Raw genomic sequence first — 922,746 nt, 5'->3', positions numbered from 1 at the left:
GGTTTTTGCAGGAATTCAGGTTGACGACCAAACTCCTCATCTTCACCTTTAGCAACATACTCGTTATAAAGAGCAACTGTCTCTGCCAAGCTGTTACCTGGCATACCTGCTTTAGCTGCTAGTTCATTTAAAGACTCAGCTCGGAAAGCTTTCGGAGTTCCCATACCATTATTGGAAATCCAGCGTTCTAGATCTTCACGGGCAATTCCACCCTCGGCAACCGCATCACTGAATTTTTCAAAATGCTCTTGATCCAACAAAATGTAAAGCATTTGAGGGTTTTGCTCTAGCAATTTCTCTAATACTTCCTTGTTGCTGGCACGTTCATTGACTACACGCTTACCATCAATGTTGACTAACAAGCCATTTTCCTTCAATACAGCGATATTTCCGCCTATTGTGGATTTGGCATATCCTTTAGATACTTCGACTCCATTTGGATAAATTTTACCGTATTCCATTAGACGAGTATCTGCATCGATGCCTGGTGCAGTCGCCATTAGCAGCCCATCACCTGTAGATGATTTAGTTCCGTAGAACAATACTTTGTTCAACTCTTTGCTTAACAGGTTAGGATTATTCCCGTAGCCGCCTGTTGTTAGGATTACTGCTTCAGCAGTGATGTTATGAGTTTTCCCAGTTTCTTCAATTGCTTTAAGTCCAATAATTTTGCCGGATTCATCAGCAATTAATTCTTCAGCTTTTGTTTGTAAATAAATAGTTACATTGCTGCTGTCTAATGCCTTACGAGCACTTGCTGCAAAACCGTGTCCGCCATCTTCATAAGCAAGCTCACGATTTTTACGATACTCAGCTAGTACATGCAGACCGCCTTTCATGTCATATTCTACACCCATATATTCATGAACCCAATCAGTTGCTTGTCCAACATTTTGAGCCAACAAATTCACTAACTCAGGAACATTCTTACCACTACCATTTTTTAGGAAGTCTTCCACCATTAACTCTGCGGTATCATCAGTAACACCTGCTTCAGCCTGCAGTTTAGAACCCATCACTACTTGGTTCCCACCACTAATTGAAATAGCGCCTCCGACAAAACTCATTTTTTCTAGTAAAATTGTTTTTAATCCTAATTGATCTGCCCGTAGTGCGGCAGATATTCCAGCTGCTCCAGAACCTACAATAACTACATCGGCTGTTTCTTCAACCACTTCTTTCGACCACTGTAATGTTGGTTTTGGTCGGGCCATTAAGACTTCTGAGCTTGCTCCAGCCAATTCAACTGCCTCAGCAATACCGTCGATAACCCCTTGGCTTGAAGCTGAAGCTCCCGAGATAACATCAACATTCAAGGTTTGGCCTTCAATAATTTGTTGTGGCAAACGCTCAAATACTTGGTCAGACAATCCCTCTGATTCTTCACCTGAATCAATCGCAATGCTTTCAATCCGTTCCTTAGAGAAAGTAACTTTCATTTCAATCTCACTGTTGTGCCCTTTTGCTGCAACCGTATAAGTGCCTGGCTTGAACTCCAGTTTCATCTTTTGCAGTTCTTTCAAGCGTTCGTATTTGCGCTTTTCCTCTTCTGGATCTTTTACCATTACCATGGAATCCATGAAATCCCAAAGTGGTGTCGGAATTAGAAGCTCTTTTTGTTTAGCAATATGGGCATATTCTGGCACCGCTTGATCGTCTTTGATCATTTGCACCCAGGTAGGTTCTACTAAGAAACCTTTACCAACCGCTAGCAGGTCATAGCCTAATTGCAATGCATCATCTGCATCTTTACGTTGCAAAATTCCGCCAACACCCATAATCGGAACGTCAGCCAGCTCAGGTGAACGTTGCGCAAGATATTTGGTAATCAATGGTTCTGGATCATTTGATTCAACAATTGATGGACGTGTATAAGCACCCATTGAAAAATGGAAATAGTCAGGTTTTAATGTAGCTAGTGTATTCAATAGATACATAGTATCTTCAAAACGAATCCCAGGTTCTTCAAGCTCTTCCGGAGAAAAACGGTACCCTACGATAAAGTTTTCAGCACCTTGCTCTTTGATAACACGTTGTACTTCCTTCATTACCTCCATTGAGAAAAGAGCGCGTTTTTCACGGCTTCCTCCCCATTTATCTTGGCGGCGATTCGAATGTGGAGAAAAGAATTGTTGCAGCAAGAATGTGTTTGCTCCATGGATTTCAACACCGTCAAATCCAGCTTCAATCGCTCGACGAGTTGCATCTCCAAATAGTGTAATCATTTCTTCGATCTGCTCTTCGGTCATTTCTCTTGGCACTGGCGCTCCAGGTCGCAAAGCTGCTACTGGACTCGCTGAAACAGGAACTGCGCCACCATTTAATTCAGGCCATGCCATCCGACCTGCATGATAAATCTGCATGATTGCCTGCGAACCTTTATCCTTAATTGCTGAAGCTAATTCAGACAAGCCAGCAATTTTTTTATCTGTATCTACGCCGACTGCTCCAGGGAAGCCGCGGCCTTTATCCTCGACAAAGCAGCTCTCTACGATAATTGCTGCTGCCTCTCCCGAACGGAATTTGTAGTAATCAATAATTTGTTGTGTGACCTCACCATCATAAAATGCTGATTGGGTAGTCATCGGTGACATGAATAAACGATTTTTGAATGTAGCACCTGAATTTAAAGTGACTGCATCGAATAAACTTCTTGCCATTGTTGTTTTTCCTCCTAGTAAATCTATTAATTTAATTTTTCCAGTTAAGTAAAAATTTTATTCCAATAAAACGACATGGGGTTTCAGTTTGTCTGAAACAAATAGTTCATTTGTGCGGCTAATAACCAATCCTTCAATCTGAGGCATTTGATTAAGCCAATTAAGTGCTTTACCTGGCGATTCATGAAATAGTATCGTTGTCCAAAACTCACCATCAAGGGATTGATCTGAAACAATAGTTAAACTGGCAATATCATTGTCTACAGGATAACCTGTTACCGAGTCAAAAATGTGGTGGTATTTCTTCTCCCCTGATTTCAGTACCCGTTCATAAATTCCAGAGGTTACAACAGATTGATCTTTACTTTTTATGACTGCAACCAGATTCCCTCGTTCCTTCATCGGATTTTGGATTCCAATCTGCCAAACTCCTTCTGGATTTTTCGTAGATTCTCCGATAGTCAAAACATTCCCGCCTAAATCAATGATTCCTGATTGAACACCTTTGGTTTGAAAATAATTTTTGAGTTGATCAGCAAAGTATCCTTTCGCTAGGGCTCCTAAATCAATCTCCATCCCTTTTTGTCTCAGAAATACCGTTTGATCTGTTTCATTCAATTCAATATCTTCCAGACGAACAAGTGTCAATTTTTCTTCAATCTCTTGTGCGGTTGGTACTCGAGCGTCATTGAAGCCGATATGCCAAAGTTTTATTAACGGTCCAATAGCAATATTTAGCTTGGAATGTGAAGAAATTCCCATGTCATGGCCTTTTTTGATCAAATTGAACAAATCAGTTGGAACTTTCACGGGTTTTATACCTGCTTGTGCATTAACCTTCATTAACTCTGAATCCTCTTGGTTTGCACTAAAACGCTGCTGAAAATCTTCCAACATTTTTTGTGCATGCTCTAAAAGCAATTGGGCTTCGGAATGCTCAATCGATAAGGTAATTACTGTACCCATCATTTCCAGTACACGAGTTTCCAATGGCAAAAAACAGCCTCCTTTATCGAAAGTTTGTTATTCCGTGAGCATTGTATAATAAAATAAAACCATTACTTTTAAATACCGCAAATTTTAAACAAATACTTCATTTAGTTATGCCGTATTTGATTCACATTCTCTGTTGATGCTTAACTTACATAGATACTACTTTTGAGAAAAACAGTCCCACTGTTTCATGACTATTGTAAGAGAGAGAAACTATAAAATCTAATACTTTATTTGGATTATATCTATAAAAAACGTTTATCAATCAAGGATTAAGGTTAGCGCTTACACTTTTTGATCTGTAAATTAACTGATAGAAGAATAAAAATAGAATGACGCCTTTTAAATACCAGCAAATTTCTTAACTAAATTTTATCATTTATCGTAACTTATTGTAGTAAGAAATTCTATTTTTAATAAAAAAAAAGAGACCTTGTTTTAACAAGGTCCCTGAAATATTCTTGCTTACATCATGCCGCCCATCATTGATGGATCCATTGCTGGAGCAGCAGGTCCATTTTCGGAAGGTTTATCGGCAACAACTGCTTCAGTTGTTAATAGCAAAGCAGATACAGACGCTGCATTTTGTAATGCTGAGCGAGTTACTTTTGTTGGGTCAACGATACCTGTTTCGACCATGTTTACCCATTCGCCAGTTGCTGCATTGAAGCCAACACCTTGGTCAGCATTTTTCAATTTATCGATAACCACTGATCCTTCGTATCCAGCATTTTCAGCGATTTGACGAACTGGTTCTTCTAGCGCACGAACTACAATGTTAATTCCGGTAGCAGCATCGCCCTCCGCTTCCAGTTCAGCAACTTTCTTGATTACGTTTACTAACGCTGTTCCTCCACCTGAAACGATTCCTTCTTCAACCGCTGCACGTGTAGAGTTCAAAGCATCTTCAATGCGTAGTTTCAATTCTTTTAGTTCAGTTTCAGTAGCAGCACCAACTTTAACAACTGCTACACCACCAGCTAATTTAGCCAAACGTTCTTGTAGTTTTTCACGATCAAAATCAGAAGTTGTTTCATCAATTTGACGTTTAATTAATTCTACACGTTCTTGTAATTTTTCTCTGTTGCCAGCACCTTCAACGATTGTTGTATTGTCTTTATCAACAACTACTTTGCCAGCAGATCCTAAGTTTTCCACTGTTGCATCTTTCAATTCTAAACCAAGATCTTCAGTAATAACAGTAGCACCAGTAAGAACTGCAATATCTTCCAACATTGCCTTACGACGATCGCCAAAGCCAGGAGCTTTAACCGCTACAACATTAAATGTTCCACGGATTTTGTTCAATACTAAAGTAGGTAGAGCTTCTCCATCCACATCATCAGCAATAATCAACAATGAACGTGATTGTTGCAATACTTGTTCTAGCAGTGGCAAGATATCTTGGATATTAGAGATTTTTTTGTCAGTAATCAAGATATAAGGATTTTCCAAAGCAGCTTCCATTTTATCGTTGTCAGTTACCATGTATTGAGACAAGTAACCACGGTCAAATTGCATACCTTCAACAACGTCTAATTCTGTATCAATTCCTTTAGATTCTTCAATGGTGATAACACCGTCGTTGCCAACTCTTTCCATTGCTTCAGCGATTAACTTTCCTACTTCTTCGCTGCCAGAAGAAACAGCAGCTACTTGAGCAATCGCATCTTTAGAATCAACCTCTTTAGAAATGCTGTGTAATTCTTCAACTGCCGTTTTTGTTGCTAATTCAATTCCGCGGCGAATGCCCATTGGATTTGCACCAGCGGTAACATTCTTCAAGCCTTCGCGGACAATTGCTTGCGTCAATACAGTCGCAGTCGTTGTACCGTCACCAGCAATATCATTTGTTTTAGAAGCAACTTCAGATACAAGTTTTGCTCCCATGTTTTCAAAATGATCTTCTAATTCAATATCTTTAGCAATAGTAACACCATCATTAGTAATTAGTGGTGAACCATATGATTTTTCTAATACAACGTTGCGACCTTTTGGTCCTAAAGTTACTTTTACTGTATCAGCTAATTTATCAACCCCACGTAGCATAGCTGCGCGTGCATCTTCTGAAAATTTAATTTCTTTTGTCATTATTTCTCCACCTCATTTTTTTATTCTACAATAGCCATAATATCTTTGGCAGAAAGAATTAAGTATTCTGTTCCGTCATATTTTACTTCTGTACCAGAATATTTTTCAAACATTACTGTGTCGCCAACCGCTACGGGTATTGGACTTTTTTCACCGTTATCTAACACGTTGCCTTCGCCTACTGCAACAACTTTTGCTGTTTGTGGCTTTTCTTTGGCAGCAGAGGCTAAAACAATGCCGCCTACTGTTTTTTCTTCTTCTTGAGCGACTTCAAGAATGACGCGATCACCTAATGGTTTTAACACGATAAATCCCTCCAAAATAGTAATGATGTTAAAGTCATTAGCACTCGCAACTTCAGAGTGCTAACTTACAGTTATTATCATACCCATTTTTACTTTCTTTTGCAAGTCATACCGTCTCTTTTTTTTAAATTTTCTAAACCAGACTTTTTCTTCATCTGTGCTATAATTGCTAACAAATCTACTAATTAGAAAGGACTGGCTATGACAACTAAAAAATATCTTTTTCTGACTATTTTTACTTACGGACTTGTCTTGTTTTCACCACTCGTTTTTGCACCATTAATTAGTTCAGATGTACAACAATTAATTCAAATTACTACCTATTCCTATATTGTCGGTGCTGTTTTACTACTATTTTACTGGAGGAAAAGCCAAACATTAAATATTGAAAAAAATAGTAGAAGCTGGAAAACCGCAATTATTTTTGGTTTGTCAGGTATCTTCTTATCTATGCTTTTACAGATGGTTTTACTGCAGATTGAAACCCGACTAACAAATCAATCGGTGGCTTCTCAAAATACTCAAAACATTGTTCAGTTGATCAAAGAAAATTCAGTATTTATTATTGCTACTACAGTTGCTGGCCCTATTATGGAAGAACTAGTCTTTCGCAGGGCAATTTTTGGCAGTTTGAATCAACGTTACGGTTTTCTTGTTCCGGCAATAATCAGTTCCCTTCTATTTGCCCTTGCTCACCAGGATGGCCATTACTTATTATACGGTGGATTAGGTCTTTTCTTTTGCTGGTTATTCCAACATACAGGAAAAATTTGGACCTCCATGCTTACTCATGTAGGCATGAATTTAATTGTCATTTTAGCTCAGTTAGCTATACAGCAAACTAGCTGAAAGCCTAACTTTTGCCTTTTTGCACGTTTCCTCCTACACTAAAATTAGTTTAGTTAGGAGGAATTTTTTATGAAATTAGCAATTATTGGTGCCACTGGTCATGCCGGATCTTTGATTCTAAATGAAGCTTTAGAACGACAGATTGACGTAACGGCAATTGTTCGTCATCCTGAGAAGTTAGTGGTGGATATTCCTTACTTAAAGAAAGATTTGTATGACTTAACACAAGATGATTTATCTAAGTTCGACGTGGTCATTGATGCTTTTCGTCCTCCCATGGGAAAAGAGGAGCTGCATCAAAGTTCTTTACAACACCTGATCGATATCTTATCAGGAACAGCTACTCGTTTATTAGTTGTTGGTGGTGCTTCTTCTCTTTATTTAGATGACGAAAGAACCAAACGGATGATTGATGTTTCCGATCCGGATGCTCCGTATTACCCAACAGCTTATAATATGTATCAAGCCTATTTAGAATTACCAAAGGCCAAAGATTTGCAGTGGAGTTACTTAAGTCCGGCTGCTAATTTTGTTCCAGACGGTTCTCGAACAGGAAACTACCAGTTAAGTGATAATCGTTTGAAAAAAAACGCCGAGGGACAAAGTGACATTAGTATGGCGGACTATGCGATTGCCATGGTGGATGAAGCCTTGAAGAATCAACATGGGAATCAACATTTTAGCGTTGTCAGTCTTTAACATAGGAAAACGACCGAGCAGTCAAATGGCTCGGTCGTTTCCGTTTACTTAATTACCAAATTCTGCAACTGTGCTCTAATCTCCGCTTCAGGCGCTCCCGCTGTTAGCAACGCACTAGCGGTATACGCACCTTCTACAAATGCTGCGTCAAAAAGCTCAATTTTTTTGTCAGTCATTTCTATCGCCATTTCTAGATTCATTTTAGCACTCCCTAAATCATAAAAGGCAAATAACTCTGCGGCCTCATTTTCTTCAATAGCTCGGGTAATTTTTTCCATTGATGTTCCTATTGAACCATCCTCTAAACCACCAGCAGTCGTGATTGATACTCCTTTAGCTACTTCACTTAGCAAACGTTTGAGACCCTCAGTCATTTCAACTGTATGGGACACTAACAAAATACCTTTAGTCATCAAACACACCTGCCTCTAAAAATGATTCAAAAAGATAGGCTGAGGACATCGCTCCAGGGTCAATATGACCAATTGAACGCTCTCCTACATATGAAGCTCGACCTTTAGCAGCTTTTAACTCTCTGGTTTTCTCAGCTAACTCCTGCAGCTTCGCTTCCGTCAAATGATCTTCTTTTAGCAAGTCAACGGCAGGAAACCACAAATCCAACATCGTTTTTTCACCTACTGTTGAATTACCGCGTTTTGTGATTCCTTCTGCTGCAGCGGTTAACAATGTGACTGGATCAGCCGAAGTTTTACTGGCCTTCATCATTTCCATCATAGCTGTTCCATATAACGGCCCTGAAGCACCTCCAACTTTACTAATGAGAGCCATTGCGGCAGCTTTAAAAATAGCTGGCAAATCACCTTCTAGGTTTGCGGCCATTACTGCGTCCATTCCACGCCCCATATTATTTCCATGATCGCCATCACCAATTGGCGTATCTAATTCACTCAAATAGTCTTTCTTCGCTTGAATTTTTTCATTGAACACTTGTAAAGCAGTCCTCAGGTTATCCGGCGTAAACATCTTCATCCTCCTACTTTCCTTTCAATTGAATTCCATCTATTACCAAGATATCGTATGGACAGGTTCGTTTAGCAAGCGCAGACGTTCATCATCCAATTTAATCATCGTTACTGAAGCCCCAGACATATCCAAAGAAGTCATATAATTACCTACCTTAGAGAAATCTACTTTAATTCCATCAGCTGCCAATAACGCTTTGACATCATTGAAGTAAATGAACAATTCCATTAGAGGTGTTGCCCCCATACCATTGACGAATAGTCCATAACTCTCACCAGATTGCCAATTAAATTCTGCTTTCAACTTGCCCACTACTTCTTCCGCCATTTTGCTAGAGGTTTTAATTTTTTCCCGACGATATCCAGGCTCACCGTGGACTCCCACACCATATTCCATCTCATCGTCGGCTAAAACAAAGCCAGGTTTACCAAACTCTGGCACAGTCGCTCCAGATAAAGCGATTCCAATAGTTTTAATGTCGGAAACTAACTCTTTGCCATATTCAGCCAAGTTGTTGAGCTCCTTACCTTGTCTTGCTAAAGCTCCCAAAATTTTGTGAACCAAAACAGTTCCAGCTACCCCTCGTCGCCCTTGTGTGTAGGTGCTATTTTCTACAGCAATATCATCATCTACTAATACAGAAGCGACTTCAATCTCCTCCATGTCAGCCATTTCTTTTGCCATATCAAAATTCATGACATCTCCAGAATAATTCTTTACAATCAGTAATGTTCCTTTACCTTTATTTGTACCCTTTATCGCCTCAAAAATTTGGTCTGGTGTTGGCGAAGTGAAGACTTGCCCGCAAACTGCTGCACTTAACATACCATCTCCTACAAATCCAGCATGAGAAGGTTCATGCCCACTTCCACCTCCACTAACTAGAGCAACTTGATCAAAATCATCTGTACGCGCTATCACTAATGTTTCTGGAATTTGCTTTACATAGTCCGGGTATGCACTTACTAGTCCAGCAACCATTTCCTCGACAACGTTCTTTGGCTGGTTAATAATTTTCTTCAATCTGATTCCTCCTCTTTTTATCTTGCTTCTTTTATTTTATCACTTAGCTGTATAAACGAGAAATTGATAGAATTCATTGAACAAAAGTTCATTCCTAAAAAAGTTGTTATCGCCAAAAAAAGCCAGAGAAAATGAGTAAGTATCATTTTCTCTGGCTTATAGGTTAAATTGCGAATAACTCAGTTGAACACTCAGGATCGGTATCATAAATATTGAATTGATAGTTGACTCCTAAATCGTAACGAGTCAGCGTCTCTTCCATTGTCATATGTGCCAATTCTTTCATGTTGTTTTCCTTACTTAAATGTCCTAGATATATTCGTTTGGTATTATCGCCAATAATATCAGTCATTACTAAAGCCCCGTCTTCATTGGATAAGTGCCCGCGATCTCCTAGAATGCGCTGTTTCAGGCTCCAAGGATAAGGCCCCATACGCAACATTTCTAGATCATGGTTGCTCTCTACCAAATAGGCATCAGCGTTGCGAATCGTTCCTCTCACGTGATCACTAGCATATCCAGTATCCGTTAACATGACGAAAGAACGACCGTCTTTATAAAAACGATAAAATTGGGGAGCTGCAGCATCATGGGAAACCCCAAAACTTTCGATATCCATATCACCAAAGGTTAAGACTTTACCCATTTCAAAAATTTGTCGTTGCTCCAGAGCAACATTTCCAATTAAAGGTGCCATCGCATCCCACGTTTTCTCATTTGCATATACAGGTACTTTATATTTTCTTGCTAGAACCCCTACACCATGAATATGATCACGATGCTCATGGGTTACTAGGATAGCATCTAAATCTTCTGGCTTACGATTCACTTCCGCTAGTAATGAGGTTATTTTCTTCCCGCTTAATCCAGCATCTACTAAAACTTTCTTTTCAGCACTTTCTAGATATAAAGAATTCCCGGTGCTGCCGCTGGCTAAAACACTGATTTGAAAGGCGTGATTCATTTCCAACATAAGTGATTGTCCTCTCTTTGTAAAAACTTCTCTTAGTATACAACCCTTTTTATGGATTTTCCACCTTTGATACCGAATTATTAGAAATAACCTGATTACTGATTGCATTAACTTTTTCTATTTGAACAACTTTGTCGGCATTCTCAATTCGTACGAACCAAACAGGTACATATACGTTTTTTTCTCGTACCTCCAGTGTTCGAAAATAGCCTAAATAGATTTCTTGAATAGTTGAACCTGGCGGAATGTTATTATTGATATACAACGTGTTTAAGATTTCTTTTTCCGAGTACAAGCTCATTTTTTCTCGTAAAGGTTCAATATCCTTTAGCAAAGTTTGAGTATATCCCGTTATGTGTGACGTTTCATCACTCGAGGCTTCAACGCTTAAGGTTATCCGCGAAGTTTCATCAATAAAAGGAATATCTTCATAGGATTGAGCACCCACTATTTTAGAGCCTTCATCATCTTTTTTCGAGATGCTGGAAACGTACATATATTGATCCCCAGCTAAAATAAACTGAGGGTCTCGCATTACTTCGTTGAAGCTCTTCTTTGTCTCTTTTAAGTCAAATTTAATATTTTCCAAAGGCGTACTTGTTAAAACTTTATCAGATACATATGAAGAACTACGAACAGAAGCGTTAACTTCCTCATCTAAAAGTCCAAATAAATCATCTTGTTCGGCACTTAAATAGTACCCTTCAAAATGCTGATCGGAAATAGTTCCTTTGTAATGAATGTCGTCATTTTGCAGACGCTGCGAGATATCTTCTCGTTGATCAGAGTTCGTCACTAAGCTTTGTTCGTGGCGGCCGCTCCAATAAATACTGAACAAGAAAATATTAATTCCAAAAAAGGCAATAAAGAAAATCCATTCGATTTTGCGAAAATCCACTTAGTTCGCCTCCGTTTCTACTAAGTTTCCGTTCACCAGTGTATACCACTTATTATCGTATTTTATATACCATTCTGGAGTTAAGGCTACTACTCGACCGACACTATCCACATCTTGCCAGTTATAGCCAATAATATAGCTTTGCACTAAATTAAGATCGTATCCACCGTAGGATAAAGTTTCCGCTATTGTGGTTGAACTTGGTAATTCAACCTCTTCTTCTGCAGGTATGGGTACCTGAACAGTGTCCATACTGGTTTGGATTTTGACCTGATTGGATTGGTTGTTGGGTTCAATATTGACGCTCATTTTTCCTTTAGAGGTCTGACTGAAAATGGGATAGCCTTCCACAAAGATCCGATAGTTTACCTGATTGTTTTGTCGGTCAAAATACCGTAGATTTCCAACCGCCGTACCTAAGCGACTAACATAACTGAAAGTCTGAGTATATAGGCTTTGATCCTTTAACTCCTCAGGTAACTCTCCTGAAAAACTTACTAATCGATCAACTTCATTCATGGTTAACTCTTCATGTCCACTAACGAAAGAACGCGATTTATCTTCCTCCTCTTCTCCTTTAGCCTGTTCTGGATCTTGGAAAAAGGCGTTCCGGAATAATGAATAGGATTGTGTCGTCAAAATATAGCTGTACTTTTTCAGGTGGACATTTCCCTCAGTTTGCAATAAACGTGGAACCAATTGATTCTCTGGCGTCATTGCTAAAAAGCGTTCTTCGTTTTCTCGATAAATTGCTTCGATTTTATCAAAATCAGTTGAAATAGAGGCTTCGTAAACAATGTGTTTTTGATAATTTAAAAACCGAATTTTTTGTCGATCGAAGTCTAACTGAATTTTGCCAAAAAGAATACTTTCTTCGTCATCAAGCCCATTTAAATTTAAGGGAATATCGAAAACTTTAACATATTCAGCTAATGAAAAAGGCCCCTCATAATTTAGTTCAACACCATTCGCCAATTGGTAATAATTTGCAATTTCCTCTTCCGTATTGGCAACAATTTCTAATTGTCCATAGTTACTCTCAGTCAACCGAGCTTGAAGCGTAGCCAATAGGTTCTCACTGTTTGTTTGGAAATGTTTCCCGTCTAAATCCCAAATACCTCTTAAAGGTAAAAACGCATCGGTTGCTTTGGTATAGTTTTGTTCGTTATTAACTACCTGCGTATTGGAATTAACATCAGGAGTTCGACCAGCTGGGCTCACCCAAATAGAATAGGTGAAAAATAAGCTTAGTAAAATCAGGCAAATCAGAAGTCCGCGCATAACTTTTTCAGAAAATCTCATTCCCACCAATCCTCCTCGTACGGTTCATAAGGTAAGGAGAAGGAGAAGGTTGAACCTTTGCCCTCAATACTATCGACCCAAATGGTTCCTTTATGGGCTTTAATTACTTCTTTAGATATAGCCAATCCTAGTCCCGTTCCACCTTGTTTCCGGGCCCGCGCCTTGTCCACACGATAGAATCGTTCAAAGACTTTTTCCAAATCTTTTTTCGGAATTCCTAAGCCTTCATCTGTAACACTTAGTACCACATTATTATGGGTCTCTAGCAGATGGACCGTAATCTTTCCGCCATCTGGTGAATATTTGATAGCATTGTTCATGATATTGTCAATCACTTGCATAATTTTATCAGCATCAACCTCTACCCATAAATCACGCTCTGTAAAATCTCGAACAATCGTATATTTTTTGTTCTGATTATTAACCATCATATCAAAGCGATCTAACACATAATCTGCTAGTTCATTGAAATTAACAAACTCTAAATCCAGCTGCTGATTACCTGAATCCATTCTAGACAAATTTAACAGGTCATTAATCATTCGTATCATGCGATCCGTTTCACCTAAAGTTACCTGAATAAATTCTGGAGCAACCTCTTTGTCTTCCCAGGCACCTTCATCAAGCGCCTCTAAGTAACTGCGTACGCTTGTTAATGGTGTCCGTAGTTCATGTGACACGTTAGAAACGAATTGTCGACGTTCTTCAGCAGTTTTTTCTTGTTCAGTTACATCGTGCAATACAACAACTAACCCACTGATAAATCCGGACTCACGACGAATCATAGCGAAGTCCGCTCTCAAAATCATCCGATCTTCTTCTTGATCCGATTTCGAGCGGTCCAATAGTAATTCTTCCTGCGCTTCCAACAACTTACGCAAGGTATATTCTTCCTCTAAGTCTAAAAGGGTCAAAATTGACTCACCGATTGCATCTTCATTTTTGACATCTAGCAGTGACAAAGCCATCTCATTAATAGTAATGACCTTCCCACGACGATCCGTTGCAATTACACCATCTGTCATGTGGGTCAAAACGCTGTCCAAACGATTCCGTTCAGCCTCCATTGTATCTTGAGCGTCCTCGATCCGGTCAGACAACTTATTGAAGGTTTCCGCAAGCTGACTCAGTTCGTCATGCCCATGGACCTCAACTTTATCAGAGTAATCTCCTTGAGCAATCTTTATAGCCTGCTGCCGCATTTCCTCAATCGGCTTGGTGATGGAACGGGCAACTAGCAAAGCAACAACCATTGAAATAACGCCCGCGATTAAGGAGGCGGTGAAAAAAATGATTGCTGTATCGCTGATTTCGGTATACTTCTGTTCAATGTTACTTTTAACATAAAGAGCCCCCAGCACGGCTGAATCGCCTGTCGGGGACTGAATTGGTTGAACATTAATATATACCCGTTTATTATTATCATCGAGTGCAACAAATTGCTTCATAGTTAAGTCGTCAATATCGCTGTATTCGTTCTTTTTCCCTACAATAGAATCTTTGCGGCCTACGTCGTTAGTCGCCAGTACAATTCCCTTATCATCAACAATCCACATCTCCTGAATATCAGAAGCATTATTGTTTTCTAATAAACGTTGCAGAGCATTGTTATCCGAACCTTGAGACATTGTAGTCCCTAATGAGTTCGCCAAATAAGAGACCCGCTGATTCATATCTTTCGTAAAGTTATTGACTGTTTCTTTTTCTAATCCACGAATAAAGTATGCCCCAATGATTTCAATCGAAATCAATAGAATCAAGATAAATGAAAAAGCAATCTTGAAATTTACTGATTGAAAAAAACGGACTTTATTTTTCATTTAGTTCATTACTCCTGTTCAGGGTTGCGCAGGTAATAACCTACACCTCTTCTAGTCACTAAATAGTTTGGATGACTAGGGTTATCTTCAATCTTTTCTCTTAAGCGACGAACAGTTACATCCACTGTACGTACATCACCAAAATAGTCATAGCCCCAAACCGTTTGCAATAAATGTTCACGAGTCATTACTTGACCAATATGTTTAGCTAAATAATGCAGCAATTCAAATTCGCGGTGGGTCAATTCAATTGTTCCTCCGCGTTTGGTTACCATATAGGCATCCGGATGGATGGTTAGATCACCAATAGTTAAATCACCTTGTGTTGTATCGTCTTCTTCTTTAGGTGCTTGGCCGCCTCGGCGCAGGTTGGCCTTCACTCGTGCGACAAGCTCACGATTAGAGAAAGGTTTCGTAACATAATCATCTGCACCTAACTCAAGCCCTAAAACCTTATCAATTTCAGAGTCTTTTGCGGTTACCATAATAATTGGCATATCATGCGTTTTACGAACCTCACGAGCCACTTCTAAACCATCTTTTTTTGGCAACATTAAATCAAGCAAAATCAAATCCGGCTGGACTTCTTCAACCTTCTCAATTGCTTCTTCGCCATCATAAGCGGTAAACACCTCATATCCTTCTTTCGTTAGGTTAAATTTAACGATATCAGAAATCGGCTTTTCATCATCTACAACTAAAATTTTCTTCACTAAGAGTCACCTCAAACTTTTTCATCTAAATTATATGCTTCTCCATTATACCTTATTTCGAAGAGTGTTTCACCCTCTCAAGGTTCTCAGGCTTTTTCTTGTCAAACTTTTACGAAACCACGAAAAGCTGCTGAGCTCATTGTGACCTAAGAGTCTATCTTCTACTAAGAAATTAAAAAGAGACAAAACAACCATACCATACTTCTAAAACAAAAAAAGAGAATGCGTACTCCATCTTCTAAACGTCCAAAGACGCCGACAGAATACCATTCTCGTGGGTTTGGCACCCAATGGGCCGTGAGGGGCTCGAACCCGCGACCCGCTGATTAAGAGTCAGCTGCTCTACCAACTGAGCTAACGGCCCAAATAAGCTACTTCAATATGTTAGCATTGGTGATTTAAAATTGCAAGAAGAAAGAAGAAAAAAATTATGAAATATTCATGTGATAATCCAACCTAGTTTTGATAACCATATTGTATAATCTTATTGATTTTGTTAAAATAAATTTAGAAGGGAGCAAAGCCTAGATGGAAGCAAATGAAGAATTGAAACAATGGTCCGCAGCACTAAAAGAAGTTCGTTTACCTCGTTGGGAAGAACTCCCCGAGTTAGAGCTGTACATGGATCAAGTAATTACTTTAATCGACCGTTACTTATCACCTATCATTGAACCAGAAAAGCATCATCTACTTTCCAGTGCTATGGTGAATAACTATGTAAAACATAAATTGGTACCGCCACCACTCAAAAAGCGCTACAACAAAAATCATTTGGCTTATTTAATTGCCATTACCTTGATCAAACAGGTCCTAACAATTACAGATATTAAAGAACTAATCGTCATGCAATTAGCCATTGATGAACCAAAACAAGCCTATAATAATTTCTGTCAAATACAAGAAGAATCTCTGAGATATGTTGCCGGCTTAGTTTTAGCTGAAGAAAATGACCCGACGCTCGTCAGACAATCAGATTATCGATACTTAGCGGTAGAAAATGCCGCAGCCTCATTTGCGAGTAAGTTGCTGGTAGAAAAAATTATTGAATTGGAGAAAACGGATGACTAAAGAAAAAATTGCAATTTTAGTAGACTCTGGAACAGATACGCCTCAAGAAGTGGTAGACAACTCACCGATTTTTATGGTTCCATTGCGTATTATCTTTAAGGATAAGGAATTACTAGACCGTTTGGAAGTTAGCTCAGATAATATTTTCCCTCTTTTAAAAGAAGAATTACCAAAAACTTCGTTACCAAATGGTGAAATGATCATAAAAGTTTTTGATGAAATCAAAGATCAAGGCTTTACACATGTAGTCATCATTACTATTTCCAGCGGATTAAGCGGAACCTTCAATGCGTTGCGATTGTTGTCTGAAGATTACACAGGCCTAACTTTCCATGGGATTGATACCAAAAACATTGGAATTGCTGCCGGCTTCTCCGTCATTCTAGCCGCTGAATTAGTTAAACAAGGAAAATCGTTTAATGAAGTTATCGCAGGTGTTGAAGCCTGTTTACCTAAGACTAAAGTTTTTTTTAATGTGGATACATTGGAATATTTACAGCGTGGCGGACGAATTGGCTTAGTTGCCTCCTTGTTAGGAAGCGCCTTGAAATTAAAGCCGATAATTTCCTGTAATGAGGAAGGTATCTACTATACAGTGGCAAAAATTCGCGGTCTCAATAAAAGCTTTGATAAAACGATCCAAATTGTTGGAGATTTACTCAATGGTCACAATCGATTTAATTTGGCGGTAGCTCATGCTGATGCGATGGAAAATGCGATTAAGATGAAAAAACGTCTAAAAGAAACCTTTCCAAAGGTGGAAAACATTTATTTTGGACCGATTTCGCCGGCCTTGTCTGTACACACAGGACCTAACACTTTAGGTGTTGCAGTTCAGATTTTGGATTAAAATTAACGATTAAAAGGAAACACAAGTCTTTAAAAGATTTGTGCTTCCTTTTTTTATGTCGACTAACTCTCATTCTGTTTAAGGGTCATTTTACTTTTCCAAATTCCCGTCCTCTCTTCCACTTCATCTACATTTAAAAAAAATTAAATTGTAAGCTCTACTGCACTAAACACTTCTCTTTCACAGCGAATAATTGAAAAAAAGCTAGGCAACAAAAAAATTTCGAAAAAAGGACAAGATATTACTTTACAAAAAGATTTCTTGTGTTACAATAATATTACATAAAGATTACAAGGAGTGATTGAGATGAAAAAAGTTGTTTTGTTCAGTTTGTTGGTATTAACCTTCCCAATTGCAGCGTTCGCTGAAACTACCGAGTCCGTCCCTAATGCAACTATATCTACCCAAGAACAGACTATTGAAAGTGTTCCTGCAGCGGAAGAAGTGATTGATTCTGGTTCAACAATTGACATTAGTACAGCTGATGCAGATGAACAAGATAAAACAACTCATTCTTCTACCACTGACCTTGAGAAAAAAGAGAACGTTGAAACAAAAGAGTCCACTACTCAATCATCAGAAACGAAAGAATCTGATGAACCAGTCAAGGAAGAAACGAAGGATTCTGAAACAGTTAAAAAAGAGGAGAACAAAGAGTACACTCCCACAGTTATCCGTGAACAATTGAAAGATACAGGCTATGGAATTAGCCAAGTTGAATTGGACAGCTATACAGATCAACAGTTAACGACTGCATGGAAAATTTTTGAACGTTATAATTATGATATTACTGGTATGGATTTTGGCAGCTACGTAAGAGTATTACGTAAAGCTTACAAAGATAATGTGATTTCTGCAGCAGACGCTGAAAAAGCTTTGGCTTTTAATCCTAGTCAGTATAAGACCACAGATGAACTCATTCAAAATATTGATCCATTGTACAATTATATTCAGGCTCTTTATCCTAAAGGAAATGGTTTTATTGAGCTTAGTCATCTTTCCAAAGAAGAACTGATCCATATCCTCAATCATCTTGCCCCAGTTCAAGATAAAATTGCCGCTATAAACGGCAATCTATTCTCTGGAGTAGTTAACTGGATTCAATCTTCTTCGATAGGCAACGCACCTATTGACAATGGGCCTAGAAAAAATGACCAACCAACTAATGTAGCAACCAATGTTAATCAGAACAAAGAAACACCTACAAAAGCTGAACAAATAGTAGATCAGCAAGCTACTGCACAAAAACAGTACCCAAAAACTGGGGAACAAAAAACAATTTTCTTAACAATTGCGGGAATTGTACTAGTTGCTGCTACCGCTTTTATCGGCTTAAGAAAAAAGCAGGTCCACTAATCAACTACTGCTAAGTAACCATTAAGTAACCATTTAGACTACACCTGTTTTTTCTAAAATAATACTATTTAGAGATTCCTTTTATATCAACGACTTTCTAAGTCAAAAAACACGAATCAGCTGCTCGCTGATTCGTGTTTCTTCTATTATAATAGTTCTTGGTATTTATTCATGTAGATATGCTTGATCACTGTGACAAGCAACAAATAGCAAACAATCGTTACCATTAACCATAGCCAGTAGTTGGCTGGTAAAGCACTAAGACCGAAACTGCGTCCCAAGCTAGTAGCAGGCAGGATCGAGCCCACAGCAATCCCAAAACCTGTTACAGTAGTTAAAATAAAGGATGCTCTGCTTTGTAAAAATGGTACTTTTGGGGTCCGTAAAGCATGCAAAACTAAGGTTTGAGTCCATAGTGATTCAACAAACCAACCAGCATTGAATAGGGCTATGAAAGCAACCTGCTGCTCTGGAGACAAGCTATGATAGCTGCCGCCAACCACTGCTGGACAAATAAAGAAGTACAACAGCAGATAGGTAGTAATGTCAAAAACAGAACTCGTTGGTCCTAGCCAAACCATAAATTTCCCAATGCTTGAAGCTTCCCAACGTTTTGGTTCATCCAAATATTCTTTGTCCATCCGATCCCAAGGAATCGACATGCAAGAAACATCATAAATTAAGTTAAGAATCAGCAATTGCAATGGCAGCATTGGTAAAAATGGCAGGAAAGTACTAGCGACCAATACTGAGAACATGTTCCCAAAATTTGAACTGGCAGTTGCTTTGATATACTTCATAATATTCCCAAAGGTTTCTCGACCTGCTACAATCCCACGTTCTAATACCATTAAATCTTTTTCTAATAAAATGACGTCAGCAGATTCTTTGGCAATATCCACTGCTGTATCAACGGAAATACCGACATCCGAAGCTTTCATCGCAGGTGCATCGTTTATCCCATCCCCTAAGAATCCAACTGTGTGCCCATTTTCTCTCAAAAGACGGGTAATTCGTGCTTTCTGCTGTGGATTTAGTTTAACAAAGATATTGTATTCTTCAATTACTCTCGCTAGATTTTCGTCTGAAAGCTTGGCAAGTTCTTCCCCGCTGATTAATACTTCAGCAGAAAGACCTACTTGTTTGCAGACTGATTCGGTCACTAACGCATTATCTCCGGTAAGTACTTTAACACCTACTCCATGTTTCTTTAACGCTTCCAGTGCTTGTTTAGTCGTTTCCTTTGGCGGATCTAAAAAGGCTAGATAACCAATCAAGACCATCTCTTGTTCATCCTTAACTGAAAACTCGCCGACTACGCTAGGATTTGTCTTTTGTGCAACCCCTAATACGCGCAATCCATCTTCGTTCAGTTCTTTTACTTTTGCCAAAATCTCCTCGCGAATCTTTCCAGTTAATGGAATAACTTCTTTATGGAAATCCACATAGCTGGAAATCGCCAGCATTTCTTCGATAGCACCCTTGGTAATCATCTGTGTCTTCCCTATATTATCTTCTACCACGACGCTCATACGGCGACGTTCGAAATCGAAAGGAATTTCATCCACTTTTTGATACTGAATTTTGTCAGTTTCAAGTGTTTCTTTTGACGCATCAATAATGGCAATGTCCAATAGATTTTTTAAGCCAGTTTGATAATAGCTGTTTAAATAGGCATGTCGCAATACGCGATCATTTTCTTTACCATCACAATCAAGATGGTATTCCAAAATAATTTTATCTTGAGTTAGTGTTCCCGTTTTATCCGTACACAAAACATCAATTGCACCAAAATTTTGAATAGCATTTAAATTCTTAATAATCGTTCCTTTTTTGGCCATTGCTGAAGCACCCTTAACCAAGTTTGTTGTCACAATCATTGGCAGCATTTCAGGAGTCAATCCCACGGCAACCGAAAGTCCAAACAAACAGGCTTCCATCCAATCACCTTTAGTTAATCCATTGATTATGATGACAGTTGGAGCCATTAAGGACATAAATTTAATCAGCAGGAAGGAGGTTTTTTGAATTCCTAATTCAAAACTGGTTTTAACTGGTTTGGCTGCCAAGTCTCGGGCAACGTGTCCGAATAATGTGCGATTCCCTGTAGAAATAACTACACCCTCTGCGGTACCACTAATCACATTGCTTCCCATAAAAACCAAATTCTCATAGCTGGTCTCTGTATCATGATGATTAGTTGTTCGGCCAGCCGTTTTCTCCACAGGGTAGCTTTCACCAGTCAGCGCAGATTGAGAAATGAATAAATCCTTCGCATGGATTAAACGGATATCTGCTGGGATCATATCCCCTGCAGAAAGCTTCACCACATCTCCACAAACAATGTCTTCCATTGGAATTTCAACAAAGTGATTATTTCTTTTCACAGTCGCAGTAACGGTGACTAATGATTTTAATTTTTCAGCTGCTTGATTGGATCTTACTGATTGGATCAACGTCATACTGCCGCTAATAATTACCATGATAGCAATAACACTGACACCAAATAAGTCTTTCTCTCCAGGCGCAGCTAATACATATTCGGTTATAAATGATACAATTCCTAAAGCAATTAAAACGAGTGTAAATGGTGTAATATACGCTTTAAACACTTCGAATATAAGGGGAGTTTTTTTTCCGTAGGTAATCTTATTGTTTCCGTATTCTTCTCTTAAAAGGTCAGCCTGTCCTTCTGTCAGACCTCTCCTGGGCGTTTTAAATAATTCCATAATTGTTTCAGCTGTACTTTTCGCCATTTGTTCATAGTTCACAAACGACATATTTTTAATGTTCTTTTCCATTATACGTACCTTCTTTCCGATCATCACATACCAAATTGCTAGTCCGGCTAAGAAATAGCCCACAATTTCCAGGATGAGTTCCATCATGTTTCACCTCCGAAGAGATTTTGAAAAGAAGGTCAACAAACGAGCTATCTGAAAACAAATAGACAATAGTCTTTTGCCTTCAGCGGGCGTTTTTCTTTCCAAAACCTCTGTTGTTCCGAACTACTGTCGTCCATGTGTTTTCATCTCCTTTGTTTGGGTCACTACTAGGTTCTTCTTAAATATCTTTAACTCTACTTCATGATCAACGTAGGTTTCTGCAAAGCTTTCATAGGCTAGCTTTTCATAAAAATACCAAGCTTGTTTACGTCCTGTCAGAAAGACTAATTCAAAGCCTAAATTTTGTGCAACATTTTCCGCATAGGCAATTAGTTTTTTTCCTAAGCCCATTCCTTGGCAGTATTGAGACACAGCTACCTGTTTGATCTGCGCAATTTGACCATTTATAGGATGAAGAAGCAAGGTTGCCATAACTTCATGGTCTACACGTACAACTAAATGCCAATCATTTCTCTCTTCTGTTGGAGCAAAAGTGATAGGGGGCTTGCCCGCACTTTCCATCAACAAATTATTTCTTAGCTTAATTCCTTTCCAATAATCTGAACTGTTCCAACGCGTTAATGTGAACACTGTTTTACCATGATTGTTCCTCCTCAATAAATTATTCCTTGATGCGCAAAAAGACCTTTCGCCAAAAACTCAGCGAAAGGCCTGAAATAAGCACATCAAAAAGAAGCTCATTGCGATCTAGTCGTTGAGTTTTGGCACTATACAACGTAAAAAGCAGAGCTTTTAGCTACCTTAAGAAGAGCCTTGTAATCGACAATTCCTGTTCTACCCATTGGCGTCTCTCGACATTTTTGGGCAGTAGCCTGTGTTTGTATAGGAGCCTCACCTAACAAATCAAGTTATTCGTATTTCCGAGGTAAGAATACCACCTGATTAATTCCTTTGTCAACACTAAAAAAATAAAAAAACAGACAAGTTAAAAATAACTATTGTTTTTTATTGTCTTTCACTTTTTCATTTTTTTAGAAAAAACCATCTGTAAAGTAGCCTTAAAAAACTAAAAGAAATCGACAGAAAACCTTTAAAAACTACTACAACTTCAGTTGATCCCCCTGCTTTTTTAAGCGCGATCTTCTAATCATGAAGAATCGTTACTCTCTGCTGATCATATCTCACTAACATAAAATAACGATTAGAATACTCTAATTTCGATTATTTGGACTTAAGTGAGTAGCAGAAAACAGAGCACGAACAATTAAAGGTGTAATAATTCCTGCACCAATCATTTCAGTTATTCCATTGGTGAAAATCAAAGTTCCAAGGACTTTGAATAAACCTGATGGATTTACCCCATAGGCATCAGCTACACCAGTAGTGTATAATAATCCCATAAGCGATAAGACTAAAACTGTATTAGTTAATGAGCCAAAGACAGCAGCAATTACCGTAGCCATTGTTAGCTTGTGATACCTTTTGTACAACCAAGTGAATAGCAGACCAGCTACTAATCCCACTAAAATTCGCGGCAATACCGAAACAATTGGATTAGTAAACACCAATGTATCTAAAGGATTGGTTGGAGAGGTAAATGCTCGGATGACCGTAAAGATTCCCCAAACCATTCCAATAAACATCCCATCCTTGGTCCCTAAAACTACAGCAGCGATAATGACAGTAATATGGATAATGGTTAAATCAGTAATACCTAAAGGAATAAAACCTAAAAAAGGAACCATCGCCTGCAAAATAATTAACGCGGTTAGGATCGCTCGGATCGTTAAGCGATATGTTTTATTTTTTGTATTCATTATTTGCAACTCCTATGCATTCATTTTGATGACACACATGTCATTGGGATGATTATACATAAAAATGACACTTGTGTCATTAATTTATTTCTGAGGTGACTTATGAAAAACATTTCAAATGAGGAACGTAAGCGGCAAAAGCGAGAAGCTATCTTGGAAAGTGCTCGCAGAGTATTCGCTAAAAAGGGCTTGATTGATGTTACTATGAAGGATATCATTGATGCTTGTGGAATCAGCCGTGGTGGAATTTATTTGTATTTTGATTCCGTAGATGAAATTTTTATCGAGACCGTAAAACGTCGCAACAGCCGTAAATTTGATTCAATTCGTTCAGCCATCAAAGAAAATCAAGCTTTTGATGAACTACTGGATACTTATTTTAACAGCCATAAGGAGCGTCTGTTAAATACAATCAACGATAGTATGCTGCGGGCTATGTATGAGTATTACTTTACTCATAAATCGGAAGAAGACCAAGAGTTTCAACAGGCTCAAATGGCTGCTACTAAACAAACCATTTACGAGATCCTAGAGCTCGGGATTAAGCAGCGGGTCTTAGCTGCACAATCTTTGGATACTCTAGCTGAAAATTTTATGTTCGTCATTGAAGGGTTAAGTGTACTCGCACTGATTGGCGATATCACTGAAGCCCAAATTGATGGTCAATTTTCATTGATGAAGTCTTTACTGCCCAGAATCTAACCACCTTCTCTTTCTTTTAGAAAGAGGGGGTTATTTTTGCTTTTCACCTTTACTTTGCCGGTACCAATCAGCTACACTTAACTTGTGATTATTTGAACATTCGATGGTCTTTTGATGAAAATAAGGAGGTGGGAAAAATGAAGAAGTCTATTGATACCTTTACTTGAGTGTGAGTGAACATTCACTTAGAAGTTTCTAAGAAGCATTGTTTCCCACTTAGTCTTTGTATGATGCAAAGAAATTTTCACACAAGGAGAAATGAACGATGATTTATTTGGACAACTCCGCTACAACACTGAAAAAACCAGATGCTGTCATCGAGGCAGTAACCGATGCACTCATGCAACTTGGCAACTCTGGTCGAGGGGTTCATGAGGACTCCTTAAAATCCTCTGAGGTACTCTTTCATGCGCGTCAAGTTTTGTGTCAGCTTTTTAATGGGGAACTAACCAAACAGTTAGTTTTTACTTCCGGAGCAACGGAAAGCTTAAACTTAGCAATCGATGGGTTGCACACCGGTAAGGATCATGTGATTACTACTGCGTTGGAGCATAACTCAGTCTTGCGTCCCCTCTATCGTTTGCAGTCTGAAAAAGGCTTAGAGCTGACAGTTATTCCTGCCGACAAACAGGGAAAACTAGACTATACTGATTTTGAAAAAGCCGTTCAATGCAACACTAAATCCATTATTGTGACTCACGCATCAAATGTAACTGGAAATGTAATGGATTTAGCCAAAGTTCGCGACGTTTGTCAAAATTACGGACTTTATTTTGTAGTGGATGCTTCTCAATCCGCTGGTATTCTGCCGATTGATGTTCAAAAAATGGGAATTGATCTTTTGTGCTTCACAGGTCACAAAGGGCTTTACGGTCCTCAAGGAACTGGCGGCTTATATGTTCGTCCAGGTATTTCTTTGCGTCCTTTAAAGGTTGGAGGCAGCGGGATTGATACCTTCAATCCACAGCACCCAGCACTCTTTCCAACTGCACTGGAAGCGGGAACCTTAAACAGTCATGGAATTGCTGGCTTAGCAGCCGGTGTTGATTATCTCTTAGCGGAGACCCTTGAAAAATTAAATCAAAAAATAAGTGCGTTGACACGCCTCTTTTATCAAGAAGCGGCAAAACTTGATGAGGTCATTTTGTATGGTGATTTCTCTGATAAACAGCGTTGCCCAATTGTTGCATTGAACATTGGACAAAGAGATTCAGCTGAAATCAGCGATTTACTTGCCTACGAATATGGTATTGCAACTCGTTCTGGCGGCCACTGTGCCCCACTGATGCATGAAGCCCTTGGAACAAAGGAACAAGGTGTCGTGCGCTTCAGTTTTTCCTCCTTTACAACTGAGACTGAGATTAGGGAAGCCTTGGATGCTTTACAAAAAATTAGTCAAAAGGAGTAATAAGAGATGGAAAGTAAAAAATTGTATGTTGGTGTTGGTTTAGGATTCGGTTTAGTAGCGGTATTACTAGCATATTTTGGTAATCCTGCAAATATGGCCATTTGTGTTGCCTGCTTTATTCGCGATATTGCTGGATCAACCAAGCTTCATATGGCTCCTCCAGTTCAATATTTACGACCTGAAATTATTGGTATTATTTTTGGGGCTATGCTGATGGCGATTCCTAGAAAAGAATTTGCTGCTAGAAGCGGTTCTTCTACGGCTACGCGTTTTTTATTAGGCTTTATGATGATGATCGGAGCTTTGATGTTCCTAGGCTGTCCTTTACGGATGATTTTACGTATGGGTGGCGGTGATCTGAACGCTTATGTTGGATTAATTGGTTTTGTAGGCGGCGTCCTTACTGGGAGCCTTTTCTTAAAAAAAGGCTACACTTTAGGCAAAGCTAAAGAAACGAAAACATCCAGCGGGTTCATGATTCCTGGCTTCTTCCTAGTTTTATTTGTTCTATTTTTACTAGTACCGACTTTGTTCATAGTCAGTGCAGAAGGGCCTGGAAGCTTTCATGCACCCGTAATTATTTCTCTAATTGGCGGCTTGGTTTTCGGAGGCCTGGCTCAGCTTTCCGCGATTTGTTTCTCTGGCAGTATTCGTGATATCTTTTTGATGAAGAATTTTAATCGAATTACTGGTGTGCTTACACTATTCGTTGTCGTTTTGATTTATAATTTAGCTACTGGGAGTTTCCATTTGAGCTTTGCAGACCAGCCGATTGCCCACACGGAACATTTGTGGAATATTCTAGGATTGTATGTTGTCGGTTTTGCTGGCGTTCTTTTAAGCGGCTGTCCTCTCCGTCAGCTTATTTTAACTGGTCAAGGCTCTTCTGATGCCGGCATTACAGTCATCGGGATGCTGGTCGGAGCTGCTTTTGCTCATAACTTCGGCTTGGCTTCATCAGGGGAAGGAACAACTAGCTTTGGTCGAATTTCTGTCATTTTATGTATTGTTTTACTATTTATTATTGCTTTTACCAACCGCGAAAAAAGAGCGAGAGCTTCTCGTTAAAACTTAGGAGTACTCAATGAAGAAATGGTTGATTGTCACTTTCGAAACAGAACATGCAGCTCTGTATTTTTCAACATTATGCAAAGAAGCTACTATTGCTGGACGGTTGATGCCGATTCCACGAAAGCTATCAGCCGGCTGCGGTATCTCCTGGCGTTCTGAAACAGCTTGGGAGGAACAAATTCGAACTCTGATTCAGGAGAACTCAGCTGAATTGGATTGTCAGCTTGTTCATGTAGAGCTGTAGGATTGTATAAAAATAGAGGCTGTGACATAAGTCTTAAAAAAATGTCGGTGAAATGACGATTATCGTTCATTTCACTGGCATTTTTGGGTAAAATAAAAGAGTATAGGTGGCTGCCTATACTCAAACTTTAATCCTCGAAAGGACCAAAACACATGACTAATTATAACATGGCTCAGCTTACTTTGAATATATCTACTTCCTATGTTCCCAAAAAAGAGAATACTGCCTGGTTTATTCATGAATTAGTTGAGGCTCTTCAGTTCAAGGAACCTTATCTTTTTGGTAGACCTCGGGAGTACGATCTTAGTTTGATGCTAAAACTCATTTTATTTGCTTATACTCGCAGCGTATTTACTAGTCGTAAAATTGAACAACTTGCGGAAGAAAGTTTGCCAGCACGCTGGTTGACGCAGGAACGTGTGCCTTCTTATCGCACTATTGCACGTTTCCGTATTTCCAACGATGTAGAAGCGTTAGTCAATCAAAGTCTGGAATCATTAACCAGCTATTTACGGGAACGTCAATTAATTGATGACGCCCTCTTTATTGATGGCACAAAGATTCTGGACGATGCGAATAAATACAGTTTTGTTTGGAAAAAGAGCACACTTCGGTATGATCAAATGAATCGTGAAACGATCTTGGCCTTGATGACCGAGCTAAAGGAAGCCTATCAAGTAAAACATATTCCTGAAGGTTCAGACCTTACCTTGGACCGATTGGATGAAGTTCTAACACGGTTAGAGCTGCGTTTAGAAGAGGTAGAACAGGAAGTACAAGAGACCAAAAAGGTCTCACCTAATCCTGCAAAACAACAACGCCGAACAGTGAAATCACAAAAACGAAAACTAACGGAACGTCGCGAAAAAATGGCTGAGCATCACCTTCGTCTTACTCTTTGTGGAACTCGCAATAGTTATTCAAAGACGGATGTAGACGCTACTTTCATGCGGGTTAAAGAAGACCCAATGCGTAATGGCCAGTTGAAACCTGCCTATAATCTACAGCTTGCCACCTGCAATCAATATATAATAGGTTATGATGTTTACCAAAATCCGACAGACACAAAAACATTACTTCCATTTTTAGAAAAAATGGATTTGGTTGAAGAAACCGTGATTGTTGCTGATGCAGGATACGGGTCAGAAAAAAATTATCGACAATTGGAGGATCAGTACGCACAACATACTGCGTTAATTCCTTATGGAACAATGCTCAAAGAACAAAGTAAAAAATGGAAAACAGATGAACGAAAAGTCATGAACTGGACCTATTATGAAGAAGACGATTATTACGTGGATCTAAAGGGAGTCCGCTTCAATTTTCATGCCTACCGTCAACGAACGGATAAGGAAGGATTCGTAAAAGATTTTAAAGAATATCAAGCGGAGAAATATGATCAGAATAAACAAGTTATTCCAGCCGCATTAACACAAAAAGGATACACCAGAAAAATAAGCGTCAACCCTTCCTGGGAATATTTTAAAGCGAAACAAGTCACTCTGCTTTCAACTCCTGAAACAGGAAAAATCTATGCACGAAGAAAAATCGACGTAGAACCTGTTTTTGGTCGGATGAAAGCTTGTTTAGGTTTCACTCGTTACCATGTTCGAGGTATGGAAAAAGTGAAGAGAGAAACCGGCCTCCTCGTGTTGGCCCTCAATATGATGAAGTTGGCAGTTGCAGGACGAACTTCAGGACTTCTTACATAGAAAAATGCCCCCCCCTCACTGAAAATCATTGATAGATTTTCGGGAGGGGGGCATTTTTTTTATTCGTTTAGAGACTACTTATGTCACAGCCTCTATTTGTTTTAACAGCAGCCTTTACGGCAAGCCAGCTGTCGAGAAATTTCCAATCCGGTTTTCGTTTGCGCTAAACCAGCTAACCCGGTGCAACGTAATTCTGGTGGAATCATACGACCAACTTTATCAAAGCTATCAATGGTCTCATCTAATGGAATGACCACATCGAACCCAGCGATTGCCATGTTAGCAGCCCCTAAGGCGTTCATGCCGCACATCATATTTTTTCCTAAACAAGGAACCTCAACTCGTACATCAACCGGATCACAAACCATACCAAAAATATTTTGCAATGCCATCGAAGCAGCATTGGCCGCTGTTCTAGCAGAACCACCCATTAACTGTACTAGGGCAGCTGCGGTCATTCCCGATCCTGCGCCGCACTCAGCCTGACAACCGGCAACCTCCGCGGCAAAAGTGGCATACTCCGCGATGAAGACACCAATAATTCCTGCTGCCAGCATTGCTTTTATGATTTCATCGTTTGATTTGTTGTATTCTTTAGCAACAGCAAAAACTGTTCCTGGTAACGCGCCGCAAGACCCGGCAGTAGGTGCAGCAACAAAGACGTTCATCGAACTTTTTACTTCCATCATAGCAGTAATGAAAGCGACAATGTCCGCAGTCAACGTTCCGCCAATCATTTGCGCTTGATGTTCTCCAACTTTATAGGATTGATAGCCTAGTATCCGATCTGCATATTCTGTCCCTTTTAGCCCTATTTCGATCCCTTTACCCATGATAGCAACAATATCCGCCATCTTGTCATATACTTGCTGCTCAGAAATGTTTCCCCGAACACTCTCGTACATTGTGGCCAACTGCCATAGCTCCAACTGATCCCTTTCAGCAATTTGCAGCATTTCTTCTGCTGTTTTAAAAGGAACGTTTTTTTCCTTTTGCGACATTACTGGTAAAACCGGGTCAAAAGCAATTACTTCGTCTATCTGGAAAAATTGTTTAAAACCAGCTAGAACTTCTTCAGTAATCGGCTGATGAGACTTAATATTTAAAAAGACCTTCTCGTCCGCTACCCGCTGTTCAATTTGGCAAAAGCCTGGTACTTTTGCCTCGGCATAGGCTGTGACATCTGAAATTGCTGAGGTAGGTGATTTTCCATAGATCAGCGTTTCATAAAAGCCGCCAGAGATTGTCACTGGTTCGCCTTGAATTTCAGTAAAAACAATCATACCGCCGCCAACAGATAATGCAGTGGCCGTTACTTCTTCCATCTGATCGCTGCGAATAATCATTCGGTAAGTATTGGGATGCTCCGCTTCGTAAGGGATAATTCGAAAATTGATGGTCATCCCACCCGCTTCAGCTAACTCAATGGATCGCAGCAGGTCTTCATGGGTCGGTTCCATACCCAAAAGACCACCGACTAAACCAACATCAGAGCATTGAGTAATGTAACTGGCCGCCAGAGAACCTTTCGGAGCAAAGTCAGCTTGGAAATAAGTAACGTTTCCCTTGACCATTTGACGCAACGCTTTACCAATTCGGACAGATGCGGCTGTATGGGAACTTGACGGACCTACCATCACTGGACCAAGAACATCATTGAAAATACTTGCATATTCTGCCATTCGAATTCCTCCTTAAGCACTTATTCCCAGACGGTTCCAACACCCTTTTTAGACGCTTTATCGTAAATAGCTTTAGCAGTTACTAAATCCTGTGTGCCGATGCCGACAGTTTCAAATACAATAATTTCTTCATCGTTCTCACGGCCAACCAAATTTCCTAAAATTACTTCTCCAATGTCACCAGTGAAATCTTCTTTAGTAATTGTTCCTTCTTCTAAGGGAATCAGAATATCGCCAGATTCAGATAGTACCGCCTCTTCTGAATCAAAATAAATTTTGTCTGCGCGAGTTAAAATGACCGGGTCCATTTCCTGCATGTCGTGTTGATAAGCTCCCACACAGCTGACTGTCGCTCCCTTTTTCACTTTATTTCCATCAAAAACAGGTTTCTTAGAAGGAGTAACGGTGATAATCACATCTGCATCCTCGATCGCTTCATCGGAGCTTTTAGCTGCTAAAATTTGTGTCCCGTAGCTGCCTAGCTGTTGGTTCATTTGCTGTACGAAGTCAGCTGTTCGCTCAGGATTCATATCAAAGACCTTCACTTCATCTAAGTCTCGAGCACAAATCATTGCTTCTAATTGACAGGCTGCTTGTCCTCCAGTACCAATCAAGGCGCCTTTTTTTGCATCTTTTTTCGCCAGCACATCAAACGCTGTACCCGAAGCAGCACCCGTTCGCATTTGCGTAACAAAGGTTCCATCTAAAACGGAGGTAACAAAGCCAGTCTCTCCATCAATTAATAAGACTTGTGCCGGAGCTGAAGGCAAACCTTTATCAATGTTGTTAGGGAAAATATTAACCACTTTTATTCCCGCTGCTTTCATAGTTGGTACGTAAGCTGGCATGAACAGGAAGGTTCCTGATTGATCCTCGCTAACAATTTGGGTACGTAAAGGTACTTCACTTTTTCCAGCTGAAAATAACGAAAAGGCTTCTTTTACCGCTTCGATTGCCTCCTTCATTGTAAAAACCTGTTGAATATCTTTTTTTGACAATAACAGCATTTTATCCACTCTCCTTTAGTTGTAAACGACTCCATTGATCAAAGTATAAGCCTTTTATTTAAAGCTTGTAAATAGTATGCACAAAGTTTCACTCATTTCCCAGATTTTTTTCTCTTTCAAATAAAATCTTTTAACCATCCATCTTTAATCTTTTTTTCATAAATCTATTGACTTTGTCTGAAATCTTTTATATGCTTTTATCAACAAAAAATTCTGACAATTGATAGGTGAATACCATGACATATACAACCAACAGCTTCAACAACTTATTATTATAACAGGGACTCTTTAAGCAATTAAAAGAGAGTCCCTATTCGCATTGCATCGAGAAGAAAAATGGTTCTTCTTAGATGGAATGCTTTTTTTATACCTATTTTTTGTTAAGAGGAGCGGATGAAAATGAGAAAAATTCAATTTTTTGATACCACCCTGCGTGATGGTGAACAAACCCCTGGCGTTAATTTTAATACAAAAGAAAAAATTCAGATTGCTATGCAGTTAGAGAAATGGGGCATTGATGTCATCGAAGCCGGTTTTCCAATCGCCTCTCAAGGAGATTTTGAAGCAGTTAAGGGAATCGCTGAAAATGCTAAACGCATGACCGTGGTTGGCTTGGCTCGCTGCCAGAAAAAGGATATTGATCGGGCTTATGAAGCGCTAAAGGATGCAGTGGACCCACAAATTCACACCTTCTTGGCAACCAGTAATGTCCACATGGAATACAAATTGAAAATGACCAAAGCTGAGGTCCTTGCATCCATTAAGGAACATGTCAGTTATGCTCGGACACTTTTTGAAAAGGTGCAATTCTCACCTGAGGATGCTTCCCGAACAGAGAGGGACTTTTTGCTAGAAGCTGTGCAAACAGCAATTGACGCTGGGGCTACGATCATTAATGTACCCGACACCGTCGGCTATTCTAATCCAACTGAATATGGCGGTATTTTTAAATACTTGATTGATAACATTAAAAGCGATCAGGAAATCACCTTCTCTTCTCATTGTCATGATGACCTGGGCATGGCAACGGCAAATGCTTTGGCCGCCATTGAAAATGGGGCAAACCGTGTAGAAGGTGCGATAAACGGAATTGGCGAGCGTGCGGGGAACACTGCTTTAGAAGAAGTTGCTCTGGCCTTGCATATTCGTAAAGATTTCTATGGCTGCGAATCAAATATTGTGTTGAATGAAACGAAACGTACCAGCGATCTCGTCTCAAGACTATCTGGTATCCCAGTTCCTAGAAACAAGGCAATCATCGGTGACAATGCCTATGCTCATGAATCGGGTATCCATCAGGATGGCGTGCTGAAAAATCCCGAAACGTATGAAATTATTACACCAACTTTGGTGGGTGTCAGCCAAAACTCTCTACCACTAGGCAAATTGTCTGGGCGACATGCTTTTGTAACTAAAGTAGAAGAATTGGGCTACCAGTTGAATGAAGAGGAAACAAAAACAGCCTTCAAGCGTTTCAAAGACCTGGCAGATAAGAAGAAGCAAATCACTGATCAGGACTTGATCGCTCTCTTGACAGACCAGTCACGAGAAGAAAGTGAACGCTGCAAGTTGGCGAATGTACAGGTACAATACAGCTCAAGCGGGTATCAAGGCGCTATTGTTTCTATTATAAATGAAGCTGGAGAAACAAAAGTGGCTTCTACCATCGGCTCAGGAAGTATTCAGGCGATTTATAATTCAATTGATGAACTGTTCCAACAAGAACCGGAATTATCCGAGTATGAAATCCAAGCAATTACTGGTGGTGAGGATGCTCAGGCTGAGGTTCGCGTGACTTTACATGATTCCGCAACCAAGCAAGACTTCCGTGGTATCGGAATTGATTTTGATGTACTGCAGGCTTCGGCTAAAGCGTATATCCAAGCAAGTAACCAAATGAAAGAACAGGAGTAAGGAAATGACGAAAAAAATTGTTGCTTTAGCCGGTGACGGCATTGGACCAGAAATTATGAACAGCGGCTTACAGGTTTTAGCGGCTGCTGAGACTTTAACAGGAGAAACCTTCGAAATTGTAGAACAACCTTTCGGCGGAGCTGCAATTGACTTAACTGGTCAACCATTACCTGAAACTACCTTGAAGTCTTGTGAAGAAGCTGATGCAATTTTATTAGGTGCAATTGGCGGACCCAAGTGGGAAAAAGGACCGGAAACACCAGAAAAGGGCTTGCTGGCTTTACGCAAAGCATTAAATCTTTTTGCCAATATCCGTCCAGTCACTGTGTCGGAGGCTTTGCTTCACCTGTCCCCTTTAAAACCAGAAATTATTAATGGCACTGATTTGGTGATCGTTCGGGAGTTAACTAGTGGTATCTATTTTGGAGAACCCAGAGAACTAGGTATAGAGGAAGCTTATGACACCAACCGATATCAAAAATTTGAAATCGAACGGATCTTGCGTAAAGGCTTTGAAATTGCACAAACGCGTGGTAAGAAAGTGACATCAGTGGATAAAGCCAACGTACTGGCTACTAGTAAGTTATGGCGTTCAGTGGCTGAAGAAGTGGCGAAAGAATATCCAGATTGTACATTGGAGCATCAATACGTCGACTCAGCAGCAATGAAGCTGATTCAAGCACCAAGCAGTTTTGATGTTATTGTTACTGAAAACTTATTCGGCGACATTTTAAGTGATGAAGCTTCAGTATTACCTGGTTCACTAGGTGTACTGCCAAGTGCCAGTCATAGTTCTGAGGGACCATCACTTTACGAACCAATTCACGGTTCAGCACCAGATATCGCAGGTAAAGGGATTGCCAATCCAATCTCAATGATTTTATCTGTAGCCTTGATGCTGCGGCAATCATTTAATGAAGAAAAAGCGGCACAAGCAATTGAAGCAGCGTGCGATACTGTCTTGAAGAAAGGCATTCTTACTGGTGACTTAGGTGGAACTGCTTCAACAGAAGAATTCACTCAAGCCGTACTGACAGAAATGAAGGGAGCATAACCAATGGCACAAACACTTTTTGATAAACTATGGAACCGTCATGTGGTGCAAGGAGAAGAAGGCGCACCACAGCTGCTTTACATTGATCTACATTTGATTCACGAGGTAACTTCTCCTCAAGCCTTTGCAGGTATTCGCGAAGCTGGCCGGAAATTGCGGCGCCCTGAACGTACCTTTGCAACGATGGATCACAATACCCCAACAGTTGATATTTTCAATTTCACCGATCTAGTAGCGAAAAAGCAAATTGATACTTTGCGAGAAAACTGTGAGGAATTTGGCGTTACTCTTTGCGATAACGGCAGCGACCGGCAAGGCATTGTCCATATGGTTGGTCCAGAAACAGGATTGACTCAGCCAGGCAAAACGATTGTCTGTGGAGATTCTCACACTGCGACTCACGGAGCTTTTGGTGCGCTAGCTTTTGGAATTGGAACTAGTGAAGTGGAACATGTTTTTGCTACCCAATGTTTGTGGCAAAATAAACCCAAGAATATGGGAGTTAAGGTGACTGGCGAACTGCCGAAGGGTGTTTATGCTAAAGATATTATTTTGGCTTTGATTGCGAAATATGGTACAGATTTCGGTGTTGGTTATGCGGCTGAATTCTGTGGTGATACGATTCGTTCCCTTTCAATGGAAGAACGGATGACCATCTGTAACATGTCCATTGAAGGCGGCGCAAAAATCGGCTTGATCGCTCCAGATGAAAAAACTTTTGCTTATGTTGAAGGCCGCGAATATGCACCGAAAAACATGGAAGCAGCCATTAACGACTGGAAAGAATTGTATACCGACGAAGATGCTAAGTATGATACTGTTCTAACTTTGGATGCCAATGAATTAGTACCCTTTGTTACTTGGGGAACCAATCCGGAAATGGGTGTGCCAGTGGATGGCACCTTCCCAGAGCCTGAAACAGAAGAATACAAAAAGGCCTATGAATACATGGATTTGAAGCCAGGTCAAAAACCAACCGATATTAACATTGGCTATGTCTTCATTGGTTCTTGTACCAATGGACGTCTTTCCGATCTGCAGGAAGCTGCACGTATGATTGAGGGTAAAAAGGTGAATGAAAATGTAACTGCGATCGTGGTACCCGGCTCACGTCCGGTGCGCAAGGCAGCAGAAAAAATCGGGTTGGACAAGATCTTTAAAGAGGCCGGCTTTGAGTGGCGGGAGCCAGGTTGCTCTATGTGCCTAGGAATGAACCCTGACCGGGTACCACCAGGCGTACATTGCGCATCAACGTCGAACCGTAATTTCAAAGGACGCCAAGGAAAAGACGCGCGGACTCACCTATGCAGTCCAGCAATGGCGGCATTGGCTGCTCTAAACGGAACCTTTGTTGACATTCGCAAGGAGGCAATCTAATGGAAAAATTTACGGTTTATACTGGAACCACGGTTCCCTTTATGCAGGATAATATTGATACCGATCAAATTATTCCCAAAAACTTTTTGAAACAGGTCGATAAAAAAGGCTTCGGCAAGCACTTGTTTGATGAATGGCGCTACTTGGAAGATCGGTCACCGAATCCAGATTTCATTTTAAATGCACCCGAACGTCAAGCAGCGACCATCTTAGTTTCTGGCGAAAACTTCGGTTCAGGGTCCTCTCGTGAACACGCCGCTTGGGCTTTGCAGGATTATGGTTTTCATGCAGTCATTGCCGGCAGCTACAGTGATATTTTTTACATGAATGCACTGAAAAATGGGTTATTGCCGATCCGGATGCCCGCAGATGTTCGTAAAGAACTAAGTGAACTGCCAGCAGATGCTGAAGTAACGATTGATTTACCGAATCAAACAATTGTTACACCAAACGCTCGCTATGAATTTCCAATTGATGCGACTTGGAAAGACAAACTGGTTAAGGGCTTGGATGATATCGCTATTACTTTGGAACACGAATCAGATATTACGGCTTACGAAGAAAAAATGCCTACCTATTAATTTATTCATTACAGCAACAGGACCCATCGTATTGATGCGTCCTGTTTTTTGTATGCAATGCAATCGATTCAATAATTAAGATAGCTACGATCACGATGATTTTAGGAACAGCTCGATTGAACAGACTCATTTGAAGGAAAAATTCTTTTTCTGCATATAGCCCGTTTTCCCTGCATATTGTACCTTTGCAACTTTGTAATAATAGGACCCGTCGATTACTTCAACAGTACTATTCTTTTTCACTTGGAAATACAGAGAAGCCTTGTCGCAGGACGAATCTGAATAGAAACCAGTGTGCTGCTTTTTCGTTTTTACAAAAATACCGCTATTTTTTATTTCGGCAGCAGGATCACTAACAATCAGCTCACCCTTTTTATCATAGCTGATTTCCATACCAGCAAAATCAGCAGCTTTGAATTCGTTGCTGAATTTTTCTGACAATGCTGCTTTCATTTCAGCCTTTGCTTTAGCGTCTGGTTCAAAGTTTGTTGCCCCATTTGCCGGAATGCTAACAGCCGTAGTTCCACAAATTACAAACACTAAACATCCCGCTAAAAAGCTCCGACTATACGCACTTTTTTTGCTCTCAACAATAAATGAAAGCCGCTGCTTCATTTCACGCTTGCTGCTGGATAGCAACGTTGACAGCATACTTTGTTTCGATTGTCTTCTAACTGTTCTGAGGATTATATTGGCATATTTATACCGTTCAGCCTGACTCAAATTTTTAATTACTTGTTCATCACAAGAAATTTCACACCACTTCGTCATCTGTCGCGCCAAAACATAGATGAACGGATTAAACCAATGAAGTGCTACGGCAAAAAGCATGAATCCTCTCAACAGCCAATCCTTTCTCAAGAAATGAACCTGTTCATGCTGAATAATCATCGCCAATTCATCTAGCGAATAGGTTTCATTAGGTAACAAGATCGTTGGCTGATCCAATTGAACAAGCATTGGGCTGGCAATACATTTGCAGCGAGCAATTTTTAAATCCGTTGGAATAATTAACTCTGAAAATAATTGCTCATCCGATTCTATCCAACGTGTGAGTGTCCGGGTGAACTTCGCATGCTGTACTGCATAATAAATCAAGATTGTCACCGCAACCATCAGCCAGATCATAAATACTAGCTCAACTACGGAAAACCACCTACTGCTTTCCAACACCGTATTTTGCTGCACCGTTGTTGCAATAGTCTCTTGGAAAGAAACAACTTTTGAAGGGGTGACAGTCTTCCCGCCCCAAAAAGGGTGCAGCTTCACCCGAAACGGAATCGCAAATCCTAAGAGCAGCACCACCGAAAGATAATAAAAAAATCTAGGGGAGTACCTTTGCTGACAAAAATGCACCAAAACCAAAAACATTGCCATCATAAGACTCATCCCAACTGAACAACTAACCAGTGTTACCATAAAATTATTCATCCCGTTTACCTCGTTCGTTTAACCACTCCTGCAATTCATCCAACTCTTTTTCTGCCAAGTTTTCCCCTTGGTACATGGCGTTTACCAAATTCAGAAGTGAACCTTGATAATGAGACTTCACAAAATTTTGGGCCTCATACTGCAAGTAGTCCTCCTCTGCAACCAAGGGAGTAAAAAACCGCTGTTTTCCATTCTTATCAGATTGTAAAAAACCGCGTTCCTCCAAACGAGACAATAGCTTATGAACCGTCTGCAGCTTCCAAACCTTTTGTGTGTCCAACTCCAGCTTTTCTACAATTGTGTTGCCAACAATCGGTATCTCTGAATGCCAAATTACCTTCATTACTTCAAATTCTGCATCTGGCAGCTTTTTAATGTTTCCCAAAAAAAATCACCTCTTTCTATTATCGACAAATGTCTAAAATAATTGTATAAGTATTTAAAGTGAAAGTCAAAGTTTTTCTCGCAAAAAAATCCCTTTGATTATCTATTCTGCCATAAACACTTCAGCATTTTCTTCGCACCACATACTTACAGTTTCGTAAACTGGCATCAACCCTATACCGGATTTCGTCAATTGATATTCTACCCGCGGTGGAATTTCTGGATATTCGATTCGCTGAATTAATCGATTCTTTTCCAGATCTTTTAATTGAGCGGATAACATTTTGTGACTAATCTCTGGCAAAAGTCTTTTCAATTCTCCGTATCGTAGTGTGTGCTTTTGACCCAAATGATAAATAATTTGTATTTTCCACTTACCGCCAATAACAGATAAGATTTTTTCCAGTTTTTCAAAACCATAATCCTCTACGATACAGTACTTATTGTTTGTCGTCCCCATCTGCTTACCTCCTGGTGAGTATCTTACTTATTTGTGCGTAATTGTTCTCAGTTTTTATCTATTATATACTGAAAAAAACATTAAAGGAGTAAAAAAGTCATGTTGGAAGTTTTTTGTTTTATTGCAGCGATTGGCTTCTTCGCTAATGCGTTGCTGCATCTATTGTTAATCGCTGGATTTCCATTAGGTGAATATGTGCTGGGCGGCAAGTATGTGATACTCCCCTATTCTATGAGAGTAGTTAGTGTGCTATTTTTGATTGTTTGGAGCAGTGTTGGCATCTGCTATCTGAATTATGGAGGATTTCTGGACTTAACCAAGCTGGAGAGCTTAGATAGAATAGTTATACTCGCAGCAACTGTCTTTCTACTTTTTGCGATTTTTTCAAACGCCTTTTTAACCGAAAGTAAAAAGGAGCGTTTAGTCATGACTCCTTTTTGTCTGATAACCTTCATTCTCAGCAGCAGCATCCTATTTTTACTTTAAAAAGCAAAAAATGGAACTCTCCAAAGAAAGTTCCATTTTGCAAATATGTCTATAGCTTTTCACCATTTGATTCAATGACTTCTTTGTACCAGTCAAAGGAATCTTTTTTATACCGTTCCATCGTTCCACGGCCCTCATTGTCGCGATCGACATAAATCATTCCGTAGCGTTTTTTCATTTCGCCAGTGGTAAATGAAACTAAATCAATGATGCCCCAAGGTGTATAGCCTAACAGCTCAACCCCATCATAATCAACAGCCTTCTTCAAAGCTTCGATGTGCTTAGTTAAATAATCAATCCGATCTTGATCATGAATCGACTGATCTTCCTCTAATTGATCAATTGCACCAAAACCGTTTTCGACAATAAATAATGGTAATTGATAACGATCATACAGTCGGTTCATCGTATATCGCAGTCCTTCAGGATCGATCGCCCAGCCCCAGTCGCTGCTCTCAATATAAGGGTTCGCAACACTATTCGACAGCCCACCGTTGACTACGTTGCCTAAATTATCATTGTTCACATCAGCTTTCACAACCGTTGACATGTAATAACTAAAGCCGATGTAATCTACAGTTCCTTCTTTTAATACCGCTAAATCTTCGTCACGAATATCAATTTGATATCCTTCACGTTCGAATTCTTTTAAAGCATACGTTGGATAGTAGCCACGAACATGTACATCCGCAAAGAAGAAACGCTGATGCATTGCTTCCTCCGCCGCCATAATGTCAGCTGGATTACATGAATAAGGATAAATTGGTACATGAGAAATCATACAGCCGATTTCAAACGCAGGATTAATCTTCTTGCCAGCAATCACCGCTTTTGCACTAGCAACCAATTCGTTGTGGGCAACTTGGTACATGACTTCTTTTTTGTTTTCGCCTTCTTCAACCAATACACCAGAGTTGGTCCATAAGAAAATCGGATTGTTGGTATCCATTTGGTTATTGATTTCATTGAAAGTCATCCAGTACTTTACTTTATCCTTGTAACGGTCAAAACAGATAATCGCAAATTTTTCAAAGAAGTCAATCACTTTACGGTTGCGGAAACCGCCGTATTCTCTTGCCAAATGTAACGGCATTTCAAAGTGAGAAAGAGTAATCACTGGTTCAATGTTATGAGCCAATAACTCATCAAATAGATCATCATAAAACTTCAAACCAGCTTCATTTGGCGTTTCTTCATCACCCTTTGGGAAAATACGCGTCCAAGCAATTGAGGTACGCAGACATTTCAGTCCCATTTCTGCAAAAAGCTTTACGTCCTCTTTGTAGCGGTGGTAGAAATCAATTGCTTCATGGTTCGGATAAAATTTGTCCGCTTCAATCGTTTCAGTAATTTCTCGTGGTACACCGTGAGCACCTGCAGTCATGACATCAATCACACTAGGTCCTTTGCCTTCAGCATCCCAACCGCCTTCGAATTGGTGAGCAGCTAAGGCGCCGCCCCATAAAAAGTTGTCGTTCATTTTATTGTCCTCCTAATTAATTTTTAAAACTGCATCATCTGGGCAAACCGCACCCAGTTTTTCTTCTTCAACTGAATCATAGGTTAAGGTGTTGGTTACGATGATCGGTGTGATTGTTGAGTATCCAGCTTTTTCAATTGCTGCTAAATCAATCTCCATCAATACATCGCCTTTTTTCACCTTTTGGTCTTGTACAACCAAGCAAGTAAATGGTTTTCCTTCAAGATTTACTGTATCCAACCCTACATGAATTAACACTTCTACTCCTTCGTCAGAGGTTATACCGATAGCATGTTTTGATGCAAACAAGCTGGTAATCACACCATCAAAAGGTGCATGAACTTTATTGTCAGTAGGTTGAATCGCAATTCCTGAGCCCATAGCTCCACTGGCAAATACTTCATCAGGTACTTCAGTTAAATGAATTGCTTCCCCTTCCATTGGAGAACTAATAAAATGAGAAACCAGTGTTTTAGGAACAGAAACATCTTTATCAATTTCTTGACTCATTTTAACATCTTCCTCTATCGTTTCGCCAAAACCAAAAATTTGAGTCAATACAACAGGTCCTACAATTGCAATTACACAACCAATGACGATTCCGATAAATGAGGTGGGTACACTGCTGTCAATCCCATTGACAATCGTTAACAAGCCTGGCAGACCAGCATAAGCAAAGTAGTAAGGCTGGAAGAAGCTAGCTACAATCGCGCCAATCGCTCCTGAAATACACCCGTAAATAAATGGCTTTTTGAAGCGGAGTGTCACACCATAAATAGCTGGCTCAGTAATGCCAAAGATTCCAGTGATAAATGCTGAAAGAGAAACATTTTTTAGTTCTTTACTTTTAGCCTTCAAAAAGACGCCCAGAACAGCACCCACCTGAGCAACTACTGCAATTGTTTGGAAGGCTTGGAAAGAATCGCGGCCATACATTTCAAAGTTTGCCAAGACCATTGGGGTAACCCCCCAGTGAACACCGAAGATAACCACTACCTGCCAAAAACCACCGATGATCGCGCCTGCCAATGGTGGAGCAACCGATACTAGGAAATTATAGCCGTTAGCAATCGCTGTAGCGGTAATCGATGACGCCGGTCCCAAAACCAAAATAGTTACTGGAACCATAATCACTAAGCACAGCAATGGGGTAAATAATGGTTTAACCACACTAGGCAAGATTTTTTCGATCCCTTTTTCTACGTAAGACAGCAACCATACTAAGATAAGTGGCGGTAATACAGAAGAAGTATAAGTTGTTTCAGACAACGGAATACCAAAGAAGGCTAAACTTTGTCCACCAGCAATCTCAGCGGCCATGGCTGCCCAATCAGGGGAAACTAAGGCCATCGCACATGCTACTGCAATATACATATTAACTTTAAAGTGTTTAGATGCCGTAATAGCAATGAAAATAGGTAAGAAGGTAAACGGTGCCCACGAAATGAAACTGAACACACGATACGTATCGGTAGTTGAAAAAGCTGGAAAAGCTAAATTAATAAGAATAAGTGCGCCTTGCAAAATTCCAGCTGCAGCCAAAATATAAATAAATGGCGCGAACACTGCAGACATGGTTGCAATAATTCGATTGATGATACTTCCCTTTGGTTCTTCAATTTCTGAATTTGCATCAACATTTACCAGTTTAGCGAAAGCATCATAAACCTCGCCTACATGGGTACCGATCACGATCTGAAATTGACCATTATTAATAACTACTGAAATAACCCCAGGCAGCTGTGAAATTCTCTCTTTCGCATCAGCTGGTACCTCTGTTAGAACTAAACGCAATCGTGTTGCACATCGGGTAACGTTTGCAATCTTATCTGCACCGATGATATCCAAAATATCTTGGGCTAGCTTGGAATAATCTCTTACTTTGCTCATTTTATAACCCCCATCTTTTATTGTACCTACACATAATAATTGTGAATGCACAATTTGTCAAGACCTGTATAATTATTTTGAGTTGTGTTATGATAATGGCGAGAATAACACAAAGGGGAAACGATATGCTGAAATATATGGAAATCGCAGCGGATATTGAACAAACAATTGTCGATAATGATTTAGAGCAAGGAACCAAATTGCCAAAGTTTGAAGAATTAATCAAAAAATATGGCGTAAGTAAAAGTACAATTGTGAAGGCGTTAAATATTCTTGAAGGTCGCGGAGCAATCTATCAAATCCAAGGCAGTGGTGTTTTTGTTCGTCGTCGCAGTCGTTTAGGTTATATCAATATGATTGAGAACCAAGGTTTTACTACTAACTTGGATCATTTTGACATTACCGCAAAGGTACTTTCTTTGGAGAAAATTGTTCCTGATCTGGCCGTCCGGGAAAATTTGTTGTGTCAGGAAAATGAGGAAGTTTATCGGGTAAAACGAATCCGCTATATTAACGGACAAGTTCTTTGTATCGAGGAATCCTTTTTCAAAATGACAATTGTTCCCTTTTTAAATCTGGAAATTGTTGGTGGATCAATTTTCAACTATTTAGAAACAGCCTTAAAATTGACCATCGGCTTCTCAGATAAATATTTGCATGTTATTAAAGTAGATCAGCAAAACAGTGAACTATTGGGGGTATCTGCAGAAGACCCAGCATTATTTATCGAAGAGCTGTTTTATCTATCCTCAGGGGCACCCTTCGATTTTTCACGCACCATTTACCATTATGAACATTCCCAATTTTTTGTTCAAAGCAGCAACCTAAATCACTGATTTTTTATCCAAGCACAAAAAAGAGCAGCAAACCAATGTTTCGGTTTGCTGCTCCCTTATTAATCTACAGTGCCCATTTTATTAATCGGCCAAAAAACGACCTTGGCATTGGCGAAAATTTCCTCTTCGTCAATTGCCCCCAGCATCCGACTGTCTTTCGAGTTCTGACGGTTGTCTCCCATTACAAAATATGTCCCTTTAGGAACCGTATAGACAAAGTCATCAGTTAACAACATCCCTTCAGGAAGTGCCTTCTTGTTTTCAGCTAAATAGGGCTCATCAATTTTTTCACCATCAATGTACAGCTGATCATCCTCATACAAGACTTCTTCTCCTGGCAGACCAATCACCCGTTTGATATAATCCTTATCCTCAACATCCGGCGCCGCAAAGGATACAACGTCCAGGCGTTTAATTTCTCCCACCTTCAAACCAAATAGTCGTTCACTATCTTGTAATGTTGGGTTCATAGAAGCGCCAATTACTTCAATTGGGGTGAAAATAAAATGACGGGCTAACAGCATTGTCACCAACGCACAAGCGAAAAAGACAATGTCAGATACCTTAATCCAAGGTTCTTTCTTCAAACAACAACCTCCTAAAAATCTTTTCTTTATTATAGCAAGAAAGATTTATAAAAAACAGGTGTTTTTATTTAAATATATTTCATGTAAGAATGAGCAATACTTGGGAAAATATAAATCAACTCTTCCTGATCAGGAGCTTTAAGTTTGGCATTCATTACGTCCAGTAACCCATCCACCGTTTCCACCGCATCATTCCCCACGTTCGTTACACCGACCATATAGTCCTCCTGATCATAGACGAAAGTAATTTTATTGATGTCATCATTTCCTACCTGATGGAACCAATCCTTGCCAGCATAATCCACCGCAGTAATCTTATATTTTTCTGGAGATTGCTCTGCTTCCTCCACTGTTATGCCTGCCGAAGCAATTCGTGGTGAAGTAAAAACATTGTAGGCAATCGGTGGATAAACGATCGGCTGATCGGTATCTCCTGCAAATAAATGAGCCAAATATTGTGATTCATAGGCAGCCACAGGTGTAATTTTCGGCTGCTTCTTATCTAAAATATCCCCGGTAGCATAGACACCAGGAAGATTGGTTTCTAAATACTCGTTCACCGGAATTCCTTTTGCTGCATCGAATGCCAAGCCAATACCTTCAAAGTTCATATTTTGCGTTTGCGGTACTCTACCTGTGGCATCCAGCACATAATCCGTTGTATGCTGGTAGCCTTCTTTTCCACGCAAGACAATACCTTTTTCGGTTTGCTCAGCGGATTCCAAAGCAACATTCATTTGAAATTTGACACCGCGTTGTTTTAGATCCTTCACGACTTCTTCGACGTATGGCTGGTGGAAATCTTTTAGAATACTGGTTCCTCGCAAAATAACCGTAACATCACTGCCAAAAGCATTTGCTACCGTAGCAAATTCCATTGCGATATAGCCCCCACCGATAAGGGTCATCCGTTCAGGCATTTCCTCCATCACTAGGAAATCGGTACTGTCATGAAACAACTCGCTGCCGGGAATAGTCAAACGGTGAGGCAAACGCCCACTAACAATTACCACTTTTTCAGCAGTGTAGTTTTTACCGGCTACCTCAATTGTATGGCTGTCCACAAAAGTTCCGTGACCAATAATCGTTTGCACTCCGGCATTTTCCAGCTTTTGCTTGTTGCTGTCTGCTAAACTGTCAATCACCTCATGCTTATGAGCCATCAAGTCAGGCCAATTTAAGGCTGGCAGGCTATCAAAGCCCCGTCCTTGCAATTGCTCTACCTGACGCAAAATTTCAACTGGACGATCCAGTGTGATTTTGGCATTACAGCCGCGATTGGTACAAACACCGCCAAACAAGCCCTCTTCAATTACCCCAACCTTTAATCCTGCTTTTGCCATCGGAATCGCACCATTCCATGCTCCCTGTCCACTACCTAGAAACAACACATCAAATTCCATCAAACCGCTCCTTCACTTTTCTTTTAATCTTACCATTGATTTCATGACAAAACAGAGCATTTGCTCATGATATAATGGATACATCAAATTCTTTTGGTCCTTTTGATTGTTGAAAGCAGGCCAAGTAAGAAATGAGGAAATTTATGTTAACCATTAGTCAATTCTCCAAAATCGCTCAGGTGACAACAAAAACCTTACGCTATTACGACGAAATTAATTTGTTAAAACCTGCTGTTACCGATCCCTCCAACGGTTATCGTTATTATCAAAGCCACCAAATGGCCACTGTTTTTCTGATTCAAAAATTGCGCAGCTATGAATGCTCATTGAGTGAAATAAAAAAGGTCTTGGCTGATCATCGTCTGTTAGCTCCTTTATTAGAGGAAAAACAAGCAGAAATTGATGCCAAGCTGGCCAATTATTTATCACTTCAAGCTTCAATTGGCAAGGATTTGACAGCATTAACTGAGGGTGATTTATTTATGGAGCATCAAGAAAATATTGAGATTGTCAAAACGCCGGAATTAACTATTTTCTCGCTTCGGCGAGTGATGAATGTTAGGGATAGCGGAGATCTCATAAATGAAGTCTTTGAGCTGATAACTCAGAAGGGCTTGTCTCCAGAAGGTGCACCTCTGTTTATTTACCACAGTTCAGAATACACGCCCGAAAATTATGATATGGAATTTGCCGTTCCGGTTTCTGAGGCTACGGAAGACACCCGAACCCTTACTCCCGTTTCTGCAGCAAGAATGTACTATGCAGGCTTTTATCAAGGGTTAACCCAAGCCTATATGCAATTAAGCCAGTGGATCGAAAAAGAGCACTATCAGGTCATTGGCCCCGCAATTGAAATGTACCTGACCGATCCTACTACGACTGACCCTGCTAAAAATGAAGTGTTGATCTATTTGCAGATTGATCAGTAAACCCGCCAAGAAGCTAGCAGCAAGAGGAATACCAGCAGCAATTCAAAAATCAAGTTATCGCGGCGCTTTTTAAAGATACCAGAGTTTTCTTCAGCATGATAATTTAAGATCGCCAACAGCAGCATATACACTACAAACAGCATTCCATTAACAAAAATAGATGTATTTTGCGGCAGTATGAAAATGGCTAAAACCATCAGAAGGAATAAGAAGCCTTTGAAAAATCTCACTCGTTTTTTATCAAGCATTGGCTTTCTCCTTCCCGCTTTTTCTACTATTATATAGTAATTCAATAGTAATTCACCAAAAAGCCACAGAAGAATTTTTTCTTCTGCGGCTCTACTTTTTATTTTTCTTGTTCATGTTTTACTGGGCAGCTGCAGTTGCATTCCTCGCAGGAGCTGCCGTTTTTTATTTTTCGGTACACAATCACACCGGCACTGCCAAAGATCAAAACAGATAAAACTATGGTTGCCATTCTTTCACCTCTTTGATATGTTCAATCGTAACTGACGGCGTACGTTTCGCTGGTCTTCTTACTAAGAAGTATACCATTACTGCAATTAAGGCAACAGCCAAAACCATTCCCAAGCCAATAGTGCCACTTTCAAAAGCGACATGTCCGATTTGATAAATGATAAAGCTGACTACATAAGCCAAGCCGCACTGATAACCAATTGCTCTGAAGGTCCACTTCGTATCGCCCATCTCCCGATGAATCGCGCCTATCGCTGCAAAACATGGTGCACAGAGCAGGTTGAATACTAAGAAGGAATATCCGGCAACAGGTGTATAAGCTGCTCTTAATGCCTGCCAGATTTCCACACCATCTTCAGCTACTTCTGCATGACGATACAAAATACCAAAGGTTCCAATAACATTTTCCTTCGCAACTAAACCAGTAATAGCCGCTACTGCACCACGCCAGTCGCCCCAGCCTAAAGGTGCAAAGATTGGTGCAATCAAACCACCTAAGAAGGCTAACATACTGTCATTTTCATTCACTGATTGCAGTGAGAAGTTGTAGCTGGAAATAAACCAGATAATGATACTGGAAACAAAAATAATTGTTCCAGCGCGTTTTACAAAGGCTTTACTATGGTCATACGTATATCGTAAGGTATTACCAATTCTAGGTACATGATACAGCGGAAGCTCCATAATAAACGGTGCTGGATCCCCAGCAAACAATTTGGTTTTCTTCAAAGCAATTCCTGAAAGGACAATTGCGCCCATTCCAATAAAGTAAGCGGATGGAGCAACCCAACTACTGTTAGGGAAAAACGCTCCTGCTACCAATGCAATAATCGGTAACTTAGCGGAACAAGGCATAAAGGTCGTTAACATCGCTGTCATACGGCGATCTTTTTCGTTTTCGATGGTTCGGCTGGCCATTACCCCAGGGACTCCACAGCCAGTCGCAATCAGCATAGGAATAAATGATTTCCCTGACAATCCAAATTTACGAAAAATCCGGTCCATCACAAACGCAATCCGAGCCATATAGCCGCAATCTTCTAATAAGGCTAAACAGAAGAATAGAACCATTAATTGTGGTAAGAACCCTAAAACTGCTCCAACACCAGCAATAATTCCATCCAAAATCAAGCTCTGCATCCAATCTGCCACATTCAATGAAGCCAAGGCATTCCCTACAAAATTAGGCACTGCCTCACCAAAAAGAACATCGTTTACCCAGTCAGTACCCATTACCCCAATTGTCCGAATTGAAATATAGTAAACGAGCCACATGACAAGAGCAAAAATAGGTAAAGCCAAAAACCGATTGGTAACAACACGATCTATTTTATCAGAAACAGATAATTTGAATTCATCATGATCAACAATACATAGGGTGCGCAAATTGGTGATGAATTCATAACGCTCATTAATAATGATCGTTTCCGCATCATCACCCAAAATTTTCTCAGTAATTTTGATGGTTTCTTCGATCTCTTTTTGCTGAATACTGCTTAATGTCAACTGCTCCTGCGCCCGCATGTCGCGTTCAAACAACTTTACACTGTACCAGCGACTATATTTTTCTAACACAGTGTTGCCTAAAACTGCTGTAATTTCACTAAGAGCAGCTTCAATTCGCTTGTCATAATGAGGATAGCTGATTTCTTCAGGCGTTCCTTTTTTCGCAAGCTCTATCGCTTGTTCGACAGCCTTATCAACGCCCCAATTTTTCAAAGCACTGATACCAATAACGGGCACACCTAATGCATAAGACAATTTTTCTAAGTTAATTTGTTTCCCGTCTTTTTTGATCAAGTCCATCATGTTGACTGCTGCTACCACAGGGATTCCTGTTTCAATTAATTGCGTTGTCAAATAGAGGTTCCGTTCCAAATTCGTACCATCGATAATATTCAAAATGACATCAGGAATATCTGACAATAAATAATCCCTAGCTACCACTTCTTCTGGAGAATAGGGGGACAATGAATAAATGCCGGGTAGATCATCAATAATTACGTCATGCTGTTTTTTGTATTTTCCTTCTTTACGCTCAACTGTTACACCTGGCCAATTCCCGACAAATTGATTGGTTCCGGTCAGTACATTAAAGGTACTGGTTTTCCCACTATTGGGGTTTCCTGCCAAAGCAATATGCAATTCTGCCATTTATTCCGCCTCCTTGGCCACAACAACCATCTCTGATTCACTTTTTCTCAAGCTTAATTCATATCCACGAACCCGAATTTCCATCGGATCACCTAAAGGAGCCAGCTTCACAACCATTACGTTGGTTCCTTTAGTCAGGCCCATATCCATTAAACGGCGTTTCACCGCACCACTGCCATGAACATTGACAATTTGGCCTTCTTCTCCCACAGCCAACTGATCCAGTGAAGACCACGCCTGTTGATCTTCTGTTACTTCTTTCACGAGTATACTCATTAACAAAGACTTATCCAAAGCTACCCGGGTATTATGTAATAAAACAATGCTATTGTCGCCGGAATGATTCACTACAGCTACCTTCGTTCCAACTGTCATCCCTAAATCCTGCATACGACGCTTCAATTCACTATCCAATTGAATGGATTCAATTTGCACCACTTGATTTAATGGCGTTTCTGCTAATGTAGTCATGGCTCCTCCACCTGCTTTTCACTCTCATTAATAATGATAATCTTTCTCATTTAGAATACATTTATTGTCATTAGAAGTCAATAAAATCTTGAGCATTTCAGTTGACAAATCACTGGTTTTATAGTTTTAATCCTGTTAAAAAAGTTATTCTAAATTTTTTTATTTGCTAAAAAAAACGTTGACTAACATTGTTCTTTCTTTAAAGACGCTAAAATCTGTGTAATGGTGAGTTTTCACAGTTTTCCAAAAAACACAAACTATTGTGTATGCACTTTCTTGCAGCACAAGATGTAGTATCTTGTAATTGACTTTTCTCCTATATCTTTTATACTAGGTAATGTAAAGAAAAAGGAGGCCTTTTTATGGTTAAAGTATATTCAAAAGACAACTGCATGCAATGCAAAATGACAAAACGTTATTTATCAGATAATAGTATTCCCTTTGAAGAAGTGAATATCGACAACGAGCCTGAAGCACTAGATTTCTTGAAGAACCAAGGATTCCAAAGTGTCCCAGTAATTTTCGGTGGCCAATCTGCGATTATCGGTTTTAGACCTGATCAATTAAAAGCATTAGCTTAACCTGAAGCTTTGCAGTCGAAGGATTGCAAAGTTTCTTCTTTATAATAGCATTATGATCTGTGGACTAATTTTTCAATTGAAGAATTAGTCCAAAACTATGAATAAGGAAAGATGTGACGATATGAGCCTAAAAGACTTAGGAGACGTAAGCTACTTTAAACTAAACAATGAAATCAATCGTCCAGTTAATGGACAAATCCCTTTGAATAAAGATAAAGACGCTCTAGAAGCATTCTTTAAAGAAAACGCAGAGCCAAATACCCGTAAGTTCGCGACTGTCCAGGAAAAAATTGCTTATTTGGTAGAGCATGACTATTTAGAAGAAGCATTCATTGCGAACTATTCCCCAGAATTTATTGATCGGTTATTTACCTTTTTAGATGAACAAAACTTCACCTTCAAATCATTCATGGCGGCTTACAAGTTTTACTCACAATACGCGTTGAAAAACAATGAAGGAACTGAATATTTAGAGAGCTATGAAGACCGGGTAGCTTACAACGCCCTTTACTTTGCCAATGGTGATGAAGAATTGGCTCTACGTTTAGCTGATGAAATGATTCATCAGCGTTACCAACCAGCTACACCCTCCTTTTTGAATGCTGGCCGCAAAAGACGTGGGGAGCTCGTATCTTGTTTCCTAATCCAAGTGACTGACGACATGAACAGCATTGGACGTTCAATCAATTCAGCGTTGCAATTGTCTCGAATCGGCGGCGGCGTTGGAATCAACCTGTCGAACCTGCGTGAAGCGGGCGCGCCAATTAAGGGCTATGATGGGGCTGCCAGCGGCGTCGTTCCTGTAATGAAATTGTTTGAAGACAGCTTTTCGTACTCTAATCAGCTAGGTCAACGTCAAGGTGCCGGTGTTGTTTACTTGGATGTTTTCCATCCAGATATTGAAGTTTTCTTGTCTGCAAAAAAAGAAAATGCAGACGAAAAAATCCGGGTAAAAACTTTATCCTTAGGGGTAACCGTACCGGATAAATTTTACGAATTGGCTCGCAAAAATGAGGATATGTATTTATTCAGTCCTTACGGTATCGAACGTGAATACGGTGTTCCCTATTCTTACGTTGATATCACTAAAGAATACGACAACATGGTCGCTAACCCAAACATTCGTAAGAAGAAAATTCGTGCCCGCGATTTAGAAAATGAATTATCTAAGCTGCAGCAGGAATCTGGTTATCCGTATATCATTAACATCGATACAGCGAATAAGGCCAACCCTGTTGATGGCAAAATCGTTATGAGTAACCTTTGTTCAGAAATTCTGCAGGTTCAAACACCTTCAGCAATTAACGATCGTCAGGAGTATGATGATTTAGGAACTGATATTTCATGTAACTTAGGTTCTACCAATATCGTTAACTTGATGGAAAGTCCAGACTTTGGTCAATCGGTTCGTACGATGGTTCGTGGATTAACTTATATTACAGATGCTTCAAATATTGATGTGGTTCCTTCTATTCAAAATGGTAATAACCTTAACCACACGATTGGTTTAGGGGCGATGGGACTACACAGCTTCTTTGCTAAAAATTTGATGGTATACGGCTCAGAGGAATCCATTGATTTCACTAATATTTACTTTACCTTGTTAAATTACTGGACGTTAATGGAAAGCAACCAAATCGCCAAGGAGCGCAAACAAGTTTTCCATAACTTTGAAAAGTCTAAATATGCAGATGGAACCTATTTTGATAAGTATTTGTCAGATGAATTCTTACCTAAAACAGATAAAGTCAAAGAAATTTTTAAAGACATTTTCGTTCCAACAAAAGAAGATTGGCAAGCATTAAAAGAAGCCATTCAAAAAGACGGCTTGTACCACCAAAACCGTTTAGCTGTTGCTCCGAATGGTTCAATTTCATATATCAATGATACTAGTGCTAGCTTACACCCAATCACTCGTTTAATCGAAGAACGTCAAGAAAAGAAAATTGGTAAAATTTACTATCCAGCTCCTTACTTGAACAATGAAACCTTGCCTTATTACACTTCTGCTTATGATATGGATATGCGTAAGGTGATCGATGTCTATGCTACGGCGCAACAACATATTGACCAAGGTATGAGCTTAACCTTATTTATGCGTTCAGAAATTCCACGAGGCTTGTATGAATGGAAACATGAAACCAAGCAAACAACCCGTGATTTGAATATCTTGCGAAACTACGCCTTCTACAAAGGCTGTAAATCAATCTATTACGTTCGTACCTTCACTGAGGATGCCGAAGAGATCGGTTCAAACCAATGTGAAAGTTGCGTAATTTAGTTGCCAGCTGACAGTCCTGCTTTTCGCAGTATATTAGGTAATCGCGCAACATAACAGGAACTCAACCAATTATCAAACTAAGCAGTTTAGCAGGATGGTATGCGTACGACGATCCGAATGATTTTTCAGAGAAAAATCAATTCCTTTATATGGAGCTAGCTGACAGTCACTTATTACTACACAACAACCAGACATCACGAATCTACTCAGGTTCGTGATGTTTGACAGTATTAAAGCAAGACCAAGGAGGAAACTACATGGCAGAGACTTATTACAAAGCCATTAACTGGAATGAAATTGAAGATGTCATTGATAAATCAACGTGGGAAAAGCTAACCGAACAATTTTGGCTGGATACCCGTATTCCTTTATCCAATGACTTAGATGATTGGCGGAAGCTGTCTGATTTAGAGAAAAAAGTAGTTGGTTATGTATTTGGCGGACTAACGCTTTTAGACACTGTTCAATCAGAAAGTGGTATGGAACAATTACGTGCTGATGTGCGTACGCCTCATGAAGAAGCAGTATTGAACAATATTCAATTCATGGAATCAGTCCACGCCAAAAGCTATTCTTCTATTTTTAGTACGTTAAATACTAAGGCAGAAATCAACGAAATCTTTGAATGGACAAACACCAATGTGTATCTGCAAAAGAAAGCTGAACGAGTGAATGAAATTTATAAAAATGGCACACCGTTAGAGAAGAAAATTGCCAGCGTCTTTTTAGAAACCTTCCTATTCTACTCTGGTTTCTATACACCTTTGTATTATTTAGGCAATAATAAATTGGCTAACGTAGCAGAGATCATTAAACTAATTATTCGTGATGAATCGGTTCATGGCACTTATATTGGCTACAAATTCCAACGAGGTTTTAACGAGCAACCGAAAGAAGAGCAAGAACGTTTGAAAGAATGGATGTACAACTTACTTTATGAATTGTACGAAAATGAAGAACGATACACCGAGGAATTATACGATGAAATTGGTTGGACTGAGGAAGTCAAAACTTTCTTACGTTATAATGCCAATAAAGCGTTAATGAACTTAGGAATGGATCCGTTGTTCCCAGACACGGCTGACGATGTGAATCCGATCGTAATGAACGGTATTTCTACTGGCACTAGCAACCATGACTTCTTCTCCCAAGTTGGGAATGGTTATCTGTTAGGTCAAGTGGAAGCGATGAACGATGACGATTACCTGATTGGTATGGAATAAAAAAGAACCTTTATGGCTGCGAGCAACAGTAGCAGTCATAAAGGTTTTTTTATACGTTGATTAATCGCAGCTTCGTAATATTTTTGTACATGGACAAATCCTCAATGACCTCGGTGTAGGATAACCCTTTTGGCAAATCAATCGTGTACACATTGGTATAAATTCGGTAATCATTGCGAAAGTCCACATTGAAATCGACATTTTCCACTTCAATCTTTTTACTTTCGAAGTAATTCATGATGAATTCCTTCGTTTCTTCTCGGTGAACAAAACGAATCTCTAACTTTTTAATGGCGTGAACCTTGATGATTTTCTTCACCACCGTCAAAGCTAGCATGATCCCTACAAAGCTGGCCAGCGCAATGTCGTAATAGCCCATTCCGATTGCCAAGCCCAATCCAGCCCCCGCCCAAATTGAAGCTGCCGTGGTTAATCCGGTAATCGACCGATTGGTAACAATAATCGTTCCTGCTCCTAGAAAACCGACCCCACTGACCACTTGCGCGATTAAGCGCGCTTCATCTGACCGAACGACACCCGCTAAGCTGGGATTTTCAATCGCATAGCGCAGGGATGAACTGGCAATTTCCGTTTGAATCAAGGCAATAATCGTTGCTCCCATACAAACCAATATGTGTGTTCGAATACCTGCCGGACGATTGCGGTATTCCCGCTCAATGCCAATTGCTCCGCCCATCACCATCGCGATTAGCAAACGAATCATAATCTCTGTGATAGACAAATCCATTTCCATTCCAATCACCTCTATTTAAGTATAGCACTTCGTTGAAGGAACAATTATTCAGAACTCTTCAGTTGTGCCAGTTCTTCTCGACTTAGCTCACGATACGCGCCCTTTGCCAATTCGTTTGGTAAAGACAGTCTCCCCATTCGAATACGTTTCAAATAGATTACTTCTTTACCACAGGCCTTCACCATCCGTTTTACCTGATGAAATTTACCTTCCTGCAAAATAATCCTCACAGTAGAAGTTCGCCTTTCTTCATCAATGGCATCAATCATTAATTCAGCCGGCAAAGTCAGCTCTCCATCCAGTGAAATCCCTTCACGAAAGCGCTGCTGATCTGACCGATCCATCACTCCTGCTACTTGTGCCAAATATTCCTTGTCCACATGCTTTTTCGGCGACAGCAATTCATGTGCCAGCTGACCATCATTAGTAATAAGAAGAAGACCTTCAGTGTCCTTGTCTAAACGTCCAACAGGAAATAAATCATTGCGATAATCCTGTGATTTGAATAAATCCATTACCGTACGATCTTTTTTGTCTTCTGTTGCACTAATTGTGCCCGCTGGTTTATGCAGCAAGTAATAGTAATATTTTTGATAATGCAGGATCTCTCCAGCATAAGCTATCGTATCTGACTCCGGTTCAACCTGAGTCTTATCCTTTTTCTCAACCTGAGCATTAACCGTTATTACGCCCTTTTTGATCAGCTGTTTCACTTCCTTGCGGCTGCCAAGACCAGCTTCAGCTAAAAATTTGTCTAAACGCATATTTTTCTCCCTATGTTTTCTCCTATTATGCCATAGAAAAGGACCACCATAAAAGAAAAAAACCGACGATCGCAGCGATAATCGGTTTCTGGCAGCTATTCAGATGCTTGAATTCGTTTAATGACTGGTTCTTTGTTGACTATTGTTGTCGTCGCAATTGTCAAAAGCAGTTGAACGACAATTATTACTAAGATGAGTAACCCTACCTGAATAAACGGATAATAATAATTTTGAATTTGCATCAAAGCATTAGCTGCAGCATAGCGGTAAATTAAATAGCCAACAATACTGCCGATACCAACGGACATGAAGATAATTCCTCCAGCATAAAACAGACTTTCCAATTGAAGCATCTTTCTCATTTGTTTATTTGACATGCCGATTGCCTGCATTACACCTAGTTCCTTTTTACGACTTAAAATACTATCAATAGTTGTGTTTACCAAATTCATGATGCCTACAACTGCTAGAACTAAAAGGATACTATAACCAGCACCAACGGTCATCATAGTAGCTGACTCCCATGTTTTTAAAGTATCTTCGTAGCTTTCCAGTTCGTAAAATTCGCTTTCTCCCTTAATAGCCTCCAATTCTTTTTTTACTTCAGATATTCGTTGACTATCTGCTTTAATATCCAAAAACTTAATCAAATTGTTATCAGATAGCGCCTGAATAGTTTCATCAGAAGCAATGAGGCTGGCACTATGATCAATCTTTTCAGGTAAGCGGCCAGCCGCAACAATCGTCATTTGTTTGATATAGCTTCTGTCTCCATCAAAGATTTTCACATCAATAGGTTTCCCCATTGCCAAATCAGGGTAATTTTTAAAAATATAGTCACTGGCAATTAAGTACTCCCCTCCTGCTAATTTTTCATAATCAACACTGCCCTTTTTGATATGCTTTGCTACTTCCTTCATTTGCTTTTTTCTAATACTTGCAATGGAGACAGCTAAAGGCTTGTCTGAATCGGGCTCTTTGATTGAAACAAGTTCTCCGCTAATAACTCGTTGAGTCTCTACTCTTTCAACCCCAGAAATCTGCTCAATCTCTTTGATCTTGTCAGATGTGAGCGGATTATTTTGCTGAAGCTTTTGCCATTCTCGTTCTGGGTTCATTAGATCTCCACTCCAGGTTTCCAGCCTAAGACGAAAATCTTCAGCAATCGCCTGATGGGCAATTTCTTCAGGCTGCATACAATTAAACACTGTAGATACAGCAACGAATAGCGTCCCGATTAATCCTAAAGAAACAATGGTAATTACCGTTCGTTTCTTATTTCTTGATACGTTTGCTTTGGTTAAACGTTCAAGAGTAAGATTCATGAAGCCTCTGCGCTTCTTCTGTTTGGTTTCATTCTGTCCGGTATAGCGCATTGCTTCAATCGGCATAATTTTACTAGCCAAATGCATTGGTTTTAACGATGCCACCAAAACAGTTATTAAGGCAATCCCAATGGATAGGGCTATTACCCAAGGAATAATTAATTGAACCTCATTGTTTTGAACAACTTGCTGCATCGTGGCAGTTAATACTGAACCTTCCTGCAAGAGTTCGACGATTCTGCCAAAAAATAGTTTTGCTGCGATAATCCCAATCGCCAAGCCAATCGGAATAGCTATGCTGGCAACCAATAGATTTTCCCGTAAAACAATTTGACGAACTTGCTGCTCTGTTGCTCCTAAAGCTTTCAGCTTGCCAAACTCCTGAACTTTACTAATCAAGGACACATAATAGATACTATAGATTGTTAATGCCCCTGCTGCTGATACAATTATTATAATAATTATCATGCCACTATAAAAAGCTGGATCAGAATAGTTAGCGAATAGATATTCTTTGTTCACTACCACATCACTTTCAAGAACATTGAAGTTTTGGCCGATTTTTTTGGTTTCTTTTTCAACTTCAGTCGTAGTGGCAGCTTCCTCAGGTGCTAATCGAATCATCATGCGATAGCTTCTTTGGTCTAACGGACTATTGGATTCCATAAACTCCTTGGAAACCATCATCGAATACTTATCTTTCTCGTTAATTTCCTCGGTGTCATCCATCAATCCGACAATTTTGAAAGTAGTTGACTCGGCCAATCCTAATCCGTCTTTTGTATAGGGCTGAAATGGAACCGTGACTGCATCACCCAGCTTTGCCTGAATATAGCCGAGCTTTTTTAAGGTATTCAGTGAAAAAACAGCTTCGTTTCCGCTTTTTGGCTCCCTTCCTTTATCAATCTCAACTTTATTCAAATATTGAGCGGTTTTATCCATATAAAGCAAGATAACTGAACCCTCGTCCAAACTGACTTGGCCGATATCTTGTCGCAACCCATACGTTTCAATAGCTGCATGCTGTGCAATTTTATCCTTATCTTCTTCAGAAACATTCCGATACATAGTATGCCAAGTTGGATAAATTTTATTGACTGCTGCATTTTGCGTATTGACTGATCCTAACCCCATTGTAATAGTTAGAAATACTAGAACCGATGTCAGAATAATTGCCACACCAGACAAGATATTTTTTCTACGATGAAATTTGGTATTAGCCCAAGCGACAGTATTGATCATACTCATCCTAGACCACCCGCCCGTCTTCAATATGAACAATCCGATCAGCTGTTTGTGCAATCCCTTCGTCATGAGTAATCATAATCAATGTTTGCCCAAATTTTTCTACTGAATTTTTCAACAAAGACATTACTTCTAGCTCAGTTTTTGTGTCCAAATTGCCTGTTGGTTCATCAGCTAAAATAATTGCAGGCTCTGCTGCAATCGCTCGAGCAATGGCTACCCGCTGCTGTTGTCCGCCAGAAAGCATCCCTGGTAAGGCGTTCATACGATCATCTAAGCCAATTGTAGTTAATAGATCTTGAATAAAACGGACATTCACCTTACGATTATCTAAACCAATTGGCAGAACAACATTCTCCCAAATATTTAGTGAAGGAATCAAATTGTAATTTTGAAAAATAAAGCCAATTTTCTGACGACGAAAGATCGCTAATGACTCATCCTTCATCTGATAAATATTTCTGCCCTCAACCAAAACCTCGCCAGAATCCGGACGATCCAAACCGCCAATTAAATTCAATAAAGTACTTTTCCCTGAACCAGATTTCCCAACAACCGCAATAAATTCACCTTTATGCACATCTAAGTTGATCTGGTTAACCGCCTTTACAATGCTGCCCCCATCGTCGTAATACTTCATTAGATCTCTAATTCTTAAGATCATAGTTGTTTCCCCCTCTTTGCTTTATCTTACTTTTAGTTTAAAGTTTGAACCTTGCAGTTCTCTTGCAGGAAACGTTACAAAATTGTAAGAAAGGAAAATTATCAGACTAACGGAAGCGTTAATTGAAAATTCGCGCCCTGATCTACTCGGTTTTTAACCAAAATGGTCCCGCCTTGCTCTTCGATGATTTTTCTAGTTAAATATAGCCCAACCCCTGACCCCTCCACCTCATTACTGTTTTTACCACGATAAAAACGTTGATAGATCAAGGTTTGTTCTTGCTTAGGAATACCTGGACCTTCATCAAGGATTTCTAAAACCACATAAGTGACTAACGATTGACTATGCACCTGAATCTTCGTGTGCACTGGAGAGTACTTAATCGCGTTTTCTAACACATTGCTAAGTGCTTCTAAGGTCCATTTGTAGTCAACAAAAATAGTGCTCTCATCAATCGACGATAACTCAATGTCGATATCTCTTTCGAGCGCTTTGATGATTACACTATTGATTGCTTCACTAACTAATTTTCTTAATGAATATTTTTGCGGATTGATCTGAATTAGGTCGGTTTCCATTTGTGAAATTTTTGCTAGTCCATCAAGCATCAAATTCAATTTATTGATCTGAAGAACTGCTTGATCACTGAATTCCTGACGTTCAGCTGGAGAATACGCCTCTGATAGTGCAATATCCATACTCAGCTTCAAGGAAGCCACCGGTGTTTTTAACTGATGGGCAATATCAGTGATGCTTGATTTAATTTGACTATCCTCCTGTCGAGTGCGCTGCAACAGAATAGAATACTGGCTTTTTTCAGTGTGGTATTTATTTTCTAGACTTTCTAATTCTTCCATCAGCAGCTTCTGCTCTCTCAGGTTCCAAAAAAACAAAAGGAGGACTAACAAAATAGTTACGAGCAAAATCAGCGTATTCCGCACCAAAAAAGGCTGAACTAGATAGTCATACTTAGTTTCTCGCTTGTCCATTCCATACTTTGCTTCTAATTCAGAGCCCTTGGCGTAATAAGTCTCATTGTCCTCTTGATTGAAAGCCTCGATCAATTGAGCTTCAGAAAGGGCTTCATTTTCACTCAGTCTTCCCAAGGCAGTTGTTCGATCATATTCTAATGCTGTCCGCATTTCGGAATAATTCCAGCTGATTAAGCCTACGCTGACAATAATGATTGATAGAATGAATCCAATTATTTTTGCACGTCGGAAACCCATAAATAGCCCACCCCTCTGACTGTTTTAATCTTCTCTTTACCGATCTTTTGTCTCAACCGGCTAATATTCACCGAAACAATATTGCTGTCAATATAGTCTCCCTTGGTATCCCATATCTGTTCTAACAGCTGATCAACAGAAAGAATTTGTTTAGGGTTCTTCATAAAGATCGTAAGCAGCTGCAGCTCCGTCTTACTAAGGAGTAAAGTTTCATTATTTTTAGCAGCTTTCATTTCTGATAACGACAGGCTCAGTTCATTAGAGATTAGCCGCTGTCCGTTAGGCTCCGCAATTCGTTTTACCAGTGCATTAATCTTAGAAACTAATACCATCAGGCTGAAAGGCTTGGTAACATAATCATCTGCTCCATGTTCATAGCCAGCAACAATGTCATATTCTTGATTATAGGAAGTCAGCATAACAATCCTCACGCCAGATTGACGGCGAATCTCTTGGCAAAAATCCAAACCATTCCCATCCGGCAAAGAAATATCGCTAATAATCAAATCAATTTCATTTTGTTCAAACGCCGCTTTAGCTGAAACGACATCTAAACAGGATACTACCTCGTATCCTTCTTTGGTCAAGCAAAGATTAATTCCCCTATTCAAATTTTTATCATCCTCGAGCAATAAAATTCTTCGCATCAGACTTCCTCGTTTCAGTTAATATAGTTCTACTTTAGCAAGGAATTCCTCTGGATACAATCGTAGATGGCGAAGTAGCGATAAAAAGCTTTGACTAAATTCTTATTAATAAGAGATTTGTAGAACCTGCCTTCAGAAAACGAGCGCAGGTTTAAATAAAAAACCATTTTTCTTATAAAATATTAAAAAAAAGATAAATAACAACGATTTTTAGAGAAATGTAATTTCACATTAAAAAATCCTTTACCGATACCTATGTTCATACTTTTTAACAAGTTTTTAAAATACAAACAGGTAAATAAAATAGCATTATTGTTAAAAAGAAACAAATATTTAGTGGGAAAAGCTATTGAAATCCTTTGCAAGAAATTTTAGAATGGGAAATGCGGATCACCCAAAAAGAATTATAAGGAGATGTCTCAATGTCTAAAAATACCAACTCAACAGTAAAACTACAAAATCGTCAGCTTTTCTCTATAAAAAGAAAAGAAACACTAGATGCCCGTTTTAATCAACATTACGATGAAAACGCTAACGCATTACATATCATTCAATCAGCAGTAATTGTTCTAGTACGCAATTTTTTCAGCGAACACGATTTCTCCAACGTAGCCAAAAATTTAGTTCGTTCACTGTTTCTAACAAGTGATGCGGACCTCACCTCTGTACGCCATTTATGTATTTATTTTCAACCCTATTTCAGTCAACAAGAGTGGCAAATCGTTATTTCCCGTTTATTTAAGAATCAGCAAGAATTTTTTCAGATGACCAAGCAAGCGCGAGCACATATCGATACTTTAGGCCCAGTTCTCCATTCTAAAGAGCAAACAACTGATAAAAAACGGATTCTAAAAGCAGTGTTTGAAGATGAAACCGGCAAGCTGCACAACTGGAGTCTGGGTAATGTGGTACGACCTCTGACCACACAAGATCGTAAAGCTGTCTTGGATATTTTAGGCGAAGTAACCATTTTACAAAAGGATGATGGTACCCGTAAATTTGTTCGAGTAGTGAAGATGTATTTTGTAGTAGATGAGCGGGAGCATGATTTTAATACTCGTGACGAAGAAGATCCAATGTTTGAACTACGCGATGCTGATCAGCAGCCAGTCCAGCAAGCTACAGCTGAAAATATCGCACCAGAAAATACTATAGCAACTCCCAAAAAATCAAACAACGCTACGAAAACGTCAAACAACACTGTTGGATCAACACCCGACAAAGATTTATCACTGAATGATGCAGTCCCTACCTTTAAATCTCAGTCTGAGCTTGCCCGAGAGAGGCTAGGAAAATTGCCCTCAGATCATGCCAAGAAATACAAAGAACCTAATTCGCTGTTTAATAAGCCAAAACCAGAAAAGAATACGAAAATCGAGAAAGCGTTGAAGAAGAAGAGTAAAAGCAAAAGTAAGAATCGCAAACGAAACAAGCGGAAATAGTTTGACAAATATAGCTGGTCAAAAAAAGCCGACAAACCCTCAAGGAGTTTGCCGACCTATCGCTTGTCTATTAACTTTTACAGTTTGCTAGCTGCTTCTTCATCGATAATTACGATTACGTCAGAATGGTTTTGCAACGCACTTGCAGGCAGGTCTTCAGTGACTGGACCTTCAATCATGCCTTTAATTGCATCCGCTTTTGCTTCGCCAAAAGCTAACAATAAAATCTTTTTACTTTGCATGATTGAACCAATACCCATAGATAAGGCATGAGTAGGTACATCTTCAACTTTATCAAAGTAACGTTTGTTTGCTTCAATTGTTGATTCAGTCAATTCAACTACATGAGTTGTTTCATCAAATGGTGTGCCAGGTTCATTAAACCCAATATGTCCATTGCGGCCAATTCCTAGTACTTGAATGTCAATTGGATGCTCAGCAATGATTTCATCGTAGTGTTTGCCTTCAGCTTCTAAGTCTTCTGCTTTACCATTTGGCACGAAGGTTTCTTTAAAAGGTTTTTTGTTGAATAAACGATCGTTCATAAAGTAGCGATAACTTTGTGTATCTTCGCCACCTAAGCCTACGTATTCGTCTAAATTAACAGAAGTCATGTTAGAGAAATCTAAGTCACTGCTTGTCATTTCTTGATATAAAGTTTCAGGAGTGCTGCCAGTTGCTAAGCCTAATACTTTTGCACCATTAGCCATACCGTCTTTGATCAGTTCAAATGCTTTTTTTCCGCCTTCTTGGGCATCTTTTACGCGAATTACTTCCATTGTAAACGCTCCTTTGTCTATTTGGTATACACCAATTTTAACACTATCCAGTCAAAGAAGCAATGTAAATGTCTAGACCAAATTTCAAGAAATTGCTAAGCGCTTCTTCTACTATTCTCATAAGACTTAAAAAAAGACCCTGAAAAATCAGGATCTACTTGTTGTATTCTACTGCAATTTCAGTGATTAAAGAATCATCATTTACTCCGGTCACTTCGGCAATCACTGTTTCTAAAGGCTGGTCCTTTAACATTGCTTGAAGCTGAACACTTTGCTCATCTTTTGGATCTTGGTATTTCAAAATCATTGCTACAACTTCAATTAAATGCATGTATCCTAATTCACGTTTCTTCAGCTCACGAATTGGACGAATAAATCGTTCGTCGTAACCCAGTTTGCGGATTGGCGTGCGAGCTACTCGATCAATACTGTCAGAAATATGCGGATTTTCAAAACGGCTCACAATTTTGTTGATATAAGCTTGATGCTGCTCTCGATCAAAACCCCATTTAGCAATTAACAAGCTGCCGGTTTCTTCCAGCACCGCCCGTAATTGAGCTAAGACCTCTTGATGACCAATCGCTTCATCAATTGTTTGATAGCCGGCATATGCTCCGGTGTAGGCAACTGTTGCATGCCCCGTATTTACTGAAAATAACTTTCGCTCAATGTAAGGCTCTAGATCCTCAACATACGTTACATCACTCAACTGTAATTCCTTATTTTTGCATTGCGTTTGATCCACTACCCACTCGCTGAAAGGTTCCACCGATACAAACAAAGGATCTTCATGGTGTTGAATAGGCACAATCCGATCAACTGCAGCATTTGGAAACCCAACATAGACTTCAACATACGCCATATCTTCATCAGTCAAATACTCCTTAACCTTCTCGAATAAGAACTGACTGCCGCCAATCATATTTTCACAGGCGATTACATCTACTGGTACTGTGCTATTTTCAGCCTTTCGTTTTTGAATCCCTTTGGCAATAAGTTCAGCAATAAAAGGTAACACATTGGGACCAATGGCCGTAGTCACAATATCCGCAGCTGCTACTGAATCTACCACTGCTTCAGGATTAGTTTGATTGTTAAGTCCATCCACATTGGCTACATGAATTTGTTCTTTGTTTTCATCAGCCAATTCAATCGTGTATTCTTTCCGCTCATTTAAAGCATCAATAATTGTGGCATTGATATCAACAAAATCAATCGAAAAGCCATTCTTGGCTAAAATTTCCCCAATAAATCCACGGCCGATATTGCCGGCACCAAAGTGCGTTGCGCGCATCCTATTCAACCTCCTGCAAATAACCGATGATTTCTTCTTTTGATTTCGCATCGGCAAGCTTCACGACATTTTCAACATCTGAACAGAAAATCGCAATTTTTTGCAATAAATCCAAATGTTCATTTTCTACTCCTGCAATTCCAAATAAAACCATTGCTACATCTTCAGTATCATCATTGCCAAATTGTACGCCTGCTGGTGCTTGTACAATGGATATTCCACTCTTTTTCACAAACCGTTTTGCTTCATCTGTTCCATGAGGGATAGCAATAAAGTTTCCCATGTAAGTAGATACTAGCTGGTTGCGCTCAATCATAGCCTCAATGTATTCTTCATCCACACATCCATTTTCCACAAGTAAACGTCCACATGCGCGAATCGCTTCCTCTTTGTCTCCAAAGGACTGATCCAATAAAATCATTTCTGGTTGTAAATCCATTTGTAATTCCTCCTTAGTTCTCTTTAATCTCTTTAATGAACAGTGAACTGAGTAATTGATATACCAGCTCATGATTACCAAACTTATAAATTTCAGTGTTCAGATCGCTCTCAATAACTGAACTGCTGATTTTTCCTAGCAATCCTTTTTGTGCTTCCTGCAACGGATCGGGTGCCAACAGCAGCAATACCCGAGTCAGCTTGATGCTCTTTTTATCCATTCCCAAAATCGAAAAGGCTTTGTCCAAATCATAAATAGTAAAATAAGGCTCCAGCACATGCTTATTGGCACTATGAAACAAGGCAAAATTGGTATTAGGCACACCAATTGGCGCAACGATATAGCGATCGATTACCTTTTGAGTGACATACTCAGCATTCGTAACTACTGATCCTTCTAATTCGCCAATCATCTTTTCCAAAGTCAGCTCAATTGTTTCCTCCGCTGCAAAGGGGCGGACTTCAAATTGGTTTAGTAGATGATTCGCTGTACGCATTGTTTCATAAAGATTATTGAAATCCTCCCCCGGCTCTTGAACCGTTTCTTCAATTACCATACGTTCTGTTTCCGGACGCAGGTCGTGAATATAGGTCCGCAAATCCTGAATTTCTTCGTCTAAAAGCAACGGTGAAATGACTTTGTACGGTAACGTGAATTCAGGTAGAAAAACAGTGGCTAGGATTAAATCATACTGTTTGAAGTTCAAGCGATTCATCTCAGAAATTTTGGCTACTTGAATTTGTTGAATTTCCGGCATATATTTCTTAATTCGACTCTCTAATATCCGGGCAGTTCCAATCCCGCTGGAACACAGAACTAAAACAAATAGTCCCTTACTGGAGGGATTGCGCTCCAAGGAGGTAGCAAAGTGGATAACTACATAGCCCAGCTCATCATGAGTAAATTGATGATCCGGAAAAATGACTGCTAACTGGTTCGTTACTGCTTGAGTCAGAGTATTGTATTTTTCTTGAATTTTCTGCAACAGTGGATTTACCATATTGGGTAAGACTGTCATGCTTCTTTTCAAAGCTGCCGACATATGCGTAAGCAGGTCGTTAAACAATTGCTCATCTTTACGAAATTCCAACCCACTGTCCTCTGAAACCAAACGAATCAGTTCCTTAATCTGATAAGAAAGCTCAACATCAAAATGATCAATAAAAATATTTTGTGGTTTCTTATAGTTGATTCCCTCCAGCTGGTAAGCAAAGAAGCGAACCTCTTGTGCTGGAATTGAATGCCCCCAGTAAGTAGCAACTTTAATCATAATCTGACTGGCAATTTGCATGCTTTCTGGTTTTGGACTGCTGTCTTGTTCTTCTTCCACAAACTTATTTTGACGAATTCGATCAATTGAGAGAGCCAGCAAAATCAGAATACGCTGTAGCTGATTGTCTGTGACTTCTTTTACTGAGTATTGTGGAATATGGTAAAGGATATCCTTAGCCAAATATAGTCCTCGCGGAGTTAATTGCTTCAGGAAAAAATTGTCCGTCTCTGCTTCCGTTGTCTCCTCATTCAATTGATCAATGAATTGGAAAAACTCGTATTCATTTACCCCATTGAAAATCAGATTACCTAAAATTTGTCGTTTTTCTTTTTCTCTGCCAGTAATCTTTATTCCCCGGCCCTTTAGCCGCAAGAGCTGCAAGCGATAATCCTCCAGGCTTTGTTCAATCGCCTGCAAATCAGAAACAATCGTCGAAGGGCTGACTTGGAAATCAATCGACAGTCCTTCAATTGTTTCCTCTTCATCCAGCATCAGCAAGCTGGTAACAATCGCACTTTGCCTTTGGACATTATCCGTAAAAAGCTCTTCTTTATTTTCTTCTAACTGATCCTTTAGTTTGTCTAAATTAATACTCTCCCCCACGATTCGGTATCCTTCACCACGGGGTTTGATAATTTGAACATCTAACGGTTTAATCGTTTTTTCTATACTGGAAACCTCGCGATAAATCGTCCGTTTGCTGACGTTCAGCTCATGCTGCAGCTGATCCAGCTGGACTCCAGTCGGGTAAGCTAACAAAAGCGCTAAAATCTTTTTTTCTCGAACCGAAAAGTACACTAGTACCTCCTCCAAATAGTAAAAGGGTAAAAGCAGTGAATACTCACTGCTTTAAGGGTAATACGATTCTGCAAAAAAGACTACTTATTTTTTAACTGAGCAACAATTTTATCATATTTTTCTGAAGTTACCATGTCAGCTACAGGCACGTGAACTGCACTCGGTGCTTGTTGTTCAGCATGAACTGTTTCAGTTTGCATAGTAACGATCATAGCTGAAGGTTCATCCTTCAATTCCCCGATCATTGCTACAGTCACTGGCAAATTGACACCTTGTTCCTTCAAGACCTTTTTCATAACGGTTGCGCCCATATTAGCAGAACCTTTTCCTTTTTCGTAGGCAAAGACGATGTGGTCTACTCTATCGTAATCCGCAACTCCCTCAACAACATCGTCACTCAACTTTTTTCCATCAGCACCTGCTGTTGGACCATCAGACAAACGTTCCACGATTTCATCGTAACGTGGGGAATTCATAAAGTTCTCTACCTGAACAAAGGTTGCACTTGGTGCTTTTTGACTTGCCCGATCGTACAATTCTTCTTGTGTCACCACTAACGCATTTGCATCATCGGACAAATTATTAATCGCTGAGTTCGATACCGGGATATTAATACCAGCTTTTTTCACTTTGTCGCGTAATACTGACGCACCCATTGCACTTGAACCCATACCAGCATCACAAGCAAAGATGATTTTGTTTACATTGCCAAACATTTCTTGGTTGCCGTTTTGACCACCAGCTTGACCTTTACTTGCTGATTTTGCTTCTTGCACCGCTGCCTGAGTAGCTGCTAAATCGTCTTCTTCATTGTTGTCTGCTTTGATAATGACCATCGCGATTAAGAACGAAACAACCGCACCAACGACAACCCCTGCGATAACAGCAAACATGCTGTCTGGTGGTGTCATTGCCAAGATTGCAATGATTGATCCTGGTGAAGCCGCTGCCCGTAAACCAGCACCTAGTAATTGGAAAGTGAAAGTTCCAGCAACCCCACCGCCGATAACTGCTAGGAACAACAATGGTTTCATCATTACATATGGGAAATAAATCTCATGAATACCACCTAGGAATTGAATGATAATCGCACCTGGTGCAGAGGATTTCGCTGATCCTTTACCAAACAAAGTGAAGGCTAACAGCACACCTAAACCTGGTCCAGGGTTTGCTTCTAGTAAGAACAGAATCGATTTCCCTGCTTCAGCGGCTTGATCTGCCCCCAAAGGTGTCAAAATTCCGTGGTTAATTGCATTGTTTAAGAATAGAATTTTCGCTGGTTCAATAAAGATATTTGCTAATGGCAGCAAACGCATGTTAATGATTGTTTCTACTCCAGCCGCCATCAATTCAGTAAGTGAAGATACCACCGGTCCAATTGCATAAAAGCCTAATACTGCTAGCGCAAAGCCAATCAATCCAGATGAGAAGTTGTTAACCAGCATTTCAAAACCGGCTTTAATTCTCGATTGGAACATGTCATCAAATTTCTTAATACACCAACCGCCAAGAGGCCCCATAATCATTGCCCCAATGAACATTGGAACTTCTGACCCTACGATAACCCCCATCGCTGCAATTGCCCCAACAACCGCACCACGTTGACCGTGTACCATGCTACCACCTGTGTAAGCAATCAATAATGGCAATAAGAAAGTAAGCATCGGGCCAACAAGTGATGCTAGCTGTTCATTTGGGAAATACCCCGCCTCAATAAATAATGCTGTGATAACACCCCATGCGATAAAGGCCCCGATATTCGGCATGACCATCCCTGACAAGTGGCTGCCCAGTCGCTGGACTTTCGCTTTCAGTCCACTTTTCTTTGCAGTAGTTTCCATTTTCATTTCCTCCTTCAAAATAATAAAATAGAATGATTTCGTTTACATGTATATTGTAGCTTGTATCAGTAAGTGCTTTCAATCAATAGTAAATAGAGCTTTGGCACAGAACTTTGTGCCAACTTTGTCAGACATATTTTTTGACAACATCTTATATTCTGTCAAAAATTCCTAAAATCCTCTTAATAAAGCGAATAAATAATGCTGAATCCAATTATATAATCGAAATAAATGATCACAAAAAAGACGTCGAGCCTGTTACCGGTCAACGTCTTTCTTTCTATTGGACAATTTCCGCTCTTTTTTCAGAAGTACGTTTCAGCAAGCTCACATACGCCTTTTTGTGCTCTTCTATAAAACTTTCAATAGCTCGTTTCTTGTCTGAAGACCACTCTTTGTCTTCTATTATATTGGCCTGATCATCCACTGCAATACTTCCGGTATAGGTTTTACCATTAAATTTCGCATGATTGACTGTGATCGTTCTTTGGTTCTTTTCTTTCTCCTGCACGACCAAATTGCCTTCTTGGCCAATTACCCATGGATGACGTTCCTGTAAAGGAATAGGCAGCCATCCGGTTTGTAAAATGTACGTGTAAAACGCAACACCGCCTTCACTCAATTTGTACTCATCAGGAAACTGCGAATCGGTCTCTTGTCTCCAAGAATGAGCCCTCAAATTATCTCTGTATTTTTGTTCATCCCAGCGTAGTTTAGCCAAGGACCCTGCTGCCAAAATGGTGACCAGTGCCATCACGCCTAGAATAACTTTATAGTATTTGTTCCAGCGCAGCTTTTTAGAATAGTCTTTGGTCATTTCTCGATCCCCTCTCAATAACTTATCCAGAGAGATACCAAATAAATCACTAATGGCAACAATCATTTCCAGATCGGGATAGTTCCGTCCTACCTCCCAGCTAGAAATGGTTGGACGCGATACATTCAGCAGCTGACCCAGCTGCTCCTGGGTCCATTCCTTTTTTAAGCGCTGCTCTTTAATTTTGTCACCGATGTTCATTAGTACCCACTCCTTATTTTCATTATCCGAATAGCTTATCAGAAAATAAAGCTATCTTCTCTAGCATCCAACTTTTCTCTTTGATACAATACGTATCATCTTGATTTAACGGTCTTTTATGTACATCTGGGCAAATAAAAAAACTGACTACTATAGCCAGTTTATCTGCTAAATCTTGACTTAAATCCTCGCTTCACAACATCCCAAAAACTTAAGGATTGTACCATGTTATTCGGATCAACATATTCGCGAATCGCCCGCAAGACTTTTTTAGGTTCCTTCGAAGAGAAAGTATAGGTTCCGTTCTTCTTAGTTTGAATGGCATAGCGCGGAATCCATTTACCCTTGAACATAATAGAAGCAATCACCTGATCTACTTCCTCCCAAGGAATTTGGATGAATTTACGTGCATCACGATCATTGAAAAATTCGAAACCCTTATCGCCAATCATAATTTTCCCATAATCGGTCATTCCCATATGAGAAGTGGCATTCATGACTAAGTCAACTTGGGTGTTGATTGATTGAACCATTGCTTTACTCCATCTCCTTTTATTTCACTAGTCATTATACTGGTTTTTAGTTTTTTAAGCAAAAGACATAAAAAGCCCAGGCATCACTGCCCAGGCTAAGTTTTTCTTACATTAATCCTACTAGGTGAGCAAGGATACCCACTACGAACAAACCAAGAATGATGATGATTGGTGAAACTTTCTTCTTAAGCAACCACATACATAGAAGTGTTAAGCCTAAGCCAGCTAATCCTGGAATTAAGCTGTCCAAGTTATCTTGTAATGTTGTTACTTTTACATCGCTCAGTGAAAGTCCAGCTGCTTGTTGTTCTAATGCTGACTTGATTCCTTCAGCACCTGATGGCAAGCTGCCCCAGTCAATAAAAGCGCCTTTGTCTAACTGAACTTCTGATACAGTTGGTTTGAATCCAACAGATACCCACCGGTTAACCAATGAACCAAGGATAAACATCCCCAGAATTGAAGCCCCTTTAGTAATGTCTTGCAATAAACCACCTGATAAGTCATCAGTAATTTTAGAACCTGCTTTGTAACCAAATTCTTGAGTGTACCACATAAATGCCATACGGATAGCATTCCAACCAACAAAGTAGATGATTGGTCCTAAGATATTTCCAGCTAAAGCTAGAGAAGCAGCTAACGCACCCAGGATTGGTTTAACAGTGAACCAGAAAACTGGATCTCCGATACCGGCTAAAGGTCCCATCATACCAACCTTAACCCCTTGGATTGCTACGTCATCTACAGGAGCGCCATTTGCACGTTCTTCTTCCAGTGCCAATGTTACACCGATAATTGGTGAAGCTACATACGGATGTGTATTAAAGAATTCTAAGTGACGTGTCAATGCAGCGGCACGATCTTCTTTATTAGGATATAATTTCTTGATCGCTGGGATCATTGAGAAGGCCCAACCACCATTTTGCATACGTTCATAGTTCCAAGAACCTTGAATGAAAGTTGAACGCCACCAGATGGAAATGCGATCTTTTTTCGTTAATTTTATTTGCTCTGCCATTTCGTGTTAGCTCCTTTCTTAATAGTTATCAATAATATCGCCTAATGGGTCACCAGTATTTGAACCGCCGCCGTTACCTGAGCCGCCGCCTTGTTTAGAAAGCGCCAAGTAGATAAGAGCAAGAGATACACCGATTGCACCAAGACCAATAAGAGTAATTTGTGAAATTGTTGCCAATACAAAACCAATTGCGAAGAATGGCCATACTTCTCTCGTAGCCATCATGTTAATAACCATTGCATAACCAACAGCTACTACCATACCACCGCCGATTGCCAAGCCGTCTGTTAACCAAACAGGCATAGATTCAAGCAAGCCGCGCACTGGACCTTCACCAATTGCTAAGATTAAGATAGCAGGGATTGCAATACGAACCCCTTGCATAGCGATAGCAATAATATGCCATAATTCAACTTTTCTGATATCGCCTTCTTTTGCTGCTGCATCCATTAAATGTACGAATGCTGTAGCAATTGTACGACAAATGATTGTTAGCAATAGACCTGCAACAGCTAGTGGAACTGCGATAGCGATAGCTGAAGATACTCCAGCTTGTCCTTGTCCACCAAGTACCAAGATAATTGCAGATGCAATTGATGCCAATGCAGCATCGGGTGCTACGGCAGCGCCGATATTCGCCCAACCAAGAGCGATCATTTGTAGGGTACCACCAAGAATAAGACATGGCATTAGGTTACCTGTAACTAAGCCGATTAACGTACAAGCGATTACTGGTTGGTGGAAATGGAATTCATCCAAGATACCTTCCATACCAGCTAAGAATGCGACGATAACGACTAATATCATTTGAATAATATTTAATTCCATGATTATTAATCCTCCGTTTCTCTGATAAAATAATTATTTTTGTTTGTTCAATTCTTCTTGTGCTTTTTTCATGATTTCATCCATATCGCCTTTTGAATCATTTGGCACTTTACGAACATCAAAACTTACGCCTAGATCTTTTAATTTTTTGAATGAATCTAGATCTTCTTGACCGAAAGCCAACACTTTATTTGGTTGAACTTTACCTGGTGAATGAGCCATTGAACCGACATTGATTGTCTTCAATGGAACGCCGCCTTCTACTGCTCTTAGTGCATCTTGAGGATTCTCAAAAAGCAATAATGCGCGTTGTCCACCAAAATGTTTATCGTCTTTTGCCAGCTCGATCATTTTAGCAACTGGTACAACGTGTGCTTTAACTCCTGGAGGCGCTGCTTGTTGGATCAATTTCTTACGAAGTTCATCCTTTGCTACGGTGTCGGATACAACAATGATACGTGTTGGTCCTGTCGTTTTTGTCCATGCAGTCGCTACTTGTCCATGCAGCAAACGAGAGTCAACCCGTGCTAAAACATAAGACAATGAACCTGGTGTTCCAGCATTTGAAGGTTGTGCTTGAGTTGGCGCTGCAGCTGCTTCAGCAGGTTCCAATTCTTCTGGTCTAACTTTTACTCCTTCTTTTGCAGTGCCCAAAATATGAGCGGCAATTTCATGAGCAGTATTCATTGATAAACGAGAAGCATATGCTTCAATCAACATTGGTAAATTCATCCCAGCAACAATTGCCCAAGTGTCTTTGTGTTCTTCAAACAAGCTGTTGGCTTGGTTGAAGGGGGTTCCACCCCAAAGATCGACTAAGAACAGCACTTCATCCTGATTTTCGAAAGAAGCAATCGCGTCTTTCATTTTTGCCTTAACGTCATCTGGACCTTCGCTCGGCATCAATGTAACAGCTGTTACATTTTCTTGTTCTCCAAAGATCATTGCTCCGGATTGCAAGATACCATTTGCGAATTCACCATGACTGGCAATGATAATTCCTACCATCTTTTTACCTCCTACTAGTATTGTTACAGTGTTAAATGAATATAAATAAGTTCTAAGAACCTGTAACCAAATTTTTTACGGCAGCATCTTTTCTTTTTGAATCTGTTGGATCAAATCATTTTTGCGATCCGAGGGAACCTTCCTTGTTTCCAACTCAATTCCATGTTCAGCAAGTGTTAAAAAGCATCTCACATCGTCTTCATCTAAAGAAATAAAATTAGTAACCATTTTTTTCCCTTCTAGAAAACGCATACCGCCAATATTAACTGACTTTAAGTCAACACCAGCTTCGACTACTTCTAAAACATCCTGAGGTACAGCAAACAGGAGCATCACACGCAATTGATCAAACAGCTGGTCATGATAGATTTCAACCAATTTTTTCTTTGTAATGACATTGGATTTAATCCCAGGCGGAGCTGCTTGCTTTAACAGGAATTTACGCAATTCGTCATGTGCCACCTCATCGCTGACAACAAGGATACGTTCCACGCCAGTAGCCTTAGACCAAACCGTAGCTACTTGTCCATGAATCAATCGATCATCAATCCGAGCCAGTCGGACATCCATCACCATTGCGCCACCCCCAATTCTGATTCAACTCATTTAAAAAGCTTCAATGTGCGTTTGAGTACACAAGCACTCACTTATATATAAGCAAGTGCCGTGCCAAAATACACTAGATTAAAAAAGCCTTAAATCAAGCCTTTTCAAAGATACACAAAAAGCGATACAGTATACTGTATCGCTTTTTGTGTATCTTTATTGAACCAATTCTTCATGGTTTCTTAATAGCTGGTAAATATAGTATCGTTCAGAATCAGGGAATGTAACCTTCAGTTGATTTTCCAAATCATTCAATCCACGATTCAGTGTCGTATTGTCAGTCACATGCTGATACTCAGTCAAGGTTGCTTTATCAATATGCAAAGGTTGATTTAAAATGCTTCGTTCAATCGCTCCAGCCATGTGCATGACGAAATTTACCATTAATGCATAATCAGAGGAATGGCCTTCATCAAGAATAACTGAATTAGCCAAACGCCAGACCGGTTCGATAATTTTCTTGGCATTAATAAAGGTGTAGCTTTCTTCCATAAAACGGATACATAGATCTCTTGCCGTTTCGTGGCTTAGCTCAACCTCAACTTGATTCTCCAAATCGTTTTCCAGCAATAGTTCATCAATCACTTGATCTGCCCGCTGATTGATAAATTTCTCCATTGGAATGTATGGCGCACCAATTTTAGGATCCATAATTCCTGTCGTTGCGATTATTTTGTAGTCCTTTTTTAATTGAGGAATTTTAGTGCCAATTTCTGTAACTGAAAGTGTCAGCACTTGTATGTGATCCAGCTTGCGCTGTTTCAGCGGCCATTCAATAATTTCTTTCAGTCGCTGAGCAGTCCCTTCACCGGAAGCACAAATTGCCAGAATTGCCTGCTTTTCTTCTGATTTCGGCTTTTCTTCCTCTAAAACAACTTTTCCATATCCACGGAAGCCTTTTAAAGACTCATACAACTCTTCGATTCCTGATCCTAGTACACTAGACTTTCTGGCAGCCTCTACCACTAGTGGTGTCGTGACCATATCTAAAGTTCGAATAGATATACCGGTTTCTTTTTGCAGCTCATCGTTAAATGAAGCTAACGAACCCATGTCTACCATTAGCAGAACGCCGCTGCCTTCTTCCACCTGAAGAACCGCCTCGCGAATTTTTTCAAAAGCCGTTCGTGGATGCATATCCAACGGCATATCAACCGCTCTTAAATTGTTCACATCTAAAAGTTCTCTTACTACTTGCGCCATCGAAGAAGCTGTACTATTTCCATGTGCGGCAACTACCACACCAATTTTCCCAGTCGGTTGATCTTCTCGTAACGAAACCAATAGAACGGTCAAATAATAGTCTTCGCTATCAGGAATTCTCACTTGAAATTCATGCTCCACCAATTGACGAATTTCTTGAGCTACCTGAAACTCTTTCGGGTAGTTCGTCGCCATCTCGCGAATGTTCGCATTGGTCTCTCGCGTTTCCCCTTCATGAATTTTTTTCAAGAAAGAAGAAATATGCAAGCTCATAGCATAAACAAAATTTTGTTGAAAATAGGTATTTAATCGTTCACTTACTAAGGTAGCAATTCGATTGCTGACTTCGATAACATGCTTGTCAACAAACTCAGCCAAACGAGTTTCAGTATCAAAGTTAAATCCATGATCTTTGTAGAAGGATTTCAAATGAATGTTAATATCTGTTGAAATAAAATGATTGATCGTTTCCTGATCCAATCCTTCCATTTTTAAAAGAGCGGCTTTATCGCCAATAATATCATAGAGGTTATACGGCAGTTCATACGTATCCGTTTTAATTAATTCCTCAATTTCATTTGGCGTAACAATCATCTTCGGCTCCAGATATGGCGAAATATCCGTTGATTTTATTCGATCTGCCGATAGCTGTACCAAGCCCGACTTAATCCCATCGGTTAAATCATTAAGGGCAATACTAATTTTATCCTGGTTCATGTGCAGCATAAAGCCACGAGCACATACCAGTTGAACATTTGATTTTAACTGTCCGACATTTCCGTAAGTCACACTGCCCAACAAAGCCTTAACCACATCTTCAGCTAAAGTAATATTGCGTTGAATTCGATTGGCCTCCATTGCTACCATCACCCGCACCAATTCAATCTGTTCGGCAGCCGGCCGACTATTAAAAGAGGGCATCTGAATGTTAATGGGGATCCGACGGACAAAGGTATCTAATAAAGAAGAATGAGGATCTTCTGTTGTAGCTCCCACAATTCGAACATCTGCTTGATGATTCTTACCGGTTTCACCTAGGCGATTATAGCTGCCATGATCCATAAAGTAAAAAATCATTTCCTGACCTTCTGGTGGCAAACGATGAATTTCATCTAGAAAAAGCATTCCACCGTCTGCTTGCTGGATCAAGCCTTCTTTGTCGCTGTCTGCTCCGGTAAAAGCACCTTTTACGTAGCCAAATAAATGACTCATTAATAATTCTGGATTGTTCGCGTAATCGGCACAGTTAAAAACCACCAACTCACGTTCTTCATTAATTACCTGTTGCGACTGTGCAAATTGGAACATCGCATGGGCAAAAAAAGTTTTACCTGAGCCGGTAGGTCCTGTAATCAAACAGTTCAACCCTCTCGGAGGATAGAGAATAGCTGCTTTTGCTTGCTCGACGGCATTGCGCATACTACCGCTGGATCCGATAATTCGAGTGAAAACGTCTCCCTGCTTTTGAGTCAGAATCCGCTTTTCCGGTCGCTCCTTTTGAACGGTGGAAAATGCTTCATTTGTTACTTGAGCCAATCCCGATTTTTGAGCTTGTGCAAAATAGCGAACCGGCCGACCATCCGTCTTGCGTAAGGTCCCGTTTTTAATCAACAAATTCAAATCTTTACTAGCATTCGTTCGCTGAATCTGCAGCGCTTCTGAAACGTCATTGGTTGTCACATTGGCATGATCACAAACATACTGGTAAATCCGATCAATTCGTCGTTCCATTTTTCCACCCACTTTTAAGTGTATCGTTTTCTCTATCTATTTCACAAAATCGTAATTATTTTCTAAAGAAATAATACACTAATTCTATGTCAAACACAAAAGATTACCCTTTCCCTTTACGCATCTATAATATATTTCATTAAACAAATGCCTCTTTTAACGACTGATAAACACCAAAAGGTTATCCTTTCTTAACTAACAAATTATAAGCAACAGTAGTGTATTATTCTCCGGTCAGCGAATCCTTACTATCTTTTATTCTAATGGAAAAACGCTCCTTTAATTTAACTCAATAAAAAAGACCCGTAAAAACGGATCATTAAATCGCAGTAAAGAAAGTAATCGCCCCTAAGAAAATTCCGGGCAAGTTCGCAATTACTAAAGGCCAATCTTTTTGTTTCTTCAGAGCTCCATAGATTACCCAGCAGGTACAGTTAATCATTGCAACAAATGGTTGGATAGGACTCCCCTTATCTCCTTGAAGATTATTCAAAATCTGAGGGATGTAAGACACATACATCATCACTGATAACACTGACGCTGCCCTTCCTAGCTGTTGAATTTTGTGTTCTTTATCATTTTTTTTGCTCATTTTTACTCATCCTTTAAATAAACTTTTCTCTTAATTAGTATAGCACAGACACCTTTAATCACCTGTATAGGACACTCTTAAAGCAGTAATTAATTAGACGTAAATTGTTCCTAAAAAAGCAATAAGCAAAAGATTTGAAGCAGAAGCAGCTTTTACTGGAATTAAATTCTGATCTCATTGGGGCAACTATCCTATTCTCTACTGCAAAAGTAACACCAGCAATTAGATTGTCTTTATATAGATATAGAAGACTAGGATTATGGTGATTTAAACTGATAAATTTATGTATAGAAAGCTCTGCTGCCAATTAGCTAAGTCTTTTCTTCTTTAGTCTGCTAAAGATTTTTGCTTGAGATTCATTCCTGATTTTTCAAAGAATGATTTTTCTTTTCTTCCCAATTTTAACCCTATATAATAGAAGAAAACTGATTGAGGAGAAGCCTTATGAATGAATTATTAGCAGAAATCTTCCAAACGGCCGAAAAGGAACAAAAAAATGAGCAGCAGCTGGTACTAAAGCTGATGGAAGAAGTGGGTGAAACTGCTCAGGCCTTGCTATCCAGCCAAAAGGCCCCAGGGAGCGAATACAAGCACCTAACAACTGAGGATGTACAGGAAGAATTAGCGGATACTTTGTTGGTCACTCTCGCACTTTTCCAGAAACTAGGTGTCAGCAATGAACAATTACACTGCTTGTTGCGAACTAAATTGGCTAAATGGCAGGCAAAGCAAGATGCCTAAGACAGCTGGATACTATCCTATCCAAATTCCTTATCTGTTGTCTGAACCCTTCCAGCAATACGTTGATTATCAGGAAGAACCAGTTGCTTCATTGAGTGAATTTGTCATTTGCTACTGGCAGATGATTCCTCGTACTAAAGAAATTCAACTACTCGAAAACATCATTATTGCAGATGGGTGCATTGATTTAGTTGTAGCCTTTGATCAACAACAAATAGGATTTTCTGGTACTCGAGAGACTGATTTCCATTTCCCGGTTTCATCTACCGAACGCTTCATGGGCCTTCGCTTAAAACCCGGCGCTTTTGCTCAACTTTTTCAACGATCAGCTGAACAAGGCATGGATCAATTTTTACCCATTGAAAGGATCGACTCTGATTTTGATTCAGAAGAGTTCTTCAAGCACTCTTTTTCTGAAGCAAAAGAATACCTTATTGCTTATTGCGAGAATCAATTGATGACAAGAACAGCTGATGCCTACACTAGATTGTTTGACGAACTGACTGAACAGCTGCCAGCTTCAGCAGCCGAATTATATGATCAACTTGGGCTAAAAGAACGCAGCTGCCAGCGGATTTTTCAAGAGAAGTATGCCCTATCACCAAAAAAAGTGCTCTCCATTTTACGCTTTCAAAAAGGCTTGAATGACTTGCTGCAGATCAATGAACAAACTACCTTGAATTATTATTACGATCAATCCCATTTTATCCAAGACTTCAAGCGCAACATCGGGATTACACCTCGAGAATTAATTCAGTATTACCGTAATTGACGGATTTTTCCTATCGGTTCCAGCATTTTTACTTTAAAGTAGAAAAAAAGGCGGCTCACATGAGCAGCCGGCGGGAGGAATATATATGTATCAACAATTAACTGCTAATTTAATGGTAGATAGCATCGAAGAAACACTGTCTTTTTATCAAGAGAAATTGGGCTTTACCCTAGTAGCATCCGTACCTAATGAAAAGGGTTATTTACAGTTTGCTATTGTAGAAAAGGATGGACTGCATCTGATGTTTCAAGAACGTCGCAACATGATAGAAGAATATCCAATGTTGGAAGCCTCTGCTACTAAGCCTGGGATTACTTTATTTATTAAAGTCACAGATTTTGATCAGCTCTATCAATCGCTGAAATCCAACGTTTCCTTGGCAGCCGATCTCCACGAGACCTTCTACGGTACCAAAGAATTTGCCATTCTTGATAACTCAGGCTATGTGTTAACCTTTGCCGAAAACTAGAATCACGTCCCAGCTAAAATTTAGCTGGGATTTTTTATTTGAAGCTCCAACGTTTCTTCAAGAAGCTGGTTTGTCCAGCTGTCGCCTTTTCATATTTATCCTGCAGGTCGGCGTAGTAATTCATCCAATGGTTTAGATTTTCAGTCACTCGCTGCTTTTCTTCTGCTAGGCTGATTTCCTTTTGTTTTAAGCGTAAATTCTCCTGCTTCAGCTGTTTGTTTTCTAAAACCAAAGTCTCAACAATTTGTTCATCCAAAAAGGGAATCTTTTCGGACGAGATGAATTCCCTAGTGTTTTCCGTCATTTGATTGCTGAAAAAACGCAGCATTCGTTTGTCCTCAAGACTCAGCTGCTGCTGCTGATCCAAGAGCTTTTGCAGCTGGATAATCGTCTGATCCTTTTGCTCCAGCTGCTCCAAAACAAACTCACCCACACTGGGAAACCCTTTTTCTTCTATGGGGTCTTCCAAAATCTGCTCTCTCGGCGATTCGCTAGTGATTCGTTTTTGTTGGCGCAAGCGCTGATTATCAACAATTAAGCGAATGAACTTTGTCTGCTTGCTGCTTAAAGCGGACTTGCCCACTACGACAATTCCCATTTGATTCAGTATTCTTTTTATGGCTCCTTTGCTTACCAACAATTCCTGCGCTAACTCTTCTATCGTTTTCTCCATGTCTTACTCCCCTAGTTAACGTTCTTTTTTGCCTCTCATTCAGATTATAAATCAATCAATATCGTTTAACAATCACGCTCTTTTCCAGGAAAATCCCTATTTTTTATTAGAAATGAGTCCTATATCAATTGAAATTGAGTAGTTATTTATCTTAGTTACTCTCTAGCAAACATTCCGCTCGTCGAAAATCCTGTCTTTGCTTATTTTTAGTTAAAAACAATGCGGCAATTTTAAGGAAAAATGATAAGGAAAATAAAAGACTACAGCAACCTTTTTTCTGGTTGCTGTAGTCTGGTTGCTTATTTAATAGGAAAAGGGGAATCTCTCATTACTTGCTGGATCAATTGCAGCAACTTCTCCTGATTATCATCGGCTGCTACCCGATTGGATTTCAATACTCCGCAGGAACGGCAGCGATGTATAATTGCCCATTCTCCCTGACCTTTTGACCAAAGGCTGACCGCTACCATGGTCCCTCGGCAAAGAGCTGCCCGATCTCCTGGACGATTATCGACATGTTTGCTGGCCAAACAATGAGGGCAATGATTCCGATGTTTGCTGCCAGCCGTTTCTGGAGCGGAAGCTTTTCCGCACTGTTCACAGATGAAACTCTCGGTACACGATACTACACGATAATCCGGTTGTTTCAGCTGTTTAGCAAATTGAGAAATCTCTTTAAGACGCTGCTCCTTCTGCCGCAGGTATCCTTCCTTATCTTCCGTAAAGCGAGCTTCAGCGGCAAGCTTCAAATAGCTTTCCCATCTTTCCGGCGAAAGTTCACCCGCTTGCAGAGCCGCTTTCACTCGGCAGCCTGGTTCTTTTTGATGTTGACAGTCGCTAAATTTGCAGTGCCCTAAATAATTACTGATATCAGAAAAGCTTTTTTCCAAACCTTCAGAGCTGTCCCACATGCCTAGCTCCCGCATCCCAGGAGTATCAATAATTTGAGTACCTTCTTGTAAAAAAATCAACTGGCGATGACTCGTCGTGTGCTGACCTCGCTGATCCTTAGCTCTGACGTTGGCTGTATCCATATAGTTATCCTTGACTAAATAGTTCAACAACGTCGATTTGCCAACGCCCGAAGAACCTAATAAGACAATGGTTTTGTTTGGTTGCAAGTATTCATCAAGCTGGTTGATTCCGACACCAGTTACAGCGCTGATCCCATGAACCTTCGCTCCTATAGCAACTCCTTCAGCTGCTGCAAGTTGGCGGGAATAGTCCGGCACTTCATCAATTTTCGTCAACAATACCACGGGTAAGCCGCCCGATTCCCAAGCCAAGCTCAAATATCTTTCCAGCCGCCGCAGGTTAAAATCGCGACCCAATGCTTGTAAAATAAAAACAAAATCAAAATTGGCCGCTACAACTTGTCGTTTGTTACTGCCAACGGCTGAATCAGCCCGAACAAATAAGGACCTGCGCGAATAGGTTTTTAAGATTAGGCTGTGATCCTGACCTCGATAATCTAGAGCTACCTTATCACCGACTGTAGGATAATCCTCAGCCTGTTCCGGGTAATTCCCTCGCTTCACCTTGGCAAATCCCGTGCCTTTAGTGCAGGTAAAGCCAAATAAACCTTTATGAACAGAAGTAATTAATGCTTCTTTTAAATAGTTTGTATTCACAATTTTTTCTCCTTATGTTTAGTTATCCTGCTCCCTTCTTGACTTTCCAGCTTTTTTCACATCATTGATCCATCAGCTGAAAAGCCGATGGTTGACACTTAGCATCAAACAACTCCACCTCTTTCTACTTACTTCCTACTATTTACCAGAGAAACGTCTTTCTCGCATTTCTTTATCTAACTGCTTTTGGGCTGTTTTCGATCCGCGATCTAAGTCGCGATTTCTTTTCCGAGTTTGGTAATCACTAAACAGGCTGTCTAAATCATAGTCTTGCGGGTACAGCTCCTGAGCTGACATCATCAATTGCACGCGCTGCCGCAGCACCTTAACGAGTTGATCATCTACCAAGACTGCGATTTGATCGTCACCCTCATCCTGATAAACTAAGCCAATCGCCTCAGTTTCCGTTAGCCGGACGCGATCACCCTTTTGATAAATAGTGACTTCCTTTTCTTTTCTAAACAAGCTGGACTCTTCCACTGATTTGAAGCTCAGTTTAGCCGTTTGATAATCTTTTTGATCAATATACTTTTGAGCCTGACGAATCAATTCCTTAGACATATGCATCTTTTTCGCAATCCACAAAGCCTGACTGTCGCCAATTTCACCAACCTGCAACCGATATTTCGGTGTTAAGGTTTCACGATCAAAAGCCATTGCTGCTGGAACAAAGTCTTCATGAATTTCAGCAAAACGTTTGATTTCGCCATAATGGGTTGTAGCAACAACTAAACCACCTTTCTCATACATGGCTTCCATAATTGCCACTGCCAGAGCGGCACCTTCATTCGGTTCCGTTCCGCTGCCGATTTCATCCAATAGAATCAGCGTATTGCGTTTCACCTGGTTCAAAATCTGGGCGATATTATGCATGTGACCAGAAAAGGTACTCAGGGCATTTTCCAAATTCTGCTGATCCCCAATGTCTACAAACAAATTGTCTAAGACCGCTATCTTAGTTCCTGCTTGTGCTGGAATTTGCAACCCGATCATGGTCATCAACGTCAGCAAACCCACTGTTTTCAAGACGACTGTTTTCCCACCTGCATTGGCTCCAGTAATGACTAACCCGCGATAGGCTTCTCCTAACTGAAAGTCCAATGGTACCGCATCCTTCGGTAAGAAAGGATGGCGGCCTTTTTTAATCTCAATAATTTCCGACTTATTCACACTCGGTGTAATCCCCTGCAGCTCACGACTATATTTTGCTCGGGCAAAAATAATATCAAAGGCCGTAATAGTTTCCACCGCATAATCAATGACTGTTTCATATTCAGCGAACAAGCCGGTCAGCTCTGCCAATACCTGATATTCTTCGGCGACTTCTTCAGCCTTTAGCAGCGCATGCCGTTCGTTTAGCTTTGCGATAGCAGTCGGCTCAATAAAAACAGTTTGTCCTTTGCTGGATTGTTCCACGATCGTTCCGGACACACGATTTTTGTAGCTAGCTATAATCGGAACAGTGTAATGCTCACCCTTTTTGATAATTAAGGCTTCTTGAAGCATTTCCTTATTGGAGGGATGGCGAATAAACTTCATTAACTTATCTTGAATAGTTTTCTCAGCTTCCTGCAGCTGCTTACGTACTCTCCGCAAGCTCTTGGAGGCATCGTCACTAACCTTTTTGTTATGAATTTTTTGATAAATACTTTCTTCAACCGCTTCTAGTTGCGGCAATTCCTTGGCATAATTGCACAGCAAGGGTGTCTGGAACTGATTTTTCTCGAAAAACTTAGTGATCATTCGGCTGCTGCGTAAAAAGTCAGCGGCTTCGATCAGTTCCTGCGGTGACAAAATCATTCCTTTTTTTACTTGGCCGATCAAATGGTTAATCTGACTCAAGCCCATAAAAGGAACATGCTGACTACTGTCAATGATTAGTCTAGCTTCCTCGGTTTCCTTTTGCCACATTTTCACCGTTGCCAAATTGCTTTGCGGTGTAATCGTGGCGATTCGTTCTTTACTATACTCACCAATCGCTCGCGTTTGGATTTCTTTAATAATCCGGTCAAATTGTAAATGGTTAATTGTTTCGTTATTCATTGATCTCTTCTCCTTCTTTGAAGAGAGATACCCGTCCCTAAATAAATTATTCACCTAGAAAATACAAAAAAAGACGATAGCCATACTATCGTCTTAGAACACACTCATTCTATCTATCGACAGGTATCACTCATATAAGCACGCCAAATAAACCTACTTGTTTACTGGCTATTCAACTTATTGATTTAGATACCTGTTACACTCACAAAAATATCCCCATTCGCTCTAGGTTTTAATTTATTCTCAACAACACTATAACAAGTCGTCGAATTCTTGTCAACTTTATGAAAAAAACGATTCACCGAGGCAGCAAATTGTTAGAACCTCTTATCCTCGCCAGAAGGATTTAGAGAAAAGAATAAAGATCGGGAATATTTCCAAGCGCCCTACTAGCATAATGAAAGTGAGAGTTAATTTTGAAGCATCCGACAAAAAAACAAAATTCCCCGTTGGACCCACCAGATTAAATCCTGGTCCTACATTGTTAATACAAGTTTTCTAAGTCTATCCCCGTCCATTATGCTATGATTAAACTAATAATTTTTAAGGAGTTGAGTTATGCGTATTTTAGAAGTGAAAAATCTTACCAAAACCTATGAAACAGACGACAATCACTACAAAGCCTTGGATAACCTCTCCTTTTCCGTTAGAAAAGGTGAATTCGTAGCGATTATGGGCGCTTCTGGTTCAGGAAAATCTACCCTACTAAATATTCTTTCTACCTTAGACTTCGCTAGTTCTGGACTTGTACTGTTAGGAAACGAAGATCTCTTCCAACTGTCGGAAAAACAACGGGCCGATTTTCGCAGCCAGCACTTAAGTTTTATTTTCCAAAACTACAATTTGCTGGGAAATTTGACCCTGCAGGAAAATATCGCCTTGGCTCTAACTGTCAAAGGACATCCTAAACAGGAAATCTATCAATTGGTCCTTGAGACTGCTGCTAAATTGGGAATTGAAAAACTATTAGCCAAATACCCGCACCAAGTTTCCGGTGGTCAACGACAACGCTGTGCTTGTGCTCGGGCCTTAGCAACTTCGCCGGACTTAATTTTAGCCGATGAACCTACTGGTGCTTTGGATACCCAATCAACCAAGCAGCTGCTGACTATTTTGGAATCCATGAACGAAACGCTGGGAACAACAATATTGCTGGTCACTCATGATGCCATTGCTGCCAGTCATTGTCAACGTGTCTTATTCATGCAGGATGGCCAATTCGTTAATGAGCTTCACACAAAAGACCAAACCCAAAAAGAAAGCTTTCATCAAATTCTTGAGTTGATGGGTGCTTTAGGAGATGATGCCCATGTATCTTAACTTAACCTTACGCAATGCCCGACGTTCGCTAAAGGATTATTCGATTTATATCATTACCCTAACTGTTCTAACTGCCATCATTTGTTTATCCAATATTATTTCAACTATTTCAACCGTAACCGGAATTGAAGGCACCTCCCTTCCGGTGCTGATTGTTTCGATCGCCGTAGCGATGCTTCATTACATGAATCAATTTTTTCTTAAACAACGCTCAAAAGAACTCGCTACCTATTCTTTATTAGGGATGAATAAAGATCGAATTGCCCTGTTAATTTGTGTTGAATTATTTTGGCTGGGAATACTTTGTTTATTACTGGGGACGTTCTTAGGAGCTGTCCTTTTTAGTATCTTTACGCTTTTAGGTGGATCAAACCTTTCACTAAACGTTCCCTTATTTACAGTTTTCGTTCAAAATCTCGGCTGCTTGCTGCTGATTGAATTGTTCACGGGCATCCTTTTGCGTCGAAAAATTAAACAGCTGCCACTAGGTCAGCTGGTAGATATGAACGCTCAGCAGGAACGAAGAGAAAAACGTACCCTTAACTTTTGGAAGAAAACCTGCCTGATCAGCACGCTTCTCACAATAATTATTAGCGGTCTGATACTGTGGGATTTTGAATCCTTTGGCTATTCCCTCACTTCCATGCTGAGTGTTCCATTGATCTCTTCTATCTACTCTTTTTACAAATTTGGCTTTCTAGAGTTACAAAAATTCCGCCAACCGGAAAATGCTAGGCTTTATGAGAATAACCGTCTATTGCATATCAGCAAGCTTCTAAGCAGCCATCGCTCCAATGTGATGCTGTACACCATTCTTTCCTTATGTCTACTGTTTGCGTTCGCCTCCTTGGCCTTCGCCAATGCACTAAAGTCGGGATTGTTCCCAACCTTTTCAGTTTCTGAATATATGGTTTTTCTGCAAAGTGTCTTAAGCTTTATATTTACTTTTCTTTATTTTTGCTTGCTATCTCTGCTGCAAATGGTGGACAGTTATCAGACAAGAAATGATTTTCGCATTTTACATTATTTAGGTAAGAGTCAGTCAGCGTTGAAGAAATTCGCCTTGATCGATCTGCTAACCCGCTTTCTTTTACCCCTTTTGTCATTTGTATTGATTACTGGACTGCTGCTACTAGGTATTTCAGCAAGCAACTTCTCGACCATTCTGGTTCAAACACTCTGGTCATCAGCTGGTACCTATTTTGTCATTCTGCTAGTTTTAAGCCTTTTGTTTTCCAGTATATCCTATCAGCTAAACACCCGAACCATCAAAGAAGTCATTCAGTCTTAGATCAAAAAAATCGGTCCCCGCGGATCGATTTTTTATCTTAAAAATATTTTCTGACCTTTTGCTGATAATCTCGATAATTTTCACCGAATTCAGCTGCGAGATAAGCTTCCTCTTGATTAATCTGAAGATGAAAAAGGATCAAAGCACCAATTGCCAATGAGATTGTTACGATGTTTGGAAACACCAACGCTATGCCTATATACAAACAGTCAAAACCTACAAATGCCGGATTACGACTGTATTGATAAATCCCTTTAGTCACCAGTTCAGTCTCCTGGCCTTCACTAAACCCAACACGCCAATTATTTTGCATTGTTCTCACAGCAATAATAAAAACCCCAGCTCCCAAACAAGCAAATCCTAATCCCAGCATACTTAACAGCAAAGGCCCAGGCTCTGTAAGAAATGGCACAGTAACTTGGACAACTCCTCCCACTCCAGTTGCGGCCAGCAACAGTCTTTCAAAACGTACATTTTTTTTAGGTTCCTCACTATCTCCTAGAAAATTTACCTTAATCCCCTGACGCGTTAATAATACTGCCTTCATGAAATAAGCGGAATAAAAAACTAAAACTATTCCCAACATCAAACCCCTAATCATCATTTAAAAACCCCAATTCACATGTTTGTTTATTCATATGAATATTATCGCATGTGATCAATTGATCAGTCAAGTACTTCCTAATTTTTGCAGCTAGCCACTTTCGTTAAAGACACTCCTTGAACTTTAAGAAGGTTTACTGAGTTTATCCTAAAAACTCTATCTGCTTTTACAATCCTCAAAAAAAGCCCACCGATTGGTGAGCTTTTCTCAAGACTAGCCTTCCTAAGCGACTGTTCTTCTCTCCGTAAACAGCGCATAAATTAACCCAATCAAGAAGCCAACGAGCGCTGGTAAAATCCAACCCATACCGATGTGAAAAAAGGGTAAGTATTTTCCGACAAAAATTAACAGTGCGTCGATAACAGGCAGTCTCAAAATACCTGAAGGGCTAGCTGCCAATCCATCAAAAATTGCTGGAATAATAGTAAACGCGGTGGTCATTTGATAAACAACCTTCCGCTGCTTAAAGAGTGGACTGACAATAGACAATAAAATCAAGGTCATTGCTAACGGATAGACAAACATTAAAACTGGTAAAGAAATTTGAATAATTTTTGTTAATCCAATGTTCGCAAACAAACAAGGCAATACACTAGCCACGACGATGAAAAATTGATAGCTGCGTTTTGGAAACAGCTCAACAAACGTTTCAGAGAAAGCTGTAACTAAGCCAATTGCTGTCTTCAAGCAAGCAGAAATAACTATCAATGCCAACAAGATACTGCCAGCTGTCCCAAGATATTCATTCGCAATTTGTGCTAATGCAATACCGCCGTTTTCACTCAAGGCAAATTTCCCAAGACTCATTGCTCCCAGATAAGCCAGCAAAGTATAAATGATACCCATCAATAGGATACTAATTGCTCCAGACTTAATCGTATCCCTAGCAATTTGGTTCGGCTTCTTAATACCCATGGACTGGATAGTAGTTACAATAATAATTCCAAATGCCAGTGAAGCCAAAGCATCCAAAGTATTGTATCCTTCGATAAATCCTCTAGAAAAAGCGGTGGTCTGATAAGCTGGCTGCACCACCGCACCTGCTACCGGACCCAATGGACGTGTAAATCCTAAAAACAACAGCGTACCTAGCAGAAGCAAAAAGATCGGATTCAAAAATTTCCCTACATAATCCAAAATCTTAGTCGGCTTGCGTGAAAAGAACCAGGTTGCTGCAAAAAATACTAAACTGAAGGCTGCCAAAACTATTGATTGATTCCCACTATCAATAAATGGAGCCAAACCAATTTCAAATGACGTGGTGGCTAGCCGCGGCAACGCAAAAAAAGGACCGATAACCAGATAGATCAAGATGGTGAAGATAAAAGCATACCTTCGATCAATCTTTGAGGCTAACTCAAAAACCCCTTTACTTTGAGAAATCCCAATAGCGATGACACCTAAAAAAGGCAGCCCAATTCCTGTAACCAAAAACCCTAGGTTCGCTTGAAAAACATTCTCACCCGCCAATTGACCCATATTCACAGGAAAAATTAAGTTTCCTGCTCCAAAAAAAAGACCAAAAAGCATGGATCCTACATACAAATATTGCTTAAAAGAAAGCTTATTCTCCAAAAAATCGCCTACCAACTATATAGTCTAAAAGAAACATAGAGTAATAGTACCTAAGAGGGTGAAAGTTTACAAGTTATTCTCTTCAAATTTTCATTCTCAAGTTAAATGAAATATCTTTTGGTAAAATATATGTACAGCAAAAATGTCTGTGGTTTGAACAAAAAAAAACTAGAACCCCCGAAAGGATTCTAGTCGGCATTACTAATTAAGCTTCTTGAGCTGCTGGATATACTGATACTTGCTTTTTGTCGCGGCCTTTACGTTCGAAACGTACTACGCCGTCGCATTTAGCGTACAAAGTATCATCTCCGCCTTTACCCACGTTTACGCCTGGGTAAATTCTTGTACCGCGTTGGCGGTAAAGGATTGATCCACCTGTAACAGTTTGACCGTCTGCACGTTTAGCGCCTAAACGTTTAGATTCTGAGTCACGTCCGTTAGAAGTTGAACCGCCACCTTTTTTATGAGCGAATAATTGTAAATTCAATTTTAAAAACATATCGGTTACCTCCTTATTCTTCATTATTGATTGTTCTAATAGTTATATAATCAGAATATTCTTCTTTGACCGTTTTAAAGCCAATTAGTAAGCTTTCCAATAAAATTTGCGTAATATTGATTTGCTCTTGAGTAATATCTTCAAGCATTTCTGCATAAAGATAGCCACCTTCAACTTCATTAATTTCAACAATTGGTTGAAAGCCTGCTAGAGAATCAATGCTATTCAGTACACTGTATGCTAAGGTTGAAATGCTGGCACAGATAATATCTTCGCCTTCATCACCAAATCCTGCATGTCCAGTAACTTCAATGGAAACAATTCGGCCACGATCATTCCGTTTGAATGTACCTGTAATCATTTAGGCACCTTCTTTATTACGCTTTGATTGAGTCAATGACAACTTTAGTGTAAGGTTGACGATGACCTTGTTTACGGTGTGAATGTTTTTTAGGTTTGTACTTGAATGTTACGACTTTCTTTTGTTTGCCGTGTTTTTCAACTGTACCTTCAACGGTTGCACCTTCAACGATCGGAGCTCCTACTTTCGTAGTTTCACCGCCGACTAAAACAACTTGATCAAAAGTAACTTTTTCGCCAGCTTCAACATCTAATTTCTCGATGTAGATTGCTTGACCTTCTTCTACTTTGATTTGTTTGCCGCCTGTTTTGATGATTGCGTACATGCTTGTGGCACCTCCTTATAATTTATACTTAGACTCGCCATCACAAGTGACTTGCGTACTTAAGACTTGCTCTGTGCGGTTGTAGCTGTGGAGTCCACAATTACAACATTCTTAGTTTACTAAAAAAATACTATCAAGTCAATGATTAAATTATTGACGAGTGACCGGGTTATTCTTTACTATAGAAAGGCGAGGTGAAATACATGGAATATCCGGAAATACTAGTAACGCTGGTCCAAAAGAGATCTGCCGGAATGCGCTTGGAAGGTTTTGTCACTGGACAAGGACCTATTAAGCCAAAACTGATGCTGGTTGGTGAAGCACCTGGGCGTAACGAAGTCGAAAACTTTATTCCCTTTAGCGGAGCTGCCGGTAAAGAATTGCTGAGTGCTATGGCTTCCATCGGACTAACTCGAGAAAACACTTATATCACTAGCGCCGTTCGCAGTCGTCCTTTTAAGGAAGTGCATCGCATCAATCGCCGGACAAACCAAGAAGAAACGGTTTATCCTAATCGGACACCTTCAAAAAAAGAAGTGTTGGCTCATGCCCCGATACTGGATTATGAACTGTCCATTATTGATCCACCTGCAATTGCTACCTTAGGCAACATTGGATTACAACGACTTCTGGGGCCCGGTCACCAGATTACTGAGCTGCATGGACAACTTTATCAAGGGCCCGTTCAAGAGCTGAATCAGAAACAAAACGAGTATCAATTTTCTCACAAAGAATATTTAGTCTATCCCTTGTATCATCCAGCCGCAATTTTTTATAATCGTTCATTAACAGAAAGTATCGCTGAGGATTGGAAAAACCTCGGCTTATTATTAGAAGAAAAGAGGTAGCAACATGCGCAACGAAATGATGCACCGTCCAATTGTAAATCAGGACGTTTTACACTACATGCGAACAGAACAAAAGCAATTAACCGGCAAATTAGGCGAATTAGAAACCTACGCTCATGAACAAGGGATCCCTGTCATTCCTCATGAAACTGTCGTATTTATGCAATTTCTACTAAAACAATTACAAGCAAAGGAAGTTTTGGAAATCGGAACAGCGATTGGTTTTTCTGCCAGCTTAATGGCTGAAACTTTAGGTGAAGATTCCCATATCACCACCATCGATCGCTTTCCAATCATGATCGAAAAAGCCAAAGCTACTTTTGAAAGAATGGGTTTAGAAGAGCGAGTGACTTTATTGGAAGGCGAAGCAGCCGAATTATTACAAACACTTGAAGGCCCCTACGATTTTATCTTTATGGATAGTGCTAAATCAAAATATATTACTTTCTTACCAGAATGCTTGCGTTTGCTAAGACCTGGTGGTGTGCTGATGGTAGATGATATTTTCCAAGCTGGAACTATTTTCCACCCGATCGAAGAAACACCACGGAAAAATCGAGCGATCTACCGCAAGCTGAATGAGTTTTTAGAGACTGTCACTAAAGCTCCTGACCTAACCTCCAGTTTGCTTCCTTTAGGCGATGGCGTAGCATTGATTACCAAAGAGAAATAAAAACGGCTCAATTTTTACTTTTTTCTTGAGAATTTCTATTTTCTCTTGTTCCCAAGGCAAAGCAGCATAAACTAAAGAGGAAGACACTGTATGGGAGGTCCTTTGCTTGAACAAAAGAAAGAATTCGCTGGTTACTTATTTGATCATTACTATTATTACCTTTGGGTTAGTTTGGATCGGAACAAAAAATCGAGCGTCTGCTTCGCCGCAGGAATTGAATGCTTTGCCAATTTCGGAACCAGTTGTAATGGTCCCCGGCACAAATGGCAATGTGGATCAGTTTGACGGGTTAATTAAAACATTGGAAAAGAAAGAGTCTGGTATTGATGTAGTGAAGCTCACTGTCGAAACAGATGGCTCGGTCCAAGCAGCTGGTAAATTTTCGACTGGAACCCAACATCCGATTTTAGTCGTTGCCTTTGATGACGGCTCAGATGAGTCCCTTTCTAAGCAATCTGAATGGCTGCAAAAGGCGTTTGCCTATACAGAACAATTTTATGCCTTTTCTACCTACGACTATTTAGGTTATTCTAATGGCGGATTAATCCTCACCGGCTATTTAGAGAATGAGCAGCAAAAAAGTGACCCCACCCTCAATCATTTAGTAACACTCGGAACTCCTTACAACGGAACAGACTGGGAAGACAACGACAATAGCACTGTCTTTACCGAACCAAGAAAAAAGAGTCCCCTATTGATGGACTATTTAAAGGGCCGTGACAATATTCCGAAGAATATCTCTGTTTATAATATTAGCGGAAATGTTGACAATCAAAACACCGATGGGACAGTTCCCCTAACCAGTGTTTTAGCCGGAAGACTTATCTATGGCGATTCTAAAAGTTATCAAGAAATCACTATTGATGAAAATGCAGATCATGGATCGCTCATTGAGAATACAAAAACGGTGCAGCTGATCCAGAAATATCTGTTTGATCAAATAAAATAACTCAATAATGATTGACATTCTAAAGTAGTTTTTCTATAATAGCTATTGTTGCTAAACTACTTGTGCTAGTAGCTCAGCTGGATAGAGCACTCGCCTTCTAAGCGAGCGGTCGTGGGTTCGAATCCCTCCTGGCACGTAATAAACATCGTTTTAACTACTTATCGAGGTATTAACAGGAAGAGATTTTCTGTTGATACTTTTTTATTTACTCAAAAGATCAGCCACCCATTTCCTAATACTTCTCACTGATAGCTCAGCAATTTTGATCACGCCAAAAATTAGTAAGTTAACTTTACTAGAAAGCGGTCATCCCACCTACTTGTGAAAAGGTTTTCATTTTGTTAAAATTATAGAAAAAAAGGGAGGTTTTTTTTTGAAAAATTACTTAGATTTAACTGGTCGTGTGGCTGTCGTTACTGGTGCATCATCAGGATTAGGTCGTGAATACGCAAAAGCTTTAGCTGAGAACGGAGCGAAGGTTGCCATTTTGGCTCGTCGGGTTGAACGTTTAGAAGAAGTAAAAAATGAAATTGAAGGTGCAGGTGGAGTATGTTTGCCTGTTCCTGTCGATGTCACTGACGAAAGTGCTGTGGTTACTGCAGTTCAAAAAGTTGTAGATCATTTTGGTAAAATCGATATCTTAGTGAACAATGCTGGATCGATTCAGGTGACACCTTCCGTTGATTTATCTTTGGCAGATTGGCAAAAGGTCGTGGATGTCAGCCTAACCGGATATTTCTTAATGGCACGAGAAGTTGGAAAAAATATGATTGAAAATGAATACGGCCGGGTCATTAATACAGGTTCGATGTTTGGTATGATAGCTGGCATGCAAATGCCAAACCTTGCCTATAATGCTACAAAGGGAGCTGTACCAAACTTTACCCGCAGTCTTGCGCAAGAATGGGCCCAGTACAATATCACTGTCAATGCCATCGCACCAGGTATGTTTCCAAGTGAGATGATGATAATCGACGAATCCGTCGAACAACTATTACAATTCCGTACGCCAATTGGACGTCCAGGAAAAATCGAAGAGCTCTTGGGGCAATTATTATTGTTTGCTTCTGAAAACTCTTCTTATACTACAGGACAAACTATTGCCATCGATGGTGGCTGGACTGCGGTATAAAAATAAGAACCCTTCTTTTTGTTTGTCAGTAAACAAAAAGAGGGGTATTTTTAGGTTCTATGGACTGCATAGAATTCCAAAATTCCTAGTTCTCTGCAATCGTTAATCAATCCTTTATCGGAAGCTCTTGAACTTCACGCCTATTGATAACCAATTTGACCACATCATACCAGCAAACCGCTGCCATACCTAGGAGCGCACACAATGCCAATTGTGGAAGTGATAATGCTGCTAAGTCTAAAAAGCCGTTAATAGGAGAATAAATTAGACCGAGTAAAACAACGATGGTCCCGCCTAATATTCCCCAAATCACTTTATCATGGCGCAACTGGAGGAAGGTTTGCATTCCCAGCAAATGATTCGAACTGTTCACTAAGACTAAAAAGATATTAGAAATGATTAAAACAGTCAATCCCATTGTTCGTGCCAACTCATCATTAGCCGGTGCTTGCTGCAAACTAAGATAATAAGCACCAAAAGATGCGATAAAAATGACCAGACCTTGAATCACACTTTTCACTAACAATTTTGTTGACAAAATACTCTCATAGCGATTTCTTGGTGGACGATTCATATTGTCAGGCTCACTTGGCTGCCTTTCCAGCACCACCGAACATGTGGGATCAATCACCAACTCCAGCAGCACAACATGCGTAGGTAGTAAAAATAAAGCTGTTTGGGCTATTCCTAAAAGCGGCCCGAACAAAGCAGTTAAAGCAATCGGAATGTGTATGACAAAAATATAACCGATTGCTTTTTTGATGTTATCGTAAATTCTCCGACCATCCTTAATCGTGTTAACAATAGTAGAAAAATTGTCGTCCATCAGAATCAAATCCGCTGCCTCGCGAGAAACCTCCGATCCACGTTTGCCCATCGCAATGCCAATATCCGCATATTTTAACGCTGGTGCATCATTTACTCCATCGCCCGTCATTGCTACAACCTCATCGTTTTGTTTAAATGCTTTGACAATTTTCATTTTGTGTTCAGGTGTTACCCGTGAAAAGATAGTCATATCTACCACTTTTTCTGCCAATTCTTCCTCATTTAGCTGATCAATTTCTTGACCTGTCATCGCATACTCTGCATTCGCAATTCCCACTTGCCTAGCAATAGCACTAGCAGTAATTCCGTTGTCTCCAGTAATCATTACTACTTTAATTCCTGCTCTTTGACACTGTAAAATATCTTGTTTTATCCCAAGGCGCGGCGGATCACTTAATCCAATTAATCCTAAGAAAGTAAGAGAACAGTCTTTAATTGAGGCGGGAACTTCGTCTGCTGCTGCGACTACCTGCTCTCCTACTGCCAGAACACGCAAACCCCTTTTAGCAAATTGATCAATTTCTTTAAAAACCGCTTGCTGCTCTTCCTTTGAAAGATTAGAGATTGATAGAACGCTTTCCGGCGAACCCTTAACTGCAATTGCAGCTCGGCCCTGTTTCTGCCAAACATGTCCCATCATTTTCAACTCATCAGTAAAAGGATACTCCGTAATTAACACATCAGAAAACAATGCCTGCTTATCCCAATTATGCTCAGCTGCGTATTCCAAAATCGCAATTTCCATTGGATCATAGGGTTCAGTTTCGCAAGCTAAGCCCACAATTTCAGTGAAACGCTGCTGAACTGCTTGGTCTGTCACCCAACTATCAGTAACCGTCATCCTATTCTCCGTGATTGTTCCGGTTTTATCCACCGCTAGAACCGATACCGAGCCCATAGTTTCAACTGCTGGCAATTTACGAATCAACGATTGCTTTTTAGCTAAACGCCAAGCACCCATCGATAGAAAAATCGTCAACACAACGGGGAACTCTTCAGGGATCATAGCCATTGCAATGGTAATTCCAGATAAAATACTCTGAATTATGCGGTCGGTAAAGGCTAAGGTATCATCATTGAAGAAAGTAACCACTGCTACAAGCAATAAAAAAATAAAGGCGATTATTGCACACGCCTTTACCAGCTTGCCTATTTGTTTATCTAAAGGAGACGGAGCATTTTCTGCCGTCACTAAATGCTTGCCAATTTTTCCGTATTCCGTTTGTGATCCGGTTTTATCCACTAGTATCGTCGCACTTCCTGTCGTGACCAGTGTCCCGGTGTAGACATAGTCCTCACGCCAATAATCCGCACCCAGATTTTCTTCAGAAAGAGCGAGTACTTTCCAGACCGCTTCAGCCTCCCCAGTCAACGAGGACTCATTTACTCTCAGATCACTCGCTTTTATAACATAACCATCCGCCGGGATCTTTACTCCTTCTTCAATCAGCATTAGGTCTCCAGGAACTAGTTCCTCACTTAAAATCTCGACTGTTTGCTTATTGCGAATTACTTTGATTCTAGGCGCAGACAGATCCTTCAAAGCATTCAAGGTTTGATCTGTCTTCCATTCCTGAATCACTTCAATTGCAATAATCACGACGACAAAAGTCAGCATAATCAGCCCATCCTGCGGCTCACCTAAAAAGAAATAAATCAGTGCAGCTACCACCAATAAGAGAAACATTGGTTCTAAAATAATATGAAGGACTTTTAAATAGAAAGGTTCCTTCTTCTTTTGTTCCAATTGATTTTTTCCATACTTTGCTAATCGTCTTTCAACCTGATCAGTCGTTAAGCCATCCCAATTCGTTTTCATATCTATCTCTCCTCTACCAAAAATAAAAATGGTCCACTCATCATACCTGCATTTTTTGATGATTACGACGCTATTTTTCTATTTCTTAGGCAACTTTTACTGTTTAGCAGAAACGAAAAAAATAAAAGCTGGTCGCTTAAAAAAATTTCTATAGGCCACCCTAATATAAATTTACGCGGGGTTAAAATTTGAATCAGTCTCCCCCTGATGGTTCCTCTAAAGTACAACGAAAGCTATTGGTGATCGTAACCTTTTACGATATACTTGTCTTTAAAATAACTGTACAAGCAAAGGAGGAGCGCTAGTGATTTACAGCATTGGAAAATTTTCAGAATTAACAGGCTTTAGCATCGATACCCTGCGCTACTATGAAAAACAAGGAATTATTATCCCTAAAAGAGACCATAATAATCGACGGATTTTTGATGAAAAAGATGTGGAGTGGTTGGCCTTTATTCGTAAATTGAAACTGACAGGAATGAAGCTGAAGGATATTCAAACTTATTCTAGACTCCGCTACGAGGGGGATCAAACTGTTCAACCACGGTTAAATTTACTATTGGCGCAATCGGAACTTCTCTACCAGCAGAAAGTCGAAATTGAACAGCATATCAGCTTTCTGAATCAGAAAATTGCTGTCTATCAAAAGATGCTGACTGAACAAAATAAAACAGAATAACTCGCTTGACATGGAGTATACTCCAGCATGTATTTTTATTACTATACATGAAGGAGGACTCAAAAATGACCACTAAAAAATACACTGTAATCACTGGTGCCAGCTCAGGAATCGGCAAACAAACGGCCAGAGCCTTTGCACGACGCAATAAAAATCTCCTCTTAATTGCTAGACGAGAAGGACAATTGCTTCAGCTTAAGCAGGTTATTCAGGCAGAAAATCCACAGATCGATGTCCAACTATACCCAACGGACCTATCCGTAATTCAATCTATCGAACCACTTTTTGAAAAACTGTCCGTTTACGAAATAGAAACCTGGATCAACAATGCAGGCTTTGGTATGTATGGCGAGCTGGCAACAAATGACATTGAAATGATCGAAGCCATGCTCCATTTGAATATCGAAGCGCTCACCTTACTGTCCACCCTATTTGCAAAAAAATACCGCAATACACCGGGTACCCAGCTAATTAATGTCTCTTCTGCCGGCGGCTACACAATCGTTCCTACGGCAATTGTTTATTGTGCCACCAAGTTCTTTGTCAGTGCTTTTACTGAAGGGTTAGCCGATGAGCTGAAAACTACTGGCGCTAAGATGCAGGCCAAGGTTTTAGCCCCAGCCGCCACTAAAACAGAGTTTGGTAAAGTTGCTAATCAAGCAGAATCCTATGATTATGACCAGGCTTTTGGCACCTACCATACTAGTCAAGAAATGGCTCAGTTTTTATTACAGTTGTATGATAGCCAGCAAACCGTGGGCTACATTAATCGTGATTCCTTCACATTTGAATTAAGTCAGGGACGCTTGCCTTCAGCCGCTAGTTCAACAAACAACCAAAAGCTTAAATAACTATTTTTATGAAGGACACCAACTCCCAGCAATAGTATACCTGTGACCCAATCAGCCAATGGTCCAAAGACAAGGGCAACCAGCGGCATGGAGCTGTCCGTGATCATTTAAATCAGCGAGAACACTTTTCCCAGCAAACGCGGTTCAGCAGTTTCTTTAATTGGTCACGATCTTTGCTTATTTTTGAATTAGTCATAGGCAATTGATTTTGAGAGGCTAATTCGGAAATACTGCATTGACAACTGGTGTTAAAATACCTGCTGCACCAGAGAGAATTGCCTATATCCTAAAAAAGAATCCTTACTAAAAAGAAAACGGAAAGCAAAACAATTTACATTCGTACTTTTCCAAAGCACCCAGAAGACAGCTGTAAAGCGAGTAAAAAAATCAGCAGGGCTATAGGAAGAAACGGAAACCATTGCAAAGCACTAGTGGTCGCTCCTGTTGAAAAAGCATTCAGCAGGAGCGACACAAAATATCCGCTGTAGCAATAAGGATAAACGATCCAAAAAGAAGTATTCGCTGCCAAAATAGCTGGAATTGTCAGCAAAAGATTTAATCCAATCGACCAAATCGGTTTGGAAAATAAAACTGTCAGCAGCCAAATCACTCCGATACATGGAAGCATGGTTAGGAACAATCCGCCGCACCACAATGAAATCTGAAAAACAGGTATTCCACCAGGCACTCCCATCATTTGCGTTGCTGCAAGTCCAGCAACGACAAAAACTAGAAAAAAAATAATGATTTCTGCCAGTAAGACGAGTACCAGTAGACAAAACTTTGATAATGACAAGGCCGACCTGCTGACTGGCAATGTCAGCATTTTGACTAAGCCTCGATTTTGAGTTTCCTGTGCAGATAGCATGGTACAAAAGACAATCATGCTAAACGGTAAAAGATAGTACGCATACACTAATGCACTTTGGACAAACATTGCTCCCCAAGCATTCGTATACTCTGGAGTAAAATATTGACTGATATTAGCAATTCCCGAGACGACCACCAAAATTGGTGCTATAAATAGCAGGGGAATTATTTTTGAACGCCTGATTTTCAGAAGCTCATTCTTTAGCAATTTAGAAAAGTTCATGTAAAGCCACTCCTTATACATAACGTATTTTTTTAGTTGCGATCAGACCAGCGGTTAAAAATATGGCCGCTTCTCCAAATGACAGAACCACTATTTTAGGATCAACCTCCACTGTCATAGCTACTGCTGGACGAAACAACAGGACAAATGGATGGAGTAAGAAAATAGCTGGCTTGACTGTAGCAAAGATTAATCCGGTTAAAAATCCAATTACACCGACTCCTAAAGGCAGCCAAATATTTTCAAAATGAGCAGCTATCAACAACATAAAGGTTAATACGGGTAAAGTTGTTGCAAAGGAATACCCAGCAAATCGCAACAATGTAGGCCAATCAAAGGCTCCCTCGCTCAGCTCTGTCAAACCAATCCTTGCCAACGCGGCATTTTCCAGCACAATAGCCATAAACAGACCCCCTGTAAGAATCACAAACTTACTTAAATAGTATTTCGATAACGTAATGGGCAGTACATACATTTTTCTTACTGCTTGTCCTTTAAATTCCAATTGATAAATTAAGCAAGCAGCCATAATCACCCCAAACAAATTAAAAATCAACACTACTCCATATAATTGAGTCAGTAAAATATCCATCGGCGGCAGCGGAAGTCCCAACAAAGAATCCTTGCGAAGACCAAAATTTAGCAGGCTGTATAGTGCCCCTACTATGCCCACTGCAATAAGAATCCAAATAATCCCAGTGCGCTTTTCTTTTCGTAATTCAATCAAAAATTCCATCATAAACGAGCCCTCTGTTTCCTTGCAGCATTATCTTTTTGGATCATTGTTAGAAAGATATCCTCTAGATGTTGGCTTGCCTCTCCTTGTTGCCGTAACGCATCTAGGCTTCCTTCAAAAAGCAGCCGGCCATGATTCAACACGCCCACATCAGTTGCCATCTGTTCAATCTCAGCTAGCATATGTGGCGATATCAAGATGGTGCAATCGTATAAGGTGGGCAATGACCGAATCAGATTACGGATCTCATGAATCCCCGTCGGATCCAAACCATTTGTTGGTTCATCGAGAATAAGAATGGGCGGCCGACCAATTAAAGCCGTTGCCAATCCTAACCGCTGCTTCATTCCCAATGAATAATTTTTTGCTAACCGATCACCAAAGCTGCTAAGATCAACTAGCTCCAACACCTCATCCACCGCCTGTTTCTCCAAGCCAAGAATACGTTGAATAATTATAAGATTTTCCCTTCCTGTTAAATTGGGATAAAACGAAGGGCTTTCTATAAATGAACCTACCTCACTTAATATTTCCATTCGATCTTTAGGAAACCTTTTCCCATTAATAGAAAAGTCGCCGTCGCTAGGAGAGGTTAGACCCAACAGCATTTTCATCGTCGTCGATTTTCCAGCGCCATTGGGTCCGATAAACCCATAAATGCTATTTTTCTTAATATGAAGGGTCAAATTATCTACAGCAGTAAACTCCTTGTATCGTTTTGTTAATCGATTAGTGGTAATAACTTCCATAAATCAGTCGCCTCGCTTTCTTTCCTCTATCATGCAGTACTAAGCTTACGACAACCTCCTGCTGACCTTACATTTACCTTACCTTTTCATTGTTAAGGAAAATAGCTTTATTGGGAATGCTATAATAATAAAAAATGAGGAGGGACAGCATGAAAAATTCCTATCTAAAAGAAAGACGGCTGCTTCTAGTTGATGACGAACCAGAATTATTAAAGCTGTTAACTTCCATTTTGCAGGATGATGGCTTTCGAAATCTTCATACAGCCTCCAATATGAAACAGGGTTTGGCTCAAGCAAAAGATCTGCAGCCGGAATTGATTTTACTAGATATGATGCTGCCAGATGGTGACGGATTCACCTTGTTTCAGTTGCTGCGTCAGTTTACTGAGGTTCCTGTTATTTTTCTGACGGCCAAAGATCAGCCAGTGGATAAGCTGGAGGGGTTAGGTTTGGGGGCGGATGATTATATCGTTAAACCTTTTTTGCCTCAGGAATTACTGCTGCGAATACATGCGGTCTTACGTAGATGCTACAAAGAAGATGTTATCAGTACGCAATTGGATTTTTGTCGGATTGATTTTAGTCGAGCGGAAGTTTCTCGCGCTGATGGAACTCAGTTGGTGCTTACCGCTACTGAACATACCTTGTTAAGTACTCTAGCTCGAAATGCGGGAAGAATTGTTACCATTGATACGTTGTGTGAAGCAGTGTGGGGGGACAATCCTTTTGGCTACGAAAATAGCTTGATGGCTCATATACGACGGATTCGGGAGAAAATTGAAGAAGCACCTTCCCGGCCAACCTCTCTTTTAACTGTCAAAGGTCTCGGGTATAAACTAGTGATAAAGAGGACTGACTAATGCACTCATTCAGCAAATACATTACAAAGTATCTATCCGCTTTCGCGGGATTCATTTTATTGCTGCTTTTAATCAATTTGATCCTGTTCGGTTTAGCTTTTCAGAAGATTATTTTTCAAAGCAAGGAGACACCTTCTCCCAAAGTGATGCTGGAACAAACCACCAAGGATTTTTCAGCAGAAGGATTAAGTAATCAAGGCAAACAACGACTAGAGGAACAAAATATTTGGGGAATGTATCTTGATGAATCCGGCCAAGCAGTCTGGTCGCTGGATTTGCCTAAAGGAGTTCCGACAGCTTATTCACTACAGGATGTTGCAACCTTTTCTAAAGGCTATATAGCAGATTATCCTGTGTTTATTCAAAAAGAAGGAGCGGGTTTGCTCGTTCTCGGCTATCCCAAAAACAGCTTCACAAAATTAATGAGCAATTACTACCCGATTCAAACAATCAAATCATTGCCAGGCTTTGTGTTCGTCGTTTTAAGTTTAGATTTTATTTTACTTTTCGGTGCTTACTTTTTATCCAAAAGAAAAATCATTGCCAGTACTCAGCCGATTGTTGAAGGTCTTCAGCAGTTATCTGCCGGTGAAACCGTTCAGCTAAAAACTAAAAATGAGCTTTCTGAGGTAGCTAAAAATCTCAACCTCGTTTCCTATAAATTGAACCAGCAAAACGAGGCCCGTGCCAACTGGATCAGCGGCGTATCCCACGATATTCGAACGCCTCTTTCTATGATTTTGGGATACGCAGACCGAATCGCTGCAGATAAGACTACTAACCAGGCTACACAAGAACAGGCAGCGATTATTTTGCAGCAAAGTATCAAAATCAAAGAACTGGTTCAAGACCTGAATTTAGTCTCGCAATTGGAATACGACATGCAGCCTCTAAACAAAGCCTCAACTCATGTTGCAAAGATGCTTCGCTTATATGCAGCAGAATTATTAAATTCAGGTATTTCAAACAAATACGAACTGGAGTTAGTCATTCCCGCAAAGGCCGAGACGTTCTATTTCACCTGTGATGAACGATTACTAACACGTGCTGTTAATAATCTCGTCCAGAACAGTATTCAGCACAATCCTGAAGGCTGCAACATCCAAATTTCTTTGTCGTTGGAAGCACAGGCTTTTGCAATTATTGTAACTGATGATGGACAAGGTGCTTCGAAGCGTGATTTGCAGCAATGGATAGACAGCAATCCTCTGAATAGCACTGATGAACATTTGCAGCTGCGTCATGGTCTAGGCCTGCATTTAGTCCAACAAATTACACACGCTCACCAAGGAACAATGACTGTTGAAACTAATTTGAAGAAAGTTTTTCAGACCACTTTGATGTTTCCATTTTAATAATTAGCAAAAAAATATCCTTACTATAGCCAGTCGCTATGATAAGGATATTTCTTTATTCATCACAAGTCTTCTCTAGTATTTCCTTCTTACTATAATAACTCTTCTGATACAAAATCGTCAGCAACGTCAGCACGATCGCCAATAAGAATAATGAAGCTTTTACCATATTCATAAATTGAGTATTCACTAAGAAACCAATATAGGGCAGATAAAAAGCCGGTTTGCCGATGAAATTACGGAAATGCACCAAACCCATTTCAGCATTTGAAACATTATCCCCTTTTACAAAATAGCCATTGATCTTCTCATCAACAGACAGTACACGACGTGTTTTCACTGACTGACCTTGATTTTCGTAATACGTAATGGAGTCTCCCGCTTGAGCCTGTCTCCTGTTAGGACGAACAAACAGCAAGCCCCCCTTACTATATTTTGGCGCCATTTTATTGTCTTCTACAACATATGGGGTAACCTCCAGCAAACGAGGAATAACAATTGTAAGTGTTGTAAGCAAAAAGAAGAACACAATAACCGCACCATAAAAAACGGTTATTTTTTTATAGTAATTCATTCTTTTCCCCTTCCATTTTTCTACTATGTTTAATTCCCCAATATCATATCATACCTATTCGCCTAATAGCTACGACAGTTATCTTTTGTTCTGAATTTATTTCCAATTTTAAATTGTTTTCTAATATGATACTATTAATGTAGCTATCATTCTAAAATAAAAAGACTAATGAAAGATGAGGTATTTTTTTATGTCCCAAAGAAACAGCGGACAAACCAGCAAATTATTCTCTTTCCAAACTCGACACACCTCTGTGCTCATTACAATAATTACCGTTATTTTAATTTTATTTTCTTTTACTTTTTTTCAAATCGGCAAAGAAATTAAAAAAACAGATGTTATGGAGATGAAAAACGACTGGGCCTTTTTTGTTGAAAATCACTCCGATCAGCAGCTTTTTGGTGAAAATACCCGCCGCATTGAATTTGTAGATCCGAACGAATCTTTAATTATGCAGCAATCCTTGCGACAATCCATAACAAATCCAGAACTAATTCTACGTGCCAATCACCAGTGGGTCACAGTATTGTTAGACAACCAAATCATTTACCAATACCAAGAAACTGCAAAGCAAGAAAATCCGGGCTTGCTGTTTACCAAAATTACTTTGCCCAAGGATTATTACCAAAAAACCTTACGAATTGTTACAAAAAGTCCTTTCAAGTATTATGCTGGATTACCTGCTCAAGTCTTTCTAGGTGAAGCCGATGAAATAGCTCGCTTTTTTCTAATGCATTCCGTACCGCAAATGATTATATTGTTCATTTGTTTGGGCATTAGTCTTTCGGCTGTCGTCATGTTGATCTCTCGAAAAAAATTGAATAAACAACGAATCGCCTTAACCGGACTTTTATGTGCCTTCTCCTTATTAGTCGGAATCCAGTCTTCGGTAAACAATCTTTCTACCGGCACTTTATTTACACCAGATAAGCTGTCTCTGTGGTATAGTTTGACATCCATTCTGATTCCAATTGCTTTGACTAGCTATTATTGGCTGAGAAACACACTGTATCGTAAATGGTACTTGCCAGTGATTATTATCGAGTATTCACTGCTGGCAACAACCATCTTCAGTTTAATCACACAGCAAATACCTTTACCCATGATTCTGCAGGTAGCCAGTGGTTTAAACGTATTTCTGACCTTGTACACCGCAATGATCTCACTACTAGAAGCAGCCTCTGACAATCGCTTCTATGTCATTTGTTCACCAGGGATTGTGATGGCCGCAGTTATTCACTGTTTCTTTTACATCCAATTATTCATTGGTGCAGCCAATCTAATTATCGATTGGCCGATGATTTTATTTACAGCTCTAGCTGTCTTAATTTGCGGGTATCATTTTTGGGAAGAATATACCGCCTTGTCCAAACACAAAAAAGAGGTACAATCTTCAGCAATTCGCTCGGCTTCCTTTGATCAAAAGCTGGAGAGCTTAACCCTTTATTTCAGCTCTCTGATTCACAAAAAAAACCAAGAACAAACGCAGCCAATCAATCTCACACTGAGTATTTTAGAAGAACATTACCAGGAGGCTTTCAAAAAGCTGAATGGAAAACTAACCTGTACCTTCAGCCTGCAAAAGAAAAATCAGCTATTAGAAGAAGAACTGCTGCAGCTTTTGATTCAAGTCTTTGAAAAATTATTGGTTTTAAAACAGCACATTGGCTGTGACGCAACGCTGCATATTACTCAAAAAGACGATCAGTTGATTATCGAAAGCCAAATGGAGCCTTACAGCAGGCCGACCTTTGATCAAACCATTCAGGAGGATTTAAGTTTTTACCGGCAAGAATTACAGGACTTGGTTGGAAAGAAACGCGGTCGCTATGAGCGTTTGGAGCATCAAATGATTATACGATTATCTCAGATAACCTGATTCGTAGTGATACTTCAATAGCTTATCCAAATTAAAAAGCAGAAAAACCACACACCTCATTCTATGGTTTTTCTGCTTTTTTTACTGTAAATTGCTTAATAGTCCTGCTGCATATGAAAAAATTGAACTGCTATTTTTGCTGTTGCAGCAGCTCGGAAAGCGTTGGATTTAACTGGTACCCCTTGCCCCAGCTTGTAGTAATCATTTCTTCGTTTATTCCAACATCTTTCAGCTTTTTCTTTAATTTATTAATGGTGTATGACAGCTGACTCAACCTAGACTGTGTACATTCCGAATTCCAAACTAATTCGCATAGACGGTTTCTAGTAATAAATATTCCTTCATTTTTCAGAAAAGCATCCATGATCCTCTTCTCTGTTTTTGTCCAATGCAATTGAAAAAAGAGATTTTCCTTTTCTAATTGTGATAGACAAGGTTTGCTGGTTGTTCTTCTTTTATGTACCATTTCTTTACTTGCCAGCACCATTTTATCTCGAATTTCTTCTATATTACTAATGTTTAGGAGCCAATTGCTAATTCCCTGCATTTCCCACTCTGATGCTTTTTGCTTTGTTGGTTGCTGACTAACCTTTCTGATAATTGTCAGAGGAAGCGAATCCAACTCTTCAATAATTGATTTAGTTTGTTCATCAGAGATCGTTTCGCTAATAAATACGTACTCAAAAAAGTGGAATAATTGCTTACCTGTGCCATGAAAATTGAGCTCGTGATTTAGTTGACTTGTACAAAATACTTCGTGCCCTAAAAGCTTCAGGTTTTTTTCAAACGACTGTTCGGCATAAGGACAGCTGGATAACAGAATGACTTGACTCATCTTCTCACCTTCTTATTTTTGCTTGATTAGATTTTTTCCAAAATGCTTATTTGATCTTGAATATCCATATAGAAATAAACTGACAGTATGATGCATAACGCTGAAATGATTAATAAGGAGACATTTAAACTTAATGACCAGCGACTTCTTTTTTGTTGCTTGATTAGCTGCATATCCTTAATCAGAAATATAAAAAAGCTTAGTAAAGCAATCATGCCAATAACAGCTAATATAATCATCCATCCATATCTTTCCACGCTATTTCCTCCTTTATTCTAAAAGCGGGAAGAAAAGAGGATCTCGTCGCTCTTTTCTTCCATAAACTTATGGTAAAGTATCCATTGTCCAGGTTACCTTTCCACGGTATTCTCTAGTTGCCTGAGCAGTTCCTCCAAGAACCTTCAATTGGACCGAGTTTCGATCAATCGTGTACTTGAATTTCCCTTGGGCTGAGGCACTGTTAGGACTTTTCCATAGTTCGACGCTTGTGTTACTTGGTAGTACTTCATATCCAGAATTACCAACATTAAAGGTGCTGGATACGTCCTCGGGCCAAGTTGCTCCACCATCAGACGATCTCGACAACTTTTTACCAACGATTAATGCAGCATTAGTTAGTTCAAGATTGCTGCCATCAAAAGTTGTAATTGAACTTAACTTAGCTGAAAGTACCCAATTGTTGACCATTCCAATATTTTCAATTTCCATGTTAAACGAACCACTTGTTGAAGCTAATGGATTCGTTGTATCCACATCACTGCGGGTTAAGCTGCCAAAGTTGAATTCTGGTACATTTTCAAAGTAATAGCCTGGCATACGCGTCAATGTTGTCACTGTATTTGCTGTTGACCAATCTGACCATTTGTTGCTTTCATTTTTCATTCGGTATTTTACATAATAAACTGTGTTTTCTTTCAAATTTTTCAGTTTAAATTCAACCGATTTCGTTATCAGATCGATCGCTGGTGCACTGTTCAACGACGGATTTGTTCCCGTAGAATTGTAGACAAGCGTTCTAAAATCATTGGCATTTCCGGTTAAACTAATTGCCACCTCAGCGTTGTCATTCGCACGAGTAGGATCAGGATGAGCAGGGCTCATAACATCCACATTATAGCTTCCGCTTACAGTCGCTTTTGCGGTGTTCACTGTTATTGGTCGCTCGGTTGCTGATGCAGTTGGTGTATTCACCGTGAGTGTCGTGCAGAAAACAGTTTCTGGTGAATCTACAGCTACTTCCTCATAATCTGGTACAGTTAATCGACCTTTGTATTTCGTACCTGGTGCTAAACCGGAAATAGTTCGAGCACCGTTGTAATTGATGTTGCTAGCAGTACCATCGACACCAGTTACGCGGTCATGAACTAAGTCTGTGTACACTGTAGTTGCGGAAAGCCAATTAGTTTCTGAAGCTTTCATCATCTTGAATTGACCATTCGCCCAAGTTGCAGAAATGTCCCCGTAATATTTAGAAGCATGTAATTGTACAAACGTTGGTCCTACTATAGCATTTTCTGCTTGTGGAATAGTTGGTCCATTAATTCGCAATTGAATCCCCTGTGTACTAATTATCCCTTCACATTCTGTCCAATTAGACCATACTTCGGTTTGCACCTCTTCTTGTGGGAAATTGCCTATCCCGTTCTCTATTTTATAACGAACATCGTACACCGTTTTAGATGATAAACCCTTTAGTCTAAAAGTAACCCGCTTACGAGAAGAAAAATCAAAGTTGAGATCATGAACACGTACGGTTTGCCACTGAGATGTTCCATTCTTTCTAATTTGAACTTCAATGTCATTAGGATAAGCCGGATTTTCTCTTTCTTGAGTTGCAGCTGCGTAAAAACCGCTTAGAACAGCTTCAGCATTTGTCGCATTAGTTGGCTTCACTGTACTGGTTGTTGTCAGTACAGTAGGAATAGTTGGTGTGACAAAGCTGGTCCATTCAGAGTAAGTATCGCTAGTTGGTGTCTCTGGTCCTGGTTTTTTTAAAACAGCACGTGCGCGATATTTTGCTCCAGCTCTAAGACCAGATATTGTTAACTTACCATAAGTTCCACCAATTGTTCCTGGATGCGTTAAATTTTCAGCCTTCGTAATGATCATACCTGCTCCGCTTTCGGATGAATATTCAATTCTTCCCCGAGAAGGAGAAACATTTCCTCGATATTCACTATTACCAACTACTGCACTGATAACTGGAGTAGCAGTATTGGAGACTTTCAATTCGCTAATTTTAGGTTGTACTACTTCTAAAGGAATAACAGCCATAGAAACTATATTATTTGTCTGTTTCGGATCAGACCATACTTCATTGGCAGAACCATTATTTTTTCCATTCTCTACTTTGTACCTAACATTGTATGCTGCTCCAGCTTTTAAACCATTTACTTTAAAAGTAATACGTTTATTCCCAAAATCGATATTTCGATCTTCTTCTCGAAGGTTAACGTTTACCCATGAACTCGTACCCACTTCTTGAATCTCAACTTTAATTTTATTCTTGTCTGGATGAGCAGCTCGCTCACGCATGTTAGTTGCTGCTTGATAAAATCCTTTGAAAGTTGCAGAACCGTAACCGTTTGTTGCAGTAGTTGGCTCTTGTTTTCCAGTAAGTTCTAGATCTGTCAATATAGTTGGCGTGACAAAATCATCGGTCCATTCAGACCAAGCTGGCACATTATTTGAAGCCATAATACTGGTTCTTGCTCGATATTTTGATCCAGGATATAGATTAGTGAGTTCTACTGTTCCATAGTTTCCATTAGAGTATGGAAGATTGGTTGCCTTCTGAGATTCCATTCCAGTTCCAGATTCATTTGAATATTGGATGAACCCTTGATTTGGTAGAACCGTACCCGTATAGGTATTGTTACCAGCAGTAGCACTAACAGAAGTTATATTCGTTACGTTAGGTGGCTCGATTGTTACAGGAATCCCCTTTGTTGTGAAATTTCGCGACTCTGAATCTGCCGACCAATTATTACTAGCATTTCTCACTTTATAACGGACAAAATATTTAGTATTAGCATTAAGTTTAGATAATGTAAAGGATACCTGTTTGTTTCCAGGATTGATAATTGGATTTGTAGTTGCTGGTGTTGTTCCAGTATTAATTACGTTCCAATTAGAATTGTTGGTACTAATCGATACTTCTACTTGTGAAGGATGTGCGGCTACATTCCCAACATTATAAGTTGCTACCACATTTGCCGTAGCATTGTTGTTAACAGTGGGAGTACCCAAAGCCGAAATTCCCGGTTGATTAACAGTATTTGGGGTATAAAAGTAGCTGCTTAATCCTGAATATCTATCTATGCGGTCATAGTCTTTTAATACCACTCTTCCCTTATATCTAGTTCCTGGTGTCAGTCCTGTAATTGTTGCTCCCCTATAGTTTCCACCAGTAGAAGTATCATGATTCAAATTGGTTATTTTTGTCTCATAATTACTACCCTCGTTAGAAGTGATCTGAACTAACCCATCATTCGCATCTTGAGATATGTCTCCATCGTAAGAGCTCCCATTCATACTAATTGATGTTGTTGTGGCACTGCTTTGTACGAATCCTGGTACCCTAATGTTGGTCAATGGTGTTGGCGGTTCCGTTCTGAAATGATAGGATCTTTCCTGATTCATATTTGTTAAACCTGAAAAACTCATATGTTGAGCCCACTCAGTTGTTTCATCACGATTCCTAATATAAACCATCCAAACATAGTAATCAGTATTAGGTGTCAGCCCTGTAATAGCTACCTCCTCTCTACTATGATATGCATTAGTTATTGTTCCTCCCGTATGAGGAATATTCACTATTCTTAAAGCATTTTGCTTTACAATAGCCCATGGTCCGCGATTAATTTGCGGATGTGTGCCATTTATATTCCTTATAAATTCAGGGTCTGTATGAACAACCGCATAAACCGGATGCGCTCGATTTGAAACACTCGTTACTGAAGATTGAAAAGAAATTTTTCCACTTTCTTTAGTTACTTCCCGGATGCGAACATAGTTCAAGTAATCATTATCTATATTTCCATGATGGTCAAATGAACTAGAGAACAAAGAAATCCCTCTGTCTAACCTAAAAAAGTGTTGCATTTCTTCTGAATCTTTTTTATCTAAAGCCTTAGTTGATTTAGTATTTTGTTCTAGCTTGTTTTTAATAAAATACTGGGCTTTATGAACATCAATAGCTCGCAAATCATCATTTTCATACCTCTTGACTTCATAATCCAGTAATAAACGATACTCTGCTGATTCATCAGCATCACTGGAAAATCCAAAAGGAACTTCTTCTTTGTTTAAAGAATATTCTTGATTTTCATTCAGTGTAATCTTATCGACCGTTTCCCACTCGCTATCCGCAAGCCTTTTTTGCAAAATCGTCGCTTTCAAAAGTGTCTTTGAATAAACATTATCTTCAACAATTGATTCAGCTGTGATTTTACCCTCGATAAGGAACTGTTCATCTAGCTTTTGCTCATCAAGCTTAATCACTGGATGTGGAGAGTCCGCTTTATTCTCATCATTCAACATTCGTTCGTCATACTCTTTTTCGACTTCTGTTGGAATGACGGGGGCTTTCTCAATCACATTTTCTGTAGTACTTTCTATAGTGCTCTCTACTGTTTCTGAATCAGAAGAGACCGATTCCTTCAGATTCTCACTGGTTGATTCACTGACAGTCTCTTGAGTAAAACTTTCTTCAACCGTCGTGGCTACAGCTAGCATTGGGCTCAAACTTTGAAGCAGCAAGCCGCTGACCAGCAGATAATTGATTAGTTTTTTAGTTGCTGGCTTCATAAGTCTGATCCTTCCTTTCCTTACCTAATACAAAAAGAAGAACGGTAACGCCCAGTGTCAAGCAGCCTAAACAAGAAAGAAGCTGACTATAGCTTTCACCTGTGACCGGCAATCGTTTTCCACTTGTAGCAATGGATGAGTGGTCGCTTGGATTCTTCTGAATAACATCTCCCCCGCCGTCAACTACAGGAGGCGAAGTTTGAGTAATGGTAACCTTAATCTTGGTCTCTGCGCTGGTTGCTGCCTCTGCAGGCAGATTAATTGCCAGCATAAAAGTCAAAAGACTGAAGAGCCCAAGACACTTGATCACTTTTTTATCATAAGTTCACCTTCCTTTCTATGAACTTATCTTGCTTCCCATTTTTTTCTACGAAGATACAGACAGCCAATATTCATGAGGGTCAGTATTCCTAGCGCCATAACTACCAGTGGTGTCCACTTAGGATAGGTTAAGGTGTAAACCGCTTCTTCATTCATCTTTTGAGCTGTTTCTTTATTGATGCTAAATTCCTCTTCCCATGACCAGCTATGTGGACCGGAGAAAGCTTTGATAGATAGAACATAGTCTCCTTGCTCAATCGGATCCAAACCCCAAGTTGTTGAAAAATCGAATTGTGAGTTTGGTGCCATCCGCATACCCGTTGCTTTACGTTCTCGGAGTACTTCTTTTTCGCCCTTTTTACGTAACGCTGTCTGGACTTCCAGTTCGTTCAAAATTTGACTTTCTGGATTTTGGAGACGAGCTTGAATCACTCGTTTTCCTTGATCAACGGTTGGCTTCACACGGATCAGATTTAAAGACGAGCCATTTTCATAGTCGTCCTCCTCTGACATAGCCACTAACCCCACCCGATAACCAAAGGAAGAACCAATACCCTTTTCCTCAGTCTCATCTGTAGCACTCATGGCACAAATAGCCCCTATCTTCACTCCTTCAAAAGCTTCAGCGGGCGGATTGATGGTGATTGTCACGTCTTTTGTTTCAAACTCTTTGACAGTGACTTCCTTAGGCTCTACACTAGCTAATTCCTCAATCGGCTGAACCAGTGTCTCATCCTTGATGATGTCCTCATGGTCATAATCAATCGTTCCCTCGGAGGTTGTATACGCATTTTTGATATAAAGCTTTACTTTTTCTTCTGCTTTTTGAGTGCTTTTTACCTTTAAAGTCAATTTTTGCGGTTCTTGCGGAGCTACCTTTATAAAGAAGAAACTTTTGGTTGGATCTAGCTGAGTAGTCGGTTTAACCGCCTCTACAGTAAAGCCCACCTTTCCCTTTTCTTCTTTTTCAGGTATCTCTTCACTAGCAAATGCTCGGTTACAAGATAAAAAGAATAGGCTTACTATAAGGAAAAGACTAGTAACTAATTTAAATGAAGGATGTCTGACGAATTTTTCATGATTTTTCTGCCTGCTCATAGTGTTTCTCCTAACTAAAAAGGGAGAGAAGAGAATTGTCCCTTCTCTCCTTATTCTTTAGAATGATTAAATCGTATCAGATAAAGTCCAAGTTACATTTCCCTCGAAGGTATCACTTGGGTGATCTGTATCTGCTGCTGCAAGGTTCAATTCCATTGCTTGAATAGGAACAGCAAAGCCTTGACGTGTACCTGTAGAGCTTTGAGCAATTTCTAAAGATGCACCACCTAGTGGAAGCGTCACTGAAGCCGTTTCAGTAACACCAGCTGCTACACCACCTAAGTTGGATGAAGTCGGTTCTAATGGTTCTGTCCAATCTAAAGTATCCCCTACACTTACTTTAATAGATCCAGTACTAATTGTTGCACTTGTTGAAGCTAGTGCAGATGCTTTTGCTGATAATTTCCAGTCTGTTCCTGAAGTTCCTGGACGAATATCTCGCAATGCTACATAGCGGTTTGATAAAGTAACATTTGATGTTACAGCTTCACCTGCGGTATGAGTCTCAAAGTCTACTAGAGCTGGTACATAACGTAGAGACAAGTCATCGCCATCTTCTGGAATCACAATATGTCCATCTGCATCGAAGCTTACTTTTACAGGTGTATCAGCTGTATCTGCTGCAAAAGCGCCAATACCACCTACACAAATGCCTCCCATCATTGCCGTGCTAGCTAACCCGACTAAAACTTTTTGCTTTAAATTTTTCATCTCTTTTTCTCTCCTTTTTCTTTTATAGTTTGAGATGTATATCGAATCCGAATAACCAGATTGATACCGAAAATGACCAGCTTACTCTTTTAAGAAAGATCTATCATAAAATATAATGGAAAGTTCCAACGGCCTATTACAAAGATCATTTTTTAAACAAATCCATGATAAAAATTTGTTTTAATAAAGGAATAAACAAATAGCCGCGTTACATGTATTACTGTAACACGGCCATTTGTTTATTTTATTTATTTGTAAAAAAATGACTTTTTTCTCGTCATATGTGGTCTTCGAACAACAGCACCTCAATTGAGAATTGTTTGTCCTCCCATTTATAGGTAAGCTCCCCATTGTAGTTGTCAGCTACAGCTCGCATACTCTTCAATCCTAAACCATGGTTCCCTGAATTTTTTCTTGTATCTAGCGAATGGTGTAAACCATCCGTACTATTTTTACATTGAACGAACAAACAATGTCTTTTCAAAAATACTTCTAAAAAAATGAAGGCTCCATCCTCACAATAGCCACAGGCTTCGATCGCATTATCCAGGATGTTCGATAAAACATTAATGAGATCATTGTCTGCAATCGCTAGTTCGGAGGGGATCACTATTTCTACTGAATAATCAATCCCCTTTTCTTTTGCTAGACCAATTTTATCCGCAACAATAAGATTTACCAGTTTGTTTGAAGTAAAGAAGGTCTTTTCATAATTTTCGGATTTCTGAACTAAGGTTGCCAGCAATTCTTCAAGTTTTTCATACTGCTGTTCTTGATAGTAGGCTTGTATCCCCAGCAACTGATTTTTCATATCATGCTTAAGCATACGTACTTCTTCCTGATGTTGCTCAACCTTTTGATAATATTGATTTTCCAAAACGAGTTTCTTTTCATTCAACTGATGTTGGTAGTTTTGTTCATGCACTTTCTCGATCACCTTAAAAGAGAAGTAATACATGATTAACAAAATCATATGAGAGCTTACTAAAAATTTATCCGTACTAAACAACACGTAACTGGAGATAGTAAAACAAACTAACACAATCGCAATATAAAGAAAGGCAACATGAGCTGGCAGTGAGTGGTGCTTCTTTGATTTTCTATTCATCAGAAAAACAATTAACAAAATAAGAAACAACGCCAATTCTCCTGAATACCAATCTGTTTGCAACAACTTAGCTATTTCCTCAGTACTTTTTATTGAAATCAAAATGAGCCACAATACCGATTCAGTAAGGGTAAAAAGAAACTGCATAAGAAAGCAAAGAAATAATTTTCTATACCATGCTCCGCAGAAAAAAAGGCTGAATATACTATAATATGAACATAGAAGTAAAAAAAGTAAAATAATTCGTGGATACACTTCATCTATTAAATTGATCTGTGCATTTATGTACATCATTAAAAACGTACATAAATACAAAAAAAACCAGCTTTTTCTCTTTCTACCTGAAGGTTTAACCTCCAAGAAAGTCGAATGAAGCAAATAAGTGTTCATAAAAAAAAGCGTTGTAAAAACAAAGTAAGAGAAAAACCTAGCTAGCATTCCCCTCACCACCCTTAAATGACGTATTTCCCATCATTCGAAGATAGTTCCGGTACTGCTTTAAAAACGACGAACGCAGTCTCTTGCTGATAGGCAGTCTGTTTTTATTCTTCATAACCACTATTTTTTCTTCCAAAACATCGATATAATTCATGTTCAATAAATAGGACTGATGGATTCGGGCAAATGTACTTAAATCAAGTTTTTCCTCGGCCTCCTTTAATGTCCCATAGTACTCGTGACACTCTTTGTCTGTAGTAAAAACACGGATTTTTCGCCCTGTACTCTCAAGATACTCAATTTGAGTTATGGGCAGTGTTTTTAATTGCTTGCGAATGACGAAGTGGAACAGTTTTCTTTGCTTCATAAAAAATTTTTCTGCAGATAATAAAATGGACGAAAACTTTTCCTTATTCAACGGCTTTACCACATAATGAAAGGCCGTCACATCAAAGGCCTCCAAGACCCATTCCTTATGACTTGTTACAAATATAATTAATGCATCCAAGTCTAGCTCTCGGATTTTTTTGGCGGTATCTACTCCATTGGTTCCCCGCATTTCGATATCCAATAAATAAATCTGGAAATAGCTAGCATGCCTTTGAATATAAGCAAGAAGCTCGTCTCCAGAGGTAAACACTTCAGACGTACATGTTTTTTGAAATAAATCCTCCACACATTGTTCGATTTGATCACAAAAGAAAAGATCATCATCACAAATGGCAATATTCATATCAACTCCCCCTCAATAATTATATTATCATATAAAATTTAACCATACGATAAGAATCAGATTATTTTTTTAACAAAAGTATATTTATCGATAGACAAAAACCTAATTACACCGTTTTTGCATTAATTTTGATTATAAAAATATCTTTTGCGTCAAAGAGTTACCTGACAATCCTTAAGATTTTTCACCGCAACTTATACTAAGTAAGGGAGATCAAAAGAACAAAAAAGCAGCAAGCCGCCTAACACTAAGCGATTTGCTACTCCTTCTTCTCTTAATAGAGTAATGATAAAAATTCTTCTTTAGTGACGTTGCCAAAATAATGCGTCAGATCAATTTGATCCACTACCTCTTCCAACGCAGCTTTCTCATATCTTGTACCAACTAATTGATCTTCTACGTCCTTAATTTCCCCTAGGCCAAAGAAATCACCGAAGATTTTTGCTTCTTTGATTTCACCTTCAGCTACATTCAAACGGACCTCAATGGAACCAATTGCGAAGCGTTGACGACGTTCCAGATCAAACTCAGGAGAACGACCATAGTTCCAATCCCAGTTTCTGTAATACTCGTCAGAGATTTGATTGATCGCTTTCCAGTCCTCATCGTTCAATTCATGCGTCTTCACCTGGTCGACACTGTCCACACCAAAAATCTGTAACAGAATCGCTTGGCGGAATTCCTCAGTCGTCATATCTTGTTTATCATCCGGCAGGAACGGCTTGATATTGGTAACACGAGAACGGATGGATTTAATCCCTTTTGATTCGATCTTGTCTTTACGAACCTTCAAAGCATTAACGACTTTATCGACATCACTGTCAAACATCAAAGTTCCGTGAGCAAACATCCGACCATTTGTTGAGTACATTGCATTCCCAGAAAACTTCTTATCCTCAATAACCAAATCGTTACGGCCCTTTAACTCAGCGCCTTGAACGCCTAATTTGTGCAACGCTTCTACGATGGGTTCAGTCAGCTTCTTGAAATCTCGGAAGGAATTTCCATCATCTGGCATAATGAAGCTGAAGTTCAAATTCCCAGTATCATGATACACAGCTCCCCCGCCACTTAATCGACGGACAACCTTAATCTCCTGCTCTTCCACATATTCTTTGTTGATTTCTTCGATCGTATTTTGGTTGCGCCCGATAATGATAGAGGGCTCATTGATATAAAACAATAGAATTGGCTCATCCAATGGCATATTGCGTAATAAATAGGTTTCAATGGCAAGGTTTACTCGTGGATCACGTTCTTGATCGTTTGGCACGTAAAGCATTCAATCATCTCCTAAATAATAAATTGTTTATGCGGTGCTGCCAGCTCCACTGGAATTTCGCCGCTGGCCGCTTGAGCCTGCTGACGCAATTCCTCTAAATCCCCCTGCTGCGGCAAGTGAGTCAACACTAATTTTTTCACAGCAGCATTTTTAGCAAAAGTTCCCGATTCCTGCGCAGTGAAATGCGCCTTATGATGCTCATTTCCGTTAAACAAATACGTATCTGCTAAGAACAAATCAGCATCCTTAGCAAACTCATTAAAGCCTTCCAAGTAGCCGGAGTCCCCAGTAAAGACGAAGACTTTCCCCGTTTCATCCTCAACAAAACGCATCGCATAGCAAGGTACCGGATGAATAGTTTTCATAAAAGTAATGGTAAATGGTCCTACCTTCAAATCTTCTGCTTCAAAGTATGGACGACCTTCCGTTACCCCTTCCATCGTTAAATCATTAAAATGAAAGTCATCTTCTGTATGACCATAAATTGGTAAAATCGGTTTTGGTACTTGGGTTGGATAAAGCTGCCAGTAATACTGAAGCACACCCAAATCCGCAATATGATCATGATGGTAATGGGTTAAAATCACTGCATCCAACGCTAATGGGTCCAGCTCTTTTTCCAGTTCAACTAAGGTTGCACTCCCTGCATCCAGCAGCAAATTAAAATCGCCGCTTTGCAGTAAGTAGCTGGTGGTACCTTGTCCCTCATAAGGATACGCACCTAGACAGCCTAAGACCGTCAATTTCATGCCATCGTCTCCTTTGTTTCCAATTTTTCTTTTAGTGCTTGATCATAAAAAGCTGCTGTCGCTGCATTTGAATAAGCAACTGCCCAGAATAAAGGAATTACAAACAATAGGGCACCTAAAGCGTACCAGCCAATAAAGGAAAGCTCTAGTAATATATACTGCCCCCAACGATCCTTGATCAAATCCCAAGCTTTTTTGATACAGTCAGTTGCACTTAACTCAGGATAATCAAATCTCAAATAAGCAGCAAAGCGGAACAAGCCTCCAATAATGCTTGTCACAAACAAGAATAAGATCAAAGTAATTAAAAACAAAAGAACAAAACCGGCACTCGCCAATTGCCCTAAACTAAAATAGTCAATACTTCCTGCTCCAACAACAAAACTAAAATAAAAGGCCAGTCCCCCCTGTAAAATGAGCGGAATGAAAATAACGAATCCCAGTACGTATTGTACGATTAAATAAATGATATTAATGATCAGAATTGGCAAATAGTATCTTCCTTGAAAAACCACAAATAATTGTGCAAGGTCCGCTCGACCGCCCCGAACCACAAATAAACCGACATAATAAATCGCGTAAGAAAAAGCAAACAAGACAAAGGTGCTGATTAAAAATGACATCACCGATTTAACCGAACCGTTGTTAACCACACTCGTTACTTGTCCAATGGCCATTCCCAATAATGAACTAAGGAAAATAAAACCAGCGTTGATTCCCCACTGTCCCTTTAATCGTTCTTTGGCAATTTTACGATAATCACTAACCATTAATTTTTCCATTTTGTACCTCTTTCATTTTTCATTTCTATTAATAGTCTCTCAAACTAGCTAAAGCATCGTTGTCTAAGCGAGCCACTACCTCTGTTACTAAACGAACCGTATTCAAATAATCATCCTCATGAATGATCGTATTATGAGAATGCAAGTAACGCACGGGTACAGTAATCGCCAAAGATGGCACGCCATCACGCGTTAAATGCATTTGGCCTGCGTCTGTTCCACCACCAGCAATCACGGTGTATTGGAATGGAATCTCTAATTCCTCCGCTACCTTGATTACAAAGTTCAATAACCGTTTGTGAGGAATCATGGAAGCATCATAAATTAAAATTTGCGGACCCTTGCCTAAAACCGAATCTGCTTCCTTCGGTGTCATGCCTGGAGTATCCCCAGCTGTTCCGGTATCCAAAGCAAAAGCCACATCTGGATTTACTAAATGAGTGCTGGTGCGTGCCCCACGTAATCCAACCTCTTCCTGCACATCACTTCCAGCAAATAATACATTGTGATGTTCACGTTTCGATAAGTTTTCCAACACACGTAAAGCTACAGCAGTTCCAACTCGATTATCCCAAGCTTTAGCCAACAAGAATTTAGTTTTATTCATGCGCTTGTATTCCGTATAAGGAGTTACCATATCTCCAGGACGAATTCCCCATTCTTTGGCCTCTTCCTCACTGGAAGCACCAATATCGATAAACATATCTTTAATTTCATAAGGCTTTTTACGTGCTTCTGGTGACAAAACATGGGGTGGTTTTGAGCCAATTACGCCATGAATAATTTCGCCATCCATTGTTTTGATTTCTACCTGCTGTGCCAGCATCACCTGATTCCACCAGCCGCCAATCGTTTGAAACTCTAAAAAGCCTTTTTCTGTAATTTTCGTAACCATAAATCCAACTTCATCCATATGTCCAGAAATGAATACCTTTGGACCGCCGCCAGCACCATGTTTAGCCACGACACTACCTAAGCCGTCAAAAAAGATATCATCTGCAAAATCCTTAGCATATGCTTTGAAGACTTCTCTTACCTCATCTTCATTTCCAGCAATCCCTCGGGCTGAAGTCAAATCAATTAGTAGTTGTTCTTCCTTTTGATCCACAATACATCCTCCTCATTCTTACAAGTACATGAAAATTTGATGCGTGTTTTCATACTTCCAAGTATACCATTGTCAAAAAACTTTGCGTAGTCTAGATGTTTTTTCTTGGTATAATATATCCGAGGTGAAGAAAATGGCACGATTATTAGCTGTAATTGAGAATACTAAAGAGCACATTTTTGTTCAAAAATTAACCTAGCTTAGGACTGTTAAAAAAGTTCAAAAAAAGAGCGACAAACTTTAACTACCAAAAGTTTGTCGCTTACCTTTTTCTATTTTGAAAAATTAAAAGAAACAGTGCAATTCATCTATCTTCCATTTCCTAAAAAATTATTTGAATTACAACTCTTTCTCATTTCAATCAACCACCATTTCATTTAAGATACATCAATTTCTACGCCTTTTGAACAGATAAACGCCTTTAATAATTCCCGTTAGATACAAAACTATGCTGCTGCCTATAACAACTAAAAAAGCATCTGGTGTAAATTCCTGTACCATCCACAAAGGAAAACCCAATAAAGGAAATGCCAATAAAATCAGCGTAGGATAAATCATATGAACACTCACTAGAAAGATTGCTCTTCCTACTGTAATTTTCATTTTATTTTTACGCATCCATCTTCTGAATAAGAAAATGGGAAACAAACTACTGATTACGATCGAAGCATATACAGCATTTATCACCAAGTGCTTTTGTTTGTAAGATGAGTTATCTAAACGAGAGTAGTCATTGGTCAAATAAGCCTCCAACACATTATAAGTCAGATCGATCGCCAAATCGTTCGCGCAAAAAAAGTCTCCGCCATTGAACATTGCAATGATTCCAATCTTCTTTTCAGGAATAAGAATCATGTATGTCGTGTAATTTGGAACGTTCCCTCCGTGAACAATTTTTTTGTCTCCTTGACGTTGATCAATCCCAAATCCATATCCGTACTGATAATTCTTTATTACAGAGATACTGTCATTGATCATTTGATCTCGACTATTTGTTTGCAATAGTAACGATTCTTTTCGAAGGAGGTCTTGCATATACTTTCCCATATCGTTTGTACTAGAAATAACATACGCCGACGGAATGGTCAGCCAATCTGTGCTAGCATTTGTAGGACCAACTAACTCTTCTTGCTTCATCCAGCCAAAATAATTTCTATGACCAGGGACCAACTGATGCTTTTTAGCTTTTTCCAAAGAAGTAAAGCTGCTATTCATGTCAAGTGGATCAAAAACAAATTTTTGAAGATAGTCTGTATACTTCATCCCTGAAACCTTTTCAATAATTTTACCTAATAATGTATAATTAGTATTAGCATATTCATACTTTGCAGAAGAATCTTTTGTATGAAAGTTGTCAATAGTCTCATTGGTTTTGATCCCACTGTTTTGATTCAATAGTTGCTTAACTGTTGTGTTTGTTTCCTCTGTATACTCTGGTAAATAATCATGAACAGATGCAGCAAGATCAATCTTTCGAGCTTCAACTAGCTGCATTATTGCTATAGCCGTCATGGATTTACTTAGTGAGCCAATGATAAACGGTTGATCCAAACTAGTGCAATCTCCATATGTTTCAGCAAATAATACATCTTCTGCATTCACAATTTCCATACTCATCCCTGGCATTTGCGTTTTTACAAATTCTTTTTGGATATATTCGTTGAATTCCTTTTGCCCTTTCTCTGTTTGTGCCCAGGTACTGATTGGTGCAATCAAACCGAGAACAATTGCAATAATCATAAAGAACAACCCATTTTTGTACTTTTTCATTTGATTTCCCCTTAAATAATAAATTATTTTCAAGCAATAACTTGCTATATCTAATAGTATGTATTACATAGTATTGGCAAACATCAGACTTGAGAAGTATTTAGGTGTCAGACTTTTTTCTAAAAGTCAGGCTTATAATTACGTACGTTGGAATACATAAAGTTAATAACAATTGCTTCTCATACTTCGATAGAAAAAGTCACACCGATCATTAATTAGTCATCGATTACGTACTCTTGCTAATTAACATAGGCTGGACGTTTCCTTGCTGCCATTCGCGAAATCCAAGAAGAAATGGGCTTAGTCATTGATCCGGTTTTAATGGGAACTGCCGAATGGAATCATCTCGCCAAAAAAGAGCGGGAGCTGGCATTTTTATATACTGCCACAACCGCAGATGAACCTCACAATGACAGCCATCTTTTCTGGGTGAACAAAGGAGAATTACAGACGCAGCGCCTAGCTGGAACCTTGAATAACTTATTGCCTGTATTTTTTGGTGAGCTTCACCATTATTATCAAGAAGATTAAGTTTAACTTGAAGAAATAGTGTATTATATCTGGCGAATTATTGGTAAAATAAGGAAAAATGGAAAGAAGGTAAACGATGCGCGGAGTAACCTCTAACGACCAACGAGTCTATCGCTACGAATCTCCTTTTTTACTACAGGGAGAAAATGACTTGTCCTTAAGTGAACTTAGAAATATCTTTATTCGACAACTAACCGGCAACCCTCAAGCAAAATATGTTGCCAACAACTATGCTCTAGAAAAACACAAACGGACGATTTCAGTTTGGCGCAAAGATGGCAAAGTCCTTTCCGACGATGAACAGGCTCGAATTGATCAGGTGCTGCCAAGAATTTTCGAGACACATTAAAAAAGATACCTCCATGACTTCCAAACTTGGAATATGGGGGCATCTTTTTTTCTAGTACCACTTATAATGAAAAATACCTTTTCTATCCGTTCGCTCATAAGTATGGGCGCCAAAGTAGTCACGTTGAGCTTGAATCAAATTAGCTGGCAAACGCTCCGCCCGATAGGAATCAAAATAAGTAACCGCAGCAGAGAAAGTCGGTACTGGAATCCCAGATTGAACTGCCAATACAACAATTTCTCTCACAGCCGTTTGATATTGTTGAGTTATTTGACTGAAATAATCATCCAGCAATAAATTTTTTAAGGCTGAGTTCTTATCATAAGCCTCAGTAATTCGCTGTAAGAATTGTGCACGAATAATACAGCCAGATCGCCAAATTTTAGCTAATTCACCCAAAGGCAGGTTCCAATCGTATTCCTCCGAAGCTGTACGCAACTGAGCAAAACCTTGAGCATAGCTGATAATTTTACTGAAGTAAAGTGCCTGACGTAATTTTTCAATTATTAATGCTTTATCCCCAGAATAAGCTGGATGAGTTGGTTTAAATGCTATCTTGCTAGCAATAGTCCGCTCTTCTTTATAGGTAGAAATGAACCGAGCGAAAACCGATTCCGTTATCACTGACAAGGGCACACCTAAATCTAAAGCATTTTGACTGGTCCACTTACCGGTACCTTTATTGCCTGCTTTATCTAAGATTAAGTTCACCAAAGGCTGATCGCTACCTAGATCATCCTTGCGAGTTAAAATATCAGCTGTGATTTCAATTAGAAAGCTATCCAGCTCTCCTTGGTTCCATTCGGCAAAAATATCGGCCATTTCGGTAACAGATAACCCTAACAATTGCTGCATGAAATCATACGCTTCGGCAATTAATTGCATATCTCCATATTCGATGCCGTTATGAACCATCTTCACGTAATGACCTGAACCATCTGGACCGACATAAGTAACACAAGGGGCTCCATCTTCAGCCTTTGCTGCAATTTCCTGCAAAATCGGTGCTACTAGCTCATAGGCTTCCTTTTGACCACCTGGCATGATCGAAGGACCTTTCAATGCACCCTCTTCCCCACCAGATACCCCTGTTCCTATAAAATGAATACCCGAGTCAGCCAGTTCTTCACTACGACGCTGCGTTTCCTTAAAATAGGTATTACCACCATCAATCAGCACATCTCCCTGATCCAAATGCGGTAGTAGAGCCTGAATAGTTGCATCGGTCCCAGCACCAGCTTGCACCATCAAGATAATTCGGCGTGGCCGTTGGATTGCAGCAGTAAATTCTGCTATTGAGTATGCAGCTTTTAAGTTCCTATCTGGATGATCTGATAAGACCTCTGTGGTTTTAGCAGCAGTCCGATTATAAATTGCAACGGAGTATCCACGGCTTTCAATATTCAAAGCCAAATTTTTCCCCATTACTGCCATACCTACGACACCGATTTGTTGTTTCATTCTGTCACCCCTATATTTTTTCGATAGAGTTCATCAATAATAGTTGTAGCCTCGATACTTACTGCGGGAGTCATTATAGGGCTTGTCAGCAATCCTCGTTGAAGACAGTCATTTACATGATCAATCTCAAAGACAAATTCAGAATTCATTTCAAATACCAACGTCTCCTCTTTGCCCTCTTTTTCCAGAGATAAACGGTCAGTCTTCCAAAAATTAGGAATTGTCAATCGTCCGGTTGTTCCATAAATCTCTATCCGACTGTCCGTTACAATGTCTTTAGTAATTAAGATACTTACCATGATATTAGGTGCCATCTTTAGATTGATCACACAACCATCATCAGACATGGGAGGCTGAATCGCAAAATTTCCTGAAATGTTTTCCAAAGGCTGCTGAAAAGCAGTGAGTAAAAATTCCAAAGAATAAGTGCCTGCTCCACGTAAAATCCCACCACCATTAGCAAGCTTTTTGAACCATTCGCCACGCTCAGCACCGGTATGACAGCTGATAATGTTCACCCATTGAATCTCACCAAGATCCTGCTGAGCCAGTAATTGCCGAACCTTTTGATGAGCAGGCAGAAAGACCGACTTTTGTGCCTCCATTAAAAAAACGCCTTTTTCCTTGGCAACTGTAAAAACTTCCTCTGCCTGTTCTTTCGTCATACAAATAGGCTTTTCACATAAAACATTTTTTCCTGCCTGCAAAGCTTCTTTTAAACAATCATAATGACCGCCATTGTAATTGGCAATATAAATAATATCAATATCATCGTCCTGATAAAGCTCTTGATAACTTCCATAATAACGAGGAATTGCAAATTCATTTGCCATTTTCTGGGCCTGCTCAAATTTTCTGCCAGCAATGGCGACAACTTCTCCAGCATGACTTTCCCTAATTCCTTCTATAAAACGGGGAACAATTGTTGCAGTACTTAGAATTCCGTAACGCACCTTCTTCAATCCAATCACCTACACTTCATTTTCCTTAACTGTCTTTTTTAGCAGCTTGCTGCGCCAGTTAGTTTTTTCAGCTTCCATCATCCCTTCTGAAGCAGCGACTGCTTCAATCTGTAATTCCTCCTGTGATAGTGGTTTTTTGATTGTCGCATAGATTAAGCCTGTGGCAATTGATCCAATTAACCAGGCCGCAATGAAACCCAACGGTCTTGTCATCATCGGGATAACAAAAACCCCACCGTGAACTGCTGGCGATTCTGTTCCAAACACCATACCTAATCCACCTGTTAGAGCAGCCCCGGGAATTGTTGCGCAAAGTACCCGAATTGGGTCTTGCAATGCAAAAGGAATTGCTGCTTCAGTGATGTAGCAAAAAGACAAAGGTACTGCTGCTTTAGCATTTTCAATATCGCTTCGTGTAAACTTTCGCTTCTGAAAAAAAACTGCTAACGCCATACCTAACGGTGGGGTCATGCCAGCAGCCATTTTAGCCGCTGTTGAAGCGAAATTCCCCTGTGCATTCAAAGCTGTAGCAAAGGAAGAAGCAATTTTAGTAATAGGGCCGCCAAAGTCTACGCCCCAAAAACCGCCTAATACTGCCCCAAAAACAAATCGAGATCCACCTTGCAACGAATTCAAAAAGGATTCAATTCCGTTAGTCATCCAAGCGATTGGTTCGCCTAACAGAAATTGAAAGGCGCAACCTACAGCTAACGTTGTAAACACAGGAATAACCAAGATTGGAATCATTCCGTTCAGCCATGAAGGAACCTTCCAAGTTTTAATCCACTTCACTAAATATCCAACTAGGAAACCACCTAATAATCCGCCGATAAATCCCGCTTTGATTTCATTAGAAAGCAACCCGATAGCCAATGCTGGTGCTAACGCTGGACGATCTCCAATTGTATAGGCAATTCCAGCACATAATACGGGTACCGCAAAGATAAAAGCAGAAGCTCCGATTTGATTAATCTGGAAAGCGACCGTGCCCACCATGTCAGGATTGGTGGCAATATCGTAACCGCCAATTGCTTTAGCAATTGCTTGAATAATTCCACCTGCAACAATTACAGGAATCATGTAAGAAACACCTGTCATAAAGGAGGCCTTAATTTGATCCTTCATCGTTACTTTTTTGACATTTTTCTTGCGTTCGATTTTAGCCATTATGCGATCGCCTCCATCAATTCTTCAATCAATCCATCGGCATCCTTTACTGCCTCCTGCACCCCGCATTCTAATATTGGCACTGCATCAAAGCGTTTCACATTTTTAATCGTAATATCTGAAGCAATAATCATACCATTTGCGCGTTGGATATCTGCATCAGTTAATTGATTTTCAGGACCTTGTGCACCCTGGGTTTCAACTTTGATCTCGATTCCTCTTTTTTCTGCTGCTTTTTTTAAGTTTGCGGCTGCCATATATGTATGGGCAATTCCGACAGGACAACTAGTAATCGCTAAAATGTACATAATTTTTCCTCCTCTTTTTCAAATAAATGAACAATCTCATGAGTTGTTTGAGCTAACAGCAGACCCTCTCGAAAATCTTCTTCCATTAATAAGGTCGACAGCTGCGACAACAATTTCAAAAAGTCTTTTTTGGCACTTTCAGGTACAGCCAACATGATGACATAGCGAACAGGCTGATCATCCAAAGATGCCCATTCCACTTCGTTTTCCAGACGCACTAAAGTAAAACAGGTCTCCTTTACTCCTTCACTTTTGGCATGAGGTATGGCAATTCCCATACCAATACCGGTTGTACTTTGCGCTTCGCGTGCCAGAACATCTTCTAAATATTTGTCCGCATTGCTTAGCACTCCGTTTTCAGACAGTAGTTGAACTACTCGTTCAATAACATCTCGTTTTTCCCGTCCACCCAGATTAAATTGGATTAGATGAGGATTGATTGCTTTGCTTAGCTTCATATTTTCACTTCCTACTGCATTATTAGCGCTAATGCTTCTTTTTTTGTTTTTGCCTGCAGCACCTTGTTGACTCGAGCAGTATCTTGAGTGAATGCTGCGAGTTCTTCAAAAATATCTGCGAATAAATGTTGGATATTCGTATCAATTGCTAACACGAAAACTAATTGGACTTGCTCATTCTTCCATGAAATAGATTTTTCCAATTGAATAACAGCAATCCCTTGCTTTACAACACTTCCTTGGTAGGCATGGGGGATTGCCACCAAATTGCCGATAGCGGTGGAAGACAAACATTCTCTTTGTAAAACCAATTCTAAAAAATCAGCTGTAACGTAGCCATCTTTTTCCAGTGCGTTCACCCCTTGTCGAATCACTTCTTCCGGTGTCTGCATCTTTGACTGCAAAAAGACCAGCGACGGAGACAAAAGGGAAGCTAAATGAGAGGATTCTTTCGTGTTCAAATTTTGTTGAACAGCTTTGCGCTCTTTTTCATTCAACACCGGGGAAACATAAACAACTTTAACATCCGGTATATTCAGCGGCACAGTACTGATAATCAACTCTGCTTGATAATGAAGCAGCCGGGGATCTACCGCCGAAGAGATACCTATGATTTCTAATTGTGGAAATTCTTTTTCTAATTTTGATTTCAGCAAGTAACTTGTTCCCATTCCTGATGCACAGACAATCAACGCAGTGACCGGCTCTGCAGTGACTAAACTGCTGCGATCAATTGCTGATTCAATATGCATGACCAAATAGCAAATTTCGTCTTCATTTAACGTCAGCTGATACCTATTTCGAATACATTCAGCATATGCAACAGCAATCTCATAAGCTCGCGGATACTTTTTCTTCAATTCCTTTGTCCAAGGGTTTTTGATACTGATACCGTAGCTTAGACGATTTAACAATGGTTTAAGATGAAGTAAAAGAGCGGATAGAAATCGCTGATCCTTTGCCAAACTAGCCGAAAACAATTGGTCTATCTGCTGACTCCATTCCTTCAAAATTACTAAGAGCTCTTGATCAATTGGTTGCTGCTGTAAAACAGCAGCTGCTGAAAATGGTTGATTGGCCAAATTTGCCCCCATTAAGTGAATGGTTAAATAGCCTATTTCAGATTGCTTATACAGCAATTCAAAATGTTGAACCAATCGCAGATACAATTTTTCTGCCAAGCTCCATTCTTTCTGCTTTTCAAGCTTTGACAATTCGCTTTGACCCATTTCCACATATTGATTATGGGACAAACGCTGCAGTGAGATTGCAATATGAATAATCAATCCCTTTAATGCAATATCAGATAGCTCAATAGCAAATTCCTTCTGAAAATCCAAGACTAGCTGCTTGATTTCAGAAACACAAACATCAGGAAATGTTTTCTGCATATCCACAAAATCCAACAGCATCTCCTCAGCAGCCGTCTCTTGTTTTAACAGTTCCGCTTTCAATATACGGAAAGCGATTTCATCACCTTCGATTTTAATTCCTTTGCGTGGTGCACGAATTAGTGAAACATTGAAGCTAGCTAAATAGTTTTCTAACGCATCTAGATCTCTTAAGACAGTACTGTTGCTGGAGAAGATTTGTTCTGCAATACACTTAACCGATAGATACTCTTGAGTATTCAATAAAACGTGTAAAATATCTCTTTTTCGAATCTCCATTTCTTCTGTACTGTCTTCATTGTTGACTAAACTCAACAACCGTAATTCATTGACGGATTCTGTTGGATAATCCAGCCAGATTCCTTGTCCCTTTTGCGTAAAAATTCGATAAGGCTTATCAGCAAAACTGGCATTGATTCGTTTGATATCATTTTTAATCGTTTTTGAACTGACGGACAACTCTAGAGCTAATGCGTTCGAAGTTTGCTTTTCTCCCAGAGGCTTATCCATCAGCAATTGAATAAGTTTCTTTTCACGTAGCTGCAGCATGTGATCACCTATTTCCTTGTAATTACATGTTTATTATGACATCTGACGATCAAAAAATACAATCCATTCTTTTCTTCTTCCTAAGGAACCCTATGGAGTTAACGCCCAGCCAGATAGTGAATCAGCTTTTCCTTCAGTATCTTTCACACAAAAAAACCCATGCGAAATTGACAATCTTCACACAGGCTTTTCTATTCAGAAATTTGATTAATCCATAGAGTCAATTAAGTAACTTTTGCTTTGGTAAATGATCAGTCATTCTGCATTCTCTTTAATGCAGGTTTATAATGCTCAGTTATCTTGAGAGATCTTATCAAACTATTTATCTTTAATGTATTCACGAGAAAAAAGTTAATTAATTTAGTTGCTTTTATTGTTCCAAAACAGCATTTTCTTTTTTACTGAATAGACTCAACCCGCCTTTTTCCTTCATAGTGATCAAATGAATGACCAAGAAGACTGCCGTAAAGGCGAGTAGAATCAAACACTGCTGCAGGAATTTATCCTTAAAGGCTTGATTAAATTCGATCGTTTTTCCTAACAATTCATTGTTTTGGACGAACCAATAGGTTGGTGTGAATGAACCAATCTTCATTACCACATCAGGCAGCATATCAGTTGGAACAAAAACTCCGCTGATGAAGCAAGAACCCATAATAAAGACATTGTTGATTCCGGCAATCGCTTCACTGCTCTTAATTACACTCGTTACCAAAATAGAGAAGGCAACCATGACCGAAGAGAAAACCAGAGTGTTCAACAGAAAATAGCCGGTCAATAGATTAAAGCCGCTGTCCGTGGCAAAGAAAACAAAAGCTGTGAAAATCACAAAACAAACAAAGGAATAAACGAGACTGCCAATTGAAATACGGCGAGATAACTTCCGACGAGAGACTGGCGAACAACTATTGCGATCCTTGATTTCTTTTCGATTAAAAGCGAGATTGATTACTGAGTAGCCGCTAAAAATAGTCATAAACAAACCATAAGCTAATAGATTGTAAATGCTGGCCTTGACTGTTTGACGACGCTTTTGATGATAGGTGTTGTCAAAATGAACCGTACCTTCTTCACTCAGTGTATCCTGAGTCATGGTTAGAATTTCTTTCTGACTCATTGAAGGCATTTGTTTTTGGAACGTTTGATAGGTGTTCAAAAAGTGATTAATTGTTGTATTAACCAGAGATTTTGAAAAAGTTCCTGGTTTTGTCTGACTATCGACGGTTGCTTTCGTTCCGGCAGCTAAATCTGCACCGAAGTTTTTAGGAATGGTTAGAACATATTCTGCTTTATCGAAATACAGTGCATCATCGATTCCCTTCTGACTATCATCCTCTAAGGTTACTCGTTCATGCTGGCTGGACAGCTGTTTGACCAAGCTGCGACTGATTGCTGAATTATCCTTATCAAAAATTACAATCTTAGCACCTCCCAGGTCTTCTGGTTCAGCCTTTAATTGCCCTGCATAAAAAATTGTTATGATTCCCATAATAATAATTCCTAACAACAAGGCTCCCTTGTTTCGTTTCAGAATTTGTAAGATTGCATTATATGTGGTCATATTGAACCTTCCTCTCGAAGTAATAGTTTAACAGGGTGAAGACTATCGCAAAGCCGATCATCCAAATCAAGTTTTGGTAGAATGGACGCAAAGATTCATAATAGAACAATTGATACATGCTGTCGCTGATTAAGTTAACAATATTCAGCTTACCTAAAAGCGGCAGATGCAAATCAATCCAGTATTTCAATGATTGAGACCCCATCATGCCGGCAAAGAAACTCATCGCCATAGAGATCCCCACACCAACACTGATCTTCTGCTGGAAGGTCATTTTAGTAAACGCATTGCCTACCAGGGTACCAAATGACAAAGTAGCCAACGAAGCAATGGCATAGATTAGGAAAATATATCCCCAGCGGTCCCCAAAATCTACTTTATAAACAAAACGGAAAACAGCTAAAATTGCCATACTTTGAATATAGAAAAGAACAAAACTTGCTAACAGGTTGGCTGTAGCTACCATTAATTTGTTTTTCGGAATAATACATAAGCGAATACCATTAGGCGATTGGTTCGCCTGCTGATCGTTCGCATTTTTCAATCCCCACATGAAACCATACATAATCGCCATCGCAACCAAGGTAAAGAAGTAGAAGGACTTAATGCTGAAGTTGCTTGATTCATGACTTTCTGTCACAAAATCCTCTGAGCCAAAGGTGTCAGCTGACAAGTTTTGGGGCTGAACTGTGCCAGACGAAATCAGGGTTTCAATTTCAGCTGTTCGCTGCACATACTGGTTCAAAAATTCCTTTAGAACCGTTTGTGGAATCCCGCTTTGACTAACCGAAAGAGCAATGTCATCTGGTGTGATTTCGTAGTAGCCAGCAATTTTATCATCTGACAGCTGTTTAGCAGCTTCCTTTTTACTCATCCGCTCCCCTTGGTAAACAGGTTTGCCATTGTCGTCCTCTATGGAATATAGGACATCTTCAAAGTTCTCTGTTTTTTGCTTATCGGTTGAAACGATCCCTACTTGAGTCGTTTCCAAGCTATCCATGTTATCCAAGCTGCTAAAAGCTAAGTTGAACAACAAACCTAAGACTACGGGAAAAGCGAAGGTCCAGAATAGCAGGACTTTATTTTTTAGCATTACCTTGACACGGTAAACAAACAATCGTAAAAACATTGTCGACTCCTCCTAATCTCTCAGCTCTTTGCCAGTAATCTCTAGGAACACATCATTCAACGTAGCTTCTTCAGTGACCAAATTGGCATAAGGAATATTTTCCTGTTCAAAGTAGCTTAATACCGGCAGCATGCTTTGCTTCAACTCTTTTGTATATAAAGTTAAGTACATTTCATCGTAGCTGACATCAGAAACACCGGGTAATTCACTGATTACCTTTAACTGAACTTGAGAAATATCTGGTACTTCCATAATGACCTTTTCACTAGTACGAACCATATTCTTCAGCTGTTCCTTCGTTCCCTCTGCAATAACCTGACCTTGGTCGATAATCACGATTTGGTTACAAAGAATTTCAACCTCTTCCATATAGTGAGTAGTATAAACAATGGTCGCTCCCTGACGATTCAACTCCTTGATGCTTTCCAAAATCTTGTTACGACTTTGTGGGTCAACTGCTACTGTTGGCTCATCTAGGAAAATCAGCTCCGGCTTATGAACGATTCCGCAGGCAATATTCAAGCGGCGTTTCAATCCACCACTCAGCTGTGCAGGAAAGAATTTACAGAACTCTTCCAATCCAACCAAGGAAATGACTTCGTTTACGTATTGGTTCCGTGTTTTCTTATCATTGATATACAACCCACAGTAATAGTCGATATTGTCCTTCACATTCAATTCTTCAAAGACAGCAATTTCCTGTGGTACCACACCGATTTTTTGCTTAATGTTGTATTTATTAGGGCCCATTTCTTCGCCAAAGATTTTGATATTACCGCGATCATAAGACAGCAGCGACAGGACGCAATTAATGGTTGTTGATTTTCCGCTTCCGTTTGGTCCTAACAGTCCTAAAATATCTCCTTGCTTAACTGACAAATTTAAATGGTTAATCGCTAAAAAGTCGCCATAGCGTTTTACTAAGTTTTCAATTTCGATCATCATGTGTAAAAACTCCTTTTCTTTTTCTTATTACCATGACTATAATGGAAAATGAGCAGAGGAAATAGTGATATCCTGCTAAATGCCACATGACAAATGTCACATGATTAGGAGAAGGACATGACGAAATACACCTATTGGCTTGAATATCTCTTCCTATTTATCAGCGGGGCTCTCTTATTATTCAGCAGTGGCTTTCAGCCAGAGAATATTTGGTACGTTCTGGTTGCAATTCTATTGATTGCTCCAGCTCCCTTGTTTCCTAATAAGATCGGTGCCTGGTTGTCATTTGCTGCAATCGTCGTTACTGGAACGCTTGTGCCCAGCTTTCTATTTTTCTTTCCGGCAACGCTGCGTATAATTTGGCGGGAACAAAAACCCTATGATTGGTTGATGCCTTGCGGAATTTTAGGACTGCTGTTTCAACCTGAAATCACAATATTTATTCGTGGGATTCTTGCCAGCTTGTCGCTGTTTGCCTTGTACTTATGTTTGCGGGAACGAGAATATATTCAATTAAGAAGTGAACTGCTTCAGCTAAAGGATGATAGTTGGGAAAAACAGGAATTATTGAAGGAACAAAATGATGAACTGATACGCTCACAGGAGACCTTTGTTGAGCTGGAGATTGCCGAAGAGCGCAACCGAATTGCCCGAGACATTCATGACAATGTCGGACATTTACTTTCCAGTGCAATTATTCAGTTAGGGGCTGTTGAAGCACTCAACCAAGATTCAACCGTCGATAAACTATTGGAGCAGCTGAAGGAAACCATTCACAGCGGGATGAATAGTATACGAAAAAGTGTGCATGATCTTCATAACGACTCCCTTAATTTGACAAAATCGGTCCCCCTTTTGTTGGCGGACTTCCGCTTTTGCCCAGTAGAGCTAGAAGGAACCATTCCTGAAACCTTATCCAAGACTCAGGAAAAAGTACTTCTGACAGTAATTAAGGAAGCCTTGTCTAACGTCATGAAGCACAGTCAGGCCACACAGGTTCGCTTAGTTTTTGATGAGCTGCCAGCTTTTTATCGCTTGAAGATTTTAGACAATGGCAAATCTGTTCCTGAAAACCCTGAGATTACCAATGGCATGGGCTTAGCCAGCATGCGGCAGCGGGTTCAAAAAATTAATGGTCAGCTGCATATTCACCCTTCTCAAAAAGGGTTTCAAATCAATATAATTTTACCAAAGGAGACGAACGATGATACGGGTAGCAGTAGTGGATGATGATTGTCTGGTAACAGAATCGCTAAAAACAATTCTTGAAGCCAGTGGAGAAATTAAAATAGTAGGAACCGGTCATTCTGCCCCGGAGGCAGTGGCCCTGTTTCTTAAGGAACGACCAGATGTGTTATTAACAGATATTCGTATGGGAGAGAGCACTGGTATCCAAGCTTCTAAGGAAATACTTCAACAAGTGCCTGAAGCAGTCATCTTACTGCTGACCACCTTCTCAGACGATGAATACATTCGTGAAGCCTTGGCTTTAGGCGTGAAGGGCTATTTAATCAAACAAAACTTATCCACCATCGTTCCCGCCATTAAGGCTGTAAACAACGGACAGTCCGTCTTTGGGACCGAGATTGTTGGGAAGCTGACCGAAATTTTGCAAAATACAACACCCAAAAAATCTCATAACTACCAATTGTCCGAACGTGAAGAAGCAATTTTGTTAGAGGTAGCGAATGGGAAGAACAACAAAGAGATTGCCAAAGCACTTTTCTTAAGTGAAGGAACCGTTCGCAATTATATCAGTCAATTATTAGAAAAGCTGGAGGTTCGCGATCGAACGCAGCTGGCAATTTTTTATTACCAAGAGTATCAATAAACTAAAATAGGAATCAGGCAGCAGCGACACCAAAAGCCTTACAATTGGCGGTCGCTATCCGTTCTGATTCCTATTTTTTATGAAAAGAAAAACAAACTCCGACAGCAGATCAGTTAATGAACGAGGGACTTTACTAAACTAGCTGGTTCAGCTACACCATCGTCTTCTTCGCCAAAAGCAGAAACATATTCCTCTACCAGAAATCCACTTATGGCTTTGTCGGTTTTCTTATATCATGCTTTTTCATATCTCCCTCAAATTAACCCAGCTTTTTTTAAGAAGGTATTCCAGGTTCCGAAGCGGTAGGAAGCCAAACTCGCGCGCTCAAAATCCTTTACTTCCGGTATTTTTTCCAGCTCAACAGCTCGCTGCTTGATTGCTGCAATCAACTCTTCGTCATTAAGTTGTGCCTTTAGCGGCTCACGTTTGGCAGGCTCCAGTCCCGCTTTCAGTAGAAAGGCGCTCCAACTACCAAATCGGCCGATGACTAACGTACCATATCGAAACTCTTTTGCGTTCGGGCTTCGACCTATTTGAACCGTTCTTTCCTTAACCAAGTCAAGCAGCTGCTCGTTGCTGATTGCTGTTTCATGCTTACCAGCTTCTTCTAAGCCCGCACTATTTAAAAAGGTGGTCCAATTACCAAATCGTTTGAGGATCAAGTAACCATATTTAAACTCTTTTTTTCGTGGTGTTCGGCCTAATTCGGCGGCTTGGGCTTGAACCAGCTCAATTAACTGCTCGTTGCTGATTTTATAACCTGATTTCACTGGCTTTGCTGGCTCTAAAGCAGCACTTTGTAAAAAATCAGCCCATGTTCCAAATCGGCTGGTTGCTAACTCACCACGCTTGAATTCATATTTTTTGGGGGTTCGACCTAATTCAAGGGCTCTTTCCTTAACCAAATCAAGCAGCTGTTCGTTGCTGATTTTAGGTTTTGGCTTCACCGGCTTTACAGGGTCTATCCCTGCGCTTTGCAAAAAAATGCTCCATTTTCCAAATCGGCTGGTTACTAATCGACCATGCTTGAATTCACTTCTTTTTGGTGTTCGACCTAACTCGGCGGCTTGGACTTGAACCAGCTCAATCAACTGCTCATTACTGATTTTAGTTTTTGGATTCCTTGGCTTTACACGGACACGGGCCAGTCCGGCACTTTTTAAAAAAGCTCTCCAGGTTCCAAATCGGCCATTTGCTAGTCGACCATAGTGAAACTCTCTTATTGTCGGAGTTCGACCCAACTCGGCGGCTTTGGCTTGAACCTCTTCAAGCAATTGTTCGTTGCTGATTTTATAGCCTGATTTTCCGGGAAACAAAAGGTCTAGTCCTGCACTTTCTAAAAAAGCACTCCAGACTCCAAATCGTTTAATTGCTACTGGTGCATGTTCAAACTCTCTTATTGCCGGGGTTCGACCCAGCTCAGCTGCTTGGGCTTGAACGCGCTCAATCAATTGTTCGTTGCTGATTTTGACTATTATTTTCGTTTTTTCTTCCGGTGGTTCTATCGGCTCTAAGCCCGCACTTTTTAAAAACCTTTCCCAGCTGCGAAATTTATCCTTCGCCAGCTCAGCATACTCGAACTCGATAATCGTTGGTGTTCGATTCAATTCCACTGCTTGAGCTTTGATCAATTGAAGCATCTGATTATTACTGATTTTAAGAATATTTTTTCCCCTTGCGGCTGGCATCTGCTCCACCGCTTTCAAGAAATTGTACCACCCTCCATAGCGGTTAATCGCTACTTTACAATAGGGACTCTCTTCCATCTTCGGCACTCGACCCAATTCTACTATTTCTGACCGAATCAATTCAACTAGTCGTTCGTTGCTGACCTGAATATATTTTTCTGGTTTTAACCCAGCCGCTAGTAAAAATTCGATCCAGCTGCCGTATCTGTTAACTGCTTGAGATCCGTGCTTAAACTCTTTTTTCTTCGGAGGACGCCCCAATTCCACCGCTTGCGCACGAACCGCTTCCATCAGCTGTTCATTGCTGAGTGATTTCCGATACGCTTCAGGCTTCGTTGTTTTTAAACCCGCGTGATATAAGAAAATTTGCCAACCGCCAAACTGATCACAGGCCCACTTATTCTGCGTAAACTCGTGTTTTTGAGGGATCCGGCCCAATTCAGCAGCTTGCGCTTGAACTAATTCCATCAGTTTTTCCTTACTCAGTGCTTTCTGTTTCTCTCTAGGCATCTCGATTTCCAGACCTGCGCTAGCTAAAAAGTTTCGCCAGCCGCCAAATCTGTTCGTGACCGTTGACTCCTGAGCAAATTCATATCTTTTAGGGGTTCGACCTAATTCAGACGCTCGAGCTTGCACCAACTCGATTAGCTGTTTATCACTGAAGTATTTTTCTGGTATTTCGTATCTTTGCTGTTTTCTGCGTTTCTTCACTTTGGCTGGTTCTAGATTTGCTGCCCGCAAAAAGTCTGACCAACCACCATATCTGTGGGTGGCTGTCGCCCCCTGAACAAACTCATATTTTTTGGGTGTTCGACCTAATTCGACCGCTCGGACCTGCACCAACTCGATTAAGCGTTTATCGCTAATTTGTTTGAATTTTTCTATTTCTGGTGGTTCTAGCCTTGCAGCCAACAGAAATCTTTGCCAACCACCATATTTTTTTATTACCGCTCTAAACTGAGTAACCTCATTCCGTTCAGGTGTTCGGCCCAACTCGGCGGCTTTGGCTTGAAACAAGCGGATTGCTTCTTCATCACTCATCAGAGCATTTCCGCTGTTCTTGGTTTCCAGACCAGCACTGGCAAGAAAGTTGTTCCAACTGTCAAAGCGCCTAATGGCTGTTGCAGCTGCGGCAGTCTCAACATCTTTATGTGTGGGCGTTCGGCCTAATTCAACAGCTTTCTGCTGGATTAAGGCAATCAATTCCTCATTGCTGCTATTTTTATTTCCATTTTCACTCATTTATCAAAGCTCCTTGCTTCTTATAAATTACTTTGAAACTTAGTGTTGCCAATAGTTAGGCCAGTTAACTTTCCAACCTGATTGATTCAACTTTTATTAACCAGCCTAAGCCGCTGGTTTTAAGCTTACTCTATGTAAACAGTGCTCAAAAATAAACCGTTTAACTATTTTATTCTACTTATCTTAGAATCTTAGAAAAAAATGAAATACGTGACTTATTATACTTCATTGAATTCTTCGATAAAATAGAAAATTACATAATCTGTTCTTTTTTTAATGAAACTAATTATGTTAAAAAATTACTCAGTATTATAATGAGTGTGAAGAGATTTTTTTGAATTATTCCTTGCTAGATGTTCGCAGCATCTAGTGAGGATTTTTGCTTTCACCACACCATAATGAATATTTTGAAAGGATGACCTTGACGATCGTACTCATAAATTTACTTCAAGTTCCTATACTCTTATTATTTGCGAGCCCTCTTTGCTTTCCCCCACTGAATTCCAGCAACCTCTAAGAAACTGAAAGCAAGAAGCAATTATTTTATTGACTCCTTATACTTTCCTTATATTCTCCCAGTATAGTGAAAGCATCAAAGGAGGACTTCCCATGAAAAACATGATTTTAACAACTGAAAACCTGACAAAAACTTATCACCACCAAAAAGCGGTGGCCGATCTTTCTTTAAAGATTCCAGAAAACAGTATTTACGGACTTTTAGGTCCAAATGGGGCCGGAAAATCGACGGCCTTGAAGATGATTACCGGAGTAGTTCAACCCACAGCCGGAGAAATTATTTACCGGAACAGGCCATGGCAGAGACAAGACCTAAATGAAATCGGTGCCTTGATCGAGAGTCCCCCACTTTACGGTAACTTAACTGCTCATGAAAATCTGCTGGTTCGAACAACTGCTCTTGGCTTACCCAAGTCTCGGATTCAAGAGGTACTGCAGCTGGTAGACTTAACAAATACCGGGAAGAAAAAAAGCCGACAGTTCTCTATGGGGATGAAGCAGCGTCTAGGAATTGCCCTAGCTCTTTTGAATCATCCTAAGCTGCTGATCTTAGATGAGCCGACGAATGGCCTTGACCCCTTAGGCATTCAAGGCCTGAGGAACCTGATTCGTTCATTTCCTGCTAAAGGAATTACCGTGATTTTTTCCAGTCATATTCTATCGGAAGTGGAAAGTACTGTGGACACAATCGGCATTATTGCCAATGGCAGATTAGGCTACCAAGGGGATTTGCCGGAAAGCAGCGCTGCCTTAGAAAATTTATTTATGGATGTAGCTCGATCACATCGTGAATTGGGGGTTGAATAACATGGGAAAGCTAATTCAAGTAGAATATATTAAAGGCCGCCGCAGTTTTGGCCGCAGAAGTTTACTCATTTTTCCACTTTTAGTATCACTGATGGCCATCTTTTTGATGGGGGGTCAATTTACTCAAATAGGTGCTTATAACTGGTGGTATATGATGCTGCTGCCAGCAGTAACTGCGTTGGTTTGTATTAACTTAATTAATCCTGACAAACGTTTGGATTTTTTCAACACATCGATCCTGCCAACTCCGCAAACAAAAGTCTGGCAAGCAAAAATCTGGACTGGCTGTTCTTATTTATGCTTAGCAAACGGTCTGATTTTTGGCCTAACAACTTTTTCAGGTTGGCTATTCAATACTCAATATCCTGTACGGAGCGGTTTAACAGCTGGCTTAGTGCTAACCATTACCTGGATCTGGCAGGTTCCGTTGGCTATGTTTTTAGCGACACAATTCAATTCGATTGTGACCTTTCTGAGTATCTTAGCTTTAAATATCGGCTTCTCTGGTCAGCCGACTGCTGGCGGGGCGCTTTGGTTCATCCCCTTCGCAATTCCAGCCCGATTGATGTCCGCCATCCTCGGGATCAATCCGAACGGTGTCCCCATGGAAGCAGCTAGTCCACTCTACAATACAGATGTAATCCTACCGGGGATAGTCATCACCAGTACGTTATTTGTACTGCTGTTTATTGCAACAACCAAATGGTTTAGTCAAAGGAGGAAATAGCCATGTTGAAGCAGCAATTGCAGGCCGATAAGCTCAAACTAAGTAAAACGCCTTTTTTTATCTTACATCTCGTGATTCCTTTATTAGGTTTGGTTGCTTTCATTAGCTATCAATTAATGACCCATTATTCGGCGGAAGCACTGACGATCAATTATTATCAGCTATTAACCCTGATCTATCCTTTGATAGCTACTTGGATGTGCACATTAACAGCTGATCAGGAGATCGAAGCTGGCGGCGGCTTCTTTCTACTAAATACTACCTCACGCAGCAGTACGCTGTTATCTAAGCTGCTGTTCTTGATCGGCTCAGGCCTATTCGCCTGCCTTTTTGTGGTAGTGGGTTATCGTTTCATTATTGGTCTTTTCCTTACCAATTATTCTCTACCATTTAATACAAATCTGGAACTTGCTTTGGTGATTTGGGGTTGTGCCCTCTTTCAGTACTTTTTCCATTTCTGGATCGGATTGTGCTTTGGCCGGAATGTTAACTTTGCGGTAGCAACCTTCGAACTGCTGCTGTCAGCCCTGTTAATCACTGGATTAGGTGAAACGATTTGGTTCTTCTTTCCCTGCGCTTGGGGTATTCGTTTGATACCACTCGTGGCTGCTTCCCAACCTGCGATAAAGTTAGGATTCGGGGCATTAGGGATCGGAACTTTATTGATGTTGGCTTTTCTTTTCAACTGGTTTCAAAGATGGGAAGGACGTAAAAATGAAGAATAGCCCCCTTGTCTCGTCCTTCATTTCAAAATATACTTAAGCAAGGAGGTGCTCAGATGGCACAGATTTTAGCAATTGATGATGACAGTGAAATTTTGAATTTTATCAAAACTGCTTTAGAAAGACAGGATCATCAGGTTACTACGGTCACCTCAACAAAGGAAGTAACTCCAGAAAAGGCAGCTTTTGCGGAATTGATACTGTTAGACGTCATGATGCCTGAAGAAGACGGCTTTACCTACTGCCAACGAATTCGCCAGCTGGTAGATTGCCCGATTCTTTTTGTGACTGCTCGGACAGCCGAGAATGATTTAGTCCATGGCTTGGGAATCGGTGCTGATGATTACATCCAAAAGCCCTTTACCGTCGCAGAACTACGGGCACGCGTCGCCGCTCATCTCAGACGAGAATCGCGAACCCACAGCCATGTTCTGAGAGTAGACAATTTAGTCTTGAATTTAACTAGTCAACAAATCCTGTATGACGAAACACCTATCAATTTTACCAAATCAGAATATGGCATTTGTGCCCATTTGATGGAGCATGTCGGGCAAGTATTCTCCAAGGGACAATTATATGAAGCTGTTTTTGGCTATGAAGGAGAATCCGACGAAAGTGCCATTGTCGAACATATCAAAAATATTCGAGCTAAGTTGAAAAAGCTTGGCGAAGAGCCAATTGAAACAGTCTGGGGGATCGGCTATCGATGGAAAAAAAGAAAATAATCAGCCTGACCGGTTACGTCACCCGAATTCTGCTAATGGCCTTTATTGGCGTATTCATTCTATTGGCAGCTGCCCTTTTTCTCTTTCAGTTAATGATTCAATCTAGCATGATTGCTCCTGCTAATGCAGGGGAAACGGCTGCTCGTGGGGAAATTGAACGACTAAAGCAACTGAACAAATTCCCTGATGATTTGCAGCCAAGCTATTATGATTTTGTTTATTTTGATCAGAAGAATCAAGTAATCGCTTCTTCTTTGAGCGGAGATAAATTAAAACAGGAGATTGATAAATACACTCCCGACAATGATACTTATTCAACCGGTGCTTATGTTCAATTTGACGACGGCAGCCGCTGTCTTTTATCCTGGACATATACTGCACAATTTACCAATGAAACACTTCGGCGTATTTTACCAAGCGCGGAATTAATTTTTATTATTGGAACTGGACTTGCATTAGTTCTTTTCTTTCTTTTATATACCCGTAGAGTCAGCCAAAAGCTGCGAGAAAAGCTGGTGCTGGTAGAAGCTGCCAGCCAGCAAATTACCGCACAAAACCTCGAAGAACCGATCCCGACTTCTGCCGGTATCCGTGAATTTAATGAAACATTACAGTCAATGGAAGATATGCGAGAAGCATTAAAATTTTCGCTGCTTCAACAATGGGAGGCCCAACAGCAACGAAAGCAAGAAATTGCTGCCCTGACTCATGACATCAAAACACCACTGACAGTAGTGAATGGCAATGCTGAGCTTTTATTGGAGGACAAGTTAGATCAAGAACAACGGAACTTGGTTCAAGCCATTTATCACTCAGGAAGTAAAGCCAAACAATATGTGGGTGCCTTGCAGCAATTATCCAATTTCGAAGTAGTCAATGAAGAAAAAGAACCCTTGTCTATTGATCATTTGATTCATGAATTGAATGAGTCACTTACCCCAGTAGCTCAGTCAAAGGGAATCAACTTAGACTATCATTACAACCAAGACTTACAGCAAATTGTTGGCTCGACGTACATGCTGACTCGTGCCTTAATCAGTATCGGCGAAAATGCTATTCGTTTCACCCATTCAGGCACAGTCAACATTCAAGTAACACAAACTAAAAACGAAACCCACTTCATCTTTGAAGATCATGGTCCCGGCTTTAGCAAAGAAGCCCTGCAGCATGCCAAGGAAATGTTCTGGCAGCAGGACAAAAGTCGAACTCCTGACAGCAACTACGGGATCGGTCTAGCCATCGCTGAAAAAGCTGCTCAGTTGCATGGCGGCCGATTGGTATTGGAGAATACTGATGATGGTGGGAGAGCTGTGTTGGTGGTGAAAAATTCTACAAAGACCCAATAGCAACAATGATCTCACTATATATTTATCCCTTCCATCCTTTAAAGTTTGTTACAGATTAGTTGCCATGTATTGACTGTAACAGCCCTGGTAGCGAGACGATCGCATTATGCGACACTGCCGGACTATCTGTATTTGCCAGACACAACGTTTGGTTTCCTGTTGAGTAAGCAGCCGATTTTACAACAATTTCCTTTCGAGTCTGCGATTTATTATCATCAGTATTCGTCTCGCTGGACGACCCACTATCTGGCTGAAGCAGAGAGAAATCACGGCTTCGATGCCTTCCCTTTGGATGAACAATCCGTATGATCAGACAAAAATAAATAACTAGAAAATAGAGGCAGTTTCCCTTTCATCAGGTGAAGCTGCCTCTTTGGTTGTTCTTATTTTTTCGTTTTTTGTTATTTTATCTTTTTCTCAAAAAAGCTGAAACTGCTCTTTTCGTTGGTATATCAGGGTTTATCGGCTTTTTACCGCAAAAGGAGAACACCCCGATTAAAAAAACTTTTCTGGTACCCCAGCCCCTTTTTTCACTTTCTCAAAAATCAAAAGCCTATCAAATCAAGGTTTTTATTTTTGAAATGGGCCTGTAAGCCCAAATTATTCTCTGGGGTCCCTATAGCTTTTTTTTGGAGAATTATTTATTGTTTAGTCACCGGCCGGGACACAAAAACGAAAAATAAAACAACACCATTGGAGGAATGAAAAAAATGATTCAACTACTAGGAACAAAATTGCAGGTCCAAATTGAACAGAATGGCGAAGACAAACAAAAGAAAGTCAATTTCAGTAATATCATCAACAATCCAGCGGAAGCCGACATCGTAGCATTAGGGGAAATAATGGCTGACCTGGCACCGGATAGTTCGTTAGACAGCGTAATCGTGACAAATCAAACACGAGTTACTAAATAAGAAATAGTAACAAAGAAGGAAAGAAGGAGGTCCCTATGCCTACAACTAAATTAGTCGCAACGTTCCAAACAGAAGACGGAAAAATGCAAACTTGGTCTTATGAAACACCCAACACGAGTAAAACAGCAGAAGAAATGAAGGAAACACTTGAGAGAATAACTCAACTGAACCTGTTTCAAAGGCATGGCATTCGTCAGTTCGCAGCAATCCAAAGTGCTGAATTTATTACTACCAAAGAAACAACGGTTTTTTAGTCACTTATTAGAAAAGCTTCGTTGGCTTAGCCGTTTTCGAAGTCATCACTAAAAACATTAAAAATAGCCCTGCAGACTGAGTCCTGCGGGTGCTAAAGGAGGAAATAATCAATGTCAGGACAGCCTTTTACCACTCATCAGCTGTTTCATTCAAAACAAGAAAAATTAGAAGAAGAAATTCTGAACTTCTATCAAGAAACACAGGACAGTACTGTCACTATCCAAGTTTTACTAGCTACAAAGGTTCGTTACCAGCTAGGCGACACAAGCTTTCACTTATTTATGAAGGGACTGGTACGGCATTTATTTGCCAAAGCAACCGTTAATCGTGCCCTTCGCCGTTACTTCTTTTTCTTTGCGGATTATTTTACTAAAGATGAGTGGCAGAAGCTGACTGCCCGATGTTTCCCAGCTGAACCTGTCACTACTGAATTATTTGAAGTCACTGAAGCCCATACCCTTGGAGCTGATCTGTCTGCAGCAGAAAGTTCCTGAAAATAATAAAAAAAAGAAAAAAGAGGAGAAATCTATATGTTAAAACTAAATGCTTCATTTGAAGACGAAATGGGAAAAAGACACCGTTGGTCTTACAATGAACCTAATCCAAATCTAACACCTGAGGAAATTCGCACGTCATTAGAAACCCTAACCACACTGAATTTATTTGAGAAAGACAATGTGAAGCAATTCCAAAAGGTGGTTTCTGCTAAATTCGTGGAAACAATTGAAACACCGCTCTTTGATTTATCAAAACCAGCTCCACAAGCTTATGTAGCGGATCCCGATAATGTATTTGCGCCGCAATTTGTGACCGAAGAAGGATACCAAGTCTCTGAAGAAGTTACTAATATTGAGAAAGCAGCCATCGTTGTAGAAGAAGAAAAGGCTGTAAAAACACCGACTGCACCAGCTGAACAAGGGCTAGTAGCTCCTGTTTCAGTGAAAGCAGTAGAAGCTGCTGGTATGAAGAGAACCGCTCCAGCTGATGTTCCAGCAAAAACTTCTGTACCGCTAGCAGCTGTTTCTGAAGAAATGAAAGTTAATCCTCTTCCAAAAGAGTCAGCTAAACAACCGTTTGAAACAACTGAATCACACGAACCCGAAGCTCTGCTCAAACCGGTCAATCCACGAAAGGCGCAAGTAGACAGAGTCCGAGCCTTTCACGAAGCCAAGAAGAAAAAAGGGAAAAAGAAAAAATGCTAAGTCCCTCACCTGACCTTGATTGTCGCAAGGGAGGTGATACCTAATTTAGCAGTGTTTATGGCGGTGGCTGAACTCTAAGAAAGGAGTGATGCGAAAAAAATGCTTAACCTAGGAAAGGATTTCCCGCCATGACTGTGTATCAGGCGTTGACATTGGCAATTGCCTTTGCGACCTTGATCATTACTCTTGATCGACACAATAAGAAATAGTACCAAGTTCTACTCACAGTCACCGTCTTAAACGGTGCTATTGGGGTGCTAGCGCGCGGCACCTCTGCTTATGCGAGTAGAACGAATAGTTGGACCTTAGCTATTTTCACAATAGCCAACGCTGAGATACAAAAAATCTCAGCTTGTAATAAAAATTCGTTCTTTGAAAATCTAATAATGTGAGCATTAATCCAAGAATCTGCTGTTTGCCTTTGAAACAGATCCCTATTCTTGCAAACTATAACTTTTTAAACTGTAAAAAAGTGGCCAAACAGTCAGATACCAACTGTTTAACCACTTCTATACATATTTATTTTACTTGTCTTGCTGTCACTTATTGAACCACAGGTGAATTCTAGAGAAAGCATTAAAGCTCGCCATTTTTCACCATACTATCAATCGAATCCAAGACTGTCTGCTCCTTAGTGAACATTGGCCGCCAATCTAGGACATCCTTTGCTTTTTGATTGCTGATATTACGATTCATAGCCAGCATAAGCTTTCCTTCTTTGGCTCTACTATTGAAATAGGAAGCAATTTCAATCGCCCAAGCGGAAATGGTTCTAGTCGTTAATTGAGACGCTAGTTGCGGACGTTCTTTACGGATCAGCTCTTCAATCTCCAATAGCGTAATTTCTCCATCAGCAGATGCAATAAACCGTTGATTTCTAGCCTCAGGAGTAGTCATTGCTCGAATATGGATATCCGCTACATCTCTGACATCAACCACATTCAAGGGAAGATTAGGAAATGCTTTGCCAAAGACCATTTTCAATACGCTAAAACTGCCTGAGGTATGATCATCCAGCGGAGGTCCGAAAATTGCTACAGGATTGACTGTCGCAAACTCCATTCCACTGCGGTCATGCTCGATAAATTCCCATGCTGCCTTTTCTGCTAAAAGCTTAGATTTCTCATAAAGTGAGAGACCGGGTTGCTGTTCATCTGTCCAATCCTGTTCGGTTGTTACCTTATTATGGTCTAGATTACTGAAGCCTAGTGCACCGAAGTTAGAGGTCATGACTACCCGTTTGACATCTGCTTTACTGGCAGCTGTTAGGATTCGTTGAATGCCTTCTACGGCTGGACGAATCATTTCATTTTCATCCTTAGGGACTGAGAAAAAGACTGGTGAAGCAACACTTAACACGTACTCTTGGTCTTCAACCGCCTGATCCCAGCCATCATCCTTCAACAAATCAGCTTCCACAAAGGTCAGCTTGCTAAGATCGGTAATCCCATTAGCACTCATTGTATCTTTTATATAATCGGCACGTTTTAGGGAGCGTACAGTTGTTCTGACTTGAAACTTCTGCTGCAATAGCTGATGAATAATATGCAGCGCTAAAAAACCAGTACCGCCAGTAACTAAAACCGTTTTATTCATAGCGAACACCTCCACTTATTGTCTAAGCAGATTAACACAGGTTTAGTGAGTGAGTCATCTATTTAATCTGCAAGCTTGGTTGGATCAGTCTTTTGCCATTCAGGACTTAAAAACTTACTGTTATTGATTTGATAGTTTACCTCTACGGGTTGTTTGTTTTCCAAAAATGGTTGAATATACTGATCCGCAGATAACCAGCCTTTCCAGCCTAAGTGAATGGTATCTTGCATGAAGTAAGGTTCATTGGCCTTATCCGTCATATCGACAACATTGTTGAAGCCTTGAGAATTCAGCTGATACTTAATTTTTTGAGCAAATTGTTCCAGCATTGGCTGCGACAATCCGGTATAAGCAGCCCAGCGTCCGTTGACTGGTGGAATAATGAATAGACAATCCGTATGTTCTTTAGCTAATTGATCCAAAGCCAATTGAAAATCGGAAAATTCAGTGGAATAGCGATAATCCCAATCCTTTTGTGAGCCTTCCATTTGCTTCAATTGTGGTTGAATCCGTTGCTTGAAGAAATGGTGTTGGATTTCAAAGTTATTCCCTTTAGTTGCTTTGCGTCCAATTTGATCTGCCAATTGATCCAGTGTTGCAAAATCATACTTATCAGGCAGTGCTTTGGTATTTTTATCAATGGCCTCTTGTTTCGAGCGCATACCAATCGTACTAAATAATTCATCTTCACGACTTAACATATTGTATTTCATCTCACTTATTCGCAAGTCTTCCTTATTAGGCAGTTCGCCTTCCTTAATTTGATTAAGCATGCGAGCTAAACGGTCGTCCTTATTCACAACACCATAGCTTAACAGACGGTCAGCTAAATATTTATCATTTGGTGCGACCTCTTTCAGATTCAACACCCAATTTAAGGTTTGCTCTGGTGAGTAATAGGCATCGAAATAATCTCGTTTAATACCATCCTTAACGAACCATTGGGGAGAAATGATAAATACAGCTTTTTTGCCCTTTATCTCACTACCTAACGATTGCATCATCATAAATTGGGTCAATGACTGTGTGCCCGGTGCCCCCATCAGAAAGGGTGTATAGCCTCGTTGATACTTCTCAGCTAAGACCGAAGGATGGAATGGACTGATACGGCTTAGCTCTGATGAACCGAAAAACGGTACATATTGTCCGGTTCGGATCGCGCCCCTTTTTATATCGTTGCCTCGCAAGATATTTCCAGACATTGAGCTGGATGCTTCTTTCAGCAATGCCGGATCACTCGTATTTTTTCTCACTGGAGAAAAGAACAGCAGAAGCAACAAAACCGCGGCTAGCAGGATCGGTCCGAAAATGCCGAACAGCTTTTTTTTCATTACTGCAGAGCCTTTACTTGGGCAATAATTTTATTTGGTGTGTTCCATTGGTCGCGGTCAAACTCTGAAACAGGTACTTGGACATCCAATTGTCCTTCTAATTCCACGAGCAGCTGAACGGTTGCCAATGAATCCATTAGGCCTTCGTCAAATAGATTAACATCAGGATTAGCTCTTACTTCGTCGGTACCAGTTATTTCTTCTAAAATGTTAAAAATGCTTTCTTCCATGATAAATCGCTCCTTTTAATTATAAGTGGTGAAACAATAGCTTATCGAGAAATCCTGAGAAAATCAGGAAGCTAAGACAGACAGCGTTGAAAGTTAAGAATACTGCCAGGGCATGAGTCCATCGATTAGAAGGCAGATCTTTGTGCTTCTTCTTAAATCTCAACCATGCATCGGTTAAACAAATCAGTGATGCATGATAAAAACCGTAAAGCAGGTAATACCAGGTCAGTCCATGCCAAACGCCCATAATCATAAACAAGGCAAAGTAACCCACGTTTGAAGCCACAATACGACTTTTGAAGGTTTTCTTTTTCAGCAAGGTGAACATTAAACGCATATAAATATAGTCACGAAACCAGAAGGACAAGGTCATGTGCCAACGATTCCAGAATTCCTTGATATTCCAAGACAGAAACGGCTTATTGAAGTTTGGTGGTGCTTCAAAGCCCATCAGCTTACTAGTTCCAATCGCAAAAAGACTGTAACCAGCAAAATCGAAGAACAAGTACATGCTGTAGATATACATGTAAGCAACCAAGGCCCATGAAAATCCACCATGACGCATGGCAATATGATCAGCAATAGGCAACCACACCTGACCAAAATAATAGCCAATAATGAACTTGTAAAGGAACCCCAAGAAAATATTTTTAACGCCAGCTCCTAATAGATCAACGTATTTATCCGGTGCTGGCGGTTCTTCCAAATCTTTGGTGAATCGACGGTAACGGTCAATTGGACCAGATGAAATGGTAGGAAAAAACAGCAGGAACTGGATATAATGCAGCGGACTGTATTCCTTGATCATGCCATCTCGCATTTCCATAATCATCTGTACCGACTTAAAGGTTAAATAAGAAATTCCTAGAAAACCGACAATCGAGGCATTTCCATTTTCCAAAAATGGCGTAATCTTAACTAAGACTAGCGGAAGGATGCTTAAAAATACCGCTGTGTAAAACACTCCTGATTTGTTCTGTTTTGCTCGGTAGCGATGATAGAGCCAGACTAACAGACTTTGATAAATGACGTAACCAATTAAAGCCAAGCCTTGGTTAGCATCTGCTCCACCAAAGGAAATGTAGAGAAACAGCAGCGTTACGATCGATTGATAGATCGGCAACCGTTTGCCCTTCCAAAGTAATGCAATAATAATCGGCAGCAGTGCAATTACCAGATACACGAAATAGCTAGGTGCTGCGTAAGGATTCATATGTGGCAGTATCATGTTTGATTCACCTCAGCAATCAGTCCTTTGCGGTCCAGCTTGCCATTAGCAGTTCGAGGCAGCTGCTCCACATAGACAAAACGTTGAGGTATCATATAATCCATCACACGATCCGCCAGCTCTTCCTTGATAGCCTTTGTTAGCTGAAAAGCTTTTTCAAAAGAATTGTCTGCTGCAACAACATAAGCGACTAACTGTTGAACCTTATGCTGCTGATACTTCGGCACAACAACTGCCTGCTGTACATAAGAAACTTGTTCCAAATGATGGTCAATATCTTCCAATTCGATCCGATACCCATGAAGCTTCACCTGAAAATCGATTCGACCTTCATATAAAAGCAGGCCTTCTTCGGTTATACGAACAGCATCTCCAGTACGATACACTCGGGTACCCTCTTCGGTGAAGAACGCCGCTTCTGTTTTCTCAGGATTATTCATATACCCCTTGGAAACACTAGGTCCTTTAATTAGTAGTTCACTGTCATCAGTGAGCTGTACTTCGGTATCTGCTTTTACGTAGCCAATGGGTACTCGATCAAATTGCTCCAGCAGATCCGGCGTTACTTCTACACCAGAAATTGCCACCGTTGCTTCTGTTGGGCCATAGGTATTAAAGACCTTAGCATTAGGAAAACGGCGTAATAATTCTTGTGCTGTCTTCCTTGGCAGCTCTTCCCCGCAAAACAGAAAAATTTTCAACGATGGGATATGTTCCCCATCGAATTTCTTTTCCATTAAACAAATATCCATGAAGGAAGGGGTCGATACCCAGACATCTAAGGATAAAGTAGGCAAAAAAGCAAACAATGCTTTGAAATCATTAATGATCCGTTTTTCCATCGGCACGAGGGTACCTCCGCTGCATAACGCAGGATAAATACTCATGACTGATAGATCAAAGGAATACGGCGCTTGTGACAAGAAACGCATTTCTTCCTTAATTCCGAAGGCAGACAAATCCCAACTGACAAAACTTACTAAATTGTCGTGACTAATTTGAACGCCCTTAGGGACACCGGTGGTTCCGGAGGTAAAGATAATATAGTAATTTTCATCTCCAATTACTGGTTGTAATGAAACCACTGGAAAATTTTCCATTTCTTTTTTCATTTCCCCATAAGATAAAACAGGTATGTCACTTTTCACACCTATCGGCCATTCGCTGACACTCAGCACGAATGCTGGCTGGGCTACTTCCAAAATTAATTGAATTCGTTCGATTGGTGTGGTCGACTCAATCGGAATATAGGCATGGCCCGACTTTGCAGCGGCTAAGAAACCCACCAGCATCTCGAACTCCAATTCGCCGAATATGACAATTGGTGCTTTAGCTGGAATGTTATTCTGCAAGTAATAGGCCAGCTGTTGCGATTGGTCTTGTAATGTTTGATAGGTGAAGGATTCGGACTCCGATTGGTAAGCCAAACGGTCTGGATCTTTTTGAGCCCATTGTTCAATTTGTTCAATTATTGTCATAGCTGCTGCCCTCCTTTAAAACTCGTTGTAAATAAAGTTACCGCCATGAATACTCTTGTAATGGTATAGATAGATTAAAAACAAAATAATAGCAAAATAAAAGATAGTTTTGCCGACAAAGCTCAGCCAATACCTGACTGACGGCCGTTGTAGGATTTCTCGCATTGGTATGCCTCCCTTACTTTCAAACTATTATAGTCAGCTCAAGACAGAAAAACCATTCATTACACTTGGAATCAACGAACATTTTTGTCACATTGTACAACAGGAGTTATTTTAACGTTTCACTTCTGCTTTTGTTATACTTGTAGGATAGAAATAGATAGAGAAACGAGGAGTGACCGTATGAAAGATGCTACCTATTGGAGTAAACAATTCAAGCAAAAAGAAATCAGCTTAGCTGACTATTATCAAGCATTAAGTCAACGAATACAGCAGGAAAATCCCAACTTGAATGCTTGGGTAGAATGGTCTGAAGAAGAATTGTTAAGCCAGTTGTCTGACTTCTCGACAGCTGAAGACGCACCCTTTGCCGGAGTACCTTTTCCCCTAAAAATGTTGGGTGGTCAAGACAAGTGCAATTGGAAATCGACAAACGGTTCGCGTTTATTTGCAGGAGTCCGTTCTCATACATCCTCAAATTTTACGAAAAAAATTGAAGACTTGGGCTTTGTTGCGGCTGGTAAGACCAATGCTCCAGAGTTTGGTTTTAAAAATATTACTGATCCAATACTTTATGGCCCCGCCCGTAACCCTTGGAACACTGAGCATTCACCAGGCGGCTCCAGCGGAGGTGCTGCAGCAGCGGTGGCTAGCGGAATTGTTCCAATTGCAGGTGCAAGTGACGGCGGCGGTTCGATTCGGATTCCTGCTTCTTTTTGCGGATTAATCGGACTAAAGCCTACTCGTGGAGCAATGCCTAGCGGACCTGGTGGCTGGCGTGGCTGGCAGGGTGCCTCGATTGATTTTGCTTTGACTGTTTCCATGCGAGACACAGAGAAATTGTTTTATGCTTTACGAGGAAATGACAAGGCTGCACCCTATCATCCACCGAAGGATGAGTGGCAGTCCCACACAATTCCAGGATCATTAAAAATTGCTTATCTAACAGATTCACCCATTGGCAGCGCAGTTTCAGACGAAGCAGTAAAAGCTGTGCGAAACAGTTTGAAACAGCTGACAGACTTAGGACATGAAGTTACTGAAATTACCTGGCCGGTAGATGGTCAACAGCTCATTCAAAGCTATTATTCCATGAATGCCGCTGAGACCTCAGCCATGTTCGGAAATATTCAACAGCAGTTGGGTCGATCATTGACGATTGATGATATGGAATTAATGACCTGGGGCATTTATCAATATGGCGAGAAAACTCCCGTGAAGAAATATGTGAATGCTTTAAATTTATGGGATCAGGCTGCTGCTGTGATGGAACAACTATTTACCGAATATGATTTGTTTTTGACACCAACTACAGCCTTTCCAGCACCAAAAATTGACCAGGAATTACAAAGTGACACTATTCGTGAACGATTAGCAAATGCGGAAAGTCTAACCGAAGAACAATTAGCAAGCCTCGTTTATGAAATGTTTGAAAAGAGCTTGGTACTGACACCTTTTACCCAGTTGGCGAATTTAACTGGACAGCCAGCTATAAGCCTGCCCACACATCTAACAGCAGAAGGCCTGCCATTAGGAATTCAGTTTATGGCTTCCAAAGGTCGCGAGGATATATTATTGGCGATTGGACAACAGCTTGAGGAGCAGGGCTGCTTTGTTTTACCGGAGTCTTATCGGGAATAGCTGGTTTGATGATAGTCCTTCATTGTTTATTTTTAAACTTAAGTGATTTCGTCAAAAAATACCTAAGAGAAGGCTAAAAAAAGTCCTTTTCTTAGGTATTTATTTAGTTCAATTAAACTAAACTATCTTTAAACGCAGTGAAATCCTTCATCTTGAATCTTTCTATATATTTATACTCGCCAATCGTGGTAATTAGAACGCGCTCTCTATCATCATATCTGATATCTACAGAGTCTTTTAGCATTTTGACTGTCATTCCCTTAATTTGGTACTCATAATACTCGCCATTTATTCTAGGTAAGCCCAGACTATGTCCGGTACTCTGGGTTAGCACTAAACTAATAATCGTTTTGCTAAACCAAATTGCAACGACACAAGAAAGAATAGTAATGAATAGAAATAAAAATGAATTGGTTTCATCGCTTGAATTCATAGCAGCGATCGTAGTTGAACTCACATAAAGAATAATAGCTATAACTTGTAGCGCAATAAAGAATACAATTTGATTTTTCCGCTCTTTTTTCGCTTGCTTAAAGAGAAATTTCTTGTCAGAATCTACTAATCGTACTCTTCTGCCAAAGCTTTTCTTATATCCTGCTTTTAACTGCATTGGTACGAGCGTTTTTCTTATAGTGATAACCCAATCAAATGCAGGTATTCGTAAAATATAATCGTCCTTAGTAATAAATTCCACAAAGTTTGACAAATAATCCTTTTCCAACACAATTTAACCATTCACGATAGAAATGACTAATTTATCTTCGCTAAAGTGCTCATCGCCTAACCATAGACTCCTTTGAAAAGAGTTGATTCTGATGAACTGATCTACGGCTACGGCAGAATAGAGAATTAGTAGTAATAGGATAATTATCCAGCAGTTCTTAAGATTCTCAATAAAGCTGCTTAGATCTATAACATAGAAATAGATCGTCGCGGCAGTTAATAGGATAAGGCTTTTACCTAATAATTGACTGTATATTCTTCTTTTTGCAGAATTTCTTTTTTCCAAGTGCATCACCTCACAACAAGTATACCAATAGCAAAGATGATATTAAAAATCGTTTTTTTTATAGTTATTATAGACAATGAATTACATCTAAACGCAAAACTTTTCTTTTAGCGCTTCTGTTAGAACTAAAGAGAAGTTTATGTTCTCTTCTTTACCCAGTGCATCCAGATAGCGCGGAATGGTCAGAGTCTTCTTGATTGCTTGATTGTCGAACTTTAGTCGATAAATCTCTGTATTCACTTCAATTGGAATCAATAAATCATCCTTTGGAACTGGAATTTCAAACGGCTGTAACGGTTCAGGGATTGACTCCCCGTCATCTTCTGCGTTGATCAGCCAACCTGCTAATAGGTCTTTAGCCATATATAAAGCATCGTGCATATCAGATCCGAAAGTAAAAGCACCATCTAATCCAGGAAATTCTATGTTAATTCCATCATCAGAAAAATTAGATAGAGTATAGTAAATATGCATAGGATTAACCCCCTTCTAGTAGAGAAAAGAGAAGCTATAGTATTTTTTGAATGATTAGTTTACTGGTTTATATCTATTTAGCGGAAATTATTTCTCATCGTACTAATCTGTTCACCTTTATCTTCTAAGTCTTTTTTCGACTATAGCATAGACTTCACTTTCTTCTCGTTTGCCTATGACAACTATTTCAATAATTTCGATTCCTGCTTCGGCTTCCCGGAAGATCACTCTAAGTCCCAGCCTTTTATGTTTTAGTTTTCGGTAATCTCTTAATTTACCATGTAATTTTTGTCCAGCATGCATCCCTTTTTGTTCAATCTTAGCAAACGATTTTAAGATTTATTGTTTTTGACTATTATCTAGTTTTGATAAACCCCTCATAGATAGCTCAGTCAGTTTGAGTTCATAGTTATTCCCATTCATCTTCAAGCTCCGCTACTTTGTCTCTCCAGCTTTCACCAAATACTTCTTCAACTGAGTAATATTTCTTCGTGGATATTTCGAAAGGAATTTTTTTCTTATTTACGATTTGCTTAAAATACATCGTAATAGCCGTAGTGTAATCTAAACCTAATTCGTTAAGAACCTTTGCCGTTTCTTCTTTTAGTTCTTTATCTAGATTGATATTTAATCTTTCTTTCATCTTCATTTCAATCCCCTCTCCATTTAAAGTAACTACTAACATCTTTGATACACCTATTATACACCTTTTATACACATAATTGTATTTCTCTAATTTCTTACTACTACTTTTTTTAAATGTTCCACTCAGATTTTTATACGAAGATCGTTCTTCCATCCAAGGTGGTGAGGATAATTTACCAGTTATGTCAACTATTTTTCTATCATGTCACATCCTATACTCAAAGATATTCTTAGGTACTAAATCAAGTTTTGCCTTTTTCCTATAAGGAAATTTTGATAGAAGCGAATGATAATGGAAAAGCAATACTTACGAGGATGTCTTTGCTCTCTAATTACTACGTTAGAAGAGAGGACGAAACTTTTCTAGTCCCGTATAATAAACTATATAACTACTATCGAGGAGAGTGGAAATGGATTGGATAGAAAAAATGAATGCAGCAATTATATACATTGAACAGCATATTACAACTACGTTGAATACTGAAGATATTGCTAAAGTAGCAGACTGTTCTGCTTATCATTTTCAGAGAATGTTTGCTTATATGACAGGGATTCCCTTATCCGAATATATTCGTCGCAGGAGAATGACGTTGGCAGTAGTTGATTTAAAAAGCAAAGACATGAAAGTTATCGATGTGGCACTAAAATATGGGTATCACTCACCTACTGCATTTAATCGCGCATTTCAACGTGTGCATGGCATACCCCCTTCACTTGCCAAATTGGATGGTGTGCCGGTAAAATCGTATTCACCGATTAGCTTTCAAATGGTAATAAAGGGTGCAGAGAGTCTTGATTTTAGAATTGAGGTTAAACAATCTTTTCGTGTTGTGGGTATCTCTATCCCACTTTTTGGTGATTTTGCAAGTATGACCGAGCCAGTTGAGCTAATTTGGAAACTTGCTGAGAATAATGGTACAATCCAAAAATTAAAAAGTTTAATGGGAAAAGAGTCCTCGGGATTACTTGAAGTGATGCTACCAGATGAACATGCTGAAAGCTGGCACTACTGGATTTCGGTTGAAACTGATGCACCTATCACAGAGGAGTCCTTAAAGGAATATATAGTTGATCCCTATACTTGGGCCATTTTTTCATATGAGGGGAAAACAATTGAGGAAACACAGGAGTTGGGGAAACGTGTGATTTCAGAGTGGCTGCCAACAAGCGGATACGAATATGACAATGGTCCTGATATTTCAGTTCATGCAAACGCTGGTACAACGGGAGCCATTCTTGAATACTGGTTGCCAATCGAAAAATCGAAGAAAAGTGAGGAAATCATACTATGATAGATTTCAAGAAAGATAGAAATTCAGAGCCGGTTGATGAAAATTTAAACAGGATTTTAGGAAATAGTTTTTCGGCGTATAAGAAACTATTAGAAAAATTACCTGATTTTGAGGCCGATCTGGAGTGGCGGTTTTATAAAGATGGTGGTTGGCTTGCCAAGGTCACTAGAAAGAAGAAAACCCTATTCTGGGGGGAACCGCGAGACGGTCATTTTACGGCAGCTTTTCATTTCAATGAAAGAAACCTTTCGGGTGTTTTGGAACTTGATATTGCCGATGATTTAAGAAAAATGTTCTCAAATACTCCAGCCAGTGCTCGTAATATGACCACACTTAAAATCGACATTTATAGCGAAAACGACCTGCCTGATGTTTATCAATTAATTGGCTTTAAAAAGAATGCTAAGTAACAGATACGCTATCACTACGCCAGTATTTAATATCTGCGTGGAAATTTTTAGATCTTATTAGTAAACGATTTATAAACATATGAATTTTCCAGATTATTATAGCTCACTTAAAAAAATGTAGTATCTTGTTGAATACGTATATCCGGTATATACTGTATATACAAGATTGGGGATACTCTATCGAATCTCTTCTCTCTTCCTATTATTTGTAAAAGGAGTTCTATTTATGGAAATCAAAGAAAGAAAAATCCGAGAAGTCGGAAATTCTGTCGTTCTAACTATATCAAAGGAATTTCTTGCAGCAAACGGCTTATCAGCTGGTGATGAAGTTTATGTAGATGAAGATAAATTGAAAAATGCCATTACAAAAAAAACACAACAAGTAGATGATGTTGATTTTGCTACTGCACAAGCCTTAAATGATTACAATGAAGCATTTGAATCCCTGGTAGATAAATGATTAAGTATTTATCTGTAGAACAACTCATCAAGATGAATGTCATTCAAATAAAAACGTACTCACCAGCAGAGCCGATCATAGTAAATGATCGAGGTGCTTTAGAAATGGCCGTCAACCTCGTTCAATCTACCGTTTTTGGTGAAAAAGCTTATCCGACAATTCACGAAAAGGCGGCACTATTAATGATCCAACTCATAAAAAAGCATCCTTTTGGTAATGCAAATAAACGCACTGGTTTGATGGCTGCTATCGTATTTTTAAAAATTAATGGATACACTTTAAAACTAGAGACTAATGAAGCCGTTGATCTCGTTATTGGAATAGCTACTTTTAGCGGAGAATTTGATAGCTTAAAAGAGAGAACTGCAAACAAAATCAAAGAGAGCATAATAAAAGTATACTAAGGCAAGACAAAAGAAACTTTTCTTCTCTTTTCAGAATTGTGTTTAATTTAAGCAAACAGCACCCCAACGTCTAAATTTTTACGTTAAGGTGCTTTGCTTATTTAATGTATACCGCTCTTTCAACCTTATTCAAAACGCAAGCAGTACATCTTTCCTTTTTTTGAACTTCCGTTAAACAATAATCTGTTCAATTAACGTTAACTACTTTTTGATTCTGTCACTCCTGGGCTCCGAGAGAATCTAAGATTTATTCTTCTGCATCTAACGGAAAATCAATTTTGTAAGTGTGAGAGACTTCTTCGCCTGAATCGTCTTTAGCCTTGAAGGTTACATCCACACCCTTGATATTTTCTAGCTTTTCTTCATCTTCCATTCTGAAATGAATATAGCCATCCTTGTGTTTATTAGATGTCAAAATTTCATCATCCCATGTATCAAAAAAAGTCTGAGCTTTTACTTTCGTTCCATCCGACAAAATCATCTCAGCCTTATCAGGTGTAATGTGCTTGTCAGAAGAATCTTCATTCTTGATCTTATATTTCAGAGATAACAATGTTTTAAAGTTTTTACCATCTTTGTCCTTGTAGTGGTCGACAGTTACTAATTTGGCATGAGTAATATCAAGTGTGATACCATCCCAGTCCGAATTCGAATAGTCTGTAGCATAAGAAATTTTGTCTTTTACTCTAGGATCAATTCCATCCGTAACAATATCTTTAAAGTAACCATCATCTTTCAAGCTTTCAGAACCAACAACAATATCATCACCACTGTCATCGGTCATAACTGTTTCAGAGACTGAACCGCCGACAACGTCACCAGATTGTTCCTCAGTTTTTCCACAGGCTCCTAACAAAGCCGCTGCAGAGCCCAAACCTATCATCGTAATTACTAATGTTTTATTCAATTTCATATTCTTAATCCTCCCCTAAATGTTTGTTTGCAACGTCAACATCTTCTTTAACTTCTTGATAATTGAAACGTTCGATCTGTCCATGTAAGACATTCGCAATGAGTACATCTAATAATTCTTCATCATCTTCATTCATGTACACGATTAGACCTGAAGAATTAGGCATCAAATTTTCACTGACTCTGTCAAAAATTGTTGTCGTTTTCTTAGCCTTAACATAATTGGTCCCTACACCAGCAAGATCACCAATAACCCAGCCGCATAATACTCCTAAAGGACCACCTAAAATACCGATAATTGCACCAATTAAACCACCGGTTGCCACACGGTTGCCACTTTCAAAATCCAAACTATCTTTGATTGAGAAGGCCGTTCCTTTTCCGTTTTTTTCGATAATAGCTGCTTGTTTGATATCAAGCGTGTTTCCGTTAGAAATTCTCTTTAGTCGAGATAATGCTTCATAATTCGATGCGTTATCCTCAAAGGTAATTAAAGCAATTTTTTTCATAATTTATTCTCTCCTATCTAAAATAGTTACTATTGATTAATGAGTGAAGCCTTGAACATGTGGTTTTTCATGAACATGCATGGATACATCTGCTTTATTTAGTTCAGAAATAGATCGATTAATGTCTTGGATCAACGCGTCTGCCATGTTCATTCCAAAGTCCCCGCGACAGACAAATCGTTGAATCACAATATTTTCTAAATCTTCGGGTAATGGATAGGCGGGCACTTGCCATCCCTTCATTTGTAAGCGGTCTGCTAGATCATATAAATTCCAAGCCACCGACGAATTATCCTTTAATTTGTAACAAACGATAGGAATGTTTGAACCATCGTTATAGATGTCAAACAGCTCCGTTTTTTTGATAGCTTGGGCGATCTTCATTGCTACTTTTTGCGTTCTTAAATGAATCGATTTATAGCCCTCAAAGCCGAAACGATAGAAATTGTAGTACTGACCTAAAATTTGACTCGCACTGCGCGAAAAATTAATTGCCATGGTTGGGATACTTCCACCTAAGTAGCTTACGCTAAAAATTAATTTTTCTGGCAGATACTTGCGATCTTTCCAAATGACCCAGCCAATCCCTGGATAAACCAAGCCATATTTATGGCCTGAAGTGTTGATTGAAACAACATTGTTTAATCGGAAATCCCATTCTAAATCTGGAAAAACAAATGGTGCAAACATTCCACCACTCGCTGCGTCTACATGGATTCCTAATTCTCTTCCTGTTTCCTGATTAAATTGTTCAACCTTCTCATCTAGAGCTTTAATGTCATCATATTTTCCGGTGTAAGTAATTCCTAAAATTCCAACAATACCAATTGTATAGTCGTCTACGTAGTCCATTACTTTGTCTACATCGATGCTAAGCTGGTCTTCGTCCATTGGAACGGTTCTAAGTTCGATGTCCCAGTAGACGCAGAATTTTTCCCAGCAAACTTGATAGCCTGAAGAAATTACCAAGTTCGGTTTATTCTTAATAATATCTACGCCTCTTTTTACTGCTTCTTCTTGCCATCTAAATTTCATGGCCATTCCACCTAGCATGCAAGCTTCACTAGAACCCACAGTGGATGTTCCAATCTTATTTTCCATACTTGGTGCATTCCATAAATCGGCAATAATGTTGACACAAGCTTCTTCTATTGCGGCTGTACTTGGATACTCTGACTTGTCAATGGCATTTTTTTCAAGGGTTTCTGCCATTAATTTATTTGCTTCAGGTTCCATATAGGTTTGACAAAATGTTGCCATATTTTGTCGTGCATTGCCTTCATCAATCAATTGATCCTTAATCAATCGATAAGCCATTTCTGGCTCTAACGGTTCTTGGTTCAATTTGTTTAGAATGACATTTTCCTGTGCTTGTTTTGATCCAAACACTGGAATATTATTTTTCATACTGTTTCTCCTAATCTTTCATTGATCACTTGTACTCAAGTGTTTTGCTAACCTTAAATTCCTTAATATCTTCTTGCTTCAGCAGCTCATCTGTCATCGATACTTTAGTAATACTGTTACTTGAATAGTCTTGATAATAGATCGTTCTACTCTCATTACACAAAATACTTATGAACTGTGAATAATCTGGACTCCCGGTAGTTTCTATTACGATCCCTTTAGGAATTTTGACTGTTCCTAAGATATGCAGAGAATTCCGGACTGCTTCCTCTTCATTTTCTGCTTCTTCAATATGTTCTTTAAAGAAAGCAGCTCTCACAAATCTTTCTGGTGGTGTGTATCCTCCGGGCAAGCCAGAAGTTCCAGTTCCTTGAGAAAACGGACTTGCTTCGTATTCCCCAAATTTAACTTTTGGTAATTGTTCCGGTTGAACATTCAAATAGTTTCTCAAATTTTCGATGTGCCATTCCAATTGAGGGCTATTTGTTAACACATTTACAGGATTTTCTTTAAAGCTTAGCTCTGATCCTGTTGGTTCGATCACAACGGATCTTCCTTTTGTATCGGTTAAAATCCAATGTAAAGGAACCACCACACCTAATTCAGGAATTGTTTTGCCAACTAAGTTTACAAACGGCAGCATCTCCTCTAATTCCTCAAGAGATTCTATGGTGCCTAAAACCCACATAATGAATTCTTGTGGACACAGATTAATTTTTCCTGGTTTTGCGCTTGATTGATACACAGCTTCACCAGGTAAATATAATTCTGCAATTGATATTCCTCGTTCATTTACCCCATCACTAACTAAGTAAGTCCCACCGGTTTCTCTTCCTGTTCCTAAAAATCCTAGGGTATTTACTCGTTGTGCTTGATCACTATCAGATAACCAGCTATGCTTTCTCGGAAAATACATCGGCCCTATATTTAAAGGGTATGAAAAATCCATTGTTCTAGATAACACATGTTTATCATCTTTAGTTGTGATAAAAATACTTGTACACATGACGACCATCCATCCTTTCTTATTTATTCTTGTTTACAAAAATTAGTTTACTACTCAAACACCCTCCCCGATGAACAGGTTCTGTCTTTTTATACGACAGGATTGGCGGTTAAGCGGTTCTATTTACAGATAGGCTTGATTCTATCGCCTAGTAGAGAGAATCTTGGTACATACCGACAACATCTATTTCTTAGAGATTCTTGATCTGAAAATACGCCAAGTTACTTCGACATCTCTCGCTCTGACTTCAGATGAGTGCCGCTAATAATCTGTTTTTTTTAATCTTTTCATTCGTCCCAAAAATTTTCAGGGCTAGACATTCCTCTTTACTTTTATTTGCTGGAACTCTCTGCTCGATTTTGGTTCTTCTTTTGAATTCTCTCAGCTTATCTTAGTATCAGAGAGCTGCTCTTCAAACCAAGTTTTTCTTTTATGACTTCTTTGACTCGGCTTCGTCGGAGTAGTTTATTCATTGTTTAATCTATTCTTTGCCTCACAAAAAAAGACAGCCAAAAAGAATTCTTTTAACTGCCTTCGACCATTTGGTTTTAGTTTGATGCTCATTCATCAATCAATTAAATCTGAATCCTGCAGCAGCTCTTCAACAAAGGTCCCTTTCATTTTCTTCAATTCATGTTTGCCTAAAAGTCTTTCTACTAGAGGCACATTTAATTCCGACAATTTTTTCTTGTCATTTAAATAATACGATGCTTTTAGCAGCATGCGAACATCATAACAAGAATCAAAGACTTCTGGAATTCCACGATCTATCTCTAAGAAGCTATACACAGCTTCCATTGCTGTTCGCACGGAATATTCGGTGGTAAAAACAGTGTCTCGTTCTGTTTCCGCAAAATTACCGATAAACGCTAGATTCTTTGATCCCTCTGGAATGACAAGTGGGCGATCACCTTCTGCTCGCGGCATGAAATAAGAAGTAATATACGGCATGTAACATGGAACAATGTTGCATGAGTTAACAGCCAATTCTTCGATTAGTTCTGTTGGTACACCCATATGGAATAACCATTCTTGGGCAATTTCATTCCCGGTACATTGTGTAATCGGCTTTTTAATATAGTTTCCATCAGTGTCAGACAAAAGTGCGTAAAACCAAACAACTAACTGATCTTCTGGCTGATTTTTAAAATGAGGTTGTCGATTTAATGTATAGCTAAGTTTCCAGTTGGAATCTTTTGCATGGACGATTCCACCTGTTACTACTTTTCCAGCATATGGATCGCGTTTACTTATTTTTTCAATATAAGGCGCAATCTTTTTATCTAATGTAGTAATTGTCGCTGAAACAAACCAGCTGGATTCTGGAAGATTTTCATAAAACTTTTTAGGGTTTCCAAATGAACTATCCTGTGCAGCAAGTTTTTCCCATAAGCTCCAGCTGCCACCTAATTTGTGTGAGACAGGTGCTGGAGTATCGTTGTTTCCGTAAGTAGAGCTTTCTGTAATGGAGCCATTGGTTACAAATACCAAATCATTTTCAGTTAGTTTGATTCGAGACGGTACACCTTCCACATTTAGGATTATTTCCTCAGCCCATTTATGTCCATTTTCGGCTTTTTTCACAAGAATATTTTCTACTTTAGTATTGTATTGGAAATGAACTCCTTGGGCCTTTAAATACGACAATAGCGGCAATACCAATGATTCATATTGATTATATTTTGTGAATTTCAAAGAAGAAAAATCGGCTAGAGCATCAATGTGATGGATGAAGCGCATCAAGTAACGACGCATTTCCATTGCAGAGTGCCATTGTTCAAAGGCAAACATCGTGCACCAATATGTCCAAAAATTGGATTCAAAAAATTCTTTGGTAAATACATCAGTGATTTTTTTGTCCTGCAGCTGTTCTTCTTTCATCATACAAAGAGCAAGGATTTCTTTAACAGAAGCTTCACTTAGCGTTAATTGGCCATCTGTATCTACTTGCTCCCCACGATTATGAATTAATCGGCAATGAGAAGAATTGGGATCTTCTTTATTTAACCAATAAAATTCATCTAAAACGGAAGCATCTTCTACTTCTAAAGAAGGAATTGATCTATAAAGATCCCAGAGACATTCAAAATGACTTTCCATCTCTCTTCCACCTCGGATGACGTAGCCGTATTCTTGTTCATAAATACCGTCCAATGAGCCTCCAGTGATCGCCAATTCTTCCAAAATATGGATTTTTTCTCCTGGAACACGTCCGTCCCTAATTAAGAATGCTGCAGATGCAAGCGAAGCTAAGCCGGAACCAACTAAATAGGCTGAGACACTTTCAGAGCGAGCGGGTTTTACAGGTCGAGCAAATGCTTCATAATTTCCATTTGAATAATACATTACTATCAGTCCTTTTCTTCTTTTTTATTGTAGCTGTACAAGATATACAGTAAGACTTCTTTTTAACGCATAGATTGATTCATATATTCCGAAAATTCATTTCTTTTATATGATTTTGTTGGTTGACAAAGCAGGATAATTAAACCAATCCATCCAATTACTGGGATCAAACCGATCAGTACCCAGGCCGCAGATCGATTGGTATCATGCAGTCGTCTAGCCGTTAAGGTAAATTGTGCTATGAACAATAGAGCTCCTACTGTCACAACGATTGGGTTAAAATTTGAAAACTCAATATACGAAAATCCTGTCACTGCAATTCCTGTGCTGTAAAACAGCATATTATATAGCACACTGTAAACAATGGTAGGAATCCAATATTGCTTTCTGGTAGCTGTGTAATTCCACTTAAACATGTCTTTCCAATATTCTAGTAATGTGTTTATTGTGTCCATCTTCTTTCAATTCATTTATTTCGATTAGGAGCAGCACGCTATTTCGTCAGTAAAGCTGCCTTTATTCCTGCAGGATTTTCTTATCCATTTTGTTCTAGTTTCGCTACTGCTTTTTCAATTGTGGTACCAGTCGCAAACCGGCGTTCATCCTGTTCATCGAAAATAATGAATACATTTTGTTCCGTATCTAAAGTTACTCGATAACTCAAGTTCTTTCGGGTAAAAGTCACCAGGCATTCTCCTTTCGTATAGAATTGACATACTCATTGCATCTAGTGTTTGTTAATACCATGAGATATCTTAAAAGGTGAGATATTATGTTGTTCTTCTGTAGGAGGCCCATCAATGGTAGACATGTACTCGATTAATCTGTCAGTAGGAAAAAGAGCACAAGAAACGATGAAAGAAATAGCAGCTAGCACAACAGAAATCTTGTGGTATTTTTGGTTTCTTTCATTAAAGTACAGAATCCCTCCAAAGCTAAGCAGAAAAAGAATGAAAAAGAATAGAAACACTTAATACTCCCCCTTTCTTTAAAATTAGAATTGAGAATGTTCCCTATGAGAAGCTTCTGACAGGCACTGTGATCGCTTCTAACATAATAGTTCTCCTCCTTATATGGATAGAATAGCTCAGATTAAGCGCCGGTTATTGATAAATACTGTCGTAATTTCCGACAAATTTACCCAATTATAGTCACCTATTAAAAAAACTGTGAGGCTGCCTGATCAAAAATCAGCAGCTCTCACAGTCTAATTTAGTGAAGCGTTTCTCGTATTCATTTCGGGTAAAGAAATTCTTTTTGCCCTTTCTGTGATTGTGCCTCCACTTCAATTCCATTGTTATTTCAACTAAATTGATTTTTGCAGAAGACTATCCATCAAAAACTCTCTGATACAACCATCTATATGGAATGCAAATTATCTTTGTTTATCACGCCACCAATGATTTTCATCAAACCAAATAATAAGAAGAAGTTACCGATCAATGAAGGAACGCTGATAAATAGCGAATTTCCCATAATGAGTAAAATCAACCCAATACACAGTCCAGCAAAATCAGCAATTATCGAAAGGTAATAATACACTTTTGATAATGACATCGCTAAATCTAGCATAAAGAATGATAAAACGGCGTCGCATATAAACCATATACCAAAAAGAACAGACAGCTCTCTCAAGCTTAATGTAGCATTGGCAATCAATATCATACCAATAACTAAATCGATGCAACCCACGAAAACCGATGAGTATTGATTATGATGTGTTCTGGCTTTAATTTTGGTTCTATTTAATAGTTCAAAAAAGCCTTTAATCAATGAAAATATCCCAAAAATTTGAACCGATTCTACAATTGTATCTTCGGTATATTTCATGGCCAAGAGAGCCATACATATATAGACAGCACCTGTTAATAATTGTAAAAAGCGATAAGATTTAAATAGTTTAGTTAATTTAGCCACGATCATTCTCCTTATTCTTAGTTGCTTCTATTTGTTGAGACAGCCGTTCACTGTCGATTGTTTCTATTTCCAACAATTTTTGATTGTCGTTTAGTATCGATACATCGCGTAAGTGTTTCTTTTGTAAATAATGCATACTAATACGTAGAAGTGTTACAAACACCACAATCAAAGCAACTAGTATTGTATAGCATTTTATTAGTAATCCTTTACTTATACCGCCAGCTATAGCATTTCTAAACGCATAGAGAGAATAGGACATTGGCAAGTAAGGATGAATCATTTGGAAAAATTTCCCTTGTGTTTGAATCGGGAATGTTCCGGCAGCTCCACCCAATTGCAAAACTAATAGAATCATCGCCACAAAGCGTCCTGGATTATCAAAGGTCATCGCCAAAAACATTACAATCGACATATAGGACCACGCTGTAACAAGAGCAGTACTATACAGTGCAAATACGTTATATGCAGGCAGCTTCAGCAACAGCATAATTGTCACTTGTATAATTGCCATTAGGCTGGAAACCACAAACCCTAAACTCACTTTGCTCAACCACCATGCCCTGCTGGATTCTCCAGGCATAGAGGATTTTCTAATTGGGTAAACAAAATTAAACAACATACAACCGACAAACAGAGCAAGAGACATAATATAGGGTGCCAATGCTTCTCCGTAGTTATTTACTTTGCTATACTGAACATTTTTTAAATCAGTCGGATCAACAAAATGATTGATGGTTTTATGGGTAATTTTTACCGTCTCCGCTTTATCAACCCCTTGATCCAACCCACTGGCTAATTCGGCAGCACCATTTTTCAATTGAGAAATGCCAGATATTAATTCAGGCGACTTGCCATTTAATTCATTTAGACCACTTTCTAGTTGTGACGAACCTGAATTCAATTGATTAATCCCACTGCTCAATGTCGGGATTTTTGATTGAAGCTCTGACAAGCCAGTTGTTAATTGGGAACTTCCTGCAGCAAGCTTGTGCGCTCCTGAAACAGCTAATGGAATGTCATTGGCTGTTGTATTTAACATACTGCTGATAGCATTCAATTGTTCAACAATTGATACTGCGTTAGTTGAGGCTGGAACAGCTCCTAACGCTGATTCAATTTGCTGGCTGCCTTGCTTAGCGGTTTGTATTGCCGTTTGTACATTTTGGGCGTTGCCAGCCATGTCAGACGCAATACTCTTCATCGCATTCGCTTGTTGCGCAATTAGTGCTGTGCTATCGGATAAAGCAATTAAATTACTAGAAATTTCGTCTGTTCGTGCAGTTGAGTCTTGCTTAAACTTCGTTAGATTAGCAGCAATCGCGTTATTTAGCTCAGTAATCATCTTCGATTTTAAATCTGCTGATAATTCCGCATTGCTTTGAATAATGTTCGTAATATCTGTATTTATAGCCGCTTCTACTGACGAAACATCGCCTGACAAATTTTGGAGTTTCGCTGCGATTTCATTGCTTTGCTCCTGGAATCGTGAGGCGTCAACAGAAGCTTGATTTAAGGCAGTCGTGTTAGTAATTAACTCAACTAATTGTGTTTCAGCCATTGCTAGTTGCTGAGACAGCTGATTTCGCATATCAGGCGGCAAATTATTCTCAAAATTTTGCAGAGAGCTGCCCATTTCTTGTGCAGCAGTTGATAGAGTAATCAGACCGCCATCAATCTCATTAATCTTTGATTGGTTCGCTGCTACCACATTATCTAATTTGTTTAATGCCCCGCTCAATTGTTGTGAACCTTGACTCAGTTGGCTGACCCCTGAGGATAATGGACCAACACCTGAGGCCAGTTCAGCCGTACCATTAGATAATTGCTGCGAACCCGCATCGGCTTGTGCTACACCTTTAGTGTATGCACCAATACCTGCAAACAATTCGTTGGTTCCTGAGGCTAATTGATTAGATCCGCCAGCTGCTTGCTCCAAGGAACCAATCATCTTGTCAGCTACTCCATCTATCGCAGTTACATACGATTTTACGACCTGATTTCGAACTTTACCTTCTAGTTCCGTAGCTGCTACTTCAGAAATTTCCTTCCCTATATAGTTATATGAATCATTTGTTGTATAAGTAATGTTCATTTTATGGGGATTCTCTTTAATAATACTGGCAGCTGATGCCGAAAAATCTTTAGGGATAGTAACAATCATGTAGTACGACATATCTTTCATGCCTTTGTTGGCTTGCTTTTCAGTTACGAAATGCCAGTCTAAGTCTTTATTTTTCTTTAGGTTCGCTACTACTTGATCGCCAACATCGATTTTTTGCCCTAACAAATCGACTTCCTTGTCTTCATTTACTACGGCAACCGGCAAGTTTTTTATTCCGCCATAGGGATTCCATAACGATTTATCAAAAACAGCTGTATAAATTATAGGAATAAACGTAATAGCAATGACGGAGATTAACAAAATCCGATTCTTGAATAAATTCTTGAATTCATTTTTAATCATTTTCATTTTTATCTACCCGACCCTTTTCATGTTTCAACTTATTAGGATATGAATAAAAACGATAAAATACAAATGGAATTGTCAAGGTAATCAGAAAGCCCACGATGAGACTAATCAAGTACGCATGACTCTGATCGTGAGGGATAGTTGATGGTACAATGAATGCTGTACAGACTGCTCCAATTGAAATCAATAGACCCGTCCCTGCAATCACACGTTTAGCTAACAATCCTCCTGGAATCTGAAAATCTCTTTTGGCCTCCTGATGTTTCTTCAAAATGACAAAATACGATACAAACAACAGAATATAGGCACTTAAATAAATTAGAACCGTTAGAGAAATCGCCGTTTGGAAACCTACATTGCCACCAGATCCTCCTGATCCAAAAGTTAATACCGCTGCCCAGATCGTGACAATTATTCCTTGAATCATTAGAATCCGAACAGGAACATCGTTGTCATTTTTGCGAGCCAATTTCTCTGGTAATAATTTCTTTGCTGCTGCAAATTGAAGCCCTTCCGTAGGACTAACGATCCATGAACTTACCTGTGCTAGAATACCGAAGGAAATAAGAAAGCCGATTAATTTAACACCAAAACCAATATGTCCTGGTGAGATTAATTGATTCGCTGTATCCATCACACCTTTATTGGAAGAAATTTTTCCATTGAGCACGGTAGAAACGACGCTGCCACCAATTGTGCTCATCACTATACCGACGACAACTAATAACATTAGCAATTTGGGGTAATTTCTTTTTGCATCCTTTAATTCTGAAAAATGCGTAGCTGATGCTTCAACTCCCATGTAAGCTAAAACAAAAGAAGTCAAATCCCCGATGTTTTTCCCCGTTGGCAAAAATGAAGAAGTTGAAAACTCGTGAGAAACAGGATGACCAGCTAAAAAATATCGAACTGTTAAATAAAATAGGGCAATAACCGGAAGAACAATACCGATGCTAAAACCATACTTAGCTATTTTAGCGGTAGTCTCTGTTCCTTTTAGTTGCAGAAGGGTTACAATCCAAAAAATTCCTATTACTGACAAGAATTTGAACAATGGATCATTATTCATTGCTGGTATTTCTAAAACATAGGACAGGGTTCCTACGATAAAATAAATCATCGTCACAAATCCGACTGTCACCTGAAACCATTGGAAAAATAATGCAGCAAAACCAAACTTTTCACCTAAAGGTTTGCCCACCCAGCTGTAGATTCCACCTTCTTGATATCCCTCAATTGTAGCCATTTCCGCAGAACACAACGCAACTGGAAGAAACCAGCCGATTCCACAAAGCAGTAAGAAAAAAATTAACGCTTTACCTGATGCAGCAAACGTGGGATATTCGTATACTGTGATAAAAAGAGATGCGGTCATAGAAAAAAAAGCAAAATTAGACATCTTTTTTCGTTCGTTCAATTGTAAATCTCCTCTCAAAATAATCTGTTAACACTTATATCCTAAACGTCTTTTATTCATGGAAATCTTCAATTCTTGTCGCAAAAAGAGACAGTTATGGACATGATGACACGAAAACGTTCTCAAAAGTATTCTTTGCCGCAATAGATTTTTTTAATGAGGGGGTTGAGTACAATAAACGATAAGTACCAGCACTTATCCTTAGAAAGGTTCCGAAGATAGATCGAAAGAGGGAGGGATTTTACAAACGTATATAGTGGGTATTTTGATGGAGGAGGATTGAATAGAATTAGGCGATTGTTCTCGTTAGAGGAAACATAGGAACTTTAGGATAAAAAAAACACGCAGTTGACTGCGTGGGAGAAAAAAAGATTCGTTAAAAAACTGTGGTGTTGATCCTCTAAACCGTGAAAGTTCAATAGTTGAGAATTTTAACAACTAAAAAACTTTCACTTCTTCTGGTTTAGAAAACTATTTAAATGGTTTTTCACCGGTTTATCCAGTCATAAGGCAGCGATGATTCAGAACAACTACTGTATCCAAAAGGACATTACAGGATTTTTTTTAAACTGTCTTTTTAGGTATTTTAAAAGAAATAACCAATGCAACTAGACAAAAGAAAGTAGCTACATAAAATGACCCATGATACCCCTTCAATAGTGTTTGTGGGCTATTTGATGTATTCGTCACCATTGTCATCACGCTGATCATAATAGCAGTCCCCAAGGAACTAGCAATTTGTTTCGTTGTTTTGTTGATCACTGAAGCATCACGGAGTTCAGAATTTGGTAAAGCATTCATCCCAAAGGTGGTCAGCGGCATCAATACCATCGAAATTCCAAGCAATCTAAAGGCATAAAAAATAATTACTATTACCATTGGTGTCGTCGATTTGATAAACACAAATGGAAATGTAAAGGCAGTTAAGATCGCCATCCCTGCAATACACAATCCTCTGGCTCCATACTTATCGAATAATTTCCCGCTAATTGGACTCATAATCCCCAGTGCTATAGCCCCTGGTAATAAAGAAAGACCCGATTCAAAAGGAGACATATTGCGAATATTTTGGATGTACATTGGAATAACCATTTCAAAACTAATCATGGCCATATTTGCGATAGCCAACAAAATACAAGATATTAAGTAGTCTTTTTGTTTAAATGGCTCTAAACTTAAAAATGGATTCGATAATTTTTTCTGTCTAAGAACAAAACGATAGATAAAGACACAGCCTAATACAATACTGACCATTAAAAGCCATTTATTCGCATGCTTAGCTGAAATTAGTGACAACCCATAAAGCAATAATCCTAAACCTAAACTAGATTCAATAACCGAGAAACTATCAAGTTTTGTTTTTTCAATGGGTAAGACTGGCCGCATGAAAAAAAATGTCAAAAATAAAACGACGACAATAATTGGAATTAGCATCAAAAAGAGAACATGCCAATTATACATTGTTAATATGAAACCAGACAGAGATGGTCCAATTGCTGGTGCCAAACCAATAACAATACCAGCAATCCCCATAATAGCGCCACGTTCATTCTTTGGTGATAAATAAAGTAACACTGTTTGAAAAAGCGGCATTGCGATTCCAACACCAATTGCTTGAATCACTCGACCAAAAAGTAACTGAGAAAAAGAACTAGCTGCATAGCAAAGGCTAGTACCGATTAAAAAGATAATTTGCGAAGCAATATATAAATATTTAGTATTTACCTGGTGCATTAGCCAGCCAGATAACGGAATAACCACCGCTGTAACTAGTAAAAAACCAGTTGTTAACCATTGTACATAATCCGTGGAAACAGATAAATCTTTCATTAACGATGGATAGGCTGTCGTCAATAATGTTTGATTTAGGAACATCGCAAAAGTTCCTAACAATAGCGTCATAAATACAAGCTTTGTTTGTTTATTCGTCATTCTAGAATTTCTCCTCTTTTCATTAAATCATCGTCTTTGATCAAAAGTCCAAATCATTAAGTCGTTGTAATACTGAGTATAAGCGATTCAAATTTGATTATTGATTGAACTCTGTCCTGTTAGACGACATTTTTCTGATAAGTAAAAATTTGAAAATCTAAAATATAATTTGCTTGATTATGCTGCTAAATGAACGAGAGAATTCATTAAAAGTTTAGACGACCCTTCCCCTTTTTGCACTATCCGCAGTAATACTATTTAGCCAATTAATTCTACTACCGAATAGATCTAAGCAAAAAGCTAGATGTGAAGACATGAAAAAAAGCATGCAATTGTCTGCATGCCGTTTCTATGTTATTCCGTCTATTCATCGATCTTCTTAAGTACAGAATCATTTCTATACCGATTTTGTTCTCAGAAACCCGATATCCTTTACTTTAAGATAAAGTCAGTAATTCAATCAATTACTGACGTTCAGCTAAAAAAGTCTCTCATTTCTTTAGTAAACTGATTTACTAAAAGTGTCTCTTATCGACGAAAATTAGTCGCTACTTGTCGTATAGCCCCACTATTTCTAATTACGCAGAAAATAGGTTGCATACTACAGTTCTTTATACCTTACCGAAGCCTGATTATGACAACTGTTGAACAGAATGTTCATTCAAACTATCCTGTAGTTTGTTTAACTCTGCTTCTAAGAATAAATAGTCCCTTTCCTTCAGAGGATAGTCAATAGTACACACATGCTCGCGTGAATCATATAAAGAAGGCATGGTGGTAACTAGAATATCTTCTACACCTGATTCTGACTCCACTACTGACAGGTTAAACGTGTCACTAAATTTCCTTTTTAGATTGACTTTCAGATTTTCTCGTACTAAAAATGGGAATTCAGAATCGATCCCTATTATTATCCGTGGATCATAGCTATTTGGGCTTTTGAAATGAGAGAAGATTGCAGCATATATTTTAGATAAAAAGACTTTCTCTTGGAGAATATCGGTTTGAAAATCAATCGCTTCAATAAAGTTTTCCAATCGGAAAATTAAATTGTCCGAAAAGTTTTTTCCATTTTTAATATTTTGACCGTTAATATCAAACTCAATTCCAGGAAATACTTTGCAGTACAGGTGTGCACAGAAGCAGTAGGTAAAAAATACGTCTTTTCTTTCTTCCGGTATTTCGAAGAATTCTTCTTGAAAATTCTTCATGACTACTTCAGTCAATCTGTAAACATCGGTTTGCTTCTTTTCATGGAACAATAAAATTCTTTCTTTTATGGTATCGGATTTAAACATTCTGTATTGCATTTGTACCACCAATAGAATAAAGTAGATCTCATTATCATTGTATACTTGGTAATTGTTGATCTCCTGACTTATGAATGATTCATTTCTTAAAGCGCCAATATTTACATAATCATCCCAATTTTCATGAGACTCGATAAAATATTTTTTCTTATTTCTCATTAAGCATACAGCAGACATAAATAGCATCTGTTTTTTGTGTATTTTTGTGGTTTGAATTCCAGCCTCTTCGAAAAAGATATCGACGGATTGTAAAATTTTCTCTTCAGATATATATGAAAAGGGCCAGCTGTCATTTTTGAAAACAGCCCATAAGAACATGTATGTGAATACTCTAATATTTTTTTCTTCGCCGCAAAAAGATAAGTTGGACCGGTTTATCGATAAATTAAATTTAGCGAGCAGCAATGAAATTTTATCTAACGATTTTTTTACTGAATACATACTGATGAAATTTTCTTCAGAATATTGTTTAGTGGTTTTTGTTTTAATTAGGCACATTTCGATAAGTAGTTTGACTGTTTCATCAGAATAGATAATAAATGTTTTCAGATCATTTATGGTTCCGGAATTGCTTTCTAGCCTCAACCCCTTGAATTTGCTATAGGTTATTTCTACCGTATTTTTACCAGAAGCATTGAATTCTTCAGTGATCTCTTCCAGATAATGTATGTACCGTTGGATGCTTCGTTCGTTCAATGATAATTCATTGGCTATTTTTTGAACCTCTAGCCACTCATTCTCATGCTTAGATAAATCTATTATTCGATAGATCATCTGATTTTTAGTTTCTAATAGATCAAAAAGTTCATTCTCCATGTGTATCCTCCAAAAAAAGTCAATCGCTGCAAAAACGATTTTTACGACCGGTTTATTTCTCTTAACTTCCTATGCTCTGTCATTCATTTGGTAAAGCTAGTACCCGCTTTTCGAATCCAGAGAACTGTTCTGTACTTCGATTAAGAAAATAAGTGTTGGTGAAAGCAGTAGCCTTTCACCAACACTAGCCCTGATTCATGAACAATGGTTACATCATTTTAAAGGGAAATTTTTATTTCTTCGTACGAAACATTTTCTATTGTATCATCTAATTTTGCTGTTGTAATGGCTAAGCCCTTACCAGTCTGTACAAAAACTGTTCTTTCACTCATATCATATCCTGACCAATATCTCGTATAATCAGAAACATTGGGATTCTTTTCATTTCTTTCCAAGCCTTTTGGAATGAAAACTGTTCTAAAAACGGAGTATAACTCATTGATTCCATGCTCTTTGCTAAACGCATTTAGATTGTTTGATAAGAAGAATGCGCGAACAAATCTTGAGGGTGATGTGTAATCACCAGGAAGTCCAAACATTCCATAGCCTGTTCCTCCCTCAATAGGATCAATTACTGCTCCAGTAGAAAGTGTTTTGCTTGCTGTGACAGTTACGTTATTTAGTCCAATGTAATTTCTTATGTTTGTTGTATGGTAATCATATCTTGGACTATTAGTCATGACAGAAATATGGTCAAAGATAGTAAAACTACCATCCTCCAAGGTTTCAAGAACTATCCCATCGCCAGTTTCATCAACAAAAGAAAAGTGAACTGGGAAGTGAAAATCTGTTCCGCCGTACGCATAAGGTTGATCCAGCAACATGAACTCATCAAACTGTTCTCTAATTTCTGCTACTGACTTAAAGGTACTTAATACATAACTAACAAATTCTTCAGCTAACATCGGTGTTTTTTTCTTTTCTGCTATGCTCTCTTTAGATGCCCAACCACATTCTTTCAGCACTTGTAAGTCTCCGGTTAAACCATGTTCATTAATACCATCGAACAACACAGTTGAATCTTTCATTCCTACTCCGATAACCGCATACTTGCTGTCCCAGCCTTCCAATTGACTATCAATTCGCGTATTGCTTGGTAACGAAGTAATCACACTTGGTAAGTAGAATCCTGAATCATCGGGAAACATTGGAATATCTAAATCCATTGTTCTTCCCCAGAAAAATTCTCCGGTCTTTGATTGAATCTTCACACTTGTACACATAAAAAAACCTCTTTCTCTATTGCCTCTTATTTTACAAGTTAATATTACATGATCAATTTTATCTTTTTTTCCAGATTATGTCGTATAAAAAGACAATACTAACAATTCCACCTAGGAATTAATATCTTAAACAACTTAGTCAATACACTTTGCACCACTAGCATTTTCACAAGAATTCGTAGTGGATAGTCTTTATTAAGCTATAAAAAACGACCCCAAAAAGTTAGACCAAAAATCTAACATTTGGGGTTGATGAAATTTGACTGAATGCTGCTGTCATCGATCTCCGTACTTACACAATGAATTCTCTACTATGACAATGGACAGCATTCTTTCTTTTTCAAAAATCCAAAATATATTGTAGCCATAGCTCCTTTTTTGTTACTAGGGCTTAGTTCATAACGCCTGGCGAAGAGTATTTTGATTATAACTATCTTGTAGTTTCGTTAACTCTGCTTCTAAAAATGAATAATCTCTTTCATTCAAGGGATAATTAATCGTACACACATGCTCGTGGGAATCATATAAAGAAGGCATAGTGGTAATTAAAATATCTTCTCCACCTGATTCTGACTCAACCACTAAAAGGTTGAACGAATGATCAAATTTCCTTTTTAAGTTAGCTTTTAGATTCTCACGTACTAAAAATGGAAACTCAGAATCGATTCCTATTATTATCCGTGGATCGTAGCTGTTTGGACTCTTGAAATAAGAGAAGATTGAGGCATATGTTTTAGATAAAAATACTTTTTCTTGAAGAATATCGGTTTGAAAATCTAAATTCCCAATAAAGTTTTTCAAATGGAAAATTAAATTTTCTGAAAAATATTTCACATTTTCAATGTTATGACCATTAATATCAAACTCAACTCCAGGAAATATTTTACAGTACAAATGTGCACAAAAACAGTAAGTAAAAAATACATCTTTTCTTTCTTCTGGAATTTCAAAGAATTGTTCTTGAAAGCTTTTCATGACCTCTTCAGTTAATCTGAATACATCTGTTTGCTTCTCTTTATGAAATAACAAAATTCTTTTTTTCATTGAATCAGATTTGAACATCCTGTATTGCAATTCTACCACTAACAGAATAAAGTAAAGCTCATTCTCGTTATATACTTGATAATTGTCAATCTCATGAATGATGAATGCATCTTTTTTCAAAACATCAATATTGACGTACTCACCCCAATTTTCGTGAGTCTCTATATATTTTTTTTTCTTGTTTCTCATCAAGCACACGGCATACATAAATAACATTTGCTTTCTATGTACTTTTGTCGCTTGAAATCCGATACCTTCAAAACAAATATCGACAGATCGTAAAATTTTCTCTTCAGATATATATGAAAAAGGCCACTTGTCATTTTTGTAAATAGTCCACAAGACTATGTATGTGAATATCCTAATATTCTTTTCTTCGCCGCTAAAGGACAAATCCAATCGGTTTATTGATAAATTGAATTTATTTAACAGCAATTCGAATTTATCTAAGGATTTCCTTATTGAATAGATACTTATATAATTTTCCTCAGAGTACTGTCTGCTCGGCTTTGTTTTAATTAAGCACATGTCGAGAAGTAATTTTATCGTTACATCAGAACTGATAATAAACGTTTTTAGATCATTTATCGTTCCTGGATCGCTCTCTATCCTCAATCCTTTGAATTTGCTATAAGTAAGTTCTACAGAATTTTTACTTGAAACATTGAATTCATTCACCACCTCTTCTAGGTAATGAATGTATCTTTGGATACTCCGCTCATTTAATGATAATTCATTAGATATTTTTTGAACTTCTAACCACTCATTCTCACATCTAGACAAATGTATTATCTGGTAGATCATCTGGTTTTTAGTTTCTAGTAAATTAAAAAGTTCGTTCTCCATTGTTACCCTCCAGAAAAAATAAATCGTTCTAATTTTTTAAAGTTGATTTACTACACCATGCTTCATATACTCTATCATTCACTTGCTAAAACTATTATTCGCATGTGTAACCATCCTTGACACTTCTATCCGCAGCTTTGCCTTTTATGCAGCAGCTGGTGAAAGCTAAACTTAACGTCTGGGTTGCTCCACAGAAATAGCTGTTTTCCAAGGTCAACTGATTATCAAATTTGTTGATGCAGACTACACCTTTTAAAGATAATAAGAGCGGATCATTGTATACAGCTCTGTGATACTCTTGAATAAAGAAAGGAAGAGCTTTTTTTCTCATACAAAATAGGCTTTATGGCGACTCTTATGCAGCTTCTTCTTCAAATTGACGATTAATTTTTACTATTATTGAATTTTTCTGTACTTTTGCTAAAGAAAATAGTGTTGGTGAAAGCAGTCGCCTTTCACCAACACTAGCCCTTATTCATGAATAATGGGTACTTCATTTTAAAGGGAATTTTTAATTCCTGTATGCGAAATATTTTTTGTTGTATCCTCTAATTTGCTGTTAAAATCATAAAGCCCTTCTTGGTCTGCAAACAAAGGTCTCTCTTATCTCGACCAATATCTCGTATAATCAGATCCATTTGACTTACTATCACTTGTTGCCGAGCCTGTTGGAATGAAATAGTATCGCTCACTAATTCCATGCTCTTTGCCTGAACATATTCAAGCTGCTAGGCTCTAACAATCTTTAAAAAAGTATAATTCCCATAAATGAAAAACACTCCAAAACCTGTTTCTCTGCCAATAAAATCAATTACTGCACCAGTCGAAAGTGTTTTACTCTATGTGACATTCAAATTATTTAGACCAATATAATTTCTTACATTGGTCGCATGGCCATCATATCTTGGATTATTGATCAAGACCAGATATATGCTCATACATGCTGAAACAATCATCAGCAAATGGTTCTAGAACGACTCCATTGGCTGTTTCATCAACGAAATCTGTTCCCTTATACTTTTATAGTTAATCGAGCGATATGATCTCGTCAAACTGCTTTTTATTTTCCTCTACTGACTTAAATATACTTAACACCTAGCTGAAACATTCTTCAACTAACATCATTTTTTTCTTTTTTTATGCCCTCTTTAGATGATCACCTACATTCCTTTAAAACTTATAAATCTCCAGTTAACTAATGTTCATTAATACACAGTTGAGTACCTTATTCCTACTCAACTAACTGCATACTTACTATCCCAGCTTTCCCATTGACAATCGATCCGTGCATTGCTTGGTAATGAATTAATCACACGTGATAAATAAACTTAGAGTCATCTGAAATCATCGAACTATCCAATTCCTTCATTCTTCCCCAAAAAGAAATCTGGATCTCAGATTTAACTGTTCACATTGGTACACCTAAGAAACCTCTCTCACCACTACTTTTTTATTTACAGTCAATCTTACATTATAATTCATATCTCCCTTTGCAAATTATGTCGTTTAAAAAGACAAAAGTGACATTCTCACCTACAAATTAACTTTGTAAACGGTTCATTGGTAGGGCACCGAGAGCTTTTCTATAAAATGAGCAGTAAGTAACCTTTACTATGTATAAATTTACGATCCGTATTATGTAAAAATCGTCCATTTAAGTCATTATACTTGTGTACACTACATTTATTCAGCAGCAAATTCAATTCAAAAAAACACTGACAAAGGTCTCTAAAAACCTTGTCAGTGTTCTTTTCAATTCTTGCTACGATGGCATTACGTATGCTTTATCCACGTTTTTCTATTCATTAAAGTGCCAGTTTTCCAGCAACCTTAGCCTTGATATTTACTGCTTGCTTCGGCAGGTATGCCAATGGAATGACTTCAATAGAGATGGTTGTTAAATCTTCTTGCTTCGCACCAGACTCAATTGCTGCAGCTTCAGCTGTTTGAAGTGCTTTAGCTACCACAGCCTCTTGAGTAGTTCCTTCCAACGAATAAACGGAATTCACTTCACCAGAAACCTCACCTAAAGCAGCCCCGATAGCATTGGCTGCATCATAGTTTTCTGGAATGATAACTTCTGATACACCACTCATTTTCTTGGGCAGAATAATGCTGCCGCCACCTACTAGAATAACTGGAACTTCTCCACTGTCGGTTTTCATTTGATCGATAGCATCTTCAACCAATTCCTTAATTTTTGCTTTGGCTCCGGCTACTAATTCTTCGTCTAGATTAGGTGCCTCAACACCAGCTATTTCGTGATTCTGGCGATTAGCTATTGCGATGTCAGTAGCGCAAAGAATATTCCCACCAAAAGTTAAGCTTTCTTCCAAAATACGGTAACCTAAGCTTTCCGGTCCTACCTTAATTTCATCTTCCTGAGTGACCAATGTGCCGCCACCAAGACCAATTGATAAAACATCCGGCATTCTAAAATTGGTTCGTATTCCGCCAATCACTGTTGCCAAGGAGGATTCACGAGGGAAGCCCTTCTTCAAAACACCAATATCCGTAGTTGTGCCACCAACGTCGACCACCAATGCATCCTTCAAGCCGCTTAGATGAGCTGCTCCCCGGATCGAATTAGTGGGACCGCAGCCGATAGTTAGCACAGGGTAACTTAAAGCCTTCGTTAGATTCATCAAGGTACCATCATTTTGACAAATATATACATCAGCAGAAATTTGGTTTTTTGTTAATGCACGTTGTAAACCATGAACCATTTCAACAATGGTTTTGGTTAATGCAGCATTTAGGATACTTGCATTTTCTCGTTCCAGTAAACCTACTGATCCAATCTCACCGGAAAGAGTCACTGGTACATCTAACTCTTCTGCAACTATTTCAGCGACTTCGCGTTCTTGCTGGTTATTCACTGGTGAAAAAACGCCAACTACAGCGACTGCCTCCACCTTGCCCTTTAGCTGCTGGCAGACCTGACGGATTTCCGCTTCATCGATCTCAGCAATCTTGTCGCCATTGTATTCATAGCCGCCGGATACAATAAAGGACTGGCAATCCATTTTTTCAGCTAAATCCTCAGGCCAGCCAACCATCGGTTCTACCGAAGTAGTGGCTGGTTTTGCTAAACGCAGGATTCCTACCTTGCTTAGCTCTTTGCGTTGAACAATCGCGTTCGTACAATGCGTTGTTCCTAGCATGACCACCTTAATCTTTTCAGCCGGTATGTTGGTTTCCTGCAAAACCTTTTGGATTGCTAAGTTGATGCCTTGACTCACATCTTCCATCGTCGGGCTCTTTATTTTGCCGATGCATTGCAGCTGCTCATCCAAAATTGCACAGTCTGTGTTGGTACCACCAACGTCGATTCCTAGTCTATACATGTGCGTCTTCCTCCACTAATTTCTCTACCGGTAGATAGTCAATGTCGTAACCGAAATATTTCGGTCCAGCTACTTCAATGCCGCGTTCCGTACGCCATTTTGGATCGCAAGGCAAGGCGATCATATGGATTCGAGCGCCATAGCGAAGGGTTTCTGTCGTAATTGGTCGGCCCGTTTCATGATCCAAAGCACAAATCAAGTCTGGAGTGGACGCAACTACTTTCCCATTTTTTCTCGCTAACAGCAGTTCATTTTGGAAAAGAATTTCTAACTCTTCACCTTTGTTTTGATTAATTCCTGATAAGGTTGTACGTCCGCGAGTAAACCCACCTGCCACATTCCGCTCAATGTGATTGATTTTCCCTTCAAATAGGGAATAGCCCTTCAGCTTGGTTAATAGCTTGGTTACTGGCGATGTCGAATCGGTCAAGCGGGACAACGTTTCACCGATTTCTTTGGCTAAGCTCAACGTACCTCGGATACCGCATTCCTTTACAACTTTTCCTGGAAATACATTGTCCACCATATTGGCATTGCCGCCCATAACATCAGTGATCGAGCGCGCAATTTTTTCTGACCATTCGCCATCTTTCGGATAATAAATAACCCGATTTCCCTGACTGTCAGCCATGGCCACCACCTCAGGCTGATAGCCCTTTAAGAAGAAGGTAACCATTTGAGATTCTGGAAAAGCCCTTCCCATGGCGTCAGCATCAACAATCGGCAAGCCCATTTTTGCTGCACAAGCAATTGGAATCAAGGAATTTCCACCACCAATCTCAATAGGCATAATGGCTTGTGTTCTTTCACTAAAAAAGTCTTTTAAAGCCTCTACAGGAGCAAAAATTTCTTCTTCTGCAGCAATTTTTTCATTAGAGACTGAGGGTGCACCGATTGAACCGACTGGCATAACCATCGCTTCATCGTCTAATTCGTCAACACTCAGAACCTTTACTGGTCCATATTTTTGTAATGCCTGAAGTGCCATTAGTTTGCCCACGAAGGGATCTCCGCCTCCGCCAGTTCCTAACAGTGTAGCACCTGTAGCAATATCGTTTAAATCATCTACTGTAATCCATTCCATAGTCTAGTTCCGTCCTTTGGTTAATTTGGTTAGTACGAAGTAACAGATTCCCGCAGCAATAATACCATCCAAGGCAGAAATGTTCGTAATAGTAAACAAGCCGAAGCCTGCAGGTGGTGCACTAGTCATGAAAGCCACGATGCTGCCGATAATCCAAGAGATAATAGCAATTGGATAATAAGGCTCCAGCTTGCTTTCATAAGCAAAATCGTATTTTTCTTTATAGAAAACATAATCAATCATGTAAATACCGGCAATTGGTGAAACCAAAACCGTTATAATAGAAAGAAAAGTTTCAAATTTTCCGTAAATACCCAGCATTGCCATTAAAATACCTAATGTACCGCTGATTACGGTGATTACCTTAGGATTTACATGACGGAAAACAATCGAGAAGTCTAAGGAAGCAGAATATAGATTATTCGTATTGGTAGTCCATTGTGCCAAAGTCAGTACTAAGATCGACGGAATTCCTAGTCCTAATGCAAAGAAGACAGCGGTCAAATCACCGGTATCCATTACCTTCACCAAAATCAATGAAACGATAATCATGAAGCTGTTCCCAATAGTAAAACCAACAAAACCAGCAATCATCGCTTGCTTGGGATTTTGTGCCCAACGCGCTACGTCCGGTGCCATCACTACCCCAACCATATAAACCCCAATAACCAATGAAACAGCCAAACCAAAGGAAATTGGTGTACCTTGAGGTGCTGTCGCTAAGCCGGAAGTTCCATTGCTGCTAATTGACATGATGGTTGCCACAATAATCAAGATCGCTAATAAAGGAACGGAATAAGTACATAATTTCTCGATTGCTTGATAGCCCCAAAAAGCGGACAGCATCATCAATCCACCACCAATTAATGAGAGCAGCCAAAGAGGCAAAGAAGTTCCTGTAAGCTGATTAATCGCTCCACGAATATTTTCCGCAAAGAACCCAATCTGTACACCGAACCAGCCTAAAGAGGAAATCCCCATGATCAGTCCCATTAGTGCTGCACCCTTTTTACCAAAAGCTACCCGCGAAATCATTCCCGTTGATAAGCCTGCTTTAGCACCAATATAGGTCGCACCAATTGCTAGTACACCTAAGACAACTGAACCAATCATTATTGCGGCAATCGCTGTCCAAAATTCCATTCCGTTTGCTAAAGTAATCCCCATAAACATGCCGGATAGATCAATCCCGATTGCGATCCACACCATGCTGATGGAAAGCCAACGTTTCCGCTCACTTTCTGGTACCCGCTCTCTTTCGTAATTTCCCGTACTCGTTTCCACAACTTCTTCCATCTATTCCCCTCATTTCTGAATTTTCTGATAAATAAATATTTTTAACATTATAGCGAAGGTGATGATTGATCGCTATGTTTTAGAAACTAAAAACAAAACAAGCCTTTGTCTATTTTGACAAAGGCATTCGTTTACCAACGATATTTGCGGTAATAAATCAAACTTTTTACCAATAGATAACGAGAAGATGTGTGTGCAAATGAAATTCCTAATTGTTCTTGGGCTTTTTTCAATCGATACTTTATCGTATTATTATGCAGGAATAACGCATCAGCAGTATTGTTTATACTTTCATCGAAATCTAGAAAATAAGCGGCTAAAGTATCAATCATTTCTTTATCTTTTAAAACTTGAGAAAGGCTAATCGGTACAAAGTCGGTGGTTACATCCACCACCAAACTTAAATCTTCAGGAATAAATAGCGGCTTATTAGGAAATACCCGCAATAAATCCTGCAGATTTCTTTCAATTAATTGCATTTGCTGCTGAACGGTTGCTAGGGATGAAATCTGCTTTATCTGGAACAGAAACTCAGAGGAAGTTTTCCGCTTTAGACGTTCACCTTTAGTTGTATCCACTGTATTTCCGATCAGCCATTCGAACTTATTATCTTGATAATAAAGATTGCGGGGATACTCCTTGACTAATTCCTTTAACCGTTCTTCTCCTTTTTCCTTGTAAAAACAATAAAAATCCATGGGGTGATTCACTATGATTCCTGCTTTTTTTGCTAAAAGATTGGCCATTGGGAGATCCCCAGTTTGACAGGCAAAGAAGAATTGCTGACTGGTATTTAGCAGCTGTTCTTCTCCGAAAAACTTCACCATCGTTTCAATCATTCGCTGCAAGCTGTTCAATTGCGAGTCTGACAAAGGTTCTTTACGGAAAGCCGCCAATGAATAAGGATGAGACAATGTGGGCAAATCCAACGAAACGCGTGTGTAGAAATAAACCGTCTGCTGCAATTCGATTACTGCATTCTTTTGTTTAGCAGCTGTCGATTGCTGCAGGTGATCTCTTAAGTGATGATCTAAACTTCTTGGCCAAGATTTCGAAACCAAAATATCTTGTTCCTCATTAAGCAGAAAAAGGCTGCACTTTAATTTATCCGATAAAATACTTAAGCCCGTTTCAATCTGATGCTGACCTTGAGGCAAGTTCCGGATCGTTTCAATTAAAATATCCTGCTGGGCCTCAAATTGGGACTCTTCACTGTTTACATAGCTTAATACTTCAGCAATCACTTCGCTGTAACGCAGCTCCATCCGTTTTTCTGGCATCACAATCAGAACCATATTCAGCTCTTCCATTTTATCAATCAACTGCTGTGATACTTCTGGCATGATAATACCAATATAGTAAAGAATAATTCCTAGTTGACTATGCTGATTTAAAATTGATACAATCTCTAATTGCTTCTCAATGCTATCAGCGATCTGCGCAAATGAGGTGATTACGAACTCATTGCCGGAATACTCCCCTTTGATAGGCATCTGGTTATAGGCTGTCGGCTCAGAAACTTCTAGAACGGAAATAGTTGTCACTAGTCGTTCCAATTGATCCGCACCGGCTAAAACCTTTGCTCCTTCCATGGATGGAATTTTCAGCATATCCTTTACATTCATTGGGAAGCTCCTTTCTTTCGTAGACAGTTCTGCTTATCCGTTTTAATTCTTTTCTTATGTTAAATTAAACCACAAACTAGTTAATTTCACTAATAAGGTCGCTTGAGAGAAACTTTGACTCGGGATTAAACCGATATACTGACAAAAAGCCACTGAGAGGATAGACATACATCGTCTCAGTGGCTTTCAATAGGAACACTATTTTAGAAATTTAACCGCCATTTTATAGTATTCTTTAGTCATGGTATATCGGTTTAAATGATTCGTGTATTTGTACAATTTATTTTTCTTGCTATCAAAGTGTTTAGTGGTAAATAATACCTCTGGTTCCCTCAGAAGTAATTGTAAAACAGCCTTTTGCTCCTTATAGCGCTGGGAGTCCTTCATGTCAGATAGACTTTTCAGTTCTAGTCTTTGCAGGTTCAGCTTTCTTAATCCTAAAATTATCTTCGACATTTTCTTTCCTCCCATCTGGCCTTATAGCTTAATGTTACAATGGTTTATTATCGGTTGCAATGGTTTTAACTAGTAATTGTAAAAGCATCCTTATGCGCAGGGATTGACATTCTAACCTCAATTAGTTAGTATGCTAATTAAATAAAGTTAGCACACTAACTAATAAAAGGAGCTTAATTATGGATTCTGGCTACTTATTAATGAATATATCTAAGCAATTAAAATATGACCTGAACCAGACACTGATCAAAAATGGCGTAACGGTACAGCAATGGGCAGTTATTCAGCAAATTCATCAGAGAAAAGAGTCTACAGTTGCTGAATTGTCCTTTCGACTGGGTATGGATAAGCCGACCGTTTCAGGTATTGTGAAGAGACTTGAGAATAAACAGCTGCTAAAAAAACGGCCAAATCCTTCAGACCAACGTTCTTCACTATTGCTGTTAACTGAATCAGGAGAAGCTATTTTGAAGAAATGCCAGAAAATCAGTGAACAAATTCTTGAAAATAGTCTCTCCATTTTGTCCTATGATGAACAGCAAACCCTGAATTCTTTACTCACTAAAGTCAACCAAGAGAAGAGGAAACTTTAATGGATCATATCCTGATCATTGGTGGAACTGGTAATATTGGTTTTCCTTTAATAGAATGTCTAGCTAAAAATACGGATGTTAGCATGACTGTTGGTGTCCGTGAGGTGAAAAAGTCTCAAGAAAGATTCAAAGATGCAGAGAACCTATCGCTTGTTTCCTTTGATTTTCTAGATCCAGCTACCTTTCCTGGAGCCTTTTCTGGTGTAAATAAGATTTTTTTCATTCGACCACCGCAACTTGCTAAACCAAAGGAAGACATGGCTCCCTTTTTGCGTTATGCTCAGCAGCAAAGTATTCAACAAATTGTGTTTGTTTCCTTAATAGGTGTGGAGAAAAATCCAGTTACCCCTCACCATCAAATTGAAAAAATGATTCGTGAACTGAAAATCCCTCACACTTTTATTCGGCCAAGTTTTTTTATGCAGAATCTGAATACGACGCACCTGGAGGATATTCAGTATAATCACGACTTGTTTATTCCTGCTGGTCATGCAAAAACAAGCTTCATCGACACTAGGGATATAGGTGAAGCCGCAGCGATTTGTTTAACTGATCCTCAATATTTGAATCAGGAACTGGAAATTACAGGTCCAGAGGCTTTAACCTACCTGGAGATTGCCAGCGAAATGAGTCGGATTTTGGGAACAACGATTACTTACAGCAAACCTAGCTTGTTCAAGTTTCGACGCACGATGCTTAAACGAGGCCTGCCGAAAGAATTTGTCAATGTTATGGTGATGTTGTATTTGATTACCCAATTAGGCAATGCTAAAAAAGTAACAAATACTTTAGAAAAAATATTGCTGCATCCCCCTCGAACTATTGAAGATTATATCAATGATTACAAGGATTGCTTTACAGCTAAAGAATAGAAATAGACTGGAGCAGTTCTAATGAGGACTGCTTTTTCATTTGTATCCTTTTTTTATTAAAGGCTTAGCAAAAATAATTGTATTTTTCTTCACAAGGTGTATTGACAACCCTAGTAACACTCAGGTACTCTTTTTATAAGGTCAACAAATTGTTGATTTGACAAAAATGAAAGCAGTTACTAAAAAACAGATCGGGGATGGGTAAATGTTTGATTTAACAGGAAAAGTTGCTGTAGTTACTGGCGCGAGTAGTGGATTAGGTCGCGATGCAGCGATTGCTTACGCTGAAGCTGGCGCTGATGTGGTCTTATTGGCCAGAAGACTGGAGCGTTTGGAAGAGGTTGCAACAGAAATCAAAGAAATGGGCCGCGATGTTTTACCAATCAAGATGGACGTTACCGATGAAGAAAATGTAAAAGAAGGCATTCAAAAAGCCTTTGACCATTTTGGTCATTTAGATATCCTGTTGAACAATGCCGGAATTGCGGTTGGCGGCGGCGTACATCAGTTATCTGTTGAAGATTTTGACAAATCAATGGATGTTAACGTTAAAGGTATTTTCTTAGTGAGTAAATACGTAGTTCCTCACATGATGGACAACAAATATGGCCGAATCGTCAACGTTGCTTCAGTCAATGCGATTATGGCTGACAAAGCGGATGTTTTCATTCGTCATTCTTACAACGCCAGCAAATCGGCTGTTTTAGGTCTTACATTAGGAATGGCAGCTTCGTATGGTAAATACAACATCACTGTTAATGCGATTGGACCGGGGCTATTCGAATCAGAAATGACCGAAGATACATTATTCAAATCAGATGACTTCCTTAACCTGTATAATGGGACAAATCCAATGTGCCGTCCAGGTAAACAAGGCGAATTGAACGGAACCATTCTGTACTTCTCGAGTGACGGCTCAAGCTATACAACAGGCCAATTCATTGTTGTTGACGGTGGAGGCACAATTGTTTAATTAACCAACTAAATAAATGAAACGCTGACCGATCGGGTTGGCGTTTTTTTGTAGCTTGGAGCTTGAGATATGCAGTATTAAGGTCAGATAATTATTTTCGCTACTCATTAAACAGGCATATGTTGATTTCCGTTCTTTAGACCTACTTAGCACGATTGACGGTTCACCTAACTAAGAAATAATCGCCTTTTTAATGCGTAGCTCATCCTTTAATCTCACGTTGCTCCCCTCTTTTTCATTACCTCAGTTTAACAATATTTCTTACTTTCACCAAAAAATCTTGCAGACTGAGAAACTTCAGCTTGCAAGATTTCGTGATTTACAACAATAGTTTTCTTTGGTAACGATAGGTTAAATAGAAGAAGATACTATAAACGATTAATAAAATACCAAAGAACAGGTATACAAACCAGTAGTCAGCACTTTCAACAACTTGGGAAAAGACATAGATAGCAAAGAAGCTGTGGATTAATCCTAAAAGTACTGGTGGAAAGAATAGCATTTGATTCTCCCGATAAATCAGTTGTTTCAAATCCTTTTGACCAATTCCTAAATAACTCAATAAACGGTAGCGTTCTTTTTGGTTACTAGTGTCGGAAAGCTGCCGCAGACTAACCGTACTAGCCGTAATGACAATAAAAATCATCACTACGAAGGTAAAGACAAACAAAGACAGGCCGGCACTGCTGCGACTGGTACGATAAGTCTCTTCATACGAAACATAATTTGCTCGATACGTAGCAAAGCGATTGGGATTGCTGCTGTGATCATCTCCTGAAATTAATTCCCCAGTTAGCTGTTTGTCCTTCCAGTTTAACTCATACGTAATCGGATCAATCCAGTCGTAATTGATTTTCTTTTCCACTAGCTGACTTAGCTTAGCTTCCTGATCATCTGGAACATTTACAGCCTCCAACTGATAAGTAATCCCATTTACTTTTTGGAATAACTCATCTGATACCACCAATAAATTTTGTCCATAGTGTAGTGAAGGATCTCCCATATAATTGGTTTCCAAGCGCCGTACCTCTAGCTTTTCGTCCATTAAATTAACCGTACGGCTGTAGTGCCAGTACTCCCTAAAAACAGGTTGGAATGGTGTCAGCATCACTGCGTCATTAGTATCTTTTAACTGAATATCTGCAAGCCGAAGACTCAGCTGTTGAAATTTCTGATAAGTTGATAAAGCAACTAGATCAATAACCTCTGGACGTTCCTCCACTCCTTCCCCAGTAACCATAAGCGGCTGGATACCGCCAACGGACTTAAACGTAAGTGTCTGCTGTTCAAAGGAGGGCATTTTTTCTTGAATTATAGGTGCTACTTGTTCAAAGCTTCCTCGATCCATCATCAAAGACACCGGCGCCACTTCGGTTACCCGATTCATCTGAATCGAAACAGTAGCCGCTGTTGCCCCTAGAAAGGTCAAAGCCAAGCCTAAGAAAATCGTGACTGTTCCCAAAAAGTTGCGCTCCCGGTACGAACGAAACAACCCTTCACTGCGAGAAAGCACCCGCAAATTGTGATAACTTTGGCTCGTCCTGCGAATATAGAACCAACGTAAGGTGTAATTGTAAAAAAGATATGTTCCTACCACACAAACAGCAAAAATGCCTAGCATGGTGTTGAGGTTCGCTCGCAGAAAACCGAATTGCTGAATGAACAAATTAACTACCTTTATATAGAAAACGGCAGCCGTCCATCCCGAAATTAAAAATAGTGCACCTAAAATGGCAAGCACTTTTTGCCCCACGTTCAGGTGAGAAATTCTACGTCGCGGCTTCTCCTCTTTTCGAAAAGACGATAGCCGGTAGCCTGATACCAGCCATAGAGTCTGCAGTGAAACCAAACCTAAAATAATTAATAGCACAAGACCCGTAGTACCTACTGCGTTGGCAGAAAAGAAAAATTTCACCTGTACTGACAAATCCATTGCTTTCAAAAGGACCATGCTGAACAATCGTGAAAATAGAATCCCAAGTAGAATCCCGCTGATAAATGACAGCAAGCCAATAAACAAGAATTCAAAAATAAACAGCAGACAGATTTGGTAGTATTTCAACCCGTATAAATGAAAAACCGCTACATCCTTTCGCCGATTTTCAATCAGAAAACGACTGGCACTCAGCATGAAAAAAATTAGAATTAACACAATCAGCAGACTGCCTAATGCCAGCATTGTTACAATATTATTTCCTGTAGCTGCTCCTCGCTGCGACAGCTGTTCATTATTCATAGTCGTAAAGGAATAATACACCATCACAGCAAACACCATACTGAAGAAAAACAACAAGTACCCTCTAGCCTGCTTTTTAAAACTCTTCCAGGCCAATTTGATCAGCATTGGTCTTCCCTCCTCCACCGATGGTTGCCTGCATATCGATTACTTTTTCAAAGAAGGCTTGTCTTGAGGAACGGCGAACAATCTCAGAAAAGAATTTGCCGTCCTTAATGAACAACACCCGGTTGCAATAGCTGGCAGTATACGGATCATGGGTTACCATCAGGATCGTCGTATCCTCATGCAGGTTAATCTCTGCTAAATAATGGAGAAAGTCCGCTGATGATTTCGAATCCAGCGATCCGGTGGGTTCATCCGCAAAAAGAATCTTCGGCTGGGTAATTAAAGCTCTCGCAGCAGCAGTCCGTTGTCTTTGTCCCACTGAAATTTCTTCCGGATAGCGATCCAAAATGCCTGTAATATCTAGTATGCTGGCATAATGCTTCAAACGTTGCTGCATCTGTTCATAGGTCATTTTGCTTACCGTTAAGGGTAGCAGAATGTTGTCTTCCACACTTAGACTGTCGATCAAATTAAACTCTTGGAAAATAAAGCCTAAATTCTCTCGTCGAAAATCAGTCAGCTGGCTGTCCCGCATCTGAGTAATGTTCTGGCCATCGATACGGACAGTTCCCATAGTGGGTAGTAATATAGTAGATAAAATATTCATCAATGTCGTCTTGCCGGCTCCGCTGGGTCCCATGATCCCAACGAACTCTCCTTCTTCAATTGAGAAGTTCAAATCGTTTAGCACACTGACTTTATTGCTGCGATTTCCGTAGCTTTTACTCAGATGTTGAACGTCAATCATTTTCTTCATATTATTTTGCACTCCGACAAAGCGCGTCAGCTCGTGCTTCCCACTTCCTTTAAAGAAATATTTGTGTGATTCCTCATAAATTCTAATGTTTTCTTAGTTAGTTTTATGGTATCATATCTAAGGCGAAATAAGGTGACGAACGTCTAGTGATCGTCTGACAAATTTGTCATGTGAAGGATTTTTTTTTGCGTTATTTTTCACAAAAGCAAAGACAATTAAATATGATGACCCGTAGTTTTCATTGAACTTTTCAATCACAAAGCACACTATATATAGTGTGCTTTTTCGTTTTTTAACCAAAATACCCACTATATATCGTTGCATCTTAGCGCAAAATGCTATATGATTAACTAGTCGAATTTAAGAAGAAACGGAGTGGTTGATATGATGGAAATCCGAACCAATGACACTGCAATCAACGATTTTCAACCTACTCTCAAAAGTATGAGAGTCATCAAACGAGACGGTCGTCACGTGGCCTTCGATGATAAAAAAATCTATGATGCATTGATTAAGGCAGAAACAAAAATTCACGGAACAATTGATCCTATGGCACATGAACGTATCCAGTCAATTGTCGAACGGGTAGATGCTGAGCTTGCTCAACGATTTACAGATAATGTAAAAATCTACGAAATCCAAAACATTGTGGAGCACATTTTATTAGAAGGTAATGAGTATGAATTAGCTGAGGAATACATACATTATCGTACCCAACGAGATTTTTCTCGCAGTAAAGCAACAGATATCAACTTCACAATTGGTAAATTAATCAATAAGGATCAATCAGTCGTTAACGAAAATGCTAACAAGGACAGCGATGTCTTCAATACTCAGCGTGACTTAACTGCCGGAATCGTTGGTAAGTCTATCGGCTTGAAGATGTTACCACCACACGTAGCGAATGCACACCAAAAAGGTGACATTCATTATCATGATTTAGATTACCATCCATACACGCCAATGACCAACTGCTGTTTGATTGACTTCAAGGGCATGTTGAATAACGGATTCAAGATTGGAAATGCCGATGTTGAAAGTCCAAAATCTATCCAAACAGCCACTGCTCAAATTTCACAAATTATTGCAAACGTGGCTTCCAGCCAATACGGTGGTTGCTCGGCTGATCGAGTGGATGAGCTATTAGCACCATTTGCTCGCTTAAACTACGAAAAACACATGAAGGATGCCGAAGAATGGATCGACAATCCTGAACGCCGTGAAGAATTTGCTAAGCAAAAGACTCGTAAAGATATTTATGATGCAATGCAAAGCTTGGAGTATGAAATCAACACCTTATTTACTTCCAATGGGCAAACACCTTTTACTTCCTTAGGCTTTGGTTTGGGAACTGACTGGTTTGAACGGGAAATCCAAAAAGCGATCCTGCAAATCCGGATCAACGGCTTAGGCATTGAAAAGCGGACAGCGATTTTCCCTAAATTAATCTTCACTCTACGTCGTGGTGTGAACTTGGACGCAGCTGATCCGAACTATGATGTGAAGCAATTGGCACTGGAATGTGCAACGAAGCGTATGTATCCAGATATCTTGAACTATGATCGATTAGTTGAGTTGACTGGCAGCTTTAAAGTACCAATGGGCTGTCGTTCTTTCTTGCAGGGTTGGAAGGATGAAAACGGAGAAGAGATTAACGTTGGCCGTATGAACTTAGGTGTAGTTACCTTAAACCTGCCACGGATTGCTATGGAATCAGCAGGCGATCGCAACAAGTTCTGGAGCTTACTAGAAGAACGTCTGCAAATAGCTAAAGACGCCTTAGTATTTCGCGTTGACCGCTGTAAAGAAGCGACCCCAGCGAATGCACCGATTCTTTATCAATATGGCGCCTTCGGTAAACGGCTGAAACGTACAGATTCAGTGGACGAATTGTTCAAAAACAAACGGGCAACTGTTTCTCTAGGTTATATCGGTTTGTATGAAGTTGCAGCTTCTTTCTTTGGCGGCGACTGGGAAGGCAATCCTGAAGCAAAAGAATTCACATTGGCTATCTTAAAAGACTTGAAGCAGCATACAGATGCTTGGGGCAACGAATACGGCTACCACTTCAGCGTATACTCTACACCAAGTGAAAGCTTGACTGACCGCTTCTGTCATTTAGACTTAGAACGTTTCGGTATTGTTGAAAACATCACCGACAAGGAATACTATACGAATAGTTTCCATTATGATGTTCGCAAAAATCCAACGCCTTTTGAAAAGCTGGACTTTGAAAAGGATTATCCAAAATACTGCTCAGGCGGCTTCATTCACTATTGTGAATACCCTGTTCTGCAACAAAATCCAACTGCTTTGGAAGCCGTTTGGGATTACGGCTATGACCGAATTGGTTACCTGGGTACCAACACACCAATCGATCACTGCTACGAATGCGGCTTTGAAGGAGACTTTAAGCCAACCAAACGCGGCTTTGAATGTCCACAATGCGGCAACCATGATCCAAAATCATGTGATGTGGTAAAACGTACTTGTGGTTACCTAGGCAACCCACAACAACGCCCTATGGTTCACGGACGTCATAAAGAAATCTCATCACGTGTTAAACATATGAAATAGAAACGATTGATCAGTCAAACAATCAAACGTTGAAGGAAACCAAACAGGGATAGAACTTCTATCCCTGTTTCTTTAAAGAAATCAGGTGAAATTATGCGTAATCCACAACCTAAAGAATGGCTAGCGAATGAATTAAGCCAACAGTATATTGCCGATTACAAAGCCTTTAATTTTGTAGACGGTGAAGGGGTGCGCAACAGTTTGTATGTTAGCGGCTGTCCCTTTGCTTGCGAAGGCTGCTTTAATGTTGCTGCGCAAAACTTCCATTACGGCAAACCATACACAATGGAATTGGAAGATCAGATCATCAAAGATACCGCCCACAACTACGTTCAAGGAATTACTCTTCTAGGGGGCGAACCCTTCTTGAACACTCAGGTATGCTTGCAGCTGATTGATCGCATCCAGGCTGAGTTTGGCGACACAAAGGATATTTGGTCTTGGAGCGGTTATACCTTTGAGGAATTACTGTTGGATAGCGAAGATAAGCTGGAGATGCTAAGCAAAATTGATATCCTAGTGGATGGCCGCTTCGACATCAATAAGAAAAACCTTATGCTGCAATTTCGCGGAAGCGCCAATCAACGAATCATCGATGTGCAACAATCCTTAGCTAAAGGTGAAGTAGTCATTTGGGAACGCCTGCATGATTCGGAAAAGGCCTTTGAACAAATTAAAAAAAGTGAATTAATTTAGTTCCATAGATTCAAAATAAACAAACAACCAGATTTGAAGGCTGCTGCAGCTTCAAACCTGGTTGTTTTTATTTACTTAATTGCAATAATTTATTGGCCGTATTGGCATTTCTGATGGTCACATGATTGTTGACCGATGAGCTGGCAATCTTTGACCATCTGGATTTAGAAAATGTTTTCGCCGATGCTGACCAGAAAATGACTCGACCATGATGGGCAATTTTTTCATATTCTGGTTTAATTTCTCCTACTGCAGTAAAGACCTCCTCCACACTGATGGGTGGAATCAGGAAAATTGCATAATGGATGGATTCCTTATCATCATCCCACCAATTAGGCGCATGACTTAACGTCTCAGCTAATTCATCGGCTGAAACAATATTTACTGGGATTGTTAGCGCGAACTCTGCAGCAATAACTGCTTCACACTGCTCAATTAACTCGTTCTTGTCTTGGCATTCGCTGGAGAAAACAACATTACCGCTATTGATATAGGTGACTACCTCCGTAAATCCAAGTTCCTCAAAAGCTTGCCTTAAAAGAGGCATAGCTATTTTGTTTTTGCCTCCTATATTGATCCCACGCAAAAGTGCAATGTATTTTTTCACACGCTAGCCCCTTTTCTCTTTTATTTAGTGTTAGTAGGTTCGTTCTTCCCACAAAGGTAGTACGATATTTTCGTAAGACATGGGGTCTAAATTGGTTAGGGTTATTCCTAACAAGCGAATTCCCTTTTCAATACCACCGACCTCTTCCCAAATCAAACGGGCTTGAGAATACAACTCTTCTTTTTTCACTATGTAATAAGGTAAGGTTACGCGCTTAGTGACTGTTGTGTAGTCCGTGTAGCGAATCTTGACTACCACCGTCTTGCCATGTCGCTGAACCCGTCGTAAGGAACCTTCTACCTTCTCCGCCAGTTGACGCAGCTGCGATAGTACTTCATCCTCCGTAGTCAGAGAACGGCCATATGTGTGTTCTTTGCCGACTGATTTACGTTCTCGTGTCACAGATACTGGTGAATCATGAATTCCACGGACCTTCCGATACAAAGAGTAGCCCATTTTGCCAAATTCTTGAATCATAAACATTTCACTTTTTTCATATAAATCGCCACCAGTAAAAATACCTAAATCATTCATTTTTGGCACAGTTTTTTTTCCAACTCCATGAAACTTCTCAATTGGCAAACTTTTTAAAAAATCTACGGCTTCATTTGGTGAAATGACCGTCATGCCCCGCGGCTTTTGATAATCTGAAGCCAGCTTAGCTAAAAACTTGTTGTAGCTGACACCGGCCGAACAGGTTAAATGCAGTTCATCCCAAACATCCCGCTGAATCATACGAGCGATTCGAATCGCTGAAAGAATTCCCATTTTATTTGTAGTTACATCCAGGTAGGCTTCGTCTATTGAAACCGGCTCGATCACATCAGTATAACGACGAAAGATTTCCCGTACCTGTTTGGAAACCGCACTGTATTTTTCGTGATTCCCTGGTTTAAAAATCGCATGAGGGCAAAGCTCATAGGCCTTTTGAGCACTCATTGCAGAATGAATACCATACTTACGGGCCTTGTAATTCGCGGTCGTAACTACCCCCTTCCCTCCAGTATCTGAAGGGTGACGGGCAATCACTAACGGATGTTTAGCCAATTCAGGGTCGTCCCGCTCCTCTACCGAAGCGAAGAAGGCATCCATATCAATATGTATAATTTTTCTTGAGGTATCATTTTTTAATGGAAAGTATAGCTCAGCCATCCCAAATCACCTGCCTTTACACCCTTATTATAACCGAACGTGCGTTCAGAGACAAATAAGCTAATGTTTCTATTAAAGAAGTTTTTAATCAAGATTAGAAGAATATGTCGAGTATCAAATGTTTCTTACATAAGGTATAATTTCACTCTTTCCCCCTGCTTTATAGAGAATCTTACGAAAAGAGAAGTTGCTCGAGCAACTCCCTTTTGAAGTCAGCATTGTTAAAGACGAGGAGCACTTGGATTATTTTAATTTGCTGACAAATGGCTTCTCTATTTTTCCAATGTACTTAGTGAGTTCATAAGAAACTCTTCACTTCAAAAGGATTGCATCATTTTTAAGAGCCCTTTATCTTGTCTTTTTTCCAGTAAAAAAGCATTCAAAGGAATCGCTCCTTCAAATGCTACTGCTTTAAGACTATTTAACGTTCAATTAAGTTCACTTTGCGAATAAATACTTTGTCTGTTCCTCGAGGCAATTCTTCTAATTCAGCCACGATTTCAGCATAAATAATCTTATTGTTTTCACGACGTCTCAATTGGTAAATGATTTTGCCGGTTTCGGTTAATTCCCGCAGCATTTCTGTTACCCCGCCAAAGCCGGTTTTCTTAGTGATGAAGCCCATGGCAACCATTCTTTCATCAAGGTAACGAGCGGATACAACTGAACCCTTGGATACAGCTGAACGTAATGCATCTGCTAATTCCTCCAGCTCTTCTGGGACAGGTAATTCGTGTTCGACTGGTTGGTATTGTTTATCCCGCAAATCGGTTAACTCTTCCAATAATTCTTCGTATTGCTCTTGGGTCAGCATTACACCAGCAATTTTTTCGCGGTTGAAGATATACACGCCTGTTCCTTCTTTGCGTGCCTGCGCGAAGACGTCCATTGGTGATTTCTTTACTTCCGTGATGGAAGATGTGGGAACATCTAATTTCTTCAATTCCATGTTTTTCTTCCCTTCAGCCTGATTCATTCAATTATAGCATATTAGGGAATTGTAAAGACAGTGTCACCTTTTTTACTAGGAAAATAGCGCACAGCCAACTGAATAAGATCCCCAAAGGAAGGGTCTTCAATGTACACTGTTTCATTAGGTTTATCTTCATACGCTGGTGGACCTTCTATAATCAATAAATCATAGGTAATCGCCTGAGATCTGGCGGGGAAAAAAGCGATCGGATAGCTGAATTGAATCGCCTGATTCAATTTATCACACAGTTGTTTGCTCTCCTCAATGGAACCGCTTAATTGCAGACCTAAAGAAAAAATGGGCTGCCCAATCGATACTGGATAAATTCGTTTTAGGATTGAACATAATAACAGTGATACATCGAGAAATGTCCAATTATCGAAATAGAACCACGCCCTTTTAATTTGCTTACTCACTTCAATTAAGTGGTTTTGTATTCTAGGAGGTCGCTGACTGCCGCTAAAATAAGTAACCGGAATACCAATGTGCAGATCCAATAAGACATAGAAAAAACGAATCCGCAAAATCGTTGTAAATTCTACCGAAATATCCAAATAGTGCATCAGGCTTTGCGTAATTTTACAGGCATTCTGATACAAAAATGTTTCGCCACGCTGATGACTTTCGTAAAATCGCTGCTGCCGGAAAGGATTCAGCTTTTGGTATTCAAAATACAACAAACAGCTAAGCTCCTTAGAAGGTTGAATCGCTTTAACGAATGTATCAAAGGGCTCTGTTTCAACAATTAGCTGCTGCCATTTTTGATTTGCTAAGTGAGAGACAGTGGGAACAGATAGTTGCTCCCAATAATCAGGAAACGTCAAACCAATTGTTTCAGGATCAAATTCTTGTAAATATCGCAATTGCAGCTTGAAGAGTAACGCCTGTGGTGCTCTAAGTCGGTGTGTTTTATAGCTAATCGACATGGTGTAGGGCAATAGACTCTCGTTTAACTTTTGAATTTCCCATCGATTTGCTTCTAGTGGCCTTTGCCACAGGGCATCGCAGAAAAGATTGAACTGTTTGCTTTTTTTCAATAGATCTTTGTAGCATTCACTGAATTTTTGTGGATTATTCCAAACAGTATTTTTTTTGGTATGAATACTTAAGCGATAATTCTTTTGTAAATAAGCTAAATCGCGCCGTAACGTTTTCTCACTTATTTCAAGTTCAATAGTCAGTTCTTCCAATGTGTAGGTTCGTTTTCTTAATAAAGACAATAATTGCAGATAATGTTGCGTTTTTTTATCAGTAATATGGCTCCAAAACATCTTACCACCTCTATTAATAAACATAGCATATTTACAAACGCTTGATTATTGAACAATTTTAATTTTTTTAAACAAAAAAAATAAACGCCTGATCAAGGATCAGACGTCTAAGAGTAACGCATTAATCGCAACAATTACAGTACTTAGGGACATGAGTACCGCTCCTACTGCTGGGCTCAAGATAATTCCAATAGGTGCTAGGATTCCAGCTGCTAAAGGAATCGCAATAATATTGTAGCCGGCTCCCCACCACAGATTTTGAATCATCTTGCTGCGGGTTTTCTTTGCTAGCTGAATAAATTTCAGTACATCGCCTAAATTATCATTGGTTAAGACGACATCAGCTGAATCAATTGCGATATCCGTACCCGCACCGATTGCTATCCCAATTGAGGCACGGGCTAATGAAGGTGCATCATTGATTCCATCACCAATCATCATCACCTTTTTGCCCTTTTCGATATAAGATTTGATGACCTTTTCTTTATCATCTGGCAATAATTCACCGTAGAATTCATCGATGCCTAGATAATTGGCCACTGCTTTCGCCGCTTCCTTATTATCTCCTGTCAGCATAACTGGTTGAATATGTTTCGCCTTCAAGTCTGAAATAAAAGTTTTTGCATCTTCTTTGATGGTATCCCCCATAGCAAAGAATGCAACTAGCTTATCATCTAGCAGTAAGAAGGAAATTGTATTACCCTGCTGTTGATAGTGTGTTAATTGATTTTCATCAATCGACAATCCACGTTTTTTGATTTCCTTTTGGTTGGCCAATAGCACTTTTTTACCTTCTACGGTTCCCTCTACTCCAACACCATTGATTGCTTTTACCTCGCTGGCTTGGTAGGGTGTGATGTTTTCCTTTTTCAGATAATTCATTACACCAATTGCCAAAGGATGATTCGTTTGGGCTTCCAATGCACCAATATATTTCAAAGCTTGATCTTTAGTGGCATCTTGTTCTAATACTTCCACACCAGTTACCGTAAATTCACCTTTAGTTAGCGTACCTGTTTTATCTAAGAAAATATAATCCATCTCATTTGCCTGTTCTAAGGCTTGACGATTTTTCAACAATAGACCATTGCGAGCTGCCAAAGAAGTTGAACGAGCAATAACCAAAGGAATCGCTAAACCTAACGCATGAGGACAAGCAATAATAAAAACTGTCACCATGCGGTTTAAAGCTTCAGGCAGATCATCCACAGCTAACCAAACAACAAAACTGATAATCCCAGCTGCCAAGGCTACATAGAAAAGCCATTTAGCAACCTTATCAGACAAGGTTTCCAGCTTAGATTTTTCACTTTGAGCCTGGCGGACCATTTCCATAACCTTGGCTAAATAACCATCTTCACCCGTCCCCGTTACTTCAACTTCAACTGTGCCATTGCCGTTGACTGAGCCGCCGATAACTTTATCCCCCACATTTTTGCTGACACCTTTGGATTCTCCAGTAACAGCAGATTCGTCAACAGTGGTTGAACCTTTAACAATATTGCCGTCTGTTGGCATTTTGTCTCCAGCGCGTACTAAAAGATGATCGCCATTTTTTACTTCCTTCAGCTTCACTTGTGTTGTACTGCCATCAGACTGAAGCAGATTTACTTCATCTGGCAAAAGTTCAGCTAATTTTTGCAAGGCGCTGCTGGCGTTGGATACAGCGTTCATTTCTACCCAATGTCCTAGCAGCATAATTACAATTAAGGTTGCCAATTCCCAGAAGAAATCCATTACATGGGCTTCAGGATGGATCATATTAATAATAAAGGAATACAAACTATAAACATAAGCTACCGTAATCCCCATTGTAATTAACATCATCATGGCGGGACTTTTAGCCTTTAACTCACTTTTCGCTCCCGAAAAGAACGGCTGTCCACCATAGAAAAAGAGGATTGTCGCTAAAATCATGACTACCCATTCAGAGCCGGGGAAGGTGAATTGAAATGGCAAGTTGATTCCCATCATGGGAGACATCAAAATAATGGGGATTGCCAGAACAAGAGAAATCCAGAACTTCTGTTTGAAATTTCCCATATGCATCGAATGATCCATCCCTCCCATATCGCCATGATCCATATCCATGTGATCCATGCCTTTCATAGAATGGTTCATTTCATGGTGCTCGTGATGTTCGTGGTGCATTTGTGATTTTTCTGATTCTTGCTCTTGTTTCATGATAATCCCTCCAAGTTTAGATTTTTTTCCGGTTCAAACTTAAGGAATTGATTAACACACTGACTGAACTAAAAGCCATCGCTGCTCCAGCAATGATCGGATTCAAAAATCCTAAGGCTGCAAATGGAATGCCAATAACATTGTATAGAAATGCCCAGAAAAGATTCTGCTTAATTTTATTCAAGGTTAATTTAGACAACTGAATACTTTGATTAATAGACGACAAATCACTATTCATCAGCGTTACATCAGCTGTTTCCATAGCAATATCCGTACCGCTGCCCATTGCTATTCCAATGTCTGCCAATGCTAAGGCTGGAGCATCATTGATTCCATCTCCGACCATGCCAACTAGTTCATTGGTTTGATGCAGCTGTTGAACAACCTCAGCCTTGTTTTGCGGTAAAACTTCTGCCACAATTTCATCTGGGGTTAGTCCCACCTGTCGACCAATAAAACCGGCTGCTCGCTGATTATCACCAGTGACCATTTTGACTTTTATGCCATTGTTTTTCAATTCTTGTATTGCCGCTTTCGAGCTTTGCTTGATCTGGTCACTTACCGCAATCGCAGCTAGAACCTTTTGGCTGTCCGCTAAGAACATGACCGTTTTGCCTTCAGCTTCTAAATCCAACATTTTTTCCCATTCTGTCAGAGCTAGATCTCGTGCAGCAATTCCTCGTTTTGAACCGACAAAATACTGTTCACTATTTATTTCACCAACTATTCCCAAACCTGTCAAACTTTCGAACTCGCTAACGGGTAAAAGAGTGGTTTGTTCCTTACCGAAAGCGACGATTGCTTTAGCCAGTGGATGCTCCGATTGGTTCTCCAAGCTGGTTAAAATTGCTAATGCTTCGGAATTACTGCTCTCAAAATCTGTTACCGCCGGCTTCCCTTCAGTGATAGTACCGGTTTTATCTAAAATAATTGTCGATAAATGAGCGATTTTTTCCAACGCACCGCCGCCTTTAATCAAGATCCCATTTTTAGCACCTAAACCTGTTCCTACCATTATGGCTGTTGGAGTTGCTAAGCCTAGGGCACAAGGACAAGCAATAACTAAGACCGAAACACTGTGGACGATAGCCTGCTGCCAGTCTCCCGTAATCAGTCCTGTTGCGATTAAGGTGATTAGAGCAACACCTAGGACGGTTGGCACAAAAACTTTTGAGATACGGTCAGCAATTTGCTGAATCGGTGCCTTTTGTCCCTGGGCATCCTCTACCATCCGAATGATACGAGAGAGCACTGTCATGCTGCCAACTTGGGTTGCTTTTAGCTGAATCGTTCCAGTAGTATTCATGGTTCCACCAAAAACGGAATCTTCCAATTTCTTATCCACTGGTAAGCTTTCACCGGTCAACATACTTTCATCAATGGTAGTCTGACCAGCAACAATCAAGCCGTCCACCGGAATTTGTTCACCAGGTCGGACAAATACGATATCATCCACCACAACATCCTCTACAGGAACTGTCACTTCTTTTCCATCCCGCAAGATGGACGCTGTTTTAGCCTGTAGAGCCATCAATTGTTTGATTGCTTCACTGGTTTTTGTTTTAGCCTTCTGCTCCAAGTATTTTCCTAATAGAATCAGGGTAATGATCATTGCACTGCTTTCAAAATAAAGATCGGAATTATGTGGATTAAAGAACCCATTATAAATACTTAAGGCATATGCCGCTGAAGTTCCCATCGCCACTAAAACATCCATGTTGGGCGCTTTGGTTTTCAAGGCATGATACGCTCCCTGATAAAAACGCCAACCAATCCCGAATTGTACTGGAGTCACTAAAATCAGTTGGACCCATGGAATATGGAAGAAATGCACCCAACCGGCATGACTTCCTAGCAGCATTGCAATCATCGAGACCATCAGCGGTGCCGTTAATAAGGCACTTACAATCAGATCTCGCTTCATTTTGTTTAAATAGCGTGCCTTTTCTTCAGCAATTTTCTGCTTGTGGGCATCATCAAAAAGAATCGCTCCATAGCCAATATTTTCAACTCGTTGAATAATTTGCTCAGAGGTCAAGTTATCCGCAAACTGAACAGTCGCTTTTTCAGTTGCTAAGTTAACAGTCGCCTCAACTACCCCCGGGGTTTCTTTTAGTTCCTTTTCCACCCGGGCAGAGCAGTTGGCACAGGTCATGCCCGTGATTACATAAGTTTCAACTGTAGCTTCAGACAATTAAACCACCTCAGTATCAAAACCTGCTGCGGTAACTTTTTCCGCAATTTGCTGCGCATTGATTTGGCTTTCGTCAAATTTCACAACGCCTTCGTTCTTCTTCAGGTTAATTTTGACCTTTTCAATTCCTGGTAATTCATTCACTGCCTTTTCAACTGTTGCTACACAATGGTTACAGCTCATTCCGTTAATCGCAAATTTTTGTTTCATGATGTTTATCCCCTTTTTTGTTTTTATTTTCACTTCGCATACTATTCCACTAAGTCGTTTTATTGGTGAGTGGGTTGTGCTTGGCTCTAGTTACTCTTTTACTCTTGTCACTGTCAGAAGTGGAACTGGCAGCTTATTCATACTAAGGTAATCATTTTTCTCTGAAAAATGAGTTTTATTTTCATACCGCATCCCATTCCACTATGTTGTTCTATTAGCGCATAGTCTATACTTTGTTTTACTTGCTCTTTTACTTTAGTCACTGCCAGAAGTGGAACTGGCATGATGTTTGCACTCACATTGGCCGGGTATGCAATTACACTGAATACTGGCAACTGGTTGTTTATCGGCTAATTGCTGTTGGATAAAAGCAATGTCTTTTTCAGTTAAGTCGGCTTGTTCAATCAATTCACCAATGGTATGACCGATTCGTTTGGCACAGATGTGAGAAAAAAGATTCTCGGTCGCACTTTGAACCGTTTCTGCCTCACTAACGTTTGGATGATAAATATACTTTTTGCCTTCTTGTTCGGTACGTAATGCTTCCTTTTTAACTAAACGACCAAGCAAGGTTTTGATTGTTGCAGGCTTCCAATCCTTACTTTCACCTAAGACCTCAATAATTTCTTGCGCCGTAGCTGACTGCAATGTCCAGACGACTCGCATGATTTCCCACTCGGAATCGCTGATTTTTACTGGCTCTAACGTCACAGACATGTTGGGCCTCCTTTCCGATTACATTTGTAATTACAAACATAGTTTACATTTGTAATTGGAAAAGGTCAAGCAATATGTCTAAAAAATAGTGAACTTTTTTCTACTTATCAAAAAAAGCAGCCGAGGGATTTTGTCGCCCTCAACTGCCTCTAAATACTTTTCTATTATTTTCCACTAGTCAAACAACGCATCGCATTCAATACTGCTAAAACTGTTACACCAACATCCGCAAAAACAGCAGCACCCATGGAAGCAAGTCCTAACGCGCCTAAGATTAAAACAAAGACCTTGATTCCAATGGCAAAAATTATATTCTGTTTTACAATCCGCATAGTTTTGCGGGCGATTTTGATTGCTGTTGGAATTTTGGCAGGCTGGTCATCCATAATTACCACATCCGAAGCTTCAATCGCTGCATCGCTGCCTAAACCGCCCATAGCAATTCCTAAATCAGCTCTAGCAAGAACCGGAGCATCATTCATTCCGTCACCTACAAAGGCCACCTTTTGATTCAACAGCTTTTCTAATTGCGTTACTTTATCTGCTGGCAATAGTTCGCTATACACTTTATCGATCCCAATCTCGCTGCCGATCGCTTCAGCAATCGTGCGGTTATCTCCAGTGAGCATCACTGTTTGCTTAATGCCCGCCTGTCTCAATTGAATCATCGTTTCAGCGACACCGGATTTCAGCTCATCCGCAATTAGAAGATAGCCTACATATTGCTGATCAATTGCTACATAAATGATCGTGCCTATTTCATTAACGGGCCCAAAAGCTACCCCTGCCTGTTTCAACAATTTCGTATTTCCGACTAAGTATTGTTGTCCATCAACTGTTGCCTCAATTCCGTAACCCGCTCGTTCTTCTAAAGCAGTAACTGGCAATAATGGTGCTTGATTCGCTCTCAAGATTGATTGAGCAATCGGATGGCTTGAGTTTTGTTCTACACTGGCCACACCTTGCAGAAATTTTTTCTGATCCATCGTTGTTTCCATTTTTTGAATTGCAAATACACCCTTGGTCAAGGTTCCTGTCTTATCAAAAACTACCGTGTCAATTGTTGCTAGTCGTTCAATATAGTTACTTCCCTTGATCAGAATTCCAGCCTTACTAGCACCGCCAATACCGCCAAAAAAGCTTAACGGAACAGAAATAACTAAGGCACAAGGGCAAGATATAACCAAGAAAGTTAGTGCTCGGTATACCCACATTTGAAAAGGTTCGTTCAGAATCATTGGTGGAACAACTGCCAAAAGAACAGCCAATCCTACTACAATTGGTGTGTAGTAACGAGCAAAACTAGTGATAAAGTTTTCAGCCGGCGCTTTTTTGCTGCTGGCATTTTCCACTAGATCCAAAATTTTATTTACAGTGGATTCACCAAAAGTGGTAGTTGTTTTAACTGTTAAACGACCACTTTGGTTCACAAAACCACTTAAAATTTCTTCCCCGACGATTACTTTTCTAGGAACAGCTTCTCCTGTTAAAGCTGACGTATCCACAAAGGATTGTCCATCAATGACCTTGCCATCCAAAGGTACTCGCTCGCCAGGATTAACAACAATCGTCTCTCCAACCTTGATACTTTCGGGAGCTACTTTTTCTACTTGACCATCAATTAAACGATTGGCATAGTCAGGACGAATTTCCAATAACGCACTAATTGATTTTCGGGAACGGTTAACAGCATAATCTTGGAAAAACTCGCCTATTTGGTAAAAGAGCATGACACCTACAGCTTCTGGATATTCTCCAATTGCTAGAGCACCAATCGTGGCGACCGACATCAAAAAATTTTCATCAAAGACTCGCCCTTTTAAAATATTGGTTGCAGCTGTTTTCAGCACATCCCAACCAATCCATACATAAACCGCTAAATAAGCCGCAAATTTCCAAGGCATTGCTGGATCAAGCAGTACTAAGGCCAACGTAGCAATCAACGCCACAGTAATCTGAATAATTTTCCCAGTCTGGCTTTCTTCTTTCTTTGGAGCAGTTAAATCCTTCATTTCAACATCCGGCTCGAATTGATGGACTGTTTTTTCAGCCTCGTCGCAAATTCGCGACATTTCCTTTTCCGGTGCTTCAATAATCATTTTGGTTGTCATAAAATCAATAGTTGCTCGTTTAACCCCATTAATTTCTTGTACTGCATGTTCGATCTTTGATGCGCAATGAGCACAATCTAAACCGTCTAAGCGATACGTCTTTTCCATGATTCGTCCCTTCTTCCCAAAACACATGAATACTTCTTCATAGATAATTATATATGATCACAAATTCATATGTCAACCGAATCAACCAACTCTCTCTTGAAATAAAAAATTTAGATCTTATTTGATCAATTTACTGAGAAAGTGTTTAAAAATTCTGATTTCAGTAGATTACGATACTATACTATATTGAGGAATTAGTGAGTGATTGAACAAGAAAAGAGGACTGATTGTGACTATAAAAGAAATTAGAAAAATTAAGCTTGTGGCAGATTGGCTGTTGGTTGCCTATATCTATTCTGTATTTTCAGCAGCGACTAGAGGGAGCGGTTATTTTGCGGTTAATTTAAGTTTGTTAATAGGCAGTGTCCTTTTAAGAGATTTGCTGCCAAAAGAATATCGCTTTGGCGGAACTTTTCTCAAAAAAGGAAATCGTTGGATGGAATTTATAATCGAGGCAATCTTAATACTTAGCATTGCTTTTGTGTTAATTGAACTACTTAAAAAAAAGCGACCCTATCTCAATAGGATCGCTTCACTCAGTCTCGTAAAATCTTCTCCATCTTTTTCCCTTTAGTCAGCTCATCAACCAGCTTGTCTAAATAGCGGATTTCCCGCATTAAAGGATCCTCAATTTCTTCTACTCTTACGCCGCAAATGACACCTTTAATCAATTCGCGGGATGGATTCATCGCAGGTGCTTCTGCAAAGAAAGTTCTGAAATCAACCTTGGCTTCCAATTGAGCTTCCAATTCTTCCTGACTATAGCCCGTTAACCAGCGAAAAATTTCGTCGACTTCCGCTTTGGTACGATTTTTCTTCTCTGCTTTAATTACATAATGAGGATACACACTTGCTACACTCATGGTGAAAATACGATGCTCTGTCATAAACTCCTCCAGATAATTATTTTCTTTAGTTTACATGATTAAACTTCTGAAGCCTTGCGTTTAGCTTGCGCTACAAACTCGTCCATTTGCTGGTAAAGGGCCGCTCGCAATACTTGAACATCGCGTAAAACCAGCTGCTTTCCTTTAACCAACTGTTGTCCGTTCACCCATACATCTGATACGTTGCTGGCATTTGCTGAATAAACCAGTGCAGAGTAGGCATCAAAAATTGGAAACATAGTGACTGACTGCGTTTCAACTAAAGTAAGATCGGCTTTTTTTCCAACCTCCAAGGAACCAACTTGATTAAACAAACCCAATGTCTTAGCGCCACCTGCTGTGGCTATCTGGACAATTTCTTTCGCTGGAAAAGCGCCACGATCAGCTAAATGTGTCTTATGAAAATTAGCAAACATTCGCATCTGGGTAAACAGATCCAAAGTATTGCCGCTGCTTGGCCCATCTGTACCTAAGCCTACTGTTAATTGGTGTTCTAGCATCCCGCGGACAGGTGCCACTCCTTTAGCAGATTTAGTGTTAGCACCAATACAATGGGCAATTCGTACGTTGTCTTTGTATTCCTTCACTAGTTCCATATCTTCCTCAGTCATAAAAATACAGTGAGCCATAATAAACTCTTGGTCAAGGTAGCCTAGTTCGTGGAGAAAAGCGATGGGCGTCTGCTGATACTTTTCAGTAAATTCCTCCATCTCATAGGTCATTTCCTCAACATGCATAGTAATCGGTACATTATATTTACGACTCAAGGCAGCAATGGCCTCCAAGGTTTTTAAATCATTAGTATTGGGCGCATGAGGAGCAATCACTGGCGTAATCATTTCGTGCCCCTGCCATTTTTGAATGAATGACTCACAGTAAGCTAATGCATCTGCTGAATCTTTAGCATCACAGGTAGCCATATCAATAATCGTCTCACCCAACAAAGCTCGAACCTTCATCGCTTCAGCAGCCTGTGCTACTTCATCTTCAAAATAGTACATATCGCAAAAAGCTGTCACACCACTCAACAGCATCTCAGCCATTGCATATTCCGCTGACGCTCGCACCAACTTCGGCGTCATCACCTGCTCCAAAGGGAATAGAAAACGACGTAACCGATCCGGAACATCATCTCCTAATGATCGGAACGGAATCATACCCGTGTGAGTGTGGGTGTTAATCATGCCAGGTAACAAAATACCTTTTTGACCATCGAGAACTTCATCCGCCTGCGGCAATGAATCGCTCATCGGCCCCAATTGACTGATGCGGTTTTCTTCTATTAAAAGATAGCCATGCTTGTATTCCGTCCACTCCTCATCCATCGTGAGGATATGGACATTTTTAACGAGCTGCTTCATTAGTTAACACTCCATCTTCCGGAAAAACCAAAGGATAGAAGGTTTGATTTTTCGTATCCATCATGCCCTTGTCAGTAACCTTAATGGCTGGAGAAACCGGTAATGACAAAGTAGAGAACGACATAATTTCGTTCATATTTTCGTACCCTAATGCTTGCATGGCTGATCGAACCTGCTGCAAATCATACCCTAGTTCACTGACTGGTGCTTGAGACAAGATTCCACCGATTGGCAGTGGACAAGTAGCTGTGACTTTCCCATCTTCAACTACCACATAACCACCTTGCATCTCCAGCAGCTTATGTTGAGCCGCTAAAATAGATGCTTGGTCATTTCCCATTACCATCAAGTTGTGATGATCATGGGCCCAAGTAGTCGCGATGGCACCTTTCGCTTTGATCGGTTGATCCATTAGTGCGTAAGCAATATTCCCATTGATTCCGTAACGCTCCATCACCATCAACAAGCTGCACTTGGCTGCATCCAAATCAAGAACGCCGTTTACTACTGGAATTTCTTTGACAATCGGTTGAGTGAACGTTCCAATTACTTGTTTCTGAATCACATTGCAGCGAACCGTATCCTTTTCCGTTTGAACCCTCAGCTGCAAATCGTCTTTCGTTAACTGACGACAACGAACACTTTGTTGATAGTGGGCCGGGAAGTTTTCAACGACTTCTGGATGATGGAATGCATCGCCCTGTTGATAAACCTGTTCACCAGATTTGTAAACAGCTGCGATATCAAAATCAGCTAAATTATCCAGCAAGATGAAATCAGCCATTCTACCTGGAGCGATCATGCCGCGGTCATTCAAGCTCATACGACGTGCTGGCGTGTAAGTGGTCATATAGATCGCTTGTTCCATTGGCAAACCGCTGGCAACAGCCTTTTTCAGATTCTCATTCAAATGACCGTTCAACAGATCATCCGCCATAATATCGTCGGTAATAATGCAGGCAAAGTCATACATCTGGTGTTCATTGATAACCGCCATATTCTCCGGAGTGATGGATTTATTTTGAAATTGAATAAACAAACCAGCTGCGATTTTTTCCAATAAGTGCTCAGGAAATTGATGCGTATGATCAGAGGTGATCCCACTGTATAAAAAGTCAGCTAATTCCTGATCATAGATTTTAGGAATGTGCCCTTCCAAAGGCATGGTTGGCCGTTCCTTTTTACATAAAGCAATAATCTCTGCAATTAAGGAATCGGGTTCATAGGCAATTCCCTTAAAATTCATCGCTTCCCCCAGACAAATGACTCGCGGATTCTTTAGCAGCTCTTTTACTTCTGGCAAGCCGATCATTCCACCCGTTGTTTCCAGTTCGGGAGTGGTAGAAGGTACCGACGACGGAATTGCGTGGAAAATATCCAGCCGGGTTTTTGCTGCCATAAAATGCTTTAGACCCTCTAAGCCAAATACATTAGCCATTTCGTGTGCATCAGCAACTACCGTCGTTACGCCATAACGCATCACAGCCTCCGAGAAGATGGTCGGTGTAGTCATGGAACTCTCAATATGCATGTGGATATCCAGCAAACCAGGAATCATGTACTGATTTTCAGCATTGATAATACTATCACTGGAAAGTTGGTTTAAATCAGAAGAACTGATGTAATAAAACTTGTTACCCTTAATGGCAACATTTTGTTTGGTGAATGTCCGAGTTGGTGTTTGAAATACTTGAGCATTTTTAATGATCTTGTCTACTTGCATGAATGTTTTCCCCTAATCCTTCTTTTCTTTCCCTCATTTTAGCAAACCAAATCAGCCTTGCCAAAAGGTATTTTGCTTTTTAAGCAATAAAAAACTCGTTGGGAACTATTGCAGGTATTTCCCAACGAGCTGAACTTATTTATCTTTCATTGCTTGAGTTACATCGGCTTCAAATTCTGATTCAAACGATCCACCATCCAAGCCAGTCGTTTTTCCCGACCAGCATCTGTTTTAGCATCAAGGTACGCTCGGGTGTAGGTTTTCTTCACAGAAGCTGACATGGCTTCAAAGTTCATACGGGCCGGTTCATATTCTTTCAGCAAATCCGCCACCATCACAATATTTTCTTCTGTGATTTGTGGTGCTTTAGGTTTATCCCATTGACCATTTTCCTTGGCTTCATTGATTTTAGCTCTGCCAAGTTCTGTCATCTTCCCTTGCTCCTCCAACTTTTTGACCAGTTTCTTGTTCTTTTCCGACCACTTGCTGTTGGCTCGGCGACAGGCAAAATATTTCTTATAGGAGTGGTCATCCAGGCTCTTCATCTGTCCATCAATCCAGCCGTAGCACAACGCTTCCTCCAGTGCATCATTAGCAGAAAGTGTTGCGGGACCACCTTTTTTTCCAAAAAGCAGCCAGACCCCTTCGCTAGTGGTTCCGTTCTCTGCTAACCAAGTACGGAATTCACCTCTGTCTCTAAATGTAAGAAGATTATTCATTCGCCTTTCCACCTATTCCTTTCATTGGTTCTCCCCATTTTCCTGGAGTAGTTCCATCCCAATTGAAATACGATTGTCTAATGGATTGGACAGGCAGGATCTTCTGCATCCGTTGCTCTTCAGTCAAAGTCTCATCACAAATATACTCATCTGCTAATACATTTCGAATTTTACACAAGAAGATATCGCCTCCATCTAGTACAATCGAACGATCCACTTCCAGTTCATAGATCCAAGGACTTTTTGCAAGAACTGGCACATCTAAAACTCGTCCTTTTTCAATCTCTATTGGAATATCCATCTTATCCATAGCATAGCCATTCGTATTGCCAAGGTAATCAGCAATCGGCAGCAGCTCCTCGGAGACAAGACTAGCAGAAAAGATCTTGTTTGCTCGAATCCGATCCTTAGTCAATTTTTCATCTGCGATACAGGCCATCACGCCCATTTCCTGGTCGAAATAGTAGCTAAACCAGCTGAATAATCCAAAATTGGGTGTCCCATCCTCCTTTGTTGTGCCGTACACAAACAACGTTTGGGGACAGAAGTGATTAGAGATGTCGATTGATTTTTTCATAGCTTTTGCTCCTTTTCGATAAGATTAGACAATATTTTTTGCAAATCCTTCTCAAAGGCTCTAACCTCTGCTTCTGAAAAGTCTGCATAATAAACATCATTCATTTCCTGTGAAATTTTATTGTATTCATCATTTAATTTACGTGCTGTGTCTGTTAATGAAATACGAATTTTCCGTTTATCCATTTGATCAGATACTCGTTTAATCAGGTTGGCCTGCTCCATTCGTTCCAGCATACTAGTTAAGGTTGTTTTAGCTAAACTCGTTTTTCGTGACAATTCAACAATTGAAATGTCGTCCTCTTGCCACAAAACATATAAAATTCGCCCCTGTGCACCATTGAATTCCTCCACTCCTGCATTCGTCAGCATTTTCTCAAAAATACGCCCGCTGATTTGTGTAATTTGAGTCATTAAGAAGCCACCTTGCGTTTCCATAATTATGCGTTCACCTCTGCTTTATTAAATAGTACTATATAGTACTATTTTACACAAACCTTTTTTATGATTTAGTTAACCTCTACAATTGATACAAAAAAACTAGCTCTACCATGATGGTATGAACTAGTTTTTCAGATTGTTTAGTTATTCATTGTACGGTTCCATTGGTCAATCCAGTTAGGCAGATTTTTGTTGATCATTTTGAAATCAACTGCTTCTGAACGGTCAGCAATTGCTCCATAAGTTTTATTTTCTGCTTCTGCTTCAGTCAACTTAACATCTTTGTTCGTTGGACCTTCGTTCAATGATAGAGCTTTCGCCTTTTGTGATTCTTCACTGATACGGTGGTTCACGAATGCTAGTGCAAGGTCTTTATTTTCTGTTTCTTTTGGAATATTTACTGTGTTGTAATTTGCGTATGTGCCTGATTCAGGAACAACGTATTCAACATTTTCAGAAGCACCCTTGATGATGTCTACTGCAAAGTCTGCTACTACAGCTACTTCAATCTCACCAGACTGGAACATGTTTGCCAGGTCGGAAGATTTAGAGTAAGTTTTTACTACGTTTGGTTTCAGTTCTTCCATTGCTTTAAAGGCTGCTTCACCATTGTCAGAAGCAATATCTTTACCTGCATGGTCGCTTGCTACGTAGAGCATTAATGGTCCTGCTGTTACAGTGATATCTGGAACTGAAATTTTTCCTTTTAATTCATCGCTCCAAAGATCATCCCAGCTAGTAATTTCCTTGCCAACTTTTTCTTTGTCATACACGATACCGATACTGTTTACTGCGATTGGCACACCCGCACCGCTTTCGTACACTTCCTTCGCACCATCGGTTAAGTTTGCTAAGTTAGGTACGTCTTTTTCAGTAATATCCAAGAACATATCATCTTGGTTTCCTTCTGTTGAATTGTTTTGAGCCAATTCAATGACATCTACACCTGATTTCGGATTGTTTTTCAGTTTAGTGAACCGGTCAGCACTATTGCCGACTTCTAACGTAACCTTCGCATCATTTTCCTTTGAAAATGGATCCATGATGTCTTTTTTCACGATGTCTTCACTTAAACCAAAAGTAGAAACTACCAATGATTTACTGCCGGTACTTGAGCTGTTGTCATCTGAGCTTCCTGTACTGCCGCCACCATTGTTTGCTGCGCTGTTGCCGCACGCTGCCAAGGCAATACTTGTTACTGCCACCATACCTACTAAAAATTTCTTTTTCATCCTTTTAGCTCCTTTTATTTTTCTAAAATGACTAATTTTTCAGCAGGGAAGCTCAGCGCAATGCTGTCCCCTGTTTGAAACACTTGTTGGTCACTGCCGTTAACCAGCAGCTTGCCTAATGATGATTCTACTTCGTATTGATGGCTCTTGCCTAAGAAGGTCCGAACGCTGATTTTGCCTTTAATCGGTCCATCGGGCTTAATTTCGATGTCTTCAGGACGAATTGTCGCTACCGCTTTTTCGTTGGTTCCTTGAGACAGCTTACTAGAAACACTTGTTCCATCAGCGGTTGTATACGTTCCATCGGCATTCTTGGTTACTTCAAAAAAGTTTTCAAATCCGATAAAATGAGCCACAAATTGCGTCTTAGGTAAACGATAAATGTTTTCTGGCGTATCGTATTGTTCAATTACGCCCCCATTCATAATTGCAACCTTGTCAGAAATAGAAAAGCACTCTTCCTGATCGTGAGTTACGAAGACTGTTGTAATACCTAATTGGCGCTGGATTCGTTTGATTTCGATTCGCATTGCTACCCGTAATTTTGCATCCAAATTACTTAGTGGTTCATCTAATAGTAAAAGCTTTGGTTCAATAATCAACGCCCGGGCCAAAGCTACTCGCTGACGTTGACCACCGGAAAGCTGTTTAGGATAGCGATCTCCTAAATCTTCCAGTCCACAAATTTTCAACATATCAGCAACTTTTTGATCCATAATTTCTTTTTTCTCTTTACGCAATTTCAATCCAAAGGCTACATTTTCCGCAATGGTTAAATGTGGGAACAATGCATAGCTTTGAAACACCATACCAAAATTTCGTTTATGAACGGGAACCTTGGTTAAATTATCATTATCCAAAATAAAATCGCCATCGTTGGGTTGAATCAAACCGGCAATTACTCGTAAAGTCGTTGTTTTCCCACAACCACTTGGTCCCAGCAAAGAAACTAGTTCACCCTTGTCCATGGAAATATTTAAATCTTTTAGAATATCTTGCTTGCCGTCATAGCTGACACGAATGTCGCTTAATTCTACAAATGACACGATAGTTTCGCTCCTTGTTTATTCTTAATTTGTTAACAGTAACAGCGATTGTAGTGAGTACAAATACCGTTCTGCTAAGTAGTTTTTCTTAGCAAGGCTTAGCTTATATGCTTCTAGCCTTTGATATACTGTGAAAAGCAAAACTGGCAGCTAACTCACGATTAAGGAAGTAATTTTTCTATGGAAAATTACTTTGATTTTCGTACGCTTACCATTCTGCTAAGTAGATTTATCCTAGCAAATCTCCAAAACAAAATTCTCCATATAACTTGAACAACTGTGAAAAGCAGAACTGGCACTAAACTATTGATGCCAATCCTAGCGTCCGTTCAATTAGGAACATCAAACCAATTGTCAGAAGCATCAGCATGACTGAAATCGCAGAAACAGTTGGGTCATAGTTGTATTCCATGTAGCTTAGTAATGATGTTGGCAGCATCGTAACTCCTGGGCCAGATAAGAACATCGACACCGGCACATTATTAAAGGAATTAACAAACGCCAACATAAAAGAAGCAAAAATACCGGACGAAACATTCGGCAGCACAATTTGAACAAATGCTCGAAATCTCGTACAGCCCAATGTCCAGGCAACTTCCTCCATTGAATAATCCAACTGGTCCATGCTAGAACCGACTACCCGAATAATGTACGGCAAGCTAATTAGAAAGTGTCCCATCAGCAGGCCTTGGAAGACTGGCAAACCTAATGAAACAACAATAAACTGGAACAAAGTATAACCAACAACGATTCCAGGAATCACAGTGGGTGATAAGAAGAAGCTTTTAATTAAGCTGCGGCCTTTCATTGGGAAGCGTGCCAAAGCATAAGAAGCTGGCACACCGACTAACAAAGCCAAAAAAGTTGCCAGAACACCGATCAATAAGCTTAGCCTAAAACTACTCATGATTGATTCATTGGATAAGGCATTGGCATACCAATCTAGTGTGAAGCCCTTAATTGGAAATTGGATGGCCGCTGCTGTACCGAAGGAGGTAATCCCAATTAAGACTAACGGTAAAAATAGAAATGCGAATACTAAGATCGCAATGACAGTCATTCCTTTTTGTCTACGCATTATGAAACTCTCTCCTATCCACTTGTTTAGCAATGAAATTCAAGACCTTCATAACCACTAAGGTCGTAACAATCATAATCAAAGCAATTACAGCTACGCCATTCCAATCCCCTAAAGTGGCTGCTCGCTGATACAAGAAGGTCGACATCAGCATTTTCTGATTCCCACCTAATAGCTGCGGCGTAGTGTAGGCTGTTAATGTGCCAGTAAATACAAGAATACTTCCCACAATTGCTCCCGGAATAGATAACGGCAGCACAATTTTCATAAAGGCCGTAAATGGTGAAGCTCCCAGTGTTTCAGCAGCCTCAAGCATCTCACCTTCAATATTCTCCATGACCCCAACTAACGTCATTACCATGGTTGGCAAAAATAAATACACCGAGCCGATAATAATGGCAAACTCTGTGTATAGCAGATTCAATGGTTGTTCAATTAATCCACTCTTCAGTAATAGGCTGTTCAAGACGCCGTTTTTCCCTAAGATATTGATCCAGGCAAAACTTCGAATAACCGAGTTAGTCAATAGAGGAAACAGGGTCATCGCCATTAAAATTCCACGCCACTTTTTGTTCAACCCAGCAATAAAATACGCGGTAGGAATCCCAAAAACTAATGAAGCGACGGTTACAATACTTGACACACGGATGGTACGCCAGAAAATCCCCCGATTGTACTCATCTTGGAAAAAAGATACATAATTGCCTAATCCACCATTTTCTGGTAGAAAGCTTGGAAAAATACTTGCCACTAAAGGAAGAATCAAAAAGAACACCAGTAGGACAAATCCCGGTAAAAGGATGAAATAAGGAACATTTTTCTTCATTTTAAACTCCTCGTTCGTTTTTAACATAGATGTAGTATATACGATTTTTTTCGTGTGGACAATACAATCTTGCTAATAAAAATATTTTCGAGGTAATATAGTCAAAAAGCTGCATTATTCGATTCTTTTTTGACTACTTTAGTCAGATACACATAATCACCATTTTAATTGGACATTGTCTCACTAAATTAATGTTCGTGTTTTACCCGTTTCCAGAATGTTGAATATTTTATTGATAAAAAAAAGATCAAAAGAACAGATTCGTCTTTTGATCACTCTAATTACAGCTATACTATTTTTCTTCTATTAAATAGCTTTCCAGCTTTGGAATGCTAACCTCTTCTGAATAACTCAGCTTTTTAAAAGTCTTGCCACTTATCTGGATCATCTTCCTTCTCTTCATCACTTTTCTTTGTATCCTTTTTAATGAAAAAAAAGTAAATAATATAGGATGCACCCCCAGCTAAAATCAAGGCAATCAGAATTTTACTAATAAAAAAGCCCATGATTACTCACCTTGTTGCGTTACAACTGTATCTGTTCCGTTAACTGTAACCCAACCATGTTTCTTTCTAGCCTGAGCTTCTTCATAGCGGATTAGTTCATCAGTCACCGATTCAGCAATTTTTTGGTTCGCTGCAGCCTCAGCTTCGGCTGCTTTAGTCTTTTTATAAGCTTCACTATCAGCTTGAGTTTTAGCTGTTTCTGCATCAAGCTTGGCTTTTTCGTTTTCTTGGCCGGCACGAATAATAGCATCAATGGATTTTTGGGTTTCCGGATCGACGTCAGGAACACCTAGGGTTACATCTTCTACTTCAAAACCCTTTCCTTCTACTGATTTTGCAAAATTCGTCAGTACCTCAGCTTCCACCTTAGAGGACTCGCCGGAAAGAATATCTAGTAAACTGTATTTTGCATAGACTTCTCGAGAAACCTTTTGGAGTTTTGATTTTAACCAGCCATTTTCGATATCCGTACTGGTAATATTTCCAAATTCCTTATACATTTTCGCAGCCTTAGTTGAATCTACCTTGTAATCGTATTTAATATTGATGGAGGTTTTCTTGCCATCACTAGTTGACACCGAAACATTTTCAGCCTGAATCGTCTGTAGGCGAATCGGGTATTGAATGACCTTGTCGATACCAACAAACTTCACCCCTTGTGTCAGGGCCTGATCTTTGATTCCACCGTTCATTGAGTAGCGAACACCCACGTATCCGTTATCAATTCTCTCGAAGAATTTTAAAGCCGCAACAACGCCCACTACGACAACAACCAAAAAGATTATTATCCCCTTAAATCCTTTTGAATTTTTCATTTCAGTCATTTTTGGTTTTTTATCTTGTTTCATTTAAGAATCCCCTTTACTCCCCAATATATAAAAAATGGTCATCGCAACAGCTTACGATGACGTAATTTGAGAATACCATAAATTGCTTTAAAGAAGAATACTATTTTGTGAAAAACAAAACAGAGAACGAATAGTTTACGATAGCTCTTTTATAAAATCATTTATTTTTCGCCCTTACTCTCCATCCAACCCATTCTTTTTATAGGCATAGATAAACACTCCAAAGCTAACCACCAACCAAGCAATTAAAACGAGAATATCTTTACTGTTCCATTGATAACCATCACCAGAAAATGCCTGATCAGCAAATTGACTGATTACGCCTGAATAAACGTAGCTGACTACCTTTGCCAAGGTAGGATTAAAAATACGAAACATCGGTGCTAGGGTAAGCGATAGTAAAATTGGCATGCCAATCAGACTTGATTGCATTTGGCCTTTAGCATAAATACCGATAACATAACCGATCAAAATACTAATTAGACTACCCACCGTAGTTAGTATCAGATAGGCACCTAACTGGATTTCTCCAAACGAAGCACCACTGACAGGTATTAACAGAAGATTAACGATTATCAGGATCATTAATGAAGGCAGCATACTACCGATAAAAAATTCTGCTCCATTTACTGATGAAGTCATTAATACGCGCAGAGTATTTTTCTCTTTTTCTTCGGCTAGTGGATGACTGCTCATCATGATACCACCCATAATAATATTAAACATCAGTCCAAAGCTTAGCAAAAATGAATCTTTAGAGAAGTGCATTCCACCTTCTGTGGCGTCCACCTCCGGCATCATTGCCTTCATCACTATGACAAAACCGATCGCCATAAAAGGAGCAACCATAATACTCATATTGCGTACGATCGACTGCAGCTTCATCACGAAGATGGCATCGATTTTTCTAATGGATAATTTCATACTAGTTCCCTCCCAGTTACTTCTAAAAAGACTTTTTCTAGCGTTGGTTCGCAGGAATGAATGGCTGCCAGGCTGTCTTCTGCCAGCCATTGATCAATTTTAGCTCTCGTTTCATTCGAATGAGCCAAGGTTAGCTCCTTCCCATTCTTCAATGTTATCTGATAGAACTTGTCACGATTGAATTTTAGACACAGCTCTTTTGGACTGCCACTCTCCACAATGAGTCCGTCATTCAGTAAAGCGACTTGATCACATAATTTAGCGGCTTCTTCCATATTATGAGTGGTTAAAAAGATGGCTGTTCCTTTTTGCTTTAATTCCAACAGTAATTGATAGACTGCTTCTGAGGTACTGGGATCAAGTCCGCTGGTTGGTTCATCCAAGAATAGAACCTTGGGCTCGTGTAAAATGGCTCGGGCTAAAACTAAACGTTGCTTCATCCCTTTTGACAGCTTACCAGCCAGCTTTTTCTTGTGCTCCAACAAGCCGACCTTTTGCAGCAGCAGCTCAACGCGTTTTTTATCAATTCCCAATATCCGAGCGAAAAAGCTCAGATTTTGATAAACGCTCATCTTCTCATATAACCCGCTGTTGTCAGTAATGATGCCGATTTGCTGGTAGATCGTCTCATTGATTTGTTCAACCGGTTTCCCTAAGACTGAGGCTTTGCCGGCACTTTGAGTAAGCTGTCCAGTCAATATTTTGATGGTTGTGGTTTTCCCTGCTCCTGATGGGCCTAAGAATCCAAAAATTTCACCTGGTTGTACAGAAAAGCTTAAGTCTTTTAAGGCTGTTTCCTTTCTAAATTGTTTTGCTAAATGATCCACTTGAATCACGGATGAATTTTCCATGCTGATTCTGCTCCTTCACTAGTATCAATTAAGCAGTCGCTGTTTTCGACTTCTCTAACACCTATCTTAGCGAAGGAAATGGAAAAAGACGTAAAAAACGGGCGAATTGTACTCCATTTCGCCCCAAATGTACGAAATACAGGCTGAAAATAAGCAATTCCAACCTGAATTGTACCTTTATCCTTCAATTAATTGCTTCATTTCCTCCAAACGAGTTCGAGATAACGGAAGCTTGTTAGTAGAGTTTCCTTTCAGAATAAGCGTATAACTATTTTTAGAATAGCTGATTAGTTCAGAAATTCTTTGCAGATTTACCAGATACGAGCGGTGACAACGGAAGAAACCAAAGTGTGCCAGCTTCTCTTCTAACTCAGTCATTGTTAAGACTGAAGGAAAATATTCTTCCCCAATGCGAATATTGCTGACACTATTAATACTTTCAATATAGTCAATTTCATTGGGACTGAAAAAGATAGTTTTGTCAGCTAATTTGCACGCGACTTTAAAAACATTCCTTGGCTGTAAATGGTGGCTTTCATTCTCTGATGTGGAGGGTGAATCTTCCGAAACCAAATCAGTTTTTTCTAGTCCAATAGTTCGTTGATAGCGATAAATATCTTTACTTAGCAATAACAACTCTTCAATATAGTAAGCAGTGAAAAGAGTCGCTATTTCTTGTTGGCGAATATATTCTAAGGCTCTTAAATACAGTTCGATTCCCTCATCAGTCAAATTCGTTAAGGGACTCTCAATGAGCAGCACCTGAGGCTGAAATAAAAATAGTCGGAATAAGCTAACTCGCTTTTTTTGATCTGGATTCAGTAGTTTCACCTTCGTTTGCCAAACATCCAGCAACGAGAAGGCTTCTATTTGCGGCTCCAAATTTACAGGATAATTGGCTATCTTTTTGAAAAACTTTAAATAGCCGCTGACAGTTAGATTCTCATACAACCCATCATCCTTCATTTCTGAAAGCAGTCCTGTTGTCTGACATTCAACGGTACCACTGGAGGGTGCCACTTTCCCTGTGATTAATTTAAACAATAGTTGACTTTCTTCATGGGTCATTTTGATGCCGACTTGATCATTCTTGTTGAGGGTCAAGCTAATATTTTTCAGAATGAACTGATTGTTTTTTTGTTTCATTACATTTTCGAGGTTAATTAAGTTCAACGTATCTCCACTTCCAATAATTTGTTTTTCTCATTATACCTGATTTTTTTGCCAAATAAGCGAAAAAAATTATCTTGCTGCATGCAGCGTTTGATAGACAGTAAAAAAGGCTAGGCAAGTTTGCCTAACCTTAAGCTGCTTATGGATAAATCCGGTTCAACAGACGTGGGAATGGACTTGCTTCACGTACGTGTTCGATTCCTGCAAGGAAGGTAATTGTACGTTCTAAACCAAGACCAAAACCAGAATGAGGAACGCTGCCGTATCTGCGTAAATCTAAATACCATGAGTATTCTTCTTCGTCCAGACCAGCTTCACGAATTTGTTCTAGCAAGTATTCATAATCCGTTGCCCGTTCAGAGCCGCCGATAATTTCGCCGTAGCCTTCTGGAGCAATCATATCTGCACAAATGACCAGATCTTCTCTAGTTGGATGTGGCTTCATGTAGAATGGTTTGATTGCCTTTGGATAATTCAAAATAAAGACTGGACGGTCAAAGGAATTGGCGATAAAGGTTTCGTGAGGAGAACCAAAATCATCTCCCCATTCAATATCCTCAAAACCATTTTCTTTCAATAATTCCACAGCATCATCATAAGAAATACGTGGATAAGGTAATTGGGTATAGCGTTTCAAGACTTCTTTGTCACGACCTAAGACGTCTAATGAGTATTCACAGTTATCTAAAACACTTTGTACCAGGTAAGCCACGTATTGCTCCTGAACTTCTAAGCTTTCCTCCTGGTGCATGAAGGCCATTTCTGGTTCAATCATCCAGAATTCGATCAAATGACGGCGAGTTTTAGATTTCTCTGCTCGGAAGGTTGGTCCGAATGAGAAGACTTTCCCCAATGCCATAGCAGCAGCTTCCATATAAAGCTGACCGCTTTGTGACAAGTAAGCTTTTTGATCAAAATAATTGGTTTCAAACAGGTCGGTGGTTCCTTCTGGAGCGGATCCAGTTAGAATTGGCGGATCAATTTTGACAAAACCATTGTTGTTAAAGAATTCATAGGTCGCACGAATGATTTCGTTGCGGATCAGCATGATTGCGTGCTGCTGAGAAGAACGCAACCATAAGTGACGATGATCCATTAAGAAGTCAACGCCGTGTTCTTTCGGTGTAATTGGATAATCATGACTTTCGCCAACGACTTCAATTGATTTGACACCTAACTCATAGCCAAATTTGGAACGAGTATCCTCACGTATTTCACCCGTGACCCAAACAGAGGTTTCTTGGGTTAAATCTTTGGCAAGCTGGAAGAGTTCCTCGCCAACCTCGTTTTTTACAACCACCGCTTGAAAATAAGCAGTTCCGTCACGAAGCTGCAGGAAAGAAATCTTTCCGCTAGAGCGCTTGTTGGCTACCCAAGCACCAATTTTTACGGTCTCGCCAACATGGTTTTTGGCATCAATAATTTGAATCTGTTTCACAAACGTCTCTCCTATCTTTTATCCCGAACCGTCTTTTTTACTTTTGACTATTTTCGATGAAACGTCGAATGCGAACCACTGCTTCTTCTAGATCCTCTAGGCTGCTGGAGTAGCTCATGCGAACATTTTCCGGTGCTCCAAAGCCTTCACCTGTCACAAGGGCAACATGCTCTTGTTCTAATAGGTCATTTACCCAAGTAGTTACGTTATCGTAGCCACCAAACTCCATAGCCCCTTTAATGTTAGGGAACAAATAGAAAGCCCCCTGTGGTTTCTTCAGCTCAAAGCCTGGCAATGCCGCAACCTTCGGATAAATTGTGTTCAAGCGTTCTTCAAAAGCGATGCGCATTTCACGAACAGTTGATTGATCTCCCAGTAAAGCTTCAAGTGCTGCAACCTGACTGACAGCGGTTGGATTACTTGTTGATTGGGAAACAATATCGGACATGCCTGTGATGATCTCTGCATTCCCAATCGCATACCCAATTCGCCAACCGGTCATTGCGAAGGTTTTAGAAACACCATTGATAATAATGGTTTGTTTTGCAATCTCGTCAGATAATGACGCCATATACGGCGCATGCTTGCCATTATAAACCAACCGTGCATAGATATCATCGGAAACGATCAGGATATCCTTTTCTACCGCCCATTCGCCGATTGCTCGCAATTCATCCTCAGTATAGATCATTCCTGTTGGATTAGAAGGAGAGTTCAGCAAAATAGCCTGAGTTTTATCGGTTAATGCTTCATCTAGCTGTTCTACTGTAATTTTATAATCGTTTTCCTGTTTAGTTTCCACCAAAACAGGGACGCCTTCAGCTAGTTTAACCTGCTCACCATAGCTTACCCAGTAAGGAACCGGAATAATTACTTCATCACCGGCATCCAAAATTGTTTGGAACAACGCGTACAAAGCGAATTTCGCTCCGCTGGTAACAATGACCTGGTTTGCTTCAAGATCCAAGCCATAATCGCGCTTAGTTACTTTAATGATCGCATCCTTTAATTCAGGAGTACCGCCGGCAGCCGTATAGAAGCTGACTTTTCCACTTTTAATAGCCTCGATCGCTGCTTCTTCAATATTGTCTGGTGTAGTGAAGTCAGGTTCGCCGACCGTCAATCCAATCACATTGTATCCTTTTGCTTTTAGTTCTCTTACTTTTGCGGTTGCCGCTAATGTTACTGATGATTCTAGGTTCTGCACACGTTTTGATAATTTCATCGCCATAACTCCCCTACCAAGTTTTTAACTAACGTTTTGTATTTCTTCACCGTCTTCAAAGGAAAACAGGTAATAACTGATGGCACCCTCTTGATCCTTGCCAGTAATTTCCCAGACCGGTTGATCTTTGAATTTGCCAAGATTGGCTTTTTCAATCATGATCTCCGGATGAGCGGCTTGCATTTGCTTCGTCACAGCGTCTTCTGTCAAACCATCGGCAGCGTCTATTACCTGGATATTTTTTCCGGACTTAGGAATAATCACGACAATTTCTTTTCCAGACTGATCCTCACCAGTAACAGTAAAGTACGTCTGATCGCGATTAAACCAATAGAAATTCTCTACCGTTTCAAGGTTAGCATGTTGCTTAGCTAAGTCGACTGCTTCTTTCTTCGCTTGCTGCATCGGACGGTTGGAACGGATAAACAAAATTGTTCCCGACACAATGATAATCAGCAGTATAGCAACTAAGCCGATGATCCATTTATTTACTTTTGATCTCCATGTATCCAAAAAGCATAACTCCTTTCAGATAAGCCCCATTATACCAAAAGAATTCATCTTCCTCACTCATTCTCAGTAGTTTTCTCAGAATTTAAAAATTCGTGGGTCTTTTCAATAATTTCTGGCAGACTAGCTTCTTCGATTGGCAGTTCTTTTGGTAAAGCCTTACGCAGCCGTTGACCATAACCAGCGGTTAAAAAGCGGCGATCCAAAAGAATCATAACCCCTTTGTCCGTTTCAGAACGAATCAGGCGTCCTAAAGCTTGCCGCAATCTCAAAGCGGTATGAGGGACTGCTTCTTGGAAAAAGGGATTCACACCCTGTTCCTCTAAATAATCGTTACGGATTTTCACCAGCGGACGTCTCGGATTTTCAAATGGCAGTCTCGTAACTACCATAATTTGCAAGACTTCACCAGGCAAATCCACACCCTCCCAAAAGCTGTCAGCACCAAACAGCAGCGCGTCTTCTGAAAGCAAAAAGCGTTTCAGCAATTTTTCACGGCTGCCGCCAATCCCTTGAGCTAGTACTTCACGACCTTCGTTTAACAAAGGTACCTTCAGGTGGTGATACACCCGATTCAAAATTTCATGAGAAGTAAACAAAACCAAAATAGGTCGTTTCTCAGCTTCAGCTAAGCCACGAATGACCTCCGCTAAATACTGAGCATAACGCTCGGATGAAGACTCTTGAATCGCAATTCCCTCATCTGGCAGGAAAAGCCGAGCCTGTCTAGCATAATCGTACGGACTTGGAATCACTTTTAATGAAGCATCTGGAATACCCCAGCGTTTCGGAAAATACTGACGATCACTGCCAGATTTCAAGGTTCCGCCAATGTAAAGAATCTGCTCATAGCGTTCGTACCACTTTACTTCCGGCAGCAACGAAGCAGTCAAATCCTGAAAATGTAAGGTTTGGCCGCGATCATCCAGCCAATGTACGTAACGAGCCGCCCATTGTTCGCAAAAGGCTTCAAAGGCCTCTTGCTGCTGATGCAAATCTTCAAACCAGTCAATAAACGTATTCCAGCGTGTTTGCTGCAAAATCGTAAAGCTTTCTTTATGGTTCATAAAATAGTTCTGGCATTGATTGGCTAGGGTTAGAGCATCCTCATATAGTCGCTCCACTCGCTGAATCAAATGCTCTCCAGTTACCGACAAAGTATCCATTTGCTCTTTAGAAATAATCGTTGAATCATTCGTTGTCAGCTGCCCCAACTCCACATATAAATCCGTTAAATCTTCAATTAATTCTTCGGCGATATCTTCCAGCAGTTCAATGCCATGGGAAATCGCCTGGTCTTTCGCTGCTAAATCTTGCCATTGTTGAAAAGCTGCGGCCTCCTTTAAACGATTGATTTCTCGTTGAATGTCCAGTATACTCAGCTGACGAGTGCTGACCCGCTCCAATACCCTATTTAAATGATGTGCTTCATCAATGATCAAATACGGGCTGGCTGGAAGCTGAAAAGTCTTTCGCTGATTTTCCTGAGCTAAAAAGGCATGGTTAGTAATAATAATGTTGCTTTGTTTTAGCTTGGCTTGACGATGGCGCAGAAAGTCAACCTGATAGAAGGGATTATGAACAACCAAGGTATCTAGTCCTTGATGCCCTATTTCTTGCCAAAAGGTATGGCGCAGGCTGGTCATATTTAATTCATCAAAATCACCAGTTTCGGTTTGAGTTAGCCAAACCAGCACAGCCATTTGATAAAAGGCATATTGTTTTTGTTCTGTTTCTTTCTGCAAGTTTTGGTAAAAACGAGCCAAGTCAATATAATGGCTGCTGCTTTTCATGACCACAGCTTGCAGCGGCTGATGCAGTAGCTGATTCAAAGCTGGCAAATCATGTACCAGCATCTGCTCTTGCAGCAACAATGAAACGGTACTGACAATCAGCGGTTTCTCTGGTGTTGCCAGATAACTCATAGGCAGCAAATAGCCCATGGTTTTCCCGAGACCTGTGGCTGCCTCTACCAAAACGTTCTTCTCAGTTTTCTTATTAAAAAAATCATAGACAAGATTCATCAGACGAGCCTGTTCTTTTCGAAAAACTAGTTGATCTTGATACAACCCCTCTTTGGCTTTCTTGGAACGAGGATAGGGCTTTTTCTCATAATAAGTTTCCTCATAGAGAGGGACTTTCTTTTTCTTCAGAGCCAAGCCGTGAACAATTTCCAGATTCGATGATAAAGGCGTAGGATGGTCCTTCATCTCCTCAGCCAGCTCGATTAAGTAATCTTGTGTTTGGAAAGCCATATGGTCAGATAAACGGATGATTTCCTCCACAGTCGCTAATGGCAGATTTTTGATCGTTTTTTCAATTTTTAACAATAATTGCGCCGTGACTTCTGCATCGCTGTCAGCTTGGTGAGGATTCTCATGGGTTAATTGAAATTCATGAGCTAAATCACTTAATCGAAAGCTTAAGGTTGTCGGGAAAAAGACTTGTGATAATTCAACAGTATCAATCCCAGGAATACGCAATTCAGGCATCCCGCAGCGGGCCAATTCATTACTTAAAAAGGGATAGTCAAAAAATATATTATGTGCGACAAAGATTGTGTCAGCTAACAGGTTATAAATAGTTAAGGCGACATCCTCAAAATAAGGGGCTTTACGAACACGCTGGTTAGTAAGGCCGGTTAGATGCTGGATCTGCTTTGAGATCTTTTGATCCGGGTTAATATCGGTGGCAAACCGACCGACGATCTTGCCAGCTTCTACCAGTACACACCCAAATTGAATAATTCGGTCGGTCTTTGGATCCGTCCCGGTAGTTTCGATATCAACAACCGCATAAGTTTTAGTCATACTGCCCCTCCTTCTTTAGCATTATAGCTGAATTTCAGTCTTTTTAACAACTTTCCAATTGAAGAAACAAATGAAAATTGAGAATTTCACATAAAAAATAGTGCCAGTTTAGAAACGAACACTATTCGTGGATTTATTTTGGTCATTTCACCAGCATGGTAATGATTGCTGGTGGAACATTGATAAACTCGGTTATCCATAGGCTTTAGCAAAGAATGTTTTACTAGTCCATGATTAAGACTGTCCTTTTTGTAGGCATTAACTTTTTACTTGTTCGATCATGAAGAAATCCAACTCTCGTAAATGCAGGTCTTATCTGGAAAAGCACTGTTGAAAGCTAGATATTTTACTACAAAAAAAGCCGAGTGCTGTTAGGCACTCGGCATAAATGTTGGTTTTAATTAAGCTTTTTCAACGTTTGTAGCTTGTGGCCCACGTTGTCCGTCTTCTACATCAAAAGTAACCGCTTGGCCTTCTTCTAATGTTTTGAATCCGTCGCCTTGGATAGCTGAGAAATGTACGAATACGTCGTTTCCGTTTTCAGCTGTGATAAAGCCATAACCTTTTTCTGCGTTAAACCATTTTACTGTACCTTGTTCCATGTTAAACATCCTCCTAGGATAAAAATTGATTTGTAATTGCTTGATTGGTGAATAAGGAAGATGTTGTTGGAAACAAGCTTACCATATATTACCGTACAAAAAACTACATTCATAACTATAACACAATTTGTTTGAAAACTCTACCATTAACCATCAAAAACGATTAATTTTTTAGAAGCGCAGGATTGCTAATAAGCTTTTTTCATCCGGTGCGTCCTTTTGATCTAGAACAAATACTTGTCCGCCATTCTTAATTACATGATCCACTGTTTCGTTTAATACTTGACGGCGATCGTATTCAGTATCAGGATCATCGCCAAAGCCAGGTGTCAAATTAGAGGTTGCGATAAACAGATGAGAAATCCGGCCTTCTTTTGCTGCTTGTACAATGTCTACCAATTGATCAATAAATTTCTTGTTCATCATGGTTTGGTAGCTGTCAGTTTCCTCAGCTGCTAGCTCAGCATTAATTTTTTCAGCACCCTTTTCAATATCACTTAAAGCTGCTTGTGCCGGGGATGCTGAAACGGCTGCCTTGTCTGAATAGAATTTATTTTTTGCTACTTTTTTGAATTGTGTTTGATTTTCTGGCAAGGCATAAAGATAAACTGGCAAGTTTTCTAGGTTATCGAACTCATTTTGCAGGAAACTATCCACAGCCTGGTAATAGTTTACCCAGTCAATCTCGACTTCTTCATCCTTGGCATTTACGCCATGGTAAGCCACGCCTTCCTTGGAACCTTGACCACTGCCTTGTGCAGAATAGTTTAGGTTGCCGCCAGTCAGTTCGTCACCAAGTGCTGTTACAACATCTACTGGTGCCCCTTTAGGTAATTCAACTTCCTTCACCGCTTTGTTTTTAACTGAATAAAGCTTCATAGAATCGCGATTCAACGCCATTAAATAGTAGGGATAGTTGAATTGTGTATTTTTGATAATTGCCAATAAATATGGCAGATCACTTACATAATATTGATTGTCTACTTCTATACTTAACCGATGAACATATAAATCTTCTGCAGTCATAATGATCGCAACACTTTTGCTTCCGCTGCGCCAGAAAGACTGATCGGCTAGTAGTCGTTCGATTTTTTCTTGGAATGGTGCAAAGCTTTGATCGGTATAGCGTTTTTCAAAACGCTGCTTCGCTTCTTTTGCAAAGTTCTTGAAAAGAAGTTGATCCTTTTCGACTTCTTGGTGTGCTACGTGCGTGTTTAACATGAATGTTATGAACGGACCGTTTGCTTCCTCTGAAGTCAGTTCAGCGAGTAATTTTTTACTGATGTTTGCCATAAATGAACCCCTCCTAATAAAATCTTACAAGCTCAGTTTAACACAGCTCCATCTTTACTTGAAATAATAAGTAGCGGGGCATTTTTCGCAGGATTTTATAAAAAGAGGAAAATAAATGAGCGGACAACCGTACTGCTCAGACTGTAACTAAATAAATGGACAAAGTACATCCAGTTAGATCTCGTTGGCTGATAAACTCTGTTTCTACTCCTAACTGAAAAAAAGAATATTCATTCGTTCCATTGAGCCCTTCTGAGCCCTTCTCCATCAATAATATAGTGGATGATGGAAAGTATCTAAGGCATTTCTAATAGATTTCTTAGCATTTCGATAAGCAAGTTTCATGATTTTTTGAAGCGTTTCCTTTATCATATAAGTATACCAATTATCCCGAATTGGTTTTTTCATACTTACTCCTACCAAGAGTAAATAACAACCTTCATTTCCACCATAGTGACGGCTATGGTGGTTTTTTTGTGATTGTTCCTCACTAGGTGTTTTGCTACAATGAGAGTAGCAGCTATCACCATGAGGAGGATACGCATGAGAACAGCAGAAGAAATGTACAATTATTGCAAGGACAAGGGCTATTTTTCCGGGTCTGACCGTAATTTTACTTTAAAGCTTTTTAACGTGATCGCAAATCACTTAGGCCAGGATGAGGATGTCGTGGTTTGCTTTATTGGCGTACATAACCGTAAATCACCGACTAAAGATGATGGATTTTATGGCTATGCCTTGACGAATCGTCGTTTTATGATGGGACAAAAGCGGTTGATTGGCGAGGATTTGAAGAGTATTTCGATAAGTAATTTACAAGATATGCAGTTGAAGATGGATTCTACTACAGCTACATTGACCATCTTTACTTCCGATAATCCAGTGACCATTATGTTGACCTCCCACGAAGCAGAGGATATCGCGAAAACTCTTAAGCACTATGCGAGAGAAGACACGGCACCGATTGAACAGGAAAAACCGCAGGGCACCTTAAGCAAAGCCGAGCAGCTATTGAAAATGAAAGAGCTGTTGGATGCCGGAATTCTTTCTGACGAAGAATTCGAACAAGTTAAAAAGGATATCTTACAATAAAAGCAAATACCCTAATGTATCAAGACACGTTAGGGCATTTGCTTTTTATTTAGATCGCTGCTTTACCAGATTCTCTAGTACGAATCCGAATTACTTCTTCAATTGGATAAACGAAGATTTTCCCATTGCCAAAATCCTCTGAGTGACAAAGATCAATAATCAAATCAATTACACTCTCTACTGCCTCATCGTCTAGGACAAAGCTGATATTAACTTTAGGTAATAAGGTAGTAATGACTTCTTGACCACGTACATACGACTTTTGCCCTTTTTGCGTTCCACAGCCTAGTACTTGGGTAACAGTCATACCGCTGATTTCAACTTCCCGATCAACGGCTGCTTTTAACTCTTCCAATTTTTCTTGACGGATAATTGCTTCTACTTTTTTCATACAGTTCCCTCCAAATTAAGAATCCAAGCCCATAAAAGTTGGGTAGGCATTTTCATCGTGTTCGATTTGATCCAAACCTACTGCTTCTTCGTGTTCTGATACACGAATCGGCATGATTGCTTTGATAAATGTAATAATCAAGAAGCTGGCAACTCCAGCAAAGACTAACGTAATTCCGATACTGGCAAGCTGTGCCAAGAATAGATCTACTGAGCCATAGATGAGTCCTGTTCTTCCACCTACAGCTGGATCAGCGAAAATTCCAGTTACAATTCCACCAAAGATTCCGCCTACACCATGACAACCAAAAGCATCCAAAGCATCGTCTAAGCCTAATTTCTGCTTAATGACTGCAATAAAGAAGTAGCAGAATGGGCTGACAAGAGCACCAATCAGAATACTCGACCATAGAGAAACAAAACCGGCACCTGGAGTGATGGCTACTAAACCAACGACTGCTCCGGTACAAGCACCAACAACAGTTGGCTTGCCATTCGCTAGTTTCTCAATCAGCATCCATGACAGCATCCCGCAAGCAGCAGCCGTATTGGTTGTCAACATCGCATGAATCGCTAAACCATCTGCTGCCAAAGCCGAACCACCATTGAAGCCGAACCAGCCAAACCATAAAAGAGCTGCTCCTAAAACGACAAATGGGACATTATGAGGACGATATTCCGTCAAATGGTATTCACGACGACGTCCTAGAACAACTGCTAATACCAAACCTGAAATGCCCGAGCTAATATGCACTACATTTCCACCAGCAAAATCAATTGATCCGATCTGATCTAAGAAGCCGCCGCCCCAAACCATATGTGCCATTGGGAAATAGACAATTGGCAGCCATAAAGCGATAAATAGAAAGATTGCAGAGAATTTCATTCTCCCAGCAACCGATCCCGTTAAAATTGCTGTAGTAATTAATGCAAACATCATTTGGAAGAATGCGAATAGACCTTCAGGTATCCCGTCACCCTCAGTCATGGATACACCATTGAAAAAGACTTTGTCTAAGTTTCCAATGAAGCTTCCTTCGCCGCTAAATGATAAAGAGTAACCGACTGCTACCCAAATCAGTGAGGCTAATCCCATTGTACAGATCACCATCATCATAGTGTTCAAAATATTTTTCCGTCGCTCCAACCCTCCATAAAAGAAAGCTAACGCAGGAGTCATTAGAAACACCATCGCCGAACAAACTAAAATAAATCCAATATTCCCTGTCATAACAAGCACCTCATCCTTTAATATGTTACATAGTCTAACATCATATCAAATAATTACCAGCGTTTTGCCACCTTTTTTTCATTTTTTTCTAATTTAGTGACTATCTACGTTAGATTTCCTTACATCAAGATTCAAACTTGTGGATCACTTATGACAGTTGATCGGATAATTGCACTGAATGAAGCAAAAAAAAGACCGGATCTCTCCGATCTTACAATTCATGAAATTCCTTGTATACTTCCTGTTTCTTCAGCTGATTACGCTTAGCTACTTCCTTGATCGCTTCTTTAGAAGAAAGTCCCTCTTCCACCAGATGCTCAACTTGCTCCTTTAAGCTGCCCTCCGGAATTTCTTCTTCTAGTACTTCCGAAGCTCCTGCTATCAGCAAGCAGCATTCTCCTTTTAAAGGATGCTCCGCTAAATAATTGATCACTTCCTGCATACTTCCACGAATGTATTCCTCATACAGCTTGGTCAGCTCCCGACAGATTACCACTTGCCGATTCCCTAAAACCTGCTCTGCATTCTTCAATGTTTCCTTCACCCGATGCGGCGATTCATAAAAAATCATGGTACTTGTCTGATTTTTCAACTGCTCCAGCTCTTTTTTCTGTTGACTCTTCTTCCGTTGCAGAAAGCCATAAAAATAAAAAGGCTGTGGGGACAACCCCGATGCAATCAAAGCAGTCATTCCAGCGGTTGCTCCTGGTAAAGAAACCACGGGAATATCTTCTGCAATACAGGCTGCTACCAGCTCTTGACCAGGGTCACTAATTGAAGGCATGCCGGCATCACTTACTTGGGCAATCATCTGTCCCTTTTTTAATAATGTAATCAGCTCGGGAATCCGTTCGCGATAATTGTGCTCGTGAAAACTTTTCTGCGGGACTTTAATCTCAAAGTGATTCAACAATTTTTGCGTATTCCGCGTATCTTCACTGGCAATTAAATCTGCTGATTGCAACGTCTTCACACTGCGAAAGGTCATATCCTCCAGATTGCCAATCGGTGTCGGAACAAGGTATAGGGTGCCGCTGCCGTGATTGCCATAGCTTCTTTGAATATTCACTCATTCGTCCTCCTTGTCTCATTGAAAAAACCGGAACGAATTGTCCCGGTTTCATTTCCCTTGTTTGCTCTCACGATAGATGACATCCAAACAAAAAGCACAAGGCTCGTCATATTCTCGTCTAGAACCATATAGCAGGTTGCAGACGTGGAAACCATCCTCATAGATTTTTTCCAGATTCATGCGAGAACGTGACAGTTCTTGTCGTTCATCGGTTACTGGAGAGGCTTTTTGATTCATTTCACGAACTCGTTCTCTTAATCGTTCGTTTTCCATTTCCAAAGTGGCATTCTTTTCGATTAATTCTAACAAGGCTTCCTTCATCTCGGCAAGCTCGGTTACATTATGCTGCATTTCTTGCTCTAATCGGTTCAGCCCGTCATAAAGTGAACGTCTATCCATCATTACTATCACCTGCTTTTGCTGCCTGCAGCTCACTGTAATCATACTCAATAGCGGTTTCCCGTCCAGGCAGACGAACTTTAATTACGCGACTCAGTAAGTTTAGGCCCACTACCCGACCCTTACCGTCTGGCGTCTGCACTTCTTTTCCATAGTCTGGCAATTCCCGTTTCGCCGCTTCATATTCATTGTTTTCATACTTCAAGCAGCACATTAAGCGGCCGCACAAGCCTGAAATTTTGGTTGGGTTTAAGGACAAGCCTTGATCTTTAGCCATTTTAATCGACACTGGAATAAAATCTCCCAAGAAGGTCGAACAGCACAACGGTCGGCCGCATGGACCAATCCCGCCTAGAATTTTCGCCTCATCACGAACACCAATCTGACGAAGTTCTATCCGGGTGCGGAACACCGAAGCCAGATCCTTCACCAATTCACGAAAATCTACTCGACCATCCGCAGTGAAATAGAAGATCATTTTGCTGCGATCAAAGGTATACTCCACTTGGATCAGCTTCATTTCCAGTTCGTGATCACGGATTTTTTCTTTGGCTACTTTAAAGGCTGCTTGTGCATCGCGTTCGTTCTCTGACGCTTTTTGCAGTTCCTTTTCCGAAGCTTTATGCAAAATTGTTTTCAAATCATCAGATAAATCACTGGAGTCCATATCTAGCTTAGGGACGGCTACAGTGGCGATCTGATGCGCTTGCTGTGATTCAACTAATACTTTTTCATTGTAATAGTATTCGTTTTTGCCTGGTGCATAATAGTAAATATGTCCAGCTTCGCGAAAACGGACACCGACAACTTCAACCATTGGTCTCCCTACTCTCTGTAAAAAATAACATTAAGCAAAAATGACATGCAATGTTATTTGTTCTGCAATATTTTGAAAGGATACATTGGCCTCTAGTTTCTGATTCGCAAGTAAAATTTCTTCTAACAGATGGTTGTAGAAAGCGACTGTCTGTTGATTTTGCTGAAGCATTTGGTCACGTTTTTCCTTCACGTAAAATGCTAGCATTTCAAAGGCTGTCCGCTGCTGCATCTTGTCCTTGAAAACTTTTACTAGTTTTTTTTGTACATAAATAAAGGCCTGCGGGTCCTGTTTTTCAAGGTAACTATACCATTGAATAACAGTATCCTTAGATTCATTAAACCATTCATCCTTTGATATTTCAACTGCTTTTGTATAACTATTTGTTAAATTCGTCAAGAGTTTCGCTGATTTGAGAGGGATGTGTGCTTCTTTTTCCAACTGTTCGACTAATTTAGCTGTCGACAATGCTTGAAAATGAATAATTTGACAACGAGAACGAATGGTCGGTAGGATCTTGCCGATGGCTTGTGTTTCCAAAATAATCATAAAATTCGCTGGCGGTTCTTCCAGAAATTTCAGTAAACTATTGGCAGAATTAGTGTTCATTTTTTCTGCTTCATGAATTAATACAACCTTTTTAGCTGATTCAAAGCCGCTTTTTCCCAGCTCTGTCTGCAGCTGTCGAATTTGTTCTACCTTGATTGTTTGGCCATCTGGTGCTACTTCCACCACATCGGGATGTTCATGATTGCCGATACGTAAACAATTGTTACATTCTTCACACGGCATTCCGTCTCTTAAGGATAGACAGAACAGGTGCTTAGTAAACCATATGGCCATTTCAGCTTTTCCTGTTCCCAAATCCCCTTCAAAAAGATAAGCATGGGCTAAACGACCATGCTTAAAACTGTTCTGTAATTGACGGAAGACAACCGGTTGAAGTTGTTGGAGTTTCTCTGCTTCTGTCATCTTAATATTGATGGAACCCTTCTACCGGCATAATGAACACGGTGGCTCCGCCAACTTCCACTTCCACTGGATAAGGTACTTGACCGTCCAATGAAATATCTAGCGTAACAGGTGTTGTTACGTATTGTGTACGAGACTGGCAAGTTTCCTTGATTAATTCAAGAGCTTCTTCTACCCGCTCGTCTTCAATCCCTACGATGAAGGTGCTGTTGCCTGCCTTTAAAAATCCGCCAGTAGAAGAAAGCTTTGTCGCACGGATATTGGCGTCGATAAATTCATTTGCTAAACGGTTGGAGTCCTTGTCTTGGACAATGGCCATAATTAATTTCATTTTCTACACCTCTCTAGTTTTGAAAATACTTAGGGTAACGGGAGATTAATTCGTAAAAACAATCCTCCACGACTAATTCTAGACGTTTCCTAGCGTCGATTTTGATAATTCGTTCAGAATGCTCATCCGCCAATTTTAAATAAGCGTGACGAACCCGCTGATGGAATTGCAGCCCCTCTGCATCCAGCCGATCAATTTGATTTTTCCGGCTGCTCATAATGCGCTGTAGGCCAGTATCAGAATCAACATCTAAGTAAAGAGTGATATCGGGAACAGTTCCTTCAATGGCAAATTCATTAATTTGAGCTACTTCTCGCATCCCAATTCCACGACCTGCTCCTTGATAAGCCAACGAGCTGTCAACAAAACGGTCACACAGCACGACTTTTCCTTGCTCTAAGGCAGGCCAAATCTTTTCAATTAGATGCTGTCTGCGGGCTGCTGCATAAAGCAGTGCTTCTGTCCGATCATCCATTCGATCATTTTTAGGGTCCAAAATCACTTGACGAATCTTTTCAGCAATCGGAATCCCACCAGGTTCTCTGGTTTTTACGATATCCTTGGTAGCGACCTGTTGCAAGCGAGGAAACAATTCCTCAATCACGCTTGTCTTGCCAGCGCCATCTGGACCTTCAATAGTAATAAATAAGCCGTTCACTCTTCATTTGCCTCCATTAGTTCTATTCTCATTGTACACAAAAACGTCGTGAAAGAAAAACCTAGAGTTCACGACGTCCTTCCACCGCTTTTAGCAAAGTCACTTCATCTGCATATTCAATGTCACTGCCAACGGACAATCCATGAGCCAAACGCGTTACTTTTATTCCTGCGGGCTTGATCAGCCGCGACAAGTAGATGGCCGTTGCTTCACCTTCCGTCGTTGCGTTGGTGGCAATAATGACTTCTTTTACTTCATCGTCATGCAGACGTTTAATCAATGGTGCAACATTAATATCTTCTGGACCTGTTCCCTCCACCGGTGACAGAACTCCGTGAAGCACATGATACAGGCCATGGTAATCACGAACCTTCTCCAAAGCCATTACATCTTTGGGCTCCTCTACGACTAAGATCGTGCTGCGATCACGCGTAGTATCCCGGCATATTTCGCAAGGGTCCTCTTCTGTGATATTGCCGCATATACTGCAAAAATGCAGATCCCGCTTCACACTGATAAGTGAGCGGGCAAAGTCATTTACGGTTTCGTCTTTCATATCAATGGTAAAGAAAGCTAGGCGCGTAGCCGTTTTCTGTCCGATTCCCGGCAGCTTCATATAGCTTTCGATCAATTTTGCTATTGGTTCAGGGTATTGCATGGCCTACTTCCTTTCAACCGATTAACCGAAAAGCAATTACATCCCAGGCAGTCCTTTGGTGTATTTGCCCATTGTTGCTTCGGTTTCTTCACTTATTTTTGTTAGCGCATCGTTTACAGCCAAGATAATCATATCTTGCAGCATATCTGGATCTTCTGGATCGATTAATTCAGAATTGATTTCCACTGTTCTCATCGTTTTATCACCAGTGAAAACAACTTTTACTAAATCATTAGTAGCAGCACCGAAAAATTCTTTTTTATCCAATTCTTCCTGAGCCTTTACCATTTCCTTTTGCATTTTTTGCATTTGTTTCATCATACCTTGCATATTTCCCATTCCACGCATCATATTAGCCACATCTCTTTCTCTTTTATGAATTAATTTTTCTATGAAAAATTAGTCTGTTTTTCATTTCGAATACCATTCTGCTAAATTACTTTAGCCTTGTAAAGCTTTACTTTGAGGTTCTTCTTTTCTACTCGACTACACTGCGAAAAGCAGAACTGGCATCTCTTTCTTTTTTATGAATTAATTTTTCGTTTCGAATACCTATTTCTATTATTATAGCTCACTTTAGACGTTGATAATCTAAAATTGCTTGAAGCTATCTTGTTACTCTTTTTTGGTCTACATTTCTTTACTGACAAGCAGAACGGATCGATCAATCTTCTTGAATAGTAACTAAATCTCCGAAAAGACTTTTTGCCTGTTCAACGACCTGGTTTTCTTCTGGAATTAGTTCGATTTCTCCCTCATCCTCTGCGTCGCTGACTTCTGGCTTCATGTCTTTGTGCTGACTGACATATGATTGGCGTAACCGAGGCCAGCTTTCTCTGGTTATAAAGACAAACTCTGGTGAATAATCTTTAATCATCAAACCTAGAGAGTTTTGCATGTTGGTGCGTAGTTCTTCATTACCATCTGCTCGTTGACAAACAATCTCATAATCAAAAGCTAACAGCAGGAGACTGGGACCCGCTGCAACTGGTTCACTGGCCTTAAGCAGTGCCCGTTGAGTTACAGGTAATGCCATTAACAAATCTTCCCACACACCACGGATTCCTTGAAGATGATCCTTGGTCGCCTCTGAAAGTACTTGATAGACCCGTTCAGTCGGAATCCGATACGTACTGCTGTTTTTCTTCGGTGCTCTTGCCTTAGGTTCTTCAGCTTTCCCAGGAGCAGCTGGTCGATCCTTCAGCTGTTTGACTTCTGTTTGCAGCTGAACAATTTGCCGTTTTAGCTCCACAATATCCTCATTGTCAACCGGAGTACCAACTTTTTCACCGCTACCACTACTGACAGCCGGAGCTGTATTGGTTGGCGGTGCCGCCAATTTCACAGTAGCAACCTCTAGATAAACATTGGCATGATTGGTGAAACGAATCTCATTTTGAGTTTCACTTAAAATTTTAATCATCCAGTAGAAGCGATCCGCTGCTGTCTTTTCCGCCAATTCTTTGAAGGTGTCAGTTAAGTTAGCTCGTTCGTTTAGCAATTGTGGGGCTTGCTGATACATTAGCAAGTCTCGGCAATACAGCAGTAAATCCTCCGTCAAACGACGTGCTTCTTTACCTTCTGCCAAAATATTTTCCAACACCTCTAAAGCTGCACTGACATTTTGTTCTAGACATGCGGAAATAAACGCATCCATCATTTCGGTGGTTAAACTGCCGGTAACTGCTAGAGCATCGGCTAACGTAATTGTCTCATCACTAAAGGAGATCGCCTGATCCAGAATGCTCAAAGCATCCCGCATCCCACCTTCAGCAGCGCGAGCAATTACTGATAGTGCTTGCTCTTCATAAGTCTGGTTACTAGCTTCTAAAATGTGCTGCATTCGACCAACAATCGCTTGCACGCTGATCCGTTTGAAATCAAAACGCTGGGTTCGGGAAATGATCGTCGCCGGAATTTTGTGGGGTTCAGTTGTCGCTAAAATAAAAATTACATGCTCTTTAGGTTCCTCTAAGGTTTTCAACAAAGCGTTGAAAGCCCCTGTAGAAAGCATATGTACTTCATCAATAATATATACTTTGTATTCAGCAGTCGTTGGTGCATAGTTTGCTCGATCTCGAATGAAACGGATTTCTTCTACACCGTTGTTGCTGGCCGCATCAATTTCAATCACATCTTCTTGACGTCCTTCGGTAATCGAACGGCACATTTCACATTCATTACATGGTTCACCGTCGACACTGTTGGGACAATTGATGGCTTTGGCAAAGATTTTTGCAGCACTGGTTTTCCCGGTTCCTCTCGGTCCGGTAAACAAATATGCATGAGAGGTCTTTTTTTGTTTAATTGCGTTTTTCAGCGTTTTCGTAATCGCCTCTTGTCCAACCACATCGTCAAAACGCTGCGAACGCCAGACACGATATAGTGCTTGATATGCCATAGTCACCCTCTTTTCTTTTGAGCCCTGCTTTAAAATCACCGCCTTTTATTATACGTGATTTTGAAAAAAAATACTACATTAAAACTGATTGCTTAGCGAGTTCTTAAACTTGAAAAAACCTTGTTTCTGCGCACTATGTCCTCTGTGATATAATAAAAAAAGATATCTTAAGGAGGCTATTTTATGGGATTAATTAAAGCAGCAACAAGCACAATTGGCGGCGGCTTAGCTGACCATTGGCTAGAGGTCATCGAACCTGCCAATATGGGTCAGACCACAGTCATGACTAAAGGCGTTGCCGTTCGTCGGGATGATCGGCGGGGCTCAAATAAAAAAGGAACCAAAGACGTTATCACGGACGGTTCAGTGGTTCACGTTTACCCTAATATGATGATGCTTTTGGTTGACGGCGGCAAGGTAATCGACTTTACCGCTGAAGAAGGCTATTACACAGTGAAAAATGATTCTGCTCCGTCTATGTTCCAAGGTTCACTGAAGGAGGCTATCTCCGAAACCTTTGATCGCTTTAAATATGGCGGTGTGACTCCTCAAAAACAACAGGTTTATTACATTAATTTACAGGAAATCAAGGGAATCAAATTTGGTACGCCGACACCTTTGAATTACTTTGATAATTTCTACAACGCAGAGCTGTTTTTAAGAGCTCATGGTACCTATTCTGTTCAGATTACTGATCCGATTTTATTCTTTGCCAATGCGGTACCACGCAATCTGGAGCAGGTGGACATTTCAGATATTAATGAACAATACCTGCAAGAATTTCTTACTGCTTTGCAAGCAACAATTAACCAGCTGTCTGCTAACGGCGAGCGCATTTCCTATGTTCCATCGAAAAGTATGGAGCTGAGCAAATACATGTCTGATATCTTGGACGACAGCTGGCGGGAACTTCGCGGGATGGAAATTGTCGCTGTAGCAGTTGCCAGCATTTCTTATACTGATGACTCAACCGAGCTGATTAACATGCGCAATAAAGGCGCGATGCTGGGTGATCCAGGAATTCGTGAAGGGTATGTGCAAGGTTCAGTCGCTCGTGGGATGGAGGCAGCCGGCAGCAACGACTCAGGGGCTGGCAACGCCTTTTTCGGAATGGGTATGGGTATGAATACGGGTGGCTCTTACCTTTCTCAGGCTTCAGAAACCAATCAGCAGCAAGCACAGCAAAAGCAAGCCCAAGGCGAGACTTGGACCTGTCCAAAATGTGGAACTGAAAACACAGGGAAATTCTGCAGCAATTGTGGCGAACCAAAACCTTCTCAGCAATCTGCTTCAGCACCAAAAATTGAAATGAAATGCAGCGAATGCGGGGAAGTCGTTGATTTAAGCAATGGCGTGCCGAAGTTCTGTCCTCATTGCGGCAAACCCTTCAAGGGAATTCCGCTGGATTAAGGAGGAGACTTATGGCCGATGTATTAACACATCATTGTCCCAACTGTGGCGGTCCCCTGACCTTTAACCCGGACGATCAAAAATTCCACTGCGACTATTGCTTGAGTATTTTTACTACTGCAGATATTGAGACCTTTGAAGCAAAGCATCCAGCTGAATCCGCGATTTCTGCAGAGGAAAAGGCCGAAACAGATGCGATGGACTTATTCAATTGTCCCAGCTGTGGGGCTGAAATCGTCACTGATACGACTACGGCGGCAACCTATTGCTATTTTTGCCATAATCCGGTGATCTTAGCTGGACGTTTAGCTGGAGACCTCTTACCTAATAAAGTTCTGCCTTTTCAAATTGATCGCAAAAAAGCTGAAGAACAGTTTTTGGCTTGGACAAAGAAAAAGTGGTTTATCCCAAAAGACTTTTTCAACAAGTCGCAAATTGAAAAGCTGACTGGTGTTTACTTTCCCTACTGGGTGGTGGATGCCCAAACGCGGGGAGAATACAGCGGTAAAGGTACTTCTGTGCGCGTTTGGGTAGCCGGAGATATTGAATACACTGAGACCAAAATCTATCAGGTTTATCGCAAGGGAAAGGCAACCATCAATAACTTGGTAAAAAACGCATTGACTAAAAATATTCAGCAGAAAATGGTGGAGGCGGTTCAGCCCTTTCCGATTGATCAGGCAGTTGATTTCCATACTGAATATCTTTCTGGTTTTCAAGCGGAGAAACGGGATATTGAAATTGCAGATATTGCTGCCGGATTGCAGCAGGAACTGCAATCTTACACGAATGATCTTTTGCGAGATACGGTTTCCGGTTATACAACCTTTAATAAAACCGGCAGCTCAGCAGCGATTAATCGGCAAAGCAATCATTACATGCTGCTGCCGGTTTGGCTAGTGACGTATCAAGGTACCAACGACAAAGTTTATTATTACGCGATGAATGGTCGAACCGGGAAAGTCAGCGGTATTTTGCCTATTAGCTATAAACGTTTAGGCTGGTTTTCATTAGGAATTTTCTTCATCACAGCGATCATCATGTTGATTGTGGGGTATTCAGTATGAGAAAACTTATATGGTTATTCGGTCTTTTACTAGTATTTGTCCCGATGAACTCTTTTGCAGCCAGTGATACAGTAACTGACGAAGCAGCTCTTTTCACTCCTGAACAGCAAACTGAGCTGGCAGGCTTGGCTGATACACTGAACGAGAAAATGGAGGGTCAAACCTTTGTATTAACTACTAATTCCAATACAGAGGATCCGCAGCTATTTGCCAACCAGCAACTAAAAGCACGAGTTAGTGAAGGCGGAAACGGCGCATTGTTGCTGCTGGATATGGGGCAGCGGCAGCTTTATCTCACGTATTCCGGCAATATGATTGATTATATTACCGATCGAAGACGCGATAAAATCCTAGATGCTGTCGAAGAAGCCATGCGTGATGGAAACTATTATCAAGCAGCCGCAAGCTACTTTACGATGGCCAGCGATTATGTTGATGCTGGCATCCCAAGCAATCACTACCAAGTCAATGGTGAAACTGGTGAAGTCACTGTCCAGCGTTCTCTAACTGAAACAGATGTAATAACAGCAGTCGTAGTGGGATTAATTGCAGCAATAGCCTTCTTTATTGTTGTTCGCATGCGTTACCAGCTGAAAATGGGAACGTACCGTTATCCTTATCGAGAACAATCGAGACTTGAATTAGAAGAGCGCCAAGACCAGCTGGTGAATTCCTTTGTCACCACTCGTCGAATTCCTAAGCCCTCTAATAATAATAGTGGAGGCGGCGGTTTCGGAGGCGGCGGCAGCACTACGAACTCTAGCGGCGGTGGGACCTTTGGCGGAGGCGGCCGTAGTTTTTAACAAATTTTGTTATTTTATAGCCATTAACAGGAATCAAATAAAACTGATTCCTGTTAATTATAGGTATTTTTGTAACGAAATAAGTAAAGACTTTCTTTCTTAATCCCGCTTAAAGGCCGGGAACACTTGAATTCATCAGCATACTTTGCTAGAATTTTAGGGTTAAGAGAAAAAAAGGAGATTATTGATGCAAAATAAAAGAAAAATTCCCTTGCTTTTTGTAATTTTAGGTCTTTTTTTACAATTGTTCGCAGCGATTCCGGCACAAGCAGCCGATGATTTTACGATTAAAGCTGAGGCAGCCTTTGCCATTGATGCTGATTCGGGCAAAATTTTTTACGACCAAAACGGTAGCACTCCATTAGCAATTGCGTCTGTCACCAAAATGATCACTGCCTACTTAGTATTAGATGCTGTGAAGCAGCAAAGAACCACTTGGGATGCACAGGTACCTATTTCGGATTATGCGGCAGAAAATAGTACGAATCCAGAGTTATCCAATGTTCCCCTAAATAAAGATCAAACCTATTCAGTTAAAGAGCTTTATGATGCAGCAATTATTGAATCAGGGAATGCAGCCGCGATTGCTTTAGCTGAATTTTTAGCTGGCAGCGAGCATGCCTTCGTGGATCAAATGCGCCAGTTGGTAACCAGCTGGGGAATTACCGATGCGATTTTAGTGAATGCTTCTGGATTGAACAACTATTTTCTAGGAGATCGACGTTATCCTGACACAGGTGAAGAAGATGAAAACATGATGTCTGCTCGCAGTGTTGCCATTGTTGCTCGTCGCCTAATTAAGGATCATCCTGAATATTTAGAAACATCGAAAGTGGCTAACGCTCAGTTTGCTGCAGGAACCGAGTCACCAGTCGAAATGGAAAACTCTAACAGCATGCTTCCAGGATTAGCGAATGCCAAAGAAGGCGTGGATGGATTAAAAACTGGGACAACGGAAAAAGCCGGCGCTTGCTTTGCAGGAACAATGGAACGTGACGGCCGTCGTGTAATTACGGTAGTACTAAATGCTTCAAACGAGGTTAGAGACCGCAATGCTCGCTTTGCAGAAACCAGCCGTTTAATGGATTATTGCTTTGATAATTGGCAGCTGAAAACAATTGATCTAGCCAATCAGCCTGTGACAGGTGAAACTGAGCTTCCTGTTGTTGATGGCAAGCAAGAAGAGGTTCAGCTGAAAAATGATGGTGTCGTTCAAGTTTGGGCCCGTAATGACATGGATTTGAACCAAATTACTACCGAAACGGAAATGAACAAAACATTGCTGAACGACGGGAAATTGATTGCTCCTGTACGCAAAGGTGAAAAGCTTGGCATGACGACGGTTAAGTTGAACCAAGATGAGTTGGGTTATGTTGACCCAGATGACGCACCTAGTGCCAATGTCGTTACCAGCAGCGCAGTTGAAAAAGCGAATATCTTTTTGATTATCTGGCGAAAAATTCTAGACTTTTTCTAATTAAATGAAAGAACCGAGGACAGCTGTAGCGCCCCCAAAGAGTGAAACTTTTTGGAGTCGGTACAACGTTCCTCGGTTCTTTTTAAATACTTGTTCGAATGGGGAAATACAGCTCTACTTCTCCTTCTGAAAAGCTTGGCAGATAATGCTCCTGCACAGCTCCAGCTAATTCAACCTTTTCTAATGGAAAAACTTGCCCCAGCATTAGCTGAGTCGCTTCGTCAATTCGCTCAGCATCCGTTTTTATCGTTAAATAAGTCATCGTCGGAATCTCCCAGCGAATCCAGCCAACAGGCGGTACAGCCTCAGCAGGTACTTGAACACCTGCCAAATAGCGTCCTTCTTTTTGCCATGGCTCCAGCCAATGGTCTCCATCACTCATTAATCCCCATAAATGCAGCTGACTCATATCGGTTGCATTGATCAACCCGGCAATTTCTTCGAAGTGCTGATTCATCTGGTCCCAAAGCAAGGGAACCCACGAGCCTGATTCCTCGGCCAATCCTCGGCCTTCCTTGCCAATTACATAAAAATTAGGCGAATGAATTCGATTGATTCCTTTAATATCCATAAATTTTCCTCCTCATTAATTTCTTACCTGTCAAAGGTTCTTCTTTGTCAATTTTTCTTGAATAATTTGCTATACTGAGTGTGAAAGAGGTGTTCGGATGTATAGCACAAGAGATATTACCGCTCTTATTATTTATTTAGTTATCATCGCTCTACTCAATATTTGGATAACCAGAACTGGAAAAGAGGAACGACTGCGTAAAAATCTGCTTTACACAGGTGGGTTTCTTATTCTGTACTTTTTGGTAATCGAAATACAGGAGCGAACCTTTTATTTAGCACTTCCAGTTGGTTTCTACCTGTTGTTTCACTTTTTCTACTTTAGGGATAAGGCAAAATTACGCAACGGCTGGTTGTTTAATCTATTTTTGATTAGCCTGTTTGCCTATCTTGGGGTTTTATCATTTACCTCAACTTCTCTAATTACGATTGGTATCCTCTTTGTTTTAGGCGTATTTGGCATTTTAGTGCTGATCTTCGGCTTTTATGCACTGATTATTTTTCTGCTCTGGAACAGCTATTTGGTTTTTAAAAGAGAATCTCATTCATTAGCCAACCTGCTAACCTTGATCCTGGCTTTGGGTGTTATTGTCGCCAGCATTATCCGAAGATTTGGGACACAATTTGTTCCCAGCTGGTCGGCACCGCTGCTGCTTATTCCTACAGCGATTCTGATCTATTTGTTTATTGTTTTCTGGAATTTTTTATCTATTTCTTTAATTTATCAGCTGAACGACCCTAAGCCAGATCAAGATTATGTAATTGTATTGGGCGCTGGACTGATTCAAGGGGAAAGAGTCTCCCCTTTATTAGCAAAACGAATTGATCGGGCGATTGCCTTTTATCAAAAACAAAGTCGCAAAACCTTATCTCCACCTCAATTGTTGATGTCTGGCGGGCAAGGTCCAGATGAAAAAGTTCCGGAATCAGTTGCTATGAAAAACTATGCCTTGGAGCAGGGAATTCCAGAAGATGAAATTTTGATTGAAACACATTCCACAACCACCTTGGAAAACATGCGCTTCAGCAAAGATATCATGGAACGGGAAAAACCAGCGGGCTACCGAGCGATTTTTGCCTCTAACAACTATCATATCTTTCGAGCAGGCATGTATGCTGAACAGGTCGGATTGAAGGCTGACGGCATCGGTGCGAAAACAGCGAAATATTATTTACCAAATGCCTTTTTGAGAGAATTCGCCGCTCTGTTAGTAATGAACAAGCGAATTCACATCATTATGGGCGCCCTAATTACATCGGCTAGTGTAGGGCTTGCCTTGCTCCAACTATTTATTGACTGGTATATTAGATAAAGTCCTCGTTTGAGGGCTTTTTTTATTAGAATTCTTGGTATTCAGCAGGATCTTGATTTTTCAAGCGGCCGTCTGGTTTAGACAAACCATTGATCATTGCCATTTCCTCAGGTGTCAGTTCGAAATCAAAAATATCTAGATTGGCTAATTGTCTCATGGTGCTGGAGGCTTTAGGAATTGGCAGCGTGTCCAGCTGAATTTCCCAACGCAGGATAACCTGCCCGACATTGCGGTCATACTTATTCGCGATTTCCGACAATACTGGATTGTTAAGTATCTCACTGGCACGGCCTAGCGGACTCCAATCCTGTGTCAAAATTCCCCGTTGTGCGTTGTATTCCCGTTGTGATTCCTGATTGAAATGAGGATGCAGCTCCACCTGATTAATGACTGGCAGAACCCCTGTTTCTACTTCTAGTCGTTCAAGGTGTTCTGGCAAGAAGTTGGAAACCCCAATCGAACGAACCAAACCAAAACGCTGTGCTGCAATCAATGCTTGCCAGGCTTCTACGTAGCGGTCTTCCTTTGGATTGGGCCAATGGATCAGATACAGATCATAATAATCCAATCCTGCCCGCAGTAAAGATTCTTGGATCGTTGTTATTGCCTCATCATATGCATGATGTCTCCCCGGAAGCTTTGAAGCAACGAGTATTTCTGAGCGAGGAACCTCTGAACGACGAATGGCTTCACCCACAGCTCCTTCATTTTCATAGTTAAAAGCAGAATCCAGTAAACGATAGCCGTTAGACAAGGCTTGAACCATCGTATTTACACCCTCTAAGCCATTTAACTTGTAAGTACCAAACCCTACTTTTGGAACAACTAATCCATCTCTTAATTGATACGTTTCCATACGCTTCCTCCTTTTGTTTATCTTCTTCTATCATACCCGTTTTTTTCAAGAAAAAGCGAATAATAGGCTTTAAACTCACAAAAAACCTTAGAATTATTCGCAGATCATCCGAACAATTCTAAGGACTATTTTATGTGCTTTTTTCTCCGTATACTTTAGGAATAATTAAATAATCAATGAATGGGACAAAGCAATTCATTATCAATAAAATGAAGGTCATCCCTTCTGGCATCGAGGTAAATAGGCGCCAGCCCATTAAAAGCAGTCCGCAGCAAATACCATAGATTACCTCGCCTTTAGGTGTTGTCGGCGAGGTGCTATAATCCGTTGCCATGAAGAAAGCGCCCAGCATAGTAGCGCCGCCAAAAATGTGGGCAAAAACAATCGTCAGATCCCCTTTCCCAGCAATCAAAGCGACTACCGCCACAGTTGCCAGCATGCACAACGGGATGTGCCAGGTAATCACCCGTTTATATAGTAGAAACACCCCGCCTGCCAACAGCAAAAGAGCCGTCGTTTCAGCATTTTTTCCAGCAATCAATCCAGTTAAGCTATCGATTATTTGGACGGAGGACAAGCTTTCGCCTGCCTCAGCAGTCATCAAGGGTGTTGCTGAAGAAACGACATCCAACCCATTGGTGGAAAACCAGGGCTGCGGCTGCACATTGGCAGACATCTCATGGACAAATACTAACCGTAAAACCGCTCGCCCAGTCAGCGCAGGATTCAATAAATTACGGCCAATCCCACCAAACAATTCTTTCGCTAAAACAATTCCAATCACTCCACCTACTACGGGATACCACAAAGGTACGCTAGCCGGCAAGCTCATCGCCAAAAGAACTGCCGTGACAACAGCTGAAAAATCATTCGGCATCGTTTTTTTGCGAATTCTAAACCAAAGAATTTCGCAAATCACACAAGTAGCAATTGAAACCACATACAACAACAGTGAATGCCAGCCAAAAAAGATAATCGAAGCGGCCACACTCGGTAAAAGTGCCAGTACCACCAGCTTCATAATACGATCCGTTTTCTCCCAGAATAGTAAATGAGGAGAAGCTTCCATCATCGGGTAGCGGTCGCTGCGTAATTCTTCAAAGGAACGATTCTTCTCCATCATTGTGCCTTCCTTTCTTCAACGATCTGCTGACCAGCAATAATGTGTTCTGCCAAGTGACGGCGTGCTGGACAAATGTATGTACAGCAGCCACAGTTAATACAGCTTTCTACATACAGCTTCTCCAGCCGATCCCAATTTTGCTTCAAATAATTCTTTTCCAGCTGGTGCGGCAGTAAACCGATGGGACAAACCTCCACACAGCGCGCACATTTGATGCAGGGGCTGGGCGTCATATCCTCATCATGGGCTTCATTAATAATAATTAGTCCATTGGCCGATTTTGTCAAAGAAGCATCTAACGTATCTACCGTGGTTCCCATCATAAATCCACCAGTAATGATTTTAGACGGTTTTCCGTCAAACCCGCCGCAAAACTCAATCATGTCCTCGATAGTAGTACCTAATGGAAAATACACATTCTTTTGTTCCATCACGTCACCAACCACCGAACAAATTCGATGACTTAACGGTCGACCTGGTTCAATTGCCTCGAACACAGCTACTGTAGTTGCCACATTGATAATCAAATAACCCACATCTCGCGTGGAACCGCCAAAAGGTTCTTCTTTGCCAGTGACTGTTTTGAACAGCATTTCAGTACTGCCCTGAGGATAGACTGATGGAACCTCCATCACTGAAAGATTGGGAACCTCTTTACAATATTCCCGCATCGTTTGTATCGCTTCCTGCTTGTCATCTTCAATCGCGATGATGCCTTCCTTAGCGTCCACTGCCTTCATCACAACCTTGCAGCCCTTTAACAGTTTTTCCCCTTGAGTAACCATTAAAGCCGCATCTGCCATTAACAAAGGTTCGCATTCGGCTCCATTGAAAATACACGTATGAATGTCTTCTTTTGGATTTAATTTGACGTGACTGGGAAAAGTCGCGCCTCCCAGACCAACTACTCCTGCCTCCTCAACACGCTGCACAATCGTTTCACGATTCAGCTCTTCAATCGGCTCATGGTGCTCCTCTTTTAAGCGTTCTTGAAAATCATTTTCGATAATTACACAGGTCATTTCGTCACCTTGACCTTGATCAATCGCTTTGATTCCGACAACTTTACCAGAAACACTGGCGTGGACATTGGCACCTAATCCTTCATCCATTTTAGCAATTGTTTGTCCCAAATAAACCTCTTCTCCAATAGAGACTGTCACTTCCGGTTCACCGCCAATATGCTGCTGAACTGGAATATAAACCCTTTTCGGATAAATTTTTTCCACCTGCTTGTACTGATCAATTCCACGCAAATGCAAGGCTTCATCCTGATGTAAATCAATCCCACCCTTAAACCGCTGCTTTTCCATTCCATCTCCTCCACATACTTTATCTCTCTATTTAGTATAACATGAGAAAAAAACGGACAAAAAATTTGTCCGTTATAATTTCTTTTGAATTAGTAAAATGGAACCCAAAACTAGGAGAAATCCCACCACCTCAAACAAAGTCAGCGGCAGACTGAAGACAACAATTGAAAAAACTGTTGCCAATAAAGGCTCAAAGGCTGTTAAGGTACTTGCTAGACTCGAACTGATGTATTGCAAGCTGGATAAGTATAAAAGGAAAGCCAATGCAGTACCAATGGTTACTACTAAGAAAATCGACATCACCGAGCCCATGGTGAAGGTTCCCGACGTCCGCCACATTGGTTGTAAGATATTCGAAAAGACGCTGCCAAAAAGCATCCCCCAGCCCACTGTAACGAAACTGCCGTAAGTTGCCAGCAATCCCCTTGGCTGTAAAGAATAAAAAGCCAACGAAACCGCTGAACCGATCCCCCAGACTAACGCACCCAAGGATATCGACAAATTAGTAAATTCCCCTTTTGTCGCAATAAACACAACACCAAGCGCTGTCGTAACCAGCAAAAGAATTGTTAAAAACGAAGGCACCTTTCTTTGCTTAAACGACTCATACAAAATCACAAAAAAAGGACCAGTATACTGAATAATGGTCGCGAAGGATGCATTGCTCAATTCAATGGTTTTAAAGTAGGTCAGCTGGACTGCAAACATGCCAAAGACCGAAAAAATCAGGAGTGCTCCTAAATCGCGTTTCTTTTTGAATGGGGCAAAAATAGCCTCCTTCTTCCAGCCTTTTGCTAATCCTAATAGTATAATTCCCGAAAAGAACAGTCTAACTGAGACTAGCCAGTCGGCCCGAAAATGATAATCGGTAAACAAAGATTGCCCTAAAATTCCAGAGATCGCCCAGAATGATGCAGCCAAAGCCGCAAATAAAATTCCTCTTTGCTTGATAACTCCCACCTTCTTTCTCAGCATATTATAATGGAAAAAACAGGCAACTGCCATTAGAAATCGTTTTCTATTGAAAATTACTTTAGGACTATAATAAATGAAGAAAAAAACGAGCGCTCTCAAAAGAGGCTCGCTTTTATTAAAATTTGATCGCATCCTTAACGGTGTAATAACCGGGGGCTTGATCTGCTAGAAAAACCGCACAATCACAGGCGCCACTGGCAAAGCATTGAAAATTATAACTATGATGGCTAATTTCTAAGCGCTCACCAAACCCGCCAAAAGTAACGATGTGACTGCTGGGAGTGTCTCCCATACGCAATGAGTGGTACCCAATCGTATTTTCCTCTCGCAGGCTTTCACCTTCACGGCCAAACACGGCTACATCAGCAAGCTCACGTCCCATTGCTTCGGCGAGCACCTCCCCCATTTCCTTGGAGGTACCGCTTGGAGCATCCTTCTTCCAACGGTCATGCATTTCGATGATCTCAATGTCGGTTTCGTTGCCAATCGCAGCAGCTGCGATTTTCAGCAAACGATTCATAACATTCACCAGCTTTGAAGTGTTGGCTGCATACAGAACCGGAATCTGCTGACTGGCTTCCTGAAATTTCTGCATTTCCTCTGGGGAGAAGCCGGTAGTTCCACAAACGAAAGCTTTTTTATGATCGACTGCTTTTTGCAGAACCTCTAGCGCCATTTCTTTTGTTGAAAAATCAATCAACACATCGCATGTATCAATGATCTCTTCTAGCTGATCTACTACCGAAACGTTCAGCGGATAGCCGACTCCAGCCACACTGCCTAAATCCTGACCAATATAATCCCGACCTGCGGGACCAACGCCGCCAACCAGCTTCATATCCTCTCGTTCAGCAGCAATTTGCGTAATCAAGCGTCCCATTTTGCCTTTTGGTCCTATTACAATGACATTCATCCTTTTTCGCCTCACTTCTTTTCTTTGTTACTTGCAGTGTATCACGAAAGCCTTTACTAGAAATAACAATTTTGAAAAAAATACGAATGGATTTCGAAGGAAGTTAGTTCTATTCAGTGGGATTGTCAATTGCCCTGCATATCCACTATTATTCAAATTTCCCCTATGATATAATTTATAAATCGTTTACAAAAAGTGTATTTTTTTATTTTTAAGGAGGAATGTTATTGTTAGTAACCCATATTTACTTTAATGGAGAGTGCAAGCAGGCAATCAAGCTGTATAAACAAGCATTTGGTGCGACGGTTCAGACCCTGATGGAGGATTCAGATCAGTCACTTGTGGTTCATGCCGAGATAATGATTCATAATGAATTGTTAATGGTGAACGATTTTGGAAACAATGATGGCTTCTCAAAATCGGGAGGATATCAGCTGTCTGTTCAGTTTGATGATGAAGCCGCACTGAAAAAAGCCTACACCATCATAAAAGAAGGCAGTACCACAATTGAACCCCTGCAGCCTACGGATTTTAGTTCTTGTACTGTTCGTTTTATTGATAAATTCGATGTAAGATGGGCGTTCTGGGTTTAATTCTATCTAACGTGGTGATCTTTTTAACTACAAACTAAAACACCCGCCAACCTTTGTTAGCGGGTGTTCATCATTTAGTGCATATTCTTACGCTTCAACCAGAATCCAACTCCGGCACTCACTACGATTAGAATGCCCACCAACCATAAGATTGGTGAATTTTGATCATTCGTTTGCGGATAGTGACTTCCTGTTGTTCCATTTGTGCCGTTTGGTGAAGCTGGTGTTTTTGGTGCCGGAACTTTTTCATTGGTTACCGTCGTTTCTACTGTTTTAGGTTTGCCCTCTGCTTTTGCAGGAATCACAAACTTGTGCAGCTGATCGCTCTTTTGATAACCATTTGGTGCGATTAATTCTTTGAAATAGTAGGTACCTGGTGCCAGTGACTCTAGGCTAATTTCCCCTTGAGCATTGGTATCTAAGGCCAATTCCGAAATTTCCTGCTTTTCATCTAGCAGCTGGAATACCGCACCTTTTAATTTTTCCCCATCGTCATTCACCTTCGTCAAGCGAACTTGGCCTTGGTAGTTCGTCCATTTGCCTAGATCTAACACCTTAGGTTGACCAGCCTGTTGCGCCTTAATTGTGAATTCCAACGGTTTCGTCTCACGAATATAACCAGTTGGTGCTTTGGTCTCAACCAATTGATAGTCGCCAGGAGCCAGATCCTTCAATTCTACTTCCCCTTGACTGTTGGAAACCAGCTTGCCGCTATCGGGCACTTGATTGCCTTGACGACTTTGCAGCTGGAATTCGGCATCCTTAAGTGGACGACCCGCTTGATTTTGTTTCACTAAGCGTATTTCCTGCTTATAGTTAGTGAATTTACCTAAATCCTGAACCTTTTGCTCTGCTGCTTTAGAAGCAATCGTAAAATCAATTGGTTCAGTGTTGACAATATAGCCGGCTGGTGCCTTCGTTTCCCGCAGCTCATAATCGCCGGGTTCTAAAGCCGTGATCTTGATCAGGCCTTCAGTATCAGAAACTCTCTCAGTTACCTTTGTTTCTTTTCCATTAGCAACTTTCCAAAGATCAAAGGAAGCATTGGCCAATGCTTTGTCATCTGCATTCACCTTTTTCAATTGAATCGTTCCTTTGAAGTTAATGAACTTGCCTACCTGAACAATTGCTGGCTTGCCTTGAGCATTATCTGCAATTGTAAAGGGATCAGAAGGTGTTTCGTTCAAGACATACCCTGGAGCCGCTTGAACTTCCTTGAAACGGTACGTTCCCGGAGCTAGATTTTCAGCTGTGGCAATTCCGTCGCTTTGGCTTTCGATCCCAGAAGCAACTGAATTCCCCTCTGCATCAATCACTTCAAAAATTGCCCCCGGAACGACGATTTCGCTACCATTCTCTTCAGCATATTTTTGAATTTGAGCAGTTCCTTGATAGTTGGCAGCTGTCAGTGTTTGGGACTGTCCACTTTCATCAAGGAAGGTCGTGACTGTCTCTGGTTCACCGGCATTTTTCGCCACAATTTCAAAGGCCGGTAAATCTTCCGTGTTCAACAAATAATTCGCCGGCGCTTGTTCTTCCACAAAACGATACGTTCCCGGACTTAGGTTTTCGGCCGTTACTGACCCATCTTCTACTGATTCCATCCAATTAGCTTCACCCTCATAAGCTTCAACAGGGCTCCAGCCATCAGCAGTTTGCTGCTCTAGGCTGAATTTTGCACCCACTAACGGATTCCCGGCTTCATTTTGCTTGATCATTCGAGCAGAGCCTTTGTAATTCAACAGTTCAAGATCACCTGCATCATTTGTTTTTACTACTTCAGGCTGCCCCAGAGCTGCATCTGAAATAGTGAATGGGACGTGTGTTGTATTGAGAATGTAACCATCCGGTGCATTCACTTCTACAAACTGATAGTTTCCTGGTGCTAGCTTATCAATTCGTACCGTTCCTGCTGCATCGGTCGCAAATGTCGTATTCGGTTGGACAGACTCACCAGCTTCATCTAAAATTTCAAATTCAGCATTCGGCAATACCGTTGTTCCATCTGCTGCATATTTCACTAATTCTGCTGATCCTAAGTAGTTGGTTAGTGAAAGCGGTCCTTGCTCATTGTCCTCTACAATTGCTGGTTGACCGGAGGATTCGGCTGCAATCGTAAATGGAATCTGCGTTTCATTTACAAGATAGTCATTATTATTCGTACGAACTTCTTTAAAGTAATAGTTTCCTGGTGCTAACGCTTCTACATAAACTTCACCGTCAGCATTGCTTGTGGCATCTGCGACTTTTTGATCTGCTTCAGTATAGATTTCGAAGTCTGCTCCAGCTACGGGGGCATTCGCTTCATTGATCTTAACTAATTGTGCAGCACCCTTAAAGTTAGTGTTCTCATCGCCTGTGATATCAATATCCAAAATACCTGGATCACCAATTCCACCCGCTGGAACACTGAAAGCAATGGCTTTTGTATTTCGAATATAGCCAGTCGGTGCTTCTGCTTCGACAAAGCGATAGCTGCCAGGGCTTAATTCCATTGCTCGAACGTACCCATCTTCTGCTGAGACAAAATGCCCCTCAGGATCTGCTCCCAATTGTTCTGGGTTAGCGACTGCTTCCCATTGACCATTGTTTTGAACTTCTAAGGAATATTTTGCTCCAGCCAATGGTTTCGTAACATCTTCACTGATGCGATCTTGTGCTAGTTTTCTAAAACGAACATGTTCCTTGTAATTTTTAAAAGCAGTCGTTTCATCGTAAACCAGTTTTTCACCTTGGTTCGTGATAAAGGTTGGCGAGCTGCTGTCTGATGTTGGCATAGTAAAGCGAATTTCAGTTTGATTACGGATAAAGCCCGTTGGCGGAGTCACTTCACGAATCCGGTATTCTTGACCCGCCTGCAGGTTTTCAAAAATAAAGTAGCCATCTTGTCCAGAGGTAACCGGACTGCCGACTTCTGTTGTTCCATCAGCTTCGTACAGCTGGAATACAGCTCCTGCCAGCGGTTTTTCTTCTCCGGGTTCTGCAAACACACTGCCATCCACTTTTCTAAAACGAGCATTGCCGAGATAGTCAACTAATGGATTGCTTGCTGTATTCAGTTGAACTGCCGCTGGCGCCCCATTCGTTCCATCTTGGTTAATCGCAAAATTAAACAAGCGGTTATTCACAAAGTAGCCGTTTGGTGCGGCTGTTTCTTTCACACGATATTTTCCCGGAATCAAGTCAGTCAATTCTAATTTTCCTTGTGCATTGGTCGTATAAATGGTTCCAGGTTGATAATCCGTAAAATCATTGGAATTAAACGGTGCCCATTGAACCGAGAAATTGGCGCCTTGGACAGGTACGCTTGCCTCATTCTGCTTGTAAAGTTCAGCACTTCCGCGATAATTTCTAAGCGTCAAGGTATCCGTCGCATTTCCGTTAACCAGTACCTGCCGTTGGCCATTGGCTGCAGGACTAACTTCAAAGGTCAGTCGTGTGCGATTGAACAGGTATTGCAGATTCCCAGCAGTATCTGTTGGTGGGAGGATCTCAAACAGACGATAAGTTCCATCAATCAGGTTCGTCAAGGTTGTCCCAGCGCTGTCAGCTGCAAAAGGCTCCCCATAGATTTCGTAATTCCCATCAGCATTTTGTTTCTCTAAGCTAAACAATCCGCCAGAAAGAGCCTGATTTGCTGCATCAACTTTATTAAAGGTAACAGACACTGGTTGGTTCTCAATTGTCTCTACTGCATTCGACGCAGAGGAATCTTGATTTACAACCAGCTCGATTCCATTTATCAGTTCATCACTAATCGTATAACCGTCGGGTGCTTCAACTTCCTTCAAAATATAGTGGAAGCCGTTGGTTGGATTGGTATTGGTATAAACCAAGTTTCCAAAAGTAGCCCGGCCGGTTTGATCAGTCGTCAGCTCATACAATGGTTGTTCCGCAATAGTTGGATTATCGAATACTCGTGTTAGGGTAAGCTTCGCTCCCGCTAAGACAGCCCCTTGGCCATTTGTCTTACGAATTGTTACGCTGCCCTTTTGCCCAATCGCTGTTCCGCTAGTGTCAGAAATTTGAACTTGCGTGGATGTTTCAGTCCCGGGACGTGGAATCACCCCTTCTTTCGTAGAAACATTCACTGAGTTGCTTACTTGCTCAGAGGCAGTAGTGAAATTAGGTTTGGTACTGTAGGTCAAATGATATGGCTTCTCGATGAAACCTTTTTGACTTTGACCAGCCTCCAAATAATTCTCAGAGAAGGCCACCACCATTTGCTGCTGCCCTGTCGTGTTATCCGTTGTGATATCAACGGTATAGTCTGTTCCCTTAACTAACGTTTGGTTTGTTTCATTCACTGTTCCATCAGCTGCTACTTCACCCAAGTGAATTTCTACCGAATCAGGATCAATGATTTGATTACTAGACGGTGTATCAGTAATTGTTGGTTGAACCAGCAAGGATTGATTTCGGTTAATCCATAATCCCCAGTTGATTTCATTGGTATCGGCATCGTAGTTAACTGATTTATTCACTGTCTCCTGATTGTAGCGAATGGAAATGGAAGCTGGCAAATTCTCAGTAACGCCCTCAATGGATATATTGGCGATATTGGTATACGTACTTTGGTCTTGAATAATTTGACCTTTCAGGGTCGTTTTAAACTGAATCTGATACACACGAGGTGCACCTGCTGTATTCCAGCCAGGGATTGCTTGCTGCGCATCCCCAACAGAAATATTCAATTCATTAGCGGCACCTGCAGGATCAGTAATCGTCCCACCAGAAAAATATTTTTCTGGCTCTGTGAAATCTATATAGCCTTGATCCTTTTGTTCTCCTTGATACTCAGGAGTTTGGGTTGCTACAAATTGTCCATTGGAATCATCAATTGTTCCTCGAGTAATATTCAATGAGTCCTTGATATAAACTTGATTCCCTGTAATTGGATCATTGAAGAGGAAGTTCTCAACTTGCGCATTGTTATAATTGGCAACAATCGTCCAGGTAATTTCTTTTGTCACTGGATTGTAGCTGCCGGATTTTTCTCCTTTGTTGGCTTCCTGCGTACTGGTTTCAAAACCATTATTCGACTCAGAATGGTGACTGGTATTATTCTCGTCTGTCCAATCCAGCTCAATTCCGTTGTTGTACACTAATCGTTGTGGAGATGGCGGATTTGTTCCGGAAAATTGATTGTATTTTGTTTGATACTCCATACTGAACGTGTGATTGGTCGTTTGATAATTATTCAAAAAGCGAACGGTAAACTCACTGTAAGGATCGCCTTGCCCTTCATTACCTGCGCCATTGCTGGTAACAATATTAATTTCAAAATCAGGATTGCTGACATTGCCTTGAGGTGCTCCATCTATCAATGTGCGGCCTGTCAATTCCTGGTTGTCTGTGGTATCAAAGATCCGAATCCCGGTTACATCCTGTCCACCTTGTTGATAGTAAGGATACGACACATACCCCTTTTCAGATTGATCTAGTTTATCAGTAAACACTGCATTATTTAGCTGATAGCCATTGCGGTTAATGTCCACAGACCATTTCGCAATTTTAGATCCGACTTCTACCGTTGGTTGATTCTTGATGACAGCCTGCTGCGTTGGCGGTGTTATATTCGGTGTAGTCGTAATCCCACCGGTTTCTGCACTATTGGTAATGACTGGATCTTTTTCTCCAGAAACAATTGTGTTCACTTTCGATGTGTATTCAATATTAATTGCCTGATTTTGCTGAACTCTATCATTGAAAGTAACGGTCATTGTATTTTTGGGTGTCCCTGGTGTGATAGCGACTGTATACGCATCCGGTGAGACTGGCATCCCTCGAGAGATAGCGCCATTATCTGCGATTGATACGTAATAGGGCTGAACATCCTCTGCTTGAATATCCATATTATTGGAAAACGTATCGGTTACAGTCGTTCCTGCGGCAATTTCTTTTTGCCCGTAATTATAACGAATTGTCCAAGTATATTCTTGATTAGCTGCTGAATAATTGTCTTGAACTTTTTCAACTCGCTTGCCATAATTGGCAGTTACCGTTGCACTGGCTGGCAAGTTATTGAAGGTTGCATTGTTTGTGAAGGTTGGGTTTCCACCTTCCGATGGTTTAGCCGCATCAATAATCCGCGTAGTATAAATCACCCGATAGGCTTGATCAATGGTACCTGAAAACGTAATGTTCCCGTTACTATCTATTTCGTACTGATTCGGATTCAGTGCTGTATTGCTAACTGAGGTTACTTCTCCATTGAAATTTACTTCCAGCGGAAATACCTGTGCGGATTCATAGGTTGTGTTTGCTGGAAATGTTTCCGCCAAGGTTGGTGATGCCAAGGAAGACAAATCCTTATTTACATCGACTGACCAGATGATTTGTTCTGGATTAACTTGTTTATCAAAAGTACCTGCTTTCGAAACAGAAGTACTCGTAGTTGGTTGAATCATCAATGTTAACGGCGGCAAATTATATTCGCTAGGATAAATAATTTGATTGTTTCCTGGCTTTGTAATCACTTGCTGATCAAAGCGAGTAGAAAAATCAATCTCACCCGTTTGAAATGGTTCAAAGGTACCCGTTGTTCCGCCGCTGGTGTCAGTTAAAACAATCCGGATTGTTTTACTCGCAGGATCAATCGTATATTTCCCCCAAATAATGCTTGGATCGTTGGGGTCCACCAAGTTTTGATCTGCAATTAATGAAGAAACATTCAATCCTTGTGGCAGCGGTACTTCGTAATAATCACCAATTTGCAGTTGTGTACGAACGGTTTCTGGAATAGCAAAGTCAATGTGCAGGCTGCTAGGATCTGAAATTTTTGCTGGATTAGGAATGTCTGCTTCAACATTGGTAATAAAGCGATCACCAGGAGAATATTGATCAATTAGATCCTTAATGTTTGCAGCCTCGCGTAAAGGTGCCACAGCACGTTTAGCAGGAGCTTCACTCGTTGATTCGGTAGTAGCTATTGTTTCGGATTCCTTGGTTGATTGACTAGTACTAGTCGTTGATTCTTTTACAGTGGATTCTTTAGTCGTTGATTCTTTGGTTGTTGATTCTTCCGTCGACGTTGCTTCACTGCTGCTGGTTTCTGACGTTTCCACTTGGCTGGAACTAGTCGATTCCTCACTAGCGGCAGACTGTGCAATTTCTGCTGTTACACGCTGTTGCCCAGTCATTACAGAAAATTCTTTTTTATCGGTCGGATTGACAGTTAGCTTTATACGAAGAACCGGGCTGCTATGTACATTGGGCTTTGTGACAAGGCGAAGTTGATTTCCTGTAATATTTGTTGCTTCCATTGGCTGAAGAGGGGATTCAGTTAATCCATCGCTGGAAGAAGTGGTTGCTTCAGGCTGGATTTGCGAAAGAATAGAGGGCATGTCGGCCATTTCAGCCACAACGTTTCCATCATCCGGTGCAATCACTGCTTCATCGATGGTCACCCCTTCATCGAAAGTCAAAATCGTCTCATTTGCGGACGATTGATCGTTTTTCACCTCTAGCTTTAATTCCCCATTTACTTGTCCTTCTGAGAGCGCATCTACTTTAAACTCATTCAACCGGACAACATCATCAGATGACAGTGTCTCAGCGATTACGGTTAATGGCATCAAATTTGAAAGTATTATTACAATTGTCATAAAAAAATAAATTATTTTAAAACTCGGCTTTTTCATTTTTTTCCTCCTTAATTACAGCGATTATTATCTATCCACCCATCTTATCAAATTCCTTAAATTTTCTAAAAAGATATGATTGTAAATGATAAGTGTCTAATCATTGCCAATTAAAGGAAAAACAAAAATAAAACTTACATGAAATTTTCAAATGTGCTATGGTAAAAACTAGATTTAAAAAAAGGAGTGGATTTATTTGCCAACGAACAAAAAAGAAGGAATTATTTTTACTACACTGATGTGCTTTTTAATGGTTTTGGGAATGAGTGCGTACAACCTGCTGATTCACCAAAGCTTTACACTAGCTGCTTTGCTCACTGGTTTAGTCCCAGGATTTGTGGTTGCTTTCATTTTGGATGTTTTCGTAGTAGGCGTTTATGCCAAGAAGCTTGCCTTTAAGCTGCCGATCAATCGGGAAAAGAAATGGCAGGCCATTATTGCCATTTCCTCCCTAATGGTAATTGGGATGGTTACCTTCATGTCTTTATTTGGCGTAATGATGGAAATTGGATTGACTAATCATTTATTTTCCGACTATTTAACAGCTTGGAAAATGAACGTTATCGCAGCGTTGCCGTTGCAATTATTGTTTGTGGGTCCCTTCTCTCGTATGATTTTGCAAAAGATTCAAGCAACGAATGAGGAAACACCCGCAGTCAGCTAAAACAAAACGGACAAATCGAAGCCTTTAGACTGGCCAGATTTGTCCGTTTTATTTTACTGATGTACATTCTTCTATCAATAGTGCTTTACAGCCAGTTTTTTCAAGCGCCTTTTTGGTAGTTTCACCAATCACAACCAGTTCCATCGGCAAATAGTAGCGTTGATAAACTGAATAAAACCGTTGCCATGCAGAAGGGCTGGTAAGATAAACGCTTTGGATTGCTGCTTCTTTTAACAGATGATCCAGCTTTAACTGGTTGTCTGGTAAAAACAGGTTTTCATAGGCGACAAAGCTGTATACCTGATAGGTGTCTTCAAGCATTTGTTCCAGCAGATTATCTGCCAGCTGACTTTTAGGATAAAAGATAGTGGTTTGCTTTGGATACAACGCCATCCACTCCTGCAACATCCCTCGCTTGGTTTCCTTAGAGCTGACAAAGGCTGGTTCAAACCCCATCCTCCGAACAGCCTCTGCTGTTTTCTTCCCAATCACTGCTATATTGACATCAGGCAATGCCTGGGATAAAACCTGCGGAACCGCTGCCTGACTAGTAAAAAATAGCCAGCTGCTCAAATGAAGCTGCGTCAAGGCCTTCTCTGTTAACGGCAAGATCTGAATCGAAGTTAACGGCAGCACCATTGTCCGATAACCAATTGCTTCAAAAAATGCCTGATCGGCTTCATTCAAACCTTCTGCACGTGTCAGCAGTATTGTTTGCTGGGGACCAGCTCCTTGATTGCTTGCTTGGCTAAAGATAGCGGATCGCCTCCTGTCAATCGAATCCTAGCACCTTCAGCTTCTAAATCCTCTGCCAAAAAACCATAAAATTCCCAGTCCTTCGATAATCGATTCGCAAAAGCGCCAATCGGAATTTCGCAATTGCCATCCATCTGGCGCAAAAAATAGCGTTCAGCCTCTGCAGCTAAATGCGTGTCAGGGTCACTGACCTGAGCCAACAGCTGCTGCAGCTCAACATCCTCCTTGCGACATTCAACACCTAAAGTTCCTTGTCCCACTGCCGGCACACATTCAGCTGGAGAAAGAATCCGATAGGCCGGCAGCTGATCAAAATAATTCATACGCTCCAAACCAGCACAGGCCAAAACAGTTCCATCCATGTTCTCAGTGACCATTTTTTTCAGTCTGGTTTCAATTTTTCCGCGAATAGGTACTATTTTTGCATGGGGATAAAGTCTGCTGATTTGCTTATTACGTCGAATGCTGCTGGTACCAATAATGATTTCGTCCTTAGCAGTTAGCCCCGTTGGCTCTGTCAAAATCAGGCAATCATAAGGCATAGCCCGTTTAGGCGTTGCTGCTAAAACTAGATCCTCAGGCAGACGCGCCGGTAAGTCCTTTAAGCTATGTACAGCAAAATCAATCGTCTTTTGCTGCAGCTGATATTCAACTTCCTTAACAAAAACACCTTTTCCACCAATCTGGGTTAAAGGGGCATGCTGCATCCGATCTCCTTTAGTAGAAAGTCCGACAATCTCAATTTCTAAAGGACAGATTTTTTTCAATTGATCAACTACCAGCTGCGTTTGGCGCATGGCTAATGGACTTTTCCGCGTGCCTACTCTTAAGGTCTTCATTATTTTCCCTCTATCTTCATTATTCTTCTACGATTATAGATGAGCTGTCTTTGTTTTCCAACTCTTTCCCAGCAGGCTTCATGCCTACTTTGAAAGCTAAAAAGTACATGCCGGCCAAAATGACTCCACCACCGACTAGATTACCGGTCCATACAAATACCATGTTTTGAGCAAATTCGCCGATGGTTGCTCCGCCAGCTAAGATCCCTGCGGCAATTAAAAACATATTCGCTACCACGTGTTGATAGCCAGCAATGACAAAACCGGCGACTGGCAGCAAGGTACCAAACATTTTTCCAACAAAATCACGAGCAGCCATATTCATGTAAACACCCGTACAAACTAAAATATTGCAGGCAATTCCTGATAAAAAGGCCTGCAGTGGTGCATCCGCTGTTCGTCCCTGTGCAACTGCTATCGTGCGTTCTACAAACGGCCCCTGCAGCGTGTTGGAAAAATAGCCGAAGAAAATCGCTACTGCTACTGCACCTACTAAATTAAACAGCGTAACCAAAAACATATTACGCGCCCATTGCTTTATCGTAATTTCCTTTGCATACAATGCCATGCTAACCGCCAACATATTGCCAGTGACCAGTTCACCACCAACCAGCAATAGACAAATAAGTCCAAAGGGAAAAATTAATGCACCCATTAAATTGACGAAGGTTCCCCACTCTTTTGGCATCGACCCCATCGTGCGAATCATTGCTACGCCGGCTAGTCCAATAAATACACCCGCCATAATTCCTAATACTGCCGTTGTTAGAAAGCTGTAATTTGCCTTGGCTTTTCCGCGAGCAATCGCTTCATCCACTAACTCTTTTGGTGATAATGACATGCAAAACACTCCTACTAATTATTTTTTAACATCTATTTTCTTGGCTTTTTTGTATCACTTCTTTTGTTCAATTTTCGTAAACAGCTTTTGCTTGTTCATCAATGAACAATACTTGGCGAAAGGATTGCTCTGACAAATAACGTTCGCTGATTTCGTCAAAGCGCCGATCTCGCTGCTCGCCCACCTGATGCCACCAAATATCGGCACCTTGACTCGTGAAGGAAATCAACTCCTCTATGGTTGGTGTTTTTGAGGCGACCAGCAGCAGTCGTTCTCCAAACCTCGGCAGTTGGTCAAACCAGCTGAATTTTATTTCCGCCTTTACCGATTCACCAATGATCGCCATTGCTGGATTCTTCATTCCTGCTTGGGCTATTTTGGTTTGAATCGTGGTAAAGTCACCCACTACTTTTTGCTGACGGCCATAGGTTCCCCAACTAATTACGGCAATATCAGTGTCGGTTGGAAAGCCTTGCTTCTGCAAGTGTTCAAGAAATTCAGGCAATGCCCCCATTCCCATATACAAACAAATCGTCTGCTCCTGTCCAAAGACTGGGAAGGTCTGCTGATCGTCATTCTTTAAATGACCGGTCATAAAGGTTACCGAGCGTGCCTTGCCGCGTTCAGTCAGAGAAATCCCACTATAAGCGGCAGCTCCGCTGGCAGAAGTTATTCCTGGGACCACTTCAAAGTTAATCTCGGCAGCAGCCACGGCCTCCAGCTCTTCTGTTAAACGACCAAAAATCACTGAGTCGCCGCCTTTCAAGCGGACGACTCGTGGATAATTTTGATGACTTTCAATTAAGCATCGGTTAATTTCTTCTTGCTTCATGGTGTTTTGATAAGGTGTCTTTCCTACATAAATGAACTGACAAGTCTGTTTACAATGGAACAGCAGCAAAGGATTGACTAAACGGTCGTAAATAACCGCGTCAGCTTCCTGCAAAAGCCGCTGCCCTTTAACTGTCAACAATTCAATATCGCCAGGTCCAGCTCCGACAAAAGAGATCATCGCTACACCTCTACAAAAACATCATCGTCAATCACTTCAACCGGATAAACCCTCACTTGTCCTTCATCCGGCTCTTGAATGACGCCATCCACTAACGAAATCTTGTATTCTCGCATGGGCTCATACAAGTATTCACCAGAAATGATCCCTTCTAAAACAGGTGCCTTAGTCAATGGACAGTAGTCTTCAATGGCAAAAATGCGCCCATCGGTGACTTGGAAAATAGCAATTTTTTGATCCTTCAGGACGACCGAGCGGCCAACCCGAGGGATTAGTTTTGATTTTTTAGTGGCTAATACGCGCATATTATTCACCCGCTCCTACTAGTTCTGGTTTTTCGATGGTATACATTTTCTCACGTAAATCAACATCTTTGGTGATTGGTCCCCAGGCATCCTTGCGTCCTTTGGCCGCAATGGCTTTGTTTAAGCCTTCCCATAGCTCTTTACGTTTTTCAGCATCTAACAAGACCGTCTTCACGTTTTCAAAGCCCATGCGTTCTACCCATGGTGCTGTACGTTCCCCGTAAATACCAGTTTCTCGATAGTATTGCAGCATTGCGCCGCAAAGATCGACTACTTCATCTTCCGTCTCAGCCGTCACTAAGTGTTGTGCTTCAACCAATTCAGTCCCGCCATTTCCGCCGATCATGATTTGGAAACCATTCTCAACCCCGATAATTCCGAAGTCTTTCACTGCTGATTCGACACAGCTTCGAGGACACCCTGAAACGCCAACTTTAAATTTATGGGGTGTATCAATGTATTCGAAGTTTTCTTCAATCCGAACACCCAGCTCCATTGTTTTTTGAGTACCAAAGCGACAGAAGCTTTGACCAACACAGGTCTTTACCGAACGGAACACTTTGCCGTAGGCTTGAGCAGCAACCATATCCAGCTCTTCCCAAATTTTTGGCAAATCCTCTTTTTTTACACCGTACAAACCAATCCGTTGAGAACCCGTTACTTTTACCAAGGGTACCTGGTAGCGTTCAGCAACTTGAGCCAGCTTCATTAACTGCTGAGGAGAGGTCTGTCCGCCGCGCATTCTTGGTACAACTGAGAAAGTGCCATCTTTTTGAATGTTGGCATGCATCCGTTCGTTGGCAACCCGTGAATCTCTTTCGTCTTCATGCTCTTCTGGCCAAGCAACGTTCAAGTAGAAATTAACCGCAGGTCGGCATTTCGAACAGCCCTCGGGATTGCGCCATTCCAACGCTTCAAACACTTCACGTGTACTAGTTAAGTGCTTTGCATAGATTTGGGTAACGACTTGATCCCGATTCAAATCGGTACAGGGACAAATCCCAGTAGCGGTCGTTACAGCATCACCTAATTCATACTCCAGCAAGGTTTGAACCTGCGGCTTACATTTTCCGCAAGACGTCCCAGCCTTAGTTACTTTCCCAACTTCAGCAACACTAGATAAGCCTTTTTCACGAATTGAGCGTAAAATTGTTCCTTTATCTACCCCGTTACATCCACAGACAGTTTCGTCGTCTTCCCACTCAAGAATGTCCTGACCCATACCAGCACCTTCGCCAATTGCCTGCAGCACGGCAATAGATTGCAACTCTTCAATCGTCTGCCCTTTTTTCATCATGTTGTAGTAACGACTGCCATCATCTGTATCGCCGTATAGAACAATCCCCTGAATCTTGCCGTCTTTTAGGAAGATTTTTTTGTATTTACGGGAAGCACTGTCGAAGGCCTCGATGCTGTCCATACCTTCTGTGTTTAAGATATTCCCAGCTGAATACAAATCTGCACCGGAAACCTTTAACGAAGTAAAGGTTTTAGATCCTTGATATGCCTTAATCTCTGGCTGATCTGTCAATACATCTGCTAAAATTTTTCCTTGTTCAAATAGTGGGGCAACTAAACCATAGCAAGTGCCGTTGTGCTCCACACATTCCCCCACACCGTAAATATTCGGCAGACTGGTTGCCATGTAATCATCAACCACAATCCCACGATTAACCTTTAGACCGATTTCGCGAGCCAGCTCAACTGCTGGTCGAATCCCAATTGACATGACAATTAAATCGGTTTCGATTTCAGTCTCATTAGAAAAGCGCATTCCACTTACACGCTGATCCCCTAAAATCTCTTGCGTACTGTATTCCATCAAGAATTTCAAGCCTTGATCCTCCAGCTCAGCCTGCAAAAGCTTGCCAGCCTTTTCATCCAGTTGCGTTTCCATCAACCATTTGGCTAAATGAACAACTGTTACATCCATGCCTTGCTCCTGCAAGCCCTTTGCTGCTTCCAAACCTAAAAGGCCGCCACCGATTACAACTGCTTTTTTGTATTTTGCAGCCGCAGCCAGCATTTCAGCAGTGTCATCAATTGTCCGAAATGCCACGACACCTGCTTTATCCGCTCCAGGAATGGGCAGAATAAATGGATGTGAGCCAGTTGCTATAATCAATTTGTCGTAGGGAATAGTTTCACCAGACTCAGTTGTAACAGCTTTCGCTTCAGTATCCACACCAACTGCGGGATTGTTGTTAATCAGGAAAATATGATTTTCTTCATACCAATCCAAAGGGTTTGTGATGATCTCATCAACGGTCATCTTCTTTTGCAAGACATTTGACAGCATAATACGATTATAATTGGGATATTCTTCGTTGCCGATAATCGTAATTTCGTAACGTTCGGGATCGCGATCCAAAATTTCCTCTACGGTTCGGACACCTGCCATCCCGTTCCCGATAACAACTAAACGTTCTTTCATTCATTTCCACCTCAACCTGCTTATTGTTTGTTCATATCCTCACAATAAAGGAAAAGCTGGACTATTTGTATTAGGGAATCCCCTATTTATTGATCAAAAAAATCGAAAAAATTTGCAAAAACAGCCGGATTTTGTAATTCATTTGGTTTTTTTGCAAAAAAAAAGACGCTAGCTTTTCGCTAACGACTTTAAGAAGGCTTGTACAGCTGTTCTCAATTTTTTGGATTTCTCTGGTGATTTACCACCAGTGGTAATGGCTACCCCCACGTCACCTTCTTTGACAAGGGCCATGTTGAAAAAGTTGCTGCGACTTTGCTTAGTCGTATCATTGACTAGCTGCTGCGGTGTTGTTTCCTGCAAAATCTGTTGATTAACTGCTTCATTGTCGGTACAAATAAAAATCAGCTGAAAGCCTTTTGTGTCCCCTGCTTGAAAGGGGCGCCTCTGCAAAATAATTTTTCCAGCTTTTTCCAAATTTACCAACGTATCTGTTGCTTCGGCAGCAACCACAACGGGGCGACCGCCCTCTTCTACCAGCCCTTTTATCTTGCGGGTAGCAATTTTGCCGCCCCCAATCACTAATATATCTAATCGACTTAGCTTAATCAGGATTGGATACATGCGACTTCCTCTAATCGTTCAACAATTGCCGCTTCTAAAGCTGGCTGATCCTGCAAGGTTGGCAGCAAATCATCAATCGAACCTCGGTCCTGCAGAATTTCATCTTTGATTTTCTTCGCTAAATAGCCTTCTGTTAAAAATAAACGCTGGATAATCAAAGGCTCTGAATGTTGCAAAAGGACTTCCTGGTACGTGTGTTCCCCGTGGTAATGCGCTGGATAAACCGCTTTGCCAGTCGCCTGAGAAACTTTTTCCGCCAGCTGTTGTAATTCCAAATAAGGCTCCTCATAATGAGGAGTTCCATGAGCAATCAAGAGAACCTCGCCAGTCAGAGCAGATAGCTTTACCTGCTGAATGAGGTAATCATTGACGGATTGAGTAGTTCCCAAGGTAGCTAAAATGCGGTAAGTCCGTTTTCCTTCTAGCTGCCTTGCTGCTCGTTGCGGCAAATCTTCTTTCGCATGGGTTGCTGGAAACAGCAATACCGGCAAAAAGATAATCTCTTCTACCTGTTTTGCCAGCAAAGATTGAATCGCATTCTCCAATGTTTGTTGCTCCCCCTCTAGTAATCCAATTTCATAGGGACAGGTTAAGCGGGGGCCTATCTTTTCGATTAAAGCCAAATTAGCCGTTGAAAGCTTATTTTTTCGTCCATGCAACACAAATACAATTCCCTTCATGGCTGCTCCTCCTAAAAATCAATTAAGTGATGTCTCAAGCTGTACTGAAGCAAGCTCGCATAGCTCTCCAGTTGCAGCTTCTTGCGAACATTGGCCTTGTGGACCTCGACTGTCTTCACCGAAATAAATAAGCGTTCGGCAATTTGTTTGTTGTTATAACCTAAAGCTACCAGCGGCAGGATCTCTTTTTCCCGCTTGGATAGACTGCCATACAGCGGATCTTCCTTTTCTAAGGCAATTTCACTCAGGGCTTGCTCCGTATAACCATCATAATACCGTTCCCCTTGAAAAACTGCACGAATCGTTTCAATTAACGTTTCATCATTAGCCGTTTTTAATAGAAAGCCGTCCGCCTGAGCCTCTAATGCTTCCCTTACATAGGAGCGCTCATCGTGCATGGTCAAAACAATCACCTTCACATCGGGAAAGGACTCCTTCAAACGCTTTGTAGTCAGCAGTCCATTTTCCCCCGGAGGCATACTAATATCAATTAAAACCACATCTATTTCATTGCTTTCAACGGTCATAAACACTTCATGGCCGTCAGCAGCATCGGCAACTACTTCCATATCCGGCTGCGCATTTATCAAAAAGGCCAGTGCATTGCGGATCATGGCGTGATCATCTGCGATTAAAATCCTCATCGTTTTCTACCCCTCCTTCAGCGGTACCTGCATCTGAATAACTGTTCCCTGATTGGGTTGGGAATGAATGACCAGATTGCTGCCGATCGAATATGCTCGTTCCTGCATATTCACTAGTCCAAAACCGCTCTCCTGCTGAGCCATATCGAAGCCTGCCCCCTCATCCTGGATTCGGACAGTTAGCTGATTTTTCGCAAAGTCTAGCGTTAAGTAAATCATATTCTCCCCTGAATACTTCATGGCGTTGGAAACCGCTTCTTGAATAATTCGGTAGATAGCTATTCGAACAGGCTCGGTCAGCGGCTGCTTATTTCCACTAACTGTTAGATCAATGTCGAAACCTGTCATTTCAGTCGTGCGTTCAATGAACTGCTCCAGGGCTTGAATTAAGCCAAATTCATCAATTGTCATCGGCCGAAGATCGCCAGCCAAATGCTTGATTTCATTCAACACCTCGGAAAAATGTCGATCCAGGGCTTTCATTTTTTGCGGCTTTTCCTCGTCAACAGCCCATTTTAATCCTCGGGTCTCCAACATTAAGCTATAAACGCTTTGAGCTATTCCATCGTGCAGGTTTTGGGCAATTTTCTTCCGTTCTAGCTCACGAACATTGTTTAAGTATTCAAACAAGGAGCCTTTCTTCTGATCAGCAGGCCGATTCTGAACCTGCAGCACTAGTTGTCCATCGGTACTGTCCACCCTGCCCCAAAACTCCTCTGACCTGCCGCTTTTAGTCAACAAGACAAAAGGAAAGCCTGCCGGCGAAACATTGCCTTCCAACGGACAGTTTAAGCATTCATCTTTAGTGCTATGCAAGGCACAGCCCTGTCCTCGACTGATTTCCAACACAGATTGCAGTTTAAACTGGTAGCTGGTTTCAATTTCCTGAGCTTTTTGTGTTTTGGCGATCAGCTGGTCGCTCTTATCCACCAGCCAAATCGCTTCTTGGATATGGTTAAATAGTGTTTCATTTAGCTGAAGCAATCGGTTTTCACTTCCTTAATCGTTGGCTAAGTTCTGCGGCAGCCGTTTCCAGCTGTTGTCTTTCAACAGAAGAAAATGAGTGGTCCGTTCGATACCCGCTCATTAAAACAGCTTCTACCTCGCTATGATGCATAACGGGTACAGCTAAAGCCGTCTGCAGCTTTTCTGTTCGGGCGATTGGATACTCCACCAGCTTATCCGGCTGCTGAAAAATATGTTCATCCAGCTGGGTTCGGGCCGTTTTCCAAACCATCCCTGCAATTCCTCGACCAACCTGCAAACGAATATTTTTGTAGGCTTCACTGCGATTTCCGGCAACCTGCATCCAGCGTATTTCCTTCGGAGCATCTTCCGCTGCTGCATTCATGGCGATCCCAAGGAAGTCACATCCCCACTTTTCACGATAAGCTGTTACCCATTCTTTGAGTGACTCCATCATAACTACTCCAATTCCCTATATTTTCTTTAACCACTTGTAGTTTGTTATTCATTTCACTATTATAGAGGCAATGATTCAGTATCATCATACCAGAAGTTTAAGAAAGGTGCGTGAAAAAATGCAGAAGAATGTTTCCCTGCCGAACTTGATTTTGATTATTACAACAACGGTTTATTCCTTCTCTAGTATGGCAACAGCCTTCTTTATGTTAGGAAGCCGTTCACTAATCTGGTTTTTTATTAGCGCTGCCTGCTATTTTATTCCTTATGCCTTAATTGTTGCACAATATACAAAAAAATACGCGCAGCGCTCTGGATCGATTTATGATTGGCTGAAGGATTCTCTCTCGCCCAAAGCGGCTTTTGTTACCGCCTTTTTATGGTACTGCAGCTATTTTATCTGGATGATCAGCTTATTTATGAAACTGCTGATTCCGTTGTCTCTTTTACTTTTTGGTCAGGACTTGACTGGAAAAATCGACTGGCTGGGATTGCCGCCGCAAATATGGTTGGCCTTCTTTGCAGTTTTAGCAGTCTTTCTATTAACAAGCTTAATTAATCGCGGCTTTCAGACGATTTTATCCTTTCTGAAGCTTAGCAGTTATGCCATGATTGGCTTGCTTTTGTTGTCCTTATGCAGCAATCTGACGTTGATTTTGCTGCAACCAAATCAGGTAGCGGCAAATATTTTGCAAAGCCTGCATGCTCCTAGTTTTTTTGCGGGGACCAATGAACATTTTTTATCCCAGCTGCCTTTTTTTATCTTTTCAATCACTGCATTTGGCGGTTTGGACACCGTTGCCAGCTTGGCTGATCGCACGAAAAAAAGCCGAACTCGTTTTCCTAAAGCGATTGTTTACAGTGCTGGTCTGATCTTTTTACTATATTTTGGTGGAATTATCTTATGGAGCGCTGCAGCTAATTTGGAGCAGCTGAGGAGCGGCGACCAAATGCATTTAGGTAATCTGATGTATGGTTTGATTGGGAGTACAGCTCATTCTTTAGGTGAGGCTTTGCAGTTGAACAGCAATCAAAGTCAGCTGTTGCATCAATTTTATATTCGGTATACAGCCTTTACTATGTTTGTTTCTTATATCAGCCTGCTGTCATCAATTATTTATGGTCCGCTGAAAAGCTTGATTCAAGGTACACCCAAGGAGCTTTGGCCGCAAAAATTGACACGTTTAAACAAGCAGCAGATGCCTGCGAAAGCTTTATGGGTTCAGTCGCTGCTGTTGGCTGTATGTATTTCAGTTCTTTCAATGAACCATTTCTTTGTGGCTGATTTGTTTAATCAGCTAACATACATGACGAATGTCTCTCGGGCACTGCCTTACTTTATCGTTGCTATGAGCTTTCCCTTCTTTCTGCGAAAGGGCATGGTTCAGCCTGACGAGCTGCTGATTCGGCGAAAGAAGATCAATTATACTCTTTCCTTAAGTGTTTGTGCCTGTATCTTTTTAGCCATTGCTTTTCAGGTCTATGAACCATTGAAGGTAGGGAATTATCTGAATTTCTTAACTTTAATTGTCGGTCCACTACTATTTGGTGGACTAGCCAGCTGGATTTATCAGCGCTTTGAACGAAAACAAATCGCATAGAAAAAGAGGAATCGCTCACTGCGATTCCTCTTTTTGCTCTTACTTATGCATGTATTCGTAGATCGAATTCCCTTGAATCAGTTGTGGAAGAATTTGATCCGAATCTTTGACAGATACTCCCTTTCTTTCTAGGAAAGCGAGAAATTGCGGTAAAAAATCCTGTGCATTTGCTGGCAGATCCAATGAATATTTTTCCTGTGCCTTTGTTAACACTGATAAGTAAAAAGGGTCCTTATTTAGATCAATCGGTGAGTAGCGCTCCCGTATGATGTAAGCAATGTCTACCGATTCAATCATTTCATAGGTTAAGCTTGTTTGGTTACTCTTTTTTTTGATTAATTGCAGAACCAATTTAAACGGATTGCTGGAAAAGTTCTCTAACGTGATCCTCTGCTGATGAATCACCCAATAATCATCCACCAATGCTGGTAGATTTGCTAAGGTGATCAGTACAATTAAGACGATTATTACAATGGAAATTCCCAGTGAAATCCCTAAAAGCGGCAGCATCATGAAAAATATCAGCCAGATAAACCAAAACTTTCCTGGACTTGCTTTAAACATTCCTTTGCCTACTACATAGGGCTTTTTGAAAAAGGGACTGCCCTGAACCAGCTCATCTAATGAAACATTGTAAAGATCACTCAATAAGATGAGATTATCGATACTAGGAACGGCTTCGCCATTTTCCCACTTGGCAACCGCTTGGCGTGATAGATATAATTGATCGGCTAATTCTTGCTGAGTCCAATTTGCTTCTAGACGCCGCATTTTTAATAATTGATTGATTTGCATTCTGGTCACCTCCTACTATTAGTGTACCAAATCCCGTCAAATAGGCACGCAACTGTTGGTTGCCTGTTAAAATTCCAGAGAAATCCCCCACAATCCGGTGTATTTACTTCTAGGATTTTACCTAAGAATTCTCTGCAGTTCATTTTTATCCAAACAGAGACTATTTACTTCTTTTCTTAAAAGGAACCAAATAAAAAAACATTCTTCCATTTCGAGTTTTATCAAAAAAATTTATAAAAAAACAAAGAAAAAAGATAATCGACTCCTGAAATCTCCTATCATCCCGTTATTTACAACCATCCCCCGTTTTTCTGTTTTTTGGTATAAATATCACTGAAACGATATGGATTTAATTATATTCAACAAGTATTTTCAAAAAAATAAAATTAGATAAAAGTTTTACTTGATTATTACAAATCAGTTGTTTTATAATTGTAAACGAATTACAAAGAAGATTGGGGATGTAAGTATGAAACTAGGCTATAGACAACTAATGACGATGAAACCCGCTGGGCTCGCACAACGGTTCTGGGACTTTTTTGCGGAAAATGATGAAAGCGCCTACCTTATTCAGTGCGCACTTCTTGTTCAAATTCGCAATTCATTGTCGCCGACAGATTTTTCTTTCTTAGCTAAAGAGTTAATCTGCCAATTGTTTCTAGAAGGTTCTGATCTTCAAGAGGTTAAGGAGTTATGTGTTTATTTTCGTCCTTATTTTACTGATAATGAGTGGCAGAAGGTAACGACCCGCCTGTTTCCAACCCCTAAAGAACGTGCCAAAATTACCGAGCAAGCTCGCTTATATACTAAAAAGTTTCCTTTGCTGTATTCAGGTGAAAGAGAAGTGCAGACCAAGGCTAGTCTGCTTGCAACCTTTATGGATGAAAATGGCAAAAAACACAGTTGGACCACGAGCAATGTTGACCCAAATCTAACCTCTCAACAGCATGAGGAGTATTTGTCGTTGTTAAGTACCTTAACCATTCTCCAAAAGGATGGCGTTCGCCGCTTTGTGTCATTGGTTGAAGTGAATTACAGCCTTTTTCGTACAAGCATCGCCCGTCGTACTCAGGAAGAAATCGATGAACATCAAGCAAAAGTCAATGATCTACCACGAGTAAACACTATCGGACAGGCTGTGGCTCAACCAGAAGAGCAAGCGCTAGCTGACAATATACAAGAACTATCAGAGTCCTCAGAAAAAGTTTCTCAGGCAGCCAAAACGGGTACAGCGAAGCCGCGAGAAAATCGAACCAGTCAGAAAATCCAGAAGCAAGCGCCACAAAACAAACCTGTGCCGCCAGAAGCCGATTCCTCCGAAGAATTGAATGATCCTGAAAGTGTTGCCGCCTATCTCAATCAGCTGAAAAGAAAAGCAGCTGGTAATCCACCTACTAGAGAAGAGCGGAAGAAACAAAATCAGATAAATAAGGCGTTGGGTAAGAAGAAGCGGCGGCGGAAATAGCCAACAATAAGTTGCCTTGTTTAGCTGGAATTCATACAAAAAACGCATAACCAATCGCTTGATTATACGTTAGAGGATTAAACGAGGATTTCGTTAAGGACCATTCGAGCTTTCAACTCCGTCAAGATCGCTTGTGATACACCAAAGCTGCGCAAATAATTTTCCACTGTTCCATAATGCGAATGCAAATAATCCAAGGCTTCTTCAATGTAATTCGGCAAAGAGTAGGACATCTCAATCGGATAGCTTCCGTGTGTCTGCTTAAAGCTTGGATTTGCCTGAAGGTAAGTATGGGTGATTTGATAATTAGCGATAATATCCGCTTGCGAAACACCGGCTAATTCTAATAGAAAAGCCGCAACAATTCCGGTACGGTCTTTTCCAGCGGCGCAATGAAACAGAATGCAGCCTTCGCTTTCGGCAAACGCTTCAAAAATTTTTACCAAGCTTTCCGGATAGCGTTTTAAGCAATCCACATAAAAGCTGCCCATGGAATAATTCATTTCTTTGGTAATGTCCTTAGTAGCATCTGCAACATTGCCAGTCACTAAAGGAATATGCAAATTCTGAATAAGCGGAGAGTGCGGATTCGGCGACTCGCTCACCTCACTATCGCTGCGTAAATCAACAATGGTTCGCACACCATAGTTTTCTAAAAAGGTTACATCCTGCTGAGTTAAGTCCGACAAGCTGTCACTGCGTAAAAATTTATGGAAATGGGTAGCGCCCTCTTTTACAGGATAGCCTCCCAGCTCCCGAGTATTAAAGCTGCCGTCTAACGGCAAACGTGTATAATTTATCATATGCTGCTCCTATCTAATTGCTTTTTTAATCTGTCCAATCAGCAGTTCCACGGTGATCATGGTCACAAAGATGACTACTATGATCGTGGAGATTTTAGCGTACTCATATTTGCCAATCGCACGTGTTAATACCATCCCAATACCACCAGCACCTACCATCCCTAGAGAGATTGATTCCGCAATATTGGATTCTAGTCGAATGGATGTCCAAGACAAAATCGGATTGGTCAAGCCTGGCAGTAAGCCTTCCGTGATCAGCTGCAGCCAACCGGCACCGGTAGATTTCATCGTTTCGATAATTGCCGGGTCCTGCTCTTCAATGGAACTGATAAAGGACTTGGTTAAGTAACCAGTCGTTGGAAAAATCAGACCGACAACTCCAGCGGTGTTCCCAAAACCTAAGCTTGCTACAACAATCAAAATCCAGATTAATGCTGGGACTGCCCGCACAATTCCAACAATCCCCTTGATTAAGCCTGCCAACAGAGGATGGGGTGTTGTGTTGCTGGCACCTAAAAAGCTCAAAGGAATGGAAAGAACAAAACCTAAAGCCAAACCGGCCACTGCCATACATAGAGAAACAAACAATTCAGAAATAATTGTTCCCAACTCCGAAAAATCTAAGGCAAAGAATTTAGGTACTACCTCTCCAGCTGACTCAAACCGGCTAACAAAGGTTTTAACATCCAACTTTAAGAAATACAGACTTGCTGCAAATAAACTAATTAATCCCAGTCCGACGATAAGGGTTGTTACCTTTTCTCGTTTACTGGATACTGCTATTTTTGCTTCCATAAGCTCCTCCTACCTCACAAATCGCCGCAAACGATTCACGACAAATTCCGTTGCCAGAACCATCAGCACCAAAATAATAATCAGCGATAGAGCTTCATGGTATTTGAACAGCCGAATATTGGTTTGAATCATGATCCCGATACCGCCAGCTCCTACCATTCCCAGAATCGATGATGCCCGAATATTGATTTCAAAAGAGAATAACGTCCAGTTAATCCAGGAAGGAATAAACTCTGGAATCAGACCATGAAACAAAATCTGTGCATACGATGCTCCGCTAGCCCGTAATGCTTCCAGCTTACTGCCGGCAATTTCATCAATCGAATCCGCATAGGAGCGTGCCAAGAAACCTAGTGTCGCAATAATCAAAGCCAACAATCCTACCATATTGCCTATTCCAAAAATGTAGACCAGCAGCGATGCCCAGACTAGCACGGGAATATTTCTTAAAAAGGAAATGAACACCCGTACCGCAATCCGTACCCAACGAAAGGGATTGGTTTGCTCTGACATTAATAAGCCAAAGACAAAGGCCAAAATTGCTGAAAAATAAGTCCCCACTACCGCAAAAAGAATCGTTTCAATAATCAGCGGCACATAGGTAGGCAGCTGGCTAAAGTTCGCTGGCAGGAAATTGGTCAAAAAGAAGTGCAAGAAACTAGGAAAGGCTAGCAAAGCCTCGATCACATTCACCCTTAAGTAAGCAAAGGCAAAAATGACGACTGCCAAAATACTCACATACTTCATAATTGCTGAAAACTTCCGCTGGTCAGTTAAAACGACCTTGTGACTAGATTTCTCCATAGGCCAAGCTTCCTTCCCCCATCACCGAAGCCGTTTTCTGCAGCCTCATTTGTTCTTCCTTGCCTTGATAGATCATTGCGGTTGTTTGATCATCCAGTTCCTCTGGCTTGCCATCAAAGACGACTTTCCCTGCTTGAATCCCAATAATACGTGTCGCATATTTTTTAGCAAAATCAACCTGATGCAAATTTACAATACAGGTAATGCCACGTTCCATCGTTACCCCCTGCAAGTGATCCATTACAATATTGGCGGAATTGGGGTCCAAGGAAGCAATCGGTTCATCTGCCAGAATCAGCTTAGGATGCTGCATAATTGCCCGGCAGATGCCGACCCGCTGCATCTGTCCACCTGATAAATCATTGGCTCGCTGATAAATTTGCTGACCCAGCCCGACCTTCTTTAATAAATCCACGGCTTCCTGTTTATCACTTTCAGGATAGAGACTAAACAAACTCTTGGCGAAGGAGATTTTCCCCAGCCGACCATGCAGCACATTCTTGATTACGTTTGTGCGCCCGATTAAATTATAGTGCTGGAAAATCATGCCGATGTCTGAACGCTGACGCTTCAATTCGCGTCCTTTGATCTTTTCCATATGCGCTCCATCGAAAATAATTTCGCCTTCTGATGGATCAATCATGCGATTAATTGAACGAATAAATGTAGACTTTCCCGCTCCCGATGGTCCGATCACTACAATAAACTCACCTTTATTAATGGTTAAATTGATCTCTTTCAACGCATACTTTTTCTTGTCATAGGTTTTGCCTACATTTTTTAATTCCAGCAGCTTTTCGGTCATTATTCTGTCTCCTCAATGTTTAAGGTTTCAACCATTTCTTTTACGACGTCGTAATCTTCATCCTTGGCTTCCACAAAACGAACATCTTTACTACCATATAAGGTTTCAAAGTAGTCGCCATTTTCATAATTTAAGTAGAAGTCTTTGATTTTGTCCTTCATTTCCTGCGGCAAATCTGCGCGGATCACAAAGCATGCATTCGGAATAACATCTGTTTCGCCAACGATTCGAATATCATCTTCCTTCATCATACCGGCTTCCACCAGTTGAGGAATAATCTGCTCTGCCACAGCAGCTGCCTCATAGTCGCCTTTGATAACGCCCATGATACTAGAATCATGTTTACCAGAATAAGCCACGGTTTTAAAGAAGTAATCCGGATTTTCCAGTTGATCTGGATCAAGGTCTAAATCATTAACTAATTTTGATTTAGGGAACATATAACCAGAAGAAGAGGCTGGATCAACAAAGGCAAAGGTTTTCCCCTTCAAATCCTCCAAAGACTGTGTTTCTTTGTCATCCTTGTTCACGATAAACACTGTTCGGTAAGGCTTTTCACCCATCGAAGTGGTTGTTACCAGTGGTTCAACTCCCGCTACTTTTTTAGCTTGGTAATAGCTCATCGGGGTAACTAACAAGACATCTAATTTACCTGCCTTCATGGCCTCAATTCCGACCGAATATTCCGCTCCCTCTAGTTCTTCTATCTCGATTCCTAATTCTTTTTCCATATCCTTGCGAAATTCGTCATTCTTGGTTCCTGCGTCAGGGTTCGTTTCATCTGGCATTTGGACAATGGTTAATTTATCTACTTCATCTGCAGCTGTCGCCGATTGATCGTTCCCACAGCCAGTCATAATTGCTAAAGTCGTGCCGCACAATAGTGCCAGCATTGCTACCTTCAATTTTTTCATTACTCAAACTCCCTTGTTTTAAGTTTCAGTAGTATACCACTGAACAATTGTAGTATACTGTTGATGGGGAGCAGGAATCATCAAGATTCCGTTGTTTTTTTGTAAATTCTATGTAAAGGAATGAATGTCATGACTCAATCGATTGAATCCAGTGCTTATCAGGAGATCAAACAGGCGATTCTTTTTGGCAGGATTGAACCTGATGAAATTTTGTCCGAGGCTTCTTTGTCGAAAAAGCTGGGACACAGCCGAACGCCGATTCGCTCAGCTCTGAAACAGCTGGAGCAAGAAAAGCTGGTAGTTTACAAGAAGAACCGCGGCGTGGCTTTGCGAGAAGCCAGTGTGAAGGAAATGGTGGATGTAACTCAAATTTGTGTCGAATGGATGATTCTGGCTACAAAAAACGCCAAAACGGGGTTAAGCATGCTAGATGTGGAAGCTATTCAGGAAAGATTGTCAGCAGCCAAAGATTATCGCGCAGCTTTAGACTATGTTCAGTACATTAATCAAATGCCTAAGGTTTACACCAAAATCATGGAAGCAGCCGGTAACGAGTTATTGATCCCTACCTATGAAAATCTGTGGGCCCGAGTGATCAGTACCTCTTTGTATCGCAAAATGGCTGATCCGCAAAATTCGCCAAAGAAAACCATCAGCACCGTTCAATTCTTTCAAGAATATTTGCAGCTGATTGAGAAAAATCAGTTCGATCAGGCGATTGCTAAATTGGAGGATTATCAAGAATACGCCAATCATCAAATTCTGCACTACGGCACCCTTTAGAAAAATCAAAAAAAGGTCGAATGATTCGGTACTCTTGCAAGTATCGAATCATTCGGCCTAGTTACGCTAACCTATCCATTGCCTGCTGGATTTCCTTCAAGGCTTCTTCATCTTGTTCCATCTGCTGCAATTCCTTCAAGTTCTCTAGCCAAACGTCAGCTTCCTTCTTCCCCAATCGACCAATTGCCCAAGCTGCCGTTCCCCGAATCACTGGACGAACATCTTCCTTGGCTACCTTGAACAACTCTGGCAAAGCCGAGCGATCCCCTAAGTTAGCCAAGGCAATAATAGCATTTCGCTGCAGGGGCTTCTTGCCGCGCCAGGAACCGGCTAAATGGCCAAATTGCTGTTTAAATTCTTTGTTGGAAAGACTCAGCATTGGCTTGAGTTTAGGATAAACTGTATCAATCTCCGGCTCCATTTCTTGATGAAAATGAAAATCCTTCCCTTGATTGTAGGGACAAACCAGCTGGCAAATGTCGCAGCCGTAGATAACATTGCGCATTTTCTTACGGTATTCCTCTGGCATCATGCCTTTGGTTTGCGTTTGATAAGACAGACAACGCTGCGCGTTCATTCGTCCATCGCCTAATAAAGCTTTCGTCGGACAGGCTTTAACACAACGCATACACTCACCACAGCCGAAAGGAATCGGCTGATCCACTGCAAATTCTATATTGGTAATAATTTCACCTAAATAAACAAAAGAGCCGAACTCCTCTGTGATCAACAAACCATTGCGTCCAATGAAACCTAAGCCCGCACGTTGCGCTACCGAAACATCAATTAATTCACCTGTATCTACCTGCGGAGCAAATCGCCACTGCGCTTCCTGCTGCAAGGACTCCGCTTCAGACTGGATAAAAGCAATCAGCTTTTGCAGGCGATCGCGTAATACATCGTGGTAATCAATCCCCCAAGAAGCCCGGGCAAACATGCCGCGTTTTTCATCCCGTGGAATCTCTTCTTTTGCTTTAGTCGGATAGGCTAAGGCAATCGAAATAATCGTCTTCGGATTTTCGAAGGTACGCTCAGGGTAAATACGTTCTTCAATTACCGGATGCTCAAAACCGGAAGTATAGCCCCGCTCTTTTTGCTCCTGCAGGGATGCTTCTAGTTCGGTAAACGGCTCCGCTGAGGCAAAACCGATTTTATCAATCCCCAGATGTTGACTTTCGGCGATAATTTTTTCTTTAAGGGTCATAGCAAGCTCTCCTCCCTCTGCCTCTATTATAACGGAGCATACAAATTTTTACGAAAAAATGAGTACCCGCTGCGGCATTTGCCAAACAGAGGATACCCCTTTTGTTATGCTTCTCTTTTTGCTTCCAATTCCTGTTTAATTTGCGGATAAATACTATCCAGCTGATAGAAAAGCATAGTCACAATTGAACCGATAATCAGCAGCAAGGGGATGTACCCATACATTGCTTTAATTGCTAAAACTGCCTGTGAACTTTGAGCAGCTGCTCCTGGTGTGTAATTCCCCCACGCTAATAATGCGCCTGCAATCCCACCAGATAGGGCTTGAGCAACCTTCCCTAAAAAACCGTTGATCGCTGAAAGGGAACCCGAAACGTTCACCCCAGTTTTCCATTCACCGTAGTCCACCGGATCAGCCTGCATGGAGAAGTAAATACTTTCCTTCACCCCATAGCCAATCGCTGAAACAACCGATCCTGAAAGGATGACCCCATGATTGATATCTCCCAGTAAAATAATCACGATGCCTAAAGCCTGTATGATCGACGCAGAAACATATAGATTGCGCTTGCCAAGTCGTTTGGCCAGGAAAGGTACAAAAAAGTTCGCTACCATTGGAACAATCGACATAATGGTTGCTACCGAAATTGATAAAGCCCGACTGCCTACTACTACCGTGTAGTAATAAACCAACGCACTCGTTTGGATAAAGAATCCCGTCCACATAAAGAGAATATTTAAGGCAAAAATCAGCCACGGTTTATTTTGCTTCAAACTGGTAAAAATCTCTTTTACCGAAACCTTTTCTGCTTTGGTGGCTGCCGTTTCCCGAACACTGAAGAAGGTAAAGAAAAACAGCAGACAGCCAATCACACCAAAAATGGCCATAACAATTTTAAACCCAACGGCTTGATTGCCCTTGCCAAAGTAATTCACTAATACCAAAGCAGAGGAACTAACCACAGTTGCCCCCATAAAGCCGAAGAATTTTCGTGAAGTCGACAAAGCCGTTCGTTCCTCAGTATCGTTAGTTAAGCTGGGAAGAATCGACGCCATCGGTACATTGACAACGGTATAAGCCAAGGAAAGTCCAAAGTAAGTAATGTAAGCATAAATCAGCTTGCCATTAGCCGATATATCTGGCACGTTGAAGCAGAGAAAAGCAAAGAGAGCAAAGGGAACCGCGCCAAAAAGAAAATACGGACGTGACTTGCCCCAACGAGTATGGGTGTGATCAATTAAATAGCCAACCAGCAGATCAGTAATCCCATCCACGAAGCGGGTCAAAATAAACATCAAGCTAATCGCTGAAGCGCTCAGCTGCATAATATCTGTGTAAAAAAACAGTAAATACAGCGAAATCATCTGCCAAATTAAATTACAAGCTAAGTCAGAAACACCATAACCAATTCGCTGCTGCCATTTTGAGATAGGTTTGTCCGTTTGCCCGCTCATTTTCAAAGACTCCATCTTCTTTCCCCATTTCTATTACTGATTTTATCCGGCTAAATATTTCTTGATCAAATAAGCCGGTGTACAGCTCCAGGCATGGCAGTAGCTGCTGATAATCGGACTGCCGTACGGTGAGAAGTCCAAGTCCTCTGGTTTGAAGGCTTCCCAGAAGGTATCGGCTCCCATGCTGATCATTTTGCCCCAGTAATCCTTCATTAATTGCACTGCTGCTTCTGGCAAGCCAGCTACGAAGAGAGCTTCCACTACATGGTGATACATGTAAGGTGTACCAAAGCCAGTAATCGGAAATTGTTCCTTAATGGTTGTTTCCATAATCTCATGATTGGTTTTAGCATCCATTACTTCGGCTAAAACCATCCAAACTTGACTAGCTACATTCACTTCGCCGCTGCCCTCAATTACAAATTGCTTTTTCTCTGCATCATAAAGAGTCGTCCTAGCAAACTCTTCCAATTGCTGGCAAAGAGCTTGATAATGCTTTACCTGGGGATCCTGCATTTTTTCAGCCAATTGAATAAATCGTTTCATGGCATAAATAATGACCGCCTGTCCAGCTGTAGCTTTGTCAAAGTCATTGGACCAGTCGATAAATACCGGCCAGTCTTCGGTCAACACTAAGCGTCCTGCTTCATCTACCTGTTGCAGAGCCAAATCCATCCCTTTTTTCGCCGCTGGATATAAATCCTGCAGAACTATTTCGTCTTGGGTGTGTTGTACGTAATCAAACAATATCGTGGCAAAGAACAAGCTGTAATCAAATAGGAAGGTATCATCTGGCGTTAAATTCGGCTCCGTAAAAACATTAGCCGGTATTTTACCTTCCTCAGTTGTCATTCCGCCAAACAGATACATACAGCGTTTGGTTAACGCTAAATCATCAAAGGTCGCATAATTAGCCAAAGCCTGTAAACGCAAATCCCCTATCCATAAACGGCGATCACGCTTAGGACCATCCTCAAAAACCGTCTGCATACAATCCTGCAGAGTTTTAACCGAAATAGTATAAATTGCTTCTAATTCTTTATCCTCAATCACTGGTTTAGGCAGCTGCTCCATTGATACGCTGCTTTCTGCCATAAAGATTGGATTACTGAAACTAGCCTTCCATTTGGGTGAAGTATCAATCACACTCAGTTCGATATACCGGCAGCTGTAACGACGAGGCATCTCCAGAGTCGTTGGCAGCACATCCAAATGGACAAATTCTTCTTGAATCCATGAACGGGACAACCAGCCGTCGTAATCTGTTGCTTCAGCTACAATTTCGGCTGGAACCTCTGCGAATTTTAAACGTAAATACAACGGCGCATCCATTGGAGACCCCACCGAATCAATGTCAATCGTAAATTTACCTACATAGTGATCGCCTAGATCCAGTACGATTTTTTCATCTCGACCTAAGGTATAGTCAGGCAGCTGCGCAATATTTTTCTCGCTAACCACTGACTTGAAACCGTTGACACTTTTCTCATCCGCGATAATTTCGGCAATTGCAGCTGGTTGAATCGTGGTTTGAATCAGCTTAGGTGTATTCCTTTCGGCCTTTGCTAGCAGCTTTTCGTCGTGGTTCCAAACCACATCATTATTAATTTGAAATGTAAATGTCATGTTTTTCCCTCCATTAATGGAGAAGCAATTCATTGATTGCTTCTCCTATTGTTCCACCTAAACCGTTGCATCCTTCATTTTTGGCGCTTCCGTTGTTTGTTGCTCACCAACTCCATGCTTTTTCTGCAAATGCATCATGATGACTCCCGCAATCGTTGCCAGCAATACGATGCCCGCAAAACCGTACATCGATGTTTGAATCCGATCTGGTGCCACTAAGAAGGGGGTAACAAAAGCAAACAGTCCGCAGCACATCCGAGAAAATCCGTTAATAAAGCCTTGCAGAGAAGCCCGTACTTCTGACGGAAAAGATTCCTGTGTCCATACTTTGTAAATTGCTTCGCCTGCCAAAGGATTCCCAAAGTTGTAAAAAGCAATTGTGATTGCTAAAGCGATGAAGCCGGCACCGCCACCAATTAAAGCCATGCCCAGCATTGCGGCAAACTGCACGAAAGCTCCGATGAAGAAAGCTTTGTTGCGGTACTTTCCACCTGCGACTGAAGCAAAGACAATCGTTGTGGCCAAGGAAACAATATTTAGAACAATCCCTAAACCAGTGGCTTGTGTTTGACTAGCCCCTGCATTAGTCAATGCATAGGTTTGGAATTGGCCCCAGGTATTGGCTAACAAATTCCAACACACATAGAAAATTAAAATTGCCGCGAAGAAGCCCAGATATTTATTTTTATTTTGACCAAACAATACCGTTTTGAAGGAAACTTCCTGAGTCGCATTTTGGGTTGCTTTTTGGGCCAATTGACGAGCAGTGCCTTCTTCGTGGAATCGTTTGAACTTTTGTGAAAAGGAACGCCATAACCAAGTGATTAAAGCAAAAGCAAAAAGAATACCAAAAACAATTCTTGCTCCTAAGACACCCTCGATTCCTGAAAGCAGGAAGGAACAAATATACGAAATGAAGACCCCGATTTGCCAAAAAATCTGAGTAGAGGAAACCAGCTGTGCTGAGGTTTGCTCGTCTGGTGCATCGTGGGAAACTACGGTTAAACTGATGGGTAAATCTGCTCCAGAAGAAATCCCCATTACAATTACACCAGCCAGCAGCATGGCAAAACTATTAGACAGGATACATACCCCTGCGCCAATTGCGTAAAATAAATTCAACCAATTGAAAGAACGAATAAGACCGAAACCTTTAGTAATCTGACCGGCAAACAATGACCCGAAGGCAATTGCGAAGGTTAATCCTCCAGAAATAATTCCGACTTGACCCGCTGTTAAGGCTAACCCCTTTTGCCAGACTGGAATGGTCGCTGACAAGCCAACAATACATCCTGATCCTAACATTGAGCCGATTCCAGCAGCTGTTGCCAACGGCGAATACTCCTTTACCAGTGTTGAGCTTTTTTGCTTACTCACAGTTAAACACTCTCCTTATTTTTTGTTTTCTTACTACTTGAATTGTAAGCGCCTCACCACATTTCAGCCATTGCAAATTCCCACACATTCCTTATCCATTTCACAGATGAAGATAAAAAAATAGAGATCCTTATAAAAAAGGATCTCTCATTATTTTTCTTGTTGATATCGCTCTAAAATGCTCTTTTTAAGCTCTTTTGGTGTCTTATCTGTGTACTTAGCAAACAGCTTATATAAAGAGGGAACTGTTTCAAAGCCTAAATCATAGGCGATTTCTTCAAGACTTTTATCCGTTTCCTCCATCAATTCCAAGGCTGTCTGATAGCGCAGGGAATTGATTAACTCTTGGAAGGAGCGACCGGTTTCCTTCTTTAATTTATTGCTGATGTAATTGGAATTGTAGCCAAAATGCTTGGATAACCGGGTCAAGGTCAGATGCGTATAATGAGCTTCAATATAACGCAAAATGTCTAAGATTTCTTCGTCCCGTTCATTGGATTGCTCCAGACTATCTTCTTCGATCACTCTAGTTAGCTCAATCATCACCAGCGAAAGCAATAAATTCATCGCCCGCATAAAATAATTCTTTTTACTGAAGTATTCCAGCATCATGCGATGCACTATTGACTGCACCTCCTTATTGTCCCCGCAATGAAAATGAATAAAGGCATCATGGCTGCTATAGTCATTGGAAGCATTCATAAGAAATTCATTCACCAGTCCGTTGGATTTCACCATGTTCACCACAATCTCAGTGGTAATGGAGTCATCCTTTAATAAAATATTGATTAGAATATCCTTTTCCTCCAGCGCATCAATCCGCTGGACAATCTCCTTATCCATCAGGAGAATCTCGCCTTCCTTCAGCTCGATTCGCTTGTCATTCACATACTGAACACAGCTGCCGGAAAGCATATAATTAAATTCCACAAACTCATGCGTATGAGCCGGCATTTCTGAGTAACGATGGTGCTTATTGATAAAAATGTTGCCTTCTTTAAAAAAGGATTCACTAGGCATCTTAGGAACAGCCTCTTCATCATAAGGCAGATGTTGATCGTTGACGTTGTACCCTTCAATCCGCTGCTCCCGCTCAATTTCATTTTCTGCTCTCAGCTGTCTTTTCAATTCAGTAAAGTCCATTCACTTTTCCCCCTGCCATTCCGCTTTATTATAAACGTTTCCAATCAAAAAATGAACGCACAAATAAACAGAAGCAACCAGCACTGCTTCTGTTTATTCTATTTAAACTTGTCATAAGGAGGACACAAAATTAAGAAATATCAATCGTAACTTGAACGGTTTGCAGAGGAACATCGTAGAACCGATCTTCTCGGCGGCCAAGAAAATCTTTGGCCTGCTGTGGAAATAAGGCGTACATCAGAACATCTTCCTCTGATTTGGCATATTCCTTGATTTCTTCTCGGAACGCCGGCAGCTGCGGTGCAATTAAGTCAGCTGGTCGAGCTGTAATTACTGCTTCATCACCGATAATCTTTTCTTGAATCGTTGGATTAATCGGTGCTGGTGGACGGCCATAAAGCCCCCGCACATAATCCTTAATTTCAGAAGGGACCAGCTTATACCGTTCTTGAGAAATGACATTCATTAAGGCCTGGGTCCCAACCATTTGCGACAACGGTGTAACCAATGGTGGATAGCCTAAATCGGCCCGAACCTTTGGTACTTCACTCAGCACCTCTTCATATTTATCCTGCATGCCTTGCTCGGTCAATTGACTTAGCAGATTGGACAGCATTCCACCAGGTACTTGATAGATCAAGGTTTTTGGTTCGATGTCCTTCACTTTAGGATTCAAAATGCCTTCATCACGGAAACGATCACGAATCGGATTAAAGTAATTAGCAATTTCGCTCACCTTGTCCATCTTCAAGCCGGTATCAAAGCCTAGTTCTTCCAGAGCCAAGGCCATTGATTCTGTTGCCGGCTGACTCGTACCGCTGGAGAAGGATGAAATAGCTGTATCAATAATATCCGCACCCGCTTCAGCAACCTTCAAATAGGTCATTTCTGAAATTCCGCTAGTGGCATGAGTATGAACTTCTAACGGCAAATCAATTCGATCCTTGATTCGGCTGACTAGTTCAAACCCGGTTTGGGGCGTTAAAACCCCCGCCATATCCTTGATACAAATTGAATCGGCCCCTAAATCAGCCATTTCTTTCGCCAGCTTCACAAAATAATCCACCGTATGGATGTCGCTGGTAGTATAGGAGATCGCTGTTTGGCAATGTCCGCCAGCTTCTTTGGCTGCCACAATGGAGGTTGCCAAATTACGGGTATCATTTAACGCATCGAATACACGAATGATATCAATCCCATTTTTAATCGATTTTTCGACAAAATCGCGAACAACATCATCAGCATAGTTTTTATAGCCTAATAAATTTTGCCCCCGCAACAGCATTTGCAGCTTAGTATTTTTTACTTCTTTGCGGATCAAGCGCAATCGCTCCCAGGGATCCTCATTCAAAAAACGAATGCATGAATCAAAGGTAGCACCGCCCCACATTTCCAGTGAATAATAGCCTGCTTCATCTAAGGTTTTTAAAATCGGCAGCATATCCTCCGTTGGCATACGCGTTGCGATTTGGCTTTGTTGACCATCCCGCAGTACGGTTTCCATAAACTGGATTTTTTTAGCCATGTTTCAACTCCTCTTCCTTTTCAACAATTTGAGCAATCGCCTGCTGCATTTCTAAAATCGAATGGGCTCTGGAACGGCCGCATTCCTTGGCATCCTTGTCGCAAATAAAACAGCGCCGCGGGGCAAAACCCAGCTCTTGTCGGCTGATGCTTTTTATTTCATCATTCTCCTGCCACAGTACGTCCAAGTCGACCAATCGACCATAGGGATGCTGCTCTTCAATCTGCACCATCTTGGTCTTCAGCTCTTGAGGAGCCAAGGGCAGCAGCAGGTAGTATTCCAACCCAGTATTTTTCTCCCAATATAAATTGGCATCAGGAGAAATCCCCGTTAATTCCTGTTCAATTGCTTCAGTGATTGTTTCAAATATCTCTTCTAGCTTCATCGACGTCTTCACTGGACCAGGAATATTCATCGTCGCGCAAAGCAATGAACTCTGGCTGTCGGTGAGCAGCAGTTCCTGTTGCATTGCTGCTCGTTCTTCTCGGCTTTCCAGCATTTCCTCCAGTGAGATAACGGGTCCATTGAAGAGATCATTAAACGTTTTTGACGACATCAATAATGGTCCCATCACGGTATTCGATCAGCGCTACTACTTTGTCTCCGTATTGAATTGGCTCAGGATTTCCTACGATACTGTAGGCCTTCTCCTTAAGCTCCTCAATCGTATAAATCGGTACATCCAGCTGACTAAAGTGTTCAATCAAGTCAGCCCGTTTCGGATTAATGGCAATTCCGACTTCGGTGATAATTACGTCAATACTGTCACCTGGGGTAACGACTGTATTCACTTCATCTACAATCGTGGGGATTCTTCCCCGTACTAAAGGTGAGATTACTAGACTCATTTTGCAGGCCATACTCGTATCCGAATGACCACCGGAGGCTCCACGAATAACTCCATCTGAACCCGTCATGACATTCACATTGTAGTTGGTGTCAATTTCCAAAGCAGACAGAATAGCTGTATCCAGCTGATTAATGAAGGAACCTTTACTCAAAGGCGAAGCGTACATATTGGCATCTATTTCATAATGTTGAGAATTTTTACCTAAAGAAATCGCTGACGGATGGTCAAAGTCCTGAACATCAATGATTTTTCCGACTAGGCCTTCCTCCAACAGTTCAACCATCGCATTGGTGATTCCGCCTAGAGCAAAGCTGGCCTTTATGCCATCCTTGATCATCGCCTCTCGTAAAAAACGGGAAACGGCCAAGGCTGCTCCGCCAGTTCCTGTTTGGAAAGAGAAGCCGTCTTGATAATACGGAGAGCTGGTAATGACTTTGGCTGCATATTCCGCAATTAGCAATTCCTTGGGATTCTTAGTAAAACGAGTAGCCCCTTTAGCAATTCCTTTTGGATCGCCAATCGCCTCTACTTCCACAACAAAATCAACATCGGTTTGCGGAATGCTGATCGGTGTATTTGGAAAAGGAACTAAGGTGTCGGTAATGATAACTACCTGATCCGCATATTTTGCATCTACCATGGCATAGCCTAATGAACCACAGGTGGCTTTGCCGACGGTTCCATTGGCATTCCCATACGAGTCTGAGCTGGGGGCACCCAAAAAGGCCACATCAATATGAATATTATCAGCCGCAATCGCCCGAGCTCGACCGCCATGAGAACGAATCACCACGGGATTTCCCATAATTCCTTCAGAAATTGCTGCACCAACTTTATCCCGCAAGCCGCTGGAGGTAATGTTGGTGATCACACCATTTTTGATATGGTCTATCAATGGCTCATGAACATTGGCAATTGAACTAGGCGCAATCGAAATATTTTTGATTCCCATGTCAGCGATCTCCTGCATGACCATGTTCATTACAAAATCACCCTCCCGGAAATGATGGTGGAAGGAGATCGTCATACCGTCTTTTAGACCCGTTTTCTCAATCGCTTCTCGTAAGCTGGAGACTAGTTTTTTATCCCGAGGACGCTTGGGTTGGATTCTGCGGCTAGCTTCTTGATAGGTATTTATATTGGCTAATTCACCTTCGTATATACCATACTGATCCGCATATACCTGAGGAATATCACGCTTTACTTTATTCATTACCATAATTAAATATCCTCCTCGGTTAATAATTTCGCCGCTTTAGCTAAAGCAATAACTCGCTCAGCCCGCTCTACAATGGGTTTGTCGACCATTTTTCCGTTTAGTGAAATGACACCAGAACCCTTCGATTCCGCTTCACGAATCGCCCAGATGACTTCCTTAGCATTCTGAATTTCTCTCTCCGTTGGCGCGTAAATGTTGTTGACTAAAGGAATTTGGCGCGGATTAATCACCGATTTCCCGTCGAAGCCCAGCTGTTTAATTAAACGAACTTCATCTTTGAAGCCTTCCGCATTGTCCACATCAGAATAGACCGTATCGATGGCTGCAATACCAGCAGCTCGAGCAGCATGCAAAATCATACTGCGGGCAAAAAATAATTCCTGCCCATTGGGATAGCGGCGAGTTTTCATATTGGTTACGTAATCCTCTGCACCTAAGGCAATTCCAATCAGCCGATCAGAAGCTTTCGCAATTTCTCTTGCATTCAAAACACCCTCTGCTGATTCAATTGCTGCCATCATTTTGGTGGTTCCTACAGAAATTTGATTGTCCTGCTCCACTTGGGTAATTACTGCCTCTACATCAACAATATCCTGAGCCGTTTCCGTTTTAGGCAACCGAATAACATTTACTCCAGCTAATACCATCGCTTCAACATCCAAAGCTCCCACCGTATCCAAACCATTAATACGCACGACCGTCTCAACCTGGCTGTAATCAAAGGTTTTTAGGGCAAAATGCACCAAGGTTCGGGAAGAATCCTTTTCTTTTAAAGAAACGGCATCCTCTAGATCAAACATAATCGAATCGGCCCCATATAAGGGAGCATCTCTCAGCATCGCTGCATTGGCCCCTGGCACAAACATCATTGTTCTTCTTAAGCGTTCCATGAGTCGATCTCCTTCCAGTTGTAGGCTTGCTGATCTGCGGCCCGATAAGCAGCAGTCACGGTGCGGGCTTGAATCGTGCAATCCAATGCGCCCTTATCTATCGCTACAACCTTCGCTGAAGTAATGCCCAGCTTCTCCAGCGTTTCCTTAATTACCTTGCGAATTTGATCACCAAATTGCTTTTCCACACTGCTGTCCAACTCAATTTCAATCAATGCTCCTTCATGAGGACCTAGCGTGATCATAATATCGCTTGATTCAACTGTACCTGCTACCGCACTCTTAGTAATTTCCACTTAATTCCACCTCTATTTTCTTGATTTTTTTCAAATAGTCATAGGTTGTTTGAGGAACAAGATGGGTTAACCCTTCGACATCTTTTTCCTTTAAAGCTTTGCGTACATTGGTGGCACTGATTGCTACGCCCTCCACTTCCTTACGGGGAACGATCACCAGCTCCAGTTCGGTACCAAATACGGATTGCAGCGAGCGATTGTAGACCTCCGTTACTGGTGAAAAAGGCTCCTCGCCTACAAAACGAGAGCGAATGTTCAAAATCGGTGCAATTTTTTCTTTAAACAGCAGAGCATCCACCGCTGCCTGAGTTTTCGCTACAGCCAACGGCGCATTCTCTTTTAAGAAGTAGGCTGGAAACGTCGCTGTCGATACCATGTAATCACGACTCGGCAGCACCGTCACATTTTTCAAATGGCTCACTCCCAGCTTGACCATATTCATCCGATCCTCACTAGAAAAGTCTGAACGATCCTCTGACAGAACAAACACATAAACATGATCGCTCTTAGCTGCGGCTGTCTCAATTAAATACTGATGCCCCTTGGTAAAAGGATTAGCATTCATCACAATACTGCTGGCTGTTCCCGGATGCCGATGTTTCTCCAACAGCTCCTGATAGTCATCAATATTGGGCGAACCCTGTTCGGTGAACAGCACCGATTCGTTTTCTACTATGGTATGGAATCCCAGTGAATGGAAAATCTTGGCTTCACTAGGCTTGGTATACAAGAAATAATGGTTTTGATCCTTTTCCCGCATCCGTTCCATTAAATGAATCATGAGTTGAGTTAACAGGTTTTCTGACTGGTATTCCTTCTCTACCGCCAAGCACTTAATAATGTTTTTTTGATAGGAACCCGAGGCGATCAATTGACCTTCTTTAAACAGTCCTACTGTGTATTCGACACTTTCTTGCGGACTTAACCCAGAACGCCTCATCAGGTCGGCCCATTGCTGAAACATAGCTTGGTCTTTGTCCAGCCAGAGCCTTCTTAAATCAAACATGCTAAAATCCCCTTTTTATTTTTTGACTGGGAACAATTTTGCTAACAATTGCGAAGCTACGTAGATGATCAGAATCACGACAAACACGCCGCCCCAACCAAATACCAATAGCTCAAATGATTTCATTAAATCTGCAGACATCTTTTTTTCCCTCCTAAACTAACAAGGCTAGCAGCAGACCACCAGCAATAACCGAAGCAATCTGACCAGACACGTTGGCTCCAGCTGCATGCATCAAAATGAAGTTCTGCGGATCTTCCTCCGTAGCCATCTTCTGAATAACTCGACTTGACATCGGAAAGGCAGAAATTCCAGCCGCACCAATCATCGGATTGATTTTCTCTTTACGGAACAGGTTTAGTAATTTAGCAAAGAGCACACCGCCTACTGAATCCATTACAAAGGCTACTAATCCTAAACCAATTACCATCAAAGTATCCACCTGCAAGAACTCTGCATATTGCATTTTTACCGAAATAGCAAGTCCTAACAGAATACTGATAATATTTACCAGTTCATTTTGGGCGGTTAAGGACAAACGATCCAGTACACCGCATTCTCTCAATAGATTTCCAAACATCAAGAAACCAACTAATGGCAAGGAAACGGGAGCAATTAGCCCAGCCACCACTGAAATGACAATCGGGAATAAAATCTTCGCCGTTTGAGAAACCTCGCCGGCACGATAGTTCATGCGAATTTGACGTTCGTGTTTTGTTGTCACAGCTTTGATCGCTACTGGCTGGATGATTGGTACCAATGCCATGTAAGAATACGCAGCCACCATGATGGCTCCCATATATTTCGAATTCAAGGTATTCGCCACAAAGATAGAGGTTGGTCCATCCGCTGCTCCGATAATCCCAATCGAGGCCGCGTCATTTAAATCAAATCCTAACAATACTGCAACAATTATTGTAAAGAAGATACCAAATTGAGCGGCAGCTCCAAATAATAGTAAAAACGGATTTTGCAGCAATGGTCCAAAATCAATCATCGCCCCAATTCCGATAAACAATAGCAATGGGAATAATTCTGTGCTGATCCCAATATCAAACAATACCTGAAACGGTCCCGGCTCTCCTGCAGCACTCAGCACGCCAGAATTCGGGAAATTCACTAAAATTGTTCCTAGTCCCATCGGCACCAGCAAGGTTGGCTCATACTCCTTCTTGATCCCCAAGTACATTAAGACTGCCCCGATCACCATCATTACGATGCGTCCCGGCTCCTGCCCCATACCTAAAACTCCTTCAATCAATGTTTCCAACAAAAGTCACTTCCTTTTTCCATATTTATTTCTTAACCGACTGTGATCAAAGGATCGCCTGGATTTACGACATCGCCTGGTTGTACGTGGATACCGGTAACTGTGCCGTCACTGCTGGCAACAATTTCATTTTCCATCTTCATCGCTTCCAAAATCATCAATGGCTGGTTTTGCTTTACGGCATCCCCTACATTCACCAAGACCTTCAAAATAGCTCCCGGCATTGGAGCAGTCAGCGCATCCGCACCAGCTGGAGCGGATGAAGCGGCAGGTACGGTCGGTGCTTCTTCTAAAGGTGCGGCGGCCGCTTGAACTGGTTCAGCCACGGGCGCCGGAGCTGCTGGTGCAGCAGGTGCAGCCTGTGGAACCCCACCGATTTCCTCCATTTCTACTAAATATTCCTGACCATCAATTGAGATTTTAAATTTACGTAACATGTTCTTCCTCCTAATTACTTTCTCTTTGAAATTTTCCGAATGCTTAGCTGACTTTCTGGATGAGCTCCTGCAGCAATGCTGGCGACAATCAGCGATACTTGCTTTGCCTCAGGGTTCCGCTTCAAAATCCGTTTCACTACAAATTGACTGTCGGGCTGATCGCCAGTCGCAATCGCAGTCGCAATTAGACTAACGAGCTGATAGTCCTTTGAATCAGTGTCGATAAATCCCGGCAGCTCTTCCCATACTTCGTTATCTTTGGCAGGTGATTCTTTGTCCACGCTCTTAGCAGTCGGTTGATTTGTTTTTCCAGTTTTATCCTTTTTAAAAAACTTATCGAATAAAGACACGTCAATCTCCTTTCCAACTTTATTTGCTTGAGTCCAGATTAAATGATTTGCTGGGTAATTGGATAGTCTTAAATCCCCGATTATTGTTCTTTCGTTGTTCCTTTTATAAAAGAAAGAGAGAAAAACCTACAAAAACGTTGATTTAACAACATTTATACAGCGTTAAGATTCTATTAATATCTTGTTAAGCAATCGCTAAGACTATTAGATAATAATTGTTCTTTTCCTGTTCTTTTTGTCTTAGGGCTCTTTTTTGTATTGCAAGAATTGATTATTCTATAGGTGCTAAGCGGTTACACACCAACGATAAATAACACTAGTATTATTTGAAATAAAAAATTGGTTTTTTATCGCCAAGGGTTGTCAACGCTTACAAACTAAAAGGTTTTTTAGCTTCATATGAGAAAGGAAGGGAAAAAATGTTATTAACTGTATTGTCTTATTTAATGATTATTGTCTTTATGTTTGTAATCATGAAAAAGAAAATGTCCCCATTTACCTCATTGGTGGTCATTCCATTAATCTTCACTTTGATTGCCATGGCGACTGGGGTAGCCGAGAAAGGAAATATCGGGGAGTTTGTCTTAGAAGGGATCAGTACTACCTCCACTACAGGGATTATGCTGCTTTTTGCTATTTTATATTTCTCTATTATGTTGGATGCGGGGTTATTCGATCCAGTCACAAAGAAAATGATTCACTTTGCTAAGGGCGATCCAATGAAGGTCTTGATGGCAACTGCAGTCGTTGCAGCTGCGGTTTCATTGAATGGTGATGGAACAACTACGACCCTGATCTGCTGTTCAGCTTTTATTCCGATTTATAAAAAACTAAATATGAAAATGATGAACCTAGGTGTCTTAGTCATCCTGCAAAACACTATTATGAACCTGCTGCCGTGGGGTGGTCCAACTGCTCGTGCTATGGCCGTACTAGAAGTAGATGCTGACATTTTGAGCTATTTAGCACCAGGGATGGTATTGTCCATTCTTTATGTAATCTTGTTTGTTGCCCGTCGGATGGGTAAACAGGAGCGTGCCCGCTTAGGGATCACTGAATTATCAGATGCTGAAATTGACGAAATGACTACGGTAACTGATCCAGAAACTTTAGAAATTCGTCGTCCAAAAAACTTTATCTTTAACGGTATTTTGACTATCGGTTTGATCGCCTGGTTAGTAGCTGGATCATTCTATGAGCCAATCGGTCTGCCACCACTTTTGTTGTTCTTAGTTGGTACGTGTATCGCATTAATGGTAAATTACCCAGTACTGAAGCAGCAGTCTGCTCGAATCGGTGCAAACGGCGGCGATGCTGTGCAAGTAGTTATCCTCGTATTTGCAGCCGGTGTATTCATGGGCTTGTTCCAAGGTTCAGGGATGGCAACTGCTTTGGCTAACAGCTTCACCACGATTATCCCTAAACAATTAGCTGGCTTCTGGGGCTTAGTAATCGCCTTGATTTCAGCACCCGGCACCTTCTTCATCTCTAATGATGGGTTCTACTTTGGGGTCTTGCCAGTTTTGGCGGAAGCAGGACGTGCTTACGGTTTCACCAATATGCAAATGGCTCTAGCTTCTTTGATGGGACAAGCGTTCCATCTGCTGAGTCCATTAGTAGCGTTCATTTATTTACTGCTGCGTCTAACAGGTTTAGACATGGGGCAATGGCAAAAAGAATCAGCTAAATATGCCTTAGGTATCTTCCTGATTTTTATTGTTACCTTAGTGCTATTTGGTTACATGCCGCTATATGTTCCTCAATAAGAAAACCTGCAAGGCCGGATTTCTGGCCTTGCTTTTCCTGTTTTATCTTATGCTAACTGAAAGGAAGAAAATCATGAGTCCTTACGTAGAAGCCATTCGCAAAAATTTGGATCTAACCCAAAATAAAACATTGAAAGTACTGATTTACGAAGCATTTCGGAAAACGATTATTTTAGGAGAAATCCCAGCTGGAGCAAGAATCAACGAAAAAGAATTCTCTGAAGTACTGAATATCAGCCGCACCCCCATCCGCTATGCAATGACTCAATTAGTGAAGGAACAATTGGTGGAGCATGTACCAAGAATTGGCATCGTTGTGAAGGGAATCAGTATTAAGGATGCCTACGAAATTTATGATATACGCAAAGCCTTGGATACAATGGCTACTATCAAAGCGATGGAAAGTATGACCGAAGCTGATTTTGCCGAATTAAGGGAGCTTCTGAAGTACGGTGAACAGTTGAATCAGGAAGACAAAGTAGAAGAAGTTCTAAAGAATTTTTCTGACTTTAATGCATTTATTTATGAAAAAAGTCAGATGCCCCGCCTGAAATCAATTGTACTGAATCTGCAGGCTTATCTTGTCTATTTTCGCGACATTGCTATTCGATCCTCCAATCGCCGGGAACAGGCCTTGAAGGAGCACTGGTTAATTTATCGCGGGATGAAAACAAATAATGTTGAACAAATTACGTTAATTACTCATGAGCATTTAGAGCGCTCACTGAAATTCATTTTAACGGAAATGGAGCGGCGAAAAATTGACTAATCTAGAAACAGCTATTGTCAGCTGCGCCGAAAAAGCACTGTGGCTTGAGGTAGCTTTGACACCAAAACCGGGATTAGTAGATCGAAGAACTAACGGTGCTCACAACGACATGGATTTCACCACCTTTATTCACAGTATCGTTAGCCTGCGTCCATTCCTGCAAGAATATTTTGAATTAGGCTATCATCATAGAGGAACACTGCCGGATCTCTTTAATCAGCTGCGACAAACCGGCAGCTTAGCTGAGAAGGCCATGCTGACAGCAACCAATGGGATTAATACCCATAAAGGTGCTAATTTTTCCTTTGCTGTTTTGCTGGGAGCTGCTGGCATGTATCTTCAAGAAAAACCAGATATGACACTGCCCTTCTCACCCGTTGATACACAAGCGATTCTAAAGCTGGCTAGTGAATTAACTAAACCCTTGTTAGTACAAGATTTCCAACATTTAAATAGGAAGAAACACCTTTCTTATGGTGAACACTTGTATCTAGAAAAGGGCAGCACTGGCATTCGCGGCGAAGCAGCCGCCGGATACCCTGCCTTAGCAAATTACCTGCTGCCTTATCTGCGCGCGAATCAGACAGAGAAGACGGATATCCTACTATTGCGGAGTTTGATCTACTTAATGAGTGAAGTTGAGGACAGCAATTTATTGCATCGTGGTGGAACCGCAGCCTTAGATACCGTTCGCAAAGAAAGCAAAAAAATTCATCAAGCAGCTCTTTCAGAAAAAGAATTGCTTAATGAACTCATAAATTATGATACACTGTTGACGAAACGTTATCTTAGTCCCGGCGGCTCAGCTGACTTACTGTCTCTAGGAATTTATTTTGCTCAGCTGGAGGGGTTGTTTTACTCACCATTTGGTAAAAAGGTGTAGCCTAAGCCCCAAATTGTCTTGATGTATTGAGCATCCTTAGGGTCGTCCTCCATCTTATTGCGCAGATGGTTAATGAACACCATGATCGTATTGGCATCCATTTCGCCATCGCCCCAGACACTATGGTAAATTTGCTCTTTGGAGAAAACCTGATCGGGATTCTCCATGAAGAACTGAATAAGCTTGATTTCCTTTGAAGACAGCTTGATCGGCTCATCTTTTTTGTACAGCTGATAACGACTACGGTCAAAGCGAAAGTCCCCTTCAATGATCTCATTGTTCTTTTCAGTAATCTGGTGATTCTTAATGATTTTGCCGCGGTCAAGAGTTGATACAACCTGGGCCTTCAACAAATTCGGTGAAAAAGGCTTGGTAATATAGTAATCTGCTCCTACTTCCAGCCCGTTGATAATATCCTCTTCATTCTTCTTACCGCTAAGAAAAATGATAGGCACTACCTGATCCTGTTCTCTAATCAGCTGTGCCAGATGATAGCCGTCATTGTCATGCTCCAGACTGATGTCCAGAATAAACAGATCAAACTTTACACGACTCATGATATCGACGGTTTTTTCTACCGAGTCGCTTTGATAAATTAAAATACCGGTTGATTGTAATGATTTCCAAATTAAACGCCGAATGGCTGAATCGTCGTCTACAACCAAAATCTTTTCGTTTCTCACATTAGTTCCTCCTAATAATGGGTGGATAATTCTTTTTTTCGGAAAGGATCATTTATGGATAAACCTTCAAATAAATGGTTGAGTATCAGCCTAATCAGCATCCTCTGCTTAACAATTATTGGGATTGTCGTGACGGCGACTACCTATCGCAGTACACAGAAGCATGCACTGAAAATGGGAACTGATCAGCTAATTAAAATAAACGATTTTGCAATTAATATCCTAACATTAGAAATTGAATCTTATTCCTTATCATTGGAGGATTATGCTTCCAATGTCTTTTTCGATAATACACCGCTGGAATTAAGCAAGACCGAACAAATCGAGAAAAGCTTAAGCAATAAATCCTCCGCTATTGTCGGTCTCTACCTGCTGGATACTCAGGGAAACCTGTTGGACGGCAAGTCTTTTGATAAACAAACCTTTGAACCTCAGACTGAGTTTCCGGCCTTTTTAAAAAAAGACCCGTCTTTCTCTCAAGCTTTAAACGGTCAGGTGGATCAAAATGGAAGCAGCTATTTTGAAAAAGAAAAATCATACTTAAATCTGTATCGGGTAATCAAAAATAATCAAAATCAACCGATCGCTCTACTTGTGCTTCCTCTAGATTTGGAACAATTATATCTTTCAACTCTAGATGCAGATGATCAATTCAGCGGCTATACCATGATCAAAAATCAGGATATGAAGGTCGTAATGCACCCTTCCAATGAACAAATTAGTCTGTCGATTGTGGAAGATCGCCAAAAAAAATACCCCAACCTTGATTATACCGATCTCGAACGCTTGGAAAAGACTCAATTAGCTAACTCTGATGGAACCATGAGTTATCATTCCTATTGGTGGGATAAAAAAGACCCCACTCGGGTACTCAAGCTGACCGCCTATCGCTGGATTACCGTTGGAAAAGCCAAATGGATTGTCGCCACCAACTCTGATTTTTATGAACAAAATGGCGTAGCAATTCAAGAAAGTCTAATCATTTTAGGCTTGCTGTGTATTCTGCTGGCTACAATTTTACTTCTGACCTTTAGTCTGCGAAGCTATTCACGGCGCAACCAAAGCTACTTGGAAAACCTGCGGCTGCTGGAACGGCAAAAGCTAATGAATGAGCGGCATTCCTTGGAAAAAAGCATGCTGCAGGAATCCAAGCTGGAAACCATTGGCCTGCTGACTACTTCGATTGTTCATGATATGAATAATTTCTTAACTCCGATGATTGGTAATTTAGAATTAATGATCGAAGAGCACCAGCAAAACCAAGCATTAATTGACGATTTGCAGGAAGTCTACCATGCAGCAGAACGGGGGCAAAAACTTTCAACCAATGTTTTGCGTTTTTCCAAGCTGGCCTCCAACACAAAGGAGACTGTCAATATTACCGCAGCCGTTGCCGAAGCAATCGAAACGATGCGGATCTTAATTCCTAAAAAAGTAAGATTGACCTTTCAGCAGCAGACTACTGGCAACAGCTGCTTTGAAAAAGAAGAGCTGCAGGTCATTTTATACAATCTGTTAACCAATGCCTATCAAGCCCGCAAAGCCAATACAGTGATTAATGTTTTGGTTAAGCGCGCAGATGAACAGGAAAGCCAACAATTTCAGAAGCATTCGCTAGCTTACAGCACCAAAGATTTTGCCTTAATCCAGATTACCGACAATGGACCAGGTATTCCTAAAGAAATTGAAGACAAAATCTTCACGCCTTTCTTTACAACGAAAACGGCTAGTGGTGGTACTGGACTTGGTCTATTCATCGTTTCTTCGATTATCAAGAAGAACGACTGGCTGCTTTCAGTTACCAGTTCAAATGCAGGAACCTCCTTTGTTATCGGAATTCCTTTGACTGATGACACGCCAACAGCTTAACCCAAGCCTTTCACAATTCGCTATCGGATTTGTGGAAGGCTTTGATTCTTTCCAGTACAAATAATACAAACACCAGAACTAAGATTGACAACGCCAAAAATAAAGTTTCAACGCCCTCTCCCTGAGCCAACAACAGCTCCCGCAGAATCGCTGTAATACTAATCAAAATCAAGTAGCGAACCGGAATATGATGGCCCTCCTTAACATAGCGCAGCAGCATCAAAATAATTTCCAGCAAAATAAACAATGTAGCGACTTCTTCAATTAAAATCGACAATTCCTCCATTGAAGCCAGCGGAATAACATGGGTAATGATCGTAAAGATCGCTTCTCCCATTACAATCATTACCACAATGATTAAAAGCGCTAACAAAAAATCAATTAAAGAACTGATTCCCTTTTCAAATAGTTTAAATTTCTTCCCCAAACGCATCCTCCTTGTCCTTCTTTTAATTATAACTAAAAAACACATGCTTTTTTAGCTAAACACAATAAAAAGACAATAAACTTTCTAGCGCTTCTCTATAGCTAAGAATCCGAATTTCAAGAGGTTTGTGACAAAAAAAGAGTAACCATCGCTGAGAATAACGTAAACGATGATCACTCTTTTTATAATTACTAGCATTCTGCTGTTAAGACTATAAACAGATTTATTCCTGTCCTTGACTGCCTTCCTCGGCATTGTCGCCTCCGCCTTGCTGCTGGTTGTTCCCATTAGGAATACTATCAGCTGAGCCTAAATTTCCTAAACTAATATCCAGTGAAACCGTATAGTCCAGTGGCAGGTAAACATTGCGAGTGCTCATGCCCACCACAGTTCCCTTCGGCTGATCAGAATCCACATGACGGATGACATAATTGATATTGGCTCCTTTAGATTGGAACTCATTGTAAAAGTATTTTTGTAAATCTCCTTCAACAGTCGTTCCTCTTAAATCTTTTAGGTACGGCTGTCCCAATGAATACAACACTTGAACGCGCAAATCACTTTTGGCGTTTAATACTGTCCCAGCAGCAACACTTTGGGAAACTAGCTGACCATACGGCAGGTTGTTTGTGTAAATTCCTTTCGCTTGAACTTGAACACCTTCGACCGCATTGGCTGCATCTTCTAAACTGTAGTCTGCAAAATTAGGAATAGTGAACCCTTTGCCTAATGACACAACTACTGTCATGGCATCCTTTTTCGCAATTTTTTCGTCCTTCGAAAGATTTTGCGAAACAATGCTGTCCGCAGGTACATCGTTGGAGGTCGCTTCTTCGTAGGTTACATTGATCTCGTTCGTTTTTGCCCAGGTTTCTACTTCCCCACGGGATTTACGAATAAAATCAGGGACTGAAATATTCTTCTTATAGGTTTCTTTTCCTTTTGAATAGAAGACCTTTGCAGCATCCTTGCGTCGATAATTTTTGTTGGTTACCTCTGGATTGGCAATCTCAAAATTGAGATACTTTCCTTTCTCAGCTGTATCACTATACTCCTCGATTAAGGAAATATTTGTTGCCTGATTTTCCTTAATCCAGTTTTCCGCCTGCTGCTTGCTTAAGGTTGAAAAATCCGGCAGCTTCAGCTGTTGCTCTGGATCCGGTCCTTTGCTGGTAGTCAGTTGGAGCTTGCCACCTTTTTTTACTTGGCTGCCCGCTTTCTGAGATTGGGATAAAACAGTGTTGGCTTCCTTCTTCAGTGAAAATTCCTGTTTTGTATTCACCTGCATTTTGTTTTCAGTTGCCCACACCCGAGCTTCAGACAAAGGCTTATCCGCAAAGTTGGGCATTTTTACATGACTGACCCGGTAATAAGCAATCATACAGAGGATTACAGCGACAATCACTCCAAAAATAATCCGTCTTTTTTTCTTCTTTTGCTTGGCTTGATAGGTATCGTCTATCTCAGTAATTTCAGTCTTTTGACGACGGCTCTCAATTTTTGGTTCCTCTGAAAGCGCCGATTGTTCCGGCTCCTCCTTGACTGGTTCCGAAGGCTGCTTGGGGGATGTTGGCTTTGACTCTTCAGAAGAGGGCTTGTCGGTTTTTTTATAGTTGTTGCCGTTAAAATTAGAGAGAAAATCACTCATAGCTGATCAACTCGCCTTGTTTTAGAAAGAAGGTTTTGTCCGATTGCTTGGCGATTTCCTTGGAATGGGTAACCACAATCACACATTTATTGTGAGTGAAGGCCAAATCCTTGAAGATATCCACAATTTCCTGCTCCATCTCCTCATCCAAGTTTCCTGTGGGCTCATCCGCCAAAATGATATCCACATTGGTTGATAACGCCCGAGCAATCGCTACCCGTTGCTGCTCTCCCCCTGAAAGCTGTGTCACTAATCGATCCGCCTTAGTTTTGGTAATGCCAATATAATCCAATAGATTGTAAGCTACCTCATTTTGAGATGCTGGCAATTTATTATCAGTAATTGTCATAGCTACCAAAACATTTTCCAAAGCAGTCAGATACGGAACCAAGTTGTAATTTTGAAAAATGATGCTAATATCATCTCTACGATACTCATCGTAGCCGATTTCCTTGATGTTTTTATCACGATAAAGAATTTGCCCGGCCTTTGGTTCATCCAAAGCACTAATCAGTGATAAAAAGGTTGTTTTTCCTGAGCCTGAATCGCCTAAAATAGTATAAAATTGTCCCTGCTCAAAGTTAATGGAGGTATCCTTTAAGATAATCCGTTTTTGGTCTCCATCTTGATAAAAATAGCTAACATTTTTTGCTTTTAAAATTGTCATCCTGAATTCCTCCTACATCATAATTTTCTTAGGGTTTAGACGCATTACATAGGTCAGCGGTAAAACAGCTGACAGCAGTACAGTCGCTAATCCCGAGAATAGAAACGTAACAATGTAGGACAAAGAAAACTTCACTTCATAGTTGCTGATAACGTCATCAGTCGTCAAACCGGAGCCTAGACTTTGACCACCAGCCATAATCATCTGGTTGCCTGCCCCGCTTTGGACCTCGGCTAGGGCATCGCTGGAAACTAAGGATTCTGAAATTAGTTTACCTAAGAAATTCCCAGTAACTAAGGACAGACACATCGCTACCATACTAATGACTAATAGCTCCATCACAACCTGACGCATAATATTTTTACGACGCTCACCTAAGGAAAGATAAATGCCCCATTCATGCTTTCTATCACGCAGAAACAGAACGACTACTAAGGAAATAATCAGTAATGACGCTACAATCGATAGCAAAACGACATAACCAGAAATCGTTGACAGCTTCTTCACACTAGCACCTACCTTATCAAACTCATCGGTAGAGGCTGTTGCTTTATAGCCCTCCGGCAGCATGGTACTCATTTCTTCCTTGAAGGCTTCGACATCATCTGGACTTTTCAAGGTATAGATTGGTGTGATTTGTTCCGAACTGTCAGAATCTTCATAGGCGGATGGATCGATTTCTTTGCCTTTCTCAAACTCAGCTTGGCCAATGGATTTCACTAACTTATTAGGCATGTACGCTGTATTGAACTGATCCATTTCCATGAATTGCTGTTGAATCCCGCCACCTTTGCCATCGTTTTTCTTTTTATCTAATTTAATGGGTTCAAAAAGACCCACAATTTTAACCGAATGCTTCAATGATTCCTGAGAATCAGTACTACCATCTTCTTTTTGCGAAACAAAGGTTGTGTCCAGCACCATTTGATCACCGACACTTAAGCCGTTCTCATCGGCAACTTTTTTAGAAATCACCGCCGTAGATTGACCATTTTTTGCATCTTCCTGCGATGGGAAGCTGCCTTCTACCAGCTTAACTTTTTTGTTTTTAAAGTCAGCAGGCTCCTCTTTGTTGCTGCCCCTTAAGGTCAGCATGTTCGTGCCGCCGTTGACACTAACGTTCTCCTGCTCTAATTGATAGGTTTTAAAGGAATCCAAGGTGAGATAGCTTGTATAGCTGTAATCATAGTCCTTCACATAAGAGGATTCGCCAATCTTTTTGATGATATCCTCTTTCAAAGGCTCTGGACCTTTCATGGCAGCCATTGAGTCGCTTTCTTGCATCAGCTTATCCATATCCACTTCAGCTGACACCGTAGCTCCCAGCTGCTGCTTCATTTTCTTCTCCACATTTCCCGTGGATTGCTGAATAGCAATCGCTCCAGCAATAACGTTTCCTAAAACAAAAATTACGGCAAAAAGAATCAATGATTTCCCTTTTCTCCGACTGACACTGCTCCATGCACGCTTCCAATAATTCATTTGCTGTCCTTTCAATCGCTGAACAGTGTTACCTTACTCCACCCTTTTTAATAACCTGCTGTTCTTTGATAAATAGTAGTTTTCCTCCATTCAAGCCCCAAAGTTCATCAGCAAATTTGACAGTATTTTTCGACTGCGAAGCAATAATCAAACATTTTTTGTGTTTACGGCAAAAATCAGACAGCTCATCCAAAGTTTCCTCTAGATTAAGTTCCGAAAAAAGCTGCGCTGGTTCATCCAGCAAAACTAGTGGTGATTTACTGACCATCAGTTTAGCCAAGCTCACCAGCTGCTGAGTCTTTTTATCCAGCTTATGAACAGCCGTCTTGATTTGTACTGGCGTTAATCCTACCTGTTGAAGAACCCTATTTAGCTCACTGGTTGACACTTCCTGTTGAGCAATGATTGCCTCCAATGCCAAGTTTGCCAGTGGTGTATCCTTAACCAGCATGCCTGATTGAAAAAGACAACTGACTTTTCCAGCCCGATAATCATCTCGATTCATTTCCGCCAAGTCTTGCCCATCGAAGGTGATGGTACCCTCAGAACAGGTCATTAGACCAGCCAATAAAGAGAGCAGTGTAGTTTTACCCGACTGTGCATTTCCTAGAATCAAGTACACCTTGCCCGGTAAAAACTCCGCATTCAGCTGATGAATAAGTTCAATTGCTGGTCTGTTGGTCGAATAGCTGACATTTTTCAGTAAAAGCTGTCTCATGTTTTTCTCCTTAGCTGAAAAGAATAATGACCAAAGACGAAAATCATCCGGCTAGTCAGTCCTACAATCACTAAAAGGAAACTCGCAAAATACGGTAAAAGAAATTTTGCACTGTCATTACTCTGCAGCAATTGACGAATTTCCGCAGCAGTTAGGCCAGCATGCTTCATTGTGATTAACGGAATCTGGGTTGTACTGGTTTGACGCAGGCTATTTAGCCAATTAGTCACCAAACTCTCACTGATAAAGCTGGCACTGATATAAGCTACAACGAAACTGAGCAAGGCAATCAACGTAATCTCCAAAATATTACTGATAACCAATTGACTCGGACGCAGTCCCATCAAACGAAGAGCGAAAATATCTGGCCCTCGACGCTTAAATAATTGACTGTAAAACAGGCCCATAAAGAACAGGCTCAAGATTCCTGCAGCAATCGCACCGTTTAGCAATAATTCCTGTTGACTGATAAAGGTTTCGAAAATCTGAAAATACCCTTGGTCGGTGTAAACTTGATACTGGTCAAATGCTGACTGCTTACGTAATTCTTTTTTAAAATCTCCAACTGCCTGTGGATTTTTTAAACGCACCGTCACAGTATTGAGGCTGTTCTCAGTACTATCTGCCAGAAACTCATTGGTTGGCAAATTGACGAAAATAGCTCCTAAAAGTTCCTGGGGTTCGTTGTCGCTCGAGGAAATACCGACAATTTTCAGCTTTTTATTCCCGTTGCCAAGGCTTAACTCATCTCCCAGCTTCAGCTTGTTACTTTTAGCAAATTGTTCAGTCACCAGGCAGGTTCCCTCCTCTAAAGGCAGCTCTCCTTGAAGAGTTATTTTCTTTGCTGACTGAAAATATCTTTTCAACGAAGCGTTATCCAAAGCAGTCACACTCACTTTAGGTGTCCCAGATGTACTGATAGTGCCCGAACTAAAGGTCGCAACACTTGCTCCATCTTCCAAGGTAATTCCCGAAATCTCCACCGCCGTGTAGCCAATCAGTGTACTTTCTTCAACATTAGGTAATTCATTTAACGCTTGTAAATCTGCTTCATTCAAATTTGTGACATGCTTTTGTTTTTGAAAATCTGGTTCCACGTTTACAATCGTATCGGTTTGTTTCTTAGTTTCCACCAGCGAATGTTCCACCGCCGCATAAACCTGCAGCAAGCAAAAGAAGCCTAGCAATAAGCTAAAAAAAAGCAAGCCGATGAAAAAATCATTGCGTTTGTTCCGCTTCAGATTTAAAAAAGCATGTTGGATGAACATCATCACCATTTCCTCCTACCTCTACATATTAGCAAATCAATTGTTAACTCTGTGTTAACTGTTAAACACTGGGAAAGGTCAAATAAAAAGTTGATCCCTTCTTCTCTTCGCTTTCCAGATAGACAAACCCTTTACACAAGCTGCAAACATGCAAGACGACGGATAACCCAATACCATAGCCATCCTGCTTCAAGCCTTGAATCCGATAGTTATGGGCAAATATTTCTGCTTGTTTCTTCTTAGGAATTCCTGCACCCTGATCGGCCACCTTCAGCAGCACACTGCCTTTTTTATTTTCTACTGAGACTTTTATCGGCTGGCCTTCACCATATTTAATAGCATTATCCACTAAATTAGAAATCGCCCGGTAAATCCAGCGGTCCTTACCGTGAATTAAAGCCGGCAGCTCTTCATCAAAGTCAAAGCTTAGCTGCTGATAATTTCGTCTGTATAAATCACAAACTTCCGCACTGATCATCGCCACATCCACCAGTTCTTCCGTTAGATCTCCTTCATTATTGGATAACGTCAAAATATCATCAATGCTGTCCGTCAAGCGATCCAAAACCTGCAGATTGGCTTGTCCCGCAGCCTCCAGCTCAAGATTGGTACGCAAAATAGCAATCGCATTTTTCTGTTCATGAGTCAGATAGCTGTTTAAACGTTTGTAGTCATTCAAATGTCCATCAAATTTCTGCTTCAAGGTCTCAAAAGCACTGGAGACTGCCTCATCCTTTACACTTCCTTGAGACAGCTGCTCGATAAAATTCAAGTCATGAGTGATCGCTAAAACCTGTGAGCCATATATTTTTCGCAGAACAGCCCAAAGCACAAAGGTCAGCAGCAAGATAACCCCACAAATGCCTAAAGCAATTGATGGTAAATATTTAAAATATTCCTTCATGTATATACTGTCCAAAGTCTCACTGCTGACTGCCAGTCTGGAAAACGCCAAATTTTCATCACTGCTGATCTCAATTTGAGTCTGCCCCACATTTTCCACAAAAAAATTGTCGCCTAAAGAATCAGCGACATTTGTTTGCACGATATTGATTCGCATCAAAACAAAGCTGGAAATCAACACCGCCGTAACTAGCAGCGAAAAGACCAGCATTACTAACGTCATCTTAAAATTTAATCGCATAATTGATACCCCTTTGTTCGAATATTTTTTAACAATTCTTTGCCTGCCGCATCGCCTAATTTCTTTTTCAAACGGGCCATATGTACGCGCAAAACTGATGAAAAAGGATCAAAATCCTCATCATAGACATGCTCCGCAATCTTCACCAAAGGAACAATCGCCGGATAATTCTCAGCAATACACAGCAAAATATCAAACTCCTTCGGCTTCAGCTCGATGACATTACCACTATAAGTAACCTCTCGACAGACCGGATTCACTACCAAATCACCAATGGTAATTTGTGGCGTTGTTCGACCATGAAAGCGACGAATGATCGCCCGTAAACGAGCATTCAGCTCCAGCAGCTCAAAAGGTTTTACCAAATAATCATCCGCCCCAAAATCCAAGCCCTTCGCCCGTTCCTGAATTTCATCTCTGGCAGTAATAATAATAATCGGGGTTTCAATCTGAGATTCTCTTAAAAAGTTAAGGATTTCCAACCCATCCTTGTCCGGCAGATTTAAGTCTAACAAAAGCGCATCGTATTGATTTACAAAAGCTTTTTCTTCCCCAGCTAAACCTGTATAAGCCACATCGACAGAAATATTTTCCCGTTCCAGTCCTGCTTTTACTGTATTCGCTAGTTCAATACTGTCTTCAATCATCAATACTCTCATTTATTAAACACTCCTTTTTCTCTTGTTTCTAAGAATAGTATAGAAGGTTTCCCTTTGTCTACGCCTTTTTATTGAAGAAATCGTGAAGATGAACCTCGTAGCAAGCTAAAAACACTTAGTTAATAGCTATCTAATCGTTTTTTGAAATAAGTCCAACTGATGACAAAAAGGAGCCAACAAAATATTCTGCTCACCCTTTTTTTCTTATGAATGAAGCTTGCTATCTCTATCCAACGCCAAACAACTAACAGTCTCTGAATTATCTCCTAATTCTTGTGTAACGATATAGTCTTCCAGTTTTGGTGTTTTTTTTATGATTCCACCGCCGAAAATGATTTCATTCGTAGAGAGCATTAAGGTCATGTTATACGTACATTGAGCTAAATAATAAGCTTCGATATCTCAATTTGGATCATCCTTAGATAAGTCTCCAGGCTTTTTGACAAGAAATGTCCAAAACTATTATTAACTATCTAATTCAGATTTAGCTGTCATTGGATTAATTAGTCATTATCAATCACTTATAACCTATTATATAATTAAAATATATAGTATTATTTTAATAAGAACACATCTGGGGATTAATAATCTATAAGAACAGGAGGGATAACGACAATTATCTTCTATTAAATACATTTGGAAAAGAGGGAGAAAATGAAAAAGTTACTAAAGCTTGGGTTGGTTTTATCATTGGGGTTGACTCTCACAGGCTGCGGTTCTGGCAACAGTGAGGAAACAATTACCCAGCAGTCGCAAACGATAGAGTCGCTGGAAAAAGAAAACAAGGAACTAACAAAAACCGTTTCATCCTTGGAGAAATCAGTTAATTCCTACAAAAAGGAAAAACAAGCAGAAACTAAGGAATCAAAAGAGTCAGAGACGGCAAAGAAAAAGCAGGCCGAGGAGGAAAAAAACAAGGCTGAGGCGGCAAAAGCAGCAGAAGAAAAAGCCAAAGCTGACGCAAAAAAAGCGGAAGAAGAACGGATCGCTGCTGAACAAGCGGAGGCGGTAAAAAAGGCCGAAGAAGAACGCATTGCTGCTGAACAAACAGAAGCTCAACGCAAAGCGGAGGAAGCTCAGGCACGCGGTCTGACCCCCTGTTCAAAATGCTACTAAAAAGTGCAAGAGACTGGTTCACCAGTTTCTTGCACTTTTTTTGATTAAATAAATTCCCGAACCGTCTCCGTCAGCAGTTCATGATCTTCATCATGCTTCAATCCCGAGACACCAATTACCCCACGTACTTCACCATTAATAATAATTGGAAAACCACCACCACAAACTGCATAATGATTATCTTCAAGCCAATCACTATACTCATCCTGATGAAAAAAGACATACAACGAAGAATGCCCGCTGTCTAAAACCGTCTTTTCTTTGCGTTTTAGCCACTTGTCTTCGGTCTTTCCATCCATTAAGTATTGGAAAATCAGCAGCTCATCCAAAAGAATACGGACACCAACACTTTTTAACTGTCGTTCCTTTACCTTTTCAACAATTCGCTGTGCAATATTAAAACCTAACTCATGGGTGAAATCCTTGAAGACCACGTCTTGCTCGTCTTGAATAACTTGCTGTTTGTCCATTCGGCAGCTCCCCTTCATTTTTAAGCAATGTCTGACGATTTATGCTATGAATGCAATTTACTATCCCTAGCCAACGCCAAGCAACCAACAGTCCCTGCATTATCTCCTAATTCTGGTGTAACGATATAGTCCTCCAGTTTTGGTGTTTTTACATAACCCTTCATCAGCTCTTCAAAGGCTTGGTAGATCTTAGGCAATAATTGTTTCTGCTTCATAATACCGCCGCCTAAAATAATCTTGTCTGGTGACAACATCAAGGTCGTATTGTAAGCACATTGTGCCAAATAATAAGCTTCGATATCCCAGTTCGGGTCATCTGCCGCTAATTCCTGACCTTTTTTACCTGCACGTTTTTCCATTGCTGGTCCTGCCGCCATGCCTTCTAGACAGGTTTTGTGGAAAGGACAATTGCCTTCAAAGGAATCGTCTGGATGGTTACGTACCAGCATATGGCCCATTTCTGGATGACTAAACCCTTCCACAAAGACACCATCCTGCAAAGCGCCACCGCCAACACCCGTTCCAACAGTATAATAAACAACACTGGAAAAGCCTTGGCCCTCACCAGCAATGTACTCGCCATAGCATGCCGCATTAACGTCCGTTGTCCAAGCCATTGGAATATCAAATTCCTTTTTCAAGGTTCCAACAAAATCAAAATTCTGCCAAGCTAGTTTCGGTGTAGAAGTAATGTAGCCATAAGTTGGTGAATCCCGGTGAATATCAATCGGACCGAAAGAGCCAATCCCAATACTTTCTAATTCAGTCTGATACTCCTTGAAGAAATCAATCACCAGCTTCATCGTTTCCTCGGGTGTGGTGGTTGGAAAGCTCGCCCGTTTTGTGATATTTAACTCATTGTCACCAATGGCACAAACAAATTTTGTTCCGCCTGCTTCAATTGCTCCGTATACCATGTTGTCACTCCTCATTTTTGATTAATTGCTGTATCTGTAAATAATTGTTTATTTTTCTGATAGTCGCTAGGTGTCATTCCCAGTTCCATCTTAAACACTTTCGCAAAATAGTTCCCATTAGAAAAGCCCACCTGTTGAGCAATTTCATCAACCGTACGCTGCCCCTCGATTAACAAAGGCAAAGACCGCACCACCCGATATCTTTTTAGATAGGCCATCGGTGAGCTGTCAAAGGCCTGCTCAAACAATCGAATACTTTTGTATTTAGACAACTGAAAGACTTCTTCGATATCGGTTAGACCAATGGCTTCCTGGTAATGTTGTTCTAAATAAGTTTTTATTTTCTCAGCTAGCGGATACTCCTCGGTTTTCTTCGTCAGCAATTCCTTTTTCAGCGCTACAATCAATTGATACGCTGCCTGGGTATTTGCAAAGAAATCCAGTTCAGGAAGTTTTCTCAATTCTTCTACTAGAGTCAACATGTGCTGCTGAAAACACTCTGAACCCTTATGATGGCTTTGATCCACTGGATAAAACCAGGGAATAATCTCTTTAGAAAACTCGAAAAATACAAACTGCCAATCCTCTTGTCCATAATAACGGCAGTCTCCTGGCACTTCAGCCAAAAAAAAGCTGCCTGCGTGTTGCTGAATCTTCTGATCAGAGGTCTCAAAAACTCCTGTCCCTGCTAATGTATATTGCAGAACGATAAGATTGTCTTTTCGTTTTCGGCTGTCCCAATAATAGTTTTTACTGGCATGCCCATAGCCGATTCCCTTTAAATAAGGCAACGAATAATGCTCCAAATAATAATAGTTATGCGAAAAATAGTTTTGCAATTTTTTACCTCATACTTACAATTATTTCTTCTTGTTTGCAACCGATCCATTGCTTATTCTTACAGTATACAGAAGAAGGGAGCAGATTTCATGCCCATTTTATACGATTTTAAAAAACAATTCTTTCATCTAACCAACTCTCAGATAAGCTACGTTATAGGAATTGAAAAGGAGCAATATCTTACACATCGCTACTATGGCAGAGCCCTGCCTTTTTATGCTGGCAGCACTGCTTTGCAACAGATTGATCGCGGTTTTGCGACTAATCCTGACGAAAACGATCGCACCTTTTCACTAAATGCATTGCCTCTGGAAACAAGCACACAAGGGACCGGGGATCATCGCATCAGCAACTATCAAATTCGTTCTGGCAACGGTTCTAATATAACCAATTTCTTTTATCGCGACCATAAAATTTCTTCTGGCAAACCGGAGTTGCCTGGTTTACCTAGCTTACGAGGAGAACAGGTGACTACGCTGGAAATCACCTTATATGATGCTGTTCAAGAACTAGAGATGGTGCTGCTTTATTCTCTTTATGAAAATCAGCCTATTATCAGTCGCAGTGTGCGTTTCAATAATTTGGGAACAGAAACGGTATTTTTAGAAAACGCCGGTTCTATGATGGTTGATTTACCCACTACAAATTTCGACTTGATTACTCTAAATGGCGCACATACAAACGAAGCCAACCTTTCGCGCCAGCCCTTGCACTCTGGCATTCAAAAAATTGAAAGCTCCCGAGGAACCAGCAGTCCTCAGCACCAGCCCTTTTTGGCCTTGGCAGATCCGAGTACAGATGAATTTCAAGGAGACGTTTACGCCTTTCATTTCATCTACAGTGGAAATTTTGCAGCGCAGGTTGAGGTTGAGCAATATGGCTCCAGTCGGGTTCAATTAGGCATTCAGCCTGAAACTTTTGAATGGTGTTTAGCTCCGACCCGCAGCTTCCAAACTCCGGAAGTAGTGATGAACTATTCAACAACTGGTTTTAATGGCCTGTCGCAAACCTTTCACCAGCTTTATCAGCAGTACTTAGTTCCGGCAGCTTGGCAAAAGCAGGAACGCCCTATTTTACTAAATACTTGGGAGGCAAATTACTTCGATTTTCATGAAGCAGATTTACTAAAGCAAGCGGATTTAGCCAAGGAAACTGGGATTGAGCTGTTTGTCCTAGACGATGGCTGGTTTGCTCAGCGCAATGATGATGCCTCTTCTTTGGGTGATTGGTTCGAAAACCTAGAAAAGTTACCTCAAGGAATTGCTGGATTGGCTGACAAAATCCATCAAAAGGGATTGAAATTTGGCCTATGGTTCGAACCGGAAATGATTTCAAGAAACAGTCAACTATTTGAAGCGCATCCTGACTGGGCTCTGCAAGTTCCAAATTATCCCTTGACTGAAGGGCGCCGTCAATATGTCTTGGATTTAAGCCAGACAGCTGTTCAAGATTTCCTAATCGAGATGTTAAGCAGCTATTTATCTACTAGTAAAATTGACTACATTAAATGGGATATGAACCGCCATCTGACTGAGGTTGGAAGCCTGGCCTTTCCAGCGAATCAGCAAAAGGAAATTCCCCATCGCTACGTATTAGGTCTCTATCGGGTCTTGGAAGTAATTACTAGTAAGTATCCCGACTGCCTATTTGAAAACTGCTCCAGCGGCGGCGGACGTTTTGATCCAGGCATGATGCATTACATGCCTCAAACTTGGACCAGTGATAACACAGATGCCCTTTGCCGCAGTCAAATTCAGTATGGCTACAGCTATTTGTATCCCCCGATTATGATGGGGGCACATGTCTCACCTGTGCCGAATCATCAGGTGGGCAGAACGACAAATTTGCAGACTCGCGCTCTAATCGCTATGAGTGGAAACTTTGGCTATGAGCTGGATTTAACCGCCTTGCCAGCAAGTGAACAGGAAGAAATTACTCAGCAAATTGCTTTTTATAAAGAGCATCGCTCCCTATTCCAGTTTGGCCGCTTCTACCGCCTGCAGCCAGCTAACGAGTTCTTTGCGACAGCCTGGTTGATTGTCAACGAAGAAGAAGCGGCAGTTGTCTACTTTAACGGACTAGCACGACCAGCTGTACCTGTAAATTATTTGAAGCTTCATTACCTTGAGGATTCAGCCATTTATGAAGATCTGACAACTGGTCAACAAATCTCTGGTGCTGAATTAAACCACGCCGGGATTACTATTCCTCGAATTAAGGAAGATTTTGCGACACTGCTTTTCCACTGGAAAAAGTATTAAACCAAAGATTCCCTTGCCGCTATTGAACAGCTGCAAGGGAATTTTTTATTTATGGCGTTTCACAGCAAATGCTTCGTAAGGCTTTAATTGAGTCCATTGCTGAGAGCGTTCAGGATAGTTATGAATTAGTTCTTCAGCAACTAGCCAGTCCTGACCCTCTAAACTATAGCTTTGAGTTTCCTTAGAGAAATTAACGACGACCAATATCTCCTCACTGTCATCGAAACGTCGGTAAGCCAATACCTCAGGATTATCGGTAGCAACAGTCTCATAGCCACCAGTCACAATAACCCTGTGTTGTTTTCTTAGCTGAATCAGTTTTTGGTACGTATAGAAAAGAGAGTCTTTGTCAGCCAAAGCTGCTTCAACATTAATCGTCAAATAATTCGAATGAACCGGCAACCAAGGTTTAGCTTCGCTAAATCCAGCATTTGTCTGCTGATTCCATTGCATAGGGTGACGAGCATTGTCCCGTCCCTTAGCATTAATAGAAGTAATCACGTCTTCTACTGAGTAACCTTCTGCCACTCGGTGATTATAGGTTCGAATGCTTTCAATATCATCCACCTCATCAATCGACTGAATCGGGTAGTTGATCATCCCAATTTCTTCTCCTTGGTAAATGTAAGGCGTTCCCTTCATAAAATGAAGATAGATCGCCAGCATTTTGCCGCTTAATTCCCGAAATTCCGGTGAGTCATCTCCCCAGCGAGAAATAATTCGTGGCAAATCATGATTGTTCCAAAACAGCGAATTCCAACCTTTTTGATCTAGCTGAATTTGCCACTTAGAGAAGACTTCATGCAGCTCATGAGGGTTCAATTTCTTCAAATCCCATTTACGTTTGCCAGTCTGTTTATCTAGATTGATATGCTCAAATTGAAAGACCATCGACAATTCATTGCGTTCAGGTCCCGAATACAGCTCTGCAATTTCAGGAGTTGCTCCCCAGGTTTCGCCAACAGTCAATACATCGTATTTACCAAAGGTCTTCTGATTCATTTCCTGCAATAGCTCGTGCAGCTTGGGTCCATTTTTAGTAATACCGCGATCCGGCTCTTTCCCAATTAAGTCAATTACATCTAAACGAAATCCACCAATCCCTTTAGCCAACCAATAGTTCATCATGTCCCAAATCGCCTGCTTCATCTTGGGGTTTTCCCAATTCAAATCCGGCTGTTTTTTCGAGTGAAGATGCAAATAGTATTCGTCCAAATGAGGTACATAGGTCCATGCTGAGCTGGTGAAGTTCGACTGTAAATCATTGGGTGGGCCGCCATCAACGCCTTTACGCCAGACATAAAAATCATAGTAAGGATTGTCTGGTCCTTTTAGCGCCTCTTGAAACCAAGGGTGTTCATCTGAGGTATGATTCACCACCAAGTCCATCACAATTTTAATGTTACGCTTTCCAGCTTCTTCAATCAGCCGATCCATATCCTCCATCGTGCCATATTCCGGACCGATGGCTTCATAGTCACTAATATCATACCCATTATCGTCATTAGGCGAACGATAAACAGGGCTCAACCACAGAGCATCGACACCCAAAAGGGCTAGATAATCTAGCCGTTGGGTGATACCATTCAGATCGCCAATTCCATCGTTGTTGCTGTCCTGAAAACTGCGAGGATAAATCTGATAAATGACTGCTTCTTGCCACCATGTATTAGTCATACGCTACGCTCACTGCTACTAAATCATCACCAGCAGAAACCTGAGTCTTGTCTAAAACAGCCACTTCTCCGTAAGCTGCCGTGTTGGTTACTAGAAGCATAACTGTATCGTCGTAGCCAGCTTCTTTAATTGCTGCGCGATCAAAGGTTCCCAAAAGTTCGCCCTTTGTTACTCGTTCACCACGTTTTTTGTTGGTGGTAAAGAACTTGCCTGCTAGATTTACCGTATCAATCCCAATGTGAATTAGAATTTCTGCTCCATTATCTGATTGGATGCCATAAGCATGCATAGAATCATACATTACGGTCAATACGCCATCTGCGGGTGCAAATACTTGGTTATCTTCTGGAATAACTGCGCTTCCTTTACCCATCATTTCCGTTGAAAACACGGGATCATTGACCTCTTTTAAAGGAACAACTTTTCCAGCAACAGCAGTAGCAAGTACTTCATCTTGGAGGATTACTGCCTGATCAGGATTTTCATTAATTGCGACAGCTGCTTCCCCATCTGCTGTTTCAGTTACTGGAACATCCATTTTGTTTTTCCCATAAATGAAGGTTAAAGTAAAGCCCAGAACAAAGCTGATAACTACCCCGATCATAAAGAACGGAATCGATTTAGGTGCAATAGAGATAAACCCGATCACGCTGGCTGGTCCCATTGCGACAGATAATACATGGAAAATACCTAAAGATACACTGGCAACTCCAGAAGCAATCATGGCACAAATGAACGGGAACTTCAGCTTCAAGTTAATCCCGAAGATAGCCGGTTCAGTAATCCCTAGTAAAGCAGAAATACTTGCTGAAGAAGCCAAGCTCTTTTGTTTTTCATTCTTTGTTAAAACAAAGATGGCTAAGGTTGCTGCACCTTGCGCAATGTTGGCCATTGAGGCAACCGGAAAAATAAATGATCCGCCCGTACGAGCAACATCTGCCAGCAAGGTCGTTTCAATCGCAGGGAAGCTTTGGTGCAACCCAGTAATAACAATTGGTGAATAGAACAAGCCAAAGATTCCTAAGCCAAGTGCTCCAGTTGTATTGTATAACCAAACTAAGCCATCCGTTAAGCCATCAGAAACGGTCCGCATCACTGGTCCCACGATAATAAAAGTCAAAAATCCGGTAATAATAATAGCTAACATCGGTGTAAAAGTATAATCAAAGGCCGCTGAGATTTTCTTGTGGAAGAATTTTTCCAGCGTAGCTAAAATCCAAGAAACTGCCAGTACTGGCAACACTGATCCTTGATAACCTGCTTGAGCAACCTCTAAACCAAATATATTCCAATAAGGCATCGTACCTTCTGCAATCGCATTTGCGACACCGTAACCATTGATCAGGTCAGGCATAACCATGACCATCCCCATAGCGGCTCCGAGATAACCATTTCCGCCAAAGCGTTTCGTGGCTGAGAAACCAACTAGGATTGGCAAGAAGGCAAAAGGTGCAGAAGACAGCAGATTAATAATGCTGGCAACATCCTTAATATTAGGAAACATTTCAACCACTGATTGAGGGCCAAATAAATTAGGTGAGGTTAAGACATTGTTGATAGCCATTAACAAACCGCCAGCAACTAAAGCCGGAACAATTGGAACAAAAATATCAGATAATACCTTGATGAAGGCCATCACCGGGTTCGTCTTTTTCCCTTCAGCTGCTACAGCTTTCAAATCCTCTGTAGACGCTTCCTTTACATTGGTTAATTTAACCAATTCTGCATAAACTTTATTCACGTCTCCCGGTCCAATAATGATTTGGAATTGTCCGTTGGCTTCAAAGGTTCCTTTAACATCCTCGTTATTATCCAAAGCAGCATGGTCAACCTTGCTGGGATCTTTTAAGACTAAACGTAAACGTGTGGCACAGTGAGCAGCGGCTTGAATATTCCCCTCTCCGACTGCTTTGTTTACCTCTTGTGCTACCTTTTGATGATTCATAAATAAGCTCCTTCCCATGTAATCGCTTTTTTCATACCTATCATACAAAGATTTTCCCGAATTGTCAAACGTTTATCAAAAATATTTTTATTAAATCTTAAATCCCTTTATTTAATAGAGTTACGCGTGTACCAGAAATGATATACGTTTGACAAAAGTGTTCCGATGCAGTATCTTATTAGCGAAGGAATACGTTTTCTAAAAAGGGGAATTTACAAATGGAATTAATAAAAAACTGGACCGATGCGCTGCGCTATCAGCCTTATTGGCAATGGGACAAACAGTATCAGAAGCTGTTGACTGAAACGGTGAACCACTCTAAGTGGCGCCAGAATTATCATATTCAAGCCGAGAGCGGTCTTCTAAATGATCCTAATGGCTTTTCCTATTTCAATGGACAATGGCATCTCTTTTACCAGATATATCCAATGGGACCGGTGCATGGAGTAAAATCCTGGTACCATGTTTCGTCTGATAATCTGGTTGATTGGCAGCCAGAAGGATTCGCTCTTTTACCTGATATGACCTATGACAGTCATGGTGTTTATTCAGGTTCAGGGATTGTAATAGACGATGAACTGATACTTGCCTATACGGGAAATGTACGTGATCAGGATTGGCAAAGAAAGTCTTATCAAATGCTGGCCGCAATGAACAAGCAAGGCGAAATCACTAAACAGGATAAACCATTTATTTCTGCTCCGCCAAAAGGCTATACTCATGAGTTTCGCGACCCGCAGGTATTCAAGTATCAAGAGCAATACTGGCTGTTGATCGGTGCACAGACCGACCAGCTTAAAGGAAAAGTACTGGCTTATGCTGGAGACACCTTGGAAAAGCTTGAATTTAAGGGTGAACTGCACTTTACCGATCAATCGATGGGCTTTATGGTGGAATGTCCTAATTTAGTATTTATTGAAGAAACACCAGTACTTCTTTTCTGCCCTCAAGGCTTAGACAAAGAAGTACTGGATTACCAAAATATCTACCCGAATACCTATATTGTTGCTGAAACCTTTGATCCTGAAACGTTGACTCTCACCCAGCCAAAGGCACTGAAAAATCTGGATGAAGGTTTTGATGTCTATGCGACCCAAGCGTTTAATGCTCCTGATGGCCGAGCTTTAGCCGTCAGCTGGGTTGGCATGCCCGAGACTGCTTATCCTAGCGACCGTGAAGGCTGGGCACATTGTTTGAGCATTGTTAAAGAACTAAAGCTAAAGAATGGTCATTTATGCCAAACACCGATTAAAGAACAAGCTGAACTGCGTCAAGAACAAACAGCACTTGCAGGAGAACTGACTTCGCAGCCTGCTGTTTTAATGCAAGCAACCAACAATTGTTATGAAGTAATTTTGAAATTTACTGCCGGTAGTCAAGGGAAGCTTCATTTGTTTGCTGACCAAGAGCTGAATCACTCATTAGTTATCGATTTTGATACAAAAAATGGTATGATTAAGATGGATCGCACAAACGCCGGCAGTCCTTTTGCCCAAGAATACGGAACTACGCGTTCTGTTTCCATCGAAAAAAATCAGCCGCTTACTCTGCAGCTCTTCGTTGACCAATCTGTTTGCGAATTATTTATCAACGGAGGGCAACAGGTTGCAACAGCTCGCATCTTTCCTGGTGAAGGAGAAGATGGCGTAGTGATTGAAGGAGCAGCTGGTTCCTATGCTGGTGATTTCTGGCGTTTGCGCAGCATGAAAAACGACTAAGGAGTGCAAGCGATGGCAATCAAGTTAACCGATGTTGCTAAAAAAGCAGGCGTTTCTCCCACGACTGTTTCCCGTGTCATCAATAATTACGGGTCATTAAGTCAAAAGACCATTGATAAGGTTCAGGCAGCTATGGAGGAATTGAACTATCAGCCCAATTCTCTTGCCCGTTCTTTGCAAGGAAAAAATACCCAGCTGATTGGGGTCATTTTCCCAACGGTTTCGAACCCATTTTTTGGTGAATTAGTGGATAAACTGGAAACCACATTGTTCGAGCAAGGCTACAAAACAATTCTTTGCAATAGTGCTAACAACAAAGAAAAGGAACGAGCTTACATTAATATGCTGGCAGCCAATCGGGTAGATGGTATCATCGCTGGTGCCCATAACTTGGGAATTAAGGAGTATGAAAACATCGGCCTGCCGATTGTCTCCTTTGACCGTTACCTATCGGAAAGTATTCCGATTATCGGCAGCGACAACTTCCGCGGCGGTTATCTAGCAACCGAGAATTTGTATCTGCGCGGCTGCCGTAAAATTGGCATTCTGACCGGAAGTCTGAAATCCAGCTCGCCCACTAATGGACGATTAGAAGGGTATGAACAGTTCCTGCAGAAAAAAAAATTAGATTCACGTATTTTTGCGATTGATTCTCGAGCCAGCTCGATGGCTTTGAAGACGCTAGAGATTAAACGAATTTTGGAAAAGGAAGACCTGGACAGCCTCTTTTGTACGGATGATTTAACCGCTATTCTGGTTTACAACATTTGTCAAGAAATGCAGATTTCAATTCCAGAAGACATGAAGCTGATCGGCTATGATGGAACCAAATTTGTCCAAAATTATTTCCCACAGTTATCAACAATTGCTCAGCCGATTTCTGATTTTGCTGATTTGCTGGTCGATTTGCTGATTCAGCGGATTAACAATCCAGAAAAAATGCTGGAACAGCAGTATTCCCTGCCCGTGAAGCTGATTCAAGGCAGGACAACCTAGATTAAAAAGGGGATTGCGATGCTCACGAAAAATTCTCTGGCAGCCTATCCTGCGCTGCATCGGATTATTAGCCGCGGGATAGATTTTATTTACCTCCAGCCTCATCCAGCTTTAAAAAAATTTATTTCTAATTACACCCTTACCTTTCCCAGCGAGGAAATGCTATCAGAGGATTACACCGTAATTCCTCATGGCTGCTCCACGCTGGTTTTTGGCTGCGATCAAAGGGGCATCGATGCCGTTTTATTAGGACCGGCTACCCAACCTGTCACTGTCGGCGATCGCGCTCGAACCTTTGATTTAGTGTTTATCGTTGAATTTCAGCCAGCAGGTTTGTACCAATTCACAGGAATTCCCCAAAAAGAATTAGCGGACCGACAGCTGCCTTTTTCCTTTGTCCAGCCTCAGTTGCATCAATTGATTCAACAGCTGCTGGAAACTAGCGACAATCTTTTTAATTTCATCGCTTCCATTGATCAGCTGCTTTTGATTAATATGCAAAATGATTGCCCGCAGTCCTTAACCACTGCTGCTGCCGCTGTCCTAAAAAGCCAAGGTACACTATCAATCAAACGGCTTGCTGAACAGACTTTCTACAGCGAACGCCAGTTGAACCGCTTAGCCAACCAACATCTAGGAATGAGTGTGAAGTCTTTTTCTCGTTTAGTTCGAGTGAATCGAGCAGTTACCTTGCTGGAAAATACTTATAACAGCTTAGCTATGATTTATCGTCAAACAGGCTACTACGATCTGCCCCATTTTATTCATGATTTTAAAACCACCTGTGCCCTTACTCCTGAAGAGTATCGCAAAAAGATGTCCGATTTTTACAGTCAAATCGCCAAATTTTAGGCTATAGTGAAGAAAAGAAAGGATAGAACAGGTGATGTCAATGAATTATGGTGGAACACTCTTAGCCGTTTCCGATCTGGCAAAGGCTAAAGACTTTTATGAAAACGTGATGGAACAAAAAGTAGTCATGGATATCTTCGCCCATGTAACTTTTGAAGGAGGTTTCTCTTTGCAGGAGGATTATGCAGGTTTAGTTGGAACAGACTTGGTAATGAAACCTCAACCCAATAACTTCCAACTGTATTTTGAGGTAGAAGATTTACAGGCCTGGGAAGAAAAGCTTTCAGCGGTGGAAGGAATCGAATTTCTGCATAAAAGTAAAGAATACCCTTGGGGACAAAAAGTCATGCGGATTTATGATTTGGATAAATATATTGTAGAAGTATCTGAAAGCATGGAATCCGTGGTCAAGCGTTTGCTGGCTGAAGGAGTATCTCCGGAAGAAACTGCCAAACGTACCATGTTTCCTCTTGAATTTGTTCAACAGTTTATCTAAAGACTATTCTCATTAGAGCTCCGAAAGATCGAATCTGTAGCGCTCTAATGAGAATTAAAGATTTTGATAAAAGCGAACAGAATTATACATTTAGGTTAACAAATTGGGATTACTTGCTTTTTACGAATAAGAAAAAAGGCGGCCATCAAAGGGACTCCAGCTCCAACTAATAAAGTTATACACACTTCACCAACTGATAGCGAAGCAGTCACAATAGAGGTTGCATTATCTGTAAATAATACTTGCGGAAACAGCGCAAAGAAATTCGTTAACGTATGAACACAAATAAGACCGCTTAGATTATGATTTTTCCAATAAAGTGTCGCAAATAATACCTCCGAGCAAGTCGCATTTATAACTTGCATTAAGACATTTAAGAGAGGAAAGGTTGGCAAGTTAACTAAATGAACGAATCCAAAAATCAATGCGGACAAAAGAATAGAGCGAAAGACACCACTTTTTTTTGCTTCAAACGTTTCATACAAACAATTAAAAACGACCCCTCGGTACAATAATTCTTCAACCGCCCCTACAAGAAACATATTCAACATAAAGACTGCACTATCAGAAAATGCTGGAAAGGTTTGTTCAGAGAATGATGCCCCATTCGTTAATAGAGCGGAGCCTACTCCGATAAGGACTAAGGGACTTCCCCAAAGTAATGTCGCAAAAAACGCTTGTCCTCTCCCGTCATTAACTGAGAAAAAGCCTTTATCCTTTATCAGCAGCAATAATCCAAGAATCACAACAATTCTAGATACTGCAAAATCTTTCCCTCCTAATGCATTTTGATCCGTATCAATAGAAGTAACCACCAAAACAACCAATACCAAAATTACGGAAAACAGAACAGGATAACGCGTAGATAAACTCTTCTCTTTAAACATCTTCTCTCTTCCTCTCCATAAATGACACATTTGTATCTTTTTGTTCTATTCATTATAATTACAGTAGATTCACTGCGTCAATATTCTCGTGACAACTTACACAGAGCAGTGAATTATGTGTCATTTTTTGAATGATGGGAGGAAGCTAGGATGACTAAAATTAATCCTTCAGTTACAAGATCGAAACAAATGATAACCCAAGCCCTGATTGATTTAATGGGCGAAAAAGCCTACACAAAAATCACAATCACCGAAATCGTGACTACAGCCCAAATCGCGAGAAAAACATTCTATCGTAATTTTACTTCAAAGGATGAAGTACTTGCTGAGTACATTGAAGTACTTTTCAAGCAATATCAGAACCAGCTTTCACACTCTTCCGTGTTTACAATCCACGAGGCAGTCTTGACTTATTTTACTTTTTGGCAAAATCACCGCGTGTTTATCCAGTTGTTGATACAGAATAATTTGGCACATCTCGTGCTGGAAGCATATGAAAAATATTTACCAATCATCGACAAAATCCATCAACATAGTGACTTAGCACAATCTGATTATTACGATTATTCAATTGCATTTTCAGCGGGTGGCTTTTGGTGGTTATTATGTACTTGGATAAGAAAAGGTGCAGTAGAGTCACCTAAAGAAATGGCGGATTATTATGTTCGCGTATGTTGCTAAATCTCAAGCTTATTTGGTACTGTCCTATTAGTCATGCTGAAGACCTTATTCAATTTATATCTTTTAAATTTAACTAGATTTAGGACGAAGAAACAGCAGATCAATCCGCTGTTTCTTCGTCCTAAATTAGAGCATCTTCTTTTTGCTTTCTTGATAAAAATTAAAAATACCCATGATATGGTCGTTGCACCACACTAGTGTATACCCAATGGATCAAAGTAATAAAGTCAAATACTGCTAATCCAGTTGCCTGCTGCAACGCGCACGCATAAGGTGGCAGATCACTACACTCCAGTAAGATTGCACCGATCTCAGGATACTCAGCCAGCTTCTCCTGAACTATTGCCACCAAGTCCAGTGTCAACTGTTGATTATTTAACTCTGTTTTACCCCAGCGGATCGGTGCAAAGCTTGACAAAGAACCGATCTCGCAAATTAGACAATCCTCCAATTGAGCACCAGATTTCTGAAAAAACTCTGCTGTTACATCCTCCCCGCTAGCTACTAAGGTAAGAATCTTTTGCTGCGGTTTCAATCCTAGCTTAATTAAAGGTACCTGACTGATGCTAGACATAAAAACAGGAATATCTACAGCCTCCGCTACTACTTGTTGGAAATGCCCAAAATAACCACAAGCGCCAACAATTGCTCGTACGCCACGATGCGCTAATTTTTCAGCTGCGGTAATGATTTGCTTCTTAATTTCAGCTGATCCTGCAAACAGCTCTTCGATCTCAAACTCAACCACCTCATACAAAACGGGAAAAGGAAATGTTGTTGCATTGGCTACATTTCCCGGAAGTTTAGGATAGTTTAGATTCACAGCAATGATTCCGATCGCATAACCAGCGAACGGCGCAGCCGGTACTCGATGAACCCCTTGCAGTTCAGACTGTTGATTCAAGGTCCCTTTCCAATGCATCCTTCACCCTCCTATAGCTTGCCAGTTTCCAAGTATGTTAACAGAGCGTCTTTTTCTAAGTGACCAATCCCTAAATCATCCAAAGTTAATCCTTCTTTTAAGAAATCTCGACCGGTCATAACAGAAGCCAAGGTAATCATGCTATCGATTACTTTAGTTTCCACATCAAACTTTTTACCTAACTCATGATAAATGTGGCAGCCTACTGGAATATCTTCAGTGATATAACGATCCTGAATACTGAAAGGTCCGGTACCAATCGCCATTTCGTATTGTTCATCGAAAGGTACGATGCAATCATCTCCCATATATTCAGGGCCTAAAATACTGGTACGAGATAAGAAATTCTTTTTCGGGAAGCGCTGCAAATCAACCCCGATTGCTTCAGCCAGCGCTACTTCTTCCAAATAAAAGGCATATTGTACTTCAGAGATGGATTCACAGTAAGCATGCGAGTAAATCGAATAGGTAGATTTATCGTTGCCGCCAAACACGCGACCCCAATTTTCCATGACACCCACACCCAGAATAGTTCCTGGACAATGCAAAACAGGATTTACGTTGCTAAAGCCCACATCCAAAACCGTCTTTCCGCTAGTGGGTCCATCACCTTCAGTAATTGCATCAAAACAGCCTAATTGCTTCGTACTTTCTAAAAATTTCTCCTGATCGGTTGAAGGCAAACTTGCACCGCGCAAGGTAATCGCTCGATAGATTAAGCCGATTTCCGACGTCATCACTCCGCCTTCCTTTACCACTCGCGCACCATACGGAGCACTGGACCAGCCGCCAATAATTACTTGCTTCGTGCAATTCACTTCCCGCATTTTTTTACGCAATTTTAGTGAACCAAAGTTATCAGGAATAATATGGATGATCATGCCATCCTCCAGCACTGGCACTAACTCTTCAAAAAAGGCATCGTGAGCAATTGAAGGAACAGCCACAATCAATAGTTTACAACCTTTTACACACTCAGCCACACTGTCAGTAATTTTTTCAAAGCGAGCATTACCCGAACGTTTAAAACCATACTTGCTGTTTTGCTTGCCGGTTATGTTAATTCCTGTTCGTTCGACCGTTGCTAGTGTTGTTTCAAAAAAGTTAGGTAAATCACAAATATTTACCTTGTTTCCACCTAATACACAATCTGCTGCCACTGCTTTTCCAGCAGCGCCTCCTCCTAAAACAGCTACTGTCGTTTCAGGCAAATTTTCCTTCAAAACCATTCCATTCACTCCTTTTCAAAATAAAAAAAACGCCCCTGGTTTGCATACGAAATGCTAAACCAAGGACGATTACAACCTGTGATCGTGGTACCACCTTTTTTCGCCTGTATAAACAAGCCTCTCAGCTACGGAAATTCCTTCGATAGCCTAGTCGCGATATCGGGCGAACCCGCAGCACCTAGGGTCTAACCCTCAGTGACTGATGCCAAAAGACCATCTTCCTATCTGCTTGAATATCTCTTTTCACCACTCAGAGACTCTCTAAAACTCTTGCAACTAGTACTCTTCTTTTCTATGCATTAATATTAAAATTAGATTAGTAATTACCTAGTATCTTATAATTACTAATCGCTTCTGTCAATGCCTTTTCAAATAATCCAAAACAATTTGTAAATCCTTTCCTCGCTGAATGACTCCAGCGGGTACTGCTTGAACATCTAACTCAAAATTCGAATCCGGAACCATCAAGACCTTCAATCCAGCATTCTCAGCTGCCTGGCTGCCAGGAATCGAATCTTCAACGGCAATCCCAGCATCCGCTGTAAAACCGGCACGCTGCAACACTTCCAAATACAAGTCAGGTGCTGGCTTCAGCCGTTCCACATCATCACCAAATACTGGATAATCGATATACTGTAAAAAATCTAAACCAGCCATTACATCCCTCGCCCGTTTGGCAATTGTAGAAGTTGCTAGACCCACTGTATAGTTTTTCTTCGCAGCTTGCAGTGCCTCTTTAGCATAGGGTTTAGGAGGAACCCTTCCCTCAGCTAATTCCTGGTAAAAATATTCTTCTCGAGTTTTACGAATCGCCATTACTAGTTCTCGATCATTGGTCAACCTCACCAGCTCTTCAGTGGTCTCATGATACCCCTTACCTACCCAGCCCTGAAACATTTCAGCCGGCAGCTGAACCCCATGATCCTTCGCTGCATATTCCCAACCATCGCGATAAACCCTTTCTGTATCAACCAACAACCCATCCATATCAAAGATGACAATCTTCAACTCACTTTGCCCCATCTAAATCCTCCTAGCAGTATTTAGTTCTTTCTTCATTTTGACGGTTTTGTTGCGAGATTGCAATGGATTCCGAAAGACCTCTCAAAAAAACGAACTTGATCCATTGATCAAGTTCGTTCCATTGTTACCCTTTAATCTTCGCCACCAACTCGCGTAAATTCTCATCTGCACTTTTTCCATCATCTTTTTTCAAAAGAGCTTCAGAAATGATGAATGAGCCGCCGACCCCAATGATATGATCATTTTCAAGATACTCCATGAAGTTTCCTTGGTTAATTCCACCCGTTGGTAAAAACTTCACGTCATAAAACGGTCCACTTAATGCTTTGATTGCCTTCAATCCGCCATAAATATCTGCCGGGAAGAATTTCACAACTTTGATGCCAAATTCCATTGCTCGCTGGATATCTCCAGGAGTTGCCGTCCCTGGAAAGACTGGTACATCCCGTTCGATACAGTAGTCAATCACCTCTGGAACAATCGCTGGTGAAACAACAAATTTCGCACCATTTTCTAATGCCAGCTTGGCTTCTGCCAAGGATCTGACCGTACCAGCTCCCACAATCAGTTCACCTGAATCAGCTAGCTGCTTAATGGCTTCGGCTGCTAAGTAGCTGCGAAAGGCAACTTCGATAAAGCGAACGTCGTTTTTTATCAGCACTTCTTCTAATCGACCCAGACAGCTTAAATCTGTTGCTGTATACAACGGCAGCAATTTTACTTCTGCCATCTGTTGATAAAGCGGATGATTCATATTTGCTAACATAATTTATCTCACTTTCCCGTAAAATTAGTTTGCTTTCTTAGACTTGACTGCTGCTTCATGCAGACCCTGCAAGTAGGTAATCCCCATTGCCCGGTCATACAAGCCGTAACCTGGCATTGCAACCTCGCCCCAGACTGTTCGACCATGGTCCGGACGGATTGGTCCATCAAAACCAGCATCAACTAAGGCCTCCATAATAGCATACATATCTAGAGAACCCTCTGTGCTTAAATGAGCTGTTTCCTTAAACTTGCGTTCTCCCATGAAGCCAACATTCCGGAAGTGAACAAAGTTAATTCTGTGACCAATTTCACGAACCATCTCAACTAGATCGTTAGCTGGATCAGCCCCGAGGGACCCTGTGCAAAATGTAATGCCGTTATAAGGAGAATCAACGATACTCAAAATTTTCTTCAGATCCTCCAGATTTTTAGTAATCCGAGGCAGATCAAAGATTTCCCAAGGTGGATCATCCGGATGGATCGCCATTTTGACATCCATTTCTTCACATACCGGAATGATACGGGTTAGAAAATATTCTAAATTTTCAAATAATTTTTCTTCTGTTACACCATCATAAGTGGCCATCAGGCTGTTGAATTTTTTCAACCGCTCTTCTTCCCACCCAGGCAGCTTGAATCCTTTTGATTGGCTGTGGATCAGCTTATACATATCGCTTGGTTCCATGTTGTCCACGACTGACTGGTCGTAAACCAAAGAATAACTGCCATCCTCATTTTCATAGTTCAAGGTTGTTTTGGCCCAGCCAAAGATTGGTTTGAAGCTGTAGCAAATCATATGAACATCGCAGGCCGATAAATTCTTAATGGTCTGGATATAATTATCGATGTACTGGTCCCGTTCAGCTGTTCCGGCTTTGATGGCGTCGTGAATCGCAACACTTTCAATCCCTAAAAGCGCCAAATTTTCCTTCTCGATAGATTCCTTTAATTCTTGAATTTCATTAACCTGCCAGACATCTCCTGGCAGTTTGTTCAATAAAGTACCGACAATCCCGTTCATTCCTGGAATTTGACGTACATTGTTTAATGGAATGGAATCACCTTTCTCACCATACCATCTAAATCCCCACTTCATTATAGACCTTCCCCCATTTCTTAAAAATCGTCCTCATCGTCATCGTCTGATGCATCTACCATAGAAACATGCCACATGCTTAAGCTTTCAGTACCTTGGTTAATTACTGCTTGAGCAGCTTGCTCCACAGGGGTTCCCAAGATTTGATGATTGATCGTTTCCAACAGCATTGGCAAGTTTACTCCCCCAACAATGTATACAGCTTCCTGTAACTCTGATTCCAGGTCGTTTACTGTTAAAACAGATTGATTATAAGGACTCGCGCTTACTAAATCGACAAGTACAATAACGCCCTCTCCCTGGTTGACTTCATTAATTGCTTCTTTGATTTTTGTTCCTAATGCTTGAACATCATCTCCCTGATTCAAATTCACAGTAGCGATGTTGTTAGTAGCACCAATGATGACCTCTGCCGAATCCTTTAGTCCATCACTTAATTTGCCATGTGTTGCTATGACGATACCTAACATGTAAAAAGCCTCCTATTCTTTATTCGAACAATTTGATAATCTTCGTTAAATTTTCCATATTCAACGTCTTTTGCTTTAACGCTGTTTTATCCAAAACATACTGAGTACCTTCTGTTGTTTCACTAACATTAGCCCCGAACAAGTAAGTGATATTTCCTATACTCGGATGCTGATGAACCTCTGCTTGCTGCAGCCGCTCACTAGAGAATCCTTTTCCTTTAACCTGCAGCTCCGTATGAGCACCGACTGCATCCAGAGAATAAATTTTCGCTGATGCCTTGCAGGAATCCTGAAGGACATTTAATCCCACTTCACCATAAGCACCTTCATCAATAAAGGCAAAGGCTATCTTTTTGTTTTTGACACTATTTATCAACTGTAAGATAGCTAAAATAGATGACGTATTACGAATCAACGTCTGGCGACTCGACAATCCCTTGGCTATTTTACTTAAAAAGATAAAATATGCTCCATAGCAAATCGCTACGAGGATAGTCAGCGGTGAGGAAAGATCAAAAGCACTTGGAGCAACTTGCATATAAGCCAGTGTGAATAGCAAACCTGCCAGCAATGTTAACAAAGCACTGACTAGAATAAAGCTTGTGGTGCCTTTGCTTTGTTTTTTACGGTCAAATAAATAATAAGGACCAAAATGCTGAGGCGGTGTATCATAATAGGTACAAATGATCTGATCGGCCTTCTTAATATCCCCAACGTAAATATTATTGGCAGCATATTTTTTATGACGGTTGTATTCAATCACCTGAATGTCTTCCCGCATTTTTGCAATATCAGTAACCAATGCAGTTATAAATCTACGTTTTTGCTTCGCCGTACGCCGTACACGGTATACATATTGATAGCGAAACAGCCAATCGTTAAAGGTCTCATTTTGTTCCACTGGCTTCACTTCCCAACATTTTGGTCTTTCTTTAAAAGAAAATTACCACCGGATGCTGCGTGATGGTAATTTTCAACAGTTTTATAAACCGAATTGTCCCAATACATCTTTCAATGATGATTTAGGTGCCGATGGTGTTGCTTGGAAATAAATATCCTCTACACCATAATCGTCATGTAACTCTTTCAGTCTTGCTGCATCTTCTTTGTTTAGATAAACAGATTTTGTTACTAGCAAATCTTTGTCTGGATCTTTTTGAGCAATCCCACCAATATTCAATTCCTTCATCGGTAAACCATGCTTAACCAAATCGTAGATCACGCTGACCGTTTTAGTAATCAGAATGCAGTTATAATCCTTGAAACTATACTCATCCCAATAAAATTTCGCTTTTTCTGGTGTGATAACAATGGTCTTTTGACCAGTACGACTTCCAGCACTCTTGTATAGATCCCGCATAAATTTATCTTTAGCTACTACTTCATCCACCACAAAGATTGAGTTTACTCCGCTTTTTTGTGATAAGGTCATCATTACTTGTCCATGAATCAAACGCTCATCGACACGCGCTAAGTTTACTACTCCCATTACAGATCACTTCCTTTTAAGTTTTATAAAATTCCTACAGCTGCTAATACAATCAGAATAGCCGTTAGCCACAGCAGTGCTTGGGTAACCTTCAAGCCTTTCTTAGTATAGAACCAGTAGACACCCATCACGACTGCCAAAGGCAAGATTCCTGGAACAATTTGATCTAGTATTTCCTGCACAACGAATTCTCGACCTGACAGACTGAATTTCAAGGTTGATGCCACTTTAACATAGTTGCCGGCCAGAATTCCCATCATAAACAACCCAAGTACGGACAATGTTTCAATCGCTGTTTGGACACCTGTGCTTTGCATTAAACCAGTTGCATTACGTCCCATTGAGAAGGCTTGCTGTGCAAAGAATACCCCTAGAATCACTTGGTATAGAGCGAAACAAACGAATGGGAATAAAGCACCTAGTGGACTACCCTCTTGAGCCCAAGGAACAGCAATCGCAATAAAGATGTATTGAACAGTTCCTGAGTCAATCGCATCCCCAATACCTGCCAGAGCACCCATTAGTCCAGCTTTAGTATTGTACATTAGGTCATCTTGCATCATAATTTCTTTTTGTTCATACTCTTCTTCCGCCCGCTGTTGTTCCATTGAGGACATCAAGCCAGTGATAACTCCACCACCCCAGCTTAACTGAGTATTAAAGAATAGTAATTGCCGTTTGTAAGCGGCTTTTAATGTTTCATCATCTTTGTATAATTTTCTTAAAATCGGCATCATAGCATAGAGCAGTGATGGTGCCAAATAACGTTCAAAGGAATGCGGAATTTCATTGGCAAAGTGCCAGCGAAGATACGCTTTGGTTACATCTTTTTTAGTAATTTCTTCTGGTGCCAGATTATTTGTTTTAGTTGCTTCTGTCATTATTTTTCCCTCCTTATCGATTAAAATCCGTCATCGTAATCATCATCGTCGTCATCCATTGAAGCTGGTGCGCTTGATCCACTATCTGATGCTTGTACTAGTTTTCCTTTTTGTGACTGTACAAAGATCAAGGCAATAATTACGCCGAAGACAGCGTAAGTAACCATGGTAATTTCCAATGATTTGAAGACAACACTCATGAAGTACGCAAGGAAGAAGAAGACCATGTAATCTTTTCGACCAATAACATAAACCGTGGTTGCAATCCCGATTGCGGCTAATCCGCCACCGACTACTTCCAGTACATGGATAACTACGGTTCCTTCCAGAGCAGTAATGACATCTGCAATAACTGGTGCACCTAAGAATAGAGCCACAAATACTAATGGCACAAACAACAAGAATGATGCAATGGTTGGATAGGTAATGATCGAACGAGCAATTGCTCGTGGGTTCAAATCGTCCACTGCTTTATCTGTGTATTTTCCTAAGAAGGTATTAATGAAGAATCTAAATTGATAAAGATAACTACCTAAAAGTCCTACTGGTACTGCTACGGCAATCGCCGCTTCAGGTTTCAAATTTCCTAATAAAGCCACCGGTACGGCAATTGCTGCTGCAATTGACGGTTCTGCTGGCATTGATCCACCAGGTGAGAATACCCCCATGTAAATCATTTGAAGTGCCGCCGTAACAATCATTGCCTGAGAAACATTTCCCATGACAACCCCTACAAAAAGTCCTGTCATTAATGGAGAGAAACGCAGGGTCAATGTTGCCCCGCCTCCTAGCCATCTTGACATAACGGCCGCAACCCATAACGCGATTAACAAACTCTGCATTACACTTAAAGTTTCCATATGTCCTCCTTTTGAAGCTCGTTTAATTTAAGTATTGCTCTAACATCTCAATCGTTTCTTTTAATTTCTCTTCCGTGATCGTTATCGGAATCAAATGAACCTTTTCCTTGGAATCAATGAATTCAACTAACTGATCAATTACTGCCTCATCCTTTGGATAAATCCCCATTTGATGCAATGAAGTTGGCAAGTTCAGCTCCTGATAAAACGGCATCAAGCGATCAATCGTTGCCCATTTGCCTTCTAGAGCCAGCTGGAAAAAGATTCCATATGCAACTTTTTCACCATGCAAGTACCGATGACAGTCAGGAATGTATTTGCTCATCCCATCATGCATCGCATGAGCCGCAGCATTTCTAGCATATTTATCTCCTAAGCCGCCAACTAATCCGGCAACCCCAAAAACAATCTCCGATAAATGAACAAACTCATCTGATAACCGTTGATCCTTCATGTCTTGAATGGCTTTGGCTGAATCTCTAGTAATTGCTTCTTCGCACAGCTTTGCCGTATAACCCGCCATTTGCAAAAATGGTTCATTCTTCAAATGATCCTGTGCCAGAATTGTTTCTGATTCGTACCATTTAGCTAAGGTATCAGCTAATCCAGCAATAAAATAATTAACTGGCGAATCGATCACTAATTCAGGTTCTGTAATCAGAAAGGCTGCCTGACGTAAAAAGTGTTCGCTCTTGCCTTCTGATTCTCCATTTTCCTTGTACATCACTGAGAGCGGTGTCCACGGTGCACAGTTGCTGGCTAACGTAGGAATTACCCCAAAATTCACATTAAATTTATGTGCTGAGTAACCAACCAAATCGGTCAGTTTTCCTCCACCAACACCAATAATAAAATCGATGTTGTCCTTTTTCACCACTTCACCAATTAAATCTGCCCCGTAGTAGCTGCATTCTCCCGTGTATTGATGGTAGGTAAAGCGGTACCGTTCATCCTCTAAAAAAGATAATCTGGGTCGCGCCTTTTCCCAAGAAATAGTCCCATGAACAATCAATACATTTTTGGCAGCATATTCTTGCAATAAGGTAGGAATTCTTTCAAAAGCAGCTGTACAGTACTGATAAAACTGCGGTCCTACCTTTACCTTCAAACCTTCTAGCATTGTCAATTTCTCCCTGTCTACTTGATATAGCTGCTCACCGGCTGTACTGCTCGTTCCGGCAGCTGGCCTTTAGTCACATCCTCTACATCACGAACACATTTCTTGCCCATTTCCTCTAAACATTCCATCGTGTAAGCAGATGTATGCGGTGTCATTACCACATTGTCAAATGCCAAGTACGGGTGGTCCTTGCGACCAGGTTCTTCTTCTAATACATCCGTTGCAAAACCAGCAATCTTGCCCGTCTCCAAGCCTTTTACAATTGCTTGCTCATCCACTAATGCACCGCGGGCACTGTTCGATATATACACGTGTTCCTTCATTTGTGCTATTTCCTTATCACCAATCATGTGATAATTTTTTTCTGTTAAATTAGCACATATGCAAATCATAGCTGAAGACTGAAGAAGTTCCTCCAATTCAACTTTTTTGGCTCCATGACTTTGAATATCCAGCTCTGATTTGTATGGATCATAGGCCAGTACTTCACAGCGGAAGCCATTTCGTAGAATTTCCACAACACAGCTGCCAGTATTTCCGACACCAATGACACCCACTGTTTTATTAAATAGTGTCCGGCCAACAAATTGAGCACGATCTTCCCAGTGATCCTCAGTTACCCGTTGGTGCGCTTCCACCGTTCGTCGCAAAATCGCCATTAAATTAGTGATATTATTCTCAGCTACCGCATCTCTTTCTACTAGTGCCGGAATTATTGTTACAAGTGTATTGTGCTTTTTAGCCGCTTCAATATCAACATTATTAAAACCTATTCCGTGTCGGGTAATTAAAATAAGTTCATCCTTATGATCAAAAAATTCTTGTGTAAAAAATGGTGTAACACTGGCAATAATAATGTTGTATCCCTGAAGTGTTTCTGCTAGTTCTCGACCCTTGATTTCACCATCCACCGTAAAATGTTTAACCGGTCCGATTTTTTCTAAACGTTGGATATGCTCTGGAAATACTTGACCGAAACTACTGGAGTTGACAATTGCAATTTTGTATTTTGACATTTCTAAACCCCTTTAAATGCTCTTTACGACAGCGTGTCCACCGAAACCATGTCTTAATGAAGCAACGACCTTATTGGAAAAGCTGTCTGGAATTTTACTTTGGTTCCGAACGAATAAGGATAATGCGATAGTCGGTACTGGAATATCTAACTGTAAAGCTTCTTCTATAGTCCATTTTGCTTCACCGCTAGCATTTATTTCTCCTTTGATTTCTTCTAGATGAGGATCCTGTGCAAATGACCGCTCTGCTAATTCCATCAACTTCGCTTCAATAACAGAACCATGGTTCCAAACCTTTGCGACCTTTTCTAAATCAAAAGCATATTCCGAAGCCTCCAGCAGTTGGAAGCCTTCACCATTCGCCTGCATCATGGCGTATTCGATTCCATTGTGCACCATCTTCAAATAATGCCCTGAACCTGCTTTACCAGAATACAAATACCCGTCTTCACAAGCTAAATCCTTAAAAAAAGGTTCCACAATTTTTACCGCTTCTTCATCACCACCAACCATTAAACACGCACCGTGACGAGCACCCTCCATTCCACCAGACGTCCCACAATCAACAAAATGAACGCCTTGTTTTTTGCCCGCGTGATAATTGTTTAGACTGTCATGGAAATTAGAATTTCCGCTGTCAATAATTACGTCGCCTCTATTAAGCGCTTTCAACAAGTCCGTCACAAGTAAATTCGTAATTTCTCCGGCTGGTGTGCTTAAGAAAAGGATTTTTTGTTCATCTAAAGAATCCAACAACGTCTCTATTGACCTAACCGTTCGAACATGTTCTGCTTCTGCCTTCTCACGTGCCTGACTGCTTGCATCAAAACCAACGACTTCCCATTGTTTATCCATTACATTCAGCGCCATGTTTAATCCCATTTTGCCGAGTCCAATGAATCCTATTTTCATATTTCTTTTTCACCTGCCCTCCTGCTATATTAAAATCATATCGTGAAAAGAATAAATTGTAAAGATTTACATCAAATAAAAAATATTTTTTATTTAGCGATTTCTACCTGTGTTATTTTATTCATAGCCTAGATTGGAATCGTATAGAAAAAACGTTGCAAACGCTACCATAAAATTTGTTAATTCTCCTTCTTCTTTTATCTATTCTAAAAATTAGAAAATACGAATAGAATTATACGTTTAAGAAACCGGTTACTATTACGGCAAGCTTTTTATGTATAACAAAAAATATTCAACAAGTTTTTTTCTAATAATATACTAACCTCGTTTAAGGAAAGGTTTCGATATATACTAGCTTCTTAGGATCATTATTCCTTTTAATTTGGCCCTGATTAATTAAGCCTGTTCTTATTTAATGAAATAATCGCAGCTTTTGAATAAAGATTATTTATTTTAGTGGATTGGACGTTTTATTGTCAGTAGAGACTGGTTTCATAGGATTTTAGGGGGATTTGTTCCTTGCATTAGAAAAAATATTTTTAGGAAATTGTCTTTTAGAGTACACTTCCCTATAATGAGCATAAGATCTTTTGAAGAACGAACGACGGAAGCGATTATTATAGAATCAGATTTTGGACGGAGGAAGCGACATGAAAAATCATTATCTTGATCAACGAATCAGAATAAAGAAACCTAAGCTTAGCGATACTGAACAAAAAATAGCCAATTATCTTGTTCACTCTGAAGAAGCCCTAGCTCATAAAACCTTAGATGAATTAGCTAATGAAATTGGTGTCTCACAGTCCTCAGTTTACCAGTTTGTTAAACGCATCGGATACAGTGGTTTTCAGGAGTTCAAAATTGATATTGCCCGTAACTCCAACTATCAGCCGACATTTCAATCTGTTAATCCGATGAGCGGTACAGATGATATTACATCAGAAGACTCAAGCATCGATATTGCAAAAAAAGTGCTGCAATCAAATCTGCACTCGTTGAGTAACTCAACTCATTTTATTACAGAAGAACTACTGGATAATGCATTAGCTCTCATTTATTCGTCTAAAACACTGCATTTTTTCGGTCAGGGAGGCTCTACAATTGTAGCCTTCGACAGTTTTCATAAGTTTATCCGGACCAAGTATCGTTGCAATTACGTTTTTGATTACCATATGCAGATAAGCTTCGCGACTAAGCTGACTAATGAGGATTGTGTGTTTATTTTCTCACATTCTGGTCAAACCAAAGAATCAATTAATTTAGCCCGACAGGTAAAAAAAACCGATGCTAAATTGATCACTCTCACTGGTAATGGCGGTTCAGAACTGGTCAGTTTATCAGATGAAGCGATTATTGTTGTTACCGAGGAAAGTCTGTTTCGGACAGAAGCTCTTTCTTCAAGAATTGGCTACTTAACCGTCATGGACATTCTTTATACGAATGCCATGCATCATAATTACGATCAAAATACAGATTCCCTAAAGAAAATTCGTGACAATATCAGCACTACAAAGGTAGATCCTCATAACTTCATGATGTAAAAAAAACAAGGCAAGACCGATAGGGGTCTCGCCTTGTTATTAGCGCCTATAATGATTATTCAACACGTGGTTTTTCAGATTTTTCTTCTTTATCTTTGTCTTCTGACTTTTCAGCTTTCTCTTTGTCGTCAGAAAATTCTTCACGTTTTTCGTTTACATATTCTTTCGCTTGGTCTGCTTGTTCAGAAGCCTTGTCTTGCAAAGTTTCTTTATCTTTTTCATGTTCTTCTTTTGTCTTAATGTCAACAACCTTCAAATTCACTTCGATGACATCTAGACCAGTCATTTGCTTAACTTCTTTAGCAACCACTTGTTTTAAGTTATTGAAGATTTCTTGGATATCTTTGCCGTATTCAACAACTACATCCATGTCGATTGCCACTTGTTTTTTGCCAACTTCGGTTTCAATACCGGCAGTATCATCAGCATTATTGCTGATTTTTTTAGCAGTATTTGAGAAGAAGCCGCCATCCACATTCAACAGTCCATTTACGCTATCCAAAGCTACAGCAATAATTTTTTTAATTACTGAGTCATCATATTCAACGTCCCCGCGAATATTTTCAATATCTTGTTTGTCAGTTGATTTTTGATCTTTCTTTTCTTCTTCTTTTTTCATGTCGTTACTCATATCTTTCGCTTCCTTCTTATTATCAGATTCTTTTTTATCTTCACTCTTTTGCTTTACTTCAGCAGCTTTTACTTCTTTACCACTTTTCGTTTCTTTGCTGTCTTGGTCATTCTTCACGTCAGGAGTCTTTGCTTTTTGATCTTCAACTTTGTTTTCGTCTTTTTTGATATCTTTAGCATTTCCGCCAGCCTGATCATGTGCTTCTTTCACGCTTTCGGTCACTTCTTTCTTCATGTCTTTATCTACTAAGTTTTGAATTTCCATGTTGCATCCTCCTTTTTTCTTATACCTTAAGCATAGAGGATAATGTACAAATTTCAAAATAAAACGCTTGATTGTGTCACAGAATTATTTTTCTTTCTTTATTTCTGACAATTGTTCAATCTAAAGTAACTTTTTCCAGCTTCTTCTCTGGAATAAACCACATTATCAGCATAATCCCGTTAATCACGATAACTAATACCGGATGAATCAACCAGCCAGCCAGTAAGGCGACCACATTCAAAGCAATAGTCACCCGTATCTTCGTATAATGTCTAAAAAGCTTGCCTACCGCTGAGTCCTTGCCGTTGCAGCGAACTAGAGATAAGCCTAGTAAATAATAAGAGATATCCGTTCCTAAAATAACTAAACCGTAAAAAATTTGCGGTGCCAGTGAGGTTGGATAGTCGGTTACCCAGACAGTGACATATGGAAACAGTGTTAACATCAAAATCAACAAGTTATTTATCCACAATACCAGGCCGTCCACTTTTTTTATCATGTGAAAAAGATGATGGTGATTGTTCCAATAAATGGCTAACGAAATAAAACTGACCAAATAAATAATAAATTGATGGGCTTTTCCTTCAAAAGCGAAAAAGGTGTCCCCATTGGGTTCATGCAGCTCCAATACTAGTAAGGTCATAACAATGGCGATTACAGCATCTGTGAAGGCCTCGATTCGATTTTTCGGCATTCAAATTCCCTCCTTACTTTTCTTTCTGAGTCTACTACACATTGATTGAAAAGTCTGGTTTAAAGCCTGTTACAACCAAAAGACCCTTGCAGAAGCAAGAGTCATTTTAAGATATCGATTAATTCTTTTTTGGCAGCTGCAGAAGCTGGCAGATAGCTGAAGCAGATACCGATCAACGTCGAGGTTCCAATGGAAATAAAAACAGTCATCAAATCTGGCCGAACTGAAAATGGTAATGCAAAGGAAGCAGCAAAAGCGATTAATATCCCTAACACGTAGCCGATTACTCCACCACTTAAGGTCAGGACAATTCCTTCAAAGAGGAATTGCTGCTTGATCGATTTAGCATTAGCACCTAATGCGCGACGAATCCCAATCTCTTTTGTCCGCTCGGATACAGAAATATACATCATATTCATTACACCTACACCGGCAATAAATAACGAAATTGCAGCTACAGCGCCAATAAAAAGCGTCATTTGATCCAGCATCGAGCCTAACTGCTTAATCTCAGCGGAAGGATCATAGCTTTGGTATTCCCCCTGCAAACGGCTTTCACCGTTAACGTTCAGTTGCTTAAGTACTTTGTCCATTGCTGCGTTATCATCTGCTTGGGTATTGAACTTGATTGCCAATACGGAGTGATTTTCCTTTTTTTCCAAGTAATGAGCATAGGTCTTTTTAGGAAAATAGGCCAATGGTTCATAGTTTTGAGGACCCATCTCTCCTGAGCTGTTAACGGAAACTCCGACCACAGTGAATACCTGACCGTTCAATTCAAAAGCCCCGTTTAATGCGGCCTTGGCTGAGCCAAAGACCTGTTTTGCAACAACTTCGTCTAAAACAACTACCTTATTCAATCCATCATTGTCAGCCGGAATTAATTGACGTCCAGTTAAAATAGGCAAGGAAGTTTTCTTAGTTGTTTCAATCGCCATAGTGAATTTCATATTTTTATTATAGAAGTCAACAGAGTCTTTATCGTTCTCTTTCATCGTTTGATGGTAGCTTACTTCCTTGACCTCTGGCAGATTGGCCACCATATTTTTATCGGTTTGAGAAATACCCGAGTCATCTTTGATTAAATTATCAAAATCATTGTACTTAATATTGATATACTTGGTTTGTCCTGTTTCGTCAGCGCCAGTTGTTTGCGATAAGATATTGCGTTTAAATCCATTCCCTAAAGCAACAATGGTAATAACTGCAGCAATTCCAATAATGATCCCAAACATGGTCAGGAAGCTGCGACGTTTATTTTTGAAAATTGAGCGGAAAGCTGTACGCCAAAGAATATATTTTCTCATGCTTGCAATACCTCCTCAACCATCTGTCCATCTCTGATTTTTAACAGCCGGTCACAATAAATAACTGTTTCTGGATCATGAGTAACCAGAATTATGGTTACTCCTTCATCGTTCAACTGCTTAAACAACTGCATAATCTCATCAGTTGTATGGGTGTCCAAAGCCCCCGTAGGTTCGTCAGCTATAATGAAGCTGGGTTGATTGATTAATGCTCGAGCAATCGCAACTCGCTGCTGTTGTCCACCGGAGAGTTGTTTTGGTAATTGATCCAGTTTGTCGGCTAGTCCAACCCTTGTTAAGGCTTGTTTGACCTTTTTTTGGGTTTCATTATGCTTAGCACCATTGTACAAAAGCGGCAGCTCAACATTTTCAGCAACGGTTAAATTTTCAATGAGACTAAAGTTTTGGAAAACAAACCCTACCGACTGATTGCGAATCTCTGACAGCTCTTCATCCTTGAAATCATCAATCTCTCGGCCTTTAAAAAGATAGTGTCCTTCAAAGGTTCGATCAATAAATCCCAACAGATTAATCAATGTAGACTTGCCAGAACCAGAGGGCCCCATGATTGCTACAAATTCGCCCGCTTCGATAGAAAAATTGATGTCCTTTAAGACATTTATTTTCGTATCGCCCGTTTCATAATATTTGTAAATATGCTCCAGCTTAATCATTCGCGCTCACCTGTACCTCTGCGCCATCTTTTAATTCGTCATCAGGATTTTCAATAATTTGATCCTTCGCTTTAAGTCCGTTCTGGACAATCTTGTGTCCATTCACTTCTTGAATTTGAATTTCAGTTTGTTTCACCTTACCGTTAGTATATTTAAAGACGTAGTGCTTGCCCCCTTTTTCCTTAATGGCAGCATCTGGCAAAATAAGCTGATCTTGTTTTAAGGTAACCACCGTAGATAGGTCATCGGACCAAGGGAAATCTCCTTCGACAATAAACTCATAAGAAGCAACATTATTATTGTCATTGCTGGAAACAATTGCACTGGAAGCAATACTCTTAACCTTGCCTTCTGCTTGCTGATTATCTCCAATAGTAGATACTTGAACCGCTTGACCCGGCACTAATTTGTCCAGATCATATTCAGTTACTATGCCTTTAATTTGCTTGTTTTTTTCAGAAATTGTTACGACTGGTACTTCCGGTGAGGCCTGACCTTTTTCTTCAACTGAAACAATCCCAGCTATTTCAGCATTAACTGTTGTTGAAGCCTGCTGCTGTTGTCCTGCTAGTACATCTTTGGCAGCTTGGATATCTTCATAAGCACCCTGCACAGCAAAACGCGCTTGACTTAATTGATCATTAGCCGCCTGCAGCTCTGCTTGCTGCTGCTTCAACTGTTCATTAAGTCCGGCTTTTTCTTCCTGATCCTGTGTGCGTGCTATCTTTTGCTGAGTATCCGTTACTTGGTTGGTCAAAGTTTGGGCCTGCTTTTCACTCGAAGCAACGGCGGCTTCTGATTGGGAAGCATCTAGTGAGCTCTTATTCACTGCATGCTGTTGAGTGATCAATTCATTTTGAGCAGTATCATTTTGGTATTCAAGTAACGGAGTACCCTCGGAAACTTCCTGTCCATTAGTAACAGTAATATTTTTAATTGCTCCCTTAGAAGTATCTAAAAAGTAAAGCCGCTTTTGAATCGGTTCAACCTTCCCTTTTAGCTGTAACGGATCCGCAGTTTTTACTGTATAAGCACTATACTGCGGCTCCTGTTTCCCTGATCTTAATGCAGCAAATCCACAGCCTGCAATAACTAAACCAGCAACACTAGCAATAAATATTTTTGTCTTTTTCTTCATGTTCTTCCTCCAAATAAACTTTCTGGTTCTAGTTTACTGAAGGAAAAGACTATCCGACATCGAATCAGGTAGAATTGATCTAACAAAAAAGTAAGGTGAGACTGTCATCTCTGTGAAATTTAAATAACATGGAAGGTATGTGTGGGTGGAGGGGAGTCTGTTTAGCAAACAGTTTGCAGAGTTTTTTTCATTTAATAGTTATGATCTGTTCTTTGTGACTTTTTAGAAGGCATATAAACTTTATCCACGGCTTTTACAATAAAAAATTCGAACCAAACAAACCGAACTCCAAGAGACGGATCCTCTTAAAAGCTTCGATTTGTTTGGTTCTCTGCTGGTTAATAAAACGACTGAGCGTAAGATGCGCATTGTTGATAAAAATAGTCACTCAATTGGTAGCCTCTCCCCCAATGGGTCACAATAATCCGTCCATCTACACCTTGATTTTCGAATTTACGCTTGATTCGATTAATCATACAAGAAAGCTGACTCATGTTTGACGCCGTATTGCCTTCTGACCAAATTTTTTCACACAACTCTTTCCGAGTCATTACTTCTCCTTGTGCTCGAACAAGAAGGTTCATAACCGTTTGCTCTTTGCCTGTTAGGCGAATAAGCGTTGAGTCGAATTCACTTCTGTTTTCTGAATTAGGAAATGGAACCACTCGTTGATTCGATTCCTTTGCTTGGTTTCTCTTCATAGTAGCCAATGCAATTTTTTCTCGAATCACTTCTTGTGAATCAATTTCTGCAAGGTATCCCTGCAGTCCAAGTTCTGTCCATTTTTCTCGTTCCTCTTCCGTTGGCTCCTGTTCAACCTCTCTTAATAGAATAAGCGGGTATTCTAACAAAGGCTGCAATAACGTTTGTACTTCCTCATCAGAGAGTGATTTACCAAAAATAACTACCTGAAATTGCTGAGAAACAAACACAGGGACACCGAAGCGTTGAATTTGATCCAACAGCCAAGTAGAGCACCATACTTCATCATTTAGTTCTTGCAATTTTTTTTGTAGTGTTTGGTTTGCTAAAATATTCTTTGTTAGAAGTAAGGCTTGAGACATATTTTTTCCTTCTTTCGTTCGATTTTAATTTTATCTAGTTACTCTTCTTTTGCATTAAGTTTTGTATTAGCTAATTTATCAACGCGCTGCTGCAGCTCTTTGAAAATTTCCAATACGTCGCGTTTCGATTCATTGACCTCAAAAGAAATTTCCTTCGCTCGGTCGTAAACAACCTCAAGATCTTCCTCTGCCGATCGAATCATCATTTCCGCATCCATTTTAGCTTTTTCGACCGTTCGATTTGCTTGCTTCCGGGCGGAAACTAATACCTCTCCAATTTCCAATTGAGAGCGAATCGCTTCTTCTTTTAGTTCCTTATTTTCTTTTTGCAGCTCTTCCAGCTGCACTTTCATTTGTTGAATCGTCACTTGATCGACCACCTGATCGGAATTTTCCAGCAAGGAAGCTAACGCAGTCTCCTTTTCGGTAATAATCTGATTTAATTCGCCCAGTTTCTGATCTTTGATAATTAATTCTTCTTTTAACTGCTGATTCACTCGTTCCAACTCAACAGCATCGGCTTGCTCTTTTAAGGTTTCCCGCAGGTTCGTGATCTCACTTTTCATTGTCTGTGTTTGCTGCTGGGCTTGCTCTTTTTCTGACTCTACGACACTTAGAGCACTGCGAAGACGTTCCTGCTCATTCATTAATTTTTGCACTTCAATCCGTCGATCCGTCTGTTGCTGAATAAGTTCTCGTTCGCGCTCTTCTGTCATACGTTGCAATTCATCTTGCAGACGAATAACTTCTGGTGGATGGATCGCTGCTTTGGGACTGTTCTTTTCGATTGGCGGCTCAGTTGGTCTTTCACTCGTTCTTTCAATTGGTCTTTGCACTGGCTTCTCTCCGTTCTTTTCCATTGAGTAAACATTCGATCCTAATTCTTCGATACGATTTTCTGGAATTGCATTGATTTCGTCTACAATACTTTTATTGAAAAACCAACTGTTCTTTTTCTTGTTTGACGACATAGGCTACCTTCTTTCTTTATTCTTCTGGGACCTGCACAAATTCTTGATCATCACCTGCACGGGTGAACGTGCGATGATGCGTTTCCTCTTTTTGATCTTCACCAGTTAAATGCATTTGAAAGGTGACCTGAGTTAAATGGGGCACCACCTCGGCTTCCTTAACAAAAGCTAGTTGATTGGCTTCCAGCGTTTCCAGTTGATCTTTGGTCCCCGAATGCCCTACCAGTGCAATACTCAGTGTCTTTGACGGAATATCCAGCACAATTAACGTAGAGGACAATCCAAAATAGGGTTCAGCTTTTGCGGCCAACTCATTCTCAATCTCGTATTGCTGCTTGCGATTTTCATTTTCAAAAAGAGCCGCCCAATCATACGTACCCAATCCTAGTCCCTCTTCAGGGTAGGCTTTAATTGGTAAGTCATTAATAAAACGCCGCTGCTCCTCTCGCATCTTATAGAGTTCATCATTCGTCTGAGCATTTTTCTGATTCACTGCATACAGCTGATCCTCCAGTTCAAAGAGACTATAGGTGCTTAAAAGCAGACCCATTGCCAAGAGCAGACTCAAAAACAACAGGTAAGACACATGTTTTTCTTGTTCCAGATACTTCACATAGGCCAGTTTTTTATAAAATGACGATGGCTGACCTTTTTGCTTTTCAATTTTCTTTAGGCGTGAAGTCATCAAAAACCGATAAAGGACAATGAGTAATGTAACAACCACAAGTCCTACACTTAGAATGTTAATAATTAACACGCAGCTTCCTCTTTTCTTCCTTCTTCTCTTTATTACTGAACCGCAGCTAAATGCAGCTGAACAATTCCTTCAATTTCTGTTTGCTTCACCAGTCCAAAGGTTCGGCTGTCTTTAGATACATCCACATGATCACCAATGACAAAATAACAATCCTCGGGAATCTCCGTTAAGGTTTGCATTTTCTTAGCTGCAGATGGGTTAACTTGAAAGGTATAAACTGTTTCAAAATTTTTAGGCTCTCCGATGTTTAAAACCATCCGATTATTTTTAACCATAATCGTATCCCCTGGCATGCCAACTACCCGCTTAACAAACATATCCGGCTCTTTGGCTACACTAAAAACAACCACTTCATACCGATGAATCGGTGTTTGTTTTCGCACCAACACGGCATCGCCATCATGTAAATTCTTTTCCATAGAAGTACCCGAAACCCAATGAATACTAAAATGGTTTCGCATCTGTGCATCAATCAGAAAGAAGCCGGTTATCCCTAGGACCAACAAATAAAGAATCGCAACTGCCTTTATTAGATTTCTTTTTTTGCGCCCATTTATTTGTGAACGATGTCTAGGTCTTCTACTCATGTGTCGCTCCTCTTACTTTGGTTGAATGTAGGATACTTGGTTGGATCGAGCCAAATCATTGCCAATTACTCGATAGGAAATAATCGTCCCACCATAGACGTTCCCTTCTGAAATCAGAATCCCCTCTGATCCTACAGCTTCCACAAAAGCCACATGGCCATAACGTGTATCTGATCCGGCAGTTCCAGGACTAAAGGAAACCAACCATCCAGCTTTTGGCTGTTGACTCACCTTATAGCCTAAACGTTGGCCTGTTGCTCCCCATTCACCACCGTTGCCCATAAACTCATCGACTGATTTACCCAGTTGTTTTACTCGATTGTAGGCATACCAAGTACATTGACCGACTGGATAAGAGCCTGAGCTGTTGTAATTTTTTCCATCATAATCCGGGAGCTTCATCCGTTCTTTGTACTCAGCAGGAATTTCTGATTTTCCTTTAATAAATACACTGGAGTCCGTCGCTTTGGGCCGGTCAAATTCTGTTAAGTGATAGACTGCAATCAGAGAATTCAGCTTCTGATTGTATTCTGTATCCGTCGCATAGCTTCCAGTTAAAGAGGTGGTGGCATTTAAATAATTTTTAGCTTTAGAACGCCAGGTTGGTTGATAAAAGGCACTGTTACCGGAAATCCCTCCTCGCAGCAAGCTGACATAATCGCCTAAAGACGCCGCATAATTGGGATATTTCCGAAAAGCAGATTGGATTTGATACAATTCGCCATTTCCACGATCTTCGCTGGTCGCAAAAGAAACCGATTGGCCTTGATAGGTTCCCTTAACCCCAAACAAATTGTAATGAGGTGGTAAGGAAAGTCCGCTAGTACCGGAGCCGCTCTCCAAAATAGCTTGTGCAATCATCACTGAGGCAAATACATCGTATTCCAGTCCTAAAGTTCGTGCATCTTCACTGATAGACTCGACAAAGTTTGTCGTTGCTTCACTGGCTTGGAAATTTTTAGCTGCCGGGTAATTAGCTAACACTTGCTGTCCCTCGGCTGTCAGCTGCACTTCAGGTAAGGATTGTATGGTAAACTCATCGTCCAATTCAGTTAGCAAACGGACGACTGCTTGACGTTCCTTGACTGGCTCCTCTGATTCTTTTGGTTCTTCGGCTTCTTCCGCCTCTTCTTTTTTCTCGGCTTCTGCATGTTCTTCGGTTACTTCAACGTCTGCCAAAGTAAGATAGCTATCGTTGCCCAAATACAAGCCCACCAGCTTTTGATCTTGGTAGAGAAGGGTGCCAATTAATAGTTCTTCCTTTTGAAACTTTTGACTATCCTCTACTAAATTTGTTCCATAGAACATTTGATACAGCTCCTTGAAAAATTCAGCTGCCTCCAAGTTTTTCTCTTGCGGCTGCCCCACTTGTTGAATGGCTCCATAAATCCATGCAGCCACCTCTTTGCGTTCAAAGGTAGATAGTAATGGTAGTTCGAACCGTCCTAAATCCGATTCCGCTAATCGTTCTGCCCGCCATTCCTTTGGAAGGTTGAGGGTACTAGTAGCTGAAAGGGCTTGGTCTTGCGTTCCATTAGTTAAACGAGGTGTCTGTACCGTTGGCTGACTCGGCTGGGGTACTTGAACCATTGGCGGTTCAGCTGGAGGTACCTCTGGTGAAGAAACTTCTGGATCACTAGAAGAAGGGCTCGTTTCTTGTTCTTCTGTAGTCGAAATGCTAGTACTGCTTTCTGTTGAATAAGCAGGCTCTTCACTTGTCATCGATTCAGTTGAACTTGTCGATTCCTGTGTCGTGGTCGAACTAGTGGACGACTCCGTGGTTGAGTTACTAGTAGTACTTGTTGTAGACTCACCTGTGGACTCGCTGCTCGAACTGGTCGTGGCTTCGGTCTCACTTGTTTCACTGGACGTATTAGATGACGGGTCACTGGATTCTTTTGTTGCTTCGGTCGATTCCTCTGAAATTACTTCTTCTACGGAGGAGTCAATTGGCGGTTCAATTGCTGGTTCCGCTGCTTGAGACGTTGGCGGCTCCTCTGTGTTTAACAAGGATGGCTCCTGTACAGTTTCTTGTGAAGGTTCAGTTGCTATTACTGGTTGTTCCGATAGTTGGACGTTTTTTTCTTCAAGCTCTCCCGCCTTCAAGACGCCACCTCTTAAACTAAAGAGTGAGACACCCAGCAACAACAGCGCACAAATTCCTCCAGCAGTTTTTTTCATCTTGTTTTCTCCTATCCCTGTCTTCCTTTTTTAAATCAAACTGAAAAATAAAATGGGCAATAAGAACAATAAAAATAATGGCACGACGGTTTGTAATGGATCACTAATGATCTTAGCTGCCAAGGTCATACTCCAATGATCCGTTGTGGTAATCGGGTCCTCCTTCATAATCTCGCCATTCACCTTGGTATTTGATCTCGTTAAATTCATTTGATCAAATAGCTCAGCTTCGGCTTCTCTCAAAGGTAAAATACTTTTTAGATTCCCTTGAACCAGTCGGCGATAGATTGTGCCAATGTCCCCTTCGCACCGCAACAGAGTCAGTAAGGCGCGATTGTTCGCTGGGTTCTTCTCAACATAGTCCACTTCTGTCTCCTCAATAATTTTGTTTATGGAAACCTCATAGACATAAATATCTTTGAAATCTGTCGTGTAGATCAGATCGCCTTTCTTTAAATTTTGAATCCGGTGCAGCAGAACATCTTTATCAAAAATATTATGGGCCAACAGCACATAATTTCCTCGACCCAGCTGCTGATCTAGACGATACGTCGCTGCTCCACTCAACAGATTTTCATTGGCTAACCCTGCCAGAATGGGTAAATCTATCGACACTTTGGGAATAACAATTTTGCCCACTCCCCAATTATTGGTTGTCGTCTGAATGGCTGATTTTGCTTTCGCATAGTCTGAAATTTTTACGCTGGCAATTTGTTTCTCCTCATAAGTGGCCTGTGAGATTTTATCCAGATTAAAACTGCTCAGCTCTTCTGATTGGCCGATATTGACCGATGCATACGCTGGCTCTTGTTCCATTTGAAGATAGCCGTAGATTGCTGTACACATGACCGCCACCATACTAATAAATAGTAAAATGAATAAGGTTTTTGTGACTAGGAACAATCGTTTCAGACGTTTTCTCGCCTTTCTTGCGACCAGGGGATCATCCGAGCGAAAGCGGCGGATATTGTATTGATAAATCCCCATTAATAGAAGAAAGATTGCGACATTACTGCCCAACGTGGCCAAAACAATATTTTGGTAACTCCATTGATTACGCTGTTTTACCTTTCGCTGCATCGCCTCGTTGTAGTCCACTCGATGACCTGTGACCAGAAGCCGGAAGGTATTGATACCCGGAGGTGTACAGGTTAACAGCGTCACCTTATCCTTTTTGGGTTGAATCTTGATTTTATCGGCGTCTGTCGGCAGAATCTCTTCGAAGGAATCAATTTCATAAGCCAACCGTTTGCCTAAAATATTGATGAAAAATAAATCACCTTCTTTTAAGTTACGGATGTCGGTAAAGAGTACTTGGTTACGGACACCGCTATGACCCGTGATTACCGCACGCGTATCTTTGCCGCCGATGGGAATCGAGGTCGGTTCAAAATGCCCTAGGCCCTTATCCAAGGTCTTAAAGGAAGTCCCGTGATAAAAAGGCATCTGTTTGATATCAATCGCCGGAATATCAATGGTGCCCATGACATCTCCCTGCTTCATGATGCTGTTGTAAACAATCGGTTCCCCTGTGGTTTTTCCCTCTTGTTTATTGAATATGTAGTGATTGTATTCTTGTGCCAGCTGCAGCTGTTTCTCTTTGTCTGCTTTTGACATTTTTCTCATGGTGTCATCGTATTGGCTGACCGCTTGACTGCGTTCTCGATTGGCCAGATAATTCCCAACAATTGGGTACAAGAGTGTCAGAATCCCTCCGAAGATCATCAACAGTGCAAAGTTTTTAAGCAACGAATTTCTTCGTTTGTTTTTTTCCCGCTTCACACTGGTTCCTTCTTTCATCTAAGTTCGTTTTACACTAGAAACAAAGAATCGAGGACACCTCTGCAAGTATCCCAGATTCTTTGTCTTGCTTATCGTTATTGCTGTTTGGTTAAAAACTGTCTCTTTTTCGGTGAATGTTCACCATCCCAACCAGCCCCATGACAAGCACCATAGCTAAAATCCACAGCAGGGTCTGATACGTTCCGATATTCCCGCTGGTTTGTGGCAGCTTCTTCACAGGATCCTTGGCAGAAGTACCAGGGGCGGGAGTATCCCCCTTCGTCCCCGATAACCCTGGACGATCACTGACCGCACTGGATTTCGGATAGATATAAACACCGTGTAACGCTTCCCCTTGTTGTTGCGGGAACGGCAGCTCCACAATGACCGGTTCCATGACTTCCAGCAACTGCTCATGTTCTTGTTCAACAATCTCATACATCCCTTGAGCGAGACCAGTGACGCTGGCCATGCCCTTATCGTCCGTCGTTACGGTAGTCGTGAAGGCACCTTCCCCTTTTAATGGTTCGAATCCTGTACCACCTTGCATCGAAGTAACCCGGGTGATGCTGTAGGACACACCTTTCATCGGTTCCAAGGCTTTACCTTGTTCGTCAGTTACCTGATCTACCTTGAGTCCATCTAAAGGAAGGGCATGAATGGTTGCGGCATCTTCCACCTTGTATTTCTGAATGTGGACATTGTAGCCTGATTCAGTATCAGTTGCAGGTTCTTGTCCATGTACAGGCACCCCTTGCATCAGATACGACAGAGAGAGAATAAGAAGCAGCGCTATACGACTTAATTTTTTCATCTTACTCGCCTCTTTCGTCTCTTAATTGGGTGAAATTGATGGACGATGCCCAGCATACCGATCAGCATCAGGCTGCCCGCAGCCACTAAAACAAGTTGCATGGCTTTGTTTCCACCCGTAAACGGCAATAGAGTCGCTCCAGAATCAGAAACATACACCTTCACAATATAATTGTATTTGGGAACATTCACTTTGATTGGCTCTTTAATCAATTCATAGCCAGAAGGCGCTTTGGTTTCCACCAGTGTATAGTCCCCTGGAGGGAGACCGGTGTATTCTAACCAGCCATATTCATCGGTCGTCGCTGAGCCGATCTTATCCGCTGGCTTCGTACTGTTTCCTTCAAACAAATCGAATTCTGCATATTGTAACGGTGTAGCGGTCTTTTCAATTTCTTCATCTGACAGATGCCCATCTCCATTCCCATCAACTGCACTACCCTCAATATATTTAAAGAGTCGAATCGTTGATAAACGAGTGAGACCTGCGTTGACATCTGTCACATGATGGACATACTTACCGGAACCAAGGGTGGTCGGCAGATCCTTCAATTCAGGCTGCGGATACTCTGGTGTCTTATAGTCGCTTGGACTAGCTTTGGAGTTCTTAGTCATATCTGAACCAACCAATTGCTTAGTAACGATCACGACCTTTGAAACAACTAAATCTCCGACAATAAACTCAGCTAGGTATTCGCCTTCTGGCAAATCTTCGAACAGGTACTCGCCTCTGGCATTGGTCTTAATTAAGGAGTCTCCGCTACCATCAATGTACGAATCTCCTCTTAAGCTCTCTTTGACCAATTGTTTTTTATACCCAGTGTTGGTTTTACTAGTTCGATAAAGCTTAACCGGAATATTAGCGACAGGATCTTCTGCCGAACCGTCTTCTTTAGTTCCAATCAATCCGTCATAGTCATCGTCATACCAGACATAACCTTTTAAATCTCGGCTGTAGACTCGGGTTTGAACAATGTTACTGTATACTGGCAATTCCAGCTTGCTGTTAAAGGCTGCTTGATTTCTAAACAAATCTCCAGCCATGTGTCCGGTTGGCGCTAACGTGACTTCGAAGCTAACCTTTTCGTTTACCCCTATTGAAGCTACCTTTGCCATAATCGCTTTGGCATTTTCATAGAGTTTTGGATTCCCACCTGATGGGAATGCTACTAAACCTGGTATTGCAGCATTCGGATTCTGATTTGTCGGAACAGACGAATTTGTATAGAAGAAGCTTCCTGTCCCCTTAGTCATTTTAAGATTTTTCACTTTGTACGACCCATTGAAATCAGAACCACGAACAGTATCCCCATCAAACGGCAATACATCTAAGAGATTCACATCCACTAGCTTATCTGAACTATTATTTTCCAATTCGATAGTGTACGTAATATCTGAAGATGCCGAAGGATTCGCTGCATCTTTCGCACCGACTTCCAACAACTCTTTATCCACTGTTTTTGTCAGTAAAATTTGCTGTATTTGATAAAGATCAATTTCTCCTTCTGACTCTCTGACTCTTTGTGCAGAAGGATCTTTTTGACTCGGACTTCCTTTCACCCATATTTCACCGACAGTATGGGCTTTGGCCTTAGCTACGGATTTATCATCAAAGGATAAATCCTTAACTTCAGCGCTTGTAGTAAAGTTTACCTCTGCAATATCTCCCCTCGCAGGGTTTAGATTATCAAGAGTAAACACAAGCACTGTAGTACCATCTGGTTTCTTCGTTACCGAAACATTTGAAGCCGCAATTTTATTTCCTAAACCATCTACTGCAGAACCCACATCATAATCAATTCCCTTAGATAAGGTAGTAGTTAATCGGACAGTATGAGCGGTGTTTCCACCATTGATGTTCCCATTGACCTTCCACTTGATGGTTTCATCTGTCGGGTAAATTGGCTTTTCTGGCGCCGTAGTGGTCGTAATCGAAACACCATTTATGAAGAAAGTATCCCCATAACTTGCCATATCTCCAGCTACATTAGGAACTACCTCATTCTCATCTCTATCGTACTTGGCAAAGTGCCCGCCTGTTTTGGTCCCTGTGGAAGAAAAGATAGATGGCGCATATGAAGTACCTACATCTGGTCTTTGCTTCTTAGTTCCATTAGAAAAGTTAACAAAAGAAGCCATTAGTAGAATATTCGGATTTCCGGAAGCATCTTTGTGACTACCAATTGGCCCAACGGCTGTCACAGGTAAAATGACACTGTACCCATACGGTGTATAGGTAGGAGTAGTTACTTCATCTTCAAGTTTACATGCAGTTATTTCCCTTGATCCCACCTCAGCTGCTTCGACTGTTGGGTACCAAGTATATTCGGCATCAAGTTGAGCTTGTGTTCTGTATGCGTTGCTGATAGGAACCTTAGATGTTTTAACCCCATAAGATATTTTTTTAGCCTTTGTGTAAACTGGCCTGCTAGAATCAAACTTTGCCGAATTCCCATTCCAGCGTACGTAGCTCACCGCATTTTTTACTAAGTGACAATCTGTTGAAACAGATAAACGTCCGACTGCAGTGAATTCATAGCCTTTATTTACTCTTGCATCTCCTGCAGCATTCCAAACGCTGCTTGTACTACCTAAACTTACACCATTATCACTAAGGTTCGCTGGGGGATTATACGCCCATAAAGTATGCTGCGAGAATCCTTGTCCAGCTTTCGTACGACTGTATTCAACAACCGTATCTCCAGAATGACTATTTCCTTCATACGAAATATTGGATACTTCGATCTCAGAATTGAAGACCCCTGTACCTTTGTTGACAATGTACAAATTGTTCCACTCAGTCAAAAGACTCACTGATGCAAAAACATGATTATTTTTACTAACAGCAGTACCGGACATATTATAAGTATAGGGATTCCACATAGGTTCATAATTTTCAATACTGACTTGAGTGTCACCAGTTAGACTTACATCTCCTGTATCAAAAACACCAATATTCGATTTGTCCACTGCTGTTGGTTCAGAAAAGTGAACATCCTGATACTTCCCGAAAGGAATCTGATCGCTTAAAACTGCTTTGTTTACCTTCAGTGTTCGCCCAGTAGCCTTGTGTAATCGCCAAAACCAATCAGCAGAATTATCACTCATTGTTCCTGATGTTCCAGCAACAATCTGAACTGGGTAAGCATGACTTGTAGAAGTAGCTGATCCAGTTGGAACAGGCGTTTTTGAAGATGTATTGGTCACCTGATACGTGTTGCTCTTTGTTCCTAAAGTAAACTTAATCGCTCCCGTTGGAAAAGTGGATCCACGAAAGTCGTATTTACTTCGTCCGCTTAATTCTTTCAGCGAAATATTGACACCAACACCTACAACCTGCCAATTATTTCGAGTCGCTGCAGACCAAGTCCCACCTGAAACAGTACTGGCAAAATCAGCTTGCTTGCCCTTAACAAGTTCGGGTTTTATGTTTGCTTTTGCTGATACTTTTGTATCTTTTACTTTTAGTTGACTCAAATTAGTTTGATCGTATTCTTTATTAATTGTTTCTACAAATCCAGTAGACTCATTTTTGGCACTAATAATCGTAATCTTTAGTTTGGGTTTGATCACAGTACCATGTTCAGCACCATAGACATTTACAAACATTGGGACTAAAATTTGTCCATTTGAATTGATCGTAGAACTCAGATACCCCTTAGCAGTTTGAGTGCCATCTGCTTCCGGATGCATTGACGTATTTTCGTGTGCAACTACTTCCCAGTTAAAGCGTTTCTTACCAGCTGAATCCAATCCATAAGCTTTCGGTACTTCCATATCTACTCGATATTGAATTTCTGAATACTTGATTCCAGGGTCTGATGCTTCTAACGAAAATGAAAGCAGATATAGATTTGAATCAAATGACCGAACTAGATCGTTGGTTTCTCCAGAATCGTAGCCTGGACCATCACTTGTATCAAACTTCGATGTTCCTGTACGCACAGTTACTTTAGCATTTGTCACTGAAATAGCAGAGGCTGCTTTTGTTCCTCGCTTTGCCTTTGCTTCTTCAGCCGGAATTTCAATTGGCTTAAAGGATTCTTCTTCTACATAGGCTCTTTTTTCAAGCTCTTCAATCGTTTCGCTTCCACTCAAAGGCTCTGGTTCGTTTTTTTTCTCTTCTGGCTCCGCAGGTTCTTCTGGAGTATTTATTTCTTCTGACGTTTCTTCCACTTTAATAGAAATAAAATTGAACAATTTATGCTTCCTTGCTTGTTCCACATTTTCAAGTTCAACCGTGGATTCTTGACTATCCTGTTCCCTAGAAAAGGTAACCGTTTCAGTCTTATCCTTCAAAAGCTTTAAATACGTAGTGACTTTTCCAGTTTCGGTATCGGATACTCGAATCAGCTCACTAGACAGCGCTCTTTTTTCAGCCTCATCATTCTTTTCAGAAGTATCCGTTTCCTCTGGTTCACCTTTCAATACAGCAAGTTCATTTTCTAAATCAAACTGTGAAGACAGTACTTCTCTAACTGGAAGTTCCCGCGAATCAGGACTTGGTGATGATAGACTGACGTGCTCATTTTCAACGAGCCGAAAAAGTTGATTTTCTTTTGCAGTCAATTTTAAGTTCACGGAATTTTCCAAAATACTGGTATCTTTTCCGGTGATGTCTTCATCATCCTTTTGAACAGTCAATTGGGTGGAAGAATCATCCGCTCGTAATAAATCCATACTAGATATTGAATAAACAATACCTAGTATGAATAGGATAGGAAGTAGGATGGCGACTACGTGCTTTATTTTTGTTTTTTTCCGCATTGTCTGCCCTTCCTTTCTGCCTTCATGTTACGCTGCGCGACGCTTTTTATCGATTGCGATGGCTACTGTACCGATTGTGATGGCTCCTAAAGCGATTGCTACAAGAAGCATAGTGCCTGTTCCACCAGTAAATGGCAGGTCTGTTTTAGGATTATTGATTACTGTTAATTCAATTTCACCATCGTCTTCAGTTCCTGGTACTGGTGGGATAGTTGTTGGTGTGCCTAATTTAACTGTTACTTTCTTAGGATCCTTCAACAATTCGTAGCCAGTTGGTGCTTTTGTTTCCACTACCCAGTAGTCTTTTTGGATCTTGTCATGAGACCATGTTGCTTCTGTTGGGTCACTTGGATCTTGTTTGCCATCATTCGCATTTGGTCCAGCTGTATTATCAGTAAACCAATCTAATTTCAATCCATCAAATTCAGCAATCCCTGGTTTCGTTGGATCTTCCCCTGCTGTTGCTTTTAGGAAGGTTACGCCACCTGGCAACGTATCTGCTGTACCAAATTTGTCTGTATCTTTTTTGTATGACTTGCCATCGGAAGCTAAGAAGATGCCTTTTTCGGCGTTGTCTTCATTTTCTGCAATATGGAATTCTGCGCCGTCTAATGTAGTTGTTCCATCAGTTTTTACCTTTTTGATGTCGAATCCGCCATTGTAGTATTCTGGTTCATCACTTGTGCCAGTATCAGGTGTTCCACCAGGCAGCAAGTAGTCGATGGTGTATTTATTAGAGATCATTCCGTTAAAATCTTTGTTTGTGTTTACTTTGTAAACCACTTGAAGTTTTGGCAGCTCATCGACACCGATTTTTTTCATTCCGGCTTTAGTTAAGCTAACGACAACTTTTTTCTTCGCACCTTCAGTTAGATCTTGTACTTTAGCTGGAGGTGTAATTGTTGTACCGTCTAAGGTAACGGTATATTCTACCCCATTAGTTAGTTTCACCTTAGTTCCAGTTTTATCAATAGTGTAAACTTCTGCATCATCTAACAATAGATCCTCACTGATTTCATCGCTTACTTTGAAGTAAGAAGCATAAATTTCAGCATCTTTCGCAAAAAATGTATCAGTTGGTGTTGCGGTTGCATCATCTGGATCTATATAACCTGTGACAGTCATATCTCGTGGAGCAATCGCGAATAACCCATCAGGTAATTCAGTGGTTGCTTCCCATTGGAAAGAATTCCCTGCTTTGATTGAGTAGCCTTTTCCGCCTTCAACTGTTTTATCCAATTTAGTATTAGTTACAATATTTTTCGGATAAACATGCACGTCATAGATCAAGCTTCCTGTATCGTCCCGCTTTGTTTGAGGGATATAAACGAAGAATGGATCCATTGGTTTGGTTACCTTAATACCTGGTTCAGCAGCAGTTGGTGGTACTGCGGTTGGGTCTGCTGGTTTTGTATAGGTATAGTTGCCAGATGCATCAGGAATTTCACGAACAATATAAATCCCATCCGCAAGCTTCTTATCAGTTGCCGCTAGACTTTTACTTACATCAAATACTAACTTACCATCTGAATCAGTTGCCCCCTTATCGGTAAAGGCATTGGTCGTATCAACTTCCCAATCCGTACCTTCGACTTGTTTCAAAGGATCGGTTAATTCTGCCGAACCAATTGGTTTGATTTTGATGATTTCAAAATTAACATCTTGCATCATTTTTTTGCCAGCAACGTTCGGCGCTTTACTCGGATCAGGATTAATACCGTCTCCACGCTCACCTAATTCAGCCGAACTATTGATTTCATATTTCCAAAGTGTAATCTTACGATCCGATGTATCATCTGAAACCGGATTGTTGCTAATGTCTTGATCAACCGCATAAGCTGCACTCCCAGCACTTAATGCTACGCCTCCCAACATCGTTAATAACCCTAAACTAACCGCTACCTTGCTTATCCATCTTTTTTTCTTTTTCATAATAAGCTCCTTCTCTATCCTTTTTTTGGTTGACTTGCTATAATTTAATTAGATATTTTGCGGATAATTGACGGCGAGGTCGATTTTCTATCCTTGTTTCTTTTTCTTTAGCACTAAACCCTTATTCAATACTAATCGTTAATATCTAATTAAAAACCTAAACTGTTCTATCTTTGCGATAGACATCCCCCCTCCAATGACTTATTACGTGGTATTCATGATTGTTGGCACAAGCAGAATAGTCCGCAGATTTTTCCTGAACTGTTTAATTCTAGGAAAAAGCCGATACAATCAGGGTTTCATAGGTCATTTGACGGCGAATGGACGGCGTATAAATCCAAAACAACTCTCTTAATTGAAAGAAAAACAGCTTATAAAATAACTGTTGTTATCTAAAAAAGACAAAAAAGCTCCCCCAATGGAAAAGCTTGGTTTTTTTAATTTAATTTTCATTTTTAACTAATAATAGCTTTCCCCTTTATTCAGATCATTTAACTTAAACGCAGACTGAAATAAGACTAGATCATCCAGCCCATTTCTAAGCGATTCAACATTTTACGCCGCTCAGTTAAATCAGAGCCTGTATAGATATCTAAAGTCATTTGCGTGGATGAATGCCCCAATAAAGCACTGATTCCCGCAATAGTTCCCTGTTTTTCCAGCAGGCGAGTGGCAAACGTATGGCGTAATTTATGAAAATGACAGTCTTGAATCCCCGCTTTTTTGCAAATTTGTTTGAAATGATACGTAATTAGACGCGGCTCCATCGGATGATCCTTCACCTGAAAAACAAAGGATTGATTCTCTTCCTGTTTCAAGGAAAGCAACCATTTTTTTACCCCACCAGCTAAAGGAATGACGCGTTCAGAAGCTCTTGTTTTAGGTCTTCCCAATTGCAATTCAGTGCCTTGTCCCGCCGTTAGAATGCGTTGATAGGTGTGACGTACATGGATCAAATTGGCCGAAAAATCAATATCCTGCCACTGCAAAGCAGCCAATTCACCAATACGCATCCCTGTTTGCAGAGCAAGCAGTACAGGCGCACCATTTATCTCCTGAGCAGCAACTTTTTCTATCTTTCGCTGTTCTTGAACGGTTAAGGGTTCCACCTTTTTGTTTACTTTTGCCGGTAGGCAAATCTCTTGGCACGGATCTTTTTTTAGGTACCCTTCTTTGAACGCTTGGGTTAAAAACCGTCGAATCATCTTGAAAACTGCATGGATCGTGGTACTGCCCAATGATCCTTTCTCCAGAGTCTCCACCCAGTTTTGAATGGTCCGCTTCGTCAATGTACGAAGGGGTTGTTCGCCAATATAGGGCAATGCATATTTTTCAACTTTGTATTGATAGGTTGTCAAGGTTGAGGGTTTGACTTGATCCTGTTTCTGTTGGATGCAGTACATCAACCAGTCCTCGACACTTCCTGAGTACTCTCCTTGATTTGCTTGAATCTCTTGATAGTTGAACTTCAATTTCAATAAAACTTCTCGTACTTTTTTGAAGGTCCGACGGTAGACATAGCCGTAATGAATCTTACCATTGGCTTTTCTTCCTTTGATATACCGCCCTTCCCAACGGCCATCTTTTCGTTTGTAAATATTTTCTCCTCTGCGAGCCATGTAAAACACTCCTTTAATTTGATCGTATCCTGATTCGATTTTTTGACGGCTTAATTGACGGCGAATAAAATCAAAGAAATCCTAAAAATACAATCCTCCAAGGTGCATTTTATTTCAATTCAAAAATAGAAAACACTTTGTCTTTCGTTTTTCTATCCAAAAACTTTAATTTATAAAAGAATATTGACGAAATTTTTCCAATATACTATAATTCGAATAGAAAGAAATTATTTGTTTTTATTAGGTTTTTCCTAGAATTAAACAATCAAAGAAAATCAACGAACGATATATTTAGGCTTGAAATAAAAAGGGATCAAGCTTTTTTATATTACAACTAAATCGAACACTTTTCACCTTTTCATTATATTTTTCATTCAAATTCGTTCTTTAGGTCATCTATCAGCAAACGATTGCTAATTTATAAACATAATTACGATCCTGTTTTTTAAAACCTCATAATCCTAGAAATTATTTCGACTTTAATCTTGTGACAAAAAACAACCATTTCTTTAGCTGAAAGACCTACTTCTTACTAGTCTCATACTTAACAATTTTATTTTTCTATGTACTTTGCTATGTTTTCTGATAGCTTATTATTTATTCCCGAAACTTACAAAAGCACTTTAATCCGCACATAATCCTCGGTTATCTTTGTACCTTCTTATGCTTTTTTAATTCGAATTGTATTGCTATATTTCTGATACTTATTCTAATTTCCGACTTCTAGTAGGATTTTTTTTTGAACAAACTGATACTTGCATGTCTTTAATAGGAGACATTATTTCTTAAAAAAAAATCCCGAACTCCGAAGAGCCCAGGATGTTTGTTAACTATAGTGTTATATTACTTCTTGACTCAGCAAGGCTTCTAAACGAGCAAACTGCTCATCGGTAAGATAGGGCGAATAGGCACTTAGTAGTGCTTGACGTTGTGTCTCATCTAATTCTGACATATTTGCTTCAAACTGCTGGTAAACCACCTCAAATTGTTCGTCCGACAGCTCTTCTATCTCGTCCTCTCCCTGAGCAACCTCACCAGCTACACCGCTCATCGCTTGCGGTACAAAGAGATCATCCAGTTCTTCAGCTGGAACAATGTCCTGCTCTTTTGGAATTGAAATAGTTGTCTTCTTTTTACTTGGAGTGAGTACTACTTTCATCGTCATCTTCTGTTCTGAATCCCGCATCTTTACAGTGCAATCGGTCTTCAAAGTTTTTTTGTTTATTTTCATCGTTAACGTCATATTGTGTAGACTCTCTTCAGTATCTGCACCCAAATCAAAGCTTTTAGCTATTTCTTCCAAATCCTTGCTGCTAAAGGTATGAGAAACGGTCTCGCCCTCACTCTTAAAGCTGTCTTCCTTAGCTCTCCCTAATAATTTGTTCATTTTACTTCTGACTTCCTTAGGCTCAAGCGTAGCCTTGTCGTCATCAGCTGCTTTCATTTCTTCTGGATCAATCGCAATGTATTTTCCTTCTAAGTCATTTAATTGCTCCTGATCTACTTCAGCTGACCTGCCAAAGCTGTCCATAAAAGTCAGCATCCCGTCAATAAACGAAGTAGAAAGATAGACTTCATTCCCTTTTCCAACCATTTCAATAGGCATCGTGTTATCAAATGCTTTTACATCCGCCTCAAAACGAAAGCTCTCATCCTTGGCATTGTACTGATAGTCCCCATTGACTGACATATTTTTCAAGCTTTCACTTAACATGCTGGCCCAAGCTGCTCCAGTGGTCTGATTCATTTGAAAATCTGTAATTGATAGCTCAAATTTTCCAGCATTGTACTCTTCACTGCTCAGTGAGTCATAGGCACTTATAAATTCTTCTTTGGGACTTTTGCTGCAAGCACCTAATAATACTACTACCCCTAGTAAAACAATCCATTTAACCCTTTTCATTTTCTTCTCCTCCAAACCTTTCTTCACTTTCTGCCGAATACGACAAGGAAAGTACACCCAACTAACTGATTCTTCTTACAGTATACCCAGTTATTGAACGTAATCAAAGCTTGCTCGACAGAAATTTATTCATAGAAAACTCCCTGCTTGAATCTGGATATAAATTAATTGGACTTTACAACAGATTAGTGTAGAAATCCTTACAAACATTCAGGACCTTACGTAACAGGAAGTTGCGTGCTTTTCTTTTAGAGTTTTCTGTCCTACATTTTCAGCAATGTGTGTGAGCATCCATTGTTGTTTTATTTCCCGAATGTCCCGATTGAACAAGATGTCTACATAGGCTCTTTTGAACTTCCTATAGAGAATTTTGCAAAGTTCAAGTACAAGTCAGCTGCTCATTTGACCTTCGTTTCTAAATTTATTTTTATACCTTAGCGGCTTAATTAATTAGAACAAAATCTGAAATTTTCTTTCTTATTGAAGCATCATTTATTTTCGAAATATAGTTTTGGACAGTAAACCCTTTAGCATCTCTTACTTGAGTATCGGCTCCATGAGCAATTAAATATTCGACAATTCTAGCATTGCCATATTCTACTGCAAATAGTAAGGCTGTTTTTCCCTCTGCATCTCTAAAATTGACATTCGAATTATTTTGGATAAGTAATTTAACTATGTCAAAATTATTATAACAGCTTGCTATTATTAACGGCGTATTCCCAGCATTATCTGTTTGCTCCACATTTGCAGCGTTCGATAGAAGAAATTTTACTATCTTCGTTACTCCTTCCGCTGAAGCTGCGTACAATAAAGTCTGACCTTCATCGTTGGTCGAATTAACAGAGCAGCCCTCATCCACCAGTAAACTTATTACATCTACATTTCTAGATTGCAGGCTCCAATAAATAATTGGTTCATTTCTGTAGGAAAGCTTTGGATTAAACTTATTTGCTAACATCACCTTTAAATTTTCTACTTCACCATTTGTAACCGCTAAAGCCAACATCTCGCCTTCAGTAATAGAATCAATTTTTTCACGATTATTTTCGATCAATATGCTTACTATTTTAGAGTCCGCAATACTGGCTGCCAATCCAAAGGAGTTTATCCTACTGCTATTTCTAAGGAATGGATTAGCATGATTTTTTATAAGCAACTTGACTATCTTCTCATCGTTATCTCGGATAGCCCAATTTAACAGGGTGTTATTGTCTTCATCCAAGCTGTTGATTGCCATGAAATAAAGATTAGGGCTATCAATACTATTTTTCAAATTTGAGTATAATTGCTGCATATTGTTTTCCATTCTATTTCCCTTCGTAATAAACTTTTTCTGAGTTAATCCCAACCAAACTTTGAAACCGTTTGATACTTGATGGTGTGTCTCATCTAATTCTGACAAATTTGCTCCAAACTACTGATACAGCATCTCAAATTCTTCATTCGTCAGCTCTTCTATCTCTTCATCTCCCTGAAAAAATTCTCCAGATATACCACTCAGATCCTGCGAGTCAGAAAGTTTATCTAGATCTTCTTCGGGAACAATATCCTGCTCTTTTGGTATTAAAATAGCCATCTTTTTTTATTTAGAGTGATTACAGCTTTAATCGTCTTTTTTTGTTCTGAATCTCGCATTTTTACAGTACAATCAGCTTTCAAACCTCTTCAGTATTTGAACTCAAATCAACACTTTTAGCTAGCTTTTCTAACTTTTTTCGGAAAGTAGATTTGTGTTTATCTTGTCTTCTGATTAGTATAGATAACCTGATACGCCGGAGAGGAATAAACGAGAAAAATACTTAACTTATTAAGTAATAAATAGAAATAAAGCATTAAAGAGTAACACTATAGTTGAAATAACAAGTAAAATGCATTTTTCTATCCTAGAACTTCTACTGAAGATAATTCTAAGGATCGCACTTGCAATAAACAGCATATTGATGGTAAGAAATAGGCTTGCGATTGCAGTATTTATGTTTGAATCATTCGGATCAATTCGTTGAGCAAATGATAGAATTACGACAACGAGGTAACAAACCAATAGACTTGTACAGACTACGTAAACAATGATTTCGATTAGAATTTGACAGCGTTTGTTGTATTTTTTGGTTTTCTTATTGATTACACGAGTGATTAAATCATCAATTGGCTCAAATATAATCGTCAACATAGCCTCTCCAAATACTCCAAAAAGGACTTCAAAGAGAACTCCCAAAAGAACTTCAAGCATGGCAATGCCTCCCCTGAAAAATTACTCATCAAGTAGTATGTTCTATTATTTGCTGTCCAGTGCAAATTATCGGTTGAATATGGTTGCCCGTTCCTCTATCACATAAAAAGAAGCTATTCTTTGATTCCTGTCGCTCACGCCATACAATATCGAACAATAAAATCTACTCAACAGTTAGGAATCAACGCGTTTTGATAAGCTTGCGAGTTATTCTCAAGCGATCTTTCATATCACTGTTTTCTCGTTAATATGTTTTGTGACAAAAGAGATGAGATCATTATTTCTCATACATAAATTTGTTTTCCAACAAACTATGAAAAATCTTAGGAGGTTTGGTAAAACCGAGAAGTTCCGCAAATCAAACTCTTCAAACTCATAGCCAAAATATATTGATCGGTTCCATTGTAAATATGGACTTCATCATTTCCAAGTGTAATTTGATCGACTTTTTTTGTTAAGTTGATAGGATCGAATACAGAAGATGCTTTTTAATCTGGTGTATCTTTTTAACAAAAAAACTTCATGTAATTTATAGTTGTCCTACTATACATACAGTACGCTTAATACACCTTATCTTATTTTTTAATGTAGTCATTGTTTATAGAAAAAACATTCTAGATTTCAAAAAGTATAAGATGCTTGATAACTTATTTTTAAACTTTGGATTGTAACCACTATTGATTCAGCAAAGATTCCAAACGGGCAAACTGCTCATCATTAAGATAAGATGAATAGGCGCTTAGTATTGCTTGACGATGTGTCAGATCTAATTCTGAGAAATCTGCTTCAAGCTGCTGGTACAGCATCTCAAATTCTGCATCCGTTAACTCTTTTATCTCTTCATCATCCTGAACAGCTCCACTATGTACACCGCTCATGATTTGAGGATCAGAGAGAATACTTAATAATTCTTCAACTGACATAATATCCTTCTTCTTTGGTAATGAAAATGAACTATCCGCCTTGTTTTTACTTGGAGTGATTATTGCTTTAATCGTCTTCTCTTGTCTCGAATCCAACATTTTTACGGTACAATCAGTTTTCATCGTCTTTTTATTAATTTCCAATGTTAAAGTAGTGTTAAGCATATCCATTTCAAGGTTCCTACCAAAATCATTATTTTTATCCGCTTTTTTTGTATTTTCTTCGTTAATAGTATGAGAAATAGTGTCTCCATCAATTTTAAAGCTCTCTTCTTTAGCATCCTTCAGTAAATCATATATTTTATCCCTAACTCTACTAGAATCCGGCATATTCTTATTATCTTCAGCTGCTTTCATTTCTTCTGAAAAAAGTTTAATATATTTTCCTTCTAAGTCATTTAACTGCGGCGGATTTACTTCAGTAAACGTATCAAAGCCATACATGAAGGGTATCATCTTTTGAATGGATGAAGCAGAAAGATAGCCGTTACCTTCTTTTCCAACTATTTCAAAAGGTACCATTTTATCATATAATATTATGTTCCCCTCATAACAGAAGCTTTCGTCTTTCTCAATGTGTTTGTAGTCCCCCTTAATTAACATGTTTTCAAAGTTTTCACTTAGTTGACTACCCCAAGCCTCTTTAGTGGTTGGATTTATCTGAAAATCTATGACCGATACTTCAAATTTTCCAGCATCATACTCTTTACTAGTCAACAAATCATAGGCGTCCATAAATTCCTCTTTTGGGCTCTTACTACAAGCGCCTAAAAGTAAGACCATTCCAAACAAAACCATTATTTTGACTCTTTTCATTTTCTTCTCCTCCAAACATGTTTCTTCCTTCTCTGTTACCTGTAAAGAAAGTGTCACTAGCCGAGTGAATAATCCCTCCATTTAGCTTTTTGACGATCTCAAAAACTCAAATTATACTACTCTATTTCTCATCAAATCAACAGACTATCCAGCTTACGATGTTTCCGAATACATCCAGAAGAGTTTTCCTTGTTTAATTAGTGATACGCAGGCTCTAGTCCCGTTCCCACTTGGTGATGGTTTTATCGTCTTGATAGCCGACAGCCTGAAAATCATAGAAGCAACTGTCTTTTCACTTTACCAAACAACTTTTTGTGATCCGTGAAATCAATGATATTCTCGTGTAATACCGCCTATTGTTGTTAGTTCAAGTCTAACAGCAGGTACTTTGATCATCTAGCCGCTTTACTATCTTATGGTAACGATTTTTAGTATGGGATGCTCAAAATCAAAATCTGAAACTAGCATAAAAAATTAAATAACTGAACGATTATATTCTATCATCAAGAATAGAAATTCAATCGTTCAGCTTTACTTCGTCTTTTCTTTAACCAGATTTTTTAGATTAGTCTCTTTTTCCTTTCTAATTTAAATGACCGACTGAGGAGAAAGTAGCGCTGCTTCTTGTTCCTCGTTTAACCAGCGTTGGTAAAAGTCTTCGTTTAGCTTGTAGCCTCTTCCCCATAAGGTGGTGATAATCTCATGGGTCATATCAGTTTGCTCAAATTTCACTTTAATTTTATTAATCAAGCAAGACAACTGGCTCATGTTGGAAGAGGTCTGTCCGTCCTCCCATAGGTATTCGCACAATTCTTTTCTGGACAATACACCACCATGACTTTGTGCCCACAATAATCGATCAAATACCTTCTTCTCCGTCTTGGAAAAGCTCTTGTGAACCTTTCTCAATACGCCAGCTGCTTCAGTGGTAACCTCACTGATTGGAAAATTCAAAATTTGATTGGCACTCACTCGTTGGTCTTCTAGTAACCTGATTGCTTCTACTAGCCCCTCTCTAAGTTCTTGTATAGTAGGACTTTTGGTAATCCAATGATGAATCCCTTGTTCCTGCCACGCAGCCTGTTCACTGGTAGGTAATGATTCCCCTACCCGAATAACTGCTAACGCGTAAAGACTTAATGTTGGCAGGAGCTGTTCAGCTTCACTATTGCTTACCGTTTCGCTGATAATCACTAGATGGAAATAGGAAATAACTGGAGACATTCTTCCTTGTTGCAAGGACTGAATCAAATCAGCCGAGCATAGAACTTCATAATTTAAATAATGAAGCTGTTGGATTAATGGTTCCTCAGATAAAACATTTTTCGTTAAAATAAGTACATGTTGCATGGGGATTCACCTTCTCTTCAAATTTTTGATGCTTTCTTCTCTTTTATAGGTGGCTTCACCTCGGTTTCTTCGGTGTCGATTAAGACATTCCACAAGATAACCAGTGTGACAACCACACAAATGACTACTTGAATCCATAGTTGATCAAAATAGGATTCGGCCAATTTAATACTAAAAATTGCCAGCAGGAAACAAATCACTAAGATGATTGCTAGTTGAACTTGTTTTAGTTCTTGTTGCACACGGTAAACAGTCTCTATCGGGACTCGTTTTTGTTGTGCCACTTGACGAACCGAACTCTTTTCTACCAATAACCAAATCATTTCACGATAAAGCTTACGTGCTTCCGGTTCTTTGCTGAATAAAGAGTAAGCATCTTTACTGCGATCTCGTTCCTTCCCGGCTTTCACCAACACTGGATGAAGCAGTCGATCATTGCGTAACGACCATCGGAAGACTTGGTGCCACTCTTCAATCGTGAGTTGGGGAAGATTGAGTACATCTAATGATAGTTCTTGTGTTTCTAACTGATCTAGGCAAGCCAGCAGCTGTCGATAATCTCGGGAAACAACTTCCCACGAAGCGATTACTAGATGATCACCTGGTTGAGCGAAATTCATTAAGGCTTGGAATTCACTTGTCGGTGAACGCAGGGCTTCCACTTCTTGCGCCCCATCAGAAAATAGTTCGTCAACTGGGTAATCCTCCAGCATATCCAATTGTTGGGTCAGTTGGTACCCGCGTGCATAGCCAAGTTTCATCGTGTCCTTCCTCTTTCTGTTGGAGTTTTTCGTTTAACATTACTCGGTTGCGGTCTTCTCGACAGCAACCGAGTCACCTTTTCCTGCAAGTCTTGTTGGCTTCGCATCAGCGAGAACAGCAGATAGCTTTGAACCAATACGATCAGGCCTAACACTAGTAATAATAGATAGACCATGTTCTGTCTCGCCTCTTTTGTTTACCTAGTTGTAATTCTTCCCAGATCATTTTTCTTGTAGTCCCAGCTGTAGGGTTGTGGATTTCTGCCAATTTCAGTTGGGCTGATATATATAGTGATAAAGTATCCATCAACCATCTCCATCTCAACTCTAGGTCGTTCAAAATCTCCACCATAGATCGCCAGGTTGCCTTGATGGTCTGCTCCCATCGGATCATTAGGGTCGTCCAAATGACGTTGAGTGAAGAAATGACCTCTATATTCATAAAATTCGGGCAAGATTAAGTTGAGTCTTAATAGATCCCCATCATCCGTCATATGCTTTGTACTTACCGCAAACATTTCAAAATCAGGAACCTCATCATTATTTTGGGACGGTATTTGTACTTGTATCAGTTGATTAGTATCTTCAGTATAGTTCCCACTATTTACGTCGAACAACGATGTTTTCAGATTCAAATATCCCTCTTCTGGACTAACTAATTGATTCTCAGGCTCCAGTACAACTTGGCGAACATGCAGCATTACCTGCCTGTTAGCATAAATGAATGCTCCCTCTTGAAAATCTTTCGTAACAGTATATTGGTCTCCAAGAGGTATTGGAGGTATCATTTCACCGTTTCGATCTCTATGTTCCAAAAATGTGAACAATTCAAAATCATTCGGCTGTGCTGTGATTTGGCCCCCTATTCTTAGCTGCTGATCGTAAAGGATGTCTCCTTGAGCAAAACGTTGGAATTGGCCAAACCGTTCAGTATAAGCTTGGATGTTAATCTTTTGAGGGATACTTGCATTCCAGCAAAAATCATTCACACTTTCTTCTCCTTCTTTTTCATGAAGAATTACTTTGACTCCCCCCTCTTGATTAACTGGATCAGCTATAGAAAAAAGTAAATTTTCTAAAAAGTTGGCTATCACACTTTGTTCATTGTTATCCTTAATTACAAACGAATAAGTATTGTAATTTACTTCGGTGGTATCGTGTGATTTCGTCCAAGTATTTGGTAAAACTAATGTGTTGTAATTATCTATACTTACATTTTTGGGAACTTGGATATCTAATACTTCCATTGTTTTATCTACGTCATCCTCTAAGGACACTTCTACTAATTGATGACGGTTTTCTGTTCGTTCGATTTCAAAATCAACTGGTTGAGTGATATCTCTGATTTGTTGACTGGCCACCTCACTCACATTGTTTGCACGATCCACAGCAACTATATGAACATATCTCCCAGAAGTATTTTTCTCTGATAACGTAAAAGTTGTTGCGGTTTCGTACCTCACTGAATCATCATTTGGTGCTACATAAAGGTCGAAATCACTAGTTTCTATTCGACCCAAAGCATTCTTTTTTGCTTCTACTTGGGCAGCTAAAGTCGAGATAGAAGAATCCGATACTTCGTAGAAATATCCAGCAATATTGCTAGTAATCGTTTCTCTCACCCTATGTGAATTTTTTACGCCATCATTCTTCGTATTCGCTTCAATGTACCATTGATATTCTTTTCCTCTGTCAGTAGCATCTACTCGAATGTTCACATTATCTTCGTCTCCACATCGAATGAAAAAATCCGGCTGATCAGGTGCTACATTATCTAAAACCGTATAATCGTTAGCATTTGATTCTTCTGTAATTTGTGCCAAGTTGTATAGAGTATTAGCAATTATTTTTCTTTCATCAGTAGTTGATTCGCCATCTATCTGCCCCGCCATATGCCCCGTTTGAATCATGCCAGCATTTCCATTTGTTACTAGATAAAAATTGGTAGTTGAATCAGGCTCCATAAAAGCCTCTGTTCCCATACTAATAGAATAATCTGTGAACTCTAGCCAAATAGTCCCATTATGCAAACTTCCGGCTACTTGTCCAAAAGTATGAGTTTGTGGAATCTCAAGTTCCATATCATCTTCAAATTCGTGAGGATATTTCATTAAATAGCCATTGTTTATAATAGTAACTTTTTTTGAGGATGGAAAACCTTCTTTCTCCTCATATTGGTTTCTCAATCCAATCCCTAAATACTGAGCTAAACGATTATTTTGACTTAGATCAGCGGTAACTCCTCCCCAATTTCTCGTATTTCCAGATAGCACATCATGTCCCACCAATAATCCTCTGCCAGCTTCAATAAATTCAATAAGTCTATCCACTGCGGTTTCATTAAAAGAAACATTATTATTCGCATTTGCTGTTCCTACAAAAATAACGTCATATCGATATTCTCCCTGGGCATCCCTTAAATAACTATCGGGATTATCATTAAAATTTGACATAGAAATTGGCGTAACATTGATCAATCCTTTACCTATATCCGGATCATGCATCCACTCTTGAATCATAGTTTCATAAATCTCTGGAGAATCCGGAAAAATGTTCAAAACTTCAATTTGTTGTCCATACCTAGCAGAGCGCAGATCCCAATTGGTCCCATCTTCTGATTGATATATACGATAGCCTTCTGAACTTAGGTCAGGAATATCAGCCCAATCTAACTCAGCATAGCTCTTTTGGTCTGTACTATCCCAACGATTATCTGCGGTTAGTCGGAAATCTCCGGCAGTTACTACTTCAGAGGCTTCGATCTTTTCTTTTTTAGAAGTATCTTTATTAGTAAAAAATACAAACATTCCAGCAACAACCATCATGGGTACTAAAATTCCCAAAACGATTCGAGAGTGGTAAGTCGCTCTTTTTTTCTCCTCATTTGTCATTTCTTATCCATTCCTTTCTTTTCAACACTTATCAAATCAATGTTCTACTTGATAAAACACTCACCTCATGAGTGTTGTTTCTTCATAAATACTGGATACAGTGGGGAAACTGCATCCCTAATTTTCGGTCAATGCTTCTAATGCATTATCCACTGCTTCTAATGGTGAATCTGCTTCAGGTGTGTTTCCTTGCCACCAGGCATCGCGATAGGCAAACTGTGCACAATTGATTGTTTCCACCTTCAAGGATATCGTCAAGGTTGTCTGATGGTAGCGATCACTTAACTGCTCCGCCAGCCTTACCGACTCGAACAAATAACTTGTCCTATCTCCAGAATCCAATCGTTTGTTGTAATAGTAATACCCATCACCACCATCGATCCAATCACCTACAACCATTCCTTCTAGTTCAATACTCGTACCAATAGGTAATGGCAGAACTTGTTCATTTTGTGCATCTCCCACAATACTCTTTCGAACCTCAGGTAAGATCATGACGCGTACAAACTGTCTAATCGTTCCAGTATTTTCGATTCGTACTTCTTTAGGAATTGACTGGTCTTTGGGTATTTCGGTCATGGTTTCGTCAAAATGTTCCTCAAAAATCCTTGTTTCTACCTGTCCAACCTGAAAGTCATTTTCTTTACGATCTTGAGCAGTCATGGCTGCATACACCAGATAACTCCCTCCAATTAAAAGCAGAAAGCAGATAACACCTATCACAAGGTAAAAACGACGGTGAATTTTTCTTTTTTGCTTCATTATCCTCCGCCTCCTTGATTGCTTTTACTCATAAAAACCAAATGATCTTTGTATATCTCTTCTACTGGACTGTCGGCAATTCCCCAATCGGTTAAAATGGATTCGGTTATATCATGAGCATCCATTTCAGGCACCAGCTTGTACAAAGCACCCTTGTACTGATTGGCATAACCCGCATCTAAGGTAATACTTTCCAATAGATTGACCGTTAGATTCTCTCTTTGAGGGGTTAATGGATCATCCTTTGACTGCAAGACTTCAGAATAGTAGAAAAAACCCTCATGGTAAAACCAATAGTTTTCTTCTCCAACTGTATCGTCAGGATCATCAAAAACCTTCGCTGTTTGAAAGTTCAACTGAAAGGCAGACAAAGGTTCTGTTCTTGCCGCTCCATAAAGGTAGTCGCGATCTTGTAAACTAACGTTGGCTACGTAATGCTTCGTTCCATCAACTGAATAAACATTGCCAACCGCCCAGGTACTTGTGTCCTTTATATCAATCAACGTATCATTCTGCTCATCCAATTCATGAAGGGTCAAATTCGCATTCCCGTTTAGAAGATTGACATCCTGCCGATGATTGTCGGTCGTATCTACTTCAAATCCTACAAAAAATTCTTTAAAAGAGAGCCGGACAATCGCTGGTGTTTCCCCGTCATTCTTCACTCGAACTGCCTTCGTTTGGGTTGTCCCGGGGGCCCAATGAAAGACTTGGTTGAAGTCTTCGTCAATTCGAGCAGATAATTGTTTACGTGTCGCTTCACTACGATTCACTCGTTCATCATCAGAAGTAATCCAAGCATACGTACTGCCTATAATTAGAAGTAAACTCAACACGATAGAGAAGCAGGCAAACAGGGCTTTACTTTTAAGAAATACCCGAAATAAATGACGTCGTTTTTCCTTTTGGTTCATTCCTGCTCCTCCTCTCGGCGCTTCTTCCATAGAAACAAAACAATTAGTACCAACAACATCCCACTCAGAAACATGTACACAATTTCTTCTCCCGTTTGCGGCAATCGTTTGCCAGATCCGGAGGCTTGGGGATTGCCTCCAGTATTTGTCAAGTTACCGTGATTAGGTTCTGACCCGATTCCAGAATCAGATGGAACTGTTGGTGTTGATGAGTCGGAAGACGAAGGTTCCGTTGGCTTAGTTGGTGATTGATCCCTCGTACCCACAAACGTCCAGTAAAACTCTAACTGACTTTGTTCCCGCAGGTCTTCATTCGTCAGACTGGAGTCTAGAGTAAATGTTGCGGTTAACAGCTTATCCGTGCCATATTTACAAATGCCCAATTCCAACGGTGTCTTCGACCAGTCAAATTCACCATTGCCTAACAACGGTCCCTTGTAAAGCTCTTTCCCGTCCAGCACTAACATCATTGTGATATGCTCTTTCCATAAAACAGAGCCACTGGAGGAAAACTCTTCAACCAGTAATCCTAAGGAAAAAGGTTCTTCCAAATCCAAACTGCGTATAGTGATTTCCTTTTCATAAGTTTCACCTGGGAGAATATCCTGTAAATCAATGTAATACTCTCCTTCAGAAGTGACATAAATCCCTTCTGAATCGGCGATGACTAAACCTGGCGGTAATGTACTCACCGCTTCACTGACTACCCCGTGGCCAAAAGACAGGAGGAAAAGAGAAATGCCCAATAAACGGATAACCATTGATTTTAGGTAGTTCATACACCTCCTCCTCTCCAGTCCACATGCTTATGCTCCGATACGAGCAACCAATTGTTGCACAATTTCATCGGTATCACTACCAGTTGTTACACCATCTAAATCCCAACCAGCTGAATCCTTCAATGCTTCTTCCGTTGCTTGGATTGCTTCCATTTTCACGACTAAATCATAGGTAGCATTCGTATATTCGCCGCCCAAATCTTTGTCATAGATCAATTTTTTCAATAAGTCAGGTGTCGTCGCGCTTGGTTTCAATGGCTCAGTGAAGTAAAACCAACCATCATCTTCGTTGTAGACCCATTTAGTCGCTGCTAAAGCGCCAACTGTTGTAATATCCGTACCATATCCGATTCGAATGTGGGTTTTGCTTAAGCCGATCTTATCTGCTTGAACACCCTTCACATCGTTATCAGCCAACGGAATTTGATCCGCATCCGTTGCTGGCGCTGGTGTTGGAATGGAAGCAATTCCTAACGTTCCAATTGTGTAGTCGTAATCCACTCCATGACGATTTCCTGTGGTTCCTAGCAAAGCATGACCGGTAAGCGTGTTGTCTTTATTTGGTAAAGAAGACTTCGCCCAGTTCACCACTGCGTTTTCGTAGCCACCTGCGTAGTAACTGTATTTCAAATCACTAACTTCGAATTCCCAATCTGCCGCAGAAACAGCTCTGTCTGCAATAGCATCTGTTGGCGAAATGGTATACTGCATTGCTTGGTATTCTCCAGTCGCATATTCATGAACAACGACTGCTTCATAGCTTACTGAGCGCTCACTTGTCGTAGGATCAATCGTTAACCCACCTTTAACAAACAACTTCGTGTCTGCTTCTAATCCAGTTACTTGGGTACTTGGATCTGTCACTTCAGAAAAGCCATTCGTTGCACTGATTTTATCTGCGCTGTATTTTACAGGCACATGAGAAGTTAGTGTATTCGTAGCACTCGGATCATATTTTGCCCCTGTTACCGTGTTGTCTCCATGAGAAACAACGCCTTTGCTCGCTAAATGTTTCAATACTTCTTCATAAGAAACCCGAACAAACACATTGGCATTCCCTGTATTGGTGACACTTACTTCCTTCGTTGCTTCGGTTCCTGGAACCATTGGTTTTGGTTCCCATTTTTCATTGACGGTCACACTGTCGTCAACCACTGCAGCTGACTCCACTCGGTTAATCCGTTGTTGTTGTGACGTGATCCAGGCAAACGTCCCTGAGATTACCGCAACTAGTGCAAGCAATGCGGCAATGGCCAACAACTTTTTCTTTTTACGTTCTTTCATTTCTTTTCTCCCCTTAATTTGTATTTTTTATATAAACATTTGTATGAGACAAATGTTATATCCTTGATGGTTGGTGTGACGGATGGCTGCTCTTTTCTGGTGGCAAGAAGTACGCCTTCAATACTAGGAAAAAGCCAAAGGTGGATAAGGCACAGACTAGACACAACCAGACGTTTGTTTGTATAAAGGCTAAAAAGGTGCCCATCTTAGGGATAACAAACGTAACTTTGCCGTAAACCCGATCCGCTGCTATGGGCGGATCATTGGTTTTGTTGGCATCTCCTTTGGTAACGATGTACTCCCCTTTTTCTCCATTCAATTCATCTAGGCGTTCCACCACCCTGTGTGTTAAGTAACGATCTCCTTCGCCTACCCGAAACGTTACGACATCCCCTTCTTTGACCTCGGAACCATTCATCAACTTGACGATCACGATATCCCCTGCATAGAAGCCGCCTTTAGGCGAGTCTGCCTGCGGAGCCATCGAATCCGTCAATACCTGATAAAAGCGATGACCCAAAATGGCTGCATCGGATTTCTCACTAAAGGCAAACATTAAGGAACTCAACAGAATCCCAATCGTCAATGTGTAGAAGAACAGGTTATAAGCAAACAAAAAGATCTTGCGGTTTGTAGATTTCTTTGCCTCTTGCAAAGGCGGGACCCTTTGTTGAGTTGGTCTAGGTCGTTGCGGTCTTGGCCTCGATGGTGCCATCTGTTCTCGTTCGTATCCATAGTTATCGGGTCGCGGTCGTGAATACCCGTTTCGGTTTGGCCGTCCCCTTGGTGGATAAGAATCTCGCGAAGAGGGGACAGTACGACGTGAGTGCCCATTTTCTCGCCCTCGATTAGTTGTTCGTTGAGGTGGATAGGATCTCCGATCATCGTATTCTTCTTCGTAATAGTCATTTCTTCTAGCTGGCCTACGGTTAGAAAGAGGGCGCTCATGATACGACGATTCGTTATAATCATCCTCGTACTCTCGATAGTCACGTTGTCTCGACATAATTCCCCTTCTTTCATTAGACAAGTTGGTTTCCCGACAGCTGCTTGGCTGGTCGCTGGGCAGTTGGTGGGATCACTACTACTGATTGCGTTGTCTCATTGACGATAATCGGTTGATCCACAGTTTCATTAGATACTTCAACTGTTGGTTTTTCTTCTGAATGATCTTCTAATCCCACGGGATTATCAGTTGGTTGTTCTTTCTCTGCTTCAACACTTCTCGCTAGATCTTTGTCATAGATCGTTAAATTGTATGCTTCGATTAGAGCGATCAATTTCTTATCGTAAGTCGTATCCGTCGCATATTTTCCAGTTAAAGCTTTTGCCGCTTCTTGATAACTCCCAGCATTCGACTTCCATGTTCCTTGATAGAAACCAACATTGCCTGAGAGACCATTTTTCAAAAGTGCTGCATAATCTTCCAAAGATTCTTTATAGCTTGGATACTGCCGAAAAGCAGATTGAATTGTATAGAGCTCCCCATTCCCTTTATCTTCCTGTGTTTTGAAAGACACTTCTTTTCCTTGATAACTTCCTTTAATTCCAAACAGATTATAATAAGGTGATCGAGCCAGTTGACTGTTGCCTGACCCTGTTTCTAAAATGGCTTGAGCAATCATGACGGAAGCATACAGCTCTTCATCCCATGCAATTTGTTGCGCTTCTTTTCCAATGAGTTGAATGAAGGACTCAGTGGTTTGATTTTTACTCACTGAAAACTGATAATTTTTTTCTACTTTTTCTATTGGAAGCGGCGTCTGAACTTTGCTTACTCCTTCTGAGACTATTGAGTTTGAAATAGTTGGCTTTTCCGTTGTTTTTTCACTCTCTGTTGAACCTGTGAGTGAATCGATCGTTTTTTTCTTTTCCTGTTCGCTGCTTTCACTTTCTTTAATAGAAGAAGCGGTTGATTCCGTGACTTCTTTTCTCACTGTACTGATAACAGTAGACGCGGTTATCACCTCTTGAATCGTTTCTGATTGAGAAGACAACAGGTTTTTCGTTTCTGCCACTACCATTTGTTTTATTGATTGTTGCCACCAGATAAATGAACAACTAACTAGTACAAAACCTTTCAACAGAATTTTAGTCTTCATTGGGCCTCCGCCCTTCTGTTGGTCGGCCTCTCGGTTTTCTTGATCGAACAGATCGTTTTAATGTCTGCAGTGTGGAGTGAAAATGCAAAGCTGTCATTCTAAGGTAAATGGCTAGCAACATTAACAATAGTAGTAAGAACAATTGACTGACTGTCACTACTTCCTGGAAATCCGTAAAGTAAAAGAAAATCCCTAAGACAACGACACCAAGCAGAACTACCAACGAAAACAACCAGTAAATCCAATACCAAAAGGTATACCATTCGATTTTTTCCTGCAGTGTCTTCATTTCTGATCGTTCCCCTCTTGGACAATCCCTAAGATTTGAGGCTCGGTAATTAAACCAAAATGGCGACTGTCATAGGACAACTCCCGATTATCCCCTAAGATAAAGTAATAGCCTTCCGGGATTCGGTCCCTGGAAAAGTTATCCCAGTTAAAGTCTTCCGTTTCTTGGGCAAAAGGATCATTTACCCGTTTTTTATTGACAAATAATTTACCGTTGTGATAATCAATCCGCTCTCCTGGTAGGCCAATCACCCGTTTTAAATAGGTCCCTTCTGGGTTTTCTGGCGGATGTAAGACAATCACATCGAAGCGTTTAGGTTTATGATGGGCGCTAATTTGAATCACTTCCTCTTCCTTAAAGGTGGGGGACATCGACTCCCCACTGACAGAATATTTAGGATACAACCAATGATAGGTCTGAAAAAAGCTAAAGAATACCAGGTATAGTCCGACAAAAAACAGCGCGGCTTTTGCTGGAAATGTCCCGCGTTGACTCCTACCTCAACCAGCCTCCTTGGCATCTTTTACTGGGGTATCTCGCTGTTCCCGCATAAACTTCTCTAAAACCGAACTTTCTCCTTGCAGTAAATCAAAGTATGCTGCTTTGCCTAGTAGGTTGTCATAATCCATCTTCATTAATTTGACATACGGCTTTCGAAACCACGGCCTGGCATGAATCTGGGCTCGAGATTCAATCACCTGGCATTCATACAACATAAAATGAATATCTCGAGCAGAGAAATTAGCTTTAATCTGCTTGACCTGATCTCGTTCATAGACTAGCTGGTTGGCCGTCACTATCATCTTTTCAGTTTTACTCACCAAGTCTCCATTTAAATGCCACATCTGTTCCAAAAAACGAGCCTTTTGTAATAAGTAGGTGTATTCTCGCAAACTAATCCTAAGACGTTTGTCCCAGTTGCTTTCTTCTTTCTGTTCCTGCTTAAAGTACTGGATACCGCTGTGGAGCATTGAAAGCTCCAATTTCTCAATGACCAGCTCCAGCTTTTGATTCACGGCTCGCAGGCGGGCTTTGCTTTGACTCTCGAGGTTTTCTTCCTCTTTTTGAACTCTATCTATTGATACTGCTTCTTTGGCTTGATCTGCAGCTATTGTTACAACTGGCTTTTTCATTGCTTTTCCCATTTGTTGTGCAGCCAGTTCCTGAAAAAGCTGCTCTGCTCGCTTCAACGCTTCCTCTGGTGTCAAAGCAAATTGTTGCGATAAGCTCTCTTCTAGTTGAACTGCAAAAGGAAATCCTTCTTTTCGAAAGGTCAGTGGCACAAAATCAAAGCGATAGACTTGTCGCCCATACTTGGCTTCTTCGGTTTGCGCCTTCAGCCAAGCAAATTGGGGAAAGAACTGTTGAATGACTTGCCAGAAAGCGTGCCAATCAAATTCGTTAGGTTCTAACAACAGCTCTAAGTGATAACTGCCATCCATCCAATGAAATAATTGTTGAAAATGTGTCCGAATTTTTTCCCTTTGGTGTCCATCTAAACTACCTTCTGGCGCATACAAATACTCACAAGATTTTTCGATGGCCGCCAATAAATCCGTCTCAGCCAAACTAGTGGTCATCTTTGGTGCTGGTGTGGGATACAGTGTTACTTGTGTCTGTTTCGTCTTCACTGTGGATCATCCCTTCTGTTACTCGTCATCTAATAGATGATCGCTGTTCGCTAATAATTTGACGAAGAATTGAGCCGTTTCGTCTTGAACGGAACGTAGGCGCTTGCGGTAATTCTTAATTTCCTGCTTCATCACTCGCAGCTCCAAAGCCGCATCGTGCATCAGTTGTTGGGCTTCATGCTCGGCTTGATGGCGGATACCGTTGGCTTCGTATTCTGCTCGCTCCAAGATTTCCCGTTCTTGTTTCTTGGATTCCACTAAAATACTCGCTAATTCATCCTTCATCGCTTCATTGGCTGACAGTTTCTTTTTTAGTTGGTTAATTTGTTGCTTAGCTTCTGCTAATGCAGCCGCATCTCCTGCTTGTCCATCTAATTCCTGATTCAATTGTTCTAGCTTCTCCTTCAACTGAGTCAGCTGATCTCCTCGTTTATTCAGTTGATTCTTTAGTTGCTCATTGACAACTTTTTGATCTTGAAGCTGCTGTTCTTTTTCAGTTAAGGTAGTAGCCATACCCGTAAGCTCGGTTTGTTTGACTTCTAATTGATGCTTCAATTGCGCAACAGTTTCTTCCAGTCGTTCCACTTCCTGTTGCAGTGGCTGTTCCTTTTCAGCAGTTGTATTCTCTTGTGCTGTCTGATCTTCTTTGTATTCTTCTATTCGTTGCCGCGAACGTCTGCTTCCCCGTTCGTATTCGTTATACGATTCACTTGGTCGCTCATACCCTTCTTCTGGATAAGAATCGTACCCGTAGTCCTCTTCATAACCTTCTTCGTACTCATCATAGTAGTAATCTTCCTGTGGTCCTTCTTGAGAATCCGCTCTCTTCTGCTTTCTTAATCCAAACATCTATTATTTTCCCTCCAGCTCTGTAAAAAATAGGTTTTGCTATATTCTGTCCATTCCTCTATACTTTTACTAGACAATTACTAGGCAATGGCACGCAGTTCTTTCCTAGTCTAAGCTAGACTAGGAAACCCATCGAAAAAGCCCATAGGGACAACAAAAAATCAGCTACCTGTTGACGGCAGCTGACGGTTTAACCACTCAAAAAAAATAGTAATATTTTTTATTAAATAACAATCACTCTAACTAATTTGCACAATTTTAAAATAACGTATGTTATCCAAAGGTTTTTATCTCTTAAATAGGTTTAAGAGATCCTCTCCATCCGAGTAAACGCTTACTTGAATTATCCAAAACAATTCTCTTCCTAAAAGCTTTTTTCGTTATTTTGAAAACGTTTTACAGGATAGTTTCTTCCATTTGTGCCACCACTTGGATCCGTTGTTCCACGAGTGTACCCGCGTAGGTGTCCAAAGTCATTTGGGTTGAGCTGTGCCCCAACAAGGCACTGACACTCATGATATCTCCTTGGCTTTCTAAACAACGCGTCGCAAAGGTGTGCCGCAGCTGATGAAAATGAACATGAGATAACCCGGCTTTCTCGCGGATGCGATGGAAATGATAGGTTAACAACCGCGGCTCCCATGGACGATGGTTTCTGCAGAAGACAGCGGGGCCTTCCGCCTGCTCTTTGTGCTGTAGTAACAGCTGTTTGACCGCTTGACTCATGGGAATGGAACGGGTGGATGTCGCTGTTTTTGAACTGCTATAGAGCAATTCCGTTTTTCGTCCATTATATACACCGAAAATGCGTTGGAACGTTGAGTGAACATGAATCAAATTATTGTCAAAATCAATATCCTGCCATGTGAGGGCAGAGATTTCACCAATCCGCAAGCCGGTATGCAGAGCCAGCACTGTAGGTAATCCCTGACCTTTTTCTTCCATTAATGCGATCGTTTCCAGTTGTTTTTGTTCTTGCCTCGTGAGGGCCTGGTTTCTATTTTTCACCACTTTAGGCAATGGAATCAACCCAAAAGGGTTTTCTTTGATCAGCTTTTTGCGGATCGCTTGGTTCATGCATTGCTTGGTAATCCGGAAAATGACGTGAATCGTCGAAGGCTTTAGCGACTGTTCCATCAAAGAGGCTAACAACTCCTCTGCCACTGCTTCATCCAATTCGTTCAGATCGTAATGCCCGATCACCGACAGAACATAATGAACCAGCTTGTGTTCATAGTTGGCATAAGTGGATGGCTTTACTCCCGGCTTCACCTCTTGTAACCAGCGATAGCCCCATTCATTCAGGGGAATGGCTGCTTCTCCTTGAATTGTCTGAACTAGTTGATACTTCATTTTCAGGGGATAGAGCTTTGCCCGCACTTCCTGAAGGGTTTTGCCGTACACTGATCCATACTTAGATTTTCCATTCGATTTTGTGCCTTTCCGGTAGCGGCCTTCCCAGCGTTTGTCCTTGCGGCGATAGATATTTTCGCCTCTGCGCATGTGTGACCATCCTTTCTCTTTGACGGTAAATTTGACGGTAGATAGAATTACGCCTTCTTTCCGCTTTTTCCTGCATAGATTCGAAGAGTTATCTCCTAGATGGGGAAAAAGGGAATAAGTAAATAATCATTTTAATTATTTTTATAAAATATATTGCGTAATCATTCCCGATAACCTATAATTAAAACAACAGATGTGTGAAAAATGAAAGATAAACACACGAAATGACGACCAACCTCCTAGTCTAGCTTATACTAGGATTTTTTTATGTCTACGTAGCATTCTTTCACTTTTGATTAACATTAGTTTTTTAGTTTTTCCGTATTGTATCCCTTAATCTTTTTTAACTTAATGATTCAAAATGATTATTCTTATTTTAAAAAAAGAATTTCCATCGGATTATATCACAGGTTCCGTTTAATTAAACATAAACTTTACATAACTTTCAAAATAAATGATGGAAATTATTTTAACAAAAGAGCGGATTTATCAGGTAAAATTGGAATACGTCATAGTATTCATTCCTATGACAAATGATTTCATCAGGCTGTTAGAGTCGGGAAAAGCATGGAAACCGTACCTGTTTAGATGAGGGGCCTCTCACGATCAAGCGAAAGAAATAACTCGTTGATACGCGATCAACGATGTTGGGTATTTGGTTCTAGCTATTTCTTCGATCTTCTTCAGTAACTGAAAAGAAGGAGTGTACATGTATGGGTAATCCCCTTGTTAGCGATTATATTGAAAGCGTTCTTCTAGAATGTGAATGTTTTTCAAAGAATTGGGAGAAAGTGTGCCATCAAATAGACCAGTCTGCACCACCGGAAAATCAAGTCCTCTCTCTTGTTTTGCCTATTCCTGAAAGGAGTGGGACCATTCTCTTTAGTGAAACCAGTGGGTACTCTTCTCCTTATCAATCGTTAGCGACCCTTAAAAACGATAAAACGATTCATAATTTTTTAGACTATGCCGCCCTATCCCATGCACTGAAACGCTTTAGCTGCTTTGGGGCGAAAGCAATGCCTCTGGTCAATCTGCGTTCGGTCTTATTTCCTGTAGGAAGAGCCAGAAATGCCAGTTGGATCAATCCCTTAATGATTGAACAATTGGAGGAAAAGGGGCCGTTTACTCAGATTCAACTGATCAACGGTCTCACAATCGAAGTGGCGGCTAGTAGTCAAAGCATTTGTACTCGAGCCGAAGCCGCGCTATCTGTTTTATCAATGATTGAACGTGACTACTTGATTGCAGGAAAGACGGGGCCTCATTCGCCTTTAGACGTGTTGCGGCTGCCGGATACGCCTTTTGCGCGCAGCATGAGTCGCAAACCGCTGTTGCAAAAGTTTCCATTACCTATTCGGGCCTTGAGAACAGCGTATGAACAGGAATATGCCTTACAGACCCCTCTTCGTTTTGGGCATACGATCGAAGGGCTTGACTGGATCCATGAGTCCTTCCACACCTTACCTACTGAGTAAAATCAATTAAGTTTATCAATCAACTAAAGCTGTCTTCGTTATTTAATTTCTCATTGGAGAGACGAAGACAGCTTTTTTCTGTCTTCTTTTTCGTCTATTCGCTAACAAGAACAGTATTAAACCAACGAATATAGCCATGCACTTCACAAACTCCTTCTTCCATTTGGGACATGAAAAAATTTTCTTGTATGTCCCAAATCGGCCCTTTTTCCGCTTTGAAAACGAGTGGAAATTTGCGAAAGCTTATTAAATCAAGATTCTCAAAAAATCGAAGGGCTGTTTTGGGACATGACCAACCACTTTCGGCGTTTTTCAAACTCGTGTTATTGAAGTAGGCTTTAGTCACCGGCCGGGAAACACAACAAGCACTACCAAAACAAATTTAAAAACAGAAAACGGAGGAATTAAAACGATGATGCAAAAGTTAGGCACAAAATTACAGGTACAAATCGAACAAGCAGGGGAAGACAAACAGAAGAAAGTGAACTTTTCAAATGTGATTGATAATCCACCCGAAGAAGATGTGGTGAAATTAGGAGAGATCATGGCAGAGCTATCCCAGCAAGGCAGCTCACTGGATAGTGTGATTATGACTGTTCAATCAAGAATTACGAAGGAGGTTGAATAAGCATGAATCGAGTCGTGAAGTTAGTTTCTATTTTTAGAAATGGTGCAGGCAAATCGCAGACATGGAGCTTGAGTAACCCAGATACTACTAAGACTCCCTCACAGATCAAAGGTCTATTAGGAGAACTGGCTCAATTGAATTTGTTTCAGAAGGATGGGATTCGTTTATTTGAAACAGTTGTTAGTGCGAAGTATGTCGAAACGATTGAAACAACGATCTTTGAAGAAGAACTTGTTGCACGGTAATTGAATTTTGAGAAGCTGCGGCAGACGTGCCGTACTTCTTTTACTTAACGAATCTAGCTGGATTTCCTAGGTATCCAGCTTATCTGCTAGTTACCTACTATACAAATAAAAAGGAGAAATTTATTATGGCAGAGCAACCCTTCACCCACCAACAACTATTTAACCTAAAACTCGAAACCATTGAGCAAAGACTCATGGAATATTATCAGGAAACTCAAAATGGCACCATGACCATTAAACTATTGCTTGCTTTACGTGTTCGTTATCAGCTTGGTGCGAAGGAGTTCGCTCTGGTATTGCAAGACTTAGTACGTTACCTATTTATGAATACCAAGGCTACGAAAACTATGAAGCAGTTTTTCTGGTATTTCGTGGATTATTTTGAAACCAGTGAATTGCGGATACTGGGTTTTAAACTGAATCCTGTTCGCAAGTTTATTGAAAAAACCAAGTCTCTTATAAAATCAGCAGCGAAGATTTTCCAAAACGTTACCGACTCTGAAGCCACCTGAAAATAATACTTATTGTCTGTCCCACCTACGCGAATAAAAACCGAAAGGAGTCACAAAATGATCAGACTAGTTTCCACCTTCCTAAATAGCGAAGGTAAGAAGCATAATTTTACTTTTAAAGATCCGGATACTACAAAGAGTCCGGAAGAAATCAAAGAATCATTGGAATTGTTAAGCAGCTTAAATCTATTTGAAAAAGATGGCGTTGGCCTATTCCAAGAAGTAGTAAAGGCCAAATACGTTGAAACCATCGAAAGACCAATTTTTGAGGGGGATGAATTATTTGGGGTGCCTGTTCCAGAAGAAAAACCGGAGCAGCTGACAGCACTTCGTTGCACTTGGCAGGAAACACCAAAAGTTCCAGAAGTATCCTTAGCTTCACCCATCAGAAGTGAGGTGCACGACGCACTGCGTTCAGCTTCTGATAAAGGTACGGTGGTTGAAGATACTACAACTACTTGTTCTTCAATTGAAGGAACAACAACTCTAGAAGAAGAAAAGACTTTCTCTCCACCTGCTGGCAGTCCTTACGATGTCGTTAAGGAATTGGTGCGACGCCGAAAGCGGAGGAAAGCCAAAGAAAAAGAGCGTCAGAAGCGAAAAGATCCGCCTGACGCTCCTTCTTGATACTAATCTGATCATTTACCAGCGTAGGTAGACAATCCTCGTCTGAATCATGCTCCTGTACTGAAGGGAGGTGATGGATGTGCAACCTTTTGTACAGTATATTCTAGCTCCGATTATTGTTGGTGTGGTTCTCGCTATCGTGAACCATTTGCTGGATGATCATGATCCATGACGAAGCAATAAAGTCTGACACTTGCGAATCGGGCCCATTCGCAGGTTGTTCACTCTTCTAGTATCAGAAGGAGTTTAGGTCTTACTACGACAATAAGACTAAAAATCGACCTTTGAAAACTAAATATCGAATGGAAGGCACACTAAAACAATTGCTGCTTTTTTCTTTTTTCGGTACGTTCATTATTAGAATTTAATCCTGCCCATGAACAAATGTGGGCAGCTTGTTTAAATGTACATAAGAAGGATTACTGGTGTACACAGCTTTTTACTAGACTTGGTTTCTAGACTCATAAGATCGTTCTTCCCCTACTTTTCAATCTAAAAAACAGCATTGATATGAGCGACACTACAATCATTCCAGTAAATGGCAAAAATAGAATGAATATAAATCATTGCTGGCGGAGAACTCGTCAAACCGTGTTCATTTTGACAAACCAGTTCTCTATATTTTCCCACCATAATATGAGAAATGATCAAGGTGATAATGCCGAAAGTGACGGTTAAATAGCGATAGATACGTTTCATTGGAACATCCCCTTTTTTCCTTTTATTGTCTCATATTCTCTTCCTAGTAGATATAATATCTTGGTCTTCTACATACTGTTCACAATACAAAGATATATAAAAAGCACTCAATCTAAATTGTAATTGAGTGCTTAGATCCACTAATTCATCGCCGAATAATACTTTAATTCTTCCAGTTGTTGGGAACTCTCTAGCCAATATTCATAGAAAGAACTACTTAATTTGTAGCCTCTGCCCCACAAGGTGGTGATGGTTTCACCTGTAATGCCGTGAAGCTCGAATTTATGCTTCAATTTGTTAATCAAACAAGACAACTGACTCATGTTCGAAGACGTGCTGCCATCCTGCCATAAATAGTTACACAATTCCTGGCGGGATAATACGCCGCTAGTGGAATAGGATTGGATCAGGCATTCAAAGACCCTTTTTTCTGTTTTGGAAAGGCTTTTGATCAGTAACTTCAAATTATTCGAGGTAGTTTCTTCTCCTTGTATAGTAGGGAAGGTTAGAATTTGATTGCCAGTTACTACGTCCTGTTTCACTTGATGCTGAAGCTCATTCATTTTTTCTCGCAGAAGTTCATAGCTGGTCTCTTTTGCTACCCAATCCACTAGACCGCGTTCTTGCCAGAAGGCTTGTTCTTCCTCATTTGGGATGTTCTCCACCACTCGTAAAACTAGTAGTGGGTGATTTTTTAACATTTGCAGAATCTGTTCTACTTCTGAATTACACAGACTTTCACTTAACACAATCCATTGAAAATAAGAAAGAAAAGGACTAATCGTGCCTGTCTTAAGACGTTTGAACAGGTCTGTCGAACAAAGAATTTCGCAATTCATCCGCTGTAACTTGCGGACTAACGGCTCTTCAGCCAATGAGTTTTTCGTTAAAATAAGTACATGTTGCATGGGGATTCACCTTCTCTTCAAATTTTTGGTATTTTTTTCTCTTTTATAGGCGGCTTTGTCTCGGTTTCTTCCGTATCAATCAAGACATTCCACAGAATGACTAACGTCACAACCACACAAATAGCGACTTGAATCCACAATTGATCAAAATAGGATTCGGCTAGTTTGATACTAAAAATTGCCAGTAGGAAACAAATGACTAAAATAATAGCTAGTTGGACTTGTTTTAGTTCTTGTTGTACACGATAGGCCGTTTCAATTGGTACTCGTTTTTGTTGGGCTACCTGTCGAACAGAGCTTTTCTCTACCAACAACCAGATCATTTCGCGATAGAGTTTGCGTGCTTCCGGTTCTTTGCTGAATAGAGAGTAAGCATCTTTACTACGGTCTCTTTCTTTGCCAGCTTTGACCAGTACTGGATGGAGTAGGCGGTCATTGCGCAGCGACCATCGAAAAACTTGGCGCCATTCTTCGATGGTTAGTTGAGGCAAGTTCAATATATCTAAGGTTAATTCTTGTGTTTCTAACTGATCCAAACAAGCTAGCAACTGGCGATAATCGCGAGAAACAACCTCCCATGAAGCAATTACCAAATGGTCTCCAGGTTGGGCAAAGTTCATTAAAGCCTGAAAGTCACTTGTTGGTGAATGCAAGGCCTCCACCTCTTGTGCTCCATCAGAAAAGAGTTCATCCACTGGATAATCTTCCAGCATATCCAATTGTTGGGTGAGTTGATACCCGCGTGCATAGCCTAGATTCATCGTGTCCTTCCTCTTTCTGTTGGAGTTTGTCGTCGGTTAGTGCCCGATTGTTTCCTATTTAGTAACAACCGGGTAATCTGTGTCTGCAAATCCTGTTGGCTTCGCATTAGCGAGAACAGCAGGTAACTTTGAACCAGCACAATCAGGCCTAATACTAGTAATAAGAGATAGACCATATTCTGTCTCGCCTCTTTCGTTTATTTTGTTTTGATTTTTCCTAGATCATTTTTCTTGTAATCCCAGCTGTAAGGTTGAGGAGCTTTATTTTCTACATCAGCTGTTTGATTCGGTTGAAGATAGAGGGTCAGCCACAACTCGTTGGTGGCATCAATCGTTCCTCGATTTAACATCACAGGACCAGCAGTGATTGATGTATTGTTCTGATGACTGGCTGCTTCTGTAGTCACATAATGACCGAGGTACTCATAAAAGGATGGAATCACTGGTTGTAACACCAATTGATCTGAATCATCCGTCAACGGTTTGGTGGTCAAAATAAAATTGGTAAATGCCGGATTGTCCGCATTTTTCCCTGAATTAACAATCGTATTGGCTTGATAGGTCGGATCAATAGCTGGACTACCACTGTTAAACAGTCGGTTCTCGATCTCTATATACCCTTCTGCTGGTACCACCAGTTCATTGGATGGCTTCATTACTACTTGGCGAACATGAAGGATCGCTTTTCTTAAGGAGTAGATCGCCTGTCCTTCTTGATAGGTTCCTGAGACTGTATAGTTCATCCCTCTTGATGTATCATCCAACTCTCGAAGCTCAACAAAGCTGTAAAATTCTAGACTTGTAGGTTGAACCGTGATTGTCTGGTTTAGTCGAAGTTGTTGATCAAAAATCAGGTCTCCATCTGTTACGGGTGTTCCCAGCTCATCATAGGCCTTTAAGGAAATTTTTTGTGGAATGGCTGCCTTCCAACAGACATCGGTGATTTCATCGCCTTCGGTTTGACCACCGTATTCGGAGAATTCGACGTAGTAACCTTGATTCGCATCAGCGCTATATGTTACGTTGCCAGGTAAATCATTCCACTCTTTACTATCATGAAAAGCAAATTGAAGAATATATTCTGATGGACCACCTCCGCCATTATTAGGTTCTCCTGTAGCAAATTTATTATAAACATTTATAGGTGTATAACCTGTTGTGGTCTTCCCTACATAAAAACTCTCACCGGCTTCTGGTCCACTAGCCCAATACCATTCGTCTTGCTCTGTATCGTAGTCACTCTGAGCTTGTGGAACTACAGATTCATCATTTATTTTATTACCGTTTTTCAACACACCTCTTGTACCTCCAAGCAGGCCTGCTTCTTTGGCAATATTGTCGAAAATGAAATCATGCTCTTCTTCTGAGGTTATCGTGGCAAGATAGCCAGTCAGACCTTTATATCTTAATTCTTTTGCGCCATTATATGCTTCAAACCAATTTTTTCCTGGTGCACTCTTTTCCTGCATGAAGACATAATAGTGTGTTGTTCCATTTTCATCAATCCATGAAGTATATACTTTTTCATGAAGAATCACTTTAATGTTTCCAGAAGTGTTCACCGAGTTCTTAATAGTAAATCGCAAACCTTCCAAAAATGTTTGAATTGTAGCTGCACCGTTATTGGACTCCATCGCAAAGCTGAAAGAATAGTAGTCCGTAGTTTCGCTATTCTCAAACGAATACCAGTCTGTTGGTAAACTAAGCGACGCGAAATCTTTAATTTCTGTATTTTTAGGAATTTGGATTTCGATGGATTTCATTTTATTATTTATTGAAGCATCCAAAGCTACGTTTACCAGTTTCGCTTCATTACCTGTTCGCTCTATTTCAAAGTCCACATTTTGAATGATGTCTTTAATTTGAACAGTCGTCGTTTCGCTGACATTACTCATCCGATCTACTGCTATGACTTGTACATATTTTTCCGAATCCTGCTTTTCATTGATTGAAAATGAAGTAGCAGTTGAATAGGAAACCGTATCATCATTGGGTGCTACATACAAATCGAAGTCCGCTTCTGGAATTCGACCATTAGCATCTTTTTTTGCTTCAACTTCAGCTTTAAAGTCTGGAGATGTGGGTGTATTTGTTACTCGATAAAAATAGCCAGCAATATTGCTGCTAATTTCTTCTTGCACAGTATCCGATTTCAACAATCCCTGATCTTTTGTATCAGCTTCTACATACCATTGGTAAATTTTACCTTTATCATTGGCATCTACTCGAATGTTCAAATGATCCTTGTCCCCACACCGTATATCAATTAAGGGTTCATCAGGAGATTGATCATCTTTGATTGTATAGTCATCTCCATGATTTTCTAAAGAAACTTGTGCTAAATTATAAAGAACATTGGCTATGATTTTTCGTTCATCTTCCTTTGATTCACCATTACTATGACCAGTTTGAATCATCCCTACATTGTTATTTGTGATTAAATACCAATTGTTTGTCCAATTATTCTCTGTCCAATAAGGATCCCATTTAGAAGGAATATCTGGATTAAATTGCAACCATAATACAGCCGAACTCTCTAAGTTAAAATGATTAATTGAATGCGCTAAAGGAATATCAAAGCTTAAATCATTTGCTAATTCAAAAGGATATTTCATTAAATACCCGTTATTCACAATCGTTACACTATCATTTGCAGCCCACCCTTTTTTATCATGATATCTATAGGTTGGTGTTGTTTCAGCATTAGTCCCAACAAGAGGACCATATTTGTTAAACCATTCCTTATTGAACTGCACCACATTATCGTCATTGGATCCATGCATAATCGTGTCATGTCCAAAAAGTACACCCCTTCCTGAATCTGAAAAAGCTTTTGTGGCATTGTAAGATGTTTCGTTCAAATCATTTGTTGCCCCACCGTAAGTATCCCAACTTCCAAACATGATGACATCATACTTATAATCTCCTGAAGCATCTTTCAAATAGTCATCGGGTTTTGCATTATACTCAGAAAGCTTTACAGGAGTAACTTGAATCAAATTGGCTCCCTGATCATCGACCAAATTTAAACCATTCATCCACCCTTGCAAAGTATTGGAATCTTCTCTGTTTGGATAAACATTTAGTACTTTAATACTTTTTCCATAATTCAAGGATTTTTTTGTCCACGTTCCTCCCTGATCTTCTGATTGAGACAATCGATAACCCGTCTGCGTTAAATTTGAAATTTCATCCCATTTTAAGTCAGCATAACTTATTTTTGACGAGTCCTTCCATTTATTATTAGCAGTTAAACGAAAATCTCCATTTGTGACAATACTTGATGCCTGAACCTTTTTAACCTTTTCTGAATTTGTCCATTGTTTAAATCCTGCAAACAAACTACCAGCTAATAAGCATAAGAAACCTATCATTAAAAGATTTTTTACAGGCTTTTTTCTCATCCATCTCATTTATCTCAACTCCTTCTCCAACACTTATCAAATCAATGTTCTACTCGATAAAACACTCATCTCATGAGTGCTGCACTTTTTATAAAGGGATACAGAAGTTGCTGCATCCCTAGTTATCTACCTTCATTTAACGCATCGTCGACATCTTTTAACGGTCCGGAAGTTGGCGTATTGCCTTGCCACCAGGCATCACGATAAGCAAATTCTGCACAGTTGACCGTTTCTGCCTTGATCGTAATGATTAATTCTGCCCCATGGTACCGATCTCGTAATTGATTAGAAAGTTTCACCTTTTTGAATAGCTTGCTGGTTGCTTTTTTCGGTTCGACTGCTTCTTTGATGTAGTAGTAATAGCCGTCTTCACCATCCAACCAGTCTGCTGTAGTCATTTCTTCCAGTATCAAGTCTGTGCCAATTTTTAATGGTAGGACTTGTTTATTCTGGGCATCTCCGGCTATTGCTGCTTGAACCTGAGGTGAGACCATCACTCGGACGAACTGGTTAATCGTTCCACTGTTTTTAATCGAAACTTCTTTTTTCACTGAGAAGTCTAAAGGCAGCTCCGTTCGAATTTCGAAATCTTCCTCAATTGACGTCTCCACTTGACCCACTCGAAAATCATTTTCTTCGCGATCCGTTGCCGTCATAGCCGCATAGACCAGATAACTTCCGCCAATTAATAGGAGGAGACAACTGAATGCAAAAACAAGGTATAACATGTGACGATTTTTTCTTTGCTGCTTCATCTTGCCCCTCCTTTACTTGGCTAGTTTATCTTTGTACAGCTGATAAGCATGATCATTGGTGGGATGAATGCCCCAGTCGCTGATTAATTCTTTGGTCAAATCATGAGCGTCCATTTCTGGAACCAGTTTATATAGAGCTCCTTTGTATTGGTTGGCATATTCAGCATTGAGCGTAATGCTTTCCAACAAATCAGTCGTTACTTCGTTGGGTTGAAGAACTTCTGAATAGTAAAAATAGCCCTTCTCGTAGTACCAATAGTCTTGTTTTCCTACCGCCGCTGCTGGTATATTAAAAACATTCGTAGTTGCGAACGTCAGCTCAAAGGCCGCCAGAGGCAATATCCTTGTACCACCATAGATATAAGCTTGATTCTTTAACACCTGATCCGCCTTGTAATACGTATTGGCGTTGATCTCATACGTATGACCGATTACCCATGTGTCTGTTTTCTGCACATCAATGGGAGTGGTGAAGGTTCCGTAACTCTTTAGATTGGCATTGCCATTCCGATTATTGTCGGGATTGGCATCCAACCGATGATTATCGGTCGTATCCACCTCAAAGCTGGCAAAAAACTCCTTCAAGGAGAGTCGGACAATTGTGGGCATTTCCCCATTATTCCTGACCTTCACTTGTTTAGTCTTTTTGACTCCCGGAGCCCAATCAAACACTCGATCGAAGTCTTCTTCAATAATTGCAGACAACACTTTACGATTGGCATCTGCTCGGTTGACTCGTTCATCGGCAGAAGTAATCCAAGCATAGGTACTGCCTAACACTAGCAACAAGCTTAACACCAGAGAGAAGCAGGCGAAAAGTCCCTTACTGCGGAGAAACGTTCGAAATAAATGCTGTCGTTTTTCCTTTTGGTTCATTCCTGCTCCTCCTCTCGTCGCTTCTTCCATAGAAACAAAACAATGAGTACTAGCAACATTCCACTTAGAAACATATACACAATTTCTTCTCCCGTTTGCGGCAATCGCTTGCCAGGGCCGGAAGCTTGGGGAGTGCCTCCAGTATTTGGTAAGCTGCCACCACTCGGATTTGACCCTGTTCCAGAATCAGATGGAACTGTCGGTGTTGATGAGTCGGAAGACGAAGGTTCCGTTGGTTTTGTGGGTTGTTGATCCCTAGTACCCACAAACGTCCAGTAGAATTCTAAATGGCTTTGTTCCCGCAAGTCTTCATTCGTCAAACTGGAGTCCAGTGTAAATTTAGCAGTTAATAGCTTATCCGTACCATACTTACAAACGCCTAGTTCCAACGGCATCTTCGACCAGTCAAATTCACCATTACCTAACAACGGTCCCTTGTAGAGCTCTTTCCCGTCCAGTACTAACGTCATCGTGATATGTTCTTTCCACAAAACGGAACCACTGGAGGAAAATTCTTCGACCAACAATCCTAAGGAAAAAGGCTCTTCCAAATCCAAACTACGTATAGTGATTTCCTTTTCATAAGTTTCACCTGGGAGAATATCTTGTAAATCAATGTAATACTCTCCTTCAGAAGTGACATAAATCCCTTCTGAGTCAGCGATCACTAAACCTGACGGTAATGTATTCGCAGCCTCACTCACTAATCCATGACCAAAAGACAGGAGGAAAAGAGAAATGCCCAATAAACGGATAACCATTGATTTTAGGTAGTTCATACACCTCCTCCTCCCCAGTCCACATTCTTATGCTCCGATACGAGCAACCAATTGTTGTACAATTGTATCGGTATCACTACCTGTTGTTGCACCATCCAGATCCCAACCAGCTGAATCCTTCAATGCTTCTTCCGTTGCTTGGATTGCTTCCATCTTCACGACTAAATCGTAGGTCGCATTGGTGTATTTGCCACCTAAATCTTTGTCATAGATCAATTTTTTCAATAAATCAGGCGTCGTTACACTTGGTTTCAATGGCTCTGTGAAGTAGAACCAGCCATCGTCTTTGTTGTAAACCCATTTAGTTGCTGTCAAAGCGGCAACGGTTGTGATGTCTGTACCATAGCCAATCCGAATGTGGGTTTTACTTAAGCCGATCTTATCTGCTTGAACACCCTTTACATCATTATTAGCCAATGGAATTTGATCTCCATCCGCTGCTGGAGTTGGTGTTGGAATAGAAGCAATTCCTAATGTTCCAATTGTGTAATCATAATCAACGCCATGACGATTTCCTGTCGTTCCCAATAATGCATGACCAGTAAGCGTGTTGTCTTTGTTCGGTAAAGAAGACTTCGCCCAGTTCATCACTGCATTTTGGTAACCACCTGCATAATAGCTATACTTCAAGTCACTAATGGCAAATTTCCAATCTTTTGCAGCAAGAGCTCTGTCTGCAATAGCCTCTGTTGGTGAAATTGTATATTGCATTGCTTGATACTCACCAGTCGCATATTCATGAACAACGACTGCTTCGTAACTAACTGAGCGCTCACTTGTCGTAGGATCAATTGTTAACCCACCTTTGACAAACAATTTCGTCTTTGCTTCTAATCCCGTCACTTGTGTACTTGGATCCGTTACTTCAGAAAAGCCGTTGGTTGTACTGATTTTATCGGCACTGTATTTAACTGGAACATGAGAAGTTAGTGTATTCGTAGCACTTGGATCGTATTTTGCCCCAGTTACTGTGTTGTCACCATGAGAGACTACCCCTTTACTCGCTAAATGCTTCAGCACTTCTTCATAAGAAACCCGAACAAATACATTGGCATTTCCTGTGTTGGTTACACTTACTTCCTTCGTTGCTTCGGTTCCTGGAACCATTGGTTTTGGTTCCCATTTTTCATTTACAGTCACACTGTCGTCGACTACTGCCGCAGACTCTACCCGGTTAATTCGTTGTTGTTGTGACGTAATCCAGGCAAATGTTCCTGAGATTACCGCAACTAATGCAAGCAATGCGGCAATAGCCAACAACTTTTTCTTTTTACGTTCTTTCATTTCTTTTCTCCCCTTAATTTATATTTTTATATAAACATTTGTGATTAGACAAATGTTATATCCTTGATGGATGATGTGGCGGATGGCTGCTCTTGTCTGGTGGCAAGAAATACGCCTTCAATACTAAGAAAAAGCCAAAAGTGGATAAGGCACAGACCAGACATAACCAGACATTTGTTTGTATAAAGGCTAAAAAGGTCCCCATTTTAGGAATGACAAACGTTACTTTGCCATAGACCCGATCCGCTGCTATAGGCGGATCATTGGTTTTATTGGCATCTCCTTTGGTGACGATGTACTCACCTTGTTCCCCATTTAGTTCGTCCAATCGTTCCACCATTCTATGCGTTAAATAACGGTCTCCTTCGCCTACCCGAAACGTTACGACATCCCCTTCTTTAACTTCAGATCCATTCATCAACTTGACGATCACGATATCCCCTGCATAGAAGCCGCCTTTAGGCGAGTCTGCCTGCGGAGCCATCGAATCCGTCAACACCTGATAAAAGCGATGGCCTAAAATAGCCGCATCAGACTTTTCACTGAAGGCAAACATTAAAGAACTCAGGAGGATTCCAATTGTCAGTGTGTAAAAGAACAGGTTATATGCGAATAAAAAAATCTTACGATTCGTGGATTTCTTCGCTTGTTGCAAGGTCGGTGTTCCTTGTTGCACAGGTCTCGGTCTTTGAGGTCTTGGCCTCAGTGGTGCCATTTGTTCTCGTTCGTATCCATAGTTAGTGGGTCGTTGCCGCTGATACTCGTTTCTGTTCGGCATACCTCTCGGTGGATAAGAATCCCGCGAAGAGGGGACAGTCCGACGTGAGTAACCACCTTCTCGGCCTCGATTACTCGGTCGCTGAGGTGGATAGAGTCTTCGATCATCGTATTCTTCTTCGTAATAGTCTCTTCTTCTAGCTGGCCTACGGTTAGAAAGGGGGCGCTCATGATACGACGATTCGTGATAATCATCCTCGTACTTTCGATATTCACGTTGTCTCGACATAGTTCCCCTTCTTTCATTGGACAAGTTGGTTTCCTGACAGCTGCTTGGCTGGTCGCTGAGCAGTTGGTGGAATTATTACTACTGATTGCGTTGTTTCATTGATGATAATCGGTTGTTCCACAATTTCATTAGATACTTCAGATACTTCAACTGTTGGTTTTTCTTCTGAACGATCTTTTAATCGCACAGGATTATCAGTTGGTTGTTCTTTCTCTTCTTCGACACTTCTCGCTAGCTCTTGATCATAGATCGTTAAATTGTATGCTTCGATTAGAGCAATCAATTTCTTGTCATAAGCAGTATCCGTCGCATACTTCCCTGTTAGAGCTCTCGCTGCTTCTTGATAGGTTCCAGCATTCGACTTCCACGTTCCTTGATAGAAACCAACATTGCCTGAGAGACCACTTTTCAAAAGTGCGGCATAATCTTCTAGTGATTCTTTATGGCTGGGGTATTGCCGGAAAGCCGTTTGGATCGTATAAAGCTCCCCGTTCCCTTTATCTTCCTGTGTTTTGAAAGATACGTGCTTTCCTTGAAAACTTCCTTTGATTCCTAATAAATTATGATAAGGTGGTCGAGCCAATCGACTATTGCCAGAACCTGTTTCCAAAATTGCCTGTGCAATCATGACCGAAGCATACAGGTCTTCCTTCCAAGCGATAACTTGCGCGTCTTTTCCAATTGTTTGGATAAATTCTTCGGTCGTTTGATTCTTGCTTACCGAGAATTCGTAGTTTTCTTCTACTTTTTCTATAGGCAAAGAGGGTTGAACATTGTTAGTTAGCTCAAGTTCTTTATGCTCATCTGAGGTTACTATGAGTGATTTTTTGTCGATAGTTGTTGTCACAGTAGTCTCTTGTATTTCACTACTCGCCATTTCTTCTACGGATGAAGCAGAACCCAGCGTCTTCGATGTTTCTGAGTCACCTTCATCGGCCTGACTAGAAACCTCGGAGCTTTTTTTGATCGCTTCCTGAGATACAGAAGAGGTCTCTTTTGCTTCTGCAAAAATAGTTTGTTTTATTGGTGCCTGATCTCCAGCAATTAAAAAAGCGCTCAGTGCTAAACTGCCGAACAGGATTTTACCCCTCATTAGGCTTCCGCCTTTCCTGTGACCGTGAGTGACCTCTTGATCTTCTTGGTTGGGCAGCTAGTTGCTTCAATTTCATAAGGACGTTATGGTAATACAACGCTGTTAGTCGTAAATAAAGAGCCAGAATCATCAGCAATAATAGAAGAAATAATTGACTAACGGTCACCACATCCTGAAAATCGGTGAAGTAGAAAAAGATTCCTAACACAACAACTCCCAGCAGCACCACCAAAGAGAAGAGCCAGTATACCCAGTACCAAAAGGTGTACCATTCGATTTTTTCATGCAATGCCTTCATTCTTTCTTGTTCCCCTCTTGGACGATGCCTAAAATTTGTTTTTCCGAGACTAAACCGAAGATCCGGCTGTCTTTGGAAATCGTGCGATTGTCTCCCAAGACAAAATAATAGCCTCCAGGGATTGGCTCGTTTGAGATATTTTCCCAAGCAAAAGCTTCGGTTCGATAGGCAAAAGCATCGTTTACTATTTCATGGTTAACGAGTAACTCGCCCTCTTGATAACCAATCCGTTCTCCTGGCAAACCAATCACTCGTTTCAAATACAACTCTGTGGGAGCATCGGGTGGATGCAGAACGACTACATCGAAACGTTTCGGCTTATGATGAGCTTTTACTTGAACGACCTCTTGTTCCCAATAGGTTGGATTCATGGATTCGCCACTGACAAAGTATTTCGGATACAACCAGTAGTAAGCTCGGAAAGTTCCAAGAAAAATGAAATAACAAATCATAAACACCAATGCCAACTTTGGTGCTAATGTCCACTGAAATCTCCGACCTCAGCCAACCTCCTGAGCTTCTTTGACTGGTGCATCTTGTTGCTCGCGAACCATTCGTTCCATCACTGAATTTTCTCCTTGTAGTAGATCAAAGTAAGCAGCTTTACTCAATAAATTGTCATAATCCATTTTCATCAGTTTGACGAAAGGTTTTCTAAACCAAGGTCGCGCATGAACTTTTGCACGGGATTCGATTACCTGACATTCATACAGCACGAAATGAATATCTCGTGCCGAAAGGTTGGCTTTGATCTGCTTTACCTGATCTCGTTCGTAAACCAGTTTATTGCCGGTAACTGTCATTTTTTCACTTTTATTAATCAGCTCTCCATTTAAATGCCACATTTGCTCTAAAAAGCGAGCCTTCTGAAGCAAGTAGGTGTACTCTCGCAAACTGATTTTGATTCGCCTGTCCCAGTCGCTTTCTTCGGTACTCTTTTGATCAAAATATTGAATGCCGCTGTAGAGCATCGAAAGCTCGAGCTTTTCAATCACCAGCTCTAGCTTTTGATTGACTGCCCGAAGACGAGCCTTGCTTTGACTTTCCTGGCGTACGTTTTCTTTTTGAATTGGATCTACAGGTACTTCCGATTCTTGAAGTTTTTTAGTTATTTGTTCACCTGGAGTGGACTCTTCATTCTGCGGCTCTTGGACAATACCTTCCGAGAAGTGCTGCTCTGCCAACTCTAATAGCAGCTGCTCTGCCCGCTCCAAAGTATTCTCAGTCGCCGTTGGAAACTGCTGGTTTAGGCTGTCTTCCAAATGAATCGCAAAAGGGAAGCCTGTTTCTCTATGAACCAACGGAACAAAATCAAAGCGATAAACCTGTCGACCATATTTTGGTTCTTCCGTTTGAGCTTTGATCCAAGCGAACTGTGGGAAGAACTGATGCAAGGCTTGCCAAAAGGCTTTCCAATTTAAGGTTCCTGGAACAAGTAATAACTCAAGATGATAACTGCTGTTCATTAAGCGAAATAATTGTTCAAAATGCTGGTAGATCTTTTCTCGTTGGTCGTCATTCAAGCTGCCATGTGGGGCATACAAGTATTCACAGGCTCTTTCGATTTCTTCTAATAATGGTTGTGTGATTAGCTCTTCCTGCATAGTAGGAGCTGGTGTTGGATAAAGGGCGAGTTGATTCTGCGATTGCTTCATCGGAAAGCTCCCCTCTTCTATTCGTCTTCCAATAATGCATCGCTGTTGGCTAACAGACGTACAAAAAATTGGGTGGTTTCTTCTTGCACCGAACGCAGACGTTTACGGTAATTTCTGATTTCCTGCTTCATGACTCTCAACTCCAACGATGCATCATGAATGACCTGGTGCGCTTCCTGTTCGGCTTGGCTGCGAATTCCTTTAGCCTCATACTCTGCCCGTTCTAAAATCGCTCGTTCCTGTTTTTTGGTTTCAATCAGAATCGTAGCCAGTTCAGCCTTCATCTCTTCATTTTCTTTTTGCGTTTGTTTTAGCTCTTCGACTTGTCGGCGAGCTTGAATCAACGCTTCTGTTTGATTGGTTTGACTATCTTTCAAGTCAGCTTTCAGCTGTTCCACCTGTCTCGACAATTCTTGAATTTCACTGTTCTTTTCAAACTCCAAATTCTCCAATTCGGCTTGCTTTTCCTTTTGTAACTGGTCTTCTTTTTCTTGTTGCTTCTGAAGAGCTTGATCCTTCTCTGACAAGGTAGTTGCCATCAAGCTCATTTCTGATTGTTTGACTTCTAACTGATGCTTCAACTGAGCTACCGTTTCTTCTAGTCGCTCAATCTCTTGGTATAGCGATGATTCCTGTCTTTGAGGCTGCTCTTCTTCATGAGCTGGTGCTCGCATTGGTTCCGATTCTCCACACTGGCGGTCATCATAGCGCTCATCCATTGGCGCTTCTGTTCTCCTGCGTGAGCGACGTTCTCCACGATCATACTCCCGATAATTTTCTGCCGGACGTTCATATTCTTCTTCAGGATAAGAATCATACCCATAATCATCCTCATAGCCTTCGTCATACTCATCGTAAAAATATTCATCTTGATTCGTTTCCTGATAAGCATCCTTCTTCTGTTTACCGAAACCAAACATACATTCCCTCCTCTATCCATTGACCCCTAAATACTGATTTTTGATAATTTTCTTTGTTTCATCTATACTTTTAGAGAGCATAAAAAAACAGCTCTTCTTTCATAGTCTTTAGAAGACTATGAAACCTCCCAAAATCCCCATCAAACCAACAAAAAAAGACCGTCGATTGACGACGGTTGACGGCATAAAAATTGTATTTTCTCAAACTAATAACTCAATTCAGGTAATTCTTTTATAAACGAAAGAAAACCAGTCGCAAAAACCTGAAAATTTGTGCTTTAGTAATAGACTAACCAAGAGAGCGCTTACTTTAAAAAATATAAAAAAAGTCCTTCCCAAAACGAGTTATCCTCTTTTTGAAAACGCTTTATATGATTTCCTTTTCCATTTGGCTGACTACTTGGAACCGTTGCTCCATTAAGGATCCAGCATATGTATCTAAGGTCATTTGAGTGGAGCTATGTCCCATTAGAGCACTGACACTCATGATGTCGCCTCGACTCTCTAGGCAACGTGTCGCAAAGGTATGTCTCAACTGATGGAAATGAATGGTTGATAAATTAGCTTTCTCGCGAATCCGGTGAAAATGATACGTTAACAGCCGAGGTTCTACTGGCTGCTCTTTGTTGGTAAGAACAAATTGCCCTTTTATCCGCTGTTTCTGCTGCAACAAGACGTTCTTCAACGTTTGACTCATAGGAATTAAGCGAGTAGAGGAGGCTGTTTTCGAACTCGTGTAAATTAACTCCGTTTTCTTTCCATTGAATACACCAACAATACGCTGCACCGTTGAATGAACATGAATTAGATTATTTTCAAAATCAATGTCTTTCCAAGTAAGGGCCGAAATCTCGCCAATTCTCAAACCAGCATGTAATGCTAATAGCGTTGGAATCCCTTGTCCTTTTTTAGAGGTCAAAGCAGCAGTTTCCAAACGTTTTTGTTCCTGCTTCGTAAGAGCCTGATTCCTATTTTTTACTAATTTAGGCAGTTGTATCAAGGCAAATGGATTCTCATGGATCATTTTTTTCCGAATAGCTAGATTGATACATTGTTTGGTAATACGGAAGACAGCATGAATCGTCGAGGGTTTTAGGTTTCGTTTTTCCAAAGCTCTCAACAAATTTTCAGCTGACTCTTCATCTAGTTCATTTAATCCATATTCACCAAGTACATTTAGCACATAGTGAATTAACTTATGTTCATAATTAGCATAGGTAGACTGCTTCACACTGGCTTGAATGTCCTGCAGCCACCGATATCCCCACTCATTAAAGCTAATTGCGGCCTCTCCATAATTATTTTGGATAAACTGATAGTGCAGTTTCAAGGGATACAGCTTCTCACGAACTTCCTTGAGTGTTTTGCCATACACCGATCCATATTTAGTCTTACCATTCGCTTTTTTACCTTTAGGATAACGACCTTCCCAGCGTTTGTCTTTGCGGCGATAGATATTTTCACCTCTGCGCATATCCTCACTTCCTTTCTATTAGTAGCGACGGGAGTTTTGACGGTAAATAGACTATCCGTCTTTTTCAAGGGATTCTCTTTCTATTAACTGTTGTAAAGAATTCCAAAAAAATAATTTTAATTATTTTTATAAAACATATTGCGTATTTCTAACCGTTAATCTATAATTAGACTAGTTAATAACCCGCAAATATAAATAAACATAATTACTTAACGAAACATCTCATAGTCTTCTAAAAACTAAGAAATAATATCAATTCTTTTAGCCATTCATCTTTATTGAATGACTTTTTTTATTTCTAAACAACAATAACCCCTAATACATTATATAGATTATCCGGAACAAAAAAACGATAATTTTTATTAGATACATAAAAAAATGATCGTACCTATTTTTGATGTATCTATCTTCTCAGCTCGTGAGTCATTGCTTCCCACAATACAAAGAAGCATCTGCGATCGAGAACTCCTTTCGCAGATGCTTCTTTTGATTATTCTTTTTAATATAACACTCTTCCAGCACTTTCAAACGGGTACCAGCTTGTATGGGTGATCTTCACCACATCACCTGGCTGCGGCGCTTGAATAAAATACCCATCCCCAATATACAAAGCTACATGGTGGGCAGGTCTCCCCCAAAACACTAAATCGCCTGGCTGTACTTCACTAACGGGTATTTCCTTCACTGCCGCCTGTTGTGCTTGGCTGACTCGTGGAATCGAAACACCATTTTGGGCAAAGACCCATTGCATTAGTCCACTACAGTCAAAGCCGCTCGGTGTGGTACCTCCCCAAACATAAGGTACTCCAAGATATTGTTTGGCTGACAAAATGATCGCCTGAGCTTTATCCGAAACTTCTTCACTGGTAGAAAAGTTCTGACCAAGAACAACCTGCTCCAGCAATGCCTCTTGTTGCGCCTTCGTTGCTTCTTCTTGTTTGCGCTCTTCTTCTTGTATTTGAGCCAATACTGCTTCATTATCCTTTAGCTCTTTTTCCAGTTGTTCTTTACTAGACTGTTGAGTTGCCATCGTAGTTTGTAATTGTTCTTGAACGGTTTGATATTCTTCTTGTTTTTTCTCCAGCTCTTTTTGCTGTTTCGTAAGATTCTCAGTCAATTCGGTATATTCCTTGGCTTTTGCGTCATCGGATTGCCGAATCGTTTCTACTCCCTTGATGGAGCTCAGCATCTTTGTCCAGCCTTCCAGTTGAAAGAAGTTCACTTTCCGATCAGCGTCCTTCAGTTGAATGGCTCGTACTCGCTCTTGAATTTCTTTTTCCAATTGCGTCAGCTTATCTGTCATATCCGTCACTTTCTTCTCTTGAATAGTGAGTTCTTGAGTTAAGGCTTGGCTCTTCTTTTCTTGTTGTTCTTGCTCAACCACCGTTGTCGAAATTTCATCATTCAATTGGCTTAAACGTTCCTGCAATTCGGTAATCGTCTGTTGGGTTTCTTCTTTAGGCTCAGCATGAACTGGCGTCATGAAGCAGAATAATCCCATACTTACGATGACCGCTATGTATAACTTTTTCATTCAAACACCTCTGTTCTTAACATTATTCGAACTATACTAACCTTTATTGTAAACAATCTCTCACTCTTAATCGTGTTCATCATTCACTGCAAGCAGACGCTTCTCATCTTGTTTGACAAAATGAAGCTGACCATTTTTCTTTTTACAAATATAATGAAGAAAAATGTGTTCCCTTCATTATATTCATATTTGGTCGCGACTAGCAATACCTTATGCACAAATATTTTTGCTTTTTTTAATTTAAAAATAGCATAGACTAAATTTTTACTATTTGGAAGTTAGCCTTGCGGAACAATTCGTACAATTAGCTACCTTTACGTAGATTAGTTAGAACAACCCACCAAACGTAAAAGAGAGAAAATAACCTAGCCAAAAGGCTGTCAGTTATTCTCTCTTGTCATTTTTTTACAGTTATTCGATTGCACACTCCGTTTGAATTTTTCAGGCAACTTCTATTTTAGAATCTTTTTTTTAGGAGCTTTCTCAATTATCTCCGAACCATTCTTGAGGTTAGCAGCACAGAAATAGATGCTTCCAACAGTGAACCTACTCAACTAATTACACAAACAGCTTTTAAGATTGAATTATTTAATCGTTACATATTCTAAATCAACCAGCTTCGCCCAAGCTTCAATTTGTTCAGTTGTCAGCTTCAATGAAACCACGGTGTGATGCCCACCGCCTGTGCGAATCCAAGCACCGACTCCCTCATGGAAATTCGGTTTCACCTTCCATAATACTCGTGCCACTGGCAAGTTCGGAGCCTCCTCAGTTGGTTCGAAAGCTTCTACTTCATTGATTAGCAGCTTATAATGAGTGCCAAAATCAGCCATGGAAACCACGACGCCATCACCAGCTTTTCCATCAAAGACTAAGCGAGCAGGATCTTCACGATCACCCATTGATAATGGAGAAACGACAATTTTTGGTTTGTTAACAGCTAAGGTAGGATCGACCTCCATCATATGAGACTGCAAAATTGCTTCTTTTCCAGCAGCTAATTCATACGTATAGTCTTCCATGAAGCCAGTGTTTTCGTTGTTAGCCATCACCTTTAACAAACGATCCAAGGCAGCCGTTTTCCAGTCGCCTTCTCCAGCAAACCCATAGCCTTCAGCCATTAATCGTTGAACGGCTAAGCCTGGCAGCTGCTGCATGCCGTACAAATCTTCAAAATTAGAACTAAAGGCATTGTAATTCCCTGCCTCTAAAAAGCGTCGCAAGCCGATTTCCTGTTTTGCCTGTACCTTCACATGAGCTTCCCACGTCCCATGATCGTAATCGCCGTAATCAAAATCATAAAGCTCTTTGTATTCGGCAAATAAGGCTTCCACTTCTTCTTCCTTCACTGCATCAATGAATTGAACCAAATCTCCAATCCCAAAATAATCGACGACCCAGCCAAATTGAATCTGAGCTTCTACCTTGTCGCCTTCTGTTACCGCTACATTTCGCATATTATCACCAAAGCGAGCGACTTTAATATTGAAGCTTTCGTTGTAGGCCACTGCCACATCCAGCCAATCAGCAATTTGAGACTGGACACTTTCTGTTTGCCAATAGCCGACAACGATTTGGTTTTGCTTTTTCAAGCGTGCATTGATGAAGCCATATTCACGATCGCCATGAGCCGATTGGTTTAAATTCATGAAGTCCATATCAATTGTTTCCCAAGGGATACTTTCATTAAATTGAGTCGCTAAATGCAGCAATGGCTTTTGCAGCAGCTTGGTTCCGCGAATCCACATTTTTGCTGGAGAAAATGTATGCATCCATGTAATTACGCCAGCTACCTCATCACGATAGTTAACTTCCTTCATGAGGTTTGTGATGGTATCTGCTGTTACTGCTAATTCCTTCAATACAATTGGATAGCGCATCTTGCCGCTTTCGTTTAAACCCTTGACGATTGTTTCCGCATTGCTTTTCACGCTTTGTAATGCTTCTTCTCCATATAAATGCTGTGACCCTACAACAAACCAAAATTCTTTTTTACTGATTTCTAACATTGTATTCGCTCCTCTTAGTTAATAATTTTTTTGATTGACTAATTTGCTTGCCCGTAATAGGCGTTTTTTCCATGTTTTCGTAAATAATGTTTATCCAATACTCGCTGCGGTAATTCTTCTGCGTAGGTATTTAATTGACGAGTGAACAAATTCGTTTTTGCTACCTCATCCAGCACTACCGCATTCATTACTGCACTTTTAGCATCTTTGCCCCAAGTAAAGGGACCATGTCCATGCAGTAGAACACCAGGAATCTCCATAACATCGATTGCTCTTTCTTTAAAAGTTTCTATAATGACATTGCCCGTCTCATGTTCATACCCCGCATCAATTTCTTGTTGGGTTAAAAATCGGGCACAGGGAACACTGCCGTAAAAAGTGTCAGCATGCGTGGTTCCCATTGCTGGCAAGTCTATACCAGCTTGAGCCCAGATCGTTGCCCAAGTAGAATGCGTATGGCAAATCCCACCAATTTCTGGAAAAGCCTTATACAAAACGGCATGTGTCGGTGTATCTGAAGAAGGATTCATTTCCCCTTCAATTACTTGGTTCTCTAAATCTACCACCACCATATCGGAAGCCTTCATCTCTTCATAGCTGACTCCGCTTGGTTTGATAACAAAATAGCCTGTTTCGGCATCAAAGGCACTCACATTTCCCCAAGTGTACTTAATCAAGCCTTGCTTAGGTAATTCTAAATTGGCTTGAAAAACTTCTTCTTTTAATTGTTCCAGCATCTAAACCTCTCCTTATTTCAAACCATCGATTGCGGCTTTTTCGATTGGCAAGCCTTTTAAATAGCGATCAGTAAATTCCCCATAGCCTTGCAGGTCTTCTTCGGTTGGAATAACCGTGATTCCTTCACTTTCGGCAAAAACCTTTTGTTCTAGAAATTCTGCTAACGATAGTTGTTCTTCAGATATCCGATAAGCAGCCAGTAAAGCAATCCCCCAAGCACCGCCTTCGCCAGCTGTTTCCAGCACCGTCACCGGCGCTTCCATTGCTGCTGCTAAGATCCGCTGACCAACTTCAGGGGTTTTGAATATTCCGCCATGACCAACTAATTTGTCGATCTGAATCTGCTCTTTTTTTAGAATTTCCATACCGATTCGCATGGCACCAAACGCACTAGACAAATGCAGGCGCATGAAATTGGCTAAGCTAAAATCACTTTCAGGTGTCCGAACAAATAATGGTCTGCCTTCATTGAGTCCGGTAATATTTTCACCAGAATAATAGCCGTACGACAACAAGCCGCCACAGTCAGGGGCACCCTCCAAGGCTTTAGTGAATAGCGTGTCATATAGCTTTTCTCCGCTAATCTCCAATCCTAAGCTTTCAGCAAATTCTTTGAACAGCTTTACCCAGGCATTAATTTCAGAGGAACAATTGTTAGTGTGAACCATCGCTACTAAATCGCCAGCGGGGGTGGTCACTAAATCAATTTCAGGATGAACCTCCTTTAATTCCTCTTCCAAGACAATCATGGCAAATGCAGAGGTACCCGCCGAAACATTTCCAGTCCGTTGACCAACACTATTGGTGGCAACCATACCAGTTCCCGCATCCCCCTCTGGTGGACAAAGAGGAATTCCTGGCTGGAGTGTTCCAGTCGGATCAAGCAAATAGGCACCTTCCTGAGTCAGAATACCCGCACTTTCTCCAGCCAGCAGAACCTTTGGCAAAAGCTCCTGCAGCTCTTTAGTAAAGCCTTCCTTTTCAGCTAAATCCTTAAAAATATTCAACATAGTCTGATCGTAATTTTTCGTAGAGCTATTGATGGGAAACATGCCAGACGCATCGCCAACCCCTAATACTTTTCGTCCGGTCAACTGCCAATGAATATAGCCTGCCAAGGTAGTTAAAAAAGTGATGTTCGCTATATGCTCTTCTCCATTTAAAATCGCCTGATACAAATGAGCGATGCTCCATCGTTGAGGGATATTGTAGTGAAAAGCCGTAGTCAGCTGTTCTTCTGCTTCACCGGTAATAGCGTTGCGCCAAGTTCTAAAAGGAACCAGCAGCTCATCCTGTTGATCGAAGACCATATAGCCATGCATCATTGCGCTAAAGCCGATTGAGCCAATCTTAGTTAAGGTTTCACCGTACTTTTCAAACACTTCTGCGGCCATTTTTCGATAGCTGACACGTAAGCCCTTCCAAATATCCTCTAATGAATACGTCCAAATGCCCTCTTCCAGCTTGTTTTCCCACTCGTAGCTTCCAGCTGCAACCGGTGTTAAATCTGATCCAATTAATACAGCCTAAATTCGTGTCGAACCAAATTCAATGCCCAAGGCTGTTCGTCCGTCCATAATATCCAGCTTGGTCTGAACCATCTTTTCTTCGCTTTTAATAGGAATCGCCTCCTTATTTCCACTATTTGATAAGCCCAGTATATAGTTTGTGTACGTACATGTCAATGTAATTAATGAAATCTGTACGTACACAACCCAAAAAAATAAACAGCCTGCAATAGGCTGTTCTAATGAGTTTTTACTTTTCCAATACAGAATCTCTTTTCACCAATTCAGGTTCATAAAGAAGGCTCTCCCCGTTTTTCCCTGTCTCAACGGCTTGAACAATCCACTTTGCAGCATCACTCCCCATTTTTTCTTTAGGGTGCGTCAAAGTAGACAACTTTACTGCCCCAACTTTGCTTAACGAGGAATCGTCATTTCCAATAATAGAAATCTGCTCGGGGACTTGATAACCCCCTTCTACTAGACGATCCAGCAGCAAGCTTGCAATCTGATCATTGTAGCAAACTACCCCGGTAATTTCAGGTGCTTCTTTTAAACGAGTTTTTACTAAATCAGGTACTTGTTTTCTGGTTTCCGTTGTATACGTCACAATATCCTCAGGTGCAAATTGAATTTCGTATTGCTCACAGGCCTGAATAAAGCCTTTCATTCGATATTTCCCCTGCAGATCGTCAATTTTTGTTACAAAAAGCAGCTTATCCTGCTGTTGATGGATCAAATACTCTGCGGCTAAAAAGCCTGCCTTCACATCATCCACACAGATTGATGCCGATTCCAGCTCTTCATAAACCGCATTAATCATTACCATCGGAATTCCTTGTTCTCTCAATCGTACATACAAAGCTAAGTTGGGGTTGTACTGGTTGCTTTTGGTGGGCTCGACAATTAGACCATCCACTCCGTAGCGAATCATCTTTTCCAGACAAGCCTTTTCCTGCTGATAATCGTTGTTGGTACTGGCCAGTAATAAAGAATACCCATGCTCACTTAAGGTTTTCTCAATCCCGCGAATAATCGAAGGAAAGATATAATCCGACAGGTAAGTTGTAATGACTCCGATTGTTTTTGGCGTTGGACCTTTACTTCTTTTATAGGCATCATCGACATATGTACCTGAACCTTTTTCTTTTCTCAAGTAGCCTTCATTGACAAGCTGGGCAATGGATTGCCGAACGGTATGACGACTCACCTCGTAATCTTTTTGCAGCTGCAGTTCAGGAGGAATCGTTGTGCCTACTGGATAATCGCCAGAAAAGATCTTTTCTTTTAGTTCATCTGCAATAATTTGATACTTCGTTTTGCTCATGAGGTTAGTCCTTCCTATCAATTTGTCCGAACATTTTTTTCATTGTAGCATACTTCATCGCTGGAAGGGAATGCTTACAAAAAAAGAGAGTACAGCTTTCGCCGTACTCCTGCGTTAACCTTCTAGTTCTTCTCCTGATCCAACCAAACCGCCATATTCCCTTCCTCCCGGTTGGCCCAAGCATAGTAAGGAATCAATTTTATTTTCGCGTCTTTCCATTTTGTCGGAATGTATTCATGATAAAGAGAAGGCTCCTTTTCTTCTTCTGGTGTTTTTGCTGCCGCATAAATTACCCCTAAGCCCCCTAACAATTCTGATTCAAAACGATAATCAAGCTGTCCATTAGGTGCCAGACTATATTTCCAAACGGACTTTTCTTGATCCGTCTCCTCAAGACAATAAACCAATGGCCCTCTTTGAATCGCGACCTTGCCAAAATTGTAAACCACATTGGTATTGGATTGATATTTCTTGATTGACATGTCTAGAAGCAATTCAATGCTTGTTGTCCCAGGTACTGCTTCTAAATAAATAAAGCCATCGTTTAATTGGTAGTCTTGCGTTTCCCCATTGATTGATAATCGGGCATTTTTCTGTGACCATTGAGGGATTCGAATACCCAAAATACAGGGTTCATCAGAAGTATTTTCTACTTTATAGTTGATCGTACCCTCCCATGGAAAATTGCTCTCTTGCTGAATCGTCACCCCATTCTCAAAGGTAGCTTGGTTAGAAATAAACTGATGAGAAAGAATCACGTCTTCTTTTACTGCATAAATGTATTGATCCACTGAGGCTATAAGCCGTGCAACATTGCTAGGACAGCAGGCACAGCCAAACCACTCAGCCCGATGGGTCAACACATGGTTGCGGCTAGGATTGTGCGCTGAAATGTCTGGATCTGCCAGCAGCGGGTTCACATAGAAGAAATGCGTGCCATCCAAGGAAATGCCGCTAATAATCCCATTGAATAATTGCTTTTCTAACACATCGGCATATTCGCCTTTGGTTTCCAACTTAAGCATTTCTCTGGCAAAAAAGACCATGCCTACAGAAGCACAGGTTTCGCCATACATGGTGTCGTTAGGCAAATCATAGTTGCCAGTAAAGGATTCTCCAATATTCGTGGAGCCTATACCACCTGTAATGTACATTTTTTGATGTACGATATTGTTCCAGAATCGCTGACAGGTTTCCAGTAGGCTTTTGTCACCAGTTAGTCGCGCAACCTGAGCCATCCCAGCGCAAAGATAAACGACTCTTACCGCATGTCCTTCTGCTGTTTCTTGTTGGCGTACAGGTTCAGCCGCTTGATAATAGGACAAAGGAAAATTTCTCATCCCATCAATGACATCTCGATCTAGTCCGTCTGCAGCAATTTGCCGATCAAAGAAATCGTCTTGTCCACGTTGATCAATAAAGAAATGAGCCAAGTCTAAATAGTTTGATTCTTCGGTTAGCTCATAAAGTCTTGCCAGTGCCAGCTCGATTTCAGGATGTCCATCGTATCCAGGAATTTGATCTGCCCCCGGACCAAAATGCTTCAGCATGCAGTCAGCCATTTTAACGGCGATCGACAAAGCTTTTTGATTTCCCGTAACTTCAAAATAAGCGACTGCTGCTTCAATATAATGCCCCATTGTATATAACTCATGGGACTGCTTCAATCGAGCAAACTTACGGTCTGGTGCCTCAATTTGGAAAAAACTAACTAAGTATCCGTCACCCTCCTGAGCCTGAGCAATTAGATCAATCAAAAGGTCGGTAATTTTTCTTAACTCCTTATCTGGATGATAGGTCAACGAATACGCCGCAGCTTCCAGCCATTTATAAACATCGGTGTCTTGAAAGGTATAGCCATTATGGGTACCTTCTTTTAGTCCAGCTGCAATTTCTAAATTTTGGATCGCATGGCTATGCTCCTGATGCTCTTCATTTCCGCCAGGTTCATGGGTAATGGAAATATCGGCCGAATCATTCATCACTTCCCACTGATATGGCAATACCTCCTTCACAATTAATTCCCGGTATTGGTTCCAGAATTCAGAAGTAATTTGGATGTCTTTTAACTGATTTTTCTTTTTAGTGATCATTTTTTTCTTCCTTTCCAGCATCGTTTGCTTGTACCTAAAAATATAAGCTTTCAAAACTCACTTGTAAGCGTATACTTCTGTATAAAAGGTGGACTTTTGCGAAACCGTTCGTTTTCAGTCGGTTTTTTCCGTAGAAAAAGTAGATAAACCCGGAAATTAAATCTATTTACGAATTTTTTCGTTATAATCAAGTCAAACTAGTCAAGGAGGAACTGCGATGTTGGCGATTGATTTGCAGCAACCAGTGTTTTACTATAAAGCCGGTGAATTTTCTGCTGGTACTGGCTGGCAGCACAAGAAGATGTTCCATGACAAAGATTTTGAAATTATTTTTTGCTTGGAAAATCACTTGTCTTTAATGATTGACGGTCAGCCGATTCATTTGAAGAAAAACGACTGCTTAGTTTTACCACCCGAAACAACCATTGAAGGTGCCCAGCTTTCAGCCCAACCGGTTCGTTTTTATTGGTTGCATTTTTACGCACAATGGCAGCTGTTGCCTACTGATGATCAGACGGTTAGTCAGCTGCAAAAGGCATTTAATCAGCACAAAACAGTGACAGCTTACAGCAATCGATGTGTGCTGCCTGGCTTGTTTACAATCAAGGAGCCCAATTTCTTAATTATCTTGATGAATCAGTTATTAAATGTGTCCAATACTTATTACTATAGCGCCAAAATGGCAGATACCTTGACTCAAACGATATTGCTTGAATTGTGCAATCAATACTTGGCTGTCTCTTCCACCATGGGAGAAGAGTACGATGCCAAAATTCATCAAGTAGCCGAGTGGATTCGCGCAAACATGAGTGAGGAGTTATCTATCCAAGACATTGCTGATCATTTTGAAGTTTCTCAAGATTATCTCTCTCGCCAATTCAAAAAGGCGTTTGGCAAGAATCTACGAGATTATTTGATCAACTTAAAAATCTCCGTAGCAAAAGTGTTGCTGGTGCAAACCACTTTACCAATCAAAGCGATTGCGGAATTGTCTTATTATGCCGATGAAAAATATTTTATTCGTATGTTCAAAAAACGGACAGGCTTAACCCCTAACAAATACCGAAAAGCCTATTCTGGCAACCATCAAAACAATCCCTATATTGATCCAAAGCTGCCGATTCCTCAGGCGGTTGAAAAATTACTGGGACAATAGCAAACCGCCAGCCACTCAAAATTTGAGTGGTCTTTTTTATCAAAAAACGGAAATGTATACTTTTACTACGTTTAAATCCGTTTTATTCTCTTTTGTAACCTCTTACAATTATCCACATAGATATCTATGAAATTGAAAAGAAGGAGCAAAAAAATGAAAGACATTGTTGCGGCAAAGAAAAAAGCACACCCTCTAGTTAAGAAGCTGGCTTATGCTAGTACAGATGGTGCTGGAAATTTATTGTTTTGCATCATCAGCAGTTATATTCTCTATTTTTATACAGATGTTTATGGTTTAACCGTGGGGACAGCAGGTATTTTACTGCTGATTGCGCGAATTGTTGATTCCTTCGATGCCCCATTTTGGGGATCTGTTATTGACCACACTAAGAGTAAATATGGACAAAGTCGGCCTTGGTTTCTGTGGTTGGCGATTCCCTTTGCAATAGCTACTGTGTTGGCCTTCTCCACGCCTAACTTATCGGGAACCGCAAAGGTAGTTTATGCAGGAATAACTTATGTCGTTGCTGGTACGATTTACAGTGGGATTGCTACTCCGATTACCTCTATTTTGCCGAATTTATCCAACGATCCGGATGAGCGGATTCATTTGAATTCTTTTAGAATGGTGGGAGGCAATGTCGGAAACTTTGCAGCAGTTACCTTTGCGTTACCGTTGGTCGCACTCTTTGGTGGAGGCGATGATCGAAAGGGCTTCAGTCTAATGGTGGCTTTCTTCGGAGTTATTGCCGTTGGATTGCTCTTCTTTGCCTTTTTCAACTTGGAAGAAATCAATACAAAAAAGGCGGTCAGTGTTCCTTTCAAGAATAGTTTGAAAGCGGTTAAGGGGAATTGGCCTTGGGTATTGCTGGTTTTGGCTAATTTAGCTTTTTGGATGGCTTTAACGGTGCGGACTTCTGCTTTACTTTATTATTTTGAATACAATCTAGTCAGTAAAAATCTAGTGCCTTTGATTAATGGGGTTTCCTTAATTCAGGTTGGAGGAATGATGGCCATTCCATTTATTTCTAAAAAACTTAAAAAGACGGGAACGATGATTATTGGCTTGGGGTTGGCAGTAGTCGGGCAATTCCTGCTGTTTTTATCTGGAACCTCGATGACTTTCTTGGTGATTTCTTGGGCGATTGCTTGCATTGGTTCAGGAATCGCTTGTTCAATGCCCTTTGCGATGCTTTCAGATGCGGTAGATTTTGGGGAATGGAAAAGCGGCATTCGTTCCAGCGGATTTCTGTCGGCAATGGGCAGCTCTTTCTGTATTAAGGTTGGGGCTGGTCTAGGCAGCTACTTTTTATCTGTCATTATGGCAAAAACTGACTACGTTGCCAATCAAGTGCAAACTAGTCAGGCCTTAGCAGGGATTCAATTTGTTTTTCTATGGTTGCCGGCCATTCTATTTGCTCTAGCAGCCGTTCCAATGCTGCGTTACTACAGATACGAAAAACAAGAAGGTTTTATCCGAGCAGAATTGTTAACTCGCCGAGAACAATCAGAACAGTAAGAAAAGTGGTTCAACGTCGTTAACTTGAAAAGACCCGCCTTATTAGAGCCGTTCATCTGGAGCCTTTACAGATGAATGCTCTTTTTATATCCGTCCTTCTTTATTAGGAAACCAATACACAGGAAAAGCCGCTCAACAGAATTGTTGAACGGACTTCGGTCAATAGGTATGGTTTATTGTTGAACAGTTGTGCCGCTTTTGCCAGTGATGGCTTCAGAGGCTTGCTCTAGAGAAGCAATAATGGCTTTGCGGCCAGCTTTTGATTCAGCAAAGTCAATCGCTGCTTCAACTTTTGGCAGCATACTGCCGGGAGCAAACTGATCTTCTTTAATATACTCTTTCATTTTCTCCACTGTGGTATCAACTAGTGCTTCTTGATTATCTTTACCGAAGTTGACGAATACATGGTCAACTGCTGTTAAGATAATAAAGACGTCCGCATCGATTAAGGCTGCCATTTTAGAAGCAGCGAAATCTTTATCAATCACTGCGTCCACGCCTTCATAGCGTTTGCCGTGATAAACGACTGGAATACCGCCTCCTCCGCAGGCAATAACTACCTGACCTGCATCGACTAAGGTTTGCAGGCTGATTTTTTCATAGATATCCATCGGTTTTGGTGAAGGAACTACTCGGCGCCACCCACGTCCAGCATCTTCTTTATAGATATCGCCGGTTTCATCCATAATTTTCTTTGCAGCGGCTTCATCATAGTAACCACCAATTGGCTTGGTTGGATTCTTGAAGGCCGGATCTTCTGGATCAACGACTACCTGAGTAAGCATTGAAACAACTGGTACATCATTTACTCCACGAGCAACTAATTCTTCATCGAGGGCTTGTTGTAAATGATAACCGATATAGCCTTGGCTCATGGCTGTACATTCTGGGAAAGGCATTAGCTTTTCCGGATCGTCATTTCCCATATTTTCAAAAGCTAAACGGATTTGACCAACTTGTGGACCGTTCCCGTGAGCAATTACTACATGGTGTCCGTCTAAAATTAAATCAGCAATTGATTTTGCTGCTAATTCGGCTTTAGTTAGTTGTTCATTGGCTGAGTTGCCTAAGGCGTTTCCACCTAAAGCAATAACAATTTTCGACATGTGAAACCCTCATTTCTGATTTCGTTAAAAATCTTTATTGGATAATTTTCCGGCTACCCTTCTTGGAAAGATAGCCGGAATGACTGTTTAGCGTTTTGGTTGTTGTTGCGTGATACAGTGAACGTTTCCGCCGCCGTATACAACTTCGACTGTGTTTACACCTACGATTTCTTTACTTGGGAACATTTCTTTCACTTGTTCCAAAGCTAGTGCATCATTTTCATCGCCGTATTGCGGTACGATGACACCGTCGTTAGTAATCAAGAAGTTCATGTAAGAAGCGATACAGATGTCGCCATCTTCACGAGGCATTGTACCTTCTACATAGTCAATCTTAAAGTTGCCATCAATCGTTACTGTTTCAACTGGGCAGCATAATTTGTGGACTTTTAGCTTGCGGCCTTTAGCGTCAGTCATTTCTGACAGACGTTTGTACGCATCTTGAGCTGCTTCATAGAATGGGCTCTTTTCATCTTCTGTGTAGATACAAGCTACTTCACCTGGTGCTACGAAGCAGGCAACATCATCTACGTGTCCATTGGTTTCTTCAGGGTCAATTCCATCGCCTAACCATAAAACTTTTTCAACGTTTAGGTAGTCACCCAACATTTTTTCAATTTCTTCTTTGGACATATGTGGATTACGTCCTTCACTTAATAGACACATTTCAGTTGTCAAAACAGTTCCTTCGCCATCCACGTGGAATGATCCGCCTTCTAATACGAATCCGCTGGTCCGGTAAGAATCCACCTGTTCGATTTCACAAACCTTTTGAGCAATTAAGTCATCTTGATCCCATGGGAAGTACAAGCCATCAACTAGTCCGCCCCAAGCATTGAATTCCCAGTCTGCTGCACGTAATTCGCCTTTATCATTGATTAAGAAAGTTGGTCCGCAGTCACGGATCCATGCATCGTTATTAGACATTTCATAAACCGTAACTTCAGGTGGTAATTGACGACGACAGTTTTGGAATTGCTGCTGAGATACCACCACGTTCATTGGAGTAAATTTGCTGATTGCTTTTGCTACATCAGCAAAAGCTTCTTGTACGGGTTTACCACCGTCGCGCCAGTTATCTGGACGTTCTGGCCAAATCATCCATACTTTTTCCTGTGGTGCAAACTCTGCGGGCATTCTAAACCCGTCTTGTTTCGGTGTTGTCGCTTCGATTCTCTTTGCCATTGTTATCGGCTCCTTCTTTTGTTATTTTTTTGAAAACAATAATCGCTTCGCCAAATAGGATAAAGACTACTGCCCCGATAGTAATCGGCAGCTGTTCAGTTAGTGATGCCGCATCAAACTGCAACGGAATTGCAGTAAAGATCAAAGAAACAATGATCATCAGCATCGGTGCAATTACTAATAGCTTCAATACGCCATCTCCACCGCCGACTTTAAATGGCCGAGGGGTATCTGGATCGATTTTACGTAATTTGTAAAAGGCTGGGAATACTGGTACATAAGACAACAGGAACATTACTAGGTTCAATGAGAAGAAAGCCCAGAATAGATCTTGGTTTGGCAAGATTGGCGCAATCACAACTACGACTGTGGCTACGATTCCGTTCATTAAAGCTGTTCCAATCGGCATTTCATTTTTTGAACTACGTTTTGCAAAGAATTTTGGCATGTCGCCATTTTCAGCTGCATAACAAGCGGTGTTGTTTACACCTAATGACCAAGAAATCATATTTCCAAATAGGGTTAACAGGAAGAAGAAGGCCATCAAGATAATGAACCAACCTCCAGTTGATCCAGTTAACAGCTTGAAGCTGTCCATCATTCCGCTGCCGGTACTGATTTGATCCGTTGGGATAGCTACCCCAATACCAAAGGCAGAGAAAATGTAAATCGCTGCAATGACAATTCCAGCTGCTACAATTGCTTGCGGAATTTGTTTTTTAGGATTTTCCATATCGTCCGCAAAGGTACAGATAACTTCAAATCCTAACAAATTGAAGATGATAACTGAAATAAAGGAAAGACTATTTAAATCAAAAGATGGCAACATCGATTGCACGGTAAATTCGTTCGCCATACCTTTAGTAAAGGCTACGTATAGACCTAAACCACCAATTAATACGGCCAAAATCATTTTGATTACCGCCGCACCATTCAAAATCCAAACACTGTCACTGACTGGATAAAAGCTAATCCAGACAACTAACCAAATAAATACGAGTTGAATGATGATCGAAGGAATGACTGGAAATTCAATTCCGGTCATGGTAGTCAGCAATTCTGGACACATTACCGCCAGTGAAGCCAACCATAATGGGAAGTTAATCCAATAATACCAAGAAACCCGTGATCCCCAGCGGTGACCGAAGGCTTTGGTTACCCAGTCGTAAATACCGCCGTCGCCGATATAAGTGGTTCCTAATTCTGAAGAAATGAGACCATAGGGTAATAAAAAGGCAATCAGCAGGAAAATCCACCAGAAGAACTGGGAGTTTCCGATTGCGGCAACCGGTGCTGCAGCTTCTGCTACGAATACCACACAGATTACGGAAAGAATGGCACTCATCAAGCTAAATTTTTTCTTTTGTTCCATTTTTCTCTTCCTCTCTATAATGGAAGGAATGGTTGAGGCAGGCGCCTCAACCATCTAATGAAAATAAGTCCTTAGCGAAAAGCAGAGTTATTTCCATTCCTACGCTGTTTTACAGTGGTTTCTTGATGAACATTTCTAGTTCTGCTTTTGCTTCAGCTGTTGCTGCTTCGTCAATTGGATTCTTTTCTGCATAATCATCCATCAAATAAACTAACAATCCACGAATCGAAGTCAAACGGTTTTCCGCTTCATCGAAACAGATAGAGTTTGGTCCGTCCATTACTTCATCTGTTACTTCTTCACCGCGAGAAGCTGGTAAGCAATGCATGAATTTCGCATCTTTGCCGGCTTTATTCATTAATTCATCATTGACTTGGTATTTAGGATAGAAAGTACTCATCCGTTCTTCTTCAGACAATTCTGCTTCGTATAAGCCGTACCATACATCGGTGTAAACGAAGTCAGCACCTACAATTGCTTCAACATCATCCGTTACAGTGTAAGTTCCGCCAGATACTTTGCAGTTTGCTTCTAATTTTGCTTTGTGATCGTCGTTTAATTGGAAGCCTTTTGGTCCGAATTGTACAAAATCCATTCCCATCTTAGTAGTAACTAAACCTAATGAGAAGCATACTTGTGTTGCATCACCGATAAAGGCTACTTTACAGTCTTCTAATTTTTTGCCTGCTGGTAAATGTTCTACCATTGTAGTTAAGTCGCCAACCTCTTGTGTTGGATGATTATAATCAGACATTCCGTTGATTACTGGAATAGTTGCGTGTGTTGCTAAGTCGTTTACACTGTGGTGACGTTCTACCCGTGCCATTAAGATATCTACTAAACGAGATAATACGCGGCTAGTATCTTCAATTGTTTCGTGTCCGCCTAATTGGATTTGGCCTGGTGCTAAATATTGCGCATGTCCACCTAGTTGAGTCATCGCTGTTTCAAAGGATACTCGGGTTCTAGTAGAAGATTGTTGGAAGATCATTCCCAATGTTTTGTTTTTTAATAGAGGTGGATAGAAACCATTTTTGATCGCCTTTTTAATTTTTAATGATAAGTCAACGATGTATAAAATTTCCTCCTTCGTATAATTCTCCGTTGTAATGAAATCGCGTTTTGCCATGATGATTCCTCCTATAAGATAGTTTTTCGTTTGCTTTGCATCCACAATGTATCAATTTATGAAAGGGTTTACGATAATCTTTTAGTTGTAAACGCTAACATCTTTAGAAACGGTGAATAACCAGGGTTTATTTATAGTTGTAAACCGCTTTCTCAAAAAGGTTTAGATAAGTTTAGGGACTAGTTTAGACGAATGACGCAAAAATTCCTGGAAAAAAATGTTATAATTATTCCATGGAAAAATTGTAGCATGATTTTAGTAAATGGTTCGTCGAAAGGGGTTACAAATATGATCGCCATTTTCATATACAATATTGTTTTGATCGTTTTATATACAATTACGATGTCTACCTCCCTCATTTTCTATCTTAGAGAAAAACGCAAAATTTTTCTCGCGTTCTCAGTCTATCTATCCTTCTTTATTCTTGATAATGTTATTATTTACATGACTGAATTCTTCAATACCTTTGCACACCAGTACAACCAAACGTTTATGAGCGTACCGGCTGCCAAGACCATTATTTTCGTAGTAAATGCCTTTTGTTCCTTATGGATTGTGAATTTATTAGCTAAATCTAAGATCAAACCTTATCAAAATGCTTTACTCATTGTTCTAGCGGTCTGGATGCTGCTGACGCCATTGCTGGCTAATTCGGCCTTCAAGGTTTGGCTCTACTATCTGCCTAATCAGCTGTTTCTTTTCTATGTCGGGACCTATGCATGGGGTCGCTATAAAAAGACCGAGGGCTTATCCCCTACGGAAGCAACCTATTTGAAACGATTCGCTATTTTAGCAATTGTTTTCAGCCTAGCCATTTTATTAGAGGATACCTTTGTCATCTTCAATATTGATCAGTACACATCACTGACAATTAAAATCTATAATCGGAATATTTGTGAAGATATCTTCTCTATTTTGGTTTGTGTACTTGGACTAAACTATTTCTTGCGAGGAAATTCGCAGCAGGTTGCCGAGGCTGAGGAAGAGGTGCAGGAGGAGCGTCTGTTTGAACAGTTTTGTACGGCTTATCAATTTACTCAACGGGAAATGGAAATCTTCCGCTTGCTTTTGGAGCATAAGCAAAATCAAGAGATTGCTGATGAACTGTTTTTATCAGTGGGAACCGTGAAAACCCACGTCCATAATATCTTTATCAAGCTCGATATTAAGAAGCGAACGCAGATTCAAGGACTGTATGAGAAATATAAGCTGGACTTGGATGCTAAGTTGCTGGGAAACTGATGAAAGAAAGAACGCGATTGTGACAGAAGCTGGCAGCTCCGACAAACAAGAGAAATCATCTACGAGTAGCTTCTTATATTTTGGATTCCCCTTTTTATTTCCGCAAAACTCCGAGAAAGGGCCTATGACTTTTTATGTCACAGGCCCGTCTTTAGCTATGGCTGTTCCCTTAGAAGGTAACTGGCATCTTCATTTTTTCAGCATAGCATTCGTAAACTTCATTGGATAAGGAATAGCCTTTGCCCCAATGAGTTTCGATGGTTGCCCCCTTGGCACCATCCTTTTCAAAAGCAGTTCGGATACGTTTCATAAGCCAGGAGATTTGCGATAAATGAGAACTGCTGGCACCGTCTCCCCATATGTACTCGCACAGCTCTTCACGAGAAATAATTTCGCCGCGAGTCTGATACAGCTTGCTTAATACACGAGCTTCCATTTTGGTTAACTGCAGCGAGCTCAGCAAGCGTACTTCTCGTTGAACGATTTTATTTCTTGGGTCAAAGGAATAAACGGACCCTTCACTGGAAACTGACTCTTCCCATTTGTACAAACTTTCACGAAGCTCTTCAAGGTTCATGGCATCAGTAATTACTCCGTTAATCCCTTCTATGGATCCCTCTGCTTCGCTGTCGAAATATTGATCCACCTTACGCAGAATGATCTTAGGAGACTTTCGTAAACTTGGCATAATCCACTGGAGTTCCTCATTGGTGACTGTCTCACTAACGATGATACAATCGAAATAGCTGGCCAACATAATTTCATTAGGGCGTTCAATCAGTAGGCTCAACGTTTTTGGAGAAGAAAATACTTCACAATTCAATCGTTGCAGTCGCGTCTGGAGCTTTTGCTCCACTAAAATATTTTTCGTCAAAATCAATACAGAACTCATTTTTCCACCTTTTCTTTACTAGTAATAATCGCAGGATATTTTTATCATCTCTCCACCAACACTTTTTATGGTTCTAAACTTAACCATCCAAAACATAACAATAAAAACATTTAAATAATAACAAAAAATCACTAATATGTAAAGCTGAAAAATTTATTTCAGTCATATCAAAATTAGAATAAATACAATTTAAGAAAACGAATAAACTGTTTGTCCAAACTTATAAAAAAACGCCTATTCTTTTCATAATTTATCAATCAACGTAATTTATTTTTAGTTTTCTGATTTTTTCTGCTAAACCTTTCTCATTCCCTTATAATAAGACTAACTAACAAAAAAGGATCTGCTTATGGATATTCAAAAACTAGAAACCTTTATTCAGTTGGCTGAGCATTTAAATTACTCTAAGGCCGCTGAAGAAACCTACACTACACAAGGTAATGTTTCCAAGCATATTTTGGCATTGGAAAAGGAATTGACTGTCAATCTGTTTAATCGCTCCAAGCGTCAAGTAACTTTATCTGCGGCTGGGCACGAACTGCTGCCTTATGCTCAGGAAATTGTCCATCAGACTCACTTGATGCAGGAAAAAGCTGCCCAAGTGAAACAAAGGCAACAGCACTCACTAACTATCTATACCATTCCGACCTTAATTAACTATCCTGCCTTGGAAAAAATTGCGACATTTCGCAATCAGCATCCAGAGGTCAATTTGTTGCTGAAAGAGACTGAGAATGAGCCCTTGTCAGCCATTCGCTTTTTTGATGAGAATACCCTGTTCTTCACCCGATTATTCCAGCTGCCAGAGCATTCCTTTGACTACAAAATTGTTGATCAGGATTGTTTCGTGGCGGTGCTGCCAGCTGACCATCCTTTGGCTGAAGAAAAAGAATTGTCCTTGGAGCGTTTGGAAAGAGAAGCCTTCCTGCTGCTGGGAAAAGAAACCGGTCTTTTGAAACCGATTCTTCAACTGTGCCAGCAGTCTGGGTTTACACCTGAAAACAATTACGGCGGCTCCCGCATTGATCTAATTTTGAACATGATTGCCAGTGGTCTGGGTATTTCTCTATTAATGGAAAAAACGATTCTAGGAAAATTGCCGGAACAGATCGTTTACATCCCGATTGTACCTAACAAGCTCAGCCATCTATGCTTCGTTCGCAAGAAAGGACCGCATAGTACCGCCAACGATCTCTTTTGGCAATCCATTGAATAGCTCCATAAAAAGAAGTATTCCAAAACGGAATACTTCTTTTTAAAATGCGATTTGTTTTCTTCCTAATAAGGCGAATACAATAAAGAAGAAGGATTTTTATTAGGAGGAAAACAAATGAGCCAAGAAGAACTATACGATTTACGCAAGGTCTTAGAAGAATTAAAGCAAGAGCCTGGTGCTTACCATGAAACCGATGTCGAAGTGGACCCTGATTCCGAGCTGGCTGGTGCCTACCGCTACATTGGATCAGGTGGTACTGTGATGCGTCCTACTCAGGAAGGTCCAACCATGATGTTCAACACTATCAAAGGCTTCCCCGGTACGCGAGTGACTATTGGGATTATGGCCAGTCGGAAACGTGTCGGAAAAATTTTGAACTATGACTATCGTTACCTTGGTCGGCTATTAAAGGAATCTGTGGCAAATCCTATTAAGCCAGTGAAGGTTTCTAAAGAAGAAGCCCCTGCACAAGAAGTGGTACATTTAGCCACGGATGATGGTTTTGATATTCGCAAGATTTTACCGGCGCCGACTAACACGCCTCAGGATGCTGGTCCTTATATTACGATGGGCATAGTATTAGGTTCTGATCCTGACAAAACGATGAGTGATGTTACTATTCACCGAATGGTATTAGAAGACGAAGACACGATTGGAATGTATGTCATGCCTGGTGGACGTCACATTGGTCATTTTCAAGAACAATATGAAAAATTGAATAAACCCATGCCGATTACGATCAATATCGGACTTGATCCAGCAATTTCTATCGGAACGACCTTTGAACCGCCAACCACCCCTCTTGGCTACAACGAACTTTGGATTGCTGGAGCGCTACGTAATCAGCCAGTTCAATTAGTCGACAGCCTTACTGTGGATGAAGTGGGGATTGCCCGATCAGAATTTATCATTGAAGCTGAAATTTTGCCCAACGAACGTATGCAGGAAGATCTTCACACGAATACGGGTCATGCTATGCCTGAGTTTCCTGGCTATAATGGCGATGCAAATCCGGCGGTAAATATCGTAAAGGTTAAAGCGATTACTCATCGTAAAGACAATCCGATCATGCAAACCACCATTGGACCAAGTGAAGAGCATGTTTCCATGACAGGAATTCCAACCGAAGCCAGCATTCTAGATTTAGTAGAAAAGGCCATTCCCGGTAAAGTAGTGAATGTTTACAATCCTCCAGCTGGCGGCGGCAAATTAATGAGTATTTTGCAGATTCACAAGGAACGGGAAGCCGATGAAGGCATCCAGCGTCAGGCAGCGATTTTGGCACTGTCGGCCTTCAAAGAATTGAAGACAGTCATTTTAGTAGATGATGATGTGGATATTTTTGATATGAATGATGTGATGTGGACCTTGAATACACGTTTCCAAGGGGACAAGGATATTATCGTTCTGCCCGGCATGCGGAATCACCCATTAGACCCGTCAGAAATCCCTGAATACAATCCGGGTGTCATTCGCTTTCGTGGAATGAGTGCCAAGACTATTTTAGATGGCACAGTACCTTTTGATTTGAAGGATAAATTTATTCGAGCACAATTTAAGGATGTATCTGACTGGGAAAAATACTTGAGATAAGAAAGTAGTGAATTAGATGAAAAAAAGACGGATCGTCATCGGCATCACCGGCGCTTCAGGCACCATTTATGCATTGGATCTGTTGAAGGCCTTGAAAAACTATCCGGAAATTGAAACCCACGGAGTCATTAGTGACTGGGCCAAAGAAAATTTGAAAATCGAAACCGATATGACCTTGACTGAGGTTTATGATTTACTGGATTATCACTACTCAGTTAAGGATTTAGGTGCTTCTATTGCCAGTGGTTCTTTTCTAGTGGATGCAATGGTGATAGTGCCTACCAGCATGCGAACGGTTGGGGCAATTGCAATGGGCCTAGCAGATAACTTGATTACACGGGCTGCTGATGTGACTCTAAAGGAACAGCGGAAGCTGATTTTAGTTCCTAGAGAAACACCCTTGCATGCCATTCATTTAGAAAATCTGACTAAGTTAGCCAAAATGGGGGTACAAATCATTCCACCTATTCCAGCTTTTTACAACCAGCCCCAAACCATTCAGGACTTGGTGCATCATCAAACCATGAAGTTGTTGGATGCCCTGCAGATTGATAACGAGTTATCTGGTCGTTGGAAGGATGCTTAAGATGAATCAAACAGTCGTAAAAACGCAAGCCGCAGGTTTTACAATGTCTGCTGAGGCCAAACAAATCGGTGGAGATCTGCTGATCACTTTAACTGGTGGAGACACACCGCATATTGGTACGGTGACGACTTTCTCCCGTAATCAAAAGAGAGAGACCCTTCGTTTCGAGAGCCACAGCGGACGGTTCCATAAAGATGATGTTTTAGCTGAGAAGCTGTTGGAAATCCTGGCGCCCTTTATTCCGGGAAACTGTGTGATTATTTCAGGAGTCCATGTTAACGGAATTACGCAGGAACAAATTGCCGCTTCCTTTGATATGGCTGCTCAATTGAGTCAGCAGCTAGCTGACTGGCTGAAAAAAAATCCTTTTACCTCGAAAGCCCCTATCTACAAAAAGGATCACGATGTAAATGACTGAAAAATAGACACCCCTCGAAAATCTGCTGAAGATTTTTGAGGGGTGTCTATTTTGTATATAAGAATTTTCAACACTAGCAGAACTTCCCCATTGAAGCGTCAGATAAGCACACTTATTTTCTGCTTCATCGTTTGAATACGTTGCTCTGAAGCTATTCAATGGATGGTCTAAAAGATGTTTATTGTATGAATCTTAGCACTAGTTTAGAAGAATTGACTGTCTAAAAGACAACCACCTTTTTTAACTGGTCTCGTGCTCAGCTTATATCTTTTTCTTATCCTTTTTCATCCAGATAAATAATCCAGCTGACAAGGCTACTACAATTATCCCTACAGTTGCAAATAGATTGTTCAACTGCTCACCTGTTTTCGGTAAAGCTTTATTAGAAGTTACCGTACTTGGTGTACTAGTAGACGGTATTGTAGTAGAATTGCCTGTCTTTATTGTGCTTGTTGGCGTATTTGGATCCTCTGCAGTTGGCGTACCTGTAGTCGAATCTTCTGTATCTGACTTTTGTTTATCCAGCACTGTTAAAGTAATTGTCTTTTCTGCTACATGGGACTGGCTGTTAGGTGTCTTTCCTTCGACATAATAAGTAATTTTATACTTTCCAGCCTGTGTCAACGTATCATTGATTGTAGAAACAGGTATTCCCTCTCCTTCGACATCAAATCCCGTAACGTAGTCTTCTGCATTTTTGAATTTAGCCCAAGATAGGACTTCTTCTTCGGTTAATTTATCACCAACATGCATCGTTTTATCCGCCGCTTCGATGGTTGGTGCGGACTGATCTTTTTTAGGTAAAACAATGAGTTTTACCTCTTTCACTTGGCCATCGGCACTTGTTAAGCTCACTTCATATTCACCAGCTTTAGACACGTCAGCTTTACTCAAGTCAACACTAACCTCAGAAGGTTTGCCATCCTTGTCTGTTGCACTAGCTTTGAAGTCAGAGGCAGTAGGTTTTGGATCCCCAACATGCATAGTGAAGTTTTCTCCAGCGATCTTTTGTTTATTATCATTATCTAAAACAGTAATCGTCGAGATACTTGTGGTTGTTAGTCCATAAGCGTTAGTTACACCATATTTTATTGTATAGGTGCCAGGTTTGTTGGTGTCCACACTATTATTCAATACTTCAATTTTATCAGTTAAATCTGTTTTAGGAGAACCATCCTTTTGTTGGTCAAAGGCTGATACATTTTTTAATGCGTCAAAGGATTCTCCTACATGGATGGTCTGATTACCTGCCTCGATAACTGGCGCCACCGGATCTACCCAATTAACACTAATTTCCCCACTGCCACTGTATTGTCCTTGAGCTCCTTGCCAAGTAAAACTTACCTGTGAAGGCAGATTGGTTGGACTTGCTTCGATAATAAAGCTTTGAACACTATTTGTACTACCTTCAATAGGCTTGATTGACCCATCCGTTAATTTCACTGCAGAAATACCTGCTAAATTATCCAACGTTAATGTTTGAGCTGTCGGATCTGGTGTTCCCGCATAGTATCCTGTTGAACTATCATATTGATAATCTAACGAAGTAATCGGCACAGCAATTTCATATTGCTTCGTATTATTTCCTGTTGGTTTAATCAGTGAAATATCTTTTTCGTAGGTTTGATTGATTGCCGAAGTATTTGAATTCAGTTGGTAACCTTCCATAAATTCAATACTGTAAATTTGGTTATTATCCACCTTATAGACATGTAAATTCGGGTATCTGTCTTTTAAATTCTTCATGACAGAAATATCTTTAATTTGATTATTGTTAACGATTAAGTATTCCAAATTAGTAAATGTTGCGTTTGCAAACGCATCGATCTCGGTAATCATGTTATGGCTGGCATCAAGAGTCACCAAACTAGTTAAGGTCGACTTAGCAATTGGTGAAATATCTGTAATTTGATTGTGTGAGGCCAATAAGGTATTTAGCTTAGGCACATCAACATTCTCGATAATCGAAATGTCAGTTAATAGATTGTTAGAGACATCCAATCGTTCAATATTCGGCAAATTAATGCCTGCAATACTGTTTAAATTAGTCAATACATTATTGGAAAGATCGGCAGACGTTAATGAAGTCAACTGATTACTTTTTACAAAGGAGATATCTGATAAATTGTCCCCTGTTGCAATGATTGTTTCCAACTTTGATAATGTGCCGATTTCAGATAGATTACTTGTCTTTGATAGATCTGTATTCGTTACAGATAAATAGGTTAGGTTCTTTGCATAAGACAAACCTTGTGCATTAGAAATTTCTTTGCTATCAATAGAAGCACTTGTGATACTAAGCATATCTTGTTGCGTGAAGTCGGTTTTGCCTAAAATTTCGGCTACAATTGCTTGTAGGTTTTCATCTGGCATCCATGAATCGATAGACTCATCTCCAGTAGCAAGCACTTCAACTTTTTCACTATCCGTATTCTTATTATTGTTTATGTCTTCGGTTGCCTTTGTATCCTTTTGGTTTTGATTTTCAGCAGCTGTTGAATCATCTCCACCCTTACTCGTTTTGTCTTCTGTTTCCTCTGATACTAATTCTTGGCGACTGCCTGAAGAATCAGTTGTTGTCTCAGCAAAGCTTGTCAAAGGAACCAATGCTTGTGAGCAAAGTACTAAAGCTGTCATAAAAATATGTGTTTTTTTCATATTACTTTCCCTCCGCCTTTTCGTCAAAAAAGTTACAAACATACCACCTTACTCAAAAAAACAAGTTTAAGATCTATGGATAGGTATCTTTTTCTAAAGAAAATAACTCAAAATTAATTTTCTTACAATGATTATCATAATAGAATGAAAAAGAAATGGCAAGATGATTTTTTTAACACTAATAGAGAGTGGCAGTAAAAATGTTTCGGAGTATTACGTAGGGTAGTCGCTGCTTAGCTCTTCCTAAAGCTATCTTTACGATAGGAAAAATAAAAAAGTTAATACCTTCATATTTTTTTAATGAACAAACTTTTTTCTTCGTGAAAAATAGGTACCTTTTAGAAATACTGCCGAAGCGTTTCTAAAAGGTACCTATTTGATTGAATTTATTCAACTACTTACCGTAACATTATTTTACTTATCTGCCGCTGGAAAAACCATTAAATTCCAACATTGAAGCTCATAACGGTAGAACCCGCCTTTAATAATCGGATCTTCGTCAGAAATTCGTTGGGCATCGGCCAAATCATTGGCTTCGAAAAGAATCATCGCACCATCGACTTCCTCTGTTTCCATATTCCCAAATACTCCGGCTAATAAATAGCGTTCACTGGCTAATTGTTGAAGATACTCCATCGAAGCCATCGCTTCTTCTTCACCAACCTCTCGTTCATCAAGCTTGTAATCTGTTCTCACATATAGCATTTTTTGTTCATTCATCTGCTTCCAACTCCTCCTTTAATTCCCAAACAAATAATTGTTTTCCTTATCGGCTACCTGTACTGCCTTCAGCTTGTAAGTAGCGTACCCGCCAACTACTAACGGCTCTTGCTTACAAAGCATCTCCGCTTCTTCATAGCTGGCAGTTTTAAGCAGCAGCATACCAGCGACACCAGGATACCCTTTAAAGACACCACAAAAATCTAACTTGCCAGCTTCGTCCAGCTTTCTCAAATGCTCAACGTGCTTTTCCACCTCCGCCTTCGTCAAACGATTGTAGGTTTTGGTTTTTTCAATAAACATAGCATAGACCCATTTTTCCATTTACTTTTCACTCCTTTACTCTTCATACATCTGAACAATCATTAACGCTTGCTCCTTTAACATTGTTTGGACTTTTTTTGGTGACAAAACCTGCACCTGCCTGCCAAAAGAAAGCAAGTAATGAATCATCCAATGATTCAATTCCGCTTCAAACTCAACCACGTAACTGCCGTCCGCTTCAACTGTCAATTGATCTTCAGCGAATTCATCGTACAATCGATGGATTGCCTCTGGTGAAAACCTCAGCTGCAGCTTGGACAACCTTTCTACTGCTTTTGGTGATTTCATTGAATAGTCTTGCGGTAATTCTCTTGCAAAGGTTTCCGTTTGTACCCTCAATCGTTTCGTTCTGGACAGTCGAAAAACTCTTATTTCCAGCTTTTCTTGGCAGTAGCCGACAATATACCAGGCATGGGATTTAAAGACTAAACGTAAGGGTTCAATTTTCCGATGGGATTTTTGTAATTCAGAATTTGCATACTCAAAAGCAATCACATGCTTATTTAGAATGGCATACTGCAAATCCGACAATTTAATCCTTTCGGTGTCATCGCTTCCCCAATAAGAAAAATCTACCTCTAACCATTGCGGCTGCAGCACATTATGAAAGACTGCTCCAATCTTACTAATTGCTATTTCCGCATTTGGATAGTCGGTTGCCTGTAGAAGCTGCAATCCGTGGTAAATATTCTGCTGCTCCTCTTTAGTCAACAAGGATTTATCCAGCGTATAGCCCTCTAATAAGGATATCCCACCTCCAGCACCTTTGGCGGACAAAATAGGAATTCCTGCTAAGGTCAGTGTATTGACATCTCGATAAATGGTTCTTGTTGAAACATTGAACTGTTCCGCCAGTTCCTTTGCAGTCACTTGTCCATGATCGATTAAATAGAAGATCATTTGTACCAGACGTTCGATTTGCATGAGTCTTCTTCCTTTTCTATAAAAATCATAGCATACCTAATATGACAACTAGCTGTCGCATTTGGTTCATTTATTCTTAAAACCAGCAAAGAGGAAATAAGGTCTTCCCTATTCCCTCTTTGTTTATTTATTTTTCAGTTTTGGATCTAGATAATCCCGCATGCCATCACCAACAAAATTTGCGCCAATGGACATGGAGAAAATGGCCAAGCCTGGGAAGGTGGACATCCACCAGTAATTCATGTTGTTGACCCCATCAGATACCATCGAGCCCCATTCTGGTGTTGGTGGTTGTGTTCCCAACCCCAGAAAACTTAAGCCAGAGAAGGTTACGATGGCATTGCCGATATCCAAGGTAGCCATAACCAGCAACGATCCTAGTGCGTTAGGAACAATTTCCTTCACCAAGATACGCAGATGACTGGCACCTAATACACGGGAGGCGACAATGTATTCATTTTCCTTCAAAGTAATAACCAAACTACGCATCAGCCTAGCGTAGTTCGGCCACCAAATAATAGTCATGGCAAAAACTGAATTTGAAATGCTGGGTCCTAAGGCAGAAGCGATTACCATTGCCAATATCAACGGCGGAAAAGCATTGATCAGCTCAGCGATCCGCATCATGACATCGTCAACAAATCCACCCACATACCCGGCAATTCCGCCATAGATTGTTCCCACAACAATCGTAATACAAACGGTCACCAGTCCTGCTGCAATCGACACGCGACTGCCGACTAAAACTCGCGAAAATACGTCCCGCCCTAACTCGTCAGTTCCCAGCAAATGACCGGAGCCAGGTGCTTGGAAACGCGCAGTCATATCTTGGGCAATTGGGTCTTGAGAAACTAGATAGGGTGAAAGCAGTGCTGCTAAAATCCAGCCCACACAAATGACAATCCCTAATTTAAATAAAAAGTTTTTTTGCTTTAGAAATCGTTTCATCAGCTGTACCTCACTCTCGGATCAATCACTCCATAAAGAATATCGATCAATAGATTGAGGATTACATTGATTAATGCGATTAACAATGACACCCCACAAATAGCTGGGAAATCAAGGGTCGTTGCGGACAAATAAGCATATTGACCAATTCCTGGCCAAGAGAAGATTTTCTCAACAAAAACCATTCCGCCCAGCAAATTACTAAAGCCCATCCCCATAACTGTAATTACCGGGATCAAGGCATTGCCTAACGCATGACGCATAATGATTCGTCCACGAGACAAGCCCTTGGCCTTAGCTGTTCGAATATAATCCAATGAGGTTACTTCCAGTAGGTTGGAACGCGTTTGACGGGAGATTAACCCCATAGTGAAGAATCCTAACACAATTGCTGGAAGGATCAGGTGAGATAGGGCGTCATTTACTAGCGCCCAATCTCCCTTCAATAATCCATCCAAAACATATAATCCTGTTCCACCTGTTGGTGCCGTCATCCTGGAATTAATTCGGCCGCCACCTGGGAACAAGTGCCACTTCGAATAAAAGAGCAGCAGCATCACCAGAGCAAACCAAAAGTTAGGAATGGATACACCGCTGATGGAAATTGTTCGAACCGCATAATCCAAAGGTTTGTTGCGATAAACAGCCGACAACACCCCAAAGGTAATTCCAAAGATAATCGCAATGATCATCGCTACAATGGACAGCTCCAAGGTAGCTGGGAAAAACTGCTTCAAATCACTTAGCACTGGATTACCAGTACGGATCGAAATGCCCAAATCTCCCCGCAGCAAATTGCCTAGATAGATAAAGTATTGCTGCATCAACGGTTTATCAAGTCCCCATCTTGCGCGGTAAGCAGCAACGGCTTCAGGATCACTCATTGCGTGGGGACTCATGTTTGATGCAATTGGATCACTAGGAACCAAGTGAGAGATCATGAAAACCAAAAAAGAGATTCCGATGACCAGAAAGCAGACAAACACTAAGCGCCGCAATAAAAACCTTGCCATATTCCTCATGTGATTTTGCTCCTTGCATCTAGATTATTTGATAGCTACATCCTGGAAGTTAATTTTTTGTACTTCATAGTAGTTCACGCCATCTAAATTACTGCGGTAAGCCAATACCTTCGGATGCTGAACTAAAAGAGCATAAGGCATGTCTTTATCAAGCAATTCTTGAAGCTCTTTAGAAGCAGCCGCACGTTTGTCTTCATCTGATTCAGTTTCAATTGTTTTTTGTAGTTCACCAAGTTTCCCATCGGATGGATCTGTCCATTTCGCACGTTCGCCGACAGTTTCACCTGGCAGGAAGGCTAATTGATTGTTGATATCCATGTAATCTGGATGCCAGTGCATCAATAGGAATTGTTCTTTTCCTTCACGATAAGAATCAATCACGACCCCGATTTCAGAGGTTTCGATTTTAGCATTGATCCCAATTTTACTTAAATCGTCTTTGATTTTTTGGCCAATCGTCGTCCATGACATTCCTTCTGTGTCAAAGTTCGCTACAGTAAATTTCACTTCAAAACCATCTTTGTAGCCAGCTTCGTCCATTAATTTTTTCGCTTTGTCTAGATCCATATAGTCAGTTTCTTTTTCCAAAGCCCCAGTGAAGCCTTCCGGTACAATGTTTAATGGTAAAACTGATTTATCGCCGCAGATTTCCAACAGCTCTTTGTAATTAATTGCTAAACGAACCGCTTCTTGCACCTTAGCATCTGCCATCGGTCCACCGATTTCCGGATCATCATTCATCAATAGGAAGGTAGTCGTTGTTCCAGTGTAGTTCTTCAATTCTACGCCTTCTTGGTCTTTCAGTTGAGACGCATTGTCTACCCCTACGCCTAAAGCAATATCAATATCTCCTTGCTTCAAGTTTTGAATCTGTGTGTTCACATCTGGAATTTCTTTACAGATGACTTTGTCGTTCTTCACATCGCCCCAGTATTCTTCGTTGCGATCAAGCACCACTTCTACATTTTGTTTCCATTCGCTGAGAACATAAGCTCCTGATCCTGCTGAGTTTTGGTTTAACCATTCTTCTGCAGTATCTTTAGTTGCCGCATCTTCAGCGTCTGTTCCGCCATGTTCTTTGACTACTTCAGAATCCATAACTGCGAATGAGTTGTTCGCCAGTTTTACTAGAAATGCTGCATCCGGTGCATTTAAAGTAATCACTACCGTTTGATCATCTGGTGTTTCTACACTTTTCACATTTTCGGTATGATGACTTGTATTACTCTTTAAATTTTTCGTCCGATTAATACTGAAGGCTACGTCTTTTGATGTCAGTTTGTTCCCGCTAGAGAACTTCACGTCTTTTTTCAGCTTGAAGGTATGAACCGTTTGAGAATCATCTAGTTCATGTTCTTCCGCTAATGATGGTTCAGGTGTTGATGAATCATAGGTCCGATACAAGTTATCGTAAAGTGCATAGTAAACCATGTTGCCATAAACTTCGTAACCATGAGCTGGATCCAAGGTCTTCAAGTCAGAGTCCATTCCTACGACCAACGTATTTTCCCCATTTGCGCTGCCTCCAGAGCTTCCCCCTGAATCATCTGTATCTCCGCCACCGCCACAAGCAGTTAACAGCAATACCAGCGTGCTTAACAAACCCAATGCGACTTTTTGATGTTTTTTCATTTTCTAATTTCCTCCCTCAGTGTTTTTTTTACATAAATGACAAGCCACAAAGTGATTGTCTTTTACTTCAAGTAATTCCGGATTCTCTGTTTCGCAAACCGGCATAGCATATGGACAGCGCGTATGGAACTTGCAGCCCTTTGGTGGATTGGAGGGACTTGGAACATCCCCTTTTAAAACGACACGATCCGTTTTTTCCAAATCGATCGTTGGTGCCGCAGAAATCAGTGCTTGAGTGTAAGGATGCAAGGTATCTTCATAGAGTGCCTTTTTATCCGCCAGCTCCACAATATTTCCTAAATACATCACGGCAATCCGATCACACATGTGGTAAACAACCCCTAGGTCATGGGAAATAAACAAGTAAGTTAGTTCCATCTTTTCCTGTAGGTCTTCCAGCAGGTTAATCACTTGTGCCTGAATCGACACATCTAAGGCCGATACTGGTTCATCACAAATGATGATCTCAGGATTCAAAGCCAAAGCTCGAGCAATACCAATCCGCTGCTTTTGTCCTCCAGACATTTCATGGGGATAGCGATGCTTATACTCCGGTGCTAATCCTACCATGGTTAAAAGCTCATCAATCTTTTGATCAATCTCCTGTTTAGACATACTACTTTTATGGTGAATCTTAAAAGGCTCCGCTAAGATAGCCCCGATCCGATTTCGCGGATTCAGACAAGCGGAAGGGTCTTGGAACACTAACTGAACCTTGGAACCAAAGGCCACCTTTTCTTTACGACTTTTTAATTGATTCACTTCTTGTCCATCAATACAAATTGACCCCTCAGTGATTGGGAACAAATTCAAAAGAGTCTTTCCAAGCGTACTTTTCCCGCAGCCGCTTTCACCTACCAACCCAAATGTTTCACCCTTTTTTATTTGAAAAGAGACGCCATCCACAGCTTTCAGTGTGCCCTTTTTCCCTTTGCTGTCTCGAATATCAAAATATTTTTTTACATTTTCTAATACGACTATCGATTCTTGTGCTTCCATTGTTATGGGCTCACCTCGACTTCCTCGGCTGAAGAGTATTTAAAGCAGCGTACCTTTCGCCCTTCAGCAGTTTCTGATAGAGCAGGTCGTTTCTCTTTGCAGATATCCATTGCATAAGGACATCTTGGATGGAAGCTGCAGCCTTTAGGCATATCATCCAAACGCGGAACAACACCATCGATACTGTTTAATGGTTCCTTTTGATCCTGCATTTTAGGAATTGCTGCAATTAAGCCCTCGGTATAAGGGTGCATTGGTTCATCGAGAATATCGCGAATACTGCCTTGTTCAACAATTTTCCCTGTATACATCACTACCACTCGATCACAAACCTCAGAAACTACACCTAAGTCATGAGTGATCATGATAATCCCCATTTTCAGTTTTTCCTTCAGATCCTTCAGCAGCTCTAATATTTGTGCCTGGATCGTAACATCCAGTGCAGTTGTCGGCTCATCGGCAATTAGGAGTGGAGGATCACAAGCTAAAGCCATCGCAATCATGATCCGCTGCCGCATACCACCAGACATTTGATGGGGATACTCATTGAAGCGCTGCTCCGGCGCCGGAATTCCAACCAGCTTCAAAAGATCAATTGCTTTAGCTTTAGCCTCTTCTTTACTGATCTTCTCATGAATCAGCATCGATTCCATGATCTGCTTGCCGCATTTATGGAGTGGATTTAAAGAAGTCATAGGCTCTTGGAAAATCATCGCCAGTTGATTCCCACGATAATGCTGCTTCTCTTTTTCTGGCATAGTGATCAAATCTTTTCCCTTGAAAAAGGCATGTCCAGTAACGGAAGAGGTATCTTCATCCAATAGTCCCATAATGCTTAATGAAGTAACGCTCTTGCCGCTTCCGCTTTCACCAACGATTCCCAAGGTTTCATTTGTATTCAATTGAAGGTCCAAATTGTCGATTGCTGTGACTGTTCCATTGTACGTTCGGAATTTTACAGTCAGATGATCGACGCGTAACAATTCTTCATCCATAAAATAATTATCTCCCCACACGATTCTTTCTTTAATGATCCATTAGAATACCTATCATTTTCTAATCTTAGGAAAAATACATTGTCAGAAATTTCACATAATACTATATCTATTTATTATAACAGCACTGGAAACGTTGTCAAGACGGCATCGTTTGCGAATATAGCTATGTGATTCTCATTGATAACATACAAATTGATACCCTTAAATACTTAGTTTACAATGAGAAATTTTATTTTTTTCCAATTTACTAGCGATTTATTCTTTGGATAAAATTCATTTGGTGTTGCTTTTTTTCTTTCAAATAACAAATTTCGAAATTTATTCGATTGAATCATTCGTACCGAGACACTTCCTTTGATAGTGATGGAAGTATTTTTTTCACTCACTGTCAGGAAGCTGCATAAAAATAATCTAGCCATTCGGATGTTTGTGCAGAGAATACCCTTTTATGGAAAAGCTCAGTATTAGTTAAATAAAGACCAGGTAGGTATCGGATTTACAGACGGTCCTAACGATTCAATGTAGCTACTTATTGAAGTTTGAGAGATTAGAGACAAAAAAGCTACCGATTCACATGCTCGTTAGAAGAAACATGCACACTGCTGAAGAGCAACAATCGATTTGAAGTCTATTGACATTTCTTTCCCCCCTTGTTACTTTAATACTAGTTAAATTATGTGATTAGTTTAAGGCGTTTAGAGGTTACCCCTAGTGTACAAATCGTACATCTGCGTAACCTCTAAGCGCCTTTTTTATCAGCTAAGCAGGTTTTAAAATCAGAAGGGATGGGGTTGCGTTGGGGAAAGACATGACTCAAGGTGGAATTGTCAAAATGCTGCTGCTTTTTACTATTCCTTTAGTATTGAGTGGCGTATTTCAACAGCTGTTCAATTGGGTGGATGCGTTCATTGTTGGAAATGTTGAAGGAGAGTTCGCACTAGCTTCGATTGGTGCAACCTCAGCTGTGTATAATCTGTGTATTACTACAATTGTAGGCTTTACTTCTGGAATTTCAATTTTGTCTGCACAGCAGCAAGGTAGAAAAGAGCTGGACAAGGCGAGAAACACCCTAATATCCTTTACCCTGATTTTAGGGGTATTTTTCTTATTAGTTGCAATGCTGGGGATCTTTTTCACTACGCCGATCATTGATACGTTGGGTACCCCAGAAAATTTAATGGCCGTTGCAAGACAATATCTCAGAATCATGTTCATCGGTGTTCCGTTTTTAGCTATTTATAATGTGTATGCAGCTATTCTACGAGGATGCGGAGACAGCCGAGCTCCGTTTGTCGCGATTATCGTCTCTTCGCTGATCAATGTGGTACTAGATCTTCTACTCGTAGCTGTCTTGAAGAAAGGTGCTGAGGGAGCAGCTATTGCGACTGTGTTTGCGCAAATTGTTATGACTATATTTATTGTTCTGTACACGGAGAGAAACTATTTTTATTTGAAGTTTCGCTGGAACAAAAAGTTTTTTACTCGCACAGCAATTACTCAAGGCTTCGGTTTTGGCTTGCCGCCGACGATTCAAGCGAGTACTAGTTCAGTCGGAAACCTGATTCTCCAGCGGTTTATGAACGGCTTCGGAGAGCGAGCGATTGCCGCGTTTAGCACGGCTTATCGCATTGACTCCGTGATCCTTTTGCCTATCGTGAACTTTGGATCGGGAATCGCAACCGTCGTGGCACAAAATATTGGGGCAGGTAATCCTGAACGAGCGAAAAAGGTGTTGAAAATCGGCTTGATTATGATGTCTATTATCTCAATCGGTTTGACAGGATTGGTTCTTGTGACTGGGGAATATTTACTGACCATCTTTGGTCTTACGTCCCAGTCGGTGGCAATTGGTAAATCGTTCTTTCAAGTATTGGCAAATTTCTATATTGTCTTTGGGTTGGCCATGGCGATTAGAGGCTATTTGGAAGGAAGAGGCGACATGTTGTTTTCCAGTGTTGCTGGGATTGCTGCGTTGCTCGTTCGGATTGTCGTATCTTATGGATTTGTTGACCAGTTTGACCGTATGATTGTTGCGTATGCGGAAACTTTTTCATGGGTGGTCCTTCTGGGAATCTATCTTGCTCGTTATTGGCAAACGCAGTTAAAAAAAGCGGTGTTTGCGAAATTTCCTGACCAATAAAGCAAAGTAACTTCTTATTTAAACAGATAAAAAATTCGACAAACATACTAATTAGATGTGTTTGTCGAATTTAAGTTAATCAAGTTTTATTGGTGTCGCAGTTTCGTTAAGTACCTGATTCAACGCTTCAATATTGCTTCGCCCCTGAGTTTGCAGCCATTCTTTGGCGGCTTCTGTTCCTTGAATGACATTGGGTTCTACACCGTTTGCCCAAGTTGCTCTTCCACATAGCACTCCATTAAAGGTAGAGCCTGCTTCTTTGGCAAAATGCAAGGTTTCTTGGAACAACGCAGCACTGACACCCGCACTTAAAAAGATAAATGGTAGATTGGTTGCTTCAGCTTGTTCCTTGAAGAAGCCTGCAGCCTGCTCTTTAGTATAGACAGGTTCTTCCTCTCCATAGCCTGCTACAAAGTTCATATTAACTGGCACTTCTACCTTTAATACATCTACTCCATAGCGAGGGGCTGAAAATTCTTTCATCATTTCAATTACCTTATGAGGCTTTACCTTGGCATATTCTAATGAAGAGCTGTCAGCATTAGCGGCATCATAAGAAACTAATTCGAGAAAGAAGGGAAATTCTTCTGCTTCACATTCCGATCCAATTCGTTCCATAAATACTTTCTTTTGTTTATTAATTGCTTCGTCTTCATCTACATCGTAGTAGAGCAAGAATTTACACGCATCTGCTCCAGCTTCCTTCAAACGCTTCACCGACCATTCAGAAAGAATATCTGGCAAGCGTCCAGGAGTAGTCGCATCGTATCCGGTCTTCTCATAGGCCAGCAATAAACCCGCAGTATCCGCTCGTTCGTCAGCCGCCGGCAAGCCATATTCTGGATCAAGCAGAATAGAACTAGCGTAAGGCGTCAGCTCTTTTGAAACTAGTTGCTTGAACTCAGCAATTTCTTCATCGGTGGCCTCGCTGCCTTTAAACTTAGCGATCATTTTTTTCAAGGCACCCCGTTGATCAATTGCTAATGCGCCAATGATTTGCCGCTCATTGCTTAACTGCTTCAAGTAATTTCTTTTTGCTTCCTTCATTTTTTCCCTGCTTTCTAAAATGTAGTTACTTCAATCTGATCAAAAAGCTGCTGATAATTGGCTAAATTGACTGCTCCGGTGACTGCTTCCTGAGCATTTAACATGCCAAGCACATTCCCTCTTTTCAGCAAAGCTTTTGCATCTTTTCCCTCAGCAATCGCTGCTGCAAAACCAGCAACGGTTGCATCACCTGAACCGACTGGATTCTCAACGTCAATTTTAGGAATCGTTACTCGATAAAAGGTGTCTTGATGCTTGGCAACGGCTCCCTGTGCCCCTAAGGAAATCACTACCCACTGAATCCCAGTAAATAAATCATTCATCAGGGCGTTTTTAATACTTGCCGTATCTTCCAGAGAAATTCCCAGCAGCTCTGACAATTCTTCCTGGTTTGGTTTGATTAAACAAGGCTTATACGGACTGCTTAATACTTGCTGCAAAGCTTTGCCTGAGCAATCCAGCACAACCGCCTTTTCAAAGTCGTTGCAGCGTTTGATTACTTCTACGTAAAAATCCTCTGGAACCCCTTGAGGCAGACTGCCAGAAATTGTCAGCACCTCAGCAGTCGGAATTAGATCATCCAGCTGAGTTAAAAAGCTTTGGACTTCTTCTGCTTGAATGATTGGACCACTCTCAAGAATTTCTGTTTGTTTTCCTTCATGCAGGATGGCAATACAGTTTCGGGTATTGCCAGAAATTTCAGCAAACTGATGAGAAATACTGGCTGCATTTAATTCAGCCTTAATCCCTTCGCCAACATAGCCTCCTAGCAACCCGCTGGCAATCACTTCATGATTCAGCTGTTTTAAGACACGCGTCACATTTAATCCTTTGCCGCCAGCAGTTTTCCTTGTGTTGCTTAAACGATTAACGGTATTTAGTTGAAAGCTTTCCAGCGGATAAGAGATATCAATGGAAGGATTCATAGTGATCGTTACAATCATTGGGCTCGCTCCTTAGTCATGGTATTCGCCGCAATCCCACTTTTCGATAAATTCATCAAAGAAATTGGCTGCGAATTGTTTTTCTGACGCTTGTTCAACGTGATCAATTTTGGCGATCCATTCTTTGTTGGCTTCATCTTCTTTGTACTCCGCTTTAATAAAAGCTTCAATGATATCACAAATTAGAAATTCACCAGTAATGCGGGCACCAAAGCCGATGACATTGGCATTAAGTTGTTCCTTTGCATAGACTGCCGTTGTCATATCCCGGACCAAAGCACCTCGAACACCAGGAACTTTGTTCACCGCATTATTGATTCCTACTCCGGTTCCACACAGACAAACCCCTAAATCGGCTTCACCATTTACAACGGCTTCTCCTACCTTCTTGCCAAAAATAGGGTAATGAGTTCTAGTAAAATCATACGTTCCTACATCTACTACTTCGTATCCTTTAGATTTCAAAAAATCAGATACTGCGATTTTAGTATCCGTTACAATATGGTCGCATCCTAGTGCAATTTTCATTTTTTCCATCCTCTCTTAAGCCATTTTATTTAGCATATCCACCCGAACCTGATGACGTCCGCCATCATAATCCGCTGATAGAAATTCACGTGCAATATTCATCGCCAGTTCTGGTCCTACAATCTTTGCTCCCAAAGTAATCATGCGGGAATTATTGTGCTCTCTCGTCATATAGGCTGTCCGTTCATCCGATACTTCTGCTGCCACTATGCCCTTTACCTTCGTTGCTGTCATGAAGCTTCCAGCACCATACCCATCAAATGCTATACCTAAACTTTGTTCATTTTTTAAAAGATCTTCTGCAATTGCCAAGGTAGATTCTACGAAATCCTTTGCTGGGCTCTCGCTTTTGTCTACTACCTCGTGACCTTCCTGAATTAAATTTTCCTTGATGTAATCCTTTAATTTCATGCCATCCTGATCTGAACCTAGTACTACACGCATGCTTTTTTCCTCCTTAAATAGTGATTGCCTTAACTTTACGATCACTCTTAGCCTGGCAGTCATTTTTCATGCTAACTTCATCAGCATTCTCCGATTAAAGAAAATCGCTTTGAATCAGTTACCATTCTCCTTACATTCATAATAAAACATTTTCAAACATTATTCAACTACTTTTTGTTTGCTTTGGTTCGTTATGAGCATTCTGAATCAAAAAAACAAACACAAACGCTCATAAGAAGCCAAAAAAAAGCAAGAACCAGATTATATCGTTCTGGTTCTTGACTGCTAGTCTGCTATTATTTTCTGATCTTTTTCGATCCGGGTGTAACTCTCATCTTTGTCCTTGTTGGTAATTACGGTTGTTATATCTTTTAAATGGTAATAGGTGTAAAAATCCTTCTGCCCAATCTTCGTATGATCTACTAATAGATACTTCTCAGAAGAATTGTTTAGTGCAATGGCTTGTGTCTGTCCTTCTTCAAACGTTGAGGTCATTATATCCTGCTCATTTAAGGCATTGCAGCTAAAGAAAGCTTTGTGAAAATGGATGTCCATCAAATTCTTATTAGTAATCTCACCAAAAAAAGATTGGGTTGTATCCCGCATTTCTCCACCTAGCAAATAGACCTTCCGCTGATTGCTTGACTCCTTCAGCTTTTGAAACACTGGCAAACAATTCGTTACAACTTGAATCGATTGCATCGTAATTACTTCTGCCAATAGTTCAATCGTTGTTCCCGGCCCTAGAAAGATGGTCTCATTTTCTTGAATAAGCTGAACTGCCTGACGAGCAATTGCTTGCTTTTCTTCAATATTCATGACTTGTTTCTCACCATGAGACAGCTCCTGACTGCGAATAAAATTCTTCAGTCTTGCACCGCCATGAACTCGTTCCAACAGCCCTTGGCCCTCCAGCTCGTCTAAGTCACGGCGAACCGTCATATCAGAGATATTTAACTGTTTGATAATATCACTCACCTTGACTGTTCCACTGATCTGCAGCAGCTGCATAATCGCTTTTTGCCTTTCGTCTTTTAACAAAAGTCCACCCCTCACCTTGTTTAATCGTTTTTTCTTTTCTTCTATAATAACAGGTATTTGCTGTTTAAGCAGTATTCGTTCGTCAGCATAATCAATTCGCTGGAACAATGCTTCTCATTTCTACTAAAAAGGTATACAATGAAGCGAACTTTCTAGTGTAGAAATGAGGGGATACCATGCTGACAAAGCAAACATTTAACCATAATCAGAATACTTGGATCAACCTGACAACTGAAAGCAAAGAAGAAGTCGCACAGCTTTACAACGAATACAAAATCGATGAAGAGGTCGTTGAGTATTCCTTAGATAAAAATGAAAGAGCGCATCTGGATTTTGACAAAGCCGCTCAAACCTTCGTCTTAATCTATAATGTGCCCAATCGTTTAAAAATCGATAATCACTATGAGACGATTCCTATGTCCTTCATTATCAAGGATCGCCTGCTTATCACTGTTACAAATAAGAGAAATCAATATTTATTCTTCGAAATGCAGAATTATTTGGAGAAGTTTCCTACTGTTTCGATCTTCCAATTTTTATTTGCCAGTCTTTTCCTAATTAGTGAAGCTTTCTTTCCTTTTGTCGAAGAGATGAACCAAGATCGAACCAAGGTCAGCAATAAGCTAAAGGATAAAACTACTAAACGTAACTTATTGGAATTATCAGACTTAGAAACTGGGATTGTCTTCTTCATTTCTGCTTCTAAGCAGAATGTCGTGCTGCTGGAACAAATCAAAGCACATGCCATCTACAAGCAGCTAAGTGATCCCGAAAAAGAAGAGCTGGAAGATGCTATGATTGAAGCGAAGCAATTAGTCGAAATGACCAAGCTCTCTTCTGAAATCTTACAGCAGCTCTCCAGCACCTATAATAATGTCTTAAACAATAATTTAAATGATACCATGCGTATTTTGACCATTCTTTCCGTTTTACTAACCATTCCAACAATTATCACTGGTTTTTTCGGCATGAACATGCCCTTACCTTTGGAACATAATACTTCTGGTTGGATAATCGCCATCGTAATCAGCACGGTTCTCTGGTTTGGTCTTTCACTGATTTTTAGAAAACTACTAAAGCGATAATATTAAGCGACGAGCTGCTCTCCTAAAGCAGCTCGTCGCTTTTCTCATGGGAATGATTATGTATAAATTTTTCCAAAATGAATAAAACAGGGGAATTTAATATATGTAATTTGGTTATTCACATTTTAAAGCTAAATAATCCTAATTAGGCAATGTAATTTTATAAGTTGACGTAGCATTGCTAACTATAAAAAAAGACAGAATTGAATCCTCTTACTTTTTTCAGATATTCCTTTTTTAAGTGAATAATTGTGAGAAAATCATTTAAATCAGTTTTTTCGATTCTTAAGAACTTTTTGATTGTTCTTTGTTTTTTTTAGCCCTCTTGTTACCTAGATTCTCTTGGAAAGCATATAAAGGTTTATATATCAGCATTTAAAACTCATATAGTTTATTATTCAAAGAAAAATTTTGTTTTTTTAACCTATATTTCAAAGTAGAATCACTATCTTTTAGAGATTTCTTTAATTCAAAAATTTCACAAACGATTAAATTTCCTGTAACTTAATATGTGTAAGATATGTCTAGTTATTTATATAATCTTTTTTATTTTCAGAAGGGTAGGATGTTAAATGATTAAATTGTATATTTCTCCAAGTTGTACTTCATGTAGAAAAGCGAGAGCGTGGTTAAACGAAAAAGGGTTGGAATTTGAAGAAAGAAATATTTTCTCTGATCCCCTAAATTCAGATGAAATCAGAGAAATTCTTTCACTAACTGAAACGGGTACAGAAGAAATTATTTCAACACGTTCAAAAATCTACGAAAAATTAAATATTGATTTTGATAAATTATCTACAAATGAATTGATTGCTCTGATTGAGAAATACCCAGGGTTATTACGACGACCAATTATCTTGGATTCCCTGCGCTTACAAGTGGGCTACAATGAGGATGAAATCCATCAATTCATTCCACGTAAAATTCGTCGTACCGCAGCAAAAGAGATGGCTAAGATGTTGGTATTTATGGAATTAGAGAAAAAAAGTTTAGCTTAACCCCCAATTTCAACTATATATTAAAGTAAAAAAGCTGCAAATTCGCAGCTTTTTTTGTGGTTAATAGTACATTTCAAAAAAGCCCGAACACAATCAAATGTGCTCGGACTTTTCATCAAATGACTTATTTTATGTGCGTTTATACTTCTGGAAACTCGTTGCGAATCGTATAATCAAAAGCTCCTAATGCGGCAGTAGCACCAGATCCCATGGAAATGATAATTTGCTTGTAGGCACTGTCTGTGCAGTCTCCTGCAGCAAAAACCCCCTCCACATTAGTCGCTCCCTGTTTATCTACCGGAATTTCTCCCCGATCAGTTAAAGCAATGGAACCTTGCAGCCACTCTGTATTTGGCATTAAGCCAATCAGAATGAAGACACCCTCAACTGCTAAGGTATGCTCCTCACTGGTTACTCGATCAGTGTAAGTAATTGCTTCAACGTGGCTTGAGCCAGTAATTTCTTTTGTTGCAGCATTAGTAATCACGGTAACGTTAGTTAATTGATGCAATTTATCCTGCAGAACTTTATCTGCTTTTAACTCAGGCAGAAACTCTAAGACATAGACATGCTTAGATAAGCCAGCTAGATCAATCGCCGCTTCAATTCCTGAATTCCCCCCACCTACAACTGCAACGTCTTTGCCTTTAAACAAAGGACCATCACAGTGTGGACAATAAGCAATCCCTTTGTTCTTAAACTCTTTTTCGCCGGGAACGTTAATTGCACGCCAGCGGGCACCGGTAGCTAAGATCGCCGTTTTAGACCGCAATTGAGCCCCATTTTCCAGCTCCACTTCAATCCATTCGTTTTTACGAATCGATTTAGCACGTTGGCCTTTCATAATATCAACACCGTATTGATTTACGTGTTCTTCAACCTGACGCATTAATTGAGGTCCTTCGACGTAAGGAGTTCCAATGACGTTTTCAATTCCTAAGGTTTCAAGGACTTGACCGCCAAAGGTTTCAACTACCATTCCGGTTTTGATACCCTTGCGAGCTGCATAAATTGCTGAACTGGCTCCAGCTGGTCCCCCACCAATTACTAATACATCGAAGGGCTCCTTCTCATCGAATTCTTCGGCACCAAGAGGTCCGGCAATCTTCTCTATCAATTGTTCAATCGTCGTACGGCCGCTGCTGAACTCTTCGCCGTTCAAGAAAACAGTTGGTACTGCCATTACTTCTTTTGCGTCGATTTCCGATTGATACATGCCGCCTTCGATCATAGTGTGAGAAATTTTAGGATTCAACACAGACAGAATGTTTAATGCCTGAACTACATCCGGACAATTGTGGCAAGTTAAACTGACATAGGTTTCAAAATGAAGCTCTTTGTCAATCGCCTTGATTTGCTGAGCTACCTGATCTTCAATCTTTGGTGCACGTCCGCTTACTTGAAGCAAAGCTAAAATGAAAGAAGTGAATTCGTGACCCATTGGCAGTCCGGCAAAAGCGATACCACTCTTCTCGGTACTGGAACGATTGATTTCAAAGCTGGGAGTACGAGACAAGACTGCCTCCTCAACGGTAATCCGAGGAGTCATTTCTACTACTTCATCTAAGAATTCTGCTACTTTTTTCGAATTTTCGTCCTCAGCTAAGCTAGCGGTCAGTACTACATCCGATTCTAATAATTCAAGATACTGTGTTAACTGCGCTTTCGTTTCGTTATCTAACATTGTACACTCCTTAAATTTTGCCTACTAAGTCAAAACTTGGCTTCAATGTTTCGCCATCTTCTTTCCATTTAGCTGGGCAAACTTCGCCTGGATGTGTACGTACGTATTGAGCTGCACGAATTTTATCTACTAAAGTGCTTGCATCACGACCAATACCATCTGCATTAATTTCCATTGCTTGAACGATACCATCTGGGTCAATAATGAAGGTACCACGTTGTGCCAAACCAGATTCTTCATCCAAAACATCAAAAATACGTGAAATATGATGTGAAGGATCACCAATCATTGTATATTCAATTTTACCGATTGCATCAGAAGTGTCATGCCAAGCTTTATGGGTGAAATGAGTATCCGTTGAGCAAGAGTAAACTTCCACACCTAATTCTTTTAGTTTTGCATATTGTTCTTGCAAATCTTCTAACTCAGTTGGACATACAAAAGTAAAATCAGCGGGGTAAAAACAGACAACATTCCATTTGCCAGCAAAAGTCTCTTGAGAAACTTCAACAAATTCTCCTTGATGATACGCTTGTGCTTGAAACTCTTCTACTTGCTTTCCAATTAATGACATGGTTAAATCCCTCCTGTTTAATAGTGAGAATAAGATTCTCTAATTGAAAAAGTATGAACAAAAAAATCTGAAAAACTCTATTCATACTCTTCAATCAATTTATAATTATTATAAACAGAAGTTCATTCCATTGTAAATACCTTTTTGCGTTTTTTTGACAAAAGATTTGAGCTGAAAACCGTTTATGGTTCCAGCATTAGTCGATCTGTTGCTTTTTGTTCAAATAGCTCCATAATCCGTATGTAACTTTTGGAAAATAAAACCGGAGGACTTTTATCCCTCCTAAGAGTGAACTTAAATCCTCCGGTAATTTGTTTTCTGTTTTGGTTCTGCTTTTATTGATGATTACTGCGTGATTTTTTTCTATACAAGTAGATAATCAACCCTTGTATCGCTAGGATGACTACGCCTACGGCAATATCAATTTTAATTGCTTTTTGCTGCCAAGGCATCCATTGAGATGCAGAATCATAATTCTCGTATTCACGACTGTTAACAACTGTGTACAAAATGTTATGAGCTGCTGTTCTCATTGCTTTAACCGTTGTTGCACTTTCGGTGTCGTCAAGTCCTGCACCCGTTTCGCCAGTGGTTGATAACATCATATCGTTTCCGCTTCGAATTGCTTTATCAGCATCCATGTAGCCATAACCACCAAAGTAATCCGTTAAAACAAATCCATCAAATCCCCACTCGTCTCGCAATACCGTATTTAATAAGGTTGAACATCCGCCTGCCCATTGATTCCCAATATAGTTGAAGGCTGACATAGCAGCATTTGCACCGCCATCCTTAACCGCCATTTCGAATGGTTTTAAGTAAACTTCCCGAATCGCTTGTTCGGTAGACCAAGTCAATAGCAAATCAGTCCGATTTGTTTCTTGATCATTCAAGGCAAAGTGTTTCATGTATGAATAGACACCTTTTGATTTTGCTCCAGCGATTTCATTAGCTGCCATTACACCTGAAAGTACTCCATCCTCTGAATAATATTCAAAGTTCCGACCAGAAAAGGCGCTTCTATGAATATTCATTGCGGGACCATACCAGCCAGAAATTCCAATTTCGGCTGCTTCTTCACCCACAGCTTCGCCGCGATCCTCAGCTAATTTTTCATTCCAAGTTGCAGCAATCATTGTTGCAGTAGGAAAAGCTGTTCCCTTAGCTTGAACAAAGAAGCTGCTGATTCCGGCTGGGCCATCAAAGTCGTAGGTTTGCAATTTACCAACAGATTTTGCTGCAACCGTTTGATACCCACCATAGGTAATTAAGTTGCTCATGTCTTTCACAGTCATTTGATCCAGCAGCTTATCCCATTTTTTGTCTTCATAATCCAAGCCGGCTAAATCATTTAATTCCATGCCATTCGATACACCTGTTTTAGGCATTTTGTCTTTGGCATCATTCTCAATTTTATAATCTTCTGCGTTCGTTAAACCATCTTTTTCTAAGTCAGTCAATGGACGGCTCTTAGGTTCAGCAGTAGTTGCTTCGTAGTTTGTAAAATTGTCTTTACGACTCAGATATTCTACTTCACCTGTAGCAAAATCCGTAAATTGATTTTCTGCTGTTACTTCATCAGTACTACGTTTATTCTCACCATTGTAAGTGATCGTTCGTCCCAACGTGTAGGGTTTGCTATCCAATGTGTCATGAGAATTAGCTTTTAGAGCAATTGTGTACTCTCCTTCTTCCAAAACATAAGATTTAGCCGTTTGATTATCAAATGAAGCCATATCCTCCTGATTAAAGGACACTTTTAATGTTTGGCTTTCTCCGGGTTTCAATTCTTTTGTTTTTTCAAACACTAACAGATTCGCTGCAGCTTTTTCGATCCCCCCGTTTTTATAGGGTGGCGTAAAGTAAGCTTGAACAACATCTTTTCCCGCTACATCCCCAGTATTTCGGACAGTTACATCAAATTCAATGGTTCCATCACTTTTTGTTTGTAAATCTCCCATCGTTTGTTCAAAGTTGGTGTAACTCAGACCATAACCTAATGGATACTGAACGGCTTTTGAATACCCTTCTTGATTGTCTTGGTAGTAGGTTTCGTAAAACTTGTAGCCTACATAAATATTCTCCACATAATCTACAAATTTATATTTACTATCATCGTAAGAGAAATCGCCAAAGTTGTTCCAAGTTGGTGTCTCCTTAAGATCGTATACAAAGGTATCAACTGTCTTTCCGGATGGATTAACCGATCCATTTAAAACATTTCCTAATGCTGAAAACCCAGTAGCACCAGGTCCAGCCATCCATAAAGCACTCTTGATGTTTTCATAATCATTCAACCAGCCAAGTTCCATAGCATTCGATGAATTAATTAATACGACAACATCTTTGAAATTCTCAGTGACTAAATCCACCATATCTTTTTCAGTTTTCGTTAACTCTAGATAATGATCGCCAGCCTCGAAATCTCCTTCATTTCCTTTGTAGGTAATGTCCTTAGACTTCATATCAGTTGGCAAATCAGCTCCCTCTCCACCTACACGAGAAATGACAATCAAGGCTGTGTCTGAGAAATCTTTGGCATCATCAACTAATTGATCAGAATAATCACTTCTCTTAGGTTCAACTAAGGTCCAGTCCTGCTCCCACATACCAACTACCGGGCGATCCTTACGATAATCCGTATAAAAATCAGACAGCTGATCATTCAAAGCAAAACCTGCATCCTGCAGACCACTCAAAATAGTGGTAGCATTACTCGTGTCAACATTTCCAGAGCCAGTACCACCATATACAGGATTGGTAGATGCCCAGCCAAAAACATTTAGTTTCTTATTTCCTTCAGCCAAGGGAAGATAATTATCCGTATTTTTTAACAGGACCGTTCCCTCATTGGCAATTTCTTCTGTTAGTTCGCCATTTTTGTTCAAAGTAGCTGCACTAACGTTTTCTAAACTCGCATAATTCAAGTTAAACAAGTTAGACATTGGACCAAAAACAATCGTGTTTACAGTAATCATAATTGCGATTAGCATGACTACGATCGATTCACCTTTGAGCCAGAATTTAAATTTCCACTCTTTATTTCTAAAGACAATTAAAGCGATAATTATAAGTACTAATAAAACAACAGCAGGAATGAAGTAGACAGAAACTTTTTTAATAGTGGCATAAACATCCTCCATGTTCAGCACACCGTCTTGACTCAATTTGTTTAAATAAAATGCAGCAAAACCTGCAATTGCTAAAACAACCACCACAGGTATTAGTATTTTACGATACTTTTTCAATTTGTATCCCCTTCCATATTGTGAAAATTAGCTTGCAAAGCCGATACCCATTCGCTTTTCCCACCAAGACACACCGGTTTGTCTCAGTAGAAAAAGCACATGTAACCCTTTACAAGGCATAGTATAGCAACGGAATTGAACAATAAAACAGCTCATTCATATCTTGTTGCTATTTATTCATAACTTGCGTTCACCCACTGGCAAGCAACTGAAAACAAGTAGCGAATCTTAATTAAAACCGTAAAATCGTTTGGCAATTTGATAGGCTCCAATCGCCGTTTTCCTTCCCAGCTTTCCTGGAAGATTTACACCTAGACCAAACAATCCTCTTCGCAATCTTCTGTATAGAACTGGATCGCTTTTTCTAATAAATTCCCATAATTCTTGCTTTTTATGCATACTGTCTGATGATCCCTCTTTGATTAAAAAAATCGAGGAAACCGTTGTGATAATTTCGACATAGCGTTGCATATATTTCAATAGACTTTCGTCTTCTACCTGTGCATCTGAATAGAAAGTGACCATTCGCTTATTGACAGCTAATTGCTGATCAATTCGTTTAATCATTACTTGTTCATTAACGGATTGATCCTCTCTGCCGATAAAATAGCGATATAGGTTCACATTTAAATAATGCATATTCTTTACTAGTGGCAATGGCTGAAAAATATACAGGTTATCTACATAGAAAGTATGCTGAGGCAAATTCAAAGACAATTCCTTTAAAATATTCGAACGATAAATGACCGAATGCATCAGTAAATATTTCCCCAGTGGAAAACGAACATCTTCCCAAGAAAAAACCTGATCGACTGGTAAAAAAGATTCATAAGAGATAATTTTCTTGTTCTTTGCCCCTTGCTTTTCGTAAACATAATTACTGATAAGCATATCAATCGGCGAATTATTTTGAATGGTGTCTGTTAGCTTTTGCAAAACTTGTTGATAAGCATTGGCTTCTAACCAATCATCACTGTCCACTACCTTTACGTAGTGACCTGTTACATGTTCCATTCCCGTATTGATCGCTTGACCGTGCCCACCATTTTCCTGATGAATCGTCTTGATGATTTCTGGGAAGTAATTGGCATAATGATCAGCAATTTCTGCTGTACGGTCTCTAGACCCATCGTCGACAATGATAATCTCAACTGCTTCTTTTCCTAGTAATAAAGAATTAATGCAACGTTCCATATAATCTGCTGAATTGTAGCAGGGAACAATTAGACTAAGTATTTTCATGATTCGTTTTCTTTCTTCATTATTTTGAATTTCATCATTGGATAGTTTATCAGAACTTGAATGACGATGTTCACAATATTTGCGACAGTCGGTGCAAAGTTTCCGATATAAGGTGACAGCCGAGCGATAATATATGGCGGCAGCCATACTGAGATAAGTCCAGCTACTGTAACTGTGGCGATATACCAAGGCAATACTTTTTTCACATCCACAGTGGCGGAAAATACTACCTTTCGTTGAACGATAAAATTAACGATTTGCGCACAGATGTAGGCAACTAGAAAACTTAGAAATCCTCCCAAGCCTCCTTGTTCGGTTCCGTAATTAAAGATAAACCAGTTAAATGGGATAGTGCTTAATCCTGAGAAAACAATCCCTGTGCCAATCCATAACACTAAGAAGTTGGTTATCGTCGCTACATTACTCATAATATTGAACAAAATAAATTCATAAACATCTGGATGTTCATATTTAAAATTCTTGATAATTTGTACCAGTTTGTTGCCTGATTGACTTTGCTTCATGCGCTTCCTCCTCTACTTTGCTTTTTGAAGCTTACGATTTTGAAAAAATTGCTTAGTTAAACCAGCAAAGCCCTTGAAAAAGTGACCATTTACCATAACCAGCATTTCATCAACCATGGCTAGACTAACCATTCCGTTTGTCATTTTAGCAATTGCTCTAAAAGGCATATTAGAAATAAATAGTAAATTCAGATCCGGTTTGCCCTTTTTTTCGCTTCTTTTAAGCAGAGCACGGATAATCCGATGAACAAAACGAGCCAATGGATTCTTCGCTTGATTCATCTCGTCAATAATACTTGTCCGATTCAACAGATGCTGACCGCTGGTTTCTTCCTGAGGAACCTTTTGCCCATATAATTTCTCAAAATCAGCCAAAGTAACCTCTTCAAGTTTCGCTGCTTGATAATTTGGCAACACGACATAATCTTCAGGTTCTGTTCCTGTGATCAGTAGTTTTCCTTCTAAGCGGATATCTTTGACTGAACTCGCTAACATAATGTTGTATTCACCAGATTCCGTTTTCCAAGATCTACTCTCAACGTCATAATAGCGAAAACTCTTATCATCGAATGCGAGTTCAATCATTTTACTTTCTCCAGGCTGTAGAAATACTTTGACGAATCCCTTTAACTCCTTCGTGGGTCTCACTAAAGGTGAAGAAGACTTGCCGATATATAATTGAACAATTTCTGAACCAGCCTGCTCACCAACATTGGTTATCACTGCCTGAACACCTGAGTTGGTGATCATTAGTTCACTGTATTGAAAACTCGAGTAGCTTAAACCATAGCCAAAAGGATAACGAACAGCTTTTTGAGCCTTATCATAATAACGATACCCAACATACAGTCCTTCTTTGTAGTAGACGTATCGCCCCTTAGCTGGAAACTCCTTACCAAAAGGCACATCCTGGTAGGAAATTGGATACGTTTCATTGAGTTTTCCGCTAGGGTTGTGATGCCCGCAGATGACTTCCAACATTGCACTGGCCCCAGCCTCGCCACCAAGATACCCATGCAAAATACCTTGTACTTCTTTTTCCCATGAGCATTCAACAACAGAGCCTGCTGACAAAACTACTACAATTGGTTTCTTTGCCGCTGCTAATTCTTGAATTAATGCCAATTGGTTTTTTGGCATGTCAATCGTTGTCCGATCCATTCCTTCGCTTTCTAAAATTTCATCCAGTCCTGCATAAAGCAAAATTACATCACTCTTTTTTGCTAACTCAAGGGCTTCATTCACTAATTGGTCATTGCTTTTTCCACCGCGTTCATACCCTTTTGCAAAACCGACGACAGTCAGAGGATACTCTCCAATAACGTCTAAAGTCGTTTCCAAATTCTTTGCGTTCACTACTGATGAACCTGCACCTTGGTAGCGGGGAGTTTGAGCGAAGTCTCCAATGACAGCAACCTTTTTTTCTGAGGTCAATGGCAAGATGTTCGCTTCATTTTTCAGCATAACAATGCTCTCCATTGCTGCTTTCTTTGCTACTTCGTGATGCTTCTGCCAATCGATCGTTCCATCAACTGGTGAAAAATCAACTGCTTGAACAACCGATAAAAATTCATCCACTCGTTGATCCAATACAGCTTCTTCAAGTTCTCCATTTTCCACTGCGTTAACCAGCTCTAAGGTACCGTTTTTCCCTAATGTCGGCATTGCTAAATGGCTGCCATTTTTAACACCAGCTGTATGATCGTTGTCCCCACCCCAGTCAGAAACAACAAAGCCGTCGAATCCCCATTCCTCCTTCAACAGGTCTCTAAGCAGGTAAGAATCTTCATTGGCATAGTTCCCATTCACTAAGTTGTAGGAAGACATAATGGATTTAGGCTGACCTTCTTTTACAGCGATTTCAAAATTGGTTGTGTAGATTTCTCTTAACGTTCGTTCATCCACAATCGAATCCGAAGCCATCCGTCGGTATTCCTGGCTGTTAACTGCAAAATGCTTTGGACTAGCGATTGTTCCATTAGCTTGAATCCCTCTAATGCTTGATGCAGCAAGTTTTCCTGCTAAATAAGGATCTTCACTATAATATTCAAAGTTTCTGCCGCATTTGGGGTTTCGCTTGATATTTAATCCAGGTCCCAGAACGACATTGACATTTAGAGCCTTCGCTTCTTCACCAATACATGTACCTACTTGATAAACTAAATCTTCATCCCAGCTGTTGGCCAAGGTGGCTGCTGTAGGAAAACATGTGGCAGGCAGACTTGCATTTAATCCTAAATGATCCGCTTCTCCGACCTGTTTTCTCAAGCCATGAGGACCATCAGACATGAATATTGCTGGTATCTTCTCTGGAATATCTTGGGATTCCCACGTATTCTTGCCTGACATTAGCGAAGCTTTTTGCTCTAACGTGAGATTTTCAATAATTTTTTTATTCTTCAGCATCTTACTCACCTTTTTTCAATTTATGAAATCAATTTATCATCAAAGTAAACGGTAACAAATAGTTCATTCATACTTTGACAATTTTTATTCATAACCTGTTTTTTCAAAGCCTAAAACGATGGGTTCACAAAAACAACCTTGCTTTAGAATCAACATTAATTATAATAAATGAGAGTAGATTGAATTTTTTGGGGAGGTTCGTTCTTATGAAAATTGCCATCGTAGAAGATGACATTCAGCAACAGAATTGCTTTATATCGCTGGTTAATCGATACACAGCTGAAAACAGCTTGCCAGTTAGTATCACATCTTTTAATGACGGAATTGATATTGTTGAAAAATATAAGGGGGATTTTGATGTTATTTATTTTGATGTAGAAATGCCAATAATGGATGGTATGACTTCCGCTAAAAAAATTCGAGCAATGGATCCTAATGTCATCATTGTATTTCTGACAAATTATGTACAATTTGCCATTGATGGTTACGCAGTGAATGCGGATGACTTTTTATTAAAACCCTTAACTTATTTTAATTTCAGTGAACATTTCAAAAAAATAGTCAAAAAATTATCGAATACTACCGATCAGACCATAACTATTAAAACAAATTCTGGTATACGAAAAATTTTGCTAGAGGATTTAATATATGTGGAATGTGAGGGGCACTATTTATATTTTTACACCAATGATCAAGTATATTCCTTTCTTGGCTCCATGAAGAATATTGAAAGCGAATTAAAACCGAAACATTTCTTCCGTTGTAATAATTGTTATTTAGTCAATTTAAAGCATGTCAAAGCTGTTGATGGAAGTACTGTCCATGTCGGCAGGTTTGATTTGCGGATTAGTCGCCCTCGAAAGAAGGATTTCATGGCTGCTTTAACGAATTATTTGGGAAGTGGGGGAATCTAGTTGAACGAACTGCTGCCGAATATTCCTCGTTTTTACACAGCCCTCGCTGAGTGGATCGCTTGCATATTTGTGATACTTCAATTTGATAAACAAACCTGGAAAAGCAGCGCATTGATTGTTTTGCCGTTCATGGGAATTGGTCAAATTATCTTACAATTATTGGTCGGCACTTGGCCGTTGCTGTTTTGGATCCCTGGAATGATTTTAAATGTATTGTGGATGCTTTTGACTCTTTATCTTGCTGTAGACATTTCACAATTCAGCTATTTTTATAATTTGTGCAAAGCCTTCATCTTTGCTGAGTTTATTGCCTCGGTCTCTTGGCAGTTGTTTTGCGTTCTCTTTCTGAGGTCAACGAAGCATTTTGCTGTTCCGTTAGTATTTATGCTTATGATGTACATAATTTTTTCCTTGTTCTATTACATCTTTGAAAAGCGCAGTCCTCACCAGGTTGTCTTAAAGAATATTAAAAAAAGAGAGGTTGTCATCGCAGCTCTTTCCGCAATTATCATCTTTACTGTCAGCAATATGGGGTTTATGTTTTCACAAACATTTTTAGTTGCTGGTGATGGACAGTCCATTTTTATCTTTCGGACCTTCATTAACTTATGTGGATTACTGATTCTCTATATTCAGGAAGGAATGCGGTACGACATCTATTTACGAAGCGAGCTTTCCTCCATTAACAATGTCCTGCAGTCGCAATATGAACAATACGAAGCGTTTAAAGAGAGTAATGCTTTGGTCAGTCAGAAATTTCATGATCTAAAGCATCAGCTGGATATTATTGAAATGGAGTCAGAGCCTGCTAAGAGAAAAGAATATGTTAATCAATTAAAAAAAGACATCACTCAATACCAAGCTACCGTAAAAACGGGAAATGCTATCATGGATGTCATTTTAACTCGAAAAAACAGCTTTTGCATTCAAAATAAAATTACCTTTACTTGTATCGTAGATGGAAAATTATTGGATTTTATCGAAGTTATGGATCTATGCAGTTTACTGGGGAATGCTTTAGACAACGCAATTGAATCCACCTTAAAAAATAGTGATACCGACAAACGATTGATCAACCTACGAGTGGAAAAAAAGGCTGGCTTCGTGCTGTTCTTACTAAACAATTACAGTGAAGATCGGTTGTCTTTCGAAGATGGCCTGCCCCAAACAACAAAGGATGATAAAGAGTCCCATGGATATGGGTTAAAGAGTATTTCCTATATCGTTAATAAATACGATGGAACAATGACCATTAGCCATGAAAACAATTGGTTCTCCTTGAAAGTATTGTTGCCAATCTCCTAATAATAAGAGCAGTCAGCAGGAAAAAATCTGCTGACTGCTCTTATTAATGCATTTCTTTTAGGACTCTTTTGAGGCAAGGCTGAGTGCTTCATCAATTACCTGATGCATATCAAAATAGCGGTACATCCCCAAACGTCCGCCAAAAATCACCTGTTCATCCTGATCTGCTAATCGTTTATAGCGTTGATAAGTTTGCTGATTTTTGTCATTGTTCACAGGATAATAGGGTTCATAACCTTTTTTCCAAGTTTTTGGATACTCCTTGGTAATAATCGTTCGTTCCTGTGTGCCAAACTCAAAATGTTTATGCTCAATGATACGGGTGTATGGTACTGTCTTATCAATATAATTTACTACAGCATTTCCTTGGAAATTGTCAGTTTCCAGTATTTCATGTTCAAAGGTTAGAGAACGGTACTCTAGTTCCCCATAACAATAATTGTAATACTCATCAATCATGCCGGTATAAATAATCTTTTCGTAACCTGCCAACCATTTTTCTTTGTTTTTCATAAAGTCGGTACTTAGGTGCAGTTGGATATTCGGATGATCTAGCATTTTTTCAATAATCTGAGTATATCCACCTATAGGAATTCCTTGATACAGATCATTGAAATAATTATTGTCGAAGGTCAAACGCACAGGAAGGCGCCGAATAATAAAAGCGGGCAGCTCTGAACAAGGTTTCCCCCATTGTTTTTCCGTATATTCCTTAATCAAGGTTTCATATATGTCGCTGCCAACCAACGAAATAGCCTGTTCCTCAAGGTTTTCCGGCTCCTTATTATGAGGAAGGCGACTTTGCTGAGCAATTTTTTCTTTTACTTCCTTTGGTGTTTTTAATCCCCATAAAGCATAGAAGGTATTCATATTGAAGGGGAGATTGTACAGCTTACCTTTACTCAATGCAACGGGTGCATTGGTAAATCGATTAAATTCTGCGTACTGATTAACGAACTCCCAAATTCTTTTATTGGATGTATGGAAGATATGCGCGCCATATTGATGAACCTGCACACCCGCTGTTTCCTTGGTGTAAATATTTCCAGCAATATGTTCGCGCTTTTCCAGTACGGTTACCTTGTGACCCTTGGCTGCCATTTGACTGGCAAAAACCGCACCGAACAAACCGCTGCCAACGACTAAATAGTTTGTCATCACTTTTCCTCCCCAAATCATAATCACTAAACAACCTATCACAATTCAGTATGATTTTCTATAGTTTTTATCCAAAGTGATGATTGATGTACAACTGCACACGTTGAATGGATTTTTTTGTGGGGAAAATTTCCCAATAGAGAATTTTATCCGAATCAAAGTTCAGGTTTTCATAAATTCGGTCGGCAATTACCAAGCAAGTATCCTTTCCAACCGTATTGGTGACTACTAATTCGACCGCCAATTGCTGAGTTAAATTACGCTTGATAACTTCTATGTACTCATCTCCGAAAACCGAAAGAATACACACGGAAATCTGCTGGTTTTCTTTTTCCACTTCAATATACTGACTAATCAAAAATTTATAGCTCATCAACAAAAAAGTCTTATTCTTTAACAGCGAGGGTTCTTTAGCTGCCAACTCATCAAACATCTGCTGAACCTTGTAATCAAAACTCGAATTGGTGAATAAAGCAGCACTGAGATCCATTTCCATCAACACTCCTGCACCATGAAAGGTTAGAGCCTTGACATGCTTGTGCACCAGATTAGCATACAGCAAACCGTAATCCTTGGCTGATGGATAAACTGAGAACTGTTTATAAAACTCTGATAACCATTGATTTGTCAGAGTTCCAGCACGCAGCTGATGTGTTTGACAATAAAAAAGCATGTCGCCAATATTGTTATTATCAGAAAGATGGTATTCCTGAGAAAAAAGGAATATGTAAGCATAAGCCAGTTCTGCTTTGATTTGCGTTTGGTCATTTATCCGGAAAAACAATTGGAATAACGGTCTGACTTTTTTGTATAATTGCTGAAAATGCCAACTGTCCTGCAGCATTTCATGCTCTAAAATGACTGAGTCGACGTAATTCTTTTGCATAATTCTAGTAATGATTACACCTAAATCATTGGCTACCTTCTGCTTTTCTACGATGCCCAGTTGCCGACCGCGAACCTTTTCTACATATTTGATGGAGCGTTCAATAATTTTTTTGTTCACCTTAGGAAATGGCCAAGAGACCCCACTGCTGGAATGCCAGAAAAATTCTGAGTAGAAGAATCGAATTTGATGCTCGCTGCCATAAAGCTGGCCGCTGCTATTCGTACTGAAGTTCAAATCGAAGGCTTGAAGCGTCGGATTTAATGCTTGCATTTTTTTGTAAAGCGAATTATAAGAAATGAATTGTCTCTCTGCGAAATCCTTTAAACGAATTTCGCCATTGTGAAAGAGCGCCACCATCGCCTGATACTGAACACTTTCATCTAAATAATTCAGCAGAATACGATGGAGAGAAAAGTTCTCCTTTGCCTGTAAGTAAACATCGGCCCGCTCTTTGATTATAGCCGGTTCTTTTAGCTGCCAGTCATTAAAATCTTCTTGAATTGATTCAATCGAATGCAGGACAGTTCCCCTAGCTACTTGCAACAATTGGCTCAATTCATCAATCGTAACCTTTTCTCTATCATTTAACAGCGTCAATATCGCTACTTTCCGCCTGACACTTACATCTAAAAACTTTTTCAATTTTTAATTCCTTTCCATTCATTCAGGTTGTTAAGGCCTTAGTATAGAGAACAACGCATCAATCTAAAAAAGAAAACGACCGTTATATTTCAATATTTAGAAAAAAGATAGGTTTATCTGATAAAAAGATAAAATAATAGCAAAAATGATAGGAATTCCACTATTTTTCATAATTGTGGAGAATTATTCTTATCTATTAACTACAGTAATCACCTTTCTCTCTTTCTTAAGACTAGTCGAAAATCATTTTTAGTCAATCCACAGAAAATCGCTTTGAAGTAAAATGAATGAGTGGATTTTGCTTAGCAGCAGCTTCTTTATTCTTTCAATCTCTTTACTTTTATTTATTTAAAAGTTATTTTACAAAAAAATATGAGTGGATTTTTATTGAGATAAAAAAACGACTGGATTATCTCCAGCCGCTTTCCCTGCTTAACTATTCTTGTTCAAATCCGTTTTTGCGATAATTTAAAACGAACAATACTGAAATGATCAGCAACTCACCAATTAAGACTAACCAGCTTTGAGAGGTCAATCCTTGGTTGGTCCCCTCAGCAAAGGATGAAACTAAGTTCCCTACAATTCCAGTATATAAAAATCCGCTAATCTTCTGAAAATTCTCAGCGATATTACCAAAAACCGGAACCATCATTAATACTAGTACAAAAATCGTACAAATATTGCTGGAGGACATTTGATTTTTAGCAAACAATCCGATCAGCATACCTAATACACAGCTGGTTAACCCAGCAATAGCTGTCACCAGTAAATAAAGACCTATATTAACTTCCCTTAAATTTATACCGCTCAGCAGCAGCACCAAAAGATTTATCAGAAAAGAGACTACAAAGGATGGCAGCACAGAACTGATAAAATATTCTGCTCCATTAACAGAAGAGGTCATCAGTGTCCGCAGAGTGTTTTTTTCCTTATCCTTAGCCAACATCGTTGCCGGCATCATCATGGAAACACTGGTTAAATTCATTAGCAGACCGAGATTCAATACCAGCGCAATCATAAACGGCGGCATCGCGGCTCCCTCTAAAATATTTTGATAAACAAAGCGCATAATTAAGGTTAATAAAGGAACCATACTGCCTGTGATAAGAAAGGTTTTGTTGCGGAACAGCTCCTTAAATTTGAAACGAGTTAATACCCCAATTTTTTTAATGGACAACCTCATCAGCTCAACTCCCTTCCTGTAACGGTTAAGAAGACATTTTCCAGCGTTGGTTCACAGGAATGAATCGATTCGACTAAATCGTCCGTCATCCATTCTGTTAATTTTTTCGTATTTTCAACCGTATGAGCTAAAGTAATTTTTTCCCTTGTATTTAGCAAAATACGGTACTGTTTCTTAGAATTATAGCGCAGACAAATCTCTTGGGGCGTGCCAAACTCAACGATTTTGCCATCATTTAACAGCGCAACATGGTCACACAGCTTAGAGGCTTCTTCCATATTGTGTGTCGTCAAGAAAATACCCATACCGTCTTTCTTAAGCTCCAGCAACAGGCGATGAATTTCAAGAGCTGTAGTCGGATCAAGTCCCGAGGTCGGTTCATCTAAAAACAATACCTTAGGCTGATGCATTACTGCTCGCGCCAATATTAACCGCTGACCTTGGCCTTTAGAAAGCTTCCCAGCCAATTGCTTTTTCTGTTCCACCAAACCAACCCGTTTCAGCAAATGATCAATCCGCTCCTTAGGCACATTCAGCAGCTGAGCAAACAACAGCAGATTTTCATAAACAGTAAATTCTTCGTATACTCCGCTGGCATCGGTCACTATTCCGATTTTTTCATAAATTTGTTCATTGATTCTTCGCGTGTCACTGCCCAATATGGTCGCTTCACCAGAGCTTTGAACCATTTGTCCGGTCACAATTTTAATTGTCGTAGTTTTTCCGGCACCAGATGGCCCTAAAAAACCAAGAATTTCGCCAGCAGAAAGAGTCATATTAATGTCTTTTAATGCTTGTTTATCAGAAAAAGCTTTCGAAATGTGTTTTAACTTTAACAATTCTTCCTTCACTTTTCTTACCTCCATCAGTTATTCCTTTAACTATAATCACTAATCGGATAAAAAAACGTTTTGCGTCCAAAAAAGACAGAAAACTGTCCTTTTTGGCAGTCTTCTGTCTTATGCTAGTTTAAATGTCAGCATCTGAATAAATTCTTGTTTTTCAACCCGCGTCTCCAGCCAAATATCTGGATATTGACGGGTAATTTCTTTCAAATTGGTTAGTCCCAGACCGCGGTTGTCCCCTTTTGTGGAATACCCAGCTGTCCAAATACGCTGCAGGTCAATTGATTGACTGGTAACATTTTTGACAATAAAGGTTAGTTTTCCTTTCTCCTTCAGAAAGACAATTGTAACCTGCGGCTTCTTTTCCCAAGCAGCAGCCTCAATCGCGTTATCCATTAAAATACCGCCGCATCTCAGCAGGTCAGAGATTTCCATCGGAATCTTTTTTATCGGCTCCATGACTTCAATCATCAGCTGCACATTCATTTTTTCTGCCTGCATGACCTTTGACATAATCAGCGTCTTCAGCTCAATTACTTCAATGTTAGCCAACTGGTTCAATTGCTGCATGTCTAGCCGGATTTCTTTGTCCATCTGCAGCATCTTAGTACTGATAAATTCCTGAGCTGCCTTAATATCGCCTGATTCTACTTGCGCGTATAAACCAGTAGCAACATTTTTATAATCATGATGAATTTTTCGCAAATCCAACTGAATACTTTCCAACCGTTGCAGATACGCCTGCTGCTGCAATATTAAGGCTTCAGATTCTTTCAATCTTTGCTCTCTCAGGTATTCCCTCAACAAAAAGATATACACTGTAATCACCATGCTGTAGCTCAGAATATAAAGTGCTGTCACCAGTAGCGAATGATCATTTAGGAAAAAGATCATTTTAACCAGTTCGATCAAAATATTCAAAACGCTGACAATCAAGCCAATGATTAAAGCAAGTCTCGGATAATCCACAATGCGACGCAATACAAAAAAGACGCGCGTTTTGGACAAGATCCGATACAACAGCAAAATGAAACAGAAGACGATCGTTGTACCTAGAAAATTCATCACCACTGGAGAGGTACCAGGAGCAATCGCTAGAATAATCGCTTTGTAGATACTATTGAAGATTAAGGTAACCAACGTTATAAAAATAGCTAGAAAGAATATGATTCGCCAATCTACCACCTTAAAAATGTACTGATGCAGCAATAAGGAAAGACCCGTTCCCACGCCAGCTTGAACCAAAATGTAAGCAGCTAATGGCAAATCAGCTAGCGCATACGTCAAAAATGCCAAAAGGACAGACATGAGCAAATACAACAGCCAAGTAAATGGATTCTTACTTTTTTCTTTGAATACAAAATAAACCAATAGGTATTCTAAAATAAAATTAGTCATAAAGATGTACGTTAAGATTCCCATACTCATTAAAAAGCTGATTATTCTTCACTCCCTTCGAAATAACTTCGCAGCAGCTTTTTACCAGCCCGCGACATTAGACAAACCGATCCATTTTCCATAATTACGGTATTATCAGAATAATTAACCTGCTGAATCTTACTTTTTTGTACTAAATAAGAACGGTGAATCTTCAAAAATTTCTCCGAAAGCTGTTGTTCAATTTTCTTTAATTCTCCTCGGAATTCTAATAAGCGGCTCTCAGTATGGAGAACCACTCGGTGTGCTCCTACGGTTTCAAAGAATAAAATACTTTCCATTGGCAGCTGATAACTGGCATCAGCAATTTTTACCGTATAATAACTTTGCGAATCCCCTAGCTCCTGAGTTAACAGCTGCTGGATATCTACTAAACACTCCATTAATTGGCCATTTAACTTCTCGGGAGCATCTTTATATAAATAACTCATTGCTTCCAAACGATATTTAAAGGTTTCAAAAATCAGCTCTTCATGGGTCGTTATAAAGATTAGGAACCCTCGCGTATCCAGTGCACGCATTTCCTTGGCCAATGAAAACCCGTTGTATTCTTCATGCTTTAAATCGACATCAAAAAAATAAATCGAACGCATCGCATGGGATCGGCGGTGCGCAAGAACTTCTTTAGGATCGCCAGTCACCAAAACAATCTCCATATCATAATCATGAATCATGATGAGATTCGAAATAATCTTTTTCAGGTATTCCCGTGTTTCTTGGACATCGTCACAAATATAAATAGGTACCATACTTCATCCACTTCCACTAAAGGTATATCTCAGTTTAGCATTACTTCCTAATCGTTTCCACACCATTTTCCAATATCGTTTCAATGAACCAAAAAAAGCTAACCAGAAGTACAAATGAACTCTGATTAGCTTGATTTAACTGGTTTGAGCCGTTTTTTCTAAGATAGCTGTCCGCTTTGACTCATTTTCCGATACCAATACGCACTTTCTTTTGGATAACGCGCCTGTGTATCAAAGTCAACATAAAATAGCCCATAGCGTTTGGTATACCCATTCGTCCAAGAAAAAACATCCATTAAGGACCAGATAAAGTAGCCCTCTACCTTAACTCCCTTTTCAACAGCATTTAAAATAGCCTGTAAATGTAAACGAACATAATCAATTCTGGCTGTATCGGTTACTGTCCCATCAACAAGCTTGTCTTTATCCCCCATGCCGTTTTCGGTCACGTACAGCTTGTTGTAATTAGGATAACGTTCTTTAACGAAAACCAGCATGTCCTCTAGCCCTTGAGGATAGATTGGCCAATCCCAATCGGTTGTCGGAATCGCTGGATTGTTTACTCGTTCTCCAACACCCTTTAATGCAAAGACGCTGCTGCCCTTCTCCCCAGTCCCATTGTGATGAATTTGTGATTCACCTGAATAAGCCTGCAAGAAATGACTGGCATAATAATTAATTCCCATAAAATCGATCTGCTCTGCAGCAAACTGTAAATCCTCAAACTCTTGCGGTGTGGTTCTCAATTCTCCTTGATTTTCGGCTAAAATACCAGAAATAATCGACCAAGTATCTTCCGAGTAATTCCCCTTAAACGTGGCATCTAATAAGAATTGATTTGCTAGAACGTGCTCTTTTAACGCCGCCAATTTGTCTGCTTCTGAGTCAGAGATTGGGTACTTAGACTCTAAAATGTGTACGATCCCAATTTCACCCGATTGTCCAGACTGTTTGAATTTTTTCACGACTTGAGCATGAGCCACCATCATATTGTGCATAGATTGAATCGCTTTAGGCAAGTCGTATTGTAAATTAGGAGGAAAATGCCCAATAATATATTGTCCAGCAACTACTGACCATGGTTCATTGATCGTAATCCAATAGTTCACCTTACTGCCATATTCCTGGAAGCAAAATGCAGCAAATTCCACGTATGCGGCAGTCATTTCATTAGACAGCCAATCCCCTTTTTTAAATAAAGGTACTGGTGTATCGAAATGATGAAGGGTAACAAACGGTTCCACACCATTTGCAAGACAGGCATCAATCAATTGATGATAGAAGCTTACACCTGCCGGGTCTACTTCACCAGTTCCTTGTGGAAAAATCCTCGTCCAAGCAATTGAAATCCGAATACCATTGATCCCGAATTCCTTGCACAAAGCTAAATCTTCAGGATATTTATGGTAAAAGTCGCTGGCAGTGCTAGGATCGAATACTCCTTGCTCAGCTAAGTAATCATCCCAGTAATTCTTTCCTCTTTTTCCTTCATTGACTGCCCCTTCTGCTTGATAAGCAGCTGTTGCGGCACCAAAGATAAACTTTTTCGGAAAATTATGCATCTAATTCCTCCTTAGGCTAAACTTTCAAAAACAAAGTTAATGGCTTGTTCAGGGGCTCTTGCTAAAGCAACGTATTCCGCCCCCGTTGTTGAGACCGCCTTGGTTCCTTTACCAACGGTTTCTTCTTGCAATTCCTTCAGCATAGAGGCCATTTGCGGCGCCAAAACAATTAAATCAAAATCACTAATTAAGTCCTTGTGCTGGCCATAAGCCATCGCAGTTGAATCCACTTCTACACCTTTTTCCTTTGCACCTTTTTTAATCGCATTTGCCAGCATCGAACTGGTTGCCCCATTGGCACAGAGTACTAAGACGTTCTTTTTACTGCCTGCTTCTTTCATTACAGAAGCCACTTCTTGAGCCACTTGATCTTCGACAATTTGGATTTCTTCGTTCGTTGATTCTTCGCTACTTTCTTTGGCAACTAATTCATTGTCATAGGCTTTAAAGAATGGGAAGTAGATCAGAAAATCTACAACTAGCAAGACCGCCATCAATACAATAGCTAACCCAGCAAAACCAGTTCCCATGATTAACCCTAAAGGTCCTGGTGTTGTCCAAGGCAAGTTGTAAATAAACCCATTCATTCCTAAGAAATCAACAAAGAATTTGAATAACCAAACATTCACGATCGGCGCTGCGATGAATGGAATAAAAAAGATCGGATTTAAGACAATTGGGGCACCAAACAACATTGGCTCATTTACCCCAAATAGTACCGGAATGGATGATGCACGTCCGATTGTTTTGAGCTGCTTGGATCTAGCTAGAAAAGCAAACATTAACGTGATGACTAGCGTAGCACCGGTTCCTCCAAGGGTTGCTACAAAGTATTGCGTTCCCTGAGACAAAATATTCGGTGCATGTTCGCCAGCTTGATAGAGATGCATGTTCAATTCAACATTGGTAATATAAATCGCAGATACTGCTGGTTCTACAATCGATGGGCCATGGATTCCAACAAACCAGAAGAATGCCATTGCACCAAAGATCAGTGCTAAGCCAAGATATCCGTCAGCAGCACTAAAAATTGGCTGGAATACTTCGATAATTTTTTCTGAGAATCCAGCTCCAGTAAGATTACGGAAGCCTAAATCGAATAACCAAAAGAAAACAGTCGATAATGTAATAGGAATAAGATCTTTAAAGGTTTGCGAAATATTTCCAGGAACTTCCTCTGGCATTTTTACTGTAATATTATTTTTTACACAGAAACGATAAACATTCGGTACAATAAATCCAACAACAAAGGCAGTCAATAGACCTTTTGTTCCCATGAAACCAGTGGAGAACCCACCTTCAATTGGGTCAACACCAATAATAACAAACCCGATAATTGCTGCAACCATAGTTGAAGTGCTATTGATTTGATTCGTTTTTGGCAATTTATTATTGAAGTTTTCAGTTAAACTTTTGGTAACCGTGGCTGCCATCAGCAGTCCCAGAATTCCCATTGAGCCGTTATAAGCTTTCATTAGAATTGTTTCAATCGATGTATCCCAGTGAAATCCAAATGCATTGGGTACATAAGCAACTAAAATGAAGAAGCTGGAAAAAAGAATGACTGGAATTAAACTGATAAACCCATCGCGAATTGCGCGAAGGTAGGGATTATTAGAAATTTTTTCAAAAATAGGTTTCATTTTCTCAATTCTATTAACTATTGCTTTCATTGATTCCCCTCCTAATCGTTAAGCCTTTTTATAGATATTAAATAGATGCTTGATTGTATCCTTCAGCAGCATTGTTGTCATCAGATGATCCTGTGCATGTACCATGATAAAACCAACTTCGATATTCTCTCCACTCGCTTCAGCAGCTAACATTTGCGTTTGTGATTTATGTGCCTCCATCAAGCTAGCATGGGCCTGCTCAACGAGCTGATCAGCCACTTCAAAATTTCCTTGCTCTGCTTCATCAAGCGCTTCCATTAATTTTGATCTCGCTTCTCCTGCAAAAGCTACTACTTCAAAACCAACCATTGCTGCTTCTTCTCTATTCATTTCTTTTCCTCCTCAATTTAGGAACACTTCATGTTTGATGATGTTTGTTTGTGTTCTTTATAAACATATAATATAGTGAGTAACGGTACTTGTCAACAGGTTTTTGTTGAACGGAAAAACTAATTGACAAACAACTCCAAACAACATATGATTAAAACAAACATTTACGGACAAACAGTATCTTATATAAAGGAGTTTAGTAGAATGCTGAAGGAAGAACGACAAAAGATCATGCTAGAATTACTAACTGAAAAAAAAATTGTAAAAGTAGCTGATATTACTGAAAAACTTCAAGTGGCTGATATGACCGTTCGAAGAGACTTTCAAGAATTGGAAGATAAGGGATTAATCATTCGAATTCATGGTGGTGCTAAAATTCTGGATAAAGATACGTTAACCTCTATTGAACTAAGTCACCGAGAAAAGAAAAAAATCCATTTAGAAGAAAAAATTGAGATTGCTCAAATCATTGCTGAAAATATTTCCACTGGCGAAACTATTTTTTTAGGCCCAGGAACCACCATTGAACTGGTCTATGATTACTTAACCGTAGACTATGCCAAGATAATTACCAATTCTATCCATGTCTTCAATAAGTTTAAACATGATTCTCGTTTTGAATTGATTCTGATTGGTGGTGCTTATCGAAGTAAAACTGGGGCTTTTGTCGGAACCATTGCCAACGATTTCATTTCAAGTATTCATGTCCAAAAGAGCTTCATTGGTGTGAATGGATTAAATCAGACAACCATTTTCACTTCTAATGAAGATGAAGGCTTAACACAAAAATATGCCCTTAATAGCGCCGAAGAAAAATTCATCATCGCAGACCATCATAAATTGGATAAAAAAGATTTTTATGGCTTCTACAAATTGGAGGACATTGATTGGCTGATTACCGATGCAGGGATTTCGACTGACAAAGAACGAACCTTTGGTAAATGGATTCATATTCTAAAAAAATAATTTAAGAAAAATTTGCTCCAAAATAAGTAATTAAGTGAACAACAGCTAACTGATAACTGAGTAGTTTACCTTGCTTTTAATAGTATATCTCACCAACAAAAAAGCCCGATTTCATGGAGATGAGACGGGCTTTTTGATGCGATTGATTGTTAACTTTTTTCTTTTGATATACTCATTTTGATTCATGGTTCTAAGTAGGGGCTGTTAGTCTATGCTTAGGTCATTTTTCCTTTTTGGACGTTTGCTCTTCCATAGTTGATGAAGCAGATAATAAAAAAACAGCCCCTACTTTATATCTAACAAGCTTACTATATGTTTTTAGTTTTCTTCAGGTGCAGATCGCGTTTCTTTCCCTTTGAAAACTATTGCTCCTACTGCTAGCAGAAACATCACAATGCCCTCACCAATAAATAATCCAGCATTTTCTAATACAGGAAATATCCGCTGAAATAAGGCAATTGTAACAGGAGCAAAGGCTGTCCCGAGATTGAAAGCTATTAATAAAATAGATGTGTTTTTTTCTGAATGAGCGACTTGCTGATTGACTGCATTAAACAAGTAGGGAATAAAGGTGCGAAAAGATAATCCGCCTATCACAGCCGCTAATGAAGCTGTAAACATGTCTGAAGCTGCAGCTATCAGAAACATTGCCAATGCTAAACTGGCAAAGGCCGTTGGTAGCGTCCAGTGCTTTAGCGAAACTACTAAACGACCAAAGATGATTCCAGCAATCATGGCTCCTAAACCTACTAAGGCTAATAGATTGCTGCCATCAGTTGCATCGCCGATTCCTTTGTCTAACAGTAAAGAAGTAATTTTTACTGCCATTGACATATAGATTGTGACCACAATTGAAAGCAATACAACATATCCCCAAACAGCACGGGTAATTTGGTCTGACTTTACATGGATTTTTTCCTGTTGACTTGCAAAACTTATTTTGGGAACAAATAGGGTAAACAGTATCAGTATTGGTAATGCCAAAGCATAAACAAAAAAAGAAGCGCGCCAATCAATCAATAGTAATTGTCCTACTGAAAAGGTCATTAGCATACCGCCAATTCCTTCAAAAGAACTCTGCATGCCAATCACAGAAGATAGCTCTCTTCCTTTGTAAAGATTGCCGGAAAATGAATAGAGCAGCGGATTAAACAAGCCGATCCCTACCCCAAACAGCAGCCGACTAATAAACAACAAGCTAAATGATTTCGTAAATACTGGCAACACTCCTGCAATGAAGACTAGAGCAAGTCCCAGCTGAACCGTCTGCTTATAGCCAATTCTGCGAGCCAACTTGTGACTAAAAAGAATCGTCATAACAATCATCAGGGAAGGAATTGTCGTCAATAATTCAACCAATGTATGATTAATTGCGGGATAGTCAGCCATGATTGCTGGAACATTGCCAGCAATCGCTCCTCCTGAGACAACTAATAATGAAACAGACAGCAAGGCCGTTTTAGTTAATTTTTGCATAATCTCTCCTTTAGTAACTCTCCCCAGCATAAACGAGCAGTGCTAAAAAAATTCACGAACCAGCGAACCAGTTCGTGAAGGGTATAGCTCTATTATTCACCAAAAATTTCTTTTGCCAGCGTAAAGGCTGACCATGCTTTAGGCCATCCCGCATAAAAGGCTAGGTGGGTAATTAATTCTACAACTTCATCTTTCGTTACACCATTTTGTTTAGCGATAGTCAGATGCGCCTCCAACTGAGGGGCCCCCATTGCTAATAAAGCTGAACAAGTAATTAAACTGCGGTCATGAGCCGAAAGCTGTTCCTCCCGATCCCATACTTCCCCAAATAAAACATCATCATTTAACGCTGCAAATTGCGGTGCAAACTTACCTAATTGATCTCTTCCTGCTGTTTGTTTTGCCATGCTTATTCACTCCTTTATTTTACTAATTGATCGTATAACTCATCAGTGACTGGTTCCAACCATTCTGGAGTACCCGCAGTAATTGCGAGATGTTCAAACCAACTATCTTTGGCCGCACCATGCCAGTGCTTCACTCCATCGTGGGTAACAATCACATCCCCTGCTTTTAGGGGTTGAGCAATTTTTCCTTCTTCTTGATACCAGCCTTCACCACCAGTAACCAGCAGCAACTGGAAGCCGTCATGATGAATGTGCCAATTGTTGCGGCAGCCAGGTTCAAAGGTTACATTACCGACCCCCACCTTTATATCTGGGTCGGCCACTAATGACTGCAAATAGCTTTGACCGATAAAATAGCGCGCATAGGCATCATTTTTTTCACCGACTGGAAAGATAACTCCATTTTTTACTTCTTCGTGTTTTGCCATCCTGCATTCCTCCATTATTCTTTGATAGTTGTTAGCCAATTCTTAATTGCCGTATCGGCGCGGTCCACTCGGGAACCGCGAATTGGCAAGCCTGCTTCTATGATTGCTGTAGGACAAAGCTGCTTCAGTTCCTCTACACTACTGCCCATACCACTGCCCTCGTGAGTGCAAAATGGATAGATTGTTTTGGCCTGCCAATCGTTGTCTTGTAAAAAGGAAACCACAATTTGGGGCAATCCACCCCACCAGTTTGGATAGCCTAAAAAAATCGTTGCATAATCCGCTAAAACTAAATTGCTCTTCAGATAAGCAACAGGTGTGCCCTGCTGCCTTTCAAGCTCTGCCTGTTTCGTGGTTTCCTGATAATCATTAGGATAAGGAATTACCGGTTTCAGCTCGAATAACGTGGCACCAGATGCTGCGGCAAGCTTCAATGCTGCGGCTTCAGTATTACCCACCACTAATTCTTCCATTTTCCCACCAACAAAATTTTCTCCTCGCCGAGAAAAATAGATTACTGCCTCCATAGTAAACACCTCCTCTATAAGAAAAACGCTGTAAGATGATAACTTCATCCTACAGCGCTCTGGCTTATTCGTCTAATACTTATTGAATCATAGTGCTATACTTGAAAAGCATAGTTAAAGCGACGAATCAGTTCTTCAACTACAGGTGTGTGAATTCGTCGTTTCCACACCAGCACACCATGGGTTTTCAATGCAGGCTCCAAAGGAACAAAACTAAATTGCTGAATATCCCGGTGAGCCGTTGCACCTTCAATCGCCAAAGCAGAGCCTACTCGATTTTCTACTAAAGAGAAAATATTGAAGATTAAATTATACGTTCCTACCACATTTAATTCCTCAAAGGGAGCACCTAACCATTGACTAATCAATTCTTGAACTTCTTTACGCGAAGAAGTCAAAAGTGGTATTCCTTTTAAATCCACGGGAGTAATCGACTCCTTTTGAGCTAAAAAGGTTTCTTTCGAGACCAAGAGTCCCCATTTTTCCTCCCGTGGAAGGATTAAGGATTCATAATCGCTCCTATCAATCGGCTCCAACAGAAGCGCCAAATCTAGTATCCCTTTATCCAATCGATCAGATATATCTTCACTTGTTCCCGTCACTAAATTAAAGCGAACCTGAGGATAATCGCTAATAAATTCTTCAATCATCATAGACAAGGTATCAGAATTATCTGCCTCGACACAGCCAATGGAAAAGCTGCCGCTTAGCTGTTTATTCTTGTGGTCGAGAAAGGCCTGATCCAGTTTATCATTCAGCGATAGGATCTCCTCAGCCCGTTCCTTCAAGAAAATCCCCTCTTCAGTTAAAGAGAGTTGGTTATTGGTTCGGTGAAACAACGCAACACCTACCGATTCCTCTAGCTCCTTAATCTGCCGACTTAAAGTAGGCTGAGTAATATTCAATAGTTTAGCTGCTTTTGAGATATTTTTTTCCTCAGCAACAGTCCAAAAATAGCGCAATAAACGTGTCTCCATCCTCAGCCTCCTTGCTTTTTCTTCTATTATAACAGTCTTTTGAACTAAATTGCTCCAACTACCTCATGCGGCAAGTAAGGCGCTTCTAAAAATTTCACTTCTTCTTGAGTTAATTGCAAATCCAAGGCAGGCAAAGCATCCAGCAGATGACTTTCTTTAGTCGCACCGATGATTGGTGCAATCACTGGTTCTTTTTGGAGCAACCAAGCTAGAGCCACCTGCGCACGTTTCACCTGGTGCTTCTCAGCAAGTTCAGCAACTCTTTCGACAATCAGTCTATCCTGCTCCTCGGTTTTATCATATTTTGAGCGAGCTGTTTTATCAGTCAAAAAACGTTTAGTACTGGCATTCCAATCACGAGTTAAGCGTCCAGCTGCTAACGGACTATACGGTGTCACTGCTATTTTTTGGTCCTCACACAAGGGCAGCATTTCTCGTTCCTCTTCCCGGTACAACAGATTCAGGTGATTTTGCATTGAAACAAATTTTGTCCAGCCATTTTTATCTGCGACTGCTTGAGCCTTGGCAAATTGCCAAGCATACATTGCTGAAGCGCCAATGTATCGAACCTTTCCAGATTTCACCAGGTCATGCAAAGCCTCCATTGTTTCTTCAATCGGCGTGTTGTAATCCCAACGATGAATAATGTATAAATCTACATAATCCATTTGTAAACGTTCCAGACTCTGATCAATCTGATGAAAAATTTCTTTGCGAGAAAGCCCACCACTGTTAGGTGCATCCTTCATTGTAGTGAATAATTTGGTAGCAACCACAATTTCGTCTCGCTTGGCAAAATCGTTCAAAGCCTTTCCAAGAATGCGTTCACTTTCACCATAAGAATAGACATTCGCCGTATCAAAAAAGTTAATCCCCAAATCCAGTGCTTTTTGAACAACTGGACGACTGTCCTCTTCTCTTAATACCCACTCATGAAAGCCGCTGTCAGGATCTCCAAATCCCATCGTTCCTAAACACAATGGTGAAACATCCATTCCAGTATTGCCAAATTTAATATAGCGCATCTTTATCCCTCATTTCTATTGATTAAAAGTAGTGTACTCCTTGAAGTGCACTCTAAGTCAACAGAAAATTTACTCTGCTGTCATTTGACTGCTCATTCAAAAATTTGATCGTCTGCTAGAAGGCTAGCAGCGATTGATGTTTCCGCATTTCCCATTGACCTTCTTTCATGATTAATTTATCATGATATAAATAATATCAGTACGCTACTATTAACCAAGCACCTTCATGGAAAAAGGGCTGCTTTTAAAGACTAACTCTATCACCGTTATTTTCATTAGTTCTGTCTTTACCTATCAATAGAACTACCCCATTTCTACAATTATCAAAGAACACTAAAATTTACGTTGCATTATTTTAACTGACCAACGGCTTTTAGTATCGTCTTAGTTGTTTATGAATACTATCAAACGTTCGCGTATACACTAAAAAAGAAAGCAGGGAAACAGATGAAAGTTATTTTAAATGGTCAATTGGTTGACCGGAAGGATGCTAAGGTGGATATCGAGGACCGGGGGTATCAATTTGGCGATGGAATTTATGAAGGATTTCGAGTGTATCAAAGCTGTATATTTACCTTTGACGAGCATATTGCCCGTCTGTTTCATAGTGCTGAATTGATTGACTTGGAGATTCCTTATACTAAGGAACAGCTGAAGGATCAATTAACTGAATTAATCACTGCCAATCAATTAGGTGATGGAATGATCTATTTACAGATTTCTCGCGGCACTCAAATGCCGAGAAATCACGTGTACTTGCCTAGCAATGAACCAGTTTTAATGGCTACTTCCATGGCAGCACCTCGTGATCCTGCCTCTTTTGAAAAAGGCATTACTGCGATTACAGCAGTAGATGATCGCTGGCTGCATTGTGATATTAAAAGTTTGAATTTATTAGGCAATGTCCTAGCAAAAAATCAAGCTGCTAAAGCTGGTGCTGACGAAGCCATTTTGTATCGGGATGAATATCACGTAACCGAATGCTCTCACTCCAACGTCTTCATTGTCAAAGACAATACTCTGATTACTCACCCGGCAAATAATTTTGTTTTAAATGGGATTACTCGGCAAACCATCTTGAAGCTGGCAAAGGAAAATGATATTGCTGTCGAAGAACGAGTATTCAGCTTAGCAGAGTTGAAGCAGGCCGATGAAGTCTTTATCTCCAGTATTATGGCTGAGGTAACACCTGTCACTACCATTGATGATGAAACGATTGGCAATGGTACTCGTGGTCCGCTATCAACAGAATTAGAACAATACTTTGTTGCAGAAATCGAGAAAAACTGCGGCGTAGAACTATAAAAAAACTTCCCTCTGCCGATTTTCAGTGGCAGAGGGAAGCTATTTTATTTTAGAAAATCAGCAATCGCCTGTTGATTTTTATCCAATTGTATCTCCAGTACACTACCAGCTGGAGTATCATCATTGTAGCTCCAGCTATCCTCTATTGGAATAGACAATGTCTCCACTGGCTTTTCAACCCCCTTAATGAAGTCCAATCCGCAGGCAATCAATACCGTGTTAGGAATATTGGTATCCATGCTGCCCATCAGCTTACCAATAGTCTTTGGTAACTTCATTAATGTGGTGATACCTTTAGACTGCTCACATAAAGCCTTTACTACCTGCTGCTGGCGTGTAATCCGACCAAAATCTCCCTCACCATCACCACGGTAACGAGAGTATTGCAGCAATGTGTTGCCGTCCATTTGTTGTTTTCCCTTTTCGATAGTCACACCATCTAATTCAAAGGATTCTTGAGCATCTATCGTCACCCCTTTGGGAAACAAATCATTGATGCAATCGACAAATTTATCAAAGGTCATACTAATATAGTAAGGTGTTTTTACCTGAAAATTATCTTTTAATGTCTCCTCAAGCAAGGGCATACCACCGTAAAAGTAAGCGGCATTGATTTTGTCCTTCCCATATTCAGGAATGTCCACATAGGAATCTCGCATGATTGAAATCAATTTAGGCTGCTTAGTCCGGCGATTGTACTGGCCAATCATTAAACTATCGGAGCGGCCGCTTTCTTCATCAGGCCGAGCATCCGATCCGACTAATGTGAAGTTCACTATCTCCGGCACCCCCGCAGGTACGGGAAGCTCTGGCGCTTCCTCTTTGACAGTCTTCGTCTTTTTTTCAGCTGTGAAACCCTCGAGAAACTCAAAGGAGACAAAACTGACTGCTGCAACTAGGAGCATAAGAACCAAAATCGTTGCTTTTTGTCCCTTGTTCATCATTTATTTCCTTTCTATTTGAAGGGAAACTCTCGCTTGCCAAATCACTGGTCCTCTATTATGATAAGTCAAACTGAGAATTTCTTAGTTTATCTTTTTTGGGGTCGATAGAGCTGCCACTCTTCGGCCTTTTTTTGGCTTTTCCATTCCTAGGACAATTCCCAGTCCAACACACACTGTGATCATGGAGGTTCCACCCTGACTCAAAAAAGGCAACGGAATACCCGTTAACGGCAAAATTCCAATGGCTGCACCGATATTTTCTACTGTCTGGAATAATAAGGCAAAAACCAAACCTACTGAGAAATATAAGCAGCCGCGATTATTGGTTTGAATTCCAGCCGTCAGCATCTGATAAAATAGATAGAAATACAAAAACAGAACACCGCTGCTGCCAATAAACCCAGCTTTTTCTGCAATAACAGTAAAAATCATATCTGACTCACGTACGGGAACATAGATGGAGACCAATTCACTAGGTTTTCCGGCAAAACCACCCGCTGCCACGGATAGCATACTGCGAACCTGCTGGAAAGAAATCGAATCCTGATACTTGAAAGGATCAATCCAGGCCTCCACTCGATTCAGTTGGTACTCTTTAAAATGTAGAGTTTGCAAGATTACTCGTCCCCACTCAGTGAAGACAAACAACAGCAGACATCCCCCCAACATTGCTAATGTTCCTGCTCCAGCTAATAAGATCCGTTTATCTACACCCACTACAATAAACAAAGCTGCCAAAACACAAATAAACACTAAGCTGGTTCCAAAATCCCGTTGCATGAACATCAACAAAAAGGTTGGTAAAGCAATGGCCAAACTTTTTATTATATACACCCCATCCTCTTTCAAGGAATGCGGCCGACCTTCTTTTTCGTACTTCAACGTAAAATGTACGAGCATTAATATAAAACTGATTTTCACCATTTCTGAAGGCTGCAGCGACAACGGTCCGATTCGCAGCCAACGTTTAGTTCCTGTCAACAGATACATTGCTGGGTCATAATACCATTGCAGCAGCAACATGATGCCTAAGGAAAAACTATACCAAATAGGTGCAAACTTAACTAAAAATTGAAAGGGAATCCGTCGCATAATCAGCAACGCTCCAAAAGCTAACACGCTAAAAATCAGCTGCTTAAAAATGACTGGCTGAACGGCTCGACCATCCAGCAAAGCTGCCTGATATTGTACCCAAACACTTAAAATGAGAAGTAAAAAGATCGGCAGCAATAAGGCATCATTCCACTCTTTGCGCTTCACTTCTTCACCTCCTTTCCCTAGCTGAGATATTCAATGCAACCCCAAGACTGACCGAAAGAATCATATAGCTGGTTCCACCATAACTGAGAAAGGGTAATGGAATCCCCGTCATAGGAATTAAACCTAGTGTGCTGGCTACGTTAATACTCGTCTGCACCAGCAGCAAAGTCCCAATCCCCATGACGATTAATGCAGCCTGATGATTTTGGCAATGGGTGCTCAGCCAAAACAGCCGCAGACAAATGACAAACAAAAGCAGAAGCAAAAACAAGGCCATAATCATCCCTAATTCTTCGACGATAATTGAGAAAATAAAGTCGGTTTCTGCTTCCGGCAAATAACCATTTTTGGTGATGCTATTGCCGATTCCCCGACCAAAGAATCCGCCATTATACATGGCATAATAGGAATTGCTCATTTGATACCCTGTTCCATTGACATCAGCAAAGGGATTTCCCGCAATCGCGATTCGTTCATACACATGTTGAAACAGGTGTGGCAGTAAATCATGACTCCCCAGCAGCAGCACAATTCCAGCAGCTACCAACACGCCAACTACCGCTGCAAAGCCTAGAATCAGTCCAACATCGACTGGAATCGCCGCTGCCCAGAAAAGAACTCCTGCCACAAGTAACAGAATCAAGGCTCCAGTTACTTTAGGCTGAATAAAAACCAGCGTTGCCAAAAACAGAGTAACTAAAATGGGCGCCCGCAATTCTTTTTTTGATTGCAATGGATTACGAAAGTAATAGCTTAAGTAAAAAATTAGAGCAATATTAGCCAATTCCGAAGGCTGAAATTGAATCCCGAAAATCGAAATCCAGCGCTGAGCCCCATTCACCGTTACTCCAAAAAGATGTACCTTCACCAGCAGCAAAAGCAAGGCCGAACAACCTAAAAGAATTTGGGCTACTCCTAATTTCAGAAAGTGCTGCAGTTTAACAGAATAGGTTAGAGCTAACGCGCCCCAGCTAAGAATTACGAAGACTAGCTGGCGATAAAATAAACTTCGAGGATTCGCACCGGCGATCATGAGTCGATAAGAACTTGCGCTGAAAACCTCTAAAAGACCGATGATAGACAGGACGGCATAAGGTCCAATAATCCACCAATCGATCTTTTTTACATTTTGCATTGCTTCACCTCCCTTCGACAAAGTTAGGTGAAAGCGAGCGGTTATTTCTACTAGTTTTAAAATTCATACAAAAAGGTCAGAAACCTTTTCGAACAAGAATTCTGACCTAGTGTCATCTCATCGTCCGAGTTTTAGCACTATACAACGTAAAGATTCTCATCTTAGCTATTTTGGAAAAAGCCTTAATCCGACAATTCCTGTTTTACCCATTGGCATCTTTCGATGTTTCTGAGCAATAGCTTATGTTTGTATAGGAGCCTCACCTAACAAGTTATATTGTTTTATTTTCACGATCCAATCTTACTCTTTCCAACAAGAGGCTTGCAACCAAAATTCTAGTTTTTTCACTTAATTTACTTTTTCTTAATAACATCCAATTAGATACAAAAGAACAAATACTGAATAAAACCTTCCAGATACTAGCTTTTTACTTACGGAGACTCCTCGGATTGTTTCTTTCAGCTAATTCCTATATACACCAAAAAATTTTCTAAAAATGACCTTTTTTCCAAAAATCAGTTGCAATTACGGTCATCTAAAAGTACCATTCTTGCTGCGATGAAAAATAGTTTTCTTTTCCAAGCTATTTCCCTTAAACATAAAAAACAAGAGCATATAATTAAAAGAACAACAATTATTTTAACATTCAATTAGTATCACCAAAAAATTGTTGTTAAACAAAAGAACTGACGGCTCTTATCATTCTCATGAATTTACCTTCAGTCCTTTGATTTATAATGAACAGTTATTGATTGCTTTTTTGTTTTTGTTTGGTATAGATGAAATAACCCAAGAAGCTTAAGACTACCGCCGCCAGAATTCCGATAATAATATACAGCCAATAATTCGTGCCTTCTTCAACCTGGAAAACTTGGTTGTTCACTGCACTAGCTTCCTTTTTCGTAATCTCAAATGGTTCGTTAAACTTCCAATTGTGGCCAGCGTCATCTTCTACACTTAGCTCCAAGCGATACTTTCCAGCAACCAAAGGCTTCGTATCTCCTGCTTCTCCATTGAATAAATGTAAATCAAAGCGAGATGATGGCGCTATACCGCCATCTTCAATTGTACGAGTGATCACTGGTTTAGTGCCATCTTCAGCATAAACATCGGCCGTCAATGATGCCTTCTTAATATTGATCGGTGTAGGATTTTCCATGGAAACAATTAGACCAGCATTATTTGTCAATTCCTTCGCCTTAATCCCTTTGTATTGTAAATCAGGTTCCACTGGCTGATCATTTTCAGAAAGCATTAGGCCGATCACATAGGCATATTCACTAGAAATCTGATCCTTGGGCTTTTCTTCTTTACCAAAGTCCTTCTTCACCTGAATTCCACCCAGTAAGATACCATCAAAGCTTTCTTTAGGCACGGTAAGATCTAGAGACACAACACCCGCTTTTTTGGCAGGAATCGTCACTTCTTTCGGATACTTAACATAGTCTGAAATTGGTTGTTGATTGATGGAGTCTTTTGGGATGTCAGTATTTCCATAATCAATCGTCAGATTCCCACTGGTTTGGGCTGTATTTACTTCAATAAAATAGCGTTGCTCTTGATCTGAGTAGTTTTCAATTTGAAGCTGGATTGTCTGTTTCTCCTCTGGTTTTACTCGCAAATCAAAGAAGGATTTCCCCCGGTCTAATTGATTGTCCGGCAGTATGGGAGCTACGCTGTAGTCGACACCGGGATCAGCGGCCGCAGCAGGTGAGCTAAACATAAACATTGCGCATCCAGTGATAAGTAAATACATCATAATGGCTCTCATTTTTTTCACTATCTATTCCTCCATTTTGGTTAGATCTTTCTTGTATTTTCTATGTAAAAAAGACCATCTAAGTCACTAAGCAGTTACGTGACTTAGATGGATTTTACGCAAATTTATTCAGCTGAAATAGCTGTAAAAGTAATAGTACCTGCGTATGTTTGGATATTTAAGTTGTTGTTAGCAATTGTCAAAACAGGATCAGCCAAACTATATGCTTTAGTCCCTACTGGTGTTTGGCCAGAGTTTTCAGTTACCACTGTTCCTTCGGCAGTTAATACTTCAACATCACCAATTTTTAAAGAAGTTCCGATGTTATCAAGCTGAGTTGCTTGAGCATTTACTTTCCAAGAAGATGCGGCTACTGCGCCTTCCCAAGCTGCTTTTGAGTCATCAATTTCAGTTTGCGTTACATCCGCACCCGCTGTAACACCTGAAATTGTGTTCAAGGCTGAAGTAATGCTGCCTTGAGTTGGACGCGCATCCTTCACTTCTAAATCTTGATCATAGGTTCCTTGGAATGACGCATTCGTTGCAGCTACGCTGTCTAATGAGTGCTGACCAAAATCAATACTTGGTACTTGATTGATCGCAAAAGCACCTGGACTACTTGGTAAGCCTGTCGTTGGATCAATTGTGTAATCTGTAATTTCCACACTTGTTGTTCCATCTGCAGTTTCATTTAATTCCGCTGCTGATGCTTGAGCTGTAAACCCTAAGATTGCTGTTGATAATGCTAGACCTGCGATAATTTTTGTGATTTTCATGTATATTTCCTCCGTCAGATGTTTTTTATTTATATCAATTTTTGATATCTGTTTTAAAGGTCGGCATTAACAACCTGCCAACTAATTGTTGCTGTATACTCTCCGGCCTGATTTTCATCACCATAGCCGAGAGTGATTTGTTCTTTTGGAATGGTATAAGTAATCCACCCATAATCTTTTTTGCCTGTTGCCTGAATAATCGTCTGGTAAGCAGTAGTCAACCGAGAAATAGGATAGCCGATTACCTCGTTATCCACATTGCTGTCATCGAATTTGCCTTTGCCAATTGCCAATTCTGCAGCTTTTAAGGTTTGCTGCTCTTCGTTTTTAAAAGCAGCAATTTTCACCTGCAGTTTCCACGAGGTTGGCTGCTGTCTTGAATCCAGCAATTTAATCGACAAATCGGTTGCTGCAGGGTGTTTCTTTTTCGTATCTGTGACTGTTTGATCACCAAACTGAAGATCCGATACCTCATATAGCCGCGGAGCTTCCTCATCGAGCGGAACAATTACAAGAGACGTTTGCCCCCCATATTCATCAATTTGGGCAGCAGCAGTCACTTCTTGGCTGAATAAACTCCAGCCAAACAGCACACTAAACAAAAGAATTTTTCTGTTAAGCTTCATTCGATCGCTCCTTCCGCTGCTTTTTGACCAGCAGCCAAAAGAAAAAGAGCAGTAAGGTGCCTAGAAAGGAAAGACTTAAGGTGGTCAATTCTCCTGTCGTAGGCAAACGATGATTTTTATTGCTGGAACCCGCGGATACCGAAGCATTTGCCGCATCAGATTCTTGTTCAGATTTTAAAGAAATCGTTGCTGTACTTTGCCGTTGAGTATAGGACGTTTGCGTAGTCTTGTCCTCTGCTGCTGCTGAATTCCCACAAAAACTGACCATTATTAAGCAGAAGGATAACAGGATAACAGACCATTTTTTTCTATTCATACCCTTCCTCCTTTTATGGTGCATCAGTGATCGCCCAGGTGATCGTTCCGCTGTAAGTGCCGCTTGGACTTTGATCTGAAAGTTTTAATAGCAATCCCTCTGAAGCGGAATACTGATACAATTGATTCATCGCTAAGCTTACCTCAGACAATTCCAACGCTTCGTGATCCTGTAAGAAAACTAAGTCACTTGCCGGAATAGTTTTGCCAGAAATTGTTTGAATTGCCGAAGCTTTCGCTGTAATTCTAACTTGGCTGTTATCACTTAAGGTATCCCTGCCTTTAATTTGCATGTCAGAGGTTCTAGTTTGATTCTTTTTATTACCAGACAGCTTATCCTTCGATGTTTTCCAAGCAAAACTATCTGTCATTGTTTCATATCCTAGATACCCCTTCACTTGGAAGGTAAGCGTTTGGATGTCTTGTAACCCAGTACTGTCAGTAATTGTTAATGACAGCGTATTCTCTCCCCGCACAAATGCTCCACCACTTAATAAGTCAATCACTTGTTCTTCTTCTATTTTGAACTGTTCTTTGGCTGGGTCTTGCAAGGTACCCGTTTGAAACGACTGATCATTTATCTTTAGCTCATACGTTAACTCTTCTGGTTGAGCATCATTATCTGCATAATCGAAAACAACGCCAAATTTGTCTTTAAAATCTGTAAAAGTCTGATCGGACATAATCGTAGTCAAATTAGTAATCACGGGTGGTCGATTAACTTTTTTTATCCAAAAATAGCTGGAATTACTGTCAAAGTTCTGATTCTCAGTATTTGCCCCAAAATGGCCGGTTACTGTACTGTAGAAAGAAGATTTTACCGCTTCTTCTTCCTCCAACTTTTTAGTCGGTAAAGTGACTTGCCATTTCACCTTATGTCCAGCTTCGATTGTAAGGTCTCCTGAGTCCAGCACGATTTGACCAGCATCATCAATTTCCCCAGTTATTTGACTGGATGGCTCATCATCCACTTGATAGTTAATGGTTACTTCATGGTTTTCTGGTATTTCAATGTGCTCTGGTTTGACCTGAGCCGACCATTGATTCAAAGTAAAATCACGATCTGATTCAGTCAATTCGTAAGTCGATTCGAACATCACCGAATCACCATTGGGAAGATACGTTTGTCCTAAGTCATCCAGAGCGCCTACCTGCACCGAAGAACCTTCGACGTTTTTGATATCATTTTTCAAATCAGATGCCAGTTCTACCGGTGTTTCGGTAAAGACAAAGCGAGTAGTTCCAAGTGCCGCTCCATTTGCAGCAGTGAATCCCCAATAGGCAGTATTATTCGTTGCTGCTAAATTCAGATTTGCAATCAAATCTTTCTCTGGGATTGTTACAGTAGTTGTTCTCGACCCATTGACTGGATTCGAGAGGAAATAATTCAAGCCTTTGCCTTTTTCATAATCAAAACGAAACTCGTACCAGCCTTTGTTAATTCCGTTAATTAGTTGTACGGCCTCAACCCCATCACCAATGTAATGACGTAACCGAGCTTTTCTAGCAACCATAGAAAGCCAATAGGGATCACTCCACTTATTATCCTTTCCATCGTTACCACTATTAAGCAAAAGCTCTTGATAAGTATTAGGATTTCCTGGAAATAGATAGGCCATGTGCTGTTCTTTTCCAGCTGGTAAGGCCAATTTATAATCAAAAGCATTGCCTGCATCATCACCAGCATCATTGTTCACATTAGATCGCATATCAAATTCAACAGCGATTGAATTCTGAATAGCCGTACCGTAGGGATTTCCAAATTTATTTTTGCCTAACTTTCCATTGTATTGACCATAGACACCTAGATTTTGTCCATCTTGTTTGCTTTGAGCAGAAGTAATGGCGGCAGTTCCTTTTGCGTCATTGTGCATAACAAAAGCTAAGCCATCCGAATTTGCTTTATCAAATTGAATATAGACACGACCACTGAAGTCTTTGTTAAAATCCAGCTTATTGCTTTCATTCGACCAAATAGATAGCCAATTGCTGCTGCCAGACAATTCGATGAGGTCATAAGGACGATTATCATTTTCACCGTTAGTCGGCCGTTGATTAATGATTGCATTAGCCGCTCCATTAACGGGGGCAAAAAGACTGCTGATTTCTTTAGCACCATAGGGAATTTGTCCATAGCCATCTCCGCTCATATTTTGTGGAAGAGCTAGACGGGCCAAACTTCCGATTTCTTCTGGTACATCGGACGCAACTTCCTCGACTTTTTCTTTTGAAGAATCTGTTATTGCTGCAACTGTTTCATTAGTAGCTGTTTCATTGCTTACTGTAAAGTTATATGTAGCTTCGGCTCCTATTTGTTGGAAAGTTTCTCCAGCAGATTCCTGATTGCTTTCAGTTGACTGGGGTGCCACCATCACCGTGTAGTCCTGTTTCTTCTCCATAATCTTTGTCTGAAAATATATGGTATTTTTCCCTGTTGACTGAGCATTTTCGTTTAAGTAATACCAGCCTTCAGAATCAGTCGTCAATGTATCTTTAGGCTTTTCTAATTCAATTATATCTCCTAACAATTCCAAATTTTCTGAGTACGCCAATTGGAATCTTATTCCCTTAGACAGATCTTCCGTATTTACTTTTTGTGTATGCGTATAGGTAAAATACCAATCGATGCTATCGCCAGATTCAGAAAATTCAGCTGATGCAGTAAGCTTTGCTTGCTCCCCCTTTGCCAGCGTCTCTTCAGTAGCGAATGAATGATTAGGAAAAGACAGCACAGACATTATAAAAATCAATAAGAATGCTAGAATGCGAAAGATCCTTTGTCGCTTTTTTTCTACAGGAATCCCTCCCTCATATATTTTTCCTCCACTCCTGCTTCATGTACCATTCTCAGCTTTAAAAAAGTACTCGCGGCATTTTATGCAGCAAGTACCTTTTGATGATTAGATATTGAATAACTGACAAGTGCTGAAGCTGTAATCATTCTAAACAGTAAACTGTGTAAAAAAAGGTCATTTTTTTGAATATATGAATTTTTTAATGACCCTTTACCAGAGAAACCGGACTTTCCATCTACAATATTAATTCAAAAAATTATCTTTTCTTAAAAAGCTATAATTAGGTTAAACTTTAGATTTTTTAAGTTTCCTTCAAAACGATCAAAAAAAATACAAAAATATTGCGAATTTGCTTAAAAATTTTTAGTATTAGTAAGCACCATGAAAATTAAAAGAGGTGATACATATTTTTGGTCTAAGCAAAAACACATTATTAAAAAGAGATATCATCGAAGTATTAGACCGGACACAAGAACCGATTTCTTATAAAGAACTTCAAATGGATATTCCTTATGTAAGTTTAAGTACTTTAAAAGCTACCTGTGCCGAATTAGCAGAATTATTGGAACAGCTTTACCCTGATAAAAACTGCTTTCTACAATTCAGTAAAGAGAAAAAGACGATTTCAATTTCTTTAGTCCGCTCATCTAATAACCTGCAATTTTTTTATGATTATATTTACTCCGACGATTTAGCTCATGACATTCTTCAAGTTCTTTTACTGCGAAGAAAATTTTCTACTATCGAGTTCTGTCACGCTCACGGTGTAAGCGAATCAAAATTAAAACGTAAAATAAAAGATATCAATCGTGAGTTACGCTCTTTTGATTTGTATATCTCCTGCTCAAATCAATTGAATTTAAAGGGCAGAGAAGTCAACATTCGAGCCTTTCACTACATTCTTTTACGGATTGTGCACCGGCAATTCTTTACCATTCCCGAATCAGCATACTTACATGAGACTTACCAATTAGGGAAATACATCGCAGATTATCTAGGTGTCCCCAATGATCTTCCCCTCATTGAACGCTTCGCTTATTGGGTGCTAATCACACGAACTGGTCTATTCAAAGGTGAAGAGCTGCAATTTAGTGCAAAAGAAGAGCAGTTGATCAGCAATTTAGTTTTCCCGGAAAAACCTGTTTTTTTAGCTCGTTGGTCTGAACAGGATTGGCAATTTTTATTGGTTGCCATTCACTGCTCCATTTCTGACTATTTCCGATTGGAAACTAAAGATGAGAACTTGGCAAAAACAGACAGCCAAGAACGTTGGATAGAATTATTTCAATATTATTTTCGTCCGTTAACAATAGAAGAAAAAAGATTGGCTTTTGAAAAATTGCAGCAATTAGACTTAACTACCTACTTCTTCCCATTGAGTACCAATTTTCTACTCGTGTTGAAAGAGTTCATTGGATTAGAGGATTTGGCAGTTATGTATCCTCGTTACATACAGCAATTTGATTGTTTTTGGCAGGATTGGTCTATGCAATTCCCCGACAGGAATTCAGAAATGTTCCGTATGTTTAGCTTACTAACCAGTGTAACCATTTTGCCGATGGAAGAATTGCTGCCTGAAGTGGCGGTATATGCTTTTTCTGAAAATAATGATGCTTTCAAGCAGTACATTAAAATAAAAATAACCTTCTCTTTCAGCAATCGTTACCATCTAACCTTTGTCGATTCACCACAAAAGGCTGATTTATTAATTGGTACAACCAATTTCTACGAAAATGATGCTTCTCCCCATCAAAAATATCTGATCGTGCGCACGCGAGTATACCAAAGAGACTTGGATGATATCTCAAACGCATTAGAAGCAATAATTGATCGTCGATTGGTGGAGTCCTCACAATATTAGAATTTCTAGCATGTACCTATCTTCTGCTGCACTCTTTTTGTGGGCGGAACCAGTAAAAAAGGAAAGTTAAAATGGAAAAATGTCTTTATACTTACCCGAAACACAAAAAGCAGAAGACGTGCAAGACTTTGAGCAAGAATTTTTTGACTTTGAAGATAAGATAATTTCTCACAATAGTTCGTTGAATCAGTTGAGTTGTACGAATTGGATAACACACCGCTTTACCGAAAAAACTGCTCAAGTGATTAGGTATCTTCGACAACTTTCTTTTCTGTGTAAGAAAAACTTATTGAAAGAGTGGGTATTCTTCCTCACGTCATTCCTCATTTTTACGCAATTTTGCTGGTTTATCATGGACCCGGCAAACCGACACAAAAATCAGTCCTCTGGATTACTGAAACTCGATTTAATCTATGCTTAATCCCCCAATCTGACTGAGGTGTTGCCCAGTAGACTATGTCAACTCCTGCTGAAAATTTGAAAAATAACATATTCATATTTTAAACTGGCTAACCAAAGTGGCACCAAACTGTTGATACAACAACAATCTTAGTAACTGATTTGATCAGTATGCTAAGATTGTTTATTGTAATATTTCATGTTTTTCACAGACTCGCTGATTAAAAATTTGTTTTACTGCTTCCTCATCAATTGTTTCCAACCGTCTAAATAGACATGAACTAAACGTCCCTGCTGGTCAAAAAGCAAAACTAATTCTGGTTGTTCTTAATCGTCATTAATCACTAGATGGAACGGATCATTCCAATTACTAATCTGCTAAGTTTTGTTGTAATACTTTTCTGCTGGCCTATCTGCTTACTTTTGAATCAATCGTTCCCTCATTTCTTCCATCTAACTCTGCGGATGGTTTTCCAGCAGTATTTTCCAATTCTCACTAATCGTGTCGCACTGGCAAGCTGCGTAAAAAAGACCTTACCAGTAATAGCTAGTAAGGCCTCAGGAATCTTATTTTAAATTAGTTGCTGAAACGATCAGCATCATTGGTCGACGGAGTTCATCCTTCATCCCAGCAATATCTAACATTGCTTCAGGTGGTGTTGGCTCCACTAAACGATTAATCGTGAAACCATTGGTTAACAAACCATCTAAATAGGTAGTTAACGTTTTATGGTATTTCGTTACCTTACTGCCTAAAAAACGGGCCGTCCGCTCCCCTTCGTAGAAATAATTATCTACCGGGAAGTGCAGAATTTCACCGTTTTCGTCATAATACCAGTCTTGGGTTCCGTAAGCGGTAAACACTGGGTGCTCTACGGAAAAGATAAATTGTCCGCCATCTTTTAAATATGCGTGAACATTTTTAGCTACTACTTCAAAAGACGGGATGTAATGGAATGCTAAAGAACTAATTACTATATCAAATTGATCAGGATCAAAAGAAGCCTCTTCAATGCCTTCTCTTAGATAGGTCACATTGGAATAGGGTGTCTGCTGTCTGGCAACCTCCAGCATTTTCTCAGAGATATCCACGCCAGTAACTGCTTTAGCACCATGCTCGGCTGCATAGATGCAGTGCCAGCCATATCCACAGCCTAAATCAAGAACCGTTTTTCCTATAAAATCAGGCAATAGGCTCTGCAACGTCTGCCATTCACCGGCTCCCTGCAGACCTTTTTTACTACGCTCCATTTGACTGTAGCTTTCAAAGAATTCTTCGTTGTCATAAATATTATTAGTCATTTTCTTTTCCTCCATGTAATTAAATTATCTTTCGGTCATTACATGGAGTCCATCTCTTTTGTGGGCAATCATTTTCCTCGCTCCCGTCCGACTGAATATACTGTTAGTTTAGCATATTCAGCAGTATATTACCTTATGCCAGCTGCTGGATGATGTCACTAGCAATTTCTTGCGGACAGCGATCAGAGGTGTCCACTGTAATTTTTGCTAATTGCTCGTACAGTCTTTCGCGAGAATGGAATAAGTCCTTAATTTCACCATCATTCTTGTTCGCTGCATTCGGGCGAACATTTTCTTCATCATTGCGAATACGGTCAATCAAAATTTCTGGATCAGCTTTTAAATAGATTACTTTTTTATCTGCTAGTACTTGTTGATTTTCTTCTTGTAAAATGACTCCGCCCCCAGTTGCTATTACTGACTCTTGAGTAATGGCTTCTTTTAACAGATTGGTTTCATGCTGACGGAAAGAAGCTTCCCCATGTTTTTCAAAGTATTGGCTAATTGATCCGATGCGCTCAACCAGCACATCATCCATGTCAACACGATGACAATTTAATAAATTAGCTACCTCGCGACTGATTGTAGTTTTTCCTGCTCCCATAAAACCAATTAAAATAATAGATTCCATAATAAAATTCTCCTTTTTCATTTTTTAGGCATTGATATATTGTTTTAACTCCGTTAGAGGCACGGTGTGGATTTGACCTTTCCCGATATCTTCAACTAGGACAATCCGAATCATGTCTCCGCTGACTTTTTTGTCGTGCATAATTGCTTGATAAATTTTTTCTGCGTTCCAGGTGGTATAGGCAGAAGGCAATTGAAATTTTTCAACCATTTGAATAATTTCTCCTGTTAATTGCCTTCTGCTCAGTCCTTTTTTTCAGCAACTCGAGTCATCTGAACCATACCTAGAGCAACTGCTTCCCCATGGCTGATCATTTCGTAGTTTTCACTGGCTTCCAGTCCATGGCCAATCGTGTGACCGAAATTTAGTAATAAGCGATCGCCTTGGTCGAATTCATCTCGTTCAACTAAGTTTTTCTTCACATTCAACGCTTTTTTGATGATGCTCTCACTGTTAGTTAAAATGTCATCTAGCTTCGTCATTTTACGCAGCTGTCTCCATAAATTAATGTCCTGGATCAATGCACATTTGATAACTTCTGCCATGCCCTCTGAAAGGCGTCTTTGCGGTAAAGTTTGCAAGGTATTTGGATCGATCAAGACACCGTCTGGCTGAGCGAAGGTTCCTATTAAGTTTTTTGCTTTTTCACAGTTAACACCAGTTTTACCACCGATACTTGAATCTACTTGCGCTAATAAAGAAGTAGGGACTTGAATAAAGCTTAAGCCACGCATGTAAGTTGAAGCCACGAAACCTGTTAGATCACCGATTACTCCTCCACCTAAACCGATCAATGAATCACTGCGGCTGAAGTCGTTCTCAGTAAGAAAATCATAAAGCTCATTGGCTGTAACCAATGATTTTGTTTTCTCACCAGCATCAACTACGTAAGAGTAAACATCGAAGCCTTGAATTTCCAAGTATTGTACGACGGTTTGACCGTAGTGGGGAAACACGTTCGTATCACTGATTAGGGCAATTTTACGTGAAGACCAAATGTCAGCTGTCCAGCTGCCAATTCTTTTCAGGGCATCTTTTTCGACTAGAATCTCATAGGTTTTACTAGGTAATTCAACTTTTAGCATACGATTTCCTCCTTCGATAACTCGTCAATCTGCTTCATTGCTTGGGTCAAAATAGTAACTTCCTTCATCATTTGCAAGTAATTCTTTTCATTTAGTGACTGCTCCCCATCTGACCATGCATTAACTGGGTCAGGATGAATTTCAACAATCATGCCATCAGCTCCGCTAGCAACTCCTGCTCGGGCCATTGGTCCTACCAGGTCCCAAATACCGGTACCATGACTTGGATCAACAATCACTGGAAAGTGGCTCAATTTTTTCATTAATGGAACAGCACTTAAATCTAGTGTGTTGCGGGTTGCTCGTTCGTAGGTCCGGATGCCCCGCTCAATGAACAGGATATTGAAATTATTTTGAACGGCAATGTATTCTGCCGCGTTCAACCATTCTTCAATGGTACCGGAGATACCGCGTTTTAGACCAATTGGTTTTCCTGTTTTGCCCACAGCTTCCAATAATCGGAAGTTTTGCATGTTGCGGGCACCAATTTGAATAATATCTGCGTACTGACAAACGACATCGATGTGCGCTTCATCCATTACTTCGGTAATTACCTTCAAGCCATGAGCATCAGCGGCTTTGCGCATAATCCTTAGTCCTTCTTCACCTATCCCTTGGAAAGCGTATGGGGAAGTTCGAGGCTTGTATGCGCCACCTCTAAGAATTTGAGCTCCGCCAGCTTTTGCCATGCGGGCAGCTTCCATTATTTGTTCTTCTCCCTCAACCGAACAAGGACCAGCCATCGTAACGAAGCTTCCATCACCGATCTTGACACCATCCACATCAACTACTGTGTTTTGTGGATGGAATTCTCTTGAAGTCAACTTGTAGCTGTTAGTAATTGGTACGACACGCTCCACTGAGGAGTAACGCTGGAAGGATATGGTCTGTAATATCTCCGGATCTCCTAGTAAACCTAATACGATACGATCTTTTCCATGATTGACCTGCACCTCTAGGCCATTTTCTTTAATTTTATTAATAATCGGCTGTAATTCGCCTTCGGTTACTTCCTGCTTCATAATTAAAATCATTTATGTCACGCTCCTATTTTCTAATTTCAGCTTCTAACAATGGTCGAATAACTTTTATCGGCATTTCTTCGCCAGTCCATAGTTTAAAAGCAGCCGCTCCCTGATGCAGCAGCATTCCAAGACCGTTAATGGCAATCGCCCCTTTTTCTTCAGCGGCTTTCAACAGCTTAGTTTGTGCTGGATGATAAATGACATCAAACACTGGCAAATTAGCTCTTAATACTTCTGTATTTGGAATAGGCAGCTGATCTGGATCCGGGGCCATCCCGACGTTTGTTGCATTAATCAGCAGCTGACTTTCAGCTAATGACCGACTTAGTTGTGCTTCATCCGCTAAGTCATAAAGGTTCAATCGGCATCCTGTTTCTTTTTCGATTAAAGCTAATTTTGGTTCTATCGTTTGATAGAAGGAATCGCAAATGTTAAAGACATCAATTGCTTTGGCACCATCAATAGCTGCCTGCGTGATAATGGCTGTCGCTGCACCACCAGCGCCTAGGATCGTTAATTTCTGATCCTCAACTGTTAAGTTGTGTTCTCGCAGGCTTTCCAAGCAGCCGATTCCATCTGTCGTATGTCCAATTAATTTTCCCTCTTGGTTTACAATCGTATTAATTGCACCAATCAGACGAGCAGCTTGACTCAATTCATCTACATGATCGATAGCTGCCATTTTGTGAGGCATCGAAAGATTGATTCCCAGCATTTCCAAATCGCGAATTACTTGAATGCTTCGGCCCAACGTCTCAGGCTGTACATCAAAGCTTAGATAGACAGCGTCAATCCCCAATTCGCGAAACGACGTGGTATGCATCGTTGGTGAAAAGCTGTGTCTTGCTGGCAGAGCATATAAGCCTGCTAGTCTTGTTTGTCCCGAAATTGCTTTTTTCATTCTCTACCTCCTCGGTTGTTTCACTTACCAATTTTTATTTGAAAATTGGTACCAAAAAAAGACTCATTGTAGATGAAAAATCTACAATGAGTCTTCTGCCCGAAAATAAAGGTATAGAAAAAGCCACTATAGATATCCTCATCTACGTGGCGAAAGTCATCTCAAACTTCTCTAGCCATCATAGATACAAACACGTTGTCCGTTTGCACCCATGATTTCATGAATACAAACCTATCTAAAATAGCTAAAGTAATAATTATTCAGTTGTGTATTAATATTTTTTATCATATCAATCGCTCCAAACTGTTTTTTAAGATTGGGTTAATTCTAGATGTGTTTTTTCTAATTGTCAACACTTTTGCTAAAAAAATTTCGATTCCATGAACAAAACGAGGCCGTTTAATGAAATTTCCACTGATATTTTCCTTGTTCTAATAGGCTTTCGATCAATTTAGCAAGTATTAAAATTTATTTGAAAAAAATTTCTTTTTTGACTCAAAATCAGCCAATTCATGAAAAAAATTCTTAGACTTGCTATAATGACAAAAAGGAGAAATGCGTATATGAACATCCAAGTGAAAAGTATCAGCGAACTAACTGCTGAAGAATTATTATCTATTTTTATTGAGCGAGTAGCCGTGTTTGTAGTTGAACAAAATTGTCCCTATCAAGAAGCCGACGAAGAGGACAAAGTAGCCTTGCATCTTTGCTTCACCGACGAAACTGGCTTAAAGGCCTACTCAAGAATCATTGATAAAGGCGACTATATTACCTTCGGCCGTGTCCTGGTTGCACAAAATGCTCGCAAGCAGCACTTAGGTCGAAAATTAGTGCATCGAACAATTGAAGAAATTCAACACCGTTTTCCTGGCAAGACCATCACTATTTCCGGTCAAGCCTACTTACAAAAATTTTATGAGTCCTTTGGTTTTTCAGTAATTTCTGAAGAATACCTGGAAGATGGGATTCCTCACATTGACATGACTTTATTAGCTTAAAAAAGTTGCGGCGGTATCTTAAGCAGATACTGCCTTTTTTCTGTTCTTCTCATTATAATTGTCGGTAATTTTAATCAACATTCATCGATCTTCACGTTATTTCCCCTCCAGTCATACTTATAAACTAAACGTTAGTTTATCAAGCTTTGTATTTTTTCTCTAAACTTTTTAAGGTGAAGCTGTTTATTTAACTAGTTATTCTAAAAATACAGCTAGTTTCTTTGTCGGAACCGCTTCAGTATCATCAAAAATTCACAACCAGGTATATAATAAAAGATGAAAAAGGAGGTTTTTTTATGTTGGAGCATTATTTAGAGAAAAATATCTTCCGTCAAGTCTATCTTTGTGAACAGCTGTACGATAAAAAGACTCTTCAAATTCATGATGCTGCTGAGCAGCTGGAAGTTTGCCCAGTAACAGTTCGAAGCGATTTAGATACCATTATTGACCTGCTGGAGCCGCACATTCAATTAGTTGAGAAAGGTCGTAACAGTTGTACAATCATTTTTGATCACTCATATTCTCAGTTGGAGCTGACACAAACTATTTATCAAAATTCGAATTTTTTATCCATCTTAAGTCAATATTTAACTGGTGAACGTAGTTGGTCGGCTATGGCAGACAGCGTCTTTATCTCCTTGAGTAAGGTTTACACCATTCGCAATGACCTGATGAAGTTTTTAACTGAGATGAATTATTTAACGAAAGATGGAGAAACTATTATCCCTGAAAAGGACTACCGTTACTTGTTGTTAGCAATTATTCGTTATACCAATCAAACTCAATTAGTGTCCATTACTCCCCCTCTTGAAAGAGCTTGCCAGCAATTGATTAATTATATTGAACGGCACTTCTTTTCTCGCAACTATCCAGTGGAAGAAAAACAGTTGATTCAACTGGGAATTGCGATTGGTTTGCAGCGAGCAAAAACCAACCCTGTTTTCTTCACTTCCGAAGAAAAAGAGTTGGCTCAGCATACTCCATTGTTTCAATTGATCCATACTGGTCTTCAGCAAAATGATTTTTCGCTCTGTCGGACTGAAGATGAACAATTTTATGTGTACTCGTTATTCAATTCGCGAAATTATTTAAGCAACAGTTTAGAACTGATGCAAAAGGACTTTACAGTGGTTTATCAAAATCACATTAAATACAATCCTTTAATCGATCATTTGGCACAGCGCTTAAGCAACACCTTAAAGCTATCGTCAGAGGATCAACTCCTGTTTGAAAAGGCCTTTTTACCTTTCATTCGTTCTACCTGGGCGGATACACAGATTTTTTTGCCTGAAAAAATCTATCTCCTAGACCAGCAGCAACGGAAGCTGTACGCCGACATCTATCAGGTTCTGCACCAATGGAAGGACGAGCAGCAGCTTGCCTTGCGCTGGAACGATAATCTGATCCGAAAATTTACTATCCACGTTAGTTTTCTGCTAGCTGATCAGCCCTCAGAGACAATTGAGGTATTTATTGCTGCACCAACTGATTTCAAATTTCTCTATTATCATCAGCAGTTGACTGAACTGCTTAGTGAACACTTCACCGTCAGTAATCTGATTTGCAGTGACCTGGCTGAGCTGTTAGATGATACTTTCTTTTGTACTAAACGCATTATTTTATGCGACACAACCTTGTATCAGGATCACTTGGAAACCGAAAGCACTCAAGTTTATCCTGTATCCTTTCAAAACATCTACAGCATCATTACTCAATTGAACCAACAGGTTTGCCGCTTATCGGCTAATGACTTTTAAGCCTGCTCCCCCAAAAGACCGCCTTTTTGGGGGAGTTTTATTTTAATGAGTAAAGCCGTAAGTTTTTACTTCTTTTCTTTTGTGATATACCAAATGTGCTTTGTTTAGATCATCGATTGCTTGCTGCATGTCCTGCACATAATCATAGGCCATATTCATACCAAAATCGGCACGTACAACTAGACGTTGAATCACTAATTGATCCAAATCCTTTGGTAGTGGGTAAGCAGGAACCTGCCAGCCCTTCATCAATAAACGATCAGACAAATCGTATAAGGTCCATTCATGATCAGTTTCTTCCTTCAATTTATAGCAAACCAATGGCAATTGTGAGCCATCATTGATAATTTCAAACAGGCCAGTTTCTTCAATCGCTTGGGCTAAATACACAGCAACATCATGAGTTCTTTGATGAATTGCTTGGTAACCGTCAAAACCGTAACGAACAAAATTGTAGTACTGCCCGATTAATTGAGCCGCACTGTGAGAGAAATTAATGGCCATAGTTGGCATTTCTCCTCCTAAGTAGCTGACTTTGAAAATCAATTCTTCTGGCAAATATTGTTGATCGCGCCATAATACCCAGCCTACACCAGGATAAACTAAGCCGTACTTGTGGCCAGAGGCATTAATAGAGATAACATTATTTAATTGGAAATCCCACACTAAATCAGGTTCGATAAATGGTGCGTAAAATCCACCGGAAGCTGCATCTACATGAATGTAAACCTTGTAGTCAGTTTTTTTATTGTATTCTTCCACCAAATCATTCAGACCTTTAATGTTGTCATAGCGACCAGTGTAAGTAATTCCTAGAATACCTACAATTCCAATAGTGTATTCATCCACATAATCCATTACAGTATCTAGGTTAATGGACATATGGTCTTTATCCATAGGGACTTCCCGCATTTCAATGTCCCAATAAACACAAAATTTTTCCCAGCACACTTGATATCCGGAAGAGATGACCAAATTAGGCTTTTTAGCTTGAATATCCAATCCCAATTTTTCTGCTCGTTTGCGCCAAGAGAATTTCATTGCCATACCGCCAAGCATACAAGCTTCTGAAGAACCAATAGTTGACGTACCCATGAATTTTTCTTGGCTGCTTGCATGCCATAAGTCCGCAATCATGTTTACACAACGATTTTCGATCTCAGTTGTACGGGGATATTCTGATTTATCAATGGCATTTTTTTCTAAGGTTTGGCTCATTAGCTTGACTGCTTCAGGCTCCATATAAGTTTGACAGAAAGTAGCTAGATTCAAGCGTGCATTGCCTTCGTCCAACATTTCATCTTGTACTAATTGATACGCAACACGAGGTTCGATTGATTCCTTGTTTAATTTATACTTAGGTAAATCCACTTCTGCGCTTTCTGAACCAAAGATAGGTTCTAAATATTCTGCTTCTTCACGATCTTCTTTTCCATACAACATTGTATATTCCTCCTTAGTGTTTTAAAACATGTTCGTCTTTTTGAATAATATGATGTTCACCACGAGCGGCTGGGTAAACAGACCGATTGACCTCTTCTGCCTTCATATGAACAGGCTCTTCCAAAACAGCGTGCTGCTTCTTATCATGCAGCTCATAAATAATAAAGGGCAACAAAACCGTTACAATAAAGCTAATCAACAAAATGATTTGATACGTCCGATGTTCATTGGCTGCAATTGATGCTGGGGGAACAAATGAAATCAGCAAGGCAAAGATTGATAAAACGAACCCTATTCCGCTGATTATTATTTTACCCGCTGTTTTACCCGGAACATTATACGTTCGCTTAAGATCTTTCTTCTTAAAAATTAACACAAAGTAACCGATAAAAAATAGTAAATAGCCTACTAAATAGATCACCACAGTTAACGAAATCGCTACAAGAAATGACAAGTTATTTCCGCCACCGCCAAAGGTTAAGACCGCTCCCCATATCGTTACAATAATTCCTTGAATCATAATTAACGGAACGGGCACACCATGCTGGTTCGTTTTACGAAAGAACGGTGGTAATAACCCTCTTTGAGCTGCTGTAAACATTCCTCTGGAAGGACCTACAACCCATGAACTGACTTCGCCCATTACACCAAAGGCAATCATTAGTGCAATGATTTTTACTGCCCAACCTAAATGTGCATTGAAGTGTAGAATTAACGATTCAAAGGTTTGGATCACACCTGCACTTAAAGACAATTCCTTTTGAGGAATAACTGCTGCAACCGAAAAGCCGCCAATTGCATCCAAAGCAATCGCTAAAATGACCAATAAAAACATCGCCAACGGGTAGTTTCTTTGTGGATTTTCTAACTCATTGATGTGAGAGGCCGAAGCTTCCACTCCCATATAGGCTAAAATAAATGAAACAAAAACTACCAAAGTAGATAATTTTGAAAAGTCAGGAATAAAAGCTTCAGGGCTTAGTGTCATTTGAATTGGATTACCTCCAATAAAATAAGCAATTGCCAAAACAAACAGAATAACCGAAGGAATGACGATACCAATCACAAAACCAGCCTTAGCAATTTTCGCCGTCCGTTTGGTACCTCCAAGTTGAGAAAAAGTTAGTCCCCAAAAAATTACTAGCACACCAATATATTTAATTAAGGGGTCTGTGTTCAATTCTGGGAAATTCAGCACATAGGATAGCGCACCAAGAATAAAGTAGATCATCGTAATAAAACCTACTGTAATTTGAAACCACTGGAAAAAAATGGCCGCGAAACCAAAACGTTCACCCAGGGTTTGACTGACCCAGCTGAATATCCCGCCATCTTTCCAACCTTCAACTGTCGCCATTTCTGCTGCACAAAGCGCCACCGGCAGAAACCATAAAATACCGCCTAATAACAAGAAAAAGACTAAATGCAGCTGAGAAGTAGCAAAAGTAGGGTACTCATAAACGGTCAAAACCATCGAAGCCGTTAAGGCAAAAAAGCCGAATAGAGATAATTGTTTTTTGTCCATATCAATACTTCCTCATCTTATTTTTCTGCTTTTTTGTTTAAAGGAAAAGCAAATCCTTTTCACTAATCGTACACCTCTTTTCTTACAAGACGAAGTATAGCAGGGAATGAAGAAGTAATTTTCCTGATTTTTTCATTTCCATCTTTCATAAAATAAAAAAATCTGGAAAAAGTCCAGACAAAAAAAGTCGTATCCTCATCAGATACGACTTCATGAAATTATCTTAAGTTTGAAAAAGCACCGAATTTAGTTAATAACTCATCGAATCCATCCGTTGTTTCTTCACGATTCCAATCACGCTGTAATTCACAAGCCAATTGAGAAATTGAGGTTAATTGAGCCCCCGCTTGTTCTACACGACGTAATGCAGTTTCATGCGCTACCAAAGAGGTTCCGCCAACTGCATCAACAATCGGATAAACTTCAAAGCCTTCTTTTATAGCATCCAAGGTAGGAAAGGTCAAACATGCTTCTGTCCATAATGCTAAGATCAAAATTTTCTTGCGGCCAGTTGCTTTGATCGCTTCATTGTATTCCTTATCTTCCCAAGCATTAATTGAGCTACGGTCATACGAGATTGCATCTTCGCCAACTGCTCGTTTTAGAACCGGAATCGTATCAGTGTTCCAGCCCTTTTCAACGTTTACTGTTGATAAGACGATTGGGATATTATATAACTTCGCTAATTCGATTACGATTTCGGTGTTGCGAATTAATTCTGAACGATTCATAGAATTAATCGAGTTAATTTGGGTTGGTTGATAGTCAATTACTGTCAATACAGTATTATCTGGAGATAACAAATGGTCGTCGGTTCGTTTTGCATAACTTGTCATTTTTATCCACCTTTCTTAATAAGGCCAGTATACTCTGAAACCATAATTTAGGCGAACAATCTGCCGGACAGGCAAAAAATAGCGAAATGACTCCTAATTAAAGGCATATCATGTCGCTAATATTTTAGATTGATTCTTTTTTTCTTAATCCTCTGCTGCTAAAAAGACAATAATTGTACCGACCGCCGAAATAATTGTACCTATCAGCAGCATTGCTTGAACCGAAAAGAAATTCAACAGCTGTCCTCCTAAAAAGGAACCGACAATGCCGCCAATAGTATTCGCAGTCGCCATTAACGTTTGCCCTTTTATCAAGTCTTTTTGTGGAATAATTTGATTCGTATAATAAACTGAAGCCGTCGTGTGCAAAGCAAAGCCCAGCATCTGCAGACTTTGAGCCACATTAATCATCGCAATATTTCCTGCTGCCAGCATCAGTACTGCTTTCACCGTGAAAAAGAAAGCAGCAACCCGAATTAGGGTCTTGCAGCGGAAGCGGGTTAACAACCAAGTAAATAGAAACATCGTCGGCAGTTCACTCACAGCAGCAATCGAAAGAGAGGACCCCACATTCGCTTCTGTCCCCCCTAAAGGCGCCAGAATCTGATACATATAGCTGTTCCCAATGGTATGGAAAACAAACAGCATCGATACCCCGATTAATAGGACCATAAAACGTTTGTATTTTTTTATAAAGACCGGTAAGCTGCTAGGTTCCTCCAACTCTGGGATTGCCGAAACTTCCATTTCAGTCAATGAGACTGAATATTTACCTGCCTTTTTCCTAGTATCAATCCAAAAGGTGGCAACAATAAAGAACAGAAAAATTCCCATCATCAAATACAAAATCACATTGGCAGAATAGCGCTCAATCAAAACACCAGTTACTGCCGATGCTCCGGCAAAAGCCAACGAACCCAATCCGCGAGCAACGCCAAAATTGAGCCCATAGCCGCGGCTAATAAAGAAGGTTCCTACCGAAATCGTGATTGGCTGCAGCAAAATCAAACTAGTGTAAAGTAAGATATAAATCAGCGCTACCGGCAAAAACTGGCTCGGCAAAACAATTAGAATAAGAGAAAACCCGACAACGAAGGCAGCCATAACAGCAGCCAAATGAGATAACGTCAACTTCTTCATCCGATCGGCAAAAGAGGCGATAAAGGGTTGCAACAGCGTTGCTACCAAATTGGCGATCGCCAGTACTAAACCAATCTGTCCATTGCTGAATTGACGGGAAAGCAGAAACACTGACGTAAAAGTTCCTAGTACGGAATATCCCATCCAATAGGGCATCTGCATACTGATATATTGTAAATTTAATTTAGCATTTTCGTGACGGTTCATCCTTATCCTCCAAAATTTTATCCAAAAAGCAGCACAAATAGACGTGTAAATTGATTGTACCTTGCAGATAGTGCGAATACAATCCTATTTCTTTGCTTCTATTGATAAAAACAATCCTCCCAGGTAACTCTTGGAGTTCAATTAGGATGCTTTGGGTAGATTCAAAACAATTATCACTGGTGTTCTAATCCCTTTTACTTTCGCTTCTTCCTCTTCCGATTCTTTTTAGGCTTGTTGTTTCCCATCAGTTTCTTTCTCAGCTCCTGCTCTTTCTTTTTTTCCTCTCTTTTCTTCGCCTGCTCGCCAAATAGATCGGGATTTTTTCCCTTGCCTCGGATTCGCCGTTTTTCTTCTAAAATTTCTTCTTTGGTACGATTGAGCTTCGTACCACTTAAGGACAAATCTTTTTTCTTGGGCTGCCCTTTAGCTGTAGAATCTTCAGAAAAACTTGAATCTGTCACCTGCGAAAAATCCTTTTTCTGCGGTGAATGCCCCGTCTCCCTTGGTTTCTTTTCATCGGTCTTCTGTTTCTGCTGTGTTGTTTTGCCTGTTTCTAATTTGTCCGGCTGGTAGTTAGGATCTTCTTCATTGCGGATATCAAAATCGCGAAATCGCTCATCAATAGAAAAATCCAACCAGACCACTTCTGTAAAGCGACGAATTCCTTCTTTTTGAAAAATAGTTAATTCACCCAGAATATTTAAAAGAGCTCGGTGTTCCTGAGAGGAACGCAAAGCAACCACATTGCTCAAGCTCCAGTTATGACCCTTACCACTTTCATCTTTAAATAAAGCCTTTAAGGTTAATTTCTTTTCGCCGGCTTGTTCCCCCACGTTAAGTATCGGACGCAACTTCTCTATACGTAAACGTGTTTGTTCTGTTAATTGCGCATATTCTATTTGGTTCTCAAATAAACGATCAATAACCTGAACCCACTCATCCTCAGTAAAGTAATCTTCAAAATAGACACACAAATTTCGCACGGAGTTCAATTCTTCAACTGAACTAGTTAAAAATAGTGAACACACCAATTCTTTAGCAAAATAAGAGAAGTCTTGTGTAGAAAAGGCATTTTTTACCATTATTGCTAAAGCATACTGAATGACACAGGCAGTCTGTTTCGTATCATTGTAAAATTCCTCAATCTTTTTCTCTAAATTTTCTCTCTTAGTAACAAACAACTGATATTGGGTCAATACTTTAGTCATATTCATAGCTCCTTATCCATTTTTGTGCTAGATTTCTGAATCTGAGACAGATTTCGCAGTTGATCAGCATCTACTCATGTATAAGGTATGTAAAAAATTGCAAATCGTTTTGTTAAACTTTTGTCTTAAGAAAAAATTAACCTTTTTTGGAAAAAAAGTGAAAAACAACCTGTTAAGCATTGCCGTTATCAATTTCCCATAAATGATTTTCTAGAAATACTTCCTTAACCTCTGTTTATCCTCGAACAAAACAATGACCCAAGTTGGCTACCAGTTCTTCTGTTTTAATTCGAAGTACTCCGTTTGCCTATATTCACCTGATCCTTGGAAACAGAAAAGCAACCTCTCACCGAATGAAGGCGAGAGGTTGTTTTTTAAACTGTTGCCAAATACTCCGAAAATTTATTCAACCCGGCAATTAATTCCTCGGTTTCGCAAGCATAGCCGATCCGTACGCAATGTTCGAACTCAAAGCAATCGCCTGGTGTAAACAGCAACCCATGATTATCAATCAAATCAATACATAGCTCGCGGCTGGGATGATCAAAATCGTAGTATAATAACGTAACAGTTCCCGCCTGAGGCTTCACATAACTAATATGCTTTTCCTTCTTCACCCATTCGTCTAAAATCGCTAAATTATCCCGCACGATTTTTTTGTTGCGGGCCAAAATTTTGTCTTTGTTAGCCAGTGCAATCCCTGCCAACTCTTCGTCAAGCATGCCACAGCTGATGGTATTGTGATCACGATGCAAACTGCACTGCTCACCGACTTCAGGATTAGTTGATGCGATCCAGCCTAGACGCAAACCAGCTAAGGAGAAGACTTTCGACATACTGCTTACGCTAATTCCTTTGTCATAAAGATCAGCAATCGACGGGCTTTCTTCCTCGGCTTGGGTCAAGCCGCGATACGTTTCATCGGATAAAACATAAGCATCTACTGATTGAGCAATCGCTACAATTTCCAGCAGCATGTCTTGGTCCATTAAAGACCCCGCTGGATTATTCGGATTGTTGATGATGATCATCTTAGTCTTGTCAGACACCAATTTGCGTACTTCAGCTAAATCTGGCAGAAAATTATTTTCTGGTGTTAACGTGTGACGTTTAACAGTTGCTCTAAACGATTCAGGAATTGAATACAATTGCTGATAAGTTGGCAGCACCGCTACTACTTCATCCTCCGGTTCAATCATTGAATAGAGAACCAAATGATTCGCTCCAATTGCGCCATGAGTGGTTAAGACTTGGTCAGGCTTGATCCCTGTATATAAAGAAGCAATCCCTTTTTTAAAGGTAGGGTTGCCAAAGATATGACCGTAAGTCAGTCTTTTTTGCAGTAATTCATTTAGTTTTTCTTCTTTGTTAATGCCAGCTAATTCAAACAATTCATCGACACTTAGGGAATCAACACAGGTTTCTCCAGTGTTATAAACAGCTTTGTCTTCGTGTTCATTCATCCATAATTCGACCTTAAAAGGTTCAATTCTCATTCGTTTCTTCCTTTCCCATCATCTTTTCTTAAAATATACCACAAACCTGACAATTATAGTCAGAGAGTTTTTACAATCTTATTGCCTTAGCGAGTCTTTGATAGGTTACAATGAGAGTATCAGAAAAAGTGAAGGGATATATTTGGTACAAACACTTTATTTAATGCGACATGGACAAACCTTATTTAATCAGCAGGGAAAAATGCAGGGCTGGTGTGATTCGCCTTTAACAGAATTGGGCAAGCAGCAAGCGAAATCTGCTGCTGACTATTTTACAGATATTCCGTTAGGTAGTGCCTATTCATCAACTTCAGAGCGAACAAGCGACACACTGGAGTTGATTACCAATCTGCCTTATCAGCGAATTAAGGGGCTAAAGGAATGGCATTTCGGAGCATTAGAGGCTGAACATGATTACCTGATTCCACCGCTTCCTTATGGCGATTTCTTTGTGAATTTTGGTGGAGAAGGCGAAGAGCCCTTTAGAAAACGAGTTGCAGCCACTATTCTTGACCTAATGAAAAAAGAAGAACAAGAGCATGTCCTAATGGTTTCTCACGGGGCTTGCTGCCGTCAGTTTATAAGTACTTGGGCCCACACTAGTAAGCTGACTCATTCGGGGCGCTTAGGGAATTGCTGTATATTGAAATTTGAATTTGAAGAGGATACCTTCCGCCTGCTGGAGATTACTGATCCAAATAAAAATTAAAATAAGGGAAGAACGACTGTGGAGTGACCAAAAAAAGTTAGACCGAAAATCTAACTTCTGGAGCTCAATACACTACTTGCCGTTCTTCCCTTGTTTTGTATGTAGAAAACTACTGCCAGATTTTTTCATCAGAAGCCAGTAAATACACCTTACCATTAGTAATCCCGTTGGTTTCTATCATTATCGGGCCCCTTAGCTCACACTTGTTGGTAAACGTAAGCTGCCCATTGTTAATAAATAATTCGGTTAGTCCTCGGTCAAGAAATAGACGGACCTCTTCAACCATGTCCAGAGAAACCTCATCTATTCTATCTCTCAACGCATCCTTAATCTCAAGCGTCAGTTGCTGATGAGCATAACTGATTTGATAGCTAGCCTCCTCAGTACTTAATTTAAGGGTGAAAGCAGACAGATTTTTGGACTGAAAAATAAGTTCAGTTGTTTCCACAATGACCAGCCCATTTTCAAGCTTCTGGCACTGTTCTCGTAACTTATACAGCTCCGCAATCGGCTGCATCCATAAACTGCCATCTTTTATTCGCAACTCTCGCGGCAAAGTTAAGGCTCCTACCTGCTGCTGACTCTCCTTTTCCTGCTCACCGGGTAATCCAAACCAGCCCCACACTAAGCGTCGCTGTTTAATCGGATCAAAGAAAGTCGCTGCAGCATAAAAATCAGTGCCTGCATCTAAAACTTGCATTTCTTCAAAGCATGCTGGTTCATCACTTAGAAAGTACGTTGTATCGAAACCGCCTTTGTACGTTGTATCCAGCCCTTTAGGTGAAATCAACAGCACTCTTTTCCCATCGAGAGTAAAATAATCCGGACATTCCCACATCGTTCCTTGACCAGTCTGTGCTTGAGCAACTTGTCTAACATATTCCCAAGGTCCGGTAATGCTGTCGCTTTGATAAAGATTAACCTGTCCCAGGTTTTCCCGACTTTCACCTCCGATTACCGCGTAAAATTTTTCTTGCTCCTGCCAAACTTTAGGATCACGAAAACGATGGGTATTTCCTGTCGGTGGTGTTGTAATAATCGGATTATTTTCGAACTTTTCAAAAGTTACCGCATCCTGACTAACAGCTAAACACTGCGTTTCTGCATAGTCCTGTGCAAGATTTTTGTGTCCAGTATACAGCAGGTATAGTGCTTCTCCCACTTGAATTGCACTCCCTGAAAAACATCCATCCTGATCGTAATCCTGGTCTGGCATTAAGGCCATTGGTTCCCTCTTCCAGTGAATCAAGTCCACAGAGGAAACATGCGCCCAACCAATTGTTTTCGTATTCGTTTCTAGCGGATTGTTTTGAAAAAAAACATGATATCGTCCTTGAAAATAGCACAAACCATTGGGATCGTTGCTCCAGCCCTGCTGTGGAGCGATATGATAGCCATAGCGTGTCATGTATGTTCACCTTCTATTCGTCGTCTTCATTCGTTCGCAGCTGAGCCTGTTGAGTGAAGGTCGATAGAGCGCCAGCGGTCAATAGCTGAGGGACAACCTGCTTTAACGACTGCTGCTGCTTTCTCAAATTAACTGCCTCAACTAAACAAGGTAAATTAACCCCTGCTATAATTTCAAATTCCTTAGCATATTCACCAGCACATTTTGCTGCAACGTTAAAGGGCGTTCCATAGAGCAGATCAGTAAAAATCAATATCGATTGCCCCTGGAGCTGCTCTACTGTTGCCTGCATCTGATCCTGAAATTTTTCAATTCCTGATTGGTCGATTTCAACTGTGTAAAGATCGTTCTCTGGGAAAAAGAAGCTTAATGATTCCTTCATAGCTGAGGCCAGCGGTCCATGGCTGGCAATGATTATTTCGTACATGCGATCCTCTCCTACACAATGACATCCTTCAAGTAAATTTTATTATCTCCTGGCACCATAATCGTCGTGATTTCAACGCCTCGATTTAATAATTCTTTGAAGGCCGCTTCTTCAGTTTCAGTAATGCTGACAGTTGGTCGAACATGACGAGTCCCCTCGCGCACTGACATATTGCCGACGTTGACCGTTTGAATGGGCAAGCCCATTTCCATCAAATCGAGTAAATCAACTGGACTTTTCACCACAATTAATACCTTTTGTCCTTTATATTTTCCAGCCAAAATATTGGTTGCTGCCGTTTGTTTAGTAATGATAGAGGTAGCTACATTAGGTGGTGCAGCCATCCTCAATACTGTTTTTTGCACATCATTAACGGCTACATCATCATTGATTACCATTATACGGGTTGCTCCCAGCTCGTTGGTCCATTGTGTTGCAACTTGTCCGTGGATTAAGCGATCGTCCACGCGAATATGAATAATTCCTTCCATTTTTTCCACTCCCTATTTTAAGATATTTAACGCATATAGTCCGACAGATAAAACCATAATGATCAAAATAATATAGATCGGTTTTACTTTTTTACCTAATAAATAATATACTGCAAAGACTAGCAAGGCCGGAATCACTCCTGGCATAATCTGATTAAGAATTTCGTCTCCCGTCATTTCCAGCGAACCTTGCTTGAAGGTAAAGGCCAAATTTGCTTTTATTACGGTTGGGATCAGTGCCCCTACCACCATCAATCCTAGAATCGCTACACTTTCAGTGATGGCTTTTAGTTTTGTTTCAATTGAAGCCAATAGACTTGTTCCTGATTTTAAGCCTGCTTTGAACAATGGAATTCCTAACGCCTTCAATAACCACGTAACCGCAATCCAGATGACGATCCCGACTACACTGCCTTCCAGTGCCATATTTGCTGCAATTGCGCCAAATATTGTCCAAGGAATGACTACAAAAACACTGTCGCCTAAACCTGCCAAAGGTCCCATCAAACCAGTCTTTAACGCCATAATGGTATCTAAATTCTTTGCCTTCTCCACTTCTTCGACACCCATATTTACACCCATTACATAAGGGGCAACATACGGACTAGTGTTGAAAAATTGTAAATGCATCTTCACAGCCTGCTTCAAGCCTGCTGGATCGTCTTGATAATTTTCCTTTAGAAACGGCATCATGGAATACGCATAAGCTAGACCCATCATTTTTTCGTAGTTTAATGATGCACCACCGTTTAACATCCAACGCAATAATGTACGATTTTTCGCTTTTTGACTTACTTGATTATTCATCTTCATCCATCCCTCCTACAGCCTGAACAGGTTGTGCCATACTATTTTTCTTAAACAGGATCAAGGCAATTGCCGCACCTAGCAAAGCTACGCCTAGAATTGGAATGTTTAAATAAACCGCCACTACAAACCCGATAATCAAGTAGCCAAAATAGCTTCTGACTGGTAAGTATCTTAATAATAATCCAATCCCCAAAGCTGGTAATAATCCGCCAGCAACCGTTAAACCACCTGTTAACCATTCAGGAATATACTCAATAACTTTTCCTACAACAGTTGGTCCAACAATGACCGTAAGTAAAACCGGAATACCAGAAGTTAACATGGTATTGGCTACACCACATAAATGCATCAGTTCAACTGCTTTATAGTTTTCCTCATCCGCATATTTCTCCGCTTTGTTTTGGAAAAAAATATTGGTCGTCCATTTTAGAACATCCAATTGAACCATCAGCATGGCTACTGGTATCGCTAAGGTAATTCCAATTGATGCTTCTTGTCCCGTGGTAATAGCAATATAAGTACCTACCAAAGCTGCCGTTTGATAATCAGGTACTGAAGCACCACCAAAGCTTGAAATTCCCAACGTCATCAGCTGCAATGTTCCACCAATATAAAGTCCAGTTGCAATGTCCCCTAAAATCAGACCTATCAGCATCCCCGCAGTAACCGGCTGAGAGGTCCCCAGCATTGTTCCGTTTTTGTCATAATTGATGAAAAATCCATACAACACAATAAGTGCTACTTGCCAAAATTGAATATCCATTTTTTCTCCTCCTTCTTTACTTATCTATAAGCAAGTGGTGTGCCAACTTCTAAAACGACTACAAACCCCTTTACAGCAGCTTTACTACAGAAAAAGCTAGTGTTTGCCGGTCACAAACACTAGCTCAACAGAATAAACACTAGCTTTTCAATTGCGAATGAATAATTTGATAAATGTATTCAAACTCCTTATCCGGAATTTGAATGTTGTATTTCTGACAAATTGGAGCAAAGATTATCGTGGCAGCTGTAATGAACTCTTTAAATTGTGTACTTTGATCACTCGATGTTCCATCACTAACATCTCCCACCAGCAGTCGTTCGATCATCGAAGACAAATGCAAGAACAGATTTACCCGAATGAAGTTTTTGAAAACGACTTGGTACTTGTTCTCCAAAGCGGCGATCACTGTCTCGATTTCATTAATGACCATATCCGGATTTAGGAATCGGAGGCGAGCACTGGCACCCTCAATCGTAAATAGTTTGACAATCTCATTAGTAATAAGCTTCAGCTGCTCTTCGGAAAAAATAGTATGAAGAAAGTCCAGCGTTTGACTACCGTTAACCAGATCTTCAATATTTAAACTTTTTACTCCTGCCACTGAAACTTTTGATGTACTGATAATCAGCAAAGTATTCTTAAAGGAAGTTAGACTTCTTTCCTTTTCCAACTGCTTCAATTCATCAAATGCCATTAAAACAATTTCGACATTCGTCTTTGGTTCCTGTTGCAGAAAAATCTCCTTAACTTTGTCAGCAATGCCATCACCAGACATACAGGAAATAACAATATTTGGTGATTGAGAAATCCCTTCAAAATATTGCGGTTTTACGTTAAAGTCACTGTAATCCAGAGTGGTAAAATACTCCATCGGTCGATTTTGCTTCAAAGAAAAACCAAAATGTAGGGCCAACGCAGTAGAAACATTGTTTACAATCAGTAAGTCTCCGCTAACATTGTCCTTAATCTCTTCATACATCTTTTCCAGAGACCCCATGTCCACTAGTAAAATCAGTCCGTCTTGAGTATCCACCTGGGAAACGTAGCGATTCACCTTCGCAACAATTTCTTTCGTCTCAACCTGAATCGGCATATCAAAGGCCTCAAAAATGTAGTCATCGACTAAATAATTGACCTCCCTCACCAAGTTGGAAGCCGATTGCTTGCCATGCATTAGAATCAACGCATTCTTCTGACTAATAATCGGCAATTGGTTGACAAAATAGCCCGCCAGCAAATACAACAATGTGTCCGTCGCTTCTGTTTCAACAATTTCCAACAATCTTTTTGCCATATTAAAGTATTTGGACATACGTTTGTGTTCAATTGACGGAACAGTAATGGATGCTTCTTCTCTAAAAAGATCAATTAATAAAGCCAATTGGTACATTTGCTGCTCCATCAGTTCCATACCAAAATAAGCGAACCGTTCCTTGCCTTCCTGCAGTTGTGTCCTCACCATTACAGCACTGGCTGACAATTCTTTGGCTGGAAACAAAGCTTCAAGCTCTTTAATGAGCAGGGGCACCTGTTCAACCAGTTCATCGAATTCTTTTCCATCTATGTATGGATGAATCAGGTCTGCCAGATCATTAGTACGAAGCGTGTCCTTTATTTCAAAATGCTCCGGATCAATTTCAATGTACTGCTCTAATCCAGAACTGGGAATAAATAGATTCTTCAATGAGGCCTGCTGATTGTAGGTGGCCGCGCACATGAGTCTTATTTTATTTTGAATCGCTCCAACGTTGCCCTCTTCTTCATTAGTCAAAAGCTGGTCGATTAACGATGGATGCAGACAGATTTTCTTATTCATCTGTCTAGCCTCCAAGGAAAAGAAAGTCAAAATTAGCTGGATCCGCTCATTTCTTGTCCGATCCTTAAAATCCGGCAAGGTTACCTCTAAGGGAATTCTTCGTCTAAAGGTTGCCAGCAAGCTACTGCTGGTTTCTTCAGTCGTTGCTAATATCAAGCGAATATCGGCTGCCTGCCACTGCTCCTCTTCTCCCAAACGGCGAAATTTCTTCTGATCAATGAGTAAAAAGAGCTTTTCCTGATTTTCCTGCGACAAATTATGTACCTCATCTAAAAAAAGATAGCCGCCATCAGCCGCGTCCAGCAATCCTTTTTTCTCTCCCTCAGCTCCCGTAAAAGCCCCCTTCACATAACCAAAAAGAACAGAAGACAGCAGTTCAGGATTGTTCGCATAATCCGCACAATTCAAGACAATGAACGGTGCACCTATTGGAATAATCTTATGGGATACTGCATATTCATAAACTTTTCGAGCCAGCATACTTTTTCCAACCCCACTGCTGCCTCGCAGAATTACTGGCAAGCCGTTTGGTGGATAATTCACCGCTGCCTTGCATTGTTCAATAATTGGCCGCAAACTATATTCACTTCCAATCACCTCTGCAAAAACATTCGTCACCTCTGGCAGCCAAAATTGAGTTGGTCGCGTATTTTCCTTCGCCAGTTCTCCCGACTTCACTAACTGGTTTAAGTAATTTGATACCATGCTGCGGGATAAACTAGTCCGCTGAACGATATCAGCAGCTGTGAATTTTTCTCCTTGTGCAAGCTCTGCTTTTATTTTTTCTAACAAAATTTCTCCACTATACATCTTCCCCACCTCATTTACTTTATACGTGACCACGGGGAAAAAATCAATAGCGTGACAGAAACCAACTTTTTAAGTCATTGGCTCGCTCATCCTCATACCGCTTATTAAAATAGGAATAAAAAGGTACTAAAAAGCTGATAAGCAGCGTTTTTAGTACCTGAAAATTATTAATTGTTTGCAGGAATACCTTGTCCGTTTTCCTGAGTTGTCTCAACCTTTCGCTGAACAAATTTTACAATCTCAACAATTGGTATGATTGAAAAGGAAGCAACTGCCACTACTGTCCACTGACCAACGTTTAGGGAAGCAACTTTGAAAATATCATTTAATCCTGGCACTAAAATAATAATTCCCATTAAGGCGAAGGACAATAAAATCGCCCAATTGAAGGCTTTGTTGCGGAAAGGTCCTACTTTAAAGATGGATTGTTTAACTGATTTCACATTAAATGCATGGAATAACTGCATAAATCCAAGGGTCGCAAAGCACATAGTCAAAGCATCTGCATGCTGCAACGTATACAATGCTTGCGATGAAAGTTCGGGCATGTTTAGTGCAGTATGAGCTGGATTACGTAAAGAGAACCAATATACGAACAGTGTAATACCACCTTCTAAAATCCCTTGATAAATAATACTGCTGAAAACTCCGCCAGAGAAAAGATTGGAATTACGGCCTCTTGGTTTGTGACTCATCAAGTCTTTTTCCGCCGGCTCCATTCCTAAAGCAATCGCTGGAAAAGTGTCTGTAACTAAATTGATCCACAATAAATGAATCGGCAGCAAGGTGTCCCACGCAAACAAAGTCGCAAGGAATAAAGTCAAAACTTCTCCTAAATTAGCCGCCAGTAAATATTGGACTGTTTTCTGAATATTTGAGAATACTTTCCGTCCTTCTTCGACTGCTACGACAATTGTGGCAAAGTTATCATCGGCCAGAACCATATCAGAAGCCCCCTTGGAAACCTCTGTTCCAGTGATTCCCATACCGATACCGATATCTGCTTGCTTTAATGAAGGGGCATCATTCACACCATCACCAGTCATAGCAACAACCTTACCCTCTTTTTGCCAAGCTTTAACGATACGAACCTTATGCTCTGGTGATACCCGAGCATACACGGAGTAGTCATAAACTCGCTTTGCAAATTCTTCATCTGTCAGCTCATTTAATTCTGCGCCAGTCAGCACAGCCTTGTCGTTTCCAGCACGGATAATTCCTAAGCGAACGGCGATCGCCTCAGCCGTATCCTTATGATCACCGGTAATCATAATTGGTCGAATGCCTGCTGATTTAGCTAAACGAACTGCTTCAGCAGCTTCTTTTCTTTCCGGATCGATCATCCCCACCAAGCCGGCAAAAACTAAATCATTTTCCAGCTCCTCTGAAGTCAATTTTTCCGGTAGTTCATCAAGATATTTGTACCCCATCGCTAAGACCCGCAGAGCCTGCTTCGCCATATCTGTATTGTTAAATAAGATTTCTTTTCTTTGCTCCTGAGTCATTGGAAGTTCCTGATTCTGTGACAATACACGGTTTGTTCGCTCAATCAACACGTCTGGAGCTCCCTTGACTGCTACTAAGTATTTTCCGTTAGCCATTTGGTGTATTGTACTCATCAATTTACGCTCTGAATCGAAGGGTAATTCAGCTACACGCGGTTCCTGCTTCAAACAAGCAGCTAAATCCAATTGATGATCCAAGCCAAACTGAACTAATGCTGTTTCTGTGGGATCACCGATTAAAGAACCGTCTTGAGCTATCTTCGTATCGTTAACATAATTCATGATTCGCAAAGCCTTATTAGTTAAATCAATCGGTTCGACTGAAGCCACCTGATGGAAATCATAGTACAGCTTTTCTACCGTCATTTGGTTCAAAGTTAAAGTTCCAGTTTTATCTGAAGCAATAATATCTGTACTCCCCAATGTTTCAACTGCCGGAAGCTTACGGATCACCGAATTACGTTTCGCCATGACCTGTGTGCCTAATGCTAAAATAATCGTTACTATTGCCGGTAGTCCCTCTGGAATAGCCGCAACTGCAAGAGAAATCGAAGTTAACAGCATATCCACAAACGAGGTTCCATTAAATACAGTTCCGACAACAAACATGATAATAGCAATCACAATAATTGCAATGGTCAAGAATTTCCCTAATTCGTTCAAATTGTTTTTCAACGGCGTTTCCGTTTCATCGGCTTGTGCCAGCATGTCTGCTATCTTGCCAACTTCGGTACTCATTCCAGTATTAACTACCACACCTTTTCCTCGACCATAAGTAACGTTACTATTAGAAAAAGCCATGTTTATCCGGTCACCGATACCGATTTCTTCTGCTGGAAGAACAATCAATTCTTTTTCTACTGGAACAGATTCTCCTGTCAAAGCGGCTTCTTCAATCTTCAAAGATGCTGCCTCCAGAAGACGAAGGTCAGCCGGAACCACATCTCCAGCTTCCAGCAAAACAATATCTCCTGGAACCAGCTCGTCGCTCTTGATAGAAAGGGTATGCCCATTCCGTAATACATTAGCATTGGGAGTAGACATTTTCTTTAATGCTTCAATAGCTTGCTCAGCTTTAGCTTCTTGAAAGACACCCATTATCGCGTTAATGATTACCACCAAAAGAATAATCATTGAATCCACAATCTCATGAGAAACAATCGCTGAAATAATTGCAGCTGCCAATAATACCAAAATCATAAAGTCCTTGAATTGCTCAGCAAATTTCATAATTAGACTCTTTTTCTTACCTTCTGCTAATTCATTTTTCCCATAGGTCTCTAATCTTTTTTTAGCTTCTTCCTTACTTAAACCTACTGGTGAAGCCTTCACCTCAAATAGAGCACTTTCTACGTCTAACGCATAAAAACGCACATTCTTTTGTTGTTCTGTCATAATTGCCTCCCTTTATTCGATAAAAAAGAGACCTGTATATGCTCTAAACATACACAAGTCTCACCGTTTAAGACAGCACCAGAAATTTCTTTCAGGATTGGTGATGCTGCCACAGCCTGCGCTGCCAGTTACTCCCTCATGCTATTTTTCTTTAAAAGATGATAACTGATGTTATAAAATTAGCAGACATATTCTGTGTTACTTTTTCAAAATGTGAATGGCAAACCCGCCAAATTCTCCCGCTAGATAAATATTTTTAAGCTTTTCCTCTTCATCATAGGCAGCTGTATCCATATTAAAACTCAATCCTTTTTCCTTAAGCTCTACCACTGCATCTTCTAAATTAGCTGTTCGCATAGCAATATGTCCATTTTTACCTAGGAAAGGACTACGCATGCACTCAAAATAGTCACCCGCGAATTCCGACTTCTGTCCATGCCGAGGAGCTAAATTAAACATGCTGCTTAACAGCTGTGCTAACTCTTCAGCCACCTGTGCATTTTCCGTATTGATACCAATATGTTCTAATTCAAATTTGTTTGTCATTTTTCGTACCTCTTCCTTAAAAAATCTACATAGGGAACATAATTAACGCGCCAACAGTCAAAGCAATCAACCGAATGAAATACTGAGGAATCGTAAATACCCAAAATTCTTTTGCTGAATATTTTCCATAGCCTAAAATCATTGCTGGCATTCCGTCAATTGGTAAGAAGTGTCCGCACCAGCCGGAAATAACAATTGCACAGGCAGCAGCAGTAGGATCCAGCCCAAGATTAGAACAAACTGCAATAGCTAAGGGTGTAAATACATACACTGTTCCTATCGTTGACCCTGTCAATGTAGCTAGCAAACTAGTCAGGATACAGAAGGCAAAGATCATCATGAAAGGATTAATATTGTTACCTAACATTCCGGCAACCGTTTCGCCTACTAAATTAGTAAGCCCTGTGCTTCCCAGAGCATCTGCCACACCAATAACACCGGCCGACATTAAAATGATTGGTGCACTGATCGCATCTCTAACTTCCGCAAAATCCAGCACTCCAACAACTAAAATAACTGCAACCGACAAACCCGCCATCGCATAACCAGCGTCTCCGATTCTACTTTGCAGCAACATACCAACAACCGCAAATACAAATGCTGCATAAGTAACATTTTGCTTCCATTTAGGTAATAACGAAACGTTCTCATTTCCTTCAGTATTAACCTCTTCGGTATCTTCATCCTTGATGGGGTGATCTGGCAAGAATTTATACTGAATAATACAATTCAACAAAAATCCCATGGATAAAAATAAATTGACGATAGCAAATTTAAAAACTGAAACATTGATTGCTTGTCCAGCTGCTCCAAGAACAGCAATGACAATTCCGTACTGCAGAGCCGTATTAAATGGGATCAAGGGATGATTTGCAGCAAATCCAGCAGTCATAATTATCTTAGAAGGGGGAAGTTTTTTACTATAAGGCAACGTAGAAAGTAATCCAATAGTTAATACATAATAGGCGGTTGATCCTGTACCGAACATGCTGCAGCCTAACATCACAATTAAAATAATCAGCATGTACGATTTAAATCCACCCTTATTAGCCATCGCAAACATGGCCTTTTTAAACACGACAATAAAATTCGTTTTTTGCAGAGCAGCAATAATAGCCATAAACTCAGCTAACATAATAATGGTTGAATTAGAGAATCCGGCAAAAGCTCCTTTAATGTCAGCGATTCCAAAGATAACCAGCAATATACAGGCAAACAATGGCGGTGCACCAAATGGCAATTTATCAATCATTATTAAAACAATCATTAGCGCTGTGATTGCCAAAGCAATAATCATTTGAATAGTCATAATACCCTCCTAAGCTTTTTCATCTATTTCAATTAGAAGGATAGAATATATAAGCTGCAACAAACATATATTCTATCCTCAATGATACATTTCATTGCTGCTCACCAATTATAGAAAAAGGGAGCAGCAGCTGATTCAGTTATTTCATACCTTTAGCTTTATTTTCTTCCAGCACTTTTTTGATTGCTTCGATTCCTTCTTCAGGCACTTGATTGAATGGAGCACGACAAGGTCCTACATTGTATCCTAGTAAACGGGTAGCAGTTTTTACAATTGTATTAGGATTGCCATACTTAAAGCAGGCTCTGAAGCTTTGGATACTTTCATTGGCCTTTTTCGCCTCCTCAATTTTCCCTTCAACAAATAGGTCATAGATAGAAGCCATCGTCTGAGGATACACATTGGCGCAACCTGCGATTCCCCCAGTTCCTCCAGCCAATAATGTCCAAATAATTAATTGATCATTTCCAGATAGGGTATAGAATTTTGCGTTTGTTTTCTTTTTACCTGCATCAATATAACCCAAAATATTAGCAAAATTCCCGCTAGAATCTTTAGCGCCAATAATATTTTCAATTTCTGCTAAACGTCCAACTGTTGCTGGAGCTAAGGCATTACCTGTACGTGCTGGAATGTTGTATAAAACAATTGGCATATCAACTGCTTCTGCCACCGTTTTGTAGTGAGTGTATAATTCATCCTGACTCGCTGCAGCAAAGCTTGGCGTAATAATTGACAATACATCTGCTCCAGCAGCTTGAGCCATTTTACTTTGTTCAATTGTTTCCTTAGTAGAAAGTGTTCCAGTCCCTGCATATATGGGAACACGACCATTCGCTTGATCAACTACCGTTTCAACAACCGATTTCTTTTCGTCAGCTGTTAAAATATAGCCTTCACCATTCGTTCCAAAAGGGAAAATTCCGTGAATGCCATTCTCGATCATCCGTTCCACTTGTGTGCGAAGTTCCTCTAAATTTAGCGTTTCGTCCTCATTCATAGGGGTTAAAATCGGGGAAATAATTCCTTTCAATTCTGTCGTTTTCATTTAATTCTCTCCTTTTTTATTGTTTATCATTAAGAATGCGGTATCATTTACTCAATTGATGCTTGTCTCAAAGAATTTATTCCAGTACCCCTTCACCTGAGGTTGGGTTATATAAGCCTTCGGTCTCCCGTTTTTCCCCTAATAAATCTTCTACTGTAAAACGGACATATTTTACGCAAAGACGATTTTTGTAGGCATAAACTAGATGCAATAAACCTTGGCTGTCTTGATAAAGCGTTGGATACTCATGCTGTGAATTGTTGGTTTTATTCTCAATCCCGATATAGCCTTCTGCTGGTTCAAATACGCGACCGATCGGCCAAGTTTTGCCAAAATCTTCCGTGACTGAAACAGCAACTGGATTCCGTAATCCTGGCCAAGCTACTTTTCCAAAGGCAGCATGATTGGCTGCATTTAGGTTATAAGCCAGGGCAACTTCGCCGGACTGCAAACGGATAGCACTGACACTTGCATTGTTATTCGGTAATACCGTGGGTTCCGGCACACTCCAGCTATCGCCAAAGTCAAAGGATTCACTGCTGTAAACATGATCCGCAAAACGACTCCGCATGAAGGCCACTAAATGTCCTTCTTCTACTTCCACAATGTTGGCGTGAACTCGTCCGCTGCTATCAGGCATTCGAACCGCTGTCCAGGTTTGTCCTTGATCATCAGATACTTGGAATTCTGTTGGATCATTAGTTAATCCGTCTGGCGAATCTTCACACAACCAGGTACTGAAAATCCAGCGGCCGTTGCTCAGGATTTGAATGGCCTGACGAGAGAAAGTTCCTTCGTCAGCGAACAATGCTTCAGGTTCTCCCCAGGTTACTCCTTCATCACTTGATTTTTGAACCATGATGATGGAAGTAAACTGCATATTGTCCTTACCTTCTTGACGACTTACCTGTGAAGTATAAATCAGCCAGATCTTTCCATCGGGTGCTCTAAAAAAGGCTGGATTTTGTTCACTACGGTCTTCTCCCTTTGATACGGTTACTGGTACTGACCAAACCTGAGCTTCTGGATCAAGTTTGGATACCACAATAGAAATATCTCCGCTGCCTTCAAAGCTTCCGGCAAACCAGGCACACAACAACCCGCCGTCTTTTGTCTCAATCAGTGTTGGTGCGTGGGCAGTATTATTACCGCCAGTTGGAATAAGGCCAAAATCTACAGCTAAAAATTCATCTCGATAGACCACACCATTTGGTTCTGATTGTCGGATACTTGGTAATTTTGTAGCCATTTTTTTAATCCCCCTACATCATTTTTTTCTGCCTATTTTTATTAAGACTGAGCTTAATTATCCCTTTGGTTATATGAAATTTCCTCGTCAACAGCCAGCTCTTCTTGCCGAACATTATTTATTCACTGCAAGAAGAATCAGCTATTACGGTTTTTTAAGAGTTTTCAGCTAAGCGAATCGCATAATCAATCGCATTTTCCAGACTTAACTCACTTGCTGTCCACTTGCCAGCCTGGTCGAAGGCCGTTCCATGATCCACGGAAGTCCGAATGATCGGCAGATTCAAGGTAATATTGACTCCCTTCACAGCTTCCCAGCTAGCTGTCTTTTGATCGTAAACAAAACCCAACAGCTTCAAGGGAATATGCCCTTGATCATGGTACATAGCTACAACAATGTCGTACATGCCGCCGTTGGCTTTTGAGAAGACCGTATCGGCTGGCAATGAGCCGTAAGCATTGATGCCCTCTGCTTTAGCCGCTTCAACAGCTGGATTGATCTCGTTAATCTCTTCTTGCCCAAACAAACCATTTTCCCCACAATGAGGATTTAATCCTGCTACGGCAATGCGTGGGTTTTTAATGCCGAGATTTTTACAAGCAGTATCGGCAATCCTGATGACATCCAAAACCCGGTCTTTAGTCGCCCGGTCACAGGCTTCCCGCAAAGATACATGAGTAGAAACATGCACCACTCGCAAATTGCCGTCAGCCAGCATCATGGTATATTTATCAGTCCCAGTTAAGTCAGCATAAATTTCCGTATGGCCAGCATAATGATGGCCCGCGGCATTCATAGCTTCCTTGTTCAATGGATTGGTCACCGTAGCATCAACTTCTTTAGCTAAAGCCAGCTCAATGACTTTTTTCACATATTGGAAGGCTGCATTACCGCCAACCTCTGACACTTCACCAATCGGCAGCTCATCCATGTTAACCACCTGTAGGTCAATTAAATCAATGATGCCAAAGGTGTATTTCCCATCACTTGGTTTGTCAATGGGATGAACCGTCACGTTCAATTCTGGATGCTGAGCTAAATAATAATCTAGGACACTTTTATCACCGACTAACAGCGGACGACAACGGTCATATAATTCTGCTTTCAGAAAAGCCTTCAAGGCAATTTCCGGTCCAATACCAGCTGGATCTCCCATGGTAATACCGACGATTTTTTTCATTGCTGCAAAACTCCTTCTATAATAAGTAAGAAACGAATGCTGCTTAATTCATTTTGCATTTATTCAACAACGTTCATCACTACATGATTTCCAAATAAATCTTTCGTGCATCCTTAGGAGTTACTTCCCGTTTGTTGTTAACCAATAAGCGGGTCACCTCCATACCAGCAGCCACTAAGCCGTCAAGTTCTTCTTCTGGTACATTGAAGGTTTTCAGGCTGGTTGGTATCTCCAACACCTTCACCATTTCTTCCAGCTGATTGATCATATAGCCTGATTTCTCATCAACAGACAAATCCTTGTTACCGTTCTTCACTACTCGGTCATAGGCAATAGCCAGCAGATCCTTAATGGCTGGTTCATTAAATTTCATCACTGGAGTCAAAAGCATAGCATTGGACACCCCATGAGCAATGTGATATTTTCCGCCCAGCGGGTAAGACAAGGCATGAACCGCTGTCGTACCTGAGGACGTAATCGCTACGCCGGCATAAAAGGAGCCTAACAGCATATCACTCTTCGCTTTCAAAGCTTCTGGGTTGGTACAGGCTTCAACTAAATTGTTCATGATCAAATCCAAGGCCTCCAAAGCAAAAGTATTGCTGATAGGGTTGGCTTTAGCTGAAGTGAAACATTCAATCGCATGACATAATGCATCTACTCCAGTTGCCGCAGCAATAGGCTTTGGCAGATTTTTTATCATGCGGCTGTCAAGAATCACATAATCGGCAATCATCTCTGAATTAACAATACCAATTTTCAAATCCTTCTCTGGAACACCGACAATACTATTAGGAGTCGCCTCAGCACCAGTTCCGGCAGTTGTTGGAATCATCAAGCTGGTAATTTGCTTCTTCGCTAGCAATGGTTCGTCCAGCAAATCCTTCACGCTATACTCATCTGTCGCCAAAATCGAGGATAGCTTGGCAACATCCATTACACTTCCTCCGCCGATGGCTATAATAAAATCAGCTTCCTGTTTTTTAAATTCATCGATCATAGCCTGCGCTTCGTGATAGTTTGGTTCAGCTGGGATGTCGGAAATAATTGTGTAGTCAATTCCAGCTTCTTCAATGATTGCCTTAGGGATATCCACTAAGCCGGCTCCTAAAATTCCTTTATCAGTAAAGATGACAATTTTCTTCACTCCGTTGGCAATGATGCCGGCCAATTGCTCCAGGGCGTGCTCTCCGGCGTTGATATTTTTGGGCATTTTTAATTGATAATCTGCTAACATGTTCTTCCTCCTATGTGTTCATTTAAACGACTAATTTCTTCAAACAACTCTTCGTTGCCAAATCCACCTGACTTAGTAATCACCTGGCGTTGCTTTTGGTTCCATTCAATAGTTGATAAAACAGTCCCGGCACTGAGCTCTGTCAGTGGTCGGATTGTCTGAACCCCCAATACCTTCATGGACTGAAAAAGGGTATCCCCGCCAGTGAAAAGAAATGTATTTTCGCTGTGACTGGACCACAAGGCCTGAGTCAATTCTCCCAACGACTTGCCGATCCGAAAGCGATATTCAGAAACCGGCAGCGCTTTTTCCCGGCTATATGTCTTAATCCCTTCGGAAGTCTCTTCGCTTAAGGTTTCAAAAACCAGCAAAGGATGGACCTTCATCAGCTTCAGATAGTTTCGAAGTTCCTGTTTTCCTTCTGTTCTGGACCAGTAATTCGGCTCCAGCAGCTGTTGGGGGGTTAAGGAAATTCTGGGATAAGCTTTTTTGTCAGCGTGTTCAATTTGCTTTTTAGTAATAGGATTAACGCTGCCGCAGATCACCACTAACGGATTTTTTACCGAGTAGCTGCTGACGGACACGGCCGGAAATAACTGCTGAGCTAAAATCTTGGCAAATCCAGCACAGCCGATGGTGATTGCCAATAGATCGCTTTCCTTTAACAATTGCATTTGTTGCTTTAAATCATTCTCTGTTTGCGCATCAAAGATCAAAACACCTTTTCTATTATGGGGAAGTTCATTGGCTTTGACCAGCAGTGCTTCGATACCCGCCTCTTGCTTCAACCGATGAATCAGATTGCTTTCTGTTACTGGCTCATAAGGATCATCAGCAAACACACTTTGAGAAACCAAGACCTGATCGATATACAAATTACCGTCAACTAGTACGCGATTCATCTCAGGATAAGCTGGTAAAAATGGAATGATTCCTGCTTGGCTGGTATCCAGAATAGCTTTGACTTCGGCACTGATATTCCCCCGCAATGCAGAATCTACTTTCTTATATATATATGGAATCCCCTTCTGCTGAGCGCTTACAATTATTTCACTCATTTGCTCGTAGGCTTCTTTAAAAGGTAAATAGCGGCTCTCAGTATTTATTACCAGTACAGCGACGCTTTCCTCCAGCTCAATCTTGTTCAAATCTATTTCCGTTGAAACCAAGGTATGGACTCCCTGATTGGAAAATTGAACACCCGTATCAAGAGCTCCGGTAAAGTCATCTGCAATGACTAATAGCTTTAACATTCGTTCACCACCTTGGATTTCATAATTTCATTTTATGTTCTCAAATCTACTTTTAATATCAAAAAAAGCAAAAAAACGTTTAATTATGAAACGATATAGAACTTCCTCTATCATTTTTGGTTAAACACCTTTATCATTGTTACTATATGAAACATCAGGAGGTTTGAAAGATGAGAACGAAGTTTTTAGGGATTGCTCCTTATGAAGAATTAAATCATTCTATGAATGTGGTCAGCGATCAATTTGAAGAGCTGCAGGCAGATATTTACACAGCTGATTTGGAGGAAGGTCAAAAACTGGCCGTTGAACTGTTTAGCGATGGGTACGATGCCATTATTTCCCGGGGTGGAACCGCTGATTTGATTCGTAAAGCTGTATCGATTCCGGTTATTGATGTCTCCATCTCCATTTACGATATTTTAGGTGCCATTCGGCTGGCGGAAAATTATACAACGAATTTTGCGATCGTGGGCTACGCCAGTATTACCGAAAAAGCTCATCTGCTTTGTGATATTTTAGGATATAAAATTAAGATCATTACCCTGACCAACACAACGGATACCAGTAAAATTTTGGATGACTTAGTGGAGGAACAGTATGAAATGATTCTTTGTGATGCCATTACTAATCGGCTGGCTTTGACAAAATCATTGAATACCATCTTGATTACTTCAGGTTTTGATAGTATTAAACACGCTTTTACCGAAGCTCTAACGATTGCAACCTATTTAAAACAAGCTCAGCAAGAATATCAGATGTTAGCTGAAAGTCTGAAAAGTCAACGGTCCGACTGCCTGATTATTGATCAGGAATTTCACGTTTTCTTTTCAACCCTTAATCCTGCATTAGAAAAGGCCTTTTTGCTCTTTTTACAAGCTAAAAAATCATTAACAGAGGAAAATCAGTACTATACAACGATTCGGGGAAAATCCTACAGTATTGAACTGAAGCCGTTGCTGATTGACGAACAATTTTATTATAGTTGCGCCATCAATACCTCCACCCCGCCAATTGTGGGAAATCGCCTAGGAATTCTTTATCAAAAAAGAAGCGAAGTAGAGGAAAGCTTGACCACCAAACTACTCTTTACTAAATTTATTCAGCAATCAACTAAGCAAGAGCTGCAGAAGCTGGCTGATCATTATCAAGGCATGATTATTTTTGGTGAAACTGGAACAGCCAAATCCAGTATGGCCTATCAAGCTTACTTAAATAAAAAGACCCATAACAATTTTTTGATCTCCATCGACTCTAAACTAATCAATGATAAAATGTGGAAATTTTTGGTCAATCCGTCAAACGGACCTTTTGTCGATGTGAACAACATTATTTTAATCGAGCATGTTGAACAGCTTTCCAAGCAGGATATTGACCAGCTGATCACAATTATTCAAAACACTCGCCTGCTTCAGCGTAACCATGTCATTTTTACTTATAATACCAATCGTGCTGGCGAAGCAAGCACTTACGAACAACTGATAACGGAATTAAATTGTGCCAGTATTTATGCTCCTGCTATCCGTGAACGTAAAAACGAACTTAGTGTGATTACGACCTTGCTTCTGAATAAAATGAATATTGAGTGTAATAAAGAAATTATGGGTTTTGATCCCAAAGCCATCAAAGAATTCTTATCCTTTGACTGGCCTGGAAATTTGAATCAGCTGCAAGCAGCCATCAAGGAATTAGTGATCCATGCTGCAACTCACTACATCACGGAACACCAAGTTAGCGAATTATTAAAAAAAGAGCGGCTGATTCAATCTTTTTCCATCAGCAATCAGACACCCATAACCTTGCAGCTTACTGCTGAACAACCTACTCTGTTTGACTACATTAAGCAAATTGTCTTGAACGTGTTGGAACAAAACAATGGCAACCAAACAAAAACGGCTGAACAACTAGGCATCAGCCGAACCACTCTGTGGCGCTATTTAAAAGAAGAATAAATGTGAACAGGGCCTGTGACTTTCTATTACAAGCCCTTTCGAAAAGATATTTCCCCGTAAAAAAACCGCCATTTTCAGGCGGTAGAACGACAATTAAATAAGTTAAAAAACATCAGCCTTTACTCCAAAGGCTTCCAATTTTTCAGGATTGTAACCAACACACAGATTATTATCATCAAATAAAATCGGCCGATTAATTAAATTAGGATAAGTTCTCAACACTTGCAATAATTCTTCTGGGGACAGATGACCATAATCCAACGCCAGCTCATTGTAAATAGGTGACCCTACCGTAAGAATCTCATCAATATCATCCACCAGCTTTAAAATAGTGGATAACGTTTCTCTTTGCATCGCCTCGGTTTGCAGATTATAGGATTCAAAATTCACGTTGTTCAATTGCAGCAGCTTTTTGGTTTTCTGACAGTTGGGGCACCCTGGATCAGACAGTACTTGAATCATTTTTTCACTCCTTTGCTTCATTTATTTAAATATTAGTACATTTTTTATTAATGCACGATTTACCACATTAGAATGATCTTTATTTTTTTGTTTATCTATTATATTTCAAAGTATACACTAGGATAATTAATTGGAAAAGCAAAAACCTGTGAATGATTGAACAATATTGATTGACAGTGCTATCGTTTTGATCAAATGCCAAAGTTCACATCACTAGTTTTTTCTGAGAGAGCAACCAGCTTTTCTTTTTATTATAAATAGGACCCTCCTTCTTGGAACAATCAAAAAACCGTCTCTGTAATAGAAACGGTTTTTGACGTTTTATTCGTCGTCCTCATCATCGTCTGAAGCAATTACATCATTGACATAAGCAATATTGCTAGCTCCAGCCTGAACCAAGGACATTTCAGTCCCAACTAATTCACTGTTAATGAAATCAATGACCATCGGCATATTCATGCCAGCATACAGTTCAATATCCTTTCCTTCCATAATTAGGCGGGAAACGACATTACAAGGGGTACCGCCCATCAAATCAGCTAATACTACAAAATCGTTCAAATCTTCAATAGCTGTCTCGAACTTTTTACGGAAATCCTCCGGCGCCTCTGATTCCAGTAAAGCTACCGTATGAATATTTGCCTGCGGTCCCATGATCATTTCTGTACTTTTCTTTAATTCTTCACAAAATAATCCATGACTAACTAAAACTAATTGTTTTCCCATTTGTCCTTCTCTCCTGTCTAAATTATTTAGAAATTACGCCAAAGGCAGATAGAGCAACACAGACAACTAATACAATGAAAATCGCTTTAGTAGAGGTCATATTCTTCTTGCCCAGCATCCAGTAAACTGCACCAACGATACCTGCTGGCAATAGACGCGGCAAGATCATATCAATATTATTTTGCATGTTCAACGTAACATCACCAATACTTGGTGCCCATGAAAACTTCACGTTAACCATCGTTGCGACTAACGCACCGACCATGAATACTCCTAGTAAAGTTGCGGCATCAGTTAATGCTGTTAAACGATGCTGCATAGTGGTAACTAAGGAAATTCCTTCCTTATAAGCAAATTCCAGCTGCTTCCAGCGGAAAATCATTACAGCAATTTGAGCAATAATCCAGATAAAAATTCCCGTTGGGTTGCCGTTAATTGCCATATTTGCTGCCAAAGCACCAAAGATAGTTGGAATTAATGCAGCAAAAATGGAATCGCCAATCGCGGCAAAAGGTCCCATTAAACCGGCTTTCAAACCAGAAACTGTTTGCTTGGCACTAATGCCTTCTTTTTCTTCAATCGCTAAATCAATCCCGGTAATAATGGTATTGAAAAAGTTGGAGGTATTGAAGAATTGAGTATGGGTGCGCATGACTTCCTTCAGCTCTGGCGTATCATCTCCATAGATTTTGCGTAATTGCGGCAGGATCGTGTACAAATAGCCTGATCCTTGCATTCGTTCATAGTTCCAGCCCAACTGGAAAGTGAACAAGCTTCGGCGATTGATTTGTTTAAAATCTTCTTTTGTTAACTTGTAATTAGATTTCGTCATCTTCAATTTCCCCCTCGTCTGAATCGCTGCCATTGCTGTGGGAAGCTGGTGCACTTGGTACCATCTGTCCGTTCTTATAGCTGATCGCTGCTAATGCAAAGCCGATTAAAGCAATCGCCAACATTGGTAATGAATTGAAGACTCCTTCAAAATCCTTAACAACACTAGCAACACCGCTGCCTAATAATTGCATATTGGTAAAGACTGTTCCCAGTAATGCGGTAAGTGTAAAGCCTAGAATCAAGTAAGGGAAGTGTTTTTTCACTGGCAAGTAACGTAATAGAATCGCAAAACCGACTGCTGGCAATACGGCACCGGCTACGGATAAGCCATCACCTAACCATTTCAAATCTCCATTCAAGACTGCCACAACTCGTTCAACCAATCCACCACCAAAAGCTAAGGCTAAGAATACTGGAATCATCCGTGACAGAGACCATGGAATAGCTCCCATTAAAAAGTTGCGCTCAATACCTTTATAGTTCATATCTTCAACTAATTTATCGATACGGTGAGCAAAGAATGTATTCGCAAAACGAGCTAAAATATCCAATTGAATCATCAAACTTGCTACTGGTACCGCAATTGCTGCAATCGCCTGTTCTGGATTCATTCCTAAGGCAACGGAGAATGCGGTCGCCAAGACTGTTCCTGAGTTGGCATCAATTTTGGAAGCACCACCAAACGTTCCAACACCCAATACTGTTAATTGCATACTACCACCGATAATCAATCCGGCTTTAAGGTCTCCCATAACTAATCCGGCAAACAAGCCAGCAAACACTGGTGCACTTAGCGATGAATAAATTTGCAGTTCATCTAAAATTTGATACCCTGCATATAATGATAATAATAAGATCTGCCACCATAAGATATCCATTTTACTTCCCCCTTATTTTTTTAACAGACTCATAAAGTCTTCTGATTTATCACTCGGAACCATTTGTGCCACCAAACGAACACCCTTAGCATCTAACTGGTTAAACACGTCAACATCCTGATCCACAACATTAATCGATTTAGTAATCGAACGTGTTTCATCCGTTTGTGACATATTGCCTACATTAATTTCGGTAATCGGCACACCCAGCTCGACTAATTTCAATAAACGATCTGGTTTACGAGCGATAATCAGCAAACGTTGAGAATCATATTTGCCTGCTAAAATATTGTTGGCTGCTTTTTCAACTGGCAAAACACTTAGCTTAACTCCCGCAGGTGTCGCCAGTTTTAATCCACTTTTTTCAATATCATTTTGAGCAACCTCATCGTCTACTACCATGATACGACTGATGTTTAATTTAGTTGTCCATAAATTTGCCACTTGTCCGTGAATCAAACGTCCATCAATTCTTACTCCGATAATACTCATTTTTCTCCCTCTTTCATCTCTTTATAAATTGGTTTAGCTGTTAATTGGATTTCCGATTGGTACGTGCCTTCCGTTTCAAAAACAATAATTTCGTTCAACCCGGTGTTTAGATAACCTTTAGGAATATACAAGGACAAAGTTGGTCCTACTTCCCAGAAACGGCCAATATTTACTTGATTAATAAACACAACACCTTTGCCAAATCCTGACAGATCAATAAAGCAGTCCTCTACTTCCTCAAATGTCACCTGATAGCGATAGAAACTTGGCTGCTGCGGTTGCCATTCCTTGGAAAAATCAATTTGTTCCACATTGTCCAATGGCAGGCAATACTGCTGCCAATTGGTAATAAAATGTAAATCCGCCATCACACCATTACGAATCCCTTTGCGTTGAGTATCAGCAAATAACTTATGCCCGTAATTTACTCGTCCCATATTCTCCATCAAAATATCCAGCTGATTTTCCGGCTGCTCCATTTCAACAAAAATATCTTCGCCAATTTCTGTCTGGTATTGGGTCGCCTTCAAATTTTGATTTATATACATTTGTGCCCGATCGCGACCATCAATAATTCGAAGTCTTTCTTTTTCAGCATCCTTTTCAATTGTCGTCCGGTAAAGCAGATAACCCGTATTTTGTCCCAGCTGCTCCATCCCTTGCGGATATTGAGAGCTGACTGGCTGACTTAGTGTGTCTACTGTTGCGAATAAGCTGACTTTTTCGCTTAAAGGAATTGCTTTTACTTCTGCACCCTTCTTAATTAGCGGGGGCATCTGCTGCAGCTCAGGATAGTTCTCGTGGACCATCCGTTGAATTGCGTAATACTTTTCAGTTGGGTTGCCCTGTTCATCCAATGGTGCCCCGTAATCATAAGAAGTGATTTGCGGCAAATCGATCGTTCCACGAGCTGAACAGCCATTCATAAAGCCAAAGTTTGTTCCACCATGGAACATGTAAAGGTTAATGCTGCCGATTGCTAAGACTTCCTTAATCGCTTCGGCTAATTCCTCAGCATCCCGCTGCACAATCGGTTCCTTCCAGCGGTTAAACCAGCCGTCCCAGAATTCCATGCACATCAGGGGCCATTTTTTGTCATGTTCAGCAAAGAAGCTTTCCATATCAGCAAAGTTTTTCTTCGCCTTCGAACCGAAATTTCCAGTAACTAGAATATCTTCATCAATCATGCTGCCAGCTCGCAGGGTTGCCCGCCAAGGTCCATCTGAGGTAAAGAAAGGAACGTCAATCCCTCTTTCCTGCATCAGATCCCGAACAGCTCGTAAATAATTTTTATCCTCACCGAAGGAACCGTATTCATTTTCAATCTGAATCATCAAAACATTGCCGCCATGAGTCAATTGATGCGGAACAATTTTTTCTATCAGTACGTCGTAATAATCTGCCACATTTTGCAGATAAGACGGATCTGAAGAACGTATTCTGATAGGTTCGTTTAACAACCAAGCCGGAAATCCGCCGAATTCCCATTCAGCACAAATGTATGGCGATGGTCGAACGATTGCGTACAATCCTACTTCTTCAGCAGTTTTTAGAAATTTTTCCAAATCCAAAATACCGTCAAACTGATACTCGCCTTTTTTCGGCTCGTGCAAATTCCAAGGAACATAGGTTTCGACTGTATTAAAGCCTAATGCCTTTAAGTTATACAGGGAATGATACCAATCTGTCGGATGTACCCGAAAATAATGAATAGCACCAGACATGATTTTAAAAGGTTGACCATTTAGTAGAAAATCTTCTTTTATTTCAAAAGTATTCAAGAATATGCTCCTCCCAGAAAACGTTTTCAGTATATTAATATATTAAATTTAGTCAAATAGAAAGTCAACAGTATTATTAACTCAAACTTATGGTAAAATCATGTTTGACAGGGTATACGATAAAATACTAACCAAATTTTTAGGATTTATTCATAATTGGAGGCCGAACAAATGACAATCCCAAAATACCAAATCATTAAAGATGAGCTGAAGCAGCAAATCATTGCTGGCCGCTTCGAAAACGGCGATAAATTTTACACAGAAGCCGAATTAGTTAAACTGTTTAACGTCAGCTCTATCACGGTGATTCGGGCATTAAATGAACTAGTAAAAGATGGTTTCATTGTTCGCCATCAAGGGCGCGGCTCCTTTGTCTCCCGGGCTCGCAAAGGCAAGCTGGTAGAATTTTCCGACATTGAGTTATTCCCGATTAATCACGATCAGGTCAAGGTGCTTAGTATTACCCGGGGCAATGACGCGGACTATCTTAATCGACTGGAGCTGCCGGAGACAGCCTTTTATTATTGCATTGAACGTGTTCGAACAACTGGGAATGTGCCCTACATGTATCATCAAACCTATTTGCCTGAGCAATATGTGAATCCTAATTATCCTGATTTAAGCTATTACAATTCGGTTTATCAGCGCTTTAAGCTGGATTACAACATTCATATGAACGATGAGACCTTCGTTGAGACCAACGAAATCAAGTTTCCAGCACCTGACAAGGCTTGCGAAAAGCTGCAAATCATTAAAGAAGAACCCATTGTCTTGCAAATCAGGATGACCAAACGAAAAGATACTGAACAAATTCTTGAATACGTTGAAACCTTCAAAAAATGGAACTTCTACAAAATTGAATTGGTTTCTAATCCGAACTAGTTTGGTTAGGCTGAGCGCTTAATCAAGCTTTTTTATTTGAATTTCTTTCATCAGCTGGTTGAAATCATCAGGATCAACTTGCCCGGTTTTGACTTGCATTGCATTGGCCATTCCAGCTGCCATACATTCCTTCATAATCAGCTGAGGTTCGTGTTTCTGAGAAATGCCATAGGCTAAACCGGCAATCGTGGCATCGCCAGATCCAACAGGGTTGACTACTTGAATATTGGGAATCGCTACTCGATAAAATTGGTTTTGATAGTTGATCAGTGCACCCTCTTTCCCCAAAGAAACCACAATCCAGGTAATCCCAGCAAAAATTGGCTGCTGCAGCGCCTTTTGAATTTCTGTTGGACGATCAATTGCCAAGGGTTGTCCTAGCAGATCACTTAATTCATCCAAATTCGGCTTAATCAAATAAGGTTTCACCTCACCAGCTAGAACCTGTTTTAGACTCTCCCCAGATGTATCTACTAAAACGTTCACTTCTTGTTCTGCTGCCAGTCTAACCAAAGTCTGATAAAAGTCCGCAGGTAATCCTTTGGCTAAACTGCCTGAAATTGTAACCAGCTGAGCTTTCTCAACTAATTGCTGGTACTTTTCTAAAAAGTCTTGCTGCTCTGACTCCGTGACAGTGGGTCCGGGTTCTAAAATCTCTGTTTGATTGCCCTCATGGAGGATAGCAATCGAATCCCGAGTTTCCCCTTCAATTGATGCAAAGTCGTGGGTAATTGACGCTTGATCTAACTGCTTTGCCAAAAACTTTCCATGAAAGCCGCCCAGTACGCCAGTAGCCGTTACTTCGCCGCCCAAATCATGAATCACTCGAGTAACATTCAGGCCTTTTCCTCCAGGAGTTTTGGATACTTGTTGTACACGATTCACCTTATCGAGAACAAACTTGTCTAAGGGATAAGAGATATCAATGGATGGATTCATCGTTACTGTTAAGATCACAGACTTTCCTCCTAATCGATCACTTCTGCTTTGTCATGCCATGAGCTGGCGGTCTGATTAATCACCCGATTGAGGCTTTCAATGTTTTCACGACCAACGGTTTGCAGCCATTCGCGACCAGCCGCTTCCCCTAACTCAGTAAATGGTTTGACACCGTTCTTCCACGTTGCTCGTCCACATAGAACACCGTTAAAGGTTGATCCAGCTTCTTTGGCAAATACCAGCGTTTGCTGGAATAATTCCGTTGAAACTCCCGCACTTAGAAAAATAAATGGCAAATTTGTTGCCTTGCTTTGTTCTGTAAAATAAGCCGCTACTTCTTCCTTGGTATAGGCTGTTTCCCCTGGAGCAAAGCCTTCAACAAAGTTCATATTAACGGGTACTTCTACCTTGAGAACATCCACTTTGTATTGAGGTTTAGAGAATTCTTTCATCATCGTGATGACTTTATGAGGTTTTACCTTGGCATACTTCAATGAATTGGCATCACTGTTCTCCACATCGTAAGAAACTAGTTCCAGATAAAAAGGTAAATTTTCTGCTGCACATTCGCTGCCTAATCGTTCAATAAAGACATGCTTTTGGTGATTGATTGCTGCGTCTTCATCGACATCATAGTAAAGCAGAAATTTAATAGCATCAGCGCCTTGTTCTTTCAGCCGCAGGACTGACCAATCAGCCAACAAATCAGGTAAACGACCTGGCGTAGCAGCATCGTACCCGGTTTTTTCATAAGCCAGCAGCAACCCAGCTTCCTTATGACGTGCCTTCGCTGCCGGCAAGCCGTATTCTGGATCCAATAAAATAGAGGAAGCATAAGGTGTCAACTCACTGGATACCAGCTTTTTAAATTCTTCAATATGCTGGTCAGTTGGTTCTACCTCCAGTGCCTTAATCATTTTTCTTAATGCCCCTCGTTGATCAATTGCCAAGGCACTGATGATTCCATCCTTGGTTGATAAACGATCCATAGCGGCCTTTTTTTCTTTCGTTAATTTCAACATCTTCTGCCGTCCTCCTAGTTATTAAATTCGTGAATCGTAACGCCCTTAACTACACGGTTAACTGTACCAGTAGGAGAAGGAGTATCCGGTTTGTTTTCTACCTTTATCGAGGTTAATAAAGCTACTGTCTGGGCAACCATTACGTAAGCTAGCGCTAGATAGCCATCTGGCAGCAAGGTTTGGTCAGCAGTAAATTCAAAGGTATCTCCGGTAAAGTTGCGGTCACCAGATTGAGTAATCGCAAAGGTCCCAGCAGCAATGCCGTCTTCCTTCACTTCTTCCAACACGTCTAAGTCATAATCACGGGTGTACGGCTGATTATTCACAAAACCAAACATCAAGGTTTGTTCATTAATAAATGATTTTGGTCCATGACGGAAGCCCATCGAAGAATCAAAAACAGTCGCAACTTTGCCCGCGGTTAATTCTAAAATTTTCAGCTGTGCTTCCCGCGTTAAACCAGATAAGCTGCCTGAGCCTACATAGACAATACGATTGAAGTCTCGATCAACAATTGCTTGAATCTCTGCTTCTCGGCTGATTACTTCTCGGCCTAATTTTGCCAATACTTCAATGTAGGTTTGTTTTTCAGCAAGCCCGGTCTCATCAAAGGTCAATAAGGAGCCCAATGTCATGCAAGTGAAGCTGCCGGTCATCGCAAACCCATCATCATTAGAGCGTTCAGGCATTAGGAACAATAGACTGCGGTCATCGTTGCGGCCAATCTCAGCTAGTCGTCCCTCTTCTGCACAAGTGATGATTAAATGATGCAAGGTATCCACTGCTTTATTAGCAACTTCAATGGCTGCAATACTCTCTGGGCTGTTGCCGCTGCGGCCAAAGGAAACCAGTAAAGTTGGTACATCTTGCAATAAGTATTCATGTGGTGCAGCTACGATATCTGTAGTTCCAATACTTTCAAAAATAAACTCCTGATGATTCCCCTGAGCGGTTAAGTAAGGAACCAGTGTATCTCCCACATATTGTGAAGTACCGGCACCAGTAAAAATCACTCTCGTTTTAGCCCCTTTTGCCTGAGCTGTTACTTCAGCCAAAAAGGCTTGAATATTGGCTTGCTCCTTTTTATAAATAGATAAGGTTTCTTCCCATAATTCTGGTTGTTGACGAATTTCCCGGGTGGTGATTTCCGCCCCCATTTTTTCTAATTCTTCTGTAGACAATGAATACATGCTCAACTCTCCTCGTGTTAAATAAATTGGTTACATCTTCATGACTTGCATTATTCTGCGCGAGACAGAATGGACATTCTAGCTATTTCTAATATGCCGAATATTGTAGTGAAACTGATCCGCTCGTGCCACACTTAGTGTAAATTCGATAATTTCATTTTTCATATTGTAGGTTGATCGAGCTAGATGCAGGACAGGTGCCCCTTCATTAATACTTAACAGCTTCGCATCGTCCTTTTGGGCAATACTGGCATAGAGCTCTTCATCTGCTAAACGGACCGTTTGATTGAAATCCTCCGAAAATAAGTCATACAACGGTTTGCGCCGCAGCATTGTTTCATTCAAAGATAAAAACAGCTTAACCGGCAGATAGGAATCCTCTACCATTAAAGGCTCTTGGTCTGCTAGCCGTAGACGACTAAGTTTAAAAACAGCTTCGCCCAAAGGTAAATTCATGTGCTGAGCAATATACTTATCCGCTTCCAGTTTTTCAAAGGACAAAATGCGTGTCTCGGGATTGCGCCCCATGCTGCGCATCTGTTCCGTAAAGCTGTAAGCTCCTGCCAAATCAGCCGCGTTTTTGGTTAGGTCAGAAACGAATGTCCCCTTCCCATGCCGTCGATAGATATAGCCGGTAGCTTCCAATTCCTGCAGAGCCAAGCGAACCGTCGTTCGACTAACTCCATAATGCGCCGTCAATTCCCGCTCAGACGGCAATTTGTCATGGGGAACCATGCTGATTTCAATTCGTTCCTTCAGCAGATCCACCAACTGATAGTACAAAGCTTTGTTCTTAAAGGAATTTTCCATCGTTGTTCTCCCACCTTCATAACTGGTTATAACCACAAGACAAGTGTAAGGTGGTTTTTCAAAAGCTGTCAAGAAAAATATATTAAGCGGTTACAACCAAGTGGTTTTAAATGGCCTATACGCTGATACAATAGGTTTTATAGATAAAAAGCAATCATTAATCTTTTCTCATTTTTATTTTCTCTTTATTTTTCTGCCTTAAAAATCGGCTAAAATCTAATACCAGTTGGCAAATTCCAGATCAAAAACCACTGATCTTTAACTCAAAACGAAGACCAGTGGTTTCTCTTTTCTCTATTAAAAATGTATCGTAAAGCTGGAAATTTCTGGTATCACACCAAAGCGAGCATGAATCGCTGTTGTTCCTAACCCAGTGTTTACGTACAGTTGGGTGTGATCGCTTAATTCATATAGACCGCGAACATACTTCTCAGCTAGGACATTTTTTACCTGATAAAAGGGCAGGCGCACTTGTCCACCATGACTGTGGCCAGCTAATACCAGTTGCGTGTTCGTACCTATGAAGCCATCAGCCACATCCGGCTCATGGGTAAGTAAAATCGAATAATCGTAGTCTTGGCGATAAGCCAAGGTTCCTGATATGGAAGGATTTCCCAGCAAAGAATCATCCAAGCCGCCAATAAAGACCTGCTTGCCGTTCGCTAAAGTGAGGGTTTCTCCCGTATTTTGCAATACATCAAAATTGGCAGCATTCATCACCTGTTCATATACTCGTGAAGCTCCCCCGCCATAATCATGATTGCCCCAAACCGCATATTTGCCAATGGTTGCCTTCATTTGACTCAGCTTATCAATGATTTCCTGCTCATGATCGTATTGAGCATAATTATCGAACAAATCACCGGTAAACACGATGATATCGGGATTTTCCTGATTCACTTTTTTAATTACTTTGTCTAAACGATTGGTGGCATAGCTTTCAGATACTTGAATATCAGAAAGCTGAACCACCTTTACCTCTGCTGGCTGAGTTTGATCCCCCAGCTCTAAACGGTGAACCACCGCCAAATTTGGTTCAATTTTAAATGCATAGAAAGGAATGAATACTAACAGCAACAGCAGTCCAACGCCTATTTTTCGCATCATTTTGTTTCTTCTTTCTGGTTTTCAATCACCGTTTGTTTTCCATGGTCGGTAATCACTGCCGTATGAGGTTGCACTGCTGTGTTGTCCAACTGGTGAGGCTGATCTGAGAAGTTGGCTATGACTGACAAATCTGAACCGTATTTCGTCTCCTGAACCAATTTATCCTCAGTTAAATAGGTGAAGTCTGTCATTTCTTGATTGATGGCAGCCTTTTGGAAAGCTTGCCAATGTTTCGAATTTGCTACAATATCTTGTTTTCGTTCCTGCCAGGTGGCTGCATCCAAGTGCATCAATGGAGGCACGTTGTACAAGTATTCCTTCAAACGACGATTTTGAACCTCACCTTCAATTTTGTAACTATCCCACTCCCAGTGATGCGTAGTAATCACGGATTCGTTATAAACCAGCTTGTACAGAGGTACATTGTATACTGGGTCAATAGTCGTTGCTTTGTATTCTTCCTTAATCGGTACTTGTTTGGCATAACGCGCTGGAATGCCATCCGATAATGCTGCGTAGCCGCCAACATAGTACGGACTTTCTTTATTTTCTCGCATATCAGGATCACTCCAAGCAATTACCGGCGTTTCTAGACCATGAGCAAAAACCATGCCTTGATTAAAGTAGTCGTTCCCAGTTTCAGTGCCAACTATTAGTCCTTTTTCTGTTAAACCAGCCGCTCGTTTTAATCGTGCTTGAACATCTTCACTTATTGAGGTTGGATGCTCAGGGTTAAAATCATTGTAGATTTCACCAGCTGCATCAGTATCTAGAAACCAGGTGTTAAATGGCACCTTCTTTGAAGTTATCTGCTTTAGGCGATACTGCCATTCATCATCAATTAAGGTTTGATTTACCTTTCGCCCCTTGCCTAAAAAGCCAGAAACATAGTCGCCAGAAGGCTTCATGATTGTTTTATTCGCATAGACATCCGCATTATCCTTGAAGCCAGCCGTATTCCAATCGATTGACGGTGTTTCGTGAATGGATTGATAGGAATCATAGGGACCGATTAAATAATCGTCTTTTTGTACCGCTTGAACAAATAGTGGATTAATTAGGCCTTCATTCCAGTTAGCCAAACCTATCCAAGCATGCTCAATCCCACTATTTTTCAGCTCTTGAATCACCTCAGTACTGGTTGCTTGTCCCCATTGCTCCAGCGGCTTGGTACTATCAGCTAATTCGTTTTTTAACAGCTGTTTATTAATAGAAAAGCTGCGCTCTGTCGGCATCTCTGCTTGGATGCTCTGCAAGTATTCCTGATCCTTTTTAGCCAAGGTTGGAAAAACAGCAGCATCATAAAAATCAGTGTAAGCCAAAACAGTATTCAGCCCAGTTAAAATCGTATTCTTTTCATACTTATAAGCCTCTCCCTGCTGCAAAGCAGCTATTGCCTGATCAAATTCCTCTCGCCCATCCTCCGAATGCTTCGCTAATACATCCCCCACATGTTCAAAAAGCTTTTGATGGTCTTGCTTTTGCAGTTTCTGCCAGTTCACATCCTCTGTAGTTAAAATACGATTTTGCCAGAAGTAAATATGAGGTGCACCAATTAATTTATTGATTGAGGGGGTCTTTTTTTCCTTCTCTGCCAACGAAGTAAATTGCTTATTTTCAATCCGATTCTTTTGATAAAGCTTAGCCGCTGCCACCGGATTATTTTCTGACAAATAAACATCATAGGTTTGAGTCTGCTTGCGATTAAAACGATTAAGGTTGGTCTTCAACCGAAAATCCAGATTTGATGTCTCACTAGCTTCGTCCAACTCTTGGTTAAAGTTGTTTTCCATTATGATGGTTGCCGCTGTATTATTTTGAACAGCCGAAACAAAAGACATAGAGAAGCTTTCGTTTAAATCCAGCTCAGCATTCTCCTGAAAATAGCTTTGCCAGCTGGCATCGTCAGCTGGAATACTTTTCCCTTCGCCAATGGGTAAATAGTAGTTGTCCCCTTGGATTTTCGGAAACTCAATGGCTTCTGATTTATCGTTTTGAGGAGTAATTTTTATTTGTAAATGGTCGGTTTGTTTTTTGACTGCCACCTGCAGGCCTTTTTCCGGATACTCCCATGAGATACTGTTCGTTGTCTTTTTGACCTTGGTAACAGCTTGGGCTTCGTTTCCATCGAATGTGAATTGATGGTCTTTGGCAGTCAGCTTCATTTGAAAGGTAGTGGGATCAATAGCGTAATCAAAGTCTTTGATACTGTATTTAGCATCCTCTTTTGCCACTTTTTCAGCATCAAAGCTTAAAGAAAGATTATCAGCTGCAGTTTTTTTTGACTGGGTAACTATGGCTGCCAAACTGCCGGCTGATAAAAGCAAAGCTGCAGTCAGACCGCCAACAATGATCTTCTTTTTCGTGTTATTATCCATAAGTAGTTCCTCCTATTTTACGTTGTTCGCTTTTACAAATAGAAGGATACAAAAGGAATGTGCAAAACTTGTGCAAATTTGATGGAATCAAATAGTTTTGCTTTTCCCAGCTTTCGTTGTTTGGTAGACTAATGAACATACGATGAAATGAAAAAAAATGACGAGGTCGCTATGAGAAAACAACTATCGCTAAACGTTTGGATTGAAGGCACTCTGATTGCTGCTCTGGCAATGAGTTTATCCTTTTTACCCATTCAATCACTCAATGCCAGCTTAGATTTATCACTGGGACTGGTGCCTTTGGTTTTATATTCTTTTCGCCGCGGGTTGGTACCTGCATTAATGGCCGGATTTACTTGGGGGCTGCTAACGATCGTTGTAGGCTCAGCCATGCGCAACTTTATTAGTGTGCCGCAAATAATTTTTGAATATCCTTTTGCCTTTACCTTTGGCGGGATGGGCGGTCTGCTTTCACCTAAATTGCAAGCAGCCATCAAGGCTCAGCAAAAACGCAAATCTATCTTTTTAATTGTTTCTGGCGGCTTTATTGCTGCTTTTAGCCGTTGGTTTTGGCATTATTGGGCCGGTGTATTCGTATGGGGTGCCTATGCACCAGATACAATGAACCCCTTCTTGTATTCCTTTATCCTTAATGGTGCTTCAGCACTTGCTAATGCAATCTTCGTTTCGGTGGTGCTGGTTTTCATATTCAATGTCTCTCGCACCTTGTTTATCCCAAGAGAATCACCAAAATCCCTCTAACGCATGCGTCAGAGGGATTTTTTGCTGGTTAAAATTTTCCTAAACGTTTTTTTGTTTCTATATAAACAAGGGGTGATGCTGACAAAGTAACAACTAGAAGCCAGTGACTTACCGTCAAGCTGGTGAAACCAAAAGCAGCAGCAGTTGGCCGCAGATTTACCAGTAGTAAAATAATTAGTGTTCCAACAGCTGTAGTAGCCAGCAGCAGCTTATTGGTTAAAAAGCCAATACGGAAGATCGACTGACTGCTGCGGCAGTTGTACATATGAATAATAGTGGTCAATCCTAGTACAATAAAGGTCATGGTATTAGAGATCAGCAATGATGGTGCGACATTTTGTACGGTTACCGAATGCCCTACGTAAATAGCCGTCAGTGTCAGTACGGTGAAAACCACTGAGATTTCAATAATTTTATTTAGCAAACCATTGGCAAAAATACTCGTCCCTTTCTTGATCGGTTTTTTCGACATGATATCCTTCTCCGCCGGTTCCACACACAAGCTCATGCCAGGGATTCCGTCAGCTACTACTTTAATAATCAACAGCTGAATCGCCGTAACCGGTGCACCCCAACCGACAATCATAGAAATTAATACAATGGTCAGGGCTGAAATATTGCAGCCTAACATGGCATATAAGGATTTACGAATATTGCTGTACACTCGACGCCCTTCTTTTACCGCCTCGACAATCGTCGCAAAATTGTCATCTAACAACACCATATCTGAGGCTTCCTTGGCAACTTCGGTCCCACTGCCCATGGAAATACCGACATCGGCGGCCTTCAAAGCGGGCGCATCATTCACTCCGTCTCCCGTCATCGCAACCGTTTCGCCATTTTGCTGCAAGGCTTTCACGATTCGGATTTTGTCTTCAGGCGTTGTTCGAGCAAATACGCGATAGGCATGAATATCCTGTGAAAGCTGTTCATCAGATAATTGGTTTAAGTCGGCTCCTGTCATAGCCTTCGTCCCAGACTCTAGGATTCCCACATCCGCAGCAATCTTTTTGGCTGTTAACAGGTGATCTCCCGTAATCATAATAGGTCGAATACCGGCCTTCTTAGCTATTTCTACTGCGTGATAGCTTTCTTTCCGGGCTGGATCGATAATTCCAATAAAGCCGCCGAAAATCAACTCTTCTTCGATAGAAGCATCGTCTAAATCCTGCGGCAGCTGCTCATATTTCTTATACGCTACACCCAGCACCCGATAAGCCTGACTAGCTAAATCATCATGAACCGGCAGCCATTCAGACTGATCTCCCGTAATTTCCAAACGATCAAAAGCACCTTTGGTTACTGAGAGATACCCTTCCTCCGTTTGATAAATGACGGTCATCCGCTTACGTTTTGAATCAAAGGGAATCTCATGAACTCGCTGCATCTTGGATAAGCGCTGCTGCAATTTCTTTTGATTAAATAATTTTTCAGCTGCTTTTTTAATCGCTAATTCTGTTGGGTTGCCGATGTTTCCATCCTCGCCGTTAATATTGCTGGCTAAGTAAAAATACAACAGCAGCTCTTTTTCGCTCAAGCGTTGATCGGCTGGAACGATCTTCTCAATCGACATTTTATTTTCGGTAATCGTCCCAGTTTTATCAGAGCAGATAATTGATACGTTTCCGATGGTTTCAACAGCGGTTGGTGTTCGAACAATGGTATTGCGTTTCGCCATATTACGAATCCCGAAGGAAAGAGAAATAGTGACCACCACGGGCAAAACCTCCGGAATAGCCGCTACAGCCATTGAAATAGCCGTCATTAAGGTTGTCTCAAGCGCGTATCCTCGAATAAAACCGATCAAAATTGCTAAGACCCCCGCTAAGATTGCTAACAATCCTAAGCTTTTTCCTAGTTTTTGCATTCTGATTTGCAGTGGTGCCAAGGCTGGAGCCGCTTCGGTCAGCATACTAGAAATTTTACCGATTTCTGTGTTCATTCCAGTCGTTTCTACGACCGCTGTGGCCCGACCGCTTACCACCATGGAACCAGAAAAAATTCGATTTTTCATATCACCAATGGAATCTGCCTCACTGGGGATGTAGTCACTATCTTTTTCACTAGGTTCGCTTTCACCAGTTAAAAAGGACTCATCTACTAAAAAGTTGGTCGCCTCCATGAGAACTGCATCGGCTGGTACCCGATCTCCTAATTCCAGCTGCAGCAAATCCTCTGGCACGATTTCGGTACTCTTAATGCTGACCAACTGACGATCACGATAAACTTTAGATTCTGGCACGTTAAAACTCTTCAACTCATCCATCGATTTTTCAGCTTTTTTCTGTTGCCGAATGGATAAATAAATATTTAGGATAACAATCCCCGCAATAACCAGCGGTTCGGTCAAATCATCGGGATGATTTTGATAAGCAACATAACTAGATAAACCTGCTGCCAGGATTAGGATCAAAATCGTAATATCCTTTAAGGCATCCCACAGGTAACCGAGAAAACTTTTCTTTGGTGCCTGCTGAATTGTATTCTCACCATACTCTGCTAACCGTTCCTTTGCTTCCCTTGTTGTAAGTCCTTTGTTGTTCCAATTTTTATTCATGCCTGTTACCTCCTAACAAAAAAAGCCAGTCAAACTAACCACAAAAGCCTACAGTTAGTTTGGCTGACTTTTTGAAGTACCAATCCGGCGATCGGTACTAAGTCTATTTTTTCAATTGGCACTATTCTTTCACATTGGAATTAGAAAATCAACTAGTTTCACTTAAAAAAATCGATTAAAAAAACAAAAAATCGCTATACACCTTGATAGTTCTAGCTTTTAGCAGTTTAAAAAAATTTCAATTATTTTTCTATTCCTGCAGGTGTTCTGGCAAAAATCAGTCTGTTTCCAATGGCTTGATAGAACTTCATGCTGTAGGACATAATCAGAATCGAAGTGGCAGCTGACAACCCATTTAACGGGTCCAAAATGGAAAAATTCAAAATAATAATCAGTAAATTGGTCAAAAGTAATCCAGTAGGTGCCGGAATGCGGAAATGCTTTTCTAAAATCAATGGAGGTATCGTTACACCACCGTTGGAAGAACCAGCTATATACAACGTAAAGACCCCCAGGCTAAATAATCCACTGCCGAAAATCAAGGAACCCGCGTAAGAAGAAAGCAGCGGAGTAATTGGTACAATCATTAAAAACAACGGAAAAAGCAAACTTCCGATAAGGACTTTCGAAAAAACACTACGATCCAACAACCAATAAGATAACAACAGCATCAAAATATTAATCAGCCAGACTGTTTTCATACTATGAATCGCAAACTGGACCTCCAACAAATGGCCAATTGCCCCTACTCCTGCTGAAGCAATGCTATGAGGCAATAAAAAGAAATTCAAAGAAAAGGAAACCAACAGCAGACCCCCTAAAATTTTTACAACTTTCATAGGACACACCTTCTTTTTTGTCATTTGTTTTATCGTATCAATAACAAAGAAGGTTATAAGGTCATTTTTTTCATACCAGACTGAAAAAAATCCAATCACCCAGAAGTGATTGGATAACGATCCTATAAGACGAACTCGCTGTTTTCCTTAGTTAATTGGCTACCGACACTTTCCACTTGGAGATGTTCGTTGAAAAGCTGGCTTAATTCAGCGGCAGCTTCACTCGCCCGAGCAGCCTGTTCCGGATTAATCGCTTCAATGAAAAAGACAGCATTCGTTGTTTCCTCTGTCAGCATAGTCCGTTGTGCTTCTCGCCAATTTAAGCAGCGGCAAACAGCTCCAGCTTGATCATAGTAAATGATTTCTCCTTCAAGAGCCGGGGCATCCTTTTCCGCTCCTAAGGGGAAAAATTCTTCGCCGCCTTGGGCTTTTCCTAAATGCAAATCACCTTGAAGCTGCTCAATATCTTCACCGCCGCAAGGAACACCATGCTTAAGTGAAACACTGTTATAAACATCTACTAAAGGATTGATCGGCAAAAATTCACGCCCTTGTTTCGCCCTTTTCAATAAAGCTTCGATAGACGAACGAGCCCCTTTTTTGGTTTTGAACTGACTGAAGGCTTCTCGCCACTGAGCCACTACTGGATTCTCACTGATAGGCTCCGCTTGGACGAATTGTTGGGCAGCTTGGCTGGCTTCCGATAGAAGCTGCTTTAAGTTCTCTTCCTGACCTGTTTGGAAATGATTATCCACACCTTTAACGACTAATACGTTTATTTGTCCTTGGGGGAATAATTCCCAAAAGACTGGATCAATGATGACTTTTTTCATAAATATCCTCCATTCGCTTAATAGCTTCGTTTGTTTCCTTTTTTAACGAACTCCCAATCAGAGCCGACATTTTCGCGTACAATATGCAAATATTCCTGCAGCTGCTGAATATCTGCTGGTGTTAACCCCGCCAAAGCGGTTTGGGTGGAATAGTTATTTTCTCGTATAATGTACGGGTAAAGCTCTTGCCCCTTCCTAGTGACATACAGCCGTTTGATCTTTTTATTGGTTTGATCCTCCTGTCGATAAATAAACCCTTTTTCCTGCAGGCGGTTGATTGCCCGAGAAATCGTCGTACGATCGACCATAATCAGCTCTGCTAACTGCTCTTGAATAATTCCAGGATTTTCATAAATACGAACCAAGTACAGGTATTGGCCACGATTCAAGTCAAGCTCCTTAAACTCAATGTTGCTAATGGAATCCAAGGCTCGAGCAATCATTCCGATCTCCCTCAATACTTCACTCATCGCTACACCCCTCTTAATGTCATTTACTTTACGCCATTTTTGTTGCAAATGCAACAAAAATTCACATCTCTAGAGTAATACTAGTGGATACTTTATAGTGGTCAAACTTTTGAGGGAATTCTTTTTTTTAACCGAAAGTTGATTTAGACGCATTGAAAGAGAATTTCAATAATTTTTCTACAGAAGAGAAGCAAAAAAATTAGGTATCCCATATTTTTTGCTTTCGTTCTACCTTATTTGGGTGTATGATAGATTCGAAATGATCGATTGAAAGGTGGTTTTTTAATGAGTGAGAAGAAACATAAGCTGGTTGACCATGCCAATGGCCCATCACTGGAGGAAATAAACGGGACGGTTATTGTTCCTAAGGGGAAAGGTTTTTGGAAAACTTTATTCGCCTATTCTGGACCCGGAGCCTTAGTAGCAGTTGGCTACATGGATCCTGGAAATTGGTCAACATCAATAACCGGAGGACAAAACTTTCAATATTTGTTAATGTCTGTAATTCTAATGTCTAGCTTGATTGCTATGCTGTTGCAATATATGGCCTCAAAATTGGGGATTGTTACCCAAATGGATTTGGCTCAAGCAATTCGTGCTCGTACTAGTAAAAAGCTAGGGATTGTTCTATGGATTTTAACCGAGTTAGCCATTATGGCAACTGATATCGCAGAGGTAATTGGAGCGGCGATCGCCCTATACCTGCTATTCAATATTCCTTTAGTAATCGCCGTATTCATAACTGTATTTGATGTTTTACTACTGCTATTATTGACTAAAATCGGCTTTCGAAAAATCGAAGCCATTGTTGTTTGTTTGATTTTCGTCATTTTGTTTGTGTTTATTTATCAGGTTGCCTTATCCAATCCTGATTGGAGCGAAATGTTTAAAGGGTTTATTCCAAATAGCCATACCTTTTCCAACGAACCTGCAATTGGCGGACAAACTCCCTTAACTGGGGCGCTGGGAATTATTGGGGCTACGGTTATGCCGCATAATTTATACCTGCATTCAGCTGTTTCACAAACGCGCAAAATTGATCACAGCGATGAAGCCAGCGTAGCTGAAGCCGTTCGTTTTTCTACCTGGGATTCCAATATTCAACTGACTATGGCCTTTTTCGTTAATGCCTTGCTTTTAATTATGGGGGTTGCTGTATTCAAAACAGGTGCTGTGGAAGATCCTTCTTTCTTCGGCTTATATCAAGCACTTTCTGATCCTTCCACTTTGAGTAATGGAATTCTAATTTCCGTGGCTAAATCAGGCTTGCTTTCTACATTATTTGCCGTTGCATTATTGGCATCTGGTCAAAATTCAACAATTACTGGAACTTTGACCGGACAAGTGATCATGGAAGGCTTTATTCATATGCGGATGCCCATCTGGCTGCGACGATTAGTTACCCGGTTGATTTCTGTCGTTCCCGTTCTCATTTGTGTTCTGTTAACAAGTGGAAAAGGGACGATTGAGGAGCACGAAGCGTTGAATAATTTGATGAACAACTCGCAAGTTTTTCTAGCCTTTGCCCTGCCATTCTCAATGATCCCATTGTTAATGATGACTGACAGTCGCGCTGAAATGGGGGAAAAGTTTAAGAATACCTTGGTAATTAAAATTTTAGGCTGGATTTCAGTGATTGGTTTGACTTATTTGAACATGATCGGCTTGCCAGGACAAATTGAAGGTTTCTTTGGTGATAAAGCTTCTTCCAATCAGCTGCTGCTGGCCGATTCAATTGCCTATGTCATCATTGTTTTAGTATTGCTGCTCTTAGCTTGGACTATTTTTGATCTGTACAAAGGGAACAAACGGGTAGAAGAAGCCTTACTGAAAGAAGGAAATCACTAATGGTTAATCATGAAGTTTTTGAAAAGTTTCAGTGTATTTTAACAGGTGTGGATGCTTCAGAAAATGCACAAAAGGCCTTTAAATATGCCGTAACCCGCGCTTATCAGGAAGGCGCTAAGTTAATCATTTGTACCATTTTGGAAATTGATGAAATGAATGTTTACGAGGTAATGGACGAAAATTATATGGCGCAGCAACGAAAAAAATTACTGCATCAATTGAAGGAATATCAACAATATGCCGAGGCACACGGGGTTAAGGAAATCGAATTGATGTCTGAAGAAGGAGATCCGGCAGAAAAAATCATTAAGGTGATCCTGCCGAATACTCAGGCGGATCTATTAGTAATCGGATCGCGGGCCAACCACGGAATTCAAGGTTATTTTGGCACCAGCGCTTCTTATATGGCAAAGCATTCGCCAATCTCGGTAATGATTATTAAATAGTAAAAAAATCTGGAATGAGTGCCGTCATTCCAGATTTTTTGCTATTTTAGCGGCAAAATTACTCTTGCAACAAACTTTCCTGCCTTCTGCTGTAAGATTAGCTCCCCACCAAGTGATTTAAGCGACTGTTCTACCAGAGAAAGTCCCAAGCCGGTTCCTGAAAGATGATGATTGCGGGACTGCTCTCCCACTACAAACGGATTCGTCAGCTGTGCAAACTGCTGTGGTGCTAATGGGACTGCACTGTTTTCAAAAGTCAGCACATACTTAGCAGATTGTTGTTTCCCGCTGATTTTCAACTGTTTGTCTGTGCTGTATTTTAGTCCGTTGGTTACTAGGTTCAACACCACAATCTCCAGCAAGGCCTCATTCGTCTGGAGCACACCGGCCTCTATATCCATCACCACTTTAAAGTCCGGATCAATCACCTGCTGCTGCTTTAATTTTTTATCTAGCAGTGGCTCAATGGCGACTGGTTCCAACTGAATTTCTTCCTTCAGCTGCTGACTATAGGCTAAAATTTGAGTTACCAGCTCGTTCATGTTCATTAGTTGCTGATTAATATCAGCTAAAAAGGTTGGGCTTTTTAGTCCCATTTCCTCACTATCCACAAGTAGTTGGATTATCGAAAGCGGCGTCTTCAATTCATGGGCCAAATTTGCCGAAAAAGTCTTCAACTGATCATTGCGCGCCAGCATTTCCATTTCATGCTGCTGCAGTGAGCGCTTCATATGATTAATTGACTGACTCAAGCTGCCTAACTCATTTTCCTCCTGGATATCTGAATACGCAAAGTTCAAATTCGAAATACTGCTGGTCGCCTGCTCCAGCCGTCCAATTGGTTTAATGATCTGCTTACGTACTAGTAATACGATTAAACCAAACAGCAGCAGTAGAAACACCAACGTTGTGGCCACTAAGATCGGCAGCAGCACTTGAATGGCTGCTTTAAAATCGGGAATACTGGTTCCAATCATATACAGCGTTTGATCCTGTACTAAGAAGATCGTGTAAAAATCGTTTTTCTGTTTTGTCTGATTATACAACCGCTGAACTGAACGTCCTTCTTTCAAAGCATTTAGGGTGGTAGTGTCCACCCAAAAACGATTCAAGGAAATTCCGTTTTGATTCAAACGGAAGGACAAATCATTCGTTACTTCTTCTTCAGAATTGATGCTCTCAATATCCAAATGAAGCAGGACAAGATCCTCAGAAAGCACTGGTTCCTTGCTCTGCTGGATCATTTCCTGTGCCTGTTTGACCGGCTGTTCCATTTTCCAGTAATAGTACGTGGGAAAAATCCAGCGGTAAAACAAACCAAAGAAAATAGCCGCGACAATAAAAATAAGCGCAATTCGCTGGATGAAGCGACGGGTTAAACTATTCTTCGGGTAACTCAAAGCGATACCCCATTCCGTAGACCGTATGAATAAATCCCTTGCCCAGCTTGCCGCGCATGATCCGAACGAAGCTGTCCACGGTCCGTTCATCATTCTCATTGTCTGAACCCCAAACCGCCAGCAAAATCTGTTCCCGGGTCAGTACCTGCTGCGGATGTTGGTAAAAATAATACAGCAGCTCATATTCTTTTTTAGTTAGATCCAGCTCCTGATCCTTCAACAAAACCCGTTTTTCCTGCGGAATAAATATTAAGGACTGTTTCAAATTTTGGTGAATCACTCCTAAAAGCTTAGCCACTCGTACCAGCAGTACATTTGCATGAAACGGCTTCGCTAAATAATCATCCACACCAGCAACGAGCGCTTCCACTTCATCCTCCGGCATATTTTTTGCTGTCAGCATTAAAATTTTGATCGCGTATTCCTGTTTCATTCGTTGAGCGACTTCCAACCCATTGATTTTCGGCATCATCCAATCCAAAATCACCAGATCAAATTTCTCCTGATAAAAAGCCTCCAGGGCCTCTTCTCCATCAACAGCTTCAACTACTGTATACCCTTCATGCTCCAGGAATCGCTTCAACAATTCCCGCATTTTATCTTCATCTTCACATAGTAAGAGTTTCATTTTCAAAAATCCTTTCTCTTAGCTATACAAATTATACCCACCATGACTAATTTTGCTATTCAATCACACCATCTTAATAAATTCTAACAAAAAAACGACCCATCCTATCACACAGGATGAATCGTTTTGATCGGCTTAGCCGGGCGGATTCCAAATAAGGAACGGCCAGGTGGTCTCGTATAGCGGTTCTGTTTCGGTATTGCTGCGGTAAGCTTCAAAAACAATTCGGTATTCACCGTTGAAGCTTTCATCTAATTGATCCTGAAACTTTATCGTAAACGATTGAATCGTTTGCGGATCAATCGCAGCGGGCAGCGGCGTTTCTATCAGCTCAGACCAAACGGCTGGTTGATAATTAGCCCCTAATTTTCGTTGAAGCTTTGGAACAACCTTTCTAATCCTTTCCGAATCAAAGGTTAATGCAACTTGCTGATTGCTGGTTTTGCTGTAGAGTAGATGAGCATCCGCAGCAGAAATCACCTGGATCCCTGTTTGTTCTGCTGGAACGATACGGAAGGGAACCTCTTCTGTATCCAAAACTTCATCATTTAACGGATAGGTGGCTGATTGACTTCTGACACCTGAAACTTTTATTTCATAGTTTTTGCCAGCAGTGAAGGGCTGAATATCATTGAAGAGTGTCAATTGATAAGGCAAATTTGTGCCTACATTTGCAATGGCCTCCGCCGGATAGATGAACTGAAGCTTTCCATCTACGTCTTTAGGTCGAATCAGCGTACCTGGATTATTCGCATTTTGAAGCAGGACTCCCTGAGGCCAGTCAACCAGTGTTTTGTTCGACCCATCCACTTCATAAAGCGCTAGATTTAATGCCAAAGATTTTTCCTTGTTAAAGCTGTCCACCGCCGGACCGATATCCGTAAGTGTGAAACGACCATTTAGCTGAATAGGCTCATGCGGATGATAGCTCACCGGTGTCGAATTCGAAACAGCGTTTGTAATACTGCGTTTTGGTTCAATAATAAACCGTTGTCTTTCTGTCTTTGATGACTCATTAAAATCAAGATGCAAGCCGATGGTATCAGTAGAAGATATACTAGCATCCTCATTGGCAAAATCAAAGACAAACAGATAAGACAGTTTTTTCGCTTTATTTATGTGGCTATTAATGTCTACAAGAGTTAAATGGGTATTATCCGTGCCCATTTTTACGAAAGAAGTCAATTCAATGCGCGACTGGGCACCAGCTGTATTATTTTTATAGTAGTAATACTCAGGCCTCACTCGCTTACCATTTTCATCAGTAGATTGAACCTTCATTAACACGGTATCCCCAACAGGTAAAGCGCTTGTTGAAGAACCTGAACCAGACGCTGTTCCAAAGCTCAAATATATATCTTTATCCGTTGTATTTTCAGGCAGTTTACTACCTTTTAAAATATCGTAAGCAACCTGAATCGTAAAGGCACCGTCCTCCAAAGTAGTGATATTGTTTTCCCCACTGGTAAATTCTCGATAGACCTTGCCCGCGACTAACGCTGGGTGAGCTTCAATTTTTGAAGCCTTTCGCTTAATATTTAGTACTATATCAAAGAGAAGATCCTCATTAGCCACCGAAGAATACCTTAACGTTACTTTCTTTTCTCCAATGGTATCATTGATATTTTTGGTGTTGTAAATTTTGTAATTGAGTTGATTCGTAGTAGAAGTTTGTCCTAAAGCAAGCGTATTGCTTAACGCCAGACTTAGATCCTTAATCTTGGGATCCGTCTCGCTGCCAATATCAGCAATATTTAATCCCGTGTTAAAACCAAAAGTGGTATTGCCATAGCTAGTCGGTTTATTCGGATCAGCTAGAATCTCATTAACCGAAGCTAATACCATATCCTTCAGACTCGTAGAAGCAAGCTGGTTGATCTGTAAATTATACTTATTCACAAAACTAGGTAAAGAAATGGCTGCGGTTTTGTTCATTCCTTCCGCTTCGCCAGTTAGATAATCATCACTGTTATAAGCCCAAATATCAATCACCTGCGGCTCTGGACGATAGCGGATACGCATAGAATTTTCCGGCGCAAGATTGGTGAATTCATTTCTTGAGCCATTCATTGTATAAATTAGCGATACATACGGGGTCCAATAGGCCGTTTGCCCAGCTAAAACCGAAAATTCTTCCGTATTTGTTGGACTATAGGCAAGAGGCATTTCGGCAGTTAATTCCTCACCAAAGGGAATAATCATGCCGGTTTCCAGATTTCGTTCAGCAATTACCTTCACCATTGTCACGTTATCTAAATTGTTCTCCACCGCATCGTACTCTTGATAGCTTGCATGCGCAGCAGAACCATCAAAATTGGCCTGACCATTATTGAATCGTTTGTTTCGATCGGTCGAATAGCCGACTTTATAAGTAACCCCTTTGCTGGATATAGGCGTTACTTCTCCTTTTAAAGTCAAAGAAAATTTTGGAGTAGATTGTTGCGCATTCATCCATTCCGGGACTATCCCCTTTTTGGCTACTGGCAGATAAAAAATAAACCGCCCCTCATTGTCTACTTCACCTGTCTGCGCTATATTTTTGAAAAAGAACTTGGAATTAAAAGTGGTTGTTTCCTTATCCAGTACACCACTGTCTTTATTAGCTGATGGGTCCGTCACAACATTTGACGACAGCTCGGTATCATACCCAAAATCTAATTTTGCTAGATTTGTGCTAAAAACATTTCCTAGCCTAGTAGAAGCTAGTTTAGTGACGCCATTCTCTGTATTCAATCCTGCCTTACCCGTCAGCTTAGAAGCAATTCCCCAAACGTCCGTTACTAGGCTGTTTCCATAGCTTCCTGATAAAAAGGCGGCATATTTTTGATCTGTCACAAATAACAGTTCGCGATAAGAGACAGGGACTGCCCTTGCTCGAATATTGACAGCCATTCGATAGGTAATATTGATTGCCTCTCCAACTAATTCCCGGTCCTCATTAAAATAACCTAGCCCATCACTGTCCGTCGGCTTTAAGTAGTACAGTTTGCTGTCATCATCTAAAACTATAGGTTCGTCAAGTGTATAGTTAAGCTGTCGATTATCCTGCACTAGATTGATCGAATTTTTGTCTAAATCAAAGTCGATCGGGGTGCGAATTAAAAAGACCGGGTTCGGCGCATAGCTGGTTGAACCATACGTATAATAACTAGCTATGGCACTAGCATTTACTGTTACCTTTTTGCCAACATCCACACGATGATTAATTGTACTCAACGTCTGCCCGTTTTCGTTTTTCACTGTCATCTTTGTCCCCGAGTCATCCAACAATAAGCCAACATCTCTTTTATTAGTCGTCTTATCAATGAAGGTCGTCGTACATCCACCACTTAATTTATTTCCTGAAAACCCTTCTGCAGGCTTGATTTCAAAATTCGCCGTTCCTTTTGAACCGACATCCCCAAATGTATAGCCGAAAAATTGTCCTCCAGCTTCTCGAGGGCGCCCGCTGTCACCACTTATATAACCGGAAGACGTAATCTCCAAATCATAAGACAGCTCTTTGATATAGTAGTCATTACTATCAAAATCAGCTGGTAAGCCTTCATTGAAGGTGCCTCCAGACAACATTTGTCGATTCACATAATAATAGTAACGTTCATTTGCGTATCCCAGCAAATTGCGCTTCGTTCCGTCACTTCGACTAATTTTAACTCCTTGGTATTGTAGACTAGGCTTAAGCGAATACGAGCCTGTAAGCTGGCCCTCACCAGCAGCCGCACCTTTTTTTTGCAAGATGAAATCAAAATTGTAGGTGTAATTTCGCGATTCAGCAACGCTTCCTCCGTAATCCGCCGGAACAGTCCAAAACTGTACCGTAGTAACGCCATAATTCCATTTGGTTTCTGTATCAAACTTGTAAGTAGCTCGGGCTGTTCCTAAGGCAGTAGAATTGTTTTTAACGAGTGCATTTCCTAAAAGAGTCGTTGCTTGAGTCCCTTTAACAGAGATTGGCGAGTAGCTGGCACTTCGATTGATGAAGCTGAAATCAAAGGCCTCATCACTGGTAATGGTCGCTCTTCCAGTAGAATTAGTTAGTGGATTTCGTGTATTTTCCGCTATTGTTGCTATTTCATTTTCATCGTATTCGTAATTGCGAAAAATCCATCCCAAATTATTCTGTGTATAATGAAGTTGCTCACCAATAGAAAAGGATTGATTCTTTTCATTTTCTTGGCTAAACAAGCGATAATACATACAGAGATCAACGGCATTCATTAAATACTCTTGACTGCCATTAAACATCGAATAAGTGACTACTGTTCGACCATCCACTAGGTTATCGACAGAATAGCTGATTATTTGCTCGCCATTGTTCGCCTGTGTGATCCCTGCAACCCAAGCATCCATTTTATCCGTCAGCAATTCCGCTGACAAATAGGTATTGTTAGTTAAGGGCTTATACGGCAGATAGGCTTGAAAGGAAACATTACTCATGTAATACGCGTTGCTGCTAGGATTTTCGGTTGCGTTACGCACTCGCGGCTGAATAATCATTTGAAGCTCATCGTCTAAAGTCTGGGGACCAAGAGTCACTGCCCCTGTTGAACCTCCATCTGGACTTCTAACAACTGCAGTATATTCAACAGCACTTGGAATAATGAAATCATCCATTACTAAGGTTTTAGTCGGGGCGTCATTTTCGATCAGCTTTACCTTTAAGGGCTGATTTCGAACTAAGCTGTCCCCACTAACACCGGTCCAAAAATTAGGACTGTTCGTCGTACCATCTTCATAGTTAGGCAACAAATTTATCCGAAATCCTAAGGTACTGATGGAAGGTGATACATCAAAAACAATTGTAGCTCCCGTCACATAGTCAGTTGAATAGGCATTCGTTCCTGATAAAGGATCGACAAAAAGTGTCTTTCTAAAATTTACATTTAATTGATAGGTGGCTATCGTTTCCATATCCTTGACCGAATAGTTGTAGATATGGCTATTGTCGTTTACTAGTGCCTGCAGCTGGTCTTTTTTAACTAAAATTCCTCTAGGTACCACAATTTCGATCTTTCTTGAAGTGATGTCGATGGTGGAGGCGTCACTCAGCTGAAGCCCTAAATAGTAGCCATCATTTTTTAGTACCTGCCAGTTAACCGAAACCTTTTCACCAACTGACTCATCTTTTAAATAAATTGGTACTAGCCCCTCATTTTCATCACTTTGAATCCCCGCTACAAAATCCTCTGTATCACTTTGTGGCGCAAAATTCGCTGACTCTTTCGGGACAGTTTCTTGACTGGAAGCCGGTTCTTTTTCCACTGTTTCAGTTGTCTGATCTTCAGTTGATGAACTGCTTTCGTCAACCATCGGAGGCTTTTCGGTTTGTTCAGTCGGTTCTTGTGTCTTAGCTAATTCATCAGTAGGTAAGGTGGTCTTGTCAGGAAGCACCTCGCTAGTATCCAGCTGAGTGGAGGATTCGCTTTCTGTTGCGGCCAGCACGCTGTTTACTGAGGGGACCACTGCTAAAATCACGATGATAACCAGCAAGAATATTCGTTTTAAGTGCTTCATTTTACCCTCCCCCTTGTTTCTCTAATACATCAAATACGCTTTTATAATTCGTTGTATAATCTTTTGATTCGTCATACTTCAATAAGTAGAAGGTTATGGAGCCTGTGTCCTTAACCTCACCTAAATCAATCAGTTTATCCAGTTGCCCGTTTTGAACGGATTGACCATAAAACACTGGGTTCGTTTGATCAGGCACCACTTCAGAACTCTTCCAGGTTAACTGAAAGGCTCTTTTTTCTTCAGTCGTAACTGTCACCTTTGCGTAGGGACTATCTGCCGCATCTTCAACGATTACCTGAAATCCTTCTGGTGATTTTTCAATTAAAAATCGGGCGGTAAGTTCCTTCTCATAAGGATAGGTTGCTTTTGCCTTAACAACAGCAACCTTGCCAGTAGTTGTACCTGCCAAGAAATCCTGTCCCAGCTTAATCTCAATAGTTGCGGCTTTCTGCTGATCTTTAGGTAAAAGCAATTCCTCAGTAATCCCATTAGTTGAAGAAACAGGACTACTATCCGCTTCAAAAGCTGCGGAAGGATCATTTACCTCAACCGTGTACTGAATATCCCGGGTAGTCAATCGTTTACTATCTGGAAAATTTCGCAACTCGAGACGAATTGTATCTTCTTTAGTCCAATCAGCAATTACATAGTCATATTCCTCTGCAGCACTCAACGGTTCTTTTAATAGGTCACTTGTAAAAAAAATCTCAACTGCCTTCACGGTTGAATCCTTTGCCTGCTGAGAATAGTACTTTGCTAAGTAATAAGAGCCCATGCAGAAGATTCCAATGACTAGGACAACGATTAATCGAATTCTATTTTGCTTAGATTTAAATGGTTTGCTTTCTTTCATATGTAATCACCTAATCTATTTGTTCCGCTCGTAAATTCAAACGAATCGCTTCTAAATTATTTTCATTAACAGTATTTCTTTCTTCTTTCGGCCAAAAAATCCTTAGTGAGTAACTATGTATCTGGGGTTGCTGAGAACCGGGATTCATGGTACCTTCTATTTTATTATTTTGAAAATCAAGCTTCTTCCCCTCTTTATACAGTTCATAGTTTACGGGCAGTGACCCATAGCTTTCCAGCTGAATCGTATAACGCATAGCCGTTTCGATCTGTTTTACTCCATCCCTATCAGTAATGTCTATAGCTATTTCATCATATTCATCCGGCGCCAGATTCAGATTCACTGGCACAGACTCGAAACGATCTCCTAAAAAAAAGCCTACTCTAGTCGACGCACGGATTTCGCTCGTGGCATGAAATTTGGAATAGGTCAAGCTCACTACTAAAGAGAAGAAAACAATCGATAAGCTCAAGACTATTGCTGCTTTATAACGATTCTTTTTTATTAACTCTATCATCCTGATCCCTCCTCAAAATTGAAAAACTCATTTTTTATCCTTTGCTAATATAAAAGTACGGTTGTTATATTAAACTATAGAGAATAATATTCTGCTTAGAATTTATTTCCCTTCCTCATTGCCTTCTCGCACAGCTTCCATTATACGACTCTATTTTATCATATAATTATAATCAAAATAGAATTATCACAGAATATTTCTTCGATCTTAAGGTTAGTTAAATTATACGGGTCACATTAAGAAAACAAAAAAGGAAAATACAACGATAAAACATCTCTTATCCTCTCAATTATTCTTTTTGTAACAAAATCTTCTGTGCTTTTGTAATGCAAGATAGAATTTTCCAGACTCCATTAACCTCAAAGCAATAAAGCGAAGTGTTTCATCTAAGTCTCGCTTACCGCTCACCCATTTGCTTGTTCCCCAATCCAAACAAAAAACTAGGCATTCTTGCAAAATAAAAAGAGCATGCAGCGAATGCACACTCTTCCAGTCGGTCAGTTTGTTTTAGTTTGGAGCAAAATAATTTACGTCTTAGTTTCTCTGAGCCTTATGTTCTCTCTTTTTCACTACACGCAACGCAACATGAGCTGCTATTAAAGCAATAAACGGTATCGCTCCTATGATTAGCAGGCTAGGCGGTATATACCCAACTGGAGGTGCTTTGCTGCCGCCACCCACAACAACAGCTATTAATGATACCCCACACAGATTGTATAAGATCAGAATCGCCTTATTCAATTTATTCACCATGATGCTCGTCCTCCTTTATATTGGGAAGGTTGTAATAGTTTCTCAGGTTTTGGGCATTGGCTAGATAATCTAAAAAACTTGGTTTGGCACGACCAATCAGCTTGTTAACATTCACTTTATACAATTCGCTTAGCCTTACCAATTGATCAACATCTGGGTAACTCTTGTTGCGTTCCCACTTGGAAATCGTTTGAGGTGTCACATGGAGGACAGCGGCAACATCCTTTTGAGTGAACTGATTTTCTTCACGGTAATATTTGAGCTGCGAACCAATCTTAATCATGAGCATACCTCCTCGTCTATTTAAGTATAACGTATCTGTTGAACTGCTCACCAGCTTTTTCAGGTAACGAATTTGTTGACCGGAGAAATTACTGCTCAACGCTGCGTTGTTTCCTTGATGTGACGGGGTTCATCAGCCCTGAGCGCATAAAAAAGGCGGAGAAACTATACAAAGTTTTTTCGCCTCTCAGGTTTACATTATACGAATCTAATAGAAATTGATGAATCAAACGATGAACAAACTTCTTTATCTCATCTTATTTTTTCTCAATCAAATAGCTTTCTAATTTTGGAATGCTGACTTGTTCTTTCCAAATGCAAATGGGGCAAGCAATAAAATACTCCGCTGAAGCCGTGCATATTGGAATGAAAAATATAGTGAGCTTGCTGCCGAGTTTGATTCCCTCCATCGTTACCCAATTTGAACAATTAGGACAGGTACACTCCAGATGTGTTTTCCCTAAATTTTCCGCAAATCCTTTACTACCCCAGACAAAAAGCATACAATTCCCCTTCTTTTTCACATACTCTTACTGATAATTCTTTTGCTGATACCCTATGCACTGCTGGTAAAAGGCCTCACTTAATTGATACCCTTTGCCCCAGTGAGTCAGGATGAGCTTGCCTTCAACACCTTGGGCCTCAAACTTGCGCTTGATCCGGTTAATCATACAGGATAGCTGACTCATGTTCGATGGGGTTTGTCCTTCTGACCAAATTTTTTCGCATAATTCTTTGCGGGTGATCAGTTCGCCCTGAGCTTCTATTAATAGCTCCATCAATTTGCTTTCTTTACCGGTTAAGTCAATGTTCATTGCGTTTCGTTCTTTTGAACTATCGCCACCTGGAAAGGGCACGATCCTTGCAGCGGTGGATTCCTTTTGATTAACACTGGCTTGGGCTTGTGAAAGCTTTTCCCGTAGGTCAAACAATGCTTCCTCCTCTAATAAAAAGCCGTGCAGTCCTCGATTTTTCCAGCTTGCCTGATCTTCCATTGATGGAAGCAGACCCACCTCTCGCAAAATAGCCACAGGATGGCGGTGGAAGAAATCTACCAGTACACCGGCTTCCTGATCACAGATGGTTTTGCTGAAAATAACCGCTTGAAATTGTTGTATCAATGAAGGCGGCATGCCAAAACGCTGCACCTGATCAACTAGCTGAGCGGAGCACCAGACTTCGTGGTTTAAATTTTGCAGCCTTTCCTGCAAGGATTGGTCGGATAAAATATTTTTAGTTAGAAGTAGAACTTGACTCATGACTATCGCCTTCTCTCGTTGTGGTTTGCGGTTCTTGGAAAACAATCTTTTGTGCGAATTGATCGACTTTTTCTTGCAGTTGTTGATAGAGCGTTAGGATGTCTTGTTTGGAATTGGTTAGTTCATTGGCTAATTTCCCCGCCTGCTCTTCCATTATCTGAGCACGCTGCTTGGCCGTGGTAATTAATTGATTGGCTTGCTGCTGGGCTTCTTGAATGGTTTGATCCCCTTGCTTCTTGGCAGACAAGAGAATTTTGCTAACCTCTGCCTGTTTGGCGGCTGTTTCTTCCTGCAACGCATAAAATTGCTCTTCCATCAGATGAGCATGATCCTTTTCTGCCCGGTAGGCAGTCTGAGCATCCGTTACCTGCTGCTCCAATTGCGTGATTTGTTGTTGAAGCTTTTGGGTGGTTTCTTCTTTTTGCAACAGCTGCTGGCGCTGAGCATGAATCAACTGATCTTTTTCGGTCAGTTGTTTTGATAAAATAATAGCTTGTTCATCGGCATTCTTAATTTGCTGATGCAGTTTGCTGTTTAAAGCTTCTGCCTCTCGCAGTTTGGCTGCTTCTTGAGAAACCGTTGTGAATTGTTTTTTCAAGCTTTGATAAATAGCCTGCTGGTCTTTTAATTCTTGCTTTAGCTGTGGCACTTGTTGAGAAAGCGTTTGTTCTTCTTCCACTTGGCCCTGCAAGTGAATGATATCGCTATGCGCTCGGTATAACGCCTCGCTTAGTGCGTCTTTTTCTTCTTTTAACTGCTGCTCTTCTTGATGGGCCATTTGAGTTTGACTGGTGAGCGCTCGCTGGTTGAGCTGATGGCTTAACTGATTATTCTGGGCGATCAACGTTTGTCGTTCTTTGACTAGCTCGTCTAATTTCAGACGTAATTCTTGTACTTCACTCGTTAGGCGAGAAAGTTCTTCTTGTGGTTGCCGATTTTGTTTTTCAAGCTGTGCTTGGGCTTGTTTCAAGGCTTCTTCTAATCGTTGTTGTTCCTTTGTTTGTTCTTCGCTGACTGCTGGTTGATTTTCGTAGCTGGCTAATCGTTCAGTCAGCTGGGTTCTTTCTTTTAGCAGCTGCTCCTTTTGCGCCATCAGCTTTTTCGTCACTGTCGTGATTTCGTTTTGCTTGTTTAACAGCTCCTGCTTGGCTTGTTCCAATACAGCCTGCTGCTCTTTGAGTTTTTGGTTTTCTTCTTCCAATGCTTGAGTGGCTGTTTCGTCTTGTTTGGGTTTTAGTTGGTAGACCTTTTGTTCGCTTTCTTCTTTAGGTTTAACTGGCGATTGTTTTTGAGCCAACGGACCCACTCGTTCTTCAATCACTTCATCCGATAGTTCGTTGATTTCGTCTAAAATACTTTTGGTAAAAAACCAGCTGTCTTTTTTCTTTTTGCGTTTTGTCGCCATTTTAGTCGTCATCCTTTGCTTTTTTTTCTGCTTCATCTAGTAATTCAAAGGCTTCATCCGTTTCGTTGCGGCCATAGGTGCAGCTGTAAACGGTCGGGGCGTCTGCCTGTGAAGTTTCGTTGATTTGAAAATGGATTTGGGTCAGCTGGGTCACCGCTTCAGCTTCTTTAACAAAAGCAGTCATGTTTTGGCGAATCGTGTCTTCGCTGGCAGAGGTACTGACATCTCCTACTAACGAAAGGCTCAGCGTTTTAGTCGGCACATCAATCGAAAGAACCAATGTTGATAAGCCAAAGTAAGGCACAATCTGTTGACTCAACCCCTGTTCAATCTCAGATTGCAGCGAGGCATTGCCATTGTCTTTGAACAGCTGGTCCCAGGAATAATCTACCAACCCGATGCCTGCTTCTGGATAGTTCTTCACTGGAATCTTGGTAATCAGCTGTTTTTGTTCCCGCTTTAGGGAAAATGTCTCGTCTTTTAGGGTTTCGCTTTGGGCTCGCAAGGTTTCCACTTTTCCTTCCGTTTGAAACAAGGAAAGAGTGACACATAGGACGGTTGCCCCAATAAGCAGACCATTGATTAGTAAAATATGGACATGCTTTTCTTGTTCCTTTTGCTTAATCAGGTGCAGCTTTCGTCGGGCTTTTTCAGTTAGCTGACTGGACTGCTCTACCTGTCGAATCCGGTAATGAATTAGGAAACGGTACCCGCTCAGGCCTAAGATCAGTAAGACAAATAAGACACTGAGGACATTTAGTATGAACATGCTGGGACTCCTTCCTTAATTAATGGGGCCAAATTCTGAGAATGGATAGACCCTGTATTGAACCTTGCCTTCCACCTTCTCGGCATCGACCCACCCAAAGGAACGACTGTCCTTTGATACTGCAGTATGATCGCCAATCACAAAATAATGATGGGGTGGAATCGTGGCCTCCTTTTTCAGTTCTCGAGCAGTTTTAGGTTCTAGGTCAAAGGTGTAGGTGGTCGTAAAGCCTTCGTCGCCAATACTGAGAATCAGCCGATTGCCTTGAACCAAGACCGAATCCCCTGGCAAACCAATTACTCGTTTGACAAACATGCCTTCTTCTTCCGAAACAGAAAACCCAATGACTGAATAGCGGACAATTGATGAGCGTTTGTTTAGCAGTACCCGATCGCCATCCTGCAGGGATTCCTGCATCGACGTTCCTGCGACGGGATGGATCAGGTAGTTATGGTGCACCCAACTGAATAGGATGACTAGCATAGCTATAAAGAGAACACTTTTAACTAGCACTTTTAACCAGTGAATCGAGAGTTGCCGCTTTCGATGAGTACTCATTTCGGCTTGATGTAGGAAACCAGATTGGATTTCGCCAGATCATTAGAAATGACACGGTAAGAAATGGTGGTTCCCCCAACGACGTTTCCTTCGGAGATCAAGATTCCTTCATCCGTCACAGCCTCCACAAAAGCCACATGGCCGTAACGCGGATCAGAGCCTGCCGTTCCCGGTGTAAAGGATACTAGATAACCAGTCTTTGGTGTTTGAGTTACTTCATACCCTAGTGCTCGTCCCTTGGTTCCCCATTCACCGCCATTGCCCATAAAATCATCCACCTGTCCACCAAGTTGAGCGACTCGATTGAAGGCATACCAGGTACATTGGCCGACCGGATACGACCCGGATACGTTATAGTTTTTCCCATCATAATCTTTCAACTTCATCTTTTTACGATATTCAGCTGGAATCGACTCCTTACCTTGTAAAACCGCACTGGTACTGCCGCTTTCTGACAAAGGCTCATCATAAAGTGTCAGATGATACGCCGCAATGATTGAACTGATTTTTTTGTGATAGGAAGTGTCTGTCGCATACTTTCCAGTTAGCGCTCGAGCTGCTCGTAAATAGTTCTTGGACTCTGACCGCCAAACTTCTTGGTAATAAGCGGTATTTCCCGAAATTCCTTCGCGAATCAGTGAGACATAATCACCTAACGATTCTGCGTAGCTTGGATAACGGCGAAAGGCGGCCGAAATCGTGTAGAGTTCTCCGTTGCCCCGATCTTCTTGAGTGGGCAAACTAACCGAGTGACCACCATAGCTGCCCTTCACCCCAAACAGATTGTAATTGGGGGCGACCGATAACCCGCTGGTACCTGACCCACTTTCTAAAATGGCTTGGGCAATCATGACAGAGGCAAACACATCGTATTTCAGTCCTAGTTTTTGCGCATCGACTGCCACCTGATCAATAAACTGTTGGGTTTGATCGTTGGTCTCAATCGCAAAGGAAGCGGGATAAGATTGTTCTACCTCTTCGGCATAGGCTGTTTTGGTTCGATTCGTTGGTCGTTTGCCAGATCTAGTTTCTTCTTCACGTTCAGATAGGAGTGCAATTGCTACTTCTTGTTTGGTATCTTTTTCTTCGTTTTCTTCTGAAATGTCTACCTCTTTCGCCTTAACCGTCAGGTAATGATCTTCTCCCAGATACAAACCGACGATGCGGTTTTCTACTATTAAAAGATCTCCTGGTTGCAGGTCTTTTTCTTCAATTGCTTGTAACGATTCTTCTAAATTTTCATTGAATAGCTGACTGAACAGCCCTTCGACAAATTCTTGAACCGTATAATCTTCTTCCTTTTCTCCCAATTGTTTTAAGCCTTCATAAATCAGAACACCATGCTTTGGATCGCTAAAGGAGGAAAGCAGCGGCAATTCGTACCCATTAAAATCTGACTCCGCGACTTGGCTCACTCGCAAGCTTTCGTCCAGCTCTACTTCCCGATTGCTTAATGGATTACTTGAGCCAATCGTTGGCAAAGGTGAAGCTGGCACAACAACTGATGGTTGTGCGGGAAAGCTGGCAATCACTGGTTCACTGGTAGCTGGTGGCGAAGCAGGTGTTGGCTCCTGAGGTTCAGGTATTTGTTCTTCTACTGGTCGTTCTGTTGAAGACTCCGTTGTACTTTCTGAGGAGCCAATCGCTTCTTGACTAGAACTGCTGGTCGACGAACTTTCTTCGGTCTGGCTCTGTGACGTACTCGTTTCTGTTGTACTTGAAGTCGTGCTCGTCGTACTTGTCTCGCTCGTACTCTCAGACGAAGTGGTCGTACTGGATTCCGTCGAACTTTCTTCCACTGAACTCTCACTTGTGCTGCTTTCTTCTGAGACAGAAGTCTCCTCCGTGACTTGTGTTTCAGAAGAAATTGTTTCGGTTTCTGCAGGTACTTCAGACTCCGTGACTTCTTGAACTGGTTCTACCGGCACAGGTTCTATCACTTCTGGCGGCAGGTCATTGATGGACTCAGAAGGAATCGTCGTTTCTATAGTGGTTTGACTGCTGGTACGTTCAGTCAGCTCATCGCTGGCCTTTAAGCTGCGGCTTGTGGAAATACTAAACACGGTAATAATACCCAACACCAATAGTCCACTACCTAAAATGAGTTTCTTCATGGATTTCCTCCTACTAACGAATCAAGCTGAAAAATAAAATCGGCAATAACATCAATAAAAATAAAGGCACAATCGTCTGCATTGGATCTGAAATAATCCGAGCAGCGATAGTCATACTGGTTTTAGTCACTTGCGGTACGGGGTCAACTTGCAGCAGCTCACCATTTTTGATGGTACCGTCTTTTTTTATTCCTAGTTCTTTGAGCTGTTGGTCGTTCGCTTCTGACAATGGTTCTTGTTTGACTAATTTGCCTTGGACGACTCGGCGATAAATGGTTCCGATATCCCCTTCACATCGTAGTAACGTGATCGTTGGCGTTTGGTTGGCTGAACCTTCTTCCACATACGACACTTCGGTATCTTGAATGGTTTTGTTTACCGTGACTTCGTAATGAAAAATGCTTTTGAAATCCGTGGCATAGATCGTGTCTTTTTCCTTTAAGTTTTGAATCCTATGTAACAACAGATCCTGGTCGAAAATATTGTGGGACAGCAGCACGTAATTGCTTCTACCTAATTGCTGGTCGGCTTGATAGGTAGCTGCCCCGGTCAATAAATTCTGATTGGCTAAGCCTGCCAAAATCGGCAAATTGATATCAACCTTAGGAATCACCAGCTTGCCAATCCCCCATTGATTAGTGGTATCCTGCAACCTATTTTTAGCCTTGGCATAATCGGCAATGTTCACACTGGCGATTTGTTTTTCTCCGTAGTTAGCTTGACCGATCTTGTCCAGGTTGTACTCAGCCAGCTCGGACTGAACACCAATCGGAACCTCGGCCATTGCCGTCTCTTCTTGCATCTGGGTGTAGCCATAAATGGCGAAGCCAATCGTGGTCAGCATCGCAAAGAACAAGAGAAAGAAATAGGCACGCGTAACCCAGAATAATTGCCGCAATCGTTTCGCCGCTTTCACATAAACTTTTACATCTTTGGAACGCAGGCGTTTCAATTGGTATCGATAAATCGCCATTAGCAGAATGAACAACAGCACATTGAAGGCTAATGTAGCCAACACCATATTTTGATAGCTGAAGGTGTTGCGCTTTTTGACTTTCTTCTTCGTGGCTTGTTTGTAAGGAATGCGATGTCCTGTCACTAGCAACCGATAGGTATTAATCCCAGGTGGTGTACAGGTCAACAATGTCACTTTATCCTTACCTGGTTGAACCTTGACCTTGTCTGCTTCGCTGGGCAGAATTTCTTCAAAGGAATCAATCTCATAGGCCAAGCGTTTACCGAGGATATTAATATAGAAGATATCTCCTTCCGTTAGGTTGCGAATATCGGTAAAAAGCACCTGATTTTTCACGCCGCTATGTCCAGTAATCACCGCTCGTGTGTTTTTCCCACCGACTGGAATCGAGGTAGATTCAATATGACCTAAGCCTTTATCCAAGGTTTGATAAGAGGTGCCATGATAAAAGGGCATCTTCTCGATATCAATTGCCGGAATATCGATAGTCCCCATGGTGTCTCCCACGTCGGCAATATTCTTATACGCCATCGGTTCAGGATTCTCGCCGAGTTGCTTTTGATAAATGTAGCGATTATACTCTTTTGCCAGCTGCCACTGTTGGTTGATTTCTTCTTGGCTCATGCGTTTTAAGACTTGGTCATACTTGGCTGTGGCCTCGCTGCGCTCCCGATTGGCTAAGTAATTGCCAACAATCGGATACAATAGGATGATGACACCAATGACAATCATGACAATGGCAAAGATCATCAAAAAGGAATGGTTTTTCTTTTGTTTTTTGGTCTGAAGCATCCCTTCTGCCCCTCTCGTTCCCGCTTATTGAAAAGAAAGAGCAACTCAGACGAGTCACTCTTGTCTAAAAATGATGCTTCTTGGTTCGCATAAAGTAGCCGCCAATCGCCCCCATTACCACAATCAACGCTAATATCAGATACAATGGCTGCATCGTACCTAGGGTGCCACTAGTTTGCGGCAACCGTTTATTGGCAGCGGTGGCTTCTGCGGCGGTTGGGTTGGCCGGATCTTTTTCCTTCGTTCCTGAGGTGCCCGGCAAAGTCTGCACACTAGACTTCGGATAGAGATACACGTCGGATAAAGCATCACCGGTTCGTTGCGGCAATGGCATCTCAAAAGTAACTGGCTCCATCACTTGGCGCAACGTGTCCGTGGCTTTTTCACTGACACGATAAGTCCCCGCGACCAGATTACCCACACGAGCACTCCCTTGATCGTCTGTTGTGATAGTGGCAGAAAAAGCATCTACCCCTTCCACCGGGCGAAACTCGCTGGTCCCTTCCATTGGGGAGACCCGGACAATTTCATAAGTGATACCGGATAAAGGATCTAGCTGATTTCCCTCAGCATCGGTGACCTTTTCTGCCTTCGTCCCATCTTGAGGAACATCTTCAGATAAAGTCACTCCTTCAGCCAACTTGTACTTTTGGATCGTAATGCTAAACCCCGTTTCTTCTGCCGCAACTGATTGCGGCAGAAGAACAATACCCAGCAGCAAAGAAAGCAGTAAGCAAATGGTTCGCATCTTTTTCATCGCGTGTGCCTCCTTCGCTTCGGCTGACGGTAATAGAGCATCATACCGATAAAACCAACGGTCATCAAGCTGGCAGCTGCCAACAGAAGCATGATCATTGGGTTATCACCACCTGTGAATGGCAGATCGGTTTGGACATCGTTGTCTTGGTACAATTGAATCACTTGATTTCCTTGCGTAATGGTGACTTTAATTGGTTTCTTTAAGAGTTCAAAACCAGATGGGGCTTTGGTTTCGACTAAGGAATATTCGCCAGGGAATAGATTCTCGGTTAAGCCTGAACCTACATCAAATTGAAGCTTCCCATCCTCATCTGTAGTGGCAGTGCCCAGCTTAGTACCTGTGCCAGTGTGCCCTTGATACAGATCGAAGACAGCACCTTTCAAAGGTGTACCCGTCGCTTTTTCTGGATCGCTTAGTTCGCCGTCTTTGTTTCCATCAATCGCTGTACCGGCTTCATACTTAAAGAGCTTAATGGTCCCAGGACGAATCAAGCCGACGTTCACGTCAGTTACATGATTGATTGAATCAGCCTGTCCCCAAACAGAAGCAAGTTCATTAAGCTTCGGCTGCGTGTAGTTTGGCGTCTTATTGTCGTTTGGATCAGCCTTTGAGTTTTTAGTGACATCATCGCCAATTAATTGTTTGGTGACTCGATGGATTTCTCCATCAATGATAAACTCCGCAACATATTCGCCTTCTGGTAGATTCTTAAAGATGTACTCGCCATTTTCATTCGTCTTAATTTTGGAGTTTCCTGAAGAATCAATAAATTCTTCTCCAGTTAAGCTTTCTTTGACCAGCTGATTTTTATAGTCAGGATTTTCCAGACTGGTGCGGTAAAGTTTTACTGGAATATCTTTGGCAAAATCTTCTAGTACTGACTGATCCGGTTTGTTTCCGATTAAGCCATCGAGACTATCATCATACCAAGCGACACCTGAGAGGTCGCGGCCGACTACGAAAGTCTTTACTTCTTTTGTCTTCTGATAATCATTAAGCTCTGAATTTAAAGAAGCATCGTTAATAAAACATTCTCCTGCCTTCTGTTGTTCAGGCTGCATTGTTATTTTGATCTCTATTTGTTCATTCTTAGCAATTTTTGGAGCAAGTATTACTAATGCTTTAGCATTTGCTAATTGACTTGAATCCTCACTCATCTTGTACCAACCAGTAGACTGTGTAATAACTAAATCATTTGGATCAGAAAACTCGGAGACTGAATTAACTGAATAGTAAATATCACTTTTTTGCATTGATGAACTTACATTTTTAATCATATATGATCCAGAAAAATCACTATTCCGTGCATCAGAATTGAAGGGTAACACATCTAAAATTCGTATATTTTCTATTGAAGAAAAACTTGTATTTTTTCCTGTAAGTGTATAACTAAAAGTAGTCAGTGATGTATTTTCTGGTTGTGCAGGATCAATCTGATTTCCTGTTTCAATTAATTCTTTATCTACACTCTTATTTATAGTCAGTTGCTTAGGAATTTTTACAGTAGTTACTACTTCATTTGAATCAATTGAATCTTTTTGTCCGTTGAAATACGTAGCAGAAAGATTCACTTTATTTTTGATTTCAAGCTTACCTTGACTATTTTTATTAATTTTACTTAACTCTGTAATTTTTACTGGAACGTCAAAACGCAGATTTCTTAATAATGAATAAAAACTCGGATTTGACAAAGTTTCACCTTTTGCTTTAATTGTCAATTTACGCGTTGTTTCATCTAGGTCATACATAAAATAGTTAGTGACGTCTTGATTGTTATTACTGGTTGCATAAGCTTTAATATTACCAACACTATTTACTAAAGATAAACCGTCTGGCATTTCATCTTCTAAAACCCATTCACTCAAATTATATTTCTGATAAGCATTTTGAGGTATTTTCCCTTCCAATGAATAGGTGAATATCTCATGTAAATCAGATAATTCATTATTAAATACTAAGTTTTCATCCGAATCTGACACATACTTCTTAGGCTTTACAACTTGAGTAGGAACTGTTGAATGAAATCCTATTGCCTGACTCCAATTTAATACATTATCTCCAGGATTAACGATTGGGATATTAGGTCGTTGCATCCATCCAGCTGACGTAGCACTTCCCTTGAAGGTCATTGAAGGTACGCGTTCCGCCGGTTCAAAAATTGATATATCAGTTTTTTGTTTTGGTTCAAAAACTATGGTCTCTTCACTGTTCTTTTTTCCGATTATTAATTCATCACTACTTTTTTGTTTAAAAATAGTAGGATACATCGCAATATTTGTGCCATTTTCTACCCAATACTGTTCAGGCCCATCAACATCTCCATAAATTAAGGGTAATTTTACACTATAAGGGATGTTTGTATTATGTTTGTAAAATTCTATTACGTATCTTGCCGCTGAAACTCCTCTTGATAGATTCGCAATAAAAAAGGGTTGATCATTATAAAACCTTAGTTCGCAATTAATTGAACTCAATGTCCCAACAGAAGTATGATGTAAAGGATTTGTTTGGACGTAGTCAAACTTCATTTTTATATCTATAAAATCCTTATTATTATATTTAACATTTTCAAAGAACACTCCAAATTCATCATTGTTAATACTATCTGGAGCAAAATCTTTAAACTGAACTCCTTTTCTAGCAGGAGTGTTTAAAACTGTCCCGGGTCTACCAAAACCTTGAAATGTCACTTCAGAAAAATCTAATACATTATCAAACTCAGGGGTCATCCATGAATTTTTATCATTCAAGTCATATTCTGATAGATTTGCCCCTATATACTCCGTATAATCCGTTGTAGTTGCTAACGGCTGAAGATTTCCCATTTTCATCTGGAAGTCTTCAAGTTCACTATCACTTTTGATGGGTTGCCTAGAAGGTTCTTTGCTTATTATTTCGTTATCCTCTAATTGATCCGTATCTACAAAAGAATTAGATGTATTTTCACTACTCTCATTAATATCTTCACTAGATTGCATTTCTCCATCTAAATATGAAACTAATATCTGAGTTTGAGAAGTGTCTTCTATGTCGTGCACAATTATTTCTTTTGCTTCATTTGAAAAGCGAACAATACTTAATTTAATAGTATCTCCTTCTGATACACTTAAATAGAAGTTACCTGAGTTCTCTCTCTCTGGATTGACAGCTTTTATTAATGAGGGGAAAGATTTTTTTTCATTTTCTAAAAGTTCAGTAGTCGATTCTATATTGCCGGAAATTAGTTCTTGCTTAAGCATTTCGTTTTCAAATTGTTCAGTATAGGACCATTGGCTTATATTCAAATTTGGGAATTCTATTTTGTAAAGGTTCTCATCATAAGGAATTTCTAGAATTGTTTCTTTCTTAGCGGTTAAATCCATTTGTATGGTTCTCTCGTCTGTTTCGTAAGGACCTTCAATAATATGACTATCGATAGCTATTTCAGCTAATGTAGAATCTGTAAATGTAAAAGCCCTTAATAACTCTCCTTTAGGAGTAAGCATGAATGCTACTCCTAAAAGAAAAATGATGGGAAGAAAGACTATGGATATTCTGATAAGTCTCTTTTTTTTCATTATCTTGCCCATCCTTCCTGTTTGGTTACGCTGCACGTCGTTTCTTGTCAATGACAATAGCCGCGGTACCGATCGTGATTGCACCTAATGCGATGGCTACTAATAACATAGTTCCTTCGCCCCCGGTGAATGGCAAGTCGGTTTTAGGTTTATCTACTACATCTAATTCCACCGTAGCATCCTTTTCAGTTTCTAAATCTACAGTGACTTTTTTCGCTTGCTTCAATAATTCATAGCCTACTGGAGCTTTGGTTTCAACTACCCAGTAGTCTTTTTTGATGTCTGCTTTGGCAAAGGTTGGTTCATTGGTGGCAGGATCATCGGTAATATCTTGTTTCCCGTTGCCGTTTTTATCTTCGTACCAGTTTAGTGCTAACCCATTAAATTCTGCCCAACCGTCGTCATCAGATATGGCTTTTAAGAAAGTGACTCCACTTGGCAGATCCGCTTCTAGATACGATTTGCCGTCAGTGGCAATGAATTTCCCAGCGTTGGCATCAGCTTCTGTTTCCGCAATCTGGAATTCAGCACCTTTTAATTTATTGTTTGGTGCAGTTTTGTCTTCAGCTGTCTTCTCAATATCAAATCCACCCGTGTAGTATTCAGGATCAGTTGGGTTCCCTGGATTAACTGGTTCCAAACCTGGTGTCAGGAAGGCAACATCAAAGTGGTTGGAAATCGTACCATTATAATCATTAGCAGTATGAGTGGTATAAAGTACGCGAATTTTAACATCTTTGTTTAAAGCAACTTTCTTCATACCGACTTCAGTTAATTCAACTTTGACTGCTTTGGCAGCATCAGTCACATCTGTAATTGGTGCCGTTGCTTTTTCAGCACCATTTACAGAAACCTTATAATCTGTACCTAAAACTAGATCAGTCCAAGCCCCAGATTCTGTTTTCACTTGTGTTTTGACATTGTCTAATAGTACTTCTTTAACTAGCGTATCGTTAATAATGAAGTAATCGGCATAGATTTCGTCATCCTTTGATACATTAATATCGGCAATTTTATTGCCGTCTTTATCATAAACAGGGGTAATCACCATGTTTTGACTTGCTACGGTATACAAACCACTTGGTAAATTAGCGGTTGCTTCCCAAGTAAAGGTTTGGCCGGCTTTAATCGAATAACCTGCGCCTTCCTCTACGGTCTTTTGTGGATCAAGCAAAGATTCCATGATGTTCTTTGGTTGAACTTCTACATCGTAAATCAATGAGCTCAAATCAGTCCGATCGGTTTGTGGCACATAAACAAAGAATGGATCGGCTGGTTTGGCAACCTTTGGAGATTCGCCGCGATCGTCTGCCAGCTCAGTGACTAAGTAAATGCCGTCCGCAGCTGTTCCTGTTCCTAATGCTTGCTTAGCGCTGCCATCTGTTCCTGTTGTGATGGTGCCAATTTCTGAATCTACTGTGTAATGTGTGTCTTTCACTTGAACCAATGGATTCGTTAATGAAGCATCTCCAATAGGCGAAACTTTTTCAATTTTAAATTTAATTCCTGGCAATGGATCTTTGGTGATTGTATCGTTTTCTTTCCCGTCTCCACGCTCACCTAATTCTGAAGCATCCTTTACCTGATATTTCCAAATCGTAATAGAGCGCGCGGAGGTCTTATCCGCTACCGGATTTGTGCTAATATTCTGTGCCGCATCTGCAGCTACACCATTCCCCAACGCTAGACTGCCTAGTCCCGTCCCGACTGACGCTAATAAAGCCGCAGTCATCGCCAACTGCACCATTTTTCTTTTGCTTCTCTTCATGATAAAAACTCCTTTTCCCCTTTTTTTCTCTTTCTTCCGCTAGAAAATGTCTTTTTCAACTTACAGCTATCACTAGACCTTGGTTGAAAAAGCGATTATAATAGCTGAATAAAGCCATTGGTTGTTTTCCAAGATTAAATAAGTCTAGGAAAAACTGTTTAGTATCAAGGTTTCACGCGGATAATTGACGGCTCATTGACGGCGAATAGAACCAAGCAATAAAAAGACAGTTGTTATAAAAAAGACAAAAAAGCCTTCCCAGCGGAAAGGCTTTTTTTTAAATTTTTCTGATTCAAGCAGTTGGCAACCCTCCATAAAATAAAGTCATGAACATAGTGAAAAAAAGAGAGAAGCCTAGCTCACCCATCCTAGTGATAGGGTGTCCACCATTTTCCGTCGGTCAGTCAAGTCGGTTCCAGTATACACATCCAAGGTCATTTGAGTGGAGGCGTGTCCTAACAAGGCACTAATCCCGGAGATAGTTCCACGATTTTCTAACAAACGTGTGGCAAAGGTATGACGCAATTGATGGAAATGGCAATCCTTCACGCCAGCCTTCGCACAAATTCGTTGGAAATGATAAGTAATTAGGCGAGGTTCCATTGGACGATCTCCCACATGAAAAACAAATTCCTTCGCTTGATCCGGCTTCCAAGATAACAACCAAGCCTTCACTCCTTCTGATAAAGGCAGCAGTCGTTCAGAAGCTCTTGTTTTCGGCCGTCCCAACTGCAGTTCGGTCCCCTTCCCTTCAGATAGTACCCGTTGATAGGTGTGACGAACCGAGATTAGGTTGTTGGAAAAGTCGATATCTTCCCAACGAAGACCCGCCAATTCCCCAATGCGCAGGCCAGTTTGCAAGGCAAATAAGACGATCTTGCCATTTTTTTCAGCGGTAGCCGTTTCTTCCAATTGTTTCTGTTCTTGAATAGTTAAAGGTTGGATTTTTTTAACTTCTTTTTTAGGTAAAACTACTCCTTTACAAGGATTTAATTCCAAGACAGCTTCAGTTACTGCCTGTTCAAAATAACGTTGAACGGTTTGAAAAATCGTGTGAATAGTAGTGCTGGATAAGGTGGTATCACTCAACTTCTGAATCCATTCCTGCATATCTCCTTGAGTAACGGCACGCAACTCCGTCTCTCCCAAGTAAGGCAGCAAATATTTAGTTAATTTATACTTGTAAGTAGCCAAGGTTGAATGCTTCACCGTGTTCTTTTGTCGATCTAAGCAGTGAACCATCCAGTCTTTAACGCTACCTGAATACAGACCTTGAATGACCTGAACCTGTTTATACAACCATTTCATCTCAGTAAGTTTTTCTTTCGTTTCCTTATACGTCCGACGATAGACATAGCCATAATGGACTTTTCCATTGGCCTTACGACCTTTAATATAACGGCCTTCCCAACGACCATCCTTACGTTTATAAATGTTTTCTCCACGACGACTCATACTTAAACTTCTCCTTTGATCTAGTGATAGTTTTGACGGCTTAATTGACGGCGAATAAAATCATAGAAAGCACCTGAAACAGACTGTTTTATTCTTTTCCAATCAAAAGTTAGTAACTAAAGAACAATAAAAATTGATGAATTATCCAAAAAAATTATTTTTTTGAAATATATTGACGAAATTTCGTCCGTATACTATACTTTGATTAGAAATTGATTATTTATTTTTATCGTTTTTTTCTTTGATTTATTTAGTCTAAGAAACTAATTTTTGGAATTTACCTTCCTTTAAAATTAAAATAAACTCAACTTATTTAAGTTTACTATTAAGTTATGATCTTTGCATCAATTTTTTTATTCTCCCACCACCCTCTAATTAAATTTACTTTTCCTCATGATTTTATTTCTTTATACTCTCAATAATTACTTATAATCGTACATAAGCATTCTATTTCATCCCTTTCTTCTAATTTACTCAAAAGAAGCATACCAAAATACTCAACTTAGTCTAGTTCTATTACACTATTCTAGGACAAATAGTCCTAAAATACAGTAGGTCGTATTGTCCTAATGTAAACTTACATTAGGTGATTACATGAATTTAAAAATCAAAGATGTCAGAGAAGATCGAGATTTGACCCAGCAAGAGGTTGCTGCTTATTTGCAATGTGACCAATCGCTTTACTCAAAATATGAACGTGGACAACGAGAGATTCCACTCCATCTTATCTACAAATTGGCCGTATATTATGGAACAAGTATCGATTATCTTGTAGGGCTAACAAATGAAAAAAATCCTTATTCTAGAGAAAGTCATTAGTAGAGTACTGATACCCAACACTGGCCTTAGTTCGGTACTTTAGTTCCTGATTACTTGTTTTACGTAAAAAAGCACAGATAGACTTAACTCTTCAGTCTACCTGTGCTCATTCACTCAATTAATTTTCTAAACTAACCTTAAGCAGCTGATCATCATTATCAGAAGGGCTGCCTCGGCCATCACGATTGTTGGTAATGAAATACAGATCATCCCCATCACTATAGACATCCCGAATCCGACCATAATCCGTAATCAGCTCCCTTTGATGATTATTTGCTAGATCGAATTCCAAAACTGCGGTACCTCGCAAAGCAGCTACATAAAGCTTCTGATCATGATAGTCCATACCTGAGGGGGCCCACGTCTGGTTGCTGCCTGAGGTAAACAGTGGGGCTTCCATTCCATCACGGGTTTCGTTGCCTTCAATGACTGGCCAGCCATAATTTTTTCCAGCCTCGACTACAATAATTTCATCGTTGGCACTGGCACCATGCTCGCTGGCATACATCGTACTGTCATCAGACCAAGCAAGCCCTTGGGCATTGCGGTGTCCATAGCTGTAAACATAAGAGTCGGCAGAAGGATTATCATTAGGGATTGAACCGTCGAGATTCAACCGTAGAATTTTTCCCGCTAATGAATCCAAGTCCTGAGCATTGTCGGGAACTGAAGCATCCCCCGTCGTTACATAGAGCTTATCATCTGGCCCAATCTTCATTCGACCGCCGTGATGATTCGCCCCACTAGGAATCTCATCTAGCAGCACTTCTGTTTCCTCCCATTGATTTCCATCTAAGTGCAGCTTCACAATCCGGTTCATCCGATCGCTGCCCTTCTCATAGGTGTAATAACCAAATGCTTCATTGGAGGTGGTAAGATCGGGTCTTAGAACAAATCCTAAAAATCCTGCCTCCGAAGCAGAAGAAACTGTTTCGTCAAAATTTACTGGCTGCTCTCTTGTTTCACCATTTTCAATTCGTATAATTGAACCGCCTCGTTGTGTTAAGTAAATCGTGTCATTGCTCTTTTCAATCGCCCAAGGAACCTCCAAATTGTCCGCAATAACTTCTGGATCAGCACTTGCCGATTGATTAGCGCTAGAACTGGAGGTGTCAGTCGTTCTGTCATTGTTGCTCGTGTCAGTCGTTTCATTTGTGGCACAGCCGGCAAGAATCATACCAGCGATGGCACTAAAGATCAGTAATCTTTTCATTTCTAATCACTCCTGGTCTTTTTTTAAACGCTCTCTTAGTCTCCAAGGTACCATCTATGAAAAGACCCTGTAAAAATATATGCTTCATTTGAAATCAATTTTACCAATTGAAGAATTTCCATTGACGGTTCGCTGCCTCAGCACGGATAATGAGGGGAAATAAGACTAGGCGAGAAGGAGACAAGACATGGCACATTCAATGGACACAGATAAACAGCAATTTGCAGCACTGATGCAGCAGTTCATAGGGCTGGAGCAGGATTATTTTGAAACAATCAATGAAAAACCAGTCGCTAATACTGCTCAGCTTTCAGCAAACGAAGGATTAACTGAACTTGGTACTGGAGCAAGCGAAGCATTAGAATACTTTTCTGAGTTTTTCGCGGAAGAATTAAGCGGCAGCAACGGACCACGTTATTTAGGTTTTGTAACTGGAGGTGCCACACCAGCAGCAATTATAGGAGATTGGCTGACAAGTCTTTACGATCAAAATGCAGCCAACTTTTCCTACTCATTGGCTGGTCAAATCGAGCTGTTAACTATTGAGATGCTAAAAGACCTCTTTTCACTCAAGCAGGCGTATACAGGCAGCTTCGTCAGCGGTGCGACAATGGCAAACTTTGTCGGCCTAGCTCAAGGCAGACAATAGATAGGCAAACAATATGGTCAGGACCTTGCAGAAAGTGGTCTTTTTTCGATCCCAGAAATAAAAATTGCCAGCGGCACGCCTCACTCAAGTATTTCTAAAGCTGCCGCTATGCTGGGAATTGGCAGAAATGCGCTGCAACCGATTCCTGTTAAGGATGATCGTGAAGCTGTTGATCTTGCAGCGCTGGAAACCTTTCTAAAACAATTGGACCGGCCCTGTATCGTGGTTGCCAATGCTGGAACCGTCAATACCGTTGATTTTGATGACCTTGAAGCCATTGGTCAATTGAAGAAAAACTATCCCTTCTGGCTGCATGTAGATGCTGCTTTTGGCGGTTTTGCGGCTTGCTCACCGAAATTTGAGCAGCTGCTTACGGGTCTGAATCATGCTGATTCAATTACCATCGATGCCCATAAATGGCTGAATGTTCCTTATGATTCAGCTATGCAGTTTACCCAACATCAAGAGCTGTAGCTAGAGGTCTTCAATAATCATGCGAGCTATTTGAATACTGGCGGAGCGCAGCCGGACTTTTCTAATCTTACACCAGAAAATTCCCGCCGTTTCCGAGCGCTGCCTGCTTGGTTCACTTTAAAAGCATACGGGAAAGCCGGATACAGACAGCTGGTTGAACAAAATTCAGCCTTTGCTTTGGAGTTAGGAAAGCGAATTACTGACAGTCCGTTCTTTGAGCTGTTGAGTCCAGTCCGCTTGAATGGTGTCTGCTTTGCCTTGAAGGATCCAACTAAAACAACTGAATTTTTGAAAAAAGTCAATCAAGCGGGTCAGGTCTTTTTAACTCCTACTACTTATAAAAAAAAGCCAGCAATTCGGGCCTCCTTCAGTAACTGGCAAACTAAACCCGCCGATGTAGCCATTATTTGGCACTCTCTCGAAGCGGATGCACAGCAGCTATAACGTATTAAAAAAGCCTGGTTGTCGGATTTCTCCACAATCAGGCTGTTGCTATTACTTTTCGAAAGCCGCTTGAATCAAAGAAAGATGAAAATCTGAGACCGTGGGATAAGCCAGACAATTTAATGACAACTCCTCCTCCGAATCTTCTGCAATCAGAACTGGGATGAATCCCTTCTCTGAAGCCTTTTCCAAGCGCTCCATTGAGTTATCTAAAAAATATTTCGGATTGTGGGGAAAGGTTCTTTTATCGAAGATTTCTTCAACTGGTATGTAAAGATTCAGGGCTTCTTGAACCGAATCGTCGATCGTCTTCGACACATCCAATAAGACTAGACCTGTTTCAAAATCCCTGCGCCGCAAGTATTCTACCAGCTTTGCACAGCCAAAAGCCATACATTGTTCCGTATCGGTAGTGTCCAAAAAAATGTCTTCTGTTGCCAGCATCAATTTCTCCATATCTTCCACTCCTAAGTTTCTCTATTTTAAAAAGTGAGTGTCTCACTCATTAAGCCAAAGCTTCTACAAAAGGTTCAGAAATTCATTAGTGAATATTTTCACAATTTTATATAACTGAATTATACGTCCCTTTTAGCAGAGTGTCAACTGATAGCCTAGAACAAAAAACACTTACTCAGATTGCCCTGAATGGACACTTATTCCCTCAACAGGTAATGCAGCATTCGTTTAGGATCCTCATAAAACAGCTTCGTTTCTTTAAAAGCGATGGTCTCTTCTAACGAAAGCTCTTCAATCCCTTCACGTGAGAACTGATAAATGGCAGCATCGGGATAAGACATAATAATCGGTGAATGCGTGGCAATAATTAATTGCGAGCCGCCTTTTACTAAGCGATGGATTTCCTGCAGCAACGCATACTGGCGACTGGTTGCCAATCCGGCTTCCGGCTCATCCAGTAAATAAAAGCCCTTATTGCCAAAACGATTTTCGATAATAGATAATAGTCCTTCCCCATGCGAACGAGTATGCAACGGTTGACCGCCGTAAGAAGCATGTGCTAAGGCCCCTTCCATTGGATCTTGTCCTAGTGCTTCTAATTCAGAGGCAACATTGTAATAGGTTTCGGAACGTAAAAAGAATTTGGTTTGCGGAATATCGCCTTTTTTAACTAAAAGAACCTGTTCATATAAAGAAGAATGACTCGCAACCGTGGAAAAGTTGAAATTTTGGCTTCCCCCTTCAGGATTAATACCGTAAGCCACTGCAATAGCTTCTAAAATAGTTGATTTGCCTGTTCCATTGTCACCAGATAAAAAGGTGACCGGTGCGGTAAAAGGCAAGGCTCCTCCTTGTTTGAGGATTTCTTGAACCGCAAAAACGTCATAAGGATATCCTTTGGGCAGTTTCGCTTTTGGCAACCGCATCTCGTAAACAAACATAGCTTCTCCTTTGCATCGCACATATTTCTTTTAATCATACAAGCTGGCAGCTGCTAAGACAAGTAACGCTTTAGCAGCTGCCAGCTTAATTGGCTATTCTTTTCTCACAACTAGCTGTTTCGAACCGCTCCTACTGGTACACAATCTTCAATAATTTTTTTAAAGAAGCACGATAGACGGCATAGACGTAAATACTCACAACAACCACTAATCCTATATCTATTACATACGATTTCAACTCTTCAGAGGTCAGTACTCGATCATTGCCCCAGAAAATCAGCAGTGTATAAAGCAGGACGACGATGACGCCAATCACCATTGGGAAAACAAAGATCTTGGTTAATTGTGAATGAATTGTCTTGCGAATATAACGCTTATTTGCTCCCAGCTTCGTCAAGTCATCGAACAATTGTTTATTGTTAATTCCAATTGTGATACTGCGGGTATACCCAATAATCCCAACAGCGGCTAGACAGATAATTGCTACATAAACAAAGAGCAGGAAATACACCGCCATATCCCGCAGGAAGTTTTGCTTCATAATAATTTTAATGTTGGGGTAATATTTCCAATTGTCTCTTAAATCAGGATTGTCCGCGTCCAACTCAATCGGAATATCATCACCATAATGTTCATTTGCGGACTTAGCCTGTTCAAACTTATAGTCATCAAAGGGATTGATTCGCGCCATTTCCGCCGGTGATTGATCAACGAACCGTTGGAATACATCCTGGGCGAATGCTTGAGCAGCCTCGGTTTCCTCCACATTAAACATCAACTGCTTCAACTGATGTTCTGCCGGCATTCCTTCACCGACTATTTGGCCAAAATCGGCATCATTTAATACATAACGATCCGTCCCAAACCGATGAAGAGCTGAATCCTGTTTATCGCCAGCAAAAGTTAAGTCGAAGGATTGATTGGTCACTGGATTGGTTACCTTATCCAAATCATCAAACTTATACCAGAACCCTTCAGGCCCACCTGCTAAAATGTAGTACTTTCCTTGCGGTACCTTCAGCTCTTCACCTGTCGCTTGTTGATAAGCAGAAGCACTGATAAACTCACTGTATCGACTCTTTTCCTGATAATCTTCAACAAATTGTCCGTCATCGGTCCAATCCCGTTCCACTCCACTGCCAAGTAATTTTGTAAAATAGACCTCTTGATAATCGGTTACAGCCACTCCATGCTCAGCAGCCAAGCTTTCAATGTCGCCTTGATTCATAAACTCGATAGAGGCAGGAAACGGCAGCGAAAAATCAATCGGATTATCGTCAATCGACCAGAAGGAAACCGAATTCATCGGGACATAAAACAAGGCAAATAGACTCGCTAATACTAGCAGTGCCATCACGCACATATTGCGAACGGTTTGCTTTCCCTGGAATTTCATCATGCTGAAGGGAATGATTTTTTTGTAATAGCTTTGCGGCCGTCTGCCTCGTTCATGATGAGAAATCAAATACGTAAGTATCCGATAAATCCCTACAACAGACAAGAGATACGTCGCGCTCCAGATCGCTGGCAGGCTAAATTTAAGCAAAGTGGCTGTGATCATAGGTACGCCATAGCCTAACAACAACCCTGCGACAACCATTACCAGACCAACCAATCCATAGGTTTTCGTCACTTCCTGAATTGGCTCGTTCTTGCGCTGTTCGTTTAAAATATCCATTAAATTGCTGCGCTTCATAAATAGATAAGCTAAACCTAGGACAAACAAGCCAACAACTAAACTAAACACTACGCCGATCGCAGTGCCAATCGGAGAAAATTGGTACGCCATCTGACTGGTATCAATCACCAGCAAACGGAAAAATTGCCAAATAAGAAAAGAAGTAAGGTTCCCTACAAGGATGCCGACAAGACTGCAGGCCAACAAAATTTTCCCTAATTCCTTATAAAAGGCCTTAGCCAATATTCTTTTAGAAGCACCGAGTGCCAGAAACACCCCGGTCTCTCTACTTTTATATTTGAAAAAGAGACCTGCCGCATAAACGGCAAACATTAGACAGCCGATTAAAGCTACCGCAAAGATCAGGTTAACCTGCTTGCGAGAATCTCCTCCCAGCGGCAGCACCGTTTGCACAGTTTTACTATACATGGTCGCCGCAAAGGAGGTAATTAAAAGAATTGCAAAAGTTAAACAAAAGACCAGCTGAACATAATTGCCGCGATTGTAGCGGCGCAGCTTGCTGAAAACTTTATCCATGTTCATGACTAGCGCCTCCACTCAGTTCCTTAAGCACCTGCAGCAGCTCATCATGGAAGACAGCCGGACTGCTCCTACGTGTCAGTTCGGTAAATACGTGACCATCCTTCATAACAATCACCCGATCACAATAGCTAGCTGAAAAACTGTCATGAGTAACCATGCAGATGGTGGCATGTAGCTCACGCTGAGCTTCAGCGAAGGCCCCGATCACCGCAGCACTTGAACGACTATCTAAATTTCCTGTGGGTTCATCGGCTAAAATCAACAAAGGATTATTCATTAAAGCCCGGGCCACTGCTGTTCGTTGTTTTTGTCCGCCGGAAACCTCGACAGGATATTTTTGGCCGATTTCTTCAATATCAAACATGCGAAGTAATTTCTGTGCTTTGGCTTCCATTTTGCGGTAAGGTGCATTTTTTATAATTTTGGGAATGCAGACATTTTCAAAAATAGTTAAGCCATCCAGCAGCATAAAATCCTGAAAGACAAACCCCAGCTTTTCATTGCGAACCTCTGCCATTTGTTCTTCTTCTAAGGCCGCCAGCTTGGACCCGTTTAATAAGATTTCTCCTTTTTCATAAGGAATAAAGCAAGAAATACAGTTCAACAAGGTCGTCTTTCCACTTCCAGAAGGCCCCATTACCCCAACAAATTCGCCCTTTTCAATTGTAAATGAAACGTCCTTTAAGACGTCATAGGTAATTTGTCCACTTTGATAGCTTTTCCATAAATGATTCACCTGCAGCATGTTGTAACTCCTCCTTTTTTCTTCATTACGTTTTCCATACCTTAATAATAAGCAAAACAAAGCTGGCTAAATAGATGCACCAATGTCAACTTTGTCCTAATTTTTGTAAAGTTTTGCAGGATAACTATGATAAAATGATGAACAGGAGGTGTGAAAATAATGCGAATCGCCATTTGCGATGACGAAAAAAAGCAACGAAATGCTTTGCGAACCACCGTTGAACGGTCCCTGCAATTAAAAGGGTTGGCCTATCAAATCGATGAATTTGAAAATGGTGAGGCATTACTGGCTCAATTAGCTGCTGTGACTCCCGACATTTTATTTCTTGATATTGAAATGGGACAGCTGAACGGGATGGAGACCGCACGTCTCTTGCGCAAGCAGGCTGCAGAGCCCCTTCTCATTTTTGTTACTTCACATCCAGACTATGTATTTCAAGGGTATGAGGTGCAAGCTTTGCATTACATCTTGAAGCCCTATAAGGAACAAAAAATTCTCGAGGTGCTGGATTACGCACTTTCTGAGCTTGGCATAAAAAACAAGCAAACCTTTCTATTCAGCCATAAGGGCAGCCAACGAAAGCTACCGCTGCAGGAAATTTCCTACTTTTGGAGCGAAGGAAGAAAGGTCCATGTTCAAACAAAAGATGAAGCCTTAACCTTCTACGGAAAACTCAACGAGCTTGAACTAGAGCTGCCGGATTATTTCATTCGGATCCACAATCGTTATCTTGTAAACCTATATTTTGTTGAAGAAATCAGCAGTACGATCGTCTGCTGTGCTGGTCAGCATTTGCCGCTTAGTCGTGCAAATAAGCAAGGATTGCAGCTTGCCTTTGCTAGAACTTTATTGGAGTAGAAACATGATGAAGCTAATTGTCCCTCTATTAATACTACTGAATTATCTGTTTCAGATTATTGCAACCTACTACTTTTATCAAACAGTGGGTTGCTTTGTTCCCGTCAAAAACAATCGAATTTTGAAGGCACTAGTTGGCTGCACGATGTTTATCATTGTACTGATCGTTATCCAACCGCAGGATGTTGCAAATGTCCTTGGCGTATCCCTTTTGTTTATTCTGACGCTTTTTATTGGCTTCAATGGCACAATCATCAGAAAGATTAGTACGATCGCAATTTTACTGCCTTTAGTGATTACATCTAATTTTTTACTGGAGGAAATCGGGGTTTATATCTTTTTCATGACCCGACAAGGAGAAATACTAGACGCGCTACTGCATCTAATTTTCGCCGGTATAAAAAGTGTGATATGGTACGGGGTCTACCGAGGCTTTAAGCAAAAAATTACTAACGCAAAAAAAATGTTGAATTCCTCTGCCTGGGGCATGATCAGTTTAATCTGCTTAGGGCCGCTGGTGGGAATCATTTTTATTGTTATCTTTTCACCTGATACTATTTGGCTGACCTTTCCGGTAATGGGCGCTACTGCCCTAACCAGCTTTAGTATTCAGTATTTGACTGGCTATCTTTCAGATGCATTTAAAAAGGAAATGGAAAATAAAAATTTAAAAATGCAGGAAGCTTATTATCTAGAGGTGGAGAAAAATCAGCAGGAAATACGTAAGCTTAAGCATGACTTAAATAACCATTTGAGTGTGGTGGGTACTTATTTAGAGGATAACCAGGTGGAGGAAGCGAAGGCCTATTTTACTGAGCTTTCGACTGTCTATGCCAACCAACGGCGTGAATTCTGTAAAAATCCCTTAGTCAATAATGTCTTAAACGTAAAATACCAGTTAGCACAAGAGTATGGGATCGACTGCTTTATCAATATTGATATTAGTAATGTCATTGGCATTGACGATGTCAGCCTATGTACTGTTTTAGCCAATACTCTGGACAATGCCATTGAAGCCTGCCTAAAAATTGAAGAACCCAGCCAGAGAAAACTGACTGTCAAAGCTCGCTATCATCGGGGCTGCTTCAGCTACGAGATTACTAACACTATCTCAGCTGCCGCAAGTAATTCAACGGAGCTGCTGCTTACTACTAAAACAGATAAGAAAAATCATGGCTTTGGTCTAGCTAATATTCGAGAAATCGTGGATAATTATGAAGGAACAATCGAGATCAAACAATCTGAGCATCAATTTTCACTCTTGCTGGTGATCATGGACGTCTAAGATTAAAAAGAGGAGCCTCTGCTATGTCAAAACTTGTTGCTAACTATACAAACAGCCAAGGAAAGGTCCAACACTGGACACTAGATTTAACTGCAACCATTGGGAAATCCAATGATCACTTAGATGAAAGGCCTAAACCTGCAAAAAACGCGGGAGTTACTAAAGGCCGCTACCTTTTCTCGACAAAGTCGGTGGAAAGCTTTGATCCTTCTATCCCAGAAAGCTGGCCAAAAGAAATGAGTCATGCCGCATTCTCTCCGATAGTACGTACTGACGAATCGTCGACTACGCCAGAAGAGCTAGTGGAAGACATGCAAAACGAACTCGCAACAAATAGTCCATCCTGCAAAATTATTAGCTTCCCACAAAAGCCTTGAAATAAGGTATCAGCCTCAAGAGTAACCAAAAAAAGCTTGATCTTCGACAGAATGTCAGGATCAAGCTTTTTTTCGTCACTCAAACGCTAAGCCTTGGGAAATCTTGCTAAGCTGGCTGCATTTCCCAGTTCTTCTTCAATCCGTAAAAATTGATTGTATTTTTCTACCCGTTCACTGCGGGCCATCGAGCCTGTTTTGATCTGACCAGCGTTCATCGCTACAGCAAAGTCGGCAATAAAGGTATCGCCCGTTTCACCTGAACGATGAGAAATCATGGTATTGTAGCCATTTTTACGAGCCAATTTGATTGTTTCAATTGATTCCGATACCGTTCCGATCTGATTTAACTTTATCAAAATAGCATTAGCAATCTGTTTTTGGATCCCCTCTTTGAAAATGGCAGGATTGGTGACAAAAATATCGTCGCCAACTAATTGAATCTTGTCTCCCATTGCCTCGGTCTGTGCCCTGAACCCGTCCCAATCATGTTCAGAAAACCCATCTTCAATTGAAATAATAGCTGGGTACCTTTCAACTAGATTTTGGTAATACTTCAGTAATTCTTCCGAAGTTAATTCACGACCTTCAAAACGATAGGTCTTAGTTTCGTCTGAATAGAATTCACTTGAAGCTGGATCTAATGCAATGGCAATCTCACTGCCTGGAGTGTATCCAGCTGTTTGAATTGCTTGATACAACATTTCTACTGCTGCTTCGGTACTGCCAAGTTTTGGCGCAAAGCCACCCTCATCCCCAACAGCCGTTTCATATCCTTCTTTAGCTAACACTGATTTTAAGGTATGGTAAATATTGGCAACTTTTTCTACTCCATCGCGGAAGCTTTTCCGTTCAACAGGTGTGATCAAAAATTCCTGCACATCAATGCCTGAATCAGCGTGAACACCACCATTAATGACATTGAAAAATGGTTGAGGCAATTCTAAATCCACCCCGCCTAAGTAGCGATACAAAGGTATATTCAGACTTGCTGCTGCTGCTCGAGCAACGGCCATAGATACACCCAAAATTGCATTAGCACCTAATCGACCTTTGTTGGCTGTTCCATCCAAGTCAATCATGAGCTGATCAATTTCTGCTTGGTTGAAGGGTGCTTTTCCAGCTAAAGCTTCGCGAATTTCTGTATTCACATTGTTTACAGCTTTTGAAACACCTTTTCCTTGCAACCGCTCGCCACCGTCTCTAAGTTCCACGGCTTCACGGTCTCCCGTTGACGCACCTGAAGGAACTTCTGCTCGACCCAAGCTTCCATCTGTCAATTGTACGTCTACCTCGACGGTAGGATTGCCTCGTGAATCAAATATTTCTCTTGCTTTAACAGTTTCAATGACTACTTCCATGTTCTTTCTCCTCCTTAAAAAATCATGCAAAAAAACACCTGCTTATCCAGTGTCAGTCACAAACTGCCCTTTTAGGCAGTGCAAATAAACATTAGATAAACAGGTGTCATCAGCTAGTTTTAGCGGTTATAGGGAACACCATCCCTTATTCATGTGTAAGCATACACCTTGAGAATTTTTTTTGCAAGAAAAATGTTGTTCCCTATGCACTACTACTTCAGCAGCATTTCATAAGTAAAGCTTTGCATAGAATTCTGTAACAGAACAACGGCCACACCCATTAATACCACGCCAGCGATCAGCATAGCCCAAGGACTAATCAGGAAGAGCCCTGTAAACTGCCCCACCATAAAAAGGACCAGCGGCATAACCAAAAAACCGGAACGCTGCTGCGCTTCTTCCATTGTTTGCGACTTGGCAGAGCCTTTAACAATCACTGTAATTGATACCAAGGTAATTGCCGGAACTAGCAGCAGCAAAATATAAGCCCACGAAACACTTAAGGAAAGCAGCGTACTTCGCAGAAAAAATACTTCTGCCTGAACAACCAGCAACATGATCACAAATGAAGACAATGTAATCCCAAAGCTGACCACAAAGGAAGAATACACCTTCGCTTGAAAAATTTGTTTTACTGATAATGGCGAGTACAGAAGCGTCTCTAAGGTATTCTTCTCCTTCTCCCCGACGAAGGAGCTGGCTGCCATAACCGTCGCGGTCATAATTGGAATCATCAAGAAAAACATCGGCAGCACGGAATTAAAAATCGTTTGCACAATCTGAATCCCTAAATCTCCCTGCTGATATTGCTCTGGCAAAGTCTTAAGCAGCTGTTGAAAATCGTTAGAGCTGACAGGTGTCAGCAAAGCAATTAATACAAAAACGCTAGGTAAGACAACAGAAAACAATAAGGGGATCAATAATATCACATAAAAATAGCGCTTATTGGCAACAATCCCTTGAATATCCTTCTTGATAATAGCTTGCTGCTTGGAATTAATCATGGGCTGAGCCTCCTTCTTCTAGCAAAGCAAAATAAATTTCCTCTAGTGTCATTTCTTTTGCTGAAACACTGTAAACATCCGAGCCTGATTGAACAATTTTTCTCACCAGCTCCGGAATTTCTTTTTCACTGGACAAGGTGAACTCAAACTCGCCATTGCTCAAAGTCTCATAAGGTTCAACCAAGTTTAACTGATTGGCCGCAATCTGTACCTTTAACCCCTTGAAGGTTTGCTTGCACAGACTTTCCAACGTACCAGTAGCCAACAGCTTACCCTCATCTAGCAACCCATAGCTGGTACAAATTTCTTGCGCATACCTTAATTGATGGGTACATAGGAAAACCGTAATTCCCTGATTTTTGGCGAGGTCCTGAATCAGTCGATTCACGTTCAAGACACTTTCCGGATCCAATCCACTGGTAGGCTCATCCAAGAAGAGTATCTTTGGTTGATGAATCAGTGCGCGAGCCAGCGACAGCCGCTGCCGCATCCCGGTGGAATAAGAAGTTAATTTCCGGTCAGCTGCGTAGGTCAGCTCTAATTGCTCCAATAAAGACAGACCTCTTTCCCGGCTTTCTTGTTTGCTTAAACCGAAAACCTCCCCGTAAAACATCAAGTTATCAATCCCGGTCATTTGATCGTACATGCCCGCTCTTTCGGTCAACACACCAGAAAATTGATGAATCGTTGAAGACTCCTTGGTGGGATCATGACCAAATACAGTCATGCCTCCGTCAGTTGGCTGCAGCATGCCATTCAGCAATTTAACCGTCGTAGTTTTTCCGGCACCATTTGGCCCAAGAAAACCAAAGACCTCTCCTTGATTGATCGAAAGGTTTAGGTCGTCCACGGCAATTTGTTGATTGGCAAAATGTTTCGATAGATGTGCTACTTCAATGGCTTTCATGGTTATCCTCATAGGTTCTATAATTTTTGATTAGTCTAAGTGTAGCACGATGAAAACGAGTTATGAAGAGAGTCATAGTTAACTTTGTAACGCAATAGGAAACTTCCGCTAGTTTAAAACAATCTTTTCCAGAAAATCCACCAGTTCTATCTGCTTCCAGCTATCAGCAATCGAATCATCGCCCGCCAGCATAAAACCTAGGAAAAACAAATAGAAATAATCCTTTCGGTACTCCGGCTGAAATTCTAGTTGAAATAAACCAAAAATCCGAGCAAAGGCTTCATCATATTCCCCTGCCAGATACGCCTGATAGTACCGATGGTTCGCATGCACATCCACTTCATTCCACATAAATTTGAAAAAATCGTGAAAGAAAAGATACTCTCCGGCCGTGTCCCAATCAATGTACCAGAGCTGTTCATTTTCTTTTTCCAATAAAATATTTTCCGTCCACAAATCACCATGCAGCATCAGAAAAGGAAATTGAGCTGTTAGCAGGTCAGGCTGAATCTCCTTGACCAGCTTTTCAAGCCTTTCATTGGGTTGAGCCAGAAATTCTGTCACACTATGTTTGGCAGCCATTGTTCGCTGCTGCAAGAAATAGCGTGTGTAGTCCTGATAAATTGTCTTTAAAATCAGCGGATCATCCTGGGTGGCTATCCTCCTAAAATCGATCCGCTCCTCTATCAATTGCAGCTTTTCGGCATTCCGCTGCTGCAGCGATGGCACGGAAAAGAACGGTGAGAAATAGTTATAATGCTGAATTTTTTTCTGATAACTGGCTTTACTGCTGCACAGAATAAGTACAGTATCCTCAGAAAAGATTTTTATTTCACCACTGCTGGTGAACCAGAGAATCGTGCCGGAAAACTGTTTGACCTTCTGCTCAGAGATAAGTACTCTCTGACTATTTTCCGGCTTATATTTACCAGCAATCATCGGATGATTCATTTGATTTTCCAAGAAAAAAATCCGATCCTCTTCGGCACTGAAGTACTCACCAGCTGTTAAGTATTGTGCCAATTTTTGCACTTGCTCTTTCCTCGTCAATCTCATTATTCCGCCCCCTTCTCTTACGTCCAAATATTTTTCTGAGTCATTGTATTGTTGCGCACCTGGAAGGACTGAGCCATCCGGTAAGCCACCAATTTTTGACGTCCAACAGGATTTCGTGTATATACCAGCTGACATTTGGGCAACGATTGCTGGTTTAACTCTTTGAGAAAAAGGCTAGCTGTCTGCTTGTTACGAGCAAAGCGTTCCGGCACCGGAAATACAAGCTTTTTCCCCTCAGCTAAATACCTCGGATTCTCAATCGGTGCGAAAAGCTCTAAAATAACCGCTGCAAAAAGCTGTCCCTCGCGATAGCCGGCGTTTTCAAGGTAACAACTGAATTCCTGCTGATCAGCCTCTACCACTGCCTTACGTTCAGCAATTTCACCTAGCTGCTGCAAGGTCTTCTGAACACAGTTTGCTAAGATTTCTTTTTGCTCACATTCCTTTTGCCATTGTTTCTGCTGTCCTCGAAGCTGCAAATATTCCGACAAACTGCCGTTAAGCAATGATCGCCAGAAGGTTGGCTTTTTCGTATTTTTAACCACCACTGGCAACAATTCTTCTGGTCCTTGACTTTCCTGATCCACTTTCCTGATAATGACCGGCATGGACAGGTGCCACCCACTTGCTAAAGCAGCGGTCCATCGTTCCTTTAGCTTAGTGCGTTCACTGGAAAAATAGAACATCGACTGAGTGTAGGTTTCCATCGTAGTGGTGGTGTACTTCAGGGGCAAAGTAAAACGATCTCCCCCGCTTTCGATTTTTGATGGCTCCTCAAAGGTTAGTCCTGAAATATAGCCCAAACGCCGGAATATTCTTGTCAAATCCGGCTGTTCAGTCAACGATACCCCCGGCAGACCAACCCCTAAATGCCAAATATTCGTCACTTTATCTTGCGCACCTAACCGCAATCCACGCCCTCGCAGCTGCTGAGTTTGGACAAACGAAGATGCTTGATTAGCTAAAATCAATAAATTAATCGCTGGACAATCCCAGCCTTCTCCTAGCAAGCTGACCGTTCCTACCAAAATATTCAGCTTCTTCTCTGTTAATAATCGCGTAGCCGCCTGCATCAAAGCTTGGCGATTTTTGTCATCCATCGTTAGACAGAAGTAGCCCGAAATATAAGGATGTTCCTTCATGCCTATTGCTAACTCTGCCAGCTCAACCGTCACTAGTTGTTGCGGCAGTAGTAAAAATTCTCCGCAGATCGCACCGATTTGTTGCGTGGTGCCCAGCAAAGAAACAATTTCATCAAACAATGGAACCACTCCATATGCTAAGGTACCGTCTCCACCAGCCAACACCTCTTTACAAATGCGATCCGTCAGAACAACGGCCGTCATATCCTGCTTCAGTTGAACTTCTTCCTTTATCAGGATTTGACAAACCGCCTTTTTTTTCTCTGGAACAGCATGATTTGCGACCGTATCTGGATACTCTGGAAACATATGCAATCCCTCGTCATACAACCAGCCAGCCTTTTTTAGCTGATAGAAAATAGACAGATCTGGCTGCTGGGCGAAAAGCCGCTGATAAATCGTGTTTAGCTGTTTCTTGCCTAAAGGAGGAACCGCCGACTTCTTGCCCTGTTTCTTGGAAATACCTAAGAGCTGCCAATGCTCTGGCGTCAATTCATAGCCGTGGTGATTCAAAAAAATCAAGGCACTAGTAAAGAGCTCAAAATTTTCATATATCTCAGCTGAATGCTCCAAAGGTAGCTTAATAAAGTCCAAGGAAAGCAAATAGTCTACTGTTTCCTTGTTCTCCATCAACGCGGTTACCAGTTCATTTTGTTTCGCTAAAAATGCGAAATAATGCTGCGTAATCTCCTGATTAGCCGGGATCAAATAGAGGAAATCCTGATGCGGGCACAGAACCCCTTCCTTCACCAGCTCTGGGATGCTGATTTCCTCATCAATCATGCCATTCAGATCCAGATACTGCTTCCATTCCGCCTGCGAGCTGTCAATCGGCGGTGTCGCAGTCAAGGAAATCGTTAACAGCTTGGGATGCTTTTTCTTCAACTCAACCAGAAGTTCACCCCAGCTTTTCTTCAAATGATGCGCCTCGTCAAAAACTAGAAGCTCTAGCTGAAGCTGATCAAAGTAGGTTGGCTCTTCCTTCAAACGGTTATAGATGGTTTGATACGTCTCAACAGTGATTCGAGCTGGCTCTTCAATTGTTCCTGAAAGATAGCAACTGTCCGCCGAATCAACTAAGAAAAACGCTTCAATTGTAGTCAGCCATTGCTTTTTTAAAAGCAGTGAAGGAACCAAAATCAATGTCTTGCAGTCCAATCGGCGAACCATTTCGATGCCTAAAAAGGTTTTCCCTGCCCCTGGTGGAGCCACAAGATGAACGGAATCGTTGGTTAAATACGTGGAAAAATTAGCCAATAAATGCTTCTGATAACTGCGCCATTGAATCTTTTCATCCGATAGCCACAACTTGGTACCCTCCCTTGCAAGTATTTCCTCCATTATATCCTAAATGATCCTCGCAAAAAAACTGCGGACAACCCTACTGGTCATCCGCAACTTCTCATAGGCTTCTTTCTCAACCAATCCGATTCGTATTAGATTTTTATCTACTGCAAATTGAAAAATTTTCTGCTTCACAAGTATCATGTCCTTTGATACTGTTCGACATTTCATGAGCATTATTAACAACCGCTGCTCTATTTTTAATAGTGGTGACTTCCAAATATGAAAAATTAATAGTTATTGAAATATTTGGCTAATCTCAACTATAAAAACGGGTCAAAACAGCCCTTTTGAAATTTTATTTCGACTAAAACAACACAAAATTGACCTTTATTAAATAACGGTATTTATATTTTTATTTTCACTTTTTTGCTTGATTTATAAACCTCATTTTTCTCATTGTACCTTTCTATAACCGCAATAAAATAAAACGATCCGTACGATTTTTTTATATTTCGTCCAATATGAAATGAATATTAGGTAAAATTAATTGTTGAATGTAGCAGAATTTTACGGTATTCTATAAATAAATTATTAGAACGCTTCCAATTATTTGCTAACTGAAATTTCAGAATAATTAATGCAGATTATGCAATTAAAAATTAGATTCCCCTAAGGAGATAAAAAAATGACAAGCCAATCACCTGTGAACAAATCAACCCAGCCCTTCGGAAAAAGACAGATTTTCACGCTAAAAAAACGCGATACGCTTTCTAAACGCTTAGAAGCTTATTTACTGGAGACAAAATACTCCGCTCGTTTTATTCAATTTTGTGTAGCAATTATGATCCGCAATGCATTTAGTCCGCTTGATCTATCCTTTGTCGCAAAAGAGCACGTTCGCGACTTGTTCCTAAATGGCGAAGCCCCTGCCTCCGTTCGTCATTTATGCCTCTACTTCCAAGATTATTTCACTACCGAGAAAGAATGGCAGACTGTCATCAGCCATCTCTATAAAAACCAGCAAGAATTCAACCAGCTTACTCAGGAAACGCGTTTACATATTGAATCTTTACGTCCCGCATTAATTTCTGGGGAACAGCCCGTCGACAGAAAACGAAAATTAAAGGCTGCCTTCTTAGATGAAGCCGGTAAAATGCACAATTGGAGCTTAAGCAATGTCGTGTGTCTTCGCTCGCCCCAAGAACATTTAGCTCTTTTAAACATCTTAGGAGAGTTAACCATTTTCCAAAAGGAGGGGGTGCGTCAATTTACTCAAGTAGTTTGGCTAGATTTTGCCATCGATGAACGTTCTCGCAACTTCGACATCCGCAATGAGGAAGACCCGATGTATCAAGCAAAGGAATCCGTGCAAGAACAACCGGAAAAAACTCCGGCTAAAAAGCAATCCATTAAAACATCTATGCCAAAGGACGTTGCCAAAGAAAACTCTCAGGCAGCCCAGTCAACCACGTCTGCTAATCAGTCGCAGCAGACCCAGCATTCAATCCTGTCAGAGAAGAAAAAGCTTGGTAAACCCCCGACGGATCGGATGCCCAGCTGGAAAAACTTAAATGCCGTTGGCAAAATACCGAAAGAAGAGAAGGATCTTGAGTTAGAAAAAGCCGTACGAAAGAAAACCGGCAAGAAAAAGAATCGCAAGCGGAACAAACGAAAATAGCTGATTATTTTTTTTGCTTTAAGAATCATGGTTCTTGAACACTGTTTGAAGTCGTTGTTGATCCGGTTGGAATAAATACTTCTTCCATCTTGTTTTGGTGAGAAATTGCTTAATGTTGCTGCTGCCTGAAAAGAGTAAATGAGCATTCAAAAAAACCAGAAATGACGGGCATCTCTGGTTTGGTTCACTAGATACTTTCACCTACAGCTTCACCATGCTCAACAGTTTTTTCGACGACGGACAGCTGCCGGTCTATTTGAGATGGTAAAAGGACCATAATTGTCGCTGGTTTGCCTTTTTCCTTTAAAAATTCAATGTCCATATGGGCCAGCTTAGTGGTTCCATCAACGGAATCACCTTCCTTTACAAGGATGTCAAAGCCCTGTCCTTCGAGTTCAACGGTATCAATGCCGAGATGGATCAGAATTTCTACGCCTGCTTGTGTTTTTAAGCCAATTGCGTGCTTAGTAGGAAAGACGGAGGTTACTTTCGCTTCAGCCGGTCCGTAGATTTCAACTGCGGTTGGTTCAACTGCGTAGCCAGGACCCATCATACCTGTGGAAAAAACCGGATCGTTTACCTTTTCTAAATTGAGTAGTTCACCATCGGCTGGTGCATAAAGTTCATTTTTCTTCTTTTTCAAAAATCCAAGCATTAGGTTCCTCCTGTTATTGAATCAATGTTAGGGCAACAACCAGCACAGATAAAAGGCCTACTAAGCCCATCAAGGTATACGTTTCAAACTGAACAGACCAAGCTGTTTCGCAAGTGTTCTTTAGCTGCTCATTTTTTAACGATTTACGGTATAAATAGAGTAAAACGGTTCCAATTAAATTAGCAGTAATAGCCTGCTGCAGCATGGAAAATAATAGAAAGTGGTTCAACAGTTTTTCATTCGTTTCCTTCGTAGTTAAACGATACAGCAAATATGCCTGAATCAGCAGCAAACAGCTTAATAAAAATGTCAGCGTTAATGAGGGGATACTTGTCAGCAATGAACTCACCGAGCTGCCTTTGACAGTCGCAAAGGTCAATAGATACATAAAGAATAAAAAAGGTAATAATAGCCAGTAGCCTAACACTAAGCTTTTATATTTCGTGTTGTTTAGTTGGTTCATTTTTCTGATCAGCATGTTTTGTAAATTCACCATACTTTCTAAATAGATAATCCATGGCACAGCTTAAACCGATTAAACTTTCTGAGATAAAGGATTTTCGACCAACAATAATTGGTGTTGCGTAATAAAACAAAGAATAATCCGCTTTGCGGCTAAAGTAATTGTCACCAAAGGAAGTAATAGCCGTTGTTGTAATGCCTCGCATTGCCAAAATATCCAAATTTTCTTTGACATCGTCGGTTTCTCCGCTCAAAGAAGCAAAGATCACCAAATCAGTCTTTTTGATCATTGGCATTGAGATGTCGAACTCGGTTTTATTGGGCAAAATAATGACCCGCTTCTCGACACAAATCATTAATTTAGAAAATTCCTCTATTACCTTTCGCTGGGAATAGCCCGTACCATAACAGTAAATTGTCTCTGAATCATCCATTTTCTGCAGCAGCTTCGTCATGTCCTGACTTTTTAAGTAGTCGAGGGTTCGAGTGATATCACTGATTTGTGTCGCCACGCTGTCAACGTTTGGTCCCTTATAAGAGTCAGAGACTCGATTCTGCTTCAAAAAGTACTTAAATTCTGAAAAACCAGTAAAACCCAGTTTTTTAGTTAACCGCAGAATTGTTGACTTTGAGGTATGTACAGCATCCGCCAGCTCGATAATATTCATTTGTTCAGTAGCTGTCTGATTGTCTAGAATAAATCCAATAATTTCTTTGTCTAATTCGCCTAATTCTCTTTGATGCTGCTGAGCAATTCCAGCTAAATCCATATAATCGCCTCTTCGTTTTTGTCATTGTCATTATTATAGAAGATTTGGTCATAAATATGAATTGAAATCAGGAAGCAAGCTAAGTTGCTTCCCAATTCTGCGATTAGTTTAAGGCTGGCCAGAATTCCTGATTGGCCTCGATTAAATCGTCTAGCAGCTGCTGTGCAATTCGGGCATTTGGCACAATTCTGGATAACGTTAGTGCTTGCCACAATTTTTGGTAAGAGCCCTCTTTCCAAGCTTCTACTACTAATTTTTCGACTGACACCTGTTGCTCCATCAACCCTTTTTGGAACTGAGGGATTTTCCCTTGTGTTAACGGCTCTGGCCCATTCGTTCCAACAATACAAGGCACTTCCACCATGGCCGTTTCATCGAAGTTTACGATAGCTCCTTCATTCGGTACAATCAGCAGCATTCTTTCGTGTGTGTTGTAGGCGATTGCTCGAGCCAAGTCCACAATATAGCTGGCATGCTCGTCGACTTCTAGTGTCGTTCCTTCCGCGGTTCCTGCTTTAGCAATCTTGTTGCATTCTCCAAAGACATGCTTCTCCCGTCCGGCCATTACTTCATTTGCTCGGGTGTATTCTGGATTCGCATGCGCTACTTCATCCTGCGGGTACAAATAATATTTCAAATACGTATTCGGCAATGTGTCTGGATCAACAGCATGCACATCTTTTGCCTTGGCAAAGGTATGCATCCAGCTTTCATCCGTATGCTGGGACTCTTCAATCTCATCCTGCAGCGAATAGCCGTATTTAGCAACGTGCTCTTTAATTTTCGGCATCAAATCATTGCCTTCTTGGTCTCGAATATCTGTCCACCAGCCAAAGTGATTCAAACCATAGTAGCGTACGACCATTTCTTTGCGGGAAGAAAGTCCGACTGCTTTAGCCATCCGTTCTTCAATTCCTACAGGCATATCACAAATATTGATGATCTTAGCTGTTGGACGCAGCTTGCGAGTTGCTTCAGCCACAATTGCTGCAGGATTTGAATAATTCAGCATCCATGCATCGGGGGAATATTTCTCCATGTAATCCACCAGCTCTAACACACCTCCGATAGAACGCATTCCATAAGCAATTCCGCCAGGTCCGCAAGTCTCCTGTCCTACAACGCCATATTTCAATGGAATCTTTTCATCCTGTTCTCGCATCGCATACAGTCCCACACGAATGTGAGCCATCACGAAATCAACATCCTCAAAAGCTGTCTTAGGATCAGTTGTCGCTACGAAGTTAATATCTGAGGCTCTTTCCTTAATAATAATCTCACAGGCATCCGCAATTTGCTGTTGTCTTTCTTGGTTGTTGTCATAAAACTTGATTTGGCGAATCGGGAAACGATCCAGGTTTTCTAAAAGCATCAGTACAATCCCAGGTGTAAAGGTACTTCCTCCACCAGCAATTACAATAGAAAATTTCTTCATTTAAATCAATCTCTCCTTATAGTTAATCATTTATTTTAAGCAACTGCTCGAATTGCTCCCGCACTTGCGGAACATCCAATCCAACAATTACCTGAAACGCATTGCCATTTCTTACAACACCATGAGCCCCACCTTCTCTGAAGGAATCATCTGGCTGTACCAGGTTTTCATTTTTGACAGTAATTCTTAAACGAGTCGCACAATTATTCACTTTTTCGATATTATCTGTACCGCCAAAGGCTTCCAAATAAATTGCAGCTTGTTGAGTATAACGGTTACCGCCATCAGCAGTGGCCATTGCACCCGCTCCAGCCTGACGCTCTTTGTAATCCTTTTTAGTAAATAATTTAACATCGGCGGTCTCTTCTCGACCAGGTGTCGCAAAATTAAATTTCAGGATTAAGAAGCGGAAAACAAAGAAGTAAATTGCCACAAAGGCTAAACCAATGACCAGCTGTGTGAAAATCATTCCTTTGTGATTGGCAAATAGGGGAATCCAATTCTTCGCCAGTAAATCAATAAATCCGCCCCCCATATCACCTACTACACCAAATCCATACATTGTTGCCGCCATGGTTGCTGCTAAAATGGCATGTACAGCGAACAAGGCTGGGGATACAAATAGGAAGGTGAATTCTAATGGCTCGGTAATCCCTGCCAGAACAGCTGTTAAGGTTGCCGGAATTAAAATGGCTAGTACCTTTTTCTTATTCTCTGGCTTAGCCGTAAAGTAGAAGGCCATCGCGATTCCTGGAGAAGCAAATATTTTTGAATTGCCGTGAAGAGCAAAACCACCCTCTGGAAACAGCTGCTTTAATGGTGTTGTCACTTGAGAATACTCCGTTAAGTGTGCCATCCAATATTTGGTAATGCCATCCTCTACTACCGCTGGGCCATAAATAAATGGTGTATAAATGAAATGATGCAGCCCGGTTGGAATCAAAATTCGTTCCAGGAAAGTATAGAGCCAAACGCCAAAAATTCCAGCACTGGCTAAAAAGCCTTGTAAAGAACTAATACCCATTTGAACCTTCGGCCATACTAGACAAATAATAAAAGCCACCGGCAGCATCGTGAAAAATCCTAAAATCACTACTAAGGATGAGCCTTGAAAAATACCTAAGAAATCCGGCAGCTTCGTATCGAAAAAGCGATTGTGTAAAAATACAACAATAGCAGAAATCAAAATCGCTCCAACAATCCCCGTGTCCAAGGTCTTAATCCCAGCAATCATCTTCATGCCGCTTTCGCCACCAACCTCTTGGGCAAAATTCACGCCAAAGAATCTGCCGAAATATTCCAGCATCGCGCTGACAAAATATTGAAAAGTTAAATAGACTACGAAGGCCTCCATTGCTGCTCGAGCATTGGCCTTTTTAGCCAATCCAATCGGCAAACCAATGACAAACAGCAGCTCCATTTGGTTAAACACTGTCCACGCACCATTTTCGAGAACAGACCAGATTCCGTACCAGACAGTTCCTTCGTTGGCAATACTGCCTACGAGCATCGGATTTTTAAAAATAATTGCTAAAGCCACCATAATTCCCGAAAAAGAGAATAATAATACTGGTGTAAACATCGCGCCGCCAAAGCGCTGAATTTTTTCCATCATAGTGGGAAATAACCTCCTCTTTATTTGCTATGCCTTAGTTATACCAGCTAAGGAATTCGCTTACAATGCCTGATAGTCCTTTAGAGAAGCCGTTTCTTAAAAAGAAAAAAAGTGTCATGCTGCGGGAAATTTCTCAAAAAAAGCATGACCAACCGTCTTTCCAGCTAAATATCCCCCAAACTTTAGAAACATTTTAGAATTGGTTGAGAGTTATCTGAAAAAGAAACCGTAAACTGATAAGTATAGAAGGTCAGTTAACTGATTCCGGCCTTAACAAAACTAAACTTAACTAAAAAGGAGCAGCATACCATGGAAACTATTCTAACTGTTCAACAACTGAATAAAAAATACAAACAGCAATATGCTTTGAAAAATGTCTCACTACACATTCGTAAAGGAGAAATTTACGGCTTGATCGGTCGTAATGGCGCCGGTAAAACAACCCTGTTAAAAGCAATCACCCGATTAATTGCACCAACAAACGGTCAAATCGCCTTGTTTGGTTCTTCTACCGATAAGGAATGGACCAATAGCTTAAAACGTACAGGAGCTGTGATTGAAACGCCATCCGCTTACGATCAGCTGACGGCAGAACAAAACTTAGCCTACTATTGTAAATTGAGAGGGATTGTTCAGTCTAAGCAAGTTATCAAAGAAACCTTAGAGCTGGTGGATTTGACAGATACCGGCAGAAAAAAATACAAGAACTTCTCCTTAGGAATGAAGCAAAAGCTGGGCATTGCGATTGCCATTTTGACTCGTCCAGACTTCCTAATTCTAGACGAACCAATCAATGGGTTGGATCCGATCGCTATCGTCGAATTTCGTCGCCTCGTCAAACGATTGAATGAAGAACGCGGGATGACAATTATCATTTCCAGCCATATTTTAACTGAACTTTACCATGTCGCTACCCGATTTGGAATTATCAACGATGGTCAGCTGGTGAAGGAAATTTCGAAGCATGAATTTGATCAAATGAACGATGAATTTATCGTCCTGCAAACTAAGCAAATCCAGCAGGCTAGTAAATTTTTACAGGACAGCTTGCATTATGTTCTAAAGGTAGTTGATGAGAATACGATGCATATTTTCGGGGAATCAAACCAGGTCAATCACATTATTCACGCATTGGTAGAAGAACGAATTGTGATTGACGGCATTTACCATTCAAAACAAAACTTAGAGGATTATTTCACGGAACTCGTGGGTGAATTAGGAGGAAACGTATCATGATTAATACAATTCGAGCAGATTTTTATCGGTTATTTCATTCAAAGGGCTTTTACATCACTCAATTGCTTTTAATTGGGTTGGTCGTTCTCTCTGTAGCAACAGAAGCTTTAGGCTCAGTAGGGATTTCCCATGACTCCCTTCAGCAGCTGCAGGAGCAGGTTACCCAATCCCAATGGTCTGGTGCCAACACTTTAATCGCCATGTCCACTATGTCCAGCTTTCTCATGTATTTCTGCTTACCGATTTTTGTTATGACTATCGGTTTTGATCTATCACGAAAGACCTTAAAAAACTTGATTTCGTCGGGCGTTTCTCGTGAGAAATTCTTCTTGTCGAAATATGTCGTTTTCATGGTGACAGTATTGATGCAATTTGCCTTCTATTATGGCTTATCCTTCTTAACGGCAACCATCAAAAATGGTGTAGGGGATTTTGGGGTCAATTACTTTGAAAATCTTTTCCGTACCTTAGGTGTGCAGTATTTATCTATTAATGCCATCTTTGCTTTTGGCTTACTGGCTTTGTATTTAAGCTTCTCCAATATTGCAGCCGTTCTAACGGTGGTCATTTTGCCGATTGCTACTGGAATTATCACAATCATTTATTCTAAAGTAAAAGCTCTGCAATATTTAAGCTTCCAAGGCAGCATGGATTCTGCTTGGTTGAATCTGCCGGACAACTTTTGGTTCAATACCATGATTGCAGCCGTTCTAGTAATTATTTGCTGCGGCGCTCTTTCCCTAATCTCCTTCAAGAAACGAGACCTATAGAAAGAGGCTGTGACATAAAACGTCACAACCTCTGAAAACCGTATAATCGGTGTAACTGAAGCAGCTCCTTCGGAAATAAGTCGAATAATCGCAAAAATATGAGAAGCTCCAAGTAGGTACTGTTCGACATCAACTCCAATACTCGTTGTGTCTCTCAGCAATTTTAGGATTATCGGTCTTATTTCTCGGAGCTGAGCGCTTTTCTAAAAGCTCCATTTGTATTATTTGTTGTTACACTCTAATAGTAAAACGAAAGACAATAAAATACTAAAAGAAGGTATGAAAAAAGCCTATAACAGTGAGGTTTATAGACTAAATCATATGCTTAATAAACTATTTTTTCAAATTTATTTCTCTCAACCAATCTTCAACTCTTTGAGGAGCTTCTTCCATATCGTCTCTAGACATAGTAAATGCATTGGTGATTACATTCGCATTGGTCAATTTGTTCTCTATAGTATTAACTGTGCCCGCTAAACCAGAACCGCCATGTGTAGAAAATGGAATGACAGTTTTACCTTCAAAACTATAAAGTTCCATAAAGCTGTACATAATTTGGGGCATATCTCCCCACCAAATTGGATAACCAATAAAAATTGTGTCGTAATCGTCAAAATTACTAATCATATCTTTTATTTCGGGTCTCACATCGCTGTCTTGTTCTTTTGTGGCTTGTTCTACCAACTCCTTATGATTTGTTGTGTATGGTGTGCTAGGTTCGATCCTATATATATCTCCACCAGTATTTTCACTTATAATATTAGCGACGTATTGTGTATTTCCTAGAACTTGTCCGTCAACAACAATGGCACTGTTTTCTTCTTCTTGTGTCATTTCTTTATTTGCATCACCGGTTTCAGGGACAGAAAAATATGCTACTAAAACCTTCTTTCCGTCAATACTCTTATTTTCTCCTCCAAGAGTTACTTTTTCACTAGGTTCATTTACTTCAGATTTTTGATTAAGTAAAAAGTAGGCTGACGCGCCAGCAATAAGAGCTATCAAAACTCCAACGCCTATTAAGATTTTAGTTTTGTTTGACATTATTTATCCTTTCTTTTTTCGATTAATTCTTGAAACATTTTTACAGTTTCTGGAGCTTGATGGTCAAAAAATAAACTTTTACCTCTATCAAGTTTTGCGATATCTTTCATCTCTTCTTGAGAAAGCACAAAATCAAAAACATTGATATTTTCGCGCATTCTCTCTATTTTTGTAGATTTCGCTAAAACAACCACATTTCGCTGTATTAACCATCTAATAATAATTTGTGCAATGCTCTTACCGTGAGCTTCAGCAATTGATTTCAAAGTCGGATTTGAAAACATATTGTTTCTACCTTCACCAAATGGTGCCCATGCTTCAATCTGTACATTATTTTTTTTCATATTTTCTTGTGCTGCTATCTGCTGATTAAATACATTAGTTTCTACCTGGTTTATCTGAGGTGTTATTTCTGTAAAAGCACTAATATCTGACAGTCTGTCAGGATAAAAATTACTTATCCCAATTGCTCTAATTTTTCCTTGTTGGTAGAGTTCTTCTAATGCTCGGTATGCACCATAATAATCACTAAAGGGCTGGTGTAAAAGAACCATATCAAGATAATCTACCTTTAATTTTCTCATAGATTCATTTACGGATTCTAAAGCTTTATCATATCCATAATTATCAATCCAAATTTTAGTAGTTAAAAAGATATCTTTTCTTGCCACGTTGCTTTTGCTTATAGCTAGTCCGACTTCTTCCTCATTAAAGTAACTTTGAGCGGTATCAATTAGTCTATACCCACTTTCGAGCGCTTCAAACACACATTTTTCGCATTCTTCTTTTGGGATTTGATAAACACCAAAACCAATTTTAGGAATAACTACGCCATTATTTAATTTTATCATTTCCATAAAGTACATTCTCCTTTGTCTGTTTAAATGTTTGATGGTACACTTATTGTATAAGTCGGTAGTAACTACCGGTCAATAGCAAAATTGAAATGAGGTATGAATATGTACTCGATGAAAGAAACATCTAAAAAAACGGGTCTATCCTATGGAACTTTAAAATTTTATTGTAATGAAGGGCTTATTCCTGGAGTAAAAAGAAATCAAAATAATTATCGTGTATTCGATGAAAAAACAATCGCTTGGATTGAAAGTTTATACTGTTTACGAGGTTGTGGAATGACAATTCAAGAGATGAAAGAATATTTGGCGTTTTGTTTAGCAGGAGAACCAACTATTCCAGAACGAAAGAAAATGTTAGATATAAAGAGGAAAGAGCTGTTAAAACAAATAGACGAATTAAAAAGCTATGTGAATTTTATAGATTATAAACAGAATTTTTATAATGATGTGCTTACAGGAAAGATTGAATATAAAAGCAATTTGATTTCTTAAGTGGCTTGTCGCTATAGTTAAAAAATCTTGAGAATACTAAAAGAAAGCATAAAAAAACCTATAAATCAATGTTTATAGGCTTTTAACTACAGTTTTATGGGCGAATCCTTATTGTATTTTTTAATGCTATCTATTTGTCTCTACGAACACTAACACTTCTGTCACAACCTCATTTTCCGCTTAATTGCCACGTAATTTCTATACAAAATTGTTTGTCCTGAGCCTTCATCGCTAAAAATCCTTGTGTCAACTCAACCAGTTCTTTGGTAATGTACAGCCCCAACCCAGAAGACTTCTCTGTTTCGGACATGTTCTCTGAATAAAAGCGGCTGGTCAGCTTTTCCAGATTTTGAATTGCCTGCTGGCTCTGATTGCAAATTGTTACATAAGCCCGCTTATCATCACTAGAGAGCTTAACAGTCAGCTGCTTTTCCCCATGCTTTAAAATATTGCTGAAGATGTTCTGGAAAATCCGCTGCAAGATTTCTGGGTCATTTTCGATCAAACAGCCTTCTTGAATAGTGACCTCAGCCTCAAAATTCTGCTCAGTCAAACTGCTGTAATAATTTAACAGGTTTTCGGTTAATGCCTGTGAAAGGTCTAGTTGCTGAAACTTAGGCTGGACATTTGCTTCCAATAAATCCTGATAGTCCAGCAGTACCTCGACCCGCTGAGACACCGTCGTCAAATTTTCTTGAATTTTCGATAACCGTTCCTGTTCCTCCGGCAGTTCTCTTATCAAATTTTGCGTGAAGCCGCTGGCAATTGTTAACGGTGTCCGAATGTCGTGGGTGATATTATGGATAGCTAAATCCAGCGTCTTTTTCTCCTGCTGATTAAGAACTCGACTAGCCTGCAGTTCATTAAACACTTGGTTCACCGCATGAATTAACGGGTCTAAACTCATTTGATGCTTGGGATTCATTAAAACTACATTCGTTTGACTGATCCGCTTCGCCTCAATCTCGTTTGCCAAGTTGCGTAGACTCAAGCGCAAAGCAATGTAACGATAGGCTAAAAACACTGCGACCAATGTACTAAAAATCGCTAAGTAGCTCATTATTCACCTGCCAGCTTCACACCGACTGCCCAAACCGTTTCGATGTAATCATTCTCAGCATCCAGCTGACCAATCTTTTTACGCAAATTGCTTAAATGTGTATTTAAGGTATTATCACCGGGCAAATAGCTTTCCTGCCAGACTTGCTCGTACAGCTGTTCCTTTGTAAAAATCTGCTTGGGGCGACTCATTAACGTTTTCAAAATATCAAATTCCTTTTTCCCTAGCCGCAGCGATTGCTCCCCCTTCTGAATGGTAAAAGAATTCTCATCCAGTGTAATATTTTTATAGCATAAACATGGACTCTCTGTTTCAGGTGGCTTAGCACTTCTCAGCTGAACCATTACTCTGGCATGGACTTCATCCAGATCGAAAGGCTTGGTAATGTAATCGTTGGCTCCGTTCATCAAATAATCACTAACCGTCTTTTTGTCTCCCAAGGCGGTAATGATGATGACTGGCACGTTACTTCCCTGACGAATTTCTGCTAGCACCTCTTCGCCGTTTTTCCCTGGCAGCATAATATCCAGCAACACCAAATCTATTGCTTCATACCGAAACAGCATCAAGCCCTCTGTTCCTGAAAAAGCCGGAAACACTTCGTGCTGTTCCTTCAACAAATCCTGCAAAATTTCATTGATATCATTGTTGTCTTCTATAATTAAAATCTTGGCCATCCACTGTCCTCATTTCTCCACTGGTTGTGCAAGCACCACTGAGTGCTCTCGCTGCACTCGTACAGTTGTTTTCAAGTATCCTATTTCTTCAGCTTGCTGAAAAACTTTTGAAGCAAAGAACTTTGCTTCGCAGCAGGCTCGCTAGCTCCCTGTTCTTTTCTCAATGATTTCATCAAAGTACTATTTAACTTCTGATAACTCTCTCTTGTAAACAATGTTTCTCCTTGATGATTCGAATATTCATCTGACCCAATCGTCGAACCTAACGCATCTTCTGGAAAAATCCATTTGTTTTCTTCCTTATTTTCAATTTGCTTAATGAGCAGTGAGATCAAACGATAAAACTCTAAATGATCTTCATAAAAGCCGATCATCTGTCCGTAATCTATGATAATCGTTGCTTCTGGATTATATTCCTTTTGCTGGTTAATTACTTTTACAAAAGCATCAAAGACTTCCGTTAAGCTGCTGTACACCGTCTCAATATAATCTCGATTATTTTCTAAGTTATCTGCGTATGCTTGAATGCTTAGCTGAACATCGCCAATCTGATGGGTGGTGAACCAGTCAAGATACAGCTCTTCGTAGGTATCCTCATCCACCCCCTCTTGCTCTTCCGGAGCCGATAAATTGGCCGTTTCTGCTATTTTAGCTTCGAACGGCTGCGGACAGCCGCCTAAAATCCAAAAAATCGGCAGCGTGTTATTGGCTTCAAATAATTGACACTGGTCATCCGTTAACAAGTAGCTTCTATTTCCCATTTTTACCTCCTCCTAACCCTTTTAATTATTTAGTCCATTTTAACAATAAATTATCACCATAACTATTATTTTTCTAAAATAGATTTACACAGTCTGCTAACAAGCAGTCCCTAATTTCCTGACCACTTAAAATTCCACGAAAAAAAGATTCTGTACTTATTTATCCCTTCAATTCCCCTATATAACCCATTTTAATTATTTTGATATTAAAAAAAAAGATACTCCTAAAGTTAAGAAAAAAATCAGTCTGAGGGAGTAAGCTTTTTCTTTGAAATCTTGCTATTCTATAAGAGTAGTTAAGACAAACAAAGGAGAAAAAGAAAATGGAAAAACGACAATACGTTTGTAGTAAGTGTGGGAACCAGCATTATGAAACGGATCAATTTCAGGCAACTGGGGGAAACTTTGCCAAAATCTTTGATGTGCAGAATAAGAAATTTTACACCATCAGCTGCGCGCAATGCGGCTATACAGAAATGTACCGCGGTGAAACAACCGATGGCTGGAATATTTTAGACTTCTTGATGAACAGTTAAACACTTAATTTAACGTATTAATCTTCACATAAAACCTTACGCTAGCCGCACCATTCGACGGGAAGAATGGTGCGGCTTATTTTATTGCTGGATTGAATGGCTGAGTAAAAATGAGTGCTAATAAAATTTTGGTTGATTCACCCTCATTCAAGGCCCTTTCTTCACGTTCAATACTCTTCGCTTGGCTGCTAATTCTAGTTCATCCTTTAGCCCAAGCCAAGTTGCTGCTGGTTTTCACCAAATAAAAAGTGCGCACTTTTTACAGTACGCACACGAATTGTTTTATAGATTTTTAAGACTTCGTTTTCTTAGCAGGAAAACCGCTGCCCCAACAGTTAAAATCCCTATTGCACTTAATAAAGCCGTATTTGATCGTTCTTCACCAGTTTTTGGCAAGGTCTTTCCTTGAGCAGCTGCAGTACCAGTATCCGGTAATGTTCTGACCGTTGCTGGTGTTGTTACTGTACCTGTACCTGTGCCTCCGCCTGTTGCTGAACCATCTCCGGTTGTTGGCAAGCTGTCTTTCACATAAACGTAGGTAATGGTTTGTTCTTGCTCCTGATAAGTACCTTTGGCATTCTCAGGTGCATCCTTTAACTTCCAGCCTGTAATTGCTTTAGCCGTTGTTTCGTATTTTTCACCAATAACTCCGATTTGTTGTTCAGCTGCAGCTAGTTCGTTACCAGCTTCGTCCACGTAATGGATCGCAATTGTTCCTTTATTGCTGTAAATGTAGGTAACAATTTGTGGTTCAAGAGTGTATTTACCGATTTTATTTCCTAATACTTCCTTCAATACATAACCTTCAAATTTCTTTTCTTCTGTTTGATAATCAGAATCCACAGCACCTGACAAGAGTGCTGGATTAGCTAATTGCTTGCCCTCTTCACTTAAGTAATTAACCAATACTTTGCCTTCCTGCCTCCGGTATACAACGGTGACCTCCTGGGTTTTCTCCGTGTAAAACCCGCTGGTTAAGCCTTTAATTTCCTTTAACGTGTAAGAGTCAATTGTTTTGGTAAACAGCTCCAATGGAATTGCAGTATCAACTGGCTGCTCATCTGAAAAATCTTCCGCAATGGTCTTACCTGCTTCATCCTGATAGTGGACAATCAGCTTCCCTTTGGTTACGTTCTTTTGATAAATATAGGTAACCTTAGTAATTCCCTCGGCATATTCGCCAGACTCAGCACCTTGAACTTCCTTAAAAGTATAACCTGAAATTTCCTTGCGGGAAGTCTTATACGACTCACCGACCTCAGCAATCGATACCTCGCTGTTGCGTAATGGCTGTCCTTCTTCGTTCTGATACTCGACAATCAAAACGCCAGTCTCTTTCCCGATTCCCTGCTCTGTGTAAATCAAAGTGACTTCCTGATCAGCAGCCGTAAATTTCCCGCTGACCGATCCGGTGATCCCCTTCAATACATACCCATCAAAGGCTTTTACTTCCGCAGCATAATAATTGTCTATATCACCTGTTAAGGTTTGATCAGCAGCCAAAGAGGTCCCATCCTCCTTCTGGTAATGCACAATCACTTTTCCCTGTTCTACAGGGTTTTTAGTATAAATATAGACAACCTTGGTAATTCCCGCAGCGTATTTCCCATTAGGCTCTCCTTGGACTTCTTTAAAGGTGTAGCCAGGAATATCCTTTTGCTGGGTCGTATAATCTGTGTCGACTTCACCCATGGTGACTTCATCACCAGATAAGGGGTTGCCCTCTTCATCCTGGTATTGAGCAAGTACTGTTCCTTTTTCTTTCACTGTCTTCGTGTAGATTAAGGTAATTTCCTGCGGCTGATCACTGAAGACCCCAGTAATTGAGTCGCCATCCTTCACTCCAGCAAAGGTATACTCGTCAATTTGCTTGATTTGAGCATGGTACGCTTCACCTAACGCTCCAGTTAATGTTACATCGGGATTTATGCTGACTAATTGTTTATTTTCATTATAAGTCATGTAATGGACAATCACTGGCTCCGATTTTTTCCAAACTGCATAAATGGTCTCGTTGCCTTTAGGGATGGCAAGTGTATTTCCTTCAGCGTAGGTTGGATCAGGCTCTTTGGCTGTCTCTTCCTTCGACCAGCCAGCAAATTGATAGCCCTCTTTAGCTGCTTTCAGCTCAACACCTTTTGGAATCGTCTGATTCAACTCCTTGTACCCCACTTGATAATAGGCAGTTGGCTGAGTTCCCTCGTAATAAATCATGCCCTCATATTTAGAAAGCTCGGTGCCAAGATCAAAGATCCCGCCATTGCTATCATATTTGATCCAGTCAATTTCGACTGAGCCAATATCAGCCTTGGCCGTTCTTGGTAAATCCCGCTGATCGACCAATATATCTCGCAGGTTATCCACCTGGTCATCCGCTGATTTTTCAGGTGCAATCGGAACCGTTGGCAAAATAATAGCATCGCTGGTAGTTCCTGCTGTGATTTTATTGTAGTTGTCCACTAAACCAACTGGTGCCGTTCCGAAAACATCCGTCATGGTAGTCGTACTTGTCTTTCCATTATCATAACCAATGTTCGTTTCTAAGTCGCCAGTACCAGCTATCGCCGTAGAGTCCGCAATATTATTTCTACTTGCAGTCCGAGACTTGTTGCCGACAAATAGATTGTTGGCATAGCGGCCAGCCGAATAATTCAGTCCATAGCCAGAGCTGCCAATCGCGCCACCATCGTAAACAGCTTCATTTTCTACAAAGCTGTTATTGACATAATCAATCGCTGATTTTCTTCCTTGGGTAATTGCTCCATTGGCATAAATTTGAATTGCCCCACCGCTATTCCCTGAAAAATCCTGCCCTAATGCCTTATTCTGGTAGAAAGTATTGTTCTTAAACAAGACACCACTATCAATGTTGTCATTAGTTTGAATCAAAATGGCTCCACCATCATCTCCGGCAATATTGCGCACGAATGAGTTGCTGTCAAACAAAATCTGTGTTCCTGTTACAGTATTAAAGAAAGCAATCGCTCCGCCATCAGCCAGCTTAGCTTTTCCACTAGTAATTGTTTCCACTGATTTATTGCCTTCAAAATAATTATTGGTAAAGTTAAAGGTTGCTGTGCTGCTTGGCTGAAAGAAGTAAATTGCGCCACCCTCACCACCAACATTTCCAGTTCCTGCGAAGGTAGTTTCATTATTCAAAAACTGACAATTACTGGCAGAAAAATTAGCTGAATATCCTTTGCTGGCAATCGCTCCGCCTGAATAGCCAGAACCTGTGTTTTTATTATTGGAAAATGTACAATTCACCAGACTTGTATTTCCGGCTGTATAGAAGGCACCACCATCATCATAAGATTGAAAATTGTTCACCTTGCTGTTTTCTAAAACAAACTCGCCTTTATAACCAGAGATAGTTAATGCTCGCACACTATTTCCTAAACCTTCTAGATTCAAATTTCTTATCGTTAATGCTGAGTTTGCGGTTCCAGTACCTCCACCGTAGGAAAATAACTGCTTTCCAGTGGTCGATTGCAAAGTAAGTCCATTGCCGTTTACTACGACTTGATACGGTGATTCCTTCAAAGCAATTGTTGCATCAATATCCGTTGGAAATGTACTATCTAAAGTAACCGTTCGATCACTTGGTGCATTATTTACCGCGTCCTGCAAATCGGCGACAGTATTTACTGCCACTTCATCAGCAAATGCCTTCTGACCAGCTAGGCCTAATGAAAGAAGCAGAAGTCCCAGTCCTGCCAACACATTTATCCTCTTTTTCATTTTCTTCCCCACTTTTCTTTTAAATAATATTTTTTGTCTAGCATTTCACAAGAATTATTTGATTGCTCTTTCCTCCTTGCTTACACGATTCATTGAATCCAATCTTTTCGATTAGAAAAAATAATTTTCAATAAAATTTATTTTCGATCTATAATATTATTTTATGGTATAAAAACCATTTTTTCAACAACTTTATTTGGTTTTATAGTTATTTTAGGACTCAGAACATTTATTCCAAAGTTATATTTTTGGTCAAAAAACAATCAAAAACATTTTATTTATAGTTTCCTCTCTTGTACAAATTAGTGATAAATCGGTTACAATCAAAACTTTCTATCGATAGTGCCCCAAATAATAACAAGTGTTTTTTTGTATGCTTTCTCAATCATTTGAGAATTAAACAAAAAAATTACTGAACTATAAGCTGTCAGCAGACGCTTAGTTCAGTAATTTCCAATTCTATCTAGTTTTAGTCAAACTCTTCATACTCATTTGGGTCTTGTCCGTCTACACGGCCATCTGATTTGTTTAGCTGATTAATTGAAGCAATTTCATCTTCCGTTAAATGGAAATCAAATACAGACAGATTATCTCGCTGCCGTTGCGGATTGCTGGATTTTACTACTGGTAAAATTCCACGATCTAAATGCCAGCGAATCACAATCTGAGCAGGAGTTTTATCGTATTGGTCAGCCAGCTTTTTCAGGATATCTTCTTCCAATGAAACCGTACCACGACCTAAAGGACTCCACGCCTCTGTCACGATTCCTCGCCGCTTGTTTTCAGCCAATCGTTCTTCTTGAACCCAATAAGGATGGAGTTCAATTTGATTGACTGCCGGCGTTACACCCGTTTCTTCAATAATCCGATCTAAGTGATCAGGCTCAAAATTAGAAACGCCAATCGAACGAATCAATCCCATTTCTTGCGCTGTAATCAAGGCTTGCCAAGCTTCTACATAATGATCTCGTTTTGGCAAAGGCCAGTGAATCAAATATAAATCAAAGTATTCCAAACCCATCCGACGCAAAGATTCTTGAATCATCATCAAAGCATCCTCATAGGCATGATATTTTCCTGGTAATTTAGAAGTCACAAAAAGCTCAGCTCGCGGAACACCTGAACGACGAATCGCTTCTCCCACGATACCTTCATTATCATAATTCGTTGAAGAATCGATCAGACGATAACCACTTTGGATCGCTGCGACAATCTGGTTGGTTCCGTGGTCTCCACGAATCGCTACTGTACCTAAGCCTAAAGCTGGTAATTTATTCCCATCATTCAATGTAATCATTGGTGCTGTCATCTGCAAATTCCTCCTTTAGTAATAGTGGTTGGTTCTTTTTGGCAAAGCTATCTTTTCCCCTTAGAATCAAAGGGAATTTCCTAAAAACATTTTATGCTTAAGGCAACCGTACTGATTACCAGCCACATTTTAACCCTACCACTCATCCGAAAATCTGTTAAATTTTATGTTTATAGATAAAAAACAGACTGTCCTTTTAACGAACAGTCTGTCTCCTCAAATAGCCACTACAATCGGTCGAAACTTTTCTAAACCGATTACCATGAACGGCGTATCTTTCTTTATTAACATTCCTTGGCTTTTTAAGCACTCCTCTCAGAACAAGAGTATAAAAGAGCACCAAACTGCTATTCCAGTTTTCATCACCATACATAGAACTAAGCTGTTTTCTATCCAAAAAAAGTTCGGACTTCCAATTAAGAAGGGCCGAACTTTCATTATTTTTACAGTAATTCTTTGCGCAGTGTTGCATCATCCAGCGGCGACAAATATTTCGGTGCAATATCTAATACGGTGAACGCACCAAAGTGTTTTTCCTTCGCTAAACGCACACACGCTCTAGCATAAGCAACTAACACGCTAGCAGTAAATTCTGGGTTGCTCTCTAATTGCAGCGTGTACTCAATTACTTGGTTGGTATCCTCTCCTGTGGTTCCCGTGTGTAAAACAGTTCCCCCATGAGGCATCGCTTTATGGTCACGATTCAGTTCCTCTTGAGAAATGAAATTCACTTCTGTATCATAATCAGAGAAATAGTTTGGCATCGTCACAATCTCTTCTTTGATTGCTTCTGCATTCGCATCGTCTTCTAATACTACAAAGCATTGTCTAAAATGCTTATCCCGAGTAGTTAATTCCAGCTTTTCGCCAGACTTCAATTTTTCAATCACTTCATTATTCGGAATCGTATATTGGGTGGCATCTACTACACCCTCAATTCTTCTTAAAGCATCTGAGTGTCCTTGACTGACGCCCTTGCCCCAGAAGGTATTCGTTTCACCTGTCGGCAAAATACTTTGTGCATACAAACGATTCAAGCTAAACAAGCCCGGATCCCAACCTGTTGAGATAATTGACACGGTTTGATTCTCTTTCGCCACTTGGTCGACATTGGCAAAATGCTCAGGAATCTTAGCATGGGTATCAAAGCTGTCGATAGTGTTGAACGCCTTAGTGATTTCTGGTGTCTGTACTGGCAAATCAGTCGCTGAACCACCACACAGGATACAAACATCAATCTCCGCTTTTTTACTTAATAGATCATCCATATGATAAGCGGTTGCGCCCTCTGTTGCAACGGCTTCAGGTGACCGTCTGGTAAATACACCTACTAACTCCATGTCAGGATTTTGCTTTAAGGAACGCTCTACACCTCGACCTAAATTTCCATAACCGACAATTGCTACTTTTGTCATTCCATCACTCCTCGTAGTTGTTACTACGATTATACTATAGTAGAAGAGAAAATATCATGGATTTTTTAATCATTCTCTCATATTTTCACTTCAAACGAAGAGAGTCGGTTCAGCGAATAATTTATGCTAAAATGAAAATAACTACTACGGGACCTTTATTCTTATTAAGATCGGGAGAAAGCTTAAAATGAATACACATGAACTGTATAACAAACTGGAGCTTGCTCCAGTAATTGCTGCTGTGAACAACGAAACAGAATTGACTCAAGCTTTGCTAACTGATGTTGAGATTCTATTTGTGCTGCAATCTCACCTAATGCAGCTGCAGGAACTATCTGAAAAAATTAAACAAAGCGGCAAGGTGGCCATTTTACATGCGGATCGCGTAAAAGGACTGTCCTCTGACGAAACAGCGATTGACTACATAAAAAAATGTACTGTCTTTGATGGAATCATCTCAACTAAGCCGTCAATTATTCGCCAAGCCAAAAGACATCAACTGTTAGCCATTCAACGGTTCTTCCTATTGGATTCATCTGCATTGGTTAACGTTGAACGGCAGCTGACACAGACAGAAGCTGATTTAGTAGAGGTTCTTCCTAATGTTTCGCCAAAAGTCATCAAGGAGCTCGTCAAACAATCTCGAAAGCCTTTGATTGTTGGCGGACTAATCCGTGACAAAGAAGATGTCATGGGTGCTTTAGGAGCTGGAAGTCTTGCAGTATCCTCTACAAGGGCTTCAGTCTGGTCGAGCTAGAGATTGTTGTCTCAAATAAAAGATGTTATAATACAGTTAACTAAATAACTTGCTAGAGACAAAAAGAGTATAGCAGCAAATGCCAACAATCCTTGGCATTTGTTTCCTATACTCTTTTTTTGCGCATTACTAGTTGAAGGTTACGAGGAGGAAAGATTATGTATGATGCTATCGTCATCGGTTGCGGAATTGTTGGTGCCGCCACCGCCTATGAATTAAGCAAATATCAGTTAAAAATACTCGTTTTAGAAGCAGAAAATGATGTCAGTCAAGGGGCCACTAAAGCCAACAGTGCTATTTTGCACGCTGGCTTTGATCCTGAACCTGGTACCCTGATGGCTAAGCTAAATGTTGAAGGTGCCGCTTACGCAAAAGAACTTTGTCAAAGGCTTTCGGTTCATTATAACCAGATTGGCTCTTTGGTTGTGGCGTTTTCCGAAGAGGATTTAGCTATGATTCAAGAATTATACAACCGCGGTGTAAAAAATGGGGTGCCGAAGCTAACTTTACTAACTAAAGAAGAGTTGCTGGTTAAGGAACCGCATCTTTCTTCTGAAGCTGTTGGTGCTCTTTACGCTCCTAGTGCAGCAATCGTCAATCCATGGGAATTTTGCTTGGCTTTGGCTGAAACAGCGGTTAAAAACGGGGTGGAATTAGCTCTAAACAATCAAGTCACCGCGATTACTCAAACTGCTGAAGGCTATCAAGTCAAAACCAATCAAGCAGTCTATCAAACCAAATACATTTTTAATGCCGCTGGCGTTCATTCAGATGATCTGCATAATATGATTGCGGAGCCCAATTTCAAAATCACCCCGAATCGTGGTGAATATTATTTACTGGATAAATCTGAAGGAACGAGAGTAAATCACGTCATTTTTCAATGCCCGTCTAGTATTGGCAAAGGAGTTCTAATTAGCCCAACGGTTCATGGAAATTTGATCGTTGGACCTAACTCTCATGGCATTTTGAAATCTGAATTAGGGACCGGTCTAGATACCGGAAATACTTCTGCCGGATTATCTCAGGTAGCTAAGCTGGCTGAAAAATCCGTTCCTGACCTTAATCTAAGGCAATCAATTCGCAACTTTTCCGGTGTTCGGGCCAATAGTACCCGCAACGATTTTATCATCCAAGAAGCTGCGCCTGGATTCATTGATCTAGCCGGCATCAAATCACCTGGGCTCACCTCTGCTCCAGCGATTGCCTTATATGCTATTGAATTACTGGAAAAATCAACGAACCAGTCCTTTAAACAAAAAGAGCAATGTACAGCTGCTCGCGAAAAAATAGTTTTTCAAGAGCTGAGTCTTTCTGAGAAAAATCAATTGATTAAAAAAGAGCACAGCTATGGTCGAGTAATTTGCCGTTGCGAAACAATTACTGAGGGTGAAATTAAAGCAGCCGTGCATTCACCCATTCCACCTACTTCACTGGACGGGATCAAACGACGCTGTAACGCTGGCATGGGTCGCTGTCAGGGTGGATTTTGTGGACCAAGAGTGGTGGAAATCTTATCCGAGGAGCTGGCTATTTCTCCATTGGACGTCTTGCAGGATCGCAGCGGAAGTAATGTATTAATCGAAGCTACTAAAGGAGGGATTTAACATGCATGACTTGATCGTAATTGGCGGAGGTCCAGCTGGACTTGCAGCAGCGATGGCTGCTTACAATGAAGGGGTTCAAGATATCTTAATCATTGAAAGAGATCAACAATTAGGTGGTATTTTAAATCAATGCATCCACAACGGCTTTGGCTTGCATTATTTCAAAGAAGAATTAACTGGTCCTGAATATGCGAGACGGTTTATCGATAGGATTGAACAAACAACGATTCAGGTCTTCTTAGATACGATGGTTCTAGAAATATCAGAAAATAAAGAAGTCCATCTAGTTAATAAGGAGCAAGGTTACCAAATCCTTCAGGCAAAATCAATTGTCTTGGCGATGGGATGCCGCGAACGTACACGAGGAGCTATCGAAATCCCTGGCAGTCGACCAGCTGGTGTCTACACCGCTGGTACTGCGCAACGTTATGTAAATATGGAAGGATATTTAGTAGGGAAAAAAGTACTGATTTTGGGCTCTGGTGATATCGGCTTAATTATGGCTCGCCGTATGACATTAGAGGGTGCTGATGTACTAGCCTGTGTTGAGGTGATGCCTTACTCAGGTGGACTAACTAGAAATATCGTTCAGTGTCTAGACGATTTTGATATTCCTTTATACTTATCCCATACTATTACCGAAATTCGGGGAAAAAACCGTGTAGAAGAAGTCATTGTCTCTCAGGTAGATCAAAACCGGCGCCCAATCGCCGGCACCGAGCAAATCTTTGTCTGTGACACGATTCTATTGTCCGTTGGCTTGATTCCAGAAAATGAATTGAGCCGCAGTGCCGGCGTCATTATGGATAATAAAACTAACGGCGCTATGGTTTATGAAAACATGGAAACCTCGATCCCTGGTATTTTCGCCTGCGGCAATGTCGTTCACGTTCATGATCTAGTAGACTTCGTGACTGCCGAAAGCACACGAGCGGGTGCTGCAGCTGCACAATACCTTTTCCAACAGGAGCAGCTGAAGCAGCAAGATGTTTGTCTTGAAATAAAAAATGGGGCTTGTGTAACCTATGTTGTCCCGCAAAAAATTCGTAAAGACAATGTTCCTAAAAAGGTTGAACTTTTTTTCCGGGTGAATAAAGTCTTTGATGACAGCCAAATCATTGTGAAATCCCACGGAGAGGTTATTGCCCAAAAGCGGAAAAGCTATATAGTTCCGGGAGAGCTGGAAAAGATTCATTTATCGAAAAAGATTTTAGACAAAGCCAGCAATGGTGAAATTGAACTCTCAGTTGAGGAGGTCAGCAAATCATGAAACCATTCATTTGTATCATGTGCCCCAAAGGCTGTCATCTAGCCGTAGACGAAGAAAATGATTACCAAGTCACTGGCCACAGCTGTAACAAAGGAGTAAAATACGGCAAGGCTGAAGCCACCAATCCAATTCGAGTGGTGACCTCCACAGTTGTAGTAAGAAATGGCAACTCCCACCGCTGCTCAGTCAAAACGCTGGATGGCATTCCTAAAGAATCCGTCAGAGAAGCCATGACGATCCTTAATCAGGTTCGACTGCAGGCACCCGTTGAAATTGGTGATATCGTCCTTGAAAATCTGCTAAATACAGGAATTGATGTAGTAGCTACTTGTACGATCCAAGCAAGCTAACGTTGAGGAGGATGCCTTCTCCTCTTTATCATTCAAGCCCCATATTCAACCATTTAGGACAAAAGCAGCTTTCAAACACAGTTATTCGTTAAACTTCAGGTAAGAAAGCACTTAAGGAGTGAGAATATGAATAAACAAATTGAAAGCAAGCAGTTAAGAGTTTTCTCCATCATCGCTTTTGGATTGCCGGTAATCATGGGGCTATTTATGTGGTATGGCTATAGTACGAAAAGGAGCATTGATCTCTTCACCTTGACCCATATGTACTATCCAGCGGCTGGCGCGATGATTGCTCTGTATCTTAGCCGCAAAAATCGACAGCTTATGCCTAAAGCGTTCTTCATTGGTTATTTGATCCAAACTGGTTTAATGATTGTTTGCAGCCTATTAGGATTATTTATTGGTAATAGCACTTTTATGATGATCGGCAGCTTCGTAATGATACTTGGCAGTATTTTTCTATGGATTGCTCTATTGGTTGCCAGAACGGAACGTCGAGAGGCCTATGGTTTACGTAGAAAAAATTGGAAGCTGACCATCGCCTTCGTTTTATTATTTGTGGTGTTGTATATCGCACGAATGGTCATCTACTATCTAATAGAGGGCGGGCTTGGCGGAATGACGGAGAACTTCTCCAAATCCCAAACTTGGTTTGCACTGATCCAAACCTTAATCAGTTATCTTATTATGTTTGGACCTTATTTTGGTGAAGAATACGGCTGGCGCTACTTTTTACAACCTATTTTGCAGAAAAGATATGGCATGATCAAAGGCGTGCTGCTTCTGGGCATTGTATGGGGACTTTGGCATTTACCGCTGAATTTCTTCTTTTATACTTCTCCAGCAATCGGAATTATTTCGGTAGCCAATCAAATCGTTGTCTGTATCACGATGGGAATTTTCATGGGGTTCGTATATATGAAGACTGATAACATTTGGAGTGTTGTTGCCATTCATTTTTTGAATAATAATCTGGCACCTATTTTTTCCGGTGATCTCACTGGTGAATCCATGTCTGGCTACACGATCGGCTGGTCCGATGTTGCTACAGCAGCAGTAATCATGAGCCTTTGCTATGCTTGGCCGATAATCACTAAATACTTCAGGGATAAAAACAACCTGAACCAAACACCCGAAGCTCGGGCCGACCAGATTACTGAAGAAACAGTGCCTAAAAAACACTCAACTACAAAATACGCTTAGAAAAAAGGGGCTCAGCCTACATAGCTGCGCCCCTTTTTTTCTAATGGTAATAGACTTCATCAAGAAATAAGCCTTGTGCTGGCACTGTTTCTCCAGCATTTTCCCTAACCTTACTAGCCAATATTTCGTCAATTGCTTCCGGCTTCATCGTTCCTGCACCAATCCCCAGTAAAGTACCTACAATAATCCGCACCATTTTATGCAGAAAGCCATTACCAACAAAGGTAAAATGCAACAAATTGCCTTCTTCCTCAATTGTAATACTCTCAATCGTACGAACAGTGGATTTCTTAGTTTTCTTCAAAGCCGAAAAGCCCATAAAATCATGCTTGCCAACCAGCTTGCGGCAGGCTTCCTTCATCTTTTCCAGATCCATTTCTTGCGGATAATGATAACTGTAGGATCGCTCAAAAGCAGAGGGAATCTCCGCATTCCAAACATAATAGCTGTACTGTTTTCCAGTAGCATTGTAGCGGGCATGAAAGCGTTCGGCGGCCTCTTCTGCTTTTTTCACCACAATATCCTGTGGCAGATACTGATTCAAGAAAGCAATCATTTCAGTCAAAGGCATTTCACTAGTTGTTTTAAAATTAGCTACCTGACCTCGTGCATGAGTCCCGCCATCCGTGCGGCCAGAACCAATAATTTCAATTTCTTCACCAGTCATTTGCTTGATGATGTTTTCGATTTTCCCCTGAATGGTTTTATCGGAATCCCCCAGCCGCTGCCAGCCTAAGTATCGTTTACCATCATATTCGATGGTTAGTTTAATATTTCTCATATGATCTATTTTACTCCTCTAGTTAAGTTAGCTTTATAGTATCATTTTTCGACTGTCCATAGGTTTTTTTTAGTGACAGACCTTTGATTTTTAAGCAAAATGACTCTTTTACTTAAGAAATTAGTGCGTTTACAGTAACATACCTTCAATTCTAAAAAGACCAATCACCAGCTCCAATGATTGGTCTCCATTTATAAATTTATTTGCCAATGACTAATCTTCTTGTGTACACCGCTTGTCCTGAATGCATCACAGCGTCATCAATTGCTGAAACAACTCGAACCTCTCTCGTTACCGGTGGCGTCCAGCTGGCATCAACAATATCATCTAAACTTTCTTCTTTGAGCTCTTTTAAGTAAGAAATTGTAAAATCGACACTAGCAGACAAATAGTCCAGCAAGATATCTTTATTACTCACCACAACCTTCTCTGCTTCCTCGGGAGTATGGTGCCATTCTTCTGTATCGTCAGGCAAATCCAAAGCAAACTTTTCACTCCACCCGGCTGACAGCCATAGCGGTTCCGTATTATTCAGACCTGAAATCTGAAAGTCCAGCTCACGGGCAGTGTGCCAAATTAGCCAAGTAACTGATTTGATCAATGGCGCTGGCATCGTATTGGCTTCCTCGATACTCATCTGACTCAAGGTATCCTCCAGTCGTTCCTGTGCACGCTTCAAGGTATCAATCGACAATTTTGTAAAATCCATTTATAGTCCTCCTAGTCAAAACAAAGTAGACACTCCTGTCTACTAGTCACTTTACTACAGCGGTTACTTATCAGCAAATTTTCCGTCGCAACGATTAGAACAAAATCGTCCACCTCAGATTTCAAGATTAGTTCCCATTTTCTCCTTAAAAATTAAGGCAAATTAGGCTAATCACTCTTTTTTTCACTGCTGGTCCGACAACCCAAACAAAAAAGCTTCCGAAATTCGGAAGCTCTTAAATGATTTATTTATGGGTGGATGTAAGTTAATCCTGAAGCACTTAAGGTTGCTGTGTTTGGTCCCATTGGTGTTGGGAAGCCCATGCCGCCTTGAGTAATTGTAATAGTATTGCTGCCAGCATCATACGATTGAACGTAAGCTACGTGACCGTAAGCACCATCTGCATTCCATGTTCCAACAGATTGTCCTTGAGCAAAGACCACGATTGAACCTGCTGTAGGAGAGCCATCTACTTGGAAACCGTCAGCCGCTGCTGAAGCTCCCCATTGACAACCATTGCCCCAATAAGTTCCAGCCCATGGAGCGACTGATTTAACATACCAAGTACATTGACCTGGTGAGTAAGCATTGCCTGATCCAGTGTGGTCAACTCTTCCACCAGTGCTAGTTGTTGGAGTTGATACTACTGGAGTCTCAGCTACAGAAGAATTTGTTGTTGTTTCTGCTTTTGGCTCAGTACTTGTTTGTGCTTGAGCTGTTGAACTAGAGCTAGTTTCAGTAGCAGCTGTAGAAGATTCTGCAGTTGCTGCTTGTTCTTTAGCTGCCTTCGCTTGAGAGGCTTCAAATGCTTTTTGAGCTTTCGCTGCTTCTTCCGCTTGGCGTTTTTCTTCTGCTTGACGCGCTTTTTCAGCGTCTTGCTGCTCTTTCAAAATACGTGCTTGTTCAGCTTTGGCAGCTTCTTGTTGTGCTTTTAATTTAGACTTATCTTGTTCAGCAGTTGCTTGCTCAGCAGCATAGTTGGCTTTCACAACATTTAAATCTGCTTGTTTGTTGGCAATTGCATTTTTTTGCGTTTCTAATTCTTTTTGGTTTTCAACAAGCTCAGCCACTTTTTCTTCATTGGCTTTGACTTGCTTCTCAACCTCTAGTTTATCTTCTTTTTGTTGCTCCATTAAAGTTTTGTTCGCTTTAACCATGGTATTCATCGCTTGAACACGACCAACAACATCAGATAAAGAATCAGCATCCAATACTGCATTCACATAATTAGTTGCTTGACCATTTACTTGTGCATCACGCGCTTGGCTTTCAATCAACGCTTCACGTTTAGCAATACGAACCTTCAAGGTCGCAATTTTATCTTGTAATTTCATTGTATCTTCGTTTAATTTTTCTTGTTTTGCTTCTAAGTCTTTTACTTGTCCGCTTACTGTTTCAATTTCAGCAGTCATTTCATTGATCTGCGTTTGAACAGATGATTGTTTTCCTTGCAACTCACTAATTTTTTGATCTTTTTCTTGAATTTGTTGATCATAGTTATCGGCTAAAGCAATGTTTGGCACCGCTGATAAAGCTAATGTACATACCAATACTGCTGATAATAAAGTCTTCTTCACTAAATAATTCCTCCGGTTACTTTACTTAATATGTAAGTTATAAATTCTTTAAGGTCAGAAGCAATTCTACCATAGTGATATATCACACATATGAATAGAATATTACAAAAATATTTCAATCCAGTTTTTTTATATTGCCTCAACCATATAGGTAAGTAAGTGCAAGGAATTCAAGTCTTCAAAACTCCTTGTTATTTTTAACTATTCTAATCTAGCAGAAAAACTGCTTAGTTCCTGATTCGTAAGCGTCAGATTGACTTTAAACGTATTGATTATTTGCTTCCAGCAGCCTAATTTAGGCTTTATAAGCGCGAAAAAAGTTCAACGAGAATTCGCTGAACTTTATAGTTTATTTTATTCCATAGTACCTTGAATACCAAGGAAAATTTGTCCTTTTGTCTTTGGCATGCTGAAAAGGTACACGAATGAAACTCGTCTACCTTTTCAGCATTAAATCAATTAGCTTACCGTTCCACATCTCCTCTTGTTTTGTTCAAGTACTGTTCAACTTCTTCAGCACTAAACTGATTACAGTCGCCTTCAACTGAATGTTTCAAGGCAGAGGCATAAGTAGCAAAATCAATCGTTCTTTGCGGAGACATTTCGGTCCTCAAGCAATGTATGATTCCAGCCGTAAAGGCATCGCCACCGCCAACCCGGTCGACAATATTTGACATATCAATAACTTCAGATTGATAGAAAGCATTGTTCATAAAAAGATTTCCCTGCAATCGATGATGATTGGTAGTCAATACTTCGCGAGTTGTTGAGTAGAAAACCTTAATGTTGGGATACATTCCTCTCATTTTGCTATAGTAATAGGACAAATCCTCCCCAGACTTCTCAGGAATCTTAAAAAAGTTGAACGCGTCTAAACGTCCTGCTGAACACCAATCAACATATTTAGCAATTGTTTGAATATAGCGACTACACGCATTTACAGACCACAGCTTTCCTCGATAATTAATGTCTAAGCTAACCATAATCTGCCTTTTCTTCGCTTCCTTTAGTAAATAGACTATCCACTTTTCCCACTGTGGAGAAATCGCTGGCGTAATACCCGAAAGATGAAAAAGATCTACATTATGGAACAGCTCATCTAGGTCCCATTCCAGCTCAGTCATTTTAGCAAAGCTGGAGTAATCTCGATCATAAATTACAGAAGAAGAACGTAAGCCCGCACCTGTTTCCAAGTAATAAATGCCTAATCGGTCACCACCAACTAATAAATTCGTGATATCCACACCATACTTTAGTAAATGCTGCTTGGCTCCTGTTCCTAAGGCATGATCGGGAACTTTGCTGGCAAATTTCACTTGATGACCGAAATTGGCTAAAGAGATCGCCGTATTGGCTTCGGCACCGCCAAAATGAACAGCTAGCTGATTACTCTCACTTAAGCGTTGATTGTCAAGGGTAGACAATCGCAGCATGATCTCTCCCATTGTTAGAATTTTAGGCATGATTTATGCTCCCTTGATCTTTTCAAATTCAGCCATGTACGCTTTGGCCGCATGAGTAACCCCTTCATAATCCTCGGTCTCAGCAGGTTTTAAAAGATTTCCTCCGACACCGACAGTTATAGCCCCAGCTTCGAACCACTCATGCATATTTTCCAGTGAAACTCCTCCAGTTGGCATGATATTGACTTGGGGCACCGGTGCCTTGAAGGCAGAGATAATTGAAGGCCCATAAGCAGATCCTGGAAACAGTTTTATGATATCTGCTCCAGCCTTTAGTGCAATTATTATTTCACTCATTGTCATACAGCCTGGGAGATAGGGTACTTGGTACAGATTGCATAACTCTGCAGTTGCTTGATCAAATGTAGGACTCACGACAAATTCAGCCCCAGCCAAAATCGCTAACCGTGCCGTCACAGAATCCAGCACTGTACCTGCACCAATTACCACTTCACAATCAGTATTTTCTCGGTTTAATTCTGTGATCACTTCAGCCGCATTAGGTAAAGTAAAGGTGATCTCGATTCCTTTCACTCCTCCTTGAATGAGCGACTGGCAAGTTTTCTTTCCTTGTTCCTTTGTAGTTCCCCGCACAACAGCAATCACACCAGCTTTTTCAAGTTTCTTTAGTACTTCTACTCGTTTCATTTCTCAACATCCTCTTCTGGCTTTCAAACAATACTACCAATTTCATTTCCATTCATTTGTGGACCATAGTCAACCTTCAAACGTGCTGCATCCATTTCGGGAAAGACCACGATTATCGAATTATCTTTATTATTTTTCTCAAGAATAGATAGATCAATTTTTGCCAAAAGTGTGTCCTTGTTAACCTTCTGGCCTTCTTCTACTAATATCTCATAACCTTCACCTTGTAATTCGACCGTGTCAATTCCCATATGAATCAATGCTTCTTCACCATTTTCAGCTTTTACAATTACCGCATGTTTAGTTGGAAAAATAGAAGAAATGGTTCCATCGAGTGGTGAGTAAACTTCGCCATTCTCAGGTTTAATTGCAAATCCTTCACCCATCATTTTCTTCGCAAAGACTGCATCATTCACCTCAGTAATACTAGTTACATTTCCTTGAACAGGATTATAAATCTTCTCAATTTTTTCTGATTTTTCAGTCTTCCTTTTTTGTTCTTCCTGCTCCATTGCCTCATTAGGATCAAAGAAGAAGTAAACTAACCCTCCTGCTACCAGCATCCCAGTTAAATGAATGATGAAATAGTCTCTAATTCCAGTAGCACTATATAAATAAGTCACTAGACCAGGAATTGCCGCGACGCCCATTCCGGTACTTTTTGCATGCAATAATCCGGCGATCCAACCAGCAGCTGCTCCACCAGTCAAGGCAAAAAGAAATGGTTTGCCAAACTTTAAATTCACTCCAAAAATCGCTGGTTCCGTGATTCCTAAAAATGCCGGTAAAGAAGCAGACATTAAGAAGCCCCGTTTCTTTTTATCTCGAACTTTCCAGCCCGTTACCAATGCTACTGTTGCCTGCGCAATGATTCCCCCGGTAATCATCGCATTAAAGGGATTAAAACCCGTGTTGGCCAATAGATCTGTTTCCAGTGCTAAGAAAATATGGTGCATCCCCGTGACAACAATTGCCTGCTGTGTGCCGCCGATAATTAGTCCACCCAAGCCAAACGGCAAACCAATCACTGCTTTGGCTGCACCTAAAACGAGCAACTCAATATACTGACAAATAGGACCAATGATAATCAGACCTAGTAATCCTGCAACCAAAATTGTTGTAAAGGGAGTTACGATCAAATCCAGAACATCAGGGACTCTCTTCTTTAAGAACTTTTCAGTTTTGGCAGCAATAATCGCCACCATCAATGCAGGCAGAACTGAGCCTTGATAACCAACTACATTCAAATCTATCCCGAAAAAGCTGAATGTGATAGCATCCGCTACTCCTTTTGCCACATCGCTAGGGTTGGGCAGTAATGGATTTACCAACATTAATCCCAAAACAATCCCTAATACTGGACTACCTCCAAATTGCTTCATCCCGGCCCAAGCAATTAGAACTGGCAAAAAGGTAAAGGCCGTTTTCATTAAAATTGTTGCGATTGTCAACACGTTAGGATTCATCTCAACCCCAAAAGCATTAATACAGTTAATAAATCCACTAAACAACCCGGTAGCTACTAACACCGGAATGACTGGAATAAAAATGTCACCTAAGATTCTAGATACTTTTTTAGGTAGAGACATTCCTTCATAGAGGTCACCCTTAATATCAGTATTCAACTCATCACTCGAACTTCCGACTACTATGTTATATACCCGATCCACAAAACCTGTTCCTAGAATAATTTGATACTGCTCTCCTGCAAAAAATTGACCCTTAACTCCATCAATAGTCTCAATAGTTGCTTCATCGACTTTTGCTTTATCATTTAAAGTAAGACGTAAGCGAGACGAACAATGCCCAACTGCTCGAATATTTTCTTTCCCACCAATCGCCTCAATGATTGCATTTGCTACTGCTATATCTTTACTTTGATTCATTTTCAATTCCTCCTTTAAGGTCTTCCAGCAGAACCATCAGGTAAACGACACAACGTCCATTCCGCCATACGGTCATGCGTTGGAAAGGCTGCCGCAGCCTCTTCATCAATATCAACACCAATTCCTGGCTGATCATTCAAATAAATATACCCATCCTTGGCAACTGGGGTACCTGGAAATACTTTATAGGTGTTTTCCTTGATACTGCAGCTCCATTCTTGAATGCCAAAATTCGTTGATGTGATACTCAAATGTGTATTCACTGCATGTCCAATTCCAGTCATGTCGCCAGGCCCATGCCAAGCTGTTCTAACGCCATAGGCATCTGCCAGTGCAATAATTTTCCTTGTTGGGGTAATTCCACCTACTTGACTAAGATGAAGTCTCAAATAGTCAATCGTACGATTTTGAATAAGATCCATCCACTCATGCGGATTGTTGAATAATTCCCCCATCGCCAAAGGAATGTTCGTATGTGCTCTCAAATGCTCAAACCATTGAACCTGCTCGGGTGGCAATGCATCCTCTAGGAAGAGTAGATCAAATTTTTCTAATTGATTGGCAAATTTCACTGCGTCACTCGGTGTTAACCGTTCATGAACATCGTGACAAAGCTTGATGGAATCACCAAATTTTTCTCGTAATTTTTCAAACCCTTCAATCATCGTCTTCATGTAAACATCTGGATCGTAATAGACTCCTGGAGTGCTTTCATTTGGCAGATGCATGGCTTGATTATTGCCCCCGTAGCCGCCAATCTGTACTCGAATTTGTCTCCATCCTTGATCTACTCTCGTCTGTACCAGTTCAACGGCATCACTGACACTCTGTGCATCTGCATGAATATACGCTGGAACTGCATCACGAACTTTTCCACCAAACAATTGATAAAGAGGCATATTAGCTAATTTCCCTTTAATATCCCATAACGCCATATCAATACCAGACAATGCATTGTTCAGTACAGGTCCATTTCTCCAATAACTGCTTACCGAAGCTGTTCGCCAAATGTCTTCGATGCGCTGCGGATCTTTTCCTATCAAAAAGGGTTTTAAATACTTTTCAATAGCTGTTACTACTACTTCATATCGTTGCGTAAATGTGGCACAACCTACTCCGTAAATACTTGGATCATTCGTTATTACTTTGACAGCTACTAAGTTAATTCCTTCCGGAGCTGTTGCAATGACTTTGATGTCCTTAATTACTAACGCTTTCATAAATAATAAGACCTCTTTCCTAAATTTGACTCAAGTATAATCGATTCTTTTTTCTGCGCCTATAGATCCTGACAGCTTATGTAAATGATTCAGCGATAGATTCTTTTCCCAAAAACTGGAATTTTTCCCAGCTTACCAAATAAAAAAACTCCCCAATCAGGGAGTTGCCTCTTGTTTATACTCTATATAGCGTAGAAATAAAATACTGACTAAAATAAAATATGGATCAAGTACACTGTACTTTTTTCCTTTACCAATTGGTACTTGGTCTAAGTTCACAAAAATATTTTCATTGCTGAAGTGAGCAATCTGATTCTCAGAAAAGCTGGTAATGACAACAAACGGAACCCCCTTTACCTTCAAATCTTTAGCAAATGAATGGGCATTGTCAGATCTTCCTTTTAGCGAAATAATAAAAACTAAATCCTCCGTAGTTAAAGTATCCGTCAAAGAGCCAATCTCGTCCACTCCTTCAACTACGTAGAAATGTTCATCTCCTGCTAGAAAAACCCGACGCATTTCCTGGGCAACCGCTCTCTGTAAGGTTCCAGTACCATAAATAAACACCTTTTTACTATTTTGAATAAGCTGGAATACCGTTGTAAAATCACGATACTTTAATTCATTCATTGAATTAGAAATAATTGATACATAACGATCAATTAAGTTTCCTTCCAATTCCTCTGCCTCTAACTCCAATTTCAAAGCATATTTTAGTTCTGAAAAACCATTAAATGATATCTTCTGTGCAAATCGATGAATACTCGATTTTGAATAATTACATTTTTTTGCCAAATCAATTAACGTTGATTCTGATGCTTCTTTTTTATGATTAGAAATATATTTCCAGATAGCCAAATCATTATCATTAAGCTCGAAAAAGTACTTACTTACTAGCTCTTCTACTTTATTAGACACTGCTTTCCACCCCGTTAAGCCGTATTTTCTTCATTGTACAACATAATAAAAGGCTTAGCGATATGGTTTTGTGTTGAGAGAATTGATGTGTCAGTATTATTTAAATTTTTAACCACCTCTTTGTGGAAATTATTAGTTTTAGCTGTTGATTTTGGACTTGTATCATTTTTAGTACAAAGGCAGCGTATCCACACCGAAACCGAAAAAAACCACTCAACAACGACATTGATTGGCTAATTTTCGTACTCAACTATTCAATTCAATCGAGAACTTGTTCGTCTTATCATTTTAAGTTCTCTATTCACTCAACCAGACAACATCATCAATGATCTGATAAATTGTATCTTCTGAATTTTCTTCTATTAAATAGGCTGAATTTATAATTTTATTTACATCTTTTAAGGACCATAGTTTATTCTTTACATCTTCAAACATTTCTTGCTTAGACCATTGCGTTAGAAATATTCCTTCGTCCCAAGTTAACTGGGTAGATGCTTCAATTTTTAGCTCTGCAGGTAAGGCAGCACTAGATTCAACCTCTGAAAAGAGCGTATCATAGTTATGCAATGATTCGCGATAACTTGCTACAACCTGTGATTGCATGAAGTCATTTTTGAATATCCATATCTTTAAGTAATAAGGTTCATCAAGTTCTTCCAACCTTTTCTTCCAAGAAAGATAAACATCAATTAATGCATGAACGATCAAACGTTTATACCAATTAGGTAACGTGTACTTTCTAAGGGAACAAAATGGACAGCTCCACAGCTTTGCGTAGTAGATAGATTTTTGTTCCAACTCATCTAAGTCTAAAACTTCATTGTCCATTATCCAATAATCTACATCCTTTAACCGTCTTTTCCACCCGCGAAGCTTTTGTTTTTTATAGTCAAATTTCCATCCCATATTATCTCCTAATTTAAAGCCCAAACCTCATTTATCTTACTCAAAAATCCATCAGACAATGCATATTGATGGCATTTTGCATACATTCTGAGTTTATAAATATCAAGGGGCGTGAACTTTTTAGATTATAAAGCAAGCGTTGATCACTTCTCTCGATTTTCCTCGCTCCGATAAACCAAACCTAATCCTTTTAAGAAATTACGCGCATACTTATCTCCACAAGGTTTGAAGTTGCGATGTCCTTCTTTTCGTAAAATAGCCCCAAGCTCCCCCTTTGAAGGATAGACTTTTGCCTCAGCAAGAATGGCCAACATGTCATCACTAGTCAGGAATAGTGCAATCTTCAGCTTTTTCAGAAGAATATTATTGATATATTTGATCTCCTTGTTTTGAGGCTGTACTTCTTCCACAGGTTTATCTTTTTGCGGACCGCGTTTAAGAATGATGAAACCATTCAAAAAGGCATCTAATTCTTGATTGTCTATAGGCTTCAAATACACATTGTCTTCCTCACGTGAAGCAGGCTTCACTTTAGTCAACATCTTATGCATATCGTCCTTAGTAATCGTGATTCCACCTAGCTCAAAAGCTTCGATAAGATCAGCATCCTTAATATCAATTGCATATCTTAAACGTAACAATCTGTCATTATTGTTCATTTAATATCTCCTTGTTTTCGTTTTTCTAATTGAAAATCTCGAGTATAGATTTCATTCATCATACCTGTTGTAGTATACCTTACAATCAATTGCTTTAGTGAGGCAAATGGAAATTTAGCAAGATACTCCAGACTATCCAGACTATGTAGTACCTTTCTGTTCATACAGGAATTATTGTAAATAAGGATCGAGACAATGGGGACTTGTTGCTAACAGCTTCACGAAAAAGACATTTAGAATTACACATATGTAGGAAACATTCCTGTACATGAGGTGTAATTTCTAAACGCCTTTATTCATTCAAAGCAAAAAGTCATTGCTATTACTAAGCTTAACTATGGGAATTCAGTCATTCGTTCACGTTCAAATACCATTGATTCCCTAAATAATTTTGCCAAGGATTCACTATCCTGTTCTCCTAGATATTCCATATATTGACCTCGCCATTCTTTTCTGATAACAATCGGCACTCCTAAATATTTCATACTCAGGTACATCAATAGTAGGCGTCCGGTTCGCCCATTTCCATCAGAAAAAGGATGGATTCGTTCAAACTGAATATGAGTATCTGCTAATACTTCCAAAATTTCTTGTTCATCAGTTAATAAATCTAGACGGTAGTTTGTATTGTCAGCCCATTGACTCATTAGTAATGGCATTTCCTCCGGCACAGCCGTTTTGAATTCCGCTCCACGGATCGCATTTTGCTGCGTTTTAAACTGACCCTTATCATGCTGCAGACGATCTGTTAGCAGAAAATGAAATTGCTTGATTTCTGCTATATCTAATGACTGATTTTCAGCTAACAATCCGATCAAATAATCAAAGGCTTGCTTATGATTTTCAATTTCATAAAATTCACGAATGCTTTTACCGCTGCTGGGAAGCGTTCCTTCTAAAATGATAGAGACTGTCTGTGGCAAACTTATTGTGTTGCCTTCTATTCCACTGGAATGATACGCCATTCGGACAAGCACATCATCTAAATAATCTTGAGAAACATCCATGTCTTTTCCTCCCCACTCGTGCTTACACTATTTTATTATACCTTAATCGAGCTACTCAAAACACTTGTAGCTTTTATATCTACACTGACACTAGCATCTAATGTTCAAATGTCCTCAAAAAAATACTTACTTATATTACGAACCCACATATCGCAAATAATACTTTCAAAAACCGCATTACTCAGTATCCCTCTCCCTATCATAAACCAATGATAGTCATGACTTTTCTCGATAGCATCAGATTTCTTATTACTATAGCTAGTGACAAAAATCGGGAATGTTCGTGATTTTTGCAGGTGGTCAGACTATAATAAATGTAGTGATGAGGAGTGGAGGTAGTACGGTGATTGAAGCATTTATTGAAAAGGATGTTATTCGACAAGTCAAGTTGATCGAATACCTTTATGAGTTAGAAAAGCTGACCTTGCGTGAGGTTGCCAAGCGACTACAAGTGACAACGAATACAGTGAAACGAGACTTTGATAAAGTCGTCTTAATATTAGAGGAGCAAATCGAGTTTTCTGAAATCACCAGTACAACGATTTCCATTATTTTTAATAGCTCCTTTACGCGTTATGAATTAATTAAAATGATCTACCAAGATTCGTATTTTTTAAAAACATGTGCGTATTATTTGCTTGGTGAATCCGATTATCTGACTCTAGTAGAAGCAGAATTTATTTCAGTTGCTAAAGCTTTCACAATAAAGAAACAGGTAGAAAACTATTTCAAGGCAGCAGAGATCATGGACGAAAATGGTGCCTTCATTAATAATGAAATTCGCTATCGTTTAGTCCTTATTTCTGTTTGGATGCGATGCGATGTATTGGATAGGCTGATTGTTTCAGATAAGTATAAAACTGCTACTGTTTTTGTTGATCAAGTCTTATTCAAGTTTGCCAATGGCTACGAAAAAAACAAAAGAGAATATCAATTTTTGCTGCTGAATACCTACTTGTCGCTCAGTCGCTTTAAAGATTTTTCTTTAATTTATGAAGAAGAAGCCATTACCTATTTGAAAAATACACCGACTTTTCAACAACTGATGGATGTTAATGACTTGATTTTAACGAAAGAAAAATTACCAGAAACTGAAATTCAATATCTGGCTTCGATTTATAAAACGATCCCTTTAAACACGAGTAATTACTTAATTGTGGAAATGAACTATCAGAGGGAAAGAGAATTGATGATCGATAAAAACTTTATGGTTCGACAATTGCTTAAAAATTTTGAAGATGAATTTTCTGCTGATTTGTTCAACCATATTCTATTTGAAAAACCCTTTATGAATTTTATCTATTCTTTATGGCAGGAAACCCAAGCTTTTTCTGTTGAAAAGCATTTTTATCTAAGTGACCAGCAATTACAGTTAGCAGAAAGAATCAAGCAAGTCTTAGAATCTTGGCAGAAACACTTCCATTTAGAAACAGAAGTCATATTCAATCAGACCACACTTGAAAAGTTCTGCTCTCAAGTAACCGTGAGTTTGATGCAAAAAAGAACCCCAAAATTTGTTTTTTTCTTTATTGCAGAAGATGAACTATCCCATACTATTTACCGGGAGAACTTAAAACGTTGGTTGAACTTGGACTATAATGTTATTGATAGCACTATGTATTATTCCTTAGATGAATTACCAATTTATGTCAAAGACTGGCCAAGTATCGTTATATGCGAGCGATCGCTAAAATACGATTTCACGATTCCCGATTCACTCACCTTCTTTGCAATCTCACGAAACTCGATTTTAGAGGATACCAAAAATATTTTATCCTATGTTTATAACTGGAAAACTGAATAATACCTCAAAAGAAGACAGCTGTACCTTAGAAAAGCCATTCTGGCACTAGGGCTACAGCTGTTTTCTTTATTTTTTCATCTTTTGTGAAAATCCATGAAATAAGATAGAAAATATCCTGGAAAAGAAATTGTATACTACTCTCGAAAAAAGAAATAAATCTATTTTATTAAAGGGAGTGTTTACAATGACTGCATTAAAAAAAGCAATGATTTTTTCTATTGGTTTATTGTTACCACTGACTTTTCTAGGATTCGCAAAGCAAGATGATCATTCTAATGCAAGTGCAAAAGACACGATGCCCCCTAAAATCGAGCATATCGCAGACTGCACGTTGACATTGAGCGAAGCAAAAAATTTTGATCCAATGGAAAATGTACAATCTTTTGATAACGTAGATGGAAATCTAACAGAAAAAATAAAGCTAAACAGTGACTTAAAGAAGGATACGGTTGGAAAATATGAATTGATTTACTCTGTAGCAGACAGCAGCGGCAATAAAACTTCTAAAAAACGAACAGTCACAATTGTTCCAGACAAAGAAGCCCCTTCAACTGTTGAGCCTGCTGTTTCTGATCAACCAAAATCCGTTGAAGCAGATACTCCAGTTGCTGAAAATAATCCGGACGTTTCTGAAACTGTAGAACCAGTTGCGGATAATACTCTTTCAGAAAATCAACCTGCCTTGGTCGAAGAGAATACAGCACCCGTTCCTGAAGCTGAACCAGTCATGATCCAACAAAATTCTACTATCAGCTTTTTAGGTAGTACCATTCCCTTCATCAATTGTAATGGCGCTAGTGCAGCTCCTAGCAGCGGCGCCGGTACATGGACAGGGACAGGAATGGTCAATGATGGCGCACCTACCCACTTCATTGGGCATAATCCTGGTGACTTTGCACCAGTAATGAACATCACAGTGGGCACACCAATTACCGTAGTTGATGGGCAAGGCAACACCCGTACCTACACAGTTTATGAAGTACTTGATGTCTATGATGACGGAATTAATGTCCATGACCCAAACGACGATATTTGGGGTAGAGTAATTGATGCTGGGGGAGAACGCATCTCTCTTCAAACCTGCATCACTGATTCAGTGAATCGAATCGTTTTAGCAAGCTAAAAACAATTCTACAGATCAATAAAATGAACCCTGTAAATAGTACGCAGAAAAAACGTGTACAAGTTTACAGGGTTCATTTTGTTCAGTGATCCTATTTTTATTGATTCAACCTCTTTTTGTTTAGTGTAAGAATGTATACATAGAAAAATAGTTAAATGGATGCTTCATTATGGCAGCCTCTTGATCGGAGGATACTGTTTCAGTTACTTATGATATGGACTATTCGTATTTATCCGAAACGCTCGATAAATCTGCTCCACCAAAATCAACCGCATCAGCTGATGAGGATAGGTCATCTTCCCAAAGGATATTTGAGCATTGCTGCGCTTCATGACTTCTGGACTTAGACCTAATGATCCACCGATAACAAAGACGAATTGACTGTTGCCAGAAACCTGCAGCCGATCCAGTTGGGCTGCAAAATCTTCGCTGGTGGGATTTTTACCTTCTATAGCTAGTGCATAAACGTATTCGCCTTCTTTGATCTTGGATAGAATCCGTTCGCCTTCTTTTTGTTTGACCTGCTCCATCTCGGCTTCGCTTAATTTTTCGGGAGCTTTTTCATCAGGTACCTCTAAAATCGTTATTTTTGCGTATTTCGACAAACGTTTGACATACTCAGCAATCCCTTGAATTAAGTACTTCTCTTTGAGCTTTCCCACAGTTATGATTTTAATATTCATTTTATTTTCCTCTTTTCCACTTTTTTATCCACACTAATCACAGGTTTATCCACAAAACTAGTGGATAAAAAGCCTGTTTTGACACGAATGTTCTTTGCAAACATATGTTTTCCCCAGACTTATCCCCGTTATCCACACAACTGTGGATAACTATATATTGCTTTTTAACATAGTTTTCCCAGACTTTTCCACTAGAATTGTGGAAAAGTGTTCTAAATTTTTTCATGTTATAAAAAATAATTACCTAACTTCTTCATAAAAAAGTCAAAACACCATAGTAGACTAACCTTAGATAAAAATACTATACTCAATATAACGTATATTTAAGTAAAGGTGGAGGAATAAAAATGATGGATAGAAATGATATGACCCCTACTCCAAAAAAATCTAATGGTTTCTTTAAACGTTTTGGTATTGGCCTATTAGGCGGTTTGGTTGGGGCAGGCTTGATATTTGGGATTTACTATGCAGCAACTAGTGCTGGTTCTGGTGACAATGTCAGCGGCTCGCCAAGTGCTGGCAGTACTCAGGTCAGCAACATGAAGGTTGACGCAAATTCAGACATTACTGGCGCTGTTGAAAAAGTTCAAGGCGCAGTAGTCTCCGTGGTTAACTTGCAAAAACAACAGCAACAGCAGCAAAATGGTTTAGGCGGCTGGTCAGATATTTTTGGCGGCGGTAATAGCGGAAACAGTGGCGAAGAATCCCAGGATAGCCAAAGTGAAAGCGACAGTGACGGCAATTTAGTAGAGGCTTCTGAAGGCTCTGGTGTCATTTATAAACGTGAAGGAAACACAGCATACGTAGTAACCAATAATCATGTTGTTGAAGGTCAAAATGGGTTGGAAGTATTGCTAAAAGATGGTTCCAAGGTAAAAGCTGAACTAGTCGGAACCGATACTTATACCGACTTGGCTGTTTTAAAGATTGAGTCGGACAAGGTTGCGGACATTACACCTGCTACTTTTGGGGATTCTGACAGCTTGAAGGCTGGAGAACCAGCGATTGCTCTAGGTTCTCCATTAGGTTCTCAATATGCAAACTCCGTGACTGCAGGCATCATTTCTTCACTGGGTCGTCAAGTAGTCAGCCAAACGAGTGAAGGTCAATCTGTGAATATTAATGCCATTCAAACAGATGCTGCAATCAACCCTGGGAACTCCGGTGGTCCACTAGTAAACATTGCCGGACAAGTTATCGGTATTAACTCTAGTAAAATTGTTCAAACTGAATCTAATGTAAGTGTTGAAGGGATAGGTTTTGCAATCCCAAGTAATGATGTGGTGAATGTCATCAATCAACTGGAAACTGATGGAAAAGTAACCCGACCTGCTTTAGGAATTACTATGCATAACCTGTCGGACTTAACTAGTCAACAGCAAGAACAAATCGTGAAGGTGCCTAGCTCTGTGACTCAAGGTGTGGTTGTTGCATCTGTTCAAGGAGCTACCCCAGCTGAGAAAGCCGGCTTGAAGCAATATGATGTGATTACCAAAATCGATGGTGAAAATGTTTCTACTGGTGTTGAACTGCAATCAGCTTTGTACAAACATAAGGTTGGCGACACAGTTGAAATTACCTACTATCGCGAAGATAAAGAGCATACAACTAAAGTTGAACTGTCACTAGATTCTAGCGCATTGCAAAAACAAGCAACTAACCAACAAAATCAACAAGGTGAATAACTAAAAGGGCGGTCGCGAGATCGTCCTTTCCCATATGCAAAAGAAGCAGAGAAATCCCCAATTACTTGGTCGATTTCTCTGCTCCTTTGCGTTTTATCAGTGGTTTGTAGACAACATAATAACCAATTACACCAATCATTACAACAATGGATACGATGCCTCCAACAACAGGTGCTGTCGGCCTGTAGACAAGTCGAATCTGATGGCTTCCCTTTTTAGGAACATTAACTGACAAAAAACTGCCGAAAACTTTATTAGTCTCTACTTGCTGATTATCAATATAAACCTTCCAGGCATCATCGTAAGGAATCGACAAGTACACTGTCTGATTGTCTTCCTCAGCGTTTAACGTGCCTCGCAGCTGATCGTCTCGTTGTCCTTTTAAATCAAATGCAAATTCATACTTATCATTCAACAGTTGATCAAAGTTTGTTTCATCCAACGTAGCGATTTCTGCCTGTTTAAAGTTAAAGTCTTTCTTACCTTTCAACTCAACCGTAACCTGCTCACCAGCTTCAAAATCGCCTAAGTTGAACAACTGATTGGTTTGAATCCCAATTGCCGTTTGGTGTTTTTTGCCATTGACTAACAGCTCATCTACATTCTTCCAATAAACCTTAGGCAAATACATGAAAAGCTTACCGTTCTCAGTGGTCTCTAAGGTAAAGGTATTAGGTGTCGTTCCTAGAGTCATTTTAGCTGGTTGGAAATAGTGCTTCTCCTGTTTCTTCAGTGCCTGCAAAATACTTTCCTGGTTTTCGATTACCTTGTTAGGCTGCAATTTTACTTGGCTGTCCTCCAACAGCAACCCCATTCCTAATGCTTCAGTATTCTCGTACACATAGAGATTATGGGATTGCTTAATAGCCTCCCGATCATCTATATCCTGCGGCTTAATAGAATAGCGAATATTCAACAATAAATTCAATACTGGATTTTCATCTACATAAGTAAAGCGTCGGACATTCCGCGAATAAATTCCCAAATTGACTAAGGTATCCAAAACATCCTTTTCCAAAGTAGACGTATAACTAGAAATATCAGCAAAATTATACAAAAAGGAGTCATTGTAGCTGTTGTAGGCAATCGAAAAGCCATCATTTTTTTGATCCGTCTTTTCATTGATTCGCCAGAGTGTCGGCGAAGAGTTCAGCCCCTCAATCAGCTCACTTTGATTGTCGTAAAAATCGGCGAACTTGCTTTGACTGCCAAAGGGAACCGCTCTTAGAGATTGCTGATAATTAAAGCCTAGCTCGAAAAAGGTCACACAAGCGATAATGCCAATTAACCAGTGATAGTTTTTCCGCTTCATCACAATAAGTAAAAATACGTACAACCAAATTAGCAGCAAGCTATACCAAAGATAAGCCGTATTTCCTATCAGTTCATTTTTAATAAACCAGCGTTCACTCAGTGATCGTTCAAAATTTACACTTACTGGTGCCAGTAAAAGCAAGATAGTAAATACACCTGCAGCCTTGACCAAAGTCTGAGTCACTTGCTCCTTATCCAGTTTCAACCAAGCCGCATAAGCAAAGCGAATCATCAACAAACTGAAAATGAACACATTACGGTAAGGAAATCCGGCCGGACTTTGAAACATGTGCCAGACTGTATTAATCAGTTGGACAATAAAGGACAAAAACAAGGCCAACATCAAGAAGAAGGTACCCTTTTTTTCACGTTTATCAATCTGTTTACAAAAGAAGTAGGTGATAAACAATAAAACCATTAAGATACCTGAGTACATCGTCGGCAGATGCTGTAGGCGATCCTCGAACTCATAGGTACCTATTCCCAGTTCTCCAAAAGCTGACAAAGCGAACCGAGGAGTTGGAGCAAAGCTTAGCGGATCAAAATTGGTTTTCGCAGTCCGCAGCATTCCCACTAATGATGGAAGTAAAATAAAGCTGGTAGCAATCCCCGCTAAAAAAGAAACGACAAAAAACTTCTGCCACTCGCGCCAGAGGGTCTTTAATTTCCAAGCACCTTTTTCCGGATGACCCAGCCAGTAAAGATATACGCTGTAAATAACAGCATATAAGCAAACCATGTAGCCTAAATAATAATTAGTTACGATCGTCGCAAACAGCGAGAGCCCATACAGTGCTCCGGTTTCCTTCCGCCATAGTTTTTCTAAGCCAAAGGTCACTAGCGGCAGTAAGATCAGCGCATCCAGCCACATAAAATTTAAGCTGTAAGCCACCACAAAGCCGCATAAGCTGTAGGACGTTGAAAAGATGATTGTTGTAAAGCTAGGCTTACCGAAGTGGCGAGCCAAATAGTAATACATAGTACTTCCCATCGTAGCGATTTTGGCAGTAATGATCCAGATTAATGCAATCGGCAGGTTTTTATCTTGAAAGAACAGACAAATCAAATTATAAGGACTGATTAAATAATAGCCGCTCAAGGCCTCGATTGAACCACCAATACCGTTTGAGAAGGAATACAGACTGACTCCTTCATCAAAGAATCGCTTAAACAGACTCATGAACTCCAAGTACTGAGTTCCGATGTCACTCACTAATAAATTGTTATCACCAAAAGGAGCAATCGCCAGTGAGTGCCAAATCAACAGCATGATAACAAACGGCACTAGAAAACTCCCTAGTCCGCGCAAAAATTTCTGTCTGGTCATTTCAACCTCCTTGATACAAAATTTCATTTTTTCAGAAATTTTCTTTATTCTAATCAAGGATAGCCATTATCTGAATTTCTGTCAAAAGTCTTAAGACCGATTTAACAAACAATTAGTAGGATATTTTTCAAAAAAACACGGTTTTTTATGATTTTCAGCAAAAAAATAGCCAAACGAAGGGGTTCTTCGTTTAGCTATTGCTTATTTTCCTACTTGAAAAGCTTCGCCCACTACGGCATCTTCATTAAGAACCAAGATTCCTTTTTTCTCTGAGGCATTCGGCAGATGCAATTCTTTAGCTGAACAAATCATGCCATAGCTTTCCACGCCCCGTAATTTGCCAGGCCAGATCATTAAACCATCAGGCATCATAGCACCTGGTTTAGCAACTACCACTTTTTGTCCAGCCGCAATATTGCTGGCACCGCAGACAATTTGCAGTACTTTTCCGTTATCTACTTCTGTTTCAGTGATATGCAAATGGTCTGAATCAGGATGATCGACACAGGTCCTCACGTAGCCTACTACGATTTTCGGTTCATCGTCTGATGCTAAGCGTTCTTCAAAACCAGCCATTTCCATTTGTTTATTCAATACACCAATTTCTTCATCATTCAAAGTTACCTGACCCTTGCCTTCAATCGTCAAATATTCGGAGACGTTGAAGAAATTCCAAGCAACAGTTTGTCCTTCGTTGGTTTGAATACGCGCAACATTTGCTTTACGCTCAGTTTGATTTTCTTTGTTTTCATCATTGGCAACGATCACTAGTAGTGTATCGCCGATTGTTTCCTTATTATAAGCAAAAATCATGCTGTGACCTCCCTTTAATCCTCTGGTATCTTAACAAAAAAAGCAAAAAAGTTCATGAGAGATTTTTCATTTAATAAAACTACTTTGATGCAAAAGAAAAGCTGGCTATTCACCAGCTTCTTTACTTGGATGAACGATAAGTACATCACAAGGTGCTTCCTTAATGACATAGCTTGCTACACTACCAGTCATAAACCGTTCAACCGCATTTAACCCCGATTGTCCAACCATAATTAGATCAATGCCATATTTTTCTGGCAGCTTGTGAGCCATCGCTTCTTTGGCCGATCCGTAAGCCAAGATTCCTTCCACTTCATCGTAGCCGAAATACTTGGCAAGCTTCCGATACTCAGTGATTAGCTGTTTGGCATCATTGGTTTGCTGATCAATGATGTTTTCGTTTAACGAAGAATAGCCCATAATATTGTAGGCTTGATTGTCCAAGACATGTGCGACATAAACCTTCCCTTGATTACGTTTAGCAACAGACAGGGCGTTCTTGAATGCCTCAAGTGCTTGATCACTACCATCCGTACCTACTAAGATGCGCTGATAATTTTGTATAATCATTTCTTTCACTTACCCTTCCACTTTTTCCAAAAAGTCCACGATCTCTTCTTTCGTCTTACGGTTCTTATTTACCAGACGCCCTAACTCTTCTCCGTCATTAGTCACAACAAAACTAGGAATTCCAAAAACATTCCATTCAGCGGCTACATCCAAATAGTCATCTCGATCGACTTGAATGAACTGAAACTGAGGAAAAGCTGCTTCAATTTCCGGCATTTGCGGCTTGATAAAGCTGCAGTCACCGCACCAATCGGCAGTAAAGAAGAAGATATTTTTCCCTTTTTTTACATAATTAGCTAGTTCCTCAATATTTTTTGGAATAATCATTTGCGTCACGACCTTTTCTTTTGTTACTTTAATTATACACGTTTCTTTTTGTTTTGCGAAAGAAAGTATTTTGGCAATTAAACAGACCTTTTAAGCAAATCTATGTTAAAATTGATGGGAAATAGACGGCAGGAGGGTTTATGCACATGGGCAAACACACAGATTTTTCCCGCGGCTTACTAATTGGTTCAACTTTTGGACTAGTGGGTGGAATTGCTGGTAGTTACTGGTTTCAGAAAAAACAAAATTTATCCCCGGATGAAATTTTAAATCGCATCAAAAAAGCATTTCTAGAAGAAGGTCCTATTGAAGGCTCCTGGATCTCTTTTGAGACAAAACCTTTAAGGAAATTTGCCATTCGTATGAATGGTGTAGAGGGCGGCATCACTCGTCTTGAGGATGGAAAATTGGTTGCTTACGAATTTATGGCGGATGCCAAAACCGGAGCAGTCCTAACTATTGATCGCTTAGCTATGTAAAAAGGTTACGAAAATCTTTTGGATTTTCGTAACCTTTTTGTTTACTATTTTGCCAAGCGATAAATCGCATCAGCATAGATAGCTGTTGCCCGTAAGATATCTTCTACTGGCATAAATTCATTGGCTTGGTGCATGGTGTCGGTATAACCTGGGAATTGCGCACCATAAGCAACACCGCGTTCTAATAGACGGCCAAAGGTTCCTCCGCCGATGATTTTTTCTTCACCCTTTAATCCGGTATGCTCTTCAAAAACATCCATCAAAGTAGCAACTAGCTCGTCATCTCCTGGGACATAATGAGGCAGCATGTGATGACCATCTAACAAGACCTTTGCGTTGTCGGCAAATAGATCAGTTAACGTGCTTTCGATTTCTTCGGCAGTAATGCCTTTTGGATAACGGAAGTTTAAGACGATTTGGTTGTCTTCATCTTGTCCGTTTTCAAATTGGAAGACACCTGCATTCATAGTTAATTCACCCATAACATCATCCTGATAAGCTACACCCAAGTTTTTGCCATAAACATCTTCATGAATGTAATTAGCTGAATAATCAATAAAAGCTTTCGCAGCACCATCAAAATCATAATTGTTCAAGAAAACTGCTAAGAAGGTTCCAGCATTGATTCCTGATTGAGGGCTGGCACCATGTGCTGCTTTACCAACAAGATCGATAGAGACTTCATTGCCCTTCACTTCAGCATTACCACTGATTGGATTATTTTCTACGTAATCTGCAAAGTCATTGGCTAACGTTTGGGCAGCTGCTTCATCGGGTGTTTGAATAACTGCTTTGGCATTGCCAGGAACCATATTGGCACGCAGGCCGGCGTTAAAGCTGCTTAATACATAATCAACACCGTTGGTTCCGTCAAAATGAGGAACAAAGGTGACATTGCCTTTTTCTCCATTGATCATTGGGAACTCAGCATCAGGTGAGAAGCCAAAATCAGGTTTTTCTTCATGTTCAAAGTAATAATCCATATCTGCCCAGCCGCTTTCTTCATCAGTTCCGATGACAAAACGAATTTTTTTAGAAACAGGCAGGTCTAATTCCTTAATCATTTTCATTGCATAATAAGCCGCAACGGTTGGACCCTTGTCGTCGCTTGATCCGCGGGCATATAATTTGCCGTCTTTTACAACTGGTTCATAGGGATCAGTATCCCAGCCATCACCAGCTGGTACAACATCTAAGTGTCCGAAGATCCCTAAGGTTTCGTCCCCTTCGCCAAAATCAATGTGTCCCGCATAGTTGTCCACATTTTTGGTAGAAAACCCGTCACGCTCTGCAATAGTAAGCATTTTTTCCAAAGCTTCTTTAGGACCTGGTCCAAATGGAGCCTCCTTTGTTGCTTGACTGTCGTCACGTTCGCTGTTAATCCGCAACAAGTCGTTCAAATCGTTTAACAAGTCGTCTTTCCGTGCTTCGACTTCTTTTTTCCAATCAATGGTCATTGCATTCATCCTCCTTGTTTTTACCACTTTTATGATAGCACTCTGAATTACAAAATGAAAACAAAATAAACCGACTATTCAAGACAGATGACAAATGTTGTTTTATAATAAGAAGAAAAGCATAAAGAGGGTGAACCCTGTGAACCAACTGACCGAAGACATTTTGATAAAAGTCATTACTCAACGTCCAGAAAATTCTCATAAAGGAACCTTTGGACGGGCAGTTTTAATCGGTGGAAATAATCAATACGGCGGCGCAATTATTATGAGCGCTGAAGCTTGTATCAATACTGGAGCTGGGTTGACAACCGTCGTTACAGCTGAAAAGAACCATGCCCCCCTGCATGCTCGACTGCCAGAAGCAATGGTCGTTGATTTTTCTGATACGGAGCTGCTGGTGGAGCTGCTAAAGAATGTTAATGTGATTTTGGTCGGTCCCGGATTGGGGCTAAGTGTCACAGTCTTATCGATTCTAAAAAAAATCTTATCCCTTCAACAGGAAAATCAGTGGCTGATTATTGATGGGTCGGCGATTACATTGTTTGCCAGTCATCAGCTGCCTTTGAAATATCCGGAAAAAGTAGTGTTTACTCCTCATCAAAAAGAATGGCAGCGGCTAAGCGGCCTAGAAATTGATAAGCAGACACCTGAGAACAATCAAGAAAAGCAAAAAGAATTGGCGGCTACTATCGTACTAAAAAGCCATCGTACAGAGATTTACGATGGTAATCAGATTTGGCATAATACGGTTGGAAATGCTGCCATGGCAACTGGCGGAACGGGGGATACCTTGGCCGGAATGATAGCTGGATTTATTGCTCAGTTTGGTGGCAGCAGCGAAAGCATTGCAGCAGCTGTCTACCTCCATAGTAAAATTGGGGATGACCTTGCACAGGAGCATTATGTGGTGATTCCTACATCTATCAGCCAAGAAATCTCTCGCTACATGAAAAACTACGCGCAAAAAGAAAGGACAGAAGAATGAAATCTTATCCTGGTTACACCCGCAAACCTTTTTATTACGAAACCGACAAAATGGGGATCATTCACCATTCCAATTATATTCGCTGGTTTGAGGAAGCTCGTGTCGATTTGCTGGAATTCGCTGGCTATCCCTTTGAACGAATTGAACGAGAAGGAATTATTGTTCCAGTTTTAGGAGTTAGCAGCACCTACAAAGAGATGGTTCGGTTCGGTGACGAGGTTCTAATCCATCCAATTATCAGTAAATATACCGGAACTCGTTTGAATTTTGAGTACCAAGTCATTAACCTAGCAACGGAAACGATCACTACCCTCGGAACCAGTGAGCATTGCTTTATGTCCAGTGAATCCAATCGACTGGTTCACTTAAAACGTCAGCATCCCACATTACATCAACTATTTATGGAGTATTACAAAACAAATGAGGAAGCTTAATTAAGCTTCCTCATTTGTTTTTTACTGCATTTAAGCCCAGCAAAATACCGTAGGCCGTGTCTTTTCCTGAGGTTTCCCCGATTGATAAAATCCTTTGTAACGCTTGAGCCAATACTGCTTCACTTGCCGCCTGATTCATTTTCTGCTGCAGCTCAACAAAAGGTGAACTAGCAAAGCCAGCAATCATTGCCTCCAGATAATTCTGGCTGACAATGGTTGTTCGATCAGTTTTTGAAGCCAAAGCGGTCATCAGCTGATTGGCTTCCGGCAATTGATAACTGATTAATACAAATAGATATCCCATCAGCAAATCATCGCCGCTAGGAGTTAATCCTTGACCGCGCCCAATGAAATAAGTCGTCAGCTGATTCCAAACTTCACTGTCTGGATTAGGCCGCATCAGAAACTCAAAAAAAGCCGATTCCTTTTCTTCAATAATTAAGCCCAGCTGAGGTTGCAGCTGAAAGTTTTCCAGTTCAGCAATCATCGTTCTAAGTACCGTAGAATTAAAGAAAATTGTAGACAATTCTAAAGGAACTGAGTCCACTGAGCTAAATTTGATTTTTTTCGTTCCTTTATGACTGTAAAAAATCATTGAATCAGGGGTTAATTTAACGACATTCCCTTGACGACAAAAAGGCTTTACTGCCTCAAAGCTTTCTGTTGTAATACGAATTCCGAAACTGGACAAAAAGTCTTCAGTATCGGTGACATGCAGCAGGTGCTCAGTAATAATCAAATTAAAGGAGTGCTGGAAAACGCTGTGAACCTGTCCGATTTTGCCGAAGCAATCCAAGGTTGCTAAATATGAACTTATCTGACAAGTATTCTTCACGTTGCAGTACCCCTTTTTACAAATTAGCGATTGATAGTTACTTTAGTATCCACCTTCACTGTTACGCGACCATTTTTAATAACATAAACCCGTTCAGGAATATCGATAATCGCATTGGCTTTAACTTTAGTATCCAATAAAACTAAATCAGCTTTCTTGCCTTCTTCAATTCCATAATCAGTTAGACCTAAAGCTTTGGCTGGATTTTCAGTAATCATCGGTAAAACCGTTGGTAAATCGTCGGCTCCGCCCAAATGTCCTACTGGAACAGCTAGCATTGCAATTTGAATCAGATCACCATTACCATAAGGTGTGAAAGCATTTCGAATGTTATTAGTTGCCAAACAAATATTCACACCCGCGTCCCGAAGCTTGCGGATAGGTGTTACTGCACGGCGAACATTGTACTCATCATTACGTGCACCTAAATGTAAGTCAGTAGCTGGTAATGGCATCACATTGATCTTAGCTTCAGCCATTTTTCCGATCACACGGTCCAACTCATCTTTCTTCATTGCGTGTAAAGCAGTCAAATGCCCTACTGATACGCGACCTTCGTATCCTTCTTTAATCGTCTTTTCACATAGATATTCAATCGACGTTTCATCGGCTTCATCAGCAAAATCTTGATGCAGGTCAATGTCCTTATCGTATTTTTTGGCAATTTCAAATATCAAATCAATGTGCTCATTTGCTGGTGCATCATTGTAAGGAATACCGCCTACTACATCAGCACCCATATCCATCGCTTCGTACATCATTTTCTCAGTACCAGGTGCTTTAAAAATTCCCTCTTGCGGGAAGGCCACCACCTGCATATCAATCATATCTTTGTATTCTTCTTTTAATTTTAAAATCATGTTGAAGCCAGTAAATCCTTGGGCTGGATCAAATTCGGAATGGGTTCTAACTGTCGTTGCCCCACGACGAATAATCATTTCCAAGGCTTGCTTCGCCCGTGTATAAACATCTTCTTCAGTGAACGTTGGTTTCAATTTTGCGGTTACTTGAATCGCTTCTTTTAAAGTACCAGATTTGTTGGGCTCACGGTCGGCGATTAAGGCTTTATCCAAATGAATGTGACTTTCCACTAGTCCTGGAATCAATACTCGCCCTTCCGCTTCGATTACTTCATCGGCGTTTTCGTCAATAGTCGGTGCAATTTTGACAATCTTGCCGTTTTCAATCGCGATATCCTGCAACGCTTCGCCATCATTTAATCTTGCTTGTCTAATTAATAAATCCATTCTGTTCACTCCTATGTCTTTTTTTATATTACCCAAAAATTAAACCAATTGCTAATAGTAGAACCGAGGCTAGACTTAGCCATTTCACATTTCCCTTTACCACATCCAAAATTGGAATCTGGAAGCCGGAAGACAAGGCCTGCATGGTGATATTTACAAAACTCATTTGACTCCCTAAACCAACACCCATCGTAACAAATCCTAATGCTAACGGTGGGAACCCTAATGAAACGGCGACTGGCAATACTAACGTTAACACCGATCCTACGTAAGCACCTGCTGGAACACCAATTAACACTCCAGTTAAAATAGCTACTGGCACTACAATAAACTCAGGTGCGTTTTGAGCAATGCCGGCAATAACTGCAAAAGTACCAGTTTGCGCAATGACATTAATGAATGCTAAGAAAATCCCTACTTGGAACAGTCGAGTCAAAATATAAGTTGAGCCGTCTACCATCGCTTCCACCGATTGATTCATGGTGAAGTCTGTACAAACGAATACTAAAGCTAAGGTTAAAATCATATAAACCAATGGTGTAAAGAAAGCAAAGCCGATCAAATCATTTACCACTGGACCAAAGATTACTGCAAACAATAAGAAAATAGCCGGTAACGTTAATTTGAATAATTCTCCATTGGATTTTTTATCAAAGATATCATCCTCTGATTCCTTGAAGCCAACATTGCGGCGTTTGGTTCCCCAGAAGGCTAAAATGATTGCCAAGACAACAAATACCAACCAATAAGGACGCATAACTGAAACATAATCACCGACACTTACATCACCCAATTTGGAAACAATACTCGACTCTAATGAAGCAGGTGAAGTGGTGAAGGAAACGGCTGCTGCCAAGGACATCCCAGCAATCAACTCAGGTACAACCCCAACTGCTGCAAAGGCCAATGGGGCAATAACCATCGCACTGCCGCCGCCGATTCCTGACATGTAGGTCGCCGCTGCTAATAAAACCACGATAAATGCTGAAACATATTCTACTTTTCCTTTGGTTCCACGTTTAGCCAGCGTTAACGCTGCCGAGTAGCTTCCTGCCTTGAAGACCGCCATAGCTACTGCTGAGTTAATAATCGGAACTGTGATACTTAGCATAGAAGGAATAGTCTCCAGCAACTGAGCATTGGCATCCATCAAACTGATGCCGCCAATCAGCATTGCCAGAATCCCCGCAACTAAACCTGCGATAATCATATCGACCTTCATAAACAGTAAAACTAATACCAGTATTAATGGAACAATAACTAAAATAGCTTTAAACCCGGTTGGTGCTACAATGGCGTCTAATCCATCTGACGCATAAGCACTGATTCCTGAGGTTATGCCTACTAGTAACATCAACAGGAATAACGTAATTTTTCGTTTCATGACTTAACTCCTCTACTTTTTTGTAGTATTAACAAACAATTCTCGTTCCATAACCCGCTACAATATTGCTCAAATTTTCAATGGATGTAATCACAGCTTCTCGTTTTTGGCCTTCTTTAACAAAATCAATCGCTGATTCAACCTTTGGCAGCATGCTGCCTGGTGGGAATTGATTTTCTTTAATATATTGCTTGGCCTCCCCGATCGTCAATTTTTCCAACTTCTTTTGATCCGGTTGGTTGTAATTAATGTAGATATTGTCCACACCAGTCAAAATAATCAAACGATCTGCATTGATTTCTTTCGCTAGGTTGTTGGCGGAAAGATCCTTATCGATTACTGCTTCCACCCCTTCATACCTTCCATCTTGATTCTTGATAACTGGAATACCACCGCCACCTACACAAACAGTGATAACATCTGCTTCAACCAATGAAAGGATTGCCTCTTTTTCAACAATTTGTTTTGGCTTAGGAGAGGCGATCACTTTGCGATAGCCTCTTCCTGAATCCTCTTGATAAATTCCTTCTCCACTATCCATTTTTTGTTGGGCTTCCTCTTTAGTGTAAAACGGCCCAATTGGTTTAGTAGGATCTTGAAAGGAAGGATCTGCTGCATCCACTTCTACTTGAGTGATGACACTAATAACACTTTTTTTGATGTTTCGTTTTTGCAACTCATTTTGAATCGCTTGCTGAATCCAGTAGCCGATACTGCCTTCGGTCATGGCTACATTAGTGTCCAGCTTCATCATCGGCGTCTTTTCTGAATCACCAGCCTTTTGCTGAATCAACAGGTTTCCCACCTGTGGGCCGTTGCCATGGCAAATCACCACTTGCTCCCCTAGTTCAATAAATTCGATAATGTCTGACGCGACTTTACGAACAACCTCCTTTTGTCCCTCGTCAGTTGGAATTTTATCTAAAATGGCATTTCCGCCTAAAGCAATCACATTTAATCCCATGTTTATCTAATCCTTTCCTACTCTACCTCAATGCCTAATGATTTCGCATAGGCTTCTAATGCTTTCTCAAAGCAGTTTAATGGTGCTCTAACTGTTCCGGCACCAACCTGTCCGACACCAGCCTCTTTATTGGCAATCCCGGTATTAATAATCGGTGTAATGCCAGTTTCTACGACTTTGCGAATATCAATACCGAGACAAGTTCCTTGGAAATCCCAAGTTGGAATGGTCCAGGTTGGGTTATGCCCAATACTGATTTCTGCCATTTCATCGGAGATTGACAAAGCATCCTGGAATCCGCCAGCTCCCACAAAACGAGTTACTCCAGGAGCTGCTACCATTGCCATACCGCCTACTCCAATTGTTTCGGTGATCGCACTATCCCCCATATCCGGGTTACCATCTTCTTCAGAAAAGCCCGTAAAGTACAAGCCCTTTGGCAGATTAACTGGTGCAGTAAACCATTCATCACCAGTTTCTGCAATCCGTACACCAAAATCGACACCATTTCGAGTTAAGGTCGTTACTACGGTTCCTTTGGCATTTTTACGAGCCGTATCGACGATGGACTTACCGGCTGCCATCATAATATTCAAGAAGAATTGATCGGTATCCGCTAAGAATTTCATCACATCAAATTTATCTTGCTCATCCATTTGTAGTGTCACAATAAATGGTGCTACTTCTCTTAAAAAGTTTAACGATGCCGCAAAGTTGCGTTGGTGGAATTCATCCCCCATCGTAATCGACCGGGCAATCAAGACACTCAGATTAATACCTGTTACGCTTTGTCTTAACGCACCTGATAAGGTTGGACCCAAGATATCCTTCATCCAGTTCAAGCGGTCGATCACTTCCTGTGAAAAGGCCCCGAAACGCAGTACTTTACCAATGCCTTCGTTCATAGTGCAATAACCTGTTGAGCCGTCCAAACGGTTTTCAACTACAAATACGGGCATATGGGCTGAAGTAATTCCGCCCATTGGTCCTACTGCATGGACATGATGGCAGGGAATAAAACGAATCTCGCCAGCTTCCACTAAGGCGGTTACCTGATTTTCGTCAGTAGCCCAGCCTTCAAAAATAGCCGCTCCTACAACTGAACCCTTCATCGGTCCTGTCATAGCTTCCCAACTAATCGGTGGTCCAGCGTGCAGTAAGGTTCTAGTTTCTTCATTCAGCTCGGGAATAACATCCTTAGCTGGCACGACATCGGTTAGAAAAGGTTGTGCATTTTTGATTTTATCCATTACCTGTTGGTTTTCTTCTGCGATTTGTTCATCATAATCTTCTAAAGCATTCAAAATCTTAATCATTTTCTGATTACCGCCTGCTCGCGGTTTCCAGTTGAATTGTTCCGATTTTCCATCAAAGGCTTGAATCGATTGATTGAAGCTTTGCAGTCCAACGTTGATAATGCGTGGTTTGGTATTTAGCAATTCCATCACTGGATCACTAGGCGCAGGTACAGTTATTTTGCTTCCATGATAAGCTGCTACGGCTTTCGGTTCTTCCGTCAACTCAATTCCTTTTAAGCGTAACGCCAGCTGAACAGCTTTAGCATTGCTTTCGGTAACAAGCACACCTTCAGCTTCTAAGCGCAGAACTGCATCTTCATAATTTTGCGGATCTTTATTAGTGCCAACCACAGTAGCGACAAATTGTAAATCTGGATTCAATGCTTGGGCTTCCTTGATGGCTGGCATTAAAGCTCCTACCATATCTTCATGCGCACCATAGCCTAAAACAATATCCAATAGAATGACGCCTGTGTTTTCTTCCGCCGCATATTCTTGAATCTTCTTCACGCGAACTTCTGGATCGATCATGGGATGGGGTTTACCCTGGGTATAAATGTCATCTCCTAAGTCAATCACATCATAACCATCCGATTTTAAAATATAACCGGCTTCCTTAACCAAACCAGCCAAACCTAATGCTTCTGAGATTAGCATGCCGGCTTCGGCTGCCAAGGTTCCGCCTGAATAAAGGCCTTTGATTACTTTTCCTTCAGCAATTGTTTGCTCTGGTTCAGCAACAGGTTCGAAATAGTTGGCTTTAACTGGTACTTCATTGGCTAAATCAACAGCAATTTTAGCGGTCTCTTCTAGCGTATGAGCCAAGTAAACCTTCCCTTCATGGGCAGTCGGCTTTTCACCTAAGAAAATTGCTACTACTGGTTTGGAAATACTTTGCAGTAATTGTACTACTTCGTCACGCACTTCTTTTGCTGGCGGCTTTGAGATGACGCAAATGACATCGGTTGGTTCATGATTTTCCAAAGCCACAATCGCGTCTTTCATGGTAACCGCTCCGACCTTGCTGCTAAGATCCCGGCCACCGGTTCCAATTGCATGAACCACTCCATTACCAAGTCGATCGATAATCGTTGTTACTTCTTGAATCCCAGTTCCCGAAGCCCCGACAACACCAATGTTTCCTGGTGAGATTACATTAGTGAAAGCGATTGGAATACTAGAAATAATCCCAGTCCCACAATCAGGTCCCATCATCATCAAGCCTTTTTCATGAGCCAGTTGCTTCAAGCGTACTTCATCTTCCACTGGTATATTGTCAGTGAAAGAGAAAACATGTAGTCCGTTTTTTAAGGCCGTCTCCATTTCAGCTGCCCCGTATTCTCCTGGGATGCTGAACAATGCCATATTGGCATCCGGTAATTGTTCTAAAGCTTCCTGCCAAGTAGTTGATGCCTGCTTCACGTCACTGAAGCTTTTAGAAGATAGATCACTTAAGAAATTGTCTACTTCTGGCAATACCTGATCCATAATTTCAGGTAATTCACTATCAACGACGATCATCAGATCATTAGGTGAAGCTGCTTTCGCTTCATCCGTTAATAATCCGGTATTTTCTAAAATATCTTTATTGGCATTGGTTCCCATCATCAACTGACTCATGGTAACTGCCTCTAATTCATTGATTCGGTTAGTCAACAGCATCAAATTAATTGAATCTTGATAATTATTCTTTAAAATAACTGTGTTTAGCATTTCAATTTCCCTACCTTTCCTCTACACTATTATTCTAAAGATAAAAGATTGCGTTTTCATCGGACAATATTCTAAAAAGATGTCATACTTTTTATCCATAAAGCGCAAAAAGGAGAGTTTCATGAAATTAAAGGAATTGCTGGCTCAAGGAGAATTAAAAACAAGTAAAATTTTGACTAAAGATATCGGACTAGAAAACGATGTAGAATCTGCAATGGTTTTAGAGGCCATGGATATTGAAAACTGGAGCAAAAAGAATCAATTAATCCTAACTTCCTTTTATGCCTTCAATGGCGTACCTGAGGACGATCTAGAGGAATTCTTCAGTAAAATGCAACAAATTGGTGTCAGCGGTTTAGTGGTAAAGATGGACCGTCTCATTAAGATCATCCCCAAGTGGGTAATCGAGCTTTCCTTTAAATACGAAATCCCTTTGATCAAGATCGCCCAAGAAGTCAGTTACGAAAAAATCCTATTGACTATTTATGAGCCCTTGTTAAATTATCAAACCCATATTTTGCGTACCTATTACGAAGTACGCCAACGTTTTACTAAGCTAGAGCGCAGCTACCCTTCACTAGAGCAGATTATGGAAGAGTTTTATCAGATAATTAATTACCCTTGCAATCTAAAACTGATTGATAAACAGCAAGAAATTTACTTTGGTAAAGTTCCTAAAAATGATGTGGTGCTGAATCGTGAGAGCTTAGCGAGTGGTGAGTTTACTAAAAATGACTACACACTGCTGACACTTTTTTCTCAGCAGGAAGGTAAGACCCGCTCGGCTTTAGAGGTAAGTCTATTCAATCCATACTCCAGCAACTGCCTGCTGTTGGTTTACTTGGATCAACCCGAGGTAAAGGAAACCGATTTAATGATTATTGAAAATACGATTGATGTACTGCAAGAAAAATTCAACACAGAGTATTTGTTAAAAAAAGAACGTTATGAACGACTGAATAACTTAGCAGATGCTATTTTACAAAATACGCCCAACAACCTGGAAGAGCTGGAAAGTCTATTGAAGGAAGCCGATATGAATCAGTACACTTTTTATCAAGCGATCGCCTTTCCGACTAAAACACCAGAAGCTCAGCTGATTAAAGATCGCACATTAAATTTGTTGAAGACCTTGAAATCCAAATCGATCTTCTTTGATCATCACAACTATTCCCTGATTCTACTTAATTTCGATCAGGAAAAAGGTATTGCTAAAACTGACGTTAAACGTTTGTTAACAGAAATATTAGAATTTCATCCGGCGATGACGTTTGTCTTAAGTAGCTTAAAACGCAAACATGAATTGAAGGAAATCTTAATGGAGTGTTTAGATATTTTGAATTTCAGTGAGGAATTTTATCACGACGATGTAGTGGAATTAGCGGATATCGGTATCTTTCGGCATTTCATTCGTAGTGAGCAGCTTGAGATGATTGATGAATTGGTACCAGCTAAATTACTGGCTTTGTCGCAGGAAAGCTACGATCTTTTCGAAACCTTTTACCAATTTTTGCACAACAATCGCAATTATAAACAAACAGCAGAAGCCATGTTTCTGCACTCGAAAACGATTCGCTACCGTTTGACAAAGATTGAACAGTTTCTATCAATCGAATTGGATGACCCTTTGCAGGTAATGAATCATGAAATCGGTACGTATATTATTAAGATGAGGAGAAACGCCATTGAAAAAAACAATCACCCTAACTAATGGTGCAGCCGTAGATATCTATCCAACTGATTCCCAACAAAAGATGGTCTTATATTTTCACGGCGGCGGTTTGATCTATGGATCGAAAAATGATTTGCCCAGCGGGTTACGAGATCTTTTTTTAGCAAAAGATTGTACTGTATTAGCAGTGGATTATTTATTGGCACCCAACAGCACATTATCAGAAATTATGAATGCTTTAGAAGAAAGCTTCTATTTATTGAAAGAATCGGTGATTGGTAACCGACCTTTTGGTTTTTGCGGTCGCTCTGCCGGTGGTTATTTGATGCTTCTGTTAACTAAACGTTTGTTGGCTAAGCAACTATCGCCAGATTTTCTAATCAATTTTTACGGCTACACAGATTTGTCTTTTATTCAAAACGAGCGTCAACTGTTGCCGCTGACTATTGAAGAGAAACAGATTGCAACAGTAGGTCTAGAAGGAACCATTTGGGACGATCCACTGTTGACTCGTTTTTTACTTTATCATTATGCAGTGCAGCAAAATCTGCTGCTGGAGTATTATGACGTTGATTCTATTGAAGAATTTTCTGTTGCTGATGCAGACTTGGCAAAATTCCCACGTATCTTCAGCAGTGCGAGTACTTCCGATAAAGAAATTCCTTTCAGTTACAGCAAAAAAATTGCTCGCTTGATTCCTGACAGCTGCTTCAAACCAGTCTATTATTTAGACCATGATTTTCTAAAAGAGAGCGACAATCTTGAGGTTCAGAAAGTTCTGCACGCTTTAGAGGAATGGCTGTAATAAAAAAATCCTCCTTCGACTGAGACATCAGTGTGCGGGAGGATTTCATATTTACAGTTTTCTATTCGATCTCTTTAAATACAGTTTAATGTTAAAACGGATTATAAAAACGTCCGCCATTGACTCTAAACAGCAATAGGCTGACCGCAAACAGTAGAATACTACCTAGCATCAAGATATAGTCCTTATTCTTGAAGGGTTGATCCACATACCACGTACGCTTTTTCTTTTGACCAAAGCGGCGCAGTTCCATGGCAGTACTAATGGTTTCAATCCGATCGAGACTAGAGAAAATCAGTGGCAGCACTATTTGGGCTGTACCTTTCAATCGTTGAGATAGCTTGCCCTTTTTCGACATTTCGAAACCGCGGGCCTGCTGCGCTTGAGAGATACTAAAGAAATCTTCTTGAATATCAGGAATATAGCGCAAAGCTAAGGAAACTGCATAGCTGATTTTATAGCTTAAGCCGATTTTATTGAGACTGGCCGCAAACGAGCTGGGGTTCGTCGTTAATAAAAAGACTAAGGCCAAGGGAATCGTACAAAAATACTTCAACACTAAATTAAATAAGTAGAACAGCTGCTCTTGCGTCAAGGTAAAGCGACCGATTCCTTCCAAAATCACATGGCGGCTGCCATACAAATGAACCCCATATTCCGGTTCAAAAATGTAAACTGCCAGCAGATTCAACACAGAAAAGAAAAAGATAAACTTCATAACGAAGGAAATCTGATGCCACTTGATATTCGCCAGCTTAAACAAGACCAATGAAAAGATACTGACAACCAACAAATACCGAGTATCATAAGTAGTCATACAAGCAACTGAAACTAACAGCAGAAACACTAGCTTAGCAGTAGCATTCAACCCGTGAATCACCGTATTGTCGGGATGATACCCCAAAGTTTGATGTTCGTTCATCGTTGGCGCACCTCCCGATCATAATGGATAAATTTACGTGTAAAAGTAATCGGGTCCTGCAAACCAATCTTTTCCGCAAAGGTAAACAGGCTAGTCTCCTTCAATGAAGACTGCTCCACCAGCTCTCTTGAGGTCAGTACGTCGATTGGTGTGGTGTCCATCAAGACTCTCCCGCCACCGATGACTAAAGCCCGATCACTGTATTCCAGCATTAGATGCATGTCGTGAGTGATCATAACTACTGTTTTACCTAATTTGTTTAATTCTTCAATAAAGCACATCATTTCAGTATAATTGCGAAAATCCTGACCAGCAGTTGGTTCATCAAGAATGATCATTTCTGGTTCTAGCACTAAAATAGCCGCAATCGTCACGCGTTTCTTTTGTCCATAGCTTAGGGCTGCAATTGGCCAGTTTCTAAATGGATACAAGCCGCAAACTTTTAAGGCATGCTCTACTCGTTCTTTGATTGCTGTTTCAGAAACACCCCGAAGAACTAGTCCCAAAGCTACTTCATCGAAAATCATTTTCTTCGAAATCATTTGATTAGGGTTCTGCATGACATAACCGATTTTATCAGCGCGTTCCTTAATTGATTCCTTGGTAATATCCTGCCCATTCCACAGCATTTGTCCATCAGGCGAGATAAAGCCGCAAATTGCTTTGAACAAAGTTGATTTACCTGCACCATTTTTACCAACGATACTAATGCGTTCACCTTTATGAATAGTGGCTGACAGATGATCAATTACTAGTGGATCCTGCTTGCGATAACGATAGGTTAGATCAGATAATTCCAATAGCGATTCGCCTTGTTGAGAGGTGCTTAGATCAAAATGCTCCGCCTCCCAAGCCACCATCTTATCCTTAATTTCCTTACCACTCAAAGCTGCAAGATTGGCCAAATGATCAACTTTTTCTAAATCCACCTTGGCATACTTCATAGCTGTTACATACAATGGCTCGCGAATTCCATTTTCCGCTAAAACTGAAGATCGCAATAGTTCATCTGGTTTCATGTCAGCTACTATCTCACCTTCATTAAAAACGATCACACGATCCACTGGCTGATCCAGCACATCCTCTAAACGATGTTCAATAATCACTACTGTTGCTTTAGAATCTTTATGCAGCCGATCAATCAAAGCAATCGCTTCTTTACCAGCTGATGGATCAAGATTCGCTAAGGGCTCATCAAACAACAAAATCGGTGCTTCATTGATTAATACGCCAGCCATGGACACCCGCTGCTTCTGACCACCTGATAAATCCTGAGGCCGTTTGTCCAAATGTCCATCTATATCCACGACTTCCGCCCAGCGCGCCACCTGTTCATGCATCTGTACCTGAGCCACCGCATCATTCTCTAAAACAAAGGCAATATCCTCAGCTACCGTTAAACCAATAAATTGGCCATCTGTATCCTGCAGGACCGTTCCGGTGCTAAAGGACAGCTCAAACAACGAACTATCCACAATATTTTTCCCATCAACCACAACTTCTCCTTGAATGGTTCCTTCATATTGATTAGGAATCAGACCATTAATACAATGGGCAAAGGTCGATTTGCCGCTGCCAGAGGGACCGACTACCAGAACCTTTTCTCCCTCATTGATGGTGACAGTTAAATTCTTCAAGGTTGGTTCCGATTGACTATGGTATTGAAAGGTAAAATTATTTAATGCAATCATCGGTTTCGTCATATTTTTTCTCCTTGAGCAATAAAACGCAGAAAAGCCGAGTGCTAGGCACCCGGCTAGCGACAGCTAGTCCTTTTTCAGACTTCCTTGTTTGGTTTGTGTCGCTGCGTAAGCTTTCATTAATAATGTACCAATAACTCCTACTGCCAAAGCATTTACCACGACCGATACAACACCTTGGGTATAGACTTTATTCGCAGGTTCGCTATAAATGATAACATCTAACGTTGGAGCTAACAAGCCCCAGACGACTGCATTAGAAAGCACTTGAAAAATATTGAAATAAATAATTTCTTTTTTGCCAAAAATACCATGCTGCAAATCAATTTTGCGACCAACAAAACCGAAGATTAAACCAAGCACACCTGAACAAATAATCCAGCTCCACCAAGCACTGCCGTACGTTGTGAAATCTTTTAAGGTATGGCCGATAAAACCGATTAAGGCACCCGCCACTGGTCCATAAATGACGGACATCAAGGCTAAGAACGGATAGGCCGTCTCAATGTTGGTATTTGGAATCCCAGTTGGAATCACCACAAAACGTCCGAGAATAACAAATACTGCTGAGCCAATCCCAATGGCTACGATTGTTTTTACTGAAAATTCTTTTTTCACACTTATTCCTCCTCAAAAATGATTCGTGGTGCTTTACGCAACTCAATCTTCCAGTCTGTCCCTGTACCGATGTGATACAAGTCCGAGAAAGAGTCCTGATTGACCGCGACGCCAATGTTCACCAATGAATTGATATAAACCAATGGTTCCCCGACATTCACATCAGCAAAAGACTTTGCAAATTTCATAATGTTTTGATAGACCTTTTTACCTTGATGGAAAATGGTTACTTGTAACATATTCCCATGCTGAATACCTTCGTTTTTAAAGTAGTCCAGTGGAATATTGGTCCATAGTGAACCAAATCTTACATCTAATACATCAATACTGCCGCTTAAGATATGATGGCCTTCATGCTTCGCTTCCACAATCTCCAATTCCGCAATACTATCATTAGAAACAACACTGCCTAATTCTTCAAAGGTAATTTCACCACTAGCTAAGCGAGCACCATTGTAAGCATAAATATCTCGACCGTGGAAAGTATGGCTTTCCTCCGAATGAGGCAGACGACTTTTCACTTCGTCGATTGCTCGAACTTCTTCGATACCTTCATAATGCTTAATGTGAGTTAGTGATCCATTGTCTGGCGTAATCACGTAATGACCTGACTTTGTTTTGCAGACAATACTGCGGCGAGCACTGCCCACACCAGGGTCAACCACTGAAACAAAAACTGTTCCTGCCGGCCAATATTTGACCGTTTGATATAAGCGATAGGATGCTACCCAAATATCGTATGGAGGGATATCATGCGTTAAATCACTAATTGTAATCTCTGGACTCACCATATGAGCCACACCGTACATGGCGCTGACTGCACCATCACCTAAACCAAAATCTGTTTGCAACACTAAATATTTTCCCATAACAGCCTCCAATTGAACGAAATTTCATAACTTTCTGAAATATCTTATAATTTCGGCTCCAAAAAAGCAACTGATTTTTGCGATAAATCGTAGAAATATTCGTGAATTACTAAAATCTGTCCGAAATCGATACATTTTTCCATCTCATCGCTCGTAACCAAAGGATTCACATCTAATTATTCACGAATTGAGTCTATCATCATTAGAGTTTTCCCATACTGAGAAATAACAAGTTCATATCTTTGTAAGCTCTGTAAAAAACCTATAATATATAAAATATCTTAAGATAAAGGAGGAAATGACAATGAAAACATTAGACTATATTGCACTTGGATTATTGATCGTTGGCGGCTTAAACTGGCTATTAGTAGGTTTATTCGAATATGATTTGGTAGCAGCTATCGCAGGTGGTCCGGCAACAGCTTTCGCAAAAATTATTTACGTAATTGTTGGAATCTGTGCTATCTATTGCTTACGCTTCTTCCCACTTATCTCGCGCTCAGCTGAAGTTAGAGACACAAACACGCACATGTAAAAATGAATAATACGTTAGGTTGTTGGGGCAGTCCGTTCCAGCAATCTTTTTTTATGCTCAGGCTACTCATCTGAGAACCCATCTAGCTCAAAGGAGATTGCGACCATCGCTTCTCCAAAGCCCCAAGCCATCCACTCCGAATCACTATAAATTGCCATGCATCTTTTGATAAAGCCTGGATGTGCTTGACTCTTCTGATTTTTGTTAATCCCTGTTACAGCCTTGTCGTACACTGAAATGATCGCTGAATAGAAGGTCTCGGATATATCTCCATACATATTGGTAAATTCGACCCCGCATTCGACAAAAAACAACTGTAGATCAATCCTATTTTCCGGTTGACGGCAAATTCCTAGCCCTTTCTTTAACAAGACCTTCGCTTCTGGTAATGAGAAACCAGCTGACATTGATTTTGGGAAAAATATCCGATAGATTTTTTCTTTATATTCCTCAGCAATTCCTTTTTCGTAATCCTCCTCACGATAAGCAACGTTGATTATTTCCTTGACTTCCTTCGACTGCTTGTACAAATCTACGACTAGCTGCTGCAGCTGCTTTTCATCCATCGTTTTTAAGTGTTTTTTCAACTGTGGAATGGTCCATGGTTTCATTTATTTGCTCCCTTCTGTTGATAAGCTATTCCTTGATCTTCACACCATTCTTTGGCGATTTCCAACATAGCTTGTGCCTTGAAGTCATACCATCCTTGGCTAATGCCTAACTCCTCGATTGTATCTTTAAAATAGCGAAAGGCTCCTTTGCCGTGTATAGCTTGCTCTAAGCAATTTTGCATCATATCATTGGATAATTGATCAATGAAATCTTCCATCATGCCATATTCATTTATCTCATAACGATTAGACAGCGAAGCGTAGTCCTCCAGATGTTCCCAATATTTAATAATTTCAGCAACAGCTTCCCTTTCCCAATCCTGACACTCCGTCAGACCCTTTTCTCCATCATCCACTGCTTCAGCCAAAGCATAATACTCTGTTTCTAGATAAACAAAATCGCCTGTCTTCTTATGGACAAACTTATCTACTTCATCAAATTGCATATCCATTTCTTCTGCTAAATCTTTTAATTGAAGCATCCTGCACACCCCCTTCTATTATCTTTCAATCAAAAATATTTGTCTATGCAAAAAAAACACCAGCAACCGCAGCTGCTGATGTTAGTTTTATATTTAAACTTTTTGATTTCTTTTCATCATATAGAAGTAAACAGGAATTCCCAATGCAGTAATCAGCAATCCAACCATTGCTAACGAGAATTGATTAATCAGCGTCATGATTAATATGAAGATTCCACCAATAATCGCAATTGCTGGGATAATCGGATACAACGGTACCTTATAGGGTCTATGCAAATCTGGTTCGGTTTTACGCAGCTTGATAACAGCAACAAAAACTAACGTATAGAAAATCCAGATCACGAAGACTAACATATCGGTTAACAAATCAAACCCGCCTACCATCATCATACCAATCGCAATAACTAACTCTAAAATACCAGCAATGTAAGGAACAGAATTCCGATTCAATTTAGCTAACTGTTTAGAAAATGGCAATTGTTTTTCAATCCCCATAGTATACGGCAAACGCATACCTGTCATAGTATAGCCGTTAATAGTTCCGTAAACTGAAACTAAGATACCAATCGTTACTAAACGGCCTCCCATACCGCCGAAAATACGTCCAGCAACTTCCATTGCTGCATTTTCGTTACCTGCTAATTCAGGAATTGCCATAGTTTTTAAGTAAGCCCAGTTTACTAATAAGTAAACTACCATGATTCCTAAAATCCCGCCAGCAATTGCACGAGGTAAGTCTTTAGCCGGTTTTTTTAGTTCTCCTGCCAAATTACCTACGTGAATCCAGCCGTCATAAGCAAACATAGTTGCCAATAATCCAGCACCTAATGCTGGAGCAAAACCGCCTACATTGGCACCTGCCTGAACTGGAAACAGACTAACTTCAACCGCCCCTTGACGCATCAACCCGAAAATAACGATCAGAGCTAATGGGATTAGTTTAAAGACCAATGTAACCGATTGGAACATACCGCCAGCTTTGGAGCCTAAAAAATTAATTAACATGATGGAGGCTGCTGCCACAATAGCAATTGGAATAATCGTTCCATCACCTAATCCAAATAGATTCTTAAATTGAGTAGCAAAGATAATCGACAGAGCTGCTACATTAGCTGGGAAATAAATAATTACTTGTGCCCACCCTAATAGAAAACTAGGAAATTTCCCATATGCACGTTCAATATAACGCAGCATCCCACCTGTCTCTGGAATAGCTGCTGCTAACTCTGCTCCGGTCAATCCAGCACAGACACTGATTAGTCCTCCTAAGAACCAAGACAGCATATGCATACTGGTTGAACCAGTTACCGCAGCAACACTGGCTGCTTTAAAAAATACTCCTGCCCCGATTACTGTACCCATTACTGTGGATAGTGCTGGGAAGAAGGTCATCGTTCGTTTTAATTCACCTTCTTGGGTTGCTGGTGAAGAAGCAACATCTTGTTGGTTCGTTTCCATGCTTTTCCCCCTCATTTGACTATTTACAACGACAAGCCGCTATCGCAAAAATTAATAAGTGCTGCTTACGAATGACACACGGCGTTTTTAGTCTGCTAAACATTTTATCACGCGAGGCAGAAAAAGATGGTGTTTTGCTCGGAACACTCACCTTTTTCTTAGCAGCGCCTCATGGTTTTCTTAATGATAAGTGGTTCGTTATTTTGCTACCATTCCTTCAGTTTCAAACTTTTTCTCTAGACGCATTAGCATTTCATCAGTCATGCGTTCTAAATCATAGCTTGGAGTAAAGTTCCATTCATCAACCGCACAATGGCAATCAATTGAGTTTGGCCAAGATTCAGCAATGCCCTGACGAACGGGATCCACTTCATAATGCATTTCAAATTCTGGAATACGTTTTTTGATGGCTGCTGCAATTTCTTCTGGTGCAAAGGACATTGCTGTGATATTAAAGGCATTGCGATGGTCCAAGCGATCTGAATCAGCATTCATTAAATCAACGATCGCATCAATTGCATCATCCATATACATCATATCCATATAGGTCCCTTCAGCAATAAAGGATTTGTAGGATTTGTTTTTTAAAGCTTCGTAAAAAATGTCCACCGCATAGTCAGTCGTTCCTCCACCTGGTTCAACTTTGTAAGAAATTAGCCCTGGGAAGCGGACAGAGCGAGTGTCTACTCCGTATTTATCATGGTAATAATTCTCCAATAATTCACCAGCAACCTTGGTTACACCATACATAGTAGTGGGATGCATCACTGTATCCTGCGGTGTACTATCCGGTTCAGCGTCTGGGCCATAAGCTGCGATGGAAGATGGTGCAAAGAATTTAATGCCTTCACCTAATTCGCGAGCAACCTCCAACCCATTCATCAAACCGCCCATATTCAATTGCCAAGCAAAAGCTGGACGTTGTTCAGCAGTAGCCGACAATAGGGCTGCTAAATGAATAATTGTGTCTACCTCATACCGTTTTGCCATATCTAAGAAGCTATCGTAATCTTGTACATCCAAAGTCTCAAATTGTCCATTTTCAACAGTTGGGTTGTTGTCAGGCTTACGGATGTCTGTTGCAATAACACTGTCAACACCTAAGTCACGACGTAAACGTTCGGTTAATTCTGATCCAATTTGTCCTAAAGCTCCAGTAATCAATACACGTTTCATAATAAAATACTTCCCTTCTTTAGTTGAGTATTATCTTTATTAAATAATTTCTAATTCGTTGCCAACCTGTTCGTATATCTTAATAGCGTCATCTAACATTTCTTTAGTATGACCAGCATTTGGCATGTTACGTACACGACCAGTTCCTAAAGGTACAGTCGGATAAACAATTGGCTTCGCATAGACACCGTTTTCAATTAATTTTTTAGAAAATTCTTGCGCTAGTTTTTCATCTCCAACAATGACTGGTGTGATCGGCGTTTCCGATTTACCAATGTCATAACCGATACGTTTCAATTCTTGCTTGAAGTAATTGGCATTATCCCAAAGCTTTTCCACATATTCTGGATGTTCCTGAATCAATTCAATAGCCTTAATTGATGCTCCCGCTGCTCCTGGTGTTAAAGAGGTAGAAAACAGGAATGGGCGTGCTTGGGATTTTAACCAAGTAATCAATTCTTTTGTCCCCGCTACATAACCGCCGACTACTCCAATTCCTTTAGACAAGGTACCCATTTGAAAGTCGATATGGTCTTGCATGCCAAAATGCTTCACTGTTCCAGCACCCTTGCCCATAACACCTGTTCCATGCGCATCATCTACATAGGTAATCACATTGTATCTTTCACAAATTTCAACAATTTCTGAAATCTTTGCTACATCACCATCCATCGAAAATACGCCATCAGTGATATACATCACTTTATTATATTCACCGCTTTCAGTTGACTCTTTGGCTTTCTTTTCTAAATCCTCCATATCCTGATGATTTACTCGGATAATTTTAGCTCCAGATAAGCGGCAGCCATCAATGATGGAGGCATGATTCAATTCATCAGAAAGAATGGCATCCCCTTTTTTCATAACTGCTGAAATAGCACCCATGTTGCAATTGAAACCCGATTGAAAAGCTATTGCTGCTTCAGTTCCTTTAAATTCAGCAATTTTTTCTTCTAATTGACGGTGAATAGCCAATGTTCCATTAATAGTACGTACTGCACCAGCACCTGCTCCGTATTTTTCTGTTGCGTCAACATCAGCTTCAATTAGTTCCGGCCTAGTCGCAAATCCTAAATAATTATTTGAAGCTAAGTTGATTAGTTCTTTCCCATTGATGGTTATTTTTGGACCATTGCTTCCTTCAATAACATCGATTGTATTGAACAGTCCTTTTTCTCTTAATTCGTTTAGATTTGTTTCAAGAAACTGATCAAGTACTTTTGAACTCATTTCGATTCCTCCATTACTTTATTTTACGGGTGATTGCGTTGTCGAATTATCGTTATCTTTTCAAGTGATCAATTTAGAAAAGATAACAAATCGATTCAATAAACTGTTTTAATGTCACCTACATCCGTAGTATATATTCTTATTGTCAACGCTTACAACATTTGCGCATTCAAATTCTTTGAATTATAATAAATAACTTGTCCCATTCTAAGGTTTCTTATTTTAAAACGATCATCTGCTTATCTGTTTACTCAATAAAAGCTCGAAAAATAAATATATTTTGATTAGAATTCATCAAATAAAAAAGCGATTGTTTTCACAATCGCCTAATCATTGTTGTATAAAATAGCTTTATAATCACTTTGCATGGGTCTAATTCGTTTCACAAAAAGGTTATTTTTTATCACATACAAATGAGAAATTTTATCTGATTTTTCTGACAAAACATTGCTAATAAACCGCTTTCTTTTTCTCATTCTAAAAAGAATTCACTAAGTTTTTTTGCCATAAAAGACTATTTAACATTTATCTCATCGTTGAATGACCAAAAATGACAGGTTATTGCAGCAAAATCCATGAAAAATTCCCTAATGTCTGGCAAAATTATCCCTATTTTGTAGCAATTATTAGAAGCTATTTAATTTTTTTCATTATTCCATTTAGCCTAAAACATACCTTTACGCATTTCAAACTTAATTTAGTTAGACAAATTAATCCAGAGATCCCGCCGATTTTAATGCTAACAACTAATACTCATTATCGATTTTTTTACCTATTAAAGGGGACCTCATTTTCTCATTGTAGTTCTCTTTTCTATTCTTTAGATCAGGTAACTTCGTCAAAAGTCTTTATTTTGAATCTATTTCAAATTGGATGGATGGATTTCTGAAGCTTCATTTGAAAATTTTCTTATGCTATCTTTTTCTATTAGATTGAATGGCATTTGGGTTGTTTTGAAATGGAGATACGGTCATTGCCTTGAGCCACTCTTAATCAGGGTAATAACGACTTTGTCTTACCTTATTAGCTGTTAACCGCTGAATTTCTTTGCGAATCATCCAAAAGAAAATTACTGTACCCAATAAGCTTGAATTTAGAATCAATTGCTTCATTATAATCCCTCCTAATTTTATGAAAGTGGACGGCTGGAATCGAACCAGCAGCTCCAAAAAGTATGAAACAAACGATCGTTATAGGTACCATAGAGAGTATAAATACCAATTTCATCCACAACTTACTTATGAATTAACTATAGCTGAAAGATATTATACAAGGGATAAGATTGTTAGAAGAAAAAGAGAATAATGCTAAATAATTGCTTAACGAAACCATAAGCTAAGAAGCCCAAATTTTAAGAAATTCTCTTATCCTAAGTGAAAAGAACAAAACAAACTTTTCATCGCAGGGAGTGGTTTCCTTCCGCTTTTTAACTAGAATAGTTAATATGTCACGTTATATGATAAAAATTAAGTCTAATCACGCTAGTTGCTTAAGTGGTTTATAGGTCATTTCATCCTTTTTATTTCAATACGCAAAAAGCAGCAACCTAAAAAAAAGCTGCTGCTAATCCGATTAACTCGCTACAGAATAGTTGCTATCTACAGCGAATCTTTTTCTTGGTCTTCTTTTGCTGCTCTCGTTTCTTTAATTAGAAGCAAAATATCGTCATATGCTTGCTGTACCCGATCTAACCATTCCTTAGTCACTACTCCCTCTAACTTCTGTTCCAACATAACTACACCCTCATCTAACGTCTCAGCATAAACTACAGGCAACCAAGCGCCATCCTTTTGAATGAAGTAGTAAATTTGCTTAGCTTCCAGAGATAATGAACTGGACAAATGAGTTAAGCCAGTGAAATCACTGGGCTGTCTTTTATAGGGAGTCAAATAAACAAAATAGCCTCCTTCTTCGAATGCATACCAGCTCACCTCCAATTTCCATCCATACTGCTGAACAATTTTGTGGATATTTTTCATACTGTTGTTTTGCTTATACCCTTTTCTGTATAGCTTTTTCTCATTACTGGGTACAAACAAAATTCACCTCCTAAAATTTTCTTTTTGATACGCCCCACAATAATAAGAGAACGTATTCTTAGAAATTCTAAAGGCAGTTTTTCCACTCTGATATGAAATTTCAAAAAAGGAACTATTTAGATCAAAATCGACTGAACGCGGAAAATTCCCAGTCTAAAGTATTTTATTTTTGCCATATATAGTTCATTTTAGAGTCCACAGCTATGAATTGACATTTGATCTCGTGTTATAATTTACTTACAATCATTTGTTTTTAACTAGAGGAGAATCCTTATGAACCTATTCAAAAAATTCGCTGAAATGAATAATCTAACCAATAATGAAAAAGCACTTGTAAATTATATTCTATCCAACCCTACAAAAACGTTAACCTTTCGAGCACAAGAACTGGCGGATGCTGCATTTGTTTCAGTCGCAGCTCTTTATCGGTTTATCAACAAGCTAGAACTAACAGGCATGGGGGAGTTAAAAGTCGAACTGGTCTCATCGCTAAAGGAAACACAATTATCAGTGGATATTAATTACGACTATCCTATTTTAGAATCCGATACTCCCTTTCAAATTACTGAGAATTTAGGAAAGATTTATAAACGTACCATAGATGAAACGTTGAGTTTTTCTGATCCTGAAGAATTAGCCACTGTCAGTCAGGCCTTGCTAAAAGCAAAAATCATTGATGTATATGCTGCATCAGCTAATCTATTCTTTGCCCAAAATTTTAAATTTCAAATGCAAGAGATTGGGATTTTAGTTAATGTTCCTGAAGAAGACTATATACAACGCTTGTCAGCAGCTAATAGCGATTCAGAACATCTTGCTATCGTGGTTTCTTACGGAGGTCGGGGACAAACGCTTAATGGCGTCGTTAAAATACTTCATGAAAATCAGATTCCGATGGTTTTAATTACTTCTGTTCAAGATAATCCTCTTGCTAAATACGCAGACTACAAAATTTATATGGCTTCCATTGAAAATCATTATGATAAAGTCTCTTCATTTTCGACCAGAATGTCTTTATTAATGGTCTTTGATACTTTATACGCTGTCTACTTTAATCACCAGCATGAGAAGAACGTTCATTTCAAAATCACCAATTATCAGAAAATGAACAAGGAATTGAGATAAACGTTTCATAAAGCTTTATCAGTTGCTTATCCCTGAAAAAATTTTTTCAAAATGTCCTTCACGCATAAAATTAGCCTTCATTATTGTTATACTTTTAGCAAAAGGGAGGCAAACTAATGACCATAAAAGCAATCGTCTTAGATATTGATGGAACTTTGTTAAATGATAAAAAAAAGATTCCACTAGCAACTAAAGATACCTTAATCAATGCACAGCAAAAGGGAATCAAGCTCATTTTGGCTTCAGGACGTCCTACATCAGGTATGCTAGGTTTCGCTGAAGAACTTGAAATGAAGAAACACCATGGCCTGCTGGTTTCCTACAATGGTGCCAAAGTTATTGATTTTCAGACAGGTAACGTGCTTTTTGACCAATCAATGACTGTAGAGGAAGGCAAAGCTGTGTTGGAGCACATGAAAAAGTTTGATGTGAAACCAATGATTGACAAGGATGACTATATGTATGTTAACGATGTTTATAATTGTGATGTTACATATAAAGGAACCAAATTGAACATTATCGAATACGAATCACGTGGAGGCAACTACAAGCTTTGCGAGATTACAGATCTAGCAGCTTTTTTAAATGAGCCCATCAGTAAAATTCTGACCGCTGGTGAACCAGAGTATCTATCGGCGCATCATCAAGAGATGATGGCCCCTTTTAAAAATTTGTTGAATTGTGTCTTTACGGCTGACTTCTATTTTGAATTCACGGCTAAGGGGATTGATAAAGCGAAAGCATTAGATACAGTCTTGCTTCCTATGGGAATTTCCCCTGAAAATATTGCAGCCTTCGGTGATGGCCACAACGATATCTCCTTAGTTCAGTATGCAGGTAAAGGTATTGCTATGGAGAATGCTGTTCCTGAATTAAAGGCAGCAGCTGATCACATCGCACGATCTAACAATGACGATGGAATTCACCATATGCTTGAACAGCTATTGTCTTATTGATTCACTGAACAATCTCTTATTTAAGTTGGATAATTATTTAATACCCAAAATTTTAACCTTTAAAAAAAGACACGAAAATTTGAACTTCCGTTCAAATCTTCGTGTCTTTCTCAATTAATCCCTTTAGTGAGCAAGCAATTTCAATAGTATTTCCTGTAATATGAGTATCTTCTTCCCCACATTTACTCATTTATACTATTGATACTCACTTTTTAACCCTAAAGAGATACATTTCCATCGTCACTCTATTCACTTTCAAAAAATGATACAAGTCGTAGACTATATCCATACTTTCATTAGAGGTTAGATAACATGTTAGAGATGCCAATTTAGTGCTTAAACTAGTTTTCCTCACAATAAAGTATCACAATACATCTCTGTATTTTCTTTACAATCAAAGCTCCAACCTTGGTAAAAATCACGTATTTCAGTCTATCCTTGCCCAATTAAATCCTGCAAATATTTAGCAGGAACAAAATTAGGAATATCACCTATTAGCTAAGTCAATAGTTTCTCTTGGAAATTTTTTTTGCCCTATCTGTGTATACAATTGTTAGTTAGTTTTACTTATTTCTTCCAAAGAAGAAGGAGACAACCGCAACTAAGATAACAGCTCCAACGATTGATGGAATAATTGCCATGCCAGCTAAAGCTGGACCCCAGCTGCCAAATAGCGCTTGTCCTAACCAAGAACCAATTAATCCAGCGACAACATTTGCAATGATTCCCATTGATGCTCCCTTACTAGTAATTGCTCCAGCGATAGCACCAATTACACCGCCTACTATTAATGACCAAATCATTTTTACCACTCACTTTCTTTTACTTTATCGAACATAAAAGTTCGATGATTCTCTCAATAACTTTCTTAAAATACCTGCAGTTTGTTTCTTTGCCAGCGATAATTTCTAATTAGAAAAATCCATTTACTTGTCTATAACCATGGACCAGTCTTTTCTGTTCATTACCATTTCAGTACCTTTTTGATAACATGCATGCTTAAATATAGCTTAGACTTTTATCTTGTTTTTGGCAAAAAATCTGCTTTTGATTTCTTATTGTGAGGAATTTACAGTATTTATTACGTTGAAATTGAGACATTTTTTGGGGAATCCGCTATGTTTTATTGTACTTTACAACAATATTCATTCTTTTTATAGTGAGTTAAAGTAACAAAAATACACCAAAAGTGTCGAAAATTAATTCATCTAACACTTTTGGTGTGATCATTATTTCTTTTCTATTCCACGATTAAAGTAGTCAGTAATTCTACTGAATCGTTTGCTTGATGAATGCAAAATATATCTTAGTTATCTACCGGTTTTACTGAACCTCCCCACTCATTTAAAATCCATTCCTGAACATCCTTATCGTGCAAAACGTCAACCAATTTTTTAACTCTTGGATCTTCAGCATCTTCTGAACGAACGGCCAAAATATTACCATAAGGAGAATTATCATTTTCCAGCAGCAAAGAATCCTTCACTGGATTAAGCCCTATACCATAAGCAAAATTAGCATTGATTGCTACTAAATCTCCTTCTTCATTATTATAAGTTGTTGCCAACAAAGCTGGATCAATGGAATGATCAAACTTCAAATTCTTGGGATTTTGATCAATATCTTCAAAGCTAGCCGTCTCCAAATTTGTACCATCTTTGATAGTAATCAAGTTCGCCTCTTGCAAGATAGTGAGGATACGCCCCCAGTCGGAAACTGAATTTGAAGTAATAATTGTAGAACCGTCAGCTAAATCTTTGATATCCTTAAGCTTCTTTGAATAAAGCCCCATTGGTTCTACGTGAACCGCCCCTACGTCTTTAAAATCATAATCATTTTCTTTTACTGCCTTATTAAAAAAGGGTTTATGCTGGAAATAATTGACATCCACCTCACCATCGGCTAAAGCCTTATTAGGCAAAATGTAGTCATCAAAGTTAGTTATTTCTAAGGTTACGCCTTTCTCTTTCAATAATGGCTTCACATGCTCTAAAATTTCTCCATGCGGAGTCGGCAGCGTTCCCACGACTAAAGTCTGATTCTCATCCGCACTATTCCCTTTACCGCAAGCGGCCAATCCTACCGTTAAAACTGCTGCAATAACAAACCAAAAAAACTTTTTCATTCTATCTTCCTCCATTTTTTTAAATAAAAAACAGCCTTCGTCTCAAATGTATCCACTACATTTAGGACGAAAGCTGCTGCTTCCGTGTTACCACCTAAGTTTCTTATTGCTTTATGCAATAAGCTCAACCAGAACTTGTCTTCGACGTATTCCGCGGTACTGTAACGGGCACACCCGTGACAAACTTGATTGCTCTTATCTGTCCTTGCTCAAAGACCATTTTCCATCTAATTGCCGTTGCCCCTTCGCAGAATACCGGGGTTCTCTGGATACTTTTACTTAAATGTACTTTTCTTTTCACTGCATTTGGTTATTCAGTTGGTGAATCATAAAGCACGGTCGAAAGATAGCGTTCGCCATTATCTGGAACAACTACCAACACTTTCTTTCCTTTGCCCAATTGTTTGGCTACCTCAATTGCTCCTTTGATAGCAGCTCCACTGGAAATTCCGACTAGAATGGCTTCTTTTTGAGCAACTGAACGGGCCGTCTGAATAGCATCATCACTGGATACTTGTAAAATTTCCTGATAAATCTCAGTATCTAAGATACTTGGTATAAAACCAGCAGAAATCCCTTGTATTTTGTGAGGGCTCGGCTGTCCACCTGATAAAACTGGTGACTCTGCCGACTCTACTGCAAAGATCTTAATTTCCGGGTAAGCTTCCTTCACCGCTGCTCCAGCTCCAGTCACTGTCCCACCAGTTCCAACACCTGCTACGAAGGCATCCAAACCGTCAGAGCCAAAAGCGTCAACGATTTCTTTACCTGTAGTTTGCTTGTGAATGGCTGGATTTGCTGGATTGTCAAATTGCATTGGCAAGAACCAACCATGTTCTTTTGCTAAAGCTTCAGCTTTGGCAATGGCACCTTTCATTCCATCAGCTCCTGGTGTAAGAACTAATTTTGCGCCGTAAGCTTGAATCAATTTTCTGCGTTCAATTGAGAACGTATCTGGCAGCACGATCACAACTGGATATCCTTTGGCAGCACCAGCAAAAGCTAAACCAACTCCAGTATTACCTGATGTAGGTTCAATAATCGTGTCACCAGATTTTAACTGACCATCTCTTTCGGCCTGCTCAATCATTGCTACGGCAATCCGATCTTTTACCGAACCTGCTGGATTATAAAATTCCAGCTTTGCGTAAACATCTGCTGCTTCTTCTGGCACTATATGATTCAATTTAACAATCGGGGTATTGCCAGTTAATTCTAAAATATTGTTAACTATTTTTTCCATGCTTCTCCCTCATTTCTCTACTAAAGTCTAAACAAATATTGAGGTTATTGTAGCATGTACAATTTCAACAAGATAATAGGTTTTATTGATAGCTGGTTATCAATTTTTTCTATATCAAACTATCGTGAACAGGTTTTACTCTCGATTGTTGTTAAAATTTATTCTAAGAGCTTTAAATGCCGTGCTTTTTCTACAGCCATAACTCGAGAGCTCACTCCAAGTTTACGATAGATATTCAAAATGTGTGTTTTTGTTGTGGCCATTGATATAAAAAGTTGGGCAGATATTTCTTTATTGGTCAGTCCTTTGGTCAATTCCCTCAATACCTCTAGTTCACGTTTACTTAAAAAGGTTTTCTCTTCAGGACAGATTAGTCTATTTATCTTTTCATGAAATAACAACTCATCTGGCTCAAAATTTTCACAGATGCGATTGCCTAATCGATTGAAAAGAATCATTAATTCCTTTTTATACAAAAAGAATTCACACAAGATTTTATTTTCTTTGCCGTAGTGAATCGCTTCATGATACAAGTCCTGAAAAATTCGTTCTTCACAGTTTTCCATTTGCAATAGAATATCAATTTTCAACAAATCGGCTCCAATAATCCGAAAATAAATTCGTTCTCTACGACTAATTTCTAGGACCTGATCGACCATTTTCAGTGCTTTGGCTCGTTCGTTTCGCGCCAATAGCAGCATGCCGTAAAATAAGCGATTACTAATCGAAAGCTGATTCATTTGAGCATAATCTTCGAGATATTGTTCTTGTTTTCCAATAGATAATTGATGACTCTTCAGCATATAACGGAACAATCCAGCTTTTATCCTCAAATTTTGGTAGTAATCAGTCAACTCCAATTGTTGAACAGCGGCTAGAGCTTCTTCCTCTTCCCCCTTTAAATAATGCAGTTCAGCATAATTGTAGAGGTAAGAGGCCCGAATGTGAGGATGTTGCTGCTGAGCTATTTCTTGCAGAGCTTTTTCGGCTGAAGTCAATTCCATCTTCTTTAAATAGATACCTGCAATGGTCAAATTGAAGCTCAAATGATAATTGCGCATCACTCTTGCATCAGCGCTCATATGTTCAATTTTGGCATAGGTCCTCTCCAACAAAACCAACCCTTGTTGAAAGTCGCCAATCTCCTCATAAATTTGAGCCAAAAAAGTTTCACAAAAATAATTAATGAAGGGATTTTTACCCTTTCTATTTAGTGACAGACTTTCTTCTACAAAAAGAATAGCCTCTTGAAACTCATTTTTATAGTAAAAAAAGAGTGCATTTTGCAGGAAAAGAAATGCTTTGGATACATCATTCAAGGGTAAAGAGTGCAGGAATACGGGTGAAAGTCTGATATCTTCCACCTCTATAAACTCCACCCCCAAAAGTGCCAGTAACCCATTGAATACGTGAGCTTCTTGCAACGCCGGAAAAGCTGCTTCCAGCGCACAAATTAATTGCTCCAGCTTCTCATAGTTCAAAATCGTATAATAATAAAATATTTTCTGAAAGGCAAAATCAATATTTGCTACTGCTGCGTCATCAGGTACTTGCTGAATGTAAAATGATGTTCGCAAATTTTGTGGTCTTTCCAGCAACAAAGTCATAATCTGCTGATAATCTTCCACCTCAAATAAAAGAGACAGCCCTTCATCGAAATAGCTCTGCTGCAAAAATACTTCTGCCGCTTGTTTTTTCTGAATAACAATCTCCGCTGCTTCTTGCTTTATAAAAGCTTCAATTAAAACATCACGAAGTAACGGATGATAAACGTAGCTGGCTTCCTTATTTTCCAGACGGTTAATCATTAGATGCTGCTTTTGCAGCTTCTCCAGCATTTCTTCATAGTTTATTTCTGGGAATAGCTTGCAGCTTAACTCAGGAAATACAAATGGGTAATAGGATGTATGAATCAAATAATTCTGTTCAATTTTTGGGAGCTTGTCCAAAATTTCTTTTGCTAAATAGTCGAAAACTATTTTTTTCTCTGAAGTATCTGCTCCAACGGTTGGAGAAAAATCACCAGAAAGAAGCAACAGCTGCAAACCACCCAACCATCCCTGTGCCTTGCTGATTAGCTGATCTTGAATTTCTGTTGACAGATTCCCGTAGCCCACTTCCAACATTACACTTTTGGCTTCCGTTGGCGTAATCAAAAAGTCAGCTTCCTGAATATACTGCAGCTCATCTTCAATCAGCAGCTGACCCAGATAGATTGCTGGCTTGTAACGAGTAACTAAAAGTAAATGCAGATAATCCGGCATAGCTGCCACAAAGGAATCAATTGACGCAACCAGCTTCGTATCTATAATATGGTGAAAATCATCTAATACTAAATAAATATCCTGTTTGGGAAGTATTTCCAAAAGAAACACCCCAAACGAAGTCAGATTCCCTTCTTGAAGACTTCGTTGAAAGTTATCAAACGCAACTTCTTTTTCATTTCCTAAAAAATCAGACAAACTTTCTAAGACATAGCTCCAAAATAAAGTGAGTTGATTGCTATCTTCTGCTAAATTCAGCCAACACCATTTTTGATTAGGTAGTGCTTCCACACTCTGTCGCAAAGCTAACGTTTTTCCATGGCCAGCTCCAGCTTCTAAAACTGTTACTTTTTTGTTAAAGCCGGTCTGAATTTTTTTAACCAGCTGTTTTCGAGGGATTCGGTTGCTTTTTAGTTTTGGTGGTATCATTCGACTGCTTACTAAAATTCCCACAGACCAATCCCTCCAATCATTTTTATTTAGTATAGCAGTTTTTCTTTATTGTAAATATTGCTTTTGGTTTTTCTTAATCGCGATGAGCAGAAATATTCCACTTAGCACAACTAAAAAAATAATTTTCAAGCTATTTTCTTGATAGCTTTGTCCCTTGCTGATCGCTTCTGTCAGCTGCAGAAATTGCTTTTGCGGCAAATAATGGGTTAAGCTTTTCCACCAACCAGTGTCATTAGCCAAAGAGAAAAAGCTGCCTGAAACAAGCGAGGTAATGACTATAAACATTGATCCAATCATATTCGCCTGGTCTCCATCCTTAAAGAAAGAAGCATTACACAAGGCAAAGCTAACACCGATCAAACAAAGCAATGCCAGCAAACAAGCATAATTTCCTAACGACATCCCCAGGTCAATCTGGAATACCTGATTAACTGTCGCAAAAATAATGAAGGTTGGTATAAAAAGCAAGCCGAATAAAAAAATGAAATAAGATAAAAAGAGTTTTCCTTGAGAAAGATCGCTGCAAATCATTCGTTCCATTAAATGCTTTTCCTTATCCTCACTAAATAAAAAGGTATTGGTAATCCCCGCCATCAGTAGAAACATCAGCACGTATCCTAAAATTCGTTGTGCCTTATTCATCTGAGCAGCCGTTTGAACAGCCTCACTAGATTTCCCTGCCAAAAAAGTAGCTAATTGCTTTTTAAAATCATTATTTTTGAAGGTAGTGATTTGTGGTGCTCCTTGAGAGAAGTCTACCACTGCATCATAGGTTCCTAATGCCAGCTCTGATCTTGCTGGCTGTTTTTCCAAAGAGGTGATTTCCAAGGAATTATCCTTAAGCTGGATTGCTGGATTACCTACTACCGCAATTTTTAAAGAAGAGGATGTTCGATCGCTTAAAAATAAGGCGACTCCTAAAGCAGCTACAATTAAGCTACTCATAATAATAAGCCGCATCTTTTTATTCCAAGCTCGTATTAAATGGTTTCTTAATAACTCAATCATACATATGCCTCCCCTTTAAAAAGCAATTGCGACAATAGAGTGAATACCAATGCAACTAGCAGTGAACCGATGAAAGCCAGCAAAAAATATTGACTATGGCTATCATAAATCAATTCAAAAGCAGCCTGAATAACTTTTGACAGCGGCATCCATTGGCTTACCTTACTAAATGCCGGACCCATTGCTGCTGCCGGGAATAGTAACCCCGCAGTAATTGCTACAATGCTGGTTAAAACACTTAAAATCTGATTGGCAACTCCTTCGCTTTTGAACAAACAGCACATGAAAACACCAAAGCTGCTGCTAGCTAAATTTACCCCAACAAACAAGAGCCATAGCTGAAAAAGAGCAGCGCCGTAGTTGATTGAGAACAATATACTCACTAAAACAGCGACAAATGAATAAATGATCAGTGTATAAAGAAACGTAGCAATTGTTTTTGAGAAAGGAATTTTCCATTCACAATTCGGTGCATAAATTCCTCGTAGATTAGCCTTTTTTATCCGTTCCTCCATAAAACTATTGGCTGCAAAGGTTCCTGAATATAAGGCCGAATAAAACATGAGGGTAACTCCGTAATAATCATAGCTGGTAAAGCTGTCACTATACATTCCCTGCGTCATAAAGCTGACAATTGTTATCAGCAAGAAAGGAAACATCAGACAAAAGAACAGCCAAGTAGGATTAATCAGCAAGTTCAAAAAATCCCGTTGAATCATTTTAGTTAATTGATACATCGTATTTCAGCTCCTAATCTCTCAATGAACGTCCAGTCAAATCCAAAAAGACCGTTTCAAGATTGTCTGTTTGAATCGCAATATTTTGAATCTTTTCCTTACGTCGAACTAAGTAATCGATAATCCGATCAAGATTTTCGATACCTTTAATTGCAGTAAGCATCAAAGTTTCGTGGGAAAATTCCACTGTTTTTACTCCTTCGATTTGATAAAAATCATCAAAGCTTTTGGAGTGAGGCGCTTCTAATTCGATCAAAATTTTACGTTCTTTATTTTTTTCCTTGAGGGCCTCTTTGGTTCCTTCAGCAATGATTTCCCCATGGTCCATAATGATAATTCTGGTTGAAATCTCCTCGACTTCCTCCATGTAATGGGTAGTGTAAAGAATGGTCATTCCCGCTGCCTGCATCTCACGAATGGATTGCAAGATGTGATTCCGAGACTGAGGATCAATCCCCACTGTAGGTTCATCCATGATTAGAAGCTTAGGCCGATGAGCAATTGCGCAGGCAATGTTTAGCCGACGCTTCATCCCACCAGAAAAGGTCCGGGCCTTTTCCTTTCGATGTTCCAATAACCCCACCGACCGCAAAGCAAACGTTACTCCTTCTGATAAATCAGTTCCTCGTAATCCATACAACGAAGCAAAAAAACGAACATTTTGCTCAGCACTCAAATCTTCATAGATAGCTAGATCTTGCGGAACTATCCCCAACTGCTTCTTGAATGTCGATAATTTCTTGGCAACTACTTGGCCTTCATAGCGAATTTCTCCACTATCAAGGCTTAATGCCCCACATAAAATATTGATTGTCGTACTTTTAGCTGCACCGTTTGGCCCTAAAAAACATAATATTTCCCCTTCGTAAATCGTAAAACTAATGCCATGCAAAACTTTTTTCTTTTCATATGATTTAACTAGTTGTTTAACTTCAATTAATGGCTGCATCTGAACTTCCCCCTTTGATAGTTCTATCTTAAAGAAAAGAAGGGATAAAAAAAATCAACCATGTGGTTGATTTTTCAATAGCAAAGAGAAAATTATTAAGGATTGAGTATTTGAGCTTAATTGATATATATATAATAGACAAAAAATCCCTACTCAAGCGAGTAGGGATGAAAGTTTAGAAAAACTATTTAGCTAATGAATCTTTCGCTTGGTCAGCAAGCGCTGTGAAAGCAGATGCATCATGTACAGCTAGGTCAGCTAACATTTTGCGGTTGATTTCGATTCCAGCCAATTTTAAGCCATGCATTAATTTTGAGTAGCTTAAGCCGTTCATACGAGCTGCAGCGTTGATACGTGCAATCCACAATTTACGGAAGTCGCGTTTTTTCTGACGACGATCGCGGTATGCGTAGTTGTATGAATTCATTACTTGTTCTTTAGCTGTTTTAAATAGAGTGTGTTTAGAACCGTAGTAACCCTTAGCTAATTTTAGTGTCTTTTTACGACGTTTACGAGTTACTGTTCCACCTTTAACACGTGCCATGTTTAATTCCTCCTAATGTTTCTGTTGAATTTTAAAATTAAATGTTGTAAAGCTTAGGTGCTGCAATTATTTCATGCGAGCTAATTGTTGACGGATACGTTTGTAATCGCCAGCTGATACCATACGTGCTTTACGCAATTGACGACGTTGTTTTTTAGTTTTGCCGTGGAAACGGTGACTTGTAAAGGCGCGGAAGCGTTTAAGACCGCCACCACCAGTACGTTTTACGCGTTTTGCTAATCCGCGGTGTGTTTTTTGTTTTGGCATAATAATTTCCTCCTACATTTCATTTCGCATACCGTTCAACTACAAGAAATGTAAAAGTTGAACAAGCATCCTCAAAATTTTTTGCTGACTATTAGTCTTTCTTCTCTTTCGGTGCAAGCACTAAGAACATGCTACGTCCGTCCATCTTCGGTTTTTGTTCTACTGTCGCAATGTCTTCTGTTTCAGTAGCCAAGCGCATAAGAACTTTCTGACCAATCTCTTTGTGGGTAATGGCACGGCCCTTGAAACGGATAGAAGCTTTCACTTTATCGCCTTTTTCTAGGAATTTACGTGCATTACGAAGTTTTGTATTAAAGTCATTCACGTCGATTGTTGGACTTAAACGAACTTCTTTGATGCTAATCACTTTTTGCTTCTTACGAGCTTCGCGATTTTTCTTCTGCATTTCAAAACGGTATTTTCCGTAATCCATGATCCGTGCTACTGGTGGTTTCGCACCTGGAGCTACGAGAACAACATCAAGGTTTGCTTGTTCAGCGATTCTTAATGCTTCTGCTTTAGACTTCACACCTAATTGTTCGCCATCTTGTCCGATCAATCGTACTTCGTGAGCACGAATGCCGTCGTTAACCATCATATCCTTTGCTATGGTCATTCACCTCCAAAATTTTTGAGAGAAAATAAAAGCCGCATTCGGCACAAAAAAAACGAGTTCATACTGAACCCGCAACTTAGCCATACTTATCTACTAAAGACAAGTCATTAACTATCTAGCCCAGCGAGATGTTCGCGTAAGGCGAGAAGCGGGTGCTTCTGCTTTCATTTCTCAACTTTTATAGTATACAGGGATTCATACTAGTTGTCAATCCTTTCATTACTAGAATTTCTTATTTTCAGAAAGTTCGGTTGTTTTTCTTTACATTTCTGTGCTAAGCTTAAAGAGAAGCTTTTCCTTTATACAAAAAGATACGCTCCTTACTAAGTACATATTAATAAGGAAAGAAGTGATAAAATGGAACGTTCTTTTTTTCGCGAATTAATTCATTACAATCAACCAAAGGATTCCTATATTCGACTGATCGGTGCCGGTCTTTGTATGATCAGTGTCCTCTTCACCGGCTATTTTACTCACCAGCTAGCCATCGCCAGCTTCGGTTCTTTAGGTATTTTCACTTTTTTATACTATCAGCCTTTGCCATTAAAACAGTTGGTGCTTCGGTTAAGTTTAATTGGTATTTTCTTAACTGTTGGTAATTTTGTCGGCATGCTTTCCACCCACTGGCATTGGACCGCCCCATTATTTGTTGCCTTGGTAGGCTTAATTGGACGATTCTTTTTCCGTTTATATGGCATTGCCAAACCAGGTGCCTTTTTCATTGTCATGGTTTCAGCCATGGGAGCCAGTACCCAAATTCCTTTACCTAAAATTCCGGTAATGAGTTTTTACTTTCTTATCGGTGTCTGCTTTGCTATTTTCTTTGCTACTCTGTTGCATTTTTTCGACAAGAGAACACCGCAAATTGAAGTGAAGAGAAGCCTGAATGAACGTTTGAATGATGACCCTTCGGTACTGATCGATAGTTTATTCTATAGTTGTGTATTATTTTTTGCTGTTTATTTAAGCATGGGACTCCAATTGAAGAATCCTTATTGGTTAGTAGTTTCCTGTGCAGCAATCTTGCAGGGAGATAATCTGCGGGCGATGCTTCATCGGAATATTCAACGGATCTTCGGAACATTAGTAGGCTTAGTGATCGCGGCAGGGTTGCTGAATCTGCCTTTGACAGTGTTTGAAACTTTGCTAGTAATTACAGCTTTGTTTGTCACAGTGGAATTTTTTATCAGACGCAATTACGCCATTGCTCAATTCTTTACTACACCTATGTCATTAATGCTTTCCATGCTAGTACGGCAGCAGTATTTATACTCATTGATTCAATATCGTTTTTTAGGAATTGTACTGGGCAGCCTGCTGGGATTTGGTGCAGCTTGGATCATGACCACTGGGCTCAAATTTTATAATCAAAAGTTCGATCTCCACGAAAACTTCGACAAAGAAACCGAGTAGCTGCCTACTCGGTTTTTGCTTTTCCAGCATCTTTATTTGTAGAAAACAAACTAAGAACATGGTCATTATTAAAGTAAAAATTTTTAATGATCCCCCAAGAGAAATAGACTCCGGGCTTATCTAAAATATAAACATTCGCTTACTGGTTAATCATCTAGATAATTGTCCTTTAGTATACTATTCTTTGCTAACTAACATGTCCTCTTCATCAATAAACTGTCCGGGTGATGAATCGGCAAAGTAATCTTCTACTTTCGGAATGAGTAAAATTGTTCTATCTTTTTCTTCAACACGTAATCACAGTAATTACAAACAACCCTCGTTTTTTTTACTCAAGTTGGTTTGTTACCGTATTCTCCGCCACAAAACCACGATCAGCCAGACTGAAAGTCCTAAGCTAATAAACAGCGAAATAATCCAGCCAATCTCTGAATGTTCAAAAGGCAGCGGCATATTCATACCAAAGAAGCCGGTCACAATTGTTGGAATAGTCAAGAGCAGTGACCAAATTGTCAAAATCTTCATGGTATCATTCAGATTATTGTTCAACAAATTATTGTAGGTACCTGAAAGCTGGTCCAGGATTTCACTCGCTAATTTAGTCATTTCAACTGCTTGTCTGGCTTCGATCAGCGCATCATCCAGCTCCTCTTTTTCCTTATCGGTAAAGTTCGGGAATAATCCTTGGGCTTTGATTTGCTCCAACAAAACTACATTCTGTTTCGTAGCTGTGACCAAATAAACCAGCCCAATCTCCAAATCGGAAAGCTCCAACAAATTCTTATTGGTCGTCTTTTCTCGTAATTTGGTGTTCAAAAGAACTCGCTGACTGTTTACTTCTTCAATGTTTGGGAAATAATAATCAGATATTAGAAAGAGCGTATGGAAAAGCAAGCTAGCTGTGCTTTGCTTGGGATCACGATTTAATACGTTTTCCATTAAGTCCACCACATAGTTAGTTTTCTCCGAAATAAAAGAAAATATATGATGATCCTTCATAATGAAGGCCATTGGACTTGTCTCATAATGATTGTTAGTCTTTTCCAGGTGAGCCACATTGTAAATAACCAATAATGTATGGTCAAGAGGATCATACTCTACCCGGGCCCGCTCGTTCTTATCCAGAGAATAAGTCAGCATTTCATCGCTAATCTGATAGGTCTCTCTCAATTGTTCTATTTCTTTTGTGTCCTTGGAATCGATCGTGATCCAAGTACACAAGCCTTGATTAAATGTACGGCGCGTTTCCATGCGTTCTCCTCCTCATCTTTTCTATTATATCGGTTCACCAAAGAGTTTGCACAAAAAAATGCCCAAAAGAAGCGGTACTGACCCGCTTCTTTTAGACAGTTGCTTTTACTATTTTAGATAACCGAAATATTTTGTACTTCAGAAATTTTTTCATCGATCATTTGTAGAACAATATCACGAGCATCAGCCTCTTCAACAAAATTCAGCTTATCACCATCAATTTGGATTTTAGGACTTTCGTTATAATCCTCATACCATTGGTCATAGCGATGATTCAGTTCTTTATAATAATCATAAAGTGTTGGATCAAAGCTTAGTTGTTCATAATCCCGACCACGCTTTTCAATCCGATCCAGCATGGTTTCAAAAGAAACTCGAATGTGTACCAATAAATCAGGATGTTTCTTGTGAGCCGCATAAGGCAGCTCTTCCATCATATTGGCCAATAACTCATCATAGACCTTCACTTCCGTATCAGTTGCTCGACCAAGGTCAGCATTTAAATGGAAAAGCAAGGAATCCTCATAGATAGAACGATCTAATACGTTATTATCATCCTGCATCGCTCGCTTGATACTGTCGAACCGCTTATTCAAAAAATAAATTTGCAATAAAAAGGCATATTGTTCTGGATTCGCATAAAATAATGGCAATACCTTGTTGTCTTCAATTGATTCATAAAAAGCTTGGCTGCCTAGATGTTCTGACAACATCGCAGTCAAACTGGATTTTCCTGCTCCAATAGTACCGGCTAATACAATCACGCTCATTTACCTCCAACTCGTTTCATACAAAATATGGTGTTTTTTCTTCAACTTTAATAATATACCCCCAATATCTGGTGTCGTCAATAAAAAAAGCTTTGAAACATATTAGAATTTGCCTGTCAAGGAATGTTTAAAAAAAAGTTCAGTTTATAAAAGTTTTTAACGGATTCATTTACTTGTTTGTTTTCTCTGAGTAAAATAGAAGAGATTGAATACAGAGCTGAATATTCTGTATCGGGTATAAAAAGGAGTTTTTTGAATGAAAAACATCGGTTTAGGACACGCCAGTGGAAAGATCATTTTAATGGGAGAACATGCGGTAGTATACGGGGAACCCGCAATTGCTTTTCCTTTTTCTGGTACCGGCATTACGACTACCGTCCAATTTCATCAAGGAAATGAATCATGGATTGAATCCAGTTTTTATCACGGTCCTTTAGCAAAGGCACCCCATTCAATGCGAAATGTGACTGTTTTGTTGTGGCAGCTGGTTCGTCAATTTGCCATTCAGAAACCATTTTATGTAACCATTGAGAGTACCGTTCCAGCCGAACGTGGAATGGGGTCCAGCGCAGCAGTTGCTGTCTCTATTACCCGAGCATTCTTTGACTGGCTAGGGCTGCCAACTGATCAAGAAAATATATTGTTATTTGTTAATCAGGCCGAAAAAATAGCGCATGGGAACCCTAGTGGGATTGATGCAGCAACGATTAGCGGTACGGAACCGCTGCTTTATCAAAAAGGCTTAGATTTCCAACCTTTCCAGTTAAATATGGACGCCTTCTTAGTGGTGGCAGATACTGGACACAAAGGACAAACACGCAAAGCAGTAAAGGACGTCGCTCATTTAATGGAGGTTGACCGTTTAGTAACCGGCAGCCGAATTCGACAGCTGGGTCAACTGACCAAGCAAGCACAGCAAGCCATTTTGTCTAATCAGCCCGAGTTGTTAGGGGCTTATATGACGAGAGCACAGGAACATTTACAAGCATTGGGAACTAGTAATTATGCCTTGAACCACTTAATTCAAACTGCCTTAGCCAATCAAGCGTTGGGTGCGAAATTGACTGGCGGCGGTCGTGGTGGATGCATGATTGCTTTAACAAAAAACGAAGAAAGCGGACGTCGATTGCAACAGATTCTAATGAGTGCTGGCGCACGCGATACGTGGATTGAAGGGTTAGGGGTATATGCACATGTATAAAGGTCACGCGCGAGCTTACACAAACATCGCGTTGATTAAATATTGGGGAAAAGCGGATCAGCAGCTGATTTTACCCATGAACAATAGCTTGTCATTGACACTGGATGCTTTCTACACAGAGACATCGGTTACCTTTTCCTCAACATTTTCTGAGGATCAGTTTTATTTAGATAATAACTTACAAGACAGAGAAACTACAGTTAAAGTGAGTCGTTTTTTGGATCTAATTAGAGAGAAAGCGCAAAGTCAGCTATTTGCCAAGGTGGACAGCCAGAATTTTGTCCCAACAGCAGCTGGTCTGGCTTCTTCAGCGAGCGGTTTAGCAGCTTTAGCCGGCGCTGCCAGCGCTGCGCTAGGATTACCTTTAGAGGAAAAAGAGCTGTCACGCTTAGCTCGTCGCGGTTCAGGTTCCGCCTGCCGAAGTATTTATGGCGGCTTTGCGGAGTGGGAAAAAGGAGATTCAGATGACAGCTCGTATGCTGTACCAATTCCATCAAACGGCTTTGAAGAAGAGCTAAGCATGATCTTTGTGGTAGTAAATGATCAGCAAAAAGATGTCTCCAGTCGTGATGGCATGCAACGAACTGTTGAAACCTCTGCGTTTTACGATGGTTGGTTGGCTACCGTTCCTCAAGATTTAGCCAAAGCACGAACAGCCATTGCCAACAAAGATTTCCAATCACTGGGCGAAGTTACTGAGGCTAGTGCTCTGAAGATGCATGGTACCACCTTAGCAGCCATACCTCCATTTACCTACTGGTCGGCTGAAAGTATGCGGGCGATGGCCCTTGTTCGTCAATTACGGAATGAAGGTTTAGCTTGCTACTTTACACTTGATGCTGGACCTAATGTAAAGATTCTTGTTCAGAAAAAAAATGAATCTACTGTGTTAAGCAAGCTGCAAGAACATTTTTCAGCAGACCAATTGATCGCTGCTCATGCTGGGCCAGGGATCAAAATAATGACGAAGGAAGTAGAAGCATGATTGAAGTTTCAGCTCCTGGTAAATTATATATTGCTGGTGAATATGCCGTAGTCGAAGCTGGTCATCCAGCTATTATTGTTGCAATTGACCAATTCATTAATGTCTCTATTGATGCTGCTAAAAGAATTGGCAGTATTCAATCCGCTCAATACAGTGATCTGCCTATTCGGTGGACCCGACGAAACAATGAGTTAGTGTTAGATATTCGGGACAATCCCTTTCACTATATCTTAGCAGCCATTCATTTTACCGAACGCTATGCTCAAGAAAAAGGGAAAGAACTGGCTTTCTTTGATTTAAAAGTGACCAGTGAATTAGACAATTCCAATGGCCGCAAATACGGTTTAGGCTCTAGTGGAGCCGTAACCGTAGCCACAGTTAAAGCGTTAAACATCTTTTATGATCTGCAGCTTTCTCAGTTGGAGCTGTTCAAGCTGGCTACCTTGGCTCATTTAAATGTACAAGGCAACGGCTCCTGCGGTGATATTGCAGCCAGCTGTTATGGTGGCTGGTTGGCTTTTTCAACCTTTGACCATGATTGGCTGCTGGAAAAACTAGAACATGAAGCCTTATCAACTATTGTAGAGAGCGATTGGCCTAGTCTGCGAATTGAACCTTTGAAGGCGCCCGATGATTTGCGTCTGTTGATTGGTTGGACTGGCAGTCCAGCCTCTACTTCTGATTTGGTGGATCAGGTTCATCAATCAAGAGAAGAAAAGGCTGGAGCTTATAAACAATTTCTAGCGGATAGTAAAGCCTGTGTGGATCAAATGATTGAAGGCTTTAAGCAGGAAAACGTAGCCGAAATTCAAGCAATGATTCGCAAAAATCGCGAATTGCTTAACCAATTAACAACGTTTAGTAACGTATCAATTGAAACACAACAGTTAAAGGTCTTGAATGATTTAGCTGAACAGTACGAAGGAGCGGCCAAGTCTTCCGGTGCTGGCGGTGGCGATTGTGGAATTGTGATCGTTGATAAAAAAGCTGGAATTCTACCTTTGATGAGCTCATGGGAGAAAGCTGGAATCACCCCGCTGCCCTTGCATGTCTACCACTTAACGGAGGAAAACACCGATGAATCGCAAAGATGAACATCTGTTGCTGGCGAAAGCACAGCAGCAAAAACCTAAGGAAAATGACTTCGATGCGGTATCTTTCGTCCATCAGTCAATGGTTTCGATTTCCGATGATCAGATTGATTTAACAACTTCCATCAATGGACTTAACTTGGAAGTACCGTTTTACATTAATGCTATGACTGGCGGTAGTGAAAAAACTAAGGTCTTCAACCAGCAGCTGGCAATGGTTGCTAAAGCAACAGGCTTAATGATGGCAACTGGTTCAGTATCTGCTGCCTTGAAAGATCCATCAGTCGTTGATTCCTATACTATTGTGCGAGAGGAAAACCCTCAAGGTCTACTGCTTGCTAACATGGGTGCTGGTCGAACAGCTGAGGACGCACAAAAAATGATTGACCTCTTGGATGCTGATGGTTTGCAAATCCATTTGAATGTACCGCAGGAATTAGTGATGCCTGAGGGGGAACATGATTTTGAACTATGGGAGACCAATATTCGTGATACGATTGACGCCGTTTCAGTGCCGGTCATTGTCAAAGAAGTTGGTTTTGGTATGGCTCAGGAAACAATCCAGAAGCTATTGGATTTAGGCGTTCAAGCAGTCGATGTTTCTGGTCGCGGCGGCACCAGCTTTACCCAGATTGAAAACTCTCGTCGTAAGGAGCGCGAATTATCCTACCTAAATGATTGGGGTCAATCTACCGTAATTTCTTTACTGGAAGCTCAGCCTTTTATGGATGATTTGACCATGCTGGCTTCTGGCGGTATCCGCAATGCCTTTGATATCTTTAAAGCTGTTAGCTTAGGAGCTAACGCCGTAGGTATCTCTGGTACGATTCTGAACACCGTGATGTCAGAGGGTGTTGATGCAACGATTAAACTGGTAGAAGATTGGAAAGCGCAGCTGCGTCTACTCTATGCCTTAACCGGAAAAGCAACTACCAAAGACGTTCAAAAGAATCAATTGATCGTTACTGGAGCACCCAAAGAATGGGCAGAGCTTCGCGGAATTAACCTCTACAACTTAGCTGCACGCTAAAAAAGACGAAAGACTTTAGGTTTGATTCCTGAGTCTTTCGTCTTTATTTATTCTGCTAAAGCTTTCTTCACCGCAACTGCACAATGGATTTCGGTTGTGTCGAACAATGGAATGTCCACATCGGTCTGCTGAATCAGCAAACCAATCTCTGTACAGCCTAGAATAATTCCTTGAGCTCCTTCAGCCTTCAGCTGTTCAATTACTGCCAAGTATTCTTGTTTCGAAGCTTCATTAATTGCCCCTAAACAAAGCTCCTCAAAAATCACGGTATTCACCAGCTCAATTGCTTCTTCATCCGGAATCAAAACTTCGATTCCTTGATCAATGATTCGTTCCTTATAAAAATCTTGAGTCATGGTATACTTCGTGCCTAATAACCCAACCTTCGTAATTCCTTCAAGCTGCAGCTGATCGATAGTTGCATCCGCTATATGCAAAATAGGAATGGTCAACTGCTGCTGAATTTGCGACGCTACCTTATGCATCGTATTGGTGCAGATTAACAGGAAGTCAGCTCCTGCTGCTTCCAATCCTTTAGCATAGCCAGCCAATATCTCGCCGCTTTTCTGCCACTCTCCTTGAGCCTGACAGGTCTCAATTTCTTGAAAATCGACGCTGCCTAAGAGAATTTTAGCTGAATGCAGACCCCCTAATTCAGCCTGAACCCCTTGATTAATTAATGTATAGTAAGACACGGTACTTTCCCAGCTCATACCGCCTAACAACCCGATTGTCTTCATATCTTCCTCCTACTTTTTACCCAGCAATCGCTGCCAAAAGCTTTTCTTTGTTCCTACTCGAATGTTACCCGCAGCTGTTTCGTTGGTGCTAATCATTGTTTGAAAAACCAAATTATCCTGCAAAAGGAATTGGTTTAAAATATGCAGCTGATCCAGCTGATCCATGATATGAGCAATTTGCTCTGCATTTAAATCGAACAAGTTTAGTTTTTCGCCTTGAGCCTTCAACAAACGCTGAAAATCTCTTTGAATCAATTTAATAAGTTCATATTCCCGCGTCAGCAGACTGTTGATTTTCCTTGGCTCTTGTTGCAGCCTATCCTCTGCTGGTACTAGGTTAGTAATTATCTCTAATGCCTCCACATAATCTCTTAAATCCAAAATAAAGATTTGGGCTGCCTTTTTATTCATTAAATAGGTTTGACTGGTTAAAAACTCGCCTAAAGAAACCAATTCTGCGTTTGTTTGGCTGAGTTCACTTATCTCCCGCGTTAGCTTTTCCACTGGCGTTTTTCCCTCTTTTCTTCCCTTAATACCAGTCTAACTTGTTTTATAAAATAGGACAATCGAAGAGTTCAAATTTTAAAAAAATAAAGAAACAAATTAGAACTCCCTTCGATTTCATCGCTTATTTATTAGGCTTCTAAGCTATACTAATTTCTCATTGTATCTCTGTTCAAAAGTAAAAAAAGAACCCCCCACGCGGGAGGCTCTTAATTATAGTCTAACTAAGCTTTGTAATCGTAAGCTGTAACGATAATTTGTTTCAGCTCGCTGATTAAAGGCTCTTTAGGGTTAGCAGTTGTACATTGGTCTTCGTAAGCTAATTCAGCCATACGATCCACTGTAGTATCTAGAACTTCTTGAGTCACGCCTTGTGCTTTCAAGTTCATGTCGATTCCTACAGTTGTACCTAAGTTGTAGACTGCTTCGATCAATGCATCAACCAATTCAGCAGTTGTGTTACCCTTAAGACCTAAGAATTTAGCGATATCAGCATAGTCTGTATCCGCACGGAAGTAGTCATATTTAGGGAACATTGCATGTTTTTGTGGATCCTTCGCATTGTAACGGATGATATGAGGCAATAGAATTGCGTTCGTACGTCCGTGAGGAATGCCATATTCTCCACCAATCTTATGAGCGATTGAGTGACAAATTCCTAAGAAAGCATTGGCGAATGCCATACCAGCCATAGCTGATGCGTTATGCATTTTTTCCCGAGCTTCTGGATCAGCAGTTTTCACTGAATTTTCAAGGTTTTCAAAGACAATCTTGATTGCTTGCAAGCTCAATCCACGTGTGTAGTCAGATGCCATTACAGATACATAAGACTCGATTGCGTGCGTTAATACGTCCATACCAGTATCAGCAGTTACTGAAGGTGGCACAGTCATAACAAATTGAGGGTCAACAATCGCTACATCTGGTGTCAATGCATAGTCAGCTAATGGGTATTTCACGTGAGTATCGCTATCTGTGATAACGGCAAACGGAGTAACCTCAGAACCAGTACCAGAAGTAGTTGGAATACATACAAATTGTGTTTTCTTAGGATCAGCAATCTTGTAAGTACGTTTGCGGATATCCAAGAATTTTTGTTTCGCGCCGAAGAATGAAGTGTCTGGGTGTTCAAAGAACATCCACATACCTTTCGCCGCATCCATCGCAGATCCACCACCTAATGCAATGACCGTATCTGGTTGGAACTCGTTGAACATTTCTAGACCTTTATAAACTGTGTTAGTTGAAGGGTTAGGCTCAACATCTGAGAATACTTCAACCTTCACATCATTTTTACGACGGCCTAATACTTCACGAACGATGTCAGCATAACCAAATTGAACCATACCTGGGTCACAAACCAACATAACGCGTTCAACATCTTGCATCTTAGTTAGATACAATAATGAGTTCTTTTCAAAGAAGATTTTTGGTGGTAATTTAAACCATTGCATATTATTTCTCCGTTTCGCTATAGTTTTAACATTGATTAAGTTAATAGCAGATACGTTCTTAGATACAGAGTTCTTACCGTATGAACCACAACCAAGAGTCAATGATGGAATCATTTCGTTGTAGATATCACCGATACCACCTTCAGCAGATGGTGTGTTAACCAAGATACGGCAAGCTTTCATACGCAATCCAAATTTCACTTGCAAATCTTCATCTTCTGTATGAATAACTGCAGTATGTCCTAGTCCGCCTAATTCAAGCATACCTTGACACATGTCTAATGCTTCGGCTTGGCTATTTGCTTTAACCATTGCTAATACTGGAGAAAGTTTTTCACGAGATAATGGATATTCTGCACCAACGCCATCGATTTCTGCAATCAGCATCTTAGTGCCCTCAGGAACTTTGATACCCGCGCGTTGAGCGATATCGATAGCTGAATGTCCAACAATTGCTGGGTTAACAGCATACTTGCCTTCGTTCATTACAGCATCTTCTAATTTTTTCAATTCATTTTTCTTAACAACGTATGCTTGGTGAGCTTCGAATTCTCTCTTCACTTCGTCGTAAATTTCTTTATCAACGATGATTCCTTGCTCAGAAGCACAAATCATGCCGTTATCAAAAGTTTTTGATACAAACAAGTCATTCACTGCACGTTTGATTTTTGCAGTTTTTTCGATATATGCAGGAGCATTACCAGCACCTACACCTAGAGCAGGTTTACCAGTAGAGTAAGCAGATTTAACCATGCCTGGTCCACCAGTTGCTAATACGATCGCTACGCCTGGATGATTCATCAAACCTTGAGTTGCCTCAATTGATGGTGTTTCAATCCATTGGATACAGTTTTCAGGAGCTCCAGCAGCAATTGCAGCGTCACGAACGATACGTGCAGCTTCCACTGAACATTTTTGTGCAGATGGATGGAATGAGAATACGATTGGGTTTGCTGTTTTTAAAGCAATCATTGCTTTAAAAATAGTTGTTGAAGTTGGGTTGGTTGTTGGTACAACTCCACAGATAACGCCAACAGGTCCAGCGACTTCGATCAAACCTCTTTGTTTGTCTTCGCCAATAATACCAACGGTTTTATCATGTTTAATGCTGTTCCAAATATACTCAGAAGCGTACATGTTTTTGATCGCTTTATCTTCGACAATTCCACGGCCAGTTTCTTCAACTGCCATTTTTGCCAACATCATGTGTTTATCTAGTGCTGCCATTGCCATTTCATGAACGATATGGTCAACTTTTTCTTGATCGAAATCAGCCATTACATCTAATGCTACATTGGCCTTCGTTGCCATCTCATCAATCATTTGCTCAACATTGATCGTGTCTTTTATTTCTTTCTCAACCGCTTTTGCCATGTGAGTCCTCCTAATAACATAAATTATTTGTTAATTTTTTCACATTCCAATCATACAACACAGGCATAGATTTGTAAATAGTTTTTTGTGATTTTTTTCACACCTTTATATTCTTTAACAAATGTGCCTGCTATCGCACCTTTTGTAGCAATTTCTAAAATTTTAGAAATCATGCTCCAGTTAAAATGACGAGTATTATTTAATTCGAAGTTTCACAAAAATGGCTAATCATTAGCTAAAAAGAACCAAAAAAAGGCTGAAAGTAAACATTAAGCTTACTTCAGCCTTCTTTAACAAAAGAACTATTCTTCTTTATCAGTTGGTTCTGGTGTTACTTCAGGTTCAATAACTGCTTCAGTTGTTTCAACTGGTGCTGGATTTATTGGAGCTGCTGACTTCACAGTACGGATCGATGCACGATCAAACACTAAGAAGATGCCTTCGCAGTCTAAAGTAACTGTTTTTTCAGTGCTGTTCATTTCAGAAATGACTCCGTGCAAGCCGCCGATAGTTACGACACTGTCGCCTGGCTTCATTGCATCTAATAAATTCTGACGTTCTTGCTGTTGTTTCTTTTGGTTGCGATTCATCATAAAGAACATACCAATCATCACAACTAGTAAAATTATCATTGGAAAGCTTCCCATGTTTATTCCCCTCACATTCTAATAGTCACTAAATACTGTAACAAAGATAACAAACTTAAACTAGTGGTTTGCACTATTTTTTAGAAACTTTTTGCGTTTTCCTTGTTAAAACCATAGGCTTCAAAAAACGCTTGACGGAATTCTAACAGATTATCATCCATAATAGCCTGACGAACTTGCTTCATTAAGTTAATCAAGAAATACAGGTTATGATAAGAAGTTAAACGAATACCAAATGTTTCATCACAATGAATCAAATGACGAATATAAGCACGGCTGTAATTGCGGCAAGTGTAGCAATCGCAGTTTTCATCCAACGGACGGAAATCGCGGGCAAACTTAGCATTCTTCACTACTAATCGGCCTTGAGAAGTCATGGTGGTTCCATTACGAGCAATCCGTGTTGGCAATACGCAGTCAAACATATCTACCCCGCGAATTACACCATCGATCAAGGAATCTGCTGCACCAACACCCATCAGATATCGTGGTTTGTTCTCCGGAATCAACGGTGTGGTAAACTCCAACACCCGATTCATTTCAGCTTTTGGTTCACCGACTGATAAACCACCGATAGAATAACCTGGGAAATCCATGCTGACTAAATCTTTAGCACTTTGACGACGCAGGTCTTCAAAGCCGGCTCCTTGAATAATTCCGAACAAGCCTTGAGTATCTGGATTAGCATGAGCCTTCAGCCCCCGTTCAGCCCAACGCGAAGTACGTTCAACTGATTTCTTCACATAGTCATAGCTTTCGTCAAATGGTGGACACTCATCAAAGCTCATCATAATATCTGAACCCAGTTTGTTTTGGATATCAATCGCCTTCTCAGGGGATAAGAACATTTTTGATCCATTTAAATGATTCTTGAAATGGACACCCTCTTCAACGATATTACGCATATCTGCCAAAGAAAAAACCTGAAAGCCGCCTGAATCCGTTAAGATCGGCTGATCCCAGTTCATGAACTTGTGCAATCCACCAGCCTCAGCTACTAAATCTTCACCCGGGCGTAACCATAAATGGTAGGTATTACTTAAAATAATTCCAGCACCCATCTCTTTGAGTTCTTCTGGCGCCATTGTTTTAACGGTCGCTAATGTACCTACTGGCATAAACATTGGTGTTGGAAAGGTACCGTGAGGAGTGATGATTTCACCCAGCCGTGCACCCGTATGTTTTTCTTTTTTTATTAAACGATAAGAAATCGCAGGTTGTGTCATTTATCTTCCTACTTTCCTTGCTATGTATGAACGAACAACTTGTATCATCATACTGGTTTTGACGACCTTTTGCAACTTTATAAAGGCTGTTTAAGCTCTTGTTGAGATTTTAAAAAAAAGGATTTTTTGCCCTCGAATAATTGTAGATAAAATGAGTCCTTTTTTCATATTCATATCGGCATTTATCATTAAAATCTAATTTACCCACTTGTTACTATTTTCATAAACTCTTTGGGAAATGAAAAAAAATTTGATAGTTTAAATCCAAAGCTATTATATTAATTTCACAAGCTTAATCAAAAACAGACAGTTAGTAATTGCAGCTGCGCTTTTTCAAATTACAGATAAAAAAATAACTAAAATACAATGAGTAAAAGATTGTTATTTCATGATATCTAAAAGATTGTGAAAATAAAATTATATAAAGAAACCGTTTACAACAGCTACCCATTAGCCTATGATTAATGAGAATAAAATATTAATTAGGAGGAAACAAATGGTTAAATCAGCGGAAAAAGAGCAAAAAGAAACAATCAATGCGGAGCAAATGATTGACGACTTAGCTGCTAAAGGGAATGCTGCTTTAAAGTCTATGAAAAGTTTTACACAAGAGCAGGTCGATCACGTTGTTCACGAAATGGCTATGGCTGCTTTAGATAAGCATATGCTGCTAGCTAAAATGGCAGTTGAAGAAACAGGTCGCGGTATCGTTGAAGATAAAGCGATCAAAAACATGTACGCTTCAGAATACATCTGGAACAACATCAAGAATGATAAAACCGTTGGCGTTATCCATGAAGACAAACAACGTCATTTGATCCAAATTGCAGAGCCTGTCGGCGTTATCTGTGGGGTTACTCCTACAACCAATCCAACCTCTACAACTGTATTCAAATCATTAATTGCTATCAAAACTCGAAATCCGATTATTTTTGCTTTCCATCCAAGTGCTCAAAAATGTTCAGCTGAAGCTGCACGTATCGTTCGCGACGCAGCAGTAGCGGCGGGCGCTCCTGAAAACTGTGTCCAATGGATTGAAACGCCGTCCTTAGACGCAACACAAGGCTTGATGAATCATCCAGGCGTAGCGATCGTCTTAGCAACAGGCGGCGGTGCAATGGTTAAATCTGCATACTCAACTGGTAAACCTGCTTTAGGTGTGGGCCCTGGTAACGTACCTGCCTACATTGAAAAAACAGCGTTAATTAAGCGTGCAGTCAATGACCTGTTCCTTTCAAAAACCTTTGACAGTGGCATGATCTGTGCGTCAGAGCAAGCAGTCATCGTTGACAAAGAAGTATACGAGGACGTGAAGAAAGAATTTGAAGCTCACCAAGCGTATATCGTGAAAAAATCTGAATTGAAGAAATTAGAAGCGGCCGTAATGAACGAAGGCAAATATGCAGTTAATCCTGCAGTTGTTGGACTTTCTGCGATTACGATTGCTGAAAGAGCAGGCATTAAAGTTCCAGACGGGACGAAGATGTTAATCGCTGAACTAGATGGCGTTGGCGCGGATTATCCATTATCTCGTGAAAAACTTTCTCCGGTTTTAGCAATGGTTAAGTCCAATAACGCTGAACACGGCTTCGATCTTTGTGAAGCAATGTTAGATTTAGGTGGTTTAGGCCATACGGCGGTTATCCATACAGAAGATGAAGACTTGCAATTAGAATTCGGTATGCGTATGAAGGCTTGCCGTATCTTAGTAAATACACCATCTTCAGAAGGTGGTATCGGTGATATTTACAACGAATTGATTCCATCATTAACCCTTGGCTGTGGATCTTACGGTAAAAACTCAGTTTCTCATAACGTATCAGCACCTGATTTATTAAACGTCAAAACAGTAGCGAAACGGAGAAAAAATATGCAATGGTTTAGATTACCACCGAAAGTTTTCTTTGAAAAGAACTCTCTATTGTATTTAACAAAAATGGAGAAGGTCTCTCGCATTATGATCGTTTGTGACCCAGGTATGGTTCAATTCGGTTATGCAGATATTGTAACTGAAGTGTTGAATCGTCGTGACAATGATGTGAAGGTTGAAGTGTTCTCAGACGTTGAACCAAACCCTTCTACTAATACGGTATACAAAGGATTGGAACGAATCGTTGACTTCCAGCCAGATACGATTATCGGCCTGGGCGGCGGCTCGGCTATGGATGCAGCGAAGGGCATGTGGATGTTCTATGAGCACCCAGATACTTCCTTCTTCGGTGCAAAACAAAAATTCTTGGATATCCGTAAACGGACTTACGGAATTAAGAAACCTGAGAAGTCTCAGCTGGTTTGTATTCCAACAACTTCTGGTACTGGTGCCGAAGTAACACCTTTTGCTGTTATCACAGATAGTGAAACACATGTAAAATATCCATTAGCAGATTACGCATTAACACCAGACGTGGCAATCATTGATCCACAGTTTGTTGTAACTGTTCCAGCATCAATTACAGCCGATACTGGTATGGACGTATTAACACACGCAATTGAGTCTTATGTATCAGTTATGGCATCTGACTATACGCGCGGATTAAGCTTACAAGCAATTAAGATCGTCTTTGAATATCTTGAAAAATCAGTTAAAACAGCCGATCCAGAAGCTCGGGAAAAAATGCATAATGCCTCTGCAATGGCAGGTATGGCATTCGCGAATGCTTTCTTAGGAATTTGTCACTCTGTCGCTCATAAGATCGGTGGAGAATATGGTATCCCTCACGGACGTACCAACGCAATTCTGTTGCCGCATATTATTCGCTACAATGCGAAGGACCCGCAAAAGCATGCGATGTTCCCTAAATATGACTACTTCCGGGCGGATACAGACTATGCTGATATTGCTAGATTCTTAGGCTTAAGAGGAAACACAACTGCTGAATTGGTTGAAGCGCTAATCTCAGCAATCTATAACCTTGGTGTAACCGTAGGTATTGAAATGAATCTGAAAGCCCAAGGAGTGACACAAGAAGTCTTGGATGCTACTGCAGATCGCATGGCTGAACTGGCTTACGAAGACCAATGTACAACCGCCAATCCAAAAGAACCTCTGATCAGCGAGTTGAAAGAAATCATCGTAACCTGCTTCGACTATAAACAATAAGAATCTGAATAGCCGAACTGCCTTCTAGTTTTGAAGGTGGTTCGGCTTTTTAAATTGGTGAACTAAGTGAATTTGCAGCTATATCGTAAGAACCCCCAGAAAATTTGAGTTTTTACGATATACCGAGTAAAACCCTAAAATGTTAGTTAACATGAGTTCATTAAGCTGATCTACATAATAGTCTGGCTAATTCAGGAACAAGAAAAATCCTGCGTCACCACTTTCTCAAAAGACAGATCGCATGTTTTTTCTTCTATATTTAAATCTTGTTCAATTTGCTTATAAATTCGTTTAGATTGCTTATGTCGTTATAGGTTAACTTGCCCACGTGTTTGAATATTATATCGTTATCAAGCTTCGACACACCTCGTAACGTTCCAACATCAATCCAAGACTCTTTTGATAACCCTGCCTCTTTCCAATTTTTTATCGGGTAATAAAGCCTTTTCATTCTTTCCGATTTTTCACTATACTTGCTAGTTATGCTGAAAAATTCTAGCCTCTCTTTTTTGTCCTCAATTACTACTACAGGCCTTCTTTTTCCGCCTGATTTTCCTACGAATGCAAGGTACACGGTGATTATTTCATTCCTCTTCATTTAGCCACGCTTCTAACTTTTCCTGAGTATCTAACATTTCCACTGGCATGTTCTTGGTCAATTCTCTCAATCTTATTCCCGCTTTTGCTTCATCGCTCAATTTTATTTCCATCGGGAATTCTCCTCTTGCTACCACTTGCTTATACAATATTGTGATGGCCGTAGTTGGGTTCATTCCTAATTCGCTTAAAATGTATTCAGCTTCTTCCTTTAGTTCTTTATCGATACCTACTTGAATTCTTCCCTTTTCCATATATATCACTCCAAACATAGTAAATTGAACTCTCTTTTACTATTATTATACTACTTTTGTAGTACTTCTCCAAAGAGATGTCAGTAAAAATTTACTCGCACACTCATGACTAACAAACTGTCATTTAAGGAAAATGGCGGAATGTTCCTGAAAAATCTAGACGAACTCACTGAGAGAAAAGCTGATTAACTCCAAATAGAAACTACTAGCAACACAAACAGACGAACCATTCAAGACAGTTCGTCCGCCTTTATTCCCAAACTAACCTTCATACCTAGATTTAGAAACAACTGAATCGTAGGTCCTAGCAAAAAGATCGCAAATAACGTGCCCCAGCCAACAAAGCTTCCTAGCAGCAAACCAACTAAGACAATTAAAAAATCCAATAAAACTCTTCCTCGCTGCAACGAAACCTTTAGCAAACTGCAGACGCAAAACATCATGCCCTCTAAAGGTCCTGAGCCTAAATCAGCGGCTAAATACAAAGCCGTACCAGCAGCCATGATCAGAAAACCGAAGAAGGAAACAATCAGCTGACCGTGCAGCCATTCGACACGCTCTATAAGCGGTTGTACCCAACGGATCGTCTCACCTACTAACAACGTATTAATCACACTGCCAATTCCCAGCATTTTCCGATTATATAAAAAGCTGACTCCTAAAAATACTAGGCTGATAATCTGGCTCCAACGGCCAAAGGGAATGCTCGTATGCTGCATCAACCCACTGATCAACGTACTTACCGAATCCATTCCCTGACCCGCAGTAACAATTACCTGTATACCTATCCCCATCAGGACCGTGCCCATACAAACCTGAACAATACGTCCCATTTTATTCATCCGCTTCAACCATCATTTTCAATTTCAAAATAAATTCATCATAGTCCTCACTCATACTCAACTGCTTAGTGTTCACAGGTTCCGAAACGATCTCAATAAACTTCTCGAAGAAATCATTGAAGGTGTTGGCTTCTTCCTTGTTAATCGCAATAAAGGCCACCAGCTTCACTGGATAATTTGCCCAGATCAACGGCTCCTGCAAGGTCATAATAGCCACACCGCTTTTCTTGGCTTCCAGCTCGATTGAGTGAGGAACGGCGATTCCAGAAGGAAAGCTGGTAGGTGACATCCGTTCGCGCTTTTCCACTTGTTGAAGAAAATAGCCGTCCACGAAACCGGCATCTACCATACGCTGATTCAGTTGAAGCCGAATCTCTTCAGGATTTAATTCAGAAGGATCAATTTGATTAAAATATAATTCCGGTAAAATATATGCGTCAATTGCTTGATACATTCGTTTCTTTTCTCTTTGTGATTTGAACGCCTCTATTCGATTCTCAATCTTTTTAATATCCTTCACGGTTAAAAAAGGATGGATAAAAACCGAACCAGCATAAGCTGAAGCCACCTTGCGATCTGTCGTCAGCAGCAAGTCGTAAGTCTGTAAAGTATCAGGCTGCCGCTTGCTAAGTAACACTACATTGCTATCACTAAATTTTTCTTGAATTTGTTTGCGTAACTTCTGGCCAATGTCGTGATAATCATTAACAATCAGATGAATAACAATTTGATTTTGATGACGTTTCTTGGTTTCCAAAAAAGCCCCAATGTGCAGCGCAATAAAAGAAATTTCATCCTCATTAAACCAAATATCCAATCGTTCCTGAATCAGTGAAGAGATATACACTGCCAAATCGTAGGTCAAGGGATACGCCGTTTTAATATCCAGCAAGCTGCTGTTTCGTGTGAAGGTTTCGTAGTGGGAGCGATAATACAAGCTTTGAATATGAATTGCCAGCTTAGTAAAAAATTCCTCTTCATGCAGCTCCACTAGATACGTCTGCTCCACTTCAGCTAAAACTTCTTGTAGGACATTGATAATTCTTTGATCGACAAAAGCAGAAAGCTGCTGATTATCTTCTTTAGTTAACGTCTCATTTTGCATACCAATAAACAAAAGCGACAGCTGCTCCAATTCTATTTTTGAGAAATGGATATCGTATTGCTGCGCCAGAGAATCCCCAATTTCTTCGGCCAATAAGAATTCCGGCTTTTCTTGTAATTGCGGAATACTCGGTCCAATATTCAGGCTGTGTCCCTGACGAATTCGTTCAATACTAATCGCATAGTGCAAAACGATATTGTTCAGTGAGTATTGATTGATTTGAATCTCATGGGCTGAAAGTGTCTTTTTAATGGTCTCCTGCAGTTCATCTAAAGAAATGTAGCCAATCATCTGCTGAATACTATGCTTTAGTTTTTCTTGCAGATCACTTTCGTTATACAGCAAAGAAATCAAATAACGGCGTTTGGCCCGCTCTGGTCCGGTCAGCTTAACAAAATCTTGTTCAAAAACAATTTGAATCGCATCATTGGTAATCTCTTTTTTTAACTGCTGAATATCATTCTTCAACGTGGATTCTGAAACAAACAGTTTCTCGGCCAGATCAAAGACATCCACACCGTCAGAAGAATGCTTCAAAAGTTCAAGAAAGATACGAGATTTCCGATCCTCTACGCCTTCCTCAGCAATCGCTATAGCGGGGTTTAGCTGATAACCTAAATGACTGGTTAAAATAAGTTCTGGTGTTTGCTGATTAATTTTGGCGACACAGTTGCGAATGGTTCGGGTCGTACATTGGCAAAAAACGGCTAGTTCCTTGGAGGTAACCCATTGTGTCTGCTTTTTCTCTAAAAATCCAACTAATTCCTTTTCTTTTTCCGTCAGCATTCTCTCACCCCTATTCAAAGAAAAGTTGGCCAATGTGACCAACTTTTCGATTTGTTATAGCTCTTCACCGTTCGTAGCGATTACCTGCTTGTACCAGTCAAAGCTGTCTTTTTTGATTCGTTTACCGCTGCCCTTGCCTTCATTATCTAAGTCCACATAGATAAAGCCGTAGCGTTTTTCCATTTGTGCTGAAGAGCAGCTGATAATATCAATCGGTCCCCATGCACAGTAGGCAATTACATCAACTCCATCGTACATTGCTCGTTTCATCTGGGCAATGTGCTCTGACAAATAAGAAATCCGGTAATCATCATGCACCTTGCCATCCTCCAACTTGTCATACATCCCAAAACCATTTTCGGCTATGATAATCGATTTGTGGTAGCGATCCCAGTATTGTGACAAGGAATTGTACAGCCCCTGCGGATCAACAGCCCAGCCCCACGGATTAGCTTTCAGGTTGGGATTCGGTGTTAATGACAATAGATTCATATCATTCTTCGTGGAATCCACCATTTGGGAATAATAATAAGAAAGAGCCAGATAGTCCATTGGATGATCCTTCAAGATTTGTTTGTCTTCCTCTGTAATCTCCAAGTGAACATCATTTTCTGCAAAGTAGTTCAGAGCATATTGCGGATATTCACCCTGAAACTGAACATCTGTGTAAAAGTACTGCATTCGATTACGACGCAGTGCCAGATTCACATCATTAGGATCGCAAGAGTAAGGATAGGCGGTGCAATCTGCCATCATTGTGCCGATCATCATCTCTGGATTGATACGTTCCGCATATTCCTTCAACAGGGCACAAGCGATAAACTGATGGTGCACAGCCTGATAACTAGCCTCCAAATAATTATCTACCGTATCATAAGGGATCGCCGTTGAGTTAAAAGGCTCAAACTGAATTAGATTAACTTGGTTAATGACGATCCAATATTTTACCTTGTCTTTGTAGCGATTCAGCACAACTTTACCGTATTTTACAAATAAATCAACTACTTTACGATTGTTCCAGCCGCCATAGTTTAAGGTGATGCCAACAGGTGTTTCATAATGAAGGATGGTAATAATCGGTTCCATGCCTAAGCTGATAATTTTATCGATCAACCGATCATAATAAGCTAAGCCGGCTTCATTCGGTTCCTCTTCATCGCCCGTTGGAAAAATCCGTGTCCAGTCAATCGAGGTACGGAAGTTTTTAAAGCCCATTTCACTTAGCAGCTCCAAATCCTCTTCATAAGTATGATAGAAGTCGATCCCATGGCGTTTTGGATAATAGCCTTCCTTATCCGCCATATTTGCCTTCACATCAGCCAATGACATTCCTTTGTGTTGTTCTTCCGCTATCTCAGCATTGGTTTTGTCTGGATAATACTTGTGCAAATCCGCTAAGCTGACGCCTTTTCCTTCAACTTTATAAGCACCTTCCGCTTGGTTAGCGGCAATCGCACCGCCCCATAGGAAATTTTTCGGCATTTGATAATCTTTCAAAAAGAACTCCTCCTTATTTTTGGCTAAAAGTTTCAAACAGCTTCACTAAATGTTCACCAATTAAAATCTCGCTTTGCGCGGTCATCAAGGTATCCTGCGCATGGCAAAACAATGTCGAATAGCGTATCTGCTCTCCTGAAGCCTCCAGCTGCAGCGTATCTGTCTGAAGTCCGTGAGCTACGACTACTTCCTTACGAGCTGCGGCTACTTCTGTTTTGGCCTTTTCAAAATCCATTGTCTCTAAGCTTTCCAATGCCTGAACCAAATGATCTCGGGCATTGCCAGCATGTACCAGAATATTCATGGATAACTGGTTCAACTGATCGTTTTCTTCCATATAAGTTGTCTCTTCCATCTGCAATCTCCTGCTTTCGTTGCTAATCTTATTGTGTTGCTGTGTTCATTTGCGCTTCTTCTAACGCATCCTTTTCTTCCTGCTTCAATAAAGAATTATCATAAGCCTTAAAGAATGGCAGGAAGATCAACCAAGTAACGACGAAAATTACTACACTTACTATAATTGCCCGCCAGTCCTGTGTTGCCAAATAAGAGGTAATTGGATAAGGCATATACCATAATAAGAATGTTTGCGAAGGGATATTTACTAACCCTAAGGACATTGTCACATAAGCAATGGTAGGAACAATAATACTGTTGATCCACATTGGCACCATCAAGTAAGGATTAAAAGCAATCGGTGCACCAAACACTAAGGGCTCATTAATATTGAAAATAGATGGAACAATGATCGCCTTACCAATCGCCTTCAGCTGAGCGGAACGACTTAAAATCAGCATCATTACTGACAAGGCCAGCGTGGTTCCAATTCCTCCCATAGAAGAAAAGGCATAACAGGTTTCTTGGGTAGCGATATGCAACGCTTCGCCGCCGTTTGCGACTGCTTGCGCATTTTCAGCTAGTCCTGACATATAAACCGGATAGATTACCGGCATCATTACCCAACCAGAAATCCCAAAGGTATATAAGAATACCGGAATAAAGACTGATAACACAAAACCAGGATAAGACTGAACAATTTTCGCCAATGGGCTGAAAATCAAGATAATCACATCAAAGAAATCCACTTGCATTTGGAAGGTGATCAACCAGCCGACAAACAAAACAAAGGTAATCGGCAGCAAGCTATTAAACCAGCCCACCACGAAGTCGGGAATCGGCGTATCTTCATCAAAAAAGGATTTCTTTACAGCTAAATTCATGACAAACGCCACAAACAATCCGGTAACAATTGATAAGAACATTCCTGTTGATCCAAAACGAGAAAGAATAAAAATTGCTTCGCCATCCTCAGTAATCGTCGGAAACAACAGCATCATAAACAGGACCAAGGAAGTAGAACCAGAAATCAGCTTTTGTCCCCCATGACCTTTCTTCTCCATTAGATAGTATGGAATCAGAAAAGCGACTACTAATCCATACATCCCGAAGGAAAAACTACTGATCATAGAGAAATCTGGCATTCCACTAAAAATATTCCCCAATAAAGAAACTATTGTAACTAACGAGCCAACAAATACTAAAGGCAGAGCGATCATGATCGAATCCTGAATCGCTGAAATCCACGGATTCTTCACAACCTTATTTACCTTAGGAGCAAAAGATTCCGTCATAAATTTCATAATATTATCCATTAGTTAATCCTCCATACTTAAAATCAAGTCCAACGCTTTCTCACCATTTAAGGCCCCGTAAATATTCTGCGGAATAACCGCTGCTTTCACCTGTTTATCTTTTGTCTGTTCCTGAATGTCATTTAGCATGTAAGACAGATGAGGTCCAATCAACAAGTAATCGATTTCATTAATTCGATCATCTAATTGTGATTCACTTGCTGCTTTCACTGTTACCCCAACGCCGCGCTTCTTTGCTGCTTTTCTAATAGCTGCCGCCATAAACCCACTGGAAGCGCCTGACCCGCAAATTAATAAAATATTTTTCATTTTCTCCACCGCTCTCTTTTCTTGATACTCTTATTATAGGAAGTCGTAGGTTTTCCTACAAACTTACTTTTTTCCTACGGCTAGGAAAAATGAAAAAGACTGGAAAAGATGCTTTCCAGTCTTGATTTTTGTATGAGAATGATTTTTTTATATCCACAATTAACTTTGTATATTCTTTAGAGTGGATATCCATGGTTCTCTGATTCTTTTAAATTACTTTCGCAAATATAATTATTGAACTGGATCAATCGTCTTTATAAACTAGGAAATATTTATAGTCATTCTTCTTCAACCTCAGCCCATCAAAAAACTTAATCACAAAGTAGATGATTGAGTGATTTGATTGACTAATTCATTGCAGAATAATACTTTAGCTCCTCTAGCTGCTGCGAGCCTTCCAGCCAGTATTCATAAAACGCACTGCTTAATTTATACCCTCTCCCCCACAAGGTGGTTATCGTTTCGCCAGTAATGCCATGGACTTCGAATTTATGCTTCAATTTGTTAATTAAACAAGACAATTGGCTCATGTTCGAAGAAGTGCTGCCATCCTGCCATAAACAATCACATAATTCTTGTCGGGACAAGACACCACTAGTGGAATAGGATTGAATCAAGCATTCAAAGACACGTTTTTCGGTTTTGGACAGACTCTTGATTAATAGTTTTAAACTATTCGGAGTAGTATTCTCTCCTTGCGTAGTAGGAAAAGTCAGAATTTGATTGCCGGTTACAACGTCTTGCTTCATCTGATATTGAAGCTCATTCATTTTTTCTCGCAGAAGTTCATAGCTGGTTTCTTTTGCTACCCAGTCCACTAAGCCTCGCTCTTGCCAGTAGGTTTGTTCCTCTTCATTTGGAATATTTTCCACCACTCGTAAAACCAGTAATGGGTGATTTTTCAACATTTGTAGAATCTGTTCCACTTCTGAGTTACACAAACTTTCGCTCAAGACAATCCATTGAAAGTAGGAAAGAAAAGGACTAACCGTGCCCGTTTTCAGACGTTTGAACAAATCTGTTGAGCATAAAATCTCACAATTCATTCGTTGTAATTTCTGGACTAGTGGTTCTTCTGCTAAGGAATTTTTCGTTAAAATAAGTACATGTTGCATGGGGACTCACCTTCTCTTCAAATTTTTGGTGGTTTCTTCTCTTTTATAGGCGGCTTTGTCTCGGTTTCTTCCGTATCAATTAATACGTTCCACAGGATAACTAACGTCACAACCACACAAATGGCGACTTGAATCCATAACTGATCAAAATAGGATTCCGCTAGCTTGATACTAAAAATTGCCAGTAGGAAACAAATGACTAAGATAATCGCTAGTTGGACTTGCTTCAACTCCTGTTGAACACGGTAGGCTGTTTCAATTGGTACTCTTTTTTGTTTAGCTACCTGTCGGACGGAGTTTTTCTCTACTAGAAGCCAGATCATTTCACGGTAAAGTTTCCGTGCCTCAGGTTCTTTACTGAATAAAGAGTAAGCATCTTTACTGCGGTCTCTCTCCTTGCCTGCTTTGACCAACACCGGATGAAGCAGTCGATCGTTGCGCAGTGACCAGCGAAAAACTTGGCGCCATTCCTCTATCGTAAGCTGAGGTAGATTCAAAACATCTAAGCTTAGTTCTTGTGTTTCTAATTGATCTAAACAAGCTAACAGCTGGCGATAATCACGGGAAACAACTTCCCAGGAAGCAATCACTAAACGGTCTCCCGGTTGGGCAAAGTTCAGTAATGCTTGGAATTCACTGGATGGTGAATGCAGGGCTTCCACCTCTTGTGCGCCATCAGAAAAAAGTTCGTCCACAGGGTAATCCTCCAGCATATCCAATTGTTGGGTCAGTTGATACCCACGTGCATAGCCTAGATTCATCGTGTCCTTCCTCTTTCTGTTGGAGTTTTTCGTCGGTTAGTGCCCGATTGTTTCCTATTTCGTAACAATCGGGTAATCTGTGTCTGCAAGTCCTGTTGGCTTCGCATTAGCGAGAACAGTAAATAGCTTTGGACTAGTACAACCAGGCCTAGTACAAGTAATAATAGATAGACCATGTTCTGTCTCGCCTCTTTCGTCTACTTGGTTTTGATTTTTCCTAGATCGTTCTTTTTGTAATCCCAGCTATAAGGTTGTGGCCCTTCTTGATTCAACTTTGGTTTTAGATAAATAGTGATGAAGTATTCTTCGTCGTTGTAAAGCTCGTCTCGCTCGAATATCAATGAAGTTTTATTGCTGTTTGCTTCTGTTTTCCCTGTGTGGCTTACGCCATTTGAGTCTGCACTTCCTAAAGTTAGATAGTTGCCTTTTATTTCATGATATTCAGGGATAATTAGCTCCAATTCCAATTCATCCAACGGATCGTCCATGTGTTCTGCATTCACAGCAATTGTTTCGAAGCTTGGATTATCGGCATTCTTTCCCGATAAAATCTTTACTTGTCTTAGCTGATCCGCATTTTCCGTTGTTGTTCCAGATACTCCATCGTAATCCTTGGTCACCATTCTTAAGTACCCTTCTTCAGGTACGACCAACTGATTGGAATCATTTACAACGACTTGACGTACGTGCAGGAGAATATCTCCAGTTAAAGTAACATCTAGCCCTCCCAGAGTTGGCTTTGTCGTTCCTAATTGATGGTTACCATCCACTCCTCCATCCCATTCGTAACGAATCATAGCTGGACCATCTGGCGGACTGGAATCAATTAGTCCGGGTTGGTTAGCTATCTTAATTGCATTAAGATTGACCACTTGAAGTTTTGCAGCATTGGTCGACTTATCTGCCAACACAGGCAATTCCGCAGCTGTTTCATGAGTAGAGTCATAATAATCATAGACACGGACATTGCCTCTATCCAAAACATCAGCAGCAGTATGTCCGCTTCTTAAACGGAACGGCAAAGAATAATCATCTGCGTAATAAACCACACCATTAGTATCAGCAGGGGTTACTTTTGGATTAGTTTCACTGTTAGGTATCGTATTTTTTGTTGTAACAAAGACCCAAACCCGGTTCTTGATTTCAATACCACTTTCTGGTTTATATACCACATCCACTGGGTAAGGCTTCGCTATAGTAGCTTCCCGCAAAGTTTTCAACTGTGCCGAATCCACCTCCACTTTTCCAGATAGTTTACTGCTGTCTATTCCATCCTCATCAATGGTTCCACTCTTTTGATTCCAAGCCATTGTTTTAGCAAACTCTTTAAATTTATTTGCATCCGGTACTATAGTGTCTATATTTTCCAATGGAACATGGAAATTTTGAGCATCAAACACATAATCATCCTCCTCGAATGTTTGAGGCGTTTTTTTATTGACTAAAGTGGATGCTGTAGATGTTTGATTTTGACTATCTGTAACAAAATAAGTTACTATTTGAGGGCCTGCTTTTGTCCGATCGAATCCTAATTTATCCCAATTAATTGGATCTGAACTTTGCATAACCCTGCCTGTCACATCATAAACAATAGATTTAGGATTCTTATTCACTCGTTCACGTAACCAGCTGATATCATAAGTATTTAACCCTTGATCGATATCAAAAGTGTCATAAACTTTAACAGCCTTAGCATCAGTTATTAGCCCATTTTTACTTCCCGTCAGCAACCACCTGTCCGTAGCTGCTTGGTTTCCACTTGCAATCCCCGAATCTGATATATCCACTTCAAAACTTTCAGGTGGTTTAATTACTGGACTCCAATCTTCATTATTAGTCAAGATAGAGACAAAACTATTTCCTTTTGTAGGTGTTCGATTCTGCGAAGACCATTTCTTATTTGTTCCAGTACTTATTTCACCAGGGTAGTTACCATAAATTACTTCATCGATAAAATGGGTCTCCTCTGTTTGAAAAGTTCCACTTAAAATAAATTGATTTCCTTTCCCAGAAAAAGTAGCAATACTTACCGGGGATACATTATTATCAGTAAAATTTAATCTTATACTGGATGCGCTCCTCCAATCAAAATTAGCGTCCATATATCCGCTGTATATTCCTGCTTGATTTCCCATTCCTGAAAAAGGACCTGAAAACTCATCTATTTGTCCTGCAAAAAAATAGCCAGAGCTATCCTTATTAAATTTTAATCTTGTTGTTTTTGGAAAAGTTTTTTCAACAGTCATTTGACCACTTTGAGGGGTAATTTTTATCAGCTCTACTTTAGTCTCTTCACCATTCTCTCTTTTATATATCTGAACATACACTGCATTATTGTTAGATATGCCATGTTCGATACTTACTCCAGAGATTTCACGTATTATTTCTGTTCGTGTAGTATTTTTTGTACTATGATTAATATCCCATCTTGATAAGCAAGTAAAGTTACCTTTGGAGGTTGATATGTTTTCTAATCCAATGATAGTATTAGCATCTACTACAAACACATCTGTTATTAAGGAATGATGAGGTCCTTGAAGAGTCATATCCCCTTCAAGTCCGGCTGGTGCTTCATACTTGTACTGATTTAATATATTGCCATTTGCATGTTCAAGAACGTGATAATGGTTCTTTTGAGTAGCATTTTTATAGATAACAGTACTGCTCATATTATTCCCTGATGAATTAACCCAATGCGTCTGTATACCTTGGTTGTCTAAATTGATTGCATTTAAGTCTACTGCTTGATTATTATCTGCTATCGATATTCCTAAAGAATTTCCATTATCGATAAAAGTGGTTGTACTTAACTTTTCTCCAACGTATAAAGCTAAAAATTCTGTTCCGCTTTTCTTAAAAAAAGAATTGTATACTGTTGATTTAGTTCCACTATGTTGACTAATATCATTGGGTGTGTTACGCACCCACTTAGAATCTAAAATTGTTCCCTCTTCGTTTTGAAGGATTATTTTAGTTTGATTTATAGCAACATAACCTGCTCCATAAGGATAAGTTGAAAAAGTTTGCATGGATATAATATTGTTATAATCAGTAATGTAGCTTTTAAGAATATAATTTCTGACTTCACTACTGAAAAGCGTTGTTTTGGCACTTTTGTTAGCGGAGATTTGTTTGGACAATGCAGAAACACTTTGGTTCGCTTGGAAATGATCATCATAAAGAGAGCCTGAAGGAAATTCTAAATTCTTTTTCCCGTCTATCGGTACTTCAAATTCATTTGTTCCGCCCTCATCCAACTTGATCGTATTTGTTGGATGTGCAGAGACCTCTTCCTTTTTATCTTTAAAACTGTTCATTCCGAATACTGAACCAATACCGATGACTACTAAAATCAAAAATATTCCGATAACTTTTTTAACCCTCTTATTGGCAAACAATGCGTAAACAGTTCTCTTCTTCTTCACTGTTTTAACCCTCCCTACAATACTCATCAAATCAATGCTTTAATCGTAAAACACTCACCTCATGAGTGTTGATTTATTTAGAAAGGACATAGGTTCCTATGCCCTTATGTTTAGTTTTCTACCTTCTTCTTTAAGGCATCATCAATTGCTTTCAACGATTGATTGGTTGGTGTACTTCCTTGCCACCAAGCATCCCGATAAGCAAATTCTGCACAGTTGACTGTTTCTACCTTTAGATAAATAGAGAAAGTAGTTTTGTCGTACTGTTTCGCTAAACTATCTGATAGTTTTATGGATTCGAACAGTTTGCTGGTCTTTTTTTTAGGTTCAACAGCTTCTTTGACATAGTAGTAATAGCCATCGCCACCATCTTTCCAATCGGTTGTTGCCATGTTCTCTAAAAGAAGGTCTTTGCCAATTACTAAGGGCAACACTTGTTTATTGGTATCCCCGACTATCGGCGCTCGAACTTCAGGCAAAACCATCACCCGAATAAACTGTTTGATTGTCCCAGTGTTTTCAATTAGGACTTCCTTCTTAACATCTTTACCTGTCTCTATTTCAGTGATGCCAGTAAAATCTTCCAATAGCTTCGTCTCAACTTGCCCAACTTGAAAATCATTAGCTTTTTGATCCTGTGCTGTCATTACCGCATAGACAAAATATCCGCCACCAATCAACAGAAGGATAAGAGCTAGTGCGAATCCTACATAAATGAGTCGTATATTTTTCTTTCGATTTCTCATCTCTTGCCTCCTTGATTAGTGCAGCTTATTTTGGTACATGTCATAGGCAAAGTCTGTGGAATTAATTCCCCAATCAGAGACTAGACTTTTCGTTATATCATGGGCATCCATCAAAGGGACCAGCTTGTACAAAGCGCCTTTATATTGGTTAGCATAGGTCGGATTCAATCGAACGCTTTTCAACAAATCCTCGGTACTTTCGTTTGGTTGCAGAATCTCTGAATAGTAGAAATATCCTTTTTCGTAATACCAATAACTTGTATCTCCGGAAGTCGGTTTCTTAGTTTGGTCAAACAGCTTGGTTGTTTGGAAATTCAACTCCATGGCTTTTAATGGTGTAGTTCGATTAGTGTCGTTATAGATGTAAGCCAAGGAATGATCATCTAATGAATTGCAGATCACTTGGTTTGCCTTGTAATACTTATTTGCATAAACACTATAGTAGTTATTGACTTTCCACGTAGCTGTATCCTTAACCTTGATCGTATTATTCGGTAAAACACTGGTAGCTGGATAAACAATCAAATTACCGTTTCCCACTTCAACAGTTGGATTTTCCCGATGATTATCTGCCACATTCGTTTCAAAACTAACAAAAAACTCATGCAAGGAAAGTCGAACAATCGCTGGTACTTCACCATCATTTTTCACTCGTATTTCTTTCTTTTTCGTTGTTCCAGGGGACCAGTGAAAAACTTGAGTAAAGTCTTCTTCCACCATTGCCGACAACTTTCGTTGATTGGCATCCGTCCGATTGACCCGTTCATCTGCGGAAGTAATCCACGCATAAGTACTGCCTACTATTAATAACAGACTTAACACCAGAGAAAAGCAGGCGAACAGGCCCTTACTGCGGACAAAGGTCTGAAACAAATGTTTTCGTTTTTCCTTTTGGTTCATTCCTGCTCCTCCTCTTGGCGTTTTTTCCATAAGAACAAGACAATCAATACCAACAATAATCCGGTCAAGAATAGATAAACCAATTCTTCACCGGTTTGCGGCAACAGCTTGTGTGCGGTCGGTGTTCCCTGACCGGTCGCTGGCAATGTGCCTGAACTGCTAGTTGAAGTACTTGGTATAGTTGGCTCTGTTGAAGGCTCGGTTGGTTTCGTCGGTTCAGTCGGCTTTGTGGGCTCCGTTGGTTGATCTTTGGTTCCCACAAAATTCCAAGAAAAATTCAAGGTACTTTGTGCGTTTAAGTCCTCATTCGTTAAACTAGAATCGATGGTAAAAGTCGCATGCATAATTTTATCCGTACCATAGGTGCAGACCCCCAACTCTAGAGGAGTTTTACTCCAGTCTCGGCTGGCATCTCCTAACAAAGGACCGTGGTAAATTTCTTTACCATCAAGAGCCAATGTCATCATGATATGATTCTTCCAATCAACCGAACCACTGGAATCAATTTCTTCTACTAGCATTCCTAAAGAAAACGGAGCCTCAAGATCCAAACTGCGAATCGTTATTTCTTTTTCAAAAACATCTCCGGGGAGAATACCCACTAAATCAATGTAGTATTCTCCTTCAGAGGTGGCATACATCCCATCAGAATCGCCGATCACCATGCCGGGGGGAAGTGCTTTTGCCGCTTGCACGGTGGGCATGCCGCAAAAGAAGAAACAGAAACACAGGATACTGCTAAATAAAATCCTAAGTTTTCTCAACCCCTGTCACCTCTCCCTTCTTTTCATGGTGTTCATGAATTAAATGCCTGCTTTAAGTTTGGTCACAATTGCTAGAGTATCGCCTGTTGGTGTTGAACCGCCACCCAAGTGCCAGCCCGCTGTGTCAATTAATGCATCAGCATTGGCTTGGACAGCTTCCATTTTTACAACTAAATCGTAAGAAGCATTCGTATATTCTGTTCCCATCCCACTTTCAAAGACTAATTTTTCTAATAGGTTCTTAGTTGTTTCACCAGATTTTACTGGAACAGTGTAGTAGAACCAACCGTCATCTTTGTTGTATACCCACTTGTCACTACCTAGAGTAGCGATGTCTGTAACATCTGCACTGTAGCCGATACGGATTTCACTCTTGCCTAAACCATTTGTATCTGCTTGAACGCCTTTTTTACTAGTTGCTGTTGGAATTTGGTCTGCAACTGTTGCAGGTGTAACTGCCGGCAGGTCTGTAGCAGCTGCATAGCCTAATCCAGCAAAGGTATAGTCATAGTCAACACTGTAACGAACACCGTCTGTTCCGATCAACGCACGGCCAGTTGCTGCACCGTCTTCATCTGGTAGAGATGATTTTGCCCAGTTGACAGTTGTATTCTTGTACCCATTTTCATAGTAGCCATATTTCACACTGGTCAATGCAAAGTTCCAGTCTTTGGCATCCAGTTTGCTATTTTCATTAGTAACAGCGATATTGAAAGTCATCGATTGGTATTTGTTTTTACTTGCATCGTAGCCAGCATCGCCAGGATTCTTTCCAGTATTATCCGCATGAGTGAAGTATTCATGCATCATTTTTGCTTCATAACTGATTTTTTCAACACCAGTAACTGGGTCAACAGTTTTTCCACCTTTAACTAATAATTTTGCATTGTCATCTGCTGGTGTTGCCAAGCCAGTAATTTGTCCAGCTGGCACTTGAACAAAGCCATCTTTGTAGGTCTGATCCCCATTGAAGTTGATCGGCATATGTTTGTTCAAACCTGAGTCATTGGCTACATAGGTGTATTTTGCCCCTGTAACTGAACTTGCATCATACTTTTCAGCACCCAATTTATCCAAACGCTTCAACACTTCTTCGTAAGACACCCGAACAAATACGCTGGCTGTACCGGTGTTCGATACAGCAACCTCTTTCGTTGCTTCGGTTCCTGGTACCAATGGTTTTGGTTCCCACGTTTCCTTCACCGTTACGCTGTTGTCGCTTACTGCGGCAGATTCAGCCCGGTTAATCCGTTGGTCCTGCGCAGTGATCCAGGCAAACGTCCCCGAGATGGCTGCGATTAACGCTAAAGCTGCTGCTGCAGCCATCAGCTTTTTCTTCTTGTTATTCTTTTTCATTTCTTTTTCCTCCTATACATCCTTTTTTTACTTTTTATATAAATACTTGTATGAACAAGCAGTTATACCCCTCTTGGATACTTCGTTTGTTTCATTGGCCGTCTCACTGGTTCTGGTTGTAGAAAATACGCTTTAAGAACCAGGAAGAAGCTAAATGTTGATACCACACACACTAAACATAGCCACAGATTTTCCTGCACAAAGTTCAGGACACTGCCCATCTTGGGAATTACAAAGGCCACTTTTCCATAGATTCTATCCGCAGAAATCGGTGGGTCTTTACTGTTGTTGGCGTCCCCTTTGGTGACAATGTAGTCGCCCTTTTCTCCGTTTAGTTCGTCTAACCGCTCTACCATTCTATGGGTCAGATAGCGATCTCCCTCACCTACTTGGAATGTGACAATATCGCCTTCCTTGACCTGACTGCCATCCGCCATCTTTACCAATACAATATCTCCCGCATAGAAGCCTCTTGAAGGTGAATCTGGCTGTGGCGCCATCGAATTGGTCAAAACTTGGTAGAAACGATAGCCAAAGATCGCCGCATCAGACTTCTCACTAAAGGCAAACATCAAGGAACTAAGCAAGATGCCAATCGTTAACGTATAGAAAAACAAATTGTAGAGAAACAAAAAGATTTTCCGGTTAGTCGATTTCTTTGCATTTTGCAACGGTTGCGCTGATTGTGGAGGAGTCATTTTCCGTTGTGGTCTCGCCCCTCTAGGGGGAGACATCCGCTCACGATCATACGTGTCATAAACTGGCCGCGAGTTTCGTGGTGCCAACCGATTGGACGGATAGTTTTCTGAATATCTACCTCGAGGATTTCCTCGCTGTCCATTTATTCTTCTATCCGATTCTCCATAATAGCGTTCCTCTGATCGTCTCGGATAAGATCTTTCACGATCCGAATACTCTTCTTCATAGTCAATCCTTTGCGGTGGTCGTCGATTAGAAGGGGGACGTTCACCACTGTAAGGTGATTGTTCTTCATACTCATAGTCCCGTTCTCGATACCCTCGTTGTCTCGACATATCTCCCCTTCTTTCATTGTGCCGTTCGATTGCCTGCCACCCCTTTTGCTGGTCGCTGAGCAATTGGTGGAAGAATTACCACGGATTGCTTGGTCTCGCTTGTCAAAATCTTTGGTTCCTCCGTTATACTTGATTCATTTGGTTCATTTTCTTTTTCTGTTTGAGTTACAGATGCTTCCACACTCTCACTAAACATTTCTGCTGTCGTACTTATTTCTTCTACATCTGGTTCTGCATCATACGAAGTTAAATGATAGGTTTCAATCAATGCATTTAACTTTTTATCATAGGTTGTATCTGTCGCATACTTTCCTGTGAGCGCTTTAGTTGCCACTTGATAATTTTTTGCGTTTTCTCTCCAGGTTGCTTGGTAGAAACTTGCATTTCCCGAAATTCCTTTTTTCAGTAAAGCCGCATAATCTTCTAAGGATTCTTTGTAGCTGGGATACTGTCGAAAAGCCGATTGAATCGTATACATCTGTCCATTTCCCTTGTCTTCTTGGGTATTAAATGACACGTTTTTCCCTTGATAACTCCCTTTGATACCAAACAAATTATGATGGGGTGGCCGAGCGAGTTGGCTATTGCCTGAGCCTGTTTCTAAGATAGCTTGAGCAATCATCACTGAAGCATAGAGCCCTTCATCCCAAGCAATCTTCTGTGCATCTTTACCAACAGTTTGGATAAACTCTTCCGTTGTTTGATTCTTCACTACTGAAAACTGATAATTTTCTTCGACTCTTGCGGCTGGCAACGTTGTTTGAACTTTAGTAACTGTTTCTGACATATTTGATGGGGAAACAATGGATTCTGTTGTCTGGACTTCTGTTCCTTTCGTCATCTCGCTTACTGTCGTTGTTGGGGCAGTAAATTCTCTGAATACGCTACTGCTTTCTTCTATAGAAGAAAAAGTTTCGTAAGCTCCAGGTGACTCTTCAAGTGCTTCACTAACAGTTGTCGAGTTGCTTTCTATCTTTGGTATTGCTTCTGATTGATCCGAAATGGACTCCGTCATTTCAGCCGATACCGTTTGTCGCACTTGGGTCTGATCACTTGTGACTAGACAGAGTCCAAGGATGAAACACCCCAACAAAACTTTACCCTTCACCTTGTTTCCGCCTTTCCTGCGGTCGTGGTTGTGGATGTTCTCTTGGTCTTCTTGGTCGAGCAGCAGCTTGCTTCAGCTTTAAAAGGACATTGTGATAATAAAAAGCCGATATTCGTAAATAAAAAGCCAGAAGCATCAATAATAATAGAAGAAATAATTGACTGACCGTCACAACATCCTGAAAATCGGTGAAGTAAAAAAAGATTCCTAATACAACGACTCCTAGTAACACCACCAAAGAGAAGAGCCAGTAAACCCAGTACCAAAAGGTGTACCATTCAATTTTTTCCTGCAGTGTCTTCATTTATTAATGTTCCCCTCTTGGACGATGCCTAAAATTTGTTTTTCTGAAACCAGACCAAAAATGCGACTATCCTTTGAAATTATTCGATTATCCCCTAAAACAAAGTAATAACCGTTTGGAATCGCCTGATCGCTAGAGTTGTTCCAATCAAAATCTTCTGTTGTCGATGCGAACTGATCTGCTACAAACTTTCCATCGACAAATAGTTGACCTTTTTGATAATCAATCCGTTCCCCTGGCAAACCGATCACTCGCTTCAAATACAACTCAGTTGATGCATCGGGTGGGTGCAACACGACTACATCAAAACGCTCCGGTTTGTGATGGGCCTTGACTTGCACAACTTCTTGTTCCCAAAAGGTAGGATTCATGGATTCCCCACTGACAAAGTATTTTGGATACAGCCAGTAGTACATACGGAAGCTACCAAGAAAGAGGAGATAACAAATAACAAACAGTCCTGCCAGTTTCGAAAACACCGACCACTGAAATCTCCGACCTCAACCAACCTCCTGGGCTTCTTTGACTGGCGCGTCCTGTTGCTCCCGAACCATTCGTTCCATCAATGAATTTTCTCCTTGTAGCAGATCAAAATAGGCAGCCTTGCTTAACAAGTTGTCGTAATCCATCTTCATCAGCTTCACGAAAGGCTTTCTAAACCAAGGTTGCGCGTGAACCTTTGCACGAGATTCAATCACTTGGCACTCGTACAACACAAAGTGAATGTCTTTCGCTGAAAGATTGGCCTTGATCTGTTTCACTTGATCCCGTTCGTAAACCAATTTATTGCCAGTAACTGTCATCTTTTCGGATTTATTTACTAGCTCTCCGTTCAAATGCCACATTTGCTCTAGAAAGCGGGCCTTCTGAAGCAAGTAAGTGTACTCGCGCAAACTGATCTTGATTCGCTTGTCCCAGTCACTTTCTTCCGTACTCTTTTGATCAAAGTATTGGATGCCACTGTAAAGCATCGAAAGTTCAAGTTTTTCAATCACCAATTCCAACTTTTGATTCACAGCCCGAAGCCGAGCTTTACTTTGACTTTCTTGTCGTACATTCTCTTTCTGGACTCGATCTGTAGGTAGTACAGATTCTTGAGGCTGTTCGTTTTTTTGTTTTATCAAAAGTGAGTCTTCAGTTTTTTTCTCTTCTTGAACAATCCCTTCCGAAAAGTGCTGCTCTGCCAATTCCAATAGCATCTGCTCTGCTCTCTCCAATGTGTTTTCGAACGCTGTTGTAAACTGCTGGTTCAAGCTGTCCTCCAAATGAATCGCAAAAGGAAATCCCTCTTCCCTGAAAACCAATGGAATAAAATCAAAGCGATAAACTTGTCGACCATATTTTGGTTCTTCAGTCTGAGCCTTCAACCAAGCAAACTGTGGGAAAAACTGATGCAGGGCTTGCCAAAAGGCTTTCCAATTCAAGGTACCTGGCATTAGTAACAATTCAACATGGTAGCTGCTATTCATTAATCGAAATAATTGCTCAAAGTGCTGGTAAATCTTTTGTCGTTGGTCGTCATTCAACGTGCCGTGTGGGGCATACAAATACTCGCAGGCTCTTTCGATTTCTTCTAATAGCTGTTGCTCGATCAGCTCCTCTTGCATAATTGGAGCAGGTGTCGGAAAAAGGGTGAGTTGATTCTGCGATTGCTTCATCGAAAAGCTCCCCTCTTCTATTCGTCTTCCAATAATGCATCGCTGTTAGCTAACAAGCGGACGAAAAATTGGGTGGTTTCTTCTTGTACTGAGCGCAGACGTTTGCGGTAATTTTTGATTTCCTGCTTCATAACTCTCAGTTCCAACGAAGCATCATGGATGACTTGATGCGCTTCCTGCTCCGCTTGACCACGAATTCCTTTGGCTTCATACTCTGCCCGTTCTAAAATTGCTCGTTCTTGTTTTTTGGTCTCAATCAAGATCGTAGCCAATTCCGCTTTCATCTCTTCATTTTCTTTTTGCGTTTGTTTCAGTTCTTCGACTTGCCGTCGTGCTTGGATCAGCGCTTCTGTTTGATTCGTTTGACTATCTTTCAAGTCAGTCTTCAGTTGTTCTATTTGTTTCGATAATTCGTTAATTTCACGATTTTTTTCGTTTTCTAAAGTCATTAACTCTTGTTGCTTTTCTTCTTTTGCCTGCTTCATCTCGGATTGATACTCTTGAAGCATTTGATCTTTTTCTGATAACGTCGTGGCCATAGAGCTCATTTCGGATTGCTTGACTTCCAGCTGATGCTTCAACTGAGCCACCGTTTCTTCCAGTCGTTCAACCTCTTGTTGTAACGGCGGATTCTGGTGGATAGGCCGATCATTCTCTAAGTTTGAAGCAGTGGGTAGTTCAGACTCTCCCTCATAGCGGCTGTCATAACGCTCATCCGTAGAGGGCTCCGATCTCCTACGTGAGCGACGGTCTACACGGTCATGCTCCCGATAATTTTCTACTGGCCGTTCATATTCTTCTTCAGGATAAGCCTCATACCCATAATCATCCTCATAGCCTTCATCATAGTCATCGTAAAAATAATCATCTTGAGCTGTTTCCTGATAGGTATCCTTCTTCTGTTTTCCGAAACCAAACATACGCTTCCTCCTCTATCCACTGACCCCTAAATAATGTTTTTTGATAATTTACTTTGTTTCATCTATACTTTTAGAGAGCAAAAAAAAGCAGCTCTTCTTTCGTAGTCTTAAGAAGACCAGGAGAACCAGCGAAAAGGCTATCAGAACAACAAAAAACCGTCTTTCGACGGTAGTTGACGGCGGACTCAATTGAAAACGACTCCTTCATTTTCTTTTTTTCAATAACATCACCTAAGAATGATTATTATCAAAATAAATAATGGCTAATTATGGTCTTTTCAATAAATAGAAAAACATAAGTTATTTTGGTAAGCGCTTACTAGGTAAAAGCAGTAAGGGTTCTTCCTTAAATTCCCAATTATCATTTTGAAAACGTTTTATTTGTTTATAATAAACTTTTCCATTTGTTTGACGACTTGAATACGCTGCTCCATCATTGATGCGGCATAAGTATCTAGGGTCATTTGAGTAGAGCTATGCCCCATTAAGGCACTCACACTGACAATATCCCCTTGGCTTTCCAAACAGCGTGTCGCAAAAGTATGGCGCAGTTGATGGAAATTGGTCCCAACAAGCTGGACTTTCTCACGAATTTTATGGAAATGATAGGTGATTAAGCGTGGTTCCATGGGCTGGTGCTTTCTGGAAACGACGAATTCGCTGTTAGTCTCCGTCTTCTGCTGTAACAATGCCTTTCTTATTGTCTGACTCATAGGAATGGAGCGGGTCGAAGAGATCGTCTTTGAACTGCTGTGAAGCAATTGGGTTTTCTTTCCGTCAAATACCCCAAAGATCCGCTGAAAAGTACCTTGTACACGGATGACTTTGTTGTCAAAATCAATATCTTTCCAAGATAATGCCGCAATTTCTCCAATCCGTAATCCCGCATGAAGGGCTAACAGTGTCGGCAATCCTTTCCCATTTTTCTCGGCTAGTGCTGTCATTTCTAAGCGTTTTTGTTCTCTTTTAGTGAGTACCTGATGGTTGTTTTTCACTAACTTAGGCAGCGAAATCCGGGTAAACGGATTTTCTTTCAACAGCTTTTTACGAATGGCTGCATTGATACACTGCTTGATAATACGGAAAATTGCTTGAATTGTTGCGGGTCTTAATTGTTGCTGTTTCAAGGATTCCAACAATTTTTCGCCGCTTGCTTCGTTTAGTTCATTCAGTGCACAATCCCCCAAAACCGACAATACATAATGGGTCAGTTTATATTCGTAGTTGGCATAGGTGGACTCTTTAATGGTTTCTTGTGATTCGGCCAGCCACTGATGCCCCCATTCATACACCGACATCGTTACCTGTCCTTGATTTTTTAAAATAATTTGGTATTTCACCTTCAAAGGATACAGCTTTTCACGAACTTCTGTGAGGGTTTTTCCGTATACTGATCCGTATTTCGTCGTACCATTCGCTTTTTTTCCTTTCGGATATCTGCCTTCCCATCGTTGATCTTTGCGCCAATAGATATTTTCGCCTCTGCGCATGTTTGTACACTCCTTTGTTTTCGACGGTGCTTTTGACGGTCTCTGGAACACCCATCAATTTTACGTCTTTTATCGTGATCTATAGTCATTTTTCCTCATTTCCTCTGGAAAACAGCCGAAAAATTACCATTTCAATTATTTTTTTGAAACATATTGCACATTTATCCATCGTATTCTATAATTAAATTAATCTATCGTTTAAAAAAGACTACTTTCCTCAAAAAAATCCTGGTCTTCTTAAGACTAAGACATTAATTTAGCAACAACTAACATCTATTTCCATAATCATTCCTAGCATTATTCCCAATTCTATTGAATTAAATTATTGTTACGCTAAGTATTATACTCGAAAAATTATTTTTTTATTCCATTAAATTAAATTGTTTGTTTCACAGGTGTTTTCAGGAAGAAAAATTATTGCGTTATGGTCACACAAGGCATTGAAATTCATGTATTATTTTATTTACTAATAACTATTCCCATATAGCTATTAGTAAATTTGTCAGTAATTTTTGAGGTCAGTGAACAACTTGTTTGGCTGATCGCTCGCTTTGAAGGAGCCACTCTTCCTTCCGAATCTTCTCGTGCGCACGAGTAACGACACGCTTCAAAGCGACCAGCGATTCTGGCAACCACTTTTTGTTTTGAAACACAACCATTCAAGTAAACTCTCTGAAATTGAAACGATTCACTAAACGAATAAAAATTTAGAAAGAAATAGGAGTAAAGACTATGCAAAAAAAGACTTCCCCTGAGGAACTTGTTGGGGCCAACCCATTATTAGATTGTGAGAAGAATTCCGATGCTTGGCAAGGGCTGTTACGTCAAACGGAACCTTATGTACCACAAGAAAACCAAACCCTCTCTTTAGTATTGCCTATTCCAGAACGAAATGAGAGCGTGGTCTTTTACCAAGGGAAAAGTTATTACTACCCGAAACAAACCTTTACTACGCTTAAGACCTATGAAAGAGCCCATAATTTTCTAGACTATCCTGCATTGACTCGGGTATTGAGACGCTTGAACTGTTTTGGTCACTATCGGATGCCTATGGTCAGCTTCACTTCCGTCTTGTTTCCTTTGGGAAAACCAAATCATACGGTTTGGATCAACCCTTTTGAGATTGTGGAATTGAAAGAAGAGGGACCTTTTACATGGATCCATTTATGTAATGGACCGACTATCAAGGTCTGTTTAACAAGTCAAACCATTCGAAATTATGCCGAAATTGCCTTATTGATTTTGGCCACTGTTGAACGGGACCATTTCTCCACTGGGTTGATCGGTCCGATCTCGCCTTTGTCTGTCTTAGGCGTGCCAGACACACCTTTTGCACGCTCGCTCAGTCAACGACCGCGGCTGCAAAAATTCCCACTGCCGCTTCGGCTGCTCAAGGAGGCGTTCGAAAAAGAACTCGCCCTGCAAACGATTTTACGGTTTGGCTATCAGAGCGGTTTGGATCGCTGGAACCATAAAGCCTTCTTCGAATTATTCGATCAGTAGCACCTATTAAACTAAACAGAAAAGTTGTTTCCGTTATTTTAATTCCCATTAGGGAGACGGAAGCAACTTTTTTCTTGCTTACTTTTTGTCTTCCATCAATACAAGCACGTTAGTATCAGGGATTATACCGCTTTTCCTCGCATTGTCTATGTTGTTTCTTTGGAAACAAAAAGTTTTTCTGACCTCACGATTAGCCCTCTTTTGCGCCACTCAGAAAAATTGAATCGCTATTAAATCAAGCTTCTTCAAAAAAACTAGAGAGCCAATCATGCAGTCCGAACGCTAATCGTGCAGTTTTCAAATTTTTGTTATTCAAGTATGGTTTAGTCACCGGCCGGAAAACACAACAAGCACTACCAAATAAACCAAAAACAGAAAACGGAGGAATTTGAAAAATGATTCAGAAATTGGGCACAAAATTACAGTTACAAATCGAACAAGCAGGGGAAGACAAACAGAAGAAAGTGAACTTTTCAAATGTGATTGATAATCCACCCGAAGAAGATGTGGTGAAATTAGGAGAGATCATGGCAGAGCTATCCCAGCAAGGCAGCTCATTGGATAGTGTGATCATGACTGTCCAATCAAGAATTACAAAGGAGGTTGAATAAGTATGAATCGAGTCGTTAAATTAGTTTCTATTTTTAGAAATGGGGCAGGAAAATCGCAGACATGGAGCTTGAGTAATCCAGATACGTCGAAAACACCCTCACAGATCAAAGGTCTATTAGGGGAACTGGCTCAATTAAATTTGTTTCAGAAGGATGGCATTCGTTTATTTGAAACGGTTGTTAGCGCAAAATATGTCGAAACAATTGAAACAACGATCTTTGAAGAAGAACCTGTGGCACGATAATTACCAATTGAGAAGCATCGGCAGACGTGCCGGGCTTCTCTTACTTAATCAAGCAAACTGAATTTCCTAGGTATTCGGTTTAACTACTTATTATTCATCATCAAACAAAAAGGAGAAATTTATTATGGCAGAGCAACCCTTTACGCACCAGCAACTATTTAACCTTAAACTCGAAACCATCGAGCAAAGACTCATGGAATACTATCAGGAAACCCAGAATGGCACCATGACCATCAAACTATTGATTGCTTTACGTGTACGCTATCAGCTTGGTGCAAAGGAGTTCGCTCTGGTATTGCAAGACTTAGTTCGGTACTTATTTATGAATACTAAAGCAACGAAAACCATGAAGCAGTTCTTCTGGTATTTCGTGGATTATTTTGAAACTAGTGAGTTGCGGATACTGAATTTAAAACTGAATCCTGTTCGCAAGTTTATTGAAAAAACCAAGTCTCTTATAAAGTCACAAATTGCTAAGCTATTTCATACAGAAGCTGACACTGAAGCCACCTGAAAATGATATTTACTGTACGTCTCACCTACGCGAATAAATAAATGAAAGGAGGCACAAAATGATCAGACTAGTTTCCACCTTCCTAAATAGTGAAGGCAAGAAGCATAATTTTACTTTTAAAGATCCGGATACTACAAAGAGTCCGGAAGAAATCAAAGAATCATTGGAATTGTTAAGCAGCTTAAATCTGTTTGAAAAAGATGGCGTTGGCCTATTCCAAGAAGTAGTGAAGGCCAAATACGTAGAAATTATCGAAAGACCAATTTTTGAAGGGGATGAATTATCTGGGGTGTCTGTTCCAGAAGAAAAACCGGAGCAGCTGACAGCACTTCGTTGTACTTGGCAGGAAGCACCAAAAGTTCCTGAAGTATCCTTAGCTTCACCCATCAGAAGTGAGGTGCACGATGCACTTCGTTCAGCTAGTGAGAAAGGTACAGCGATTGAAGATACTACAACTATTTGTCCTTCTATTGAAGGAACAACAACTTTAGAGGAAGAAAAGACTTTCTCTCCACCTGCTGGCAGTCCTTACGATGTCGTTAAGGAATTGGTACGACGCCGAAAGCGAAGGAAAGCCAAAGAAAAAGAGCGTCAGCAGCGAAAAGATCCGCCTGACGCCCCTTCTTGATACTAATCTGATCATTTACCAGCGTAGGTAGATAACCTTCGTCTGGATCATGCTCCTGTACTGAAGGGAGGTGATGGATGTGCAACCTTTTGTACAGTATATTCTAGCTCCGATTATTGTCGGTGTGGTTCTCGCAATCGTGAACCACTTGCTGGATGATCATGATTCATGACGAAGCAATAAAGTTTGACGCTTGCGAATTGGGCCCATTCGCAGGTTGTCGCTTTGCTCTTTCTATAAATAATTTGTTCTTTGAAAATAGAATAATAGCTGCAGAACTAAGAAAGGACACCCGTTTTTCAGTGTCCGATTATTTATATCCTATACTTAACTCACTAAGAATCCGACTAAGAACGTGAACAGATAAAAGAGGAAAAGATTTGCTCCTTTAATGCTGCTGCAAAAAACCGAAAGCATCTATATATAGAATATAGACACTTCCGGTTCTTTACTTAGTTTGAATCGTTGTTACGATGGTAGAATGGTATGAACTTTGTCGAATTTATTTCGTTCATAATCCCAACTATAAAGTTCTGGGGTCTTGCTATCTCTTTTAGTGGAACGTACATAGATGGTCAGCCACTGTTCCTGATCGGTATAAAAGCTGTCGCGACTGACTGCTGGTATACCTGGTGTTATTGTTTTATTTGCTTGATGGCTTGCACCATTTGGATCCTGCTGCTGAGTCGTTAAATGGTAGCCTTCATATTGGTAATAAGCTGGTACCGTCAGTTCAAGTAAGGATGCATCCTGTCCGTCTTCTTGATGTACCGTTGAAAAAACTACATCAGTAAAGCTCGGATTATCCTCCTGTTTGCCGGATGAAAGGATTCGATTGTTTTGATAATCGGTATCCAAGGTTGGATTATTATTATTGAATCGCTGATTCTTAATTGTCAAATAGCCTTCCTTAGGTACTGGAATCTCCGCATTCGCATCCAAGATCACTTGCCGAGCATGCAGTTTGGCTCCGCGAGAAGTATAGATCATCTTTCCTTCTTGGTGCTGAGGTTCTACGATATAATCCATGTCTCTTTCAGCATCTGTCATATCTCGCAGCTCCACGAATTTGTACAAATCGATGTTTTTCGGTTCAGCAGTAATGGCTTTTCCTAAGCGTAATTGTTGATCGTAAACCAAATCACCATATGAGATACGCGCCCCTCGTTCTTCATAGGCCTGGAAGGTGATTTTTTGTGGCATTTCTGCGGTCCAGCCTACATCGGTTTCTTCGATGCCTTCTTTTTGGTTGCCGTATTCAGAGAATTCGACGTAATATCCGTGATTGCTCGCCCAAAATCCTAGATCACCTGGTAAGTCATTCCAATATTTACTGTTATTTTGAGCAAATTGCAGTGTAAACTCTACTCCACCAGAATTATTTGGCTCCTTAGAATTAAACGCACTGTATGCTCCAGCAGGTGTTTTCCCACCACTATAGGTTATTCCATTGTAGAATACTTGCCCTGCTTCTGGCCCGTCCGCCCAATACCAATCTTTTAAGGTGAGATTATAATCGGAGACATTCTGAGGTACAGTGGATTCATCATTGATTTTGCGGCTTCCTGTCTTGACAACTCCTCGTGTGCCGCCTAACCATCCAGGTTCTTTGGAAATATTATTAAAAACAAAGTCGTGCTCGGCTAGAGAAGTGATCGTTGTCAGATAACCTGTCAGTTGCTTATACCTTAGCTGTTTGGCACTATTATAAGCTTGGAACCAGTTCTTGCCTGGCAAGGACATCTCTGGCATAAACACATAATAATGATTGACTCCGTTTGGGTCCACCCACGAGGTATAAATTTTCTCATGGAGAATAATGTTTATCCGTCCTGGATCATTGACATTATTCTTGATGGTAAAGCGCAGCGATTCCAAAAATGATTGAATCGTTGCCGGATCATTATTGGCTTCCATCGCAAAACTGAAGGAATAGTAGCTATCGGTTTCACTGTTTTCAAAGGAGTACCAGCCACCAGGCAGCTGCAGCGAGTTAAAATTCTTGATCTCGGAATTTTTAGGAATCTGGACCTCGATTGATTTCATCCGATTCCCAATGGTTGCAGCATCCATCGTTAGATCTACGATTTTTGCTTCGTCTCCCGTTCGTTCTAATCCAAAGTCCATCAATTTAGTCAGCTCTATTACTCGTTGACTTTCAATCTCACCGATATTATTGGCGCGATCGACAGCAACTACATGGAGGTATTTGCCGGTAACATTGTCTGCTGAAACATTTTTATTGCCCGAAGTGTCATAGTCAGTCGCATTACTATCTGGTGCTACGTATAAGTCATACTTACTAGGGTCAATTCGACCAAACTCATCCTTTAATCCGTTGACTCGATCCGTTAAGGTACTGTTCGGTGAATCAGACAGCTCGAAGAAGTAGCCGGCAACGTTACTGGTCACCGTTTCTTTTACTATATCTGACTTCAAGACACCACGGTCCTTCGTGTCCGCATCAACATAGAATTGATAGTCCTTCCCCTTGTCGGCAGCCTTTACCTGAACACTTAAATCCTTTCCGTTGCTGCTTTTAGCTGTAATCTTAGGTTTAGCTGGTCCTTGATCATCGATCACTGAATAGGCCGTGGCGTTGCTTTCTACGGAAACTTGAGCTAAATTATACAGGACATTCGCAATAATTTTGCGTTCATCCTGTGTCGATTGGCCCCCACTGTGTCCGGTTTGAATCATCGCCGCATTGTCGTTGGTTTTCAAATACCACCCCCCGCGCCAAATCCCCGCATCATAGGGTTGGTTGGGGTACCCACCGGAAGGTTCAATAAATTCGGACCACGTAGTTCCAATATTTTTGTTACTTAGTTCAATATTGTGCGCATATGGAATCGTCAAAACAAGCCCATTTGCCATTTCGAAGGGATACTTCATTAAGTAACCATCGTTAATCACCTTTACCTTTTGTGAGCCAGTCCAATACTTAGAATCAACGATTCCGTCTGATCTTTCCATAGCGCTTTCGTGACCGACACCTAAATAATCCTTTTTATCATGGAAGTAGGTCCAAAAGTTTCTCGCTTTTGTTCTATAAACGGTATCGTGACCGAACAATACACCTCGGCCAGAGCTGAGAAATCGGGTAGTAGCCTCGGCAGCGGCCACAGAAATATCTTTGCCGTTGTTACTGTCCCAGCTACCGAACATGATTACATCGTATTGGTATTCTCCAGCGCTATTTTTCAAATAGGAGTCTGCAGCACCATTAAACGTTGTAATCCCTACAGGTGTCACCTGAATCAAATTGCTGCCGTCGGTACCTTTCAGATTCAGTCCGTCCATCCATCCTTTTAACGTATTTGATGCAGCATTATCAGGATAAACATTCAATACCTTAATACTTTTTCCGTACGTTGTTGAGCGGATATCCCAGTCTGACCCATTCTCTGATTGATAAAGCTTATAACCAGATTGTGACAGATTAGCAATTTTATCCCACTTCATGTCGACATAGCTTCTTTTGGCTGAATTATCCCAGCTGTTATTCGCCGTTAAACGAAAATCCCCAGTCGAAACCACCGATGAGGCTTGAATCGTTTGGATGGGCTCTTTTCCAAAATAGAAAAGCAGCCCTATTCCTGCTAGGATTGTGCCTATCAATAACCCTAAAACACCTTTTGGAATTCTTTGTTTGCTCCTTCTAAACATCTCATTCACCCTTTTTTTCTCAGTCCTCATTCACTTAAGCCTCTCTGAGGAAAGCCGGACACTGCTGCATCCTGTTTCTCCGGCTTTCTTCAGGCTTGACTATATAAAAAGTTCGCATCTCCAATGAAAGCAAAGAACATTCACTATTTCCCACTCGCTTTTCGCTGTAAACACGGGCTTTTTTTAATAAGGTCTACGTATTTTTTACTACTGGTTGATCTTATTGAATTTGTTGACTTCATAATCCCAGCTGTATAATTCTGGGCTGCTGTCTGCCCCTTTACTGGGTCGCAAATAAAGGGTGAGCCACAATTCCTGATCGGTGGATAAGCTCGCTTGACTCATTGCTGGTATTCCAGGAGTCAGGCTAGAATTTCCTTGGTGACTGGCACCATTAGGGTCTTGCTCCTGAGTGGTTACATGGTATCCCTCATAGTGATAATAAGCTGGCACAGTTATATCCAATACAGTTTCATCTCTCTCATCCTTTTGATGCTTTGTTGAGAAGATGACATCAGTAAACGATGGATTGTCTGCTTGTCTACCAGAGGAAATAATCCGATTGTTCTGATAGCTGGCATCCAACTCTGGATTATTATTGTTGTACTTTCGATTTTTCAGCGTCAAATACCCTTCTTTAGGTACCGGTATTTCTGAGTGATCCTCTAAAATAACCTGTCGTACGTGCAGCTTCGCCCCACGGAAGGTGTAAATCAGCTTCCCTTCTTGGTAGGAAGCAAGCACCTGATAGGTCAGCGATCTTGGTGTATTACTTGTATCCTGAACTTCAAGGAATTCATAAAGGTCGATCGTTTTGGGTTGAACGGTAATCGTTTGTTCAATCCTTAGCTGCTGATCGTATAAAAGATCACCGTAGGGAATTGCTGCTCCTTGTTCTTCGTAGGCTTTAAGCGATATTTTCTGCGGGATCGCGGCGCTCCAGGCAACGTCGGTTTCCTCCACCCCTTCTTTTTGATCGCCATATTCAGAGAATTCGACATAGTAGCCATGATTCCAAATAGAGCGATAGCTTAGCGTTCCGGGTAGGTCATTCCAATTTTTGCTGCCACGTTTGGCAAATTGAAGAATGTATTCCTTTTGGCTTCCCTCGATCCATGTATTATTCGGTTCACTAGGCGTACCCCATAGACTGTAAGCCCCGGCTGGAGTGTACCCGCCATTTCTAGTTTTACCAACGTAGAAAACTTCTCCGGCCTCCGGTCCGTTCGCCCAATACCAGTTGTCCTGTTCAATGTCATAATCACTTGCATTTTGAGGGATGATAGCTTCATCGTTAATTTTAGTGCCATTTTTTAACACGCCTCGTGTACCACCTAACAATCCGGGCTCTTTGGCAATATTGTTGAAAATAAAATCATGCTCCTCGGCTGAGGTGATCGTTGCCAGGTAACCAGTTAGTCCTCGATACCTCAAGGTTTTGGCACTGTTGTAAGCTTCAAACCAATTCTTCCCAGGTGCTGTCATCTCTGGCATAAAAACATAATAGTGGGTCACACCATTGCCATCTACCCAGGAGGTGTAGATCTTTTCATGTAAAAAGATCGTGATATTACCGGGATCGTTTACTGGATCCTTTATGGTAAAACGCAGGTCCGTTAAGAACTTTTCAATTACCGCGACACTATTGTTGCTGCCCATCGCAAAGCTAAAGGAATAATAGTCCGTGGTCTCACTGTTTTTGAAGGAATACCAGCCACTTGGCAGCTGTAGTGCAGCATAATCCTTAATCTCGGTATTTTTAGGAATTTGAATCTCAATGGATTTCATCCGGTTGCCAATATTGGCAGCGTTCAAGGACAGCTCCACAATTTTGGCTTCATCTGCTGTACGTTCTATTTCAAATCCCAATAATTTAGGCGTATCCTTAACCTTTTGACTAGCAATTTCACCAATATTGTTGGCCCGATCAACCGCAACCACATGTAAGTATTTGCCGACTGCATGTTCAGCGGAAATCGTTTTATTACCAGCCGTATTGTAGTCAACTGTCTTAGTGTCTGGTGCTACGTATAGGTCATACTTGGCCGGATCAATCCGACCGAATTCGTCCTTTAGACCTTCAACTCTGGCTGTTAAGGTACTGGTGGGGGAATCAGAAAATTCAAAGAAATACCCGGCGACATTACTGGCAACTGTTTCTTTCACCACATCTGATTTCAATACTCCTTGATCCTTCGTGTCCGCCTCGACATAAAATTGATAGTCTTTGCCTTTATCGGCTGCCTCTATCTGAAACGTCAAATCCTTTCCGTCGTAAACATTTACGTGTGTTTTCGGCTTCTCAGGACCTTGATCATCGGTAACGGAATAATCTGTCGCATTGCTTTCAGAAGACACCTGAGCCAGATTATAAAGGACATTCGCGATAATTTTTCGTTCATCTTGGGTCGATTGGCCTCCACTGTGACCGGTTTGAATCATGGCGACGCTATCGTTGGTTTTTAAGTACCAGCCGCCGCGCCAATCTCCTTCGTCATAAATTGGATTTGGGAAATTTCCTGACGGTTCAATGAACTCCGCCCAAGTGGTTCCTATGTTCTTATTAGCAAATTCAATGTTATGAGAATAAGGAATGTTCAAAACTAGTTCATTAGCTAATTCAAAGGGATACTTCATCAAATAACCATCATTAATGATTTTTACTTTTTGTGAACCAGTCCAATACTTGCTGTTTACTAACCCCGCATTTCCATCAGTGAATTCTGTTTTGCTTTCGTGACCGATACCTAAATAATCCTTCTGGTCATGAAAGTATTTCCACCAATTCTGTTTTGCATTGACATACGGCGCTTTGTAAACCGTGTCGTGACCAAATAATACGCCTCGGCCGGAGTCAAGGAATTTAACCGTTGCCTGAGCCGCTGCTTCAGAAATGTCTTTCTCATTGTTACTGTCCCAGCTACCAAACATAATAACGTCCTGTTGGTAATCAGCTGATCCCCCTTTTAAATAAGTATCGGGATTGGTATTAAAATCGGATATGGACACCGCGGTTACTTGAATGAGATTACTTCCGTCCTCTGCCTTCAAATTTAATCCGTCCATCCAGCCCTTCAAGGTATTAGAGCCAGCAATATCCGGGTAAACATTCAATACCTTGATACTTTTCCCGTAAGTCATCGATCGAGTGCTCCAGCTGGAACCGTCCTCTGATTGATAAAGCTTATACCCCGACTGGGTCAGGTTGTTGATTTTGTCCCATTTCAAATCAACATAGCTTCTCTTGGCTGTGTTGTCCCAGCTATTCTCCGCAGTTAAACGAAAGTCCCCATTAGAAACCACAGATGAGGCCTGAACTTTATTCAGTGGAGCTGGTTTGGCGTATAAAAACAGGCCTATTATTATCACTATAGCTCCTGCCAGTAGAGCAAGAATACACTGCTGCATTCTTCTTTTTTTTGATACATTCTGGTGTTTAAACATCCTGTCTTATTACCTCTTTCCTCGTTACCTCTTTTCTCATTATTTAGCACTCCGTCAACTCTTGAGTCTTTACTTAATGAGGGATGTGCAGGGTTCGGATGCCCATTCTTCTATTCAGCTGCTTCGATCCAATCTTCTCATCTTTTGTTGTTAGCCAGATGTTCTTAGCGTCGCAGCTGTGGATTTTATCAAACTAATTTCGTTCATGATCTTCCGTTACAAGGTCCTAGTGTTTTGTTTCCATTTTGACTAGTCTCATGTAGTCCATCTTACTGAACTATTCGTCCAGCACTTTCAAAGGGATAGTAGCTGACGCGAGTTATTTTCACTGCATCTCCAGGCTGTGATGCGTGTATGAAATAATCGTTACCGATATACAATCCTACATGATGGGCTGGTCTGCCCCAAAAAACTAAATCTCCTGATTGGACTTCAGTCAAAGGGACTTCTTTGGCAGCTATCTGCTGAGATTGACTTGTGCGAGGTAAACCAATGCCATTTTGTGCAAACACCCATTGAATAAAGCCGCTGCAGTCAAATCCGTTGGGCGTGGTGCCTCCCCAGACATAGGGAACACCTAGATATTGTTTGGCTGATAGAATAATGGCTTGCGTTTTTTCGCTGCCTTCTTCCTCTGTATCTAGTATCTGACCTAAAACAACTTGTTCCCATAGGATTTCCTGCTCATTCTGTATGGCTAATTCTTGTTGCCGTTCCTCTTCTTGAATCCTACTTAACAGAAATTCATTTTCTTTTAGCTCTTGCTCTATCTGTTCTTTACTGGAGCTTTGCTTGTCAATGATTGCTTCCAATAACTTTTGTGCCGCTTGATGCTCCTGCTGCTTTTTCTCCAGGTCTGTTTGTTGTTGGGTAATCCTTTCGACTAGTTCGGTGTATTCTTTGGCACGGACATCATCGGTTTTACACACGGTTTCGATTTCTTTTACTGAAGTCAAGGTTTTGAACCAGCCATCCAGCTGAAAAAAATTCGCGTTCTGCTTGGCGTCCTTTAACTGAATGACCCGTTCTTGAATTTCTTTTTCTAACTGAGTCAATTTTTCCATCGTATCAGTCACTTTCTTCTCTTATCAGGTACTCTCTTGATTTACATTCTGGATGCTCTCGTTCCCCCGTTGTACTACTTTTTTTAATGATTGACGCCTTTTTATTGGCAAAAGCGCCCAATCAAAGAAATGATTGAGCGTCTTTTTTGTTTAGTTTGTTGCCGAATATTGGACTTCCTCTTCTTCCTGTTGGCTGCTTTGCATCCAATACTCATAGAACTCATTACTTAATTTGTACCCTCTGCCCCAGAGCGTAGTAATGGATTCACCGGAAATCCCGTGCTGTTCAAATTTGCGTTTTAATTTATTAATCAAACAAGACAGCTGGCTCATATTGGATGAAGTTTCACCATCACACCATAGCTGTTCGCATAATTCCTTGCGAGAAAGTACACCGCTGCGAGGATACGCTTGAATGAGATTTTCGAAAACTTTTTTCTCCGTTTTTGATAGGCTTCTGATCAATGTTTCCAACCCTTTATTGCCAAAGGCACTGTCAGAAACTGGGAAGGTCAAGATTTGTCGGCCAGTTGTGATTTCTTTTTGCAGCTGTTTTTGCAGGCCATTCATCTTTTCACGAACAGTCGTAAAGGTTGCTTCGCTTAATATCCAATCCGCCAAGCCGTAATTTTTCCATTCTACTTGTTCTTCCTCTGTCGGCTGACTCTCAGTTATCCGTAAAGTCAGTAAAGGCTGGCCTTTTGTTTGGCGAAGCAGCTGTTCGACTTCCTCATCACATAGGGTTTCGCTAAAAATCACCCATTGGAAGTAAGAAAGAAACGGAAGAGCGGTTGATTGCTGTAGGCGATATAATAAGTCAGTCGAGCAGAAGGTTTCAAAATTCAACTGCTGTAGTTTTCTGACCATATTTTCTTCTGATAAGGTATTTTTTGTTAGAATTAGTACGTGTTGCATGGTGATTCCTCTTCTCTTTAGGTTTTTGATATTTTCTTCTCTTTGACAGGCTGCTTTACTTCATCATCGTCGGTATCTACTAACACATTCCACAAAATAACTAATGTGACAACAACACAAATGGCCACTTGTATCCATAACTGGTCAAAATAGGACTCAGCCAATTTGATACTGAAAATAGCCAGCAAGAAACAAATGACCAAAATGATTGCAAGCTGAATTTGTTTTAATTCTTGCTGGATTCGATACACTGTCTCCAAAGGGATTCGCTTTTGTTTGGCTACTTGGCGAACCGATTGCTTCTCGACTAGCAGCCAAATCGTTTCTCGATACAACTTGCGCGCTTCTGGTTCTTTACTAAATAGCGAATAGGCATCTTTACTACGATTTCGTTCCTTGCCAGCCTTGACCAAAAAGGGATGCAGCAATCGATCGTTGCGCAGCGACCACAGAAAGATTTGCCGCCATTCTTCAATCGAGAGCTGCGGGAGATTGAGTGCATCTATGGTTAACTCGCGCTTCTCCAATTGCTCCAAGCAACCTAGTAATTGACGGTAGTCCCTAGAGATTACTCCCCAGGAGGCAATTACCACGTGGTCACCGGGTTGAGCAAAATTGAGTAACGCTTGAAACTCACTAGTGGGAGAGTTCAGCTCTTCAATTTCCTGGTGCCCATCGGAAAAGAGTTCGTCAACTGGATAGTCTTCCAGCATATCCAGTTGTTGGGTAATTTGATATCCCCGTGCATATCCCAGATTCATCGCGGCCTTCCTCTTTCTATCGTTTTTTTCGATGGGGCTTTTCTTGCTTCCGGTCGTCTTGATTGTATCGAGCGAGCCAAGTGGGCTACCTTTGCCTGCAATTCACGCTGATCCTTTATCAGTGACACCAGCAAGTATCCTTGAAACAGCAGAGCAAGTCCTAATACCAGTAATAAAATATAAACCACTGATTTTCGCCCCTTTCCTTTTATGGTGTCTTCATTTAAGTAAAATTATTTGCTTTCTATTCCCAACTAGCGGGCTGAATCATTTATTTTCCGGCCTTGGTCGCAGATACAGCATCAGTCAGATCATTCATTTTATTTAGGGGCTCATGGTTGCATCTCCCTATCCAATTAATACGATCAATGATAAGTATTCATTCAAAGGCTATATCTGTGTCTGTTCGTTCCAATTTATCCTTCGAAGATTCTTCTTTTGAAGTCCTCACTTCCTTAATAGGATTTGATAACTGTTTAATGGATAAAAAAATACGCCACTTAAAAAGAGACCCACAGGGAACAGAAAATGATCCATTGTGTTTTTTGTACTTTTTCTTATGTACGTCCCTTTACTCGTTTTTGAAAAGCTGATCAAATCAGTATTTTACTTAGTAAAACACTCATCTCATAAGCATTGACATTTTTTAGAAGGGACACAGAGACGCGTCTGTATCCCTAGGTATCTAGTTTCGTTTTCAAAATGTCGTCAATCGTTTTTAACGGTCCTTCGGTCGGTGTATTGCCTTGCCACCAGGATTGTCGATAGGAATTCTCCGTACAATTGATGGTTTCTGCCTTCAAAGTTAAGGAAAACTCGGCATCATTGTATTGGTCGCTAAGATTATCGGACAGTTTGATTGAATCAAATAAAGCGGTCGTCGGTTTTTTTGGTTCAACTGCTTCTTTTACATAGTAATAGTAGCCGTCTCCGCCATCCTTCCAATCCGTTGTATTCAGCTGCTCCAATGTCAAATCAGTGCCAATCGCTAGTGGTAAAATCTGTTTACTTCCTGGATCACCAATCACATCTGCTCGAACCTCTGGTAAGACCATGACCCGAACAAATTGTTTGATCGTCCCTGTATTTTTGATGCTTACCTTCATTTCCACGCTTTGACTCTTAGAAATTTCCTTGATGTTCCCATCGAAGACTTGGTCAAGCTTGGTCTCGACCTGTCCAATCTGAAAATCGTTCTCTTTTCTATCTGATGCAATCATTGCTGCATACACCAAGTAACTGCCGCTAACCAAAAGGAGAACAAGTCCCACCGAAACAATGAGATAAATCAGCCGACGAGGCGTTGATTGCTGTGGTTTCATCTTTTCTCCTCCTTAATTCGACAATTTACTTTGATAGAGGCTATAAACGTAATCCGTTGACTGGATTCCCCAATCGGAAAGTAATTCCTTGGTGATGTCATGGGCATCCATGACAGGTACTAATTTGTAGAAGGCCCCTTTGTAACGGTTCGCATAAGCTGCGTTTAAGGTGACACTGTCTAATAAATTACTGGTTTCCTCATTGGGACGAAGAACTTCAGAATAATAAAAGTAGCCATCCTCGTAATACCAATAAGCTTTATCCGTCCCGGCAGGCTGTTCATTTTCATCAAACACTTTTCCATTAGGGAAATTTAGTTGAATAGCTGGCAATGGTTCTGTCCGTGTCCCTCGATAGGCAAAGGACTGATCCTTTAATGCATAATTCGCTTTATAATGCGTATTTGCATTCATTTCGTATGTCTTACCGACTACCCACGTACTCGTATCCTTCACATTAACAACTGGCAAAACAGGTGCAGGATAAACGGTTAGATCCCCGTTCCCATTTCCGTCATCATGATTGTCTTGTGCATCGGTTTCAAAGCTAACGAAGGATTCCGTCAGAGACAGACGAACAATCGCTGGAACCTCACCATTATTTTTCACCTTGATTTGTTTCGTTTTTACTGTCCCAGGTGCCCAGTGTAAAACTGGATCAAGATCTCCTGTGATTTTGGCGGAGAGCTTCTTTTGGTTCTCCTCCGCACGATTCACTCGCTCATCACTGGAGATAATCCACGCATAGGTACTTCCCATTATCAATAGTAAACTCAATAAGATGGAGAAGAAGGCGAAAAAGCCTTTACTGTGATAAAATACTCGGAATAAATGACGCCACTTTTCACGTTGGTTCACCCCTCCTCCTCCTCTCTTCTTTTTTTCCATAGACACAACGAAATCAATACTAACAGCAAGCCAGTTAAAAATTTGTAAACAAGCTTTTCGCCAGTTTGTGGTAAGCGTTTATTGCTTGGCGCGGTTTTGGGTAGCGCTCCAGGCTCACTTGAAGGGATTGGTTCTTTCGGCTCTGTCGGTTTTGTGGGTTCGACTGGCTGGTCTTTGGTTCCAACAAAGGTCCAGTAAAATTCAACCTGGCTTTGTTCCCGCAAGTCTTCGTTTGTCAACGTAGAATCCATTGTGAAGGTTGCGTTCAACACTTTATCGGTTCCATATTTGCAAACACCTAATTCTAGTGGTGTTTTTGACCAATCAAAACTGCCATTGCCTAACAGCGGTCCCTTATAGATTTCTTCCCCGTCTAACACTAAGGTCAACGTGATGTGTTCTTTCCATAAAATAGAGCCCTTCGAATTTACTTCTTCGACTAGCAGCCCCAATGAAAAAGGTTCTTCTAAATCCAAGCTGCGGATGGTAATTTCCTTTTTATAGGTTTCACCTGGCAGAATGTTTAACAAGTCAATATAGTATTCTCCATCTGACTCGGCATACACACCATCAGAATCTCCAATAACCATGCCGGGAGGAAGTGCTTTTGCTGCTTGCACCGTACGCGTACCGCAAAAGAGGAAACAGAAACACAGGATACTGCTTAATAGAATTGTAAGCTTTCTCAATATCTGCCACTTCTCCCTTCATTTCATGGTGTCCTTTTCAATTAAATACCCGCTTTAAGCTTGGTAACAATTAGTGATGTATCACCAGTTGGTGCTGCACCGTCACCTAAGTTCCAACCTGCTGAATCAGTTAGTGCATCCGCATTGGCTTGAACGGCTTCCATTTTCACAACTAAATCATAAGAAGCATTGGTGTATTCCGTTCCCATTTCACTTTCAAAAACTAATTTATCCAATAGATTCTTCGTTGTTTCGCCTGATTTTACTGGTACTGTGTAATAGAACCAGCCATCATCTGCGTTGTAAACCCATTTATTGCTGTCTAACGCAGTCGTATTGGTCATATCTGCACTGTAGCCGATACGAATATTCGTCTTACCTAAACCGTTTTTATCTGCTTGAACGCCTTTGTTACCTGCTGCTGTTGGAATTTGATCTGCTACTGTTGCTGGTGTTACTGCTGGAAGGCCAGCCGCACTGGTAAAGCCTAAGCCACCGAAAGTGTAATCATAATCTACGCTGTAACGAACTCCGTCAGTACCAAGCAATGCGCGGCCTGTTGCTGCACCGTCTTCATCTGGTAGAGTAGATTTCGCCCAGTTAACTGCCGTATTCTTATAACCATTTTCGTAGTAACCGTACTTCACATTAGTCAAAGCAAAGTTCCAGTCTTTCGCATCAAGACTGCCATTTTCATTGCTGACCGTAATATTAAAGGTCATCGATTGATATTTGTTTTTACTTGCATCATAACCAGCATCACCAGGATTTTTCCCAGAGTTATCTGCATGGGTGAAGTATTCATACATTAGTTTAGATTCATAGCTGATTTTCTCAGCTCCAGTAACGGCATCGACTGTTTTTCCACCTTTAACTAAAAGCTTCACGTTGTCATCTGCTGGTGTTGCTAAACCAGTAATTTGGCCAGCAGGTACTTGGACAAAGCCATCTTTATACGTTTGATCCCCATTAAAGTTAATCGGCATATGTTTGTTTAAACCTGAATCATTCGCCACATAAGTATATCTTGCTCCTGTAACTGAACTTGGATCGTACTTTTCAGCACCCAATTTAGCCAAATGCTTCAAGACTTCTTCATAAGATACACGAACAAATACACTCGCTGTACCTGTGTTAGTTACGGCTACTTCTTTCGTCGCTTCCGTTCCTGGTACTAATGGTTTTGGTTCCCATGTTTCCTTTACTGTTACGCTATTGTCACTTACTGCTGCGGATTCCGCTCGGTTAATCCGTTGATCTTGCGCAGTAATCCAGGCAAACGTTCCTGATATTGCTGCAATTAAGGCTAGAGCTGCAGCTGCAGCTAATAGCTTTTTCTTCTTACTATTCTTCTTCATTTCTTTTCCTCCTGTTTCCCTTTTTCTTTTTATATAAACACCTGCAAATGCAAGTGGTTATACCCCAGTGGGATATTCATTTCTTCGATTTGCTTGTCTAGCTGGCGGTTCTGGCTGTAAAAAGTAAGCTTTGAGTACCAGGAAAAAACCGAAAACTGACAGGACGCAAATCAGACATAACCATAGATTTTCTTGCACAAAGCTTAGGACGCTGCCCATTTTAGGAATGACAAAAGTCACTTTACCGTAAATCCGATCGGCTTCAATTGGTGGATCATTGGTGTTATTGGCATCTCCTTTAGTGATAATGTAATCACCCTTTTTGCCATTTAACTCATCTAAACGACCCACCATTCTGTGCGTCAAGTAGCGATCGCTATCCCCTACTTGGAAGGTAACAATATCTCCTTCTTTGATCTGATTGCTATCTACCAGCTTGACCAAAACAATGTCGCCTGAATAGAAACCACCCTTAGGCGAGTCCGGCTGCGGTGCCATCGAATCTGTCAGTACCTGGTAAAACCGGTAGCCAAAAATCGCTGCATTGGATTTCTCACTAAAAGCAAACATTAATGAGCTGATCAAAATACCAATGGTCAACGTGTAGAAAAATAAGTTATAGAGAAACAAAAATATTTTTCGATTGGTTGATTGCTTGGCCTGCTGCAGCTGTTGTGCGCCCGATCCGGTTGCTTGCGGTTGCCTTGGCGGTCGCGGGCGTGGCGGCTCGCGAGTCCCATGACGATCATAGGCAGGACGGGGATTTCTATAGTGCTCCAGCGGTGGGCCCACTCTACTTTGTGGTCTCCTCGGTTCGCGTCGCGGGTCAACTGGACGCGGTGGTTGGTAGTATTCTCTTCGTGGTGCCTCTCGAATCGGCGGTCTGTCCTGATAGCGTGGACGCTCTCGCCGATTCTCGTAATACTCGTCGTCTTCATACCTTCTAACAGGTGGTCTATTGGAAGGGGGGCGCTCACGATACTGCGGCCGATCATCGAAATCATAGTCATAGTCTCGATCCCGGTAATCACGTTGTCTCGACATAGTTCCCCTTCTTTCATTGCGCAATTCGCTTGCCAGTAACCTGTTTAGCGGGACGCTGGGCAAGCGGCGGAATTATTTTTACTGGTTGCTTTGTTTCAGAAACTTGCAGATTCGACTTCTCAGTTTGTTCCGTGTCACTGTTTTCACTTGCTTGATTGGCTTCACTAGCTACTGTTTCAGTTTCCTTTTGATTCTCTGCTTCTTCAGAGGAATCCTCCTCTTCAGCATTTGGCTCTTTATCATAGGAAGTTAATTGATAGGTTTCAATTAAAGCATTCAGCTTTTTATCATAGGAAGTATCTGTGGCATAGCTTCCTGTTAAGGCTTTTGTTGCCTCTTGATAGGTCGCTGCCTGCTTTTTCCAAACCGCTTGATAAAAGCTGCTGTTGCCAGAAAGACCATTTTTTAGAAGAGAAGCATAATCTTCCAAGGATTCCTTATAGCTGGGATATTGGCGAAAAGACGATTGAATCGTATACAGTTGACCATTTCCTTTATCCTCTTGCGTCGCAAAGCTGACTTTCTTCCCTTGATAACTACCTTTAATTCCAAATAAGTTATGATGAGGCGGTCGTGCCAGTTGGCTATTGCCAGATCCTGTTTCCAAAATTGCTTGGGCAATCATGACAGAGGCATATAAGTCTTCCTTCCAGGCAATTTGTTGCGCATCCTTGCCAATGGTTTGGATAAACTCCTCCGTCGTCTGATTTTTGGTTACAGAAAACTGGTAGTTCTCCTCTACTTTTTCGACTGGTAAAGCTGGGGGAACCTCTTGGATCGGTTCAGGTATCACAGCGGGTTCTGCAGGAGCTTCTGTTGCTTCCTTTTCTTGACTGCTTGCTTCTATAGGCTCTTCGGGCACTTCACTACTAGATACTTCATTCGATTCTTCACTGCTGGGAAGCGTACTTTGACTTCCAGTCTTTTCTGCTGACACAGAAGATTCGGGCGTCGACACCGACTCAGAAGATTCTTTTACCGTCTGTACTAATGCCTTCTTCTCTTTTGAAGAGAGCATTGTCTTTTCCTGTAACGTATTCTGTTGCTGGACAACCCCTTTAGTTTCTGCCGAAACGGTTTCCGGTTTTTGATCTTGACAGCCAGCTAACAAAAGCGTACTTACCAGTAAAAAACTACCTAATAAAACCTTACCGTTCATCCAACCTCCGCCTCTCGCTATTGCGGGGCTGCTGAGGATTTCTTGGCCGTTTGGGCGGACGAGCAGCCATTCGCTTCAAGTTCAATAGAATCGAATGATAATGTAATGCAGTCATTCGTAAATAAATAGCTAATACCATCAGCAGCAGCAGTAGAAATAATTGGCTAACCGTAACGACATCTTGAAAATCAGTAAAATAGAAAAAGACGCCTAGGACAAACACACCCAGCAGCACTACCAAAGAGAAGAGCCAATAGACCCAATACCAAAAGGTGTACCATTCGATTTTTTCTTGTAGTGTCTTCATTTTCAGTTATTCTCCTCTTTGATGATTCCTAAAATTTGTTTTTTCGAAACGACTCCGAAGATTCGACTGTCTCTTGAAACAGTCCGGTTATCACCCATAACAAAGTAATAGCCTTCTGGAATTGGCTCCTTGTATAGGCTCTTCCAGTTGAAATCTTCCGTTCGATCAGCGAATTCATCAGCAACTGGTTTTTCGTTTACAAATAATTGTCCCTCTTTAAAATCAACTTGCTCACCAGGCAGTCCGACAATTCGTTTTAAATAAAGTTCTTCGGGATCATCAGGCGGATGCAGGACGACCACATCAAAACGCTGCGGCTGATGGTGGGCCTTTATTTGGATGACTTCTTGTTCCCGATAGGTGGGATTCATGGATTCACCACTCACAAAATACTTGGGATACAACCAGTGATAGGTACGAAACAAACCAAAAAATAGGAAGTAGCACATAACAAAAGCAGTTCCCAGCAAAAGTGGCAAAGATCTACGATGAAGGGGGCGTCTTCTTTGACCTCAGCCTGCCTCCTGCGCATCCTCAGCTGAAATATCCTTGTGCTCTCGGACGATTCTTTCAAGCACCGAGCTTTCTCCTTGGAGTAAATCAAAATAGGCAGCTTTGCTGAGCAGATTGTCGTAATCCATTTTCATTAATTTGACGTAAGGCTTTCTAAACCAAGGTCGCGCATGTACCTTTGCCCGGGATTCAATTACCTGGCATTCATAAAGAACAAAATGAATATCTCTGGTAGAAAGGTTGGCCTTGATTTGCTTCACCTGATCCCGTTCGTAAACTAATTTGTTTCCGGTCACAGTCATTTTTTCAGTTTTATTCACTAACTCACCATTCAGCTGCCACATTTGCTCTAAGAAACGTGCTTTCTGCAGCAGGTAGGTATATTCTCGTAAGCTAATCGTCAAACGCTTGTCCCAATCGCTTTCTTCTTTGTCCGACTGGTCAAAATACTTGATCCCACTATAGAACATGGAAAGCTCCAGCTTCTCAATCACCATTTCCAGCTTTTGGTTCACTGCGCGTAAGCGTGCTTTACTCTGACTTTCCTGCCGAGAATTTTCTTTTTTGACTAGATCTAATGAAGTAGTCGTCTCCTGATCCTGCTCGTCAGTTGGTTTCTCTGGTTCTTTAGATTTTTCAAAATCTTCTGAAATTTGTTGCTCCGCTAGCTCCAGCAGCAATTGTTCCGCGCGTTTCAATGCATCATTCGCCGGCAATGAATATTGCTGAGTTAAACTTTCCTCCAGACTTACTGAAAAGGGAAAATCTGTTTCATTGAACGATACAGGAACAAAATCGAACCGATAAACTTGACGACCATACTTCGGTTCTTCTGTTTGGCATCGTATCCAGGCAAATTGCGGAAAGAATTGCTGCAACGACTGCCAGAAGGTTGACCAATTAAATTTCCCCGGCTGCAGCAGCAGCTCCATATGATAGCTGCCGTTCATTAGTTTGAATAATTGATCAAAATGCTGATAAATTTTCTTCCGTTGATCACTGGTTAAGGTGCCATGAGGTGCGTACAAATATTCGCAGGCACGCTCAATTTCTTCCAACAATGGTTGAGTGATCAGTTCCTCCTGCATCATAGGCGCAGGGGTTGGATATAACGCGACTTGATTGCTGGTTTGTTTCACCGCAAGCCCATCCTTTCTACTACTCTTCATCTAACAGCGAATCACTGTTAGCCAGTAGACGAACGTAGAATTGTGTTGTTTCTTCTTGTGCTGAACGCAGTCGTTTGCGGTAATTCTTAATTTCTTGTTTCATTACCCGCAACTCTAGGGCTGCATCATGGATGACCTGTTCTGCTTCTTGTTCTGCTTGACTGCGAATTCCTTTCGCTTCGTACTCAGCCCGCTCCAAGACAGATCGTTCTTTCTTTTTAGTCTCAACTAAAATCGTCGCTAACTCCGCCTTCATTTCTTCATTAGCAGTTTGATCTTTTTTCAAGTCTTCAATTTCCTGTTGTGCTTTGATAAGCGCTTCTGCTTGTTCCTGCATGTTGCTGTCAAGCTGAGCCTTTAAATGAGCGAGCCGCTGTTTCATTTGAACCAGCTCCTGCTCTTTTTCAGTTTGTTTCTCTTGAAATTGTTGTTCTTTTTCAGTTAGGGTCGTTGCCATGTTGGTCATTTCTGCTTGCTTGACCTCTAGCTGATGCTTTAATTGAGCAACGGTCTCTTCCAAGCGTTCAACTTCTTGCTGCATTGGTGATTCCTTAGCAGGCTCTTCGTCTACTTGTGGAGGAAGCACCTCGCCTTCTTCCTCATAGCGAGAGTCATACCGATCTTCACGGGAATCGTACCGTTCCTCTGCTGAAGGAGCTGCTCTTCGTTGTGATCGCCGGTCGCCGCGTTCACTGCGATCATATTCAGAATAATTCTCGGCTGGCCGATCGTATCCTTCTTCTGGGTAACCTTCGTACCCATAATCTTCCTCATACCCCTCAGCATCGTATTCATCGTAATAGTAGTCTTCCTGATGTGGATCTTGATAAGCATCCTTTTTCTGTTTGCCAAATCCAAACATGTTCCTATTCCTCCTCGGTTACTAACCTTGCATTCTAATTTTCAAACTATGAGAAAGCTTTAACCCACCTACCAAATACGTGCTAAATAGTTGTACTTCGTGATAAAATATAAATAGATAGATGCCTCCTGCTTTCTATCTTTGAATTAAGGAAAACAGGATGACGTATCTAAAGCTTGCAATGACAGGCTTTTTTTTATGTGACGATTATTGATGACGGCTTATGCGTTTACAAAAAAAACATTCCATAACGAAAAATTCATTTTTCCACTAAAGAATTTATAAAGACAATGGTTTATTTGTCTAACCCGATATGATAGCGCTTTCTCAAAAAAGACAAAAAAACTCTTCCCCGAATCGTCTATTTGGCTTAAAAAAAAACGGCCGTTATAGATAATTCAGTTTAGCTGATTGCTTTCTCCATGCTGGAAATAGCCACTATTCTTTGAGTCAACATCGAATCTGAATAAACATCCAATGTCATTTGTGAAGAGGCATGACCTAACAGGGCACTCACTGATGGAATATCCGCACCGCTCTCTAAGCAACGCGTCGCAAACGTGTGCCGCAATTGGTGAAAATGGATTTGACCCAGATTCGCCTTTTTACGAAGTCGATGGAAGTGGTACGTCAACAATCGTGGTTCACAGGGCTTCCCATTTACTGAAAATACATAGTCATCCGTTGCATGTTTTTTGCGTTCCATCAGGGCTTCCCGGATTTTTTTCGACATTGGGATCACCCGAAGTGACGAAACACTCTTTACGGAGCTATAACTCATCTTCGTTTTTTGTCCATCCGGCATGGTTAAGCGTTGGTAAGTATTTTCAACCATGATTAAATTTTGATCAAATAAAATATTCTCCCATCTCAAAGCAGAAATTTCTCCAATTCGCATTCCTGTATGCATTGCCAGTACTACGGACAAGGCTTTCGAGCTTTTGGCCCTCTCTGCTAAGTGCTCTAATTTTCTTTGTTCCCGCTTGGAAAGTGCCCGAACCTTTTTCTTTTTTGCTTTTGGCAGCATCACATTAATACATGGATTTTTCTCGATTTTTCCCATTTGTTCCGCATTTTTTAGTGATTTGCTCAATAAACCGACAATAATTTTGATACTGCTGACAGATAACCCTTCATCCAGCCAGGTTTGAACCATTTTTTTCAACTGCTCACCATTGATTTCATGTAAGGGTGTTTCTTTTAAATGAGGCAGCAAGTAGCGATTGATTTTGTAACTGTAGCTAGAAAAGGTGGAATCCTTAACTGTAGCCTTCATTTCAACTGTCCACTGATTGATCCATTGCTGGTAGGTTAACCCGCCGGCCACCTGATAATGAGACAACAGGGCAATTTTCTTTTTCAACGGCTCAAGCTTCTCTTTTACTTCTCTGTAGGTTTTTCCGTAAATATATCCATAGCGTAATCGTCCATTTGATTTCCTTCCGATGTGATAACGACCTTCCCATCGACCATCTTTTCGTTTATAGATATTTTCTCCAGTACGCGCCATAAAATAACCAACTCCTTCGAATAGTTTGACGACGAATTTTGACGAGAATAGACAAAAAGTTTTCTAAGCTAAATCCTATGATTTCGCTCACTTTTGCTCTCTTTAACATGCGATTATAAAAAAAAGTAACAGCAAATTTTAAATTACCGTTGCTTTCTCCCATCTTTTCTTTTATAATTTTTAGAGAATAGAATACAAAGATAAAAGCATGTATCAATTATGTGACCTAAAGCTGAGATTTTTTCCTGTTTTCCTTAATTCAAAGATATTTTTCAACTTTTCTCATAATATAGAAAAATCAATGCAATGTAAAACAACTTTTTAGTATATTTGTTGTTTTGCATTGTCTTTTGTTTTCTCTAGTAAAAATAACAAACACGCAATTGGAATAGTCCCAATTTAGTTTAAAAATTACCTTTTTTCATTTATACATCTGCAAATTACATACCTTTCTCCGGAATTTTAAGTAATCAATCTTTCTATAACCTAAAAAATATTCTTAAATAAGCTCTATAAATACAACTAACTATCTGTTTCATTTTTTAATTTTAGTGATCAAATAAATTTATATTTATAACCCTTGTATACTCCAAATATTTCCGAAATTATTCCTTGGTTTTCCAACGATTATTAAATCATTCTCTCACTTAGTAATATTTAATTATATTTAGCAGAAGGATCATTGTATTCCCAAAATTTCTCTGTTCCCCCTTGGACTGAACCTCTCCAATTGAGCGTATGTAAAAGCACCTAGCTAGTCCCAACAATCGAGACTTACTAGGTGCCTCATAGAGAACACAAAAAAACCAGAAGGTATCTGTAAAAAGATCCTTCCGGTTCACTGTTTATTTTGGATATTTGATACTGCTGCGGATCGCCATACTGGCACTCATTCCACCAATAATAATCGCCAATAAAATGTTGGCGCCAATAATACACGGTACTAAGGTTGAAAAGCCCATCCAATTATAACCTATAGGTATACGAACCCAATTTGTTACGAAACGATGATAGCCACCTAGTGCTATTGCTCCAGCTACTAAACCACCTAATCCAGTAAGCAACACGCTTTGAAGGAAGAATGGTCGATAAATGTATCCTCTAGTTGCCCCTAGCAAGGTTCGTGTTCGAATCTCTTCCTGACGTGTTTTGATACTCATCAGCAGAGTGGCAAAGAGGATTAAGCCGGTAAAGAGCAAAGTGATTGCTAGTATGACAAAGCCTGCGACCTGTACACTTCTTAGACCAGACAACAGGTTATCCGCTGCTTCATCGCCGTAGGTAGCCTGAAATACATCTGGCAGCTGACGAATTTGCCGCAACGTTGCTTGAATCTGTGAGTTGTCAGCAACCTCTACTGTTAATTGGTCATACAGCGGATTCGTATCTCCCTCCAGCATTTCAAAAGCACTACCGTATTGCTCCACCATTTGCTTCATGCCCTCATCCTTTGAAACAAAGGTGACATTAGTAATATTTCCTAAGCTTTGAATCCCCTGCTCCAACTCTTGAATACGCGGCTCATCTGCTGTGGCATTCACAAATACTTGAATTTGGATATTTTCCTTGGCCTGCTGTGAAAAGTGATTAATATTCAGCAAAAGAACCACTAGTAAGCTAAAGAAAAGTAAAGAAATCGCTGCTACTAGCCAGCTCATAATTGAAAGAAAACGATGCCGCGAAATGTTTTGCCAGCTTTCTTTCCAAAGTTTTTTTATTCGGTAACGAAACATCTTTTCCCTCCTTTAACAATACCGCTTCCGGCATACATTGAAACTTACTTCTAGATAAGAATGTATCAAACTCTTACGCCAGATATAGCCGTACTTTGCTATATTTTCCTTACTTTAAAGCTAGAATTTTTATTTGTTCTAAATTATGACAACATCCTATTAAATTATTATCGTATGAATTCTTCTTGATTGTCAACCCTTTTTCCAGCTTTTACCTCAAACAAAAAAACGACAAGAAATGGATTAGATTTCTTGTCGTCGAAGGTTTAAATTTCTTCTGGATCAATTTCTGGTGCTTTATGAAACTTGATTAGTTCATTGATGATGATTGGTACAAAGGATAAGACAATCGCAATCATCCAATGCGTTAAACCAATTGGTACTAGGTTAAACAGCTCTTGCGTAATTGGTACTAACGCAATCACTGTGGTAATGCTTATAGCTAATAAAGCCATTTGTGCCAACGATTTATTGGTTAATAGATTCACCTGGAAGATCGATTTGCTGCTGCGGACATTAAAGACATGCAGGATCGATGAGTACGCCAAAACTAAGAAGGCTACAGTTTGCCCCACTTCAATGCTTGGTGCGATCCAATGGCTGACTTCATTAACAAATGCACCAACATAAAAACCAATCAAGGTAACAATCGTAAAGATCGTCGCATTCAACGCAATCTTTTGCCACAATCCACGAGCAAAGATCCCCTCATCATGAGGAATCGGTTTTTCATCCATAATACCTTTTTCAGCTGGTTCACGACCAAGAGCAAATCCTGGAAGACCATCAGCTACTACGTTTACATACAATAATTGAACGGCAGTAAAAGGTGCTCCCCAACCTAGCAGCATGGCAATTAATACGATAAAGATTTCTGAGATATTACAGCTCAACAGGAAGTTGATCGCTTTACGAATATTTTGATAAACAGAACGGCCTCGAGCAACAGCATCGACAATCGTTGCAAAGTTGTCATCAGTCAATACCATGTCAGCAGCACCTTTAGCTACATCAGTACCAGTAATCCCCATGGCTGCTCCGACATTACTTGCTTTCAATGCAGGTGCATCATTGACTCCATCACCGGTCATCGCAACAACTGCACCGCTTCGTTGCCAAGCTTTTACAATTCGAATTTTATCTTCTGGTGTCACTCGAGCATAAACAGATAAATGTCTCACTTGCTCATCTAATTCTTCATCAGTCATTTTTTGTAATTGGGCGCCAGAAATAGCTTCCTTGCGCGAGGCCATGATCCCTAATTCTTTGGCTATCGCACCGGCAGTTACTACGTGGTCCCCTGTAATCATGACTGTCTTGATTCCCGCTTTTTTGGCACGGGCAATCGCTGGTTTTGATTCTGGGCGTGGTGGATCAATCATCCCGATTAAGCCCATTAAGTGCAGATCTTTTTCTAATGCTTCTGAAGTAATCTCTTTTGGTTCTTCATCATGGATCGCATACCCTACTGCAATTACGCGTAAAGCCTTTTTACCAAATCGGTCATTCACTACAGCTGCCTGATCTACATCACCGTAATGGAATTTAGGAAGTAGTACGTCAAATGCCCCTTTAGTAATCGACATATATTTCTTTCCGCGCTTATGTACGGTCGTCATCATTTTACGGTCAGAATCAAAAGGTATTTCAGCAATCCGGGGATACTTTTCTTCCAATTCAGCTTTGGTATGATAGTTTTCTTCGACCGCACGAACAATAGCAGCTTCAGTTGGATTCCCTTTGACAAGCAATTCGTTGTCTTCAGTTTCAACGATGACATCACTATTGAGAGCGGCAATACTTAGTACTTCCATCGCTTCATCGGTCATACCTTCTTCGGTATCGACCACGGAATCTCCACGCGTCCATACACGGCGGACACGCATTCTATTTTGGGTAAGGGTTCCGGTTTTATCCGACAAGATCACGTCGGCAGAACCTAATGTTTCAACTGCGGGTAATTTACGGATAATGGCATTTTTCTTCGCCATCTTCTGAACGCCATAAGCAAGGGTTAAAGTAACGATAACCGTTAGTGTCTCTGGAACAGCGGCAACGGCTAATGAAACTGAGGTGATGAACATTTCTAATACAGGTTCTCCCTGCAGTTCACCAATAATGAATACTAAAGCTGCGGCAGCTAACGCGATAATACTAATGCGTTTCCCAAGCTGATTTAAACGTTGTTGTAATGGTGTTTTCTGTTCATGATCTTGATTCAGCAGACCAGCAATTTTTCCCATTTCAGTCTGCATACCAGTAGCAGTAATCACGGCTTTTCCGCGACCATTTACGACGGTAGATCCTTTATAAATCATATTCAGACGATCACCTAACGAATCGTCTTCCTGCGTTTCATAATCTGACTCTTTCATGACTGGTTCACTTTCACCAGTTAAACCTGATTCCTCTACTCGCAGCTGCGAAGCCTCAATGAGTCGGGCGTCTGCGGTAATCAGCGCGCCAGATTCTAACAGAACAATATCACCTGGTACAAGTTTTTCAGCATCAATTTCTTCTACTTTTCCATCACGCATTACTCGCGAGGTTTGTTTGTTCATGTCCTGTAAAGCAGATAATGCCTTTTCAGCGTTTCCTTCTTGCACAATCGATAAAACGGCATTGATCACAACAATGGCAATAATCAAGAAACTCTCGAAATAATCTCCGTGATCTGTGGCGATTGCCGTGTATAGCGAAATGACCGCTGCGACTAATAAGATAATCGTAGTAAAGTCCGATAGGCTACGGAAAAACTTCTTAGCAACCGATTCTTTTTTCGCTTCCTCAAACTTATTTTCACCGTTATTTTTAAGTCTTTTTTCAACTTCTTGAGATGTCAAACCGTTATCGAAATCCGTGTTGAATTCCTTCTTTATTTCATCAATCGTCTTTTTGTATGGTTCCATCCTATTCCTCCTTTGCGTTATAAAAACTCACTCTCTTTACTTACTATAACATAGTTTCTACGTGAAACTCAATGAATATAACTTGAAAACTGACCATAAAGCAGCAAAAATCTATCTTAAAATAACCAAGTGTAAACGCTTCCCAAAACTATAATTCTGTGCTATTATATAGATACAAGGAAGGAGGATAGTTGTTATTCGAAGAATTTCTCGATAGATTATGTAGAAGAAAAAAGTAAACAGTAAAGTTGTTCGTAATACCAGATTCACCAAGTATGCAACATGATATGTGTAGAGTATTTTCTTATAAGTAGTGAATGCGTATCAGTAGTTGAATAAAGAATCAAAAGTAAGTAATAAGCGATACGTAAGAATAGAACGTAAGTAAAACTGAATAGTGTGAAAAAAAGTAATATAAGCAAGATTTATGTTTATGATCTAGAAATTCGTTTAAATACTTTACATGTATATGAAGTAAAGAAGTAAGCAAATTCGAATAACAAATCCTTCCGAAGCAACACAAAGCCAGGCTTATCGAGAGCCTGGCTTTTTTGTGTGTAGTTACAGTATGTTAAACAGTATTGATTTAACATACTGTAAAAATCGGATATTGAAAATTTGTACTGGATCGTAGTATTTTAAAGGTCGATTTTAGCCATTTTTTAAGCCACTTTGACAAAAGAAATGAGCAATATTAGTTATCCTTCTTTATCCCTATCTATAAGAGATAGGTCATTGTTAGTATTTAGTTTAATTAGGTGGCAGAGCAAAAAGCTGGTAGAGCAATATATGCTGCTTGTTCTAATTGGAGACTCCTCTATAATTCAAAAGCTTCTGTCCGTTTTTAAAATAGAGTATCTGTATGTTTCTACTCTATTCATCTTTACGAAAAAATATGCTGTTTGAGAAAGATGGCGATGCATTTAGCCATGCATCTAATGTACTCCGCTGTCGAACACACCAGAAAAACATCTCTTGTAATAAATATCCCTTTCTAAATTTTCCGAAAATATAGCGTTTATTGAGACTTAGAGCAGAAAAACTGATTCGTCACCAGTACAAACTAAAAAATCCTTATTGCACTTTAGTATTTATCTTATTCGTTTTAGTGTTTTCTAGGCTTTTGAATAAAGAGTATTATTTGAAAATGAAGTGTCTATTTGAAACAAGCAGGTATCTATTCAACAAAAGTTTCTTTATTTATAACTTCAGCACTTATTCTGTTAGAGACCCCGTGGCTGGTGAATCACTAAAGATCACAGAAGAAGCATACAGGACCAATTTCCCCTGAATTCAGGAATACTTTTCCTATTTATTTGAAAGATACTGCATACTAAATACATATAAGATTTTTAAGCCAAGAATGCTATTCACAAGGAGTTGTATCTGTTGAAAAACAATATCAGGGACATTTCAAAAACTATAGTCTTTTTCAGTCTTTTCGTTTTAATAGGAGATCTACTATTTCTAAAAAAATTTTCCTTTCATGAATATTTAAAAACAATACTATTTTTCGCTGTTGCTTTTGGTGGAGTTAATCTTCTTTACCTTCTTTTCGTAAATATAAAAAACAAACGCAATCAATAATCTGATTGCGTTTGTTTCATTAACCTTTTATACCTTTGTCCATCCGTTTACTGGTTTTTTATTATACCCCCAGTGAACACATGAACCAAGAAAACCAACAAGGGCACCACCTAGATTTCCAGTTGCGTATCCGCCTACAGTATTGATAACACAAGTTGCATCCGTACCACTTCCACCAATAGTTTGTTGCATTTCTTGAACAGACAATGTTTTTACATTTTGCACGATTCAACACGCTCCTATTTATTTATTTTTGTTTCCCATTGAAACTTACCACAATTTATTTACCTGCTGGAAAATCAATCCGGAAACACAGGATGATCGTTCCTGAACGAAAAAATTTGAAAGGTATCAGTGAATCAATTATTCTCTTTCGATTAATTGTTGATTTTTCTTTGAGTCACCAGACTTTGCTCACTAAAAAAAGCCAACAAGATTTTGCTGGCTCGTTGATTGAAAAAATCAATCATTCAACTCTTTGATTTTTTCAATAGTTTTCTTTTGGACAGAATTTTTTGCACTGGTTAAGACCGCAATTAGATTCGCTTCTTGATGATTTTCATCGTAAGCATGACCAATACTTTGAATATAGCTCTGCCGCAATTCGCTAGCTACATTGATCTTCACTACATTGTAGGCTTTCATTTTCTGCAGCTGCTCGGAAGCAATCCCTGAACCACCATGGATAACCAGTGGAATAGGAGATTCTTTTTCGATCTCTGCTAATAAATCAAAATCAATACAAGGCTCTTCAGCCATTCCATGTACATTTCCTACTGAAACTGCAAGTAGATCACAGCCTGTTCGCTCAACAAACTCCTTCACCTGCTTTGGATCAGTCTTGCAATCCGCCTCATTGACATGATCATCCTCTTTTCCTTTGATCGCGCCTAATTCCGCCTCTACAGGAATGCCATAAGCTCTCGCAAAATCAACTGCCTCTTTGGTATAGCGAATATTTTTTTCAAAATCAAACTCAGCTCCATCAATCATTACTGAAGTAAACCCTGCTCGAACCGCTGCTTTGAAGTCTTCCATCTTTTTGCCATGATCTAAATGCAGGGCTACCGGCGTATCCATTAACTTAGCTTTGCGTTCTACCATCTCCACGATTCCTTCGTAACTTGCTAACTCAATATTTGAAGGAGCGATTTGGATGAAGCTTGGAATCTTCGTTTCTTCAATCGCTTCTAAAATTCCTACGGTTGTTTCCAAATTGGTTGTATTAAAAGCACCGCCCATTACCTGTTGCTCTTGAATAAATCTTACTAATAACTTGCCGTTAACTAATGGCATTTTTGTTCACTCTCCTTACGTTATCTTAACGCTCCTAGTAAATCCGTCAGCAGTTCATTTTTATTTTCTGATAATGCCAACGTACTGGAAATCCCTGTTCCTTGAGCACCTAATCTGAGTAAGCGTCGAACATCTTTACCACAAGTAATCCCCGCACCCTCCATGATCAAGATTTCAGAGTTCACTGCCCGCACTGCCGCAATCGTCTCAGCAATGTAGGATTCATCACTCACTGTTCCAGTACCTACTAAACAATCCGGTTCGCATAAGATGATATCAGGATCTAAAGTGGCAATTGCTGCTGATTCCTCTGGTGTATCTGCACAGGCAATGGTGATAATTCCTAATTCCTTTGCTCGCTTGATTGTCGTACTCAATTCTTTAATAGTTAATGGATGTTCCATGTGATTCAAGAAAGTTGCCTCAACACCATTTGCTTTTAAAGACTCTAAGGGGGTTCTCCCCATTCCTCTCCCCAATCCATTAGCATCTGCCGTTTGTGCCGTCACAATCACATGTTCAGTATTTTGCACGATGTTCACCAACTCAGCCGCTGGTGCTACAAAAAAGATAGAAGATTCATGTTTTTCGGCTAATTCGTCCGTCATTTTTGCTAATTCTATTAGTTCGTTACCTACTAAGTAAGATTTAGGGCTAACTGTAAAAAAGGGAGGAGTTATTTGTTCACGCTTCATATCTTTCTCTCCTTTCCTTTTTGATCAAAGCATCCGAAAAACTGATGAATGCTTGATAGTTTTTTTTGTATTTTTTTATCAGCGTCTCTTCTGGTATCGTTTTATGCAGCTCATTTTCTAAGTCAGGAAATTCATTGAATAAATGATAGTATGCCAGCATTGCTGCACCACAGCTCGCTTCACGTGCAGTTTGATTGACAGTAACTGTTGTATTAAAGACATTGGCGAAAATTTGCGGCCAAATTTTACTTTTCGCGCCACCACCAATCAACAAAATATCCCGTTTTAGTTCTGGCTGCATTTGTTGCATCAAGCGTTTCATCGCAAAAGCAACGCCTTCATAAACTGCTAATGAAAAGTTTGTTTGATCGTGGTTCAAAGTAATTCCGTAAAAAGCACCACAAAGATCAGATTCCTTGAAAAGTGTTTTATCACCATTCAAATAAGGAAAGAAAAGCACTTGATTCTCTCCTAATTGTTGCTCCAATTGATCTTCAAATTGTGTAACATCCTGTTGAATGATTTTTTTGGACCACCAATCAATTACTTTTGCCCCACTCTGCAATGCTCCTTGAGTGATTACACGTTGATCGTTTGTTGAAATTTTAGCAAGTATGTTTTTTCCGGTATTCAACCATTGACCTTTTTGATTCGTCAAAATCACCACGCCAGATGTCCCCAGCGAAATAATTGGCTGATTCTGATTTTGGTTGGCAATTGCAGAAGCAACATTGTCTCCTGTCCCCATAACTACAGGGATAGCTGCTTCTGCCTCAATTCCTAACAACGATAAATCTAGATTCCCAGCAAAATCAGACGCAAACTTCACTTCCGGAAAAATTTCTGAGGGAAGCTGAAAGGTATTTATTACTTCAGATGACCATTGTTCTGAAACAACATCATAGAGACTGCTAGTAGAAGCATCACAATAGTCAGTCGCTAATTTGCCCGTTAAAACATACCGAACATAATCCTTAGCAATCAGCAGCTTGCCTAATTTCTGATAGTTTTCGGGTTCATACGTCTTTAGCCAAATCAAGTTGGCAAGCGGACTCCCGGTTGATAAGATAGAAAAGATATTTTCTGTTTGCTTCACTCTTGGCAGCTTCATTTTGATCTCTTCTACAATGTCTACCGTTCGTTTGTCATTCCACATGATCGCTGGGCGAAATGGTTGATTCGCCTGATCTAAGAAAACGGTCGTATGCATTTGTCCGGTAAGTCCGACGCCCTTCACTTGTCGATAAGGAATGCTTTCAAAAATCTGTGACAACTGCTCTAGAACGTGAGTTGACCAGATCGTTGGATCGATCTCCGTCCAGCCATCTGTTGTCGAGACATATTCATAACCGCTGCTGTATTCCTCAATTAACCTGAAATTATCGCTATAGACTACTGTCTTTATTGAGGATGTTCCGATATCAATGCCGATAAAGTAATTCTCCTTCGCCATTGGTATCAACTCCGTTGTTCTTGGATTTTATTTACTGACAGCTTCAATGCATCATAGAATTTGTCGCCATCCAGTTCAGTTAAAACCGTATTTACCCCACAGCCGACTAATTCAGATTTTTGCTTAAACTTGGAAAAAGTCGTCCAACCATATAGGTACTGACACTCAGTGATATTTCCTTCAAAATCGCTCACGGTAATGATCATGACTTTTCGAAAAAAATTGACCTTACTGACACCCGTTCCTAAATAGCCAGAAAAACTTTGCTTCAATTCACTCAGCTTTCGATTGACCTTTTTCCAGTGAAAGTAAGAAGATATCGTGCCTAATATCCAAATCAACATAATCAAAAGTAATACTTTCAAATCTCCCATGGTCTTTACTCCTATCTTTTACAGTCCAAATGAGGCAAAATACGCAATAATGATTGCCAAAGGTCCTGTTAATAGTTTTCCAATTAAAAAGGCCGGTACACCATTTTCAATCGTTTCTGGTTTTGCTTCCATTAATGTCAAACCAACTGGGGCAAAATCTGATCCAACCTGACAGTTCACTGCATATAAAGCTGGTAATGCATAGTGAGCAGGAATTGTCCCGCTTGCAATTTGGTTCCCAATCAAAAGACTGATTACCGAAGCAATAATCGCTCCTGGACAAATCAGCGGCGAAAGGAATGGGATACTACAAAACAGTCCGATCGCGATCAATCCCCAAATACTCCCTGCCAATGGTGACAATAGATTAGCAATAACATCTGCAAAACCTGTATAGTTAATAATCCCGATTAACACTGATACGAATAGCATGAAAGGAATAATATTTCGCACCAACGTATCAACTGTATCGCGAGCTGCCTGATAAATGACGTTGATAACATTACCTACACCTACACCAACTTTATTAATTGCATCCATCATGCCATTGCTTTTCGTCTTGTTGGATTCATATTTTTCCCGAGCTTCTTTGGTAATGCTTTTCTTTGGCCCTTGGACAGCTGTTTCTTTTACTGTTGAAGAAATCGGTGCTTCATCGCCTTCAGCAAGAGCAATACTTTCTGGCACAACACCTGAAACAAAGATATCTTCCGTAATATATTTTGCTAATGGACCAGAAGGTGAGCCTAATTTCACATTGACTGTTGGAATTCCTAGTTTCGGATAAGTACCACACCTAGCAATCCCTGCACAATCAATTACCGCACAGAAAGCTTCCCCCGTATCGATTGGATTGGTAAACTGATCAATCACTGTCGCACCAGATAATTCTGCAATTCGTTCAGCAACTGGATGAACACCACCTGTTGTGACACTAATGACGTATTTCTTTTCATCTGTTGGTTTTACTACTAGCGGGCCACCCCAGCCGCCATTTCCATGAGAAATTTTAATTGAGTTATACATATCACTTCGTCCCTTTCTTTTTCATTTTCCTATGTTTCAGAAACTTCAGCGGATCTTCTAGCGGCAAAGCGTCTTGCTAACTGTTCGGTAACAATTCCTCTGATCAAGCAAATTACAAAACCTGTTAATAGGAAGCGAATCGCCAAATCACTCTGATTACCAACCGTTGCAAACCCGCCAGAAACACCCAACCAAACAAATAATTCTGAGGAATTAGCATGTGGGAACAAGCCTGTAATCGGATGGAGCATTGAAACCGTCGAATCATAAAACCCTGCTTTATACTCCTCTTCTAAAAAGGTTCCAAAGGTATAACACATTGGATTGGTCAAAAAGAAACAAGCCATGAACGGAATGATTGTGTATCTCAAAATCGTAAATCGCGTCATTTTTTTCATGAAACCAAAGACTCGATCTTCACCGATAAATTGAATAAGAGCATTAACAAAAAGAATCAGACAGGCGATTAGCGGGATCATTCCTCCAACAAACGAAGTAAATTGGTCGGCGCCAGCTTGGAACAAACCAGTAAAATGTTCAGCAATACTTACTAAGAAATCCATACGTAAACTCCCTTTCTTTAATTAAGATCAAAAAACCAACGAAACGAACAAATCCTCCCCTACTTGTGATAAATGCTAAAATTTGTTACTATACATATATAAACGTCTATAATGGTATAGTAATAGGAACGCTTTCATTTGTCAATAGGGTTTATCAAAATATTTCGAGGAGGAAGTAGAATGAACATTTTTGAAACTCAAGTAATTGCGATTGGTGAAGATGCTGAGGATTTCAAACTGGAGGATATGTTGTTGCTCTTTGGAGAAGCTGCTCCGCCTGAACTAAGTGATTTTTGTTATAAGATTCTAATCAAGCCGATTCAGCAAAGCATCGCACCTGGAATGAAGATCTGGTTTAATGAGAACGCCTACAATATTACAGCTGTCGGTGAAGTTGCTGAAGAAAATTTGAGGAATCTCGGACATATCACTATCAATTTTAATGGTGCGACTACTTGTGACATGCCTGGTACCATCTATGTTGAACACAAAGACTTGCCTAATCTCAAGGTCGGCGATACAATCTCAATCAAAATGTAGTTTTTTTATTCTTAATTTTTCGTCATGATCAACAAAAAAATAACCATTGTCATTTAGTTCAATTTTTAGAGAATTATTCCTACATATCACAGGTGAAATTGGATATAATGAGAGCAAGAACTTTTCGACTAAGAGTTAGGAGAATTGACTTTATGGAAATCGATAAAAATTCATTAATACCAATTTATGAACAAGTGATGGACTATATTCAAAAGAAAATAGAAAAAGGCGAATGGAAAAAAGGGGATAAAATATCTACCGAGAAAGATCTCATGGAACTTTTTGATGTAAGTCGTGGAACGATTAAGAAAGCGATTGCTTTGTTAGTAGAAGAAAAAGTATTGACGCAAAAACAAGGAAAAGGAACCTTTGTCATTGATGAGAATATCAGTTTTCCCTTTGCTGAAGGATTGATTTCCTTCTCTGAATCAATGAAAAACCAAGGCCTTGAGTTTGATACAAAATTAATTAATTTAGAAAAACGACAGGCCGACGAAAAAATCGCTCGCATGTTAAAAATCAATATAGACGATGACTACTTGTTTATTGAACGGACGCGGACGGTTCATGATGAAGTGGTAATGTTTATCCAAAATAATATCAACATTCAATTAGCACCAGATATTGATACTGCAGATTACGCTCATGAAAGTCTGTTTAACATCGTTGAAAATTATAGTAAACATAAGGTAGCCTACAGCGAGACTTCTTTTGCCGCTGTCCCTTCAACTAAAACGATTTCGGAGCTTCTTCAAGTTGAAGAAAACTCTCCATTGCTTTATCAAGAACAGCTTGTTCATTTAGATGATGATTCGATCATTGAATTAGGACGTGTCTGGTTAAAATCAAACAAATTCTACGTAGGAAGTATTTTGCAACGAACTTAATATTTTAACCTTAACTGTGTGAGTAACCATTGATTCCAAGTAGGTGGTTGCTTCACAGTTTTTCTTTTTCTAAGTGAAACTAAAGGGGCTTTGCTCATGTTAGGCAATTGTTTGATTTTTCTTCGCGATTCGTAAAATCATGTATGTTACGAATGCCGTTGAGAATGCACTCCTTAAGCTTCTATATTTACGTACAAAAGAATGGTGGTCGGATCCAAAATTGGGCGATGGTCATCAATTAATTGATGACCAACGAATCCTTCTCTTTCCGAATTGAAAAAGTATGCTGTGTATCTATCGTAAGACTGGGTTTATCTATCCATGCTTTCAATCGGACCATTCCTTACTGAGTAAGCCAATGAATATCTTTACCGTGTAGAAAGACTTTCAGCTAGATAATTTCCACAGTTTAGTTGACACCCCCTCTCTATGTTCCATGTATCAAAATTTTGCTTCTTAAAAAAATTAAGATTAATTTTCCTTTTTATATTTTTTTTGAATTGCGCACAATACTACAATAAAAACTATTGAAAATCCTACCAAGGTTAGTGTTACTGATTTCTTTTCCCCTGTAACTGGAAGTAACTTACCGGATGATTTTCCAACTCCACTACTGCTATTGTTATTTTTTTGAGTTGTTGTAATTGTAGTTGATGGTTTATAACTATTGTTGAAAGTTTGATCACCAGTATAAGCTGCTGTTGCTTCTAACTTCCCATTATTATCTTTCACTGTTACAGCTACAGTTATCACATGCGAGTCATAAGTCATTCCTACTTGAGTTCCTTGCACTTCTTCGATGGTGTACGTATAAGTACCTGCTTTATCGTAAGTAATTTCGTCAAAGTTGATTGCTCCTTGGGCATCATTACTCTTTGTTTGCAGTACTTTCCCGTCACTGTCCTTCAATTCGAAGTTAAAGTCTCCAGCATTTAAGGTCTTACCAGTCAATTTTTTATTGGCTGTTAAAAAGACTGCTCCATTTGATGGTTTATAACTATTGTTGAAAGTTTGATCACCAGTATAAGCTGCTGTTGCTTCTAAATTCCCATTATTATCTTTCACTGTTACAGCTACAGTTGTCACATGCGGGTCATAAGTCATTCCTACTTGAGTTCCTTGCACTTCTTCGATGGTGTACGTATAAGTACCTACTTTATCGTAAGTAATTTCGTCAAAGTTGATTGCTCCTTGGGCATTATTACTCTTTGTTTGCAGTACTTTCCCGTCACTGTCCTTCAATTCGAAGTTAAAGTCTCCAGCATTTAAGGTCTTACCAGTCAATTTTTTATTGGCTGTTAAATTCATTTTAGTACTACTGATCTTTCTATTTATAAATTCCATGTTGTATTCTTTATTACTATCAAAATCCGCTGGTGAAATTTTTAGTTCTTGAGTTGATAACTGGTACCCATCAGGAGCTTTTATTTCCTTTACTGTATAATTATCTTTTAACACATTTTTTAATTGAGCATTACCTAATGTATCTGAAATAATCGTTCCAACAACTTGTCCCGTTCTATCTCTAACAATTTCAAATTCAGCCTCTGCTAAAGCATTTCCTTCACCATCTTTTTTTTGGATTTTTATGGCATAAGTATATCCTTCTGCAGTCCCCCCACCTTTTTGGTATTTTATTTGGCTTTCCACTTCACTTACGATTTCTTTATTTGAATTTAATACTGCTTTATTATTAAACTTTTCACCATCATTTGGAATATAACTTAACAAAACATTATATTTAATTACAAAACCCTCATCTTTTTTTATATCACCTAATTGTATTGTAAAGCCCTTGTCATCTGGATCTAAATTCACTATATACTCAGTTGTTACATCAGTTTGATTCTCAAGATTCCAGGAAGGTATAGAATTATCCCAGACCCAATTTCCTTTTAATATTTGAAAACTACTTATATCTATTTGTGCTCCATAAAAATCTAGACGATCTTTCACAGTAGTATTTGCGTAAGTTTGTTGATCATGATTGATTGCTAAATAATAATTCAATGTATCAGATTTAGCCGGGTCTACCCAACCACTTTTTTCAATAGGATCTTCATTTTTTCCACCCGGCCCATCGTAATCCAACTTGCCACCATTAATTACTGTTCCGTCAACATCAACATCAACGCTTATAGTTTCTTTTTCCTTTACGATTTCAGTATCAACTTTAGCATAGAAAAAAAATGTTCCAGAAATATCTGAATTTTTTTCTACAAAGTCTGTGTAAGTCAATACAACTGTTTTTGTATTAGAATCAATAACAGCATTCGCAACAACATTTCCTTCCCTATCCTTAACATCAAAACTTTCTGTTGCATAAAAAGTTAGCGTGTTTGGCAATGTGATTGTTGTTGTATTCCCAACACTTACTTGATTATTTGGAATTGTAAAATCTCCATAAATACGAAATGAATCCCATGACCCTATTGACGTATTTATGGCATTACCAAAAGAATCAGTAATTCGTATACTAGTAATTACATTTGGGGCGGCAGTATCAACCGTAGGCCCCCTCGATTTAGCATTATTTTCTACATCTTCTGACGATATAACACTTTCTTGTTTTGAAGCTTCAGGTATTTCTTTATCTTCATTAACTATTTTTTCGAAATCATTTTCTAGTTTATAATTTTCCTCTCTCGTATCAATTTTAGACTTTTCTTGTTGGTGAGAATTGACCTCCATTGTTGTTTGGGCTACTGCTGTTAGCGGCGATATAACATTAGTCGTCATTATCAACAATAATCCTAGATATCTAAACATTTTCTTACCCATTTTTAACACTCCCTCCACGATTAATAGTACCATTATATCAATTTACTTAATTTTTTTCAGATTTTTCTTTCTTTTCGAGTTAATTTCAATTCATCGTAAAGTCTTACATGTGCTACAACCTTCAGCTATGTTTAGAGGTTAATAATTAGCAATTGTCATCAGAATTTGATCGCTTTTACAAATCAACTTTGTCGAGGTTCTAATACACTGTAGTCTCCATTGGCGTTATATAAATCAAGATATTCCAAATCCTTTCCATATAATATAGTACTCATCACAAATTCATTGATGCAAGCTATCGTAGTAGCAATTATGCATCTACATAGTTAATCTTAAAATGATATATTACTTCTTGACAGTTTGGCCCTGAAAGGGTGGAACAATGTTTGATCATAAAATGTCGTTGATCATTACACCAATTGTTGTTGGCATAACCCTTTGTTGGATAAATATTTTAATGAGATAAATTTGCAAACTTTTTCATCTAATTGGTTTAATAAGAGATTGTCGATCTCAAACTGTCCTTTTGGCCTACTTATTTTAATAGGCGCAGAACTTGTGATAAGGTTTGTGATGATGGTAAATATGAATTGCCTTTAAGGATCAGATGGCACTCATGAGTAGAGTATGGTTTCCTCAGTAAGATAATGCTACTTTTGATTACTTGTCGTGCTGTTTTTATGAAAACTTCTATGGGACTTCTTCTTTTAAAGCTTCTCGTGTTGCTTTCGATAGCTTTTCATGCCGGTATCCTGAAGCGATTGATGTCCGGAAACAGAACTTCGCTTATGATGAACATTTGTTTGATTATGGAGTAGATTCGTAAAATCATGGTAAACTACGGATACCGTTGAAAATGTCCACACCAGTTTCAGAAAGATCACAAAAAGAGCACATTCTCTAATGAAAATGCGCTCCCTAAGCTGCTATATTTACGTACAAAAGAATGGTATAACAAATAGAATGGTGGCCATATCCCATTGATATGCTTCCTTTTTGTTTAATTTAAATCTGTATACTATATTTGCATCTAATGGTTACTAATCTCCCCTTTATACACTCATATAATTCACCATTCAAAAAATGTCATCCTAAAAGTTCCTTTACCTTCTCAAACAAGATTCTAACATCTTCAGGTCTTGTATCTCCAGTATTTGAATCAATAATCGAGCTATAAACATGGGGAATAACTTTTTTTACACCCGCATCCAATGCAATTTGCAGGATTTCTTCAAAATTTCCTAAGTCAATTCCGCCGGTTGGTTCCAAAGAAAAATCATCGTTGGCACATGCTTCGGCTACTGCTTTAAATTCGTCAATATGAGCTAGACCATTCATTGGAAAGTATTTAACCGAACTTCCTCCCATATCCTTTAACAATTTGATTGCGGTTTCAATCGGAATGATTCCTGCCGGTGCTTCTGAGCTTAATGGTCCAGTTGCTATATTTACATATCCGACTTTTCCACTTGGCGAGATTAAACCATTGATGACTGTTTCAGTTTGATGTAATAAGGCTCTCGAAATACCAACACCAGTAAAAACTTGATTTATATGTTGCGGTTGTAGTATTTTAGAAATTCTTGCGACCATTTGACTTTGGTTAGGATCACCTGCACCTAATCCTACAGATAACGCATTTTTAGTTGCAGCTTGATATTTTTCCATATCTTCGATGGCCGCTTCATCAGTTGAATATTTTTTAGATAAAACGCCTAAAACAACATGACCTTCAGCTGCCTCATAACAATCCTGAGCATTTTCCACTGAATTAGCTAGAACATTTAAACAAACCCGGTCTTTATAATAGTTTGGACTAAGTGACATAATTAAACTCCTCGCATAATTTCTTTTAATCGGTCAATAATCTTTTTCATTTCAGCTGCGTTTACAGATCGAACATCGAATTCGATAATACCGTTGTTGGCCTGATATTCTCTCGTATAAATGGCCGGGGCATTCTGTTTCAACTCGGCGATTACCTCTTTTGCTGATTTTTTATCAGCTACTTTTACACTGGCTCTAAATATATCTCGTCCAGCACTATCCTGAACAATTTCTGCTGATAAATTGGCAATCGTATTTAGACTTCTTACAAATGGTTCAAGTCTTTGCCTCATTGATTCCCCGGATTCACTTCCCGTATTCAAATAGTCTTCTACCGCTTGAACCAATCCCAAAATATTGTCTTTTCCAATTTTCATGGCACGGCCGATTCCTTTTTCTTGCAGCCGTACCCAATTAATATAATTTTTCTGGCCAATCACCATGCCAGCACTAGGGCCTTCCATCGCTTTTGCACCCGAGTAAATGACTAGATCTGCACCTTCATTAATATATTTAAATAAATCTTCTTCCGCGGCCGCATCAACAATCAATGGTACATTATGTTTTTTGGCAATTTTCGCTGCATCTGTTACTGTTAGCATACTTTTTTGCACAGTATGATGGCTTTTAATATATAAAATAGCAGCCGTGTTGTCATTAATCATCATTTCTAAATGTTCTGGCGTACACATATTGGCATAACCAGCTTCAACAACTTTCCCGCCGCCAAGCTCAACCATAACTTCCACCGGTGTTCCATAATCAACATTGTGTCCTTTGGGTAAAATTACTTCTCGCTTCACAATAGTTTCTGTATATGGATGATAAACGTGATACTTACTACCCTGTCCGATAATAGCAGCAACTGATTGTGCAATCCCGGCAGAGGCAGATGATACAATTTGGACGTCGTCAACTTTTAACAATTTAGCTAAATAAGCGCCCATTTGAATAGACAATTCGGCCATTTCAAAAAAATGCTCTCCGCCAAAACGTTGCGCTGCTATCACAGATTCAGAAACTTTTGAAACACCCAAAATAGTCATCCGACCAGAAGCATTAATCACTTCTTTTAATCCATATTTTTTATAGAAAGAATCCATTACTTATTCTCCTCATTAGAATTTCCTACTCATCACCATTGATATAGATCCGTGGAACCCGATTATTCACAACTGAAATAATCTCTGGTGTAGAGGCTTCAGCAATTCTTGCAACTTCATAGGGCATAATTGTTTCATGTCCATCCGCTCCAATGATTAAGGCGCAGTCCCCTTCATTCACATCTATATTACCTGTGACATTTACCATCATAAAATCCATATTTATTTTCCCAGTAACTTGGGCTCTTTTTCCGTTTACAATGACCTCTAATTCTTTATACATATTTTTACGGAGTCCATCACCATAACCAAATGAAATAGTCGCGATTTTTGTTGAGCTTTTAGCTGTAAAGGCTCGATCATAACTTACTGTTTCACCTTCTGAAATTTCTTTTACGCGAATTATTCTACCAGTTAATTTGAACGGGAGCGTTGTTCCTAATTTTTCCATTGCATCCTCTTGCCCAAAACCAAAGAAAAATTTTCCTACTCTTACCATATCCATATTAAATTCAGGATAGTTTAAAATAGCATCACTGTTACAGCAGTGCTTAACTCCTACATCATAGCCAAGTTCTTCTAATTGTAGAACGACATTCTTAAAGGTTTCATATTGATGCTTAGTGAACTCTATATCTTCAGTTTTAGCGCTTCCAGCTGCTGCAAAGTGAGTATAAATTCCTGTGACATTAATATTTTTTAACGCGAAAATTTTTTCCGCTTGTTCAACAAAACGAGCGATAATATGATTTTTACTATAGAGTCCGATGCGATTCATGCCTGTGTCTATTTTAATATGAACATCTAAATTCTTACCTTCAGGGACCAATTCATTCAAATGTTCTACATAATCCAATGAAACAGTCGTTAAGGTTATCTTCTGTTGAACCATTTCAGCAATTTGGCTATCCATCACATAGCCTAACACTAAAACAGGCTTATCAATATTTTGCTTTCGAATAGCTAATGCATCTTCACTTGTAGCCACTGCAAACCAATCGCTATACATCTCAATATGTTTTGGAATAACGTCTATCCCAAAACCATAGGCATCAGTTTTCACAACAGACATCAATTTGGCTTCACCAATATATTGTTTTATTTGAAAGGCATTTTGCTTAATTTTCTTCAAATCAATTTCTAAGTAGTTTCGATTACTATAACTTCCCATTTCCTCTCTCTTTCCAATTAAAATTTAAAAACTATAAAGTCGTTAGCTGATTCTACAACTCTATCATTTTTAAAGATTTATCTTGTCACGATTCTTCCTAATGCTTCAATGCAAGCTATTACGTCATTGCGAGATACATAGCCCATTGTTCCAATTCGAAAAGTATCTGTTTTTAGAGGATTTTTCCCTCCTCCAATCATAATATTTTCTTTTGCTAGTTCCTTTACATAATAGTCCGCATTATCTTTGCTAAAAACCGATGTTAGAGTTGAAGAAGCATATTTCTCGTTTTTAGCGAACAATTCAAACCCCAGTTTTTTTAGCTCTCCTCTAAGCAGTGTTGCATTAGCTGTGTGTCTTTGAATAACCTTTTCAAGGCCCTCATCAACTATCAATGCTAAAGCAGCATCAACAGCTAACAATGTATGTGTTGCTGGAGTATGAACGGTCAAATCACGCAACGTATATTCACGATCCCTTTTAAAATTAAACAAATATTTTGGATTATTTACACGATCGACACAATCCCAAGCTTTATCACTTAAACTGACAAAAGCAAGCCCTGGAGGTGACATCAACGCTTTTTGTGAAGCCGTAAAAAGTACATCGATATTCCAATCATCCATCTTCAATTCAATTCCACCTGCACCACTCACACTATCCACGATCAATAGTACAGCCGAATCCTTTAAGGCTAGGCCCAGATTTTTCACGTCATTCATGACACCGGTTGAACTTTCATTGTGGATCATTAAAATGCCCTTTGTCTCAGTAGTGATTGCTTCAAGCACTTTATCTCTATCTACTTCATAACCATATTCAAAATCAATACGAACTATTTTTAAATCATAACCTTTAGCCACATCATAAAATAGTTCGCCAAAAACACCGTTGATAGGTATGATTACCTCATCACCTGGCAGAAAAACATTCTGGATTACAGCCTCCATAGCACCTGTTCCTGAAGTTGTTAGCAATAACATATCATTTTCAGTACCAAAAATTTTTTTCAATCCTTCGGTTACTCGATGCTGGACCTCTTTGTAATACAAACTTCTATGGGAATAAGCATCGTGAACCATAGCCTCTTTCACTTTAGACGGCAAAACAGTCGGACCTACAAGCATTTGTATTTTTTTATCCATACTGTCATTCCTTTTCTTTTGAACTTGAGTACTCTTGCATTAATTTTATGTGAGTCTTATTTTTTTAATTGGTTCGTAGAATAATACTTGTTATATTTAGGGTTGTAATAACTTTCTGAATACTCTAGTGGTTTATCTTTCTCATCATAAGTTGTTCTGATGCGATAAAATATCGCTGCGTTTTCTGGTAACTCTAGGATTGAACAAGTGACTTCATCTGCGTTTTGAGCTTCTAACATTTCCTCAACATACGTGGGATTTTCGCCACTACGTCTTAATAAATTGGTTGTTGATTTCTTAGGGTCTGCTAAAAACATTGAAACATCAATCTTGTGGGTATAGGGCAGATAAGCGATTGTTCTAGCCAATTTCTTATCGTCAACTTCTCTCACTCGTTCAATTCTATAAACAAATTCATCTTCTTCACCTAGTCTTAATTCATCAATAGCAGATTGATTTGGTTTTTCAATTGAAACACAAACTAATTTGGTAACAAGTTTTTCATCAAAGGTTCGCAAGTCGTCAGTCAAATCATTTAGATCCCACATAAACTTACTTTTATCAATAACTATTGATGAGTTTCCTTGTGAACGTGCCAGATATCCTTCATTTTCTAAAAGCTGTAATGCTGATCTTACGGTTATTCTACTAACTTCGAAGGCTTCAATTAAATCCGATTCAGAGTAAAATGTATCCCCAGCATTAATCTTTTTAGAAACGATTAGATCTTTTAGTTCAAAATATAGTTGTTTGTATAATGGTATTTTTGAGTCGCGATCTAATTTTGCCTTTTCTATCTTGTTTTCCATAAATTCCTTCACCCTTACTAAAGATTATTTGAAATCAATATAACACATTATGCCTATTCGAAAATGCTCTTTTAATTTTCTATCATTCGCTCAAACTTTTTAATGGCATACTCTTTGCCGTTTTTACAGAATCCTTTTAGAAATGATAGTGAATTCTCCAGCTGCTGATTTAACTGAAATATATTCCCACATATTTTGACTATTGATTCTTCCAGTTGGAATAACGAGGTAAGGCTATTTCAATGCGTTAATTGCACCTAACTCTCCGTAATTAGTTGAAGGAAAACTTAAGTGTACGTCCCTGTTTGAAATCTCGACGGATTTTTCTTTAGGAATACACAAAATATTTTCTTTTTGACACAACTTAAGAACAACTTTACAAAAATCTGGTGTCAGGATAAACTGTCCTTCACTTTTAATCGTTCAAACAGTTACTGTACCAACAATCAATTTCCCAAACTCAGCTAGCTGCTTAGTAACTACTAAAGCCAAACAACTTCGGCAGATAATCTCAATTCTCTTTGTCAGTACTTCATCCGTATCTCTAAATAAATTTTGATTACTGTATAAAGAGGTAATAGTTTTTTACAATGGCTACATCAACTTGATAATGAGACATTTAATGTAGATATACTATCTTTACCTGTATTTTCCATATGAACCAGCAAATCATTTAAGTTAAGATTTTCTCTCATAATCGTCGACTCAATTAACATTGGAAGATTTAACCCAGTGATCACACCACAATTTATTTTTTCTTCAATCAGGTTATTTCGAATAGAAGCAATTGTGTTAAAAGGGGTAGCTCCTAACATATCTACAAATACTAATACCCCTTCACCTTGATCAAGCTGTTTGATGATTTTGAAAGCTTGATCTTGAAACTCTTCCATCACTTGACCTTTATGAAGACCAAGTACATCAAAATTTTCAACTTGTCCAGCTATCATTTCCAGAGAATTTTTTATCCCCTCAGCAAAATTTCCATGAGTTGTGACACAAATTCCAATCATTATCTTTTCCTCAATTCTTAACTATTAACCAAGCATTTCTATTGCAAAACCAATCATCGTTCCAATTGAGTATTTTAGTGCTTCGTCATCCATATCAAATTTTTCGTTATGGTGTTCGGCCCCCGAACCAACTTGATCATTTTTTATTCCATGAAAAACAAAAACACAAGGAGCTACTTCTTGGTAACGGGAAAATGTCTCAGAAGCAAACCATTTCACATTTTTTAACAAAGAATTAGGGTACTGCTTTTCCACAAAATTTTGAACTATTTTACTTAGTTCTGGATCATTTACAACCGATGGAGTGCTTGGTCCAAAATCTTCAGGGAATTCCATTGTGCAAAGATGTGCTGCTGCAACATTTGTCGCAACGCTGCGAATGACATTTGAAGCATCTTCACCTATCTGTTCATCAAAATATCTTAGTGTCCCACCAATATAAACTTCCTCAGGAAAAACATTCCGCGCTTCTCCTGCTTGAAATTGAGTTATTCCTAAGGTGATCGTTTTTTCAATATCCAATTGATTCACCCAAGCACTTGCAAGATTCGTCACTATATTCGCTGCAGCAAATATAGGATTGATTGATTTATCTGGCCTTGAGGCATGCCCGCCCCTACCGTGAACAAACATCCGAACTCTCGCCGTTGAAGAAGTTACCGGACCAGCATCGGCTGCAATTTTCCCTGTTTCCAAAAATGAAGCTAAATGGTTACCATAAATTGCATCTACATTTTTTGTCTTCAACAACTCAACCATTGGCCAAATTCCCGTATTATTTTCTTCACCTTCCTCAAAGATAAAGATGATTTTACCTTTCAATTGCTTTTTAATTGAAACCAACAATTCCATTGCCGACATTACGGTAGTCATGTGTCCATCATGAGCACAAGCATGCATAACTCCCACATTTTTAGAAATAACTGATCGGTCACTACTCAAATTTTGCTGATTTTCTACTATGGGCAAAGCATCGATATCCGTTCTTAAACCAATCGTTTTGCCTTCTCTACCAGTATCCAATATTGCAATAAATCCAGTCCCTGCACTATCAAATTGAGGTGTTTTATCTGTCGGGAGTAGCTCCTCAACAATTAGCCCTAAATCAAGTGCCTTTTGTTTTAAAAATTCTGAAGTACTAAATTCTTTCGATGATTCTTCCGGATTTTCGTGCAAATAGTGTCTCAATTTGACAGCTTTCGGATAAATGTCATCTACTGATTGATCAATATTAACAATCATCGCTTACTTCCTCTCGTTAAAAAGTTCCAATAGATTCTCTGTAGTTTTTTCAACAGCTTCAACTAAAGGTGAATGATTTTCTTTAGCGGTTGGTTGGCCAAAAATATATGCTGGTTTGTTAAAATTATCATCCAACCATTTATTCTTTTTCCTTTCAACAACTGTCTCATCAGTTGTTATACTGTCTAAAAAAACAACTTTACATTTTGAATTTCCCATCAATTCCTTCAAAATATGGTAGCCTAAATAGTTGACTGTGCCATAATCAACAAATGCAAAAGAAACTTTTTCTTTCTGCCCCTTGTTTAAGCTGCCCGCAAAATTTAGTAGTGTTATGATGCTTGAAGTATTTCTTTCAAGCGTATCACGACTAGGAATTCCACCGTATTGAACTATTTTTGCTAAAAAGAGCATCATTAGAACAGAAATTAAAATTAAGATTATCTGCTCAATATGCTGGATACCCTTTTGCAGTATTGGTACCAGAATACCAACAACATAACTTACAAATATAATTGAAAAACTAACCATAGGGATTAGATAGTTTCTTCTAGTACGAGCTTTAAGTTGACTTTCATCAAACGGTTCATAAGTGGTGCTAGAAAAATTTCTAACTGGTGTATCATAATAAGTCACGTACAGAAATTCACTTTTTTTTACGTTTCCTATCAGACCAATGATGCTTAATTTTTGTTTGTAGTTTGTTTTATAGATTTTTCCTGTAGAAAATCCGAAAGCTTTAAAATCACCGAACAATGTGGTCAAAAACCTATTTTTTTGATTCTTAGAAAGTCTCACACTGGAAAAAGCACCATACCGTGTAAATAAATTTTTGATATCCATCTAATCATCCTTGCTATACTAGTTAAATTTATCCACCACATTTTTGTAATCAACCCGTTTCATATTAGGTAACGCTTGCACATAAATTTCAACACTATGATGATCATGCAAATCTTTTAACCTGTCGAACTCTTCTTGTGTAATACTTACCTCATTAATAATAGAAACAGTATCTGGTTTTTGTGACTTACCGCCAACGTTTAGTTTATCAACCTTTACACCCGCTTTAATTAATTCGTGCATCCCTTCAATTGTTTGAGTGATTAGTAAAACTTTATTCTTCCCAAATTGATTTTTTTCCCAATGTTTTATTGCTTCTGAATTACTCAAAACCCGTGCTTTCATCCCTTTGCTTGAGCCAGTAGCCTCATGAATACCTTTCATGAAGGTATCTTTGGCAGCTGCATCGTCTACTAATAATATTAAATTGGCACCAGATGAAGGTGCGATAGCAGTCATGATTTGACCGTGTATTAATCGTTCGTCTACTCTTGCAAAAACAACTTCTCCCATAATATAAATCTCCCTCTTTTATAAAATACCTATTGCTGCTAAAATACCTAAAATCAACGTTACACCTATTACAGCTTTCATGATATTGAATTCTTTTCTGGTGTAATAGTAGTAAACCACCGCAGCTGCCACGAAAGGTAATAACCCTGGTAAAATCGAATCAAATAACGCTTGCAAAGATTGTTCACCTTGAACAGTTGTCCATTTGAACCCAGATGATATTTTAACGTAGTTACTGATCAAAACACCCATCATCCACAAACCAACAATCGATAATCCATCGATGATCGATTTACTTTTTTGTCCAGATAACAATTCAGATGCTGCTTTAGTCCCTAAGTTATAGCCCATACGAGTGAAATTCCAGCCCATAAAGAATTGATAAGCAACAAATGCTACCCATGGAAATAATGCACCCCAAACACTACCAGCTTGAGCCCAAGGTAAACCAATAGAAATTAAAATATACATGATAGTAAACGAGTCAATCGAATCACCAATCCCGGCCATAGCTCCCATTAAACCTGCTTTTATATTGTAGATGGCCTCATCTGAAATTTGCGTCTCACCCGTTTCATATATTTGAGTCGCTCTTTCTTCTTCCATTGACACCATGATACCTGTAATCGTTCCACCGCCCCAGCTAGCATTCGAGTTAAAGAACAACAAGTGTCTTTGGTAAGCTGCATTCAATTCAGCTTTATCTTTATATATTTTTTTAAGTACTGGCATCAGTGCCCACATCAATGCAGCTGCAGTATAGCGATCAAAGGCATGAGGAATTTCATTAGCAAAATACCAACGCATCCAAGAATTCCGGATATCTTTAGGTGTGATCTCCTCAGGCTTTAAATCCAGATTTTTTTTATAAGGTTCTACCATTGAGTTTTCCATCTATTTATTCCCCTTTCTACAAATCGTCATTTTCAAGTTGTGCTAATTGATGGTGATCTCTACCTAATATATAAATTGCTGCGATCGCTCCTCCAATAATTGCCCAAGTTAAAATATTGATATCGGTCAAGTTAACAGCTAAGAAATAGGCCATTAGGAAAAAGATCATAAATTTTTCTCGACCAATCGCAACCATCCCGGCTACTAAACCTGTGACAGCTAACCCTCCACCAATTACACTAAGTACATGAGCGACCGTTCCTTGAATATATTTTGCACTAAACTCAGCTACTAGTGGTGCTCCAGCGTACAACGAAATAAACATTACTGGAAAGACTAAAATAAATGCGGAAAGCAATGGTAGACCAATAATTGTCTTGGTTAAGTCGCTGCTATTTCCCTTTGCCGCATATTTATCAACCAGTTTCATAATATAGGTGTTGACAAAAAATCGTGCCTGATAAAGATAAGCGCCTAACAAACCTATTGGAATAGCAATCGCAGCAGCTGAGGAAGCATCCAGATCACTAATCAAAGCCACCGGAACAGCAATCGCAGTTGCAATCGCAGGCTCGGCCGATGCAGCTCCACCTGCTCCGCCAACATTAAACAATACCAATTGAACAGCAGCCCCAACCGTCATTGCTGCCGGAATATCCCCCATCACTATACCGATTACTAAAGCAGTCATTAATGTTCCATACCTTAATTGTAATGTGGCTAAAGAAACCCTAGCCAAAATAAACCAACACCATAAAGCAATAATTGCAGCTTGCATTATACTTAATCCGTTTTCCATAATTACACCCTTTCTTAGTCAATCGATCCACACAGTTTTTTACCATTTAAAAATTATCAGTAAAAACATCCCTCCCCAAGGTAACGCTTTCACAGATTATAATATCTAACTTGACATAATAAGTCAACAACATTCATAACATTTTTTTTTAGCATCGAATACAAGTTGTCTAAACAATGATATTAACACTGCATATTTTATGTGAAATTGTCCATAAATTTTAGTACCTCAATTAATCGTAGTAAAATGAGGGCTGAGGTCATCCACCAATAACGTCATCTTTCTTTGTTTACTCTCAACACCATTCATTATCCCTCATCTCTCAGTTGTTCAAACAGATAAAAAGCATTAAAAAATTTTTAGCTTCTGCTAACATGAATTCAACACTGCTTAAATGCTTTCATATCAATCTCTACTTCATTTTCTATTTTAATCAAAAGGTAGCTATGCTCTTTATGAAGAATACCAATCGAATGATAAAACTATAAGATGAACAATACTTATCTAAATCGAAAAAAAAAGACAGATGATCGATTGTTATTGTCGATCATCCGCCGTTTTTTCAATTTCTTTTTAACTTCACTTAAAAAAGTGAACCTTTTTAGTACATGTTATAACATGGTTACAGTAAAACGAGGAAGGTGTAAATATTTTTTCGATGTGTGATTCGTCTAATCGTTCTTTTAACTCACTTGTTATAATAATGGAAATTAGCTGATGATACATCAAAAATACTGAATAGATGATAACAACTTGTACTAATCACAAAATAGTTAAGAATACCATCTACGTTGATTGAATCTCTTCCGAAAAACTAGATTACCTAAATTCTAACGTACGTTTTGCTGACTCAGATTAGTCGTCTATCGCCAAGTAACACCAGATCAAGTAATAAATTTCCTTCATTCTATGTTTTATTTGCTATGACATTTATTGCTTGGTTTTGACATCAGTTTGTAAAGCTTTTTAATCATTATAAACAATTCTAAATTCATTCAATCATCACTGCCAACAGGATAAGGAAAGAATAAACCTAGGAAAAGCTTCACTCTTTCTCAATTTTATCGAGTACGTTCTTATCCTCCTGTCGCACCCAAAGACTCCCCAATAGCTCCCCCAGGATGCCACGTGACATAGTCTCGAGGAGAAATCTGCTTCTCTTCTTGCAAAAGAATCGACAAAGCCTGCAAGAGCAGGGTTTGCTTAATGATAGATGCTCTTGGTGGTTTATTCAAATCGTCGCCTTCATCCTCCGTGCAGGTGCATAAACAAACATCAGACAACTGGCTCAGAGAAGACTGAATACTTTTGGAAACACCAATAATTTTTGCGCCATTTGCCTTTAAGGTTCGTATTGAGTAGAGCAGCTCTTCTGTTTCCCCACTATTAGAAATTGCAATGACTATATCTTTTTCCTTTACTTGCCCACTAGAACCATGTACTGCCTCTGTGCCATCTAAAAAATAAGCTGGAGTTCCTGTAGACGACAACAACGAAGCGATATAACCAGATACATAGGATGGTTTGCCAATGCCTGTTACATGTACTCTTCCGTTACAATCTTCTGCCTTTAGGATCATGTCCTTCGCTTCTTCTAACATATTTATATTGATTGTTTCAAACAGCTCATTAACTTCTGCCTTGATTGCTTGTTCAAAATGATTAATCATATACATCCATTCTTTCCTCTTTATTGTTTAAAGATAGAATAGTCCTTTGAATCATGAGGTGCAGTTTGTAAGAAAAACTTTGTTCCCTTTTCTTGAATATATCGGATATGTTCAATTTCCTCTGGGCTGAAATAAGCATCTAACTGTTTGATCATTACACGGCTAGCTGGATAAGGAAGTTGAACTTCCGCTATTACAAAACCCTTTTCTACAGCCTCTCTCAACACTTCCAGATTTTTGAAGATGATCATTAAATTGCATTTTTCTTCTCGATCCTTTTCCAAAAAATTGATCAGCTGTTCAACAGAAAAAATCCCTACCCCGTTTTTCTTTGGAAAACTAAGCTGTAGAACTTTCGCAAGAAAAGGATCATCAATGTGAGAAGGATCTACAACTGCAATGAAATTTGCGTTCACGAAGCTATTCCAGTTTAAAGCTACCGTTGCATGCAGCAAGCGGTTGTCAACACGAACCAATTTGATCTTTACACTCATCTACTTTTCACCTACTTGCTTTCTACTTTTGTCATTTTTGAAAAAATCAGCTAAAAAATAGACCAATAGTTTCCCTTGAAAGCTGCCTCGAATGTCTAAATGAAATATTTCTTCATACCGTTTTATTTTGTACAGTAATGTATTCTTGTGTAAGAACAGCTTCTCAGCAGTTTTTTTCACACTAAAATCATTTAAATAGAGTTGCTCAATCACTTGGATAAACTCATCCACATCAATCTGATCAGCTTTTCTTTTGTAATAATCGAATACATTGGAGGTAATTCTCCTAGATGATTTTGAAGCAAAGTAGGAAAAGAGATTGTCTTCAAAATAAATTGGCTGGTCCTTCTCCATAGAAACATTTTCCTTTAACCATAAGCAATTATTGTAGCTAAAATTGTATAAATCAGTGTCTGATTGAATAGAGCCGACTGCATAATAGCAATCAGATAGGCCCCATTCTATCAATTCATTAATAAATGTCTCAACATAATCTAAAACTTTTCTTTCCGCAATTTTTTTAGGAATCGACTTAAAAATCAATAAATAACGCGTATTCAATAGTGAATAAATTGTACTGCGATCATTGATTTTATATTTAAGCCCTGTAATCTCCTCGTTGTCAAAGCCTTCCTCGTTGATTATGCAGATAGGAATGCGCGGGAGTGTACTGTCAAACTTGATCTTTTTCATCAAATCTTCGGTATAACGATAATTTGTACGTTCTTCCCTCAAAAATTCCTTAATCAGCTGATCATCCACAGAAAGACTTTCCTTTGCGGATTGCTGATTCAGCTCATACTGAATGCGTGTTTTCAATGAATCAAACAAAATATTCCCTACTACATTGATTGCTTGCTCAGGTCCGTTGATCCACAAGTAGCCATACTTCTTGTTAGACACAAGGATTTCATAAATCCGAATACTGGGATTAGTTTCATTTATTGCTACTTGGTCGCCAATTTTTTCTTCCAAACTGCAGAATACTATTTTACCTTTTTCATTTAACAGACCAATAACATAGTCGGGATTTTCCTGAACTACATGAATGAACTCCCTAAAAATTTGATCCAATTTCATTTTGATCACCAAAAATTCTATTTTAAAATAACTATACCATAAAATTTATTGACTACTTTGCATTCAACGTTCAAACTATCGCCAACTACCTGTTATTGTTTAGATCTGATAATAAGACAGCATTGCCTTAATTCTCTGATCTGTTTCTGAATTTGGTTCCATTACAGGTCCTCTGGTAGTTCCAACCTCTGCTATACCTGCCAGCTCTACTGAACGTTTTAATATAACTGGAACAGTTCCTAATTTTAATACACTTCTTAATTCTTCAATTTCCTGCTGCAGCTGTTCAGCTTTTGACAGATCTCCTGCTCTATAAGCAGCATCTAATCCCACAAGTATTTCTGTGATTAAATTGCTGGTCCCAGCAATGGCTCCAGTTGCGCCTAACTGATAGCCTGCTAAAATTTTCGAATCTGAGCCGACTAATACTTTCAATTGTGTCCCTTTGGCAATTTCGATATATCCCGCTAGATTGTCAATTTCGCCGCTGCTGTCTTTTATTCCTTGAATATTGTCAATTTTTGCCAATTCCTTCAATACTCTTTTGGAAATATTTATCCCTGTATTTTTCGGAATATTGTATAAAAGAATGGGAAGCTTGACGCTTTCCGCCACTCTTGTATAATGAGCGATTAATTCATCTTCTGATGGTCTGATGAAATACGGAGTAATGACAGACAAAACATCCGTTCCCAATTCCTCAGCTTTTTTAGACAGCTCGATGGTTTCTTTCGTTGAACAAGCACCTGTTCCTACGTATACAGGGACTCGCTTATTTACATGAGTAATAACCTCTTTTGTAAACTGCATTTTTTCTTCATTGTTTATTACATGAAATTCTCCGTTACTTCCTAAGGGGAAAATTCCTGACACTCCTTTGTCGATTAAGTGGTCTACCAAATTTTTCATTGCATCAATGTTTAGTGATTCCTCTGTATCTCGATGGAAGGGAGTCACAATTGGGGTAATAATTCCTTCAAACACACATCTTTCTCCTATCTGTCTTCTAACCGTTCGTTTGTCAGCACAAGGCTTTCATTAAATACCGTAAAGCTGTCTTTAACCAACTCATCTAGATCAATCATTTCTGCCATGGTTCCTCTCATATACAGATCAATAAACAAGGGCAGATTCAATCCGCTTAGTACTTTATGCTCATATTTCTGAGTTAAAACAGTTAATACATTTGATGGCGTTCCACCAAACAAGTCAACCAAAGCAATTGTTGGTCCCTCAAGCTCAGCAAAAAGCGCCGTAGCTTCTTGATAAAAATCTTCAAAGGATTTTTCAGGCAATAGAGAAAGGGTATACACATTTTCCGTGGCTCCGGCAATCATTTCTGCTGAGTTCACTAGTTCTTCACCGAACCGTCCGTGGGTTGCTACAATAATGTTCAATTTAGCCATATCTGCTTCTCCTATAAAACACGTAATTTTTCCATAACAATCTCTGTCGAGTATGCACAGGTTCTTTTTTCTGATTCAACTGTTCGAGCAGCCGTATGGGAGGTTAACAAGAAGTTATCCAGAGCTAACAGCGGTTCTTTATCAGCAGGAGGTTCCTGACTGAAGACATCAAAGCATGCACTCCGAATTTCACCTGAGATCAATGCCTCATACAACGCTTTTTCATCAACAATACCGCCTCTAGCAGCATTAACTAAGCAGGCTGTCTTCTTCATCATCTGAAATTCATTTACAGAAATCATATTTTTGGTATTATTAATTAGTGGTAGGTGTAGTGAGATATAGTCTGAACTTTTCAGCAAATGATCCAAATCGACTTTTTCAACTTGGTACTCGTCTAATACTTCGGTTGAAATATCGAAAACATCGTTTACTTGTACAGTCATCCCTACGCCTACTGCTTGTTTAGCTAAATACTTGCCGATTGCTCCAAAACCAACGATTCCTAAAGTTTTTCCACTAATTTCATAGCCTGTTGGCTTTTGCCACTGGTGATTTTTGACTCCACGAATAGTAGGCCATAGATTTTTAGCTTCGCAATAAATCATGCTCATCACATGTTCAGCAACAGCATTTGAGTTTGAACCGATTGTTCTTCCCACATAAATGTTCTTGCTTTCTGCGTAAGCAACATCAATATTATCTGTCCCCACTCCAAATTTACAAATCACTTTTAACTTAGGACATTGATCAAGCACTCTTTTATCCATGATATCCACACCAACGATAATAGCGTCTGCATTTTTAGCCAGCGCTAAAAATTCTTCATCTGAATAGGCCAATCCTGTATCATTGTAATGAACCTTTAAGCCATATGACCGCATTTTTTCAATCTCTGATTGCCCATAAGCCGCAAAACCTCGTGGGGTTATTAATACATTCATTTCACAACTCCTTTATATAATCCCTAAGAACGTCAGTAAAATCGCAAAAGCCATAGTGACCAAGATAATGTTTAAATACTTCGGTCCCTTTTTAATAATGTAAAAATACATTGCCATGACTAAACAAAACGGCAGTAAGTTTGGCAGCATCCCATCCAAAATCTCTTGAACCGAAACCTTTTCAGCATTGTTGGCAAACTCCAATATTGTAGAAAACTTGACATAAGCAGCAGATAAGCAGCCTATCATGAATAAGCCTACGATACTGGCAATATCAATGACCTTCTTGATTGCTCCTGACTGCAAAATGTTCATTACTGAATTCTTCCCTAAGGTATAACCTTTATTGAATAGGAACCATGACCAGCCATAAGACCATATCAAGTAAATCAGAGCAGGAATAAATGCAGCAATTACCGATCCATCCAATGCCATTGGAACAAAGATAGCCAATGGAATCGTTGCAACAATCCCCTGGTCGACACTATCGCCAATCCCTGCTAACGGTCCCATCAATCCAATTTTCAATGATTCCATCACTTCAGGCGTGATTTCTTCATTCCCCATCGCTCGTTGTTCTTCTAAGGAGATAATGATTCCGTGAATGACACTGCCCCAATTACAGTTAGTATTGAACATTTGCACATGCCGTTTCATTGCCTCTTGTAACCCATCAGGATCATTCCTATAAACCTTACGCAAAATTTTATTCACTGAATAACTAAAAGCCAAAGCTTGCATCCGGTCAAAGCTGACAGGTACCTCAACTGCCAACGTCCACTTCCACCAGGCCTTCAGCAGATCTATCCGAGTAACTCTCTTATCTGATACTGTACTTACTTCGCTCACGCATATTCCTCCTCATCAGAATTTTGTTTAAACAATGAACTAATCATGGCAATACATACAGCAAATACTGCCCCTGTCAGCATTGAGAAGCCCATTACAGAATAAAGGAAGAACCCTAAAACGAAAAATGGCAAATATTGTTTCTTCCCCATTACAACAAGAGTCAAGGCAAAACCTAAAGCCGGAAGCATAGCTCCTGCATTTGATAACCCATTCATCAGCCACTCAGGAATGACATTAATAAACGCTTTTACAACATTTGCCCCAAAGAGGGTAGCGATAAAAACAGGTGTAAAATAAAGTACTCCATTGGTTAGCCAAGGAATCATAAATGAGAACAATGACAACTGATCATATTTTTCTTCCTCAATCAGCTTATCTGCTCGCGTATTATAAAAAGAGTTAAAAGTCCGTCTAACGTTATTAATCAATACACCTAAGACTCCAAACGGAACCGCTAGCGCAACCGCTGCATTGGCATCTAAATTACTTAACATAGCTGCTGGAATCGCAATACAAGCTGCCAAGGCCTGATCACTAGGAATATTTCCCCCAGCCTCAATTCCACCCATGTAAATCAATTGAATCGTCGCTCCATACAAAAGCCCCTGCTGAACATCACCAAAAACCAAACCAATAAACACACCCAACACAACTGGCTTCCTAAATGCAAAGGAAAAGAAATACTGTGCTCTTCCCATTGCAATCCAATAAATAAGACCTACTAATGCTGATTGGACTACCATAATAATCTCCTTTTCTATTTATAATTTCGCGACCGCATTTTTTAGTGTTTCAGATGGGTAATCTGGTGTGGTTTGGAAATAGATAGCAATTCCTTGTTTTTCTAATTCCAAAAGTAAATCTGCATCTGTTCTATCTAATGTAATCGCGTTGTTCACTGCTTTTCTGCCAGGTCCACCACCTAAGCCCCCAATTTGAACCTCTTTTAAAGCCAATCCTTTATTAACTGTTTCACTAAGCTCCTTCACACTCTTAAACAGTAGCAGCACTCGATTTTTCTCTAGTTCTCCTTTCTGCTGGACTTCTACTGCTTGATCAGAAGACAATACTCTGATTCGAACGCCTTTTGGTGCTGCCATCTTAAACACATCCTGCATAAATGTATCCTTGCTTAATGCTGTATCAACAGTGACAATTTCATTAATATCACACTGCTTCAACCACCGTGTAATTACCTGTCCATGAATCAACCGGAAATCTACTCTTGTTAGTGCAATCATTTTTTCTTCCTCTTTCTATCTGTATTCTTTTATAATCGCTGAAATCTTTCTTGCATTCTCTTCAATTTCCTTTGAGGTTCCTTTAGTCAGAAGAGAACCGAAGCCACACACATCAACCCCGTTTTGTAGCCACTGTTCCAAGTTCTCTAATGTGATTCCGCCACTTGCTAATATCGGCATATCAGGCAAAGGTGTCTTAAATACTTTCACCAGCTGATGTCCATAAAAATCTGAAATAGGGAAAGCCTTAATAAAAGCTGCTCCTTCAGTCAATCCTTCTACTGCCTCAGAAAAACTAGTACAGCCAGGCGCATAAGGAATTTGATAACGGTTACAAATATGAGATACTCCTTCATTAAAAGTGGGAGAAATGATAAAATCTGCCCCTTCTAAAATAGCGTGCCTAGCCGTTTCAGAATCCAGAACGGTTCCAGCACCAACACACAGAGAAACACCATATTTTTCTTTCAATTTCCGAATAATTTCACCCGCATTATTTAAGGTGAAGCTCATTTCCATAATCGGAATACCTCCTGCCATACAGCCTTCTGCAATTTCACTAGCTCTTTCAATTGTTTCTGCTCGGACAATTGCCAATGCGCCGATATCATATAAAAATTTTGTTGTTACAGCTTTTTTCAACATCGTTTATCTCCTCCTAAGACTAATTTTCACATGATTCGTCAAATAAAGATATGGTCCGCAAAAACAAAAAAAGAGAGGCTAATTTGTTTTTGAGAACCATAAAAATATGTATCTATTTTCACATGACTTATTTTTTTAATAAAATGGGGGCGATATTTGGGTGAGATCGCAGGACAATTGCGGACGAGGATAAACAAATGAAACCGATATTTAATTCACTCTACTTTCTCTATTTATAAACGTTGGTATATCAGCATTCGTAAACAGCAAAAAAGCTAGGCTTTTTGTGTCAAAAATTTAACGCAAAAAGCCTAACAACAATACTACAGCTAACCAAACTAACATGAATAATGCCGTCCAACCGATTGCCAAGTAGAAATACGGCTTGTATCTGTTTTTATACTTATTCCTATTCATCTTTAAATAGTAATAAGTCAACGGCAGCAGATTGGCAAATAGGCAGCAGAAAATTAGAAATACATTTGGAAAATTATTCTGCGATTGATGAAGCAGTACCAATTGTTTAAACAGTATCAACAGATTTGCTAAAAAAGGAATAATGAATAATATGAGACTTTTACTAACTGCGGTCTTTCTTCGAATATCTTTCACGATGGTCGATTCCTCCAATAATATAGTATCTAAAGACAAATTGAATAATCGAGCCAGACGAATCAAGCTGTCAATATCTGGCGTTGTCTTCCCTGTTTCCCAATTGGAAATGGTCTTTTTAGAGACAAATATTTTTTCTGCCAGCTGTTCTTGCGTCAGCTTATGTTCCTTTCTCTTACTTTTGATCATCTGGTTGATTTCCATTTATCTTCACCTACACTCTATTATTTTGTCACAGCTTCTTCTATCCAATCTATTTCCTTTTGAGCAAAATGTCGATAGCAAATCCTTTCTATCATTGGTAATAGGAGGATTATTTGCCGATTTATAATATTTTTCTTTGATAAGCAAGCTCAGGATAGAATATTTCCACACTAAAAAAACCCGATCACTTCTATAGTGATAATCGGGCTTTATCGTAACAATAAATGTTTATACAGAGTGTTAATCTAAAATAATCAAATGTATTTGCTTGTTCCAGATTTAACACTTAGTTCCAAGCGCTAAAAAATTTCTCTAGTGCATCGGAGTCACCTTTTATGGTAAATTGATAACCGATTCTGTTGCTTTATCGAAAAAGTTCCCCTTATTTAAATCAAATGCTAGATCTAAGTACGTTCCAGGCTCGTGGAAGTTTCGTGCATCAACTTTTGCAACAAATTCTGTGTCACCAATGACTGAATAGAGCATCGTTTCGGCACCTAGCAATTCTGAAACCACTACTTTGGCACGAACCGTTGCTTGAGGAGCTGCATCGAGAGCGATTTGTTCACCGTGAATGTCCTCGGGACGGATACCGAATATAACCTCTTTGCCTTCATAACCTTTTTCTTTCAAGACTTTATTTTTACCTTCAGGAATTGTGAGACTTAAACCTTGATTATTAGTTAATATCCCATCCTTTAATGTTACAGTAAAGAAATTCATTGCTGGCGAGCCGATAAAGCCCGCTACAAAAACATTATTAGGGGCATTATATACCTCTTGTGGTGTACCGACTTGCTGGATTACACCATCTTTCATAATTACAATTCTATCGGCCATAGTCATCGCCTCAGTTTGATCATGTGTAACATAGATAGTCGTAGTCCCCAAACGCTGGTGCAATTTGGCAATCTCAGCACGCATTGACACTCTTAATTTCGCATCTAAATTGGATAACGGTTCATCCATTAAAAAGACGCGGGCATCTCGAACGATTGCTCTTCCTAAAGCGACACGTTGGCGTTGTCCTCCAGACAATGCTGCCGGTTTTCGATACAGATATTCCGACAAACCCAAAATATCCGCTGCATTTTCTACGCGATTTTTGATTTCTGTTTTATCATATTTACGCAGCTTTAATCCAAAAGCCATGTTATCGAAGACTGTCATATGTGGATATAAAGCATAATTTTGAAAAACCATGGCTATGTCTCGATCCTTTGGTGCAACGTCATTCATACGCCGACCATCGATCGTGAAATCCCCTTCCGAAATGTCTTCTAACCCTGCGATCATCCTTAATGTCGTGGACTTCCCGCACCCTGATGGACCGACAAAAACAATAAATTCTTTATCGTTGATCTTCAAATTAAAATCCGTCACCGAATACGTTTCAGCATTATCATATTTTTTATGAATATGGTTTAAGCTTAGTTCTGTCATATGTGTTCACCCATTTCTTTTTCTATTACGAATGCAGCTGATGTTCTTTTGCTAATGCCAGACAACCGTAAGTTCCTGCATTATCCTCTAACTTCGGAGTGACCAAATAATGATCCAAGTCTGGAACTTCTACGTAGTCATTTAAAAGCTGCTTAAATGCTGTTTTTATTTTGTTTAACACATGCTGCTGTTTCATGACTCCTCCACCGAAAATTATGACATCAGGTGAAAGCATGAGTGTGGTATTGTATGCACATTGGGCAAGATAATAAGCGATCAACTCCCAATGCTCATCTTCTTCATCCAGCTCCTGCCCCTTTTTTCCAGCCCTCTTTTCAATGGCGGGACCCGAGGCCACTCCCTCTAGACAATTGCCATGGTAAGGACAAACCCCTGCAAAAGAGTCTTTCGGATGTGGTTGAATTAGCATATGTCCCATTTCGGGATGGCTGAAGCCTTCAACAAACTGGCCATCAAATATAGCGCCACCACCAATCCCTGTTCCGATCGTATAATACACAGCACTGGATAGACCGCTGCCGTTACCAAATAAATATTCACCATAGGCCGCTGCGTTTACGTCTGTCGTCCAAGCGATTGGCACTTGAAAAGATTCTTTTATTGTTCCGACAAAATCAAAATTTTGCCAGGCCAGCTTTGGAGTGGACGTAATGTAACCATAAGTTGGTGAATCTCGATGAATATCAATGGGACCAAACGAGCCCACACCAATTCCAACTAATTCTGCGGCATATTCTTTGAAAAAGCCGTTCACTAAACCTATCGTTTCTTTCGGAGTTGTCGTAGGAAAGCTCTGGCGTTCAATAATTTCTAATTCCTGATCGGCGACTGAGCAAACAAATTTCGTGCCACCAGCTTCGATTGAGCCATAAATCATTATTGTTCACTCCCTTCTATAAATTAATTAAGCCGCTTTCTAATGAAAAAGTTACTTCACTATCTGCTTGTAAAAGAAAATCATGCCCTTTTTCTGTCTCATAAAAAGTCATACTCATGGTCAGACGATCATTTAAAAAAATCTCAACAGCTGAAGTATCACGGAAAATTTCGATGGTTAGGTAATTGTTTTCCAGAGGAACAGTCATACTACGCTTTTTCAATACTTCGCTTTCAGCTCCTGGTAAATCGTAAGGCATTTGTTCTCTGGAAACAGTAAAGTACTCCTGCTCAACATCATAACTCAGTAATAATGTATGCTCTGCCCCTTTTGCGTATTGAAGCTCTAACTTCGTTGCCAGTTTTAGGTTAATTTCCAAGCGTAAATAATGCTGATCGTAAACCAAATCCTTCAGTAAAAACAAATTCTTCTCTGTTTTAGCCTTCTCAATACTCTCCTGCTCATCAATTACTTGATAGATTGTTGAAATTGGTCTTTGCACTAGTTGATTATCAGTTACTCTCAGCTCTCTAGGTAAGGTCATAGACCCCGACCAACCATGTCCTAAATCATTTGTAGGCATTTTCCGCTGCCACATTTGCATCCAAGCGGTCATAATTCTCTGTCCAGCTTCATTTTCACATGTTTGAGGTGCATAGAAGTCTAGGCCTCCATCAATCTCGTGGAAATTTTCTACTTGAAATTTACCTGCTTGCCAATCGACGGTACCGACAAAAGCGACAGTTGAGTTAGTGTTTTGGTAAGAATTCCCTTGTGCGAGCATTTGAATCGGAGAAATAATTAAGACTTCTTTACCATCTATTTCAAACAAATCTGGGCACTCCCATACAATACCTTGTTCCGGAGTTCCTTCCAGCAACACAGAATAAAACTCCCAAGTGAGTAAATCCTTGGAATGAAACATTACTATTTGTCCACGATCATCCGAAGTTTTAGTAGCGACTACAGTGAAATAATCCTCCTGGCGTTGAAACACTTTGGGATCTCGAAAATCTTCAGTTGTTGCAACAGAGGCTACTTGATCTTCTGCAATTATCGGATTTCCAGCATATTTCTCAAAGTGAACACCATCCTCAGAAACCGCCAGACACTGAACCTGTCGGACATGTCCATCCACAACATTGTGTCCTGTATAAATCAAATACAACTTGCCATCCTTTTCTATGGCACTACCAGAAAAACATCCGTCCTTGTCATAGCTTTCTCCTGGAGCTAAGGCTACTGGCAGATGCTCCCAATGAATCAAATCTTTGCTTTTGGCATGCCCCCAATGCATTGGCCCCCAAATACTGTCGTAAGGGTAATATTGATAAAACAAATGATATTCTTCTTGATAATAAACAAAGCCATTAGGATCATTGATCCAGCCAATCGGAGCCATTAAATGAAATTTATTCCGGTATTCTGGATTGACTAACGGCGCATTATTTTTAATGAATTCGTTAGCTTTTGAAAGTCTTTGCAGCATTGAGTATTCTCTCCTATTTTATTCCTGTCCCAGAACCGCCAAGTCCCTGCAGAATATATTTTTGTGCGACGATATAGACAATAATCAGTGGAATCGTTGAAATTGTTAAAACAGCCATCACCTGATTGATATAAACCGGCTGTGTAGTATTAATAGTGGTAATTGCCACTTGCATTGAAAATTTGCTGCTGTCAGTTAAGACCATCAAAGGCCAGATATAATCATTCCAGCTTGAGATAAATGATAAGACACCTACTGTTGCTATAGCTGGTTTTGACATTGGCAGCATGATATGAAAGAACACTTTAACAATACTTGCTCCATCTAATTTCGCTGATTCTATGATTTCTTCTGGAATAGCGATAAAGAAATTTCTAAACAAATAGATATTAAAAGCGCTGGCCATCGCCGGCAAAATTACTGCCAGACGAGTATTGACCAAACCTAGTGAGTTAACAATAGTAAATTGTGGAATCAAAACCGTCTCCATTGGTACAATTAGTAAGGCTAAAAGAGCCCCAAAAATAATTTTCTTACCTGAAAAATTAACCTTAGCAAAGGCAAAACCCGCTAAGGAGTTGACAATAATCGAACCACAGGCAAAGGTTAATCCATAAAAAATACTGTTTAATAAATAAGTACCTACGCTAAAACGGGAAATGACATCTTGATACGTTTTAAACCAGTTAGCTGGATTAAGGCTAGGTAAAAAAGCTTTGAAAGAAGCTAAATTTTGATATACATCTGCTTCCGGCTTCATAGAAGAAACCACCATCCACAGCATTGGGAAAATGAATAATGCTGCCAAAAGGAACAGCAAGAAATATTCTACAATCATTAACGGTCCAAATTTCTTGGTCATGCTGGATCATCCTCCTTCACCAATTTTCTTTGAGCAATTGTGATTAAACCAATCATAGTGGTAAAGATTAACGCAATAGAGCTGGAATAGCCTACCATCCGGTCAGTAAAACCAGTTTGGTAAATGTAATACACCATCGTCATGGTAGAATTCATCGGGCCTCCTTGAGTCATTACCATCGGTTGAATAATCAGCTTAAATGCTGAAATTAAAGTTGTAAGAAGAATGAAAATTGCAGTTGGCTTCAATAAGGGCATGGTAATATAACGAAATTGCTGAAATTTAGAAAAACCGTCAATTTCTGCTGCTTCGTAAACATCTTGAGGAATATTTTGCATCCCACCTAAAAACAGCAACATCTGATATCCTGCGCCTTGCCATGCTGATACGAAAACAATCGTATACATTGCTTGTTTCGGGCTAGTCAAAAAAGGCTGCGAAGCAATTCCAATCTTTGCAAATAAGGTATTGATTAAGCCTTCGTTAGGGTTTAACAGGTACAGCCATAAAATCGAAATAACGACTAAAGACATCACAACTGGTGCAAAAAAGGCTACTTTAAAAAATATATTTCCCTTACGCTTTTTATTGATAATAAGTGCCATTCCTAAAGCGGCTCCCAACTGGACCGGAATAATCCAAACAACAAATTTAGCCGTATTCCAAATACTTTTTACAAAAATTGGATCGTCGAACAGCCGCTTGAAATTTTCCAAGCCGATAAACTGTCTAGCATCTGGTGTTAGTAGATAGTAATCAGTAAAAGCATAATAAATTACCATGATTACGGGGATAATTAGAAAAATGGTCAGTAACAGCAATGCTGGTGCTAGAAATCCGTAACCTATCAGATTGTCTTTCATTGTCGGTTTTTTTAACACTCGATTGTCCTCCTTTATATGGAAAAACAGCTGCTGAAATCGTCAAGCTCTGGCTAGGCTCTTTCTGTCAGCAGCTGCTTCAGAAAAATCTATTTCAATGAAGTATTAATTGCCTGTTGCATTTCAGCAGCACGACTATCCGCTACTTTCTGTACATCCGGATTTTCTTCAAAATAGCTAACATCTTGAACCGCTTGCTGGAAGGCTCTGGACACTTGCGGATACGCCACAACCACCGGGCGGGCATGTCCAGAAATTTGGTTTTGTTTAATCAGTACCTTCATTCCTTCTGATACATCGTCTTTGATTAATTCAACCGTTGAATTTCTGATAGGCAGAACGCTGTTTCCTAAACTCATGATACGACTAGACTCTGTATTGGTTGCAAATTTAATAAAAGCCGCTGAAGCATCCTTTTTCTCCGTTTTTTTAGTCATTGCCAATTGCCAGCTGCCGGTTGGTGAGACTAATTCACCAGTTGCATCTGAAACAGGGTAAGGTAAAATACCATAGTCAATATCTTGATAGTTTTCTTCCAAGTCTGCCATTGTCCAAGAACCGCTCAACAGCATCGCATATTTTCCGGTTTCGAATCCTTTTTCAATAGGACTGATTGTGGTGTATTCTTTTTTTACCAATCCTTGAAGAAATTCCAACGCTTCGACAGATTTTTTATCGTTAAAATAGTTCTCTGCTTTGGTTCCATCATCATTAACCACATCACCGCCATTCGACCACACAAATGGTGTATATGCATAGGTCAGCATTTCATCTCCAGAGGCCATTTGCATGTCAATTGCAGGTGTTTTATATTTATCAGTCAATTTTTGGCAAATCGCTTGGAATTCAGTCCAAGTCCACGGATCCTCCAACGTTGGTAATTGATCTTCTGTAATGCCCGCATCTTTAAACAGCGACTTATTATAATAAACACCTACATTAGATTCCGAGAAACCAAAAGCATACATTTTTCCATCATAAGTTCCTTGCTGAACAATACTGTCTAATACATCATCCATATCAGCATCTTTTAGATAATCATCTAAAGGAGCAATAACTCCTGAGTGAGCATAAGCAGCAGTGTTGGGGCCATCTAAAGTAATAACATCAGGAAGACTATTGGTTGTAACTGCGGCGTTCACTTTATCTTCGTATCCTCCACCGCTGCCGCTACGAGGAATGTACTCAGTCACAGCTTTATATTCACCGGCATATTCATCATTAAAATTGTCCACAATCTCGGACCAAGCCTTTCCTTCAGGCGTTTCATCAGAAAATTGAACCCAAATTTTAATTTCCCCCGGATCGCTGCTACCTGAACCTTTTTCCTTACTGCCACCACATCCTGCCAAACCTCCAGCTGTAAAAGCTAAAATTGCTGCAAATGCTAACACTCGTTTTTTCATGATGTTCCTCCTATTTTTTTGAAACGTTTCCGTTTTGTTATAAATTAATTTGGAAACGTTTCAATTTATTGACTTTAAGATATCATTGAAATCGTTTTCTGTCAACATAGCTACAAAAAAAAATCGTTAAAAAACGATTTTTACTATTTTGTCGTCTCTCCGGCATGAAAGAAAACCGGTAATACCACCCGTTTAGGCGGTTCTTCATTCAAAATCATTGCCACGATCGTCTCTACCGAAACTTTGGCCATCTCCTCTATTGGCTGTACGATGGTTGATAGTAAATAGTCTCTTTGTAACGATAGTTTGATTCCATCACACCCGATAATTTGAAAATCCTTTGGTGCTTCCTTTCCAAGTCTATTTTGGGCTTTTATGACATCCAAAGCCATGAAATCATTGATAGTAAAAATACCATCAATCTCAGGATTATCAACGAAAAAAGTGTGCAATTGCTCGTCTAAATTACTAATTGGTTCGGGCATATCAAGCACCTTCACAGCTACTTTATTTTCCTCACAAATATTATAAAAGCCAGCTTTACGATTGTTCGTTTCATTAGGATAAGGCGAAACACCCCCAACATAACATAAATTTTTACAGTTTCGATTAAGTAATTCTTGAGCAGCTATCTGTCCGCCTAAAAAATTATCTGCAGTAACATAAGAAACTTGTTCCGAAAAATGCCGATCTATACTGACAAATGGCAAGTTTGATGATACATATTTATCAATGTCCGAATAGGTAATACCGATAATTCCATCCACTTTACTTTGCTTAACCATTTGGATATATTCTTTTTCTTTCTCCGCATTGCCATCGGCATTACACAAAAAAAGTTTATAATTTTTTAGGCTAAGAGCCTCCTCTACATAATAAGCAAACTCTGAAAAAAAAGGATGCCAAATCGTAGGTAAAATAAGAGCGATAGTATTGCTGCTATTCGTTTTCAGACCTCTGGCATACTCGTCAGGCTCATAGTTAAGCTCGCTTATGGCTGCCATCACTTTTTCTTTAGTAACCTCTTTCACCTTTACGCCATTAATTACTCTAGATACTGTGCCAACACCAACCCCTGCTAATGCTGCAACATCCTTCATAGTAGCTTTCACTTCACAAACCACTCCTTTCAAAAGAATTCCAAGTCTCATTATACCAAAAAAAGGAAACGATTCCAATTGTATAGAAATATTTTGTTTGGTACGGACAAGAAAAATAAAAAAATTCCACCTAAGTATTTGTATTTTGTTCATGTATATCGGTAATCAGTTAATACTTAAATTATTTTACGTCATACTATTTTAAATAATTCTGATAGTTAGTTTATTATCTCTTTAATGAGATACTCTAGTAATATTGTTTACTTAACAAAACAACTACTAAAACGAAAAGAGTTGTTTTAACGATAGATAATTCCAACGACTCTTAGAACTTTTTCCATTCGGTTTCGATTATTGTCAATCGGAGAAAAAGACTCCCTACATTTGCATCGATAGAGAACCTTTGAATAAAAAGAATACGATCTTTATCTCCTCAAATCATTATCAAGGTGCATTTGAGGCAACCTAGATCCTGATTCAAAGCAGCTTGACACATCTTGTGACCGTCATGCATAAACGGAAATCACCATCCGTAAAAGAGCGGCATAATGGCTTCAAAGAAGCGTTGAAGAAGAACAATTTCAGTTTTGACACTACGCAGAGTGTTTTCATTACAGACGTTTTATCTGAACATTTCAATTCTGAGCTGGATGCTTTTCTTACTGCTACTCCAGATACAGATGGACTTTTTGCAATCAATCTTAATCGCTTTAGAATTGATCGTTGCACTCAAGAGAATGCATAAAGATGTGCCCTCTGAAATAAAAATTATCGGCTTCAATGATATGCCTTAGGATCGTTATTCCACCCCAACGCTTTCTTCGATCAAGCAAGATACAGATACTATCGCATTCAAAGCTGTGGAAAATCGGATAAATCTGATCGATAACAAAACTGAAACGGGGCAACCCATTGTTGCACCAGTATCATTAGTACTCAGAGAATCAACCGAAAAATAACCTGTTATCCCTATCCGCTTACTATATAAAGTCAGAGGATAGGGACTTTTTATAAAATCTAAGTACACTATTGGCAAGCCTTCTTTTGTTCATTACATTTAGTCTTATCTACGACAAAAATAATCCCTAAAATACTTTTGCAAAAGCAGCTATTCCGATTAGTACTTGAAAGAACCAACCTGTCCTACCTCTTCAAAGCCCGCCATCCGACCTTCACCTTTAAACAACTCTTTTCCTTGTTCAGTAAGCTCAATGTTTATGGTTGTATTCGCATTTTCGCGGATAATCCGATTCATTTCACCTTGACTTGGAGCCATCAAATCGTGGCCGATTTTACTATCAATAGTTATTTTTAGTACCCTATTCTTTTGCTTAAGAATAATTGATAGTTGGTCATTGTCGCGCGTGATTGAGTCAACTTTTCCTCCATAATAAGTCGCAATTCGATATTCTTTTCCGTCGATAACTAACACACAAATCAATCCTAAAAATTCAAAACCTATAAAAGGAATGTCTGCCAGTGAAAAGAAAAACTGAGCATCCTTTGGTTGGAACTCATTCGACTGTGACCAGATATAAGCTTTAGGAAATGATGTTCCCCAATCTTTTTCAATATAGCCTGTTCCCCTGGAAAAATCTATCCTTTGGTCATTCCATTGGAGACTCCCTTGTAGAGAATGTGACATGCTTAAAATTCCATGATAGCATTCCATAAAGCTTAGATAAGAAAAAGGACCCATTATACTTGGGGAAAATTTGCTGCGTTGAATTGGAGAAAACGGACCATACGTAAGTTGACCTGAAATAAACAGGTTTTCTTTCTCATCCTGGATATCCAACGAAATTCCTTCTTCTCCGAAAACATTGTTTCCAATCCGCACATAAAAACGATCTTTTTCAGCAAAAAATTCATCCTCAGAAAAATGAATCACATGGGAACTTTCATCATGTATAATTTGAATAAAAGGGTGTTTACTTCCATCTCTCTCAATAGAAATCCCTGGAATAAAAGCATAAGCATGTTGCTCTACTTGATGTTTTAAGTACCAGCCTTCAAAGAAAGAATGTTTCTTTTCTTTTCCGTGATAGTAAATATCTGTTGTTAGTGTCATTCCTTCATCATCCTTTCGGCTAAGTGTTTCCATTCAAGTTCATTATACTGAACTGCTGGAAAAGTAGCTAAGGATGAACCTTTAAAAGGCTTCTTAACCCATTTACTCCCTCTCAAATAATCACTGCAAACCAGTTAAGCTAAAAGTCGTTCTTAACTATGCACACCTTTTTGTTCGCATCATTCTTGTAGAATCGTTCAAATACTTTATCTATATTTTTGTCCTTCTTCGTAAAAATACCACTCCATTTGTCCATGATGTGATCTGAAAATCAGCATTGGTTTAGTATTGGGAGAGGGCTTTTTCTATCTCACTGGAATCTTTTTGGACTTACTGTAGAACAAATGCTTTTTGAAGTATACAAAAAAGTGTTAGCGACAACTGCTGCCACCAACACTAGATATTGTAGAGCCAAATTTTTTACAGCTCTCATGCTTGGGAAAAATGTGCTGATTCAGTCATCAAGCGACAGATTTAGTCAGCCTATTGTAAATTCTTTTTATTTCTGCTAAAGGCTTGTATAGCGTCTAAGTAATCTGCTTTTACCGCTTCAGTTGCTGCAACTACGCAATCTTCTAAAAAGTATTCCTGCGATGTTTCGGCTAAAAAGTCCTTTGTTTTAGCCCCTCCTACTTTGTTTGCATAGGTGTAGTAGTTGATTTTGGCGATTCCCTTATCGATTGCACTTTGGTAATCTGCAGCACTGACACCTGAACCACCATGCATTACTAAAGGGATTCCTACTTCCTTGTAAACTTCCTCCACCCGATTCAAATCTAGTTTCGGCTCATTTAGATAGATCCCGTGAACTGTTCCAAAGGCGATGGCTAGGCAATCAACTCCAGTGGCTGCCACAAATTGCTTGGCCTGGGCCGGGTCAGTATAGATATCGATTTTACCAATTTCATCATCATCGGGGACTCTTCCTTCTCCACCACCTAAAGAAGAGGTGAAGACATGGCCCAATTCAGCTTCGACACTCACACCTAAACTATGAGCAATTTTGACAATTTCCTTTGTGCGGGCAATATTCTCTTCAAAGGGAAGGTCCGAAGCATCAATCATCACTGAAGTAAAACCTAATTTCATCGCACGAACAATTGCCGCAAAGCTTTTCCCATGATCTAAATGAACGACTACTGGTACCTTACTCTGTTTGGCATATTGCAACATAATCGGTCCAATTTCTTCTAAAGGAATCAAGCTGTCATGGCCTTCTGCATGCTGTAGAATCACTGGCAGGTTTAATTGCTCAGCTGCTGAGATAGCAGCTCGCACCATTTCCAAATTAGGAACATTGAAGGCTGCAATCGCAATTTTCTCTGATCGGGCTTTGACCAATACTTCTTTTAAATCTGCTAACATAAGATTCCCTCTCTCGACTGATTGATTTCGTTCACAACATTCTCAGCTAAGGATTTCATGGTTTGATATGGCATACTGGTTGTATTAATAAAATTGGGAATCAGCCAGATAGCTCGTGTCACTTTTTTCCCTTGATTAAGAGTCAGAACAACTTTGATACACCCTAGCGTCTGCTTCTTTTTCTTCACTACTTTTTCTAACTGCTCTTCCATCATCTGACAATCAATGATAGCTGAAAAAGGATAAATTTCCGGTTTTAAGTCCTCCTTGGTGTACTTTTTATGATTAGGCAGACAAAATTGTTGGTTTTTATCATCGAAAAGAAGCAGCTGATTAATTTTACGGGAAATCTCAAAGGTAGCTTCTTCTTTAACTTCGATAGCTGTGTCAAACTGTTTAAGCAATTCTTCTTTGGTTCTATTCTTGATAGTTTGGCTGAAATTTTGACTGGCTTTCTCATAACAATCCTTGCAGACATAGCCATCCGCACACTTAAACTTGATGAAACGTAAAGATGTTTTGCATATCAGACATTCTTTCAATTTTCGTCACCTCCTGCAAGTAGAAACAGCTGTGTCAATTTTAGATAGCTTTGGTAGCGCCCATTGTATTTTTTTACAAGCATCGGGTCTGGCTGAACCAACTGATAATCTGCCTCGGGAAAATCAACGAACCCCTCCACACCCATCATTGCTAAAATTGCAGCTCCGTGAACTGCTTCTTGTGCAACTAACACACGCTTAATGGGATACCCGAGAATATTAGCAAATAGGTTAATCCACAAATCACTTTTGGCGCCTCCTCCAACTATCGTAAAATATTCTGGCTGATCTTCATTTCGCATTGATTTGAACAGCTGACGAATTCCGAAGGCTAATCCTTCCAGCACAGCTAAGTACATTTCTTCTCTCGTCGTTTCCAGACTTAAGCCAACAAAGGCACCCTTTAGATGTGGATTAGCAAATAAGGTTTTTTCTCCATTCATATGAGGAAAGAAAAGGACATCGTTTTCGCCTAATAATTCCTTAGAAATCTGATTTTGCTCTTTTGCATATTCCTTCGTATACAAAATATTTTCCAACCACCAGCTGTTTACCTTTGCTCCCGCCTGAACGGTTCCTTGGGTGATGATTGATCGGTCGTCTTTAGTAATTTTGGCAACCACATTTTTTCCTACTTTTTTTAACTGGTGCTGACTATTAGGAATTACTACTACCCCCGAGGTCCCTAAAGAAACCAACGGCTGATCGTGTTTAAAACTGCCAGACACCAAAGCCGATGCTACATTGTCGCCCGTTCCTGATACAACGGGCAACTGCCGTTCAATCCCTAGTCGTTCACACACCTCGGGGGTCAAAATGCCAACAACCGTTGATGCTGGTTGAATCGACGGGAATATTTCAGCATCAAGCTCGAACAGCTCCTGCACCTCTTTTGACCATTGATCCGTTGTTAAGTCATATAAAGAAGAAGTAGAGGCATCGCAATAATCGGTCGAATAGGTTCCAGTCAACTTCAGTTTTATATAATCTTTAGCAATCAAAAATTTGCTAATCTGCTGATAGCTTTCTGGCTCATTTTCCTTTACCCAAAGCAAACTGGCTAAAGGACTTCCGGTTGAGACAATTTTAGCTATGTGAGCAGTCTGAGGATTTGTTGTCAGCGTTTGTTTGATAATTGGCAAACTATTTTTGGTACGATTATCATTCCACATAATGGCTGGTCGGACAGAAAAACCGTGTTTGTCTACAAACACGGTCGTGTGCATCTGGCCAGTGATCCCAATCCCTGCGACCGTTTCGGCAGGAACGTGCTGGAAGAGCTCTTTCAGCCCTTCCAAGGCAATTTCTACCCAAGTATCTGGATCGATCTCTGTCCAGCCTTTACAAGGAGTAAGATAGTCATACGCATATTGCATTTCATAGACTGGTGTCAATTCTTGGGTAACCGCAGAAATCTTAATTGATGTGGTCCCAATATCTAACCCAATATAAATGGACGGCTTCATACTTGCTCCTGCTTTCTATTTAGTCGAAGGTAATAATAGTCTTCAATGTTTCTGGTCGTAGTGCATACTCAAAAGCATCTACTGCATCTGTGTAGTCAAAGGTCTTATCAAGCAATGGCGTGATATCTACCAGTCCTTTAGCAATCAATTGAATTGAACGATAGAAAGTACGAATTGTCGGACTAACAGTCCCCGTAATTACTTTTTCATAGGAATGTACGGCGCCCATATTAGTTGGTACTGGATCGTTTGGATGCAAGGAGCTAAACATAAACGTTTGACCACCTGTTGCTGTGAATTCCATTGCCTGCTGGGCAATCGCTGGAATAGCTGTGGTATTGAACACCACATCGGCTCCGCGCCCTTCCGTTTGCTCTTTGACAAAGGCTACCGCGTCAACAGCAGTTGGATCGAAGGTAACATCTGCCCCTAGTTGTTCCGCAAGGCTTCGCCGTTCTTCATTTAACTCGCTGACAAGTACTCGTGCTCCTTGCAGCTTTGCCAACATCACGTGCATCAACCCCATCACCCCACCGCCGATGACCAAAACATCTTGACCGAATAAGATATTCGCCCGTTCGACGCTATTGACAACACAAGCTAACGGTTCAGTGAAGGCACTATGAGTAAAAGGAACCTCCTTCGGGTATTTGTACAAGTCCTTACTTTTAACTGCGACGTATTGAGCCATCCCCATGAAACCGGAGATACCCTCTGGATTTTGAAACGTTGAAGAGGATGCCACTTCGATACACAGATTTTCTCTTCCAATCTTGCAATAATGGCACTCGCCGCAAGCAGGAATAATATATTTCACCACATGATCGCCAACTTGGAAGTGTGCTGGATTCACAGCAGAACCAATTTCTGCCACTTCCCCGCTAAATTCATGACCGCCGATTCGAGGGAAGGAATAGACCGTATCCCCCAGATAATCGCGAATATCATTGGTACATAAGCCGTTGCTGCGAACCTTCATTAAGACTTCATCTTTTTCAATCACAGGTGTCGGCAGCTCTTGAATTTCCAACTGCTTAACCCCGATTTCTACTATTGCTTTCATCTAAAAATCTCCTGTCTAGCCTAAAATTCCTAAGAAACCAGTGACAATACCCACCACTACAATCAAGCCGATGATCTTCAATGAAGACCATCCGCGCTTCATCAACCAGTAAATCAACATAGTAAAGGCAAATGGCAGGATATTCGGCATTACCGCATCTAAGAATTGTTCTTGAACTTTAAAGGTGGTCGTTGAGCTAGCAATTTCCAATGCTACATGCATTTTTACATAGCTGGAAATCAGGCCGCCCATAACCATACAACCCATGATTTCTGCACCCCGCAATACTTTGTTTAGAATTCCCTTCTCGAGAAAATCCATCACAGCATCTGCACCGGCTCGATACCCAAACATGAAGTTGGCATAGCTCATACCCCAAGCAATGGCAATAATGGCTACCGCATAAATAATGGAACCCCAGATAGTTCCTTTTAAAGTTAAGTCAATAGTGATAGCTAACAAAATCGGGATTAATACCCCTTGGAAAATTGTATCGCCAATCCCTGATAATGGACCCATCAAGGAAGTTTTCAAACTAGTAATAAATTCGCTGGGAATCGCTACACCCTTCGCTTTTTGTTCCTCTAGAGCAATGATCATCCCAATAATACAAGAACCAAACTCGATATGAACATTGAAAAATTCAATTTCGCGTTTCATCATTTCTTTTTTCTTTTCTGGATCATCATTGTACAGGCGTTTGGAGATCGGTACAAATACGTGTGCAACAGCCTGTCCCATCATGCGTTCGTAGTTGTAACAAGTTTGCGGCAAGTTTTCCCAAATCAGCCAAGAGCGGAATAAATCCTTTTTGCGAATCAAGCTTCCTTCAACCTCTTTACTCATAGATTTCATCCTCCTCTGAATCAGATTTATGACTTGTTGCCTGTACGTAAATAAGTGCTGCTAATCCTGCGATCACACCCAACGGTAATAGGTCTAAACCAGAATAAGTTGCTAAAATAAAACCTAAGAATAAGAACACACGTGCTTCACCTTTGAAGATGTATTGCAAGGTAATCGCTACCCCAAGAGCCGGCATCATGCCACCAATAACGGTAAATATTGTCAGTGCAGTACCACTTAGTGCTTCAATAAAACCTGAGATGTAACTAGCACCAAAGTATGCAGCTAATCCGCAGGGAATAATTGTCATCAACGCAGTCATCAACTGTGGAAACAATACATTGGCACGCCATATCTTGTGGTACTCACCTTTTTCAATATAGTTGTCTGCCACGTGAACAAATACAGAACCAAAAGTCATCCGACCATACCAGACAATCGTTCCTAACAAGCCGATCGGTACAGCCACTGATAAAGCTGTTTTAGCATCTAGACCACCAGTAATAGCAAACGCTGTTCCTAAAATACCAGCCAGTGCCATATCCGCTGGCATTGATCCACCGGCAGAGATAAAGCCTAAATACACTAAGTTAATCGAAGCACCCGTCATCGCCCCCATTAACGGATCGCCTAAAATAATACCTGTTACCAATCCACAAACTAACGGACGCTGCAGCGACCATAACCCAACAAACGGCAGGTTCCCGATAGCCAGGAAATACACTACCCCACATAAAAATGCTTGAAAGACAGACATACATTTTTCCTCCTTTTTTATAAATTACAATAAGTTCGTAATTTCAATTAATCGTTGTTCTGGTACTAGCTGATAAAAGACATGTACGCCTTTGTCTACCATTTGACGAATTGCTTCTACTTCGGCCTCATCACAGGCAACATTTTTTATGAATGGTTTGCGTTCATCGCGGATACCCATTCCACCTAGATTTACCTGCGGCAGCTCGATACCACCTTCAACTAGCTTGGCATAAGTAATCGGTGTTTTAGTCAGCAATAAGCAACGTTCCTTCTCATTGAAAGGCTTCTTCAATTCTTCGATTCCCTCTGCAGTGGTAAAAGCGTCCACGCGAACCTTGGTAGGTGCCAGCGCTTTCAAAATACGTTTTTGGAAGGGGTCGCTGGCTACGACATCATCGATGATCACAATATGGTTGATACTATAAGTTGGCGTCCATGCAGTTACTACCTCCCCGTGAATCAATCGATCATCTACTCGTGCAAATACAATATTTTTCATATTTCTCGCTCCTTACATATTGGTTGTTTTTATACTAGTACTGTTACTAAAAAATGAACGGCTACTCCTCCAAATTAACTCCTAAATAGTTATTCACATCAATGAATGTTTCTGGTGCTTGGGATAAAAGTTTAGTTGAAATATCTTCAGCCGTCATTTCATCATTCATCCGAATCATAAAGGCCTCCAATACCATCGGCAAATTCATTCCAGTGATATGGCGAATTGGGTAGTCTCCCATCAGTGCCACCACTGCATTAAATGGACTGCCGCTGAACAAATCGGTAAAACAGATAATGTCTTCTTTCCCGCCAAATTCTTCAATTGCTTGTTTTATCTGATCCTTTAATCCCCCAATATCGTCAGTGGGATACAGCCCAAAAGCTTTGGCATCGGATTGTTCGCCAACAATCATCTGGGCGCTGCCCAGAATACTTTTGGCCAGATCTCCATGAGATACAAATATATATTTCATTCTCCATCCTCCTATTTTTTAAATATATTCATCCAACAATTGTGAAAGGTTTTCCTTGAAATTATCAAAGGTAGGATCTTTTACCAACCGATCAACAAATCCTTTTTCTTGAATAATCTTTCCAAGATAATTCCACAACTGAAAAACTTTTGCATTATTTTTCTCAATGGCCACCAGCATGACCAATCGAACCTTATTACCGTCAGTGTCCCAGATCAGCTCATCCTCCAGCAAAATCACTGATACAAAAGTTTCTGCCATTATAGGATTGATCGGATGCGGCAGAGCAATACCATTACCAAAATAACTGCTGCCTAGACCCTCTCTCAAATCCACTGCTTCTCTTAGCTGGAATACTTTATCATTGACTTTGGTGACTGAGCTTGAACAAATCTTGTCCAACACCTCTTTTTTGCTTAAAAATTTCCCATATTGAAAGAGTTGTTCATCAAATAAATTAACGATCTCAAATTTGTCATTAAATCCGTCAATCGCTAGCTTAATTTTGGAATATTCGGCTTCGCTAGGGAAGAAACTAATCAATATGGCACCCATTTGTTCAGTCAGCTCTGTTTGTTCAGTTGTAAAGATGACGTCGTAATCTTCCACGTCGATCGAACCGATTTCATGGGTGTTTAATAAGGTCAAAATCACAATTTCATTTGCAAACCAAGTCGCAAACCGTTGCCTTAACAAGACACTTTCGCTGCGCTTTAGGCTGGTAATAATCAAAATTCGTTTTTTCCCTGAAATGTCATTGTACTTAGCCAGATATTGGTTAAAATAAATCGCCAGATAAGCAATCTCGCCTTCTTGAATTCGTTTATCCACCGTCTCTTGCAGCAGCAAGCACATATAGGCTGCAATGTCGAAGCCTAATGGAAACGACTGCTTGATATGATCCAACAACTGGTTTTCGTTTTGAATATTGTACTCAATCCGGGTCAATAAAGGCATCAGATGCAGAGCTAACGAAATTCGTAAATCAATTTCCTGTGTAAAATCAATGTCAAATTTCTCATTAATTTCCTTTAGAGAATATAGAATAAACGTATTGACCTCTTCAGAGATGTAATCATCGTTCTCGTAGTCGCTTTTGCCTTTGATATAAATGGCTAGATTGACAATTTCTGATTGCGATATCGTGAAGGGAAAGCGTTCAGCTAGTCGGAAAAAGATTTCCTTTGAGACTTCAATTTCCGATTCAAAATCTCCTGTTTGATCGATTTCCCTTGATCCCACATAGAAACCACTCTTCATTCGCTTAATCGCCATCTCAATGTGAACAATCAAGTTCTGAAACAATGTCTCGGAAATGTGAAAATGATGCTTTAATAGAACACTTACTAAAATTTTTTCAATTCCCTGACGAAGCTTGTCGTAGCTGGACAAATTTTCTTGCTCTTGATGAATCCCAATATGACCAAGCTTCAGCAAGCATTTTCGCTTGTTGTACTCCGTGCCGACAATTACGACACCAGCATTTCTTTTTCGTTCAATTACCAGCTGATAGCCTTCCAGTACTTTGTCTGCCTCTTTCAAGTCTGAATTAAGAGTAGATGGAGCAATGAACAACTGGTCCAGCAGAACCTGCCGACTGATGGGCCCTCGCTGGTGCAACAGTAAAACACACAATTTCCGGACACGATCTGACTGATTTTGTTCAACCAGACCGTTGCTTTTATCCAACTCCTCTTGATAGGCAAGCTGGTCATTGATGATCAGCTTGCTCCCTTTAGAAGATACCGAAACGAGCTCTGCATGGTCTTTAGCAGTCAAGTATTCTCGAACACTCTTAATATCCGATTGGATCGTACGCATACTTACATTAAATTTAGTAACAAAGTAATCAGCAGTTAAAAAAGAGGGGCTGTGTTTTTCGAATTCTTTTAAGATTGCTTCTTGGCGCTTATTCAACACGTTGGTTCCCCTCCCTATTTCTTACATTTATTTCCCGTTCACTTCCGCGATAATCGCTTTAACACGCTCTTCCACGTTTATAATGGCGTCTTTTGACAGAGACATGATGTCAAACTCATTATGATTTTGTTCATAGGCTTGACCAAATGTTCGAATGAAGGCTTGTCTAAGATCAGAACCGTAATTTACTTTAATCAGATTCTGTTCCTTGGCTCTTCTAACTTGGTCAAAGGGAATGCCTGATCCGCCGTGTAAGACTAAAGGAACTGATGACAGCTTTGCGATTTCCTCCAACAATGGGAAGTCTAGGTTTGGAGTTAAATCCATACCATGAACATTACCGATGGCAACCGCAAGCAGATCACAATTGGTTCGTTCCACAAACTCTTGGATATCTTCCGGATTTGTTTTATCATCACCTTCTGATACATGATCGTCTTCTTTACCGCTAATCGCTCCCAACTCTGCTTCTACTGGAATACCGTAGAAGTGACAGTATTCAACCGTCCGTTTAACTTCTTCGATGTTTTCTTCAAAAGGCAAATGAGAAGCATCTACCATAATAGAGGTAAAACCAGCCTCGATACAGGCCTTCACATCTTCAAAGCTTTTTCCGTGATCCAAATGCAGGGCTATTGGTGTTGAGCAATCCTGCATAACTGATTTCACCATATCGGCGATGATTTTCGGGCTGGAAAGCTTCAGGTTACTAGAAGAAATAGCAATATATCCGCCCAAACCGGTTGACTGATAGCCTTTAATAATTGCGGCTGTTAATTCGTAGTTTGTCGTATTAAAGGCTGGTAATACTAAGCCTTTCTCCTTGGCATAATCCATTAACTTGTAGCCGTTCACTAATTGCATTGTTTTTCCTTCTTTCTCTCTTGCTGAATCCATCATAGCTTGAAAAAGAAAGCAATAGGGTTGATCTTTTTGCAAGGTATATCCTGCAATCTTTACTTGTTGCAGTAGTTGCTTTGCAGGAATGGTCCTTTGCAGTGAATGGTTTAAGTGATAAGAAAGGCTTTATTTCAAAGCTACCTTTGCCACGGTTTAGGACGATTCTTTGTTTCAATCATGAAGTCTTTTTAGTACTAACGACAAATTGCATGAACCTTCCTGCAATTCTTTGGCTGCTAATATTGCTAAATGTTTAAGCGCGCTCTTTTTTAACTTGCTTTCATTACTTATTACTATTAGTATAACGAATTTGCTAGTGTCATATTGTCCAAATTAAAAAAAACAAAATCCTTCTAGCGAGTAAAAAGAAAAAACTGAACGAATCCTGTTTATCATTTCTGATAAAATGAGATTGTCCAGCTTTATTGTGTGATCCTCTATCCTCAGCTAAAGGAAATATCCTTTATCCTAGGTGATCGGTACTACATTTCTTATACTAAAAATAAGTCTCTCTCGGTAAATTTGGGTAAATAGCTAGTGCAGTAAGCAGCTATCCTTTTAATGATTTTTTGAGATCATTGCCTCAAGCGATTGTATATAGCTCTCTTGAAGCTGTTTTGGGTATTCAATAACTAAATGCTTCCCATAGGAAATCAAATAATGAACCATATAGTCAAGTTCTTCTTGGTTGTATCCTCCTGTTAAATAGGAAACACCTTCGTGCTCCTCCAACAACATATTTGGATAATGATGTTTTAGAAACAATTCTTTTCCAAAAGGACTTAATCGGCAACGAAAAGAAATATCATGAAAGTTTTTTTCATAATACTCTTGGAACGCTCGCAACTCCTGAAGGGTGTGTGTTTGTTCAGCATTTTCGATAATCTTGATTTCTTCCATATAATCGCACCGGTAAGTTCCCCACTGTTTATTTGTCACATCAAGTGCACTGCAAAACCAAATCCCTTCTCGATAGAAAAGCTCTGCAATTTGCAGCAAAACTTCTCTAGTATAATACTGTTTATAAAGCAACTGTATTCTCTTTTCTTCTAAAATCGATTGCATAATAACTGCAAGAGAATCCACATATTTAACCGGAGCAATTCCGTAAAATTTTACAACCTCAAGTAATTTATTGACTTTTGCTTGTTGACTCTTTGGAAGCGTCGCAAGTAATTTTTGACGAATGTGCACATAGGATTTTTCAAAAGGTGTACTGGAAAGTAAGCTCTGGGCATTCAGTGCAAAAAAAATTGCTTGGATCTCTTCATTACTAAAGAATACTGGGGAGAGGAAGGCCTGATTAATAATTTGATAGCCCCCGTATCTTCCCAATTCTGTATAAAAAGGAAGACCTAATTTTTCTAGATCTTCAACATCTCTAAGAGCTGTTCTTCTTGAAATCTGAAATTCCATCATTAAGTCCTTAATCTTAAACTGTTGCTTATCTTTTAGAAAAATTAATTCTTGATTTAGTCGTTCTGATTTTTTCAAGCTGAGCCCTCCAGAGGATTTAATGGTGCCACAATTTGACACCTTATAATGCTAAACTTATTGTACAAAGCAGGAAAGGAAGCCTATCAATGAAGACCTTACTAATTAATGCTCATCCAGATTATACTAATTCTAGTCATTTTTCAAACCAACTACAAAAAAAGTTTGTACAACTTTTTGAAAAAAGATTCCCAATTGAAGAGTTAACGATTTTAACTCTCTATGAATCCGATATTCCGCGAATTGAACATGGAGAATTATTAAGCGTATGGAACAAACAAGCGTCAAACGAAAAATTGTCGGAGTCTGAACTTAAAATTGCGGCACAATCAGCAAAATTATTAGAGCAGTTTAAGGAGCACCATCGCCTTGTGATTGTTACACCGCTGCATAATTTTAATGTGACCTCTCGTATGAAGGACTATCTAGACAACGTGATGATTGCTAGTGAAACATTTAGGTACATTGCTGACCCTCTGGAAAACGGCAAGATGTCTGTCCCTCTGCTAGTTGATGATTATAAAGCTCTCTTGCTTTTTGCGAGTGGTTCAATTTATACACAAGGAGATTTTTATGGAAATGTTGATTTTGCTCCTCACTATCTTAAAATGATGTTTACTGAATTAATGGGATTTTCAACCTTTGCTATTGTTCGAGCGGAAGGTACCTCTATCCTGCCAGTAGATGAGGAAACAATTCTTTCAAAAGCTTTTATTGAAGTAGAAAAGGCTTTTTTAACACTTTATGATGATAAATAGGAAATTTCACTAGAATAATAATTTATCGAATAAGAGAATCCCAGGAATCATTCCTGAGATCTCTTTTTTTACCCAAAATTAGTTGTTGAACGTTACGATTCCCAATTTGGCTCCCTGACCATTTTGTGTGTTCAGGATTACTGAAACCTTCATCAATATTCTCATTTAATTCCACACCAAAGGCATATCTAATTATAGGATTCATGCTGTGCTAACTATATTTCATTAGTTTTTTCCTTAATATTAAATCCTCTTTTTATTCCATTACTCTCTATCTTCAGACAACTTATGAGCACAGTTGGTCGCCATTCATTTCTCTATTAGCATTAAAATTTCCTCATCAACTATTTGTATTTAGAGGAATTTAATAATCATTTCATATACTCAACGAAACGATCATAGTTAACAGGAATCCCATAACTTATTATAACACTTGTAATATTAAGAGGGTGTATTACTTTTTAGGAATATATCCATAACTGAATACAGATATCGCTTTAGCAGCAAGGGTCTATATAATATTTCTATTAAAAAACTAAAGGCTTTACAGCTCTAAAAAATAAGACTACTTGAAAATAAAATAATCATTTGTTAGGTTTAGATAGTGTGAATTCCATAATGAACCAATTCACCTAGATTGATAAAAGTCCTTTGCCAAAATTTATCTTTTATTGAAGTTTGAACTCACGACAACACAGGCTAAAAATTATGCGCCTGAATGAAACAAAATCAAAGTTTGAGTAAGATTGCATATTTCTTTATCCAATCGTCAAATTACTAAGCTGCTTGATGGAACTTAGTAAATAATAATACAGAAAGTATTGATTGATTATCTGTCCGTTTAAACAGCAATCTCAAAACAACAAAACTCATGAATGCGGTTATTTCGGTTAAACAATCGATAGTCGTTGCTAGCCCAGTTGCTGACAAAAAGTATACAAGCTTTCACCATGAAACCAGAATAGGTACTTATTAGCTTGAACAATCTATCAAGTGAAACAATAAATCTTTTTTTCATTGTTAGATTACATGCTATCACGCGCATATCTATTAGAAGAACTGACTAATAGACTTAAAAATAATCAACTAGTGAATTTCAGAGTGTGATTAATCTGCACTTGAAATTTGCGAATTTTTACTAGGAAAAATCAAGATCGGAGAAAGTAAAATGAAATTAAGGTACTTGGAACTCTTTTTAGGATTATCAGATAATAAAAGTTTCACTGAAGCTTCTGAAAAATTGGGCGTTTCTCAACCGTACCTGAGCAGTAAAATACGCCTACTTGAAAATGAATTAGGTACTAAGCTTATCAATCGTAAGCATACCTCGAATTCCTTAACACCTTCTGGAGAAATTGTTAAACGCAGAACAGAGAATATCATTAACGAGATTAATTTAGCCCTTGAAGAAATTAATGACTTAGCTCAACTTAACAATCTTAGTGCACTTGCTATTGGGACAAATATACTTGATGCACCGATGCGTCTATCTGTCATACTTTCAAATTTTCAAAAAAGATACCCTACCGTTAAACTGTCATTTGATTATTATTCAAATATTGATCAAGCAATACAAAATGGAGTGATTGACATTGCCCTCGGATTGTCCTTTGAAAAACATTCCGAAGACATTCTCGTGACCCCCCTCGTTACTGAAGAATATAGTCTATTTGTAAATAAATCTCATCCTCTTACTGCATATACTGTAGTTCAACCTGAGATGATCTTTCACTACCCCATGGTAAAATATGCCCCTCAATTTTGTGAACGTAAATTATTGGACCGATGGGAAAGCAGTATAACCAAAGAACAGAAGGAACTATCAACCTGGGATTTTTCAGCTATCTACTTGATGCTTACTTTAATTGATTCTTCTTCCACGGAAAATGAAGCCCTAGCCATTCTCCCTTTTTCCATAAAAGAGTTTACAGAGGAGTTTAAAAACATTGAAGTTTTGGAAATCGAGAATGCTCCCTGTCGAGAAGTAGTTCTCTTGACCGCACAAAAAAATAAAGATTCTGAATGCTATGCTTATCTGATCAAAAAATTCGAATTAATTTTTTAAAAAGGGCACACCCTTACTTAGAAGATTTGCTGTCAACAGTATGAAAAAAGGAGTTTGAAAATGGAGTTAACTCATATTAATTATTTTCTATGTCTCAGTAAACACAAACAATTTACAGCTGCCGCTGAGTGTTTGGGTATCTCACAGGCTGCACTTAGCAAACAAATAAAAAACCTTGAAAGTGAACTATCAATAAAGCTTTTTGACAGAAATTTGAACTCCTGTGAACTGACAGATGCTGGAAAAATATTAAAAAAGCATGTACTGGCAGTCCATAGAGAATTGGCTTCCATGAAAGAGGAGCTATTAGATATCAATGATCCTACAACCAAATTACCATTAAAAGTTGCAATAAACTTGGATGATTTAGAATACCGAATGAAAACGGCTATATGCCAGCTACTTTTATCTGATCCGCATCAAAATATTAGGGGAGTTGCGACAGCAAATATTTTTGACGCCATTGAAAATTTGACCGCAGACATTGGAATTTCTATTTCTGATTTAGATGCACCTAAGTCTATTACTGAACTTCCTATTACTGAAGAAAATTATGTTTTTATTTATAGCACCACTCATCCACTTAATCAAAAAGAATTCTCTTTAGAGGCGCTCAGACAGTACCCTTATATTAGTTTATCTTCAGATTCGATTGAACAGACTAATTTATCAAATTGGATTGCACAAAATATTGACGAAACAAGTATAATTAATGCGATTCATCTAAACTCAATAGAATTAATACTAGCTATGATAGAACAAACAGAAGGTTTTGCCATTGTCCCAGATTATTTAATTTCAAAGTTTGAGGATCGTTCACTAACCTTTAAAAGATGGCACACATTACCCACCAGAAAGATTTCGATCTATTATTTAAAAAATAAGTATTTGCGTAATAATATAAAAAGAGTGTTGAACTATTTTTTACCTAAATAAAAGCGCTGGCCTGGTCAAGTTTTTACTTGACTAGGCCAGTGCTTTTTAATTGATTATTTTATTTTCCGGCTTACTATAGTTTATCCTCTCCTATTCCTTTTATCATTAATATACCAGATTGAAACTACACAAAGGAGAATGAGCAGGCCAAGTAAAACTAGAACACTTTCATACAAACTACCGGTCCGAGGAAGTTGCGTTACGGCAGTTCTCCCTGATGTTGTCATGATTGGCGTATTCGTTTCTCTGTTTGGCTTCTCTGTTTTTGTAGTTGGTTCATCAAAGTCATACGTGTTCGTAATGTTTGTTCCTTCAATCTTAGTTTCATATCCCTTAACTGGATCTTCTGTCAAGGTATAGTCATATGCTTTACCATCTTTATCAAATTTTGGTAAATTTGTAAAATTATATTTCCACTCTCCGGATTCATCCGGCTTAACTTCTTTAACTACCTTCTCCTTGTTATTTTGATACAAGCGAACGGTAATTGATTTTGGACGAGTCTTGAATTTATCCTCATTATCTTTCCAGAATTTCTGGCCACTAATTTCGGTGACTTCTTTATCGGTATACGTATTGATGATTGTTGTGTCTTCAATTGTCGTCTCATATCCTTTAACTAAGTCTTCTTTCACTGTGTAATTGTACGCGTTACCTTGTTCATCATATTTTGGTAAATCGGTGAAACTGTAGGTCCAATTACCTGACTCATCTGCTTTAATTTCTTTTGTCGCATATTCCTTATCATTTTGGAGTAAACGAACAGTAATTGACTCTGGGCGTGTCTTGAACTTATTATTGTAGTCTTTCCAGATTTTCTCTCCACTAATCTCTGTTGTTTCCTTATTTTTGTACGTATTAGTGATAGCCGTACCTTTAACCTCAGACTCGTATTCTTTAACCGGGTCTTCCTTCACGCTGTAGTTGTAGGCTTCACCTTGTTCATCGTATTTTGGCAAATTGATGAAACTGTAGGCCCAATTACCTGATTCATCTGCTTTAATTTCTTTTGCCGCATATTCCTTATCATTTTGGAGTAAACGAACAGTGATTGACTCTGGTCGTGTCTTGAACTTATTATTGTAGTCTTTCCAGGTTTTCTCTCCACTAATCTCTGTTGTTTCCTTATTTTTGTACGTATTAGTGATAGCCGTACCTTTAACCTCAGACTTGTATTCTTTAACTGGGTCTTCCTTCACGCTGTAGTTGTAGGCTTCACCTTGTTCATCGTATTTTGGCAAATTGATGAAACTGTAGGCCCAGTTACCTGATTCATCTGCTTTAATTTCTTTTGCCGCATATTCCTTATCATTTTGGAGTAAACGAACAGTGATTGACTCTGGTCGTGTTTTAAATTTATTTTCGTAGTCCTTCCAGATTTTCTCTCCACTAATCTCTGTTGTTTCCTTATTTTTGTACGTATTAGTGATAGCCGTACCTTTAACCTCAGACTCGTATTCCTTAACTGGGTCTTCCTTTACGCTGTAGTTGTAGGCTTCACCTTGTTCATCGTATTTTGGCAAATTCGTGAAACTGTAGGCCCAGTTACCTGATTCGTCTGCTTTAATTTCTTTTGTCGCATATTCCTTATCATTTTGGAGTAGACGAACAGTGATTGACTCTGGTCGTGTTTTAAATTTATTTTCGTAGTCCTTCCAGATTTTCTTTCCACTAATTTCGGTGGTCTCTTTATTTTCGTACGTATTAATAATCGTTGTGCCATCAACTTTAGTTTTATAATTTTTAACTGGATCTTCCTTAACGCTGTAGCTGTAAGCTTCACCTTTTCCATCATATTTCGGTAAATTAACAAAATGATATCTCCAATTATCAGCAGCTTTTACTTCTTGCTTCTTAAACTCTTTACCATTTTGATACAAACGAATCTTGATTGACTCTGTACGGGTCTCAAATTTGTTCTTATAATCTTTCCAGATTTTTTGTCCACTAATTTCGGTCGTTTCATTATTTTCATACGTATTAGTAATGGTTGTACCTTCAACCTTCGTTTGGTAATCCTTAACTAGATCTTCTTTCACTGTGTAGTTGTATGCTTCACCCTTGTCATCGTATTTTGGCAAGTTCGTGAAACTGTACGTCCAATTACCTGTTTTATCCGCTTGAACTTCTTTTGCATCAAACTCTTTGTCATTTTGATACAGGTGAATCTTAATTGATACTGGACGGGTTTTGAATTTATTATCGTAATCCTTCCAGATTTTCTTCCCATTAATTTCGGTGGTCTCTTTGTTCTCATACGTATTAGTAATATTGTTGCCTTCGACCTTCGTTTGGTAATTCTTAACCGGATCTTCTTTCACTGTGTAGTTGTATGCTTCGCCCTTGTCATCATATTTTGGCAAGTTCGTGAAACTGTACGTCCAATTACCTGACTTATCCGCTTGAATTTCTTTGGAATCAAATTCTTTGTCATTTTGGTAAAGGTGGATATTGATTGTTCTTGGACGGGTTTTGAACTTATTATCGTAATCCTTCCAGATTTTCTTCCCACTAATTTCGGTGGTCTCTTTATTTTCATACGTATTAATGATCGTAGTCCCATCAACTTTAGTTTTATAATCCTTCACTGGATCTTCTTTTACTGTGTAGTTGTAGGCCTCACCCTTGTCATCATATTTTGGCAAGTTTGTGAAACTGTACGTCCAATTACCTATTCTATCCGCTTGAACTTTCTTTGCATCGAATTCTTTATCATTTTGATAAAGGTGAATATTGATTGACGCTGGACGGGTGTTGAATTTGTTGTCGTAGTCCTTCCAGATTTTCTTCCCACTAATTTCTGTAAACTCTTTATTTTCATACGTATTAGTAATGGTTGTGCCTTCAACCTTCGCTTGGTAATCCTTCACAGGGTCTTCTTTTACTGTGTAGTTGTAGGCCTCGCCCTTGGCATCGTATTTTGGCAAGTTTGTGAAACTATACGACCAATTACCTGTTTTATCTGCTTGAACTTTTTTTGCATCAAATTCTTTATCATTTTGATAAAGGTGAATATTGATTGACGCTGGACGGGTGTTGAATTTGTTGTCATAGTCCTTCCAGATTTTCTTCCCACTAATTTCTGTGGTCTCTTTGTTCTCGTACGTATTAGTGATATTGTTGCCTTCAACCTTCGTTTGGTAATCCTTCACAGGGTCTTCTTTTACTGTGTAGTTGTAGGCCTCACCCTTGTCATCATATTTTGGCAAGTTTGTGAAACTGTAGGCCCAATTACCTGTTTTATCCGCTTGAACTTCTTTTGTATCGTACTCTCTATCATTTTGGAACAAGCGTACAGTAATCGCCTCTGGACGAGTGTTGAATTTATTATCATTATCTTTCCAAATCTTTTGTCCATTAATTTCCGTTGTTTCTTTGTTTTCATGGGTATTAATAATGGTTGTGCCTTCAACCTTCGTTTGGTAATCTTTCACAGGATCTTCTTTCACTGTATAGTTGTAGGCCTCACCTTTGGCATCGTATTTTGGCAAGTCTGTAAAACTATACGTCCAATTACCTGTTTTGTCCGCTTGAACTTCTTTTGCATCAAACTCTTTGTCATTTTGATACAGGTGGATCTTAATTGATACTGGACGAGTGTTGAATTTGTTGTCGTAGTCCTTCCAGATTTTCTTCCCACTAATTTCGGTGGTCTCTTTGTTTTCATACGTATTAGTGATGTTGTTGCCCTCAACCTTTGTTTCGTAATCCTTCACGGGATCTTCTTTCACTGTGTAGTTGTAAGCATCACCTTTGGCATCGTATTTTGGCAAATTCATGAAACTGTAGGCCCAATTACCTGTTTTATCTGCTTGAACTTTTTTTGAAGCAAATTCTTTATCATTTTGATAAAGGTGAATATTGATTGATACCGGACGAGTGTTGAATTTATTATCATTATCTTTCCAAATCTTTTGTCCACTAATTTCGGTAGTCTCTTTGTTTTCATACGTGTTAGTGATGTTGTTGCCTTCAACCTTTGTTTCGTAATCCTTCACGGGATCTTCTTTCACTGTGTAGTTGTATGCTTCGCCCTTGTCATCGTATTTTGGCAAGTTCGTGAAACTGTAGGCCCAATTACCTGTTTTATCTGCTTGAACTTTTTTTGTATCAAATTCTTTGTCATTTTGATAAAGGTGAATATTAATTGATACCGGACGAGTATTGAATTTATTATCATTATCTTTCCAAATCTTTTGTCCACTAATTTCGGTGGTCTCTTTGTTCTCATAAGTGTTAGTGATGTTGTTGCCTTCAACCTTCGTTTCGTAATCCTTAACCGGATCTTCTTTCACTGTGTAGTTGTAAGCATCACCTTTGGCATCGTATTTTGGTAAGCTAGTGAAGCTATACGTCCAATTACCTGTTTTATCTGCTTGAACTTTTTTTGTATCAAATTCTTTGTCATTTTGATAAAGGTGAATAGTAATTGATACCGGACGAGTGTTTAATTTATTATCATTATCTTTCCAAATCTTTTGTCCACTAATTTCGGTGGTCTCTTTGTTCTCATACGTATTAGTGATATTGTTGCCTTCAACCTTCGTTTCGTAATCCTTAACGGGATCTTCTTTCACTGTGTAGTTGTAAGCATCACCTTTGGCATCATATTTTGGTAAGCTAGTGAAGCTATACGTCCAATTACCTGTTTTGTCCGCTTGAACTTCTTTCGCATCAAACTCTTTGTCATTTTGATAAAGATGGATCTTAATTGATACCGGACGAGTGTTGAATTTATTATCATTATCTTTCCAAATCTTTTGTCCACTAATTTCGGTGGTTTCTTTATTTTCATACGTGTTAGTGATGTTATTGCCTTCAACCTTCGTTTCGTAATCCTTAACTGGATCTTCTTTCACCGTATAGTTATAGGCCTTACCTTCGGCATCGTATTTGGGCAAGTTAATGAAGCTATACGTCCAATTACCTGCTGCATCAGCAATAACGTTTTGCCGAGCGTATTCTTTCCCGCTTTGATATAGGCGAATAGTAATTGATCTTGGACGTTTGTTGAATTTATTATTACTATCTTTCCAAATCTTTTGTCCACTAATTTCGGTAGTTTCTTTATTTTCATACGTATTGGTGATATTCGTGCCTTCAACTTTCGTTTCATAATCCTTAACTGGATCTTCTTTCACTGTATAGTTGTAAGCATCACCTTTGGCATCATATTTTGGTAAGCTAGTGAAGCTATACGTCCAATTACCTGTTTTGTCCGCTTGAACTTTTTTTACATCAAACTCTTTGTCATTTTGATAAAGATGAATCTTAATTGATACCGGACGAGTGTTGAATTTATTATCATTATCTTTCCAAATCTTTTGTCCACTAATTTCGGTAGTCTCTTTGTTTTCATACGTGTTAGTGATGTTGTTGCCTTCAACCTTCGTTTCGTAATCCTTAACTGGATCTTCTTTCACCGTATAATTGTACGCATCACCTTTGGCATCGTATTTTGGTAAGTTCATGAAACTGTAGGTCCAATTACCTGTTCTGTCCGCTTGAACTTCTTTCGCATCAAATTCTTTGCCATTTTGATAAAGGTGGATCTTGATTGATACTGGACGGGTTTTGAGTTTATTATCATTATCCTTCCAAATCTTTTGTCCACTAATTTCGGTAGTCTCTTTATTTTCATACGTGTTAGTGATGTTATTGCCTTCAACCTTTGTTTTGTAATCCTTAACTGGATCTTCTTTCACCGTATAGTTATAGGCCTTACCTTCGGCATCGTATTTGGGCAAGTTCGTGAAGCTATACGTCCAATTACCTGTTGCATCAGCAATAACGTTTTGTCGAGCGTATTCCTTCCCGCCTTGATATAGGCGAATAGTAATTGACCTTGGACGTTTGTTGAATTTATTATTACTATCTTTCCAAATCTTTTGCCCACTGATTTCGGTAGTTTCTTTATTTTCATACGTATTGGTGATATTCGTGCCTTCAACCTTTGTTTCATAATTCTTAACTGGATCTTCTTTTACTGTATAGTTATAAGCCTCGCCGTTAGCATCGTATTTGGGCAAGTTAGTAAAGCTGTAGGTCCAATTACCTGTTTTATCCGCTTGAACTTCTTTCGCATCGTACTCTATGTCATTTTGATACAGGTGGATCTTGATTGATACTGGACGAGTGTTTAATTTATTATCATTATCCTTCCAAATCTTTTGTCCACTAATTTCGGTGGTCTCTTTGTTTTCATACGTATTAGTAATCGTGGTTCCATCAATTTTTGTTTTGTAATCCTTAATAGGATCTTCCTTTACCGTATAATTATAGGCAGCACCTTTTTCATCGAGCTTCGGCAAATTGGTGAAAGCATAGTTCCAATTACCACTTGCATCAGCAATAACATTTTGCTGCGCATATTCTTTGCCATTTTGATACAAGCGAACAGTAATTGATCTTGGACGCGTATTTAATTTATTATCATTATCTTTCCAAATCTTTTATCCACGGACTTCAGTAGGCTTATTCGTTTGCTTTTCATTTTCTACAAGTCGTTGGATGACTTTGTTATCTTTACTGGCCGTTACCTCAATAATGACTCCTTTAGCAAACTCTGGACTTATTTCGTATCCTTCAGGTGCCCTTTCTTCTACTAATAGATAGTTCCCTTTGGTCAAATAAGAGAAAAGAGCCATTCCACCTTCCTCAGTGGAGGTTACTCGTTCAACAATTTTATCTGGGTCCTTTTTTTCTCCACGATACAAGGTGAAAATAGCACCTTTTAGCGGTGTCTGAGTGCCTTTTATCACTTTATAGACCTGCAGCTCCTCAGTCGTACCTCTAATAATTCCCATACTTTTTGGAATAATCACTGGCACAGTAACTTCTTTGGGGCGGTCAACTATTACAAAATCACTCCCTGAAATCCTTACCCCATTGCTGACATGAGTTGTTTGTCCTGGAACATCATTCTTTGAATAAATCACTTCTGCATCATAGGTCAATTCAAGTGCTTCTGTTAAATCATTTTTCAATTGAATATGAAAGCTGCGTTCTGTATGTTCAAACGTATAATCACTGCCAGCTTTCAATGCCTTTCCCTTATCTTTTCCTGAAGCATAAACTAGTTTGAGTGTATCAAGTTTGGCCCTATTATTGACCCAATGATAATCATCAATCACCACGTTTTTCAGGTGAAACCTACTTTCATTAATTGAAACTTTCCAGTTAATGATATTAGGATCTTTGGGGCTGACTTCGCCCTGCTTTTTAACCAGTGCATTTTGATCATTATTTATTTCAACGCTACCTTCAACAGCTGTACGAGGTGTATTTTCGTCTTGATAATACGCAATATTTTTTACTTGTTTGGTTAGGATATCTTCCTTATTCTTCAACACTGTACGGAAGACTAATTGGAATGGATGAGTATTGCCTACAGCAAACGTTGCCTGAGTTTTATTCCCGACTCTATCATAGCTGGCCTGAGCATTATCTGTAGGTTCATACTCTGTATTTTGGAATTTTTGCTCTAAAACTTTAACAGAACCTTCGACATAGGTTTGATCATCAGGGATTGGATCTTCCAAAATATTTTGCTTATTGATCGGATGATGGTCACTATTAATTCCAACGAACCATTCTATTTCTCCCGATTCTGGATGGTAAACACCATGCTTATGAGCACTGATTTTAACCTTTTGCCGGTAAAATTTTTTCGAAGTAAAATCTTGTTTTTCTTGACCTTTCTGTACATAATGATACCAACACTTGTTCTCTTGTTCAGTATTATCATCAAAATGTGATTTATAGGTAATTACAAATCTGTGATTGGTTTGTTCTGCTGAAAGATAACGTATATTGAATCCTTTTATTTTTCCATTTGCTTGATTCAGCTCTATTGAGTAGTCTACATTTTCTGTCAATTGTCTATTCGCAGTTACATCCTTGACTATAATTGAGTGATCTATCATATAACCGCTGCTCAATTCGTCGCTAACAGTCCATGTGTTAAAATCGCTATTATTTTTATTTACATCAATTGTCCAATCCAACTCATTGCTTTTTTGATCCCAATGATACTCTTTTGAGAACTCTGACTTGGTCATTTCTTCACCAGTTCCTGGGATTACTTTGTCAATCGTTTTCTGATTTTTACCATGATAGATGGTATTAAAAATTGTTGTATCTCCAGCCCCTCGACTCTCTACTTTCATCTTGTAAGTAACAATAATCGGCTGGTCAATATCTTGATTAAATTGTAGTGTAAAACCACGATCCTCTTCTTTTATTTCATAAGGAACCTGTGGTGAAACTCTTAAACTGCTGGGAATGAAACGCTGCTGATCACTAGGAACATCTTTAAAATAAGCTTGATCCCTAGGGATATGTCTGCCTTTTGGATTAAAAATGACTTCCCAGCTGACTTCGCCAGTGTCCTCATTAAAATCCCCCGCCTTTTTAGTGATATCCATGTGTTCTTCCAAAGATGCGGCAGCTGTGGCAACCTCATCCGCACGATTGCTTCCGCTTAGGGTAATTTTATTTGTGATAGCACCTTGACCTTCAAAGCTAATCGGTGTAGTAATGTACAATACATAAGAATCTTCTATACTGGCAGGAAAATAAGCAGTACCAGAATCATCGAATGCGATCATTCCTGTCACCGGCTCAAGTTCAGTAATCCTCCCGTCAAAATCTACACTAGCTTTGCTCATTTTCGTAATGTTGTATTGTGAGGCTACACGTTTTCCTTCATTATTTGTCGTTTCTTCTGTTAGTTTAGGATTATGGACCAAATTCCTATTGGGATTAATAAGAACTTTCCAATCAATCACTGGCGTCCCATCTGCAGCATAACTAGTATTCACATACTCTTTTTGAATAAATGAATCAATACGAGTATTTACGAATATTTCATTGCCTTCTGTATTCGTTGACCAAGGAATTCGGATAATATTCTTACCTGGTACGATGATCTTACGTTCATCCATTGTTACTGAAAACCTTAATCTACCCTCAACATTATCATGCTTTTGTACCTCAGAATTAAAAGTCATCATTGCCCTGCCTGATGCATCTGAGTTGTAACTCCCATAAACCAGTCCGTTGTCAGGATCTTTTAATTCTCCACTTTGTCCCCCAGCAAGTATTAAATCCGGTGGTAAGTTAAAGTTAAAATAGTCCCCATCCTGCATTTCTTTGCCTAGTGTATCTGGAATTGAGAATTCATAATCTACCTGAAACGTATCCCCCTTTCTTAATGGATTTGATTCAGAAACTACTTTTCCATTCAATGTGAGTAAAACATCTGTAAAAATAGTCTTGTTTCCGCTGCTATCTCTAGGAAGCTGTTCTGAGGAAGGTAAGGTAATCAATTCTCTACCCATACCTTCTGCATACACTGGCTGCATTAATATTGTTCCAAAACCATTGAACAAAATATTGAAGACAGCTAGTATTGTTATTACTATTCTATTTTTCGCTTTCATAGTATCCCCTTTCGATTATTATATTTTGAGTTTTTACACTCACTCTCTCAATTTTAAGTATTCCAATTCTTTTTCCTATACACAGTTCCTCACCACGTTATAACCAAATGAATACCTTTATTTACTGGCAGAATCTTCGGACAAAAAATAGACCGATCAACTTCCTAAGAAGATCGGTCTAACTGACAAAAAAACTGATATGGTGATAGCATTCCTTCACATTATTTTTTTGGGGTTTGCGATTAAATTCCTCTCTCTCTACTAGCAATTTTTCAATAAATATTTTATCTGTGTCTCATCATTTTTAGGGACCATTGGACAGTCCCAAAGCATTAAGTGATCCAACCATCAAATTCCCTTTTTTGTAATTCATTCTCTTTTTTTCAACAGAAGCAGCTCCATATTTCACAGAAATAGGCGAATGTTTCCCATTCTGGTCTGGTTTGTATTCGAAAGAACTAGTATAAAAGACGTCATCAATAAAAAGAGTTGCAACATTAGCCGCTTACAAATCTGATTTCTAGTCTAAATATTGAGTAGTATTACTGTTTAACCAAGAATATCCAAAACCCATTATTAATCCCCCACCAATGTAATTACCCAAAAGCGCAAAAAAGATATTACGTAAAATATTGGAAGGAACAAGATCGTTTAAAGTTCCGTGAGAAACAAATAGAGCAAGTGAGAATGTTGGAAAATTAGCAATAACATGTTCATATCCTAAAAAGGCAAATATATAAATGATGAAGATCATTACTAAAATTTTTCCAGTATCCTCTTTTATTCTCAGCCCCATCAAGACTGCAATATTCACTACAATATTTGCAAAAATTCCTTCCACAAGTATTTGGCTTGATGGCTTCAATAATTTGGCTTGAACACTGTCAAAGAAATAATTGTGACTTGCTAACTGTGCAAATGTTCCTGTATACGATAATAAATAAGCACATACAATAGCCCCAACCAAATTAAAGAAAATACAAATGAAAAGTATTGTCACAGCTGTTTTAAAGGACAATATTTTTCTATGAACCGCGATAGTCATATAGAGCATATTTGCCGTTCCTAATTCTCCATTTAGAAACAAAATCATTACAAGCGACCAACTAAACATAAAAGCATATAAAAATTTACCACTGTTAGATACAATGGACTCCATCTTCATTGCAACAGAAAATGCTATTGTGGTTCCAAGTGATAAAAATAAGCATGCATAACAAGCTCGCACTGCATAACGACAAAAACTAGTTTTAAATAGGTGATCCTTTTTTTCAATCCCTATTCGAATTTGCTGCATCATGGGTGATAACTCTGTTACAACACTGGTTTTCTCAAAAGTAGTTTTCTTACTTTCACAATCCATCATAGATTCCTCTCTTTTAACTATAGCTATTACTTTGTAACAATTGTTCAGCTCGTTTTAAACAAGTATTAGTAGGAGGTTCTATCCCAACTAACGGATATTCAAGCCCCAATCTCTCCCACTTTTCTTTTCCCATAGTATGATAGGGTAGTACCTCAACACGTTTTACATTGCTTAACCCTTGGATAAACAAGCTTAATCTTTTTAAATATGCCTCTTGATCATTAATTTTAGGAATTAGAACATGACGTATCCATACTGGTTTATCCACCTCGGATAGGTAACGTGCTAACTCTAAAATTGAGTAATTTTGAAATCCAGTCAACTCTTTATGACAAGTTGTATCTATATGTTTAATGTCTAATAAAATCAAATCTGTGTACATCAATATTTTTTTGAATTTTGAAAAAAAAGGTTCAGCTTTTGTAAAGGGTTGACCACAAGTATCTAGAGTAATGTGAATTCCTGCTAATTTCGCTTTCTGGAAAAATTCTAGCAAGAAATCAAGTTGTACTAAAGGTTCTCCTCCACTAACGGTGATTCCGCCATTTCCCCCCCAATATTTTTTGTATTGCAATGCTTTGGCCAATAAATCATCTGATGTATAACTCATTGAATTGATATCATTTATTTTCCAAGTATCAGGATTATGACAAAACTGACAGCGCATTGGACATCCTTGCATAAAAACTACAAAACGAACACCTGGACCATCAACAGCTCCAAAACTTTCTATTGAATGTACTCTCCCCGTTGCTTCTGTTTTTTTCATTAGATTATTCCCTCCAATAAAAAATGGACGGATTGAAAGTTAAATCCGCCCACTTAACCATTACATTTTTTTGTGGAAAGTGCGGCTAATGACATCTTGTTGTTGTTCACGTGTTAAGTCTATAAATTTAACCGCATAGCCTGATACTCGAATAGTAAAATTCGCGTATTCTTCTTTTTCTGGATGTTCCATAGCATCCATTAGTTTTTCTTTTCCAAAAACATTCACGTTTATATGATGTGCTCCTTGATCAAAATATCCATCTAAAACATTCGAAAGATTTTCAATTTTTTCTCCCTGACTATGACCTAGTGCATCAGGATTAATACTTTGCGTATTAGAGATACCATCAAGTGCATAGGAATACGGTAGCTTAGTTACTGAGTTCAAAGAGGCTAATAGGCCGTTTTGTTCCGCTCTATAAGAAGGATTTGCTCCTGGCGATAAAGGTTCTCCCGCTTTACGTCCATCTGGTAAATCTCCTGTGGCTTTTCCATAAACAACATTTGAAGTAATGGTCAATATAGACGTAGTCGGCTCCGAATCTCTATAAGTTTTATAATGCTTAATTTTGCTCATAAAAGTTTTCAACAGCTCTACCGCAATTTCGTCCGCTCGATCATCATCATTGCCATACCTCGGGAAATCCCCTTCTATTTTATAGGAAACAACTAATCCGTCATCATCCCTGATTGGATAAACTTCACCGTATTTTATTGCTGCTAAGGAGTCAACAACATGAGAGAATCCAGCAATTCCTGTTGCAAATGTCCGTTTTACGTTGGTGTCCATCAAAGCTAATTCTGCTGCTTCGTAATAGTACTTATCATGCATATAATGAATACAATTTAATGTATTCACGTATATCCCAGCTAACCATTCCATCATACTATCGAATTTTTTAACAACTACTTCGTAATCCAGCATGTCATCGCTTTCTATTCCACGATAAGGTGGCGCAACCTGAGCTTTAGTATTTTCATCAATACCACCATTAATCGCGTATAGTAAGCATTTTGCTAAATTCGCACGGGCACCAAAGAACTGCATTTCTTTCCCTGTTTGTGTTGCTGAAACACAACAGCAAATTGCATAATCATCTAACCAAATTGGACGCATCACATCGTCATTCTCATATTGAACAGAAGATGTATCAATAGATATTTTAGCAGCATATTCTTTAAACCCTTTTGGCAAACGAGATGAATATAAGATTGTTAAATTCGGCTCAGGTGAAGGTCCCATATTTTCAAGAGTATGCAAGAAACGAAAATCACTTTTTGTAACCAATGTTCGACCATCGATTCCCATCCCTGCTATTACTAATGTCGCCCAGATGGGGTCACCTGAGAAAAGTTCATTATAGGAAGGGACTCGAGCAAATTTCACCATTCTTAATTTCATTACTAGGTGGTCAATCAATTCTTGAGCTTCTTCCTCAGTCAAAACACCTTTTTCCAAATCACGTTGAATATAAATATCCAGAAATACTGAAATTCTGCCAATTGACATCGCAGCTCCATTTTGTTCCTTAATAGCTGCAAGATACCCAAAGTAGAGCCATTGCACAGCCTCATGAGCATTTTTCGCAGGACGAGAAATATCGTAACCATAGATAACAGCCATTTCTTTCATTCTCTTCAAAGCATTGTATTGATTAGTTATTTCTTCTCGTAAACGTATATCATCTTCAGTAAACTGCCCGTTACCACAATTCTCATAATCCTTAACTTTCTGTTCCATCAAATAATCAATACCATATAAGGCTACACGTCGATAGTCTCCTACAATTCGACCACGACCATACGTGTCAGGCAATCCGGTGATAATTTTATTTCGTCGAGCAGAACGAATTTCTGACGAATAGACATCAAAAACTCCTTGATTATGAGTTTTATGGAATTTTGTGAATATTTCATTTAATTTTATATTTGGTTCATAACCATAGCTCCTTAAAGACTCTTCAGCCATATTAATACCACCATAAGGCATAAAAGCCCTTTTTAATGGTTTATCGGTTTGGATTCCTACAACTTTTTCTTTTTCCTTCAACTCTTCGCAGATATAACCTGGTCCATATGCATCCGCAGCGGATACAACATCGACCTCCATATCTAAGACTCCACCATTTGCACGTTCTTTCTTTTGCAATTCTTGCAGCTTACTCCATAATTGGTTTGTGGATTCTGTAGGATTAGTTAAAAATTCAGCTCTCCCTTCATAAGGAGTATAATTTGATTGAATAAAATCTCTCGTGTTGATTTCATTTTTCCAGCTATCTCCTTGAAATCCATGCCATGCTATATTGTTATCCATTTCTCTTGGTCAACTTCTTTCATAGTATTTTTTGAGGCGCTACGAATAAAGGATTGTTTTGACGTAATACCTCAGCAGAGTGAGCAAATTGATTTAACTCATCTGGTGTTAAATTCGGCGTAATCGTCTCCAGTACGCCTTTTCGTCCAATCACACATGGAACACCTGCAAAGACATCCTCCTGACCATATTCACCTTCTAACAATGTGGAAGTCGTCAAAACTGCATGCTCATCCTTTAGAATCGCTTTACTAATTCTTGATAAAGCCATGGCAATACCATAATAAGTAGCTCCTTTAGCTTGTATAATCTTATAAGCAGCATCTCTTGTTCGCTTATAGATTCCTTCTAGTTCTTCATTTGATATCTCAAGTCTTTCTCTAACATCAGATAAATTCAAACCTGCAATTTTTACAGTTGACCACGGAACAAATTCTGAGTCACCATGTTCACCAAAAACATTGGCTAAAATATCTTGTGGTGCCAAGTCTAAACGTCGGCTTAGTTGGTACCTTAACCTTGCTGTATCTAAGGTTGTTCCTGATCCAATTACACGATTTTTTGGAAAATTAGAATATTTCCAAACAGCATAAGAAATGATATCTACGGGGTTTGAAGCGATCAAGAATATACCTTCAAAACCTGATTGAATGACTTCTTCTGTAATCTTCTGTGCAATTTTAATGTTAGTATTAATTAAGTCAAGACGCGTCTGTCCCACTTTCTGTGGTACTCCTGCACAAATACAAACAATATCAGCATTCTTACAATCCGAATAACTTCCACGCCAAACATCAACATTCGTAGAGAAATTCGGTAATCCATCTTGAATATCCGCTACGTCAGCATTGACCTTGGCTTCATTTAAATCAATTAACACTAGTTCATCACAGATATTTTGGTTAACAACTGAAAAAGCATAGCTTGCTCCTACCGATCCCGTACCTATTAAAATAATTCTCTTATTTGCTGCCATAGATGCCCACCTGTTCTTTTATTTTTTATAGGAAGCGCTCTCCTTGCTGTTATAGTACACCTCTCAGTTTTCTATCAGCATTAACATTTGTTAATGGGACACATCGTATAAAAAAGTTTTTTCAAATACCTCATAACAATCTGAAGATTGATGAGACTTTTAAGCTCTCTTTAGTTCTAAAAAATTACCACAATCGATGACAAGCCTCTTATTTTACAACTTTATTTTTTTTGTAACATTGACATTTGTTATTGAGAAAGCGCTCTCTATAATGGTATGGTTGTTTCACCTAGTACGAGTTTAGGAGTGAATTTACTTATGTCTAAGCAAATGTTAACTAACTATTTTTCTTCATACGTCGATAAAAAAAAGGAAAAAAGTATCACCGCTTGTAAACACGAGTACATTGCTTTTGAAGAACATAGAACTTCTTCTATTTATGTTTTACATCGGGGCGTTCTAAAACTAAGTACTTTTTTAAAAGATGGAAAGGAATTTAATATAAAATTAGTAGCTCCTGGTGAAATTGTTACTCTTTTAGAGGATGAAACCACTTCCATTGTTTCCATGCCCTTTACCATTTGTTCTCTCAGCGAATCTGCTGAAATTTTTTTATTGGATCGCTTAAGTTTCTGGCAAGATGTTCGCTCTGACGTTCTTTTAAACGAATATGTTCGACTTTATTATCGAAAAAATTTGAACATTCAAATACGGAAAACATGTGCTTTAACAAGTAACGGAAAGCTAAGTGCAGTATGTAATTTGCTTTATGAATTACAAAATTTATTTGGAAAGGATTCAGTGAACGGACGTCTAATTGATCTTGAATTATCAAATGAAGAATTAGGAAAATTTTGTGGTATTCATAATGCAAGCAGCTTTAATCGTATTTTGAGACAATTAAAAGATGAAAAAGTGATAGAAGTTAGTTCAAATAAAATATTGATCTGTAGTTTGGAACGGCTGAAAAATATGGGTGGGAGTATTAATATCAATTTTTAGATTTTCTGCAAGTGACGACTGATCCTATTAAACACAACAATTGATTGAAAAAAGGCTTCATTTTATTTCTGCTCCTTTCGTCTACTTTGTACAGACAGGATAAACTATGGAGTTAACTCACAGGCAAGGGATATAGCAAATTTTTCCCTGTTTATATTGTCTCTTATAAATTAAAAGTATCTCCTTTAGAAACACTAGCCGCTTAAGTGCTGTTAAAAATTTGGCCAAAAAGGTTAGGTAAACCTCTTGCTCTTGAGCTAACTCCATAGTTTAAGATAGATCTATATTAACTATCGAATGGAGTGAGCATTTATGAAAATGAGACGATTAGGTAAAACAACTATTGAGATTTCTGCGCTTGGTTTAGGAACAATGGGGATGGATCATGCTTATGGTCCTCAAGCTGATCGTAGTGAGATGATTGAACTTTTGCGTAAAGCCGTTGAACTTGGCTGTAATTTTTTTGATACAGCTGTAGTCTATGGTGAAGCAAATGAAGAACTATTAGGTGAAGCATTTGAACCGATTCGTGACCAGGTTGTGTTAGCAACAAAGTTTGGTATCACTGGTCAAGAAATCGTAGATGGAAAGCCACAAAATATTTTAAACAGTCAGCCTGAGTCAATCCGGGAACAATTAAAAGGATCTCTGAAAAGACTAAGAACGGATGTCATTGATCTGTATTATCAACACCGGGTAGATCCCCACGTTGAGCCAGAAACTGTAGCAGTAACAATGAAAGAACTGATCGCAGAAGGAAAAATCAAAGCATGGGGATTATCAAACGCCCCAATCGATTATATCAAACGTGCTCATGCTGTTTGCCCAGTTTCAGCCATTGAAAATCAATACTCTATGGTATGGAGAGAACCTGAAGAGGAGTTATTTGCTTTGTGCGAAGGGTTTGGCATGTCCTTCGTGGCTTATAGTCCATTAGGAAATGGTTTTCTGAGTGGAAATATTACTAAAGATACGGAGTTCCCTGAAGGAGACTTCAGAAACTTTATGGGTCGCTTTAAGCCAGAAGTATTAGACCGTAACCAAGCCCTACTTGATGTCATTGCAAATGTGGCAAAACGAAAAAATGCCACATCCGCACAAATCGTCTTCGCTTGGGAACTAGCCCAAAAACCATTCATCATTCCAATACCTGGTACAACGAAGCTTCATCGACTCGAAGAAAATCTTGGTGGTGCAGATATCGTTCTTACTCAAACTGAGCTTAATGAAATCAATGAAGCTCTTGCTAAGATTGAGGTTGACGAAACCCACTTTTAACATTCAATAAGGAGCAGCTTCTATTTTTAAAAGGCTGCTCCTTATTTAGTGATTTTCTATCCAGCAATCATAAGTTTTTTACTTTCTCGTTAAACTCTTTCTTCTATAAAGATAGTACAATACGAGTGCACTCACGAGCATGAGTCCTAGATACACACAAATTATCTTTTTTTCACCCGTGCTAGGTAATTTTTTATTTGAAGACGGCTTCAATGGATTGTTTCCTGACACCTTTGAATCTTCATTCTTCACAGATACTTGACTTGATCTGATCTATTAAAGATGTTAAGAATGCGCACCACACAGAATATAACCCCAAAGTACAGTTAGTTCAATATGAAAAAGATGATGACACTAACAACTTCACTACCTTTAAACAAAGGAGTTATCAGGTCGAAAAATAGAGGCTTATTCTATAGTTTTATCTGATGTACTTTATAAATCAGCTGATAAAAGTTAATACTTAAAATGGGTGTTATCAAACGATTTTGAAGCGTTCTCAGTAGAATGCCCGAATTTGAAAAGTGACAAATCTAGCCGCTCGTTACTTCATCAGCAGTGGAATGCAGCTGATTAAAAATATGTACGCATTTTGAAAAGAGAAGGTGCAAGTTTGCTATCTTGAATAGTGATAAAAGGAGACTTATTTCATTCTTCCCTCATCACTATACTTTGAACATAGATAGGATAACCTGTAAAAATTTAAGAAATCTATTACTTAACTCTGAATCTTTTCTAAATATTTTTTCTTCGAGAATAGTTAGTTATCTTTCCTTCTTAATTAGCTTTGAATCATTATTAAAAAAGGATTCGTGACTAAATACAATTGATATATATTAAGTTCATTGAGTAGTTTTAGTCATTTTAAAGACAAAGAAAGAGTATGGGCGTGACTACCCGTACTCTTTTAGTCCACCAAAAGGCTTTGAAAATTAGCAAATGAATTAGTCTTATTTTTTGTGTCTTAAAAGAAATAATCCTCCCAGCAAACTGATTAACCCACCTAGAATCGCCAATAAATTACTCTTAGTTTCTCCAGTCCTTGGCAAAAATTCATAAGAAGAACTAGTATTTCCTTTTGACTTAGTAACAGGACGGCTTTCTAATAAGTTACTTCCATAATTTGAGGAAGTATCGCTAATTCTGTTATTACGCCTCGTTATGTCTTTGCTTTCTACTAGAGTAGTTGTATCTGTATTGGGTTTTGTACTTGGTTCCGTGCTGGGCTCTGTACTTGGTTCCGTACTGGGCTCTGTACTTGGTTCCGTGCTGGGCTCTGTACTTGGTTCCGTGCTAGGCTCTGTACTCGGTTCCGTGCTGGGCTCTGTACTCGGTTCCGTGCTGGGCTCTGTACTTGGTTCCGTGCTGGGCTCTGTACTCGGTTCCGTGCTGGGCTCTGTACTTGGTTCCGTGCTGGGCTCTGTACTTGGTTCCGTACTGGGCTCTGTACTTGGTTCTTGAAAAGTAGGAGGGGGACTATCCGGTGTTCCTGTATTTTGCCCTTGGATAACCGTCTGTCTTTGACTATATGACGTCAAATACTTGTTATCTTCAGAATTACTATCCAATACCTTTACCGTAAACAAACGTGTTTTCCCTGTAGGTATAGGTTCTTTTAAGGTAATAAAGAATTTAAAGTGTGCCTGTTTTTGATGATCATCAAGCTGAATAACTTGGTCGTAATCAATTTGAATTCCTTGCCCTACATTTTCAAACATCACCTGTGCCTGTTTGATAGCCTCTAGATCTCCTGAAAAATGAATTGTAGCATTTACTTCGATCGGCTTTCCTAAAGGTAATTGAGCCACGCCTGAATTAAACAAAGAAAAATTATCTGTAAAATGAATATTGTTCACATTTGCCCACTTCGCTTGGCTTGCAACAATAGGTATTTCCTTTACAGAGTCACCATTCACTTCAATAGCATAATAACCAGGTATTGCTAAAAATAATAAAGTTGTCACAAGCAGTTGTGTTAGTTTCAAACCAATCCCTCTTCTCATCTTCTTTATGAGAATAGAATAAAATACATAACAAAGGTTATATTATTGTTTTTTTAGCGAATGTTTGAGTATTTTGAATAATCCCATTCTTTAAAACAAAAAAGCAATTCACAAGGAATAACTATCTAACACAAGTATTTTGTACTTACTATTAGAAGAATTCCTTATAAATTGCTAAATTAAAAGCTTTTCTTAGCTGCTATGCTGTGAATTGCTATTCTAGTGAACGAACATGGCATCTCCAAAACTAAAGAAGCGATAACGTTTGTCGATAGCATGCTGATAAGCTACCAAGGTATTTTCTCGACCAGCAAAGGCACTTACCAGCATCACCAAGGTCGATTTTGGCAAATGGAAATTGGTTGAGAACGCTTGAACAACTTTAAACTCATAACCCGGTGTTATGAAAATATCGGTCCAACCACTGTCAGCTTTAATTTCTCCCTTAAATTTGGTACCGATTGTTTCCAAGGTGCGAATTGACGTTGTTCCTACTGCTACAATCTTACCGCCTGCTTCACGAACTGCATTCAATTGATCCGCTGCTTCTTGAGTTAGGCGATAAAACTCACTATGCATTTCGTGCTCAGCAATATTATCAACACTAACTGGTCGGAAAGTGCCCAGACCTACATGCAGAGTTAAGTAGACAAGCTTCACACCTTTTGCTTGAATTGCTTGTAACAATTCTGGTGTAAAATGTAGTCCAGCTGTAGGTGCTGCAGCTGATCCGTTCTCTTTGGCATAAACCGTTTGGTAGCGATTTGGATCTTCTAGTCGTTCCTTGATATAAGGCGGAAGTGGCATTTCCCCTAGTGATTCCAGATTTTCCAGAAAAATCCCTTCATATTGAAACTCAACAATACGGCCTCCATGTTCCAATTCTTCTTTTACCTCAGCTCGCAAACGACCGTCACCAAAAATAATTTTTGTTCCAACCTTGGCACGGCGAGCTGGCTTAATCAACGTTTCCCATTGATCTCCTTGAGTATTATTTAATAGAAGAACTTCCAAATGTCCTCCGGTTTCCGGCTTCTCACCGTACAAGCGAGCCGGCAGAACCCGAGTATCATTCATTACCAGCGCATCCCCTGATTCTAATTCATCAATAATGTCATGGAAGTGCTTATCTTCAACTTCACCAGTTTGACGATCTAAAATCAGCAAACGTGAGCTATCTCGTTTGGTCAAAGGGGTTTGAGCTATCAATTCCTCTGGTAAATCAAAGTCAAAATCTTCTGTAGTTAACATAGTTTTCTTCCTTTTTTCTATTAAAGTAGATATCTTCTCCGTTCACTCACTCGTTTATTTTCATGTAGTCTAGTGACGGTATTCCTCGGCTATTCTAACATGCTCAGACTGGAATGGAAAGCAGACTCTTTTACAACTTATTGGAGTTGAGTTAAACTTACTTTTAGTAAGAGCAAATATCTAACTATTTTTTTAATGATAGACTCACTTATATAAAATTTCCTCACAGGAAAGGAGAAATTATCATGACCTATTACCATCACGTCTCATTATTAACTCGTCATCGAGAAGAAAATGTTGCCTTCTATACAGAACTATTAGGACTGCGTTTCGTGAAAAACACTGTCAATCAAGACAATCATCGGATGCTTCATTATTATTATGGTGATTTCCAAGGAGCTCCTGGCTCAGTAATTACTTTTTTTGTTGTACCAAAATTAGGAAATCGCTATGAAAATGACCATTATTTAGCTGAAATTGAATGGAACTTGCCTGCTGGAAGTTTTTCCTATTGGAAGGATCGGTTAAAAAAGAAGCATATTTCCTATACTGAAAAAGAAAATCAATTATTTTTCACTGATCCCGATGACGTTATACTTATTTTTACTGAGACTGATCAACCACCATTGAGTAAGAACCACCAAATTGCTGCTGAGGTTCCTGGTGATAAGCAGCTATTAGGTCTACGTTCGATTCATTTCCATGTCCCGGATCCAGCAAAGACAAGTGACTTCTTCCGTATATTACTAGATTGGCAAACTGAAAATGGTGTGATTCAATTGAGCTCTCAGGAATTCATAAAGATATCTGCTTCAGATACCACAAATATAACCCGGATGGGACGTGGCAGCATTGACCATGTTGCTTTTGCAGTCAAAGATGAAAAAGCGTTGAAACTCTTATATAAAAAGGCTAAAGAGCAGCAATGGACTGTAGAAAAAATCGTTTCCCGTGGCTATTTCAAAAGTTTGTATATACGCGAGCCTGGGGGAATTCGAGTAGAGTTTGCTACAATGGGTCCTGGTTTCACAATTGATGAAGAACTAGCTCATTTGGGTGAATCATTTGCTTTACCCCCTTTTCTAGAAAACCAGCGAGCTGAGATTGAAAATCAACTTTACCCTGAAAATTAATAATCATTCTTCAATCCTTCGTTTAAGACTGAAGGATTGTTTTTTTATTTTTTTGACCATTTTTGCTTTTTCTTTAAGTCTCGCACTACTGATTATAATTTAAGCGCATGCTTTAAATCACAACCAGTCGTTATTTAATCATTTGATAAAACACTAATATCCCGCTATTTCAAAGAGTGTTAAAACCGTCGCATTTGTCTTTCTCTCTTATTTATAGCATACTAGAAGTATCAGAAATGATTGAAAGGATATAAAGGTGGAAAAAATGATTGAATTTGATAACGTTTCAAAAATATACCCCGGTAACAAAATGGCGGTCGAAAACGTCAATCTTTCCTTCAATAAGGGTGAGTTTATTTGTTTGATTGGTACCAGCGGCAGTGGAAAAACGACAACCATGCGGATGATTAATCGAATGATCGATCCAACTGAAGGAACGATCAAAATTGATGGTGAGGATATTCAGCAAATTAATCCTGTAGAGTTACGCCGCCAAATCGGCTATGTCATTCAAAACATCGGTTTAATGCCTCATATGACAATTCGTGAAAATATAACCCTCGTACAAAAATTACTAAAGGTAGATCAGGAAAAGCGTGATAAAACAGCGGAACGAATGATTGATTTAGTTGAGCTGCCCAGAGATATGCTGGATCGTTATCCTCATGAACTTTCTGGTGGTCAACAACAACGGATCGGTGTTGTTCGTGCCTTAGCGGCTGACCAAGACATTATTTTAATGGATGAACCCTTCGGTGCCTTGGATCCAATTACTCGTGATTCTTTACAGGATCTTGTAAAAGACCTTCAGGAACGTTTAGGCAAAACAATCGTCTTCGTTACTCATGACATGGACGAGGCATTAAAGTTAGCCAATCGCATCGCAATCATGGATGGTGGTCACGTAATTCAATTTGATACCCCAGAAAAGATTCTACAAGAACCAGCGAATGACTTTGTAGAAGAGCTCTTAGGTGAAGATCGGTTGCTGCAAGCAAAATCAGACACTACAACTGTTGGTGAAATTATGATGAATACTGCCGTTTCTATTACCCCAGAAAAAGGCTTGCAAAGTGCCGTTCATCTAATGCGGGAAAAACGAGTAGATACCTTACTAGTTGTTGATGACAGCAATACCTTGAAAGGCTTTGTTGATGTAGAAACTATTCAACGAGCACGTCGGAGCGGTACAGCGACCAGTGTTGGTGATATTATTAATACAAAAGTTTTTTACGTTAAGGAATCTGCTTTACTGCGTGACAGTCTTCAGCGTATTCTAAAACGCGGTGTGAAATACGTACCGGTAGTTGATGATCAGAATCATTTAGTTGGCATCTTAACTCGCGTTTCCTTAGTAGATATTGTTTATGATGCACTATGGGGCGAGGAAGATGCTGTTATTAGTGCTGCTGGACCAATTACCGCTACGAATGAGGAGGCGTAAGCATGCAACAATTCATCAATGAATACGGCGGACAAATCCTTACAAAAAGTGCCGAGCATATTTATATTTCTGCTTTTGCGCTGATTTTAGGTATTTTGTTTGCAGTACCTTTAGGCATTCTATTGACCCGCCTGCCCAAGATAGCTAACGTAATTATCGGCATTGCAAGCGTGCTGCAAACCGTTCCTTCTTTAGCTTTATTAGCCTTAATGATTCCTTTTTTCGGCGTCGGAAAAATACCTGCAATTATTGCTTTGTTCATCTACTCTTTATTGCCGATTTTACGTAATACGTATATTGGTATGAAAAATGTTGACAGCAATTACCGCGATGTAGCCAAAGGAATGGGCATGACTAACCTGCAGTCAATTGTTTCAGTTGAGCTGCCGATTGCAACGCCAACTATTATGGCGGGAATCCGCTTAGCTGCCGTGTATGTAGTGGCTTGGGCAACCTTAGCTTCTTATATTGGAGCAGGCGGATTAGGTGATTTGATCTTTAGTGGGTTGAACAACTTTCAACCGCCATTGATCTTTGCTGGAACCATTCCAGTTATTATCATCGCTTTACTGTCAGATTTCTTGCTGGGTTTATTGGAAGACAAAATGACCCCAGCTGCACTACGGAAGGAGGAGTAGTCTGTGAAGAAAGCAAAATTACTGATTCTAGGACTCGCATTACTTTTTCTAAGCAGCTGTTCGTTCCCTGGCTTGTCCTCCAATGACAACGAAGATACTGTCGGGATTACTGGCGGAGTAACCTCAGAGGCTCAAATTTTAGGCAGCATTGTAGCAGGAATGGTTGAACACTATACTGATTTAGATACAACAGTCATTAATAACTTGGCAACTACTACTATCAATCACCAAGCTATGATCAACAATAATGCATCCATTTCAGCTGCACGCTATACCGGAACCGACGTAACTACTACCCTTGGATTGCCTGCTGAAAAAGATCCGAAGAAAGCCTTCGATCTGGTTAGCAAAGAATTCGAGAAGCGTTACCATCAAACTTGGTTCCCTTCATATGGCTTTGACAATACGTACGTTTTCTTAGTACGCAAGGATACAGCTGAAAAATACAATTTGAAAAAAGTCAGCGATTTAAAAAATGTTGCTGGCGAACTAACCGCGGGTGTGGATACTGCTTGGATTACTCGTGAAGGCGATGGCTACGATGGCTTTAAACAAACCTATGGATTTGAATTTTCTTCTATTTTGCCAATGCAAATCGGTTTGGTTTATGATGCCGTTGATGCAGGAAGAATGGATATTGTTCTAGGCTACTCAACAGATGGTCGGATTGCTAGTTACGACCTTGTCATGCTGGAAGATGATCTGCAGTTCTTCCCACCTTATGATGCAGCTGCTGTAGCAACAGATGCAGTCTTAACCAAAAATCCTGAAATTCGTGATGCATTGGATCGCTTAGCAGGAACCATTGATACTGAACAGATGCAAAAATTGAACTTTCGTGCTGATAATGACTTAGTGGAACCTTCTGTGGTAGCCAAGGAATTCTTAGAAGAGCACAATTACTTTGAAGGGAAGTGAGCGTAATGGAAAACATGAATACTTTTCAACAATTCTTTGAGTATTTTCAAGTGAATGGCGGTTATGTCTTCTCACAATTCTATCGCCACTTCTTGATTTCAATTTATGGCGTACTTTTCGCCGCTGTTGTAGGCATTCCGGTCGGTATCTTTATTTCTAAGCATTATAAATTGGCGAACTGGGTTATTCGGATTGCTAATATCATCCAAACAATACCTTCATTGGCAATGATCTCAATTCTGATGTTGGGCTTAGGCTTAGGCGCGAATGTGGTTATCTTGACCGTCTTTCTTTATTCGTTGCTGCCGATTATTAAAAATACGTATACTGGTATGCGCCAAGTCGATCGAAATGCACTGGATGTAGGTAAAGGGATGGGAATGACTTCATTTCAGCGCTTATACATGATTGAATTGCCTTTGTCAGTTTCGGTAATTATGGCCGGGATTCGGAATGCTTTAGTTGTTGCCATTGGAATTACGGCAATCGGTGCTTTCGTAGGGGCTGGCGGTTTAGGTGATATCATCATCCGCGGAACAAATGCTACTGATGGTACTGCGATTATTTTAGCTGGTGCTCTACCAACCGCATTAATGGCTATCATTACTGATTGGTTGTTAGGACTAGTAGAACGTCGCTTAGATCCAGCAACTAAAACAAGTAAATAAGTAAGAAAAGCTTCATTAGAAACGTTTAGTTTTAAATCAACAATCGATAAGGTTAGCTTGTGAAGCTAGAAATAAAAAAACAGAAACAGTTTAAACTGTCTCTGTTTTTTTTATTTCTTCAAATGATAGTTGTAGGTACTGATAATAATATCATCCCGGTAAGACAACCTCAGTCGTAAACGTAAAGCTGTTTGATTGTGCAGCGAAAGCTTCCAAGCTTTATTAGGCACAAATTCCGGAATTAAAACCGTTGTTGTATAGTTGTATTTTTTAGATTTTTTACTTACCCGATCAACATAACGAGTTACCGGATTAATAATTGAACGATAAGGCGAACGTACCACAGAAAAACGAATTTCAGGAAACTTCTCCTTAAATTCCTTCTGGATTTCTTTTTCCTTTTCAGAATTTTCATCTAAGGAAACATGCATCGCAATGATGTAATCACCAATTGAACGAGCATAATTAATTGCTCCGATATTTACCTGGGTTACATTTCCCACCAATACGATCACTGTGTTCCCCTCGTATTCGTGCAACTTTACCTCATCAGCCAACCGTAATTGTTCAGCTACATTTTGATAATGTTTATGAATTCTATAGAAAACATAAATCAATATTGGCATGATAATAAAGAATGGCCAAATATCATTTAATCGGTAAATGAACAGAATGACTACAATTGAGAAGGAAATCAGTGCACCAATAATATTGGCAATTGATTTTTTCAACCATTGACCGCCTTCACTGTACCATTTCTTGACCATTCCCGTTTGTGATAGCGTAAAAGGAATAAATACACCAACTGAATACAAAGGAATCAATCGCTCTGTGGATCCTTGGAAAATCATCAGCAAAGCAATTGAACCCAACGCTAGCGTAATGATCCCATTAGAATACCCTAGACGGTCTCCACGGTCTTGATATCGGTGAGGCAAGTATTTATCTTTAGCCAAATTATAAGCCAGAACTGGAAAAGCTGAAAACCCAGTATTAGCAGCAACTGCTAGAATCAAGGCAGTAGCAAATTGCATAATATAGTACATAATCCCTTTACCAAAAACCGATTCTCCTACTTGAGACAGCACCGTTACTTGTTCAGAAGGTATAATTCCATACCAATAGTTCAAGAAAGTAATCCCTGTAAAGAAGAAGGCCAAGATGATTCCCATCATTGCTAAGGTTCCAGCAGCATTCTTTGCTCGCGGTTTCTTAAAGAAAGGCACCGCATTACTAATGGCTTCAACCCCAGTCAGTGAAGAAGATCCTGATGAGAACGCCCGCAACAGCAAAGCTATGCTAATGCCTGGTACGAATGATCCTGGTTGCGCTGTTGCGTTTATAGGTACCATTCCAGTTACTATTTTGAATAATCCGACAATAATTAAAACAGTCATAATAGCAATAAATGAATACACCGGAAGCATCAAAAAGCCAGCGGATTCTCTAAGTCCCCGCAAATTCATTAACATTAGCAGCAAAACAATTACCACAGCGATCAGTACCCGATGATGATACAAGGCTGGGATAGCAGATGCGATCGCCTCTGCTCCTGCTGATACCGATACTGCGACCGTCAACATATAATCCACTAAAAGTGAACCACCAGAAATCAGTCCGGCACTTTTTCCAAGATTTTCGCTGCTGACAACATAGGCCCCTCCACCATGAGGATAGGCGTGGATAATTTGGCGATAAGAAAGAATCAGCGACGTCAGCAAGACCAACACAACTGCCGCAATTGGCAAGGAATACCAAATCGCCGCAGTGGACAATGTTACTAGCACAACGACAATCTGTTCCGTTCCGTACGCCACAGATGATAGGGCATCAGATGACAGCATCGCCAAGGCTGCAAATCTTGTTAAACTTTGATCATCATTTTCAGATGACTTCAAAGGCTTTCCTACCAGCAGCCGTTTCAAATAATTCACTTTGTTCAACCCCTTATTTTAACCAATAATTTAATTTTTCTATATAGATAGAAGCTTCTTTTTTTTAGTTTAGCTTCATTCTTCAGACTTGCCCATTCTCCTGCTTAGCTGTGTACTTTCTTTAGCGAGAAACCAATCACCCCTGGTTATTCCGAGCTATTTTCTTTCAGCTAAATAACTACAAGCAATCGCCATACTACTCGCCTTTTTACTAAAAGTCAATATTAGTTTTGATTAAATTATGCTAAAAGACAGCTTAGCAAAAAAGCAGACAATCAACACTAGGATGACTGCCTGCTTTCGCTTAATGGAAGATTTTACTTTCATGAGAAATCTTGGTCAACTTCGCCATTTTTGGTTGTAGAATTGGATACGCCCATGTTCCAACCACTCCAAATAAGATAATGATAAATATCATGATTACTATATCCATCCGAGCATTTGGCCAATAAATTCCGCCAGCACTTTCCCTCAGCAGATTTACTGCATGGGTGAAGGGCAGCCACGGATTGACTGCTTGGAAAAATTTACCGGATACTTGAATTGGGTAATTTCCGCCGCCACCAGAGATGGACAGCACTAGTATGATAATCGCGATCCCCTTGCCCACTGTACCAAACAAGGCAACTAGGACATAAACCATCATAGTAAAGGCAATTACGACTAATAGAGCAAATAACACACTCCAGGCTGGATTTTTCACGTAAACTCCCAACAAGAAGTAGTTCCCTAAACTAACTACCAAGGCTTGGGCAATTCCCATAGTCATATAAGTTAACAAACGAGCACTAAATTGTTCACGTTTTGTATATTTGCCGCGATCCTTTTTGTCCAAGTAAAAGTCAGTGGTAGTTACACTGGAGAATAAAACTGCTCCTACCCATAAACAGAGGGCCGTATAAAATGGTGCACTGGCCGAGCCATTGTTGGCAATTGGATACATCGTATTCGTCTGCAAATCCACTGGTTCAGCAAAGAAATTACTTTCCTTTTGCGCATCCAGCTTCAACAGCTTGATAACTTCGCCAAAATCAATTGTTTGATCTCCTTGGTTAATTGCTGCTGCCGCCTTTTGAATCCCACTGCGAATAGATGGCCAATCATTTTGGATCAGGTCAGTAGCCATAGTCAACGCCGATTCCACCGCAGGCATCTTCTCATTGACAATGTTTAGTCCTTGATTAATATCATTTTTGACACCAGGCCAATCATTTTGCATAAAGTTTGCAGCCTGATTCAAACGCTGCTCAACTACCGGCAGTTCATTGTTGTACAAGCTAGCACCTGTGTTAATCCCATTCACAATTGTATCCATGTGACCATTTAATAAAATATTGGCATCATGAACTTCTTGACCAATCGCCGGCATTTGTTGTTGATACTTTTCTAAAATTGGAATTGCGTTGGCAACTGTCTGCTGCGTATTGTTTAACAAAGAAACAAAATCAATTTGCTGTGCTTGATTCAATACTCCCTGAGCAGTTGTGATTGTGCTGATTACTTTGTCTAAGACATCTGTAATGGTTTTGGAAGCTTGACTTACATCAATTTGCCCAACTAGGTTAGCGATATTGGTTGAGACCTGCCTAATCTGATCTAGATAAGCAATTGCTTGAGCTGGTGAACCATTTTGTACTAGATTGTTCAAATTACCTAGACGATTACTCAAATCCCCCAAACTATTTTTTACATCTCCTAATTGAGTGATCATAGTTGCTAACGCTTGGCTGGCATCAGGCAAATTATTTTTATCAGCGTAGTCCTTTAGTTGGTTTAAAAAGCCGACTAAATTATCAATTGCATTTTGTTGGCTCGTAATATTCGTTTGAAAATCTTGAATCAACGAAGCAATGTGCTGCTTTTCATCCGGTGTCAATTGTTCTTTATTCAGCAGCTCTTGAAGGTTGGCTACCAACGAATCAGTTGCGGTTGCCACTTGTCCAATCGAACTCAAAGTCGCGCTGGCACTGCTGGCAATACTTGGTACAGCCCCCTTCAATTGTTCCGCTCCATTTTTGGTAGTGGCGGCTAAATCATCGGCCTGATTACCTAGCTTTTGTACATCAGGTAAAATTTGTTGCACCTGTTGAATGATTTGCAGTCCTTGTTTTGCTTCATTGATTCCATCTGTTAAAGTTTGTTGGATCGAAGCAAAATCAGAATCCACCGTTGCCAATTGCTGCCCGGCTTGTTGAATCTCTGGAATTTTTTGCTGCAAGGTTAAAATGACACTGGCCTGCTGCTTTAGCTCTGGAAATTTTTGATTCAGAGCAACCAATTTTTGACCTAGATCATCGATTTGCGGCAAATAGCTTTTCATTTGATTCGCTTGGGCCAGCTTTTGCTTAAGCTCTGGCAGTTTACCTTGGACCGCGACAATTTCTTGGGTGTATTGATCGATATCGTCCAAATTGTCGTTGGTTTTAAGAATGAGGTCTTTAACTTTATTGATGCTGACAAGATTTTCATCAATATTGTAGCCTATCTCATTAAATACTGATAACAGGGTTGAACTGGCTGTTTTGATAAACTCATCTGTGATTTCTTGTTGGATCGAGCTAGCACCTTTGTCTGTGATTTTAGGTGCAATCGCGTTGATCTTTTGATTCAAATAGTACTCGATCTTTGGTTTTTTGATTTCACCAGACGTAAAACTTAACAGATCTGCGGAAAACTCCTTAGGCAGGTAAATCCCAGCATAATATTTACCAGATTTTACCCCTTCAACAACTTGCTCTTTAGAGTCAACAAATTGCCAGCCTAACTGCTTATTTTTGTGTAAATTATCAATTACTTGATCGCCAATCTCGATATCCTTGCCTTGAAAAGATGCACCAGCATCTGCACTGTACACTGCAATAGGCAGTTCCCCAGTATTAGAATAGGGGTCCCACAAAGCTTTTATATTAAACCAAGCATATAACGATGGAATAATCATTAAAGCAATCATCAGTAAGATTGCGATTGGATTTTTGGCAATTCTTTTCCAATCGAGGGCGTATAATTGAAAAGTATGTTTAATTGATTGGAATAGTTTCATTTGATTTCACCCACTAGTTTTATTTTTCGACTGACTTACTTTAGCATGGAAATTTGCCTGATTTCAATCATCTAAACCCTGTGAAATCAACTTTTACGACAGTTGTGACAATCTGTCATAATTGTATCCCTTTCCAAAAAAACAAATCTAAAGAAAAGTTTAACGTCCTAAATTTTTGGCTGCCACAAATTTTTCCAGTAGCATCTCTGCTTGTGCTTCGATTTGTTCTTGGTCGCCAGCTTTCGCCGACAAGCGCGTAGTTGGTGTAGTCTCCAAATCCATTAAGCGAATAGGAACGGCTTTTCCATTTATCACTTCAAGTGTGATTTCTGGATGGATCAACGTTTCCCCACAAAGCCCTGGCACAAGATAAGCCATTTGATAGCCTTCTTCAACTGGTCTTACTCGATAGTAGCCATCCTTAATAAATTCTTTTTCTGCCGTATAATTGGCTAAGACCTTCTCCCATTTTTTTTGATCCATTTTATGCTTCCTCTCTCTCCACAATGAATTTACCAGCTGTCGGATGACCTTCCAGTGCTTCATGTGCTTCAATGACACTTTCCAGCGTAAATGGATATTTCTTAGCAATTGTAATCTGCAGGTCTGCTTCTTCATATAAGTGATTAAAAGCTTCTAAAGCTTCTAGGTCTGAGTAATCTTTTGAGGGTGCAAAATGCAGATAATTTCCTGGTTTTGACTGATCTTGCGGCAGATCGTTTAAAACGACATAATTACCAGCCGGTTTCATTGCTTTCAAGCCCGATTCAGCTGTGCGGCTCCCTTTTGTGGCGTCAATTACAGTGTCCGCCTGATTCTTAAACAATTCACCGACATCTTCTTGATCATAAGCCGCAAACTCATCAGCTCCGAATGTTCGTACCATCTCTTCGTTTTTCTTTGAGGCCGTAGCAAAAACTGTTTTCCCTTGATACTTCAATAAGCGGACTAACAAGGAGCCCACCGCTCCAGAAGCACCTTGAACTAAAATGGTTTCCCCGATTTTATCACCTAATAAATGAGTAACTAAATTGTAGGTCGTTAACCAAGGAGTAACTGCACCCGCAGCTTCAGCCCAACTGATTGCTGGTGACTTCTTCGCTGCCTTTTTGCCAGGAATTACAAGTTCTTCACCATAGGTGCCGCCAACTGCATGTACGATGACTCTATCACCAACTGCTAAATGATTCACCTGAGTTCCTACTTCTGTTACGATTCCAGTACCATCATTACCTAAAACGTAAGGAAATTTTAGTGACCGAAAGCTGCTCATCTTGCCTTGGCGCAGTGAAATGTCATAAGGATTTACACCAAAAGCAACAATTTTTACTCGAACATGGGTTTCATCAACTTCTCTTGGCAGGGCGTCGATTTCGGTCAAGACTTCTCTGGCCGGACCATAGTCTTTCATCGCAAAGCGTTTCATTTCTCTCATCCTTTCTACTAAAAAAGCGGCTAGGTTCAAACGAAACCTAGCCGCATACCTATATTAACAATAATACAAAATGGACAACTTTGAAACTATCTAGCCTTAATCCAACTCCACTTTACCAGTGTAAAGTTGGTAATACATACCATGTTCTTCCAGCAAGCTGTCATGGTCCCCACGTTCGATAATCCGTCCATGATCCATTACCATTATCACGTCTGAATTTTGAATGGTTGAAAGGCGGTGAGCAATAACAAATACGGTTCGGCCTTCCATCAAACGGTCCATTCCGGTTTGTACAATACTTTCCGTTCTAGTATCAATACTAGAGGTTGCTTCATCCATAATCATTACTGGTGGATCAGCTATGGCAGCCCGGGCAATTGCTAATAGTTGCCGCTGTCCTTGTGACAAACCATCACCATCCCCCGTAATTACCGTGTCGTATTTTTCTGGTAAATGCTGGATAAACATATCTGCATTGGATAGTTTGGCAGCTTGATAGACTTCTTCATCCGTCGCATCTAAACGTCCATAACGAATATTTTCTTTAATCGATCCAGTGAACAAGTGGGTATCCTGCAAGACGATTCCTAATGAATGACGCAAGGAATTCTTCTTGATTTTCTTCACATTAATACCATCATAACGAATCTTGCCATCTTGGATATCGTAGAAACGATTAATCAAGTTGGTAATCGTCGTCTTACCCGCACCGGTGGCTCCAACAAAAGCCACTTTTTGGCCTGGTTCGGCGTAAAGATTAATATCGTGAAGGACCATATGATTAGTGTCATAACCGAAATTGACATCTTCAAATCGAACATCTCCTGTCAGACGGGTGTAGGTAGTTGTTCCATCTTCATGAGGATGCTTCCAAGCCCATAGTCCTGTTCGCTGATTGGTTTCAATAAATTGGCCGTTTTCTTCTTTGACATTGACTAGCGTAACATACCCATCGTCCACTTCTGGCTCTTCATCCAATAATTGAAAAATACGATCGGCACCTGCTAAAGCCATAATAACAAAGTTAATCTGTTGTGAAATTTGACTGATTGGTCCGTTCAATGAACGACTCAGCTGCAGGAAGGACGCAATCATCCCAACTGTCAACGCCGAAACACCATAAACTGCAAACAAACCTCCGACTATCGCAACTAATACATATTGAATGTTAAGCAGGTTCATCATAATTGGCATTAGCATATTGGCTGTCCCATTGGCTTTAGCAGCACTTTGGCGCAGTTCTTCGTTGATTGCATCAAATTCTTGAATTGCTTTTTTCTCATGGTTAAAGACCTTCACGACTTTTTGCCCATGCATCATTTCTTCAACATAGCCATTCACTTTCCCCAAGTCCCGTTGCTGATTGCCAAAATAGCGACCGCTTCGTTTAGAAATAAAACGCAGCATCACAAACATCAAAGAAACTGAGAACACTACAAACAACGTTAACGGTACACTAATCGAAAACATTGCAATAAATACTGAAATGAAGGTTACAAATGCCATCAGCAGGTTAGGAATACTTTGCGAAATCATTTGACGCAAAGTGTCGGTATCATTGGTAAAGTGACTCATAATATCACCATCAGAGTTAGCATCAAAATAACGCAATGGCAAGCTTTCCAGGTGTGTAAACATATTGTCTCGGATCGTCCTTTGCGTTCCTTCAGAAACCTTAACCATGACTAGATTATAGAAAAGTGTTCCAGCGATACCAACTACATAAATAGCAGCCATCGTCAAAATTGCTCGCAATAATCCGCTAAAATCTGGATTTGCTTGCCCCATCATAGGAGTAATATAATCATCAATAACAACTTGCAGAAACAGGGATCCGCGAACATTGGCAAAGGCGCTTAATAAAATAGCAATAAATACGACAAAAAGCTGAAATTTGTATTTGCTCATCATAATACTCAAAAGACGCTTCAAGGTTTTAGCAGGATTGGATTTAGCAAATTTTCGATTATTCGGAATCATGATCACCAAATCCTTTCTGTTGAGAATTGAAGACTTCTTGATAAATCTGATTGCTGGCCAGCAATTCATCATGAGTACCTACACCGTTAACCTTACCATCATCTAAAACAATAATTCGATCGGCATCTTGAATTGAGCTGACTCGCTGAGAAATAATGAAAGTTGTCGTCCCAGGGATTGCCTGCTTTAGTCCATCACGGATGGCTCGATCAGTCTTAGTATCTACCGCACTAGTTGAATCATCCAAAATCAAAATTTTTGGTTTCTTCAATAAAGCACGAGCAATGGTTAAACGCTGTTTCTGTCCACCTGATACATTGTTCCCACCTTGTGAGATCATCGTGTCATATTTATCAGGAAACTCTTGGATAAATGGATCAGCTTGAGCAATTTTTGCAGCAGCCTGAATTTCTTCATCTGAAGCCTGCTCATTTCCCCATCGCAGGTTTTCGTTAATTGTTCCACTAAACAGTACATTATTTTGCAAAACCATTCCGACTTGATCCCGCAATACTTCCAAATCATAGTCGCGAACATCCTGTCCACCAACCATCACTTGACCATGGGTCACATCGTAAAGACGAGGGATCAACTGAACCAAACTAGATTTAGAACTCCCCGTACCACCAACAATTCCCACCATTTCACCTGAGCGAATTGTTAGATTGACGTTTTCTAAGACCAATTTATCCATATCATCTTGATAACTGAAGCAGACATCATCAAATACAACTGAACCGTCTAGTACTTCAGTTAATGGTGCATCGTTGTTTTTTAGGTCACTCTCTTCATCAATTACAGCGATAACACGTTCAGCTGATGTTCTGGCAATCATTAATTGAACAAAAGTCATAGACATCATCATCAAGCTCATTAGAATTTGCATTGTATAGTTGAACATACTTACCAATTCACCAGTAGTCAATGAACTCTGTTCAACAATTAGTTCCGCTCCCAGCCAAGAAATTAAAAGCATACAAGTGTAAATAGCAATTTGCATCACTGGCATATTGAAGGCAACAATTCGTTGAGCTTTAGCAAAGTTGTCATACACAGCTTGCGAAACTTCACCAAATTTTTCCTCTTCATGCTCTTCGCGGATGTATGATTTCACTACGCGAATACCTTGGAGATTTTCTTGCACCACGTTGTTCAAACGATCATACGTACGAAATACTTTCATAAAAATCGGGTAAGCAAAGTGAATAATTAGACCTAAGCCAATTCCCAATAAGGGAACAATAATTAAATAAATCATGGATAAACTACGATTGATATGAAAAGCCATCACTAAAGAAAAAATCAAAATCAAAGGGGACCGAACGAGGATACGAATAATCATTTGGTAAGCATTTTGAATATTGGTTACATCGGTTGTCATCCGCGTAATCAAACTTGAGCTGGAGAAACGATCAATGTTGGAAAAGGAAAAGCCTTGAACCTTCTCAAACAACCGATGTCGTAAATTCCTTGCAAACCCAGCAGATGCAATTGCAGCCGTACGACCTCCAAGTGTCCCCATAAATAGTGCAAATAGGGCACAGAGGAACAGCAGACCCCCGTAACGTAAGATTACAGACTGATCACTCTTTTGAATTCCTTGATCAATCAAACCAGCCATAATCAATGGCATTATGACATCCATCAGTACTTCTCCCATCGTAAATAAAGGAGTCAGTAGACTGTCTTTTTTATATTCGCCGACATTTGCCAGCAGCTTTTTCAGCATATATTCACGTCCTTTCACTTCACTACCAGTATATGGGTTTCTGGCAAGTATTCATAATAATAAACTCTCTCACTCCATAGAAAAAGAGAGGCACGCCTCCCTTTTTCTTTCTCGGTTATTAACGAATCTGTTTAATGATTGAATTAACGATTGAAAAATCAACCTCTGTTAAAAAATCATCCACAATCTGCAAATTAGTGTATGGATATTCTTTCAAGGTATAATTGGAAATTACTAGATCGTAAGTACTAAAGGCTTCCATCTTTTCCGGGGTTAATTGCAAAATGGATTCATCATACACCGTGATCTCCACTCGGTAATAAAAACGGCTTTGAATTAATTCTGACAACATTTCTCCGTGCCGTCGACCAGAATCACTAATAATCATGATTTTGACCTTTGGCGATAAAACGTCCAAATAATGGGCCAACTGTCCCCATTCAGTAAACAGACAGCGCAAAACTAAAAAGTAAAACTGACTGAACCAGGGAAAATCCATTTCTCGTTCCAAATCAATTAACTGCTGCTGAACCATCTTTGCAAAGTGGGGGTAATAATGCTGAGCCGAACGGCTAAAAAAAGCTGCCTCGTTAAAGAGCATTGCCCGAGAGTATGGATAAATATAGTACCCCCGATAAATGCGCAGCATCTTTTGAGTAATATGCTTTTGATTCAGTTCCTCCAACGGAATTTTGAATGTTGAAACCAGTTGCTCCAGAAAGCTCTCAATTCCTGTACAAACTTTATCGTAGGTTTCCTTTTTGTTAGTAATGAAATAATCATAAAACAAGCTGTGAATTACTTCCTGATACCAGGTTCTAGTTACCACGTAATTAGAATTCTCTACTGTAGCCTCTGCAAGAGCGTACAACTCCTTCAGTTTAGCCAACGTATCCTCATCGGGTTCTTTAATCGTTTGATTGGTCATCATCAGCCCCTGCGAACAACGAATGATAATAATTGACAGCAAAAAGCTATACTCCATTGTATCGCGATCATTCATCATGATATCAAAGGCTTGGCTGGAACGGCGAACAAAAGTAATCACCTTTTCTTTTTCCAAATCAAAAGGCCATTCACTCAATCCGTATTTTTCAAGAAATAAGTGAACATAAAAAATGCGAACCCAGCGTTCATCATCAGCGGTGATTCGAAAAGGCTTACGTTCTAGACGCAGACCTCTCTTCTCCATCACATCATCAATCTGACGAACCATGCGATAGAAGGTTGCTTCACTGATGTACAATTCATTAATCCAATAATCAGCATCCTCATTTGGACGGAAAAATACCCGCTCCAAAAATTGAAAGCTTTCGGACTCCTCCATGATGTCAGCAGCTAACGGACGGATTTTATTATGTAAGCTGTCATCCAATCGTATTCCTTTAGTTCTGGAATATTCAATGCCGATTTTATCTTGCCAGTCATGATTAATTGCCTCTATATCAGAAAGAATTGTTTTAGTAGAACAATCCAGCAAATCAGCCAGCAGTTGAGGGTCTTGCCAATCAAAGAAATCCCTTAATATTCCAATAATCGATAATCGGCGTTGAATCGTCGTTTTTAATAGGTGCTTCACGGGAAGCCCTCCTCTGCTAATCATTACATTGATCTGTTTTTCACATCTTAACTAACACTTATAATCGAAATAGCCCATGGTTATTATACCCTGATATAACTATTTTTTTCTCGTATAAGCCATCAAGTAAATTCATAAAACAAATATTTTAAAATCAAATAATGGTTAAACAATCTTTTCTAATTGATTCATCACTAAAACGCTAAAAACAAGAGAGTGATTCATAAATCCCAAGATTTACTATTTCACTCTCTGATTCTAAATTAATCTGGCAGCAAACAAAAAGCGGTTTTACTACGAATGATAACAATTCTTTAAATGTCTATTTCCATTTTAAGATCTGGTAATCCTTCCTCTATCATAAACAGCTTTTTTTTAGAAACGCGAGAGTATCTAACACATAAGACTAACAGAAAGATAGTCCAACTGTCTACCTAATCGCAGGTATATTTTTTTAGTAAATAGAAAAATTTATGTATAACTTGACTGCGCAGCAACGATTGACGAAGTTAGTTCAATTCCTACACTCACACGTAACGCTTCATCTACTGATTTCATCATTCCTTTATCCAGATGACAAACCTTTTCTTTTAATCGTGACTTGTCAATGGTCCGAATCTGTTCAAGCAATATTACTGAATCCCTTTCAATACCTGTCTTATTGGCATTTATTCCAATGTGAGTCGGCAGTTTAGGCTTAGCCATTTTAGCTGTAATTGCTGCAACGATGATTGTTGGACTAAAATGGTTACCCAAGTTATTTTGGATAACTAAAACCGGACGGACACCGCCTTGTTCTGACCCAATGACTGGAGACAAATCCGCAAAATAAATATCACCACGCTTAACCATGACACTCCTCCTACTCCTTATAAATTCGCGGCACTCTTTCTGAAATCATACAAGCTACTTCGTAATGGATTGTGTCCAAATGATCTGCCACTTCTTGCATTGTAATTTCCGCATTACCATTTTTTCCAATCAATGTCACTTGAGTCCCTACTTTATATTCCCGGGGCAAGCGAATCATTAACTGATCCATGCAAACACGACCGATGATTTCACAATGATTGCCTTCTACCAAAATGGAAAAACCTTGCATTTTTCTTAGCCAGCCATCTGCATACCCGATTGGAACGGTCCCTATCCATTCCTTTTCCGATGTGATATAGGTTTCCCCATAACCTATCCCTTCACCAGCTGCTAATTCTTTTACCTGAATCAGCTCTGAAACGAGCTCCAATGCAGGTATTAGCGGATATGTTTCTGGCAATGCATGTCCTGACGGGTTAAGACCGTACATCGCTACGCCATAACGAATCATATTCCCTGGAAACTCTTCATGCCACAATGCCGTCGCACTGTTGCTTGCATGAATGTAGCGCGGCTTTTCTTCCAGTACTTCCAGCATTTTTTTAAACCGCTGATTCTGCAATTTCCAGTATCGGGTATCCGATTCATCGGCAGTTGAAAAATGAGTGAACAGCCCCTCCCACAGCATATTAGGTGACTGCCGAATAAAATCAGCTGCCTCTTTCACCTCTGAAGGGGTCAAGAACCCAATTCGTCCCATACCCGTATCTGCTTTTATATGCAGTTTTAAAGGAATTTCCGAACCAATTTCATTCAGCATTTCCTGAGCTTCAATCAACCAATCTTTCGTAGCAACAGTGATAGATAAATCGTAATCCAGCACTAGTGACAAATAACTTGGAAAAACGACACTCAAAATAAGGATCGGCTCAACAATTCCGACTTCCCTAAGTTCAATCGCTTCGTCCAATGTAGCCACACAAAAACCAGTAGCTCCAGCTGCTAGTGCCGTCTGGGCTGTTGCTACAGCTCCATGTCCATATCCTTGCGCTTTCACAACAGCAAATAATTCAACACCTTCAGGCAGACGTTCTATTTCCCGCCTTATGTTTGTTTTGACTGCGTTTCTATGTACAAATGCTCTTGTAGGTCGATGGTACGTAACAACCACGTAAAAATCCTTCTTTCTTATTCTTCTAATAATACTTGAGCGATAGCCAGAGTATCTGTATGGGTTAAGGTAACCAAGACCTTGCCTTTATAGGGAGATTCAGCAAAATAGGGAGCTCCCGCATCATTGCGAAGTATCTCCAGCTCTTGAAAGCTTATTTCACCAATTCCGGTTCCCCAAGCCTTAGCAAAGGCTTCCTTACAAGCATACCGTCCTGCTAGAAATTCTACCTTGCGATGAGCAGAATGGCTAGTAAAAAGGGCTAGCTCCTTTTTAGTCAGTATCCGAGTTGCAAATTGCGGTTTCGTTTCGATGATTTTGGCCATCCGATTTATCTCAACTGCATCGATACCGATTCCTTTGATCATGCCTTCATCCTTTCCTTGTATCACTACTATTTTACCAAAGTCTTCATCAAAATCTATTTATTTTTTTAAAAGAACAAAGAAAAAAGATAAACCGAACTCTGTTTATTGCTATTACTGACATACACTGATCTACAATTATACATCAATAACAGCTTGAAAGCCAAATTAGGACTTTTTTTGTAACAACTGACAATAATCATTTTTTAAATCTCTATTTCGATATTACAAAAATAATAGAATATAAATTGAGTATTTAATATTTTTTTGTGCTTTTTTCTCTATTATAATTGATCTTTCACTCATTTAATTTAACGCCACACCGCTTTCTACTCTTGGAATATGGTATTGAAAGTCTTTTACCTACATGCTAAAAAAAGAGCAATCTGAACTGAAAAGTCAGATTGCTCTTTCGTTAATTAGTCGTTCGAATTGGTACGAATGACAAAACCACGCTTCTTATCATTACGGTTGTTGGTCCGCTTTGTTCCACTGTAGTTTTTGTTTTTGTTTGAACGTTCCCGATCACGATCTTTGCGATAACCGCCTTCTTTATTGCGGTTGCGGTTGTTGCTATTGTTTCCACCACGTTTGCCGCCGCGGTTGAACCCGCCCTTTTTGTTTGAAGGTAATGGGCGTTCTGGAGTGATTTTTACTGGAGCAGCATCAGAAGGGTCTTTTGCGACTGTTTTCAAAAGTAAAGCAGCCATTTCCTCAGCGCTATAAGCTTCCAATAAATCTCTCGCAGCTTCCGTATACTTATCTAAGTTATCGGCACTGCCATCCAATTCTTCGTGAATTTGTTCAATTGCCGCACCCAATTGGCCTTTAAAGGCTTCTTTTTCGGTTGGCGGACGTAACGGTGTCATGCGTTTTTTAGTTAGATTTTCAATGACATGAAGATAGCCCATCTCGTTTGGTGTAACAAAAGTTACTGACATTCCGCCTTTACCAGCACGGCCTGTACGTCCAATACGGTGAACATAGCTTTCAGGATCTTGTGGAATATCGTAATTGTATACATGTGTTACGCCTGAAATATCTAATCCTCGGGCTGCAACGTCAGTAGCAACTAAAATATCTAGATCACCTTTTTTGAACGAACGCAATACGCTCATCCGTTTTTGCTGTGACAAATCGCCATGAATACCTTCCGCTTTATAGCCACGAGCTTCTAACCCACGAGCTAATTCATCTACACGACGTTTAGTACGACCGAAGACAATTGCTAAATCTGGCGTTTGAACATCGAACAAACGAGTCATAACATCGAATTTTTCAAAATCTTTTGCTCGAACATAGTATTGATCGATCAAATCAGCAGTCATTTCTTTTGCTTTGATCCGTACGTGTTCAGGGGTGTTCATAAATTTTACGCCAATTTTTTTAATTGCATCTGGCATAGTCGCAGAGAACAATAATGTTTGACGATTTTCAGGGACTTTGCTGATGATTTTTTCAATATCTTCTAAGAAGCCCATGTTCAGCATTTCATCAGCTTCATCTAAAACTAGTGTTTCAACTGTTTCAAGTTTCAGTGTGTGACGGTTGATATGATCCAGCATACGTCCTGGTGTCCCCACTACAATATGCGGACGGTCTTTCAAGCCGCGAATTTGGCGACCAATATCAGCACCCCCATAGACAGCTTGAACCCGGATTTTTTTATCACGTCCTAAACGGAACAATTCTTCTTGCGTTTGGATAGCTAATTCACGGGTAGGTGCAATAACCAGGCCTTGTAGAATTTGTTTCTTCGCATCAATCTTATTCAGCATTGGCAAGCCAAAAGCAGCTGTTTTACCTGTTCCTGTTTGTGCTTGTCCAATAACGTCTTTTCCTTCTAAAGCTAAAGGAATAGTTTGTTCCTGAATCGGAGTTGCTTCTTCAAAGCCGGCGCGTTCAATGGCTGCTAGTAGTTCTGGTGCTAACTGTAATTCTTTAAATTTCAAATGATATCCTCCTAGTATATGTTGACTTATGTCAGGTGGAGCGTGCAGGTTCTTGTATCTATCAATAATCCGCAACCGTCCCTTTTAGTTACCGTCTATTGTGATACCACCGAAAAACCGCTCCTTGAAGTCAGGCGGAAGGAACATCTCTCAAAAAAAAGCCCATTTTATGGGGCTTTCAATAATCTATTGGATGACTCATTCAATCATTACTTCATTTCTCGGCAACGGCTTATTATAGCACATGAAACTATTTTCTGCAAGTTTCAAATTCTATGCTTGCAGTGCTTCAATCACTTCAATTAATCCCATGCCGTTGCTGCCTTTTAAAACGATACTGTCATCTGGCAATAAATCTACTTTGATAGCTTCAATCAGTTTAGCTTTTTCTTCTTTGGAAAATGATTGAACTGATAGGCGCGGATACCGAGTGGCAATAACAGTTGCTAAGTTTCTCATTTGCTCACCATATAAATACACCACCGCAAACTCTTGATCGTTTAGGTGATCCACCATATTATGGTGTAAAAGGGCAGCATCCGGACCAAGCTCAAGCATATCTGCTAAGACAGCTAAACGGCGGCCATTCGTAGGCAATTTAGCAAAAGTATCCAACACTAAACTCATCGCTGTCGGATTAGCATTATAGACATCACTCAAAATATCTGCACCATTTCCTGCTTTCAACCACTGCGTGCGGTTTTGAGTTACTTCAACATACGTTAACCCTTGATAGATCTCTTCATCAGATAAACCGTACCAACGACCAATTGCTAAAGCGATAAGAGCATTTTTGACATTGTATTTTCCTGGCATAGGGATTTGATAAGCTTTGCCATCTACCGTGAATAACGTGGCTTCCCGTGATTCAGACATAATGGTTGCTGAAATATCCCCCATTTGAATGCCAAAAGTTTTTTGCTTTTGCGAAAGATTTTCTGTCCGCTCTGTTAATAACGGCTCATCCGCTGGAATCAACAGCAAACCGTCATCAATCAAACCTTTAGTGATTTCCAGTTTTGCTTCCGCTATTCCTGCTCGTGAACCCAGGTTTTCAATATGAGCTTCTCCGATGATAGTAATAGCCGCAACATCCGGCTCAGCGAGTTCCGAAAGAACCTTGATTTCTCCAGCGTGATCCATGCCCATTTCTAAAATCAGTTTTTCTGTTCCTTCTGGCATATGTAAAATTGTATAAGGCAGACCAATATCGTTGTTGTAATTTCCTTGTGTCTTGTAGGTTCTAAACTTCTGATGCAACACGGCCTCGGTCATATCTTTAGTTGTCGTTTTACCATTTGAACCTGTAATTGCAATAACATCGGGATTTTCTTCCAACAAATAATAGCTGGCTAATGCCTGAAAAGCCTTTAACGTATCTGGTACTTTGATAGCGATAATATTCTCTGGCGGTTGGACATTCTCATTACTCCAAAATGTTGCAACTGCACCATTCTCAATTGCTTTTTGAACAAACAAATGACCATCGGCATTGCCTTGTAATGGGACAAATAGATCGCCAGCTTTGATTTTACGCGAATCAAATTCAACCCCGGTGACCGTTACTTCTTCTGCACCTACTAATTCTCCTTGAACGGCTCTGTTAATGATCGTCGTTGTTAATTTCATGGTGTGTTCCTCCCATTCCTTGTCTAAAAAAAGAGTCTGGCCTTGTAGTAGCTCCAGACTCTTTCCTACTAAGCGGTAATAAAAACGTCTGTTTCTGTTTACCCATTGAATTGAATACTGTCAGCTTTCATTATACCCATTTTTACTCAAAAGCAGCTTGTTGTTTGTAACGGTTCAAGCCTAATTGAATCAATTCTTCAATTAGATCACCGTATTTCAAGCCCATATTTGCCCATAATAAAGGATACATACTGAATTCTGTGAAACCTGGCATCGTATTTAATTCGTTTAAGAATAATTCGTTTTTATTGGTCAAAAAGAAATCACAACGAGTTAAGCCTGCTCCGCCCAGCATGGTGAAAGCCAGCTTTGCATATTCTCTTGCTTTGTCGCTAACCTCTTCAGGTATTTCAGCTGGAATAGCCATTTTAATAGAATTATCGATGTATTTAGCGTTATAGTCGTAAAATGCTACTTCTTTGACTATTTCTCCAGGCAGTGTAGTTCGCACATCGGCATTCCCCAAAATTGCTACTTCAATTTCTCTTGCTTCGATTCCTTGCTCCACCACCGCTCGTGAATCATAGCGATAAGCTTCTTTTAACGCATTTTGCAGCTCTTCGCGATTTTCAGCCTTGGTGATTCCAACACTGGAGCCCATATTAGCGGGTTTAATGAACATTGGATAGAGCAGCATCCCTTCGCACTTGTCAAAAATCTGCTTAGGATTTTCTTTCCATTCATTTTTCAACACGGGTACATAAGGTACTTGTGGAATTCCCGCTGCCTGTAGGATGTATTTAGTCATGATTTTGTCCATAGCACTAGAGCTGGCCAATACACCAGCACCGACATAAGGCATATCCAATACTTCCAAGAAGCCTTGAATCGTTCCATCCTCTCCATTTGGACCATGCAGAACCGGAAAAACAATCGCGTCATCTTCTTTAATATCTCCGGGTGCAATTACTTTACCGGTAAAGCCTTCGACATCCGTTCCTGTTGGATCCCAAGTTAATCGCAATGTTTCATCTGTTTCAGGTGCTTCAGTCAACAATGGACCTTTTACCCACTGACCGGTTCTATCGATATAAACAAGCTGCACTTGATAGTAGTCAAAATAAACGGCTGAAATAACCGAAAAAGCCGATAAGATGGATACGTCATGTTCTGGACTTTTCCCACCATATAGTAAAATAATCTTCAAGTACTTATCCCCCATTACTTTTAAGATTCCCCCATATTTTAGCATAAAAAACAAAAAGCCGAAAAAAAAATTTACAAATGTTACAAAGCTTAAAGATTCTTATGGCTAAATAAGCTGAAGCAAAGCTTGGCGAAACTGCTCGCGATCTGCTTCAGTATAAGGTTTTGGACCTTTTGTACGTTGTTTCGACTGACGCATTTTGCCGCTGATATAACGTTGTCCCAAGAGTGCATCGATATTATTCATGGTATACTCCATCCCAGACTGATGCAAGACATGTGCAGCCTTGCTGAGAGTTAAAGAAGCCAACCCATAATCTTGAGTAATCAAAATATCTTTAGATTGAATTAATGACACAATTTTGTAATCTGCCGCATCCATGCCTCGATCTACATAAACGAATTTCACAAATTTAGGATACTCCTTGGTAGAGTAATGGTCAATACTAGTTACAATGACTACCTCTAATCCAAAGTGTTCAGCAATTTCAATCGTGGTATCTTTTACCGGAGAACCATCTCCGTCAATGATCAAACGCATGTTGTCCCACCTTTCCAATTATAGCTAACCAAATGATCATAAATATACTGGACCCATTTTTCACAGTGATCATTACTGCTCCCAAAGCCTTACTCCCCTGCTGTAGGTTAGGTAAAGAAAATAATTCATTCATTGGAAAATGATCATACCTTAAAATAAGCAGTAAGAAAACCATTAAGAGAAATTGATGTGTGATACTTCCTTTGTTTGAGGTTGCATATTTAGCGATAATCCTCTGTTCTGCCTCAATCGCATCTTGTTGATAATACCACTGATTTAACCAGCTGCTGGTGGTGCTGTGGAAAAAGGAAAGGACGCCAATTGCTAACGGAAAAACAGGAGAATAAAACAACGATATTAATCCCAAACTAAACCCCATTAATTGAGTATGCAAAGGATTATCCAAAAGTTTCCCGACCTTTCCCCCGAAAAGCATTGCACAGATTATTCCCAAAAAATACGGCAGGAATAAGTGCGTTGAAAGCGTCTGTTTCCCATACACAGCAGCCGTGTAGAAGGTGCCAAACAAGATTAGAAAATTTCCGCACATACCATTAAAAAAAGTCAGCATATTCACCCATAAAGGGAGGTGCCAGCTTCGCTTAGCAACCTTAACTCCATAAACAGATAGTAAAAAGATTAGACAGAATATCAGAATTGCTATATTTAAATAAACTTCCTTAAACAATATTCTGCCACTGCGTAAAAGAAAAATTGCAACAAAAAATAGACTAAACCAAATCAATTCCTTAGGTGAAAAAACATTTTTCGAAAGATCTTTAAAGTCTAGTTCGTAATGAGGAAAATGACGAATTGTATGATAAGCAAGTACAAAATATAACGTATAAAGCCCTGAAACAATCACTAACTGACCATTAATCGGCAGGCTCAACCCATAAAATAGTGGCAGCAGCAAAATTAGTCCCAATAAGTACGTTTTTCCACCTGTTACTTTTTCACCTTGTGCTTTCTCAAAATAATTAACACTGACATTGGCTGGTGGGAACAACGCAGCACTTAATCCTAAGCAAATACTGGCGAGAATGAAAATGGGCGTATATAGAGTACCTATTAAACTAAGTAACGAGCCGCATCCTCCCAATAACAGCGCCAAAATCAATAGTGTATATTTTTCAATCGAACGCTGAAGACTGCGAATAAGGAATATCCCCGTCATTCGGAAAGTATAAAATAATACGAAAGGCAGTACCGTAATGATATCGCGGCCGTCAATTAAATGAATATACAGTAAATATGGGACGAATATTATTGTATTGGATAAAATAAAAGGGGTCGCCTGTGCAAAACTTTGCCACACGATCTTTATCTTTCCCATCTAGATTCCTCTTTTCTTAATAAGCGATCACGGTTATCGCCTGCTGAAATTCTTGTTTCAAGTGTTCCATTCTATAAGCTTGAAAGGCCTCCTTATGGTTACGCAAAACGCCTCGTAGCTTCATCGGATTGTATTCCTCCACTAATTGATTCTTTAATACAAAATCTCTCGTTAAGCGCCACTCGTAATAGTAACCAAGGGGACGACAATGGTAGCGAGTTCCTTGAATCTGCTGTTCTTCAAACCGACGATGCGTATGGCCAAATACCACATCAGAAATATTACCATACTGATTCAACAATTGTCCTAAAGAAGCTGCACCTAAAAAGGCATTTAACTGGTTCCAAACTTGATATTTCCCCTCTAAACGTACGATAAACTGTTTTTGCGGGACAAAATGAGTCGCTAAAATCACCTGATAGTTTTCTTTTTCCAAATGCTTCAGTATGGGATCCAGCTGTTGTAAAATTCGCTGATTCACTGTGGGATCATCCCCAGAACGCATAATAACCCGATCGTACCAATACAAACGTTTCATTGAAGCTATTTTTTTCTGGTCCTGCAAATCAGAAAACTGATAATCATACCAGCCATTCAAACCCAGTAAAACGGTTGAATCATTTAACGGCAAGTACCGAAAATTCAAAAAATGGCTGTCAGGATAGTGTTCGATCATCTCTTCACCAACAATACTTCCCATTTCATGATTTCCCAAATTGAAAGTTGTCTCAAAACCTCTTTTGCGGAAATACTCATTAATCGATAATGTCTGTTTAATTTTATTAGCACTATCTCCAGCAAAGTGCAGCCGAGTAATATTTTTCTCCTGTAACGTCTCCAATAGAAGAGTCAATTCTGCTTCTTCAAAATGATTAATATCCGCATGAAGATCACTAATAATCGCCAGCTTTCCCATCCAATCATCTCCTTTAGTTTACTCCTAAATATAGAACCAAAAAATACCCAATTTATAAGATAGCCTGCGTAAAGATTATGCTATACTAAAGGTAGTAAGTAAAGGAGGATCGCCTATGGTTACCTATTCGCAGTTGAAAAAAGATTTGTTGCAAGCGCTCGATCTGCACATCGATATTTTGAAAGAAGTCGATGATATCTGTCCAGAACAGTTGCCAGGTTTTTTATTCATGATGCGCAGTTTAGGTTTCATGTTAGATCGAGCACCGAGAGTTTTGGCAGAGGAAGATTTGGAAGAACTGTACTATGTCATGTTCCAGTATTACAGCTTACTAACTGAGCTGAAGTACAATTTAACGTTAAATTTTCCATATGCTACCCTTCAAGGCGCTCCCTTGCTAGATTTAGTCCGTCAATTTCCTACTACTTTCGAAAAAGAAATGAAACAATGGTGGGAAGAAAAAACGGGGCTGGTAGTAGAAGAAACTAAGCAGACCATCGGAATCAAAGAATTTGAATATTAAAAACCTATGAAAAAGGATTCGCTTGCTCCATTAATCGGGTCCTTTTTCATAGGTTTTTAATAGGCATCTGAACTATTAGCGATAGTAACCAGTAGATAATAACATGATTTGCTGCTGGTAGTATTTTCATGAGTGGTTGATGGACGGACTACTTTCTTAAGCAATATTACGTTTAAACTATATCTGCTTTCGTTCCCTTTAAGTATAAGCATTCATTATATACTTGGTAAAACCTCAACCTGTAAAAGTTGCTGAAATCCAGTCTTTAATACCGTCACTGTTTTTCTCATGCCAAGGGATTACTTGTGGTCTGTCTGTACAAGTGATGAAAACTTACAATGATAAACATTTGCAAAACTTTTCTGCTTTGTCATGTTACTACTTTTTTATACAAACAACTTTACTGGTAACGTTCCAACAATTTTTTTTGATGGCTCTCCATAATATCTTCTAACGATATATTGTATTTGTCTGCCAGAATAAATAAATTATCCAACACATCCCCCAATTCCTCAGTTAAATTATCTAATTGTTCCTGATCCGTTGTCAGCCTCTCATCTGGACGATCTCGACCGATTTCAATGGTCCGAATGGCACGGGCAACTTCACCAACCTCTTCTGTTAAAAAATTAGCGCGAATAAAAGGTGGATACTGATACCAGCTGCGCTCCTTGTAAAATTCACTGATCCATTCTTGGTATTGATTAATATCCATTTTCTATCTCCATTCTGCTATACTGAGTAAAAAAGAAGCGAGGTCTTTTATGAATATAGCGGTATATTGTGGTGCTAGTGTTGGTAATGAACGAGTTTATAGTGAAAATGCTCGTACTTTAGGGACTTGGATTGCTGAAAATGGGCATCAACTGATTTATGGCGGTGGTAAAGCAGGTCTGATGGGTGTGCTTGCCAATACTGTCTTAGAAAATGGCGGCAATGTCATTGGCGTAATTCCTACTTTTCTGCAGGAACGCGAATTGGCCCATCCCCATTTAAATGAATTAATTGTCGTTGAAACCATGTCCCAGCGTAAAAACCAAATGATTGCAGCTGCCGATGTCTGCATCGCCTTACCTGGAGGCCCGGGTACTTTAGAAGAAATCAGCGAGGCTATTTCTTGGGCCCGAGTAGGACAAAATGATAGCCCATGTATTTTCTATGATACCAATGATTATTATCGTCCGCTACAAGACTTTTTTGACAAAATGGTAGCGACTGATTTTTTATCTATTGATGACCGCAGCAAAATGATGTTTGCTCATTCAATGCAGGAAATTGAGCAATTTATTACCGCTTATGAGCCCCCTCAAGTAAGGAAATATTAAGGATAAATAAAAGAGAGCTGGTCTTGGTTGATGATGAGAACAGCTCTTAAACAACTAAAATTCCTTTTTTTCATTATGTTGGAAGATACTTCTTCAATTTGTTTATACTATACCTTTGTCATTTTCAGAATTCCATAATACTTCTATTTGAAACATCGACATGTTCACACAGAATGAATGTTGACTGGTATTTTTTTTACTGATCTTCTCTCTTTCACAGACATTATATATCCGTTGAAAAACTATTTTGAGGTAACAAAAAAGTATCAGCAATAACTACCAATACTTTATTTGAGTATTCCTATTTTCTTTTTAGTAAACAACCAGGGTAAAATTGCACAACAGCTGAGTGCCCCAATAAAGCTCAGTCCAAAGTAAAGAAACAACAATAGAAAACTTGCCGATTTTTCAGCTAAAATCAGTGAACCAAAGGTGCTGACTAAGAACCAGTAAATAGTGTATATTCCTAACTGCTCATATCTTCCCACTAGCCATTTTTGTGTAAATAAATAGGTTAATGCAAAGAAAACCAACAGTCCACCATAGCCCAGCACAGCATACAAAGTCATGCTTCTCTTTAAAACCTCGATTAAACTACTAATAAGTACAGCACCTACAACAAAGAAAAAGTAACTCATTTGCTTTCTCATCATACCTACCTCTTTCTTTAGCCTGCTAACATTCCTAAAACTATTAGCAGTCCAGCTAACAACAGATTAACCGCAAAAGCATACTTATTCTTCATATTTAATCCATTACCAAAATGCATATCCTTTATTACAAAAAAACGAGGATCAGATGGAAAAAAGAAACCTGTTTGTCTTTTGTTTTGATATAAAGTCGGCACACTGGCTAAAGGATAAAGTAATAATAATAATCCGAATATAGAAATAAGCATGTTGATTCCTTCTTTCTTAGTGCTCTTCGATAAATTAGTAAAATGCTATAATGATTGAAAACAGTTAACATAAAAAAATCAGTTGCGTCATATCGGTCGCATGTTCTGTTTGCAAGATGCCAACGATAACAAGAAATGAATTTTAACTACTCAGGTTGAACGAATGTAAAAAACAAACGTCACCTTAGCCTATTAACGTAAGAATTTATTCTTTGTAATTGCTCTTTTAATCGGTTTATTTTCTGTTCCTTTCGCTTTTCTAAGTGTCATATCCATATCAAAAGAATCTTTATGAAACAAGCAAATTACTCAGCTGACTCATCTAGTAAGGTTACAATATCTCGTTTGATTAAACTTTGCATACTTTCTTTATATTTCGATAATTCCAGCTACTCCATTTTATTTATTACCAAAGGTTTTAAGTCTGGACGAACGTTTAGCAATTCTCTCAGATAGGGAATACACTGACGAACCGTAATAGAATTTTCATCATCCAAAATAGTTAATATTTCGAGCAAGTGTCCATCCAACTGTTGCTGTTTGTCCCACTGTACCGTCTTCATCAATAATTTAAAGCATCTAGCACGATTGCAGGAATTTCGTCCCTTTAGCCCTTTTAAGTAAAGCGGCCAATACTGATACATTTCATTGCTTTCGTTGCAGCGTATCTCCAATTTTTTAAATCGCTGCAGGGAATCCTTTGTGTCCTTTGCAGCTAGGATCTCTTCAATTTCTTTTTTCACCATACCTCACCCCTGCCTTTCATTTTATCTCTGTCGGAAGTTCTTTAAAAGAGTAAACAAAAAACAGTTTCTCCACGAGTTGAAGTCTCTGCTTTTACACGTTGGATTTATTTTTGAGAGCCAGAACAAGCAAAATAATTCCGACCATTACTACCGCTGCCAGAGTTATCCAGCAGTAAGGTGCCGGGATCAAAAGATTCAAAAGTATTGCTGCAAACATTAAGTATAGTATTGTTTGATCTTTCATTCTTCCTGCCTCATTCCTATATACTAAGGAAAGAATAACAAAAAGAAGTCATTTGCAGTCATAAATGTCCGAAACGGTCGAAAAATGATCTTAAACGAACCTTCTTCCACTTTTCGTCAATCAGAAAGTCATTTAATCTATTTTTCAAATTCTTTCAGGTGCTACCTCAAATTTAGCTCTCACAAGCACTTACTGTCTTCCCTGAAGCTCCTTTTTCATTCTTTCTGAGAATCCTAAAAATAGATCAACTGGTACCAATGCTAAACCAAACGATTCAGGATCTTCATCTCCCAAGAGTACAAAGCCATCTCCTTTTTTTATATTAAAAATATCCTGGGCCTCTTTTGGGATGGCAATTTGTCCTCGTTCTTGAACTTCCACTACTCCAAACATATGCTTGCCCTTGGGTGCAATCTTAGTTAGAGAATCCTCTTCATTGAAACGCATTAAATCATCCACTGTAACATCGTATAGATTCGCCAATGCCATCGTATTCACTAAATCGGGCATCGAATCCCCAGATTCCCATTTAGCCATTGCCTGACGAGTGACACCAATTTTTCCAGCTGCCTCCTCCAGAGTATAATTGTACTGCATTCGCAAAAAACGCAAATTTTTCTGAATCGTAATTTTCTTCTGATTTCTCATGCTTTTCAAACCTCCTGCCTTTATTCTAGCAGAAACGACAATCAGCTAGTACAGCAAATACACATTGTTTATTTTAGTCACCTCCGCGTAATAAAAAACCAGATACCAACTACTTCTTTCTAGCTGAAAGAGCATTGATACCTGGAACTTTTTATTAACCTAATTCTGGAAACAATAGATGTAAGACATTTAGTGTTAAACGACGGCCTTTTCCAGCATAAGGATAAATATGCATGTGCATGGCTGGATTGAAGTTTGCTTCAATAATCCCATAATCCCCTTTATCCTCAAAAGGTTTATCCTTATCTGGGATGATCAAATCAATCCCGCTTATTTCAGCTCCCAAGGCTTCCACAGCAGCAATTGCTATTTCTTTATAGCTTTCGTGCATTTCATCGGTGATATCAATGGAGTCGCCTCCGGTAGAAATATTGGAATTCTCTCTTAAAAAGACTTGTTGCTGAGAAGCAGGTACACTATCGATAGTAAAACCTTGTTCTTTGAGCATGAGTTTTTCCAATTCACTCAACTGGATTAATTCTAACGGCGAACGATGATGAGTACCGCGCAAGGGATCTTGATTTTTCTCATCAACTAATTGCTTAATCGTTTTATTTCCATCGCCTACTACATTAGCCGGAATTCGCAACAGCACTGCTTTTACTTGATGATCAATCACGAAGAAACGATACTCAGTTCCTTCCATAAACTCTTCTATCAGAACTGAATTGTCTTCCTTAAAAGCAATTTTTAAACCAGCTATATAATCCTCTAATGAAGCACCTTCTTTAAAGATAGTGATGCCTAATCCATAGTTAGTAGACTTAGGCTTGATAACAAACGATTGCTGAGCGTAGCGCGGATAAGCCTTTCGAGCCTTCTCAATTGAAGTAAAGGTTTCTCCTAAGGGAACTCTAAAACCTGCCTGCTCCAATACCATTTTAGTCACTGTCTTATTTTCCATTAACAAAGGTGAAATATAGGTATCTTTGCTGGTCATATTGGCATTCTTCACATATTCTTTATGATCATCGTGCTTTAATAAAACGAATTGGTCACTGCGGTCCATTACATTAAATTCTAATCCCATTTGAATAGCGTCAAACAATAAATTCTGTGTAGATAATTCCATCTCCGCAAAACCTGCTAGTTGGTAAGAGCGTGCATAAGCTTCTTCATAGTATCGTTGACCTAATTCTCTGCCTAGTGCTGCTTGTCCCTCTGCTTCATCAGCCTTCAACAAACGAGCAGCCAGCGTCAGCTCTGGTTGTTCTAACCATTCTTGATAGTTGCTTATGAGATCATTTACAGGAAGCTCTAGCTCCTCAACCATCTGCTGCATTTTGACAAATAACTGCCTGCCTTCTTCTAAATGAGCAGTTTGCTCATAAGGATGCTCTAACGATACCTCATCATTTAGTTGATTTCCTTGCTCCACCCATTCATCTGCTGGCATCTGCTCATCTGTCCACAATAAATACAGCATAAACAAATGAATAAATTCAATCGCTTCTTTATTAATTCCTACACGTTCGAAAGGGTTTAAATCAATGTTGCGTAATTCAACGTAACGGATTCCTGTATGGAACAAATCAGCTACTTTTTTTCCCCCACGCATGCGAATAGGCGCATAAAATTCTTTTTCTTCAGAAAGTCTTCCTTGTGCAACATTTTCAGCCAAGTCTTCACTGTAGCGATCCAACGAAGCATAAGATACCTTCACATTCGGCTTGTTTACATAGCCGAATGGGCTAGTTCGAATACTGCGAACAGGTTCATTAGGACGATCTTCATCGACAAAATAACCTGTTTCACTAATTGGTGTTGCACCAAACAAATAAGTCAACAACCAGCGATAACGCAAAAAGTTACGAGCAATTTTCATATACAGTTCCGTTTTAAAGGCTTCAATACAGGTGAATTCTGTTTGTACTTGAAACAATTCTTTTACCAAATCTAACCCATATTCAAAGTTGAAATGAATGCCGCTAACCATTTGCTTGCGTTTACCATATTCGCGAGCTAAGAAACGACGATATAATACATCCTCATGTCGTTCCAGTTTAGCAATCACAATGTCTTCTTCTTTCTCAGGTAAAACGGGTGGCATGGATAGTGGCCACATCATTTCATTTTCTGGCATACTCCGCTGAGCAACATCATGAATAGCTGTTAAAGTAGCCAATACTTCGTCGGCTGAATCACTAACTGGTGTAATTAATTCTAACTGCGTTTCAGAAAAATCTGTTTGAATATACGGATGAAAACTTCGATTACCTAAATTTTTTGGATGATCAGTTTTAGCTAGTTGGCCCTGCAGGTCAACCCGTTGATTTTCTTTCTCTATTCCAAATCGTGCTTGCAACAACCACGGTTTTACTTTTTCTTGGCGCATCATTTCTTTGATTTCCATTTATGCAGGCCTCCTCATCACGCCTATTATATAGAATTATTGACTGAAAAAGAATGGAAATGCTTAAATTTATTTTTTCAAGATGAAACTATGGTTCATTCCGGACACTTTTGAATCAAGCGGATCACTACTTCTTCTCCTTTTCAGTCAACACCTATTGCTACATGATAGAAAACAAACCTTTAATATCATTTCACTGATAGGATAGTCCCCTGCACCCAATCTCAAACTTAAACTCCTACTACTTGTATATAACTACGATCACACTGGACGGTTCTTCATCTTAAATAAAATTTGCGATTCATTGTTTGTCTACGATGATAGGACATCCCTTCGTTTCACTAGTGGATGTCTCTTAAGAAAAGTGCTCCCTTACATCGTTAGTTCACAGCTTGAATCTTAATTTCAGATGCTACTGATGTACGAACAAATCTCCAAATAATACATTAATTCCTATACACACAATAATACTTGTGTGTATAGCTAATCCAATTACAAAATTCACTTCTGAAATTCCAATTTTGAGGCTTTAATCATTTGGTGAAAGCAGTGTCTGACTCGCGTCCTACTGTGAATAAAACTATTTCTTAACTCTTTTACCTCTTATTTTTCCTCTGCAAGGTCTGTCCAACTATTGAAATATCTTGTAATTAAGGATTATCATTGGTTAATGTCTATCCATCTTTCTTACGATGCATTAGATCATTCTTAAATCTTGTTCTAGTACTTATGTTCTGTTTTGAGAACAACCACTCTCCTTAATCTGCTGCATAAAGCGACCAACCTTTATGATCCAACAAAATTAGTATAAAAGGAATTGGCTCTCTTCCATTACATTTACTTATGTATCCATAATAATCATTCGTTTTACTAATATAAATGCTATTGATATAATACGTACAATAAAAAATGAAGGGTTCTAGTAGAGATGGAAGAAAAAGAATGGGTATCACAACAAGAAAATATGCGAACGCTTGCTAACAAAACTGTATTTAAAGATGGGGTTAAAGATGGAATACCTATCGGAATTGGGTATTTTGCTGTTGCATTTTCATTGGGGATTACCGTTAGAAATGCTGGGATGTCCGCTTTTCAAGGCTTTTTGATGAGTCTGTTAAATAATGCTTCTGCTGGACAATATGCCGCTTTGGTTGTGATTGCAGCTAAAAGCTCTTATTTAGAATTGGCATTGGTTACATTGATTACCAATGCTCGCTATTTATTAATGGGCTGTGCTTTAAGTCAACGTTTATCACCACAAATGCCCTTTAGCCATCGCTTTTTTTTGAGTTTCGACATCACTGATGAGTTATTTGGCTTAATGATCGCACGTTCTGGTTATTTGAATCCTTATTATATGTATGGTGCTGTAACAGCTGCTGCTCCCTGCTGGGCTATTGGCACTGCAATTGGCGTTGTGTCAGGTAATATCCTGCCGCTTCTACTGGTCAGTGCACTAAGTGTGGCTCTGTACGGCATGTTCTTAGCCGTCATTATACCTCCAACGCGTACAAATAAGGTATTGGGTGCTTTGGTGTTAGGAAGTTTTGCTGCTAGTTATGTTACTGCAAAAGCACCGATTATTGCTAACATCTCTAGTGGTTCGCGAACAATTATCCTAACGGTCATTCTTTGTACCTTGGCTGCAATCTTATTTCCAATCAACAAAGAAGGTGAAAGACATGCCTAACATCTATGTATATATTCTGATAATGTCTGTAGTCACCTACAGTGTCCGCCTATTACCATTAACTCTTCTACGAAAACCCATTAAAAACATTTTTATTCAATCCTTTTTACACTATGTGCCTTATGTCACTTTAGCGGTAATGACTTTTCCGGCTATCCTAGAGGTCACCCAAGTTCCCTTAGCCGGTTTATTGGCTTTGCTAGCTGGAAGTCTTGCTGCTTGGTATCAGGGCAATCTTTTCCAAGTAGCCATTGTTTGTTGCGCTACAGTACTTATAGTAGAAGCTTTGCTCATTTAAAAAAGCTTATTCGTCTAGTCAGCAGCTGCTGTCTGTTCGAATAAGCCCTTTTTAGTCTTCTTTCAATAAGCCTTTGAATAAGCCTACTGCGAAATCATTTGGATCAAAAGTTGCCAAATCATCAATTTTTTCACCTAAACCAACTAACTTTACTGGTAAATGCAGTTCATTGCGAATTGCCAAGACAATCCCCCCCTTTGCTGTTCCGTCTAACTTGGTTAAGACCAGCCCAGTTACGTCAGTAGTCTCTTTAAACTGCCGAGCTTGTGACAGAGCGTTTTGCCCAGTAGTTGCATCGACAACTAACAAAACTTCATGAGGTCCCGTCGGATACTCTCGTTGAATCACTCGTTTGATTTTTTCCAGCTCATTCATCAAATTAACTTTGTTTTGCAAACGGCCTGCTGTATCAATCAACAAGACATCATAATTCTCATTTTTGGCTTTTGCTACTGCGTCATAGACAACGGCTGCCGGATCACCCCCAGCATTGCCCCGAACAACTTCTACACTAGAACGTTGCCCCCAAACTACCAGTTGATCAATAGCTCCAGCTCGGAAGGTATCTGCTGCAGCCAGCAAGACTCTCTTTCCTTCTGATTTATACTGATGGGCCAGCTTACCAATACTGGTAGTTTTTCCCGTCCCATTTACACCAACAAATAGAATGATTGATAAACCTTCAGGCTGCAGATTCAATCGGTTATTCTCATCGATCCCTTCAGCTTCATAAATATCTACCAATTTTTCAATGATAACATTCTGAATTTGAGAAGGCTTCTTCGCGTTTTTCAGCTTCACTTCTTGTCGCAAGGAATCAGTCAACTTGATTGCTGTATCAAAGCCTACATCAGCTCCGATCAAAGTCTCCTCTAATTCTTCGAAGAACTCTTCGTCAACTCGGCGGAAACGAGCAAATAATTCGTTCATCCGGTCGCCGAAAGACTTACGCGTTTTTTCTAACCCTTTATCGTATTTTTCTTGAGCTGAGGTTTCAACAGGCTCCAACAATTCTTCTATTACTTCCTGTGTTTCAGTAGGTGCATCTAGCTCTTCTTCTGGCAAAATTTCCGTTGATTGAGATTCCTCCACAAGTGTTTCTTCTGCGTCCTCAGTCTCTAGCGTAGGAGCCTCTGGTACTGTTTTCTCAAAAGACTCAGTTAAATCCTTCGTATTCGTTGGAGTATTAGCATCTACAGTTTCCTCAGGCGTCTCATTTGTTTCATTTTCCGCAGTTTGGCTATCAATTTCACTGGTTTCTGTTTCTGGCGATTCATTGGATTCAGGTGTTTCCTGCTCTTCCTTTTTCTCACTCATGAAGGCATTTTTTATTCGATCAAATAGTCCCATCGTTTCCTCCTAGTTCAAAACAAATTTTTCGATGGCTAAAGCAACACCATCGGCTTGGTTGGTAGCTGTAACGTGATCGGCTGCAGTCTTTACATCTTCCGTAGCATTTTCCATTGCTACGCCTATTCCAGCATATTCAATCATTGGTAAATCATTGGCTTCATCACCTAACGTTAACATTTCACTAGCACTGATTCCCAACTCTTTGCCTAAAACTTCTAAGCCATATGCCTTCGTGACACCATTGGGCATGAATTCCAGTAAGTTAGGACGTGTTTTGCAAACTTCATAACGTTCGATATATTCTACCGGAATTTCAGCCATTTTTTCATCTAAATAGTCAACATCGATTGCTGCAACTACTTTATTGTACAAAGTATTATCAGTTAATTCTTCAATTACTACCGGAAAGTAAGTAACTTTTTTATTCATAGTTGGGTATAAAGAAGTATGTTTTGGAGCAGTAGCAAGCTGTAGACAACGAGCATCTGACAAAATATCCATCGGTAAAGGCAGCTCAGTGAATAGATCATAAATATCTTGAACTTGTTCTAAATCTAGCGCTGTTTTCCCTAATAAATCACCCGTATTATTTTTTTGAATTAGCCCGCCGTTAAAGGTAATAGAGTAATCTCCCTCTTCCATCAAATTCAATTCTTCTAAATAATCACCAATAGCAATTAAAGGTCGGCCGGTACAAACAACAATTTTTACGCCTTGTTCTTTGGCTTTGGCCAAAGCTTGTTTATTTTTATCAGAAATCGTTTTGGCATCCGTTAGTAATGTGCCGTCTAAATCAATTGCTACTAATTTTATCATGGGACTGTTCCTCTCCAGTTTCAAATTTTCCACCTTCATTTACCTGTTCCAGACGAACCGAGATAATCTTCGATACACCGGATTCCTGCATGGTAACCCCATACAAAACATCTGCCGCTTCCATCGTTCCCTTACGATGGGTAACAACAATAAATTGAGTATCATCTTCAAATGAACTTAAATAGCGGCCAAAACGTGAAACGTTCGCTTCATCCAAAGCTGCTTCCACTTCATCGAGTACACAAAACGGCACTGGTCGAACTTGGATAATTGAAAACAGTAAAGCAATTGCAGTCAATGCTCGTTCTCCACCTGAAAGCAAGGATAAGCTTTGCAGCTTCTTGCCTGGAGGCTGGGCTTCAATTTCAATACCAGTATTCAACAAATCATTTGGGTCCGTCAGCAATAGTTCTGCCCGACCGCCGCCAAACATGTTAGGAAAAACTTGCTTGAATTGTTCACGAATCGCCTGGAAAGTGGTGTAAAAACGTGATTTTACTTCATCATCCATTTCATCCATCGTTTCAAACAATTGTTCCTTGGCTGATAAGAGATCATCTCTTTGAGTGGTTAAAAAATCATAACGTTCTTCTACCTGCTCATATTGCTCAATCGCATTCAGGTTGACGGGACCTAATTTTTCAATTGCTTGCTTCAAGCGCGTTACTTCCTGTTGAGCCGGATCAACATCAATCGTCACATCTGCCATTTCTTCAGCTGCTACAAAGCTCAAGCTGTATTCTTCCTGCAAGTAATCCAGTTCATTATCTAATTGCAATTCTAAACGATTTTTTTGTACGTCAGCCTGTGATTGACGGGCCAACAACTCCTTTTGTTCACGGTTTGCCAGTGTCAGCTCCCCATCAGCCTGATCCACTTGCTGCTGCAATCCTTGACGAGTTTGCTTCCAATCAGTCAATTGATTAACCAATTCTCCATGGGCTGCTTCTAACTCTGTTAAACGCTCATTCAAACTGTCCACTGTTTCTTCATGGGTCGAAGAATCATTTGATAAAGCCAGCAATTGGTTCTCTAAACTTTCCATTTCATTTACCAGCACAGTTAGTTGCTGGTGCTGCATGATTTGCTGCTGATTTAAATGATTCAACTGTTCTTCCATTACTGCGCGATCCGCCTGCAATCCGCTTAATTGGGTAGCCAAAGTAGTACGTCGTTCCTCCAGCAGATCACTTTCCTGATTTAATTGCTTAATTTCCTGATCAATCCGCTGTTGTTCAGCTTGTAATTGTTCAGCTTGCGCTTCTAATTGCGTTTTTTGCTCCTGATATTCGTTCAAAAAATGATCTAATTCTTTTGCTTCATAAGAAAAGAGGGATTGCTCTTTTTTCAAACGAGTTAATTCAGTTTCCAAACGCTCTAGTTCACTTTGCGCCTCTTGATAGGTTAAACGAGTTTGCTCTCCATTGGTACGTAAGGCTTCAATTTGAGCCGCTTGTTCTTGAATTGATTGCTGCATTTGCTTTACCAAGAGCTCTTTATTTTTTAAGTCACGATTGAGTTCTTCATAACGCTTCGTCAATGTGGTTAATTCGTGACCTTGATTAAACAGATTTCCTCGATTCCCTTGCTTAGTCGCTCCCCCGGTCATAGAACCACCAGCATTCATAACGTCGCCTTCTAAGGAAACAATCCGAACTTGATAATGCAGCTGCTTTGCTAATTGGTTCGCACTATCTAAGTCTTGCGCAATAACAATACCACCTAGCAGGTTTTCCATAACTGTTGAAACTTTTTGCTCAAAGGAAACCAACTGGCTGGCTACGCCGATAAAACCCTCGTGCTCTTTGATAGCCTGATAATGATGATTTGCCAGACTACGTGGTTTAATTGTTGTCAAAGGCAAGAAAGTTGCACGTCCGCTGCGCTGCTGACGTAAATAGGTGATTCCCTTACGTGCATCTGCTTCATTCTCCACAACAACATGTTGTGCTGCTGCTCCTAAAGCCGTTTCAATTGCCAACGCATATTTCTGAGGTACTTCCATCAGCTCAGCTACCGCTCCAACTACACCTGAAAGCTTGTCTTTGTGCTGTAAGACACTGCGTACTCCTTGATAGAAGCCACTGTAATTTTCTTGAATTTCTTGCAGGCTCTTCTTGCGGGCACGTACTTGCTGTACTTGATTCATCAGTTCATACATTAATTGTTGCTCATGCTGCAGACGTTTTTGCTGCTTGGCAGTTTCTTCTGTCAATTGGCGGTATTGTTGTTGTTCGTCAGTCAACTGAGTTCCAACTGTTTCTGCTCGCTCCTGAGCCGCTTGTTGTTTTGTCTGTATTTCTTTTAGCTGAGTCTGTAAAGCTTCAAAACGAGAGACACTTTGCTGATTCTTAGCAGTTTCCTGAGTATATTGACGTTCTAGGTACTTCAATTCATTGCTAACATTTGCCTGCTCTTGCATCAGTTCGACATAAGTGCCTCGTAAGTCTTCCAATACTTCTTTGGTTGATTTTTGGTACTTAATCGCTTCTGCTGTTAACTGCTGAATTTCAGCATCTAATGTTGCTTTTTCTCTTTGCTTTTGCTGCTGTTGCACCTCTAGCTGTTGAATTGATGCTTCAACTGCAGCTTGCTTTTCTTGGTTTTGATCCAATGATGCTTGATACTCTTCGCTGGTTTTTTGCGTATTTTTCGATCGCTCACTTAACAGCTCTTTTTGTCCTTCGGTCTGTTTCAACGCTTCAGTTAAATGCAGCAGCTGCTGTTGACCATTTTCCAGCTTTTCATCTAGCTTGCCACGTTTTTCACGCAGTAGTCCTAGTTGTTCTTCCGTTCGACGAATAAACTGGGAGCGTTCCTCAACCGTTGCCGAAAGACTTTCAAATTCCTGGCAGGCAATCTCCCAAGCTTGTTTGTTTGCTTTGATTTTTGCCACTGTTAAACTGACATCCGTTTCAGTCAGCTGTTCTTTTAAGTTCAAAAATTCTTTGGCTGCCTCACTTTGAGCTGCTAAAGGGGTCAATTGATCTTCCAGCTCATAAATAATGTCTTGAACACGGTTCAAATTGTCTTCTGTTTCAAACAATTTTTGTTCCGCTTTGCGTTTACGCTGTTTGTATTTCAGCACTCCTGCAGCTTCTTCAAAAATCCCTCGGCGATCTTCGGGCTTGCTGCTGAAAATTGCCTCAACTTTACCTTGAGAAATGATTGAAAAAGATTCTTTACCTAAACCGGAGTCCATAAACAAATCCTGAATATCCTTTAAACGGCAAGCTTTTTTATTGATGAAAAAATCACTTTCTCCCGTTCGACGGTAGCGCCGGGTAACACTGACTTCGCTAAAATCCAAAGGCAAATAGTGATCTGTATTATCCAAAACAACGGTAACTTCAGCAATATTCAATTGTTTTCTTGCTTCTGAACCTGCGAAAATGATATCCGGCATTTTGCCGCCTCGCAGGCTTTTTGCTGATTGTTCTCCTAATACCCAACGAATGGCTTCAGTTATATTGCTTTTCCCACTGCCATTGGGTCCAATTACTGCTGTTACACCTGTTTCGAATTCAATTTTGGTGCGTTCAGCAAAGGATTTAAATCCAGCTATTTCTATACGTTTCAAATACACGAAAGGTGGTACCTCCAATTATGCTTTAAGAGCTGCCAAGGCCTTAGCTGCAGCATCTTGTTCTGCTAGTTTCTTTGATTTGCCTTTTCCAGAACCGATCATCCGATCATCCACATATACTTCAATCGTAAATGTTCGTTCGTGAGCCGGGCCTTCTTCACTAACTAAGCGATAGTCAATCGTCACATCACCGCTTTTTTGCAAAACTTCCTGCAAACGGGTTTTGTGATCCATTTCTCGGGTAAATTCCCCAGCTTCAATTCTTGGGAAAATAACTGACTGAATAAATCTCAAAGCGGCTTCATACCCTTGATCTAAATATAAAGCACCTAGAAAAGATTCAAATAGGTCGCATAACAATGATGCGCGATTACGACCACCAGAGTTCTCCTCACCTTTACCTAACCATACGTATTGATCAAAATGACATTCTTTTGCAAACTTAGCCAAGCTGTCTTCACGCACAATTGCCGAACGCAACTTTGTTAATTTACCTTCTGGCACATCTGGGTATTGACGATACAAGTAATGAGAAACTTGCAGTTCTAATACAGCATCTCCTAAAAATTCTAAACGTTCGTTATCAGAAAGCTGCATATTGCGATGCTCATTGACATAGGACGAATGAGTAAAAGCTTGTTCTAGTAACGTGACATCTTGGAAGACAATGCCGTAGCGTTCTTTTAGCTCGTTGATCAATTGCGTATCCATTGGCTACATTCCTTTTTTAAAGTTTTACATCACGATCTATTATACTGTTTTTTGGTAAATTTTTAAATGAGAAGTGATAATAGTAAGAAAAACTTGAAAAACGAAGAAATTTTTCTGCTGCGAATAAGTAGTCCCAAATTTTTTTCAAAAAACTACAAAGTTTCTATTTACAATAAAATTACTTATGTTACAATATCATTACAAAAACATTAAGGAGTGGTTACTTTGAAAAAATGGTTATTGTTAGGTGCGTGTGTGTTGGCTTTTCCTATGACTGTTAACGCTGAATCAACTGAAGTAAATGGAAATGGAGCAGTTTTAGCGGCTCAAGAAGAAACGGTTATATCTACAGAGGACAGCAGCCAAACAACAACATCAACTGAGCTCACTAATGATTCAAAAAATACAGGAACAAGCGGCTCTGCAACAGAGCAGGAACCAATCGTACCTGCTACTGAAGAACAAAACCAATCTTCTGTTGAAAAGGTTTCTGGAAAAAAGGCTGAAGATATCCAAAAAGAAGTCATCAAGGGTATTGAAAAGGATTCAGGGATTAAAGCAACTAAAGAACAATCAGCCAATATTAGCGCTCAACAATGGCGTGAAGCTCTATACGAAATTGGTGGAAACTTACTATCTAAAGAAGAAATTGATGGCTACACTGATCAGCAATTATTGGATGCTCAAACCTTATTTGAGCGTTATAACTACGACACCGTTGGTATGGATGCTAGTAGCTTTGCTCGGTTGTTAAGAGCGTTATACCAGGATAAAACAATTTCTTATGATGAAGCGGCTAAGGCCTTAGCTTTTAATCCCAACAATTATAAAAGCAGCCTTGATATGATTTCAGATATCGATCAATTGCAAGCTTACTTAAAAGTAATGTACCCTGCTAACAGTAGCTTTTGGGGAATTCGGGATCTGACAAATGATGAACTAATTGCTATCTTAAAGCAAATTGCACCTTTCCAGCAAAAAATTATTGAAGAACAAGGCAGCTTATGGCCAGGAGTTATTGCCCTAATCTCTAATTATGCTGAAAAAGGATTGCCAGCTACTTCAACTGACCAAAGTGATCATACAAGTACCAGCACATCAGAATCAGCTGGAAACACCGTTAATAATGGAGCTACAACACCTTCCTCTTCTGAAACTCAAACTGTCATTCAAAAGCTGTTGCCAAAAACTGGTGAACAAAAAACAACTTGGATGATTGTTATCGGCTTAGTGATCATTGGGGCTGTAGCCTATATCTGGCTACGAAAAATTCGTCCCCGTCATTAATTTTTTTATTCAACCTAAACAGGACTAGTAGTTGGATAAACCTAAAAAAGATCGTTCACAAGTTGCGAACGATCTTCTCTTATGATAAAAACTCATGGTATAAACGTTCCACGTTTTGATAAAAGATTTTCTCACGCTCACTAGCAGAGAATCCTGCTTCTCGTAAAGCCTGCTCGATTTTTTCAATTGACCGAATATCCGATAACTCCGGATGCTCTTCAATCCCATCGAAATCTGATCCAAGACCCACACATTCTATGCCGCCAATTTGAGTGAAATGTTGAATATGATGCATTAGGCCTTCGATAAGCGATTGCTGACTGTTTGACGGACGAATAAAAGCTTCGTAATAATTCATACCAATTACTCCACCCCGATCACCAATTCCACGAATCAGTTCATCTGATAAATTACGGGGATGATTACAAACTGATCGAGCATTAGAGTGGCTAGCTACAAAGGGGCGTTTAGTATACATTAAAACATCCCGTACTAATTGATCTGAACCATGAGATACATCAATGATCATTCCCAGTTCTTCCATACGTTGGACAATTTTTATTCCGATTTCTGTTAATCCCTTTTGTTTGGTATCCAATGTTTGTAACGCGTCATTCCAATAAAGTGCATTCGGAAACCCAATTTCATTCTCAAAATTCCAGGTTAAGGTCAACATACGTACGCCCAAATCATAGAACTCCTCCAGCCGATCTAAACGGCCAGCTAGCGGCGCCCCCTCTTCCATCGTCAGAAGTGCACTTAAACGCCCTGCTGCCTGATTTTCTTCATACTCAGCCATCGTGGTAATTGGTCGAATCAAGTCAGTATTTTTCCCCATTTCGGTATGATAGCAGGCTATCATTTCGCGACAGACCTGATAGGGATCATCTACCTCGTCCAAAGGAATAAACATTGCAAAGTTTTGCAGAACGGTTGGACTCTCCTTCATCCGAAATAAATCAATTTGAAAATTGTTTTCTCTTAGTTCAGTACCTGTTGCCTGATAGATTTTCATGATCGTATCACAGTGCATATCAATCGCTCTCATTTTTCCTCCTCAACGAAAAAACGCAAAATCCTGCGATTCTGCGTCTTTACTCTTATCCTTGATTTTCCATAATGTAGTCAACTGCAGCACCAACGGTTTCGATTCTTTCTGCATCTTCATCAGAAATTTCTGTACCAAATTCATCCTCTAATTCCAGAACAAATTCCATAATACTGATTGAATCTGCATTTAAATCATCCTTGATGCTTAACTCAGATGTTACTTTGTCTTTGTCTAATTCAAAATGATTTGAGATAATCTCAGCTACTTTGCCGAATACTTCCTCACGCGTCAACAACATTCACCTCCATACGATTAACATTTATTTCCTATTCAAATACCAGAAGGTCAATGTACATTTTACTTTTGTTTCAAGGGTTTGTCTACCTTTTTCGGCAAATTCCCCTGACAGACCACTTATTGCTCTTGTTCAAAGAACTGGACCAATTGACCAACAACGTCGGTTTTTAGCATCGTATGAATCTGTGTAATCGTATGAGAAACCGCTTCAGGACCTGTCGATCCATGCGTTTTAATGACTGGCGCTTTTAGACCAAATAGAACGGCTCCACCATGGGAGGAATAATCTAATTTGTCCTTCAGACCGTACAATGTATCTTTTAGCAGCAGTGCGCCCAGTTTGCCTTTGGTTCCAGCCTCATTGATGCTTCCTTTAATTAATTGCATTAACCCCATCGCTGTACCTTCAATAGTTTTCAAAACAGCATTCCCAGTGAAACCATCCGTTACGACTACATCAGCTGCACCAGTTAATAATTCACGTGCTTCAATATTGCCGATAAAGTTGATACTTTCTTCCGCCTCAAGCAACTGGTAAGCCTGCTTAGTCAGCTCGCTGCCCTTAGTTTCTTCCGTTCCATTATTCAAAAGTCCAACTCGTGGGTTTTGAATACCGCGAACATGCTTTGCATAAAAAGACCCTAAGATGGCATACTGATGCAAATGTTCTGGTTTATTTTCAGCGTTGGCACCAAGGTCCAGCATATCAAAGCCTTGATCACTAGCTAAAACTGGCATAGTGGACATCAAACCTGGTCGTTCAATATTTTTGATTCGTCCGACTACAAACAATCCTGCTGCTAATAGTGCTCCTGTATTCCCAGCTGAAAAAATTGCATCAGCTTTGCCGTCTTTAACCGCTTGTGCTGCTAATACCATTGAAGCTGTTTTCTTGCGGCGAATAGCCTTTACTGGTTCATCGTCACTATTGATTTTTTCATCGGTATGAATAATAGTAATATTCGTTTCATCCGTTACGTATTGACGGATTTCGTCTTCTTTTCCATATAATTGAAACTCAATCTCTGGATGATTTTTCTTTGCCAGCATAACACCTTCCACAATGGCTTGTGGAGCAAAGTCGCCACCCATCGCATCAACTGCGATTTTCATTTGAGCGTCACTCCTTTAATTTTTATTTTAGTATAGCACACTAATCAAAATAAGTTTCATGCGCGCTAGTGGGTTGAATTACTTGATCCAACGGTGAATATTCTGGCTGCTGCTGCCATTTCTCTACGTTCCAGATAGCAGCGGCTTCTTGTCTTGCTACCTCCAGTACATTGGCATCATTCACCAAATCCGCAATAACAAATTGAGGCAGACCTGACTGTCGGAACCCAAACACTTCCCCGGGGCCGCGTAATTCTAGATCTTTTTCACTCAAGACGAACCCATTATTAGTTTCTGTCATAATTTTCATTCGTTCTTTTCCTAGTTCATTTTTCGGACTAGCTACTAGAATACAATAAGAAGCTTCTGACCCTCGTCCTACTCGACCGCGTAACTGATGCAATTGAGCTAAGCCAAAGCGTTCAGCATCCATAATAAACATTACCGTCGCATTTGGTACATTTACTCCAACCTCAATTACGGTTGTAGAAACTAGAATTTGACTTTGATTATCTTTAAATTCTTCCATAATGGCTTCTTTTTCAACATTTTTCATTTTTCCATGCAGCAAGCTGACCTGATAATCAGGGGCATAGAAATCTTTAAGCTGTTCATAAATTTCTGTCGCATTTTGCACATCTAAAGCTTCCGATTCTTCAATCAATGGACAAATAACATAAATCTGGTGCCCCTGCTGCAGCTCCTGCCGTGCCCAATCCAATGTAGGATCCAACTGTTTGGGTTTTATCCAGCTCGTCTTCACCGGAATCCGCCCGGCCGGCATCTGATCAATGATGGAAACATCCATTTCACCATAAGCTGTGATAGCTAACGTCCGCGGAATTGGTGTTGCTGTCATAAATAGAACATCAGGATGAAGCCCTTTTTCCCGTAATACCTTTCGCTGATTGACTCCAAATCGATGCTGTTCATCAGTAATGACCAAACCTAGATGAGCGAATTGAACATTGTCCTGGATTAACGCATGAGTTCCTACAATTACATCAATTTCTCCATTAGCAAGAGCTTCTAAGATCACCTTACGCTCACGAGTTTTAGTGGAACCCGTCAGTAGAGCAATGCTCACTTCCAATGGATCAAATAACTGAGTTAAACTTTCCAAATGCTGCTGAGCCAATATTTCTGTCGGCACCATCAAAGCTCCTTGAAATCCGGCAGTCATCGCCGCATACAATGCAATTGCTGCGACAACTGTTTTCCCACTCCCTACATCGCCTTGTAGTAAACGCTGCATGTGATTTTTACTGCGCAGATCATAACAAATCTCGTTAGTAACCCTTTTTTGAGCATCAGTTAATTCAAAGGGCAAACTTTGGGTGAATTGTTTCAAACGCTGCACATCATAACGAATTGCAATCCCATTTTTTTCACTGCGTTCACTATTTTTCAATCCCTGCATCCGCATTTGGAATAAGAAAAATTCTTCAAAAACTACTCGGCGTTTGGCTTGATGACTTTCTTCTGGATTTCTGGGAAAATGCATCGCATACATTGCTTTTTTGCGGGAAATTAAACGATATTTTTCTAATAAATAGACCGGCAGGTTTTCCGGAACTTCGGCTCCATATTTTTCGAAGGCTACCTTAATTAGTTCAATCAATGTACTTTGCCGTACCGATTTTGATACATGATAAATAGGTGCAAAGTCTTCCGTTTGTTTACCCCCGAGAATTTTCATTCCTGTCAATGATTTACGTCTAGCATCCCATTTGCCGTATACGGCTATTTCTTCACCAACTTCAGCTTTATCTTTTAAATAAGGCTGATTGAAAAAGGAAACCGTAAAAACGGCATGATCCTGCATCATTCGAAATTGAAGCCGGCTCTTTTTGTACCCAAAACGGTTCAGCACTGGGGCAGAAACTACAACTCCCTTTAGCGTAACTTTTTCTTGATCATTAATCTCTAATAAATTCTTTTCTTGGATATCTTCATAACGAAAAGGATAATAGCTCAGTAGGTCTTCAATCGTAAGAATTCCCAGCTCCGCCAGATTTTGTGCCCGCTTCGGCCCCACTCCAGGTAAAACACTGACACTTTCCTGCAAAGTCATGCAATTCCTCCTTTCATAAAGCAATTGGTTGTAAGAGAAAAAGAGACCGGGAAATCCCGGCCTCTTTTGTTTATTCAGCTGAAAGCAAATAAGGATAGACCGGTTGATTTCCTTCATGAATTTCAACTTCTAAATCGTCATCCATAGCTTCGATCGCTTCTGCTAATTGTTGTGCTTGTACTTTGGTTCCTTCTTCACCATAGATGATCGTAATGATCTCAATGTCAGCAGTAATCATCTGTTTTAAGGTGTCCAAGGTCGTTTGGTACAAATCAGGCTCTGACAGAACAATTTTACCATCAATCATCCCCAGGTAATCACCTTCATGGATTTCTACACCATCAATAGATGTATCACGAATCGCATTAGTGATTTGTCCGCTGATTACGGAATCAAGAATATCGGTCATTGCTTTTTTATTATCTTCTAAGCTTTGTTCTTCATTGAAGGCCAGCATTGCGGTCATTCCTTGAGAAATGGTCTTGCTTGGTACTACGGCTACAGGAATATCAGCAACTTCTGCTGCTTGGTCCGCGGCCATAAAAATATTTTTATTATTTGGTAGAACAATTACTTGATCTGCATTGACTTCTTTAACAGCTTTTAAAATGTCCTCAGTACTTGGGTTCATTGTTTGTCCACCACTGATCACGTAAGACACACCTAAACTCTCAAATAGATTTTTAACACCTTCGCCAGCAGAAATAGCAATCACTGCATAAGGTTTGCGTTCAGGCGTTGTTCCTTCGAACTCTGCTACCTGTTCGTCGTGTTCCAGAATATTCTCATGCTGTACACGCATATTGTCAACTTTGATTTTTACTAAAGAACCAAATTTTTGACCATAATTCATTACTTCGCCGGGATGTTCTGTATGTACGTGAACTTTGACAATTTCATCATCGTTTACGACCAATAAAGAATCTCCAATTCCGTCTAGATAATTACGGAAAGTATCATAATCAAATTCGCTGTCTACCGTTGGGCCTTGGCCTAATTGAACCATAATTTCGGTACAGTAACCGAATTTAATATCCTCAGTTGCCATATGTCCTTGAACACTGCGATGATGTTCAGCATTCACCATTTCATCCATCTCAGCAGGACTTGGTTCATAACTCTCATCAGAGAAATATTCGCCGTTTAAAGCACTTAAAAATCCTTCATAGATAAACAGCAGACCTTGACCGCCGCTGTCTACTACGCCAACTTCCTTAAGAACCGGCAGCATCTCTGGTGTTTTATCCAATGCGCGCTTGCCGTACTTCACAACAGCCTCTAATACTTCAATTACGTCATCGGTTTGTTTCGCCTTACGATCGCCGGCTTTTGCTGCTTCACGAGCTACGGTTAAAATGGTTCCTTCAACCGGCTTCATAACAGCTTTATATGCTGTTTCCACACCGTGAACCAGTGCTTTTGCCAAGTCTTGGGCATTTAAAGTTACGACATCAGGAATTTCTTTAGAAAAACCACGGAATAATTGCGACAAAATAACCCCTGAATTGCCGCGAGCTCCCATTAATAATCCCTTGGCTAATACGTTAGCTAATTCGCCAACCTTTTCCGAAGGGGAATTAACTACCGCAGTCGCTCCGCTAGTCATAGATAAATTCATATTGGTTCCAGTATCGCCATCGGGAACTGGAAAGACATTTAATGAGTTGACATACTCTGCATTAGCTTGCAGACGCTTAGCGCCAGCCTCTACCATTTCTTGGAATTGGCTCGCGCTGATTTCTGTTACCTTCACTTAGATAATCCTCCTTAAGAACACTGCCTAGTCTGGCAGTACACGTACACCTTGGACAAATACATTCACTGAGTTGGCTTTGACACCTAGTAACGTTTCAAGATTGTATTTTACTTTTTCTTGTACGTTGCGAGACACTTCAGAAATTTTTGTTCCATAGCTGACGATTGTATACACATCAACCGCGATACCATTTTCTTCTTGACGCACGACAACTCCGCGGGAATAGTTTTCTTTACGTAAAATTTCAGTAATATTGTCTTTGATTTGTTTTTTGCTTGCCATACCGACAATTCCAAAAACGTCGGTTACTGCACCGCCTACTACTGTTGCGATGACTTCGTTTGAAATCTCAATCATGCCTGTTTGGGTATTAATCTTCACAGCCATTGTTGTTAGCCTCCTTAAATAGGCCTAATCGCCCACTTTTTCTACTATAATATTCTATCATAGCCCCCATGCAAATAAAAGGAAGTTCGACTAAAAGCCCTTCATCTGTACTTGCAACTTTTACCTGTTTGAGCTAACATTGTCTAATTTACCTGCAAAAAGCCGTCTTGTCAATCTTTCTTAGAAAATATGCTTGCTATTTTATTTCTTTTGTGCTAAATTATTTTAGTATGAGCCTACGAAGCGCTCCAATATCAAGGCAAAAGGAGGAAACAAAACATGGCAAAAGTTTGCTATTTCACTGGTCGTAAAACAAGCAGCGGCAACAACCGTTCACACGCTATGAATGCTACAAAACGTACTGTAAAACCTAATTTACAAAAAGTTCGCGTAATGATCGACGGCAAACCTAAAAAAGTTTGGGTGTCAACTCGTGCTTTGAAATCTGGAAAAGTTGAGCGCGTTTAATTTCAAATTAATCGAACACAACCAAACCGTTCGACTGAACGGTTTTTTATTTTGTTAAGCAAGCCGCAAAAAGCTGTCTTTATATAGAAGCTTCTTGCGGCTTGCTTTTTTCTTCATAAATTTTTAACACTTCTTTCGGGTGATCTTCTTCTGCATCTGTTTTCATGTATGGTAAACTTTGAGTACTACCTATGTTAGAAATTTGGTGATTTTGTTGAAAAAATATCTTCGTGAAAATCGCTGGTACCTATTAGCCAGCTTTGGTATTCCTTTACTATTAATGATTATTGCTTATTTAACTGTCGGAATTTATCCTGGCTCCAGCCGCAGTGTATTGGCTAGTGATGCCTTTTCGCAATTTTCAAATTTTCATGCTAGCTTTAGAAATATGCTCTTGGGCAAACAGGGTTTGCTTTACACTTGGAACGCCTCAATGGGTTTAAATTACCTTTCATTAGTTTCTTATTATCTAGGCGGTATATTTACGCCACTGGTGATTTTCTTTCCCAATCAGTATATGCCAGATGCCTTATATGTAATCACCTTGCTGAAAATTGGTTCAGCCGGTCTGGCCTTTTGGTTTTATGCTAAAGAGAGCTTTCGTCTACCCGATTGGTCAAAAGTTGCACTAAGTGTCAGCTATGCTTTGATGTCTTTTACTACTGCTCATTCAGAAATTATTATGTGGCTGGACGCCTTTGTTTATCTGCCATTGGTGATTTTAGGAATTAATCGGGTAATGGATAAACGAAAGCCAACTGTTCTTTTTCTTTCCTATTTAATGTTGTTTTTGACCAGCTTTTATATAGGCTTTATGATCGGTATTTTTTCCGTACTATATTTTGCGGCTCGTCTGTTCACCGATTGGAAACGATATAAGAAAAGTCTTTTGCCTTATGGAATCACTTCGTTGTTGGCCGGTTTTGCCTCTATGATTATGATTTTACCAGCTGTGGTGGATCTAAGAACGAATGGGGAAGAACTAACGAAAATAACCCAATTTAAAACTGAAGCAACTGGTTGGTGGGATTTCGTCGCTAAGAATATGGTCGGCGTTTATGATACAACTAAATATGGGTCAATTCCATTTATTTATATTGGTCTGTTTCCGCTAGCACTTTGCTTGTTCTACTTTGTTTCGAAACGGATCCATTGGAAACAAAAAATTCTTTACGGTTCAATTGGCGCACTTTTGATTGCCAGCTTTTATATCGTTCCTATGAATCTGTTTTGGCACGGGATGCATGCACCAAATATGTTCTTATTCCGTTATGCTTACCTACTGTCCTTTTTGATTATTACCTTAGGTGCTTGGGGCTGGGAAAAGCTTACACGGGAAAACAGTATACAGCTAGTTGCTATTTTGTTAATGATAATCGCTATCTTTTCGATTTTTTGGGGCATGAAGGGAAATGATTATAGTTACATTGCCAATCATTCCTTCTATCTATCGTTAGCTTTTCTGGCTGTGTATGCACTTTTAGTTACTGGATATTATCTTAATAAAATACCTGTGAAGATTCTAGCAGTTTTATTCTTGTTACTGATGGGAACAGAAGCCTTTGTTAATGCAGATTCCATGGTTCATGGTATCCTCAATGATTGGAATTACGCGTCCCGTAGTCTGTACACAGATCCCTATCCAAGCATCAAGACATTGGTTAATCAGACACAAGAAGAAAATGACAGCTTTTATCGCTTAGAAAATCTTGATCCAGTTTCTTCGAATGATGCTTTTAACTATGGGTATAGTGGCATCAGCATGTTCTCATCTATTCGCAATCGCCACTCATCTGGCTACTTAGACCAACTTGGTTTTCGTTCGCGAGGAACTAATTTGAATATTCGCTATCCTAATAACACGCTGTTAATGGATTCCTTTACTGGAATTAAGTACAACATTGCTAAAACCGATGATTTAGCTAAATATGGGTTTAACGAGGTAAGCAAAAAGGACGACTATCATTTATATGAAAATGAGTACCAGTTGCCTTTAGCTTTCAAAGCACCTAAAGATGTAACTAAATTGAAGCCATTGCCTAATGATAACTTAGGTACACAAACTCAGTTATATAATGCTTTAGCCGATGAAAACTACCAATATTACCAGTTTCTGCCAATCCAAGAAGTTGGTACAGAGAATGCTATTGTGACTAATACTGGAAATATCATGACTATCGCTGAAGAGGAAAGCAATGTAGCAAAACAGGTTACTTGGCAAGTTCGAGTGCCAGCTAATACACAGGCCTATTTTAGCTTATTCCCTTATGATTTTAGTGAGTTGGAAAGCTCAAGTGCTAGCGTAACTGTTAACGGACGAACTCGGAAAACCCAAATTAATATCAATGGACAATATTATGATTTGGGGTACTACCCGACAGAAACCTACGTAACTTTTACTGCCAGCTTTTATGGTACAAAATCCATCAGCTTCCAAAATCCACAAGTTTTGGCTTTAGATACAGTAGCTTATCATTTAGCCAGCCGCAAGCTTCAGAATAATGGAGTGGAAATGACTGTTGGTAAACACAGTGCCACTGGAACAGTAGAAGCTGATACCGACCAGACATTAGTTACTACCATTCCTTATGACGAAGGCTGGCAAGCAAGAGTAGATGGCAAAAAAGTAAAAATTACCGCTTTTGAAGATGCCTTTGTCAGCATCCCGATTGAAAAAGGTAAACATAGGGTAACCTTTACTTATCTGCCAAAAGGTCTGGCTTCAGGGATTGCTTCTTTCATCATCTCAATTTTACTATTTGTTCTTTATTTGCAATGGCTGAAACGTAAGCCTAAAGTCAAACGCACTAGAGGGGCTCATACAGGACTACCAAAAGAATAATAAAAAGCGGTCAAAGGATTTTTGCCTTCGACCGCTTTTCTATATTTCCACTTTAAAATAAAGAACCAAAAAAAATACCATTAAAGAAAGAAAAACTCATATACATCAAAAACATCGTAATCATACCAATAGGAATCCCTTTTAAGAAAGCAGGGATTGTCGCCATTGACATTCGGTCCAATGCCCCAATATAAGCCAAGCTAAACACAAAGTACATGGCACCATAAATAATTACTTGATACATAAAATCAGCAACATCAACGGCATCTATTCGAGAAAACGTCGCTGTGCTTAACAAGAAAACAACTGTAACCATCATTTTTTTTAACTCTACGGTCAAAAACATTTTACTTTTTGGTGCAAATAACGTGACTCCACTGACTATTAGAGCCAGCCCACCTGCATACACAACTTCCATTACACTTTCAGTTCCTGGAATTCCAACCTCAGTAACTAACAAAACAAATAACAATCCTGCAACGCAGTAGGCCGCATAATTTAATAATCCTGCGTAGGCTACACGAGCCACTGAACTAGGTCTTTCAGCAGGCACGCTTTTTTGCTTGTATTTTTGTGCACAATAACAGGTAAATAAAACACATCCGAAAAATACTAACCGATTCGCTATCATCATTTTACACCCTCCCTGGACTCAATTTTATAAAATTAACCTGCCACTCTATCGATTCCATTTAATATTTAATAACTGATTCCCCTCTTCGCCCAAAACACGATTGCGTAAAAGATAATCAATCAATGGCGTTAAACAATTCATGATTAAAATACTATAGCTGACTCCTTCTTCAGTAACTCCGTAGTAACGAAATAACATGACTAACACGCCGCAACAAAAAGCAAAGAAGTATTCTCCTGCTCTAGTAGATGGGGTAGAGGCATAATCTGTGGCCATAAAGAAAGCGCCAAAAACGGCACCGCCGCCAAAAACATAACCCAGAACAGTCGTTAAATCCGCTGCGAAAAAATTTTGACCATCAAAAACAAAAGCGATTACCGCAATCGTCCCCAGCATAGTCAATGGAATTCGCAAATGAATAATTTTCTTGTACAGCAAGATAGCTCCACCAATCAAAATTAATAAAGTACTTGTTTCACCTAAGCGCCCACCAATATTCCCAATGAAGGTATTGAAAAGTTCTTGACCAGATAAACTGCCTCCTTCATTTAATATAGCCAACGGAGTAGCACTGGAAACAACATCCGGTGTAATTCGACTAAAAGGAGGAGCCGGCCAGCTAATTTCAAACATCTTAGTAAAAAACAGAGCCACCAAAAAGGCACGTCCACCTAGTGCTGGATTAATAAAGTTAAAACCAATTCCACCAAAAAATTCTTTTACCACAATAATAGCAAAAGCTGAACCAATCAGCGGAAAATACCAAGGTGCTGATGGTGGCATGTTAACAGTTAATAAAATAGCTGTAACTACTGCACTCAGATCCCAAGTCAATTCGCGGTTACATAATTTAAACCAAACAATTTTGCAAAGTTGAGCAGTGACAATAGCAATTAAATACAACCCCCAAACACGAATGCCAAAATAATAACCTGCTCCCAACATTGAAGGTACTAAAGCAATAATCATCCACATCATAATATTTCTAGTCGTATTATCTCCACGAATATGAGGATTGGCTTCTGGCGGAGGGAAATTCTTTTGTGCCTCAGCAAAAACTTGAGCACTTTTACCAGAAACATGATCCATCTGTTTTGCATCTTTTTTCATTTTTAAGCCTCCTGTAACAATTCTTCGATTTTACCTGCAGCTGCCGTAATATTTTTTGCTAAATCGCGTCTTGCCGGACAAACGTAGGTACATGCACCACAATTAATACAAGCATCCGCCATCAAATCCTGACAACGTTTGTAATCTCCCGCTCGATAATAAAGATCTAAGTTTTGTGGTTCTAACCGCATCGGACATACTTCAGCACATAGATTGCAACGAATACACGGACTTTCCTCGTAATACATTGCATGCTCTGTATTGATAACCACCAGACCATTGCTTGACTTAGTAATTGGCACTTCCAAAGTATCAATCGCTTGTCCCATCATCGGTCCTCCAACAAATATCTTTCGCGGATCCCCTTCAAAACCCCCACAAAAATCTATCAAATCCCCGGTCAAAGTTCCAATCGGACAAGACACCGTTTGCTTATTTTTGACATCCCCCGTCACTGTACAAAGCCGATTAATTAATGGTTCCTGCCGCTCTACTGCATCTGCCACTGCTGCAGATGTAGCTACATTCATTAAATAGACACCTGAATCTACTGGTAATCCCTCTAGATCTACCTCAACATCTAACAAACCTTCTAGTAATTGCTTTTCACCACCTTGCGGATAACTAGTAGGAACAGCCTCAATAGAAACATCTGTAAACGACTCTGTAACTTCTCGCATTTTTTGAATTGCTTCTGGCTTGTCATCTTCGACAGCGATAATTATTTTTTTAGCACCTAAGATTTTTCTAGCAATTCGGGCACCAGTTAATACTTTTCTGCTTTCCACCTGCATTAATAGATTATCTGCCTCTAAGAAAGGTTCGCATTCTGCTCCATTCAACACAATGGTTTCTACCTCCGCATCATCAACGGTCAACTTAACATGGGTAGGAAAAGTTGCTCCCCCCATCCCTACCACGCCAGCAGCAGACACCCGGTCGATTAATGTCTCCTTAGCCAATGCCTCAAAAGACTCTGCTTGCTTACTTCCCTCAGTTACTTCATTTTCTTCTTTCTTTATCACAATGGTTGGAACTTTATTGCCTGAATTATCTGGCCAGTCCAAAAGATCTATAACTGTTCCAGCTATGGTTGCATGGGTATTCGCACTGACAAAATCTCCTGCCCTTGCAATCAAATCTCCTGCCTTCACACGGTCGCCTACGTCAACTACCAATTCTGGTGGCGCACCAATATGCTGTTGAGTTGGAATATATACCCGTTCAGGGACGAAAGTGACAACTTCGCTTTGTTTAACCTTCCACTTTTCTTTAAACTTTTCCGTTGATGGAGCAAAACTAAATCCCCCGCTAAACTTCCCTGGTGCTGTTCTTCTCATTGTGTTCCTTCCTTGACCTTTTCTCTTTAAGCCAAGAAAAAAAGGCGTTAGATTATTGTTCTACGCCTTTTCCCCATAGGATCTAAAGCGCCGTATCCTTTACCTGCTCCCCTCAGTCTATAGAACTCCAAGAGTATTTTTTAACCTTTTTGGATTACGTGCATGCTTTTTCCTTTTCATCATTTTTATTAAAGCTTTTTTACATCTTGTCTTCAACAACTGGATCTTTTACTAGATTAGCGCCTAAATATCCCGCTGCAAAAGTTAAAACTAATCCCGCTATCATTGTGCAGCAAAAGCTCAGATAGATGCTTGCGAGGTTGCTTGTGCTGCTTCCTCAGCAGTTTGACGAGCTTCTCTAATTGCGTCATCCAATTCACTTTGCGCTTGGTCTAATGAATCTCGGGCATTTCTAATTTGAGATTGTGCTTGACTAGATGCTGTGCGCAATCCATCAACAATATTCCGGGTAGCTTCTTGTGCTTGCTGCTGGTTTAAATCAGTATTAGATTCTACAGCATTAGCAATAGCTTGTTCATTTACTGAGTCGCCGATTATTTTTGAACGATCCTCTAACCTATTTGACAGATTATTAATAACTTGTTCGGAATCATTTGGATCCGTAACAATCTGTTTACTAGCTTCCGTAATTTCATCGGTTGCTTCAGATAATTGATCTCTTAAATAATTTGGCTAAAGCTCTGGAATATCTGTATCTTGTAATACTTGAGATACTTCATTTTGAAGATTTTGGGTATCAACCGAGCTAATATTATCAGAGACTTCCTCAAAGCCTTTAGAAATAGCTTCACCAGTACCAGAGGCAACAGTTTCTACTCCCTCACCAATTGCTGATGTCACATTTCCAAATAAAGAACCCACTGCTGAAAAGGCGCCAATTGTCACATATGATAAAATTGCAATCAACGCAAACACACTAGTAAGCCCAAGTTAAAAAGCCATGCAAGATACCTACTCTTCTTGCTGCAATTCCGGCAACAAAACCGCCGCCAAAGAAAGATAAAACCATAGTCACTACTGTCCAAATAATCACACTCGTTCCAACACCCTTTAAGGGATTGCTGGAAGTTGGCTCAACCACACCGAATCCAATTGCAGAACCGATAAAGAAAAAGTAAATAGAAGTGCAAAGAATGTTACTACTCCTGCAAAAATCGATCCCTACGAAATATTGAAACCAGCTTCTCTTGCATCAGACTGTCAATATCTTCTAAGCCCTCTGTTCATAACAATTCCTGCTCATGTTATTTCAATATATAATCAGTTTAACAATATTTGGATTTTTTTATCAAATAATACGACTTTAAGCATATTTATTGACAAAAATATACAAAAAATGCGCAAAAAAAAGATCAATAGACTATCAATACTATTGATCCTAAATTACGAATAATCCTACTATTTTGTTTTTTTATATTTCACTTCTGCTAAATACAGTCCCTCTGGATGAGCAGTAGGTCCCGCAGCATTTCGATCTTTTTGAGCAATTATTTCAGGGAGGCTGTCAGCCGCTAAACGACCATTACCGATTTTTAGCAGCGTTCCAACAAGAATACGAATCATTTTGTATAAAAAACCATTCCCCCGAAAAATGAAAGTAATCTCACTACGATCAGCGTTTACCTCCATATCTGCCTGATAAATCGTCCGCACCTTATCTTCAATCGAACTACCTGTTGCACAAAAGGAAGTAAAATCATGAGTTCCCAGCAAATCTGGTAAAGCTTGCTGAATTTTATCCAAGTCTAAAGGATACGGATAATAAGCAGCGTAGAAACGTAGAAAAGGGCTACGAGGTTTCTGAATTTGAACTTTGAATTGATACGTTTTTTCTTGTACATCATAACGAGCATGAAACTCCTCAGATACAATTTCAATTGAACGAACGGCAATATCATCCGGTGTCTGAGTATCCAAACCAAAACGCATACGCTCCTCAGGTCGTTCCTGGGGAAAGTCAAAGTGAATCACCTGACCTATTGCATGGACTCCTGCATCAGTACGGCCCGATCCAAAAATCATGATTGGCTGTCCATTATTCATTTTCTGGAGCGTATTTTCAATTTCTTCTTGAACCGTTCGTCCATTCGGCTGCCGCTGAAATCCATGAAAGTTGGTCCCATCGTAAGCAATAACTGCCTTATATCTAACCATTCTTATTCTCCTAATAATTATCATTTAAAAAAGCTTGGATCGCTCCAAGCTTAGCTTCGTAAAAAGATTAATCCTACAGTAATTACTGCGAAAACAACAATAACCGCTGTATCGCAACCAGACCACTTCAGGACACGGTACTTGCTTCGGCCTTCACCGCCTCGATAGCCTCGGGCCTCCATCGCTGTAGCCAAATCTTCCGCACGATTGAAGCTGCTGACAAACAATGGAATTAGCAGAGGAACAACTGCTTTCACTTTTTGAATCAAATTGCCTTCACCAAAATCCACTCCTCGCGCACGCTGAGCATTCATAATCTTCTCAGTTTCGTCCATCAGTGTAGGAACGAATCTAAGCGCAATAGAAAGCATTAATGCAATCTCATGAACTGGAACGTGCACCACTCGAAAAGGCCCTAAAAGCGATTCTATCGCATCTGACATCGATAATGGTGGTGTTGTCAATGTTAGTAAGGTTGACATAAAGATTATCAGAATGAAACGGCAAAAAATAAACAAACCATTTTGAATTCCATATTCTGAAAGACTAAAAATCCCCCAAGACCAATACAACGTTCCTCCACGTGTAAAAAGCATCTGCAGTATAACAGTAAACATAATTAACCAAATCAATGGTCGAACCCCACGAATGAAAAAACGCAAGTCAACCTTGGACAGCATAACCGCCCCCAAGGTAAAAATCGCTAGAAACAAATAGCTTTGCCAATTATTCGCTAAAAAGATAATTCCAATAAAATAAAAGCTAGCAACCAGTTTCGCTCGTGGATCCAGACGGTGAATAATTGAATCTCCAGGAATGAAGCGGCCGAATATCAGCTTATTCATCATGGACAGTACCTCCTGCCTCGTGAATAATCCAATCAGCCAACTCAGATTCAGTTAAAGGAAGCTGTGCAAATTTCGCACCTTTCTCCTGCATCTTCTCAGCGAAGGTACTTGCAGCAGGTACACCTAGCTGTTTTTCCTTTAACCATTCAACATTTTGAAAAACTATTTGTGGTGTTCCACTTTTCACTACTTGACCTTTTTCTAAAACATACATAAAATTAGCAAAATTAGCCACATCATCCATTAAATGAGTCACCAGAACGATTGTCATGTTTCGTTCCTTATGCAACCGCCAAAAGATATCCATCATCTCTTTGCGTCCCGCAGGATCTAACCCCGCTGTTGGCTCATCTAACACTAAAACTTCTGGCTGCATTGCTAATACTCCAGCAATCGCAACTCGACGCATCTGACCACCAGATAATTCAAAAGGTGATCGTTCTAAATAACTCTCGTCTAGTCCGACCAGATTAATCATTTCTGCAGCTAGCCTTAACGCTTCTTCTTCACTAATACCAAAATTTTGAGGACCAAAAGCAATATCTTTAGCAACTGTTTCTTCAAATAGCTGTGCTTCAGGAAACTGAAAAACAATTCCAACCTTCTTGCGCACGGGTTTCAAATTCTTATTATCAGTATCTGGTTTGATCAGACGATCTCCAATCTTCACCTGACCTGCTGTAGGCTTCAACAAAGCATTCAGATGCTGCAAAAGCGTTGATTTACCACTTCCAGTATGACCAACTAACGCGGTGTAAGAGCCCTCCTCGACTGCTAAATCAATATCAAAAAGTGCTCGTTGTTCAAAGGGAGTATTCGGTTGATAAACATAACTTACTTTTTCAAAACGGATGTCCATAACCAGTTCATCATCCCTTCTTCATCTAGATATGTTGTTGGGACATTAACACCTCGAGCTTTTAATGCCATCTTCAGCTTTTCTGGGAAAGGCAAATCAAGTCCCAAAGCAACCAACTCAGGTCCTGCAGAAAAAATCTCTTCTGGTGTCCCCTCTTGGTACAACCTGCCTTCCCGCATAACTAAAATACGGTTAGCACTCGCGGCTTCATCAATGTCATGAGTGATCGAAATAACGGTCAAATCATTTTCTTCTTTAATCTGCTGAATAGTTGAAATTACGTCCTCACGACCCTCAGGATCCAGCATGCTAGTAGCCTCATCCAAAATGATAATATCTGGACGTAGAGCCACCACACCCGCAATCGCAACCCGTTGTTTTTGCCCACCAGATAAGCGAGCTGGTTCTCTAGTGGCAAAAGAGGACATTTTTACTTGTTCCAAGGCATTAGATACTCGATTCTGCATTTCACTACGCTCGATCCCTTGGTTCTCTAAACCAAAAGCCACATCATCTTCAACCGTTGCTCCAACAAATTGGTTATCAGGATTTTGAAAAACCATTCCAACCATCCGACGTATATCCCAAACGGTTTCCTCTGAAAGTGTCATACCTCCAACGGTTACACTACCTTTTTGCGGCATCTGCAAGCCATTAATCGTTTTAGCCAATGTTGATTTACCAGAACCATTATGACCGACAATGGCAATCCATTCACCTTTATTTATAGAAAAAGAGATATCTGTTAACGCTGGTGGTGTATCTTCTTGATAACTAAATTCAATCTGGTTAATTTCAATAATTGGATCCATGACAGCACCCTTCATTTACTTGTATTTCGTTCTCGGAAAAACCTGTACTAAGACTAGCAAAAAAGTTGTCTTTTTTCAATCTGTTCTACTTAAAATGCTTTTTGATACCTTGATGTCTTGACAGGAAATCAGGGTACAAAAAAACACTTTATGATGAGAGCATGCTTCCCAGACCAAACTGGGAAGCAGCGCTGAGCTAGACTCGGAGATATACTCCAACATCATAACACTCTAAAAGAATCATCTATAAAGTGAAGAGTGATTATTTAACAAGTTCTATAACAACCATAGGGGCGTTGTCGCCGCGACGAGGTTCAGTCTTTAAGATACGAGTGTATCCTCCTTGACGTTCTGCATAACGAGGAGCAATGTCATTGAATAGTTTTTGCAAAGCAGATTCAGTAACAATTTCTTCGTTTTCTTCGCGAACACCGGCTACTTCATTACGTACAAAGCTTGCAGCTTGACGACGTGCATGAAGATCCCCGCGTTTTCCTAAAGTAATCATCTTTTCAGTTGTTGAACGAATTTCTTTCGCACGAGCTTCAGTCGTCACGATACGTTCGTTGATAATTAAGTCAGTTGTTAAGTCACGCAACATCGCTTTACGTTGGCTAGATGTGCGTCCTAATTTACGGTAACTCACGTAGGTTTCCCTCCTTTGTCAACAATATTAATCGTCTTTACGTAGACCAAGACCTAAATCGTGTAATTTAGCTTTCACTTCTTCAAGTGATTTACGTCCTAAATTACGAACCTTGATCATTTCAGGTTCAGACTTATTCGTTAATTCTTGAACCGTATTGATTCCAGCACGTTTCAAACAGTTGTATGAACGTACAGACAAATCTAGTTCTTCGATGGTCATTTCCAACATTTTTTCTTTTTGAGTCTCTTCTTTTTCTACCATGATTTCAGCGTTTTTCGCTTCATCTGTTAGATTTACAAAGATATCCAAATGTTCAGTTAAAATCTTAGCAGCTAAGCTTAATGCTTCTTGCGCAATGATTGAACCGTCTGTCCAAATTTCCATCGTTAATTTATCAAAATCATCTCTACGACCAACACGTGTATTTTCAACTTGGTAGTTAACTTTACGTACTGGAGTGTAGATAGAATCGACAGGAAGTACACCAATTGGCATATCTTCTTTTTTGTTTTCGTCTGCTTGAACATAGCCTCGACCAGGTCTTACTGTTAGGCGCGCGTGGAATGTTGCACCTTCTGAAACCGTACAAATGTACAAGTCTTTGTTTAAGATTTCAACGTCGCTGTCAACAATAATATCGCCGGCAGTAACAGTTGCTGGTCCAGTAATATCGATCTCAAGGGTTTTTTCTTCTTCGGTGAACAATTTTAATGCCAAACCTTTAATATTCAAGATGATTTGTACAACATCTTCTCTTACGCCTTTGACAGTTGAGAACTCATGCAACACGCCATCAATTTGAATATTGGTAATAGCAGCACCAGGTAAAGAAGAAAGTAGAATACGACGTAGAGAATTACCTAAAGTAGTTCCATAACCTCTTTCTAGAGGCTCAACAACGAACTTGCCATAATCTCTGTCTTCATCAATTTTTGTGATTCTTGGTTTTTCGAATTCAATCATTCTTATCATTTACCCCTTTCAAAACGAAAAGTGTCTTGTTCAATGACGTTCCTGTAAAACTCATAGTGAGAGGGGCACTCATTAAACACGACGGCGTTTTGGAGGGCGGCATCCATTATGAGGTACTGGAGTCACGTCACGAATTGCGGTTACTTCCAAACCAGTTGCTTGCAATGAACGAATTGCTGCTTCACGACCTGAACCAGGTCCTTTAACAGTCACTTCAACACTTTTCAAACCATGTTCCATTGCAGCTTTTGTAGCTGTTTCAGCAGCCATTTGTGCAGCAAAAGGAGTAGATTTCTTACTACCTTTGAAGCCTAATGAGCCAGCAGATGACCAAGCTAGTGCATTACCACTTTTGTCAGTAATCATGATGATTGTATTGTTAAAAGTCGAATGAATGTGAGCAATTCCTGACTCAATATTCTTCTTCACACGACGTTTACGATTAACTTTCTTTGCTACCATGAAGATTTAACCTCCTTCACTAATTATTTTTTCTTACCTGCAATCGCGCGAGCTGGACCCTTACGAGTGCGCGCATTGTTTTTCGTGTTTTGACCACGAGTTGGTAATCCACGACGATGACGAATTCCACGGTAAGAACCGATTTCCATCAAACGTTTAATGTTTAGGTTAACTTCACGACGAAGGTCCCCTTCAACTTTCAATTTATCAACTTCCGCACGAATAGCGTCTGTTTGTTCATTCGTTAAATCACGTACACGAATGTCTTCAGATACGCCAGCATCAGCTAAAATTTGTTTAGCAGTAGTATTTCCGATACCAAAAATATAGGTTAAAGAAATTACTACGCGTTTATCACGAGGAATATCTACTCCTGCAATACGAGCCATATTTATCTACACCTCCAATTATCCTTGACGTTGTTTGTGTTTCGGATTTGCTGGGCAAATCACCATAACTCGTCCATTACGACGAATCACTTTACAATGTTCACACATTGGTTTTACTGATGGTCTTACTTTCATGATAATACCTCCTGAAGTTTTACGGAGTACAATTTACTTAAAGCGATAGGTAATGCGACCACGACTTAGATCATACGGAGAAAGTTCAACAGTCACTTTATCCCCCGGCAAGATTCGAATATAATGCATTCGAATTTTACCAGAAACATGCGCAAGTACTTCGTGCCCATTTTCCAATTCGACTTTAAACATTGCATTCGGCAAAGTTTCGACGACTGTTCCTTCGATTTCGATCATATCATCTTTTGCCACGCAGAGTACCTCCTTGTTTTTGTTTCGCATTTTCACACGATAAAATGGCGGAAACTGCAGTTCCCACCTTAATTTTTAAGTTTCACTTCCAGTTAGAAGTCGGACTGACATATTCTATCATAAAACCTTAAACTTGGCAAGACGAACTGCATTTTTCAAGTCGGTAGCAAAAACTATTTTTCAATGATTTTTTCTACATCCGCAAATACGGCATCAATGTCACGATCTCCGTCGACTGGATATAACAGACCTGCTTTTTTGTAAAAAGCTAAGATAGGTTCACTAGCTTTAACGTTCACAGCTAAACGATTCTTAACCGTTTCAGGCTTATCATCATCACGTTGATAAAACTCATGACCACCACAGCGATCACAGGTCCCATCGACTTTTGTAGGATTGAATATCTTGTGATATGTCGCACCACAATTTCGACAAATAAAGCGTCCTGCTAGTCGTTCAACTAACACTGATTGAGCAACTTGAATTTCGATCACTGCATCGATCTCTTTGTTCAAGTCTTCAAGCATTTCAGCTAATGCTTCTGCTTGATCTAAAGTACGTGGGAATCCATCTAATAAGAATCCTTTATCAGTATCTTGCTGTGCAAGACGTTCCTTCACAATACCATTTGTTACTTCGTCTGGGACCAAATCCCCTGCATCCATAAAGGATTTTGCTTTCAATCCGAGTTCAGTCTCGTTTTTAATTGCTTCACGGAACATATCACCGGTACTGATATGCGGAATATTGTATGTTTCTACAATTCTTTCAGCCTGTGTTCCTTTACCTGCTCCAGGCAGCCCCATTAAGATGAGGTTCATTGTTTTCCCTCCTTAATCATTGCGAAGCGAGAAGGGTGTTGAGGAAACCCTCAACCCTCTTACTCAGCATCCATGAAACCGACATAACGCCGTTTCAACATGAGTCCTTCTAATTGTTTCGCTGTCTCCAATGCTACGCCAACCACGATCAGCAGGCTGGTACCACCCAATCCAATTGATTGAGGCAAGTTCCAAACCATTTGAGCAATAATCGGAATCAGAGCAATCAGTCCCAAAAAGATAGAACCAACCACACTTAGACGCATTAAGATTCGTGAAACGTATTCTTCTGTCCCTTTACCTGGGCGCACACGAGGAATATAACTTCCTTGTTTTTGCAAGTTCTCTGCTAATTTCTCAGGATTCACCTGAACAAAAGCATAGAAGAAGGTGAAGGCAACAATCAGAACAGTATAAATCGTTGCACCTGGTACCGTGTTATAGCTGAAGAGATTTCTTAAAATATCAAACCAATCTTCAGCGCCGTAACGACCAGCTAAGGCTTGCAGTACCGCATTTGGTGTTGCAATGAACGAACTGGCAAAGATAACAGGAATAACTCCCGCAGCATTAACTTTCAAAGGTAAATAACTGCTGGTTGGTGCTCCAACGACTTGTTTTGTGTATTGAATCGGAATTTTTCTTTCCGCTTGTTGGAAGTAAGTAACAAATACAATGATTAACAGCATTGCAGCCACTAGGATTACAACAAAAATGATAGATTTCCAAATTTCGCTTGATTCAATGTTTACGAAATAGTCATCATAAATATCTACAATACTTTGCGGTAATCGAGAAACAATCCCTGCAAAGATAATCATAGAAACGCCATTCCCAATTCCTTTTTCCGTAATTTGTTCTCCTAACCAAGTAACCACCATCGTACCAGCAGTTAAGATGACACCGATAGTAATGAAGGTTTGCATATCACGATCTGGCACAAAGCCAAATTGTGCAAAATAGTTAAATCCTGCCGTGATAGAAACAGATTGGATGAATGCTAAAACTAACGTCAAGTAACGTGTCGCTTGATTCAACTTTTTCCGTCCTACTTCACCTTGCTTGGACCATTCGACAAATTTTGGCACAATATCCATTTGCAATAATTGAATTACAATGGATGCTGTGATGTAGGGAGAAACTCCCATAGAAAAAATTGAGAAATTTTGCATAGCTGAACCGCTGACCATATTCAACATTCTGAAAAATGGCATCTCGCTTAACCCTTGCAAACCACTGGCATCAACCCCGGGTACAGTAATCTGAGCACCAATTCTAAAAACCAGTAAAATCAGTACTGTAAATAGGATACGAGATCGGATGTTTTTTACCTTAAAAGAATCCTTTAAAAGTTTAAACATTAGATCACCTCAATTGATCCACCTGCAGCTTCAATTGCTTCTTGTGCAGCTTTCGAGAATTTTGCAGCTTTGACTGTTAGTTTTTTCTCTAAAGTCCCTTTAGCTAATACTTTAATTCCAGCTTTTTCGTTGCTGACGATTCCAGCTTCTACTAAAACAACTGGAGTTACTTCTGTTCCGTCTTCAAAGCGGTTAAGAACATCCAAATTAACTACTGCGTATTCTTTGCGATTTACGTTAGTAAATCCACGTTTTGGCAAACGACGGAATAAAGGAGTTTGTCCCCCTTCAAAGCCTAAACGTACGCCTCCACCTGAACGAGAGTTTTGACCCTTTTGTCCACGACCAGAAGTTTTACCATTGCCTGATGAAGTCCCGCGACCGACACGATTGCGTACTTTACGAGAACCTTCTGCAGGTTTTAATTCATGAAGTTTCATTGATTGGCACCTCCTTAACAATCTAAATCTATTTTCTAGACTTCTTCTACGTCCACTAAATGTGAAATAGTGTTAACCATCCCTTTGATGGCTTCGTTGTTAGGCTTAACAACGGTGCTGTTCAACTTTCTCAAGCCTAGAGCTTTCACTGTATCACGTTGGTTTTGAGGACGTCCGATAACACTGCGTCTTAAAGTAATTTTTAATTCAGCCATTATTTTCGTCCTCCTTATGCTAAGTCTTCTACAGAAATGCCACGCAATTGCGCTACTTCTTCTGCACGTTTTAATTGTTTCAAACCTTCAACAGTTGCGCGAACAACGTTGATTGGTGTGTTTGAGCCTAGTGATTTAGAAGTAACATCTGCTACTCCTGCTAATTCCAAGACGGCACGAACAGGTCCACCAGCAGCAACTCCAGAACCTTCTACAGCAGGTTTCATTAAGATACGTCCGCCACCAAATACACCAATAACTTCGTGAGGAAGAGTTGTTCCTACCATTGGTACTTCGACTAGGTTTTTCTTCGCATCTTCAATTGCTTTGCGAATTGCTTCAGGTACTTCTTGTGCTTTACCGGTACCAAAGCCTACGTGTCCGTTTTTGTCACCGACAACAACTAATGCTGCGAAACGTAAACGACGTCCACCTTTAACAACTTTAGTTACACGGTTAATCGCAACTACGCGGTCTTCTAATTCCAAATGTTTTGGATCGATATAAACCATTAATGGTGTTCCTCCTTTTCCTAAAATTCTAGTCCATTTTCGCGAGCTGCTTGAGCTAAAGCTGCTACACGGCCATGGTAAAGGTATCCACCACGGTCAAAGACTACTACTTTAATACCTTTTTCAGAAGCACGTTCAGCAATCAATTTACCGACTTTTTGTGCTTGTTCAGTTTTGTTTCCACCTGAAATTTCTTTATCCAAGGCAGAGGCACTTGCTAGCGTCACACCCGCTACGTCATCAATTAATTGAGCGTAGATGTTTTTGTTAGAACGAAAAACGTTCAAGCGTGGGCACTCAGCAGTACCAGAGATTTTACCACGTACACGCATGTGGCGCTTTTGGCGTGTTTTGTTTTTATCTGGTTTTGTAATCACAATTGTCACCTCTTTAATTAAGCTGGCCTAGGCCGCATGTAGGTCGAGCCTACTATTTACCAGTTTTACCTTCTTTACGGCGTACGTATTCGCCAACATAGCGAATTCCTTTGCCTTTGTAAGGTTCTGGAGGACGAGTGCTGCGGATTTTCGCTGCAACTTCTCCGACTACTTCTTTGTTTGAACCCTTAACGACCACTTGTGTGTTCGCAGGAACTTCGATTGTAATTCCTTCTGGAGCTACAATTTCAACTGGATGTGAGTAACCAACGTTTAATACAAGTTTTGAACCTTGTAATTGCGCACGGTACCCAACCCCGATTAGTTCTAGTGCTTTTTGGAAACCTTCGGAAACACCAACAACCATGTTATTGAAGTTTGCACGAGTAGTTCCGTGGATTGTTCTCATTTCTTTGCTGTCATTTGGACGAGTGAAAGTCACTTCGCTGCCTTCGATATTCATTTTGATATCAGAAGAAAACGCACGTGTTAATTCACCTTTAGGTCCTTTTACAGTAATGTCGTTACCTTTTTGAGTTACTTCAACTCCAGCAGGTAAAACAACGATTTTATTACCAATACGGCTCACTTAAAGACACCTCCTCATGGATTGTTTGAAATTACCAAACGTAAGCTAATACTTCTCCGCCGACGTTTTTAGCTCTAGCTTCTTTGTCTGTTACGACACCATCAGAAGTAGAGATGATTGCGATTCCTAAACCATTTAATACTTTTGGCACTTCGTCAGCTTTGACGTAAGCACGCAAACCTGGTTTAGAGATACGTTTTAAGTTCGTGATAACACGTTCGTCATTTTTACCGTATTTAAGGAAAACACGGATCATGCCTTGTTTGTCATCTTCGATATATTCAACATCACGAATGAAACCTTCACGTTTTAAGATTTCTGCGATGTCACGTTTGATTTTTGATGCAGGTACTTCTAGGGATTCATGTTTTACCATGTTGGCATTACGAATACGCGTTAGAAAATCTGCAATTGGATCTGTCATGACCATTGAACTGTTTACCTCCTTTATGCGAGTTGTATTTTACCAGCTAGCTTTCTTCACGCCGGGAATTTGTCCTTTATAGGCAAGTTCGCGGAAGCAAATACGGCAAAGATGAAATTTACGATAGACTGAATGTGGACGTCCGCAACGTTCGCAACGAGTATACTCTTGAGTTGAGAACTTTGCAGGGCGCTTGTTTTTAGCAATCATTGATTTTTTAGCCAAATTTTTTCGCCTCCTTGATTATTTTTGGAATGGCATTCCAAGTTGTGTTAATAATTCGCGTGATTCTTCATCAGAGTTAGCTGTTGTAACTACTACGATGTCCATTCCGCGAACTTTATCAACTAAATCATAGTCAACTTCAGGGAAGATCAATTGTTCTTTGATACCTAAAGTGTAGTTACCGCGGCCGTCAAAGGCTTTTTTACTGATACCGTGGAAGTCACGTACACGTGGAAGAGATACAGACACTAATTTGTCCAAGAACTCATACATTCTTTCTCCACGTAGTGTTACTTTCGCACCAATCGGCATGCCTTCACGCAAACGGAATCCAGCGATTGATTTTTTAGCTTTAGTGATAATTGGTTTTTGACCAGAAATCAATGCCAACTCTTCAACTGCTTTATCCAAGTTCTTTGCGTTTGATACCGCATCACCAACACCCATGTTGATGACGATCTTGTCAACTTTAGGTACTTCCATGATTGAACTATAGTTAAATTTTTCCATCAATGATGGGGTTACTTCATTTAAGTATTTTTCTCTTAGGCGGTTCATCTAATAAGATCCTCCTTTCCTGTAATTATTTATCTAAAACTTCGCCGGTTTTCTTAGAAACACGGACTTTTTTACCGTCAACTACTTTGTAGCCAACACGTGTAGCTTCTCCGTTTGAAGGATCAATAACCATCACATTTGAAGCATGAATCGGCGCTTCTACCTCCAGAATTCCGCCTTGAGGGGAAGTCTGAGAAGGTTTTTGGTGTTTTTTAACGACATTGACGCCTTCAACAACGACTTTATCTTTTTTAGGAAGGACTTCTAGAATTACGCCTTCTTTATTCTTATCTTTACCAGAGATAACTTTTACTTTATCGCCTTTTTTAACGAACATTACTGTTGCGCACCTCCTTTGGTTGGAACTTTCCGATTATAATACTTCCGGTGCCAATGAAACGATCTTCATGAAGTTGCCTTCGCGCAATTCGCGAGCAACAGGACCGAAGATACGTGTTCCTCTTGGGCTCTTGTCATCACGAATGATAACTGCTGCGTTTTCATCAAATTTAATATATGAACCATCGGGACGGCGAGCTCCTGTTTTCGTACGAACGATAACAGCTTTAACAACTTCACCTTTTTTGACAACCCCACCTGGCGTTGCTTGTTTAACCGTAGCGACAATCACATCACCGATATTAGCGGTTTTGCGACCAGATCCGCCAAGAACTTTAATAGTTAAAATTTCACGAGCGCCTGAGTTATCCGCGATTTTTAAACGACTTTCTGCTTGGATCACTTGTGTATCCTCCTTTCTCAATTTCAAGGAAATAAGTTTTTGAGAAACTTAGTCTTATTAGGAAAGCTCGTGTGATTAGATAATCACTGCTTTTTCAACGATTTCTAATAAACGGAAACGTTTAGTAGCTGATAATGGACGAGTTTCCATAATTCTCACGATATCGCCAATCTTTGCTTCATTGTTTTCATCATGAGCTTTATATTTTTTAGAATATTTCATACGTTTGCCATAGATAGGGTGGTTCTTTTGGGTTTCAACGACAACCGTAATTGTCTTGTCCATTTTGTCAGATACCACGCGACCTTGGTAAACTTTACGTTGATTTCTTTCAGACATACCTGAAATGGCCTCCTTCCACTATTTTACAGTTTGTTCACGCAATACCGTTTTAATGCGTGCAATCGATTTACGTACTTCTTTAATACGTGCAGTGTTTTCTAATTGACCTGTTGCTAGTTGGAATCTAAGATTGAACAATTCTTCTTTTAATTGTTTTTCTTGATCAAGCATTTCGGTAGTGGTTAACTCTCTGATTTCTTTAACCTTCATTCGATTCACCACCCATTTCCTCACGTTTAACGATCTTAGTTTTCACTGGTAATTTGTGAGAAGCAAGACGTAATGCTTCGCGTGCAACTTCTTCAGGAACACCGGCAACTTCAAACATGATCTTGCCGCGTTTAACTGGTGAAACCCAGCCTTCAGGAGCACCTTTACCAGATCCCATACGTACCCCGATAGCTTTGGCAGTATAAGATTTATGAGGGAAAATTTTAATCCATACTTTCCCACCACGTTTCATATAACGAGTCATCGCAATACGCGCTGCTTCGATTTGACGGTTTGTGATCCAGTGAGATTCTACAGCCTGTAAACCATATTCACCAAATGCTACTTCTTTACCGCCCTTTGCTTCTCCGCGCATTTTTCCACGGAACTCACGACGGTGTTTCACACGTTTTGGTACTAACATGATTATTTCCCTCCTTTCTTAGTGTTTTTTTTAGTTGGAAGAACTTCTCCACGATAAATCCACACTTTAACTCCTAGTTTTCCGTATGTTGTGTTTGCTTCTTCCCAAGCGTAGTCGATATCAGCACGCAATGTATGAAGAGGAACTGTTCCTTCAGAGTATCCTTCTGAACGAGCGATGTCTGCCCCGTTTAGACGACCAGATACTTGAGTTTTGATTCCTTTAGCGCCAGAACGCATAGTACGTTGGATGGCTTGTTTTTGTGCGCGACGGAAAGCAACACGGTTTTCTAATTGACGTGCAATACCTTCTCCGACTAATTTTGCATCTAAATCTGGTTTTTTGATTTCAACGATATTAATGTGAACTCGTTTACCAGTTAATTTATTTAATTCTTTTCTTAGGCTTTCGACTTCAGAACCGCCTTTACCGATAACCATACCAGGCTTAGCTGTGTGGATTGAAATGTTCACACGGTTTGCAGCGCGTTCGATTTCAACTGTTGACACAGCGGCATCAGCAAGTTTAGTTGCGATGAACTTACGGATTCTCAAATCTTCGTGTAGAAACTCAGCATACTCTTTTTCGGCATACCACTTAGCATCCCAATCACGGATGATGCCTACACGCATTCCAATAGGATTTACTTTTTGTCCCACTGATTATCCCTCCTTATTTTTCTGATACCACTACGGTGATGTGACTTGTACGTTTATTGATTGGTGAAGCTGATCCTTTAGCACGTGGACGGAAACGTTTCATTGTAGGTCCTTCGTTAACAAAAGCTTCAGAGACAACCAATTCCTCAACATCTAAGTCAAAGTTGTTTTCTGCGTTAGCAACTGCTGACATTAATACTTTTTCGATTAATCCAGCAGATTTATTTGGTGTGAACTTTAAGATCGAAATCGCTTCTGCTACGCTTTTTCCTCTAATAAGATCGATTACTAAACGCGCTTTACGAGGAGACGTGCGAACTGTTCTTGCAGTTGCTTTAGCTGATGTGATTTGTTGTTCTGCCATGATGATATCCTCCCCTCAAAATTAACGTCTTGTTTTCTTATCATCGGCTGCGTGGCCACGATAAGTTCTTGTTGGTGCAAATTCACCTAATTTATGTCCTACCATATCTTCTTGGATGTAAACTGGTACATGTTTACGTCCGTCATACACAGCAATTGTGAATCCTACAAAATTAGGAAAAATTGTTGAGCGACGAGACCAAGTTTTAATGACTTTTTTCTTTTCAGCGCCTTGTTGTGCTTCGACCTTCTTCATTAAATGATCATCAGCGAAAGGTCCTTTTTTCAAACTACGACCCATGGTGTACCTCCTCTCAAAATGTGCGACACATGGTCAATGATTCTATTTATTCTTACGACGACGTACGATAAGTTTGTCTGATGCAGCTTTCTTGTTACGAGTTTTGTAACCCAATGCAGGTTGTCCCCATGGAGATACTGGAGCTTTACGTCCGATTGGAGCTTTACCTTCACCACCACCGTGTGGGTGATCGTTCGGGTTCATTACGCTACCACGTACAGTTGGGCGTTTACGCATCCAACGAGAGCGGCCAGCTTTACCAATGTTGATCAATTCATGTTGTTCGTTACCAACAGAACCAATAGTTGCACGGCAAGCTGCTAAGATCATACGAACTTCGCCTGAGTTCAAACGAACTAATACGTACTTTCCTTCTTTACCAAGTACTTGAGCACTTGTACCAGCTGAACGGATTAATTGTCCGCCCTTGCCAGGTTTCATTTCGATGTTATGAACCACAGTACCTACTGGAATGTTTTCTAGAGGTAGAGTGTTTCCGATTTTGATATCGGCATTTGCTCCAGAAACGATAGTCATGCCAACTTCTAAGCCTTTAGGTGCTAAGATGTAAGCTTTCACTCCGTCTGAATAATGAACTAATGCGATGTTTGCTGAACGGTTCGGATCGTATTCGATCGTTTGAACAGTTGCAACTACATCGTCTTTATTACGTTTAAAGTCGATGACACGGTATTGACGTTTATGTCCGCCACCTTGATGACGTACAGTAATACGACCGTTGTTGTTACGACCGGCATGGTTTTTTAATGGCTCTAACAAAGTTTTTTCTGGTGTGCTAGTTGTAATCTCAGCAAAGTCAGAACTTGTCATGTTACGACGGCCATTTGTGGTAGGTTTGTACTTTTTAATCGCCAAGTCTGTTTCCCTCCTATATTAATCGCTATTTCTTGTGCTTACTCAGCAGCGTCGAAAATTTGGATTTCTTTTGAATCTTCTGTTAACGTCACGATTGCTTTACGACGTTTTTTAGTGAAACCAGTGTATTTACCCATACGTTTCGCTTTTGGTTTAGCATTTAGAATGTTTACGTTTTTTACTTTAACGTCAAACGCAGCTTCAACAGCTTGTTTAACTAAAGTTTTGTTCGCGCGAGTGTCCACTTCGAAAGTGTATTTCTTTTCGTCCATGTCTAACATGGCTTTTTCAGTGATCACTGGGCGTTTAATTACGTCTAGTAATTCCATTATGCAAGCACCTCCTCAATTTGGTTAAGAGCAGTTTGCGTTGCTAAGATTTTTTCATTAGCGACTACATCAAGTACAGTAACATTTGATGAAGTAGTAACAGTAACATTTGGTAAGTTGCGAGCTGAAAGAGCCGCAGCCTCGTTATCTGCTTCTAAGACAACCAATACTTTTGAGTCAATCGACAAGTTAGCTAAAACTTGTTTGAATTCTTTTGTTTTTGGTGCATCAAAGCTTAGCGCTTCAACAGCAACCAAGTTATTTCCAGCAACTTTTTCTGACAACACAGATTTGATTGCTAAGCGACGAACTTTTTTAGGAAGTTTGTAGCTGTATGAACGTGGTGTAGGTCCGAAAACAACGCCACCTCCACGCCATTGTGGTGAACGAATTGAACCTTGACGGGCACGACCTGTTCCCTTTTGGCGCCATGGTTTGCGGCCACCGCCACGAACTGCGCTACGATTTTTCACAGCGTGTGTTCCTTGTCTTAATGAAGCGCGTTGCATGATGATTGCATCAAACACAACACTTTCATTTGGTTCGATTCCGAAGATTCCTTCGTTTAAAGTAATTTCACCATTTTGAGTTCCATCTTGTTTGAATAATGCTACATTCGGCATTCCTTAGTTCCTCCTTTCCTCTAATCGATTATTTTGCTTTCACAGCAGATTTAATAGTAATCAATGATTTTTTAGCTCCAGGAACATTTCCTTTAACTAAGATAACGTTGCGGTCAACGTCAACACGTACAACTTCAAGGTTTTGAATTGTTACGCGGTTGCCACCCATACGGCCAGCTAATTTTTTATTTTTAAATACACGGTTCGGTGCAACAGGACCCATAGATCCAGGACGACGGTGGTAGCGAGATCCGTGAGCCATTGGGCCGCGGCTTTGTCCGTGACGTTTGATAACGCCTTGGAATCCTTTACCTTTAGTCGTTCCGGTTACATCAATGATGTCTCCAGCTTGGAAAGTATCAACTTTCACTTCTTGTCCTACTTCATAGTCTCCTAGCTCAACATCTTTGAATTCTCGAATGAAGCGCTTAGGAGCCGTGTTTGCTTTTGCAACATGACCTTTCGCAGGTTTGTTAGACAAAACTTCACGCATATCTTGGTAACCTAATTGAACTGCTTCGTAACCATCATTTTTCACTGTTTTCACTTGTAAAACAACGTTTGGAGTAGCTTCGATAACAGTAACTGGAATTAATTCACCAGACTCTGTGAAGATTTGAGTCATTCCCACTTTTTTCCCTAAGATTCCTTTGGTCATGATTACACCTCCATCTTCTTATTATAGTTTGATTTCAATATTTACACCGCTTGGTAAGTCTAGCTTCATTAAAGCATCAACTGTTTTTGGTGTTGGGTTCACAATGTCGATTAGACGTTTGTGTGTACGCATTTCGAATTGTTCGCGTGAATCTTTGTATTTATGAGTCGCACGGATTACAGTGTAAAGACTGCGTTCAGTTGGTAATGGAATTGGACCAGATACGCCAGCTCCAGTTCTTTTTGCAGTTTCTACGATTTTATCCGCTGATTGATCTAAAATACCATGTTCATACGCTTTTAAACGGATACGAATTTTTTGTTTTGCCATCTTGTTCCCTCCTTCGCCTATTTTAAAAGTAGACATAGCTCCACGAAAATTTTCCGTCACGCTCGTTCGTGGCAAAGCGTCCGGGCGTGTCGCAACCTCTCGTTTCAAAGCCGGTGGATTCTATTAAGACCCCCCCAGTACGTTTACACTTCTGTAAACAGCACCTTTATGATTATATTACATCAGAGTATCCATTGCAAGGATTTTCTCAATAAAGATCGTATTATTTCGCTGATTTTCTGAAATTTTTCTGGATTATGAGAATTCCTCTTTTTAGTTCTCGACTATATAATAGAAGAAACATGGTTTTCTGTTTACTTATAGTTAAGCTATGGAACAAAAAAAGAGCCGCAGTAAGCGACTCTTTACGTCCGAGTATGGGTAAAACTAATTTATAAAAGTAGTCTTAATTCAAATTAAGCGTTGATAGTTGAAACGACACCGGCACCAACTGTACGTCCGCCTTCGCGGATTGAGAATTTAGTACCGTTTTCGATAGCGATTGGGTGGATTAATTCCACTTCCATTGCTACGTTGTCACCAGGCATAACCATTTCAGTTCCTTCTGGTAATTCAACTACACCAGTTACGTCAGTTGTACGGAAGTAGAACTGAGGACGGTAGTTAGTGAAGAATGGTGTATGACGTCCGCCTTCTTCTTTAGATAAAACGTAGACTTCAGCAGAGAATTTTGTATGTGGAGTGATAGTACCTGGTTTAGATAATACTTGTCCACGTTGGATATCTTCACGTGCAACACCACGCAACAATGCGCCAATGTTGTCGCCTGCTTCAGCGTAATCTAACAATTTACGGAACATTTCAACACCAGTAACAGTTGTTTTCGCAGTTTCTTCAGCGATACCTACGATTTCAATTTCGTCACCAACGCGTACTTGTCCACGTTCAACACGTCCAGTAGCAACTGTACCACGACCAGTGATAGAGAATACATCTTCGACTGGCATCATGAATGGTTTTTCAGTGTCGCGTTCTGGAGTAGGGATATAAGCATCAACTTCTGCCATCAATTCAATGATTTTTTCTTCGTAAGCAGCGTCGCCTTCCAAAGCTTTCAAAGCAGAACCAGCGATAACTGGAGTGTCATCACCTGGGAAGTCGTATTCTGTTAATAGGTCACGAACTTCCATTTCAACTAATTCTAACAATTCTTCGTCGTCAACCATATCAACTTTGTTTAAGAAAACAACGATGTAAGGTACGCCAACTTGGCGAGACAATAGAATGTGTTCACGAGTTTGAGGCATTGGGCCATCAGCAGCAGAAACTACTAAGATAGCTCCGTCCATTTGTGCAGCACCAGTGATCATGTTTTTAACGTAGTCCGCGTGTCCTGGGCAGTCAACGTGAGCATAATGACGGTTTTCTGTTTCATACTCAACGTGAGCAGTGTTGATTGTGATTCCGCGTTCGCGTTCTTCTGGAGCACCATCAATTTGTGCGTAATCCATAGCAGTCGCGCCGCCTTGTTTAGCAAGTACAGTTGTAATTGCAGCAGTTAAAGTAGTTTTACCATGGTCAACGTGTCCGATAGTACCAATGTTAACATGGGGTTTTGAACGGTCAAATTTTTCTTTAGCCATTTAAATATGTTCCTCCTAAATGAGTTTGTTTTTTATCTGATAGGTCCGCGATGTTTTTGCATCGCGAGCCCATATCATCGATATCATTTTATCTGAATTGTTCACAAAAATACAGGTCTTTTGGAAAAACAGTTAGAATTTATCCAAGTTTTTTTAGATTACTCAGATTTTCCGCCATTTTTCTTAATAATTTCTTCTTGAACTGCCTTTGGAACAGCTTCGTAATGGTCAAATGTCATAGTGAAGACACCACGACCTTGTGTAGCTGAACGTAGAGTAGTTGCATAACCAAACATTTCAGCCAATGGAACCATTGCACGAACAACTTGTAAGCCGCCGGCACGAGCATCCATTCCTTCTACGCGACCACGACGAGCAGTCACGTGACCCATAATATCACCTAAGTAATCTTCTGGGATAACAACTTCAATTGCCATAATCGGTTCAAGAATAGCTGGATCAGCTTTCTTAGCAGCAGCACGTAATGCCATTGAAGCGGCAACACGGAAGGCTGTTTCATTTGAATCGACATCATGGTAAGATCCATCGTAAAGTTTTGCTTTAATGTCAACCATAGGGTAACCGGCTAATACACCGTTGTCCATTGATGCTTTCAAACCTGCTTCAACAGCCGGAATGTATTCACGAGGGACAACCCCACCGACGATTGCATTTTCAAATTCAAAGCCGCCGCCTTCTTCGTTTGGTTCGAATTCGATCCATACGTGACCGTATTGACCTTTACCACCAGACTGACGTACGAACTTACCTTCTGCTTGCGTACCTTGACGGAATGTTTCACGATAAGATACTTGAGGAGCTCCAACGTTTGCTTCAACTTTGAATTCGCGACGCATACGGTCAACGATAATATCTAAGTGAAGTTCACCCATACCAGCAATGATTGTTTCGCCAGTTTCAACGTTTGTTTCAGCGCGGAAGGTAGGATCTTCTTCAGATAGTTTTTGCAAGGCAACGCCCATTTTATCTTGGTCAGCTTTTGATTTAGGCTCAATAGCAACTTGGATAACTGGTTCTGGGAATTCCATTGACTCAAGGATAACTGGTGATTTTTCAGCACACAATGTATCCCCGGTAGTTGTATCTTTCAAACCAACTGCAGCAGCGATATCTCCAGCATAAACTTCAGAGATTTCAGAACGTGAGTTAGCATGCATCTGTAAGATACGACCAACACGTTCACGTTTGCCTTTAGTTGCGTTTTGTACGTATGAACCTGATTGTAAGACACCAGAGTACACACGGAAAAAAGTTAGACGACCAACGAATGGATCTGTCATTACTTTAAATGCTAAAGCAGCAAATGGAGCATCATCATTAGCTGGACGTTCTTCTTCTTCTTCAGTCTTAGGATTAATCCCTTTAATCGCTGGAATATCCAATGGTGAAGGCAAGTAATCTAGAACGGCATCCAATAATAATTGAACCCCTTTGTTTTTGAAGGCTGAACCACAAAGAACTGGGTAAAATTCAACGTTAACTGTTGCTTTACGAATTCCTTCTTTCAATTCTTGTTCAGTAATTTCTTCGCCTTCAAGATATTTCATTGTTAGATCTTCATCAGTTTCAGCAACAGCTTCAACCAATTTTTCACGCCATTCTTCAGCAAGCTCTAAGTAGTCTGCAGGAATGTCAGTTTCTTCAATTTCAGTACCCAAGTCGTTTGTGTACATTTCAGCTTTCATCTTCACAAGGTCGATGATGCCTGTGAAATCGTCTTCCGCACCAATTGGTAATTGGATTGGGTGAGCATTTGCGTTCAAACGATCATGCAAAGTTTCTACAGAGTATAAGAAGTCTGCACCGATTTTATCCATTTTATTGGCAAATACGATACGCGGCACACCATAAGTTGTTGCTTGACGCCATACGGTTTCAGTTTGAGGTTCAACCCCAGATTGAGCATCCAGTACGGTTACAGCACCATCTAGTACACGTAATGAACGTTCAACTTCTACAGTGAAGTCCACGTGTCCTGGTGTGTCAATGATATTGATACGATGACCTTTCCATGCAGCGGTAGTCGCAGCTGAAGTGATGGTAATCCCACGTTCTTGTTCCTGTTCCATCCAGTCCATTTGTGAAGCTCCTTCATGAGTTTCACCAATCTTGTGGATTCTACCAGTGTAATACAAGATACGTTCAGTTGCAGTCGTTTTACCAGCATCGATGTGGGCCATGATACCAATGTTACGAGTGTTGTCTAGAGAAAATTCTCTTGGCATTTCTTCTGTTTCTCCTCTCTCAAATCAAATTAAGCGTCCTAATATCTTTCTGCCGACAGTTGTCAAATGCAGAGAGGATTTTACCAACGATAATGAGCGAATGCACGGTTGGCTTCGGCCATTTTGTGTGTATCTTCGCGTTTTTTCACAGAAGCGCCAGTGTTGTTAGCCGCATCCATGATTTCTTTAGCTAAGCGGTCTTCCATTGTGTGTTCTCCGCGAGAACGCGCATAGTTGACGACCCAACGTAAACCAAGTGTTGTACGACGCTCTGGACGCACTTCAACTGGTACTTGATAGTTAGAACCACCAACACGGCGAGCTTTAACTTCCAATACAGGCATAATGTTTTCCATTGCTTGTTCGAAAACTTCCAATGGATCATTTCCTGTTGATTCTTTGATTGTGTCAAATGCGTTATATACGATATTTGCAGCAATACCACGTTTGCCGTCAACCATTACCCGGTTGATCAAACGAGTTACTAGCTTTGAGTTATACATAGGATCTGGTAAAACATCGCGTTTTATAGCAGCACCCTTACGAGTCATGCGTAACTCCCCCTTCCGAAAGTATGTCTTTTATCTAATTCGATTTTTATGCTTTAGGTCTCTTAGTACCGTATTTAGAACGGCTTTGTTTACGATCGTTAACACCAGCTGTATCTAGCGCACCACGAACGATGTGGTAACGTACTCCTGGCAAGTCTTTCACACGTCCGCCACGTAATAGAACAACACTATGTTCTTGTAGGTTGTGGCCGATACCTGGAATATAAGCTGTTACTTCGATCAAGTTAGACAAACGAACACGAGCATACTTACGTAAAGCCGAGTTCGGTTTTTTAGGTGTCATAGTACCGACACGTGTACATACCCCACGTTTTTGTGGAGAGTTAACGTTTGTTTGAACTTTTTTGAAGCTGTTATATCCTTTATTCAATGCAGGTGAACCTGATTTTTCCACCTTTGATTTACGAGGTTTACGTACTAATTGATTAATTGTAGGCATTCCTTGTTTCCTCCTTCCTCGATTCGCTTTCTAGTCCCACACATCCTGGTGGTTCTTTTTCAGCGATAAAAAATAATGCAATCTCTGCATTCTCTATCAAGCGTACCTTGACACAGTCAGCACGTCTCACTTGAGAGACCTGTTCACAAAGCACCTCAGATAGCATATCATGATTGATTTTACCTGTCAACAATCTGTTGAAAGTTTTTCTGAATATTTTTCACTCCCTTCGAGCAATCTATATTATAGAAGAAAGAGTCTTTTTGGTCTTTTTTACTCAAAAAGAACTATCTTTTTTTTGTGGTTCCGATTACAATAGAATTAACTTAAACGAAGGTGGGATTTTCCAATGAATCTAAAGGAACTAGTGGGCATTGAAGTTGCAAAATACGTAAAAGATGGCATGGTTGTTGGTTTGGGTACCGGATCTACCGCATATTATATGGTAAAAGAAGTTGGCCGACGCATGAAGGAAGAAGGCATTCACGTTACTGGCGTTGTAACCTCTTCTGCAACTGAACAACAAGCAAAAGAACTAGGCATTCCTTTAAAAGCGATTGATGAAGTGGATTACGTCGACTTAACCATTGATGGTGCCGATGAAATCAGCAGCGACTTTCAAGGAATTAAGGGTGGCGGTGCTGCACTATTATTCGAGAAGATTGTCGCAACCTATTCAAAAGAATGCATTTGGATTGTCGATGAAAGCAAAATGGTCGATAAATTAGGTAATTTTCCTTTACCCGTAGAAGTAGTTCCTTTTGGCAGCCATAATCTTTTTCGTCTGTTTGAAGAAAAAGGCTACAATCCAAAATGGCGTAAAACAGCTGACGACGAAATACTAATCACAGATGGTGGTCACTACATTATCGACTTAGCATTGGAAGTCATTGAAAATCCGCACGCTTTAGCCGACGAGCTCGATAGATACGTTGGCGTTGTAGAACATGGACTATTTATTGATATGATTTCAAAAGTTGTCGTTGGTACTCCGGAAGGTCCAAAGGAAATAGCTGTTCCTGGTAAATAGTTTCTTTTTTTAAATTCCGCGGTTAATAAAGGAAAACAATGGAAAAACCTTTGAAAACATTGTACAATGAATCAGGAATTGAAAATTTCAGAAATGGACTAAAGGAGAGAATAATATGCCAAAATTAGTTTTTTCTCGTCACGGACTAAGCGAATGGAACAAATTAAATCAATTTACTGGATGGGCAGATGTAGATCTAGCTCCAGAAGGTGTTGAAGAAGCAAAAGAAGGTGGACGTAAAATTAAAGAAGCTGGCATCGAATTTGATGTTGCTTACACTTCTGTATTAACTCGTGCCATCAAAACTTGTGACTACATCTTAGAAGAGTCTGACCAACTTTGGGTACCAACCGTTAAATCTTGGCGCTTAAACGAACGTCACTATGGTAAATTGCAAGGTCTTAACAAAAAAGAAACTGCTGAAAAATACGGTGACGAACAAGTACACATCTGGCGTCGTTCATACGATGTATTGCCTCCATTAATGGAAGCAACTGATGAAGGTTCTGCTGCTCAAGACCGCCGTTACTCAATGTTAGATCCTCGTGACATTCCTGGTGGAGAAAACTTAAAAGTCACTTTAGAACGTGCATTACCTTTCTGGCAAGACGAAATTGCTCCTGCTTTGAAAGACAACAAAACTGTTTTAGTTGCAGCTCATGGTAACTCATTACGTGCATTGGCTAAACATATTGAAGGTATTTCTGATGAAGATATTATGGACTTAGAAATCCCAACAGGTCAACCACTTGTTTATGAATTGAATGATGACTTAACAGTAGCGAAAAAATACTACTTATAAGATTAAGCAAACAGCGCTGAGGTTGAAAGCCTCAGCGCTGTTTTTATACATCTTTCGAATGACGTTCACCGACTTGGAATTCATCCGCATGTTCAAACATATAGCGAACACTAATTGGATCATCCCCGGTTAGTTGCTTAAAATCATCTGTGTGCTCAGCCATTTTATTTTCCCGAATTGCTTGAGCAAAGGTTACCATACCTTCTGAAGAAAATGGTGCTTCTGAGCCATCTTTGAACTTCCCATCTGTAGTACGAGGCACGCCCATTGCATCAAAAACTTCATAATTTTCCTCATCTGTCACTTCTTTATACGTAACCTTATTCCCGGTTACTTCGTTACCAATATCAATAAAATCACGAATTGTCATCAATTCTTTGCCGTTAATATTTAGAATTTTGTGATGATAGGTTTCATTGATCAATGCATAAGCGACTGCTTTAGCACAATCTTTACGAGATATATAAGCCATCTTTCCATCACCTTGACTATTGGTCAGTTCACCATCAGCTTTAACATAAGTAAAGTAGTTAGTAACCATTGCTTCTGCATACTGAGAATTTCGTAAGAAGATATAATCCAGACCACTTTCTTCAATGTAATTTTCAGTGAAAGCATGATCAATTTTTTCGATGCTTGGATTACTCGGATCAGCAGCATTTACTAATGAAGTATAAATAATTTTCTTCACACCTGCTGCTTTAGCTGCATCTACAACATTTTTGTGGGCAGTTTGCCGCTTTTCGCCAACAAAAGGCATCGAAATTAAAGCTAGAGCTTCACCACCAGAAAATTTTTCAGCTAATCCTTCCAAGTAATTGAAGTTTGTCTCCTGAACTGCAACCCCTTGCTTCGCGTATTTTTCCAAAGTAGCCGGAGAATAACCGCAAAATACTAAATGTTTCGTATCAGTTAAAGTCATTAAATACTCTGCCGCTTGGCCACCTAAATTTCCATCTACACCAGTTAAAATTAGTTTACTCATGTAACTTCTCCTCCTTGCTCTTATTGCTTTTATAATATGTGAATTCATGAACAATATCCAATACAAAGATTCGATAGTCTATAAGTAAAACTTATATCTGTCCTCGGAGTAGATCTAACAAATGTTTTATACTGGGATTGTTTTCTCCCTTGCGATAAGCAAGAACTATCGCAAACTGATGGTGAGAGTCTTTAATCGGCAATAATTTTACATCGACTCCATTGTTAACTAGTGGATAATCTTTTGGAAAAAAACCAATCATGTCATTGTTTTGGATCATAAATAACTCCGTTTCAATATCATTGGCTACTTTTGCAATGTTCGGAGTATAACCATCCTTTAGTGCATTCTCTAACATTAGATAATAGGATTTCCCTATCATTTCTGGTGATAACATAACGATAGGCTGGCTATACAATTCATTGATCGTTAGAGAATCTTTTTCAAAGTATGCATGATCTTTTCCCACTACTGCGCGATAATCCCCATAGTATAAAGGAATCGTTTGAATATTTTCTTCCTCGAAAAATTCAGAGTCAAAGCTGATGGCCAAATCATAGCGATAATTTCGCAGATTTTCAGCCACGCCCTTCAAAGGGACTTTTTCAACATCCAAGACAATATTTTCCTTTTTTAAGTCATGCTTACGAACAACTTGTGATAACTGTTGGATATCCATGATAGAGGTGTATTCAATTCTAATACGGTTTTGTCCTTCATTGAAGTCAACCATTCGTTGGTTCAACTGTTCATATTGTTGGAGCAGCTGTAGCGATTCCTGATATAAAATCTTTCCAGCTTCCGTCGGTGTCACGGGGATAGTGGTTCGGTCAATCAGCTGACATTCGAAGTGTTCCTCCAAAAAATGAATCTGTTGCGTGATACTCACTTGTGAGACATAATTCTTTTTTCCGGCCTTGGTAAAGCTCCCCGTCTGAACCAAATCAACAAAATAGCGCAGTTTCTCCAAATTCATTCAACATTCCTCCTGCTTTCTCTAGCTAAAAAACAGACAGCTCCTAAAAGGATTTGCCTGCTTCAACAATAGTACTCATGATTCACATCCTTGCCAATAAATCAATCAACACACGGGCTATAAAACTTTTTTATATCGATGTTTTGATCATAAGATTTATCGTGTTAAATCAGTTTACATGTATACTACCATATTCTTTTATTCTATTAATGAGGTAAACATGGGACAAAATATCTTGTAGATTAGCCATTAAAATAAATATTAACTATGAAAGGAAAGTCTTTTAAGACTAGTTTTTTCAGGACTGATTTTCCTCAGTTTCAAAAATACTTTTTCCTCTCAATCAAAAAATAGTATCAAAGATATTTTTAAACCTATAGTCTTTTACAGCCTTCTCATTTTGATAAATAGGAGAACTACTATTCTTAAACAAAGAATTTTTCTCAATTGGATACCTGAAATCGATCCTATTTTTTTGCTTTTGGTGGAGTCAATACCCTCTATGTTCTATTTATAAATATAAATTATTGATTGAGAATCACTTAGTTATGAGTGTAAGCTTAATCTTATCAAGTATTAATACCAGTGTAAATATTTTTTTAAGCAAGAAGTATTAATACGAGCTTAGTGTAGATAGTGACTCTTTTAATATATTCTCAATATCATTTAGAATTTCTTTCTCTTTGTCTGTGCTTTCCTTCACATCGGTACTAACTCTCTAATTATTGTAGCCAGCCGCTACCAACAGCTTGTGCCTAGCCATTAGAAAAAACTCCTATTACAGCTTCGGCAGGCGTTTTTGTAACTATGTACTGTATTTGTAGTGTCCATTTCTATCACGTGTTAAATACCTATTTGCACCGTTATAAAGAGGTCGTCCTCCTGCAAAAGATAGCGAAAAGAGATTCAATGATAAAAGATCTTATACGAATTTTTTGAGAGGTTTATATTTCTATTTTTTTTGTAAAAGATGTAGAATTTAATTATCAAAGAGAAAGTGGTGTTTAGTATGACAGATTATGAAAAAAAAGAAGCTGCTGTTTTAGAAAATATTGTGGATACCATGACAAATTTAGATTCAGAATTAGATAAACTAGATTCCTTAAATGAAGATAAAACCAAAAAACATGAATTAAAAAAATGGTATGCAGAAAAGAAAGCTATTCATGACATCAAACATATCCTCCATAATGTTGGGAAGTATGAAAAGTATGATGACGATGAAATGAAAAAAATTGATGCATATATTGAAAACTTTATGAGCTAATAAAATCAGGATCCTACGATTATGGGATCCTGATTTTTATTTTGGCCTAATGAATACTATCCATACATTGACACTCCTAGCTAAATAGGTACGGTCAAAGATTTTATGTTATACTTGATTTTCTAGAAAATTCATTCTCATAAGGAGTTATCATATGAAAAAAACTAACTTTGTAGTCGTCTTTTGGCTGCTTTTAACGCTCATTTCATTCATTGTATTTCTGTTTAATTTTCATTCATTCTGGGATTCAATCGCTACTTTGTTCTTTCCTAACCCCGACACTGACTATCTGAGTAAAAATGATATTTATCGTGAGATGGTCACTGTATTACCTATGATGGCAGCAACAGCAGTATTTTTTTATATTGGATTGAAACAAGGTCTGAAAATTTACAATCAAAATTAGCATCCACCAGCTATTTGTATGCCATAATAAATCAGTAAAGTAAAGTCATACTAATTTTAGTTAGTCCTTAGGCACTTCGTTAATAATTTAACGGAAGTGCCTAATTCTATTTATCATTCCACACTATGCTGAGTTAATGGAATTAATCACTAATCAACGTACTTTAATTTAAACAGTACAGCATAATTGTGTAAAATACTATTTTTCGGGTGTTCATCTATGCAAAGAAACCAAAATAAAAAAATGCTTATAGGCCCCTTCCCTTGTCAGAGATAGTCTATAAGCAAATTGAAAACTGGACTTGTCTTCGCGGTGCTCTGCTCGAATACATTCCAAGAATATCATGCCTTATTTTGTAAACGAGGCGGATCACGCCGCGAGATATATCTACACGTTTCGAGTGTTCCAAAAATGTGATTTCCCTAGCACACAGTACGTCATACTTGCACATCATTGCAAATACAAGCAAGTATTGATCCGAAATTACTGCAGCTTCTACTTGGTCATGCGCGCAAAAACGACATTGAACGTTTATGCCTACATCACCCGTGAGAAAAAGAAAGAAAACATCGCCAATTTCGAAAATTTCATTAAGAATTTATCGAGTGGGGCAAGCCCCAAATTCGCAAGAATCCATCAAGCAAAAAAGCCTTGATGTAGAGCCTTAAGAGAGGTAAGAAGCGACCTTCGTCGCCAATAAATCAATCGCCACGTGGTTTTCGCCACCTTCTGGTACGATAATATCCGCATAACGCTTTGTTGGTTCAATAAATTGATGGTACATTGGCTTTACAACCGTTAAATACTGTTCGATGACCGAGTCTAGGGTTCTTCCTCGTTCCTCCATGTCCCGTTTGATTCGACGGATGATTCGAATATCGTCATCTGTATCAACATAAATCTTAATATCCATCAAATCCCGTAACCGCTCATCCTCTAGAATTAGAATTCCTTCTAAAATGATGACTTCTTTCGGCTCCTGCACTACTACCGCAGAACTGCGAGTGTGAGCTACATAGTCATATACCGGTTTTTCGATCGCTTCAAAATTCAACAGCTGTTTGACGTGTTCAATTAATAAATCTGTATCGAAAGCAAAGGGATGGTCATAGTTGGTCTCCAAACGTTCCTCAAAGCTTAAGTTGCTTTGATCTTTATAATAGGAATCTTGTTCCAGCATCATAATCGAATGATCTGGGAAATGATTGTAAATTGCACGGCTAACGCTTGTTTTCCCGCTGCCTGAGCCACCTGTTACACCAATGATAATTGGCTTGCTTTTCATGAAATAAAACCTCTTTCGTGTCTTTCGCTACAACTATTATAGCGAAAATCGCTTCAATTGCTATTGATTTATCAAAATTCTTGCAAAATTTTGTAAAGGTCGGTCAATTGACGAATTTGATACGTCGGTTGAATCTCTGCTGATGGTTTGTTTTGTGGATTCATCCAAACTGTATCAATTCCTGCCGTTTGTCCCCCTTTAATGTCTGAAGTTAAAGAATCCCCGATGATAACCGTTTGCTTTTTATTGATATGAGGAATTTCATCAAACACGATGTCAAAGTATTCCTTCATCGGCTTATGGACACCCATTTCCTCCGAAATAAAAAATTTCTGGAAATAAGGAGCCAATCCAGATTGCTTCAATCTTTGATGCTGCGTTTCTGAAACTCCATTAGTCACAACATACAATTCTTTAGTCTGGCTGAGACGTTTAACGACATCTAACCCATTTTTTATCAATTTGTGGCCTTGATTTAAGTAATAGCGATAACGTTCTTCGGTTTCTGGACCGTCTACCTTTTTGCCAACAGTATCAAAAAAGAGACTAAAACGCGTGTTCAGCAATTCATGACGGGAAAGCGTTCCATGTTCATGTTGGCGCCAAAAACCACGGTTCATTTCTTTGTAGACGTCCTTGACCTTTTCATCCAAAGGTACACCCATTTCTATAAATAGCTTGTTCAAAGCTTGCTCTTCAGCATCTTGAAAATCCAATAACGTATCATCAATATCAAACAATAAAGTCGTATACATTCTTTTTCCCTCTATCTAAAGTATTTTTTTAACTGCCGCAATTCTTCTAGAGTCAGTGACCGGTAGCTGCTTACTGCTAAATCAGCCGGTAAAGTCAAAGGCCCCATCGTCAAGCGCTGAAGATCTACTACTTTTTTACCACAGGCTAAAAACATTTTTTTCACCTGATGGAACTTTCCTTCATGAATTATGAGTTCCACCGTAGAAGCTTTTTCACTGGCAAAAAGAATTTTCAGTTCTGCCGGCTGGCAAATAATGCCACCATGAAAGACAATCCCTTTGGAAAAAGCATTCACATCTTCTTCTGTCACTAGTTCGTTGACCACTGCTCGATAGGTTTTAGCTACCTCTTCCTTTGGCTGCAGCAAATCATAACCAAGCTGACCATTGTCAGTCAGCAAAAGCAAACCAGTAGTATCTCGATCCAAACGTCCTACAGGATAAAGCTCCGACCGTTGATCCTTCGAATTAATTAAATCCAGCACTGTACGATGATGAACATCCTGTTTGGCTGTCACTACACCCTTAGGCTTATTCAATAAATAGTAAACCTGATTTGTTTGTAATCGCTGTCCAGCTACTACGATATCATGCAGCTGACTATCCACATTTCGCTGTGGATTCAATTCAACTTCATTATCTACTGTTACCCGCTTCATTAGAAACAGACGCTTCATTTCTTTTCGAGTAGTCTGCAAACGAGTTTCAATCAATTTATCCAAACGCACTATGAAAACTCCTTTAGGCTTGTCGGATACATTATACTGGAATTTTTAACGAATGTAATTAGGCTGCTTCTATCTTTAAAGAAAAAAGGGAGAATTAAATTCTCTATTCCTAAATTAGGCAAGGGAACTCGGCTTTCTCTAAACTACAGAGAAGCAAGAGTTATTCTTTTCATTCGAACAATTTTGTAAGTTCATTGACAGCCAGATAAATGGTGAAATTTTTTTAATTTTCTTATACTAGTCAGCAGAAGAGCAGCTTGCTGCTCAAAATTTTATAAAATGAGGAGTATAACTATGCAAAAAGGCTTAACTGGGTTTCAACTTAAAATAATCGGAGTCATCACCATGGTCATAGATCATTTAGGACAATTTTTCTCTTTCCTAGGTGTACCGCTATGGTTTCACTGGATTGGACGAATTGCTGCACCGATTTTCTTGTTTGAAAGTTCTGAAGGCTTTGTTCATACAAGTAATCGTAAAAAATATATGTTTCGCTTACTGATCGGCTTTTGGATTATGGGAGCAATTGACTGGATTTTAAATACGTATTTCAGTATCGGTAATGCTGTAGTCATCAATAATATTTTCGGCACCCTCTTTTTAGGTACGGTTTTTATGCAGGCTGCTGACTGTTTGATTACTGGAGTTAAAAAAAAGCAGGGTCGGATGTTTGGCAAAGGTCTACTTTGGTTAATCCTTCCTTTGGTTCTTAGTGTTTTTCCTTTGCTTGTCCTTTCAGGAGGCGTAATAAACCCTGCTTTGATGATCGGTTTTCAAGTCTTCGCCTTTTTAGTACCCACATTGTTATTAACGGAAGGCGGATTTTTGTTTGTCCTTTTAGCAGTATTATTCTATCTGTTCCATGGTAAGAAGAGCTTACAGGTGACAGCACTAGTGGGTGTTGCTTTGATTTCACTAATCTTCGGCGGAATGCAACATCCTTTTGCCGAAAATTTCCAATGGATGATGCTGCTTTCAGCAATTCCAATTATCTTGTACCACGGTGAAAAGGGCCGAAGCATGCGTAACTTCTTTTACTACTTCTACCCTGCACATATCGCAATTTTTGCAATTATCAGCTTTTTCCTGCAAAAATAATCCAATTTTTCCTTGACTGGTTCACAGAAAAGTTTTACAATCCGTTTTGTGAACAAATCGTACAGATAACGCGGTTTAATACGCGTCGAGAGAGAGGCGGTTTCTATTAATTTAGAGACGTCTCTCTTTTTTTGTCTTGAACTATTTGTTCTGCTAACAAAAACTGAGGTGATATTTATGAAAGAAAAAACTATTCGTTTAATTCCTGCCGTTCTGGCTACCGGAATTATGTCCTTTTCTGGTGTACTGATTGAAACGGCCATGAACGTGACTTTTCCAACCTTGATTCATCAATTTGGGCTGTCAACTGCTTTAGTCCAATGGGTCACGACTATCTATTTACTGATTATTTCTATTATGGTACCCTTTGCTAATTATTTATTGAAAAATTATTCGATCCGTCACTTGTTTATTGCAGCTAACTTATTCTTCATTGCAGGTCTTATCATTGATTTTTGGTCCCCTACTTTTAGTGTACTGCTGCTGGGTCGCTTATTTCAGGGGATTAGTACGGGAATTGCTCTGCCGTTAATGTTTCATATTATCTTGAATTTCACCCCAATGCATAAACGAGGAACTATGATGGGTGTAGGTACATTGACCACTTCGATTGCTCCAGCAATAGGTCCAACCTATGGCGGATTACTGACATCGGCGTTATCCTGGCATTATATTTTTCTTTTTTTAGTACCGGTTCTATGCGTTTCTATGATTATTGGCTTAGTTACAATTCCTGAGATGGCCATCAAAAAGACTACTAAGTTGGACTTTTTAGGTTTATTAGGAGTTGGATTGCTATTTAGTGGTCTGCTGCTCTTTTTAAATCAGTTAGGTTCTTGGTTTAGTCTGATTCCTTTATTGATAGGATTAGCTGGGGCAGCCTTATTCTACCGCCAGGCAAACCGGGCGGAATACCCTTTAGTACGACTAGCTGTTTTGAAAAATAAAACCTTTCGACTATTCCTATTTGGCTTTCTCGTTTGCCAATTTCTACTGTTAGGGATTTCTTTTGTCTTGCCGAATTTTCTACAGATTATTTTAGGTAAGGATGCCTTTGTATCTGGGTTAGTGATGCTGCCAGGTGCAGCTGTAGGGGCAATTTTAGCACCTGTCTCTGGTCGTGTTTTAGATAGTGTAGGTCCGAAAAAACCGATCTTATTTGGCTTAACTTTTGCGACTATCGGCTGGATCGGGTTAACGATTCTATTGAAGTCTCCAGTTTTATTAGGCTTTGTTGCTGGACACGTTTTTTACATGATTGGCATCGGATTTGCTTATAGCAACATGATGACTGCCGGCATGAATCAGCTATCAGAAAAAGACTATGGTGATGGTAATACCTTGTTTAATACACTACAGCAGTTTTCCGGAGCAGTAGCCACTGCCATTGTTGCGACCATCATTAATTTGGCACAGGTACACCAAGGCAATTTTCGGCAAGGGACGGTGTTGGGATCCCAATTATCTCTGATCTTCTTATTGATCTTACTAATTATCATCTTCGCAGCAACAATTATTCATTTTAAAAAGAAAGCGTAAAAAAGACCTGACAATTTTTTTGTCAGGTCTTTTCTATTCAATTAACGAAATGCATAAATGATCTCGGTAATTCCTACTAGCATAAAGTAAGCACCAACCAGGAAACTCAAAGTTAGAACTGAAGATAGTGGATTGAACAATAGATAGATTCCTAGAAGAATCCCGATAACGTTCACCACTACTGTAAACCAGTAGTAGCCATTGCTATAAACTTTTGCAGTTCCGGCTGTCATTAAACCTACGATAGAATCCAATAAGAACCAAAAAGCAAACACAAATGGTAAAGTGATTACGCCTGCACCGATATTAAACAGCAGCAGTACCCCAATCACAATATCAATAATTCCGATAACGATCGGCATTTTGCTTTGGTATCCAGTGAATTCCTTCACCTTGTTCCGTACAAAAATTTCAAATAGACCTTTAATAATAGCAAAGGCACCAATTACAATTACAATAGCTACAAGATTTCCTACCGGATCTTGAAACGAAAGTAATGCAACCAAAATAAAAAGTATTCCTAAAATAAAAGAGCCCCAATTGAACCCTTTTTGTTGTCGAGTATCCATAATTACTCCTCCTCTCTTTTAAAACACTAGCATAAGAAATAATTTTCGTCAGGTCTCACGCCTTGAAAATGCTTTTTCGTATTTTTTGTAAAAGTAATGCAGACGTTTTCAAATTAAAAGCGTTTTTCCTTGCAATTTGCTGAAAAACACGTTAATCTTTAATTAGATCGTAAATTTATGCGATCTGCTAAGTGAATCAAAGGTTTCTCATACACAGCGTAATGACCTGGTAGAGAAAGTTGAACCTAGACTTTTTTTAGACAGTTGCGCTCGCGACTGTCTTTTTGCGTATTTTCGCAAAACCATTGTGCTGAGAATAACCCGTCACTTTAAGAGCATCTGACTGAAAACCAACGGTCAGTGACATTTTAAGGAGGAATTTGGTTATGGCAGTATCATTGAAAGTAGAAGAAAGAGCAACCCGTCCCCGATCCCTACGCAACAAGCTACGTCACGAAGGTAAAGTACCTGGTATCGTTTATGGATACAATGTGGAAAGCACACCTATCTCAATCGATGACCATGAATTCATGCGTTTATTGCGCGAAAACGGATCAAACACAGTCTTCACAATGGATTTGAATGGTAAAAAAGTAAATACTTTGCTTCACGATTATCAAGCAGACACATTTACTCGCGAATTGACTCACGTTGAATTCTTGTCAGTAAATATGACAGAAGAAACTGAAGTTGAAACTGAAATCGTACTAGTTGGGGAAGCAGTTGGTGCTAAAGCTGGCGGCGTATTAACTCAAACATTGTACACAATCGTTGTTTCAGCAACACCAGACAAATTGCCTGAAAATGTTGAAGTAGACGTTACTAAACTAGAAATTGGCGACTCAATTACAATTGGCGATTTAGCTGCACATGCTGATTACACTATCGTTACTGATGCTGAGGAACAAATCGCAGCAGTTCAAGGAGCGCAAGAAGAAGAACCTGAAACTGGTGAACCTGCTGAAGCAGCACAACCAGAAGTAATTGGTGAATCAGAAGAATAAGATTAACACATCAAAAGCAGGAGATCAGCGGATCTCCTGCTTTTTTCTAATAGTCAAACTGACGATAGTAGCGACGAATGTCCAACGGATGACAATTTAATTTTTCAATATGGGCATCCATTCGTTGCGTGACACAATGCATCAGCAACGGTGACAGGATGCGTCCGCGATATTTTTCACTAATTCCTTCAACAGGATAATCCTTTGTATCGATGAAGGTATAATCTCCACAAATCCATGGCAGCAGATTTGCCACCCGCTCGGCTAATGGCCGTTGTTCGTCTTCTCCTAAGAATAAGGTAACTGGCGTGGTTTCATCCACTACTTCCAAGGTACCATGCAGAAATTCGGCTGCATGAATAGATTTTGAACGCAGCCAGCTTTGCTCTTCCCAGTAACACATAGCATAGGAATAAACAGCTCCCCATTGGTTTCCAGCACCAATGAAATAATGCATTGGATCATGACGATGCTTTTCAACAAACTTCAAACCAAATACATCTGCTTGTTTCTCAGCTTCAACCAAACCAACAGCTAAATGTTGGTCTAACTCTTGATAATAATCTTCGTAATCTTCAAAGTCTCCATGATTTTTCATCAAGCGATCTGCGACCATAAAGAATTTCAGCTGCTCAGTTCCAGGATTTGGATAAGAAATTACCTGGTCACACAAATCAGCCAGAATGCTATCAGATGTATCAATGAAGCCAAACAGGACAGCTCCTGTTTTTTTGATTTCCTTTACAGCCTTCACCACCTCCTCAGTTGTGCCAGTTACTGAAGATAAAATGACCAAGGAATCCTTTGTTAGACGTCGATTGCCAGTAGTATAATATTCTGCCGCATGCTGAACATAAGCAGGAAGTGCACTTTTTCCATTGATATAAGTGACTGCCTGCATTGCAGACGCATAGGTTCCGCCTATTCCTAAATAATAAATTGCATCAATGCCTTTTTCCCAAACTTGATCTACCAGCTTTTCTACCTCTGGTCGTAAGTCTAATGCTCCTTGGATATCCTCAATTTGCTGCTGTTCGTTAAACTTTAACATGTCTTCACCTCTATAATTTACTTTTTAGTACATCGTCAAAATTATCAAAAATCCGTTGACTCAAATCGATTCCCTTAGCTGCTGCTGTTCGACAAGCAAATAACTGGAATGGAATAACCATTACTAAAGAGGAAAGAATACTCTCACCTTCAATTTCCAAACCCAAAACATTTTCTTCCTTGCTTATTCCAGCAGTTACAGTAAAGGTTTGCCCTACCGCTGGCTCCATGTATCCTCGCAGCATCGCTGCACGCTTAGCATTCTCATCAACAGTTTCTACAAAAAACAGGATATGCTGACTATCAGCTTCAAGATAAGGCCCATGCATATAAGCCTCCAGTTCAAAGCCCTGAGAAGGCTTACGAACCGTTTCCGTAAACTTGGTTTCAAATTCTTTTACCGTTCCCCAGTTGGCTCCATAGCCAATTCCAATAAATCGTTCCGAAAGCTTAAAGATCGCTTCGTGTCTTTTAAAAAAAGCTTCTGACACTTCTATAATAGAAGGAATACGTTTAACCAATTGCCGTAATTCATCAATTGTCTGTTGGATCGTCTCTTTCGGCAGCCCTTTCGCTTGTCCGATTGCTAGTCCCAACAACATCAGTTGAAGTACGGTTGCTACATATCCCTTAGTGACAAAGCCAACTGTTTCTACTCCGATATTCAAGTCAATCGTCCGATCGGCTTTTTGAGCCAAGGAGCTTTCTAAATTACTAGTCAAGGCTATGGTATACAGCTCAGACTGTTCTAATGCTTCTAAGGCATAAATCGTTGAAGCACTTTTTCCACTTTGAGAAACAGCAACCACCGTATCAATCGCAGATGAAAGCTTGCCATAATGCTGGAAATGATAAGGCTCTTCAATCGTGATCGTTACATTTCCTAACTGCTCTAGTGCAACCTTGGCTGCCAAGCATGCATTGTAAGAAGAGCCAGTTGCCAACACCAAAATATTTTGGCAGTTTTCTAATTCGGTCTCCGTTTTCTTTGAAAAATTATCTAAGATACGTAATAACATCGGCTCCTCCTCATGGATATAATCCAACATTGTTGCCATATTTTCCCTCCTAAAAGATTCCTATTAACGAACCTAAAATACCAACAACTGCAATACTGATTAAAATGATTAATGGATTCAGATCTTTCTTCAACAGATAAAATACACCGCCAAATGCCCCCAAGGACAAAATCTTAGGAACGATATCATCAAACAAGCTTTGAACCGTCACCGCATTGTTGCCGGAACCAATTTGTAGGGGGATATTTACCTCAATCATCGTGGCAGTCATCCCGCCAACTACCATCAATCCAATAATCGCTGCGCCGAAAGTCAAGCTTTCCATCATGCCATTTTCCTGAATTTTCTTTAAAAAGCCTGTGCCTAATTTATAGCCCCAGCCAGTCGCAAAGTAGCGGAACAAAAGATGTGGAACATTAAAGATTACCAAAAATAAAATCGGTCCTAAAATGTTTCCCTGAAGCGCTAATGACGTTCCTACGCCTGTTGCAATTAACCGTAATGTTCCCCAGAACAGTGAATCGCCAATCCCTGCTAAAGGCCCCATTAACGAAGTCTTAATACTGTCGATGGCCGTTACATCAAAGCTAGGGTCGTTAGCATTTTCTTCCTCCATCGCTGCATTGATTCCTAAGATCAAGGTAACGACATGAGGAGTTGTGTTAAAAAATTCCAAATGTCGTTTCAGACTGCTGGCCATTGCTTCTTTAGTGGTATACAATTTTTTCAAAATTGGAATCATGGCATAAGCATAGGCCATATTCATCTGCCGTTCGTAATTCCATGAGAATTCCATTTGGAAGGAACGCCAGAACACCTTATTCAAATCCTTCTTTGTAATTTTCAACTCGTTATTAGAAGTCTTCGTCATCATCGATTACCTCCCCGGTAGTGGTTTGAACAGACTGAGCTGCCCGAACATTCATAATATTCACAACAACAACAGCTACAATCGCTCCGAAAATAGCTAGACCAGTCACAGGAATTTCTAAATAAGCTGCTAAAGCAAAGCCCAAGAAGAAATAAGGAGCGACCTTCTTGTTTAACAGCAATCGTGCCAGCATCGCAAATCCTAAAGCTGGAATCAAGCCTGTTGCCACACTTAGTCCATGCTGTACGAATTCTGGAATACTATTTAACAAACCACCAACTGTTTTACTCCCTACCATAAAGGAAATAGTAACAACTAATCCCAGCATCAGGGACAAGCCAAAGCCAGCCATTAAATGCATCCGTTCTACACCCTTGTAGTTTCCTTGTTCCGCGTAATCATCTGCCTTGTGGTTCATAATCGGAATCAATAATCCTAAATAGACATTTTTCAAAATTAAGGTTAAAGTAGCAATCGGCAAACCTAGCAGTAAAGCCGTTTCTGTTCCTGCGCCTGCAGTAATTGCAAATGCCGTTCCCAATACACCACCTGTTACTACATCAGGCGGGATGGAGCCGCCCACTGAAAATGACCCAATAAATGCTAACTCTAACGTTGCTCCCATAATGACGCCCGTCTTTACATCACCTAGTACAATACCTACAAACAAACCAGTCACAATTGGTCTAGAAAGTAGTGATGTTCCCAACGCATATTCTGACTGTACTATAAAAGCCACAATCCCCAGTAGGATAGCTTGTCCTATCATCGTTTTCCCCCATTTCTTATAGCACTTCAGTAACCTTAACTTTTTTCTCTGATGGTACCTGTTGGATATCTATCTCAATTCCCTTTTCCCCCAGCTGCTTTAGCAATTCTTCCTCTTCCGGCACCACATTGACAGATTTACCAATACTGCGAGAACCTTCTTTCGCTTTAATCCCTCCTAGATTGATTCGTTTAATTTCCGGGTACGCTTCTGCTAATTTATACGCATCAGCAATGGATTCCACTACAATAAATAATTTGTACTTATCGGTTACGCCACTTTTTAAGGCCGCAATTGAGTCCTCAATATTCTTGATTACTAGCTTGACTCCTTGTGGTTTGGCCAATTTAATCGTTGTTTTGCGAATTTCATTTGTTGGCACATCATTGTTAGCAATTAAAATGCAATCTGCACCAATCGTTTGGGTCCAAGAAAAAGCAACCTGTCCATGAAGCAAACGATGGTCAACTCTCGTCAATAAAATCATCTTTTTTTCCTCCTGTTTTGTTTAAAATTCTTCCTCCGCTAATTCCTTTTTAACGGTTTCATTACAAAATTGAATACTTGCTTTAGCTTCCTCCAGCGCTTCTTGAATGATTACCGATGTAGTATTAACATTGTTTATTCGGGTGGTCAAGCCAATTAAGAAGGGTAAATTCAAGCCCGCCACCAAATAGAAATTCGGGCAATGAATGTAGTGCAGGAATTCGTTATTGACACTGCCGCCAAATAAATCTGTAACAACAATCAAGTCATCAGCTGCATGAGCTTTCATGATTTCCCGTACTTCTTTAGTTAAATCAAAGGTTTCCTCCATGTAACAATCTAACGCTGTAATAGATGTATCTCCTCCACAGATCAGCTGCAATGAACTCAGAATTCCCGACGAAAATGCTCCATGAGAGGCTAAAATAATTTTTCTTGCCATACGCTTCACCTCGCTTACCTAAGAAAGACTTCGCAAACTCGCTCAGCTTTGGAGCAGCTGCGAAAATTCCTTTCTTTATGAATATAAAAAGCAAGTCCTGTGCCAACTTTAGTGGCAAGGGACTTGCTTTTCTTAAAAATCTTCAATTTCAGCTGTTGCATCAGTCGTTTTAAAGACAATATCATAAATGTAGGCAATCTCTGAGTCAGGGATTTTGACACTATAAACCTTTTCTATGACACTAAATGCCATTTTGATCTGTTGGAGCACTTCTTTTTGACACTGATACAATTCTTCATAGCCCTGATAACTGTCAATCGCTACATTGCGAATCAATCGTTCAATTAAGCAGCTAACATGAACATATAAAGCCAGCTTCTTCGCATTACTGATAGTCAGCTTTGTAAGACTCTCTAGTTCTCGCATAAAAAGCTCGATTTCTCCCATAACTTTGTCTGTATCAAGAATAGTCACTGAGTCAATCACCTTTTCCAAGGAGAAGTTACGAATAATATTGCTGTTGAACACGGCATTCTCTTCAGGCGTTAACGTTTTGTCCAACCAGCAAACTAATGTCTGCTCTTCATCACCAGAAATCAGTTCCTCTAAAGATAAATAAGGAATTGTTGGAATATCAGGATCAGCTGTGCCAATAACTCCCAAGACTTCATACATGGAAAAAATTGTTTCAGCTTCTTTTTTTTCCTTCAATAGATGGTATTCATAAGGTAAAATCTTCAAATTAGAGGTTGACGGCAAACTTTTTTCTAGCAGATGACAAATGTGTTCAGCTGTGCCAATTCCAGTAAAGCAGGTGGTGATTAACATCTGCAGCTTGTTCTCCTCGGGATAAATGATTTCCCAATCCAATGGCACTGCCTCAGCGGTCTGCTGGACAATTTCTTGCAAGGATTTCTGCTGCTGCAGCTGCTCGCCCATCACAATCGCCAAAGGGGTCGTTACATTGTTCATAATGACAATCGGTGTAGTTATCTGCTTAGGAAAGTATTGATAGATTTCCTTTAATGATCCCATATCAACTAAAATCACTAAGCCATTCGAAACATCATGGTACTCACTGTAATTTAAAATTTCCTCAGCAATTTGCTGTGGCGTGACATCCAATGGCATATCAAAGGACTCGAAAATATCTTTACCTAATAAACGGTTCGCAACATTAGCAATGCTGCTAGCAGTTGCATACCCATGAGCCACGACAACCGCCTTAGGAATTCCGGCTAGCTTCTTCCAATCAGTTTTACTTAAATAAATAGTCAAAAGCACCTTGTCCATCGGTGAAATGTCCAAATCTAATTTCGGACGACACAATTCTAAGACACGGGTGACATAACGATAGCTAGCAGCATAACGCTGTTCTACCTGCCTTTCCAACTCCTTAATCAGTCGATTAATATCAGGATCTTCCGGATACCAATGGCTGCTTCCTCGCTGGAATAAGTAGTAGCTGATGGCATACACACTATTTCCATTAAAGCGAATTTGGTAGGCACTTTCCATTTGAGTGAAGGTATCCCGCACATATTGAGTTAAATAAATCAACAGCTCATGCTTTTGCTGGCGATCGGTTTCAAACAGCAAGAAATCAAATAATCCTTCTACTTCCTTTTTGAACTTCTTCTCGCAGGCTATCAACTGACACTCCTGCTGCTGAAATTCGGTTAATAGCCGTTCAAAGGTTTTCATGACACGCTGCTGCTTAGGATGAGCTTTTTCAACCAGCTGCTCTAAGGAAAGTTGATCGTTGAGATAAATTTCCTCTTGAATCGTTGATTGGGTTGTCAGATTGGAGGTATTCAGGCTGCTATCCGGTAGATGATAAATTGTGATCTGAATCTCCGCTGTCCCCTTTTGCTCCGAAAAAGCCTTAGCGACCGTCACCTTGACGACATTTTTCAATTCTCCAATGTTCCCGTTCCAGGTACCGCTGGCTAGCAGCTGCAAGACTTGCCCCGAGACCTTCATTGGGAGATGTAATTTTAGCTGTTCGGCTAATAGGAAAGAATAAATTAATTCCAGCCGTTCAGTTCGATTGCGTGCTGCTAGAGCAGGCAATTCAATTTGAATCGGGATTCGCCGAATAAAGGTCGTCAAAAAGCTGCTCTGCAAATCTTCAGTTGTCGCAAAAAACAGGCGGGTATTAATTTTCAGCGGATGATTGGTATCTCCCATCCGGTAAATAATTCCCTGATCTAGGAAGGTAAAGAGCTTTTCCTGGCCTTCGGGGTTCAAACGATGGACTTCATCTAAAAATAAAATTCCCTGATCAGCTGCCTCAAAAGCTCCTTCTTTGTCTTGATCCGCACCGGTGTAGGCTCCTTTCACATGACCAAAAAGATTGCTAGTCAGCAATTCGGGGTTATTGGCATATTGCGCACAATTCAACGTCACAAAGGGGGCATTTTCATCAATCAGACCCTTTTCTAAGCAGTATTGATAAATGATTTTGACCATGAAGCTTTTCCCCGTGCCACTTTCACCAGTAATTAAAACCGGTAAACCATTTCCGGGATAATCCAATGCCGTTTTAATTTGATCCACGCTGCGCCTTAAGCTTTTATCGTGGCCTATTACTAATGAAAACAAATCCTTTTGCTGATCAAACAAGGGCTGCTCTTTGATAATTTCCTCCAGCGACCGATAATAGGTCTGACTTAATGAGAAAAATTGTCTTTCAAAAGCCTCCTTATGAAAGTAGTAGACTGGTCGAGAATTCACTTTAATCAATAACCCTTCATCATTCAGCTGGTTCAGATAATGGCTGATCGTGTTGCGTTTTACTTGAAAAATTTCAGCCAGCTTTTTCGTAGTAAACACTTCATTAACCGCTTTCAAATCAATAAAGGCTGTTTGATTTTCTAAATAGTTTAGTAGTTTTGCTTTCATGGTTCTCACCTCTTTAAATGGTCGATTCCTTATGATTGTAGCAAAGACTCGCTCAAAAACAAATTCCTTTTTCCTAGTAGCAAATAATTGTCTTTTCTTACAAAAAGTTTTACAATAAGGCACTACAAAGGCAAGGTTCAGTAAATTGCGCTATAATTAGCTATAGACCTGTTCCACAAAGGAGGACAAAACATGTTTGAAACATTTGATGCAAATAGAAGTCGTTATGCCTCTGTCGGTGTAGTCTCCAGCTTGCCTGGTGAATTGATAGACAGCATTTGGTTTATCATCGATTTGGATTTGAAGGGCTTGATTCCGTTAGACAATATGCTGACATTTGATCTTGTAAACAAGCAAGGACATGTCACAATGCACTTCTCACAAGAAGGCAGTGAGGTAGAGATGGATATTGACCTTCCTTTTGTCTATTCTTCCGAATTCCCAGCAGAAGTTTATGCTTATGATGACGGCAATCGCCAAACGATCTTATTACCTAACGAAATTAGACAACGTTAAAACAAACAATAAACGCTTTGCAAATGATTTTGTAAAACCAAACAGCAACTAAACGGAATACTAAAAGTTAAGAATTTTCGTTAGTTTTACCATTTCTTTACCTATCAAAAAGGCGTACCAGTAGCGGTTTTGACCGTTTCTGGTACGCTTTTTTTGTAAATACTTTTTATTTGCAAATTTCCTCTTGCATTGTGTGCGTTCTGTGGTAATATCTAGTGAGCAATTTTCATGAAAGGAATGAAAACGATGAAAGAACTTACACGAGGAAATCCCGCAAAATTAATTTTGTTTTTCACAATCCCATTGTTAGCTGGTAATGTTTTGCAACAATTTTATAATATGATAGATATGATCATCGTAGGCCAAACACTTGGCAAAGACGCACTAGCTGCGGTTGGAGCTACTGGAAGTGTTAGCTTTCTAATTATTGGATTCGCCCAAGGTTTAACGTCAGGTCTCTCCATTATTACCTCTCAGCGCTTTGGTGCCAAGGATACCTTAGGCGTTCGTAAGAGTTTTGCAACTTCTGTTTTGATCAGTACTGTTGTCACTGTTGTTCTTACTGCCCTGAGCCTGCTGTTTTTACGTCCGTTACTATTAGTGATGCAAACACCGCCTGAGATTTTAGATCAAGCTCAGACATTTATTTCAATCATTTTAGCAGGTATTTTTGCGGCGATGATGTTCAATTTGTTGTCCAATATGATTCGTGCACTTGGCGATAGTCGAACACCGTTAATCTTTTTAGCCCTGGCTGTCCTTGTGAATATTGTTCTGGATATCGTTTTTATCACTAAATTTAACTCTGGGATTGCTGGTGCTGGTTATGCAACCGTAATTGCCCAAGTAATTGCCAGTCTATTATGTCTAATCTATATTCGCAAACGTATCCCATTACTACAAATTGGCTGGAAACATTTTTCATTCGATAAACAAGAGATTCGTACTCACTTAAATGCTGCTTTACCCATGGGTTTCCAATCTTCTATTATTGCGATTGGTGCTGTTGTTTTACAATCAGCATTGAACAGCTTAGGAACCGATGTAGTAGCTGCCCAAGCCGCTGCAGGACGAATTGAGCAATTCGCTATTTTGCCAATGATGTCCTTTGGTATTACCATGGCTACCTTTACCGCCCAAAACTTTGGTGCTAGAAAGTATAGTCGCATTTTAACTGGAATCAAGCAAAGTTTGATTATGAACGTCCTGTTCAGCTTGTTAGCTGGTTTCTCAGTTATCTTTTTTGGTCACTACTTGATTGCTCTGTTTGTTGACAAAGGGGAAACTCAAGTCTTCCAATTGGCTCAGGTCTACTTCAATATTAGTGGAGCCTTGTACGTAATTTTATCTGTATTGTTTATTCTACGCTACACTTTGCAAGGCCTTGGCCAAGCAAAAATCCCAACCTTCGCTGGGATTATGGAGTTGCTAATGCGTTCCTTCGCCGCGATAATTTTGACTGGTTTATATGGTTACCCTGGTGCAGCCTTTGCTTCACCACTGGCCTGGATTGGTTCCGTATCTGTCCTATTGCCATCAACGATCAAAGCCATTCGCAAACTGAAAGAATTGGAACGTCAGCAACAAGTTGAAGAACTTGGTTTACCAGAAGAAGAGCGCAAGCCACTTCCCACAACCAATTAATTTGAAGGCCTAAAGATTAGCTTTAAAAGTTGATCTTTAGGCTTTTTTGCGATTTATTTCTTTGTAGCAAGTCATTCCTCAGGCGCCACCAAACAACTGCAATATCCATCCCAGAATGGGTCCGTAAACTGCATAATCAGTTTCGCTTAAAATACGCATAATTGGTGCATAGCTGCCCACCATTGGTAATAATAATGCCTGTCCAAAAATCAGGATGAAGCCATTTGCCACTGAACCAATAATCGCACCCCTGCGTCCACCATGAGCATTGCCAAAGATTGCTGTTGCCGCTCCTGTGAAAAAAGTTGGAATTAAAGCAGGAAAAACTACAATAGGATAATTCATTGCGCCTAACAGCAGCATACCCACCAATCCCGCAATCAAACTGCACAAAAAACCAACAATCACTGATGTAGGATAATTAGGGAAGAGCAGTGGTATATCTAGCCCTGGTTTTGAATTAGGAATAATTTTATTTGCTATCCCATGAAAAGCCGGGATAATCTCTGACAGCATCATCCGTACACCCGTAATAATGACAGTAATCCACATTCCAAACTCAATTCCCCGCAACATAGAAAAGACAATAATGTCTTGCCCTCCGGTAACATTTTCCATCGTCCAGCTTGGTGTTGCAAACAAACACACCATTAAAAACAGCACGGTCATCACTAAGGTTAAGGCAATCGTCATTTCTCGTAAGAAATTGAATTCTTTGGGAATTTTCAACTCTTCAAGGTCCTGATTTTTGTTTCCAAAAGTTTTTGCCAAAAATGTTGCTGCTAATAATCCCGAAGAACTCGAATGGGCCAAAGTAAATCCCTCACCACCCTTTACACCCTTCATGCAAACAGCTACATAAGCACACGAACCGGTCATGTATAAACCTAATAAAATCGAACCAATCACAATAATTCCTATAAACGGCAATGATGTATTAAATTTCAATAAAGCTGCAATTAACCCAGCAAAGAAAAAGGAAACGTGCGCAGACAAATGAACATACTTAAAGCGGGTGAATCTAGCCAGCAGCAAGTTAATCAGAAAACCAAAAGCAAAAATAAGAGCCATCTCTGTTCCAATATCCGCTAAACTTTCTGCTTGAGCAGCACCAATATCCGCTGAGAAAGCCTGCATATTAAAAATTTTGGAAATGATCTGCTGAAGAGGCAGCAAGGCCGTACCTAAAGTCTGTCCTCCAACATTAATCATCGTGAACCCAATCATTGTCTTGATTGTACTAGGTAAAATTTGATTCCAAGACTTCTTTTGAGCAAACATACCTATAATAACAACCATTCCGATAATGAATACAGCTTGGCTCAGTACGTTATTCACGATATATAAAAATACAGCCATCTTCGAACCCCCTTATCCATTAATCGTTTTTAGCAATTGATTTTTTAAATACGCTTTGTCCATCATATTATCAATACGTATAATTTTAGCACTTGTTTCTCGCAAGGTTTCTGCAAAATCAGACGTGGTGATTAAGATATCATAATTATTAGGATCCACCGATCCTATATCTGAGGCATCAACCTCTGCCTCAATTCCTTCCGCATCTAAAATCTGTTGAGCAAACAATCGCATCATCATACTGCTGCCTACCCCAGCTCCACAAACCGTTACAACCTTAATCATTTTTTATTTCCCCCTTTAATAATAGTCAAAATGTCTTTCGCTTGTTTAGCTGCTAAAAACTGTTCAATTTTTCCTTCCTGTGACAAAATATCTACTAATGACACCAGTGCTTCCAAATGAGTCTGCTGATCAGTTGCACAAAGTCCCATCACGATCTTCACCGGATCGTTTTTAGGATGGCCAAAAACAACTGGCTTTCTTAACGTTACTAGGCTGATTCCCGCTGCTAAAGCACCCTCCTCCGGTCGCGCATGAGGCATTGCAATTCCCGGTGCAATCACAATATAGGTGCCATTTTCTTCTACATTTTTCAACATACCTTCAATATAATTAGCGGTTGCGAAGCCATTTTCAACTAATAATTCGCCACTTCTTCGCATAGCTTCTTCGCGATTGTTTGCTGAGAAATTAAGGTCAATTAACGTCTCAGTTAAGATGTCTTCAAGCATAAATCGTTCTCTCCTTTTTCCAAGTTTGTTGATTGCTTACCTATTCTTTTAGTTAATACTTCTCGTGATTCATCTCAACCCAATAAAAAAGCCCTCAAACCAGACGATTGTCCAGCTTGAGGGCGCATTACACACGGTACCACCTCACTATATGCTCCATGAAGCATCTCTTGATCGATTATCCAACAATAACCTTCCTCTATAACGGGAGTTCCCGTCATCCCCTACTAGTATTCAAGGATGCTCCAACAAGTCCATTCATCAGGTAAAAAATGCTTCATTCTCATCGCTAGAAGCTTTCTGTCATTTTTATTATCCCAATTACTTCTCTTGTTTATGATTTTTATTCAAAAAAAGCCCTCAAGTCAGACCATTGTCCAACTTGAGGGCGATCAATCCGCGGTGCCACCTCATTGTATGCTTTATCAAGCATCTCTTTATCAGCCGTCTATCAACAGCCTTTCTCAATAACGGGAGTTTCCGGAAGCTCCTACTTAGATTCAAAGCTTCAGTCCAAAAGTCCATTCGCATTATTTCTCTTACTGATTCACAGTCCCATCAGCTCCCTGGAAAGAAAAATCATGTTACTACTCTTTTGTATGACATGTATTTTTTTAAAATAATACGCTTGTTTGCTGAAAGAGTCAATCGATTTATGAAAGAAAATTTTTCTTTTTTTAATCACAAAGCCATTTATTTTTTCTTTTTCTGACTGTAGTCGTCAGTTTCTTCTATCAAATGCACCTTGTAATGCCTGCAAGTATTTCTTAATCCCTGAAATTCCATCCGCATCGTATCGTTTGATGAATTCCGATCCAATGATCGCTCCGTCAGCCCCTTCATTTAGTATACTAATAATATCCTCCGATTCCTTCACTCCAAATCCGACAAATATCGGCAGCTTAGTCTTTGGTTTCAGACAGGCGAGCAAAGGAATATATTCGTTTGGCAACTGGGTAAATTCTCCAGTTTTTCCTTCACCAGATACTAAATAAATAAATTCCGAACTGCTAGTTAATTGCTCCACCAGTATTTCTTGGTCTAACTTATGGGTAAAAGTGTGTACAAGACCTGTATAGTTCTTTTGATCCAGACATTTATCCACACATAGGATCGCATCGTAAAGTGTACGGGCTATCTGAGAAAGTTGAAAATGTTCAACCCCTTCATGATAAGTCATCAAAATTACCCGAAATGAATACTGTCGGCGGATTTCTTCTAGTACCGAAATAATTTCTTGTTGCGTTAACGTGGGATACACTTGCTCATGGGTCTTTCGCACTACACCACCATCAACATAAGGATTTGCTACAGGTATTCCGATCTCCACATAGCCCACGTTAGACTCTTCAATGACATCAAGTATTTCAAAAAACTTTTCCCGCGTCGGGTAATTAATCGTCACGTACAATACTAAGTTATTCATCATGCGCCTCCAAACAATTGCAGGAACCAACCTAGAATTGGGCCATACACCGTATAATCCGTTTCACTAAGAATCCGCATGATTGGCGCATAGCTTCCTACCATGGGCAGTAAAAAGGCTTGGCCGAAAATTAAAATAAATCCGTTTGCTAAGGAACCCATAATTGCTCCTCGGCGACCGCCATGTGCATTTCCAAAGATCGCAGTTGCAGCGCCAGTAAAGAACGTAGGAATCAAGGCTGGAAAAACGACTACTGGATAATTCAACGCACCCAGGATCAACATGCCTGCTAAGCCTGAAACTAAGCTGCATAAAAAGCCGACAATGACTGATGTTGGATAGTTAGGAAACAGTAAAGGGATGTCTAAGCCCGGCTTAGAATTCGGAATAATCTTATTGGCAATTCCATGGAAAGCAGGAATAATTTCCGAAAGCATCATCCGAACCCCGGTTATAATGACCGTAATCCACATACCAAACTCAACACCACGTAATAAAGAGAAGACAATGATATCTTGGCCGCCAGTAATATTTTCCATCGTCCAACTTGGTGTTGCAATTAAACTGATTAATAAGAACAGCACCGTCATTACTAAGGTTAAGGCGATCGTCATTTCCCGCAGAAAATTCAATTTCTTGGGAATCTCCAGCTGCTCCAAATCATGTTCCTTGTTGCCAAATGCTTTCGCTAATAAAGTTGCTACTAATAGACCTGAAGAACTTGAATGAGCGAGGGTAAAGCCTTCCGCACCTTTTACTCCCTTGATACAGACTGCCACGTACGCACAAGAAAAGGTCATGTATAAGCCTAACAAAACAGAGCCAATCGCTACAATACCAGTAAATGGCAAAGCTGTTCCAAACTTTAGTAAAGCAGCAATCAAACCTGCAAAGAAAAAAGAGACATGGGCAGATAAATGAACATATTTAAAACGAGTAAAGCGAGCCAACAATAGATTAATCAAGAAACCAAAAGCAAAGATCAAGGCCATTTCGGTTCCAATATCTGCCAGGCTCTCCGCTTGTGCAGCCCCAATATCTGCTGAAAAGCTTTGCATATCGAAAATTTTAGAAATCATTTGCTGCAAAGGTAATAAGGCCCCACCCAGCGTTTGACCACCCACATTAATCATCGTAAATCCAATCATTGTTTTAATGGCACTAGGTAAAATTTGATCCCATGATTTCTTTTGGGCAATCATTCCGACAACTACGACCATTCCAATAATAAAGACTGCCTGACTCAGTACATTGTTTACAATATATAGAAATACCGACATAGTATTACCCCCTTAAGCTTTGATGGTTGTTAATAATTGCTCTTTCAAATACGCTTTATCCATCATATTATCAATGCGGATAATTTTTGCAGTTGAATCCCGCAGGGTATCTGCAAAATCAGACGTGGTGATCAAAATATCATAGCTGTTAGGATCAACAGATCCAATATCTGCCGCATCAACCGTGGCTTCAACCTTTTCATCATCTAAAATCTGCTGGGTAAACAGACGCATCATCATACTGCTGCCAACCCCAGCCCCACAAACGGTCACGATTTTTAACATGTTTCTTTTCCCCCTTCAATGATGTTCATAATTTCTATTTTATTAGTGGCACTTGTAAAACCTGCTACATTTTCCTCATGGGACAAAATTTCCACCAATTCAGCCAACGCTTTTAAATGGGTTTGATGGTCAATCGCACAAAGTCCAATCACGATTTTCACTGGATCATTTTTTGGATGGCCGAAAACAACCGATTCTTTTAAGGTTACAATGCTAAAGCCTACATCCAATGCCCCTTCCTCAGGACGAGCATGAGGCATCGCAATCCCTGGTGCAATCACTATATACGTTCCATTCACTTCCAAATTTTCAATCATACCATCTACATAATTGCTAGTTGCTAACCCGCTATTCACTAATAATTCTCCACTTTTTCTCACGGCTTCGTCTCGATTTTCAGCTGCATAGTTGAGCTCAATCAAGTCGGGAGTTAGTATTTCTTTAAGCATAGGCTGATACTCCTTCTTTTCTTGGGATTTGGGTAAATTCAAATAAGTAGTTAATTCATCAGATAGGCTTTTGGTCGCCTGAAAAGATAACGACGCGTAATTTTCTACAATTGTAAGTAACTGGTCAATCGTTACCTCGCGAAAGATCGGCTTAACAAATCGATGAATACTCTCTCTGTCTTCTTCTGATAAATAAGGATTTACTCGAACGACCGGGATACTTTTCAGCTCCAAAGGGATTGTGGTAATTACTAGATCTACTTTGTTTTCTGTTAACCACTTGATTCCTTCCCGTGCGCCAAAGGTTCCTACTACCTCTACATGAAAGGTATTTTGAATTTTACTCTTTAATATTTCTGAGGTGCTGATTCCGGCATTGCAGATAATCACAATTTTGGTTTTGTGAGGAACAAAGAACTTATTACGCTCCAATGATGCTGCAAAGAAAAGAGTAAAGAAACTGATCTCCTGATCAGTAAACGTCACCTTTAATTTTGTTTCCAACAATGGTACATAGGTGCGGATTGAGGTGTGCAGCTCTTGATAATTTTCCAACACGTATTCATACATGGGATTTTCAATAGATTCACCAGCCAAGGTTCGTTTGTAGGCAGGACGCAGATGATTTAACAAACCTTTATAAAGCTTTTGGTCAGTCGTAAAATCGATTTGGGGAAAATCTTGATCGACTGCCGTAATGAATTGTTCAACGATTAGATTAAATGTTAGCCATTTATCGGTTAGCAGTTCCTGATAGTTAGTAATCGAGGCTTCTGATAACTTATTCGCTAGATATACCAGCTCTGCTTTTGTTATTGGCTGTTTGAACCGATCCTCTATTGCCTGTTTGTTCGCAAATAGAACTTGTTCCTCTTTGTTATAGATCTCTTTTTTTTGCCACTGCTTAAGGGATTTATTTATTTGCAAACGTTTCTTGGTTACCCAAAAATGCAGAATCATTTTTTGGAAGGATTCATCACTTAACTGAATACCGATCTCATTGCAAATTTTCTCAATCAGCTCATCAATTTCTATCAAGCTGTTTCTTTCTGCTTGAAAGCTTTCAGTTTCAAATAGCAATGGGTCTTGTTCTAAGGTAGCTGCTAGGAAGTTTCGGATCCTTGCTTCCTCTCCCACCACTCGGTAGCCACGAAAAGGAATAGTCTCAAGAATAATTTCATTATTCCCCAGTTCCTTACGAACAGCTCGTAAATCATTAAGCAGTGTATTTCTAGAAACCAACGTCCGCTGCAGCAATGTTTCGGAGCTGAAATTGTCCGGCAGCAGCAGGACCGACTCTAGCATACGAATTTTTCTGATGCGTTGATCGCTGTTGATGAAATCATTGTTCTTAAACAGAATTTTTTCAATATCTATCGGTGCTTCACACTTATATTGAATACGTCCCTTTTCGATGACTATTTCTGTCGCACCGACTGTTTCCAACAGCTCATTCAGCTTATCGATGTCATTGTAAATTGTTCGAGTGCTGACGTGAAAGTGAGCGGCCAACTCACTAATTTGAAATCTTGCTTGTTGCTTCGCTAGCAAGCTATATAAATTTGATAATCGATTATCCATAGGTCTTCCTCCTGCCTTTAGTATAAAGGATGGCAAATGACATGAAAAAGAACAGTTCATTTCAAATTTCTTGAAACAAACTGTTCTGGTTGCAGGTTAGTATATTCTATTATCTGTATGGTCACACTATGAACGGGGCTTTAACTAACTGATCCTCTCCGTAAAATTAGACTAATCAGGATTCAACACAATCATCCATCACAAAAAGGCTGACAGGGAAAGTTAATTTCCCACGTCAACCTCTTTCATTTCGCCTTATTCAATCCTGCAATTAAACACTTGGGTATTTCCCATCCCAAACAATGTTGCGATAGCTCTCCTGATCCGTGTCTCCTTCAGTTGAGATACATAGAATTTTCGAGTGGTTAGAAAGCTGTAGTTGTTCCTTAAGCCAGTTTAATTCAGTCTTCTCAAGAACCTCAGCAACTAACCCTAAACCTGCAGCTCCGCTCTCGCCAGATATAACTTTAGGATCATCACCTAAAGGATTGCCCAGCACTCGCATCCCCTTGGCTGCTACATTATCTGGCATAGAAATAAAATCATCCGCATAATCTTTTAAAATATCCCAACCGATCGTACAAGGTTCCCCACAAGCTAAACCGGCCATAATCGTATCCATGTCACCAGCAACTTTCTGTAGCTTGCCATCAGCTTGACTGGCTGTTTTAAAGAGACAATCAGCTTTTTCCGGTTCTATAATTACAATAATCGGCTGTTGTTCACCGGGATAATAATCAGCAAAGAAGGCAGTGATGGCACCTGCCATCGCGCCAACCCCTGCTTGCAGGAAGATGTGGGTCGGCTTCACCTGCTGCAACTGATGGATTATTTCATTGGCCATCGTTGTGTACCCTTGCATAATCCGCAACGGGATATCCTCATAGCCCTCCCAAGCGGTATCTTGTACTAAGACCCAATCATTTTTCTCGCTGGTGCTGCTGGCAAAGCGAACCGCATCATCATAATTCAGCTCAAGAATGCTGGCATCGGCTCCTAATTTTTGAATATTTTCTAAGCGTTCTTGGGCACTGCTTCTTGGCATATAAACTACACTTTTTTGTCCTAGGCGCTCAGCTGTCCAGGCGATTCCTCGCCCATGATTGCCGTCGGTAGCTGTGACAAATGTGATATCTCCTACCTGTTGCTTCATCTCTTCACTGCTGATTTTTTCATATGGAAGGTCGCTAATATCCATTGCCAGCTTATCCGCAATCACGGAAGCTAAACAATAGCTGCCCCCCAGCACCTTAAAGGCATTTAAACCAAACCGGTAGCTTTCATCCTTAACATAAATATCTTCAACACCTAATTCCTCAGCCAAATTCTTCAAATTAACTAAGGGTGTTTCGGTATATTCTGGAAAACTTTGGTGGAAATCCCAAATCTTTTTAGTTTCCTTGGCACCAAAGGCTTCCACCGAGGTTGTTCCGCTGTTCTTAGCCCGCTCATAATGAACAGCTTTAATTGGTTCCGTCATCTCTTTTCTCCTAATCTGTCAGTTAATCAATCATTGCAATAGCTTCAATTTCTACTAAGGCATCTTTAGGCAATGCAGCCACCTGATACGCAGCTCTAGCCGGACAGGTACCGTTAAAGTATTCACCATAAACCTCATTCATCGCAGCAAAATCACTAATGTTTTTCAGCAGCACCGTGGTCTTGACTACCTTAGTAAGATCCGTACCAGCTTCTGCTAAAATAGCTTTTATATTTTCCAGAGAACGAGCAGTCTGCTCCTTAATATCCTCACTTGGAAACTCTCCAGTAGCAGGGTCAATAGGCAACTGACCAGATAAATATAAGGTATTACCAACTTTAATAGCCTGTGAATATGGGCCAATTGCAGCAGGTGCCTTGGCCGTATCAATTTTGTTGATCATTTAAAATTTCCTCCAATTTTCTTTGAAATAGTCTGCCTCAGTCACGCAAATCCCATAATGATTGCCTGATTGGCAGTATTATTTTTTCCAATCATTTAAAGACAAGTTTTCCTATTTGAACTGTTCGTTAGTTAGCTCCAAGTTGTTTTGTTTCTTGGTCTTCTCACCATAATTGGCAAAAAGGATGACTGATACTAAGACAACCGCTATTCCTGCCATCTGAACAATTGTCCAAGATTGTCCTAGCAGCAATGGGGTTAGAATGTTCGCAACTAAGGGCTCCAAAGCAGCCATGATATTAGATAAAGATGCTTCAACGTAATTTACACTTCCTAGATAACAGCTAAATGCAATGGCCGTACCAACGACGATGATAAAAGCCATATACAAAATGACTTCAAGATTTACCGTAAAGCCCGGTTTCCAAATAGGATGTACGAATTGGAAGGCACCTCCACCGATCAGCATACCCCAGCCAACGACAATCGGTGAGCCGTATATTTTTAAAATACGACGCGGCTGCAAGGTATAAAAGGCTACGCCAATCGCCGAACCAATCCCAATAACCAAACCAGTTAGACTAACCTCCAGCTGGCCAAAGTTTCCTCGGGTAACAATTAGAAAAACACCTAAAAACGTCAAGAATATATAGAACAGTTCTTTAGCATGTACAACCTTTTCCTTTTTCACAGCTAAATAGAAGTAAATGAAAATCGGCGAGGTAAATTGCAGAATCGTTGCTAATCCGGCACCGTTTGCTCCAATTGATAAAAAGAATAAGTATTGGCAGCCGATCATCCCCAGTAAACCAAACAGGAATAATACTGCGGTATCTTTTTTCGTCTTGAAAATCTCAAAGATCTCTTTTTTTAATACGAACTTGGCATAAAGGAGTATCAGAATACCTGCTAGAAACAGCCGCGTACCCACAACCCACTCAACTGGCGCATTGAATTGAGAAAATACCACATCAGCAAAAGCACCATTAATTCCCCAAAGCGTAGCCCCTGTTGCCGCAAGTGCTATACCTTTTGTTCTTCCCTTCATAGTTGCTAAACCTCCCTAAGCTTCTATTTCAGCTGCAAACGAACAATCTCAGCAAAATATTCTGCTCCCTTTACTAAGTTTTCTTCCTTGTAATCAAATTTCGCATGATGCAGAGGATAAGGTTCCACCCCTTCACGCATTCCCCCTAAAAATACAAAACACCCAGGTACAAGTTTGAGAAAATGACCAAAGTCCTCTGAAGCCATCATTGGGCTGGCTTGCTCATTTACCAGTTGCTCTCCTAAAACATTTTTCGCAGCTTGAATAGCCACTTGATGACATTCTTCCCAATTAATCGTAGGGCCAAAGGAATTTGAATAACTAAACTCACAGGAGACCTCATTAGCTTCACAAATTTTTTCGCAAAGCAAGCGCATGCGGTGCTCCAGCAGCTGCTGGACCTCAGGCTTGTAACTGCGAGTATCGCCAGTTATTACCACATTTGAAGGAATGGCATTGATGATACCGTCTGTATGGATTTCCGTACACGAGACCACCGCCGTATCAATTGGGTCGACATTTCTTGCAACTACTGTCTGCAAAGCCAAGATAATTTCTGCAGCCACTACTAAAGGATCTTTTCCCTGATGAGGAGCAGAGGCATGTCCTCCAACACCTTTTATTTCAATTCTGAAATTATCCTCACTCGCCATAATCGGACCAGACTTAGAATGAATTTCTCCTTCCGGTAAAGTAGGCATATTGTGCAGCCCATAAAATTCGTCAATTGGGAATCTTTCAAACAGGCCGTCCTCCAACATGGACAGTGCACCTTTTCCATGCTCCTCAGCCGGCTGGAAAATAAAACGAACAGTCCCGTTAAATTCCTTGGTATCAGCTAAAATTTTGGCAGCACCCAAAGCGGTTGTCACATGACCATCATGTCCGCAAGCATGCATTTTTCCTTTAGTTTTGGAGGCATAGGGCAAATCGGTTTGCTCCAAAATATTTAAGGCATCCATGTCAGCCCGAATACCGATAGTTTTCTTACCAGTGCCGTTGGTTAAGCTGGCAACGACACCCGTTTTCCCGATACCCGTCGTAACCTCATAGCCGAATTCCGCCATTTTTTCTGCCACGAATTTTGCTGTATTGACTTCCTCAAAAGCTGTCTCAGGATGTTCATGAAGATAATGTCGCCATTCAGTCAGTTGTACTAGTAGTTCTTTACTCATTTCCTTCCTCCATCTCTTAGAACCTTTTTTAATTTGTGATGAAACAGTCACGCGTTTTTGTTTACGGTTTCAATATAATGGTTTTTGAAGGCTATTTCTATTAGGATTAAACTGCATTTTATCGGAATTGACCGAATTGGAAATAATTAGGTTTTCCTCCTCCTTATGAATACAGGACTATGCTATAATTCAAACAACTAGCGAGCCCATTTTATCGTAATCTATTTGAAAGAGGTGCATACGATGGCAAGAACCTTACCTATCAATATGGATGAAACTCTCGAAGAACATTTGACGTATCAGTCAGTCGGATTTTCTATCATCCCTTACGTAATCGAGTATGATTACGAACGTCATGACTTTATGCCTCTTCACTGGCATAAGGAGCTGCAAATCAGCTGGGTTTATGAAGGGAAAATCGAATTCTTAATTGATGGAGAATCGATTGTTATTAGCGAAAAGGATATCCTGTTTATCAACCAGAAGAAATTTCATAGCTCCTCTGCCATTGAAGGGAATGCTAAAACTTTATGTATTAATTTCAACTTGGACTTTTTGCATCCTAAAATTATTGAGGATTACATTGAACCAATTTTGAATAATCCTAGTTTTGTTTATTACCGATTGCCTATGGTCGGAACTCTCTCTAAGTACTTTAGTTCAATTTTGAGTGAAATTCCCACGCAAGCAGCTGAATCTGTCAATGAAACGGGATCAACCAATTACTTCCAAGTGGTTAATCTAATCAATTTAATCATTGAAGAAATCGTTTTGAAATTCGATGGCCAGCATAACTTCATGAAAAAAGAGGAATTTGATACATTGAATAACCTTCTCTTGTACATCCATCAAAACTATACCCAAAAGGTCATGATAAAGGATTTGACCGATCACGCGCATATCAGCAAAACCTTTTGTAACGAACTGTTTCAAAAGTATACGAAGATGTCTCCCATTCAATATATCACTGCCTACCGGCTGCAGGTCGCTCAGGAAATGGTAATCACCACCGATAAACCCATCTCCACTATTAGCGAACAATGCGGATTCGGTACACTCAGCTATTTTATTGAACAATTCAGACTGCACTATAAAATGTCGCCATTGAAATTCCGAAAAAAATTCCACCAATAATATTAACTACAAAAAAACTGCCGCAGATTTTACTCTGCGGCAGCGTCAATCCTTATTTTCTTTCCTTCAGCCATGTCTTGCGAGTTTGTCCAACAATCAGTGGAACAGACTCATAAACAACCTCACTGTACTCTAAACCAAACCACCGTTCAGGAGATACTGCATAGCGCTTAATAGCCAAACGAGCTTGCATGATTTGACGATCCCATTTTGCAACTTCTGTTGTCGATGACAACTCTTCTTGAATCAATACAAAACGGAAATCACCTACTTGCCGGCCCGGTGTTAAAGAATAATGTTGAGGCTGTTTTGGCAGCCGTCCTTGCTTCATTAAATCATGAATAATTTGGCGCAAGTACACATTCACATCCTGCGACATGCGGAAACCTAGATACAATTTTACTTTTACAATAAAATCAGTCCCCATCATATCAACTGAAAATTCTTCCGTATACGGTTCATCGGTCACTTCAACATTCACAAACCAATAGGCCTTGGCCCGTTTCAACCGCTTGTCTAAAATCGAATAAATAAATTGTTGAGGAATTTGGTCCTCCTCAAGTTTCGGTACCAAAAAGACCACGTTGGTTTGATAGTAAGGAATTCGATCATCCTCATGCAGCTCTTTCAACTGCCCCATATAATCTTGGAAATTGACTTCCTGGCTGGTGTTTTCTTGAATTTGATTGCTGCGATACCAGATATACATCAAAGCCAAAATGATTAAAGCCATACCTACTGCCACGAACCCTCCATGGAAAAACTTCGTCACACTGGAAATGAAAAAGAAAGTTTCTAAGAAGCCGAAGAACAGAACCATCAAATAAGCTAAGAAGCGTGAAACATTCTTCTGAATCATGTAATGATACAACAAGAATGTCGTCATCAGCATCGTTACAGTAATAGACAGACCATATGCTGCCTCCATATGGCTAGATGTTCTAAAGGTCAGTACAATCAACGAACATGCTGCCCATAAAATGAAGTTCACAGCGGGGATGTACATTTGTCCAATCGAGCTTCCTGGATAAAAAATACGCATTCTTGGCAACAGCTTCAGCTTGATTGCTTCAGAAACCAAAGTAAAGGAACCTGAGATCAATGCTTGAGAGGCAATAACTGCGGCAACTGTTGCAAATACAACACCAAATACAATCCAGCCATCTGGTAAGATTTGGAAGAAGGGATTCAAATTTTCTAGATTTTCATAAACTGGATTTCCTTTAGCATGCATAATCCATGCAGCTTGCCCAGCATAATTCAACATTAAGCAAGCGAAAATATACGGCCAGCTAAAACGGATATTCTTTTTACCCACGTGTCCCATATCCGAATACAACGCCTCCGCCCCCGTTGTTGCCAGAAATATACTTCCTAAGATAAAGACACCCATTTTATTTTCAGGACTAAATAATAAGTGAATGGCATAATAAGGATTTAAAGCACGAATCACTGAAAAGTCATAAGGGATATTGATTAGCCCCATGACACCTAAGAAAGTAAACCACAGCAGCATAATTGGTCCAAAAGCTTTTCCTACAAAGTCCGTCCCAAAACGCTGAATTAAAAAGAGAAATAGTAAAATGACCAGCGTAATAATAACAATGATATTTTGATTATTGCCGAATCGATCATAGAAATTAGGAATTCCTCGTAGCCCTTCAATAGCTGTAGTAACAGTTACTGCTGGTGTTAGAACGCCATCAGCTAGTAAAGCCGCTCCACCAATCATCGCAGGAATGATTAAATATTTCCCGCCCTTACGCACCAAGGTATATAGCGAAAATATCCCGCCCTCACCATGGTTATCTGCGTTCAATGCGATAATCACATATTTTACTGTGGTTAACAGCATTACTGTCCAAAAGACCAGTGAAACAACACCGATAACAAAATCGTTAGTTACCGATGAAAGGCCACCGTTTTCCATCAAGATAGCCTTCATTACGTACAGCGGACTTGTTCCAATGTCCCCGTACACCACGCCCATCGCCACTAATAATCCCGCGACTGATAATTTTTTGACATGACTTTTCTTTTCCATTCTTACACTCTCCTCTTGCAAATCACTCGTATATAGGAACTCAATTCCTCCTAATAATCAGGGAATCAAGGGCTGTTTGTTTTTTATATAATACGTAAGGGATTCGGGCTGATAAATTTAGAATGCGCCTTTATTTCGCAAACCTATCCCTGTTAGCCTTATAGGTCTCATAATTTACTATACCTTTAGATTTAGCAAATACCTACTAAATAAGCTTTGCAGAACTAGTTTGGCAGTTGAAGTACTCTCTTCTCATCTACTCTTAAAGGCGAAACTGACAGTTGACTCCTTGTAAGAGGTTCATTTTCGTACGCATGCTATCCAACTAAGCCGCACTAACTCAGCACTAGGCTTTTAATCTTTATCTAGCTTACTTCTCTAATAAACTACGAAAAGTTGGACTAGCATCTAACTCTTTTAAGGAATTCATTTTTTAAAGATCGAAAAAATGAGTTTTATTTTCGTACGCATACCATCCTGCTAAACTTCTCAGTACCATGATTAGTTATACTTTCAAGTTTAACTGGTACTTTTAAACGAACTACGAAAAGCAGGAGTGGCAAAAAAAGACCTAAACAACAGTTTTCCTGTCGTTTAGGTCTGGCAAATTATCTCTTAGACCAGTGCTGAGCACTAGATGTTGATCTAAAAGCATAGAGACTCTATGTCGCTACTCCCCTAAAACATATTCGTATTATGGACGTAGTTTGGTCATTTGTCAAAGGAATTATGAATGAATTTGAAAAAATTATTTTTCTTCTTTTTTATTCTCATCATCTTTTAACAATATCTTTCGAGAAGCATTCACACGGCCTTGACGATCGATCTCAGTAACTTTTACTAAGACTTCATCACCCATTTTAACGACATCCTCTACTTGTTTCACACGTTCGTTCGCAAGTTGAGAAATGTGTACCAATGCGTCCTTGCCTTTGATCAGGTTGACGAAAGCACCAAATTTTTCAATACGGACAACTTTACCTAAATAAACTTCGCCGACTTTGACTTCTTTGGTTAATTCTTCAATGATCTTGATTGCTTTTTGGATCATTTCAGCATCAGAAGAAGCGATACTTACTTGACCTTCTTGGTCGATATCGATCTTCACGCCAGTTTCATCAATGATGCTATTGATCGTGTCTCCACCTTTACCAATAACTGTTTTGATTTTATCTGGATCAATTTTGATCATTTCAATCTTAGGAGCATACTCACTTAGCTCTTCACGTGGCGCAGCCAGAGTGCTAGTTAAGTTTTCAAGGATTTCCATACGCGCTTTTTTCGCTTGGTCTAAAGCTTCTTTTAGGATTTGTTCAGTGATTCCTTGGATCTTGATATCCATTTGTAAAGCAGTAATACCTTCTTTTGTTCCAGCAACTTTAAAGTCCATGTCGCCTAAATGATCTTCTAGTCCTTGGATATCAGTTAAGATAGTATAGTTTTCACCATCAGAAACCAATCCCATTGCAATACCAGCTACAGGAGCTTTGATCGGCACACCTGCATCCATTAATGCTAACGTTCCAGCACAGATACTTGCTTGTGAAGATGAACCGTTCGATTCTAATACTTCCGCTACCAAACGAATAGTGTAAGGGAAATCTTCTTCACTAGGAATAATTTGAGACAACGCACGTTCACCCAAAGCTCCATGTCCAATTTCACGACGACCTGGACCAAAGGCGCGGCCTGTCGAACCTACTGAGAATTGAGGGAAGTTATAATGATGGATGAATCGTTTAGAATCTTCAATTCCTAAGCCATCAATAATTTGATGTTCCCCTAATGGTGCTAATGTACATACTGACAAAGCTTGAGTTTGTCCGCGAGTGAATAAACCTGAACCGTGAACGCGTGGTAATACGCTAACTTCAGAATCCAATGCACGGATTTCATCCAATTTACGGCCATCAGGACGAATTTTGTCAATGGTGATCAATTCACGTACGACATCTTTTTCAAGATCTTCTGCGATTTGTTTCACTTCTTTAGTTAATTGATCTGCATCTTCATGATCCGCAAATTTCTCTGCGTAAACTTCTTTAACGGTATCTTTCACTTTATCAATTTCGTCTTCACGAGCTAATTTTTCTTCTGTCATAACAGCAGTTTTCATTGTTTCGTAGTAACTAGCAAAGATTTCTTTCTTCAAATCAGCATCTACTTGCAACAATTTAACTTCCATCTTAGGTTTGCCCACAGCTGCAACGATTTCTTCTTGGAAGGCAACCATTTCTTGGATTGCTTCAAAACCAAACAGCAACGCACCTAACATATCTTCTTCAGAAACTTCTTTAGCACCAGATTCAACCATGTTGATAGCTTTCTTCGTACCAGCAACTGTTAAGTTGATGTCTGAAGTTTCGTTTTGTTCAACAGTTGGGTTCAATACGTATTCGCCATTTACACGACCTACATCAACACCAGCAATTGGCCCGTCAAATGGAATATCTGAAATAGCCAAAGCCAATGATGAACCAAACATTGCGGCCATTGAAGGTGAGCAATCTTGTTCCACACTCATCACAACGTTAGTTACTTGTACTTCGTTACGGAAACCATCCGCAAACATCGGACGAATTGGACGGTCAATCAATCGTGCAGTCAATGTTGCATCCGTACTTGGACGACCTTCACGTTTGATGAATCCTCCAGGGATTTTACCTACTGCATACATTTTTTCTTCGTAGTTGATAGTCAACGGGAAAAAGTCAGTATCTCGTGCTTCCTTTGAAGCGACTGCTGCACTTAATACAACCGTATCACCATAACGAACCAAGACTGCACCATTGGCTTGCTTCGCTAATTGACCAACTTCGACTTGCAAGGGACGGCCGCCCCAAGTGGTTTTGAATACTTGTTTTTCTGACATAATTTCTCCTTTTTCCCTCTGACAGGTGCGACGCTACTAAACAAATGGAAACAGCGAACAGCTTCGCTTCTTGCATTTGGTTAGTAGAGTGACGGCAATCTGCGGGAGGGGGTTAGTTTTTTGTAAACACTAAATGAATGTTTCGATCGTTACCATTCATTTTGTTCATTTGACGACAGCATAAGCATAACTGTCCACCTAGTAAAAAAGTGAGATTCCTAGGAACCTCACTTTTAGGCAAAAATTAACGACGTAGTCCTAGACGTTGGATTAATTCACGGTAACGTTGTACATCATTCTTACGTAGGTAAGCTAACAAGTTACGACGATGACCAACTTTTTTCATTAAACCACGGTATGAATGGTGGTCTTTCTTATGGACACGTGCATGCTCATTCAATTGATTGATTTCTTCTGTTAGTACAGCAATTTGTACTTCTGGAGAACCAGTATCTCCTTCATGGCGAGCAAAATCTGTGATGATTTCGTTTTTGTGTTCTTGTGTTAAAGCCATGTATTTCACCTCTTTCTCTTATTTTCCCTACAACTGAGTAAAGCGTTGGTGAAGCGCCCAACCAAGTAATAGGCGATATACGCATAGCGTACCTTAATACTTTACTTGATTTCATTGAAAAATGCAAGATTTGCCAAGAATATTCCCCTTATTTCAGTAAGGTATAGGATTCTTTAAAAAATCGCAAGTTTTAAGCAAGCCGTTTGCCTACGTCTACT

841 protein-coding genes, 2 tRNA genes, 6 pseudogenes, 3 riboswitches and 6 other annotated features (1 of these 858 cut by a window edge) are annotated in these 922,746 nt (G+C 40.0%); of the genes and pseudogenes, 186 read left to right on the top strand and 663 right to left on the bottom strand.

The features are described 5' to 3' along the window. The 4 genes from IGI46_RS09750 to groES form a co-directional block, all read right to left on the bottom strand. Positions 1 to 2,660 carry the 5' portion of an FAD-dependent oxidoreductase gene (locus IGI46_RS09750; RefSeq protein WP_429973373.1) on the bottom strand. Its footprint begins 250 nt before the window's first position, so 2,660 of the gene's 2,910 nt are visible here — the first part of the coding sequence; the start codon lies at positions 2,658 to 2,660; its stop codon lies beyond the left edge, outside the window. A 57-nt stretch (positions 2,661 to 2,717) separates the two neighbouring features. Further along, positions 2,718 to 3,656 carry an FAD:protein FMN transferase gene (locus tag IGI46_RS09745; protein WP_429973372.1) on the bottom strand — a complete coding sequence of 313 codons (939 nt, stop codon included), beginning with the start codon at positions 3,654 to 3,656 and terminating at the stop codon, positions 2,718 to 2,720. 462 nt (positions 3,657 to 4,118) lie between these two features. Continuing rightward, entirely contained in the window at positions 4,119 to 5,744 is a 1,626-nt protein-coding gene (groL, locus tag IGI46_RS09740) for a chaperonin GroEL (RefSeq protein WP_207704353.1), read from the bottom strand. Between the two features lie 20 nt (positions 5,745 to 5,764). Beyond that, a complete protein-coding gene (gene groES, locus IGI46_RS09735) occupies positions 5,765 to 6,049 on the bottom strand; it encodes a co-chaperone GroES (protein ID WP_429963102.1) in 285 nt (94 codons plus the stop codon). 201 nt (positions 6,050 to 6,250) lie between these two features. Here groES and IGI46_RS09730 point away from each other — a divergent pair, with 201 nt between their 5' ends. Together IGI46_RS09730 and IGI46_RS09725 are read left to right on the top strand one after the other, a co-directional pair. Further along, positions 6,251 to 6,898, top strand: a complete 648-nt coding sequence (locus tag IGI46_RS09730) for a CPBP family intramembrane glutamic endopeptidase (protein ID WP_429973371.1) — start codon at positions 6,251 to 6,253, stop codon at positions 6,896 to 6,898. A 69-nt stretch (positions 6,899 to 6,967) separates the two neighbouring features. Then, on the top strand, positions 6,968 to 7,597 hold the full coding sequence (locus IGI46_RS09725) for an NAD(P)-dependent oxidoreductase (RefSeq protein WP_429973370.1): 630 nt from the start codon (positions 6,968 to 6,970) through the stop codon (positions 7,595 to 7,597). A gap of 44 nt (positions 7,598 to 7,641) precedes the next feature. Here IGI46_RS09725 and dhaM read toward each other — a convergent pair whose 3' ends face one another. From dhaM to IGI46_RS09680, 9 genes are all read right to left on the bottom strand, one after another. Further along, positions 7,642 to 8,010, bottom strand: a complete 369-nt coding sequence (gene dhaM, locus IGI46_RS09720) for a dihydroxyacetone kinase phosphoryl donor subunit DhaM (RefSeq protein WP_429973369.1) — start codon at positions 8,008 to 8,010, stop codon at positions 7,642 to 7,644. Then, positions 8,003 to 8,581 carry a dihydroxyacetone kinase subunit DhaL gene (dhaL, locus tag IGI46_RS09715; protein WP_429973368.1) on the bottom strand — a complete coding sequence of 193 codons (579 nt, stop codon included), beginning with the start codon at positions 8,579 to 8,581 and terminating at the stop codon, positions 8,003 to 8,005. Before dhaL ends, dhaM begins: the two co-directional genes overlap by 8 nt. Before the next feature lie 39 nt (positions 8,582 to 8,620). Continuing rightward, positions 8,621 to 9,604, bottom strand: coding sequence for a dihydroxyacetone kinase subunit DhaK (gene dhaK, locus IGI46_RS09710; protein ID WP_429973367.1), 984 nt, complete (start codon positions 9,602 to 9,604; stop codon positions 8,621 to 8,623). Positions 9,605 to 9,767: 163 nt separating this feature from the next. Then, positions 9,768 to 10,577 (bottom strand): MBL fold metallo-hydrolase, encoded by an 810-nt coding sequence (locus tag IGI46_RS09705; RefSeq protein WP_207704346.1) that lies wholly within the window; start codon positions 10,575 to 10,577, stop codon positions 9,768 to 9,770. A 49-nt stretch (positions 10,578 to 10,626) separates the two neighbouring features. Continuing rightward, on the bottom strand, positions 10,627 to 11,475 hold the full coding sequence (locus tag IGI46_RS09700; protein ID WP_429973366.1) for a two-component system regulatory protein YycI: 849 nt from the start codon (positions 11,473 to 11,475) through the stop codon (positions 10,627 to 10,629). Further along, positions 11,476 to 12,777 carry a YycH family regulatory protein gene (locus tag IGI46_RS09695; RefSeq protein WP_207704344.1) on the bottom strand — a complete coding sequence of 434 codons (1,302 nt, stop codon included), beginning with the start codon at positions 12,775 to 12,777 and terminating at the stop codon, positions 11,476 to 11,478. Then, complete coding sequence (gene walK, locus IGI46_RS09690) at positions 12,774 to 14,597, bottom strand: cell wall metabolism sensor histidine kinase WalK (protein ID WP_429973365.1); 1,824 nt, start codon at positions 14,595 to 14,597, stop codon at positions 12,774 to 12,776. Before walK ends, IGI46_RS09695 begins: the two co-directional genes overlap by 4 nt. An 8-nt stretch (positions 14,598 to 14,605) precedes the next feature. Continuing rightward, positions 14,606 to 15,310, bottom strand: a complete 705-nt coding sequence (gene yycF / locus IGI46_RS09685; protein WP_207704342.1) for a response regulator YycF — start codon at positions 15,308 to 15,310, stop codon at positions 14,606 to 14,608. Between the two features lie 291 nt (positions 15,311 to 15,601). Then, positions 15,602 to 15,674, bottom strand: a tRNA-Lys gene (locus IGI46_RS09680). Between the two features lie 164 nt (positions 15,675 to 15,838). Between IGI46_RS09680 and IGI46_RS09675 the strand changes: the two genes are divergently transcribed. The 3 genes from IGI46_RS09675 to IGI46_RS09665 all read left to right on the top strand — a co-directional run bounded on the left by IGI46_RS09675 (position 15,839) and on the right by IGI46_RS09665 (position 18,584). Next, positions 15,839 to 16,378 (top strand): DUF1836 domain-containing protein, encoded by a 540-nt coding sequence (locus tag IGI46_RS09675; protein WP_207704341.1) that lies wholly within the window; start codon positions 15,839 to 15,841, stop codon positions 16,376 to 16,378. Next, positions 16,371 to 17,228 carry a DegV family protein gene (locus tag IGI46_RS09670; protein WP_429963097.1) on the top strand — a complete coding sequence of 286 codons (858 nt, stop codon included), beginning with the start codon at positions 16,371 to 16,373 and terminating at the stop codon, positions 17,226 to 17,228. Before IGI46_RS09675 ends, IGI46_RS09670 begins: the two co-directional genes overlap by 8 nt. 306 nt (positions 17,229 to 17,534) lie before the next feature. Then, on the top strand, positions 17,535 to 18,584 hold the full coding sequence (locus IGI46_RS09665; protein ID WP_429973364.1) for an LPXTG cell wall anchor domain-containing protein: 1,050 nt from the start codon (positions 17,535 to 17,537) through the stop codon (positions 18,582 to 18,584). Between the two features lie 146 nt (positions 18,585 to 18,730). Here the strand turns inward: IGI46_RS09665 and mgtA are convergent, their stop codons facing one another. The 3 genes from mgtA to IGI46_RS09650 all read right to left on the bottom strand — a co-directional run bounded on the left by mgtA (position 18,731) and on the right by IGI46_RS09650 (position 23,247). Next, positions 18,731 to 21,385 carry a magnesium-translocating P-type ATPase gene (gene mgtA, locus IGI46_RS09660; RefSeq protein ID WP_429973960.1) on the bottom strand — a complete coding sequence of 885 codons (2,655 nt, stop codon included), beginning with the start codon at positions 21,383 to 21,385 and terminating at the stop codon, positions 18,731 to 18,733. Between the two features lie 207 nt (positions 21,386 to 21,592). Then, positions 21,593 to 22,060, bottom strand: coding sequence for a GNAT family N-acetyltransferase (locus tag IGI46_RS09655; protein ID WP_429973363.1), 468 nt, complete (start codon positions 22,058 to 22,060; stop codon positions 21,593 to 21,595). A 109-nt stretch (positions 22,061 to 22,169) separates the two neighbouring features. Further along, positions 22,170 to 22,340, bottom strand: a riboswitch (M-box (ykoK) riboswitch). Between the two features lie 301 nt (positions 22,341 to 22,641). Then, complete coding sequence (locus tag IGI46_RS09650; RefSeq protein WP_429973362.1) at positions 22,642 to 23,247, bottom strand: ECF transporter S component; 606 nt, start codon at positions 23,245 to 23,247, stop codon at positions 22,642 to 22,644. Between the two features lie 102 nt (positions 23,248 to 23,349). On the opposite strand from IGI46_RS09650, the gene IGI46_RS09645 reads away from it, so the two are divergent. From IGI46_RS09645 to IGI46_RS09625, 5 genes and pseudogenes are all read left to right on the top strand, one after another. Next, positions 23,350 to 23,949: a TetR/AcrR family transcriptional regulator gene (locus tag IGI46_RS09645; RefSeq protein ID WP_429973361.1), complete on the top strand. Its 600-nt coding sequence runs from the start codon at positions 23,350 to 23,352 to the stop codon at positions 23,947 to 23,949. A 265-nt stretch (positions 23,950 to 24,214) separates the two neighbouring features. Further along, complete coding sequence (locus IGI46_RS09640; protein WP_429973360.1) at positions 24,215 to 25,357, top strand: aminotransferase class V-fold PLP-dependent enzyme; 1,143 nt, start codon at positions 24,215 to 24,217, stop codon at positions 25,355 to 25,357. A gap of 6 nt (positions 25,358 to 25,363) precedes the next feature. After that, positions 25,364 to 26,425 (top strand): YedE family putative selenium transporter, encoded by a 1,062-nt coding sequence (gene yedE, locus IGI46_RS09635; protein ID WP_429973359.1) that lies wholly within the window; start codon positions 25,364 to 25,366, stop codon positions 26,423 to 26,425. Positions 26,426 to 26,441: 16 nt separating this feature from the next. Continuing rightward, positions 26,442 to 26,672: a DUF3343 domain-containing protein gene (locus IGI46_RS09630; RefSeq protein ID WP_429963091.1), complete on the top strand. Its 231-nt coding sequence runs from the start codon at positions 26,442 to 26,444 to the stop codon at positions 26,670 to 26,672. Positions 26,673 to 26,824: 152 nt separating this feature from the next. Further along, a pseudogene (locus IGI46_RS09625) lies at positions 26,825 to 28,360 on the top strand (IS1182 family transposase); the annotation flags it as partial. Between the two features lie 125 nt (positions 28,361 to 28,485). On the opposite strand, the gene IGI46_RS09620 reads toward IGI46_RS09625, so the two are convergent. Further along, the gene (locus tag IGI46_RS09620; RefSeq protein WP_429973358.1) at positions 28,486 to 30,066 is read right to left on the bottom strand and encodes an L-serine ammonia-lyase, iron-sulfur-dependent, subunit alpha; all 1,581 of its coding nucleotides are present in this window, start codon (positions 30,064 to 30,066) and stop codon (positions 28,486 to 28,488) included. A gap of 20 nt (positions 30,067 to 30,086) precedes the next feature. After that, positions 30,087 to 31,073, bottom strand: coding sequence for an ornithine cyclodeaminase family protein (locus tag IGI46_RS09615; protein WP_429973357.1), 987 nt, complete (start codon positions 31,071 to 31,073; stop codon positions 30,087 to 30,089). Between the two features lie 399 nt (positions 31,074 to 31,472). Between IGI46_RS09615 and IGI46_RS09610 the strand changes: the two genes are divergently transcribed. The 4 genes from IGI46_RS09610 to leuD are packed head-to-tail and all read left to right on the top strand — an operon-like array spanning position 31,473 to position 35,999. After that, entirely contained in the window at positions 31,473 to 32,987 is a 1,515-nt protein-coding gene (locus tag IGI46_RS09610) for a 2-isopropylmalate synthase (RefSeq protein ID WP_207704331.1), read from the top strand. A gap of 4 nt (positions 32,988 to 32,991) precedes the next feature. Beyond that, the gene (gene leuB, locus IGI46_RS09605) at positions 32,992 to 34,041 is read left to right on the top strand and encodes a 3-isopropylmalate dehydrogenase (protein ID WP_207704330.1); all 1,050 of its coding nucleotides are present in this window, start codon (positions 32,992 to 32,994) and stop codon (positions 34,039 to 34,041) included. A 3-nt stretch (positions 34,042 to 34,044) separates the two neighbouring features. Then, positions 34,045 to 35,418, top strand: coding sequence for a 3-isopropylmalate dehydratase large subunit (gene leuC, locus IGI46_RS09600; RefSeq protein WP_207704329.1), 1,374 nt, complete (start codon positions 34,045 to 34,047; stop codon positions 35,416 to 35,418). Then, positions 35,418 to 35,999: a 3-isopropylmalate dehydratase small subunit gene (gene leuD / locus IGI46_RS09595; RefSeq protein WP_429963083.1), complete on the top strand. Its 582-nt coding sequence runs from the start codon at positions 35,418 to 35,420 to the stop codon at positions 35,997 to 35,999. Before leuC ends, leuD begins: the two co-directional genes overlap by 1 nt. A 126-nt stretch (positions 36,000 to 36,125) precedes the next feature. Here leuD and IGI46_RS09590 read toward each other — a convergent pair whose 3' ends face one another. From IGI46_RS09590 to IGI46_RS09580, 3 genes are all read right to left on the bottom strand, one after another. Next, positions 36,126 to 37,430: a M56 family metallopeptidase gene (locus IGI46_RS09590; protein WP_429973356.1), complete on the bottom strand. Its 1,305-nt coding sequence runs from the start codon at positions 37,428 to 37,430 to the stop codon at positions 36,126 to 36,128. Next, positions 37,423 to 37,815 (bottom strand): BlaI/MecI/CopY family transcriptional regulator, encoded by a 393-nt coding sequence (locus tag IGI46_RS09585; RefSeq protein WP_207704326.1) that lies wholly within the window; start codon positions 37,813 to 37,815, stop codon positions 37,423 to 37,425. The genes IGI46_RS09590 and IGI46_RS09585 overlap by 8 nt, the downstream gene beginning before the upstream one ends. A gap of 102 nt (positions 37,816 to 37,917) precedes the next feature. Then, positions 37,918 to 38,274, bottom strand: a complete 357-nt coding sequence (locus IGI46_RS09580; RefSeq protein ID WP_429973355.1) for a winged helix-turn-helix transcriptional regulator — start codon at positions 38,272 to 38,274, stop codon at positions 37,918 to 37,920. Positions 38,275 to 38,373: 99 nt separating this feature from the next. On the opposite strand from IGI46_RS09580, the gene IGI46_RS09575 reads away from it, so the two are divergent. Continuing rightward, positions 38,374 to 38,760 carry a hypothetical protein gene (locus tag IGI46_RS09575; RefSeq protein WP_429973354.1) on the top strand — a complete coding sequence of 129 codons (387 nt, stop codon included), beginning with the start codon at positions 38,374 to 38,376 and terminating at the stop codon, positions 38,758 to 38,760. Positions 38,761 to 38,809: 49 nt separating this feature from the next. Here IGI46_RS09575 and IGI46_RS09570 read toward each other — a convergent pair whose 3' ends face one another. Both IGI46_RS09570 and IGI46_RS09565 read right to left on the bottom strand, forming a co-directional pair. Continuing rightward, positions 38,810 to 40,240, bottom strand: a complete 1,431-nt coding sequence (locus IGI46_RS09570; RefSeq protein WP_429973353.1) for a 6-phospho-beta-glucosidase — start codon at positions 40,238 to 40,240, stop codon at positions 38,810 to 38,812. A gap of 12 nt (positions 40,241 to 40,252) precedes the next feature. After that, complete coding sequence (locus tag IGI46_RS09565) at positions 40,253 to 42,130, bottom strand: beta-glucoside-specific PTS transporter subunit IIABC (protein WP_429973352.1); 1,878 nt, start codon at positions 42,128 to 42,130, stop codon at positions 40,253 to 40,255. Positions 42,131 to 42,255: 125 nt separating this feature from the next. Between IGI46_RS09565 and IGI46_RS09560 the strand changes: the two genes are divergently transcribed. Beyond that, positions 42,256 to 42,966 carry a GntR family transcriptional regulator gene (locus IGI46_RS09560; RefSeq protein ID WP_207704321.1) on the top strand — a complete coding sequence of 237 codons (711 nt, stop codon included), beginning with the start codon at positions 42,256 to 42,258 and terminating at the stop codon, positions 42,964 to 42,966. Positions 42,967 to 43,025: 59 nt separating this feature from the next. Here the strand turns inward: IGI46_RS09560 and lepB (IGI46_RS09555) are convergent, their stop codons facing one another. Beyond that, positions 43,026 to 43,553, bottom strand: a complete 528-nt coding sequence (gene lepB, locus IGI46_RS09555) for a signal peptidase I (protein ID WP_429973351.1) — start codon at positions 43,551 to 43,553, stop codon at positions 43,026 to 43,028. A 68-nt stretch (positions 43,554 to 43,621) separates the two neighbouring features. After that, positions 43,622 to 44,956, bottom strand: a complete 1,335-nt coding sequence (locus tag IGI46_RS09550) for a dihydrolipoyl dehydrogenase family protein (protein WP_429973350.1) — start codon at positions 44,954 to 44,956, stop codon at positions 43,622 to 43,624. 143 nt (positions 44,957 to 45,099) lie between these two features. Here IGI46_RS09550 and IGI46_RS09545 point away from each other — a divergent pair, with 143 nt between their 5' ends. Further along, complete coding sequence (locus IGI46_RS09545; RefSeq protein WP_429973349.1) at positions 45,100 to 45,885, top strand: MerR family transcriptional regulator; 786 nt, start codon at positions 45,100 to 45,102, stop codon at positions 45,883 to 45,885. Here the strand turns inward: IGI46_RS09545 and IGI46_RS09540 are convergent. The 4 genes from IGI46_RS09540 to IGI46_RS09525 form a co-directional block, all read right to left on the bottom strand. Beyond that, positions 45,879 to 46,133, bottom strand: a complete 255-nt coding sequence (locus tag IGI46_RS09540; protein WP_207704317.1) for a hypothetical protein — start codon at positions 46,131 to 46,133, stop codon at positions 45,879 to 45,881. The two genes, IGI46_RS09545 and IGI46_RS09540, sit on opposite strands and share 7 nt — an antisense overlap. Positions 46,134 to 46,231: 98 nt before the next feature. Next, the gene (locus IGI46_RS09535; protein ID WP_207704316.1) at positions 46,232 to 46,363 is read right to left on the bottom strand and encodes a FeoB-associated Cys-rich membrane protein; all 132 of its coding nucleotides are present in this window, start codon (positions 46,361 to 46,363) and stop codon (positions 46,232 to 46,234) included. Continuing rightward, on the bottom strand, positions 46,351 to 48,516 hold the full coding sequence (feoB, locus tag IGI46_RS09530) for a ferrous iron transport protein B (protein ID WP_429973348.1): 2,166 nt from the start codon (positions 48,514 to 48,516) through the stop codon (positions 46,351 to 46,353). The genes IGI46_RS09535 and feoB overlap by 13 nt, the downstream gene beginning before the upstream one ends. Further along, on the bottom strand, positions 48,517 to 48,987 hold the full coding sequence (locus IGI46_RS09525) for a FeoA family protein (protein WP_429963070.1): 471 nt from the start codon (positions 48,985 to 48,987) through the stop codon (positions 48,517 to 48,519). Between the two features lie 362 nt (positions 48,988 to 49,349). Between IGI46_RS09525 and nrdH the strand changes: the two genes are divergently transcribed. From nrdH to nrdF, 3 genes are all read left to right on the top strand, one after another. After that, the gene (nrdH, locus tag IGI46_RS09520) at positions 49,350 to 49,568 is read left to right on the top strand and encodes a glutaredoxin-like protein NrdH (RefSeq protein WP_207704313.1); all 219 of its coding nucleotides are present in this window, start codon (positions 49,350 to 49,352) and stop codon (positions 49,566 to 49,568) included. 121 nt (positions 49,569 to 49,689) lie between these two features. Then, positions 49,690 to 51,849, top strand: a complete 2,160-nt coding sequence (gene nrdE / locus IGI46_RS09515) for a class 1b ribonucleoside-diphosphate reductase subunit alpha (protein WP_429963069.1) — start codon at positions 49,690 to 49,692, stop codon at positions 51,847 to 51,849. A 257-nt stretch (positions 51,850 to 52,106) separates the two neighbouring features. Next, positions 52,107 to 53,072 (top strand): class 1b ribonucleoside-diphosphate reductase subunit beta, encoded by a 966-nt coding sequence (gene nrdF / locus IGI46_RS09510; RefSeq protein ID WP_429973347.1) that lies wholly within the window; start codon positions 52,107 to 52,109, stop codon positions 53,070 to 53,072. Between the two features lie 49 nt (positions 53,073 to 53,121). Here the strand turns inward: nrdF and IGI46_RS09505 are convergent, their stop codons facing one another. From IGI46_RS09505 to IGI46_RS09480, 6 genes are all read right to left on the bottom strand, one after another. Then, positions 53,122 to 53,826 carry an MgtC/SapB family protein gene (locus tag IGI46_RS09505; protein WP_207704310.1) on the bottom strand — a complete coding sequence of 235 codons (705 nt, stop codon included), beginning with the start codon at positions 53,824 to 53,826 and terminating at the stop codon, positions 53,122 to 53,124. 44 nt (positions 53,827 to 53,870) lie between these two features. Next, the gene (locus IGI46_RS09500) at positions 53,871 to 54,590 is read right to left on the bottom strand and encodes a pseudouridine synthase (protein ID WP_429973346.1); all 720 of its coding nucleotides are present in this window, start codon (positions 54,588 to 54,590) and stop codon (positions 53,871 to 53,873) included. 95 nt (positions 54,591 to 54,685) lie between these two features. Continuing rightward, the gene (locus tag IGI46_RS09495) at positions 54,686 to 57,163 is read right to left on the bottom strand and encodes an ABC transporter permease (protein ID WP_429973345.1); all 2,478 of its coding nucleotides are present in this window, start codon (positions 57,161 to 57,163) and stop codon (positions 54,686 to 54,688) included. Between the two features lies 1 nt (position 57,164). Continuing rightward, a complete protein-coding gene (locus IGI46_RS09490) occupies positions 57,165 to 57,824 on the bottom strand; it encodes an ABC transporter ATP-binding protein (protein ID WP_429973344.1) in 660 nt (219 codons plus the stop codon). A gap of 101 nt (positions 57,825 to 57,925) precedes the next feature. Further along, positions 57,926 to 59,053, bottom strand: coding sequence for a sensor histidine kinase (locus tag IGI46_RS09485; RefSeq protein WP_429973343.1), 1,128 nt, complete (start codon positions 59,051 to 59,053; stop codon positions 57,926 to 57,928). Next, a complete protein-coding gene (locus IGI46_RS09480) occupies positions 59,029 to 59,700 on the bottom strand; it encodes a response regulator transcription factor (RefSeq protein ID WP_429973342.1) in 672 nt (223 codons plus the stop codon). Before IGI46_RS09480 ends, IGI46_RS09485 begins: the two co-directional genes overlap by 25 nt. Positions 59,701 to 60,122: 422 nt before the next feature. Here IGI46_RS09480 and IGI46_RS09475 point away from each other — a divergent pair, with 422 nt between their 5' ends. After that, positions 60,123 to 61,142, top strand: coding sequence for a hypothetical protein (locus IGI46_RS09475; protein ID WP_429973341.1), 1,020 nt, complete (start codon positions 60,123 to 60,125; stop codon positions 61,140 to 61,142). Between the two features lie 77 nt (positions 61,143 to 61,219). Here the strand turns inward: IGI46_RS09475 and nagB are convergent, their stop codons facing one another. The 13 genes from nagB to IGI46_RS09410 form a co-directional block, all read right to left on the bottom strand. After that, positions 61,220 to 61,921 carry a glucosamine-6-phosphate deaminase gene (gene nagB, locus IGI46_RS09470; RefSeq protein WP_429973340.1) on the bottom strand — a complete coding sequence of 234 codons (702 nt, stop codon included), beginning with the start codon at positions 61,919 to 61,921 and terminating at the stop codon, positions 61,220 to 61,222. A 154-nt stretch (positions 61,922 to 62,075) separates the two neighbouring features. Continuing rightward, the gene (locus IGI46_RS09465) at positions 62,076 to 63,215 is read right to left on the bottom strand and encodes a mannitol-1-phosphate 5-dehydrogenase (protein WP_429973339.1); all 1,140 of its coding nucleotides are present in this window, start codon (positions 63,213 to 63,215) and stop codon (positions 62,076 to 62,078) included. Position 63,216: 1 nt separating this feature from the next. Beyond that, positions 63,217 to 63,654 (bottom strand): PTS sugar transporter subunit IIA, encoded by a 438-nt coding sequence (locus IGI46_RS09460; RefSeq protein ID WP_207704301.1) that lies wholly within the window; start codon positions 63,652 to 63,654, stop codon positions 63,217 to 63,219. A 13-nt stretch (positions 63,655 to 63,667) separates the two neighbouring features. Continuing rightward, on the bottom strand, positions 63,668 to 65,725 hold the full coding sequence (locus IGI46_RS09455; RefSeq protein WP_429973337.1) for a BglG family transcription antiterminator: 2,058 nt from the start codon (positions 65,723 to 65,725) through the stop codon (positions 63,668 to 63,670). 80 nt (positions 65,726 to 65,805) lie between these two features. Beyond that, positions 65,806 to 67,566, bottom strand: coding sequence for a PTS mannitol transporter subunit IICBA (locus tag IGI46_RS09450; protein WP_429973336.1), 1,761 nt, complete (start codon positions 67,564 to 67,566; stop codon positions 65,806 to 65,808). A gap of 280 nt (positions 67,567 to 67,846) precedes the next feature. Continuing rightward, positions 67,847 to 68,584, bottom strand: coding sequence for a helix-turn-helix domain-containing protein (locus IGI46_RS09445; protein WP_429973335.1), 738 nt, complete (start codon positions 68,582 to 68,584; stop codon positions 67,847 to 67,849). A 161-nt stretch (positions 68,585 to 68,745) separates the two neighbouring features. Then, a complete protein-coding gene (locus tag IGI46_RS09440) occupies positions 68,746 to 69,117 on the bottom strand; it encodes a DUF956 family protein (protein WP_429973334.1) in 372 nt (123 codons plus the stop codon). A gap of 106 nt (positions 69,118 to 69,223) precedes the next feature. Then, a complete protein-coding gene (locus IGI46_RS09435) occupies positions 69,224 to 70,135 on the bottom strand; it encodes a PTS system mannose/fructose/sorbose family transporter subunit IID (RefSeq protein ID WP_207704297.1) in 912 nt (303 codons plus the stop codon). 18 nt (positions 70,136 to 70,153) lie between these two features. Then, positions 70,154 to 70,963 carry a PTS mannose/fructose/sorbose transporter subunit IIC gene (locus IGI46_RS09430; protein WP_207704296.1) on the bottom strand — a complete coding sequence of 270 codons (810 nt, stop codon included), beginning with the start codon at positions 70,961 to 70,963 and terminating at the stop codon, positions 70,154 to 70,156. A 33-nt stretch (positions 70,964 to 70,996) separates the two neighbouring features. After that, positions 70,997 to 71,971, bottom strand: coding sequence for a mannose/fructose/sorbose PTS transporter subunit IIA (locus tag IGI46_RS09425; RefSeq protein ID WP_429973333.1), 975 nt, complete (start codon positions 71,969 to 71,971; stop codon positions 70,997 to 70,999). Positions 71,972 to 72,046: 75 nt separating this feature from the next. Further along, positions 72,047 to 72,547: a PTS system mannose/fructose/N-acetylgalactosamine-transporter subunit IIB gene (locus IGI46_RS09420; protein ID WP_207704294.1), complete on the bottom strand. Its 501-nt coding sequence runs from the start codon at positions 72,545 to 72,547 to the stop codon at positions 72,047 to 72,049. Between the two features lie 186 nt (positions 72,548 to 72,733). Further along, entirely contained in the window at positions 72,734 to 75,511 is a 2,778-nt protein-coding gene (locus IGI46_RS09415; RefSeq protein ID WP_429973332.1) for a sigma 54-interacting transcriptional regulator, read from the bottom strand. Between the two features lie 319 nt (positions 75,512 to 75,830). Then, positions 75,831 to 76,103, bottom strand: coding sequence for a SemiSWEET family transporter (locus IGI46_RS09410; protein WP_207704292.1), 273 nt, complete (start codon positions 76,101 to 76,103; stop codon positions 75,831 to 75,833). Positions 76,104 to 76,547: 444 nt separating this feature from the next. On the opposite strand from IGI46_RS09410, the gene IGI46_RS09405 reads away from it, so the two are divergent. From IGI46_RS09405 to IGI46_RS09395, 3 genes are all read left to right on the top strand, one after another. Further along, positions 76,548 to 76,844: a MazG nucleotide pyrophosphohydrolase domain-containing protein gene (locus IGI46_RS09405; RefSeq protein WP_429963051.1), complete on the top strand. Its 297-nt coding sequence runs from the start codon at positions 76,548 to 76,550 to the stop codon at positions 76,842 to 76,844. Continuing rightward, positions 76,837 to 77,616, top strand: coding sequence for a DUF6597 domain-containing transcriptional factor (locus IGI46_RS09400; protein ID WP_429973331.1), 780 nt, complete (start codon positions 76,837 to 76,839; stop codon positions 77,614 to 77,616). Before IGI46_RS09405 ends, IGI46_RS09400 begins: the two co-directional genes overlap by 8 nt. Positions 77,617 to 77,701: 85 nt before the next feature. Continuing rightward, on the top strand, positions 77,702 to 78,085 hold the full coding sequence (locus IGI46_RS09395; RefSeq protein ID WP_429973330.1) for a VOC family protein: 384 nt from the start codon (positions 77,702 to 77,704) through the stop codon (positions 78,083 to 78,085). Positions 78,086 to 78,119: 34 nt separating this feature from the next. On the opposite strand, the gene IGI46_RS09390 is transcribed toward IGI46_RS09395, so the two are convergent. From IGI46_RS09390 to IGI46_RS09375, 4 genes are all read right to left on the bottom strand, one after another. Then, a complete protein-coding gene (locus IGI46_RS09390; RefSeq protein WP_207704288.1) occupies positions 78,120 to 78,758 on the bottom strand; it encodes a DUF536 domain-containing protein in 639 nt (212 codons plus the stop codon). 299 nt (positions 78,759 to 79,057) lie between these two features. Further along, entirely contained in the window at positions 79,058 to 80,389 is a 1,332-nt protein-coding gene (rsgA, locus tag IGI46_RS09385; RefSeq protein ID WP_429973329.1) for a ribosome small subunit-dependent GTPase A, read from the bottom strand. Positions 80,390 to 80,527: 138 nt separating this feature from the next. Then, a complete protein-coding gene (locus IGI46_RS09380; RefSeq protein WP_429973328.1) occupies positions 80,528 to 82,432 on the bottom strand; it encodes an endonuclease MutS2 in 1,905 nt (634 codons plus the stop codon). Positions 82,433 to 82,759: 327 nt separating this feature from the next. Beyond that, on the bottom strand, positions 82,760 to 82,921 hold the full coding sequence (locus IGI46_RS09375) for a hypothetical protein (RefSeq protein WP_429973959.1): 162 nt from the start codon (positions 82,919 to 82,921) through the stop codon (positions 82,760 to 82,762). A 69-nt stretch (positions 82,922 to 82,990) separates the two neighbouring features. On the opposite strand from IGI46_RS09375, the gene IGI46_RS09370 reads away from it, so the two are divergent. After that, on the top strand, positions 82,991 to 83,752 hold the full coding sequence (locus IGI46_RS09370) for an ABC transporter ATP-binding protein (RefSeq protein WP_429973327.1): 762 nt from the start codon (positions 82,991 to 82,993) through the stop codon (positions 83,750 to 83,752). Next, a complete protein-coding gene (locus tag IGI46_RS09365; protein WP_429973326.1) occupies positions 83,742 to 85,043 on the top strand; it encodes an FtsX-like permease family protein in 1,302 nt (433 codons plus the stop codon). Before IGI46_RS09370 ends, IGI46_RS09365 begins: the two co-directional genes overlap by 11 nt. Positions 85,044 to 85,080: 37 nt before the next feature. Here the strand turns inward: IGI46_RS09365 and IGI46_RS09360 are convergent, their stop codons facing one another. From IGI46_RS09360 to rplU, 5 genes are all read right to left on the bottom strand, one after another. Continuing rightward, entirely contained in the window at positions 85,081 to 85,647 is a 567-nt protein-coding gene (locus IGI46_RS09360) for a methyltransferase family protein (protein ID WP_429973325.1), read from the bottom strand. A gap of 222 nt (positions 85,648 to 85,869) precedes the next feature. Next, positions 85,870 to 87,222, bottom strand: a complete 1,353-nt coding sequence (gene brnQ / locus IGI46_RS09355; RefSeq protein WP_429973324.1) for a branched-chain amino acid transport system II carrier protein — start codon at positions 87,220 to 87,222, stop codon at positions 85,870 to 85,872. Between the two features lie 205 nt (positions 87,223 to 87,427). Further along, positions 87,428 to 87,721: a 50S ribosomal protein L27 gene (rpmA, locus tag IGI46_RS09350; RefSeq protein ID WP_429973323.1), complete on the bottom strand. Its 294-nt coding sequence runs from the start codon at positions 87,719 to 87,721 to the stop codon at positions 87,428 to 87,430. A 13-nt stretch (positions 87,722 to 87,734) separates the two neighbouring features. Further along, a complete protein-coding gene (locus IGI46_RS09345; RefSeq protein ID WP_429973322.1) occupies positions 87,735 to 88,082 on the bottom strand; it encodes a ribosomal-processing cysteine protease Prp in 348 nt (115 codons plus the stop codon). Between the two features lie 16 nt (positions 88,083 to 88,098). Beyond that, positions 88,099 to 88,407: a 50S ribosomal protein L21 gene (gene rplU / locus IGI46_RS09340; protein WP_010755682.1), complete on the bottom strand. Its 309-nt coding sequence runs from the start codon at positions 88,405 to 88,407 to the stop codon at positions 88,099 to 88,101. Positions 88,408 to 88,427: 20 nt separating this feature from the next. Continuing rightward, positions 88,428 to 88,498: a sequence feature (ribosomal protein L21 leader region), on the bottom strand. Positions 88,499 to 88,610: 112 nt separating this feature from the next. On the opposite strand from rplU, the gene IGI46_RS09335 reads away from it, so the two are divergent. The 5 genes from IGI46_RS09335 to IGI46_RS09315 all read left to right on the top strand — a co-directional run bounded on the left by IGI46_RS09335 (position 88,611) and on the right by IGI46_RS09315 (position 92,009). Further along, on the top strand, positions 88,611 to 89,255 hold the full coding sequence (locus tag IGI46_RS09335; protein ID WP_429973321.1) for a uracil-DNA glycosylase: 645 nt from the start codon (positions 88,611 to 88,613) through the stop codon (positions 89,253 to 89,255). Between the two features lie 4 nt (positions 89,256 to 89,259). Then, positions 89,260 to 89,928, top strand: a complete 669-nt coding sequence (locus tag IGI46_RS09330; RefSeq protein WP_429973320.1) for an O-methyltransferase — start codon at positions 89,260 to 89,262, stop codon at positions 89,926 to 89,928. 106 nt (positions 89,929 to 90,034) lie between these two features. Beyond that, complete coding sequence (locus IGI46_RS09325; RefSeq protein ID WP_429973319.1) at positions 90,035 to 90,877, top strand: alpha/beta hydrolase; 843 nt, start codon at positions 90,035 to 90,037, stop codon at positions 90,875 to 90,877. 62 nt (positions 90,878 to 90,939) lie between these two features. Continuing rightward, positions 90,940 to 91,013, top strand: a tRNA-Arg gene (locus IGI46_RS09320). 237 nt (positions 91,014 to 91,250) lie between these two features. After that, positions 91,251 to 92,009, top strand: a complete 759-nt coding sequence (locus IGI46_RS09315; RefSeq protein WP_429963038.1) for an SDR family NAD(P)-dependent oxidoreductase — start codon at positions 91,251 to 91,253, stop codon at positions 92,007 to 92,009. 106 nt (positions 92,010 to 92,115) lie between these two features. Here IGI46_RS09315 and IGI46_RS09310 read toward each other — a convergent pair whose 3' ends face one another. Then, positions 92,116 to 94,656 carry a cation-translocating P-type ATPase gene (locus IGI46_RS09310; protein ID WP_429963037.1) on the bottom strand — a complete coding sequence of 847 codons (2,541 nt, stop codon included), beginning with the start codon at positions 94,654 to 94,656 and terminating at the stop codon, positions 92,116 to 92,118. 304 nt (positions 94,657 to 94,960) lie between these two features. Between IGI46_RS09310 and IGI46_RS09305 the strand changes: the two genes are divergently transcribed. Continuing rightward, on the top strand, positions 94,961 to 95,335 hold the full coding sequence (locus tag IGI46_RS09305; RefSeq protein WP_429973318.1) for a MerR family transcriptional regulator: 375 nt from the start codon (positions 94,961 to 94,963) through the stop codon (positions 95,333 to 95,335). A gap of 65 nt (positions 95,336 to 95,400) precedes the next feature. Further along, positions 95,401 to 96,186, top strand: coding sequence for an SDR family NAD(P)-dependent oxidoreductase (locus IGI46_RS09300; RefSeq protein WP_429973317.1), 786 nt, complete (start codon positions 95,401 to 95,403; stop codon positions 96,184 to 96,186). Between the two features lie 331 nt (positions 96,187 to 96,517). On the opposite strand, the gene IGI46_RS09295 is transcribed toward IGI46_RS09300, so the two are convergent. Genes IGI46_RS09295 through IGI46_RS09285 form a run of 3 tightly spaced genes read right to left on the bottom strand, consistent with a single transcriptional unit; the run spans position 96,518 to position 98,764 of the window. Continuing rightward, the gene (locus tag IGI46_RS09295) at positions 96,518 to 97,279 is read right to left on the bottom strand and encodes an ABC transporter permease (RefSeq protein WP_429973316.1); all 762 of its coding nucleotides are present in this window, start codon (positions 97,277 to 97,279) and stop codon (positions 96,518 to 96,520) included. A 13-nt stretch (positions 97,280 to 97,292) separates the two neighbouring features. Then, entirely contained in the window at positions 97,293 to 98,018 is a 726-nt protein-coding gene (locus IGI46_RS09290) for an ABC transporter permease (protein WP_429973315.1), read from the bottom strand. Continuing rightward, positions 98,015 to 98,764, bottom strand: coding sequence for an ABC transporter ATP-binding protein (locus tag IGI46_RS09285; RefSeq protein WP_429973314.1), 750 nt, complete (start codon positions 98,762 to 98,764; stop codon positions 98,015 to 98,017). The genes IGI46_RS09290 and IGI46_RS09285 overlap by 4 nt, the downstream gene beginning before the upstream one ends. A 149-nt stretch (positions 98,765 to 98,913) precedes the next feature. Between IGI46_RS09285 and IGI46_RS09280 the strand changes: the two genes are divergently transcribed. Beyond that, positions 98,914 to 99,624, top strand: coding sequence for a response regulator transcription factor (locus tag IGI46_RS09280; protein ID WP_429973313.1), 711 nt, complete (start codon positions 98,914 to 98,916; stop codon positions 99,622 to 99,624). Then, entirely contained in the window at positions 99,624 to 100,979 is a 1,356-nt protein-coding gene (locus IGI46_RS09275) for a sensor histidine kinase (protein WP_429973312.1), read from the top strand. Before IGI46_RS09280 ends, IGI46_RS09275 begins: the two co-directional genes overlap by 1 nt. A gap of 55 nt (positions 100,980 to 101,034) precedes the next feature. On the opposite strand, the gene IGI46_RS09270 is transcribed toward IGI46_RS09275, so the two are convergent. After that, positions 101,035 to 101,553, bottom strand: coding sequence for a S26 family signal peptidase (locus tag IGI46_RS09270; protein WP_429963029.1), 519 nt, complete (start codon positions 101,551 to 101,553; stop codon positions 101,035 to 101,037). Positions 101,554 to 101,893: 340 nt separating this feature from the next. Between IGI46_RS09270 and IGI46_RS09265 the strand changes: the two genes are divergently transcribed. After that, complete coding sequence (locus IGI46_RS09265; protein WP_429973311.1) at positions 101,894 to 103,432, top strand: MFS transporter; 1,539 nt, start codon at positions 101,894 to 101,896, stop codon at positions 103,430 to 103,432. A 130-nt stretch (positions 103,433 to 103,562) separates the two neighbouring features. On the opposite strand, the gene IGI46_RS09260 is transcribed toward IGI46_RS09265, so the two are convergent. From IGI46_RS09260 to IGI46_RS09200, 13 genes are all read right to left on the bottom strand, one after another. After that, complete coding sequence (locus tag IGI46_RS09260) at positions 103,563 to 104,267, bottom strand: helix-turn-helix domain-containing protein (protein ID WP_429963027.1); 705 nt, start codon at positions 104,265 to 104,267, stop codon at positions 103,563 to 103,565. 26 nt (positions 104,268 to 104,293) lie between these two features. After that, complete coding sequence (locus IGI46_RS09255) at positions 104,294 to 104,524, bottom strand: hypothetical protein (RefSeq protein WP_429963026.1); 231 nt, start codon at positions 104,522 to 104,524, stop codon at positions 104,294 to 104,296. A 67-nt stretch (positions 104,525 to 104,591) separates the two neighbouring features. After that, complete coding sequence (locus IGI46_RS09250) at positions 104,592 to 109,076, bottom strand: WxL domain-containing protein (RefSeq protein ID WP_429963025.1); 4,485 nt, start codon at positions 109,074 to 109,076, stop codon at positions 104,592 to 104,594. Next, on the bottom strand, positions 109,060 to 109,347 hold the full coding sequence (locus tag IGI46_RS09245; RefSeq protein ID WP_429973310.1) for a hypothetical protein: 288 nt from the start codon (positions 109,345 to 109,347) through the stop codon (positions 109,060 to 109,062). The genes IGI46_RS09250 and IGI46_RS09245 overlap by 17 nt, the downstream gene beginning before the upstream one ends. A gap of 74 nt (positions 109,348 to 109,421) precedes the next feature. Next, positions 109,422 to 110,495 (bottom strand): DUF916 and DUF3324 domain-containing protein, encoded by a 1,074-nt coding sequence (locus IGI46_RS09240; RefSeq protein WP_429973309.1) that lies wholly within the window; start codon positions 110,493 to 110,495, stop codon positions 109,422 to 109,424. Between the two features lie 66 nt (positions 110,496 to 110,561). Then, positions 110,562 to 111,206 carry a WxL domain-containing protein gene (locus IGI46_RS09235; RefSeq protein ID WP_429963022.1) on the bottom strand — a complete coding sequence of 215 codons (645 nt, stop codon included), beginning with the start codon at positions 111,204 to 111,206 and terminating at the stop codon, positions 110,562 to 110,564. A gap of 277 nt (positions 111,207 to 111,483) precedes the next feature. Further along, positions 111,484 to 112,314: a sensor histidine kinase gene (locus IGI46_RS09230; RefSeq protein WP_429973308.1), complete on the bottom strand. Its 831-nt coding sequence runs from the start codon at positions 112,312 to 112,314 to the stop codon at positions 111,484 to 111,486. A 427-nt stretch (positions 112,315 to 112,741) separates the two neighbouring features. Further along, the gene (locus IGI46_RS09225) at positions 112,742 to 113,485 is read right to left on the bottom strand and encodes a LytR/AlgR family response regulator transcription factor (RefSeq protein ID WP_429973307.1); all 744 of its coding nucleotides are present in this window, start codon (positions 113,483 to 113,485) and stop codon (positions 112,742 to 112,744) included. Between the two features lie 274 nt (positions 113,486 to 113,759). After that, positions 113,760 to 114,767: a lipoate--protein ligase gene (locus IGI46_RS09220; RefSeq protein ID WP_429973306.1), complete on the bottom strand. Its 1,008-nt coding sequence runs from the start codon at positions 114,765 to 114,767 to the stop codon at positions 113,760 to 113,762. A gap of 11 nt (positions 114,768 to 114,778) precedes the next feature. After that, positions 114,779 to 115,516 (bottom strand): MBL fold metallo-hydrolase, encoded by a 738-nt coding sequence (locus IGI46_RS09215; RefSeq protein WP_429973305.1) that lies wholly within the window; start codon positions 115,514 to 115,516, stop codon positions 114,779 to 114,781. Beyond that, entirely contained in the window at positions 115,513 to 116,298 is a 786-nt protein-coding gene (locus IGI46_RS09210) for a DUF975 family protein (RefSeq protein ID WP_429973304.1), read from the bottom strand. Before IGI46_RS09210 ends, IGI46_RS09215 begins: the two co-directional genes overlap by 4 nt. Positions 116,299 to 116,326: 28 nt before the next feature. Further along, the gene (locus tag IGI46_RS09205; RefSeq protein WP_429963016.1) at positions 116,327 to 117,406 is read right to left on the bottom strand and encodes a M42 family metallopeptidase; all 1,080 of its coding nucleotides are present in this window, start codon (positions 117,404 to 117,406) and stop codon (positions 116,327 to 116,329) included. Positions 117,407 to 117,793: 387 nt separating this feature from the next. Beyond that, on the bottom strand, positions 117,794 to 119,176 hold the full coding sequence (locus tag IGI46_RS09200; protein ID WP_429973303.1) for a serine hydrolase domain-containing protein: 1,383 nt from the start codon (positions 119,174 to 119,176) through the stop codon (positions 117,794 to 117,796). Between the two features lie 294 nt (positions 119,177 to 119,470). Here IGI46_RS09200 and IGI46_RS09195 point away from each other — a divergent pair, with 294 nt between their 5' ends. Further along, entirely contained in the window at positions 119,471 to 119,707 is a 237-nt protein-coding gene (locus IGI46_RS09195) for a hypothetical protein (RefSeq protein WP_429973302.1), read from the top strand. Between the two features lie 76 nt (positions 119,708 to 119,783). Continuing rightward, positions 119,784 to 120,056, top strand: coding sequence for a hypothetical protein (locus tag IGI46_RS09190; protein ID WP_429963014.1), 273 nt, complete (start codon positions 119,784 to 119,786; stop codon positions 120,054 to 120,056). A gap of 51 nt (positions 120,057 to 120,107) precedes the next feature. On the opposite strand, the gene gndA is transcribed toward IGI46_RS09190, so the two are convergent. From gndA to IGI46_RS09145, 9 genes are all read right to left on the bottom strand, one after another. After that, on the bottom strand, positions 120,108 to 121,517 hold the full coding sequence (gndA, locus tag IGI46_RS09185; RefSeq protein WP_429973300.1) for an NADP-dependent phosphogluconate dehydrogenase: 1,410 nt from the start codon (positions 121,515 to 121,517) through the stop codon (positions 120,108 to 120,110). Continuing rightward, positions 121,514 to 122,470: a Gfo/Idh/MocA family protein gene (locus IGI46_RS09180; RefSeq protein ID WP_429973958.1), complete on the bottom strand. Its 957-nt coding sequence runs from the start codon at positions 122,468 to 122,470 to the stop codon at positions 121,514 to 121,516. Before IGI46_RS09180 ends, gndA begins: the two co-directional genes overlap by 4 nt. Positions 122,471 to 122,488: 18 nt before the next feature. Beyond that, positions 122,489 to 123,646 carry a PTS fructose transporter subunit IIC gene (locus IGI46_RS09175; protein ID WP_429963012.1) on the bottom strand — a complete coding sequence of 386 codons (1,158 nt, stop codon included), beginning with the start codon at positions 123,644 to 123,646 and terminating at the stop codon, positions 122,489 to 122,491. Continuing rightward, positions 123,646 to 123,954, bottom strand: a complete 309-nt coding sequence (locus IGI46_RS09170; RefSeq protein ID WP_429963011.1) for a PTS fructose transporter subunit IIB — start codon at positions 123,952 to 123,954, stop codon at positions 123,646 to 123,648. Before IGI46_RS09170 ends, IGI46_RS09175 begins: the two co-directional genes overlap by 1 nt. Next, complete coding sequence (locus IGI46_RS09165; protein WP_429963010.1) at positions 123,942 to 124,412, bottom strand: PTS sugar transporter subunit IIA; 471 nt, start codon at positions 124,410 to 124,412, stop codon at positions 123,942 to 123,944. Before IGI46_RS09165 ends, IGI46_RS09170 begins: the two co-directional genes overlap by 13 nt. 11 nt (positions 124,413 to 124,423) lie before the next feature. Further along, complete coding sequence (locus tag IGI46_RS09160) at positions 124,424 to 126,352, bottom strand: BglG family transcription antiterminator (protein ID WP_429973299.1); 1,929 nt, start codon at positions 126,350 to 126,352, stop codon at positions 124,424 to 124,426. A 370-nt stretch (positions 126,353 to 126,722) separates the two neighbouring features. Then, positions 126,723 to 127,913, bottom strand: a complete 1,191-nt coding sequence (locus tag IGI46_RS09155) for an ABC transporter permease (protein WP_429973298.1) — start codon at positions 127,911 to 127,913, stop codon at positions 126,723 to 126,725. Continuing rightward, complete coding sequence (locus IGI46_RS09150; RefSeq protein ID WP_429973297.1) at positions 127,900 to 129,042, bottom strand: ABC transporter permease; 1,143 nt, start codon at positions 129,040 to 129,042, stop codon at positions 127,900 to 127,902. Before IGI46_RS09150 ends, IGI46_RS09155 begins: the two co-directional genes overlap by 14 nt. A gap of 12 nt (positions 129,043 to 129,054) precedes the next feature. Further along, positions 129,055 to 129,987: an ABC transporter ATP-binding protein gene (locus tag IGI46_RS09145; protein ID WP_429973296.1), complete on the bottom strand. Its 933-nt coding sequence runs from the start codon at positions 129,985 to 129,987 to the stop codon at positions 129,055 to 129,057. Between the two features lie 117 nt (positions 129,988 to 130,104). Here IGI46_RS09145 and IGI46_RS09140 point away from each other — a divergent pair, with 117 nt between their 5' ends. Together IGI46_RS09140 and IGI46_RS09135 are read left to right on the top strand one after the other, a co-directional pair. Then, positions 130,105 to 131,217: a sensor histidine kinase gene (locus IGI46_RS09140; RefSeq protein WP_429973295.1), complete on the top strand. Its 1,113-nt coding sequence runs from the start codon at positions 130,105 to 130,107 to the stop codon at positions 131,215 to 131,217. After that, on the top strand, positions 131,192 to 131,818 hold the full coding sequence (locus tag IGI46_RS09135) for a response regulator transcription factor (protein ID WP_429963004.1): 627 nt from the start codon (positions 131,192 to 131,194) through the stop codon (positions 131,816 to 131,818). Before IGI46_RS09140 ends, IGI46_RS09135 begins: the two co-directional genes overlap by 26 nt. Before the next feature lie 254 nt (positions 131,819 to 132,072). On the opposite strand, the gene IGI46_RS09130 is transcribed toward IGI46_RS09135, so the two are convergent. Beyond that, positions 132,073 to 134,748: a homing endonuclease associated repeat-containing protein gene (locus tag IGI46_RS09130; RefSeq protein WP_429973294.1), complete on the bottom strand. Its 2,676-nt coding sequence runs from the start codon at positions 134,746 to 134,748 to the stop codon at positions 132,073 to 132,075. Between the two features lie 609 nt (positions 134,749 to 135,357). Here IGI46_RS09130 and IGI46_RS09125 point away from each other — a divergent pair. The 12 genes from IGI46_RS09125 to IGI46_RS09070 all read left to right on the top strand — a co-directional run bounded on the left by IGI46_RS09125 (position 135,358) and on the right by IGI46_RS09070 (position 142,171). Beyond that, on the top strand, positions 135,358 to 136,071 hold the full coding sequence (locus tag IGI46_RS09125) for a lantibiotic protection ABC transporter ATP-binding protein (RefSeq protein WP_429973293.1): 714 nt from the start codon (positions 135,358 to 135,360) through the stop codon (positions 136,069 to 136,071). Position 136,072: 1 nt separating this feature from the next. Continuing rightward, positions 136,073 to 136,798, top strand: coding sequence for a lantibiotic immunity ABC transporter MutE/EpiE family permease subunit (locus tag IGI46_RS09120; protein ID WP_429973292.1), 726 nt, complete (start codon positions 136,073 to 136,075; stop codon positions 136,796 to 136,798). A gap of 2 nt (positions 136,799 to 136,800) precedes the next feature. Further along, on the top strand, positions 136,801 to 137,523 hold the full coding sequence (locus tag IGI46_RS09115) for a lantibiotic immunity ABC transporter MutG family permease subunit (RefSeq protein WP_429973291.1): 723 nt from the start codon (positions 136,801 to 136,803) through the stop codon (positions 137,521 to 137,523). Positions 137,524 to 137,576: 53 nt separating this feature from the next. Then, a complete protein-coding gene (locus IGI46_RS09110; protein WP_429973290.1) occupies positions 137,577 to 138,245 on the top strand; it encodes a response regulator transcription factor in 669 nt (222 codons plus the stop codon). Beyond that, positions 138,227 to 139,591 carry a sensor histidine kinase gene (locus tag IGI46_RS09105; protein ID WP_429973289.1) on the top strand — a complete coding sequence of 455 codons (1,365 nt, stop codon included), beginning with the start codon at positions 138,227 to 138,229 and terminating at the stop codon, positions 139,589 to 139,591. The genes IGI46_RS09110 and IGI46_RS09105 overlap by 19 nt, the downstream gene beginning before the upstream one ends. A 132-nt stretch (positions 139,592 to 139,723) precedes the next feature. Next, the gene (locus tag IGI46_RS09100; RefSeq protein ID WP_429973288.1) at positions 139,724 to 139,900 is read left to right on the top strand and encodes a hypothetical protein; all 177 of its coding nucleotides are present in this window, start codon (positions 139,724 to 139,726) and stop codon (positions 139,898 to 139,900) included. An 89-nt stretch (positions 139,901 to 139,989) separates the two neighbouring features. Then, positions 139,990 to 140,184: a hypothetical protein gene (locus tag IGI46_RS09095; RefSeq protein ID WP_429973287.1), complete on the top strand. Its 195-nt coding sequence runs from the start codon at positions 139,990 to 139,992 to the stop codon at positions 140,182 to 140,184. Between the two features lie 117 nt (positions 140,185 to 140,301). Continuing rightward, a complete protein-coding gene (locus IGI46_RS09090; protein ID WP_347298913.1) occupies positions 140,302 to 140,505 on the top strand; it encodes a hypothetical protein in 204 nt (67 codons plus the stop codon). A gap of 35 nt (positions 140,506 to 140,540) precedes the next feature. Beyond that, positions 140,541 to 140,759 (top strand): DUF2922 family protein, encoded by a 219-nt coding sequence (locus IGI46_RS09085; protein ID WP_429973286.1) that lies wholly within the window; start codon positions 140,541 to 140,543, stop codon positions 140,757 to 140,759. A 111-nt stretch (positions 140,760 to 140,870) separates the two neighbouring features. Continuing rightward, a complete protein-coding gene (locus IGI46_RS09080; RefSeq protein ID WP_429973285.1) occupies positions 140,871 to 141,254 on the top strand; it encodes a hypothetical protein in 384 nt (127 codons plus the stop codon). 36 nt (positions 141,255 to 141,290) lie between these two features. Continuing rightward, positions 141,291 to 141,962, top strand: coding sequence for a DUF2922 domain-containing protein (locus IGI46_RS09075; RefSeq protein WP_429973284.1), 672 nt, complete (start codon positions 141,291 to 141,293; stop codon positions 141,960 to 141,962). Between the two features lie 128 nt (positions 141,963 to 142,090). Beyond that, positions 142,091 to 142,171, top strand: a complete 81-nt coding sequence (locus IGI46_RS09070) for a putative holin-like toxin (protein WP_242704509.1) — start codon at positions 142,091 to 142,093, stop codon at positions 142,169 to 142,171. A 367-nt stretch (positions 142,172 to 142,538) separates the two neighbouring features. Here the strand turns inward: IGI46_RS09070 and IGI46_RS09065 are convergent, their stop codons facing one another. The 6 genes from IGI46_RS09065 to IGI46_RS09040 all read right to left on the bottom strand — a co-directional run bounded on the left by IGI46_RS09065 (position 142,539) and on the right by IGI46_RS09040 (position 147,990). Further along, the gene (locus IGI46_RS09065) at positions 142,539 to 143,558 is read right to left on the bottom strand and encodes an SDR family oxidoreductase (protein WP_429973283.1); all 1,020 of its coding nucleotides are present in this window, start codon (positions 143,556 to 143,558) and stop codon (positions 142,539 to 142,541) included. A 62-nt stretch (positions 143,559 to 143,620) separates the two neighbouring features. Then, positions 143,621 to 144,889 carry a D-alanyl-lipoteichoic acid biosynthesis protein DltD gene (gene dltD / locus IGI46_RS09060; protein WP_429973282.1) on the bottom strand — a complete coding sequence of 423 codons (1,269 nt, stop codon included), beginning with the start codon at positions 144,887 to 144,889 and terminating at the stop codon, positions 143,621 to 143,623. After that, positions 144,889 to 145,119 carry a D-alanine--poly(phosphoribitol) ligase subunit DltC gene (gene dltC / locus IGI46_RS09055; RefSeq protein ID WP_207705270.1) on the bottom strand — a complete coding sequence of 77 codons (231 nt, stop codon included), beginning with the start codon at positions 145,117 to 145,119 and terminating at the stop codon, positions 144,889 to 144,891. Before dltC ends, dltD begins: the two co-directional genes overlap by 1 nt. Before the next feature lie 19 nt (positions 145,120 to 145,138). Beyond that, positions 145,139 to 146,347, bottom strand: coding sequence for a D-alanyl-lipoteichoic acid biosynthesis protein DltB (gene dltB, locus IGI46_RS09050; protein ID WP_429973281.1), 1,209 nt, complete (start codon positions 146,345 to 146,347; stop codon positions 145,139 to 145,141). Further along, positions 146,344 to 147,825, bottom strand: coding sequence for a D-alanine--poly(phosphoribitol) ligase subunit DltA (dltA, locus tag IGI46_RS09045; protein WP_429973280.1), 1,482 nt, complete (start codon positions 147,823 to 147,825; stop codon positions 146,344 to 146,346). The genes dltB and dltA overlap by 4 nt, the downstream gene beginning before the upstream one ends. Before the next feature lie 15 nt (positions 147,826 to 147,840). Further along, a complete protein-coding gene (locus IGI46_RS09040; RefSeq protein WP_207705267.1) occupies positions 147,841 to 147,990 on the bottom strand; it encodes a teichoic acid D-Ala incorporation-associated protein DltX in 150 nt (49 codons plus the stop codon). Between the two features lie 180 nt (positions 147,991 to 148,170). Between IGI46_RS09040 and IGI46_RS09035 the strand changes: the two genes are divergently transcribed. Then, a complete protein-coding gene (locus tag IGI46_RS09035) occupies positions 148,171 to 149,628 on the top strand; it encodes an amidase (protein ID WP_429973279.1) in 1,458 nt (485 codons plus the stop codon). 112 nt (positions 149,629 to 149,740) lie between these two features. Here IGI46_RS09035 and IGI46_RS09030 read toward each other — a convergent pair whose 3' ends face one another. From IGI46_RS09030 to IGI46_RS09020, 3 genes are all read right to left on the bottom strand, one after another. Further along, positions 149,741 to 150,349, bottom strand: coding sequence for a hypothetical protein (locus IGI46_RS09030; RefSeq protein ID WP_429973278.1), 609 nt, complete (start codon positions 150,347 to 150,349; stop codon positions 149,741 to 149,743). A gap of 375 nt (positions 150,350 to 150,724) precedes the next feature. Continuing rightward, a complete protein-coding gene (locus IGI46_RS09025) occupies positions 150,725 to 151,111 on the bottom strand; it encodes a type II toxin-antitoxin system HicB family antitoxin (RefSeq protein ID WP_429973277.1) in 387 nt (128 codons plus the stop codon). A gap of 409 nt (positions 151,112 to 151,520) precedes the next feature. Then, positions 151,521 to 151,796 carry a type II toxin-antitoxin system RelB/DinJ family antitoxin gene (locus IGI46_RS09020; protein ID WP_429973276.1) on the bottom strand — a complete coding sequence of 92 codons (276 nt, stop codon included), beginning with the start codon at positions 151,794 to 151,796 and terminating at the stop codon, positions 151,521 to 151,523. Between the two features lie 370 nt (positions 151,797 to 152,166). Here IGI46_RS09020 and IGI46_RS09015 point away from each other — a divergent pair, with 370 nt between their 5' ends. The 4 genes from IGI46_RS09015 to IGI46_RS09000 all read left to right on the top strand — a co-directional run bounded on the left by IGI46_RS09015 (position 152,167) and on the right by IGI46_RS09000 (position 154,322). Continuing rightward, positions 152,167 to 153,048, top strand: a complete 882-nt coding sequence (locus IGI46_RS09015) for an AraC family transcriptional regulator (protein ID WP_429973275.1) — start codon at positions 152,167 to 152,169, stop codon at positions 153,046 to 153,048. After that, on the top strand, positions 153,045 to 153,458 hold the full coding sequence (locus tag IGI46_RS09010) for a DUF3788 family protein (RefSeq protein ID WP_429973274.1): 414 nt from the start codon (positions 153,045 to 153,047) through the stop codon (positions 153,456 to 153,458). The genes IGI46_RS09015 and IGI46_RS09010 overlap by 4 nt, the downstream gene beginning before the upstream one ends. Positions 153,459 to 153,684: 226 nt before the next feature. Continuing rightward, positions 153,685 to 153,918, top strand: a complete 234-nt coding sequence (locus IGI46_RS09005; protein ID WP_429973273.1) for an addiction module antitoxin — start codon at positions 153,685 to 153,687, stop codon at positions 153,916 to 153,918. Continuing rightward, positions 153,915 to 154,322, top strand: a complete 408-nt coding sequence (locus tag IGI46_RS09000; RefSeq protein ID WP_429973272.1) for a type II toxin-antitoxin system death-on-curing family toxin — start codon at positions 153,915 to 153,917, stop codon at positions 154,320 to 154,322. Before IGI46_RS09005 ends, IGI46_RS09000 begins: the two co-directional genes overlap by 4 nt. Positions 154,323 to 154,569: 247 nt before the next feature. Here the strand turns inward: IGI46_RS09000 and IGI46_RS08995 are convergent, their stop codons facing one another. The 21 genes from IGI46_RS08995 to IGI46_RS08895 all read right to left on the bottom strand — a co-directional run bounded on the left by IGI46_RS08995 (position 154,570) and on the right by IGI46_RS08895 (position 181,288). Next, on the bottom strand, positions 154,570 to 155,235 hold the full coding sequence (locus tag IGI46_RS08995; RefSeq protein ID WP_429973271.1) for a hypothetical protein: 666 nt from the start codon (positions 155,233 to 155,235) through the stop codon (positions 154,570 to 154,572). Positions 155,236 to 155,239: 4 nt separating this feature from the next. After that, complete coding sequence (locus tag IGI46_RS08990) at positions 155,240 to 155,743, bottom strand: hypothetical protein (protein WP_429973270.1); 504 nt, start codon at positions 155,741 to 155,743, stop codon at positions 155,240 to 155,242. A gap of 36 nt (positions 155,744 to 155,779) precedes the next feature. Continuing rightward, the gene (locus tag IGI46_RS08985) at positions 155,780 to 157,150 is read right to left on the bottom strand and encodes a glutamate decarboxylase (RefSeq protein WP_429973269.1); all 1,371 of its coding nucleotides are present in this window, start codon (positions 157,148 to 157,150) and stop codon (positions 155,780 to 155,782) included. A gap of 25 nt (positions 157,151 to 157,175) precedes the next feature. Then, a complete protein-coding gene (locus tag IGI46_RS08980) occupies positions 157,176 to 158,156 on the bottom strand; it encodes a choloylglycine hydrolase family protein (RefSeq protein WP_429973268.1) in 981 nt (326 codons plus the stop codon). 567 nt (positions 158,157 to 158,723) lie between these two features. Then, positions 158,724 to 160,502 carry an oleate hydratase gene (locus tag IGI46_RS08975; protein WP_429973267.1) on the bottom strand — a complete coding sequence of 593 codons (1,779 nt, stop codon included), beginning with the start codon at positions 160,500 to 160,502 and terminating at the stop codon, positions 158,724 to 158,726. 62 nt (positions 160,503 to 160,564) lie between these two features. Next, on the bottom strand, positions 160,565 to 160,957 hold the full coding sequence (locus tag IGI46_RS08970; RefSeq protein ID WP_207703608.1) for a DUF805 domain-containing protein: 393 nt from the start codon (positions 160,955 to 160,957) through the stop codon (positions 160,565 to 160,567). 80 nt (positions 160,958 to 161,037) lie between these two features. Continuing rightward, the gene (locus tag IGI46_RS08965; protein WP_207703609.1) at positions 161,038 to 161,187 is read right to left on the bottom strand and encodes a hypothetical protein; all 150 of its coding nucleotides are present in this window, start codon (positions 161,185 to 161,187) and stop codon (positions 161,038 to 161,040) included. 674 nt (positions 161,188 to 161,861) lie between these two features. Further along, positions 161,862 to 162,419, bottom strand: coding sequence for a DUF308 domain-containing protein (locus IGI46_RS08960; protein WP_429973266.1), 558 nt, complete (start codon positions 162,417 to 162,419; stop codon positions 161,862 to 161,864). Further along, on the bottom strand, positions 162,412 to 164,892 hold the full coding sequence (locus tag IGI46_RS08955; protein ID WP_429973265.1) for a YhgE/Pip family protein: 2,481 nt from the start codon (positions 164,890 to 164,892) through the stop codon (positions 162,412 to 162,414). The genes IGI46_RS08960 and IGI46_RS08955 overlap by 8 nt, the downstream gene beginning before the upstream one ends. Beyond that, entirely contained in the window at positions 164,879 to 166,309 is a 1,431-nt protein-coding gene (locus IGI46_RS08950) for an amino acid permease (RefSeq protein WP_429973264.1), read from the bottom strand. The genes IGI46_RS08955 and IGI46_RS08950 overlap by 14 nt, the downstream gene beginning before the upstream one ends. Before the next feature lie 564 nt (positions 166,310 to 166,873). Beyond that, positions 166,874 to 168,241, bottom strand: a complete 1,368-nt coding sequence (locus IGI46_RS08945) for an MDR family MFS transporter (protein WP_429973263.1) — start codon at positions 168,239 to 168,241, stop codon at positions 166,874 to 166,876. 632 nt (positions 168,242 to 168,873) lie between these two features. Then, the gene (locus IGI46_RS08940; RefSeq protein ID WP_429973262.1) at positions 168,874 to 170,367 is read right to left on the bottom strand and encodes a helix-turn-helix domain-containing protein; all 1,494 of its coding nucleotides are present in this window, start codon (positions 170,365 to 170,367) and stop codon (positions 168,874 to 168,876) included. A gap of 218 nt (positions 170,368 to 170,585) precedes the next feature. Next, entirely contained in the window at positions 170,586 to 171,590 is a 1,005-nt protein-coding gene (locus IGI46_RS08935) for a linear amide C-N hydrolase (protein ID WP_429973261.1), read from the bottom strand. Positions 171,591 to 171,986: 396 nt separating this feature from the next. After that, entirely contained in the window at positions 171,987 to 173,480 is a 1,494-nt protein-coding gene (locus IGI46_RS08930; RefSeq protein WP_429973260.1) for a helix-turn-helix domain-containing protein, read from the bottom strand. A 94-nt stretch (positions 173,481 to 173,574) separates the two neighbouring features. Further along, a complete protein-coding gene (locus IGI46_RS08925; RefSeq protein WP_429973259.1) occupies positions 173,575 to 173,811 on the bottom strand; it encodes a hypothetical protein in 237 nt (78 codons plus the stop codon). Between the two features lie 217 nt (positions 173,812 to 174,028). Beyond that, positions 174,029 to 174,181, bottom strand: a complete 153-nt coding sequence (locus tag IGI46_RS08920) for a hypothetical protein (protein ID WP_429973258.1) — start codon at positions 174,179 to 174,181, stop codon at positions 174,029 to 174,031. 1,104 nt (positions 174,182 to 175,285) lie between these two features. Beyond that, positions 175,286 to 176,827 (bottom strand): hydantoinase/oxoprolinase N-terminal domain-containing protein, encoded by a 1,542-nt coding sequence (locus tag IGI46_RS08915; protein ID WP_429973257.1) that lies wholly within the window; start codon positions 176,825 to 176,827, stop codon positions 175,286 to 175,288. Then, positions 176,820 to 177,911 (bottom strand): DUF917 domain-containing protein, encoded by a 1,092-nt coding sequence (locus tag IGI46_RS08910; RefSeq protein ID WP_429962965.1) that lies wholly within the window; start codon positions 177,909 to 177,911, stop codon positions 176,820 to 176,822. Before IGI46_RS08910 ends, IGI46_RS08915 begins: the two co-directional genes overlap by 8 nt. Before the next feature lie 3 nt (positions 177,912 to 177,914). Next, positions 177,915 to 179,207 carry a cytosine permease gene (locus tag IGI46_RS08905; protein ID WP_429973256.1) on the bottom strand — a complete coding sequence of 431 codons (1,293 nt, stop codon included), beginning with the start codon at positions 179,205 to 179,207 and terminating at the stop codon, positions 177,915 to 177,917. A gap of 131 nt (positions 179,208 to 179,338) precedes the next feature. Next, the gene (locus IGI46_RS08900) at positions 179,339 to 180,832 is read right to left on the bottom strand and encodes a PucR family transcriptional regulator (RefSeq protein ID WP_429973255.1); all 1,494 of its coding nucleotides are present in this window, start codon (positions 180,830 to 180,832) and stop codon (positions 179,339 to 179,341) included. Positions 180,833 to 181,030: 198 nt separating this feature from the next. Beyond that, entirely contained in the window at positions 181,031 to 181,288 is a 258-nt protein-coding gene (locus IGI46_RS08895) for a hypothetical protein (RefSeq protein WP_429973254.1), read from the bottom strand. A gap of 179 nt (positions 181,289 to 181,467) precedes the next feature. Between IGI46_RS08895 and IGI46_RS08890 the strand changes: the two genes are divergently transcribed. From IGI46_RS08890 to IGI46_RS08880, 3 genes are all read left to right on the top strand, one after another. Next, the gene (locus IGI46_RS08890) at positions 181,468 to 181,881 is read left to right on the top strand and encodes a MarR family winged helix-turn-helix transcriptional regulator (RefSeq protein WP_429973253.1); all 414 of its coding nucleotides are present in this window, start codon (positions 181,468 to 181,470) and stop codon (positions 181,879 to 181,881) included. Beyond that, entirely contained in the window at positions 181,881 to 182,753 is an 873-nt protein-coding gene (locus IGI46_RS08885; RefSeq protein WP_429973252.1) for an SDR family oxidoreductase, read from the top strand. The genes IGI46_RS08890 and IGI46_RS08885 overlap by 1 nt, the downstream gene beginning before the upstream one ends. Positions 182,754 to 182,958: 205 nt before the next feature. Next, positions 182,959 to 183,726: an SDR family NAD(P)-dependent oxidoreductase gene (locus tag IGI46_RS08880; protein WP_429962959.1), complete on the top strand. Its 768-nt coding sequence runs from the start codon at positions 182,959 to 182,961 to the stop codon at positions 183,724 to 183,726. A 319-nt stretch (positions 183,727 to 184,045) separates the two neighbouring features. Here the strand turns inward: IGI46_RS08880 and IGI46_RS08875 are convergent, their stop codons facing one another. Both IGI46_RS08875 and IGI46_RS08870 read right to left on the bottom strand, forming a co-directional pair. Further along, positions 184,046 to 186,070 (bottom strand): FtsX-like permease family protein, encoded by a 2,025-nt coding sequence (locus tag IGI46_RS08875; RefSeq protein ID WP_429973251.1) that lies wholly within the window; start codon positions 186,068 to 186,070, stop codon positions 184,046 to 184,048. Beyond that, a complete protein-coding gene (locus IGI46_RS08870) occupies positions 186,039 to 186,827 on the bottom strand; it encodes an ABC transporter ATP-binding protein (RefSeq protein ID WP_207703628.1) in 789 nt (262 codons plus the stop codon). The genes IGI46_RS08875 and IGI46_RS08870 overlap by 32 nt, the downstream gene beginning before the upstream one ends. 384 nt (positions 186,828 to 187,211) lie before the next feature. On the opposite strand from IGI46_RS08870, the gene nrdD reads away from it, so the two are divergent. Both nrdD and nrdG read left to right on the top strand, forming a co-directional pair. After that, entirely contained in the window at positions 187,212 to 189,404 is a 2,193-nt protein-coding gene (gene nrdD / locus IGI46_RS08865) for an anaerobic ribonucleoside-triphosphate reductase (protein ID WP_207703629.1), read from the top strand. A gap of 93 nt (positions 189,405 to 189,497) precedes the next feature. After that, a complete protein-coding gene (gene nrdG / locus IGI46_RS08860; protein WP_429962957.1) occupies positions 189,498 to 190,100 on the top strand; it encodes an anaerobic ribonucleoside-triphosphate reductase activating protein in 603 nt (200 codons plus the stop codon). Positions 190,101 to 190,167: 67 nt separating this feature from the next. Here the strand turns inward: nrdG and IGI46_RS08855 are convergent, their stop codons facing one another. From IGI46_RS08855 to IGI46_RS08815, 9 genes are all read right to left on the bottom strand, one after another. Beyond that, entirely contained in the window at positions 190,168 to 190,707 is a 540-nt protein-coding gene (locus IGI46_RS08855; RefSeq protein ID WP_429962956.1) for a DUF1697 domain-containing protein, read from the bottom strand. 30 nt (positions 190,708 to 190,737) lie between these two features. After that, on the bottom strand, positions 190,738 to 191,859 hold the full coding sequence (gene dinB / locus IGI46_RS08850; RefSeq protein ID WP_207703632.1) for a DNA polymerase IV: 1,122 nt from the start codon (positions 191,857 to 191,859) through the stop codon (positions 190,738 to 190,740). 421 nt (positions 191,860 to 192,280) lie between these two features. Continuing rightward, entirely contained in the window at positions 192,281 to 192,808 is a 528-nt protein-coding gene (locus tag IGI46_RS08845; RefSeq protein ID WP_429973250.1) for a type II toxin-antitoxin system Phd/YefM family antitoxin, read from the bottom strand. Between the two features lie 41 nt (positions 192,809 to 192,849). Continuing rightward, positions 192,850 to 194,127, bottom strand: coding sequence for a DeoR family transcriptional regulator (locus IGI46_RS08840; protein WP_429973249.1), 1,278 nt, complete (start codon positions 194,125 to 194,127; stop codon positions 192,850 to 192,852). Between the two features lie 75 nt (positions 194,128 to 194,202). Continuing rightward, positions 194,203 to 196,287 carry a heavy metal translocating P-type ATPase gene (locus tag IGI46_RS08835; RefSeq protein WP_429973248.1) on the bottom strand — a complete coding sequence of 695 codons (2,085 nt, stop codon included), beginning with the start codon at positions 196,285 to 196,287 and terminating at the stop codon, positions 194,203 to 194,205. A 16-nt stretch (positions 196,288 to 196,303) separates the two neighbouring features. Next, entirely contained in the window at positions 196,304 to 198,442 is a 2,139-nt protein-coding gene (locus IGI46_RS08830) for a heavy metal translocating P-type ATPase (protein WP_429973957.1), read from the bottom strand. Between the two features lie 39 nt (positions 198,443 to 198,481). Beyond that, positions 198,482 to 198,691 carry a copper chaperone CopZ gene (gene copZ / locus IGI46_RS08825; RefSeq protein WP_429962952.1) on the bottom strand — a complete coding sequence of 70 codons (210 nt, stop codon included), beginning with the start codon at positions 198,689 to 198,691 and terminating at the stop codon, positions 198,482 to 198,484. Between the two features lie 255 nt (positions 198,692 to 198,946). Beyond that, positions 198,947 to 199,408 carry a CopY/TcrY family copper transport repressor gene (locus tag IGI46_RS08820; protein WP_429962951.1) on the bottom strand — a complete coding sequence of 154 codons (462 nt, stop codon included), beginning with the start codon at positions 199,406 to 199,408 and terminating at the stop codon, positions 198,947 to 198,949. Between the two features lie 164 nt (positions 199,409 to 199,572). Beyond that, entirely contained in the window at positions 199,573 to 201,627 is a 2,055-nt protein-coding gene (locus IGI46_RS08815; protein WP_429973247.1) for a heavy metal translocating P-type ATPase, read from the bottom strand. A gap of 229 nt (positions 201,628 to 201,856) precedes the next feature. Between IGI46_RS08815 and IGI46_RS08810 the strand changes: the two genes are divergently transcribed. Beyond that, entirely contained in the window at positions 201,857 to 202,201 is a 345-nt protein-coding gene (locus IGI46_RS08810; RefSeq protein WP_429962949.1) for a hypothetical protein, read from the top strand. On the opposite strand, the gene IGI46_RS08805 is transcribed toward IGI46_RS08810, so the two are convergent. The 21 genes from IGI46_RS08805 to IGI46_RS08705 form a co-directional block, all read right to left on the bottom strand. Then, positions 202,164 to 202,514, bottom strand: coding sequence for a DUF2200 domain-containing protein (locus IGI46_RS08805; RefSeq protein ID WP_429962948.1), 351 nt, complete (start codon positions 202,512 to 202,514; stop codon positions 202,164 to 202,166). The two genes, IGI46_RS08810 and IGI46_RS08805, sit on opposite strands and share 38 nt — an antisense overlap. A gap of 38 nt (positions 202,515 to 202,552) precedes the next feature. After that, entirely contained in the window at positions 202,553 to 203,875 is a 1,323-nt protein-coding gene (locus IGI46_RS08800; protein ID WP_429962947.1) for an amidohydrolase, read from the bottom strand. After that, positions 203,859 to 205,598: an adenine deaminase C-terminal domain-containing protein gene (locus tag IGI46_RS08795; RefSeq protein WP_429962946.1), complete on the bottom strand. Its 1,740-nt coding sequence runs from the start codon at positions 205,596 to 205,598 to the stop codon at positions 203,859 to 203,861. Before IGI46_RS08795 ends, IGI46_RS08800 begins: the two co-directional genes overlap by 17 nt. A 158-nt stretch (positions 205,599 to 205,756) precedes the next feature. Beyond that, the gene (locus IGI46_RS08790) at positions 205,757 to 206,317 is read right to left on the bottom strand and encodes a YdeI/OmpD-associated family protein (protein ID WP_429962945.1); all 561 of its coding nucleotides are present in this window, start codon (positions 206,315 to 206,317) and stop codon (positions 205,757 to 205,759) included. Further along, on the bottom strand, positions 206,310 to 206,894 hold the full coding sequence (locus IGI46_RS08785) for a flavin reductase family protein (protein ID WP_429962944.1): 585 nt from the start codon (positions 206,892 to 206,894) through the stop codon (positions 206,310 to 206,312). Before IGI46_RS08785 ends, IGI46_RS08790 begins: the two co-directional genes overlap by 8 nt. Next, positions 206,891 to 207,307 carry a MarR family transcriptional regulator gene (locus IGI46_RS08780; protein ID WP_242704494.1) on the bottom strand — a complete coding sequence of 139 codons (417 nt, stop codon included), beginning with the start codon at positions 207,305 to 207,307 and terminating at the stop codon, positions 206,891 to 206,893. Before IGI46_RS08780 ends, IGI46_RS08785 begins: the two co-directional genes overlap by 4 nt. A 167-nt stretch (positions 207,308 to 207,474) precedes the next feature. Continuing rightward, entirely contained in the window at positions 207,475 to 208,566 is a 1,092-nt protein-coding gene (locus IGI46_RS08775) for an ABC transporter substrate-binding protein (protein ID WP_429962942.1), read from the bottom strand. A 14-nt stretch (positions 208,567 to 208,580) separates the two neighbouring features. Then, on the bottom strand, positions 208,581 to 209,612 hold the full coding sequence (locus IGI46_RS08770) for an ABC transporter ATP-binding protein (RefSeq protein ID WP_429962941.1): 1,032 nt from the start codon (positions 209,610 to 209,612) through the stop codon (positions 208,581 to 208,583). Positions 209,613 to 209,910: 298 nt separating this feature from the next. Next, positions 209,911 to 210,690 carry an ABC transporter permease gene (locus tag IGI46_RS08765; protein WP_207705104.1) on the bottom strand — a complete coding sequence of 260 codons (780 nt, stop codon included), beginning with the start codon at positions 210,688 to 210,690 and terminating at the stop codon, positions 209,911 to 209,913. Continuing rightward, positions 210,683 to 211,516, bottom strand: coding sequence for an ABC transporter permease (locus IGI46_RS08760; RefSeq protein WP_207705105.1), 834 nt, complete (start codon positions 211,514 to 211,516; stop codon positions 210,683 to 210,685). Before IGI46_RS08760 ends, IGI46_RS08765 begins: the two co-directional genes overlap by 8 nt. A gap of 359 nt (positions 211,517 to 211,875) precedes the next feature. Next, on the bottom strand, positions 211,876 to 212,022 hold the full coding sequence (locus IGI46_RS08755; protein WP_429962940.1) for a hypothetical protein: 147 nt from the start codon (positions 212,020 to 212,022) through the stop codon (positions 211,876 to 211,878). Positions 212,023 to 212,024: 2 nt separating this feature from the next. Next, positions 212,025 to 212,837, bottom strand: a complete 813-nt coding sequence (locus IGI46_RS08750; protein WP_429964944.1) for a prohibitin family protein — start codon at positions 212,835 to 212,837, stop codon at positions 212,025 to 212,027. Between the two features lie 207 nt (positions 212,838 to 213,044). Beyond that, positions 213,045 to 213,794, bottom strand: a complete 750-nt coding sequence (locus tag IGI46_RS08745; protein ID WP_429962939.1) for an ABC transporter permease — start codon at positions 213,792 to 213,794, stop codon at positions 213,045 to 213,047. Next, positions 213,791 to 214,645: an ABC transporter ATP-binding protein gene (locus tag IGI46_RS08740; RefSeq protein WP_429962938.1), complete on the bottom strand. Its 855-nt coding sequence runs from the start codon at positions 214,643 to 214,645 to the stop codon at positions 213,791 to 213,793. The genes IGI46_RS08745 and IGI46_RS08740 overlap by 4 nt, the downstream gene beginning before the upstream one ends. A gap of 177 nt (positions 214,646 to 214,822) precedes the next feature. Further along, positions 214,823 to 215,791 carry a LytTR family transcriptional regulator DNA-binding domain-containing protein gene (locus tag IGI46_RS08735; RefSeq protein WP_429973246.1) on the bottom strand — a complete coding sequence of 323 codons (969 nt, stop codon included), beginning with the start codon at positions 215,789 to 215,791 and terminating at the stop codon, positions 214,823 to 214,825. A gap of 166 nt (positions 215,792 to 215,957) precedes the next feature. Then, positions 215,958 to 217,256 carry an asparagine--tRNA ligase gene (gene asnS, locus IGI46_RS08730; protein WP_429962936.1) on the bottom strand — a complete coding sequence of 433 codons (1,299 nt, stop codon included), beginning with the start codon at positions 217,254 to 217,256 and terminating at the stop codon, positions 215,958 to 215,960. Between the two features lie 37 nt (positions 217,257 to 217,293). Next, complete coding sequence (locus IGI46_RS08725; protein ID WP_429962935.1) at positions 217,294 to 218,481, bottom strand: pyridoxal phosphate-dependent aminotransferase; 1,188 nt, start codon at positions 218,479 to 218,481, stop codon at positions 217,294 to 217,296. 24 nt (positions 218,482 to 218,505) lie between these two features. Then, positions 218,506 to 218,994, bottom strand: a complete 489-nt coding sequence (locus tag IGI46_RS08720) for a DUF5590 domain-containing protein (protein WP_429962934.1) — start codon at positions 218,992 to 218,994, stop codon at positions 218,506 to 218,508. Positions 218,995 to 219,047: 53 nt separating this feature from the next. Then, positions 219,048 to 221,801, bottom strand: coding sequence for a helicase C-terminal domain-containing protein (locus IGI46_RS08715; protein ID WP_429973245.1), 2,754 nt, complete (start codon positions 221,799 to 221,801; stop codon positions 219,048 to 219,050). Between the two features lie 401 nt (positions 221,802 to 222,202). Beyond that, a complete protein-coding gene (locus tag IGI46_RS08710; RefSeq protein WP_010755600.1) occupies positions 222,203 to 222,403 on the bottom strand; it encodes a cold-shock protein in 201 nt (66 codons plus the stop codon). 171 nt (positions 222,404 to 222,574) lie between these two features. Beyond that, complete coding sequence (locus IGI46_RS08705) at positions 222,575 to 223,696, bottom strand: hypothetical protein (protein ID WP_429962932.1); 1,122 nt, start codon at positions 223,694 to 223,696, stop codon at positions 222,575 to 222,577. Between the two features lie 543 nt (positions 223,697 to 224,239). Here IGI46_RS08705 and IGI46_RS08700 point away from each other — a divergent pair. Further along, on the top strand, positions 224,240 to 224,788 hold the full coding sequence (locus IGI46_RS08700) for a PH domain-containing protein (protein WP_429973244.1): 549 nt from the start codon (positions 224,240 to 224,242) through the stop codon (positions 224,786 to 224,788). Positions 224,789 to 224,837: 49 nt separating this feature from the next. Here IGI46_RS08700 and IGI46_RS08695 read toward each other — a convergent pair whose 3' ends face one another. The 11 genes from IGI46_RS08695 to dnaX form a co-directional block, all read right to left on the bottom strand. Next, complete coding sequence (locus IGI46_RS08695; RefSeq protein WP_429962930.1) at positions 224,838 to 225,179, bottom strand: P-II family nitrogen regulator; 342 nt, start codon at positions 225,177 to 225,179, stop codon at positions 224,838 to 224,840. 15 nt (positions 225,180 to 225,194) lie between these two features. After that, positions 225,195 to 226,409: an ammonium transporter gene (locus IGI46_RS08690; RefSeq protein ID WP_429962929.1), complete on the bottom strand. Its 1,215-nt coding sequence runs from the start codon at positions 226,407 to 226,409 to the stop codon at positions 225,195 to 225,197. Between the two features lie 211 nt (positions 226,410 to 226,620). Then, the gene (rsmI, locus tag IGI46_RS08685; protein WP_429962928.1) at positions 226,621 to 227,478 is read right to left on the bottom strand and encodes a 16S rRNA (cytidine(1402)-2'-O)-methyltransferase; all 858 of its coding nucleotides are present in this window, start codon (positions 227,476 to 227,478) and stop codon (positions 226,621 to 226,623) included. A gap of 51 nt (positions 227,479 to 227,529) precedes the next feature. Further along, a complete protein-coding gene (locus IGI46_RS08680; RefSeq protein WP_207705287.1) occupies positions 227,530 to 227,880 on the bottom strand; it encodes a DNA replication initiation control protein YabA in 351 nt (116 codons plus the stop codon). Then, positions 227,873 to 228,697: a PSP1 domain-containing protein gene (locus tag IGI46_RS08675; protein WP_207705279.1), complete on the bottom strand. Its 825-nt coding sequence runs from the start codon at positions 228,695 to 228,697 to the stop codon at positions 227,873 to 227,875. Before IGI46_RS08675 ends, IGI46_RS08680 begins: the two co-directional genes overlap by 8 nt. 30 nt (positions 228,698 to 228,727) lie before the next feature. Next, positions 228,728 to 229,669, bottom strand: a complete 942-nt coding sequence (holB, locus tag IGI46_RS08670; RefSeq protein ID WP_207705280.1) for a DNA polymerase III subunit delta' — start codon at positions 229,667 to 229,669, stop codon at positions 228,728 to 228,730. Position 229,670: 1 nt separating this feature from the next. Beyond that, positions 229,671 to 230,000 (bottom strand): cyclic-di-AMP receptor, encoded by a 330-nt coding sequence (locus tag IGI46_RS08665; protein ID WP_207705281.1) that lies wholly within the window; start codon positions 229,998 to 230,000, stop codon positions 229,671 to 229,673. Between the two features lie 13 nt (positions 230,001 to 230,013). Beyond that, positions 230,014 to 230,658, bottom strand: a complete 645-nt coding sequence (gene tmk / locus IGI46_RS08660; RefSeq protein WP_429962927.1) for a dTMP kinase — start codon at positions 230,656 to 230,658, stop codon at positions 230,014 to 230,016. 61 nt (positions 230,659 to 230,719) lie between these two features. After that, entirely contained in the window at positions 230,720 to 231,316 is a 597-nt protein-coding gene (gene recR / locus IGI46_RS08655) for a recombination mediator RecR (RefSeq protein ID WP_429962926.1), read from the bottom strand. Between the two features lie 36 nt (positions 231,317 to 231,352). Continuing rightward, complete coding sequence (locus tag IGI46_RS08650) at positions 231,353 to 231,667, bottom strand: YbaB/EbfC family nucleoid-associated protein (RefSeq protein WP_429964943.1); 315 nt, start codon at positions 231,665 to 231,667, stop codon at positions 231,353 to 231,355. Positions 231,668 to 231,980: 313 nt separating this feature from the next. After that, on the bottom strand, positions 231,981 to 233,717 hold the full coding sequence (gene dnaX / locus IGI46_RS08645) for a DNA polymerase III subunit gamma/tau (RefSeq protein ID WP_429962925.1): 1,737 nt from the start codon (positions 233,715 to 233,717) through the stop codon (positions 231,981 to 231,983). A gap of 183 nt (positions 233,718 to 233,900) precedes the next feature. Here dnaX and IGI46_RS08640 point away from each other — a divergent pair, with 183 nt between their 5' ends. The 4 genes from IGI46_RS08640 to IGI46_RS08625 all read left to right on the top strand — a co-directional run bounded on the left by IGI46_RS08640 (position 233,901) and on the right by IGI46_RS08625 (position 238,474). Then, positions 233,901 to 235,127 (top strand): SPFH domain-containing protein, encoded by a 1,227-nt coding sequence (locus tag IGI46_RS08640; protein WP_429962924.1) that lies wholly within the window; start codon positions 233,901 to 233,903, stop codon positions 235,125 to 235,127. Positions 235,128 to 235,138: 11 nt separating this feature from the next. Continuing rightward, a complete protein-coding gene (locus tag IGI46_RS08635; RefSeq protein ID WP_429962923.1) occupies positions 235,139 to 236,194 on the top strand; it encodes a TFIIB-type zinc ribbon-containing protein in 1,056 nt (351 codons plus the stop codon). Beyond that, positions 236,191 to 236,997, top strand: coding sequence for a TPM domain-containing protein (locus IGI46_RS08630; RefSeq protein WP_429962922.1), 807 nt, complete (start codon positions 236,191 to 236,193; stop codon positions 236,995 to 236,997). The genes IGI46_RS08635 and IGI46_RS08630 overlap by 4 nt, the downstream gene beginning before the upstream one ends. Positions 236,998 to 237,184: 187 nt before the next feature. Further along, positions 237,185 to 238,474 (top strand): serine hydrolase, encoded by a 1,290-nt coding sequence (locus IGI46_RS08625; RefSeq protein ID WP_429962921.1) that lies wholly within the window; start codon positions 237,185 to 237,187, stop codon positions 238,472 to 238,474. Between the two features lie 82 nt (positions 238,475 to 238,556). Here the strand turns inward: IGI46_RS08625 and IGI46_RS08620 are convergent, their stop codons facing one another. Then, positions 238,557 to 239,045, bottom strand: coding sequence for a GyrI-like domain-containing protein (locus IGI46_RS08620; RefSeq protein WP_429962920.1), 489 nt, complete (start codon positions 239,043 to 239,045; stop codon positions 238,557 to 238,559). A gap of 97 nt (positions 239,046 to 239,142) precedes the next feature. Between IGI46_RS08620 and IGI46_RS08615 the strand changes: the two genes are divergently transcribed. Further along, entirely contained in the window at positions 239,143 to 240,357 is a 1,215-nt protein-coding gene (locus tag IGI46_RS08615; RefSeq protein ID WP_429962919.1) for a YdcF family protein, read from the top strand. A 25-nt stretch (positions 240,358 to 240,382) separates the two neighbouring features. On the opposite strand, the gene IGI46_RS08610 is transcribed toward IGI46_RS08615, so the two are convergent. The 5 genes from IGI46_RS08610 to dapB form a co-directional block, all read right to left on the bottom strand. Then, the gene (locus IGI46_RS08610) at positions 240,383 to 241,213 is read right to left on the bottom strand and encodes an aldo/keto reductase (RefSeq protein ID WP_429973243.1); all 831 of its coding nucleotides are present in this window, start codon (positions 241,211 to 241,213) and stop codon (positions 240,383 to 240,385) included. A gap of 130 nt (positions 241,214 to 241,343) precedes the next feature. Then, positions 241,344 to 242,333 (bottom strand): RnfABCDGE type electron transport complex subunit D, encoded by a 990-nt coding sequence (locus tag IGI46_RS08605; RefSeq protein WP_429973242.1) that lies wholly within the window; start codon positions 242,331 to 242,333, stop codon positions 241,344 to 241,346. Then, complete coding sequence (gene rsxC, locus IGI46_RS08600) at positions 242,333 to 243,649, bottom strand: electron transport complex subunit RsxC (RefSeq protein ID WP_429962916.1); 1,317 nt, start codon at positions 243,647 to 243,649, stop codon at positions 242,333 to 242,335. Before rsxC (IGI46_RS08600) ends, IGI46_RS08605 begins: the two co-directional genes overlap by 1 nt. A gap of 72 nt (positions 243,650 to 243,721) precedes the next feature. Then, positions 243,722 to 244,624, bottom strand: coding sequence for a DMT family transporter (locus tag IGI46_RS08595; RefSeq protein ID WP_429973241.1), 903 nt, complete (start codon positions 244,622 to 244,624; stop codon positions 243,722 to 243,724). Positions 244,625 to 244,739: 115 nt separating this feature from the next. Next, complete coding sequence (dapB, locus tag IGI46_RS08590) at positions 244,740 to 245,537, bottom strand: 4-hydroxy-tetrahydrodipicolinate reductase (protein ID WP_429962914.1); 798 nt, start codon at positions 245,535 to 245,537, stop codon at positions 244,740 to 244,742. Between the two features lie 227 nt (positions 245,538 to 245,764). On the opposite strand from dapB, the gene IGI46_RS08585 reads away from it, so the two are divergent. Beyond that, complete coding sequence (locus IGI46_RS08585; RefSeq protein WP_429962913.1) at positions 245,765 to 246,130, top strand: VOC family protein; 366 nt, start codon at positions 245,765 to 245,767, stop codon at positions 246,128 to 246,130. Between the two features lie 74 nt (positions 246,131 to 246,204). Here IGI46_RS08585 and IGI46_RS08580 read toward each other — a convergent pair whose 3' ends face one another. Beyond that, complete coding sequence (locus tag IGI46_RS08580) at positions 246,205 to 253,773, bottom strand: SpaA isopeptide-forming pilin-related protein (RefSeq protein WP_429973240.1); 7,569 nt, start codon at positions 253,771 to 253,773, stop codon at positions 246,205 to 246,207. A gap of 196 nt (positions 253,774 to 253,969) precedes the next feature. Here IGI46_RS08580 and IGI46_RS08575 point away from each other — a divergent pair, with 196 nt between their 5' ends. After that, positions 253,970 to 254,437, top strand: a complete 468-nt coding sequence (locus IGI46_RS08575; RefSeq protein WP_429973239.1) for a DUF2798 domain-containing protein — start codon at positions 253,970 to 253,972, stop codon at positions 254,435 to 254,437. A gap of 48 nt (positions 254,438 to 254,485) precedes the next feature. Here IGI46_RS08575 and IGI46_RS08570 read toward each other — a convergent pair whose 3' ends face one another. The 11 genes from IGI46_RS08570 to IGI46_RS08520 all read right to left on the bottom strand — a co-directional run bounded on the left by IGI46_RS08570 (position 254,486) and on the right by IGI46_RS08520 (position 263,989). Continuing rightward, positions 254,486 to 255,124, bottom strand: coding sequence for a uroporphyrinogen-III synthase (locus tag IGI46_RS08570; RefSeq protein WP_429962910.1), 639 nt, complete (start codon positions 255,122 to 255,124; stop codon positions 254,486 to 254,488). A 14-nt stretch (positions 255,125 to 255,138) separates the two neighbouring features. Next, positions 255,139 to 256,032, bottom strand: a complete 894-nt coding sequence (hemC, locus tag IGI46_RS08565; RefSeq protein ID WP_429973238.1) for a hydroxymethylbilane synthase — start codon at positions 256,030 to 256,032, stop codon at positions 255,139 to 255,141. 19 nt (positions 256,033 to 256,051) lie between these two features. Beyond that, the gene (locus IGI46_RS08560; protein WP_207701511.1) at positions 256,052 to 256,873 is read right to left on the bottom strand and encodes a formate/nitrite transporter family protein; all 822 of its coding nucleotides are present in this window, start codon (positions 256,871 to 256,873) and stop codon (positions 256,052 to 256,054) included. 67 nt (positions 256,874 to 256,940) lie between these two features. Beyond that, complete coding sequence (gene cobA / locus IGI46_RS08555; protein WP_429962908.1) at positions 256,941 to 257,885, bottom strand: uroporphyrinogen-III C-methyltransferase; 945 nt, start codon at positions 257,883 to 257,885, stop codon at positions 256,941 to 256,943. Between the two features lie 2 nt (positions 257,886 to 257,887). Continuing rightward, a complete protein-coding gene (locus IGI46_RS08550) occupies positions 257,888 to 258,190 on the bottom strand; it encodes a nitrite reductase (NAD(P)H) small subunit (protein WP_207701509.1) in 303 nt (100 codons plus the stop codon). Between the two features lies 1 nt (position 258,191). Then, positions 258,192 to 260,624, bottom strand: coding sequence for a nitrite reductase large subunit NirB (nirB, locus tag IGI46_RS08545; RefSeq protein WP_429962907.1), 2,433 nt, complete (start codon positions 260,622 to 260,624; stop codon positions 258,192 to 258,194). 168 nt (positions 260,625 to 260,792) lie between these two features. After that, the gene (locus IGI46_RS08540) at positions 260,793 to 261,245 is read right to left on the bottom strand and encodes a precorrin-2 dehydrogenase/sirohydrochlorin ferrochelatase family protein (RefSeq protein ID WP_207701507.1); all 453 of its coding nucleotides are present in this window, start codon (positions 261,243 to 261,245) and stop codon (positions 260,793 to 260,795) included. Further along, complete coding sequence (locus tag IGI46_RS08535) at positions 261,230 to 261,925, bottom strand: sirohydrochlorin chelatase (protein WP_207701506.1); 696 nt, start codon at positions 261,923 to 261,925, stop codon at positions 261,230 to 261,232. Before IGI46_RS08535 ends, IGI46_RS08540 begins: the two co-directional genes overlap by 16 nt. Before the next feature lie 11 nt (positions 261,926 to 261,936). Beyond that, the gene (locus IGI46_RS08530) at positions 261,937 to 262,569 is read right to left on the bottom strand and encodes a response regulator transcription factor (RefSeq protein ID WP_207701505.1); all 633 of its coding nucleotides are present in this window, start codon (positions 262,567 to 262,569) and stop codon (positions 261,937 to 261,939) included. Positions 262,570 to 262,575: 6 nt separating this feature from the next. After that, complete coding sequence (locus tag IGI46_RS08525) at positions 262,576 to 263,553, bottom strand: sensor histidine kinase (protein WP_429962906.1); 978 nt, start codon at positions 263,551 to 263,553, stop codon at positions 262,576 to 262,578. A gap of 7 nt (positions 263,554 to 263,560) precedes the next feature. Continuing rightward, complete coding sequence (locus IGI46_RS08520; RefSeq protein ID WP_429962905.1) at positions 263,561 to 263,989, bottom strand: GAF domain-containing protein; 429 nt, start codon at positions 263,987 to 263,989, stop codon at positions 263,561 to 263,563. Between the two features lie 121 nt (positions 263,990 to 264,110). On the opposite strand from IGI46_RS08520, the gene IGI46_RS08515 reads away from it, so the two are divergent. After that, on the top strand, positions 264,111 to 265,592 hold the full coding sequence (locus IGI46_RS08515; RefSeq protein ID WP_429962904.1) for an amino acid permease: 1,482 nt from the start codon (positions 264,111 to 264,113) through the stop codon (positions 265,590 to 265,592). Between the two features lie 39 nt (positions 265,593 to 265,631). Here the strand turns inward: IGI46_RS08515 and IGI46_RS08510 are convergent, their stop codons facing one another. Continuing rightward, positions 265,632 to 266,387 carry a helix-turn-helix domain-containing protein gene (locus IGI46_RS08510; protein WP_429973237.1) on the bottom strand — a complete coding sequence of 252 codons (756 nt, stop codon included), beginning with the start codon at positions 266,385 to 266,387 and terminating at the stop codon, positions 265,632 to 265,634. A 469-nt stretch (positions 266,388 to 266,856) separates the two neighbouring features. Here IGI46_RS08510 and IGI46_RS08505 point away from each other — a divergent pair, with 469 nt between their 5' ends. Beyond that, positions 266,857 to 267,852, top strand: a complete 996-nt coding sequence (locus tag IGI46_RS08505) for a hypothetical protein (protein WP_429973236.1) — start codon at positions 266,857 to 266,859, stop codon at positions 267,850 to 267,852. Between the two features lie 77 nt (positions 267,853 to 267,929). Here IGI46_RS08505 and IGI46_RS08500 read toward each other — a convergent pair whose 3' ends face one another. From IGI46_RS08500 to IGI46_RS08480, 5 genes are read right to left on the bottom strand one after another with little or no spacing between them, the layout of a single operon-like run. Beyond that, positions 267,930 to 268,655 (bottom strand): tyrosine-protein phosphatase, encoded by a 726-nt coding sequence (locus IGI46_RS08500; RefSeq protein WP_429973235.1) that lies wholly within the window; start codon positions 268,653 to 268,655, stop codon positions 267,930 to 267,932. Positions 268,656 to 268,664: 9 nt separating this feature from the next. Beyond that, a complete protein-coding gene (locus IGI46_RS08495) occupies positions 268,665 to 269,450 on the bottom strand; it encodes a PhnE/PtxC family ABC transporter permease (RefSeq protein WP_207701499.1) in 786 nt (261 codons plus the stop codon). A gap of 9 nt (positions 269,451 to 269,459) precedes the next feature. Beyond that, a complete protein-coding gene (gene phnE, locus IGI46_RS08490; RefSeq protein WP_429973234.1) occupies positions 269,460 to 270,254 on the bottom strand; it encodes a phosphonate ABC transporter, permease protein PhnE in 795 nt (264 codons plus the stop codon). Then, positions 270,241 to 271,059: a phosphonate ABC transporter ATP-binding protein gene (gene phnC / locus IGI46_RS08485; protein ID WP_429973233.1), complete on the bottom strand. Its 819-nt coding sequence runs from the start codon at positions 271,057 to 271,059 to the stop codon at positions 270,241 to 270,243. The genes phnE and phnC overlap by 14 nt, the downstream gene beginning before the upstream one ends. Further along, positions 271,059 to 271,973: a phosphate/phosphite/phosphonate ABC transporter substrate-binding protein gene (locus IGI46_RS08480; RefSeq protein WP_429962899.1), complete on the bottom strand. Its 915-nt coding sequence runs from the start codon at positions 271,971 to 271,973 to the stop codon at positions 271,059 to 271,061. The genes phnC and IGI46_RS08480 overlap by 1 nt, the downstream gene beginning before the upstream one ends. A gap of 129 nt (positions 271,974 to 272,102) precedes the next feature. On the opposite strand from IGI46_RS08480, the gene IGI46_RS08475 reads away from it, so the two are divergent. Beyond that, entirely contained in the window at positions 272,103 to 272,756 is a 654-nt protein-coding gene (locus IGI46_RS08475) for a GntR family transcriptional regulator (protein ID WP_429973232.1), read from the top strand. Positions 272,757 to 272,817: 61 nt separating this feature from the next. Here IGI46_RS08475 and queG read toward each other — a convergent pair whose 3' ends face one another. From queG to IGI46_RS08400, 15 genes are all read right to left on the bottom strand, one after another. Continuing rightward, positions 272,818 to 273,960, bottom strand: a complete 1,143-nt coding sequence (gene queG / locus IGI46_RS08470) for a tRNA epoxyqueuosine(34) reductase QueG (RefSeq protein ID WP_429962898.1) — start codon at positions 273,958 to 273,960, stop codon at positions 272,818 to 272,820. Positions 273,961 to 274,064: 104 nt separating this feature from the next. Then, positions 274,065 to 275,414 (bottom strand): MFS transporter, encoded by a 1,350-nt coding sequence (locus IGI46_RS08465; RefSeq protein WP_429962897.1) that lies wholly within the window; start codon positions 275,412 to 275,414, stop codon positions 274,065 to 274,067. Between the two features lie 42 nt (positions 275,415 to 275,456). Continuing rightward, positions 275,457 to 277,040, bottom strand: a complete 1,584-nt coding sequence (locus tag IGI46_RS08460) for an alpha-rhamnosidase (protein WP_429973231.1) — start codon at positions 277,038 to 277,040, stop codon at positions 275,457 to 275,459. A 57-nt stretch (positions 277,041 to 277,097) separates the two neighbouring features. After that, positions 277,098 to 278,345 carry an MFS transporter gene (locus tag IGI46_RS08455; RefSeq protein ID WP_429964941.1) on the bottom strand — a complete coding sequence of 416 codons (1,248 nt, stop codon included), beginning with the start codon at positions 278,343 to 278,345 and terminating at the stop codon, positions 277,098 to 277,100. Positions 278,346 to 278,567: 222 nt separating this feature from the next. After that, complete coding sequence (locus IGI46_RS08450) at positions 278,568 to 279,560, bottom strand: AraC family transcriptional regulator (RefSeq protein ID WP_429962895.1); 993 nt, start codon at positions 279,558 to 279,560, stop codon at positions 278,568 to 278,570. A gap of 130 nt (positions 279,561 to 279,690) precedes the next feature. Further along, entirely contained in the window at positions 279,691 to 281,085 is a 1,395-nt protein-coding gene (locus IGI46_RS08445) for an oxaloacetate decarboxylase subunit alpha (RefSeq protein ID WP_429973230.1), read from the bottom strand. Continuing rightward, complete coding sequence (citX, locus tag IGI46_RS08440; RefSeq protein WP_429973229.1) at positions 281,078 to 281,656, bottom strand: citrate lyase holo-[acyl-carrier protein] synthase; 579 nt, start codon at positions 281,654 to 281,656, stop codon at positions 281,078 to 281,080. Before citX ends, IGI46_RS08445 begins: the two co-directional genes overlap by 8 nt. After that, positions 281,622 to 283,154 (bottom strand): citrate lyase subunit alpha, encoded by a 1,533-nt coding sequence (gene citF, locus IGI46_RS08435; protein ID WP_429962892.1) that lies wholly within the window; start codon positions 283,152 to 283,154, stop codon positions 281,622 to 281,624. The genes citX and citF overlap by 35 nt, the downstream gene beginning before the upstream one ends. Positions 283,155 to 283,156: 2 nt before the next feature. After that, positions 283,157 to 284,044, bottom strand: coding sequence for a citrate (pro-3S)-lyase subunit beta (gene citE / locus IGI46_RS08430; protein ID WP_429962891.1), 888 nt, complete (start codon positions 284,042 to 284,044; stop codon positions 283,157 to 283,159). Then, on the bottom strand, positions 284,032 to 284,340 hold the full coding sequence (gene citD, locus IGI46_RS08425; protein WP_429962890.1) for a citrate lyase acyl carrier protein: 309 nt from the start codon (positions 284,338 to 284,340) through the stop codon (positions 284,032 to 284,034). The genes citE and citD overlap by 13 nt, the downstream gene beginning before the upstream one ends. Continuing rightward, the gene (gene citC, locus IGI46_RS08420) at positions 284,327 to 285,346 is read right to left on the bottom strand and encodes a [citrate (pro-3S)-lyase] ligase (RefSeq protein ID WP_429962889.1); all 1,020 of its coding nucleotides are present in this window, start codon (positions 285,344 to 285,346) and stop codon (positions 284,327 to 284,329) included. The genes citD and citC overlap by 14 nt, the downstream gene beginning before the upstream one ends. Before the next feature lie 15 nt (positions 285,347 to 285,361). After that, a complete protein-coding gene (locus IGI46_RS08415) occupies positions 285,362 to 285,487 on the bottom strand; it encodes an OadG-related small transporter subunit (RefSeq protein ID WP_010755538.1) in 126 nt (41 codons plus the stop codon). A 13-nt stretch (positions 285,488 to 285,500) separates the two neighbouring features. Beyond that, complete coding sequence (locus IGI46_RS08410; protein ID WP_429962888.1) at positions 285,501 to 286,616, bottom strand: sodium ion-translocating decarboxylase subunit beta; 1,116 nt, start codon at positions 286,614 to 286,616, stop codon at positions 285,501 to 285,503. A gap of 32 nt (positions 286,617 to 286,648) precedes the next feature. After that, entirely contained in the window at positions 286,649 to 287,053 is a 405-nt protein-coding gene (locus IGI46_RS08405) for an acetyl-CoA carboxylase biotin carboxyl carrier protein subunit (RefSeq protein ID WP_429962887.1), read from the bottom strand. Between the two features lie 14 nt (positions 287,054 to 287,067). Beyond that, positions 287,068 to 287,403 (bottom strand): hypothetical protein, encoded by a 336-nt coding sequence (locus IGI46_RS08400; RefSeq protein ID WP_429962886.1) that lies wholly within the window; start codon positions 287,401 to 287,403, stop codon positions 287,068 to 287,070. 419 nt (positions 287,404 to 287,822) lie between these two features. On the opposite strand from IGI46_RS08400, the gene IGI46_RS08395 reads away from it, so the two are divergent. The 3 genes from IGI46_RS08395 (at position 287,823) to citG (ending at position 290,821) form a co-directional block, all read left to right on the top strand. Then, the gene (locus IGI46_RS08395; RefSeq protein ID WP_207701480.1) at positions 287,823 to 289,169 is read left to right on the top strand and encodes a CitMHS family transporter; all 1,347 of its coding nucleotides are present in this window, start codon (positions 287,823 to 287,825) and stop codon (positions 289,167 to 289,169) included. Between the two features lie 73 nt (positions 289,170 to 289,242). Continuing rightward, complete coding sequence (locus tag IGI46_RS08390) at positions 289,243 to 289,938, top strand: GntR family transcriptional regulator (protein ID WP_207701479.1); 696 nt, start codon at positions 289,243 to 289,245, stop codon at positions 289,936 to 289,938. Beyond that, positions 289,931 to 290,821 carry a triphosphoribosyl-dephospho-CoA synthase CitG gene (citG, locus tag IGI46_RS08385; RefSeq protein ID WP_429962885.1) on the top strand — a complete coding sequence of 297 codons (891 nt, stop codon included), beginning with the start codon at positions 289,931 to 289,933 and terminating at the stop codon, positions 290,819 to 290,821. Before IGI46_RS08390 ends, citG begins: the two co-directional genes overlap by 8 nt. On the opposite strand, the gene IGI46_RS08380 is transcribed toward citG, so the two are convergent. Then, positions 290,794 to 291,504 carry a winged helix-turn-helix domain-containing protein gene (locus IGI46_RS08380; protein WP_207701477.1) on the bottom strand — a complete coding sequence of 237 codons (711 nt, stop codon included), beginning with the start codon at positions 291,502 to 291,504 and terminating at the stop codon, positions 290,794 to 290,796. The two genes, citG and IGI46_RS08380, sit on opposite strands and share 28 nt — an antisense overlap. A gap of 54 nt (positions 291,505 to 291,558) precedes the next feature. On the opposite strand from IGI46_RS08380, the gene IGI46_RS08375 reads away from it, so the two are divergent. After that, on the top strand, positions 291,559 to 293,373 hold the full coding sequence (locus IGI46_RS08375; protein WP_429962884.1) for a sensor histidine kinase: 1,815 nt from the start codon (positions 291,559 to 291,561) through the stop codon (positions 293,371 to 293,373). Positions 293,374 to 293,383: 10 nt separating this feature from the next. Here the strand turns inward: IGI46_RS08375 and IGI46_RS08370 are convergent, their stop codons facing one another. From IGI46_RS08370 to IGI46_RS08330, 9 genes are all read right to left on the bottom strand, one after another. Then, positions 293,384 to 293,806, bottom strand: a complete 423-nt coding sequence (locus tag IGI46_RS08370) for a phosphate-starvation-inducible PsiE family protein (RefSeq protein WP_429962883.1) — start codon at positions 293,804 to 293,806, stop codon at positions 293,384 to 293,386. Between the two features lie 217 nt (positions 293,807 to 294,023). Continuing rightward, the gene (locus IGI46_RS08365) at positions 294,024 to 295,448 is read right to left on the bottom strand and encodes a PASTA domain-containing protein (protein ID WP_429962882.1); all 1,425 of its coding nucleotides are present in this window, start codon (positions 295,446 to 295,448) and stop codon (positions 294,024 to 294,026) included. After that, the gene (locus tag IGI46_RS08360) at positions 295,441 to 296,115 is read right to left on the bottom strand and encodes an ABC transporter ATP-binding protein (protein WP_207701473.1); all 675 of its coding nucleotides are present in this window, start codon (positions 296,113 to 296,115) and stop codon (positions 295,441 to 295,443) included. The genes IGI46_RS08365 and IGI46_RS08360 overlap by 8 nt, the downstream gene beginning before the upstream one ends. A 12-nt stretch (positions 296,116 to 296,127) precedes the next feature. Next, entirely contained in the window at positions 296,128 to 297,597 is a 1,470-nt protein-coding gene (locus IGI46_RS08355) for an ABC transporter permease (RefSeq protein WP_429973228.1), read from the bottom strand. A gap of 28 nt (positions 297,598 to 297,625) precedes the next feature. After that, the gene (locus IGI46_RS08350) at positions 297,626 to 298,315 is read right to left on the bottom strand and encodes an ATP-binding cassette domain-containing protein (RefSeq protein ID WP_429962880.1); all 690 of its coding nucleotides are present in this window, start codon (positions 298,313 to 298,315) and stop codon (positions 297,626 to 297,628) included. After that, positions 298,312 to 299,586 (bottom strand): ABC transporter permease, encoded by a 1,275-nt coding sequence (locus IGI46_RS08345; protein ID WP_429973227.1) that lies wholly within the window; start codon positions 299,584 to 299,586, stop codon positions 298,312 to 298,314. The genes IGI46_RS08350 and IGI46_RS08345 overlap by 4 nt, the downstream gene beginning before the upstream one ends. A gap of 58 nt (positions 299,587 to 299,644) precedes the next feature. Beyond that, entirely contained in the window at positions 299,645 to 300,727 is a 1,083-nt protein-coding gene (locus IGI46_RS08340) for a sensor histidine kinase (RefSeq protein WP_429962878.1), read from the bottom strand. Next, complete coding sequence (locus tag IGI46_RS08335; protein WP_207701468.1) at positions 300,718 to 301,386, bottom strand: response regulator transcription factor; 669 nt, start codon at positions 301,384 to 301,386, stop codon at positions 300,718 to 300,720. Before IGI46_RS08335 ends, IGI46_RS08340 begins: the two co-directional genes overlap by 10 nt. 204 nt (positions 301,387 to 301,590) lie before the next feature. Next, positions 301,591 to 301,749, bottom strand: a complete 159-nt coding sequence (locus tag IGI46_RS08330) for a hypothetical protein (protein WP_429973226.1) — start codon at positions 301,747 to 301,749, stop codon at positions 301,591 to 301,593. A 291-nt stretch (positions 301,750 to 302,040) separates the two neighbouring features. On the opposite strand from IGI46_RS08330, the gene IGI46_RS08325 reads away from it, so the two are divergent. Continuing rightward, on the top strand, positions 302,041 to 302,502 hold the full coding sequence (locus tag IGI46_RS08325; RefSeq protein ID WP_429962877.1) for a hypothetical protein: 462 nt from the start codon (positions 302,041 to 302,043) through the stop codon (positions 302,500 to 302,502). 44 nt (positions 302,503 to 302,546) lie between these two features. Here IGI46_RS08325 and IGI46_RS08320 read toward each other — a convergent pair whose 3' ends face one another. Genes IGI46_RS08320 through IGI46_RS08310 form a run of 3 tightly spaced genes read right to left on the bottom strand, consistent with a single transcriptional unit; the run spans position 302,547 to position 304,728 of the window. Next, positions 302,547 to 302,972, bottom strand: coding sequence for a heme-binding protein (locus IGI46_RS08320; RefSeq protein ID WP_429962876.1), 426 nt, complete (start codon positions 302,970 to 302,972; stop codon positions 302,547 to 302,549). A 44-nt stretch (positions 302,973 to 303,016) separates the two neighbouring features. Continuing rightward, positions 303,017 to 303,889, bottom strand: coding sequence for an ROK family protein (locus IGI46_RS08315; RefSeq protein ID WP_429962875.1), 873 nt, complete (start codon positions 303,887 to 303,889; stop codon positions 303,017 to 303,019). 11 nt (positions 303,890 to 303,900) lie between these two features. Then, positions 303,901 to 304,728: an AraC family transcriptional regulator gene (locus tag IGI46_RS08310; RefSeq protein ID WP_429962874.1), complete on the bottom strand. Its 828-nt coding sequence runs from the start codon at positions 304,726 to 304,728 to the stop codon at positions 303,901 to 303,903. Positions 304,729 to 304,818: 90 nt separating this feature from the next. Here IGI46_RS08310 and IGI46_RS08305 point away from each other — a divergent pair, with 90 nt between their 5' ends. Continuing rightward, entirely contained in the window at positions 304,819 to 306,990 is a 2,172-nt protein-coding gene (locus IGI46_RS08305) for an alpha-galactosidase (protein ID WP_429962873.1), read from the top strand. 45 nt (positions 306,991 to 307,035) lie between these two features. On the opposite strand, the gene IGI46_RS08300 is transcribed toward IGI46_RS08305, so the two are convergent. Then, positions 307,036 to 308,667: a glycoside hydrolase family 13 protein gene (locus tag IGI46_RS08300; RefSeq protein WP_429962872.1), complete on the bottom strand. Its 1,632-nt coding sequence runs from the start codon at positions 308,665 to 308,667 to the stop codon at positions 307,036 to 307,038. Then, entirely contained in the window at positions 308,660 to 310,612 is a 1,953-nt protein-coding gene (locus IGI46_RS08295; protein WP_429962871.1) for a sucrose-specific PTS transporter subunit IIBC, read from the bottom strand. Before IGI46_RS08295 ends, IGI46_RS08300 begins: the two co-directional genes overlap by 8 nt. A 218-nt stretch (positions 310,613 to 310,830) precedes the next feature. Here IGI46_RS08295 and IGI46_RS08290 point away from each other — a divergent pair, with 218 nt between their 5' ends. From IGI46_RS08290 to IGI46_RS08275, 4 genes are read left to right on the top strand one after another with little or no spacing between them, the layout of a single operon-like run. Then, complete coding sequence (locus IGI46_RS08290; protein ID WP_429973225.1) at positions 310,831 to 312,330, top strand: sucrose-6-phosphate hydrolase; 1,500 nt, start codon at positions 310,831 to 310,833, stop codon at positions 312,328 to 312,330. A 12-nt stretch (positions 312,331 to 312,342) separates the two neighbouring features. Then, complete coding sequence (locus tag IGI46_RS08285) at positions 312,343 to 313,326, top strand: LacI family DNA-binding transcriptional regulator (protein ID WP_429962869.1); 984 nt, start codon at positions 312,343 to 312,345, stop codon at positions 313,324 to 313,326. Positions 313,327 to 313,344: 18 nt separating this feature from the next. Beyond that, positions 313,345 to 314,178, top strand: coding sequence for a helix-turn-helix domain-containing protein (locus tag IGI46_RS08280; RefSeq protein ID WP_429962868.1), 834 nt, complete (start codon positions 313,345 to 313,347; stop codon positions 314,176 to 314,178). A gap of 40 nt (positions 314,179 to 314,218) precedes the next feature. Then, on the top strand, positions 314,219 to 314,674 hold the full coding sequence (locus IGI46_RS08275) for a VOC family protein (protein WP_207701526.1): 456 nt from the start codon (positions 314,219 to 314,221) through the stop codon (positions 314,672 to 314,674). A gap of 95 nt (positions 314,675 to 314,769) precedes the next feature. Here IGI46_RS08275 and IGI46_RS08270 read toward each other — a convergent pair whose 3' ends face one another. Continuing rightward, positions 314,770 to 315,561, bottom strand: a complete 792-nt coding sequence (locus IGI46_RS08270) for a CPBP family intramembrane glutamic endopeptidase (protein ID WP_429962867.1) — start codon at positions 315,559 to 315,561, stop codon at positions 314,770 to 314,772. 150 nt (positions 315,562 to 315,711) lie between these two features. Here IGI46_RS08270 and IGI46_RS08265 point away from each other — a divergent pair, with 150 nt between their 5' ends. Continuing rightward, on the top strand, positions 315,712 to 316,242 hold the full coding sequence (locus IGI46_RS08265) for a TetR/AcrR family transcriptional regulator (protein ID WP_429962866.1): 531 nt from the start codon (positions 315,712 to 315,714) through the stop codon (positions 316,240 to 316,242). Positions 316,243 to 316,402: 160 nt separating this feature from the next. Here IGI46_RS08265 and IGI46_RS08260 read toward each other — a convergent pair whose 3' ends face one another. The 13 genes from IGI46_RS08260 to gnd form a co-directional block, all read right to left on the bottom strand. Further along, complete coding sequence (locus tag IGI46_RS08260; RefSeq protein ID WP_429962865.1) at positions 316,403 to 317,164, bottom strand: aspartate/glutamate racemase family protein; 762 nt, start codon at positions 317,162 to 317,164, stop codon at positions 316,403 to 316,405. An 11-nt stretch (positions 317,165 to 317,175) separates the two neighbouring features. Continuing rightward, positions 317,176 to 318,393 (bottom strand): NAD/NADP octopine/nopaline dehydrogenase family protein, encoded by a 1,218-nt coding sequence (locus tag IGI46_RS08255; protein WP_429962864.1) that lies wholly within the window; start codon positions 318,391 to 318,393, stop codon positions 317,176 to 317,178. 58 nt (positions 318,394 to 318,451) lie between these two features. Beyond that, positions 318,452 to 318,697 (bottom strand) — a binding site (T-box leader). Positions 318,698 to 318,750: 53 nt separating this feature from the next. Beyond that, positions 318,751 to 319,416 (bottom strand): HAD family hydrolase, encoded by a 666-nt coding sequence (locus IGI46_RS08250; protein WP_429962863.1) that lies wholly within the window; start codon positions 319,414 to 319,416, stop codon positions 318,751 to 318,753. A 124-nt stretch (positions 319,417 to 319,540) separates the two neighbouring features. Then, complete coding sequence (locus tag IGI46_RS08245) at positions 319,541 to 320,182, bottom strand: bifunctional 4-hydroxy-2-oxoglutarate aldolase/2-dehydro-3-deoxy-phosphogluconate aldolase (RefSeq protein WP_429962862.1); 642 nt, start codon at positions 320,180 to 320,182, stop codon at positions 319,541 to 319,543. Positions 320,183 to 320,206: 24 nt separating this feature from the next. Further along, complete coding sequence (gene uxuA / locus IGI46_RS08240; protein WP_429962861.1) at positions 320,207 to 321,280, bottom strand: mannonate dehydratase; 1,074 nt, start codon at positions 321,278 to 321,280, stop codon at positions 320,207 to 320,209. A gap of 20 nt (positions 321,281 to 321,300) precedes the next feature. Beyond that, complete coding sequence (locus IGI46_RS08235) at positions 321,301 to 321,750, bottom strand: PTS sugar transporter subunit IIA (protein ID WP_429962860.1); 450 nt, start codon at positions 321,748 to 321,750, stop codon at positions 321,301 to 321,303. A gap of 19 nt (positions 321,751 to 321,769) precedes the next feature. Further along, positions 321,770 to 322,651, bottom strand: coding sequence for a hypothetical protein (locus IGI46_RS08230; RefSeq protein WP_429962859.1), 882 nt, complete (start codon positions 322,649 to 322,651; stop codon positions 321,770 to 321,772). An 81-nt stretch (positions 322,652 to 322,732) separates the two neighbouring features. Next, positions 322,733 to 323,239: a PTS system mannose/fructose/N-acetylgalactosamine-transporter subunit IIB gene (locus tag IGI46_RS08225; protein ID WP_429962858.1), complete on the bottom strand. Its 507-nt coding sequence runs from the start codon at positions 323,237 to 323,239 to the stop codon at positions 322,733 to 322,735. Between the two features lie 23 nt (positions 323,240 to 323,262). Next, on the bottom strand, positions 323,263 to 324,120 hold the full coding sequence (locus IGI46_RS08220) for a PTS system mannose/fructose/sorbose family transporter subunit IID (protein ID WP_207704619.1): 858 nt from the start codon (positions 324,118 to 324,120) through the stop codon (positions 323,263 to 323,265). 20 nt (positions 324,121 to 324,140) lie between these two features. Then, a complete protein-coding gene (locus IGI46_RS08215; RefSeq protein ID WP_429962857.1) occupies positions 324,141 to 324,980 on the bottom strand; it encodes a PTS mannose/fructose/sorbose/N-acetylgalactosamine transporter subunit IIC in 840 nt (279 codons plus the stop codon). Between the two features lie 22 nt (positions 324,981 to 325,002). Next, on the bottom strand, positions 325,003 to 326,100 hold the full coding sequence (locus tag IGI46_RS08210; RefSeq protein ID WP_429962856.1) for an iron-containing alcohol dehydrogenase family protein: 1,098 nt from the start codon (positions 326,098 to 326,100) through the stop codon (positions 325,003 to 325,005). 17 nt (positions 326,101 to 326,117) lie between these two features. Continuing rightward, positions 326,118 to 327,116: a D-isomer specific 2-hydroxyacid dehydrogenase family protein gene (locus tag IGI46_RS08205; protein WP_429962855.1), complete on the bottom strand. Its 999-nt coding sequence runs from the start codon at positions 327,114 to 327,116 to the stop codon at positions 326,118 to 326,120. 12 nt (positions 327,117 to 327,128) lie between these two features. Beyond that, positions 327,129 to 328,028 carry a phosphogluconate dehydrogenase (NAD(+)-dependent, decarboxylating) gene (gene gnd / locus IGI46_RS08200; protein ID WP_429973224.1) on the bottom strand — a complete coding sequence of 300 codons (900 nt, stop codon included), beginning with the start codon at positions 328,026 to 328,028 and terminating at the stop codon, positions 327,129 to 327,131. A gap of 650 nt (positions 328,029 to 328,678) precedes the next feature. On the opposite strand from gnd, the gene IGI46_RS08195 reads away from it, so the two are divergent. Continuing rightward, a complete protein-coding gene (locus IGI46_RS08195) occupies positions 328,679 to 329,569 on the top strand; it encodes a MurR/RpiR family transcriptional regulator (protein WP_429962853.1) in 891 nt (296 codons plus the stop codon). 55 nt (positions 329,570 to 329,624) lie between these two features. On the opposite strand, the gene IGI46_RS08190 is transcribed toward IGI46_RS08195, so the two are convergent. The 34 genes from IGI46_RS08190 to IGI46_RS08025 all read right to left on the bottom strand — a co-directional run bounded on the left by IGI46_RS08190 (position 329,625) and on the right by IGI46_RS08025 (position 371,740). Beyond that, positions 329,625 to 330,464 (bottom strand): Asp23/Gls24 family envelope stress response protein, encoded by an 840-nt coding sequence (locus IGI46_RS08190; RefSeq protein WP_429962852.1) that lies wholly within the window; start codon positions 330,462 to 330,464, stop codon positions 329,625 to 329,627. A 115-nt stretch (positions 330,465 to 330,579) separates the two neighbouring features. Next, positions 330,580 to 331,158, bottom strand: coding sequence for a TMEM175 family protein (locus tag IGI46_RS08185; RefSeq protein WP_429973223.1), 579 nt, complete (start codon positions 331,156 to 331,158; stop codon positions 330,580 to 330,582). 101 nt (positions 331,159 to 331,259) lie between these two features. After that, positions 331,260 to 332,465 carry an ABC transporter permease gene (locus IGI46_RS08180; RefSeq protein WP_429962850.1) on the bottom strand — a complete coding sequence of 402 codons (1,206 nt, stop codon included), beginning with the start codon at positions 332,463 to 332,465 and terminating at the stop codon, positions 331,260 to 331,262. Continuing rightward, positions 332,462 to 333,139, bottom strand: a complete 678-nt coding sequence (locus IGI46_RS08175; protein WP_207704611.1) for an ABC transporter ATP-binding protein — start codon at positions 333,137 to 333,139, stop codon at positions 332,462 to 332,464. The genes IGI46_RS08180 and IGI46_RS08175 overlap by 4 nt, the downstream gene beginning before the upstream one ends. Next, entirely contained in the window at positions 333,132 to 334,277 is a 1,146-nt protein-coding gene (locus tag IGI46_RS08170; protein WP_429962849.1) for an efflux RND transporter periplasmic adaptor subunit, read from the bottom strand. The genes IGI46_RS08175 and IGI46_RS08170 overlap by 8 nt, the downstream gene beginning before the upstream one ends. A 338-nt stretch (positions 334,278 to 334,615) precedes the next feature. Continuing rightward, positions 334,616 to 335,341 carry a winged helix-turn-helix domain-containing protein gene (locus IGI46_RS08165; protein WP_429962848.1) on the bottom strand — a complete coding sequence of 242 codons (726 nt, stop codon included), beginning with the start codon at positions 335,339 to 335,341 and terminating at the stop codon, positions 334,616 to 334,618. 38 nt (positions 335,342 to 335,379) lie between these two features. Next, entirely contained in the window at positions 335,380 to 336,312 is a 933-nt protein-coding gene (locus IGI46_RS08160) for a hypothetical protein (protein WP_429962847.1), read from the bottom strand. A gap of 16 nt (positions 336,313 to 336,328) precedes the next feature. Beyond that, entirely contained in the window at positions 336,329 to 337,069 is a 741-nt protein-coding gene (locus tag IGI46_RS08155) for a hypothetical protein (protein ID WP_429962846.1), read from the bottom strand. Positions 337,070 to 337,101: 32 nt separating this feature from the next. Then, positions 337,102 to 337,656 carry a signal peptidase I gene (gene lepB, locus IGI46_RS08150; protein ID WP_429962845.1) on the bottom strand — a complete coding sequence of 185 codons (555 nt, stop codon included), beginning with the start codon at positions 337,654 to 337,656 and terminating at the stop codon, positions 337,102 to 337,104. 12 nt (positions 337,657 to 337,668) lie between these two features. Continuing rightward, positions 337,669 to 339,837, bottom strand: a complete 2,169-nt coding sequence (locus tag IGI46_RS08145) for a glucosaminidase domain-containing protein (protein WP_429962844.1) — start codon at positions 339,835 to 339,837, stop codon at positions 337,669 to 337,671. A gap of 30 nt (positions 339,838 to 339,867) precedes the next feature. Then, positions 339,868 to 341,637 carry a class C sortase gene (locus IGI46_RS08140; protein WP_429962843.1) on the bottom strand — a complete coding sequence of 590 codons (1,770 nt, stop codon included), beginning with the start codon at positions 341,635 to 341,637 and terminating at the stop codon, positions 339,868 to 339,870. Between the two features lie 91 nt (positions 341,638 to 341,728). Then, entirely contained in the window at positions 341,729 to 342,433 is a 705-nt protein-coding gene (locus tag IGI46_RS08135; RefSeq protein ID WP_429973222.1) for a prealbumin-like fold domain-containing protein, read from the bottom strand. Next, entirely contained in the window at positions 342,430 to 347,112 is a 4,683-nt protein-coding gene (locus IGI46_RS08130; protein ID WP_429973221.1) for a SpaA isopeptide-forming pilin-related protein, read from the bottom strand. Before IGI46_RS08130 ends, IGI46_RS08135 begins: the two co-directional genes overlap by 4 nt. Positions 347,113 to 347,226: 114 nt before the next feature. After that, on the bottom strand, positions 347,227 to 349,131 hold the full coding sequence (locus tag IGI46_RS08125) for a SpaH/EbpB family LPXTG-anchored major pilin (protein ID WP_429962841.1): 1,905 nt from the start codon (positions 349,129 to 349,131) through the stop codon (positions 347,227 to 347,229). 518 nt (positions 349,132 to 349,649) lie between these two features. After that, positions 349,650 to 350,750: a tyrosine-type recombinase/integrase gene (locus IGI46_RS08120; RefSeq protein WP_429962840.1), complete on the bottom strand. Its 1,101-nt coding sequence runs from the start codon at positions 350,748 to 350,750 to the stop codon at positions 349,650 to 349,652. A gap of 838 nt (positions 350,751 to 351,588) precedes the next feature. Next, positions 351,589 to 352,653 carry a hypothetical protein gene (locus tag IGI46_RS08115; RefSeq protein WP_429962839.1) on the bottom strand — a complete coding sequence of 355 codons (1,065 nt, stop codon included), beginning with the start codon at positions 352,651 to 352,653 and terminating at the stop codon, positions 351,589 to 351,591. 442 nt (positions 352,654 to 353,095) lie between these two features. Then, positions 353,096 to 354,058 carry an ankyrin repeat domain-containing protein gene (locus IGI46_RS08110; protein ID WP_429962838.1) on the bottom strand — a complete coding sequence of 321 codons (963 nt, stop codon included), beginning with the start codon at positions 354,056 to 354,058 and terminating at the stop codon, positions 353,096 to 353,098. Positions 354,059 to 354,070: 12 nt separating this feature from the next. Beyond that, the gene (locus IGI46_RS08105; protein ID WP_207703599.1) at positions 354,071 to 354,232 is read right to left on the bottom strand and encodes a hypothetical protein; all 162 of its coding nucleotides are present in this window, start codon (positions 354,230 to 354,232) and stop codon (positions 354,071 to 354,073) included. Between the two features lie 231 nt (positions 354,233 to 354,463). Beyond that, positions 354,464 to 354,886: a hypothetical protein gene (locus tag IGI46_RS08100; RefSeq protein WP_429962837.1), complete on the bottom strand. Its 423-nt coding sequence runs from the start codon at positions 354,884 to 354,886 to the stop codon at positions 354,464 to 354,466. 674 nt (positions 354,887 to 355,560) lie between these two features. Further along, entirely contained in the window at positions 355,561 to 356,625 is a 1,065-nt protein-coding gene (locus tag IGI46_RS08095; RefSeq protein ID WP_429973220.1) for a hypothetical protein, read from the bottom strand. Between the two features lie 588 nt (positions 356,626 to 357,213). Further along, positions 357,214 to 357,975, bottom strand: coding sequence for a winged helix-turn-helix domain-containing protein (locus IGI46_RS08090; protein WP_429973219.1), 762 nt, complete (start codon positions 357,973 to 357,975; stop codon positions 357,214 to 357,216). Positions 357,976 to 357,992: 17 nt separating this feature from the next. Continuing rightward, a complete protein-coding gene (locus tag IGI46_RS08085) occupies positions 357,993 to 358,736 on the bottom strand; it encodes a recombinase family protein (protein WP_429962834.1) in 744 nt (247 codons plus the stop codon). Positions 358,737 to 358,933: 197 nt separating this feature from the next. Further along, positions 358,934 to 361,627 carry a hypothetical protein gene (locus IGI46_RS08080; protein ID WP_429962833.1) on the bottom strand — a complete coding sequence of 898 codons (2,694 nt, stop codon included), beginning with the start codon at positions 361,625 to 361,627 and terminating at the stop codon, positions 358,934 to 358,936. A gap of 117 nt (positions 361,628 to 361,744) precedes the next feature. Next, a complete protein-coding gene (locus tag IGI46_RS08075; protein ID WP_429962832.1) occupies positions 361,745 to 362,389 on the bottom strand; it encodes a hypothetical protein in 645 nt (214 codons plus the stop codon). Beyond that, positions 362,389 to 363,303 carry a hypothetical protein gene (locus tag IGI46_RS08070; RefSeq protein ID WP_429962831.1) on the bottom strand — a complete coding sequence of 305 codons (915 nt, stop codon included), beginning with the start codon at positions 363,301 to 363,303 and terminating at the stop codon, positions 362,389 to 362,391. The genes IGI46_RS08075 and IGI46_RS08070 overlap by 1 nt, the downstream gene beginning before the upstream one ends. Next, a complete protein-coding gene (locus tag IGI46_RS08065; protein WP_429962830.1) occupies positions 363,300 to 364,082 on the bottom strand; it encodes an LPXTG cell wall anchor domain-containing protein in 783 nt (260 codons plus the stop codon). Before IGI46_RS08065 ends, IGI46_RS08070 begins: the two co-directional genes overlap by 4 nt. 27 nt (positions 364,083 to 364,109) lie before the next feature. Continuing rightward, entirely contained in the window at positions 364,110 to 365,366 is a 1,257-nt protein-coding gene (locus IGI46_RS08060) for a hypothetical protein (RefSeq protein WP_429962829.1), read from the bottom strand. A gap of 55 nt (positions 365,367 to 365,421) precedes the next feature. Further along, a complete protein-coding gene (locus IGI46_RS08055; RefSeq protein ID WP_429962828.1) occupies positions 365,422 to 366,372 on the bottom strand; it encodes a signal peptidase I in 951 nt (316 codons plus the stop codon). Positions 366,373 to 366,388: 16 nt separating this feature from the next. Further along, entirely contained in the window at positions 366,389 to 367,468 is a 1,080-nt protein-coding gene (locus tag IGI46_RS08050) for a glucosaminidase domain-containing protein (protein ID WP_429962827.1), read from the bottom strand. Further along, on the bottom strand, positions 367,458 to 367,757 hold the full coding sequence (locus IGI46_RS08045; protein ID WP_429962826.1) for a hypothetical protein: 300 nt from the start codon (positions 367,755 to 367,757) through the stop codon (positions 367,458 to 367,460). Before IGI46_RS08045 ends, IGI46_RS08050 begins: the two co-directional genes overlap by 11 nt. Continuing rightward, on the bottom strand, positions 367,754 to 368,197 hold the full coding sequence (gene lepB / locus IGI46_RS08040) for a signal peptidase I (RefSeq protein WP_429964940.1): 444 nt from the start codon (positions 368,195 to 368,197) through the stop codon (positions 367,754 to 367,756). The genes IGI46_RS08045 and lepB (IGI46_RS08040) overlap by 4 nt, the downstream gene beginning before the upstream one ends. A gap of 60 nt (positions 368,198 to 368,257) precedes the next feature. Beyond that, positions 368,258 to 369,388 carry a hypothetical protein gene (locus tag IGI46_RS08035; protein WP_429962825.1) on the bottom strand — a complete coding sequence of 377 codons (1,131 nt, stop codon included), beginning with the start codon at positions 369,386 to 369,388 and terminating at the stop codon, positions 368,258 to 368,260. Between the two features lie 18 nt (positions 369,389 to 369,406). Continuing rightward, a complete protein-coding gene (locus IGI46_RS08030) occupies positions 369,407 to 370,237 on the bottom strand; it encodes a hypothetical protein (RefSeq protein WP_429962824.1) in 831 nt (276 codons plus the stop codon). A gap of 396 nt (positions 370,238 to 370,633) precedes the next feature. After that, complete coding sequence (locus tag IGI46_RS08025; RefSeq protein WP_429962823.1) at positions 370,634 to 371,740, bottom strand: tyrosine-type recombinase/integrase; 1,107 nt, start codon at positions 371,738 to 371,740, stop codon at positions 370,634 to 370,636. Between the two features lie 713 nt (positions 371,741 to 372,453). Here IGI46_RS08025 and IGI46_RS08020 point away from each other — a divergent pair. Further along, positions 372,454 to 373,218: a hypothetical protein gene (locus IGI46_RS08020; protein ID WP_429973218.1), complete on the top strand. Its 765-nt coding sequence runs from the start codon at positions 372,454 to 372,456 to the stop codon at positions 373,216 to 373,218. A gap of 94 nt (positions 373,219 to 373,312) precedes the next feature. On the opposite strand, the gene IGI46_RS08015 is transcribed toward IGI46_RS08020, so the two are convergent. After that, positions 373,313 to 373,564: a hypothetical protein gene (locus tag IGI46_RS08015; RefSeq protein ID WP_429973217.1), complete on the bottom strand. Its 252-nt coding sequence runs from the start codon at positions 373,562 to 373,564 to the stop codon at positions 373,313 to 373,315. Positions 373,565 to 373,630: 66 nt separating this feature from the next. Here IGI46_RS08015 and IGI46_RS08010 point away from each other — a divergent pair, with 66 nt between their 5' ends. The 4 genes from IGI46_RS08010 (at position 373,631) to IGI46_RS07995 (ending at position 375,230) form a co-directional block, all read left to right on the top strand. After that, on the top strand, positions 373,631 to 373,846 hold the full coding sequence (locus IGI46_RS08010) for a hypothetical protein (RefSeq protein ID WP_429962821.1): 216 nt from the start codon (positions 373,631 to 373,633) through the stop codon (positions 373,844 to 373,846). Between the two features lie 2 nt (positions 373,847 to 373,848). Further along, on the top strand, positions 373,849 to 374,091 hold the full coding sequence (locus IGI46_RS08005) for a DUF2922 domain-containing protein (protein WP_429962820.1): 243 nt from the start codon (positions 373,849 to 373,851) through the stop codon (positions 374,089 to 374,091). A 125-nt stretch (positions 374,092 to 374,216) separates the two neighbouring features. Further along, positions 374,217 to 374,603: a hypothetical protein gene (locus IGI46_RS08000; RefSeq protein WP_429962819.1), complete on the top strand. Its 387-nt coding sequence runs from the start codon at positions 374,217 to 374,219 to the stop codon at positions 374,601 to 374,603. Between the two features lie 57 nt (positions 374,604 to 374,660). Continuing rightward, positions 374,661 to 375,230 (top strand): DUF2922 family protein, encoded by a 570-nt coding sequence (locus tag IGI46_RS07995; RefSeq protein ID WP_429962818.1) that lies wholly within the window; start codon positions 374,661 to 374,663, stop codon positions 375,228 to 375,230. 492 nt (positions 375,231 to 375,722) lie between these two features. Here the strand turns inward: IGI46_RS07995 and IGI46_RS07990 are convergent, their stop codons facing one another. The 22 genes from IGI46_RS07990 to IGI46_RS07885 all read right to left on the bottom strand — a co-directional run bounded on the left by IGI46_RS07990 (position 375,723) and on the right by IGI46_RS07885 (position 400,348). Then, the gene (locus IGI46_RS07990) at positions 375,723 to 375,929 is read right to left on the bottom strand and encodes a hypothetical protein (RefSeq protein ID WP_429962817.1); all 207 of its coding nucleotides are present in this window, start codon (positions 375,927 to 375,929) and stop codon (positions 375,723 to 375,725) included. A gap of 140 nt (positions 375,930 to 376,069) precedes the next feature. Then, positions 376,070 to 376,837, bottom strand: a complete 768-nt coding sequence (locus IGI46_RS07985) for a helix-turn-helix domain-containing protein (RefSeq protein WP_429962816.1) — start codon at positions 376,835 to 376,837, stop codon at positions 376,070 to 376,072. A gap of 17 nt (positions 376,838 to 376,854) precedes the next feature. Continuing rightward, positions 376,855 to 377,598: a recombinase family protein gene (locus IGI46_RS07980; protein WP_429962815.1), complete on the bottom strand. Its 744-nt coding sequence runs from the start codon at positions 377,596 to 377,598 to the stop codon at positions 376,855 to 376,857. A gap of 197 nt (positions 377,599 to 377,795) precedes the next feature. After that, a complete protein-coding gene (locus tag IGI46_RS07975) occupies positions 377,796 to 381,011 on the bottom strand; it encodes a hypothetical protein (protein ID WP_429962814.1) in 3,216 nt (1,071 codons plus the stop codon). Positions 381,012 to 381,124: 113 nt separating this feature from the next. After that, positions 381,125 to 381,757, bottom strand: coding sequence for a hypothetical protein (locus IGI46_RS07970; protein ID WP_429962813.1), 633 nt, complete (start codon positions 381,755 to 381,757; stop codon positions 381,125 to 381,127). Positions 381,758 to 381,769: 12 nt separating this feature from the next. After that, a complete protein-coding gene (locus IGI46_RS07965; RefSeq protein WP_429962812.1) occupies positions 381,770 to 382,633 on the bottom strand; it encodes a BsaA family SipW-dependent biofilm matrix protein in 864 nt (287 codons plus the stop codon). Next, on the bottom strand, positions 382,630 to 383,412 hold the full coding sequence (locus IGI46_RS07960) for an LPXTG cell wall anchor domain-containing protein (RefSeq protein WP_429962811.1): 783 nt from the start codon (positions 383,410 to 383,412) through the stop codon (positions 382,630 to 382,632). Before IGI46_RS07960 ends, IGI46_RS07965 begins: the two co-directional genes overlap by 4 nt. 27 nt (positions 383,413 to 383,439) lie before the next feature. Further along, positions 383,440 to 384,696, bottom strand: coding sequence for a hypothetical protein (locus tag IGI46_RS07955; RefSeq protein ID WP_429973216.1), 1,257 nt, complete (start codon positions 384,694 to 384,696; stop codon positions 383,440 to 383,442). A gap of 55 nt (positions 384,697 to 384,751) precedes the next feature. Continuing rightward, positions 384,752 to 385,702 (bottom strand): signal peptidase I, encoded by a 951-nt coding sequence (locus IGI46_RS07950; RefSeq protein WP_429962809.1) that lies wholly within the window; start codon positions 385,700 to 385,702, stop codon positions 384,752 to 384,754. A gap of 13 nt (positions 385,703 to 385,715) precedes the next feature. Then, a complete protein-coding gene (locus IGI46_RS07945; protein WP_429973215.1) occupies positions 385,716 to 386,795 on the bottom strand; it encodes a glucosaminidase domain-containing protein in 1,080 nt (359 codons plus the stop codon). Then, complete coding sequence (locus IGI46_RS07940) at positions 386,785 to 387,093, bottom strand: hypothetical protein (protein ID WP_429973214.1); 309 nt, start codon at positions 387,091 to 387,093, stop codon at positions 386,785 to 386,787. The genes IGI46_RS07945 and IGI46_RS07940 overlap by 11 nt, the downstream gene beginning before the upstream one ends. Next, a complete protein-coding gene (gene lepB, locus IGI46_RS07935; RefSeq protein WP_429962806.1) occupies positions 387,090 to 387,545 on the bottom strand; it encodes a signal peptidase I in 456 nt (151 codons plus the stop codon). The genes IGI46_RS07940 and lepB (IGI46_RS07935) overlap by 4 nt, the downstream gene beginning before the upstream one ends. A 48-nt stretch (positions 387,546 to 387,593) precedes the next feature. Continuing rightward, complete coding sequence (locus tag IGI46_RS07930) at positions 387,594 to 388,748, bottom strand: hypothetical protein (protein ID WP_429973213.1); 1,155 nt, start codon at positions 388,746 to 388,748, stop codon at positions 387,594 to 387,596. Positions 388,749 to 388,765: 17 nt separating this feature from the next. Next, on the bottom strand, positions 388,766 to 389,668 hold the full coding sequence (locus tag IGI46_RS07925; protein ID WP_429973212.1) for a hypothetical protein: 903 nt from the start codon (positions 389,666 to 389,668) through the stop codon (positions 388,766 to 388,768). Between the two features lie 367 nt (positions 389,669 to 390,035). Further along, positions 390,036 to 391,142 carry a tyrosine-type recombinase/integrase gene (locus IGI46_RS07920; RefSeq protein WP_429962789.1) on the bottom strand — a complete coding sequence of 369 codons (1,107 nt, stop codon included), beginning with the start codon at positions 391,140 to 391,142 and terminating at the stop codon, positions 390,036 to 390,038. 499 nt (positions 391,143 to 391,641) lie between these two features. Then, positions 391,642 to 392,676, bottom strand: coding sequence for an NlpC/P60 family protein (locus IGI46_RS07915; RefSeq protein ID WP_429962788.1), 1,035 nt, complete (start codon positions 392,674 to 392,676; stop codon positions 391,642 to 391,644). Positions 392,677 to 393,260: 584 nt separating this feature from the next. Continuing rightward, positions 393,261 to 394,685 (bottom strand): L-arabinose isomerase, encoded by a 1,425-nt coding sequence (gene araA / locus IGI46_RS07910; RefSeq protein ID WP_429962787.1) that lies wholly within the window; start codon positions 394,683 to 394,685, stop codon positions 393,261 to 393,263. A 38-nt stretch (positions 394,686 to 394,723) separates the two neighbouring features. Beyond that, positions 394,724 to 395,422, bottom strand: coding sequence for an L-ribulose-5-phosphate 4-epimerase (locus tag IGI46_RS07905; RefSeq protein WP_429962786.1), 699 nt, complete (start codon positions 395,420 to 395,422; stop codon positions 394,724 to 394,726). A gap of 12 nt (positions 395,423 to 395,434) precedes the next feature. Further along, on the bottom strand, positions 395,435 to 396,940 hold the full coding sequence (locus IGI46_RS07900) for a xylulokinase (RefSeq protein WP_429973956.1): 1,506 nt from the start codon (positions 396,938 to 396,940) through the stop codon (positions 395,435 to 395,437). 9 nt (positions 396,941 to 396,949) lie between these two features. Next, positions 396,950 to 397,135 carry a hypothetical protein gene (locus IGI46_RS07895; RefSeq protein ID WP_429973211.1) on the bottom strand — a complete coding sequence of 62 codons (186 nt, stop codon included), beginning with the start codon at positions 397,133 to 397,135 and terminating at the stop codon, positions 396,950 to 396,952. Positions 397,136 to 397,181: 46 nt separating this feature from the next. After that, complete coding sequence (locus IGI46_RS07890) at positions 397,182 to 398,255, bottom strand: GntR family transcriptional regulator (protein WP_429962785.1); 1,074 nt, start codon at positions 398,253 to 398,255, stop codon at positions 397,182 to 397,184. Between the two features lie 122 nt (positions 398,256 to 398,377). Beyond that, positions 398,378 to 400,348, bottom strand: a complete 1,971-nt coding sequence (locus tag IGI46_RS07885) for a glycoside hydrolase family 127 protein (RefSeq protein ID WP_429973210.1) — start codon at positions 400,346 to 400,348, stop codon at positions 398,378 to 398,380. 217 nt (positions 400,349 to 400,565) lie between these two features. Between IGI46_RS07885 and IGI46_RS07880 the strand changes: the two genes are divergently transcribed. Then, positions 400,566 to 401,504 (top strand): helix-turn-helix domain-containing protein, encoded by a 939-nt coding sequence (locus tag IGI46_RS07880; RefSeq protein ID WP_429973209.1) that lies wholly within the window; start codon positions 400,566 to 400,568, stop codon positions 401,502 to 401,504. A gap of 153 nt (positions 401,505 to 401,657) precedes the next feature. Beyond that, positions 401,658 to 403,022: an MFS transporter gene (locus IGI46_RS07875; protein WP_429973208.1), complete on the top strand. Its 1,365-nt coding sequence runs from the start codon at positions 401,658 to 401,660 to the stop codon at positions 403,020 to 403,022. A gap of 173 nt (positions 403,023 to 403,195) precedes the next feature. Here the strand turns inward: IGI46_RS07875 and arcC (IGI46_RS07870) are convergent, their stop codons facing one another. The 4 genes from arcC (IGI46_RS07870) to ptcA form a co-directional block, all read right to left on the bottom strand. Further along, positions 403,196 to 404,128 (bottom strand): carbamate kinase, encoded by a 933-nt coding sequence (arcC, locus tag IGI46_RS07870; RefSeq protein WP_429973207.1) that lies wholly within the window; start codon positions 404,126 to 404,128, stop codon positions 403,196 to 403,198. A gap of 87 nt (positions 404,129 to 404,215) precedes the next feature. Continuing rightward, positions 404,216 to 405,313 (bottom strand): agmatine deiminase, encoded by a 1,098-nt coding sequence (gene aguA / locus IGI46_RS07865; protein WP_429973206.1) that lies wholly within the window; start codon positions 405,311 to 405,313, stop codon positions 404,216 to 404,218. Further along, positions 405,267 to 406,685, bottom strand: a complete 1,419-nt coding sequence (locus IGI46_RS07860) for an APC family permease (RefSeq protein WP_429962779.1) — start codon at positions 406,683 to 406,685, stop codon at positions 405,267 to 405,269. The genes aguA and IGI46_RS07860 overlap by 47 nt, the downstream gene beginning before the upstream one ends. Before the next feature lie 109 nt (positions 406,686 to 406,794). Beyond that, positions 406,795 to 407,814 (bottom strand): putrescine carbamoyltransferase, encoded by a 1,020-nt coding sequence (gene ptcA / locus IGI46_RS07855; RefSeq protein WP_429962778.1) that lies wholly within the window; start codon positions 407,812 to 407,814, stop codon positions 406,795 to 406,797. Positions 407,815 to 408,102: 288 nt separating this feature from the next. Between ptcA and IGI46_RS07850 the strand changes: the two genes are divergently transcribed. Then, positions 408,103 to 409,056 carry a response regulator transcription factor gene (locus IGI46_RS07850; protein WP_429973955.1) on the top strand — a complete coding sequence of 318 codons (954 nt, stop codon included), beginning with the start codon at positions 408,103 to 408,105 and terminating at the stop codon, positions 409,054 to 409,056. A gap of 169 nt (positions 409,057 to 409,225) precedes the next feature. Here the strand turns inward: IGI46_RS07850 and IGI46_RS07845 are convergent, their stop codons facing one another. Next, the gene (locus tag IGI46_RS07845) at positions 409,226 to 409,948 is read right to left on the bottom strand and encodes a winged helix-turn-helix domain-containing protein (RefSeq protein WP_429962776.1); all 723 of its coding nucleotides are present in this window, start codon (positions 409,946 to 409,948) and stop codon (positions 409,226 to 409,228) included. A 349-nt stretch (positions 409,949 to 410,297) separates the two neighbouring features. On the opposite strand from IGI46_RS07845, the gene IGI46_RS07840 reads away from it, so the two are divergent. The 4 genes from IGI46_RS07840 to IGI46_RS07825 all read left to right on the top strand — a co-directional run bounded on the left by IGI46_RS07840 (position 410,298) and on the right by IGI46_RS07825 (position 413,761). Beyond that, positions 410,298 to 411,164 carry a LysR family transcriptional regulator gene (locus IGI46_RS07840; protein ID WP_429973205.1) on the top strand — a complete coding sequence of 289 codons (867 nt, stop codon included), beginning with the start codon at positions 410,298 to 410,300 and terminating at the stop codon, positions 411,162 to 411,164. Between the two features lie 114 nt (positions 411,165 to 411,278). Then, complete coding sequence (locus IGI46_RS07835) at positions 411,279 to 412,757, top strand: UbiD family decarboxylase (protein ID WP_429973204.1); 1,479 nt, start codon at positions 411,279 to 411,281, stop codon at positions 412,755 to 412,757. A gap of 16 nt (positions 412,758 to 412,773) precedes the next feature. After that, a complete protein-coding gene (locus IGI46_RS07830; protein WP_207702026.1) occupies positions 412,774 to 413,343 on the top strand; it encodes a UbiX family flavin prenyltransferase in 570 nt (189 codons plus the stop codon). 1 nt (position 413,344) lies between these two features. Further along, the gene (locus IGI46_RS07825; protein ID WP_429962773.1) at positions 413,345 to 413,761 is read left to right on the top strand and encodes an amino acid decarboxylase; all 417 of its coding nucleotides are present in this window, start codon (positions 413,345 to 413,347) and stop codon (positions 413,759 to 413,761) included. A 261-nt stretch (positions 413,762 to 414,022) separates the two neighbouring features. On the opposite strand, the gene IGI46_RS07820 is transcribed toward IGI46_RS07825, so the two are convergent. From IGI46_RS07820 to IGI46_RS07780, 9 genes are all read right to left on the bottom strand, one after another. Beyond that, entirely contained in the window at positions 414,023 to 416,419 is a 2,397-nt protein-coding gene (locus IGI46_RS07820; protein WP_429962772.1) for a leucine-rich repeat domain-containing protein, read from the bottom strand. Positions 416,420 to 416,833: 414 nt separating this feature from the next. Continuing rightward, positions 416,834 to 417,139, bottom strand: a complete 306-nt coding sequence (locus IGI46_RS07815) for a YciI family protein (protein ID WP_207702029.1) — start codon at positions 417,137 to 417,139, stop codon at positions 416,834 to 416,836. 18 nt (positions 417,140 to 417,157) lie between these two features. Beyond that, positions 417,158 to 417,463, bottom strand: coding sequence for a YciI family protein (locus IGI46_RS07810; RefSeq protein ID WP_207702030.1), 306 nt, complete (start codon positions 417,461 to 417,463; stop codon positions 417,158 to 417,160). 15 nt (positions 417,464 to 417,478) lie between these two features. Continuing rightward, entirely contained in the window at positions 417,479 to 418,387 is a 909-nt protein-coding gene (locus IGI46_RS07805; RefSeq protein WP_429973203.1) for a helix-turn-helix transcriptional regulator, read from the bottom strand. A 123-nt stretch (positions 418,388 to 418,510) separates the two neighbouring features. Continuing rightward, positions 418,511 to 419,335 (bottom strand): ABC transporter permease, encoded by an 825-nt coding sequence (locus IGI46_RS07800; protein ID WP_429962770.1) that lies wholly within the window; start codon positions 419,333 to 419,335, stop codon positions 418,511 to 418,513. Beyond that, on the bottom strand, positions 419,335 to 420,357 hold the full coding sequence (locus tag IGI46_RS07795; protein WP_207702033.1) for an ABC transporter permease: 1,023 nt from the start codon (positions 420,355 to 420,357) through the stop codon (positions 419,335 to 419,337). Before IGI46_RS07795 ends, IGI46_RS07800 begins: the two co-directional genes overlap by 1 nt. A 24-nt stretch (positions 420,358 to 420,381) precedes the next feature. After that, positions 420,382 to 421,989, bottom strand: coding sequence for an ABC transporter substrate-binding protein (locus IGI46_RS07790; protein WP_429973202.1), 1,608 nt, complete (start codon positions 421,987 to 421,989; stop codon positions 420,382 to 420,384). Positions 421,990 to 421,992: 3 nt separating this feature from the next. Then, the gene (locus IGI46_RS07785; protein ID WP_429973201.1) at positions 421,993 to 422,988 is read right to left on the bottom strand and encodes an ABC transporter ATP-binding protein; all 996 of its coding nucleotides are present in this window, start codon (positions 422,986 to 422,988) and stop codon (positions 421,993 to 421,995) included. A gap of 2 nt (positions 422,989 to 422,990) precedes the next feature. After that, on the bottom strand, positions 422,991 to 423,983 hold the full coding sequence (locus IGI46_RS07780) for an ABC transporter ATP-binding protein (RefSeq protein ID WP_429962766.1): 993 nt from the start codon (positions 423,981 to 423,983) through the stop codon (positions 422,991 to 422,993). A gap of 799 nt (positions 423,984 to 424,782) precedes the next feature. Here IGI46_RS07780 and IGI46_RS07775 point away from each other — a divergent pair. Beyond that, positions 424,783 to 426,126: an MATE family efflux transporter gene (locus tag IGI46_RS07775; protein WP_429962765.1), complete on the top strand. Its 1,344-nt coding sequence runs from the start codon at positions 424,783 to 424,785 to the stop codon at positions 426,124 to 426,126. A 75-nt stretch (positions 426,127 to 426,201) separates the two neighbouring features. Here IGI46_RS07775 and lacD (IGI46_RS07770) read toward each other — a convergent pair whose 3' ends face one another. The 5 genes from lacD (IGI46_RS07770) to IGI46_RS07750 form a co-directional block, all read right to left on the bottom strand. Further along, the gene (gene lacD / locus IGI46_RS07770) at positions 426,202 to 427,173 is read right to left on the bottom strand and encodes a tagatose-bisphosphate aldolase (protein ID WP_429973200.1); all 972 of its coding nucleotides are present in this window, start codon (positions 427,171 to 427,173) and stop codon (positions 426,202 to 426,204) included. Between the two features lie 14 nt (positions 427,174 to 427,187). Further along, complete coding sequence (lacC, locus tag IGI46_RS07765; RefSeq protein WP_429973199.1) at positions 427,188 to 428,117, bottom strand: tagatose-6-phosphate kinase; 930 nt, start codon at positions 428,115 to 428,117, stop codon at positions 427,188 to 427,190. Between the two features lie 12 nt (positions 428,118 to 428,129). Beyond that, a complete protein-coding gene (gene lacB, locus IGI46_RS07760) occupies positions 428,130 to 428,645 on the bottom strand; it encodes a galactose-6-phosphate isomerase subunit LacB (RefSeq protein ID WP_429973198.1) in 516 nt (171 codons plus the stop codon). 15 nt (positions 428,646 to 428,660) lie between these two features. Continuing rightward, the gene (gene lacA, locus IGI46_RS07755; protein ID WP_429973197.1) at positions 428,661 to 429,089 is read right to left on the bottom strand and encodes a galactose-6-phosphate isomerase subunit LacA; all 429 of its coding nucleotides are present in this window, start codon (positions 429,087 to 429,089) and stop codon (positions 428,661 to 428,663) included. 285 nt (positions 429,090 to 429,374) lie between these two features. Beyond that, complete coding sequence (locus IGI46_RS07750) at positions 429,375 to 430,130, bottom strand: DeoR/GlpR family DNA-binding transcription regulator (protein WP_429962760.1); 756 nt, start codon at positions 430,128 to 430,130, stop codon at positions 429,375 to 429,377. Between the two features lie 176 nt (positions 430,131 to 430,306). Here IGI46_RS07750 and IGI46_RS07745 point away from each other — a divergent pair, with 176 nt between their 5' ends. Then, positions 430,307 to 431,215 (top strand): magnesium transporter CorA family protein, encoded by a 909-nt coding sequence (locus IGI46_RS07745; protein WP_429962759.1) that lies wholly within the window; start codon positions 430,307 to 430,309, stop codon positions 431,213 to 431,215. Between the two features lie 572 nt (positions 431,216 to 431,787). After that, positions 431,788 to 432,213: a transcriptional regulator Spx gene (spx, locus tag IGI46_RS07740; RefSeq protein ID WP_207702041.1), complete on the top strand. Its 426-nt coding sequence runs from the start codon at positions 431,788 to 431,790 to the stop codon at positions 432,211 to 432,213. Positions 432,214 to 432,352: 139 nt separating this feature from the next. Here spx and ahpF read toward each other — a convergent pair whose 3' ends face one another. The 6 genes from ahpF to IGI46_RS07710 all read right to left on the bottom strand — a co-directional run bounded on the left by ahpF (position 432,353) and on the right by IGI46_RS07710 (position 441,891). Continuing rightward, entirely contained in the window at positions 432,353 to 433,897 is a 1,545-nt protein-coding gene (gene ahpF, locus IGI46_RS07735; RefSeq protein ID WP_429962758.1) for an alkyl hydroperoxide reductase subunit F, read from the bottom strand. Positions 433,898 to 433,907: 10 nt separating this feature from the next. Then, positions 433,908 to 434,471, bottom strand: coding sequence for an alkyl hydroperoxide reductase subunit C (gene ahpC / locus IGI46_RS07730; RefSeq protein ID WP_429962757.1), 564 nt, complete (start codon positions 434,469 to 434,471; stop codon positions 433,908 to 433,910). A 335-nt stretch (positions 434,472 to 434,806) separates the two neighbouring features. After that, entirely contained in the window at positions 434,807 to 437,719 is a 2,913-nt protein-coding gene (locus IGI46_RS07725) for a glycoside hydrolase family 3 protein (RefSeq protein WP_429962756.1), read from the bottom strand. 228 nt (positions 437,720 to 437,947) lie between these two features. Continuing rightward, positions 437,948 to 438,961 carry a glycosyltransferase family 2 protein gene (locus IGI46_RS07720; protein WP_429962755.1) on the bottom strand — a complete coding sequence of 338 codons (1,014 nt, stop codon included), beginning with the start codon at positions 438,959 to 438,961 and terminating at the stop codon, positions 437,948 to 437,950. Then, the gene (locus tag IGI46_RS07715) at positions 438,958 to 439,485 is read right to left on the bottom strand and encodes a GtrA family protein (protein WP_429962754.1); all 528 of its coding nucleotides are present in this window, start codon (positions 439,483 to 439,485) and stop codon (positions 438,958 to 438,960) included. The genes IGI46_RS07720 and IGI46_RS07715 overlap by 4 nt, the downstream gene beginning before the upstream one ends. Positions 439,486 to 439,497: 12 nt before the next feature. Beyond that, positions 439,498 to 441,891, bottom strand: coding sequence for a glycoside hydrolase family 3 C-terminal domain-containing protein (locus tag IGI46_RS07710; protein ID WP_429962753.1), 2,394 nt, complete (start codon positions 441,889 to 441,891; stop codon positions 439,498 to 439,500). Positions 441,892 to 442,097: 206 nt separating this feature from the next. Between IGI46_RS07710 and IGI46_RS07705 the strand changes: the two genes are divergently transcribed. After that, positions 442,098 to 442,805 (top strand): LytR/AlgR family response regulator transcription factor, encoded by a 708-nt coding sequence (locus IGI46_RS07705; RefSeq protein ID WP_429962752.1) that lies wholly within the window; start codon positions 442,098 to 442,100, stop codon positions 442,803 to 442,805. Next, on the top strand, positions 442,806 to 444,110 hold the full coding sequence (locus IGI46_RS07700) for a GHKL domain-containing protein (protein ID WP_429962751.1): 1,305 nt from the start codon (positions 442,806 to 442,808) through the stop codon (positions 444,108 to 444,110). A 57-nt stretch (positions 444,111 to 444,167) separates the two neighbouring features. On the opposite strand, the gene glf is transcribed toward IGI46_RS07700, so the two are convergent. The 9 genes from glf to IGI46_RS07655 all read right to left on the bottom strand — a co-directional run bounded on the left by glf (position 444,168) and on the right by IGI46_RS07655 (position 454,578). Beyond that, complete coding sequence (gene glf / locus IGI46_RS07695; protein WP_429962750.1) at positions 444,168 to 445,268, bottom strand: UDP-galactopyranose mutase; 1,101 nt, start codon at positions 445,266 to 445,268, stop codon at positions 444,168 to 444,170. 67 nt (positions 445,269 to 445,335) lie between these two features. Further along, on the bottom strand, positions 445,336 to 446,799 hold the full coding sequence (locus IGI46_RS07690; protein WP_429962749.1) for a helix-turn-helix domain-containing protein: 1,464 nt from the start codon (positions 446,797 to 446,799) through the stop codon (positions 445,336 to 445,338). A gap of 436 nt (positions 446,800 to 447,235) precedes the next feature. After that, positions 447,236 to 447,982: an ABC transporter permease gene (locus IGI46_RS07685; protein WP_429962748.1), complete on the bottom strand. Its 747-nt coding sequence runs from the start codon at positions 447,980 to 447,982 to the stop codon at positions 447,236 to 447,238. After that, positions 447,982 to 448,848, bottom strand: a complete 867-nt coding sequence (locus IGI46_RS07680) for an ABC transporter ATP-binding protein (protein WP_207702053.1) — start codon at positions 448,846 to 448,848, stop codon at positions 447,982 to 447,984. Before IGI46_RS07680 ends, IGI46_RS07685 begins: the two co-directional genes overlap by 1 nt. A gap of 93 nt (positions 448,849 to 448,941) precedes the next feature. Further along, positions 448,942 to 450,225: a sensor histidine kinase gene (locus IGI46_RS07675; RefSeq protein ID WP_429973196.1), complete on the bottom strand. Its 1,284-nt coding sequence runs from the start codon at positions 450,223 to 450,225 to the stop codon at positions 448,942 to 448,944. Between the two features lie 41 nt (positions 450,226 to 450,266). Further along, positions 450,267 to 451,013, bottom strand: coding sequence for a LytR/AlgR family response regulator transcription factor (locus IGI46_RS07670; protein ID WP_429962746.1), 747 nt, complete (start codon positions 451,011 to 451,013; stop codon positions 450,267 to 450,269). A 158-nt stretch (positions 451,014 to 451,171) separates the two neighbouring features. Further along, a complete protein-coding gene (gene lacG / locus IGI46_RS07665) occupies positions 451,172 to 452,575 on the bottom strand; it encodes a 6-phospho-beta-galactosidase (protein ID WP_429962745.1) in 1,404 nt (467 codons plus the stop codon). A gap of 11 nt (positions 452,576 to 452,586) precedes the next feature. Next, a complete protein-coding gene (locus tag IGI46_RS07660) occupies positions 452,587 to 454,248 on the bottom strand; it encodes a lactose-specific PTS transporter subunit EIIC (protein ID WP_429962744.1) in 1,662 nt (553 codons plus the stop codon). Positions 454,249 to 454,266: 18 nt separating this feature from the next. Next, complete coding sequence (locus IGI46_RS07655; RefSeq protein WP_429962743.1) at positions 454,267 to 454,578, bottom strand: PTS lactose/cellobiose transporter subunit IIA; 312 nt, start codon at positions 454,576 to 454,578, stop codon at positions 454,267 to 454,269. Positions 454,579 to 454,782: 204 nt separating this feature from the next. Here IGI46_RS07655 and IGI46_RS07650 point away from each other — a divergent pair, with 204 nt between their 5' ends. Further along, on the top strand, positions 454,783 to 455,544 hold the full coding sequence (locus IGI46_RS07650; protein WP_429962742.1) for a DeoR/GlpR family DNA-binding transcription regulator: 762 nt from the start codon (positions 454,783 to 454,785) through the stop codon (positions 455,542 to 455,544). Between the two features lie 318 nt (positions 455,545 to 455,862). On the opposite strand, the gene IGI46_RS07645 is transcribed toward IGI46_RS07650, so the two are convergent. The 6 genes from IGI46_RS07645 to IGI46_RS07620 all read right to left on the bottom strand — a co-directional run bounded on the left by IGI46_RS07645 (position 455,863) and on the right by IGI46_RS07620 (position 460,384). Then, positions 455,863 to 457,020, bottom strand: coding sequence for an MFS transporter (locus tag IGI46_RS07645; RefSeq protein ID WP_429962741.1), 1,158 nt, complete (start codon positions 457,018 to 457,020; stop codon positions 455,863 to 455,865). A gap of 92 nt (positions 457,021 to 457,112) precedes the next feature. Continuing rightward, positions 457,113 to 457,427, bottom strand: coding sequence for a carboxymuconolactone decarboxylase family protein (locus tag IGI46_RS07640; protein WP_429962740.1), 315 nt, complete (start codon positions 457,425 to 457,427; stop codon positions 457,113 to 457,115). 14 nt (positions 457,428 to 457,441) lie between these two features. Next, positions 457,442 to 457,855 carry a cupin domain-containing protein gene (locus tag IGI46_RS07635; RefSeq protein WP_429962739.1) on the bottom strand — a complete coding sequence of 138 codons (414 nt, stop codon included), beginning with the start codon at positions 457,853 to 457,855 and terminating at the stop codon, positions 457,442 to 457,444. 14 nt (positions 457,856 to 457,869) lie between these two features. After that, positions 457,870 to 458,382 carry a flavodoxin gene (locus tag IGI46_RS07630; protein ID WP_429962738.1) on the bottom strand — a complete coding sequence of 171 codons (513 nt, stop codon included), beginning with the start codon at positions 458,380 to 458,382 and terminating at the stop codon, positions 457,870 to 457,872. Between the two features lie 95 nt (positions 458,383 to 458,477). Then, positions 458,478 to 459,359 (bottom strand): LysR family transcriptional regulator, encoded by an 882-nt coding sequence (locus IGI46_RS07625; RefSeq protein ID WP_429962737.1) that lies wholly within the window; start codon positions 459,357 to 459,359, stop codon positions 458,478 to 458,480. Between the two features lie 44 nt (positions 459,360 to 459,403). Then, complete coding sequence (locus IGI46_RS07620) at positions 459,404 to 460,384, bottom strand: aldo/keto reductase (RefSeq protein ID WP_429962736.1); 981 nt, start codon at positions 460,382 to 460,384, stop codon at positions 459,404 to 459,406. A gap of 447 nt (positions 460,385 to 460,831) precedes the next feature. Between IGI46_RS07620 and dat the strand changes: the two genes are divergently transcribed. Then, positions 460,832 to 461,689, top strand: a complete 858-nt coding sequence (gene dat, locus IGI46_RS07615) for a D-amino-acid transaminase (RefSeq protein WP_429962735.1) — start codon at positions 460,832 to 460,834, stop codon at positions 461,687 to 461,689. 44 nt (positions 461,690 to 461,733) lie between these two features. Here dat and IGI46_RS07610 read toward each other — a convergent pair whose 3' ends face one another. From IGI46_RS07610 to IGI46_RS07575, 8 genes are all read right to left on the bottom strand, one after another. Further along, positions 461,734 to 462,630, bottom strand: a complete 897-nt coding sequence (locus IGI46_RS07610) for an LCP family protein (protein WP_429962734.1) — start codon at positions 462,628 to 462,630, stop codon at positions 461,734 to 461,736. Positions 462,631 to 462,714: 84 nt separating this feature from the next. Beyond that, positions 462,715 to 463,893, bottom strand: a complete 1,179-nt coding sequence (locus IGI46_RS07605) for an FtsW/RodA/SpoVE family cell cycle protein (RefSeq protein WP_429962733.1) — start codon at positions 463,891 to 463,893, stop codon at positions 462,715 to 462,717. A 4-nt stretch (positions 463,894 to 463,897) separates the two neighbouring features. After that, positions 463,898 to 465,028, bottom strand: a complete 1,131-nt coding sequence (locus IGI46_RS07600; RefSeq protein WP_429973195.1) for an FtsW/RodA/SpoVE family cell cycle protein — start codon at positions 465,026 to 465,028, stop codon at positions 463,898 to 463,900. 109 nt (positions 465,029 to 465,137) lie between these two features. Next, positions 465,138 to 465,306, bottom strand: a riboswitch (M-box (ykoK) riboswitch). A gap of 467 nt (positions 465,307 to 465,773) precedes the next feature. Then, a complete protein-coding gene (locus IGI46_RS07595; protein WP_429973954.1) occupies positions 465,774 to 466,799 on the bottom strand; it encodes a DUF916 and DUF3324 domain-containing protein in 1,026 nt (341 codons plus the stop codon). Between the two features lie 113 nt (positions 466,800 to 466,912). Next, positions 466,913 to 467,563, bottom strand: a complete 651-nt coding sequence (locus IGI46_RS07590; protein WP_429962732.1) for a hypothetical protein — start codon at positions 467,561 to 467,563, stop codon at positions 466,913 to 466,915. 53 nt (positions 467,564 to 467,616) lie between these two features. Then, positions 467,617 to 468,189: a WxL domain-containing protein gene (locus IGI46_RS07585; protein ID WP_429962731.1), complete on the bottom strand. Its 573-nt coding sequence runs from the start codon at positions 468,187 to 468,189 to the stop codon at positions 467,617 to 467,619. Beyond that, a complete protein-coding gene (locus IGI46_RS07580; RefSeq protein ID WP_429973194.1) occupies positions 468,179 to 468,505 on the bottom strand; it encodes an LPXTG cell wall anchor domain-containing protein in 327 nt (108 codons plus the stop codon). Before IGI46_RS07580 ends, IGI46_RS07585 begins: the two co-directional genes overlap by 11 nt. Positions 468,506 to 468,518: 13 nt before the next feature. After that, positions 468,519 to 471,242, bottom strand: a complete 2,724-nt coding sequence (locus IGI46_RS07575) for a hypothetical protein (RefSeq protein WP_429973193.1) — start codon at positions 471,240 to 471,242, stop codon at positions 468,519 to 468,521. A 454-nt stretch (positions 471,243 to 471,696) separates the two neighbouring features. Here IGI46_RS07575 and IGI46_RS07570 point away from each other — a divergent pair, with 454 nt between their 5' ends. After that, positions 471,697 to 473,160: a helix-turn-helix domain-containing protein gene (locus IGI46_RS07570; RefSeq protein WP_429973192.1), complete on the top strand. Its 1,464-nt coding sequence runs from the start codon at positions 471,697 to 471,699 to the stop codon at positions 473,158 to 473,160. Positions 473,161 to 474,126: 966 nt separating this feature from the next. Here IGI46_RS07570 and IGI46_RS07565 read toward each other — a convergent pair. From IGI46_RS07565 to aroE, 5 genes and pseudogenes are all read right to left on the bottom strand, one after another. Next, on the bottom strand, positions 474,127 to 474,861 hold the full coding sequence (locus IGI46_RS07565; RefSeq protein ID WP_429962727.1) for a class I SAM-dependent methyltransferase: 735 nt from the start codon (positions 474,859 to 474,861) through the stop codon (positions 474,127 to 474,129). 133 nt (positions 474,862 to 474,994) lie between these two features. Beyond that, a complete protein-coding gene (locus IGI46_RS07560) occupies positions 474,995 to 475,492 on the bottom strand; it encodes a shikimate kinase (protein WP_429962726.1) in 498 nt (165 codons plus the stop codon). A 24-nt stretch (positions 475,493 to 475,516) separates the two neighbouring features. Further along, a pseudogene (aroB, locus tag IGI46_RS07555) lies at positions 475,517 to 476,577 on the bottom strand (3-dehydroquinate synthase). Further along, entirely contained in the window at positions 476,571 to 477,611 is a 1,041-nt protein-coding gene (gene aroF, locus IGI46_RS07550; RefSeq protein WP_429973191.1) for a 3-deoxy-7-phosphoheptulonate synthase, read from the bottom strand. Before aroF ends, aroB begins: the two are co-directional and overlap by 7 nt. Positions 477,612 to 477,624: 13 nt before the next feature. After that, positions 477,625 to 478,503 (bottom strand): shikimate dehydrogenase, encoded by an 879-nt coding sequence (gene aroE / locus IGI46_RS07545; protein WP_429973190.1) that lies wholly within the window; start codon positions 478,501 to 478,503, stop codon positions 477,625 to 477,627. 563 nt (positions 478,504 to 479,066) lie between these two features. On the opposite strand from aroE, the gene IGI46_RS07540 reads away from it, so the two are divergent. Both IGI46_RS07540 and IGI46_RS07535 read left to right on the top strand, forming a co-directional pair. After that, positions 479,067 to 479,501 carry a GNAT family N-acetyltransferase gene (locus IGI46_RS07540; protein ID WP_429962724.1) on the top strand — a complete coding sequence of 145 codons (435 nt, stop codon included), beginning with the start codon at positions 479,067 to 479,069 and terminating at the stop codon, positions 479,499 to 479,501. A gap of 296 nt (positions 479,502 to 479,797) precedes the next feature. Then, positions 479,798 to 481,258: a helix-turn-helix domain-containing protein gene (locus tag IGI46_RS07535; protein WP_207702078.1), complete on the top strand. Its 1,461-nt coding sequence runs from the start codon at positions 479,798 to 479,800 to the stop codon at positions 481,256 to 481,258. A gap of 42 nt (positions 481,259 to 481,300) precedes the next feature. Here the strand turns inward: IGI46_RS07535 and IGI46_RS07530 are convergent, their stop codons facing one another. From IGI46_RS07530 to IGI46_RS07505, 6 genes are all read right to left on the bottom strand, one after another. After that, positions 481,301 to 482,701 (bottom strand): glutamate decarboxylase, encoded by a 1,401-nt coding sequence (locus IGI46_RS07530; protein ID WP_207702079.1) that lies wholly within the window; start codon positions 482,699 to 482,701, stop codon positions 481,301 to 481,303. Positions 482,702 to 482,714: 13 nt separating this feature from the next. Then, entirely contained in the window at positions 482,715 to 484,226 is a 1,512-nt protein-coding gene (gene gadC, locus IGI46_RS07525) for a glutamate:gamma-aminobutyrate antiporter (RefSeq protein WP_207702080.1), read from the bottom strand. Between the two features lie 218 nt (positions 484,227 to 484,444). Further along, positions 484,445 to 485,062, bottom strand: a complete 618-nt coding sequence (locus tag IGI46_RS07520; RefSeq protein ID WP_207702081.1) for an isochorismatase family protein — start codon at positions 485,060 to 485,062, stop codon at positions 484,445 to 484,447. Between the two features lie 144 nt (positions 485,063 to 485,206). Then, a complete protein-coding gene (locus tag IGI46_RS07515) occupies positions 485,207 to 486,409 on the bottom strand; it encodes an MFS transporter (protein ID WP_429962723.1) in 1,203 nt (400 codons plus the stop codon). A 194-nt stretch (positions 486,410 to 486,603) separates the two neighbouring features. Next, positions 486,604 to 487,617, bottom strand: coding sequence for a hypothetical protein (locus IGI46_RS07510; protein ID WP_429973189.1), 1,014 nt, complete (start codon positions 487,615 to 487,617; stop codon positions 486,604 to 486,606). Between the two features lie 374 nt (positions 487,618 to 487,991). Then, positions 487,992 to 489,113: an aminotransferase gene (locus tag IGI46_RS07505; RefSeq protein WP_429973188.1), complete on the bottom strand. Its 1,122-nt coding sequence runs from the start codon at positions 489,111 to 489,113 to the stop codon at positions 487,992 to 487,994. 142 nt (positions 489,114 to 489,255) lie between these two features. On the opposite strand from IGI46_RS07505, the gene IGI46_RS07500 reads away from it, so the two are divergent. After that, positions 489,256 to 489,822, top strand: coding sequence for a histidine phosphatase family protein (locus IGI46_RS07500; protein ID WP_429962719.1), 567 nt, complete (start codon positions 489,256 to 489,258; stop codon positions 489,820 to 489,822). Positions 489,823 to 489,931: 109 nt separating this feature from the next. On the opposite strand, the gene IGI46_RS07495 is transcribed toward IGI46_RS07500, so the two are convergent. From IGI46_RS07495 to IGI46_RS07430, 14 genes are all read right to left on the bottom strand, one after another. Further along, complete coding sequence (locus tag IGI46_RS07495; RefSeq protein ID WP_429973187.1) at positions 489,932 to 491,230, bottom strand: glycoside hydrolase family 32 protein; 1,299 nt, start codon at positions 491,228 to 491,230, stop codon at positions 489,932 to 489,934. A gap of 13 nt (positions 491,231 to 491,243) precedes the next feature. Next, positions 491,244 to 491,657, bottom strand: a complete 414-nt coding sequence (locus tag IGI46_RS07490) for a PTS sugar transporter subunit IIA (RefSeq protein WP_207702089.1) — start codon at positions 491,655 to 491,657, stop codon at positions 491,244 to 491,246. 11 nt (positions 491,658 to 491,668) lie between these two features. Further along, a complete protein-coding gene (locus IGI46_RS07485; RefSeq protein WP_207702090.1) occupies positions 491,669 to 492,148 on the bottom strand; it encodes a PTS system mannose/fructose/N-acetylgalactosamine-transporter subunit IIB in 480 nt (159 codons plus the stop codon). A gap of 12 nt (positions 492,149 to 492,160) precedes the next feature. Continuing rightward, on the bottom strand, positions 492,161 to 492,955 hold the full coding sequence (locus IGI46_RS07480; protein WP_207702091.1) for a PTS system mannose/fructose/sorbose family transporter subunit IID: 795 nt from the start codon (positions 492,953 to 492,955) through the stop codon (positions 492,161 to 492,163). Then, positions 492,948 to 493,715 carry a PTS mannose/fructose/sorbose/N-acetylgalactosamine transporter subunit IIC gene (locus IGI46_RS07475; RefSeq protein ID WP_429973953.1) on the bottom strand — a complete coding sequence of 256 codons (768 nt, stop codon included), beginning with the start codon at positions 493,713 to 493,715 and terminating at the stop codon, positions 492,948 to 492,950. Before IGI46_RS07475 ends, IGI46_RS07480 begins: the two co-directional genes overlap by 8 nt. Positions 493,716 to 493,860: 145 nt before the next feature. Next, complete coding sequence (locus IGI46_RS07470) at positions 493,861 to 496,350, bottom strand: sigma 54-interacting transcriptional regulator (protein ID WP_429973186.1); 2,490 nt, start codon at positions 496,348 to 496,350, stop codon at positions 493,861 to 493,863. A gap of 167 nt (positions 496,351 to 496,517) precedes the next feature. Next, positions 496,518 to 499,250 (bottom strand): cation-translocating P-type ATPase, encoded by a 2,733-nt coding sequence (locus IGI46_RS07465; protein WP_429962715.1) that lies wholly within the window; start codon positions 499,248 to 499,250, stop codon positions 496,518 to 496,520. A 198-nt stretch (positions 499,251 to 499,448) separates the two neighbouring features. Beyond that, positions 499,449 to 499,796: a 2-dehydro-3-deoxyphosphogluconate aldolase gene (locus IGI46_RS07460; protein ID WP_429962714.1), complete on the bottom strand. Its 348-nt coding sequence runs from the start codon at positions 499,794 to 499,796 to the stop codon at positions 499,449 to 499,451. Between the two features lie 25 nt (positions 499,797 to 499,821). Beyond that, positions 499,822 to 501,105: an SLC13 family permease gene (locus IGI46_RS07455; protein ID WP_429962713.1), complete on the bottom strand. Its 1,284-nt coding sequence runs from the start codon at positions 501,103 to 501,105 to the stop codon at positions 499,822 to 499,824. A gap of 139 nt (positions 501,106 to 501,244) precedes the next feature. Next, positions 501,245 to 502,153: a 4-hydroxy-tetrahydrodipicolinate synthase gene (gene dapA / locus IGI46_RS07450; protein ID WP_429962712.1), complete on the bottom strand. Its 909-nt coding sequence runs from the start codon at positions 502,151 to 502,153 to the stop codon at positions 501,245 to 501,247. A gap of 76 nt (positions 502,154 to 502,229) precedes the next feature. Beyond that, positions 502,230 to 503,402: a sialidase family protein gene (locus IGI46_RS07445; RefSeq protein WP_429973185.1), complete on the bottom strand. Its 1,173-nt coding sequence runs from the start codon at positions 503,400 to 503,402 to the stop codon at positions 502,230 to 502,232. 154 nt (positions 503,403 to 503,556) lie between these two features. Then, a complete protein-coding gene (gene pdxA / locus IGI46_RS07440) occupies positions 503,557 to 504,582 on the bottom strand; it encodes a 4-hydroxythreonine-4-phosphate dehydrogenase PdxA (protein WP_429973184.1) in 1,026 nt (341 codons plus the stop codon). Positions 504,583 to 504,661: 79 nt separating this feature from the next. Further along, positions 504,662 to 505,819 (bottom strand): iron-containing alcohol dehydrogenase, encoded by a 1,158-nt coding sequence (locus IGI46_RS07435; protein ID WP_429973183.1) that lies wholly within the window; start codon positions 505,817 to 505,819, stop codon positions 504,662 to 504,664. Further along, complete coding sequence (locus IGI46_RS07430) at positions 505,813 to 507,072, bottom strand: four-carbon acid sugar kinase family protein (RefSeq protein ID WP_429962708.1); 1,260 nt, start codon at positions 507,070 to 507,072, stop codon at positions 505,813 to 505,815. Before IGI46_RS07430 ends, IGI46_RS07435 begins: the two co-directional genes overlap by 7 nt. A gap of 170 nt (positions 507,073 to 507,242) precedes the next feature. Between IGI46_RS07430 and IGI46_RS07425 the strand changes: the two genes are divergently transcribed. Beyond that, a complete protein-coding gene (locus IGI46_RS07425; protein ID WP_429973182.1) occupies positions 507,243 to 509,021 on the top strand; it encodes a PrpR N-terminal domain-containing protein in 1,779 nt (592 codons plus the stop codon). Positions 509,022 to 509,123: 102 nt separating this feature from the next. Here IGI46_RS07425 and IGI46_RS07420 read toward each other — a convergent pair whose 3' ends face one another. From IGI46_RS07420 to IGI46_RS07395, 6 genes are all read right to left on the bottom strand, one after another. Continuing rightward, positions 509,124 to 509,483 carry an ArsC/Spx/MgsR family protein gene (locus tag IGI46_RS07420; RefSeq protein WP_429962706.1) on the bottom strand — a complete coding sequence of 120 codons (360 nt, stop codon included), beginning with the start codon at positions 509,481 to 509,483 and terminating at the stop codon, positions 509,124 to 509,126. A 321-nt stretch (positions 509,484 to 509,804) separates the two neighbouring features. Beyond that, positions 509,805 to 510,209, bottom strand: coding sequence for a PTS sugar transporter subunit IIA (locus tag IGI46_RS07415; protein ID WP_429962705.1), 405 nt, complete (start codon positions 510,207 to 510,209; stop codon positions 509,805 to 509,807). Between the two features lie 22 nt (positions 510,210 to 510,231). Further along, positions 510,232 to 511,041: a PTS system mannose/fructose/sorbose family transporter subunit IID gene (locus IGI46_RS07410; RefSeq protein WP_207702104.1), complete on the bottom strand. Its 810-nt coding sequence runs from the start codon at positions 511,039 to 511,041 to the stop codon at positions 510,232 to 510,234. After that, on the bottom strand, positions 511,028 to 511,921 hold the full coding sequence (locus tag IGI46_RS07405) for a PTS mannose/fructose/sorbose/N-acetylgalactosamine transporter subunit IIC (RefSeq protein WP_429962704.1): 894 nt from the start codon (positions 511,919 to 511,921) through the stop codon (positions 511,028 to 511,030). Before IGI46_RS07405 ends, IGI46_RS07410 begins: the two co-directional genes overlap by 14 nt. A 12-nt stretch (positions 511,922 to 511,933) precedes the next feature. Continuing rightward, positions 511,934 to 512,413, bottom strand: coding sequence for a PTS system mannose/fructose/N-acetylgalactosamine-transporter subunit IIB (locus IGI46_RS07400; RefSeq protein ID WP_429962703.1), 480 nt, complete (start codon positions 512,411 to 512,413; stop codon positions 511,934 to 511,936). Further along, positions 512,410 to 514,194 (bottom strand): glycoside hydrolase family 35 protein, encoded by a 1,785-nt coding sequence (locus IGI46_RS07395; RefSeq protein ID WP_429962702.1) that lies wholly within the window; start codon positions 514,192 to 514,194, stop codon positions 512,410 to 512,412. Before IGI46_RS07395 ends, IGI46_RS07400 begins: the two co-directional genes overlap by 4 nt. A 171-nt stretch (positions 514,195 to 514,365) precedes the next feature. Between IGI46_RS07395 and IGI46_RS07390 the strand changes: the two genes are divergently transcribed. Next, on the top strand, positions 514,366 to 515,076 hold the full coding sequence (locus tag IGI46_RS07390; RefSeq protein ID WP_429962701.1) for a GntR family transcriptional regulator: 711 nt from the start codon (positions 514,366 to 514,368) through the stop codon (positions 515,074 to 515,076). 18 nt (positions 515,077 to 515,094) lie between these two features. On the opposite strand, the gene IGI46_RS07385 is transcribed toward IGI46_RS07390, so the two are convergent. From IGI46_RS07385 to IGI46_RS07360, 6 genes are all read right to left on the bottom strand, one after another. Further along, entirely contained in the window at positions 515,095 to 516,033 is a 939-nt protein-coding gene (locus IGI46_RS07385; protein WP_429962700.1) for a hexose kinase, read from the bottom strand. Positions 516,034 to 516,044: 11 nt separating this feature from the next. Next, positions 516,045 to 517,037 (bottom strand): tagatose-bisphosphate aldolase, encoded by a 993-nt coding sequence (gene lacD / locus IGI46_RS07380; protein ID WP_429973181.1) that lies wholly within the window; start codon positions 517,035 to 517,037, stop codon positions 516,045 to 516,047. Between the two features lie 14 nt (positions 517,038 to 517,051). Further along, positions 517,052 to 518,227, bottom strand: a complete 1,176-nt coding sequence (locus IGI46_RS07375; protein ID WP_429962698.1) for an SIS domain-containing protein — start codon at positions 518,225 to 518,227, stop codon at positions 517,052 to 517,054. Positions 518,228 to 518,305: 78 nt separating this feature from the next. Continuing rightward, positions 518,306 to 519,037 carry a GntR family transcriptional regulator gene (locus IGI46_RS07370; protein ID WP_429962697.1) on the bottom strand — a complete coding sequence of 244 codons (732 nt, stop codon included), beginning with the start codon at positions 519,035 to 519,037 and terminating at the stop codon, positions 518,306 to 518,308. A 297-nt stretch (positions 519,038 to 519,334) separates the two neighbouring features. After that, entirely contained in the window at positions 519,335 to 520,144 is an 810-nt protein-coding gene (locus IGI46_RS07365) for a metallophosphoesterase (protein ID WP_429962696.1), read from the bottom strand. Then, positions 520,141 to 522,522 (bottom strand): glycoside hydrolase, encoded by a 2,382-nt coding sequence (locus IGI46_RS07360; RefSeq protein ID WP_429962695.1) that lies wholly within the window; start codon positions 522,520 to 522,522, stop codon positions 520,141 to 520,143. Before IGI46_RS07360 ends, IGI46_RS07365 begins: the two co-directional genes overlap by 4 nt. A 171-nt stretch (positions 522,523 to 522,693) precedes the next feature. Here IGI46_RS07360 and thiT point away from each other — a divergent pair, with 171 nt between their 5' ends. Then, the gene (thiT, locus tag IGI46_RS07355; protein ID WP_429962694.1) at positions 522,694 to 523,284 is read left to right on the top strand and encodes an energy-coupled thiamine transporter ThiT; all 591 of its coding nucleotides are present in this window, start codon (positions 522,694 to 522,696) and stop codon (positions 523,282 to 523,284) included. A gap of 28 nt (positions 523,285 to 523,312) precedes the next feature. Here the strand turns inward: thiT and IGI46_RS07350 are convergent, their stop codons facing one another. The 4 genes from IGI46_RS07350 to IGI46_RS07335 all read right to left on the bottom strand — a co-directional run bounded on the left by IGI46_RS07350 (position 523,313) and on the right by IGI46_RS07335 (position 527,983). Beyond that, entirely contained in the window at positions 523,313 to 525,841 is a 2,529-nt protein-coding gene (locus tag IGI46_RS07350; RefSeq protein ID WP_429962693.1) for a cation-translocating P-type ATPase, read from the bottom strand. Between the two features lie 242 nt (positions 525,842 to 526,083). Continuing rightward, positions 526,084 to 526,680, bottom strand: coding sequence for a YitT family protein (locus IGI46_RS07345; RefSeq protein ID WP_429962692.1), 597 nt, complete (start codon positions 526,678 to 526,680; stop codon positions 526,084 to 526,086). 122 nt (positions 526,681 to 526,802) lie between these two features. Further along, complete coding sequence (locus IGI46_RS07340; RefSeq protein ID WP_429962691.1) at positions 526,803 to 527,513, bottom strand: B3/B4 domain-containing protein; 711 nt, start codon at positions 527,511 to 527,513, stop codon at positions 526,803 to 526,805. 17 nt (positions 527,514 to 527,530) lie between these two features. Then, the gene (locus IGI46_RS07335) at positions 527,531 to 527,983 is read right to left on the bottom strand and encodes a MarR family winged helix-turn-helix transcriptional regulator (RefSeq protein ID WP_429962690.1); all 453 of its coding nucleotides are present in this window, start codon (positions 527,981 to 527,983) and stop codon (positions 527,531 to 527,533) included. A gap of 285 nt (positions 527,984 to 528,268) precedes the next feature. On the opposite strand from IGI46_RS07335, the gene IGI46_RS07330 reads away from it, so the two are divergent. Continuing rightward, on the top strand, positions 528,269 to 529,831 hold the full coding sequence (locus tag IGI46_RS07330; RefSeq protein ID WP_207702120.1) for an Nramp family divalent metal transporter: 1,563 nt from the start codon (positions 528,269 to 528,271) through the stop codon (positions 529,829 to 529,831). Further along, positions 529,831 to 530,277, top strand: a complete 447-nt coding sequence (locus tag IGI46_RS07325) for a universal stress protein (RefSeq protein ID WP_207702121.1) — start codon at positions 529,831 to 529,833, stop codon at positions 530,275 to 530,277. Before IGI46_RS07330 ends, IGI46_RS07325 begins: the two co-directional genes overlap by 1 nt. Positions 530,278 to 530,318: 41 nt before the next feature. On the opposite strand, the gene IGI46_RS07320 is transcribed toward IGI46_RS07325, so the two are convergent. From IGI46_RS07320 to IGI46_RS07240, 17 genes are all read right to left on the bottom strand, one after another. Then, a complete protein-coding gene (locus IGI46_RS07320; protein ID WP_429962689.1) occupies positions 530,319 to 531,677 on the bottom strand; it encodes a HAMP domain-containing sensor histidine kinase in 1,359 nt (452 codons plus the stop codon). Continuing rightward, complete coding sequence (locus IGI46_RS07315) at positions 531,658 to 532,305, bottom strand: response regulator transcription factor (RefSeq protein WP_429962688.1); 648 nt, start codon at positions 532,303 to 532,305, stop codon at positions 531,658 to 531,660. The genes IGI46_RS07320 and IGI46_RS07315 overlap by 20 nt, the downstream gene beginning before the upstream one ends. A 135-nt stretch (positions 532,306 to 532,440) precedes the next feature. Then, positions 532,441 to 537,819 carry a hypothetical protein gene (locus IGI46_RS07310; protein WP_429973180.1) on the bottom strand — a complete coding sequence of 1,793 codons (5,379 nt, stop codon included), beginning with the start codon at positions 537,817 to 537,819 and terminating at the stop codon, positions 532,441 to 532,443. Between the two features lies 1 nt (position 537,820). After that, entirely contained in the window at positions 537,821 to 538,672 is an 852-nt protein-coding gene (locus tag IGI46_RS07305) for a hypothetical protein (protein WP_429962686.1), read from the bottom strand. A gap of 10 nt (positions 538,673 to 538,682) precedes the next feature. Continuing rightward, positions 538,683 to 539,189, bottom strand: coding sequence for a hypothetical protein (locus tag IGI46_RS07300; RefSeq protein WP_429962685.1), 507 nt, complete (start codon positions 539,187 to 539,189; stop codon positions 538,683 to 538,685). Between the two features lie 534 nt (positions 539,190 to 539,723). Beyond that, positions 539,724 to 539,942 (bottom strand): hypothetical protein, encoded by a 219-nt coding sequence (locus tag IGI46_RS07295; protein WP_429962684.1) that lies wholly within the window; start codon positions 539,940 to 539,942, stop codon positions 539,724 to 539,726. Next, positions 539,932 to 540,225 (bottom strand): helix-turn-helix domain-containing protein, encoded by a 294-nt coding sequence (locus IGI46_RS07290; RefSeq protein WP_207702127.1) that lies wholly within the window; start codon positions 540,223 to 540,225, stop codon positions 539,932 to 539,934. Before IGI46_RS07290 ends, IGI46_RS07295 begins: the two co-directional genes overlap by 11 nt. Positions 540,226 to 540,754: 529 nt before the next feature. Continuing rightward, the gene (locus IGI46_RS07285) at positions 540,755 to 541,483 is read right to left on the bottom strand and encodes a winged helix-turn-helix domain-containing protein (RefSeq protein WP_429962683.1); all 729 of its coding nucleotides are present in this window, start codon (positions 541,481 to 541,483) and stop codon (positions 540,755 to 540,757) included. Further along, entirely contained in the window at positions 541,458 to 542,888 is a 1,431-nt protein-coding gene (locus tag IGI46_RS07280; RefSeq protein ID WP_429973179.1) for a hypothetical protein, read from the bottom strand. Before IGI46_RS07280 ends, IGI46_RS07285 begins: the two co-directional genes overlap by 26 nt. Position 542,889: 1 nt before the next feature. Continuing rightward, positions 542,890 to 543,657, bottom strand: a complete 768-nt coding sequence (locus tag IGI46_RS07275; protein ID WP_429962681.1) for a hypothetical protein — start codon at positions 543,655 to 543,657, stop codon at positions 542,890 to 542,892. Between the two features lie 15 nt (positions 543,658 to 543,672). Continuing rightward, positions 543,673 to 544,215 (bottom strand): signal peptidase I, encoded by a 543-nt coding sequence (lepB, locus tag IGI46_RS07270; protein WP_429962680.1) that lies wholly within the window; start codon positions 544,213 to 544,215, stop codon positions 543,673 to 543,675. Next, the gene (locus IGI46_RS07265; protein WP_429962679.1) at positions 544,212 to 546,329 is read right to left on the bottom strand and encodes a glucosaminidase domain-containing protein; all 2,118 of its coding nucleotides are present in this window, start codon (positions 546,327 to 546,329) and stop codon (positions 544,212 to 544,214) included. The genes lepB (IGI46_RS07270) and IGI46_RS07265 overlap by 4 nt, the downstream gene beginning before the upstream one ends. A gap of 13 nt (positions 546,330 to 546,342) precedes the next feature. After that, complete coding sequence (locus tag IGI46_RS07260) at positions 546,343 to 548,097, bottom strand: class C sortase (RefSeq protein WP_429962678.1); 1,755 nt, start codon at positions 548,095 to 548,097, stop codon at positions 546,343 to 546,345. Between the two features lie 64 nt (positions 548,098 to 548,161). After that, complete coding sequence (locus IGI46_RS07255) at positions 548,162 to 548,854, bottom strand: pilin N-terminal domain-containing protein (RefSeq protein ID WP_429962677.1); 693 nt, start codon at positions 548,852 to 548,854, stop codon at positions 548,162 to 548,164. After that, entirely contained in the window at positions 548,851 to 552,414 is a 3,564-nt protein-coding gene (locus IGI46_RS07250; RefSeq protein WP_429962676.1) for a SpaA isopeptide-forming pilin-related protein, read from the bottom strand. The genes IGI46_RS07255 and IGI46_RS07250 overlap by 4 nt, the downstream gene beginning before the upstream one ends. Before the next feature lie 25 nt (positions 552,415 to 552,439). Then, complete coding sequence (locus tag IGI46_RS07245) at positions 552,440 to 554,182, bottom strand: SpaH/EbpB family LPXTG-anchored major pilin (RefSeq protein ID WP_429973178.1); 1,743 nt, start codon at positions 554,180 to 554,182, stop codon at positions 552,440 to 552,442. Positions 554,183 to 554,536: 354 nt separating this feature from the next. Beyond that, positions 554,537 to 555,637 carry a tyrosine-type recombinase/integrase gene (locus tag IGI46_RS07240; protein ID WP_429973177.1) on the bottom strand — a complete coding sequence of 367 codons (1,101 nt, stop codon included), beginning with the start codon at positions 555,635 to 555,637 and terminating at the stop codon, positions 554,537 to 554,539. A gap of 594 nt (positions 555,638 to 556,231) precedes the next feature. Here IGI46_RS07240 and IGI46_RS07235 point away from each other — a divergent pair. Further along, positions 556,232 to 556,456, top strand: a complete 225-nt coding sequence (locus tag IGI46_RS07235; RefSeq protein ID WP_429962673.1) for a helix-turn-helix domain-containing protein — start codon at positions 556,232 to 556,234, stop codon at positions 556,454 to 556,456. Positions 556,457 to 556,574: 118 nt separating this feature from the next. On the opposite strand, the gene IGI46_RS07230 is transcribed toward IGI46_RS07235, so the two are convergent. After that, entirely contained in the window at positions 556,575 to 557,669 is a 1,095-nt protein-coding gene (locus tag IGI46_RS07230; RefSeq protein ID WP_429973176.1) for a PQQ-dependent sugar dehydrogenase, read from the bottom strand. Between the two features lie 187 nt (positions 557,670 to 557,856). On the opposite strand from IGI46_RS07230, the gene IGI46_RS07225 reads away from it, so the two are divergent. Further along, the gene (locus tag IGI46_RS07225) at positions 557,857 to 558,318 is read left to right on the top strand and encodes a hypothetical protein (RefSeq protein ID WP_429962671.1); all 462 of its coding nucleotides are present in this window, start codon (positions 557,857 to 557,859) and stop codon (positions 558,316 to 558,318) included. Further along, a pseudogene (locus IGI46_RS07220) lies at positions 558,319 to 559,236 on the top strand (pyridoxal phosphate-dependent decarboxylase family protein). Between the two features lie 51 nt (positions 559,237 to 559,287). Here IGI46_RS07220 and IGI46_RS07215 read toward each other — a convergent pair. The 4 genes from IGI46_RS07215 to IGI46_RS07200 form a co-directional block, all read right to left on the bottom strand. Continuing rightward, positions 559,288 to 559,692: a hypothetical protein gene (locus IGI46_RS07215; protein ID WP_429962670.1), complete on the bottom strand. Its 405-nt coding sequence runs from the start codon at positions 559,690 to 559,692 to the stop codon at positions 559,288 to 559,290. 197 nt (positions 559,693 to 559,889) lie between these two features. Next, on the bottom strand, positions 559,890 to 560,633 hold the full coding sequence (locus tag IGI46_RS07210; protein WP_429962669.1) for an AAA family ATPase: 744 nt from the start codon (positions 560,631 to 560,633) through the stop codon (positions 559,890 to 559,892). A gap of 130 nt (positions 560,634 to 560,763) precedes the next feature. Then, positions 560,764 to 562,854 (bottom strand): FtsX-like permease family protein, encoded by a 2,091-nt coding sequence (locus IGI46_RS07205; RefSeq protein WP_429962668.1) that lies wholly within the window; start codon positions 562,852 to 562,854, stop codon positions 560,764 to 560,766. Further along, positions 562,841 to 563,599 carry an ABC transporter ATP-binding protein gene (locus IGI46_RS07200; RefSeq protein ID WP_429973175.1) on the bottom strand — a complete coding sequence of 253 codons (759 nt, stop codon included), beginning with the start codon at positions 563,597 to 563,599 and terminating at the stop codon, positions 562,841 to 562,843. The genes IGI46_RS07205 and IGI46_RS07200 overlap by 14 nt, the downstream gene beginning before the upstream one ends. A gap of 159 nt (positions 563,600 to 563,758) precedes the next feature. Here IGI46_RS07200 and IGI46_RS07195 point away from each other — a divergent pair, with 159 nt between their 5' ends. From IGI46_RS07195 to IGI46_RS07185, 3 genes are read left to right on the top strand one after another with little or no spacing between them, the layout of a single operon-like run. Continuing rightward, positions 563,759 to 564,457 (top strand): LytR/AlgR family response regulator transcription factor, encoded by a 699-nt coding sequence (locus tag IGI46_RS07195; RefSeq protein ID WP_429962666.1) that lies wholly within the window; start codon positions 563,759 to 563,761, stop codon positions 564,455 to 564,457. A 4-nt stretch (positions 564,458 to 564,461) separates the two neighbouring features. Then, positions 564,462 to 565,742: a sensor histidine kinase gene (locus tag IGI46_RS07190; RefSeq protein ID WP_429962665.1), complete on the top strand. Its 1,281-nt coding sequence runs from the start codon at positions 564,462 to 564,464 to the stop codon at positions 565,740 to 565,742. A 23-nt stretch (positions 565,743 to 565,765) separates the two neighbouring features. Further along, entirely contained in the window at positions 565,766 to 566,119 is a 354-nt protein-coding gene (locus IGI46_RS07185; RefSeq protein WP_429962664.1) for a hypothetical protein, read from the top strand. An 86-nt stretch (positions 566,120 to 566,205) separates the two neighbouring features. Here IGI46_RS07185 and eno read toward each other — a convergent pair whose 3' ends face one another. The 5 genes from eno to IGI46_RS07160 form a co-directional block, all read right to left on the bottom strand. After that, positions 566,206 to 567,477 carry a phosphopyruvate hydratase gene (gene eno / locus IGI46_RS07180; protein ID WP_429962663.1) on the bottom strand — a complete coding sequence of 424 codons (1,272 nt, stop codon included), beginning with the start codon at positions 567,475 to 567,477 and terminating at the stop codon, positions 566,206 to 566,208. A 93-nt stretch (positions 567,478 to 567,570) separates the two neighbouring features. Next, a riboswitch (Fluoride riboswitch) is annotated at positions 567,571 to 567,632 on the bottom strand. A gap of 57 nt (positions 567,633 to 567,689) precedes the next feature. Further along, positions 567,690 to 568,481, bottom strand: coding sequence for an ABC transporter permease (locus IGI46_RS07175; RefSeq protein ID WP_429973174.1), 792 nt, complete (start codon positions 568,479 to 568,481; stop codon positions 567,690 to 567,692). Next, positions 568,474 to 569,388: an ABC transporter ATP-binding protein gene (locus tag IGI46_RS07170; RefSeq protein ID WP_429973173.1), complete on the bottom strand. Its 915-nt coding sequence runs from the start codon at positions 569,386 to 569,388 to the stop codon at positions 568,474 to 568,476. Before IGI46_RS07170 ends, IGI46_RS07175 begins: the two co-directional genes overlap by 8 nt. 108 nt (positions 569,389 to 569,496) lie before the next feature. After that, positions 569,497 to 570,444, bottom strand: coding sequence for an aminoglycoside phosphotransferase family protein (locus IGI46_RS07165; RefSeq protein ID WP_429962660.1), 948 nt, complete (start codon positions 570,442 to 570,444; stop codon positions 569,497 to 569,499). A gap of 17 nt (positions 570,445 to 570,461) precedes the next feature. Further along, positions 570,462 to 572,894: a DEAD/DEAH box helicase family protein gene (locus IGI46_RS07160; RefSeq protein WP_429962659.1), complete on the bottom strand. Its 2,433-nt coding sequence runs from the start codon at positions 572,892 to 572,894 to the stop codon at positions 570,462 to 570,464. A gap of 664 nt (positions 572,895 to 573,558) precedes the next feature. Between IGI46_RS07160 and IGI46_RS07155 the strand changes: the two genes are divergently transcribed. Next, on the top strand, positions 573,559 to 574,551 hold the full coding sequence (locus IGI46_RS07155; protein WP_429973172.1) for a hypothetical protein: 993 nt from the start codon (positions 573,559 to 573,561) through the stop codon (positions 574,549 to 574,551). Positions 574,552 to 574,738: 187 nt separating this feature from the next. Here IGI46_RS07155 and IGI46_RS07150 read toward each other — a convergent pair whose 3' ends face one another. The 5 genes from IGI46_RS07150 to IGI46_RS07130 all read right to left on the bottom strand — a co-directional run bounded on the left by IGI46_RS07150 (position 574,739) and on the right by IGI46_RS07130 (position 579,488). Further along, the gene (locus IGI46_RS07150) at positions 574,739 to 575,206 is read right to left on the bottom strand and encodes a PTS sugar transporter subunit IIA (RefSeq protein WP_429962657.1); all 468 of its coding nucleotides are present in this window, start codon (positions 575,204 to 575,206) and stop codon (positions 574,739 to 574,741) included. Between the two features lie 13 nt (positions 575,207 to 575,219). Beyond that, on the bottom strand, positions 575,220 to 575,669 hold the full coding sequence (locus tag IGI46_RS07145) for a hypothetical protein (RefSeq protein WP_429962656.1): 450 nt from the start codon (positions 575,667 to 575,669) through the stop codon (positions 575,220 to 575,222). Continuing rightward, positions 575,641 to 576,438: a MurR/RpiR family transcriptional regulator gene (locus tag IGI46_RS07140; RefSeq protein ID WP_429962655.1), complete on the bottom strand. Its 798-nt coding sequence runs from the start codon at positions 576,436 to 576,438 to the stop codon at positions 575,641 to 575,643. The genes IGI46_RS07145 and IGI46_RS07140 overlap by 29 nt, the downstream gene beginning before the upstream one ends. A gap of 103 nt (positions 576,439 to 576,541) precedes the next feature. Beyond that, the gene (locus IGI46_RS07135) at positions 576,542 to 577,873 is read right to left on the bottom strand and encodes a 6-phospho-alpha-glucosidase (protein ID WP_429962654.1); all 1,332 of its coding nucleotides are present in this window, start codon (positions 577,871 to 577,873) and stop codon (positions 576,542 to 576,544) included. 22 nt (positions 577,874 to 577,895) lie between these two features. Further along, positions 577,896 to 579,488: an alpha-glucoside-specific PTS transporter subunit IIBC gene (locus IGI46_RS07130; RefSeq protein WP_207702161.1), complete on the bottom strand. Its 1,593-nt coding sequence runs from the start codon at positions 579,486 to 579,488 to the stop codon at positions 577,896 to 577,898. Between the two features lie 309 nt (positions 579,489 to 579,797). On the opposite strand from IGI46_RS07130, the gene IGI46_RS07125 reads away from it, so the two are divergent. Further along, positions 579,798 to 580,724 carry an ABC transporter ATP-binding protein gene (locus IGI46_RS07125; protein WP_429962653.1) on the top strand — a complete coding sequence of 309 codons (927 nt, stop codon included), beginning with the start codon at positions 579,798 to 579,800 and terminating at the stop codon, positions 580,722 to 580,724. Beyond that, positions 580,721 to 581,494: an ABC transporter permease gene (locus tag IGI46_RS07120; protein ID WP_429962652.1), complete on the top strand. Its 774-nt coding sequence runs from the start codon at positions 580,721 to 580,723 to the stop codon at positions 581,492 to 581,494. The genes IGI46_RS07125 and IGI46_RS07120 overlap by 4 nt, the downstream gene beginning before the upstream one ends. Before the next feature lie 333 nt (positions 581,495 to 581,827). Here the strand turns inward: IGI46_RS07120 and IGI46_RS07115 are convergent, their stop codons facing one another. Together IGI46_RS07115 and IGI46_RS07110 are read right to left on the bottom strand one after the other, a co-directional pair. Continuing rightward, positions 581,828 to 582,538 carry a flavodoxin gene (locus IGI46_RS07115; protein ID WP_429962651.1) on the bottom strand — a complete coding sequence of 237 codons (711 nt, stop codon included), beginning with the start codon at positions 582,536 to 582,538 and terminating at the stop codon, positions 581,828 to 581,830. Next, positions 582,538 to 583,395, bottom strand: a complete 858-nt coding sequence (locus IGI46_RS07110; RefSeq protein ID WP_429962650.1) for an aldo/keto reductase — start codon at positions 583,393 to 583,395, stop codon at positions 582,538 to 582,540. The genes IGI46_RS07115 and IGI46_RS07110 overlap by 1 nt, the downstream gene beginning before the upstream one ends. Before the next feature lie 102 nt (positions 583,396 to 583,497). Between IGI46_RS07110 and IGI46_RS07105 the strand changes: the two genes are divergently transcribed. Further along, complete coding sequence (locus IGI46_RS07105; RefSeq protein WP_429962649.1) at positions 583,498 to 583,887, top strand: MerR family transcriptional regulator; 390 nt, start codon at positions 583,498 to 583,500, stop codon at positions 583,885 to 583,887. A gap of 169 nt (positions 583,888 to 584,056) precedes the next feature. On the opposite strand, the gene IGI46_RS07100 is transcribed toward IGI46_RS07105, so the two are convergent. The 3 genes from IGI46_RS07100 to IGI46_RS07090 all read right to left on the bottom strand — a co-directional run bounded on the left by IGI46_RS07100 (position 584,057) and on the right by IGI46_RS07090 (position 586,385). After that, positions 584,057 to 584,947 carry a sensor histidine kinase gene (locus tag IGI46_RS07100; protein WP_429962648.1) on the bottom strand — a complete coding sequence of 297 codons (891 nt, stop codon included), beginning with the start codon at positions 584,945 to 584,947 and terminating at the stop codon, positions 584,057 to 584,059. Beyond that, positions 584,947 to 585,624 (bottom strand): response regulator transcription factor, encoded by a 678-nt coding sequence (locus IGI46_RS07095; RefSeq protein WP_429962647.1) that lies wholly within the window; start codon positions 585,622 to 585,624, stop codon positions 584,947 to 584,949. Before IGI46_RS07095 ends, IGI46_RS07100 begins: the two co-directional genes overlap by 1 nt. Before the next feature lie 80 nt (positions 585,625 to 585,704). Next, entirely contained in the window at positions 585,705 to 586,385 is a 681-nt protein-coding gene (locus IGI46_RS07090; RefSeq protein ID WP_429962646.1) for a hypothetical protein, read from the bottom strand. A gap of 323 nt (positions 586,386 to 586,708) precedes the next feature. On the opposite strand from IGI46_RS07090, the gene IGI46_RS07085 reads away from it, so the two are divergent. Together IGI46_RS07085 and IGI46_RS07080 are read left to right on the top strand one after the other, a co-directional pair. Further along, complete coding sequence (locus tag IGI46_RS07085) at positions 586,709 to 586,921, top strand: zinc ribbon domain-containing protein (protein WP_207702167.1); 213 nt, start codon at positions 586,709 to 586,711, stop codon at positions 586,919 to 586,921. Positions 586,922 to 587,031: 110 nt separating this feature from the next. Continuing rightward, the gene (locus tag IGI46_RS07080; protein WP_429973171.1) at positions 587,032 to 587,166 is read left to right on the top strand and encodes a hypothetical protein; all 135 of its coding nucleotides are present in this window, start codon (positions 587,032 to 587,034) and stop codon (positions 587,164 to 587,166) included. Between the two features lie 37 nt (positions 587,167 to 587,203). On the opposite strand, the gene IGI46_RS07075 is transcribed toward IGI46_RS07080, so the two are convergent. The 3 genes from IGI46_RS07075 to IGI46_RS07065 all read right to left on the bottom strand — a co-directional run bounded on the left by IGI46_RS07075 (position 587,204) and on the right by IGI46_RS07065 (position 593,386). Beyond that, on the bottom strand, positions 587,204 to 590,662 hold the full coding sequence (locus tag IGI46_RS07075; protein ID WP_429962645.1) for a MucBP domain-containing protein: 3,459 nt from the start codon (positions 590,660 to 590,662) through the stop codon (positions 587,204 to 587,206). A gap of 469 nt (positions 590,663 to 591,131) precedes the next feature. Continuing rightward, a complete protein-coding gene (locus tag IGI46_RS07070) occupies positions 591,132 to 591,971 on the bottom strand; it encodes an aldo/keto reductase (protein ID WP_207705022.1) in 840 nt (279 codons plus the stop codon). Positions 591,972 to 592,414: 443 nt separating this feature from the next. Next, entirely contained in the window at positions 592,415 to 593,386 is a 972-nt protein-coding gene (locus IGI46_RS07065) for a diaminopimelate dehydrogenase (protein ID WP_429973170.1), read from the bottom strand. Between the two features lie 187 nt (positions 593,387 to 593,573). Between IGI46_RS07065 and IGI46_RS07060 the strand changes: the two genes are divergently transcribed. The 5 genes from IGI46_RS07060 (at position 593,574) to IGI46_RS07040 (ending at position 598,573) form a co-directional block, all read left to right on the top strand. Beyond that, positions 593,574 to 594,143 (top strand): glycerol-3-phosphate responsive antiterminator, encoded by a 570-nt coding sequence (locus tag IGI46_RS07060; protein WP_429962643.1) that lies wholly within the window; start codon positions 593,574 to 593,576, stop codon positions 594,141 to 594,143. A 158-nt stretch (positions 594,144 to 594,301) separates the two neighbouring features. Beyond that, positions 594,302 to 595,750, top strand: coding sequence for an NAD(P)/FAD-dependent oxidoreductase (locus tag IGI46_RS07055; RefSeq protein ID WP_429973169.1), 1,449 nt, complete (start codon positions 594,302 to 594,304; stop codon positions 595,748 to 595,750). A gap of 1 nt (position 595,751) precedes the next feature. Continuing rightward, complete coding sequence (locus IGI46_RS07050) at positions 595,752 to 597,020, top strand: NAD(P)/FAD-dependent oxidoreductase (RefSeq protein WP_429962641.1); 1,269 nt, start codon at positions 595,752 to 595,754, stop codon at positions 597,018 to 597,020. Then, entirely contained in the window at positions 597,017 to 597,370 is a 354-nt protein-coding gene (locus IGI46_RS07045) for a DUF1667 domain-containing protein (protein WP_429962640.1), read from the top strand. The genes IGI46_RS07050 and IGI46_RS07045 overlap by 4 nt, the downstream gene beginning before the upstream one ends. Positions 597,371 to 597,496: 126 nt before the next feature. Beyond that, positions 597,497 to 598,573 carry a CPBP family intramembrane glutamic endopeptidase gene (locus IGI46_RS07040; protein ID WP_429973168.1) on the top strand — a complete coding sequence of 359 codons (1,077 nt, stop codon included), beginning with the start codon at positions 597,497 to 597,499 and terminating at the stop codon, positions 598,571 to 598,573. Positions 598,574 to 598,613: 40 nt separating this feature from the next. On the opposite strand, the gene truA (IGI46_RS07035) is transcribed toward IGI46_RS07040, so the two are convergent. The 11 genes from truA (IGI46_RS07035) to IGI46_RS06985 all read right to left on the bottom strand — a co-directional run bounded on the left by truA (IGI46_RS07035) (position 598,614) and on the right by IGI46_RS06985 (position 610,347). Continuing rightward, positions 598,614 to 599,354: a tRNA pseudouridine(38-40) synthase TruA gene (truA, locus tag IGI46_RS07035; RefSeq protein WP_429962638.1), complete on the bottom strand. Its 741-nt coding sequence runs from the start codon at positions 599,352 to 599,354 to the stop codon at positions 598,614 to 598,616. A gap of 199 nt (positions 599,355 to 599,553) precedes the next feature. Continuing rightward, on the bottom strand, positions 599,554 to 600,063 hold the full coding sequence (locus IGI46_RS07030; protein ID WP_429962637.1) for a DinB family protein: 510 nt from the start codon (positions 600,061 to 600,063) through the stop codon (positions 599,554 to 599,556). Positions 600,064 to 600,311: 248 nt separating this feature from the next. Then, positions 600,312 to 601,640, bottom strand: coding sequence for a PcsB-like coiled-coil domain-containing protein (locus IGI46_RS07025; RefSeq protein ID WP_429962636.1), 1,329 nt, complete (start codon positions 601,638 to 601,640; stop codon positions 600,312 to 600,314). A 464-nt stretch (positions 601,641 to 602,104) separates the two neighbouring features. Beyond that, complete coding sequence (locus IGI46_RS07020) at positions 602,105 to 603,103, bottom strand: PfkB family carbohydrate kinase (RefSeq protein WP_429962635.1); 999 nt, start codon at positions 603,101 to 603,103, stop codon at positions 602,105 to 602,107. A gap of 3 nt (positions 603,104 to 603,106) precedes the next feature. Next, a complete protein-coding gene (locus IGI46_RS07015) occupies positions 603,107 to 603,751 on the bottom strand; it encodes a bifunctional 4-hydroxy-2-oxoglutarate aldolase/2-dehydro-3-deoxy-phosphogluconate aldolase (RefSeq protein WP_429962634.1) in 645 nt (214 codons plus the stop codon). 23 nt (positions 603,752 to 603,774) lie between these two features. Further along, complete coding sequence (locus IGI46_RS07010) at positions 603,775 to 605,637, bottom strand: glucose PTS transporter subunit IIA (RefSeq protein ID WP_429973167.1); 1,863 nt, start codon at positions 605,635 to 605,637, stop codon at positions 603,775 to 603,777. A gap of 14 nt (positions 605,638 to 605,651) precedes the next feature. Further along, positions 605,652 to 606,857 carry an enolase C-terminal domain-like protein gene (locus IGI46_RS07005; RefSeq protein ID WP_429962632.1) on the bottom strand — a complete coding sequence of 402 codons (1,206 nt, stop codon included), beginning with the start codon at positions 606,855 to 606,857 and terminating at the stop codon, positions 605,652 to 605,654. 156 nt (positions 606,858 to 607,013) lie between these two features. Continuing rightward, complete coding sequence (locus IGI46_RS07000) at positions 607,014 to 607,775, bottom strand: MurR/RpiR family transcriptional regulator (RefSeq protein WP_429962631.1); 762 nt, start codon at positions 607,773 to 607,775, stop codon at positions 607,014 to 607,016. Positions 607,776 to 608,072: 297 nt separating this feature from the next. Further along, positions 608,073 to 608,681 carry a hypothetical protein gene (locus IGI46_RS06995; RefSeq protein WP_429962630.1) on the bottom strand — a complete coding sequence of 203 codons (609 nt, stop codon included), beginning with the start codon at positions 608,679 to 608,681 and terminating at the stop codon, positions 608,073 to 608,075. A 143-nt stretch (positions 608,682 to 608,824) separates the two neighbouring features. Next, positions 608,825 to 609,340: a DUF1456 family protein gene (locus IGI46_RS06990; RefSeq protein ID WP_429962629.1), complete on the bottom strand. Its 516-nt coding sequence runs from the start codon at positions 609,338 to 609,340 to the stop codon at positions 608,825 to 608,827. A 335-nt stretch (positions 609,341 to 609,675) separates the two neighbouring features. Then, entirely contained in the window at positions 609,676 to 610,347 is a 672-nt protein-coding gene (locus tag IGI46_RS06985; RefSeq protein WP_429962628.1) for a Fic family protein, read from the bottom strand. Between the two features lie 322 nt (positions 610,348 to 610,669). Here IGI46_RS06985 and IGI46_RS06980 point away from each other — a divergent pair, with 322 nt between their 5' ends. Both IGI46_RS06980 and IGI46_RS06975 read left to right on the top strand, forming a co-directional pair. After that, entirely contained in the window at positions 610,670 to 612,151 is a 1,482-nt protein-coding gene (locus IGI46_RS06980) for a helix-turn-helix domain-containing protein (protein WP_429973166.1), read from the top strand. A gap of 184 nt (positions 612,152 to 612,335) precedes the next feature. Continuing rightward, the gene (locus IGI46_RS06975) at positions 612,336 to 613,274 is read left to right on the top strand and encodes an immunoglobulin-like domain-containing protein (protein ID WP_429962626.1); all 939 of its coding nucleotides are present in this window, start codon (positions 612,336 to 612,338) and stop codon (positions 613,272 to 613,274) included. Between the two features lie 203 nt (positions 613,275 to 613,477). Here the strand turns inward: IGI46_RS06975 and rlmH are convergent, their stop codons facing one another. Continuing rightward, positions 613,478 to 613,957 (bottom strand): 23S rRNA (pseudouridine(1915)-N(3))-methyltransferase RlmH, encoded by a 480-nt coding sequence (gene rlmH, locus IGI46_RS06970; protein ID WP_429962625.1) that lies wholly within the window; start codon positions 613,955 to 613,957, stop codon positions 613,478 to 613,480. 350 nt (positions 613,958 to 614,307) lie between these two features. Between rlmH and IGI46_RS06965 the strand changes: the two genes are divergently transcribed. Beyond that, positions 614,308 to 615,642, top strand: coding sequence for a S1C family serine protease (locus tag IGI46_RS06965; RefSeq protein WP_429964937.1), 1,335 nt, complete (start codon positions 614,308 to 614,310; stop codon positions 615,640 to 615,642). Between the two features lie 61 nt (positions 615,643 to 615,703). On the opposite strand, the gene IGI46_RS06960 is transcribed toward IGI46_RS06965, so the two are convergent. The 4 genes from IGI46_RS06960 to IGI46_RS06945 form a co-directional block, all read right to left on the bottom strand. Further along, positions 615,704 to 618,283 (bottom strand): YfhO family protein, encoded by a 2,580-nt coding sequence (locus IGI46_RS06960; protein ID WP_429962624.1) that lies wholly within the window; start codon positions 618,281 to 618,283, stop codon positions 615,704 to 615,706. A 201-nt stretch (positions 618,284 to 618,484) separates the two neighbouring features. Continuing rightward, on the bottom strand, positions 618,485 to 619,096 hold the full coding sequence (gene ytpR / locus IGI46_RS06955; RefSeq protein ID WP_429962623.1) for a YtpR family tRNA-binding protein: 612 nt from the start codon (positions 619,094 to 619,096) through the stop codon (positions 618,485 to 618,487). A gap of 105 nt (positions 619,097 to 619,201) precedes the next feature. Beyond that, complete coding sequence (locus tag IGI46_RS06950; protein ID WP_429973952.1) at positions 619,202 to 619,663, bottom strand: universal stress protein; 462 nt, start codon at positions 619,661 to 619,663, stop codon at positions 619,202 to 619,204. A 12-nt stretch (positions 619,664 to 619,675) separates the two neighbouring features. Further along, complete coding sequence (locus IGI46_RS06945; RefSeq protein ID WP_429962622.1) at positions 619,676 to 620,002, bottom strand: thioredoxin family protein; 327 nt, start codon at positions 620,000 to 620,002, stop codon at positions 619,676 to 619,678. Positions 620,003 to 620,139: 137 nt separating this feature from the next. On the opposite strand from IGI46_RS06945, the gene IGI46_RS06940 reads away from it, so the two are divergent. Further along, complete coding sequence (locus tag IGI46_RS06940) at positions 620,140 to 620,472, top strand: hypothetical protein (RefSeq protein WP_207703810.1); 333 nt, start codon at positions 620,140 to 620,142, stop codon at positions 620,470 to 620,472. A 44-nt stretch (positions 620,473 to 620,516) separates the two neighbouring features. Here the strand turns inward: IGI46_RS06940 and pepV are convergent, their stop codons facing one another. Next, positions 620,517 to 621,929, bottom strand: a complete 1,413-nt coding sequence (gene pepV / locus IGI46_RS06935) for a dipeptidase PepV (RefSeq protein WP_429973165.1) — start codon at positions 621,927 to 621,929, stop codon at positions 620,517 to 620,519. A gap of 139 nt (positions 621,930 to 622,068) precedes the next feature. Here pepV and IGI46_RS06930 point away from each other — a divergent pair, with 139 nt between their 5' ends. After that, positions 622,069 to 622,914 carry an NAD(P)H-hydrate dehydratase gene (locus IGI46_RS06930; RefSeq protein ID WP_429973164.1) on the top strand — a complete coding sequence of 282 codons (846 nt, stop codon included), beginning with the start codon at positions 622,069 to 622,071 and terminating at the stop codon, positions 622,912 to 622,914. Further along, the gene (locus IGI46_RS06925) at positions 622,911 to 623,348 is read left to right on the top strand and encodes an acyl-CoA thioesterase (RefSeq protein ID WP_429962619.1); all 438 of its coding nucleotides are present in this window, start codon (positions 622,911 to 622,913) and stop codon (positions 623,346 to 623,348) included. Before IGI46_RS06930 ends, IGI46_RS06925 begins: the two co-directional genes overlap by 4 nt. Positions 623,349 to 623,358: 10 nt before the next feature. Here the strand turns inward: IGI46_RS06925 and IGI46_RS06920 are convergent, their stop codons facing one another. The 5 genes from IGI46_RS06920 to fdrA are packed head-to-tail and all read right to left on the bottom strand — an operon-like array spanning position 623,359 to position 630,789. Further along, positions 623,359 to 624,183: a DUF2877 domain-containing protein gene (locus tag IGI46_RS06920; protein ID WP_429973163.1), complete on the bottom strand. Its 825-nt coding sequence runs from the start codon at positions 624,181 to 624,183 to the stop codon at positions 623,359 to 623,361. 23 nt (positions 624,184 to 624,206) lie between these two features. Next, positions 624,207 to 625,430 carry an amidohydrolase family protein gene (locus IGI46_RS06915; RefSeq protein ID WP_429962617.1) on the bottom strand — a complete coding sequence of 408 codons (1,224 nt, stop codon included), beginning with the start codon at positions 625,428 to 625,430 and terminating at the stop codon, positions 624,207 to 624,209. 28 nt (positions 625,431 to 625,458) lie between these two features. Further along, positions 625,459 to 626,814: a citrate transporter gene (locus IGI46_RS06910; protein WP_429962616.1), complete on the bottom strand. Its 1,356-nt coding sequence runs from the start codon at positions 626,812 to 626,814 to the stop codon at positions 625,459 to 625,461. A 28-nt stretch (positions 626,815 to 626,842) separates the two neighbouring features. Continuing rightward, the gene (gene arcC / locus IGI46_RS06905) at positions 626,843 to 627,778 is read right to left on the bottom strand and encodes a carbamate kinase (protein WP_429962615.1); all 936 of its coding nucleotides are present in this window, start codon (positions 627,776 to 627,778) and stop codon (positions 626,843 to 626,845) included. A gap of 17 nt (positions 627,779 to 627,795) precedes the next feature. After that, the gene (gene fdrA, locus IGI46_RS06900) at positions 627,796 to 630,789 is read right to left on the bottom strand and encodes an acyl-CoA synthetase FdrA (protein ID WP_429973162.1); all 2,994 of its coding nucleotides are present in this window, start codon (positions 630,787 to 630,789) and stop codon (positions 627,796 to 627,798) included. A gap of 121 nt (positions 630,790 to 630,910) precedes the next feature. Between fdrA and IGI46_RS06895 the strand changes: the two genes are divergently transcribed. Next, positions 630,911 to 632,500 carry a PucR family transcriptional regulator gene (locus IGI46_RS06895; RefSeq protein WP_207703801.1) on the top strand — a complete coding sequence of 530 codons (1,590 nt, stop codon included), beginning with the start codon at positions 630,911 to 630,913 and terminating at the stop codon, positions 632,498 to 632,500. Beyond that, on the top strand, positions 632,475 to 633,266 hold the full coding sequence (locus tag IGI46_RS06890; protein WP_429962613.1) for an alpha/beta hydrolase: 792 nt from the start codon (positions 632,475 to 632,477) through the stop codon (positions 633,264 to 633,266). The genes IGI46_RS06895 and IGI46_RS06890 overlap by 26 nt, the downstream gene beginning before the upstream one ends. A 91-nt stretch (positions 633,267 to 633,357) precedes the next feature. On the opposite strand, the gene IGI46_RS06885 is transcribed toward IGI46_RS06890, so the two are convergent. The 4 genes from IGI46_RS06885 to IGI46_RS06870 form a co-directional block, all read right to left on the bottom strand. Further along, a complete protein-coding gene (locus tag IGI46_RS06885) occupies positions 633,358 to 634,188 on the bottom strand; it encodes an energy-coupling factor transporter transmembrane component T family protein (protein WP_207703799.1) in 831 nt (276 codons plus the stop codon). Next, positions 634,185 to 635,891 (bottom strand): ABC transporter ATP-binding protein, encoded by a 1,707-nt coding sequence (locus IGI46_RS06880; protein ID WP_429962612.1) that lies wholly within the window; start codon positions 635,889 to 635,891, stop codon positions 634,185 to 634,187. The genes IGI46_RS06885 and IGI46_RS06880 overlap by 4 nt, the downstream gene beginning before the upstream one ends. Positions 635,892 to 635,954: 63 nt before the next feature. Beyond that, positions 635,955 to 636,506, bottom strand: coding sequence for an ECF-type riboflavin transporter substrate-binding protein (locus IGI46_RS06875; RefSeq protein WP_207703797.1), 552 nt, complete (start codon positions 636,504 to 636,506; stop codon positions 635,955 to 635,957). 2 nt (positions 636,507 to 636,508) lie between these two features. Continuing rightward, positions 636,509 to 637,375: an SAM hydrolase/SAM-dependent halogenase family protein gene (locus tag IGI46_RS06870; RefSeq protein ID WP_207703796.1), complete on the bottom strand. Its 867-nt coding sequence runs from the start codon at positions 637,373 to 637,375 to the stop codon at positions 636,509 to 636,511. Positions 637,376 to 637,679: 304 nt separating this feature from the next. On the opposite strand from IGI46_RS06870, the gene IGI46_RS06865 reads away from it, so the two are divergent. Further along, positions 637,680 to 637,910 (top strand): DUF378 domain-containing protein, encoded by a 231-nt coding sequence (locus IGI46_RS06865; protein ID WP_207703816.1) that lies wholly within the window; start codon positions 637,680 to 637,682, stop codon positions 637,908 to 637,910. Between the two features lie 62 nt (positions 637,911 to 637,972). On the opposite strand, the gene IGI46_RS06860 is transcribed toward IGI46_RS06865, so the two are convergent. The 7 genes from IGI46_RS06860 to IGI46_RS06830 all read right to left on the bottom strand — a co-directional run bounded on the left by IGI46_RS06860 (position 637,973) and on the right by IGI46_RS06830 (position 644,906). After that, positions 637,973 to 638,521, bottom strand: a complete 549-nt coding sequence (locus IGI46_RS06860) for a DUF6155 family protein (RefSeq protein ID WP_207703795.1) — start codon at positions 638,519 to 638,521, stop codon at positions 637,973 to 637,975. Then, the gene (locus tag IGI46_RS06855) at positions 638,518 to 639,003 is read right to left on the bottom strand and encodes a hypothetical protein (protein WP_429962611.1); all 486 of its coding nucleotides are present in this window, start codon (positions 639,001 to 639,003) and stop codon (positions 638,518 to 638,520) included. The genes IGI46_RS06860 and IGI46_RS06855 overlap by 4 nt, the downstream gene beginning before the upstream one ends. A gap of 93 nt (positions 639,004 to 639,096) precedes the next feature. Further along, positions 639,097 to 640,461 carry an APC family permease gene (locus IGI46_RS06850; RefSeq protein WP_207703792.1) on the bottom strand — a complete coding sequence of 455 codons (1,365 nt, stop codon included), beginning with the start codon at positions 640,459 to 640,461 and terminating at the stop codon, positions 639,097 to 639,099. Between the two features lie 198 nt (positions 640,462 to 640,659). After that, positions 640,660 to 641,637: an NAD-dependent epimerase/dehydratase family protein gene (locus IGI46_RS06845; RefSeq protein WP_207703791.1), complete on the bottom strand. Its 978-nt coding sequence runs from the start codon at positions 641,635 to 641,637 to the stop codon at positions 640,660 to 640,662. A gap of 39 nt (positions 641,638 to 641,676) precedes the next feature. Then, positions 641,677 to 642,867, bottom strand: coding sequence for a glycine C-acetyltransferase (locus IGI46_RS06840; protein WP_429962610.1), 1,191 nt, complete (start codon positions 642,865 to 642,867; stop codon positions 641,677 to 641,679). Between the two features lie 989 nt (positions 642,868 to 643,856). Next, positions 643,857 to 643,979: a hypothetical protein gene (locus IGI46_RS06835; protein ID WP_429962609.1), complete on the bottom strand. Its 123-nt coding sequence runs from the start codon at positions 643,977 to 643,979 to the stop codon at positions 643,857 to 643,859. Positions 643,980 to 644,465: 486 nt separating this feature from the next. Then, positions 644,466 to 644,906, bottom strand: a complete 441-nt coding sequence (locus tag IGI46_RS06830; protein ID WP_429962608.1) for a hypothetical protein — start codon at positions 644,904 to 644,906, stop codon at positions 644,466 to 644,468. A gap of 273 nt (positions 644,907 to 645,179) precedes the next feature. On the opposite strand from IGI46_RS06830, the gene IGI46_RS06825 reads away from it, so the two are divergent. After that, complete coding sequence (locus IGI46_RS06825; RefSeq protein WP_429962607.1) at positions 645,180 to 646,031, top strand: MurR/RpiR family transcriptional regulator; 852 nt, start codon at positions 645,180 to 645,182, stop codon at positions 646,029 to 646,031. Positions 646,032 to 646,147: 116 nt separating this feature from the next. Next, complete coding sequence (locus IGI46_RS06820; RefSeq protein WP_429962606.1) at positions 646,148 to 646,987, top strand: Cof-type HAD-IIB family hydrolase; 840 nt, start codon at positions 646,148 to 646,150, stop codon at positions 646,985 to 646,987. A gap of 563 nt (positions 646,988 to 647,550) precedes the next feature. Here the strand turns inward: IGI46_RS06820 and IGI46_RS06815 are convergent. The 10 genes from IGI46_RS06815 to infC form a co-directional block, all read right to left on the bottom strand. Further along, positions 647,551 to 647,790, bottom strand: coding sequence for a GlsB/YeaQ/YmgE family stress response membrane protein (locus IGI46_RS06815; protein WP_207703786.1), 240 nt, complete (start codon positions 647,788 to 647,790; stop codon positions 647,551 to 647,553). Positions 647,791 to 648,293: 503 nt separating this feature from the next. After that, positions 648,294 to 649,112 carry a MetQ/NlpA family ABC transporter substrate-binding protein gene (locus tag IGI46_RS06810; RefSeq protein ID WP_429962605.1) on the bottom strand — a complete coding sequence of 273 codons (819 nt, stop codon included), beginning with the start codon at positions 649,110 to 649,112 and terminating at the stop codon, positions 648,294 to 648,296. A 59-nt stretch (positions 649,113 to 649,171) separates the two neighbouring features. Further along, positions 649,172 to 649,422: a binding site (T-box leader), on the bottom strand. Further along, on the bottom strand, positions 649,423 to 650,355 hold the full coding sequence (gene cysK, locus IGI46_RS06805) for a cysteine synthase A (protein WP_429962604.1): 933 nt from the start codon (positions 650,353 to 650,355) through the stop codon (positions 649,423 to 649,425). A 158-nt stretch (positions 650,356 to 650,513) separates the two neighbouring features. After that, positions 650,514 to 653,072 (bottom strand): LuxR C-terminal-related transcriptional regulator, encoded by a 2,559-nt coding sequence (locus tag IGI46_RS06800; protein ID WP_429973161.1) that lies wholly within the window; start codon positions 653,070 to 653,072, stop codon positions 650,514 to 650,516. Between the two features lie 45 nt (positions 653,073 to 653,117). Continuing rightward, on the bottom strand, positions 653,118 to 654,080 hold the full coding sequence (locus IGI46_RS06795) for an ABC transporter permease (RefSeq protein WP_429962602.1): 963 nt from the start codon (positions 654,078 to 654,080) through the stop codon (positions 653,118 to 653,120). Then, entirely contained in the window at positions 654,077 to 654,817 is a 741-nt protein-coding gene (locus tag IGI46_RS06790) for an ABC transporter permease (protein WP_429962601.1), read from the bottom strand. The genes IGI46_RS06795 and IGI46_RS06790 overlap by 4 nt, the downstream gene beginning before the upstream one ends. Positions 654,818 to 654,830: 13 nt before the next feature. Further along, positions 654,831 to 655,766, bottom strand: a complete 936-nt coding sequence (locus IGI46_RS06785; protein WP_429962600.1) for an ABC transporter ATP-binding protein — start codon at positions 655,764 to 655,766, stop codon at positions 654,831 to 654,833. Between the two features lie 184 nt (positions 655,767 to 655,950). Continuing rightward, positions 655,951 to 656,310, bottom strand: coding sequence for a 50S ribosomal protein L20 (gene rplT / locus IGI46_RS06780; RefSeq protein ID WP_207703780.1), 360 nt, complete (start codon positions 656,308 to 656,310; stop codon positions 655,951 to 655,953). A gap of 66 nt (positions 656,311 to 656,376) precedes the next feature. Next, positions 656,377 to 656,577, bottom strand: coding sequence for a 50S ribosomal protein L35 (gene rpmI / locus IGI46_RS06775; RefSeq protein WP_010755107.1), 201 nt, complete (start codon positions 656,575 to 656,577; stop codon positions 656,377 to 656,379). Positions 656,578 to 656,668: 91 nt separating this feature from the next. Next, the gene (infC, locus tag IGI46_RS06770) at positions 656,669 to 657,193 is read right to left on the bottom strand and encodes a translation initiation factor IF-3 (protein ID WP_207703779.1); all 525 of its coding nucleotides are present in this window, start codon (positions 657,191 to 657,193) and stop codon (positions 656,669 to 656,671) included. Positions 657,194 to 657,231: 38 nt separating this feature from the next. Beyond that, positions 657,232 to 657,363, bottom strand: a sequence feature (ribosomal protein L20 leader region). 187 nt (positions 657,364 to 657,550) lie between these two features. On the opposite strand from infC, the gene IGI46_RS06765 reads away from it, so the two are divergent. Then, positions 657,551 to 658,606, top strand: a complete 1,056-nt coding sequence (locus IGI46_RS06765; protein WP_429973160.1) for an FUSC family protein — start codon at positions 657,551 to 657,553, stop codon at positions 658,604 to 658,606. Between the two features lie 345 nt (positions 658,607 to 658,951). On the opposite strand, the gene IGI46_RS06760 is transcribed toward IGI46_RS06765, so the two are convergent. Together IGI46_RS06760 and IGI46_RS06755 are read right to left on the bottom strand one after the other, a co-directional pair. Next, positions 658,952 to 659,857 carry a magnesium transporter CorA family protein gene (locus IGI46_RS06760; protein ID WP_429973159.1) on the bottom strand — a complete coding sequence of 302 codons (906 nt, stop codon included), beginning with the start codon at positions 659,855 to 659,857 and terminating at the stop codon, positions 658,952 to 658,954. A gap of 113 nt (positions 659,858 to 659,970) precedes the next feature. Continuing rightward, the gene (locus tag IGI46_RS06755) at positions 659,971 to 660,627 is read right to left on the bottom strand and encodes a deoxynucleoside kinase (RefSeq protein ID WP_429973158.1); all 657 of its coding nucleotides are present in this window, start codon (positions 660,625 to 660,627) and stop codon (positions 659,971 to 659,973) included. Positions 660,628 to 660,883: 256 nt separating this feature from the next. Between IGI46_RS06755 and mvk the strand changes: the two genes are divergently transcribed. From mvk to fni, 4 genes are read left to right on the top strand one after another with little or no spacing between them, the layout of a single operon-like run. Further along, positions 660,884 to 661,828, top strand: a complete 945-nt coding sequence (gene mvk, locus IGI46_RS06750) for a mevalonate kinase (protein WP_429973157.1) — start codon at positions 660,884 to 660,886, stop codon at positions 661,826 to 661,828. Next, the gene (mvaD, locus tag IGI46_RS06745; protein WP_429973156.1) at positions 661,821 to 662,813 is read left to right on the top strand and encodes a diphosphomevalonate decarboxylase; all 993 of its coding nucleotides are present in this window, start codon (positions 661,821 to 661,823) and stop codon (positions 662,811 to 662,813) included. The genes mvk and mvaD overlap by 8 nt, the downstream gene beginning before the upstream one ends. After that, positions 662,810 to 663,907 carry a phosphomevalonate kinase gene (locus IGI46_RS06740; RefSeq protein ID WP_207703771.1) on the top strand — a complete coding sequence of 366 codons (1,098 nt, stop codon included), beginning with the start codon at positions 662,810 to 662,812 and terminating at the stop codon, positions 663,905 to 663,907. Before mvaD ends, IGI46_RS06740 begins: the two co-directional genes overlap by 4 nt. Beyond that, positions 663,891 to 664,934 (top strand): type 2 isopentenyl-diphosphate Delta-isomerase, encoded by a 1,044-nt coding sequence (gene fni, locus IGI46_RS06735; protein ID WP_429962594.1) that lies wholly within the window; start codon positions 663,891 to 663,893, stop codon positions 664,932 to 664,934. Before IGI46_RS06740 ends, fni begins: the two co-directional genes overlap by 17 nt. Before the next feature lie 47 nt (positions 664,935 to 664,981). On the opposite strand, the gene IGI46_RS06730 is transcribed toward fni, so the two are convergent. From IGI46_RS06730 to tgt, 6 genes are all read right to left on the bottom strand, one after another. After that, positions 664,982 to 665,674, bottom strand: a complete 693-nt coding sequence (locus IGI46_RS06730; RefSeq protein WP_429962593.1) for an aspartate/glutamate racemase family protein — start codon at positions 665,672 to 665,674, stop codon at positions 664,982 to 664,984. Between the two features lie 9 nt (positions 665,675 to 665,683). Beyond that, positions 665,684 to 666,178, bottom strand: coding sequence for a hypothetical protein (locus IGI46_RS06725; protein ID WP_429962592.1), 495 nt, complete (start codon positions 666,176 to 666,178; stop codon positions 665,684 to 665,686). A 224-nt stretch (positions 666,179 to 666,402) separates the two neighbouring features. Further along, positions 666,403 to 669,006, bottom strand: a complete 2,604-nt coding sequence (gene adhE / locus IGI46_RS06720; protein ID WP_429962591.1) for a bifunctional acetaldehyde-CoA/alcohol dehydrogenase — start codon at positions 669,004 to 669,006, stop codon at positions 666,403 to 666,405. 50 nt (positions 669,007 to 669,056) lie between these two features. Then, entirely contained in the window at positions 669,057 to 669,179 is a 123-nt protein-coding gene (locus IGI46_RS06715; RefSeq protein WP_429973155.1) for a hypothetical protein, read from the bottom strand. Positions 669,180 to 669,308: 129 nt separating this feature from the next. Beyond that, positions 669,309 to 669,653: a preprotein translocase subunit YajC gene (yajC, locus tag IGI46_RS06710; protein WP_242704515.1), complete on the bottom strand. Its 345-nt coding sequence runs from the start codon at positions 669,651 to 669,653 to the stop codon at positions 669,309 to 669,311. Between the two features lie 80 nt (positions 669,654 to 669,733). Further along, complete coding sequence (gene tgt, locus IGI46_RS06705; RefSeq protein WP_207703765.1) at positions 669,734 to 670,879, bottom strand: tRNA guanosine(34) transglycosylase Tgt; 1,146 nt, start codon at positions 670,877 to 670,879, stop codon at positions 669,734 to 669,736. A gap of 496 nt (positions 670,880 to 671,375) precedes the next feature. Between tgt and adhE (IGI46_RS06700) the strand changes: the two genes are divergently transcribed. After that, positions 671,376 to 673,979, top strand: coding sequence for a bifunctional acetaldehyde-CoA/alcohol dehydrogenase (gene adhE / locus IGI46_RS06700; RefSeq protein WP_429973154.1), 2,604 nt, complete (start codon positions 671,376 to 671,378; stop codon positions 673,977 to 673,979). Between the two features lie 259 nt (positions 673,980 to 674,238). On the opposite strand, the gene IGI46_RS06695 is transcribed toward adhE (IGI46_RS06700), so the two are convergent. From IGI46_RS06695 to IGI46_RS06590, 22 genes are all read right to left on the bottom strand, one after another. Continuing rightward, positions 674,239 to 674,577 carry a type II toxin-antitoxin system PemK/MazF family toxin gene (locus IGI46_RS06695; RefSeq protein WP_429973153.1) on the bottom strand — a complete coding sequence of 113 codons (339 nt, stop codon included), beginning with the start codon at positions 674,575 to 674,577 and terminating at the stop codon, positions 674,239 to 674,241. Then, the gene (locus IGI46_RS06690) at positions 674,564 to 674,830 is read right to left on the bottom strand and encodes a type II toxin-antitoxin system RelB/DinJ family antitoxin (protein WP_429962589.1); all 267 of its coding nucleotides are present in this window, start codon (positions 674,828 to 674,830) and stop codon (positions 674,564 to 674,566) included. The genes IGI46_RS06695 and IGI46_RS06690 overlap by 14 nt, the downstream gene beginning before the upstream one ends. A gap of 230 nt (positions 674,831 to 675,060) precedes the next feature. Then, positions 675,061 to 675,663, bottom strand: coding sequence for a YczE/YyaS/YitT family protein (locus IGI46_RS06685; RefSeq protein ID WP_429973152.1), 603 nt, complete (start codon positions 675,661 to 675,663; stop codon positions 675,061 to 675,063). A 1-nt stretch (position 675,664) separates the two neighbouring features. Continuing rightward, positions 675,665 to 677,563: a BglG family transcription antiterminator gene (locus IGI46_RS06680; RefSeq protein ID WP_429973151.1), complete on the bottom strand. Its 1,899-nt coding sequence runs from the start codon at positions 677,561 to 677,563 to the stop codon at positions 675,665 to 675,667. Between the two features lie 54 nt (positions 677,564 to 677,617). Next, the gene (locus IGI46_RS06675; RefSeq protein ID WP_429973150.1) at positions 677,618 to 679,060 is read right to left on the bottom strand and encodes a glycoside hydrolase family 1 protein; all 1,443 of its coding nucleotides are present in this window, start codon (positions 679,058 to 679,060) and stop codon (positions 677,618 to 677,620) included. A gap of 13 nt (positions 679,061 to 679,073) precedes the next feature. Continuing rightward, on the bottom strand, positions 679,074 to 679,415 hold the full coding sequence (locus IGI46_RS06670) for a PTS lactose/cellobiose transporter subunit IIA (protein WP_429973149.1): 342 nt from the start codon (positions 679,413 to 679,415) through the stop codon (positions 679,074 to 679,076). A 28-nt stretch (positions 679,416 to 679,443) separates the two neighbouring features. After that, the gene (locus IGI46_RS06665; RefSeq protein WP_429973148.1) at positions 679,444 to 680,712 is read right to left on the bottom strand and encodes a PTS sugar transporter subunit IIC; all 1,269 of its coding nucleotides are present in this window, start codon (positions 680,710 to 680,712) and stop codon (positions 679,444 to 679,446) included. A gap of 3 nt (positions 680,713 to 680,715) precedes the next feature. Continuing rightward, complete coding sequence (locus tag IGI46_RS06660) at positions 680,716 to 681,021, bottom strand: PTS sugar transporter subunit IIB (protein ID WP_429962583.1); 306 nt, start codon at positions 681,019 to 681,021, stop codon at positions 680,716 to 680,718. Positions 681,022 to 681,368: 347 nt separating this feature from the next. Further along, on the bottom strand, positions 681,369 to 682,136 hold the full coding sequence (locus IGI46_RS06655) for a helix-turn-helix domain-containing protein (RefSeq protein ID WP_429962582.1): 768 nt from the start codon (positions 682,134 to 682,136) through the stop codon (positions 681,369 to 681,371). A gap of 17 nt (positions 682,137 to 682,153) precedes the next feature. Beyond that, positions 682,154 to 682,897 carry a recombinase family protein gene (locus tag IGI46_RS06650; protein ID WP_429962581.1) on the bottom strand — a complete coding sequence of 248 codons (744 nt, stop codon included), beginning with the start codon at positions 682,895 to 682,897 and terminating at the stop codon, positions 682,154 to 682,156. 197 nt (positions 682,898 to 683,094) lie between these two features. Beyond that, on the bottom strand, positions 683,095 to 686,322 hold the full coding sequence (locus tag IGI46_RS06645; RefSeq protein WP_429962580.1) for a hypothetical protein: 3,228 nt from the start codon (positions 686,320 to 686,322) through the stop codon (positions 683,095 to 683,097). A gap of 110 nt (positions 686,323 to 686,432) precedes the next feature. Beyond that, entirely contained in the window at positions 686,433 to 687,068 is a 636-nt protein-coding gene (locus tag IGI46_RS06640; protein ID WP_429962579.1) for a hypothetical protein, read from the bottom strand. A 15-nt stretch (positions 687,069 to 687,083) separates the two neighbouring features. Continuing rightward, positions 687,084 to 687,968 (bottom strand): BsaA family SipW-dependent biofilm matrix protein, encoded by an 885-nt coding sequence (locus IGI46_RS06635; protein ID WP_429962578.1) that lies wholly within the window; start codon positions 687,966 to 687,968, stop codon positions 687,084 to 687,086. Then, the gene (locus IGI46_RS06630) at positions 687,965 to 688,672 is read right to left on the bottom strand and encodes an LPXTG cell wall anchor domain-containing protein (RefSeq protein WP_429973147.1); all 708 of its coding nucleotides are present in this window, start codon (positions 688,670 to 688,672) and stop codon (positions 687,965 to 687,967) included. Before IGI46_RS06630 ends, IGI46_RS06635 begins: the two co-directional genes overlap by 4 nt. 99 nt (positions 688,673 to 688,771) lie before the next feature. Next, positions 688,772 to 690,088 carry a hypothetical protein gene (locus IGI46_RS06625; RefSeq protein WP_429962576.1) on the bottom strand — a complete coding sequence of 439 codons (1,317 nt, stop codon included), beginning with the start codon at positions 690,086 to 690,088 and terminating at the stop codon, positions 688,772 to 688,774. A gap of 62 nt (positions 690,089 to 690,150) precedes the next feature. After that, the gene (locus IGI46_RS06620; RefSeq protein WP_429962575.1) at positions 690,151 to 691,122 is read right to left on the bottom strand and encodes a signal peptidase I; all 972 of its coding nucleotides are present in this window, start codon (positions 691,120 to 691,122) and stop codon (positions 690,151 to 690,153) included. 13 nt (positions 691,123 to 691,135) lie between these two features. Further along, entirely contained in the window at positions 691,136 to 692,230 is a 1,095-nt protein-coding gene (locus tag IGI46_RS06615) for a glucosaminidase domain-containing protein (RefSeq protein WP_429973146.1), read from the bottom strand. After that, positions 692,220 to 692,534 carry a hypothetical protein gene (locus tag IGI46_RS06610; protein ID WP_429962573.1) on the bottom strand — a complete coding sequence of 105 codons (315 nt, stop codon included), beginning with the start codon at positions 692,532 to 692,534 and terminating at the stop codon, positions 692,220 to 692,222. The genes IGI46_RS06615 and IGI46_RS06610 overlap by 11 nt, the downstream gene beginning before the upstream one ends. Next, a complete protein-coding gene (gene lepB, locus IGI46_RS06605; RefSeq protein ID WP_429964935.1) occupies positions 692,531 to 692,992 on the bottom strand; it encodes a signal peptidase I in 462 nt (153 codons plus the stop codon). The genes IGI46_RS06610 and lepB (IGI46_RS06605) overlap by 4 nt, the downstream gene beginning before the upstream one ends. Positions 692,993 to 693,034: 42 nt before the next feature. Continuing rightward, positions 693,035 to 694,192 (bottom strand): hypothetical protein, encoded by a 1,158-nt coding sequence (locus IGI46_RS06600; protein ID WP_429962572.1) that lies wholly within the window; start codon positions 694,190 to 694,192, stop codon positions 693,035 to 693,037. 17 nt (positions 694,193 to 694,209) lie between these two features. Then, entirely contained in the window at positions 694,210 to 695,112 is a 903-nt protein-coding gene (locus IGI46_RS06595) for a hypothetical protein (RefSeq protein WP_429962571.1), read from the bottom strand. 377 nt (positions 695,113 to 695,489) lie between these two features. After that, positions 695,490 to 696,602, bottom strand: coding sequence for a tyrosine-type recombinase/integrase (locus IGI46_RS06590; RefSeq protein ID WP_429962546.1), 1,113 nt, complete (start codon positions 696,600 to 696,602; stop codon positions 695,490 to 695,492). 732 nt (positions 696,603 to 697,334) lie between these two features. Between IGI46_RS06590 and IGI46_RS06585 the strand changes: the two genes are divergently transcribed. The 5 genes from IGI46_RS06585 to IGI46_RS06565 all read left to right on the top strand — a co-directional run bounded on the left by IGI46_RS06585 (position 697,335) and on the right by IGI46_RS06565 (position 700,103). Then, positions 697,335 to 698,105, top strand: coding sequence for a hypothetical protein (locus IGI46_RS06585; protein WP_429962545.1), 771 nt, complete (start codon positions 697,335 to 697,337; stop codon positions 698,103 to 698,105). 395 nt (positions 698,106 to 698,500) lie between these two features. Then, a complete protein-coding gene (locus IGI46_RS06580; RefSeq protein ID WP_429962544.1) occupies positions 698,501 to 698,716 on the top strand; it encodes a hypothetical protein in 216 nt (71 codons plus the stop codon). Between the two features lie 2 nt (positions 698,717 to 698,718). Next, positions 698,719 to 698,961: a DUF2922 domain-containing protein gene (locus IGI46_RS06575; protein WP_429962543.1), complete on the top strand. Its 243-nt coding sequence runs from the start codon at positions 698,719 to 698,721 to the stop codon at positions 698,959 to 698,961. Between the two features lie 124 nt (positions 698,962 to 699,085). Further along, on the top strand, positions 699,086 to 699,475 hold the full coding sequence (locus IGI46_RS06570) for a hypothetical protein (protein ID WP_429962542.1): 390 nt from the start codon (positions 699,086 to 699,088) through the stop codon (positions 699,473 to 699,475). A gap of 58 nt (positions 699,476 to 699,533) precedes the next feature. Beyond that, positions 699,534 to 700,103 carry a DUF2922 family protein gene (locus IGI46_RS06565; RefSeq protein WP_429962541.1) on the top strand — a complete coding sequence of 190 codons (570 nt, stop codon included), beginning with the start codon at positions 699,534 to 699,536 and terminating at the stop codon, positions 700,101 to 700,103. 468 nt (positions 700,104 to 700,571) lie between these two features. Here IGI46_RS06565 and IGI46_RS06560 read toward each other — a convergent pair whose 3' ends face one another. From IGI46_RS06560 to srlA, 26 genes are all read right to left on the bottom strand, one after another. Beyond that, complete coding sequence (locus IGI46_RS06560; protein ID WP_429962540.1) at positions 700,572 to 703,772, bottom strand: hypothetical protein; 3,201 nt, start codon at positions 703,770 to 703,772, stop codon at positions 700,572 to 700,574. Between the two features lie 207 nt (positions 703,773 to 703,979). After that, positions 703,980 to 707,216, bottom strand: coding sequence for a hypothetical protein (locus IGI46_RS06555; RefSeq protein ID WP_429973145.1), 3,237 nt, complete (start codon positions 707,214 to 707,216; stop codon positions 703,980 to 703,982). Between the two features lie 269 nt (positions 707,217 to 707,485). Beyond that, complete coding sequence (locus tag IGI46_RS06550; protein WP_429962538.1) at positions 707,486 to 708,292, bottom strand: NlpC/P60 family protein; 807 nt, start codon at positions 708,290 to 708,292, stop codon at positions 707,486 to 707,488. A 138-nt stretch (positions 708,293 to 708,430) separates the two neighbouring features. Then, positions 708,431 to 709,195 carry a winged helix-turn-helix domain-containing protein gene (locus IGI46_RS06545; RefSeq protein WP_429962537.1) on the bottom strand — a complete coding sequence of 255 codons (765 nt, stop codon included), beginning with the start codon at positions 709,193 to 709,195 and terminating at the stop codon, positions 708,431 to 708,433. Between the two features lie 17 nt (positions 709,196 to 709,212). After that, positions 709,213 to 709,956, bottom strand: a complete 744-nt coding sequence (locus IGI46_RS06540; protein WP_429962536.1) for a recombinase family protein — start codon at positions 709,954 to 709,956, stop codon at positions 709,213 to 709,215. After that, positions 709,953 to 710,144, bottom strand: coding sequence for a hypothetical protein (locus IGI46_RS06535; RefSeq protein ID WP_207700615.1), 192 nt, complete (start codon positions 710,142 to 710,144; stop codon positions 709,953 to 709,955). The genes IGI46_RS06540 and IGI46_RS06535 overlap by 4 nt, the downstream gene beginning before the upstream one ends. Positions 710,145 to 710,633: 489 nt before the next feature. Further along, on the bottom strand, positions 710,634 to 711,278 hold the full coding sequence (locus IGI46_RS06530) for a hypothetical protein (protein ID WP_429962535.1): 645 nt from the start codon (positions 711,276 to 711,278) through the stop codon (positions 710,634 to 710,636). Between the two features lie 12 nt (positions 711,279 to 711,290). After that, entirely contained in the window at positions 711,291 to 712,136 is an 846-nt protein-coding gene (locus IGI46_RS06525; protein WP_429973144.1) for a BsaA family SipW-dependent biofilm matrix protein, read from the bottom strand. Then, positions 712,133 to 712,855, bottom strand: coding sequence for a cell wall protein (locus IGI46_RS06520; protein WP_429962533.1), 723 nt, complete (start codon positions 712,853 to 712,855; stop codon positions 712,133 to 712,135). Before IGI46_RS06520 ends, IGI46_RS06525 begins: the two co-directional genes overlap by 4 nt. 41 nt (positions 712,856 to 712,896) lie before the next feature. Next, complete coding sequence (locus IGI46_RS06515) at positions 712,897 to 714,213, bottom strand: hypothetical protein (protein ID WP_429962532.1); 1,317 nt, start codon at positions 714,211 to 714,213, stop codon at positions 712,897 to 712,899. A gap of 57 nt (positions 714,214 to 714,270) precedes the next feature. Continuing rightward, the gene (locus tag IGI46_RS06510) at positions 714,271 to 715,257 is read right to left on the bottom strand and encodes a signal peptidase I (RefSeq protein ID WP_429962531.1); all 987 of its coding nucleotides are present in this window, start codon (positions 715,255 to 715,257) and stop codon (positions 714,271 to 714,273) included. A gap of 13 nt (positions 715,258 to 715,270) precedes the next feature. After that, positions 715,271 to 716,416, bottom strand: a complete 1,146-nt coding sequence (locus tag IGI46_RS06505) for a glucosaminidase domain-containing protein (RefSeq protein WP_429962530.1) — start codon at positions 716,414 to 716,416, stop codon at positions 715,271 to 715,273. After that, positions 716,406 to 716,723, bottom strand: a complete 318-nt coding sequence (locus IGI46_RS06500) for a hypothetical protein (protein ID WP_010760231.1) — start codon at positions 716,721 to 716,723, stop codon at positions 716,406 to 716,408. Before IGI46_RS06500 ends, IGI46_RS06505 begins: the two co-directional genes overlap by 11 nt. Positions 716,724 to 716,725: 2 nt before the next feature. Next, positions 716,726 to 717,148 (bottom strand): signal peptidase I, encoded by a 423-nt coding sequence (lepB, locus tag IGI46_RS06495; RefSeq protein ID WP_429973143.1) that lies wholly within the window; start codon positions 717,146 to 717,148, stop codon positions 716,726 to 716,728. 87 nt (positions 717,149 to 717,235) lie between these two features. Beyond that, the gene (locus tag IGI46_RS06490; protein WP_429973951.1) at positions 717,236 to 718,375 is read right to left on the bottom strand and encodes a hypothetical protein; all 1,140 of its coding nucleotides are present in this window, start codon (positions 718,373 to 718,375) and stop codon (positions 717,236 to 717,238) included. Positions 718,376 to 718,394: 19 nt separating this feature from the next. After that, entirely contained in the window at positions 718,395 to 719,267 is an 873-nt protein-coding gene (locus tag IGI46_RS06485) for a hypothetical protein (RefSeq protein WP_429962527.1), read from the bottom strand. A 403-nt stretch (positions 719,268 to 719,670) separates the two neighbouring features. After that, positions 719,671 to 720,777, bottom strand: a complete 1,107-nt coding sequence (locus IGI46_RS06480; protein ID WP_429973142.1) for a tyrosine-type recombinase/integrase — start codon at positions 720,775 to 720,777, stop codon at positions 719,671 to 719,673. Positions 720,778 to 721,622: 845 nt separating this feature from the next. Then, entirely contained in the window at positions 721,623 to 722,510 is an 888-nt protein-coding gene (locus IGI46_RS06475) for a permease-like cell division protein FtsX (RefSeq protein WP_429973141.1), read from the bottom strand. A gap of 266 nt (positions 722,511 to 722,776) precedes the next feature. Further along, positions 722,777 to 725,419: a calcium-translocating P-type ATPase, PMCA-type gene (locus IGI46_RS06470; protein WP_429973140.1), complete on the bottom strand. Its 2,643-nt coding sequence runs from the start codon at positions 725,417 to 725,419 to the stop codon at positions 722,777 to 722,779. 1,614 nt (positions 725,420 to 727,033) lie between these two features. Next, positions 727,034 to 727,198, bottom strand: coding sequence for a hypothetical protein (locus tag IGI46_RS06465; protein WP_429973139.1), 165 nt, complete (start codon positions 727,196 to 727,198; stop codon positions 727,034 to 727,036). A 270-nt stretch (positions 727,199 to 727,468) separates the two neighbouring features. Next, complete coding sequence (locus IGI46_RS06460; RefSeq protein ID WP_429973138.1) at positions 727,469 to 728,302, bottom strand: class II aldolase; 834 nt, start codon at positions 728,300 to 728,302, stop codon at positions 727,469 to 727,471. 20 nt (positions 728,303 to 728,322) lie between these two features. Then, a complete protein-coding gene (locus IGI46_RS06455) occupies positions 728,323 to 728,997 on the bottom strand; it encodes a triose-phosphate isomerase (protein WP_010756536.1) in 675 nt (224 codons plus the stop codon). Continuing rightward, positions 728,987 to 730,450 carry a xylulokinase gene (locus tag IGI46_RS06450; protein WP_429973137.1) on the bottom strand — a complete coding sequence of 488 codons (1,464 nt, stop codon included), beginning with the start codon at positions 730,448 to 730,450 and terminating at the stop codon, positions 728,987 to 728,989. The genes IGI46_RS06455 and IGI46_RS06450 overlap by 11 nt, the downstream gene beginning before the upstream one ends. A gap of 5 nt (positions 730,451 to 730,455) precedes the next feature. After that, on the bottom strand, positions 730,456 to 730,824 hold the full coding sequence (locus tag IGI46_RS06445; RefSeq protein WP_207700599.1) for a transcriptional regulator GutM: 369 nt from the start codon (positions 730,822 to 730,824) through the stop codon (positions 730,456 to 730,458). Between the two features lie 18 nt (positions 730,825 to 730,842). Then, positions 730,843 to 731,850 carry a PTS glucitol/sorbitol transporter subunit IIB gene (gene srlE, locus IGI46_RS06440; RefSeq protein ID WP_429962519.1) on the bottom strand — a complete coding sequence of 336 codons (1,008 nt, stop codon included), beginning with the start codon at positions 731,848 to 731,850 and terminating at the stop codon, positions 730,843 to 730,845. A 29-nt stretch (positions 731,851 to 731,879) separates the two neighbouring features. Beyond that, positions 731,880 to 732,413, bottom strand: a complete 534-nt coding sequence (srlA, locus tag IGI46_RS06435) for a PTS glucitol/sorbitol transporter subunit IIC (protein ID WP_207700597.1) — start codon at positions 732,411 to 732,413, stop codon at positions 731,880 to 731,882. Between the two features lie 180 nt (positions 732,414 to 732,593). On the opposite strand from srlA, the gene IGI46_RS06430 reads away from it, so the two are divergent. The 3 genes and pseudogenes from IGI46_RS06430 to IGI46_RS06420 form a co-directional block, all read left to right on the top strand. Continuing rightward, positions 732,594 to 732,953 (top strand): PTS glucitol/sorbitol transporter subunit IIA, encoded by a 360-nt coding sequence (locus tag IGI46_RS06430; RefSeq protein ID WP_429962518.1) that lies wholly within the window; start codon positions 732,594 to 732,596, stop codon positions 732,951 to 732,953. A gap of 152 nt (positions 732,954 to 733,105) precedes the next feature. After that, a complete protein-coding gene (locus tag IGI46_RS06425) occupies positions 733,106 to 733,840 on the top strand; it encodes a GntR family transcriptional regulator (RefSeq protein ID WP_429962517.1) in 735 nt (244 codons plus the stop codon). 83 nt (positions 733,841 to 733,923) lie between these two features. Continuing rightward, positions 733,924 to 734,082, top strand: a pseudogene (locus IGI46_RS06420) (IS256 family transposase); the annotation flags it as partial. A gap of 229 nt (positions 734,083 to 734,311) precedes the next feature. Here IGI46_RS06420 and IGI46_RS06415 read toward each other — a convergent pair. Beyond that, complete coding sequence (locus IGI46_RS06415) at positions 734,312 to 736,621, bottom strand: Spy0128 family protein (protein WP_429973136.1); 2,310 nt, start codon at positions 736,619 to 736,621, stop codon at positions 734,312 to 734,314. 658 nt (positions 736,622 to 737,279) lie between these two features. Here IGI46_RS06415 and IGI46_RS06410 point away from each other — a divergent pair. Further along, a pseudogene (locus IGI46_RS06410) lies at positions 737,280 to 737,580 on the top strand (IS256 family transposase); the annotation flags it as partial. Between the two features lie 127 nt (positions 737,581 to 737,707). On the opposite strand, the gene dagF reads toward IGI46_RS06410, so the two are convergent. From dagF to IGI46_RS06265, 29 genes are all read right to left on the bottom strand, one after another. Next, complete coding sequence (gene dagF, locus IGI46_RS06405; RefSeq protein ID WP_429973135.1) at positions 737,708 to 738,448, bottom strand: 2-dehydro-3-deoxy-phosphogluconate aldolase; 741 nt, start codon at positions 738,446 to 738,448, stop codon at positions 737,708 to 737,710. Positions 738,449 to 738,450: 2 nt separating this feature from the next. Further along, a complete protein-coding gene (locus IGI46_RS06400) occupies positions 738,451 to 739,551 on the bottom strand; it encodes a DgaE family pyridoxal phosphate-dependent ammonia lyase (protein WP_429973134.1) in 1,101 nt (366 codons plus the stop codon). A gap of 25 nt (positions 739,552 to 739,576) precedes the next feature. Then, positions 739,577 to 740,722: an alanine racemase gene (alr, locus tag IGI46_RS06395; protein WP_429973133.1), complete on the bottom strand. Its 1,146-nt coding sequence runs from the start codon at positions 740,720 to 740,722 to the stop codon at positions 739,577 to 739,579. A 77-nt stretch (positions 740,723 to 740,799) separates the two neighbouring features. Further along, entirely contained in the window at positions 740,800 to 741,867 is a 1,068-nt protein-coding gene (locus tag IGI46_RS06390) for a pyridoxal-phosphate-dependent aminotransferase family protein (RefSeq protein ID WP_429973132.1), read from the bottom strand. 56 nt (positions 741,868 to 741,923) lie between these two features. Then, on the bottom strand, positions 741,924 to 742,676 hold the full coding sequence (locus IGI46_RS06385; protein WP_429962511.1) for a GntR family transcriptional regulator: 753 nt from the start codon (positions 742,674 to 742,676) through the stop codon (positions 741,924 to 741,926). A 599-nt stretch (positions 742,677 to 743,275) separates the two neighbouring features. Further along, entirely contained in the window at positions 743,276 to 743,689 is a 414-nt protein-coding gene (locus IGI46_RS06380) for a PTS sugar transporter subunit IIA (protein ID WP_429973131.1), read from the bottom strand. Positions 743,690 to 743,713: 24 nt separating this feature from the next. Beyond that, entirely contained in the window at positions 743,714 to 744,931 is a 1,218-nt protein-coding gene (locus IGI46_RS06375; RefSeq protein ID WP_429973130.1) for an amidohydrolase, read from the bottom strand. A gap of 3 nt (positions 744,932 to 744,934) precedes the next feature. Then, positions 744,935 to 745,774 (bottom strand): hypothetical protein, encoded by an 840-nt coding sequence (locus tag IGI46_RS06370; protein ID WP_429973129.1) that lies wholly within the window; start codon positions 745,772 to 745,774, stop codon positions 744,935 to 744,937. 18 nt (positions 745,775 to 745,792) lie between these two features. After that, the gene (locus IGI46_RS06365; RefSeq protein WP_429962507.1) at positions 745,793 to 746,287 is read right to left on the bottom strand and encodes a PTS system mannose/fructose/N-acetylgalactosamine-transporter subunit IIB; all 495 of its coding nucleotides are present in this window, start codon (positions 746,285 to 746,287) and stop codon (positions 745,793 to 745,795) included. 18 nt (positions 746,288 to 746,305) lie between these two features. Further along, entirely contained in the window at positions 746,306 to 747,181 is an 876-nt protein-coding gene (locus IGI46_RS06360) for a PTS system mannose/fructose/sorbose family transporter subunit IID (RefSeq protein ID WP_429973128.1), read from the bottom strand. Between the two features lie 16 nt (positions 747,182 to 747,197). Then, complete coding sequence (locus tag IGI46_RS06355) at positions 747,198 to 747,980, bottom strand: PTS sugar transporter subunit IIC (RefSeq protein ID WP_429962505.1); 783 nt, start codon at positions 747,978 to 747,980, stop codon at positions 747,198 to 747,200. Positions 747,981 to 749,056: 1,076 nt separating this feature from the next. Beyond that, positions 749,057 to 749,650 (bottom strand): SIS domain-containing protein, encoded by a 594-nt coding sequence (locus tag IGI46_RS06350; RefSeq protein ID WP_429973950.1) that lies wholly within the window; start codon positions 749,648 to 749,650, stop codon positions 749,057 to 749,059. A 20-nt stretch (positions 749,651 to 749,670) separates the two neighbouring features. Continuing rightward, positions 749,671 to 750,144 carry a PTS sugar transporter subunit IIB gene (locus IGI46_RS06345; RefSeq protein ID WP_207700594.1) on the bottom strand — a complete coding sequence of 158 codons (474 nt, stop codon included), beginning with the start codon at positions 750,142 to 750,144 and terminating at the stop codon, positions 749,671 to 749,673. After that, positions 750,145 to 751,224 carry a PucR family transcriptional regulator gene (locus tag IGI46_RS06340; protein ID WP_429962502.1) on the bottom strand — a complete coding sequence of 360 codons (1,080 nt, stop codon included), beginning with the start codon at positions 751,222 to 751,224 and terminating at the stop codon, positions 750,145 to 750,147. Positions 751,225 to 751,323: 99 nt separating this feature from the next. Continuing rightward, positions 751,324 to 752,208: a 4-hydroxy-tetrahydrodipicolinate synthase gene (dapA, locus tag IGI46_RS06335; RefSeq protein WP_429973127.1), complete on the bottom strand. Its 885-nt coding sequence runs from the start codon at positions 752,206 to 752,208 to the stop codon at positions 751,324 to 751,326. Between the two features lie 11 nt (positions 752,209 to 752,219). Beyond that, positions 752,220 to 752,630, bottom strand: coding sequence for a PTS sugar transporter subunit IIA (locus IGI46_RS06330; RefSeq protein WP_429962500.1), 411 nt, complete (start codon positions 752,628 to 752,630; stop codon positions 752,220 to 752,222). An 11-nt stretch (positions 752,631 to 752,641) separates the two neighbouring features. After that, positions 752,642 to 753,574: a phosphoglycerate dehydrogenase gene (locus IGI46_RS06325; protein WP_429962499.1), complete on the bottom strand. Its 933-nt coding sequence runs from the start codon at positions 753,572 to 753,574 to the stop codon at positions 752,642 to 752,644. 12 nt (positions 753,575 to 753,586) lie between these two features. Further along, positions 753,587 to 754,423: a PTS system mannose/fructose/sorbose family transporter subunit IID gene (locus tag IGI46_RS06320; protein ID WP_207700589.1), complete on the bottom strand. Its 837-nt coding sequence runs from the start codon at positions 754,421 to 754,423 to the stop codon at positions 753,587 to 753,589. Beyond that, entirely contained in the window at positions 754,420 to 755,169 is a 750-nt protein-coding gene (locus IGI46_RS06315; RefSeq protein WP_207700588.1) for a PTS mannose/fructose/sorbose/N-acetylgalactosamine transporter subunit IIC, read from the bottom strand. The genes IGI46_RS06320 and IGI46_RS06315 overlap by 4 nt, the downstream gene beginning before the upstream one ends. 18 nt (positions 755,170 to 755,187) lie before the next feature. After that, positions 755,188 to 755,667, bottom strand: coding sequence for a PTS system mannose/fructose/N-acetylgalactosamine-transporter subunit IIB (locus tag IGI46_RS06310; protein WP_207700587.1), 480 nt, complete (start codon positions 755,665 to 755,667; stop codon positions 755,188 to 755,190). Between the two features lie 15 nt (positions 755,668 to 755,682). After that, positions 755,683 to 756,312 (bottom strand): ketohydroxyglutarate aldolase, encoded by a 630-nt coding sequence (locus IGI46_RS06305; RefSeq protein ID WP_429962497.1) that lies wholly within the window; start codon positions 756,310 to 756,312, stop codon positions 755,683 to 755,685. 297 nt (positions 756,313 to 756,609) lie between these two features. Further along, positions 756,610 to 757,128, bottom strand: coding sequence for a helix-turn-helix domain-containing protein (locus IGI46_RS06300; RefSeq protein WP_429962496.1), 519 nt, complete (start codon positions 757,126 to 757,128; stop codon positions 756,610 to 756,612). A gap of 333 nt (positions 757,129 to 757,461) precedes the next feature. After that, positions 757,462 to 758,571, bottom strand: a complete 1,110-nt coding sequence (locus tag IGI46_RS06295; RefSeq protein WP_429962495.1) for an ABC transporter ATP-binding protein — start codon at positions 758,569 to 758,571, stop codon at positions 757,462 to 757,464. 25 nt (positions 758,572 to 758,596) lie between these two features. Next, complete coding sequence (locus IGI46_RS06290; protein WP_429962494.1) at positions 758,597 to 759,469, bottom strand: ROK family protein; 873 nt, start codon at positions 759,467 to 759,469, stop codon at positions 758,597 to 758,599. A gap of 16 nt (positions 759,470 to 759,485) precedes the next feature. Further along, on the bottom strand, positions 759,486 to 760,958 hold the full coding sequence (locus IGI46_RS06285; protein WP_429962493.1) for a glycoside hydrolase family 32 protein: 1,473 nt from the start codon (positions 760,956 to 760,958) through the stop codon (positions 759,486 to 759,488). A 13-nt stretch (positions 760,959 to 760,971) separates the two neighbouring features. Further along, entirely contained in the window at positions 760,972 to 761,820 is an 849-nt protein-coding gene (locus IGI46_RS06280) for a carbohydrate ABC transporter permease (RefSeq protein WP_207700581.1), read from the bottom strand. Continuing rightward, positions 761,817 to 762,683, bottom strand: coding sequence for a carbohydrate ABC transporter permease (locus tag IGI46_RS06275; RefSeq protein ID WP_429964933.1), 867 nt, complete (start codon positions 762,681 to 762,683; stop codon positions 761,817 to 761,819). The genes IGI46_RS06280 and IGI46_RS06275 overlap by 4 nt, the downstream gene beginning before the upstream one ends. Before the next feature lie 107 nt (positions 762,684 to 762,790). Further along, on the bottom strand, positions 762,791 to 764,107 hold the full coding sequence (locus IGI46_RS06270) for an ABC transporter substrate-binding protein (RefSeq protein ID WP_429973126.1): 1,317 nt from the start codon (positions 764,105 to 764,107) through the stop codon (positions 762,791 to 762,793). A 143-nt stretch (positions 764,108 to 764,250) separates the two neighbouring features. Next, positions 764,251 to 765,219: a substrate-binding domain-containing protein gene (locus IGI46_RS06265; protein ID WP_207700579.1), complete on the bottom strand. Its 969-nt coding sequence runs from the start codon at positions 765,217 to 765,219 to the stop codon at positions 764,251 to 764,253. A 496-nt stretch (positions 765,220 to 765,715) separates the two neighbouring features. Here IGI46_RS06265 and IGI46_RS06260 point away from each other — a divergent pair, with 496 nt between their 5' ends. Both IGI46_RS06260 and IGI46_RS06255 read left to right on the top strand, forming a co-directional pair. Further along, entirely contained in the window at positions 765,716 to 765,952 is a 237-nt protein-coding gene (locus tag IGI46_RS06260) for a hypothetical protein (RefSeq protein WP_429962491.1), read from the top strand. 115 nt (positions 765,953 to 766,067) lie between these two features. After that, positions 766,068 to 766,166, top strand: a complete 99-nt coding sequence (locus IGI46_RS06255; protein WP_429962490.1) for a hypothetical protein — start codon at positions 766,068 to 766,070, stop codon at positions 766,164 to 766,166. Positions 766,167 to 766,324: 158 nt separating this feature from the next. On the opposite strand, the gene IGI46_RS06250 is transcribed toward IGI46_RS06255, so the two are convergent. The 12 genes from IGI46_RS06250 to IGI46_RS06195 all read right to left on the bottom strand — a co-directional run bounded on the left by IGI46_RS06250 (position 766,325) and on the right by IGI46_RS06195 (position 778,607). After that, entirely contained in the window at positions 766,325 to 767,278 is a 954-nt protein-coding gene (locus IGI46_RS06250; protein ID WP_429962489.1) for a tocopherol cyclase family protein, read from the bottom strand. 483 nt (positions 767,279 to 767,761) lie between these two features. After that, positions 767,762 to 768,643, bottom strand: a complete 882-nt coding sequence (locus IGI46_RS06245; protein WP_429962488.1) for a class II fructose-bisphosphate aldolase — start codon at positions 768,641 to 768,643, stop codon at positions 767,762 to 767,764. Then, positions 768,637 to 769,185, bottom strand: coding sequence for a DUF4428 domain-containing protein (locus IGI46_RS06240; RefSeq protein ID WP_429962487.1), 549 nt, complete (start codon positions 769,183 to 769,185; stop codon positions 768,637 to 768,639). Before IGI46_RS06240 ends, IGI46_RS06245 begins: the two co-directional genes overlap by 7 nt. Then, positions 769,182 to 770,651 carry a xylulokinase gene (locus tag IGI46_RS06235; protein ID WP_429962486.1) on the bottom strand — a complete coding sequence of 490 codons (1,470 nt, stop codon included), beginning with the start codon at positions 770,649 to 770,651 and terminating at the stop codon, positions 769,182 to 769,184. Before IGI46_RS06235 ends, IGI46_RS06240 begins: the two co-directional genes overlap by 4 nt. Before the next feature lie 19 nt (positions 770,652 to 770,670). After that, a complete protein-coding gene (locus tag IGI46_RS06230; protein ID WP_429962485.1) occupies positions 770,671 to 771,714 on the bottom strand; it encodes a zinc-dependent alcohol dehydrogenase in 1,044 nt (347 codons plus the stop codon). Positions 771,715 to 771,729: 15 nt separating this feature from the next. Continuing rightward, the gene (locus IGI46_RS06225; protein WP_429962484.1) at positions 771,730 to 772,560 is read right to left on the bottom strand and encodes a PTS system mannose/fructose/sorbose family transporter subunit IID; all 831 of its coding nucleotides are present in this window, start codon (positions 772,558 to 772,560) and stop codon (positions 771,730 to 771,732) included. Continuing rightward, the gene (locus IGI46_RS06220; RefSeq protein ID WP_207700572.1) at positions 772,553 to 773,317 is read right to left on the bottom strand and encodes a PTS mannose/fructose/sorbose/N-acetylgalactosamine transporter subunit IIC; all 765 of its coding nucleotides are present in this window, start codon (positions 773,315 to 773,317) and stop codon (positions 772,553 to 772,555) included. Before IGI46_RS06220 ends, IGI46_RS06225 begins: the two co-directional genes overlap by 8 nt. 24 nt (positions 773,318 to 773,341) lie before the next feature. Further along, a complete protein-coding gene (locus IGI46_RS06215) occupies positions 773,342 to 773,818 on the bottom strand; it encodes a PTS sugar transporter subunit IIB (protein WP_207700571.1) in 477 nt (158 codons plus the stop codon). A gap of 61 nt (positions 773,819 to 773,879) precedes the next feature. Next, a complete protein-coding gene (locus IGI46_RS06210) occupies positions 773,880 to 774,293 on the bottom strand; it encodes a PTS sugar transporter subunit IIA (RefSeq protein ID WP_207700570.1) in 414 nt (137 codons plus the stop codon). An 18-nt stretch (positions 774,294 to 774,311) separates the two neighbouring features. Further along, entirely contained in the window at positions 774,312 to 776,213 is a 1,902-nt protein-coding gene (locus IGI46_RS06205) for a PRD domain-containing protein (protein WP_207700569.1), read from the bottom strand. Positions 776,214 to 776,240: 27 nt separating this feature from the next. After that, positions 776,241 to 777,077 (bottom strand): class II aldolase, encoded by an 837-nt coding sequence (locus tag IGI46_RS06200; RefSeq protein ID WP_429973949.1) that lies wholly within the window; start codon positions 777,075 to 777,077, stop codon positions 776,241 to 776,243. Between the two features lie 594 nt (positions 777,078 to 777,671). After that, positions 777,672 to 778,607: a helix-turn-helix transcriptional regulator gene (locus IGI46_RS06195; RefSeq protein WP_429962482.1), complete on the bottom strand. Its 936-nt coding sequence runs from the start codon at positions 778,605 to 778,607 to the stop codon at positions 777,672 to 777,674. 89 nt (positions 778,608 to 778,696) lie between these two features. Between IGI46_RS06195 and IGI46_RS06190 the strand changes: the two genes are divergently transcribed. The 3 genes from IGI46_RS06190 to IGI46_RS06180 all read left to right on the top strand — a co-directional run bounded on the left by IGI46_RS06190 (position 778,697) and on the right by IGI46_RS06180 (position 782,366). Beyond that, a complete protein-coding gene (locus tag IGI46_RS06190) occupies positions 778,697 to 779,365 on the top strand; it encodes an FMN-dependent NADH-azoreductase (RefSeq protein WP_429962481.1) in 669 nt (222 codons plus the stop codon). A 1,168-nt stretch (positions 779,366 to 780,533) separates the two neighbouring features. After that, positions 780,534 to 781,430, top strand: a complete 897-nt coding sequence (locus IGI46_RS06185) for a LysR family transcriptional regulator (RefSeq protein WP_429962480.1) — start codon at positions 780,534 to 780,536, stop codon at positions 781,428 to 781,430. Positions 781,431 to 781,490: 60 nt separating this feature from the next. Continuing rightward, positions 781,491 to 782,366, top strand: coding sequence for a LysR family transcriptional regulator (locus IGI46_RS06180; protein ID WP_429962479.1), 876 nt, complete (start codon positions 781,491 to 781,493; stop codon positions 782,364 to 782,366). A gap of 80 nt (positions 782,367 to 782,446) precedes the next feature. Here IGI46_RS06180 and IGI46_RS06175 read toward each other — a convergent pair whose 3' ends face one another. From IGI46_RS06175 to IGI46_RS06150, 6 genes are all read right to left on the bottom strand, one after another. Beyond that, positions 782,447 to 788,815, bottom strand: a complete 6,369-nt coding sequence (locus tag IGI46_RS06175; RefSeq protein ID WP_429973948.1) for a Cna B-type domain-containing protein — start codon at positions 788,813 to 788,815, stop codon at positions 782,447 to 782,449. 3 nt (positions 788,816 to 788,818) lie between these two features. Continuing rightward, a complete protein-coding gene (locus tag IGI46_RS06170) occupies positions 788,819 to 791,809 on the bottom strand; it encodes a collagen binding domain-containing protein (RefSeq protein WP_429973125.1) in 2,991 nt (996 codons plus the stop codon). Between the two features lie 520 nt (positions 791,810 to 792,329). Then, on the bottom strand, positions 792,330 to 793,172 hold the full coding sequence (locus IGI46_RS06165) for a formate/nitrite transporter family protein (protein WP_429973947.1): 843 nt from the start codon (positions 793,170 to 793,172) through the stop codon (positions 792,330 to 792,332). Between the two features lie 16 nt (positions 793,173 to 793,188). Then, positions 793,189 to 793,944: a pyruvate formate-lyase-activating protein gene (pflA, locus tag IGI46_RS06160; RefSeq protein ID WP_429962477.1), complete on the bottom strand. Its 756-nt coding sequence runs from the start codon at positions 793,942 to 793,944 to the stop codon at positions 793,189 to 793,191. Positions 793,945 to 794,004: 60 nt separating this feature from the next. After that, positions 794,005 to 796,260, bottom strand: coding sequence for a formate C-acetyltransferase (gene pflB / locus IGI46_RS06155; protein ID WP_429962476.1), 2,256 nt, complete (start codon positions 796,258 to 796,260; stop codon positions 794,005 to 794,007). Positions 796,261 to 796,279: 19 nt separating this feature from the next. Next, a complete protein-coding gene (locus IGI46_RS06150) occupies positions 796,280 to 797,236 on the bottom strand; it encodes an L-lactate dehydrogenase (RefSeq protein ID WP_429962475.1) in 957 nt (318 codons plus the stop codon). A 318-nt stretch (positions 797,237 to 797,554) separates the two neighbouring features. Between IGI46_RS06150 and IGI46_RS06145 the strand changes: the two genes are divergently transcribed. Further along, entirely contained in the window at positions 797,555 to 798,238 is a 684-nt protein-coding gene (locus IGI46_RS06145) for a Crp/Fnr family transcriptional regulator (protein WP_429962474.1), read from the top strand. 312 nt (positions 798,239 to 798,550) lie between these two features. Continuing rightward, entirely contained in the window at positions 798,551 to 799,516 is a 966-nt protein-coding gene (locus IGI46_RS06140) for an aldo/keto reductase (protein WP_429973124.1), read from the top strand. A 78-nt stretch (positions 799,517 to 799,594) separates the two neighbouring features. Here the strand turns inward: IGI46_RS06140 and IGI46_RS06135 are convergent, their stop codons facing one another. From IGI46_RS06135 to queA, 3 genes are all read right to left on the bottom strand, one after another. Next, complete coding sequence (locus tag IGI46_RS06135; protein ID WP_429964931.1) at positions 799,595 to 799,747, bottom strand: LPXTG cell wall anchor domain-containing protein; 153 nt, start codon at positions 799,745 to 799,747, stop codon at positions 799,595 to 799,597. Positions 799,748 to 800,466: 719 nt separating this feature from the next. Beyond that, complete coding sequence (locus IGI46_RS06130) at positions 800,467 to 801,501, bottom strand: LPXTG cell wall anchor domain-containing protein (RefSeq protein ID WP_429962472.1); 1,035 nt, start codon at positions 801,499 to 801,501, stop codon at positions 800,467 to 800,469. Positions 801,502 to 801,738: 237 nt separating this feature from the next. Continuing rightward, the gene (gene queA / locus IGI46_RS06125; RefSeq protein WP_429962471.1) at positions 801,739 to 802,770 is read right to left on the bottom strand and encodes a tRNA preQ1(34) S-adenosylmethionine ribosyltransferase-isomerase QueA; all 1,032 of its coding nucleotides are present in this window, start codon (positions 802,768 to 802,770) and stop codon (positions 801,739 to 801,741) included. Between the two features lie 245 nt (positions 802,771 to 803,015). Between queA and IGI46_RS06120 the strand changes: the two genes are divergently transcribed. From IGI46_RS06120 to IGI46_RS06100, 5 genes are all read left to right on the top strand, one after another. After that, positions 803,016 to 803,903: a VOC family protein gene (locus IGI46_RS06120; protein WP_429962470.1), complete on the top strand. Its 888-nt coding sequence runs from the start codon at positions 803,016 to 803,018 to the stop codon at positions 803,901 to 803,903. A gap of 265 nt (positions 803,904 to 804,168) precedes the next feature. Then, positions 804,169 to 805,347: a betaine/proline/choline family ABC transporter ATP-binding protein gene (locus IGI46_RS06115; RefSeq protein WP_207703901.1), complete on the top strand. Its 1,179-nt coding sequence runs from the start codon at positions 804,169 to 804,171 to the stop codon at positions 805,345 to 805,347. Between the two features lie 2 nt (positions 805,348 to 805,349). Further along, positions 805,350 to 805,985, top strand: a complete 636-nt coding sequence (locus IGI46_RS06110; RefSeq protein WP_207703900.1) for an ABC transporter permease — start codon at positions 805,350 to 805,352, stop codon at positions 805,983 to 805,985. Between the two features lie 3 nt (positions 805,986 to 805,988). After that, positions 805,989 to 806,903 (top strand): glycine betaine ABC transporter substrate-binding protein, encoded by a 915-nt coding sequence (locus IGI46_RS06105; protein WP_207703899.1) that lies wholly within the window; start codon positions 805,989 to 805,991, stop codon positions 806,901 to 806,903. 5 nt (positions 806,904 to 806,908) lie between these two features. Next, positions 806,909 to 807,571 carry an ABC transporter permease gene (locus tag IGI46_RS06100; protein WP_429962469.1) on the top strand — a complete coding sequence of 221 codons (663 nt, stop codon included), beginning with the start codon at positions 806,909 to 806,911 and terminating at the stop codon, positions 807,569 to 807,571. 110 nt (positions 807,572 to 807,681) lie between these two features. Here IGI46_RS06100 and IGI46_RS06095 read toward each other — a convergent pair whose 3' ends face one another. From IGI46_RS06095 to IGI46_RS06020, 16 genes are all read right to left on the bottom strand, one after another. Further along, positions 807,682 to 809,505 carry an amino acid permease gene (locus IGI46_RS06095; RefSeq protein ID WP_429962468.1) on the bottom strand — a complete coding sequence of 608 codons (1,824 nt, stop codon included), beginning with the start codon at positions 809,503 to 809,505 and terminating at the stop codon, positions 807,682 to 807,684. 304 nt (positions 809,506 to 809,809) lie between these two features. Then, positions 809,810 to 812,545, bottom strand: coding sequence for a YhgE/Pip family protein (locus tag IGI46_RS06090; protein WP_429962467.1), 2,736 nt, complete (start codon positions 812,543 to 812,545; stop codon positions 809,810 to 809,812). 159 nt (positions 812,546 to 812,704) lie between these two features. Beyond that, the gene (locus IGI46_RS06085; RefSeq protein ID WP_207703895.1) at positions 812,705 to 813,028 is read right to left on the bottom strand and encodes a hypothetical protein; all 324 of its coding nucleotides are present in this window, start codon (positions 813,026 to 813,028) and stop codon (positions 812,705 to 812,707) included. 1 nt (position 813,029) lies between these two features. Beyond that, positions 813,030 to 813,971, bottom strand: coding sequence for an NADP-dependent oxidoreductase (locus tag IGI46_RS06080; protein ID WP_429962466.1), 942 nt, complete (start codon positions 813,969 to 813,971; stop codon positions 813,030 to 813,032). A 105-nt stretch (positions 813,972 to 814,076) separates the two neighbouring features. Then, positions 814,077 to 815,960 carry an ABC transporter ATP-binding protein gene (locus IGI46_RS06075; protein ID WP_429962465.1) on the bottom strand — a complete coding sequence of 628 codons (1,884 nt, stop codon included), beginning with the start codon at positions 815,958 to 815,960 and terminating at the stop codon, positions 814,077 to 814,079. Continuing rightward, a complete protein-coding gene (locus IGI46_RS06070; RefSeq protein ID WP_429962464.1) occupies positions 815,947 to 817,689 on the bottom strand; it encodes an ABC transporter ATP-binding protein in 1,743 nt (580 codons plus the stop codon). The genes IGI46_RS06075 and IGI46_RS06070 overlap by 14 nt, the downstream gene beginning before the upstream one ends. A 118-nt stretch (positions 817,690 to 817,807) precedes the next feature. Further along, positions 817,808 to 819,268, bottom strand: coding sequence for a helix-turn-helix domain-containing protein (locus IGI46_RS06065; RefSeq protein WP_207703891.1), 1,461 nt, complete (start codon positions 819,266 to 819,268; stop codon positions 817,808 to 817,810). Between the two features lie 471 nt (positions 819,269 to 819,739). Further along, complete coding sequence (locus IGI46_RS06060; protein ID WP_207703890.1) at positions 819,740 to 820,120, bottom strand: type II toxin-antitoxin system PemK/MazF family toxin; 381 nt, start codon at positions 820,118 to 820,120, stop codon at positions 819,740 to 819,742. 10 nt (positions 820,121 to 820,130) lie between these two features. Continuing rightward, the gene (alr, locus tag IGI46_RS06055; RefSeq protein WP_429962463.1) at positions 820,131 to 821,252 is read right to left on the bottom strand and encodes an alanine racemase; all 1,122 of its coding nucleotides are present in this window, start codon (positions 821,250 to 821,252) and stop codon (positions 820,131 to 820,133) included. Between the two features lie 17 nt (positions 821,253 to 821,269). Continuing rightward, on the bottom strand, positions 821,270 to 821,620 hold the full coding sequence (gene acpS / locus IGI46_RS06050) for a holo-ACP synthase (protein WP_429962462.1): 351 nt from the start codon (positions 821,618 to 821,620) through the stop codon (positions 821,270 to 821,272). 416 nt (positions 821,621 to 822,036) lie between these two features. Beyond that, a complete protein-coding gene (gene cshA, locus IGI46_RS06045; protein WP_429962461.1) occupies positions 822,037 to 823,569 on the bottom strand; it encodes a degradosome RNA helicase CshA in 1,533 nt (510 codons plus the stop codon). A 273-nt stretch (positions 823,570 to 823,842) separates the two neighbouring features. Next, positions 823,843 to 825,198 (bottom strand): UDP-N-acetylmuramoyl-tripeptide--D-alanyl-D-alanine ligase, encoded by a 1,356-nt coding sequence (locus tag IGI46_RS06040; RefSeq protein WP_429962460.1) that lies wholly within the window; start codon positions 825,196 to 825,198, stop codon positions 823,843 to 823,845. 142 nt (positions 825,199 to 825,340) lie between these two features. Further along, the gene (locus tag IGI46_RS06035; RefSeq protein ID WP_429962459.1) at positions 825,341 to 826,405 is read right to left on the bottom strand and encodes a D-alanine--D-alanine ligase; all 1,065 of its coding nucleotides are present in this window, start codon (positions 826,403 to 826,405) and stop codon (positions 825,341 to 825,343) included. A gap of 105 nt (positions 826,406 to 826,510) precedes the next feature. Next, positions 826,511 to 826,945, bottom strand: a complete 435-nt coding sequence (locus IGI46_RS06030; RefSeq protein WP_207703885.1) for a YaiI/YqxD family protein — start codon at positions 826,943 to 826,945, stop codon at positions 826,511 to 826,513. Continuing rightward, the gene (locus IGI46_RS06025; protein ID WP_429962458.1) at positions 826,929 to 828,281 is read right to left on the bottom strand and encodes a hypothetical protein; all 1,353 of its coding nucleotides are present in this window, start codon (positions 828,279 to 828,281) and stop codon (positions 826,929 to 826,931) included. The genes IGI46_RS06030 and IGI46_RS06025 overlap by 17 nt, the downstream gene beginning before the upstream one ends. Positions 828,282 to 828,297: 16 nt before the next feature. Further along, positions 828,298 to 829,197 carry a metallophosphoesterase gene (locus tag IGI46_RS06020; protein WP_429962457.1) on the bottom strand — a complete coding sequence of 300 codons (900 nt, stop codon included), beginning with the start codon at positions 829,195 to 829,197 and terminating at the stop codon, positions 828,298 to 828,300. Positions 829,198 to 829,312: 115 nt separating this feature from the next. Here IGI46_RS06020 and IGI46_RS06015 point away from each other — a divergent pair, with 115 nt between their 5' ends. Then, positions 829,313 to 829,720: a hypothetical protein gene (locus IGI46_RS06015; protein ID WP_207703882.1), complete on the top strand. Its 408-nt coding sequence runs from the start codon at positions 829,313 to 829,315 to the stop codon at positions 829,718 to 829,720. Between the two features lie 400 nt (positions 829,721 to 830,120). Here the strand turns inward: IGI46_RS06015 and IGI46_RS06010 are convergent, their stop codons facing one another. Next, entirely contained in the window at positions 830,121 to 830,435 is a 315-nt protein-coding gene (locus IGI46_RS06010) for a MazG nucleotide pyrophosphohydrolase domain-containing protein (RefSeq protein ID WP_429962455.1), read from the bottom strand. Positions 830,436 to 830,484: 49 nt separating this feature from the next. Between IGI46_RS06010 and IGI46_RS06005 the strand changes: the two genes are divergently transcribed. Continuing rightward, entirely contained in the window at positions 830,485 to 831,045 is a 561-nt protein-coding gene (locus IGI46_RS06005; protein WP_429962454.1) for a TIGR00730 family Rossman fold protein, read from the top strand. A gap of 287 nt (positions 831,046 to 831,332) precedes the next feature. On the opposite strand, the gene IGI46_RS06000 is transcribed toward IGI46_RS06005, so the two are convergent. The 6 genes from IGI46_RS06000 to gshAB all read right to left on the bottom strand — a co-directional run bounded on the left by IGI46_RS06000 (position 831,333) and on the right by gshAB (position 835,994). Continuing rightward, positions 831,333 to 831,695 carry a hypothetical protein gene (locus tag IGI46_RS06000; RefSeq protein ID WP_429962453.1) on the bottom strand — a complete coding sequence of 121 codons (363 nt, stop codon included), beginning with the start codon at positions 831,693 to 831,695 and terminating at the stop codon, positions 831,333 to 831,335. A 17-nt stretch (positions 831,696 to 831,712) separates the two neighbouring features. Then, positions 831,713 to 831,943 carry a hypothetical protein gene (locus tag IGI46_RS05995; protein ID WP_429962452.1) on the bottom strand — a complete coding sequence of 77 codons (231 nt, stop codon included), beginning with the start codon at positions 831,941 to 831,943 and terminating at the stop codon, positions 831,713 to 831,715. 389 nt (positions 831,944 to 832,332) lie between these two features. Further along, a complete protein-coding gene (locus IGI46_RS05990; RefSeq protein WP_429973123.1) occupies positions 832,333 to 832,686 on the bottom strand; it encodes a hypothetical protein in 354 nt (117 codons plus the stop codon). Positions 832,687 to 832,780: 94 nt separating this feature from the next. Further along, positions 832,781 to 832,933, bottom strand: a complete 153-nt coding sequence (locus tag IGI46_RS05985; protein ID WP_429962450.1) for a hypothetical protein — start codon at positions 832,931 to 832,933, stop codon at positions 832,781 to 832,783. A 189-nt stretch (positions 832,934 to 833,122) separates the two neighbouring features. After that, positions 833,123 to 833,581 (bottom strand): helix-turn-helix domain-containing protein, encoded by a 459-nt coding sequence (locus IGI46_RS05980; protein ID WP_429962449.1) that lies wholly within the window; start codon positions 833,579 to 833,581, stop codon positions 833,123 to 833,125. Positions 833,582 to 833,735: 154 nt separating this feature from the next. After that, the gene (gene gshAB / locus IGI46_RS05975; RefSeq protein ID WP_429962448.1) at positions 833,736 to 835,994 is read right to left on the bottom strand and encodes a bifunctional glutamate--cysteine ligase GshA/glutathione synthetase GshB; all 2,259 of its coding nucleotides are present in this window, start codon (positions 835,992 to 835,994) and stop codon (positions 833,736 to 833,738) included. Between the two features lie 928 nt (positions 835,995 to 836,922). On the opposite strand from gshAB, the gene IGI46_RS05970 reads away from it, so the two are divergent. Both IGI46_RS05970 and IGI46_RS05965 read left to right on the top strand, forming a co-directional pair. After that, a complete protein-coding gene (locus IGI46_RS05970; protein ID WP_429962447.1) occupies positions 836,923 to 837,684 on the top strand; it encodes an AzlC family ABC transporter permease in 762 nt (253 codons plus the stop codon). Then, complete coding sequence (locus IGI46_RS05965) at positions 837,677 to 837,982, top strand: AzlD domain-containing protein (RefSeq protein WP_429962446.1); 306 nt, start codon at positions 837,677 to 837,679, stop codon at positions 837,980 to 837,982. The genes IGI46_RS05970 and IGI46_RS05965 overlap by 8 nt, the downstream gene beginning before the upstream one ends. A 51-nt stretch (positions 837,983 to 838,033) precedes the next feature. Here IGI46_RS05965 and ftsY read toward each other — a convergent pair whose 3' ends face one another. The 4 genes from ftsY to rnc are packed head-to-tail and all read right to left on the bottom strand — an operon-like array spanning position 838,034 to position 844,448. Then, positions 838,034 to 839,332 (bottom strand): signal recognition particle-docking protein FtsY, encoded by a 1,299-nt coding sequence (gene ftsY / locus IGI46_RS05960; RefSeq protein WP_429962445.1) that lies wholly within the window; start codon positions 839,330 to 839,332, stop codon positions 838,034 to 838,036. A 9-nt stretch (positions 839,333 to 839,341) separates the two neighbouring features. Continuing rightward, complete coding sequence (locus IGI46_RS05955) at positions 839,342 to 840,151, bottom strand: Cof-type HAD-IIB family hydrolase (protein WP_429962444.1); 810 nt, start codon at positions 840,149 to 840,151, stop codon at positions 839,342 to 839,344. Next, positions 840,129 to 843,737, bottom strand: a complete 3,609-nt coding sequence (gene smc, locus IGI46_RS05950; protein WP_429962443.1) for a chromosome segregation protein SMC — start codon at positions 843,735 to 843,737, stop codon at positions 840,129 to 840,131. Before smc ends, IGI46_RS05955 begins: the two co-directional genes overlap by 23 nt. Before the next feature lie 18 nt (positions 843,738 to 843,755). Continuing rightward, complete coding sequence (gene rnc / locus IGI46_RS05945; RefSeq protein ID WP_207702487.1) at positions 843,756 to 844,448, bottom strand: ribonuclease III; 693 nt, start codon at positions 844,446 to 844,448, stop codon at positions 843,756 to 843,758. A gap of 225 nt (positions 844,449 to 844,673) precedes the next feature. Between rnc and IGI46_RS05940 the strand changes: the two genes are divergently transcribed. Further along, on the top strand, positions 844,674 to 845,735 hold the full coding sequence (locus IGI46_RS05940; protein ID WP_429962442.1) for an LPXTG cell wall anchor domain-containing protein: 1,062 nt from the start codon (positions 844,674 to 844,676) through the stop codon (positions 845,733 to 845,735). Between the two features lie 79 nt (positions 845,736 to 845,814). Here the strand turns inward: IGI46_RS05940 and IGI46_RS05935 are convergent, their stop codons facing one another. From IGI46_RS05935 to IGI46_RS05910, 6 genes are all read right to left on the bottom strand, one after another. After that, entirely contained in the window at positions 845,815 to 846,783 is a 969-nt protein-coding gene (locus IGI46_RS05935; RefSeq protein WP_429962441.1) for a dipeptidase, read from the bottom strand. Positions 846,784 to 846,835: 52 nt separating this feature from the next. After that, positions 846,836 to 847,078, bottom strand: coding sequence for an acyl carrier protein (gene acpP, locus IGI46_RS05930; protein WP_207702484.1), 243 nt, complete (start codon positions 847,076 to 847,078; stop codon positions 846,836 to 846,838). 122 nt (positions 847,079 to 847,200) lie between these two features. After that, entirely contained in the window at positions 847,201 to 848,196 is a 996-nt protein-coding gene (gene plsX, locus IGI46_RS05925; protein WP_207702483.1) for a phosphate acyltransferase PlsX, read from the bottom strand. Between the two features lie 40 nt (positions 848,197 to 848,236). Continuing rightward, the gene (recG, locus tag IGI46_RS05920) at positions 848,237 to 850,270 is read right to left on the bottom strand and encodes an ATP-dependent DNA helicase RecG (protein WP_429962440.1); all 2,034 of its coding nucleotides are present in this window, start codon (positions 850,268 to 850,270) and stop codon (positions 848,237 to 848,239) included. A gap of 70 nt (positions 850,271 to 850,340) precedes the next feature. Further along, entirely contained in the window at positions 850,341 to 852,023 is a 1,683-nt protein-coding gene (locus IGI46_RS05915) for a DAK2 domain-containing protein (RefSeq protein ID WP_429962439.1), read from the bottom strand. A 27-nt stretch (positions 852,024 to 852,050) separates the two neighbouring features. Beyond that, positions 852,051 to 852,413, bottom strand: coding sequence for an Asp23/Gls24 family envelope stress response protein (locus IGI46_RS05910; RefSeq protein WP_207702480.1), 363 nt, complete (start codon positions 852,411 to 852,413; stop codon positions 852,051 to 852,053). Positions 852,414 to 852,692: 279 nt separating this feature from the next. On the opposite strand from IGI46_RS05910, the gene rpmB reads away from it, so the two are divergent. Together rpmB and IGI46_RS05900 are read left to right on the top strand one after the other, a co-directional pair. After that, entirely contained in the window at positions 852,693 to 852,881 is a 189-nt protein-coding gene (rpmB, locus tag IGI46_RS05905) for a 50S ribosomal protein L28 (protein WP_010756473.1), read from the top strand. 214 nt (positions 852,882 to 853,095) lie between these two features. Next, positions 853,096 to 855,723, top strand: coding sequence for a YfhO family protein (locus tag IGI46_RS05900; protein ID WP_429962438.1), 2,628 nt, complete (start codon positions 853,096 to 853,098; stop codon positions 855,721 to 855,723). A 52-nt stretch (positions 855,724 to 855,775) separates the two neighbouring features. On the opposite strand, the gene IGI46_RS05895 is transcribed toward IGI46_RS05900, so the two are convergent. The 41 genes and pseudogenes from IGI46_RS05895 to rpsL form a co-directional block, all read right to left on the bottom strand. After that, positions 855,776 to 856,357 carry a hypothetical protein gene (locus IGI46_RS05895; RefSeq protein ID WP_429962437.1) on the bottom strand — a complete coding sequence of 194 codons (582 nt, stop codon included), beginning with the start codon at positions 856,355 to 856,357 and terminating at the stop codon, positions 855,776 to 855,778. A 45-nt stretch (positions 856,358 to 856,402) separates the two neighbouring features. Beyond that, the gene (locus IGI46_RS05890) at positions 856,403 to 857,467 is read right to left on the bottom strand and encodes an RnfABCDGE type electron transport complex subunit D (RefSeq protein ID WP_429962436.1); all 1,065 of its coding nucleotides are present in this window, start codon (positions 857,465 to 857,467) and stop codon (positions 856,403 to 856,405) included. A 2-nt stretch (positions 857,468 to 857,469) separates the two neighbouring features. Further along, positions 857,470 to 858,807: an electron transport complex subunit RsxC gene (gene rsxC / locus IGI46_RS05885; RefSeq protein WP_429962435.1), complete on the bottom strand. Its 1,338-nt coding sequence runs from the start codon at positions 858,805 to 858,807 to the stop codon at positions 857,470 to 857,472. 199 nt (positions 858,808 to 859,006) lie between these two features. Further along, positions 859,007 to 859,998 (bottom strand): annotated as a pseudogene (locus tag IGI46_RS05880) (hypothetical protein). 228 nt (positions 859,999 to 860,226) lie between these two features. Beyond that, the gene (gene truA / locus IGI46_RS05875) at positions 860,227 to 860,982 is read right to left on the bottom strand and encodes a tRNA pseudouridine(38-40) synthase TruA (protein WP_207702474.1); all 756 of its coding nucleotides are present in this window, start codon (positions 860,980 to 860,982) and stop codon (positions 860,227 to 860,229) included. Positions 860,983 to 861,032: 50 nt separating this feature from the next. Next, positions 861,033 to 861,830: an energy-coupling factor transporter transmembrane component T family protein gene (locus IGI46_RS05870; protein WP_429962434.1), complete on the bottom strand. Its 798-nt coding sequence runs from the start codon at positions 861,828 to 861,830 to the stop codon at positions 861,033 to 861,035. After that, the gene (locus IGI46_RS05865; protein WP_429962433.1) at positions 861,820 to 862,689 is read right to left on the bottom strand and encodes an energy-coupling factor ABC transporter ATP-binding protein; all 870 of its coding nucleotides are present in this window, start codon (positions 862,687 to 862,689) and stop codon (positions 861,820 to 861,822) included. The genes IGI46_RS05870 and IGI46_RS05865 overlap by 11 nt, the downstream gene beginning before the upstream one ends. Beyond that, the gene (locus IGI46_RS05860) at positions 862,665 to 863,501 is read right to left on the bottom strand and encodes an energy-coupling factor ABC transporter ATP-binding protein (protein ID WP_429962432.1); all 837 of its coding nucleotides are present in this window, start codon (positions 863,499 to 863,501) and stop codon (positions 862,665 to 862,667) included. Before IGI46_RS05860 ends, IGI46_RS05865 begins: the two co-directional genes overlap by 25 nt. Before the next feature lie 262 nt (positions 863,502 to 863,763). Beyond that, positions 863,764 to 864,147, bottom strand: a complete 384-nt coding sequence (gene rplQ / locus IGI46_RS05855) for a 50S ribosomal protein L17 (RefSeq protein WP_207702470.1) — start codon at positions 864,145 to 864,147, stop codon at positions 863,764 to 863,766. 27 nt (positions 864,148 to 864,174) lie between these two features. Further along, positions 864,175 to 865,113: a DNA-directed RNA polymerase subunit alpha gene (locus IGI46_RS05850; protein WP_207702469.1), complete on the bottom strand. Its 939-nt coding sequence runs from the start codon at positions 865,111 to 865,113 to the stop codon at positions 864,175 to 864,177. An 81-nt stretch (positions 865,114 to 865,194) separates the two neighbouring features. Beyond that, positions 865,195 to 865,584 (bottom strand): 30S ribosomal protein S11, encoded by a 390-nt coding sequence (rpsK, locus tag IGI46_RS05845; protein ID WP_207702468.1) that lies wholly within the window; start codon positions 865,582 to 865,584, stop codon positions 865,195 to 865,197. A 23-nt stretch (positions 865,585 to 865,607) separates the two neighbouring features. Further along, entirely contained in the window at positions 865,608 to 865,973 is a 366-nt protein-coding gene (gene rpsM, locus IGI46_RS05840; RefSeq protein WP_010756461.1) for a 30S ribosomal protein S13, read from the bottom strand. Between the two features lie 18 nt (positions 865,974 to 865,991). Further along, positions 865,992 to 866,108: a 50S ribosomal protein L36 gene (gene rpmJ / locus IGI46_RS05835; protein ID WP_010742772.1), complete on the bottom strand. Its 117-nt coding sequence runs from the start codon at positions 866,106 to 866,108 to the stop codon at positions 865,992 to 865,994. 33 nt (positions 866,109 to 866,141) lie between these two features. Beyond that, on the bottom strand, positions 866,142 to 866,360 hold the full coding sequence (gene infA, locus IGI46_RS05830; protein ID WP_010756460.1) for a translation initiation factor IF-1: 219 nt from the start codon (positions 866,358 to 866,360) through the stop codon (positions 866,142 to 866,144). 173 nt (positions 866,361 to 866,533) lie between these two features. Continuing rightward, positions 866,534 to 867,181, bottom strand: coding sequence for an adenylate kinase (locus IGI46_RS05825; RefSeq protein ID WP_429962431.1), 648 nt, complete (start codon positions 867,179 to 867,181; stop codon positions 866,534 to 866,536). 59 nt (positions 867,182 to 867,240) lie between these two features. After that, positions 867,241 to 868,542 (bottom strand): preprotein translocase subunit SecY, encoded by a 1,302-nt coding sequence (secY, locus tag IGI46_RS05820; protein ID WP_429962430.1) that lies wholly within the window; start codon positions 868,540 to 868,542, stop codon positions 867,241 to 867,243. Then, positions 868,542 to 868,982 (bottom strand): 50S ribosomal protein L15, encoded by a 441-nt coding sequence (gene rplO, locus IGI46_RS05815; RefSeq protein WP_010756457.1) that lies wholly within the window; start codon positions 868,980 to 868,982, stop codon positions 868,542 to 868,544. The genes secY and rplO overlap by 1 nt, the downstream gene beginning before the upstream one ends. A 35-nt stretch (positions 868,983 to 869,017) precedes the next feature. Next, positions 869,018 to 869,197 carry a 50S ribosomal protein L30 gene (gene rpmD, locus IGI46_RS05810; RefSeq protein ID WP_010756456.1) on the bottom strand — a complete coding sequence of 60 codons (180 nt, stop codon included), beginning with the start codon at positions 869,195 to 869,197 and terminating at the stop codon, positions 869,018 to 869,020. A gap of 14 nt (positions 869,198 to 869,211) precedes the next feature. Then, positions 869,212 to 869,709, bottom strand: coding sequence for a 30S ribosomal protein S5 (rpsE, locus tag IGI46_RS05805; RefSeq protein ID WP_207702465.1), 498 nt, complete (start codon positions 869,707 to 869,709; stop codon positions 869,212 to 869,214). A gap of 20 nt (positions 869,710 to 869,729) precedes the next feature. Continuing rightward, positions 869,730 to 870,086 (bottom strand): 50S ribosomal protein L18, encoded by a 357-nt coding sequence (gene rplR, locus IGI46_RS05800; RefSeq protein WP_207702464.1) that lies wholly within the window; start codon positions 870,084 to 870,086, stop codon positions 869,730 to 869,732. A 52-nt stretch (positions 870,087 to 870,138) separates the two neighbouring features. Next, positions 870,139 to 870,675, bottom strand: a complete 537-nt coding sequence (gene rplF, locus IGI46_RS05795) for a 50S ribosomal protein L6 (protein WP_207702463.1) — start codon at positions 870,673 to 870,675, stop codon at positions 870,139 to 870,141. A gap of 31 nt (positions 870,676 to 870,706) precedes the next feature. After that, positions 870,707 to 871,105 (bottom strand): 30S ribosomal protein S8, encoded by a 399-nt coding sequence (rpsH, locus tag IGI46_RS05790; protein WP_010756452.1) that lies wholly within the window; start codon positions 871,103 to 871,105, stop codon positions 870,707 to 870,709. A 33-nt stretch (positions 871,106 to 871,138) separates the two neighbouring features. Beyond that, positions 871,139 to 871,324, bottom strand: coding sequence for a type Z 30S ribosomal protein S14 (locus IGI46_RS05785; protein ID WP_003128010.1), 186 nt, complete (start codon positions 871,322 to 871,324; stop codon positions 871,139 to 871,141). 18 nt (positions 871,325 to 871,342) lie between these two features. Next, positions 871,343 to 871,882, bottom strand: coding sequence for a 50S ribosomal protein L5 (rplE, locus tag IGI46_RS05780; RefSeq protein WP_207672743.1), 540 nt, complete (start codon positions 871,880 to 871,882; stop codon positions 871,343 to 871,345). Between the two features lie 25 nt (positions 871,883 to 871,907). After that, positions 871,908 to 872,219: a 50S ribosomal protein L24 gene (gene rplX, locus IGI46_RS05775; protein ID WP_010756450.1), complete on the bottom strand. Its 312-nt coding sequence runs from the start codon at positions 872,217 to 872,219 to the stop codon at positions 871,908 to 871,910. Positions 872,220 to 872,255: 36 nt separating this feature from the next. Next, positions 872,256 to 872,624, bottom strand: coding sequence for a 50S ribosomal protein L14 (gene rplN, locus IGI46_RS05770; RefSeq protein WP_010756449.1), 369 nt, complete (start codon positions 872,622 to 872,624; stop codon positions 872,256 to 872,258). A gap of 75 nt (positions 872,625 to 872,699) precedes the next feature. Beyond that, entirely contained in the window at positions 872,700 to 872,963 is a 264-nt protein-coding gene (rpsQ, locus tag IGI46_RS05765; protein WP_429973122.1) for a 30S ribosomal protein S17, read from the bottom strand. A gap of 21 nt (positions 872,964 to 872,984) precedes the next feature. Next, positions 872,985 to 873,176, bottom strand: a complete 192-nt coding sequence (rpmC, locus tag IGI46_RS05760; protein ID WP_207702462.1) for a 50S ribosomal protein L29 — start codon at positions 873,174 to 873,176, stop codon at positions 872,985 to 872,987. Next, positions 873,166 to 873,600, bottom strand: coding sequence for a 50S ribosomal protein L16 (rplP, locus tag IGI46_RS05755; RefSeq protein WP_010756446.1), 435 nt, complete (start codon positions 873,598 to 873,600; stop codon positions 873,166 to 873,168). The genes rpmC and rplP overlap by 11 nt, the downstream gene beginning before the upstream one ends. Before the next feature lie 2 nt (positions 873,601 to 873,602). Next, positions 873,603 to 874,259, bottom strand: a complete 657-nt coding sequence (rpsC, locus tag IGI46_RS05750; protein WP_207702461.1) for a 30S ribosomal protein S3 — start codon at positions 874,257 to 874,259, stop codon at positions 873,603 to 873,605. Positions 874,260 to 874,272: 13 nt separating this feature from the next. After that, positions 874,273 to 874,623 (bottom strand): 50S ribosomal protein L22, encoded by a 351-nt coding sequence (gene rplV, locus IGI46_RS05745; RefSeq protein ID WP_207702460.1) that lies wholly within the window; start codon positions 874,621 to 874,623, stop codon positions 874,273 to 874,275. 21 nt (positions 874,624 to 874,644) lie between these two features. Next, complete coding sequence (rpsS, locus tag IGI46_RS05740; protein ID WP_010756443.1) at positions 874,645 to 874,923, bottom strand: 30S ribosomal protein S19; 279 nt, start codon at positions 874,921 to 874,923, stop codon at positions 874,645 to 874,647. Between the two features lie 42 nt (positions 874,924 to 874,965). Next, positions 874,966 to 875,799, bottom strand: coding sequence for a 50S ribosomal protein L2 (gene rplB, locus IGI46_RS05735; protein WP_429962429.1), 834 nt, complete (start codon positions 875,797 to 875,799; stop codon positions 874,966 to 874,968). Positions 875,800 to 875,837: 38 nt separating this feature from the next. Continuing rightward, entirely contained in the window at positions 875,838 to 876,128 is a 291-nt protein-coding gene (locus IGI46_RS05730; protein WP_010756441.1) for a 50S ribosomal protein L23, read from the bottom strand. After that, positions 876,128 to 876,751 carry a 50S ribosomal protein L4 gene (rplD, locus tag IGI46_RS05725; protein ID WP_207702458.1) on the bottom strand — a complete coding sequence of 208 codons (624 nt, stop codon included), beginning with the start codon at positions 876,749 to 876,751 and terminating at the stop codon, positions 876,128 to 876,130. The genes IGI46_RS05730 and rplD overlap by 1 nt, the downstream gene beginning before the upstream one ends. A gap of 28 nt (positions 876,752 to 876,779) precedes the next feature. Beyond that, the gene (gene rplC / locus IGI46_RS05720) at positions 876,780 to 877,409 is read right to left on the bottom strand and encodes a 50S ribosomal protein L3 (RefSeq protein WP_429962428.1); all 630 of its coding nucleotides are present in this window, start codon (positions 877,407 to 877,409) and stop codon (positions 876,780 to 876,782) included. Between the two features lie 21 nt (positions 877,410 to 877,430). Further along, a complete protein-coding gene (gene rpsJ / locus IGI46_RS05715; protein WP_010742749.1) occupies positions 877,431 to 877,739 on the bottom strand; it encodes a 30S ribosomal protein S10 in 309 nt (102 codons plus the stop codon). A gap of 416 nt (positions 877,740 to 878,155) precedes the next feature. Further along, complete coding sequence (tuf, locus tag IGI46_RS05710) at positions 878,156 to 879,343, bottom strand: elongation factor Tu (RefSeq protein ID WP_207702456.1); 1,188 nt, start codon at positions 879,341 to 879,343, stop codon at positions 878,156 to 878,158. 158 nt (positions 879,344 to 879,501) lie between these two features. After that, on the bottom strand, positions 879,502 to 881,589 hold the full coding sequence (gene fusA, locus IGI46_RS05705; protein ID WP_429962427.1) for an elongation factor G: 2,088 nt from the start codon (positions 881,587 to 881,589) through the stop codon (positions 879,502 to 879,504). Positions 881,590 to 881,669: 80 nt separating this feature from the next. Further along, entirely contained in the window at positions 881,670 to 882,140 is a 471-nt protein-coding gene (gene rpsG / locus IGI46_RS05700; RefSeq protein ID WP_207672731.1) for a 30S ribosomal protein S7, read from the bottom strand. A 46-nt stretch (positions 882,141 to 882,186) separates the two neighbouring features. Next, entirely contained in the window at positions 882,187 to 882,600 is a 414-nt protein-coding gene (rpsL, locus tag IGI46_RS05695) for a 30S ribosomal protein S12 (RefSeq protein WP_207702454.1), read from the bottom strand. A gap of 349 nt (positions 882,601 to 882,949) precedes the next feature. Between rpsL and rpiA the strand changes: the two genes are divergently transcribed. Together rpiA and gpmA are read left to right on the top strand one after the other, a co-directional pair. Then, positions 882,950 to 883,630: a ribose-5-phosphate isomerase RpiA gene (gene rpiA, locus IGI46_RS05690; protein WP_429962426.1), complete on the top strand. Its 681-nt coding sequence runs from the start codon at positions 882,950 to 882,952 to the stop codon at positions 883,628 to 883,630. 115 nt (positions 883,631 to 883,745) lie between these two features. Then, positions 883,746 to 884,432, top strand: coding sequence for a 2,3-diphosphoglycerate-dependent phosphoglycerate mutase (gpmA, locus tag IGI46_RS05685; protein ID WP_207702452.1), 687 nt, complete (start codon positions 883,746 to 883,748; stop codon positions 884,430 to 884,432). A gap of 43 nt (positions 884,433 to 884,475) precedes the next feature. On the opposite strand, the gene IGI46_RS05680 is transcribed toward gpmA, so the two are convergent. Together IGI46_RS05680 and IGI46_RS05675 are read right to left on the bottom strand one after the other, a co-directional pair. Further along, positions 884,476 to 885,417, bottom strand: coding sequence for an NmrA family NAD(P)-binding protein (locus IGI46_RS05680; RefSeq protein ID WP_429973121.1), 942 nt, complete (start codon positions 885,415 to 885,417; stop codon positions 884,476 to 884,478). Positions 885,418 to 885,508: 91 nt separating this feature from the next. Continuing rightward, positions 885,509 to 886,393, bottom strand: a complete 885-nt coding sequence (locus IGI46_RS05675) for a LysR family transcriptional regulator (RefSeq protein ID WP_429973120.1) — start codon at positions 886,391 to 886,393, stop codon at positions 885,509 to 885,511. Positions 886,394 to 887,402: 1,009 nt separating this feature from the next. Here IGI46_RS05675 and IGI46_RS05670 point away from each other — a divergent pair. Together IGI46_RS05670 and IGI46_RS05665 are read left to right on the top strand one after the other, a co-directional pair. Then, positions 887,403 to 887,660, top strand: coding sequence for a hypothetical protein (locus IGI46_RS05670; protein ID WP_429962423.1), 258 nt, complete (start codon positions 887,403 to 887,405; stop codon positions 887,658 to 887,660). 154 nt (positions 887,661 to 887,814) lie between these two features. Beyond that, a complete protein-coding gene (locus IGI46_RS05665) occupies positions 887,815 to 888,066 on the top strand; it encodes a hypothetical protein (protein WP_429962422.1) in 252 nt (83 codons plus the stop codon). Positions 888,067 to 888,730: 664 nt separating this feature from the next. Here the strand turns inward: IGI46_RS05665 and udk are convergent. The 3 genes from udk to IGI46_RS05650 all read right to left on the bottom strand — a co-directional run bounded on the left by udk (position 888,731) and on the right by IGI46_RS05650 (position 890,834). Further along, positions 888,731 to 889,351, bottom strand: a complete 621-nt coding sequence (gene udk, locus IGI46_RS05660; protein ID WP_429962421.1) for a uridine kinase — start codon at positions 889,349 to 889,351, stop codon at positions 888,731 to 888,733. Between the two features lie 71 nt (positions 889,352 to 889,422). Next, positions 889,423 to 890,106 (bottom strand): YjjG family noncanonical pyrimidine nucleotidase, encoded by a 684-nt coding sequence (locus IGI46_RS05655; protein ID WP_429973119.1) that lies wholly within the window; start codon positions 890,104 to 890,106, stop codon positions 889,423 to 889,425. 11 nt (positions 890,107 to 890,117) lie between these two features. Further along, complete coding sequence (locus tag IGI46_RS05650) at positions 890,118 to 890,834, bottom strand: 16S rRNA pseudouridine(516) synthase (protein ID WP_429973118.1); 717 nt, start codon at positions 890,832 to 890,834, stop codon at positions 890,118 to 890,120. Between the two features lie 294 nt (positions 890,835 to 891,128). Here IGI46_RS05650 and IGI46_RS05645 point away from each other — a divergent pair, with 294 nt between their 5' ends. Next, complete coding sequence (locus IGI46_RS05645) at positions 891,129 to 891,932, top strand: TraX family protein (RefSeq protein WP_429973117.1); 804 nt, start codon at positions 891,129 to 891,131, stop codon at positions 891,930 to 891,932. A 177-nt stretch (positions 891,933 to 892,109) separates the two neighbouring features. Beyond that, complete coding sequence (locus tag IGI46_RS05640; protein ID WP_429973116.1) at positions 892,110 to 893,471, top strand: MFS transporter; 1,362 nt, start codon at positions 892,110 to 892,112, stop codon at positions 893,469 to 893,471. A 41-nt stretch (positions 893,472 to 893,512) separates the two neighbouring features. Here IGI46_RS05640 and IGI46_RS05635 read toward each other — a convergent pair whose 3' ends face one another. After that, a complete protein-coding gene (locus IGI46_RS05635; RefSeq protein ID WP_429962416.1) occupies positions 893,513 to 894,040 on the bottom strand; it encodes an HdeD family acid-resistance protein in 528 nt (175 codons plus the stop codon). A 386-nt stretch (positions 894,041 to 894,426) separates the two neighbouring features. On the opposite strand from IGI46_RS05635, the gene IGI46_RS05630 reads away from it, so the two are divergent. Further along, positions 894,427 to 895,044, top strand: a complete 618-nt coding sequence (locus IGI46_RS05630) for a 50S ribosomal protein L25/general stress protein Ctc (RefSeq protein ID WP_429962415.1) — start codon at positions 894,427 to 894,429, stop codon at positions 895,042 to 895,044. 46 nt (positions 895,045 to 895,090) lie between these two features. On the opposite strand, the gene IGI46_RS05625 is transcribed toward IGI46_RS05630, so the two are convergent. The 7 genes from IGI46_RS05625 to IGI46_RS05595 all read right to left on the bottom strand — a co-directional run bounded on the left by IGI46_RS05625 (position 895,091) and on the right by IGI46_RS05595 (position 902,585). Continuing rightward, positions 895,091 to 896,095 carry an SIS domain-containing protein gene (locus IGI46_RS05625; protein WP_429973115.1) on the bottom strand — a complete coding sequence of 335 codons (1,005 nt, stop codon included), beginning with the start codon at positions 896,093 to 896,095 and terminating at the stop codon, positions 895,091 to 895,093. 10 nt (positions 896,096 to 896,105) lie between these two features. Next, a complete protein-coding gene (locus tag IGI46_RS05620; RefSeq protein WP_429973114.1) occupies positions 896,106 to 897,152 on the bottom strand; it encodes an SIS domain-containing protein in 1,047 nt (348 codons plus the stop codon). Positions 897,153 to 897,162: 10 nt separating this feature from the next. After that, positions 897,163 to 897,984, bottom strand: coding sequence for a PTS system mannose/fructose/sorbose family transporter subunit IID (locus IGI46_RS05615; RefSeq protein WP_429973946.1), 822 nt, complete (start codon positions 897,982 to 897,984; stop codon positions 897,163 to 897,165). Beyond that, positions 897,968 to 898,753: a PTS mannose/fructose/sorbose/N-acetylgalactosamine transporter subunit IIC gene (locus tag IGI46_RS05610; RefSeq protein WP_429973113.1), complete on the bottom strand. Its 786-nt coding sequence runs from the start codon at positions 898,751 to 898,753 to the stop codon at positions 897,968 to 897,970. The genes IGI46_RS05615 and IGI46_RS05610 overlap by 17 nt, the downstream gene beginning before the upstream one ends. A gap of 16 nt (positions 898,754 to 898,769) precedes the next feature. Then, a complete protein-coding gene (locus IGI46_RS05605) occupies positions 898,770 to 899,240 on the bottom strand; it encodes a PTS sugar transporter subunit IIB (protein WP_429973112.1) in 471 nt (156 codons plus the stop codon). A gap of 21 nt (positions 899,241 to 899,261) precedes the next feature. After that, positions 899,262 to 899,681 (bottom strand): PTS sugar transporter subunit IIA, encoded by a 420-nt coding sequence (locus IGI46_RS05600; RefSeq protein ID WP_429973111.1) that lies wholly within the window; start codon positions 899,679 to 899,681, stop codon positions 899,262 to 899,264. Positions 899,682 to 899,813: 132 nt separating this feature from the next. Next, positions 899,814 to 902,585, bottom strand: a complete 2,772-nt coding sequence (locus IGI46_RS05595) for a sigma 54-interacting transcriptional regulator (protein WP_429973110.1) — start codon at positions 902,583 to 902,585, stop codon at positions 899,814 to 899,816. Between the two features lie 192 nt (positions 902,586 to 902,777). Between IGI46_RS05595 and IGI46_RS05590 the strand changes: the two genes are divergently transcribed. Both IGI46_RS05590 and IGI46_RS05585 read left to right on the top strand, forming a co-directional pair. Beyond that, the gene (locus IGI46_RS05590) at positions 902,778 to 903,101 is read left to right on the top strand and encodes a DUF960 domain-containing protein (RefSeq protein ID WP_010756414.1); all 324 of its coding nucleotides are present in this window, start codon (positions 902,778 to 902,780) and stop codon (positions 903,099 to 903,101) included. Positions 903,102 to 903,347: 246 nt separating this feature from the next. Next, positions 903,348 to 904,745: an MATE family efflux transporter gene (locus IGI46_RS05585; protein WP_429962414.1), complete on the top strand. Its 1,398-nt coding sequence runs from the start codon at positions 903,348 to 903,350 to the stop codon at positions 904,743 to 904,745. A gap of 78 nt (positions 904,746 to 904,823) precedes the next feature. Here the strand turns inward: IGI46_RS05585 and IGI46_RS05580 are convergent, their stop codons facing one another. From IGI46_RS05580 to IGI46_RS05530, 11 genes are all read right to left on the bottom strand, one after another. Further along, complete coding sequence (locus IGI46_RS05580) at positions 904,824 to 906,104, bottom strand: PTS ascorbate transporter subunit IIC (protein WP_429962413.1); 1,281 nt, start codon at positions 906,102 to 906,104, stop codon at positions 904,824 to 904,826. A 12-nt stretch (positions 906,105 to 906,116) separates the two neighbouring features. Further along, complete coding sequence (locus IGI46_RS05575) at positions 906,117 to 906,389, bottom strand: PTS sugar transporter subunit IIB (RefSeq protein WP_429962412.1); 273 nt, start codon at positions 906,387 to 906,389, stop codon at positions 906,117 to 906,119. Further along, positions 906,386 to 906,838, bottom strand: a complete 453-nt coding sequence (locus IGI46_RS05570) for a PTS sugar transporter subunit IIA (RefSeq protein ID WP_429962411.1) — start codon at positions 906,836 to 906,838, stop codon at positions 906,386 to 906,388. The genes IGI46_RS05575 and IGI46_RS05570 overlap by 4 nt, the downstream gene beginning before the upstream one ends. Before the next feature lie 115 nt (positions 906,839 to 906,953). After that, positions 906,954 to 907,184, bottom strand: a binding site (T-box leader). Between the two features lie 35 nt (positions 907,185 to 907,219). Next, positions 907,220 to 907,448 (bottom strand) — a binding site (T-box leader). Positions 907,449 to 907,559: 111 nt separating this feature from the next. Further along, a complete protein-coding gene (locus IGI46_RS05565) occupies positions 907,560 to 908,264 on the bottom strand; it encodes a tryptophan synthase subunit alpha (RefSeq protein WP_429962410.1) in 705 nt (234 codons plus the stop codon). Then, on the bottom strand, positions 908,264 to 909,544 hold the full coding sequence (locus IGI46_RS05560; protein WP_207702437.1) for a PTS ascorbate transporter subunit IIC: 1,281 nt from the start codon (positions 909,542 to 909,544) through the stop codon (positions 908,264 to 908,266). The genes IGI46_RS05565 and IGI46_RS05560 overlap by 1 nt, the downstream gene beginning before the upstream one ends. A 12-nt stretch (positions 909,545 to 909,556) precedes the next feature. Next, the gene (locus IGI46_RS05555; protein WP_429962409.1) at positions 909,557 to 909,829 is read right to left on the bottom strand and encodes a PTS sugar transporter subunit IIB; all 273 of its coding nucleotides are present in this window, start codon (positions 909,827 to 909,829) and stop codon (positions 909,557 to 909,559) included. After that, positions 909,823 to 911,859 carry a BglG family transcription antiterminator gene (locus IGI46_RS05550; protein ID WP_429973109.1) on the bottom strand — a complete coding sequence of 679 codons (2,037 nt, stop codon included), beginning with the start codon at positions 911,857 to 911,859 and terminating at the stop codon, positions 909,823 to 909,825. The genes IGI46_RS05555 and IGI46_RS05550 overlap by 7 nt, the downstream gene beginning before the upstream one ends. Before the next feature lie 271 nt (positions 911,860 to 912,130). Next, positions 912,131 to 913,339 carry a diaminopropionate ammonia-lyase gene (gene dpaL / locus IGI46_RS05545; RefSeq protein ID WP_429973108.1) on the bottom strand — a complete coding sequence of 403 codons (1,209 nt, stop codon included), beginning with the start codon at positions 913,337 to 913,339 and terminating at the stop codon, positions 912,131 to 912,133. A 22-nt stretch (positions 913,340 to 913,361) separates the two neighbouring features. Next, complete coding sequence (locus IGI46_RS05540) at positions 913,362 to 913,742, bottom strand: RidA family protein (protein WP_429973107.1); 381 nt, start codon at positions 913,740 to 913,742, stop codon at positions 913,362 to 913,364. Between the two features lie 111 nt (positions 913,743 to 913,853). Further along, the gene (locus tag IGI46_RS05535; protein ID WP_429973106.1) at positions 913,854 to 914,789 is read right to left on the bottom strand and encodes a DMT family transporter; all 936 of its coding nucleotides are present in this window, start codon (positions 914,787 to 914,789) and stop codon (positions 913,854 to 913,856) included. A gap of 23 nt (positions 914,790 to 914,812) precedes the next feature. Next, complete coding sequence (locus tag IGI46_RS05530) at positions 914,813 to 915,964, bottom strand: M20 aminoacylase family protein (RefSeq protein WP_429973105.1); 1,152 nt, start codon at positions 915,962 to 915,964, stop codon at positions 914,813 to 914,815. A gap of 243 nt (positions 915,965 to 916,207) precedes the next feature. Between IGI46_RS05530 and IGI46_RS05525 the strand changes: the two genes are divergently transcribed. Next, positions 916,208 to 917,098, top strand: coding sequence for an AraC family transcriptional regulator (locus IGI46_RS05525; protein WP_429973104.1), 891 nt, complete (start codon positions 916,208 to 916,210; stop codon positions 917,096 to 917,098). A gap of 52 nt (positions 917,099 to 917,150) precedes the next feature. Here the strand turns inward: IGI46_RS05525 and IGI46_RS05520 are convergent, their stop codons facing one another. The 3 genes from IGI46_RS05520 to rpsO form a co-directional block, all read right to left on the bottom strand. Next, on the bottom strand, positions 917,151 to 919,142 hold the full coding sequence (locus IGI46_RS05520) for a KUP/HAK/KT family potassium transporter (RefSeq protein ID WP_429962407.1): 1,992 nt from the start codon (positions 919,140 to 919,142) through the stop codon (positions 917,151 to 917,153). Between the two features lie 748 nt (positions 919,143 to 919,890). Then, positions 919,891 to 922,014 carry a polyribonucleotide nucleotidyltransferase gene (gene pnp / locus IGI46_RS05515; protein ID WP_429962406.1) on the bottom strand — a complete coding sequence of 708 codons (2,124 nt, stop codon included), beginning with the start codon at positions 922,012 to 922,014 and terminating at the stop codon, positions 919,891 to 919,893. A gap of 244 nt (positions 922,015 to 922,258) precedes the next feature. Then, positions 922,259 to 922,528 carry a 30S ribosomal protein S15 gene (gene rpsO / locus IGI46_RS05510; RefSeq protein WP_429973103.1) on the bottom strand — a complete coding sequence of 90 codons (270 nt, stop codon included), beginning with the start codon at positions 922,526 to 922,528 and terminating at the stop codon, positions 922,259 to 922,261. Positions 922,529 to 922,746: the final 218 nt, after the last annotated feature.

The organism is Enterococcus sp. AZ163 (assembly GCF_050498925.1).
Lineage (GTDB): Bacteria > Bacillota > Bacilli > Lactobacillales > Enterococcaceae > Enterococcus_A > Enterococcus_A ferrettii.
Note: the sequence above shows the minus strand (reverse complement) of the source record. Positions and strands in the feature narration are given on the sequence as shown.

Bases quoted from the DNA above. Each gene is read 5' to 3' on its own strand.
- groL (WP_207704353.1), bottom strand. From the start codon at position 5,744: ATGACAAAAGAAATTAAATTTTCAGAAGATGCACGCGCAGCTATGCTA.
- IGI46_RS09730 (WP_429973371.1), top strand. From the start codon at position 6,251: ATGACAACTAAAAAATATCTTTTTCTGACTATTTTTACTTACGGACTT.
- IGI46_RS09725 (WP_429973370.1), top strand. From the start codon at position 6,968: ATGAAATTAGCAATTATTGGTGCCACTGGTCATGCCGGATCTTTGATT.
- dhaM (WP_429973369.1), bottom strand. From the start codon at position 8,010: ATGACTAAAGGTATTTTGTTAGTGTCCCATACAGTTGAAATGACTGAG.
- dhaL (WP_429973368.1), bottom strand. From the start codon at position 8,581: ATGTTTACGCCGGATAACCTGAGGACTGCTTTACAAGTGTTCAATGAA.
- IGI46_RS09705 (WP_207704346.1), bottom strand. From the start codon at position 10,577: ATGTTGGAAATGAATCACGCCTTTCAAATCAGTGTTTTAGCCAGCGGC.
- IGI46_RS09695 (WP_207704344.1), bottom strand. From the start codon at position 12,777: ATGAGATTTTCTGAAAAAGTTATGCGCGGACTTCTGATTTGCCTGATT.
- walK (WP_429973365.1), bottom strand. From the start codon at position 14,597: ATGAAAAATAAAGTCCGTTTTTTTCAATCAGTAAATTTCAAGATTGCT.
- IGI46_RS09675 (WP_207704341.1), top strand. From the start codon at position 15,839: ATGGAAGCAAATGAAGAATTGAAACAATGGTCCGCAGCACTAAAAGAA.
- IGI46_RS09670 (WP_429963097.1), top strand. From the start codon at position 16,371: ATGACTAAAGAAAAAATTGCAATTTTAGTAGACTCTGGAACAGATACG.
- IGI46_RS09665 (WP_429973364.1), top strand. From the start codon at position 17,535: ATGAAAAAAGTTGTTTTGTTCAGTTTGTTGGTATTAACCTTCCCAATT.
- mgtA (WP_429973960.1), bottom strand. From the start codon at position 21,385: ATGGAAAAGAACATTAAAAATATGTCGTTTGTGAACTATGAACAAATG.
- IGI46_RS09650 (WP_429973362.1), bottom strand. From the start codon at position 23,247: ATGAATACAAAAAATAAAACATATCGCTTAACGATCCGAGCGATCCTA.
- IGI46_RS09645 (WP_429973361.1), top strand. From the start codon at position 23,350: ATGAAAAACATTTCAAATGAGGAACGTAAGCGGCAAAAGCGAGAAGCT.
- IGI46_RS09640 (WP_429973360.1), top strand. From the start codon at position 24,215: ATGATTTATTTGGACAACTCCGCTACAACACTGAAAAAACCAGATGCT.
- yedE (WP_429973359.1), top strand. From the start codon at position 25,364: ATGGAAAGTAAAAAATTGTATGTTGGTGTTGGTTTAGGATTCGGTTTA.
- IGI46_RS09630 (WP_429963091.1), top strand. From the start codon at position 26,442: ATGAAGAAATGGTTGATTGTCACTTTCGAAACAGAACATGCAGCTCTG.
- IGI46_RS09620 (WP_429973358.1), bottom strand. From the start codon at position 30,066: ATGGCAGAATATGCAAGTATTTTCAATGATGTTCTTGGTCCAGTGATG.
- IGI46_RS09615 (WP_429973357.1), bottom strand. From the start codon at position 31,073: ATGCTGTTATTGTCAAAAAAAGATATTCAACAGGTTTTTACAATGAAG.
- IGI46_RS09610 (WP_207704331.1), top strand. From the start codon at position 31,473: ATGAGAAAAATTCAATTTTTTGATACCACCCTGCGTGATGGTGAACAA.
- leuB (WP_207704330.1), top strand. From the start codon at position 32,992: ATGACGAAAAAAATTGTTGCTTTAGCCGGTGACGGCATTGGACCAGAA.
- leuC (WP_207704329.1), top strand. From the start codon at position 34,045: ATGGCACAAACACTTTTTGATAAACTATGGAACCGTCATGTGGTGCAA.
- leuD (WP_429963083.1), top strand. From the start codon at position 35,418: ATGGAAAAATTTACGGTTTATACTGGAACCACGGTTCCCTTTATGCAG.
- IGI46_RS09590 (WP_429973356.1), bottom strand. From the start codon at position 37,430: ATGAATAATTTTATGGTAACACTGGTTAGTTGTTCAGTTGGGATGAGT.
- IGI46_RS09580 (WP_429973355.1), bottom strand. From the start codon at position 38,274: ATGGGGACGACAAACAATAAGTACTGTATCGTAGAGGATTATGGTTTT.
- IGI46_RS09575 (WP_429973354.1), top strand. From the start codon at position 38,374: ATGTTGGAAGTTTTTTGTTTTATTGCAGCGATTGGCTTCTTCGCTAAT.
- IGI46_RS09570 (WP_429973353.1), bottom strand. From the start codon at position 40,240: ATGAACGACAACTTTTTATGGGGCGGCGCCTTAGCTGCTCACCAATTC.
- IGI46_RS09565 (WP_429973352.1), bottom strand. From the start codon at position 42,130: ATGAGCAAAGTAAGAGATTATTCCAAGCTAGCCCAAGATATTTTGGAT.
- IGI46_RS09560 (WP_207704321.1), top strand. From the start codon at position 42,256: ATGCTGAAATATATGGAAATCGCAGCGGATATTGAACAAACAATTGTC.
- IGI46_RS09550 (WP_429973350.1), bottom strand. From the start codon at position 44,956: ATGGAATTTGATGTGTTGTTTCTAGGTAGTGGACAGGGAGCATGGAAT.
- IGI46_RS09545 (WP_429973349.1), top strand. From the start codon at position 45,100: ATGTTAACCATTAGTCAATTCTCCAAAATCGCTCAGGTGACAACAAAA.
- IGI46_RS09540 (WP_207704317.1), bottom strand. From the start codon at position 46,133: ATGCTTGATAAAAAACGAGTGAGATTTTTCAAAGGCTTCTTATTCCTT.
- IGI46_RS09535 (WP_207704316.1), bottom strand. From the start codon at position 46,363: ATGGCAACCATAGTTTTATCTGTTTTGATCTTTGGCAGTGCCGGTGTG.
- feoB (WP_429973348.1), bottom strand. From the start codon at position 48,516: ATGGCAGAATTGCATATTGCTTTGGCAGGAAACCCCAATAGTGGGAAA.
- IGI46_RS09525 (WP_429963070.1), bottom strand. From the start codon at position 48,987: ATGACTACATTAGCAGAAACGCCATTAAATCAAGTGGTGCAAATTGAA.
- nrdH (WP_207704313.1), top strand. From the start codon at position 49,350: ATGGTTAAAGTATATTCAAAAGACAACTGCATGCAATGCAAAATGACA.
- nrdE (WP_429963069.1), top strand. From the start codon at position 49,690: ATGAGCCTAAAAGACTTAGGAGACGTAAGCTACTTTAAACTAAACAAT.
- nrdF (WP_429973347.1), top strand. From the start codon at position 52,107: ATGGCAGAGACTTATTACAAAGCCATTAACTGGAATGAAATTGAAGAT.
- IGI46_RS09505 (WP_207704310.1), bottom strand. From the start codon at position 53,826: ATGGAAATGGATTTGTCTATCACAGAGATTATGATTCGTTTGCTAATC.
- IGI46_RS09500 (WP_429973346.1), bottom strand. From the start codon at position 54,590: ATGCGTTTAGACAAATTTTTAGCTGAAGCTGGTCTTGGCAGCCGCAAG.
- IGI46_RS09495 (WP_429973345.1), bottom strand. From the start codon at position 57,163: ATGAGTATGATCAATACTGTCGCTTGGGCTAATACCAAATTTCATCGT.
- IGI46_RS09490 (WP_429973344.1), bottom strand. From the start codon at position 57,824: ATGATCTTAAGAATTAGAGATCTAATGAAGTATTACGACGATGGGGGC.
- IGI46_RS09485 (WP_429973343.1), bottom strand. From the start codon at position 59,053: ATGGGTTTCCGACGTGCAAAAATAATTGGATTCATTCTATCAATCATT.
- IGI46_RS09480 (WP_429973342.1), bottom strand. From the start codon at position 59,700: ATGCGAAGAATTTTATTGCTCGAGGATGATAAAAATTTGAATAGGGGA.
- IGI46_RS09475 (WP_429973341.1), top strand. From the start codon at position 60,123: ATGTCTAAAAATACCAACTCAACAGTAAAACTACAAAATCGTCAGCTT.
- nagB (WP_429973340.1), bottom strand. From the start codon at position 61,921: ATGGAAGTAATTCGCGTAAAAGATGCCCAAGAAGGCGGAAAAAAAGCA.
- IGI46_RS09465 (WP_429973339.1), bottom strand. From the start codon at position 63,215: ATGCGCGCAACGCACTTTGGTGCCGGCAATATCGGCCGTGGATTTATT.
- IGI46_RS09460 (WP_207704301.1), bottom strand. From the start codon at position 63,654: ATGGATTTACAACCAGAAATGATTTTATTGGATCAGTCCTTTGGAGAC.
- IGI46_RS09450 (WP_429973336.1), bottom strand. From the start codon at position 67,566: ATGGAAACTACTGCAAAGAAAAGTGGACTGAAAGCGAAAGTCCAGCGA.
- IGI46_RS09445 (WP_429973335.1), bottom strand. From the start codon at position 68,584: ATGAACATCGGTGACAAAATTAAAGAGCAGCGCTTAAAAAAGGAATGG.
- IGI46_RS09440 (WP_429973334.1), bottom strand. From the start codon at position 69,117: ATGGTTCAATCAATCAACACCCAAGTTGACTTAGTCATGAATGCCACT.
- IGI46_RS09435 (WP_207704297.1), bottom strand. From the start codon at position 70,135: ATGGCAGAGCAAATAAAATTAACGAAAAAAGATCGCATTTCCATCTGG.
- IGI46_RS09430 (WP_207704296.1), bottom strand. From the start codon at position 70,963: ATGGAATTAAATATTATTCAAATGATATTAGTCGTTATCGTCGCATTC.
- IGI46_RS09425 (WP_429973333.1), bottom strand. From the start codon at position 71,971: ATGGTAGGAATTATCATTGCCAGTCATGGTGAATTCGCAAATGGTATC.
- IGI46_RS09420 (WP_207704294.1), bottom strand. From the start codon at position 72,547: ATGGTGATGGATGTCCGACTGGCTCGGATTGATGATCGATTGATTCAT.
- IGI46_RS09415 (WP_429973332.1), bottom strand. From the start codon at position 75,511: ATGGAACGACGAATTGATCGGATTTACCAGTATGTTTGTGATCATGCC.
- IGI46_RS09410 (WP_207704292.1), bottom strand. From the start codon at position 76,103: ATGAGCAAAAAAAATGATAAAGAACACAAAATTCAACAGCTAGGAAGG.
- IGI46_RS09405 (WP_429963051.1), top strand. From the start codon at position 76,548: ATGAATGAATTATTAGCAGAAATCTTCCAAACGGCCGAAAAGGAACAA.
- IGI46_RS09400 (WP_429973331.1), top strand. From the start codon at position 76,837: ATGCCTAAGACAGCTGGATACTATCCTATCCAAATTCCTTATCTGTTG.
- IGI46_RS09395 (WP_429973330.1), top strand. From the start codon at position 77,702: ATGTATCAACAATTAACTGCTAATTTAATGGTAGATAGCATCGAAGAA.
- IGI46_RS09390 (WP_207704288.1), bottom strand. From the start codon at position 78,758: ATGGAGAAAACGATAGAAGAGTTAGCGCAGGAATTGTTGGTAAGCAAA.
- IGI46_RS09380 (WP_429973328.1), bottom strand. From the start codon at position 82,432: ATGAATAACGAAACAATTAACCATTTACAATTTGACCGGATTATTAAA.
- IGI46_RS09370 (WP_429973327.1), top strand. From the start codon at position 82,991: ATGCGTATTTTAGAAGTGAAAAATCTTACCAAAACCTATGAAACAGAC.
- IGI46_RS09365 (WP_429973326.1), top strand. From the start codon at position 83,742: ATGTATCTTAACTTAACCTTACGCAATGCCCGACGTTCGCTAAAGGAT.
- IGI46_RS09360 (WP_429973325.1), bottom strand. From the start codon at position 85,647: ATGATGATTAGGGGTTTGATGTTGGGAATAGTTTTAGTTTTTTATTCC.
- rpmA (WP_429973323.1), bottom strand. From the start codon at position 87,721: ATGTTTTTAAAATTGAATTTACAATTATTCGCTCATAAAAAAGGTGGC.
- IGI46_RS09345 (WP_429973322.1), bottom strand. From the start codon at position 88,082: ATGATTACAGGTACATTCAAACGGAATGATCGTGGCCGAATTGTTTCC.
- rplU (WP_010755682.1), bottom strand. From the start codon at position 88,407: ATGTACGCAATCATCAAAACAGGCGGCAAACAAATCAAAGTAGAAGAA.
- IGI46_RS09335 (WP_429973321.1), top strand. From the start codon at position 88,611: ATGGAATATCCGGAAATACTAGTAACGCTGGTCCAAAAGAGATCTGCC.
- IGI46_RS09330 (WP_429973320.1), top strand. From the start codon at position 89,260: ATGCGCAACGAAATGATGCACCGTCCAATTGTAAATCAGGACGTTTTA.
- IGI46_RS09310 (WP_429963037.1), bottom strand. From the start codon at position 94,656: ATGAAAACGAATTGGGATGGCTTAACGACTGATCAGGTTGAAAGACGA.
- IGI46_RS09300 (WP_429973317.1), top strand. From the start codon at position 95,401: ATGACCACTAAAAAATACACTGTAATCACTGGTGCCAGCTCAGGAATC.
- IGI46_RS09295 (WP_429973316.1), bottom strand. From the start codon at position 97,279: ATGAACTTTTCTAAATTGCTAAAGAATGAGCTTCTGAAAATCAGGCGT.
- IGI46_RS09290 (WP_429973315.1), bottom strand. From the start codon at position 98,018: ATGATGGAATTTTTGATTGAATTACGAAAAGAAAAGCGCACTGGGATT.
- IGI46_RS09285 (WP_429973314.1), bottom strand. From the start codon at position 98,764: ATGGAAGTTATTACCACTAATCGATTAACAAAACGATACAAGGAGTTT.
- IGI46_RS09280 (WP_429973313.1), top strand. From the start codon at position 98,914: ATGAAAAATTCCTATCTAAAAGAAAGACGGCTGCTTCTAGTTGATGAC.
- IGI46_RS09275 (WP_429973312.1), top strand. From the start codon at position 99,624: ATGCACTCATTCAGCAAATACATTACAAAGTATCTATCCGCTTTCGCG.
- IGI46_RS09270 (WP_429963029.1), bottom strand. From the start codon at position 101,553: ATGAATTACTATAAAAAAATAACCGTTTTTTATGGTGCGGTTATTGTG.
- IGI46_RS09265 (WP_429973311.1), top strand. From the start codon at position 101,894: ATGGAGATGAAAAACGACTGGGCCTTTTTTGTTGAAAATCACTCCGAT.
- IGI46_RS09260 (WP_429963027.1), bottom strand. From the start codon at position 104,267: ATGAGTCAAGTCATTCTGTTATCCAGCTGTCCTTATGCCGAACAGTCG.
- IGI46_RS09250 (WP_429963025.1), bottom strand. From the start codon at position 109,076: ATGAAGCCAGCAACTAAAAAACTAATCAATTATCTGCTGGTCAGCGGC.
- IGI46_RS09245 (WP_429973310.1), bottom strand. From the start codon at position 109,347: ATGCTGGCAATTAATCTGCCTGCAGAGGCAGCAACCAGCGCAGAGACC.
- IGI46_RS09240 (WP_429973309.1), bottom strand. From the start codon at position 110,495: ATGAGCAGGCAGAAAAATCATGAAAAATTCGTCAGACATCCTTCATTT.
- IGI46_RS09235 (WP_429963022.1), bottom strand. From the start codon at position 111,206: ATGAAAAATTTAAAGCAAAAAGTTTTAGTCGGGTTAGCTAGCACGGCA.
- IGI46_RS09230 (WP_429973308.1), bottom strand. From the start codon at position 112,314: ATGAATAGAAAATCAAAGAAGCACCACTCACTGCCAGCTCATGTTGCC.
- IGI46_RS09225 (WP_429973307.1), bottom strand. From the start codon at position 113,485: ATGAATATTGCCATTTGTGATGATGATCTTTTCTTTTGTGATCAAATC.
- IGI46_RS09220 (WP_429973306.1), bottom strand. From the start codon at position 114,767: ATGCTTTACGTGCCAAACGATCAAGAACGTGATCCACGAGTAAACCTT.
- IGI46_RS09215 (WP_429973305.1), bottom strand. From the start codon at position 115,516: ATGAAATTGACGGTCTTAGGCTGTCTAGGTGCGTATCCTTATGAGGGA.
- IGI46_RS09210 (WP_429973304.1), bottom strand. From the start codon at position 116,298: ATGGAAAAATTAATGGTTAGTGATTATCGTAAAATTGCCAAAGAACGA.
- IGI46_RS09200 (WP_429973303.1), bottom strand. From the start codon at position 119,176: ATGAAAAAGTACAAAAATGGGTTGTTCTTTATGATTATTGCAATTGTT.
- IGI46_RS09195 (WP_429973302.1), top strand. From the start codon at position 119,471: ATGGGCTTAGTCATTGATCCGGTTTTAATGGGAACTGCCGAATGGAAT.
- IGI46_RS09190 (WP_429963014.1), top strand. From the start codon at position 119,784: ATGCGCGGAGTAACCTCTAACGACCAACGAGTCTATCGCTACGAATCT.
- gndA (WP_429973300.1), bottom strand. From the start codon at position 121,517: ATGAAACAACAAATCGGTGTCGTAGGTATGGCAGTAATGGGGAAAAAT.
- IGI46_RS09175 (WP_429963012.1), bottom strand. From the start codon at position 123,646: ATGGCTAAAATCGAACGCAAGAAAAATGTCAAAAAAGTAACGATGAAG.
- IGI46_RS09170 (WP_429963011.1), bottom strand. From the start codon at position 123,954: ATGTACATTTTAGCGATTACTAGTTGTCCTGTCGGAATTGCCCATACA.
- IGI46_RS09165 (WP_429963010.1), bottom strand. From the start codon at position 124,412: ATGAAGCTAAGCAAAGCAATCAATCCTCATCTAATCCAATTTAATCTG.
- IGI46_RS09160 (WP_429973299.1), bottom strand. From the start codon at position 126,352: ATGCTGCAGCTACGTGAAAAGAAACTTATTCAATTGCTGATGGATAAG.
- IGI46_RS09155 (WP_429973298.1), bottom strand. From the start codon at position 127,913: ATGACCACATATAATGCAATCTTACAAATTCTGAAACGAAACAAGGGA.
- IGI46_RS09150 (WP_429973297.1), bottom strand. From the start codon at position 129,042: ATGTTTTTACGATTGTTTGTTTACCGTGTCAAGGTAATGCTAAAAAAT.
- IGI46_RS09145 (WP_429973296.1), bottom strand. From the start codon at position 129,987: ATGATGATCGAAATTGAAAACTTAGTAAAACGCTATGGCGACTTTTTA.
- IGI46_RS09140 (WP_429973295.1), top strand. From the start codon at position 130,105: ATGACGAAATACACCTATTGGCTTGAATATCTCTTCCTATTTATCAGC.
- IGI46_RS09135 (WP_429963004.1), top strand. From the start codon at position 131,192: ATGATACGGGTAGCAGTAGTGGATGATGATTGTCTGGTAACAGAATCG.
- IGI46_RS09130 (WP_429973294.1), bottom strand. From the start codon at position 134,748: ATGAGTGAAAATGGAAATAAAAATAGCAGCAATGAGGAATTGATTGCC.
- IGI46_RS09125 (WP_429973293.1), top strand. From the start codon at position 135,358: ATGAAAAACATGATTTTAACAACTGAAAACCTGACAAAAACTTATCAC.
- IGI46_RS09120 (WP_429973292.1), top strand. From the start codon at position 136,073: ATGGGAAAGCTAATTCAAGTAGAATATATTAAAGGCCGCCGCAGTTTT.
- IGI46_RS09115 (WP_429973291.1), top strand. From the start codon at position 136,801: ATGTTGAAGCAGCAATTGCAGGCCGATAAGCTCAAACTAAGTAAAACG.
- IGI46_RS09110 (WP_429973290.1), top strand. From the start codon at position 137,577: ATGGCACAGATTTTAGCAATTGATGATGACAGTGAAATTTTGAATTTT.
- IGI46_RS09105 (WP_429973289.1), top strand. From the start codon at position 138,227: ATGGAAAAAAAGAAAATAATCAGCCTGACCGGTTACGTCACCCGAATT.
- IGI46_RS09090 (WP_347298913.1), top strand. From the start codon at position 140,302: ATGATTCAACTACTAGGAACAAAATTGCAGGTCCAAATTGAACAGAAT.
- IGI46_RS09085 (WP_429973286.1), top strand. From the start codon at position 140,541: ATGCCTACAACTAAATTAGTCGCAACGTTCCAAACAGAAGACGGAAAA.
- IGI46_RS09080 (WP_429973285.1), top strand. From the start codon at position 140,871: ATGTCAGGACAGCCTTTTACCACTCATCAGCTGTTTCATTCAAAACAA.
- IGI46_RS09075 (WP_429973284.1), top strand. From the start codon at position 141,291: ATGTTAAAACTAAATGCTTCATTTGAAGACGAAATGGGAAAAAGACAC.
- IGI46_RS09070 (WP_242704509.1), top strand. From the start codon at position 142,091: ATGACTGTGTATCAGGCGTTGACATTGGCAATTGCCTTTGCGACCTTG.
- IGI46_RS09065 (WP_429973283.1), bottom strand. From the start codon at position 143,558: ATGAATAAAACGGTTTTAGTTACTGGCGGTACTGGTTTTTTAGCGCTG.
- dltD (WP_429973282.1), bottom strand. From the start codon at position 144,889: ATGAAAAAAAAGCTGTTCGGCATTTTCGGACCGATCCTGCTAGCCGCG.
- dltC (WP_207705270.1), bottom strand. From the start codon at position 145,119: ATGGAAGAAAGCATTTTTAACATTTTAGAAGAAATAACTGGTACCGAC.
- dltB (WP_429973281.1), bottom strand. From the start codon at position 146,347: ATGATACTGCCACATATGAATCCTTACGCAGCACCTAGCTATTTCGTG.
- dltA (WP_429973280.1), bottom strand. From the start codon at position 147,825: ATGACAATAATTGAACAAATTGAACAATGGGCTCAAAAAGATCCAGAC.
- IGI46_RS09040 (WP_207705267.1), bottom strand. From the start codon at position 147,990: ATGCGAGAAATCCTACAACGGCCGTCAGTCAGGTATTGGCTGAGCTTT.
- IGI46_RS09035 (WP_429973279.1), top strand. From the start codon at position 148,171: ATGAAAGATGCTACCTATTGGAGTAAACAATTCAAGCAAAAAGAAATC.
- IGI46_RS09025 (WP_429973277.1), bottom strand. From the start codon at position 151,111: ATGCATATTTACTATACTCTATCTAATTTTTCTGATGATGGAATTAAC.
- IGI46_RS09020 (WP_429973276.1), bottom strand. From the start codon at position 151,796: ATGTTAGTAGTTACTTTAAATGGAGAGGGGATTGAAATGAAGATGAAA.
- IGI46_RS09015 (WP_429973275.1), top strand. From the start codon at position 152,167: ATGGATTGGATAGAAAAAATGAATGCAGCAATTATATACATTGAACAG.
- IGI46_RS09010 (WP_429973274.1), top strand. From the start codon at position 153,045: ATGATAGATTTCAAGAAAGATAGAAATTCAGAGCCGGTTGATGAAAAT.
- IGI46_RS09005 (WP_429973273.1), top strand. From the start codon at position 153,685: ATGGAAATCAAAGAAAGAAAAATCCGAGAAGTCGGAAATTCTGTCGTT.
- IGI46_RS09000 (WP_429973272.1), top strand. From the start codon at position 153,915: ATGATTAAGTATTTATCTGTAGAACAACTCATCAAGATGAATGTCATT.
- IGI46_RS08995 (WP_429973271.1), bottom strand. From the start codon at position 155,235: ATGAAATTGAATAAAACATTAGTAATTACGATGATAGGTTTGGGCTCT.
- IGI46_RS08990 (WP_429973270.1), bottom strand. From the start codon at position 155,743: ATGAAAAAAATTGCTTTAATTACCTTTGAGGATAACGCATCGAATTAT.
- IGI46_RS08985 (WP_429973269.1), bottom strand. From the start codon at position 157,150: ATGAAAAATAATATTCCAGTGTTTGGATCAAAACAAGCACAGGAAAAT.
- IGI46_RS08980 (WP_429973268.1), bottom strand. From the start codon at position 158,156: ATGTGTACAAGTATTTTTATCACAACTAAAGATGATAAACATGTGTTA.
- IGI46_RS08975 (WP_429973267.1), bottom strand. From the start codon at position 160,502: ATGTATTATTCAAATGGAAATTATGAAGCATTTGCTCGACCTGTAAAA.
- IGI46_RS08970 (WP_207703608.1), bottom strand. From the start codon at position 160,957: ATGGACACAATAAACACATTACTAGAATATTGGAAAGACATGTTTAAG.
- IGI46_RS08955 (WP_429973265.1), bottom strand. From the start codon at position 164,892: ATGAAAATGATTAAAAATGAATTCAAGAATTTATTCAAGAATCGGATT.
- IGI46_RS08945 (WP_429973263.1), bottom strand. From the start codon at position 168,241: ATGACGAATAAACAAACAAAGCTTGTATTTATGACGCTATTGTTAGGA.
- IGI46_RS08940 (WP_429973262.1), bottom strand. From the start codon at position 170,367: ATGGAGAATGAACTTTTTGATCTATTAGAAACTAAAAATCAGATGATC.
- IGI46_RS08935 (WP_429973261.1), bottom strand. From the start codon at position 171,590: ATGTGTACAAGTGTGAAGATTCAATCAAAGACCGGAGAATTTTTCTGG.
- IGI46_RS08930 (WP_429973260.1), bottom strand. From the start codon at position 173,480: ATGGAGAACGAACTTTTTAATTTACTAGAAACTAAAAACCAGATGATC.
- IGI46_RS08925 (WP_429973259.1), bottom strand. From the start codon at position 173,811: ATGAGAAAAAAAGCTCTTCCTTTCTTTATTCAAGAGTATCACAGAGCT.
- IGI46_RS08920 (WP_429973258.1), bottom strand. From the start codon at position 174,181: ATGGAATTAGTGAGCGATACTATTTCATTCCAACAGGCTCGGCAACAA.
- IGI46_RS08915 (WP_429973257.1), bottom strand. From the start codon at position 176,827: ATGTATAGACTAGGAATCGACGTTGGTGGTACCAACACAGACTGTGCA.
- IGI46_RS08910 (WP_429962965.1), bottom strand. From the start codon at position 177,911: ATGGAATGGATTACAGTAGATGATTTAAACGATATTGCTACAGGTGCT.
- IGI46_RS08905 (WP_429973256.1), bottom strand. From the start codon at position 179,207: ATGGAAGAAGTTGTGGAAACGAGTACGGGAAATTACGAAAGAGAGCGG.
- IGI46_RS08900 (WP_429973255.1), bottom strand. From the start codon at position 180,832: ATGAATGTAAAGGATATGCTGAAAATTCCATCCATGGAAGGAGCAAAG.
- IGI46_RS08895 (WP_429973254.1), bottom strand. From the start codon at position 181,288: ATGTCGAAGATAATTTTAGGATTAAGAAAGCTGAACCTGCAAAGACTA.
- IGI46_RS08890 (WP_429973253.1), top strand. From the start codon at position 181,468: ATGGATTCTGGCTACTTATTAATGAATATATCTAAGCAATTAAAATAT.
- IGI46_RS08885 (WP_429973252.1), top strand. From the start codon at position 181,881: ATGGATCATATCCTGATCATTGGTGGAACTGGTAATATTGGTTTTCCT.
- IGI46_RS08880 (WP_429962959.1), top strand. From the start codon at position 182,959: ATGTTTGATTTAACAGGAAAAGTTGCTGTAGTTACTGGCGCGAGTAGT.
- IGI46_RS08875 (WP_429973251.1), bottom strand. From the start codon at position 186,070: ATGCTGATCAAATTGGCCTGGAAGAGTTTTAAAAAGCAGGCTAGAGGG.
- IGI46_RS08870 (WP_207703628.1), bottom strand. From the start codon at position 186,827: ATGAAGAAAATGATTGACGTTCAACATCTGAGTAAAAGCTACGGAAAT.
- nrdD (WP_207703629.1), top strand. From the start codon at position 187,212: ATGATGGAAATCCGAACCAATGACACTGCAATCAACGATTTTCAACCT.
- nrdG (WP_429962957.1), top strand. From the start codon at position 189,498: ATGCGTAATCCACAACCTAAAGAATGGCTAGCGAATGAATTAAGCCAA.
- dinB (WP_207703632.1), bottom strand. From the start codon at position 191,859: ATGGCTGAGCTATACTTTCCATTAAAAAATGATACCTCAAGAAAAATT.
- IGI46_RS08845 (WP_429973250.1), bottom strand. From the start codon at position 192,808: ATGGAATTGAAGAAATTAGATGTTCCCACATCTTCCATCACGGAAGTA.
- IGI46_RS08840 (WP_429973249.1), bottom strand. From the start codon at position 194,127: ATGTTTATTAATAGAGGTGGTAAGATGTTTTGGAGCCATATTACTGAT.
- IGI46_RS08835 (WP_429973248.1), bottom strand. From the start codon at position 196,287: ATGAAACAAGAGCAAGAATCAGAAAAATCACAAATGCACCACGAACAT.
- IGI46_RS08830 (WP_429973957.1), bottom strand. From the start codon at position 198,442: ATGACCTGTGCCAACTGCTCTGCCCGGGTGGAAAAGGAACTAAAAGAA.
- copZ (WP_429962952.1), bottom strand. From the start codon at position 198,691: ATGAAACAAAAATTTGCGATTAACGGAATGAGCTGTAACCATTGTGTA.
- IGI46_RS08820 (WP_429962951.1), bottom strand. From the start codon at position 199,408: ATGTCTGTGACGTTAGAGCCAGTAAAAATCAGCGATTCCGAGTGGGAA.
- IGI46_RS08815 (WP_429973247.1), bottom strand. From the start codon at position 201,627: ATGGAAAAGACGTATCGCTTAGACGGTTTAGATTGTGCTCATTGCGCA.
- IGI46_RS08805 (WP_429962948.1), bottom strand. From the start codon at position 202,514: ATGACAGAGCATCGTATTTTCACCATGAGTGTAGCAAGTGTGTATCCT.
- IGI46_RS08800 (WP_429962947.1), bottom strand. From the start codon at position 203,875: ATGAAGCAGCTCGTTAAAAATGTCCATATCCTCACGATGGATGAGGAG.
- IGI46_RS08795 (WP_429962946.1), bottom strand. From the start codon at position 205,598: ATGCAAGTAGACAAGATCATTAAAAATGCTCAAGTATTTCAAACACCA.
- IGI46_RS08790 (WP_429962945.1), bottom strand. From the start codon at position 206,317: ATGAATAATCTTCTTACATTTAGAGACAGAGGTGAATTCCGTACTTGG.
- IGI46_RS08785 (WP_429962944.1), bottom strand. From the start codon at position 206,894: ATGAAAAAATCAATCGACATCTCTAATCACTTCTGTCCCCAAACGTTG.
- IGI46_RS08780 (WP_242704494.1), bottom strand. From the start codon at position 207,307: ATGACTCAAATTACACAAATCAGCGGGCGTATTTTTGAGAAAATGCTG.
- IGI46_RS08775 (WP_429962942.1), bottom strand. From the start codon at position 208,566: ATGAAAAAGAAATTTTTAGTAGGTATGGTGGCAGTAACAAGTATTGCC.
- IGI46_RS08765 (WP_207705104.1), bottom strand. From the start codon at position 210,690: ATGCGTAGACAAAAAGGAATGACTGTCATTGCGATCTTAGTATTCGCA.
- IGI46_RS08760 (WP_207705105.1), bottom strand. From the start codon at position 211,516: ATGAAGAAAAATGTTCCTTATTTCATCCTTTTACCGGGATTTGTCCTA.
- IGI46_RS08755 (WP_429962940.1), bottom strand. From the start codon at position 212,022: ATGGGCTTTTTTATTAGTAAAATTCTGATTGCCTTGATTTTAGCTGGG.
- IGI46_RS08750 (WP_429964944.1), bottom strand. From the start codon at position 212,837: ATGAAAAATTCAAAAGGATTTAAGGGGATAATAATCTTTTTGGTTGTT.
- IGI46_RS08745 (WP_429962939.1), bottom strand. From the start codon at position 213,794: ATGAAATTATCCATTAGAAAAATCGATGCCATCTTCGTGATGAAGCTG.
- IGI46_RS08740 (WP_429962938.1), bottom strand. From the start codon at position 214,645: ATGGAAAATTCATCCGTGATTCAAGTGGATCATTTAGCAAAACAATTT.
- IGI46_RS08735 (WP_429973246.1), bottom strand. From the start codon at position 215,791: ATGAAACAAAAAAACAATCAGTTCATTCTGAAAAATATTAGCTTGACC.
- IGI46_RS08725 (WP_429962935.1), bottom strand. From the start codon at position 218,481: ATGAAATTATCAAAACGTGTGCAGAACCTAGAATCATCAGTAACATTA.
- IGI46_RS08715 (WP_429973245.1), bottom strand. From the start codon at position 221,801: ATGACTAAAACTTATGCGGTTGTTGATATCGAAACTACCGGGACGGAT.
- IGI46_RS08710 (WP_010755600.1), bottom strand. From the start codon at position 222,403: ATGGAACAAGGTACAGTAAAATGGTTTAACGCAGAAAAAGGTTATGGC.
- IGI46_RS08705 (WP_429962932.1), bottom strand. From the start codon at position 223,696: ATGGCAAACATCAGTAAAAAATTACTCGCTGAACTGACTTCAGAGGAA.
- IGI46_RS08700 (WP_429973244.1), top strand. From the start codon at position 224,240: ATGAGAACAGCAGAAGAAATGTACAATTATTGCAAGGACAAGGGCTAT.
- IGI46_RS08695 (WP_429962930.1), bottom strand. From the start codon at position 225,179: ATGAAAAAAGTAGAAGCAATTATCCGTCAAGAAAAATTGGAAGAGTTA.
- IGI46_RS08690 (WP_429962929.1), bottom strand. From the start codon at position 226,409: ATGACAGGGAATATTGGATTTATTTTAGTTTGTTCGGCGATGGTGTTT.
- IGI46_RS08680 (WP_207705287.1), bottom strand. From the start codon at position 227,880: ATGGATAGACGTTCACTTTATGACGGGCTGAACCGATTAGAGCAAGAA.
- IGI46_RS08675 (WP_207705279.1), bottom strand. From the start codon at position 228,697: ATGGTTGAAGTTGTCGGTGTCCGTTTTCGCGAAGCTGGACATATTTAC.
- holB (WP_207705280.1), bottom strand. From the start codon at position 229,669: ATGACAGAAGCAGAGAAACTCCAACAACTTCAACCGGTTGTCTTCCGT.
- IGI46_RS08665 (WP_207705281.1), bottom strand. From the start codon at position 230,000: ATGAAATTAATTATGGCCATTGTCCAAGACAAGGACTCCAACCGTTTA.
- recR (WP_429962926.1), bottom strand. From the start codon at position 231,316: ATGCAATACCCTGAACCAATAGCAAAATTGATCGAAAGCTATATGAAG.
- IGI46_RS08650 (WP_429964943.1), bottom strand. From the start codon at position 231,667: ATGATGCGTGGAATGGGAAATATGCAAGGTATGATGAAACAAATGCAA.
- dnaX (WP_429962925.1), bottom strand. From the start codon at position 233,717: ATGGCATATCAAGCACTATATCGTGTCTGGCGTTCGCAGCGTTTTGAC.
- IGI46_RS08640 (WP_429962924.1), top strand. From the start codon at position 233,901: ATGGGATTAATTAAAGCAGCAACAAGCACAATTGGCGGCGGCTTAGCT.
- IGI46_RS08635 (WP_429962923.1), top strand. From the start codon at position 235,139: ATGGCCGATGTATTAACACATCATTGTCCCAACTGTGGCGGTCCCCTG.
- IGI46_RS08630 (WP_429962922.1), top strand. From the start codon at position 236,191: ATGAGAAAACTTATATGGTTATTCGGTCTTTTACTAGTATTTGTCCCG.
- IGI46_RS08625 (WP_429962921.1), top strand. From the start codon at position 237,185: ATGCAAAATAAAAGAAAAATTCCCTTGCTTTTTGTAATTTTAGGTCTT.
- IGI46_RS08620 (WP_429962920.1), bottom strand. From the start codon at position 239,045: ATGGATATTAAAGGAATCAATCGAATTCATTCGCCTAATTTTTATGTA.
- IGI46_RS08615 (WP_429962919.1), top strand. From the start codon at position 239,143: ATGTATAGCACAAGAGATATTACCGCTCTTATTATTTATTTAGTTATC.
- IGI46_RS08610 (WP_429973243.1), bottom strand. From the start codon at position 241,213: ATGGAAACGTATCAATTAAGAGATGGATTAGTTGTTCCAAAAGTAGGG.
- IGI46_RS08605 (WP_429973242.1), bottom strand. From the start codon at position 242,333: ATGGAGAAGAATCGTTCCTTTGAAGAATTACGCAGCGACCGCTACCCG.
- rsxC (WP_429962916.1), bottom strand. From the start codon at position 243,649: ATGGAAAAGCAGCGGTTTAAGGGTGGGATTGATTTACATCAGGATGAA.
- IGI46_RS08595 (WP_429973241.1), bottom strand. From the start codon at position 244,624: ATGCTGAGAAAGAAGGTGGGAGTTATCAAGCAAAGAGGAATTTTATTT.
- dapB (WP_429962914.1), bottom strand. From the start codon at position 245,537: ATGAATGTCATTGTAATAGGACCAAAAGGCAAAATGGGACGCTTGATT.
- IGI46_RS08580 (WP_429973240.1), bottom strand. From the start codon at position 253,773: ATGAAAAAGCCGAGTTTTAAAATAATTTATTTTTTTATGACAATTGTA.
- hemC (WP_429973238.1), bottom strand. From the start codon at position 256,032: ATGAAGACCTTAAGAGTAGGCACGCGGAAAAGTCCATTAGCCATGCGC.
- IGI46_RS08560 (WP_207701511.1), bottom strand. From the start codon at position 256,873: ATGTCATTATCACCAAAAGAGTTAGTGGATGAAGCGATTGCTCGCGGA.
- cobA (WP_429962908.1), bottom strand. From the start codon at position 257,885: ATGATCTCTTTTGTCGGAGCTGGACCTGGCGATATTGAATTGTTGACA.
- IGI46_RS08550 (WP_207701509.1), bottom strand. From the start codon at position 258,190: ATGCGCGTATTAGCCACTAAAAAATCAAAACTAATCCCTCGGGTTGGC.
- nirB (WP_429962907.1), bottom strand. From the start codon at position 260,624: ATGAAAGAACGTTTAGTTGTTATCGGGAACGGGATGGCAGGTGTCCGA.
- IGI46_RS08540 (WP_207701507.1), bottom strand. From the start codon at position 261,245: ATGTATCCAATCCTGATTAAGCTAAGTCGATTAGATATATTAGTGATT.
- IGI46_RS08535 (WP_207701506.1), bottom strand. From the start codon at position 261,925: ATGAAGGGAATTGTATTTGTGTTGCATGGACGAAAAAATAAGCTTTCA.
- IGI46_RS08530 (WP_207701505.1), bottom strand. From the start codon at position 262,569: ATGAGGATTTTAATCGCAGATGATCACGCCATGATCCGCAATGCACTG.
- IGI46_RS08520 (WP_429962905.1), bottom strand. From the start codon at position 263,989: ATGGAGTCACTCAAAGAATGGGTAACAGCTTATCGTGAAAAGTGGGGA.
- IGI46_RS08515 (WP_429962904.1), top strand. From the start codon at position 264,111: ATGCAGAAGAATGTTTCCCTGCCGAACTTGATTTTGATTATTACAACA.
- IGI46_RS08510 (WP_429973237.1), bottom strand. From the start codon at position 266,387: ATGCAAATCAATCAATTATTAAAAATGCGGCGTCTAGAAGCAAATTGG.
- IGI46_RS08505 (WP_429973236.1), top strand. From the start codon at position 266,857: ATGAAACTAGGCTATAGACAACTAATGACGATGAAACCCGCTGGGCTC.
- IGI46_RS08500 (WP_429973235.1), bottom strand. From the start codon at position 268,655: ATGATAAATTATACACGTTTGCCGTTAGACGGCAGCTTTAATACTCGG.
- IGI46_RS08495 (WP_207701499.1), bottom strand. From the start codon at position 269,450: ATGGAAGCAAAAATAGCAGTATCCAGTAAACGAGAAAAGGTAACAACC.
- phnE (WP_429973234.1), bottom strand. From the start codon at position 270,254: ATGGAGAAATCTAGTCACAAGGTCGTTTTAACTGACCAGCGGAAGTTT.
- phnC (WP_429973233.1), bottom strand. From the start codon at position 271,059: ATGACCGAAAAGCTGCTGGAATTAAAAAATGTAGGCAAAACCTATGAC.
- IGI46_RS08480 (WP_429962899.1), bottom strand. From the start codon at position 271,973: ATGAAAAAATTGAAGGTAGCAATGCTGGCACTATTGTGCGGCACGACT.
- IGI46_RS08475 (WP_429973232.1), top strand. From the start codon at position 272,103: ATGACTCAATCGATTGAATCCAGTGCTTATCAGGAGATCAAACAGGCG.
- queG (WP_429962898.1), bottom strand. From the start codon at position 273,960: ATGACCCTTAAAGAAAAAATTATCGCCGAAAGTCAACATCTGGGGATT.
- IGI46_RS08465 (WP_429962897.1), bottom strand. From the start codon at position 275,414: ATGAGCGGGCAAACGGACAAACCTATCTCAAAATGGCAGCAGCGAATT.
- IGI46_RS08460 (WP_429973231.1), bottom strand. From the start codon at position 277,040: ATGACATTTACATTTCAAATTAATAATGATGTGGTTTGGAACCACGAC.
- IGI46_RS08455 (WP_429964941.1), bottom strand. From the start codon at position 278,345: ATGTTAGGATCAGGATGTATTGTTGGCTTGTCAGCGACCATTCCAGTC.
- IGI46_RS08450 (WP_429962895.1), bottom strand. From the start codon at position 279,560: ATGGACTTTACTGAATTGAAAAGACAGCTGAGAGCAGAAAATGAAATT.
- IGI46_RS08445 (WP_429973230.1), bottom strand. From the start codon at position 281,085: ATGGCTAAAAAAATCCAGTTTATGGAAACCGTACTGCGGGATGGTCAA.
- citX (WP_429973229.1), bottom strand. From the start codon at position 281,656: ATGGGACCATTATTGATGTCGTCAAAAACGTTTAATGATCTCTTCAAT.
- citF (WP_429962892.1), bottom strand. From the start codon at position 283,154: ATGGTAATGAATAAAGTAAAGCGTGATATTCCTCAGGTATATGCGGAT.
- citE (WP_429962891.1), bottom strand. From the start codon at position 284,044: ATGGAACGCTTAAGAAGAACAATGATGTTTGTGCCAGGGGCCAATGCA.
- citC (WP_429962889.1), bottom strand. From the start codon at position 285,346: ATGTTTGATTTAAGAAGGCTCTGGCTGGACAAAGACCAAGCTATGTTT.
- IGI46_RS08415 (WP_010755538.1), bottom strand. From the start codon at position 285,487: ATGTCTGCAGATTTAATGAAATCATTTGAGCTATTGGTATTTGGTTGG.
- IGI46_RS08405 (WP_429962887.1), bottom strand. From the start codon at position 287,053: ATGTTACGTAAATTTAAAATCTCAATTGATGGTCAGGAATATTTAGTA.
- IGI46_RS08395 (WP_207701480.1), top strand. From the start codon at position 287,823: ATGTTATTAACTGTATTGTCTTATTTAATGATTATTGTCTTTATGTTT.
- IGI46_RS08390 (WP_207701479.1), top strand. From the start codon at position 289,243: ATGAGTCCTTACGTAGAAGCCATTCGCAAAAATTTGGATCTAACCCAA.
- IGI46_RS08375 (WP_429962884.1), top strand. From the start codon at position 291,559: ATGGATAAACCTTCAAATAAATGGTTGAGTATCAGCCTAATCAGCATC.
- IGI46_RS08370 (WP_429962883.1), bottom strand. From the start codon at position 293,806: ATGCGTTTGGGGAAGAAATTTAAACTATTTGAAAAGGGAATCAGTTCT.
- IGI46_RS08365 (WP_429962882.1), bottom strand. From the start codon at position 295,448: ATGAGTGATTTTCTCTCTAATTTTAACGGCAACAACTATAAAAAAACC.
- IGI46_RS08360 (WP_207701473.1), bottom strand. From the start codon at position 296,115: ATGACAATTTTAAAAGCAAAAAATGTTAGCTATTTTTATCAAGATGGA.
- IGI46_RS08355 (WP_429973228.1), bottom strand. From the start codon at position 297,597: ATGAATTATTGGAAGCGTGCATGGAGCAGTGTCAGTCGGAGAAAAGGG.
- IGI46_RS08350 (WP_429962880.1), bottom strand. From the start codon at position 298,315: ATGAGACAGCTTTTACTGAAAAATGTCAGCTATTCGACCAACAGACCA.
- IGI46_RS08345 (WP_429973227.1), bottom strand. From the start codon at position 299,586: ATGATGTTCATCCAACATGCTTTTTTAAATCTGAAGCGGAACAAACGC.
- IGI46_RS08340 (WP_429962878.1), bottom strand. From the start codon at position 300,727: ATGCGATTAAATTTTAAGATGACGTTAGTAATGCTGGTCTTTTCGCTG.
- IGI46_RS08335 (WP_207701468.1), bottom strand. From the start codon at position 301,386: ATGAGAGTATTGATGATTGAAGACAGTATTGAACTAGCGAATACAGTA.
- IGI46_RS08330 (WP_429973226.1), bottom strand. From the start codon at position 301,749: ATGACCTTAATGCTCTCTACGAATGAAATCATTTTCGGCGGTGGAATC.
- IGI46_RS08325 (WP_429962877.1), top strand. From the start codon at position 302,041: ATGAAAAAGTTACTAAAGCTTGGGTTGGTTTTATCATTGGGGTTGACT.
- IGI46_RS08320 (WP_429962876.1), bottom strand. From the start codon at position 302,972: ATGGACAAACAGCAAGTTATTCAAGACGAGCAAGACGTGGTCTTCAAG.
- IGI46_RS08315 (WP_429962875.1), bottom strand. From the start codon at position 303,889: ATGGTATACGGAGCAATTGAAGCAGGCGGAACAAAATTTGTTTGTGCC.
- IGI46_RS08305 (WP_429962873.1), top strand. From the start codon at position 304,819: ATGCCCATTTTATACGATTTTAAAAAACAATTCTTTCATCTAACCAAC.
- IGI46_RS08300 (WP_429962872.1), bottom strand. From the start codon at position 308,667: ATGACTAATACATGGTGGCAAGAAGCAGTCATTTATCAGATTTATCCT.
- IGI46_RS08295 (WP_429962871.1), bottom strand. From the start codon at position 310,612: ATGAATCATCAAAAGGTAGCACAAGAGGTAAACAAAGCAGTCGGAGAG.
- IGI46_RS08290 (WP_429973225.1), top strand. From the start codon at position 310,831: ATGGAATTAATAAAAAACTGGACCGATGCGCTGCGCTATCAGCCTTAT.
- IGI46_RS08285 (WP_429962869.1), top strand. From the start codon at position 312,343: ATGGCAATCAAGTTAACCGATGTTGCTAAAAAAGCAGGCGTTTCTCCC.
- IGI46_RS08280 (WP_429962868.1), top strand. From the start codon at position 313,345: ATGCTCACGAAAAATTCTCTGGCAGCCTATCCTGCGCTGCATCGGATT.
- IGI46_RS08275 (WP_207701526.1), top strand. From the start codon at position 314,219: ATGAATTATGGTGGAACACTCTTAGCCGTTTCCGATCTGGCAAAGGCT.
- IGI46_RS08270 (WP_429962867.1), bottom strand. From the start codon at position 315,561: ATGTTTAAAGAGAAGAGTTTATCTACGCGTTATCCTGTTCTGTTTTCC.
- IGI46_RS08265 (WP_429962866.1), top strand. From the start codon at position 315,712: ATGACTAAAATTAATCCTTCAGTTACAAGATCGAAACAAATGATAACC.
- IGI46_RS08260 (WP_429962865.1), bottom strand. From the start codon at position 317,164: ATGCATTGGAAAGGGACCTTGAATCAACAGTCTGAACTGCAAGGGGTT.
- IGI46_RS08255 (WP_429962864.1), bottom strand. From the start codon at position 318,393: ATGGTTTTGAAGGAAAATTTGCCTGAAACGACAGTAGCTGTTTTAGGA.
- IGI46_RS08250 (WP_429962863.1), bottom strand. From the start codon at position 319,416: ATGGGGCAAAGTGAGTTGAAGATTGTCATCTTTGATATGGATGGGTTG.
- IGI46_RS08245 (WP_429962862.1), bottom strand. From the start codon at position 320,182: ATGTTAGCAAATATGAATCATCCGCTTTATCAACAGATGGCAGAAGTA.
- uxuA (WP_429962861.1), bottom strand. From the start codon at position 321,280: ATGAAGTGGGGATTTAGATGGTATGGTGAGAAAGGTGATTCCATTCCA.
- IGI46_RS08235 (WP_429962860.1), bottom strand. From the start codon at position 321,750: ATGTTAGGTATCGTCATAGCAACACATGGCAAATTAAGTGATGGACTA.
- IGI46_RS08225 (WP_429962858.1), bottom strand. From the start codon at position 323,239: ATGGGAGTAGTAAACTTAGCGCGTGTCGATGAGCGTTTGATTCATGGA.
- IGI46_RS08220 (WP_207704619.1), bottom strand. From the start codon at position 324,120: ATGACAGAAGCAACTAAAACAAATAATCTGGCACCAGAAGAAATTACT.
- IGI46_RS08215 (WP_429962857.1), bottom strand. From the start codon at position 324,980: ATGGAAACTTTAAGTGTAATGCAGAGTTTGTTAATCGCGTTATGGGTT.
- IGI46_RS08210 (WP_429962856.1), bottom strand. From the start codon at position 326,100: ATGCTAGAAGGTTTGAAGGTAAAGGTAGGACCGCAGTTTTATCAGTAC.
- IGI46_RS08205 (WP_429962855.1), bottom strand. From the start codon at position 327,116: ATGTCAAAATACAAAATTGCAATTGTCAACTCCAGTAGTTTCGGTCAA.
- gnd (WP_429973224.1), bottom strand. From the start codon at position 328,028: ATGAAAATAGGATTCATTGGACTCGGCAAAATGGGATTAAACATGGCG.
- IGI46_RS08195 (WP_429962853.1), top strand. From the start codon at position 328,679: ATGAAAAATCATTATCTTGATCAACGAATCAGAATAAAGAAACCTAAG.
- IGI46_RS08190 (WP_429962852.1), bottom strand. From the start codon at position 330,464: ATGGAAATTCAAAACTTAGTAGATAAAGACATGAAGAAAGAAGTGACC.
- IGI46_RS08185 (WP_429973223.1), bottom strand. From the start codon at position 331,158: ATGCCGAAAAATCGAATCGAGGCCTTCACAGATGCTGTAATCGCCATT.
- IGI46_RS08180 (WP_429962850.1), bottom strand. From the start codon at position 332,465: ATGAGAAAATATATTCTTTGGCGTACAGCTTTCCGCTCAATTTTCAAA.
- IGI46_RS08175 (WP_207704611.1), bottom strand. From the start codon at position 333,139: ATGATTAAGCTGGAGCATATTTACAAATATTATGAAACGGGCGATACG.
- IGI46_RS08170 (WP_429962849.1), bottom strand. From the start codon at position 334,277: ATGAAGAAAAAGACAAAAATATTTATTGCTAGTGTTGCTGGTTTAGTT.
- IGI46_RS08165 (WP_429962848.1), bottom strand. From the start codon at position 335,341: ATGTCTCAAGCCTTACTTCTAACAAAGAATATTTTAGCAAACCAAACA.
- IGI46_RS08160 (WP_429962847.1), bottom strand. From the start codon at position 336,312: ATGTCGTCAAACAAGAAAAAGAACAGTTGGTTTTTCAATAAAAGTATT.
- lepB (WP_429962845.1), bottom strand. From the start codon at position 337,656: ATGAGTAGAAGACCTAGACATCGTTCACAAATAAATGGGCGCAAAAAA.
- IGI46_RS08145 (WP_429962844.1), bottom strand. From the start codon at position 339,837: ATGAAAAAAACTGCTGGAGGAATTTGTGCGCTGTTGTTGCTGGGTGTC.
- IGI46_RS08140 (WP_429962843.1), bottom strand. From the start codon at position 341,637: ATGAAAGAAGGAACCAGTGTGAAGCGGGAAAAAAACAAACGAAGAAAT.
- IGI46_RS08135 (WP_429973222.1), bottom strand. From the start codon at position 342,433: ATGAAAAAATTAAGTCGTATAGCGCTGCTTCTTATTCTCTCTCTGTCG.
- IGI46_RS08130 (WP_429973221.1), bottom strand. From the start codon at position 347,112: ATGGATTTATTACGAGCGGATGATTCTTCCACCCAATTGACTGTTCAA.
- IGI46_RS08125 (WP_429962841.1), bottom strand. From the start codon at position 349,131: ATGAAAAAGAAAAAAAGATGGATAAGCAAGGTAGCGGTTAGTTTAGGG.
- IGI46_RS08120 (WP_429962840.1), bottom strand. From the start codon at position 350,750: ATGGCTCGCAGAGGAGAAAATATTTACAAACGAAAAGATGGCCGTTGG.
- IGI46_RS08115 (WP_429962839.1), bottom strand. From the start codon at position 352,653: ATGAAAAGGGTTAAATGGATTGTTTTACTAGGGGTAGTAGTATTATTA.
- IGI46_RS08105 (WP_207703599.1), bottom strand. From the start codon at position 354,232: ATGGCTATTTTAATACCAAAAGAGCAGGATATTGTTCCCGAAGAAGAT.
- IGI46_RS08100 (WP_429962837.1), bottom strand. From the start codon at position 354,886: ATGCTTGAAGTTCTTTTGGGAGTTCTCTTTGAAGTCCTTTTTGGAGTA.
- IGI46_RS08095 (WP_429973220.1), bottom strand. From the start codon at position 356,625: ATGAAAAGAGTCAAAATAATGGTTTTGTTTGGAATGGTCTTACTTTTA.
- IGI46_RS08090 (WP_429973219.1), bottom strand. From the start codon at position 357,975: ATGCAACATGTACTTATTTTAACGAAAAATGTTTTATCTGAGGAACCA.
- IGI46_RS08085 (WP_429962834.1), bottom strand. From the start codon at position 358,736: ATGAAACTTGGCTATGCACGCGGGTACCAACTGACCCAACAATTGGAT.
- IGI46_RS08080 (WP_429962833.1), bottom strand. From the start codon at position 361,627: ATGACAAATGAGGAGAAAAAAAGAGCGACTTACCACTCTCGAATCGTT.
- IGI46_RS08075 (WP_429962832.1), bottom strand. From the start codon at position 362,389: ATGAAGCAAAAAAGAAAAATTCACCGTCGTTTTTACCTTGTGATAGGT.
- IGI46_RS08070 (WP_429962831.1), bottom strand. From the start codon at position 363,303: ATGAACCAAAAGGAAAAACGACGTCATTTATTTCGGGTATTTCTTAAA.
- IGI46_RS08065 (WP_429962830.1), bottom strand. From the start codon at position 364,082: ATGAACTACCTAAAATCAATGGTTATCCGTTTATTGGGCATTTCTCTT.
- IGI46_RS08060 (WP_429962829.1), bottom strand. From the start codon at position 365,366: ATGAAAGAACGTAAAAAGAAAAAGTTGTTGGCCATTGCCGCATTGCTT.
- IGI46_RS08055 (WP_429962828.1), bottom strand. From the start codon at position 366,372: ATGTCGAGACAACGTGACTATCGAGAGTACGAGGATGATTATAACGAA.
- IGI46_RS08050 (WP_429962827.1), bottom strand. From the start codon at position 367,468: ATGAAGACTAAAATTCTGTTGAAAGGTTTTGTACTAGTTAGTTGTTCA.
- IGI46_RS08045 (WP_429962826.1), bottom strand. From the start codon at position 367,757: ATGAAGACACTGCAGGAAAAAATCGAATGGTATACCTTTTGGTATTGG.
- IGI46_RS08030 (WP_429962824.1), bottom strand. From the start codon at position 370,237: ATGTTTGGATTAAGAAAGCAGAAGAGAGCGGATTCTCAAGAAGGACCA.
- IGI46_RS08025 (WP_429962823.1), bottom strand. From the start codon at position 371,740: ATGCGCAGAGGCGAAAATATCTATCGCCGCAAGGACAAACGCTGGGAA.
- IGI46_RS08020 (WP_429973218.1), top strand. From the start codon at position 372,454: ATGGGTAATCCCCTTGTTAGCGATTATATTGAAAGCGTTCTTCTAGAA.
- IGI46_RS08010 (WP_429962821.1), top strand. From the start codon at position 373,631: ATGATGCAAAAGTTAGGCACAAAATTACAGGTACAAATCGAACAAGCA.
- IGI46_RS08005 (WP_429962820.1), top strand. From the start codon at position 373,849: ATGAATCGAGTCGTGAAGTTAGTTTCTATTTTTAGAAATGGTGCAGGC.
- IGI46_RS08000 (WP_429962819.1), top strand. From the start codon at position 374,217: ATGGCAGAGCAACCCTTCACCCACCAACAACTATTTAACCTAAAACTC.
- IGI46_RS07995 (WP_429962818.1), top strand. From the start codon at position 374,661: ATGATCAGACTAGTTTCCACCTTCCTAAATAGCGAAGGTAAGAAGCAT.
- IGI46_RS07990 (WP_429962817.1), bottom strand. From the start codon at position 375,929: ATGAAACGTATCTATCGCTATTTAACCGTCACTTTCGGCATTATCACC.
- IGI46_RS07985 (WP_429962816.1), bottom strand. From the start codon at position 376,837: ATGCAACATGTACTTATTTTAACGAAAAACTCATTGGCTGAAGAGCCG.
- IGI46_RS07980 (WP_429962815.1), bottom strand. From the start codon at position 377,598: ATGAATCTAGGCTATGCACGCGGGTATCAACTCACCCAACAATTGGAT.
- IGI46_RS07975 (WP_429962814.1), bottom strand. From the start codon at position 381,011: ATGAGATGGATGAGAAAAAAGCCTGTAAAAAATCTTTTAATGATAGGT.
- IGI46_RS07970 (WP_429962813.1), bottom strand. From the start codon at position 381,757: ATGAAGCAGCAAAGAAAAAATCGTCACATGTTATACCTTGTTTTTGCA.
- IGI46_RS07965 (WP_429962812.1), bottom strand. From the start codon at position 382,633: ATGAACCAAAAGGAAAAACGACAGCATTTATTTCGAACGTTTCTCCGC.
- IGI46_RS07960 (WP_429962811.1), bottom strand. From the start codon at position 383,412: ATGAACTACCTAAAATCAATGGTTATCCGTTTATTGGGCATTTCTCTT.
- IGI46_RS07955 (WP_429973216.1), bottom strand. From the start codon at position 384,696: ATGAAAGAACGTAAAAAGAAAAAGTTGTTGGCTATTGCCGCATTGCTT.
- IGI46_RS07950 (WP_429962809.1), bottom strand. From the start codon at position 385,702: ATGTCGAGACAACGTGAATATCGAAAGTACGAGGATGATTATCACGAA.
- IGI46_RS07945 (WP_429973215.1), bottom strand. From the start codon at position 386,795: ATGAGGGGTAAAATCCTGTTCGGCAGTTTAGCACTGAGCGCTTTTTTA.
- IGI46_RS07940 (WP_429973214.1), bottom strand. From the start codon at position 387,093: ATGAAGGCATTGCATGAAAAAATCGAATGGTACACCTTTTGGTACTGG.
- lepB (WP_429962806.1), bottom strand. From the start codon at position 387,545: ATGATTTGTTATTTCATTTTTCTTGGAACTTTCCGAGCTTACTACTGG.
- IGI46_RS07930 (WP_429973213.1), bottom strand. From the start codon at position 388,748: ATGAAGCAATCGCAGAATCAACTCGCCCTTTATCCAACACCAGCTCCT.
- IGI46_RS07925 (WP_429973212.1), bottom strand. From the start codon at position 389,668: ATGTTTGGTTTCGGTAAACAGAAGAAGGATGCTTATCAGGAAACGAAT.
- IGI46_RS07920 (WP_429962789.1), bottom strand. From the start codon at position 391,142: ATGCGCAGAGGTGAAAATATCTATCGCCGCAAAGACAAACGCTGGGAA.
- IGI46_RS07915 (WP_429962788.1), bottom strand. From the start codon at position 392,676: ATGAAAAAGTTATACATAGCGGTCATCGTAAGTATGGGATTATTCTGC.
- araA (WP_429962787.1), bottom strand. From the start codon at position 394,685: ATGTTAGAAATCAGTAAAAAAGAATTTTGGTTTGTTGTAGGGTCACAG.
- IGI46_RS07905 (WP_429962786.1), bottom strand. From the start codon at position 395,422: ATGCTGGAACAATTAAAAGAAGAAGTTTTTCAAGCCAATTTAGAATTA.
- IGI46_RS07890 (WP_429962785.1), bottom strand. From the start codon at position 398,255: ATGAGCAAAACGAAGTATCAAATTATTGCAGATGAACTAAAAGAAAAG.
- IGI46_RS07885 (WP_429973210.1), bottom strand. From the start codon at position 400,348: ATGATCACTAAAAAGAAAAATCAGTTAAAAGACATCCAAATTACTTCT.
- IGI46_RS07880 (WP_429973209.1), top strand. From the start codon at position 400,566: ATGTTGGCGATTGATTTGCAGCAACCAGTGTTTTACTATAAAGCCGGT.
- IGI46_RS07875 (WP_429973208.1), top strand. From the start codon at position 401,658: ATGAAAGACATTGTTGCGGCAAAGAAAAAAGCACACCCTCTAGTTAAG.
- arcC (WP_429973207.1), bottom strand. From the start codon at position 404,128: ATGTCGAAAATTGTTATTGCTTTAGGTGGAAACGCCTTAGGCAACTCA.
- aguA (WP_429973206.1), bottom strand. From the start codon at position 405,313: ATGGCAAAGAGAATCGAAGCGACAACACCGAAACAAGACGGGTTTAGA.
- IGI46_RS07860 (WP_429962779.1), bottom strand. From the start codon at position 406,685: ATGGAACAAAAGAAAAAATTTAGCTTGATGAGTGCCATTCTTTCCGTA.
- ptcA (WP_429962778.1), bottom strand. From the start codon at position 407,814: ATGGCAAAACGCGATTTCATTACAACGGAGAATTATACGAAGGAGGAA.
- IGI46_RS07850 (WP_429973955.1), top strand. From the start codon at position 408,103: ATGATCGCCATTTTCATATACAATATTGTTTTGATCGTTTTATATACA.
- IGI46_RS07845 (WP_429962776.1), bottom strand. From the start codon at position 409,948: ATGAGTTCTGTATTGATTTTGACGAAAAATATTTTAGTGGAGCAAAAG.
- IGI46_RS07840 (WP_429973205.1), top strand. From the start codon at position 410,298: ATGGATATTCAAAAACTAGAAACCTTTATTCAGTTGGCTGAGCATTTA.
- IGI46_RS07835 (WP_429973204.1), top strand. From the start codon at position 411,279: ATGAGCCAAGAAGAACTATACGATTTACGCAAGGTCTTAGAAGAATTA.
- IGI46_RS07830 (WP_207702026.1), top strand. From the start codon at position 412,774: ATGAAAAAAAGACGGATCGTCATCGGCATCACCGGCGCTTCAGGCACC.
- IGI46_RS07825 (WP_429962773.1), top strand. From the start codon at position 413,345: ATGAATCAAACAGTCGTAAAAACGCAAGCCGCAGGTTTTACAATGTCT.
- IGI46_RS07820 (WP_429962772.1), bottom strand. From the start codon at position 416,419: ATGAAAAAAACACATATTTTTATGACAGCTTTAGTACTTTGCTCACAA.
- IGI46_RS07815 (WP_207702029.1), bottom strand. From the start codon at position 417,139: ATGAATGAACAAAAAATGCTATATGTGAGAACAGATTACAAGCTTGAT.
- IGI46_RS07810 (WP_207702030.1), bottom strand. From the start codon at position 417,463: ATGGAAAAATGGGTCTATGCTATGTTTATTGAAAAAACCAAAACCTAC.
- IGI46_RS07805 (WP_429973203.1), bottom strand. From the start codon at position 418,387: ATGCAAATCGAACGTCTGGTACAAATGATCTTCTATTTAATCGATCAT.
- IGI46_RS07800 (WP_429962770.1), bottom strand. From the start codon at position 419,335: ATGAAACGATTTCTAAAGCAAAAAAACTTTTTATTTAAATTAGGGATT.
- IGI46_RS07795 (WP_207702033.1), bottom strand. From the start codon at position 420,357: ATGAGGAATATGGCAAGGTTTTTATTGCGGCGCTTAGTGTTTGTCTGC.
- IGI46_RS07790 (WP_429973202.1), bottom strand. From the start codon at position 421,989: ATGAAAAAACATCAAAAAGTCGCATTGGGTTTGTTAAGCACGCTGGTA.
- IGI46_RS07785 (WP_429973201.1), bottom strand. From the start codon at position 422,988: ATGGAAGCACAAGAATCGATAGTCGTATTAGAAAATGTAAAAAAATAT.
- IGI46_RS07780 (WP_429962766.1), bottom strand. From the start codon at position 423,983: ATGGATGAAGAATTGTTACGCGTCGATCATCTGACTGTAAAATTCCGA.
- lacD (WP_429973200.1), bottom strand. From the start codon at position 427,173: ATGAAGGAAGCAAAAAGAAATTACTTGAAGCAGTTAAGCAATGAGCGG.
- lacC (WP_429973199.1), bottom strand. From the start codon at position 428,117: ATGATTGTAACGATCACTATGAATCCTTCCATTGATATCTCTTATCCG.
- lacB (WP_429973198.1), bottom strand. From the start codon at position 428,645: ATGAAAATTGCACTAGGATGCGACCATATTGTAACGGATACTAAAATC.
- lacA (WP_429973197.1), bottom strand. From the start codon at position 429,089: ATGCGTGTAGTACTAGGTTCAGATCAGGATGGCATGAAATTAAAGGAT.
- IGI46_RS07745 (WP_429962759.1), top strand. From the start codon at position 430,307: ATGCTGACAAAGCAAACATTTAACCATAATCAGAATACTTGGATCAAC.
- spx (WP_207702041.1), top strand. From the start codon at position 431,788: ATGATTAAATTGTATATTTCTCCAAGTTGTACTTCATGTAGAAAAGCG.
- ahpF (WP_429962758.1), bottom strand. From the start codon at position 433,897: ATGTTAGATAACGAAACGAAAGCGCAGTTAACACAGTATCTTGAATTA.
- ahpC (WP_429962757.1), bottom strand. From the start codon at position 434,471: ATGTCATTAATTGGAAAGCAAGTAGAAGAGTTTCAAGCACAAGCGTAT.
- IGI46_RS07720 (WP_429962755.1), bottom strand. From the start codon at position 438,961: ATGAAAATACTTAGTCTAATTGTTCCCTGCTACAATTCAGCAGATTAT.
- IGI46_RS07715 (WP_429962754.1), bottom strand. From the start codon at position 439,485: ATGAAGCAAAGTCAATCAGGCAACAAACTGGTACAAATTATCAAGAAT.
- IGI46_RS07710 (WP_429962753.1), bottom strand. From the start codon at position 441,891: ATGCTGAAGAATAAAAAAATTATTGAAAATCTCACGTTAGAGCAAAAA.
- IGI46_RS07705 (WP_429962752.1), top strand. From the start codon at position 442,098: ATGAAAATTGCCATCGTAGAAGATGACATTCAGCAACAGAATTGCTTT.
- glf (WP_429962750.1), bottom strand. From the start codon at position 445,268: ATGACAAACTATTTAGTCGTTGGCAGCGGTTTGTTCGGTGCGGTTTTT.
- IGI46_RS07685 (WP_429962748.1), bottom strand. From the start codon at position 447,982: ATGAGGTTGTCCATTAAAAAAATTGGGGTATTAACTCGTTTCAAATTT.
- IGI46_RS07680 (WP_207702053.1), bottom strand. From the start codon at position 448,848: ATGGAGGTAAGAAAAGTGAAGGAAGAATTGTTAAAGTTAAAACACATT.
- IGI46_RS07675 (WP_429973196.1), bottom strand. From the start codon at position 450,225: ATGACTAATTTTATTTTAGAATACCTATTGGTTTATTTTGTATTCAAA.
- IGI46_RS07670 (WP_429962746.1), bottom strand. From the start codon at position 451,013: ATGGTACCTATTTATATTTGTGACGATGTCCAAGAAACACGGGAATAC.
- lacG (WP_429962745.1), bottom strand. From the start codon at position 452,575: ATGCATAATTTTCCGAAAAAGTTTATCTTTGGTGCCGCAACAGCTGCT.
- IGI46_RS07660 (WP_429962744.1), bottom strand. From the start codon at position 454,248: ATGAAAGCAATAGTTAATAGAATTGAGAAAATGAAACCTATTTTTGAA.
- IGI46_RS07655 (WP_429962743.1), bottom strand. From the start codon at position 454,578: ATGAATAGAGAAGAAGCAGCAATGGTTGGTTTTGAAGTAGTAGCTTTT.
- IGI46_RS07650 (WP_429962742.1), top strand. From the start codon at position 454,783: ATGCTGAAGGAAGAACGACAAAAGATCATGCTAGAATTACTAACTGAA.
- IGI46_RS07645 (WP_429962741.1), bottom strand. From the start codon at position 457,020: ATGCAAAAATTAACTAAAACGGCCTTGCTGTCTGTTTCATTATTAGTT.
- IGI46_RS07640 (WP_429962740.1), bottom strand. From the start codon at position 457,427: ATGGCAAAACAAACAGCAGGAAGAGATCAATTAGGTAAGTTTGCACCG.
- IGI46_RS07635 (WP_429962739.1), bottom strand. From the start codon at position 457,855: ATGGCAAAACACGAAGAAGTAAAAAATGGAGTTATCTTTCCAGTCGGT.
- IGI46_RS07630 (WP_429962738.1), bottom strand. From the start codon at position 458,382: ATGGAGGCAGTAATCTATTTTTCTCGGCGAGGAGAAAATTTTGTTGGT.
- IGI46_RS07625 (WP_429962737.1), bottom strand. From the start codon at position 459,359: ATGGAGACACGTTTATTGCGCTATTTTTGGACTGTTGCTGAGGAAAAA.
- IGI46_RS07620 (WP_429962736.1), bottom strand. From the start codon at position 460,384: ATGCGCTATATTAAATTTGGCAATACTGGAATGGATGTTTCACCATTG.
- dat (WP_429962735.1), top strand. From the start codon at position 460,832: ATGAAAGTTATTTTAAATGGTCAATTGGTTGACCGGAAGGATGCTAAG.
- IGI46_RS07610 (WP_429962734.1), bottom strand. From the start codon at position 462,630: ATGAACAAGGGACAAAAAGCAACGATTTTGGTTCTTATGCTCCTAGTT.
- IGI46_RS07600 (WP_429973195.1), bottom strand. From the start codon at position 465,028: ATGCAAAATGTAAAAAAGATCGATTGGTGGATTATTGGACCTTATGCC.
- IGI46_RS07595 (WP_429973954.1), bottom strand. From the start codon at position 466,799: ATGAGAGCCATTATGATGTATTTACTTATCACTGGATGCGCAATGTTT.
- IGI46_RS07590 (WP_429962732.1), bottom strand. From the start codon at position 467,563: ATGAAAATCACAAAAATTATCGCAGGTCTAGCATTATCAACAGCAATC.
- IGI46_RS07585 (WP_429962731.1), bottom strand. From the start codon at position 468,189: ATGAAGCTTAACAGAAAAATTCTTTTGTTTAGTGTGCTGTTTGGCTGG.
- IGI46_RS07580 (WP_429973194.1), bottom strand. From the start codon at position 468,505: ATGAATAGAAAAAAATGGTCTGTTATCCTGTTATCCTTCTGCTTAATA.
- IGI46_RS07575 (WP_429973193.1), bottom strand. From the start codon at position 471,242: ATGTCTGTGCTGTCTTTTCCTAATCATTCATTCGCTACTGAAGAGACG.
- IGI46_RS07565 (WP_429962727.1), bottom strand. From the start codon at position 474,861: ATGACTAATAATATTTATGACAACGAAGAATTCTTTGAAAGCTACAGT.
- IGI46_RS07560 (WP_429962726.1), bottom strand. From the start codon at position 475,492: ATGGAATCTATTATTTTAATTGGTTTTATGGGAGCAGGAAAAACTACA.
- aroF (WP_429973191.1), bottom strand. From the start codon at position 477,611: ATGATTTTAATTATGAAGCAGGAAGTAACCGAAGGCGAATTACAGCCG.
- aroE (WP_429973190.1), bottom strand. From the start codon at position 478,503: ATGAAAAAAGCAATTTCGGGACAAACAAGACTAGCAGGCTTATATGCT.
- IGI46_RS07540 (WP_429962724.1), top strand. From the start codon at position 479,067: ATGAACATCCAAGTGAAAAGTATCAGCGAACTAACTGCTGAAGAATTA.
- IGI46_RS07535 (WP_207702078.1), top strand. From the start codon at position 479,798: ATGTTGGAGCATTATTTAGAGAAAAATATCTTCCGTCAAGTCTATCTT.
- IGI46_RS07530 (WP_207702079.1), bottom strand. From the start codon at position 482,701: ATGTTGTATGGAAAAGAAGATCGTGAAGAAGCAGAATATTTAGAACCT.
- gadC (WP_207702080.1), bottom strand. From the start codon at position 484,226: ATGGACAAAAAACAATTATCTCTATTCGGCTTTTTTGCCTTAACGGCT.
- IGI46_RS07520 (WP_207702081.1), bottom strand. From the start codon at position 485,062: ATGACAAGTTATGCAAAACGAACCGACGACCATTTGTTATCTCCAGAT.
- IGI46_RS07515 (WP_429962723.1), bottom strand. From the start codon at position 486,409: ATGAACCGTCACGAAAATGCTAAATTAAATTTACAATATATCAGTATG.
- IGI46_RS07510 (WP_429973189.1), bottom strand. From the start codon at position 487,617: ATGACTAAAGTATTGACCCAATATCAGTTGTTTGTTACTAAGAGAGAA.
- IGI46_RS07505 (WP_429973188.1), bottom strand. From the start codon at position 489,113: ATGAGAATTGAACCTTTTAAGGTCGAATTATGGATGAATGAACACGAA.
- IGI46_RS07495 (WP_429973187.1), bottom strand. From the start codon at position 491,230: ATGACACGCTATGGCTATCATATCGCTCCACAGCAGGGCTGGAGCAAC.
- IGI46_RS07490 (WP_207702089.1), bottom strand. From the start codon at position 491,657: ATGTACGAAATAATCATTGCCAGCCATGGACCGCTGGCCTCAGCTATG.
- IGI46_RS07485 (WP_207702090.1), bottom strand. From the start codon at position 492,148: ATGGAAGGAATTATTCATATTCGCGTGGACGATCGCTTAATCCACGGA.
- IGI46_RS07480 (WP_207702091.1), bottom strand. From the start codon at position 492,955: ATGAATAATCAAGTAAGTCAAAAAGCGAAAAATCGTACATTATTGCGT.
- IGI46_RS07470 (WP_429973186.1), bottom strand. From the start codon at position 496,350: ATGTATAGTGGAGAAATTTTGTTAGAAAAAATAAAAGCAGAGCTTGCA.
- IGI46_RS07465 (WP_429962715.1), bottom strand. From the start codon at position 499,250: ATGACAGAACAACAAAAGAATGTGCGTTTTTATGCGTTAGACGTAGAA.
- IGI46_RS07460 (WP_429962714.1), bottom strand. From the start codon at position 499,796: ATGACAAACAAATTTGAATTAGAACATATTGGTATCAATACGGAAAAT.
- IGI46_RS07455 (WP_429962713.1), bottom strand. From the start codon at position 501,105: ATGACTATTCAAATGATTATTGCTTTGGCAATCACAGCGCTAATGATT.
- dapA (WP_429962712.1), bottom strand. From the start codon at position 502,153: ATGAAAACGACAGAATTGAAAGGAATTATTTCCCCGATTTTAACCCCT.
- IGI46_RS07445 (WP_429973185.1), bottom strand. From the start codon at position 503,402: ATGGCTACAAAATTACCAAGTATCCGACAATCAGAACCAAATGGTGTG.
- pdxA (WP_429973184.1), bottom strand. From the start codon at position 504,582: ATGAAAAAAATCGTCGGTATTACCATGGGAGATCCAGCTGGTATTGGA.
- IGI46_RS07435 (WP_429973183.1), bottom strand. From the start codon at position 505,819: ATGTTAGCAGATTATCAATTAAAAATGCCCAAAAATATCAACGCCGGA.
- IGI46_RS07430 (WP_429962708.1), bottom strand. From the start codon at position 507,072: ATGTTAAAGCTATTAGTCATTGCAGATGACTTTACCGGAGCTCTTGAT.
- IGI46_RS07425 (WP_429973182.1), top strand. From the start codon at position 507,243: ATGAGAACGAAGTTTTTAGGGATTGCTCCTTATGAAGAATTAAATCAT.
- IGI46_RS07420 (WP_429962706.1), bottom strand. From the start codon at position 509,483: ATGATTCAAGTACTGTCTGATCCAGGGTGCCCCAACTGTCAGAAAACC.
- IGI46_RS07415 (WP_429962705.1), bottom strand. From the start codon at position 510,209: ATGGGAAAACAATTAGTTTTAGTTAGTCATGGATTATTTTGTGAAGAA.
- IGI46_RS07410 (WP_207702104.1), bottom strand. From the start codon at position 511,041: ATGACGAAATCTAATTACAAGTTAACAAAAGAAGATTTTAAACAAATC.
- IGI46_RS07405 (WP_429962704.1), bottom strand. From the start codon at position 511,921: ATGGATATCTTATGGTGGCAGATCTTATTATTATCATTATATGCAGGG.
- IGI46_RS07400 (WP_429962703.1), bottom strand. From the start codon at position 512,413: ATGAGTATTATCGGAGTAAGAATTGATGGACGTTTGATTCACGGACAA.
- IGI46_RS07390 (WP_429962701.1), top strand. From the start codon at position 514,366: ATGACAATCCCAAAATACCAAATCATTAAAGATGAGCTGAAGCAGCAA.
- lacD (WP_429973181.1), bottom strand. From the start codon at position 517,037: ATGTTGAAATTAACGAAAGAAAAAAAGGCCGCTATGGATCGTTTATCA.
- IGI46_RS07375 (WP_429962698.1), bottom strand. From the start codon at position 518,227: ATGTATTCATTGTCTACAGAAGAATTAGAAAAAATGGGGGCGGAAATC.
- IGI46_RS07370 (WP_429962697.1), bottom strand. From the start codon at position 519,037: ATGGAAAATTCCTTTAAGAACAAAGCTTTGTACTATCAGTTGGTGGAT.
- IGI46_RS07365 (WP_429962696.1), bottom strand. From the start codon at position 520,144: ATGATGCGAAAAATAGGCGTTGGACTGCTGTTGCTGTTAGTATTCATT.
- IGI46_RS07360 (WP_429962695.1), bottom strand. From the start codon at position 522,522: ATGGATAATAACACGAAAAAGAAGATCATTGTTGGCGGTCTGACTGCA.
- thiT (WP_429962694.1), top strand. From the start codon at position 522,694: ATGAGAAAACAACTATCGCTAAACGTTTGGATTGAAGGCACTCTGATT.
- IGI46_RS07350 (WP_429962693.1), bottom strand. From the start codon at position 525,841: ATGAATAAAAATTGGAACAACAAAGGACTTACAACAAGGGAAGCAAAG.
- IGI46_RS07345 (WP_429962692.1), bottom strand. From the start codon at position 526,680: ATGAAAGTTGTAAAAATTTTAGGGGGTCTGCTGTTGGTTTCCTTTTCT.
- IGI46_RS07340 (WP_429962691.1), bottom strand. From the start codon at position 527,513: ATGAAAAAAGTCATCATTGATCCAGTCTTTTGGGAATTATTCCCCCAA.
- IGI46_RS07335 (WP_429962690.1), bottom strand. From the start codon at position 527,983: ATGAGTGAAGTATTGAGGGAGATCGGAATGATTGCTCGAGCCTTGGAT.
- IGI46_RS07330 (WP_207702120.1), top strand. From the start codon at position 528,269: ATGAGTGAGAAGAAACATAAGCTGGTTGACCATGCCAATGGCCCATCA.
- IGI46_RS07325 (WP_207702121.1), top strand. From the start codon at position 529,831: ATGGTTAATCATGAAGTTTTTGAAAAGTTTCAGTGTATTTTAACAGGT.
- IGI46_RS07315 (WP_429962688.1), bottom strand. From the start codon at position 532,305: ATGAAACTCTTACTATGTGAAGATGAAGATAAAATGCGGGAATTGTTG.
- IGI46_RS07310 (WP_429973180.1), bottom strand. From the start codon at position 537,819: ATGAAGCACTTAAAACGAATATTCTTGCTGGTTATCATCGTGATTTTA.
- IGI46_RS07305 (WP_429962686.1), bottom strand. From the start codon at position 538,672: ATGAAAGAAAGCAAACCATTTAAATCTAAGCAAAATAGAATTCGATTA.
- IGI46_RS07300 (WP_429962685.1), bottom strand. From the start codon at position 539,189: ATGATAGAGTTAATAAAAAAGAATCGTTATAAAGCAGCAATAGTCTTG.
- IGI46_RS07295 (WP_429962684.1), bottom strand. From the start codon at position 539,942: ATGGTGAATAAATTGAATAAGGCGATTCTGATCTTATACAATCTGTGT.
- IGI46_RS07290 (WP_207702127.1), bottom strand. From the start codon at position 540,225: ATGATTAAGATTGGTTCGCAGCTCAAATATTACCGTGAAGAAAATCAG.
- IGI46_RS07285 (WP_429962683.1), bottom strand. From the start codon at position 541,483: ATGAGTCAAGTTCTACTTCTAACTAAAAATATTTTATCCGACCAATCC.
- IGI46_RS07280 (WP_429973179.1), bottom strand. From the start codon at position 542,888: ATGGCGACAAAACGCAAAAAGAAAAAAGACAGCTGGTTTTTTACCAAA.
- IGI46_RS07275 (WP_429962681.1), bottom strand. From the start codon at position 543,657: ATGTTCATACTAAATGTCCTCAGTGTCTTATTTGTCTTACTGATCTTA.
- lepB (WP_429962680.1), bottom strand. From the start codon at position 544,215: ATGAGTACTCATCGAAAGCGGCAACTCTCGATTCACTGGTTAAAAGTG.
- IGI46_RS07265 (WP_429962679.1), bottom strand. From the start codon at position 546,329: ATGAAGAAACTCATTTTAGGTAGTGGACTATTGGTGTTGGGTATTATT.
- IGI46_RS07260 (WP_429962678.1), bottom strand. From the start codon at position 548,097: ATGCTTCAGACCAAAAAACAAAAGAAAAACCATTCCTTTTTGATGATC.
- IGI46_RS07255 (WP_429962677.1), bottom strand. From the start codon at position 548,854: ATGAAAAAGATGCGAACCATTTGCTTACTGCTTTCTTTGCTGCTGGGT.
- IGI46_RS07250 (WP_429962676.1), bottom strand. From the start codon at position 552,414: ATGAAAAAAAAGAGACTTATCAGAATATCCATAGTCTTTCTTCCCATC.
- IGI46_RS07245 (WP_429973178.1), bottom strand. From the start codon at position 554,182: ATGAAGAGAAGCAAAAGAAAAATGGTGCAGTTGGCGATGACTGCGGCT.
- IGI46_RS07240 (WP_429973177.1), bottom strand. From the start codon at position 555,637: ATGAGTCGTCGTGGAGAAAACATTTATAAACGTAAGGATGGTCGTTGG.
- IGI46_RS07235 (WP_429962673.1), top strand. From the start codon at position 556,232: ATGAATTTAAAAATCAAAGATGTCAGAGAAGATCGAGATTTGACCCAG.
- IGI46_RS07230 (WP_429973176.1), bottom strand. From the start codon at position 557,669: ATGAAAAGATTACTGATCTTTAGTGCCATCGCTGGTATGATTCTTGCC.
- IGI46_RS07225 (WP_429962671.1), top strand. From the start codon at position 557,857: ATGGCACATTCAATGGACACAGATAAACAGCAATTTGCAGCACTGATG.
- IGI46_RS07215 (WP_429962670.1), bottom strand. From the start codon at position 559,692: ATGGAGAAATTGATGCTGGCAACAGAAGACATTTTTTTGGACACTACC.
- IGI46_RS07210 (WP_429962669.1), bottom strand. From the start codon at position 560,633: ATGTTTGTTTACGAGATGCGGTTGCCAAAAGCGAAACTGCCCAAAGGA.
- IGI46_RS07205 (WP_429962668.1), bottom strand. From the start codon at position 562,854: ATGAACATGGATAAAGTTTTCAGCAAGCTGCGCCGCTACAATCGCGGC.
- IGI46_RS07200 (WP_429973175.1), bottom strand. From the start codon at position 563,599: ATGCTGCAGGTGAATCATTTATGGAAAAGCTATCAAAGTGGACAAATT.
- IGI46_RS07195 (WP_429962666.1), top strand. From the start codon at position 563,759: ATGCGAATCGCCATTTGCGATGACGAAAAAAAGCAACGAAATGCTTTG.
- IGI46_RS07190 (WP_429962665.1), top strand. From the start codon at position 564,462: ATGATGAAGCTAATTGTCCCTCTATTAATACTACTGAATTATCTGTTT.
- IGI46_RS07185 (WP_429962664.1), top strand. From the start codon at position 565,766: ATGTCAAAACTTGTTGCTAACTATACAAACAGCCAAGGAAAGGTCCAA.
- eno (WP_429962663.1), bottom strand. From the start codon at position 567,477: ATGGAAGTAGTCATTGAAACTGTTAAAGCAAGAGAAATATTTGATTCA.
- IGI46_RS07175 (WP_429973174.1), bottom strand. From the start codon at position 568,481: ATGATTAATTCCAAGCAGCAAGCTATTATCAAGAAGGATATTCAAGGG.
- IGI46_RS07170 (WP_429973173.1), bottom strand. From the start codon at position 569,388: ATGAAAGCCATTGAAGTAGCACATCTATCGAAACATTTTGCCAATCAA.
- IGI46_RS07165 (WP_429962660.1), bottom strand. From the start codon at position 570,444: ATGAGATTGACGAGGAAAGAGCAAGTGCAAAAATTGGCACAATACTTA.
- IGI46_RS07155 (WP_429973172.1), top strand. From the start codon at position 573,559: ATGACAAGCCAATCACCTGTGAACAAATCAACCCAGCCCTTCGGAAAA.
- IGI46_RS07150 (WP_429962657.1), bottom strand. From the start codon at position 575,206: ATGCTTGGATTTTTGAAAAAGAAGAAAAATGAACTTTATGCACCAGCC.
- IGI46_RS07145 (WP_429962656.1), bottom strand. From the start codon at position 575,669: ATGAACCAACTAAACAACACGAAATATAAAAGCTTAGTGTTAGGCTAC.
- IGI46_RS07140 (WP_429962655.1), bottom strand. From the start codon at position 576,438: ATGGATTTAGCTGGAATTGCTCAGCAGCATCAAAGAGAATTAGGCGAA.
- IGI46_RS07135 (WP_429962654.1), bottom strand. From the start codon at position 577,873: ATGAAGAAATTTTCTATTGTAATTGCTGGTGGAGGAAGTACCTTTACA.
- IGI46_RS07130 (WP_207702161.1), bottom strand. From the start codon at position 579,488: ATGATGGAAAAAATTCAGCGCTTTGGCGGCGCGATGTTTACACCAGTA.
- IGI46_RS07125 (WP_429962653.1), top strand. From the start codon at position 579,798: ATGGAAACTATTCTAACTGTTCAACAACTGAATAAAAAATACAAACAG.
- IGI46_RS07120 (WP_429962652.1), top strand. From the start codon at position 580,721: ATGATTAATACAATTCGAGCAGATTTTTATCGGTTATTTCATTCAAAG.
- IGI46_RS07115 (WP_429962651.1), bottom strand. From the start codon at position 582,538: ATGTCAAACAAAACTAAAATCTTAATAGGCGTTGGAGTTTTGATAGCT.
- IGI46_RS07110 (WP_429962650.1), bottom strand. From the start codon at position 583,395: ATGGAAATGATAAAATTAAATAATGGCGTAGTTATTCCTAAAATTGGT.
- IGI46_RS07105 (WP_429962649.1), top strand. From the start codon at position 583,498: ATGTACTCGATGAAAGAAACATCTAAAAAAACGGGTCTATCCTATGGA.
- IGI46_RS07100 (WP_429962648.1), bottom strand. From the start codon at position 584,947: ATGAGCTACTTAGCGATTTTTAGTACATTGGTCGCAGTGTTTTTAGCC.
- IGI46_RS07095 (WP_429962647.1), bottom strand. From the start codon at position 585,624: ATGGCCAAGATTTTAATTATAGAAGACAACAATGATATCAATGAAATT.
- IGI46_RS07090 (WP_429962646.1), bottom strand. From the start codon at position 586,385: ATGGGAAATAGAAGCTACTTGTTAACGGATGACCAGTGTCAATTATTT.
- IGI46_RS07085 (WP_207702167.1), top strand. From the start codon at position 586,709: ATGGAAAAACGACAATACGTTTGTAGTAAGTGTGGGAACCAGCATTAT.
- IGI46_RS07080 (WP_429973171.1), top strand. From the start codon at position 587,032: ATGAGTGCTAATAAAATTTTGGTTGATTCACCCTCATTCAAGGCCCTT.
- IGI46_RS07075 (WP_429962645.1), bottom strand. From the start codon at position 590,662: ATGAAAAAGAGGATAAATGTGTTGGCAGGACTGGGACTTCTGCTTCTT.
- IGI46_RS07070 (WP_207705022.1), bottom strand. From the start codon at position 591,971: ATGACAGCACCAATGATTACATTGAATGATGGGAATAAATTACCAGCT.
- IGI46_RS07065 (WP_429973170.1), bottom strand. From the start codon at position 593,386: ATGACAAAAGTAGCAATTGTCGGTTATGGAAATTTAGGTCGAGGTGTA.
- IGI46_RS07060 (WP_429962643.1), top strand. From the start codon at position 593,574: ATGAATACACATGAACTGTATAACAAACTGGAGCTTGCTCCAGTAATT.
- IGI46_RS07055 (WP_429973169.1), top strand. From the start codon at position 594,302: ATGTATGATGCTATCGTCATCGGTTGCGGAATTGTTGGTGCCGCCACC.
- IGI46_RS07050 (WP_429962641.1), top strand. From the start codon at position 595,752: ATGCATGACTTGATCGTAATTGGCGGAGGTCCAGCTGGACTTGCAGCA.
- IGI46_RS07045 (WP_429962640.1), top strand. From the start codon at position 597,017: ATGAAACCATTCATTTGTATCATGTGCCCCAAAGGCTGTCATCTAGCC.
- IGI46_RS07040 (WP_429973168.1), top strand. From the start codon at position 597,497: ATGAATAAACAAATTGAAAGCAAGCAGTTAAGAGTTTTCTCCATCATC.
- truA (WP_429962638.1), bottom strand. From the start codon at position 599,354: ATGAGAAATATTAAACTAACCATCGAATATGATGGTAAACGATACTTA.
- IGI46_RS07030 (WP_429962637.1), bottom strand. From the start codon at position 600,063: ATGGATTTTACAAAATTGTCGATTGATACCTTGAAGCGTGCACAGGAA.
- IGI46_RS07020 (WP_429962635.1), bottom strand. From the start codon at position 603,103: ATGCCTAAAATTCTAACAATGGGAGAGATCATGCTGCGATTGTCTACC.
- IGI46_RS07015 (WP_429962634.1), bottom strand. From the start codon at position 603,751: ATGAAACGAGTAGAAGTACTAAAGAAACTTGAAAAAGCTGGTGTGATT.
- IGI46_RS07010 (WP_429973167.1), bottom strand. From the start codon at position 605,637: ATGAATCAAAGTAAAGATATAGCAGTAGCAAATGCAATCATTGAGGCG.
- IGI46_RS07005 (WP_429962632.1), bottom strand. From the start codon at position 606,857: ATGAAAGCGTTAGTAATTAAGGACATCAAAGTCATTGCAACAGCTCCG.
- IGI46_RS06995 (WP_429962630.1), bottom strand. From the start codon at position 608,681: ATGGGATGGAAATTTGACTATAAAAAACAAAAGCTTCGCGGGTGGAAA.
- IGI46_RS06990 (WP_429962629.1), bottom strand. From the start codon at position 609,340: ATGAACAATAATGACAGATTGTTACGTTTAAGATATGCAATTGATATT.
- IGI46_RS06985 (WP_429962628.1), bottom strand. From the start codon at position 610,347: ATGGATGTTTCTCAAGATTATTTAGATGATGTGCTTGTCCGAATGGCG.
- IGI46_RS06980 (WP_429973166.1), top strand. From the start codon at position 610,670: ATGAGGAGTGGAGGTAGTACGGTGATTGAAGCATTTATTGAAAAGGAT.
- IGI46_RS06975 (WP_429962626.1), top strand. From the start codon at position 612,336: ATGACTGCATTAAAAAAAGCAATGATTTTTTCTATTGGTTTATTGTTA.
- rlmH (WP_429962625.1), bottom strand. From the start codon at position 613,957: ATGAATATTAAAATCATAACTGTGGGAAAGCTCAAAGAGAAGTACTTA.
- IGI46_RS06965 (WP_429964937.1), top strand. From the start codon at position 614,308: ATGGATAGAAATGATATGACCCCTACTCCAAAAAAATCTAATGGTTTC.
- IGI46_RS06960 (WP_429962624.1), bottom strand. From the start codon at position 618,283: ATGACCAGACAGAAATTTTTGCGCGGACTAGGGAGTTTTCTAGTGCCG.
- ytpR (WP_429962623.1), bottom strand. From the start codon at position 619,096: ATGATTTTTGCTTATAATAAGGAAACAATCGGCGATACACTACTAGTG.
- IGI46_RS06940 (WP_207703810.1), top strand. From the start codon at position 620,140: ATGGGCAAACACACAGATTTTTCCCGCGGCTTACTAATTGGTTCAACT.
- pepV (WP_429973165.1), bottom strand. From the start codon at position 621,929: ATGACCATTGATTGGAAAAAAGAAGTCGAAGCACGGAAAGACGACTTG.
- IGI46_RS06925 (WP_429962619.1), top strand. From the start codon at position 622,911: ATGAAATCTTATCCTGGTTACACCCGCAAACCTTTTTATTACGAAACC.
- IGI46_RS06915 (WP_429962617.1), bottom strand. From the start codon at position 625,430: ATGGATTTATTAATTAGACAAGCAAGATTAAATGATGGCGAAGCGTTG.
- IGI46_RS06910 (WP_429962616.1), bottom strand. From the start codon at position 626,814: ATGAAACGAAAAATTACGTTATTCCTGTTGATGTTACTAGTAGGCATA.
- arcC (WP_429962615.1), bottom strand. From the start codon at position 627,778: ATGGGATTAAATGTGATTGCTTTAGGCGGAAATGCCATTTTAGATAAA.
- fdrA (WP_429973162.1), bottom strand. From the start codon at position 630,789: ATGCTAAACACAGTTATTTTAAAGAATAATTATCAAGATTCAATTAAT.
- IGI46_RS06895 (WP_207703801.1), top strand. From the start codon at position 630,911: ATGAAATTAAAGGAATTGCTGGCTCAAGGAGAATTAAAAACAAGTAAA.
- IGI46_RS06885 (WP_207703799.1), bottom strand. From the start codon at position 634,188: ATGAACGAACATCAAACTTTGGGGTATCATCCCGACAATACGGTGATT.
- IGI46_RS06880 (WP_429962612.1), bottom strand. From the start codon at position 635,891: ATGACGAAACCGATGATTGCATTAAATAATTTTACCTTTCAATACCAT.
- IGI46_RS06870 (WP_207703796.1), bottom strand. From the start codon at position 637,375: ATGGGAAAATATTTAGTGTTGCAAACAGATTTTGGTTTAGGTGATGGT.
- IGI46_RS06865 (WP_207703816.1), top strand. From the start codon at position 637,680: ATGAAAACATTAGACTATATTGCACTTGGATTATTGATCGTTGGCGGC.
- IGI46_RS06860 (WP_207703795.1), bottom strand. From the start codon at position 638,521: ATGAAACCATGGACCATTCCACAGTTGAAAAAACACTTAAAAACGATG.
- IGI46_RS06855 (WP_429962611.1), bottom strand. From the start codon at position 639,003: ATGCTTCAATTAAAAGATTTAGCAGAAGAAATGGATATGCAATTTGAT.
- IGI46_RS06850 (WP_207703792.1), bottom strand. From the start codon at position 640,461: ATGGAAACGAACCAACAAGATGTTGCTTCTTCACCAGCAACCCAAGAA.
- IGI46_RS06845 (WP_207703791.1), bottom strand. From the start codon at position 641,637: ATGAAACGTGTATTGATTACTGGAGCTTTAGGACAAATTGGATCAGAA.
- IGI46_RS06840 (WP_429962610.1), bottom strand. From the start codon at position 642,867: ATGAGTTCAAAAGTACTTGATCAGTTTCTTGAAACAAATCTAAACGAA.
- IGI46_RS06835 (WP_429962609.1), bottom strand. From the start codon at position 643,979: ATGAAGCAATTGATTCTAAATTCAAGCTTATTGGGTACAGTAATTTTC.
- IGI46_RS06825 (WP_429962607.1), top strand. From the start codon at position 645,180: ATGAACCTATTCAAAAAATTCGCTGAAATGAATAATCTAACCAATAAT.
- IGI46_RS06820 (WP_429962606.1), top strand. From the start codon at position 646,148: ATGACCATAAAAGCAATCGTCTTAGATATTGATGGAACTTTGTTAAAT.
- IGI46_RS06815 (WP_207703786.1), bottom strand. From the start codon at position 647,790: ATGATTTGGTCATTAATAGTAGGCGGTGTAATTGGTGCTATCGCTGGA.
- IGI46_RS06810 (WP_429962605.1), bottom strand. From the start codon at position 649,112: ATGAAAAAGTTTTTTTGGTTTGTTATTGCAGCAGTTTTAACGGTAGGA.
- cysK (WP_429962604.1), bottom strand. From the start codon at position 650,355: ATGGAAAAAATAGTTAACAATATTTTAGAATTAACTGGCAATACCCCG.
- IGI46_RS06795 (WP_429962602.1), bottom strand. From the start codon at position 654,080: ATGATTGAGTTATTAAGAAACCATTTAATACGAGCTTGGAATAAAAAG.
- IGI46_RS06790 (WP_429962601.1), bottom strand. From the start codon at position 654,817: ATGTATCAATTAACTAAAATGATTCAACGGGATTTTTTGAACTTGCTG.
- IGI46_RS06785 (WP_429962600.1), bottom strand. From the start codon at position 655,766: ATGCAGCCATTAATTGAAGTTAAACAACTAGTTAAATCATATGAAAAG.
- rplT (WP_207703780.1), bottom strand. From the start codon at position 656,310: ATGGCACGTGTTAAAGGTGGAACAGTAACTCGTAAACGTCGTAAAAAG.
- rpmI (WP_010755107.1), bottom strand. From the start codon at position 656,577: ATGCCAAAACAAAAAACACACCGCGGATTAGCAAAACGCGTAAAACGT.
- infC (WP_207703779.1), bottom strand. From the start codon at position 657,193: ATGACCATAGCAAAGGATATGATGGTTAACGACGGCATTCGTGCTCAC.
- IGI46_RS06765 (WP_429973160.1), top strand. From the start codon at position 657,551: ATGGAACGTTCTTTTTTTCGCGAATTAATTCATTACAATCAACCAAAG.
- IGI46_RS06760 (WP_429973159.1), bottom strand. From the start codon at position 659,857: ATGGAAACGCGCCGTACATTTAATCAAGGCTTGTGTACTTGGATCACG.
- IGI46_RS06755 (WP_429973158.1), bottom strand. From the start codon at position 660,627: ATGAGCGTGATTGTATTAGCCGGTACTATTGGAGCAGGAAAATCCAGT.
- mvk (WP_429973157.1), top strand. From the start codon at position 660,884: ATGAAAAACATCGGTTTAGGACACGCCAGTGGAAAGATCATTTTAATG.
- mvaD (WP_429973156.1), top strand. From the start codon at position 661,821: ATGTATAAAGGTCACGCGCGAGCTTACACAAACATCGCGTTGATTAAA.
- IGI46_RS06740 (WP_207703771.1), top strand. From the start codon at position 662,810: ATGATTGAAGTTTCAGCTCCTGGTAAATTATATATTGCTGGTGAATAT.
- fni (WP_429962594.1), top strand. From the start codon at position 663,891: ATGAATCGCAAAGATGAACATCTGTTGCTGGCGAAAGCACAGCAGCAA.
- IGI46_RS06730 (WP_429962593.1), bottom strand. From the start codon at position 665,674: ATGAAGACAATCGGGTTGTTAGGCGGTATGAGCTGGGAAAGTACCGTG.
- adhE (WP_429962591.1), bottom strand. From the start codon at position 669,006: ATGGCAAAAGCGGTTGAGAAAGAAATAAAAGACACGATCAATGTTGAG.
- IGI46_RS06715 (WP_429973155.1), bottom strand. From the start codon at position 669,179: ATGATTTCTAAAATTTTAGAAATTGCTACAAAAGGTGCGATAGCAGGC.
- yajC (WP_242704515.1), bottom strand. From the start codon at position 669,653: ATGGGAAGCTTTCCAATGATAATTTTACTAGTTGTGATGATTGGTATG.
- tgt (WP_207703765.1), bottom strand. From the start codon at position 670,879: ATGACACAACCTGCGATTTCTTATCGTTTAATAAAAAAAGAAAAACAT.
- adhE (WP_429973154.1), top strand. From the start codon at position 671,376: ATGGTTAAATCAGCGGAAAAAGAGCAAAAAGAAACAATCAATGCGGAG.
- IGI46_RS06695 (WP_429973153.1), bottom strand. From the start codon at position 674,577: ATGAAGAGGAATGAAATAATCACCGTGTACCTTGCATTCGTAGGAAAA.
- IGI46_RS06690 (WP_429962589.1), bottom strand. From the start codon at position 674,830: ATGGAAAAGGGAAGAATTCAAGTAGGTATCGATAAAGAACTAAAGGAA.
- IGI46_RS06685 (WP_429973152.1), bottom strand. From the start codon at position 675,663: ATGGGACGTATTGTTCAGGTTTGTATGGGCACGGTCCTGATGGGGATA.
- IGI46_RS06680 (WP_429973151.1), bottom strand. From the start codon at position 677,563: ATGCTGACGGAAAAAGAAAAGGAATTAGTTGGATTTTTAGAGAAAAAG.
- IGI46_RS06670 (WP_429973149.1), bottom strand. From the start codon at position 679,415: ATGGAAGAGACAACTTATATGGAAGAAAACGATCAGTTGAACCAGTTA.
- IGI46_RS06665 (WP_429973148.1), bottom strand. From the start codon at position 680,712: ATGGATAATATTATGAAATTTATGACGGAATCTTTTGCTCCTAAGGTA.
- IGI46_RS06660 (WP_429962583.1), bottom strand. From the start codon at position 681,021: ATGAAAAATATTTTATTAATTTGCGGGTCAGGCGCTTCCAGTGGGTTT.
- IGI46_RS06655 (WP_429962582.1), bottom strand. From the start codon at position 682,136: ATGCAACATGTACTTATTTTAACGAAAAATTCCTTAGCAGAAGAACCA.
- IGI46_RS06650 (WP_429962581.1), bottom strand. From the start codon at position 682,897: ATGAATCTAGGCTATGCACGTGGGTATCAACTGACCCAACAATTGGAT.
- IGI46_RS06640 (WP_429962579.1), bottom strand. From the start codon at position 687,068: ATGAGAAATCGAAAGAAAAATATACGACTCATTTATGTAGGATTCGCA.
- IGI46_RS06635 (WP_429962578.1), bottom strand. From the start codon at position 687,968: ATGAACCAAAAGGAAAAACGAAAACATTTGTTTCAGACCTTTGTCCGC.
- IGI46_RS06630 (WP_429973147.1), bottom strand. From the start codon at position 688,672: ATGCCCACCGTGCAAGCGGCAAAAGCACTTCCCCCCGGCATGGTGATC.
- IGI46_RS06625 (WP_429962576.1), bottom strand. From the start codon at position 690,088: ATGAAAAAGAATAACAAGAAGAAAAAGCTGATGGCTGCAGCAGCAGCT.
- IGI46_RS06620 (WP_429962575.1), bottom strand. From the start codon at position 691,122: ATGTCGAGACAACGAGGGTATCGAGAACGGGACTATGAGTATGAAGAA.
- IGI46_RS06610 (WP_429962573.1), bottom strand. From the start codon at position 692,534: ATGAAGACACTGCAGGAAAAAATTGAATGGTACACCTTTTGGTACTGG.
- IGI46_RS06600 (WP_429962572.1), bottom strand. From the start codon at position 694,192: ATGAAGCAATCGCAGAATCAACTCACCCTTTTTCCGACACCTGCTCCA.
- IGI46_RS06595 (WP_429962571.1), bottom strand. From the start codon at position 695,112: ATGTTTGGTTTCGGAAAACAGAAGAAGGATACCTATCAGGAAACAGCT.
- IGI46_RS06590 (WP_429962546.1), bottom strand. From the start codon at position 696,602: ATGCGCAGAGGCGAAAATATCTATTGGCGCAAAGATCAACGATGGGAA.
- IGI46_RS06585 (WP_429962545.1), top strand. From the start codon at position 697,335: ATGCAAAAAAAGACTTCCCCTGAGGAACTTGTTGGGGCCAACCCATTA.
- IGI46_RS06580 (WP_429962544.1), top strand. From the start codon at position 698,501: ATGATTCAGAAATTGGGCACAAAATTACAGTTACAAATCGAACAAGCA.
- IGI46_RS06575 (WP_429962543.1), top strand. From the start codon at position 698,719: ATGAATCGAGTCGTTAAATTAGTTTCTATTTTTAGAAATGGGGCAGGA.
- IGI46_RS06570 (WP_429962542.1), top strand. From the start codon at position 699,086: ATGGCAGAGCAACCCTTTACGCACCAGCAACTATTTAACCTTAAACTC.
- IGI46_RS06565 (WP_429962541.1), top strand. From the start codon at position 699,534: ATGATCAGACTAGTTTCCACCTTCCTAAATAGTGAAGGCAAGAAGCAT.
- IGI46_RS06560 (WP_429962540.1), bottom strand. From the start codon at position 703,772: ATGTTTAGAAGGAGCAAACAAAGAATTCCAAAAGGTGTTTTAGGGTTA.
- IGI46_RS06555 (WP_429973145.1), bottom strand. From the start codon at position 707,216: ATGTTTAAACACCAGAATGTATCAAAAAAAAGAAGAATGCAGCAGTGT.
- IGI46_RS06545 (WP_429962537.1), bottom strand. From the start codon at position 709,195: ATGCAACACGTACTAATTCTAACAAAAAATACCTTATCAGAAGAAAAT.
- IGI46_RS06540 (WP_429962536.1), bottom strand. From the start codon at position 709,956: ATGAATCTGGGATATGCACGGGGATATCAAATTACCCAACAACTGGAT.
- IGI46_RS06530 (WP_429962535.1), bottom strand. From the start codon at position 711,278: ATGAAACCACAGCAATCAACGCCTCGTCGGCTGATTTATCTCATTGTT.
- IGI46_RS06515 (WP_429962532.1), bottom strand. From the start codon at position 714,213: ATGAAGAAGAATAGTAAGAAGAAAAAGCTATTAGCTGCAGCTGCAGCT.
- IGI46_RS06510 (WP_429962531.1), bottom strand. From the start codon at position 715,257: ATGTCGAGACAACGTGATTACCGGGATCGAGACTATGACTATGATTTC.
- IGI46_RS06505 (WP_429962530.1), bottom strand. From the start codon at position 716,416: ATGAACGGTAAGGTTTTATTAGGTAGTTTTTTACTGGTAAGTACGCTT.
- IGI46_RS06500 (WP_010760231.1), bottom strand. From the start codon at position 716,723: ATGAAGACACTACAAGAAAAAATCGAATGGTACACCTTTTGGTATTGG.
- IGI46_RS06485 (WP_429962527.1), bottom strand. From the start codon at position 719,267: ATGTTTGGATTTGGCAAACAGAAAAAGGATGCTTATCAAGATCCACAT.
- IGI46_RS06480 (WP_429973142.1), bottom strand. From the start codon at position 720,777: ATGGCGCGTACTGGAGAAAATATCTATAAACGAAAAGATGGTCGATGG.
- IGI46_RS06475 (WP_429973141.1), bottom strand. From the start codon at position 722,510: ATGTTTCGTTACCGAATAAAAAAACTTTGGAAAGAAAGCTGGCAAAAC.
- IGI46_RS06470 (WP_429973140.1), bottom strand. From the start codon at position 725,419: ATGGAACCATACAAAAAGACGATTGATGAAATAAAGAAGGAATTCAAC.
- IGI46_RS06465 (WP_429973139.1), bottom strand. From the start codon at position 727,198: ATGCAACAAACTATTGGTGGAAGTGGTACGGATGCAACTTGTGTTATC.
- IGI46_RS06460 (WP_429973138.1), bottom strand. From the start codon at position 728,302: ATGCCATTAGTTAACGGCAAGTTATTAGTAAGATTTATTCAAGAGCAA.
- IGI46_RS06455 (WP_010756536.1), bottom strand. From the start codon at position 728,997: ATGAAGCGTGAACAAATAACTCCTCCCTTTTTTACAGTTAGCCCTAAA.
- IGI46_RS06450 (WP_429973137.1), bottom strand. From the start codon at position 730,450: ATGGCGAAGGAGAATTACTTTATCGGCATTGATATCGGAACATCCTCA.
- IGI46_RS06445 (WP_207700599.1), bottom strand. From the start codon at position 730,824: ATGGGAGATTTGAAAGTATTACTTTTGATTATGTTGATTTGGATATTA.
- srlE (WP_429962519.1), bottom strand. From the start codon at position 731,850: ATGTATAACTCAATTAAAATTTCTCATGGAAATGGCGGCTGGGGTGGC.
- srlA (WP_207700597.1), bottom strand. From the start codon at position 732,413: ATGGATTTCTTAGTAAGTATTGCTGAACATTTTACTGGTTTGTTCCAA.
- IGI46_RS06430 (WP_429962518.1), top strand. From the start codon at position 732,594: ATGAACATTTTTGAAACTCAAGTAATTGCGATTGGTGAAGATGCTGAG.
- IGI46_RS06425 (WP_429962517.1), top strand. From the start codon at position 733,106: ATGGAAATCGATAAAAATTCATTAATACCAATTTATGAACAAGTGATG.
- IGI46_RS06415 (WP_429973136.1), bottom strand. From the start codon at position 736,621: ATGGGTAAGAAAATGTTTAGATATCTAGGATTATTGTTGATAATGACG.
- dagF (WP_429973135.1), bottom strand. From the start codon at position 738,448: ATGTCACTTAGTCCAAACTATTATAAAGACCGGGTTTGTTTAAATGTT.
- IGI46_RS06400 (WP_429973134.1), bottom strand. From the start codon at position 739,551: ATGGATTCTTTCTATAAAAAATATGGATTAAAAGAAGTGATTAATGCT.
- alr (WP_429973133.1), bottom strand. From the start codon at position 740,722: ATGGGAAGTTATAGTAATCGAAACTACTTAGAAATTGATTTGAAGAAA.
- IGI46_RS06390 (WP_429973132.1), bottom strand. From the start codon at position 741,867: ATGGATAAAAAAATACAAATGCTTGTAGGTCCGACTGTTTTGCCGTCT.
- IGI46_RS06385 (WP_429962511.1), bottom strand. From the start codon at position 742,676: ATGGAAAACAAGATAGAAAAGGCAAAATTAGATCGCGACTCAAAAATA.
- IGI46_RS06380 (WP_429973131.1), bottom strand. From the start codon at position 743,689: ATGATTGGAATTTGTGTCACAACTCATGGAAATTTTGCTGAGGGGATA.
- IGI46_RS06375 (WP_429973130.1), bottom strand. From the start codon at position 744,931: ATGATTGTTAATATTGATCAATCAGTAGATGACATTTATCCGAAAGCT.
- IGI46_RS06370 (WP_429973129.1), bottom strand. From the start codon at position 745,774: ATGGATATCAAAAATTTATTTACACGGTATGGTGCTTTTTCCAGTGTG.
- IGI46_RS06365 (WP_429962507.1), bottom strand. From the start codon at position 746,287: ATGGGAGAAGTTGTTTTTGCAAGAGTAGACGAACGATTAATACACGGT.
- IGI46_RS06360 (WP_429973128.1), bottom strand. From the start codon at position 747,181: ATGGAAAACTCAATGGTAGAACCTTATAAAAAAAATCTGGATTTAAAG.
- IGI46_RS06355 (WP_429962505.1), bottom strand. From the start codon at position 747,980: ATGGAAAACGGATTAAGTATAATGCAAGCTGCAATTATTGCTTTATGG.
- IGI46_RS06350 (WP_429973950.1), bottom strand. From the start codon at position 749,650: ATGATTAATCATTTTGAACAAGCAATCAAGGCAGAAGTTAATGAGCTG.
- IGI46_RS06345 (WP_207700594.1), bottom strand. From the start codon at position 750,144: ATGAGTGTAAAGATCAAATTGGTTCGTGTTGACAACCGCTTGCTGCAT.
- IGI46_RS06340 (WP_429962502.1), bottom strand. From the start codon at position 751,224: ATGAAATTGGATCAAATTTTTAGGGAGTTCATTCATGTAGTTCAGGAA.
- IGI46_RS06330 (WP_429962500.1), bottom strand. From the start codon at position 752,630: ATGGCTAAATTGAACATTATTGTAGCAACCCACGGACGGTTCGGTGAA.
- IGI46_RS06325 (WP_429962499.1), bottom strand. From the start codon at position 753,574: ATGAATGTATTAATAACCCCACGAGGTTTTGCGGCTTATGGGCAATCA.
- IGI46_RS06315 (WP_207700588.1), bottom strand. From the start codon at position 755,169: ATGGTAGTCCAATCAGCATTAGTAGGTCTTATTTATTGGATTGCAATG.
- IGI46_RS06310 (WP_207700587.1), bottom strand. From the start codon at position 755,667: ATGATTGCACTAACAAGAGTAGATTTCCGGTTGATTCATGGACAGGTA.
- IGI46_RS06305 (WP_429962497.1), bottom strand. From the start codon at position 756,312: ATGTTGAAAAAAGCTGTAACAACAAAATTTTTATATGATATCGGCGCA.
- IGI46_RS06300 (WP_429962496.1), bottom strand. From the start codon at position 757,128: ATGGAAATCAACCAGATGATCAAAAGTAAGAGAAAGGAACATAAGCTG.
- IGI46_RS06295 (WP_429962495.1), bottom strand. From the start codon at position 758,571: ATGACAGAACTAAGCTTAAACCATATTCATAAAAAATATGATAATGCT.
- IGI46_RS06290 (WP_429962494.1), bottom strand. From the start codon at position 759,469: ATGATTTATGGCTCAATCGAAGCTGGTGGCACGAAATTTGTTTGCTCA.
- IGI46_RS06285 (WP_429962493.1), bottom strand. From the start codon at position 760,958: ATGCTGCAAAGACTTTCAAAAGCTAACGAATTCATTAAAAATAATGCG.
- IGI46_RS06280 (WP_207700581.1), bottom strand. From the start codon at position 761,820: ATGACCAAGAAATTTGGACCGTTAATGATTGTAGAATATTTCTTGCTG.
- IGI46_RS06275 (WP_429964933.1), bottom strand. From the start codon at position 762,683: ATGAAAGACAATCTGATAGGTTACGGATTTCTAGCACCAGCATTGCTG.
- IGI46_RS06270 (WP_429973126.1), bottom strand. From the start codon at position 764,107: ATGAAAAAACGAGTGTTAGCATTTGCAGCAATTTTAGCTTTTACAGCT.
- IGI46_RS06260 (WP_429962491.1), top strand. From the start codon at position 765,716: ATGCATAAACGGAAATCACCATCCGTAAAAGAGCGGCATAATGGCTTC.
- IGI46_RS06250 (WP_429962489.1), bottom strand. From the start codon at position 767,278: ATGACACTAACAACAGATATTTACTATCACGGAAAAGAAAAGAAACAT.
- IGI46_RS06245 (WP_429962488.1), bottom strand. From the start codon at position 768,643: ATGTTAGCAGATTTAAAAGAAGTATTGGTCAAAGCCCGATCAGAGAAA.
- IGI46_RS06235 (WP_429962486.1), bottom strand. From the start codon at position 770,651: ATGAAGCCGTCCATTTATATTGGGTTAGATATTGGGACCACATCAATT.
- IGI46_RS06230 (WP_429962485.1), bottom strand. From the start codon at position 771,714: ATGAAAGCAATAGTAGAAATCGGGGTTAAGCAGTTGGAAATTCAAGAG.
- IGI46_RS06225 (WP_429962484.1), bottom strand. From the start codon at position 772,560: ATGAGTAAAGAGGTTGAAGGAAGCTTGATTCGCAAAAAGGATTTATTC.
- IGI46_RS06220 (WP_207700572.1), bottom strand. From the start codon at position 773,317: ATGTCTGTCTTTCAAGCATTTTTATGTGGGGTAGTGTATTTCCTGGCT.
- IGI46_RS06215 (WP_207700571.1), bottom strand. From the start codon at position 773,818: ATGAAAAATATTGTATTTGCACGAGTAGATGATCGATTGATTCACGGG.
- IGI46_RS06210 (WP_207700570.1), bottom strand. From the start codon at position 774,293: ATGAAATATATATTTGTATCTCATGGAGATCTGGCCAAAAGTATTCTG.
- IGI46_RS06200 (WP_429973949.1), bottom strand. From the start codon at position 777,077: ATGCAATTAGTGAACGGCTACAAGTTAATGGATTATGCCAAGGAGAAA.
- IGI46_RS06190 (WP_429962481.1), top strand. From the start codon at position 778,697: ATGAAGACCTTACTAATTAATGCTCATCCAGATTATACTAATTCTAGT.
- IGI46_RS06185 (WP_429962480.1), top strand. From the start codon at position 780,534: ATGAAATTAAGGTACTTGGAACTCTTTTTAGGATTATCAGATAATAAA.
- IGI46_RS06180 (WP_429962479.1), top strand. From the start codon at position 781,491: ATGGAGTTAACTCATATTAATTATTTTCTATGTCTCAGTAAACACAAA.
- IGI46_RS06170 (WP_429973125.1), bottom strand. From the start codon at position 791,809: ATGAAAGCGAAAAATAGAATAGTAATAACAATACTAGCTGTCTTCAAT.
- IGI46_RS06165 (WP_429973947.1), bottom strand. From the start codon at position 793,172: ATGGATTGTGAAAGTAAGAAAACTACTTTTGAGAAAACCAGTGTTGTA.
- pflA (WP_429962477.1), bottom strand. From the start codon at position 793,944: ATGAAAAAAACAGAAGCAACGGGGAGAGTACATTCAATAGAAAGTTTT.
- pflB (WP_429962476.1), bottom strand. From the start codon at position 796,260: ATGGATAACAATATAGCATGGCATGGATTTCAAGGAGATAGCTGGAAA.
- IGI46_RS06150 (WP_429962475.1), bottom strand. From the start codon at position 797,236: ATGGCAGCAAATAAGAGAATTATTTTAATAGGTACGGGATCGGTAGGA.
- IGI46_RS06145 (WP_429962474.1), top strand. From the start codon at position 797,555: ATGTCTAAGCAAATGTTAACTAACTATTTTTCTTCATACGTCGATAAA.
- IGI46_RS06140 (WP_429973124.1), top strand. From the start codon at position 798,551: ATGAAAATGAGACGATTAGGTAAAACAACTATTGAGATTTCTGCGCTT.
- queA (WP_429962471.1), bottom strand. From the start codon at position 802,770: ATGTTAACTACAGAAGATTTTGACTTTGATTTACCAGAGGAATTGATA.
- IGI46_RS06120 (WP_429962470.1), top strand. From the start codon at position 803,016: ATGACCTATTACCATCACGTCTCATTATTAACTCGTCATCGAGAAGAA.
- IGI46_RS06115 (WP_207703901.1), top strand. From the start codon at position 804,169: ATGATTGAATTTGATAACGTTTCAAAAATATACCCCGGTAACAAAATG.
- IGI46_RS06110 (WP_207703900.1), top strand. From the start codon at position 805,350: ATGCAACAATTCATCAATGAATACGGCGGACAAATCCTTACAAAAAGT.
- IGI46_RS06100 (WP_429962469.1), top strand. From the start codon at position 806,909: ATGGAAAACATGAATACTTTTCAACAATTCTTTGAGTATTTTCAAGTG.
- IGI46_RS06090 (WP_429962467.1), bottom strand. From the start codon at position 812,545: ATGAAACTATTCCAATCAATTAAACATACTTTTCAATTATACGCCCTC.
- IGI46_RS06085 (WP_207703895.1), bottom strand. From the start codon at position 813,028: ATGGATCAAAAAAAATGGGAGAAGGTCTTAGCCAATTATACGGCAGAA.
- IGI46_RS06080 (WP_429962466.1), bottom strand. From the start codon at position 813,971: ATGAAACGCTTTGCGATGAAAGACTATGGTCCGGCCAGAGAAGTCTTG.
- IGI46_RS06075 (WP_429962465.1), bottom strand. From the start codon at position 815,960: ATGATTCCGAATAATCGAAAATTTGCTAAATCCAATCCTGCTAAAACC.
- IGI46_RS06070 (WP_429962464.1), bottom strand. From the start codon at position 817,689: ATGCTGAAAAAGCTGCTGGCAAATGTCGGCGAATATAAAAAAGACAGT.
- IGI46_RS06060 (WP_207703890.1), bottom strand. From the start codon at position 820,120: ATGGTTAAGCGTGGTGATATTTATTTTGCGGATTTGTCTCCAGTCATT.
- acpS (WP_429962462.1), bottom strand. From the start codon at position 821,620: ATGATCAAAGGAATCGGTATCGATGCAGTTGAGATAAATCGGATGGCC.
- IGI46_RS06040 (WP_429962460.1), bottom strand. From the start codon at position 825,198: ATGAAATTAACAACGACGATCATTAACAGAGCCGTTCAAGGAGAATTA.
- IGI46_RS06030 (WP_207703885.1), bottom strand. From the start codon at position 826,945: ATGCGTTTGATCATTGACGGAGATGGTTCTCCGGTAAAAGATACCACG.
- IGI46_RS06025 (WP_429962458.1), bottom strand. From the start codon at position 828,281: ATGGGAAAGATAAAGATCGTGTGGCAAAGTTTTGCACAGGCGACCCCT.
- IGI46_RS06020 (WP_429962457.1), bottom strand. From the start codon at position 829,197: ATGGGAAAGCTGGCGATTATTAGTGATCTTCATGCGGATATTAATCAT.
- IGI46_RS06015 (WP_207703882.1), top strand. From the start codon at position 829,313: ATGGTTACCTATTCGCAGTTGAAAAAAGATTTGTTGCAAGCGCTCGAT.
- IGI46_RS06010 (WP_429962455.1), bottom strand. From the start codon at position 830,435: ATGGATATTAATCAATACCAAGAATGGATCAGTGAATTTTACAAGGAG.
- IGI46_RS06005 (WP_429962454.1), top strand. From the start codon at position 830,485: ATGAATATAGCGGTATATTGTGGTGCTAGTGTTGGTAATGAACGAGTT.
- IGI46_RS06000 (WP_429962453.1), bottom strand. From the start codon at position 831,695: ATGAGAAAGCAAATGAGTTACTTTTTCTTTGTTGTAGGTGCTGTACTT.
- IGI46_RS05995 (WP_429962452.1), bottom strand. From the start codon at position 831,943: ATGCTTATTTCTATATTCGGATTATTATTATTACTTTATCCTTTAGCC.
- IGI46_RS05985 (WP_429962450.1), bottom strand. From the start codon at position 832,933: ATGAAAGATCAAACAATACTATACTTAATGTTTGCAGCAATACTTTTG.
- IGI46_RS05980 (WP_429962449.1), bottom strand. From the start codon at position 833,581: ATGAGAAATCAGAAGAAAATTACGATTCAGAAAAATTTGCGTTTTTTG.
- gshAB (WP_429962448.1), bottom strand. From the start codon at position 835,994: ATGGAAATCAAAGAAATGATGCGCCAAGAAAAAGTAAAACCGTGGTTG.
- IGI46_RS05970 (WP_429962447.1), top strand. From the start codon at position 836,923: ATGGAAGAAAAAGAATGGGTATCACAACAAGAAAATATGCGAACGCTT.
- IGI46_RS05965 (WP_429962446.1), top strand. From the start codon at position 837,677: ATGCCTAACATCTATGTATATATTCTGATAATGTCTGTAGTCACCTAC.
- ftsY (WP_429962445.1), bottom strand. From the start codon at position 839,332: ATGGGACTATTTGATCGAATAAAAAATGCCTTCATGAGTGAGAAAAAG.
- IGI46_RS05955 (WP_429962444.1), bottom strand. From the start codon at position 840,151: ATGATAAAATTAGTAGCAATTGATTTAGACGGCACATTACTAACGGAT.
- rnc (WP_207702487.1), bottom strand. From the start codon at position 844,448: ATGGATACGCAATTGATCAACGAGCTAAAAGAACGCTACGGCATTGTC.
- IGI46_RS05935 (WP_429962441.1), bottom strand. From the start codon at position 846,783: ATGAGAGCGATTGATATGCACTGTGATACGATCATGAAAATCTATCAG.
- plsX (WP_207702483.1), bottom strand. From the start codon at position 848,196: ATGAAAATCGCAGTTGATGCGATGGGTGGCGACTTTGCTCCACAAGCC.
- recG (WP_429962440.1), bottom strand. From the start codon at position 850,270: ATGACTTTGCAGGAAAGTGTCAGTGTTTTACCTGGAGTGGGGCCGAAG.
- IGI46_RS05910 (WP_207702480.1), bottom strand. From the start codon at position 852,413: ATGGCTGTGAAGATTAATACCCAAACAGGCATGATTGAGATTTCAAAC.
- rpmB (WP_010756473.1), top strand. From the start codon at position 852,693: ATGGCAAAAGTTTGCTATTTCACTGGTCGTAAAACAAGCAGCGGCAAC.
- IGI46_RS05895 (WP_429962437.1), bottom strand. From the start codon at position 856,357: ATGATGATAGCGAATCGGTTAGTATTTTTCGGATGTGTTTTATTTACC.
- IGI46_RS05890 (WP_429962436.1), bottom strand. From the start codon at position 857,467: ATGAAAAAAGATGCAAAACAGATGGATCATGTTTCTGGTAAAAGTGCT.
- rsxC (WP_429962435.1), bottom strand. From the start codon at position 858,807: ATGAGAAGAACAGCACCAGGGAAGTTTAGCGGGGGATTTAGTTTTGCT.
- truA (WP_207702474.1), bottom strand. From the start codon at position 860,982: ATGGTTAGATATAAGGCAGTTATTGCTTACGATGGGACCAACTTTCAT.
- IGI46_RS05870 (WP_429962434.1), bottom strand. From the start codon at position 861,830: ATGATGAATAAGCTGATATTCGGCCGCTTCATTCCTGGAGATTCAATT.
- IGI46_RS05865 (WP_429962433.1), bottom strand. From the start codon at position 862,689: ATGGACATCCGTTTTGAAAAAGTAAGTTATGTTTATCAACCGAATACT.
- IGI46_RS05860 (WP_429962432.1), bottom strand. From the start codon at position 863,501: ATGGATCCAATTATTGAAATTAACCAGATTGAATTTAGTTATCAAGAA.
- IGI46_RS05850 (WP_207702469.1), bottom strand. From the start codon at position 865,113: ATGATTGAATTCGAAAAACCAAGAATCACAAAAATTGATGAAGACAGA.
- rpsK (WP_207702468.1), bottom strand. From the start codon at position 865,584: ATGGTAGCAAAGAAAGTTAATCGTAAACGTCGTGTGAAGAAGAATATT.
- rpsM (WP_010756461.1), bottom strand. From the start codon at position 865,973: ATGGCTCGTATTGCAGGAGTAGATATTCCTCGTGATAAACGCGTAGTA.
- rpmJ (WP_010742772.1), bottom strand. From the start codon at position 866,108: ATGAAAGTAAGACCATCAGTAAAACCAATGTGTGAACATTGTAAAGTG.
- IGI46_RS05825 (WP_429962431.1), bottom strand. From the start codon at position 867,181: ATGAACCTCATCTTAATGGGGCTGCCTGGAGCAGGTAAAGGAACACAG.
- secY (WP_429962430.1), bottom strand. From the start codon at position 868,542: ATGTTTAAACTTTTAAAGGATTCTTTTAAGGTAAAAAACATCCGATCT.
- rplO (WP_010756457.1), bottom strand. From the start codon at position 868,982: ATGAAACTTCATGAATTAAAACCTGCAGAAGGTTCTCGTAAAGTACGC.
- rpmD (WP_010756456.1), bottom strand. From the start codon at position 869,197: ATGGCTGAATTAAAAATTACTTTAAGACGCAGTGTTATCGGACGTCCT.
- rpsE (WP_207702465.1), bottom strand. From the start codon at position 869,709: ATGGTTTATATCGATCCAAAACATTTGGAATTAGAAGACCGCGTAGTT.
- rpsH (WP_010756452.1), bottom strand. From the start codon at position 871,105: ATGGTCATGACAGATCCAATTGCAGATTTTCTAACGCGTATTCGTAAT.
- rplE (WP_207672743.1), bottom strand. From the start codon at position 871,882: ATGAACCGCCTAAGAGAAAAATACTTAAATGAAGTAACCCCATCATTG.
- rplX (WP_010756450.1), bottom strand. From the start codon at position 872,219: ATGTTCGTTAAAAAAGGCGATAAAGTAAAAGTTATCTCTGGTAAAGAT.
- rpsQ (WP_429973122.1), bottom strand. From the start codon at position 872,963: ATGTCTGAAAGAAATCAACGTAAAGTTTACCAAGGTCGCGTGGTATCT.
- rpmC (WP_207702462.1), bottom strand. From the start codon at position 873,176: ATGAAGGTTAAAGAAATCAGAGAGTTAACCACTACCGAAATGCTTGAT.
- rplP (WP_010756446.1), bottom strand. From the start codon at position 873,600: ATGTTAGTACCAAAACGTGTGAAACACCGTCGTGAGTTCCGTGGAAAA.
- rplV (WP_207702460.1), bottom strand. From the start codon at position 874,623: ATGGCAGAACAACAAATCACATCAGCTAAAGCAACTGCAAGAACAGTT.
- rpsS (WP_010756443.1), bottom strand. From the start codon at position 874,923: ATGGGTCGTAGTTTGAAAAAAGGACCTTTCGCTGATGATCATTTAATG.
- IGI46_RS05730 (WP_010756441.1), bottom strand. From the start codon at position 876,128: ATGGAATTACTAGACGTAATTAAACGCCCAGTGATCACTGAAAAAGCC.
- rplD (WP_207702458.1), bottom strand. From the start codon at position 876,751: ATGCCGAATGTAGCATTATTCAAACAAGATGGAACTCAAAATGGTGAA.
- rplC (WP_429962428.1), bottom strand. From the start codon at position 877,409: ATGACCAAAGGAATCTTAGGGAAAAAAGTGGGAATGACTCAAATCTTC.
- rpsJ (WP_010742749.1), bottom strand. From the start codon at position 877,739: ATGGCAAAACAAAAAATTCGTATCCGTTTAAAAGCGTATGAACATGGT.
- tuf (WP_207702456.1), bottom strand. From the start codon at position 879,343: ATGGCTAAAGAAAAATTTGACCGTTCAAAACCCCATGTTAACATTGGT.
- fusA (WP_429962427.1), bottom strand. From the start codon at position 881,589: ATGCCAAGAGAATTTTCTCTAGACAACACTCGTAACATTGGTATCATG.
- rpsG (WP_207672731.1), bottom strand. From the start codon at position 882,140: ATGACTCGTAAGGGTGCTGCTATAAAACGCGATGTTTTACCAGATCCT.
- rpsL (WP_207702454.1), bottom strand. From the start codon at position 882,600: ATGCCTACAATTAATCAATTAGTACGTAAACCTCGTAAATCAAAGGTG.
- rpiA (WP_429962426.1), top strand. From the start codon at position 882,950: ATGAATCTAAAGGAACTAGTGGGCATTGAAGTTGCAAAATACGTAAAA.
- gpmA (WP_207702452.1), top strand. From the start codon at position 883,746: ATGCCAAAATTAGTTTTTTCTCGTCACGGACTAAGCGAATGGAACAAA.
- IGI46_RS05680 (WP_429973121.1), bottom strand. From the start codon at position 885,417: ATGAGTAAACTAATTTTAACTGGTGTAGATGGAAATTTAGGTGGCCAA.
- IGI46_RS05675 (WP_429973120.1), bottom strand. From the start codon at position 886,393: ATGAATTTGGAGAAACTGCGCTATTTTGTTGATTTGGTTCAGACGGGG.
- IGI46_RS05670 (WP_429962423.1), top strand. From the start codon at position 887,403: ATGACAGATTATGAAAAAAAAGAAGCTGCTGTTTTAGAAAATATTGTG.
- IGI46_RS05665 (WP_429962422.1), top strand. From the start codon at position 887,815: ATGAAAAAAACTAACTTTGTAGTCGTCTTTTGGCTGCTTTTAACGCTC.
- udk (WP_429962421.1), bottom strand. From the start codon at position 889,351: ATGAAAAGCAAGCCAATTATCATTGGTGTAACAGGTGGCTCAGGCAGC.
- IGI46_RS05655 (WP_429973119.1), bottom strand. From the start codon at position 890,106: ATGTATACGACTTTATTGTTTGATATTGATGATACGTTATTGGATTTT.
- IGI46_RS05645 (WP_429973117.1), top strand. From the start codon at position 891,129: ATGCAAAAAGGCTTAACTGGGTTTCAACTTAAAATAATCGGAGTCATC.
- IGI46_RS05640 (WP_429973116.1), top strand. From the start codon at position 892,110: ATGAAAGAAAAAACTATTCGTTTAATTCCTGCCGTTCTGGCTACCGGA.
- IGI46_RS05635 (WP_429962416.1), bottom strand. From the start codon at position 894,040: ATGGATACTCGACAACAAAAAGGGTTCAATTGGGGCTCTTTTATTTTA.
- IGI46_RS05630 (WP_429962415.1), top strand. From the start codon at position 894,427: ATGGCAGTATCATTGAAAGTAGAAGAAAGAGCAACCCGTCCCCGATCC.
- IGI46_RS05625 (WP_429973115.1), bottom strand. From the start codon at position 896,095: ATGTTAAAGTTTAACGAACAGCAGCAAATTGAGGATATCCAAGGAGCA.
- IGI46_RS05620 (WP_429973114.1), bottom strand. From the start codon at position 897,152: ATGGCAACAATGTTGGATTATATCCATGAGGAGGAGCCGATGTTATTA.
- IGI46_RS05615 (WP_429973946.1), bottom strand. From the start codon at position 897,984: ATGACGAAGACTTCTAATAACGAGTTGAAAATTACAAAGAAGGATTTG.
- IGI46_RS05610 (WP_429973113.1), bottom strand. From the start codon at position 898,753: ATGATAGGACAAGCTATCCTACTGGGGATTGTGGCTTTTATAGTACAG.
- IGI46_RS05605 (WP_429973112.1), bottom strand. From the start codon at position 899,240: ATGATTTTATTGACGAGAGTTGACCATCGTTTGCTTCATGGACAGGTT.
- IGI46_RS05600 (WP_429973111.1), bottom strand. From the start codon at position 899,681: ATGGCAAGAAAAATTATTTTAGCCTCTCATGGAGCATTTTCGTCGGGA.
- IGI46_RS05595 (WP_429973110.1), bottom strand. From the start codon at position 902,585: ATGAAAGCAAAACTACTAAACTATTTAGAAAATCAAACAGCCTTTATT.
- IGI46_RS05590 (WP_010756414.1), top strand. From the start codon at position 902,778: ATGTTTGAAACATTTGATGCAAATAGAAGTCGTTATGCCTCTGTCGGT.
- IGI46_RS05585 (WP_429962414.1), top strand. From the start codon at position 903,348: ATGAAAGAACTTACACGAGGAAATCCCGCAAAATTAATTTTGTTTTTC.
- IGI46_RS05580 (WP_429962413.1), bottom strand. From the start codon at position 906,104: ATGGCTGTATTTTTATATATCGTGAATAACGTACTGAGCCAAGCTGTA.
- IGI46_RS05575 (WP_429962412.1), bottom strand. From the start codon at position 906,389: ATGATTAAGGTTGTAACGGTTTGTGGAGCTGGGGTAGGCAGCAGTATG.
- IGI46_RS05570 (WP_429962411.1), bottom strand. From the start codon at position 906,838: ATGCTTGAAGACATCTTAACTGAGACGTTAATTGACCTTAATTTCTCA.
- IGI46_RS05565 (WP_429962410.1), bottom strand. From the start codon at position 908,264: ATGAATAACTTAGTATTGTACGTGACGATTAATTACCCGACGCGGGAA.
- IGI46_RS05560 (WP_207702437.1), bottom strand. From the start codon at position 909,544: ATGTCGGTATTTCTATATATTGTAAACAATGTACTGAGTCAGGCAGTC.
- IGI46_RS05555 (WP_429962409.1), bottom strand. From the start codon at position 909,829: ATGTTAAAAATCGTGACCGTTTGTGGGGCTGGGGTTGGCAGCAGTATG.
- IGI46_RS05550 (WP_429973109.1), bottom strand. From the start codon at position 911,859: ATGGATAATCGATTATCAAATTTATATAGCTTGCTAGCGAAGCAACAA.
- dpaL (WP_429973108.1), bottom strand. From the start codon at position 913,339: ATGACGGAACCAATTAAAGCTGTTCATTATGAGCGGGCTAAGAACAGC.
- IGI46_RS05540 (WP_429973107.1), bottom strand. From the start codon at position 913,742: ATGATCAACAAAATTGATACGGCCAAGGCACCTGCTGCAATTGGCCCA.
- IGI46_RS05535 (WP_429973106.1), bottom strand. From the start codon at position 914,789: ATGAAGGGAAGAACAAAAGGTATAGCACTTGCGGCAACAGGGGCTACG.
- IGI46_RS05530 (WP_429973105.1), bottom strand. From the start codon at position 915,964: ATGAGTAAAGAACTACTAGTACAACTGACTGAATGGCGACATTATCTT.
- IGI46_RS05525 (WP_429973104.1), top strand. From the start codon at position 916,208: ATGGCAAGAACCTTACCTATCAATATGGATGAAACTCTCGAAGAACAT.
- IGI46_RS05520 (WP_429962407.1), bottom strand. From the start codon at position 919,142: ATGGAAAAGAAAAGTCATGTCAAAAAATTATCAGTCGCGGGATTATTA.
- pnp (WP_429962406.1), bottom strand. From the start codon at position 922,014: ATGTCAGAAAAACAAGTATTCAAAACCACTTGGGGCGGCCGTCCCTTG.
- rpsO (WP_429973103.1), bottom strand. From the start codon at position 922,528: ATGGCTTTAACACAAGAACACAAAAACGAAATCATCACAGATTTTGCT.